Source organism: Mageeibacillus indolicus UPII9-5, assembly GCF_000025225.2.
In the GTDB taxonomy this organism is placed as follows: domain Bacteria; phylum Bacillota; class Clostridia; order Saccharofermentanales; family Fastidiosipilaceae; genus Mageeibacillus; species Mageeibacillus indolicus.
Genome location: NC_013895.2, coordinates 1 through 922,746, shown reverse-complemented (window position 1 = coordinate 922,746; position 922,746 = coordinate 1). Strand labels below are relative to the sequence as shown.

General features: G+C 43.8%; 781 protein-coding genes, 35 tRNA genes, 6 rRNA genes, 2 other RNA genes, 9 pseudogenes, 5 riboswitches and 2 other annotated features. Of the genes and pseudogenes, 200 read left to right on the top strand and 633 right to left on the bottom strand.

Annotated elements, in window-relative coordinates; genetic code table 11:
• Positions 1-26: 26 nt before the first annotated feature.
• The 6 genes from HMPREF0868_RS04155 to HMPREF0868_RS04130 all read left to right on the top strand — a co-directional run bounded on the left by HMPREF0868_RS04155 (position 27) and on the right by HMPREF0868_RS04130 (position 6,439).
• Positions 27-752, top strand: coding sequence for a GNAT family N-acetyltransferase (locus HMPREF0868_RS04155; protein ID WP_012993450.1), 726 nt, complete (start codon positions 27-29; stop codon positions 750-752).
• Positions 752-1,627 (top strand): RsmD family RNA methyltransferase, encoded by an 876-nt coding sequence (locus HMPREF0868_RS04150; protein ID WP_012993449.1) that lies wholly within the window; start codon positions 752-754, stop codon positions 1,625-1,627. The genes HMPREF0868_RS04155 and HMPREF0868_RS04150 overlap by 1 nt, the downstream gene beginning before the upstream one ends.
• The gene (locus HMPREF0868_RS04145) at positions 1,618-2,319 is read left to right on the top strand and encodes an RluA family pseudouridine synthase (RefSeq protein WP_012993448.1); all 702 of its coding nucleotides are present in this window, start codon (positions 1,618-1,620) and stop codon (positions 2,317-2,319) included. Before HMPREF0868_RS04150 ends, HMPREF0868_RS04145 begins: the two co-directional genes overlap by 10 nt.
• Positions 2,320-2,338: 19 nt before the next feature.
• Complete coding sequence (gene polA / locus HMPREF0868_RS04140; protein ID WP_012993447.1) at positions 2,339-5,107, top strand: DNA polymerase I; 2,769 nt, start codon at positions 2,339-2,341, stop codon at positions 5,105-5,107.
• Positions 5,107-5,733, top strand: a complete 627-nt coding sequence (coaE, locus tag HMPREF0868_RS04135; protein WP_012993446.1) for a dephospho-CoA kinase — start codon at positions 5,107-5,109, stop codon at positions 5,731-5,733. The genes polA and coaE overlap by 1 nt, the downstream gene beginning before the upstream one ends.
• 109 nt (positions 5,734-5,842) lie before the next feature.
• On the top strand, positions 5,843-6,439 hold the full coding sequence (locus tag HMPREF0868_RS04130) for a hypothetical protein (protein ID WP_012993445.1): 597 nt from the start codon (positions 5,843-5,845) through the stop codon (positions 6,437-6,439).
• 135 nt (positions 6,440-6,574) lie between these two features.
• On the opposite strand, the gene ychF is transcribed toward HMPREF0868_RS04130, so the two are convergent.
• Positions 6,575-7,669: a redox-regulated ATPase YchF gene (gene ychF, locus HMPREF0868_RS04125; protein WP_012993444.1), complete on the bottom strand. Its 1,095-nt coding sequence runs from the start codon at positions 7,667-7,669 to the stop codon at positions 6,575-6,577.
• 247 nt (positions 7,670-7,916) lie between these two features.
• Here ychF and HMPREF0868_RS04120 point away from each other — a divergent pair, with 247 nt between their 5' ends.
• From HMPREF0868_RS04120 to rnpB, 15 genes are all read left to right on the top strand, one after another.
• Positions 7,917-9,548: an ATP-binding protein gene (locus HMPREF0868_RS04120; RefSeq protein WP_012993442.1), complete on the top strand. Its 1,632-nt coding sequence runs from the start codon at positions 7,917-7,919 to the stop codon at positions 9,546-9,548.
• Entirely contained in the window at positions 9,511-10,761 is a 1,251-nt protein-coding gene (gene dprA / locus HMPREF0868_RS07930) for a DNA-processing protein DprA (protein WP_012993441.1), read from the top strand. The genes HMPREF0868_RS04120 and dprA overlap by 38 nt, the downstream gene beginning before the upstream one ends.
• Before the next feature lie 26 nt (positions 10,762-10,787).
• Entirely contained in the window at positions 10,788-13,004 is a 2,217-nt protein-coding gene (gene topA, locus HMPREF0868_RS04110; RefSeq protein ID WP_012993440.1) for a type I DNA topoisomerase, read from the top strand.
• Positions 12,997-14,379: a methylenetetrahydrofolate--tRNA-(uracil(54)-C(5))-methyltransferase (FADH(2)-oxidizing) TrmFO gene (gene trmFO, locus HMPREF0868_RS04105; protein WP_012993439.1), complete on the top strand. Its 1,383-nt coding sequence runs from the start codon at positions 12,997-12,999 to the stop codon at positions 14,377-14,379. Before topA ends, trmFO begins: the two co-directional genes overlap by 8 nt.
• Positions 14,366-15,415 carry a tRNA preQ1(34) S-adenosylmethionine ribosyltransferase-isomerase QueA gene (gene queA, locus HMPREF0868_RS04100; protein WP_012993438.1) on the top strand — a complete coding sequence of 350 codons (1,050 nt, stop codon included), beginning with the start codon at positions 14,366-14,368 and terminating at the stop codon, positions 15,413-15,415. Before trmFO ends, queA begins: the two co-directional genes overlap by 14 nt.
• Before the next feature lie 16 nt (positions 15,416-15,431).
• Positions 15,432-16,580 carry a tRNA guanosine(34) transglycosylase Tgt gene (gene tgt, locus HMPREF0868_RS04095; RefSeq protein WP_012993437.1) on the top strand — a complete coding sequence of 383 codons (1,149 nt, stop codon included), beginning with the start codon at positions 15,432-15,434 and terminating at the stop codon, positions 16,578-16,580.
• Between the two features lie 45 nt (positions 16,581-16,625).
• Positions 16,626-17,099: a hypothetical protein gene (locus tag HMPREF0868_RS04090; protein ID WP_012993436.1), complete on the top strand. Its 474-nt coding sequence runs from the start codon at positions 16,626-16,628 to the stop codon at positions 17,097-17,099.
• Positions 17,100-17,200: 101 nt separating this feature from the next.
• On the top strand, positions 17,201-17,533 hold the full coding sequence (gene yajC / locus HMPREF0868_RS04085) for a preprotein translocase subunit YajC (RefSeq protein WP_012993435.1): 333 nt from the start codon (positions 17,201-17,203) through the stop codon (positions 17,531-17,533).
• 25 nt (positions 17,534-17,558) lie between these two features.
• Complete coding sequence (gene scfA, locus HMPREF0868_RS08235; protein WP_081470245.1) at positions 17,559-17,702, top strand: six-cysteine ranthipeptide SCIFF; 144 nt, start codon at positions 17,559-17,561, stop codon at positions 17,700-17,702.
• 16 nt (positions 17,703-17,718) lie between these two features.
• Entirely contained in the window at positions 17,719-19,128 is a 1,410-nt protein-coding gene (gene scfB / locus HMPREF0868_RS04080) for a thioether cross-link-forming SCIFF peptide maturase (RefSeq protein WP_012993434.1), read from the top strand.
• Positions 19,129-19,137: 9 nt separating this feature from the next.
• Positions 19,138-21,003 carry a DNA primase gene (gene dnaG, locus HMPREF0868_RS04075; RefSeq protein WP_012993433.1) on the top strand — a complete coding sequence of 622 codons (1,866 nt, stop codon included), beginning with the start codon at positions 19,138-19,140 and terminating at the stop codon, positions 21,001-21,003.
• 10 nt (positions 21,004-21,013) lie between these two features.
• Complete coding sequence (rpoD, locus tag HMPREF0868_RS04070) at positions 21,014-22,075, top strand: RNA polymerase sigma factor RpoD (RefSeq protein ID WP_012993432.1); 1,062 nt, start codon at positions 21,014-21,016, stop codon at positions 22,073-22,075.
• Positions 22,075-22,794, top strand: coding sequence for a tRNA (adenine(22)-N(1))-methyltransferase (locus HMPREF0868_RS04065; RefSeq protein WP_012993431.1), 720 nt, complete (start codon positions 22,075-22,077; stop codon positions 22,792-22,794). The genes rpoD and HMPREF0868_RS04065 overlap by 1 nt, the downstream gene beginning before the upstream one ends.
• Before the next feature lie 52 nt (positions 22,795-22,846).
• Positions 22,847-23,716: a Nif3-like dinuclear metal center hexameric protein gene (locus HMPREF0868_RS04060; protein WP_012993430.1), complete on the top strand. Its 870-nt coding sequence runs from the start codon at positions 22,847-22,849 to the stop codon at positions 23,714-23,716.
• Positions 23,714-24,087: RNase P RNA component class A (gene rnpB, locus HMPREF0868_RS08145), an RNA gene on the top strand. The genes HMPREF0868_RS04060 and rnpB overlap by 3 nt, the downstream gene beginning before the upstream one ends.
• 190 nt (positions 24,088-24,277) lie before the next feature.
• On the opposite strand, the gene HMPREF0868_RS04055 is transcribed toward rnpB, so the two are convergent.
• Entirely contained in the window at positions 24,278-25,669 is a 1,392-nt protein-coding gene (locus HMPREF0868_RS04055) for a sodium-dependent transporter (protein WP_012993429.1), read from the bottom strand.
• 431 nt (positions 25,670-26,100) lie between these two features.
• On the opposite strand from HMPREF0868_RS04055, the gene rpsD reads away from it, so the two are divergent.
• From rpsD to HMPREF0868_RS03980, 15 genes are all read left to right on the top strand, one after another.
• On the top strand, positions 26,101-26,703 hold the full coding sequence (gene rpsD / locus HMPREF0868_RS04050) for a 30S ribosomal protein S4 (protein ID WP_034574422.1): 603 nt from the start codon (positions 26,101-26,103) through the stop codon (positions 26,701-26,703).
• 81 nt (positions 26,704-26,784) lie between these two features.
• Positions 26,785-27,048: a 30S ribosomal protein S15 gene (rpsO, locus tag HMPREF0868_RS04045; protein ID WP_012993427.1), complete on the top strand. Its 264-nt coding sequence runs from the start codon at positions 26,785-26,787 to the stop codon at positions 27,046-27,048.
• Between the two features lie 179 nt (positions 27,049-27,227).
• Positions 27,228-29,465: a polyribonucleotide nucleotidyltransferase gene (locus HMPREF0868_RS04040; protein WP_012993426.1), complete on the top strand. Its 2,238-nt coding sequence runs from the start codon at positions 27,228-27,230 to the stop codon at positions 29,463-29,465.
• A gap of 56 nt (positions 29,466-29,521) precedes the next feature.
• Positions 29,522-29,598 (top strand) — tRNA-Pro (locus tag HMPREF0868_RS04035).
• Positions 29,599-29,746: 148 nt separating this feature from the next.
• On the top strand, positions 29,747-30,532 hold the full coding sequence (locus HMPREF0868_RS04030; protein ID WP_012993425.1) for a class B sortase: 786 nt from the start codon (positions 29,747-29,749) through the stop codon (positions 30,530-30,532).
• Between the two features lie 60 nt (positions 30,533-30,592).
• On the top strand, positions 30,593-32,134 hold the full coding sequence (locus tag HMPREF0868_RS04025) for a Mur ligase family protein (RefSeq protein ID WP_012993424.1): 1,542 nt from the start codon (positions 30,593-30,595) through the stop codon (positions 32,132-32,134).
• Positions 32,131-32,907: a type 1 glutamine amidotransferase gene (locus HMPREF0868_RS04020; protein WP_012993423.1), complete on the top strand. Its 777-nt coding sequence runs from the start codon at positions 32,131-32,133 to the stop codon at positions 32,905-32,907. Before HMPREF0868_RS04025 ends, HMPREF0868_RS04020 begins: the two co-directional genes overlap by 4 nt.
• 122 nt (positions 32,908-33,029) lie before the next feature.
• Positions 33,030-33,851: an elongation factor P 5-aminopentanone reductase gene (gene ymfI / locus HMPREF0868_RS04015; protein WP_012993422.1), complete on the top strand. Its 822-nt coding sequence runs from the start codon at positions 33,030-33,032 to the stop codon at positions 33,849-33,851.
• A complete protein-coding gene (gene mnmA, locus HMPREF0868_RS04010) occupies positions 33,852-34,994 on the top strand; it encodes a tRNA 2-thiouridine(34) synthase MnmA (RefSeq protein ID WP_012993421.1) in 1,143 nt (380 codons plus the stop codon).
• Complete coding sequence (gene miaB, locus HMPREF0868_RS04005) at positions 34,966-36,423, top strand: tRNA (N6-isopentenyl adenosine(37)-C2)-methylthiotransferase MiaB (RefSeq protein WP_012993420.1); 1,458 nt, start codon at positions 34,966-34,968, stop codon at positions 36,421-36,423. Before mnmA ends, miaB begins: the two co-directional genes overlap by 29 nt.
• Positions 36,423-39,053, top strand: a complete 2,631-nt coding sequence (gene mutS, locus HMPREF0868_RS04000; RefSeq protein WP_012993419.1) for a DNA mismatch repair protein MutS — start codon at positions 36,423-36,425, stop codon at positions 39,051-39,053. Before miaB ends, mutS begins: the two co-directional genes overlap by 1 nt.
• Positions 39,054-39,067: 14 nt before the next feature.
• Complete coding sequence (mutL, locus tag HMPREF0868_RS03995; protein WP_012993418.1) at positions 39,068-41,101, top strand: DNA mismatch repair endonuclease MutL; 2,034 nt, start codon at positions 39,068-39,070, stop codon at positions 41,099-41,101.
• A gap of 3 nt (positions 41,102-41,104) precedes the next feature.
• The gene (gene miaA / locus HMPREF0868_RS03990) at positions 41,105-42,076 is read left to right on the top strand and encodes a tRNA (adenosine(37)-N6)-dimethylallyltransferase MiaA (RefSeq protein WP_012993417.1); all 972 of its coding nucleotides are present in this window, start codon (positions 41,105-41,107) and stop codon (positions 42,074-42,076) included.
• Between the two features lie 67 nt (positions 42,077-42,143).
• Entirely contained in the window at positions 42,144-42,440 is a 297-nt protein-coding gene (locus HMPREF0868_RS03985; RefSeq protein ID WP_012993416.1) for a hypothetical protein, read from the top strand.
• 123 nt (positions 42,441-42,563) lie between these two features.
• The gene (locus HMPREF0868_RS03980) at positions 42,564-42,788 is read left to right on the top strand and encodes a hypothetical protein (protein ID WP_034574102.1); all 225 of its coding nucleotides are present in this window, start codon (positions 42,564-42,566) and stop codon (positions 42,786-42,788) included.
• Positions 42,789-42,819: 31 nt separating this feature from the next.
• Here HMPREF0868_RS03980 and HMPREF0868_RS03975 read toward each other — a convergent pair whose 3' ends face one another.
• The gene (locus HMPREF0868_RS03975) at positions 42,820-43,920 is read right to left on the bottom strand and encodes a tyrosine recombinase XerC (protein WP_012993415.1); all 1,101 of its coding nucleotides are present in this window, start codon (positions 43,918-43,920) and stop codon (positions 42,820-42,822) included.
• Positions 43,921-44,021: 101 nt separating this feature from the next.
• Here HMPREF0868_RS03975 and asd point away from each other — a divergent pair, with 101 nt between their 5' ends.
• On the top strand, positions 44,022-45,107 hold the full coding sequence (gene asd, locus HMPREF0868_RS03970) for an aspartate-semialdehyde dehydrogenase (protein ID WP_012993414.1): 1,086 nt from the start codon (positions 44,022-44,024) through the stop codon (positions 45,105-45,107).
• A 131-nt stretch (positions 45,108-45,238) separates the two neighbouring features.
• Here the strand turns inward: asd and radC are convergent, their stop codons facing one another.
• The 8 genes from radC to yihA form a co-directional block, all read right to left on the bottom strand.
• Complete coding sequence (gene radC / locus HMPREF0868_RS03965) at positions 45,239-45,958, bottom strand: RadC family protein (RefSeq protein ID WP_012993413.1); 720 nt, start codon at positions 45,956-45,958, stop codon at positions 45,239-45,241.
• Between the two features lie 204 nt (positions 45,959-46,162).
• On the bottom strand, positions 46,163-47,557 hold the full coding sequence (gene asnS, locus HMPREF0868_RS03960) for an asparagine--tRNA ligase (protein ID WP_012993411.1): 1,395 nt from the start codon (positions 47,555-47,557) through the stop codon (positions 46,163-46,165).
• 138 nt (positions 47,558-47,695) lie between these two features.
• Complete coding sequence (locus HMPREF0868_RS03955) at positions 47,696-48,202, bottom strand: SEC-C metal-binding domain-containing protein (protein ID WP_034574097.1); 507 nt, start codon at positions 48,200-48,202, stop codon at positions 47,696-47,698.
• A gap of 105 nt (positions 48,203-48,307) precedes the next feature.
• Positions 48,308-49,819 (bottom strand): pyruvate formate-lyase-activating protein, encoded by a 1,512-nt coding sequence (gene pflA / locus HMPREF0868_RS03950; protein WP_012993409.1) that lies wholly within the window; start codon positions 49,817-49,819, stop codon positions 48,308-48,310.
• 116 nt (positions 49,820-49,935) lie between these two features.
• Entirely contained in the window at positions 49,936-52,188 is a 2,253-nt protein-coding gene (pflB, locus tag HMPREF0868_RS03945; protein WP_012993408.1) for a formate C-acetyltransferase, read from the bottom strand.
• Positions 52,189-52,315: 127 nt separating this feature from the next.
• Entirely contained in the window at positions 52,316-53,356 is a 1,041-nt protein-coding gene (gene holA / locus HMPREF0868_RS03940; protein ID WP_012993407.1) for a DNA polymerase III subunit delta, read from the bottom strand.
• Between the two features lie 146 nt (positions 53,357-53,502).
• Positions 53,503-56,301 (bottom strand): DNA internalization-related competence protein ComEC/Rec2, encoded by a 2,799-nt coding sequence (locus HMPREF0868_RS03935; protein WP_012993406.1) that lies wholly within the window; start codon positions 56,299-56,301, stop codon positions 53,503-53,505.
• 79 nt (positions 56,302-56,380) lie between these two features.
• Complete coding sequence (yihA, locus tag HMPREF0868_RS03930; protein ID WP_012993405.1) at positions 56,381-57,034, bottom strand: ribosome biogenesis GTP-binding protein YihA/YsxC; 654 nt, start codon at positions 57,032-57,034, stop codon at positions 56,381-56,383.
• Between the two features lie 194 nt (positions 57,035-57,228).
• Here yihA and HMPREF0868_RS03925 point away from each other — a divergent pair, with 194 nt between their 5' ends.
• Genes HMPREF0868_RS03925 through murC form a run of 3 tightly spaced genes read left to right on the top strand, consistent with a single transcriptional unit; the run spans position 57,229 to position 61,216 of the window.
• Positions 57,229-58,449: a ribose-phosphate pyrophosphokinase gene (locus tag HMPREF0868_RS03925; RefSeq protein WP_012993404.1), complete on the top strand. Its 1,221-nt coding sequence runs from the start codon at positions 57,229-57,231 to the stop codon at positions 58,447-58,449.
• A 30-nt stretch (positions 58,450-58,479) separates the two neighbouring features.
• Positions 58,480-59,736 carry a ribose-phosphate pyrophosphokinase gene (locus HMPREF0868_RS03920; RefSeq protein ID WP_012993403.1) on the top strand — a complete coding sequence of 419 codons (1,257 nt, stop codon included), beginning with the start codon at positions 58,480-58,482 and terminating at the stop codon, positions 59,734-59,736.
• On the top strand, positions 59,720-61,216 hold the full coding sequence (murC, locus tag HMPREF0868_RS03915) for a UDP-N-acetylmuramate--L-alanine ligase (RefSeq protein ID WP_012993402.1): 1,497 nt from the start codon (positions 59,720-59,722) through the stop codon (positions 61,214-61,216). Before HMPREF0868_RS03920 ends, murC begins: the two co-directional genes overlap by 17 nt.
• A gap of 150 nt (positions 61,217-61,366) precedes the next feature.
• Here the strand turns inward: murC and ftsH are convergent, their stop codons facing one another.
• The 9 genes from ftsH to HMPREF0868_RS03870 form a co-directional block, all read right to left on the bottom strand.
• Complete coding sequence (ftsH, locus tag HMPREF0868_RS03910; RefSeq protein ID WP_012993401.1) at positions 61,367-63,388, bottom strand: ATP-dependent zinc metalloprotease FtsH; 2,022 nt, start codon at positions 63,386-63,388, stop codon at positions 61,367-61,369.
• A 3-nt stretch (positions 63,389-63,391) separates the two neighbouring features.
• A complete protein-coding gene (gene hpt / locus HMPREF0868_RS03905; RefSeq protein WP_012993400.1) occupies positions 63,392-63,928 on the bottom strand; it encodes a hypoxanthine phosphoribosyltransferase in 537 nt (178 codons plus the stop codon).
• The gene (gene tilS, locus HMPREF0868_RS03900; protein WP_041705680.1) at positions 63,885-65,327 is read right to left on the bottom strand and encodes a tRNA lysidine(34) synthetase TilS; all 1,443 of its coding nucleotides are present in this window, start codon (positions 65,325-65,327) and stop codon (positions 63,885-63,887) included. Before tilS ends, hpt begins: the two co-directional genes overlap by 44 nt.
• A gap of 1 nt (position 65,328) precedes the next feature.
• Positions 65,329-66,771 carry a replicative DNA helicase gene (gene dnaB, locus HMPREF0868_RS03895; RefSeq protein ID WP_012993398.1) on the bottom strand — a complete coding sequence of 481 codons (1,443 nt, stop codon included), beginning with the start codon at positions 66,769-66,771 and terminating at the stop codon, positions 65,329-65,331.
• A gap of 1 nt (position 66,772) precedes the next feature.
• Positions 66,773-67,216: a 50S ribosomal protein L9 gene (rplI, locus tag HMPREF0868_RS03890; protein ID WP_012993397.1), complete on the bottom strand. Its 444-nt coding sequence runs from the start codon at positions 67,214-67,216 to the stop codon at positions 66,773-66,775.
• 87 nt (positions 67,217-67,303) lie between these two features.
• Positions 67,304-69,103 (bottom strand): oligoendopeptidase F, encoded by a 1,800-nt coding sequence (gene pepF / locus HMPREF0868_RS03885; protein ID WP_012993396.1) that lies wholly within the window; start codon positions 69,101-69,103, stop codon positions 67,304-67,306.
• Positions 69,104-69,300: 197 nt separating this feature from the next.
• Positions 69,301-69,376, bottom strand: a tRNA-Lys gene (locus tag HMPREF0868_RS03880).
• A gap of 3 nt (positions 69,377-69,379) precedes the next feature.
• Positions 69,380-69,454 (bottom strand) — tRNA-Gln (locus tag HMPREF0868_RS03875).
• Positions 69,455-69,458: 4 nt separating this feature from the next.
• Positions 69,459-69,535, bottom strand: a tRNA-His gene (locus tag HMPREF0868_RS03870).
• A 203-nt stretch (positions 69,536-69,738) separates the two neighbouring features.
• Here HMPREF0868_RS03870 and HMPREF0868_RS07925 point away from each other — a divergent pair.
• The gene (locus HMPREF0868_RS07925) at positions 69,739-70,308 is read left to right on the top strand and encodes a GNAT family N-acetyltransferase (protein WP_012993395.1); all 570 of its coding nucleotides are present in this window, start codon (positions 69,739-69,741) and stop codon (positions 70,306-70,308) included.
• A gap of 31 nt (positions 70,309-70,339) precedes the next feature.
• Here HMPREF0868_RS07925 and HMPREF0868_RS03860 read toward each other — a convergent pair whose 3' ends face one another.
• The 3 genes from HMPREF0868_RS03860 to HMPREF0868_RS03850 are packed head-to-tail and all read right to left on the bottom strand — an operon-like array spanning position 70,340 to position 72,453.
• A complete protein-coding gene (locus HMPREF0868_RS03860) occupies positions 70,340-71,065 on the bottom strand; it encodes a flavin reductase family protein (RefSeq protein WP_012993394.1) in 726 nt (241 codons plus the stop codon).
• Positions 71,049-72,146, bottom strand: a complete 1,098-nt coding sequence (locus HMPREF0868_RS07920) for a methylated-DNA--[protein]-cysteine S-methyltransferase (protein ID WP_012993393.1) — start codon at positions 72,144-72,146, stop codon at positions 71,049-71,051. The genes HMPREF0868_RS03860 and HMPREF0868_RS07920 overlap by 17 nt, the downstream gene beginning before the upstream one ends.
• 19 nt (positions 72,147-72,165) lie before the next feature.
• Entirely contained in the window at positions 72,166-72,453 is a 288-nt protein-coding gene (locus tag HMPREF0868_RS03850) for a hypothetical protein (protein WP_041705679.1), read from the bottom strand.
• Positions 72,454-72,664: 211 nt separating this feature from the next.
• On the opposite strand from HMPREF0868_RS03850, the gene HMPREF0868_RS03845 reads away from it, so the two are divergent.
• The gene (locus HMPREF0868_RS03845; protein WP_012993391.1) at positions 72,665-74,575 is read left to right on the top strand and encodes an Rqc2 family fibronectin-binding protein; all 1,911 of its coding nucleotides are present in this window, start codon (positions 72,665-72,667) and stop codon (positions 74,573-74,575) included.
• A 30-nt stretch (positions 74,576-74,605) separates the two neighbouring features.
• Here HMPREF0868_RS03845 and HMPREF0868_RS03840 read toward each other — a convergent pair whose 3' ends face one another.
• The 4 genes from HMPREF0868_RS03840 to ruvC all read right to left on the bottom strand — a co-directional run bounded on the left by HMPREF0868_RS03840 (position 74,606) and on the right by ruvC (position 77,728).
• On the bottom strand, positions 74,606-75,289 hold the full coding sequence (locus tag HMPREF0868_RS03840) for an epoxyqueuosine reductase QueH (RefSeq protein WP_012993390.1): 684 nt from the start codon (positions 75,287-75,289) through the stop codon (positions 74,606-74,608).
• Positions 75,290-75,352: 63 nt separating this feature from the next.
• Complete coding sequence (gene ruvB / locus HMPREF0868_RS03835) at positions 75,353-76,351, bottom strand: Holliday junction branch migration DNA helicase RuvB (RefSeq protein ID WP_034574390.1); 999 nt, start codon at positions 76,349-76,351, stop codon at positions 75,353-75,355.
• Positions 76,352-76,522: 171 nt separating this feature from the next.
• A complete protein-coding gene (gene ruvA / locus HMPREF0868_RS03830) occupies positions 76,523-77,143 on the bottom strand; it encodes a Holliday junction branch migration protein RuvA (protein ID WP_012993388.1) in 621 nt (206 codons plus the stop codon).
• An 81-nt stretch (positions 77,144-77,224) separates the two neighbouring features.
• Positions 77,225-77,728, bottom strand: coding sequence for a crossover junction endodeoxyribonuclease RuvC (ruvC, locus tag HMPREF0868_RS03825; RefSeq protein ID WP_012993387.1), 504 nt, complete (start codon positions 77,726-77,728; stop codon positions 77,225-77,227).
• Positions 77,729-77,840: 112 nt separating this feature from the next.
• Between ruvC and HMPREF0868_RS03820 the strand changes: the two genes are divergently transcribed.
• The gene (locus tag HMPREF0868_RS03820; protein WP_012993386.1) at positions 77,841-78,257 is read left to right on the top strand and encodes a hypothetical protein; all 417 of its coding nucleotides are present in this window, start codon (positions 77,841-77,843) and stop codon (positions 78,255-78,257) included.
• Here the strand turns inward: HMPREF0868_RS03820 and HMPREF0868_RS03815 are convergent.
• The 4 genes and pseudogenes from HMPREF0868_RS03815 to HMPREF0868_RS03800 all read right to left on the bottom strand — a co-directional run bounded on the left by HMPREF0868_RS03815 (position 78,217) and on the right by HMPREF0868_RS03800 (position 80,283).
• A pseudogene (locus HMPREF0868_RS03815) lies at positions 78,217-79,001 on the bottom strand (YwaF family protein). The gene HMPREF0868_RS03820 and the pseudogene HMPREF0868_RS03815 sit on opposite strands and share 41 nt — an antisense overlap.
• A gap of 82 nt (positions 79,002-79,083) precedes the next feature.
• Positions 79,084-79,170: transfer RNA gene (locus HMPREF0868_RS03810), tRNA-Leu, on the bottom strand.
• 106 nt (positions 79,171-79,276) lie between these two features.
• The gene (locus HMPREF0868_RS03805; RefSeq protein WP_242821321.1) at positions 79,277-79,963 is read right to left on the bottom strand and encodes a sugar transferase; all 687 of its coding nucleotides are present in this window, start codon (positions 79,961-79,963) and stop codon (positions 79,277-79,279) included.
• Positions 79,964-80,025: 62 nt separating this feature from the next.
• Positions 80,026-80,283: a thioredoxin family protein gene (locus HMPREF0868_RS03800; RefSeq protein ID WP_012993382.1), complete on the bottom strand. Its 258-nt coding sequence runs from the start codon at positions 80,281-80,283 to the stop codon at positions 80,026-80,028.
• Between the two features lie 174 nt (positions 80,284-80,457).
• On the opposite strand from HMPREF0868_RS03800, the gene HMPREF0868_RS03795 reads away from it, so the two are divergent.
• The 3 genes from HMPREF0868_RS03795 (at position 80,458) to HMPREF0868_RS03785 (ending at position 83,025) form a co-directional block, all read left to right on the top strand.
• Positions 80,458-81,420, top strand: coding sequence for a cell wall hydrolase (locus HMPREF0868_RS03795; RefSeq protein WP_012993381.1), 963 nt, complete (start codon positions 80,458-80,460; stop codon positions 81,418-81,420).
• Positions 81,413-82,300, top strand: a complete 888-nt coding sequence (locus HMPREF0868_RS03790) for an HAD hydrolase family protein (protein WP_012993380.1) — start codon at positions 81,413-81,415, stop codon at positions 82,298-82,300. Before HMPREF0868_RS03795 ends, HMPREF0868_RS03790 begins: the two co-directional genes overlap by 8 nt.
• A 20-nt stretch (positions 82,301-82,320) precedes the next feature.
• Positions 82,321-82,434, top strand: a riboswitch (FMN riboswitch).
• A gap of 42 nt (positions 82,435-82,476) precedes the next feature.
• Positions 82,477-83,025 carry an ECF transporter S component gene (locus HMPREF0868_RS03785; RefSeq protein ID WP_012993379.1) on the top strand — a complete coding sequence of 183 codons (549 nt, stop codon included), beginning with the start codon at positions 82,477-82,479 and terminating at the stop codon, positions 83,023-83,025.
• Between the two features lie 73 nt (positions 83,026-83,098).
• Here HMPREF0868_RS03785 and HMPREF0868_RS03780 read toward each other — a convergent pair whose 3' ends face one another.
• Complete coding sequence (locus HMPREF0868_RS03780; protein WP_012993378.1) at positions 83,099-83,665, bottom strand: DUF308 domain-containing protein; 567 nt, start codon at positions 83,663-83,665, stop codon at positions 83,099-83,101.
• Between the two features lie 127 nt (positions 83,666-83,792).
• Between HMPREF0868_RS03780 and HMPREF0868_RS03775 the strand changes: the two genes are divergently transcribed.
• Together HMPREF0868_RS03775 and HMPREF0868_RS03770 are read left to right on the top strand one after the other, a co-directional pair.
• Positions 83,793-84,050, top strand: a complete 258-nt coding sequence (locus HMPREF0868_RS03775; protein ID WP_012993377.1) for a heavy-metal-associated domain-containing protein — start codon at positions 83,793-83,795, stop codon at positions 84,048-84,050.
• Positions 84,051-84,057: 7 nt separating this feature from the next.
• A complete protein-coding gene (locus HMPREF0868_RS03770) occupies positions 84,058-85,164 on the top strand; it encodes an FAD:protein FMN transferase (protein ID WP_012993376.1) in 1,107 nt (368 codons plus the stop codon).
• On the opposite strand, the gene HMPREF0868_RS03765 is transcribed toward HMPREF0868_RS03770, so the two are convergent.
• The 14 genes from HMPREF0868_RS03765 to rpsB form a co-directional block, all read right to left on the bottom strand.
• Positions 85,161-86,657: a transcription antitermination factor NusB gene (locus tag HMPREF0868_RS03765; protein ID WP_012993375.1), complete on the bottom strand. Its 1,497-nt coding sequence runs from the start codon at positions 86,655-86,657 to the stop codon at positions 85,161-85,163. The two genes, HMPREF0868_RS03770 and HMPREF0868_RS03765, sit on opposite strands and share 4 nt — an antisense overlap.
• 1 nt (position 86,658) lies before the next feature.
• Positions 86,659-87,630, bottom strand: a complete 972-nt coding sequence (gene fmt / locus HMPREF0868_RS03760) for a methionyl-tRNA formyltransferase (protein ID WP_012993374.1) — start codon at positions 87,628-87,630, stop codon at positions 86,659-86,661.
• A gap of 82 nt (positions 87,631-87,712) precedes the next feature.
• Positions 87,713-88,195: a peptide deformylase gene (gene def, locus HMPREF0868_RS03755; protein WP_012993373.1), complete on the bottom strand. Its 483-nt coding sequence runs from the start codon at positions 88,193-88,195 to the stop codon at positions 87,713-87,715.
• A gap of 33 nt (positions 88,196-88,228) precedes the next feature.
• The gene (gene priA, locus HMPREF0868_RS03750; RefSeq protein ID WP_012993372.1) at positions 88,229-90,796 is read right to left on the bottom strand and encodes a replication restart helicase PriA; all 2,568 of its coding nucleotides are present in this window, start codon (positions 90,794-90,796) and stop codon (positions 88,229-88,231) included.
• A gap of 36 nt (positions 90,797-90,832) precedes the next feature.
• Positions 90,833-95,320, bottom strand: coding sequence for a PolC-type DNA polymerase III (locus tag HMPREF0868_RS03745; protein WP_012993371.1), 4,488 nt, complete (start codon positions 95,318-95,320; stop codon positions 90,833-90,835).
• Entirely contained in the window at positions 95,320-96,384 is a 1,065-nt protein-coding gene (ispG, locus tag HMPREF0868_RS03740; protein WP_012993370.1) for a flavodoxin-dependent (E)-4-hydroxy-3-methylbut-2-enyl-diphosphate synthase, read from the bottom strand. The genes HMPREF0868_RS03745 and ispG overlap by 1 nt, the downstream gene beginning before the upstream one ends.
• Before the next feature lie 5 nt (positions 96,385-96,389).
• Positions 96,390-97,712 (bottom strand): RIP metalloprotease RseP, encoded by a 1,323-nt coding sequence (gene rseP / locus HMPREF0868_RS03735; RefSeq protein WP_012993369.1) that lies wholly within the window; start codon positions 97,710-97,712, stop codon positions 96,390-96,392.
• Positions 97,709-98,929, bottom strand: a complete 1,221-nt coding sequence (dxr, locus tag HMPREF0868_RS03730) for a 1-deoxy-D-xylulose-5-phosphate reductoisomerase (RefSeq protein ID WP_012993368.1) — start codon at positions 98,927-98,929, stop codon at positions 97,709-97,711. Before dxr ends, rseP begins: the two co-directional genes overlap by 4 nt.
• Before the next feature lie 148 nt (positions 98,930-99,077).
• Positions 99,078-99,947, bottom strand: coding sequence for a phosphatidate cytidylyltransferase (locus HMPREF0868_RS07915; protein WP_012993367.1), 870 nt, complete (start codon positions 99,945-99,947; stop codon positions 99,078-99,080).
• Positions 99,922-100,707 (bottom strand): polyprenyl diphosphate synthase, encoded by a 786-nt coding sequence (gene uppS, locus HMPREF0868_RS03720; RefSeq protein ID WP_012993366.1) that lies wholly within the window; start codon positions 100,705-100,707, stop codon positions 99,922-99,924. The genes HMPREF0868_RS07915 and uppS overlap by 26 nt, the downstream gene beginning before the upstream one ends.
• Complete coding sequence (gene frr, locus HMPREF0868_RS03715; RefSeq protein WP_012993365.1) at positions 100,704-101,267, bottom strand: ribosome recycling factor; 564 nt, start codon at positions 101,265-101,267, stop codon at positions 100,704-100,706. Before frr ends, uppS begins: the two co-directional genes overlap by 4 nt.
• A 72-nt stretch (positions 101,268-101,339) precedes the next feature.
• Positions 101,340-102,047: a UMP kinase gene (gene pyrH, locus HMPREF0868_RS03710; protein WP_012993364.1), complete on the bottom strand. Its 708-nt coding sequence runs from the start codon at positions 102,045-102,047 to the stop codon at positions 101,340-101,342.
• A gap of 63 nt (positions 102,048-102,110) precedes the next feature.
• Positions 102,111-102,758 carry a translation elongation factor Ts gene (gene tsf / locus HMPREF0868_RS03705; protein ID WP_012993363.1) on the bottom strand — a complete coding sequence of 216 codons (648 nt, stop codon included), beginning with the start codon at positions 102,756-102,758 and terminating at the stop codon, positions 102,111-102,113.
• 55 nt (positions 102,759-102,813) lie between these two features.
• Positions 102,814-103,602: a 30S ribosomal protein S2 gene (rpsB, locus tag HMPREF0868_RS03700; RefSeq protein WP_012993362.1), complete on the bottom strand. Its 789-nt coding sequence runs from the start codon at positions 103,600-103,602 to the stop codon at positions 102,814-102,816.
• A 370-nt stretch (positions 103,603-103,972) separates the two neighbouring features.
• On the opposite strand from rpsB, the gene nhaC reads away from it, so the two are divergent.
• On the top strand, positions 103,973-105,355 hold the full coding sequence (nhaC, locus tag HMPREF0868_RS03695) for a Na+/H+ antiporter NhaC (RefSeq protein ID WP_012993360.1): 1,383 nt from the start codon (positions 103,973-103,975) through the stop codon (positions 105,353-105,355).
• Positions 105,356-105,495: 140 nt separating this feature from the next.
• Here the strand turns inward: nhaC and HMPREF0868_RS08230 are convergent, their stop codons facing one another.
• The 7 genes from HMPREF0868_RS08230 to HMPREF0868_RS03665 all read right to left on the bottom strand — a co-directional run bounded on the left by HMPREF0868_RS08230 (position 105,496) and on the right by HMPREF0868_RS03665 (position 116,067).
• Positions 105,496-105,723 carry a DNA methyltransferase gene (locus HMPREF0868_RS08230; protein WP_242821326.1) on the bottom strand — a complete coding sequence of 76 codons (228 nt, stop codon included), beginning with the start codon at positions 105,721-105,723 and terminating at the stop codon, positions 105,496-105,498.
• Between the two features lie 282 nt (positions 105,724-106,005).
• Positions 106,006-108,282: a hypothetical protein gene (locus HMPREF0868_RS03690; RefSeq protein WP_012993358.1), complete on the bottom strand. Its 2,277-nt coding sequence runs from the start codon at positions 108,280-108,282 to the stop codon at positions 106,006-106,008.
• Between the two features lie 333 nt (positions 108,283-108,615).
• Positions 108,616-109,080, bottom strand: a complete 465-nt coding sequence (locus HMPREF0868_RS08660; RefSeq protein WP_012993357.1) for a hypothetical protein — start codon at positions 109,078-109,080, stop codon at positions 108,616-108,618.
• Positions 109,081-109,405: 325 nt separating this feature from the next.
• Positions 109,406-111,475 (bottom strand): DUF1542 domain-containing protein, encoded by a 2,070-nt coding sequence (locus tag HMPREF0868_RS03680; RefSeq protein ID WP_012993356.1) that lies wholly within the window; start codon positions 111,473-111,475, stop codon positions 109,406-109,408.
• A 501-nt stretch (positions 111,476-111,976) separates the two neighbouring features.
• Positions 111,977-113,959, bottom strand: a complete 1,983-nt coding sequence (lysS, locus tag HMPREF0868_RS03675) for a lysine--tRNA ligase (RefSeq protein ID WP_012993355.1) — start codon at positions 113,957-113,959, stop codon at positions 111,977-111,979.
• 8 nt (positions 113,960-113,967) lie between these two features.
• Positions 113,968-114,450: a transcription elongation factor GreA gene (greA, locus tag HMPREF0868_RS03670; RefSeq protein ID WP_012993354.1), complete on the bottom strand. Its 483-nt coding sequence runs from the start codon at positions 114,448-114,450 to the stop codon at positions 113,968-113,970.
• A gap of 111 nt (positions 114,451-114,561) precedes the next feature.
• Complete coding sequence (locus tag HMPREF0868_RS03665) at positions 114,562-116,067, bottom strand: IMP dehydrogenase (protein ID WP_012993353.1); 1,506 nt, start codon at positions 116,065-116,067, stop codon at positions 114,562-114,564.
• A gap of 103 nt (positions 116,068-116,170) precedes the next feature.
• On the opposite strand from HMPREF0868_RS03665, the gene HMPREF0868_RS03660 reads away from it, so the two are divergent.
• Positions 116,171-118,651: an ATP-dependent DNA helicase gene (locus HMPREF0868_RS03660; RefSeq protein ID WP_012993352.1), complete on the top strand. Its 2,481-nt coding sequence runs from the start codon at positions 116,171-116,173 to the stop codon at positions 118,649-118,651.
• A 5-nt stretch (positions 118,652-118,656) separates the two neighbouring features.
• Here HMPREF0868_RS03660 and recO read toward each other — a convergent pair whose 3' ends face one another.
• The 8 genes from recO to rny all read right to left on the bottom strand — a co-directional run bounded on the left by recO (position 118,657) and on the right by rny (position 128,225).
• On the bottom strand, positions 118,657-119,430 hold the full coding sequence (recO, locus tag HMPREF0868_RS03655; protein WP_012993351.1) for a DNA repair protein RecO: 774 nt from the start codon (positions 119,428-119,430) through the stop codon (positions 118,657-118,659).
• Positions 119,431-119,442: 12 nt separating this feature from the next.
• A complete protein-coding gene (gene era / locus HMPREF0868_RS07910) occupies positions 119,443-121,134 on the bottom strand; it encodes a GTPase Era (protein ID WP_012993350.1) in 1,692 nt (563 codons plus the stop codon).
• Positions 121,103-123,250 carry an HD family phosphohydrolase gene (locus tag HMPREF0868_RS03645; RefSeq protein WP_012993349.1) on the bottom strand — a complete coding sequence of 716 codons (2,148 nt, stop codon included), beginning with the start codon at positions 123,248-123,250 and terminating at the stop codon, positions 121,103-121,105. Before HMPREF0868_RS03645 ends, era begins: the two co-directional genes overlap by 32 nt.
• A 12-nt stretch (positions 123,251-123,262) precedes the next feature.
• Positions 123,263-124,309 (bottom strand): PhoH family protein, encoded by a 1,047-nt coding sequence (locus HMPREF0868_RS03640; protein WP_012993348.1) that lies wholly within the window; start codon positions 124,307-124,309, stop codon positions 123,263-123,265.
• Positions 124,306-125,265 (bottom strand): RluA family pseudouridine synthase, encoded by a 960-nt coding sequence (locus HMPREF0868_RS03635; protein WP_012993347.1) that lies wholly within the window; start codon positions 125,263-125,265, stop codon positions 124,306-124,308. Before HMPREF0868_RS03635 ends, HMPREF0868_RS03640 begins: the two co-directional genes overlap by 4 nt.
• A complete protein-coding gene (gene lspA, locus HMPREF0868_RS03630) occupies positions 125,237-125,722 on the bottom strand; it encodes a signal peptidase II (protein ID WP_012993346.1) in 486 nt (161 codons plus the stop codon). The genes HMPREF0868_RS03635 and lspA overlap by 29 nt, the downstream gene beginning before the upstream one ends.
• A 24-nt stretch (positions 125,723-125,746) precedes the next feature.
• Positions 125,747-126,532, bottom strand: coding sequence for a TIGR00282 family metallophosphoesterase (locus tag HMPREF0868_RS03625; protein WP_012993345.1), 786 nt, complete (start codon positions 126,530-126,532; stop codon positions 125,747-125,749).
• Between the two features lie 130 nt (positions 126,533-126,662).
• Positions 126,663-128,225 carry a ribonuclease Y gene (rny, locus tag HMPREF0868_RS03620; RefSeq protein ID WP_012993344.1) on the bottom strand — a complete coding sequence of 521 codons (1,563 nt, stop codon included), beginning with the start codon at positions 128,223-128,225 and terminating at the stop codon, positions 126,663-126,665.
• A gap of 173 nt (positions 128,226-128,398) precedes the next feature.
• Between rny and pdxS the strand changes: the two genes are divergently transcribed.
• On the top strand, positions 128,399-129,265 hold the full coding sequence (gene pdxS, locus HMPREF0868_RS03615; protein ID WP_012993343.1) for a pyridoxal 5'-phosphate synthase lyase subunit PdxS: 867 nt from the start codon (positions 128,399-128,401) through the stop codon (positions 129,263-129,265).
• A gap of 126 nt (positions 129,266-129,391) precedes the next feature.
• Here pdxS and larE read toward each other — a convergent pair whose 3' ends face one another.
• From larE to HMPREF0868_RS07905, 5 genes are all read right to left on the bottom strand, one after another.
• Entirely contained in the window at positions 129,392-130,645 is a 1,254-nt protein-coding gene (larE, locus tag HMPREF0868_RS08225; RefSeq protein ID WP_012993342.1) for an ATP-dependent sacrificial sulfur transferase LarE, read from the bottom strand.
• A gap of 100 nt (positions 130,646-130,745) precedes the next feature.
• Entirely contained in the window at positions 130,746-131,702 is a 957-nt protein-coding gene (gene secF / locus HMPREF0868_RS03605) for a protein translocase subunit SecF (RefSeq protein WP_012993341.1), read from the bottom strand.
• A complete protein-coding gene (secD, locus tag HMPREF0868_RS03600) occupies positions 131,699-133,036 on the bottom strand; it encodes a protein translocase subunit SecD (protein ID WP_102892312.1) in 1,338 nt (445 codons plus the stop codon). The genes secF and secD overlap by 4 nt, the downstream gene beginning before the upstream one ends.
• A 61-nt stretch (positions 133,037-133,097) precedes the next feature.
• The gene (locus HMPREF0868_RS03595) at positions 133,098-134,198 is read right to left on the bottom strand and encodes a M24 family metallopeptidase (protein ID WP_012993338.1); all 1,101 of its coding nucleotides are present in this window, start codon (positions 134,196-134,198) and stop codon (positions 133,098-133,100) included.
• A gap of 228 nt (positions 134,199-134,426) precedes the next feature.
• A complete protein-coding gene (locus tag HMPREF0868_RS07905) occupies positions 134,427-135,125 on the bottom strand; it encodes a YqeG family HAD IIIA-type phosphatase (protein ID WP_012993337.1) in 699 nt (232 codons plus the stop codon).
• 215 nt (positions 135,126-135,340) lie between these two features.
• Here HMPREF0868_RS07905 and HMPREF0868_RS03585 point away from each other — a divergent pair, with 215 nt between their 5' ends.
• Positions 135,341-136,696, top strand: a complete 1,356-nt coding sequence (locus tag HMPREF0868_RS03585) for an aspartate kinase (protein ID WP_012993336.1) — start codon at positions 135,341-135,343, stop codon at positions 136,694-136,696.
• 111 nt (positions 136,697-136,807) lie between these two features.
• On the opposite strand, the gene HMPREF0868_RS03580 is transcribed toward HMPREF0868_RS03585, so the two are convergent.
• The 3 genes from HMPREF0868_RS03580 to HMPREF0868_RS03570 are packed head-to-tail and all read right to left on the bottom strand — an operon-like array spanning position 136,808 to position 142,962.
• Positions 136,808-138,733 carry a hypothetical protein gene (locus tag HMPREF0868_RS03580; protein ID WP_012993335.1) on the bottom strand — a complete coding sequence of 642 codons (1,926 nt, stop codon included), beginning with the start codon at positions 138,731-138,733 and terminating at the stop codon, positions 136,808-136,810.
• Positions 138,734-138,776: 43 nt separating this feature from the next.
• A complete protein-coding gene (locus HMPREF0868_RS03575) occupies positions 138,777-140,960 on the bottom strand; it encodes a DNA gyrase subunit A (RefSeq protein ID WP_012993334.1) in 2,184 nt (727 codons plus the stop codon).
• Between the two features lie 13 nt (positions 140,961-140,973).
• The gene (locus HMPREF0868_RS03570; RefSeq protein WP_012993333.1) at positions 140,974-142,962 is read right to left on the bottom strand and encodes a DNA gyrase/topoisomerase IV subunit B; all 1,989 of its coding nucleotides are present in this window, start codon (positions 142,960-142,962) and stop codon (positions 140,974-140,976) included.
• 217 nt (positions 142,963-143,179) lie between these two features.
• On the opposite strand from HMPREF0868_RS03570, the gene HMPREF0868_RS03560 reads away from it, so the two are divergent.
• From HMPREF0868_RS03560 to pip, 4 genes are all read left to right on the top strand, one after another.
• Positions 143,180-144,031: a hypothetical protein gene (locus HMPREF0868_RS03560; RefSeq protein WP_012993332.1), complete on the top strand. Its 852-nt coding sequence runs from the start codon at positions 143,180-143,182 to the stop codon at positions 144,029-144,031.
• 87 nt (positions 144,032-144,118) lie between these two features.
• Positions 144,119-144,192 (top strand) — tRNA-Gly (locus HMPREF0868_RS03555).
• 26 nt (positions 144,193-144,218) lie between these two features.
• Positions 144,219-144,295 (top strand) — tRNA-Arg (locus HMPREF0868_RS03550).
• A gap of 118 nt (positions 144,296-144,413) precedes the next feature.
• The gene (gene pip / locus HMPREF0868_RS03545; protein WP_012993331.1) at positions 144,414-145,340 is read left to right on the top strand and encodes a prolyl aminopeptidase; all 927 of its coding nucleotides are present in this window, start codon (positions 144,414-144,416) and stop codon (positions 145,338-145,340) included.
• A 79-nt stretch (positions 145,341-145,419) separates the two neighbouring features.
• Here pip and HMPREF0868_RS03540 read toward each other — a convergent pair whose 3' ends face one another.
• The 3 genes from HMPREF0868_RS03540 to HMPREF0868_RS03530 form a co-directional block, all read right to left on the bottom strand.
• The gene (locus HMPREF0868_RS03540) at positions 145,420-151,035 is read right to left on the bottom strand and encodes a S8 family serine peptidase (RefSeq protein WP_012993330.1); all 5,616 of its coding nucleotides are present in this window, start codon (positions 151,033-151,035) and stop codon (positions 145,420-145,422) included.
• A 201-nt stretch (positions 151,036-151,236) separates the two neighbouring features.
• Complete coding sequence (locus tag HMPREF0868_RS03535) at positions 151,237-151,653, bottom strand: flavodoxin domain-containing protein (protein WP_012993329.1); 417 nt, start codon at positions 151,651-151,653, stop codon at positions 151,237-151,239.
• Positions 151,654-151,812: 159 nt separating this feature from the next.
• On the bottom strand, positions 151,813-153,441 hold the full coding sequence (locus tag HMPREF0868_RS03530) for a M20/M25/M40 family metallo-hydrolase (protein WP_012993328.1): 1,629 nt from the start codon (positions 153,439-153,441) through the stop codon (positions 151,813-151,815).
• Positions 153,442-153,732: 291 nt separating this feature from the next.
• On the opposite strand from HMPREF0868_RS03530, the gene HMPREF0868_RS03525 reads away from it, so the two are divergent.
• The 3 genes from HMPREF0868_RS03525 to HMPREF0868_RS03515 all read left to right on the top strand — a co-directional run bounded on the left by HMPREF0868_RS03525 (position 153,733) and on the right by HMPREF0868_RS03515 (position 157,186).
• Positions 153,733-154,680, top strand: coding sequence for a YitT family protein (locus HMPREF0868_RS03525; protein ID WP_012993327.1), 948 nt, complete (start codon positions 153,733-153,735; stop codon positions 154,678-154,680).
• Positions 154,681-155,865 carry a serine hydrolase gene (locus HMPREF0868_RS03520; RefSeq protein WP_012993326.1) on the top strand — a complete coding sequence of 395 codons (1,185 nt, stop codon included), beginning with the start codon at positions 154,681-154,683 and terminating at the stop codon, positions 155,863-155,865.
• Positions 155,866-155,980: 115 nt separating this feature from the next.
• A complete protein-coding gene (locus tag HMPREF0868_RS03515) occupies positions 155,981-157,186 on the top strand; it encodes a dicarboxylate/amino acid:cation symporter (RefSeq protein ID WP_012993325.1) in 1,206 nt (401 codons plus the stop codon).
• 88 nt (positions 157,187-157,274) lie between these two features.
• Here the strand turns inward: HMPREF0868_RS03515 and HMPREF0868_RS03510 are convergent, their stop codons facing one another.
• The 9 genes from HMPREF0868_RS03510 to HMPREF0868_RS03470 form a co-directional block, all read right to left on the bottom strand.
• On the bottom strand, positions 157,275-158,138 hold the full coding sequence (locus HMPREF0868_RS03510; protein ID WP_012993324.1) for a DUF4097 family beta strand repeat-containing protein: 864 nt from the start codon (positions 158,136-158,138) through the stop codon (positions 157,275-157,277).
• Positions 158,135-158,803 (bottom strand): DUF1700 domain-containing protein, encoded by a 669-nt coding sequence (locus HMPREF0868_RS07900; protein ID WP_012993323.1) that lies wholly within the window; start codon positions 158,801-158,803, stop codon positions 158,135-158,137. The genes HMPREF0868_RS03510 and HMPREF0868_RS07900 overlap by 4 nt, the downstream gene beginning before the upstream one ends.
• On the bottom strand, positions 158,796-159,116 hold the full coding sequence (locus tag HMPREF0868_RS03500; RefSeq protein ID WP_012993322.1) for a PadR family transcriptional regulator: 321 nt from the start codon (positions 159,114-159,116) through the stop codon (positions 158,796-158,798). Before HMPREF0868_RS03500 ends, HMPREF0868_RS07900 begins: the two co-directional genes overlap by 8 nt.
• Before the next feature lie 270 nt (positions 159,117-159,386).
• Positions 159,387-160,136, bottom strand: a complete 750-nt coding sequence (gpmA, locus tag HMPREF0868_RS03495; RefSeq protein WP_012993321.1) for a 2,3-diphosphoglycerate-dependent phosphoglycerate mutase — start codon at positions 160,134-160,136, stop codon at positions 159,387-159,389.
• Positions 160,137-160,189: 53 nt separating this feature from the next.
• Positions 160,190-160,966, bottom strand: a complete 777-nt coding sequence (locus tag HMPREF0868_RS03490; RefSeq protein WP_012993320.1) for an ABC transporter ATP-binding protein — start codon at positions 160,964-160,966, stop codon at positions 160,190-160,192.
• Positions 160,963-162,009 (bottom strand): ABC transporter ATP-binding protein, encoded by a 1,047-nt coding sequence (locus HMPREF0868_RS03485; protein WP_012993319.1) that lies wholly within the window; start codon positions 162,007-162,009, stop codon positions 160,963-160,965. The genes HMPREF0868_RS03490 and HMPREF0868_RS03485 overlap by 4 nt, the downstream gene beginning before the upstream one ends.
• The gene (locus HMPREF0868_RS03480) at positions 162,002-162,832 is read right to left on the bottom strand and encodes an ABC transporter permease (protein ID WP_012993318.1); all 831 of its coding nucleotides are present in this window, start codon (positions 162,830-162,832) and stop codon (positions 162,002-162,004) included. The genes HMPREF0868_RS03485 and HMPREF0868_RS03480 overlap by 8 nt, the downstream gene beginning before the upstream one ends.
• Entirely contained in the window at positions 162,825-163,784 is a 960-nt protein-coding gene (locus HMPREF0868_RS03475) for an ABC transporter permease (protein ID WP_041705674.1), read from the bottom strand. Before HMPREF0868_RS03475 ends, HMPREF0868_RS03480 begins: the two co-directional genes overlap by 8 nt.
• Positions 163,785-163,819: 35 nt before the next feature.
• Positions 163,820-165,400 (bottom strand): ABC transporter substrate-binding protein, encoded by a 1,581-nt coding sequence (locus tag HMPREF0868_RS03470; RefSeq protein WP_012993316.1) that lies wholly within the window; start codon positions 165,398-165,400, stop codon positions 163,820-163,822.
• 210 nt (positions 165,401-165,610) lie between these two features.
• On the opposite strand from HMPREF0868_RS03470, the gene HMPREF0868_RS03465 reads away from it, so the two are divergent.
• Positions 165,611-165,687, top strand: a tRNA-Val gene (locus tag HMPREF0868_RS03465).
• 212 nt (positions 165,688-165,899) lie between these two features.
• On the opposite strand, the gene HMPREF0868_RS03460 is transcribed toward HMPREF0868_RS03465, so the two are convergent.
• The 19 genes from HMPREF0868_RS03460 to tmk form a co-directional block, all read right to left on the bottom strand.
• On the bottom strand, positions 165,900-167,462 hold the full coding sequence (locus HMPREF0868_RS03460; RefSeq protein ID WP_012993313.1) for a ClC family H(+)/Cl(-) exchange transporter: 1,563 nt from the start codon (positions 167,460-167,462) through the stop codon (positions 165,900-165,902).
• A gap of 75 nt (positions 167,463-167,537) precedes the next feature.
• Positions 167,538-168,029, bottom strand: coding sequence for an arsenic metallochaperone ArsD family protein (locus HMPREF0868_RS07895; RefSeq protein ID WP_012993312.1), 492 nt, complete (start codon positions 168,027-168,029; stop codon positions 167,538-167,540).
• A complete protein-coding gene (locus HMPREF0868_RS03450; protein ID WP_012993311.1) occupies positions 168,002-168,316 on the bottom strand; it encodes an ArsR/SmtB family transcription factor in 315 nt (104 codons plus the stop codon). The genes HMPREF0868_RS07895 and HMPREF0868_RS03450 overlap by 28 nt, the downstream gene beginning before the upstream one ends.
• 189 nt (positions 168,317-168,505) lie before the next feature.
• Positions 168,506-169,240 carry a metallophosphoesterase gene (locus HMPREF0868_RS03445; protein ID WP_012993310.1) on the bottom strand — a complete coding sequence of 245 codons (735 nt, stop codon included), beginning with the start codon at positions 169,238-169,240 and terminating at the stop codon, positions 168,506-168,508.
• A 13-nt stretch (positions 169,241-169,253) separates the two neighbouring features.
• Positions 169,254-171,206, bottom strand: a complete 1,953-nt coding sequence (gene uvrC / locus HMPREF0868_RS03440; protein ID WP_012993309.1) for an excinuclease ABC subunit UvrC — start codon at positions 171,204-171,206, stop codon at positions 169,254-169,256.
• Between the two features lie 14 nt (positions 171,207-171,220).
• The gene (locus tag HMPREF0868_RS03435) at positions 171,221-171,484 is read right to left on the bottom strand and encodes an HPr family phosphocarrier protein (RefSeq protein ID WP_012993308.1); all 264 of its coding nucleotides are present in this window, start codon (positions 171,482-171,484) and stop codon (positions 171,221-171,223) included.
• A gap of 74 nt (positions 171,485-171,558) precedes the next feature.
• Positions 171,559-172,182, bottom strand: a complete 624-nt coding sequence (locus tag HMPREF0868_RS03430) for a GNAT family N-acetyltransferase (RefSeq protein ID WP_012993307.1) — start codon at positions 172,180-172,182, stop codon at positions 171,559-171,561.
• Positions 172,175-172,855 (bottom strand): tRNA (adenosine(37)-N6)-threonylcarbamoyltransferase complex dimerization subunit type 1 TsaB, encoded by a 681-nt coding sequence (tsaB, locus tag HMPREF0868_RS03425; protein WP_012993306.1) that lies wholly within the window; start codon positions 172,853-172,855, stop codon positions 172,175-172,177. The genes HMPREF0868_RS03430 and tsaB overlap by 8 nt, the downstream gene beginning before the upstream one ends.
• Before the next feature lie 3 nt (positions 172,856-172,858).
• Positions 172,859-173,434 (bottom strand): tRNA (adenosine(37)-N6)-threonylcarbamoyltransferase complex ATPase subunit type 1 TsaE, encoded by a 576-nt coding sequence (gene tsaE / locus HMPREF0868_RS03420; RefSeq protein WP_012993305.1) that lies wholly within the window; start codon positions 173,432-173,434, stop codon positions 172,859-172,861.
• 54 nt (positions 173,435-173,488) lie between these two features.
• On the bottom strand, positions 173,489-173,893 hold the full coding sequence (rpsI, locus tag HMPREF0868_RS03415; protein WP_012993304.1) for a 30S ribosomal protein S9: 405 nt from the start codon (positions 173,891-173,893) through the stop codon (positions 173,489-173,491).
• A gap of 14 nt (positions 173,894-173,907) precedes the next feature.
• Positions 173,908-174,342 (bottom strand): 50S ribosomal protein L13, encoded by a 435-nt coding sequence (rplM, locus tag HMPREF0868_RS03410; protein ID WP_012993303.1) that lies wholly within the window; start codon positions 174,340-174,342, stop codon positions 173,908-173,910.
• A gap of 101 nt (positions 174,343-174,443) precedes the next feature.
• Positions 174,444-177,629 (bottom strand): YfhO family protein, encoded by a 3,186-nt coding sequence (locus HMPREF0868_RS03405; protein WP_012993302.1) that lies wholly within the window; start codon positions 177,627-177,629, stop codon positions 174,444-174,446.
• A 57-nt stretch (positions 177,630-177,686) separates the two neighbouring features.
• Positions 177,687-178,655 (bottom strand): 16S rRNA (cytidine(1402)-2'-O)-methyltransferase, encoded by a 969-nt coding sequence (rsmI, locus tag HMPREF0868_RS03400; protein ID WP_012993301.1) that lies wholly within the window; start codon positions 178,653-178,655, stop codon positions 177,687-177,689.
• Positions 178,656-178,677: 22 nt separating this feature from the next.
• Positions 178,678-179,559, bottom strand: a complete 882-nt coding sequence (locus HMPREF0868_RS03395) for a tRNA1(Val) (adenine(37)-N6)-methyltransferase (protein WP_041705672.1) — start codon at positions 179,557-179,559, stop codon at positions 178,678-178,680.
• Between the two features lie 145 nt (positions 179,560-179,704).
• A complete protein-coding gene (locus HMPREF0868_RS03390) occupies positions 179,705-179,875 on the bottom strand; it encodes a DUF362 domain-containing protein (RefSeq protein WP_012993299.1) in 171 nt (56 codons plus the stop codon).
• Between the two features lie 162 nt (positions 179,876-180,037).
• The gene (locus HMPREF0868_RS07890) at positions 180,038-181,315 is read right to left on the bottom strand and encodes a PSP1 domain-containing protein (protein WP_012993298.1); all 1,278 of its coding nucleotides are present in this window, start codon (positions 181,313-181,315) and stop codon (positions 180,038-180,040) included.
• Positions 181,308-182,357, bottom strand: a complete 1,050-nt coding sequence (locus tag HMPREF0868_RS03380; RefSeq protein ID WP_012993297.1) for an ATP-binding protein — start codon at positions 182,355-182,357, stop codon at positions 181,308-181,310. The genes HMPREF0868_RS07890 and HMPREF0868_RS03380 overlap by 8 nt, the downstream gene beginning before the upstream one ends.
• Positions 182,358-182,365: 8 nt before the next feature.
• A complete protein-coding gene (locus tag HMPREF0868_RS03375) occupies positions 182,366-182,695 on the bottom strand; it encodes a cyclic-di-AMP receptor (protein WP_012993296.1) in 330 nt (109 codons plus the stop codon).
• Positions 182,692-183,330, bottom strand: coding sequence for a dTMP kinase (gene tmk / locus HMPREF0868_RS03370; protein ID WP_012993295.1), 639 nt, complete (start codon positions 183,328-183,330; stop codon positions 182,692-182,694). The genes HMPREF0868_RS03375 and tmk overlap by 4 nt, the downstream gene beginning before the upstream one ends.
• Positions 183,331-183,485: 155 nt before the next feature.
• On the opposite strand from tmk, the gene HMPREF0868_RS03365 reads away from it, so the two are divergent.
• The 6 genes and pseudogenes from HMPREF0868_RS03365 to recR all read left to right on the top strand — a co-directional run bounded on the left by HMPREF0868_RS03365 (position 183,486) and on the right by recR (position 188,493).
• Positions 183,486-184,046, top strand: coding sequence for a hypothetical protein (locus HMPREF0868_RS03365; protein ID WP_012993294.1), 561 nt, complete (start codon positions 183,486-183,488; stop codon positions 184,044-184,046).
• 1 nt (position 184,047) lies between these two features.
• Positions 184,048-184,947: pseudogene (locus HMPREF0868_RS08770) on the top strand (aminotransferase class I/II-fold pyridoxal phosphate-dependent enzyme); the annotation flags it as partial.
• Positions 184,948-185,475: 528 nt separating this feature from the next.
• Positions 185,476-185,690, top strand: an RNA gene (gene ffs / locus HMPREF0868_RS08220) — signal recognition particle sRNA large type.
• A gap of 4 nt (positions 185,691-185,694) precedes the next feature.
• A complete protein-coding gene (dnaX, locus tag HMPREF0868_RS07885; protein ID WP_012993292.1) occupies positions 185,695-187,533 on the top strand; it encodes a DNA polymerase III subunit gamma/tau in 1,839 nt (612 codons plus the stop codon).
• 1 nt (position 187,534) lies between these two features.
• Complete coding sequence (locus HMPREF0868_RS03350; RefSeq protein WP_012993291.1) at positions 187,535-187,891, top strand: YbaB/EbfC family nucleoid-associated protein; 357 nt, start codon at positions 187,535-187,537, stop codon at positions 187,889-187,891.
• Complete coding sequence (gene recR, locus HMPREF0868_RS03345) at positions 187,891-188,493, top strand: recombination mediator RecR (RefSeq protein WP_012993290.1); 603 nt, start codon at positions 187,891-187,893, stop codon at positions 188,491-188,493. Before HMPREF0868_RS03350 ends, recR begins: the two co-directional genes overlap by 1 nt.
• Positions 188,494-188,535: 42 nt before the next feature.
• Here the strand turns inward: recR and HMPREF0868_RS03340 are convergent, their stop codons facing one another.
• The 5 genes from HMPREF0868_RS03340 to HMPREF0868_RS03320 form a co-directional block, all read right to left on the bottom strand.
• Entirely contained in the window at positions 188,536-188,856 is a 321-nt protein-coding gene (locus tag HMPREF0868_RS03340) for an FtsB family cell division protein (RefSeq protein ID WP_012993289.1), read from the bottom strand.
• Positions 188,846-189,139 carry an RNA-binding S4 domain-containing protein gene (locus HMPREF0868_RS03335; protein ID WP_012993288.1) on the bottom strand — a complete coding sequence of 98 codons (294 nt, stop codon included), beginning with the start codon at positions 189,137-189,139 and terminating at the stop codon, positions 188,846-188,848. The genes HMPREF0868_RS03340 and HMPREF0868_RS03335 overlap by 11 nt, the downstream gene beginning before the upstream one ends.
• A 62-nt stretch (positions 189,140-189,201) precedes the next feature.
• A complete protein-coding gene (locus HMPREF0868_RS03330) occupies positions 189,202-189,462 on the bottom strand; it encodes a hypothetical protein (protein ID WP_012993287.1) in 261 nt (86 codons plus the stop codon).
• A 337-nt stretch (positions 189,463-189,799) separates the two neighbouring features.
• Positions 189,800-190,750, bottom strand: coding sequence for a 2-oxo acid dehydrogenase subunit E2 (locus tag HMPREF0868_RS07880; RefSeq protein WP_012993286.1), 951 nt, complete (start codon positions 190,748-190,750; stop codon positions 189,800-189,802).
• Between the two features lie 36 nt (positions 190,751-190,786).
• Positions 190,787-192,172: a hexokinase family protein gene (locus HMPREF0868_RS03320; RefSeq protein WP_012993285.1), complete on the bottom strand. Its 1,386-nt coding sequence runs from the start codon at positions 192,170-192,172 to the stop codon at positions 190,787-190,789.
• 149 nt (positions 192,173-192,321) lie between these two features.
• Here HMPREF0868_RS03320 and HMPREF0868_RS03315 point away from each other — a divergent pair, with 149 nt between their 5' ends.
• Positions 192,322-192,822 (top strand): GAF domain-containing protein, encoded by a 501-nt coding sequence (locus HMPREF0868_RS03315; protein WP_012993284.1) that lies wholly within the window; start codon positions 192,322-192,324, stop codon positions 192,820-192,822.
• Positions 192,823-192,889: 67 nt separating this feature from the next.
• Here the strand turns inward: HMPREF0868_RS03315 and HMPREF0868_RS03310 are convergent, their stop codons facing one another.
• Both HMPREF0868_RS03310 and HMPREF0868_RS03305 read right to left on the bottom strand, forming a co-directional pair.
• Positions 192,890-193,720, bottom strand: a complete 831-nt coding sequence (locus tag HMPREF0868_RS03310) for an HAD family hydrolase (protein ID WP_012993283.1) — start codon at positions 193,718-193,720, stop codon at positions 192,890-192,892.
• A 40-nt stretch (positions 193,721-193,760) separates the two neighbouring features.
• Positions 193,761-194,147, bottom strand: coding sequence for an ArsC/Spx/MgsR family protein (locus HMPREF0868_RS03305; RefSeq protein WP_012993282.1), 387 nt, complete (start codon positions 194,145-194,147; stop codon positions 193,761-193,763).
• A gap of 269 nt (positions 194,148-194,416) precedes the next feature.
• Here HMPREF0868_RS03305 and HMPREF0868_RS03300 point away from each other — a divergent pair, with 269 nt between their 5' ends.
• Complete coding sequence (locus HMPREF0868_RS03300) at positions 194,417-195,922, top strand: C69 family dipeptidase (protein ID WP_041705670.1); 1,506 nt, start codon at positions 194,417-194,419, stop codon at positions 195,920-195,922.
• Between the two features lie 232 nt (positions 195,923-196,154).
• Here HMPREF0868_RS03300 and HMPREF0868_RS03295 read toward each other — a convergent pair.
• From HMPREF0868_RS03295 to HMPREF0868_RS03275, 5 genes are all read right to left on the bottom strand, one after another.
• A tRNA-Pro gene (locus HMPREF0868_RS03295) sits at positions 196,155-196,230 on the bottom strand.
• Between the two features lie 44 nt (positions 196,231-196,274).
• Positions 196,275-197,261: a hypothetical protein gene (locus HMPREF0868_RS03290; protein ID WP_012993280.1), complete on the bottom strand. Its 987-nt coding sequence runs from the start codon at positions 197,259-197,261 to the stop codon at positions 196,275-196,277.
• Positions 197,262-197,310: 49 nt separating this feature from the next.
• Positions 197,311-197,386: transfer RNA gene (locus HMPREF0868_RS03285), tRNA-Met, on the bottom strand.
• 4 nt (positions 197,387-197,390) lie between these two features.
• Positions 197,391-197,477: transfer RNA gene (locus tag HMPREF0868_RS03280), tRNA-Leu, on the bottom strand.
• 93 nt (positions 197,478-197,570) lie between these two features.
• Positions 197,571-198,170 carry a phosphatase PAP2 family protein gene (locus HMPREF0868_RS03275; RefSeq protein WP_012993279.1) on the bottom strand — a complete coding sequence of 200 codons (600 nt, stop codon included), beginning with the start codon at positions 198,168-198,170 and terminating at the stop codon, positions 197,571-197,573.
• 256 nt (positions 198,171-198,426) lie between these two features.
• Here HMPREF0868_RS03275 and HMPREF0868_RS03270 point away from each other — a divergent pair, with 256 nt between their 5' ends.
• From HMPREF0868_RS03270 to HMPREF0868_RS03260, 3 genes are all read left to right on the top strand, one after another.
• A complete protein-coding gene (locus tag HMPREF0868_RS03270; RefSeq protein WP_012993278.1) occupies positions 198,427-199,332 on the top strand; it encodes a transporter substrate-binding domain-containing protein in 906 nt (301 codons plus the stop codon).
• Positions 199,333-199,404: 72 nt separating this feature from the next.
• Positions 199,405-200,094 carry an amino acid ABC transporter permease gene (locus HMPREF0868_RS03265; protein ID WP_012993277.1) on the top strand — a complete coding sequence of 230 codons (690 nt, stop codon included), beginning with the start codon at positions 199,405-199,407 and terminating at the stop codon, positions 200,092-200,094.
• On the top strand, positions 200,078-200,800 hold the full coding sequence (locus HMPREF0868_RS03260; RefSeq protein WP_012993276.1) for an amino acid ABC transporter ATP-binding protein: 723 nt from the start codon (positions 200,078-200,080) through the stop codon (positions 200,798-200,800). The genes HMPREF0868_RS03265 and HMPREF0868_RS03260 overlap by 17 nt, the downstream gene beginning before the upstream one ends.
• 93 nt (positions 200,801-200,893) lie before the next feature.
• Here HMPREF0868_RS03260 and HMPREF0868_RS03255 read toward each other — a convergent pair whose 3' ends face one another.
• Both HMPREF0868_RS03255 and rbr read right to left on the bottom strand, forming a co-directional pair.
• Positions 200,894-201,106: a cold-shock protein gene (locus HMPREF0868_RS03255; RefSeq protein ID WP_012993275.1), complete on the bottom strand. Its 213-nt coding sequence runs from the start codon at positions 201,104-201,106 to the stop codon at positions 200,894-200,896.
• A gap of 206 nt (positions 201,107-201,312) precedes the next feature.
• Entirely contained in the window at positions 201,313-201,906 is a 594-nt protein-coding gene (gene rbr, locus HMPREF0868_RS03250; RefSeq protein ID WP_012993274.1) for a rubrerythrin, read from the bottom strand.
• A 217-nt stretch (positions 201,907-202,123) separates the two neighbouring features.
• On the opposite strand from rbr, the gene HMPREF0868_RS03245 reads away from it, so the two are divergent.
• Positions 202,124-203,443, top strand: coding sequence for a Sapep family Mn(2+)-dependent dipeptidase (locus HMPREF0868_RS03245; RefSeq protein ID WP_012993273.1), 1,320 nt, complete (start codon positions 202,124-202,126; stop codon positions 203,441-203,443).
• Between the two features lie 200 nt (positions 203,444-203,643).
• Here HMPREF0868_RS03245 and HMPREF0868_RS03240 read toward each other — a convergent pair whose 3' ends face one another.
• The 7 genes from HMPREF0868_RS03240 to ileS are packed head-to-tail and all read right to left on the bottom strand — an operon-like array spanning position 203,644 to position 212,556.
• Positions 203,644-205,758 carry a bifunctional 4-hydroxy-3-methylbut-2-enyl diphosphate reductase/30S ribosomal protein S1 gene (locus HMPREF0868_RS03240; RefSeq protein WP_012993272.1) on the bottom strand — a complete coding sequence of 705 codons (2,115 nt, stop codon included), beginning with the start codon at positions 205,756-205,758 and terminating at the stop codon, positions 203,644-203,646.
• Positions 205,739-206,533 (bottom strand): lysophospholipid acyltransferase family protein, encoded by a 795-nt coding sequence (locus HMPREF0868_RS03235; protein ID WP_012993271.1) that lies wholly within the window; start codon positions 206,531-206,533, stop codon positions 205,739-205,741. Before HMPREF0868_RS03235 ends, HMPREF0868_RS03240 begins: the two co-directional genes overlap by 20 nt.
• Positions 206,511-207,194 carry a (d)CMP kinase gene (gene cmk / locus HMPREF0868_RS03230; protein WP_012993270.1) on the bottom strand — a complete coding sequence of 228 codons (684 nt, stop codon included), beginning with the start codon at positions 207,192-207,194 and terminating at the stop codon, positions 206,511-206,513. Before cmk ends, HMPREF0868_RS03235 begins: the two co-directional genes overlap by 23 nt.
• A gap of 8 nt (positions 207,195-207,202) precedes the next feature.
• Entirely contained in the window at positions 207,203-207,823 is a 621-nt protein-coding gene (gene scpB / locus HMPREF0868_RS03225; RefSeq protein ID WP_012993269.1) for an SMC-Scp complex subunit ScpB, read from the bottom strand.
• On the bottom strand, positions 207,816-208,628 hold the full coding sequence (locus HMPREF0868_RS03220) for a segregation and condensation protein A (RefSeq protein ID WP_012993268.1): 813 nt from the start codon (positions 208,626-208,628) through the stop codon (positions 207,816-207,818). The genes scpB and HMPREF0868_RS03220 overlap by 8 nt, the downstream gene beginning before the upstream one ends.
• Entirely contained in the window at positions 208,628-209,338 is a 711-nt protein-coding gene (locus HMPREF0868_RS03215) for a site-2 protease family protein (protein WP_012993267.1), read from the bottom strand. The genes HMPREF0868_RS03220 and HMPREF0868_RS03215 overlap by 1 nt, the downstream gene beginning before the upstream one ends.
• Before the next feature lie 2 nt (positions 209,339-209,340).
• Positions 209,341-212,556: an isoleucine--tRNA ligase gene (ileS, locus tag HMPREF0868_RS03210; protein WP_012993266.1), complete on the bottom strand. Its 3,216-nt coding sequence runs from the start codon at positions 212,554-212,556 to the stop codon at positions 209,341-209,343.
• A 175-nt stretch (positions 212,557-212,731) separates the two neighbouring features.
• On the opposite strand from ileS, the gene HMPREF0868_RS03205 reads away from it, so the two are divergent.
• On the top strand, positions 212,732-214,312 hold the full coding sequence (locus HMPREF0868_RS03205) for a potassium/proton antiporter (protein ID WP_012993265.1): 1,581 nt from the start codon (positions 212,732-212,734) through the stop codon (positions 214,310-214,312).
• A gap of 103 nt (positions 214,313-214,415) precedes the next feature.
• On the opposite strand, the gene HMPREF0868_RS03200 is transcribed toward HMPREF0868_RS03205, so the two are convergent.
• Positions 214,416-215,870, bottom strand: a complete 1,455-nt coding sequence (locus tag HMPREF0868_RS03200) for a sodium-dependent transporter (RefSeq protein WP_012993264.1) — start codon at positions 215,868-215,870, stop codon at positions 214,416-214,418.
• Between the two features lie 167 nt (positions 215,871-216,037).
• Between HMPREF0868_RS03200 and HMPREF0868_RS03195 the strand changes: the two genes are divergently transcribed.
• From HMPREF0868_RS03195 to HMPREF0868_RS03185, 3 genes are all read left to right on the top strand, one after another.
• Positions 216,038-216,892 (top strand): NAD(P)-dependent oxidoreductase, encoded by an 855-nt coding sequence (locus HMPREF0868_RS03195; protein WP_012993263.1) that lies wholly within the window; start codon positions 216,038-216,040, stop codon positions 216,890-216,892.
• Positions 216,893-217,113: 221 nt separating this feature from the next.
• Positions 217,114-217,518: a pyridoxamine 5'-phosphate oxidase family protein gene (locus tag HMPREF0868_RS03190; RefSeq protein ID WP_012993262.1), complete on the top strand. Its 405-nt coding sequence runs from the start codon at positions 217,114-217,116 to the stop codon at positions 217,516-217,518.
• Between the two features lie 138 nt (positions 217,519-217,656).
• Positions 217,657-217,742: transfer RNA gene (locus HMPREF0868_RS03185), tRNA-Leu, on the top strand.
• A gap of 163 nt (positions 217,743-217,905) precedes the next feature.
• Here HMPREF0868_RS03185 and HMPREF0868_RS03180 read toward each other — a convergent pair.
• Both HMPREF0868_RS03180 and HMPREF0868_RS03175 read right to left on the bottom strand, forming a co-directional pair.
• Positions 217,906-219,561: an amino acid ABC transporter ATP-binding/permease protein gene (locus tag HMPREF0868_RS03180; RefSeq protein WP_012993261.1), complete on the bottom strand. Its 1,656-nt coding sequence runs from the start codon at positions 219,559-219,561 to the stop codon at positions 217,906-217,908.
• Positions 219,551-221,290: an ABC transporter ATP-binding protein/permease gene (locus HMPREF0868_RS03175; protein WP_012993260.1), complete on the bottom strand. Its 1,740-nt coding sequence runs from the start codon at positions 221,288-221,290 to the stop codon at positions 219,551-219,553. The genes HMPREF0868_RS03180 and HMPREF0868_RS03175 overlap by 11 nt, the downstream gene beginning before the upstream one ends.
• Positions 221,291-221,531: 241 nt before the next feature.
• Between HMPREF0868_RS03175 and HMPREF0868_RS03170 the strand changes: the two genes are divergently transcribed.
• The 3 genes from HMPREF0868_RS03170 (at position 221,532) to HMPREF0868_RS03160 (ending at position 224,193) form a co-directional block, all read left to right on the top strand.
• Positions 221,532-222,101: a TetR/AcrR family transcriptional regulator gene (locus tag HMPREF0868_RS03170; RefSeq protein ID WP_012993259.1), complete on the top strand. Its 570-nt coding sequence runs from the start codon at positions 221,532-221,534 to the stop codon at positions 222,099-222,101.
• Positions 222,094-223,170, top strand: a complete 1,077-nt coding sequence (locus HMPREF0868_RS03165) for a DUF2871 domain-containing protein (RefSeq protein WP_012993258.1) — start codon at positions 222,094-222,096, stop codon at positions 223,168-223,170. The genes HMPREF0868_RS03170 and HMPREF0868_RS03165 overlap by 8 nt, the downstream gene beginning before the upstream one ends.
• A gap of 477 nt (positions 223,171-223,647) precedes the next feature.
• The gene (locus HMPREF0868_RS03160; RefSeq protein ID WP_012993257.1) at positions 223,648-224,193 is read left to right on the top strand and encodes a glutathione peroxidase; all 546 of its coding nucleotides are present in this window, start codon (positions 223,648-223,650) and stop codon (positions 224,191-224,193) included.
• 440 nt (positions 224,194-224,633) lie between these two features.
• On the opposite strand, the gene HMPREF0868_RS03155 is transcribed toward HMPREF0868_RS03160, so the two are convergent.
• From HMPREF0868_RS03155 to HMPREF0868_RS03145, 3 genes are all read right to left on the bottom strand, one after another.
• Complete coding sequence (locus HMPREF0868_RS03155; protein WP_012993256.1) at positions 224,634-226,568, bottom strand: hypothetical protein; 1,935 nt, start codon at positions 226,566-226,568, stop codon at positions 224,634-224,636.
• A 180-nt stretch (positions 226,569-226,748) separates the two neighbouring features.
• Positions 226,749-226,982: a hypothetical protein gene (locus tag HMPREF0868_RS08650; protein ID WP_242821318.1), complete on the bottom strand. Its 234-nt coding sequence runs from the start codon at positions 226,980-226,982 to the stop codon at positions 226,749-226,751.
• Positions 226,983-227,439: 457 nt separating this feature from the next.
• Positions 227,440-227,649 carry a helix-turn-helix domain-containing protein gene (locus tag HMPREF0868_RS03145; RefSeq protein WP_012993252.1) on the bottom strand — a complete coding sequence of 70 codons (210 nt, stop codon included), beginning with the start codon at positions 227,647-227,649 and terminating at the stop codon, positions 227,440-227,442.
• A gap of 302 nt (positions 227,650-227,951) precedes the next feature.
• On the opposite strand from HMPREF0868_RS03145, the gene HMPREF0868_RS03135 reads away from it, so the two are divergent.
• On the top strand, positions 227,952-228,332 hold the full coding sequence (locus HMPREF0868_RS03135) for a hypothetical protein (protein ID WP_157667967.1): 381 nt from the start codon (positions 227,952-227,954) through the stop codon (positions 228,330-228,332).
• A gap of 539 nt (positions 228,333-228,871) precedes the next feature.
• Here the strand turns inward: HMPREF0868_RS03135 and guaA (HMPREF0868_RS03130) are convergent.
• From guaA (HMPREF0868_RS03130) to HMPREF0868_RS03100, 7 genes are all read right to left on the bottom strand, one after another.
• Positions 228,872-230,449, bottom strand: a complete 1,578-nt coding sequence (gene guaA, locus HMPREF0868_RS03130; protein WP_012993249.1) for a glutamine-hydrolyzing GMP synthase — start codon at positions 230,447-230,449, stop codon at positions 228,872-228,874.
• Positions 230,450-230,549: 100 nt separating this feature from the next.
• On the bottom strand, positions 230,550-231,746 hold the full coding sequence (locus HMPREF0868_RS03125; RefSeq protein WP_041705666.1) for a cation:proton antiporter: 1,197 nt from the start codon (positions 231,744-231,746) through the stop codon (positions 230,550-230,552).
• Positions 231,747-231,792: 46 nt separating this feature from the next.
• A riboswitch (Fluoride riboswitch) is annotated at positions 231,793-231,864 on the bottom strand.
• 257 nt (positions 231,865-232,121) lie between these two features.
• Positions 232,122-232,496 carry a hypothetical protein gene (locus HMPREF0868_RS03120; protein WP_242821317.1) on the bottom strand — a complete coding sequence of 125 codons (375 nt, stop codon included), beginning with the start codon at positions 232,494-232,496 and terminating at the stop codon, positions 232,122-232,124.
• Positions 232,497-232,595: 99 nt separating this feature from the next.
• A complete protein-coding gene (locus tag HMPREF0868_RS03115) occupies positions 232,596-232,940 on the bottom strand; it encodes a hypothetical protein (RefSeq protein WP_012993246.1) in 345 nt (114 codons plus the stop codon).
• Between the two features lie 33 nt (positions 232,941-232,973).
• Positions 232,974-233,273 (bottom strand): YbaN family protein, encoded by a 300-nt coding sequence (locus tag HMPREF0868_RS03110; RefSeq protein ID WP_012993245.1) that lies wholly within the window; start codon positions 233,271-233,273, stop codon positions 232,974-232,976.
• A gap of 159 nt (positions 233,274-233,432) precedes the next feature.
• Complete coding sequence (locus HMPREF0868_RS03105; protein WP_012993244.1) at positions 233,433-236,108, bottom strand: Cna B-type domain-containing protein; 2,676 nt, start codon at positions 236,106-236,108, stop codon at positions 233,433-233,435.
• A gap of 470 nt (positions 236,109-236,578) precedes the next feature.
• On the bottom strand, positions 236,579-237,454 hold the full coding sequence (locus HMPREF0868_RS03100; RefSeq protein WP_012993243.1) for a LysR family transcriptional regulator: 876 nt from the start codon (positions 237,452-237,454) through the stop codon (positions 236,579-236,581).
• Between the two features lie 104 nt (positions 237,455-237,558).
• Between HMPREF0868_RS03100 and HMPREF0868_RS03095 the strand changes: the two genes are divergently transcribed.
• Positions 237,559-238,593, top strand: coding sequence for a YeiH family protein (locus HMPREF0868_RS03095; RefSeq protein ID WP_012993242.1), 1,035 nt, complete (start codon positions 237,559-237,561; stop codon positions 238,591-238,593).
• A 442-nt stretch (positions 238,594-239,035) separates the two neighbouring features.
• Here HMPREF0868_RS03095 and guaA (HMPREF0868_RS03090) read toward each other — a convergent pair whose 3' ends face one another.
• The 9 genes from guaA (HMPREF0868_RS03090) to HMPREF0868_RS03050 all read right to left on the bottom strand — a co-directional run bounded on the left by guaA (HMPREF0868_RS03090) (position 239,036) and on the right by HMPREF0868_RS03050 (position 250,976).
• Positions 239,036-239,992 (bottom strand): glutamine-hydrolyzing GMP synthase, encoded by a 957-nt coding sequence (guaA, locus tag HMPREF0868_RS03090; RefSeq protein ID WP_338037240.1) that lies wholly within the window; start codon positions 239,990-239,992, stop codon positions 239,036-239,038.
• A 117-nt stretch (positions 239,993-240,109) separates the two neighbouring features.
• Positions 240,110-242,848 (bottom strand): transglutaminase-like domain-containing protein, encoded by a 2,739-nt coding sequence (locus HMPREF0868_RS03085; RefSeq protein ID WP_012993239.1) that lies wholly within the window; start codon positions 242,846-242,848, stop codon positions 240,110-240,112.
• A 104-nt stretch (positions 242,849-242,952) separates the two neighbouring features.
• Positions 242,953-243,738 carry a copper homeostasis protein CutC gene (locus HMPREF0868_RS03080; RefSeq protein WP_012993238.1) on the bottom strand — a complete coding sequence of 262 codons (786 nt, stop codon included), beginning with the start codon at positions 243,736-243,738 and terminating at the stop codon, positions 242,953-242,955.
• 124 nt (positions 243,739-243,862) lie between these two features.
• On the bottom strand, positions 243,863-245,167 hold the full coding sequence (locus HMPREF0868_RS03075) for an alpha-L-fucosidase (protein ID WP_012993237.1): 1,305 nt from the start codon (positions 245,165-245,167) through the stop codon (positions 243,863-243,865).
• Between the two features lie 104 nt (positions 245,168-245,271).
• Positions 245,272-246,246, bottom strand: a complete 975-nt coding sequence (locus HMPREF0868_RS03070; protein WP_012993236.1) for an ABC transporter ATP-binding protein — start codon at positions 246,244-246,246, stop codon at positions 245,272-245,274.
• Between the two features lie 4 nt (positions 246,247-246,250).
• Positions 246,251-247,252 (bottom strand): ABC transporter ATP-binding protein, encoded by a 1,002-nt coding sequence (locus tag HMPREF0868_RS03065; RefSeq protein WP_012993235.1) that lies wholly within the window; start codon positions 247,250-247,252, stop codon positions 246,251-246,253.
• A gap of 9 nt (positions 247,253-247,261) precedes the next feature.
• Complete coding sequence (locus HMPREF0868_RS03060; RefSeq protein WP_012993234.1) at positions 247,262-248,224, bottom strand: ABC transporter permease; 963 nt, start codon at positions 248,222-248,224, stop codon at positions 247,262-247,264.
• 10 nt (positions 248,225-248,234) lie between these two features.
• A complete protein-coding gene (locus tag HMPREF0868_RS03055) occupies positions 248,235-249,155 on the bottom strand; it encodes an ABC transporter permease (protein ID WP_012993233.1) in 921 nt (306 codons plus the stop codon).
• Between the two features lie 174 nt (positions 249,156-249,329).
• Positions 249,330-250,976 (bottom strand): ABC transporter substrate-binding protein, encoded by a 1,647-nt coding sequence (locus tag HMPREF0868_RS03050; protein ID WP_012993232.1) that lies wholly within the window; start codon positions 250,974-250,976, stop codon positions 249,330-249,332.
• Positions 250,977-251,288: 312 nt separating this feature from the next.
• Positions 251,289-251,384: riboswitch (purine riboswitch) on the top strand.
• Positions 251,385-251,578: 194 nt separating this feature from the next.
• Here HMPREF0868_RS03050 and HMPREF0868_RS03045 point away from each other — a divergent pair.
• The 3 genes from HMPREF0868_RS03045 to HMPREF0868_RS03035 all read left to right on the top strand — a co-directional run bounded on the left by HMPREF0868_RS03045 (position 251,579) and on the right by HMPREF0868_RS03035 (position 254,169).
• Positions 251,579-252,904, top strand: a complete 1,326-nt coding sequence (locus tag HMPREF0868_RS03045; protein ID WP_095522071.1) for a nucleobase:cation symporter-2 family protein — start codon at positions 251,579-251,581, stop codon at positions 252,902-252,904.
• Positions 252,891-253,466, top strand: coding sequence for a xanthine phosphoribosyltransferase (locus HMPREF0868_RS03040; RefSeq protein WP_012993230.1), 576 nt, complete (start codon positions 252,891-252,893; stop codon positions 253,464-253,466). The genes HMPREF0868_RS03045 and HMPREF0868_RS03040 overlap by 14 nt, the downstream gene beginning before the upstream one ends.
• A gap of 277 nt (positions 253,467-253,743) precedes the next feature.
• A complete protein-coding gene (locus HMPREF0868_RS03035; protein WP_012993229.1) occupies positions 253,744-254,169 on the top strand; it encodes a bis(5'-nucleosyl)-tetraphosphatase in 426 nt (141 codons plus the stop codon).
• A 119-nt stretch (positions 254,170-254,288) separates the two neighbouring features.
• On the opposite strand, the gene HMPREF0868_RS03030 is transcribed toward HMPREF0868_RS03035, so the two are convergent.
• The 11 genes from HMPREF0868_RS03030 to HMPREF0868_RS02980 form a co-directional block, all read right to left on the bottom strand.
• On the bottom strand, positions 254,289-256,112 hold the full coding sequence (locus HMPREF0868_RS03030) for a magnesium transporter CorA family protein (RefSeq protein WP_012993228.1): 1,824 nt from the start codon (positions 256,110-256,112) through the stop codon (positions 254,289-254,291).
• Between the two features lie 48 nt (positions 256,113-256,160).
• Positions 256,161-257,084, bottom strand: a complete 924-nt coding sequence (locus HMPREF0868_RS03025) for an ABC transporter ATP-binding protein (RefSeq protein WP_012993227.1) — start codon at positions 257,082-257,084, stop codon at positions 256,161-256,163.
• Entirely contained in the window at positions 257,059-257,439 is a 381-nt protein-coding gene (locus tag HMPREF0868_RS03020; RefSeq protein ID WP_012993226.1) for a GntR family transcriptional regulator, read from the bottom strand. The genes HMPREF0868_RS03025 and HMPREF0868_RS03020 overlap by 26 nt, the downstream gene beginning before the upstream one ends.
• A gap of 122 nt (positions 257,440-257,561) precedes the next feature.
• Positions 257,562-257,648 (bottom strand) — tRNA-Leu (locus HMPREF0868_RS03015).
• A gap of 309 nt (positions 257,649-257,957) precedes the next feature.
• Positions 257,958-260,768, bottom strand: a complete 2,811-nt coding sequence (secA, locus tag HMPREF0868_RS03010; protein WP_012993225.1) for a preprotein translocase subunit SecA — start codon at positions 260,766-260,768, stop codon at positions 257,958-257,960.
• 138 nt (positions 260,769-260,906) lie between these two features.
• Positions 260,907-261,911 (bottom strand): endonuclease toxin domain-containing protein, encoded by a 1,005-nt coding sequence (locus HMPREF0868_RS03005; protein WP_012993224.1) that lies wholly within the window; start codon positions 261,909-261,911, stop codon positions 260,907-260,909.
• Entirely contained in the window at positions 261,886-263,244 is a 1,359-nt protein-coding gene (locus HMPREF0868_RS03000) for a DUF5702 domain-containing protein (protein WP_012993223.1), read from the bottom strand. Before HMPREF0868_RS03000 ends, HMPREF0868_RS03005 begins: the two co-directional genes overlap by 26 nt.
• The gene (locus HMPREF0868_RS02995) at positions 263,228-263,500 is read right to left on the bottom strand and encodes a hypothetical protein (protein WP_012993222.1); all 273 of its coding nucleotides are present in this window, start codon (positions 263,498-263,500) and stop codon (positions 263,228-263,230) included. The genes HMPREF0868_RS03000 and HMPREF0868_RS02995 overlap by 17 nt, the downstream gene beginning before the upstream one ends.
• Positions 263,501-263,769: 269 nt before the next feature.
• Positions 263,770-266,217: a phenylalanine--tRNA ligase subunit beta gene (gene pheT, locus HMPREF0868_RS02990; protein WP_012993221.1), complete on the bottom strand. Its 2,448-nt coding sequence runs from the start codon at positions 266,215-266,217 to the stop codon at positions 263,770-263,772.
• An 11-nt stretch (positions 266,218-266,228) separates the two neighbouring features.
• Entirely contained in the window at positions 266,229-267,260 is a 1,032-nt protein-coding gene (pheS, locus tag HMPREF0868_RS02985; RefSeq protein WP_012993220.1) for a phenylalanine--tRNA ligase subunit alpha, read from the bottom strand.
• A 44-nt stretch (positions 267,261-267,304) separates the two neighbouring features.
• Positions 267,305-267,476 (bottom strand) — a binding site (T-box leader).
• Between the two features lie 76 nt (positions 267,477-267,552).
• On the bottom strand, positions 267,553-267,939 hold the full coding sequence (locus HMPREF0868_RS02980; protein ID WP_012993219.1) for a methylglyoxal synthase: 387 nt from the start codon (positions 267,937-267,939) through the stop codon (positions 267,553-267,555).
• A gap of 322 nt (positions 267,940-268,261) precedes the next feature.
• Here HMPREF0868_RS02980 and HMPREF0868_RS02975 point away from each other — a divergent pair.
• Together HMPREF0868_RS02975 and HMPREF0868_RS07870 are read left to right on the top strand one after the other, a co-directional pair.
• Positions 268,262-268,337, top strand: a tRNA-Pro gene (locus HMPREF0868_RS02975).
• 141 nt (positions 268,338-268,478) lie between these two features.
• Positions 268,479-269,462, top strand: coding sequence for a glycosyltransferase family 2 protein (locus HMPREF0868_RS07870; protein WP_012993218.1), 984 nt, complete (start codon positions 268,479-268,481; stop codon positions 269,460-269,462).
• Here the strand turns inward: HMPREF0868_RS07870 and HMPREF0868_RS02965 are convergent.
• The 5 genes from HMPREF0868_RS02965 to HMPREF0868_RS02945 all read right to left on the bottom strand — a co-directional run bounded on the left by HMPREF0868_RS02965 (position 269,442) and on the right by HMPREF0868_RS02945 (position 277,617).
• Entirely contained in the window at positions 269,442-271,985 is a 2,544-nt protein-coding gene (locus tag HMPREF0868_RS02965; protein WP_012993217.1) for a YhgE/Pip domain-containing protein, read from the bottom strand. The two genes, HMPREF0868_RS07870 and HMPREF0868_RS02965, sit on opposite strands and share 21 nt — an antisense overlap.
• The gene (locus HMPREF0868_RS02960) at positions 271,963-274,032 is read right to left on the bottom strand and encodes an efflux RND transporter permease subunit (RefSeq protein WP_041705664.1); all 2,070 of its coding nucleotides are present in this window, start codon (positions 274,030-274,032) and stop codon (positions 271,963-271,965) included. Before HMPREF0868_RS02960 ends, HMPREF0868_RS02965 begins: the two co-directional genes overlap by 23 nt.
• A 348-nt stretch (positions 274,033-274,380) precedes the next feature.
• Positions 274,381-275,574, bottom strand: coding sequence for a putative hydroxymethylpyrimidine transporter CytX (gene cytX, locus HMPREF0868_RS02955; protein WP_012993214.1), 1,194 nt, complete (start codon positions 275,572-275,574; stop codon positions 274,381-274,383).
• 1 nt (position 275,575) lies between these two features.
• Positions 275,576-276,409, bottom strand: coding sequence for a bifunctional hydroxymethylpyrimidine kinase/phosphomethylpyrimidine kinase (gene thiD, locus HMPREF0868_RS02950; protein WP_012993213.1), 834 nt, complete (start codon positions 276,407-276,409; stop codon positions 275,576-275,578).
• A gap of 284 nt (positions 276,410-276,693) precedes the next feature.
• Complete coding sequence (locus HMPREF0868_RS02945) at positions 276,694-277,617, bottom strand: radical SAM protein (RefSeq protein ID WP_012993212.1); 924 nt, start codon at positions 277,615-277,617, stop codon at positions 276,694-276,696.
• Between the two features lie 168 nt (positions 277,618-277,785).
• Here HMPREF0868_RS02945 and HMPREF0868_RS07865 point away from each other — a divergent pair, with 168 nt between their 5' ends.
• The 3 genes from HMPREF0868_RS07865 (at position 277,786) to HMPREF0868_RS02930 (ending at position 279,807) form a co-directional block, all read left to right on the top strand.
• A complete protein-coding gene (locus HMPREF0868_RS07865) occupies positions 277,786-278,220 on the top strand; it encodes a helix-turn-helix domain-containing protein (protein WP_012993211.1) in 435 nt (144 codons plus the stop codon).
• A gap of 176 nt (positions 278,221-278,396) precedes the next feature.
• A complete protein-coding gene (locus HMPREF0868_RS02935; RefSeq protein ID WP_012993210.1) occupies positions 278,397-278,720 on the top strand; it encodes a S24 family peptidase in 324 nt (107 codons plus the stop codon).
• 367 nt (positions 278,721-279,087) lie between these two features.
• Positions 279,088-279,807 carry a hypothetical protein gene (locus HMPREF0868_RS02930; protein ID WP_012993209.1) on the top strand — a complete coding sequence of 240 codons (720 nt, stop codon included), beginning with the start codon at positions 279,088-279,090 and terminating at the stop codon, positions 279,805-279,807.
• A gap of 383 nt (positions 279,808-280,190) precedes the next feature.
• Here HMPREF0868_RS02930 and HMPREF0868_RS08475 read toward each other — a convergent pair whose 3' ends face one another.
• From HMPREF0868_RS08475 to HMPREF0868_RS02865, 15 genes are all read right to left on the bottom strand, one after another.
• Entirely contained in the window at positions 280,191-280,346 is a 156-nt protein-coding gene (locus HMPREF0868_RS08475) for a hypothetical protein (RefSeq protein ID WP_012993207.1), read from the bottom strand.
• Between the two features lie 33 nt (positions 280,347-280,379).
• Complete coding sequence (locus HMPREF0868_RS02925) at positions 280,380-280,994, bottom strand: class I SAM-dependent methyltransferase (protein WP_012993206.1); 615 nt, start codon at positions 280,992-280,994, stop codon at positions 280,380-280,382.
• A gap of 62 nt (positions 280,995-281,056) precedes the next feature.
• On the bottom strand, positions 281,057-281,185 hold the full coding sequence (locus HMPREF0868_RS08750) for a hypothetical protein (RefSeq protein WP_012993205.1): 129 nt from the start codon (positions 281,183-281,185) through the stop codon (positions 281,057-281,059).
• Between the two features lie 379 nt (positions 281,186-281,564).
• A tRNA-Ala gene (locus HMPREF0868_RS02920) sits at positions 281,565-281,640 on the bottom strand.
• A 222-nt stretch (positions 281,641-281,862) separates the two neighbouring features.
• Positions 281,863-283,899, bottom strand: a complete 2,037-nt coding sequence (locus HMPREF0868_RS07860) for a prolipoprotein diacylglyceryl transferase (protein WP_012993204.1) — start codon at positions 283,897-283,899, stop codon at positions 281,863-281,865.
• Between the two features lie 24 nt (positions 283,900-283,923).
• Entirely contained in the window at positions 283,924-284,919 is a 996-nt protein-coding gene (locus HMPREF0868_RS02910) for a metal ABC transporter substrate-binding protein (protein ID WP_012993203.1), read from the bottom strand.
• 240 nt (positions 284,920-285,159) lie between these two features.
• A complete protein-coding gene (gene atpC, locus HMPREF0868_RS02905) occupies positions 285,160-285,579 on the bottom strand; it encodes an ATP synthase F1 subunit epsilon (protein ID WP_012993202.1) in 420 nt (139 codons plus the stop codon).
• 9 nt (positions 285,580-285,588) lie between these two features.
• Positions 285,589-286,989, bottom strand: a complete 1,401-nt coding sequence (gene atpD, locus HMPREF0868_RS02900; protein WP_012993201.1) for a F0F1 ATP synthase subunit beta — start codon at positions 286,987-286,989, stop codon at positions 285,589-285,591.
• Positions 286,989-287,906: an ATP synthase F1 subunit gamma gene (atpG, locus tag HMPREF0868_RS02895; protein ID WP_012993200.1), complete on the bottom strand. Its 918-nt coding sequence runs from the start codon at positions 287,904-287,906 to the stop codon at positions 286,989-286,991. The genes atpD and atpG overlap by 1 nt, the downstream gene beginning before the upstream one ends.
• Entirely contained in the window at positions 287,893-289,782 is a 1,890-nt protein-coding gene (gene atpA, locus HMPREF0868_RS02890) for a F0F1 ATP synthase subunit alpha (RefSeq protein WP_012993199.1), read from the bottom strand. The genes atpG and atpA overlap by 14 nt, the downstream gene beginning before the upstream one ends.
• On the bottom strand, positions 289,782-290,267 hold the full coding sequence (locus HMPREF0868_RS02885; RefSeq protein WP_012993198.1) for an ATP synthase F0 subunit B: 486 nt from the start codon (positions 290,265-290,267) through the stop codon (positions 289,782-289,784). The genes atpA and HMPREF0868_RS02885 overlap by 1 nt, the downstream gene beginning before the upstream one ends.
• A 12-nt stretch (positions 290,268-290,279) precedes the next feature.
• A complete protein-coding gene (locus HMPREF0868_RS08755) occupies positions 290,280-290,660 on the bottom strand; it encodes an ATP synthase F0 subunit C (protein WP_012993197.1) in 381 nt (126 codons plus the stop codon).
• A 73-nt stretch (positions 290,661-290,733) separates the two neighbouring features.
• A complete protein-coding gene (locus HMPREF0868_RS02875) occupies positions 290,734-291,546 on the bottom strand; it encodes a F0F1 ATP synthase subunit A (RefSeq protein ID WP_012993196.1) in 813 nt (270 codons plus the stop codon).
• Positions 291,547-291,572: 26 nt separating this feature from the next.
• Positions 291,573-292,250 (bottom strand): YoaK family protein, encoded by a 678-nt coding sequence (locus HMPREF0868_RS02870; protein WP_012993195.1) that lies wholly within the window; start codon positions 292,248-292,250, stop codon positions 291,573-291,575.
• Position 292,251: 1 nt separating this feature from the next.
• The gene (locus HMPREF0868_RS02865) at positions 292,252-293,541 is read right to left on the bottom strand and encodes an aspartate aminotransferase type Ic (protein WP_012993194.1); all 1,290 of its coding nucleotides are present in this window, start codon (positions 293,539-293,541) and stop codon (positions 292,252-292,254) included.
• Positions 293,542-293,745: 204 nt separating this feature from the next.
• Between HMPREF0868_RS02865 and HMPREF0868_RS02860 the strand changes: the two genes are divergently transcribed.
• The gene (locus HMPREF0868_RS02860; protein WP_012993193.1) at positions 293,746-294,627 is read left to right on the top strand and encodes a LysR family transcriptional regulator; all 882 of its coding nucleotides are present in this window, start codon (positions 293,746-293,748) and stop codon (positions 294,625-294,627) included.
• 91 nt (positions 294,628-294,718) lie between these two features.
• On the opposite strand, the gene HMPREF0868_RS02855 is transcribed toward HMPREF0868_RS02860, so the two are convergent.
• Both HMPREF0868_RS02855 and HMPREF0868_RS02850 read right to left on the bottom strand, forming a co-directional pair.
• Positions 294,719-296,611: an AMP-binding protein gene (locus tag HMPREF0868_RS02855; RefSeq protein WP_012993192.1), complete on the bottom strand. Its 1,893-nt coding sequence runs from the start codon at positions 296,609-296,611 to the stop codon at positions 294,719-294,721.
• A 5-nt stretch (positions 296,612-296,616) separates the two neighbouring features.
• Positions 296,617-297,210, bottom strand: a complete 594-nt coding sequence (locus HMPREF0868_RS02850) for a DUF1836 domain-containing protein (RefSeq protein ID WP_012993191.1) — start codon at positions 297,208-297,210, stop codon at positions 296,617-296,619.
• Between the two features lie 124 nt (positions 297,211-297,334).
• Here HMPREF0868_RS02850 and HMPREF0868_RS02845 point away from each other — a divergent pair, with 124 nt between their 5' ends.
• Complete coding sequence (locus tag HMPREF0868_RS02845; RefSeq protein ID WP_012993190.1) at positions 297,335-297,826, top strand: tRNA (cytidine(34)-2'-O)-methyltransferase; 492 nt, start codon at positions 297,335-297,337, stop codon at positions 297,824-297,826.
• A 28-nt stretch (positions 297,827-297,854) separates the two neighbouring features.
• Here HMPREF0868_RS02845 and HMPREF0868_RS02840 read toward each other — a convergent pair whose 3' ends face one another.
• The 3 genes from HMPREF0868_RS02840 to pfkA all read right to left on the bottom strand — a co-directional run bounded on the left by HMPREF0868_RS02840 (position 297,855) and on the right by pfkA (position 302,097).
• Positions 297,855-300,431 carry an endonuclease MutS2 gene (locus HMPREF0868_RS02840; protein ID WP_198300179.1) on the bottom strand — a complete coding sequence of 859 codons (2,577 nt, stop codon included), beginning with the start codon at positions 300,429-300,431 and terminating at the stop codon, positions 297,855-297,857.
• Positions 300,432-300,528: 97 nt separating this feature from the next.
• Positions 300,529-301,083, bottom strand: a complete 555-nt coding sequence (locus HMPREF0868_RS02835) for a CDP-alcohol phosphatidyltransferase family protein (RefSeq protein WP_012993188.1) — start codon at positions 301,081-301,083, stop codon at positions 300,529-300,531.
• An 18-nt stretch (positions 301,084-301,101) separates the two neighbouring features.
• On the bottom strand, positions 301,102-302,097 hold the full coding sequence (gene pfkA, locus HMPREF0868_RS02830; RefSeq protein ID WP_012993187.1) for a 6-phosphofructokinase: 996 nt from the start codon (positions 302,095-302,097) through the stop codon (positions 301,102-301,104).
• A gap of 232 nt (positions 302,098-302,329) precedes the next feature.
• Between pfkA and HMPREF0868_RS02825 the strand changes: the two genes are divergently transcribed.
• Positions 302,330-302,944: a GntR family transcriptional regulator gene (locus HMPREF0868_RS02825; protein WP_012993186.1), complete on the top strand. Its 615-nt coding sequence runs from the start codon at positions 302,330-302,332 to the stop codon at positions 302,942-302,944.
• A 149-nt stretch (positions 302,945-303,093) separates the two neighbouring features.
• Here HMPREF0868_RS02825 and HMPREF0868_RS02820 read toward each other — a convergent pair whose 3' ends face one another.
• The 20 genes from HMPREF0868_RS02820 to HMPREF0868_RS02725 form a co-directional block, all read right to left on the bottom strand.
• The gene (locus HMPREF0868_RS02820) at positions 303,094-304,104 is read right to left on the bottom strand and encodes a uroporphyrinogen decarboxylase family protein (protein WP_012993185.1); all 1,011 of its coding nucleotides are present in this window, start codon (positions 304,102-304,104) and stop codon (positions 303,094-303,096) included.
• Positions 304,105-304,129: 25 nt separating this feature from the next.
• Entirely contained in the window at positions 304,130-305,149 is a 1,020-nt protein-coding gene (locus HMPREF0868_RS02815; protein WP_034574643.1) for a uroporphyrinogen decarboxylase family protein, read from the bottom strand.
• A 1-nt stretch (position 305,150) separates the two neighbouring features.
• Positions 305,151-305,801 (bottom strand): dihydroxyacetone kinase subunit DhaL, encoded by a 651-nt coding sequence (gene dhaL / locus HMPREF0868_RS02810; RefSeq protein ID WP_012993183.1) that lies wholly within the window; start codon positions 305,799-305,801, stop codon positions 305,151-305,153.
• Entirely contained in the window at positions 305,802-306,788 is a 987-nt protein-coding gene (gene dhaK, locus HMPREF0868_RS02805) for a dihydroxyacetone kinase subunit DhaK (RefSeq protein ID WP_012993182.1), read from the bottom strand.
• A gap of 8 nt (positions 306,789-306,796) precedes the next feature.
• Complete coding sequence (locus HMPREF0868_RS02800) at positions 306,797-307,501, bottom strand: ABC transporter ATP-binding protein (protein WP_012993181.1); 705 nt, start codon at positions 307,499-307,501, stop codon at positions 306,797-306,799.
• Positions 307,494-308,267, bottom strand: a complete 774-nt coding sequence (locus tag HMPREF0868_RS02795) for an ABC transporter ATP-binding protein (RefSeq protein WP_012993180.1) — start codon at positions 308,265-308,267, stop codon at positions 307,494-307,496. The genes HMPREF0868_RS02800 and HMPREF0868_RS02795 overlap by 8 nt, the downstream gene beginning before the upstream one ends.
• Positions 308,264-309,283 (bottom strand): branched-chain amino acid ABC transporter permease, encoded by a 1,020-nt coding sequence (locus tag HMPREF0868_RS02790; protein ID WP_012993179.1) that lies wholly within the window; start codon positions 309,281-309,283, stop codon positions 308,264-308,266. Before HMPREF0868_RS02790 ends, HMPREF0868_RS02795 begins: the two co-directional genes overlap by 4 nt.
• A complete protein-coding gene (locus tag HMPREF0868_RS02785) occupies positions 309,280-310,155 on the bottom strand; it encodes a branched-chain amino acid ABC transporter permease (protein ID WP_012993178.1) in 876 nt (291 codons plus the stop codon). Before HMPREF0868_RS02785 ends, HMPREF0868_RS02790 begins: the two co-directional genes overlap by 4 nt.
• Before the next feature lie 11 nt (positions 310,156-310,166).
• On the bottom strand, positions 310,167-311,324 hold the full coding sequence (locus tag HMPREF0868_RS02780; protein ID WP_012993177.1) for an ABC transporter substrate-binding protein: 1,158 nt from the start codon (positions 311,322-311,324) through the stop codon (positions 310,167-310,169).
• Positions 311,325-311,760: 436 nt separating this feature from the next.
• Complete coding sequence (locus tag HMPREF0868_RS02775; protein WP_012993176.1) at positions 311,761-312,435, bottom strand: TIGR00266 family protein; 675 nt, start codon at positions 312,433-312,435, stop codon at positions 311,761-311,763.
• A gap of 108 nt (positions 312,436-312,543) precedes the next feature.
• Entirely contained in the window at positions 312,544-314,004 is a 1,461-nt protein-coding gene (locus HMPREF0868_RS02770) for a murein hydrolase activator EnvC family protein (RefSeq protein WP_157667966.1), read from the bottom strand.
• A gap of 45 nt (positions 314,005-314,049) precedes the next feature.
• The gene (locus tag HMPREF0868_RS07855; protein WP_049778996.1) at positions 314,050-314,760 is read right to left on the bottom strand and encodes a thiamine diphosphokinase; all 711 of its coding nucleotides are present in this window, start codon (positions 314,758-314,760) and stop codon (positions 314,050-314,052) included.
• A 4-nt stretch (positions 314,761-314,764) separates the two neighbouring features.
• Positions 314,765-315,487, bottom strand: coding sequence for a ribulose-phosphate 3-epimerase (gene rpe, locus HMPREF0868_RS02760; protein ID WP_012993173.1), 723 nt, complete (start codon positions 315,485-315,487; stop codon positions 314,765-314,767).
• A gap of 120 nt (positions 315,488-315,607) precedes the next feature.
• The gene (gene rsgA, locus HMPREF0868_RS02755) at positions 315,608-316,660 is read right to left on the bottom strand and encodes a ribosome small subunit-dependent GTPase A (RefSeq protein WP_012993172.1); all 1,053 of its coding nucleotides are present in this window, start codon (positions 316,658-316,660) and stop codon (positions 315,608-315,610) included.
• A gap of 6 nt (positions 316,661-316,666) precedes the next feature.
• Positions 316,667-318,469 (bottom strand): Stk1 family PASTA domain-containing Ser/Thr kinase, encoded by a 1,803-nt coding sequence (gene pknB / locus HMPREF0868_RS02750; protein ID WP_012993171.1) that lies wholly within the window; start codon positions 318,467-318,469, stop codon positions 316,667-316,669.
• Between the two features lie 17 nt (positions 318,470-318,486).
• The gene (locus HMPREF0868_RS02745; RefSeq protein ID WP_041705662.1) at positions 318,487-319,224 is read right to left on the bottom strand and encodes a Stp1/IreP family PP2C-type Ser/Thr phosphatase; all 738 of its coding nucleotides are present in this window, start codon (positions 319,222-319,224) and stop codon (positions 318,487-318,489) included.
• Entirely contained in the window at positions 319,221-320,258 is a 1,038-nt protein-coding gene (gene rlmN / locus HMPREF0868_RS02740; RefSeq protein WP_012993169.1) for a dual-specificity RNA methyltransferase RlmN, read from the bottom strand. The genes HMPREF0868_RS02745 and rlmN overlap by 4 nt, the downstream gene beginning before the upstream one ends.
• Before the next feature lie 165 nt (positions 320,259-320,423).
• On the bottom strand, positions 320,424-321,140 hold the full coding sequence (locus tag HMPREF0868_RS02735) for a queuosine precursor transporter (protein WP_012993168.1): 717 nt from the start codon (positions 321,138-321,140) through the stop codon (positions 320,424-320,426).
• Between the two features lie 73 nt (positions 321,141-321,213).
• Positions 321,214-324,273 carry a UDP-N-acetylmuramoyl-L-alanine--D-glutamate ligase gene (murD, locus tag HMPREF0868_RS07850; RefSeq protein WP_012993167.1) on the bottom strand — a complete coding sequence of 1,020 codons (3,060 nt, stop codon included), beginning with the start codon at positions 324,271-324,273 and terminating at the stop codon, positions 321,214-321,216.
• A complete protein-coding gene (locus HMPREF0868_RS02725) occupies positions 324,274-325,965 on the bottom strand; it encodes a M3 family oligoendopeptidase (protein WP_012993166.1) in 1,692 nt (563 codons plus the stop codon). It abuts the gene before it with no gap.
• A 137-nt stretch (positions 325,966-326,102) separates the two neighbouring features.
• Here HMPREF0868_RS02725 and HMPREF0868_RS02720 point away from each other — a divergent pair.
• Positions 326,103-326,179 (top strand) — tRNA-Ile (locus HMPREF0868_RS02720).
• Between the two features lie 31 nt (positions 326,180-326,210).
• Positions 326,211-326,295 (top strand) — tRNA-Tyr (locus HMPREF0868_RS02715).
• Positions 326,296-326,417: 122 nt separating this feature from the next.
• On the opposite strand, the gene HMPREF0868_RS02710 is transcribed toward HMPREF0868_RS02715, so the two are convergent.
• The 3 genes from HMPREF0868_RS02710 to HMPREF0868_RS02700 all read right to left on the bottom strand — a co-directional run bounded on the left by HMPREF0868_RS02710 (position 326,418) and on the right by HMPREF0868_RS02700 (position 329,472).
• The gene (locus HMPREF0868_RS02710; RefSeq protein ID WP_012993165.1) at positions 326,418-327,368 is read right to left on the bottom strand and encodes a CobW family GTP-binding protein; all 951 of its coding nucleotides are present in this window, start codon (positions 327,366-327,368) and stop codon (positions 326,418-326,420) included.
• 78 nt (positions 327,369-327,446) lie between these two features.
• Positions 327,447-328,502 (bottom strand): NAD(P)-dependent alcohol dehydrogenase, encoded by a 1,056-nt coding sequence (locus tag HMPREF0868_RS02705; protein ID WP_012993164.1) that lies wholly within the window; start codon positions 328,500-328,502, stop codon positions 327,447-327,449.
• A 280-nt stretch (positions 328,503-328,782) separates the two neighbouring features.
• Entirely contained in the window at positions 328,783-329,472 is a 690-nt protein-coding gene (locus HMPREF0868_RS02700; protein ID WP_012993163.1) for a 5'-methylthioadenosine/adenosylhomocysteine nucleosidase, read from the bottom strand.
• Between the two features lie 183 nt (positions 329,473-329,655).
• Here HMPREF0868_RS02700 and HMPREF0868_RS02695 point away from each other — a divergent pair, with 183 nt between their 5' ends.
• Positions 329,656-330,639, top strand: a complete 984-nt coding sequence (locus tag HMPREF0868_RS02695) for an RluA family pseudouridine synthase (RefSeq protein ID WP_012993162.1) — start codon at positions 329,656-329,658, stop codon at positions 330,637-330,639.
• Positions 330,640-330,712: 73 nt separating this feature from the next.
• Here the strand turns inward: HMPREF0868_RS02695 and HMPREF0868_RS02690 are convergent, their stop codons facing one another.
• The 18 genes from HMPREF0868_RS02690 to HMPREF0868_RS02605 form a co-directional block, all read right to left on the bottom strand.
• Complete coding sequence (locus HMPREF0868_RS02690) at positions 330,713-331,084, bottom strand: helix-turn-helix transcriptional regulator (RefSeq protein WP_012993161.1); 372 nt, start codon at positions 331,082-331,084, stop codon at positions 330,713-330,715.
• 274 nt (positions 331,085-331,358) lie between these two features.
• On the bottom strand, positions 331,359-331,997 hold the full coding sequence (locus tag HMPREF0868_RS02685; RefSeq protein WP_012993160.1) for an SGNH/GDSL hydrolase family protein: 639 nt from the start codon (positions 331,995-331,997) through the stop codon (positions 331,359-331,361).
• A 21-nt stretch (positions 331,998-332,018) separates the two neighbouring features.
• Positions 332,019-333,170, bottom strand: coding sequence for a cysteine desulfurase family protein (locus HMPREF0868_RS02680; protein ID WP_012993159.1), 1,152 nt, complete (start codon positions 333,168-333,170; stop codon positions 332,019-332,021).
• Positions 333,163-334,464 (bottom strand): replication-associated recombination protein A, encoded by a 1,302-nt coding sequence (locus tag HMPREF0868_RS02675; protein ID WP_012993158.1) that lies wholly within the window; start codon positions 334,462-334,464, stop codon positions 333,163-333,165. Before HMPREF0868_RS02675 ends, HMPREF0868_RS02680 begins: the two co-directional genes overlap by 8 nt.
• Positions 334,465-334,498: 34 nt before the next feature.
• Positions 334,499-335,674, bottom strand: coding sequence for a tRNA uracil 4-sulfurtransferase ThiI (thiI, locus tag HMPREF0868_RS02670; protein WP_012993157.1), 1,176 nt, complete (start codon positions 335,672-335,674; stop codon positions 334,499-334,501).
• A gap of 100 nt (positions 335,675-335,774) precedes the next feature.
• The gene (locus HMPREF0868_RS02665; RefSeq protein WP_012993156.1) at positions 335,775-336,938 is read right to left on the bottom strand and encodes a cysteine desulfurase family protein; all 1,164 of its coding nucleotides are present in this window, start codon (positions 336,936-336,938) and stop codon (positions 335,775-335,777) included.
• A gap of 24 nt (positions 336,939-336,962) precedes the next feature.
• Positions 336,963-337,718 (bottom strand): GntR family transcriptional regulator, encoded by a 756-nt coding sequence (locus HMPREF0868_RS07845; protein ID WP_012993155.1) that lies wholly within the window; start codon positions 337,716-337,718, stop codon positions 336,963-336,965.
• A 167-nt stretch (positions 337,719-337,885) separates the two neighbouring features.
• Positions 337,886-338,392, bottom strand: a complete 507-nt coding sequence (locus tag HMPREF0868_RS02655) for a YraN family protein (RefSeq protein WP_157667965.1) — start codon at positions 338,390-338,392, stop codon at positions 337,886-337,888.
• A gap of 5 nt (positions 338,393-338,397) precedes the next feature.
• Positions 338,398-339,084 carry a ribonuclease HII gene (locus HMPREF0868_RS02650; protein ID WP_012993153.1) on the bottom strand — a complete coding sequence of 229 codons (687 nt, stop codon included), beginning with the start codon at positions 339,082-339,084 and terminating at the stop codon, positions 338,398-338,400.
• A gap of 105 nt (positions 339,085-339,189) precedes the next feature.
• On the bottom strand, positions 339,190-340,032 hold the full coding sequence (gene ylqF, locus HMPREF0868_RS02645; protein ID WP_012993152.1) for a ribosome biogenesis GTPase YlqF: 843 nt from the start codon (positions 340,030-340,032) through the stop codon (positions 339,190-339,192).
• A gap of 129 nt (positions 340,033-340,161) precedes the next feature.
• Positions 340,162-340,515 carry a 50S ribosomal protein L19 gene (rplS, locus tag HMPREF0868_RS02640; RefSeq protein ID WP_012993151.1) on the bottom strand — a complete coding sequence of 118 codons (354 nt, stop codon included), beginning with the start codon at positions 340,513-340,515 and terminating at the stop codon, positions 340,162-340,164.
• A gap of 106 nt (positions 340,516-340,621) precedes the next feature.
• Positions 340,622-341,371: a tRNA (guanosine(37)-N1)-methyltransferase TrmD gene (trmD, locus tag HMPREF0868_RS02635; RefSeq protein ID WP_012993150.1), complete on the bottom strand. Its 750-nt coding sequence runs from the start codon at positions 341,369-341,371 to the stop codon at positions 340,622-340,624.
• Between the two features lie 11 nt (positions 341,372-341,382).
• A complete protein-coding gene (gene rimM / locus HMPREF0868_RS07840) occupies positions 341,383-341,961 on the bottom strand; it encodes a ribosome maturation factor RimM (RefSeq protein ID WP_012993149.1) in 579 nt (192 codons plus the stop codon).
• Between the two features lie 7 nt (positions 341,962-341,968).
• Positions 341,969-342,220, bottom strand: a complete 252-nt coding sequence (locus HMPREF0868_RS02625) for a KH domain-containing protein (protein ID WP_012993148.1) — start codon at positions 342,218-342,220, stop codon at positions 341,969-341,971.
• Positions 342,217-342,462, bottom strand: coding sequence for a 30S ribosomal protein S16 (gene rpsP, locus HMPREF0868_RS02620; protein WP_012993147.1), 246 nt, complete (start codon positions 342,460-342,462; stop codon positions 342,217-342,219). Before rpsP ends, HMPREF0868_RS02625 begins: the two co-directional genes overlap by 4 nt.
• Before the next feature lie 38 nt (positions 342,463-342,500).
• Complete coding sequence (ffh, locus tag HMPREF0868_RS02615) at positions 342,501-343,859, bottom strand: signal recognition particle protein (protein ID WP_012993146.1); 1,359 nt, start codon at positions 343,857-343,859, stop codon at positions 342,501-342,503.
• A 210-nt stretch (positions 343,860-344,069) separates the two neighbouring features.
• Positions 344,070-344,420 (bottom strand): sigma factor-like helix-turn-helix DNA-binding protein, encoded by a 351-nt coding sequence (locus tag HMPREF0868_RS02610; RefSeq protein WP_012993145.1) that lies wholly within the window; start codon positions 344,418-344,420, stop codon positions 344,070-344,072.
• Between the two features lie 61 nt (positions 344,421-344,481).
• The gene (locus tag HMPREF0868_RS02605; RefSeq protein ID WP_012993144.1) at positions 344,482-345,135 is read right to left on the bottom strand and encodes a Crp/Fnr family transcriptional regulator; all 654 of its coding nucleotides are present in this window, start codon (positions 345,133-345,135) and stop codon (positions 344,482-344,484) included.
• A gap of 203 nt (positions 345,136-345,338) precedes the next feature.
• Here HMPREF0868_RS02605 and larA point away from each other — a divergent pair, with 203 nt between their 5' ends.
• On the top strand, positions 345,339-346,616 hold the full coding sequence (larA, locus tag HMPREF0868_RS02600; protein WP_012993143.1) for a nickel-dependent lactate racemase: 1,278 nt from the start codon (positions 345,339-345,341) through the stop codon (positions 346,614-346,616).
• 120 nt (positions 346,617-346,736) lie between these two features.
• Complete coding sequence (gene larD, locus HMPREF0868_RS02595; protein ID WP_012993142.1) at positions 346,737-347,444, top strand: D/L-lactic acid transporter LarD; 708 nt, start codon at positions 346,737-346,739, stop codon at positions 347,442-347,444.
• Positions 347,445-347,600: 156 nt separating this feature from the next.
• Here the strand turns inward: larD and HMPREF0868_RS02590 are convergent, their stop codons facing one another.
• The 11 genes from HMPREF0868_RS02590 to HMPREF0868_RS02540 all read right to left on the bottom strand — a co-directional run bounded on the left by HMPREF0868_RS02590 (position 347,601) and on the right by HMPREF0868_RS02540 (position 361,945).
• Positions 347,601-349,841, bottom strand: coding sequence for an FtsX-like permease family protein (locus HMPREF0868_RS02590; protein ID WP_012993141.1), 2,241 nt, complete (start codon positions 349,839-349,841; stop codon positions 347,601-347,603).
• Complete coding sequence (locus tag HMPREF0868_RS02585) at positions 349,841-350,566, bottom strand: ABC transporter ATP-binding protein (RefSeq protein ID WP_012993140.1); 726 nt, start codon at positions 350,564-350,566, stop codon at positions 349,841-349,843. Before HMPREF0868_RS02585 ends, HMPREF0868_RS02590 begins: the two co-directional genes overlap by 1 nt.
• A 279-nt stretch (positions 350,567-350,845) precedes the next feature.
• A complete protein-coding gene (gene nox, locus HMPREF0868_RS02580) occupies positions 350,846-352,192 on the bottom strand; it encodes a H2O-forming NADH oxidase (protein ID WP_012993139.1) in 1,347 nt (448 codons plus the stop codon).
• Positions 352,193-352,364: 172 nt separating this feature from the next.
• Positions 352,365-353,195: a M48 family metallopeptidase gene (locus HMPREF0868_RS02575; RefSeq protein ID WP_012993138.1), complete on the bottom strand. Its 831-nt coding sequence runs from the start codon at positions 353,193-353,195 to the stop codon at positions 352,365-352,367.
• 588 nt (positions 353,196-353,783) lie between these two features.
• Positions 353,784-354,200: a sigma factor-like helix-turn-helix DNA-binding protein gene (locus HMPREF0868_RS02570; RefSeq protein ID WP_001051307.1), complete on the bottom strand. Its 417-nt coding sequence runs from the start codon at positions 354,198-354,200 to the stop codon at positions 353,784-353,786.
• A 314-nt stretch (positions 354,201-354,514) separates the two neighbouring features.
• Entirely contained in the window at positions 354,515-355,672 is a 1,158-nt protein-coding gene (locus tag HMPREF0868_RS02565; RefSeq protein WP_012993136.1) for an MATE family efflux transporter, read from the bottom strand.
• Between the two features lie 11 nt (positions 355,673-355,683).
• A complete protein-coding gene (locus tag HMPREF0868_RS02560) occupies positions 355,684-357,393 on the bottom strand; it encodes an ABC transporter ATP-binding protein (RefSeq protein ID WP_012993135.1) in 1,710 nt (569 codons plus the stop codon).
• Positions 357,393-359,150, bottom strand: coding sequence for an ABC transporter ATP-binding protein (locus HMPREF0868_RS02555; RefSeq protein ID WP_008901341.1), 1,758 nt, complete (start codon positions 359,148-359,150; stop codon positions 357,393-357,395). The genes HMPREF0868_RS02560 and HMPREF0868_RS02555 overlap by 1 nt, the downstream gene beginning before the upstream one ends.
• Before the next feature lies 1 nt (position 359,151).
• Positions 359,152-360,621 (bottom strand): ABC transporter ATP-binding protein, encoded by a 1,470-nt coding sequence (locus HMPREF0868_RS02550; RefSeq protein WP_012993134.1) that lies wholly within the window; start codon positions 360,619-360,621, stop codon positions 359,152-359,154.
• Complete coding sequence (locus HMPREF0868_RS02545) at positions 360,618-361,349, bottom strand: energy-coupling factor transporter transmembrane component T (protein ID WP_012993133.1); 732 nt, start codon at positions 361,347-361,349, stop codon at positions 360,618-360,620. Before HMPREF0868_RS02545 ends, HMPREF0868_RS02550 begins: the two co-directional genes overlap by 4 nt.
• Positions 361,346-361,945: an MptD family putative ECF transporter S component gene (locus HMPREF0868_RS02540; protein WP_023055085.1), complete on the bottom strand. Its 600-nt coding sequence runs from the start codon at positions 361,943-361,945 to the stop codon at positions 361,346-361,348. The genes HMPREF0868_RS02545 and HMPREF0868_RS02540 overlap by 4 nt, the downstream gene beginning before the upstream one ends.
• 185 nt (positions 361,946-362,130) lie before the next feature.
• Between HMPREF0868_RS02540 and HMPREF0868_RS02535 the strand changes: the two genes are divergently transcribed.
• Positions 362,131-363,111 (top strand): helix-turn-helix domain-containing protein, encoded by a 981-nt coding sequence (locus HMPREF0868_RS02535; protein WP_012993131.1) that lies wholly within the window; start codon positions 362,131-362,133, stop codon positions 363,109-363,111.
• Between the two features lie 45 nt (positions 363,112-363,156).
• Here the strand turns inward: HMPREF0868_RS02535 and HMPREF0868_RS02530 are convergent, their stop codons facing one another.
• Positions 363,157-364,365: a helix-turn-helix domain-containing protein gene (locus HMPREF0868_RS02530; protein WP_012993130.1), complete on the bottom strand. Its 1,209-nt coding sequence runs from the start codon at positions 364,363-364,365 to the stop codon at positions 363,157-363,159.
• A 273-nt stretch (positions 364,366-364,638) separates the two neighbouring features.
• Between HMPREF0868_RS02530 and HMPREF0868_RS02525 the strand changes: the two genes are divergently transcribed.
• Positions 364,639-364,995, top strand: a complete 357-nt coding sequence (locus tag HMPREF0868_RS02525) for a plasmid mobilization protein (protein ID WP_000013383.1) — start codon at positions 364,639-364,641, stop codon at positions 364,993-364,995.
• 2 nt (positions 364,996-364,997) lie between these two features.
• Positions 364,998-366,329, top strand: coding sequence for a relaxase/mobilization nuclease domain-containing protein (locus HMPREF0868_RS02520; RefSeq protein ID WP_012993129.1), 1,332 nt, complete (start codon positions 364,998-365,000; stop codon positions 366,327-366,329).
• Positions 366,330-366,613: 284 nt separating this feature from the next.
• Here the strand turns inward: HMPREF0868_RS02520 and HMPREF0868_RS02515 are convergent.
• The 4 genes and pseudogenes from HMPREF0868_RS02515 to HMPREF0868_RS02500 all read right to left on the bottom strand — a co-directional run bounded on the left by HMPREF0868_RS02515 (position 366,614) and on the right by HMPREF0868_RS02500 (position 369,227).
• Positions 366,614-367,832 (bottom strand): annotated as a pseudogene (locus HMPREF0868_RS02515) (tyrosine-type recombinase/integrase).
• Positions 367,833-367,913: 81 nt separating this feature from the next.
• Positions 367,914-368,117, bottom strand: coding sequence for an excisionase (locus HMPREF0868_RS02510; protein ID WP_000814511.1), 204 nt, complete (start codon positions 368,115-368,117; stop codon positions 367,914-367,916).
• 460 nt (positions 368,118-368,577) lie between these two features.
• Positions 368,578-368,808: a helix-turn-helix domain-containing protein gene (locus HMPREF0868_RS02505; protein WP_000857133.1), complete on the bottom strand. Its 231-nt coding sequence runs from the start codon at positions 368,806-368,808 to the stop codon at positions 368,578-368,580.
• Positions 368,805-369,227 carry a sigma-70 family RNA polymerase sigma factor gene (locus tag HMPREF0868_RS02500; RefSeq protein WP_000804885.1) on the bottom strand — a complete coding sequence of 141 codons (423 nt, stop codon included), beginning with the start codon at positions 369,225-369,227 and terminating at the stop codon, positions 368,805-368,807. Before HMPREF0868_RS02500 ends, HMPREF0868_RS02505 begins: the two co-directional genes overlap by 4 nt.
• Positions 369,228-369,731: 504 nt before the next feature.
• On the opposite strand from HMPREF0868_RS02500, the gene HMPREF0868_RS02495 reads away from it, so the two are divergent.
• Positions 369,732-370,085 carry a helix-turn-helix transcriptional regulator gene (locus HMPREF0868_RS02495; protein WP_001227347.1) on the top strand — a complete coding sequence of 118 codons (354 nt, stop codon included), beginning with the start codon at positions 369,732-369,734 and terminating at the stop codon, positions 370,083-370,085.
• A 59-nt stretch (positions 370,086-370,144) separates the two neighbouring features.
• On the opposite strand, the gene HMPREF0868_RS08200 is transcribed toward HMPREF0868_RS02495, so the two are convergent.
• From HMPREF0868_RS08200 to HMPREF0868_RS02405, 19 genes and pseudogenes are all read right to left on the bottom strand, one after another.
• Positions 370,145-370,333 (bottom strand): cysteine-rich KTR domain-containing protein, encoded by a 189-nt coding sequence (locus HMPREF0868_RS08200; protein ID WP_012962334.1) that lies wholly within the window; start codon positions 370,331-370,333, stop codon positions 370,145-370,147.
• 97 nt (positions 370,334-370,430) lie between these two features.
• Positions 370,431-372,350 carry a tetracycline resistance ribosomal protection protein Tet(M) gene (tet(M), locus tag HMPREF0868_RS02485; RefSeq protein ID WP_002414694.1) on the bottom strand — a complete coding sequence of 640 codons (1,920 nt, stop codon included), beginning with the start codon at positions 372,348-372,350 and terminating at the stop codon, positions 370,431-370,433.
• Between the two features lie 15 nt (positions 372,351-372,365).
• A pseudogene (locus HMPREF0868_RS08825) lies at positions 372,366-372,413 on the bottom strand (hypothetical protein); the annotation flags it as partial.
• A 313-nt stretch (positions 372,414-372,726) separates the two neighbouring features.
• A complete protein-coding gene (locus HMPREF0868_RS02475) occupies positions 372,727-373,662 on the bottom strand; it encodes a conjugal transfer protein (protein WP_001224320.1) in 936 nt (311 codons plus the stop codon).
• Positions 373,659-374,660, bottom strand: coding sequence for a bifunctional lytic transglycosylase/C40 family peptidase (locus HMPREF0868_RS02470; RefSeq protein WP_000769868.1), 1,002 nt, complete (start codon positions 374,658-374,660; stop codon positions 373,659-373,661). Before HMPREF0868_RS02470 ends, HMPREF0868_RS02475 begins: the two co-directional genes overlap by 4 nt.
• Entirely contained in the window at positions 374,657-376,822 is a 2,166-nt protein-coding gene (locus tag HMPREF0868_RS02465; protein ID WP_430516984.1) for a CD3337/EF1877 family mobilome membrane protein, read from the bottom strand. Before HMPREF0868_RS02465 ends, HMPREF0868_RS02470 begins: the two co-directional genes overlap by 4 nt.
• Before the next feature lie 14 nt (positions 376,823-376,836).
• A pseudogene (gene tcpF / locus HMPREF0868_RS02460) lies at positions 376,837-379,283 on the bottom strand (conjugal transfer ATPase TcpF).
• On the bottom strand, positions 379,267-379,659 hold the full coding sequence (locus HMPREF0868_RS02455; RefSeq protein WP_000723888.1) for a conjugal transfer protein: 393 nt from the start codon (positions 379,657-379,659) through the stop codon (positions 379,267-379,269). Before HMPREF0868_RS02455 ends, tcpF begins: the two are co-directional and overlap by 17 nt.
• 88 nt (positions 379,660-379,747) lie before the next feature.
• On the bottom strand, positions 379,748-380,242 hold the full coding sequence (locus tag HMPREF0868_RS02450; RefSeq protein WP_012993126.1) for an antirestriction protein ArdA: 495 nt from the start codon (positions 380,240-380,242) through the stop codon (positions 379,748-379,750).
• Between the two features lie 116 nt (positions 380,243-380,358).
• Positions 380,359-380,580 carry a hypothetical protein gene (locus tag HMPREF0868_RS02445; RefSeq protein ID WP_001009056.1) on the bottom strand — a complete coding sequence of 74 codons (222 nt, stop codon included), beginning with the start codon at positions 380,578-380,580 and terminating at the stop codon, positions 380,359-380,361.
• 42 nt (positions 380,581-380,622) lie between these two features.
• Positions 380,623-381,813, bottom strand: a complete 1,191-nt coding sequence (mobT, locus tag HMPREF0868_RS02440; protein ID WP_191619837.1) for a MobT family relaxase — start codon at positions 381,811-381,813, stop codon at positions 380,623-380,625.
• A gap of 192 nt (positions 381,814-382,005) precedes the next feature.
• Positions 382,006-383,391 carry an FtsK/SpoIIIE domain-containing protein gene (locus HMPREF0868_RS02435; RefSeq protein ID WP_000813488.1) on the bottom strand — a complete coding sequence of 462 codons (1,386 nt, stop codon included), beginning with the start codon at positions 383,389-383,391 and terminating at the stop codon, positions 382,006-382,008.
• A 28-nt stretch (positions 383,392-383,419) separates the two neighbouring features.
• Entirely contained in the window at positions 383,420-383,803 is a 384-nt protein-coding gene (locus tag HMPREF0868_RS02430) for a YdcP family protein (protein ID WP_001234286.1), read from the bottom strand.
• Positions 383,804-383,821: 18 nt separating this feature from the next.
• The gene (locus HMPREF0868_RS02425) at positions 383,822-384,136 is read right to left on the bottom strand and encodes a YdcP family protein (RefSeq protein ID WP_000420682.1); all 315 of its coding nucleotides are present in this window, start codon (positions 384,134-384,136) and stop codon (positions 383,822-383,824) included.
• A gap of 323 nt (positions 384,137-384,459) precedes the next feature.
• Positions 384,460-385,179 (bottom strand): hypothetical protein, encoded by a 720-nt coding sequence (locus tag HMPREF0868_RS08545; protein ID WP_012993125.1) that lies wholly within the window; start codon positions 385,177-385,179, stop codon positions 384,460-384,462.
• Between the two features lie 3 nt (positions 385,180-385,182).
• Entirely contained in the window at positions 385,183-386,073 is an 891-nt protein-coding gene (locus tag HMPREF0868_RS08540) for a hypothetical protein (protein WP_012993124.1), read from the bottom strand.
• Positions 386,073-387,098, bottom strand: coding sequence for a DUF4297 domain-containing protein (locus HMPREF0868_RS02415; RefSeq protein ID WP_012993123.1), 1,026 nt, complete (start codon positions 387,096-387,098; stop codon positions 386,073-386,075). Before HMPREF0868_RS02415 ends, HMPREF0868_RS08540 begins: the two co-directional genes overlap by 1 nt.
• A 90-nt stretch (positions 387,099-387,188) precedes the next feature.
• Positions 387,189-387,395: a helix-turn-helix domain-containing protein gene (locus tag HMPREF0868_RS02410; protein WP_012993122.1), complete on the bottom strand. Its 207-nt coding sequence runs from the start codon at positions 387,393-387,395 to the stop codon at positions 387,189-387,191.
• Between the two features lie 142 nt (positions 387,396-387,537).
• Positions 387,538-388,197, bottom strand: a complete 660-nt coding sequence (locus HMPREF0868_RS02405; protein ID WP_012993121.1) for a single-stranded DNA-binding protein — start codon at positions 388,195-388,197, stop codon at positions 387,538-387,540.
• A 253-nt stretch (positions 388,198-388,450) separates the two neighbouring features.
• On the opposite strand from HMPREF0868_RS02405, the gene HMPREF0868_RS02400 reads away from it, so the two are divergent.
• Positions 388,451-388,693, top strand: coding sequence for an IS110 family transposase (locus HMPREF0868_RS02400; RefSeq protein WP_034574694.1), 243 nt, complete (start codon positions 388,451-388,453; stop codon positions 388,691-388,693).
• A gap of 268 nt (positions 388,694-388,961) precedes the next feature.
• On the opposite strand, the gene HMPREF0868_RS02395 is transcribed toward HMPREF0868_RS02400, so the two are convergent.
• Positions 388,962-389,729, bottom strand: a complete 768-nt coding sequence (locus HMPREF0868_RS02395; RefSeq protein ID WP_012993120.1) for a hypothetical protein — start codon at positions 389,727-389,729, stop codon at positions 388,962-388,964.
• Positions 389,730-390,189: 460 nt separating this feature from the next.
• Between HMPREF0868_RS02395 and HMPREF0868_RS08765 the strand changes: the two genes are divergently transcribed.
• From HMPREF0868_RS08765 to HMPREF0868_RS02375, 5 genes are read left to right on the top strand one after another with little or no spacing between them, the layout of a single operon-like run.
• A complete protein-coding gene (locus HMPREF0868_RS08765) occupies positions 390,190-390,330 on the top strand; it encodes a helix-turn-helix domain-containing protein (RefSeq protein WP_081470303.1) in 141 nt (46 codons plus the stop codon).
• Complete coding sequence (locus tag HMPREF0868_RS02390) at positions 390,330-392,228, top strand: DNA methyltransferase (protein WP_012993119.1); 1,899 nt, start codon at positions 390,330-390,332, stop codon at positions 392,226-392,228. The genes HMPREF0868_RS08765 and HMPREF0868_RS02390 overlap by 1 nt, the downstream gene beginning before the upstream one ends.
• A 3-nt stretch (positions 392,229-392,231) precedes the next feature.
• Positions 392,232-394,868, top strand: a complete 2,637-nt coding sequence (locus HMPREF0868_RS02385; RefSeq protein WP_012993118.1) for a DEAD/DEAH box helicase family protein — start codon at positions 392,232-392,234, stop codon at positions 394,866-394,868.
• 11 nt (positions 394,869-394,879) lie between these two features.
• Entirely contained in the window at positions 394,880-396,406 is a 1,527-nt protein-coding gene (locus HMPREF0868_RS02380) for a PIN domain-containing protein (protein WP_012993117.1), read from the top strand.
• Between the two features lie 12 nt (positions 396,407-396,418).
• The gene (locus HMPREF0868_RS02375; protein WP_012993116.1) at positions 396,419-396,802 is read left to right on the top strand and encodes an ASCH domain-containing protein; all 384 of its coding nucleotides are present in this window, start codon (positions 396,419-396,421) and stop codon (positions 396,800-396,802) included.
• Positions 396,803-397,138: 336 nt separating this feature from the next.
• Here the strand turns inward: HMPREF0868_RS02375 and HMPREF0868_RS02370 are convergent, their stop codons facing one another.
• Complete coding sequence (locus tag HMPREF0868_RS02370; protein ID WP_012993115.1) at positions 397,139-397,831, bottom strand: N-6 DNA methylase; 693 nt, start codon at positions 397,829-397,831, stop codon at positions 397,139-397,141.
• The gene (locus tag HMPREF0868_RS08630) at positions 397,831-397,914 is read right to left on the bottom strand and encodes a helix-turn-helix domain-containing protein (RefSeq protein ID WP_242821324.1); all 84 of its coding nucleotides are present in this window, start codon (positions 397,912-397,914) and stop codon (positions 397,831-397,833) included. The genes HMPREF0868_RS02370 and HMPREF0868_RS08630 overlap by 1 nt, the downstream gene beginning before the upstream one ends.
• A 406-nt stretch (positions 397,915-398,320) precedes the next feature.
• On the opposite strand from HMPREF0868_RS08630, the gene HMPREF0868_RS02365 reads away from it, so the two are divergent.
• The gene (locus HMPREF0868_RS02365) at positions 398,321-399,385 is read left to right on the top strand and encodes an RluA family pseudouridine synthase (RefSeq protein WP_012993114.1); all 1,065 of its coding nucleotides are present in this window, start codon (positions 398,321-398,323) and stop codon (positions 399,383-399,385) included.
• A gap of 61 nt (positions 399,386-399,446) precedes the next feature.
• Here the strand turns inward: HMPREF0868_RS02365 and HMPREF0868_RS02360 are convergent, their stop codons facing one another.
• The 24 genes from HMPREF0868_RS02360 to HMPREF0868_RS02245 all read right to left on the bottom strand — a co-directional run bounded on the left by HMPREF0868_RS02360 (position 399,447) and on the right by HMPREF0868_RS02245 (position 429,993).
• On the bottom strand, positions 399,447-400,202 hold the full coding sequence (locus tag HMPREF0868_RS02360) for a 3-oxoacyl-ACP reductase (RefSeq protein ID WP_012993113.1): 756 nt from the start codon (positions 400,200-400,202) through the stop codon (positions 399,447-399,449).
• Positions 400,203-400,262: 60 nt separating this feature from the next.
• Positions 400,263-400,361: riboswitch (TPP riboswitch) on the bottom strand.
• A gap of 86 nt (positions 400,362-400,447) precedes the next feature.
• Complete coding sequence (gene recN, locus HMPREF0868_RS02355) at positions 400,448-402,178, bottom strand: DNA repair protein RecN (protein ID WP_012993112.1); 1,731 nt, start codon at positions 402,176-402,178, stop codon at positions 400,448-400,450.
• A 17-nt stretch (positions 402,179-402,195) separates the two neighbouring features.
• Positions 402,196-403,089 (bottom strand): NAD(+)/NADH kinase, encoded by an 894-nt coding sequence (locus HMPREF0868_RS02350; RefSeq protein ID WP_034574706.1) that lies wholly within the window; start codon positions 403,087-403,089, stop codon positions 402,196-402,198.
• Complete coding sequence (gene dxs / locus HMPREF0868_RS02345; RefSeq protein WP_081470230.1) at positions 403,022-405,175, bottom strand: 1-deoxy-D-xylulose-5-phosphate synthase; 2,154 nt, start codon at positions 405,173-405,175, stop codon at positions 403,022-403,024. The genes HMPREF0868_RS02350 and dxs overlap by 68 nt, the downstream gene beginning before the upstream one ends.
• A complete protein-coding gene (locus tag HMPREF0868_RS02340; RefSeq protein WP_012993109.1) occupies positions 405,120-406,130 on the bottom strand; it encodes a polyprenyl synthetase family protein in 1,011 nt (336 codons plus the stop codon). Before HMPREF0868_RS02340 ends, dxs begins: the two co-directional genes overlap by 56 nt.
• Positions 406,114-406,410 carry an exodeoxyribonuclease VII small subunit gene (gene xseB, locus HMPREF0868_RS02335; RefSeq protein WP_012993108.1) on the bottom strand — a complete coding sequence of 99 codons (297 nt, stop codon included), beginning with the start codon at positions 406,408-406,410 and terminating at the stop codon, positions 406,114-406,116. Before xseB ends, HMPREF0868_RS02340 begins: the two co-directional genes overlap by 17 nt.
• Entirely contained in the window at positions 406,403-407,737 is a 1,335-nt protein-coding gene (gene xseA, locus HMPREF0868_RS02330; RefSeq protein ID WP_012993107.1) for an exodeoxyribonuclease VII large subunit, read from the bottom strand. Before xseA ends, xseB begins: the two co-directional genes overlap by 8 nt.
• Positions 407,737-408,192, bottom strand: a complete 456-nt coding sequence (nusB, locus tag HMPREF0868_RS02325; protein ID WP_012993106.1) for a transcription antitermination factor NusB — start codon at positions 408,190-408,192, stop codon at positions 407,737-407,739. Before nusB ends, xseA begins: the two co-directional genes overlap by 1 nt.
• A gap of 11 nt (positions 408,193-408,203) precedes the next feature.
• Positions 408,204-408,443 (bottom strand): DUF2273 domain-containing protein, encoded by a 240-nt coding sequence (locus HMPREF0868_RS02320; protein WP_012993105.1) that lies wholly within the window; start codon positions 408,441-408,443, stop codon positions 408,204-408,206.
• Positions 408,440-408,988 (bottom strand): alkaline shock response membrane anchor protein AmaP, encoded by a 549-nt coding sequence (gene amaP, locus HMPREF0868_RS02315; protein WP_012993104.1) that lies wholly within the window; start codon positions 408,986-408,988, stop codon positions 408,440-408,442. Before amaP ends, HMPREF0868_RS02320 begins: the two co-directional genes overlap by 4 nt.
• Positions 408,981-409,358 carry an Asp23/Gls24 family envelope stress response protein gene (locus tag HMPREF0868_RS02310; protein ID WP_012993103.1) on the bottom strand — a complete coding sequence of 126 codons (378 nt, stop codon included), beginning with the start codon at positions 409,356-409,358 and terminating at the stop codon, positions 408,981-408,983. Before HMPREF0868_RS02310 ends, amaP begins: the two co-directional genes overlap by 8 nt.
• Before the next feature lie 8 nt (positions 409,359-409,366).
• A complete protein-coding gene (efp, locus tag HMPREF0868_RS02305; RefSeq protein ID WP_012993102.1) occupies positions 409,367-409,924 on the bottom strand; it encodes an elongation factor P in 558 nt (185 codons plus the stop codon).
• Between the two features lie 67 nt (positions 409,925-409,991).
• Entirely contained in the window at positions 409,992-411,515 is a 1,524-nt protein-coding gene (malQ, locus tag HMPREF0868_RS02300; protein WP_012993101.1) for a 4-alpha-glucanotransferase, read from the bottom strand.
• A 66-nt stretch (positions 411,516-411,581) separates the two neighbouring features.
• Positions 411,582-412,355, bottom strand: a complete 774-nt coding sequence (locus tag HMPREF0868_RS02295; protein WP_012993100.1) for an NYN domain-containing protein — start codon at positions 412,353-412,355, stop codon at positions 411,582-411,584.
• A 4-nt stretch (positions 412,356-412,359) separates the two neighbouring features.
• Complete coding sequence (locus HMPREF0868_RS02290) at positions 412,360-413,007, bottom strand: IMPACT family protein (protein WP_012993099.1); 648 nt, start codon at positions 413,005-413,007, stop codon at positions 412,360-412,362.
• Positions 412,994-415,513: an endopeptidase La gene (gene lon, locus HMPREF0868_RS02285; protein WP_012993098.1), complete on the bottom strand. Its 2,520-nt coding sequence runs from the start codon at positions 415,511-415,513 to the stop codon at positions 412,994-412,996. The genes HMPREF0868_RS02290 and lon overlap by 14 nt, the downstream gene beginning before the upstream one ends.
• A gap of 159 nt (positions 415,514-415,672) precedes the next feature.
• Complete coding sequence (tuf, locus tag HMPREF0868_RS02280) at positions 415,673-416,872, bottom strand: elongation factor Tu (RefSeq protein ID WP_012993097.1); 1,200 nt, start codon at positions 416,870-416,872, stop codon at positions 415,673-415,675.
• A 134-nt stretch (positions 416,873-417,006) separates the two neighbouring features.
• Complete coding sequence (gene fusA, locus HMPREF0868_RS02275) at positions 417,007-419,073, bottom strand: elongation factor G (RefSeq protein WP_012993096.1); 2,067 nt, start codon at positions 419,071-419,073, stop codon at positions 417,007-417,009.
• A gap of 20 nt (positions 419,074-419,093) precedes the next feature.
• On the bottom strand, positions 419,094-419,564 hold the full coding sequence (rpsG, locus tag HMPREF0868_RS02270) for a 30S ribosomal protein S7 (RefSeq protein WP_012993095.1): 471 nt from the start codon (positions 419,562-419,564) through the stop codon (positions 419,094-419,096).
• A 143-nt stretch (positions 419,565-419,707) separates the two neighbouring features.
• The gene (gene rpsL / locus HMPREF0868_RS02265; protein WP_012993094.1) at positions 419,708-420,136 is read right to left on the bottom strand and encodes a 30S ribosomal protein S12; all 429 of its coding nucleotides are present in this window, start codon (positions 420,134-420,136) and stop codon (positions 419,708-419,710) included.
• Between the two features lie 195 nt (positions 420,137-420,331).
• On the bottom strand, positions 420,332-421,807 hold the full coding sequence (locus HMPREF0868_RS02260; RefSeq protein ID WP_012993092.1) for a leucine-rich repeat protein: 1,476 nt from the start codon (positions 421,805-421,807) through the stop codon (positions 420,332-420,334).
• Positions 421,808-422,113: 306 nt separating this feature from the next.
• A complete protein-coding gene (locus HMPREF0868_RS02255) occupies positions 422,114-423,175 on the bottom strand; it encodes a hypothetical protein (RefSeq protein ID WP_012993091.1) in 1,062 nt (353 codons plus the stop codon).
• 24 nt (positions 423,176-423,199) lie between these two features.
• Positions 423,200-427,648, bottom strand: coding sequence for a hypothetical protein (locus HMPREF0868_RS02250; RefSeq protein ID WP_012993090.1), 4,449 nt, complete (start codon positions 427,646-427,648; stop codon positions 423,200-423,202).
• Positions 427,639-429,993: an InlB B-repeat-containing protein gene (locus HMPREF0868_RS02245; RefSeq protein ID WP_012993089.1), complete on the bottom strand. Its 2,355-nt coding sequence runs from the start codon at positions 429,991-429,993 to the stop codon at positions 427,639-427,641. Before HMPREF0868_RS02245 ends, HMPREF0868_RS02250 begins: the two co-directional genes overlap by 10 nt.
• Positions 429,994-430,467: 474 nt before the next feature.
• On the opposite strand from HMPREF0868_RS02245, the gene HMPREF0868_RS02240 reads away from it, so the two are divergent.
• Both HMPREF0868_RS02240 and HMPREF0868_RS02235 read left to right on the top strand, forming a co-directional pair.
• Positions 430,468-431,268, top strand: a complete 801-nt coding sequence (locus HMPREF0868_RS02240) for a threonine/serine exporter family protein (protein WP_012993088.1) — start codon at positions 430,468-430,470, stop codon at positions 431,266-431,268.
• Positions 431,256-431,705 (top strand): threonine/serine exporter family protein, encoded by a 450-nt coding sequence (locus tag HMPREF0868_RS02235; RefSeq protein ID WP_012993087.1) that lies wholly within the window; start codon positions 431,256-431,258, stop codon positions 431,703-431,705. The genes HMPREF0868_RS02240 and HMPREF0868_RS02235 overlap by 13 nt, the downstream gene beginning before the upstream one ends.
• A 188-nt stretch (positions 431,706-431,893) precedes the next feature.
• Here HMPREF0868_RS02235 and HMPREF0868_RS02230 read toward each other — a convergent pair whose 3' ends face one another.
• The 30 genes from HMPREF0868_RS02230 to HMPREF0868_RS02085 all read right to left on the bottom strand — a co-directional run bounded on the left by HMPREF0868_RS02230 (position 431,894) and on the right by HMPREF0868_RS02085 (position 457,373).
• Positions 431,894-432,766: a hypothetical protein gene (locus HMPREF0868_RS02230; protein WP_012993086.1), complete on the bottom strand. Its 873-nt coding sequence runs from the start codon at positions 432,764-432,766 to the stop codon at positions 431,894-431,896.
• 82 nt (positions 432,767-432,848) lie between these two features.
• Positions 432,849-434,099 (bottom strand): peptidase T, encoded by a 1,251-nt coding sequence (gene pepT / locus HMPREF0868_RS02225; protein ID WP_012993085.1) that lies wholly within the window; start codon positions 434,097-434,099, stop codon positions 432,849-432,851.
• A 64-nt stretch (positions 434,100-434,163) separates the two neighbouring features.
• Entirely contained in the window at positions 434,164-435,543 is a 1,380-nt protein-coding gene (locus HMPREF0868_RS02220; protein ID WP_012993084.1) for an MATE family efflux transporter, read from the bottom strand.
• A gap of 1 nt (position 435,544) precedes the next feature.
• A complete protein-coding gene (gene serS / locus HMPREF0868_RS02215; RefSeq protein WP_012993083.1) occupies positions 435,545-436,843 on the bottom strand; it encodes a serine--tRNA ligase in 1,299 nt (432 codons plus the stop codon).
• 64 nt (positions 436,844-436,907) lie between these two features.
• Complete coding sequence (locus tag HMPREF0868_RS07835; protein WP_012993082.1) at positions 436,908-437,738, bottom strand: Crp/Fnr family transcriptional regulator; 831 nt, start codon at positions 437,736-437,738, stop codon at positions 436,908-436,910.
• A 3-nt stretch (positions 437,739-437,741) separates the two neighbouring features.
• Positions 437,742-438,644, bottom strand: coding sequence for a DNA-binding protein WhiA (whiA, locus tag HMPREF0868_RS07830; RefSeq protein ID WP_012993081.1), 903 nt, complete (start codon positions 438,642-438,644; stop codon positions 437,742-437,744).
• Positions 438,637-439,617 carry an RNase adapter RapZ gene (rapZ, locus tag HMPREF0868_RS02200; protein WP_012993080.1) on the bottom strand — a complete coding sequence of 327 codons (981 nt, stop codon included), beginning with the start codon at positions 439,615-439,617 and terminating at the stop codon, positions 438,637-438,639. Before rapZ ends, whiA begins: the two co-directional genes overlap by 8 nt.
• 27 nt (positions 439,618-439,644) lie before the next feature.
• Positions 439,645-440,658, bottom strand: a complete 1,014-nt coding sequence (gene murB, locus HMPREF0868_RS02195) for a UDP-N-acetylmuramate dehydrogenase (RefSeq protein ID WP_012993079.1) — start codon at positions 440,656-440,658, stop codon at positions 439,645-439,647.
• On the bottom strand, positions 440,651-441,583 hold the full coding sequence (hprK, locus tag HMPREF0868_RS02190; protein ID WP_012993078.1) for an HPr(Ser) kinase/phosphatase: 933 nt from the start codon (positions 441,581-441,583) through the stop codon (positions 440,651-440,653). Before hprK ends, murB begins: the two co-directional genes overlap by 8 nt.
• 238 nt (positions 441,584-441,821) lie before the next feature.
• Positions 441,822-441,896 (bottom strand) — tRNA-Cys (locus tag HMPREF0868_RS02185).
• A 36-nt stretch (positions 441,897-441,932) separates the two neighbouring features.
• Positions 441,933-442,007, bottom strand: a tRNA-Gly gene (locus tag HMPREF0868_RS02180).
• A gap of 4 nt (positions 442,008-442,011) precedes the next feature.
• Positions 442,012-442,086 (bottom strand) — tRNA-Glu (locus tag HMPREF0868_RS02175).
• Between the two features lie 4 nt (positions 442,087-442,090).
• Positions 442,091-442,167, bottom strand: a tRNA-Met gene (locus tag HMPREF0868_RS02170).
• Positions 442,168-442,373: 206 nt separating this feature from the next.
• Positions 442,374-443,009 (bottom strand): sporulation initiation factor Spo0A C-terminal domain-containing protein, encoded by a 636-nt coding sequence (locus tag HMPREF0868_RS02165; RefSeq protein ID WP_012993077.1) that lies wholly within the window; start codon positions 443,007-443,009, stop codon positions 442,374-442,376.
• Positions 443,010-443,385: 376 nt separating this feature from the next.
• Positions 443,386-443,763, bottom strand: coding sequence for a 50S ribosomal protein L7/L12 (rplL, locus tag HMPREF0868_RS02160; RefSeq protein WP_012993075.1), 378 nt, complete (start codon positions 443,761-443,763; stop codon positions 443,386-443,388).
• A gap of 28 nt (positions 443,764-443,791) precedes the next feature.
• Complete coding sequence (gene rplJ / locus HMPREF0868_RS02155; protein ID WP_012993074.1) at positions 443,792-444,337, bottom strand: 50S ribosomal protein L10; 546 nt, start codon at positions 444,335-444,337, stop codon at positions 443,792-443,794.
• Between the two features lie 13 nt (positions 444,338-444,350).
• Positions 444,351-444,464, bottom strand: a sequence feature (ribosomal protein L10 leader region).
• 23 nt (positions 444,465-444,487) lie between these two features.
• On the bottom strand, positions 444,488-445,183 hold the full coding sequence (rplA, locus tag HMPREF0868_RS02150; protein WP_012993073.1) for a 50S ribosomal protein L1: 696 nt from the start codon (positions 445,181-445,183) through the stop codon (positions 444,488-444,490).
• Positions 445,184-445,194: 11 nt separating this feature from the next.
• The gene (gene rplK, locus HMPREF0868_RS02145) at positions 445,195-445,620 is read right to left on the bottom strand and encodes a 50S ribosomal protein L11 (RefSeq protein ID WP_012993072.1); all 426 of its coding nucleotides are present in this window, start codon (positions 445,618-445,620) and stop codon (positions 445,195-445,197) included.
• Between the two features lie 56 nt (positions 445,621-445,676).
• Entirely contained in the window at positions 445,677-446,219 is a 543-nt protein-coding gene (gene nusG, locus HMPREF0868_RS02140) for a transcription termination/antitermination protein NusG (RefSeq protein WP_012993071.1), read from the bottom strand.
• Positions 446,216-446,572 (bottom strand): preprotein translocase subunit SecE, encoded by a 357-nt coding sequence (gene secE, locus HMPREF0868_RS07825; protein ID WP_012993070.1) that lies wholly within the window; start codon positions 446,570-446,572, stop codon positions 446,216-446,218. The genes nusG and secE overlap by 4 nt, the downstream gene beginning before the upstream one ends.
• A gap of 37 nt (positions 446,573-446,609) precedes the next feature.
• Entirely contained in the window at positions 446,610-446,774 is a 165-nt protein-coding gene (rpmG, locus tag HMPREF0868_RS02130; protein ID WP_034574946.1) for a 50S ribosomal protein L33, read from the bottom strand.
• 169 nt (positions 446,775-446,943) lie between these two features.
• Entirely contained in the window at positions 446,944-447,408 is a 465-nt protein-coding gene (locus tag HMPREF0868_RS02125) for a 23S rRNA (pseudouridine(1915)-N(3))-methyltransferase RlmH (protein WP_012993069.1), read from the bottom strand.
• Complete coding sequence (locus HMPREF0868_RS02120; RefSeq protein ID WP_012993068.1) at positions 447,398-448,219, bottom strand: MBL fold metallo-hydrolase; 822 nt, start codon at positions 448,217-448,219, stop codon at positions 447,398-447,400. The genes HMPREF0868_RS02125 and HMPREF0868_RS02120 overlap by 11 nt, the downstream gene beginning before the upstream one ends.
• Before the next feature lie 6 nt (positions 448,220-448,225).
• Positions 448,226-449,503 carry a UDP-N-acetylglucosamine 1-carboxyvinyltransferase gene (murA, locus tag HMPREF0868_RS02115; RefSeq protein WP_012993067.1) on the bottom strand — a complete coding sequence of 426 codons (1,278 nt, stop codon included), beginning with the start codon at positions 449,501-449,503 and terminating at the stop codon, positions 448,226-448,228.
• 61 nt (positions 449,504-449,564) lie between these two features.
• Complete coding sequence (locus HMPREF0868_RS07820) at positions 449,565-451,541, bottom strand: sensor histidine kinase (protein ID WP_012993066.1); 1,977 nt, start codon at positions 451,539-451,541, stop codon at positions 449,565-449,567.
• 9 nt (positions 451,542-451,550) lie between these two features.
• A complete protein-coding gene (locus tag HMPREF0868_RS02105) occupies positions 451,551-452,261 on the bottom strand; it encodes a response regulator (protein WP_012993065.1) in 711 nt (236 codons plus the stop codon).
• 94 nt (positions 452,262-452,355) lie between these two features.
• A 5S ribosomal RNA gene (gene rrf / locus HMPREF0868_RS02100) occupies positions 452,356-452,472 on the bottom strand.
• A gap of 89 nt (positions 452,473-452,561) precedes the next feature.
• Positions 452,562-455,459, bottom strand: a 23S ribosomal RNA gene (locus HMPREF0868_RS02095).
• 194 nt (positions 455,460-455,653) lie between these two features.
• A tRNA-Ala gene (locus tag HMPREF0868_RS02090) sits at positions 455,654-455,729 on the bottom strand.
• A 116-nt stretch (positions 455,730-455,845) separates the two neighbouring features.
• Positions 455,846-457,373, bottom strand: a 16S ribosomal RNA gene (locus HMPREF0868_RS02085).
• The 16S, 23S and 5S rRNA genes sit together here with 1 tRNA gene alongside, the layout of an rRNA operon.
• A 747-nt stretch (positions 457,374-458,120) precedes the next feature.
• On the opposite strand from HMPREF0868_RS02085, the gene HMPREF0868_RS07815 reads away from it, so the two are divergent.
• The gene (locus HMPREF0868_RS07815) at positions 458,121-459,230 is read left to right on the top strand and encodes a C39 family peptidase (protein ID WP_012993064.1); all 1,110 of its coding nucleotides are present in this window, start codon (positions 458,121-458,123) and stop codon (positions 459,228-459,230) included.
• A 93-nt stretch (positions 459,231-459,323) separates the two neighbouring features.
• Here HMPREF0868_RS07815 and gyrA read toward each other — a convergent pair whose 3' ends face one another.
• From gyrA to uvrA, 22 genes are all read right to left on the bottom strand, one after another.
• A complete protein-coding gene (gyrA, locus tag HMPREF0868_RS02075) occupies positions 459,324-461,927 on the bottom strand; it encodes a DNA gyrase subunit A (RefSeq protein WP_012993063.1) in 2,604 nt (867 codons plus the stop codon).
• A gap of 103 nt (positions 461,928-462,030) precedes the next feature.
• Positions 462,031-462,822, bottom strand: coding sequence for a 16S rRNA (guanine(527)-N(7))-methyltransferase RsmG (gene rsmG / locus HMPREF0868_RS02070; protein ID WP_012993062.1), 792 nt, complete (start codon positions 462,820-462,822; stop codon positions 462,031-462,033).
• A complete protein-coding gene (gene mnmG, locus HMPREF0868_RS02065) occupies positions 462,819-464,795 on the bottom strand; it encodes a tRNA uridine-5-carboxymethylaminomethyl(34) synthesis enzyme MnmG (RefSeq protein ID WP_012993061.1) in 1,977 nt (658 codons plus the stop codon). Before mnmG ends, rsmG begins: the two co-directional genes overlap by 4 nt.
• A gap of 30 nt (positions 464,796-464,825) precedes the next feature.
• Positions 464,826-466,280: a tRNA uridine-5-carboxymethylaminomethyl(34) synthesis GTPase MnmE gene (mnmE, locus tag HMPREF0868_RS02060; protein WP_012993060.1), complete on the bottom strand. Its 1,455-nt coding sequence runs from the start codon at positions 466,278-466,280 to the stop codon at positions 464,826-464,828.
• The gene (jag, locus tag HMPREF0868_RS02055; RefSeq protein WP_012993059.1) at positions 466,273-466,959 is read right to left on the bottom strand and encodes an RNA-binding cell elongation regulator Jag/EloR; all 687 of its coding nucleotides are present in this window, start codon (positions 466,957-466,959) and stop codon (positions 466,273-466,275) included. The genes mnmE and jag overlap by 8 nt, the downstream gene beginning before the upstream one ends.
• Before the next feature lie 17 nt (positions 466,960-466,976).
• Complete coding sequence (locus tag HMPREF0868_RS02050; RefSeq protein ID WP_012993058.1) at positions 466,977-467,942, bottom strand: YidC/Oxa1 family membrane protein insertase; 966 nt, start codon at positions 467,940-467,942, stop codon at positions 466,977-466,979.
• A 12-nt stretch (positions 467,943-467,954) separates the two neighbouring features.
• A complete protein-coding gene (gene yidD / locus HMPREF0868_RS02045; protein ID WP_012993057.1) occupies positions 467,955-468,164 on the bottom strand; it encodes a membrane protein insertion efficiency factor YidD in 210 nt (69 codons plus the stop codon).
• The gene (gene rnpA, locus HMPREF0868_RS02040; protein WP_012993056.1) at positions 468,161-468,547 is read right to left on the bottom strand and encodes a ribonuclease P protein component; all 387 of its coding nucleotides are present in this window, start codon (positions 468,545-468,547) and stop codon (positions 468,161-468,163) included. Before rnpA ends, yidD begins: the two co-directional genes overlap by 4 nt.
• Before the next feature lie 53 nt (positions 468,548-468,600).
• On the bottom strand, positions 468,601-468,729 hold the full coding sequence (gene rpmH / locus HMPREF0868_RS08180; RefSeq protein WP_081470302.1) for a 50S ribosomal protein L34: 129 nt from the start codon (positions 468,727-468,729) through the stop codon (positions 468,601-468,603).
• Between the two features lie 74 nt (positions 468,730-468,803).
• Positions 468,804-469,871 carry a 4-(cytidine 5'-diphospho)-2-C-methyl-D-erythritol kinase gene (locus HMPREF0868_RS07810; protein ID WP_012993054.1) on the bottom strand — a complete coding sequence of 356 codons (1,068 nt, stop codon included), beginning with the start codon at positions 469,869-469,871 and terminating at the stop codon, positions 468,804-468,806.
• A gap of 17 nt (positions 469,872-469,888) precedes the next feature.
• Complete coding sequence (locus HMPREF0868_RS07805; protein WP_012993053.1) at positions 469,889-470,851, bottom strand: AraC family transcriptional regulator; 963 nt, start codon at positions 470,849-470,851, stop codon at positions 469,889-469,891.
• A 265-nt stretch (positions 470,852-471,116) separates the two neighbouring features.
• Positions 471,117-471,398, bottom strand: a complete 282-nt coding sequence (locus HMPREF0868_RS02025) for a YdbC family protein (protein WP_012993052.1) — start codon at positions 471,396-471,398, stop codon at positions 471,117-471,119.
• A gap of 180 nt (positions 471,399-471,578) precedes the next feature.
• The gene (gene clpX, locus HMPREF0868_RS02020) at positions 471,579-472,901 is read right to left on the bottom strand and encodes an ATP-dependent Clp protease ATP-binding subunit ClpX (protein ID WP_012993051.1); all 1,323 of its coding nucleotides are present in this window, start codon (positions 472,899-472,901) and stop codon (positions 471,579-471,581) included.
• A 2-nt stretch (positions 472,902-472,903) separates the two neighbouring features.
• Positions 472,904-473,488 (bottom strand): ATP-dependent Clp protease proteolytic subunit, encoded by a 585-nt coding sequence (locus tag HMPREF0868_RS02015; RefSeq protein ID WP_012993050.1) that lies wholly within the window; start codon positions 473,486-473,488, stop codon positions 472,904-472,906.
• A gap of 85 nt (positions 473,489-473,573) precedes the next feature.
• Entirely contained in the window at positions 473,574-474,872 is a 1,299-nt protein-coding gene (tig, locus tag HMPREF0868_RS02010; protein ID WP_012993049.1) for a trigger factor, read from the bottom strand.
• A gap of 151 nt (positions 474,873-475,023) precedes the next feature.
• Entirely contained in the window at positions 475,024-475,491 is a 468-nt protein-coding gene (gene smpB / locus HMPREF0868_RS02005) for an SsrA-binding protein SmpB (RefSeq protein WP_012993048.1), read from the bottom strand.
• Between the two features lies 1 nt (position 475,492).
• Positions 475,493-476,548, bottom strand: coding sequence for a tRNA (adenosine(37)-N6)-threonylcarbamoyltransferase complex transferase subunit TsaD (tsaD, locus tag HMPREF0868_RS02000; protein WP_012993047.1), 1,056 nt, complete (start codon positions 476,546-476,548; stop codon positions 475,493-475,495).
• A 3-nt stretch (positions 476,549-476,551) separates the two neighbouring features.
• A complete protein-coding gene (locus tag HMPREF0868_RS01995) occupies positions 476,552-477,049 on the bottom strand; it encodes a dUTP diphosphatase (RefSeq protein WP_012993046.1) in 498 nt (165 codons plus the stop codon).
• A gap of 94 nt (positions 477,050-477,143) precedes the next feature.
• Positions 477,144-479,717 (bottom strand): peptidase U32 family protein, encoded by a 2,574-nt coding sequence (locus HMPREF0868_RS07800; RefSeq protein WP_012993045.1) that lies wholly within the window; start codon positions 479,715-479,717, stop codon positions 477,144-477,146.
• A complete protein-coding gene (locus HMPREF0868_RS01985; protein WP_157667963.1) occupies positions 479,717-480,463 on the bottom strand; it encodes a hypothetical protein in 747 nt (248 codons plus the stop codon). The genes HMPREF0868_RS07800 and HMPREF0868_RS01985 overlap by 1 nt, the downstream gene beginning before the upstream one ends.
• 23 nt (positions 480,464-480,486) lie before the next feature.
• Entirely contained in the window at positions 480,487-483,324 is a 2,838-nt protein-coding gene (locus HMPREF0868_RS01980; protein ID WP_012993043.1) for an ATP-dependent Clp protease ATP-binding subunit, read from the bottom strand.
• Between the two features lie 119 nt (positions 483,325-483,443).
• On the bottom strand, positions 483,444-486,326 hold the full coding sequence (uvrA, locus tag HMPREF0868_RS01975) for an excinuclease ABC subunit UvrA (protein ID WP_012993042.1): 2,883 nt from the start codon (positions 486,324-486,326) through the stop codon (positions 483,444-483,446).
• A gap of 89 nt (positions 486,327-486,415) precedes the next feature.
• On the opposite strand from uvrA, the gene HMPREF0868_RS01970 reads away from it, so the two are divergent.
• Positions 486,416-486,490: transfer RNA gene (locus HMPREF0868_RS01970), tRNA-Glu, on the top strand.
• Positions 486,491-486,642: 152 nt separating this feature from the next.
• Here the strand turns inward: HMPREF0868_RS01970 and HMPREF0868_RS01965 are convergent.
• The 6 genes from HMPREF0868_RS01965 to pta all read right to left on the bottom strand — a co-directional run bounded on the left by HMPREF0868_RS01965 (position 486,643) and on the right by pta (position 491,291).
• Complete coding sequence (locus HMPREF0868_RS01965; RefSeq protein WP_012993041.1) at positions 486,643-487,446, bottom strand: TrmH family RNA methyltransferase; 804 nt, start codon at positions 487,444-487,446, stop codon at positions 486,643-486,645.
• Positions 487,447-487,545: 99 nt separating this feature from the next.
• Positions 487,546-487,902 carry a 50S ribosomal protein L20 gene (gene rplT, locus HMPREF0868_RS01960; protein WP_012993040.1) on the bottom strand — a complete coding sequence of 119 codons (357 nt, stop codon included), beginning with the start codon at positions 487,900-487,902 and terminating at the stop codon, positions 487,546-487,548.
• Between the two features lie 30 nt (positions 487,903-487,932).
• A complete protein-coding gene (gene rpmI, locus HMPREF0868_RS01955; protein WP_012993039.1) occupies positions 487,933-488,130 on the bottom strand; it encodes a 50S ribosomal protein L35 in 198 nt (65 codons plus the stop codon).
• A gap of 22 nt (positions 488,131-488,152) precedes the next feature.
• Positions 488,153-488,740 (bottom strand): translation initiation factor IF-3, encoded by a 588-nt coding sequence (gene infC, locus HMPREF0868_RS01950; RefSeq protein ID WP_012993038.1) that lies wholly within the window; start codon positions 488,738-488,740, stop codon positions 488,153-488,155.
• A gap of 258 nt (positions 488,741-488,998) precedes the next feature.
• A complete protein-coding gene (locus HMPREF0868_RS01945) occupies positions 488,999-490,198 on the bottom strand; it encodes an acetate/propionate family kinase (protein ID WP_012993037.1) in 1,200 nt (399 codons plus the stop codon).
• 100 nt (positions 490,199-490,298) lie between these two features.
• The gene (gene pta, locus HMPREF0868_RS01940) at positions 490,299-491,291 is read right to left on the bottom strand and encodes a phosphate acetyltransferase (protein WP_012993036.1); all 993 of its coding nucleotides are present in this window, start codon (positions 491,289-491,291) and stop codon (positions 490,299-490,301) included.
• 382 nt (positions 491,292-491,673) lie between these two features.
• On the opposite strand from pta, the gene HMPREF0868_RS01935 reads away from it, so the two are divergent.
• Together HMPREF0868_RS01935 and tyrS are read left to right on the top strand one after the other, a co-directional pair.
• Positions 491,674-492,999 (top strand): tRNA(Met) cytidine acetate ligase, encoded by a 1,326-nt coding sequence (locus tag HMPREF0868_RS01935; protein WP_012993035.1) that lies wholly within the window; start codon positions 491,674-491,676, stop codon positions 492,997-492,999.
• 98 nt (positions 493,000-493,097) lie between these two features.
• Positions 493,098-494,372, top strand: coding sequence for a tyrosine--tRNA ligase (gene tyrS / locus HMPREF0868_RS01930; protein ID WP_012993034.1), 1,275 nt, complete (start codon positions 493,098-493,100; stop codon positions 494,370-494,372).
• Between the two features lie 93 nt (positions 494,373-494,465).
• On the opposite strand, the gene HMPREF0868_RS01925 is transcribed toward tyrS, so the two are convergent.
• The 5 genes from HMPREF0868_RS01925 to HMPREF0868_RS01905 all read right to left on the bottom strand — a co-directional run bounded on the left by HMPREF0868_RS01925 (position 494,466) and on the right by HMPREF0868_RS01905 (position 500,355).
• The gene (locus HMPREF0868_RS01925; RefSeq protein WP_012993033.1) at positions 494,466-495,392 is read right to left on the bottom strand and encodes a hypothetical protein; all 927 of its coding nucleotides are present in this window, start codon (positions 495,390-495,392) and stop codon (positions 494,466-494,468) included.
• Between the two features lie 109 nt (positions 495,393-495,501).
• Positions 495,502-495,762 carry a 30S ribosomal protein S20 gene (gene rpsT, locus HMPREF0868_RS01920; protein WP_012993032.1) on the bottom strand — a complete coding sequence of 87 codons (261 nt, stop codon included), beginning with the start codon at positions 495,760-495,762 and terminating at the stop codon, positions 495,502-495,504.
• Between the two features lie 280 nt (positions 495,763-496,042).
• A complete protein-coding gene (locus tag HMPREF0868_RS01915) occupies positions 496,043-497,584 on the bottom strand; it encodes an ATP-binding cassette domain-containing protein (RefSeq protein WP_012993030.1) in 1,542 nt (513 codons plus the stop codon).
• Positions 497,585-498,061: 477 nt separating this feature from the next.
• On the bottom strand, positions 498,062-499,465 hold the full coding sequence (gene gltA / locus HMPREF0868_RS01910) for an NADPH-dependent glutamate synthase (protein ID WP_012993029.1): 1,404 nt from the start codon (positions 499,463-499,465) through the stop codon (positions 498,062-498,064).
• A 53-nt stretch (positions 499,466-499,518) separates the two neighbouring features.
• Positions 499,519-500,355 (bottom strand): sulfide/dihydroorotate dehydrogenase-like FAD/NAD-binding protein, encoded by an 837-nt coding sequence (locus tag HMPREF0868_RS01905; RefSeq protein WP_012993028.1) that lies wholly within the window; start codon positions 500,353-500,355, stop codon positions 499,519-499,521.
• A 332-nt stretch (positions 500,356-500,687) separates the two neighbouring features.
• On the opposite strand from HMPREF0868_RS01905, the gene HMPREF0868_RS01900 reads away from it, so the two are divergent.
• Both HMPREF0868_RS01900 and HMPREF0868_RS01895 read left to right on the top strand, forming a co-directional pair.
• Entirely contained in the window at positions 500,688-503,141 is a 2,454-nt protein-coding gene (locus tag HMPREF0868_RS01900) for a ribonuclease J (RefSeq protein WP_012993027.1), read from the top strand.
• 15 nt (positions 503,142-503,156) lie between these two features.
• Complete coding sequence (locus HMPREF0868_RS01895; RefSeq protein WP_012993026.1) at positions 503,157-503,378, top strand: virulence RhuM family protein; 222 nt, start codon at positions 503,157-503,159, stop codon at positions 503,376-503,378.
• 99 nt (positions 503,379-503,477) lie between these two features.
• On the opposite strand, the gene HMPREF0868_RS01890 is transcribed toward HMPREF0868_RS01895, so the two are convergent.
• The 13 genes and pseudogenes from HMPREF0868_RS01890 to HMPREF0868_RS01835 form a co-directional block, all read right to left on the bottom strand.
• A complete protein-coding gene (locus tag HMPREF0868_RS01890) occupies positions 503,478-503,846 on the bottom strand; it encodes a plasmid mobilization protein (RefSeq protein ID WP_012993025.1) in 369 nt (122 codons plus the stop codon).
• Between the two features lie 11 nt (positions 503,847-503,857).
• Positions 503,858-504,367: a GNAT family N-acetyltransferase gene (locus HMPREF0868_RS01885; RefSeq protein WP_012993024.1), complete on the bottom strand. Its 510-nt coding sequence runs from the start codon at positions 504,365-504,367 to the stop codon at positions 503,858-503,860.
• Entirely contained in the window at positions 504,364-505,164 is an 801-nt protein-coding gene (locus HMPREF0868_RS01880; RefSeq protein WP_041705655.1) for a class I SAM-dependent methyltransferase, read from the bottom strand. The genes HMPREF0868_RS01885 and HMPREF0868_RS01880 overlap by 4 nt, the downstream gene beginning before the upstream one ends.
• A 168-nt stretch (positions 505,165-505,332) precedes the next feature.
• Positions 505,333-505,449 carry a DUF6061 family protein gene (locus HMPREF0868_RS08625; RefSeq protein ID WP_012993021.1) on the bottom strand — a complete coding sequence of 39 codons (117 nt, stop codon included), beginning with the start codon at positions 505,447-505,449 and terminating at the stop codon, positions 505,333-505,335.
• 482 nt (positions 505,450-505,931) lie between these two features.
• The gene (locus tag HMPREF0868_RS01875; protein WP_012993019.1) at positions 505,932-506,372 is read right to left on the bottom strand and encodes a GNAT family N-acetyltransferase; all 441 of its coding nucleotides are present in this window, start codon (positions 506,370-506,372) and stop codon (positions 505,932-505,934) included.
• Positions 506,373-506,432: 60 nt separating this feature from the next.
• Positions 506,433-508,748, bottom strand: coding sequence for a RelA/SpoT family protein (locus HMPREF0868_RS01870; RefSeq protein ID WP_012993018.1), 2,316 nt, complete (start codon positions 508,746-508,748; stop codon positions 506,433-506,435).
• A 4-nt stretch (positions 508,749-508,752) separates the two neighbouring features.
• Positions 508,753-510,909, bottom strand: coding sequence for a single-stranded-DNA-specific exonuclease RecJ (gene recJ / locus HMPREF0868_RS01865; RefSeq protein WP_012993017.1), 2,157 nt, complete (start codon positions 510,907-510,909; stop codon positions 508,753-508,755).
• Positions 510,910-511,090: 181 nt separating this feature from the next.
• Positions 511,091-511,264: a 30S ribosomal protein S21 gene (rpsU, locus tag HMPREF0868_RS01860; protein ID WP_012993016.1), complete on the bottom strand. Its 174-nt coding sequence runs from the start codon at positions 511,262-511,264 to the stop codon at positions 511,091-511,093.
• 266 nt (positions 511,265-511,530) lie between these two features.
• Complete coding sequence (locus HMPREF0868_RS01855; protein ID WP_012993015.1) at positions 511,531-512,778, bottom strand: C1 family peptidase; 1,248 nt, start codon at positions 512,776-512,778, stop codon at positions 511,531-511,533.
• Between the two features lie 30 nt (positions 512,779-512,808).
• Positions 512,809-513,150 carry an HIT domain-containing protein gene (locus tag HMPREF0868_RS01850; RefSeq protein WP_012993014.1) on the bottom strand — a complete coding sequence of 114 codons (342 nt, stop codon included), beginning with the start codon at positions 513,148-513,150 and terminating at the stop codon, positions 512,809-512,811.
• Positions 513,151-513,343: 193 nt separating this feature from the next.
• A pseudogene (locus HMPREF0868_RS01845) lies at positions 513,344-514,494 on the bottom strand (RNA-guided endonuclease InsQ/TnpB family protein).
• A 146-nt stretch (positions 514,495-514,640) separates the two neighbouring features.
• Positions 514,641-517,301, bottom strand: a complete 2,661-nt coding sequence (gene alaS, locus HMPREF0868_RS01840; protein WP_012993011.1) for an alanine--tRNA ligase — start codon at positions 517,299-517,301, stop codon at positions 514,641-514,643.
• Between the two features lie 112 nt (positions 517,302-517,413).
• Entirely contained in the window at positions 517,414-519,330 is a 1,917-nt protein-coding gene (locus HMPREF0868_RS01835; protein ID WP_012993010.1) for a LysM peptidoglycan-binding domain-containing protein, read from the bottom strand.
• Positions 519,331-519,551: 221 nt separating this feature from the next.
• Here HMPREF0868_RS01835 and HMPREF0868_RS08620 point away from each other — a divergent pair, with 221 nt between their 5' ends.
• Complete coding sequence (locus tag HMPREF0868_RS08620; RefSeq protein WP_012993009.1) at positions 519,552-520,493, top strand: M15 family metallopeptidase; 942 nt, start codon at positions 519,552-519,554, stop codon at positions 520,491-520,493.
• 43 nt (positions 520,494-520,536) lie between these two features.
• Here HMPREF0868_RS08620 and HMPREF0868_RS01825 read toward each other — a convergent pair whose 3' ends face one another.
• Both HMPREF0868_RS01825 and HMPREF0868_RS01820 read right to left on the bottom strand, forming a co-directional pair.
• On the bottom strand, positions 520,537-522,060 hold the full coding sequence (locus tag HMPREF0868_RS01825) for a tripartite tricarboxylate transporter permease (protein WP_012993008.1): 1,524 nt from the start codon (positions 522,058-522,060) through the stop codon (positions 520,537-520,539).
• 6 nt (positions 522,061-522,066) lie between these two features.
• Complete coding sequence (locus HMPREF0868_RS01820; protein ID WP_012993007.1) at positions 522,067-522,549, bottom strand: hypothetical protein; 483 nt, start codon at positions 522,547-522,549, stop codon at positions 522,067-522,069.
• Between the two features lie 269 nt (positions 522,550-522,818).
• On the opposite strand from HMPREF0868_RS01820, the gene trxA reads away from it, so the two are divergent.
• From trxA to HMPREF0868_RS07785, 3 genes are read left to right on the top strand one after another with little or no spacing between them, the layout of a single operon-like run.
• Positions 522,819-523,133 (top strand): thioredoxin, encoded by a 315-nt coding sequence (trxA, locus tag HMPREF0868_RS01815; RefSeq protein WP_012993006.1) that lies wholly within the window; start codon positions 522,819-522,821, stop codon positions 523,131-523,133.
• A gap of 60 nt (positions 523,134-523,193) precedes the next feature.
• Entirely contained in the window at positions 523,194-523,817 is a 624-nt protein-coding gene (locus HMPREF0868_RS07790; protein WP_012993005.1) for a TlpA family protein disulfide reductase, read from the top strand.
• Positions 523,817-524,662 carry a cytochrome c biogenesis CcdA family protein gene (locus tag HMPREF0868_RS07785; protein WP_012993004.1) on the top strand — a complete coding sequence of 282 codons (846 nt, stop codon included), beginning with the start codon at positions 523,817-523,819 and terminating at the stop codon, positions 524,660-524,662. Before HMPREF0868_RS07790 ends, HMPREF0868_RS07785 begins: the two co-directional genes overlap by 1 nt.
• Positions 524,663-524,703: 41 nt before the next feature.
• Here HMPREF0868_RS07785 and HMPREF0868_RS01795 read toward each other — a convergent pair whose 3' ends face one another.
• From HMPREF0868_RS01795 to HMPREF0868_RS01775, 5 genes are all read right to left on the bottom strand, one after another.
• Positions 524,704-525,078 carry a hypothetical protein gene (locus HMPREF0868_RS01795; RefSeq protein ID WP_156026583.1) on the bottom strand — a complete coding sequence of 125 codons (375 nt, stop codon included), beginning with the start codon at positions 525,076-525,078 and terminating at the stop codon, positions 524,704-524,706.
• A complete protein-coding gene (locus HMPREF0868_RS01790; RefSeq protein WP_012993002.1) occupies positions 525,048-525,446 on the bottom strand; it encodes a hypothetical protein in 399 nt (132 codons plus the stop codon). Before HMPREF0868_RS01790 ends, HMPREF0868_RS01795 begins: the two co-directional genes overlap by 31 nt.
• Positions 525,439-526,656: a hypothetical protein gene (locus HMPREF0868_RS01785; protein WP_012993001.1), complete on the bottom strand. Its 1,218-nt coding sequence runs from the start codon at positions 526,654-526,656 to the stop codon at positions 525,439-525,441. Before HMPREF0868_RS01785 ends, HMPREF0868_RS01790 begins: the two co-directional genes overlap by 8 nt.
• A gap of 42 nt (positions 526,657-526,698) precedes the next feature.
• Positions 526,699-527,424 carry a YebC/PmpR family DNA-binding transcriptional regulator gene (locus tag HMPREF0868_RS01780; protein ID WP_012993000.1) on the bottom strand — a complete coding sequence of 242 codons (726 nt, stop codon included), beginning with the start codon at positions 527,422-527,424 and terminating at the stop codon, positions 526,699-526,701.
• A gap of 121 nt (positions 527,425-527,545) precedes the next feature.
• Positions 527,546-528,181, bottom strand: coding sequence for a hypothetical protein (locus HMPREF0868_RS01775; RefSeq protein WP_012992999.1), 636 nt, complete (start codon positions 528,179-528,181; stop codon positions 527,546-527,548).
• A 193-nt stretch (positions 528,182-528,374) separates the two neighbouring features.
• On the opposite strand from HMPREF0868_RS01775, the gene HMPREF0868_RS01770 reads away from it, so the two are divergent.
• The 7 genes from HMPREF0868_RS01770 (at position 528,375) to trxB (ending at position 536,505) form a co-directional block, all read left to right on the top strand.
• A complete protein-coding gene (locus HMPREF0868_RS01770) occupies positions 528,375-529,979 on the top strand; it encodes a peptide chain release factor 3 (RefSeq protein ID WP_012992998.1) in 1,605 nt (534 codons plus the stop codon).
• Positions 529,966-530,940: a metal ABC transporter ATP-binding protein gene (locus tag HMPREF0868_RS01765; protein WP_012992997.1), complete on the top strand. Its 975-nt coding sequence runs from the start codon at positions 529,966-529,968 to the stop codon at positions 530,938-530,940. Before HMPREF0868_RS01770 ends, HMPREF0868_RS01765 begins: the two co-directional genes overlap by 14 nt.
• The gene (locus tag HMPREF0868_RS01760) at positions 530,940-531,797 is read left to right on the top strand and encodes a metal ABC transporter permease (RefSeq protein WP_012992996.1); all 858 of its coding nucleotides are present in this window, start codon (positions 530,940-530,942) and stop codon (positions 531,795-531,797) included. Before HMPREF0868_RS01765 ends, HMPREF0868_RS01760 begins: the two co-directional genes overlap by 1 nt.
• Before the next feature lie 14 nt (positions 531,798-531,811).
• On the top strand, positions 531,812-532,408 hold the full coding sequence (locus HMPREF0868_RS01755; protein WP_012992995.1) for a Fur family transcriptional regulator: 597 nt from the start codon (positions 531,812-531,814) through the stop codon (positions 532,406-532,408).
• Between the two features lie 12 nt (positions 532,409-532,420).
• Entirely contained in the window at positions 532,421-534,031 is a 1,611-nt protein-coding gene (locus HMPREF0868_RS01750) for a hypothetical protein (protein ID WP_012992994.1), read from the top strand.
• The gene (locus HMPREF0868_RS01745) at positions 534,028-535,302 is read left to right on the top strand and encodes a hypothetical protein (RefSeq protein WP_012992993.1); all 1,275 of its coding nucleotides are present in this window, start codon (positions 534,028-534,030) and stop codon (positions 535,300-535,302) included. Before HMPREF0868_RS01750 ends, HMPREF0868_RS01745 begins: the two co-directional genes overlap by 4 nt.
• A gap of 279 nt (positions 535,303-535,581) precedes the next feature.
• Positions 535,582-536,505 carry a thioredoxin-disulfide reductase gene (trxB, locus tag HMPREF0868_RS01740; protein WP_012992992.1) on the top strand — a complete coding sequence of 308 codons (924 nt, stop codon included), beginning with the start codon at positions 535,582-535,584 and terminating at the stop codon, positions 536,503-536,505.
• A 306-nt stretch (positions 536,506-536,811) separates the two neighbouring features.
• Here trxB and HMPREF0868_RS01735 read toward each other — a convergent pair whose 3' ends face one another.
• The 4 genes from HMPREF0868_RS01735 to HMPREF0868_RS01720 all read right to left on the bottom strand — a co-directional run bounded on the left by HMPREF0868_RS01735 (position 536,812) and on the right by HMPREF0868_RS01720 (position 540,545).
• Positions 536,812-537,459, bottom strand: a complete 648-nt coding sequence (locus tag HMPREF0868_RS01735) for a phosphatase PAP2 family protein (protein WP_012992991.1) — start codon at positions 537,457-537,459, stop codon at positions 536,812-536,814.
• Positions 537,460-537,543: 84 nt separating this feature from the next.
• Complete coding sequence (locus HMPREF0868_RS01730; protein WP_012992990.1) at positions 537,544-538,269, bottom strand: hypothetical protein; 726 nt, start codon at positions 538,267-538,269, stop codon at positions 537,544-537,546.
• A 123-nt stretch (positions 538,270-538,392) separates the two neighbouring features.
• Positions 538,393-539,787, bottom strand: a complete 1,395-nt coding sequence (locus HMPREF0868_RS01725) for a hypothetical protein (RefSeq protein WP_012992989.1) — start codon at positions 539,785-539,787, stop codon at positions 538,393-538,395.
• Between the two features lie 437 nt (positions 539,788-540,224).
• On the bottom strand, positions 540,225-540,545 hold the full coding sequence (locus tag HMPREF0868_RS01720; protein WP_157667962.1) for a hypothetical protein: 321 nt from the start codon (positions 540,543-540,545) through the stop codon (positions 540,225-540,227).
• Between the two features lies 1 nt (position 540,546).
• On the opposite strand from HMPREF0868_RS01720, the gene HMPREF0868_RS01715 reads away from it, so the two are divergent.
• The 8 genes from HMPREF0868_RS01715 to HMPREF0868_RS01680 all read left to right on the top strand — a co-directional run bounded on the left by HMPREF0868_RS01715 (position 540,547) and on the right by HMPREF0868_RS01680 (position 549,478).
• Positions 540,547-540,924 (top strand): hypothetical protein, encoded by a 378-nt coding sequence (locus HMPREF0868_RS01715; protein ID WP_012992987.1) that lies wholly within the window; start codon positions 540,547-540,549, stop codon positions 540,922-540,924.
• Between the two features lie 196 nt (positions 540,925-541,120).
• A tRNA-Thr gene (locus HMPREF0868_RS01710) sits at positions 541,121-541,196 on the top strand.
• A 48-nt stretch (positions 541,197-541,244) separates the two neighbouring features.
• Positions 541,245-541,336: transfer RNA gene (locus HMPREF0868_RS01705), tRNA-Ser, on the top strand.
• A gap of 305 nt (positions 541,337-541,641) precedes the next feature.
• A complete protein-coding gene (locus tag HMPREF0868_RS01700; protein ID WP_012992986.1) occupies positions 541,642-543,210 on the top strand; it encodes a type I restriction-modification system subunit M in 1,569 nt (522 codons plus the stop codon).
• A complete protein-coding gene (locus HMPREF0868_RS01695; RefSeq protein WP_012992985.1) occupies positions 543,210-544,301 on the top strand; it encodes a virulence RhuM family protein in 1,092 nt (363 codons plus the stop codon). Before HMPREF0868_RS01700 ends, HMPREF0868_RS01695 begins: the two co-directional genes overlap by 1 nt.
• Positions 544,298-545,599 carry a restriction endonuclease subunit S gene (locus tag HMPREF0868_RS01690; RefSeq protein WP_012992984.1) on the top strand — a complete coding sequence of 434 codons (1,302 nt, stop codon included), beginning with the start codon at positions 544,298-544,300 and terminating at the stop codon, positions 545,597-545,599. The genes HMPREF0868_RS01695 and HMPREF0868_RS01690 overlap by 4 nt, the downstream gene beginning before the upstream one ends.
• Positions 545,599-546,213, top strand: coding sequence for a restriction endonuclease subunit S (locus HMPREF0868_RS01685; protein WP_034575351.1), 615 nt, complete (start codon positions 545,599-545,601; stop codon positions 546,211-546,213). Before HMPREF0868_RS01690 ends, HMPREF0868_RS01685 begins: the two co-directional genes overlap by 1 nt.
• A gap of 22 nt (positions 546,214-546,235) precedes the next feature.
• A complete protein-coding gene (locus HMPREF0868_RS01680; protein ID WP_012992982.1) occupies positions 546,236-549,478 on the top strand; it encodes a type I restriction endonuclease subunit R in 3,243 nt (1,080 codons plus the stop codon).
• Between the two features lie 30 nt (positions 549,479-549,508).
• Here the strand turns inward: HMPREF0868_RS01680 and HMPREF0868_RS01675 are convergent, their stop codons facing one another.
• The 5 genes from HMPREF0868_RS01675 to HMPREF0868_RS01655 form a co-directional block, all read right to left on the bottom strand.
• On the bottom strand, positions 549,509-549,796 hold the full coding sequence (locus HMPREF0868_RS01675; protein WP_012992981.1) for a hypothetical protein: 288 nt from the start codon (positions 549,794-549,796) through the stop codon (positions 549,509-549,511).
• Positions 549,797-550,169: 373 nt separating this feature from the next.
• Positions 550,170-550,628, bottom strand: coding sequence for a MarR family winged helix-turn-helix transcriptional regulator (locus HMPREF0868_RS01670; RefSeq protein ID WP_012992979.1), 459 nt, complete (start codon positions 550,626-550,628; stop codon positions 550,170-550,172).
• Positions 550,629-550,911: 283 nt separating this feature from the next.
• A complete protein-coding gene (locus tag HMPREF0868_RS01665) occupies positions 550,912-552,471 on the bottom strand; it encodes an FGGY-family carbohydrate kinase (RefSeq protein ID WP_012992978.1) in 1,560 nt (519 codons plus the stop codon).
• A 53-nt stretch (positions 552,472-552,524) separates the two neighbouring features.
• The gene (locus tag HMPREF0868_RS01660; protein ID WP_012992977.1) at positions 552,525-556,871 is read right to left on the bottom strand and encodes a UvrD-helicase domain-containing protein; all 4,347 of its coding nucleotides are present in this window, start codon (positions 556,869-556,871) and stop codon (positions 552,525-552,527) included.
• Positions 556,861-560,427, bottom strand: a complete 3,567-nt coding sequence (locus HMPREF0868_RS01655) for a PD-(D/E)XK nuclease family protein (protein WP_012992976.1) — start codon at positions 560,425-560,427, stop codon at positions 556,861-556,863. Before HMPREF0868_RS01655 ends, HMPREF0868_RS01660 begins: the two co-directional genes overlap by 11 nt.
• Before the next feature lie 176 nt (positions 560,428-560,603).
• Here HMPREF0868_RS01655 and HMPREF0868_RS07780 point away from each other — a divergent pair, with 176 nt between their 5' ends.
• A complete protein-coding gene (locus tag HMPREF0868_RS07780; RefSeq protein ID WP_012992975.1) occupies positions 560,604-561,287 on the top strand; it encodes a lysophospholipid acyltransferase family protein in 684 nt (227 codons plus the stop codon).
• 24 nt (positions 561,288-561,311) lie between these two features.
• Here HMPREF0868_RS07780 and HMPREF0868_RS01645 read toward each other — a convergent pair whose 3' ends face one another.
• The 19 genes from HMPREF0868_RS01645 to mreB all read right to left on the bottom strand — a co-directional run bounded on the left by HMPREF0868_RS01645 (position 561,312) and on the right by mreB (position 585,101).
• Positions 561,312-562,193 carry a LysR family transcriptional regulator gene (locus HMPREF0868_RS01645; RefSeq protein WP_012992974.1) on the bottom strand — a complete coding sequence of 294 codons (882 nt, stop codon included), beginning with the start codon at positions 562,191-562,193 and terminating at the stop codon, positions 561,312-561,314.
• Positions 562,194-562,264: 71 nt separating this feature from the next.
• Positions 562,265-563,413: a serine hydrolase gene (locus HMPREF0868_RS01640; protein ID WP_012992973.1), complete on the bottom strand. Its 1,149-nt coding sequence runs from the start codon at positions 563,411-563,413 to the stop codon at positions 562,265-562,267.
• A 182-nt stretch (positions 563,414-563,595) separates the two neighbouring features.
• A complete protein-coding gene (gene rpsR, locus HMPREF0868_RS01635; protein ID WP_012992972.1) occupies positions 563,596-563,868 on the bottom strand; it encodes a 30S ribosomal protein S18 in 273 nt (90 codons plus the stop codon).
• 32 nt (positions 563,869-563,900) lie between these two features.
• Positions 563,901-564,419, bottom strand: a complete 519-nt coding sequence (locus HMPREF0868_RS01630; protein ID WP_012992971.1) for a single-stranded DNA-binding protein — start codon at positions 564,417-564,419, stop codon at positions 563,901-563,903.
• A gap of 16 nt (positions 564,420-564,435) precedes the next feature.
• Complete coding sequence (gene rpsF, locus HMPREF0868_RS01625) at positions 564,436-564,720, bottom strand: 30S ribosomal protein S6 (RefSeq protein ID WP_012992970.1); 285 nt, start codon at positions 564,718-564,720, stop codon at positions 564,436-564,438.
• A 199-nt stretch (positions 564,721-564,919) separates the two neighbouring features.
• Complete coding sequence (gene trmB, locus HMPREF0868_RS01620; RefSeq protein ID WP_012992969.1) at positions 564,920-565,696, bottom strand: tRNA (guanosine(46)-N7)-methyltransferase TrmB; 777 nt, start codon at positions 565,694-565,696, stop codon at positions 564,920-564,922.
• A gap of 76 nt (positions 565,697-565,772) precedes the next feature.
• Entirely contained in the window at positions 565,773-567,020 is a 1,248-nt protein-coding gene (locus HMPREF0868_RS01615; protein WP_041705654.1) for a hypothetical protein, read from the bottom strand.
• A 337-nt stretch (positions 567,021-567,357) separates the two neighbouring features.
• Positions 567,358-572,691, bottom strand: a complete 5,334-nt coding sequence (locus tag HMPREF0868_RS01610; RefSeq protein WP_012992966.1) for a S8 family serine peptidase — start codon at positions 572,689-572,691, stop codon at positions 567,358-567,360.
• A 235-nt stretch (positions 572,692-572,926) separates the two neighbouring features.
• Entirely contained in the window at positions 572,927-574,480 is a 1,554-nt protein-coding gene (locus HMPREF0868_RS01605; protein ID WP_012992965.1) for an ABC transporter permease, read from the bottom strand.
• On the bottom strand, positions 574,473-575,387 hold the full coding sequence (locus HMPREF0868_RS01600) for an ABC transporter ATP-binding protein (RefSeq protein ID WP_012992964.1): 915 nt from the start codon (positions 575,385-575,387) through the stop codon (positions 574,473-574,475). Before HMPREF0868_RS01600 ends, HMPREF0868_RS01605 begins: the two co-directional genes overlap by 8 nt.
• Position 575,388: 1 nt before the next feature.
• Complete coding sequence (locus tag HMPREF0868_RS01595; RefSeq protein ID WP_012992963.1) at positions 575,389-575,979, bottom strand: hypothetical protein; 591 nt, start codon at positions 575,977-575,979, stop codon at positions 575,389-575,391.
• A 327-nt stretch (positions 575,980-576,306) separates the two neighbouring features.
• Positions 576,307-576,756, bottom strand: a complete 450-nt coding sequence (locus HMPREF0868_RS01590) for a low molecular weight protein arginine phosphatase (protein ID WP_012992962.1) — start codon at positions 576,754-576,756, stop codon at positions 576,307-576,309.
• Between the two features lie 19 nt (positions 576,757-576,775).
• The gene (locus HMPREF0868_RS01585) at positions 576,776-578,005 is read right to left on the bottom strand and encodes an L-threonylcarbamoyladenylate synthase (protein ID WP_081470223.1); all 1,230 of its coding nucleotides are present in this window, start codon (positions 578,003-578,005) and stop codon (positions 576,776-576,778) included.
• A complete protein-coding gene (gene prfA / locus HMPREF0868_RS01580) occupies positions 577,971-579,071 on the bottom strand; it encodes a peptide chain release factor 1 (RefSeq protein ID WP_012992960.1) in 1,101 nt (366 codons plus the stop codon). The genes HMPREF0868_RS01585 and prfA overlap by 35 nt, the downstream gene beginning before the upstream one ends.
• Positions 579,072-579,091: 20 nt before the next feature.
• Positions 579,092-580,048, bottom strand: coding sequence for a N5-glutamine methyltransferase family protein (locus tag HMPREF0868_RS01575; RefSeq protein WP_012992959.1), 957 nt, complete (start codon positions 580,046-580,048; stop codon positions 579,092-579,094).
• Positions 580,026-581,123 carry a DUF1385 domain-containing protein gene (locus tag HMPREF0868_RS01570; RefSeq protein ID WP_012992958.1) on the bottom strand — a complete coding sequence of 366 codons (1,098 nt, stop codon included), beginning with the start codon at positions 581,121-581,123 and terminating at the stop codon, positions 580,026-580,028. The genes HMPREF0868_RS01575 and HMPREF0868_RS01570 overlap by 23 nt, the downstream gene beginning before the upstream one ends.
• An 84-nt stretch (positions 581,124-581,207) precedes the next feature.
• A complete protein-coding gene (rpmE, locus tag HMPREF0868_RS01565) occupies positions 581,208-581,408 on the bottom strand; it encodes a 50S ribosomal protein L31 (protein ID WP_012992957.1) in 201 nt (66 codons plus the stop codon).
• Positions 581,409-581,534: 126 nt separating this feature from the next.
• Entirely contained in the window at positions 581,535-583,904 is a 2,370-nt protein-coding gene (gene rho / locus HMPREF0868_RS08170; protein ID WP_012992956.1) for a transcription termination factor Rho, read from the bottom strand.
• Between the two features lie 198 nt (positions 583,905-584,102).
• On the bottom strand, positions 584,103-585,101 hold the full coding sequence (mreB, locus tag HMPREF0868_RS01555) for a rod shape-determining protein (protein ID WP_012992955.1): 999 nt from the start codon (positions 585,099-585,101) through the stop codon (positions 584,103-584,105).
• Between the two features lie 223 nt (positions 585,102-585,324).
• Here mreB and HMPREF0868_RS01550 point away from each other — a divergent pair, with 223 nt between their 5' ends.
• The gene (locus HMPREF0868_RS01550; RefSeq protein WP_012992954.1) at positions 585,325-586,155 is read left to right on the top strand and encodes a TraX family protein; all 831 of its coding nucleotides are present in this window, start codon (positions 585,325-585,327) and stop codon (positions 586,153-586,155) included.
• Positions 586,156-586,248: 93 nt separating this feature from the next.
• Positions 586,249-588,762, top strand: a complete 2,514-nt coding sequence (leuS, locus tag HMPREF0868_RS01545; RefSeq protein ID WP_012992953.1) for a leucine--tRNA ligase — start codon at positions 586,249-586,251, stop codon at positions 588,760-588,762.
• A 246-nt stretch (positions 588,763-589,008) separates the two neighbouring features.
• Here leuS and HMPREF0868_RS01540 read toward each other — a convergent pair.
• The 18 genes and pseudogenes from HMPREF0868_RS01540 to HMPREF0868_RS08525 form a co-directional block, all read right to left on the bottom strand.
• A tRNA-Thr gene (locus HMPREF0868_RS01540) sits at positions 589,009-589,084 on the bottom strand.
• 118 nt (positions 589,085-589,202) lie between these two features.
• Positions 589,203-590,597, bottom strand: coding sequence for an ABC transporter ATP-binding protein (locus tag HMPREF0868_RS01535; protein WP_012992952.1), 1,395 nt, complete (start codon positions 590,595-590,597; stop codon positions 589,203-589,205).
• The gene (locus HMPREF0868_RS01530; RefSeq protein WP_012992951.1) at positions 590,594-591,274 is read right to left on the bottom strand and encodes an energy-coupling factor transporter transmembrane component T; all 681 of its coding nucleotides are present in this window, start codon (positions 591,272-591,274) and stop codon (positions 590,594-590,596) included. Before HMPREF0868_RS01530 ends, HMPREF0868_RS01535 begins: the two co-directional genes overlap by 4 nt.
• Positions 591,274-591,867, bottom strand: coding sequence for an MptD family putative ECF transporter S component (locus tag HMPREF0868_RS01525; protein ID WP_012992950.1), 594 nt, complete (start codon positions 591,865-591,867; stop codon positions 591,274-591,276). The genes HMPREF0868_RS01530 and HMPREF0868_RS01525 overlap by 1 nt, the downstream gene beginning before the upstream one ends.
• Positions 591,868-591,905: 38 nt before the next feature.
• Positions 591,906-593,624, bottom strand: coding sequence for an ABC transporter ATP-binding protein (locus HMPREF0868_RS01520; RefSeq protein ID WP_012992949.1), 1,719 nt, complete (start codon positions 593,622-593,624; stop codon positions 591,906-591,908).
• Complete coding sequence (locus HMPREF0868_RS01515) at positions 593,602-595,362, bottom strand: ABC transporter ATP-binding protein (RefSeq protein WP_012992948.1); 1,761 nt, start codon at positions 595,360-595,362, stop codon at positions 593,602-593,604. The genes HMPREF0868_RS01520 and HMPREF0868_RS01515 overlap by 23 nt, the downstream gene beginning before the upstream one ends.
• Positions 595,363-595,482: 120 nt before the next feature.
• Positions 595,483-596,061, bottom strand: a complete 579-nt coding sequence (locus tag HMPREF0868_RS01510; protein WP_012992947.1) for a TetR/AcrR family transcriptional regulator — start codon at positions 596,059-596,061, stop codon at positions 595,483-595,485.
• Between the two features lie 783 nt (positions 596,062-596,844).
• Positions 596,845-597,480, bottom strand: coding sequence for a thiamine phosphate synthase (gene thiE, locus HMPREF0868_RS01505; protein ID WP_012992946.1), 636 nt, complete (start codon positions 597,478-597,480; stop codon positions 596,845-596,847).
• A 28-nt stretch (positions 597,481-597,508) separates the two neighbouring features.
• Positions 597,509-598,402: a hydroxyethylthiazole kinase gene (gene thiM / locus HMPREF0868_RS01500; RefSeq protein ID WP_012992945.1), complete on the bottom strand. Its 894-nt coding sequence runs from the start codon at positions 598,400-598,402 to the stop codon at positions 597,509-597,511.
• A complete protein-coding gene (thiW, locus tag HMPREF0868_RS01495; RefSeq protein WP_012992944.1) occupies positions 598,377-598,940 on the bottom strand; it encodes an energy coupling factor transporter S component ThiW in 564 nt (187 codons plus the stop codon). Before thiW ends, thiM begins: the two co-directional genes overlap by 26 nt.
• A gap of 40 nt (positions 598,941-598,980) precedes the next feature.
• Positions 598,981-600,357 (bottom strand): NAD(P)/FAD-dependent oxidoreductase, encoded by a 1,377-nt coding sequence (locus HMPREF0868_RS01490; RefSeq protein ID WP_012992943.1) that lies wholly within the window; start codon positions 600,355-600,357, stop codon positions 598,981-598,983.
• Positions 600,358-600,496: 139 nt separating this feature from the next.
• On the bottom strand, positions 600,497-601,180 hold the full coding sequence (locus HMPREF0868_RS01485) for a GntR family transcriptional regulator (protein WP_012992942.1): 684 nt from the start codon (positions 601,178-601,180) through the stop codon (positions 600,497-600,499).
• Positions 601,181-601,183: 3 nt separating this feature from the next.
• Entirely contained in the window at positions 601,184-601,390 is a 207-nt protein-coding gene (locus HMPREF0868_RS01480; RefSeq protein WP_012992941.1) for a DUF1858 domain-containing protein, read from the bottom strand.
• A gap of 113 nt (positions 601,391-601,503) precedes the next feature.
• Positions 601,504-602,244 (bottom strand): amino acid ABC transporter ATP-binding protein, encoded by a 741-nt coding sequence (locus HMPREF0868_RS01475; RefSeq protein WP_276324398.1) that lies wholly within the window; start codon positions 602,242-602,244, stop codon positions 601,504-601,506.
• 333 nt (positions 602,245-602,577) lie between these two features.
• Positions 602,578-603,246, bottom strand: a pseudogene (locus HMPREF0868_RS01470) (amino acid ABC transporter permease); the annotation flags it as partial.
• 116 nt (positions 603,247-603,362) lie between these two features.
• On the bottom strand, positions 603,363-604,238 hold the full coding sequence (locus HMPREF0868_RS01465) for a transporter substrate-binding domain-containing protein (protein ID WP_012992939.1): 876 nt from the start codon (positions 604,236-604,238) through the stop codon (positions 603,363-603,365).
• A 78-nt stretch (positions 604,239-604,316) separates the two neighbouring features.
• Positions 604,317-604,484, bottom strand: a riboswitch (Lysine riboswitch).
• Positions 604,485-604,582: 98 nt separating this feature from the next.
• Positions 604,583-604,969 carry a hypothetical protein gene (locus HMPREF0868_RS01460; protein WP_012992938.1) on the bottom strand — a complete coding sequence of 129 codons (387 nt, stop codon included), beginning with the start codon at positions 604,967-604,969 and terminating at the stop codon, positions 604,583-604,585.
• A 671-nt stretch (positions 604,970-605,640) separates the two neighbouring features.
• Entirely contained in the window at positions 605,641-606,297 is a 657-nt protein-coding gene (locus tag HMPREF0868_RS08525; protein ID WP_198300178.1) for a hypothetical protein, read from the bottom strand.
• Here HMPREF0868_RS08525 and HMPREF0868_RS07775 point away from each other — a divergent pair.
• On the top strand, positions 606,263-609,586 hold the full coding sequence (locus HMPREF0868_RS07775; protein WP_012992934.1) for a DEAD/DEAH box helicase: 3,324 nt from the start codon (positions 606,263-606,265) through the stop codon (positions 609,584-609,586). The two genes, HMPREF0868_RS08525 and HMPREF0868_RS07775, sit on opposite strands and share 35 nt — an antisense overlap.
• Here HMPREF0868_RS07775 and HMPREF0868_RS01445 read toward each other — a convergent pair whose 3' ends face one another.
• The 15 genes from HMPREF0868_RS01445 to HMPREF0868_RS01375 form a co-directional block, all read right to left on the bottom strand.
• Entirely contained in the window at positions 609,587-612,709 is a 3,123-nt protein-coding gene (locus HMPREF0868_RS01445; RefSeq protein WP_012992933.1) for an isopeptide-forming domain-containing fimbrial protein, read from the bottom strand. It lies immediately after the preceding gene.
• A 253-nt stretch (positions 612,710-612,962) separates the two neighbouring features.
• Positions 612,963-613,667 (bottom strand): V-type ATP synthase subunit D, encoded by a 705-nt coding sequence (locus HMPREF0868_RS01440; protein ID WP_012992932.1) that lies wholly within the window; start codon positions 613,665-613,667, stop codon positions 612,963-612,965.
• A 13-nt stretch (positions 613,668-613,680) separates the two neighbouring features.
• Complete coding sequence (locus tag HMPREF0868_RS01435) at positions 613,681-615,072, bottom strand: V-type ATP synthase subunit B (RefSeq protein WP_012992931.1); 1,392 nt, start codon at positions 615,070-615,072, stop codon at positions 613,681-613,683.
• Positions 615,073-615,082: 10 nt separating this feature from the next.
• Positions 615,083-616,864, bottom strand: coding sequence for a V-type ATP synthase subunit A (locus tag HMPREF0868_RS01430; protein ID WP_012992930.1), 1,782 nt, complete (start codon positions 616,862-616,864; stop codon positions 615,083-615,085).
• Positions 616,865-616,897: 33 nt separating this feature from the next.
• On the bottom strand, positions 616,898-617,239 hold the full coding sequence (locus tag HMPREF0868_RS01425; RefSeq protein ID WP_012992929.1) for a V-type ATP synthase subunit F: 342 nt from the start codon (positions 617,237-617,239) through the stop codon (positions 616,898-616,900).
• Positions 617,232-618,416: a V0D/AC39 family V-type ATPase subunit gene (locus tag HMPREF0868_RS01420; protein ID WP_012992928.1), complete on the bottom strand. Its 1,185-nt coding sequence runs from the start codon at positions 618,414-618,416 to the stop codon at positions 617,232-617,234. The genes HMPREF0868_RS01425 and HMPREF0868_RS01420 overlap by 8 nt, the downstream gene beginning before the upstream one ends.
• A 5-nt stretch (positions 618,417-618,421) precedes the next feature.
• The gene (locus HMPREF0868_RS01415; protein WP_012992927.1) at positions 618,422-619,024 is read right to left on the bottom strand and encodes a V-type ATP synthase subunit E; all 603 of its coding nucleotides are present in this window, start codon (positions 619,022-619,024) and stop codon (positions 618,422-618,424) included.
• 5 nt (positions 619,025-619,029) lie between these two features.
• Positions 619,030-619,530, bottom strand: coding sequence for a V-type ATP synthase subunit K (locus HMPREF0868_RS01410; protein WP_012992926.1), 501 nt, complete (start codon positions 619,528-619,530; stop codon positions 619,030-619,032).
• Positions 619,531-619,621: 91 nt separating this feature from the next.
• Positions 619,622-621,658 carry a V-type ATP synthase subunit I gene (locus tag HMPREF0868_RS01405; RefSeq protein ID WP_012992925.1) on the bottom strand — a complete coding sequence of 679 codons (2,037 nt, stop codon included), beginning with the start codon at positions 621,656-621,658 and terminating at the stop codon, positions 619,622-619,624.
• Complete coding sequence (locus HMPREF0868_RS01400) at positions 621,645-621,968, bottom strand: hypothetical protein (RefSeq protein WP_012992924.1); 324 nt, start codon at positions 621,966-621,968, stop codon at positions 621,645-621,647. Before HMPREF0868_RS01400 ends, HMPREF0868_RS01405 begins: the two co-directional genes overlap by 14 nt.
• A gap of 259 nt (positions 621,969-622,227) precedes the next feature.
• Complete coding sequence (locus HMPREF0868_RS01395; RefSeq protein ID WP_012992922.1) at positions 622,228-623,958, bottom strand: hypothetical protein; 1,731 nt, start codon at positions 623,956-623,958, stop codon at positions 622,228-622,230.
• Between the two features lie 51 nt (positions 623,959-624,009).
• The gene (locus HMPREF0868_RS01390; RefSeq protein WP_012992921.1) at positions 624,010-624,744 is read right to left on the bottom strand and encodes an ABC transporter ATP-binding protein; all 735 of its coding nucleotides are present in this window, start codon (positions 624,742-624,744) and stop codon (positions 624,010-624,012) included.
• Complete coding sequence (locus tag HMPREF0868_RS07770; RefSeq protein WP_012992920.1) at positions 624,723-625,331, bottom strand: chorismate mutase; 609 nt, start codon at positions 625,329-625,331, stop codon at positions 624,723-624,725. The genes HMPREF0868_RS01390 and HMPREF0868_RS07770 overlap by 22 nt, the downstream gene beginning before the upstream one ends.
• A gap of 52 nt (positions 625,332-625,383) precedes the next feature.
• Complete coding sequence (locus HMPREF0868_RS01380) at positions 625,384-628,224, bottom strand: SAM-dependent methyltransferase (protein WP_012992919.1); 2,841 nt, start codon at positions 628,222-628,224, stop codon at positions 625,384-625,386.
• Positions 628,221-628,793 carry an isochorismatase family protein gene (locus HMPREF0868_RS01375; protein WP_012992918.1) on the bottom strand — a complete coding sequence of 191 codons (573 nt, stop codon included), beginning with the start codon at positions 628,791-628,793 and terminating at the stop codon, positions 628,221-628,223. Before HMPREF0868_RS01375 ends, HMPREF0868_RS01380 begins: the two co-directional genes overlap by 4 nt.
• A gap of 126 nt (positions 628,794-628,919) precedes the next feature.
• Here HMPREF0868_RS01375 and HMPREF0868_RS01370 point away from each other — a divergent pair, with 126 nt between their 5' ends.
• Both HMPREF0868_RS01370 and HMPREF0868_RS01365 read left to right on the top strand, forming a co-directional pair.
• Positions 628,920-629,897, top strand: coding sequence for a glycosyltransferase family 2 protein (locus HMPREF0868_RS01370; RefSeq protein ID WP_012992917.1), 978 nt, complete (start codon positions 628,920-628,922; stop codon positions 629,895-629,897).
• A gap of 1 nt (position 629,898) precedes the next feature.
• On the top strand, positions 629,899-632,421 hold the full coding sequence (locus HMPREF0868_RS01365; protein WP_012992916.1) for a YfhO family protein: 2,523 nt from the start codon (positions 629,899-629,901) through the stop codon (positions 632,419-632,421).
• Between the two features lie 87 nt (positions 632,422-632,508).
• Here HMPREF0868_RS01365 and HMPREF0868_RS01360 read toward each other — a convergent pair whose 3' ends face one another.
• The 15 genes from HMPREF0868_RS01360 to HMPREF0868_RS01290 all read right to left on the bottom strand — a co-directional run bounded on the left by HMPREF0868_RS01360 (position 632,509) and on the right by HMPREF0868_RS01290 (position 647,548).
• Positions 632,509-633,795: a hypothetical protein gene (locus tag HMPREF0868_RS01360; RefSeq protein ID WP_012992915.1), complete on the bottom strand. Its 1,287-nt coding sequence runs from the start codon at positions 633,793-633,795 to the stop codon at positions 632,509-632,511.
• 237 nt (positions 633,796-634,032) lie between these two features.
• Positions 634,033-634,977 (bottom strand): hypothetical protein, encoded by a 945-nt coding sequence (locus tag HMPREF0868_RS01355; RefSeq protein WP_012992914.1) that lies wholly within the window; start codon positions 634,975-634,977, stop codon positions 634,033-634,035.
• A 146-nt stretch (positions 634,978-635,123) separates the two neighbouring features.
• Positions 635,124-635,669 (bottom strand): Gx transporter family protein, encoded by a 546-nt coding sequence (locus HMPREF0868_RS01350; RefSeq protein ID WP_012992913.1) that lies wholly within the window; start codon positions 635,667-635,669, stop codon positions 635,124-635,126.
• The gene (locus HMPREF0868_RS07765) at positions 635,666-636,154 is read right to left on the bottom strand and encodes a NusG domain II-containing protein (RefSeq protein ID WP_012992912.1); all 489 of its coding nucleotides are present in this window, start codon (positions 636,152-636,154) and stop codon (positions 635,666-635,668) included. The genes HMPREF0868_RS01350 and HMPREF0868_RS07765 overlap by 4 nt, the downstream gene beginning before the upstream one ends.
• 1 nt (position 636,155) lies before the next feature.
• Positions 636,156-636,995, bottom strand: a complete 840-nt coding sequence (locus tag HMPREF0868_RS01340; protein WP_012992911.1) for a 3-hydroxyacyl-CoA dehydrogenase family protein — start codon at positions 636,993-636,995, stop codon at positions 636,156-636,158.
• A gap of 38 nt (positions 636,996-637,033) precedes the next feature.
• The gene (gene rpiA / locus HMPREF0868_RS01335) at positions 637,034-637,843 is read right to left on the bottom strand and encodes a ribose-5-phosphate isomerase RpiA (RefSeq protein ID WP_012992910.1); all 810 of its coding nucleotides are present in this window, start codon (positions 637,841-637,843) and stop codon (positions 637,034-637,036) included.
• A gap of 39 nt (positions 637,844-637,882) precedes the next feature.
• Entirely contained in the window at positions 637,883-638,743 is an 861-nt protein-coding gene (locus tag HMPREF0868_RS01330) for an AraC family transcriptional regulator (protein ID WP_012992909.1), read from the bottom strand.
• 82 nt (positions 638,744-638,825) lie between these two features.
• The gene (locus HMPREF0868_RS01325) at positions 638,826-640,055 is read right to left on the bottom strand and encodes an N-acetylmuramoyl-L-alanine amidase family protein (RefSeq protein WP_012992908.1); all 1,230 of its coding nucleotides are present in this window, start codon (positions 640,053-640,055) and stop codon (positions 638,826-638,828) included.
• 81 nt (positions 640,056-640,136) lie between these two features.
• Complete coding sequence (gene glmM / locus HMPREF0868_RS01320) at positions 640,137-641,495, bottom strand: phosphoglucosamine mutase (protein WP_012992907.1); 1,359 nt, start codon at positions 641,493-641,495, stop codon at positions 640,137-640,139.
• A gap of 13 nt (positions 641,496-641,508) precedes the next feature.
• Positions 641,509-643,086 (bottom strand): diadenylate cyclase, encoded by a 1,578-nt coding sequence (locus tag HMPREF0868_RS07760; RefSeq protein ID WP_081470217.1) that lies wholly within the window; start codon positions 643,084-643,086, stop codon positions 641,509-641,511.
• Positions 643,061-643,861, bottom strand: a complete 801-nt coding sequence (locus HMPREF0868_RS01310; protein WP_012992905.1) for a Crp/Fnr family transcriptional regulator — start codon at positions 643,859-643,861, stop codon at positions 643,061-643,063. Before HMPREF0868_RS01310 ends, HMPREF0868_RS07760 begins: the two co-directional genes overlap by 26 nt.
• A gap of 257 nt (positions 643,862-644,118) precedes the next feature.
• Positions 644,119-644,727, bottom strand: a complete 609-nt coding sequence (locus tag HMPREF0868_RS01305) for a DJ-1 family glyoxalase III (protein WP_012992904.1) — start codon at positions 644,725-644,727, stop codon at positions 644,119-644,121.
• 250 nt (positions 644,728-644,977) lie between these two features.
• Positions 644,978-645,814: a MetQ/NlpA family ABC transporter substrate-binding protein gene (locus tag HMPREF0868_RS01300; RefSeq protein WP_012992903.1), complete on the bottom strand. Its 837-nt coding sequence runs from the start codon at positions 645,812-645,814 to the stop codon at positions 644,978-644,980.
• A 20-nt stretch (positions 645,815-645,834) separates the two neighbouring features.
• On the bottom strand, positions 645,835-646,491 hold the full coding sequence (locus tag HMPREF0868_RS01295) for a methionine ABC transporter permease (protein ID WP_012992902.1): 657 nt from the start codon (positions 646,489-646,491) through the stop codon (positions 645,835-645,837).
• Complete coding sequence (locus HMPREF0868_RS01290) at positions 646,478-647,548, bottom strand: methionine ABC transporter ATP-binding protein (RefSeq protein ID WP_197028523.1); 1,071 nt, start codon at positions 647,546-647,548, stop codon at positions 646,478-646,480. Before HMPREF0868_RS01290 ends, HMPREF0868_RS01295 begins: the two co-directional genes overlap by 14 nt.
• A 393-nt stretch (positions 647,549-647,941) precedes the next feature.
• Here HMPREF0868_RS01290 and brnQ point away from each other — a divergent pair, with 393 nt between their 5' ends.
• The 5 genes from brnQ to ung all read left to right on the top strand — a co-directional run bounded on the left by brnQ (position 647,942) and on the right by ung (position 654,578).
• On the top strand, positions 647,942-649,291 hold the full coding sequence (gene brnQ / locus HMPREF0868_RS01285) for a branched-chain amino acid transport system II carrier protein (RefSeq protein ID WP_012992900.1): 1,350 nt from the start codon (positions 647,942-647,944) through the stop codon (positions 649,289-649,291).
• Between the two features lie 292 nt (positions 649,292-649,583).
• Positions 649,584-650,939 carry an MATE family efflux transporter gene (locus HMPREF0868_RS01280; protein ID WP_012992899.1) on the top strand — a complete coding sequence of 452 codons (1,356 nt, stop codon included), beginning with the start codon at positions 649,584-649,586 and terminating at the stop codon, positions 650,937-650,939.
• 177 nt (positions 650,940-651,116) lie between these two features.
• A complete protein-coding gene (locus HMPREF0868_RS01275) occupies positions 651,117-651,947 on the top strand; it encodes an SDR family NAD(P)-dependent oxidoreductase (RefSeq protein WP_012992898.1) in 831 nt (276 codons plus the stop codon).
• A 352-nt stretch (positions 651,948-652,299) separates the two neighbouring features.
• Entirely contained in the window at positions 652,300-653,730 is a 1,431-nt protein-coding gene (locus tag HMPREF0868_RS01270) for an APC family permease (RefSeq protein WP_012992897.1), read from the top strand.
• 194 nt (positions 653,731-653,924) lie between these two features.
• Complete coding sequence (ung, locus tag HMPREF0868_RS01265; RefSeq protein ID WP_012992895.1) at positions 653,925-654,578, top strand: uracil-DNA glycosylase; 654 nt, start codon at positions 653,925-653,927, stop codon at positions 654,576-654,578.
• Between the two features lie 32 nt (positions 654,579-654,610).
• Here the strand turns inward: ung and HMPREF0868_RS01260 are convergent, their stop codons facing one another.
• From HMPREF0868_RS01260 to HMPREF0868_RS01165, 20 genes are all read right to left on the bottom strand, one after another.
• Complete coding sequence (locus tag HMPREF0868_RS01260) at positions 654,611-655,537, bottom strand: ABC transporter permease (protein WP_012992894.1); 927 nt, start codon at positions 655,535-655,537, stop codon at positions 654,611-654,613.
• A complete protein-coding gene (locus HMPREF0868_RS01255; RefSeq protein ID WP_012992893.1) occupies positions 655,530-656,657 on the bottom strand; it encodes an ABC transporter permease in 1,128 nt (375 codons plus the stop codon). The genes HMPREF0868_RS01260 and HMPREF0868_RS01255 overlap by 8 nt, the downstream gene beginning before the upstream one ends.
• A complete protein-coding gene (locus tag HMPREF0868_RS01250; protein ID WP_012992892.1) occupies positions 656,650-658,584 on the bottom strand; it encodes a dipeptide ABC transporter ATP-binding protein in 1,935 nt (644 codons plus the stop codon). The genes HMPREF0868_RS01255 and HMPREF0868_RS01250 overlap by 8 nt, the downstream gene beginning before the upstream one ends.
• A 108-nt stretch (positions 658,585-658,692) precedes the next feature.
• Positions 658,693-660,294, bottom strand: a complete 1,602-nt coding sequence (locus tag HMPREF0868_RS01245; RefSeq protein ID WP_012992891.1) for an ABC transporter substrate-binding protein — start codon at positions 660,292-660,294, stop codon at positions 658,693-658,695.
• Between the two features lie 265 nt (positions 660,295-660,559).
• Positions 660,560-662,014: a hypothetical protein gene (locus HMPREF0868_RS01240; protein WP_012992889.1), complete on the bottom strand. Its 1,455-nt coding sequence runs from the start codon at positions 662,012-662,014 to the stop codon at positions 660,560-660,562.
• Positions 662,015-662,108: 94 nt separating this feature from the next.
• Positions 662,109-662,184: transfer RNA gene (locus tag HMPREF0868_RS01235), tRNA-Asn, on the bottom strand.
• Positions 662,185-662,190: 6 nt separating this feature from the next.
• A 5S ribosomal RNA gene (gene rrf / locus HMPREF0868_RS01230) occupies positions 662,191-662,307 on the bottom strand.
• An 89-nt stretch (positions 662,308-662,396) separates the two neighbouring features.
• Positions 662,397-665,294 (bottom strand): 23S ribosomal RNA (locus HMPREF0868_RS01225).
• A gap of 204 nt (positions 665,295-665,498) precedes the next feature.
• Positions 665,499-665,575: transfer RNA gene (locus HMPREF0868_RS01220), tRNA-Ile, on the bottom strand.
• A 117-nt stretch (positions 665,576-665,692) separates the two neighbouring features.
• Positions 665,693-667,220, bottom strand: a 16S ribosomal RNA gene (locus HMPREF0868_RS01215).
• A 362-nt stretch (positions 667,221-667,582) separates the two neighbouring features.
• Complete coding sequence (locus tag HMPREF0868_RS01210) at positions 667,583-667,963, bottom strand: DUF1667 domain-containing protein (protein WP_012992888.1); 381 nt, start codon at positions 667,961-667,963, stop codon at positions 667,583-667,585.
• A complete protein-coding gene (locus HMPREF0868_RS01205) occupies positions 667,956-669,290 on the bottom strand; it encodes an NAD(P)/FAD-dependent oxidoreductase (protein WP_012992887.1) in 1,335 nt (444 codons plus the stop codon). Before HMPREF0868_RS01205 ends, HMPREF0868_RS01210 begins: the two co-directional genes overlap by 8 nt.
• Positions 669,283-670,728, bottom strand: a complete 1,446-nt coding sequence (locus tag HMPREF0868_RS01200) for an NAD(P)/FAD-dependent oxidoreductase (protein ID WP_012992886.1) — start codon at positions 670,726-670,728, stop codon at positions 669,283-669,285. Before HMPREF0868_RS01200 ends, HMPREF0868_RS01205 begins: the two co-directional genes overlap by 8 nt.
• Positions 670,729-670,802: 74 nt before the next feature.
• Positions 670,803-673,427, bottom strand: coding sequence for a pyruvate, phosphate dikinase (ppdK, locus tag HMPREF0868_RS01195; protein ID WP_012992885.1), 2,625 nt, complete (start codon positions 673,425-673,427; stop codon positions 670,803-670,805).
• Between the two features lie 79 nt (positions 673,428-673,506).
• On the bottom strand, positions 673,507-674,895 hold the full coding sequence (locus HMPREF0868_RS01190; RefSeq protein ID WP_012992884.1) for a glycine--tRNA ligase: 1,389 nt from the start codon (positions 674,893-674,895) through the stop codon (positions 673,507-673,509).
• A 2-nt stretch (positions 674,896-674,897) separates the two neighbouring features.
• Positions 674,898-675,401, bottom strand: a complete 504-nt coding sequence (gene rpoZ / locus HMPREF0868_RS01185) for a DNA-directed RNA polymerase subunit omega (protein ID WP_012992883.1) — start codon at positions 675,399-675,401, stop codon at positions 674,898-674,900.
• Positions 675,402-675,462: 61 nt separating this feature from the next.
• Complete coding sequence (gmk, locus tag HMPREF0868_RS01180) at positions 675,463-676,083, bottom strand: guanylate kinase (RefSeq protein WP_012992882.1); 621 nt, start codon at positions 676,081-676,083, stop codon at positions 675,463-675,465.
• A 2-nt stretch (positions 676,084-676,085) separates the two neighbouring features.
• Positions 676,086-676,334 carry a DUF370 domain-containing protein gene (locus HMPREF0868_RS01175; protein WP_012992881.1) on the bottom strand — a complete coding sequence of 83 codons (249 nt, stop codon included), beginning with the start codon at positions 676,332-676,334 and terminating at the stop codon, positions 676,086-676,088.
• 28 nt (positions 676,335-676,362) lie between these two features.
• Positions 676,363-677,241 carry a YicC/YloC family endoribonuclease gene (locus HMPREF0868_RS01170; protein ID WP_012992880.1) on the bottom strand — a complete coding sequence of 293 codons (879 nt, stop codon included), beginning with the start codon at positions 677,239-677,241 and terminating at the stop codon, positions 676,363-676,365.
• A gap of 81 nt (positions 677,242-677,322) precedes the next feature.
• Positions 677,323-678,537, bottom strand: coding sequence for a DNA polymerase Y family protein (locus HMPREF0868_RS01165; RefSeq protein WP_012992879.1), 1,215 nt, complete (start codon positions 678,535-678,537; stop codon positions 677,323-677,325).
• 110 nt (positions 678,538-678,647) lie between these two features.
• On the opposite strand from HMPREF0868_RS01165, the gene HMPREF0868_RS07755 reads away from it, so the two are divergent.
• Positions 678,648-679,034 (top strand): helix-turn-helix domain-containing protein, encoded by a 387-nt coding sequence (locus tag HMPREF0868_RS07755; RefSeq protein WP_012992878.1) that lies wholly within the window; start codon positions 678,648-678,650, stop codon positions 679,032-679,034.
• Positions 679,031-679,543 carry an ImmA/IrrE family metallo-endopeptidase gene (locus tag HMPREF0868_RS01155; RefSeq protein WP_012992877.1) on the top strand — a complete coding sequence of 171 codons (513 nt, stop codon included), beginning with the start codon at positions 679,031-679,033 and terminating at the stop codon, positions 679,541-679,543. The genes HMPREF0868_RS07755 and HMPREF0868_RS01155 overlap by 4 nt, the downstream gene beginning before the upstream one ends.
• Before the next feature lie 20 nt (positions 679,544-679,563).
• Here the strand turns inward: HMPREF0868_RS01155 and HMPREF0868_RS01150 are convergent, their stop codons facing one another.
• The 74 genes from HMPREF0868_RS01150 to HMPREF0868_RS00765 form a co-directional block, all read right to left on the bottom strand.
• Positions 679,564-682,878 (bottom strand): AAA family ATPase, encoded by a 3,315-nt coding sequence (locus HMPREF0868_RS01150; protein ID WP_012992876.1) that lies wholly within the window; start codon positions 682,876-682,878, stop codon positions 679,564-679,566.
• Positions 682,879-682,914: 36 nt separating this feature from the next.
• Positions 682,915-684,156 (bottom strand): metallophosphoesterase family protein, encoded by a 1,242-nt coding sequence (locus tag HMPREF0868_RS01145; protein ID WP_012992875.1) that lies wholly within the window; start codon positions 684,154-684,156, stop codon positions 682,915-682,917.
• Positions 684,157-684,305: 149 nt separating this feature from the next.
• Positions 684,306-685,370, bottom strand: a complete 1,065-nt coding sequence (gap, locus tag HMPREF0868_RS01140; protein WP_012992873.1) for a type I glyceraldehyde-3-phosphate dehydrogenase — start codon at positions 685,368-685,370, stop codon at positions 684,306-684,308.
• Between the two features lie 314 nt (positions 685,371-685,684).
• On the bottom strand, positions 685,685-686,212 hold the full coding sequence (locus tag HMPREF0868_RS01135) for a hypothetical protein (protein ID WP_157667959.1): 528 nt from the start codon (positions 686,210-686,212) through the stop codon (positions 685,685-685,687).
• An 11-nt stretch (positions 686,213-686,223) separates the two neighbouring features.
• On the bottom strand, positions 686,224-686,568 hold the full coding sequence (locus HMPREF0868_RS01130; protein WP_012992870.1) for a hypothetical protein: 345 nt from the start codon (positions 686,566-686,568) through the stop codon (positions 686,224-686,226).
• A gap of 17 nt (positions 686,569-686,585) precedes the next feature.
• Complete coding sequence (locus HMPREF0868_RS01125) at positions 686,586-687,056, bottom strand: hypothetical protein (RefSeq protein ID WP_012992869.1); 471 nt, start codon at positions 687,054-687,056, stop codon at positions 686,586-686,588.
• A gap of 333 nt (positions 687,057-687,389) precedes the next feature.
• Positions 687,390-687,465, bottom strand: a tRNA-Phe gene (locus tag HMPREF0868_RS01120).
• 31 nt (positions 687,466-687,496) lie between these two features.
• Positions 687,497-687,573: transfer RNA gene (locus HMPREF0868_RS01115), tRNA-Asp, on the bottom strand.
• A 5-nt stretch (positions 687,574-687,578) separates the two neighbouring features.
• Positions 687,579-687,654, bottom strand: a tRNA-Val gene (locus tag HMPREF0868_RS01110).
• Positions 687,655-687,846: 192 nt separating this feature from the next.
• A complete protein-coding gene (locus tag HMPREF0868_RS01105) occupies positions 687,847-688,689 on the bottom strand; it encodes a hypothetical protein (RefSeq protein ID WP_012992867.1) in 843 nt (280 codons plus the stop codon).
• Between the two features lie 144 nt (positions 688,690-688,833).
• Positions 688,834-689,850: a UDP-glucose 4-epimerase GalE gene (gene galE / locus HMPREF0868_RS01100; RefSeq protein ID WP_012992866.1), complete on the bottom strand. Its 1,017-nt coding sequence runs from the start codon at positions 689,848-689,850 to the stop codon at positions 688,834-688,836.
• A gap of 44 nt (positions 689,851-689,894) precedes the next feature.
• Complete coding sequence (locus tag HMPREF0868_RS01095; RefSeq protein WP_012992865.1) at positions 689,895-690,755, bottom strand: TatD family hydrolase; 861 nt, start codon at positions 690,753-690,755, stop codon at positions 689,895-689,897.
• Positions 690,755-692,773, bottom strand: a complete 2,019-nt coding sequence (gene metG, locus HMPREF0868_RS01090) for a methionine--tRNA ligase (RefSeq protein ID WP_012992864.1) — start codon at positions 692,771-692,773, stop codon at positions 690,755-690,757. The genes HMPREF0868_RS01095 and metG overlap by 1 nt, the downstream gene beginning before the upstream one ends.
• A 55-nt stretch (positions 692,774-692,828) precedes the next feature.
• On the bottom strand, positions 692,829-693,344 hold the full coding sequence (locus HMPREF0868_RS01085) for a peptidylprolyl isomerase (protein WP_012992863.1): 516 nt from the start codon (positions 693,342-693,344) through the stop codon (positions 692,829-692,831).
• A gap of 81 nt (positions 693,345-693,425) precedes the next feature.
• Positions 693,426-694,883 (bottom strand): nicotinate phosphoribosyltransferase, encoded by a 1,458-nt coding sequence (locus HMPREF0868_RS01080; protein WP_012992862.1) that lies wholly within the window; start codon positions 694,881-694,883, stop codon positions 693,426-693,428.
• Entirely contained in the window at positions 694,850-695,674 is an 825-nt protein-coding gene (gene truA / locus HMPREF0868_RS01075; protein ID WP_012992861.1) for a tRNA pseudouridine(38-40) synthase TruA, read from the bottom strand. The genes HMPREF0868_RS01080 and truA overlap by 34 nt, the downstream gene beginning before the upstream one ends.
• A 63-nt stretch (positions 695,675-695,737) precedes the next feature.
• Entirely contained in the window at positions 695,738-696,547 is an 810-nt protein-coding gene (locus HMPREF0868_RS01070; protein WP_012992860.1) for an energy-coupling factor transporter transmembrane component T family protein, read from the bottom strand.
• Positions 696,528-698,393, bottom strand: a complete 1,866-nt coding sequence (locus HMPREF0868_RS01065) for an energy-coupling factor transporter ATPase (RefSeq protein WP_012992859.1) — start codon at positions 698,391-698,393, stop codon at positions 696,528-696,530. Before HMPREF0868_RS01065 ends, HMPREF0868_RS01070 begins: the two co-directional genes overlap by 20 nt.
• A gap of 73 nt (positions 698,394-698,466) precedes the next feature.
• Entirely contained in the window at positions 698,467-698,988 is a 522-nt protein-coding gene (locus tag HMPREF0868_RS01060) for a bL17 family ribosomal protein (protein WP_012992858.1), read from the bottom strand.
• A 32-nt stretch (positions 698,989-699,020) separates the two neighbouring features.
• The gene (locus HMPREF0868_RS01055) at positions 699,021-699,986 is read right to left on the bottom strand and encodes a DNA-directed RNA polymerase subunit alpha (protein WP_012992857.1); all 966 of its coding nucleotides are present in this window, start codon (positions 699,984-699,986) and stop codon (positions 699,021-699,023) included.
• A gap of 59 nt (positions 699,987-700,045) precedes the next feature.
• On the bottom strand, positions 700,046-700,447 hold the full coding sequence (gene rpsK, locus HMPREF0868_RS01050; protein ID WP_012992856.1) for a 30S ribosomal protein S11: 402 nt from the start codon (positions 700,445-700,447) through the stop codon (positions 700,046-700,048).
• A 13-nt stretch (positions 700,448-700,460) separates the two neighbouring features.
• Entirely contained in the window at positions 700,461-700,829 is a 369-nt protein-coding gene (gene rpsM / locus HMPREF0868_RS01045) for a 30S ribosomal protein S13 (protein ID WP_012992855.1), read from the bottom strand.
• 112 nt (positions 700,830-700,941) lie between these two features.
• Complete coding sequence (gene rpmJ, locus HMPREF0868_RS01040; RefSeq protein ID WP_012992854.1) at positions 700,942-701,055, bottom strand: 50S ribosomal protein L36; 114 nt, start codon at positions 701,053-701,055, stop codon at positions 700,942-700,944.
• A gap of 150 nt (positions 701,056-701,205) precedes the next feature.
• Positions 701,206-701,424: a translation initiation factor IF-1 gene (gene infA, locus HMPREF0868_RS01035; protein WP_012992853.1), complete on the bottom strand. Its 219-nt coding sequence runs from the start codon at positions 701,422-701,424 to the stop codon at positions 701,206-701,208.
• Complete coding sequence (locus HMPREF0868_RS01030) at positions 701,406-701,714, bottom strand: KOW domain-containing RNA-binding protein (protein ID WP_012992852.1); 309 nt, start codon at positions 701,712-701,714, stop codon at positions 701,406-701,408. Before HMPREF0868_RS01030 ends, infA begins: the two co-directional genes overlap by 19 nt.
• 3 nt (positions 701,715-701,717) lie before the next feature.
• Complete coding sequence (map, locus tag HMPREF0868_RS01025) at positions 701,718-702,482, bottom strand: type I methionyl aminopeptidase (protein WP_012992851.1); 765 nt, start codon at positions 702,480-702,482, stop codon at positions 701,718-701,720.
• On the bottom strand, positions 702,479-703,132 hold the full coding sequence (locus tag HMPREF0868_RS01020; RefSeq protein ID WP_012992850.1) for an adenylate kinase: 654 nt from the start codon (positions 703,130-703,132) through the stop codon (positions 702,479-702,481). Before HMPREF0868_RS01020 ends, map begins: the two co-directional genes overlap by 4 nt.
• Positions 703,133-703,195: 63 nt before the next feature.
• Positions 703,196-704,497: a preprotein translocase subunit SecY gene (gene secY, locus HMPREF0868_RS01015; protein ID WP_012992849.1), complete on the bottom strand. Its 1,302-nt coding sequence runs from the start codon at positions 704,495-704,497 to the stop codon at positions 703,196-703,198.
• Positions 704,498-704,500: 3 nt separating this feature from the next.
• Entirely contained in the window at positions 704,501-704,950 is a 450-nt protein-coding gene (rplO, locus tag HMPREF0868_RS01010) for a 50S ribosomal protein L15 (protein ID WP_012992848.1), read from the bottom strand.
• Between the two features lie 12 nt (positions 704,951-704,962).
• Positions 704,963-705,142 (bottom strand): 50S ribosomal protein L30, encoded by a 180-nt coding sequence (gene rpmD / locus HMPREF0868_RS01005; protein ID WP_012992847.1) that lies wholly within the window; start codon positions 705,140-705,142, stop codon positions 704,963-704,965.
• A gap of 11 nt (positions 705,143-705,153) precedes the next feature.
• Entirely contained in the window at positions 705,154-705,645 is a 492-nt protein-coding gene (gene rpsE, locus HMPREF0868_RS01000; RefSeq protein WP_012992846.1) for a 30S ribosomal protein S5, read from the bottom strand.
• Positions 705,646-705,657: 12 nt separating this feature from the next.
• Positions 705,658-706,020: a 50S ribosomal protein L18 gene (rplR, locus tag HMPREF0868_RS00995; protein ID WP_012992845.1), complete on the bottom strand. Its 363-nt coding sequence runs from the start codon at positions 706,018-706,020 to the stop codon at positions 705,658-705,660.
• 15 nt (positions 706,021-706,035) lie between these two features.
• Entirely contained in the window at positions 706,036-706,581 is a 546-nt protein-coding gene (gene rplF, locus HMPREF0868_RS00990; RefSeq protein WP_012992844.1) for a 50S ribosomal protein L6, read from the bottom strand.
• Positions 706,582-706,632: 51 nt separating this feature from the next.
• On the bottom strand, positions 706,633-707,028 hold the full coding sequence (gene rpsH, locus HMPREF0868_RS00985) for a 30S ribosomal protein S8 (RefSeq protein ID WP_012992843.1): 396 nt from the start codon (positions 707,026-707,028) through the stop codon (positions 706,633-706,635).
• Between the two features lie 20 nt (positions 707,029-707,048).
• Positions 707,049-707,234: a type Z 30S ribosomal protein S14 gene (locus HMPREF0868_RS00980; protein ID WP_012992842.1), complete on the bottom strand. Its 186-nt coding sequence runs from the start codon at positions 707,232-707,234 to the stop codon at positions 707,049-707,051.
• Positions 707,235-707,251: 17 nt separating this feature from the next.
• Positions 707,252-707,791 carry a 50S ribosomal protein L5 gene (gene rplE, locus HMPREF0868_RS00975; protein ID WP_012992841.1) on the bottom strand — a complete coding sequence of 180 codons (540 nt, stop codon included), beginning with the start codon at positions 707,789-707,791 and terminating at the stop codon, positions 707,252-707,254.
• Positions 707,792-707,801: 10 nt separating this feature from the next.
• Positions 707,802-708,143: a 50S ribosomal protein L24 gene (rplX, locus tag HMPREF0868_RS00970; protein ID WP_012992840.1), complete on the bottom strand. Its 342-nt coding sequence runs from the start codon at positions 708,141-708,143 to the stop codon at positions 707,802-707,804.
• A gap of 10 nt (positions 708,144-708,153) precedes the next feature.
• Positions 708,154-708,522, bottom strand: a complete 369-nt coding sequence (rplN, locus tag HMPREF0868_RS00965) for a 50S ribosomal protein L14 (RefSeq protein WP_012992839.1) — start codon at positions 708,520-708,522, stop codon at positions 708,154-708,156.
• Between the two features lie 29 nt (positions 708,523-708,551).
• Positions 708,552-708,812: a 30S ribosomal protein S17 gene (gene rpsQ, locus HMPREF0868_RS00960; protein ID WP_012992838.1), complete on the bottom strand. Its 261-nt coding sequence runs from the start codon at positions 708,810-708,812 to the stop codon at positions 708,552-708,554.
• Between the two features lie 11 nt (positions 708,813-708,823).
• Complete coding sequence (gene rpmC / locus HMPREF0868_RS00955) at positions 708,824-709,024, bottom strand: 50S ribosomal protein L29 (RefSeq protein WP_012992837.1); 201 nt, start codon at positions 709,022-709,024, stop codon at positions 708,824-708,826.
• Entirely contained in the window at positions 709,021-709,440 is a 420-nt protein-coding gene (gene rplP, locus HMPREF0868_RS00950; protein WP_012992836.1) for a 50S ribosomal protein L16, read from the bottom strand. Before rplP ends, rpmC begins: the two co-directional genes overlap by 4 nt.
• Positions 709,440-710,108 (bottom strand): 30S ribosomal protein S3, encoded by a 669-nt coding sequence (gene rpsC, locus HMPREF0868_RS00945; RefSeq protein ID WP_012992835.1) that lies wholly within the window; start codon positions 710,106-710,108, stop codon positions 709,440-709,442. Before rpsC ends, rplP begins: the two co-directional genes overlap by 1 nt.
• 10 nt (positions 710,109-710,118) lie before the next feature.
• Positions 710,119-710,595, bottom strand: a complete 477-nt coding sequence (rplV, locus tag HMPREF0868_RS00940; RefSeq protein ID WP_012992834.1) for a 50S ribosomal protein L22 — start codon at positions 710,593-710,595, stop codon at positions 710,119-710,121.
• Between the two features lie 23 nt (positions 710,596-710,618).
• Positions 710,619-710,897, bottom strand: a complete 279-nt coding sequence (gene rpsS, locus HMPREF0868_RS00935; RefSeq protein WP_012992833.1) for a 30S ribosomal protein S19 — start codon at positions 710,895-710,897, stop codon at positions 710,619-710,621.
• Positions 710,898-710,911: 14 nt separating this feature from the next.
• Positions 710,912-711,739, bottom strand: coding sequence for a 50S ribosomal protein L2 (gene rplB, locus HMPREF0868_RS00930; protein ID WP_012992832.1), 828 nt, complete (start codon positions 711,737-711,739; stop codon positions 710,912-710,914).
• A 25-nt stretch (positions 711,740-711,764) separates the two neighbouring features.
• Entirely contained in the window at positions 711,765-712,118 is a 354-nt protein-coding gene (gene rplW, locus HMPREF0868_RS00925) for a 50S ribosomal protein L23 (protein WP_012992831.1), read from the bottom strand.
• Positions 712,118-712,741, bottom strand: coding sequence for a 50S ribosomal protein L4 (gene rplD, locus HMPREF0868_RS00920; RefSeq protein ID WP_012992830.1), 624 nt, complete (start codon positions 712,739-712,741; stop codon positions 712,118-712,120). The genes rplW and rplD overlap by 1 nt, the downstream gene beginning before the upstream one ends.
• Before the next feature lie 21 nt (positions 712,742-712,762).
• On the bottom strand, positions 712,763-713,398 hold the full coding sequence (rplC, locus tag HMPREF0868_RS00915) for a 50S ribosomal protein L3 (protein ID WP_012992829.1): 636 nt from the start codon (positions 713,396-713,398) through the stop codon (positions 712,763-712,765).
• Between the two features lie 82 nt (positions 713,399-713,480).
• Positions 713,481-713,792: a 30S ribosomal protein S10 gene (gene rpsJ / locus HMPREF0868_RS00910; protein ID WP_012992828.1), complete on the bottom strand. Its 312-nt coding sequence runs from the start codon at positions 713,790-713,792 to the stop codon at positions 713,481-713,483.
• 314 nt (positions 713,793-714,106) lie between these two features.
• Positions 714,107-714,607, bottom strand: coding sequence for a TM2 domain-containing protein (locus tag HMPREF0868_RS00905; protein WP_012992827.1), 501 nt, complete (start codon positions 714,605-714,607; stop codon positions 714,107-714,109).
• An 84-nt stretch (positions 714,608-714,691) separates the two neighbouring features.
• Positions 714,692-715,780 carry an SPFH domain-containing protein gene (locus tag HMPREF0868_RS00900; RefSeq protein WP_012992826.1) on the bottom strand — a complete coding sequence of 363 codons (1,089 nt, stop codon included), beginning with the start codon at positions 715,778-715,780 and terminating at the stop codon, positions 714,692-714,694.
• A gap of 237 nt (positions 715,781-716,017) precedes the next feature.
• Positions 716,018-716,869: an RnfABCDGE type electron transport complex subunit B gene (locus tag HMPREF0868_RS00895; protein ID WP_012992825.1), complete on the bottom strand. Its 852-nt coding sequence runs from the start codon at positions 716,867-716,869 to the stop codon at positions 716,018-716,020.
• Between the two features lie 13 nt (positions 716,870-716,882).
• Entirely contained in the window at positions 716,883-717,476 is a 594-nt protein-coding gene (locus HMPREF0868_RS00890; RefSeq protein ID WP_012992824.1) for an electron transport complex protein RnfA, read from the bottom strand.
• A complete protein-coding gene (gene rsxE / locus HMPREF0868_RS08615) occupies positions 717,477-718,454 on the bottom strand; it encodes an electron transport complex subunit RsxE (RefSeq protein WP_012992823.1) in 978 nt (325 codons plus the stop codon).
• Positions 718,455-718,456: 2 nt separating this feature from the next.
• Positions 718,457-719,038 (bottom strand): RnfABCDGE type electron transport complex subunit G, encoded by a 582-nt coding sequence (locus HMPREF0868_RS00875; RefSeq protein ID WP_012992822.1) that lies wholly within the window; start codon positions 719,036-719,038, stop codon positions 718,457-718,459.
• Positions 719,039-719,048: 10 nt separating this feature from the next.
• The gene (locus HMPREF0868_RS00870) at positions 719,049-720,086 is read right to left on the bottom strand and encodes an RnfABCDGE type electron transport complex subunit D (protein ID WP_012992821.1); all 1,038 of its coding nucleotides are present in this window, start codon (positions 720,084-720,086) and stop codon (positions 719,049-719,051) included.
• 3 nt (positions 720,087-720,089) lie between these two features.
• Positions 720,090-721,439 (bottom strand): electron transport complex subunit RsxC, encoded by a 1,350-nt coding sequence (gene rsxC / locus HMPREF0868_RS00865; RefSeq protein WP_012992820.1) that lies wholly within the window; start codon positions 721,437-721,439, stop codon positions 720,090-720,092.
• Between the two features lie 642 nt (positions 721,440-722,081).
• Positions 722,082-723,965: a hypothetical protein gene (locus HMPREF0868_RS00860; RefSeq protein WP_012992819.1), complete on the bottom strand. Its 1,884-nt coding sequence runs from the start codon at positions 723,963-723,965 to the stop codon at positions 722,082-722,084.
• A 402-nt stretch (positions 723,966-724,367) separates the two neighbouring features.
• Complete coding sequence (gene hslO / locus HMPREF0868_RS00855) at positions 724,368-725,336, bottom strand: Hsp33 family molecular chaperone HslO (protein ID WP_012992818.1); 969 nt, start codon at positions 725,334-725,336, stop codon at positions 724,368-724,370.
• A gap of 150 nt (positions 725,337-725,486) precedes the next feature.
• Complete coding sequence (locus tag HMPREF0868_RS00850; protein ID WP_012992817.1) at positions 725,487-726,347, bottom strand: class I SAM-dependent methyltransferase; 861 nt, start codon at positions 726,345-726,347, stop codon at positions 725,487-725,489.
• Complete coding sequence (locus HMPREF0868_RS00845) at positions 726,334-727,737, bottom strand: S41 family peptidase (protein ID WP_012992816.1); 1,404 nt, start codon at positions 727,735-727,737, stop codon at positions 726,334-726,336. The genes HMPREF0868_RS00850 and HMPREF0868_RS00845 overlap by 14 nt, the downstream gene beginning before the upstream one ends.
• Positions 727,738-727,898: 161 nt before the next feature.
• Entirely contained in the window at positions 727,899-729,254 is a 1,356-nt protein-coding gene (locus HMPREF0868_RS08740; RefSeq protein ID WP_012992815.1) for a murein hydrolase activator EnvC family protein, read from the bottom strand.
• Between the two features lie 125 nt (positions 729,255-729,379).
• Positions 729,380-730,273, bottom strand: coding sequence for a permease-like cell division protein FtsX (gene ftsX / locus HMPREF0868_RS00835; RefSeq protein ID WP_012992814.1), 894 nt, complete (start codon positions 730,271-730,273; stop codon positions 729,380-729,382).
• A gap of 8 nt (positions 730,274-730,281) precedes the next feature.
• The gene (gene ftsE, locus HMPREF0868_RS00830; protein ID WP_012992813.1) at positions 730,282-730,962 is read right to left on the bottom strand and encodes a cell division ATP-binding protein FtsE; all 681 of its coding nucleotides are present in this window, start codon (positions 730,960-730,962) and stop codon (positions 730,282-730,284) included.
• A 264-nt stretch (positions 730,963-731,226) separates the two neighbouring features.
• The gene (locus HMPREF0868_RS00825; protein ID WP_012992812.1) at positions 731,227-732,339 is read right to left on the bottom strand and encodes a PucR family transcriptional regulator; all 1,113 of its coding nucleotides are present in this window, start codon (positions 732,337-732,339) and stop codon (positions 731,227-731,229) included.
• A 98-nt stretch (positions 732,340-732,437) separates the two neighbouring features.
• On the bottom strand, positions 732,438-732,815 hold the full coding sequence (locus HMPREF0868_RS00820) for a VanZ family protein (RefSeq protein WP_041705653.1): 378 nt from the start codon (positions 732,813-732,815) through the stop codon (positions 732,438-732,440).
• Between the two features lie 406 nt (positions 732,816-733,221).
• Positions 733,222-734,382 (bottom strand): alanine racemase, encoded by a 1,161-nt coding sequence (gene alr / locus HMPREF0868_RS00810; RefSeq protein ID WP_012992809.1) that lies wholly within the window; start codon positions 734,380-734,382, stop codon positions 733,222-733,224.
• Between the two features lie 132 nt (positions 734,383-734,514).
• Positions 734,515-736,320 carry an NAD(P)H-hydrate epimerase gene (locus HMPREF0868_RS00805; RefSeq protein WP_012992808.1) on the bottom strand — a complete coding sequence of 602 codons (1,806 nt, stop codon included), beginning with the start codon at positions 736,318-736,320 and terminating at the stop codon, positions 734,515-734,517.
• A 98-nt stretch (positions 736,321-736,418) separates the two neighbouring features.
• Complete coding sequence (asnA, locus tag HMPREF0868_RS00800) at positions 736,419-737,426, bottom strand: aspartate--ammonia ligase (protein ID WP_012992807.1); 1,008 nt, start codon at positions 737,424-737,426, stop codon at positions 736,419-736,421.
• 163 nt (positions 737,427-737,589) lie between these two features.
• Positions 737,590-737,665 (bottom strand) — tRNA-Ala (locus HMPREF0868_RS00795).
• Positions 737,656-739,764: a glucosaminidase domain-containing protein gene (locus HMPREF0868_RS08165; RefSeq protein ID WP_081470211.1), complete on the bottom strand. Its 2,109-nt coding sequence runs from the start codon at positions 739,762-739,764 to the stop codon at positions 737,656-737,658. The genes HMPREF0868_RS00795 and HMPREF0868_RS08165 overlap by 10 nt, the downstream gene beginning before the upstream one ends.
• Before the next feature lie 525 nt (positions 739,765-740,289).
• A complete protein-coding gene (locus HMPREF0868_RS00775; RefSeq protein WP_012992803.1) occupies positions 740,290-740,754 on the bottom strand; it encodes an ImmA/IrrE family metallo-endopeptidase in 465 nt (154 codons plus the stop codon).
• 42 nt (positions 740,755-740,796) lie between these two features.
• Complete coding sequence (locus tag HMPREF0868_RS00770) at positions 740,797-741,057, bottom strand: helix-turn-helix domain-containing protein (RefSeq protein ID WP_012992802.1); 261 nt, start codon at positions 741,055-741,057, stop codon at positions 740,797-740,799.
• A 1-nt stretch (position 741,058) separates the two neighbouring features.
• The gene (locus HMPREF0868_RS00765) at positions 741,059-741,259 is read right to left on the bottom strand and encodes a hypothetical protein (RefSeq protein WP_012992801.1); all 201 of its coding nucleotides are present in this window, start codon (positions 741,257-741,259) and stop codon (positions 741,059-741,061) included.
• A 121-nt stretch (positions 741,260-741,380) separates the two neighbouring features.
• On the opposite strand from HMPREF0868_RS00765, the gene HMPREF0868_RS00760 reads away from it, so the two are divergent.
• The 5 genes from HMPREF0868_RS00760 to HMPREF0868_RS00740 all read left to right on the top strand — a co-directional run bounded on the left by HMPREF0868_RS00760 (position 741,381) and on the right by HMPREF0868_RS00740 (position 743,598).
• A complete protein-coding gene (locus HMPREF0868_RS00760) occupies positions 741,381-741,656 on the top strand; it encodes a type II toxin-antitoxin system RelB/DinJ family antitoxin (protein ID WP_012992800.1) in 276 nt (91 codons plus the stop codon).
• The gene (locus tag HMPREF0868_RS00755; RefSeq protein WP_012992799.1) at positions 741,653-741,940 is read left to right on the top strand and encodes a type II toxin-antitoxin system YafQ family toxin; all 288 of its coding nucleotides are present in this window, start codon (positions 741,653-741,655) and stop codon (positions 741,938-741,940) included. The genes HMPREF0868_RS00760 and HMPREF0868_RS00755 overlap by 4 nt, the downstream gene beginning before the upstream one ends.
• 340 nt (positions 741,941-742,280) lie before the next feature.
• The gene (locus HMPREF0868_RS08605; RefSeq protein WP_242821316.1) at positions 742,281-742,571 is read left to right on the top strand and encodes a hypothetical protein; all 291 of its coding nucleotides are present in this window, start codon (positions 742,281-742,283) and stop codon (positions 742,569-742,571) included.
• A complete protein-coding gene (locus tag HMPREF0868_RS00745) occupies positions 742,502-743,389 on the top strand; it encodes an IS3 family transposase (RefSeq protein ID WP_081470210.1) in 888 nt (295 codons plus the stop codon). The genes HMPREF0868_RS08605 and HMPREF0868_RS00745 overlap by 70 nt, the downstream gene beginning before the upstream one ends.
• Positions 743,377-743,598 (top strand): hypothetical protein, encoded by a 222-nt coding sequence (locus tag HMPREF0868_RS00740; RefSeq protein ID WP_012992795.1) that lies wholly within the window; start codon positions 743,377-743,379, stop codon positions 743,596-743,598. Before HMPREF0868_RS00745 ends, HMPREF0868_RS00740 begins: the two co-directional genes overlap by 13 nt.
• On the opposite strand, the gene HMPREF0868_RS00735 is transcribed toward HMPREF0868_RS00740, so the two are convergent.
• The 3 genes from HMPREF0868_RS00735 to HMPREF0868_RS00725 form a co-directional block, all read right to left on the bottom strand.
• Positions 743,591-744,652 (bottom strand): hypothetical protein, encoded by a 1,062-nt coding sequence (locus HMPREF0868_RS00735; protein WP_012992794.1) that lies wholly within the window; start codon positions 744,650-744,652, stop codon positions 743,591-743,593. The genes HMPREF0868_RS00740 and HMPREF0868_RS00735 overlap by 8 nt on opposite strands.
• A gap of 24 nt (positions 744,653-744,676) precedes the next feature.
• Positions 744,677-750,904 (bottom strand): InlB B-repeat-containing protein, encoded by a 6,228-nt coding sequence (locus HMPREF0868_RS00730; RefSeq protein WP_012992793.1) that lies wholly within the window; start codon positions 750,902-750,904, stop codon positions 744,677-744,679.
• Positions 750,905-751,098: 194 nt separating this feature from the next.
• Complete coding sequence (locus HMPREF0868_RS00725) at positions 751,099-751,290, bottom strand: hypothetical protein (RefSeq protein WP_012992792.1); 192 nt, start codon at positions 751,288-751,290, stop codon at positions 751,099-751,101.
• A gap of 463 nt (positions 751,291-751,753) precedes the next feature.
• Between HMPREF0868_RS00725 and HMPREF0868_RS00720 the strand changes: the two genes are divergently transcribed.
• The 4 genes from HMPREF0868_RS00720 to HMPREF0868_RS07745 are packed head-to-tail and all read left to right on the top strand — an operon-like array spanning position 751,754 to position 757,605.
• On the top strand, positions 751,754-754,474 hold the full coding sequence (locus tag HMPREF0868_RS00720; RefSeq protein WP_012992791.1) for an NTP transferase domain-containing protein: 2,721 nt from the start codon (positions 751,754-751,756) through the stop codon (positions 754,472-754,474).
• Positions 754,471-755,409, top strand: a complete 939-nt coding sequence (locus HMPREF0868_RS00715) for a DMT family transporter (protein ID WP_012992790.1) — start codon at positions 754,471-754,473, stop codon at positions 755,407-755,409. Before HMPREF0868_RS00720 ends, HMPREF0868_RS00715 begins: the two co-directional genes overlap by 4 nt.
• 33 nt (positions 755,410-755,442) lie before the next feature.
• The gene (locus tag HMPREF0868_RS00710) at positions 755,443-756,495 is read left to right on the top strand and encodes a sulfotransferase family protein (RefSeq protein WP_012992789.1); all 1,053 of its coding nucleotides are present in this window, start codon (positions 755,443-755,445) and stop codon (positions 756,493-756,495) included.
• Between the two features lie 9 nt (positions 756,496-756,504).
• Entirely contained in the window at positions 756,505-757,605 is a 1,101-nt protein-coding gene (locus tag HMPREF0868_RS07745) for a glycosyltransferase family 2 protein (protein WP_012992788.1), read from the top strand.
• A gap of 19 nt (positions 757,606-757,624) precedes the next feature.
• Here HMPREF0868_RS07745 and HMPREF0868_RS00700 read toward each other — a convergent pair whose 3' ends face one another.
• The 7 genes from HMPREF0868_RS00700 to HMPREF0868_RS00670 all read right to left on the bottom strand — a co-directional run bounded on the left by HMPREF0868_RS00700 (position 757,625) and on the right by HMPREF0868_RS00670 (position 766,185).
• The gene (locus HMPREF0868_RS00700) at positions 757,625-758,536 is read right to left on the bottom strand and encodes a LysR family transcriptional regulator (protein WP_012992787.1); all 912 of its coding nucleotides are present in this window, start codon (positions 758,534-758,536) and stop codon (positions 757,625-757,627) included.
• A 15-nt stretch (positions 758,537-758,551) separates the two neighbouring features.
• Positions 758,552-759,457 carry an ABC transporter ATP-binding protein gene (locus HMPREF0868_RS00695; RefSeq protein ID WP_012992786.1) on the bottom strand — a complete coding sequence of 302 codons (906 nt, stop codon included), beginning with the start codon at positions 759,455-759,457 and terminating at the stop codon, positions 758,552-758,554.
• A gap of 109 nt (positions 759,458-759,566) precedes the next feature.
• Complete coding sequence (locus tag HMPREF0868_RS00690; protein ID WP_012992785.1) at positions 759,567-760,676, bottom strand: taurine ABC transporter substrate-binding protein; 1,110 nt, start codon at positions 760,674-760,676, stop codon at positions 759,567-759,569.
• Complete coding sequence (locus HMPREF0868_RS00685) at positions 760,676-761,449, bottom strand: ABC transporter permease (protein ID WP_012992784.1); 774 nt, start codon at positions 761,447-761,449, stop codon at positions 760,676-760,678. The genes HMPREF0868_RS00690 and HMPREF0868_RS00685 overlap by 1 nt, the downstream gene beginning before the upstream one ends.
• A gap of 101 nt (positions 761,450-761,550) precedes the next feature.
• The gene (locus HMPREF0868_RS00680; protein WP_041705755.1) at positions 761,551-762,822 is read right to left on the bottom strand and encodes a YeeE/YedE family protein; all 1,272 of its coding nucleotides are present in this window, start codon (positions 762,820-762,822) and stop codon (positions 761,551-761,553) included.
• Between the two features lie 222 nt (positions 762,823-763,044).
• Positions 763,045-764,742 (bottom strand): FAD-dependent oxidoreductase, encoded by a 1,698-nt coding sequence (locus HMPREF0868_RS00675; protein ID WP_012992782.1) that lies wholly within the window; start codon positions 764,740-764,742, stop codon positions 763,045-763,047.
• Between the two features lie 117 nt (positions 764,743-764,859).
• Entirely contained in the window at positions 764,860-766,185 is a 1,326-nt protein-coding gene (locus tag HMPREF0868_RS00670) for a YeeE/YedE family protein (protein WP_012992781.1), read from the bottom strand.
• A gap of 507 nt (positions 766,186-766,692) precedes the next feature.
• Between HMPREF0868_RS00670 and HMPREF0868_RS00660 the strand changes: the two genes are divergently transcribed.
• Positions 766,693-766,992, top strand: a complete 300-nt coding sequence (locus HMPREF0868_RS00660; RefSeq protein WP_012992779.1) for a type II toxin-antitoxin system RelB/DinJ family antitoxin — start codon at positions 766,693-766,695, stop codon at positions 766,990-766,992.
• Positions 766,989-767,351 carry a type II toxin-antitoxin system RelE/ParE family toxin gene (locus HMPREF0868_RS00655; protein WP_012992778.1) on the top strand — a complete coding sequence of 121 codons (363 nt, stop codon included), beginning with the start codon at positions 766,989-766,991 and terminating at the stop codon, positions 767,349-767,351. Before HMPREF0868_RS00660 ends, HMPREF0868_RS00655 begins: the two co-directional genes overlap by 4 nt.
• Before the next feature lie 115 nt (positions 767,352-767,466).
• Here HMPREF0868_RS00655 and HMPREF0868_RS00650 read toward each other — a convergent pair whose 3' ends face one another.
• Positions 767,467-767,850: a hypothetical protein gene (locus tag HMPREF0868_RS00650; RefSeq protein ID WP_034573959.1), complete on the bottom strand. Its 384-nt coding sequence runs from the start codon at positions 767,848-767,850 to the stop codon at positions 767,467-767,469.
• Between the two features lie 274 nt (positions 767,851-768,124).
• Between HMPREF0868_RS00650 and HMPREF0868_RS00645 the strand changes: the two genes are divergently transcribed.
• Both HMPREF0868_RS00645 and HMPREF0868_RS00640 read left to right on the top strand, forming a co-directional pair.
• Positions 768,125-769,768: a tryptophanase gene (locus tag HMPREF0868_RS00645; protein ID WP_012992776.1), complete on the top strand. Its 1,644-nt coding sequence runs from the start codon at positions 768,125-768,127 to the stop codon at positions 769,766-769,768.
• Between the two features lie 282 nt (positions 769,769-770,050).
• Positions 770,051-771,391 carry a sodium-dependent transporter gene (locus HMPREF0868_RS00640; protein ID WP_012992775.1) on the top strand — a complete coding sequence of 447 codons (1,341 nt, stop codon included), beginning with the start codon at positions 770,051-770,053 and terminating at the stop codon, positions 771,389-771,391.
• Between the two features lie 115 nt (positions 771,392-771,506).
• Here the strand turns inward: HMPREF0868_RS00640 and pulA are convergent, their stop codons facing one another.
• From pulA to HMPREF0868_RS00610, 6 genes are all read right to left on the bottom strand, one after another.
• Positions 771,507-773,552: a type I pullulanase gene (gene pulA / locus HMPREF0868_RS00635; RefSeq protein ID WP_012992774.1), complete on the bottom strand. Its 2,046-nt coding sequence runs from the start codon at positions 773,550-773,552 to the stop codon at positions 771,507-771,509.
• A 156-nt stretch (positions 773,553-773,708) separates the two neighbouring features.
• Positions 773,709-775,349 carry an O-antigen ligase family protein gene (locus HMPREF0868_RS00630; protein ID WP_012992773.1) on the bottom strand — a complete coding sequence of 547 codons (1,641 nt, stop codon included), beginning with the start codon at positions 775,347-775,349 and terminating at the stop codon, positions 773,709-773,711.
• 2 nt (positions 775,350-775,351) lie between these two features.
• Positions 775,352-776,494 carry a non-hydrolyzing UDP-N-acetylglucosamine 2-epimerase gene (gene wecB, locus HMPREF0868_RS00625; RefSeq protein ID WP_041705650.1) on the bottom strand — a complete coding sequence of 381 codons (1,143 nt, stop codon included), beginning with the start codon at positions 776,492-776,494 and terminating at the stop codon, positions 775,352-775,354.
• Between the two features lie 123 nt (positions 776,495-776,617).
• Entirely contained in the window at positions 776,618-778,618 is a 2,001-nt protein-coding gene (locus HMPREF0868_RS07740; RefSeq protein WP_012992771.1) for a WecB/TagA/CpsF family glycosyltransferase, read from the bottom strand.
• A 15-nt stretch (positions 778,619-778,633) separates the two neighbouring features.
• Positions 778,634-779,632 (bottom strand): uridine kinase family protein, encoded by a 999-nt coding sequence (locus HMPREF0868_RS00615; RefSeq protein WP_012992770.1) that lies wholly within the window; start codon positions 779,630-779,632, stop codon positions 778,634-778,636.
• 168 nt (positions 779,633-779,800) lie between these two features.
• Complete coding sequence (locus HMPREF0868_RS00610; protein ID WP_012992769.1) at positions 779,801-780,256, bottom strand: VOC family protein; 456 nt, start codon at positions 780,254-780,256, stop codon at positions 779,801-779,803.
• Positions 780,257-780,520: 264 nt separating this feature from the next.
• On the opposite strand from HMPREF0868_RS00610, the gene eno reads away from it, so the two are divergent.
• Positions 780,521-781,834 (top strand): phosphopyruvate hydratase, encoded by a 1,314-nt coding sequence (gene eno, locus HMPREF0868_RS00605; protein WP_012992768.1) that lies wholly within the window; start codon positions 780,521-780,523, stop codon positions 781,832-781,834.
• A gap of 150 nt (positions 781,835-781,984) precedes the next feature.
• Here eno and HMPREF0868_RS00600 read toward each other — a convergent pair whose 3' ends face one another.
• The 4 genes from HMPREF0868_RS00600 to HMPREF0868_RS00585 are packed head-to-tail and all read right to left on the bottom strand — an operon-like array spanning position 781,985 to position 786,979.
• Positions 781,985-782,968 (bottom strand): TIGR03943 family putative permease subunit, encoded by a 984-nt coding sequence (locus HMPREF0868_RS00600; protein ID WP_012992767.1) that lies wholly within the window; start codon positions 782,966-782,968, stop codon positions 781,985-781,987.
• A gap of 46 nt (positions 782,969-783,014) precedes the next feature.
• Positions 783,015-784,805 (bottom strand): permease, encoded by a 1,791-nt coding sequence (locus HMPREF0868_RS00595; RefSeq protein ID WP_012992766.1) that lies wholly within the window; start codon positions 784,803-784,805, stop codon positions 783,015-783,017.
• Positions 784,792-786,129 carry a GTP-binding protein gene (locus tag HMPREF0868_RS00590; protein ID WP_012992765.1) on the bottom strand — a complete coding sequence of 446 codons (1,338 nt, stop codon included), beginning with the start codon at positions 786,127-786,129 and terminating at the stop codon, positions 784,792-784,794. Before HMPREF0868_RS00590 ends, HMPREF0868_RS00595 begins: the two co-directional genes overlap by 14 nt.
• 1 nt (position 786,130) lies before the next feature.
• Entirely contained in the window at positions 786,131-786,979 is an 849-nt protein-coding gene (locus tag HMPREF0868_RS00585) for a sugar phosphate nucleotidyltransferase (RefSeq protein ID WP_012992764.1), read from the bottom strand.
• Between the two features lie 242 nt (positions 786,980-787,221).
• Here HMPREF0868_RS00585 and HMPREF0868_RS00580 point away from each other — a divergent pair, with 242 nt between their 5' ends.
• The 3 genes from HMPREF0868_RS00580 to HMPREF0868_RS00570 all read left to right on the top strand — a co-directional run bounded on the left by HMPREF0868_RS00580 (position 787,222) and on the right by HMPREF0868_RS00570 (position 788,921).
• Positions 787,222-787,971, top strand: a complete 750-nt coding sequence (locus HMPREF0868_RS00580; RefSeq protein WP_012992763.1) for a Bax inhibitor-1/YccA family protein — start codon at positions 787,222-787,224, stop codon at positions 787,969-787,971.
• Between the two features lie 396 nt (positions 787,972-788,367).
• Positions 788,368-788,643: a type II toxin-antitoxin system RelB/DinJ family antitoxin gene (locus HMPREF0868_RS00575; protein ID WP_012992762.1), complete on the top strand. Its 276-nt coding sequence runs from the start codon at positions 788,368-788,370 to the stop codon at positions 788,641-788,643.
• Positions 788,643-788,921, top strand: coding sequence for a type II toxin-antitoxin system YafQ family toxin (locus tag HMPREF0868_RS00570; RefSeq protein ID WP_012992761.1), 279 nt, complete (start codon positions 788,643-788,645; stop codon positions 788,919-788,921). The genes HMPREF0868_RS00575 and HMPREF0868_RS00570 overlap by 1 nt, the downstream gene beginning before the upstream one ends.
• Positions 788,922-789,115: 194 nt before the next feature.
• Here HMPREF0868_RS00570 and HMPREF0868_RS00565 read toward each other — a convergent pair whose 3' ends face one another.
• The 11 genes from HMPREF0868_RS00565 to HMPREF0868_RS00515 form a co-directional block, all read right to left on the bottom strand.
• The gene (locus HMPREF0868_RS00565) at positions 789,116-789,436 is read right to left on the bottom strand and encodes a helix-turn-helix domain-containing protein (protein WP_012992759.1); all 321 of its coding nucleotides are present in this window, start codon (positions 789,434-789,436) and stop codon (positions 789,116-789,118) included.
• A gap of 166 nt (positions 789,437-789,602) precedes the next feature.
• A complete protein-coding gene (locus HMPREF0868_RS00560) occupies positions 789,603-790,037 on the bottom strand; it encodes a Dps family protein (RefSeq protein ID WP_012992758.1) in 435 nt (144 codons plus the stop codon).
• A gap of 166 nt (positions 790,038-790,203) precedes the next feature.
• A complete protein-coding gene (locus HMPREF0868_RS00555; protein ID WP_012992757.1) occupies positions 790,204-791,391 on the bottom strand; it encodes a glycine C-acetyltransferase in 1,188 nt (395 codons plus the stop codon).
• Positions 791,392-791,587: 196 nt separating this feature from the next.
• Positions 791,588-792,376: a TlpA family protein disulfide reductase gene (locus HMPREF0868_RS00550; protein ID WP_041705649.1), complete on the bottom strand. Its 789-nt coding sequence runs from the start codon at positions 792,374-792,376 to the stop codon at positions 791,588-791,590.
• A 10-nt stretch (positions 792,377-792,386) separates the two neighbouring features.
• Positions 792,387-793,130 carry a TlpA family protein disulfide reductase gene (locus HMPREF0868_RS07735; protein ID WP_012992755.1) on the bottom strand — a complete coding sequence of 248 codons (744 nt, stop codon included), beginning with the start codon at positions 793,128-793,130 and terminating at the stop codon, positions 792,387-792,389.
• A 167-nt stretch (positions 793,131-793,297) separates the two neighbouring features.
• Positions 793,298-794,773 (bottom strand): C69 family dipeptidase, encoded by a 1,476-nt coding sequence (locus HMPREF0868_RS00540; RefSeq protein ID WP_012992754.1) that lies wholly within the window; start codon positions 794,771-794,773, stop codon positions 793,298-793,300.
• Between the two features lie 365 nt (positions 794,774-795,138).
• The gene (locus HMPREF0868_RS00535; protein ID WP_012992753.1) at positions 795,139-795,486 is read right to left on the bottom strand and encodes a hypothetical protein; all 348 of its coding nucleotides are present in this window, start codon (positions 795,484-795,486) and stop codon (positions 795,139-795,141) included.
• A 349-nt stretch (positions 795,487-795,835) separates the two neighbouring features.
• A tRNA-Ser gene (locus tag HMPREF0868_RS00530) sits at positions 795,836-795,924 on the bottom strand.
• A gap of 281 nt (positions 795,925-796,205) precedes the next feature.
• A tRNA-Ser gene (locus HMPREF0868_RS00525) sits at positions 796,206-796,297 on the bottom strand.
• Positions 796,298-796,401: 104 nt separating this feature from the next.
• Positions 796,402-797,694, bottom strand: a complete 1,293-nt coding sequence (locus tag HMPREF0868_RS00520; protein ID WP_012992752.1) for a hypothetical protein — start codon at positions 797,692-797,694, stop codon at positions 796,402-796,404.
• 164 nt (positions 797,695-797,858) lie between these two features.
• Positions 797,859-799,262: a hypothetical protein gene (locus tag HMPREF0868_RS00515; protein ID WP_012992751.1), complete on the bottom strand. Its 1,404-nt coding sequence runs from the start codon at positions 799,260-799,262 to the stop codon at positions 797,859-797,861.
• Between the two features lie 292 nt (positions 799,263-799,554).
• On the opposite strand from HMPREF0868_RS00515, the gene HMPREF0868_RS00510 reads away from it, so the two are divergent.
• On the top strand, positions 799,555-801,162 hold the full coding sequence (locus HMPREF0868_RS00510) for a hypothetical protein (RefSeq protein ID WP_012992750.1): 1,608 nt from the start codon (positions 799,555-799,557) through the stop codon (positions 801,160-801,162).
• 180 nt (positions 801,163-801,342) lie between these two features.
• Here the strand turns inward: HMPREF0868_RS00510 and HMPREF0868_RS00505 are convergent, their stop codons facing one another.
• The gene (locus HMPREF0868_RS00505; RefSeq protein ID WP_041705648.1) at positions 801,343-802,221 is read right to left on the bottom strand and encodes an NAD(P)/FAD-dependent oxidoreductase; all 879 of its coding nucleotides are present in this window, start codon (positions 802,219-802,221) and stop codon (positions 801,343-801,345) included.
• Between the two features lie 345 nt (positions 802,222-802,566).
• On the opposite strand from HMPREF0868_RS00505, the gene HMPREF0868_RS00500 reads away from it, so the two are divergent.
• Entirely contained in the window at positions 802,567-805,092 is a 2,526-nt protein-coding gene (locus HMPREF0868_RS00500; protein ID WP_012992747.1) for a M1 family metallopeptidase, read from the top strand.
• Between the two features lie 155 nt (positions 805,093-805,247).
• Here the strand turns inward: HMPREF0868_RS00500 and HMPREF0868_RS00495 are convergent, their stop codons facing one another.
• The 7 genes from HMPREF0868_RS00495 to HMPREF0868_RS00465 all read right to left on the bottom strand — a co-directional run bounded on the left by HMPREF0868_RS00495 (position 805,248) and on the right by HMPREF0868_RS00465 (position 813,127).
• Positions 805,248-806,000 carry an ABC transporter permease gene (locus HMPREF0868_RS00495; protein ID WP_012992745.1) on the bottom strand — a complete coding sequence of 251 codons (753 nt, stop codon included), beginning with the start codon at positions 805,998-806,000 and terminating at the stop codon, positions 805,248-805,250.
• A complete protein-coding gene (locus HMPREF0868_RS00490; protein WP_012992744.1) occupies positions 805,997-806,878 on the bottom strand; it encodes an ATP-binding cassette domain-containing protein in 882 nt (293 codons plus the stop codon). Before HMPREF0868_RS00490 ends, HMPREF0868_RS00495 begins: the two co-directional genes overlap by 4 nt.
• A gap of 37 nt (positions 806,879-806,915) precedes the next feature.
• Positions 806,916-808,787 (bottom strand): sensor histidine kinase, encoded by a 1,872-nt coding sequence (locus tag HMPREF0868_RS00485; protein WP_012992743.1) that lies wholly within the window; start codon positions 808,785-808,787, stop codon positions 806,916-806,918.
• 3 nt (positions 808,788-808,790) lie between these two features.
• Positions 808,791-809,795 carry a response regulator transcription factor gene (locus tag HMPREF0868_RS08600; protein WP_012992742.1) on the bottom strand — a complete coding sequence of 335 codons (1,005 nt, stop codon included), beginning with the start codon at positions 809,793-809,795 and terminating at the stop codon, positions 808,791-808,793.
• Between the two features lie 149 nt (positions 809,796-809,944).
• On the bottom strand, positions 809,945-810,886 hold the full coding sequence (locus tag HMPREF0868_RS00475; RefSeq protein WP_012992741.1) for an oxidoreductase: 942 nt from the start codon (positions 810,884-810,886) through the stop codon (positions 809,945-809,947).
• Between the two features lie 166 nt (positions 810,887-811,052).
• The gene (locus HMPREF0868_RS00470; protein WP_012992740.1) at positions 811,053-812,351 is read right to left on the bottom strand and encodes an MFS transporter; all 1,299 of its coding nucleotides are present in this window, start codon (positions 812,349-812,351) and stop codon (positions 811,053-811,055) included.
• A 395-nt stretch (positions 812,352-812,746) separates the two neighbouring features.
• Positions 812,747-813,127, bottom strand: coding sequence for a RidA family protein (locus HMPREF0868_RS00465; protein WP_012992739.1), 381 nt, complete (start codon positions 813,125-813,127; stop codon positions 812,747-812,749).
• Between the two features lie 168 nt (positions 813,128-813,295).
• Here HMPREF0868_RS00465 and HMPREF0868_RS00460 point away from each other — a divergent pair, with 168 nt between their 5' ends.
• Positions 813,296-813,991 carry a hypothetical protein gene (locus tag HMPREF0868_RS00460; RefSeq protein WP_012992738.1) on the top strand — a complete coding sequence of 232 codons (696 nt, stop codon included), beginning with the start codon at positions 813,296-813,298 and terminating at the stop codon, positions 813,989-813,991.
• Positions 813,992-814,120: 129 nt separating this feature from the next.
• On the opposite strand, the gene HMPREF0868_RS00455 is transcribed toward HMPREF0868_RS00460, so the two are convergent.
• The 4 genes from HMPREF0868_RS00455 to HMPREF0868_RS00445 all read right to left on the bottom strand — a co-directional run bounded on the left by HMPREF0868_RS00455 (position 814,121) and on the right by HMPREF0868_RS00445 (position 821,437).
• Entirely contained in the window at positions 814,121-814,390 is a 270-nt protein-coding gene (locus HMPREF0868_RS00455) for a hypothetical protein (RefSeq protein WP_146024616.1), read from the bottom strand.
• On the bottom strand, positions 814,356-815,417 hold the full coding sequence (locus HMPREF0868_RS00450) for a hypothetical protein (RefSeq protein WP_012992737.1): 1,062 nt from the start codon (positions 815,415-815,417) through the stop codon (positions 814,356-814,358). Before HMPREF0868_RS00450 ends, HMPREF0868_RS00455 begins: the two co-directional genes overlap by 35 nt.
• A gap of 142 nt (positions 815,418-815,559) precedes the next feature.
• Positions 815,560-815,688 carry a hypothetical protein gene (locus HMPREF0868_RS08735; RefSeq protein WP_012992736.1) on the bottom strand — a complete coding sequence of 43 codons (129 nt, stop codon included), beginning with the start codon at positions 815,686-815,688 and terminating at the stop codon, positions 815,560-815,562.
• 118 nt (positions 815,689-815,806) lie between these two features.
• Positions 815,807-821,437: an InlB B-repeat-containing protein gene (locus tag HMPREF0868_RS00445; protein ID WP_041705646.1), complete on the bottom strand. Its 5,631-nt coding sequence runs from the start codon at positions 821,435-821,437 to the stop codon at positions 815,807-815,809.
• Positions 821,438-822,186: 749 nt separating this feature from the next.
• On the opposite strand from HMPREF0868_RS00445, the gene ybaK reads away from it, so the two are divergent.
• Positions 822,187-822,660, top strand: coding sequence for a Cys-tRNA(Pro) deacylase (ybaK, locus tag HMPREF0868_RS00435; protein WP_012992731.1), 474 nt, complete (start codon positions 822,187-822,189; stop codon positions 822,658-822,660).
• Here ybaK and HMPREF0868_RS00430 read toward each other — a convergent pair.
• Positions 822,657-823,325: an HAD family hydrolase gene (locus HMPREF0868_RS00430; protein ID WP_012992730.1), complete on the bottom strand. Its 669-nt coding sequence runs from the start codon at positions 823,323-823,325 to the stop codon at positions 822,657-822,659. The genes ybaK and HMPREF0868_RS00430 overlap by 4 nt on opposite strands.
• 504 nt (positions 823,326-823,829) lie before the next feature.
• Between HMPREF0868_RS00430 and HMPREF0868_RS00425 the strand changes: the two genes are divergently transcribed.
• From HMPREF0868_RS00425 to HMPREF0868_RS00385, 9 genes are all read left to right on the top strand, one after another.
• The gene (locus HMPREF0868_RS00425; protein WP_012992728.1) at positions 823,830-824,939 is read left to right on the top strand and encodes a hypothetical protein; all 1,110 of its coding nucleotides are present in this window, start codon (positions 823,830-823,832) and stop codon (positions 824,937-824,939) included.
• Between the two features lie 267 nt (positions 824,940-825,206).
• The gene (locus HMPREF0868_RS00420; protein WP_012992727.1) at positions 825,207-826,322 is read left to right on the top strand and encodes a hypothetical protein; all 1,116 of its coding nucleotides are present in this window, start codon (positions 825,207-825,209) and stop codon (positions 826,320-826,322) included.
• A gap of 101 nt (positions 826,323-826,423) precedes the next feature.
• Positions 826,424-827,296, top strand: coding sequence for an adenosylmethionine decarboxylase (speD, locus tag HMPREF0868_RS00415; RefSeq protein WP_049778994.1), 873 nt, complete (start codon positions 826,424-826,426; stop codon positions 827,294-827,296).
• A gap of 572 nt (positions 827,297-827,868) precedes the next feature.
• On the top strand, positions 827,869-829,377 hold the full coding sequence (locus tag HMPREF0868_RS00410; protein ID WP_242821338.1) for an aminotransferase class I/II-fold pyridoxal phosphate-dependent enzyme: 1,509 nt from the start codon (positions 827,869-827,871) through the stop codon (positions 829,375-829,377).
• Positions 829,378-829,657: 280 nt separating this feature from the next.
• Positions 829,658-830,518 carry a polyamine aminopropyltransferase gene (speE, locus tag HMPREF0868_RS00405; RefSeq protein WP_012992723.1) on the top strand — a complete coding sequence of 287 codons (861 nt, stop codon included), beginning with the start codon at positions 829,658-829,660 and terminating at the stop codon, positions 830,516-830,518.
• An 81-nt stretch (positions 830,519-830,599) separates the two neighbouring features.
• Positions 830,600-831,472 (top strand): agmatinase, encoded by an 873-nt coding sequence (speB, locus tag HMPREF0868_RS00400; protein WP_012992722.1) that lies wholly within the window; start codon positions 830,600-830,602, stop codon positions 831,470-831,472.
• Positions 831,473-831,566: 94 nt separating this feature from the next.
• Complete coding sequence (locus HMPREF0868_RS00395) at positions 831,567-832,784, top strand: saccharopine dehydrogenase family protein (protein WP_338037244.1); 1,218 nt, start codon at positions 831,567-831,569, stop codon at positions 832,782-832,784.
• A gap of 152 nt (positions 832,785-832,936) precedes the next feature.
• Complete coding sequence (locus tag HMPREF0868_RS00390; protein WP_012992720.1) at positions 832,937-834,319, top strand: carboxynorspermidine decarboxylase; 1,383 nt, start codon at positions 832,937-832,939, stop codon at positions 834,317-834,319.
• A 461-nt stretch (positions 834,320-834,780) separates the two neighbouring features.
• On the top strand, positions 834,781-835,278 hold the full coding sequence (locus tag HMPREF0868_RS00385; protein ID WP_012992719.1) for a hypothetical protein: 498 nt from the start codon (positions 834,781-834,783) through the stop codon (positions 835,276-835,278).
• A gap of 528 nt (positions 835,279-835,806) precedes the next feature.
• Here HMPREF0868_RS00385 and HMPREF0868_RS00380 read toward each other — a convergent pair.
• The 11 genes from HMPREF0868_RS00380 to iolD form a co-directional block, all read right to left on the bottom strand.
• Positions 835,807-836,604 carry a 5-deoxy-glucuronate isomerase gene (locus HMPREF0868_RS00380; protein ID WP_012992718.1) on the bottom strand — a complete coding sequence of 266 codons (798 nt, stop codon included), beginning with the start codon at positions 836,602-836,604 and terminating at the stop codon, positions 835,807-835,809.
• 107 nt (positions 836,605-836,711) lie between these two features.
• Entirely contained in the window at positions 836,712-837,674 is a 963-nt protein-coding gene (locus tag HMPREF0868_RS00375; protein ID WP_012992717.1) for a transketolase family protein, read from the bottom strand.
• Positions 837,667-838,524, bottom strand: a complete 858-nt coding sequence (locus HMPREF0868_RS00370) for a transketolase (RefSeq protein ID WP_012992716.1) — start codon at positions 838,522-838,524, stop codon at positions 837,667-837,669. The genes HMPREF0868_RS00375 and HMPREF0868_RS00370 overlap by 8 nt, the downstream gene beginning before the upstream one ends.
• 18 nt (positions 838,525-838,542) lie before the next feature.
• Entirely contained in the window at positions 838,543-839,799 is a 1,257-nt protein-coding gene (locus HMPREF0868_RS00365) for a phosphoglycerate kinase (protein ID WP_012992715.1), read from the bottom strand.
• Positions 839,790-840,818 (bottom strand): type II glyceraldehyde-3-phosphate dehydrogenase, encoded by a 1,029-nt coding sequence (locus HMPREF0868_RS00360; protein ID WP_012992714.1) that lies wholly within the window; start codon positions 840,816-840,818, stop codon positions 839,790-839,792. The genes HMPREF0868_RS00365 and HMPREF0868_RS00360 overlap by 10 nt, the downstream gene beginning before the upstream one ends.
• Before the next feature lie 130 nt (positions 840,819-840,948).
• Positions 840,949-842,202, bottom strand: a complete 1,254-nt coding sequence (gene larAH6 / locus HMPREF0868_RS00355) for a nickel-dependent malate racemase, LarAH6 family (protein WP_012992713.1) — start codon at positions 842,200-842,202, stop codon at positions 840,949-840,951.
• A gap of 76 nt (positions 842,203-842,278) precedes the next feature.
• Positions 842,279-843,418: a LacI family DNA-binding transcriptional regulator gene (locus tag HMPREF0868_RS00350; protein WP_012992712.1), complete on the bottom strand. Its 1,140-nt coding sequence runs from the start codon at positions 843,416-843,418 to the stop codon at positions 842,279-842,281.
• A 90-nt stretch (positions 843,419-843,508) separates the two neighbouring features.
• Complete coding sequence (gene iolE / locus HMPREF0868_RS00345; RefSeq protein ID WP_012992711.1) at positions 843,509-844,408, bottom strand: myo-inosose-2 dehydratase; 900 nt, start codon at positions 844,406-844,408, stop codon at positions 843,509-843,511.
• Positions 844,409-844,461: 53 nt separating this feature from the next.
• The gene (iolG, locus tag HMPREF0868_RS00340; RefSeq protein WP_012992710.1) at positions 844,462-845,472 is read right to left on the bottom strand and encodes an inositol 2-dehydrogenase; all 1,011 of its coding nucleotides are present in this window, start codon (positions 845,470-845,472) and stop codon (positions 844,462-844,464) included.
• A gap of 113 nt (positions 845,473-845,585) precedes the next feature.
• Positions 845,586-846,608 (bottom strand): Gfo/Idh/MocA family oxidoreductase, encoded by a 1,023-nt coding sequence (locus tag HMPREF0868_RS00335; RefSeq protein ID WP_012992709.1) that lies wholly within the window; start codon positions 846,606-846,608, stop codon positions 845,586-845,588.
• A gap of 129 nt (positions 846,609-846,737) precedes the next feature.
• Positions 846,738-848,678, bottom strand: a complete 1,941-nt coding sequence (gene iolD / locus HMPREF0868_RS00330; protein ID WP_034575227.1) for a 3D-(3,5/4)-trihydroxycyclohexane-1,2-dione acylhydrolase (decyclizing) — start codon at positions 848,676-848,678, stop codon at positions 846,738-846,740.
• 669 nt (positions 848,679-849,347) lie between these two features.
• Here iolD and HMPREF0868_RS00315 point away from each other — a divergent pair.
• The 4 genes from HMPREF0868_RS00315 (at position 849,348) to HMPREF0868_RS00300 (ending at position 854,615) form a co-directional block, all read left to right on the top strand.
• Entirely contained in the window at positions 849,348-850,397 is a 1,050-nt protein-coding gene (locus HMPREF0868_RS00315) for a sugar ABC transporter substrate-binding protein (RefSeq protein WP_012992705.1), read from the top strand.
• Between the two features lie 169 nt (positions 850,398-850,566).
• Positions 850,567-852,072 (top strand): sugar ABC transporter ATP-binding protein, encoded by a 1,506-nt coding sequence (locus tag HMPREF0868_RS00310; RefSeq protein ID WP_012992704.1) that lies wholly within the window; start codon positions 850,567-850,569, stop codon positions 852,070-852,072.
• On the top strand, positions 852,065-853,078 hold the full coding sequence (locus tag HMPREF0868_RS00305; protein WP_012992703.1) for an ABC transporter permease: 1,014 nt from the start codon (positions 852,065-852,067) through the stop codon (positions 853,076-853,078). The genes HMPREF0868_RS00310 and HMPREF0868_RS00305 overlap by 8 nt, the downstream gene beginning before the upstream one ends.
• 286 nt (positions 853,079-853,364) lie before the next feature.
• Complete coding sequence (locus HMPREF0868_RS00300; RefSeq protein ID WP_012992702.1) at positions 853,365-854,615, top strand: lipid II:glycine glycyltransferase FemX; 1,251 nt, start codon at positions 853,365-853,367, stop codon at positions 854,613-854,615.
• A 31-nt stretch (positions 854,616-854,646) separates the two neighbouring features.
• Here the strand turns inward: HMPREF0868_RS00300 and HMPREF0868_RS00295 are convergent, their stop codons facing one another.
• Both HMPREF0868_RS00295 and HMPREF0868_RS08520 read right to left on the bottom strand, forming a co-directional pair.
• Positions 854,647-855,813: a hypothetical protein gene (locus HMPREF0868_RS00295; protein ID WP_012992701.1), complete on the bottom strand. Its 1,167-nt coding sequence runs from the start codon at positions 855,811-855,813 to the stop codon at positions 854,647-854,649.
• Positions 855,814-856,282: 469 nt separating this feature from the next.
• Positions 856,283-856,732 (bottom strand): hypothetical protein, encoded by a 450-nt coding sequence (locus tag HMPREF0868_RS08520; protein ID WP_198300177.1) that lies wholly within the window; start codon positions 856,730-856,732, stop codon positions 856,283-856,285.
• Between the two features lie 27 nt (positions 856,733-856,759).
• Here HMPREF0868_RS08520 and HMPREF0868_RS00280 point away from each other — a divergent pair, with 27 nt between their 5' ends.
• The 6 genes and pseudogenes from HMPREF0868_RS00280 (at position 856,760) to tnpB (ending at position 866,827) form a co-directional block, all read left to right on the top strand.
• Entirely contained in the window at positions 856,760-859,225 is a 2,466-nt protein-coding gene (locus HMPREF0868_RS00280) for a transglycosylase domain-containing protein (RefSeq protein WP_102892624.1), read from the top strand.
• A 205-nt stretch (positions 859,226-859,430) separates the two neighbouring features.
• Positions 859,431-859,928, top strand: coding sequence for a deoxycytidylate deaminase (locus HMPREF0868_RS00275; RefSeq protein WP_012992698.1), 498 nt, complete (start codon positions 859,431-859,433; stop codon positions 859,926-859,928).
• Entirely contained in the window at positions 859,925-862,414 is a 2,490-nt protein-coding gene (locus HMPREF0868_RS00270; RefSeq protein ID WP_012992697.1) for an HAD-IC family P-type ATPase, read from the top strand. Before HMPREF0868_RS00275 ends, HMPREF0868_RS00270 begins: the two co-directional genes overlap by 4 nt.
• A 9-nt stretch (positions 862,415-862,423) precedes the next feature.
• A complete protein-coding gene (locus tag HMPREF0868_RS00265) occupies positions 862,424-865,126 on the top strand; it encodes a hypothetical protein (protein ID WP_012992696.1) in 2,703 nt (900 codons plus the stop codon).
• 176 nt (positions 865,127-865,302) lie between these two features.
• Positions 865,303-865,706: pseudogene (gene tnpA, locus HMPREF0868_RS08150) on the top strand (IS200/IS605 family transposase).
• Between the two features lie 17 nt (positions 865,707-865,723).
• Positions 865,724-866,827 carry an IS200/IS605 family element RNA-guided endonuclease TnpB gene (gene tnpB / locus HMPREF0868_RS00255; RefSeq protein ID WP_012992694.1) on the top strand — a complete coding sequence of 368 codons (1,104 nt, stop codon included), beginning with the start codon at positions 865,724-865,726 and terminating at the stop codon, positions 866,825-866,827.
• Positions 866,828-867,028: 201 nt separating this feature from the next.
• Here tnpB and HMPREF0868_RS00250 read toward each other — a convergent pair whose 3' ends face one another.
• On the bottom strand, positions 867,029-868,300 hold the full coding sequence (locus HMPREF0868_RS00250) for an MFS transporter (RefSeq protein WP_012992693.1): 1,272 nt from the start codon (positions 868,298-868,300) through the stop codon (positions 867,029-867,031).
• 193 nt (positions 868,301-868,493) lie between these two features.
• Between HMPREF0868_RS00250 and HMPREF0868_RS00245 the strand changes: the two genes are divergently transcribed.
• Complete coding sequence (locus HMPREF0868_RS00245; protein ID WP_012992692.1) at positions 868,494-869,408, top strand: fumarylacetoacetate hydrolase family protein; 915 nt, start codon at positions 868,494-868,496, stop codon at positions 869,406-869,408.
• Between the two features lie 51 nt (positions 869,409-869,459).
• On the top strand, positions 869,460-870,488 hold the full coding sequence (locus HMPREF0868_RS00240; protein WP_012992691.1) for an HAD hydrolase family protein: 1,029 nt from the start codon (positions 869,460-869,462) through the stop codon (positions 870,486-870,488).
• A gap of 92 nt (positions 870,489-870,580) precedes the next feature.
• Here the strand turns inward: HMPREF0868_RS00240 and HMPREF0868_RS00235 are convergent, their stop codons facing one another.
• From HMPREF0868_RS00235 to mtaB, 8 genes are all read right to left on the bottom strand, one after another.
• Entirely contained in the window at positions 870,581-873,760 is a 3,180-nt protein-coding gene (locus HMPREF0868_RS00235; RefSeq protein WP_012992690.1) for a hypothetical protein, read from the bottom strand.
• A 12-nt stretch (positions 873,761-873,772) separates the two neighbouring features.
• Complete coding sequence (locus tag HMPREF0868_RS00230; protein ID WP_012992689.1) at positions 873,773-874,807, bottom strand: CPBP family intramembrane glutamic endopeptidase; 1,035 nt, start codon at positions 874,805-874,807, stop codon at positions 873,773-873,775.
• Between the two features lie 26 nt (positions 874,808-874,833).
• The gene (locus HMPREF0868_RS07725) at positions 874,834-875,922 is read right to left on the bottom strand and encodes a DUF2156 domain-containing protein (protein WP_012992688.1); all 1,089 of its coding nucleotides are present in this window, start codon (positions 875,920-875,922) and stop codon (positions 874,834-874,836) included.
• Positions 875,919-876,320 carry a DUF1292 domain-containing protein gene (locus HMPREF0868_RS00220; protein ID WP_012992687.1) on the bottom strand — a complete coding sequence of 134 codons (402 nt, stop codon included), beginning with the start codon at positions 876,318-876,320 and terminating at the stop codon, positions 875,919-875,921. The genes HMPREF0868_RS07725 and HMPREF0868_RS00220 overlap by 4 nt, the downstream gene beginning before the upstream one ends.
• A 6-nt stretch (positions 876,321-876,326) precedes the next feature.
• Positions 876,327-876,761 (bottom strand): DUF1292 domain-containing protein, encoded by a 435-nt coding sequence (locus HMPREF0868_RS07720; protein WP_012992686.1) that lies wholly within the window; start codon positions 876,759-876,761, stop codon positions 876,327-876,329.
• A 61-nt stretch (positions 876,762-876,822) separates the two neighbouring features.
• A complete protein-coding gene (gene ruvX / locus HMPREF0868_RS00210; RefSeq protein ID WP_012992685.1) occupies positions 876,823-877,245 on the bottom strand; it encodes a Holliday junction resolvase RuvX in 423 nt (140 codons plus the stop codon).
• Positions 877,246-877,327: 82 nt separating this feature from the next.
• Complete coding sequence (locus HMPREF0868_RS00205; protein ID WP_012992684.1) at positions 877,328-877,591, bottom strand: IreB family regulatory phosphoprotein; 264 nt, start codon at positions 877,589-877,591, stop codon at positions 877,328-877,330.
• Positions 877,592-877,692: 101 nt separating this feature from the next.
• Positions 877,693-879,084 (bottom strand): tRNA (N(6)-L-threonylcarbamoyladenosine(37)-C(2))-methylthiotransferase MtaB, encoded by a 1,392-nt coding sequence (gene mtaB / locus HMPREF0868_RS00200; RefSeq protein WP_012992683.1) that lies wholly within the window; start codon positions 879,082-879,084, stop codon positions 877,693-877,695.
• 84 nt (positions 879,085-879,168) lie between these two features.
• On the opposite strand from mtaB, the gene HMPREF0868_RS00195 reads away from it, so the two are divergent.
• Positions 879,169-879,399 (top strand): HPr family phosphocarrier protein, encoded by a 231-nt coding sequence (locus HMPREF0868_RS00195; RefSeq protein WP_012992682.1) that lies wholly within the window; start codon positions 879,169-879,171, stop codon positions 879,397-879,399.
• A 166-nt stretch (positions 879,400-879,565) separates the two neighbouring features.
• Here the strand turns inward: HMPREF0868_RS00195 and HMPREF0868_RS00190 are convergent, their stop codons facing one another.
• The 3 genes from HMPREF0868_RS00190 to HMPREF0868_RS00180 all read right to left on the bottom strand — a co-directional run bounded on the left by HMPREF0868_RS00190 (position 879,566) and on the right by HMPREF0868_RS00180 (position 882,804).
• Entirely contained in the window at positions 879,566-881,518 is a 1,953-nt protein-coding gene (locus tag HMPREF0868_RS00190) for a ribonuclease R family protein (protein WP_012992681.1), read from the bottom strand.
• A 775-nt stretch (positions 881,519-882,293) separates the two neighbouring features.
• Positions 882,294-882,536: a preprotein translocase subunit SecG gene (secG, locus tag HMPREF0868_RS00185; RefSeq protein ID WP_012992679.1), complete on the bottom strand. Its 243-nt coding sequence runs from the start codon at positions 882,534-882,536 to the stop codon at positions 882,294-882,296.
• Positions 882,537-882,597: 61 nt separating this feature from the next.
• The gene (locus tag HMPREF0868_RS00180; protein WP_012992678.1) at positions 882,598-882,804 is read right to left on the bottom strand and encodes a hypothetical protein; all 207 of its coding nucleotides are present in this window, start codon (positions 882,802-882,804) and stop codon (positions 882,598-882,600) included.
• A gap of 121 nt (positions 882,805-882,925) precedes the next feature.
• On the opposite strand from HMPREF0868_RS00180, the gene HMPREF0868_RS00175 reads away from it, so the two are divergent.
• Positions 882,926-884,074, top strand: coding sequence for an iron-containing alcohol dehydrogenase (locus HMPREF0868_RS00175; protein WP_012992677.1), 1,149 nt, complete (start codon positions 882,926-882,928; stop codon positions 884,072-884,074).
• A 160-nt stretch (positions 884,075-884,234) separates the two neighbouring features.
• Here the strand turns inward: HMPREF0868_RS00175 and HMPREF0868_RS07715 are convergent, their stop codons facing one another.
• Positions 884,235-885,728 carry a tRNA nucleotidyltransferase/poly(A) polymerase family protein gene (locus HMPREF0868_RS07715; protein ID WP_049778992.1) on the bottom strand — a complete coding sequence of 498 codons (1,494 nt, stop codon included), beginning with the start codon at positions 885,726-885,728 and terminating at the stop codon, positions 884,235-884,237.
• Between the two features lie 93 nt (positions 885,729-885,821).
• Here HMPREF0868_RS07715 and HMPREF0868_RS00165 point away from each other — a divergent pair, with 93 nt between their 5' ends.
• The 4 genes from HMPREF0868_RS00165 (at position 885,822) to HMPREF0868_RS00150 (ending at position 891,025) form a co-directional block, all read left to right on the top strand.
• Positions 885,822-886,871 (top strand): alpha/beta fold hydrolase, encoded by a 1,050-nt coding sequence (locus HMPREF0868_RS00165; RefSeq protein WP_012992675.1) that lies wholly within the window; start codon positions 885,822-885,824, stop codon positions 886,869-886,871.
• Positions 886,872-886,963: 92 nt separating this feature from the next.
• Positions 886,964-888,223, top strand: a complete 1,260-nt coding sequence (locus HMPREF0868_RS00160; protein WP_012992674.1) for an MFS transporter — start codon at positions 886,964-886,966, stop codon at positions 888,221-888,223.
• Positions 888,224-888,376: 153 nt separating this feature from the next.
• Entirely contained in the window at positions 888,377-889,486 is a 1,110-nt protein-coding gene (locus HMPREF0868_RS00155) for a hypothetical protein (protein WP_012992673.1), read from the top strand.
• 423 nt (positions 889,487-889,909) lie between these two features.
• Positions 889,910-891,025: a hypothetical protein gene (locus HMPREF0868_RS00150; RefSeq protein WP_012992671.1), complete on the top strand. Its 1,116-nt coding sequence runs from the start codon at positions 889,910-889,912 to the stop codon at positions 891,023-891,025.
• A 130-nt stretch (positions 891,026-891,155) separates the two neighbouring features.
• On the opposite strand, the gene HMPREF0868_RS00145 is transcribed toward HMPREF0868_RS00150, so the two are convergent.
• The 10 genes from HMPREF0868_RS00145 to HMPREF0868_RS00100 all read right to left on the bottom strand — a co-directional run bounded on the left by HMPREF0868_RS00145 (position 891,156) and on the right by HMPREF0868_RS00100 (position 903,914).
• On the bottom strand, positions 891,156-893,066 hold the full coding sequence (locus HMPREF0868_RS00145; RefSeq protein ID WP_012992670.1) for a M13-type metalloendopeptidase: 1,911 nt from the start codon (positions 893,064-893,066) through the stop codon (positions 891,156-891,158).
• A gap of 157 nt (positions 893,067-893,223) precedes the next feature.
• Positions 893,224-893,300: transfer RNA gene (locus HMPREF0868_RS00140), tRNA-Val, on the bottom strand.
• A 59-nt stretch (positions 893,301-893,359) separates the two neighbouring features.
• Positions 893,360-894,724, bottom strand: coding sequence for a sensor histidine kinase (locus HMPREF0868_RS00135; protein WP_041705644.1), 1,365 nt, complete (start codon positions 894,722-894,724; stop codon positions 893,360-893,362).
• Between the two features lie 16 nt (positions 894,725-894,740).
• Positions 894,741-895,421 carry a response regulator transcription factor gene (locus tag HMPREF0868_RS00130; RefSeq protein ID WP_012992666.1) on the bottom strand — a complete coding sequence of 227 codons (681 nt, stop codon included), beginning with the start codon at positions 895,419-895,421 and terminating at the stop codon, positions 894,741-894,743.
• 3 nt (positions 895,422-895,424) lie between these two features.
• Positions 895,425-896,369 (bottom strand): 4Fe-4S binding protein, encoded by a 945-nt coding sequence (locus HMPREF0868_RS00125; RefSeq protein WP_012992665.1) that lies wholly within the window; start codon positions 896,367-896,369, stop codon positions 895,425-895,427.
• Positions 896,362-896,547, bottom strand: a complete 186-nt coding sequence (locus HMPREF0868_RS00120) for a CD1871A family CXXC motif-containing protein (protein ID WP_012992664.1) — start codon at positions 896,545-896,547, stop codon at positions 896,362-896,364. Before HMPREF0868_RS00120 ends, HMPREF0868_RS00125 begins: the two co-directional genes overlap by 8 nt.
• Positions 896,548-896,606: 59 nt before the next feature.
• Entirely contained in the window at positions 896,607-897,842 is a 1,236-nt protein-coding gene (locus HMPREF0868_RS00115) for a TlpA family protein disulfide reductase (protein WP_012992663.1), read from the bottom strand.
• Positions 897,843-897,950: 108 nt separating this feature from the next.
• The gene (locus HMPREF0868_RS00110; protein ID WP_034573450.1) at positions 897,951-899,687 is read right to left on the bottom strand and encodes an ATP-binding cassette domain-containing protein; all 1,737 of its coding nucleotides are present in this window, start codon (positions 899,685-899,687) and stop codon (positions 897,951-897,953) included.
• Positions 899,647-901,353: an ATP-binding cassette domain-containing protein gene (locus tag HMPREF0868_RS00105; protein WP_157667958.1), complete on the bottom strand. Its 1,707-nt coding sequence runs from the start codon at positions 901,351-901,353 to the stop codon at positions 899,647-899,649. Before HMPREF0868_RS00105 ends, HMPREF0868_RS00110 begins: the two co-directional genes overlap by 41 nt.
• 371 nt (positions 901,354-901,724) lie before the next feature.
• Positions 901,725-903,914 carry an ABC transporter ATP-binding protein gene (locus HMPREF0868_RS00100; RefSeq protein WP_012992660.1) on the bottom strand — a complete coding sequence of 730 codons (2,190 nt, stop codon included), beginning with the start codon at positions 903,912-903,914 and terminating at the stop codon, positions 901,725-901,727.
• A 30-nt stretch (positions 903,915-903,944) separates the two neighbouring features.
• Here HMPREF0868_RS00100 and HMPREF0868_RS08455 point away from each other — a divergent pair, with 30 nt between their 5' ends.
• On the top strand, positions 903,945-904,235 hold the full coding sequence (locus HMPREF0868_RS08455; protein ID WP_146024620.1) for a hypothetical protein: 291 nt from the start codon (positions 903,945-903,947) through the stop codon (positions 904,233-904,235).
• Here HMPREF0868_RS08455 and HMPREF0868_RS00095 read toward each other — a convergent pair.
• From HMPREF0868_RS00095 to HMPREF0868_RS00060, 8 genes are all read right to left on the bottom strand, one after another.
• Complete coding sequence (locus HMPREF0868_RS00095) at positions 904,225-904,899, bottom strand: DNA alkylation repair protein (RefSeq protein WP_012992658.1); 675 nt, start codon at positions 904,897-904,899, stop codon at positions 904,225-904,227. The genes HMPREF0868_RS08455 and HMPREF0868_RS00095 overlap by 11 nt on opposite strands.
• Positions 904,900-904,940: 41 nt before the next feature.
• Positions 904,941-905,354, bottom strand: a complete 414-nt coding sequence (locus tag HMPREF0868_RS00090; protein ID WP_012992657.1) for a GNAT family N-acetyltransferase — start codon at positions 905,352-905,354, stop codon at positions 904,941-904,943.
• Positions 905,355-905,430: 76 nt separating this feature from the next.
• A complete protein-coding gene (locus HMPREF0868_RS00085; RefSeq protein WP_012992656.1) occupies positions 905,431-906,759 on the bottom strand; it encodes a sensor histidine kinase in 1,329 nt (442 codons plus the stop codon).
• On the bottom strand, positions 906,756-907,424 hold the full coding sequence (locus HMPREF0868_RS00080; RefSeq protein WP_012992655.1) for a response regulator transcription factor: 669 nt from the start codon (positions 907,422-907,424) through the stop codon (positions 906,756-906,758). The genes HMPREF0868_RS00085 and HMPREF0868_RS00080 overlap by 4 nt, the downstream gene beginning before the upstream one ends.
• Before the next feature lie 161 nt (positions 907,425-907,585).
• Positions 907,586-908,344, bottom strand: a complete 759-nt coding sequence (gene pstB, locus HMPREF0868_RS00075; protein WP_012992654.1) for a phosphate ABC transporter ATP-binding protein PstB — start codon at positions 908,342-908,344, stop codon at positions 907,586-907,588.
• Between the two features lies 1 nt (position 908,345).
• Complete coding sequence (gene pstA, locus HMPREF0868_RS00070; protein ID WP_012992653.1) at positions 908,346-909,215, bottom strand: phosphate ABC transporter permease PstA; 870 nt, start codon at positions 909,213-909,215, stop codon at positions 908,346-908,348.
• 34 nt (positions 909,216-909,249) lie between these two features.
• A complete protein-coding gene (gene pstC / locus HMPREF0868_RS00065; protein ID WP_012992652.1) occupies positions 909,250-910,143 on the bottom strand; it encodes a phosphate ABC transporter permease subunit PstC in 894 nt (297 codons plus the stop codon).
• Positions 910,144-910,159: 16 nt separating this feature from the next.
• On the bottom strand, positions 910,160-910,990 hold the full coding sequence (locus tag HMPREF0868_RS00060) for a phosphate ABC transporter substrate-binding protein (RefSeq protein WP_012992651.1): 831 nt from the start codon (positions 910,988-910,990) through the stop codon (positions 910,160-910,162).
• A 221-nt stretch (positions 910,991-911,211) separates the two neighbouring features.
• Between HMPREF0868_RS00060 and HMPREF0868_RS00055 the strand changes: the two genes are divergently transcribed.
• Positions 911,212-911,697 carry an NUDIX hydrolase gene (locus HMPREF0868_RS00055; RefSeq protein WP_012992650.1) on the top strand — a complete coding sequence of 162 codons (486 nt, stop codon included), beginning with the start codon at positions 911,212-911,214 and terminating at the stop codon, positions 911,695-911,697.
• Positions 911,698-911,856: 159 nt separating this feature from the next.
• On the opposite strand, the gene HMPREF0868_RS08595 is transcribed toward HMPREF0868_RS00055, so the two are convergent.
• The 4 genes and pseudogenes from HMPREF0868_RS08595 to HMPREF0868_RS08590 form a co-directional block, all read right to left on the bottom strand.
• Positions 911,857-912,036 (bottom strand): hypothetical protein, encoded by a 180-nt coding sequence (locus HMPREF0868_RS08595; protein ID WP_242821315.1) that lies wholly within the window; start codon positions 912,034-912,036, stop codon positions 911,857-911,859.
• Positions 912,026-912,483, bottom strand: a pseudogene (locus HMPREF0868_RS00050) (class I SAM-dependent DNA methyltransferase). Before HMPREF0868_RS00050 ends, HMPREF0868_RS08595 begins: the two are co-directional and overlap by 11 nt.
• A gap of 53 nt (positions 912,484-912,536) precedes the next feature.
• Positions 912,537-913,262: a GIY-YIG nuclease family protein gene (locus tag HMPREF0868_RS00045; protein ID WP_012992647.1), complete on the bottom strand. Its 726-nt coding sequence runs from the start codon at positions 913,260-913,262 to the stop codon at positions 912,537-912,539.
• Positions 913,246-913,428, bottom strand: coding sequence for a hypothetical protein (locus tag HMPREF0868_RS08590; RefSeq protein ID WP_242821314.1), 183 nt, complete (start codon positions 913,426-913,428; stop codon positions 913,246-913,248). The genes HMPREF0868_RS00045 and HMPREF0868_RS08590 overlap by 17 nt, the downstream gene beginning before the upstream one ends.
• Positions 913,429-914,379: 951 nt before the next feature.
• Between HMPREF0868_RS08590 and HMPREF0868_RS00040 the strand changes: the two genes are divergently transcribed.
• Both HMPREF0868_RS00040 and HMPREF0868_RS00035 read left to right on the top strand, forming a co-directional pair.
• Entirely contained in the window at positions 914,380-915,159 is a 780-nt protein-coding gene (locus HMPREF0868_RS00040) for a ParA family protein (RefSeq protein ID WP_012992644.1), read from the top strand.
• Positions 915,160-915,280: 121 nt separating this feature from the next.
• The gene (locus HMPREF0868_RS00035; protein ID WP_012992643.1) at positions 915,281-916,249 is read left to right on the top strand and encodes a ParB/RepB/Spo0J family partition protein; all 969 of its coding nucleotides are present in this window, start codon (positions 915,281-915,283) and stop codon (positions 916,247-916,249) included.
• A gap of 96 nt (positions 916,250-916,345) precedes the next feature.
• On the opposite strand, the gene gyrB is transcribed toward HMPREF0868_RS00035, so the two are convergent.
• The 5 genes from gyrB to dnaA all read right to left on the bottom strand — a co-directional run bounded on the left by gyrB (position 916,346) and on the right by dnaA (position 922,653).
• Positions 916,346-918,436: a DNA topoisomerase (ATP-hydrolyzing) subunit B gene (gene gyrB, locus HMPREF0868_RS00030; RefSeq protein ID WP_012992642.1), complete on the bottom strand. Its 2,091-nt coding sequence runs from the start codon at positions 918,434-918,436 to the stop codon at positions 916,346-916,348.
• Positions 918,437-918,478: 42 nt separating this feature from the next.
• Positions 918,479-918,757, bottom strand: coding sequence for an extracellular matrix regulator RemB (gene remB / locus HMPREF0868_RS00025; RefSeq protein ID WP_012992641.1), 279 nt, complete (start codon positions 918,755-918,757; stop codon positions 918,479-918,481).
• A gap of 21 nt (positions 918,758-918,778) precedes the next feature.
• Positions 918,779-919,927: a DNA replication/repair protein RecF gene (recF, locus tag HMPREF0868_RS00020; protein WP_012992640.1), complete on the bottom strand. Its 1,149-nt coding sequence runs from the start codon at positions 919,925-919,927 to the stop codon at positions 918,779-918,781.
• Positions 919,928-919,990: 63 nt separating this feature from the next.
• Entirely contained in the window at positions 919,991-921,094 is a 1,104-nt protein-coding gene (gene dnaN / locus HMPREF0868_RS00015; RefSeq protein ID WP_012992639.1) for a DNA polymerase III subunit beta, read from the bottom strand.
• A 242-nt stretch (positions 921,095-921,336) separates the two neighbouring features.
• On the bottom strand, positions 921,337-922,653 hold the full coding sequence (gene dnaA / locus HMPREF0868_RS00010; protein ID WP_012992638.1) for a chromosomal replication initiator protein DnaA: 1,317 nt from the start codon (positions 922,651-922,653) through the stop codon (positions 921,337-921,339).
• Between the last annotated feature and the right edge of the window lie 93 nt (positions 922,654-922,746).

Genomic DNA, 922,746 nt, shown 5'->3' with positions numbered 1-922,746 from the left:
TACAAAAACTTTGCTAATGAGGTATTATGCATAAATTTAACAATCTACTCGATATTTCTGATCCTGCATGTGCATCGGATTCTTCAGGTATCTCAGATGTTTTCGACGATATAAAAAAATCAGCCGCAGAGGGTGTGACAGGCGTATGTACTCCTAACGTGGACAATTCCATTCCATCTCAGGGATTCTGCCTTACGGGAAACAAAACGCTTCTGCGGCCATTGGCCAAGTGCGATCTTGCGGCTATAGAAACATTGCTGACAGATGAACCGACAATGAGAATGTACCTGCCGACATGCTGGCGAATATTTCGAAATGAACAAGCGACTGCACTTTTGCAAGACTGGCATGATAATTCAGAAAATTTTGTTTGGGTCATTGTTGAAAAACTTAGTCGGGAACCGGCCGGTGCGTTTAATTTATCTGAAGTTGATTGGCCACAGCGTCATTTGGATGTTGGCCTAGCAATCTTACCAAAATTTCGCCGACTCGGCTTGGGCTTGGAAGCTACAGGTATAATGATCAACTACTGCTTTAATCAGCTTAATATGCATCATCTTACCGCTCATATTATCGAGGACAATATTCCTTCACACCGCTTATTCCAAAACTGTGGATTCCGTTCGGAAGGTTCTTTGCGTGAACAGGTTTTCCGTGACGGTAAGTATCTGAATATGGACATACTTGGACTTTTGCGGTGCGATTTTATCAAAAACACTAAAGAAAATTTTAAAATTAAGGAGAACACTTGATGGACAGATGGATAGACTTTCAGTTATTGGATGCCGGAGGAGGCGAAAAGCTGGAAAAGTGGGGGCATTATATCCTGCAAAGACCTGATCCTCAAGCAATTTGGTACCGACCGGAATGGAAAACCGTTGATGCGACATACGTCCGCTCGCCTGAAGGCGGCGGCAGTTGGACGCAAAATCATGTGCCTCAAAGCTGGCTTATTAGATATCCTAGCCTATGTGGCGAGCTTAGGTTCAACATATCATTGATGGGGTTTAAACATACCGGCTTATTTCCTGAGCAATCAACTAACTGGGATTTCATGCAAAAGCTTATCGCTGAACGCAAAGAAAGAAATCCGGCGGCGCCGATAAGAATTTTAAATTTATTCGCCTACACTGGCGGAGCTACATTGGCCTGTGCAGCTGCCGGAGCCACTGAAGTCGTTCATGTTGATGCTTCTAAAAGAATTATCGGAATTGCCAAAAAAAATGTTGCTGACAGTAAGTTGACCGACAAATATATCCGCTTTATCGCGGAGGATGCCAACCGGTTTGTTGAGCGTGAGATACGGCGTGGGCGCGTTTACGACGGCATTGTTTTGGACCCTCCAGCCTATGGGCGCGGGCCAAACGGTGAGTTATGGCAATTTGAAACATCTATTGGCAGTCTAATAGATAATTGCGTGCGACTTTTAAGCAGACAAGCTATTTTCCTTGTTCTGAATAGTTATACTACCGGCCTAACCGCCGGCGCATTGCAAAGCATAATGAATCTTAGTGTTAAGGCGAAGTTCGGCGGCATAACAGAGGGAATAGAGCTGATTTTGCCGGCAAAACGACGAGATATATTTTTACCGTGCGGCTGTACTGGTAGGTGGCAACCATGCAACTGATCGAGCCTAAAGTTATTTACTGCGACAACCATCTTCTGGCTGTGTACAAACCGGCCGGCTATTTGTCACAAGCTGATGGAACGGCGGCTCCTGATATTTTGGCTTGGAGCAAAGCCTACGTGAAAAAGAAGTATGACAAGCCAGGTGACGTTTATTTGGGCCTTGTACACAGGCTTGACCGTCCGGTGGCTGGAGTGCTAGTCTTGGCCCGTACTTCCAAAGCGGCCGGACGCTTAGCGGAACAGATAAGAAGTCACAGTTGGCAAAAGATTTACTTGGCGATTTGCCATGACGAGCAAAGAACATTGGCTGCCGGCGAACGGTGGGAAGATTATATATTTAAAGATAAACGACTTAATTCCGCAGCAATCGTGGATCGCGGTCACCCAGAAGCCAAGTATGCGGCGTTAAACTATGAATGCATTCAACATTCCGGAGATTTAGCCTTGGTAAGAATAAAGCTCGAAACAGGCCGATCACATCAGATTAGAGTTCAATTCAAACATCATGGGCATCCGCTTTACGCCGATCGTCGATATGGAGTGAGTGGGGAACACGGCGATATTGCATTACTTGCTTTTCAACTCAGGCTATTACATCCCACCACTAAAGAAGAACTTATTTTTACTGCAGAATATCCTAAAGGAGAACCGTGGAAAAGATTCACGCCGTCTGTAGGTATTTTACAATAAACAGAACGAGGGAAAATTTATGCAAGGCCGGGATTTACTTTTAATAGACGGGAACAGTTTAATTAATCGGGCGTATTACGGAGGCACAGAATTAAACCTAGCAGATGGTACACCTATTGGGGCTGTTTATACTTTTTTTAACATTGTCTTGCGTTATGCCAAAGAATTACACATAACTCATCTGGCGGTGGCCTTTGACTTACCTGAGCCGACTTTTCGTCATAAATTGTTTCATTCCTACAAAAGCGGACGCAAACCGATGAGTGATGACTTGGCGACCCAATTCACCTTCTTAAAGATGATTTTGCCGGAGCTGGGTTGGGCCTGCTACAGTTTGGCCGGTTATGAAGCTGACGATATTTTGGGCACGTTGGCCAAACAGAGTTGTTCGGAAATGGAGCATGTGTATATTTTGTCCGGTGATCGGGATACGTTGCAGCTTGTTGATAGCAACATAAGTGTAATTTATCCTGGCCGTCACAGTGCAGTAACTTTTTATACCCCGGCTAGGCTGCAGGAAGATTTCGGCTGTACTCCGAAAAGTTTCATTACTTACAAAGCTTTGCTGGGTGATACTTCCGATGCTGTTCCTGGAGTGCCAGGCATTGGCAAAGTCAGTGCCAGCAAAATCGTCGGTCAGTTTTCATCCTTAGATGAAATATATGAAAATTTGTCGGCTTTTTCGCCTAAAGTGCAGGCAAAATTAGTTGAAGGTCGAAATACTGCCTATCAGGCTTTAGCACTAGTTACTATTAATTGCGCAATTCCGTTGAAATGGGCGTTGGCCGATCTTTCGCTTGCCGGTAGCCATGATAAGTGGCGAGAAGTTATAAAAAAATACTCGTTTAATTCATTGCTCGAAAAAATGAATGTCCTTTATTCAGCAGCTCAGGTAGAAACTGATAAGAAGGAAACGGCCTTAGCTGATAGCGATACTATTGCTGATGAGAAGATTGGCGCGACAGAGAAAAATTCATTGCCGAATGAAAGCGGCACTCAGGAAACGAGTACACCTGCTTTATATAGATTTATCAATACTGACGAATGGCGAACTTGGCTGGAAAACGCCTCGCCCATATTGATTATGGCCGAACGATATCCATCAATATATATCGCAGATCCTGAACAACATGTTTATATATGTATAGATCAAACAATATTTCCTGATTTTTATGCTTGGTCTGAATTGAGTGGCAAAAAGATTTTATGCTTCAGCCTAAAGCAGATCCTACAACGTTTTCCGGCTTTGCTTTCTGAAAATAATTGCGTCGATTATACTACTGGAACAATAATTGATTTATCTATACTTGCCTATGCTTGCGGTGATGCCCAAAAGGTTGCCTACTTGAGTGATTTGGCGGAATTATACAGGTTAAATTATCCTATTTCAAGCGAAAATACGGGAATGAAAGAGTTACCGGAAAATAATTGTTCCATTTCTTCCGCTGAGGCTGAGGCTCAGGCTCAGGCTGTTGCTGTTGCTGATTTGAATAAGGAACTCATCTCATATTTTAATACGATAATCGCTGTTTACAGCTTGGTAAAATCGAAAATTGAAAGTCAGGGATTAAACTATTTGGTTAGCCAAGTCGATTTACCGCTGGTAGAAGTTTTGACTCAGATGGAAAGAGATGGGGTAGCCGTTGATGAGGCTGTATTGCAGCGTCAAACCGAAGCATTTTCAAGCGAAATTGCTGACATAGCTGATGAAATATATAAACTGGCTGGGCATGAATTTAATCTTAATTCTCCCAGACAGCTAGCAGAAGTCCTATTTAATGAGCTAGGGTTGCCAGGAGGGAAAAAACTTAAGTCAGGATATTCAACTTCGGCTGAAGATCTCATGCACTTGCAAGATTTACATCCTATCGTCGATCTCATCTTGCGCTATCGCATGCTTAGCAAATTATTGTCTACCTTCATAGTAGGCTTGCATAAATACATTGCAGCTGATCATCGGATACACACAACTTTCCACCAGACCTTAACCCAAACTGGCCGACTAAGCAGTTCCGACCCCAATTTGCAGAATATCCCCGCACGAACGGAAGAAGGTCGCCGAATAAGGGCGGCGTTCATAGCCGCTCCGGGATGTATACTTATAGATGCTGACTATTCACAAATTGAGTTGCGTTTGTTGGCTCATCTATCCGGCGATACAGCTATGCTCAAAGCGTTCGCCGCCAAAGAAGACATTCATGCTCTGACAGCCGCTCGGGTTTTTCACATGGATCCCGTAGATGTAACATCCGAACATCGGCGCGTTGGTAAAACGATAAACTTCAGTATAGTATACGGTATCTCGGCCTTTTCTTTGGCGCAGGATCTGCACATTTCAGTGGCGGAGGCCAAAAATTATATTGCCGAATATTATGCAACCTACCCACAAATCAAGGCCTATTTAAACGATTTAGTCGAACGAGCAAAAATCGATGGCTATGTGGAAACGATGTTTAAACGGCGCAGATATATTCCGGAATTAAAATCGAAAAATTACAATCGGCGGCTGTTCGGAGAACGCGTAGCAATGAACACTCCGATTCAAGGTACAGCTGCTGATATCATGCGGTTAGCAATGGTTAATCTTGCACGAAAGCTGCGGGAGAAAAAACTTAAGTCGCATATGATTTTGCAAATTCATGATGAGTTGGTTCTTGAAGTGCCTGAGCCGGAATTTGCCGAAGTGGCGGAGCTTCTAAGGAATGAAATGGAGCGAGTAATTGATTTGAAAGTCAGTTTACCGGTCGAATTGGAATATGGTAAAAACTGGTTGGAGGCTAAAGGCTGATGTTTACAATAGGAATAACAGGCGGGATAGGGACTGGCAAGTCGGCTGCCGCCCATGTATTGAAAAATTGGGGTATACCGGTGTTGGATGCTGATGCCGTTTCGCATCAGGTCACTGCGGTGGGTGGGGCTGCCATACCGGAAATTGTTGCTACTTTTGGCTCAACAGTAATAAGCGACACGGGGGAGCTTGATCGCGATGCGGTTGCCGATTTAGTGTTCCATGATCGCAAATCTCTCGATACCTTGAGTTTTATAGTACATCGCCACGTTATTGCAACAATGCACGCTGATCGGGAAAAGCTGATTGAGGCTGGTAAAAAAATATGTGTTTTTGATGTTCCGATACCATTAAAAGATGGCTTTTTGGATAGTTGTGACTTTATTTTGGTAATAACGGCTGATTTACGTACACGTCTGCAGCGGCTACAAGCGCGCGGACTACCGGAAGAAAAGGCCAGACAGCGAATGGCGGTTCAGTTAAGCGAACAAGACTATGCATCAATGGCTGATGCTTTAATTGATAATTCCTCTACGCTTGAAGATTTGCGCGAACACCTTCGTGCCGCTTTAGAGCCTGTTTTGACGGTACGCGGGATAAATATTAATTATGACAAAAATGAATGATTTTTGCTTTTTCAACATAAAATAATACGTGATTTAAGATTTTACTTGCAATTTTGTACGAGCCTAAGGTATCATTAGTTTAACGAACAAATCAGCAAGGGAAATATCAATGAAGTGTAACATTCTAAAATTAGCCTGTTTGGCGAGTTTAACTGCTACTTTGGTACTGAGTTCTTCTTGTCAGAACTTTGACGATGTCCCGATGAATACTGCTTTTACGGAACCGTCGGAAAATCTGATAATTGAGGAAGGTACTGCGTTTGTCTTTGATAAAAATGCGCCTCGAGCAGTTGCCATTCCTGTGCCTGGCGAAACGGCACCGATTTCTATGGAAGAAAAGTTTGCAATTGATACCATTCCAGGCTTTTTGTGGCGGGCACACCATTCATATCTCGCTCCAGAAAATGATAATGAACTTGTGTATATTGATTTGAATTTGCCGCCGAAATTAGTTTCACTTGTGTTTGATGCGTTTAAAGCACAGGCGGTGGCCAATAATGTTAAGGACGAAAAAGTTTTGTTGTGGCCGAGTGACGGTAAAGTAAAACCTGGTTACATTAAAATAGCTGCTACTCTAGAGAAAATTTCCGATTACTCTTTTCAGCTCAAAACAGTTAAATTCTCTGACAGCAAAAAATTAGGCGAACTCAATTTTTTAGTGCAATCCGTTGATCAAGGAAGAACTTGGCGCTATAAAGTCTACTGATTGTGCAAAATCTAGTGATAAATTTCATAATGAATTGACAGTTACAGAATTGATTTGCATCGTAAAAAGCCACGTAAATTTACGTGGCTTTTCATTTGCGTCTATTGCGATGTATAACCTTGCTATTTTAAAGTCTTAAACGTTGAAGCGGAAGAGAACGATGTCGCCGTCTTTCATGACGTAATCTTTACCTTCCGAGCGCACCAGCCCTTTTTCCTTACAGGCAGCCATACTGCCAAGCGCATGCAAATCATCATAAGCGACGACTTCGGCCCGAATGAAACCACGCTCAAAGTCGGAGTGAATTTTTCCGGCCGCTTGCGGAGCTTTAGTTCCACGGATTATTGTCCAAGCCCGTACCTCTTTGGGACCAGCCGTAAGGTAAGAAATCAAATTGAGCAGGGAATAGCCTGACTTCACAATTTGGTCCAAACCTGATTCAACGATGCCGAGATCTTGCAAAAACATTGCCCGTTCTTCGTCATCCAGTGAGGCAAGTTCTTCTTCGATTTTGGCACTGATGGCTATGCAGGCTGCCTGTTCAGCGCGTGCAATTTGCTGAACCGCAAGAAATTGATTATTTTTCTCAGGAGCGGCCAAATCGTCTTCTGAGACGTTAGCTACGTACAAAATAGGTTTGGCTGACAACAATTCAAGATCAGTTATCTCTTCTTTCTCTTCATCGGAAAGTTCGACACTGCGAGCCGATTTGCCGGCGTCGAGAGCCTCTTTAATTCTTAATAGAACTTCCAACTGGGCTTGCGGTTTCTTGTCGCCGCCCTTCATAGACTTTTTTACTTTGTCAATACGGCGCTCAAGATATTCTAGATCGGCTAAAATCAGCTCTAAAGAAATTGTCTCAATATCGCGTTTGGCGTCAGCACTACCATTGACATGAATTACGTTTGGATCATCGAAACAGCGTACGACGTGAATTATGGCGTCAACTTGACGAATATGAGATAAAAATTTATTGCCCAAGCCTTCGCCGCGACTTGCTCCAGCCACTAAACCGGCAATGTCAACCAACTCCAGTACGGCCGGCGTGTATTTTTCTGGTTTATACATCTCAGCTAAGAAATCGAGCCTCTGATCTGGCACTGGGACCACACCTACATTAGGTTCTATTGTGCAAAAAGGGTAGTTAGCACTTTCCGCACCTGCTTTGGTTATAGCATTAAATAAAGTACTTTTACCAACATTAGGTAATCCGACAATTCCAAGTTGCATTATTCTTGTCTCCTTATAGACGCGATTATAACAGATAGGAAACTCCCTCTCAAGCTGCTTTGTCTTGCCTTGTGTTGATTCTTGTCGAAATTTGTCGGCAAAAATTAGTTTTGGCAATGGTAAATTCAGCGTATGAAAAAAGACTTGCCTCGTATCGTTCGCATAATGCTATATCAAGCAAGAGCACCTGTTCAAATAGTAAAGCAGGCGATATGAGAACATTTTTTGAGTCGGAACTGGAGGTACTATGCCAGAAAATATTACAATAAATACGGTGACTGCAGACGGGGCTGGTATACATCCTGTCACATTGACGATCAGCTTACAGACTGGCTTGCCACTTTTGCTTTTTGTCGGGATCCCTAACCAGCGAGCGCGTGAAACGAGAATCAAATTGGCTGCAATAATGAAAAACTGCGGCTTTAGAATGCCTAACCGTAAAATTATAGTTGATGTCTCACCTGCTACAACTGTACGCTCAACGCAGTTATGGGATTTGCCGCTACTCATAGGCATATTGTTGGCCGATCATCAGTTACATTTGCCGAACGAATCGGGAGGCGTTCCAAGTTTGAGCGCATTTGGCCAAGTGAGTTTACGCGGAGAATTATGTGAAAATACGGTTGACACAGCTGCAGTAGCCTACTATCAGCTAGAACTGCTTGATTCAAGCCCTGACTCCTGCTGTGGCAAAACTTTGTTGATCCCACAAACGAGTTTTTATCGAATGAGGCCGCTAATTCGAAATTGCCCAAATTTTTTCCCTTTGCGTAGTATAAAAGATCTGAAAGCTGAAAATGAAGGAAGAACGAAAGGTATTACCACCAACTGCCTAACTTATGTGAAAAAAGAAAATTCGCTATATGAGCGAGAAATCAAAATTTATCCAAATCAAAACTTTGCTTGGCTTGCAATATGTGCGGCGGTTTTAGGGCGACATCATTTACTGATAACTGGAGCACCTGGAACCGGGAAAAGCAGTTTATTAAATTATGCGGCTGCACTTATGCCTAAGCTGCCATATTCGACAAGTTTGCGCCAGCTTGAACTTTTGGCCGTTAGTCCAGATATGCCGAAGGCAAATTTGCTTAATACATTCGATGTCGCACATTGTGAACACCCCGGGGTGCAAGCTAAAATCAAGGATTTCATAGGCGATGTTGTTCACGACTGGCCGGGCTTAATTCGTCTTACCAATAACGGCATTTTGTTTATGGATGAATTCAATCATTTTTCCCCTGGTATCATTAAAGTTATAAAACATTTTTTGACTGAAAAAGAGCTTGAGACTTACCAAGCCGGAAAAATATACCGGATTGAAAGTGAATTTTTGTGCTTGGCGGCGATGAATCCTTGTCCCTGCGGCCAATACTTATCTGAAGGTGGCTGCAGCTGTTCGGCTGCGGCATTAAGTGCTTACTGGCGTTATATTGATGAAGCTTTGCTGGATAGGTTCGATTGTACGGTGGTTTTGCCAAAGTTTGACGCCAATCTGTTGGAAGAGGATACTGGCTGCCAAAAAATAGACCTTAACGAGTTACGAGATAAATTTGAAACTGCCAGTCAGCGTCAAAAATTACGCTTGGAAAAACATAACTTGGGCTTTGTATATAATGCACGAGCGGACTTGGAAATAATAAACAAATGCTTTAATATTTCGGCCGCAGCCACGGAGCAAATTTTTGAGATCAGTCGCAAGTATAATTCATCTTCGCGCAGTCAGCACAGTCTGCTTACATTGAGCCGTACGGTTGCCGATTTGGCGGATAGTGAGAAAGTGACTCCACTACATGTCGCGACAGCATGGCAAATGAAACAAAAATTTAATTGGGGAGGTAAAGATGCAGCATCTGTTGGCGTCAGCGCTATGGCTTTATGATTGTCAGAGTATTAAGGGCGCTTCACGATTATTACGATTGATTTTAGGGCAAAATCATTACCTATTAAAAATAATAAATGAGAGGTACCCTGCTTTTAGTGATTTGCTAGCTTCATTAATTAGCAGCAACTATGCCGGCGGATGTACCGAGGATGCGGACAATGTAAACTGTGAAGAAAAAAACGAAAACTTAAACCTTTTTTCAGCCGGTTTAAGTGACAATTTTTCTCCGCTGAACGAATTGCTGCAGCAGTTGGAAAAATTGGCCAGTAAATTTCCTGATTATGAGGAAAAAGCAAGGCCTTTATCAGCGGCAGGAATTCAGGCAACTTTTTTGGGATCAACAACCTATCCCAAATGTTTCTTGGGGATTGAGCCGTTGCCGTTAACTTTGTTCTATCACGGAAATTTATTTGCATTAATTAATTCTAAAAACTTTAAAATAGGCATTGTTGGCACCAGACATCCGACAGGTTATGGCATAAGTGTAACTAAAGATGTTGCCAATATTGCTGCTCATTATAATTGTCCAATAATAAGCGGTATGGCCCTGGGTGTTGATTCTTTGGCGCATACTCAGGCACTTTTACATCATACCCCCACGTTGGCCGTTCTTGCCAATGGGATAGATATTTGTTATCCTCGGCAAAACAGGCCAATTTACGAGGCGATTTGGCGGAGTCAAGTTCTTGTAAGTGAATATCCGCCTGGCACTGTGCCTTTGCGATATTATTTTCCTGTGCGCAACCGTTTGCTGGCGGCATTTAGCGATATTTTGGTGGTCACTGAAGCAGGCGCTAAAAGCGGTTCACTGATTACCGCTGGCTATGCTGCGGAAATCGGCAAATCGGTATGGACGGTTCCCGGAACGATTTATTCTAAACAGAGCAGCGGTTCTAACCGCCTCCTTAATGACGGAGCTATTCCATTGATTGCACCTGAAAACTTAGCTGATGAGATCGAACGGCAAACCGGTACTGATTTGCCTTTATCTGCTTATAAGGAAAAGCCACCGGAGCTTTCACCTTTGTCCGAAAAAATACTTAGAGAACTGACTGTCGCTGAACGAAGCGTTGATGAACTGTGCTTATTGCTACACTGTAAACTTACCGAACTTTTGCCGGAGTTAAGTATTTGTGAATTGAAAGGCTTGATTTTTTCCCGATTGGGAAGGTATGCTGTAAAGGATTCTGCTTACAGACTAATGAATTAACGTAAATAAAATATCGGAGGAAGACAATGGATAAAACCTTGGTTATAGTTGAATCACCGGCTAAAGCTAAAACCATTGGCAGATATTTAGGCAAAGACTATGAAATAGCCGCATCAGTTGGACATATTCGCGACTTACCTTCATCTACTATGGGAGTTGATATCAACAACGACTTTAAGCCACGTTATATCAACATGCGTGGCAAAGAAAAGATTATTAATGATTTGAAAGCCAAAGCGGCAGCTAATGCTCATACGTTAATTGCTACCGACCCTGATCGTGAGGGAGAAGCGATTGCTTGGCATCTGGCTAATGTCTTACATATTGATCCGCTTTCATTGTGCCGAATAACATTTAATGAGATCACCAAAAATACGGTTAAAACCGCTGTTGAGCAACCGCGAGCCATAGACTTGGATTTGGTCAATGCGCAACAGGCAAGACGCATTTTGGATCGGCTGGTCGGATATGAACTCAGTCCGCTTTTGTGGAGTAAGGTAAAGAAAGGTTTGTCAGCCGGTAGAGTTCAGTCAGTAGCCACATTAATGCTGGTTGAACGAGAAGAAGCAATCCGGTCTTTTGAACCGCAAGAATACTGGCTTTTGAGTGTTCATTTAGCCGAAGAAAAACAGCCGTTAGCGGACTTTACAGCTCAATTTTACGGGCGCTTAGATGCGAGTGGCAAATGCGTCAAGGAAGAGCTGCCTGATGCCTCTGCGGTCGAAAACATAAAAAAACAGATACAAGAGCCATATAAGGTTTTGGAGATTGTTAAACGAAATAGGCAACGCAACCCTGCTCCTCCTTATACAACTAGTACGTTGCAACAGGACGCTGCGCGAAAACTTGGCTTTTCCGCCAAAAAGACTATGCTAATCGCTCAGCAATTGTACGAGGGCGTTGATTTACCGGAACTTGGTGCTACCGCCTTGGTTACCTATATACGTACTGATTCGGTGCGGTCATCGGCAGACGCGGTAGCTGGAATGCGTAAAATAATAGTATCCACCTTCGGCCCGGAGTTTGTGCCGGCCGAGCCTAACCACTTTAAAAATAAGAATGCCGCTCAAGATGCGCATGAAGCAATTCGTCCCAGCCATTTAGAATTGCCACCGGAAAAAATAAAGGTTGGTCTTTCAACCGAACAATATAAGCTTTATCGACTTATTTGGGAACGCTTTTTGGCTTCACAGATGACTCCAGCCAAACTAGCGGCCACTACAATCAATATAGCGGCAGGTGACATCATTTTCAGGGTTACAGGCGAAACGGTAATTTTCCCGGGGTTCCTTAAAGTCAATCCCGAAAAAGTGGCCGAAAAAGAAATGAATATTTTACCTGACCTCGAAAAAAATGAAACTTTGCGTAAGTTGGAACTTCTTGAAGAACAAAAGTTCACGCAACCGCCGGCTCGCTATAATGAGGCCTCACTCATCAAAGCCATGGAGGAAGCTGGAATCGGCCGACCATCTACCTATGCTCCGACGCTTTCGACAATTATGGAACGTCAATATGCAGTTAAAGAAAACAAGTCGCTTATTCCGACAGAACTTGGCTTTTTGGTAACCAATATTTTGCGCGAACACTTCAAAAAATTGATTAATATTAAATTTACTGCCGAGATGGAGAACGATTTAGACGAAGTGGAAAGCGGCAAACTAAACTGGGTTGAGCTGATCAAAAATTTCTACCCAGTCTTCCACGCCGCGATTGTTAAAGCGCAGAAAGATATCAGTAAAATTGTTATTCCTGTTGAAGCTACGGGTGAGAAATGCCCTGAATGCGGAGCGGATTTAGTGATTAAGGAAGGACGATTCGGAAAATTTATTGCTTGCTCAGCTTTCCCGAATTGCAAGTTCACAAAAAATGCTGTTGAAAAAGTTGACGGACATTGTCCGCGATGCGGCAGTGACTTGGTGTCGCGGCGTAGCCGTAGAGGCAGTATTTTTTATGTTTGTAGTCAAAATGCTGACGATAAAAACTGTGATTTCATCAGCTGGGACTTGCCTGTTGATAATGAGAAATGTCCCGAGTGCGGATCCTATATGGTTTGGCATCGCTTGCGCGGCAGGCTTTATAAACGTTGCTCCAATGATAGTTGCGTAACCCGCAAATCGAAACGTGGCAAGACAGATAAGAATGTTGCTGGTGAGAAACAAGCCAACGATACGGCGGAGCCTTCCGCTGTTGAAACTAAGCGGCGAAAAAATACGCCTAAGGAGAAGAAAAAAGATAATGATTAATGTTGTTGGAGCGGGTTTAGCCGGATCGGAAGCCGCTTTGCAGATAGCTGCGTGCGGAGTTCCGGTGAACTTGTACGAGATGAAACCTAAATATAAATCACCGGCACATAAAATGGATTTGTTTGCAGAACTAGTATGCTCAAATTCTTTGCGCTCAAATATGATTAACAATGCGGTAGGCCTGTTAAAGTATGAACTTTTGAGCTTAGGTTCATATTTGCTGGAAGCCACCTTGCATAATGAAGTGCCAGCAGGTGGGGCCTTAGCTGTTGACCGCAATTTATTCGCCGAAGAAGTTACGGCAAAAATAATGAGCAATCCGCTGATCACGGTGCATCACGAGTTAATCGATGACATACCGGCAAACGGAATTTGGCTGATAGCAACCGGCCCGCTGACTCAAGGGAAATTATTTGCTTCCATGGCTGATTTTTTCGGTGAAGAGCACTTGCATTTTTTTGATGCCGCGGCGCCGATTATCAGCAAAGACAGTATTGATACGAGTATAGCTTTTCCACAATCACGCTACAACAAGGGCGGTGATGATTATCTGAACTGTCCTATGGATGAAAATGAATACAAACAGTTCTATGCTGCTTTGAAAACGGCGGAACGAGCTGAAGTACATGATTTTGATCGAGAGATCGTTTTTGAAGGCTGTATGCCGATCGAAACCATGGCTTCGCGGGGTGAAGATACAATGCGGTTCGGACCTTTGAAACCGGTAGGCCTTAAAGATCCGCGTACCGGACGTGAACCGTATGCCTGCGTGCAGCTGCGCCAAGATGATATTCGGGGCGAGATGTACAATATTGTCGGTTTCCAGACACGCTTAAAGCAAGGGGAACAAAGACGTGTATTTGGCCTGATTCCAGGTTTAAGCAAGGCAATTTTTTATCGCTATGGAGTAATGCATCGAAATACATTTATTAATTCCCCCAAACATTTGAACCCTACCTATGCAACAAGAAAGCGCCACGACCTTTTTTTTGCTGGGCAGATGACCGGAGTTGAAGGTTATGTGGAATCAATTGCCTCAGGTATGGTAGCGGCCATAAACGCTGTACGTTATTTCTATAATCTGCCGGAACTTGTTTTCCCAAAGCAGACTGTTATAGGAGCAATGGCCAATTATATTTCAGATCCTGAGGTTAAACATTTTCAACCAATGAATGCCAATTTTGGTTTATTGCCCAAATTAGAATATAATACTGGTAAAAAGGATCGGCCATATCATCTCGCTCGACGTTCGTTACAATTGATCACAACTTTGTCGACTGAACTTAATCAACTGCGCGTGGAGAAGCGCCCTGTATACGAAATCCCTGATCCTATGACTTTGGCGGAAGAGAGGCGTAAAAATGAAAACAAGTGATTTTTACTATGAACTGCCCAAAGAATTGATAGCTCAACATCCGACTGCCAAGCGTGACAATTCACGGTTGATGCTGGTCAACCCTGCAACTCAATCAATAGGGCACACTCATTTTTCAGAAATTATAAATTATATAGATGCTGGTGATTGTTTGGTCTTAAATAACACAAAAGTAATTCCAGCTAGGTTACTAGGTGTCAAGCGTGACACTGGGGTACATGTAGAATTTTTACTGCTTAATCGACGGGCGGATGATGAATGGGAGGTCATCGTACGACCAGGGCGGCGTTTGCGCCAAGGTTCTGTGGTCGATTTTATGCCGGGAGAACTTTCAGCAGAAATTACTGAAGTTTTGCCGACTGGTAATCGTGTTGTGAAATTCTTTTTTAATGGGATTTGGGAAGAGATTCTGGATAAAGCAGGCACGATGCCGTTACCTCCTTATATAAAAGAAAAGCTGGCAGATCCTTCACGTTATAACACCGTATATGCTAAATATGATGGTTCTGCTGCTGCTCCAACTGCTGGATTGCATTTTACGCCGGAACTGTTGGCTGCATTGCAAGCTAAAGGTGTAAAACTTGCTTATGTGACGCTGCATGTTGGTCTTGGCACGTTCAGACCGGTTAAAGCTGAAAATATTGCTGAACACCATATGCATAGCGAATACTATGAACTGCCGCCTGAAACCGCTCAATTGATTAACGAAGTCAAGGCCTCTGGCCATAAAATTATAGCGGTAGGAACCACTTCGACACGTACAGTGGAGAGTGTTTATCATAACAATGGCAAAGTTGTCCCTGAAACGGGATGGACAGATATTTTTATTTACCCAGGTTTTAAATTTGGGGTGATTGATGGATTGATCACTAATTTTCACTTGCCGGAGTCAACTCTAATGATGCTGGTCAGTGCAATCGCCGGAAAAGATTTCATTTTTTCAGCATATGCTGAAGCGGTAAAAGAGAAATATCGGTTTTTCAGCTTTGGTGATGCAATGTTTATTCAAAACTGCATTCCCGAAGGAAAGATATAAAAATTAAGGAGATAAAATGAATTATCAGGATAAATTTCCCGTTTGGTACGAATTAAAACATGTCTGCCGTCAAACTGGAGCCAGACTCGGGGTCGTTCATACCCCGCACGGCGATTTCCCAACGCCAGCTTTTATGCCGGTTGGCACACAAGCTACGGTTAAAGGAATGTCTCCGGAAGAAGTTGAGTCTACCGGAGCAGGAATATTGTTGTCTAATACTTATCATTTATGGATGCGCCCCGGTCCGGATATAGTAACAAAAGCCGGCGGCTTGCACAAATTCATGAATTGGAATAAACCGATTTTGACTGATAGCGGTGGCTTCCAAGTGTTTTCATTAAGCGATTTGCGCCATATAACTGAAGATGGCGTTAAATTTCGTTCACATATTGACGGATCTTCGCACGTCCTTACCCCGGAAAAATCAATTGAAGTTCAAAATGCTTTAGGATCAGATATTATGATGGCGTTTGATGAATGTACCCCGTGGCAGTCTGATTACAAATATGCCCTAAATTCTTTACAGAGAACAACAAGGTGGCTTGAGAGATGCATAAAGGCTAATCACAATCCTGAACGCCAAGCATTATTTGGAATAGTTCAAGGAGGTATGTTCGCTGATTTACGTAAGCAAAGTATTGCTGAAATTACTGCATTCGATCTCCCCGGTTTTGCAATAGGAGGACTTAGTGTAGGGGAACCGGCTGATTTGATGTATCACATGATGGATGAGACTGTTCACCTTTTACCTAATGACAAGCCTCGCTATTTGATGGGAGTAGGAACACCGGATTATTTGATCGAGGGGGCGATACGTGGAATAGATATGTTTGACTGTGTACTTCCAACAAGAATCGGTCGTAATGGCACTGTCCTGACCAAGTACGGCCGTTTAATTGTGCGTGACTTTAAGTATGCAGAGGATTTCCGACCTATTGAGGAAGACTGCGACTGCTATGCTTGTCGTAATTATTCACGCGCCTATATTCGACATTTGATCAAAGCTGGTGAAATGTTCGGATTAAGACTGGCCTCATGGCATAATTTGCGTTTCTTGCAGCGGCTTATGCAGTCGGTACGAGAAGCTATCGCCGCAGATCGACTTGCTGATTTTCGCACTGAATTTTTAACTCAGTTCGCTCAATCTAAAAAAAACCAGATATGATAAATCAGAACCTAGAGAAGCGAAAATATACAGGGAGAAAAAACAATGAAATTGATACGACGTGTAATTTTGCTAATAATTTTGCTGATGCTTATCGGAGCCGGAACAGTTGTTTACCGTAGTTACAAAGCTACAACTGAATTAGTTAAAAGTATTTCAACCGGAGAGGGAGATACTGCAGTAGCCATAAAAAGTGCCTTGGATAGTGTACCTGACATTGTTCTGCCTAAGAGTAAGATTGACTTAAACAAAAGCACCGATGAACTGTTTGCTTATTTGAAAAATTACGCTGAGAGCAGCCAGCTTACGCCTGAAACGTTGAAAAATATTGACTGGAAAAAGCATCTGGATATAATTAAACCTGTAAAAGAATTTATAAAACGATCGGATGCTGTCGAAGTGCTTAAGAATGAGCTGGAAAAAATTTCCGGTAATACCGACCAAGAAAAGGACTACCGAGTATACCTTAATAAGGTTATTGAATATATGCAAAAAATTCAAGGCGAATCAAATAATTAATAGATTTTTTAAAGATCGATTACAGATTATGGCCGGGCAAAAGTTGCAAAAAAGTAATTTTTGCGGTATTCTAAAATGAATAATTATTGTGGAGGAGAACTATGAACGACATTTTTTCTTTAACTCAAGCCGGCGGGTTGGGCTCAACTGTAAGTATGCTGGCCATTCCTGCATTATTTCTTATCTTCATGTATGTATTCATGATCAGACCACAGAAGAAGCAAGAGCGCAAGTTACAAGATTTGCGTAACAATATGCAGGTCGGAGATAATGTTGTAACTATCGGAGGTATTATCGGACGAATTGTCAACATTAAAGATAAGGAAGTAACCATCTCAACGAGTGTTGCCGGTACGATGATGACCTTCCGCAAAGAAGCTATTAATCAAGTAGTAAAGGCTCAAAAAGAAAACGAAACGGAAACTTCAAAATAACAGTTGGAAATTGAGGAGGAATATTATGAAACACATTCAAATTATTGCGAAACCTGTATCTGCCAAATGCGTGAGCAAAGCTTGCGGTGAGTGTCAAACATCTTGCCAGTCAGCTTGTAAAACTAGCTGTACCGTTGCCAACCAAAAATGTGAAGCGATCGAACGCTGATTCGGGAGGCTATTGATTGCTGCATTTATTTAAAGTCCGCAATGACAAACTTGCCTACGACTCGGAATCTCAAGCCCTATTTTTTGTTGATGAATTAGCAGAAGCCGTGTTCTCGGCTTATATTGAAAATTCAGCTAAACGACCTACCAAGGCTAAATTGACGGAGTTGTCCGAACGGTCGGGATTTGATATCCATGAGATAGAGGATTGCTGTGACGAGGTTGATGCTTTAATTGAACAAAAAGCTATTTTTCAACCTCCCGTAAAAATTTCAGTCGAGCAGCTTTATCCAGAAAAACCGATGATAAAGTCGATGTGCCTACACCTATCGCACGACTGCAACTTAAGATGTAAATATTGCTTCGCTGGCCAAGGAGACTACGGAACAGGTCATCGTTCTATGCTTGCTTTGGCTACTGGTAAGCGGGCAATAGATTTCTTAATTGAAGCATCGCGCAGCCGTCATAACTTAGACATAGATTTTTTCGGCGGAGAGCCTCTGCTTAATTGGCCGGTTGTAGTTGAGTTGACAAAGTATGCTGAGACGGAAGGACCTAAGCACAATAAGAATATACGCCTTACTCTGACGACCAATGCTACATTGCTGAATCAGGAAAAGATTGATTTCCTGAATGAGCACATGAAAAATGTTGTTTTGAGTATTGACGGAAGGCCGGAGACTAATGATAGGATGCGGCCAGCGACCGGAGGGCGTAGCTCTTACGCTTTAGTGATGCGAAATATAAAAAAGTTCGTTGCGCAACGTGGTAAGAAAGAATACTATGTGCGCGGTACTTATACGCATTTTAACACGGATTTTTCAAAAGATGTTTTGCATTTTGCCGATGAAGGATTGGAACAACTGTCGATGGAGCCGGTTGTGGCCCCGCCGGAAGTCGATTACAGTTTGAAGTTAAGCGATTTGCCGCAAATAGAAGCCGAGTATGAGAATTTGGCGCATGAATATTTGCGCTATAATGAAAAAGGAAGTAAGAATCCGTTTAACTTTTTCCATTTCAATATTGATTTGGAAGGTGGTCCTTGCTTGTATAAGCGCATGAAAGGGTGTGGTGTCGGGTCAGAATATTGCGCCGTTACCCCGGAGGGCGATATCTATCCTTGCCATCAATTTGTCGGCAACGATGCTTTCATAATGGGAAATGTTTGGGACAATCCTCCGATTCACAACCCGAAGCTTGAGGCGGCTTTTGCTGAAATAATGGTCCCCAATAAGCCTGATTGCGTAAAATGTTGGGCTAGATATTTTTGTAGTGGAGGCTGCGTAGCTAACGCTTATCATGACTCCGGCAGTTTGACGGGTTTGTATCGCTTAGGCTGCAGGTTACAGAAAAAGAGATTGGAATGTGCCCTTTGGGTGCAGGCAAAAAGACAACAGGAGAAGTTACGACAAACAGCCACTAATTGAGGTAATATTTTGACGAACGGCGGCAGAATACCCGAAACAATTATCGCAGATGTAAAACGCAGTAACGACATTGTTGCTGTGGTAGAGGAGTATGTTACTTTATCTAAAAAAACAGGCGCTAATTTTTTTGGGCTCTGCCCTTTTCATAATGAAGTTACTCCTTCTTTCAGCGTTGCTCCGGATAAGCAAATTTTTTATTGCTTCGGCTGTCATCGCGGCGGTGATGTGATCAAATTTATATCGGAAATTGAGAAACTTAATTATCCGGAAGCCATACGATTTTTAGCTAAGCGGGTTAATATAACCATCCCGGAGACTGATGTTTCACCTTATGATGCAAAAAGACGTTCTTTACAAAAACAAATAGAGTCCATGTACCTTGAAGCGGCAAAGTTTTATTATCGGGCCTTGGAGCGTGATCCTGAGCATACCGCCTTAAAGTACTGCGTGGCCAGAGGAATTACCCCGATTTCACGGCGAAGTTTTGGCATAGGCTTTGCGCCGAATACTTGGGATGCTTTGTATAAGCATTTTGAATTAAAGCACTTGACAAGGGATAAAGAAGCTTTAGAAAAATCAGGGCTATTTACCAAGAACAAGTACGGCGGTTACTGTGATCGAATGCGTAATCGATTGATTTTCCCTTTTTTTGACACCACCGGCAAAATCATTGCTTTTGGCGGACGAATCATGAATGCTGATAAGGCACAGGCAAAGTACCTTAATTCGCCTGAAACGCCTATATATACCAAGGGAGACCATCTTTACGGGTTGCATTTGGCTCGTAAAACGAAAAGCAATCACATTCTTTTGGTCGAAGGCTATATGGACGTTATCAGTGCCCATGCAGCAGGAGCTGATTTTACGGTTGCCTCTTTAGGGACTGCTTTAACCAAAAGGCAAGCTCGTATTTTGGGAAATTTGCATAAAACTATTACTTTGGCTTTTGATTCTGATGCGGCCGGTCAGTCTGCAATCATGCGTAGTATTGATATTTTAGCTGAAGAAGATATTCCAACAGATATTTTGCTTCTACCTGACGGAAAAGATCCGGATGAATACATCCGAAAAAACGGGGCGGCGGCCTTTTTAGGTTTGACACAAAAAACAGTTTCGGTGCTGGATTTTAAATTGCATTTAGCTAAAGAAAATGCCATTGTATCCGGCCAATTAGATAAGCGTCGTTATCAGGAAAATGTTTTTGCCATCTTGCGACAGGAAAAAAATTCTTTGCTTGTGGATTCAGTGCTTAATAATTTATCGATTGAACTTGGCTGTCGTTTACAGTTGCTCATCAATGACTACCAAGCTAAAAACCGAGATCCAGCCTTTATAAGGCAATTAACCAGCAATAAGGATAATTTTCCAGAACGCAAATCGGGCGAGGGAGTTGCCTCAACCTCAGATATCTCAAATTCTGTTCCGGAGACACTTGGCGATATTGAGTTGCAGCTTAATATAATATCAATAATCCTCTGTGTACCGGATTTGATCACCAAAGCCAAATTTTTGCCGCAAGCCGACGATTTCAGCGACCGAAGTTTGGGGTTGCTGTTCATGGCAATAAAGACTTTAGCTCCCGGAAAACCTGATTTCACTACATTGATCGGTTTAACCCAAGCTGTACGTGACTTCCCGGAGAGCTATTACAAGCGTATAATGGAAATATGTGTTAATTTTGAAATTTCTGCCGACACGGTGAAAAAACTGGAAAAGAACAGCCTAATTTTGATGCGAGATTCCGCTGCGGATAAGCTGAACCGGCTTGCACAGCGACTGCATCCAGATAACAAAATTGATGCTGGTTTAAAACAGGAGATTCAAACCTGGTCGCAAAAAATAATAGAATATAAGCAATTGATTGAACAGTATTAATGGAGGAAAAATGGACAAACCCGGAAATAATATTGAAGAAATCGTTAATGATTTAGTTAAAATTGCTAAATCAAACAACAATAAAATCAATGGTCAAGATATCTTGTCTAAGCTGGAAGCTATAGACTTCGACTTAGAAGCAAGTGACACGATATTTGAGCAACTCAAACAAAACGGTGTCGAAATTATAGAAGATGCAACTGTGGACGAGGACTTAAACATTGATGATTCATCTGATGTTATGAATGTCGATGATCCAGTAAGAATGTATCTTAAGGAAATTGGCAAGGTGCCGCTGCTAAATGCGGAAGAAGAAAAAGACTTGGCCAGAGCTATGAAAGAGGGCAGTCAAGAGGCGAAAGATAGGCTATGTGAAGCCAATCTTAGGTTGGTTGTCAGTATTGCCAAAAGGTATGTCGGCCGGGGTATGCAATTTTTGGATCTGATTCAAGAAGGCAACTTGGGACTTATCAAGGCAGTGGACAAATTTGATTATGAAAAAGGCTTTAAATTCAGTACATATGCTACATGGTGGATACGTCAGGCCATCACCCGTGCTATTGCCGACCAAGCTAGAACAATCCGTATACCGGTACACATGGTTGAAACCATAAATAAATTAATTCGTGTACAAAGACAGTTGCTGCAAGAATTGGGTCGTGAGCCGGAAGTAGAAGAATTAGCCCAAGAGATGGGGATAAGTCCTGAAAAAGTTCGTGAAATCCAAAAGATTTCTCAAGAGCCAGTTTCACTTGAGAAGCCTATCGGTGAAGAAGAGGACAGCCATTTGGGCGACTTTATTCCTGACGATGATGCACCTTCTCCCGCTGACCAAGCTGCGTTTACTTTGTTAAAAGAACAACTCTTGGAAATCCTTTCCGGCCTTACTCCGCGTGAAGAAAAAGTTTTACGCCTACGTTTCGGCTTAGATGACGGTCGCAGTCGTACGTTGGAAGAAGTAGGACGTGAGTTTAACGTTACGCGTGAAAGAATCAGACAAATTGAAGCTAAAGCCTTGCGCAAGATGCGTCACCCAAGTCGCAGCAAAAAATTGAAAGATTATTTGGACTGATGTCGAGAAAAATTCATTTGTCTGTCCGCATGCGAATGATTCTGGAAATGTTGCAACCCACACCGAGGTTATTGGATGTGGGTTGTGATCATGGTTATTTAAGTGTAGCTGCCGTCGAGCGGAACATTGCAGCCACAGCCGTTGCAATAGATGTGCGGAGCAAGCCGCTTGAAAAGGCTACAAATCTGATAAGTAAGTGTAATTTACAACATTTGATTACAACTGATCTTTCTGATGGTCTAAATAACATTGAGTTAAGTCGGCAGGATGCAATTATAATAGCCGGTATGGGTGGCATAGAAATCGGGGAAATTTTGCGCAGAACAGATTTGGCCGAGCGCAATAAGATAGGACAAGTTATTTTACATCCTACCCGTTCCGCCTACGAGTTAAGAAAGGTTTTGCAAGAATTGCACCTCGACATTGTAGATGAGCGACTTTGTCGTGAAAAAGAAAAAATTTATGTTATTATTAAAGCTGTACCGGTGGAAAGCAATCCTAATCCGTCAGCCCGATTAAGTGAGGCAGAATTATTTTTCGGTCCGTGTCTATGGCAAGAGCTTCAGACACAGCTTAAGTCGGAGCAAACCTTGGACACGCTAATGTTTGGATATTTGAATAATCGGTTAACTGCGCTCAATAATTTAAATTATAATACAGATTACAGACAGAGATGTGGATTAATTAGATTAGAATTGGAAGGTCTATACAATAGGTAACACGATTTTGCTGTGATTTGTGCGCAATTAAATTTTGGCAATTGGAGGCGACATGTTAGTAAAAGATATTTGTTCGGCAGTAGAAAATCTTGCTCCACTTCAACTGGCAGAAAAATGGGACAATTGCGGTCTGCTAATTGGTTCCACCGAAGCCCCAGTTTCTCGTGTGCTGCTTACATTGGATGTCACTTCCGAAGCTGTGGCACTGGCCGATCGGCTCGGTAGTGAAATGATTATTGCGCATCATCCGCTTATCTTCAATCCACTGCGTACTTTGCGTGATGAACCGCCAATAAATCATATAATATATAAGTGTATCAAAAACAACGTATCTGTATATGCTGCTCACACCAATTTAGACAGTGCTGTTGGTGGGGTGAGCGATGCTTTGGCTGCAGTTTTGAATTTAAAAGTGATAGATACACTGATCCCAAATTCACTTCCAATTTTCGCTGGTTTGACGGATGAAACCTCGCGGGGGACGGTAAATGAATATCTCAAGGATTTCATTGGGGCAAGCAGTAATGTTCTTCCCGGGCTCGGTCGTATAGCTGTTCCTCCTGAAAAAACACGTGCTAAGCCATTTTTACGTATGGTTAATAATAACTTGCAGTCAACCGGATGCATAATCAATTTTGATAAGGATAAAACTTATCGGAGAATTGCTATTTGGGGCGGAGCTTTTGATGAAATGGCGATTCCGGTTTGTATTGCCAAACAAATTGACTGTGTAGTTGCAGGGGAAATTAAACATAATCTTCTGTTGGCATTGGCGGAGTCAGGGATTCACGCAGTCGCTGTCGGACATGATGTAACTGAGCGAACGGTATTACCACGACTAATGCAATATCTGAAGTTAGCTATTCCAGACTGCCGGATTGCAATAAACAGCGGTTTGTCTTACAATAACTTGGTATACTGAGTAAGCTAGACAATCGCGGCTGGTCGTGCTCGTTGAGAACACGCATCAGATGAGGAAAGTCCGGGCTCCTTAGGGTAAGGATGCCGGGTAACTCCCGGTGAAGGCGACTTCAAGGAAAGTGCAACAGAAATATACCGCCTGCATTGGTTGATAACGTTATGTTTATCAGGGCAGGTAAGGGTGGAAAGGCGAGGTAAGAGCTCACCGGCAGCATGAAAACATGTATGCCCTGTAAACCCCATCCGGAGCAACACCGTGGCTGGCAATACGTGACCCGCGTGCCTATGGAGGTGGCTCAAGCGTAGGCGAAATCCTTCGCTTAGATAGATGATTGTCCAAGACAGAACCCGGCTTATCGGCTTACTCAGCTATCATTTTACTAACTCTCAGAAAATTTGCCCAAAATTTCAAACGGTAAACGTCAAATAATGTACATAAATAAAGGGCCTTAAGTAAGTGTCGCTGTCCGTTGTTTATGAACGCAAAAAGACGACCTGCCAAGCTCCGATTATTGGATTGACAGGTCGTTTTGATTTTTGTTTGCCTTACGTTCAGACAAGTTTATATAAGGCTAAAGATACCGGTGGATTGCAAAAACAGAACAAACAAGATTAATGGCAGGCCATACTTGGTCATCACCACATAAAGCCATTGCCGTGAGAATTTGGCACCACCAAGTTCCATTTCCTCTATAACCCACTTAGGTTTCATAACCCAACCGATAAAGATAGAAGAAATCAACGCGATAAGCGGCATCATGAAACTGTTGGAAACATAGTCCATTATGTCTAAGAGCTGACCGGTAAGGCCGTTTGGCAGCGGTATTTCAACGTAAAAGATATTGTAGCCGAGAGCAATTACAGCTGTAGCAACCAAATAAACGCCGGAGAGGGTAACTGCCGTTTTGCGACGATCTGTATGGAAAATTTCTATTACATTGGCAACTATAGATTCTAACACTGAAATACATGAAGTAAGAGCGGCAAAAGCAGCTAAGATGAAAAATACTAAACCGATTAAACGACCAGCGATATTCATGTGCAGAAAAACTTTAGGCAAAGAAATGAACATTAGACCTGGGCCGGCGCTCATCCCTTCCATCCCCAAAAATACATAAACTGCTGGGACGATCATAACTCCAGCCAAAAAGGCAACACCGGTGTCCATAATTTCAATAAAGGATACAGATTTGGCCAGATTGACATCTTTTTTAACATAAGAACCGTACGTTATCATAATACCCATAGAAACGCTGAGCGAGAAGAATAGCTGGCTCATGGCATCGAGGGAAATTTGCAAAAATCTTTTTATATTCATTCCTTTGAAATCAGGCTTAAGATAAAGTATGAGTCCATCTAAGCCGGTGCGGACATGACCGTCGGGTGTTTCGAGCCTCAAGGTCAAAGAATAAACTGCGATGATGATAATCATAACAAACAAAACCGGCATGATTAGCTTCGATACACGTTCAATACCTTTTTCGATACCGCCCAAAACAATAACAGCCGTTACGGCCATAAAAATCAGACCGTAAGTTACTGATCCAGTTGAAGTGATGAAAGAGGTGAAATAGTTATCTTGCGCCGCCAAATCGACTGTACCGTTAAAAAACATAAGGAGATATTTTAAAATCCAACCGCCGATTACAGCATAATATGTCATGATAATAACCGGTACCAAAAAGGTTAAAATACCCAAAAATGCCCATTTTTTATGCATTGTTTTGTAAGCGCGGATTGCACTCATTCCGGTTCTGCGGCCGATAGCGAGGTCAGTGGAAAGAAGCACAAAACCGGCGGTTAAAATTAAGACGAGGTATATAATCAGAAAAACTCCACCGCCATCTTTTGCCGCCAAATAGGGAAAACGCCAAAGATTTCCTACGCCTACAGCTGAACCCGCCGCTGCGAGAATAAAACCTAATTGTCCTGTAAATCCTGAGTGTTTTTTCATAAAACTTCTTCCTCGTTTCCGTTACGATATAGGCAGGGATTTTACCATAATTGTAGAGGCCGGGAAATACACATACAGTAAAATTCGAATTTAAATTTATTTTCATAAAAAACGTGTATTTATATGAATGAAAGTTAAACAAATGTGTTGATCGGATTTTCTTGAATTTTTTCCTGATTACAGTATAATCTCAGGTGTATATACAATTGTTTTCGCACGGTTTTTAAAGCTTAAACAATTCTCATCGAGGCCGATTTTGCTCTTTGAGGTGGAATATTTAGCAAAACTGTGCTACAGATTTCGATCACTGACAGGGCTATTTCTGGTTTATTTGACTTTCCACAAATTGTTAGATATAATTTGAATGTTATGTTCTAATGCTTTAGAACACGCACAATTTGACGTGAAAATGTAGTAAAGGAGTGATTTATATCGCACGGTCAATGGGACCTCGATTTAAGCAATCGAGAAGATTTGGAGTAAATATTTTTGGCAATCCTAACGAGTTGAAAAGAGGGCCAAAAAAGGATGGTAGGAAAAAAGAGTCTGAGTACGCTAAACAACTTAATGAAAAGCAGAAATTGAAGTTGTATTATGGTGTTTCGGAAAAGCAAATGCAAAACTGCATGCGCAAAGCTAAGAAACAAGCTCAACGTTCAGACATGATTTTGGGTGACATTTTGGTTACAACTTTGGAAAGACGTTTGGATAATCTGACCTATAGACTAGGTTTTGCGCGTTCATTGCGTCAGGCTCGTCAGATGGTTGTACACGGGCATATTGCGGTTAACGGTAAAAAAGTCGATATTCCGTCATTCGTATGTTCAGTCGGAGATGAAATCAGCGTACGTTCTAAAGCCAAAGAATTTGAACTGATCAAGGCAAATATGGAGGCAACCTCATTTGTAGTTCCATACCTGCAACTGAATAAGGAAAATTTGCAAGGCTTTTTGACAACCTATCCTCAACGGGCTGATGTACCGGTAGAGGTAGTAGAATCTCTCGTGGTTGAGTTCTACGCTAAGAAACTGTAATTTTAATCCGATTACCGGATACCGCAACCAGGTTCGGCGAATGTCCGACGTGCTACTTAGTTGCAGGCTTAAGGAGGAAATATGGACAAACAAAGAAAACAAGAAATAATAGAGACTTATGCCGTTCATGAAGGTGACACAGGTTCACCCGAGGTTCAAATTGCCATTTTGACTGAGCGAATTAATCACTTGACTGAGCATTTGAAACTTCATTTACAAGACCATCATTCACGTCGTGGGCTTTTAAAAATGGTAGGCCGCCGTCGTGCATTCTTGGATTATTTAGCCAAGATTGACATCGAGCGTTACCGTGCCATAGTCAAGAAATTGAACTTGAGAAAGTAATTGTGCCTAAAATTGGTGAGCAGCGATGCTCACCAATTTTAGTACTTGCAACAAAAAAATATTTAATAACTATAACGAAACAAATTGGCGTGACAGCTGTAGATAGTAGATTGAGAAGCTGATTTTACAGCTTTTGACTCTACGAATGCTACCGCCGTCACACTGTTTTAGGAGGTAAAATGGAAAAAATATTTAAGACAGAATTGGCCGGCCGAGACCTCATTGTTGAAACCGGGAAATTAGCTCAATTTGCCAACGGTTCATGCTTAATCCGTTATGGAAATACTGTGGTGCTAAGTACAGCAACCGCATCCAAGCAGCCACGCCCAGGCATCGACTTTTTCCCTTTGAGCGTTGACTATGAGGAAAAAATGTATGCCATAGGAAAGATTCCGCGAGGATTTATTAAGCGTGAAGGGCGCCCATCTGAGAAAGCCATTTTAACTTCGCGGGTTATTGATCGCCCAATGCGACCGCTGTTCCCCAAGGATTTGCGTAATGATGTGGCAGTAAATAATTTGGTTTTGGCAGTTGACCAAAATGCAAGTCCCGAGATTGCCGCGATGATCGGATCGTCAATTGCTGTCGCCATTTCCGATATACCTTGGCGCGGACCTATTTCCGGTGTGCAACTTGGATTGATTGACGGACAGGTAATCATCAATCCTAATGAAGAGCAGCGCAAACAGAGTCAGATGGCTGTAACTTTGGCCGGCACGGAAGAGAAAATTTGCATGATTGAAGCAGGGGCCGATGAAGTTCCGGAAGATGTTATGATGAATGCCTTGCTTGCCGGACATCAAGAAATTCAGAAAACTTGTCGCTTTATAAAATCAATTGTAGCTGAAATTGGCAAGCCTAAGTTTACTTACGAATCAGCCGCCGTACCGGAAGAAATAATGACTGAAGTCAAACAATTTGCTGCTGAAAAAATGAAACAGGCGGTTTTGGCGGTTGATAAAAATGAGCGCGATCAAAATATTGACGCTCTGACTGCTGAAATTAATGAACATCTTACAGCTATTAATGAAGAATGGGCTGCTTGGACCAATGACGCTGTTTATCAACTCGAAAAAAAGACTGTCCGTAATTATTTATTTCATGAGCATCGTCGTGTTGATGGACGTGGGATTGATGAAATCCGTCCTTTGAGTTGCGATGCTGGTATTTTGCCAATGGTACATGGTTCAGGTTTGTTCCAGCGTGGACAAACTCAGGTGCTGACAATTTGTACCCTAGGGCCACTGTCGAGTGCTCAAACCTTGGATGGCTTAGACAATGAAAAAGAAAAACGTTACATGCATCATTACAACATGCCGGGTTACAGCACAGGAGAAGCTAAGCCTAATCGTTCTCCGGGGCGACGCGAAATCGGACATGGTGCTTTAGCTGAGCGTTCACTTGTTCCTGTTTTGCCATCGGAAGAAGAATTCCCTTATGCTATTCGTACTGTATCTGAAATTATGATGTCCAACGGATCAACTTCCCAGGGATCAGTGTGCGCCAGTACACTGGCTTTGATGGACGCTGGCGTTCCGATTAAACGCCCGGTTGCTGGTATTTCCTGCGGATTGTTGGTAAATGAGGAAAATGATGAAGATTTTTTGGTCTTCATGGATATCCAAGGTATCGAAGATTTCTTCGGCGATATGGACTTTAAAGTGGCCGGAACTACTGAGGGCATAACATCAATACAGGTTGATATAAAAGTTGATGGACTTTCATATGACGTCATACGACAGGCTTTGGCAATTACCCGTAAAGGTAGGTTACAAATAATCAATGATATCATATTGCCGCGTTTGCCCGGACCGCGTGCCGAACTTTCGCAATATGCGCCGAAAATTTTGCAACTTTCCATTCCGGTAGATAAAATCCGTGAAGTAATAGGTCAAGGCGGTAAAGTAATTAATAAAATCATCGCCGATACCGGGGTCGCAATTGACATCGAAGAGGATGGAAGGGTGTTTATCTCGGCGGTTGACTTAGAGCAAGGTAACAAAGCATTAAAGATTATAAATGGAATTGTCAATGATCCTGAGCCGGGTCAAGTCTTTACCGGTAAAGTAACTCGCCTGATGAATTTTGGTGCTTTTGTGGAATTTTTGCCTGGTAAAGAAGGCCTTGTTCATATTTCAAAAATGGCTTGGCAACATGTCGAAAAAGTTGAAGATTGCGTTAAAGAAGGAGACATTGTAACAGTTAAAGTCATCGAAATTGATGCACAAGGTAGAATAAATCTTTCAATGCGTGATTGTTTGCCGAAACCGGAAGGCTATCAAGAAGAAAAGGAGCGTGATCACGAGCGTATAAAACGTCCTCATGGTGATCGCGAACATGGTGGTAGCCGTGGAAGACGCAATGAAGGTCGCGATGATCGCAACTCTTTCAATTCTCTCGGCCGATTTAGAGATTGAATTGGTGCTGATTCTTGACAAAAAATTATCGCTAATATAGAATGGTTGGAGTGATTCGGGGTGTAGCTCAGGTGGCTAGAGTGCTTGCTTGGGGTGCAAGAGGTCGCAAGTTCAAGTCTTGTCACTCCGACCATTGCCACAAGGTAACTTGCCTTGTGGCTTTTTATTGCATATTTATACCGATTTTACCTGAATACGTTACATTTTTTTTTACATATTTGCTTTGGTATAGTGGTGAAACTATGGTATAATCACATTAATTCAATAATTTTGGAGGACTTATGAAAGATAAAAAGTTTACCGTTATAATATCCGTGTCGGTTGTTATTTTTCTCGGACTCGTTGCGGGAATATTTCTGGCAATGAATAAACCCAGCAAACAGTCGGTTCCTTCCGAATCATCTTTGACAGCGGTGCAAAGGGAAACAGATCGAGCTGAGGGATCCGAGCCGGAAGAACCTAATTCAACTGAAGTTTTGCCGGATTTAAAAGCAAGCGCAGAGAAGAACCCTGATATGGTAGGTTGGATTACCCTTCCCAATTCTCGTGTTAACTATCCGGTTATGTATACTCCGAATGACAGAGATTTTTATTTGCGTCGCAATTTTGAGAAAGCTGACGATATTTACGGCTTGCCTTACATAGATTCTAGGTGTTCTTTAGATGGTGACAACTACTTGATTTATGGGCATGAGACTGACAATGGTTCACAGTTCCACGATTTCCTGCAGTATAATGACAAAGCTTTCTGGGAGAAAAATAAAACCTTTGAATACAGTACTTTGCATAAAAAATATAAGTATGAAGTCGTAGCTTTTGCCCGTTCTAAAGTTTATAACAGAACCGACAAGGTATTTAAGTACTACCAGTTTTTCGGTTCCAAGAATGAACAGGAATTTAATGATTATATCAGCAATATAAAGAAAATAGCTCTTTACGATACTGGTGTTGAAGCGAAATATGGTGACCATCTTTTGACGCTTTCAATGTGTACAACGCCATACCACACAGCTGATTCTGATGGGCGCTATGTATTGGTAGCCCGCCGCCTAGAAGAAATTAAATAAAATTTTAAGAACTTATCTTTAAAGCGGCTCTCTGAGCCGCTTTAACTTTTTTGGGGGATTATGGTAAAAGCTTTAATAACTGCTTTGTTGATTTGTTTAGGCCGAGTTATGGCACGACTTTTGCATTTGACCGGCCATCACGCCGGAACTTTGCCTGGTAGGGTTATGCTTAAATTTGACCGGAATATTTTAGCAAAGTTGGCAGCTGATAAGGTAGTAGTTGCGGTTACTGGCACTAATGGTAAGACAACGACTACGGCTTTAATCGTCGAAGTCTTGCGGTCTGCTGGCTTTAAAGTGGCCACTAATGCCAGCGGAGCTAACCTGTTGTCGGGAATAGTGACTGCTTTCACAGTTGCACCAGCTGATACTGACATTTATGTCATAGAAGTAGACGAAGCGACTTTGGGGCATCAGGCGGGTGAACTGAAACCACTCGTTTTATTGGTTACCAATATTTTCCGTGATCAGTTGGATCGATACGGTGAAGTAAATACTGTTTATGATTTGATCGGCAAGGGAATAGAGGATGCTTCGCCGGAAAACTTAATTTTATGCGTCGATGACCCGGTAGTCGCTAATTTACGAAAATTTGCTGGGGCTGGCACTTCAGTCAAATACTATGGTTTACATGTCGCTGCCACATCATTATCATCTGGGGTTAATAATTCTGCTAATGAATTTAAAACTGATATGTCGACGACATCCTGCCCGTGTTGCCAAAATCAATTGCTTTACAATTGGCATACAATGAGCCATTTGGGCGGATATTCATGCACGAAATGCGGTTATATTAGACAAGAGCCAGAATATTCATTCTCACAGACTGAAGACCGTCGTTTGCGCCTTTACGCCGGGTCTCTGACCGAGCTGGTAGAACATGTTGCTACTGCTGGTAAGCCTCTTCGCCACTATGAAAAGACAGTAGATTTTCCGTTACAAGGGTTGTTTAATGCATATAATGCCTGTGCAGCCGTTGCTGTAGCAGATACTTTGCTGAACTGTTCTGCTCATGCCGCAACTGCCCTCAAATGTGATGATAAAGCAGAGACGGGATTTTTAAAGCTGTCGGGATATTTGAGCGGATCCAAGGCAGCTTTCGGCAGACAGGAAATTATTTCTTTGCCCGGCGGATGTTCACTGCATCTGATGCTGGTTAAAAATCCGGTAGGATTTTCCCAAACCTTGCCGTTGCTTCCGCCGGCCGAGATGAGCGTCGGTCAAAAAAATACGTCTGTTGAAGGTTTGCAGCCTAAAGTTTCAATTTTATTCTTACTTAACAGTAACGTTGCCGACAGCTGTGATGTATCTTGGATATGGGATGTACCTTTTGAAGAATTTGCTGCTTCGGCACACCCCGTATATGTGGCCGGAGAGCGTGGGGCGGAATTGGCCTTACGTCTAACTTACGCAGGATATTCTTTACTGAATAATAATTACCTAATCAGGCCATTGGATCTTTGTCAGTCGATAATTGATTCGAAAACTAGTAATCATGATTTCTATATAATAGCCAATTATACGGCAATGCTTGGTATTAGAGCTGCTTTGGCAAACTGTTATCATTTTTCACAGCAATGGAGTACGGAGGAAAGGCTATGAATTTACGTATTTGCCATTTGTACCCGGATATGTTGAATTTATACGGCGATTTCGGCAATATAATTGCGCTGAAATATAGGGCTGGCTTGCGAAAAATTGATATAACTTACACTAAAATTAGCACTGGTGATAAATTGGATCCGGATAATTATGATTTCTTCTTTATTGGTGGAGGGCAAGATGAGCAGCAAAGCAATATAATTACGGATTTGTTTGCCAAAAAATCTGCCATAATGACTGCGGCTGCGGCCGGTAAACCATTTTTGTGCATTTGCGGCGGTTATCAGCTGTTTGGCCGATATTTTATGACGCATAGCGGCAAACGCATGGAATGTTTGGATCTTTTACCTGTTTATACTGAAGGACGTCCTAAACGCTTAATCGGCGATACCGTTTATAAGGCTGAATGGCTGGCTGATGGAGAAGACGCTTATTTATTTGGCTTTGAAAATCATTCTGGTAATACAATTTTATTGCCTGAAGCAAAGCCGCTTGCTAAAACTATTATTGGTTATGGAAATAATATTTCTGGAAAAGACGAAGGATGCATGAACGGCACTATATTAGGTACTTATGCCCACGGGAGCTTTTTGCCGAAAAATCCAGCAATGACAGACTATTTGCTAGGCATGGCTTTGCAAAGCAGGTATAAAGACTATCAATTACCGCCAGCAGACAATACAATTGAAAATTCAGCTAGGCAGGCAGCGGCAGCTCGTTTAGGACTTGATTTAATTACTGGTAAAATCAACCTGCAGGGCAGAGCAAAATGAATTAGGTTAGTTTATACTTTACCTTAGATATGAATCAAGCGTCGAGTCGCGAACTTGGCTGATTTTGTTGCCCGAGTGCAGACTTGGCTAGTTTAATTTTTAAGTTGTTTCAGGAGTAAGTTATGAAGACATTAGATTTGACGGCAATTCAGTGGCATGTTACAGCAGACAGTAAGCCACAATTGATCAAATACAAGAGTTTATTACATAGATTAGCCTTAATTACGGGAGCTTCAGGCGGGATAGGAGCGGCGGCAGCAAGGAAAATTGCTTCCATGGGAGCTGATATCTGCTTGCAGGCCAATTCCAACCCAACGGCGGCAGAAAAACTGGCACATGAGTTGAAAAAAATTTATCCACTTCAGACTTTTACCGTTATTACAATTGATTTGGCGAAGCCGGAAGCGGGTAGTACATTAATTAAGCTTTGTCAGGATATTGCTGGGAATCCAGATATTTTTGTTAGCTGTGCTGGAACAGCCAATATAGCTCCACTTAATGATTTGACGGAGGAAACTTATTGTAAATTGCAATATTTGCATTTGCAAACACCGCTTTTTGCTTGTCAAGCCATGTTACCGCATTTATTGCAGCACAAATGGGGTAGAATTGTCATGGTATCGTCAATTTGGGGGATTACTGGAGCGTCCTGCGAAGTAGCTTATTCAGCACTCAAAGCCGGCGAAATCGGTTTGACCAAAGCTTTAGCTAAAGAATGGGGACCTTCTGGAATAACTGTAAATGCAGTAGCTCCGGGAGTTATTGACACGGCTATGAACAGTTCTCTTGAAACTGCGACTCGTCTTGAACTTATTGAACAGACACCGGTCGGACGCTTGGGAACCCCAGCTGATGTTGCAACTGCCATAGCCTTTCTCGTAGGCCGTGAGGCAGGATTTGTAACGGGCCAAGTATTGAGCCCTAACGGAGGATTTCTTATTTAAATGAGTAAGGGTAAAGTTTTGGTAGCTATGAGTGGTGGTGTGGACAGCTCGGTGGCTGCCAAGTTGTTGGTTGATCACGGATATGATGTGACCGGAGCTACGATGCAGATCTGGCAAAATGAACGCGAAGAGAATCATTGCGATCGCGGTTGCTGCTCACTTTCAGCGGTTGAAGACGCTCGTCGGGTCGCGGCCAAGATAGGAATACCGTATTATGTGCTTAATTTTAAGGATGATTTTCGCAAACAGGTTATAGCTCCATTTGTTGACGCATATTGGCAGGGCGAAACTCCTAATCCATGTATTTTGTGCAATCGCCATATAAAATTTGAAGAGTTTTTGCAAAAAGCACTTATGATGGGCTTTGACCATATTGCAACCGGGCATTATGGACGAGTAGTCTACAATCAAGCTACAGGTCGTTATGCTTTAGCTTTATCGGCTACAACAGCTAAGGATCAAACTTATGCTTTATATACTTTGACGCAGCAACAGCTTTCTCATCTTTTGCTACCATTGGGCGATTTGGTTAAAGAGAGAGTCAGAGAAATAGCCTTGGAAGCCGGCCTGCCGGTTGCCAATAAACGGGACAGTCAGGAAATATGCTTTGTTACAGACAACAACTATGCGCGTTTTGTTGAAGAGTTTAGTGCGCGGACTTCGCGTCCCGGCAATTTTATTTTGTCTGATGGCACAGTTTTGGGGCGTCATCGCGGGTTGATTCATTACACGATCGGCCAGCGCAAGGGTTTAGGTATAGCTTATAAGCATCCTCTTTTTGTCAAGGCTTTGCGTATGGATACAAATGAGGTTATTTTAGCTGCGGATGAAGATCTTTATGCAACAGCATTAATAGCTAATAATCCGGTTTGGAGCGCATGGCCTAAACTAAGTGAACCGTTAAGCGTAAAAGCAAAAATTAGGTACCGAGCCACCGCCGCTCCGGCGACATTGTATCCACTGGCTGATGATCAAGTAGGCTTGATTTTTGCAGAACCGCAGCGGGCAATCACCCCCGGTCAGGCTGTTGTATGCTATAAAGATGATTTGGTGTTGGGCGGAGCGACAATAATGCGCGGCGCAACTGACGATGAGATATTAAAAGGAGCTAAATGTGGCGACGATACAAATTACAGCGGCTGAGATAATCCGACAATTGCAAATATGCGCGGATATTCGTAAGTTGCTCGGTGAAAATAAGACCTACTTTATACAAACTTTCGGGTGTCAGCAGAATGACAATGACTCAGAAAAACTTGCTGGTTTACTCCAAAAGATGGGTTATACCCCCGCTGCGAATCGGGAATCTGCGGATATTGTTCTAATTAACACCTGCTCGGTGCGAGAAAATGCTTCCGACCGATTTTTTGGTAATTTAGGTATACTTAAGCCTTTGAAAAAATCCAATCCAGGTATGCTTATATGTACTTGCGGTTGTATGATGAAGCAAGAAGAAGTTGTGGAAAAGATTAAACGTAGCTATCCTTTTGTCGATGTTCTGCTTGCTCCGTCCGATTTATACCGTTTCCCAGAATTGTTATGGCGGCGACTTAACGGAACCAGACGGGTTTATGATATTACGGCTGATGACGTGGTTGCAGAAGGTATTCCGGTTTTGCACGAGCGAAAATATCGTGCTTTATGTACTATTATGTACGGCTGCAATAATTATTGTACTTACTGCATTGTTCCTTTTACCAGAGGGCGTGAGCGCAGTCGCCAGCCGGAAGAAATATTGCGGGAACTGCAGGAATTAGCGGCATCCGGCTATACCGAAGTAATGCTTTTGGGGCAGAATGTTAATTCTTATGGCCGTGACTTGGCTGATAAAATGAGCTTTGCTGAACTACTAGCTTTGGCGGCGGAGCATTCTGGCCTGCCGCGTATTCGTTACATGACTTCTCATCCGAAAGATCTTTCACCTGAGTTAATAGATGTTATGGCGGCATATCCGAATATTGAGCGTCACATACATTTGCCATTACAATCGGGGAGCGACGCAGTTTTGCGTAAGATGAATCGACACTACAATATTGCTAGATACATGTCAATTGTCGATTTAGCCAAACGAAAGATACCGGATTTATCTATAACTACTGATATTATTGTCGGTTTTCCCGGCGAAACTGAAGCAGATTTTGCCGAAACCTTGCGTATCGTTGGCGAAGTAGGTTATGACAGTGCGTTTACCTTCCAATATTCACCGCGACCGGGGACTCCGGCCGCCAAATGGACGAATCAAGTCCCGGCGGAAGTCGTTTCCGAGCGTTTTGATCGGTTGGTTACTTTGCAAAATCAAAATTCTTTGGCGGCTAATTTGCGTCGACTGAATCGTAGCGGCGAAGTTTTAATCGAAGGGATAAGTGACCATAATCCGGGCATGTTTACCGGCCGTTTCAGTGACAACCATTTAATTAACTTTGAGATTCCAGCAAATGAATTAGCGGCCTTATCCGGTCGGACGCTAAGCCCGATTGCTGCCGCCGGCATAGTTGAAGGGAAACTTGCTCAAGTTAAAGTAACCGAAGCCAAAACATTTTCTTTGCAAGGTGCTTGGGAGAGGTGGCTTTAATGGATACTCCTTTGCTGGACAAAATAGATTTGGCAACTCTGAGTCCGATGATGCAGCAGTATGTTGAAATGAAACGTTCTCATCCGGACTGTTTGCTGTTTTTTCGTTTGGGCGATTTTTACGAACTGTTTTTTGATGACGCGTTAATTGCGGCCAAACTTCTGGAACTTGCCTTGACCGGACGTGATTGCGGCCAGAAAGAGCGAGCACCCATGTGTGGGGTTCCGTTTCATGCGGTGGACAATTATGTTGCCAAAATTATCGCCAATGGCTTAAAAGTAGCCATCTGTGAGCAAATGGAAGACCCTGCCTTGGCCAAGGGATTAGTTAAGCGTGAAATAATAAGAATAGTTACGCCTGGTACTGTGACCGAGGGGGAAGCCCTAGAATCCGGTCGAAATAATTATCTTGTATCCGTCTATCAAAGCAAATCATATTATGGGCTTGCTTATATTGATATTACTACCTACGAACTACAAACGACGTCTTTTTTGCTCGGCAACTGTGCAGATCAGGTTGGCGATGAAATCAAGCGTCTTATGGCTGCCGAGGTAGTCGGAAACACTAAATTTTATGAATCTGAAGTCGCAGACGAATTGGTAAAAAAGGGAGTTTTGGTATCGGAATTGCCGGATGACGCTTTTGCAACCGATAAGTTTAAGGCTTTTTGGCCGGAAACCGATGCCGGAAAGGCCGATCTATGCGGCAAAGCTGTTAATGGTCTGCTTTGGTACTTAGCCAGCACACAGAATTATCCGGCCTCAGCCTTACAACCGGCTAAACTTTATCAAAGGCAAGACTTTTTATTCTTGGACAACGTTGCCAGACGCAATTTAGAACTTACTGAATCCATGGCATCCGGAAGTAAGCGCGGTTCTTTGCTGGGACTTTTAGACTGTGCGGAAACAGCTATGGGCAGTCGTATGCTTCGAAAACTATTGGAGCAACCTTTGCTTAACAAAGTCGAAATTGATGAACGACTGGCAGCAGTACAAGAATTAAAGGAAGGGTTTATCCTAAGGCAGGAACTGCGTGAAATTTTGCGCGGCATGCAGGATTTGGAACGACTGACGACAAAAATATTGAACTATACTGCCGGTCCGCGAGATCTTGGCAATCTGCGTTCAACTTTAGACAAACTGCCGGCTCTGCTTAATTTGGCGGAAAGATTTAAAAATCCACTCTTGAAAAGTTTGTTTACCGAAATCAATTGTTTCGACCATCTTCGTCTCGTTTTGGATAAAGCTCTGGTTGAACGTCCGCCGCTCTCGCCCAAGGAAGGCGGTATAATCAAAGATGGTTATAACGCAAGCTGTGATGAATTACGTCAGGCCTCAGCGAATGGTCGTTCTTGGATATTGCAGCTTGAACAACGGGAAAGAGACAGGTCAGGTATACGCAATTTAAAAATCGGCTATAACAGAGTATTCGGCTACTATATTGAAATAAGTAAAAGCAATCTTGAAAAAGTTCCGGCTGATTACCTCCGTAAGCAGACCTTGGCCAACGGAGAACGATATATAACTGATGAACTTAAAAGTTTGGAAGAAAAAGTTCTAGGTGCCCAGCAAAAATTATTGCAGCTTGAATATTCCTTGTTTACCGAATTGCGTGAAATGGCGGCTGACTTTGGCCATGATTTATTAGAAACAGCGGCGAATCTGGCTTATCTTGATTCTTTGGCAGCCTTGGCCGAGGCCGCGGACAAATATAATTTTGTCCGACCTGATATTTATGTTGACCGCAAATTGCATATAATAGCAGGACGCCATCCAGTGGTTGAGCAATTTGTTGAGAAAGGAAGGTTCGTTCCCAACGATTTGATTTTACCTGATGACAAATCATTACTTTTGCTCACTGGCCCCAATATGGCCGGGAAGTCTACATTTATGCGTCAAACTGCCTTAATTGTAATAATGGCGCAAATGGGAAGTTTTGTACCGGCAGCGAAGGCTGAAATAGGTATAGTCGACGCAATATACACTAGGATCGGTGCTTCGGACGACTTGACGGCAGGACAATCTACTTTTATGGTCGAAATGCATGAGGTGGCGACGATTCTTGCCAAAGCAACCAAACGTAGTTTGCTGATCATGGACGAAATTGGCCGTGGTACAAGCACTTATGATGGATTGGCAATAGCGTCGGCAGTTATTGAAACATTGACAGGCAAAGATGGAATTCAAGCGCGTACATTATTTTCTACACATTATCACGAATTGGTTGAGATGGAGGATATCCTGCCTAATGTTATAAATTATCATGTCGCTGTTGAACGTCGGGGTGAAGAAATAATTTTTCTACATCAAATCGAACGCGGTGGCTCGGATGATTCTTTCGGTATTGAAGTAGCACGCTTGGCCGGGGTGCCGAAAAATGTGGTTGAACGAGCAAATGAGTTGCTGAAGCTTTTGGAAAAGAATAATGCTGGTCGGACGAGGCTGAAGTTCCGCAAAGAGATACCTTTATCTGGGCAAATAGCCATTTTCAATTCACAGGGCAGCATTGATCCAGCTATGAAAGAGCTCGTAAAAGAATTGAAGAATTTAGACATACAGCAACTTTCTCCTTTAGACGCCTTTCATTTATTAAACGAATATATCGGCAAGGCCGCCAAAATTCAGCTTTGAAACGGGGTAAGAGTATGAATAAAATAAAAGTTTTGGACGTTCAAACAGCCAACAGCATTGCCGCCGGTGAAGTGGTTGAGCGTCCAGCTTCTGTGGTCAAGGAATTGTGTGAGAATGCTTTGGACGCGGGTGCCGGAAATATTAAAATAACAATAAAAAATGGCGGGAATTCGTATTTACAAGTTTTGGACGATGGCTGTGGAATGACTGGTGAAGACGCAAAATTGGCTTTTTTGCCACATGCAACCAGTAAACTTTCCGTTATATCGGACTTGGATAATCTAGACACAATGGGTTTTAGAGGCGAAGCCTTGGCATCGATTGCTGCTGTTGCTAAGGTTAACCTGATCACCAGAACGGCCGATGCTCCGAGTGCAGTAACTTTACAGGTTGACGGTGGAAAATGGTCTGAAATCACACCTGTAGGGGCTCCTATAGGTACATGTATAACTGTCGAAGATCTGTTTTTTAATACACCGGCTCGGTTTAAATTCTTGAAAAAAGATTCAACTGAATTAAATAAAATTATTGATATAGTTCAAAAATTAGCTTTAGCTCGACCTGATGTTTCTTTTTTATTGTCTACTCCGGAACGAATTTTACTGCATACGCCCGGAAATAATGATCTGCCTAGCGTGGTTTTTTCGTTATTCGGCAAACAGACAGCAAGTGAATTGATTGCTTTACCGGAATTGGATATGGCGGATAATTCACCCGTTAAGGTAAGTGGTTTGATTGGGCAACCTGGAGCGGCTCGCAGTTCGCGAGCAAGTCAACTAGTTTTTGTCAATAATCGTCCGGTGCATGATATCGCGGTGACTAAGGCGATTGATGAAGCCTATCGAGATCGGCTCATGAAAGGTAAATATCCAGTTGTTATAATAAAACTTAATTTGCCGCCATATTTAGTTGATATTAATGTTCATCCGCAAAAGTCAGAAGTGAGATTTTGGAATTCAGGTACAGTATTTAATTCTGTCTATCACACTATAAAATCTGCTTTAGCTGAAGATGTTCTTCCGCCAGGCGATTGGTCGGATCGAACTAAACCTGAGTCGGCCGGTAAGGAAAATAGGGGTGGAACAACTTTACCGGACTCTATCGATTCTTGTGTTGCCCAAAGGCCGGCAGCCAATTATCCGGTAAATAAATCATTTGAGAATGTGGCTCTTAATGAACCTTTTGCCGCAATCGACGCTGACGGAGACGGGCACGCAGCAACGCACGCGGCAACGCAAGGCCAAAATGAAGGTGAAGCGATGGGTGTTGGCTTGGGAAGCGATGCCGTTTGTGAAACTGTGGCCGGAAGGGAGTCCGAAACTGAGCTTAACCCCGAGGCTGGACGTAAGCTCGGAACTGAGCCTAAACCCGAGAGCGAAATAGCAATTGCTGACGTAAGTGCAAGAACGGGAGAGGGCGGCACAATCATAGGAGTCGATACCAAAGATGTTGCTTCCCGACTTCCTTTCTTGCCTTTGGTAGGCCAAGTATTCAACACATATATTATTTTGGCTGACCATGAAGAACTTTGGCTTGTCGATCAGCATGCCGCTCACGAAAAGGTTCTCTTTGAACGATTTATGCAACAGCTTAACGAGCGCGAGCTGCGTTTGCAGACATTGATACCCGTGCCGATCCGCCTGAATCTTGACGACAAACGTATGGCACTTAATTTTCGAAATGATCTAGCTGATTTAGGCTATGAATTTGATGAATTTGATGGAGAAAGCTTGATTTTACGCACTGTTCCAGCCTGCCTCCTCACCAATAACCCCACTGAAGCATTTGAAGCCGTGTTGGATTATTTACGTGACGAGGTTAAGCCCAATGATAAGACCTGGCCGGAACACCAGCTTTACGGATTTATAGCAACTGTAGCATGTAAAGCCGCAATTAAAGGTAATGACCCACTAACTGAAGACGAAATAAAAACACTGTTACAAGAGCTGGCCGCTTTGAAACAACCGTATAATTGTCCGCATGGCCGCCCGGTTATAATTCGCCTAAGCAAGCAAGAATTAGAAAAACGATTTAAACGGATAATATAAAATATGAGTATGAATGCTAACAATAAACGAGATGATTTTGCCATAATTATAACTGGCCCTACAGCATCTGGCAAATCAGATTTGGCAATGCAACTGGCAGATGAAATGAACGGCATTATTATTTGCTGTGACTCAATGCAAATATACCGAGGCATGGATATAGGTACAGCTAAACCTACGGCGGCAGACCGAGCTACTGTACCACATCGCCTATTTGATATCCGAGAACCTAATTCTATTTATAATGTAAGTGATTATGTCGATTTGGCAAGGCGTACAGCGGCAGAAGTTATTGCAATGGGGAAAATTCCTATATTTTGCGGCGGCACAGGTCAATATATCTCGGCTTTGGCGGAGGGATTACAATTTATATCAGTCCCCGCAGACCGTTCTTTGCGCTTGCATTTGGAGCAAGAGTATGAACGGTTGGGCGGGGAGGCGATGCTGCTTAAAATTGCCGAGTTTGACCAGCTTGCAGCTGCCAAATTAGCACCACGTGATCGAAAAAGGATTGTACGCGCTTTAGAAGTTTGGCAGCAGACCGGTTTGACGCCTACAGAAATAAATATTCGTTCACGTATAAATGGTCCTGAGCGTGAATATTTGGTTTTCGCCTGCAATTTACCCCGTCAATACTTGTATGAACGCATTAATCATAGGGTGGATTTGATGATAGCTGCCGGACTGGAAGCTGAAGCTAGGCAAATTAGGCAAACTTATCCTGAACCAGATGCTGCTTTTACTGTTGCTATCGGTTATAAAGAGTGGCTGCCATATTTCGATAGATCCGACGAAAATCAACCGGCGGATCGAGATAAAGTAGTCGACAAAATTCGACAAAATTCGCGTAATTACGCCAAACGTCAACTAAGCTTATTGCGTGGAAAATCCTATGTTTATTGGCTAAACGGCACTTCTACCGGTGAAAGAATAGAGGAAATCAAATTTATTTTACGAGGCCGAAAAACAGAATAATTTGCTGACAAATTTCTTACCCTCGGCTAAACTTATTATATAGCTGATACGAAAAGGAGAAATTGATATGCATTCATACAGTTATAGTTACGGTTACGGTAAATTAAGCCTCGAGTCAATTGACAAAAGCTTAAACAAAATTGCATTGAAAAACCGCCGAGCATACGAGCGGATAGAAAATGCGGCTAAATATGCATGTAAGAGCAAAATACAAGCGACTTTACGACTCACAGATCACCGGGAAGTGCACGGATACATTACCTCTATGGATAAATGGGCTTTATTGATATTAACTGGAAATCGACTAAAATTTATCGCTTTGAGCAATATTTCTGGGATAATTTTGTCGGCTGAATTTTATTAAATATTATAAAGAAACTCATCTGTTGTATTAATTAACAGGGGTTAATATGATATAATATTTAGCCATGATATCTGCAAAGCTTCTGCAAAGCTATTATTTCTGTATGCTGAAATGGAGGACAAAATGTCACTTTTACGCACCCGTTATCAAAATAAACGTTACCGTCTTAAGGGATATACTACAGCGTCACGCGTTGAAGACAAATATCGCAGGATGAGTAACAAGAATAAGGCAAGCCATGTTGTTACTATAATAATTGTGATTGCGGCCATCGTAGCGTTGTGGATATGGATACGACCTATATCATTATTGGCTGAAATTTTCAAAACTTTAGGATTTAGTTTCTAAAAATTGCTAAGTATTTACACATGCATCAAAGTCAGCAGCTACGTTCATCGGCTAACGGATTTTTTTCTACGGCATTATGTAGACTGTCGGCATCGAGATGCGTATATATTTCTGTTGTAGCTACTGAACTGTGCCCTAAAATTTGTTGTAACATTCTTATGTCTACGTGACCATATTTATACATAAGCGTTGCGGCGGTGTGCCGAAGCTTGTGTGGCGTATATTTATGCGGATCCAAACCGGCCAAAATTATATATTTTCTTACTAAAAGCTGAACTGCTGGATGAGATATGCGATTACCTTGCCGGCTTATGAACAGTGGCGTTTCAGCCTGCTTTTTCTCTGCTGAATTAAAACTGTTTTTTTGTTGTTTGCGCTCCGGCAAATAGGCATTCAAAGCTGCGATACAAGCTCCATTAAGATAAACTGTACGTTCTTTTCCACCTTTGCCGAGCACGCGCAAGGTGTCTTCGCCGATATCGCCCAAATTTATTCCACATAATTCGGCTAAACGTAATCCGCAGTTTAAAAACAGTGTAAGAATACAGTAGTCACGTTGGGAAAAATTGGAATTCGCTTGAGCAACGGTTTGCAGTAACTGCTTGCTTTCTTCAACTTCCAGATAACGTGGTTGCTTCTTCAGCTGTTTAGGACTTTCCAGTTCTGCGGCCGGATTTTCCTTGATTAAACGTGTTTTTGTATGATGATATTTAAAAAAGCTGCGTAAAGTAGCTATTTTACGACTGCGATTCGCTGTTGAAGCCTTTTTTTCGTTGGCCAACCAGCCTATAAAAGAATAAAGTATCTTTAAATCAATCTGATTTAAATCGGCTTCAGTAATGTCATCAAGCGGTATTGCCCGGAAATCGAGGTCATGCGGGACGCGCTTTTGTAAAATCTTATAATAACGAAAAAACAAAACTAAGTCATAATGGTATTCTTTTATCGTTAGAGCCGAGCGACCTTTGATACCGGAAAGATAAGCTAAAAAGTCCGTAAGGGCCGGGAAATCTACCTGTACAGTTGCATTTTTACAATCTTTCCGTTCAGCTGCTGTCTTACTCGATTGAATTGTCGGATTAGTTGGCAAACGTAGCTCGTCTGCCGATAAAATGCTGTTTGATTCTTTCAAAACGCTAACCCCTTAATATTAATGATATTAATCCATTACGCTTATAATATTATAGCTTTTTATGCTAGAATTGAGAAGTAAAGTTTAGCGGAGGTAAAATTATGAAAAAGTTTAAAGCAGGTATTATCGGGGCAACAGGCTATGTCGGGCAGCGTTTTGTGACATTACTTGACGGACATCCTTGGTTTGAACTATCGGCTTTATTTGCCTCGAAAAAATCAGCCGGATTAACTTACGAACAAGCTGTTAGCGGACGTTGGAAACTTTCTGAATCTATCCCAGAGATGTGTCGGGAATTAGTTGTGCATAATACAGCTGACATAGCCTCGATGGCAGATGAACTTGATTTGGTATTTTGTGCTGTTGATATGCCTAAAGATGAATTGATAAAACTGGAAGAGAATATTGCCAAATTAGAGTTGCCGGTTATTTCCAACAACTCGGCCAATCGTTGGCAGATGGACGTACCAATGCTTATCCCGGAGATAAACCCGCAGCATTCACGTTTGATTCAGGTTCAACGCCGCCGTTTGGGCACTAAACGGGGATTTATCGTATGTAAGCCAAATTGCTCTATCCAAACTTATGTGCCTGCTCTTACGCCTTTGCTGGAGTTTAGACCGCAACAACTTATGGTTTCGACATATCAAGCTATATCCGGGGCCGGCAAAACCTTCACTGATTGGCCTGAAATGAATAATAATTTAATTCCTTACATTCCAGGCGAAGAGGAAAAAAGTGAACGTGAGCCGCTAAAAATTTGGGGTAAACTGGCCCAAGATACGTCTGATCATATTATACCGGCTGAAAAACCTATTATTTCGGCTCAGTGTTATCGGGTAGCAGTGCAGGAAGGGCATACTGCTTCGGTTGCAGTCAAATTTGCAGAACGGCCATCGCTTGAACAAATCATTTCTGCTTGGGAAAATTATCATACGCCTATTAAGTCATATAATTTGCCATCCGCTCCGGTCAAGTTTTTAACTTATCACCAAGAAAATGATCGGCCACAGCCGCGTCTTGATAGTGGCTTATATGCCGGTATGGGAATAAGTTTAGGCAGATTACGTGAAGACAATATTATGGATTATAAATTCACTTGCTTATCTCATAACACTTTGCGAGGGGCCGCGGGCGGAGCCGTTCTTACCGCTGAATTGCTGATTTACTTGGGATATATAAGCTAATTCAAAAAAATTCTTCGTTAGGCTGATGACTGATTCCTCAAATTTCATAATGAATTCAAAAATTAGCACTGATGAGATTGGAAGAATAGTTTCTTAATGCACCTCTCACATAAACAAAATAATAATTTTGTTTATGTGAGAGGAAGGAAAATTTCCGGATGAACGGATCGCAGGCTAACATAATTATGCCCGGCTATTATAAGATGATCTACCAAAGGCAGACATAGTTCATTGCCTAGATTGCAATATTTTTGTGTAGCCACCAGATCCGCCTTAGACGGTTCAAGATTTCCACTGGGATGATTATGAGCCAAAATTATACTGGCAGAATTGCAAGCCAAAGCATAATGATAAATATCACGTGGAGTTAACATGCACTTATCTAGGCCTCCGGTTGCTAAGTGTTGAACTTTAATAACTCGATTGGCGGTGTTTAAAAATACTCCATAGATCTCCTCGTGGTCTAAATAGCTCATCTCTTGATATAAGTATTTAGCCACCAAATCCGGCCGATTTACTAAGGGTAACTTTTTAACCGGGTTCGCCGCCGCAATCCGCAGGCCCAATTCAATTGCCGCCATTATACGGCTTATTTTCACTTTACCGATGCCGGGGAAATTGCTTAGATAACGATAATTTAGCAAGGCATAATTATAAAAGCTTTCGTGTTCATTACACCTTACAGTAATACCGTTAATAATTCGACAACTTAAGTTCAACACATCGCAGTCAGGACTGCCGTTGCCCAATAAAAGCGCGAGTAATTCACTGTCATTAAGCACTTTGGCACCTTGCTCCAAACATTTTTCGAGTGGTCGATCTTTTTCTATTAAGTCTTTTAGCTTGTTCATCTCTCACCTTATAATTTATCCTAATTATATTTAAAATTTATTATTTAACCGGTAGTTAGTAGATTATGTTGGCCGGTCAATTTAATTATAAGTTGAGAAAAAAACTTCTTTAGCAACAATTTGGGACAAAAATCGTCAAAAACCACCAAAATGTAAAAACCCGGCATGCCAAACGGCGCCGGGTTTACTGAAACAGCCATAATTTTAAAATTCAGCCGAACCGGTTGTACGCGGGAATGGCAGTACATCGCGGATGTTAGAAATACCGGTTAAATACATGATCAGTCGCTCAAAGCCAAGGCCATAGCCAGCGTGACGAGTTGAACCGTATTTGCGTAGTTCAAGATACCACCAATATTCTTCTTGCGGCAAGTTGTTTTCAGCCAATCGTTTAGTCAAATAATCGAGCCGCTCTTCTCTTTGTGATCCACCTATAATCTCTCCGATACCTGGTACCAAGCAATCCACCGCGGCAACTGTTTTGTTGTCATCATTAAGCCTCATATAAAAAGCCTTAATTTCCTTAGGATAATCGGTGACAAAAACAGGTTTTTTAAACAGTTGCTCGGTCAAATAGCGTTCATGTTCAGTCTGCAGATCCACACCCCAATATACTGGGTATTTAAAATCCTGTTTAGCCTGTTTGAGCAATTCAATCGCATCTGTATATGTAACATGGGCAAAATCGGCTGTAGCCACATGTTCTAACCGATCCTTAATCCCCTTGTCAATAAATTTATTGAAAAATTCAATTTCATTCGGGCAGTTTTTTAGTATGTGAGTTATTATGTGCTGCAACATATCTTTGGCTACGCCCATCATGTCATTTAAGTCAGCGAAAGCAAGCTCCGGTTCAATCATCCAGAACTCGGCGGCATGACGCGGTGTATAAGAGTTTTCAGCACGGAAAGTAGGTCCAAATGTATATATATTCTTAAAAGCTTGAGCAAAAACTTCGCCGTTCAGTTGACCGCTAACCGTAAGATGAGTGTGCTTACCAAAAAAATCTTGAGTGTAATCAACTTCTCCCTGATCATTAAACGGAATATGTTTTTGATCTAAGGTTGTTACGGTGAACATTTCGCCAGCACCCTCACAGTCGCTGCCCGTAATCAACGGAGTATGGACATAGACAAAGTTGCGTTTGTGAAAAAAATCATGAATGGCAAAAGCTGCTTCCGAACGCACCCTAAAGGCGGCGTTAAACAAATTTGTTCGTGGGCGTAAATGTGCTATGGTACGCAAATATTCAACTGTATGACGTTTAGGCTGTAGCGGATAATCAGAAGGCGAAATGCCTTCTACCTCAACCGTATGAGCTTGCATTTCTACCGGACGATTTCCCTGAGGAGCGTTGACAATCTTACCGGTTACAATCAGCGCCGCTCCGTTACCAGCTTTTACCAGTTCAGAATAATTCGACAAATCTGTCGTAGCCACAACTTGTAACATTGGCAAACACGATCCGTCCGCCAAGTCGACAAAACAAAACTGTTTTTGGTCACGTATTGTCCTGCCCCACCCTGCAACCGTCACCTGTTGGCCAAGGTAGTCTGAAGGATTGGAAAAAATGTCTTTTATTGAAACTGTTTTTTGCATAAAAACCTCTTATCTCGGTTGCCGTTGTCGGATTAGTACTCAGCATGAATTTTTGAACCTGCAATGACGGGGCGCAGCAGTAAAGATATTATATCGCCCTTCCTCTTTTACAATTAAGAATTGCGGTTGGTTTTTTTCTCAATTTTTCCCACAACAGGCTTTGTACTTTTTGCCGCTACCGCAAGGGCATGGATCATTACGACCGATCTTGTTGCTCACAGCTATATGATCTGTACGGAATTTTTTTGCAATTTCCTTGTGCTCGGCATCTGAAAAAACATTTTGCCAAGAATCAAGATCATATAGCCAATTGGCTTTAGCATCATACATATTATATAATAATTTGGCAAAATCAATTTGAAGATCCAATACACTGTCATCCCCCAAGCTGTCCAAGTCCAATTCGGAGGTTAAACAAGGATTAATGCCTTCGAGAAAGCCTAAAAATATGGCTGATTCTCCAGCAAAACCTAATTTGTCTTGAATATCAGTAAATTTACCACTCAGCTGAACATCTGGATAGGACTTTAAAATTCTATCATAAGCCTGCTGTTCTAGGCGGTAATAGTCTTTAACGAACTGATTTGATTGCCCATTGGCGGTTACCTGTTCAATTTCTTTATTCCAATCTGCAAAATAACTCATATCTACCTCAACAATAGAATCGACAAAATTATTCACCACGCCGTAAGCTAACTACGGCAAGCGAAAAGATATACCGTTTTATTGTATCACTTTTCTTACTAAGAATCAAAAGCAAAAATCTTCCAAAGCTTCTAAGTTTTTGATAATGATTACTTTATTTCCGATAAAATCAATATATCCCATATCTTTAAACTCACCCAATTTTCTGGTAATAGTCTCCCGCGTCAAACCAGAATAATTTCCCATTTCCTCGCGATTAATCGTCAAATCGAGCCTGATGCCGTCCTTACTCGGGACACCGAAATTGTCTTTGAGTCGCAACAGCAAGGCGGCAGCTTTCATAGTAGCATTGCTGGTGGTAAGCCGATTGATCAAGTCTTCCGCCCAGCGTATACGATCAAAGCTTTTTAGCAGTATTCTTTGTAATATGGCTGGACTGCCGGCGACATAACGATCAAAATCTGCCTTGGGGAAAGCTGCAATAATGCTGTCCTCCAAAGCCTGTCCCATATACAAATAATCTTTGCCTCCAAGTACATTCAGCCCGCCGATAAAATCACCCTTATTATATATATAAAGGATCTGCTCTCTGCCGTCAGCCGTGTTATGGAAAATTTTTACATGGCCTCGACAGATTATATACATGTAATTCGCAGAGTCGCCGGTACGAAATACAAAATCCCCTTTATTAACGCGGAAAAATTTAAAATGTGTCCACATCGTTTCAGAAGACGCGGATATAATATCATGAATTAATGGAATTTCTTTAAATTCATTTTCTAGGGCCGTTATTTGTTCAGGCGGTAATAATTCACATCTAATATTATTTTCGGTTGACATACGCGACTCTACCTTTCTGTTGTAACGTGAGCTATGTATGTACAAAGCAAATATTTTATTGGCTAATATTTGATATTTTTTAGCTACTGCTTTGTCCATAGGCGGTAAGCCTTCCAACTCATATTTTCTTCCTAAAGCCTTATATTTATCTACTCCCATTGTATGGTAAGGCAAAATTTCGATTCGCTCGATAAAATTAGCAATCGGCTCGATCACCCTTATCAATTGTATCATGGATGCCTCATTATCGGTGTAGCCTGGGAGCATAACATGCCGCAACCAAATATTCCCTTTAAAGCCGTACGTCCATAAATTTTCAATAAAATTCTTGAAAATTTGCATATCAACCTTGGCGATTTTTCTAAATGCGGTCGGATTAAATGCCTTAACATCCAGCAAAATCGTGTCTACATAAGGGAAAATTTTGTCGTAATACCTTATATCGCCGTAACCAGAGGTGTCAAGGCAAGTGTTAAATCCATTGTCATGTAAAAGTTTAAGAGTTGCCGCCAAAAATTCGCCTTGCAGTAAAGGCTCGCCGCCGGAAAAAGTTACGCCACCGTCTTCTCGATGATATGGTCGGTAACGTTTGGCTTTAGCTAGAACTTCTTCTGGGGTCATAAGCGTTCCGCCGGTTGTAGCTTGAGTGTCAGGATTATGGCAAAAACTGCAACGCAAAGGGCAGCCCTGCAGGAAAAAGATGGTACGAACTCCCGGTCCATCAACTAACCCCATTGACTCAATTGAATGTATCCTTCCTTTTACAGGTTCTGCCATTTAAGATTAAAATCCCTTTCTCTAATAGACAAGATAGAGCTACCGAAGTGGGTAGCTCTACCTTACACGAGTCGATACCCGTGTCCATCATATCATAAATTTTTGCCTCGTATAAATCAAATTGAATCGTGGAAAGTACGGCGAATAACTTCTTCCTGATGCTCACGGTCCAACTGCGTGAAACGTACTGCGTAACCGGAAACACGAATAGTCAGATTCGGATATTTTTCCGGATTTTTCATGGCATCTTCCAGTAAAGCCCGATCCATAACGTTTACATTGAGGTGGAAGGCATTTTGTTTGAAGTAGCCATCCATTATTCCGGTAAGGTTGTCTACACGTTCATCCATGTTCTTGCCGAGGCTGTCTGGAACTATAGAGAAAGTATTGGACACGCCGTCTTGGCATACACAATTGTAAGGAATTTTAGCTACGGAATTCAATGAGGCTAAGGCGCCAGAACTGTCGCGGCCGTGCATCGGATTGGCACCAGGAGCGAACGGTTCACCGCGTTTGCGTCCGTCAGGCGTTGTACCGGTTTTCTTGCCGTAAACAACGTTTGAAGTAATTGTCAGTAACGACAACGTGTGCTCGGCATTACGATAAGTAGGTGTGCGTTTCAAAGCTTGAGAGAAGTATTTGGTAATTTCAACCGCTATTGAGTCAACTCTGTCATCATCATTACCGTATTTCGGGAAGTCGCCGATAGTTTCAAAATCGACCGCTAAACCGTTCTCATTGCGAATAGGCTTAACTTTGGCATATTTGATTGCGGAAAGTGAGTCGGCAGCAATTGACAAACCGGCAATTCCGAAAGCCATGAAACGATGGATGTGGGCGTCGTGCAAAGCCATTTGCCCCGCTTCATATGCATACTTATCGTGCATGTAATGAATTGTGTTCATAGTATTTACATAAAGGCGTGCCAGTTTATCCATGACCAATTTGTAATTAGCCCAAACTTTATCAAAGTCAAGGATTTCGTCATCCATCTTAGGTATGCCGGCAATAACAGTCAAAGGCGCACCAGTCTTCTTATCGCCTTTAACTTCGTCTACACCGCCATTGATGGCATATAGCAAAGATTTAGCCAAGTTAGCGCGAGCTCCGAAGAATTGCATTTGCTTACCTACAGTCATGGCCGATACGCAGCAGGCGATCGCATAGTCGTCACCGTAAATTGGGCGCATCACGTCATCATTTTCATATTGAACGGCACCGGTTTTAATACTCATAGCCGAGCAGAAATCTTTGAACGGGGTCGGCAATGACTCGGACCAAAGAACAGTCATATTGGGCTCCGGTGAAGTGTTAATGTTAATCAGGCTGTGCAAGAAACGGAAAGCTGTTTTAGTAACCAAAGTGCGCCCGTCTTCGCCCATACCACCGATTGATTCGGTTACCCAAGTCGGATCACCAGCAAACAACTCGTCATACTCAGGCGTACGCAGGTGACGAACAAGACGAAGCTTAATGATGAACTGATCGACCAAAGCTTGAGCGTAAGACTCATCGATAAGCCCTCTTTGCAAGTCGCGTTGGATGTAACAGTCAATAAAGCTTGTATTGCGGCCGAGGGACATCGCAGCACCGTTGTTTTCTTTTACTGCGGCTAAGTAGCCGAAATACAGCCATTGAATGGCTTCCTGTGCAGTTTCGGCCGGACGTCCGATATCGAAACCATAGCTTGCCGCCATCTCTTTTATAGCATCAAAAGCCCTAATTTGCTCGGAAAGTTCTTCGCGTGAGCGGATCATCTCTTCGGTTGCGTCACCTACAAGGTTCTGCAGATCCTTTTGACGTTCAGCTTTAAGGTAATCAATACCGTACAAGGCAACACGACGATAATCACCTATAATACGGCCTCTGCCGTAGGCATCGGGTAAACCGGTAAGTAAACCGACAGTGCGGGCGTTACGCATATCTTGCGTATATGCGTCGAATACACCTTGGTTATGGGTTTTGCGATATTCGTTGAAATATCTGTCCAATTCCGGTTTCATATGAAGATCGTAGGCTTTCAAAGCATCACGAACCATACGGAAGCCGCCATAAGGATTCATTATACGTTTCATAGGAGCATCGGTTTGTAAACCTACGATCAATTCTTTGTCACGATCAATATAACCTGGTGCAAAGTTATTGATTCCGCTGAAACGGTCTAAATCAACTTTGATCATATGCGTACGGATCTCTTCTTGAATCATATCGCTTACTTGATTCCAAAGAGATGTCGTGTCAGCGGTAGGAGCAACTAAGAAACTTTCATCTCCCTCATAAGGAGTGTAATTTTTTTGAATAAAATCGCGTACATCGATTGTTTTGGACCAATTACCCGATTTGAAACCTTCCCAAGCTTTGTTATTCATAGGGGCTACCTCTTTCTATAAAATATTGTGCGGTATCGTCAATCACCTTCTATGCTTTTACTTTAAGTTATTAAAAATGTTTATGCAGTGACAGGAATCACAAAATTGTTGTTCAATGTTAACTTAATTAAACCCATTTTGGAATGAAAGATGTTATCAATAATTCAAGTGCTAAAACTTCGTCTAAATCACCGTTCTTGATGGCTCGATCGCTTAAATAACAGTTGTTGTAAATTTTGACCAGCTTTTCAAGCGAATATGCTGAACTTTGCCGATATAATTTATCCAGAGCGAATCCGGGTATATGCAAGGCGGCGGCGGCTTCTTCGCGATTGGTTATGCTTTTTACAATTATCAGCTGTTTTATGTGGCGAGCCAGCATGAATAAAATCAGTAAAGGAGGCTGAGGCTGAACAAGCAACTTGTGCAATAGGTTTATCGCGCGATCGCTCCGGCCGCTTAATAATGTGTCGTTAAGCTGAAATATGTTACCAGCCAAGTCGGGCGGCGAAACAAGGTCTAGCAATGCTTCACTAACTTCAGTTTGCGCCGTGGCCTGGCAATAAAGGGTAATTTTGTTAACTTCATTCATCAGTGTAAACATATCAGACTGTGCAACCGAAATAAGTTTTTCGGCCGCGGCACGGCTGATGTTTAGTTTATATTTGGCAAAAAAACCGCTCAGCCAACGGCTAAGTTCTTGAACAGTTTGGCGGTTCAAAACGCCGTAAATACCATATTTGCGCACCGCGTCAAGCAATTTCTTTTGACGGTTATCAACTTTTTCTTCCCAAAATACGAGACATACAGTGTCATCCAGTGACTTAAACATATCTATAAGTTGTTCGGCAAAAGGGACGCTACCGTTGAACCAACCCGTACGGCGCAAAATAAATAAGCGTCTTGCCGAGATAAAAGCCGGTGTTTTAATCTGTTCAATCAGAACCTTAGGGCTCAACTTGTTTTCGGAAGACTGACTGTCATATTTAAAAACGTCTAAGTCTTCGGCCCCGGGTGAAATGAAAGTTTTCTGTAATTCTTTGAGCAGACTGCGGATCAAATAAGTCTCTTCTCCGGCCAAAAGATATAGAGACTTCCCCTCACCTCGCCTCAAATCGACAATTAGTTTTCTATAGTCATATTCATTGCTTGTTTTTACTTTGGCCATGCTACCTCACTACTTAGATATGAAAGTGGTTCTTGACGGGTATTATAACATTTTATGCTAATGGTCTGAAGTCCGGCATCAGGTGCTAGTGGCCTGAATCCGGTATCAGGTGATGATAGCCGCGTAAAAGTTTCCGCCATATAATATTATTCATAAATTTTGCTCGACATAAGATAAGAAAAAATCTCTGACTTACCCTTCCGGAATTTTATTACAACCGTTCCCATAACATCTGTACGCCAAACATAACAGCCTTCTTTATGTAAATCTTCGATTACACGCGGTGCTGGATGGCCATAGTTGTTTCGCCCGACAGATATGAAAGCGTGTCGAGGCCTTAAGCGATGTAAAAAAAAGGCTTTGCTGGCATTTTTACCACCGTGATGCCCTACTTTTAGTCCCCAAGCCGGTTGCCAAATGTGTTGCAAGTCCTTTTCCACCGGTTCTTCAGCATCTCCGGTTAAATATATTTTTTTACCGCAAACTTCAAGCAAACAAACCAGACTGTTGTTATTTTCATCAGCGTACATGCGCAATTCAGGCGGAAATAGAACTTTGATCTTTATCTGCGGATTAATCGTTAAGCAGTCTCCGCGGCTGATAACTGTTGATGGCACGTGGCTTTTTTGCACGGCTGAAACGAATTGCGGCCAATTGGAGGAACGGTTTTTGCTGGTTATTTGTGGATTTGGCCTTCCCGGCAAATAAACGTGTTTAATTTTATTTCGTTTCAAAAGTTCCAGTGCACCGCCAAAATGATCTGCATGTTCGTGTGTCAATATAAACGCGTCCAATTTTCTGATACCTAATGCCTGTAAAATCTTAACCATGTCTTTCCCCCCTTCCGGTCGTCCGGAGTCTATGGCAATGCTTTGCTTAGGCGTTTGTAACAGAATTCCGTCCCCCTGCCCGACATCCAAAAAATATATGGTCAAATCAGGCTGAAAATAAGTTGAAATAAAAAAATTCGCAGTAAAAACAAGACCGATTAAGGCGTAGGAACGGATATAGTAACTTCTGTTAAGCCTAAAATTGAATGTAGGTCGTAAAAAATAAATTAAGCAGGATAGCAAAATTAAATAACCTGTCCAAAGCGGAAAGTTACCGTAATCGATATCGAACTTATTGCTGAACACAGGCATATTTAGCAAATATAGTAAGAAATTCAACAAAGTTTTTACGCAAAACAATGAAGGATAAATAAGATTACCGCCGCCGATGATTACTGCTGTGAAAACGCCTAAGCCGCCAAGCATAATCGTTCCGGTAAAACTTGCCAGTATAAGTTCACATAGCGGGCTGAAAAGGCTTACCGACGTTCCAAGCAAAATATGCAAAGGGACGGTAACAATGTGGCATAGTACATACAACTTTAAATTAGCGACTAACTTTTGTCGCCAACGAAAGTATTTTTTATCCGCCAGGGCGATTTTAACGTCCTCATGTCCGGTTCCGCATAAAAACAGTGGGTGAATAATTAAGTTAATAGCAGCCGTAATGCCCACAGACATCAAAAATCCTGCATTGAACAAACGAAACGGTTGCCAAAGCAAATACAGCACACAAGCTCCGCATAGCGAATTAAGTTTGTTGATTTTGTAGCCTAACAATCTTCCTGCCGTTTCAACTGATCGACTAAAAAAAGCACGCGCGACAGCTGGATGCCAGCCACATAAGGAAGCGTAAGATATTAACCCCGCCAACAAAATAATTTGGCGATAACGGAATCGCAACGGTAAATGGCGCAACAATTTTTCCAAAACGGCGCTAATTATAAGTAGGTGGGCACCTGAAACTACCAATATATGCAATAAACCCAAGTGTTTAAACTGATCTTTTACCTTCCGGCTCAGCTGAATCTGCTCTCCCCAACCCATGGCAGCAAGTATTCCGTATGCTTCACGGCCAAGGTAAGAGCTTATTTTAGATTTAACTTTACGACGCTGCTTCTCCCAAAATCGTTCAACCGCTAAACTTAGAGTCAGTTTAGGCGGCGCAGAAAAACTCAACTTTTTTATATTACCGTTCAGCCACCACCCATTTCCCAAAGCATACAAATAATCATTAAACCCACCTGGTATACGAACTGACTTAGGCACGTTTGCCGTTCCGGTAAAGTTGACTGAATCTCCAGGCAATATGCTTCCGGCGGACAGTTTTTCTGCGTTCTGGGATGGCTTGTATTTAAGGTGCAAAAGTTTAGAGGTATGCGGGAAATTGATTGTTTTTCCATCGAAATTTATGGCGCTAACACATATTTCCAATTCCCATTCCTTACCGGAGCGTAATTTTTGCCAAGATATATCTGCATTGGACTTTACTTCAGCCATACGCTGTTCGGCTGATAAGGGAGGCTTTAAATGGGCTTTTACTATCGTACCGCTTCCGATGATCTTCATATACGGCTTCCATACTGGTGCCGAAGCCGGATGATCCGGCTCAAAGAATTCGCGCTCTCGATAAAGCTCGGTCGGATTAATTAAATCGCTGCCGGGATATGTCGTATATAACATACGTAATCCCATTACTAACAGAAAAATAAGATAGATGCCACGAGATATTCGGATAATCAGTTTGCGCTGAGGATGAAAATCATTTGCAGCATATAATTCACGGATAAGCGGAGAAACCAATTCATTTCCTAAGTTTTCTGCTGCTTTTCCTGCTTCTTTCACCCCGACAGTTTTACTGTCATCACAAGGTTCGAAAAAATTGCCTTTGCCGCTATGATGTTCGTATAGCCATAGGATGAATACACCAACCGCAAGCCATATAACGATCAAGCCAACTCCAGTGGCAGAAAAAATTTTTCCGGTCTTGGAGGAAACATCGGAGGGCGAATTAACCCAAGTATAATAAGCGTATATGAAACCTGACTGAGCCGCAACAACGGCAGTAAGCGGTAACCGACGTTGCATATTAATTAGTGCGGAAATTATGCTCACAACCCACCTCACTGTAATCGACTTTGAAAACAAGTTTACATTGACGATGAAGTCTTATAAGCTACAAATTTCCTGAATTTCAGCCTAAAGCTACAATATGCTCTGTTATAAAATTTTTCAGCTCATCTATACCAGCTTTATTTACAGTTGAAACAATAAAATTCGGAATGTTTTCAGCAGACAAAGCTTTCAAAATTTTTTGTCTGTTTTGGCCGGCCTGTGCTCGACTTAGCTTATCAGCTTTATTCAAAACTAAAACATATGGCATTTCAGTTTCATTAAGAAAATTACACATTTGCCTATCCTGTTCAGAAGGTAAATGACGGATATCTATTAAAAGTAAAACCAACTTAATCGGCCTGCCATCAATAAAATATGAATTGGCCAAGCTTGACAATTTGCTGCGTTTTTCGAGGGAAATTCGTGCATATCCGTAGCCTGGAAGGTCGGTAAGATAAAATTTTTGATCAACGTTAAAATAAACAACCAATTGCGTCTTGCCAGGATTGGAACTGACTCTAGCCAGCTTACCGTTGTTGGCTAACGCATTGATTAGACTTGACTTGCCAGCGTTGGATCGACCTGCCATAACGACTTCTGGTAAACCGTCTTGCGGAGCAGCGGACGCCTTGGCAGCAACAGCGGTATAAATAGTTCGACTAAACTTTATTGCTGGTTCCAGAACAGCGGTGCGTTCGTTTATGCTTCGGACTTTATTATCTTCTGTTTGCATAAAATATATGAGTTCTCCAAATTTTTAATTTGCCGAATCAACAATTAGTATTGACAAATTGTCTTATCTTTCAATTGATTATCGCATATTTTTAGTGGCAATGGCAAATGAGCCCGCAAACTCTATCATTCTACTTTTAATTGAGTTATTATAAATTTGGTATGCTTTGCATTTCAGTTATAAGGAGTATGAAAATGTCTAATCAAGTAGATAACCATAAACCTCTTAATAACCGCAATTACTACATATATGATCAATATGGTGACAATGATATGGAACCGGTCGGTCCAGTAGGATTGCTTCCTCTTCCGAGCATGAGGAATTTTGCTCAGTCAGTCAATGAACATCTTTACCGCCGTCGTCTCGACTATGATATTCGCAATCCTTCCCTAGCACGCACTAAACCCGGTTTTCTGCGTGAAGACTATTGCCTGAATGCTGATTGCATTCGTTTCGGTAATGGCGAAGGGAAAGTAATACTTTCCGATACCGTGCGTGGGCACGATTTATTTATTTTGGTTGATGTGCTCAATTACGCCTGCACCTACAAATTGTTCGGCCATGACAAATTAATGTCGCCTGACGAACATTATCAGGATTTGAAGCGATTAATTTTGGCAATCTCTGGTAAAGCCAGACGTATTAACGTTATAATGCCTTTCCTTTATGAAGGTCGCCAGCACAAACGCAGTAACCGAGAATCTTTGGACTGTGCCTTTATGTTACAGGAATTGGCCGGGCTAGGCGTTGCCAACGTGATAACTTTTGACGCCCATGATCCACGGGTTTCCAATGCTATTCCGCTTAACAGCTTTGAGAGTTTGCCAACTTCCTATCAGCTGATTAAATGTTTGCGTAAAACCATCCCAGAATTAGGACCGGTAAATAATAGACTGATGATTATATCCCCTGATGAAGGCGGAATTTCTCGGGCCATGTATTTGGCATCCATGCTTGGCGCACCTCTGGGTATGTTTTATAAACGCAGAGACTATACAAGAGTTGTCAACGGTCGTAATCCTATATTAAATCATGAATTCTTAGGCGATAATGTCGAAGATATGGATGTTCTGGTAATTGACGACATGATTTCTTCTGGCGATTCGATGCTGGATATAGCATATGAGTTGAAAAAACGTAAAGCACGCAAGATATATTGCGCAGCAACTTTCGGTCTTTTTGCTTCAGGTCTGGCCAGCTTTGACAAGGCTTACAGCGATGGTGTTATTGACAAAATTTTCTGCACCAACCTTATTTATCGTTCTCCGGAGTTGTTGAGCCGGGCATGGTTTGAAGAAGTAAATCTGGCCAAATTTGTTGCCTTGCTGATTGACGCGATCAACCATGATGCCTCTCTATCAAGGCTTATTGATCCAACAATTAAGATAAGAAAACTGCTTAATCAACGGGTTTAGTCAGGCCGATCATAAGAAAAGGAGTTTAAGATGAGCGATTTTATTATAGATAATAACTATTCTTGTTATCGGCGCAGCGGAGCCAACTACATGCAAGCTTTGGCCCCGGTCGGGCTGATTCCGCTGAGCGGATCCGTGGAGTTTACAGACAAAGTAAATGCCAATTTGGTTGCTAGAAGACAGCAATATATTACCGGTAATGCTTTGGCGGCACACAATGAATATGGGCTGATCCGGCAAGACTATCGTATACCGGCTCAAACCGTGCGGTTTTCTTCGGGCGAAGCAAAGGGCGTTATTAAAAGCACGGTTCGCGGTCATGACTTATATATTCTGTGTGACATAACCAACTATTCAGTTACTTATAAGCTGTTCGGCCATGAAGTTCCTTTAGGCCCAGACGACTACTACCAAGATCTGAAAAGAATTATTTTAGCGACCTGTGGACGGGCCAGACGCATTAACGTCATCATGCCTTATTTGTATGAAAGTCGGCAAGACATTCGTAACAGCCGTGAATCCCTCGATTGTGCTTTTATGCTCCAGGAGCTGTTCGATCTTGGCGTCGCCAGCATACTTACCTTTGATCCACACGAGCCGCGAGTAGAAAATTCCGTACCATGCAAGGGTATTGAAATCATTCCATCAACTTATCAGCTAATTGCTGGTTTCTTAACGAACTGCCCAGATGTTTCTTTTGACGGCGAACATCGGCTAATGGTAATCAGCCCAGATGAAAACGGTATGAAACGCGCCATGTACTACGCTTCCGTCTTAGAAGTACCTTTAGGCACTTTCTTTCGCCAAAGAGATTACTCACATTTGGTCGATGGCCGTAATCCGGTTATGAGTCATAATTATATGGGAGAAAATGTTGCCGGCCGTGACATTCTCATGGTTTCCGACATGATGGAAACCGGTAATTCCTTTATTGAAACCGCCCGCCAGCTCAAAGAGCAAGATGCACGCAATATATATATGGTCAGCACCTTCGGTATTTTCGCTCACGGCCTTGATGCTTTAGATCAGGCATACGCTGACGGTGTATTCAACAAGGTTATCATAACTAATTTAAGCTATATAACCCCAGAACTCGCAAGTCGCCCTTGGCTGGTCAGCGTGGATATGACGGAGTTTGTCGCTTTAATTATCGATGCGCTTAACCATGATGTCTCGATAGCTGCATTGCTTGATCAAACTTCACAGATAAAATCATTGCTTAAACTTAAAGGTGAACCCAAAAAATTCCAGGAATGGGTTGAGGAAAGAAATGGACAAAATGGATAAAAATAGTGCCGAGAGGCCGGAGAAAAAGCAAGTGGATTTATATTTCGTCGGCATCGGTGGAATAAGCATGTACGGCTTGGCTGAACTTGCCGCTAAAGCTGGCCATACGGTTGCAGGTTCAGATAATCACAATTCCCCCCGACTTGATTCTTTGCGGAATATGGGAATAACTGTATTTAGCCGTCAAGTCCCAGAAAATATCGTTAATCTTCATCCGACTACTGTAGTTCGTACCGCTGCTGTTCCACCGGATAATCCTGAAGTCGTAACAGCCGAAACTTTAGGAATTCCTGTACTTGACCGCGGGGAGTATCTAGGCAAGCTTACATACAAATATAAAAACGTTTATAACATTGCCGGGACTCATGGCAAAACAACGACAACGGCAATGCTGACGACAATTTTCATGATGGCAGATAAAAAGCCTAACGTCCATATAGGTGCCGAGTTGCCTATGTTTGGTGGAAATACGGTGCATTATGAACCCCAGTCCGAGTTACTTGTCTCCGAAGCTTGCGAATATGCCAACAGCTTTTTGCACATGCGCTCCAAAGCGGCGGCTGTATTGAACATTGATGCCGATCATTTGGACTTTTTTCACGATGTACCAACTCTAGTTGATTCTTTTGTCGATTTTGTAAATAAAATTGATCCCGACGGCTTTTTGGTGTGCGCAGCAGCCGGCAAATACATGCCACTTTTTCGAACTAAACTTGCTGCTAAATTAAACAAGCCTCTGCATATTATCACCTTTGCGGTTCTTGATGAGAAAGAAAATATCCAAACGACTACCGACACTTTACATGCAGCAGATTACGTTGCTGTAGATGTAAATTATCAACCCAACGGCTGCCCAGAGTTCAAAGTTATCCGACCGAACGGACGCAAAGCTCTGAATATAGCTTTAAATGTACCAGGTAAGCATAATATAGCCAATGCCTTGGCCGCAATAGCGTTGGCTGATCTCGAAAATATTTCTGATGAGGTCTATGTGAAAGCCTTTAGAGAATTTACTGGAGCCGAAGGGCGTTTCTCTATTAAGGGGAAATTTAAGGGTGCATTGGTTGTTGCCGATTATGCACACCATCCTACCGCAACGAAAGCTACTTTGGCAGCAGCAGCTCACCTGCCCCATAACAACATTTGGGTGGTTTATCAGCCGCTTACTTACAATAGGGTGAAAATTCTCTTCGACGAATATATCAAAGCCTTATTGCCTGTACGAGAAGTTCTACTCTATGAAATATACAGCGATCGCGAAAAAAGTACTGAAGGCATGAGCTCAAAATTATTAGCTGATGCCTTGAATGCCGCCGGAGGCAATGCTAGCTTCTACAGATCATTTGCGGATATAAAAGCAAGGCTTAGCGAAATTGTTCAAGCGAACGATATTATTCTCTTCTTGGGGCCGGAAGAAATTCGGTCTTTTGCCCCTCGACTAGTGAGAGAAAATACTGACGACATAAAAGCTAAATTTTAGATGTCAGATGAAATCGTGGTAAGTTTCTATGATACAGGCCGCTATGAAAATAGCGGCCTGTATCTATTATTTATCCTATGTCCTTATATCTATTAGATATGATTTACTTGCAATTTAGACTACGAATAGAGGCTCTAAACTCAGATTGCGTCAGACGTCAGATTTATCTGACCCCGGAGCAGAATTCTCCCGCGACTCGGCTGTGCTCTCATCCGTATTCTCCATTTTCTCTGATTTCTCTGATTCATCTATCTTAACTTTATTTAACTTGGCTTGAATACCGGCAGAAAATTTAGCTACCGCAGGGTTATCGGCATCGCCGGCACGATCAGCTTCGGTTGTATTTAGCAAGTATATTTCCTCAAATTCGCCACCTTCTATTTTTTCCTTATTGATCAAGACCTTTGCCAGTGCATCCAAAGCTTTCCACTTGGCACGTAATATTGCCAACACATCAGTATAAGCTTTAGTAATTATGCATCTGACTTCTTCATCAATAATTCCGGCGATTTCACTTGAATAATTCTTGACGTGACCGTAATCTCGTCCCAAGAAAACCTCATTGTCATTGCTGCCGAAAACCAAGTTAGGCAGTTTTTCGCTCATGCCGTATTTGCAAATCATATCACGAGCGATCGAATTACAGTGCTGTAAATCACTGGATGCTCCGGTACTGACTTCTCCATACAAAATTTCTTCTGCTGCCCGTCCCCCCAACGCAACCATTATCTCTGCCAACAACATTTTTTGCGTGTTATAGTAGTGATCTTCATATGGTTTATGCGCAGTATAACCGCCAGCTCCACCGGCTGGAATAATCGAAACGCGCTCTACCCGGTCTGTGGTTGAGACAGTGCGGAGAATTATGGCATGACCGGCTTCATGATAAGAAGTAAGTGTTTTATCATGATCATTCATCAAATGACTTTTCTTCTCCGGTCCTATCATTACCTTGAAAACAGCTTCAGAAATATCATTATACGTAATTATTTTGGCATTACGTCTTGCACATAGTAAAGCTGCTTCGTTTAACAAATTGGCCAAATCTGCCCCGGTAAACCCAGGAGTGATCCGAGCAACTTCTTTTAAATCAATAGATGGGTCTAATGGCTTCGATTTGCTGTGAACTTTTAAAATGGCTTCTCGCCCGAGTAAATCCGGACGCATAACAGTTACTTGACGGTCAAAGCGGCCTGGCCTCAATAAGGCTGGATCCAAAATATCCGGTCGGTTGGTTGCCGCCATGATGATGGCATCCTCATTGGGACCGAAACCATCCATCTCGACAAGCAACTGATTAAGTGTTTGCTCACGCTCATCATGGCCACCACCCATACCAGCCCCGCGATGCCTACCTACCGCATCAATTTCATCAATAAAAATAATTGCCGGTGAATGCTTCTTTACCTCTGCAAATAAGTCACGCACGCGGGAGGCACCCACACCTACAAACATTTCTACAAAATCCGAACCGCTGATGCTGAAAAATGGAACTCCGGCCTCACCTGCTACAGCTTTAGCCAAAAGGGTTTTACCAGTTCCCGGCGGGCCGACCAGCAAAATACCACGAGGTATTCTCGCGCCCAATTCTGAATACTTTTTGGGATTTTTTAAAAAGTCGACAACTTCCTGCAGCTCATGCTTTTCTTCTTCTACTCCGGCAACATCGTCAAAAGTTATTTTGTTTTGCGTAGGATCAAAGCGCTTGGCCCGGCTGCGCCCGAAAGTCATCGCATTTTTACTATCACCAGATTGTTTAACATAGGCAAAATAGAAGAACAGCCCCATTGCGCCAAACATAACCAGCAACATTATCCCATTTATCCAACCGCCGAAATTTATCGGCTCAGAATAATCAAACTTCAGTTTATGGTCTGCCGCAGCTTTTTTTAAGTCGGAAAGCAATTCTCCCATCCAAAACGGTGAAATTGTTTTCTTAACCTTTAAATTCTGTGAATTTTTATCGATTGGCTTTTTTAAAGTAAGCTCAACGGTATTACCGGTTATTTCTACTTCATCCACATTGTTTGACTGTAATTGATTCAATATTTCAGAATAATAAACCTTATTTTGACTCAATGAACCGCTGTTAAGATAAGTTGAAACAAGTAAAATAACGGCAATAACTATAATGTAAAATGAGATCCCACTTAGGAGCGGTTTACGTTTCATTAATCAGTTCTCCTCTTCCTGCAAAATACATACTTCCGGTATATTGCGGTAATAATCTTCAAAGTCAAGTCCATAGCCGACAATAAATTCATCCGCAACATTCATTCCTATGTATTTAGGATTTACATCAGTTTTACGTCGAGCCGGTTTATTGAAGGCTGCGCATAATTCAAGGCTGGCAGGATTGCGAGTCGAAAGCATTTCCATAAGTTTTTTCATAGTTAAACCGGAATCAACAATATCTTCGACGATTATAACATGGCAACCTGTAATATTCACATCGCAATCCTTGAGTATTTTAACCACTCCGCTGCTTTCCGTGCCATTTCCGTAACTTGAAATGGCCATAAAATCAACTCTTAACGGTAGATCAATTTCGCGGACCAAATCGGCCATAAACATAAATGCGCCTTTCAACGCACAAATCAATAAAATTTTCTCGCCTCGATAATCTTCCGTAATCTGCTTGCCGAGTCGTTTAACCATTGCGGCAATCTCAGCTTTTGTGATGAAAGTTTTTTCCGTAACAACTCTTGCCATTTTTGCACTCCTTGGTAAAATTCGGCCAAACGATCTCATTTCCCCGTGCCAACAAGCACAACACTGAGCGTTTATCCGGCGGTATTTTACACTCATTAAATATTTTTTTTAAACTTCTTTTGTGACCGTTGCCGCATCTTTGCCAGTCTCCCGGTCGACGATTGCGCAATTCCAATTCTTGGGGTGAGCAATCATGTATGATCCATATTCTGTCATTATAAATGATATGGCAGTTCTTCTCAACCGACTTAATCATCAAATTATGAATAGAATTAGAATTGTTTGCAATTTTATCAGTCGGCCAAAAAAGATTTTCCGCGCTCGCTGCCTCGTTTACAGTGGCAGGAGCATTTATTATATGGGGATCAGCCAGCTCAGTCATAGATTTTTTTAAATAGGCCATGCCGTTATGGATAACCATATAACATGAACCTGCCAAGTCAATCCTACGGTTGTTTTCGCCCTGTAAAATGAAGTCGGCCAGTTTAGTCAATTGAGCATAATTGATATCCAAGCCGGTAGGATGGTTTTTTACATAAAAAAGACGGATAACTGTTTTTATAAGTGCCGGTGCCTTGTCCTTCAGCAAATGACAATCAAGTGGTTCTCCGTAATTCGGCAGATATGACTGCGCTGAGTCTTCAAGGAAATCCTCCGCTTCAGCGGCGGCGGCTGCAATGTTGGCTAGATGAACTTTGGTATTTTTACCGAACTTATCGGATAAAAGAGGCAATAAACTATGCCTTAAATAATTTCTGGTAAATTTTTCATCTGAGTTTGAAGCGTCTTCGGACCAAGCTATATTGTGACTTATCAAATATGATTTAAGCTTAGCCTGAGGGGTTTGAAGAAATGGTCGAAAATATCGTCCGCTGAAGTTACGCATTCCCTGCAAACCGTTAATGCCGCAGCCTCGCATCAGTCGAAAAAAAACGGTCTCGGCTTGGTCATCTAAATGGTGAGCCAAGGCTATGTAGCTGCGCTCAGATGCACAATTTTCAGCCAAATAGTGCTTAAAAAAAGCGTAACGCGCTTGCCTAGATGCGTTTTCACTAATACCGTCAAAAAAATCGTTGGAACCGACGGAGTTGGATGGCGTGGCACAATTGCCTCTGTCCCATACCCCGAGGGTAAAAGGAAGCTGCAAGCTACGGGCAATTGTTTCCACGGCAGCCGCTTCTTCCGCAGCCTCAAGCCGAAGCCCATGATTAAAATGAATAACTTCAAGCTTAAATTTAACGACAGTGCTTATTTCGTGCAAAACATATAACAGTGCCAACGAATCCGCTCCACCGCTGCAAGCGACGACCAAGTTATCCATTAAAGCCCACCAATTTTCCGCCAAGCCCCGCTTATATAGCGAATAGGCCAAAGGTGAAAGCACTAAATTTTTGTTCATACTATTCAAATGGGTAAAGCTCCTCGTTACTACCTGGCGGCATAGGTAAGTCCTGACTCACTACTGCCTCCGGTGGGGGTTGCATAGTGGCAGTTTCAATATCATAAAAACGCGTGAAACGCGGTATCCAACCGAGGTTGATATTACATAAACCACCCGCACGGTTTTTGGCGATATGTAATTCCACCGCTTCTTGTTCTTGCTGTTCCTCAGGACGAGAATTCTTACGCACTATGAACATAACAATATCGGCATCCTGTTCCAAAGAACCGGACTCACGTAAATCGGACAGCTTAGGTGCACCGCCCTCATCTTTGCGCTGCTCGCTGCTTCTGCTTAACTGAGAAAGAGCTAATACAGGAACATCCAGTTCTTTAGCTATAAGCTTCATTGACCGGGAAATTTCCGATACTTCCTGCTGACGACTATCGTTGCGTCGCCCAGATCCTAAACTCATCAACTGTAAATAATCTACAATCACTAAACTTAAGCTGTGTTCTTGTTTTAGCTGACGACATTTAGCCAAAATCTCCATAGGCGTGCAATTAACACGGTCATCAATGAATAATTTTGCATCCATAAGTTTGACTACAGCCGCACTTATCTTGGCCATTTCTCCGGATGAGATATTGTTGCGTTGCAAAGACATCGAATTGATACCTGCGAATGAGGCCAAAATTCTAGTCGCCAGCTCTTCTTTGGACATTTCCAGGCTGAATACGGCTACAGTACCTTGCTGATTAACCGCTATATTGGTAGCGATATTCAGCGCAAAAGATGATTTACCTACACCCGGTCGGGCGGCTAAGATAGTCATTGTACCATTGGTTAAGCCGTTAGTAATTCTGTCTAATGACGCAAAACCGGTCGGAACCGAGCGGCTACCGTGCCTGTTTTCCATCATATCTTCGATTTTGCGACTTAAAACAGATTTAAGAATCTCCAGACCGCTAGTCTCATTGCTATCACGCATCTGAAAAATTTTCTCGGCCGCCCGATTAATCACGAGTTCCGAGTTTTCTTTCTGTTCCAAACAAAGATCGATAATTTCACTCATATTCACGGCTAAGCGGCGCAGGGCAGACTTTTCCTTGACTATAGATACGTATTCATCGATGTTCTTTATTAATGGAGGCTGATTTAAAAGCTCGGAAATATAAGGCATTCCGCCAACTTTATCGGCCAACTTGTCACCGTCTAAAGCGTTGTATACGGTCAGGATATCAATCGGACGGCCATGAGACATCAAATTAAGCATAGCGCGAAAAATAAATTGATGCCGTGGCTCATAGAAATCCGTATCTTGCAGATTGGCGGCAATCGTATTCAAATTCTTTTCGTTGGCTAATGCACAACCCAAAACTGATTTTTCCGCTTCGACATTATTGGGCAAAACCTGTCCGCGCAAGCTTGAACTGCTTTTGCCGGTATTATTGTCAGCCATATTAGAGTGCCTCAACCTCAATATTGATGTCTACTTTAACCTGACTGTGCAATTTTACCGTAGCCGTGGTTCGGCCGACATTCTTTAACACACTGTTGATGGTTATGTTTTTCTTATCTATTTCATAGCCGGATTTTTGCAATAAAGTGGCTACCTCCTGGGCCGTCAGTGCTCCGTACAGCTTGCCGCCCTCACCTGCTTTCATCGCCAGTTTGAAAGTCTTACCGGCCAACTTTTTCCCGTCTTCTTCAGCCGCGGCTAATTCACGTTTTTCTGCCGCAAGCTTGGCCTGTTTCTTAATTTTATACGAATTGATATTGGCGGAAGTAGCTTCAATTGCCAACTTTTGTTTGAATAAGCAGTTGCGTGCATAGCCGTCAGACACTTCAACTATCGCATCCGCTTTGCCGAGATTTTTTACGTCACTCAATAAAATAACTTTCATAACAGTCTCCTAAATTTTCTAAATTTTTCTAAATAATAATTCGGTACAAAACCACGACACATCTCGAAACATGCTCGTTTAAAGTACTTATTCCATTTCCGCCGTCAAACTTTCCAGTTCGTCAACTATATCAGACAAATAATTGATAACTTCCTCCAGCGGTTGAGCAGTGGACAAATCCACTTTTGCCAACCTGGCCAATTCAAGCGGCGGCAATGTCCCCCCCGCCTTGAGCATGGTCTTCCAGTCATCTACGGCAGCTTTCCCTTCTGTATAGATGCGTTTGGCGATAATCGTACCTAAGGTGAGCCCGGCGCTGTAAGTATACGAATAAAGCCCCATGTAGTAATGCGGTTGGCGCATCCAAGTCAGTTCCGCTCCCGGAGTTAGTTCCACCGTATCTCCCCAAAATTCGGTCAGTGTATCTTTCATCAGCTGACACAAAGCATTAAAGCCTAAATTTTCGCCCCGATCAACCGCCAAATACACTTTACGCTGAAAGGCCGCCTCCAACAAGTGAGTTACGAAGTTATGATAATATGTGTTGCTGAGCATAGTCGAAAGAACCCAACGACGGAATCGCAAATTATTACTTTCGCTTAAAAGACTGAAACTGAACAAGACTTCGTTGCAGGTTGAAGGTGCTTCAATGAGATATGCAGACGGTTCAAAACCTAAATAAGTCTGATTCTCATTGACATAATGAAAATGTAAGGCATGGCCCAATTCATGAGCTAAGGTGAAAACATCACTTAGCTGCTTGTTCCATGATAACAAAATAAACGAGTTGCAGTTAATCGGAGTAGCGCAGAAACCACCAGTAGATTTGCCTCGATTGCAAGCAAAGTCCACCCAACGTTCCGTCAATGCCTTGTGCACAACTTTACTGTAATCTTCACCCATTATTTTTAAGGCTGATTCAACATACTTATTAGCTTCCTCGCGAGTTACTGAGGGCGTAAAGCTTGGATCCAGCGGCACATGTAAATCGGCATAAGTGATTTTGTCCCAGCCATGTACACGTTTGAGAAGTTTGGCATATCTACGCATTATCGGTGCTAAATCGCGCATAATAATATCGATTTGGCGATGATACATTTCAGCAGTCACTTGCTGTTTCTGCAACAAATAGTCGAAAATGGAATTGTAATGGCGCAAATCGGCAATGATTTTTTCGTTTTGCACCCTTGCATTGTAGGCGGAAGCAAAAGTGTTACCAACTTGGCGTAAATCTTCGCTAAAAGCAGCAAATGCGGCACGCCGACGCTCCGTATCAGGATCATATTGATATTTATTCTCAAAAGTAACGAAGTCCAGCGGCAGTTTTTGGCCGCCTGTGGTAAAGCAGTGGAAATTAAGGTCTGTCTGCTTGACCAGCGAATATAAATTGTACGGGAAATCCAACGCCGGCTGCAAAGCTGTCAGAGCTTTTTCCACCGCCGGCTCCAAGGTGTGAGACTTGTTTTCCAAGACTTTTCGCCAGAAAAATGCTCGTTTGCCGTCTTCCTTAATGCAGGCTTGCAAATCGTCGACACTCAAATTATTTATTGATGCATCAAATGCAGCAAGCTCAGTATAAGCATGATCCATGAGCAGATTACATTCACCAGCTAAATTCTGTAGTTTTTCATCTGTATAATCAGTCGACAAATTAAGTTGAGCATATGAGGAAATTTTATACATCTTCGACAATATATTTTCATATTCTGGGATATTATGAATAATATTGTGATAGTCCGTCCATTCAGGCCGGGTGCTCAAAAATTTTTTGATTAAAACGGTCAAAGCGTCAATATCTTGGCGGTAGGCATTTTCATCCGAGTACAACAATGTAAGGTCCCATTTGTCGTTTACGGGAACTTCTGAACGCAAAGGTAGATTGGTCATAATTCTTAGCCTCCAAGTTGAATATTTGCTTTCCGGATATTATACCATTTAAGAGCGCATTTGGGGAAAAGTTTACCATCCATAAATCAATCTGGTAACGCATTCACAAAATTTTCCTTATTTCTGAACCCAAGTTAAATCGTACGATTATTAGAAATTAAGCATAAAAAAAGCACCGAACCTTTCGGTTCAGTGCTTGGTGATCTGCCGGAGGTTCGAACTCCGGACCCCCTGATTAAAAGTCAGGTGCTCTACCAACTGAGCTAGCAGATCATGTGGCTGGGATGGCAGGGCTCGAACCTGCGCATGCGGGAGTCAAAGTCCCGTGCCTTACCACTTGGCTACATCCCAATAATGGGGTGAGATATGGGACTCGAACCCACGGTCTCCAGAGTCACAATCTGGCGCTTTAACCAACTAAGCTAATCCCACCATATCGCTAACGCTTTCCGCGGGCACGAGATAAATTATATTACGTATAAACTAATTTGTCAATAGCCCCGGAAAATTTTTTCAATACTTTTCTTTCAATCAGGCAATAGGAAAAGTTTAATTAGGTACATAAGTCAATTTTGCTTGCGGTAATGCACAAAATCTTATAGACTCTCAATATACATATTTCATCGGAGTTACGTATGAATCTGAACGAACTTACTTGCAAAACTGCCGGGATAGATGACCTTGATGTAGTGTACAACATGCTCAAACTTAATTTCCCGCCACATGAGCTTCATCCACGGCCCAAAATAGCCGCTGCAATTCAAAGCAAATATTTCATAGCCGACTTACTGTTATATAAAAGCAAGCCAGTTTTGCTTACTTGCCGCTGGGATCTGCCTTACTGTGAATTTTGGGAATATTTGGCGGTACATCCTGACTTTCACAACCAAGGTATTGGCAGCAAATTTATGCGAGACTATTTCCAAAGACGAAGTTCTGAAAAGCCGTGCCTTTTAGAAGTTGAATTGCCTCAATCAGAGTTGGCACTGCGTCGCATAAACTTTTACAAACGATTGGGTTTCATTGTGCAAAAATACGAATACTGGCAACCGGAAATCAATCCTGGGCACGGAGCAGTTCCTTTTAAGCTCATGGCCTATGGTCGTAGCCTTCCCTACGCTGAATACGAAACCTGTGTACTAGAAATGATGCAAATGGCGTATGGAAGGGCCGATTTTGATCCATTAACCGGCCGTAAAAATTAACTAAACGTAGCAACAACTCATAGGCAAAACGTCAGTTTTTAGTTCGGCGCGAGGCTTTTTTCTTGCTGCGGTCATGCCGGTACCCTTGCTTTCTTTCAGATGAAAATTTTTCCCTACCCTCTCTCGTTGTGGCGGAAATCAAGTGCATGATTTTTTTACTCCGCGCAACCGATATTTTCGATTGGGCAACGCTGTAGCCGAAAAAGCCTATCCATTCGCTGTGGGCGTAATAATTACCATGAAGATAATTTACCAAATCGGTGGTGTATAAGCACAACGCTCCGTTCTTATCCAAAAGTTGCGGCCTGACAAATACATCTTTGATATAGGCAATAAAGCAATCGTGGCTGCCTAGCGTAATTTTTTCCTTAACTTCACAAATCAACGCCACTGGAGACTCGGCCACAGCAGGTGGAAAATCAGGCAAAAGCTTTTCCGGAGTTAAGCCTGTCGCAGCAAATTTATCTAAGTTACGGCCGGACTTAACCCCACAAAAGTCCAAAGCTCTAGTCATTGAAGCTGTTACCAGATTAACAATAAATTTACCGTCAGAAACTATCAGTTCATAAGAATATCTGGATGGCCTCAATGAAATACTCAGCATAGGTGGCTCGGAATTGATTATTCCCGTCCAGCCTATTGTTATCAGGTTGGGCTTTTCCAAGCTGCCGCAGCTTACCAATACCGATGGCAAAGGGCCCAGCAGGGTACCGGGTCCGATTGAAACTTTATTAATAGATTCATTGCTTAGGCTCATCTTTGACTCCTAACAGTTCTTTATCTAATAAGTATGCTTTGATGTTAATTCCATCCTTGTAGCCGACTAGCTTGCCTTTAACGCCAAGAACGCGATGGCAAGGAATCAGGATCGGCAAAGGATTGGCGGCGCAGGCGGCTCCTATGGCCCGCGTAAGATTGCGGGCAGTAACCATTTTTCCGTCTCTTCTAGGATTACTGTAATTATTTTCAGCCAAATAAGCTTCAGCTAATTCAGTATAAGTTGTAGTGTGCCCGTAAGAAACTTTTTGAAGCAAACGCCAAATTATCTGTTGGAATGCCGTTCCTGCGTCCGGATTTATTTTTACGTCAAACTCACGCAATTCATCATGCAAATAAGCATAAATTTGTTCGGCCGCATCTCTTAGTGCAGGTAAATTGATATCGCCTTGGGCTTCAAACAAGTGCTGCTTGACATCTGAATTAAACCGACGCCTTGATATCACCTTGCAGTCTTCGTCAACTATACCCAACCTATAACCTGTTTGAGTAAGCCAAGGATCGACCGAAAGCTGACTGAATTGCAAAAACTCAACTTTTTCAACCCATATGGCTGAGCCGAATACTGCTACAAATCCCGGACCAAAGTCGCCGACGATGTACCATTTAAGTTGCCGATAATCGGATCGTCGCAAAGTCAAAATTCGATAAAGCGAATTTCCTTCGGTATCAAAATAATCACCAAGCGTTGAGCAAGCAAAACCAAGATCGACAAGATCATTAAGCAGTTTAGTTTCTGAAGCTTTAATTGAAAGAAGGTATAAATTATAGGAAGAATTACGACACAAATCTTCTAAAATCAACCGCAGGGCCTGCTTATTCCAAGCCGTGTATTCTCCCCATTTGTCTTCGGTCAGCAGCGGCCCTAAGCTTATGAAAGCACAGTCCGCTGCTCCTGGCCAGGAATTTATCACATAAGGCAAAACTGAATTGTCGGACAACCGCACAGCCGCTGCTTTGCTGCCGCGTTGATGCGCACTACTGAAAACCGCCGACATAAAAGGGATCTTTGTCGGTTCGGTATGATATAATTTACTTAAGACAAGTCTTTCAAGCAACATCTTTGCTCCAAATAAACCGTCATGGTAATTTATCGTTAAGCGAATGCACAGTGGTCGTAGAATCGTCAGACTTATCTTCCGGCAATATCAAATCATTCTCCCGACGCTTGATAAATGTTATTGTCCAAAGAACGATTACCGCCACAACAACCTCAAGTCCCCAAATTATCAGGAATGATTTCAAATTATTGCCGGTAAGCAATATGTCAATAATCAGCAGCAGGATAATGCTGCCTGACACCAACAGAACTTTGCGCATGGGTCCGGTAATAATATATGCCGAAGCGCGTCTTACAATATCCTCCAAAGCCTGCTCACGATCGGCCGTAATTTGACGTTTACCGTATTTACCTCTTCCAGAAACGGTTTTCTTTTTTTTATTGGTTATAGCCGTAATAATGAGCTTCCTTCCTACAAAAATTTACTCTATTATGTTAGCATAAACCTGTAGGCTGCGCAAAGAAAACACTTTCAAAAACCGGAAATTTAGGCTGTTTTATTAAAGGAAAGAGGTAAAAATGCCGTTAGATGGATACACTGTAACTTTTTTAACCGCGGAAATCGCTAAACTAATTGAGGGCGGCCGTATAGACAAGGTACTGCAACCGGAAAGTTATGCTGTAGTTTTGCTTGTTCGTAATCATAATACCAACTTTAGACTTATGCTGAATGCCAATCCAGCTGCACCATATTTTAATCTGATCGATTATGATCCGATAAATCCTAAACAGGCTTACGGTTTTTGTATGTTTTTACGTAAACATTTAGTCGGAGCGCGCATTATAAGCTTTGAGACCCCTGGCCTTGAAAGGCAGATTCGTATGCAAGTGCAGCAAGTAAACGAGTTGGGTGATACGCAAAACCGAATGTTGATGTTTGAACTTATGGGTAGGCACAGCAACATTATTTTTGTCAACGAAAATAATATAATAATGAACGCTTTGCGCTATATTGACAGTTCGGTATCGCGTAAACGGGAAATTTTACCTGCCCATCCTTATTCTCCCCCACCGGCACAGATCAAGCTATCATTGACCCAAATACAAAAGTTTTGGCAGAATTATCCCACTTCCTTAAAAACCTTGCCGAAAGATCACTTAGAAATGAAACTGCCTGACTTTTTACTAGCGCAAGCTCAGGGAATTTCACCTTTTATGGCCAAAGGCTTGGCTGACTCGGTCAGTATGGATAGTCAGCATAAGTTGTACGAACTTAGCGTAGCAGCGGCAGCTAAGTTGGCTGAATTTTTTCTGGATTTACAAAATGGTGTCTACGCACCGACCATATATCATGATCTGGCAAATGATAAATTTGATTTGCACTGTTGCCATTTTAACTTACCAAGCCTCAGTGCCTCTTCAGCAACCAGTTTAATTACAGCTGGGCAGGAAGTTTTCAGAGCCATTGAACGGCAAAGCAATTTTAACCGTTATCAACAGCTCCTAATGGATAAGGCCGAGGCCAAATTGAAAGCATTGAATAAAATCCATAAAATACTGCAAAACGATTTGCGGGATGCTTCCGGCTATGAAAAGCATAAACTTTATGGCGATCTTATTTTTGCAAATTTATATAATTACACAGAAGGATCCGACACACTAATAGCAACGAATTATTTTTCAGAAAATCAGGAACGTGTGAAAATTCCTTTGGCAGTAAATCTAAGTGCCGCTAAAAATGCTCAAGCTTATTTTAGAAAATACAATAAAAATAAGCATAAGTTTGAGATGGCTACAGCTCGTCTGCAAAGCTGCGAAGCTGATCTGGCCTATGTTTCTTCGGTTATTTCGGCTGCAAGCACAGCTGTCGATGCGAATGATCTTAATGCAGTCGAAGAAGAAATGCACCTGTCGAAGATGTTTAACGATAGAAATAAATCAAACAAGGACAAAGCGAACGCTTCATCGAAACACGATCCTTTGTTGCATCCCGGCAAGCCAGGCAAAAAATCTTTGAAGAAGAAAAAAAGCATCAATGTGGCAAAGAAAAAGTTGAATTGCCAGTCCAGCCTTCCCCATTCTCTTCCATTGAGCTACCGAATTGACAATTTGACACTTTGGGTCGGGCGGAACAATTTGCAAAATGACCGACTCACCTTAAAATCGGCAGCTAAAGACGATTTGTGGTTTCATCGAAAAGATGCACCCGGCGCACATGTGATATTGCGTACTAGCGAAAAATCAGGTGAAGTTAATCAGGCTACCGTTGCTGAAGCAGCCGCAATATGTGCTTGGTTCAGCATTAAAAATTCTGACCGTACGCAATTGGGGAGCCTAATGAATCTGGAAAAAGTTGCCGTTGACTATTGCCCGATTTCACATGTCAGCAAACCCAAGGGCAGCAAGCCTGGTCGCGTGATTTATCGTGAATACAATACATTGTATGTTGTTCCCAAGGCCCCTGAGGAACAGGATTCTATGCTCAGCTAGCATGACTGTTGTTGATAAGAAAGGCTGCGATTAATGTTGATAGCCAGGGCGTGGGAAAGGCAGGTTTTCCAAGGGATAGGCTATTTCAGCGGCGATTTTAGCAGAGTAATCACTTTCCGCCAGCGAAAATATGCAACCGCAAAACTTCTGTCTATACAAGCCATCTCGTTTCGCCATATCCTGTCCATAGTGGTAGCCCGGTCGGAAATCAAACCCGTAAAATCTAAGGTTGAATTTTTTCGCCGCGAGCTTGCCCAGCTGTAAGATTAAAGGTCGGTTCTGGTAAGGACTGACCAATAAGGACGTGGAAAAGCCTTCATAGCCAAGCTCAGCTGCTTTGGCAGCGGTTTGATACAGGCGCACGGCATAGCAAATCCGGCAATGACCGGCCTTGTCTCGTTTTACAAAAGACCGCCACCTCTCTTCTTCGGAATCACCGGCAGTAAGGAACTTGAATTTATGCTTAACGTTTAGTTCGTTCAGCCCACCCAGACGCCGCTCCCATTCCAGTGTCGGATGAATATTAGGATTATAAAAATAGCCTTGCGGTTCAATACCGTGCACGCGTAAATAGTATAATGGCCATTCTGTACATGGAGCGCAGCAGCAGTGAAAGAATATTTTTTTCGGCAAAACACTTCCGTCTTGAACGAATACCGGTGCTCCACGCTCAACTACCGCGTGTGGTTCATAAAAAAAGTCAGTATCAATCATTTTTTCTCAGCATCCTTGTTTCCTTCAATTTCCTTCAACTCATTTCAACTCACTTCGAGTACCTTATGATCCTTGATAGTTATCAGGAACAGGTCGGTTAACATGCTTAAAAGCAGCGGGAGTAAGCACCCTTCCTCGCGGCGTTTTGGACAAAAAGCCCAATTGCATCAAATAAGGTTCATACATATCTTCTATCGTATTACGATCTTCGCCAGTAATCGCGGCAATTGTATCCAAACCTACCGGACCGCCATGATAAAAGTCAATAATTTTAATAAGTATGTTGCGATCAGTCTCATCCAAACCGAGCTCATCTATACACAAGGCTTTCAAACCATTTTCTGCTATAGTCCGCGTAACGGTAGAAGTCGAAGCCACCTGAGCAAAATCGCGCAAACGACGCAGCAGTCTGATAGCTATGCGCGGAGTCCCCCGCGAACGTTCCGCAAGGCAAGTTACTGCTTCTTCGGTAATCCCAATGTGCATTATCTCGGCGTCACGTTTGAGGATTGCCGCCAAATCTTTGACATCGTACAGCTCCAGCCGATTGATGACGCCGAATCGATCACGCAAAGGCGCAGACAGGTTTCCCGCCTTGGTTGTTGCTCCAACAAGAGTAAAAGGAGCCAAATCAAGCCGCACTGAACGAGCTGACGGCCCCTTGCCAATCATAAGATCAAGCACACGGTCCTCCATAGCTGGATATAGAATCTCTTCAACACTGTGATTGAGCCGATGAATTTCATCAATAAAAAGCACGTCCCGTGGTTGCAGATTAGTCAATATTGCCGCAAGATCCCCCGCTTTTTCAATGGCCGGGCCACTTGTAATTCGCAGATTACTTTTCATTTCTCCGGCTATGATCCCGGCCAAAGTGGTTTTGCCAAGCCCGGGCGGGCCATAAAGCAACACATGATCAAGCGCTTCATTCCGTTCTAAAGCTGCCTGAATAAAAACCTGCAAATTTGCTTTCACCTTATCCTGCCCGTAATAATCAGACCATACGAGAGGCCTTAAACTTGGTTCATCCCTATCCTCGTTAATCCTTCGATAGGCCACCATTCTGTCCGGCTCATCATTGTCGGACGAATAGTAATCCCCGCTGTTTTCCCGGCAATAGTCTGAATCATCGGATAAAAACATATCATCATTTTCGTTTTGTCTGTTATCATACATATTCATTTTCTACCCTGCAATGCAATAAAATTAGCATCTTCCAATCAATTATAGCTGTTACTGAAAAGTCCTATCAAAGCCGCGTAAAGCCAAGCGAATATTTTGATTTAAATCTAATTCAGGGTCAAACACGGCCTTAGCCTGCTTAACTGATGTCTTATAATCATAGCCTAGTAAAGTTAAAGCCTCAACAACTGCACTAAAGTCATCGGCTACATCAATGGTATCCTCCTGTGTCTCTAGTGAAGTTAAACCGGTTGAAGCCTTAGCTGACGGTGAACCTGCTTTTTTCAATTTGTCACGCAAATCGATTACTAGCCGTTCAGCATTTTTCTTCCCCAAACCTTTAATTGACGTTAAAATTTTTAGATCATTGCGCAAAATTGCTAAAGCAAACTGTTCAGGGGTTATGCTGCCCAAAATTTGCAATGCCAGCTTCGGACCTATTTTATTTACTCCTATTAGCATTTTAAAAAGATTTAATTGTTCTTGAGAGGCAAAGCCATAAAGTTCAAAAATATCTTCTCTGACATACAAATAAGTAAATACCTTTACTTTATCACCTGCCGTCCAAGCTGGTAATTTGGGCATCAGCAGTGTGTAGCCGATGCCGTTACACTCGATAACTACACTGCCTGCGTCCACATATTTATACTCACCATTTATATAAGCGTACATGCCATCCTCCTGCAACATTCCCAGTTATATTTAATTTCTATTTATCTCACGATACATAAATCTAGTCATGTCAGTATAGGTTTATTGATATCCTCCCACTGCTCGAAAATCGACCCGCGGACCCGTGTGGGCCTGACAAACGGCTATGGCCAAAGCATCAGCGGCATCATCAGGTTTCGGCATTTCATCCAGGTGCAAGAGTAGCTTTACCATTGACTGAACCTGCCGCTTTTCCGATTTACCATACCCCGTAACTGCCAGCTTGACCTGTAACGGCGTATACTCAAACACTGGAATTTTATATTGCGCAGCGGCCAGTAAAGCTATTCCTCGGGCTTCGGCAGTTCCGATAGCTGTCGTAGTATTGCGGGCAAAAAATAGCTCCTCCACCGCCAAGACGGCCGGATTATATTCACGCATGATTGCAATTAATCCGGTGTGAATCTTGTAGAGTCGTCGTTCAATCGGCATTCTGGCCGGAGTTGTCAGCACCCCGAAATCAAGCGGATTTAATCGATTGTTCTTGGTTTCCAATATTCCATAGCCGGTGATTGCATAGCCAGGATCGACACCCATAATTATCATAATACTAGTCACCTATTCGTAGTCACGTATGTTTTTTATTATTCTTTGACAATATCTGCTACAATTATAACTAATTATTAACGTCAAGTCATGTAGATGGAAAGGGCAGACAATGCAAGTCTTAATTTTAGTTTTTCCGTATGCAGGTCGTCGTTGCCAACAGCTTTACCCTCGCTTTCAGCCGACGCCCAAGAATTTATTGGCTGCCTTAAAAACTTGCGAAAATGATTTGTTTGCTCATTCTTCGCATTTTTCGCCTGCTTTAAGCTGTCATTGGGAATGGAACCGTATTCCCCACGATACGGTTGCCGAATTTATGGCCGCATTGCCAACGAGTACAGTTTGGGGTAAAGCAAAAATAAGCTGTAATCAAAATTGGTATTCACCTTATTGGCAAAACATAGATTTTACCGACCAGTATCGCTCAATTCTGGCTAAATATGCTCCGGATAAAATATATGTCATAGGCAGTTTAAACTACTTTTTGCTTAAGCGGATACTTGTTTCCCATGAATATACTGCCATATAGCACGGTTAAACAACCAAAATATTGTCAACAGTATAGCATAACCGAAAACAATGATTAATGTATGCCAGACATAGGCCAAACTACCTATATAACTTTCTATTACCGGAACGTTGGTGAAATAGCCATAGTTCTCGCCGGTACAACGATCAAAAATCGCTAAAGCAATATTAAAAACGAAGAGAAACGCTTGCATATTCAGCCAATCACGGAAATCTGGTCGACTAGACCATTTGAATAATACACAAAAACAATTGAAAGCAGGGCCAAATGTCCTATAACATAGGTGTAATTGGTGACATGAGGGAAAAGAAAATTATCCGGCTGGGGTACCACAAAAGCCATCCAGGTCCCTACGGAGCCAACAGTTACGGACCATTGTTCAAGCGCACGAATTTTTTTGTAAACATTTAAACGTTGCAACGCAAATAGTATAACAAATATTATAGTAGCGAACCTGCAATGATATATCGGTAAAGCATCATGGAATTGACCGATGTATATGTACCAAGTGTAGAGGAATATTATTACTGATAAAAGGACAGCGTTGGTTACACCGTCAATTCTACGAATGACCTTAGCTTGCTTATCGACGGTATATTTGTGACTTAATTTGCGGCAGTACAAAAGCCCAGTGATAAAAAAGGCCAAGAAAATCAAAAGTAAAATGCAATGAATAAGAGTAAAGAGTATCGGCTTCGCATCCGGTGTCGCTCTGTAAAAATAGGCAAAAAAGTTAGCTGACATATCGAGCACAAGACCTCATACCATAGTTTAAGCAAAAGCTACAATACTATACAAAAAAACCGAATCACTTGTGTAATTCGGTTGGTGCGGTCGACAGGACTTGAACCTGCACGGATGTTACTCCATAGCGACCTCAACGCTACGTGTCTGCCAGTTCCACCACGACCGCAATTGCGATAGGGTGATTTTATCACACTGGAAAATTAAATTCAATAGTCTGAAACCGCTGAACCATATCAATTTTGAGCAAGTTTGCAGGATTGGCAAAAACAAGGTTAAAACGCCACATCATCTTTGCGAAAGACAACCAAAAAAGTTTGAAAGAAGATTTTTAAGTCAGTTTTAAAGCTTAAACCGCGCAAATACTCGCAATCGAGGTGTATTTTTTGATCGATTTCCATCAAATCCCTGCCTCTGATTTGAGCCAATCCGGTTATCCCCGGCCGTAGCTGATATATTCCATTGTATTTACGCAAATAATCCATATCTTTTTCTTTCGGGATCAGCGGACGCGGACCGATTAAACTCATCTTCCCTTGTAAAACATTCAATAGTTGCGGCAATTCATCCAAACTTGTCCGGCGAAGGACCTTCCCTACTTTCGTAATATAAGATTCCGAATTGCGCATTTCAAATGTTGATACATTTTTTGGTGCATTGACAAACATTGTACGGAATTTACAAATATTAAATAAGGTTCCGCCTCTGCCCACGCGCTGTTGGCGAAAAAATATGGGCAAACCGGATTCAAAGGCAATGATGAATGAAATTACAATAAAAACCGGTAAGAGATGTATAATGGCTAGTGATGCGATTATTATGTCCAAAAGACGCTTTAGAAAAATATTGTATAAATATTGAGACCTGGTAAGTACATAGGGCTTAATTTCCAGTAATAGTTGTAAACGTTGTAAGTCATCATACGAAAATAAGTCATTGCTGTTTCTGTATTCCGTGTTCACGTACGCCTCCACCGATTTTCTTGAAGATATTTAAGCCTAAATCGGTAAATATTGCAATGGTACTAAAGTGCCGAGCGCAAAATATTTTCTACTTTTGACTTATCAACAATCCCTTCATGTTTTTTTACACCGTTAACATAAAAAGCAGGCACGTAGTAATAATCGTAACAATCGGCAAGTGCCGGTTCAACCGCCTCGTCAATAATTTCAACCTCGATTCCGGACAGCTCAGGATACGCACTTTTCAATTCAGAAAGCATCTTTTGTGCCTTTTTACAAAATGGGCAGTCTTTTAGGATAAAAATAGTTACTTTTTGCATAATAAAGCTCCTTTAATTTATAAAACAACTTGCCAAATCACGTCAAATATATTATAACACTAGCAGGACACATATCTGTGATTACTGTTACATTCGATTACAAGTACGTTACAGCGATGCAATGCATTCGTAAAGTGGATGCACAGCAAGTTAAATGTTAAATAAGAGGTAAATTTGGCCAACGCATTGTTGAAAAAAATATTTGTTTCAGCTTTAATCGCCGCGATCGCAATTCCCGGCATAGTTGCTTTGAGATATGCTTTTCCTCCGATCCAAGCTGTTGCCGTCGGAAAGATAGCCTTGTCCGATAAGACAATGGATCTTCTGGTTCGTCCTGCCGTTTCTGCCAAAGATGCCTATTTGATAAGTGATGACAAAGCATTACTTTTGCAAGCGGATAATACAAACAGTTCACCTGATGTCGTAGTTAATGCTGACGATCTGTTTTACCGTAGTGAACTTAAATTCCCTCACCGCGCCAGAATTAGCGGAATGGCTGATTCATCTTGGCAAGATTTAGCCTGTCGTTACTATGATGACCCCGGCAAAGGGGATCTTATTGCCGCCAATAACCCTACCATTCGGCCCAATGAATTGATCAACGGTGTAGTAGTTACCATACCTTCACCGGATAATACCGCCTCAATTTCAGAAGCTATCTTAACTGGAAAAATTAATACAACTCCATCAGATAATCTTTTGAGTCCGACTGGCAAATTAAATGTAACTGCTCAAGAGTTCGATCTCTTTGTAAGAGTTATTGCCGCCGAATGCGGTGCCAATTGGGATTACAAAGGTGTGCGCATGGTTGCGGAGAGTATCGTCAACCGAGCGCGTAAAACTCACAAAAATCTATACGATGTTATTATGCAACCTGGGCAGTATTCAGTTATCGCCTCGAGAGCTTATCTTATCTCTAAGCCTTCAGCCTTGCATCGCCAAGCGGCAGTTGATTCACTTTACGGGAACAATTTCTTACCAGCAAATGTTGAATTCTTTTGTACCAAAAAAGCTTATGACGATACCGATTGGTTCCATAATCTGAAAATTTTTGACGTTTATGATAACACAGTTTTTATGTCGGTTGACAAGACCGTTGCCCCAGCCGCCAAAAATGCGCCGTCAGATAATGATTGAAAGAAAATTCACGTTACCTAAATTGGCCGGTAATTTATATGTTACCGATCTTGACGGCACCCTCTTGAATACTGAAGGGAAATTATCGACAAGTGCAATTAAAAGGTTGAATTTTCTTCTGCCGCGTATGAACATAACTTTTGCTACCGCTAGAGAATACGCAGCCGCCATGCCGCCCTTGGCACAATTAGATATCAACTTGCCTTTAGTTGTAGCTAACGGCGCTTTTATTTATGACCCTGAGACTGGTTCGCCAATTGAAGCATGCTATCATTCCCAAGCCACATTGATATACTTAGACGCTCTTTTCAGACAGTGCTACCCGCTCACGCCACATGTCCATACTCGTATCGCCAACCGTGACATAGTTATATTTTATCCGGAATCACTTTCTGATGGAGGTAAATACTATGCAGATCATGCTCAAAATCCAGAGCGATTCCGTCTGCTCCCTGGCCCGGTCGCTAAGGCAAAACTAGATAATTTATATGCAGGAGATGTGTATTGCATAAATTTAATTGACAGTTATTCAGTACTTTTACCAATATATGAGGAACTAAAAAACAAATCAGAACTTTTTATTCTCTTTCAGCAAGAGTTATATCGCCCCGAATGGTGGTTGGCTGTCTATCCCGCAACCGCGCATAAAGGTTTAGCACTTAACAAATTAAAAAATTTGATTCCTGGGATAAAACGTGTCATCACCTTCGGTGATACAGACAACGATCTACCTTTACTTACCGCTTCAGATTACGGCATTGCGGTCGCAAACGCTTCCGACGTACTCAAAACAAAGGCCAATCTTGTTATCGGCGCAAACTATGAAGAGGCGGTAATCAATTATTTATGGCATGAATATTTGACAAACTATCCTGATTAGATTATTATGTAGAAAAAATATATGGTCTTCGGGGCAGGGTGCAATTCCCTACCGGCGGTTACAGTCCGCGAGCGCAAGCAGAGCCCGGTGAAATTCCGGCACCGACAGTATAGTCTGGATGGAAGAAGGCATGTTCTACTCCTGGTGAAGACTGTATCTTTGAAAGGAGCTTTTTTATGGAAAAAACTAAACTAAAAACCCTGACTACCGTTGCTGTTCTATCAGCTTTGGCCTACGTCTCAACGGTAATTATTCGCATCCCCCTAATTCCCGGTATGGAATTTCTGAAATTTGACCCTAAAGATATGCTTATTATAATAATCGGCTTTTTAGTCGGGCCGCTTTATTCAATAATATCTTCTTTAGCCGTAAGCTTTATCGAAATGATTACGGTAAGCAGTACCGGCATTATCGGATTTATTATGAATGTGCTTTCAACCGTAGCCTTTATCCTACCGGCCACCATTCTTTACCGAAAAAAGCGCTGCCTGAAATCAGCGATTATAGGATTGGTGATCGGCGTTTTACTCATGACCGCAATAATGATACTTTGGAACTATATATTGACTCCTATTTATACGGGATGGCCCAGGGCTAAAGTTGCTGCTTTATTGGTGCCAGCCATTCTCCCCTTTAACTTGATCAAAGGCGGTATAAATATGATTTTGACATTGTTATTGTATAAACCGCTCAGCAAAACTTTAAAGTCATTTAAAATTAACTAAGTCACATAAGAAAAAGGATATCGGCGGCAGTATCACCGGTGTCCTTTTTCAATTCAAATATTTGCCAATTATTTTATTTTCGAGGGAAAGCCTTTATTTCTTTCAGTTTATTCATCAGAAAACTTGGGACATTCAAATGTTGGGCCGAATAGGCTATCAATTCGAAGCCGAGGATGACAACATGATGTGAAAAGTTTTCGGCCGGATCAATCAGCAAGAATACACCCAGGAAAATATTTGCTATCCCCCAGAAAACTTTAAGCAGCCATTTTTGTTTGATATAAGCATAATAAATGGATTGATCAAAAAGTCTAGCTCCTTTAATTATACCGAGCAATCCCCAAACATAGCCCATAAATTCGATGGCATTATCACGTTTAAACAGAATTATCGAACCTACCACTACCATCATCAGCGAAGTAGCCATATCTACATTAGCAAGTTCACTATAAGTTTTATGACGAATTGCTTCAAGATGTGAATATATCCCACCAAGTATCATCAACGTTCCCAATAACAGCGGCGCATAATCCGTCATAATATACGGTTCTACAATGCACGCAACACCAATTAATGGGAAAATATACGGTACTGCTATTTTAAAAAATTCTTCTAAATACGGTGTCGGAGCGGATACCATACTCATCCTCCCTTTTTCAAGCTATAATTTCACGCTTTTAAAGTCTAACAGATGAGGAATGATCCGTCCACGGCAGTAGCTTTTTGAGGCAAAAAAAGTTAAAATAAGTTGTACGTGGAGGAATAATATGAGTCTTTTCGGCATTAAACCTAATAATAACAAATATGAAATTACTTTACATGTAAAAGGCATGATGTGTAGTCATTGTGAAGCAATGGTCAATAAAGCTTTAGATGTTATTCCGGGAATTATATCCCACTCAGCTGCAGCAGCTACCGGTGAAGTTCGTATAATCGCCGGGGAAGTTTTAAGCGAAGAAATGTTGGCCGGGGCTGTTACCGGTCTTGGCTATCAACTTATTGATTATCAAATTCGGAAGCTGTAATACGTTTATGAAAACATTTAAAAATACATTTAAAACTGCGCTAGTTATTACGCTTGCGCTTAGTTTAATTTTACCGCTTTTTGCTTGCAAGGAAAAAACTTCAGGATCAGGATCAGCATCAGGTAATTCCTTGTATCAGCAATATTTCGATGTCTTTGACACTGTAGTTACATTATCAGCTAATGGCTATCAAACTGAAGAATTTGAGGCCGCCTGTCAAGACCTACACAAAGAAATGCAGCGTTATCATCATCTGCTGGACATTTATCACACCTATGACGGAGTTACCAATCTAAAATCAATCAATGACGCGGCGGCTGAAGGATCGGCCAACCATATAAAAGTTGATCCAGAATTGATGCATTTTTTAAAAGAATCCAAAAAAATATATAATATAACAAGCGGTGCCACCAATATAGCCTTGGGCAGCGTAATTGATCTGTGGCATCGCGAAAGAATAGCAGCTTTGGACCATCCTGATAAAGCGAAACTGCCTGATGAAGCAAGTTTAAAAGCCGCCGGCAAACATATTAATATTGATGATTTAGTATTAGATACAGAAAATAATGAAGTCAGTGTTAAAGATCGAAATCTGCGGTTGGACGGCGGCGCTATCGCTAAAGGATACATCGCCGATCGATTGGCCGACTACGCAATCAGCAAGCACTATAACCATTTCCTGTTAAATATTGGTGGGAATATCAAGGCTGTTGGAAGCAAAGATGCTGCGGGAACTCCTTGGAGTGTGGCTATTCAAAATCCTGAAAAAGAAGCTCCCAATCCTTATTTGTTGGTGCTCAATTTAGTAGATACGACCTTAGTTACTAGCGGAATTTATGAGAGATTTTATATTTTTCACGGCAAATGCTATCACCATATAATTGACCCGGCAACCTTATTTCCTTCCGACCGTTTTAAAAGCGTTTCGGTTTTTACACACAGCTCTACCTTGGCTGACGGACTTACAACCGGTCTATTTAATATGGATTTAGCTGCCGGGCAAAGTTTAGTTGCCAAGCTAGATGACGTGGAAGCTGTCTGGGTGGATCATAACGGTAAAGTAACCTATTCTCCCGGCTTAAAAAAGTATATAAAAACAAATTATGTCGATTAAGTTTTCAAAAGTTGTTTTTTCAAGTTTTTCTTTCTTTGCAATAAACTTATGAAAAACCCTTCACATCCGTCACGTGCCGGCAATAAATTAAGCTTCCCTGCGGATAAGTTTTTTCGCTCAACCTCGTCGAGCCGATCGACGAAGGATACAGGTAAATACGGGGTCAGATCAACCGGGGTAAATTCTTGCCCTTCAGCACTTTCCAAGAAAGTGTTAACTTGTCCTTCATTTTCATCCCAATTTAACGTACAAGTACTGTACAGCAGATATCCTTGAGCGGCTGTAAGTAAACTTGCCGTCCGTAAAATTTCGGCTTGCAACGGCAAAAGGCGGCAAATTTTTTCATAATTCATATTCCATCGCAATTCCGGCTTACGGGCCAAAACACCCAAGCCGCTACACGGGACATCGGCAATTACCAAAGCTGCTTTGCCGCTACAACGAATGATTGGCTCAGCTTTTCTGTCGGTGGCATCCACCACGGCAGTTTTAATTTCTGGAAGACCCAAGCGAGATAAATTATCAATCAGGGCATCCAATCTAGCCTGATTAATGTCCCAAGCTTCTACAAAAGATGCAATCGATTGTTCATTAGTGTAGGTCGAGGTCGGCAAATTACCAGAACTAGGCGACTTATTACTCAGCAGCAAACGCTCAAGCACATGAGTGATTTTGCCGCCAGGAGCTGCGCATAGATCAATAACCAGATGATTATCATCCGGATGTGTGGGTATAGGGGCAATCATTCCGACCAGCATTGCGCCTATTCCCTGAACAAAAAATTTTCCAACTTTAAATGCAGGCAATTCGGTGAGCGATGCGCCTTTTAAGTTTAATTTCAGGACGTGGTCAAAATATGGATGTGCTTCAGCGGCCACTGAATAAAGTTTAAGTTCGTTGATCAAAGAAATTACATTAGACCGGCATCTGTTCACTCGTACAGTTAAATCAGGGGGCATAAGTAAGGCTTGTAATTCAATTTTAGCCTGCTCAATTCCGAATCGTTTTTTAAAGTAGCCTGCCAGTTCCGGCAACAAAGAGTATTGTAAGGCTAAATTTCCGGGCGGAATACAGACGGGATGGCTGACTTCCGCACGCATAACGGCATTAGCAAAATCAACCATTCCCTGATGACGATATTTTTTAACTAATTTACAACATTCATTCACAACCGCAGTTTCAGGTAAATTGCGACTATAGCGCAACTGCCAAACCGCGGTTCGTAATACACTTTTCAGCCACGGATCGAGCTTCTCAAGGCCTATTTTGCAATGCTTGCCCAAAACATAGTCAATTGTATACAGATAGGTCATCGTACCATAAACAATAGCCACGGCAAGATTTCGTTCCGGCAAGCTTAAAAAGTTTACCGTTTGGCGTAAAACCGGGTCAAACGAAGCCATATCGTGCAACGCGAGGCAATGATAAATAACTTGAGCTGCCGCTTCACGGCCATTATCAGGTTGTTTTAAACGGATTCCTGAATAAAGCACTTCAATTTTCCTCTAGAACGAAACTGCTTCCAACGGCAAAGTTATGGGCACAGTCGCGTGCATCAAGGCGTTTCCCACCGGTGAACTGTAATTCATCTAAGGCCAAGATACCATCACCGGTGCCGACCCACAGTTCTCCCTTGGGTGCCGGTAGAATCTCCCCCGGGAAATACTTCGCTATATTATACTTACCGACCTCGGCAGAGTGAGTATCTATCACGTGTGAACGATAAATTTTGAGTCTCTTGCCGTTGTAACCGGTGTAAGCCCCCGGCCATGGATCGGTACCGCGAACCAAGTTGAAAATCGTTCGAGCTGATCTGGTGAAGTCGATCTTACCGACTGAACGATCCAATAGGGATACATACGTGGCTTTTGTCTCATCTTGCGGTATTTCGGAGATTTTTCCCGCCACCAAATCTTTAATAGTGCCAGGTAAGACGGTACCACCCAATTTGCCCAATTCCGTCATCAATGTTGCAACATTGTATTCGTCCTTTAGAGGTATGCTTGCTTGACGTAAAATATCGCCGGCATCCATGGCCATGGTCATACGTAGTATAGTAATCCCAGTTATTTCGTCACCATTAATAATTGATTGTTGTACCGGAGAAGCCCCGCGATATCGCGGTAATAGTGAGCCATGCACATTAATACAACCTAAACGAGGTAAATCAAGAATATTCTGGGGGAGGATCCGTCCATAAGCCGCAGTAACGATAAGGTCCGGTCTGTAATCAGCCAAATTCTCCTGAAATTCCGCAGTCTTAATTTTTACCGGTTGCAAAACAGGAATATTATTAGCTACAGCAAGTTCTTTAACTGGGGTAGGCAGGATGACTTGTTTACGCCCCCAAGGCTTATCCGGCTGTGAAACACAAAGAACCGGCTTGAGGTCGGCTTCTATCAATGCTTGAAGTGAATAAGTCGCATATTCCGGGGTTCCCATAAAAATTATTCGTAAATCAGTCATGCATTACCTGCCCAAATTTTAATCTAGTTTATTTCCGATATACCGATGCTGTCGGCCTTACGTCGTTTCGGGTAACGAAGTACTACTTCTGCTTAAAGCGCGCTGCTTCTTCCTCCGAAATTACCAAATCCTTGAATAGAATTCCATTCAAGTGGTCAGTCTCATGCGAAATACAAATTGCACCCAAGCCAGTAGCTGTCTGTTCAAACTGCTTGCCGTTCCGGTCGAAGGCTCTAACCGTAACTTTAGCCGGTCTTATCACTTCGCCCCAAAATCCAGGCAAACTAAGGCAGCCCTCTTGATTGCATTGGCTGCCCTGTCTATCAATTATCTCGGGGTTTATATAGACTTTAAGCCCCTTCCCGTCTTGTAAATCAATAACAAATATGCGTTTTAGTATGCCGACTTGAACCGCCGCCAAACCTACCCCGTTACCAGTTGCATATAATGTATCAATCATATCATCAACGATCTGCTGAATCTTAGGATCAGCTATATTATCCACCGGTCGCGCCTTTTTGCGTAACCTGTCATCTCCATCAACAATTATTTCTCTTACTGCCATAAGTAATCTCCTTCTAACCTCATATTATAGCAATTACCCGTCTAAATTCCAACTTAGACGCACTTCATTTTTTAGTTTCAACTGCGCAACATACAGCATTATCTTTGCCAAACATTCAAGTTTATCACTTATAAGGAACATTTGCCAATATACTCTATTGTTGAGCCGCCAAACCGGGCTGCGAGCTGGTTTATGTACAATTAAATTTTCGTTGTTCATCCTATTTTCAACAAATCTTTCATTCAAGTCACGATATAAAAAGCGGAAAAAATGTTCAACCGTGATTTCGATCGGGGCTGAAGCCTGCAAAGTTAAAACGGCACCGCAAGGTGGATAGCACAAGGCTTGTCGATACGGCAATTCAGCCGCATAAAATGAGCGATAATCTTGATTTACGGCACATGTCACTGCGTATTCATCGGGATTATAGGTTTGTAAAAAAACCTTTCCTTTCTTTTGACTGCGCCCTGCCCTGCCGGCAGCTTGTGTAAATAGTTGGAATGCTCTTTCTGAAGCGCGAAAATCGCCGGTAAAGAAAGCTTTTTCAGCCCCTATTATGCCGACTACCGTCACGTTGGGAAAGTCATGCCCTTTAGCAATCATCTGTGTTCCGATAAGTATATCGGCTTCGTGTCGCCGGAAGGAAGTCAGAATTTCGCCATGGCTAAGTCTTGTAGCTGTAGTGTCCTGATCCATGCGTAAAATTTTCGCCTGAGGCAGCATCTCCTGCAAAACGCTCTCTGCTTGTTGAGTTCCATATCCTACGCCGCCAATAAGGCTACTGCCGCATTGCGGGCAGGTTTTAGTGGCCGGCTCGATATGACCGCAATAATGACAAATAAGGCGGCGTCCTTGCTGATGGTAGGTAAGATTAACGCTACAATTAGGGCATTGCCGCACTTGTCCGCAACTGTAACACATATACGAAGAAGCAAAACCACGCCGATTAAGCAGAATCATCACCTGCTCGCCTCTAGCACAGGCGTCCGTACAAGCATTTATTAAAGCATCACTATATATTGTAAAATTACCGTGTCTGTTTTCTTGGCGCATATCCACTATTTGCACATCTGGCAAAACTGCCATTCCAGGACGATTGCGCAGTTCTAAGAGGCCTGACTTACCGGTCGCCGTACGATGAAACGCCTCCATCGAGGGGGTGGCTGAACCCAGCAAAAGCATTGCACCGGTGTTGTGACAGCGATATCTCGCAAGCGTCCTTGCATCGTAGCGAGGATGTGTATCCGCACGGTAACTGCTTTCCTGTTCTTCGTCAATAATTATCAAGCCTAAATTTACAACCGGGGCAAAAATGGCCGACCTTGCGCCTACCGCTATTTTTGCTTCGCCCGAAGCTAGGCGACGCCATTGCTCAAACTTTTGACGTGGGGTTAAACGGGAATGGAGAACCGCTATATTGCTCCCAAAACGTTTTTGGAACCTGTAGGTCATCTGAGGTGTTAGCGCAATTTCCGGGACAAGTATAATCACGCCTAAATTTTGTTGCAAAGCAATTGCGGTCAAACGCAGATAAACCTCAGTCTTTCCGCTGCCGGTTATCCCAAAAAGCAAGTTTTCTTTAAGCGGCGATGAACTAGTTGGGGAAGAAACTGGTCGCTTGAGAAGCTCAAATTGCAAAGTTTGCAGAACGGCATTTTGCTCTTGCGTCAAAACTGGCCCCGGTGTATCTTCTTCGATAAACGTTTCACCCTCCAAACCGGCTTGACTGACTTTACTATTTGATACAGCATTCGCACTATCAGAAACTGCTGATAGAACATCGGACCGTTTTCTTTCATAACAAGCTGTTCCAACTGCTAACCATTTTTTTTTAATCATACCGTTCAGCACCACCTTGCTGACACTGCAAACGGCCATGCAATCAGCTTCGCTTATCTCACCATATTCAAGCAACAGTTGTAACACTCTTAGTTGATTCAAGCTGCTGATTTGATCACTTTCAATTAAAGCAATTATCGCGTCGCGGTCCGTCAAATATACGGTTCTCACCGTTTCAGTCTTATCCTTCATCCCACTATTTATACGTTCATGGCGCAAAATATAACCTGCCTCTATCCAGGTACTGAGCTCTGCTTCCAAGAAGTCAAACTGTTTTTGCAATAACTTAAGCGGGGCGGAATAGTTACGTTTACCGGATAGATAAGTGGCTAAGCTTAGGAAATTTTGTTCATTTTCAGCAGAATTTATCTTCAACTCGGAAAGTTCTTGGAGACCGGTAGCCGTGAGCGTAAGGTAGTAATCGATGTGCATGCTGACCGCCGCGGGCAACATTAAACGTAGAGCAGCCCCCCACGTGCAGGCATAACGCCGGGTCATCATACCGGCCAATTTTAACTGCTCCGAGCTGAACAAAGGCTGTTCATCCAAACTGCGGACAATCTCTTTTAGGACGAATGATGTGCCTTCCGCATTGTCAAGCCGGATCACGAAAGCTTCCTCTTTCCGATTATTGGTTCCGAAAGGAACCATAACTCTGGAACCCGGCTTAATTTTCATTTGATCAGCCACCGGAACCGCATACGAATACAATGCATCAAAACTGAGTAAAGCATTGCGTAAAACTACCTTTGCTACCAGCATGAAAGCTCCTTTCCGGTATGGTTTGTGCCAATTTGTTTACCCCATAGAGAGTGAAAATAAATCCAGCTGAGCTGAAGTCGGCATATCGCGCAAACAATTGTGATCACGCAATACACCTAATGCCGTCTCACCTATTTTAGCCCTTTGCATCAATTCACTCTGATTCTTGAACAATCCCTTATCTCGTTCAGCAGCGATAGACATTGCGATGGCTGAACTTATCGAAGGCAAAGCATTCAGGGGCGGTCGAACAAAGCCTTTACCTTCCGGCAGGAAATTAACTGGATCGGAATCATATATATCGATTGGCAAAAATTTAATTCCGCGCAAGTTCATTTCTTCAACTATTTCGGCTATATAGTACAAGTTTTTATCTTTTTCCTTGCCATCATTCTGTGAAAATGCTAAGCGCAAGCTCCTCTTGTTGTTTTGCAAGGTATTTGCATCAACGCATAAAATATCACTGTCAAATTCATCTGCTCGTACGGTAAAATAAGCCGAATAATACGCCTCTGGATAATAAACTTTAAACCAAGCTATACGTAAAGCCGAAATAGCGTAGGCTGCAGCATGGGCTTTAGGGAACATATATTTAATTTTTTTGCACGAATCTATATACCAATCCGGCACGTTATGCTCACGCATCAAAGCTTCATGTTCTTCGCTTAAGCCTTTGCCTTTGCGTACTTTTTCCATTATATCGAAAGAACTTTTAGCTGGTAGTCCATAATATATCAAACGAGTCATTATGCCGTCACGACACCCTATGACCTCGTTAATTGTACAAATGCCTTGATGAATTAGGTCTTGCGCATTGCCCTTCCAAACATCAGTGCCGTGGGACAATCCCATTAGCTGGACCAAGTCATAAAAGCGTGACGGTTTAGTTTCCTTAATCATCCCTCTGGCCATAAAAGTACCCATTTCCGGCAGCCCTAAGGTAGCTGAATCGGCTGGGCTGGTACCGTCAGGAATACCAAGCGGCTCCGTACTTACGAACATTCGCATAACTTTTTCGTCCGGGATAGGTATGTCAGTTACTTTGATTTTGGTCATATCACTTAGTACCTTAAGCATGGTTGGATCATCATGTCCGAGGATATCCAATTTTAATATAGTGTCATGTAACGAATTAAAATCAAAATGGGTTGTTGTCATTACTGAATCTAGTTTATCAGCCGGATATTGAATAGGGGTAAAGTCAAATACCTCCCTCTCTTTCGGTATAACGACAATTCCTCCGGGATGCTGTCCGGTCGTACGCTTTACGCCATCCATACCGGCAGCTAGACGTTGCTGCCCAGCTCGATTGATCACTTCTCCGGTGTCTTCCAAGTATTTGCGAACCATGCCAAGAGCATTTTTTTCAGCAAAACAACCTATAGTTCCGGCACGATAAGTATGCGCTATACCGAACATTTCCTGGATATATTTATGAGCATGCGGCTGATATACACCCGAAAAGTTAAGATCAATATCTGGCTGCTTGTCACCATTAAAGCCAAGGAAAGTCTCAAAAGGAATATCCTGGCCGTCACGAATCATCATCTCTCCGCAATCAGGGCATTTTTCAGGCGGCAAGTCGAAGCCAGAACCGAATTTACCACTTTCATCAAAGCGGCTGTAACGACAGTGCGGGCACCGATAATGCGGACAAAGTGGGTTAACTTCAGTGATACCGCATAAAGTAGCAACAAATGATGAGCCTACCGATCCCCGGCTACCGACGATATAACCGTCATCATTCGATTTTTTTACCAGTTTGTGCGCAATATAATACATGATGGCAAAACCATTTTTGATAATTGAATTAAGCTCTTTTTCAATACGCTTACTTACAATTTCCGGCAGTTTCCCCTGATATTCGTAAAGCTCGCTGGCACGCCGATAAGTCATGGTTTCGATATCCTTATCAGCTGAAGCAATTAAAGGTGGGAAAGTACCATCGGGGAACGGTCGTATGTTCGGTTCGACCAATGAGGCAAAATAACGTGGATTGGTTACACAAAATTCTTTCGCCTTATCCGGGGATAAATAAGTAAATTCTGCCAACATTTCATCAGTGTTGCGGAAATAAAGTTCCGGCTGACGTTCATTGACATCATAGCCAATATTGGTCAACAGAATATGACGAAAAATACCATCTTCTTTATTCAAGAAATGCGAATCGCAGGTTGCTACCACCCTCATTTTGGTTAGTTCGGCCAGATGAATAACCAATAAATTTAGATTAATCAAATCTTTATCATTTAGCGGGTTTTGTTGACGACGAGTCAAAAACAGATTATTGGTCAACGGTTGAATTTCCAGATAATCATAATAACGCGCTAATTTTTTGCTTGCAGGCGTATTCAGCTTACCTTTGGTAAGTTCAAAATCACATCCGTTGCTTTCATACAAATTGCGCACATGGCGAAAAACTTCCCCGGCCTCACACGCCGCTCCGACAATTATTCCATGCCGGAAATAAGTTAACAAATGTTTAGGAATTCGCGGACGTTTATGAAAATATTGCGTATGGCTTATAGATACGAGTCGATATAAATTATACAAACCTAACAAGTTGCGAACCAAGAAAATAATGTGATTAGGTTTATGTTCTTTGTCCGTTATTTCTTCTGGTCTCAGCAAACCGCTACGTTGATTCAAACTGGTCAAAGTTAGTTCAGAGTCGATTTGGCAAGCACGAGCAAAAATTTGTCCGCAAGCTATGGCATCATCAACGGCTCGGTGATGATGCGCCAAATCAATTTGGAGAAAATTGCATACGGTATCCAACTTGTGGTTAGACAACGATGGCCAAAAAAGTACGGATAATCGCAAAGTATCTATGGTTATCGGATTGAATTTCAGCTTAGGATCGTTTATATCCTGGGTTCGAAAGCCTTCTGCTCGAATGAAACCGATATCAAACATGGCATTATGGGCACACACTGGCAAATCTCCGACAAAGTCGATTAAGTCTTGTACAGCTTGCAATGGCTTTATTCCGCTGTCTACTTCTGCTTGCGTTATCCCTGTTAACTTCATAATGAACTCAGGCAGTTTAACCTCTGGATTGAGCATACGATGGAAGGTTTCACTCACCTCATACTCTCCGCTTGAATTTCGCACGAACTTAGCCGCACCGATTTCGATGACACGTTCCTTAACTGGGTCTAATCCAGTAGTTTCAACATCCAATGCTACATAAGCGGACGGACAGGAATTTCCCTCATTGTAATCAACTTCGGCATTTTCGCCTCGTGGTAAATTAAGACCGTAAACGACGGCCTCACCGTCAGGAATAATGTACCCTTCCATACCAAGAATAAGCTTAATCGGCTTTCCCGCTTTCGCCATAGCTTTAGCCGCTTCAAACGCTTCGGGGAAGCCCTGAACTACGCCGTGGTCAGTTACGGCTACCGCCTCATGGCCAAATTGAGCCGCCAGTTTAACAACATCGGCAGGGTTGCTCACCGCATCTTTGGCGCTCATTTTGGTATGGCAATGAAGTTCGACTCTTTTTTCCGGCGCATTATCAGAACGACCTGCCGGCGGATCAGCCAGCCGCGCAGCAGTAACCATGCCTTGGATATCTTTAGTAAATTTAGCGTCATAACCTACTTCAACCTGAAAAGAGGCGTATTTCTTATTTAAGTCAGCTAGGGCTTGAATTTGCTCTGGATGGTCGGTGCGCAAAAAGCAGACACAGGCCAAAGCAGCAGTTGTATCTTGGACATTAAATTTTATCAAAGCACGTTGGTTATTGCTTATCATGCGCTGTTCATATCCTGCCATGTAACCGGTAATCGTCGCAACGCCGCTTTCAGAGGTGATATCTTTAAGTTCGATTTGTGGTATATTTGTATTCCATTTGCCAAAAACCAACCCGTCTACTTTGCGGAAAGCAGGTTTAAACGATTTCGGGATTTCTCGTGTCGCCGCATTGGCAGTTTCACCATCATTTTCAGCTGGTGGGATTACTTTGAGAAGGCTGTTGTATTCTTCATCCATTTGACGCGTAATGACAGAAAGATCAATCTCTTTCAAACGAAAATTCCAATTAATACCCGTCTTAATGTGAGCCAGAGCTTGAATTGTGCGCAATGTATGATTATTGAAATAGTCTCGATGTATCGGTAAAAGTTCAAACTCCGCCACCCCGTTTATAAATTTATAATCAGAAGTAGCAAAGGCCGTGGCTAACTTAGTATCGGTCCTTTTAATTGTATCAGCCAGCCATTCACGCCATTTGGCCAATAAAACACCTGCCTCATCCGGTGCCGGCGGATTCTGCCAATGCAGTTCGACCGAGCAATGCTTGATTCCGAAAAATTCACCAAGACGACTTTCCAGCCCCGATAAAACCGCAGAAGTAAGAGAAGACAGTTCATTAAAAGGCAAATCAATTTTTAAACGCAAGCGCAAAACACCGCGTTTGGACCAAACCAGTTCACCTATTGCTAAATCAGGTATACCTTCGTCCACTAGCCCAATATATTTATATAAATCTTTTAGTTTAGTACAACTTGTTTCCGGCATTATTCCCAATCTCCATATTCCGTCTTAATCAGATTAACTAAAGCTTCAACTGCATTTTCTTCAGTCACCGAATTCAAAGTTTTACCCTTGGCAAATACTGAGAACCTCCCGTGCCCACCGGCAATGCCATAGTCGGCTCCACGCGCTTCCCCCGGGCCGTTTACTATGCACCCCATCACAGCAATATGCAATTGATACGGCATCTTTGCTAATCTAGTTTCAACTTGATTAGCAATTCTAACCAAATCCACTTGTGTACGTCCGCAAGTTGGGCAAGAAACAAAAACAGGTCCTTTCCGCCGCAAATCCAAGCTCTTTAGTATCGACCAAGCCGCTTTAACCTCTTCGACCGGGTCAGCCGTCAAGCTTACTCGTAGCGTATCACCTATACCGTCTGCCAACAAAGCACCCAAGCCAACCGATGAACGGATTATCCCTTCGCGTAAAGTACCGGCTTCCGTAACTCCGATATGCAAAGGATAACTGACCCGAGTTGCTAAAATTTTGTACGCCTCAATGGTCAATAATGGCGAAGAAGCCTTCAAGGAAACCACTAAATCAAAAAAATCAACTTGCTCAAGTTGTTTGATTGCTGACAGTGCTGATTCGGCCAATGCCTCTGCTGTTACTTGTCCATATTTGGCCAGTAGATCCTTTTGCAAAGAGCCGGAGTTCACTCCGACTCTAATAGGAATTTTCGCTTTACGAGCAGCTTCGGCCACAGCCTTAACTTTTTCCGTCGACCCAATATTCCCAGGGTTGATTCTTATTTTTGCCGCACCGTTATTTATTGCCGCTAGAGCCAGTCGATAATCAAAATGTATATCTGCCACAACTGGTATCGGCGACTGACGACAAATGTCCTTCAGCGCATCCGCAGCTTGGGTGTCTGGTACCGCAACTCTAGTAATTTCACACCCAGCTGCTGCCAATTCCTTAATTTGTGCAATCGTAGCTTTAGCATCACGAGTGTCCGTATTATTCATTGACTGAATAACTATCGGATGACCTGATCCTATAAGTACCCCGCCGACGTTGACGGTAGTTGTTTCACGCCTTTTCATGTATGTCATACTCCCAACAGACGGCAGATGTCAAAGTAAAAACCGAGTACAAGTAATAAAATAACGACAATCATTCCCACCACAGTAATCGCCGTTTGCGTGCGCAAAGTCAAAGTCCTGCCCCTAATCGCCTCTAAAGCTGTCAGCAGCAAAAGATTTCCGTCTAAGGGCGGAATCGGCAATAGATTCATTATTCCCAAGCTTAGTGATATAAGACCAAAAAGACTAAGTAATGTACACAATTTTTGAGCCAAGGGAATACCGTTAGTAGTTACAACACCGGAAATTGCCGTTACAACGCCTATGGGACCAGACAGATTTTCCCTAGCACTTAATGCTCCAGTGATCATTTTGCCAATTGAGATAAACGTCAGTTTAAAGATTGAAGCAGAATAAATTACGGCTCTAGGCAACGCGTACAGAATTGATCGGTCGCGTTTTAATTCGATTCCCCAAGGCAAACTTCGTTCAACCATTGTCGGTTCAACGACAAGCGATAATTTTTCACCATTTCTTTCGACCGTAAGTGGCATTTTACGTTTGGAATCAGTCTCCCAAAAATTTTTTATAGTTGTGATCTCGGCCGCTTTACCGTCTATCGAAGTAATTAAATCGTTTACTCGCAAAATATCACCATGGTGGTACAAAGACGCATCGACTGCCTTGATTCGCAATCCGCCCGTTTCTTTTTGCAGTTCTACACCCATCACGGGAAATTTGGCTGTCGCACGTTTTAGCTCAACACTTTGTAGTTTACCTTTACGCAAAAATTCCAAGCGAAAGCTTTCGGTTCTGGCTTCAATTATCGATGCGGCATTCATGTCCAATTCATTATTTATGCTTCGTCCATTAAGTTTGAGTAACTTATCGCCGACTTCTAACCCGGCCGCTTCAGCCATACTTTTCTTGCCGACGCCGCTTATTTCATTTGTAAAGCTTCCCAAAAAAGAAAATAATATAGCAAAAGCCAAAATGCCACACAGAAGATTTACTGCCGGTCCAGCGAACGCAACTGCAGCTCGGTAGCTCTTAGGCCTAGCGTAAAAGTCCCCAGGCCTTTCTCTACGGGCGGCCGCGACTTTGGCTCTACTTTTCGGATCAGTGTTGAATTCACCAGCAAACTGTACTGAAGCGCCTATGGGAATAAGCTTTAAACTGTAACGAATTCCTTTACGTTCCCAGCTCAGTAGACGCGGACCCATAAAAATAGAAAATTCAATAATGGTAAACCCTAGCTTCCGCCCAACTAAAAAGTGTCCGAGTTCGTGTACAAACATCATTAAACTCAAAAGGATTAGGCCTACCAGAATTCCTCCCACTGTACTCATTGTTTAATCTCCTTATTTGCTAAATGCCGAGCAATACTGTCGGCTTCTATGATATCATCATAGGACGGTTCTTGTACGTCAGATAATGTAAGACAGTTGTTAAAAATTTTCTCAACCAGTTTACTGATGTCGGTAAATTTGATCTTGCCAGCTAAAAAAGCTGCAACGGCAACCTCGTTGGCCGCATTCATATAGGTCGGAGCCAAGCCGTCATATTCTAACGCTTTATAGGCTAAGTCTAATAATGGGAACGCATCGCGCCGCGGTCGCATAAATGTCAGGCTTGCGGCCGGGGCAACAAAAGGATTGAACGGTTTATCAGGAGCAAGATTTATTCTTTCTGGATAGGACAACGCAATTTTAATCGGCATTTTCATATCTGGGAAACCCAGCTGAGCCAGAACCGAACCGTCTTGCCACTCAATCATTGAATGTATAATGCTTTCGGGATGAACTACCACTTCAATCTGTTTACCATCGACATTAAATAAACGGGCCGCTTCAATAACTTCCAAGCCTTTGTTCATCAAAGTTGCCGAATCTATCGTGATCTTTGCCCCCATCTTCCAAGTAGGATGTTTTAGCGCATCTGTCGCAGTAACTTTTTCCAGATCGGATTCTGCGGTAAGCCGAAACGGCCCGCCGGATGCAGTTAAAAAGATTCGTTTCAAATCAGTTGGCTTGCCCGCTTGCAGACACTGCCAAATTGCCGAATGCTCACTGTCCAACGGTAAAACAGGAACCCGTTTAGCTTTGGCTGCAGCCAAAACGCGCTTGCCGGCCGTAACCAGTGTTTCTTTGTTGGCCAAGGCCACAGCCTTGCCGGCATTAATTGCGGCAATAATCGGCTTTAAACCGACAAAGCCCACCATTGCACCAACTACACAGTCAACTTCCGTTAAAGATGCTGCAGTCAAATTACCTTCTTCTCCTTGAAGCACCTCCGGAAGTTTTGTTGAATTCCAGTTTTGCTCATTAGTAGCATAAAATCTGTGGCGAAATTCCTCTCCATTGATATATTCAGCTAGCTTTGCCGCCGAAGCCTCACTGGCAACGGATACTGTCAATGGATGAAAAGTGGCAATCTGAGATAAAAGCAGATCGATATTTTGGCCACAGGCAAGAGAAGCAATTTTTATTCCAAGCTCTCCACAAACCTCCAATGTTTGACGACCAATTGAACCGGTCGAACCGAGTACCGAAATATTTTTATACATGTTAAATTACTCCACCCCACGTTATGTGCAAATGCATTCAGTGTGCAATTGCGCTCAGTTGATAAGCATAAAATTTTTTGTAGGTTAATACCAGCTACCCTGCCCAGTATCCCCTAAGACTGATAAATAGCAAAATTCTTCATTTAATTCACTTTATTGCCGCCAACAATAAAACAATTAACAATGTCGCTGGTAAAGTAAACATAACGCTGTCAAAACGGTCCATGATTCCCCCGTGACCCGGAAGCAAAGTACCGAAATCCTTTACCCCTGTTTCACGCTTAATCACTGAAGCCAGCCAGTCACCAAACTGAGACGCAATACTGAGAATCGCCCCTATAAATGAACCTATAATAATTGTATAATACGGGCTATCTGAACCTGAACCGTATAAAGCCGCAACCATAAACTTATAAGCTACAGCCATAACAATCATTGTTCCTACCAGACCGCCGATAAACCCAGCTACCGTTTTCTTAGGACTTATTTGGGGAATCAATTTGCGTTTGCCTAAATAGAAGCCAGTAAAATAGGCACTTACATCACTGACCCAAGGACTAAAAACGGCAATTAGTAACCAATAAAAACCGTCAGGGACAGCAGTAAGCAAAACAACCGCTACAGCACATGGGAAAGCCGTATAAAGGCCGGCTGAATTAACGGCCACCGCCGGAGTTAAAGCTGAAGTTCCATGGATACATGCTAAAATAATTGTACTGAAAAATAACAACGTCAAAGCACAAATAGCGAATATACCCAATTGAGCTAAAGAACGGTCGATTAGAGTATTACCGCCGCAAGGAATTAACGCCGTCAAAAAAATTACCGACCATAATAAGCTAAGTCCACGCAAAGACAAATTAAATTTAGCAATTACAACCCGGTAAACTTCCCGGCCTCCAAAAATATTGACCAGGAAAAACAATAAAAGCGGCAAAGCAGGAAATTTATAGCCCGGTAAAAGAAAACCTGCCATTATTAGAGCGAAAATACTACCCGTGATGATTCTGGTTTTCACTTGTTATACCTCCAAATTTGCGGTCACGTTTATTGTAGGCCGAAATTATCTGAATCAGATCTTTTTCGGTGAATTCAGGCCAAAGTTTAGGGCTGGAAAAAAGTTCCGCATAAGCGGATTGCCAAAGTAAGAAATTAGAAAGACGCATTTCCCCGCCCGTTCGGATAATCATCTCCGGATCAGGCACATCCGGTAGATATAAGGCCCCAGAAATATCAGATTCATTTAAACTATCGAAAGGAATTCCGGTGGCGGCAAGTTTCTGGAAAGCACGTAACAATTCCCGACGCCCACCATAATTAAAAGCAATAATCAATTGCAAACCATGCCGGCCGCTTGAATTTGTTTCTGCTGTATTGATCGTTTTCTTAACTTCAGGCGGCAAACAATCTATATCTCCGGCAAACCTCAACCTTACATCATTTAATGCCAGTTCAGCATCGTAGGTGAGGAAAAAATCAACAAAGAGTTGCATTAAAGCGTTCACTTCGTTCTTAGGTCTTTGCCAATTCTCTGTCGAAAATGCATAAACGGTTAGATATTTAATGCCTAATTGGCCTGCCGCCCGGACAATTTCTTTTAAATTTTTAGCTCCGGCGCGATGACCTAATTGACGCGGCAGCTTCCTTGCAGTGGCCCAACGTCCATTGCCGTCCATTATTATAGCAACATGTTCCGGGATACAGATAACCCCCTCGCGACTTAGCGTGGCGGGGGAGTCATTAAAAATTTTACTCAGCTTTTTTATTATTCCGTTCAAATTTCCATTAAGTCCTTTTCTTTGGCGGCGACAATTTCATCAATTTTCGCGGTAAATCGATTGGTTATTTTTTGAACATCATCTTCAACGGTACGAATATCATCATCGCTTAATTCTTTAGACTTATGCAGAGCTTTGAACTTATCAATCGCTTCACGCCGTACATTTCGCACGACAATCTTTGTTTCCTCGCCGTATTTAGCAACCGTTTTTGCCAAGTCCTTACGTCTCTCTTCCGTCAGGGTCGGGAAAACCAAGCGAATCATCTTTCCGTCATTGTTAGGATTGATGCCAATATCTGACATCAGAACGGCTTTTTCAATCAAACTAAGGCTTGACGGATCCCAAGGCGAAATTGTAATCATCCGCGGTTCAGGAACTTGTATATTGGCAACTTGGTTAAGTGGAGTCTCTGCTCCGTAGTAACTGATTGTAATTCGATCTAAAATATGTGGATTGGCACGGCCGGCTCGGACTGAGTTTAAATTTTCTTTTAAATTATCGATCGATTTATTCATTCGATCCTCATAAACAGCGTACATATCCTTAGTAAGTTCCATATTTACCTCCACAGAAAGATATTTATTTTATTATATCTAAACTCAGCCTAGGGTTCAAGGAAGAAGAAAATTTCAGCACACAAGCGTACCAATATTTTCTCCACAAACCATTCGCATAATGTTGTCCGGTTCCTGCAAGCTGAATACAGCAATCTTTAGCTGGTTGTCACGACATAACGCGGCGGCAGTAGCATCCATGACACCAAGTTTCAGCCGCAAAACATCGTCGTGCGTTAGCCGTTCATAACGTTTAGCTGCGGGATTACATTTCGGATCCGAATCATAAACACCGTCTACATTCGTTGCCTTGAAAACAACTTCCGCCTCAATTTCAGCCGCTCTTAACGCAGCCGCTGTATCAGTTGAAAAGAAAGGATTGCCGGTGCCACCGGCAAATATAACAATGCACCCCTTGTTTAAGCTGTCAATCGCTTTTTTGCTGGTATTCGCTTCAACAATCGATCTGATCTCAACAGCCCCCATGACTATGGCTTCAACTCCAAGTTGTTGCAGAGAATCAGACAAGGCAAGTGAATTCATAGTAGTTGCCAACATACCCATATGATCCGCAGTTACACGATTCATGCCGGCTGAACTGCGACCACGCCAGAAATTCCCGCCGCCGACAACAATCCCTATCTGTACGCCTAAGTCATGGACTGCCTTTATCTGCCTGCACAAATTGATAACGTATTTGTCATCAATGCCGAAATCTTTGTCGCCACTCAGTGCTTCACCGGACAGCTTAAGTAAAATGCGACGGAAAACAGGTTGTTTCATATATACACCTCTTGCATAAAAAAAGGCCGTTGTGATTTAATCATAACGGCCTTGGACTATATTTTACTTGAGTTGAGCCATAACCTCAGCGGCAAAATCTTCCTGCTTCTTTTCCAATCCTTCACCGAGTTCAAAACGGACAAAGCGACGAATGGAAATGTTTTCACCGATACGGGCAATCATCTCTTTTAGTAAAGTTTCAATTGTTTTGCTGTCATCTTTGACAAACGGTTGGTTCAATAAGCAATACTCTTCATAGAACTTCTTCATCCTACCGTCGACAATTTTTTCAACAATCTTTTCCGGCTTTCCTTCGTTCAGTGCTTGGGAACGGCAAACATCGCGCTCACGATCCAACTCTTCCTGTGGGACATCGGCAGCTGATACCCATTTTGGATTCATCGCAGCCACCTGCATTGCGCAGTCACGTACAAAAGCTTGGAAATCAGGGTTTTTTGCTGCAAAATCAGTTTCGATATTAACTTCAATCAAAACGCCTACTCGGCCACCGGCATGAATATAAGACTGAATTAGTCCTTCGGTAGCGACACGGCCTGATTTTTTAGCAGCTGAAGCAATACCCTTTTCACGCAACCAGTCGATTGCTTTCTCAATGTTACCATCGGTTTCGGTAAGAGCCTTCTTGCAATCCATCATACCTGAACCGGTTTTTTCTCGCAGTTCTTTTATCATTGCAGTTGTTACTGGCATAACGACCTCCCAAATTTTATCAATTAATTAAACAAACACGTTTGATAATAAACCATTAATTTTCAGCGGCGACTACTTCTTCGATCGAAGGCTTTGCGTCCTCATCAGACGCTTCCGGTGTTTGCTCAGAATCAGCCTGTTCCGTTTCCGCCACTACATCTTCACCTTGCTTACCCTCAATAACAGCATCAGCCATCTTGCCAGCAATCAGTTTAACTGCTCTGATTGCATCATCGTTGCCAGGAATTACATAATCGACTTCTTCAGGATCACAGTTAGTATCGACAATTCCCACAACCGGTACACCCAAGCGACGTGCTTCCATGACCGCAATATGTTCTTTCTTCGGATCGACAACGAATAGGCAATCCGGAATACCATTCATTTCTTTAATTCCGCCAAGATTCTTGTCCAATTTTTCCATTTCCAATTTTAGCTTGGCTACTTCCTTTTTGGGCAAAAGATCAAAGGTACCGTCCTCTTCCATCTTGTGCAATTCGAACAGTCTGCCGATACGTTTACGGATGGTGGTGTAGTTAGTCAGAGTACCACCGAGCCAACGGTTGTTGATGTAGAACATACCGCAGCGTTCAGCCTCTTCTTTAATAGAATCCTGGGCTTGTTTCTTTGTACCGACAAAAAGTACCTTCCCACCGTTAGCAGCAACTTCGCGCATAAAGTTATATGCTTCTTCAGCTTTGCGCACCGTCTTCTGCAAGTCGATGATGTAGATCCCGTTGCGTTCAGTATAAATATACTCCGCCATTTTCGGGTTCCAGCGACGGGTTTGGTGTCCAAAATGCACACCGGCTTCAAGTAGTTGTTTCATTGAAATTACGGCCATAGTTTTCCTCCTGTTATTCCTCCATAAAACCTATTACATCCTTGCACAGGCGGTAGTTTTATGTGTGTTATTAGCCGAAAATATTATAATAGCTTTCCAAAAAATATTCAAGTACTGGCGTTTCCATAAATAAAGTGCTATTATCATCTAAAATGTTAAGGAGGTTCGGATATATGTTTGATAATTCACCCGGGTTCAATGCTCTACCGGTTTTCAGTCCGGATCACTTTTACTACTACTATTTCACCCGAATCTAAGAGTCCCACGGTAAATTTTGGAGGCTCTGTTTGCATTGTGAATAAGCCTCTAAGATTTCGGAATTAGTAAAGCTTCTCACAATGTGAGAAGTTTTTTTGTATTGGAGGACTATATGATTAATCTGAAGGAGTTTTCTCAGCCGAAATTGCGTGAAGCAATATCAATACTATTGTTGGTATTTATAATTTTAGGAATACCGATAATATCCGTAACTGGACTACCGCCTCATTTACCTATTTTATCGGCTATAGTTTATCTTTTGTTGTACGGCTGCGCAAAACACGTAAAATTCAGTGAAATGCAAAAAGGTATGGTGCAGTCGGTAAGCTCAGGGATGGGAGCTATATATTTATTTTTCTTTATAGGCATTTTGATCAGTGCCTTGATGGCGGCAGGAACTATCCCGACCCTGATGTATTACGGCCTAAGCATTATTTCAGTTAAAACATTTTATCTGTCAACCTTCATAATAACTGCTATAGTAGGAATATCAATCGGCAGCAGCTTGACCACAGTCGCCACTTTAGGTGTCGCTATGCTCGGGATAGCGGAAGCATTTAATTTAGATCCAGCAATCACTGCTGGAGCAGTTATTTCCGGTGCTTTTTTTGGCGACAAAATGTCTCCCCTTTCGGATACTACCGGAATTGCAGCCAGCATAGTGGGAATAGACTTATTCGATCACATAAAAAACATGATGTACACTACTGTACCGGCCTTCTTGATTTCCTCGGTATTTTTCACCCTGCTTTCCCCTTGGCAAGCATCGGCATCCCCGGCCGCTTTAGAGTACTTTAAAACTGGTATAAAACAAACTGGACTTGTCAGCCCGCTATCGTTAATTTTGTTGCTTATGCTAATTGTCTTTTCTTTGCTTAAAGTTCCGGCGATTATTTCAATAATTTTTGTCAGTGTATCAGGGGCAATTATTTCCCTGTTTCAGACTGATATCAATTTTGTCAAGCTTGCCGATATATTTTTCAACGGATATAAAGCTGAAAAAATTTCCGGGGCTTTAGCTGGCCTGCTTAATCGAGGCGGAATTTCATCGATGTTTTTTACGATTACAATCGTCATATTGGCACTTAGTTTAGGCGGCCTACTGTTCACCTTAGGAATAATTCCGCGAATTTTACACCATTTATACGACATCCTCAATTCCTCGTTCAGAACCAAATTAGCCGTAGCCCTTACAGCCGCCGGGGTCAATCTCATAATTGGAGAGCAATATCTGAGTATCTTGCTAGCCGGGAAAACATTTAAACCGATATACGACCGCCTTAATCTGCCGAGCAAAGATCTTTCACGTACATTGGAAGATTCCGGTACAGTTGTAAATCCTCTAGTACCTTGGAGTGTATGTGGTGTATTTATAACTAAGACTTTGGGGATTGGCACTCTGACCTATGCACCGTTTGCTATATTTTGCTATATTTCGCTTGTCTTAACGTTAATAATTAAGCCAAAAGTAACGAAAAGCAATCACAAGCAATAATAATTCCACAAGCTGCAATAAGCTGTAACAAGCTGCAACATGCTGCAATATGCTGCAGAAATTAGCTCACAATTAAAAATAGGAGAACGAGTAAAAGTAGTGTTCAGAAAGGGATTAAAAAGAAAACCGACTGAAAGCCTTTAAACGGTATTGATAAAATTATTCCTACTAAAAACCTCATCACACAGCACTCTTAAATAATGCCCTTCGTCATCATCACTACTAATCCAAATGCTTCCATCATCAGAGAGCAAATTTCTTTGCAACTCAAGGCGTAGCTTCATGAGCGATAGCCAGGTAGAATGCTCTAAATTGTCGTCGTAGTGCTCAGAGGCACTGCCTGTGTTATAAGGTGGATCTAGTTTCATCACGTGTTGGATACAATGAAACTTTAACCTTGAACTCTGAAACTTTTCCTCTGAACCCTGAAACTTTGCCCTTGGAACTCTGAAACTATTACTTTGCACTCTGAAACTTTACCCTTGAACCCTGAAACTATTTCTCTAAACGCTGAAACTTTAACCTTAGAACTCTGAAACTATTTATAGGAATCCTGAAACTTTAGCTCGCAGCATCATACTCACAAGATGGCATACAAAAAGATGGCTCCAGCATATCACCGAAGCCACCTTCCAATAAACAGGCAGTGCCTACTTATTGTTTTCTTCCATCATTTTCTTCTTACGAAGAATTTCAAGTCCGACAATCGAGAAGCCAAGCGCTGCGAGTAAGCCGGCAAACGATGTTGATTCGCCTGTCTTAGGAATCACACCAATACGCTGTTGTGACTTACGAGCATCCGCAAGCGCCTTACGGGCATCTGCAAGTCTGCGTGTAGCAGCATCCACCTGAGCCTGCGTTGCGTTTGGATTAGCCGCAACACGCTTAGCCAGCGCCAAAGCCTCGTCTAATGCATCCGCCGCCTGCTTAACGGTCGCACCAGCTCCAGCTCCAGCATGGCCAAGTTTAGAATCACTTTCAGCACTATCAATCTGAATATTCAACTCGCCCTTATCCACAGTAGTAGGTGCATAATCATTCATACCAGCACCAAAACTTGGGAACAACACTCTCGCCTTCACCTTCAAAGCACTTGTTTCTGCAGTCAAGTTTCCTCTCTTTAAGGTAACAGGCTTTCCACCATCAGTTAACTCTAGTTTCTTACCATTCTCAGGAGTTGCCTTAATACCATTCGCTTCAAATTCTGCAGGAGTCACGACTTTTTTCACATGATTAGCATCCTCTAACGTGACTTCAAGCCCAGTTAAATCTAGGGTTTCTCCCTCCGTGTACTTCAACTTTGTAGGCTGGCTCGTCACACTCATAGATGTTGGGTTCAACTTCGCTACCTTCAAATCATTTGTAGTTGCAGTCAAGTTTCCTCTCTTTAAGGTAACAGGCTTTCCACCATCAGTTAACTCTAGTTTCTTACCATTCTCAGGAGTTGCCTTAATACCATTCGCTTCAAATTCTGCAGGAGTCACGACTTTTTTCACATGATTAGCATCCTCTAACGTGACTTCAAGCCCAGTTAAATCTAGGGTTTCTCCCTCCGTGTACTTCAACTTTGTAGGCTGGCTCGTCACACTCATACTTTTTACATTAGCTGGGTCAAATATTGTAAATGCATTCGTATTACCATTCCATTCTGCCTTATATTCCCCTTTAGAAGTAAGAAGGTCATGGCCTTTTCCTGTCAGATACAGATAAAATGTGGTATCTCTGTCAGGGTGACTGCCTGCTCTTTTGAATGTTTTTTTATTTGCTGTGCCACTGTCTACAGTTACCTCATTCACACTGTCCTGATTTTCCAGTTTAACAAGGTAGACGTTATGACCATTGTCATCGGTCGGCGTTGTACTGATACTGTTTGCCTTGACGCTTCCACCAGTAATTTTGATGTGTTGTGCTGCACCCCAAGCACCACCACCAATGCCATCTTCTCCGCCTGTTGCGGTTACGGTTCCACCAGCGATTGTAATGTTTTCTCCTGAACCCCGAGTACCACCACCAATGCCAGCAGTCATATCTCCGCCTGTTGCGGTTACGGTTCCACCAGCGATTGTAAGGCCTTTTCCTGAACCCCGGTCACCACCACCAATGCCAGCAGCACCATCTCCGCCTGTTGCGGTTACGGTTCCACCAGTGATTGTAATGTTTTCTCCTGAACCACCCTGACGACCACCACCAATGCCAGCAGCACCACCTCCGCCTGTTGCGGTTACGGTTCCGCCAGTGATTGTAATGTTTTTTCCTGAATCACTACCACCACCACCAATGCCAGCAGCACCATCTCCGCCTGTTGCGGTTACAGTTCCACCAGCGATTTTGATGTTTTCTGCTGAGTTACCGCGATCACCACCAATGCCAGCAGCACCATATCCGCCTGTTGCGATCACGGTTCCACCAGTGATTGTAATGTTCCTTGTACCACCGTTATGATTCCAACTCGATCCAATCCCTGCTCCATTTTTTCCGCCTGTTGCAGTTAGAGAACCATCACCCTCGATTTCTAACGTTGAACTATTATTGTGATTGTTCCATGTTAACCCAGCCCGCTCTTCACCTGACTTCAACGAATTTGTTCCTTGTAGTATTATCGTTAATTGAACATTAGATTGACCATAACCTTTTGCAAGAAAAGCCGAGTTGTAAATTTGATTAGATACATCAATGTTTACATTTTTTAGGGTAATCTTAGCGGTGATAGAATCTCCTGTCACTCTAATCTCATTTGGCGTTGGTTGACCCGTTCCTTCAATCGTATAAGTACCGCTTTTTGTTATATTTACACTACCCTGATTAATATTAAAAGTTTTCGCGTCCGTGTCATCCGCATAGCTAGCTATCGGATTTAAAGACAGACAACCTATACTCATTACTAGAGCAAGAAAAAGTCCCATCATCCTTTTCATTCTCATTTTCATCTCAACTCCATTTATTATTCTTACATTTCTTCATGTATTTAAATTACTTATATTATTGTTTTGAAAAATCACACAAAAATAGGCAGAAACACGTACCTATCCATTAGGTATATATTTCTGCCGATTAAAAAATTCTATGTGAAAAGAGACAGAGCTACGCTGTCTGTCTGTCTGTCTGTCTGTCTGTCTGTCTGTCTGTCTGTCTGTCTGTCTGTCAAGGATTTTGTCAGATTTCCCATAGCCTTGTCAACCTTTTATGCATAACTTTTAATAAGCTGATTATACAAGATAAAGTCCATGTTGACTAGCATTTATTTATTCTATATTCGTTGTTTAGCCACCTATTTTTATTACGCTCCCATCAAGGAAAGTAAACTCAACCTTTCCATCTTTATGCACGCATAGATAGTCAACCATGCTAAGCCAGACGTTTTCATCGAACGCTGTTAACAAGTCCTGTTTTTTCAAATCCTCGATAAAATATTCAACTTCATCATGCCTCGCTTGCTTGTTAACAATGGCCGCTTTGACTTCTTTAAGCCTTGATTCTACAGTATTAAACCTGTTCACTAGACTTGTATATTTTTTCTCATACTCATCTTGGTCCTGCAATTTCCGTGCGTTTTCATTGATGCAGTTGTTGACCTTGTCAGCTACGATATTGAGTTCTTCTTCCAGTTTCAGCTGTTCATTTTCAAGACTTGAAGTATCAAAAACAGTTTTTACCATATCTTTATGCGTTGCTATGATTTCTTGTTTATCTTTAACAAGCATATTTACGCTTTTAATAAACAGCATTTGAATCTCATCTTCTTTTAAGTGTGGAGTGGTGCAGTGTTCTTCAAATTTGTGCTAAAAGTTTCTGCACTCGGTCAAAAGTTCATGGAGGAATAATTGCCTCATGGTTTCCCGTCACATAGCATTGAGGAATTCCTATAGTTTAATCACGTGTTGGATACAATGAAACCTTAGCTTGGAGCATCATATTATTTCTTATTGAGAATAAGAAAGCTTATATCTCAAATAACAATCAAAAGATAATATAGAAAAAGATGACTCTAACATATCGCTAGAGCCATCTTCTAATAACCAATGCTCGTTACTTAAAACAAGCAGTGCCTACTTACTTGTTTTCTTCCATCATTTTCTTCTTAAGAAGAATGCCTAAACCTACAATTGCAAATCCCAAAGCAACCAATGAGAATGGAGGTGTTGTTGATTCGCCAGTCTTTGGTATCATTCCCACTCGTTTTGATTTAAGACCATTCTTAACTTCTTTATCAGGTGTCAGAGTAATATCACCATTAGGAACGTATTCAGGCGATGGAACGAATGGATCAATTGGAGTTGGTACAATTCCAATCGGTTTTATATTAGCAATTTTAGTAATAGCAACATCTTTGGCCTTGTCGATAGCTTCTTGGATTTGAGCGGCCTTTTCGGCCGTATCCGCGCTAGATGGCTTCGCCGTGATTTCTGAAATATATTGATCCGCTATTGCTTTTGCTTCTTTCTTCAACTTATCTTTTTCAGCCGTAGTAAGGTAATTTTTCCCTTCAATTTCCTTTTCTTTTTCAGAAAGAGCTTTATTTATTGCAGCAATGGCATTGTCTTTTGCGACGGGATTAATTTTTCCAACTTCCGCAATGCCATTTTCTTTTGCTTGATCAACTCCGGCATTATCAGTAGCTTTTTTAATATTATTTATTGCCGCATCTTTCTCGTCATTAACTCTCTTTATAGCAGTTTGCCTTTCACTTTCACTTAAATCTTTGTTTTGATTTAGGGTGGCTATTTTGTCATCAGCAACTTTAGTAAGAGCATCTATTCCTTGTTGCTCAGTTGATACTAAGTTATTCTTTGCTTTTACAGCAACATCAAGAGCATCAACATAATCTTTCTTGCTCTTTAATTCAGTAGAGTCGATAAGCTCCTTCATTTTAGTTAATGCTTGAGTATATGCCACAACGCTTGTATCTGTTTTTTTCTTAGTATCTATCGTCTTATTTTCGATCAACTTATCATATATTTTCGTAAACACATATTTTGCCACTCCGGCAGTATCTTGGGTAATACTAAATCCATCACCGAACATAGGAAGAGAATATTTTACACCCCATGATTGATAGCTCATACCTGTACGATTATTATCAGCTAAACTGATTCTCACCTTATACTCAGTAACGCCTTTTTCCAACTTAATTTCTGAACTTGTAAAAAGTCCGGATTTACCGTTAGGCTTATTACCATTTTCAGCCATCATCTTGATAGCCTCTTCATCGCCTATATACTGTTGTCGCGGTTTATCCTTACCTGGCTTATTTGGTGTTTTTGATATTTTTATACTTTGCTTACACGTTCCATCGGTAGCTTTCGTAACGGTCATTTTCTCATTAGTTACATCTTTCGTTGGATCGATAACCGTATCATAAACTTTAGTCTCAGCACCATCTTTTATTGAAAAAACTTCAACTTTGTAGTTGGCTTTACTTCCATCAGTATCACCAGTATATCCAATCCTGAAAGAGATTTTTACACGAGAACCATGCTCCGGTGAATACGCTTTAAAAGTCTTTTCGATACCATCATAACCAGCTAGCGCTTTTGCAATCTGAGGTCCTTCATGACTATATTTATAATCACTGCCATCATATGCTTTTTGATCTTTATTTGCCAGAGTTCTTGTTCCTGACAATAGCATAATGTATTCACTTTCTCTATAAAGAGCCTGTTCTTGAAGCCAGACAGTATCATCTAAAGTCGAATTAATAACTTCAAGAGGGAAAACATCCTTATCTGTTTTTCTAACAATATGAAATTTTCCACTGTTTACTGCTTTCCAGTTACCAAATATCGAAGTCTCATATGATTTACCCAATCCAACCTGCGTGCCTTTTCCTAGCTCATCCCATTTTGTCTTAAGTAATTCATTATTTTCAACTGTTTCTCCCATTATTTTGAGAGTACTCGACATCTGTTCTAATGTCTGTCCATTAAGATTCTCATCTTTAAAAACTAAATTAGCAGACGGATCATCTTGCGTAGTATGATCACTTAGTCCAGTATTGTTATCAGCATAGACCGTTATAACACCGCCCTGAGATAAAATCCCACCTGTTCCGATTAAAGTCAAAGAAAGGCAGACACTTGCAAAGCACTGTTTGCATTTTTGTATATTTTTTAATTTTCTCATATTTTTATATCGCCTCCTATAAAATATTGTAGATTGATCATTTCTATAGTCGGATAATTTTAATTTAAATAAAAATTGGCAAGTGTATGCACCTATCCATCGGGTAAATACTCTTGCTAATTATATGGACACGCAAAATCGAGACAAATTTATTCTGTCTGTCAAGGATGTTGTCAGTTTTTTCATGGCTTGTTAACCTTTTATGCTAACCTTTCTTGAGCTAATTATACAAAAAAAATCTATATTGACTAGCCTTTATTTATTGTATATTTGTTATTTTTACTTTTCTATTTCATTACGCTCCCATCAAAGAAGGTATCAGGTACAAGAAGAAAAAACAAACCATATGGATACAGTGAAATTACATAGGTGCAGTTGATATTCCACCCCATAAGTAAAATCAGCGTAATCGGTATTACTACCGACTACGCTGATAATTTTTTAGGAATTAAATCCCTAAGTGAATGCCCCTAAATCATTCTCTTTTTTAGCATAAATTGATCAATACAGCTTTGCGCCAGCTGGTATATGATCATCGACTATTAGAAGATGCAATTCCTCTTCCTCTGACTCTTTAAGCTTATTGACCGCTGAAAGCAGCATTCCGCAAGATTCTATGCCCATCATTTTACGCGGCGGCAAGTTGGTAATAGCCACCAACGTCTTACCGACTAGCTCTTCCGGCTCATAATAAGCATGAATGCCTGACAAAATGATTCTATCAGTTCCAGTTCCATCATCTAGCGTAAACTGCAAAAGCTTCTTGCTCTTAGGCACGGCTACACAAGCTTTAACTTTTACCGCCCGGAAATCTGAGCGGCTGAACGTATCAAAATCAACCGTTTCGGTAAACAGCGGTTCTATCTCCACGCGACTAAAATCAATAACTTCATGCACAGCTTGATTTGGCGTTACCGCAGCTTCGGTTATCTCAGCATCTCCGCTTGACGTTACCGCAGCATTTTCGGCATTTCCTAAAACTTTTCCTACCCCGTCACTCAGCGGCTTCATTGTTGGGAAAAGTAACACATCACGAATTGATTCAGAATCAGTGAGCAACATCGTCAAGCGATCTATGCCCATTCCCATACCACCTGTAGGCGGCAGGCCATACTCCAAAGCCATGCAATAATCTTCATCCATACGATTCGCTTCTTCATCACCGAGCTCACGCTTGCGCAATTGAGCTTTAAATCGCTCCCGCTGGTCAATCGGATCATTAAGCTCAGAATAAGCATTGGCGAATTCAGCACCACAAATAAACAATTCAAAGCGCTCAGTTAATTCAGGGCGGCCCGGCTTTTTCTTGGTTAGCGGAGAAATCTCAATAGGATAATCGTATATAAAAGTCGGTTGTACTAGCTTATCTTCAACGTATGTTTCAAAGAACAGATTAAAAATATCACCGCGTCCCATACCAGGTTCGACTGGCAAATTATGCTCAGTGGCAACTGCAACAGCAGCAGGCAAATCTTTGATCTGATCAAAGTCAACACCAGAATATTGTAATACCGCATCCCGCATAGTCAAACGGCGGAACGGCGGCTTCAAATCCACGTCAACACCGCGCCACGTAACTGTAGTTTTGCCGCAAGCAGCCATCGCGCACTCGTAGATCAAAGTTTCGGTAAGCTCCATCATACCCTTATAATCGGTAAAGGCCTGATACAATTCGAGCAAAGTAAATTCTGGATTATGTTTGGTGTCCATTCCCTCATTGCGGAACTGACGTCCTATTTCATATACTCGATCCATACCACCAACAATAAGGCGTTTTAAATACAACTCCGGCGCAATACGCAGATACAAATCAATATTCATCGCATTGTGGTGAGTAATAAACGGCCGCGCCGCTGCACCGCCGGGAATAACATTTAAGATCGGCGTCTCGACCTCCAAAAAGTCTATATTATCAAGATAGTTGCGCAAAGTGCGAATTATAATGCTACGTTTGGCAAAGGTCTGGCGCACTTCCGGATTGACGATCAAATCAAGGTAACGGCGACGATAACGGGTATCCATATCTTGCAAACCATGAAACTTTTCGGGTAGCGGACGAATGCTTTTGCTCAATAAAACGTAACCGTAATTGCGTATGGAAATTTCTCCGCGTTGTGTGCGCATCACTTCTCCATCAATGCCTACCCAATCGCCTATGTCGAGTTTTTGCCACTCCTTATATGCTTCCTCGCCCAATAAATCTATTTTTGTAAAAATTTGAATGTGGCCGAATTTGTCGTTTAAATCGCAAAAACTGACCTTACCCATTCCTCGCTTACTCATTATGCGCCCGGCAATTTTAACTCGTTTACCTTCCAAATTCGCAAAATCACGACAAATTTCTTCGCATGAATGAGTTCTTTCAAAACGCACCTGTTCAAATGGATCTTTACCGGCCGCTCGTAGTTGAGACAATTTATCACATCTGATTTGCATTTGTTCATTCTGACTTATGGTCTTGTTTGACTCGTTAATAGCACTCATATTTACTCCTAATCTTTGCAAATTTTGACAATCTTGTACTTAAGCTGGCCGATAGGAGCTTTAACGCTGATAACCGACCCTTTCTTTTTGCCTAAAACTTGTTGTCCGACCGGAGAATCGGAAGAAATTTTATTTTCAAAAATATTCTCTTCTTTGGCTCCGACAATGGTGTACTGGGTCTCTTCGCCGGTAGCTTCATCCCGCAAAACGAATGCTGAACCTAAGGTAACATTGGTCTTGCTGATTTCATCATTGTCGATAACCCTAACTTTCTTCAGTATGGCCTCAATTTCCATTATTCGGCCTTCATTTTCGGCTTGAGCCTGTTTGGCGTCATCATATTCGGAGTTTTCCGATAAGTCACCAAAAGACAAGGCAACCTTAATACGCTCAGCCACTTCCGAACGAACCACGATCTTGCGATGCTCAAGTTCTTCCTTCAAATGATTAAAACCTTCAAGGGTCATTTCAATTTGTTCTACTTCAGGCATATGTACCTCCCATTTAACTTTGATTACTCTTAATATGTAAAATTATTTTAGCAACTTTTTTCGTCTTTAAGCCAGCAATTTCATTATTTCACTCACACTTATAGCTGAACTCTACTTGATACGTTCACTTTCTTTGGCAATAACATCATGCGCACCACCCTCAACAATACTGGTAGAAGAAACGCGTACCAATCTGGCGCGTTGATGCAATTCATCCAAGCTCAGCGAACCACAGGCACACATCGTTGCTCGGATTTTAGCTAAAGCTGAGTCAACATTTTCTTTCAACGAGCCAGCATACGGCACATAAGAATCAACGCCTTCCTCAAAGACCATACCCGGGGCATCCCCTTCATGATAACGTTGCCAGTTACGCGCACGGTTTGAGCCTTCTCCCCAATATTCTTTAACATATGTACCGTTAACAAGCAAGCGGCGCGTCGGACTTTCATCAAAACGGGCGAAGTACCGGCCAAGCATCAAGAAATCCGCCCCCATAGCCAAGGCCAATGTCATGTGATAATCGAGTACCAAACCCCCGTCGGAGCAAAGCGGGATGTACACACCAGTTTCAGCAAAATATTCGTCACGGGCTTTAACCACATTTATCAAAGCGGTGGCCTGGCCGCAACCTATGCCTTTGGTCTCTCTAGTGATGCAAATGGAGCCGCCACCGATGCCGATTTTGACGAAATCAGCCCCGGCATTAACTAAATATCTAAAAGCTTCTCCATCGACTACATTCCCTCCCCCCACAAAAACTCGGTCACCGTAGTTCTGCTTAATCCAGCGCAAGGTATCACTTTGCCACTCAGAATAGCCGTCCGAAGAATCAATACACAATATATCAGCCCCGGCTTCAATCAATGCGGGTACTCGCTCAGCGTAATCGCGAGTATTAATACCAGCACCGACCATCAAACGCTTGTTATCATCCAATAATTCATCGGGATTTTCTTTATGTTCATCATAGTCTTTGCGGAAAACCAGGCCAACCAAGTGATGCTCGGAAGTGACAATTGGTAATTGATTAACTTTGTTTTCCCATATTTTATCATTGGCCTCACTGAGGGAAATTCCATCGTAAGCATAAACCAAACTGTCAAAGGGAGTCATAAAAGTAGTTACACAAGTATCTAGAGAAAGTCTGGAAATGCGATAATCCTTTGAAGCTACGATTCCTAACAAAACACCATCGGCTGTACCGTCATCGGTTATAGCCATAGTTGAGTGACCGGTCTTGCGCTTAAGTTCAAGCACATCAGCCAAGGTGGCCTGCGGCGTTAAATTACAATCAGAAACTACTACACCGGCTTTATAACGTTTAACTTTGCGCACCATAGCGGCCTGTGATTCGATACTTTGCGATCCGTATATGAAAGAAAGTCCGCCGCATCTCGCCAAAGCTATTGCCAATCCGTCGTCGGATACAGCTTGCATTATAGCTGACGTTAAGGGAATATTTATCGAAAGTTTAGCTTCTTCCTTCCCTTTACGAAATTTGACAATCGGGGTTTTTAAACTTACATTATCCGGAACACATTGCTTTGTTGTTAAATTGGGCAACAATAAATATTCGCTGAAAGTACGTGATTCTTCGCTGATAAACTGTGCCATCATAGTCTCCTTAGGGTAATTTTTTAATATAATACCACAAACCATAAGATAATTCATTCAGTGCGACATATAAGTCATGTTATAATCTTGATCGGAGGTCGTAATGCAAGTAGTTATTGGTGTGCGAGCGTTAATTGAATCGGTTTGTCGGCGGGGCGGTCTTGTCCCCAACGGCGGTTTAGGGAGCGATAGCTCCACCGGAATGAACTTACATCGTTTGTTTTACAAAAAAGCAAATTCAATTTTCCCTGCTTATCGTGGTTTAACTGAATACGCGCTAAGCCGCACATTCAACCTGACTGATGTTGATATAACTGTTCAGGGGCGCGCCGACTTAGTTTTGTGGCCGAATACCATGCCGCTCGTTTCAGCTCAAGCAACAACTACGTCGCTTCCTTCAGATGTGGCAGTTATTGAGGTGAAATCATATGCCGGGCTAAAAACTCAGCTTAATCCTGAAGGTTATCCTTTACATTGGGATCAGGCTCTGCTTTATACCTGTCTTTTGCATAACGTTACATCCAATGGTCACAGGACTTTTACCTATCATTTGGCCTATATTTCACTTGAAGATGACGATCCGCTTATTTTAACGAAAACCGTCGATGAATCTGATGCTTTTGCTTGGCTAATCAATGTTTTGCAAGAGTACGGCAGCTTGGCACGTAATGAATACCTGTATCGCTTGACTCGCGATGCCTCAATCAAAGCTCTACATTTCCCTTATCCCCAAATTCGCCAGGGGCAAAGAGAATTGATGTCTTCTGTGTTGGCCGCTATAGCATCTAAAGTACCGCTGTTGGCGCAAGCACCGACCGGAACTGGCAAAACCGTTTCCACGCTTTATCCGTCAATAAAGGCAATAGGCAACAATTTGGCCGACAAAATTTTTTATTTAACCGCCAAGACAACTACGCGTCAGGTAGCTTCTGAAACTGTAAACAAACTGTATCAGGCCGGATTGATATTGCGCACCATAATATTGTCCCCCAAGGAACAATTATGTTTGTCGCCAGAAATATTTTGTGATCTGAGAATGTGCCCCTACGCAATAGAGTACTATGATCGCTTGCCTGAAGCATTGATAGAATTGAAACTTTCTCCTTTAGTTACTGCGGAGGAAATTACCTCTGTTGCCAAAAAATTTAATCTATGTCCGTTTGAGTTAGCGCTTGATTTCGCTCGCTGCTGCGATCTTATCATTGGCGACTACAACCATTTTTTTGACCCGCGCATACGCTTAATTAGATTTTTTTCTGACGACAGCAGGCACCATATAATTCTCTGTGATGAAGCACACAATCTGGCTGAGCGTACCCGAGATATGTACAGTGCCGAACTGTCTTTTCTGAAAGTCCATGCCGCCAAAGAGAAAATTAAAAGTCTGTCTCCGCAGCTGGTTACAAAATTAGATATACTTACCAAGTATTTTGCAGCATTTGCCCAAGCCATGAAATCCGAAAAAAGTGGCTTTGAACAAGTCGAAAAAAGTTTGGCGGAGAAGCCGGTTTTTCAAGCGGAAAATTTTCGAGCCGTAGCAGCACCGCTCCCAGGTTTGCGTCGTTTTTTATTCAGCTTGATTGAGCCTTTACATGATTTGCTAGATAACATCACTGATTTCGATTTACGGCGACCGATAATGGACTTTTACTTCGAACTTTTGTTTTTCTTACGTATACATGATGAATATTTCGATGAAAGTTATGTGACTTGCGTAAAACGTGATCACCGTGACATAATCCTAACTTTGCGCTGTCAGGATACATCATCTAAATTAGTGGCGACTTATAAAGATCAACATATCCCGATATTTTTCTCAGCAACTATGGCCCCACTTAAATACTATAAGAACATTTTTTGTGGCCAAGATGAAACCATATATCCAGATATACTAAACTTAGCATCGCCGTTCCCGGCAGAAAACTTATTATTACTGACCTACACCGGTTTAAAAACTACTTATGAATATCGCAATTACACTTTACTGGAAGCAGCAAAACTTATTTGGCAAGCCTGTTCAATAAAGCCCGGCAATTATTTGGTGTTTTTCCCATCCTACCGTTACCTGAATTCAGTGGCTTCAATCTTGAGCAGTCAGGTCGGTAAAAACTGGCATTTGCTTCAGCAAAAACCAAATATGTCGCCTGACGAGCGAGAAGCCTATTTGAGCAATTTTGCCGACTCGGCCAAAGAATTTTCTACCATTGGGTTGGCCGTATTGGGTGGAAGTTTCAGTGAAGGTATTGATTTGAGCGGTGATCGCTTAAATGGCGTAATAATCATCGGAGTCGGCCTGCCACAACTTAGTCCGGAACGAGAGTTACTTAAACAATACTTTGATTTTAAACTACGCCAAGGCTTTAATTTTGCCTATCTTTTTCCTGGTTTTAGCAAAGTAATGCAGGCTGCGGGGCGTTTGATTCGCAGTGAATATGACCGCGGTTTCATTATTTTAGCTGATGAGCGATATGCCAAACCTGAATATGTAAATCTATTTCCGGAATATTGGCATCCGTCGGAAATCAGCACGATAAGGGAAGTTGAAGCCGAAATTAATAACTTTTATAAATATTTCGAGTTATAATCAAGTCAGTTATTCGTTCCGCTTACCGCCTCCCGCCTGCGGGTAATTTTTAAACGTTCCGCCAACTTCTCCATCTCACCCATTTGATTCGTTAAAACTGAATGATTGTAAGAATGATCAAGACAATAATTGAGAAGCTCTTCAGCAAACCGTATAAACGAAGAACGCAGTTGCGCCGGAAGACGTATATTGCGTATTTTTTCCGACTCAATTTCATTCAAGCATGCCAATACTCTAGCTAAATCTGTTTTGTTAGACCTTGGAAAATCTTGCCATTGATAGTCTGCTTCCATTAAACAGTCAACTCGTTGCGAGAAAAATTTTTTTGACGCGGCCAGATCCAAAGCGTAACCATTAAGCAACAACAACTTCACCTTTACCAAAGCGGTAAACAGTTGAACATCAGTTTCCGGTCTATTGAGTGCATAAAGAGCATTGACCGCCAAAACATAGGTCAGCGGCTGAACCGTATCAGTCTGCATCAAATCAAGAACCAGCTGAATTATCTGTCCGGCCGGGATTTGTAAATTGAGCTCAGCTAAAATATGACTGAACTCAGCTACAACTTCCCCACTCAAGATCCTTTTAGTCACTCCCCGCTCAGAAAGTTCAACTTCAATAAGACTGAACGGCACAGCTAATTTGTGCAGACGTGAAGCCGGCAACAATATACCCTGGGCAAACAGCGATATTTTTCCATGATCTCTGGTAATCAATTCAATATACGCATCTTTTTCTTTGACCTGATTGATTTTGGCAACTAAACCTTTGACAAACATAGCTACGGCCGATCAATCTTTGTTTTGGTATCCCAACTCTTGAAGAATACCGCGGCGGTTACGCCAGTCAGGTCTTACCTTAACATGTAACTCTAAGTAAACTTTACAGTCCAACATTTTTTCGATATTGTGCCGCGCTGCTGACCCGATGCGTTTGAGAGATTGGCCGCCTTTGCCGATGATGATTCCTTTATGCGACTCTTTATCACATAATATGGAAGCATGTATACGTACTAGTGAACGATCATAAGGGTCAGTAGAATTTTCCGCGGCTACCTCTTCAAAGGAATCGATGATAACAGCTGTACCGTGAGGGACTTCTTCGTGAGTGTAAATAAGCAGCTGCTCCCGAATCATTTCGCCGGCGATTTGTCTCTCTGATTGGTCGGTAAAACTGTCGACTGGATAATAACGTGGACCGGTAGGCAAAAGTCCAGTCAACACACGCAGCAGTTCGCCGACTCCATCAGAAAGTTTGGCAGATATTGGAATAATCTCAGCTTGTGGTGCAAGCTGTCTATACCGATTTAAAACGGGTAATAAAGCTGATTTATCAATTAAATCAATTTTATTGAAAGCAATCACTGTCGGCAAGCGAAGTGATTGAGCAGTTTTTAAACAATTTTCCTCGATAGAAGTTGGACCAGCCTTGCAGGCATCAATCATCAAAAGCAGGATATCAGAATTACTCAGAGCTTTTTTTGCAGCCTCCTGCATATACTTACCCAACTCTGTATCCGGTTCATGCAAGCCTGGGGTATCGATAAATATCATCTGAACTCCACGCGCATTGTAAATAGATCTTATATTGTTACGCGTAGTTTGAGCTTTGCGTGAAACAATTGCTAAATGCTGCCCGCTGATGGCGTTAAGTAAGGTAGACTTACCGGCATTTGGACGACCGACAATGCTTACAAACCCAGATTTAATCAGTTGCTGTTCTTGCTCACCTTCCGGTTTAAGCAAACACTCTTGCTCTTGCTTGCCCTGAACCGAACGGGTTTCAGAAAGAATCGGCTCGCCGTCATTTAAATTAGTGCTGACATCGGTAGCACTCAATTCTCCGCTCAAAGGATCAAAAGCTGCTTGATCCGTCTCGGCCCACATTTTTTGCTCAGAATAATCATTTTCTATCTCATTTAAACGCTTTAAATTTGTAGTAATAAGTTTAATTATTTGTTCACTAGTCATTTCACGCTTTATCCCAAGATTATCCAAAAGCTCGCGTTGAATTTCTTCCATCTCCAAACGATCCGTTTCATTGTCGACATGGTCATAGCCGACTAAATGAAGCATGCTGTGCAAAGTCAGGAACGCCACTTCGCGCTGCATTGTATGATTAAATTCTAGGGCTTGTTCTTCCGCGCGGTCCAAACATATGACAATATCACCCAAAAAAACGCTGTTGTTTTCTGGATTAATATCAGCTGCTGTCAAATGTTCTTCTAGGGCACCTTTTTTCATGGCAAGCATTGGAAATGAAAGTACATCTGTTACCTTGTCTATACCTCGTTGTTCTTTGTTCAAACTGCGCATAGCATCGGCACCGATAAAAGTTACAGCGAATTCTGGCTGTAAGCCTTCTTCACTTAAATAATCTGAGAATGGCAAATAGCTGAAACCTGCCTGTAAAGTATAGCGAATTATTTGGCGCAGCTCTGCAGTTGACCACTTACATTTTTCTTTTTGAAACTGGATTAGCATCAGGATATTTCAACCTTTCATGAAATTGCCCCTCGTATACACGGAGGAAGGCTTGAACCATCTTTTCTACCTCTTGGTAAGATAGGCCGCTATCTACCAACTGATCTTGATCATTTTTTCCTTTGACAATTTTTCTGATCAACTTTTCTGTATTCACTAAATCGCGGTAACCCGTTGACTTCATTGCTGCTTCTACTGAATCGGCAATCATAACAATACCGGTTTCTTTGCTTTGCGGAATTCGCCCAGGATAGCTGAAATCTGCAGGATCCGGCAAAGGCATACCTTTTTCTTCAGCAATTTTGCAAGCCTTTGGATAAATCGACATGAGGACTGTATCCCCATGATGTTCAACAATAAAAGCAGTCACAGCCTCCGGCAAGCGATTTTCTTCAGCCAATTTCACCCCATCAGTTACATGAGCAAAGATTATTTTAGCACTTTCCTCGGGGGAAAGCTTGTCATGCGGATTTTCACCGAATTGATTTTCCGTAAAATAACTAGGATTGTTCAATTTACCAATATCATGGTACAAAGCCCCTACCCTAGAAAGTAAAGCATTAGCCCCGATGCTTTCAGCTGCAACTTCGGCTAAATTGGCAACCATGGCCGAATGCTGAGCGGTGCCGGGCGCCTCAATGAGCAGTCTTTTCAGTAAAGGTTGATTGGGATTTGACAGTTCAACCAAACGCAAGGGTGAAACCGCGTCCAATACTATTTCGTATAGAGGCATGACGCCTATCGCTGCTACCGCACTCAATGCTCCGACTGCGAAAAAAATCAAACTGTTGCTCAACATTACCCCGGAAGAGGTCTTCATCAACAAATCCAATGCTATCGAAGTAAAAGTCGGAGCAATAGCCGCCATCAAAATGACCAGAGCATAGCGATTGCGCTTGGTAAAGTTGTCGGTCAGCATAGCACATACAATAACGCCTACCAAAGAGCAGAACAAAAATTGGAAGTTCATATCTGCAATAGGAAAAACCAGCATCAGTAAACAAGCCGAAAAAACTAGTGCCAAGCGCATTCCGTAATATGTCGTGAATATAATTGTCGCAAAATACACCGGCGCCATAAATGGAGAAAATTCAGCCCCATAAGCAGCGATAATAATAGGCAATAAAAATGTTACCAAAATACTTACAATACGTTTGGCATCGGTCAAACCATCGACTAAATGCCCGGCTAAATATGCTCGGCCGATAAAAAATACTGCAAGCACATCCAACAAAGTTCCCAAAAGTATTTGCCAATCCCAACTGCCTGCATTGATAAGGCCAGCATCCCGAAGTATCTGATATTCAATCGAAGAAATTTTATCCCCTTTAAGAACAACTCTGGTGCCTTTTTCGATCATCACCGGTTGAGCAATTGCAGCATCATAGGCATCTTTCCTAGCCGCCAAAGTTGTTTCATGATTAAAAACCATATTTGGTTTGATTATTGCCCGCAGCAGATCACCAACTAAACTGTATTCCGAAGCAAAGCTTTTGCTATTAACCTTTAAAGTATCCAATTCGTTTTGAACAACTGAAAGCAAGTTATATGAAGTTATTTCTTTTTTTACCAAATAATCGGCCAATCTCTCAGCATTACTTTTCACCATTTCATAGGTCGATGGGTTCATCGTAAAAAACAGTTGCCAGTCGGCATCACTTAATGTCTCGGCCAAATAATCCGGCAGAATTTTTTTAGCATCGCCTACTGCAGCCGTTATTTCCGGATTGGTCGGCAACCAATCCGCATCGGAGGAATCCGATTTTGTGATAAACTTATCCGATAATTTTTTTCTTTCCGCATCAACACGCTTGAAAAGCGTTGCCAAATCAGCCAAATTTTTTTGCGCGATTTCCTCCGAACGATTGTAGATATCGGCAACCTGCGACGCCTGCCTCTCAGCCTTGGCTTTGGTTTTGACCCGATCAATTACCGCGCGATTGAGAACAATATCCTCGTCCGCGATCGATCCTACCTGTAAATTATAACTGACCGGAATAACGGCTTGATAAATTAATAAAAATACCACTATCAACGCCAACACGGTTAAAAACGTAACTAATCCTTCGGAAAAATTTATTTTTACCTTGTGTAAGCGATCTGTAAATTTTCGCATATATACTCCTAATTATTTTAAGCGCAACCGGAGCCTGTTTTGAGGCGACCGTACAGTTTTTGACTGCCGCGCAGAACTTACCCCCCCATGTTTGGCACGGTGTTTGTCGGCTTTATCATAGGCAAGGATTATACTTTGTACTATACCGTTACGCACAACATCATCGCAAGTAAGCTCTATAAATTTAATTCCGTCGATATTTGTCAGGACTCTCCTGGCATCGCACAGTCCAGATGTTTTCCCTGCCGGCAAATCGATCTGAGTTATATCTCCTGTCACGATTACTTTAGAGTTAAAGCCGATTCGAGTCAGAAACATTTTCATCTGTTCCGGCGTGGTATTCTGTGCTTCATCCAATATTATAAATGCATTGTCCAAAGTTCGTCCACGCATGTACGCCAAAGGAGAAACTTCAATCACCCCTCGTTCCTGATTTTTTAGATATTGATCCGCGCCCATAAGTTCATGCAAGGCATCGTAGAGTGGGCGCATGTACGGATCTACCTTCATCTGTAAATCACCCGGAAGGAATCCCAACTTCTCGCCGGCTTCAACTGCAGGTCTAGTTAAGATAATTCGATCAACGCTACGCTCACGGAACGAATTGACAGCCATAGCTACCGCCAGAAACGTCTTACCTGTTCCGGCTGGCCCTATAGCAAAAACGACTTCATTTTTTTTGATTGCTTCAATGTACCTGCTCTGCCCCGCTGTTTTGCAGGCAACTACTTTTCCTTTAGCAGTCACACAAACACCGTCAGGGCTGAAATTGCTGACCGCAGTCAAATCGCCTTGCGCTGCTTTACCACTTAAATAGGTCACCAGCTGCGTCGTGATCGTATTGCCGGATGCCCGTAAATTGATCAGTCGTTGTAGCACACCACAGGCCCCTTCAATTGTGAGCTCATTTGCTCCAGCCACCACCAAACCGTCAGACCGCAAAGTGATACTCACGGCAAATTGTTTCTCCAATATCGCCAAGTTGCGTGATAAAACGCCGTTTAATTCAGCCAGTATATCAAAATCATCAAGTTTAATAAATTTATCCATATGTTTCAAAAATTATCCGCCATAGTATTACGATTTTTTGTTTGCAACATCGGGAATTGCTCTAAGAAAGTATTGAACACCTCCGGAAGAGGCGCGTAACAATCTATCATACGTTGGGTAATAGGATGTCTGAAATGAAGCTCCGCCGCATGCAACAGTTGCCCGCCCAGATCGGCGTATTTCCTCCCCGCCGCATAAAGAGGATCACCGACCACCGGATGACCAATATAGCTTAAGTGAACCCTGATCTGATGAGTGCGACCTGTTTCTAAGTTAAGCCGCAGCAGGCTATAGCCGGGGCGCGACGCCAAAACCGTAAAATGCGTCAACGCCGGTTTTCCTTTTAAGGTGACAGCCATTTTTTGACGGTTACGGGGATCGCGTCCAATCGGGGCATCTATTTTGCCTGCTGTTTCTGCAAAATTGCCAAAAACTATTGCTTGATAAACCCTATTGATAGCGTGAACTGACAATAATTCAGCTAATTTGTTATGGATGCTATTGTCCTTCGCAACTACCAACAAACCAGATGTATCCTTGTCGATGCGATGGACAATACCCGGTCTGAATTCGCCATTGATATCGGACAAATTATTCCCGCCGCAATAATTTAGCAAAGCATTCACCAAGGTTCCGTTCGCATGCCCCGGAGCCGGATGAACAACCAAGCCACGAGGTTTATTTACAACCAAAAGATACTCATCCTCAAAAACAATATCCAGCGGCAGATCTTCAGCTTCATGCCGCGGCACAGCCACCTCCGACAATTCTATTTTCACATGACAAGGACAAGTAAGCTTTAGCCCAGCCTTGGGGAAAGTGCCGTCAGCCAACAGAACTCTTTTTTCATTCAGAGCCTTAGTAATATCCGAACGGGTAAGCTTATGCCCCAGTTCTTGTAAGCATTCGGTTAAAGTAACATCCAAGCGCTCGCGGTTAAGCGGCAAGTCCAATTCTATGATCATCTTTACCACCATTTTTCTTAAATGAACTAAATAAAACAAAAATCAAAGTTCCTATTACCAAGCAAATATCGGCAACGTTAAATACCGGATAATGGAAACTGCCGAAGTTAAAGGCAAACATGTCAACCACCCCACGATAAAGAACGCGATCGATCAAATTGCCGGCGCACCCTGCTGCCATTAGGCTCAGCCCGAAACGATTAACTTTTTCTTTAGTACTATACACGCATACAAGTAAAACAACTAAAGCAACCGCCGAGATTGCTGTGAGGAGGTAAATTCCCCAAGCTTGACCTGCCAAAAAGCTCCAAGCCGCTCCCCGGTTCACCGTTTTTGTAATATTAAAAAAATTACTGATAACAGTCAACAACTCTCCGTCCTGCAAGTGCCGTATGACACTTAATTTTACAGCTTGGTCGGCTGCTATACCCAATAAAATTATCAATAAATATATCATACTTTGTATTATCCTCTCAAGAGTTTAATCTCGTAAAAAAATTCGTTCAATCTTGCTCGCTTTACCATTGGACGGATCAGCTTCGATAAAAACAGCTTGCATAACTGTCTTCCCATCAGCCAATTCATATCGTGCTGGCAAATGGTCGACGAATCTCCGCATAGCCGTGCTTTGGCGCATCCCAATCACCCCATTGCCAGGTCCCGTCATCCCTACATCAGTTATATAAGCAGTACCGCGCGTTAAGATGTGTTCATCGGCAGTCTGCACATGCGTATGCGTCCCTAGCACAGCGGTTACCCGACCGTCTAGAAAATAGCCCATGGTTTGTTTCTCAGCTGTCGCTTCTGCATGAAAATCGACCAAAGTTATATTTGGCGCAAACTTCTGTTTCCAAACGGTAAGCTCACGATCAATATAATCAAAAGGAGATTCGCAGGATTCCATAAATACCTGACCGAGTATCTGTGTGACCATAATTTTCCCTTGCGGTAAGTCAAAAACGGCACAGCTCTGACCGGACCAATTCTTCCCCCCATTACCCGGACGCAACATGGACTTATCCGTATCTATCCAACTGTTGATTTCCCACTTTGACCAAGTGTGATTGCCGAGCGTGATGCAATCTATCCCAGCTTTATATAATGCCTGCGCCAATGAACCGGTTATGCCCAAACCTCCGGCTGCATTTTCACCGTTGGCGACACAAAAGTCTACCTGTAATTCTTGGCGCAAACGCGGTAACTCACGTTGAATCATTTTAATGCCGGCAGTTCCGACAACATCTCCGATAAAAATAATACGCAGCAAGTCGCACCTCCTAATAAACTAATTCTAGCATAATTTGACAAAAAAAGGGGATCAGCCTAGTGGCCAATCCCCTTAACTTACTATTAATCGTCATACATAATTTGTACTATGGCAATTCAGGACAAGCATCCTACTTTGCCATATCGGAGACACGGGTTTCACGAATCATATTGACTTTTATCGTTCCGGGATAGCTAAGTTCTTCTTCAATCTCATGACAAATCTCCCGAGCGGTCAAAATCATATCTTCATCGGAGACCTTTTCCGGTTGAACCAAAACTCTTATTTCCCGACCCGCCTTTATAGCGTAGCATTTTTCAACTCCCTCATGCGACATCGCTATCTCTTCCAAACGTTGAATACGTTTGATGTAAGTTTCTACATTTTCACGTCTTGCACCCGGCCTTGCTGCCGATAAAGCATCGGCCGCAGCCACTAACACTGCAATAGGAGTTAAAGCTTCGCAGTCGCCATGATGCGATACGATAGAATTAATAACGATGGGAGGTTCGTTAAATCTACGAGCCAAATCTCCTCCAATCGTCACATGGGATCCTTCCAGCTCAAAATCGGCTGCCTTGCCTATATCATGCAAAAGCCCGGCACGCTTCGCCATAGTTACATCCAGATCAAGCTCAGCTGCCATTAAGCCGCATAGCCAACTCACTTCGAGAGAATGCTTTAAACAATTCTGGCCATGACTGTAACGGTAATGCATACGGCCCAAATATTTCATTAACTCGGGATGCATGCCCATAATTCCCGTTTCCAAGCAGGCACGTTCGCCTTCTCGCTTAATGATGGCATCAATCTCTTTACGCGATTTTTCCGCCATTTCTTCGATTCGTGCCGGATGAATTCTGCCGTCCAAGACTAGTTTTTCAATCGTAAGCTTAGCGATCTCACGCCTAATCGGGTCAAAGCACGAGACAATCACCGCTTCAGGAGTATCATCAATAATCAAATCCGCGCCAGTTATGGTTTCAATAGCTCTTATGTTGCGACCTTCGCGCCCTATAATCCGCCCTTTCATCTCATCACTTGGTAGGTTGACTACGGATACCGTTGTTTCAGAGACACAGTCTGCTGAGTAACGCTGAATCGCTGTGGCGATAATTTCTTTAGCTTTATACTCAGCTTTATCTTTAGTTTCTTCTTCCATCTGTCGCAGCATCAAGGCCATTTCATGACGGTAAGTATCTTTAGCTAAAGAAAGCACCTGATTTTTGGCTTCTTCCATCGACAAAGACGAAATTTTTTCGAGTTCCAGTTTCTTAGTTTCTTCCATTTCTGCGATACGACGTTCTTCATCCTGCAACGCGGCAAGTTTTGTTTCATACTTCTCTTCTCGGTTGCTCAAATCACCCAAACGTCTTTCAAGTTGCTCTTCTTTTTGATCAATTCGGTTACGCTCACGCTGTAAATCAGCTTTGCGTTCACGTACATCTCGTTCCAGATTAATACGGGAGCGTTGAATTTCCTCCTTGACTTGTAAAAGCAATTCCCTTTTTCTGCTTTCACCGTTTTTACATGCTTCGTTGTAAGCCTGCTCAGCTTTTTCACCGGCCAATTTGCTTTCAGTGACCAGTTTAGCCCGAGCTTTGTTAAGATCCAAACGATAAAATAAATAGGTTATGCCAATTCCCAGAGCAAGGCCGATTACCGCAGCAAGGATATAGTAAAGTTTATCCATGGTAATCTCCTCCATATAAAATTATCAAAGTTGTTGGCCAAACATGACCTTTTACATTGTACTTTAAATTAGTTTTTAAAACAAGTTCAGCATGAACAAGTTGGTATGGTTTTTATTTCGTAATTTGGGCATTTGATTTTGGCTGCTACGTATTAAACTCAAATAAAAAATGTATGGAGGTTCAAATGAAAACTGCTATCAATCAAAAACTTCTCGGTGGCGTTATTATGGATGTCACCACACCCGAGCAGGCAAAAATTGCCGAGGCAGCCGGTGCTGTCGCCGTAATGGCTTTGGAACGCATTCCGGCCGATATTCGAGCAGCCGGCGGAGTATCGCGCATGTCAGATCCAAAAATGATTCGCAGTATTATGGAAGCGGTAAGCATTCCGGTTATGGCTAAGGTGCGTATCGGTCATTTTGTGGAAGCACAAATTTTGGAGGCCATCGGCATCGATTATATTGATGAAAGTGAAGTTCTATCACCGGCCGACAACGTTTATCATGTCGATAAAACCAAGTTTAATACCCCATTTGTCTGTGGGGCTCGCAATTTGGGCGAAGCATTACGTCGAATACAAGAAGGAGCTTGTATGATTCGGACTAAAGGTGAGGCCGGTACAGGTGATGTTGTTCAAGCAGTTTCGCATATGAGACAAATTCAAGCTGAAATTCGCGCCGTAGTTTCAATGGCTGAAAATGAACTCTATCACGCCGCCAAGGATTATGCTGTCCCGTATGAACTGCTGAAGTATGTTCATGACAACGGTAAATTATCTGTTCCGAACTTTTCGGCCGGCGGCGTGGCTACTCCTGCCGATGCTGCTTTAATGCGTCAGTTGGGTGCAGAAGGCGTATTTGTAGGAAGCGGTATTTTTGCATCCGGTGATCCTGAAAAACGCGCTAGAGCTATTGTAAAGGCAGTACGTAATTATAATGATCCGGCCGTACTCGCGGAAGTTTCCACCGGCCTCGGTAAGGCCATGGTAGGAATTAATGAAGAAGAAATAAGAACACTGATGGCGGAACGCGGCGTATAAATCCCAAGAGCTCCGTCTTAGTCGAATAGAAACAGGCAGCTTAACCAAGTGCAAAGCTGCCTGTTTCTATCGTTATAACATTTTACAAATATAATCTGCTACTTACAGTTTTAATCTGCTGCTAATTTATTTTCTATTCACACTATTAACATTCAAGTTCATGCTGCCAGTACGGTAGCCAATGATATCCAAGGTAACATAATTAAAGCCTAAACCACATAAATATTGATTTATTTCTAGACGCAAATCACTGTTTGTTAAAAGCGACGTTAACTCAGCAGGGGCCAATTCAATTCGGGCCAAATCGCCGTGTACACGTACTCTAACCTGTTTGAACCCCCTGTTTAATAAAAATTCCTCAGCCAAATCAACCTTACCCAGTATGGCCGGATCAATCGTATGGTTATACGGCATTCGCGTTGCTAGGCAGGCTAATGAAGGCATGTTTTTTGTCGGTAAACCTAAAGCGGCAGATAAAGAACGGATCTTCTTTTTGTCAAACTGTGCTACCCGTAAAGGACTCAACACATGCAATTCGGCAATTGCTTTAAGCCCCGGGCGATAGTCTCCCATATCATCCAAATTAGATCCTTCAGCCAAATATGGAAACCCATGTTTGACGGCAAAATCTATAAAATTTGAGAACAGCATCTTTTTACAGTGATAGCATCTGTCTTCTGGATTCGGATATAATGTACGCATTTCAGTGTCAGAAAATGAGGCTGTACTAAGTGCCAAACCGTAAGACTTACTCATGCTGAGAGCAGCTTGAATTTCACGCCGTGGAGTAAATGGAGATATACCGAGAATCCCGGTAGCATTTTGTCCCCCCAGTACGCGGTCAGCCACATAAAGCAACAAGCTTGAGTCGACCCCCCCAGAAAAAGCTACAGCCAGTTTCCCGTCTTTGGGCAAAGCTGCCGCCAAAGCTAGATAATCCGTTCTCGCTTCTCCGCTTAAAAAAAGCAAGGGATTACGAATTCCTTGTCGCCAATCAACAATTGTTTCCGGATCGATATACTGCAGCTTGGACGCAGCTAAAGAATTAATAACCGTATGATCGGTTGCAATGTAAATTGTTTTTTCCGGTTCTGTTTTCAAATTAGCCAAAGCCTCGGCAAGATCAGATTTGTTGATTGCCAACCTTGTATAGGTCAAGCCTGAAGGCATACACATATCTTCAGACCTATTATCTAAAACAATGACAACCACAGTTTTGCCGTTATTTACTGCAGCTCTTAGCATATCAGCCCAACCGTCCGCAAACAGTCTGTCGCGTTGCTCAATTAAGTCATTTGTTAGAATTACAACTAAGTTATGTTCAGCCGGGTCAAAGTTTTCCTTTGTTACAGCTTGATTAGCAATATTATATTGTGCCATACGTACCTCCCTGAAAGATAAGTATTATATAGCAAAAAATAAAATAAAAAAAGGGGGGAAAAACTCCCCCCACCGAGCAAATCTAAAACTGCCAATGTAATTAATGTTCGTAGCCAGTTCGTCCGCCGCGCGTTTTAAACATCGTCCAAAGCGGAGTTGCCAAGCAAATTGAAGAATAAGATCCGATTATTACACCTACCATCATCGGCAAAGCGAACTCAACAATGCTCGACAAATTATATACTTTGGCGAAAACGAAGGCCATTAAAATTGCCACGAAAGAACAAATACTTGTGTTTAGCGTACGAGTAAAAGATTGATTAATAGACATATCAACCAAATCAGGCAGAGTCATTTTGCCACCGTACAAGCGTTCATTCTCTCTGATCCGGTCAAAAATAACGATTGTGTCGTTAACAGACCAACCCAAAATTGACAGGACAACAGCGATTACTGTTTCATTCAGTGAAAACCTGAAAACAACAAACGCAAAGAATGCAATTAAAACATCATGAATCAAAGCAATCAAGGCAAAGATACCGGCTGAAGCACCCGAAATGGTTCTAAATCTTATCCAAACGTACAAAACGATCAGAATTGAAGAAACCAGAACCGCCAACAGACCATTGGTCAAAGTGCGTTGACCGATAAATGGATTAACCAAGCTAGCTTCCGACCAAGTTATGTTGTTAGATGGGAAAGCCTTCTGCAGTGCTTCCGTCATCGCCATCTGTTCCTCTGTCTTCAGAGCCTGATTGTCGGCAACGTTAATAACCAGACTGCGCACCTTTTTTTCGCTGCTTGATTCCAAACTGGAAATGATTTGCATCGAAACAGGTTTTTTAATTGCATTAGAAACTACTTCCTCCGCTTTGCTCAAATCGACATCACCGGCGAAACTCATTTTTACGATTGAACCACCCTTAAACTGGATATCCAATTTCATGCCGAAAACTATAGCAGAAATAATTCCAATCAATAAAAGCAACGAAGAAAAAGCGATGAATTTATAGCGTTGCTTATAAAAACTCATCTTAAACGGTATATTCTGAGTCATAACGCCCCTCCCTCTTTACGAGCTTTTTGCTTTGCACTGTAATCGCCATACAGCCAAGTGTTACGCAATTGTTTAAATGCAGCTAAAGAGCTTACCATCAAATGCGAAGCCGTTGCACCGCAAATAAGGTTAAGTATAACACCAAGCAACAGTGAATAGCCAAATGAAAGCATTGAGCCTGTTCCGAAGACCATTAAGCACACTGCGGAAATAGCCACCGTAACATTACCGTCAAGGATTGATGAAAATGCCCGATCGAAGCCGCTAGCAATAGCTGTTAGCAAGGTGGCCCCGCCACGTAGTTCTTCTTTGATTCTTTCAGAGATTATGATATTAGCATCAACACCCATACCGATTGAAAGAATGATACCGGCAATACCTTGTAAGGTCAAAGTCTGTTGTGGGATGGATATACCGAGCATAATACCAACAATCTGCGCTAGCAAGGCGATAATTGCCACAAAACCCGGCAAACGATAATACAGCAATAGGAATATACTCAAAATAATGAATGCTACAATTCCGGCCCTTAACATTACGCTTAAGGCGTTATTACCAAGAGACGGAGATATCGAACTCGAGCTAATGGCTTCAATATCAAACGGTAGAGAGCCGGCATTTATTTTCCCAGCCAAATCCACCGCCGCTTTAGGCGACTCCATAGGAGAAATCATAGCTCGTCCTTCCGAAATAACAGAGTTGACCCTAGGATTTGACAACATCTTTTCATCCATGTTAATGGACAGATTTTTGCCGAGGTTTTCTTTAGTAGCAACCGCAAATTTCTTCGCACCTTCCGGAGTTAATTCCAAAGAAACAACGTTTTCACCGTTTTGGGTGTTCACTTCGTGCGAAGCTTTTTTAACATCGCTGCCCTCGAGTACGACCTTACCGCTTTCATCTTTAAAGGTAAGATGAGCAGTTTCCCCAAGTTCTTTCATAGCCTTGGCCGGATCAAAAACAGCTTCTTTTGATTTCCACGGGAAACGAACGATTACATACCCGTTTTGACGGTCAATGATAATATCACGGTCCAAAATATTCAAATTATCAAGGCGGGTCTCCATAATTTTGTTAATGGCCTGCAACTGATCTTCAGTCGGTTTGCCTTTAAAATTTTTGGGAGCATATACAGCTTCAACGCCACCGCGGATATCAATACCAAAGCGTATTTCCGAAGCTCCGGCCAAACGGATCTTGGTGCCGCCCGGTTCAGGAACGCTGATACCGGTGTAAGAAATGACGGTTAGCAGAGCAATGATAAGAGCCACTATGAAAAAGGTATGCTTCCGCCCTTTTCTTATTTTGACGGAAGGGACCGATTTGCGTGACATAATGATCACGTCCTTTCATATAAATTCAATAAATAAGTATAACTAGGTTATTCTAACAAAATTAATGTAACAAGACAACTTCTTTTGTAGCGGCGGTTATAACTTCACAATCATGTTCCCGTACAAGGCAAGTATCTTCGATTCTTACGCCGCCTACTCCCGGAATGTAAATTCCCGGTTCGACTGTCATCATTGACCCTGCTTGCAAAACCGTATCACAATATTTGCTGCAGCGAGGTGACTCGTGGATTTCCAAGCCTAAGCTGTGACCGAGGCCGTGGCCAAAATATTCGCCATAGCCTGCGTCATTGATGATATTTCTCGCTACGGCATCCACATCTTTGCCCTTAACGCCGGCCCGCAGAAATTTTTCTCCGGCCGTCTGAGCTTTTAGGACAATATTGTATATTTCCAAAATTTTCGGGTTCGGTGTTCCTAAAAATACGGTACGAGTGATATCTGAGCAATAGCCTTCATACAGCGCACCGAAATCCATTGTTATGGAATCGCCATCTTCAATCACTTTATCGCTAGCAACTCCATGCGGTAAGGCGCTGCGCAAGCCGGAAGCGATTATTGTAGTAAATGAAGGTGCCGAAGCTCCCAGAACACGCATATTATGTTCAAGTTGAGCTGCGACCTGATTTTCCGTTTGTCCTGCCTTGATTGTCGGTAGAAGTTGTCTCCAAGCTTCATCGGAAATATAGATTGCTTTACGCAGCATTGCCAATTCCCATTCATCTTTGATTAAGCGCAATTCAGCAAGTTCGCTGCCCAACGGCACAAACTTGACCGAAGGATTGTTCCTCTGCAAGGTTAATTGCATTGTCCACGGAAGATAGTCAGCTTCCAAACCGACTTCTTTTATTTTTATCTCTGCCAGATGTTCACTTACTACCGTCAATGCCGCTTTGGTCACCGGAACAATCATATACTCGGAAGACTGAATTTTTCCCTGCTCAATATATCTGCTGTCCAAGTAAAGATATAAGTCTTTTGCCGTGATCAAGGCATAAGACTCCGTGCCGGTGAACCCCGCGAAGAAACGTGTGTTTTCACGGCTGTACAGCAAAACAGACTCCAGCTTTCGTTCAGCCATCCATTCTCTTAACGCCGCTATACGCCTTGCACGATAAAATTCAATTTTTTTTAGGTTAGCCATATAACCCTCCTTCTCCTCTATTGTTAACTTTTACTTGTTAATATAGTTTATTTTAATATAGTTCATTTGCAAAATTTATTATTCTGTTTACTCTTTTGCCATTTTCGTTATTTGTCAGCGCTTTGCTCTCTATCTACAACAACGAACCGAATTCGCGATAATGTTTTCATTATATAACTTTATAGTCTGATTGTAATCTGTCGAGCGACAAATCGCTAAACTTTATTTTTATCCGTTACTTATGTGGTAATCAGACGGCTTTTTCAAATAAAAAAAGTGATAATGTCGTCTCTTGAGCAAGCGGGAAAAAATATTTTTTCGGTGTGGCAAAGTTCTTAAACGCCGTCGAGGCAAAAAGCGCCGTAAATTTTTAAACCTCCTTCTAGCCAACCAATTAGCAAATATTTTTCTTCCGCTGGATGGCAAACCTTTGTTCATCTTAAGCGAGCTAATGAAAGGCAGCTCAAAAATCCGCTTTATCCGGATGTACCACTTCTCACCCGTGGCTAACGGGGCCACCAACAAAGTCAAAACACCGGAACGACGGCCACATAGAACATCAGTGAAAATTTGGTCGCCGATTAACAATGTTTCTTTAGGCGAAAGCGAAAATTTTTGGCAGGCCAAGTGCACCCCACGGCGTGACGGTTTGCCTGAATCAGCAATGAAATCCAAATGATGTAAATCAGCAAATGGTTTCACGCGTTCTGCCGGGCCATTGCTGAGTATTAGACATTTGAAGCCTGCATCAAGCATTCGGTTAATTTGCAAGTCAGAAAAGGCCGTCCTTTCCCTATGCCCGTCGCGGATAAGTGTATTGTCCATATCCAACAAAACCAATCGATAACCTTGCTCATATAAAGAATTAAAATCTATATCCGCTAAACTGCGGAAATAGGCGTCCGGTTGAAAAAATCGCTTAAGCAAAGGTAAATATCTCCAGTTACATATTAATATCTTAACGTTCTAAGATAATATAGCACACTAATTTTAAAACGTGTAGTGAAACAAGTCATTACACAATTTTTGTGATATATTAACAATGTATATTTCTGCCAATGCTCTTGATAGATGTTTAATGATGCTCTTGATAGATGTTATTGCCGTATAGCTGGTATTTATTTTCGCAAAGGAGTCATATAATGAAAGTTTGCAAATTCGGCGGTTCATCTTTAGCCAACGCTGACCAAATACGTAAAGTATGTGACATTGTTCTTAGTGATAGCTCTCGGAAAATTATTGTCGTTTCAGCTCCGGGCAAACGCAATCGAGAAGACGTTAAAGTCACAGATTTGCTTATTAATTTAGCTGAAGCCATTATCGCCGGTCACGCCGGGAATAATGAGCTTGAACTTATTCTTAAACGTTTCGTCGGCATAGCCCGCGAAATGCATTTGCAACATGATTTTGAACAAGAAGTACGTGCCGATCTGGCCGAACGCATAAGCACTTATCGTAATTCTCCGCAAGAACTTACTGATGCGCTTAAAGCTGCGGGAGAAGATAACTGTGCGCGTCTGGTCACCGCTTACTTGAATGCTATGGGGGAACAGGCTACTTATATACACCCTGGCAAAGCAGGTATGCTGCTTACAGGTGAACATGGTAACGGTCAGCTTTTACCGGAGTCATATTGTGAACTGTCCAAGCTTAAAGATATGCCCGGCTTATTGGTATTTCCAGGTTTCTTCGGCTATTCCGAAACTGGTAAAATTGTCACTTTCTCCCGAGGCGGTTCGGATATAACCGGAGCGATTTTGGCGGCGGCTGTCGGGGCCGAAATGTACGAAAACTGGTCGGATGTAGACTCGGTTTTTGCCGTCAACCCTAATCTAATACCGCATCCGGCACCTATACGAGAAATGACTTACAGCGAAATGCGGGAATTGGCTTATGCCGGATTTTCCGTTTTGCATGAAGAGACTTTAGAGCCGGTATTGCGCTGCAACATACCGATTTGCATTCGTAACACTAACAATCCTAATTCTCCCGGCACCAAAATTGTCGCTTCTCGCATCGATTTTGATGGTATAGTGACCGGAATCTCCGGCAGTAAAGGTTTTTGTTACCTGCATATCTCACAATATTTAATGAACAAAAAAGTCGGATTCGTCTATCGTGTTCTAAAGATTTTGAATGAACTTGAGATTCCTTTCGAGCACATGCCTTCCGGAATAGATTCAATAACTATAGTAATGCGAAACTCTGTCTTCACCCAAGAAAAAGAAGCCATGGTAAGACGTCGTTTAAATGATGAACTTGGCGTAACGTCAATTAATGTTGTCCGAGGCCTGGCCATGGTCATGCTCGTCGGCGCGGCAATGGCACAAACAGTAGGGGTTATGTCACGCGCAGCCTCTGCTTTGGGCAGAGCTGGCATCAACATGGAGTTAATAAGTCAAGGAGCTTCCGAGCTTAGTATAATAATCGGAATACGCGAAGAATACTGCCAATACGCCGTAAAAGAGTTGTATCACGAGTTTTTCTTAGGCCGTTAGCTTGGCCGTTGACTTGGCCGTGAGCTCAGTGGACGGATCACTTATGTCCGCAACGGACATTATTATAAAACATTCGTTCATCAATTACGCAAAGACTAAGTTAGCGGATACCTAGCGGCGCCTACGCTTGGTTGGGCGTTCGGTGCGAGGCGGATCATACATTTTGGCATGAATTATCCCCTTGTAAGCCGCTTGGCAATCAATCAATTCATCCAACTTATTAAAATACAACTGCAGTGGATTTATATCGACTGAATTAATAAACCACGGATGTTCCGCCGAGGCAGCTAAGAACTGCGAACCGTTTTGAATAAAAGCAAAATAGGAAGAGTTTTTCAGCAATTGCAATTTGGCATCTTCCCAACCAGGCGCGCCGATACCCAAAAAACTGAAAATATGGGTATCGCCGATGACCGGCACCATAGTTTCTCGCCACAAATCCAGATCCTGCTTTAACTCCGTTGAAGACAAATCATCGAACTTTTTTATATCGTAACCGGCAGAGGCAAAAATCCAGCCTTCCGCCTTAAGATTGTCAGCAACCGCCTTAGCCTGACGTTGTTGCAGTTTCAAATTATCTTCTGAAACATCATAAAGCGGTTTCTGCTGTTCAGCCAATTCAGCATTTATCGCACGCATCTGCTTGGTCGTAGTAACATATCCAAAAGTAGGTTTTCGCCCACTTAGTGCAATAATGCCGCGTGCGCCGTCAAAACTGAAATCCGTATTGCTTTTTACGAATCTGTCAACTAAACCGGTAATTTCAGCGTCTTCTTCCACTAACACCGAACCGTCAGGCGCAATGGATTGACTGACTCTACGCCCGTTAACGACAGCCAAATTTTTAAAGCTACCACTCACCATCCGCACATTGTCATAGTTCATCCCGTTAATAGTCAACACCAACGGCTTTTTGCCAGCAGGAAGCAACCAAGGCCGAAACTTTCCATTTTTATCCAACTGCTTCAAAGGGTTAACCAGTACAAAGCCTCGGCTGTGTAATGAAGTTAACACGGCCAAAGCCGACTCTTGCGGCAAAACTTTTTGCATATAAAATTTGCGCAAAGCTGAATTCATCGCCACTTGCGGATGTCTTACCAATGGCAGTAGGTTAACGGCATAAACCGGTCCACTGTACTCAACTAGCTCCGGCAGATTCAGAGCTTGTACTTTACTCTGCAAAGTTTTAAATTTAGCCTCACTAGCAAAAAGAGGACTGAGTTCGGCAATTTTCTTTTTAGCTGTATAATATTGTCCGCTAAGCAAAGCATGTTCCGCCGCAGCGAGGTCATTCTTACGTATTTCAACCAACAGTTTATTAAGTTCACCGTTAAAGAGAGCATGTAAAGCCTTCATATCGGCCCCATTGATTGAACTCAACATCTGCTGAAAAAGTTTTGCTTGGTTGATAAGGTCAGCGCTTTTAACCGCCATCTTGTATTTGCCGCTGAAATCACCCAAAGAAGGAAGGACTTTTAAATATTCTTGCGCTTCCATTCCAACTTCAGGAATCTCACCAAGCAGACGGAAGATTTTCTCGCCTTGCGACGTAGTAATTTTTTCCGCCATAATATCGTTGCAAACCGTAACCATATAGTCATGAATGTACGGCCTGTTATATTCCTTAAAAGCACGCATAAAATTTCGACCGTCATCGTTGATTTTTAAAGGAGTTTCTTTAGCTGAATTTTGCCGCCAAGTCGAAAAGTAAGCTTCCCGCTTAGCTCGAATAGTATCCTCCGCCTTAACGCAATAGCCAGCGTAATTGGATTTCCGTTTTTTGTTGCCCGACAAAGCACCATCTTTCAAATCCACCAACCGATTTTTGGCGGTATCGTAATCTTTGGTTTCCCATGCGGTAATAAACCCTTGATAAACATATTTAGGCTGTAAATTTTGCAACCCGTACCATAAAGTTGTTAAAATAACCGCTGCAAAAATCAGACAAATCATAATCCAAGCAACGAGTCTTCTATAACGTCGCAACGGATGGCCGATATTTTTATCATCTATATGAATATATACGTCTTTACCCATGATTGAACAGGCTCCTACAATATAATTTCCTCATATTAACAGGTCAGCTAATTGTCATTTGGCGATTTTTGACCATGTCTTCCTTTAAATAATAGCCTATAGCCGGCAAATTTTTGGTGCGATAATATGGAGAATCCTGAATACCAGCCGCTTCCGGTGTCGAAAATTTATTGACAACAGAATTACGCTTAGCCGACATAACCTGTACCCCCTGATTATTTCGAGTTACTTTAGCTGGAATTTGCTCGGAGTCAAAGATCAAAACTTTGCTCAGGTTAGAAATGAGGACATATGATTTGTTTTCCGGCGCAAATTCTATACCAACCAAAGGTGATTTATCTGAATAAGCTGCAACCAGTTTACGGCGCTTAGTCTTAGTTTTATAGGCACTGACCGGAACCCTGGCAACTTTTCCGTTGGCAAAAGCGAACATAAAGTCTCCGACATATTCACCTGGTACATGCAAATAAATAACTTTTTCTTCAGGAGCAAAATCAAGCAACCCGGGCAAGTATTCCCCCAATTCGGATGGTTTGCAGTCTTTAATCTCGTGACCAGAAATTTTGTAGACGTTGGCCTGGTCGGTGAAGACCATTATTTCATCCCTATTTCCCGCTTCAATTTCGCTTATTATTTCGTCTTCATCTTTAATTTTTAATTCCCCAGCCGAACGCAAAGAGGTTAAAGGTAATTTTTTCAGATAACCGTGAGCAGTCAAAAAATATTTTAGACGGTAATCTTCAATTAAATCTTCACCGGTAATTTCCGTTATTTCTCCGGCATCAATCAATACAGTTCGCCGATCTTGGCCATATTTTTCTGCCACTTGTTGTAAAGTCCTGATAATCTCAGCATCAAGCAAAGACGTTGAAGCAAGTCGGTTTTGCAATTGCGCAATTTCTTCAGTTAATTCACTGCGATCAGCCGTTCGTTTCAGCAAATATTCGCGGTTTAAATTGCGCAGCTTGATCTCGGCGATGTATTCAGCCTGAACAGCATCTATAGCAAACCCCCGACATAAATTTGGGATGACATCCGTTTCATTTTCTGTTTCACGAATAATACGAATAGCTTTATCAATATCAAGCATAATCGTATTCAGTCCTTCTAGCAAATGTAGTTTGGCCTGCTTTTCCTGCAAATCAAACGCCGTTTCACGGCGCACACAAGTACGACGGAAATTAAGCCATTCACCAATCAATTGTTTAACACCAAGCACCCGCGGACGGCCGTCAATTAAAACATTGAAATTGCAGGCAAAATTAGCTTGTAGTGATGTCTGCTTAAACAATCGATTCATTAACGCTTCCGGCTCTGCAGCACGTTTAAGCTCAATGGTCAATTTTAAGCCGTTAAGGTCAGTTTCATCGCGCACATCGCTTATTTCCTTAGCTTTACCAGCTTTCACAAGCTCAGCCAAATTATCCAGAACAGCCTCAACCGTTGTTGAATACGGGATTTCATAAATTTCAATTAAGCGATTCTTTAGATCTACACGATAACGAGCTCGCAAACGCAAAGTTCCGCGCCCGCTGTCAAACACTTTCGCTAATTCTTCCCGATCGACAATGAACTCTCCTCCCCCCGGGAAATCAGGGCCTTTTATGTATTTTTCAATCACACAGTCTGGATTTTTAATGTAAGCAATTGTGGCAGAACATACTTCGCGCAGATTAAACGGACAAATATTGCTGGCCATACCAACAGCAATACCCTGATTGGCATTGACCAACACGGAAGGGAAAGTTGCCGGAAGCAAAGTAGGTTCTTGCATCGTGGCATCATAGTTTGGGGTAAAAGTAACCACGTCTTTGTCAATCGCTCTAAACAACTCAGTACAAATCTTGTCTAGCTTTACCTCGGTGTAACGTGAAGCAGCAAACTGCATATCGCGAGAATATTGTTTACCGAAATTTCCCTTGGAATCAACATACGGATGCAACAATGAAGCATTGCCGCGCGTAAGTCTGACCATCGTTTCATATATAGCAGCATCGCCGTGCGGATTAAGCTTCATCGTTTGCCCAACGACATTGGCGGATTTCGTCCGACTGCCGCTGAGCAAGCCCATCTTATACATGGTGTACAAAAGCTTACGATGCGATGGCTTAAATCCGTCGATCTCAGGAATAGCACGCGAAACAATAACACTCATCGCATAAGGCATATAATTTTTTTCAAGCGTATCACTTATTTTTTCAACCACAGTGTGTTTAACTTTTTGCATTTTTCGCTCCAACTCAGCCAATATCCAACTGATCCAAATAAAGATGACCGTTATTTTCAATATGTTCTTTACGACCTGTCAGGTTATCACCTAAAAGCAAGTCAAATTTAGCCTGCATTGTGTCTTCACTTTCCGGCATTACCTGAATCAACCGACGGGTTTGCGGATTCATTGTAGTTTCCCACATCATTTCCGGCTCGTTTTCACCCAATCCTTTGGAACGTTGAATATTCAGTCGGTAACCGGCCAGATTTCTAATAATTTCAGCCTTTTCTTTTTCGTTATAAGCAAAGTGAGTAACTTCTTTGCGGCCCTTGGTCGCCACAATTTCAAAAAGCGGAGATTCAGCGATGTAAACTCTACCCTCGGCTAACAGTGTAGGAAGTAGACGATAAAACATGGTTAAAATTAGGGTACGGATTTGATAACCATCAACATCGGCATCAGTACAAATTATAATTTTATCCCAGCGTAAAGCATTCAAGTCAAAAGCCGTAAGTTCCTTATTCTGCTTACTTTTTATTTCCACTCCACAGCCGAGCACCTTGATAAGATTAGTTATAATCTCACTTTTAAAAATAGTGGCCAAATCAGCTTTAAGACAGTTAAGTATTTTGCCTCGCACCGCAATAATCGCTTGAAATTCGGCATCGCGGCCTAGTTTACAAGATCCAAGAGCGGAATCGCCCTCAACAATGTAAAGCTCACGCCGATTTAAATCCTTGGTGCGACAGTCAACAAATTTTTTGATGCGGTTGGTAATATCTACCGAACCCATTAATTTTTTCTTTATTGAGAGACGTTGTTTCTCAGCATTTTCGCGGCTTCGTTTGTTTATAAGTACTTGCTCCAGAACGCGTTCAGCCTCTTCGCGCCGTTCAATAAACCAAATTTCCAAATTACTGCGCAGTTGTTCTGTCAAAAAATCTTGAATAAACTTGTTATTTATCGCTTTTTTAGTTTGGTTTTCATAACTTGTCGAAGTCGAAAAAGAACTAATGATGATCAAAAGGCTGTCCTGAATGTCATTGAAAGTTAGCTTGCTTTCATTAGCTTTATACTTATTCATGTTTTTGGCCTGACGATCGAATTCACCGGTAATAGCACTGCGTACCGCCTTATCTGGAGAACCGCCGTGTTCCAAAAAGCTGGAATTGTGATAGTATTCCATACCGTTAATTTCATTATTGAAAGTCAAGGCTACCGTTGCTTTAACCTTGTACATAGGCTTGTCGGCGCGATCCTGCCCCTGTCCGGAAGCCGTAAAATATATAGGATTTTGCAACATTCCACGGCCGGCATCCAACTCGTTAATATAATCGCGCACACCGTCGGCATAGAAAAACTCATATTTCTCACCAGTTATGTCATCAATAAAATTAAAATGCACGCCATTATTAACCACCGCCTGACGCTTCAATGTTTCGGTGAAATATTCGGTAGGTATAGCAATATCTGTGAACACCTCACGATCTGGCAAAAAGTGCTGTATAGTACCGGTACGTTTAAAACGAGTCGGCTCTTTGCTCAGGCCTCCAACATTCTCACCCTTTTCAAAGTGAAGGCTGTACTTGTATCCATCACGCATAACTTGGACATCAAAATACTCCGAAGCATATTGTGTAGCACAAGCTCCTAATCCGTTCAAACCTAAGCTAAATTCATAATTCTCGCCGTTATTGGTATTGTATTTGCCACCGGCATAAAGCTCACAATAAACCAACTCCCAGTTATATCTATTTTCTTTAGGATTAAAATCAAGCGGTATGCCCCTGCCGAAATCTTCAACCTCTATCGAATTATCAGCATAGCGATGTACATTTATCACGTCACCGTAACCCTCACGCGCTTCATCAATAGAATTGGACAGGATCTCAAAAAATGCATGTTCACAACCTTCCAAGCTGTCGGACCCGAAAATAACTCCGGGACGCAATCTTACCCGTTCAGCTCCCTTAAGAGATGAAATACTTGCATTGTCATACTGTTGCTGTCTTGCCATGCGCGTGCGCCCTACCTTTATCAAAATTTGCTATTTTCATATTATATCAACTTTCATCGCAAAAATAAAAATTACTACGTATAACCGGCGCAAAATGCGAATTGTATCTATATATAAAATATACTTATCTTTTATAGCTTTGATTGTAAAAACATCACTAAAGTGATAGCATATGTACATCTTGTTCGTAGTGTAAACGTACACGGGAGGGGTTGTCATGCATAAAACACCTGATTTAAAAGTCTCGCATCACATCAGTTCTTTTAGATTGTATCCTGCCTACTTTAAGGAAAAAATAGCCTGTCTATTTATGCTCCCGCTAATTTTCGTGACATCTTGCAGCCAAGCATCGGCACCCGAATGCTCTGCCCCCCAAATTCAATCTCTGCATACCGAAGTCGCCCCAGCTGCTATTTCCGACATCCCTAGTGCGGATGAAAATGACGACAGCTCATCCTCTTTTGTCGAGCAAGAAGTTGTTCTACCTGATGCGGATAAATCAGAAGGCTTACCTAAAGATCTTGTTTTCAAAATCCAATTGCCGCGGAATTGGCAGATCAAGCTCGCCGATGACCATGAGTTACTTTCGAGTTCAGTTATTTGCCCGGCTTCTGACGGCAAATATCGTCATGTCATTCTGGATGAAAATGGCAATCTGGCTATAGCTTTTTCTTATCTCAGCTATCAACCGCTTCTGGCCGAAGGCAACAACCCTTTGGCAATATATTCCCAAGTTTCCCAAAATCAACGTTACCGTTATTTGTTGCGAGAGGATGAACAAAAAGATTTTGGCAAAATAGAAAAAATAGTCGCTAATGACTGCATGGAAGTCATCTTGGCTAAGCATTATAATGATACTGACCTGACATCCTTACAAGCAGCAAAAAGTGCTGGAGTTACGCCGTTGCCGCCACAAGTTTTCGTTCTACCCGGAGCATTGGTCCGTTTCATCCCCAAGCACTGCTACCTTGAATTTATGGCTGTTAACAACAAGAGTGGGAAAATGTTAAGGCAAATTGTTAAATCCGTTGAGCCGGATGCAACTGATCGAATGCATTCCCAACATTAATATTAAACTTTCCCATTTGTGCCAGTCACCTCTTGCAAATTTTTTCCTGATCGTGTATTATTTTAGAGCAGTGTTGATTGCCCTCATGCAGGTGTAGTTCAGTGGTAGAACCTCAGCCTTCCAAGCTGATCATGTGGGTTCGATTCCCATCACCTGCTCCACGGCGACTTCGGTCGCCGTTTATTTTGGGTCTATAGCTCAGTTGGATAGAGCAACAGCCTTCTAAGCTGTGGGTCGCAGGTTCGAGTCCTGCTAGGCTCGCCATAACAGTCGTCACCATGGATGGATATCTAGTTCTTCACAAGTGACGGTAAATGGTCGGTGATTTTCACCGGCCATTTCTTTATATCCATGCTTTGTTACAATTCGAAAGGATAATGAAATGCTGAATCTTTTTCCAGAAATTAAACCTTATCACACAGAATATCTTCAAGTTGACCCGATTCACAGGATATTTTTCACGCTCAGCGGTAATCCGGCCGGCCGCCCTGTTATATACGTACATGGGGGGCCTGGGTGCGGCTGTTCCGCAATTGCCCAACGTTTTTTCGATCCGCAATACTATCATATAATAACCGTAGATCAACGTGGATGTGGCCAAAGTACCCCATTTTTGGAAATAAGGAACAACACCACTGCTGATTTAGCTTCTGACATGGAAAAAATACGCCAGTATCTTTCTATTGACAAATGGATAGTCCATGGTGGTTCTTGGGGCACAACTCTTTCCCTTTACTATGCTGAAAATTATCCGGAAGCAGTTGACGCCCTTGTTTTGCGCGGTATTTTCCTTGGGAGAGACGAAGATATTAAATGGTTGTACCAAGGCGGAGCAGGCCAGTTTTTCCCGGAAGCTTATTCCGCCTTCACATCCCTTTTACCGGCAAATTGTTCTGACAATATTGCTTATTATTACCAAAAGCTTACCAATGGCAATGACGAAGATTTAATGAAATACGGTAAAGCTTTCAGCACATTTGAAAACTCGGTCACCACCTTAAAGCCGAAAGCAATAAATTCAGACATTACGCCACTTGATTTAGCCATGGCACGCATGGAATGCCACTATTTTGTTAACCATTGCTTCATGCCAGAAAATTATATTCTGAATAATGTGCATCGTATCGCTTCTATACCCACCTTTATCGTGCACGGTCGGTACGACGTTGACTGTAGGCCGGAAGGAGCCTATCTACTTGCTCAAAAACTGCCGTCAGCAAAACTCGTCTTCACCATAAGCGGTCACAGTTCCATGGAACCGGAAATAATCGATCAATTAATTCGTATACAAAAAGAAATGCAGCGGTAAATTATACTGCTGCATTTCTCAAAGCCATATGTCAGGCCGATTTTCGCCCAACCACATACTGCTATCTATTCTAACTGTTTTAAGATCTTTCTCTTCTGATCTGCTGCAATTTCCTTATTATCAGATCAACCATCAAGGCAACGCCCAGGATAATTAGCATTATCGGAGCAACACTTTTTTCGCCTTTTTCGCCTGTCTTAGGTAAAGCCCCTGCACGGGTATTAAGTTGTCTGCCTTTCTCTCTATCTTTTAAGGATGCGTTTGAAAGAAAGAATTTTTGATATAGGTCAAACTCCGAGGTAGAATGTGAACTAGGTTGCTGATCTTCTTGGTCCGGTTTGGGCTGCGGATTAGGGTTAGGATTAGGTTGCGGTTCTGGTTGCGGCTGCGGTTCTGGTTTCGGTTGGGGTTCTGGTTTCGGCTGGGGTTCTGGTTTCGGCTGCGGCATATCACCCGCCGCAACGGCATAGACGCTTAAATGTTCTACCTTCATACTAATCAGATCATTATCAACTTTTTGTTCCGGTTTGATCGGATATCCATTCGGAGATAAATAATAGGCAGCCGCATTGGCCTCTTGGTAAAATCGCGGTATTTCAACCTGCCAAACCTCATTTTCAGGCACAGGAACAACTTTACCTTGCTCATCGACAATATGGATCTCATATATCTTACGTTTAACTGGTAACTTATCATACGCCGCTTGCACAGCGGAAGGCACTTGATTCAGTTCTTCCGCCACGAGCTTAATTTTAAGCCCAGATAGTGCCGAATTTTCCGGCAAAATCACCTTTACACCGAGTGAGGTATTTTCCATAATTGTCGCCTTATTTTCTTTAGGTTCAACATTGCCGTATTTAAAAGCAATTGAGCTTTTAGTTCGGCTTACCCTGACGATCTGCGACTTTGGTGTAGCAAATATATTAGGCGTAGCTGAAGTGTCCGGTATGACTTTATAAATTCCGTAAGGAACATCTGAAGCTACCGGTGTATATGGAGGATAATAAGATGGTGCAGAGAGTTCAAAAGTCATATCTTTCTGCTCCGGTTTGTCCAAACGATGGAAAAGATACTTATACGGTTTAGCCGAACTCTTCTCAAATGTATTGTGTAAATTCCACTCAAAGCCCCAATCCGGATTCAAAACCACACTACCTTTTTTGTTACTTGCTGCAAATGACATCCAGTTAAAAACAACTTTGGCTATTTTGCTTTCAGGCTTAAGTATGACCTTTTCTTCGGATTGCTCAGTATAAAACTTTTGTGGCGTATACCGTGGTTTAATCAGCCAAGTACCATATGGTAACTTATGTAAATCGACAAATTTTTCACCATTCGTATTTATAGCTACATAATCAGCTAAAGGAGACGAGGCCGGTTTAGTGTCGATATTTTCACTGACCTCTATTTTGCCAAAATCATGCTCAGTTTCAGCATAAATTCTAAGATCTGGTTTAGCGATTTCACTGCGTAAATCAACCCTTATTACATCTGGAACGGCAAAAAATCCTTTGGGCAATTGAGGATAGACATCGTATTCTCCTTGTGGTAAAGCACTTAAATCTGTAAATACATGGCCGGCAAATTTATTTTTTCCTTTGTCTCCGACAACAACCGCTTTATAGCTTATTTTTTCCATCGGAAGTTTTCCACTTAAAACTTCAACCTGCGGCTCAATTCCCAGTACCTTAGGCCCGATCAAAGTAAATGGTAAACTGCCATTAATAACGCTCAAAGTACCGTCACCGGCCACCTCTATATCCACCTTTTCCGGTAGCATACGCCAGCCTGCCGGAACGCGACGAGCTGTAAGCTGCCATTTACCGGCAGCAAGCATAAAATTCGCAGTGTTTGCGTTACCCGCACTGCTGAAAGAAGTTTTTACTTCAGCTTCTTCAACTACCCCGTCAGTGCCGACAGCCGTAATTATCGGTCGCTCAGCATTCGGCATACGGCCATTATCAGTTGATACATCTACAGGAATATCTATTTTAACAGTAGGAACTTCACGCACCTGAAAGTTAAGCACCGCATGTTTGGCGGTCGGAGTCAAGGTGAAATTTTCGACCTTGTTTACCGCAACAAAATTGCTTATTTTAAGCTTTATTTCTGCCGTATATTTACCATATGGCAAAGCAGCTGTATCCATCTGGCGTTGCCCCAAAGAATCTTTGACAATTATTTCATATTCATCAGAAGATAGAGGATCAACACTTTCGCCGGGTTTTAATGGCTTGACAGTAGTAATTACTTGTAAACTACCAGTGTCATTTCCGGCCAAAAGGCGTTTAACGGCAACGAATGTTTCATTACCGGCAAAATCTTGCAAACGCAAATAAGTGCTGGCAAGTTTGTCTTGCGATGAGCTCAACTCCAGTTTATTGCCACTTACCTTAGGAATAGTAACTTGCAGCAGCTTGCCGTCAACATCATACGTTTCCGCTCTTACCGTTTTAATACCGCTGCCACTTTCGACAAACTCAGCGGCAAATCCATTTGAGGTAAGAGTCGGTTTCACTATCTCCGGCTTGTTTCGATCAACAACTATCGGGAAGGTATACTTTTGCGGTTTAGCAGCCTCAGCCGCTCCTCTGACCGTAAAAGTGTAGTTGTACTTGCCATCAGGCAATTCTTCACCATATCTTCCCTTGCCATACCATTTATATCGCTCTGCCTCCGTATAAAAGTCGGCATCAGTCCCATCTGATGTTGAAGCCATGTTTTTGCGGCCTACGTTGGCCGAATTAGAGTCAGCTTTACCGCTGTAACCATCTTTACCCTCAAAAACAACTTTACCCTTCTCATCTGTAATTTCAACTTTGTCTTCACAATAGGCAAGCAAAAATACGCCGCGCAATTCAGCATAATCCTGGCAGCCGTCACCATTAGGGGAAATAGCAATTTTAGATTTATCAAAGACGCGTACCTTATTAGGTACAGTCGTAGTTTCACCCAATACTACCTTTTTACCGTTTAATTCACTCACGAGAGCAGTAAAAGCGTTTTTGTCCTTTGCTTGATTAAGCTTATAATATTTCGGCGTATAGGCTGAGTTTTCGCTAAGATCCTCATATTCATATATTGGTCGTTCTAGCACAGGCAAATCTATGAATCCGCCGCCGGCATTTCTCGCGCCTGACCTGAAACCTATATACGGCAAACCTATATCACCCTGTTCCGGTTGCAAAGATTTAATACGTACAAAGCCTTCAACAAAATATCCGTTGATAAATTGTTTGGCCAGTTCAGATTCCAGAGAACTGATATCAATAGGAATGGTGAACTTATATTCTGATTTAGGCGCGACAACAATTGTTGCATCATTGTGATAATCGGGGACTATACGTCTGCTGCTTTCCGGTATAATCATTTGCGGATGGGCGGGATTAAGACTATCTGTTTGGACGGTCACCTGAGCAATATTAAATTTCAAACTTTTTGTTTTACTGCAGTTATGAATTACCAGCGGCAGATTAAATATTGGAGAGGCCATATTACCTAAGTTCAACTTACTCTCTCCGATCTCAGAAGTAACATAAGCATATCCGGTAAGAACACCTTCTTTATTCAGTAAACCAGCTCCTTGCTTGCGCGGCGATACAAATAAATTGTTTTTACGGTCAACCTGCGGAGTCGCCGTACTCATCAGCATGTTTTTGGCAAATCTATAATATGAGGCATTGTCTACGGCGACAGAATTTTTTCCTTCTGCAACTGAGTTTTGCAGCTGAGTAGCACCGGTTTTTTGTACATCCAAGCTAAGATCATTATCTTTAAGCATGCGTTCTCTTAACAAAGCTGCAACCCCAGCGACTTGAGGAGCAGCCATAGATGTACCAGATTTATCGCCATACGTATTGCCTGGCTGCGCTGCCTGCACATGCCCTCCCACAGCGGTAAGCTCAGGTTTCAGATCAAATTCCGGGGTCGGTCCCCAACTAGAAAAATAAGACATTTTCCCGCCGTTGGTTAATTTAAAAGCAGCCTGGTTCTTATTTAATAAAATTGAACCACCGTTTTTCCGCAACACAAGTCCGTCGTCCTTACGTAAAAATATTGCCGGAATAGCCGGATTATTAATCCCCATGTTTACCCATTCACCTGAAGATTCATTGTCATAAATCACGGCCAATTCTGCACCTAAAGTGGCTACTGCAGCAACTTTTTCATCGAATTTAATTTTTCCCCGTTTAATTAAAGCAGCCTTACCTGCCAAAGACTTGGCCGGTAAATCCTTCAAGTCATCTTTAGTAGCTTCACCGACATCATACAATGGTAATGATTTGCCATACACATCAATCAACGAACGTGAAGAACTCGGATAATACGGTATTTTGGCCGCACCGGAATTAAGGTACGGCAGCATGACCGTCGAATTGTCCAAAGATGCTACAGCAATAACATCAGGCGTCAAGGCCGGGGACGAAATCGTACCATAATTAGGGTTGTCAGCTTGTGGCGGTATTAAATCGGCATCAGCATAATTTGAATTTCCTGCAGAAACCGTAACCATCACACCCATTTTTTTAGCTGTTGCAATTGCCTGCAAGATTTCAGCAGCCGCATGTTTAAGAGTCGCTGCCGGAACTCCAAAGCTCATATTTATACTATCAGCTCCAAGTAAAATGCTGTCTTCAATCGCTTTAGCATATACTGACGGGGCGGCGTAATCCGATTCACCGGCCAAGACTCGCATCGCGAATATCTGGGCCCCCGGTGCCTGTCCCGGAAATTTTCCTCCGGCAGAAGCTGCTGCTATGGCCGCTACATGTGTTCCATGTGAATTTCCGCTCTCTTTTACATCGAATGTATTGTTAGCATAATTATATCCATATGGAAATTTGTTATTCAGCCAACCACCGCGGATGAGCGTAGTCCCCGCAGCAGAATTTATCTCATTTATTCGTCTTATAATACTTTCACGGTCAACATATTTAGCACCCGTTAAATCAGGCATTGCAAAATCAGGGTGATCAATATCAAAACCTGTGTCTAAAACAGCAACGACTCGGCCCGTGCCGTTTAATTTCGGTAAAAAAGCAATATCAGCCGCCCGATCGCTAAAGATCGATTTACGCGAGTTACGTGACATAGCCCCGTATAATATTGAACTGTTGCCTATATCACCAAGATTTATCGGGGAATAATTTTGCCTGATCATTGTTTTTGCCGGGAAGCCATGGGCTGTTGTAAGCATAGGGAAATCAGGTTCGATACGCTCCAACTCTTTATTTTTGCTTATACTTTTTATTTCTTTCAATGTCAATTCAGTTGCGACCATAGGGTTGGTGAGGGCGGCTTTGCGAATTTTTACCGGCTCTCGGCCAATTTGTTTAGCAATTTTTGCCATGAATTCATCAATACGCTGGTACCTACGGCCAAGTAGATGAATAAAATCAAGTTGGGTACCTGCCGCTTCCGTTTCGTTATGCAAAGCTATTGTTATCGGAATAGCACCGCCAAAGTTGTTAAGATCTTCTTTAGATTTTATGATGCCGCAGCCTCTTAGCCGGCATATAAACGTGTCCAGCATGTGTTCCGTTGCCTCGGCAGCCACAGTCGACTTCGGCATGTTTGGCCAGACGGCACCTGCACTATCATAATCGGCCTTGACATTCGCTGGCCACTCTGTACACAGGGTCAGCATGCATAATGCTGTCAATATCGCTGACCCTTTCATCAAAATTCTCTTCATTCCGTACCATCCTTTTGTAAATATAATACAATGGATTGTAGGTTTGCTTGAGCTAACTGTCAACATTTAGTTATTTTGAATTGTATAAAAAACGGAGAAGAAAATCTTCTCCGTTTTTGTTATCATCAGCATAAGTTATAAAGTCAGGCCGAACATCACATATTCAATATTTAAAAACCAGCCATGCGGCCATGACGCAGCTTACAAGACGGAAGCAGCTTTTTCTTTGAGCTCTTCGCCAGCCTCATCGTCCAGAGCTTCCAAATGGGTGTACACGCCAACTACCTTGATCCCGTCCGCCTTAGCAGTATCGGCAAAAGTTTCCATATATTCGCCGCCACCCCAGCCGAAAGAACCAAACAGGAAGAGTTTTTTTCCTTTCAACGCTGTCAGATTATCATCATAAAACGGTTTGAATTCAGTGTCGTCAACCTCTTCTGTACCTTGAGCGGGCGAACCTAAAGCAACGATGTCCAACCCATCCAAATCACCGGCATCAGCCTCCGAAAAAGGTTTTTTAACGACCTCAACCCCTTTGGCTTCCCATGCACTGGCTAACGTATCAGCCATATTCTCAGTATTACCAGATGTAGTAAAGTAAAAAATGCCTGCTTTCATATTAACCTCCTAAAATAAAATATAAAATTTATAGTATATAAGATAGTTAGAGCACAAAGTAACTCGCAACTAGCGTACATCCGTTGTCATCTACTTATCAGCTCCATCATTTCAACTATATAGTACAATCATTCACCCTAACAATCAAGGCGACGCAAGTCAGTTTTCACGTAACACCGATTCATAATGATGTAGCAAGAAGAGTAAAAACTCCGGTACCGTAGTATGTAAATCCGGCGCATAAACTCGTTCCGTATATTTGTGAAGATCTTTGCCTCGCGGTCCTAAATTAACGCCCGGTATATTCAATTGTGCCAAAACTTTAAAATTAAGCTGATACAATTCGGGGGAAACGGCCAAGCTATCCTGTACAGCCATATATTCTCCCACATCCTTTTCCAACGCACAGTAGCTCAAATCACAAATTCCCATAAAGTGCTCTTCTATCTGAAGTTCGCATGCATACTTATTCAGCAAAAATGCTTCATATAATTCCATAAATTTTACAATGTCCAATTCCGTATCCTTTAAGTTGCGACAATTCATTGCCGGGTAATACGGCGGTGCCAAAGCAATTACGATGAACGCTTCTTTATGTCCATAAAACTCAAGCAGTTTTCGAATATTACCAATGGTCAAATTTTGGAAATCAACCCCACGGCGAAAATCAGCTGCCTCCTCCTCTCTAAACTTAACGTCAAAAGCGTCAAATCCCGGCAAAGCTGCACATTTTTCTCGCAATTCTCGATAAGTTATCACTTGTGGCTTGGCAATATCGTGCGCCACACCATATATTTCCTGCAATTGCAAAAACTCAGGAAAAAACTCATCAACAGCCGCCCGCGCCAGTTTTATTATCTTAGCCATAATCTCATTCGGTGAAGTGTTCAAATGCAAAACGCTAAAATATCCAGCCGCCTGCAAAGCCGTAGATACGTCGTAACTCTGTTTGAGATCACGTGCCATAAGCCAAGAAGGAACCGGAGTCATTTCTGATTTAGTAAATTCAGCCAATTCAGGATTTAAATCAATTTTTTGTATAACGTGATTAAGTAAAGTAATCGCATTGATACCTTTAGTCGGCTCCTTTATATGCGAGATGATGCCTTGAGCCACAATCACCGGCATTAGTTTGCCTACCGTGCCTACTGATAATTTCTTGGTAGCGGGAAGATCTGTTTCAAACGGTTCCGAATCAATCGCAATTAAATAGCGCAGCTTAAAGCGGTCACGCAAATTGGCTAAAAGCTCCACCGCCGAACGCATACCTTGTGAATATACTTCCTCATCCCCGACTGACAAAAATAATAGACCTACTTTTGGTGACAGTTCACCAGCATAAATTTCACTGACAGCCAAATGAACAGCCAAGGCAGCTTTCATGTCACACGCTCCCCGCCCGAAAATCCAGTCGTCCGACTTGACGTCCGCCGCCGCATCAGAAGAAATGCCAAGCTCTTGCAAATGTTTTTTCAAGGCAAGATTGTCAAAAGCTATGTCCTTGAGCTTACCATAGTCTTCGATATCAACCGTATCATGATGATGAAAGATAATGATCGTTTCAGGACTGTCCCCTTTAACCAAGGCCCAGTTAACCCGGCGTTTTAAGAAATCACCTTTTATCTCCCATTTGCCGAATCTGTCTTTATGCTCTTGCCAATACGGAATTTCGGATATGTATTTATCAATATAATCTTCAATATTACGCTCATTTTCAGTATTGCTTATGCTTTTGACGGCCATAACTTCGCCAAAAATTTTATCTATACGTTCTCTTAACCCTTGCATAACTATTCTCCTAAAATTTAATAAACAGCCATCTCATACATGTACACATATCAGAGATTGCTAAAATCTGACACATATCCGTCGAAATATATCAAGATATACACCGAAACGCATATTTCCACCACCTACGCCTGCGATATAAGTTAGCACAGTTAAACAGCTTGAACAAGCATTAGACGACATATATTATATAAAATAGTGGGTTGCCCAAGCTTATAATCGCTAGTCTCAGCAAAAAACGGGCATGGAATGGACCTGAAGGAACCGGTTACGGTAATATTAGGAGGAATTATGGTAAATTTTCTTACAAAAATTAAACAACATAAGCTGTTTCCCTATGGCAGATCACTCATTTTTATGTTGATCGGAGCCTTCTTATGTGCTGTCGGCATTGATATGTTTTACCTGCCGTTTAAATTTACCATGGGCGGATTGAGCGGAATTGCAGCAATTATCTACTACATCACCGGGGATGCCGTACCGTTCGGTACCCTGACATTTATACTGAATTTGCCCCTACTTTTGTTGGGATTAAAATTTGTCAATCTCAAATTTGTCATTAAAAGTTTGATCGGCATATTTTTCTTTTCCGGGGTAATTGATTTGCTGGCTGGTACAATCGATCATTGGTTCCAAAGCATATACCGCCCCATAAACGGGCAACTGCCGGATCTCTTTATTTTTGCTGTTATCGGAGGCATCATCTTCGGCATCGGCTTAGGATTATTTTTCCTCGCCGGCTACACCACCGGAGGCACCGATATTTTAGCAGTCATTATCAATCGAATCTTTCCTTTTATCAGCATAGGCCGAGCAATTTTGCTTATTGATATAGTGATTGTAAGTGCCACATTGATTATTCCACCGGTTCCCGGCGCACCTTCCCCCTTCTTGCTTGCCATGTACTCTTTTGTATCTTTATATATATCAACCAAAGCTATAGATATTTGTATCAGCGGTTGGAATTTCAGTCGTTCCGCTTTTATAATCTCAGATCACGCTCAACCGATTGCCGAAGCTATTTTAAGCAAATTAGAGCGCGGGGTCACAGGCTTTACTGGGCAAGGTATGTTTACCAACAACGGAAAAACAATACTTTTTTGTGTTTTGCCCAATCGACAAATAAAGCCTTTACGTGATATCGTAGCAGCTATAGATCCGGGAGCTTTTATCGTTGTCGAAGAAGCCCGTGAAGTATACGGACAAGGTTTCACCGGTAATAATGAGGAGCTGTTCTAATTGTCCAAGCAAACATTTCACTACAAAAATGTTTATACTGAGCGAACAAAGTTTCGGCTGCTGTACGTAGCTGTGGCCTTGGTCTGCGCGATTGTTGCCGCCATACTTATTTGGCAAAGAAAAGACTTCCAATCCGTTTTTTCGGCTGACAAGGCACACGTTCCGACAAAGCAAATTAACGTTGCCACAGCCGGTTCAAAGCCGCCTGCCGACTTGGCCGCCAATTTATCTGACGACATATCCTCTGACTTTAAGCTACCTGACTGGTCAAAGCCCGATCAAAGCAAGCCCGCTCAAAAATTTGCTTCGGAGTACGAAAATTATCCTTACTCAAGCCAAGCAGGGCTGCCGAGCGTTCCCGCGCCCGTCGTTCAAAATTCAACCACTGACGAAATAACTTATTCCGCTGCCACTATAGCGCCTTTAGCTAAAGAAATTAAGACGTTGTCTAATAAATATAATATAAATTTAAACAACTTAAGCTTGGTATGGCAAAGTGTCAGCGATCAAAAGCTTAGTTTACAAATCAATCCGGATTATGCCCGTACAGCCGCCAGCACAATAAAACTTCCCTTAGCTTTAATCTTGCTTGATCAAATTGCCGAAGGAGAATTCAGTCTTCAAACCGTGCTGACATATGAATCTGATGACTATGAAGGAGGCAGCGGCACGTTGCAATATTCGCCTATAGGAGGCCATTACAGCCTGAAGCAGCTTTTAGACTTTCTTATTGTTGAAAGCGATAATGTGGCGGCCCGCATGCTGATGCGTTGGCTGCACACCTACACCGGACATCAAGCCATGCCCCTTATCCAGCACACTTACGGTCTGCCTGACAACATAGGGGTTAATATGGCTACAGCCGCCGCCATGAGCAAAGTCATGTTACAACTGATTACCAATCCGAAGCATAATAAGTACTACGATCTGTTGCGTGACCGAATGAACAGTCGCCAAGCAGTAACCTTCATAGGCCGTCTTTATCCTGACAATTTCGAATTCTGCCACAAATACGGCTACTATAACTCCACTTATTCCGAAGTAGCATATATCGGTGCCAAAAATCCATTTATTATGAGTGTTTATCTCCAAGCAGGGAATTCGGATGAAAAAAACATCACCGATTTTTTAGCAGATCTGGGCAATATTTGCTTAAATTATGCAATATCACTTAAAGCTTCTTGAAATTAGTCAATTTTTATAGCATATTATTATATAGGAAGTCGTAAATTAGGTATTTTTAGGGCTACATTTGAATTTCAAGGTATAATTCAAAAAATCAAAATTTCCGGAGGGACTTATGTTCAAAAAACTTTTTGAAAAATTAATTTTTCAACTTATTATTGCCATCATTTTAGGCGTATTACTGGGCAAATTAGCCAATGCTCCGGTGATAAGCGTGGTCAATGCCGTCAAAGGTATTCTCAGTCAGCTGATTAACTTTTGCGTACCTTTGATCATTCTCGGGTTTGTTACCCCCGCTATTATTTCTCTCAAAGAAAATGCCGGTAAGGTACTGACCTTAACCCTGATTATCTGCTACCTTTCCTCGATCGGCGCCGCTTTCTTATCGACTTTTGCCGGCTATTCGATCATACCGCATTTGAATATTATTTCCGACCTTAGTAACACTACCGCCCTGCCCCCGGCAGTGTTCAAACTGGACATCAACCCGATCATACCGGTAATCACGGCTCTAGTCTCCTCGATCATGTTCGGCATTGCCGCACTGAAAACCGAAGCACCGGCTTTTAGCAAATTTTTCCGTGAATTAAATCAGATTGTCCTTTTCATAGTCGAAAAATTCGTTGTGCGCATTTTGCCTATTTTCATTTTAAGTACATTTGCGACATTAACCTACGAGGGCAATATTATTAATAATTTCCCCGTCTTTATAAAAGTCATCATTATAGTCATGATCGGTCACTTTATTTGGATGACCTTTATGTACAGCTTGGCCGGTGGTATTTCACGTACCAACCCACTCAAGGTAGTGAGAAATTATTTTCCAGCCTATATGACCGCCGTCGGTACGATGAGCTCAGCAGCCACTTTGTCGGTAGCCCTGCAATGTGCAAGCAAAGCCCCTACGTTGGATCCAAAAATACGCGACTTCGCTATTCCGCTCTGCTCCAACACCCACCTTTGCGGTTCAGTACTGACAGAAACTTTTTTTGTTATGACAGTATCGAAAATTCTCTACGGACAAATGCCTTCTCTGGTTTCAATGGTCACTTTCTGCCTCTTACTTGGCATTTTCGCGGTAGCTGCCCCAGGCGTTCCCGGCGGGACAGTCGTTGCTTCACTAGGCTTAATAACCTCAGTTTTAGGGTTTGATGACGCCGGCACCGCTCTCATGCTGTCAATTTTTGCCTTACAGGATAGCTTTGGGACCGCCTGCAACGTAACAACCGACGGCGCTATTGCTCTTATGGTTACTGGATTTATGAAGAAAGTTCCGGGACAGAACGGAAATCCTCCGCTCAAAATTACGCCGGAAGCTTAGGCTAAGAATTAAGCTAGACTAAGGCTAAGGCTAAGGTTGGAGTCGTTATTGAATAAGAACACGAGATCTCACTTAACTGGAGCTGCCATTAATTTGGCTGCTCCGGTTTTTTATAGACGGCTTCAACATTTATACTACCCAAATTCGCGCTCAATTTAATCCGTACCATTTTCCCTTTCGACGAAAACATGTCTTCGACTTTTCCCTCACCCTTCGACGAATCAACCGCTGCAGCGGCAGAACCTGTATTTTCAGTAGTTGCGTTTATAAACGCTTTGTCGACATAAATTTTCCCCAAATCAGCGTTACTCTTTATATCATAAACTTTATCAACCGCCCGAACCATGCTTCCAGAAATTTTACCCAAGTTTACATCCACATCCATGGAATCATTAACCTCTAAATTTTTAAAAGTTATCTCACCCATAGCGGCAGAAGCGATTAAACAATTAGTTTTAATATTATTAATCATTAATTTGCCTAAATCCACATGCAAATCAATTTTGTCCAAATAGCCTTGCGGTATTTCCAAAATGAGCATACTGCCCTTCCTACGCCTATGGTAAAACGGTCTAATATGTGTTTCATCAGTAACTTCAGACACTTCCAACATTTTCCCAGTTAATTTATAGTGTAAAAAATCTTTTTTACCATCATATGTCAAGCGAAATTTCGCATCAGCAGAAGGCCTGAGCTCAACTGTGGAGAAATCAGAATCTATCTTCAATTCAGAATATGGCTCTAACTCAGTTGTAAACGGCTCCACTACTCCAACTGTCATTTCAAACTGTTTCTTGTCAGGTCCAATATTTATATCCAATATTCTAGGGATATAAATATTACGAAGCAAAGTAAGACCCCCGTTAAAAATACCGATAAAGGCTAAGGTCAAACCGCAAGCCACCAAAATCGAGGCTATAACCGCAACATTTAATTTTTTCAATCGGTTCATAGTATTTTTCTCCTCACTTTACTCATAAAATTAATACAAAATCTTTTTAACCTATATACTGACCAACGACAAAATTTAAACAGTAAATTAACCAGTAAAATCGCCAAGCCTAAACCGCAAAGACCCAAGCCTACAATTAGAAGTATTTCCGGAACAGTAGCACTGCCGATCGACAGTAAGCCATACCAAAAGAGCTTACCAGTTACGGCAAATAATGCTACACCAAGACTAAGTAAAAGCAGAAAAAAAGTAAAGAAAAGAATGACCGCTACCAACAATATACTAAAAAACATAATCACCACCGGGATACCTACAGGTGCAGCCATTATGCAAAGAAGGGCTATCAAAATCCATTTTAATTTTTTGTTTTTCTTCAAATTTTTGGTGGAGTAATTTGCTTCCCCAGCCATATTATGGTTAATGGTTTGCTCATTGCTTTGCTCATTGCTTTGCTCATGGGCGTCAAGGTCTTCCTTGAGCAACTTGCTCAAAATGTCCCAAGCTGCATCGCGCGGCTCACCCAACTCTCTAATCCGCTCAGCCTCCCCTTCCGGGCCAACCGCATCAAAACCCTCCTCAAAATAGTTGAGCGCGTCCTGATAGTCATCCGCCGGGAGTTTCCTTAAATATTTGGCTAATTCAGCCATATATTCTTGCCTATTCATCTTTTTTACCCTCCATTATTACAATATTCAGCAAATCTCGATAATTTATCCATTCATCACGCAAAAATTTCAATCTTGCTTCGCCGGATGTCGTCAAATGATAATATTTACGGCGCCTTCCTTGAATTTCTTTTTCATAGGTTGACAAAAAGCCGCCGCCCTCCAAACGTTTCAAAATAGGATAAAGCGTAGATTCGTTAATATTGGCCACTCGTTTCACGGGACGGCTGATATCATAGCCATAAGAGTCTTCCTTTTGCAAAACGGCCAAAATCATACATTCAATCAGTTGGGCTGAAACACTATAATACAAGCACAAGCCTCCTTATATATATTTTTTATGCATGCATTTTTTATGTATAGAATTTTTATATATAAAATTCATTTATATAGTAACCATAAATTTGACAATTGTCAAGCTCACATAATATTGGTTAAAGCTATAAAAAGCTCTAAAATGCTCATAAAAAATCGACATGGCCACAAATGACCATGCCGATCAGTTTTTCTCAATTCCGTAGGGCAAGTTTCAAACGACTGCGATTGAATGCTCCATTCGATCTGCAGATCAGCCCTGTGGTAACTATTTAGCCTTGCCTTGATTAGCTACCGAGGCCATTTTGGCTGCTATAGCAGCTTGATCACCTAAATAGTACTTTTTCACAAATTTAAACCCATCATCGAACTCATAAACCAGCGGTACACCCGTAGGAATGTTAACACCGATAATAGAATCATCATCCATGTTTTCAAAATACTTTACCAAAGCACGCAAAGAATTGCCGTGGGCAACAATTACGACTCGCTTACCAGCTAAAATTTGCGGTTTAATTTCTTCATTAAAATAGGGCACTGCACGAGCAATAGTTGTTTCGAGTGATTCTGTCAACGGCAAAACACTTTTATCCGGCTCATCACGATATTGCTCCTGTAAGCGCGGTGAACGTTCATCATTTTCATCCAGCGCCGGAGGAGTAATGTTGAATGACCGACGCCAAATCTTAACTTGTGCTTCACCGAACTTGGCGGCCGTTTCAGCTTTGTTTAGGCCTTGTAGAGCGCCGTAATGACGTTCGTTTAATTTCCATGATTTCACAACCGGCAACCACTCACGATCCATGCTCTCTAAGACATGGTTCAATGTATGAATAGCCCGTTTGAGGTAGGAAGTGTAGCAAATATCAAAGTCATATCCTGCTTCCTTAAGAATTCTGCCACCTTCTATGGCTTCTTCGTGGCCTTTTTGCGACAGATCAACATCTGTCCATCCCGTGAAAAGGTTCAGCTTGTTCCACTCACTCTCGCCATGGCGAATCAATACCAGTTTGTACATACTAGCCTCCTAAAATATTGGTTTAGTTCTCTTTGATTATATCACGAATTGTATCATTGATGAGCCAATCTCGCAGCTGCAAATAAATTTTTAGTGTATGGTTCACGTGGAGAATTAATAATCTTTTCCGTTAAACCCGCCTCGACAATTTTGCCTCCCTGCATAACATAAATATAATCACACAAATAAGTTACCACATTCAAATCATGTGAAATAAACAAATAAGTCAAGTTCATTTCACGTTGCAGCTGCCGCAAAAGGTTAAGGATTTGTGCCTGAATTGAAACATCCAGCGACGAAACTGCCTCGTCACAAATCAGGTATTGAGGCTGCAAGCTCAAGGCCAGACCGATGCAAATGCGCTGTTTTTGTCCACCAGAAAGCTGATGCGGCAGACGTCCCAAAATTGTATTGTTTAATCCTACACAAGTCAGAAGGCGCTCAATTTCTTTTTCACAAAGCTCAGGTTCACGTATGTGACGGGCGTGAACCAAGACCTCATGAAAATGCCACCCTATGGTACGAACCGGATTCAAAGCCGCGTGAGGGTCCTGAGCGACGAGTTGTATTTGACGGTAAAGCAGCTTTTGTTTAGCCTGCCTGCTGCCCTGTACCCGGCAACCGTTAACAAAAACCGTACCTTTATCAGGTTTGGCCAACCCCATTATGATATTGGCCAAAGTGCTTTTGCCACAGCCTGACTCTCCCACCAAACCACAGCTGGTGCCAGCCTCAATTTTTAAGGTTACATCATCGACAGCAACTACGTTACCTCGATTTGGCCGACAAAATGACTTCGTAACATGCAGCACTTCCAGAGCCGGTTTCATGGTTTTCCCCCTTGAATATGACATAAATAACGATGGATATCACCCGAATTATCCGTACTAGGTGCCTGATGATAATGCGGATAAACAGAGGAACAAACAGACTCGGCCACAAGACAGCGATTGACAAAAGGACATAACTGTGTAGCGCGTTCTTCTAGTGGCAGCATCATGCCCGGAATAGTCGGCAAATCAACGTGACGTTTAGCAATAGTCGGAAGTGAAGCCAGCATCGCTTTCGTATATGGATGCAACGGCTTTTGCAAAACGCTAGCAACCATACCATCTTCAACAATAACACCTGAATACATAACATACACTCGTCGGCAAAATTGATTGATCAAGCCTAAGTCGTGTGAAATAAACAAGACCGAAGTGTTATGCTTATGACTTAAGCTGTATAACAGTTGCAGTATCTGAGCTTGAGTAGTTACATCCAAGGCCGTGGTCGGTTCATCGGCCAGTAATAAAGACGGGTTATTAATCAGGGCCAAGGCTATAACCACTCTTTGCCGCATTCCACCAGAAAGTTGAAACGGATAAGCCTGATAAATAGATTCGACATCAGGTAATCCCACTTCCTTCAACATAGCCATGGTACGATTTTTACGCTCAGAACGGCTCATCCGTTCTTTAATATTTTCGGCCACCTGCTTGCCGATCTTATGCAGCGGATTCAGGGCACTTAAAGGATCTTGAAAGATCATGGCCACGTCTTTGCCACGCAGTTTGTTCCACTTTCTCTCATCAGCCGTTGACATTTCCTTACCGTCAATCAGAAGTTTACCGCGTGTTACCTTAGCAGTGTCCGGCAACAATCCGATACAAGCTTTAGCCGTTACAGTTTTACCGCACGAAGATTCACCTACCAAACCAACTATTTCGCCGGCATGAATAGATAAATTCAGATGTCTTACAGCAGGATGTACTCGTCCGTGCAAATAAAAATCTATGCCGAAATCCTCCAGTTTGAGCACTTCATAACTTGGATCATGTTTACAATCTTGATTGCCAAACGTTTTAGCACCAACGGATATATCATTCATACTTATTCACCTGTTGCAAGCCTTCCCCCAGCAGAGTAAACCCAATTATCAGCAAAGATAAATATCCGCTTACCGATAAAATATAGTGTGGGGCGGCAAAAATATTTTGCTGCGCATCACTTAGCATTCTGCCCATACTCGGCAAAGGAGGTTGCAATCCCAGGCCAATATAGCTTAGTCCCGCTTCACTCATGATTGTGGTAGCCAAAGTTAAGCTGAAAGTAACCAGCAACTCATACCTTAAATTAGGCAAAATATGCCACCAAATTATTCTCCAATCACTTAGCCCACGTACCATAGCCGACCGTACAAATTCTGAGCCGCGGTATTTAAAGAATCCACTCCGGCTTATACGAGTAAAACGCGGTATCGCCATCAAACTTAACGCAACAACGGTATTAAGCGTACCTATACCGAAAACTGCCAACAGCATAAGTGCTAACAATACACCAGGGAAAGCCATCTGGACCTCGGTAAACTTACTGATAAAAGTGTCTATTTTCCCTTGATAATAGCCGGAAAAAGCACCCAAAGCTATTCCAATACTACCACCAATTATCAGTGATAAAAAGCTTATCAGTAAAGAAAATCTGGCACCGAAAAAGATACGCACAGCTATGTCTCTTCCTAAATTATCGGTTCCTAACCAATGTTGCCAAGACGGCAACTGGAAGCGTCTGGCAATGTCAATCGCCGTAGGAGAATAGGGCTGATAAACTAGCACCACCACCACGGGAGCAATTAACAATGCAAGTAAAATAATCCCGGCGAATAAGAGGCGATTATGCCTCAGTTTGCGATATGATATGATTAAATCATTCACTCTTCCACCTCATTCGCCGCCTTAATCGCGGATCGATAACAAGATAAAACACATCCACCAAAAAATTCAAACTTACGACCAGAATCGCCAGATATAAAACAAGGCCCTGAATTAAAGGCAAATCTCGGCTGTTTACGGCAATTGCAATCATACTGCCAATTCCCGGCAAAGCAAAAACATTTTCAATAATTATGCTTCCGCCCAGTAAATCGGCAATTACCATACCCAAAATAGTAACCAACGGAATCAGCGCATTTCTAAATTTATGTCTCAGGAGGATCTTAAACAGGCTCAAACCTTTACTACGAGCTGTCAGAACATAGGGCTTATCGCCTTCTTTGACCAAACCGCCGGTTAAATAGCGAACCAAAATCGCTCCCATACTAAAAGAAAGTGCCAAGGCCGGTAAAATCAGGTAAGGTAACTTTTCCAACCACGAGACATCATTACCGGGATAGCCCAAAGCCGGAAAAATTTTCAATTTAACACAAAAAATAATAATTAAAAAAATTCCCATACAAAATGACGGGACTGCAATGCCTATCTGTGATAAAGCAAAAAAAGGCACCGAAAACTTACGTTTACGATAGTAAGCTAGCAAAACCCCTAAAGGCAATCCCCAAATTAACGATAAGAGAATTGCCAAAGCGGCCAAGCCGGCCGTAGTTTTCCAAGCCTCATTAATAATTTTGGTTACAGGTTGTTTAAACCGATAGGACTCACCTAAGTCCCCTTGCAGGACTTGCCCCATCCATTTGGCAAAACGCTCGACTCCCGGTTTTCCCCAATCTATATCGCGGTGAATTTTTTCGATTTGCGCTGGATCCGCATCTATACCCAATATGGCCGTGGCCGGGTCCCCGGGGATAATCTGAAAGACGGCAAAAGTTAGCAAGGCTACCAAAAACACACTCAAAATAAAGTTTGCCAATCGTTTTATCAGAAAATTCATCATTACACCCGAGGACAGCCTATTAGTTTATCAACTTATTTACCAGCATAAGATATAGCAGCCAAATCAAGGAAACTGACCGGATAAAATTTATAGCCTTGAATGTCCTTACGCACAGCCATCACAATATTCGGATCGCATATGAATACACTGCCGGCCTCTTTGGCCAAAATTTCTTGACACTCACGGTACATCTCCACTCTCTTTTCGTTATCCGATTCGGTAGATGCTCTATCAATCAGTTCATCAAATTCTTTATTCCTGAACTTGGTGAAATTGCGCTTATATGATGTAGAAAAACGGCCAAGAACATCTGCTGGGTCAAGCTTGCCAGTAAGAGAAATAACCGTTGCTTCATAGTTGGCTTTTGAATTAACCTCTTCCAACCAAGTCGCCCACTCGACCGGAATAATTTTAGCCTTAATACCGACTGCGCTAAGTTGTTCCGCTATAATCTGTGCCGCATCCATGTGCATTGTATAGTTGGAAGGCACTTTAATATTTAATGTAAATCCGTTCAACAAACCGGCTTTCTGTAACAAGTCCTTAGCTTTTTCCGGATCATAAGGATAATAAGCATCCAATCTTTCGTTATAGTATTCTTTCATTACAGGACTGAAATTGCTGTGCAGCTCGGTCGCAAAGCCAGAAAACACTCCATCGATTACCGCTTTTTTATCAATAGCATAGTTTATTGCCTGTCTGACCTCAAGTTTATTCAATGGTGTAACTGAATTATTCAAGCCCAGTAATTGAACCATATTACTAGGTGACTTCATGATATTAAAATCTTTATTCAGTACATCTAAAGAGTTAAACGACATCAAACGAGCCAAATCAAGTTGACCGGATTGTAAAGCGGAAATTACTGTCGCTTGATCATGGATGACATGGATTTCCACCTTGGGGATCTTAGCCGCCCTGGTCTGATCAAAATAAGCCTCATTTTTGGCCAAGACTATTTTTTGCCCAGGGGTATATGAAACAAACTTATAAGGACCAGTGCCGATAGGGTGTTCCGCCTGCTTATCATAGCCCTTAGGCAAAATCATGCCCATTGCAGCAAGAGCGGGAAATTGAGCGGACGGTTTTTTTAAAGTTATGGCCACTTCATAGTCATTAATTGCTTTAACAGCAGCTATTTGTGAATAACGTACGGCCACTGCTTTATTCCCATCCAAGCCGGCTAAATGTTGATAAGTATACACAACATCTTCAGCGGTTAAATCATGATCATTATGAAATTTGACACCTTTATTCAATTGAAAAGTATACGTTAAACGGTCATCGCTGAGGTTCCATGATTGGGCAAGTCCCGGCAAAATTTTGGCATCGGTATCATAACGCAATAAACCCTCAAAAACATTTTGCATTACGGCTGAGGTATCGGAAGCTGCTGATTTCCATGGATCAAGGCTGTCAGGTTCCGATATCATATTGGTTCGTAATATATCAGTTTCAGACTTAGTCCTCGCAACATTTTGCACCGTAGATTTAGATTCACCTGCCGGCGTATTTTCACTCATGCCACACCCAGTTGACGCAAGTAACGCAACAACGGTCATTGCCGTTATCGTCAGCGAACTCAAAACTCTTCTACCCATCTTTTTACCCATAAACACCTCCATGTTTGCCGGTAAATTCGTTTGTTTCACAGTGAATAAAATTACTAATAATAAGCTCATTTAGCGCTAAAGCCTTAGTCGATAAATGAGCCCCATTGCAGTCTATAATAACACATTTCATTGATAATACAACCGATGCAATCAAGTTTTTACATCTCATTTGACAAATCTGCCAAATTAGGCTAAAATGTTCAAGCACTCGGGTGGTTAGCTCAGCTGGTTAGAGTACTTGCTTGACATGCAAGGGGTCGATGGTTCGAGTCCATTACTACCCACCAAAAAGGTCTTGAATTTTCAAGGCCTTTTTTATATTTTCCCAAACATATTTTCCAAACATTATTCTGAATTCCCTGCCCACCATTCGCAGCTACTTGGCATTAATTATTCTTCTACTTACATAGGCAAAAAATAACGGTATCAAATATTGAACATTCGCCATTTGACACCGTTTATCAAAAAACTTTTCCAAGGAACAACCAAGCAACTATGCTTATATTTCACATCGACTGTGCAGCCAATCGATAATCTCCACTTGCTTTTTCTTGGCCAACATAACCACCAAATAATCTCCACCATGTACTACCGAATTCCCGCGTGGGATAAGCTCTTTACCACCACGTTTTATAGCCACGATCAGGATATCGTTCGGGCACCCCAAATCCGCTATTTCGGCTCCATCAAAAGCTGATCCATGCTGCACGGCAAACTCCATTAAGATACCGTCATCATACTCGTTCTTTGCGGCAATGACTGCCTTTTCTGATTTATTATGCAAAATCATATCGAGCAAAGTTTCATAAATAGGCTCAGCCCCGGTCCATTCCATCAAAAGATATACACCTACGGCAACCAAGACCAACGGCAAGAAATATTCAAAACTGCCGCTCATCTCACAGATGAGCAGAATTCCCGTAACCGGTGCTCTTACGATTCCCGCGAAATGTCCGGCCATTGAAATCATAACCACAAACAAAATATATTTGGCGTCAAGCACACCAACCTGATGCAAAACTGTTCCCAAAATATTACCGGTTAACGCTCCCAGAACCAGTAACGGGAAAAATATTCCTCCGGGCAGGCCAGAACAGAAAGCAATCGCCAAGAGAAAAAGTTTAACGGCATAAAGTATTATCAGCTCCGTCAAAGTTTGGGAACCGTGTATGGGCAGTGCAATAAATTCTTGCCCAGCACCAAAAAATTGACCGTCAAGCAAAATCACCGCCAACGTACAAATAAAAGGCAACGCAATTTTGACCGCCAAAGGCACCGGCAATCGCGCATAAAGTTTCTTACCGCCAATAATTACTCGGATAAAAATATGTGCGCTTACGGCAAGAATCACCGCCAATAAGACAATTATCCAATATTGATTAAATGGCAAAGGAACGATTTCAGCGAAAGCCAGCTCGGGCTTACTTCCCAGAATCTTTTTGGTAATAAAATCGGCAACGACTGATCCTGCCATAGCCGAAACCAACGCCAAAGAAGAAAAATTATGATGCACTTCTTCCAAAGCAAAGACCACGCCTGATAAAGGAGCAGCAAACGCCGCCGTCATACCAGAAGCAGCCCCGGCTGATATCAAATATTTCTGTTCAGAAATCGGGCGGTGGAGCAGCTTGGCAATTATCGCGCCACAGCTGGCTCCAATCTGCACCGACGGTCCTTCTCTGCCCAAAGTTAGACCGCTTCCCAAAGCAAGTAGCCCACCGCCGATCTTAGCCAGCATAACTTTAAGCCAACTAAATTTAAGTCTTCCACCTAAACTTCCGGCTACCTGCGGTATTCCCGAACCGGAAATCATCGGTTGACGTTTGACAAACCAAGTACAAATAGCTGTCAGGACCAATACAGTCGGAATGAGACTCAAGCCCCAAAGCCAATTGTGTCTTGCCAAAGCGTAATAAACTCGAACAAGCTTTTGAATCTGTCCAATAGCTAAACGAAAACAAACAATGACCGTCCCGGCAAGCAAACCTACCAACAGCCCTGCAGCTGCCACATGTAATTTGTTGCGATGCCGAGCAGCCAACTCACTTGTGTAACTGTTCATGCATAAACGTCCTAATCTTTAATTATGGTTGGAAGGTCGACGACAAAGACGTAGCGTATATTCCGTGATCTAAAACTAATCATAATCAGACAAATCAGAATCGGTTTGGTCGGAATCAAAGTCGGAGTAGTGGTCGGGGTCAGATACTGATCCGCAACCCGAACACCCGGAACAGCTTCCTGCGCCGCAACCGCCACGTTCAGCTTCCATCATCATTTTAAACCAGAGTTCAACATCTTCAGCCGGATAAGTATCAGGCAAAATATCAGACGACAGACTGAATATTTCAGCCAACTCAGTCCCCGACGGATATCGGCCCTTGGTCAACATCTTCCCGTCAATCAGCGTAACCGGAAAGCCAGCATCTCCGTCTGTTTCAAGAATTTTGCCAATAGTTTCATTTCCCAAAAACGCTGTTGGATTTTGCAAAAAATTGTACCTGTAAACCTCAACACCGTTTAATCGCAACGTTACCACAGCCTTTTGAATTCGATACTGCTCTGCCACCTCGCCTTTTGAAGCAAAATTCAGATCGGAGCTCATTTCGAACAATTCAAGTCTTTGCATTGTTCACCATCCACCTTGACAATTTGGCTAAGAAAATCAATCAAATGGTTAATTGTCTTGCGGTTAAGGCAATAATAAACATTACGCCCTACTTTTTTTGTGTCAACCAAATTCGCACTGCTGAGGATCTTCATATGGTAACTCAAAGTCGGCTGGGTTATATTGAATTCATCCAGTATTTCGTTAGTGTACATGCTACGCAGCTTTAACATCTGTAAAATTTTGATGCGCGTAACATCATTCAACGCTTTATATGCCACAACTTGTTCCTGCAAAATTTTCTTCATCTTAATCACCTCGTATCATTTTTGTACCTACTTGCTAATTCTACAACAATTCTTTAATTAATGTTATTAAAATAGAGTAAATTTTTAAAAAATTCATTTTCATTAGCAAAATGCTGTTTCAAACAACCATAAATCAGTTTAATGTCCGTTAACCAAGGAATTTTTAGCCCTTTTTAGCGATAGATAGCATTAAATCGTTCTTTCCAACAATCTTACGGGAGCCGGCTGCATAGACAAATAATCTGCCGCTACATTTTGATAAAAAACATCACCGCACAATCCATGGTAAGCCTCCTTAAGCCCACGCGCATGTAGGTGTCCGTATAAGCATAGTGGAATTCCGTACGCCTGCAATAATCGCGTGAAAACTGTGTCTCTGCTTCCCTGCAACAAAGGTGGATAGTGCATGGCGCAAATTAGCTTCGTACCAGGTGTCCAAGCCGCGTTCATTGCATCCAGAGCTAGTTTAAGTCTCCCCTCTTCGCGCAGTAAAATTTTTTGATCCGCCGCCGTGAAACTTGCGGTTTTTGGCAATGACCAGCCACGGGTTCCAAACAACAGTACCCGTTCATCTTCAACTGTCAGTTCACATACATCGCTGCGAAAAAAATGTAAAGAATCAAGACCAGCTTCAATTTTAAACTCGTTTAATTTTTTAAGCGTCGACCACCAATAGTCATGATTGCCGCGGCTGATATATTTTTGCCCCGGTAATTCGTGTAAAAATTGCAAATCTGCTCTCGCCTCGGCCAAATTCATCCCCCAAGAAATATCTCCCGGCATAATAACAATGTCATCTCGGCCAACGGATGAAAGCCAGTTTTGAGCGAGCCTTTCAGCATGGTTATGCCACTGCGGACCAAAAACGTCCATAGGTTTCTCAACCGTAAAGCTCAAATGTGAATCTGCTAAAGCCCAAATCATTCTCTGCTCCAAACTAATCAGGAAGGCAGCCATCCTGATGAAAAAATGCAAAAATTTTATGTGCAACGTCCGTAGGTAAGCCAGTCTTAGCAACCAGTTCCGAAACAGGAGCGGCAGCGATATCTTTAAGCGAGCCAAATTTGTCCAAAAGCAAGGCGCGTCGCTTGGGTCCTATACCGGGAACTGCTTCCAACTTATAACGCAGTTGTCTGTCCCTGCTTCTATTCCGATTGGCTCGTATGGCACGCCGATGCGTTTCATCCTGAATTTCAGTCAAAAGTTTAAGCAAAACAGCTTGCCTATATTCTTTGTCAGCTTCGTGGTAATCACCGGACACCGACGGCAGGACACCTGCATGTGTAGTCTTAACCGATTTGGCAAGTTCCAAGACTTGTCCTTCTGGCAAAACTAGCCCACGGGTACGATGCCGATCATCTTTGACCATACCGGCCACCTTTATTTTAGATTTTACCTCAGCTAACACTCCCTGTACAGTATGAACGTGCCCCAATCCTCCATCCACCAGAATAAGCTGCGGCTCCGCGCCAAAATTCGAATCATCGAAATGTTTTATTCGTCGTCTTAAAGTTTCTGCCATCGCTGCATAGTCATCAATTTCCGTCTGATAAGAAAGATTAAAATCGCGATAAGCCTTTTTGTTCGCCAACCCGTTTTCAAACACCGTCATTGCACAAACTATATCCTGACTGCCATTATTAGAAACATCGTATGCCTCAATACGTTTAAGCTGTCCTTTCAATCCGCATAATTCCGCTAAATACTGCCAAGCTGTTTCAGTCTGAATCTTCCGTTTGTTTTCGACGGCAGCGTGATGATTGATAACTTTTTCGGCAGTCATCTCCGCCATTTGCCACAGCTCGTATTTATGCCCCTTTTTGGGTAAACAAAGTTGAATTTCTCTTCCGGCTGCGCTAAAAAGCCAACGCTTAAAGTTATCCCACTCGACAGAATCGACGTTAATATAAGGCGGTAAAACAATCATTTCCGTTTCGCCAGTATTATTTAAATAATCTTGCAAAATAAAATCAAACAATAAAGTTTGACCGCGGTCCTCGCCCATGCCAACCGGCTGCGGATCTTGTAGGAAAAATGTACCCGTTCCAGTGATTTTGCCAAATCTCACTTGTAATTTTTGGATACATATTTCGCCGCCCTCTCTTGCCGTTGCGTAGACATCCATGCTTTTTTGCCCACTTACCGTAACTCTTTGGGCCCGAGCAATTAATGCTTTCAGGCCAGATAAGCGATCACGCAATACAGCTGCCCGTTCAAAATCAAGGTTATCCGCCGCCTCTTTCATGCTTTTTTCAATTTCCGCCAATAGTTTCGGATATTTGCCTTCTAAATAATCAGCCACTTGCCGGACTACCGCACGATATTGGGTAGCGGAAACCGAACCTAAACAAGGTCCGATACAACGTTTAATATGATAGTTGAGGCAAGGACGCTCTTTACCTATATCACGTGGGAAAGTACGGTTGCAGGTTTTTAGTGGGAAAAGTGCATGTATCGCTGCCAAAGCGCGGTTCAAGTCACCATTTAAATACGGTCCATAATATTTTGCCCCACGTTTAATATCATTGCCTATACGATATGCCTTATATATTCTTGGATAAGGTTCCTGCCAGCTTATACACAAATAAGGATAGTCGTGATTGTCTTTTAGTAAAACATTATAAAATGGTTGATATTTTTTTATTAAATTGCTTTCGAGTAAAAGAGCTTCTAGCTCATTTGCACAAATAATGAAATCAAAATCGCGAATATGGGAAATCATCGTCAGAACCTTTAAGGTTCCCTGCGGATTAGCGCCAAAATATGAGCGCAAGCGACGTCTAAGATTAATCGCTTTCCCGATATAAATAATTTGCCCCGTTGCATCTTTCATCAAATAAACGCCGGGGCATTCCGGAACTAAATCTAATCTAGGGTCAAAGGATGGCAAAGTACATCAATCCGTCAATTGAAATTAGGTTGTGACAAATAGGCGGTTAACTCTTTGATCGCTTCTTCTTCATCGTAACCCTCTGCTGTGAGCTTAAGTTCCACTCCGTTCTCGATGCCAAGTGACATCACTCCCAAAAGGCTCTTAGCGTTGGCACGCCGATCGCCGCGGTAAATATTGATTCTTGACGTATAGTGTGATGCTTTCTGGATAAATACCGCAATAGCCTTCATATGGATTTCATCTTGACAGCTGAACACAACTTTGTCCGACTTCATAATGTTTTCCTCCCCAAGATACACCGTCTAATTGATTATATCGAAAAATGCTTGCTATTGTCAATTTTATCCGCCTATTCGTGCGGAAAAATGCACTTGTCCATTAAAACAGCCGCTTCATGTGTATCATGATAATAATTAGGTCGTCGCCCAACCTCCTCAAAGCCTACTGCACGGTAAACGGCAAGGGCTGGGGCGTTATTTTCCCGTACTTCCAAAGTAATTTTTGAGCAAAAATTATTAAACGTATAATTTGCTTCAGATTGTGAACTTGACCGGGTGCTTGTCTGTAAACTTATAGATGAAGTATCCGATTTACCCGGCAATATTTCGCACCATTGTCCGCAAAAATCGGCCAAAATGACTTTGCCTGAACCACAACCTCGCAGCTCGGGATGAATACCGAAGCGATGTAACTGCACCTCATCAACTACTTGCCAATAAATTACGTAGCCGATAGGAACTATTTTTTCTCCTGAAGTTGATGCATAAAAAATCTGTGCAAAACTGTATGGCAAATCGAGCATCGCTGCCAGTTCGTTTTTAGGCCAAAAATCACTGAAGCATAAACACTCCAGTTCAGCCAGTTGGTTTAAAGATTCATCATAATTCAAGGATTTTTTTAGGTTTGAACTTTCAGGGCCGCCGTTCGATCGCCATAAACATGAACGCCCATTCAGTAAAACACTATTAAACATTTGCCAGTCGCTCCGCTTGAGATGGAACTAAATACAAAGGTAACAGCTGATTTGGATCACCCTTCTCACCCTGCTTAAGCATTGATGCGGCAATCTCGGCTACAGCTCCGGCATGAATGGTCGCTGCAAAATTGGCGACCTGAACATTATCAGGTAAAGAAGCAAGAAGTTCCGGCCAAGCATTATCAATAAGCAAATTAATTTTTTTTGTTCCATTTTTACGGCTGAGATCGTTAAGCCACGCTGAAGCATCCACAGCAACCGGTTCAGTTATTCTCTGCCCTGACAAATAAGCAGCCGCGAAAATTCTCCCGTTTCGAGCGTTTAGAGCCGTCGCTAAAATTTCATCGCGGAAATATGGCGCATAATTAACCGCGATAGCCGTCAATGAATCAACTGGCATGACTGGCTTTTTTAAGGCTGAAGCTATCATTTTCATACCTGCTACGCCAATTCGTATACCGGTAAATGAGCCAGGACCAATTACACAAGCAAAAGCATCTATATCGGACAGTTTTACCCTGGTCAAGCTCAACAATTGTTCCAAAGTTGGGAAAAAGGTCTCTGAATGCGTCAAATCAAGTGACAAATTAATCTCGCCGATAACCTTACCGTCAAGCCACAAAGCCGTTGAAGCGTCAGAAGTAGCCGTATTTCCTGATAAAATATACATTTTTTAGCTAACCTCCTTATACCACCCCGGCAAAACCGACGGAATAATGTCATCCGGAACAGCCAAGCTGAGTCGCCGCTTACTGTCAGGTCCCGATAAATCAATCTCTGTTCTATTTTTACCGAGCAAAAAATCCGCCATTTGGCTTTCAGATGAATATGCAGCATCAATCTTGGTTATACACAGTTTCCAGCAGTTATCCGGTAAAACACTTTTGATCATCGCAGCCCATTCAATCAAACAAATTCCACCGGCGGTAAAATACTCAGTCAGGCCGTTACGTGCAAATTCTGCCGCCGAGCCAAGCCGATAGACATCGAAATGATAAACTTTTAAGCCACACGCGGCATCATAAACATGCATCAAAGTAAATGTCGGGCTGCTGATTCTGTCAACCTCGACGCCTCTTGCAGCAGCAAATCCACGCACAAAAGCAGTCTTGCCGGCACCAAGGTCGCCGTCTAGAGATAACACTGAATTAATTGGCATTGCTAGTGCTACCTCGCTCGCCAACCTAGCTGTTGTCGCAGGAGAGTCACTATAAGCCGTATATATTTTAACTGAATTATTCTTACCCACCTAATGCTCCAAATAAAAAAGGGAGTATCCGTAGATACTCCCGAAATAACCAACTTAACGTTTTGAGAACTGGGAGGCTTTTCTCGCCTTCTTTAAGCCGTATTTTTTACGTTCTTTCATACGTGAATCACGTGTTAAGAAACCGGCTTTTTTCAGCGTATCTTTATAAGCTTCCGCATCGGCTTTTACCAATGCGCGAGCCAACCCGTGACGGATGGCCCCAGCCTGACCGGACAAACCGCCTCCAACAGCCTTAATCGCCAAATCAAATTGGCCTTGGGTGTTGGTTTCTGCTAGCGGTTGACGAACGATGAGTTTTAAGGTTTCCAACCCAAAATATTGGTCAATATCCTTACCATTGATAGTTATTTTGCCGTTGCCAGGAAATACTCGAACACAAGCAACCGCATTTTTACGGCGACCGGTGCCGTAGAAAAATTCGTTTTTACCTTTTGCCATTGTCGTTATCCCCCTTAAGCTTTAATATCCAGAACTTCCGGTTTTTGAGCGGTCTGGTCATGCTCAGCTCCGGCATATAAATGCAACTTTTTAAACATTTGACGTCCTAAGCTGTTTTTAGGCAACATGCCCTTAACTGCCAACTCCAATGCTTTCGTAGGCTTCTTTGCCATCAATTCGCTATATTGAACTTCTTTAAGTCCACCCGGGAAACCGGTATGATAGCGATACAGTTTGTGATTAAGTTTCTTACCTGTAAACTTAATTTCGCCCGCATTGATAACAACTACATAATCTCCCGTGTCCATAGCCGGTGAATACTCAGGTTTATTCTTACCTGAGAGGATTTTCGCGATTTCACTGGCCAAACGTCCTAAAGTTTTACCTTTAGCGTCAACCAGATACCATTTTTTAGTAACATTAGCCGGAGTGGCTACAAATGTGCTCATCTTGGTTCCTCCTAAAAATAATCAACATGCTTATTCTACCATTTGAGCGTGAAATGTCAACAGTCATTTTAATTTATCACTCAAATTCACTTTTTTTCTCCTTATTCCTCTTCTTCTCTCCTTTTTCTAATTGATGCCGAAATTATAGAGGCAAAGAGTAAGATAACAATTGAGCTAGCACTGATAATTGCTCCGTAATTGAAATTCCTAGGCAGGTATTCTAGCTCGACTTCGTGTTTTCCGCTGTTCACAGCCACCGACAAAAAACCTCCAGCAGCCTTGACAGCCGGCTGAATATGCCCGTCTAGCTTAACTTGCCAATTGTTGTCATAGGGAATGGCGAAGAAAAGTTGCCCGTTTGATAGAGTTTCAACAGTTCCTTTAATTTGATTAGATTTGTAAGACACGACCTTAAGACCTGAATCTTGCAGCTGTCTGTTGTTTTCCGCTAAAGCTTCCTCATTCATAACCGCTGCCCATATTTGGATTTTTTGCGTTTTCTTTTCATCTGAAGTCAAAGTTATGGTTACTTTATCGTCTTTTTCCACGTTACCGAAGTCTAATATCTGAGGCAGATTAATTACTGTGCTTTGCCCTTGTTTCGTCTTGGCAAGTTCACACGCAACCGTTACCTTAGCCGGTGAATTAACATACACATATAGTTGACCAGCCATCTCGGCCTTCAAGTGTAGCTTGACTTTACCGGAACCGGCCGCAGTGATCGGATTGAGTGCTAAGCCTTCCATTCCGTTAATTAATCCCTCTTCTTTGTAATTATCTTTATTTTCAACGGTAAGCCTCTGCCCTACCAATACAGGTCTTTCAATCCCGGTCATTGTTTTCAGTAAACTATTTTGATTGACCAATGCCGAGTCAGACTGCGGTTCCCAGTTAACAATTTTACGATCAACAACATAGCCTATTGGCAAGTCATAATTACGCTTATAAGCTTGGAATTCTCCGTTCAAATCAGTTGTAGCATTCAACGTCAAACGTGAAAGAGTATTGTCGGGAATAGTTTCTTTTCTGATCAAGTAACGCACGCCAAAAAGCATGTCCGTGACAGCCGTAGCTTGATCTTGGATATAACTGTTAATGTTATTGCCATGATAACCGAGCTGCCGCATTGTTTTGGCAATGTCAGCTCCGACAGTAGAAGAAAATATTGATAGTCCTTTAAAATTATATAGAGCCGGGTCATCCGAAGTTTGTCGTTTCGTCATAGCCACACGATAAAAATCAGAATCATCCGTAGATATTTCCCTAACGATTTTATTAACCGGCGAAATGTCAGCCGTATACGCCGAACTTGATGTGTAATATTCATGTTGAGCAATATCGTTTGTTTGCAACAGCGTGTTAATTGCCAATTCACCTATCAAAATTATAACCATCAAAGTTGCGCAGGTGCGTAGTGGTATATGCAAATTGGCTCCACTCAGTAATACCACAGTATAAATAACAATAAAGATCAAATTCAAATAAATCGTTGCATGACTAATTTTATTAGACAAAACGACCTCTGATATAAGTAAATTGATTACGGCCAATCCTCCCGAAACGGCAATCGCTTTAGCCGACATGTCCTTTATGTACTGGAAGACCCTGAACAACAGAACAATCATAAATAAAATATATACAAAGGCAAAGCGGTGCGGCAGTTGATTTGGATAATGCATACCATGCCAAATGAAATTAAGAACATTGGCATTAAAACTCAAAAAGAGGAAAAAGCTGACAATTACAGCTGCAATTTTTTCTGCCGGCCTAATTTTACGACAGGTTACAAATAACGGCAAAGCGAGTAATACCGGAACTCCGGAATAGATATTGGGCAAACCAGAACGAATATTTACCGAACTACCGATTAAATGGCGAGTCATAAACTCCAGTAAGCTGAAACTGAAATTAAGACCTTGCGGCCAAGCGTCTTTAACTGCAGAAGTATTTTGCAAAGCTTCGTAAACTGGCCAAATCAAAAAGGCGGATATGCCACCGGCAAGCAAAGACGCGAACAGCATCTGGAAACAACGCAGCAATGCGATACGAGGTTTTTTCAGGCCGGCGAAGTCGTAGCCGCGTTGCGTCGAAAAAAGGTAAAAGAAAAAATAAACTATACAGAATAGGCAAACGAAAAATGATACATAATAATTGAGCAAAATGCAGGCCGCCAGTGAGAGCGCGAACAAAGTAAACCGGCCATAGTTGATCAATCGGTTAACACCTAAAATGACTAGCGGGAAAACGGCCAGTACGTCCAGCCACATAATGTTCCAAGAATAGCTCATAATATAACCGGACAAGGCGTATAAGATAGCTCCAATAAACACGGCATAATTTTGTGAATCGAAGTTACGGTTTTCCCGGGCAATTGCCAAAGCCTCTTTGCGCCTGTACCTTTGCTTACGTGCGTTCTTTTCGCCTCTGGTAAGACAAAAAGCACCATCCTCAAAATACTCCGCATTTTCATTATTCAAATAACCACCTGGTGGAAGCAGATCCGCCAATTCCTCGCTGTCCTGATCGAGCAAAGCCTCTCTAGCCTTGTCAGCCTTGGTTTGAGCCACGCCTATGCGCAGCATTAACGCCATACTTAAACCACAAAGTCCTATTTTTATAATTTGCAAAAAAGTAACAAATTCCGGCAAGGCACTTAACGGGATCAAAGCGGCCAAAAAGTTAAGCGGGCTGCTTAAATAATAAGCAAAAGTAGCAAAAAAGTTATAACCGAGACCACCCTGCCAGCTGTACCACAATGTCTCACCATGTAAAATTTTATAGCGTAATGCGCTGATAAATGGGGCATATTGATGGTACAAATCAACAGTTAAAGGTGACTTATCACCGAATGGATAAAATCCTTGACTGATGTAAGCCAATGCAACGATGATCATCGGAAGCAAAAATGAGCCGATAACTACCAGCCAATCGCGTTTCCATGCAAAACTATGGCGATCCAAATGTGCCAACTGAGGAGGCAGAATTCTACTAACCTTGCCCTTTTTCCTTGACATCGTGAGAAATGTTTTTATAGCATCTTGTGAACATGTGTATTTCAAGGCATCTGTAGGCTCGGACTCAGGCTCCGCGCTATTTGCCTGTTCATCCAAAGATGAAGCTATATTATTCGGCATGGAACTTTCCCCACTTTCCGGTGAGGTGTCGGCCTTTTTTATTGCCCCAGTGTCACTTTCATTCGTTTCCGGAGAGTTCACAGAAACAGGTCCTGCAAACATAGCATTAACTTTTGAACTATAATCATTATCAGTAGGTTTTCTCTTAAACAAAACAAGTCCTCCGTTCGGAAGTTAAACAAATTAATTCATTATTTCAAGGCACGAAGATTATACCATATCTCGTGATTTAATTTCGAGTAGAAGATCATAAGCCACATTCGTTTTAAGTCCAAATTCAGCTGCCAATTCTCGTGCTGCTTGTTTCAAACCTATTTTCGAATGCAAATAAACCTCAGCTTTTTTTCTAAGCAGCACCTCACGCTCCGCTTGGCTTTCAATCACTTCCTCCGAGGCTGTAGTTTGAGCCAGATAACTTGACGGATTTGCCAGCACCAAAACAAATTCTCCTTTACCGTTTACAGGGTCCAAACTAAGTTCTTCCAATGCTGCAGCAGGTGTAGTTATCCTGACGCTTTCATGAATTTTGGTAAGTTCACGCGCTATGCAAAGCTCACAGTCACCAAGCCCCGCCTTTACTAAGTCATTTAAGGTATTAGCCAAACGATGCGGCGATTCATACATAATTACTGGTTCATCCTTGCGCATAATTTTTGCCAAAGCAGATTTGCGCATTTTTCCGTCTGCCGGCAAAAATGTAGCAAAATAAAATTCACCTTTTACCAATCCTGATGCGGCGGCAGCCGAAGCCACTGCCGTCGGGCCAGGAACCGTATTAACCTTGATATGGTTAACATGACATAGAGCGCACAATTCCTGTCCCGGATCAGATATGGCCGGCATACCTGCATCGGTAACCAAAGCCACGCTTTTGCCTTCTGTCAATAGATCAATAATTTTACCGCCGACTTTATGCATATTATGTTCATGATAGCTGATGAGGCAATTATGAATATCAAAAGCTGCCAGCAACATTGCCGTGTGCCTGGTGTCTTCGGCAGCAATCACGTCCACCTGAGCTAAGGTTACCAACGCACGCGGACTCAAATCGTTAAGATTTCCAATAGGCGTGCCCACGATATAAAGTTCCCCTTTGTTCACCATTCCGGCACCCAGAGTTAAAAAGCGTTCGCTTAGTTTAGCTAATATTTTTTCAATTTTGTTTGCATCTTTGTTCATCTGTTTTTCCACAATCCAATTTTTAAATTAATGCATCAATTACCTTGATATTTTGCTGCATTTCCTCACTTTTAAGACAGGAACCTCCGGTGTAAATTGAAGCAAATTCGCTGAAAATCCCGCCATCATCGGTCGTCGGATAAGATTTAACATGTCCGTCACCTGTGTAAAGCGTCGGCTGCCACTTCAAACTGTTCGCTCTTCCTTGCCACCTGAATTTAGCTAAAAAAACTTTGGGTTTACTATCTGGGAAAGCCTGTACCGGCCTGATCAAAGTAGCACGCAGACTTAAATTCGCCGCGGCTAGCAACAATTCATCAAGGCGTTCAGGTCGAAAACAAATAAAAAGCTGTCCCAAAGGTCTTAGCAGATTGACCGCCGCTTTAAGGTAGGCATGCAAATCACCGGTGATCTCATGTCGAGCCATATCATTTTCAATAAATTTATTTTTATTGATATGAGAGTATGGCGGATTGACGAGTACCACTTGAAACGAATGTTTGAAATCGCCAGGAGTCACCTTATGTTTTTGGTCAACTTGCCAACTTTCAACATCTTCAGCCAAGTTAGCATGTACAGGCAAAATATTGTACCGCGCGTTGAGGCAAGCGTTGCGTTCTAAAACACTGAACATTTCAGGGTCATGTTCAACAGCCACCGTCAAAACTGGCACTTGCCGGCATCTTGCAGCATACAGCAAACCTATCACACCACTGCCAGCGCAAAGATCGGCTACTTTCAGGTTCTTACTTGCCGTGGTGTTGATTGCGGCAAAATAAGCCAGAACAACGCTGTCTTGCCCGAAGCGAAACTTATTGCGCGGCTGAATCAAGCGCAACCCGCCACGGCCAAGATCCTCTAAAGTTTCCGTTTTCGGATAAAAGTTAATGCTCAAATCATCCATAACCATGAGTTCTATTGCTTAAACAATTAAATACACCTAACAGCAATGATAATTTAAAAGGGATACAAATGCAACAAAACGCTGTTCTCCGTAGATTGCAGCGTTTCTCCTTGTTGTCATGTTTTGTTTTTGCTAATAATTACGATCACTCAGCCGAAATTGCACCTACCGGACAAGCACCTTCACAGGCACCGCAGTCTATGCAAGTTTCCGGATTTATAATATATTGAGTGTCACCGGCCGAAATGGATGAAGTTGGGCATTCCATTTCACAGGTTCCGCAACTAATGCACATGTCAGAAATTTTGTATGCCATATTCCCACCTCCTATCTGCAATGAATATAGCACAGGTACAAATTAATGGCAAGATTTTTATGCAAGTTGCCTATGTTTAACTATTTTTTCTTCCGATATTTGGTGCAGTACTTACAAATGCATTAGTAAATAAAAGCAATTTATAGTTCAGGTATTGGCATTTCAAGTATTACTGTTTTTCTTATTTTCGTTATTTCTTCCAGATTTGCCTCGACGCCTTTTTCCTCTGTGTCCACCGCGGCGATCCTTGCCAGCGGCACGATCCTCTTCATCCTCCATTATAATTGCCGCGTCCAGCCATTCCGGCATAGTATTTTCTTCCTCTTCACGGCTTGTTTCCGTTTTACGGACACTCATATCTCGGGGAAAATCAAGCTGGTTGTCAGTACCTACGTTGTGCAAAAGTTCAGTTAATGGAGGTGTAATACAATCCTCATTATCTTCAGCTGCCTTAATTGACAAGTTTTGCCTTTTTCCGGCACAGCAACCACCGCAGCCATGTCCTTTGCCGCCGGTTGCCCTATGTTTACGCCCAGAATTTTCTGAATCAGCTGTTTCTTCCTCTGCTTCATCAGTCTGGCAGTTTGATTCACCATGTTTTTTAGCACAACAATCGACAGGAGGAAGTTCCCGCCCCATTATTTTCGCGTATTCAACCGCGCTCATTTCCATACTTAATTCTACGTCTTGCACTGATCGCAAAATAACTTTTTCACGTAGCAGATCGACACTTTCCACCTTGTATCGGCCGTTGGGCAGATCCGCAATTTCGCCGATATTGGGCAAAAGTTTATGAGCATATTCATAAACTTCCTGTTCATATTTTAGGCAACACAAAAGTCTTCCGCACGAGCCACTTATTTTCCCAGGATTCATTGAAATATTTTGTTCTTTCGCCATCTTTATCGAAACCGGAATGAAATCATGTAAAAAACTCGCGCAGCAAAGAGTGCGGCCGCAAATCCCCAATCCGCCAACCATTCTGGCCTCATCGCGTACGCCGATTTGTCGCAATTCGATTCGCACTCGGAAAGCCTGAGCCAGATCACGGACAAGATTACGAAAATCTATTCTTCCGTCTGCGGTGAAGTAAAACACCAATTTATTTCTATCGAATGAACATTCAACATCTACCAGATGCATATCTAACGCATGGGCAGTTATTTTTTCACGGCATTCACGGAAAGCTACCTTTTCCAAAGCCAAATTCTCGTTATACACTGTCTCATCTTCCGGAGTCGCCAAGCGCAAAATCGGTTTCAGCGGGGCAACCAGCTTCTCTTCCGGCATATCATTAATTATTTCGGCAACTACACCGAACTCTTCTCCTTGTGCCGTTTCGACAATTACCAAATCTCCACGCTGTTCCGTTTCCGTACCTGGCGCAAAATGATATATTTTACCGACTCCATGGAATCTTACACCTACAACTTTAGGCATTAATTAACTCCTTCCTCAACACTAAGATCAGGCGTGTAAATGCTATTTCCGTATTTACATTGCCGGCTATAGCCGACTCGGTATCTTCAATATAGTTTAAAATTTTTTTCAAACTATCTATAGAACAATTCAATCGTCCCACGGAATCTCCATGGAGCGAAAAACCATCCTGTACTTTCTCATTATCTGGTATATTCACCTGAAAACGATTTTTAATTATTTCGGCAACTTCATATCTCAGTAAGTCAGCGAACAAATGAAAGTCATGAGTTGCCAACCAATCTCCATATTTTATGATCAAATGACCGTAGTCCAAATGTCCCAGATCATCCAGCATATGCATTGTTTCGCGTTGCATGGGCAAGAAATCATCATTACTGCATGCATCCAGCACTCGACCGGGATTACCGTCAGCAAAACCGATAATCCGTCTGAACTCGGTTAATTCAGGGATCTCGATTGCATATATACTCAAGAGTTCACGCATTTCAGTTTCTGTCAATCGCGGCATCCTGAACAAAGTACAACGAGATCTTAAGGTTACCAAAACAGCCTCAGAATGAGAAGCGGTTAGTATAACATAGGTCAAATCAGGAATGTTTTCAAGGCTTTTAAGTAAAACATTCTGTGATGTTTCATTTAGGTAGTCAGCCGGAATAATAAAAATTCGCCGTCCCCCACGTCTAGATGAAAGTGGCATCTCGGCACATATTTCAGCTCGTACCCGTTCCGTCTTTATAAGTTTTTCCTGATCAGTCGGATAAAAATCCAATAAATCCGGGTGAGTGGAACTAGCCGTATATCTGCAGTCAGAGCAATTTTCGCAAACGGTTAAATCGGTGTTTTTAGCATAAGCTTCTGAACACAACAAATAACGTGCCGCGGCCAAAGCCGTGACATGCTTTCCGCTTCCTGGCGGGCCGCTCAAAAGCACAACTCGCAAGCGTCCATCGCTCAATACGGTCGCCAAACTATGTCGTAAATCTTTCCTGCCGACAAGTTGTCGGCGTCCATTAACATTTATTTCTAAGGCCTTATCCAATATTCACCCTACATTTTTTCAAAATATTCAACATTTAACGCAAAGACGGTCGCTCCGCCCACCGTAACTTCTACCGGATACGGAATATATGCACCCGCCAATGAAGCTGGAGTCGTATTCGTATTAACAGCTGCTTTACGCGCAGATGAATGCAAACGAATTATATCTAAAGCTTTGGCCAAACTGTCGTTCTCAACCACAAGCATCAAAGTTGTGTTGCCTGAACGGAGAAACCCGCCGGACGAATTCAATTTGGTAACTCTGAAACCGCTTTTATTCAGCTCGCTGACTAACTTTGAGCTATCATCGTCATGAACAACAGCGTAAACTAATTTCATAAAGTATCCTCCTTATAGATGAACCGTCTAACTTCATTTAAGATAATTTCGTGAATATTTTCGATGCTTTGGTCGGCCTTTATCGTAACAAAGCGCGGTTCGGTTGCGGCTAGAACATCATATCCTTTAACTACCGCTTGCCGGAAATGATCAGCCTGTGCCTCCATGCGATCAAGAGCAATATCTCGCACCATCATTCGCTCTACAGCTGTGGCGACCGGAATCCGCAAATAAAAAGTAATATTCGGAGATATACCTGCAGTCGCCATGGAGTTAAGTGACTTCAAAGTAGCCGGATCAAGTCCACGGCCATAGCCCTGATAAGCAATCGTAGAATCAATAAATCGGTCGCAGAGAACAAACTTGCCCAAACTTAAAGCAGGAGCGATGACTTCATTGCACAACTGGGCGCGGGCTGCCAAAAACAAGTACAGCTCACTTCTATCCGACATTTTTTTATATTTAGAACTGAGCAACAAACTACGGACGGCTTCGCCCAATTCAGTTCCTCCTGGTTCCCGCAAAACCACAACTGCTTCATTTTGCCTGCGCAAGTAATCCGCCAACAAATTAAGCTGCGTTGTTTTGCCAGATCCGTCAATACCTTCAAATGTTATCAGTTGTCCTTTTCGCATCTTTCACCTCGATATAATTATACAACATAACCTCAAAAATTTGGAACATCTCACTGTCACAAGACAGATTGAGCCAAACCGATAAATTTGCTAAAATTCAAGTTGCGCATACAATCGGCCTATAAACAGGCCTAATTAATTGATCGGAGGATTACATGGCAGAACCTAAAGAAATTAACCGCAATAAATCCAGTCGCCCCGGCGGTAATTCAGAACACGGCGGAAGCAAGAATCGCGGGCGTTCGTATAATCGTCGGCGGCCATATCCTAACCGTTCATTTAATGAACGTAACGAACGTAATGAACATACTGAAAAAACCGAGCAGTTCAATCGGCTTGAAAACGGCAATTCCATGCCTGCCGGCAAACCAGATAGCGCATTACGGGAAAATACAACTAAACCGGGACTCCGAGAAAACACCGCTAAGACCAATTTAAGCATTGAGCATCCCGGCCAAAGCACAAGACAAGCAGGACATCTACCGCCGAAGCACCGCCAACTGCGTAATCACTCCGAAGCCGCTGAACCAAATTCTGGCAGTCTAAACGGTGAAAACGTCAAGCCTTCCGAAGGCAGAGCAGCACGGCCTTTCAATCGTAACAAACGCAACCGCAGACAGGAAGAAACTATCGCTGACATTTCAGCTGAAAATAAACAATTGGAAAAAGAAATAAGCTTAGAGATTTTGTCCATACATACTATAACCTTAGACTGATATGAATCAAATTACCCAACAATCTTTGCCATTTTTTGAGCATTTAAAAAAATTTGTCGGAGAAGGTACCCTCGGTCTACATATGCCTGGTCATAATCACGGTTGTGGCTTTCCTTCGCAGATAAAAGACAGCTTAATCGACATCGATACAACCGAATTGGACGCAACCGACAACCTTAATTCCCCGGGACCGTCTCTGCAAGCGGCACAAAAATTGGCAGCTGATTTTTGGGGTGCAAGCCATACGTTTTTCGTCACTACCGGTTCAACAACCGCAATCAAAGCTGCCATTCTCGTGCTTACAAAAGGCATCAAAAAAATATTTTTGCCGCGCTGCGTCCATCAATCCGTCCTGCACGCCATGGCACTTCTTGCAGTAAAACCTATTTTTTTGCCCATTGTTGATGATTCATACACACCGACCTCACCATTCGGGCTGCCCGACTTGTCCAAATGGCAGGAGATCTTTCTGAAATACGTCGAAATGTTCCCAGGCGGAAATTTGCCGCCACTGTTTATTACAGCACCTGATTACTATGGCAACCTTTTTTCTTTACCTCAAGCAATCAGATTGGCACATAAATTTTCAATTCCAGTTATTGTAGACCAAGCTCATGGTGCGCATTTAAGGTGCTTAGTCGGATCATCCTGCCGCGAAGCCAATGAAGCCGATGCCTTAAATAACGGAGCGGCGTTGGTTATCCAAAGTGCACATAAGACTTTGCCGGCTTTAACTCCTGGAGCATACCTACACTTAGGACACATGTCGGACAGCCCAAATGAGCAGACCGAGCTGATAAATCAACTACAAATTGCCCTGCAAATTATGCAAACCAGCAGCCCATCTTTCGTGATCGGCGCGGGACTTGATTACGCAAGATATTTTGCCGCCAACAAAGGTGCGCAGCATTTTACTGAATTGACTGCTAAACTTCAGCAGATAAAAGAAAAAATCTTGAGCCTTGGTTTTGCCCATGTTAAAACCGACTGCACCCGGTTAGTTATCGACACTTTACCGATTTCTCCGGCCAAACAAGCCGCAAAATTCTTATCCGAGCAGGATATAGACTGTGAAATGGCTGACTGGCGGCGTCTGGTTCTACTATTTCCGATCGGCCTGCCCGAAAATTGGCCGGACATTTTGCTTGCAGCATTAAAAAAATTGAAAAACTGTTCAGCCAACCTCTGGCATGAAAGCAAATTTATCAATGATATAGAACTGGCCAAAGCTGACAAAGCATATTTTCGACTGCTGTCCCAGACCTATTCAGCTCCAGCTGAAACAATTCTCAACAGCCGTACGCCTCTACTTTCTGATCTTTTATCTGGCAATACCATTATTCCCTATCCGCCAGGCGTTCCGCTCTTCTGGCAGGGAATGGGCTCTGATATTATGCCGGATTTTGCCGACAAATGGAAAGCCTTAGCTCCTTTCTTTGATTTTAGTTAACTTGAGCTTAAGGTACTTTTATGGTAGAGTGTATTCTAAACGAATCACCTCTTATCTGGAGCCGATGCGGTTTCTGTGCGATGAGGCCCGTGAACCCTGTCAGGTCCGGAAGGAAGCAGCAGTAAGCGGTCAACCTCAGGTGCTGCAGACCTCTCTGCATCGACTTCAGACAAGGGGTGTCGTTATATGGGAGGTAAAATGGCTTCATCTTCACTTTATCGAATTTATCGTCCTCGCACTTTTGCCGAAGTAGTAGGGCAAAAACATGTAATTACCGCTTTGCAACAAGCTATTCGCCAAGATCGCATCGCACATGCTTACTTATTTTGTGGCACGCGCGGCACCGGCAAAACTTCGCTTGCCAAAATTTTTGCCCGGGCTATAAATTGTCCTAACGGGCATGACGCCGAGCCTTGTAATGCATGCCCTATATGTCGCGGTTCTCTCGACGGAAGTCTGTTGGACATAATAGAAATGGATGCTGCTTCCAACAACAGCGTTGATAATATCCGCAGGATTTGTGATGAAGTGGCCTTTGCTCCAACGACTTGCAAATATAAAGTATATATAATTGATGAAGTACACATGCTCTCCGTCGGTGCTTTTAATGCGTTGCTGAAAACTTTAGAAGAACCACCGGAGCACATAGTGTTTATTTTAGCTACAACCGATCCGCAAAGAATTCCAGCGACTATACTGTCGCGGTGCCAACGCTATGACCTTCGTGCCCTTTCGTTGACGGAGATCGCCAGTCGGCTGCGGCTTATTGCCACAGAAAACGACATAAAAGCAGATGACAGCGCTATTGAAGCTTTGGCCGGTCTAGCCAAAGGTGCGATGCGCGATGCTATAAGTCTGCTTGATCAGTGCCGGGTAAGTTTTTCCACTACTTTTTCACGTGATGATGTATTTAGATTGGTAGGTCGCTCCGGTGACGCGGAAACCGCTATGCTTACCGACCGCTTGTTCGCCGGAGATCCAGCAGGTATGATCAAAATTTTGGATGAAATGGTATCCTCAGGCAACGAAATTAATCGTATTACTCAAGGTTTATTGATGCATTGGCGCAATATTATGCTGTGTCAAATCAAAGCTGAGCCGCAAGAACTGCTGACCTACCCACCACAATATTTGGCAAAATTAAAAGAACAATCCAACCTAGTTGACATTGCGCAACTGCGAAAACTGTTGATTGAGTTTTCCGGATTATTAAATCGTTTGCGTAGCTCCGATGAGCCGCGGCTGATTCTCGAAATCGCACTGTTGTCGAACTGTTGTTTACCAGCTCAAATTGCTGACGAAATAATTTCCGGATCAATTTCATCTATCCCTTCCGTCAAATCCAATTCACTGCCTTCTACTGATTCGCGAAATTATGCCCCGGCTTCAAAAAATCCTGAGCCAGATACAGCTGAACCAGATACAGCCGAGCCAAATACGGCCGAGCCAAATACGGCCGAGCCAATTACAGCAGAGCCAGATAATCCGTCTCCAAATGAATTGTCTGATCAAAGCGAAACAAAACTACCCGAAAAATCTTCCACGACATCACCTGCTCCGGCTGCCTCCACTGATTTGACCACAACGCCTGAGTCTAAGCAAAAAACTGCTGCAGCTACGCACCAAGAAACCATTACCGAGTCACCCCAAACAGCAGACACTGCCACTGCGGTGGAATCAAACTTGCTTTCTGCCGGTATATGGCAAAAGGCTGAACAGTATTTGAATGCCAACGGTGCCGTACTTTTAGTTTTGCTATTACGCAACATTAAAATCACCTATGCCGCCGGACAAGTTAACTTTTGCTTTACAAGAGAGCAAACAACCATTTATAATGAATTTATGCGCGATGAAAATCAGCAATTGGTCAAAGCTGCACTACGCCATGCGAATAACGGTGTTGCAATTGATTATACGATTAACATTGAAGGTGTATCCGCACCGCTTGATCGACCAGCTGATGTAAAATCCGAAGGAATTACGGCTGTGCGTCAGATGGCTGAACAGCTTAATATACCTTTTACGATGGAGGAGTAACATGGCAAAAAGAAAAGGGTTCGGCGGTTTCCCGGGAAATTTCGGTGGCGGGTTCGGTGGTGGTGCCAATATGAACCAACTGATCCAGCAAGCTCAAAAAATGCAACGCGACATGGAAGCCGCTCAAGCAGATATTTCGGCTAGTGAGATTGAAGCCACTGCCGGTGGAGGAATGGTTAAAGCAAAAATCAACGGTGATCACCGTCTTTTAGCTTTAGAAATAAAGCCGGAAGCTGTTGATCCGGACGACATCGAATTGTTACAAGATATGATTTGCTCCGCCGTTAATGAAGCCGAACGCTTATTGGCTGAAAAAACAGCCTCAATAATGCCTAAATTGCCGAACGGACTTTTCTGATGAGCCAATTTCCACCTGTTCTTGCCAATTTAATCAGCAAACTTGGACAGTTGCCAACTATAGGAAACAGAACTGCCCAAAAGCTAGCTTTTTATATTATGTCGATGCCGGAGGCCGAAGCTTTGGCACTAGCCGATGCCGTCCGTAAGGCAAGGACCGAGATCCACTTATGCTCAGTATGTTGTAATCTTACAGACAGTGAGGTCTGTTCAATTTGTGCCGACAAAACCAGAGATAACAGCATAATATGTGTTGTTGAATCGCCGGCAGACGTAAGTGCCCTAGAAAAATTACATGTTTTTCACGGTCGCTACCACGTTCTCCACGGAGCTGTTTCCCCGCTAAAAAATATCGGGCCGGACGATATTAAGCTCAAAGAACTGTTCTCCAGACTAGCTGCCGAACCAGAAATTAAAGAGGTATTCTTAGCCAACAGCTCTACCCCAGAAGGTGAAGCAACTGCTCTTTATATCTCCCGATTACTCAAACCGGCCGGAATCAAAACTACCCGCTTGGCACATGGCTTGCCGATGGGCAGCAGTTTGGAATTCGCTGACGAAATAACATTATCCAAGGCAATCGAAGGCCGGCGTGAAATATAACTCCATAATGTCAATACAAAAAATAGACGCTACCAAAGCTCGCTAATTCTTATTATAGTTTTCATCTGCATCTTTAAAGACGATCTCACCTTGTTTGAGCATACCAAGCTCATTACGGGCTAAATTTTCCACATCTTCCGTACTCATAATTGCTTTAGTTTTAGCTTCAATCGAATTGGCATCCGCTTCAACATCTTTGTACATTTCCGCCAATTCCTCCGAACGTTTATGAATACGTTGAAATTCCTCCTGTTGGCGCAAAAAAATTCCGGCGGCCAAAACTAGGCCAGCTATTACCGTAAGGCTGATCAAAAAATTAAACAGAGGTTTTTTAGTACGGCTCGACATATTTTTATTGGTCATGCTCTTCCCCACCTTCTGTTGATGGATCGAGAATGTCTCGACTGCCAACTAACTCATAAAGTTCGGCCGCCTCATTTTTTCGTACAACTTCTTTAAGCGCTTTGACGACAAAAGATGACTCGCCGGTGCCAAAGACCAAGGTTATCTTATCGCCTATCTTCACTTCCGCCCCCGGCTTTGCCGGCTTACCGTTAATGAAAGCGCGTCCAGCCGTACAAATCTCATTGGCCACTGTTCGCCGCTTAATAATTCGTGATATTTTTAAAAATTTATCAAGTCTCATTTTACTCCACTGACTGCAATTGCTGAAGATAAGGAAATCAAGCCTATCCTGCTTTTACCACGTCAAAATTCCAATAATTTAATTTGCATACGATCAAAGTGCGTCTTTTCCATAAACTGCTCACTGAAAAACACAGTCTGATGGAACGCCGCCATCTCTTTGGTATTATGTTCCAGCCACAAGGGCAACGGTGCCGCTAGCTCGTGACAACCGCGCAAAATACATTCCTCAAGCGCTTGACGAAAGCCTGAAGCCGAAAAATACTCAACGACAATCATGTCCAGCAATTTATCTTCCTTAAATGTTCGTATTTCCAATTTCATTTGCCGTTGCCTCATCTTCCCTTGTACGCTTAATGATTCATTATATAACCATTTCAACATTTCCGCCAGACTGTACTAAGATTAACGAGGTCGCAAATTAACCATACTACCTTTACCTTTTATTAACAGCTTTGGCAAGGCTGATTAATATTTAACTTCTATACTAAAAACAGCTCCTAAAGAGAGTAACAACCCTCCTTTTTAAAACTGTCCCTCCAGTTTTAATCTCAAGAACCGGTGTATTCAGCACCGGTTCTATTTATTCTCCGACCGTCATCCCTTAACCTGAGCATACTGATCCATCTTCTTCCGCTCAAATCAACCAAAACAATTCAACCTATTGCAGATCCTCACGTGATTCGATTTTTTTGCCAAACTCGCCCATAGTATGATAATGCTGCCGAGCTTTTTCAGGCCATGTTTTCGGATAGTGAATATCAATTAGATCTTTCGCCGGATATTCCAACAAACACGGATTAAGCATAAACTGCTCTAACATTTTAAGCGAACTTATCAAATAGAATCCATCACAAATACGCTCATCCACGGTAAAGGCCAAATCGATCGAACGTCTCCATTCAATTTTTCCGTCTTCACCCTTATATGGTACTTCATAAGTCCTTCCGATAGTAACAAAAATAGAATTAGTGCCGAATTCATACAGATGGTGAAACGGAGCCTCCGCACCGAGACTTCCGAGATGAGAAATAAACACGGTTGAATAAAATGGCAGGGCATCTATCAGGCTTTGCGGCATCCACCCGTAAAAATCAAGGAAACGCAACAAGGTCATGAAAGTGCGAATAAACCACCGCGGCATATGACAAAAGAATCTTATAAGTTTATCGTCTTCCTTCAGTTCACCTTTCTTTATATTGTGCGTATGCTCGCTCATTGCTTTGGCGACATTAAATATAGTATCCTCTGGATTAAGACGGACTTTGGCAACAGACTCTAGCCCGTCATCGGTAAGACTTTGTTTGACCGTATATAGCACCTCAAAATTTTTGTGCACATACATCCGACAACCGGCAATGAACCTATTCATATTCGGCCGGCGATAGACAGTTTGCAGCATTGCCGCAACAATGATACTAAACATGGTGATTCTCGTACCCTTACGACGTTGCTCAACTATATATTTTTGTATTTCATCTATAGGGATTGTACGTTTATAATATACAATCGATTCGGTTCTTGTACGAAAAAGGTAAGGCATCATGGTTACCAGCGGATCGGCGCTGGTAACTCTTATACCGTCACTGCGATTTACTCTGAAAAAACCCATAACTTTCCTCCATAATTAATACAATAGTCAATCCGATCACTCAGCCAGATGCCAGCTTAAAGCCGTGCCAAGCAAATTGGCATTTTCACGCGGTGATAAAAATACATATTTATCAGCCAAGCCAGCCTTAGCCAGATAATATTTGAAAAGGTCAGCCAAAGCAAAAGATTTATGATAAGTACTTCCTTCAATCAAAACTGCCGTTTTTCCAAGATCTCCTTCTGCAGTGCTTTTTTGCGGCAGCATTGCAGTAACCGCTGCAAGCACTATCGTCACCAGTTTTGCCGCTCGTTCATAAATAGCCGCCAGTAGCTGTCGAACAACACTTCTACTTTCCTCAGTAGGGAAACAGCGATTCCAGAACTCCGGATAATCCGAAACATTTTGTAAAAACATGGATACGGAAGCATTGGATAAACGTGTGAATTCTTCAATTACATCTGAATTACAATTGCAAATATTTAGAATAGGTTTACCTGAAACAATATCATCATGCCCGTGGAAGGCCGATTTCACACCAGCCGCAGCCAAAATTGTCATACCACTCAATTTTCCCAAATATTCACCTGATAACAATTTTTCAAGCACATGATCATTCGGCAAAGTCGAAATCTCATCCAGGTATCGATCAATATCCCCGCGATTACCGATCGTGTAGTTGCCCATTTCCGTATTTACAAGCATGTTAAGCGGATACGAACCAGCAAGTTTCGGCCAAGCAGCAGTAGGTAAAGCACAATTAAAGCCTGTTCCGTGAATAATTCCGATAGGACCTGAATAATTGTTTTTAGCCGTAGTCTGCAAAATACTGAGCAAAGCGGCTGTTGAATCATTAGCGACTCGCATAGGCAAAACCGGTAAGCCTTGTTCGCGACAAACCGCCTGTAAATCTCGCACCAAATTGCGTCCGGCAGCATCACTGATTTTAACTTCCTTGCTCCACGCCAATATTTTAGCTGTTTTATCCTCTTCAATATCAGCAGCAAACGAAAAACAAATCGCCATACGTGATATTTCATCGGAAAGATAGGGTTTGAAAAAATTCGCCAATTCTCTCAAAAAATCCAGATAGTCAATATTTGAATTTTTGCCAGGCAGACCGCAAGACTTTGATTTAAGCAAAACTGTTTCGTCTCCGCTAACTCTTACTAAACCGGCACGTAAGTTAGTACCGCCAATATCTAAAACCAAAACCGTCTCAGCCGGCAAATCTCGTCTGATCTCACTGCCGAGGTAAGTCGGTAACATTGCCATATCGCTATCTTTATGCTCAAGCCCACAACGCATCGCTGCAATAAGCCTCTTTTTTTCGCCATCAAAATCATATTGCTCAGCTAACAAATTATGTTTTTTCAAAAAATCTTCAACTTGCGGTAGACGTTCAGCAACTTCCGTAGGAAATATTTCAATTAATTTATTCATCATCGCCCTCCAATGCCAAAAATCGCCAATCACGGTAGAATACTAACAGCAACTAAAAATTGCTCTATACATTTTACAACATTATTCATATACTAACAAATAATGTATAATACTCATGATAATATTACTACAACTTCACAGGAGTTACTATGTCTTTTGAATTATCCACAGCCACATTTAATGATTTCGAATGCTTAAAAGCACAATTAGCGGCCTTAGCCGGCGACAATTCCTATCCAGTTACCAAATTAAGCAACCTTGCAGCTTTACTAGGAATGGCTCTCCCCAAAATAAATTGGATAGGCTTTTATGTTGTTGATCCTATCCACAACTGTCTTCGCTTAGCGCCATTTTTCGGGAAACCTGCTTGTACCCTTATCAGATTTGGTCAAGGGGTATGTGGCACGGCTTGGGCAGAAAATAAAGTTATGCGAGTGGATGATGTAAGCTTATTTCCCGGCCATATTGCCTGCGATTGCCATTCCCGTTCGGAACTAGTCCTGCCTTTATACAATAACGGCAAAATTGTCGGCGTTCTCGACATCGACAGTCCTGAAATTGCAAGGTTTTCCAATGACGATGTCCAGAAATTGGAAGAAGCAGCTTCAATTATTTCGTCAAACGTTAATGATTTAAATAAATTATGGTAACTATGCTTAAGCTTCAGCTGCATTTCACCGCATTTACGACGTAGGATGTTCCTACTTATCTGCTATATCAGCCGTTAGGATAATTATTTAAGTCGTCTACACTTATAATTAAATCAATTATTTTTTTGATCAGGCAGTCAAGTTTTTGATGGGGACGATAATCGGCCGGCACATAGTAATTTATTCTTCCCTCGTTAAAAATCTTCTGTATCAATTGATTGCCGCCTACTGGATTGTATACCCCAATTGAGTACCCACCGTTGGAAGATATAAGTTTCATGCATGGAATGTCAGTTTCGCTGTCACCTATGTAAATCATATGCTGAAAAGGTACACGTAACTCATCGACCCGGTAATAATTGTTTACAGCTGTGTCATTGACATCTAAAACGCCCTTGGAAATCCGAAATAGATATTGCGTTTTTTCGGTATAATTTACTGTTTGCGCCGGCCAGAATGCCTGTCCCTGCCGATCATAACAAAAAGACCCTGCATATATTTTAGTGAAAGCGCCGTTTCTAGCCGGCGTGGTACCCTCGATCATTTCCTTTAAGCCGGATGAGATAATATAATGCTCAACCGCCCAACCACGGGAAGCAGCATAAGCAGATGTACGTTCAAACCAATTTTCAACCCCCGGATACAATCTGACTTTATTGCCGTAGTCTCGCAGCAGATCTCGCGTCAGCTTAAATTTGCCGGCCGCAGCATGAAGCATCAAGTACATGTAGGCCAAATTAGCATCACCATCGTGTTCGGCGGCAAAATCATTTGACAATCGCCAGAATTCATCTGGCTCATGTCCTACGGCTTGAATAAACCCTTGCTCTTGCATGTTCTCCGGGCTAAGTGTTTTGTCGAAATCATAACATATAGCGATAATTTTCTTCTTTTCCACGCTCGCCTCCCCAATTGTTAAACTCGGATGTCAAAAATTTTCAATTTTTTGCCGTACTTACCGCGTTTGCCGCATCAATTTTTTTCGATATATCTCTTCCAACCAAAATGGACGGTTCGCCGGGCTCATCTGAAAGTAAAATCGGTCGTTTAACCAGCATTCCGTTCCCTGCCAGCAATTCAATTTGCTCATCTTCTGACATTGACTTGCGCCGTTCGGCTAGATGCTGCTCCCGATAAATAACTCCCGACGTATTGAACAGTTTGCTCAGCGGCACGCCATAATTTTTTGCCCAAGCAGACAACTCATCCTTTGTCGGTCTGTGCTTGTCAATTTCACGATATTCATAAACTAAATTCTTATCTTTTAAAATTTTCTCAACGTTTTTACAGGTAGAGCAACGCTTCAGCCCGATTAAAATTCGCATAACTTCCTCCGTTCCGGCTACAGTCGTTTTCAATAATTAAGTGCCGGGAAAATCTCCGCACTGATATTCTAGCACAATATTTACGACCGTGTTTTTGTATCCACTCGGTAATTTTGCTATAATTAACCCTGTTTATACAATTCTTGAGTGCTGTATGACACCGTATGACACCGCATGACACCGTATAACACTGTACAACACACTTAATGAATTTGCGTTCTACATTAATAGACAATGTTACACATTTTAAGGACAGAAAGGAATTGCTTATGCCTTGTACCACATTATTAGTCGGAAAAAAAGCCACCTATGACGGTTCAACAATGGTTGCCCGTAATGAAGACTCACCGTCCGGGCAATTTACACCGAAAAAGTTTGTCGTTGTTCAACCTGATCAGCAACCACGACATTATAAATCAATTCTTTCCCACGTAGAAATTGAGTTGCCGGATAATCCAATGCGCTACACCGCCATGCCTAACGGTTTTACCTACGAAGGCATTTGGGCTGCGTGCGGCGTAAATTCAGCCAATGTTTCCATGACTGCGACCGAAACAATAACAGCCAATGAACGGCTGCTTGGTGCCGACCCCTTGGTTGAATACCGACCAGCTAAGGGAAAACCGGGCGATCCTGATTATCAACCTGAAGTATGCGGCGGAATTGGAGAAGAAGATATTGTTACCATTTGTCTGCCCTATATCCGCAGTGCTCGTGAGGGTGTCCTTCGTTTAGGTGAACTTTTGACTAAATACGGCACATATGAACTAAACGGTATCGCTTTTCAAGATGTCAACGAGATTTGGTGGTTGGAAACTATCGGAGGACACCATTGGATAGCCAAACGTGTTCCCGACGAAGCATATGTTGTTATGCCAAACCAGCTCGGCATAGATGAGTTTGATTTTAAAGATGCCTTAGGCAAGAAAATCAATCACCTTTGCTCGGATGATTTATATGAATTCGTTCAAAAATATCATTTGGATTTAAGTAAGAATGGCAAATTCAACCCTCGCCACGCGTTCGGCACAGCTTCTGATGCTGATCACACCTACAACACGCCTAGAGCTTGGGTAATTCAACGCTATTTCAACCGCAATTCGGCTGTTTGGGATACAGATGCGGCAGATTTACGTCCCGACTCCGACAATATTCCCTGGGCACGTGTTCCGGAAAAAAAGATTACGCCGGAAGATGTTAAATACACTCTTTCCGGTCATTTTCAAGGAACCCCTTTTGACCCATACGCCCACTATGGGGAATCAAATCGTCGCGGATCACTGCGCCCGATCGGCATAAACCGTAATAATTTTCTTGGATTGGTTCAACTGCGTCCCGATATGCCTGATGAGCTCTGTGCTGTAGAATGGATCGCCTACGGCTCAAATGTATTTAACGCTATGGTTCCATTCTATATCACCGTCAATCGTACCCCTGACTACCTTGCTCGCACCACTACCGCAGTTACAACTGAAAGCTTCTACTGGGCCAATCGTCTCATCGGTGCCCTAGCCGATGCACATTTTGCCCAATGCAGTTCACATATAGAACGCTATCAGATTTCAGTGGGAGTAAAAGCACACACTCTCCTCAATACAACCGAAGCCGGATTTGCAGCCGCAATTGATACAGGTAAAACAGCTGAAGAAATTTGTGAATCAGCAAATGAAGCTATGGCGAATATGGCAAAAGATCTTACTGACGATTGTCTTAACAAAGTTCTACACACAGCAAGCTGCGGGATGCTTAATGGTTTTTCCCGCTCCGATGCATAAACTATGATCCCCTACCGATAGTCCTTCAGATAAATAGAATACTGTAGTTAATCTGAAGGACCGTTCGGTTCCGTATTTCACCACCGAATTCCATTCAAGCGTATTTCCACCGTCTCTTAATAGAGGAGTGCCGAAAGTTTTAATCTTATTATTTTATTTTCCCTTGCTGCGAATAATCCAACAACTAAACAAAAAGGCCGCCACACTACAATAGTGTAACGGCCTAATATATTGGTCGAGGTGACAGGACTTGAACCTGCGACATCCTGCTCCCAAAGCAGGCGCGCTACCAGCTGCGCTACACCTCGAAAAGCCTGTTCATTTTATCACATCATGACAATAAAAGCAATAATCAGTTGGCAAATCGCGTCCATTCATCATCCTTCATAGCTACCCAACCTTCCTCAAGCTTAGCCCAGATATAGCCATCTTGCGTTTTTAAAGCATAAAAGGCATGCTTACCCTTAGCAATATGGCCCAAAATTTTGCCATCCAAACCGGGAGTTTCCCGTATTCGTAATCTATTTACCATAACCTCAACATTGCCCAATTTTCCACCATTTAACGCAAAGGGAGATTTATACACTTCCGACGCGTTTTCTTTTATGCTGTCTTTCTGTTCGTTGAGTATGATTTCATTCACATTAGCCGTTTCCAACTCAATGCCCTTATATCCGGAATCTTTAATACTCTGGCGTGTTGCCGCAATATCACCGTCAGCCTTGTCTGATCGGGAAAATTCCGATTTACAGGTCAGTTTCCCATCCGTAAAAGCGATATCAGTGAGTTTAACGGAGCAAGTTATTAATTTTTCAGCTCTATCCCCTTCAACCGTGGCATTATTACGCATACTGAAAGTGAATAAATAAATAAGCTTAAATTTTTCTCCAAAACCTTTACAGAAAGCTTCAGCAGCCAACACCTTGCCGTTATTTTTAGCATAATTGGCAAATTCAGCTGTCTTGCCGCGAATTTCATTGATGGCGAACTCTAGCAACTTAATCCGGTCTTGAGGGGAGTACAAATTGTAAGGATTTATTTCATCCGCCTGCTTCCCTGCTTTTTCAGTAGTTGGTCCATCTGGCAAATTTACAGCTGTATTTCCGTCAGAACCGGTTTTCCCGGATAATTCTGTGGCGGGTGACACCTGATCAACATGATTATTAGTGTGCTTGGCGGTCTCAGATGCTTCCTTATCGCTGCGCATCATTATGTAATATATGTATCCACCGACTGAAATTATGACAGCTAACATTAAAAGCACAATCACAACATGTGTTATTTTACGATCATGTCTGTGTTCTAAGTCTTTTTCTGTCAAATGAATATACTCAGCCATATTTACCTCATTAAAAAAGCCGATCTAGCAATAGCTAAATCGGCTCTTATGGTTGCGGAGGAAGGACTCGAACCTCCGACCTTCGGGTTATGAGCCCGACAAGCTACCATCTGCTCCACTCCGCGATATTGGTGCTCATGGCCGGACTTGAACCGGCACGGATTTTACTCCGACGGATTTTAAATCCGCTGCGTCTGCCGATTCCGCCACACGAGCGACTATTCTGTACTGGCTTTCAGTACCCTTGTATTCTACAGCATCTTACGTACAAAGTCAAGACTAATTACAGAACATTTACCAAGTCTATTTTTAGCTTTTTGACGTAATCTCAACACTCGCCTCTTCTGAACCATTTATAAATGAAGCAAAATGTTTCGAGCGTCTCTCCAACATGATAATAAGCTTGTCCGCAATCCATGCATTCAAAAAACCCATTGCGGCCCCGATGATTATATCAGTAGGATAATGCACATATAAATACAATCGCGTTAAAGCGATTAGCAATGCCAAGACTAAAGATGCATAATATATGAAACTGAGCGAAGCATCAAATAGAGAACAGGCAGCACTGAAAGAAACAGTAGAATGCCCAGAAGGGAACGAAAATTCCGAAGGAAAATCGACTAAACCAGGATAACTTTGCGGTCTTAAAGCAAACGGACGTGGCCGTGCCACTAACGGCTTTAAAAACAAATTACATCCGATACCACAAAAAGCCGCTGCGAACAACATCCTTACCCCTTGGCGACGCCATTTTTTGTTAAAGCAGAAGGCTAGAGCCAGAACAAGCCAGAACCAACCTAGTTCTCCCAAAAAACTTAGCGGCGGAATAATTACATCCAAAAACACATGGCGGAAATTATCTTGTATATAATCCAATATATGCAATTCCCAATTTGATATATCCATGTTACCTCCAGTTATAAACAGTTATGGTTTGCGAATAATTATACCCTAAAATTTCTCAAAAGAGAAGTTGTAATGTTGGTAATTAAAATATTGGGAACGACAATAAACAACAAAATTCCCTTGTTTTATTGACAAATAAGGTGTAGAATACGATATCAACAACAATTTAAGGAGGATAAGGATTTGCTCTACAATTTGCGACGACGATGCAATCAATCAGACAACAACATTAATTAAATTTAAAGGAGTTATTTATATGAAAAAGTTAGTCACACTTTCATTGTTGCTTGTTTTTGCATTGACTATGGTCGCCTGCAACGGCGAGCCTTCCCCTGCCACCAAATCCGATTCTTCAATGCAATCGAAACCCGCTGCTTCTGCAACCGCCGAAGGATCACGACAATCTTCCGATGAATCTACAGCCGATCCGGCTCTACAGGAAATAAAGAAAAAAGGCAAACTGGTTCTAGCCACCAGCGCCGATTATCCACCTTACGAATGGCATTTAATGCAGAACGGCAAAGACGAAATAGTCGGTTTTGACATTGAAATTGCTCGCTCTCTTGCCAAATCCATCGGCGTTGAATTAGAAATCAAAGATCTCGACTTCGACGCTATCGTGCCAAGTATCACCTCAGGCCAAGCTGATATCGGCATCGCCGGACTTTCCGTCACCAAAGAAAGACTTGAGAGCGTAAATATGACTCAACCTTATTTTCAAAATAAACAGATCATATTAGTTAACAAGTCGGCTGCCGGACAATATAAAAAGCTTGAAGACTTCAAAGGAAAAACTGTAGGTGCGCAAACCGGATCTATTCAAGAGACTACGGTGCACGAAAAGTTCCCTCCCGAAGTTAAAGTTAAAAGTTTGGCCAAATTAAACAACCTGGTTATGGAAGTTTTGAATGGGACCGCTGACGGATTGGTAATTGCCAAAAGCAGTGGTGAGCAATATGTAAAGCTTTTCCCTGATTTGGTGGCTTTAGATATCACTTTACCGGATGAACCCGGAGTTTGTATTGCTCTAAAAAAAGGAAATGATGCTTTAACTACATACTTTAACCGCGAATTGCAAAAACTAATCGACACCGGCAAAGTTAAAGAATGGATCAGCCAATATGAAAAAATCAGTGCCGATGCTGCAGCAGCTACAAAATAACCTTTGAATCAATAAGCTAAGAGGCCGGTTCTAAAAAGAATCAGCCTCTTATCATTTTTCCCGGGAGATATTATGGAATTAATAAATAGCTGGCTTAGCTTTTTAGCTAAATGGGGTGGTATGTACCTTCACGGCACTTTAACTACCCTGCAATTGTCTTTTTTCGGAGTTTTATTCGGTTTTATATTAGGGCTTTTTATTGCGTTCATGCGTGGATCGCGGTCTCCATTTCTATCTGTACCTGCCAAAATTTACATACAGATTTTTCGCGGTACACCACTTTTAGTGCAAGTTCTTATTGCCTATTACGGTTTCGCTTCCGTTATTCCGAATGAATATAATTATTTAAAAAATCCATTGGTGCTATCTTTAATTGCGATTTGCATGAATTCTTCAGCCTATGTTTCTGAAGTAATTCGCAGTGGAATTAACTCTGTCGACCGCGGGCAGTTTGAAGCGGCATCTTCATTAGGAATGAAAAAAAAGCAGATTATGTACTACATCATTTTGCCGCAAGCAATTAAAACCGTTTTGCCAGCTTTGGGGAACGAATTTATAACATTAATCAAAGAATCGGCAATTGTAGCCTTCGTCGGAATCGGTGATCTAATGTACCAGGCCAAGATTGCGCAAGGTTCTACATTGAAACCTTTTATGCCGTATGTAACCGCAGCTCTGATTTATCTAGTTCTGGTTACCGTCTTATCAAAGGTAATTTCTCTTTTTGAAAGGAGGTTGGCAAACAGTGATTCTCATAAATAATTTAAATAAAAGTTTTGACCATAAACCTGTTTTAAAGAATATTTCGACGCATATCGATGCCGGCGAGGTGGTGGTAATAATCGGTCCATCCGGCTCAGGCAAGTCAACTTTTTTGCGCTGCTTAAACAAATTGGAGACCGCCGACAGCGGAGAAATATTATTCGAGGGTGTTGATATTACCTCACCTAAAACATCTATTGAGTCAATCAGAAAAGACATGGGGATGGTTTTTCAAAGTTTTAACTTGTTCCCCCACATGACTGTATTGGACAATATTACCTTAGCACCGATTTTAGTTAAAGGGATGAGCAAGCCTGAAGCCACAAAATTAGCCACTAAATTGTTGGAGCGAGTCGGTTTACAAGAGAAAATTGCCAGCTATCCTAATCAACTTTCTGGCGGGCAGAAACAGCGTATAGCGATTGTCCGAGCTTTGGCTATGAATCCACGTGTCATGCTATTTGACGAACCTACCTCTGCCTTAGATCCGGAGATGGTTGGCGAAGTTTTGGATGTTATGAAGCAGCTAGCTAAAGATGGAATGACCATGGTTGTTGTTACTCACGAAATGCGCTTTGCACGTGAGGTTGGAACACGTATTTTATTTTTGGATGACGGATACCTTGTTGAAGACGGAACACCAGCAGAAATTTTCACTACGCCAAAAGAAAACCGCACAAAACTATTCTTAAGTAAAGTTCTTTAAATCATAATTAGAGAAATGAATATAAACGAATAGAATGCAAATAAATTAAAAGGGCTACCGTGAGGTAACCCTTTTCAAATGCGTATTAATTAATTATGCCAAGCAAACATTAACAGCGCGCATCTTATTAGGATCTTTCGGATCCGCTTCAGTATCGAAAGTAACCTTTTGTCCTTCTTTCAAAGTCTTGAACCCGTCAATACGAATTGCTGAAAAATGTACGAACAAATCGTCTCCGCCGTTATCATTGGCAATAAAGCCATAGCCCTTAGTGTCATTAAACCACTTTACAGTACCTGTGTTCATAATGGTACCTCCTAAAAAATTTACCTGATCATCAACATAAAAAAACGTCCTCACTCTCCATCCTCCGTCAGATGAAGTGTGAAAACGATACTATCATCGAACAATCAGAACAATTTAACTATATCATATTACGCTATTAAAAACAAGAGAAAATAATATAAAAACGCCTCTTTATTTAAAGAAGCGTTTACTAAAACTAAGTTCGATTAAAAATTATCCGATAATAGTTCAAAGAAGCTGCCGGGATGTTGGCACGCAGGACACACTTTGGGGGCCACCTTTCCCATGGCAATATAGCCGCAGTTACGACATTTCCAGGCTACTACTTCTTCTTTAGCGAATACATTTTCCTCTAAAACATTAGCTTGAAGTTTCAGATATCTTTCCTCGTGATGTTTTTCTACCGTCGCGATAGCTCTAAAAGCTCGGGCAACATCCTTGTACCCTTCAGCTTCAGCAATATCGGCAAACTTAGGATACATATCGCTCCACTCTTCATTTTCACCAGCAGCGGCAGCAGCTAAATTCTTGGCTGTGTCATTGTATGCTACCGGAAAAGTAGCTGTAATTTCAACCATCTGAGGCAAAGTTTCCTCTCCGAAATGGCTCACCAATAATTTATAGAATACCTTGGCATGTTCTTTTTCATTGTCAGCGGTTTCCGTAAATATAGAAGCAATTTGCTCATAACCTTCTTTCTTGGCGACTGAAGCAAAAAATGTATAACGGTTACGTGCCTGAGATTCACCGGCAAAAGCCTTCATCAGGCAAGTTTTGGTGTTAGAATTGGTAAAATCCATAATTATTCCTCCCTAGTTGATTTTGTTTCCTGCGGTTCTCCTACCGCATATATATTATATCAATTTCCTATATTTCGTTCAACAAGAAATAATGATGTTTATATAATATTAATATAATAATTCGGAGTGTTTTATGAAAATTGCTATTTGAAAAATCACGGTATTTCCTTATAATGTATAAAGTGAAACTACTCTTATACTTAGTGGGAGATACAATATGCCGGTAAAAACTGATTCTTATTACGAGACGATGGAAAAACACTTGTGCGAATTAATTCGTATTCCCAGTGTTAAGTCATCACCTTTGCCCAACGCACCTTTCGGCTTGCAAACACTTCAAGCTTTAGAGTATATGCTAAATTTAGGCAGTTCCTTCGGTTTCACGACCAAAAATCTCGACGGATATGCTGGTTATATAGCTTTTGAAGCAGAGAAACCGTTGCCATATGTCGCTGCGGTTTGCCATTTAGATGTTGTACCGGCCGGTGATTGGGAAGATGCTTTTAAAGCCGTAATAACCGACGATAAAATAATCGGGCGAGGAAGCATCGATGATAAAGGCCCGGCCATGTGTTGTCTGTTCGCCCTAAAAGCACTCAAAGACAGTGGTTACAAACCAGCCGTAACCATTCGCTTAGTACTTGGTCTAGATGAAGAATCTGGCTCTGACTGCATGGAATATTATTCTGCCAACGAGCCTGCTCCCTTAGCAGCATTTACGGCGGATGCCGACTTCCCAGTTATTTTTGCAGAAAAGGGTAATTTGCATTTTTCTTTCAGTAAACAGCGCCCAACAAATGAATCTGACCTGCAGAGCCTGGTTGCGGGGACTAAAGCCAATGTTGTTCCCGGTTATTGCACCTACACGGCTAAAGGCCAGACCCACACCGTTATCGGCGAACCTGCCCATGCTTCCACTCCCTGGCTGGGTAAAAATGCCATTAGTTTGGCGGTTCAACAACTCACCACCCTCCCTTCAATTAATATTGAGCGAGATTCTTTTATAAACTTCTTCAGTAAATACTTCTCGGCAACAACCGATGGTTCACTTCTCGGGATAAAATGCCACGACGATCTGTCCGGCAGCTTAACCTGCAATGCCGGCGTAGCTGAGCTTAACCCGCAAGCTTGGTCTTTAGAATGTGATATTCGCTACCCTGTAACTTTTCGCTCGGAAAATATCATCAATGTATTGGAAGAAGTTGCCGCAGCAAATGAATGTTCCTTTAAAGTCAGCTCTGATTCGTCCCCTCTAATTCGCGATCCAAGCGATCCTTTAGTTATTACGCTTATGGATATATATCGCCAATTAACCGGCGAAGCCGAAGCGAAACCTATTGCAATCGGGGGAGGTACATATGCACGGGATGTTAAAAACTGCATAGCCTTTGGACCGGTTTTCCCAGGCGAAGAATGTATTTGCCACCAAACTGGCGAGTTCGCCCGGCGTGATACCCTAAAAAAAGCGATGAACATTTATGCGGAGGCTTTCTTCCGCTTGTCTAAAGAAGACTCATTAAATCCTACTGCACTTTAAATCCTACTGCACTTTAAATCCTGCTTCACTTTAAATCATGCTACACTTTAAAAGTGGCAAATCCTACCATACTACAGCAGTGGTAGCAGCAACTATCAAGCTATTCAAATTCACCCACCAAAGACAAAAGTACCGATCTCTAATGAAACCGGTACTTTTGCAAGCAAGTGAAATATGAATAGGTCTATTGTCTAAGAAAATTATTTTTCTGCATCGCTCTTGTCTATATATTCTGTGGGCAATTCTTCAGCTGGTTCCTCTTTCTTTTCTGCAACATCAATCGGATCGATAGGAGCAACCTCTTTAATGCTGATGCTTATGCGACGCTGTTCATTGCTGACTTCCATAACTCTTGCATCAACTTCCATTCCTTCTTTGAGAACTTCACTCGGTTTAGCAAGACGAGCCGTGCTGATCTGAGAAATATGGCACAAAGCATCAACACCGTCAGCGATTTCGACAAAAGCTCCGAAGGGGAACATTCTGACGACTTTGCCGTGGACAATGGTGCCAATCGGGAATCTGGTCTCAATATCGTGATACGGATCATCTTCAATTCGTTTATAGCCGAGGGAAATACGCTTACGTTCCGGGTCGAACTCCTTTACGTATACTTGAATATGATCACCAACTTTAATCACTTCAGAAGGATGCTTAATTCTATTCCAAGAAAGTTCGGAAACATGTACCAAGCCATCAACTCCACCGATATCAACGAACGCTCCGAAATCGGTCAGGCTGCGGACAACACCTTCACGGATATCGCCTACTGCCAAAGTATTCCAAACTTCAGCCGCTTTAGCAGCACGCTCACGGTTGAGCAGGACACGACGGGAACCGGCTACACGCATGCGTTTCTTTTCCGGATCAAATTGAGTAACCAAAATCTCAATCGTTTTGCCTTTATAGTCTTCCAGGTTATCTACTGTGCCCATTTCTAGCTGAGTACGATGGATATAAATATCGACACTACCAAAAGTAGCAATCACACCGTCTTTAACAACGCTGACCACTTTAACAGTTATCGGAGTCTTATTTTTGTAAGCCTCCTCGATTAAATTTTTGTATTTGCTAAAATCAACACGTGCCTTGGAAAGTTGAATATCCTTACCCATATCAGAATTACGGATGCTACGCACGTAAACCTCGATTTCCGTGTGCTCCTGTTTGGCTTTTTCCAGATCAAACTCCGGATCATTATCAAACTCGCGACGCGGTATACGCCCTTCCGACTTGTCTTTAACATCGACATAAACGTTCTCGTCATCATAGCTCGTAATAACGCCCTTAACTGTAACGCCACGTTTTAATTCCGGTATATTTTCGATAAAATCGGTAAAGCTAACGTCACTTTGTTCTGCCTGGTTTTGAACCACTTCATTTTCAATCATTCTTTGGATAACCTCCATGATAATACTTTCCGGCGAAGATGCCCCAGCTGTTACACCAACCTTCTGCCCTGCCAAAGAATGCTTACACATCAATTCACAGACATCGTCAGGTTTTTCAACCAAGTACGTGTCGCCACACGCATTGCGACATACATCAAAGAGTTTCATAGTATTGGAACTTTTCTTGCTTCCAATCACTATCATTATATCAGAGTACGTAGCCAAGAACGCAGCTTCTGCCTGTCTCTTTTCAGTCGCTAAACATATTGTACCAAAAAATTCAAGTTTTGCAATTTTATTTTTTAATATTTCGCGTATTTTTTGGTGTATTTCGCAAGAAAATGTAGTTTGTGATACCAATATAGCTGATTTTTGTTTAAAATTTTGGCAATCTAAGTTTTCAGCGTCTTCAGTTGAAGTCAAAATAACTGCTGTGTTATCACATTCTCCGTTAATTCCAATTATTTCCGGATGATGCGGCGCACCGGTTATCAATATTTGTTTACCTTCAAGATAAGCCTGGCGAACGATGGTGTGGATGCGTCTAACATATCCGCAAGTACAGTCGGTCATTTTTATATTCGCGTCCAAGATAGTTTTTTCTTCTTGCGGCGGTATGCCATGCGCTCTGATTAATGTTTTAGCGCCTTTTGGGATGTCACTTATTGAGTCAACTACCTTTACACCGTTTGAAGTAAAATGCTCTATAACAAAATTGTTATGTATCAATTCTCCATACATATAAAATGGCGTCGGCAACGAAGACGCTATTCCTTCACGCAGCATTTCTTCGGCCGTTGCAACCGCTTTGGCGACACCAGCACAAAAACCGGCAGAAACAGCTAAGTTTATTTCACAAGGTTTATCACCATTTGAACTTCGGTATATAGTGTTCAATTTAAAATTATTGATAAATGCTGTCATCTGCCTCGTCCTTAATAAGTTGATCTTGCTTGCCACTCATGGCATGTAAATCTGACAGATTTTTATCGTCGGACTGTTGCTTTCCAAGATAATCAGTACATTTCTTTTCGTTAATTATCGGGCATTCCGGATATTTTTCTTGTTTAAGAGAATAAATTTTTTGCATTATATAATATGACATTTCATTACTACTTTGCTTTATCTTATCTTTGCTGACATTTAGCTGATAAGGCTCCCCAAAAGTAACATCAATTCGTCCGCCGATTTTGAAGCGGCCGGAAATTGCTACCGGTAAAATAGGAATATTATTGCGCACCGCGAAATGTGCGGTTCCTGTGCTAGGTGGATAGTCACGCAAATCAGCATCGCGAGGGACGCGTGTCGCCTCGGGGAATATACCGATAACCTTGCCAGATTGCAAATAATGCAACATCATCTTGGCAGTGTGCAAGTCCAATTTTTTCCGATCTACGGGTATCATTCCCCACCAACTAAAGAAAAGTCGCCCGACAGCAGCCTTCGTTAACTCACGTTTACCTACCCAGTAAATCCATGGTTTTACCCGTGTAAGAATTACCACTATATCCAACATCGACGTGTGGTTAGCAGTGAGCAGCAGTGGCCCTCGATCGGGTATATTTTCTAGGCCATGATAATGTACTCGGAAAAGTATACACTGTAAGAAGCGCACTATGGCTATTATAAATTGGCGAAAACCTCTTTTAGAATCAATGTCAATGTAATTGTCAGAATTATCTTTTTTTGCTTCGTTCATATTCTTTCACCAGTTTAAGCACAAAGTCGACGCATTCGTTTATAGACATTTCAGTGTTGTCGAGTGGAATCGCATCTGCAGCCTGTTTTAAGGGGGCAAAATCACGCTCGCTGTCTTGCCGATCACGATAGGAAATATCTGATTTCACCTCAGCAAGTGGCACCTTTTTGCCTTGAGCAGTTTGCTCCTTCCAGCGACGTTCAGCCCGGGCATCTATTCCAGCTGTCAAAAAAATTTTAATTTCTGCTTGTGGCAAAACATAGGTGCCTATATCCCGTCCGTCAAGCACACAGGGCTGTAATGCCGCTATTTCACGCTGTTTATCTACCATGGCCACGCGCACCGGTGGTAAAGCACTAATGTCTGATGCGGCGCGTGAAACTTCACCGGTACGGATCTTTGCTGTAACATCGATACCATTAACCGCTATCTTCTGATGGCCGTCAGCAAAACTGATTTGCAAATTCAGCTCAGGCAAAATAGCTTCGACAGCGTTTAAATTGTTCGGCTTGATCCCCTTATACAATGCGTACCAGGCACAGGCTCGATACATCGCCCCGGTATCTAAATAAGTAATCTTCAATTTTTCGGCTACAGCTCTAGCCAATGTGCTTTTTCCTGCACCGGCAGGCCCGTCAATTGCGATTGTGATTTTATCCATGTTATCACTCATTCCAATAAGTTATCAATACTCATCTGATTTTTAAGCTTGGCAGCTCCCTCTGTTTTTTGCAAATTAGCCGTCAACTCTTGTAAACTACTATACATTAAAAGTTCCATCGGTGGCAAAGCTTCTGTGCTGTTTAAACCGAATTCGGACAAGAACTTGTCTGTAGTGCCGAAAAGTTGCGGTCTGCCAGGAGCATCCAAAAATCCCCGCGGTTCAATTAAGTCGTGTTCCAACAGGCGGTGTATAAGGCCGTCGCTGTTCACTCCGCGTACAGCTTCAATCTGTGCTCTGGTAGTAGGCTGATTGTACGCTATAATAGCTAAAACCTCATAAGCTGCCGGCGTTATTGGCGGCATATTTTCCGGAGTGAATAAGGTTTGTAGAATTTCGCTTAAAATCGGTTTGGTCGCCATTGTATACGTGTCATTTACATTTTTCAAGTAAACACCTTTGCTTGGATCGGCAGCCCACTTGTCAGCCAAATTTTGTAAAATTTCTGCTGTCGCAGCTTTTTCTGTACCTAAAATATGAGCAATTGTTTCAAGCGGCAAAGGATCACCGGCGGCAAATAATACAGCTTCAACAATCGCTTCTTGGGGAAGTTTACCGACTTCACACATATGAATGATCTCCTTCATCGCGCAAAAATTCCTGCCAAGCCTGATCGTCAGCCTGCGGATTCTCTTCCAATAAAATTACGTCAAAAGACTTCTTTTGCGTAACCAGAATTTGGTTCATGCGCAACAACTCCAATATGGCAAGAAATCCGGCTACCAGCTCAGATTTACCCGCGTTGAACGGGACGAGTTCGAAGAAAAATAGACGTCTGCTTGCTTTAATTCGATTCAAAAAGTTCTTTATTTTTTGCTTAATCGGCACCTTATCTTGTCGCAACAAATATTCTACTCGTTTTCGAATGTCCTGGAAGCGATAAGCGTTCTTGGCCACCAACTTGTTACACGCCTGCATAAATTTGTCCATGCTCAACGGTGGTGAAGGCAGTTTGGCCAGCTTTATGCCTAAATCGGTCGGCGAAGCGGGACGGCGCACCAAGCAGCCGCCATATCGACTCTGGCGTTGTATTAAATCAGATGCCAACAATTTGCATCTTTTGTAAGCAACAAGTTGCATGACCAAATCAGTGCGAGGGTCATCATCGGCTTCTTCCTGAGTTGATCGCGGTAAAAGCAAGCTAGACTTCACTTGCAACAAAGTTGAAGCCATTACTAAAAATTCAGCTGCTATCTCAACTTTATTTTGGCGCCAATTTGCCAAGTAACTAAGGTATTGTTCAGTTATTTCCGTAATTTTAATATCATAAATATCCATCTTATTCTTTTCAATAAGATGCAACAACAGACTGAGGGGCCCTTCAAAGGCAGCCTCAGGTAATTTTATAGTTAGTTCTTCTACTTGTTCGTTCATTAAATCAGTATCTCGCCCAGAAAACGGAAAAGCAGGTCAATCGGCCGGTGAATAATCAGCTCAAACGGCGTGGCCACTACATGCAAAACGGAGTTAAGCACACTAGGCAGAAAAAGTATGACCGCAATAAATGCCAATCCTATGTAGCGTTCATATCTCATTATGCTGTAATAAAGTTTATTTGGTAACACTGCCCCAAACACCTTGTATCCATCCAGAGGCGGAACCGGCAGCACATTGAAAATAGCCAGATTTATATTGAGGATTGAGAACTTAATCAATATTTCCAGAATTATTTTTAATATATGAGAATCGTACAGTGAAACGGTTGTTTTCGCAGCTGAAACCGCCGCCAGAAGGAGCACGATATTTAATAAAATATTTGCAATAAAAGATAGGAAAAGATTGGACAACGGGCCAGCCACCGCTGTAAGAACCATACCTTTTTTCATACTGATACGGGGGTTAAACCGTGTCGGATTAATCGGCACAGGTTTCGCCCATCCTACCAATCCCCCAAGCATCATCAGCGTACCAAGCGGATCCAAATGCGCAAGAGGATTCAGGGTTATCCGCCCTGAATCCCAAGCCGTGTTGTCGCCGAGCTTATGCGCCACCCAACCATGCGCACATTCATGAAAGCTTAGAGAAAACAATAATACAACCACCGATATAACCGTCGAGAGTATAATGTCGGCTGTCGGCACCATTTTTATGCCCTCCTCACAACTTTGATACAACATTTCAAGCCGTTGATATTCCATTCTTTGGCAGCAAAATCCGTTGCGTCGTTGCAATTTTCAATTGAAATAGCCAGTGTTTCATCTTTGACGACATCGGCATATTTATTGAAAATGTCGACCAATTCCGGATCTGCTTGATAGTAAATAGCAATACGGTCTGCCACTTCAAAGCCTGCTTCCTTACGTGATGTCTGAATTTTGGAAATAAGTTCACGTACTAAGCCGGCAGCTATCAATTCCGGCGTCAGAGATAGATCTAAGGCCACCGTGATATCTCTATCCTGCTGAGTTGCCAAATCATTTTTTTGTGCGGTTTCAATCAGCAGATCATCTGCTGTCAAGCTGACTGGTTCACCGGCCAGGTCAACGGAAATCGACCCAGTTTCCTGCAATCTCTGCCAAGCCACACACGTGTCCATCGTTTGCAAAGCCTTGGTCAACAATGGCAACTGTTTGCCAAAACGTTTGCCTAAAGTCCGCAGCTGTGGCTTAAATTTATGATCGACTAGATCGGCCGCATTATCGGCATAAACCAACTTCCGAACATTGAGCTCGTCGGCAATAACGGCCAACATGGTTTCTGGCAGGCGCCGCGGTGATACAACCGTCATTTTCGCCAAAGGCTGACGATTTTTAACATTGGCCTCATTGCGGGCCGCCCGTCCTAGGGCTACTATTTGTAATACTTCCGCCATCTCAGCCTCAAGTTGTGAATCGATTTCGTTCAGATCGGCCACCGGATATTTTGCAAGATGAACCGATTCCGGAGCAGTGGCGTCTACACTTCTGACCAAATTTTGATAAATTTCTTCAGCAATAAACGGAACAAACGGAGCCGCCATTTCCACTACGCTACGCAAAACTGTATAAAGCGTTAGATAGGCATCTCGTTTATCCGCTTCCATCCCGTCCGCCCAATATCTCGTCCGGCAGCGACGCACATACCAGTTGGACAACTCGTCAACAAATTCCTGTAAGCTCCGCGCGGCAGCTGTAATGTCGTAATGATCTAAATAATCACGCACTGTCTTAATGGCAGATTGCAAGCGTGAAATAATCCATCTGTCCATGACTGACAGCTTGTTATATTCAAGTTTATATTTAGTAGGATCAAACTGATCAATATCTGCATACAAGATATAAAAAGCATATGTGTTCCACAAGGTACCCATGAAACGGCGTTGACCTTCCGCCACGCTGTCAAAGGAAAAACGACTAGGCAACCAAGGATTGCTGTTGGTATAAAAATACCAGCGCACAGCATCAGAGCCCATACGGTCAATTGCTTCTTGTGGAGAAATGACATTGCCTTTGTGCTTGGACATTTTTATGCCATCTTTATCTTGTACAAGACCCATGACAATGACATTTTCATACGGCGTCCGGTCAAAAAGCAACGTCGATATAGCCATCAGAGAATAGAACCATCCTCTTGTCTGGTCCTGAGCCTCGGATATAAATTGAGCCGGGAAATTGGCTTCAAACAATTCCTTGTTTTCAAATGGATAATGATATTGTGCAAATGGCATCGCGCCAGAGTCAAACCAGCAATCGATAACTTCGCTCACACGTTTCATAACGTGATTGCAATCCGGGCAAGGGAATTTTACCGCATCAATATATGGTTTATGTAATTCGATATCTTCCGGACAAGCAGGTGCCAAGCGACGCAATTCTTCTATCGATCCAACAACATGTAGTTTGCCGCAATGCTCACATCGCCAAACCGGCAGAGGTGTTCCCCAATAACGTTCGCGCGAAAGTCCCCAATCGATCGCATTAGCGATAAAGTTACCGAACCGGCCTTCGCGGATACTTTCTGGGATCCAGTTAACCTGATTGTTATTGGCAACCATAGCTTCACGCATTTGGCTCATACGTATGAACCAAGAATGTCTGGCGTAATAGATCAGGGGTGTGTCGCAGCGCCAGCAGAAAGGATAGCTATGTTCAAACTGTATGGCCGCCAAAAGACTTTTGTTCATCGCCATCATCTTAATGATCGGTTTGTCGGCATCTTTGCAGAACATACCAGCAAAATCGCTAACATCTTCATGCATAGTGCCGTCTTCTTTAACTAATTGAAGGAACGGCAGATCGTAGGCTCGACCGATTTGGGCATCGTCTTCACCGAATGCCGGGGCTATATGAACTATACCGGTACCGTCACTGAGAGTAACATAATCACCACAGGTAACGTAGTAAGCCTTTTTTTGTGCCGCTTCAATCGCTTTGCGGCCATAGGGGAACAACGGCTCATAGGTCACGTGTTCAAGCTCTTTACCTTTACATGTTTTAATCACCTTAGCCTTGTGACCGAACAGTTTTTCAACCAAGGCCACTGCAACCCAATATCGGCCGGCTTGTGCGGCATCAATTTTGAGTACGCCGCAGCTGCATTCATCCGAATCAGCAGACTGGTCTTTGTCGTCAACCATCACTTCAACTAAAGCATAGTCGGCCTCAGGGTTAACGCAAAGAGCCACATTGGAAGGCAAAGTCCAAGGTGTTGTCGTCCAAGCTGCGAACCATGTGTTTGCCTCGCCTTCGACCTTGAAGCGGATAAAGACTGAAGTTTCCTTCACATCTTTGTAACCCTGGGCCACTTCGTGACTGGCTAACGCAGTTCCGCAACGGGGGCAATAAGGAACGATTTTGTGTCCTTCGTACAAAAGTCCTTTTTCCCAAATTTTCTTAAGCGCCCACCATTCGGATTCAATATAGGTGTTGTCATATGTAACATATGGGTTATCCATGTCGGCGGAATAAGCTACCCGCTCGGACATTTGCTCCCACTCGTCCTTGTATTTCCAAACACTTTCTTTACATTTTTTTATAAACGGTTCAAGTCCATAGGCCTCAATCTGAGGTTTGCCGTTTATATGCAAGAGCTTCTCCACTTCTAGTTCAACCGGCAGGCCGTGGGTGTCCCATCCTGCTTTAAATTCGACATGGAAGCCTTGCATTCTTTTGTAGCGGGGAATTATGTCTTTAATCGCACGAGTCAAAAAATGTCCGATGTGGGGTTTGCCGTTAGCTGTAGGCGGCCCGTCATACTGAGTAAAGTTTTCGCCTTGCGAATTCAGCGCCGTCACCTTATGCCGAATATCGTGCTTACGCCAAAATTCTAAGACCTGTTCTTCCCTTTTTACAAAATTCATATCTGTGCTAACTTTTTTGTACATAATTTCCTCCTGCTTCCGCTCAAACATAATACTTGATTATAAACTGTAAATCAGGAAATTAAAAGATGCTAATCGCTAAGCTGTAGTCATGGTAAAAAGAGTCATTATTTTATGTTATAATCTTTTTATTCTATTTTATCAATTATTGTAATGCACAGATTTGCCGGAGGTTATCTTGTATCTACTGTTTTTTTCCCTTATTCTGCTCCTGGCCTTATTAGCCATACGTCTCGCTAAGAAATCGGGGATCCCCGCCCTGTTGATATTTTTGACTCTCGGTATATTATTCAAATATCTCGGGATCGAATTCAACAATTTTCATGTAGCTGACAAGATTGCGAACTTGGCTCTGATGATCATTATGTTTTACGGCGGTTTCGGTACCAACTGGTCGATGGCCAAGCCTGTTGCCGCCCCGGCAATTACCTTGGCGACCCTCGGCGTAGTATTTACCGCTGGATTTACCGGCATATTTGCGCACTATATTCTCGGTTTGAAATTTTATGAAGCTATGTTACTTGGATCGATCGTCGCTTCCACCGATTTTGCTTCAGTTTCCAATATTTTGGTTTCAAAAAAGCTTAATCTGAAGTATAAAACCGCGCCTCTTTTAGAAATAGAGTCTGGCTCCAACGACCCCACCGCCTATACCTTGACGATGGTCTTCTTGTGCATACTGCTGAACCGCAAAATATCCGTTCCGTTGCTGATATTTCAGCAAATTTGTTTCGGTATCGCCTTGGGATTCATTGTCGGTTACCTATTTATTCATGTTATTAAAAAATTGCATTTGACAGAAGACGGACTGTTCAGCGTTTTTATAGCTGCCATAATGCTTGGAACTTACGCCATAACCGATTTTATCGGGGGTAATGGATATTTGGCTTTGTACATACTTGGCATATATATTGGCAACAAGGAGTTCCATCATAAAAAAGATGTCGTGTTTTTCTATGATGGAGTTACTCAACTGGTAGAAATAATCTTATTTTTTCTGCTGGGGCTTCTTTCTGATCCAGCCACGATAATTCACTTCCTACCACTTGGTTTCGTGCTAATGCTGTTTATGTTGCTGTTTGCTCGTCCGCTGACCGTTTCCATTCTCATGTTCAAGTTTAAAACAACTCTGCGGCAAAACCTTTTGATTTCATTTGCTGGCATACGTGGAGGAGCAGCGATCGCTTTTGCAATTATGGCCATAAACGCCGGAATTGCGCTGAACATCGACCTATTTCATTCAGTTTTTGCCGTTTGTCTGTTTTCCGCTCTGATTCAGGGGTCTTTGATGCCATGGGTAACCGGCCTGCTCAAAATGTACGATCCGGCCGACAGTGTCTTGAAAACTTTTAATTCCTATCAAATCAAATCTGGCTTCAACTTTATCACCGCAACCGTACGTGACGGGAATGCTTGGATAGAAAAAACGATCAAAGATTTAAATCCGCAATTCAATTTTATAATTGCCAAAATTGAGCGTGGGGGGAAGACGATCATTCCTCGCGGCGACACTTCCGTCAAAGCCGGTGACAGAATCGTCCTGGGCGGTGAAGCATACTTTGACTACAGCGGAGAAGAATTAAAAGAAATCAGACTTGCCGCAGATCATCCTTGGGTCGGTCACAAGTTGAAAGACCTGCCTATAGCTTCGGATCAGCTGATCATTATGATCCAACGTGATGAGCGGGAAATCATCACCCCAAACGGCGATACAGGTTTGGTGGCCGGAGATCGTTTGGTTATCTTGGAAAAATATTGAGTCCCGCCCATTCGCTTGCAACGTGAAGATGTGCTTACTTCCCAACCGAAAAATTAAGTCGAATTCAACCTCGCGTATTTTTAAGTGGCTGGCGACGAATATTTCAGAACAGCCGGCTAACCGCCATAACATAAATCAAAATTATAATTATCGGCAAAACATATTTAAAATATAATCTGCTCGTTTTTGGTAGTTTAAGGCCACGCCCCATATTAACTTCATTTAGAAAGGCATCGAAACCGATTCCATAACGGGTCACACAAAAGAACAGATAGAATAGCGAACCGAGGGGCAAAATATTAGCACTGACGATAAAGTCCGAAAGATCCATTATATTGTCAAAAAATCCGAACGGTTTAAAGGTAGACCAAATGTTGAATCCTAAAATATTCGGTATATTTAAGCAAAAAACAATGACTCCGGTTAACAGTATGCAGAGTTTTCGAGATCTGCCGGTCAATTCTACTAAACAAGAAACAATATTTTCCAGTACGGCAAGCAAAGTAGACAGTGCCGCAAAAGTCATGAAAACAAAGAACGCAACCGCAAAATACCGGCCATAGCTCATAGCTTGGAAAATACGCGGCAAGGTCACAAAAATAAGATTAGGTCCCTCGTCGGCCGGGATATTAAACGTAAACGCCGCCGGAAATATAATGAAACCGGATAAGACTGCCACCAGGGTGTCTAGAACACCGATCTGAACTGCCTCATTCAAAAGTGTCCTTTCACGACCGATGCGGCTGGCGAAAATTGCCATCGCCGAAACACCAAGGCTCAAGGTAAAGAAAGCCTGATTTAGGGCGTCAAATATAACTTTTGTCCATCCTATCGATTGAACATGTTTAAGGTTCGGCAACAGATAAAATTTCATCGCTGCCGGGGCTTCTTTAAGCTGCATACTTACCACGGCTAAAACGATTAGGATGATGAAAAGCAAACTCATCATGCCTTTGTTAAGTTTTTCGACGCCGCGATTAAATCCGAGGCTGCAAATGAGTAAGCAAATAAGGATTACAATGGCAGTGAACACAATCATACGCCCCGGATCGGAGAGTAAATAAGTAAAATATTTTGCCGGGTCAAATGTATTCCAGCTGCCCACGTCAGCAAATCGGCCATGAACAAAACCAACTACATAGTCAACCATCCAGCCCGCTATCATGGCGTAATAGCTAAGTAATATCAGGCAGCCGATCAGGGCTAAATACCCAACCCAAGGCCATTTATATGTCTTTTTTGGCTGCAGGACAGAAAACGACTTTATCGCGGTGCTTCGGCTCATGCGGCCGACTGCAAATTCACAAAGCATTACTGGCAAGCCTATTATAAGCAGGCAAAGCAAGTATACTAAGACAAATATAGCTCCGCCGTTTTTATAAACCATATATGGAAATCGCCAAACGTTACCGAGTCCTATAGCACAACCGGCTGCCAACAAAATGAAACCTAAACGCGATTGGAAATGAAGGCCGTGTCCGCTGCGTTTTTCAGTTATTTCGCTTAGTTCAGGGATCCGGCCTGCCTCTTGATTTTGTGAAAAATTTATTTTTGTCATCGTAATCCCCCGTCAAAGTTGAACTAAAATTAAATATAATTTTATATTTTAGCAAATAATGGTGTCTAACTTCAAGTTAATTTTAATTTTTGTAACACTTAGTTTAAATTTGTATCCAACCAACGCCGAAAGTATATAATATAAAAAAAAGGAAGTGGGGAATATTTATGAGAACAGCTTTCATTGGAACAGGTGTCATGGGTGCTCCTATGATCAAAAATCTTTTAAAAGCAGGCCATGCAGTAACCGTGTACAATCGGAGTCCGGCCAAAGCAAAAACTTTGGAGAAATTTGGGGCTAAAGCTGTAGAAAGTATTGATAACGCCATAGCGGAAGCCGATGCGATAATAACTATCGTCGGGTACCCCAAGGATGTGGAGGAATGTTATAACGCAATTATACCTAAGGCAAAAAAAGGGGCGATTCTCATTGATATGACCACCTCTTCACCTTCGCTAGCCAAGACAATTGCCGAAAGAGCAGCTGCAGCCGGACTGGAGGCTTTGGACGCTCCGGTTTCTGGGGGTGACATAGGGGCCAAAGAAGGGACACTGACCATCATGGTCGGAGGCGATAAAGCAACTTATGAAAAGGCTCTGCCGCTTTTTTCTGCCATGGGGAAAACAATAAATTATATCGGAGGCGCCGGCAGCGGTCAGCATTGTAAAATGGCAAACCAGATTGCGATTGCAGGAAACATTGCCGGTACAATGGAAGCGTTGACCTATGCCATACGCAATTGTCTCGATTTAGATGCTGTTTTAAGGGCTATTTCCAAAGGATCCGCAGCCTCTTTCCAACTCGATTATGGCTCACGGAAAATTACGGCCGGCGACTATGCCCCTGGCTTTTTTATCAAGCACTTTATTAAGGATATGCGCATTGCGCAAGCTGAAGCCATGCGGGAAGGACTTTTGTTACCGGTTTTACAGCAAGTATTACAAGAGTTTGAGTTTTTGGCAGCACGCGGCTACGGAGATTTAGGGACACAAGCCCTATTTAAATACTACAATGAGAACTGACTTTGATTAGGCACAGTTCGTACGGTTCGCACAGTTTATGCACCAAGTCGATTCGCGTTAAGTCTGATTATATCAGAGCCTAATTAAAAGTCCGGCTATTTAATAATTTTCCGTAAATGTATTGGATGGTACAAAAACAGGTGCCACTATACGGTATAATAATGATAAGACCTTGGAGAGGGTCAAAAATCACTACTACTATTAAAAAACGAGGTATTGAAATGGTTTCTTTTACAGAAGATATGAAGAAAATGATCGGTGAACAACTTTGCATGATCGCCACCTGCTCGGGAGATAATCTACCGAACATCGGGCCCAAACGTTCCGGCCGCGTTTACAATGATCACCAAATTATTTGGAATGAAAACACCAATAAGCAAATTATCAAAGATATTCGTAACGGTTCCAAGGTTGCTATTGCCGTGGTTGATTGGCCGAAGCTGAAGGGTTTCAGATTTGTTGGAACAGCTGAAATTTTTGAAGAAGGCTCAGAACCATACAAAGATTGTGAAGAAAAAGCACCGTCACTGCGCATGGGAAAACCTAAGCTGGCGGTTGTCTTCACCTGCGAAAAAATCTACTCACTTGATTCCGGAGCAAATGCCGGTGAATTATTGGCAGAGTAATTTACCTGACGGTACTCTCATTCCGTAAAGGAAACTGATTATCGTCTGAAAGTCCGAGCAGCTGTCATCTGTCTGCTCGGACTTTTTTCGCCTACCTCTTGCATTAAACAGCTTAATGCGTTATCATTATAGGGCGCTGCGGGAATGGTGGAATGGCAGACGCGCTAGCTTCAGGTGCTAGTGATCGCAAGATCGTGCAGGTTCAAGTCCTGTTTCCCGCACCAGATAAAAAAGGCAACTGTGAGTTGCCTTTTTTAGTTGATAATTTTATACATTGCGTTCGCTTATCCATTCATTTTTTATATTGGAGGGATATAATAACGTTTTTAGTTTTGACATGTTATTTCTGGTCGTAACCCCGAATTTTTAGCTCTATTTCATCCCGTTTTAAGAAATACGCCCGTTATCCATACAAAATACTTCCGTAGCTATGTTCACTGTAGATTGGCGATGTGAAACCAGCAAAACCGTTCGTCCGACGGTTTCATTTTGAATAGACCGTAAGATAATAGCTTCATTTAAACTATCCAAATTGCTCGTTGGCTCATCCAGCAACATGAACGGGGCCTTATGTAGGAATGCCCGTGCCAAACCAATACGTTGTCTCTCTCCACTGGACAAGTTTGATCCAGCCTCGCCGACCTGAGTTTCATAGCCTTGCGGAAGCGACATGACGAAATCATGCAAAGCTGCTTGCCTGGCCGCTGCTATGACCTCCTCATCTGTAGCTGTCAAGTCACCTATGCGAATGTTGTTGGCGACAGTGTCCTTAAACAGCTGAGTTTCCTGTGTCATATAGCTTTCAATTTCGCGCAGATTGGAAGTATTAATTCGGTTTATGTTGCGATTGGAAATCAAGATTTCACCTTTTTCGACCTGATGGAAACGCATTAAAAGTTTCAACAATGTTGATTTACCGCTGCCCGACTTCCCAACAATGCCGATTATTCTGTTTGGACGGAAAGTGAGGCTACAATCCTTTAAAATATCTTCAGTTTCGTAGCCAAATGTCACGCTTTTAACCGCAGCACCATCAAAGTCGACTTTGGGCTGTCCAGTAATTTCCTCCGTTGCGGGAATTTCATCTTGAATAGCCAGAACACGGGCTGCGGCGGCGAGCGTAGGAGCTAGGGTTGTCCCGAGATTCGCCAAGGCCGATACAGGGCCAAATGAAGACATTAAAGCTACAAGTGGAATGATAAACCCGGCCAAGTCAACCTGTCCGTTCATATACAGATGGCCGGACATAATAAGCATCCCAATATCAAATAACAAGATTACAGAATTGCTCAAGGCCGAATTAGTGGAAGCAAGGCTGCTCAGGCGTCCACGCTTTTTACTGAAATCCTCAGTTTTGGCGGTCATTTCGGCCAGCCTTTGTGCCCCGCAATTATATTGAATTGTTTCATCTAAACCACGAATATTTTCCAACATGTAGGCGGAGAGGTCACCGGCCTGCGCCCGCAATTCAGTCCCTGTCGTACCATTGCGCTTAGCGATTAAAACCGGCAAAATAAGTCCGACTGTCAGGAAAGCAAGTAAGGCCAATAGGCCAAGACGCAGATCAAAGCTGCCTATGAATATGCACATAACCGTAGAACTTAGTACGGCAATGCATACAGGGGAAATTGTATGGGCAAAGAACACTTCCAAAAGTTCAACATCTGAGGTTATAACACTGATTAAATCGCCTTTGTCCCGTACATCAAGCTTGGCTGGACAAAGTTTTCTCAGCGCACGAAACAATTTGTCTCTAATAACAGCAAGTAAAGTAAATGCGATATAGTGATTCGTCCACTGCTCACCCAGACGAAAAACGGCCCGCAATACAGCAAGGCAAGGTAAAATAATCCATAGTGTAGCCAAGCTGCGTGATGAATCGGTTGCTATACTAAAAATTGCCAAAGCTCCGACAATGGGAATGAATTGCGCCGCTAAAAAGCCTAATGTGCCCATAACGACCGCGAAAACCATGCGTCGAACCAAAGGGCCTACCAAACTAAGCAAGCGAAAAATAGTTTTTATTTTCGAATTATTTTTCATTATCCGACCTCCGTGCATAGTTTTCCAGTTCAACCTGAGTTTTCCAAAGAGCAGCATAACAGCCGTTAAGACGTATAAGCTCATCATGCTTGCCCTGTTCCTTTACTTTCCCATTTTCCAGGCAATAAATACAGTCAGCTTCAGCTACATTGGCCAAACGATGCGTAATCATAATAACGGTTTTAGACTTGGACAGCCGCCTGATCTCAGCTAAAATCGCATTTTCACTTTCACTGTCGATATTGCCGGTAGCCTCATCGAATAAATATATTGAGGAATCATGTAAAATAGCGCGGGCAAGTGCCAACCTCTGTCGCTGACCGCCGGACAAATTACCAGCATTCTCCGTCAACTTAGTTTCCAAACCCTCTTCATTTTTGAGGAATCCGGCCAGCCTACAGTCTTCTAGCACCTCCCACATGCGTTGTTCATCAGGCTCAGTCATGGCTAAAGCAAGATTTTCCCGCACTGTTCCTTTAAAAAGCACCGACGCTGCTCCGAGGTAAGTCACAACTTGCTTCAAGGCAGCAACCGATATTTCTGTTATCGACCGTCCGCCTATGGTTATTTCCCCGCTATCAGGGCAATTTCGGCCGTTAAGTAAATATGCCAAGGTTGATTTGCCACTGCCAGATTTACCTACAATACCGATAAACGACGGCGAAGGGATTGTGATATTAACCTTCTTCAAGGCTTCTCTGCCTTCAACATACGAAAATGATACGTTATGCAAAACGATCTTACCACCGACCAATGAAAGTTGCTTGGGAGGCGGATTCGGTGTATCCAAAAACTTTAAAATTTTCTCACCAGCCGCCATTCCGTTCATGGCAACATGGAAAAAACTGCCTAGACTACGCATTGGCAAGAAAAATTCCGCACTGAGCAAAAGCATGAAAATGCAAGCGGCAAGAGAAATTGTGTTACTTCGAAATGCTTGAACGGTTAGGATAATACCTAGAACCGCCCCGCCGTAGGACACCAAATCCATAATTACTAAAGAATTCAGCTGCATCGAAAGCACCGCCATTGTAACTTTGCGGAACCGCTCCGCTTCAATATTCATCTCTTCATTTTTTTTGGCATCAGCCATATATGTCTTCAGAGTAGTCAGGCCTTGTAAATTTTCCAGAAAAGAACTGCCAAGTTGCGTATATTGTCCCCAGTATTTGCGCAAAAGTCGTTTGGCAAATTTCTGAACTGCAATGATTGCAACCGGTATTAAGGGCACGCATGCAAGCAAAACAGCCCCGATTTTTAGGCCGCCGCAACCGGCAAAAAAGGCTGCCATAGTCAGCGGAGCAACAAAAGCATAAAATAATTGCGGCACATAGAGACCGAAATAGCTTTCCAGCTGTTCAACGCCCTCCACCCCGGCCTGAACCAACTCAGCAGCACTTGTAGTTTCGCGCCAAGTTGAGCCCAGTTGCAATAATTTTGCGTAAATTTTGCATCGCAAAACTTTTTTGATATTACGCGAAGCCAGATAACTCATCTTCGCCGCGGCTTTTCGCATTACAACCCGAAGAAAAATTAAAAAAAGCATCGCACCGACTGCCGTCTCCACAGCGAAAACAGATGACGATTTAAGGTAAAAATATTGAATCGTCGAGGCAATCAGCCAATAAAGTCCAGCGCTCAAAATAAGTTCCAGCCACTGAAAAAAGATATTACCGGCAATAAAACGTTTACTCTCCGGACAAATTTGCAACAGTCTTCGGTCAAGCATAAGTCTTCCCTACTCCTTGTAATTTCTAACAGCTTAACAAATTTCCGGCTTAATTAACATGATAAATTATAAGTAAATAAGCGTGGAATAACTTTTATCGGCAAAATATATATTCAGGTTGGCGGCATGTAAAAATGTCGTCCAACTAAGGTGGTTTGACAAATACGACCGATCGAGGTATATTAAGCCGGAAATGACACTGTGTCATTTAACAATGCCACAACAAGGAGTTCACGCGAAGATGCCTAAAACTACTTTTTTCAACCTAAAAGAAGACAAAAAAGCTCAAATCGTCCAATCCTTAATTAAAGAGTTTGAAGCTAAAACAATGTCGGAAGCCACCGTAAAAGATATTGTTGAGGCCTTGGAAATCCCACGTGGAAGTTTTTACCAATATTTTTTCAGTCTAGAAGAAGCTTATTTCTACATTCTAGATTTAAAATTCGATTTTATTCACCTGGAATTTTTAAAAATATATACTGCTAAGTCAAATAATTTAAGACAGGCTCTATTGGAATACGGGCAATTTTTGGCGAAAGAAATATATAAACCAGAAAATTATAAACTATTTCGCAACCGCTATCTAACTTGGAATGCACGGTTGGAGCGCGACCGTCAAGCCTATCTTGCCCAATTCCCCCGCAATGAAGAGTACTTAAAGTTGATGTCGGATAAGAAGCTGAGCATCATCGGGGCTTTGGTGCATCACCTAATCCAAAAATTATTCAACAATGAGTGGGGAAAAGCTACATTTCTCAAAGAGTATGAGGAATTAGTTAATTTTATTATGGGAGGAATAAATTATGTTTAAATTGTTTGAGGTCTATTTCGATTTAATTTATCTGTCCTTAATGTTCGGGATGGGATTGCGTACTCTATTGGAAAAAGGTAAAAGTCGCAAGTTGTTGGCCGCAATGGCAATTTTATTAGCAGCAGGTGATGCCTGCCATCTTCTACCTCGCGTGTATGCTCACTTATCACCGGGCGGTTTGGCGGCTTATACCTATTACCTTTCTTATGGACAAATGATTACCGGCTTAACAATGAGTGTATTTTACCTACTGTTTTTGTTTTATTATCAGGAAAAAGGTGGCAAGATTACCCCGATGCGCCGCTATATATTCTTTGCCCTGTTTGCCTTGCGCATATTGTTCGTCTTGTTGCCAAACAATAACTGGGGCGGCGAAAGTCCGTATTACATGGCTCTGTTACGGAATGCACCTTTTCTGCTCATGGGGATCGCTTTGATCGTTTGGATGCAACAAGAACAAAGTTTACCTACATTGCGTCAAAGCAGTCTTTTCATCGGCGGCAGTTTCTTGTTTTACGCTCTCGTTGTTCTATTCGTACCGTTTATTCCTATTTTTGGTGCTTTTATGATGCCGAAAACCGTTTGCTACATTCTTCTTATTTTCGGGCTGTACAAAGAAGAGACCGGAAATTTCAGCCGCTACAGTTTTTTGAAAGCCTCGCTTACCTGCCTTGAATTAGCTCTTATTTTGGGGGTTTTTTATCGTGAATTTACCAAACTGTTTTCTTATCAATCCACAAATAAATTGGTTTTGGGGCATCCTCATATGTTGATCTTGGGTTTCGTGATCTTTTTACTCCTCTACCTCTTGGCCACAATTGAAAAATTAGATGTAAAATATATCAAAAAGTCTTACGTTGTTTATATTTTAGGTCTTGCCTATTTCATCGCCTCGATCCTTTTGAGAGGGATATATCAAGTTGCCGCGCATGGACATACAGTATATGCCGACTCGATCATCGCCGGATTCGCCGGTATCGGTCACCTTGTTTTGGGAGTAAGTTTGATCTCTATTTGCATGGCAGTACTCAAAAGCTTGCGCGTTAATAAGTCCATCCGGCCATATTAAGCAAAACAAATTTTGGTTTTCTTCTATGTTTATTACAATAAATCATCTGAGGTATTCTAATTGCAACAAGACCGCAGCTTTTAACTACGGTCTTGTTTTTTGTAAGTTTTTCCTAGCTGTACAAAACATTCTACATTTTGCTAGACAAATATTCTTAATGACCTATCTAACTCTTGAAATGGATATTTTTAGGCATCTTGCTCTCCGGCATATCGGAGTGCTTAGTCTAATTTCTCTTGTAGAATCTTCATTATCTATTATATTAGCAACTAAATTATTAAGATATCAAAACAAAATAGCACATATAGTCTGAGAAGAGTAAAGAAAATTCAAAAATAATTACAAAAACAAAATATATTTTGCCAATGCACTTGTGCAAAATATAAAAATGTAATATTATGCAAGCAAATGAAAAAATAGTCTAATTGTTTTTAATCAAGCAATCGATATTTAAATTAATTTTTAAGGAGGGTTAATATGACAGAAATTTATAATTATAGCGTTAAAAACCAAAAGGGTGAAGATATTTCTTTAAATCAATTCAAAGGAAAAGTATTATTGATAGTAAACACAGCAACAGGTTGCGGGTTTACTCCTCAATATAAAAAATTAGAAGAAATATTTGAAAAATATCATTACCAAGGATTTGAAATAATAGATATCCCTTGTAATCAATTTGCAGGTCAAACACCTGGAACTGATGAAGAAATAACTAATTTTTGCACGCTAAAGTATGGTACAAAGTTCCCACAAATGGCTAAATCCAATGTAAATGGTGATGATGCTTTACCATTATTTGAGTATTTAAAAAGCCAAAAAGGATTTTCTGGATTTGGAAAAGGACCAAAAGCATTGATGATGTCAGTAATGTTAAAAAAGATTGATAAAGATTATAAAAATAATCCAGATATCAAATGGAATTTTACAAAGTTTTTAGTAGATCGTGATGGAAATGTAGTTTCTCGTTTTGAACCAACTGAAAGCATGCATGAAGTTGCAAAAGCAGTTGAATCATTATTATGATTGATAATCTTAAATCTGATAGAAGATCCTATCGAATTTTTAAAAGATGGTTTAGAAATTTCAAAATATGAAGTAGATAATTTTTCTATTTCTTCTCTCAAGTAATCAATATCTTTCTTGTAAATGACACCACTTGTATTAGTGGCTTTTGCAATCTGGTTTATATTATTTGTTACATTTGAAAGTAGCCGTTGGAGATGTCAAAATAAATCAATCATCGTAATATCTACGCAAAAGACCGCAGTCTAAAAACTACGGTCTTTTTTTGTCCAAATGTAAACCACTTGGAACTATTATTCCCATTCTTCTTTTCCAAACGTCCAATATATCCCAAACCATTCAAAATACTGGATTCTATTTTTTGTAGTATCACTAAATCTACCTAATTATAGGACGTTTTCAGATTTTTAGTCCCGTCCCAGTCCCAGTACCAGATAAATTTATAAATTATCATCGTTTGTCAAATCATCTTTTAAGCAAAACTCTTCATTAATTTTGATAACCATTAAAGCAAAAATCTTTAACAATTGATAATAATCACTTTCATGTTCTTCTATGCGTTGAGTATTATTACCATGTAAATACTTATTTCTAATAGCAGGTCCATTATCAAATTGCCTGTCATTAAGAATATAGTTTAAATAATCCTGCTCTGGTTTGGAAAAAAGTGTAGATTCAAATATAACTTTTTTATTAGTGATTAACTCGTCTAATAAATCACTATTTTTGTAATAGGATAAGCATATCACATCATTATTATAAAAATCCTCTAAAATTCTCACTATTTCCATTCTAAAACGTATATATCCATATTTATCTTCATGAATAATATTTTTATCTTTTAGCCAGTTTAGGCTTAAAACCTGATACTCAAAGAAATCCGAAAATAACATATCCTCATTCTTTATTAAATCTGCAAAATTATTATAATCTTTCTTGCTTTCAACATAAGCTAGTTCGGATTGATCCGAAAACAATAAGTACGAAATATTTAATAATTCTGTATCGACTATGTATCCATATTTTTTTACAAAAAAACTTGGAATATCTTCTATTAATGGTGAGTTTCTTGATATTTCTAATAATTCCATATCTATCTCCCCATTATTAACAAAAAACATAAATTGTCTTAAAATTGAATCCAACTCGGAACACATTGTTCTCATTTTTTCCAAAAAAGATGATTCCGAACTTGGTATTAATAAAGAAAAACCTTCTGCTTTGAACTCTTTATTCAGGTATTCTTCAAAAAACCACTTGAAAATATTTTCCAATCTTTTGTCTAATTTATGAAGTTCATTATAATATGCTCTAATTTGCATACTAGATATCATTTCTTTAAGCATAAAGGATGCTCCAATCGCGTACTCTCTATTTCCTTTTACGCCAACTAATCTTTCAAGACTTCCAATGTGATTTTTATTTGATGGAAAAGTTGATCTGAAAAAACGATCTACATATTCAAAAAGATATATGAAATTATTTAGTAGTGTTGGATTATCTAAATTTTCTTCTAACCATAAACGACTATATATAATTTTGGGATTCAATTCATCTTCATAAGAAACATCAATCTCTTCTTTGTTATTAGAAAAGCCCACAATAGCTCCAAATGAAAATCCTGTACCAGATTCAAAGCTTTTTTCAACAATTCTTTCATGTTGTCTTTTTGACTTTAATCGAATTTTATCACTAATAGGAAACTCTTTTGTCCCTCGAGATTTAGAAAGTAGAAATAAATAATTCGGGTTAGCATCTTCTCTATCAATATACTTTTCTATTATTTTGATTCTCCGATTTGTTTGTAATGCACTTGGAATATAGTATATCTTATGGTTTCTTTCTTTACTTGCTAGATGATGCGAAATCAAAATCTCAGCACTAGACTTAGATTGCTTCATATAATCACTAATTTCATTATTATAATATTGAACTATGTCCTTATGCTCTAAGATTATATAAAGTGGAACATTAAATATTTCTAACAAACTTATAAATTCTTCAGGAGATATATTTTTATAAATTTTATATGTCTCAAACACATCCCAAAAAGAATCCCTATAGTGAATGCTAGTTTCAGGATAAAAAGTTTTAATACATAAGTAATCAATGTCAGAAAAAAATCTTCCTATTATGGGTCTGAAACTATTTGCCACTGAGGTTAATTTCCTATAGTACTCTTCACTCCATGACTGCAACATAACCTTAGAATCAAATAATAAACAAATATTATACATTTCCAAAATATTGTTTATTGTATATCCCGTATTGGTTTCATCAAAAACATTAATTATTTTTTCAGCTTTTTCCAAGTTCCTTCCAATGCTCAAATCCGATTTGCTATAAAACTTTGCTCCAATATACTGTGAATCCATCGATTCAACCTCTTTTCTAACATTATTTAACCTCAACTACACTCATCTTTGATCTTAATTTTCTCTTATTATATCCTATTGTTTTGCTTATCTCAAAACAAGTCGTATCATATCATTAAAATTATCAGAACAATTATACTTCTTTTTTGAAAAATTTTTATTATATAAATTCGCCATACTCTACCTCACTTTATTTACCAAACTATTAACTAAATCTTCATCTTCTATCTTTGTAATTCCAAAGCTCTTTTTACCAGCATCTTTGATAGAAGCTCCAATATGATAAACTTCTACTTTATCTATGATTAAAAATCTATCGTGAAAATCTGTTGTAGTTTTAACTGATAGCTTTGGATATTGAGCATTAAATTTCGTTATATCTTTTGTTGATAGATTTCCTTTTCCTGCTGTCATAATTACAACATCTACACTCTTATTCTTCTTGCAAAGAATATTTAAGGTGTTGACATCGACATAGTTGTCAATCAAAATTATTTCTTAATTAGCCTTTTTAACAAGTCCTACAATAAAGCTAAACGCGTCATAAATTTGCCCATCGAAAAAAATATTTTGCTTAACCTCAGTATTGGTAGCTAAATAATTAAATACTTCTTCCAGCTTCTTATCTGTTTCCAATTGCTTTAACTCAACCCTATCCAATCTTGAAATCAGCTATTGATTGGAAATCAAAAATCTTCTCATCTCCACAAAGCTATTCATAATTTTAATACTGACTTCGACTGCTACATCACTTTTAAGAACAGCAGAAAGCATGGCGATACCTTGTTCTGTAAATACATATGTCATATATCTTCTGCCACCATAATTATTATTGGAACTTGAGCTTCCATTTTGTCACCTCAAGTTTTGTTTATTTCTTTTTCTCTATAATTGAAACCATATCTCCAAAATCAATACCTAATTTGGTTCCAATACGATATAAAACATCCATGCTAACAAACTCTCCTCTGCCCATTTTGGATATAGTTGCAGGAGATAATTCACAAGCATTTGCCAAAGCTTTTTTATTCATATTTTTGTCTATTAAAACTTTCCACAATCCATTATAACTGACTTTCATATTTTCACTCCTTAATTATAGGTTTATGAAGTTATTTTATATATTATAGCATTTTTTACTATATTTTTTAAGAGCTAAATTTTGAAAGAAGTTTATTTTTGTATCCAACAAATTACTTCTTCCTCTTCAGTAATAATGAATGTAAAACCCCTTGCCTTTTGAGAACAGTATACCTGTGATTATTTATTGGAGCATATTAGTACTTATTACCATATTTTTTCTGTTCAAAAATATGGATAAATTAGAAAACTATCGAAATGAAATGATTAGAATGATAGATAATGAAATATGTGAAATATTAATTGAAAATAATGTTGGCTATCAAAAAAAAAAAAAAAAAAAAAAAAAAAAATATTAACGTTATTGAGTATTTTAAGTTGGAATTGGAGCCTATAAATGAAGTACATAAAGAATATCCAATATTAAACTCGATATCATCATTTGGAGCAAATTTGTTTTCTTTGATATTAGGAATCATTGCTTGTAGTTTAATAGATAAAAAATTAATTCAAAATGGGGTTAAAATATATGGAATAGCAATAGCAGTTTTAATACTTGTTTTCATTGTAATCGTAATAATAAAAACATATATTTACTTTAATAGAAAAGATAAATATGCAGATCAAACTCGAAAATTAATTATAGAGTTGAAGCGAATAAAATTATTAAATAGAATCATGTAAGTACAAAAGTAGATATAAATATGCTTCTAATGAATGCAAACTTAAAATAAAGTATTATTAATAATTCAATTTAACGGATAAGAAATAAATTCAATCGTTTTATGCTCAAAATTTGAAATAATAGTTGGGGATGAATGAAAAACATTGCTAAAAAACTATAAATGAACAATCACAATAGCAGTCTAAGTAATTGATATAACACTATTGCTTGATAAGGCACTTGAATATATTATTCTGATAATAATGACCGTGTTTTGTACATCTAACATAGTTTTAAAAAAGGGATTATGATAGTAGAAAATGTAGTATTGGTGTTAGGTACGATTTTTCACTTTAATTTACAGACAATTTCAAGTTTATGAGTTATAGAACAAAAAGACCGTAACAACTAAGCTACGGTATTTTGTATTTTCTTGTAAAGCCACTGGGAGCTATTACTCAATTTATTACTTTTGAAATCTTTACCCAATTTTGTCCCAGTCGCTCGTTTCAATAGACTCAAAAGCCTAGTTTTAAGCCATTTCTATGATTTTTTGCTGTTATTCCCATTCGATCGTCGCTGGCGGTTTGCCTGTAACATCATACACAACCCGATTAATCCCTTTGACCTCATTTACGATACGGTAACTCACCTTTTCGAGCAACTCCCATGGCAGTTTTGCCCACTCCCCTGTCATGAAATCATTAGTTATGATGGCGCGTAAAGCTGCAATATAGTCATAAGTCCGTGCATCACCCATGACGCCCACTGATTTAAGTGGTGTGAGGACGGCAAAGTACTGCGAAATTTGCCGGTGCAGACCGAAATTGAAAATTTCCTCACGGAAAATAGCGTCGGCGGCGCGCAAAATATTCAACTTGGCTTCGGTAATTTCACCCAAAACACGAACCGCCAAGCCCGGTCCGGGGAATGGTTGACGCCAAGCCAATTCTTCCGGCATCCCCAAAGTCATGCCGACTTTTCGTACTTCGTCTTTGAAAAGATTTCGCAACGGCTCTATAATCGCTTTAAAATTAATCTTATCCGGCAGGCCTCCGACGTTGTGATGGCTTTTGATTACGGCCGCCTTATCCGTACCACTTTCGATAACGTCCGGATAAATCGTTCCCTGTACCAAATAATCAACATTGTGATATTCGTCAGCAATTCTTTCAAATACTTTAATAAATTCGGCGCCAATAATTTTACGTTTTTTCTCCGGGTCGGCAACACCTTGCAAAGCAGTCAAAAACTGTTGTTTGGCATCAATACGCCGAATATTCATATTGTAATTTTTCCCAAAAACTTCCATAACCTGCTCCGACTCGCCCAAGCGTAGCAAGCCATGATCAACGAAAATGCACGTCAGATTGTTACCGATGGCTTTATGAACAAGCAAGGCCGCAACCGCTGAATCAACTCCGCCACTGAATGCACAAATCACTTTTGCCGATCCTATCGCCTCACACAATTTTTTAACCATGGCACCAGCAAAATCATTCATCGACCAGCTGCCTTTCGCGCGGCAAACTTTATAAATAAAATTGTCCAACATTGTTCTGCCTTCTAAGGTATGTTCGACTTCAGGATGAAACTGGATGCCATAAATTTTGCGTTTTTCGTCGGCATAAGCTGCAATCGGGCAAGTTTCTGAGGCCGCCAACACAGTGAAGCCGTTCGGCAGGGAAATTATTTGGTCACGATGGCTCATCCAAACTTGTGTCGTCGAGGCGACAGAAGCCAATAACGTGCCGTTGTCTTTAACTTGAACTTCACGTTTGCCGTATTCACCTTTGCCGGCCGCCACCACTTTGCCGCCCATAATATGAGCCAACCACTGAGCTCCATAGCAAATTCCCAGCAGCGGTATGCCTAAAGTAATGATACCCATGTCAGCGCTTATCCCGGCTTCATCATAGACGGAGTTCGGACCCCCGCTTAAAATCACACCGCAATATCCTCCGGCAACAATTGTCGCGGCTGAGGTCTCTGCCGGCAAAATTTCGCAGTAAACCCCGGCTTCTCTGACGCGACGTGCGATCAATTGTTTATACTGTCCGCCGAAATCCAGCACAGCTATTTTTTCGTCTATCAGTCCAGCATGGCTCAAATCCAAGTTTAAAATCTGTTTACTCATATTTCTCTCGTTTCTTAATGATTTAACGCTAACATTATAACAAAAATATTTTCTTTATCCACTGAAAAATACTTAATAAAACGCGTGAGTCATTTGTTATTTAACCTCGATTCAGCAGGCGCTTGTACGTAACATCAATTCCCAGGGCTCCTAACGGCGCTGTGATCAAAATAGCAAGAACAGCAACTGACAACACAATTTGTCCGCAAGGCAGCCCCATAGCCAAAGGGACGGAACCAATGGCAGCTTGGACAGTTGCTTTCGGGAGATAAGCGAGCATACAGAATACACGCTCTTTCCAGACCAAATGTGTGCCGAGCAAGCAAATGGCAACGCCGAAGGAACGAAAAATCAAGGCAATAAAAATCATCAGCACGGCCATAATTCCGGCATTCAAAGTATATCGGATGTCCACAGCCGCACCAACTAGCGCAAACAGGAGAAGCTCCGCTGCCGGCCAAATTTTGCCAAACTTTTCTGATAGACGTTCAGACACACAATCACAGCTTTTGATTTTTAGAACGCAAGCCATGCTAACTACCGCCAGAAGACCTGAAACAGGCAAAACTCCCTTCAACCATTGTTCGATCGCCATTAGCATAAATGCCGTGCCCAAAATAATAATTATTTTAATGCTGTTTCGTATACAATGCTTATACTCATAGGCTGTTTCAAATAGCTTGCCTAATATGTAACCGGTGACTGCCCCCAGAAGAATACCAAGTATGACCGAAACGGGAATGTTAACTAAATTTGCTAAATTTGCTTTTCCACCGCCGGCCATTCCTAGGAAGGTCGAAAACAACACTATCACAAAAATATCATCGCAAGAAGCTCCGGCCATGATGAGTTGGGGAATGCTTTTATCCGTGCCGTACTTTTCATCCATTAGCTGAATCATGTGCGGCACAACCACTGCGGGCGAAACCGCACCGAGTACGGCCCCCATCACAAGAGCCTCGGTTCTGTTTATGCCCAAAAGTGTCGGCGCAAGCAGAAAAAATGCTAGAATTTCGCAGCTTGCAGGGACGAAAGACATCATAACAGCAGGGCGCCCGACTTTTTTCAAATCAGCCGGGTTAAGGGAAAGACCCGCCTTGAGCAGAATAATAATTAACGCCATTTGTCGAAGGGCTGCGGAAACGCCAAGGATGCCTGGGTCAAGCAAATTAAGTACATATGGGCCAAGCAAAATCCCCGAAAGTAGTATGCCGACGATGCGCGGTAACTTGATTTGTCGGCAAATTGCCGCCAAGACTAGGCCAATCAAAAAAATAAAAGCCAGTGATGTTAACATAAAATTCTCCTTTAGCGCAAAAAAGCCGAGGCTCTCTGCGCAATAATTTATCGCAGAAGTCATCAGCTTAAAAAGCGGTTCAGGTTGCCCAAGGGAGAACTTCATTCCCTTTTTTCATTCTATCATTATTTTTGTAGGAGTACAAATACGTTACGTGGTAACAATGAGATAGCCCGTTCAAAGTTCCGGAGCTATCTCACTATTATACGCAGATAAGAACTATTCAAACTCTTCATACAAATTTTACTGCCCATTGAAAATAAGGCATTTCAGATATATTTCTTGATTGTTTTTATATCTCTTGATTATCCTTTTATCTCTCTTTCTTAGAAAATACTTCAAAAGTACTTCACGATAACATTTTCGATACAATATCTAGTTGGTTTCTTCTGCCCAAGCTTCTGCAACTTCAATAAAACTTTGTATATGATAGTCTTCTGTTTCTGCTGGATATTTTTTTGCCAAAAACTTATACGCTTCCACAAATTTGTGTGAAGGCTTTTTTTGTGATATTTCATCAGATATTTCAGATAAATACACATATTCCTCTGCTGTCATCTCGGATTTCATATATTCTATAAATTCATCAAATACAACTTCATTATCTGTAATCATGAATAACAACTCTTTGCATATTTCATCGATTTTAAATTCCCAATCAGTATTAACTCGTTCATTAACCAGTTCTTGATATTTTTTCTTATCAAACATTTTATTTCTTTCCTTTCTTCTTTGTAATGTCTTAGCCAACGCCTTATGCTCTTCAATAAATGCATACGATGGTTTTTCCTATGACAGTTCATTTATTCCTTTAACATGATTCGTATCTTATAGTTCACATGATACCTATCACTTTTCTTCTATACAATGTTTAACTATCTCCTCCGCATCATCAATAAACGCAGATATATTCCATTTTTTTGTTTCCTCTGGATATTTGACAGATAGCAGCCTGTATGCTTCTATGAATTGATATGACGGTTTTTCTCCCGCAATCTCATCTGAAATTTCAGATAATGTTCCATATTCATTTCCTGTCATCTCTGTTTTCATATAGTTAATAAATTCTGTAAAAGAATCATCATCTTCTAAAATCATAGATAACATCTCACTCCATATGTTATCAATTTTATAATCCCAATCTGTATTATCTCTTTCTTTTGCAAGTTCTTTAAATTTATCTTTATTAAACATCTTATTTTTTTCCTTTCTTCTTATTTGGCTGTTTTAAATCAGGGAAACATGAAGATTATTCACTAAGCAAAATGAAATTGATATAAAAATTGTGATTATAGTTAATATCTTGATCTTCTTTTTCTTAGTAATTCCCTTTCTATTTTTTATTGGAAGAATGCTTTCTTTATATAATTTTGTTGACATAAAATAATCATTAAATTTTTTCGAACCTTTAGAAAAGCAATATGCAGCCACTAATAAAAAAGGTGTTGCAGGCATAAGAGGCAAGTAAATACCTATAATTCCTAGGGCTAAAAACATAAATCCTATTATTAAAAATATAATTCTCAAGTCTTTCTCCTATTCTATAATTGCTTTATTTTATGAGAATACCATAGCAAAATTGAAGAAATAAGTAAATTGCTTAATGGAAACAAAAAGCCAGAGATAATTATTTTAATCATCTCCAGCTTTAATGCTAAATTTTTAATTTATATATATTTTCTCATCTTAGTCCCTATTTATTTTTCTTTTTCTAAAAACATACGCAAAACCAATTATAGATAAAACCAACATTTCATAATGAATAAGTGAAATGCTATCACCTGTACTTGGGATTTGTGGTTTCTTTGGTTCTTCCGGTGGAGTTTCCGGTGGAGTTTCCGGTGGAGTTCCCGGCGGAGTTTCCGGTGGAGTTCCCGGCGGAGTTTCCGGTGGAGTTTCCGGTGGAGTTCCCGGCGGAGTTTCCGGTGGAATATAGCTATTTTTGATAGTATATCCTTTTGTAATATCCCCTTCTATAGTTGAAGTGTAACAATTAGCGACATTCACTTCTTTGATAGTGTATTTAATTAATTCGCCATTATTATGAGATGGTAAATCATTAAATTCACCTTTCCAATCATTGCCTTTATTTAACTCAATAGTTTTTCCAGTTTCTTTACCATTTGCAAGTAGGGCTACAGTAATACTGTCTGGTCGTAAGCCCGCTTGGTTATTATTGTCATTCCAAGTTTTATTAACCTTGATAGATGTTTTTAATGAGTTTTCTAAATGAATAGTATAAATACTTTCTTTACTATCTTTTTCTCTTTTCACTTCAGATAGGATATATTTACCACTATCTTTTTCTTTAAAGTTTATAGGTAAAAGCTTACCGGTTTTGTTGTCGATTAAGGTATCTGGATCCGGAAAATCTTCAATTGTAGCAGTCCAGTTACCATCTTTTGTTAGTTTAATATCTTGAATGTAATGTTCACCTACATACATTTGTAGAACTATTTCTTCCGGTCTTGTTTTTTCATCATCCCCAGACCAAGACTTTGTAATTTGTATCTTGTATGGTTTATCTTCACCAAATATAAGCTTACCGTTGTTTGCAATAGCCCCACCACTTATACCGGTTCCTTGGGCAAAATTATTTTTAAATATTGTAGTTGCCACTTGTTCTGCTAGGTTTTTTGATTCTTGCGTAGGAACTGACTTGTAAGCAAGTTGAGCTCCTTTTTTCTCTTCTATTACAGTATTGTAAGGAAGTGGTTTGCCAGGATTTTCAGGATTGTACCTTGGTGTTTGTTGATCTTCAGGCCAGTTGTTATGAACACCTTGGAATGAACCATCTTGGTACCATAGTCTATAACCACCACCTAACATTCTTGAAGCTAGTTTTACAGAAGAACTTCCTTGGGCTTTTCCAAACATATAATTTACAACGTTTACAAAGTCATCTCCTGAGCCTTTAGCCGCAGTACTATAATCCAAGTTTGAGGCTATGTTGTCAAAGAGTGCCATACCCTTGGTTATATTAATTATTGTATGTCCTGTAGGACAGTTCCATACTCCACCACCTTGGCGAGATATAGGTCGATTGTTTGCCCCAATTAATAAGCGTCCCTTACTTTCATTATTTTTTATTAGGACACTGTTAATAGTCAATTCACATTTTGTATCATTGTAAATGGCTCCACCACCCCAGAATCCATTTGAATTATTACTTTCAAATAGTCCAGCATTAATTTGTCCTTTACTTGTACCAACTGTTGCTATGGCTCCGCCACTTTTTAGAGAAGAGTTTTCTACAAAATGACCACCATTTATTGTAAAGTTACAAGTATCTAAAAATAGGGCACCACCATGACCATTTGCTTTATTCTTTGTGAAATTTCCAGCTTCTATTGTGATATCAGAATTTAATCCAAAAATTCCGCCACCAAAACCGGAATATTCACCATTTGAGTTTTCGCTTATAGAGCCACCTGAAATTTTAGTATTTGATCTACTCAATAAGAGTCCTCCACCATATTCGGCAGTATTTTTAGAAATCGTTCCTGCAGTCATTTCAAAGTCAGCGTTTTCCATAAAAATAGCGCCGCCCCAAGCATTTGTACTATTGTGACTTGCAGCATTTTCTGTAATTTCTCCACCTGAAATTTTTACATTTATTTTAGATGTGTCTGTTCCCCAGGCACCTATAGCTCCACCATTATAGAAACCTTTATTATTTGAAATTTTCCCTCCTGAAATATTCAAACCTCCACCATATAAGGTTATAGGAGCATAACTATACCACTTTCCGGTCTTTCTCAAATTATCAGGTTTTGGTGTTTGACTATCAACCGCTTCATTTCCACTAAACTCACCACCTGACATTGTGAAGTCTCCACCATTTACAAGTATGGTTGGGCCTTCAAGTTTTGTATCTGAAATTTTTCCACTTTTAATATTTAATTTACCTTCAACTATAATTTGAGCATTTGAAATAGAAGGTCCATCTATAGTCAAGCTTCCACCTTTTTCTATTTTAATACTATTAAATCCAAAACCCTTTAGACTTCCATTTCCCTTTAAGGATATATTTTGTCCGTTTTTTATTAAAATTATTTGCTTATCCTTAGCTGGATCCGCATCTATATTTTTATCAATACTTATAGAAGTATCAGCTTGTGAAGAAGCAACTTTTTCTACTAATTCTATCCAAGCAGTTTTTTCACTAGCATCATTGTAGGTACTTACTTCATCATTTTTTTCATTATTTGCTTCATGATTTTCTGATGATTCTGCTAATTGAATTTTATCTGTTTCTGGATGTATCATTGTTTCGTTTAAATTAGCTAAAATACTTTTAGGCATAAAAAAAGTAAATAATAGCACTAAAGAAACAAAAATAATCATCAATTTTTTATTCATTTGTCCATCTCCATTGTTATGTACATAAAAATTCAGCTTTATTAAAATCTAAAATCAAGTTTTTATTTTTCCACAAAGTTATGATAACACATTTTAAGGGATTTATAGCCTATTTTTAGCTATTCGAACTCTTCTTTTCCAAACGTCCGATATATCCCAAACCATTTAAAATACCGCATTCTATTTTTTAGAGGATCACTAAATCCATCTAATTATATGACGGTTTCAAATTTTTAGTCCCGTCCCAGTCCCAAATCCTCAATTTATGTCTAGTTTCCAACAGCCTTTGATGCAATCAAACTATTTCTCTTAACCCTGAAACTCTTTACACTTGGACATGGAAAAAGCACCTGCTAAGTAAAGTAAGCGCTTACCTATGATTATTGATATTTATTATTTAGATACTGTTCATTTGCCTTTATTAAACTATATTTTTCTAAACCCTTCTTATCCCAATACCCTAATTTTTTCTAATAAAAAGTTTCTGCTATTTGCAAATACAAATCAATAAATATTGAATTTTTCCTGGCGACAATGTATAAATCATGAACTAGATTAAAATCTTCTAGCTTTATACCCCTAAGCACACCTTCCTCTAGTTCTTTTTTGACACAAGATTCAAATATAAAACTTATACCACAATCTGCCTTGAGCATTTCTACTATGGAACGCATATTATTTATTTCTATGATATTTACAAAATCTTTTATATCAATATTATCCATACTTAGAAAATTTTTTAATATAGCCAAGGTACCAGACCCGTCTTCTCTTATAATAATTCTTTCATCTAACAAGTCTGTTAACTTTTTTACTTGTTTTTTAAACTTGTGATCTTTGTGACAGAGGCATACAATCCTATCGCTTTTATATTTTTTAATAAAATAATCACTAGATTTTATAAATCCCTCTATGATAGCAAAATCTATCCTACCACTATCAATATCACTTAAAATCTCGTCCGTATTCTCATAATAGATGTGGAAATCACAGGAAAGCTTTTCTTTAATTAAGGCTATAAGCTTATCCAATATTAAATATTCTCCGACTGATCTAGTAAAACCCAAAGAAATTTTCTCACTCTTAGTTTTATTATTAGCTAATATCATCTTCAACCTATCTTGATCATTTGACATAGAAAGTAAAGCAGATTTTAGAATCTTTCCCTGGTCTGTTAGGCACAAACTCCTCTTGCTTCTATAAAAAAGTTTACAATTGTAATAATTTTCTAGATACTTAATATGAGTAGATATAGCCGGTTGAGTTATATTAAGGCTTTCTGCAGCCCTTGTAAAATTCATATATTTACACACTTCCAAAAAACTTTCTATCCTAAAATCTAACATGATATCCTCCATATCTATCATAACAAATTTTTATAGCATAGTAAATAATTATAATTTTGCATTATAGTAATTTATTATATAATAAAAAAGTGAAAGGAGAATATATGATAAAATCTATAGAAAAAAATATAAAAGGGATTATTCTCTGCCTTGTAATTGCAATAATATCCCAAATAATTGGCAAGAAAATCCCTCTTGTAGGACCAGCTGTCTTTGGTATTCTAATTGGTATGGCCCTAAATCAAATTATAAAAGACAAAAAATCTTATATGGATGGTTTGAGATTTACATCAAAGAAAATCCTTCAATATGCTGTAATCCTACTAGGATTTGGACTTGATCTTGGAATTGTTTTAAAAACCGGTAGACAATCACTCCCTATCATCCTATCTACCATATCAACATCATTGATAATTGCTTACCTAGCCTACAAAGCTGGACTTATAAAAGGAAATATTGCAACACTTGTTGGTGTTGGATCATCAATTTGTGGAGGTTCTGCAATTGCAGCAGCCGCTCCAGTTATAGATGCAGATGAAGATGAAATAGCCCAAGCCATATCTGTTATATTCTTTTTTAACATCTTAGCTGCTATCCTATTTCCAAGCCTAGGTCGTATAATTGGATTTTCTACTACCGACGGTCATGCCTTTGGTATATTTGCAGGCTCTGCTGTCAATGATACATCATCAGTTACAGCCTGTGCATCGACATGGGATACAATATTTAATCTTGGTAGCCAAACACTTGATAAGGCTGTAACAGTAAAATTGGCTAGGACCCTAGCTATAATTCCTATATGCTTAGGACTAGCCTTCATAAGAATGAGAAATGCCGAACAAGAAGCTAATAAAAAAATATCCATAATACAAATCTTTCCATTCTTTATAATCTACTTCATCCTTGCAAGTTTGATTACAACTATAGCCCTAGCCAAGGGAGTAGATATAGGATTTTTCAAGCCCTTTAAGGACTTATCCAAATTTTTCATAGTAATGGCAATGTCAGCTATAGGCTTTAACAGTGATATAGTAAAACTATTAAAATCAGGAGCTAAACCACTAGCCTTAGGAGGAGTGTGCTTTATATCAATCACATCCATAACCCTAATACTAGAAAAAGTTCTAGGCATCTTATAAAAATAAATCATCTAGGGTATTCTAATTACAAAAAGACCGCAGCTTGAAACTACGGTCTAATTTTTTGTCCAAATGTAAAACACTTGGAACTATTATTTTAATTATTCTTTTTAGCTTCCAGTACCATTTGAGTACCAGTAGCCATTTTTCATTCTCTTCGTTTGAGTGAGTCTATATCATACTTGAAAATCACGCCGTGATTTTCAAGCCCATTAACGAATCAAAAAAGCCAACGCTTCTTTTCGTCGCGTCGGCTTTTCTTCCCTGCAAAAGGGCAGCCATCCATCTTCGCACTTCGTGCTCGATATATGTGGCTGACATAAAAAACATCGCTTGCGATTCCTATCGAGGCTTTGGCCTCTCGCTTAGTTTTTCGGACTCAGCTTTGCCTCGTCTCGAAAATGACCGATGCAAAAGCATCGGTCACCCATAGAGCTTGGGATTATTCAAACTCGATTGTTGCAGTCGGCTTAGGTGTGTAGTCATACAGCACCCGATTAACACCTTTCACCTCAGAGGTTATTCTGGCGGTCAGACAGGACATAAGTTCAAATGGTAGCGGCTCAACGGTCGCCGACATGGCATCTTTAGTATTGACAGCACGAACGATTACCGCCCATTCAAATGTACGTTTGCCGTCGCGGATACCGGTTGAACGGAAATCCGGCACTACAGTGAAATACTGCCAAACCTTTTGATCGAGGCCGCATTTGGCAAATTCTTCGCGTAATATCGCATCCGATGCACGCACTGCCGCCAAGCGGTCACGGGTAATGGCTCCGGGGCAACGGACTCCAAGTCCAGGACCCGGGAAAGGTTGACGATTTACCATACTATCAGGTAAGCCGAGGGCTTTGCCAACTACACGTACTTCATCTTTGAACAGGATACGCACCGGTTCGACCAATTCAAATTTCAGGTCTGACGGCAAGCCGCCGGCATTGTGGTGCGACTTAATTCCTTCTTCGCTTTCGAGTATATCAGGCCAAATCGTGCCCTGAGCCAAGAAACGGATATCGGAAAGTTTACGTGCTTCTTCAGCGAACACATCTATAAATTCACTGCCGATTATTTTGCGCTTAGTTTCCGGATCGGCGACACCAGCCAACTTATCTAAAAATCTATCAGTTGCGTCGACATAAATCAGGTTGGCTTGCATTTGGTTACGGAAAACTTCAATAACTTGTTCTGGTTCGCCTTGGCGCAATAAGCCGTGATTGACGTGTACAGCGACCAAATTACGGCCGATAGCTTTAATGAGCAATGCTGCTACTACGGATGAATCTACCCCGCCTGAAAGAGCTAATAAAACTTTATTATCTCCTACTTGGCGACGAATCAACTCAACTTGTTCGGTAATGAAAGCTTTTGCCGACTCAGGGTTGGAAATTCTCGGCATGGTTTTCGGGCGACGAATTTCATTTGTTTCTTTCATAATTGCTCCTCGATTTCCGTTTTAAATTTGAATTTATAGTTTTTTATTTTAGCACAATTAACCAACTTTGTAACCAAGTTCTTATAGCGAAGCCTGCCGAATTACTTTAAGCAACATATCTATGCTGCCGACATTGTAACCTGAAGTACAATAAATGCCATTATTGTCTCCGTCGGTTAGCAGCAGTAGCGGCAAGTTTTCGTGATTTACATACATTCTGCGCCCCACCTTCTCAATTTGGCTAAAGTCAGGATCAACTTCCAATTTTATTTGTGGGAAAATACGGCAAATTCGGCTAATATTTCTGTCAGTTGCAGCATTTTTCGAACGTAGGCAGAAAACCACCTTTCCCTCATAGGCCGCCATAGCAGTTTTGTTTTCCGCCATTTCATTTAAAAGATGTTCAGTAGGCTCACGTGTTTCTTCCAGCCAGATAAAGATACGCTTGCCGGCATGAATTAAACTTGTTAAATTTATTTCTGAATTTAGGCCGAGGAAAATCGGTGGCAAGCTTAGCTTCACCTGTAATTCTTCAGTGGTTAAGTGATGTTCAAGCAAGCTTACCACAGTTATCTGTTCGCCTTGCCCCTGGCTTGCGCTGCGGCTATCACCATTGCCCTTATCATTTTTCTTGCCTTCACGCTTACAATCGCCGTCACATAAGGCAATTAATTTTTGCGCGACATATTGATCACCGTTCGGCAGCCTAGTTGTCATCAACAGGCGATATATTCCTTGCGGCAAAACCGTGTACAACTCGTTTTGTTTAAATTGGCAACCACACAAGTCAATATTTGCTTCCGTAATATCTGTTGTATCCACTTTGGTCAAGCTGAAATTTTGCCCGTAAGTCCAGTCACTTTCTCCAGTTTTACGGATGATCAAGGGAAGTTTGGTCAAGGTTGATTCTAGTGGTTCAAAAACGCTGTTTAAATAATATTCAACCGTGAAATCTACCGGATTTAAGCGGGCCGGAACACCTGCCGTTCTCAGCAAGGCAACCGTCAATAATTTGTAACTGAGCCGGTTATTAACCCGTCCATATTTCACTGCCGCTGCCGGCAAAATAGGCAACTTATCCGCATTATCTTCAACCGGAACAACAATATTCTCCGCTATCCAAGTAGTAACCGTTCGCGGTTGTCTTCGCCACTTCGCCAATACTTCTTCACCGACAGCCTTTTTTAGTTTAACGCGAAACGCACTTAATATTTCATTGTAGATACGTGGACTTAAAATATACTTAACAAAAATTTCTTCGGCGTAACCGGAACAGTTCGACAAATCACCCCCGAAATGGTCAATCAAAACAGGTAGCGTGATATCGGTCAAATCTTTAGCGGTCAAGGCATTTTTTAAAATATCATCGAGGGAATCTGGCGCGGCGGCGGAACCTTCCCTATTTCCTGCAGCATTGCTTGTAGCATTATCTATCGCATTGCTTGCTGCATTACTGGAAACTGAAAGAGCAACATTATTAGCGCGTTTTTGTTTGAACTCAGTCAAAGCCGGGTTTATGTAGTTTACTTCTTTTTGCTGCCGTACCACAGCCAATTCATGCAATCTTTTTTTAGTCGCCGCAGCCATTTCTACAGTCGGCCTTTTCTCCTGAACCGGGGCGTCATGCGGAGCCTTGAACTTGACATAGGTTGTCAGATCATTTTGATCAGCAACCTTTTGTCGGAAAAAATTCGGGATCAAAGTCAATTCAAATGAAGATTGCTTCTCAGCATCAATCATAGTTTCTACCAGCTCATCCTCACTTTGGGCAGACAAATATAGACTGCCGTAGCCGGTCACCAATTTAACTTCACCGGCGGCATCGCTTATCAAAGCAGCAATGTTTATGTATCTGCTATAGTTAAGTACAGCGATATTAACCCGCGCGCCACTTGCCGCTTGGCCGTCCGATTTCTTGATTCGGATCGTAATCAATTTTGTCAAAGCATAACGTGGCAGTTGATTAAGCAAAGTAAGTTTTGAACCGATTTCAGGCCGCATTACCGGCGAATTCAGACGAATATCATCTAGACTTAAAGCCGTGCTTGACGTACTTATCAAGTTAGCCGTTTCAACCGCAAAAGGCCCGAAACAGCGTGAATGAATCAGCATGGCACGTGAAGCTGCACTGTTAAACCAGCCGAGATTAATTATCGGTTGAGGTTCAGCCGCCCCCATAAAATACCATTGGCCTTTAATGTAAACTTCAACCCACGCATGATTGTCGTCACAATGTGACCAGCGAGGCGCGTAAACCTGACGCGCCGGAATGCCGATGCTTCGTAAAGCCTGCACTAGGAAACTCGATTCTTCCCCGCAGCGTCCGTTACCGCGCCGATAAACCGCTATTGAAGATAAAGTTCGGTCATCCGTGCTTTTATAAGTTATTTCCCTCGCGCACCAAAAATTTACCTCCAGTACCGTGTCTATCGTGTCAAGTTGGAACGCCGGTTCAATCTCTTTCAAATATCGGGTCAAGTCACACCTGAACACACTGCGGCAAGGCCGTATTTCTTCATCATTTACCCGATGCGACAAAACATACTCCAAAAATATTTCTTCCGGCAATGCCCGTACTGATTGTTCACTTTGCCACAAACTGACGGCTACCTTAGCAAAATCTTCATAACATTCAAATTCGCCGTTAGCTGCGTCACTGTCCGGCATATAAGCATAGAGATACTTCAAAGCCGTTTGTAAATCATGGTCTGTTATTTTTTGCAAACTATTGTCAATATTTGAATAAAGCTCCGGCCAAATTTGCCGACGTTTTTGATAGTCTTCTTCAATTTTAAGCTTATTTCGGCTTAGAAAGTCCATGTGTAACCTCAATGTGTAATCTAGCTGTGTAATCTAGCTGTGTAATGTCGATGTGTAATCTCGCAAAATAAAATTACTTGTACCAACAACCGGCGTTACTGATTTTAATTGCCTTGTTTACCTGCAAGTTCAGCCAAAATAGCTTTGGCCGCCTTTATTTTTTGCGTGTCGGTCTGCCAAATTTCGTATTCACTTAGGCCTGGTAATCCCATGTTAACCTTCGGATTACGATATCGCATCGGGCTGTCAATTATCATTTTTCCTGACATATGGTAATTTGTGGCCCCGGTTTTTTGATGAAGCTCGGCAATATTCACCGGACTGACTCCGCCGCCGACTAGTATGTTTATTTTATTTTCTGCCAACTTGACCAGTTTTCGCAAGAGATCAGCCCCGTTTAATGCCGAATTTTGCTTTCCTGAAGTTAAAACAGTATCAATCCCCAATTCTATGGCCTTGCGCAAAGTTTCTTCGGGATCGCGCACCATGTCAAAAGCTCGATGCAACGTAAAATGCATGTTCGGTCCGGCAAGCTCACGTAACTTAGCCATTGCCGGCACATTAAGCTCCCCTTCCGGCGTAAGACAACCGACAACCACACCTGCCGCGCCCAACTTCCGAAACATGGTCACAGCAGCACCAATTTCGCTCAACTCCACCGCATTATAACAAAAATCACCAAAACGAGGTCTGATTAAAATATTGCAAGCTAACCCACAATCATCCTCAATTTTTTTATACAGAAATCCGGAAGGCGTGGTTCCACCGATGATCAAATTCGCACACAATTCGGCTCGATCGGCCCCGCCGGCACAAGCTGCCAGTGCCGAAGCATAGGAATCAATACAAGCTTCTAAAACGAACTTATCTTTGCGAAAAATTTTTTCCATACAAATAATATCCTTTCATTTGACGCACGTTTTTCTTCTACTTATCGTTTACTATTATCGTTTACTATTATCGTTCGCAATTGCGTAAATCACTTGGTAAATTGTCTTATAAATTGTCCGCAAACTACCTTGTGGTTACCTCAATGACCGTATCCGTCTGATCCGGCAAGACCGGATTAGGCCCTAAATCAGCAAAAACGATGTCCGGATAGTCGCTGTGCGTCCAGCTGGTTGACACTGGTATCTCAGCCCCGGTAGCTAGATATCTTATGGAACAAATTTTTTCCACCGGTATACCAATCAACGGCAACGGGCCTACGGTATTATCAAAAACGTGAAAATAAAGCTTACCTTCTTTGGCCGTAATCCGCCCAAATTCCGGTTTAGGGAGAATCGACTTACCGCATCCATGAACAGAATCTTCATTTAAATGCATCCAAGCTGCTATTTCGTGCAAAATATTTTGGGCTTCCGGCGGAAAAACGCCCTTGGCATCGGGACCGACATTCAGCAACATGTTGCCACCTTTGGAAACACACTCCACCAGTTTTTTGATTAGCATCGAAGCAGGCTTATAATAGCTGTCCGTAGCGCAATAACCCCAATTGTTGTTCATTGTGATGCAAGCTTCCCAAAGCAAATCTGTGCCATCCTCACCTTTAATACCTTGAGGCGGAATAATTTTTTCGGGACTGACAAAATCCCCGTGATACGGGGTAGGATTGGCAGTCGCAAGTGAGCCATAGCCTTCACCGCTGACTTCCAAACGATTGTCAATAATAATTTCCGGCTGTAAACGTCGCACCATTTGAATCAGACGTTCAGCTTCCCACTGCTCCGCGCGCATTCCTTTATAGGAAAAATCAAACCATAGAATATCTATCTTGCCATAATTACTGCAAAGTTCTTCCACTTGGTTATGCATGTATTTGATATAATTGGCAAAGTTTCTTTTTTCGTTTGAATAAGCAGCATTGTGGCGCATGGGATGAAATAAGTCACCGTAGTGCGGGAAATCATCATGATACCAGTCGAGCAAGCTGAAATACAAACCTACGCGCAGCCCCACCGCCCGTACCGCCTCGACATATTCCTTAATCATGTCACGCTTATACTTGGTATTGGTGACTTTAAAATTGGTGTACTTGCTATCAAATAAGCAAAAACCGTCATGGTGTTTGGCCGTAAGAACGATGTACTTCATACCGGCCGCCTTTGCCTGTTCGGCCCAACTTCGCGGGTCATATTCCAACGGATTAAACTCGTCGAAATATTTCATATATTCTTCGCGGTTCATTTCTTCAGTACTGCGAACCCATTCGCCACGAGCCGGAATCGCATACAAACCGAAGTGAATGAACATGCCGAATCTGGCCTCACGATACCAAGCCGTACGTCGCAAATACTCTTCTTTATCAAATTTATACATGTTGTTCCTCTTCAAAAATAAGTATTTATTGTAAAAGTAAGTAATCGTTGTAAAGTATTCCAGCAGTCGAACATAATTGGTCGACAAGGACCAGCAATCACTTTTCACTCGCTCGTCAGCGGATAATGGCACTTGACCATATGAGTAGCCGTAAGCTTAACCTCTGACGGGACTTCCTTGCGACATTTTTCAGTGCAATAACGACATCTGGTTTGAAATAAGCACCCCCGCGGCAAATCTGTCGGACTCGGCAGATCTCCATGTAGAATAATACGCTCACGTTTTCCATGAGGATCGGGTATAGGCACAGCAGATAAAAGCGCCCTCGTATACGGATGAACCGGATGCGAATATAACTCCGTCTTATTTCCCACTTCCACAATCGTGCCTAAATACATTACTGCAATTCGGTCGGAAATCATCTCCACCACGCTTAAATCATGCGAAATGAAGAGATATGTAAGATTATATTGATGTTGCAAATCTTGTAATAAGTTCAGCACCTGAGCTTGAATTGAAACATCTAAAGCCGAAACAGGTTCATCCGCTATAATTAGGCGCGGTTGCACCGATAACGCACGGGCTATACCGATACGTTGCCGTTGGCCGCCAGAAAACTCATGGGGATAACGCTCGCCATGTGCTGGACTTAAGCCGACCACTTCCAATAATTCATGTACCTTTTTAAGCCGCTCACCAGCACTTAAATTAGTATGAATCAGCAGTGGTTCAGCAATCAGATCCCGCACCCGTATCCGCGGATTAAGCGATCCGTAAGGATCTTGAAAAATCATCTGGATTTCGGAACGCAAGCTGCGCATAGAACGCTCATCGAGATTGGTAATTTCCCTATCGGAAAAATATACTCGCCCGGATGACGGTTTAAGCAAGCGATTAATCAGCCGTCCGGTCGTAGACTTGCCACAGCCTGATTCCCCAACTAAAGAGAATGTTTCGCCTTGCAGGATGGAAAAATTCAGACCATTAACCGCATGAACCTGCTTTTTGTTGCCGAACATACCGGTATTTACTGTAAAAACTTTGGTCAAATCTTCAACTTTTACCAATTCTTTCGGCATAGTCTCATCTCACCTCCAGACCAAGTTTTAATTTGCCTGCCAAATGGCAACGACATTTTCGCCCTGTGTCCGTCTTATCGACCTGTAATTCCGGTTCTTCATGGAAACATATTTCCTGAGCAAAACGACAGCGCGGTGCAAATTTGCAGCCTTGCGGCATTGCGGCCAAATCCGGCACACTGCCAGGAATGGAAGGAAGCCGCGTCACATTACTGCCCAGTTTCGGCACGGACTCAATCAAACCGCAAGTATAAGGGTGCAAGGGAGCTTCGAACAAGTCATTTACCTTTGCTTCTTCGACAATTCTGCCAGCATACATAACGATGACCCGGGAACACATCTCGGCCACCACTCCTAGATCATGCGTAATGAGCAAAATGCCTGTCCCCTTTTTTTCTCTTATGCCTTCCATAAGCTCCAAGATTTGAGCTTGAATCGTTACATCTAAGGCAGTTGTCGGTTCATCAGCAATCAAAAGTTCCGGCTCACACGACATCGCCATAGCAATCATAACCCGTTGACACATCCCACCTGAAAGCTGATGAGGATAACTATTCAAAGTCATGTCCGGTTCAGGTATTCCGACCAGCTTAAGCGACTGATGTGCTTTTTCGTAAGCAGCCGCTTTGCTTATAGAATTATGGAGCAAAACAGCTTCCATAATCTGCTTTCCAATGCGCATACACGGATTTAAAGAGTTCATAGGTTCTTGAAAAATCATCGCCATACGATGACCGCGCACATCGCGCATCTCACGCCTGCCCAAATGCAATATGTCCTCACCATTAAGCCGAATGCTATCAGCACTTATGCGACTTGATTCCTGTGCTAAAAGGCGCATTATTGACAAAGACGTAACCGATTTTCCGCAGCCTGACTCGCCGACCAAACCGACAATTTCTCCCTGCTCAAGGTCAAACGAAACTTTGTTAACCGCCGTTACCCAAGTTTTATCTCGCTTAAATTCCGTGCGCAGATTGTTTACTTCTAACAATTTGTTACTCATTACGTCCTCCTAATTGAGTTTAGGATCAAGGGTGTCACGCAACCCGTCACCCAACAAGTTAAACGCCAGAACCGTTAAAAAGATAAGCATGCCAGGGAAAAGCACGATATACGGAGCTGTATTGAGATAATTGCGGCCCTGTGAAAGCATTGCCCCCCAGTCCGGTTCCGTAACATTAGCACCGAATCCTAAAAAGCTTAGGGAGGATGCAGCCAAAATCGCCGTGCCTACCCGCATAGTAAAATTGACGATCATCGATTGAACAGTACCGGGGAAAACATGTATCCATAAAATACGCCTGTCTTTACACCCGATTGAACGGGCAACTTCTACATACGGTGCTTCCTTAACTGTCAACGTCGCACTTCGCACGATACGGGCAAAGGATGGTATCGTGAATACGGCCACTGCGATGACGACATTTACCATGCCTGGACCGATTATCGCCACAATGGCAATAGCCAGCAAAATATCCGGGAAAGCAAAAAGCACATCACTGCCGCGCATAACCAAAGCATTGATCCAGCCGCCGTAATATCCGGCCAAAAGTCCCAGAATAATTCCGATTGATGCCCCCACTATCGTCGCACTGAGTGCTGACAGAAGAGAGAGCCGTGTTCCGGCCAGCAGTCGGCTAAAAATATCGCGACCAAATTCGTCCGTGCCCCAAATATGCTCGGCACTGGGGGGTGAAAGAAGATTATTATAATCCGGTTGATTCGCATCGTAAGGCGCAATTTCTGGACCTAAAGCCGCCACAATAAGCAAAAATAGTATAAATATAAGGGCAACTACTGCTGTCTTGCGCCGGATAAATTTTTTGACAAATTCCTTATACTTATTTTTCGCCAAAGGCAAGGCCTCGGCCGCAGCTAAGGCAGCTGATCCTGCCGCCGGCGGAAGTGATGAGGGATGCGAGGATAAACCTTTTCGCCCCGCTGGATTAGAATTAACAGCTTTGTTATTGTTCATCTTTCACCTCTCAATTATATCGCACTTTAGGATTTATAACTCCGTAAAGCAGATCAACGATTAAATTTATAAGTATGTATTCAACGGAAAAGAACAGTAATAAAGCTTGTACAACTTTATAGTCGCGAAAATTTATTGAATCAACTAATAATCGCCCAAGCCCCGGTATCGAAAAAACCGTTTCCGTCATAACTGACCCAGATAAAAGCCCGCCGATTTGCAGTCCCCCAACAGTCACTATTTCGATCAGAGAATTTTTAAAAGCATGACGCATCACGACTAAATACTCGCCGAGACCCTTGGCTCTGGCCGTACGAACATAATCTTCTTTCAGCGATTCCAACATCGAAGAACGGGTGAAACGGGCTAAAACAGCCATAATACCTGAACCCATCGTCAGTGAGGGCAATATGTAATTCCGCCAACCGTCCAAACCTCCGGTCGGTAAAATTCCGATTTCCACCGAAAAAAATTGGATGAGCTCCAAGCCGAGCCAAAATGAAGGTAACGATATTCCAGAAATAGCAATTATCATACCGAGATAATCCATGAATCTCCCACGCTTTACAGCAGAAACAATGCCGATGAGCACCCCGATAACCGCCGCCCAAGCCATGGAACAAAAAGTAAGCATAATAGTAGGATAAAAGCACGGCACAATCGTGTCGACAACCGTTTTACCGTTCTTTATCGATTGACCCAAGTCTCCCGTCACCAAGCCGCGCATATAGTCTATATATTGATTCAGCAACGGTTTATTCAGGCCAAGTTGGCTTCTGACCAGTTCAACATCGGCAATCGTTGCATCTTTTCCGGCAATTTGCCTTGCCGGATCACCCGGGATAAGGTGAATGAACATGAACACCAAAAAAGATATCACCAACAGGAGCGGAATTGCTCCAGCTATCCGTTTTACAGCATATTTTCCCATCGTTCCTCCTAAGCTGCGGTAGTTTCCGTTACCGGCTTTAAGTAGTTGGATGTACGGCTGAGCCATATTTTAGCTTGATTTAAATAGAACTGCCATACCGAATGGCAGTTCTATTTTTTAACAGGCAATAATGTGAGACAAGCTGACATGCAACTTCATCCCGCCGCAACTTATTTAATGATTCAGTTTAGCGGTCGCGTAGTTAATCGAACCGTCCGGCGCAACATAGACATTGCTCAAGTAATTCTTGGCCGAATAAATAATCTGATCGTTAGCCAAGAATAACCAAGGACAAGCTTCCCAAGCAATTTTTTGCGCATTTCCATATAACTCGGCCTGTTTTTGGGGATCGGCATTGGCCAAGCCTTCATCCAAAGCTTTGTCGAATTCCGGATTGTCAAAGTATGGGGTGTTCGCGCTTACTGGGGGTGCCATATTGCTGTACAGAAGGGCGCGCATTGAACCGTCCATGGTATAGTCGGAAGCTGACCAGTTTACATACCACATATTGATTTTGGCTTCTTCTTTGGGCACATAAATTTTATCGCCGACCGTTGCCGGATCCATAGCCTGTACATCAACCTTTATACCTATCTGTTCCAGCTGTTGCTTGATAAAGGTCATTCCTTTAATTTCTTGGGTGGTATTGTCACCCCAAATTGTCAAATCGAACCCTTTTTCATAGCCTGCCTCTTTCATCAAAGCTTTGGCTTTGGCAATATCGTATTTGTAAGCCGGCTGCTCTACATAACCTTGAATTATCGAAGGTACAACCGAGCCAGCCACAGTAGCATGGCCATCGTACATAACCTTAACATAAGCATCTTTATCAATCGCATAGTTCATAGCTTGACGGACCTTAAGATCCTTCAGCTGTGGCAAGTTCATATTTAAAGTTACATAACGCATGATATTGGACGGAGTGGCAAGTACGTTAACATCCTTGGTATTGCCAAGAGCTTTGATTTGGTCGGCAGGCATAGGATAAACCAAGTCGGCTTCACCGGTTTGCAACATAGCCGTACGTGCTCCGGCTTCCGGAACCGTTTTCATCATTACGGTATCTACACCCGGTTTTTCGCCCCAATAGCCTTCAAAACGCTTGAATAAAGTATGGTCTCCTTCTTTCCACTCAACGAATTCATAAGGTCCGGTGCCGCAAGGATGATACATAATGTCATTGCCGTATTTCTCAATTGCTTTAGGACTGATTATACAAAATTGAGTTAGTCGGTTAATAAACGGGCTCCATGGCTTGGTCAGTTTGAAAACGACAGTTTTGGCATCCGGTGTCTCCAGAGAGGCAACTCTTGGTTCTTCAGACTTATCTTTGTTCACAACGATGAATGTGCGACGCTGCCGCAATTTATTGTCTTTGTTGCAAACACGATCATAGTTTGACCGTACTGCTTCCGCGTTAAATTCTGTTCCGTCATGGAATTTTATGCCTTCATTCAGATGGAATGTGTATGTTAAAGAATCGTCGGAAATCTCCCAGCTTTTGGCCAAACTTCCGACCAACTTATTAGCAGAATCAAATTTAACCAGAGTTTCGTAAATGCCGCGTGTGGCCGAGATAGCACTGGTATCAGGTATATTGGCCGGGTCCATAGAGCTTACTGCACCTTCCATAGCAATTACCAAATCATTATCCTTTGACTTGGCCGCCTTATCACTGCCTTCGACAATCAGTCCGGTAGCCGCGGTTTTGCTCTCTTCAGCCGTTTTGCCTGAGTTCTTCCCTTGTTTGCTGCAGCCGACTGCCGTCAGCAACATCGCAGTCATGGTCACGGCAGCTGTAAGTTTCAGCAATTTTTTCATACTCAACGTCCTCCTTGAATATTTTGGATCGGATCCCTCAATCGAGTCCTTTTTCAATAATACGCCAAAGATTTCTCTTAGTCAAAAAAGTTCCGACAATTTGCACTATTTTACAGTTAAACGTAGTTTAATTTATGTGCAAAGCGCAGTTTCATTCGTCAAGTTAAATGCTTTCAAGTTAACTTTAGGGCAATCAAACGATATCGCCGCATCCTTTTTTTCTACAGATATCGTCTATTGATATTTCGCCTGATATTTATGGCATAATCAGCGATATACATTCCGAGCAAAAAGAGTTATAATGTTGGCCTATTCACAGTTGGAATGGAAGCTCATATAAACCTTGAATTCGGCAAGGCGTTTCTACCTAAGACCTAATCTTAGACTATGAGATATTCTGCGGTACCGTCTGTCAGTTGCGGCGGTCACTTCTTAATTGTCGGATACTCTCAATGATGCTGAGATTCATGTGAATTGAATTCTATTTTTTAGGAGGAAGTATGGAAACAACATCTTCAATCCGACCGGCCATTGAGAATAGCGAGCCGCTGTCCGGAACCGCACCTGCTGCATCTGCCGCTGTCGAGTCAGCCAACACATCGATGCAAACTAAGGATAAATTGCTTTATCCGCTTGAATCTAAACCTCCCTTAGGCGTGTCGTTGGTTTTGGCTATTCAACACATCTTGGCGGCTTTTGCCGGGATTATCGCCGTACCGCTGGTCGTTTGTACAGCCCTTCATCTTAGTGTCGAGCAAACCTCAATAATGGTAGCCGCCACTATTTTTGTTTCTGGAATTACGACAATGCTTCAGTCACGCGGCGTCGGGCCGATCGGATCGCGACTTGCCGGAATGATGGGAACAGATTTTACTTTTGTAAATCCTTCGATAAGCGTCGGAAGCAGGTTCGGCTTGGCCGGAATTGTCGGCGCGACTATCACCGGCTCCTTGGTCGAGATTGTCTTGAGCCGTTTTATAAAATCGCTGCTTAAATTTTTCCCGCCTTTAATAACCGGAACTGTTGTATCTCTTATTGGTATCACCTTACTTCCGGTCAGCATAGACTGGGCTGCCGGCGGCTTCGGATCCGCTGACTACGGTTCCTTGCGGAACTTAGCTGTTGCTTTCGCAATTATGCTTTTTACCTTGTTTCTCAATCACTACGGCAAAGGCATGCTTAGTACGGCCGCCGTTTTCATCGGCATGGTCGCAGGTTACCTTTTGTGCCTGCCTCTCGGAATGGTTGATTTAAGTTCCGTAGCAGCGGCTAAATGGATTGCCATTCCCAATATTTTCCGTTTTGGATTCCATTTTGACTTTGCTGCTACTCTATCATTTGTCCCGGCCTATATCGTATCAACCATAGGTACAGTAGGAATTGTTATGGCAATCGGTGAAGCTTCCCATACAAAAGTATCCGGTGAACGGGCCGCCAATGGCGTTCTGTGTGACGGTCTCGGCTCCATGATTGCAGGTATATTCGGTGCTGGTCCGAATACCGCCTTTTCGCAAAATGTCGGCTTAATAACGTTAACTAAAGTTGCCAGCCGTCACGTAATGGTGCTGGCCGGACTGTTGTTAACCGTATTAGGTGTTTTCCCTAAACTAAGTGCGTTGATTGCCGTTATGCCGCCGCCGGTTCTCGGTGGAGTTGGAGTTATAATGTTCGGTTTGGTCGCGGCCCAGGGTATAAAAACTTTAGCCAGTATCAAACTTGGCGATCGCGAACTGTTAATCATCTCCGTGGCTTTCGCTTTAGGAATAGGCGTTACGGTTAAGCCGGAAATTCTGGACGGTTTGCCATTGGCTTTAAAAATGATATTATCTTCGGGAATATCCACCGGTACTTTAGCTGCATTAATTTTAAATATTGTTTTACGTAAACCTAAGGTGATCAGCAAGGAGGCTGGCAATGAAACTGCTTGAAGACAGAATTTTACAAGACGGGACCGTTCTCCCCAATAATATTTTGAAAGTTGACAATTTTCTCAACCATCAGATTGATCCACAGCTTATGTTGGCCATGGGACGTGATTTTGCCAATCATTTTGCTGACAAAGGCATAAATAAAATTTTGACAATTGAGATTTCCGGCATTGCCGTAGCTATGGCCGCTGCGATCTATCTCAATGTACCCCTGGTGTTTGCCAAAAAAACCGCTTCTGTCACCCTTGCCGCCGATCTTTACACGGCTAAAGTTACTTCTTATACCAAAAAAACGGAGTACACAATTCGAGTTGATAAGAAATTTCTCACCGCTAACGACAATGTTTTAATTATCGACGACTTTCTGGCCACAGGGGAAGCCCTTCGGGGAATGACTTCAATATGTCAGCAAGCAGGTGCGAAAATTGTTGGTTTCGGCATCGCAATCGAAAAAGTATTCCAAAACGGCGGAGATTATTTCCGTAAATTAGGTTATGACGTTTACAGTCAAGCCATGATTGAAAATTTTGTAAACAACACCGTAAAATTTAAGGATCGATAGTCGTCACTTCTCTACCGATTAAAGAAACCATAGCTTTTGAAGAACTGCATCACTTAAATTTGTGCTTATCTTAGGGCAGATTTAATAGGTGCAGTTCTTTCAAACATCGCAGAGCTGTAGATCGGCACTTCTAAAATCACAGGGCTTATAATACGTTTTTTCAATTGAAAACAGTAGCCAGACCAAAATCACAATATATTGTCTATATTCCGGCTGTTTTTTATTCGCCCAAAGTGCTAAAATATTGTTAATTTATGCCTATAAGGAAGGATGTGCCATGAAAAAAGAAAAATCATGCGGAGCGGTAATATTTTGGACTCACAACGATGAACGACAGTTTCTATTAGTGCAGCACCGTTCCGGACACTGGGGTTTCCCCAAGGGACACGTCGAGCGCAATGAAAAAGAGTTGGAGACAGCATTACGCGAAGTACATGAAGAGACTGGTGTCGAGATAGATATTTTGCCAAATTTTCGTCGCAGAATTGAATACCGGCCCTGTGTCAACCACATCAAAGAAGTGATATATTTTGTTGCCAGCTATGTTTCCGGCGAAGCCACACCACAGGAATCTGAACTGCGTACACTTGGGTGGTTCGAATATAATGCTGCCCTTGAACAACTTACCTTCAGTAATGACCGCGCTGTATTAATCGAAGCTAATAAATTTATTCAAAATAGCTTAAGCTGCCAGAACGAATAAATTGGCATACAGCGAGGCGAGTAGTAAGCACCTAATAAAAGGGATAGCCTTAAAATAATCGGGGCAGCCTTGAGCATTGCCCCCCGCCTCACGGCTTATGTTTCCGGCTTATGTTTCTCTCAGCCCCTCACCGAAAATATCTTCCGAAAATATTTTCCTATTTTGCTATCGACAGGATACTTTATTGCTTCAGCCACTTGCCAACCCTCAACTGGAAATGAACCCTCTTTCCAATCATTCGGTTCTTTCTTTTTTTTGCTTGCATTTTCCTCCAACTCAAGGCCCATAAGATCATCATAATAAGCGTTCAAAATACGTCGTATTTCACTTAATGAAGAATAAAAATTTTTATCTCCCTTATATTCTAAAAGCAATAACCTTATTTGAGCTTTTTCAACCGAAGTTGCTTCAGACAGTTCATCGGAAATGGTAGGTGTTTTTAGGCGTCTTGACTCCAAGTCTTCCAACAAAGAATTAAACATAGAGTTGTCATCTTCTATATCAAGATGTTTGATGAACTTGCCATCAGTAATCACGAAAGCTAAACCAGTTTTCAGCTTACCTCTTAAAGCTATATAATCTTTCACCCGAGGTGGCATGGTGCCGGCCTTTCGTAAAATTTCTTTAGTGTATATGATGTCCATTCTTCGCCGCGTTGAATCAGCTTTCATGCTCAGTTCCTCGCTAGAATCACGAAGCAAATATAAGCGTTCATTTAAGTTATCTGTGTAATCGTAGGAATGACATAATTTGTATACTTTTATCCAGTAAGCAATTTCTTCTGGACGCGAAAATGTAGCTTCAATTTTATTTTGATCGATTAGTGTTATTCGGTGCGTTGAACCAGCCTCGATATGCGGAACAACCATACCGGCAAAATTATATTTTACACCGGCCAAAATCAGCGAAAAAATTGCAATAGGAACAATTAAAACCGGCAAGGTTTGACGCCATTTATTTTTGTTTCGTATAAAGATAATAATTAAAGTCAAATAACTCAAGCTACCGCCTATAATTCCGCCTAAAACCAGACTCACGTATCGCAGTGAGCCTAACATAATTGCCATAATACCGCCGAAAAACATAGCAAAAGTAAGCACAACCAACGTGGCGATAATATAAAAAAACGGACTTTGTGCAGCCGAAGTTTCAGCCCGCTCGGCCGGCCGGCGAATAAAAAAGAATCTTGCCAAGCAGAGGAAAGCCGTTCCGATAAACAACCAATAAATTATATTGGAGTGGTTTAAGATCACCGAAAATCCAGCCGCAATCGGCACAGGACATACATATAGCAGAGCGTTAAGCAATTGTTTAAGTGTATCGGAGGTGACAAATAAATTGGAGACCAACCGAGGCCACAAAAGATCTCGGTATAAGAAATATCCGATAACTATTGCCGGTACGGCCATATTATAGGCCAATGCAAGCAAAGTCCCATCCGATGATTTCCCTACCCAACAATGAATAAGCAAAGCAAAGGCATAATATGCATAGCAAAAAACAAGTAAAGATAAATGTTCCCAGATAACATTATAAAGATATTCATTTGAATATGCCGGAGCCAAATAAAATAGGCCTAGGATAGTAAACAGGGCGCGCAAAATTATCGCCCCAGCCAACAGAGTAGCGGCCGTAAGATTAAGTGCATCGAAAAAAGTAGAACGTTTTATAGGAATTGTGTTAATTGTATCCACCGCGTTGCGCTTATGCATATACCCATAAAGGCGCTTTAAAATTATATTAATCCATATAAAATTGACAATATAAGTTATCAGATAGCAAAAATACCATGGCGCCGTTTCCGTCAAAACCAAAGCCCCATTTTTTATAGGCTCAAGAAAAGCCAGTAACATTAAAACCGGTGTGATGAGATTCAGAATGGAAAAAAGTATAAACTGCGGTAAATTTCGTTTAAGCTGCCACTTAATATTTTCCTTGATCATGCTCATCTCCCACACACTTCTGTAAAATTATAAATGCCTCAGCCCGAATTACCATCCGATAAGGTTTTCAACCGCATATTCCTTCCGAGCCAACTCATAGAAAAACACTTCTTCCAACGTCAAAGGAATTATTTCCAAGACGACCGGGGAAAATTCGGATAAAACACTCCTAATCTCATCTTCCGAATTTTTGATGATGTACGTTTCCAAGACACCGTGCCGCTTTAGTTTTTGAATATTCAGCGGCAATTTTTCGATTTCAGGCTTATTTTTCGGCGACCAGACAATCTGAACTTTGTAAGCCAGTTGACGCAAATCGTCCATATCGGCTGTCAAAATCTGCTCTCCCCTATGTAAAAAAATTACATGATCACAAAAATCTTCCATCTCCCGCAAATTATGAGATGATATCAAAACGGTGTTTTCCAGTTCTGCAACTTGTCGGATAACATGCTTGCGCACAGCTTGACGCATAATCGGATCCAACCCGTCGAATGCTTCATCCATGAGCAAAAAGTTCGGCAAAGTGCTGAGTCCATATACTAAAGCCGCTTGACGCAACATTCCTTTGGAAAACTTGTGCATGCTGAGGTGCTCAGGCAAATCCAAAACACGCAAAAGATCATGGTAAAGCTGGTCCGACCAAGACTTGTATACTGTCTTGTAGAACTCACCCATCTGCGCCATATCAAAATCAGGATAATAGAAGGGTGTATCTGGCACAAAAAACATCTTGTGCTTGGCATTAGGATTGTCGTACACTGACTCTCCATCATAAAAAACTGTACCGCTGTCAGGTTTATAAATGCCACAAAGTAAACGCATCAAGGTGCTTTTACCAGCTCCGTTTGACCCAAGTAAGCCGTAAATCGTATGGCTTTGCATAGTAAAACTGATATCATGTACCGCCGGCTTCCCGTCAAATGATTTAGTCAGTTTGTCGGCCTTAAGCATTCCGGTTTTTCCAGTCATCTATGCACTCATCAGTTTTTTCATGAATTTTCTTGGGCGTGTAATCATAAGTAAGCGCTTGACTGACGCCTTTACTCAGCTCCTGCGTTATTTTTCTTTCGATGACTTCGTTCTTATTTTTTAGCGGCGCAATAAAACTACCTTTTCCGGTTAACGAATAAATAAATCCAGCCTCATCAAGTTGTTGATATGCTTTTTGAACAGTGTTAGGATTTACATTCAAATCCAAAGAAACCTGTCTTACCGTAGGAAGTTGTTCATCCTCTTTCAGAACACCGGTCAAAATCAACTTAATAATCTGTTGCTTTATCTGCATATAAATCGGCTCACGACTGCGAAAATCAATGGCAAACATAATCAACCTCCTTTGAATTATATACTATAGTACAGCTATAGTAGTGTCAATAAAATTTAATAATCCTTACATGCATATAAGATTTGCGCAAATAAAAAAGCCAACTTCCTCAGAAGTTGGCTTGGTGCCGGCGGCCGGACTCGAACCGGCACGGTGTCACCACCGGTGGATTTTGAGTCCACTACGTCTGCCAATTCCATCACGCCGGCAAATCGTACTAGCAAAATATACACCATTTATTTTCTTTTGTCAACACCTAAAATTCAACTTGACCGCGCATTTATGAGACACAAATGATAATGTCCTGATATACCACAAATGAAAATGTCCCGATCTGTGATAGAATCATCCTTCAGTATTAAACCAGATTGGTAAGACGGAAAAGTAGGAATGGGACGCAGGACGATGCGAGACGGTGCGGGACAGTGCGCAGGGCGCATAGAATGTGGAACGGCCAAACAACCCTTTCCTCAACTGGCCCACGCAAGAGTAACAGCATGACGCCCCCTACCAACTTTTTAACCGCGCCCGCAACAATTTTTATATTTTTTACCGCTACCACATGGGCAGGGATCGTTACGACCGACTTTATTTTTATCACGTATAAGCGGCTTGTGATTTGCATCCTTGTTCACTTCACCTTGACGTTCCGACTGTCCAGCGGCGGCTTTCGCCTCCGCGAAGGAGCTTTCAGCAGCTTTATGTTCTTCTATCCGGCGCAATGAATTTTCACGTCTAATTGGCTCCTCCGGGCGGAAATTAGCTCGCAGAATCATACGGACGGCGGCCTCCTGAATCGAATTATTCATCTCTTCAAACATTTGGAAGCCTTCCATCTTGTACTCCATGACTGGATCGTGCTGTGCATAACTGCGCATACCGATCGAATCGCGCAGGTCATCCATTAAGTCAATATGATCCATCCATTTTTGATCAACCGAACGCAAAAGAATCACACGTTCTATTTCACGCATCAGCTCAGGTGAACCAAGCTCATCTTCACGCGAAGCATAACGATCTAAGGCAGCTTGAACGGTAATGTCAATTATTTCGTCCAAAGTGTTGTTTTGGGCAATTAATTCTTTTAACTTCAGGACTGGATCAATCGGGCCTGTAATGTCCAAAAGATTGGCGGTAAGTCCGCTTATCTCCCACTCTTCAGCCGGCTCATCAGGATTGCAGTATTTGGCAAACACTCGTTTAAGGGTGCTTTCAATCATATTGCGATATGTATCCTGTAAGTCTTCGCCTTCCAATACACGCCGACGTTGAGCATAAATCACTTCACGTTGCTTGTTCATAACATCATCATATTCAAGCACATGCTTACGGATACCAAAGTTGCGGCCTTCAACTTTTTTCTGAGCATTTTCTATTTGTTTACTCAGCATTCTGTTTTGCAGTTCCATGTCTTCATCGACACCCAAACTGTTAAACAATTTAGTCATTCTATCGCCGCCAAAAAGACGCAACAAATCATCTTCTAACGAAAGGTAAAATTTGGACTTACCCGGATCACCTTGACGGCCGGCACGTCCGCGCAATTGGTTGTCGATGCGGCGTGATTCATGCCTTTCCGTGCCTAGTATGTACAGTCCTCCAGCTTTTATAACTTTATCTTTTTCGTCTTTAATACTGTCAGAGAAGTTTTTTTCCAGTTCCTGATAACGCTGGCGGATATCCAAAATCAAAGGATCGTCAGTCTCATTATGAGTTGTAGATTGCTCAACTAACTCCGGCTCAAATCCTTGTTTTCGCAACTCAGCTTTAGCCATATATTCCGGATTACCGCCGAGCAGAATATCCGTACCACGTCCAGCCATGTTCGTGGAAATGGTTACCGCTCCATAGCGTCCGGCCTGAGCAACAATCTCCGCTTCACGTTGATGCTGTTTGGCGTTTAAGACATTGTGTTTTATCCCAACGCGAGTAAACAGATCCGACAACAGCTCTGATTTTTCAACAGAAACTGTACCGATAAGCACCGGCTGGCCTTGTGCATGAACTTTCTTGACCTCTTCTATAATAGCCTTATATTTGCCGCGTTCAGTTTTATATATGCTATCATGTTCATCCAACCGAGCAATCGGACGATTGGTAGGAATGCAAATTACATCCAAACTGTAAATACTTCTGAACTCATCTTCTTCCGTTAAGGCCGTACCGGTCATACCGGAAAGTTTAGCATACATGCGGAAATAATTCTGAAAAGTAATCGTAGCCAATGTTTTACTCTCATTCTCTACTTTTACACCTTCTTTGGCTTCAATAGCCTGATGCAAGCCGTCACTGTAGCGGCGACCGTACATCAAGCGTCCGGTAAAGTCATCGACAATAATAACTTCGCCGTCTTGCACAACGTACTGATCATCACGATGCATAGTGCCATGAGCTTTTAACGCATTATTTATATAATGTTGCAAGTCGTAGTTTTCCTCATCGGCCAAGTTATTAACTTGGAAGTATTGTTCAGCCTTACTTACCCCGTTGCGAGTCATAACCGCCGTCTTGGCCTTCTCATCAACAATATAATCGGCATCGCCGGCCAGTTCATCCTGGTCTTCCTTGCTATCAGTTTCTGCAACTACAAACGGTTTGAGGGTCGTGACAAAGCTGTTGACCTTTTTATACATATCTGTCGATGCTTCGCCTTGGCCAGATATAATTAAAGGGGTTCGCGCTTCGTCAATCAAAATTGAGTCCACCTCATCGACAATCGCAAATTGTAATTCCCGCTGCACCATTTCACTCTTATGCGTAACCATGTTATCACGCAAATAATCAAAGCCGAACTCATTATTTGTACCGTAAACGATATCTGAAGCATAAGCTTGCCGCCGCGCATCATTATCCAAACCATGAACAATCAAACCGACGGTGAGTCCTAGGTATGTATAAACCTTACCCATCCACTCCGAGTCACGGGTGGCCAAATAATCATTGACCGTAACTACGTGAACGCCTTGTCCGGTAAGGGCATTTAAATAAACTGGCAATGTCGCCACCAAGGTTTTACCTTCACCGGTTTTCATCTCCGCAATACGTCCCTGGTGCAAAACAATACCACCGATAATCTGCACCCGATAATGACGCATTCCTAGCACTCGCCAGGCCGCTTCACGGATTGTAGCAAAGGCATCTGGCAAAATATCATCTAACGTTTCCCCGGCCTTTAAGCGGTCGCGCAGCCATTCCGTGCGTCCACGCAATTCATGGTCACTAAGTTGGCGATATTCATCTTCTTTAGCTTCAACAGCCGTTACCAACGGCATTATGCGCTTAATTTCACGTTCACTATGAGTACCGAAAATTTTATTCAATAAATTCATGACTATACTTCCTATTATGATTAATTCACATCGGCAAAATTTTACTTATATAATATTACATTAGAATTTCACAGCTTACAAGCAAATAATTATAGTTTGTGGGTAATCAGTGATAATTTCATCCCACCAGCGGAATGATCAGACTTTCGGCTTGGTGTATTTTCGGCTGATTTCCGATTGAATAATTTCATAAAAAACACCCTGTCCGGCCCCGGCTGCCAAAGCATTTCTTAATGCGGCCAAAGCTTGTGGTGGACTATTTTCCGGGACAACTATAATAATTTTACGAGATTTTATATCGCCATTTCGGATGCTGATGCGATCTTTTCCCCAAAGTTCCGGGGTTCCGTTAAATCCGGCTAAATTTTTGACCATTCGACTAGCTTGTTCAGTTATGTTATCTGGATTCTGCCACGTTGGTGCTGTCAGGTCAATACTTTTTATCATTGTGGCTTCGCCTGATTTGAAACGCGATATAACAGGATAATTGTGCGGCAGATTGCCACCGTTTTGTTCACGTAAATAGGCACCTCTTTTAAAATTGTGCCAGTCCCAAAAATTTTTGGAATTATCATCAGATTTGCTTTCGTCTTCCTCCTCGTTTAAATTATCTATGCCTGTCCACAAAGGAATAGGCGTATGTGCTTGACCTTTTATCGTGCCCAAACCAAGTGGGATACTATAATAGCTGTTCAGCCAAAGTACGTTATTTTCCGCATCTTTTTCCACATAAAATTTTCGATTGCGAATAAGTTTTCCAAGCAACCGAGACCCGCCGGTGGTTCTGTCAAACCATTTATTAACTTGACCGCCCAAATACCGCCCTGTCATTATCGTAGTACCGAGGTTAACTACTTGACTGCGCCATACCGCCGGTATTTCGTTAAGCTGTCTGTTCGCCGCTTCATTCAATCCGGTTAAATTTACCGCGCTAGAAGCTAAAACAAAGGCCAATTTCTGCTCTTGTGCCATCTTATTGGCGGCAGCCTGCCAACAAAACATTGCGCTGCGAGCGTAAAGAGTAAGAATCATTACCAACAGTGTGATAATAAGCACAGGTGTAACTATAGCCGCTTCCAAAGTCACACTACCGTTCAAAGCCTTATGCTTCCACCTCTCATTTTTTTGCTCGTAGTAACTCATAGTTCTCCTTCCTTCCAACCCTGCCACCTTGCCACCTCCCGCAAGTAATATCGGCATTTACAACTACGCCGGTAAAAAAATGCCCGGACAGATTAGCCTCAATCAATTCGACCGCACGTTTAACCTTATTATCTTCACTTACTGGCAATAAAAACAGCCGCAAAAAGTCTTTATAATACACCTGTATTACTTCGTTATATCCGGGTTGCAAAGGAACCGTTTTCCCGGCCAGCAAGGTTTTCACATCCTTGCCGGATTTCGTAAATGCCCTGACTGCAATAAAAATTGCTTCAAAAACAGCAGACGGTATATATACGGTTCCGCCTGAAAAGGCAAAAACCAAGGCGGTTGTTGCTATGGCGGCAGTGCGATAAACAGCTCTTTTCATCGGTTTACTGTATATACCGATAATATGTTGAACCCAGCGCAAAAGTCTTAAATATAATTTAACCCGTTTAGCGGCTTTTTCCTTGTCTTCTATCCCTGTAATTATATATTCAACTTCATAAGGGGTTACAGTTTTTAAAGCGGCTTTGCTGAAACCGCCCCAGGTTTTGCCAAAAGTGGTCGATTCGCCAAACTTGCCGGCCGCATTACTGAAGCTGTCTATAGCATACTCGTTAACGAGTAAAGCATCATAAACAGGTATAGAATTGATGCTCAAAGCATTTTCCACATTGCTCATTTGCGCCAATACTTTTTGCCAGCTTTCACCGCCGGCTTCATTTTCTTCCATCGCTAAAAATTTGAATACCGGCTCAAGGAAAGGACGAACTTTTGAAGGAATCGCCTTGTCTTTAAAATCAAGGATACTTTTCCGGTGCCGCTGCCATGCATCTTTAGCAACACCAAGCTTACTCTTTCCTTGCTTAAGGTTTGGCGTAATTGCATGTTTGGCGCTCTGGACTCGCTCGTAAATTTCTTTAACTAGGCCAACAGGTGCACGCAAACGCATATATGCATGGATTTGCGGTTTAGCAAATTCCGCTTCGCTCAAAGGATCGGTGCAGTCTGTCGTGGCAGTCACCTTGGTAGGCGGCAGCAAAGGCATGCGCGCAATATCTTTGGTAATTCGGTCGAATATCGCCGTGTTAGCGGCCTCGGCTCGAATCCCCCACAATCCGTAGCGTTCTTCTAAAGTGCGGTCAAATTTTGCCATAGTGACTCCGGTTTGCACTGACAACGCCTCGCCGACTTCAACTTGAAAAATACGCAGGCCGGCTATTTGGTGCATAATTAAAGCGAAAATTAGTATCCCGGAGGTTGTAATCGTTGCCAACAGCGTAACTGCCGCGCGGGAGTCTTGAATAAATGTTTTAATGGAATTTTTCATATCCCTGCCTCGCTAAGTCCTGGGTCAAATCAACCAACGCAATCAATCGCTCCGGCCGTGTTTTGACATTTCTTCGTCCTTTGTAGGAAGTAAATTCGATTATCGGCCCGTTTTCCGTCCATTCGGCAGCAAAACGTAGTTCTCCGGCAACATAGCTTTCCAATTGCTTAAAGCAGGCCGGCCCCTGAAATATAAACAAGATAAAAACGAATAGAATTGCCGTTGTAACTAATGCAGCTTCCAAACTGTTGGCCATATTAAATCCTTTCTCCTGCGCCTGGCGTAGTTTAATTTCTTACTGACAATTTACCTGAGAAAAGATTTTTTGCAGCCGACAAATTTCAACAAATGACAACAAATTACGACAATTCACGATCGCTCGCCCGACTTCGTTCGGCTAGATTTCCGTGAAAACTTCCTGCTAATCAGCGCAATAAAAAAACGGCACAACAGATTATTTCTGTTATGCCGTCAATTGTTTCATATATCGCGCACAGCCCTCAACGCTGCGCATCAGAAGATTTTTTATTGCCGCAGTTCAGCATGCAAAGTTTCATGCAACGCCTCAATTATTCGATTCATTATCGGGTTTATCGCAGCATCATTAAGTGTTCCAGTCTGCGAACGGAATTTTAGACTGAAAGCAACCGACTTCTTATCATGACCCAAATTTTTGCCCTCATAGACATCAAATAACGCCAGTTCGGCCAGAAGGTCTTCAGAGTGAGCATAAATATTTTTTTCTATCTCTCCGACCGGAGTAGAACGGTCAACCACAACCGCCAAGTCACGCGTAACCGCCGGATACTTAGGCAAAGGTTTTTGCGTACGCTTAAAATTGTGCAATTCAACCACTGTTGCCAAATCGAGGAGCAAGACAGCGGTGCAGCGCGGTAGATCATATGTTTCAGCAATATCCGGATGCAGATAACCTATCAGGCCAAATGATTTACGATTGACAACCAAACTAGCTGAACGATAAGGGTGGAAGCAAGGAGCTTCCGCCGGAGCATTAACCTCACTCGACGCTGCTAGAGACAAAAATTCAACGTCCTTAATACCGGTTTGCTGAGAAATCTCTTCAACAATGTGTTTAAGTTCATAGAACAGCCGACCATTATCCTTAGCAGTCGTGTTGTCGTAAACAATTGCCGCCACCACTTCCCGTTCGTTAGGTAATTTCTGCCCATCTACCGGATGATAGCAACGCATTATCTCAAACAGACCGGCGGACTCCTCAGCTCTAGAGCTGTTATTATGAGCAATATTTAGCAAGGCCGGTAAAGGAGTTGTCCTAAGACAGGAAGTGTCTTCCGGTGCGTAACGGATTTTCAACATTTTCCGCAGCGGCGAATCAGGTGCCAAACCAAGTCTATCCGGTTCTTTCGCACTCATGAAAGAATATGTATAGGCTTCGTAAAAACCGGACGAAATCATAATTTCAGCTATCAGACGCTTAATATTAAGCTTAGTGCTACGGCCGCCGACCGTCGTTTCCGCTGCCGGCAGCAAGGTAGGCGGAATATTGTTATAGTCATGAAAACGGGCAACTTCCTCCGCCAAATCGGCAAAGCCTTCGAGATCCGGCCTAAAGCTCGGTGCGACAACATCAGCCGTCAAATTTCCCGAATCAACCGTCAAATTACAGCCTACAGCCTCCAACGTTGCGATCATTTCCGAAGTTGCCAACTGTAATCCCAAAAAAGTATTAACGCGATTAAAATCCAATTTAATATGTGGCTTCGTGGACGGCAGATTATTGATATCTATAAAATCAGATGAAACAAGGCCACAGCCCAACTTTTCGACCAATTCACAAGCACGTTTCAAAGCACGCAGCGTTTTCCATCCATCAACAATTCGTTCAAACCTAGCGGAAGATTCCGTCCTGATGCCCAAGGCACTCGCTGTTTGTCGCACCGAATCAGGCGCAAAACAGGCTGCTTCAAAAATCACCGTATCCGTACCCGGATTAATACAAGAATTTGCACCGCCCATTATACCGGCCAGTGCTACAGCCCCCGCTTTATCCGCAATGACAAGCATACTGTCATCCAAGACATATTTTTTGTCATCCAAAGTGGTAAAGGTTTCCTGCCCGGCGGCACGACGTACGGTAATTTCTCCCCCTCTAATACAATCAGCGGAGAACGCATGCATTGGCTGTCCCAACTCCAACATCACATAATTTGTTATGTCCACAATGTTATTTATCGGGCGGACCCCAGACATAGCCAAGCGACGCCGCATCCATAAAGGTGAAGGTTCAATTTTAACTTTATCAATGCGCACAGCACAATAGCGTGAACACAGGGCAGGCTCCGCAACCGTAACTTTCAAGGCATCCGAAGTCCTATTGAGACCGTCAGCTTTCACCTCCGGCTCCGGCAAATGGAATTCATGCCGGTAGGTTATGGCAGCTTCCCGCGCCAGACCTTCAATTGAATAGCAGTCCGGGCGGTTGGAAGTTATTTCAAATTCAATCGTTCCGCCCTCAAGTTTCAATGCTTTGAGTACCGGCTCGCCAAGAGCTAAGTCATCAGGCAAAATAAAGATTCCGTCAGTAACGGCTTCCGGAAACAATTCCGACATAATACCGAGTTCAGCCAAAGAGCAAAGCATGCCCTCAGATTTTACACCGCGCAACATGCCGGTATTAATTTGCTTGCCCCCATTAACATGTGATCCATCCAACGCAACCGGGACGATGTCATTGACCTTGACATTGGAAGCTCCAGTAACAATTTGTAAATTTTTTTGCTCGCCGACATTCACCTGACAAATAACTAACTTATCTGCATTAGGATGCCTCTCTATTGTTTCAATTCGACCAGTAACAACACCCGACACATCTTCCCCGAACCAAGTTACGCCTTCAACTTTAGAACCAGAAAGCGTCAGCCGATTGCAAAAATCATGTATATTTTCCGGAACATCGACCAGCTGCTTCAACCATTCAATCGGTGCTAACATATTGCCCCTCCTTATTTAAATTGCCGCAAAAACTGCAGATTATTTTCATAGAAATAGCGGATATCTTCAATATTGAATCTGGCCATCGCCGTACGTTCAACTCCTATACCGAACGCAAAACCGCTATAAATCTCCGGATCAATACCGGACTGCTCCAAAACCCAAGGATGCACCATTCCGGCCCCCAAGACTTCGACAAAACCTTCGCCTTTACAGGTTCGACAGCCATGCCCGCCACAACTCCAACAAGTAACATCAACTTCACAGCTAGGCTCAGTAAACGGGAAATGATGCGGCCGCAAGCGGATTTGCGTATCTTCGCCGAACAGCCTTTGCGCAAAAAGTTTCAATGTTCCCACTAAATCACTCATCGCAACACCTTTGTCCACAACCAGGCCTTCAATTTGATGGAAAATTGGCGAGTGCGTGGCATCAGGTGTATCGGGGCGATAGACTTTACCCGGAGCGATTATCTTGATCGGCGGCTTTTGTTGCTCCATAACACGTATTTGAACCGGAGAAGTTTGGGTGCGCAACAGAACGTCGTCAGTTATATAAAAAGTATCGTGCGCCGAACGGGCAGGATGGCCTTGTGGTATACGCAAACGGTCAAAATTGTAACTACTCAGCTCTACTTCAGGGCCTTCGACAACCGAATACCCCATGCCAATAAAAATAGTTTCAATGGCTTCGATTACTTTGCTAATCGGATGGGATGTAGCTTGCCTTTGACCTACACCTGGCATGGTGATATCAATCATTTCATCTTGCATTTGCTTCTTTTGAGATTCTTGACGTAATACATTCTTCTGCTTGTTTAGCATTATTTCAATTGCTGTCCTAATTCCGTTGGTTAGATCGCCAACCTTAGGCCGTTCTTCTGGACTCAATTTGCCCATACTACGTAAAACAGCCGTTAATTCCCCATTTTTACCCAGCAGTTTGACACGGATAGCCTCTAAATCGCTTAACGATTCGGCAGATTCTAAAGCTCTGTAATATCTTTCGCGCATCTCCTTAAGATGTTCTATTAAATCGGACATTTAAACCTCCCAGTGCTGATTTATCGCATAAAAAAACCATCCCTGTTCGGGACGGATTTACCGCGGTACCACCCGAGTTCCGGCTTAAGCCGGCGCTCATCGCATATATTGATACTCCGAAGTGAAATTCAGCTTTGATCCGGTAATGACTCACAGCACCGTCATCTCTCTGTAACCGGTCGGGCAAAACCTACTTGTCTTCATCAACATATCGTAACTAAGATAGCATAAAAAAGCCGGAATTTCAACAAATCCGGCCAATTCAACTTTCATGTCTAAAGCAGCGCAGCACTCAAATCAATTCGCGCCAATCCAGATCACCGCGGTCAATAGCCAAAACCAGTATTTCCGCTGATGCAAGGCTGGTCGCATACGGAATGTTATTATCGTCACAAGCCCGGAAAAGAACGTTGCAATCCTCATTATCCCCGAGTTGTGTATCGCGCAAATATATAATCGCATCCAATTCATTGTACATAGCCCGTGAAGCCAATTGCCCCATAGCTGCTACGCTGTTTCCAACCAATGCCGAAGCCGACAAGTTCACGTTAATTTCTAAAATACGCGATGTCGAAAAAAAAGAAACCAAGTCATGTTTGGCGAGTATATGGCTGTATGCGATACAAAAATTAACCAAAAGCTCGTTTTTGCGCGTATCCGCCAAAAGTGCGATTTTCATGTGATTAACCTCCAAATGTATCTATGACAATGATAATGATTTTTAGTTAATTTGACAAGTACTTTTGCGAAATTTAGCTAAAAGTTAGTTGAAATAAAGCAGATTTGTTCATTGGAAACATTTTATTAACACATTTTTTCTTTTTTCAATGGATTTTGGCAATCTTATTTATTTCTCCGGGTCGACGTAACATGTCTTCGAATGCAGCCGTCCATTCATGCCCAGTAAAAATTTTATATGCTCAACATCTATACTTTAGAGCTAAATTATTATTTTTTCCTCTTGCATAGTAACGTTAACTGTGTTAGACTTAACGAGCTAACGGGGTGTGGCTCAGGTGGTAGAGCGCTTGGTTCGGGACCAAGAGGCCGCTGGTTCAAGTCCAGTCACTCCGACCAAAAGAGCTTTGTAACCAAAGCTCTTTTATTATATCTTCTTTATGTTTATATATTGTCGGATCGGCCTATTTGCCCAACCCCAGACGGCCGTTGAATTGCGGCTCATCAACTCAATATTATGAACTGTAAGGATGCTTAATTATGGATAAATTTTCTGTCATTTTGGCTGCGTACAATACCGAAGAATTACTCGAAGAATGTATTCTTTCCGTCCTGCATCAAACCAGGTCGGTTGATGAATTTATCATTATCGACGACGGTTCAACCGATCGCAGTCCTGAACTAATTGATAAGTATGCCGCGGAATATCCTAACATTATCGTGTTCCATCAACGCAATGCCGGACAAGCGGCCGCAAGAAATGTCGGCCTCGCCCACGCCTCGGGCAACTACATAGGCTTTATCGACAGTGATGACTGGTATGATCCGAATTTCATTGAAGAATTGTACAACTGCTGCCAAAAAAATGGGGCAAGCATAGCTTGTGCATCAATGTCAGATTATTATAGTAAACAAAACGTCGTTAGACATGATTATGCTGCAAATACCGATCCTTTTAAAATCACCCCCAGCGTCTGCAACAAGCTTTTTCGGCGTAATTTAATCGGCGACTTAAGGTTTCAAGAAGGCCGTTGGTATGAAGATTTCGGTTTCTTTCATGCTTTGCTCAGTCGTAATCCGGTCATCGCCTACACAACAAGTACTACTTACAACTGTCATTGCCGGCCGGTTTCTACTATGTTTAACGATAACGCCCTCCAAAATTTAGACATTCTCTTTATTTGCAATTACATTGAGAGTCTATATCCCAAGCCGCTTCCGACAGCAATAAGAGAAAAATATGAGTATATCTATTTGGACACCTTGCTCATATCAACTATCAATCGCCTCGCCATCATGCACAATCGAGCAAAAAACAACGTTATCGCAACGATACGCTTATACGTAAAGAACAAGTTCCCCGACTGGGCAACATCACAGACTTTTCGCAATTTACCATTTAAACGCCGTATCATCGCTTATCTCAACGGTCACGGACTACATAAGATCAGTCGCTTAATTATCGGATTCAACGGCGTTATTAAACAATTACGGTCACCTAAACTATTTAAGGCCGAAAAGTGATTTCAGCCGTTGCCACAAAGTTTTGCTACCTGAAACATCTGGTTTAGGACTAACCGGCGCTTTAGCTGGTTCTTCACTCATAAAAACGAACTGCACGCTGCGGATCGTCAAATTGTGTTGGCTGATAAACGATTCCGCTTTATAGTTCTCCGGCATGAGATTAGCGGTAATTTTTTTCATCTCGCGCTCAATAATTGGGGACAGATCAGCGGTTTTATCAGCGGCAAGTTTGCTTCCATCAGCTAAGGCCGTTGCGCCGCCCGCCAATTTTGTCATGCCATCGTTCAATTTATCTACGCCGCCGGCGGCTTGGTTAACACCGTCTAGATAGCTGTTAAATCCACCATACAGTTGCCATGCTCCTTTTTCCGCTTGGCCAACACCGCTGTACATTAAGCCGAAATTAGCGTTAAGCTTAACCGCGCCCTCATGTAATCGTTCAGCACCGTCTGCCAATTTGCTGACACCTGACTTGAATTCTTTAAGCTTGTCTATTACTTCACTCAAGTTAAAGTCCTTATTTAAATACTTACGTAATTCACGTAGGTTGCCGAGAACCTCACTTATATCGTTACCGCCGTTTAGGTATTTGTCTACGGAATTTAACGTCTTCTCAACCTGTTTTAATAGTTCGTCGAGCGAAAACTTACTCATTTCATCGGAATTTTTTCGCAACTCGGAGCTTATGTTCCGTACTTTTGCCGCCATCGCTGTCAGTTTTTCTACTTTGGCATGTTCAGCCTGGCGCATTTTATTGCTTTCTTGGCGTTCAATTTTTACCGCTTCTTCTAACTTGCCCACTTGTTGTTCGATTTTAGCGATCAAAGCATTAATTTGCGGATCAATAGATTTTATTGTATGGGTAGCGTAGTGTTGCGTGTCCGTCTGAGATGGCTGTTCATTGAGCAGAGCTTTTGGTGCCTCTACCGGTGCCATCGCTTTGTCATTAGCAGGAACAGTATTGTTGACCTTTACCGCGCCCTGCTCATCCACTGCTACTGACTTTTCGTTACTATCTGACACAGATTTTTCGTTCGTTGCTGCCGGCTTATCACTAACCGCTGACGCAACTTTGTCATTTCCCGCTGCCGACTTCACCGTTATAGTAGTCGTTTCTGTGTTCGCCGCCACTTTCTGTTTCAGCTCATTCAACATACCCTTCAGCTCCGCCAGATCAGCATCAGCCGCCGTCGAGGTTACCACAGCTGCACCGGTCTTATCCGCCGTCTGCAAAGCATTCATTGCCGCTAAGCTATTATCCAACTCCGAAAGTTTGGTTTGCCATGCATTTAAGTTTTTGGCCCAATTTTTTAGATCCGGTAACCGCTCAGAAACAGTTTTCTTCATTTCCCGTAGACTCGCATTATCCGGCGGTAAAAAATCGCCCAAAACTTTCTTTAAATCATCAATTATTCTTTTGATAGTCTTACCCAATTTGTCCAAATTTTCCGGAGAAACAACTTTATCCAGTTCATCATTCATCATACGAATGCCGCCGGCAAGTTCTCCGCTGCCATCAGCCAGCTGCTGCAACCCGTCAGAAAATTGACCCATGCCATTATCTAGCGTATTAAGGCCGTTCGCCAAACTATATATGCCGTCGGATATTTTATAACCGTTATCAGCCAAGCGATGCATACCATCATCCAATTCAGCAACACCATTTTGGCCTTCATTTATCCCATCCGCAAGTTGCCTCATACCATCGGCAAGCTGCGCTAGACCCGTGTGCAAAGGAGCAAACTGTTTGGCTATCTCTTTCGCGTTAGGCAGCTTAATTCCCGGGTCAAGTTTATATGGTATGCCGGCTATTTGTACTGGTTCAATTTGCCATTTTTCGCCTTTAGCATTAATTACGTATTTTGCATCCGTGTTCGGGAACAATATATAATTCAACTGTTTTTTGCTCCCAGCAAACGACGGTGTGGCTTGTGCTGCATTAATAATTTCAACATTTTCGCCATGCAGCTTTACCGTTGTCTGAAGCATAAAAGATCTATGGAAACGAGCAAACTCTTTTTCAGATTTGTTACGCTTTATCTCAATCATTATCGTAAGTTGTCCGTCATGATCAACTATATCCTGCGGTGCCATATCTTTGCCATTTAGGCGATAAGTCAGCTTAAAATCCCATGGCATAGGTCTACGCCCCAAGTTGCCTTGGTAGAAAAATGCCCCAGGTTTTCCTTTAAAAACAACACGATCGCCTTGACGTTCTAAATCTCGCTGGTCAGTCAAGTTAATTACCTGGTCATAAATACCGTAGTCAACCACCGAGCGTTCTTGCTTGATGAGAAAACGATTAACCGCATAGGCATTAGTTAAAGTACCGTCCGTTGCCAATTTGGCATATATAATTTCATCTTTTTCGGGTTGGTTTTCCGTTTCCTTTTTCACTGCAGCCGCTTTGCCGCCATATTCAGCCCAAACTGTAAAGCTACCGATCTGGCTGAATAAAATTATCAAAGCCACAGACACAGATAAAGATTTATTTAACAATTTATTTTTTAAATTGATACGCATTTCTCATCTTCCTTCCTATAAATCCCCCTCGGGCAAACCTGTCAAAGTAGTAGAGGAACCCCGGCAAAAATACTAAAACGTTCAGTAATGATAAAAATGCTCCTCGAGCCAAAACTGTGCCAAGTTCACGAATAATATCCATAGATGATACGGTACTCAAAAAAATTCCGGCAGCAATTAGAATCATTGCCGGAGGCAATAGACTTGGAGCTGTCTGTCGAACTGTCTCAAGCAAAGCTTGTCGTTTGGAATACTTTTGACGCAATTCGATGTAGTTTTGCACAAACAGGATGCCGTAGTCTACAGTTGCACCAAGCTGTACAGTGCTAATCACCAAATAACCTATAAAGCTTAAGCGCAGATCTTCAAAATACGGTACAGCCAGATTTATCCATATAGAACTTTCAATAGTCAGCAAAAGCATGAGAGGGATTGACCATGATCTAAAGGCCGCCACCAAAACTAGCCCAATGGCCAAAATGGCCAAGCCGTTGACAATAAGTGTATCCCGACTGACCGTATTACGCATATCCAGCATGCTGGCAGCTTCGCCAGCCACCGTAGCGGAATCTCCAAACACTGCCTTGGTCTCCGCCTTAATGCGGCTCATCACCTCAAAGGTCTTTTTCCCTTCAGCCGGCATAGATGTGGTCAAAATAAGGCGGGCGTAGTGCGGGGAAAGTAACTGACTCAATTTTTTCGGCGGCACAAAATCCTGGGGTATTGCCCGGCTTACTTGATTGTTATAGCTGATTATCGAAGTAATTTCCGGAATTTTTTGCAATTTCTGTTCAAGCTCGTTCTCCTTAGCCAAGTTGCCGCGCGGCACGACGACGGCCAGCTGTTTTGCTTTGCCGAAAGCTTCGGTGATAACTTCCCGGTCATGTGCTTCCCGTGAATTGTCTTTTAAGCCGTCCATACCATAGCGAAAATCTAAATTAGACTGAGCCAGATATGCTGGAACCGCCAATAAAAAGACCAAAATCAGGAAAGGCAGACGTAATTTCAGCACAACCTTTGAAAAAATATTGAATTTTGGCAAAAGAGGGCGATGCTGCAGCTTAAAAATCAACTTTCCTGTAAGCATGATCAAAGCCGGGAAAAATATTATTACCGACAATAGACTGAATAATACACCTTTTGCCAATACTATACCTAAGTCAGCCCCGATGCGGAAACGCATAAACAGCAGAGCCAAAAATCCGAATATAGTGGTCAATGACGACGACAAAACAGCAACACTTGCCTTCGGCACAGCGGCAATCAAAGCTTCACGATCCCCCATTCCAGCTTGCTTGTATGATTCATACTTATGCAGTAGGAAAATAGCATAGTCCATAGAAACCGCCATCTGCAAAATTGGTGCAACCGAATTAGTAAGGAATGATATATTTTTAAAAAATATATTTGTTCCCATATTAAGGAGAACCGCAAAAAGTATGCACAGCAAAAGCAGCACTGGCTCAACAAATGAAGTCGTGGCCAAGGCCAGAATTATCAAAGCCGTCGGCAAAATCAACCAAAATATTTTCATGATCTCATCAGCTGAACTTTTTTGTGCGGCCGCCAAATTGACCAAATCGCCGCTTACAGCTCCGTTTTTGCCAGCCAAAGCTTGCAAAGCCGCTGTTGTACCCAGGCTGTCAGCCGTAGAAGCCGTTACAATAAATCGAGCTCCATTATCTTTATAGAAATTATTTAGTAGGTCTGACGGCGCAAGCTCAAGCGGTTTGCTTATATCCCAGCTGTCGTCAAGCCAATAGACGGCCTGCACCCCCGGGATTTCTCTGAGCCGTTCTTTCAAACTGACGGCCTGTTGCAAATCAATATCGGGCATGTAGAAATCAGCATTAGGTATACCGCTGCCAAATTCATCCCGCATAATCTTGATGGCTCGCGTTGAATCTGCATCACTCGGTAAGTATTCAACCAAATTATAATTAACTTTGACGGTCAAAGTCATGGCTAAGCAAGCTATTGCCACTACTAAAGACAATATTAAAACCAGCTTATATCTTTTAGTAATTATCTCAGCCACTTTGCGCATAAAACTTACCTTCAGAACTAACAAATATATATTCAATTCATGGTTAAATTATACCGACAGGCGCAAAAAAATTCATGACTTTTTGATGAATTTACGGGAAACTAGGTTTAATTTATTTGTTTTACAAAATAGTTAGGCGATATTCAATTAATAAATTAGCTACTGTTATGTATACGAACTAATTGATAATAAAACGCGGCAGTAAATTGTTAATTTCTCATCTTATTTGAAACAACAATTTACTGCCGCTTACTATCAGTGCTGAGCTCCAGTACTAATCTACAGTACTTATTTACTGTCCTGGTGTCAGCGATATATTACCGCTGATGCAATTGCTCCATGCGTCGGCTACATCGTCTGTCCGGCCGGTTTAATTATTTTGTGCAAAACAATCGTAACGATTAATGTTACTACCACTGCCGGCAAAGTACTTCCTATCGACAAATCCAAATTCATGAACCAACGATAGACACCGAATCCGATTAGCCAAGCTGCCAAACCTACCCAGTCAAACTTTTTGCTGCCACAGCTATGACGTAAAATATAGAAATCTGCAATTTGCACAGCAGCCATCGGGGCGAATACCGACCCTATATAATATAAAAATTCGGTTATATCATCCATAGGATAACAAATCGCGCCTATCGTTCCGATCACAGTCACTCCCAGGGCTATCCATTTACCGTTAACTTTAGAAAGTACCGATTCGCTTGTAATACCGGCGGAAAAGGCATCGAGAAAAGTAGTTGTAACAGTAGAAAAAATTATAATAAGCAAACCAACAATACCAAGACCAGCTTTCAACATTATCTTGGCAATGTCAGACTCAGTAGTCAGGATAGCCGCTCCCATACCGATGAAGTACATCCAACAACTTACGATGCTGTACGACAAAGTACTGACTAAAGTTGCTTTATTGCCGGAAACCGCTTCACGTGTGTAATCACTGATCAAAGGCAACCAAGACAATGGCATTGCTATAGCCAGCTCAACCGCGGCTCCAAAACTCATGGCTTCACCCGATACCGCCGTTCCTCCTATGGCATTATCTATAAATATTACTTTACTCAATAACAAAGTCAAAATGAACAGGGCAACCATGGCCACGGTACTGATCTTGCCAGACCTAAATATATCAGCCGCAATCCAAATCAGAATAAGGGCACCAATAACTATACTCCATAACCAGCTGCCTACTCCAAGGACTTCATTAGCCGCCAACGACCCATCATAAATCATGATTGCCGTCCAGCCAACTAGCTGAATGAAATTCAAAATGGCAAATAACTGCCCACCCTGTTGACCAAAACTACGTTTAACAATTTCCATCGAACTTGAACGAATTTTTCCACCCATTAGTCCGACTAAATAAAAAAGTATTCCACCGATTAAATGTCCCAGCAATATGGCCATCAATCCTGTTTTCCAACCAAGCGGCGCAAAATATGTGCCGGTAATAATTTCAGCAATTGAGACGCCGGCTCCGAACCAGATAAGTCCATTATCAAGCAACGAGGTGCGTTTTGTTGCAGTTTCACTCATATTAGTTATCCTCACTTTTCATGTCTGCTTTGGTAGCAGCAAAATAACCGGCTATATTAAATCCGTGGTTAAGTGGCCCAGCCCCATGGCCAAGATTCAAGCCATCTGCCAAAGCCGCTGAAATGTATTCCTTGGCCCTTTTTACCGACTCAAGCAGGGTGAAGCCCTTGGCTAAGTTTGCGGCGATAGCACTTGATAATGTGCAACCTGTACCGTGTGTATTCGGATTGTCGATCCGTTTGCCGCGCAACCATTGGCTGTTTTTATTATCAGCGCCATAATAATAGTCGTCAGCATCGCAGAGATTATGTCCACCCTTGCACAAAACGGCGCAGTTATAGGCACTGCCGATTTTTTCTGCCGCTGCAACCATTGCATCGGCTGATTCAATTTGCAGGCCGGATAAAATTTGCGCCTCGGGAATATTCGGAGTAAGAAGTGTTGCCAGAGGGAACAATTCCGATTTCAGGCAAGCAATGGCGTCGTCGTCAATCAACTTGGCACCGTTCGTGGCGACCATCACCGGGTCAACAACGATGTACTTCGGCCGATATTCGCGTAACTTTTTGCCGATCATTTTAATCAGGTCCGTTGAGGAAACCATGCCTATTTTCACTGCATCCGGGAAAATATCGCTAAACACCGCGTCAAGTTGTTGGCCTAAAAATTCGGCCGTCGAGTTCATAATGCCGGTAACTGCCAGGGTATTTTGTGCTGTCAAGGCCGTAATCGCACTTGTGGCAAAAACCCCATTGGCTTGCATCGTCTTGATATCCGCTTGAATACCGGCGCCTCCGCCGGAATCGCTACCGGCGATTGTTAATGCTGTAAACATAAATGCTCCTTTCGAATTCAACATCATTTTCTTAAGCGACATAAGGTGGTGCCCCCGGTATGCCGCTGCAGCAATATCTACATCGATTAGGAGTTCACAAACTGAATAGCACTCAAACGAGTGCGCAATAAATCATTTTCCCTACGTTGGCATTATCCAAATCAGGTTATGGGTCTAGAACGCATCTACTCTCAGCCGATTAAAGCTCCCCTTCAATGTATCATTTATTCTAACGCAAAAATTTCTTAAGGTAAATAGTGATTCGGATGCCCGACCGCGTCAATTTATTTTAGAAAGTCTTTAACGTGCCAACTGTAGAAATCCGGGATAAAACTTTCCGAAGCAGCTTCACCTTCCTGAACAAACGCATTTATTATGTCTTTATCCACACAAAAATCAACCCATTTTTCGTAATCGGCCATATCTATTTTTCGGTTAATTTCATTACAAGAATCCGGTATGTTGAATGGGGTAAACTGGCTCATTAGGCTGAGATATATGGCATCGCCGTAGGTAGCATGTAAATAATTCATAATCTGACAAGCTTCATCCAAGCGACCAGGTAGCAGCAGATGGCGACAAATTATACCCGACCGCATTATCCCGTCTGAAGAAAATTTGCACGGCCCGACTTGACGCACCATTTCGGCTATAGCATTTTTAGTCGGCTCAACATATTTACTTATACCAGAGTAACGAGCAGCCGTACTGTCTGACCAATATTTAAAATCAGGCAAATAAATATCAATCAATCCATCTAACAGCTTTAGTGCTTCCGCCGATTCGCAGCCAGAGGAATTGTAAACAATCGGTAAACTTAACCCCTGCCGTTTTGCCTCAGGTAAAGCAATCAAAAGATGCGGAATATAGTGAACCGCTGTAACAAGATTTATGTTATGAGCACCAAGTTCCTGCAGGCGTAAAAATATAGACACAAGTTGTTCTATAGTGATCTCTTCACCGGCTTTACCACCGGAAACCGGTCGGTTTTGGCAAAAAACACAACGAAGTGGGCAACCTGAAAAAAATACTGTTCCTGACCCCCGTTCGCCGGAAAGTGGCGGTTCTTCCCACATATGTAGGCCGGCACGGGCAACTTTTAACGTAGAATTCATGCGGCAGCGACCTTTATTTCCGGCCAGTCTATCAATTCCACAGTCGTTCGGGCACAACTTGCATTCTTTGTATAAATCTAATTGTTTAAACAAACTATAGCCTCGTCTTTCCACAAATATAAACGAATAAATAAACGTATTAATTAGTTTATTAAACGCATAAACTAATTAATATTTTTAAAAGATATTGAACCTTTATTGTTAATTTATTATTATCAGCACAAGAACGAATTATAAAAGTTTTCGATGAAGGAGGCAATGATGGGACGAAATAAGTTATCAGATTTTGATAAACATTTGAGAAGAGAAATAGCGACTAATTTAAATTATCTCATGAAAGATATGACTCAAAAACAACTTTCTGAGCTAACCGGCATACCTGCCTCAACTTTATCAGGGTATCTTTCGTTTCGTTCAACTCCCAATGCGGAGCAAATTAAAAGAATTGCTGAAGCCTTGAACGTGGATCATAAAGATATCGATCCTCGTAGTAAATCATCTGAAGAAGAGCATGAAGAATTGACCAAGCTTTTAGAGCATAAATTCGCATTTGATTTGGCAATCAAGACCACCGTAAAATTAATGTGTGAGTTAAATTCTGTCGGCAGACAGTTGGTTTTGCAGCAAGCACAACTGTTAAAATTAACCGGTAGATACGATGTTTGTTCTTTAATGCGGCAAGATCAGTCTGAATAAACACATTTCTGGATAAACAAATAACTCTGCCTGGACAAGAAAATATTGATAACAAGCTGAGTGGAAGCAATGATGATTGCAGTTTTGCATCACCGGAACCGTACCTAGATTCAAGAAACAACAGATTGATAAATGCCGGAATAAGCATAGACACAATATCGGCGCGCAAAGTAACTATGCCGGAAAATGCAAGCGGAAAATCAGATTTCGATTCACGTGTACCAGTTTACGACTATACCACTCAAAATTTCAGTGAATCTATGGAACCGACAGTTGCAAAAAATGATATCGCTTTGATCAGACGTGAGTTTGCTAGGACAGATAATGAGATATATTTAATTGATATTGAAGGTTATGCGTTCATCAGACGCATTGTTTTTGGTGATGAGCGCTTGGTTTTAAGGTGCGATTGCCCAAATTGGCCTGCGCACGTAGTCACCGGTGCAGAACTGGACTATACCACGGTATTGGGAAAGGTGGTCGGATGGGTAAAGCCTTAACGCGATGAAGATTGAGTGCATATAAAGCGGCTGTATCTGAAATGCCGGAAGCATGCAGACAGTTTGTCATAAAATCTAAAAGTAAAACCCCCTAGAATTTTGGCAGAGCTAGATCTTTTACTTACAGCCGACTGCATAGAATTGGAAGTGGCCGTATCCTAGAGCGGCACTCTCCTTCATTGAAACGATGCAATTTAGCTACAGTCGTTTTTTATACACTCAATCAATCACTTGGATTCATCATTTTATCAATCATTTTATCAATCATTTTAATCATTTACTTCACTGGACGCACAAGTTAAAAGAACATTGCCGTATTGTATAATTTGAAAAAGGGTTAATTACAGATTAATTGGAGGAGTTGAATATGAGTTTTAAAATTAGGTGCGATAGGGATACCGCAATCAATATTTTAACATTTGCGTCTTGGTTAAAATTGATGAAATGGTGTTTAATTTTTGTTCTTGGTTTTTTTGTCATCATGATTGGTACATCATTTTTAGTTCCTGATTTACTTTACATTTGGCTTGGATCTGGACTTAAAATCGGGTCTATTTTAAGTTCGCACTTTTCAACTTGGTGGCTTACTTTTTTTGCAGTTTTGCTTATTGAAGGAATTATCACGGTTGCTTATGTAGGCCTTTTTACCCTGCTTAATAAGTTTTGTTATTTGCTGAGCAGATTGTTGAATCTTTTCATATCTTTTGTGGGTTGCTACGGATTTGTTCCAATGTTTGCCCTCGAATTTGTGAAAATTTTCAATTCTAAAGCAGATAAAATCATAGTGTTTACAAGTCCTACTGCGAATACCGTCGGATTTATCATTTTATCAATCGTTTTAACATATGCTAGTTGGTGGGTGCGAATAACGGCGTTTAATTATATATACAGCCATTACTTTGATAAGAACAATGAATACGAATATGAGCGTGTGTCTCTTTGGAAAACATGTAAGGAATTATATGAAAAAACGAGATATGGTATTATGTGGATGATAGATGTTGTAAACAAAAATAAAAATAAAACATCTACTGAAACCGAGGTATCAGTTGTTGATCAGGAAAGTAAAAATACAAGTGAAGTATAATGAATAAAAGTAAAAACAACTTTTTAAGCGGACTATAAGTAGTCCGCTTTTTTTATCTAAGTGGGAAAAGGAGAATTTATGGCGACAACAGAAGACATTGCAGAGAAGCTTTTTAATGATACTATGAGATTTTTATTTAAATTCAATGCAGATTTAAGCAGACTTTCATTTGGCGGTTAAATCATGATAAAAAATTGTATGGTTGCTGGCAACAGCAGCCATACAATATTCTTCTTGTTGGAAAATAAATCATATACTAATAGAATTTCAGCCTATGGGTGCAAATTGATATCCGTGGGTGCAATCCAAAGGGTGTGGGTGCAGCCCCATTTTCTGCATTTTGATAGAAGCATTTCCATAATTTAGATAAACAACCCGAAAAATTATCTTCCTATCAACCCAGTAATCAAAGCTTGGATCGCAGCAACAAAAGGAAAAAGATTAGTGTAGCTCAGTAAGATTCCCAATGCTGTAGTAAAAATAAGAACTCCGACAAAAATCGGGCCAACTCCCCATTGGCTCATTTTTTGTTCACTCAAGCAAGACTCACCCCATCTGCACTTTGAAAAATGTTATAAAGTTTTTTCACACAGGATGGCAAGCCAATGTTTGTCTGTGTGAAATGCTCTTATATTAGAAAATCCGGCCTTTTGAAGTCTCTTTGTCAAGTCGCTCTCCTTATAAATTTTTAGTCCTTCGACGATATTCATCCATTTGTCCTGCTTGGGATTAGTTCCGTCCACCTCATTGACAATAAGAAATGTTCCACCCTTTTTTAACACGCGGAATACTTCTTGAAAGCAGTTTTCAAGCCCGGGCCAGAAATAAACGGTCTCGAAAGCGGAAACTGCATCAAAGGTATTTTCGGCAAAAGTCAAACGGGAAACATCGCCCTCAACAATTTGACAGCGATTCTCTGAAATGGCTTTTTGATTGTATTTTTGTGAAGCAGCTACGCTTACAGGAGAGTGGTCTAATCCTGTTATATGACCTTTTGGACAGCGCTTTATCCAGCTTGCCACATTCGATCCGCCACCGCAACCTATGTCAAGGACAGTTGCAGACGAAGGAATATTAACATGAGAGAAGCCCCATTCAGCTACTTTAGCATGCCCAATATTCATAAGTTTAACCATCAACTTTCCTCCAAAGCCGATGGGTTTTGCTGTGTTTTGAAAAAATCCCATAAATTCTCCTTTATCATAAAACTTCAACTTCTGACGGGTTTGTTTTATTATTTTTATTTAATTTATTGACTATATTTACCATTCCCGATAATGTCGTCAACGTAAGTTTTCATTCCATTTGCTGACGAAAGCATCGGATGGATCAGCAGAATGACATCTTTCTTTTCGCTGTTCCAATCATGCATAATCATATTCAATCACCTCAAATTTTAGTTAAGCAAGTCTAACATATAATACTGTATTATAACACACTTTACAGACTACATATTGAACAAATTTTGAACTGGCAGACGAGTTTTACCTTGCCGTTCTGCGAATTCACAGCCTGTGCCGCATGTATAAAGGATGCTATTTGATTCCTCCGTAAAGCAAGTCAAACGATATACCCACAAAGCAAACTTTTACTTTTAAACCTAACCTCGCAGACCGCCGAAAACAAGAAAAGCCCGTCCCGAAATCAACCTCAGGGCGGACTGCTTTATGCCTTAAAATGATTAAATTCCCTGCAATCAAGGCTTTTCAGCAATAAAAAAGGAAGCACACTTTTCTATCAAAATATGCTTCCTTACTTGGTGGAGATGAGGGGGATCGAACCCCTTACCTCTTGAATGCCATTCAAGCGCTCTCCCAAATGAGCTACACCCCCAAGGACTCGTTTATTCTAGCACTTTAATTTCTCTTTGTCAAGAGATTTAATGACTTCGACCACGTAAATTATGAGACACAAATGATAATGTCCTGATATACCACAAATGAAAATGTCCTGATCTGCTTCACATTTTCTTGCAAACGAAAGAGCGAAAATCGTTGCCGATCTTCGCTCCAATCCAGTTGCTGAACATTAATTTACCGTAAAACAATTGTCTAGCTAGTTGTTTGAATCATTTTCAGATGGAGTTTCACTTGGTTTGCCGTCAGGTGCAGGTTCAGATGAAACAGCGGGCGATCCATTATTAACTTCAGCTTCTTTTTCCATTTCTTTGTTGCTATTTGCTGAATTGCTTCCTTCAACGGGCTTTTCTTTTACCGGGGCAGCAGTTTCACTGCCGGGTGCCGGCTGTTGCTCAGGCTTGTTATTATTTTGGCTGATCTCCGGCTGTGCCGGCACTGCTCCGGCCGCATTACCAGCCGTGCTGGCATTATCTCGGGAGTGGTCACCAGGAGCAACGTGGCCATTCTCTGTAGGTGCAGCGGTAGATTCGCCATTTGTGATCTGGCCATCATTGTTTTCTGCAGGCTTGGCAGGTTTGGCTGGCGTAGTAGCTGGATCGACAGCATTATCAGGTTTGGCCACTGCTTTAAGTTTTGGGGCCTCCGGCAATGAAGCTCCGTCCGCCACCGTAACGACGCCGCCGCTAACTTTCAAGCTTGTCGCTTCAACTGTAATAGAGTCACTTTCGTATTTGTCTTCTGAGAAGTATACGTAGAAAGTCGCCCCAATATTCAAGACATTCTCACAGCCACTGTAGTGCTGCTTGAGGAACGCTATCTTTAGATCGGTATTGGCTGAGTCGATATCCGCCTCTTTCACCTTCTCCTCCTGCTTTCTCATTTCTTCCTCGTAGTCACCAACCGTTGCATCTGGATACAGTATTTGGGCATCACAGTATTCAATACCAGCCGGGTCACCGTTAGCCTTATACAAATGCCAGTGTGAACCATGCTTAAGTATTCTTGTTATGCGGTTCGGATCATTCGGATCTTGGGGAATCGCAGTTAAAGAGCAATCACTGTCATTTTCGTGGTTTTCACCCTTGCCGTGTTTTTCTTTCTCGTAGTCGCCGATAGTGACGTCAGGACAATTCTGCTTGATTTCATCGTCATTACTGTCAAAAATGATGTATTCCTTCCCATTTGCATCATATACATGATAGTGGTCTTCATGTTTTAAAATTTTAACGATGCCCTTTTCCTTCATCTGAGAAGGTTTGATCGGATAAATTCGTTTAATATGCGGTTTCACCGAGCTGTGCCCACCGGATGAACCCTCGCTGCCAGCGCTGCCGCTATCATCACTATCCTGGTATTGAGGTGCCGGAGCTGGAGTCGTACCATGGCCGCCGTGACCACCATGACTACCGTGACTGCCGTGGTACACACCTACGCTTGCGTTAGGATACATGGAAGTCGGATCATCGTAAGTGATAAATTCACTTCCATCGGCTGTGTACACGTGCCAATGGTCGCCGTGCCGCAAAATCTGAACTACATCATCGCCTGACCTTCCCGATGTGGAAGCACCTACACCATATCCACCGTTTATTTCTTCGCCATAATTACCTCCCCGCATTGAAAGCTGGATATTATTGGCATTATTTTGCCCGTGGCCATGACCATGCCCGTGACTACCAACATATTTCGTGATTGTAATATTGGGGAAAGCAGCGGAAGGATTTTCATAAGTGATATATTCCGTGCCATCAGCCGTATAGCAGTGATAGTGATCGCCGTGCTTTTTGATGACCGTGATCGGCAACTCACGCAGTTGATCCAAACTTATTACGCTGACAAATTCAAGCCGTGGGGCAGACTGATTTAGCCGAGAATTTTTTCCAGCCGAAATTTTTGCAACTTTTTTCAACAAATTAGGATCGGTATAAGTTATTCTTTCGCGACCGTCTTTGGTAAAAACATGCCAATGATCCCCGTGTTTCACGATCTTTTTGATATCCTCGAAATTTATCTCATTGTCGATCAAAACTTCAGTTGTTTTATCTTGAGCATATTTGGTTTGTTTTTCAACAAACACGTCCGCTTTGTCCGTACCAGCATCCGACTTAGCGGCGGTTACCTCGACTTGAGAGCCAACACTTTTTTCATTTGAAACCTTTTTGGGAACAGCACATGAAGTTAAAGCAAGGCTCATGGCCACAAATATCGATAAAACTCTTATTTTATTATTCATAAATCCTCCTGTCCTTTTATCCGCTTACTCTGCCAACACCGTTGCCAAGGTCTGTAAATTTAGTTCCATCAATTTAATATAGCCAAGTTCGGTTTCTTCCGGCGTCAGGTTTTCCAAAGTGTAAATCGTGCCCGTCTTGGCACCTGTATTATCGGCCAATGTTTTCGCAACCTTAGGCGTCGCTTTCCCTTCGAAAAGAATAGTCTTAATTCCATGTTGTTTTACAAAGTCCGCAATCTTTTTTAATTGGGCGGCTGTCGGCTCATCTTCCGGAGATATTCCGGTAACAGCAATTTGCTTCAAGCCGTAATCGTTGGCCAAATAATTGAATGCAGCGTGTGAAACAATAAAATACTTGTCTTTTTTCTTGATTTTGCCGAGCTCAGTGGTGAATTTTTCGTCCAAAGCCTTGAATTCTTTTAAAGATTTTTCAAGGTTTTCTTTATAGTAGTCATTGTTCTGAGGGTCAATACTACTTATTTTACGATAAATCGTGTCAAGCTGTTCCATAGCGTTTTTTACGCTTAGCCATGTGTGCGGATTAACAGCTTCATGTTTGCCGTCATCCAAATCAGATTTGTTTTCCAGCAAGGTCAAGCCCTGTGACAAATCTAAGAAACGTTCGTCTTTTTTCATTGAATTCTTCAAGGTTGGGATAAAGTTTTCCATACCGGCACCGTTATAAACAATTAAATCCGCTTTAAGCAAATCTTGCATGTCACTGGCCTTAAGTTCAAAATCATGCGGTTCTTCGCTTGTCTTGATCAGCATCTTAACATTCATCTTGTCGCCAACAATCCTTTTGGTTAGATCATAAACCGGATAAAAGGTTGTATAAACAAGCGGTTTTTCCGAGGTTCCTGCATCCGACTTTTTCGATGAATCAGCGTTTGACGCGGCTGTAGCTTCCTTCGATACAGCACCATTACCGGCAGGAGTGGAGCACGATGCAAGGCTAAACGGCAGAACAGTTACAAGCGCAGCAGATAAAATTAATGAAATCAATTTTTTATTATTCATAAATACCACTTTCTATATATTTTTATTAGCCTATATTCACCGGACCGGCGTCAATCGGCTTTTCGCAATTGCGACTCATTCTCATTTGCATAAATCATTTTAGCAAATATTTTCCCTATGTCAAGATAATTTTTGAATGATATTCGTAAAATCGCTTAATTTAAATCGTCAACAATAAAAAACGGCAGCGTCTTGATAGACGACATGCCGTTAATTAATATTCTGTACTTGTTTTTTAATTCAGTTATTTACTTTTCCACTGCTGTTCTTTACCCGCAATCGGGCAATTGCTCTGGCCAAGGCCATTTGTGCGGTATGGTACTCGCGAATACTTTGTTTTTGCAACAAGGCTTCTTTGGCGTTATCGGCAGCACGTTTAGCCTTTATGATATCAATGTCTTCCGGACGTTCGGCACTGTCAACCAAAACCAAGACTTCGTTATTCTCAACCTTAACCAAGCCGGAAGATACCGCAGCCAGCTTGTTTTGGCCGCCGGGTTGACGATAGGTCAGCTTGCCCGGAACCACAGCACTTATCATGTTGCAGTGGCCGGCCAAAATGCCATACTGCCCGTTGATTGTCGGCAAAATTAAAGATTCACAATCACCGTCATAAAAAGTTTTATCCGCAGCCAAAATATGAACTTTGAATGTATTCATTTTATCACCTTATGACTTAAGTGTTTCCGCCCTCTTAGGAACATCATCGATACAACCTACATTGTAAAACGCTGCTTCAGGATATGCGTCCATGCTGCCGTCCAAAATAAGTTTAAAACCACGCACGGTCTCGCTTAACGGCACATAAATACCGGGAATACCAGTAAATTTTTCAGCAACGTGTGTCGGCTGAGCCAAGAACCGCTGGACTTTACGTGCCCGAATAACAGTTATGCGGTCATCTTCACTAAGTTCATCCATTCCCAAAATAGCTATAATATCCTGCAACTCCTTGTATTTTTGCAAAATTTCCTGTACTTTTCGTGCCACCCGATAATGCTCATCACCGACAACTGCTGGTTCAAGAATTCTTGACGTAGAAGCCAGCGGATCAACAGCCGGGTAAATACCTTGTTCGGCGATCTGACGGCTAAGCACTGTAGTTGCATCCAAGTGGGTGAAAGTCGTTGCCGGCGCAGGGTCGGTCAAGTCATCAGCGGGGACGTAAACCGCCTGAACAGAAGTTACCGAACCATCTCGGGTAGAAGTTATACGTTCCTGCAAAGCACCCATTTCTTCCGCCAATGTCGGCTGATAACCAACGGCTGACGGCATACGACCAAGCAAGGTTGATACTTCACTGCCGGCTTGAACAAAACGGAAAATATTATCAATGAACAGCAAAACGTCTTTGTGATCGACATCACGGAAGTGCTCGGCCATGGTCAGTCCGGCCAATGCTACCCGCATTCTTACCCCCGGCGACTCGTTCATTTGCCCGAAAACCAGAGCCGTTTTATCGGAAACTCCGCTTTCACGCATCTCATTCCAAAGATCATTACCTTCTCTGCTTCGTTCACCAACCCCGGTGAAAACTGAATATCCACCGTGTTCCATAGCCACGTTATGGATCAATTCTTGAATTAAGACCGTTTTACCTACACCGGCACCACCGAACAAGCCGATTTTACCACCCTTAGGATAAGGCTCCAGTAAATCTATGACTTTGATTCCGGTTTCCAAAATTTCGGCAGCCGGCTTTTGTTCCGCAAAACCCGGAGCAGTCCGGTGAATCGGACTTTGTGGGGTCTCAGGTGGTAAATCACCTTCACCGTCAATCGTATTACCCAAAACATTAAACATACGTCCGAGAATATTTTTACCTACCGGCACAGTTATGCCCTGTCCTTCGGACGTGACTGGCATGCCTCTGTACATTCCTTCGCTAGATCCTAACAGAATGCAACGCACTCTGCCGTGTCCGATATGTTGAGCAACTTCCATTATTCTGGTTTCGTCGTTTACTGTAACCTTTATTGCTTCCTTAATTTTGGGCAAGGTATGCATAGGAAATTCACAGTCAATAACCGGACCTGAAATAGCCGTAATTTTACCGCAAACTGTACTCATTATGCCCGCACCTCACTTTCTTGCTTTCTTTGCCGTTCACGCTTTTGAGCTTTGGCGCCGGAAGAAATCTCCGTTATCTCTTGTGTTATTAATGCCTGACGCTGACGGTTATAGGCCAGAGACAAGTTAGCCAATATTTTGTCCGCATTGTCACCTGCCGCATTCATTGCCTCCATTCGCGCATTCTGTTCGCTGCAAAAACTGTCAACCAAGGCACTATAAATATACCCTGAAACATAACTTGGTATAATATTATCCAATACTTCTCCAACGGACGGTAAAAATTCAAACGGCAGTTTAACCGCCTTTTCTACTTTATTGGAAACGAAGGTATTACGATGGAAAGGCAACAGCCGCGCCATTTTCGCTTCCTCCGTCATTCCATTTTTCATATCTGTATAAATAACAAAAATCTTGTGAACCTTACCGCTGTCAAATAGATCCAGCAAAATTTCGCTGATCTCACGGGCTCGCTGCATAGTCGGATTTTGGGCAGTATACAAGAAACTGCGTTCAACTTTTATTTTGTGTTGAGCAAAATGCTGACGCCCGTATTCGCCGACTACGAACAATTTCATGTCCGGATGATCTTGCAACATTCGTTCCGCTTCTTTTAAGACATTCTGGTTGTACATGCCGGCCAGACCTTTATCCGCGGTTATCACTAGACAAGCATATGGACCGTGTAATTTCGGCTCACTTTCGCCCGGATAAAAATAGTGGCTTTGAACAGACTTTACCGTACGGAAAATCCGCTTAATCTCTACTTTAATCGCCTCGAAATACGGTCTTGTCTTGTCCAGCTCCGCTTTCGCCTTACGCATTTTGGTGGAAGCGATCAAATACATCGCATTTGTAATTTTGCGAGTATCCTGAACGCTCCTTATGCGGCCTTTCAGTTCCTTAGTGCTGGGCATCTTTAATCTCACCTTTCATAAGAGACGCAATTGCCGGTTCCGACTCGGCAGTTTTATTCTGCACTATTTCCGCGACCACTCGACGCGAAAGAGTCAAGATCTTTTCAAAATCTTCCGGCTCGCAAATGCCGTCACGGTCTATTTTGTGGCATAGATCTGCCAACTCAAGATCCGCCGCCTGCAGCACCCGTTGACTTGCCACCGGTATATCATCCACATCCAGATCAATAAAGACTTTATTCAAAGCTGCTGTAAGCAAGACGACTTGCTCATGCTGTTTATATGGTTTGTACTGATTTTGCCGCAGCAGGCGCATCAAACCTTGACCATAGCGCAATTGACGTTTGGTAGTTTCATCCAAGTCACTGGAAAATTGCATAAAAACTTCCATTTCACGGTACTGCGCTAAATCCAACCGGATGGCCCCAGCCGCTTTTTTCATTGCTTTGGTTTGTGCCGCACCGCCTACCCGCGATACAGAAAGTCCAACGTTAACTGCCGGTCTTTGTCCTGAGTGGAACAGATCACTTTCGAGGAATATCTGTCCATCAGTAATTGAAATTATGTTTGTCGGTATGTAAGCGGAAACATCGCCAGCCTGCGTCTCGACAATCGGTAATGCAGTCATGCTGCCGCCACCGTATTCCGGGGCTAAGTTGGCTGAACGTTCCAACAAACGGGAGTGCAAATAAAATACATCGCCAGGATAAGCTTCACGTCCAGGGGACCTTTCCAGCAAAAGGCTCAAAGTACGATAAGCAATTGCATGTTTGGACAAATCATCGTAAACAATAAGAACATTACGGCCTTTATGCATGAAATATTCGCCCAGCGCACAGCCGGAGTACGGAGCAATGTATTGCAGAGTCGCTGACTCACCAGCTGTCGCATTAACGACAATTGTATAGCTCAGTGCATCATGTTGCCGCAAGGTTTCGACCAACTGTGCCACGGATGATGCCTTCTGTCCAATGGCGACATAAATACAGACAATGTCCTTACCCTTTTGGTTTAGGATCGTATCCAGGGCAATTGCCGTCTTACCGGTTTGTCGATCGCCTATGATAAGTTCCCGCTGCCCGCAGCCTATAGGGAACATGGAATCAATGGCCAAAAGGCCAGTTTCCATAGGACGGTTGACCGGTTGCCGTTGGATAATGCCCGGGGCAGGATTCTCAATCGGGTAATAGTCGACGGCACAAATGTCACCGGCGTCATCGACAGGCTCGCCCAATGCGTTGACTACCCGGCCCAAAAAGCCTTCGCCAACCGGGATACCGGCTGTTTTACCGGTACGCTTAACAATGCTGCCTTCAGTAATTTCACTTTCATCACCGAAAATTACACAACCGATTTGGTTTTCTCGCAGATCAAGTATCATACCCTTAATGCCAGAATTGAACGACACGATCTCACCGTACGCTGCCATGCTCAAGCCGCTGATAATAGCTATTCCATCACCGACTTCTTGCACCGTACCGACTTCATCGCCACCTGGGACAGGCGTAAAGTCGTTCAGTGCCTGCTTAACCAAAGGCACAATATTTTTTTCTCGGGCGGCTTTTTCCGATGCGTCCTCCGCTTTTTGCTTGAGGCTTGCATTGATTGCAGCAGTGATCTTTTCTTTCAGTTGCTGTCCTTTACCGGCCGGCGTCCAATCGTAAATCTCATCCAAGTTCCATCTGTAAACGGCCGTGCCGAGTTCAATGCGCAGTCCATCTTTTACTGTCTTATCTTCCCGCCAGACCAAAGCCACATTCTTTTGATATTTTTGCGATAAATAAGCGATTAAACGTTCCTTTTGCTGGGCAGTAGGAGGAGTCGCGCTGTACAAATACGCTTCCAGTTCAATTTTACGGATTTCATGTTCCGCCATTAATCACGCCCCCGTTCCACTTTGTTCAGGAAATCGTCCAACGGATCAGCTTTCGCGCTTACCAAAACTTTATCAATCGCCTCGCTCACCATGTTTTCAATTTCTGTAGCGGCTCCAGCAATAATCTTCGCTTTTTCCCGCTCCGCTTCCGACTTGGCCTGCTCAATGATATTCAATCGTTCCGCTTTTGCCGCCGCTATTTCTTCCGCGGCCGCTTTCTTTGCCGCCGTCATCGCCTCATTTTTCATGGCGCTGATTTCTTTCTCAACATCTTTCATGCGGTCGGCATATTGTTGTTTTTGTGCCTCAGCCGCCTGCAGCTTTTCTTGTGCCGCGGCATCAATATCAGCAAAATGCTTTTGCCGTTCCGACATATATTGCTTTATCGGTTTATATAGCAAGATATAAAGGCCGCCGGCAAGAATGAAGAAATTGAACAAGTGTAAAAGTATTTGCTGCCAATCTATGTTTAACGGTACACCCATAGGAGTCCCCCCTTAAAGCACGAATATTACCAATATTGCCACGATTAAGCCATAGATAATTGCCGTTTCTATGAACACCAATCCGAGCATAAGTGTGGTACGAATATTATTAAGCGCTTCTGGCTGACGTGAAATAGCTTCGGTTGATTTACCAACTGAAAGGCCCATGCCGATACCACCACCGGCTGCCGCTAAACCTACGCAAATACCTGCGGCCAAAGCTTTATTTCCACCGGCGTTCGCCGCCTGAGTAGCAGTTATATTCTGTGCAGCAGGAGCGGCGTCGGCCTTATTCCCACTATTTGAAACGGCATAAACCGACAGGCCGCCTAAAGATCCCAAAACCAGCATCAAGATGCTCATCACTATAATTTTGCGCGTCATGTTTTTCATAATTTCCTCCAAAAATTAAAATTTAATCTGCGTATCGCATTATCCGTATTGTTTACCCTCTACATTTTTGCTGTTACGTATGCTTTTTCAACGGCGGTTTGCTGACTTCGCCATAAAACAACGCTGTCAACATGGTCAAAACATATGCTTGGATGAAAGCGTGCATCAAGGTGAACATCACGCCAACTGCAACCGGCAAAATAAAGCTCAGGCTAAGGTAATAGTAAACTAATTCCGTAACCAGCAGTCCACTCAACAAGGCTCCGAACAAACGGAAGCTGAGTGAAATCGGCAGGGAAAATTCTTTAAGTGTCAGCAACACACCTCTCACTCCATTAGAGACCAAGCCTCCCGACATAATCACTAAGTAAGAAAAGCATCCGAGAGCGATCGCTCCGTTGATATCGGCTAATGGAGCTGAAAGATTGACGGGATTTCCGGCGGTTGAAATCATTTGCACACCGAACAGTTCAAACAATGTCCCGGTAAAAATATATACGCCGGCACCAAATACATAGGCGCCCAAAAATTTGTTGCGATGCGGACTGTTGCTTTCGGCCAAATGAGAAAAATAACCGACAACACCCTCCAAACACAGTTGTAATTTCCCGGGCGTAACTTTCATTCTACGAATAACCGTCAAACGTAACACCGCCGACAGGACCAACAAAATCACGGTCATTATGACGCCAGAAATGAATGACGGATTAACCGCAATCAAGCCCAAAAAATTAATTTTATTCTTTTCATGTAGCACGGCGTCACGCATGGCTATCTGGATTGTCTCAGTCCGCGGATTATGCCGCAACAAAAGCGATACCACCAAAGCAATCACTACCAAGGTACACCAAGCTATTAGAAAATGCTTAAGTTTTCTTTTATCCACGCTTCTTCTCCTTTCACTGTTTTTTCTCAATTATATTCACAACGCTTAAACATCAGCCCAAAACTGATGCTAAGCAGAACACAGCAAATCCATATAGCCCGGCAGCCTAAGGCCTGCGTAAGTACACTGCCAAGCCCAGCTCCTACAGCGAAAACCAAAATTACCGCAAAATAAGTAAGTGACTTCAGCAATATTTCCCGCTCGCGGCAACGTGCATAAATGCATAACGCCTCAACGCCCGAGCGAAGATTGCCGATACACATTGTACTTGCGTAAGCATGGCCGCGCACTTTATGAAAAGTTTGCACCTGCATAGCGCACACAAACGACACTAAGGCATTAGCCGGTATTTCCACAGAAGCAGGAATGAACCCGACTCCCAACAAAATAATGATCTCCCCAAGCAAAATAAGCTGTCGCCAATGTATCTTTTCGTGCAGTTTCAGCCGCATGTGTATTGATTCCGCTGCAGCCGTGCCAATAAAGAAAGAAAGTACAGGTATTAAATATCGCCAAAACGTAGTCCAATCATTTTTAAAAATCGCCGTACTCAGCAAAACGATATTGCCAGTTTGGGCGTTGGCGAATACTTCGTTGCGACACACGTACGTATACGCATCTTGAAACCCGCCCGATAAAATAATGAACAACGCCGTGAGAAAGCTTTCCGACATCTGGCCGCCAAATGGTTTAAGCATTTTCATGTTAACGTCCTCCTGCCTTGGCAGCCAAAATTGCCTCGGTTCCAACTAATCTTATTGCATAGGCAATAACTTTGGTTGCTTTGCCAATTTTATCGATGTTTTCAGCCGCCGGACACAGGCTGATATGATTGTCTGTCAGGTCATTGCAATTGGGGTAGGCGGATCCGGCCAGCGGTAGTTTGACTCCAGCGGCGGCGCACGTTTGAATAATCTTTTTCGCCGTACCTTCAATGGTCTGCAACAAAATAACATAACCGCCTTTCGGCACAGTCCATTTCGCCAAACCGCCGCTCGCCAACTCGCGAGCTAAAATGTTTTCAACCAGTTTAAACTTAGGCTGCAAAATTGCTGCATGTTTCTTCATGTGAGCGTTTAAGCCAGAGCTTCCTTTCAGGAAACGCACATGGCGCAGCTGATTTATTTTGTTGGCTCCGGTTGTCGCCATTTCAACGAAATGTCTGATATCAATCAAATTTGCCGAGCCGGCGGCCACTGCCGCCAACCCTGATCCGGGAAAAGTGATTAAATCGGTGGTGCCAAATTCGTACACTATTTCCGGATTTCCTGCTTTTTCGCTTTCTTCTATAATGTCCGGTATGGTGGCGACGTTTTTGCCAAAATCATGCACCGCATACGCGTTGTCCCAAAATAGGCGGAAATCCTTGGCTGCCGGTTTAAGTGAAGCCAGACGGCGTATAACTGCTGAACTGTATACTGTTCCTGTCGGATTTTGATACTTAGGAGTGCACCACATACCCTTTACCCGACTGTCTTTTATAAGTTCTTCCACCATATCCATATCCGGTCCATCGCTCCGCATCGGAACGGTCAATAAAGTAAATCCAAACTGCTTGGCCAATCGCCAATGGTTCAATGCGCCCGGAACGGGGCAAATAAAACGCCGTCCCTCAACATCTTTCCACGGTTTACCGCCACACACTCCGTCTAGCATAGCATGCGACAAAACCTGATAAATAAGGTTCCAGCCGCTGTTACCGCTGACAATCGTATGTACAACATGAGTTCCCAGCATATGAGCCATCAAGCGACGCGCCTCCGGGATACCATCTGTGCTACCGTAATTGCGGCAATCTTGCCCGTTTTCACTATCAAGTACGCTGTGGCTGTCAATGACGTTAAGCATCGGCAAAGATAGATCAAGCTGAGCCGTTGACGGTCTTATTACGGAGAAATCGACCTGCAAGCCTTCAGAGGCCATCTCCGCCAAAAGTTCTCGCGCCGTATCCCGCTCTTTGATCAAATCAGTTTGAGTTGCTCTCAAATAGTCCATTATCTCACCAACAACAGTATTTAAATTTATTCTGTATGAACCTATTGTTCATTTATCTTCAAGACTGCATACATTATGATACAGACCAGTACATGTGTAAAATACATGTTAGACATATGCACGATATCAATTTCACATGTATAATAAAATTCATACCAAGACAAACACTAAGTCAACACTGAATCAAAAGGTTAGGTAAGAAGCATGTATATAAGTTATGACTACTATCGTATTTTTTATTACGTTGCTAAGTACGGCAATGTTTCTCGTGCTGCTGAAGTTCTTCTAAGCAACCAGCCCAATCTTACTCGAACAATAAAAAAACTGGAATCGGAGCTTGGCTGTCCGCTGTTTTTGCGTTCACGCCGAGGAATGAAATTAACGCCCGAAGGCCGGCAGCTGTATGACCACTTATGTGTCGCCATGCGCCATATCAACGCCGGAGAACAGGAATTGACCGAAAATCGTAATCTGCAAAACGGCAAAATTTACATTGCCGCCAGCGAAGTAGCTTTGCACTGCCTGTTATTACCACTTATAAAGCAATATCGTCTACTATATCCAGGGATACATATTCGAATCAGTAATCATTCTACACCTCAAGCTATCGAGGCCTTGAAAGACGGGAGTGCCGACTTGGCCGTAGTTACTACGCCAACCGTGCCAACAGCATCGCTAACTGAAACAACCGTAAAAAATGTGCAGGAAGTAGCCGTTTGTTCGTCTTATTTTGGAGCACTGCTGGACAGCCGCATAAACTTGGCCGACTTGACAGGTTATCCCTTAATTTCACTAGGACAAGATACCAAATCATTTGAGTTTTACGCTGATTTTTTTGCTAAACACAATTTAAAATACAAGCCGGATATTGAAGCCTTTACCGCCGACCAAATATTGCCAATGGTAAAAGCCGATTTGGGTATCGGCTTTGTACCGCGGGAATTTTTAAAAGGAACTGAAGGCGTGCATCAAATCGACCTGATAGAAAAAGTTCCGATGCGCCGCTTGGTCCTGATCAGGCGTAAGGATCAACCGCTTAGTATGGCAGCGAGAAAGCTGGAAGCAATGATTTTGAGCCAGACATAGTTTGGCCGAGGGAAACGGCAGCCGGGTCTGGCTGAGCCCACCCGGATGAAGCGGACGCCACGGCATTTTCTTGTGGTTCCGTCGTCTAGAGTTACCGAAGTTTGACTCTATGCCCCGAAACCTCACGCCACGCAGCTTCATTTTCGCCCAACCCTTTCAACAATTTGGTCATTGTAGGTTCACGCTTTACTTTTAAAGTGGAAGTCATGACAAAATTATCTGTAGTCCAAGTCCAATATTTTATAGATTTGTATGGCGGCACAATCGAGTTAATTCTGGCAATTTCAGCTTCAATTTTGGCTTTGCACTCCGCCGGAAGTTCTTCCGCCTCACCGACTTGATCGGCCCGTAAGCGGAGAAGTGCGCAAACATCAATCGTATCACGTTTGCTTTTACCCCCGAAAATCATTACCTGATCGATCAAATCCTGATCTTCAAATAACGACTCCACTTCTTCCGGAAACACTTTTTTGCCGTTGGTCAAAACGATCATAGATTTCACTCTTCCAGTAATAAAAAGTGCGCCTTTGGCATCAAGATATCCGACATCACCGGTATGGAACCACCCTTCTTCATCAATAGCCGCTTTAGTTGCCGCCTCATCTTCATAATATCCGATCATCAAGTTAGGACAGCGCACGAAAACTTCGCCCTCTCCGTCACCATCCGCGTCAATACGCAATTCCACCCCGGTGGCCGTGCCGCCGACACTACCCTGCACCTGCAATTTTTGCGAGTTACAAGTGAGAATCGGCGCCGTTTCCGTCAAACCGTAACCGACGAAGACGTTAAAGCCCAAGTCCTGAAAAAATGTTTCCGTTTCTGGTTTCAAAGCCGCAGCCCCGACAATAAAAGTTGAAAGAGCAGGGCCAACCGCTTTGCGTACTTTTTTAAATACAAAAGGACGTAAATCTATGCCCAAACGCAGAAGTCGACGACAGGTGCGACGCATAAACTCGAATTTTTCCATTTTTCCAAGTTTGGCCACATTGTGTTCAATTTGTCGTTTGATATTGTCAAGCAACAGTGGTACGGTTACGACGAAAACTATAGGAAATTTTTTCAGATTTGTGCCTATATAACGCAGCCCGTTGTTGAAAACTACAGTCTGATGATGGGACCACATAACATATTGGGCTGAATTTTCCAACGTATGGTGCAAAGGCAAAACCGACAAAACCGCGCCGTCACAAGGCAGGTCGATGGAAGTGCGGCAAATATATTCCACATGCGAGATATTGCGATGACTCAACATCACTCCCTTGGATGCCGCCGTTGTACCAGAAGTAAAAAATATGGCAGCCGGCGCAGTCGGATCTATAGATGTGTCCGGGAACGCACTCTTCCCGGCAGCCAAACGTTTTGAACCGTACTCTTCAAGTTCGGCGATACGCCAAATACGTACGTTCTTGCCAGGACTAAGTTCATTTGTTAAACATGTTTCATCCTCTGTCTCGGCCAAATAAGCCGCCGCATGCGTGCATTCGACTTTTAGTGCAGCGTGGCCGATCAAAATAAGGTCGGTAATCGTGCCGGGATTTTGCAGAATATAATCTATTAGCTCATATTTACCCGCGTCTATAAAAATTTTGCGACATCTGGCCCGTTCCAAAAGCCGTGACATTTCCACTCCGCTGAGCTGTTTATCCAATGGTACGGCCAAACCTGCGCCAAACAGAGCTGCGTTTTGCGCAATTATCCAATCAATCGAATTATCGCCAAGTATTGCTAGGCGCCGTTTATCCAGATTCGGCATCTCAGCCGGATTAAAATCTTCTTTTTTTTCGGCAAAGCAAGGATGTTCCAGTGCCGCTCCGAGTGCATTGATACGATGTAGTAAATCGCGGTAATTAAGTTTGATCGGCTCGGCATTCGGTGGCAATTCTATATAAGCTATTCTTTCAGGATGATGGCACACCGAATCAGTCAAAATTTGACGTAAATCATCATAGCGTCCAGCAAAGTTTGGGAATTGAACATTCATAGTATTTACCTGCTTTCCTTATTGTACTTATTAGTTTTCATAGTTATAACGGAGTCGTTCTGCACAAATTTGTCACTCGTCGCCAGTCCCAAGCCGCCACCAGCAACTATACAGTCTAAAAAGCATTGCAAAACGAACGTGTTCGCGCTCAAAGCCAATGACATGGTAGCTTGGTTTACGTACAGCTGTGGCAACCTGAGAACACCATCATTTTCTTCTAATGAGTGCAACATTGCTTTGAACCCGTTATTGATGAACTCACTTAATTTATTGTATGCATCGGCAACATTCATGAATTTCTGTTGCAACATAATGCCAGTGGCAACATCTTTTAGAGGGATTATCCGCTTGTACAAGGTGATACAGATGCACCAAGCCAGATGGGTACGATCATATTTTCGACCTTCTACCGGCGGCAATAAATTCCACTTCAAATAATTTTGAATCATAGTTGTCGTTAAATGAATGCGTTCATTTTGCAAAGGCAGCATCAAATTATTCACATAACGGCTCAGCTCTTCACCGTACATTTTTTTATTTGGTAATTCTTCCCATGACGGCAAAACAAAATTTTTCAATTCACTGAATATCGGATGCATAAACTTCTGATTTATCGCTCCACATATATAGTTATGATAACCATATAAATGGTACAGCTTTTGCCCAATTTTGTCAACACGCCCATTTTGGCTTATAATACTACGGACATGAGGAGGAAAAATAATGCTCAATATAGTTTTGGTTGAACCGGAAATTCCATATAATACTGGCGCAATCGGTCGTACCTGCGTTGCACTAGGAGCCGCTTTACATTTGGTCGGGCCGATGGGGTTCTCCATTGACGAAAAACAGGTCAGGCGGGCCGGCCTTGATTACTGGCAGCATCTCAACTACACATTTTATGAAAACATAGTCGATTTCACCGCTAAACACCCGGATATAAAACCTTTTTACGCCACAACCAAAGCTTTAAATACCTATGCGGAGGTTTCTTACCCCTCGGAAACTTGGATATTTTTCGGTAAAGAAAGTGCCGGCCTACCAGAAGAAATGCTCCTACCCTTTCCCGAGCGTTGTATACGTATCCCGATGTATCCGCAAATTCGCTCCCTAAATCTCTCCAATTCTGTAGCGATAATTGCTTATGAAGTGGCACGGCAGCATGGGTTTCCTTCCTTACAAGCCACCGGCTCACTGCATCATTTACATTGGTAAATTACCCACAACCGCATTCATGTCAGGCTCACTTGAGCTCTGCTATTGTTACCCCGCTGTCGCCCTCGCCGTATCCTGCTAGGCGGAAACCTTTCACTCTTCGGTCGCGGCGCAAAAAATCTTGTACCGCCTTACGTAAGGCTCCGGTTCCCTTGCCATGAACAATCCTGATTTCGTGAACCCCTGCCATGACCGAATTATCGATGTGCCGATCCAAAAGCTCGATGGCATCCAATGTCGTTTCCCCCAAAAGCATCAATTCCAAAGGCAAAGCTGTTTTTCCGGCTCCATTCGATCTATCCGAAGGCCTAGGGCTTGATTTGTCTTTGAAAGCAGCGGAATTTCTCTGCTTATGACGATAAAATTCAGACTTATCAGCCAAACTCATATTTGTACTCGCAGTCGGTGCTGCGCTCACATCTTGTAAAGTAGCTGCTTTAACCGTAATTTGTACAGTGCCGGAGCTGAGCTTACAACGGCCCTTGTTGTCCGGCAAAGTCATCAATTTACCGATTAAATCCAAAGTTGGCGCGTAGTACTGTTCCCCGACTTTAAGCTGCAGTGCCCGTCCGGCTGGGTCGACATCAGCCTGGATGCCGGCTAAAGTTTCCGCACCAATCTCATTTTCAATCGCATGATAATTTGCTCCAGCCTCGCTTCGCAACTTGGCTGTACGCTTGAGCAAAGAGCGGCGTTCGGCTTCATCTAAATAATCAGACAACTCCCGAATTAAACGATCAATCTCCCGTAGACCTTCCCCATATTTGTCTCTGGCCTTTTCCCTTTCTTCCGCCGCAATTGCGCGTTGACGGTTGCGCAGCTGATCGCTCAAAGTCTCGGCTTCCCGTTTAGCAGCGGCAGCGGCAGCACTGTCACGCGCGGCAGAGGCCAACGCTGCTTCCGCTTTGATTTTGGCCGCGGTCAAATCTTGCATAATATTTTCCAAGTTTTGCTCATCTTCTGATAAGAGAGCTTTAGCTTTGGCTATTATTTGCGGATCAAGCCCGAGTCTAGCACTGATCGTAAACGCGTGGCTCACCCCGACTGCGCCCATGAGGATTCGATAAGTCGGTTGCAACGTATCCGGATCCAACTCACAGCAAGCATTCTCTACACCCTCAGTAGATAACGCATAGAGTTTCAATTCACGGTAATGAGTGGTGGCCAGAGTAATTGCACCTTTTTCCCGCCAAGTAGTAAGAATGGCCTGGGCCAAGGCGGCGCCTTCCAACGGATCGGTGCCCGAACCCATCTCGTCTGACAAAATCAAGGTACCTGGGCCGGCTTGCTCCGTCATATAGATCAGCTGACGCATATGTGAAGAAAAAGTTGAAAGATTGTTTTCGATACTTTGCGCGTCACCGATATCAACCGTTATATTTTGGCAAATTGCTATTTCGCTCTGTTCCGATGCCGGTATATGCAAACCCGACTGTGCCATTAAAGTCAACAAACCACACGTCTTCAGGGCAACAGTCTTTCCTCCAGTATTAGGCCCAGTTATAAGTAAAGTTTTAATTTTGTCGCCTAAGGCCAAGCTTATCGGAACAGCTTTTTTTAGCGGCAAAAGTGGATGCCTTGCATTTAAAAGTCTTATTTTGCCCACGGTATTGAGTTTGGGCGGATGCGCTTCAAGTTTTATGGCATACCTAGCTTTGGCGGTAATAAAGTCAAGTTTCGCTAAAATATTCTGGTTCAAGTTTAACGTATCTGCCATTGCAACTACCTCAGATGTCAGAACGGCTAAAATACGATTAATTTCCTCTTGTTCGGCTGCCTCCAGCTCCCGAATTTTATTATTCGCTTCTACTACTTCTAACGGTTCGACAAATAGGGTATGGCCTGATGCCGATGTATCATGAACTATGCCGGTCAGATTGGTGCGATAGACATCCTGCACCGGTAAAACATAACGATTACCGCGCATCGTAATCAATTGTTCCTGCAGATGTTTGGCATGGATCTTCATCAATTTTTCTAAAATTTGCCGCACGCTGTCTTGTGCTCGACGCAGCTGCTGACGAATCTGAGCCAAGGCTGGACTGGCCGCATCGGCGACCTCATCTTCACTGATGATGGCTTTGCTGAGCCTTTGTTGCAGAGAATGAATCGGCTGCAAGGCCTTCATTAAACAATTATATGAATTATCCTGTAGCTTTATGTCACTTATCGCAAAGCCACGAACTCGCTCAACCGCTCTTAAAAAAGAATCAACCAACAAAAGTTGACGGCAAGTCATCGCCGCTCCGGTGCGACTGCGTTGTAAATACGGGGTCAGATCGTGCACCCCGTAAATCGGTGGGGTGGTTTTTTGTAGAATCACTTGGACTCCGTCAGCTGTTTCGGTTTGCCAAACCGCAATCTCCTCCAAATCAGTGCCGGGGCTGAGCTCGGCCACCAATTTTTTGCCCAATTCAGAGAACGAAAGTTCAGTCAACTGCTGAATTATCTTGGCATACTCCAAAACTTCCAAAGTTTTGCTGTCCATAACCACCTCATAAAATTTTACAGGATTTGCCCTAGGCACAACTGAACACAACTGTGCCGCGACTGAGGCTCGACTGAGCTGTGACTGAGCCACGACAAACTTAATCCATTTTATCAACACGCCACCGGCCTACGACGGCAAATACCAGCCTGCGGCTCCGCTCAATCGTTCAAACGTTACCGCCCCCCAATCGGCTGTTTGAGCATTCAACCATTCAGCTGTCTTTGGCGCGATGCCGCCAAATACTGTCTAGATAAAAAAAAGCATATTTAACTAAAGCCAACGCCGACGCAGCTATTGGGACAACGAAAATATAATTAGACAAATACGATTTTTCATGCGGCAGAAAAAACAACGAAGCGAAGGCAGCAGCAAATAAAACCGTAGCCAACTTACCAAACCATTGTGAATTGACAACGGTACGCCGATGCCACAAAATCGCCCCACCTACAATCATGACGACTTCTTTGGCGAACATAAAAATCGGAACCCATAGCGGCAACTTGCCGACCACAAACATCATCGTCGCCGTGGTTAGCTGAAAAAGCTTATCAACTAAAGGGTCCAGTACCTTACCCAAATCAGAAACTTGGTTAAAATGTCGCGCGACATAACCATCTATACAGTCGGTCAGCCAAATAGCGGCAAAAATGACAAACGTATAGTAACGGTTATAATCCGAATAAATACACCAAGCCATCACAGGTATGGCCAAAAGCCTCAGTGTCGTCAAAATGTTAGGTACGGTTAGTTGTTTTTTCCAAGTCATTAATCTGTACAACCAGCCTTACAAAGCAATACTTTCAGCGTAAGCCAAAACTTTTTCATCCAAATTCTTAGTGATTGCCAAAGCTTCAAATATATCTAAATCATCAACTCGACCATTGCGCTCAACAATTACTCGATTGAGTCTGTTTTGGTTAATGCATTCTACAGCACGAACACCCATCAAACTAGCCGTCAAACGATCTCTTACCGTTGGACTGCCGCCGCGTTGCAAATGGCCGAGCACTGTAGCGCGGGAAGAAATACCGGTCTTTTCTTCAATCTTTTTGGCAATGTCAACTGCACTTCCGGCTCCTTCGGCAACAACTACGACATAGTGATTTTTTCCTGCATTACGGCACTCCAACAGACGTTTAATCACGACTTGATCGAATTCGCCGGGATCCTCAGGCAAAAGTACCACTTCCGCGCCGCAGCAAATGCCGACGTTAAGAGCGATGTAACCGGCGTGGCGCCCCATTACTTCAATGACAGAGCAACGTTCATGGGAAGATGCGGTGTCTTTCAAACGGTCAATACATTCCATGGCCGTATTCATAGCAGTATCGTAGCCAATTGTGTATTCCGTACAACCGATGTCGTTATCGATTGTGCCCGGAATGCCGATAACTGGCAAACCTTCCTTGGCCAAATTCTCAGCCCCACGGAAAGACCCGTCACCGCCGATTACCACCAAGCAGTCAATTTTAAAAACTTTAGACATCGATACGGCTTGCGCCAGCCCCTCGGGAGTCATGAAAGATTTGCTGCGAGCTGTCATCAAAAACGTTCCACCCTTTTGTAGCTTTTCCGAAACGTCATGTTTGGTCAATTCCATTATTTCGCCACGGCAAAGACCGTGATAACCGCGATTTATGCCCAAAACCTGATAGCCTTGATGTATGCCGTAACGTACAACAGCCCTTATCGCCGCATTCATACCTGGCGCATCTCCGCCACTTGTCAGAACACCGATTGTCTTAGTTTCTCTTTCCGAGAATTCTGTTCCTTCAGCCATATTGAATCTTCCTTTCATGTATTTAATGTCGACTGCTTAATCTAGTCCTAGACTTGCATTATAAAGGAAACAGCCGCGATAATCAATTAAAGTAGTATTTAATGCATTCTATTTTGCATTGAAAAAATATTGTAGATCTGTACGATCTCACTGTTTTGTTCATTTTCCTTGAATTTGCGTTAACAATATAATAACATCTAATGGTACAAATAAAAAAACTACAGGGAATAAAATGTCATCAACAATTAGTGATAAAATATATAAAGATATCGTGAAATCCATAGTTGAAGGAGAAATAAATCAGGCTACTCTTTTGACAGAAAGAGGATTGGTTGAGAAATATAAAGTTAGTAAATCACCGGTTCGTGAAGCCTTAGTTAAGTTATGCAACCAACAAATCCTCCTAAGTTTGCCGCGCTACGGCTACCGTGTTTATTTAACAGATCGCAAGTATTTGTTGAGTATAATTCATTTTCGCCTACAAATAGAAACAAGCTATTTAGAAGAAAATTTTGATATATTCACTTCTCAGGACTATAAACGAATCCGTCAAACAATTATTCCTCTGGATAAAACCGCAATAAAAACGCCTATGGAATATTGGCAAAAAACCAGTGAATTTCATCTGGCTTTGGCCAAAACTTATCAGGATCCTTTTATGCTGGATTCACTTCGGTCTATTTTAGAAAAGCAGTTGATAACATTCTCAAATTTATATTGGAATAACTGGACAGAAATATCTGATCGAAAGTTTGTTGATCAACACAGCGATATTCTAAATGCAATTGAAGAACGCAACTTGGAAAAAGCACTTTATTATTTGCGTCTGGATATTAATTCATTTTAAACTATACGTTATCTACGCTAATATTTCACTTGTGTTGCTATAAAATCAGCTATATAACCACGTAATGATAGTATAACAAAGGCATTGGGGAAAACGAGCGTGCTTTACAACAGGTTTTTAAGTTGTAATTACACGCTCGTTCTGTTTACCTAATGTTCGCTGACATACTCTTGAGCTATTTTCCGAATATACTCCAAACGATTTTTGTCTATATCAGCACTAATAGTGCAGTCTGCCCCTAAAATAACTCCGTCCGTTCCGGCTGAATCCAACAACTCATAAACATATTTTTTCAGATCATCATAGCTTCCAGAATACAATATTGATCCCTGGCTATTATCAAAACCGCCCAACACCATATTGTGTTCCAAAATTTCTTTTCCTTCTTTGAGTGAAACATGTTCAGAGTGAGTGGCCCAGTTAAAGATTTTAGCAGGATAATCACGATATAGTCTAAGATCGTTGGTATAATTACCATAGCCGCAAATATGCAAAATTATGTTATCGGTATACTTCAGTATTTTGTCCAAAATCAGTAAATCGAGCGGACGCACATACTTATCATGAAAGTCTTTACCCAAACTTTTATCCTGTAAGGACTGAACGCTGTAGTAAATACCGTCAACCTTTGTTTCTGAAAAAAGTTTGTCTATCAAAACCGACACATCTGCCGCAATTTCTCTGCCTGCCGCTTCCATTGCTTCAGGATCGGAACGAAAAAGGCGACAAAACTTTTCCATGTCTTCATCATATTCCTCAAATTTTAGGCGAATATATTGCAATGGAGAAAAAATATTATAATAAGTAAAAGCTTCTCCATTAACAAAATTGGTGATTTCACTTACGTATTCAACCTGCTTTACAATCCATGGATGATTCTCGCCACATCTTGAAATTCTTTTCACATCATCTGTAGTAGAGATCAGTCCTTCGGTCATCGCAGGATGCCCGAAAAAGCCGTCAGACATAATTTTAACGAGGTCAGGTTTCATATCCAGATAAGCTTTTTTTTGCCCTGCTATAACCCGAGGCAGAACTGTAGGATCTGTTAAACCACAGTGATGATCGTGAAATGATACAAAATGATACCAAAATGACACCGGGACTCTGTCTAACTTGCCTCCATCCAAATATCTTGTCATTAATTCTTTTCTATCCATGTTATCCTCCTCTTTAATATTCCCTTTATCCTTTGAAATACTCCTGTGCAAATTCATGACAACAATCACGAATAAATCTCAGTCTCGTATCATCAATATCGTTTGGAACTGAACAATCAGCTCCCATGATATAGTCTTTAAATCCATTATTTTTGATCAACCTTAGCGCAAAATCTCTTAACTCTTCTTTATCACCACAATCAATAAGTGAATCAGGAGTATTCGGGAATCCGCCTAAAACAGCTTCAGCTTTGAAAAATTTTCTTCCTTCATCCAAACTAACTTTATCTGTACTGACCGACCAATTAAATACCTTAGCTTTGTAGTCTTTGTAATAAGCGAAATTATTTACACTACCTGCATAACCACAAATATGTAGTATATTGCTGTTGCTTATTGAATTAGCCAATTCTAATACAGGAAGTTCAATTGGCTTAATAATTTCCGCATACATTGATTCGTCATATAATTTACTTTGAATGTTTTGTACACAATAGTAAATACCATCTATTCCAGCTTCATGAAATAATCTTTTTACTAAAGACATAACATCTTTTTGCATTTCTTTTCCTGCTTCAAGCATTTCTCTGGGATACTTTTCCGCAAGTTCAACAAATCGCCTATAATCCAAATCTAAAAAATCAAAACGTATACGCAACATCTGCAAAGGTGAAAAAATGTTATAAAAGCAATATACTTCATCATGGAATGCGTCAACTAAACGTTTCACATGTTCGACTTGTCGCTCTATCCATGGATGATCTGGCCCAAGTGCTTTTATACTCAGTAAATCTTCCTTATCTTCGAAACGCTTGCCCATAATCGGAGGATAACCAAAAAAACCTTCATTCATCAATTTCATAATATCCGGCTGTACTGTATTGAAATATTTCAAATGGCCTTGATATGCCTTTTCTAGAACATCCGGACGTTCCAATCCTGCGAATTGATCAGCTCCAAGGATAAAGTGATGCCAAAAACCGCACGGTACACGAGGTACCTCTTCATGATTAAGCAAGCGATCTAAAAGTTCTCTTCTGTTCATATTATTCAGCTTTAATCTCCTTCGAAATTACGTCACACAATACGCCTATCTGATATGACATGGTTACTGCACCAGGATCCAAATGGCCTACACCCTTGTTTTTTTGATAACTTGCTCTACCTTTAACCGCTTCCATTCCTTTTGTTGCTTCAGCTCCATCTGCCGCAACTTGTTTAATTTCAGAAAAAATTGATTCAATATTTTCCTTGTTGACTAGACCTAGCTTAAATCTTTCTACTGCCGGTGCTAAAGCATCAATCATAGTTTTCATCCCAGGTTTCGCTTTACCTCGTTCTTGAATATCTGTAAGCATAGCATTTAAAACATCGCATAACTCGGCTAAACTCAATTCATTTTTGCCGGCAACAACCTTTGATGCTGCAATATATGCTCCGCCATACAAAACACCTGAAGAACCACCAATAACCGACATCATTGTCATACCAACTTTCTTCAGCAACTGATCCATCGGCATATCGGCAAGTTCGAATTTCATTTCCGCCAATCTATGAAAGCCCATGTCCATATTGCTCCAATGATCTCCATCTCCAGTTGCTGAATCCAATTCAGTTATATAGTCACCCTTATCATGAATATATTGATAGGCTTCAGCTAAATATTCCGCGTAAATTTTACCTGTAATTTTCATCATTTAACCTCTCTTCAAAGCTGCGGTATCACAAGGTGCCGCCAACAGTTCTTCCAATTCATCATTTAACTTAAGCAAAGAAACTGAACATCCGCCCATATCCAAAGCTGTCATATAGTTCCCGACTAGTGTATCAACCACGTTTATTTCTTTTTTTACCAGATATTCAGTAATATCTTTGTTAAGAATTAATAGCTCCATCAAAGGCGTTGCGCCCAATCCATTAACTAATAATGCAACTCTAGATTTTTCAAAATTGTAGTCTGCCAAAATTTTATCAAGCAAAGTTTTAGCCAATTCTTTGCTATTTGCCATTTTGGTTTTTTCAATTCCAGGCTCGCCATGGATGCCCATACCGATTTCACATTCATCATCATTTAATGAAAAACCAGGATGTCCTACTGCTGGCAATGTACAAGGTGAAATTGCCATCCCCATGGAACGCACATTCGCTATAGCCATCTCAGCTGATTTTTTCACCTCTGCTAAAGTTGCTCCAGTTGCTGCCTTTGCACCTGCTATTTTGTGTACAAATATCGTCCCTGCAATTCCTCTCCTGCCAGTGGAATATGTACTTTCCTCTACTGCAACATCATCACGTACAACAACATGATCAACTTCAATATTTTCCATTTTTGCCAATTCTTCAGCCAATTCAAAGTTCATTATATCCCCTGAGTAGTTCTTGATTATAAGAAGCACACCTTTGCCTGAATCAGCTCTCCTAATTCCTTCTAGAATTCTGTCAGGACTCGGTGAAGAAAATACATTGCCTGCAACAGCTGCATCAAGCATTCCACGACCGACATATCCAGCATGAGCTGGCTCATGTCCAGAACCACCCCCAGAGACAACACCGACGTTTCCGCTTTTTTGTTTATTGCATATAACTTCCGCTCCCGGAACATACTCCAATTGTGGGTTAGCTAAAGCTAGCCCGATCAAAGCTTCAGATACGACGTCATCCGGACAATTAATTATTTTTTTCATAGACCCTCCTATATTCCTAAATAAACTTTTCTTATTCGTTCATCATGTGCCACTACATCTGCTTTACCACTCATAGAAATTCGACCATTTTCTAGAACATATGCTCTATCAGATATCTTCAAAGCCATATTTGCATTTTGTTCAATTAACATTATTGTTAAACCCGCTTTAGCAATTTTTTGGATAAGCTCGAAAATTTGTAGAACTATGTTTGGAGCAAGACCGAGTGACGGCTCATCTAACAACAGTAATGTCGGCTCGTTCATCAGCGCCCTTCCAATTGCAAGCATCTGTTGTTCACCTCCAGACAGTGTGCCTGCTTGTTGCTTTACACGTTCTTTCAAGCGGGGAAAAAGTTCATAACACCTTTCAAATTGTTTCTTTATTTTTATCTTGTTCTTTACAGTGAAAGCACCAAGCCGCAGATTTTCTTCAACTGTTAACGCTGGAAAAACCTCACGCCCTTCGGGCGAAAGACTTATGCCTCTTTTTAATATTTTATGAGGCTCGATTTTTTCAATATGTTCACCCTTAAATTCAATTGTTCCTGAAGCAGCTTTCACAGTACCTGCAACTGTATTTACCAAAGTAGACTTACCTGCCCCATTCGCTCCAACAAGTGAAACTATCTCACCTGCATTAACATCTATATCGATATCTTTAAGAGCATGAATTGCTCCATAATAAGTGTTTAAACCTCTTATTTTAAGCATAGACTTCACCCCCAAGATATGCACTGATTACCTTCTTATCAGTTGAAACTTGTTTAGCATTTCCTTCGGCAATCAAACACCCGTTTTCCAAAACATATAAATAATCTGAAACATTCATTACCACTTGCATATCATGTTCAATCAAAACTACAGTGATGCCCAATGATTTCAATTTCCTTATAAATGCTAACAGTTCTGCCGACTCTTGGGGATTCATGCCAGCTGCAGGCTCATCCAGTAATAGCACTCTTGCACCCGTTGCTAAAGCTCTGGCTATTTCAACTTTTCTTTGATCGCCATATGGCAAAGATCCGGCATATTCATCTTTTTTGTTATATAGATTCAATTCATACAACAATTCCAAACATTTCTTGATATTATCAGCTTCTATATGCCTAAACTTCTTACTTTTCAAAGTTGACTGAAACAACCTGTAATCAGTATGAATATGTGTTCCGGTCAGTACATTTTCCAAAACACGCATATCTGAAAAAAGTCTTATGTTTTGAAAAGTACGCGACAAGCCTTGACGTACAATCTCTTGAGGACGTAGCCGATGAATTTCATTTCCTTCAAAAACTATTTTTCCGGTTTGTGTACGGTAGACACCTGTAAGCAAATTAAAAACCGTTGTTTTCCCTGCTCCGTTAGGTCCGATCAAACTGACAATTTGTCCTTTTTCAACTTTGAAGCTTAAATTAGTCACGGCTTTAATACCGCCGAATGCTATTGAAATACTTTGCACATCTAATACTGCTTCTTTCATTGTAGTTTCTCCCTTGTTTGCCTTTGCATAAAAATATTTTCTATATCTTTTCCAATAGGATAAGGTTTTTTAGAACGCCAGCCTAAAATTCCTTGCGGCCGGAAACGCATCATAATCACTAATATGAGTCCATAAAGGACAAATCTGTAGTCCAACAATGAACGGGAAATCTCAGGCAACAAAATTAAAATAAACGAACCAACATACATACCACGTATAGTTCCCATGCCACCCAGAATAACAATACTTAAAATCAAAGTAGAAACATCAAAAGTAAATGTATTTTGATCAATGTAACCAAGCTGAATAGAATACAAGCTACCGGCAAGTGCGCAAATTACAGCTGCTAGAATGAACGCAATCACCTTATAATATGTAACTTCAATTCCCATCATTACACCTGCTGTTTCATCTCCTTTGACAGCTCTAAAGGCTCTTCCCATCTTACTGTTTACCAAACGATGGCAAAACAAAGTAACCAATAATAGACAAATTAAAGTCAAAATATAAAGTCCACCGTTGTAAATGGAAAATTTAAGACCTAGAATCTTAGGTATCGGTATGTTTCTTATGCCCAACGGACCGTTAGTAACCGGCTGCCATACAATTATTATCGTCCTAATTATTTCTCCAAAACCCAGCGTGATAATCGATAAATAAGTGCCGGTTAACCTCAAGCTTGGTAATCCTACAACTAATCCAAAAACAGCAGCTACTAACAAACTTAACAACAATGCTGGAAAAAAGTTAAAGCTATAAGTCTTTGTAAGTATAGTTGTTACGTATGCCCCTATAGCTACAAATCCAGCCTGCCCTAACGATACTAACCCGGTATAGCCTACCAAAATATTCAGGCCAAGTGCCATCATAGTGTAAATTAACATTTTTACTGCTAAATTCATAACGTACGAATTATTGACATAGAACGGGAACGCTAATGCCAGCAAAATTATCATTATCAAAATCAGCTTTAAACGCAACGGGGTAAAAAAGCTCTTAATAATATTGGTATTCATACTTTCTTAATTCCTTTCCGCCCGAAGAAACCGTTAGGCTTGATGACTAAAACTACAATGAGAATAATGAAAGCCATACTGTCTCTAAATTCAGAACCAAGTGCCGTTGCCGCTACAGATTCACTAACACCAACAATAAGACCGCCAAGCAGTGATCCAGGTAAACTACCGATTCCGCCCAATACTGCAGCAGAAAAAGCTTTTAGACCAGCGGTATATCCCATGTTGGGATATACCATTCCGTAATAACTGCTTACAAGTGCCCCTGCGATGGCAGCAGAAACTCCACCCAAGAAAAAGGTAAATGATATGACAAAATTAACATTGATTCCCATAAGTCCAGCCGCTTTAATATTCTGTTCACACGCCCGCATTGCCAATCCGATGCGAGTAAAATGTACTACACCCACCAGTAAAAGCATCAAAGCCAATGAAATACAAAACATATATAACTGGACATACGTTACCTGTATTCCCCCAGCTGTTAAATATTCGGTTGGGAAGAGAACAGGGAATGGCTTTTTTTGACTACCAGCAAAAGCGATCAGCAAATTGGTTATAATACCCGAAATGCCTATAGTTGTTATAAGGGATGCTATATTAGCCGCTTTCCGCTTGCGCAACGGTTCCAATGATGTTTTGTCTACAATTACCCCAAGAATTCCGGTAATTAATGTGCCGATTAATATTGCTGGCACAATACCTATATTTGTTGCTAAAAGAAAGAGGATTGCATTAGCCCCGAAAGCATAAACTGATCCGTGTGAAAAATTTACTAAGCGAAGTATACCGAAAACCAAAGAGTATCCAACCGCAATTAATGCATAAGTCATACCCAAAGTTAACCCATTAAAGATCTGCTGCCAAAGCATATACGTCTCCTTTATTTAAGTAGACCGAATTGGCCATTTTCAATCACTACATAAGTGAATGCTTTTTCAACATCACCGTTTTTGTCAAACTTAGTGTGACCTGTAACGCCTTCATACTCCAGCTCCAAAACGGCATTTTTCACTTTTTCAGGATCTTGAGAACCTACCTTAGCAACCGCCTGCAAATAAACTCCGACTGAATCATATGCTTGTGCGGTTAAGGCACTTGGTTCATTACCATATTTCTCTTTAAAATCATGTACAAAAGTTTTTATATTTTCTTCGTTTGATTTAGAGAAGAAAATCACCGGGAAAGCCACCCCTTCTACACTTTTTCCTCCTAATTCCAACAAATATTGAGAATATGCGTTTGAAAAACCAACCAACTTTATATCGGGATCGACTTCCTTGTATTGTTTAGCAACCGGTGCTAATAAATTGTACATACCTACAGCTATTACCACTTCAGTTCCGGCTTCCTTAAGCTTAGTTATTGCTGGTCGATAATCATCTGATCCCTCAATAACTTCTTCATGAGCCACAACTTTGGAGCCGTCTTTTCTTTTTTCTATCAATTGCTTAACGATTGCAGCCGTACTTACACCCCAGTCAGTTTTTATAGAAATAATACCTACTCTTTTCTTATTAAATTTATCCACAGCAATATCTATACTTGCCGCAGCTTCCTTATTGATTATCGTGTTATTCCTGATGATATATTCCCCAATGCTTGAATAATCAGGATGCGATGCAGAAGGAGAAATTTCTAAAATCTTATTTTCATTGTAAAGAGGAGCCGCAGCCATACAAACTCCACTTGCAAAATGACCTATAACTGCCTTTATATCCTTGGCACTAACAATTTTGTTAGCCACCGATACGCCTTCTTCAGGTGAGTTCTTGTCATCAAACTTTTCAATTACTATTTTTTTGCCTAAAACTCCACCAGACTTGTTGAATTCTTCTGCCTTCATTTCTGCAGCTTGAACAAATCCAAGTCCATATTCCGCATTATCTCCAGTTAGCGGTCCAACCACAGCAATTTTGATAGACTCAGACCCTTGTGTTTGGGCTTGTTCTTTACCATCTTCCCCTTTATTACATGCAGTGACTGAAAGAACTATAGCGGTTGCCAATGTGGCGGCAATAATTTGTTTTCCTAATTTCATAACTTCCTCCTAAGGTTACCCTAAACGTTGACACATTAATGTCTCATCCTCTAAACAACTTTTTCTAATTTTAAAATAGATATTTAAGCCTTCCCCCTTCCAACTCATTGATTAATTTATCTAACACTGAATTTTTTAAACTATCTTAAGACTAATAATGTTACTGATATTATTTGTAGTATTATCAGCTGATGCATTTACTATAGCATATTGCTTATTTGATAGCAATAAACAGCCTTTATTTTCGTCATAATGCACAATTTATTGCCTTCAAATATGACATCGATCAAAAGAAATACATTTTAAGAAGAAAGAATTTTTTGGGGCTCGAATAGAAAAAAAAACGGCGCAACCGGATAGACCGGCCACGCCGAATTTTACAAATTGAGAATTTAAACTTTACGATAGGCTTCAAGGCCGAAGCTACCTATAGCCACTATTTAGTTTTTATGCAGCTAGAGATAAGTTTTGAAAAATCGGTAATGGAAGCAGATTGTAAAGCGACTTTACCGGGGCCGGTGACGACCGTATCGAACAGACCCTCGCCTCCGAACACGATATTTTTAAGCCCTGAAACCACCCTAACATCAATCTGGCAAGTTTCATCTATCATAGCAACTGCGCCGGTATCGCATACAATGCTTTCATTAGGAGCCAAATCGTATTCCTTTATATACCCATCAAGTTCAAGGAAAACCATACCAGGTCCAGTGATTTTCTGCATAATGAACCCCTCACCGCCAAAATAGCCGGAACCGATATTTTTCTGAAAAAACACTCTCAGACTTACTTGGTCTGTCGCGCAGAGAAAAGCCGATTTCTGGCACACGATGCTTTCTCCATTTCTTAGTTCACGAGCAATTATTTTGCCCGGAAAAGATGAGGCAAAAGCAATTTCACTTTCACTGAACGCCGTGTAACTGCTCAAAAAAAGGCTTTCACCTGATAGCATACGACCAAACATACCGCCTATTCCTCCATGTGACTCGGTTTCCGTGCGTATGTCCCCTCGCATCCAACGTCTGCCTCCGGCTTCACTTATTAATCTCTCACCTGGATTCAAATTAATTATAACAACCGGTAAGCTGCCTCCTTCAATTGAATACCTCATATTTCCCTCCTCTGTGAACTTAAGTATTAACCGCCAGTCTGTTTTATTATTTCACCGCCATACTCTTCGTCTGTCACCGCACTCGTAGATGACGGAAATAACACCTTATCATCTTAGATATTCCATTGGATCAACTGTATTGCGGAGTTGACGTCGTGGATTATTGGCATCATAGACTTCAAAATGCAAATGCGGACCAGTCGACATACCGGTGCTGCCACAATGGCCGATAACTTCACCAGCTTGCACCACTTGACCTACACTTACCGTCACATCCAAAAGATGCCAATATCCGCTGCCGAGTCCATTACCATGATTTATCTGAACATAATTTGCCTGAGGTGCATACATACTGCCTTGATACGGAGCGTTTGCCGTAACCACAACGCCTGTCCACGCTGCTACGACGGGAGCTCCGCCTGCATTCGGGCCTGATATGTCCGTACCGGTATGAAGATAGCCGTTGCCTGCGTCAAATGACATGTTGCGCCAACCGTAAGGTGATGATATTTCGGTAAAATTCGGCAAAGGCCAGACCGGCTTACCATGATAGCCAGGAAGTGAACCTCCGGCAAGGCTGTTGGCGGTTGCGCTGAGTGCAGGTGTGTTGTTACCGCCGATAATGAAACTGCCGTCATTACCGTTTTGAGGCGAACTTTGATTACCAATTTGATTACCAATTTGATTATTATTTTGGCGAGCCTGTTGCGCCTTTTTTGCCGCCTGCGCTTTCTGTTCCTCCAATTTGGCAATCTTGGCGGCCAAAGCCTTGCTGTTGGCAACGTACGTGGCCTGAGCGGCTTCCTGCTCAGCCAAGGTACGCGCAAGATCCTGTTCTTCCGTACCTCTCTGTTGTAAAACAGCACTGAGTTCATGGTTTTTGCCGGTCGCATCAACTATTCCCTGCTGTAAGTTTTCCAATTCTGCTTCTTTGTCTTTGAGGAAACCGACATACTCTTGCGCCGTCTTTTCGGCTAATTTTCCTGCTTCAGCGGCAACTTCCTCCGTGTGTTTCAGCTCGGTAATCATATTAGCATCAGTGGTTGCGATTGCCGAAATCATGCGAATATTACTGAAAAATCCAGACAAGCCGTGTGAATCAAGCAATATTTCCAACCAGCTGCGTTGACGATAATAGAACATTGCCGCCAAGCGCTTTTCATACTCATCCTGTTTATTGACTAAAGTCTGATGTGCTTTTTCTTGCTCCTGCAGCCTTTGTTTCAAGGTTTCCTGAGCATATTCCAACTGATTGGCAATTCTTTCTTTTTCAGCCATTGCTCCATCCTTGTCCGACTGCAATTTAGCCAATTCGTCTTTAAGCTTTTGGCTGCGATTTTTTAGTTCGGACAATTCCTGCCGTTTTACGGCCAATGCTTTTTTGTTACGCTTAATATCTTCGGTCATATCACGACCTGCAACCGTAGGAAGAGGCTGATTTTTACCTTGGTCAGTAGTGTTTTGCGCTGCAACCGGAAAGGCGTTAAAAACGTTGGTCAACATCAATCCTGCCGCTACAACAGTGAGAATCGTTTTTTTGAAATTCAAGCCAATTTTATTATTTTTCATATCAATATTTTCATCCATTAAATTTCATCAAAAGTAATGCACAACCTATTCATTAGGAATAACTGTTGTTTCCAAGCCGTCCGTATATAATACATATACGTCTAAACGACCCGAAGCCACCTGCACGTGAAAGCTCTGCGCAGTATGGCACGGACAATTACTTAGTGCAAATACATCTGTGCTCTTTATCGTAACACCACACAACGGGTATGCCAACCCACTACTTGTAACATTTTCAGCAAAATCCGGTGACAATAACGAAACGATGTCAGGCTTGCCAAGCAAATCGCGACTCCAATCTAGCCTCATTTCACTTTTGCCGGAGAGACGAAAAATAAAGGTTTTTCCGTCAGTTAAAATTACTTTAACGCCCAAGCTAGCGAGTCTTGTCGCCAATGCCATATTGCCTTGTTGATGATCCGGCCGATTTTCGCTCAAAGCCCCGATTAACCAAGCTTCATCGTTCGGCTGCCACTTGACCGCCTGTACCGCGATTTCGCCGTCGGTAAGATCTTTTGCTCGCGGAAAACGTAAACATGGTATATGCTTTTGCGTCAAGGTATTCTGCAAGGCCGGCGACAATGAGTCGAAATCCCCGAAGACACTTTCAGGCAGCAAGCCCATGGTCAAAGCGTGGACGGCACCACCATCAGCAGCATATATGGTTGCAGAACTTAAATTCCTCTCCTTTAGCATGAACTGCATTGCCCGGCTGAAAAAAAAGTTGCCGCTCAAGAAAATCAAATATTTGGCCATTGTGCTATTTACCGGAAGCCGCTTGGCAATCGACTGCAAAACTTTTCAATGGACAAAGGGCGGCAAATTCGCGCAAGACCTCGGTCGGATCCAAAGCTCCAAAAACCGCGCTGCCGGCAACCATTGCATCAGCTCCAGCCCTGTACACTGCGTCAATATTGGCAAGACCTATACCGCCGTCAACTTCAATGTGCACGTTCAAACCTTCCCTGTCGATCATACTACGCAAATTTTTTATCTTGCGCATTACCTGAGGGATGAACTTTTGGCCTCCAAAGCCAGGATTAACCGACATAAGAAGAACCAAATCTAAATCGGGCAAAATATCCGTCAATAGACTCACCGGGGTAGCTGGATTTAGAGCTACTCCAGCTGACATTCCGGCTGATTTTATTGCCTGCACGACACGATGTAAATGGGGGCAAGCTTCTAAATGTACAGTCATGCCGTCGGCCCCCGCAGCTGACAAGCCTTCTATATAGTCCATAGGATCAGTAACCATCAAATGGCAATCAAATGGCAGCTGGCTGTAGGCTCGAATCGCTTTTACTATCGGTACGCCAAACGTTAAATTAGGCACAAAATGGCCGTCCATTATATCTACATGGATCCAATGAGCAACTCCGTCCAGCTGCTGAATTACCGTTCCTAGCTTGGCGAAGTCAGCCGAAAGTATTGACGGGCAGAACTGAGCCTGTCCTCGGGTAATATTAAAACTCGGTAGCATATAGCTTCATTCCCCTTCCTTTATTTTTGCAAAATATTCCGTATGTACCACACAATTCACATAATTCATATAACTCGCACAATTCAAATAATCCAAATAATCCAGGAAACTGCCTGCCCCCTATAGTCTGGGCCGTAAACGATCTTTGCCATAAGCAGTCTTGTGGCTGAGCAAAAGGCGGCGAAAAAAACTATATCTGTCATAACGTGCCTTTAACATCGGTGTCTCAGTCACCAATCTCAGCACCTCGCACCCCGGTTCGTTTAAATGTCGACAACCGGCAAACCGGCAAATTTCGTTTGAATGCAGTTCTGGATAGGCCGGCAAAATTTGGTTTTCTTCCACCCCGATTTCAGCTAAATCCAAAGAAGAAAAGCCCGGCGTATCAGCTATATAACCGTTAAGGCATGGGAAAAATTCCACGTGCCGAGTTGTATGACGACCTCTGCCAAGCTTGCTGCTGACTTTTCCGGTAGACATTTTTTCTGCATCCAAAAGCTTATTAATTAATGTAGACTTGCCTACTCCAGATTGACCTGATAACGCAACCATGCGTCCCGCGATAAAGGGAAACAGCTTGTCACGGCAAGAGCTTTCGTAACCGCCTGCCCTTCCATTTTCGTAAGCACTTTCATCAGCTACCTTATCTTCGGTTGCTGAAATAACGCAGGTGAAGCCTGCCGCTTGATAAGCCTCTATTTCACGCTGCGTCGCTTCTCTGTCGGCAACTGGCAAACGATAAAACAAATCGCTTTTACTAAAATATATTATTGCTTTGAGCCCATTTAAGGCTGCTATAATCAGCATCTTATCAACGAAGTACCAGTCAGGTGCCGGGTCAGTCAAGGCAACAACAATAATTATACTGTCCAGATTAACCAGCGGTGGACGAATCATAATATTCTTTCTGGCCTCAACTGCATAAATGCTATACGGGCAATCCGGATCGCCCGACTCAACCAAGCTGACCCGATCTCCAGGGAGCAGGCGCAATTTGTTTTTGCGGAATATTCCCCGCGGTTTAGCCATGTAAAGCCTGGGTTCAGCGTCCTGAACCTCCTTCGGTCGGTCTTCTTGCCGGCAGTCTTCTTGTCGGCAACCAGTTTGCGGCCCTTCAGCAACCGTGTACAAACCGCCAACCGCTTTTACTACCGTGCCAGATACTTTCACCATACTACGTTACGGCTCCGGAATGCGATTGAAAAAATCATTCGAGCTCCCGCCGCTGTGGGAATCGTCCGATTCAGTCTCGCGGGCACGAGCCTTAGCTGCTTCCAACGTTACCGGAGTACCCTTAGCAACATCTACGGACGGTGCCGGATCCTGCCCGACTACGACGTAGTCATCTGCATCATCACTTTCGTCATAACCCTTGATATCGCCCAAACTCAGCCCTTCTTTTTCTAAGAGAGCCTCCGCGTCCTTTAACTTTAAGCCACTGAGTTTAGGGACGGTAATCAGTTTTTGTCCGCTACTTACGTAAAGTTTCACCGTATAACCCGGTTTTACTTTAGCATTCGGGCCAGGATCAGTTTTAATTATATGGTCCTGCGGAACTTTATCATCCGCTATCGATTCGATTTGAACGTTCAACTTTCTCTCGCCGCGCAGATAGTTCTCGACTTCAATAACGCTTCGGCCGGCATAGTCTTCCAACGCGAACTCACTGGTTCCCTTGCTTACAGTCAGTTGTAACGTATTCAAAGTTATCTGCTTAATCAATTTGCCTTCCGGCAGATTCTGTGCAATGATAACCCCTTCCGGCTTGGTATCAGAATATTCCTGCTTCGTGGAATAAGGCACTTTTAACCGATTAAGCTCATCACTTACCTCGTCAAAACGCCGATTGACATAATTGCCTAGCGGGGTGCCCCGTTCCTCCGACGAACCCGTTTTTAAATTATTTGCTAAGCCGCTCAAAGCGTAGACGAAAAAGGCGATAATTAAAGTTATGCACAACAAAGAAACCATTGCGACTATAATGGACTCTCGCCTTCTTTTTTTGCGGCGTTCATATATTGACCTCTCCAAATTGCGCACCTTGTTAAAAGCGTTGCCATTGGTGTAGCTGCTGGGCATAACGGTGGTCTTTTCCGCCTGTTTGGGATCCGGATGAACTATGCCGTAGGTTCCGCCGGGATTTTGTTGAAATCTTGCCAGTTCCTGCCCCAGTTCTTCCGCTGACTCATAGCGTTCGGTGGGCAATTTACGCATACATTTCATAATAATGTTGCTCAAACCAAGCGGCAAAGACGGATTTAACTTGATCGGCGGAACAGCCTCATTCTGCAGATGCATTATAGCAACCGCCACATTGGTGTCGCCGTCGAACGGCAGCTGGCCGGTAACCATTTCGTACATCATTATGCCTAAGGAATACAAATCACTTTTTGCGCCGACAATGCCACCGCGCGCCTGCTCCGGAGAGAAATAATGCACCGAACCCATTGCGCTGCCGCCAGATAAAGTTATCGTATTTGCCGTCGATGCACGAGCTATCCCGAAGTCGGTGACTAAAGCACGATGATCGCGGGTAATCATTATATTATGCGGTTTAATATCACGATGTACGATACCGTGGGCATGAGCATTTTGCAGAGCCGCCACCACTTGAAGGCAGATCGGCACTGCTACCCGCCAATCCAACTTACCGTATCGGTCGATCATTTCTTTTAATGTCATGCCCTCAACATATTGCATGACCATATAGCGGATCTCATTCTCCTCGCCGACGCCGTAAACTTTAACAATATTAGGGTGGCTCAAGCTTGATGCAGCTTTTGCTTCAATATCAAAACGATGCACCAATTCTTCATCGTCCAACAACTCAGGTTTCAATATTTTTACGGCTACACGAGCTTGATTTTGCATATCAGTTGCTAAATAGACATTAGCCATGCCGCCCTGCCCAATTAAGCGAATAATTTTAAATCTCTGCGCCAACTCCATACCGATTAAGTTGTCATTTTGATTTTTTTCCACTTTAACTTCCCCCGTTATTAAATAAAGCCTACCACCACAGTAACATTGTCGCCGCCGCCGTTTTGATTGGCTTGGTCGATAAGGTTTTGGGCGCAGCTCGTCGGATCCGTTGAATTAGATAGTATTTCATATATTTCCTGATCTGTAGCATAGCCATACAGCCCATCCGTACAGAACATCAATCGGTCACCTAAACTGAGTTTATACACATAAACATCAGCTGAAATATATTCGGCAACCCCTAAAGCCCTAGTAATAATATGCCTCCCGGAATGGTGCAAAGCCTGTTCCTGCGTGATTTCACCGCGACGCAACAGCGCATTGGTCAGCGTATGATCAGTGGTTAAAACTTGTAACTTACTCTTATGTTTGCGATAAACGCGACAGTCGCCCACATGGCTGATAATCAGCAGATCGTCCATTACCAGACCTATCGTCAAAGTTGTTCCCATTCCTGTATTCTGAGGTGAAAGAAGGGATTCGAGATAAACTTTGACGTTGGCACGTTCGGCAATTTCTGCCAAAATCTCCCCCATTTCTCGCGGCGATAAATGCGAATTGATTTCTTTGCGTAAGCTGCCTGCCGCATACGTAGCGGCAACCGATGAAGCTAGCTCACCTTTGTTGTGTCCGCCCATTCCGTCAGCCAAAACAACTCCTGATCCGCCTGCTAAATCGGGAATAATCACGAAAGAATCTTCATTATTTTTACGTATCAAGCCGCAATCGGATTTGCCAGCAAAAAGCACACTCATTCTCCGCCACCTCGCCGACGCCGCAATTGGCCGCAAGCAGCCGCAATATCACTGCCCAGCTCGCGCCGGACCGTCGCTGTAATGCCGTGCGCGGTCAGATAATCTAAGAAATTTTTAGTGGAAGTTTTGGAGCTGCGGTGATAAAGACTGCCAGGAAATTCGTTGGCCGGAATAAGGTTTACATGGCACAGGAGGCCGTGCAAAAGCTTGGACAGCTCCGCAGCTTCCTGTAATCGATCATTGACATCGGCGAAAAGGGCATATTCGAAAGTTATTCTCCTGCCGGTTTGTTTAGCGTAATACGAGGCCGCAGGGATCAATTGTGCCAACGGGTAACGCTTGGCAATCGGCATAAGCTGAGATCGCAACACATCATTCGGGGCGTGCAGAGATATCGCTAAATTTATCGGCAAATTCTCGTGAGCCAATTTTTTGATTTCATCAACCAAACCGCATGTGCTCAAGGTAATGTGGCGCATGCTTATATTTAATCCTTGCGGATTATTGACGGTCCGAATGAATTTTACTACTTCCTCATAATTCTCTAAAGGCTCACCGATCCCCATCAGAACGACATGACTTATGCGCTCAGCACGATGGCGACCTATCAAAGCCACTTGAGCAGTCAATTCGCCGGCGGTAAGATTTCGTCCAAAGCCAATACCGGTAGAAGCACAAAATGTGCAACCCATACGGCAGCCGGCCTGGGTAGACAAACAGACAGAATTGCCAGTCCTATATTGCATGAAAACGCTCTCCACGCACTGTCCATCGGCTAAGCGAAAAACAAACTTTTCGGTTGCATCCAACTGAGATTTAATATTCCGTTCAGCAACAAGTCCGGCAAAGTTAAACTCGGATGCCAGTTTCTCGCGTAAGCTCTTAGATATGTCAGTAAGGTCATCGGGGCTGTTAATGCCGCGAGCCAACCATGCCTCCACCTGTTTTACACGGTAAAGTGGGACATCATTGGCTCGGCAAAAGGCTGTCAAATCAGCAGTCGTTGCATCATATATGAATGGCTTTTGCTCCATTATATGCAAAAAACCTCCACGATTTAGACTTTATACCCCGTCATTATAGCATAAATAAATCTAATTATCAGAGAAATTATCCGGCCAATTGCCGCAACTTCTTGTAACAACTTCTTGTCACAGCTTAGCCTTCGAGCATTGCACCTCGGCCGGACAGCTGACAGATTACTTCTCTTGCTTGACCGGAGCATCCATACGCGGCTTTATGCGGCGCGCAATGTAAACAACAGGCGTATCTAACAAGCTAGTAAAGATAAAGATGACATAGCAGGAAATTATAATGCTGAGAACAGTCCCCCATGACTCGGTACCGGCAAATGCCAAAACATTGAACATAACCGTGTTGAGCAACTGAGAAAACAAAGTTGAGCCGTTGTTGCGCAGCCACAAATACGGACGGCGGTCATTTTTCCATTTGCTGCTTATGTCCCACCATTTGTGATAAAGAAAAACGTCAAACCGCTGAGAAACAGCATAAACAAAGAAGCTGGCACCCAAAATACGCGGCGTATTACCGAAGACCAATGGGAAAGCAGCACTAGGCGCATGATCAGGAATTGGATGATAGAGCAACCAGGATTGCGCTAAAACAATAAAGATAACGGACGTGAAAATTCCGATGTTAACGGCCACTTGAGCATCTTTTTTGCCATAATTTTCGCTTAAAATATCCGTCACCAAGAAGCTAGACGCAAACAGGACGTTGCCCAAAGTTTGTACCATACCGAAACCTTCAATCAACATCGCAACTTCAACATTGGCAAGAATAGCCGCGATGGCGGTAAAACAAAAAAGTCCAACTCGGCCAAATAATTTATAGGCGACCAAAACTCCCCCATAAATAAAAACCAATGAGAAAATAAGAAGTAATTCATTTGTCATAACATTCACCATTTCCTAAAAATTTATATCAGTTATATTAACTAAAATTTGATGATTAGGCAATAGTTATCTTTTATTTCACATTGGCTGAGTCGGCGTTCAGCCGCACCGCCTGTTTGAATACATCGCCGCGTTCAGCGAAGTCTTTGAAGGTGTTATAACTCGCTGCGGCCGGAGAAAACAAACACACATCCCCCGCCTGCAACTCAGTAGCCGCCAGCCGCACCGCTTCCGGTACTGTTTTCACCTTTACCATCTTCGGCAATTTAATCCCCAATGACGCGGCCTCAGCAAGCAGTCGATCGGCGATTTGCCAGCCGGTATCTGGCAAGCAAAGCAACAGCTTAAGCTTGGAGTTCAAAATGCTTTTTTCCAAGCCGGAATAATCAATGCCGCGATCCAATCCACCGATAATCAATGCGTCAACTTTTTCCAAAGTCTGCATCGCCAAAAGGCAAGTTTCCGGTATAGTAGAAATAGAATCATTGAAAAATTTTATTTTGCTCGAGCACTTCACCGCTTCACAACGATGCGGCAAACCGGCAAAGTCGCTTATTCCTTTTTTTATTTCGGTAACTGCCAATCCGGTAATCAATACAGCCGTTATCGCCATGGCTAAATCACAGGCATGAGCCGGTCCGGACAAAGCCTGAATGATTCCGGTCAAATTTACAGTGAATTTATTCAATCCCGCTTCGGGCGACGGCAGGAACATATATCGCACGGCCGTTTTCGCCGGTTTGTCGTAAAATGCCAAAGCTGTAATATTCCAACCAGGACACTTTTTTCGGTAGGCGTCGATCCTTGCGCTTAATTCCCGGTTCAGTTCTTCACCGTTTGAAGCTGCACCTACATCATTTGGTAAAACCAAAATAACTTTCGCCGGCAACTGCGGCAAATATTTATGCATTTCATCAATTTGTTCGCCGTTTAATATCGACCAGTCCGACACCTTTTGGTAGCGCAGAATATTAAACTTCGCCTGGATATACTCTTCATAATCACGATAATGATCCAAATGTTCCGGATAAATATTGGTCAACACCGCAATATGCGGACTATGACTCGTATATTGCAGTTGATGACATGAAAGCTCAAGCGCAATATCATCTGCTGAAGCAATTTCATCTATTGCCGTAAACGGTGCGCGTCCGATATTACCCAGCAACCAAGCCCGACCGCGGCGGCACAACATACTGTGAATTAGTGAAGTCGTGGTAGATTTGCCCTTTGTGCCTGTGACCCCAATTATTTTGGCTGCGAATGCGCGGATGAAAAGATCAGCCTGGCAGGTAATCCTACAATTCGGGTAATCTGGCAATTTAGCTGTCGGCAGGCAACTGTCGGTGAGTTCTTTGAAGCTTATACCGGGGCTTTTATAGCAAATGTCATATTTAGCCAAAGCGGACAAATAGTCTTTGCCGACATAAACTTCCACCTTAAATGGTAGATTTTGCAAATACTTCATATCTGCTTCACTGAGCGGAGTCAGGTTAGCTATACCTATTCTGCCGGCAAAATCAGGCGGACAGACACGGATAAAGAAGTCAAGCATTGCCCTTCCCTCACGTCCGAATCCCAAAACAAGATGCCCTGGAGCCCGAAAATCAATTCCTGCGGCAACTGACTTGCGATTAGCAACCGGACTTACGTTTGCGGCTGTGCCGGTTACTTCACCCGGCTGATTTTCCCAGACTATCGTTTTTATTTTTTTATTCGCCGTTCCCCGGTCAATTTGGTATGTCACCGGCAAAACTTTCATATATTCTACCGGTAATTCCGGATCATGGATATAAGTATACAGCAAATTATTGTAGGACGACGACGCATACACGCTGTGGTCACACGCCCAATTAGTCCGGCCCAAGAAATGACGTACCGCCAAAGATTTATCACCCTGTTCGGCCAGCAATTTCAAAGCAAGCTTAACTTCATCAATCGTACCCACACATTCAAACGGCTTGCAGCCGGTGTTCCCGAGCAATTCGTCCAATTCCGGCAACAACTCTTCATCATTCAGAATATCCGTCCCCCAAAGTTCAGCGACACGGGCAGCACCTATGAACGGAGCCAAAACAATCGCCACAAAAAGGCATTTCGCGCATTTTCCGCACCAAACGCCTTTTTTGCTGCCGCGGTTGCACGAATGGAAAACAGGATGGAATTCCGCCAGAGCAGCAAAATGCTTGGCGATAGCGATCTCACTCAAAGGGCGCAGTAAACTGAAATAACGCTGAGGTAATCCGATCTGTTGCTCGATATAACCCTGAAATTCACGCTCAAACTCACCTGATTTAGAATATTGGTGATTGATTTTCGTACCGATTATACTTGCTTCATTGGCTGAGCGTTCATTGGACAAGGCAATATCCCGGATATCATACAAATAAGCTGCCAGCAAAGATTCAAAGGCCACTATTGCCGAAAAGGGCGTATGACCATTTAGGAAACCTTCCTCATTTAACCTCAACATTTTTTCATCCAGCTGCCGGCTTATAAGCGTTTTTTCCGTTAAACCGGCGACTTCGATCGTCCCCAAAACCGCTGCATTCGCATTAATAGCCAAAGCATGACAACGATAGCCTGCCGCTTTGAGGAAAGCGAGGCTTACAGCTGAATCCTTACCGCCACCTACCGGAACCAGCACCTCTCGTACATTTTTTTCTTCCAATTTATTCATCGCTTCATACGTGGATAATGTCCAAAAAAACGGCAAATTTTCCCGCACTTCAACGGAATGCAAATACATAAAGTTGTCATAATCCGCCGGACAGTTATTACGATAAAAAAACTCTCCCAAGCCGCCAAAATAGAGCTTGCGCCAAAATTCCACCTCAGCTTCATTCAGTTTGCCGGCTTGTACCACGACTTCCGGTGGGCAAGCGATCTTCCAGTAACTGATCAGTTCAACCATTCCCAATAAAAATGCCAAACGATGCAACATTTGAGCATCTTTATTCTTAATTCGCTCAGGCGCGACCGGAATAACACAGCGCGGCGTAAATTCAGCGAGGCCCGGCACGCTGAACTTAAACGTTATCGTCAGGCCATCGTCTCCACTTGCCAGCTCGTAGCTTTCATATATGAACCGTGGATATCTATCACGTAAATCAGACCAAGTTTTAGCTTTCACTTAAATTTCTTCCTTAAAATTTTCAAAATATTTTTTTGCATGTGCGGCAATTTCGGACAAAGTCGTTGCCCGGAACGGATTTTCAAGTCCAGCAGCATTCACCAGCTGTGCAAAGCTTTTGCTGCCGCCCAAGTCACATAAACGCATGTAATCTTGCCACGCCGCTTTCATATTCGTTAGCCCTTTGTGCCAAAATTGCAAGGAACAGTTTTGTGCTAAAGTGTAATCAATATAATAGAATGGCAAGGTAAAAATATGGCTTTGACGGAACCAATAGCCACCGTCTTTAAGTATTTTGATATCCGCATAGTCACGATGCGGTAAATATATTTTTTCCAACTTACGCCAAGTTTTCATACGTTCAGCCGGAGTAAACTCAGGATGACGGTATACTTCATGTTGGAAATGGTCAACCAATGCCCCGTAAGGAATGAACAAAACGGCTGTGGCCAAATGTTCGAAATTGTAACGATCGGTAGCCGCACCAAAAAACGGTTTCATATAATTCCACGTTAGATATTCCATACTCATCGAATGTATTTCAGCCGCATCCATGCTAGGCCAGATATATTCCGGCAGGATTGTGTTGCGACTGCGATACACTTGGAAAGCATGGCCGACTTCATGCGTCAGTACATCTATGTCATCAGCCGTGCCATTAAAATTGGCCAAAATGAACGGCGACTTATACAAAGGAATGTATGCACAATATCCGCCGCCGTGCTTTCCTGGACGGAGCGGCAAATCCATCAAACCGTTTGAGATCATGAAATTAAAGAACTCCCCTGTTTCCGGGGACAACTGATTATACATGGCACGCGCTTTTTCCACTAACTCTTCTTCGTTACCAAGCGGCTTAGGATTTCCAGTGGGAAATGATAAACCTTCATCGTAGAATGTCAGCTTCTCAAGGCCCAAGCGTGTGGCCTGCCGCTGCCGCAATTCGGTAGCCAGCGGAACAATATATTTAATTATAGCTTTGCGATAAGCCGCAACTTCTGCCTCGCCGTAATCAAGTCGACCCATACGCGCATAGCCCAAAGCGACATAATCCTTATAGCCCAATTTACGAGCTATTTCCGTACGTACTTTAACCATTTTGTCGAAAATTATATTGAACTCGTTTAAATTGTCGGCAAAAAATTTGTTATAAAGCTTGACCGCCCGGTGTCGCAAATCTCGCTCGGGATCGGTCGTAAACGGCAGCAGCCCAGCTAATGTATATTTTTTCCCGTCCAAATCTAGCTTGGCGGAAGAGCGCAGCAAATCGTATTCCGTGTTAAGCTTATTTTCCTGCACCAGAAGATCCATAATACTTGGATTGAAAGCAGTTAAATACTGTTCGGCAATTTTAAAAATCAAATCCCCGACCTTGGCATTAAGTTCACTTCGGAATTTGCTGTCGAGCAAAGCGCGGTAAAACTTGGCCACTAATGCCGCAAAACGCGGTGATTGTTCATCGAAATAATTCAACTCCGTTTGGTAGAACGGATCAGTCGTGTCCATTGAAGACCGGATGTGGCAAAGCGTCGCCTGAGTTTGCCAATTATTTCGGATAACATTAAGTTCCTGCCAATGTTCAAGTTGATCATCAACAAATGAAGCGGTTGCAAACCCGTGTAATCTGTCAGTAAATTCAGCTTCTATTTGCTCAATATCCGGCCGTACATACGGCATATCTTTGAAGTTCATCTTGGCCTAAGCTCCTTTCCCGTCTTTACGGTAATTATAACATTTAAACTTCCTTTACGACGAATCGGATATTTTAAAATTTCCTGTTGACAAAAAAGTAAAAATCAAGTATCATGACTAAGCTGTCAATTGACCACGGGCCTTTAGCTCAGTTGGTTAGAGCAACCGGCTCATAACCGGTCGGTCCCGGGTTCGAGTCCCTGAAGGCCCACCATTATTGTCTTTTGACACACACAATTTTATATGGGAGAATTCCCGAGCGGCCAAAGGGGGCAGACTGTAAATCTGTTGTCACCGACTTCGGTGGTTCGAATCCACCTTCTCCCACCACGTAAAAAGCCTTGAGTGATCAAGGCTTTTTACGTTACCCTTCACAACGATTGCAACTTTCAACTTAAAACTTACTACACGTAGAACTTACCACCGTATCAAAGCGTCATACGCACTGTCGTTTAATTTTGCACCAAATATGCTATCGTTTCCCGATTAAGATTAGAACCAATCACGACAATGCTGGTTTCCTTACCCAAAGGCATACCGGTTATCGCGTATAGCCCTTCTACCAAATCGAAATTCAAGTTTTCACCGTTAGCCGTAGGGAAAAAACCCTTAGCGCGGACCACCCGCCCCAAAACCCCACTGGTCAAAATTTGTAAAAAAGACTGTAGCTCCATAGGATTCCGTAAGGTGCAGCGTTTGAAGCTGATCGTTTCCAAATCCGGTCCTTTATTCTTGGCTGTCAGCACAAACCTTTTTTTCAATTTATTCGGCAAAATGTCATTTTTAAGATCGGCATATTCCCTGCGCAGCAACTCTTCAAACTCATCTTTTGACCATTTATCATAATGCTTATGCAAAAACTCAGCATCTGACGGTATATGCAGTTCTTCACTTAAGCGGCGATAATCGTCCTCGGTCCACGTTTCAGACTTGCTGACCACTATCGTCCCAGCCGTCTGTAATTGGCTATAAAAAATATCCGGATTATTTCTACGACTGATTTCGTAATTTTTTCCGTCAATTATAGTAACCGGTGCCAGAATTCCTATCCTCTCGTAGCAAATCGTACGCACATGCTCGATTATGCTAGCGGTTTTGGCTACTCCACTCGGTTCAACCACCAAATAATCCGGGTCTAAGGAATTAGCAATAGTGTATAAAGAATGGTTAAAGTCAATATTAAGGGAACAGCAAATACAGCCTTCACTGAGTTCAACAATTTTGCGAAACGGACTCGCTCCATCGCCGTTCGTTCCACTCTCTCGCAATCTTTCCGCATCAATATTTATGTCCGCAAATTCATTCTCGACTATCACGAACTTACGGCCGGTGACCTTGCTCATTCGCATGATAAAACGTGTTTTTCCTGCTCCCAGGAAGCCGGAAACAAATAGTATTTTCATAATTTCGCCTATCTTTTTCTTCGCAAATTAAAAGAGGACGAGTAGAAACCCGTCCTCCTTAATTTACAACACTTATGTTTACAGAACAACTACCGGCTTAATCAAATCAGCTGGTTTGTTCTTCATCAGCATCAAAGCATCTTCAACATGCTCGAAGCCTTGGAAGCGGTGAGTCAGCAAAGGCTTAACATCCAATTTGCCGCAAGCTACCAAGCTAGAAAGTTTTTCCAAACGGAGACGTCCGCCGGGCATCAGGCCGCCGTTGATTTGTTTGTGTCCCATACCAACGCCCCATTCAACACGCGGAATATTAATATAGGTACCTTCGCCGAGATAGTTGACGTTACCGATCTTCCCGCCCGGTTTCAAAGCCTTAACAGCAGGTTCGAATGTGGTGCAATCACCGCCGGCAATAACGACTTTATCAACACCTTGGCCGTGAGTCATTGCCAATACTTGTTCATCAATCGGGCCGTCCTTATAGCTGATAACATCAGTTGCGCCATAACCTTTAGCGGCAGCAATACAATTAGGACGAGTACCGACAACGATAATTCTTGAAGCACCGCGCAAGTTAGCACCGGCGACTGACATCAGACCTACAGGTCCGATACCTATAACCAAAACGGTATCACCGAATTGTACGTCAGCCAGTTCTACACCGTGGAAGCCGGTCGGAACCATATCTGAAAGCATACAGGCTTCAGCTGGGGAAATCGAATCAGGCAGAAGAGCCAAGTTACCGTCAGCGTCATTCACATGGAAATATTCACCGAAAACACCGTCTTTGAAGTTGGAGAATTTCCAACCGGCAAGCATTCCGCCCGAATGCATCGGGAAACCAGCTTGCGCCTGCAAGGAGTTCCAATCAGGTGTAATAGCAGCTACCATTACCCGATCGCCTACCTTAAAATCTTTTACCAATGAACCTACTTCAGCTACAACACCGCAGCCTTCATGACCTAAGATCATGTTCTCCCGCTCGCCGATTGCGCCTTCCCATACGGTATGTACATCAGATGTACAGGGGGAAAGAGCCAACGGTTTGACGATAGCGTCCAACGGACCGCAAGCCGGACGTTCCTTCTCAATCCAGCCAATCTCACCGATACGTAACATCGCAAAACCCTTCATAATTTGTCTCCTTTCAAATAAAACAACGCTTTAATATTGTTTCTGCTAGTAGTATATCATTTACTGAAGTTAAGAAACGGGTTTAATTGTAAAAAATCGTCATTTTTAGCGGCATTAAATTTTATTTTCTTGTCATATAGACAGTAAACAGGAACCATTCCCGTTTGTTCTCTTGAAGAAAAACGTTGCCGAAGAATCCTTATATGAGCACGTCAATGCGGATGCACGTCCGGATTAGTCACTATTAAAGCTTATGCTTTATTATGCCTTTTTACGCTTTTTAAAATTTAGCAAGTTCCTCTATAAAACGCCGACAAGCCTTGGCCGAATTTTTGGAAGCCTTAACCAGATATTTTTGGAAATCGGTTTCATTACCTTCCCGCACCGTTATATCTGACAATGAACGAATAATTATTGAAGGCTTTTTCCATGCCGCTGCGACCTGAGCTATGGCACAGCCCTCCATCTCTACCGCTATCGCCTCCGGGCAACGGCTAAGTATAGTTTTGAGCTGCTCATCTGTCGAAATAAATTGATCCCCGGTTACAATTTCGCCTTGGCGATAAGGGAGGTTCAAATCAGACAAAACCTTAACCATGCATTTGAGCCAGCTGGCATCCGTTGTAAAGGTATAAGGCTCAAGTCCCTTTCTCGGATGAGCCGAATCGAACAGCAAGTCATAATATGTAGTGGAAGTGCCGACTACAATATCGCCAACTTCCTCGTCAGCTCGCAAACCGCCGGCCGAACCAATATTGACAATACCCTCAATCTCATAGTTACTGAGCAAATAAGCCGCCTGCAAAGCCGCCTGCACTTTTCCGATACCGCTCTGAGCAACAATTACTTCCTGTCCGGCAAGTTTTCCTAGTAGCACTTCACTTATTGGAGTAGTTTTTTCGGTGACATCAGTCATCAATTCACGTAAAGCCGTAACTTCTTCTTGCATTGCACCAATTATTGCGATCATTGTATCCCTCACATCTATAAAAAATTTTGCTTTTATCGTATCACCTCAAGAAATAAGCTTGCAAGCCTGTAGGCAAAAAAAGTTTTTTACTTTATACTTATTCTGATATAGATCTGCCGAAATTTTACGCTATCTGTATTTTTAAAGCTATGCAGTGCTGGGAGACCAGTCGGAGAGGTAAAAATGAGAGAATTTATTATAAATAACGAACAATCCGGGAAAAAAGTCGTTCGGATATTGACAACACTGTATCCAACCGTTCCGGCCTATATTTTTCAAAAGGCTTTACGTAACAAAGATCTAATGCTTGACGGTAAACGGCTAAAAAACGATGTTACGGCAGAAGCTGGCCAGACATTACGAATTTATGTTAAAGATGAAGTATTAGCGCAGGCTTCCGATAATACGGATCGTAAAAATCAGCTTCCATCTTATACGGTGGTGTATGAAGATAAAAATATAATTTTAATCAATAAGCCGCAGGGACTGACTGTTCACCCCGGCAAAAATACCCCACCGCACAGCACCTTAATCGAAAAGTTACGGGCAGATTATAATGATGAAAATCTTACACTGTGTCACCGCCTTGACCGTAACACCGGTGGCCTTGTTCTTGTTGCCAAAAATAAAGTTACTTTGGGCAAAATAAATGAGGCCTTGGCAGAACAACAAGTTATTAAACGTTATCGCTGCTTAGTACGTGGTATTCCAGATATAGGTCGAGATGTGTATATCAGCGACGGAGATTCCATGCATGAATTGAATGCGTTCTGGGAAAAGCCGGCCAATTCGGACGAGGTTTTCATTCATGATGAACAGCAAGCCGATGATTTGCCGATCTGTACCCGCTATCGAGTTTTACATATTTTTACGGCATTAGCCGCAGATGGCGAACCAATATCCGAGCTTGAGGTCGAGTTGGTCACTGGCCGTACGCACCAAATAAGAGCCCATCTAGCTCACATTGGTCACCCGATTCTAGGTGACGGCAAATATGGTCGTAACGAGTTCAACTCACAGTTCAAAAATAAGCACGGCGGTAAACTAAATAAGCAGCAGTTATTTGCCACCACTTTAATGTTCGGCAACGACTTACCGGCCGGATTGACTGAATTGAAACGGCGCACCTTCAAAATTTCTCCAGATTATACAGTCAGTGGATTATAGAATATATCATATATCAAGCATAAAAACATGATGCAACAACGTTGAAGTGAAGTAAAGCACAGGAAATTTTCCGTCACTTCCGGTTGAGCTTGCGAAATTTTAAAGGTGAAAAACCGCTGTATTGGCAAAAAGCCCTAGCGAACTTGCTATGGCTCTCATATCCGATACGTCGTGCTATTTCGCCAATTGGCAGACCGGTATCGGTCAAAAATCCCGCTGCCATTTTCAAGCGGTAATTTTTAATGTAGGAATGTATGGAACCCGACTCAACTTTAGCAAAAACATTTTGCAGACGATATACGCTTACTTTAAAATGTTCAGCCATTTTTTTCATGTTTAATTGTTGGGCATAATTATCATGTAAATATAATTTTATTGCCTGCAGCAATTCTTCATCGTTCAGCCGCCGCGATGCTGAGCCTTTCACGCCTTCATTTTCAGGCATATTATTCACCTCACAACCAATTTGTTTTATGATAACAAATTAGTTAGCCAAGCGCAACCATAAATGAATAAATTTCTTTTAAAATCGTTAAAATTATTTTAATTTCTAAATTAAAATATATTTGTTAAGCCATTTATGGTGGCATGGGTAGTGCAATTTATTGCGAATTTGCGGCTCCGTTTGCGGTCCATTTGCAACTCCGTTTGCGATACACAGTGCTGCTACGTCCAGTGCAACTATGTCAGTGCTACTACGTAAGTGCTGCTACGTCCAGTTATATTCCTTTAGCCCGCAAATTTTCCCCTATGTATTCGGCAATAGCTTTGTTACCCACAACATTAGGATGGACAGCATCGGGGAACCAATCCGGACGATTCTCAGTTAAGCTATATAGGTCAATCACCGGTAATGAAAGCTCCGCGGCGATGGAATTAACAATATGAGGGATTTCATATTTTATAATGAAATCATTACAACAAAACTTATCTTTAACCGTTAGAAAAACTTTAGGCGGCAACATTAATACCACCTTACGAGTTGGCACGGCCGCGATATATTGTTCCAGCAAACGTTTATATTCATACCTAAATGCGCCTGGATGCCAGCACAAACCTTTCGAGTCATTTGTTCCTAACATAAATAAAAGTAAGTCGCCTGGTGCATTCAAAGAGTCCCGATAAAACTGCGTCGCCGTGTATGGACGATCGCTCCGCGCCAACGCAGTAGCTCCGCAAATTCCGAAATTAACACTACGAAAATCGTCACCCAAAAATTCAACTAGTTGGGCCGGATATGAAGCGATATCTCTTTCCTCAGCCACTCCATAACCGTAAGTTATACTGTCACCCACCGCAACAATGATATGCGAGCCATTGCCGCAAATCAAAGGTTTGGTTTCATCTAATTCAGGCATTGTTTCTCCTTATGTTTCGAATTATTTCATCTCCTGCAAACGCTTGATGATCGCTTGCAAGGCTTCGGCCAAGCCATTTAACTCTTCCTCGGTAGTATACTTGCCGATACTGATGCGCAAAGAGCTGCGTGCCGTTTGTTCTTCAATTCCCATGGCCAGCAAAACGTGACTTGCCTCAAGCGATCCTGCCGTGCAAGCCGATCCGGCCGAGCAACAATATCCCAGACCGTCCAACATTAACAAAAGTGCTTCTCCGTCCGTACCGGCAAAAGTGAAATTTATATTATTCGGCAGTCGCTCAGTCGGATGTCCGCGCAAAACCGCTCCCGGCACCGCTTCACTCACCTGACGGATGAACTTTGACTGTAATGCGCTTAACCTGGCATTAGCCTCCATTCGTTCCGCTTCCGCCAGTTCCAGCGCACGCGCCATGCCGACAATAGCCGGTAGATTTTCGGTTCCAGCCCGTTTAGTGCGTTCCTGCCCACCGCCATCCAACAAATTTTTAATCTTTATCCCTCGGCGCACATATAAGCAACCAACCCCTTTAGGGCCGTAAATCTTGTGTCCGCTCAACGAACAAAGATCAATCGCATCTCTCTCGACATCGATACTTTGGGTTCCGGCAGCCTGCACGGCATCAGTATGAAAAATCACGCCGTGTTTACGGCATATTTCGCCTATCTCAGCAATCGGCTGCAAGGTCCCGACTTCATTGTTGGCCGTCATAACGGATACCAAAATCGTCTCGGCATTTATCGCCGCTTCTAGTTTTCCGGGATCCACCATTCCATAGGCATCGACCGGCAAATAAGTTATTTTAAATCCTTCTTTGGCTAAAGCACGGCAAGTATGCAAAACCGCATGATGTTCAACTGCCGAGGTTATTATATGTTTACCCTTATAAGCATTTGCTTTAGCAACCCCTTTGATAGCCCAATTATCTGACTCCGTTCCGCCCGAGGTAAAAAATATTTCGGCTGAAGGACAATTAAGACACGCCGCAACCCTTATCCTAGCCAAATCGAGTTCATTGCGAGCCGCGCGGCCGAGTGCGTGAACCGAAGACGGATTTCCGTAGATTTTTGACTGCACGCGGTTTACTTCTTCCAATACTTCTGCTCGCATCGGCGTTGTAGCCGCATAATCAAAATATATCGTCTTATTATTCATTTTGCGCCTCCTTACCGCTTCGTCTCGTATTTATTATAGGGCGGATGTTTTTTCCTTCATAGCCGTTATTTCCCGGTTCATAAAAAATGCGGTTTTTTAACTCATCCGGCAGATACTGCTGTTCCACATATCCTCCGGGGAAATCATGCGGATATAGATAACCTTGGCTGTAGCCGAGCTTAGTCATATCTTTTATCGGGGCGTTACGCAAATGCATGGGAATAATGCCTGTACGTTCATTTTCTACACATTTCAATGCTGCGTTTATAGCTGCGTAAGCTGTGTTTGATTTAGGTGAAGTGGCGATCAGCAAAGCTGCCTCAGCCAACGGTATTCGCGCTTCCGGCATACCTACCGCAACCGCAGCCTGATAAGCCGACACAGCTACCGTGAGCACGGAAGGATTAGCAAGTCCGACATCTTCTGCCGCACAGATCACCAGGCGTCTAGCCAAAAATTCAATATCTTCACCGCCATGAAGTGCCAAGGCAAGATAATATGCCGTAGCATCAGGGTCACTGCCGCGCATTGATTTAATTAAAGCGGATATCGTGTCATAATGCCCTTCCCCCGTCGCGTCAAAGGCGGTGCTGCGGCGTTGCATTGATTCAGCCACATCATTGACAGTTACGTGCAAAGTTCCAGCGGCATCCGGCTGAGTCGAGCAAACCGCCAATTCCAAGGCGTTGAGCGCAATTCTGGCATCCCCGTTGCAGTGGTTGGCAATAAACTGCAAAGCCGTTTCTTCAACCTCAGCCTGCCACGCCGCTAGCCCACGTTCAGATGTGAGTGATCGCCGCAAGATAGTCAAGATATCCGTCTCGGAAAGCGGAAACAGTTGAAATACCGTGGCACGCGATATCAGAGCCTTATTAACCTCAAAATACGGATTTTCCGTGGTTGCGCCGATCAAGATTACCAAGCCGGCCTCCACTGACGGTAGCAATGCGTCTTGTTGAAGTTTATTGAAACGATGAATCTCATCTATAAAGAGGATTACCTGTCCTTCCGGCGTGAGCAAAGGATTGGCGGCGTCAGCAATAATTTGCTTTATGTCGGTGACCCCGGCAGTTACAGCATTTAGGCGTTTAAATGGAAGTTTGGTCGTCGCAGCAATAACTTTAGCTAACGAAGATTTGCCGGTTCCGGGCGGGCCGAACAAAATTATTGAGCTTAATTTATCGCCATCAATCATCCGGCGTAACAATTTGCCCGGAGCAAGCAGATGCGACTGTCCGACGTACTGCTCAACGGATGCTGGGGCCATTCTGTAAGCAAGCGGTTCTTGCCGCATAAAAACCTCCCTTTCGGCCAGCTTTGTCGCCGTATCAGTTAAGTTCCAAGGTAGTTATTTTATTCACACCTTCAGCGACCAAAGCGTCAATATCGAGTTTTGCTTCCGCCGCAACAGCTACTTTAATCGACGGCCTCGTACGCGGATGACGGGCAACGAACACCGTACAGCAATCTTCATAAGGCAAAATTGAAGTATCAAATGCTCCAATTCGTTTGGAAATGTTAACCGTGTCATCTTTGTCGGTGCCTATCAACGGCCTGAATATGGGCATATTCACCACAACATCTGTAGTACACAAGGCTTCAAGGGTTTGACTGGCCACCTGTCCCAGACTTTCGCCGGTAATAAGGCAACGCGCTTGATTTTTAACAGCCACCTGTTCAGCAATTCGCATCATTATACGCCGCATGACTATCGTCATCATATCTTGCGGAGCATTGTCCCTGATCGCCAGCTGAATATCAGTAAAATCGACAATATGGAGTTTCAGTCGTCCACAATAATCCGTCAATATCTCAGCTAAATCAATAACTTTTTGTTTGGCCCGATCACTCGTGTAAGGATAAGTATGGAAGTAAATAGCTTCCAATTCCATCCCGCGGCTGGCCATCATGTATCCGGCAACCGGACTGTCTATGCCGCCTGAAAGTAAAAGCAAGCCCTTGCCCGAAGTTCCAATCGGCAAGCCCTTAACCCCGGGAACGATATCTGTGTATAAACAAAGCTCATCACGGATGTCAACATAAAGTATGAAATCCGGATTATGAACATCAACCGATAACTGGGGGAAGTTATCCAACAAATATCCCCCCAAATGCGCTGAAATTTCTGGTGACGTCATGGGGAAAGACTTAAGACCACGCTTACTCTCCACTTTAAAGCTTAAATTGCCTTTGCCATTCAAATAATCGTTCATATAGTCTTTCGCAGCCGGCAGCAAAGCTTCTAAGGTCGCCGGATAAGCTCGGACCTTGCTAGCTGAAACCAAACCGAACACTTCAGTTACTGTTTTTAAGGCCAAGTCACAATCGGCAAATTCATTCTCTGGCACAATCCAAATTCTCGACTGACTTTGCTTGACCTTGAAATCACCGATTTTGTTCAGCCGACGTTTCAGATTGGCCATCAGCCGCTGTTCGAATTTGCCTCGATTCAAGCCTTTTAACGCTATCTCCCCTAAACGGGCCAGGATTTGTTCGTTCTTCATTTAGATCTCCATCTCTCCATTGGTCTATTTATATCGTTGTTGATTTTATATAATATAGTTTATATTTACTTTCAGCTGTCATAATGATGCACATGATAAGTTATCGTTGTAATGTGCTATCCTGCGATTTTACCCGTAATTTCGGTACGATTTCCCGTAAGGCATCGATCAAAGCAGTAAGATCACTTTTTTCATGATCGGGTGCCAAACTTATACGCAATGCCGAGGTCTTGCGTGCCTCATCAATCGGCAACGCGTCAAGAACGTGACTACGGTTATCAGACGAGCTGCAGGCAGAATGCGTTGCTACATAGATTTCTTTATCCGCCAGAGCATGGGCTAAAGTCTCGGGATTAACGCCCGGGAACGACACATTCAATATATATGGCGAATATTTGGCCGGCAAATTCGGGCAACAACCGAGGCCGGCGCGATTAAGTCCGTCGACCAAAAAATTGTGCAAGTCCTGCACATAGGCAAAATTAGTCGCCATGGATTTGGTCTGTATTTGAGCTGCCCTAGCCAGGCAAGCACATAGTACCGGATTTTCCGTTCCGCTGCGCAAGCCGTTTTGTTGGCCACCACCTAGAATCAGCGGGTCTATCCTCAAGCCTTTTCTTATGTAGAGGAGGCCAATACCTTTTGGCGCATATATTTTGTGCCCGGAAAAAGAGGCCAAGTCTACGCCGGTCTGCAGTGGATAAAATGGAAGCTTTGTCCAACCTTGTACCGCATCAATATGAATTATCGCCTGGGGAGCCAAGCTGTCTCGCAGCTTAACAATTGCGGCTATATCAGGATGTGACCCTAGTTCATTATTAACCAGTGAAATGCTTATCAAAGCGGTTTCCCGGCTCAACGCCGTTCGCAGTTCCTTCAAATCAGGCAGCAAATCCCCTGTCGTTGCCAAGTAGCGCACATTGTATCCTTTTTGAGCCAGGTAGGCACAGGTCTTGAGTGTAGCTTTATGTTCAATATCCCAAGTAATAATATCACGCCCGCCGTGAGGATGAGCGGCGATTACCCCGCGCAGTGCGGTATTTATTGATTCAGTCGCGCATGAAGTAAACAACAAATTTTCCGGACGACACCGCAACACCTCCGCTATGTCTTTGCGAGCCTGTTTGATAACCTGTTCAGCCTCATAGCCCAATCTGTGTATAGCGGCAGGGTTGGCATAAGTCGATTTCGATAAACTAAGGTATAGATCTAAAATTTCCGGCAAAGGTAAAGTTGACGCAGTCTGATCAAAATACAAGTTCATTCCCCCTCGATTTATCCTGTTGATTCAATTATTCATGTTGATTAAATCAAGCATAAGTGCACAACGATCTGTCGGCATTATTGCCTCCACCAGCTCGCAAACTGCACCGGTACGGTTATATATCTTAGCATTATGTGTAAGAACCGGAAAGGCTTTTGTAATATCAAGATACCGTGCTTCATCTGTTAAAGCCGGTCGAACCGCCAATACAGCCTGAGCTTTCGTGCCTACCGAGCGAACGTCCCATAAAACCGCGCTTTTACTTTCTTTGTCACTGGTTAAACGGGACAACAGATTAGGGTATATCACAGCCGGGATATAGGCTTTGCCGTACACCAATGGCTTGCCTTCTTCAGACTCATCCAACCAAATTATCTCATAGACGCCTTGCTGCAAAATTGTCGTGTTTTTGCCAAATCCGGCTGTCACATCTACCGAGATTCGCTTCAAATGTCGATAGTCTATAAAGTGCCTTGTTCCGGTTAACGGTGGACGGAAAGCTGAAAAAGCCATGGAATTGTAGTTACGGATGACTTGTAATTCCGGCGTTGCCGTAACAAATGTCCCGCGGCCTTTAATAATATAAAGTTTTCCTTCCGCCACCAGTTCCGCAACTGCTTGGCGAACTGTAGGGCGTGACAAATCCAACTCTTCACACAATTTAAGCTCGGTGGGGATTTTTTCACCAGGGCTGTAGACGGCATCGGCTATGCGCCTTTGCAGCAATTCTTTGAGTTGTGCATATAACGGCACACTGCTGCGCTTATCCAACTTTTCCATGTGCCCTCCAAATTAAACATGATGTATATACATCTTAGCACTAAACAATTACGCAGCAAATAATCCTTCAAATGTTGAAGAATACACCCTACGCAAAACAAGCCGAACATCCGTTGCGCATAGGTGCCGGTCAGCTGTCAACTGCCTGCCACCCTCTGCGGAGGATATCAGTTAAGCACGGCGTGTTCACCGTTAAGCCAGTCAAAGGCTGTTATGGCAATAGCGGCGCGAAATGCATTTTCCGGCTCGACTATACAAGCTACAGCCAGCAAGCTGTGCAATTCGCTGTTATACCGGCTCGCCCATAACTTTCCTGCCGTCAGGCATCGACTTAATTTGAGCGGCGGGAACAACTTTGAACAGTCATCCGAAAAACTGCTCCGGCTGTCCAAACGAGTACGAACTTCAACTGCGCTATATAGTTCATTGCGTTTAACACCAAGATCGATTTCACCATGAGCGAGTCTTAAATTATGGTCTAGTAAAACAAAACCACAGTGGCCAAGCCACTTAGCAATTATTCGCTCACCCATAGTACCTAGTACATGTTTGTCCCACCATTTGATCGGACAGTTGCCTACCAACCACCAATTGTAGTAGCAAGCCATTAGGCTCGTTGAAATATTCGGCCTAAACATAGGATAAAGCGCAAAGTCGGTATTATATTCTTGCACTAGCCTTACCATTTGGTCAAAAAGCTGCGCCGATGTTCCGGGCAAAGGCCGTATTCCTTTATCGCCTGACGATGAGCGGCGGTTCCATAGCCTTTGTGCGCTGCAAAACCATATTGGGGATAGATTTTGTCTTGTTGCACCATATAACGATCCCGTGACACTTTAGCCAAAATAGATGCCGCCGCAATTGAGGCCGACAGACTGTCGCCCTTAGTAATAGCCAAATATGGAATCGCATAGTCTTTCAGCTTAAAGTAGTCGACCAATACGTAGTCGGCCTTGATGCTCATCCTGCCGACGGCTTGTTTGAGGACCAAATCGTTAGCCGGGCCGATACCAATTTGGTCAATTACCTTAGCAGTTACCATAGCAATCGAATAGGCGGCGGCACGTTCGCAAATAATATTAAAAAGTTCCTCACGTCGCTTGGGCGAAAGTTTTTTAGAATCATTTACCCCGTAAAGCGGTCGTCGCGGGTCAATAACTACCGCTGCGGCAAAAATCGGTCCTGCCACCGGCCCGCGCCCAGCCTCATCCGTTCCTGCAATACAGGTGAAGCCTTGTTGTGCCGCTTGTTCTTCAAATTTCAGCATTTTCTCGTATTGCAGCTTAAGCTCAGCCTCAGGCGAAGCTTTGGCGTGATCCGCATCATTTTTTGCTGCCGGAATAACCGGAATAAATAAATCAGTCATATTCATACCTCCACCGCGAGTTTAGCTGAAAAAAATATTTTTAGAAGCGACAAAAATCTACAAACGGAACAAAATCCCGCCTAAACTTTAAGTCCTGCCTAAACTTTAAAACCTATCTAAAGTAATTTTCCCCATTTTGCCGCTGCGCAATTCATCCAAAAACAGCGTAGCAAAACGCAGGGTATTAAGTTTGCCACCAGACTGCAAACAACCGCGATTGCGTGCCCCTTCCTCATAAAGCTGCCACACCGGCTGGTCTAAGTCGGTGAGTTTTAGCCTTTCCATGAGCGGTAGCGGATAAAGCTCAGCCAAGCATTCAATCATTCTCGCTGCGATATCTTCTACATCGAAGACTTGATCTTTGACGGCCCCAGTGGCCGCTAGGACTAGTTGAGCGTGCGCACTTGTTATTTTGGGCCACAGCACACCCGGAACATCCATTAATTCAAGATCTCCGGTACGCACCCACTGCAAAGCTCGGGTCACGCCGGGGCGATCACCGGTAACGACGGCCTTGCGTCCGGCTAAGCTATTAATCAAGGTTGATTTACCGGTGTTCGGAATACCCAAAACCATCGCCCTAACCGGTCTGCCGCTCCGCCCCTTGTCTTCAGCCCGACGCAGCTTGTCCGCCACCAGTTCACGGCATTTTTGCGCCAAATCGTTCATTCCCTTAATGGTAGCCAAGTTGAAGGCCGCCGCTGCAAGCGATTCGGTCTGATATTTGTTAAGCCAACGCTCTGTCCATGTCGGATCAGCCAAGTCTTTTTTGGAAAGCACCAAAAGCCGCGGTTTATTTAGCAAAAGCTTATTCAGCTCGGGATTGCGACTGGAAGCCGGTATTCTCGCATCGGCCAATTCAATAACCAAATCGACCAGTTTTAATTTTGCTTTGATATCGCGCATCGCTTTAGTCATATGACCCGGATACCAATTAACTTCTGCCATAGCCACCTTCCTCGTTAACTAATATTTTGTAAATTACATGGAAAATTAATGCAGACAGCTGGACCAAAATTTGTTCAAAATTCGTTCGCCAGCTATATGGAAAAGCCGCCATCAAAGGCGGCTTTTGAATTACTTGCGATTTGATAATTTTTCTTTAATCTTAGCCGCTTTACCGGTTCTGCTCCGCAGATAATAAAGCTTGGCACGGCGAACCAGACCTTTACGTACAAGTTCAATTTTTTCAATCTTAGGCGAATGAACAGGCAAAATACGTTCTACACCTACGCCGTATGACAAACGGCGAACTGTAATTGTTTCGCTCAAGCCTTGGCCTTTGCGCGCAATTACCGTACCTTCAAATACTTGGATACGTTCGCGGTTACCTTCTTTAATCTTAAGGTGCAACTTTACGTAATCACCTACTTCGATGTTTTTGTAACCGTCTTTCATTTGAGCTGCTTCTACAGCTTTTACTAAATCCATTATTGCGTTCCTCCTCTCTTCCCAGAACGTTCATGCACGCAACCCGCAGCGGACCGTTCGTACTCAGCTGTCACACAACAGCCCGAACATTATACCATTTTGGTGGTTACAATTCAAGAGTTATTTCCGCCATGAATTTTGCCAAATCAGCATATTCTTGGGCCGACAGTTTCAAACTGTCAAACAGATCGGGACGTTTAATCGCGGTTTCGCTCAAGGCAGACAGCCTCTGCCACTTATCAATCTCGCGATGATTGCCGCCAAGCAAGACTGCCGGGATTTTTTTGCCGCGCCAAACAGCTGGTTTCGTATATTGTTTTTGTTCCAAATAACCAGAAAAATGCGACTCATCACTAAATGCATCTTGGTTCGGCAAAACACCTTCCAGCATTCGCGCCACCGCATCAATTATGATGCAGGCCCCATATTCGCCAGCCGTCAAAACATAATCGCCCAAAGAAACTTCCGCAATGTCATTCGCAGTCAAAACCCGGTCATCTATTCCTTCATAATGACCGCAAAGTAAGACGATTTCTTTCAAGCCGGCCAGTTCCTTTGCCAAGGCTTGATTGAAAACTTTGCCCTTGGGCGAAAGGTAAATAAGCTTACGTTCGGCGGGCAAAGCAGCGTACGTCAAACTGTCGAGGCAGCGCTGCACCGGTTCGCATTGTATGAGCATTCCGGTTCCGCCGCCGGCCAAACTGTCATCGACTCGTCCATAACTGTTGTCGGCAAAATCACGCAGCTGAATTGTTTCAATTTCAAACAAGCCCTTTTGCCAAGCTCGACCGGTAACACTGGTGGCTAAGTTTTGCCGGATCATTTCGGGGAATAAAGTAATAACCGTAAACTTCATAATCTTACCTGTTATGAATATATTTCCAAAAGGCCGGGCGGTAGCTTTACTTTTATAATTCCTCGGGACAAGTCAACATCCTGCAACGTAGATGGCGCAAGTGGGAACAGCAGATCCTTTTGCCGTGGTCGTTGCACGACATACACATCCTGAGCCGTGTTTTGCAAAATATCTTTCAGATGGCCCAAAATATTTCCGGTTTCATCCATGACGACACAGCCAATCAGGTCACAAACATAGTATCTGCCCGCGGGCAAAGGCGGGGTTTCCGACCGCTTTTTGGCTAAATAGCACATGCGCAAAGCATCAGCCGCCTCTCGCGAATCTACTTGGCTGAGATGTACGGTAGCCGTCTTACCTTGGCCGCGCCAAACGGTCGTCACTTTTCTGATCATTTTTTCGTCGCGATCTAAAAGATAGAGTATGGCATCGCCGTCGGCCGATAAATTGCCGTCACCAAGGATGCGATACTTCATATCGCCGTAAATGCCGTGCGGAGCAGTCAACTGTGCCGTAAGCAAAAACTCGCGCAAAACACGAGCCTTGCTGGATTTTTCCTTCAGTAAAGCTTCATTTCCACGCGAGTCCATTTTCACCTCAGTCGACAAAATCAATTACCACACGACGATCGACCTGAGAAGCTTTAGCTTTCATCAGAACCCGTATTGCTTGAGCTCTCCGGCCACCGCGGCCAATCAAACGGCCCATATCGTCAGGTGAACAGGTTACTTTCATGGCAACCGTGTTACCTTGTTCGTCAATTTTTACTTGCACGGCCTCTGTGTCAAGTACCAATGAACGGCAGAGGAACAGCAAAAGCTCCTGGAGCTCGGAAATATCCGTACTCATTGGATAGCTCCAGTTTTCTTAAGCAAAGCGCGTACGGTATCGGTAGGTTGGGCACCGTTTTTCAACCATTTTTGTGCAGCTTCGACATTGATTCTCACTTCAGCGGGATCCATCAAAGGATTGTAGATGCCAATTTCTTCGATGAAACGGCCATCGCGCGGATAGCGTGAATCTGCAACAACAACACGATAATGCGGTGTTTTCTTTGCACCGATTCTTTTTAATCTAATTTTTACTGCCATATTAACCTCCGGCTATTTAAAAAAATATATATTCTACGTTAAAAAGGGAATCCGCCCCGTCCCATCTGCATAAGCCGACTCAGACTACGCTTTTTACCGTTGAATCCACCAAATTGTTTCATAACTTTCTGTGTTTCTTCAAATTGTTTTACTATTCTATTTACTTCCTGCACCGTTGTGCCAGAGCCCCGAGCAATACGCTTACGGCGTGAGGCATTCAGCAGATTGACATTGGCCCTTTCTTTTTTGGTCATGGACCTGATAATGGCAATGTTACGATCGATGACCTTATCATCGATATTTTTATCATCGAGCTGTCCCGGCTTAATCCCCGGCAACATTCCGATAATGTCTTTTACGCTTCCCATCTTTTTGACTTGCAAGAGCTGGTCCAACATATCCTGCAGGGAAAATTTATTTTGCTGTAAACGTCCCAGCATTTTATCAACCGAATCCTGATCGATGTTTCGGGTAGCATTTTCAATCAATGTCAGGACATCACCCATTCCCAAAATGCGGGAGGCCAGACGATCAGGATGGAATTCTTCGATTGCATCCGTTTTTTCGCCTGTACAGATGAATTTGATCGGTTTTTCAGTCATTTTGCTTATTGAAAGAGCTGCACCGCCTCTAGCATCACCATCCAGTTTGGTCATGATGAAACCGTCAAGGCCGATTTGTCGTTCAAATTCCAGAGCTATATTGACCGCTTCCTGCCCGATCATAGAATCTACGATCAGCAGCCGTTCGTCCGGTTTTACCGTGTTTTCCAGTTCTTTAAGTTCCTGCATCAGTTCTTCATCAATCGTCATCCGCCCAGCCGTATCGACAATTAACGTGTCGCAAAGCAAATATTTGGCGCGTTCGACCGCTTCCCGGGCAATCTTAGCCGCATGTTTTTCCGGCGGATTTATGTAGCACGGTACCTGAATCTTGTCGCATAGAATGTTCAGCTGTTCGGCTGCGGCCGGCCGATGTGTGTCTACCGAAGTAACTAGCGGTTTTTTGCCACGGCTTTTCAGGATTTTGCCCAATTTGGCCGCCGTAGTTGTTTTACCGGAACCTTGCAAGCCGTACAACATTATCACGGTGAAGCCGGAAGGATTGACTTTGAGCTTCGTTTCACCAACGCTGAGAAGTTCAATTAGTGACTCATGGACGATTTTAACAATTTGTTGTCCTGGAGTAAGGCTTTGCATTACCGCTTCGCCTTTAGCCGCTTCGCTTATCTCAGCTATAAGATTTTTCACCACTTGATAATTGACATCGGCTTCCAAAAGTGCCAAGCGTATTTCGCGCATCATCGTCTTTAAATCAGCTTCGGTAATGCGAGATTGTCGTCCTATTTTGGCGGTTATCGCCTGCAACTTGTCAGATAGGCTTGCAAAAATTGCCATACGCTCCTAATACGCTCCTCATGTGAGAAAATGCTTTCGCTGATCGCGATCGCATATTCCTGAAAGTTCAGTTAAATAATATCCATCTACATCAGGCCACGGTGTGCCTGTTTACAACTACGGACTACACATAGCAAAGTTAATTCTAAGTCTATGGCTATGTCTGTCTCGTTCTATCGGACTGTCGCTTGCCTGAGCCAATCGCTTCGCTTACGCATCCGTTGCTTCCAACTCACGCAAAATTCGGCGTGTCTCCTCGTAATCAGCCGCCTGCAATGCGCGTTCCGCCGCCATATACTTAGCTTGGCGTTCTTGCCAACGCTGTATGCCGTGTAAAGCGGTTTCACACTCCCAAAGTTTTTGCACTGCCCGCTGTAGGCGTAAATGTACCGCTTGACGCGATATAGACAAATGCTCGGCTATCTCGCTGTATGAAAAATCTTCTTCATACTTGAGGTGCAAGATCTCTTTGGTTTCGGGCGGCAAAAGTTCGCCGTAAAAATCAAACAGCGAGGTGACCGTCAAATCTTTTTTTAATAAGGCGTCAAATTCCATGCTCATTAATTATAGCAGCTATGGCGAACCTGTCAAGCTTTTTGGTTGACGAGCAGTGAACTGCTTATCAGAGAACGAACTGCTTGATATAGTCAGGATCTTTGACCAGAATTTTTTGATTATCCATTTCAATGACCTGTTCTTCCTTCAATTTATGCAATATCCTATTGACCGAGTTCGAGGTTGAGATGCCGCAAAAACCGCCTATATCCTCATTGGTAACTTGGAAATCAACCAAATAACCTTGCGCCACCCGATGCCCGAAATTTTGTACCAAATCATATATAAACGCACAAACTGCTCCCGTTTTACCGTTCATAATCATCAATTGGGCCCGACGCAGGGAACGCGATAAATTGCGCCGATAATACTCTTTTATATAAGCCTGCAAGTGTCGGTCATTGTTTACATATTGCCAAAAAAGAACGCGCGGCACTGTATAAAAGCTTGCCATCTCTGACTCAACTCTAATGGTGAACGGAGAAGCAGTAAATGCACTAACTTCATCGCGCATGATCGACACTATATCTGGTCCCTGTATATAATCTATATTGAAATTTCGCCCGTCTTGTTGAGTTATGCTTATCTTGATAATGCCGTCTTTCAACACATAGGTATATTGCTGATCAAAACCGGCATAAGTTATATACGTTTTTCGTTTCTTGGTAACAAGGGGAATATTTTTTTCATTCAGAAAGTTTATCAGATATTCACTTTTCATGGGAAATCTTTCTCTCAGTCATAGTTTTCGCGCACATGCGTTATTAACAAATGTTAGCATTTTTTGAGCTAACCGGCAATTATTTTTCGTGCTAAATTTAGGTCAAGTTGCGATACGAAGTCGCACTAAGGTTCAACATGAAGTATGACCGGATATGAACCCGGGAATTATGAAACCTAATTTATTCATAAAGGGGAATTTATATGATTAAAATTAATGTGCCGTATGATCATACCACTATGGAAGTGGCTGTGCCGGAAAACAATTTTGCCGGTAAATTGGAAGGTCGCCAGACAGGTTATGTCCCACCCAAGCCGCAGGAAGAAATCGTTGAAGATTCTTTAAATAATCCGATTGGCTCTGAAACTTTGGAAACTTTGGCCAAAGGCAAAAAGGATATCGTTATTATAAGTTCCGATCACACAAGGCCTGTTCCGTCAAAAATAATCATGCCGATTATTTTGCGCCACATACGTAAGAGCAATCCGACTGCTCGGATAAGAATATTAGTCGCTACCGGCTTTCACCGCCCCAGCACGCGTGAAGAATTGATCAACAAATATGGAATTGAAATTGTTGATCACGAGGAAATCGTAATGCACGTTTCTACAGATGACAGCTCGATGGTAAAAATAGGTACTTTACCCAGCGGTGGCGCCTGTATCATCAACAAGGTTGCAGCCGAAGCCGATTTGCTCATCGCGGAAGGATTTATTGAAGCACATTTCTTTGCCGGTTTCTCCGGTGGACGTAAAGCTGTCCTCCCGGGTGTGGCTTCATATAAAACAATAATGGCTAATCACAGCGGTGAATTTATCGATGACTGCCATTCACGTACCGGTATAATCGACCACAATCTGATCCACGAAGATATGCTATATGCCGCACGAAAAGCTAATCTAGTTTTTATCGTCAATGTTGTTTTAAACGGCAAGCACGAAATCATCGGTTCTTTTGCCGGTGATTTGGATAAAGCTCATAAATCCGGCTGCAATTTTGTGCGTCAGTTAGCTAGCGTCAAGCGTATCCCCTGCGATATCGCCGTAACCACCAATGGCGGCGCACCCTTGGATCAGAATATTTATCAGGCCGTTAAAGGAATGACTGCCGCTGAAGCCACCGTACACGAGGGCGGCGTAATTATATCTGTAGCGGCTTGCGGCGACGGACACGGTGGTGAAGGTTTCTACCACAATATTGCCGATGTAAAAGAAGCCAAAGAGTTTTTGGAAAAAGCCATCAATACGCCACGGCTGGACACCGTTCCCGACCAATGGACAAGCCAAATTTTCGCCCGTATTCTTTCCAAATACCACGTTATTTTGGTTTCCGACAAAGTTGATCCTAAGCTCGTAACTGCTCTGCACATGGAGCCGGCGGTGAATGTTGCCGAAGCCTTGGATAAGGCCTTTAAGATCATGGGCGATGATGCCAAAGTTGCCGTTATTCCTGACGGCCTCGGCGTAATCGTAGAGCAATAGTACGAGAGTGATAGCAGCGTAAAATAAGCGTAAAATAATTGATTTATTTTAATGCTTTATCCTGTACAATTTGGTTCAAATAATTTATTTTAAATATTTTGTATATAAAGGAGTCTGCAGATGTTTTCAAAATTAATAGCGGAATTCTTAGGAACTGCTTTGATGATTGTTTTCGGCGTAGGTGTCCATTGTGATGAAGTCCTGAACAAAACAAAGTATCAAGGAAGCGGTCACCTTTTCGCCATTACGACGTGGGGGTTCGGCATAACCATCGCCTTAATTATTTTCGGTGACGTATGTATAAACCCGGCTATGGCCTTGGCGCAAGCGATTCTCGGTCTCATTCCTTGGGCGTACTTTGTACCGTATGTCATTGCCGAAATGGCAGGTGGCGTCTTCGGTGCTTTGATTGTTTATGTGATGTACAAAGATCATTTCGATGCTTCGGGCGATATAGATCCGATTCGGGTTCGGAATATTTTTTCGACCAATCCAAATATTCGCAATCTGCCGCGTAACTTTTTCGTCGAAGCATTTGCCACCTTTGTTTTCTTAAGCAGCATTTTTGCCATCGTAAAGAATGCAGCCGTTTACATACCGATTGCCGTCGGTTTGTTAGTTTGGGCTATAGGTATGGGCCTCGGCGGTCCGACCGGGTTTGCTATGAATCCGGCACGAGACTTAGGACCGCGTTTAGCTTATTCCTTGGTGCCGATCAAAAATCGTACCAACAATGATTGGCAATACGGATTACTGATTCCGGGGATCGCGCCTTATGTCGGAGCCGCCTGCGCTGCGCTATTCGCTAAATTCTATTTAGGAATGTAATCTTATTTAGGGATGCAGTTGCTGTTATTGCTGCCATTTCCTTTCTATTACTCTGCTTTGCGTGTTCACTTTTTGAGCAACGCCCTTCAATATTTATTTCTACGAAACCCTGCCGCCGCGTGTCGGAGCAGGGTTTTGTATTTCCCACTTTTAAGCTCAGCCGTTAAGCGTTTTTAATGACTCCACCATATTTATCCGCCGCAAATGCAGGTTTTGCACAAGCTGTACCATAAAAAACACCCCGACGCTCAAGCCAATTACCGTAAAAATCACATTAAAAGGAATTGGAACATCTATATAAGCATCAAGTTTGATCATGGAGAAATAAATAATTTTTCTTACCGCCATGCGCAGGAACGGGAACAATAAAATTTGGTATATAATCAACAACACCAGAACCGGATAAATATAAATGCCGGCAATTTCCGCGTTACTAAAGCCAAAAATTTTAAGATAGGCCAGGTTTTGCCGCGCTTTATCAATAATCACCCCGGAAATAATTAACGTGATGATCAGAAAAAAGACAACGCCGATAACCTTAATCATATCAAAAGCTATGCCGAACGAATTCATAAAATGTTCCATAAATTTTGCCATTTCATTGCGATCAATCTGTGTCACCAAATTTTCAGGATCAACAGACAGTTTTTTATCGGAAAAATAGGTATTAAAATAATTCGGTTGAACGCCTAAAATCCGGTTCAGATCTACTTGACGCAGTACCAGCTGCAAGGCAATTGTATGCGGTTCGGCCCGTTTCAACGTTAAAACAACTATCTTATTATTGTACGGTTCTCTAATAGATAATTTATCTCCGGGAGAAAGTCGGAATCTTTTGAGCAGTCCGTCGGACGCAATCGCTTCATTCATTGCTAAATCCTTGTAACCTTCGAGCGCGTAACGGCTGTTTTCCCCGACCCCGTATAAAGAAATTTTGCGATTCTCAAACTTCGTCATTTCTGCAGTGACCCAAGTGGCCTGTTCTGCCTCAACATGCAACTCCGGCTGCCTCACTAAAGTTGCATAGTTATATTTCATATCCTCTTGCATGCTTTTTGTGTAAAAATCGAAGCCTGGACGAGCAGCCAAGCCATACATCAGGAGCAAATCGGCAATAAATATACCGATCAGCAAAGCCGCAAGGTTCAGTTTATTATCAAACAACATGCGCAATCTTACCTTGCTCAAAAATGCCCGGTGCCGGAGGCTAAACCACGACTTGTATGAATATTTGTGTAAATTGCGGCGCAAAAATGCCAATGGAGAGAAACGAAGGCTGTGCCAAATGACAGCGAAGTTGATCACCAAGTAGATAACCGTAGGTATTAAAGTTGTCAGCAGAAAGGATCGAGCGGTAAGTCGCGCTTCAAAATTTGGCAAATTAAAGCTTTGGTAGTATAGGTCTACATAAACATGATATAGATAACCATAGGCCAGCAGGTTACCGATAACAGCCGCCGCCACTGCTACCCCCACCGGCATAGCCATGTAATTAAGCGTCAATTCACGTCGAGTGTAGCCCATAGCCAATAATGTTCCGATGACCGGAGCCTCCTCTTCAACTAAGCTCTTGATTTGAACCGCACTGATGAAAGCAATTGCCACAAAAAGGATTATGATGGTCAACATAATCGTAGGGACATCACCATCCATATCATCCATCAAATATGTAATACATTTATTGTCATAACGTGTTACGGCATCCAATACCAAATTGTCCTTGCTCACTTCCTGGACAACGGATTTCAGTTTGTCCGCGGCAGCGTACTTATCCAACTTAATTGCAGTATGATAAGCGTAAACATATTTCAACAACCCACCCTTCAAAGCGGCCCAGCCATCCCGACTAACAAAGCCCAGCCCAAAATAACCGGTATCCATGACCAAATCAGCACGCCTTTTCAACACCGATGAATAATCAGGTATTGAAACTGTCCCTACCAGCTTAAACACTCCACCTTCAGTTTTGATTTCATCGCCCAAAACCAGGCCATTGGCGCGAGCATAGTTCCCGTCAACAGCAATTTCGTCAGCCGCCTCCGCCAATCGACCGTTCAGTATTTGTGCTTCATTAATACCTTGGCGATTTATAAAAACACGCAAACACTTATTGTCCGGCAAATTTACTTCACGATAAAAATTCTCATACAGTGTAATATTTTCGGACCGCAGCCGCTCACGTGCGACATCCGTAAGTTTATCTAAAACAGTAAATTCTCCGTCTTCCACCTTGCCGTCACTCAGCTGTCGGTAATACAGATGTTTGGCCGAATCTTGGGCCGTGAAAAATGAGGACGCAAAAACGACTAGGAAAACTATTGCCATAAATACCATCAGGACTTTGCCCGGATAAAGTTTTACCTGACGATAAATACGCTTATTAATCGGATTAAACATTACCACGTCACATCCTTTGCCTTAATTTTTGCGTTATTTTCCCAAAATTCTTTGACTTCGCCACTGTGCAAACTCAAAACTAGATCACACATTTTTGCAATCTGTACGTTGTGCGTCGCAATGACCACAGTCGTTCCATAAATACAATTTAATTTTTCGATCAACATCAAAACGTCTTTGGCACTGGCGTAGTCCAAAGCCCCCGTTGGCTCATCGCAAATCAGCAGTTTAGGGCGTTTGATGATTGCCCGACCGATAGAAGTGCGCTGTGCTTGACCGCCAGAAATTTGATTGGGATATTTGTACTTGTGTTCGGTTAAGCCAAGCTCCTCCAACAAAGTGTTTGTTTCCAGTGGCTCCCGAGCCAAAAATTTGCCTACTTCGATATTTTCCATAACATTCAGGTTACTGATTAAATTGTAAAACTGAAAAATAAAGCCTAGGCTATGTCGCCGATAAAGTTCCAACTCTCGTTTGCTAAGTTTGTTTAATTTAGTATTGTCCATCTCAACTTCACCTGCATCAATCGTTTCAATGCCGCCCAAAATATTTAGCAGAGTTGATTTTCCCGAACCGGATGGACCTAGGACGCAGAGAATTTTCCCATCCGGGACTGCCAGATCAATGCCTTTAAGCACCTCAATCTTAGCAGATTGCCGACCATATGATTTGTGCAAATTGCTTATTTTTATCACGTTTAACCCTACTTGATAAGCTTGAAGCATGGCCAATAGATGTATGTGTATTCAGACACGGTTTTAAATGCAAATTTAGGTTGAGATGCGAATAAGTTATATTACTCTAATTATACTACAAATTATTTTAAATAACTCTACTTCCTATCTTAAAGGGTTGAATTTTAATGGGTGAATTTTAAGTGTTGAATTTTAAATGTTGAATTTACGCCAAATAAAAAGCGGCGCCGACAGGATGTACCCGTCCGCGTCGCTTTCCTATTGCAGTGCCGCCTGACACGTTTGAACTATTTAATCAGCTAATCTGAATTATTTTGCTGACAAAGCCGCCATGGTGATGTAGTTATACGGCATATTGAAGTGAGGCATGAAGAAGATATCCAAAAGTGCGATACGATCAATCGTTACATGTTCTTGAATAGCCAAGGAGAACATGTGTATGGTGGCTGACATATCGTATTCGGACATAAGTTGAGCACCGATGACCTGACGATTGTCCGCACGGTAAACAATGCGAATCTTAACGTTCGGATTAGGCCCGACTTCATCCATAAAGGCAGGTTTCTGCTGAGCTTCGAATTCGGTCATTTTTGCTTCAATACCATGTTTGGCTGCCGTCTCAACAGTTTGGCCGGTGCATACCATCTTCAAGCCATACAAGCACAGGCCTGACGAACCTTGGACACCGGTTGATTCAATGGCCACGCCGCCAACATTTAAGGCAGCTACCAAGCCTGAACGAACGGCATTAGTTGCCAAAGCTATATAGTTCGTATCATTAATGGAATTGTCGAATACGGTTGCGCAATCGCCGATTGCATAAACGTCGGGCATGGAGGTCTCTTGTCTCTTATTAACCTTAATCGCTCCGTTGACGAACAAGTCCAAATGACCTTTCGCCAATTCATTATTGGGACGGAATCCGATACACATCATTACAAGATCAGTATCATAGACACCCTTATCCGTCACAACGCGCTGTACTCGGCCTTCACCTTCAAAGCGTTGCACTTTTTCGCCCAAAGCGAGCTTGATTCCGTGTGATTTAAGTCTTTCGGCCATAACATTGGAGAAGTCACGGTCAAAGTGGGTACCCAAAATCCGATCCAATGCATCAATCAAAACTACTTCTTTGCCTTGTCTCTCATAAGCTTCAGCTAGCTCGGCACCGATATAACCGGCTCCGACAACGGTAACTTTTTTGATTGACGGGTCATTCTTAATTTGATCGACCGCCAATTTGGCATCCTGATACAGTTTAGCTTTTTGAATATAAGGCAGATCCAAGCCAGGAATCGGAGGAATAACCGGGAGTGATCCGGTGGAAAGGATCAGCTTGTCGTAACTCTCTTCACCTTTTTGACCGTCTTTGGTCGTGTAAAAAACTTTTTTGTTGGCATAGTCAACAGATGTAACTTCCGTTTCCATCTTTACGGTGGCTCCGGCTGCTTCCAACGCTGCCTTATTGGAATAGAACAAACCGTCACCGCAGCTTATTTGATGGCCGATCCACAAAGCCATACCACAGCCTAGGAAGCTGATATTGCTGTTGCGATCCAAGACGGTTACTTGACTGCCGTCTTTAAGTGACAAAAGTTGGTTGGTTGCTGCCGTTCCGGCGTGGTTAGCTCCAATTATTACTACTTTCTTTCCCATATTCTCCTCCTGATATTAGCCGAAGCCGTTTATTTTATAATTCGACTATAACTTACCACATTTATTCCTTACTTTTCGTAACATATAACCATATTTATCCCGGCTAGAGAAATATGCGAGATTTTTTGCAAACAGGGCTGTCTGCATCGTGGCTTAGATAATGTCCATCAGGCTATCCTTTTTCTAAGTAATCCGGAGGAATACTTTCTAATATTTTTTTGGCATCTTTCCAGGGGGGATAAAATTCACCCACAAGAGCATGAAACTTATGCGTATGATTTTTTTCCAGCAAATGAACCATTTCATGAACCAAGACGTATTCGAGACATTCAATTGGCTTTTTGGCAAGCTGCAGATTGATCCATATGCGTTTTTTATATATGTTGCACGTACCCCACCTTGTTTTCATGTCCTTGATGCGATACTCGTTGGCACAAAGGTTCATACGTTCTTCAACAGTGGGGATCAAACCTTGCAGGACTCTTTTTAACTCGCTACGATACCATTCATTAAAAATCTTTTTTTTATCCTCGACACTTGCTCCTTCGGGCACTAAAAATAATATTTTATTCGGCATTTTTTTAATACTGTATTTGTTGCTGCCCACTTCCACTTCAAGGCGATAGGGCTTTCCCCATAAATAGTGGCTCTCGCCGGAAATAAATTCTCGCTTGGTTTGTCTTGCCTGTGAGCGCATTCTTAATCTGACTGCATTTATTTCAGGTAGCTTTTTTAGTACGAATAATCTTATTTCATCGTCGGGGTAGTTCAGCGGGGCGGTTATGGTAACGTTTCCCTCCGGTGGCTTTACTCTAATATAGAGGTTTTTAAGGTTTGACTTTTTAGTGATCTTAACCTCAATACCGCCAATCAACTCTGTTCTACATGCCATATTCATCTTGCCTTTCCATAAACTTTGTGAATACTTCATGGCTATACTGTGCGGATAGCCGTTCTTTGTCAGTGTCATACTCAAATTATACTGGTCACGCAGAGCAATCAAAAGCCCCTCGCACTCTCTTAACGGTATTTAAAAACATGTCTTAAACGAACCCTGATTAGTCCTTCCTTTTCCTCAGCCACAAATGGCATAGGATTTAGTTCTTTAATTTCCTCATTACCTTTTTCCTCCTCTCTTTTTAAAGTTTTATATCTAATAATTATTTGTTTAATTAAGTTTTACGACATTGATAGGTGCTTGGCAGCAACATAGGAATCTCACCTCCGCCTCTTATTCCAGACGAGCCGGCTTAAACTATTGAAGTATCATTATCACTACTTGCTTCATTGAACAGCTTGCCAAATCTGTTTTTATGTATTCTTATTTATCGCTCGCTTTCTTCTTTCCTTGACTTAATCAGTATTCATTAAACCGAATTTTTTTCAGCAGAAAGGTCATGGCGTAAGTCATAATCCTCCACAAGTAGATAAAGTCCTACCTTGGTCTATTCAGTTTTCAAGGAACAATAGCCTAACGGCTTTAAGAGAGATTCTCTTCAACTTTATGGTTTTCATCACTTCCTTAAATAAAATATAAGGACAGATCTCCCTTCAATTTATAAAGGAAAATCTGCCCCCATCTACAAGGCGTTTACTTTATGAATTCTTTCAAAAGCACCTTTAGCTTTTTAAGAATATTGTTTTTTCGCCATTGTATAGCTTGATAGCTTACTTTCTTACTTCTTGCTACACTCGATAATGTTTCATCATTAAAATACAAACGCTCTATGATGTCCCTTTCTTCATCATTCAGCCTTGACATAGCCTTTCTGACTGTTTCAATTAAGATCTGAGTTTCAATTATTTTTTCTACATCCACACTTTCATCAGCAAGGTTATCCACAAAATTCCCGTCATGATCCAATGATGAAAAAAAGAGCAAGTGGTTTTTCTTGTCCACCTGCTCTAAATACTTTTCGTGTTCTTTTTCTCGCCAGTAGACTTTATAAATATCTTCACTGACTTTTACCTTTTGCCCTCTGACATAAAGGTAATACTCTTTTGCCATAAAGTTTCCTCCATTTCTTTTTTTGTCTGCGTTTTTAGACAAAAAAAGGAGGACTTCTGCACATAGGCATAAAAAGTCCTCTAAAATGAACGAAACCTGTTCTTTCTTTTACTATATTTAATTGTTTAGACGAGAATATGGAAAGACAGACAACTGTAAATCTTATAATAAAAAGGAAGGATTTTGTTTTGAGTTATAACTTCAAAGAAATATATAGCCTTTATCATATCCTGTCCCTCCATTTTACAACTAACTATTCCTCATAAATTAAGCCCTTCTACTATTTCAGGTATCCACGCACATAATAAAAAATCTTATACTTGTACTTTTTCTTTGCTCATCTTATTTAGTTCTCCAAGCATCATGAAGATTCCAACAACAATCATAATGAAATCAACAAGGGGCTGTGTGAACCAAACAGCTTTTACTCCAAATACCATGGGCAAAAGAATCATTGCAGGGACAAACAGAAATAGCTGTCTAAGCATAACAATAATCCCCGCTTTCTTTCCGTTCCCAATAGATTGGAAAAATGTAATGCTCATGACCATTACTCCATATAAAATAAATACGGAATAGAACAGTCTGAAATTCCCAACTCCCTGAGTTATGATACTTGCTTCTACTCCAAATAAGGAAAGTATCTGACTTGATAACAGCAATGATGGAATCCAAAAGACTGCTGCAAGAACAAGTCCTCCGATAGAAAATACCTTCATTGCTTGCCTTACTCTGTCATATTGCTTTGCTCCGAAGTTTGTTCCGACAACAGGCTGCAATCCTTGACTCATTCCCCAAAGCGGAATGAACGAAAAGGCATATACACGAAGCGATGCTGCCATCAAAATTCCGTTTGGATCTCCGCCATACTTAAATGCCATTTTATAAAGCATAGTCTGTTGAATCATGAACAGAAGCTGCATCATCATAGCTGATGAGCCTACTCCAAACATTTCTTTTTTTATTTCTTCATCGGACTTAATCTTATGAATTTTAACGACTTTACTCTTTTTCAGGAAGTAGTGCAGCGTTACAACCGCCTGAACAAACTGTGCTGTAATCGTTGCAAGGGCAGCACCTTCAATGGCGTATTCACCCATAACTGTCATTAAAATCGGATCAAGAATGATATTCAGTAAAGCTCCAAGTCCCATTATCATCATGGCTTTTTTCATTAGACCTTCGCCACGCATAACCATGTTTGCGGACTGTGTAAAATTTACAAAGAGGGAACCGATAAAGATTACTCTTAGGTATCTGATACCATAAGCTTTGATCTCGGTCAGGTGCAGGAAATAGTCGCTGTCCATCGTGAGAAAGCCACCGTCCCGCAGGGTTGCTACTACATGGCACACACTGGGCTTTGACACCTCCATGTGCCGAGCCACATCTACGGAGCGTACCATACCGAGTTTCTTTTGAAGAACAAGAATGGTTTCCAGATAGTCCTCCCCGGACGCATGAAGTTTCATTAAGACCTCCCTTATGCAGATAATTTCTGTTCGGCGTTCCACATGGCCGCATACTTTCCGCCTTTAGCCAGCAATTCATCGTGAGTACCGGCTTCAGCAATCTTTCCGCCAGATACCACAAGGATTTGATCTGCATTTTTGACGATGGAAAGGGTATGAGCAATCATTACCACAGTCTTTTTCTCTTTCAGCAGATTGGCGATGGCCTGCTTTACTGCCAGTTCGTTCTCGATGTCAAGGGACGCCGTTGCTTCATCCAAAAGCAGGATCGGGCTATTTTTCAGGATAGCGCGGGCGATTGAAATTCGCTGACGCTCACCACCCGAGAGAAGGTTTCCGTTTTCGCCTGTCGGCGTATCGTATCCCTTTTCCATCTTGCGGATGAAGCCGTCACAATTAGCCTCCCGGCAGGCAGCCTCGATTTCCTCGTCCGTGGCATTGGGGCGGGCGTGCCGGATATTCTCACGAATGGTATCATCAAAGAGAAATACATCCTGATCTACCATCGAAATTTGTTCCAACACACGCTCAGCGGATATATGACTGATTGGCTTACCGCCGATACGGATTTCGCCGCCAGTCGGCTCATAGTATTTGGCGATCAGGTTCAAGATGGTGGATTTACCGGAACCGGAATCACCAACAATTGCAGTCAATTTCTGATTTGGAACTATAAAGGAAGTTTCCTTCAAAACTGCTTCGCCAGGAATATAGGAGAAGTCCACATTATCAAAAACAATCTCATAATTCTTAACTGTGAACGGTTCTGTACTGCCGTTTTCTTCTGGCTCATGGATTACTTTTAAAATATTGTTTTTTGAAATCACAAGGTTTTTGTAGCTAAACAAATCTACTGAAATTGCCCCGATTAGCTTTGCCAGCAACATAGGGAGCATACATAAAAGCAGAAAATCAATCGTCTGAATTTCTCCTGCCATCCACGGAGAAATCCCAATAAACATAATAAAAGGAACCATAAGCCAGTTAATAATGTTAAAAGCAAAGTTTATGGGAATACCATGCGCTTCATATTCAAAGCTGACCTGACTGAACAATTGCATTGCTTCTGTGGTTGCCTTATTTTTTGTGCCAGCCACGCCGTATGCACGAAACGTCTGAATACCTTCTATATATTCCACAATGCTGCTTACTGTTTCAGATGAAACCTTATTTTTTCTGGTTCCATACTTTTTTACCGTTCGGAAAGAAAGCCACATTTCAGGAATCAGCATGGAAGTAGAAAGCAAAAGGATCCCTCCTGCGGGCAGATACAAATAACAGATAAATACAATAACCATAACGGCCAGAGCAATATTTTTGGTCAAGTTACTTACCTTGTGTGTCAATATTTGTTCATAACTATTTACATCGCATGTCATTGTATTTACATATTGCCCCACCTGCCCATGTGTGAAGCGAAAGAGAGGAATCCTCTTAAATTTATCTCCAAGGAAAAGGCGAAGATTTTTTGAAACGGCAGCCCCGCCGATCTGGTTCTGTGTATAACCTATACTGTAAATAAGCACTCGCAAAGCATAGACTACGCACAGAATTCCTGTGATCGTTAAGATGTCTGTTGTAGTTGTTTTCTTGCCGAGCAGGATCTGAATGACTAGGTAAATCGTCATATAACTGCATCCAGAAAGAAAACCTTCAATAACCGTGAATATCACGCCTATATTAAAGTGGATATTTTTATGTAATGGCCCTGTTTCTTTCATTATGCTTCATCTCCTTTCCCGCCATAGACGATTTTTCTTGAAGCATTGTAATCGCTCCATGCCTTTCTATAATAATTATTTCTGGAAAGGACTTCTTCATGGGTGCCTGCATCGGTTATCGTGTGATTTTCGACAATTGCCACTTTATCACACATTTTAACTGCACCCAAACGATGTGCGACAATCAAAACGGTTTTCCCTTTGCAAAGATTCTCAATTGCCCGATCTATTTCCAACTGATTTTCGGGATCGGCTGCACTTGTGGCTTCATCTAATATCAGAATAGGAGCATTTTTTAAAATAGCTCTTGCAATCGCTATCCTTTGTTTTTCTCCGCCAGAGAAACGGGAGCCAAAACTGCCTACTTTCGTATCATATCCATCTGGCAAAGACATGATGAAATCGTCAATCTGTGCCTCTTTTGCGGCTGCTCTCACTTCTTCCAGAGTGGCGTTACTGCCCATACGGATATTCTCCAAAACACTGTCGCGGGTCAAAAACGTCTTTTGAAATACAATGGATATGTTTTGAAGCAATTTTTCATAGTTTATGTTTTTTACATTTATACCGCCGATTAATACCTGACCTTCCTGCACATCGTAAAATCGGGAGATCAGCTCAATGACTGTGCTTTTACCAGCACCGGAAACACCAATCAGAGCTATTTTCTCTCCTTCAGCTACATACAAACTGCAATTCTCCAGAACATTCTTTTTCCCATCATATGAAAAGGAAATGTTTTTAACGGCAATATCACAATGTGTAGGAAAATCCCCATCGCTTTCATAAACAGGCAACTCCAGTATTTCCTTTGTCTTAGTAACTCCATTCAATGCCTGTGCAAAGGTTGTTCCTAACTGCTGAAGTGGAAGTAGCTCAGTTAAATATAGAGAACCAACATAAGCGAAAAGCAAAAACACACTGGAAGTGATAGAATTTCTTAAAAACAGCATTCCACCAATAGGAACCAAAAGAACCATTCCACATTCCAGAATAATAATAAAAATTGCAAAGGGAGGTCCCATTTTACGCGAGATCAAATTCCATACTCTGTTTTCCTCTTTAATGGCATCCGAGAATTTTTTGAACGATTTACTTCCCATATTATAGGCTTTAATTAACCGCATTCCGCGAATGTACTCAATCATAATCGAATTAAATGCAATAAGAGATTGGTTTGAATCATGCATGATACTTGACATACCCTTAAAAAGATGTATCATAACAATTCCTGCAATCGGAAGGGGAATCAAAGAAATTATCGCTAATGGAATGTTTACTGTCATTAAATAAATAAAAATGACTATCGGACCAGTAAGATAACTTACCAACTCTGGAATATTATGAGCAAGGCATAGTTCCAGTTTTTCAATATCCTCATTTAAAACAGTTTTGATTTCTCCCGTGCTATGATCATCCAGTACGCCTAACGGAACTTTTGCCAAATGTTCCACTATCATACAACGTACACGATATAATGCACCATAAGCTCCTTTATGAGAAAGAACGCCTGAACAAGCCAAAGTAATCATACGCAGGATAGTTGTTGCAGAAATCAGTACGATATTATTCACCAATAACCGTTGTGTTATATTTTCGGATAAAATCGCATCCATAAGGTTATAAATGCCAATATACGGCCCTATTACAAATAAGCCGCTTGCAAAAGCACAGGCGACGGACGCAAAAAGATACCGTTTACTTTTCCCCGACCATGACAAAAGAAGTTTTATTGGGTTTTCTTGTTTCTGCTCCATATCACTTTTTCTCCCCCTGTTCCATAAGTGCATAAATTCTTTCCTTGTTTTCTATACAAACGGGAATATCATCTGCCAAAACGTGACAATCAAAGCGAATCAGACGCGAGCATGTTTGGCAGACAAATTCATAATCGTGAGTGACAACAAATATGACTTTATTTTTTGCAAGGTCCTGAATCAATTTGCTAACTTGCTCCATGCTGTCATAATCAAGACCCGAAGTTGGTTCATCAAAAACCACCACTTCCTTACCGCATATCATACTAACGGCTACAGCAACCCGCTGCTTTTGTCCTCCGGAAAGTGTGTTCGGATGCCGTTTACGGACAGAAAGAAGGTCCAAATCATCTAATGCTCTTTTCACCAGCGCAGGATCAGTGTATCTGATTCCAAACGTACATTCAGCTTCTACACTATCTGCAAACAATTCGTAGTTAACATCCTGCATAACCATAAAAGATCGCTTCATGCGTTCCTTTTCATTTTGTGCATTGCCTTGCCACAAGAATTTCCCTGTGGATCCTTTATGCACCCCACATAAAGCACGAAGGAATGTCGTTTTCCCAGCTCCATTGCATCCGACAACGCCAATGATTTCACCTTTAGAAGCCTGCATTGAGATGTGACTGATAATCATCTGCTTTTTGTAAAATAGTGATACATCTTGTATTTCCAGTACAGGTTTTTGAATTGGAACATTGGCAACAACGGGATACACAGTTTCTAACGCCACAGCGCGCAGCCCCATATTCTTTCTTTCAACATCCGAGAGCTTTCTGAGTTCTGCTGACGTCCAAATTGCCTGGATTTCCCCTTCTGACAAATATACAATGCGATCTGCTATATCAAGAAGATAATAAAGGCGGTGTTCAGCAATTAAAATTGTTTTTCCCGCTTTTTTCAGAAGCTGCAAATATTTTTTTAAGTCCGCTATTGAGGCCATATCCAAGTTAGAAGACGGCTCATCCAACAAGTAAATATCCGGGTCCATTGCATACACAGACGCAAAGGCAACTTTTTGTTTTTCGCCCCCGGATAATTCAAATATATTTCGTCCCTGCAAATGACGGATATGTAAGACATCAAGAGTATTTCCAAGTCTACGATGCAATTCCTCCGGTGGGACAGCCGCATTTTCTATTCCAAATGCGATTTCACTGTCCACATCTACATTAAAGAACTGGGTCCTCGGATTTTGAAATACAGATCCGATTTTTTCAGCAAGTTGATATGTAGGTGTTTCAAAAACCTTCAGGTCATCCACTTGTACATCGCCATTTAACTCGCCAGGGAAATAATTAGGGATAAGTCCATTAATCAATTTTGTAATTGTTGTCTTACCACACCCAGAACGACCGCAAAGCAAAACGCATTCTCCTGTTTCTACAAATAGGTCAATATGTTTTACTCCGATTTCGGAAGCGGTTGTCCCTGCATAGGCAAAGCTAACATTTTTGAATTGGATCATACCGCACCTCCAATCTCACCTGCGTTCAACGCCAAAAGAAACAAGAAACAAATGATTACCAAAATATCCTGTATTCTAAATTTGATTTGTATCAGACAGGTCCGTGAATGAGGATTTTCAATGCCTCTTGTTACAGATGCAATTGCAAGTTCATCAGCTGCCTTGGACGCAGTCATTAAAAGCGGGACATACAAACACTCAATTGTCATCCCAGGGTGATGAATAAAACCCTTAAAAGAAAGTGATACATCTCTTAAACGCATACCGTCTTTGATATAGTGCCAATCTTCTTGAATTGTCGGAATATATCGCAACATAACTGCCAACGGAATGTATATTCCTTTAGAAACATGTGCTTTATTCATTGCTGTCAGAAATTCATTTACACTCGTTGTGGACAGTATGATTCCAGCGAGCATTGCACAAGGATACACTTTGTAGAAAAGCCCCATCCATGCGACAAACATCGTATATACAACACCCGTTTCAAGAGAGAGAACGTAAAGGGTCAGTAAATAAAATAAAGCAAAAAAGATCAGATGGCATAAAGAGCGTTTGGCTTTCCCGCATGTGCATCCAAAAAGTGTGATGAATAACACTAATAGCCATACATGCCGCAACGATGGAGCCATCGTTGCGGCAAATACAGTGATTGCAAGTAACAAGATTTTTGTACGTGGATCAAACGTACACAATCCACTATGAATTTTTGTGTACTGTATATTCATGCTGTGATACCCGCTTTTTCAAACTGTTTCTTTAAAAGCTTGCTTCCAACAAAACCGCTGAGCAAAGCAATCACTATTGTTCCGATCAACATTGTTACAAGTACGATCCAACTGGTAGATGCAAGCATACTATCAAGATATTCCTGTGTCGTTCCTTTTTCCAGCATAGTATTTACCCATGTTTGCGGGTTAATAAAATATGCAATATATGTACCAGTTCCACCCAAGCAAAAGAATACATACGAAAGGATATTCATTTTTTTGCTTTTATAATTTGCAGTGTGTGCGACAATTTCTGCAAGTACTCCACCAATTAAATAGCCGATTGTCATTCCAATGTGCATACCTGTTACAAAGCAAAAGATTGCCATAAGCGCACTTGCAATAAAAATGGGGCCTTTCTTTGGTACTTTCGCAACCATAAGCAAATACACTGGACCAGCAAGAAGAGCAGCGCCGACAGGATAGTAGAAAGTGAGTGCTGGCATCATCGCAAACACACCACCGCTAAGGCTGATACAGATAAAGATAATTGCGGAAAAGACACCTGTTACGATAAGTTCTTTGACAGAAAGACCGGATTTTGTGTTAGACATTTTTTGTTCCTCCATTTTGATATATTCCACATTTGACTTTCTAAAATCAATGTGGTAGCTTTGATTAGTTCCAGCTAACCGCTGTAAAAAACTATACATGAACCGATTTGCATTCGCCAACACATTCAGCCCATTGTCGTCCGATGTGTCTGAAAGTATGTCTAATGTGTCTGAGGAGGATGATTATGTCCGATATTGCTGCTCAATTCAATACTATGTTGATAAAAAGTGGTTTTCAGGAAATGCCACCAAATGGAAAATTTAGCTCTATTGGAAACTTTTATTGTTTGCCTGAATCATTTGGAGAGGGAATTTATTGGATATACGGTGAAAAAAACCTATTTAATATCAAAATACATGATTTCTATTTTTACGAGGATGAATTTTTCGATCAGGAAAGCCTAAACTGGCCGGAGAGCCTAAGCATCACCTATTACGAATCTGTATCTGGTGAAGAAATCATGCCTTACCGGCGCCTTACCGCGGGATGTATAAAAACATTCTTTGGAGGCCAGCACCCATACAAGGCAATTTTTCATAAAAACATACCAATTCGGACGATTGGTATAGAGATTATGCCTGCTTACTATGAAAAGTATCTAAAAGAAGCATTTCCAGATGAATATATAAATCCAGATGAAGCATTTCGCGAGATTGATCAAGCAAATGATTTCCCTGAAATGGTTTCTCTGTTACGCAAAATCTGGAATTATAATGGAGATGGAATGGCCGCAAAACTATTCTTCCAAAGTAAAGTTTTCGAGGCAGTAGCTTTGATTGTCGAACATAACAAAAAGAGTCCAGAAAGAGGGAAAGTCCGTATTTCATCACAGGATATAAAATCTCTTGAAAATGTCGCTGCGTATATCAACGATCATTACAACAGAGAAATTCTTTTAGATAAACTAGCGCGCATTGCCTGCATGGGAACAACAAAGTTGAAAATTACATTTAAGCAGGTCTATTGCTGCACCATTACGGAATATATTCAACAGCGGCGTTTATCTCAGGGAGAAAATCTCCTTTGCTCCACCGATTTTTCAATTGAGCAAATTGCTCTGGCTGTTGGATATAGTAATGCTGGTCGTTTTTCAAGAGACTTCAAAAAAAGTACTGGTCTATATCCTTCTGAATATCGGAAGTGGACACAGCAAAAAAATCAATAAAAACGATATAACAAATCATTCTGTTTAGAGAAGTTCCTCTATAAACTATTGAAATATCATCTTCTTTCTCTTGTGCTTAGCAGAGCAGAAGGAAAATATTTCGACATATTCGAAAATCCCCTTGCTTTTTTCTACATAATAGCAATCATGTTTAGTTGGGCAAGAAGCGAGCGTCAGGGAATTTTTCTCTGGCGCCCATTTTATGGCACCGAATAGGAATGATAAAATCCCCCAGTTCAACTGGGGGGCAATAATGCCCTCTTTAGAGAGCCACCACCGGAGATAGGCCCTTATAGTGCCTATCTCCGGTGGTGGCTCTCCAAAATGTTTTTTAAAAGCTGAAGAAAACTTGCCTTGATTTAAGTATACTGCTAAATCCGCTATTTCTCCGATAGACATACTTGACTTATGAATTAGTAACTCTGCTGCCGCTTCAAGACAAGTTTTTTTAATGAAACTGCCTATTGAATTTCCGGTTATATAAGCAAAACATCTTTTAAGACTTGATTCAGAAATTGCATATTTTTTTGCCAGTTCAGAAATAGAATATCTGTCAAAAGGATTTTCCATAAGAGCTTTGTAGCATTCTTGAGTTGCTTCGTACACAGGCTCAGAAAAGGATGGAAGTTTATGTGTGTCTTTACTTTCAACTAAACTCAGAAATAGTAATAGTTCTATTGTTTTAATTATTGAATATGGAAGCTGTATCCTCTCATCAACCCTATATAATTCACCAATAATATGATTGATTTCATGACGAGAGCGGATAATTAACGCCGCCCCATTTTTGCACACCTTATCCCGCATTTCAAACAAATCTATATTTCCATATGGAAAATATTTTGAAATGGACTTTTGTGCTATACTCATATCAATAAAAAGAGAAAGCCCAACATATTTTTTCATGGGAATACAAGAGTTTTCAAACGGTACTTTCCCAAGTTCTAAAACACTTAAATCTCCTTTCCTAATAAATGCGCGTTCATTATTTTCCAGCTTAAATTCATAGCACCCTTCAAGGCAATGATCAATTTGTAAGATTCCTTCTTTAGGTGTTATTTTTTGATGTGTTGTTTCCATATTTAAGTTGTTATAAGATAATTGAATTCCTTCAAGCAAATCATAACAACGCATTTCTCCTGTACCCGTTTCGTTTCTAAAACGATAAACTTTCGCATTATCAACATTTTTCTTCTCCGAAAAAATATACCCATTGTAGGCGTTTTCGATAATACTCTTTCTATTTAACTCCATACCTTTTGTCTCGCTTCTTGATAATTTTTTGCTATTATACCATAAATATGAGCCTCCCTCTTCCCATCTCTTGTTAAATTTGATATACTGTTCTGAAAATATGCTTAATGCTTGCTATCTTAATCGTTCTTTTGTAGCAAGCACAGTAAGTGTACGGACACTTACGAAAAATTGACGAAGCAGCCCTTGGGGATCTGCTTCTTTTTTTATCAATTTTTAGCTCGTTAGGGAGAACCCTAAGACCCCGAAATACATTCAAAGGAGGAACTAACTATGGCAAATAGAATAAGAAACGAAAGACTTGAAATTAAACTAACTGAAGAAGAAAAGGCTCTTTTTGAAGAGAAAAAAAGACTTGCGAAGTGTAGAAACATGAGCCATTTCATCCGCAAATGCGTTTTGGAAAAGGAAATTTATCAAGTGGATTTAGAGCCTTTCAGAGATTTACAAGGCTTACTTTCTAATGCAACAAACAACATTAATCAGATTTCAAAGCGAGTAAATTCGACAGGTGTAATCTACAAAGAGGACATCAGTGATATAAAAAAAGAGATTGAACATTTCTCAAAAGAGCTGTGGCAAATTCATTCACTACTTCTGAAAAGAACATCTGAAACGGAAGGTGAATAATAATGGCTATTACAAAAATACATCCAATAAAATCGACTCTTAATCTTGCTATCGACTACATTGTAAACGGAGATAAAACAGACGAGCAGCTTTTAGTAAGCACTCATAAATGCCACGAATCAACTGCTCACACTCAGTTTTTAAGGACACGAAATAACGCAGGAACAAAAGGAACCGTTCTTGCAAGACATCTCATTCAATCATTTTTACCGGGAGAAACAAGTCCTGAATTGGCTCACCAGATTGGTATGGAGCTGTGTAAAAAGATACTCAAAGATGAGTACGAATTTGTCTTATCTACTCACGTAGATAAGGGGCATATCCACAATCACATCATCTTCAATAATGTAAATATGGTAACAGGTAGGTGCTACCAGTCTAACAAGAAAAGCTACCACCAAATCCGTTATCAGAGCGATAAGTTATGCAAAGAAAATAACCTATCTGTCATTGACGAGTTTTACGAAAGCTATAAGAAAAAATATAAGATTAACGGTAAATCTTGGTATGAAAACGAACAGGCAAAGCATGGCACTTCTTGGAAAAGCAGGCTTCAATTTGACATTGACAGAATGATAAAACAGTCAAAGGACTGGGACGAATTTTTAAATAAGATGGCTGATCTTGGCTATGAAATCAAATACGGTAAGCACATTGCTTTTAAGCCAAAAGATAAGGCGAGATTTACAAGGGCTAAAACAATCGGGGAAGATTACACCGAAGAAAGATTAAAAGACCGCATTGCGGAAAGAGAGTTCATAAAGACTCCTGCCGTCAAAAAACGCATCGGCAATGTTATTGACATGAACACCAATGCAAAGGTAAAGGAAAGCAAAGGCTACGAATATTGGGCAACCAAACATAACCTTCATACAATGACTGAGTCTGTTATTTATATCAGAGAACATGGCATTAAATCCGTTAAACAGCTTGATGAGTATATCCAAACAGCAGCCGATGAAAGGCAAAATATACAAGAGAAAATCAAGGCTATTGATAAGGAAATGCAGAAGCTTTCCACCACTATGGAGCAAGTTCATACCGTTAAAAAATACAGGGCGTGCTACAAGGAATATACTGCTAATCCGTCTGACAAGGCATTTTTTGAAGAGTACAAAGCTCAGATTACCCTATATGAAAATGCTCTCTCAGAGCTTAAAAAATCCTATTCCAAGCTCCCAAATTCAAAGGATATTTTAGCTGAGCTTGATAAATTACAAGAAAAGAAGAATACCCTTATGCAGAAGTATTCTTCCTCAAAATCGACTATGGACGAGCTTTACAAGATACGAAAAAATTATGGAATTTATATGGGTAAGGAGATGGAGAGATAGAGCTTCATCTCTATTTATATCAATTGAGCACTTAAAACATTTTCTAGAATATCTTCATATTCTTTGAAGGTTTCAGAATTAAGCAACTGATATTTATCATTTTTTAGCTCAAACAAAGTATAAATTTCTAATTATCTTTTTATATTTTCTTAAATGCTCGTAAAGCCTTATTCTATGTGCTTTCGAGTATTTTTACTGTAGGAAGATACTTCACGTTTCTTTGCATATTTCCTCATGTCTTAGCTGTCAGAAGTGGTAAATAAGTAGTAAATTCATTTGTACTACTAAGCAACAAGACGCTCCTGTTGCTTCTCTTTATTCAAGCGTTTCATTTCTGCCATTGCAGAATCGAATGTTGCATGTGCGTAATAGTTCAGCGTCATGGCTATATTAGCATGTCCCATAATGTACTGTAATGCCTTTGGATTCATTCCTGCATTTGCATAGTTGGTACAGAATGTATGTCGCAAACTATGTGGAGTGATGTGTGGCAATTTATCCTCGTTATACTTATTGTATTTCTTAACAAGACCTTTCATCATGCCGTTGTAATCACTTGCCACTTTTGGATAGTTCTTTCTATTAAGAAAGAGGAAATCACTATATCCATCAATCTCAACACGCTTATCATTCTTTCGATTCGCTAACACTCGCTTAAATGCTTGATAGGCTTCTTCAACCATAGGAACTTGACGTTCGCCACTTTTGGTCTTTGGTGTTTCAATGTAGTACCCAATTTCAGTATCTCTCAATAGCTGATGGTCTATATTGACAAGACGATTCTCAAAATCTAAATCTGGAAGTGTCAAACCACCAAACTCTGAAATACGAAGACCTGTTTTTAAGAGTATCAGAATTTCATCATAATTTTTGCTGTAGGTTTTATCAGCTTTTGCAAAGGCTAACAGTTTTTCTTCCTGTTCTTCTGTTAGTACGGTCTTAGGGACAGTATCATCATCAAGAACTGCTTTCAGTTGAAAGTCAAATGGATTCTTCCGAACACAATCATCTTGTATAGCAATATAGAATGAAGCCTTTAAAGAACGTTTGTAGTTATTGATGGTTTGATAAGCATAACCATTTTCACTCATTCTAATAGCCCATTCTTTAGCGTCTGATGGCTTAATACTGTCAATACTTCTTACACCTAACTTGTCTTTCTTCAAAATATCCATAAGATATTTGCGTCCAGTTTCAGTGTTTTTTTCTAACCTTTGGTCTTTGAGCGTTCTGTTTTGCGTAAAGCTGGCAGAGTGTCATTTTCTTTCCTACAACATCAATACCATCATGAATGTCTTTCTGTAACTCTGCGATTTTCTCTCTAAGTGAGATACAATCACGCTTTCCTGCTGGTACTCGGTCTGTAGCCACAAGTTTCCACGAGTAAACAAATTGCGGTTCTCCAAATGAATCTATATATTTGTATAAGTATCTTCCGTCTTTTCGTTGGCTCTCTCCAGTCTTTAAGATTCGACCTTTATTGTCACGTCTTTTTTCTGACATGGCATTTGCTCCTTTCCTTTATGGAAAGAGCCTTGATACGACTTAATACTATTTTATCATATACAAGACCCTTTGGCGACGCTAGATTGCGTCCAATGTATCTATAATTTTTTCAAATTGTTTTCGTTTAATCTGAATACGATTGCCATTCATAATCAGCCAATTTGCATTTTTATTTTCCTCTGCCAAGCGTCGTAGCTTGTTTTCGCCAATACGAAAATATTTTGACGCTTCTTCAATGGTTAGGGTATAACGTTCCCAAATAGGAATGTCAGTCTGCTTCATAAAATCCTCCTTTCCAAATCACTTATTTGGATTTCATAAAAGTTGTTTTACCAGCAATCGAACAGCTTTAGCAAAGCTCACGGGAGTTCCACCCCTGCATGGTTCTCATGTAGCCATACTCATTGCCTGCGACGGTTTTATCACGCTCGGACTATTGACTGTATGGGAGTATCATTATCACGATAAGAATGTCGTTGCAGGCAATCCTGCTAAAGATTGCTTCTCGGATCACTAACATGAATCGCTCGCTATCTTTATAAGATAGGTCATGGCGGTTAGTTCCGTTGGCTCTTTTCTTATCGAAACGTATTCGATTACTTTTATTCAGTTTTCAAAGAACAATGGCTCGTTAGCCTATCAAAACACATTGAAAGCTCAATATGCTTTGGTGGAATAACAAACCTCCCTGTTCGGGAAGCGTGGAATGGTTTAGCACGCTTCCACGAAAGGAGAGAGGATATTACTTAATTTCAAATGACAAAATCTTTGTAATCAGTCTGGTTTCCATTCTTCCACGTAAGACTTCATCAACGACCATACTTTGATTGCCATATTCATCTTTCATAAGTCGTAGGGAACGCTTCGTTATGTACCCTCTGTAATGATGTAGAATCTGGTTAATCGCTTCGGTATCGCCATCTGTTGCCTTTACAATGAGAGGAAAGGGAATCATAGGATATTGTGTTTTCATTCTTCAAATTCCTCCATAAACTTTTTAATTAAGGCTAGTCCACTGGTTCTATGCCGATAGACAGTAGAACGGTTCAATTTCAACAGGTCTGCAATTTCTGAATCGCTCATGTCCATAAAGTAAAACAGCAGTAGAATTTCACGTTTCTTGTCTGGCAACTCACGTAATGCTTCACTCAACAAATCATTTTCAACGCCTACTGATAACCCATTGAGTGTAAAAATCTGAAAGTCAGTTGAATAGTTATCTGTTGTCGCAAACTGGCTAACAAGATAATCGCCAACATCCGAAAAGGACACCTCACGCTTTGCAATCCTTGAAAGATAAAGCATATAATTCTTTCGCTCGTCTTCCATAGCACGTTTACAGATATAGTCAAACTGATTTTCTATTGTGGTCTGAAAAGAAGATGGTTTCATGTTTCTCACCCCCTTTCTGTCTAGGAAAGGAAGTGAGCCTTGCTCGTTTATCTCCTTTCACTCTTAGTCCCAATGTGAAAGGGGGATTTGTTGCATTACTGATAAATAAACTTCGTAAAAAAGTTCTGAATAGCCAAAAAAGCATATAAACAGATTTATTTCTCTGTTTACATGCTTCTGTTATTCTATCTATATGATTTATAAAACCACATTGGTGGACGTACTTATCTATTGCAGATAGACGACTTTTTTTGACAAGAACCCAATGTAAGGAAATTTATTGTATATGATGTACTTCATGGCGACGTTGACCTCCAACAAACCGCCATTTGGAAGTAATATACAATATTTTAACAGCGTAAATAGCACTACCATATAACGGTTTTTTTTATTGGCGTTTAGTAGTGCTTTTTATTAAATATAAACCTATAAACCATATAACACGTTTTTCTATACCTGTTTTTAATTCAGTAGGAACAATAAAATGTATAGAGGTGGTCTACTATGCGTAAAAAAGAAGATAAATATGATTTTAGAGCCTTTGGTTTAGCCATTAAAGAAGCTCGATTGAAACGAGGTTTAACTCGTGAACAAGTGGGAGCATTGATTGAAATTGACCCACGGTACTTAACTAATATTGAAAATAAAGGGCAACACCCCAGCATACAAGTTCTTTATGACCTTGTATCGTTACTTCATGTTTCCGTTGATGAATTTTTCTTACCTGCTAATAACTTGGTAAAAAGCACCCGACGATTACAGATAGAGAAATACATGGATAGCTTTACAGACAAAGAACTATCCTTAATGGAATCTTTAGCCAGCGGTATCAACGAAGCAAGAAACATCGAAGACTAATTAAAAGAATCCATACATAACGGAAAGAGCCGATAAAATGAGATTGTATTAATCTCATTTTATCGGCTCTGCGTCTTTGCGTCTGGCTCTGTAATCACAGTTACTTTGAACTGCTTTATTTCAATTAAATTTTCTTGTCTGCATTTCGGACAATAGAGGGGGAATTTTTTTAATTCAGTATCTTCCCTTATCTTTAATCGTGTTTTATTTCCACATACAGGACACAATATCCACTTGTAGTTTATAATAACTATCTCCTCCTTTACACTTTAATTCAAATCTTTATTAAAAAATATTTCATCTTATTTAACAAGAAACCATATTTATATAACAACATAAAATACACTAAGTTATTTTATTGAACATATATCGTACTTTATCTATCCGACTATTTGGACGACGGGGCTGGCAAACAGGTTCACCGGTAGTAACATGGTACCCTTTTAACTCTGTTAAACAAACACTACGTCCATTTGTAAAGAAAGTTAAATCACTACGATATTCTTGAATACACCGAGCAGGGATTTCTCCACTAAGAATGACCTCATTATTTTTCAATTGAGTGTCTACGATGTTCGCACAATATTTAGGAGCATCGTTGTATGCTCGTGAAAGATATTCCTGTGGCGCATAAATTTTAAAACTAAGATATGGCTCTAACAATTCTGTTCCAGCTTTTTTTAAGACTTGTTCCAATACAATAGGAGCAAGCATCCGAAAATCTGCTGGGGTACTAACAGGGCTATAGTATAAGCCATACTTAAAACAGATTTTACAGTCCGTCACATTCCAACCATACAATCCTTGTTCACAGCCATAGCGTATCCCCTCCATAACTGCATTTTGAAACGATTGATTTAAGTATCCAAGAGAAACCGAGCTCTCATACTGTACTCCGCTCCCTAATGGAAGCGGTGCTACAGATAGACCAATGGAAGCCCAGAAAGGATTCGGTGGAACTTCGATGTGAATGGTATACTCTGCTTTTTTTAACGGTCTTTCCATATAAATGACTGTAGGCTCTTTTATTTCTATCTCCACATGATACTTTTCTTGCAGCAGAGCACAAGTCACTTCCATTTGTACTTTCCCTAAGAAAGAAAGTATGATTTCATGTGTCGCAGAATCCACATAATATCGCAGAAGCGGGTCACTGTCGGAGATTTCTAAAAGTGCATCAAGTAACATTTCCCTTTGTTGAGGTTTGCTCGGTTCAACAGTCGTTTGCAGCAGAGGGAGGGGATTTTCAATTCTCTCTCTCTGTGGCAATAGCTTTGTATCTCCAAGAACACTATTTAACTTCAAAAACTCATTCTGCAAAATAACAATTTCCCCGGAATAAGCCTTATCGATTTTACATAATTCACCATTTATTGAAGTATACATTTCTGTAATTTTTATTTTTTCCTTTTCCGATATTCTAACCGAATCTCGCAAATGCAGTACGCCACTATAAAGACGTATATATGCAAGACGCTGTCTTTTTTCCGAATACTCAATTTTGAAAACTTTTCCGCAAAGTTCAGACTGACCTCGATGTGTTGATGAATAAAATTTATTCGTAATCACTTCTATAAGGTTATCAATCCCTATATTGTTTTTTGCACTTCCGTGATAAACAGGGAACAGGGAACAATTATGAAATCTTATGCTTTCCTCTTGTTCGAGTTCTAATGCTTCCAATAATTTCCCAGACGTATATTTCTCCAAAAGGTAATCATTTCCTTCTATTACCATATCCCATTGTTCAGATTCGGTAAAGTTCATTACACGCATATTAGGATGCAGTTCTACCTTCTGTTTGATTACAATTTCCGCAGAAAGTTTCTCTTTAATATCCTGATAAACCGTTGATAAATCAATTCCATTTTGGTCAATCTTATTGATAAAAAAGATTGTGGGAATACCTATTTTCCTAAGTGCATGAAACAATATACGAGTTTGTGCTTGTACGCCATCTTTTGCAGAAATCAGTAGAATTGCCCCATCTAATACTGATAATGAACGATATACTTCTGCTAAAAAATCCATATGTCCTGGCGTGTCTATGATGTTTATCTTAGTATTTTTCCACTGAAAAGAGGTTATCGCCGTCTGAATTGTAATTCCTCTCTGACGTTCTAAAAGCGTATTATCCGTTTTCGTTGTACCTCTGTCCACGCTTCCTAATTCTGTAATCGCTCCACTGTTATATAATAAGCTTTCTGTTAAGGTAGTTTTTCCCGCATCAACATGAGCTAAAACTCCAATATTAATAATTTTCATGTGATTTTCCTCCATTCAAAAGCCCAAAAGGGCATAAAAATCCCAGTGATAAATACTCTTATCACTGGGATTTTTATGCATAACCATAGGCATACAAAGCATACAGATATTCTCCGGATACTTTAGAATCACATGATAAAGGTATTCTTAAACTGGGTACAAAAAACTAAGCCCTCCTAAAAAAGGACATCCAATTATTTGTTCCCACTATCAAATTGACAGTTTATTTAAGAATACCTTGCCGCATATTTATTAACTCCTTTTAAATAGATACTTAAATAATAGCACGTAAGAGCATATTTGTAAAGGAATCTCCAATTTTTTATCAAAGAGAGTACGTGATTACAAAATAGCTGTAATAATGTACCAATATTTGTTATTCTATAATCTTCCAATTACTCCCGTTCTTTTCAAGTACCAAATCAAATTGAGATACCTGCGTTGCTTTGGTCTGCTGGTCGATATACTCCACTGTCAGCGATACCGTGACTTGATTATCCTTACGATTGTGAATAGGATTTACCAGTTCTTGAAAGATGTACTCTTTTCCGATTGGTTTTAATATCCCGTCATTCACATAGTAGGAAAGTTCACTGGCTGTCGCTGTAGGATAGAGCTTGAAGAACGTCGTTAAAAACTCATTGATTTCATTGGTTGTAATGGAATCAACCGTCCCCTCACTTTCAATGGCTTTTGGTTTATAACTTGATTTCTTAGGTATGTTGGTAATGGTCGGATTCTTAACCAGTACCATATTTCCAGAACCATCTACATAGACACTCACTATATAAGCAGAGTGGACGGTCTTTGTATTTTCTCCCTCTGTAATGAGCTGGTCTACACTGTAGGTTACATTAAACTCATTGTCGCCAGTTGGCTCTACCGTCCATATCTGAAATCCTCTTACAGAAGACGATACAGGAATATCTTTGCGTACTGTATCAACATTGAGAGCTTGAAGTTCATCTGTCAGATAGCCTTTTAGACTTTCCATTCGATTATCAATGGACTTATCGGATTGCTCCCATGAATAGTAGACTTTCGCAAAGTTCTCTACAAAATTTTCTACATGATGAGTATCAACGTATTCCTTTTCTATGATAGTTGTTTCGTGAATAGTATGAGTATCTATAGCTGTAAAGTGCTTGAATATCGCAAAGCTGAAACTAAGCCCTAAAAGTACCCACAAGGCAATCACAACCTTTTTATGAGGATTGACCTTATAGTAGACACGAGGTTTCTTTTCCTTTGGTATCTGTTTTTCTTTATTCTGATTTTTTCTAAATTTCATCATTAAATCTTCCTTTCTCATTGTTTGATTCGTCCTGCTCCCACTAAATGCTGTTGCCAGTAGGGGCTTGTTAAGTCGGCATAACCGATTGGGTCGCCTGCATGAAACATACGGTTATTGCCAAGGTATATCCCAACATGAGTAATATAAGAGCCAGCGTTATAGGTAGAATGAAAGAAAACCAAATCGCCAGCTTGTGCTTCCGATAGTGGGATATGCTGGGTCACATCATATTGCTGTTGTGCGGTTCGTGGTAAGTTAATTCCAGCTTTTCCATACGTCCATTGTGTCAGTCCGCTACAATCAAAAGAAGTAGTCGGGGAAGCTCCACCGTAAACGTATCGCCAGCCCTCATATTTCAGTGCTTCGTCCATGATGGCTTGTACCGTATCATCATCAAACTCTGTTGTGACAAGATACTGCGTTACCAGTTGCACATAAAACATATTGCCATAGTTGTATCGCCAGCCCCCATTGATAGGTATGGCTATGGGATTGGGGTAAGACACTTTTTCGCCACCTGAATACTCTTTTGAGAAACTTTGAGCCAGTTCAAAGGTATATTTATTTCCACGATTAGCCACATACCCTAAGAAACCACCACCATAATTGTAGGACTGGATAACCGATTCTAAATCTACACTGAGCCTTTCGCTACTGGCTAATAATTCACTGAAATACTTCACACCTTGCTTAATGGATTCTTCTGTACTCAATGAATTAGGTGGAAGACCGAGGGATTCCGAGGACTGCATAACATCTTCCGCAGTACCGCCCGATTCCACCTGTATAATCGCAAGAAGTATGTTGACATATTCTTCAACGCCATATTCTTTGGCATATTTTTCTACCATAGGCTTATGAGCCAGCACTTCTGCGGAAACATTCACACCTCCATAATGAATATTGGAAATTCCGCTGTCCTGTTCATCTGAAAATAAAATGGCAACAAACAGAAGCAGTGAGAAGACCATCAAGAATAATCCAGAACCACCAATCACTAAAGTTTTCAACTTCATGGTTTCTTACCGACTTTCTTAATGGTGGCGGTTTTGATTGGTGGTCTACTTCTTGTATTTTGTAGTGGTACTCTTTGAACAGTAGACGGACGTTCTTTTGTGATTGGACGTTGTGAAGTTCTATCTGCTGTAGTGGTTGAAGTTGCTGGCTTTTGAACGGTTTTTTCTTGAACGGTATTGCCTTGGCGTTCCACTTTTGGACTTGAAAAATCGGACTTAACTGCTGGACGCTCTTGTTTGGCTTGTTGAGATTCCTTATATGAAGTCTGAATATTAGACTGTTTTGAGGTCTGTTCATCATGATATTGTTCTTGTCTTGTAGTCGGTCTTTCATGAACAGAAGAAGCAGGCTGTTTTTTCTGTTTGACCTGTTCCATTTCAGAGCGACGCTTCGCAATGGTTTTTCGCCTTTGTTCCTGCTGTTCCTTGCGTCCACTGGCTCTGTCCGCTTTGGTTTGAGAAATACTACTGGTTAAATCACGGACATTCTCTTTTACTTTGGATTTTCCTTGATATACTGCATATCTTGCATTGGTCGGCAAATCTTTAACCTGTTCTTTCAAACCACTAGCAGTGTCTACCATTCTGTCTTTGGTATCAGCTACTGTACCGATGGTTTGACCGATACGTTTTCCAAGTGTTGATTTTTCCTTTCCGTCTGGTCGGGAGTGATCTGCTTGTGTCCTTGCAGAACTCCCCGAACCCGACTGTCCTTTTTTACCTGTAACAATGGCAGACCCAGCCCCTAGAGTAGTCATGGAACGTCCAAGTTTCCGCTGTAGACGGTGCATGTGAGCGTGCATAAGCATACGAGGTTTTCTCATCACACGACTTCCCACACTTTGAGAATCGTTACTCTGTAGAGAAAACATACTCATTAAATCGCCCAGCTTGAAGTAGATTCCTGCAAAGGTCACAATCTGTAGAAAAGCAATCAAAAAGAACGGATAACCAGCCGATAAGGTATAGAGCATGGTTGAAATACTAAATGCTGTCGTAATAATCAATGTGATTCCAGCTCGTGTCAAAATGGTATTAAAGAGCTTTGTTATGGCTCGTTTTGACATACCATCAAATGATGGAATCATGCTTAAAATAAAGCTCACAGGCAGAAACATAGCATAGATGATAAAAAGTACCTGCGAGAAAATCATGATTCCTGTTAATAGGAATACAAATATGGAAATCCCAATATTGAAGACAAATAGGAAGAAGACTGTACCTAAACGGTTAATGGTCTTTGTAATGGTTAGATTGGTATTGCTTCTGTCTTCAATTTCTTCCGCAACAATTTTTTCTCTGTCTTCGCCATTGTTGGAATCTGGGCTGGTGGAGAGCAGGCTTTCCACACGGTCAATACCGATACTTTCAATGTCTGAACTGTTGTATTGAAGCAGTAGCCACGGTTGCTGAACCTGTATGGAAAACAGGCTATCTCTGATTAAGTCCACGCTGTCCTTGCCTTGACTATCGGAATGGGGCATGACAATCTTCGTGCCAAGTGATAAACTGGCATTACTGATGTCTGATGAAAAGTCATTGATTTTTTTAATGTAGTCGGGAGCGTAGGCAATAAAGGAAGCCGATAGGATAAACACCAGCACAAAATTCATAATGGCATGAATTGCCTTTGTGGTTTCTCTCTTTATCAGTCCCGTATAGGCAACATAAACCCCAAGAACCAAAATCAAGAGTAAGAGGAATCCAACATAGAAACCCTCTGTTGAAAATCCGTTTGCACTCACACCAGCTAAGGTCTGCATATTCTTACCAATGGAATCTGCTGTAGCGGAAATGAAGTCTAAGGAATAGGCTTCCTGTACTAAGTAACCTGTCGCATTGGAAACATACAAACTGATTGTCCAAATAAAATTGGTAATGGCATATAGTCCATACATGACCTGTTTTCCAATCCCGTCCGACCAGTTCCACGGAAGCCAGCCCCAGCTATTATCCACATAAAAATCCAGTTGATAGTTTTCAAGTGGGTATCGGCTGTATTCATTTGCCACATTGACCGTATCATCTACCAAGCCCGCAGCTTGAACCACCGTTCCCAGCATGGCTAAAAGAAAAATGGCAATCACAAGTGTGAAAGCCACTGTCATTGCCACTTTACCTAGACGTTTCAGCGTCCAGTTTGATTTTATTCTGTTTACTATTGATGGTTTCACATTTACACCTCTTTTCGCACAGGTGGTCTGGTATCAAAGGCATGGAGCAGTTCTTCAAATACAGGGTGGAACTGTATCACACCGACACGACCATATAAATCACTGATAAGGCATTGCCCGTTTTCCAAATCACGCAATCGCTTCTGATTGTTTTCGTCCTCTGGGTCTACACCAAAAAAGGCTAAGGTCTTTTTAATCTCGTTAAGGTCAGTGGAACGAAATGCAAATTTTAAGCCGAGGTTATTTTTCAGTTTTTCATCTAAGAGGTCGTCTGTATTTTGGGTCACGAAATATACCCCAGCGTTCATAGCACGACCAGCCCGAACCAGCTTCATAGATAGTGTTTTTCCTTGTGCTACCTGTAAAAAGCTCCATGCTTCGTCTAAATCTACAATCTTGAAAATGCTTCGGTCTGTATGGATAAAGTCTAAAGCAAAGGTACTAATGACAATCAGCATAGCAACGGATAAAAGCTCCATAGTGGTATATTCCTCAAAGGAAGTTTCCTTGTCGGGAAGTACCAAGTCCGCAACCTGTATAATGTTCAGTTGTTTTTCTAAGCTGATAGACTGCTCCACATAACCATTACTGAATAATAAATGTGCAAAGTCATAGTCTGTAAAACTTTCGATATGGTCGGCTATACTGGTACTTAGTGGCGTATTCTCAACCCGTAATTCCTCAATCACTTTCATCAACCCTCGTACTTCACTATTGGTTACTGCACGAATGGCTTTTCTAAGGATTGGGAAGCGTTCCCCATCACGAGAGGAAATCCCCGTAAGGAATGTCAGAATATCAATAGCCAGTGATTCAGAATCTTTGGGATTTTTCATAATCACATAAGGGTCAAGTAAGCCTTTGTTTTTCTCATCAGAAGTCAGAGTGACGATATTGATTTCATGGGAAATCTCTGGCAAGGTTTCTTTCCATCTGCCACGTTCTGCTTTTGGGTCTACAATCACTGCTTGTGCCCCATAAAGCACCGCATAATAGACGATAAGGTTATTCGCAAAGGATTTACCACCACCCAGCGAACCAACAAAAGCCGACGCTAACGCATTGGTTACTGAACCCTTAACCCCTTGACTGGCAAGAGCAGGTTTCAGATAGACATTGCGTCCAGTATCTAAGCTGTAGCCAACATAAATCCCCTCATTTTCCCCCAGCATTTGAGTAGCACCAAAACCTAAACCAGCGAGGAAATCAGAGGTCACGTATTGAATATAATCATTCATATAACGCTTGCTGGCAGGTAAAAATTCTTCATGTAAGCCGAGCATATCCCCAAATGGTCGTACCAGTTTTACGCTTAAATCGTCATAAAAATCTTTCACTTCATTACAACGACGTTTGAGTTCGTCAAGATCATTTGCGATACCCTTACCACATAAGACAGCTTGTACATAGATTCCTTGCTTTGGTCTAAATTGGTTTCCAGCTCATTCACACTTTCCAGAGCTTCCGCCACATTGGAGCTGGTTTCATTATCACTTTGCCAAGCGTGGTTATCCAAGTCTTTCAGTTCTTTCTTTTTATTGCGGACAGTAGATAGGGCTTTACGATTCGCTACAATTTCCACATTCATTGACGTATCAATCGGGAATGTAAATTGCTGTTGCTGGTAGTAGAAGATTTCAGAGGACGGGAAGTCCAGTTCTCCGACAATGCTGTTAATGGTAAAGTAAGCTACATAGACGGTTTCATCTTCCTGCTGGATTTTCAAATATCGCTGTTTTTCTTCCACCAAACAGCGAGTAGGCTTAATCAAGTCATAGTATTTAATCAGCGTTTCATTATCCAGCTTTTTCTTTGATAGATGGTACTCATACTCTTCATAGGCAGTGCCTGTCTGTCCGTAAAGGTGTTCAATCAGATAGCCGAAGTCGTCCTTATCTAACCTGCGGATTTTGAAACGACGAGAGATTTTATTTTCTAAGAGCTTTTCCATCTTCTGAAAACGCAGGATTTCATCATTACTCATACTAACAAAATCGCCCATCAGCTTATGGTTCACATCATAGACAAAATCAGACAAAGCATTTTTTGCTTCAACGGTAAGACTTTTCATAGAAAACTCCTGATCGTTGAGAAGCAACTTAAAGCCGATAAAGAAACGGTAGTTCACTTGATTTTCGCCAATCATGGATATTAAAGCGTCTGTCTGTTGGTCGATTTTGTCATAGGCAACCGCTTTGAGCTTGCCAGTGACTTCATTTTTGGAACGCTCTTGTGCAGAACGTATGCTGGATTCTGTACTGATTTGTAAAGCATGAATTTTGCCATCACGATTTTGTGCGATAAGCTGTCTGAAAGAATCATGCACTTGTATTTTCTGTTCTGGACTTAGAAATGAGTAATTGTAAGGAACAAGCTCATAGTAAGCATAACATTCCCCGTCTTTATTCCAGACGAGATTGTTTTCAATGTATTTAATTGGATATGCCATAAAATTCACTCCTAACTGCTGTAATGGCTTCTTGTGGCTGGTTTCTGCCAAGCGTTACTTTTTTTCCTGCATAGGTCAGCTTTGGTCGCAGTGCATAAGCAATGACAGACTTCAAAAATCCATAAGGCTTTTTACCATCAAAAGTTTTTGTAGACATAAACCATGTGAAAGCCACAGGAATCCCAAAGTATTTGAGAAATGCTCCCTCTATCATGGAAAGAGGGGGCAAGTTGCCAAGTATCATCACTGCAAAGAGTGACACGACAAACCATGTCATTTGCGTAAAGGTTATGGGAAACGGAAGTCTAAAATCATTGATAGAATACAGTACCTTTTCCACAGACCAGATACTGGTATAGCTTCGTATTTTCTTCATGTAATCAATCCTTTCATAAAAAATAGGGGTAGCTGATTGAGCCACCCCGTAAAATAGAAAATCTGCCAGTAGTAATGTACCGACAGATTTAATAGACGATTTCAAAAATCCCATGATTGGTTGAGATAAACGTTCCTGAAAGGTCTAAATCCCGACCATAGGCTTGATAATCAATATAGTTTTGAAGACTAGCTGGTACTTCGCCTAAAGCACCCGTTTCTTCAATGTAGTAGCGTGCCACGTCATACATATCATCACAATCGGAATGAATGATAATATCCTCTTGTTCGCTTAGTTCTTCAATGCTTGAAAAATGAGTGAGCAGAGCAGATAGCTCCGATTGTAATTCTTCGGGTAATTCCGATACCATTTCCCATAGTCGATTGAGTTCGCCAATGGAAGTGTATTCGTCAACCGTAAAGGGTAACTCGTAGTCATGAATGGCGTATTCCTCATATTCATCATTCAAGCCGATTTTCTCTTTGACTTCCTCAAAGTCAATGGGAAAGGTAAACCACGCACCGACCAATTCGCCCTCATTGTATTTGCCTAAATTCGCAATATAGACTTGCATATCGTCCATATATTCACGTCCTTTCTTTGTAGAGATTCAAAAATCCCTACCGCACTTCGTTTGGTGTACCATTCCTTTGCGGAACATAAGAAAACCACTTATATTCCACAAAAGAACGGTTTTATTTAAGCACCAATAATGCGATTGAATAGCTCTAGTAAAATGTCTTTTACTCCAGCAGCGTTGAAGACTAAGCCAACCGCAATAATCGCAATAATTAAAAAGCCAATCAGTTTGCTAAACTCACGCTTGAAGCCAAGATACAAGCCAATCACAACGATTGCTAAAAGCACCAGTGATTGAGCGTTTGATAGAAACCAGTTATAAAGGTTTTGTCCAAAATTCATAAAAATGTTCTCCTCTCTATATTCAATGAATTTGTATTTGAGTTATTTTTTTGTTGTTATCACGTCCTGTTCTTTTACTGACTGTTGCTTCAAAATCTGCTTGTGTCGGTCTGTCAGTTTCGCATGGTCGAGAATGTCTTTTACAACCTGCGTCTGGTTGATTTCATCAAGTTTAATCGCAACCTTTAAGGTCGGGGCAACTTGATGAGATAGCCAGTTCAGCGTCCTTTGGAAGGAGTAAGGCTCTGGTTTTGTGGTTAGTTTTAATCGTTCACGATTGTTCCCAATAAACCAAGCCCATTCTTCATTCAGTTTCCAATCAGAACGAGGTTTGGAATCGTCTTTATCTACAAAACGGATATACCGATTGATAATTTTAAAGGCGGTATGCTCTGGATTGTCATAGACGAGTAAATCACGGACTGCATAATAGGCACGCTCATTTTTCAATCGAATCTCAAAACGGTTTTTTACTTCTGCGTCTTCAATGGGAATATCATTTTTCTTGTACTGCTCGTAGTCCTTTTCATAGATACAGAAATAAACTTCACTTTGTAATGAACCGATATAGAGGGTGTTTCCCATACATTCCTTTTCCTCTTTGCGTACCAGTTCGCCACTGCGATAGCTTTTAAAACTGCGGAAGACGGAGATACATTCTTCCTGTTGGCACTTTTCAGTGAGTACAGGGATATTCAAAATCCCTGTCTTATCGTTAATGGCAAGGTCAAGGCGTTTCATCACACCGCCAGCCACCAAAACGTCCATAAAGAACTCATACCAGCTTCTTTGTTGTGCCAGAAGATAGCTTTCAAATTGTCTGCACCCACGACCTTTCAATTCCACCAGAACTCCTTTGTCCAGTTCATGGGAGCAAAGGACGAATATGTCGCCTAAAGCATAATGCTCTGAATAAGAATAGAAACCATAGTCCTCATGAAGAAAATAGGACAGTTTCAGTTGTAAGATGTTTTCGACCACCTGCTGTACGTCTGTTGTCGGAAAGCGAATCCTTACATAATCAAACAGCATTTCAAGGGGAGCGTCGGGATTGAAGCGTTCCAGAGCTTCCCAAAGGGACTGCTGTAAATCCTCTGATGGCTTGACTTTTCCTGTTTCAATATCGCTTAGATACTGCCTTGTAATACCAGTCGCAACAGCTAAACGGTTTTGAGATAGTCCATAAGCCAAGCGTTTTTCTTTTAAATGCTGTAACCAAGTTTGTTCATTCAGTAAAAATCCCTCCAATCAAAAAGGCGTATGTCAACTTTTAAAGCCCATTTGACATACGCTGAAATTTTGTAAATCCCTTGTAACCAAAGGATTTTCTAATGTTTTTTTGACTGTTTCCTGTCGATTTGTACCCCCCTGTTAGATACGGGGGGTTAAGTGCTGGCGTGGCTATTGCCACACCAGCCAGCAAGATCAGTCCACACCTGCGACTTCCGCTTCGCACGTCGCCTGCGTGGACTGTCTGCTGTTGGATAACTTTTTAATTTCCTCCAAGAAATCATATCCTTTTGGTACAAGGGGAGTATAAAACTCTGATATGACACTTGTTCCTACATCAACATAGCCACGACCTTTGATTCGCTTTAAGAAGAAATCCTTTTGTACGTCACTGCCAAACATCATGCCATAGCCCATTTCAGACATACGACCTAAAGCCACTCTGAAATTAAACTGATCACGGATTCCGTCGCCTAAATATTTTGCGTCTGGACGTTGACAAGCCAGTATTAGAAAGAAGCCAGCTTGACGACCTAACATGACAATCTGTTTCAGCTTATTCATAACTGCGGTGTTTTCTTTTGTTCCCAGCATTTCCATGAAAGCGACGTATTCATCAAAGATTAAGAAGTGTGCCGGGAGACCTAAGTAAGCATAATTTTTGCCAGTCTTATAGTTCTTCATCTGCTTCATTTCCTCACTACGTTTCATCATTTCTTCATAGAATGTTTCAATGCAAGAAAGCAAGTCTTCTTTTCTATAGTAGACATTTGCCATCACAGAACCTAAGTCCGCAAGGTCAGCATTTTTCGGGTCAAGAATATACAGTTTTGAATCTGTATGAAGCAAGGCTTCAATCAGTGTCAGTATAAAGTAAGTTTTACCGCCACCTGTACCACCAGCAATCAACATATGAGGGAGCTTATCATATTCCCACCATACGTTTTTCATTAAGCGAAGTTTACCATCTTTAGCTTCTACTTCATCAATAGAAATACGACTGGCTATGGTGTCATAGAGCAAAGTATATTCCACATAGGAATCCTTTAACTCTTTATCCGTCAGCTCACAGTACAAGCCACTCTCTAATTTCTTTTCCAAGTGTAAGAGTTGGTCTTGATATTTTCCCAGCGTGATTTCCACCCGTATCTGTATCAAGCCATTTTTAAGTCGATAATACATTTTAGGGAAGTAGGTTATCTTTTCCTTTGTACGACCAGCACTATCTTTAAAGAAACCCTCTGTTTTGACCTGTTCAGATTCATACCACTTGTTTTCAAGTATCATCTTTGCCAGTTTTTGACGGTGGTAAAGTTGTTTAACCGTATCATAGCGAACCCGTTTGAATACAAACGCTACCAGCAAGCAGATAAGAATTGCGACACTGAAACTGATAATTAAATAGGGAATGTCAATCTTATCTGCTTGTGATAGGTTAAAATCCTGCCAGTTGATCTGCTGGATTGTCTTCACATGAAACAGTCCGACAACCAGCAGGAAAACAGGCAGGAGTGACGCTATCGTAAAATGAAAGACTAAATCTTTACCAGATGGGCGAATCCTTTTACCACGCTGTTTCATGCGAAAAAGTCTCCTTTCTACCTAGCGACTATTTGTCTTGTGTCGGTTCTTTCTTTGCTTGTGGTTGAGCTTTGAATGAACTAGAATCCTTTGTCAGCACAATATCGTCTGCCTTGATATACCAGTCAACATCTGCTCCTTGATAGGTGGCAGTAGCAACGGTGTCCGCAATGGGATTGATAAGTTCCACCCGTGCGTTATAATCAAACTCTTTCAAAGGCACGCTGGCAGGAATACTTACTTGAATCATGCGTCCTTGTCCTTTGGATTTTAAGTCATAGGTACGTTCCTTGATTTCATCTGAAACCGACCCGTCTTCATTTTGGATTCTCACTTCACGACGTAGAGCAGAGAATTTCAATTCTCCAAAAGTCGTGTCTTTATCTAATACAATGCCATTTGCTAATCTCATCATTTTTCCTCTCTTTCTTTATTCTTTTATCATGTCGTCAGCATGTAAAAGGTAATTTGTAAAACCACGAGTGCCGATTTTGTAGCCCTCTGCGGTAATACGTGGATTGACTAACTTCACACGTTCCTCAAAGCCGAAATGTTTTTCGCCAGCTTCAGCAGGAAGCACCACCACAATATCATCTGCTCTTTGAACATCAGAATAGAGATTATAGCTTCTTGATAAGACAGTTAGCCGTCCGTTGATTCTTCGCTGAACGACTTTATCCTCGCCAGCAAATTCTAAATTGCCGAATGTTTTTTCCATGTTGGGAATCACAAATTTAAGTTCCATATTTTTACCTATCCTTTCTTTTTTATTGGCTGAATGAATGTTTGATGGTCTTAAAGAGTGGGGAACGACCTTTTGATTCTTGATTTTTTGTTTTCATAAGTTCACTTCCTTTCAAAATCGGGTAAAAAAATAGACACCTCATTTTTTGAAGTGTCTACCTATTAAATATTCAAATTTTATTGGAAGTATCTTTATATCTTCACTTTTCAAGGATAAATCGTCGTATCAAAGCTCATTCATAAGTAGTAAATTAGTAGTAAATTGAGTGGTTTTGACCTTGATAAAGTGTGATAAGTCCAGTTTTTATGCGGATAACTAGATTTTTATGCTATTTTTCTTTGAATAATTTTTATTTCCCCTTCAAATATAAACTTCGTTCTTTCGAATCCAATTGATGAAAAAATGAGTTGCGTATAATTGGATGAATTCTCCAATATATATTCAATTAAAGCTTGTTCTTTATCATAATCCATCTCTGCATTCTTAGGGCTGTCCAGTACCATTGGCAACTTCAAAGATTTTTTATTAAAGCATGTTTTAATATTATTAAGGATGAAATACCATATAAGTGTTGAAATAGGTTTATTACTTCCACTAGCACAAAAAACACGATTAATCGCTTTATATTGTGACTCATCCAATTCATTCAATCCGAATCTCAACACTTGTCTATCCACCATCTCATAATACTTTTTATTAATATAAGCTTTTATTTCCGATACTTTTTTTAGTTCTTCTTCGATATTTTCTATTCTATCTTTAAGTTCTTCTTGTAATTGCAATTCATTAAATAATTCCAGATTCAAGCTATTATAAAGCTCATTTAATCCCATATAGCTGGTATAATTTTTGATTTCTTCCTGAGCAGAATTAATATTTTTCTTATATGATTCCAATCTATTTGAAAACTCTCTATAACTACTCTCAATTTGGAAAATTTCTTTTGAAATCTTTTCTATATCTTCGTAGATGCTGTCACTTATATATAATGAATCCTCTATTGAATTATATCTTTTGCTCCTAAGATCAGTGGTATCATTCAAAACTTAATGACATTCAGGACAGATATCCGTCTCTAAAATAGACTTTATTTCTTTTTCTTTATTATTTTTAAATCTCTCAATTTGGTTCAATGCAATCTCTAGCTCATATTTCTCATTTCTTAAATTAGTAAGCTTATATCTAAACGCATTCATAGAATTCAATATATCGTTATATTCCTTTGATTTAATAGAAAGTTCTCTTTCTAGTTCTTGTAAATTTTCAGGAACAACTACATTCTCTAATAAATTAGATACTTTTCCCTTCATTTCATCCGCTTTTTTATATGAGTCTTTAGACTCATTAATGCGTTCAAATAAATTTTGTTTGCTTTTAACACGCTCAAAATAGTTCTTATCATATATTCCAAATTGAGAGTAGATTACATCAGGTTTGAAATTTTGATATTGTCCTAAACTCTTAAAAGAATTGAAATTAGTTCCATCATAATAGTCTTGATCAAGGAAATTCATCACATATGTATACGCAGGTGGAGCAATCTCTAACTTCTCAGTATTTCTATTCGGCAAAAATATTTCAAAAGACCAAATTTCACCTAAAAACTCTGATAACTCTGGCCTAGATGATGTTTGAAATAATATCTGAATAAGATCATTAAATACCTTAAATAACTTTCTATGGCGATATATAAAATATTTTTTATTATCAACCATAAACTCTAAAAGATATACTTTGTCTTCATTTTTCCATTTTTTATCGAAGTGGGCATCAGCTCCCATAACATGATATAAACTACGCAACAATACCGATTTTCCTCTATCTGTTCCATCAATACTGCTAGACGTAACAACATTTACTCCTTCTTCAAAGCTTGTAACAAAAGCTTTTTTAGTTAAAATATCAAAAATGTATATTTTTTTAAAAATTACATTCATTAAATATCACCTCCATCTGTGTATATATAAAATACTAATAAGTAAAATACATTCTTCATAATTTGTGTATATTCCATCGGGAATTTTCCGTCAAATATTGGACTTAAAACACAAAAAAGTTCACCTTCACTTTTAATCTTATCTATATTTCCTTTAATATATTCAAAAACTGATGCCTTTAATACATTCAAATCATAACTATGATCAATTTCTAGCAAATTAGTTAAGGCTTGATTATACATTCTTCTTTCGGCTGGATATAAAGTTTTAATGTAATTTTTAGCTTGCTCAATACCAGTTATAGATTTTTTTCTATGAGATTCAAGCATTTTATTAAACTCATCTTTAGAAATCCCCTTTAACTCTAGAACATCATTATAATTAGTTATTGCCATCTCATAAGAAGCTTTTTTCTGGGCTGTCTCAGATACTAATCTATATAAAGCGTTCGGATTATTAGGCTCTTCATTTTTAATTTCTTGAAAAGATTCAATTAACTTTCCAATCAAAGCGTAGTGAGGATTTATTAGATCTATACCTTCACAAATATAAAAAACATTATCAAGAACAACATCTGACAAATTCAGTTCTTCTTTCAATTTATCTTGAATAAAATCTATTACTGTTTTATCCAACTCCCCTAAACATATCTCTTCTCTTAGGTCTTCATTCCTAGCAATCTTCAAATGTTTATTACAAACCACAGCCAACTTCACGTTTTGATTAGGATTGTATAGGGCATATAATGTTCCCAAAATAGATTTACTATTTTCTTTTCGATTAGTCAGTGTTTTAAAGCTATGATTCCCACTATTTTTTGTTTTCACCTGATAAAAATCTAGACCATTTTCATAATGTAACTCGATGTCACATTTGAAATCAAACACGACAGTATAGTCATCGTACTGCTTATATGCATCAATTAATTTGCTAATACCCCACAATAATTCAACTCTAAATCTATTCTTAGTTCTGCTACCTGCTAAGTCTAATGGCAAATTCATATAATAGTCCGAATATTCCATATAATGCACCTCTCTTCTTAGTTATCATATCTACACCATCTACATAACGGAGCCTTGATAATCTCTAATTATTTTCCTCTAAATTACTATCTAATCTTCTACACACTCCAGTATTTCCTCAATATCACAATCCAAAGCATTACAAATTCTAAGCAAAATATCTGTGGTAACATTCTGTCCATTCTTTATCTTATAAAATGTACTTTTACTGATATTTGTCTTCTCCATCAATTCATTATTAGTCATATCCAAATCTATAAGTTTTTTAAACAACTTCTTATAACTGAAAGTTCTCATCCTTTTTCCTCCATTCATCAAAATATAGAGTAATAATATTATATCATATTTTTTCTGTTTTTACATCAATATATTCTCTTTCCCAATACTATCGTATGTAAAAAAGAGCCGGTGCAGTCCTAAGACTACACCGACCATATATTTATCTCTCAGTTTCTTTTGATACTTCTTTCTTTTCTTTAGGCTTTTCCTTATCTTCAGCCTGATATTTTTTAATGGCTCCAAGCACAGACTCTTTCTTTTCATCTCGACCTTTCATCTGTTCTTTTGCCTTTAAGAGCTTTGAAGAAAGTATCCTGATGTTAGTATGTTCCTTGCCGTTATCGTCAACGGAAGTTCTAATCTGTCCAAAGAGTTTTACAAAATCTCCCTGCTTAAAGTCTTTTGGAATATCACCATTTTCTCCGTATGCGGAGCAATTATGATATACCTTATTGCCCTCATCATCTTTAGATGCCACAGAGAAGTTTACTACTTGAAAGGCTTCGCCGTTCTTATTTTCTCTTTCAACTACATCGATCTTTCCTACAATATTTCCAACGATATTGACAAGATTATCTTTCTCCTCTTGAACATAAGGAAGATCTTTAATCTGCCCCTGTTCTCTTAAATCTTCAATCATGTAATCAAATTCCTCATGCAGTAAATTAACGGTGTCATTGTCCATATAAGCGTCATATAGCTTGTCTAATGTACTTTCATCGCTAATTCCTTTTTCCATGCTGATAACCGCCTTAACAAAGTCTTTGTGATTGTCATTTACCATATCTTCTATTTGATTTCTCATTGTTTTGTAATCCATGTTTTATCTCCTCGTATTATTAGATTTGTAGTTTTTATAGACCATCAGCAAGGTCTTATAATCTCTAACAGACGCTGTGGATTAGTATTTACCTCCTAACGCATAGACGTCTTAAGAAAGGCAATAACCACAGCCGTTTGTTTAAGCGGTAATTAGTTAGATAACGCATGACGTTTTATGTAGCACGAGGTTACGTGAGAACAAACAAGTCTGCGGGGCAATACAGTGTCTAATTTTTTACTGGAGGTCTGCTATGTTTTACGCAGGAATTGATGTAGCCATGGATAAACACGCCTGTGTTATCCTAGATGCTAATGGCAAGTGTTTCATTGAAGTATTTACCTTCAAGAACAGTCGTGACGGTTTTGAACAGCTCATGTCTGAACTAAAATCACTAACCCGTTATCGAGCGACCCTTGTTGCCGATTGCTCTAGTAAGCGCGTTAAGGCTCTTTTGCTGCCAAGAAACTCACTCGCGTTCTCTTTCATTTGGTGAAAGCAAACGTTGCCTTTATTCCTCTGGCTTAAACCGCTACCTTATACGACTTATTTGCCAAGCACCTCGTGGTGCTTATTTCGTTATGCAATTATCAAGGTTCTTTTTATCCGATTTGCATTTCTGCATTTTCATGCTTTTTCTTCTTGACTTTTAATAGTTAGTATTTCTTATATAAAAAAGCGACCAAGAAAATCTTGGTCGCTCCACATTCGTATAACACTCATATGATTCCTAAAGAACTAGCTCTACAATTAGATAATTCACCTTATTTGTACGCTCTTCCGTTTAAGGAAACTAGAGAATCAAATAATTGCGTTTTCTCTAGAATACTCTCAGTGGGAGTTCTTTCCGTTACTGCAAGTTCTTTATACTTACTAGTAATTCCCTTAACAGCTTCTAATATCGATGGTTTAGAAACCTTGGAATCGCTTTTCCTATACTCTTTAATTAAATCAGAAACTGCAAAAATCCCTAATTCCTTAAATTTCTGAGTTCGCTCAGAATCGTTCAAAACTTCGTTATTACTGATCCTTTCAACATTAAACCTTGTATTGTTTACCTTTTCATCATAAGCCATTCTAAACTCTAATGAATTTTTCCAACCATAATCAGAATTGTAAACAAACTTTTCACCAGTTATGTCTTCAATAGCCATAGCTAGAATATATTCATAGCATCCAGCATCTCTACTATCATAAATAGTATCGTAAAGAGGTTTAACTGCCTTCAATCCTAGCTTCAATATTCTTTGATAGTTTTCCGAATTCTTAATGAACTCTCCCGGATGTGCCTGCATAGCCAATTGTGGATTAGTCTTCGTCTCAGTTTCTATTTCCACCCTCAGCTTATTCATAGCTCCATTTATATCATCTGAGGTTTCCGCATAAACTACGTTTGCCGGCATCACTTTATGAGATATATTCTCACTATTCTTTGATGCTTGACTATTTTCAATACTAAAAATTCCAATAGATACAAATAGAACCAATAAAAGTACAATTCCTAACGAAATATACGTTTTTTTCTTAGACATAACATTACACCTCCTAGGGTTCTAATTTACAGTGTATTTGTACTACACTATCGTAGTATGGTAACATTAGCTTAACATATGATATTATTTTATCAATGTACGAATTCATTTTCACTTGCATTTTGATGATCTACAGCATTAGTGCTGCAACATTCAACTTTTTTCCAGACAAATAATGCTCATACGCAATATCTGCTGGTAGAAAACGAACCTCAATATTCTGCAATCCAAGCCCATGAAGCATCTGCAGGGACACTTCACCTTTATCCAGAATATCACTGCCTTATTTTCTTGATCGCTTCTTGTCACTTCTAAGAATAGTTTGTGTATAATAAAGACGTGTTTTATGTACGAAGACAACTCTCCGTTTCGTTAATTAAATTATCTAAAATCTGATTTCGATTGGCTTTAGCGGAGACTTCATCGCGCATGATGAAGCTGATAAAAACGTTATGCCGGCATATCAGCCGCTTCAGTAGTAAGACTGAATAAAGGCGAAAATGTAAACACAGAAACGATACTGCGCATCTGTCAATATCCTGCCTGCGGTATTGGCGATATTTGCGAAGTGAAACAAGTAAAAAACATTGAGGTGAAGTAATGAAAAACATATTTGAAACGGTAGCAGACTTACTACTTACAAATAATAAATATAAAGCCGAAGATGGTAAGCTTCTTAAAGCTGTTGTTTATAGTGATGTTATGGCAATGAATGAGAATTTGCTGACCCTTCTCCTCTCAAACAAAGACGTAAAAGAAACCTTCTTCAAAAACGTTCAAGGCATGCTCGTTTTTGATAAGCAAAAGTTTGCTTGGTTCATGGAATCAAAGGAATTTCTGCCTGACTCTTACACGGCTTACACGAACAAAATTGGGCTGACTCATAACGGTAGTTTCATCTCGCAAACAAACGATGTTGTGCTTGATTTTCCTTACAAGGATTGTGTATTGGAAGGCGGTCAAGATAAAGATGATCAAAAACGAAGTGAGATTTTCTATAACGAAACAATCGCGAGTGATGAAATCTCGCGTATGCTTGCTCCTAAAGTCTTCACGAATGCTAAACGTTATACAGCGGTTGGTGAGAAAGATTTAACTGGAGAACTAGACCCTAATACTATTCATGTTGAAGAAGAAACAGGAATAACTTTTAACGATAACGATAATTTAATTATCAAAGGAAACAATCTTATTGCCTTAGCAGGCCTTCTTAAACGCTACGAAGGCAAAGTAAAGTGCATCTGTATAGATCCACCTTACAACACTCAAAATGATAGTTTTAACTACAACGACTCATTCAACCATTCCACATGGCTAACCTTTATGAAAAATAGGCTAGAGATCTGCAAGAGACTACTGGCGACTACTGGTAGCATATTTATCATTCTGGATGACAATGAGTACGCTTATTGTAAGGTCTTAACAGATGATATTTTGGGCAGAGAAAATCACAAAGCGACTTTTATTTGGAATCATCGAAAATCAAAGCAAAATGATATAGACATCTCTCTTTCTCACAATTATGTTATGTGCTATATCAAAGAATCTTCTACAAGACTTTATCCATTGAGCGTTGATGAAGAAGGTTTTTCTAATCCTGATAATGATCCACGCGGTCCTTGGAAAGCTGATCCATTTGATGCTCCTAACATACGTCCTAATTTAACATATGCTATTACAAACCCAAGCACAGGAGATCAGCACCTTCCACCGAGTGGGAGGCATTGGCGATTTTCTCAAGAGAAATTCGCCAGTGCCTTAGAAGACAACCGTATAATTTGGGGGAAAAATGGGAAAGGTCGTCCACAATATAAGAGATTTCTTTCTGAGGCTAATCTAAAAGGAAATAGCATAAATACAATTTGGGATGATGTAGATACAGCAACAAGTGCAACAAAACACTTAATGCAATTATTTGACACCAAAAATGTTTTTAGCACTCCAAAGTCAGAATCTTTGATTGAAAGGATAATTTCTATATCTACTAACGAAAAAGATATAGTTCTTGATTTCTTTACTGGCTCTGGTACTACTGCTGCCGTTGCTCATAAAATGGGACGCCGATACATTGGTGTTGAACAAATGGATTACATTCAAGACATAACTGTTGAACGTTTGAAGAAAGTTCTTGAAGGCGAACAAGGCGGTATTTCTAAAGCTCAAAACTGGCAAGGTGGTGGCTCTTTCGTTTATTGCGAGCTTAAAGAAGACGCGAACACGCTTATTACCACTATTCAAAATGCAAATGAAGATACTATTGAAAGCGTAAAAGCTGCTATTTACGCAGATGAGCGCATTGTGCCTTATCTTACTAAGCAGGAACTCGCTTATGCGGATAAAGACTTTGAGAATCTAACATTAGAAGAAAAGAAACAAGCACTCATAAAGCTTGTAGATAAAAATAAACTCTACGTCAACGCTTCAGATATGGATGATGAAACATATCAAATTAGTGATGCTGATAAAGCCTTTACGAAGTCTTTCTATGAGGAGGCATGATCCATGGCTAAACCATTCTTATACGAAAAACTCGATACGCTTAAAGAGATTAATGAGCTTGCACCTATGCCAGATATTATTGAGCATAGTTTATCTCAAAATATTGTTTTGCGAGAGTATCAAAAAGAAGCTTTCCAATATTTCGTCACCTATTTTGAAAAAGATGGTTTGCGTAAAAATAAGCAGATTCATACTCTTTTTCACATGGCAACAGGCTCCGGTAAAACGGTGATGATGGCAGGGCTTATCCTCTATCTTTACACAAAAGGCTATCGCAAGTTCCTCTTCTTTGTGAACCAAACGAACATTTTGAAAAAGACGGAAGAAAACTTTTTGAACACGCTTTCATCGAAGTATCTTTTTTCTGATAATCTTTCCTATCTTGGTACGAAAATTAAAGTGAAAAAAGTAGACCGGTTTAGCGATACGGCTTTAGATGATGATATTGAGCTGCTATTTACTACCACGCAAAAGTTACATACAGATATGTGGTTTGCTAAAGAAAATGCGCCAACTTACGCTGATTTTGAGAATGATAAAATCGTTTTTATTTCGGACGAAAGCCATCACATTAATTCTGATACGAAGAAAAAGACTAGTACTGAAGAGGATGCCGAGAAAAGCTGGGAATACACGGTAAATCGTGCTTTTAGTTCCGATAAAGATAGTGTTCTACTGGAATTTACCGCAACAGCTGATCTCAAAGATAAAAACGTACTTGCAAAGTATACTGATAAAATCGTATACAACTATCCACTGGAGCGATTCCGTGCAAGTGGCTATACTAAAGACTTCCAGAATTTTGCAACCGATACGAACCTCTGGGATCGCACGCTTATAGCTCTTATTCTTAGTGAATATCGTCGCTATCTTTTTGCGGACTTAAAACTGAATATTAAACCAGTTATTATGCTTAAGTCACAAAAGATTAAAGAATCTGAAGCTTTCCATGACGAGTTTTTCAAAAAGCTAAATCAGCTCACGAGCTATGAGATTAAAGCTCTGCAAAGTGCGAATATTCCGCTTCTTTCTAAGGCTATTGCTTATTTTGAGGAAAAAGATGATACCCTTGAAAACCTAGAGCATAGTCTTAAGAACTCTTTTGCTGAAGATAACACCATCATCATGAATGGATCTTCAGACGATAACGATACTAACCAAATTAAAGTGAACTCACTCGAAGACAAAGATAATCACATACGCCTTATTTTTGCTGTTGACATGCTCAACGAAGGTTGGGATGTATTAAATCTTTTCGATATTGTGCGCTTGTATGATAGCCGACAAAGCAGTGGTAAAGCAGGTCAGATTGGCTCATATACGATTAAAGAGGCTCAGCTTATTGGTCGTGGAGCACGCTATTGTCCGTTCATATATGAAGGCGACGTTGACCTTAAATTTAAGCGCAAGTTCGATGGTGATCTTACCAATGACTATCGTATTTTAGAGACGATGCTTTTCCATAGTCTGAACGATTCGCGCTACATTGCTGAGCTGAAACAGGCACTTATTGCTACTGGTCTTCAACCTAAAAATCCAATTACTCGTGAATATACGCTTAAAGAAGAATTTAAGACTTCTGAATTTTACCAAAAAGCATATGTCTACTCTAATGAACGATTGCCTCGAGGTCGTGCGAATATTACAACCGTTGAAGATAGCTTGAAAACAAAGATCTATCACTACACACAAAAGTCAGTGTCCGGCGGCATCGTCAATCTTTTTGATACAAATAATCAGGCAGAGGAAACTGAAAACAAGCAATCAACTAGTAACAAAGCAAAGATAACATCCTTCTTCTTTAAGGATGTTGACTATAACATCCTATCGGGTGCTGCTACTTGCTACACAGAACTTCGTTTTGACGTGATTAAAGATAAATACCCAAATGTTTCCTCACTCAAAGAGTTTCTCACGTCCGAGGATTATCTAGGGAATTCAATGTTAGAGATTACCCAAACTGGTGATATTTTAACTGGTAAAGACATCTTTGCAGCATCTAAAAAGGCAATGGGACAAATTGCCTCTTACATTGCAAATATTAAACAAGAGTTCATTGGCAGTACCGTATTTAAGCCAAGAATGCTAAAAAGCGTTCTACACGATAAAAAGATCTCTCTTACTGCTATACAAGAAAATGGTGGACATGGCGATTCACAAAATATCTGTGTCAATGAAGACTACCGTCTATACCTGACGGATGAACCTTGGTACGTCTTCAATGACAATTACGGGACAAGCGAAGAAAAACAACTCGTTAAATACTTTAAGGCTGTTATTGAACCAAAACTTAAAGAAAAGGATCTCGAGTATTATTTGATTAGAAACGAAAGAATTCCTGAACTTGCCATCTACTCCTTTACTGCCGGTGAACGCTTTGAACCTGATTTCTTACTTTTCATTAAAAAGAAGGACGTTTCAGAGATTAAGACATTACAAGCCTATATTGAACCGAAGGGATCTCAGCTATTGCTGCAAGATGCATGGAAAGAAAAATTCTTATCTCAAATTAAAGATGAGCATAAGATAACTGATCTCTTCGGACACGGTTACACGCTCCTTGGCCTTCCATTCTTTAATCAAGAAAATCGTATGGCTGAATTCAGTAAAGCCGTAGATAAGTTAGTAAAAAAGCTATAAGGAGGTAGTGTATGAGAATTCTTCTAGATACAAACATTGTAATCCACCGCGAGAATCGACGTATATCTAATTATAGCATAGGTCATCTTTTTCGTTGGATAGATAAGTTAAAACATGACAAAGTAATTCATCCATATACAATAGATGAACTCAAAAAATATCGCGATCCAGAAACGCAAGAAGTTCTTTCTGTCAAACTAGATGCCTACAACATCATTAAGACTGTACAAAAACCCAGCTCCGAGTTTTTAGACAAAGTATCACTTTACGATAAGAATACTAACGATGCTATTGATAATTGCCTATTATATGAATTGTACAGCGGCAGAGTTGACGCATTCATCACAGAAGATCATAAATTAAGAAATAAGGCTATCAGTTTAGGGCTTGCAGATAGGGTGTTTTCAATCAATAGCTTTATTAGCAAAGTATCTTCAGATAACCCTGATTTGATAGAATATAAGGCACTCTCTGTCGAGAAAACCTGCTTCGGTCAAATTGATGTAGGTGATAGTTTCTTCGACAGCTTTAGGGATTATTATGATGACTTTAATAGATGGTTTGCTCGTAAGTGCGATGAAGATGCCTATATCTGTCGTGCAGATGAGGGACAAATACTAGGTTTCTTGTATCTTAAAACGGAAGATAGTCAGGAAAACTATTCAGATATTCAACCTTTATTTACTCCTAAGAAACGCTTAAAAGTTGGCACTTTTAAGGTCGAATCAACTGGATTTCGCCTCGGGGAACGTTTTGTAAAAATTATTTTTGATAATGCTCAAAAGCGAAAAGTAGATGAAATATATGTGACCTTATATAACGATCGTGACGAACTGAAAGCATTGGAAGAATTGCTATATAGGTGGGGTTTTGTTTACTGGGGAACTAAACGCAATAATGGCTTAAGTGAAAAAGTTTTAGTAAAACACTTAGGGACAATAGCGAATGGGCAATCCCCAAAGCAAAATTATCCTAACATTTCAAGCTCATGCAACAAATTTATACTACCAATTATGGCAAAATATCATACATCTCTTTTGCCCGATTCACAATTAAATACTGAGGACAGAATTAACTTTCTTGAAAAAACAGCCTATCGCTATGCTCTTCAAAAAGTATATATTTCGTGGGCTAATACAAACAGTGCAAAACCTGGAGATCTTTTTCTCTTCTATAGGATGGCAGAAAACGGTGAGATCAAAAAATACAGATCGGTCATTACAACTATTGCACTTGTCGATGAAATTATAGATTCTATTCCAAGCGAAGAGAATCTTTTATCATTATGCCAAAACCGTAGCGTTTTTACTGTGGATGAGTTAAAGAACTTTTGGAGAGATCACAACCGTAACTTAAAGATAATAAAATTTATCTTTGTAAAAAGTCTCAACAAGAGACCCACACTCAGCGATCTACGAGACATGGGCATTATTGACGCTTCAAGTGGACCAAGACCATTCACAATAATAACTGATGCTGAATTTCATAAAATTATAGCATTTGGCAAAACTGATATGAATTATGCTATAGAAGAATAGGAGTAATATATTTTGAAAGCACTTCTTTTATCAATAAAACCAGAATATGTAGAAAAGATATTACAAGGTACTAAAAAATTCGAATATAGAAAGCAATTGGCTAAAGAAGATGTATCTACAATGTACATCTATAGCACATCTCCGTTTAAAAAAATTGTTGCGTCAGTCCAAATTAAAGGACGACTTTCCGCATCACCCAGCAAGCTGTGGGAAAAAACAAAAACTGCAGCAGGAATAAGCCGATCTAAATATCGAGAATATTTTCGCGGATATAAAATTGCTAACGCCTATATCTTAGGTGATGTAGAAGTATTTGAACAAGAAAAGGAATTGTCTGACTTAGGATTAAATTCAGCACCACAATCCTTTATTTACATTAGCATTAGCCATGAATAAACGGGTGTGCAAAAGAATTTCTGTAACTGTCTGCTTTTCTAGCTTAGTGCCCTACAATCAGTGCTTGGTTTTATAGGGTCCTAATATTAATCAAGTACTACTTATTGCATTGTACATCACTCAGCTTCGGGAATAAGTCAAGTCTTGATAGACACCCTTGGAACCATGAGCACCCCCTAAAGCAAAAACACACACCCTTGTCTAAATAACACACACACCCCTAAAAGCAAAAAGACACCCCCTAAAAAACAAAAAATCTAACGTCCATTTCCGCCAGATCGCCTCTACAGCTCTTCTCATTTAAATAGTTTTGAAAAAACCCTTATTTACAGCACTTTAGCAGACGGCATCTGTAACTTTTTGCCGCCATTCGAGTAAATACTTCTCGTAAAGTGTGCCTTCAAAGGGCTCAATCATAGCTGCAATAAGCTTAACTACATCGTGATGAGGGGTATAGAATTCTCCTTCTTCCTTTGTTGCATTAACTGCGAACTCTTTAAGAAAGTATTCATACACATAGCCGATTAAATCTTTTTCTTCACCAAAAGCCTTGTGGCTTATTTTATTAACTTCATCAACAATTTTTTTGATGTCATTAGCCGCTAAATTACGAGTGGTAAATGTACCCTTTATAAAGCAACCTTTAAGCTGAGGATCTTCCGCTTCAAGTCTGCTTAATGCAGTGTCCAGTGCAACATTGAGTTTGGGAGCAGGTGTGTTGATTATAGTTGACCATCTTGCTTCTACAGGAAGATTGTATGTTCCATCTGCAAATGTAGCATCATCAAAGAATGCGGCTCTGATGTTTTCATCATCAGGGTCTAGTCCATGCTCAATTAAAGTCTTACGGAGTGCTTCGATGCCATCTTCGTATTTCTCACCGATAAAACGCAAGAAGACAAGCGTGAGCATCATATCTTTTTTTTCAAAGAATGAGCCGGAATTTCGTGCTGCACGTAAGTAATCTCTACAATTAAAAAGTATGCTATCTATATTTAAAGCTTTATCAGCAGTTTTCTTCTTTGCCATTACTTTTCATCCTCCGCTATAAATTCCAAAATATCGTCGGGCGTGCAGTGTAAAGCCCTGCAGATACTTTCAACTTTTTCCAGTGATATATATTGCCCAGTGCATAGTTTCGTAATAATGTTGGCGGAAATTTGCTCATTCTCATTAAGTCCTAATTGGAAATATCTTCTTCGATCATACGATATAAAAGTTTTTTATATCTAACAGCCATAGTTCCCTCCATATTTCCTTAATTTATATTATCTCGGTTCTGTGAATATATCAACGATATAAAGAGCTAGTTGGCTGGAATATAGCAAATTAAAGCCCTAAGTGAATGACCCTAAGTGCGGTTAATTTTCTTCTTGAAATTCGGGAAATTACTTATGCACTTGGCCGCACTTGGCCGACTTTTCTCAAAATCAACTCTTCTAAAACCAACTTCTTCATGCTTTAATATAATGCAGAATATTTTTGTGAGATCCTTCGACGATCTTTTTTAGGAGTGCTATGGAAATATCTTACACGGTCAAGATGGCGGATTCCGGTCGACCTGTCTATCAAATTTTGATGGAACGTCTGCATTTTTCACGTCTGCTGATAAAAAGAGTAAAGCTGCACGGACGCATGGAAATAGACGGCAAACCTGAGTTGATGAAAACACCGGCACAAAGTGGACAAAAAATAGTCGTCTTTTACATGGATCCGGCTGGTGAAGTAAATAGGCCGATAGAAGCGCAGCCCGATATTCCAATACTTTTTCAAGATGAGTGGTTCATCATATGCAACAAGCCGGCCAATCTGGTCACTCACCCTACCTATTTGCACCATGCAAATAATTTGACCGCCAGATTATGTTCTGACTTGCTTCATCCCGTCAATCGTCTGGATCGCGATACCAGTGGGCTAGTTATTTTGGCCAAAAACGGCTATGCCCACCACGCTCTCACAACTGTTTCAATTGCCAAACGTTATCTGGCTCTCGTACATGGAACCCACGTGCCGGACGCTGGGGAAATTAGCCTGCCCATCGCTCGTTCCCCCGGTTCAATAATTTTGCGTGAAATTAATGCGTCCGGGCAAACCGCAATAAGCCGGTTTATTTGCCTTAAGCGGTGGCCGGCCGCGCAAGTTTCTCTGCTGGAGTACACGCCGGTGACCGGGCGCACCCACCAGCTACGTTTGCATAGCTTGATGAGCAGTTGGCCCATCGTCGGGGAAACACTTTATGGCTGCAATCGTTTTTATCCGGGATGGCCTCGCCTTCGGCCGCTGTTTGCTAGAGCTGATGCCAAGCTGAAGGATGAGGCCTATGAGGGAGAATTCCTCGTGCCGCGCGAAAAAATCGGCGACTTGGCTGAACTTTGTCCCGCCTACTTTGATCGCGACCTGTGTCTGCGGTGGGACGAATCCATGCCGCGGCAAGCTCTTCATGCGTATAAACTGGAGTTCGTCCACCCTCTGACTGGAGAAAAAATAGCTGTTGAAACTGCTTTGCCCGACGATATGAGCCATACCGTCGACCTATTGAATAAGTTTACCGATTGTTATTCTTGCCCAAACACCATCAGCTGACATCGGTTGAAATCGATTGACATCAGTTGAAATCGGCTGAAATCGGTTGACGCAAACGGAATCAATTAAACGTCTGACCGGAGTCCACAACAATGTTTTGTCCGCTGATTCCCTGTGCCGCCGGCTCAGCCAAAAAGCATACAGCAGCCGCCAAATCGGCCGGGGTTGTTACACGTTTCAGAGAAGTAGTCGCAGCAATCAAATCAAACACTTCCGGAGTCGTCACCGCTGAAGCGTCTGTCGTTTTAAGCAAACCGCCCGAAACCATATTGCACGTTATCCCGTACTTACCCAATTCTGCCGCCGCGTTCCTTACAAAGGCAAGTAAAGCACCTTTACCGGTAGTGTATTCGTGATAAGGTACAACCGGACTTTGGAATAGATTGGTCCCTATCGCAATGAAACGAGGATGATTTTGTTTTTTTAAACTAGCTAAATTCGTTTGCAGCAAGTTTAAAGCTCCCTTAACCGAGCCTTCCATTTGCGCAAGATAATTTTCCCAACCGATATTTTCAAGATCAAGTTGCTTAGTCGGATCAAAACGGAAATTGATCAATGCATTGTGAACCAAGACATCAACTCGCCCGAATTTCTGTAAGGCGGCTTCATGCAAACGTGTCATAGCCGCTTTATCTCTGACATCCGCCTGCACGGGTAGGACGTTGTCCACACCGAATTCCGCTGCTAAGCTTTGGGCGCCGCTCGGGGTCTGATAGTAATTGGCAACTACGTAATAGCCTTTTTCCAAAAATTGTCGGGCAATCTCTCGGCCTAGGCCGCGGCTTGCGCCTGTAACAATGGCCACTCTTTTTTCCATAAAAATACTCCTTTGGCTTTATTTATTAATAACGAACCGAGGAGTACCATAACAAGTGAAAAGATAGTTTTAATTGCTTCCTACGCTTATCTTAATAAACAGGTTCAAAGGGTCAGGTTTTAGCCTTCTCAACCGCTCGCGGTCCCCCTGCAATTCATCATCTTTTTTATTATAGCGCATATACCAAGTACTGTCCTTTACAAATTGAGCCCGGCATCGCGCTTTTCAGATTTGCATCGCGCTTTTCAGTCTGGCCTTGCTGACTTGAAACCATGTACCCGCTTAAACTCAGCCGCCTTGCCATGTAATGATGACGCCAACTTTTCTGCCGTAGCCCGATCAGTATCGCCAGCCAGCAAACGAGCAATTTCCGCCTTGGCCCCATTTTGGTCAAGCTCAGTCAAATAAGTATTGGTCCGACCATCAGCAACTTCCTTATAAATTTTGTAATGTTTATCGGCCATAGAAGCAATATAGGCAGAGTGGGTAACACAAATCACCTGGGCATCTCTGCTGAGTAAAAGCAATTTCTCACCTACCCGCGCAGCTGTTTCACCGCTCACTCCGCTGTCTATTTCATCAAATATAAGCAAAGGAACGGAATCGACCTTAGCCAAAACAGCTTTGATTGCCAACATAATTCTCGCAGCCTCGCCGCCAGAAGCTATCTTGTATAACGGCTTGTAGCCCTCCCCTAAATTGGCTTGCAACAGGAATTCCACTTCACAAAGTCCATAAATCGTCGCTGTACGCGGTGCGCGCTGCTTGAACTCCACTTTGAAAGCCGCCTGTTGCATGCCCAGGTCGGCCAATTCACGATTAATTGACGAGCTTAATTCAGCCGCGGCGGCGGCAAGACATTTTTGCCATATTTCCCCTTTAACACTTACCTCATTCCAGGCAGCATCTTCTGCAGCGGTAAGCTTTTGTAAGGCTGCTTCCAGGCGAGTCAGCTTGTCCAGCTTAATTTCCGTCTGCTGCGCGAAATCCAGTATAGCAGCTTCATCCTTGCCGTATTTTTTCTTCAGCCGGGCAATTCTGTCCAAACGCTGCTCGATTTCTTCCAAGATATCTGGGTGAAAGTCAAGTTGTGCGGCCAATTTATTGATACCACGGGCAAGCGGCAACAACAGCTCTTTGGCTTGGCTAAGATTGTCGAGCGGTAACCCGGCTTTTTCCAACAAGGAACTGACTTTTTCGGCTGCTGCCCCAGCCTGTTCGAGCAAACTTATGGCCCCGCCAGCCTCAGCTCCATCTCCTTCTAGACACAACGCAATCTGCTGTAAAGATGCTATCAGTCCTCTTAATTGACTCAATTTCTGCTTTTTTTGCCTAAGAGCATCCTCCTCACCCGGTTTTAAATCCAGACTTTTGATTTCATTTATCTGATAACTAAACAAATCAATCATGCGCTCGCGTTCTTCATCACTCAGATCCACCCGATTGAGCTGACCGACAATTTTGCGCCAAGCTTGCCAGGCTTTCTGATATTCTTGATATTCCTCCGGCCATTCCCCGGCCGCGTACTTAATAAGAAGCGGGGCGTGCTCAGCCACTTCAAAAATCTTTTGACTGTCTCTTTGGCCGTGTACCGTCACCAGATCCTCTCCCAAACGTTGCAATTCATGCAAAGGAATCAAGCTCCCGTTTAGTCGACAAAAGTTGCGACCAGCCGTGTTTATGCTCCGCGCCAGAATCAAGTCATCATCTTCCGTTTCTTCTGCAAGAAAGTCAGCACGGTTTTGCCGACTCAAGGCTGCAACACCATGCGAAAAATAGGCCTCAACCGAGGCATTTCGGGCGCCTGCTCGTATTTGCTCTTTGCTCATTTTGCTACCTTGCACGGCTTGTATAGCCCCTAGCAAAAGTGATTTACCGGCACCGGTTTCCCCCGTAATAACCGTGAATCCTGCGGCCGGCTCAAACACCGCCTGCTCAATCAATGCCAACTGTTTAATTTCCAATCGTTCAAGCACTTTACACCTCTGTAAACCTATGCATGATCGCCAAGCCAATTTTTACATATCGCCCGGCCTAAGCTGCGTTTCTGTATCTTTTCCGGCACTTTTGTATAAAAATTTTGCTTGGTCAGAGAAATAAGATTCAATGAAAGCGAGTTTTTCGCCACCTTAATGACATCGTCCGTGTCTAACTGAATAGTATTACGACCATCTACCGAAAGGTAAGAACTACTGTTCGGTTGCTGCAAACGGATTTCAATCACGCTATCTTCAGCTAAAACATAATTGCGGTTATGTAATGTGTGCGGACAAAGCGGCGTAAACAATATTGCCCTCACCCGAGGATCAATTATCGGACCGCCAGCCGCCATGGCATAGCCGGTAGATCCGGTCGGGCTAGAAATTATTATTCCGTCTCCCGGTATTAATTCAACAGTCTCATTATCAATGTTTAGCTGATAGGTCTGAATCGGCGACGACGGATCACGATTGCACACCGCATCATTGACGGCAAAATCTTCATATTTAATCTGCCCCAGCTTATCCTTGCACCATACTTTAAGCAGCATGCGCTGATCCAGGCTGTAATTACCTGCGACAATAGCTGTTAAGGCATCTTGCATTACCTCAACATCAATTTCGGTCATAAAACCCAGACTGCCGAGGTTTATGCCGCCCAAAGGCATTCGCCACTCACCCGTCCAATGCGCGGCAGAAAGCAATGTTCCATCACCCCCGATTGCCAAAACAACGGCACATTCCGCGTATGAACTGAATTCAACCCCTGCAAGCTGGTAAATTTCGCTTTGATGGTGCTGGGGATCCACAACTACTTCTACCCCTAAATCGCGCAAAAATTTAACTGCTTTGTTGCTTACTTGCAAATGGCAATCCCTTCTCATATTTATTACTAAACCGATTTTCATTGTGCACCCTTCCGCTAACCAACGATAGAATCGACGCTACTAGTCCAGTCGCGTCAAGGCCGAGTTTTTTTCTAGCTCCTGCAATCGTATCATGCTCTACTATAATATCAGGAATGCCCAAAGCATGGCAGGGTATGTGGTACAAAGCAAGTATTTCCGCCATCTCTTGACGGAAATAGCTGCCAAAGCCGCCTATTGAGCTTCCTTCTTCGATGATCAGTAAAGGCTTATCCCGCAAGAGGAGTCTTGCATATGCTGATTTATCAAGCGGTTTAAGCTGAATCGGATCAATAATTCGCAAAGTAATGCCGTATTTGCGCAGCTCCTCGGCCGCTTGGCAGGCCTGACCGACTAATGGTCCTACCGCCAGCACCATTAGAGAAGCTCCTTCACGAACCAACCGGGGAGCCGGAGCTGTTTCACTGACTTGCTCCGCAAAACTCGACGGATACAGCTCCGACTCCTTACCCTTAGGGTAACGAATGACGGCAGGCCCGATGGATTTTGGTTCATTTATTGACTTTAATGACTCACACCTGTCGCCTGGTTTTTCGCTCTCACATTCAGGATCACAGGAATGTAAGCGACGAAAATCATAAGGCACACCATATCTGGCATAACTGAGACAGTTCTTCAAATCGTAGTATGTGGCCGGCGCAAAAATACGCAAGTTGGGCAATGGCAGCAACGCCGCCAAATCATATAGGCCTTGGTGAGTTTCACCGTCTTGCCCCGACAGCCCGGCCCGATCCAAACAAAATGTCACGGCCAAATTTTGCAAACAGCAATCATGAATGATTTGATCATAGGCGCGTTGTAAAAAAGTCGAATAGACAGCTACAACCGGCTTTATTCCCCCCGCGGCCAACGCTGAAGCGAAGGTTACAGCATGGGCTTCCGCGATCCCAACATCAAAAAAGCGGCGCGGGTATTTTGCGGCAAATTCCGTAAGCCCGGTCCCACTTGGCATCGCTGCTGTAATCGCGCAAATTGACTCGTCGGTAGCTGCTAAGTCAACAATTGCCCGGCCGAAAGCCGTGGTGAAATCTGTCGGTAGGGAATCGTTGCTGAATCCATCTGGATTTTTTTGCTTGCCTTTTTGAATATAATAAGGCGCGACTCCGTGATAATCGGCCGGAGAAGTTTCAGCCGGGAGGTATCCTTTACCCTTGATTGTAGCAATGTGCAGCATACGCGGTCCTTTGACCAGCTTAAGGGCACTTAGATAACGTTGAAGTTCATCTTGGTCATGCCCGTCTACCAATCCATAATAGCGAATGCCTAAGGCTTCAAAAATAGAATTGCCTGGCTGAATCGCGTTACGCGTACCTTGCTTCAATTTCTGCAACAGTTTAATGAAGGGGCGACCCCATACGCCGCAACGCAAAAGACTTCTTTCTATCTTGGGTTTCAGTTTCAAATAGTTTGGATTGACCCGAATGTTCTTCAGATGGCGGCTGAAGCTGCCGACATTGGGTGCTATGCTCATTTGATTATCATTCAATATAATTAATATATCATCATCCGGCAAAATATTGTTCATCGCTTCCCAAGCCAAGCCGCCAGTCATCGCCCCGTCACCGATTACCGCAATGACAGTATGCGGTCGTCCCTGCAATTTTGCCGCCCTGGCCAAACCTATGGCCGCAGAAACGGATGTTGTACTGTGGCCAGTATTGAAGGCGTCATAGACCGGGCTTTCACTGCGTTTGGGGAAACCGGCAAGTCCCCCCGCTCGGCGCAGGGTCATGAATTCTTTTTTGCGGTCGGTCAAAATTTTATAGGCATAGCTTTGATGGCCGACATCCCAAACTATCTGTGTATCTTTAAAATCGAAATTTCTTAATAAAGCTATCGTCAGTTCAACCACGCCTAAGTTAGACGCCAAATGACCACCATTAGCCTCGGTGACGGCAATTATATAAGCTCTTACCTCTGCGGCCAGCTCGCGCAGCTCCGCCGTTGAGTAAGCTGCCAAATCTTGCGGCCCATTATAGGTTTGCAAAATTTTGCCGAGTTCAATCATCCTGTCAAACCTCGCGATCCACCAGCCAAGCGGTAAGCTCGGCCAAGTTTTTTGTCTCATAGCCGCGATCAGCCAGATCCGCTAAAGCTCGTTTAGCGATATCGGTGTATCGAACCAGTTCTCTTTTGGCCTCCACCATTCCCAGAACCTTCACGAACGTTGTCTTATGCTCAGCGGCATCTTTGCCCAATGTTTTGCCCATACGTTCGCTTTCGGCTTCGACATCAAGAATATCATCGCGGATCTGAAAAGCGATGCCCAAATTTTCAGCAAATTGCGACAATTGTCGCTTAGTCGGTGCGTCGGCCTCCGTCAAGGTCGCAGCAGCTAAAACCGGAGCCGCAATTAAGGCAGCAGTTTTACGTTTTACCATCTCACACAAATCTTGGTATGTTACTTTTTGGTCAGTGAAGGCTAAGTCGCGCCATTGCCCATGAACCATTGCTAAAGCATTTTGCGCCAAAATCATACCGGCTTCAACATTATCCGTTTTTGTTGCATATTGCCAAGCTTCCGAAAGTAAAGCATCTCCGACTAGGATAGCCTGCCCTTCCGAGAAAAAAGTATGCAAAGTCGGACGACCGTGGCGCAAGCTGTCATTGTCCATGGCCGGCAAATCATCGTGTATTAAAGAGTAAATATGGATAGATTCAACTGCACGGATTAAATACTTAAGAGCGTCAGGCCAAGTTTCACTTTTCGTCGGCAGAGTTTGCCTGCTCAGCATCTCGTAAACTAAGACGGCCAAAGTCGGACGAAGCCGCTTGCCACCTGCCAACATTGCATAAGTAATTGCTAAATCAAGTTCGCTAACCGTTTTGTCGCCATTGCCTGCCGCTTCCTGCTCCGCCCGATACTTTGAAAAATATCCCTGCCATTCCGCCGCAGTCGAACACAAGTTTTGCCCACGTATGACAGCTTCAACCGCCGCTCGGGGTAAAGTATCCGCCAAAACAGCATTAATGCTTTCAATCATATTTTTAAGCAAATTCAAAAAATCAGTCCTTGTATTCACTTTGCCGCCCCTCAAACGGAATTTCAGTTCCGTCATCACTTTCCGGCAACAACTGACTTATCTTTTGTTTAGCTTCATTGAGTTTGTCCTGACAAAAAGCACTCAGTCGCACGCCTGTGTTAAACAGTTGAATAGACTCTTCCAAGCTTAATTGACCGCGCTCAAGTTGAGTTGTTACCGTTTCCAACTTGCGCAATGCACTTTCAAAAGAAAGTTCACCTTTTTCGGCTGAAACGTCGGATCCGTTTAATTCTTTATTATTGTCATCTATATTATCCATCGCAAGTAACTCCTTTGCCATTAATTTTCTCAACCGCCAAAACTTTGCAAGCTAATTTCCCGTCCTGTAAAGTCACCTTTATATTGTCGCCGGGAAGAATTTTGGCCGTACTTACCGCTACAGCATCGTTTTTGTCGGTTACTAGGCCGAAGCCGCGCATCAAAACGTTAAGCGGATTAAGGTTGTTCAATTTTTCTGTTTGCAAGCGCCATTGTTGCTCCTTTTGCAGGAGAATGTAGCGAATATGTTGTGAGGCCGCCGCGAACAAATTTTCGATCTGACTGTGGTTTCGCTCTGTTTGCCGCAAAGGATGCTGATTTTGTAAGCGATTAATTGCCGTTTGCCAGGCACTGAAAAATTTATTAAGCAAGGCTGCCGCCTGCGTCGCCGTGAAATGCGCGGCACAATGGCTGTATCTGAAATTAGCCGCCTCCCAGTTGCGTTCCAAAGCAAACGCCATTCGCCGCTCAGCGCCGGCAATGCGCGTCTGTAATTCATCCCGTACCGGCCACACCATTTCTGCAGCAGCGGACGGAGTAGGTGCGCGATGATCGGCGACAAAATCACAAATAGTGTAATCGGTTTCATGGCCTACCGCGCTTACCACAGGAATTTCTGAGGCGGCAACGGCCCGCGCTAGTTCTTCATCATTAAACGGCCATAAATCTTCTATGCTGCCGCCACCCCGACCGATAATGATCACATCAACATTTTTCAGGCGATTAAACAACAAAATTCCACGACGTAAAGTTGCGGCAGCCGTTTCACCCTGCACAGCAGCAGGATACAGCAAAATATCCGCCGCCGGGAAACGCCGGCAACTGACATTACAGATATCTTGGATAACAGCGCCGGATGGTGAGGTTATCACGCCGACTCGCCTAGGAAGTAATGGCAAAGGCCTGGCATTGGCAAACAAGCCTTCCGCCGCCAATTTTTCTTTCAAGGCCAGATATTTGGCGTAAAGCTGCCCGCTTCCAGCTTCTTCAACAGCCAAAACAATTAGTTGGCATTGTCCCCTAGCCTCGTAGAAGTCGATTTTACACCGAAGCTTTACTTTTTTCCCGTCTTTTAAAGGAAAACTCAACCGCGATGCATTAGAATTATACATAACACATGACAGCTGAGCCTGCTCATCTTTGATTGTAAAATATATGTGCCCTGAAGAATAACGCTTGACCCCTGACAATTCGCCACAAATCCAGTACGCGGACAAATCGGCAGAGCGTCGGATCAATTTATGGATATAAGCGGCTACTTCGGCAACACTGTGTTCAGGATATATATTCTCCGTCATAATGTCTTCCGTCATAATATCTTCCGCCATTACACCTCATCCGCTTCTGTCTCCGCCATATCTTTCACGGACTGCTCATCTTCTTTTGGCATTAATTTGCCGAGAATACCGTTAATATAGCTACGCGACTCTTCGGTACTATATTTTTTAGCAAGCAAAACAGCTTCATTAGCAATAATACTGAAAGCAACATGTTCATATTTAATCTCATATAAGGCCAAGCGCAAAATAGCCAAGTCAACACAAGGCAAGCGATCCACCGTCCACTTTTTCAGACAAGTGGAAATTTGGCGGTCAAATTCCGCCGTCTCCTTTATGACCCCATCAACAACTCCGGTGATATATGAAATGTCTGCATCTTCAAAACCGAACTCATCACGGCAACTGCGCAAAAAATACTCGCGTTGCGCAGGAATATCGTCAGTTTGTACTTGAATCTGGTACAAAAATTTAAATGCTTGTTCCCTTGCTTCTCTTCTCTTCATAAATCCACCTTTCACCGAAAAAGACCGGGGGGAAGAATCCGATTAAGCCATTTACGCAAACTCTCCGAGTCTCGAAAAAACACCGCTCCCATTGTATAGCCAGCTACCGTCATCAATAAAATAAAGACCAGACGCATAAAGCCAAAAATGACCCACAGCAAGGCGATCAGGAAAAATGTCCCGGCACCGATCATGGAAATATTCTTCCCTTGCAAAAATTTTATCAGCGGTTCCAAAAAATTCCGCATCATTCAACCTTCGCTCCTACCAATTCAACCCGTGAAACATTGACACTCACCTGTGCAACGGGAATGCCGGAGTACCTTTCAATATCTTTCTTGATTCGCTCCTGAATTTTTGCCATTTGAGCCGGGATTTCAACATCAGAGTATAAGACGACCGTCAAATCCACATTTATTTGCGCACCTTGTGCCGCGTAAATTCTAGCCTTAGCCGTCTTGATGCCAGCTTGAGCAGCTCGGGCTGAATTGAGGGCAATACTCTCCAAAGCATCAACGCCTATTTCTACAATACCGTTTTCCGTTTTCCGCAAACGGGTGTGGCGCAGGCGGCCTGTCAGGAGTGCATAAACCAAGGTTCCTACCGACAAAGCAAAAATTACGAAGCCTCCGATTGTAGCCAACCAGAACATTTTTCGGCTATATGTCAGAACCGCAAAAAACACCGGAACTGCGGCAGCCCAAGTTCCGTTAAGTAAAAATGACAAAAATAGTAAGGCGGCAATAGCCGTCAATAAAGAATAGACGCTGATCAAAAATCGGTAAAGTTTACGCATTTTCCACCTCTTCAGGGCGTAAGACGATATTCTTCACATGAACATTGACGGCTTCAACTACCAAGCCGGTATATTTTTCGACATCAGATTTGATGTTTTCCTGAATAGCCCAAGCCACTTCCGGAACAACCATACCGTAATAAATAATCGGGTAAACCGTCAACGTAACCAAGTTGTGGTCTTCTTCTTTAAATTGAACCGTAACACCGTAACCTTCATGTTCCAAACCCAAAGCCTCTTTAAGACCTGCCACGCCGCTTCGATCCATATCCGCAACGCCTTCAGTCTGTCGGGCAGCCTCGGCGGCATACTGGGCGATGAACCCCTGTGACATGGTTCTTTCGCCCTTGACTGTAAACAGTTCCGCCATAGCAAAAATTATACTCTTTCCAAATATTCGCCGGTCCGTGTATCAACACGAATCGTTTCGCCTTCATTGACAAACAGCGGAACACGAATCGAAGCACCGGTTTCAACAATAGCTGTTTTCGTCGCATTTTGAGCCGTATCACCTTTGACACCCGGCTCAGCCTGCGTGATCAGCAAGTCAACAAACAACGGCGGTTCAACACTGAAAACTGTTCCTTTGTAAGATATAACCTTACAAACCATACCTTCTTTCAAGTATTTCAAAGCATCACCTAAGATTTCAGCAGTAAACGGCAGCTGATCATATGTTTCCACATTCATAAAATAGTACAAATCGCCGTCAGCATACAGATAAGACATGTCCGATCGTTCCAACTGAGCGTTTTCAAACTTTTCATTAGGGTTGAAAGAACGCTCTAACACCGCTCCTGTGCGAATGTTTTTATACTTCGTACGTACAAAAGCTGCCCCTTTACCGGGTTTAACATGTTGAAATTCAACGACCTGAAAAACATTATTATCCATTTCAAAGGTCATGCCGTTGCGAAAATCGCCTGCTGTAATCATAGTTCCTCCTCAAACAAACCAAATTAAAGATATTATTTTCTTAGTTTATTACATATTTGTTGCATTTTCAATCGTCGGCCGGAGTGTTGCGCTGATAAAGCTTATTCAACTTCGCAAAATAATCCCAGTCGATATGCTCTGTTGTGCCGAATGGCAGACGATAGCTCCAGTTATTTTCTTTCCGTCCCGGCAAGTTCATTCTTGTATCGCCGCCGAAACCGCATAAATCCTGCACCTGAGCCACGGTCAATTTCGCTGCCGATTGCCACAAAACCCTTAACATACGCCGAACCAACGGACTGTTGAATCCGCCTTTGCCCCAGTCGGCATCAGCCGGAAAATCTGCATAATCAAGCACATAGCGACGGAGCTCGTCATCCATTTCCCAAATCCAACCGATCAAAGTGGTATTGTCATGAGTTCCAGTATACGCAACCGTCGGATATTCCCAATTGTGCGGCAAATCGTCCTTTACCCCACCGATGTTAAACACAAATTGCAACACTTTCATGTTGGCCAATCCAGCCGCATCAATACCTTCACGAGTCTTGGCATCTATGTCACCCAGATCTTCCGCAAAAATACGTTCCGCCGGCCAGTTACCAAAAACCTGACGATAAAATTCCATATAAGGGGCCTGCCGCCATTCGCCTGAAGTTGCATCAGGGCTGCCGTAAGGAATCGCCCAGAAAGTTACCAAGGCTCTGAAATGGTCAATTCTCAGTTTATCAAAAGCCTCTAGGGCGTGTTGCATACGCAACTTCCACCAAGCAAAATTCTCCTTTTGGTGGGCAAACCAGTCATATATCGGGTTACCCCACAATTGCCCCGTTGGCGAAAAATAATCCGGGGGTACGCCTGCCACTTCAGTAAATTTCATGCTTTCCATGGCAAAAAGCTCTCGATGCGACCACACATCGGCCGAATCTCCATCAACATAAAACGGAATATCACCGATTATCCCAATACCGAGTTCGCGAGCTTGTTTGTGTAGGCCGCTCCACTGGCGGTTAAACACCCATTGTTCAAAATAGCAGCGGTCAATTTCCTCTTGGTGTTTTTGCATGAAATCAGCTACCGCTTGCGGCTCATGCGCCGCCAGAGCTTTGTCCGGCCATTCCCACCAGGGCAACAAATTGAAAGTGCGTTTTGCTGTTATGAAGCAGGCATAATCCGTAAGCCATGCAGATTCTTTAGTGATGAAAGAACTTATATGCTGGCGAAGTTTGGCGGTCACCCGGCTAAAAGCAAGATTCAAAAATTTATCAGCTGTTGCCATAGCCGTTTCATAGTTCATATTTGAGGCTGTTTGCGGATAAATACACGCTTCCGCTTCCGCCGCCGTAAGTAATCCGTCAGATACCAACCCACGTGGATCGATCAAAGCCGGATTGCCGGCAAAGGCGGATAATGACTTATACGGGCTGTGAAATTCATCGACGATAGTCAATGGAAGAACTTGCCAATAGGAAAATCCTGCTTTTTTGAGTTTTTTCAGAAAATCAACCGCTTCTACCCCCATCGTTCCACAACCATAAGGGCCGGACAAGCTAGCAATGTGCAGCAAAACTCCGCTATACCTGCTTTTCATAAATTTAACTCCTTTTTTCTCATTTACAAATATTTTTCTATGTTCTAATTATGTTTTAATTATGCTTTAATTATCCTTTAATCTTATATAAATGTGCATTATGCGCGGCGAGTTGGTCGGTCTCTCGTCAAACTCAATCCGATCAAACTTGCGGATCAATGCCGATAATTTATTGCACCCGTAGGCCCGCGGATCAAATGACGGCCGTTTCTTTATGATCATATTACCAACATCACCTAAAAATGCCCATCCATCTTCATCGGCGACATCATTTATTGAACTATAGACTAAATTGCTTAAATCTTGGTCTATTTTGTAGTCGTGTGTCTGATAATTGATCGGTTGCGAACAACTGTTGCTCGAGGAAGGTTGTGCCGGCCGAGTCAAAGAATTGTCTACCCCGTGGATTATTTCCAAAAAGACAAAGCGGTCGCAGGCTGCAATAAAGGGATTCGGCGTTTTTTGCTCACCAAATCCATATACCACTTTGCCAGCCTCACGTAGTCGGGTCGCCAGCCGGGTAAAATCTGAATCGCTGCTAACTAGACAAAAACCATCCACCTTTTCTGCATACAAAATATCCATCGCATCAATGATAAGCGCCGAATCAGTCGAATTTTTACCGCTTGTATAGCCGAACTGTTGAATCGGAGCTATCGCGTGGTCAAGCAGACAATTTTTCCAATTGCTGAGGTTTGGCCGGGTCCAGTCACCGTATATGCGCTTAATTGTCGGTATACCGTAACGTGCTACCTCTTCCATCAAGGCTTTAACATAGTGGGAAGATATGTTGTCGGCATCAATTAGCACTGCCAAACGTATATCATCATCGTTATTCATTTCATTACCTCATGTACATATTATACAAAAATCTCGCCTTCACCGTGCCGGCGGATATATCTGCCAAGTGCTCTTCTAATTTTACTTGTTCAATAGACGTTAGCGCAAGCAAATAATTAATTTTCGTGCCATAGTTTTCTTCTAAAATATTAATTTCCTGTTTTCGCAAATAATAGCGAAAGACATCAGCCAAATTATATGGTAGCTCCACCTCAACCATATTCTTCAAAGTCATCACTTGCTGCCCGGCCAAATCAAGTGCTGTCGCGGCCACCGTTGAGTAAGCGTGGACCAAACCGCCCGTACCGAGCAAAATGCCGCCGAAATAGCGTGTGACGACAACAACTGTATTTGTCAAATTCCTGCCGCTAATGCAATCAAAAACCGGTTTACCCGCCGTTCCGCGTGGTTCGCCATCATCAGAAAAGCGTTCGACAAAATTACTGGTTCCCGGAACACCAACCCTGAAAGCAGATACATTGTGCCTTGCTGTACTTTCCTGCCGCCTTACCATCCGACAAAAATCACGACTCTCTTCTTCGCTTGCCGCCGAACTTACCCGCGCGATAAAAAGCGATTTTTTGATCGTAATCTCCGCCTGTGCCGTTTTGGCAACAGTAATAAAAGTTGAATCGCCTTCAGATTTTGGCATGCCGCCATACCTCAGTCAAGCTATTAACAGGGGAAATCTTCACTTTAGTCTTACTTATTATGTCAGATTCAATTTCCGAAAAATTTTCTTGCGGAATATAAACTTCTACCACCCCGGCCAGCTCTGCGGCCATAATTTTTTGCGACAAGCCTCCGATCGGCAAAATATCTCCATGTAAAGATATTTCCCCGGTCATCGCAATGTTCGAGCGAACTGGAACGCCCGTCAAAGCTGATATCATGGCGACAGCCAGCGTGATCCCCGCCGATGGTCCGTCTTTAGGTACTGCCCCTTCAAGTGCGTGTATGTGAATATCAGTATGGCAATAAAAATCACTCGGTAAGTTAAGTTCTGCCGCTTTGCTCCTTATATAGGCCAACGCGACTTTCGCCGATTCCTGCATAACTTGTCCCAAATTGCCGGTCAAAATAATTTCTCCCTTTCCCGGCAAGGCACTCACTTCTATCTTGAGCAAAACGCCGCCAATTGCCGTCCACGCCAGCCCGTTGACGATTCCCACTTTTCCGCCTGTTTCAACCGTGAAATGATGGTTAGACGGCTTCCCTAATAATTCCGGCAAAAGCTTCTTCGTCACGTTAATTCGAATAGTTTCCGGTTCTTTCAAAAACTGCAATGTCGCCCGACGGCAAATCTGTCCCAACTTTCGGCGCAAATTACGCACACCGGCTTCGTGGGTATAATTCGTTATTATCGTTTCCATAACCGCTTTGCTCAGGCCTAATTTTCCATCTTCCAACCCATGCTCAGCAAGGACTTGCGGCCACAAATATTTTTTGGCAATTTGTAGTTTTTCCGGACAATTATAAGCCGGTAGTTCGATTATCTCCAACCGATCAAGCAAGGGCCAAGGGATGTTTTCTTTGCTGTTTGCCGTAGTGATAAATACCGTATGCGAAAAATCAAATGGAATATCCAAATAATGGTCGATGAATGTGTTATTTTGCTGCGGATCAAGGATTTCCAGCAGCGCGGCTGTGGGATCGCCCCGATAGTCAGCAGCCAGTTTATCAATCTCATCTAAAAGGATGAGCGGATTTGCCATATCAGAACGGCACATTGCCTGAATAAATCTGCCCGGCATCGCGCCGATATAGGTGCGACGATGTCCCCTGATTTCCGCCTCATCACGTACCCCACCCAAAGACATACGAATATATTTGCGGCCCAACGCTTTGGCAATTGACTTGGCAATCGATGTTTTACCGACCCCGGGAGGGCCGACCAAACAAAGCACCGGCGGCGGTACCATATCACTTACAGACGAACCTTCGGCGCTATGTCGACCGTTGTCTGCGCGTTGATGTTGATTCCAAGCCATTACCCCTATATATTCAAGAATACGCTGCTTTACCGTCGTCAGGCCGTAATAGTCGGCATCCAAGATGCGTTGTGCCATAATCGGGGAAACTTCGTTCTCAACGTACTTTCCCCATGGCAGCTGAAAAACCAGTTCTAAATAGTCTCGTAAAACGGCCGCTTCCGGGAAACCAAAAGGATATTTAGCCAACTTTCTTATTTCTCGCTCGATATAATCGGCATATTCAGCCGACAAATTAATTTCGCGCAATTTTTTTAAATATTTTTCCTCATCGGTCAAATGATCAGTCGAAGAAACGCCTGCTTTTCCGTCCGAGTTCAATTCGTTTTGCAAAACTTTAATCTGTTCTTGAATATAGTAATTGCGCTGCGTACGATCGAGACCGGCGTGTAGCTTGTGCGAAATTTCTTTTTGCAGGTCCTTTATACCGGTTTCATATCTGATTATCTTAACCAAATATTGCAACCGTTTCATTACATCGGCTTCGATCAGCAGAAAAAAAGCCTGATTTTTGGTAAGTTTCAAATTGTTCGCGGCCAAATCGGCAAAATCCCCCAACCTGACTGTTGTCTGTAGGTTTTGCCAAAATTTTGTATCCCGCTCTTCATCTAAATTCAATTTTTCCTTATAATATTGCAAAATATATTGACGATAACTTAGGGCTTGCACCAAGTCCTCACCCTCGGGCAAAACCGCTGGAAGAATGCGAACGGAAACGTACAACGGCTCCACTGCCTCATCGTCGTTATCTGAATTTATTTCAACCCTGGCAACTGTCGAAAATATAATTTGACAATGCTTCTCTTCATCACGGTTAATTTTATCAATCTTAATCAGAATGCCATAACGTTCAATGGAATCAGGCGAATTGGTTATTTGCAAAGCGTCTGGGAGCATCTCATGCATCAGCAAGTCGTCAGCCCCATAACGGTAACGCAAAAGCAACAGCTCATCGCGACTGAAAGCCATTTTGGCAATCAGAGCCGCATCATCGCTAAGCATATAAGCATATTTTGTAGCAGGCAAAGGCAGTAGATCAGGATCATCCAAAAAAAGATATTTACCCTCACGCGGCATAAGCTTACGCTGCCTCTTTAAGTATTGATACCTGAATTTACTAATCAACCTACGCTTGGCTATAAACTGCCAATTAACTCTTTTGCTCATAATTACCTCAGTTTTTATCAGTAAGCGAAATCATAAAATTGAACCGCCTCTTTATGATATACAAAATAACGCCGTCATACAAATGCTAAAAAACGTGTCGTGATAAATTGCTAAAAAAAGAGACCGCCCGAAGACGGTCTCTTTAGATCCGACAATTAATTACTCAACAATATTAGTAACGGAACCTGCACCAACAGTTCTACCGCCTTCACGGATAGCAAACTTCAGACCCTTTTCGCAAGCGATAGGAGTAATGAGCTTAACATTAACGGTAACGTGGTCACCAGGCATAACCATTTCAGTACCTTCTGGCAATTCAATTACGCCAGTAACATCGGTAGTACGGAAATAGAACTGCGGACGGTAGCCGTTGAAGAAAGGCTTATGACGGCCGCCTTCATCCTTAGTCAAAACGTAAACTTGAGCGCTGAAATTGGTGTGCGGATGAATGCTGCCCGGTTTACATACAACCTGACCGCGTTCGATATCGGTACGGTTGATACCACGCAACAGAATACCAATGTTATCACCTGCTTCAGCTTGATCCAACAACTTGTGGAACATTTCAACACCGGTTACAACAGAGCTGCGGTTTTCGTCAGCCAAACCAACGATTTCAACAGCATCAGATACCTTAACTACACCACGCTCAACACGGCCGGTAGCAACGGTACCACGACCGGTAATGGAGAAGACGTCTTCAACCGGCATAAGGAACGGTTGGTCAACCGGACGAACCGGAGTTTTGATGTAGTTGTCAACAGCATCCATCAATTCCAAAATGCACTTGTATTCAGGAGCGTTAACATCAGTGCTGGTAGATTCCAAAACCTTAAGAGCAGAGCCCTTAATTACCGGAACTTCGTCGCCGGGGAAATCATAGCTGGACAAAAGTTCACGAACTTCCATCTCGGTCAATTCGATCAGCTCAGGATCAGCCATATCGCACTTGTTCAAGAAAACAACGATAGCAGGAACGCCAACCTGGCGAGCCAACAAGATGTGTTCACGAGTTTGCGGCATCGGGCCGTCAGCAGCAGAAACTACCAAGATAGCACCGTCCATCTGAGCAGCACCGGTAATCATGTTCTTAATGTAGTCGGCGTGTCCAGGGCAGTCAACGTGAGCATAGTGACGTGTTTCAGTTTGATACTCAACGTGAGTTGTATTAATCGTGATACCACGAGCTTTTTCTTCCGGAGCTTTATCAATCTGGTCGTAAGCACTGTAATCAGCGTCACCCTTCAAAGATAAAACTTTGGTGATTGCAGCGGTCAAAGTAGTCTTACCATGGTCAACGTGGCCAATTGTACCAATATTGACGTGGGGTTTATTTCTTTCAAATTTTGCCTTTCCCATTTTCAAATTCCTCCTGTTACAGCTAATCATAGCTGTTTTAATGTTACACTTGGCTCGCGCCTGTAACCTATTCTACACATTTTGCAAAAATTTTCAACCGTACAGACGTGGCCTGTTAAAAGAAGCCGCAGCACCTACTTCTTGAGGATTTCCTCCATTATGCTGCGTGGCACTTCCTCGAAGTGATCAATCTGCATGACGAAAACGCCGCGTCCCTGCGTTCTTGAGCGCAAGGCGGTGGCATAGCCGAACATCTGTGAAAGCGGTACGAAAGCACGAATAATTTGGGCTCCGTTAAGAGCTTCCATGCCTTCGATGCGTCCACGACGTGAACTGATATCACCCATTACGTCACCCATGTATTCTTCTGGAACCGTGATATCAACGCGCATGATAGGTTCTAGCAAAACTGGGTCGGCTTTGCGCATACCTTCTTTGAAACCCATAGAACCGGCTATCTTAAAGGCCATTTCTGATGAGTCTACATCATGGTAAGAACCATCGATAACTGCGACTTTAACGTCAACAACGGGATATCCACCCAACACACCGGATTGCATGGCTTCTTGAATACCTTGGTCGATCGGAGCGATATATTCCTTAGGAATGGCACCACCGACGACTTTGTTCTCGAAGGAGTAGCCCTGTCCAGGTTCAACCGGCGTAAGTTCCAAAATACAGTGACCATATTGACCACGACCACCTGATTGACGGACAAACTTACCTTCCGCTTTAACACTCTTGCGAATCGTTTCTTTGTAAGCAACCTGGGGCGCACCAACATTTGCCTCAACTTTGAACTCACGGAACAAACGATCGACGATGATATCAAGGTGTAACTCGCCCATTCCAGCAATAATGGTTTGACCGGTTTCTGCATCGGTATACGTATGGAACGTAGGATCTTCTTCCGCCAGTTTTTGCAAGGCGATCATCATCTTGTCCTGAGATGCCTTGGATTTCGGCTCGATTGCAACCGATATAACCGGTTCCGGGAACTCCATGGAATCCATGATGATCGGATGATCTTCATCACAAAGGATATCGGCAGTCGTCGTGTCTTTTAAACCTACAGCTGCAGCGATGTCACCGGCATATACTTTGTCGATTTCTTCGCGGTGATTAGCATGCATCAAAAGGATACGGCCAATACGTTCTTTCTTACGCTTGGTTGAGTTTAAAACATACGAACCTGACTCAAGTGTGCCGGCATAAACTCTGAAGAAACAAAGCTTACCGACAAATGGGTCAACCATAATCTTGAACGCAAGGGCGGTGAAGGGTTCATCATCACTCGGATGACGGATTACTTCTTCGTCTGTATCAGGATTAATACCTTTGATACCCGGGATATCAACCGGTGAGGGCAAGTAGTCCACGACCGCGTCCAACATGCGTTGTACACCCTTATTTTTGTAAGAGGAACCGCAAACTACCGGTGTGATCTTGCAGGCAATCGTCGCTTTACGCAAAGCAGCAACCAAATCTTTTACACTGATTTCTTCGCCTTCCAAGAAACGCATCGTCAGGTCTTCATCGGTTTCGCAGATGGATTCAACCATTTTTTCTCGCCATTCTTTGGCCAAATCTAGCAAGTCAGCCGGGATGTCGACTGTTTCAGGTTTAGTTCCTAATTCATCGGCATATACCTCAGCTTTCATCGACATTAAATCGACCAAACCGCGAAAATTTTCTTCTTTACCGATCGGGATTTGGATCGGAACGGCATTTGTATGCAGACGATCCTTCATGCTTTGTACTGAGCGGAAAAAGTCGGCACCCAAAATATCCATTTTATTGACATAGGCCATACGCGGTACGCCATAATGATCGGCCTGCCGCCATACGGTTTCAGTTTGAGGTTCTACACCGCCCTTGGCATCCAGAACAGTTACCGCTCCATCCAAGACACGCAAAGAACGCTCAACTTCAACTGTGAAGTCAACGTGTCCCGGGGTGTCAATTATGTTGATCCGGCAACCCTTCCATTGTGCGGTCGTAGCCGCAGACTGGATGGTGATACCGCGCTCTTGCTCCTGAGCCATGAAATCCATGGTCGAAGCGCCTTCGTGAGTTTCACCGATTTTGTGGATTTTACCGGTGTAGAACAGAACACGTTCGGTAGTGGTTGTTTTACCGGCGTCAATATGCGCCATAATACCGATATTTCTTGTGTTCTCTAAAGAGAATGCTCTTGACATTCAGTGTTCTCCTTCCGATGTTACCATCTGTAGTGAGCAAATGCCCGGTTGGCATCCGCCATTCTATGCATATCTTCTTTTTTCTTATATGCACCGCCGGTCGCGTTAGCCGCATCTTGTAGCTCGGCAGCCAAACGTTCTTTCATAGTACGTTCACTGCGAGTACGTGAGAACTGGGTCAGCCAGCGTAAGCATAGAGCTTGACGGCGCTCAGGGCGGACTTCAATCGGGACCTGATAGTTGGAACCGCCGACACGGCGTGCTTTTACTTCCAACACCGGCATTACATTTTCCATAGCCTTGTTGAAAACATCCATCGGGTCTTGACCGGTACGCTCTTTGATCAGATCAAATGCACCGTAGCAAATTTTTTGTGCTACTCCCTTCTTACCATCCAACATGATGTTGTTAATGAGTTTGCTCACTCTCACATCATGATAAATGGGATCAGGAAGTACTTCTCTTGTTGGGACATGGCCTCTTCTTGGCACTAGTCTTCCCTCCTTTCATGATAATGCGGGTTACCCCGATACCATAGGTACTCACTTTAATCGTGTCTGTGCTTAGGCCTAATAAAAATATATTATGTCTAAGATGTACTGATTTTATGAGTCCAACCTAAAGTCTTCTTGTCTTATTTCTTTACTTTTGCCGCTTTAGGACGCTTGGCGCCATACTTGGAACGGCCTTGCATTCTGTTGGCAACACCGGCTGTATCCAATGTTCCGCGAATAATGTGGTAACGCACACCAGGTAGATCTTTAACTCTGCCGCCACGGATCAAAACAACCGAGTGCTCTTGCAAGTTGTGGCCAATACCGGGAATATAAGCTGATACTTCCATTCCTGAAGTCAAACGCACACGAGCTACTTTACGCAAAGCGGAGTTAGGTTTTTTCGGGGTAGTTGTTTTAACCACCGTGCAAACACCACGTTTTTGCGGAGCCATAACCTCGGTAGAATGTTTCTTCAAAGTGTTCATCGAAACGTGCAGTGCAGGTGAAGATGATTTATACGACTTGGAAGAACGTCCGGCTTTTACCAATTGGTTGAACGTAGGCATTAGTACACCTCCTTCTTGAATAATAGTCTATACTCAAACAGACTTTTTTATTATATCACATTTATGTGGCTTGTACATACTTTTAAACTATGTTTTGCTGCTAAAATTGTATGCACTAGCTGTTCAGCATTATTTTTAGGGTAAGCGAATGTGGTAGGTAAATATGGCGGAGGGGATTTTTCAAAGTTCATCTACTTACTTGACTTGTGGTAGTATCTTTTTGCGCAAGCCTATAATAAGAGTAGTTGTACCGGCCAAGGCTAATAGTAATGCACCGCAAGAGGTTGCTTCACCGGTTTTAGGTACGGTTTCGTTGTTATTTTTATCGGATTGGCGTTGCAGTGGTTGCTGCAGTTGTCGCTGCCATGGGTCTGTTGGACATTCCGGCACCTGAGTTACCGGAAAAATCGAGCCGTTAGTTGGATGCGGCACAGTATTGAGTGACGGTTGCGGCACCGGCAGCTTATCGTAAATCGCATAAACTTTCATATCACTGTTGACTACGGTGTCGGCGGTGAAAGCAGCTCCTTTGCCGTCTTGCCTCAAATTCCACCCCATGAATTTGTAGCCGTTTTTGCTTGGATCTGCCGGCATCTTCTGGGCTCCAGCCCCCGGATCTTTTATAGCATGTCCGGCCTGCACTTCAACTTTCGCATAGTCTAGGTTTTCGTTAATGAATGTCACTGTAAATGTGCTAAGTTTCGGCAAAATTTCATAAGAAAAACGGGCTGAAGCTACATTGCGATTTTCGTGGTTTACCTCGTCATGATACATTACCAAGCCTTCCAATTTTCCTGTTTTTACAGCCACATACTTTCCTTGGGCATCTTGTTTAAAATATGAGGAACTTTCCAGCGGTAATAAGCCAGCACCTTCATTAAATCCAGCAATTGAATTAATATTCTGCTCTTGGCCAATAGATTTAATATCAATAGGATTTCTAAAAGCTTCACCCTCATGAATCGTTACATCATCCAATTCTTGATTACTGAACGGAGCTGCATCTGGCTTACCTTTTTCATGATTATCAATACAGAATTCATATTTATTAATGTTACCTTTACCAATGATCTCTTTAATCTTATTAGCCTGAAAAGCTCTTGCTCCTATGCCTTGCAAGTAATACGGCTTACCTGCATATATGCCAACGGTCTCAAGCGATTTAGGCAAAATCACTTTCTCAATCTGATTGCCAATAAATGCAACTCTTCCTACATAAATTACACCTTCTGGAATTTCCACAGTACCTTTAATTTTGTTATACGCAAAAGCTCCATACTCGATAATTTTCAAAGTTTTCGGTAATTTTAAAGTTTCAATGAAATTGTCAGGTGTGCCGCTTGTACGGCCGATAAAACTATTTGAAGATATAATATTCACGCCTTCTGGAATTTCCACGTGGCGCGACTTCTTCAACTTAGCAAATCCTCTAGCGCTAAATCCTTCCAAATAAGTATTTTCTGTATACCCCGGGTTTCCACCTACAGGCGGCCTTTGCACATTCGTCCTACCGCCGATAACCTTGTAACCATCCTTATAGGTAATATTAAAATCTGCATCTTCCCAAACTACGGATTCGTCCGCTTTCACCTTAAAAATATTCGCTTGCCAAGCGATTGCCAAGACCATTACTGCTACCGCTATTTTAGTAAATAGAGTCATTCTTTTCATATCATTATGTCCTTGTATAAGTGAAAAATATTATATATTCCATTATAATGGAAATTTATATTAGCAACATTAAAATTTATTTACACTATCTAGTAAAAGTAGTTGCAGAGCCGGCTTACAGCGGTAGGCATTACCATAATCTTGAGAATCTCATATATCTATCTGTTTATGACTATTTATGAACCAAAATACCCACTTTACTTGATTTTCCATATCATTCAGTAAAGTGGGTATTCAAATGCTGATTTAATGCGCTAATAAATTTGGCTATTGCTTGTTCAGGTGACGTCAGTCGCGGTTGCCGGCTCAGTTAGCGAAACGCTTGGCCGGAGCTGCAGCAACTGCAGCCGCCGTGTTCGGCACATCATCCTTGTTCGGATCTTTTTGCTTGATCTTCTCCGACAATTCCGCTGCCCCGACTCCTAAAGGCGTTACTTTGGCACCGTAATCGAATAACGGACAAGAACGCAGGCTGAACTTCTTTTGTTTGGCAAAGGCTTCCAGCAGGTGGATCTTGGCCGCCTCGACCTTGGCTTGCCGGGTCAGTTCACCCACCGTGTGATCCGCGATTTGCTTGTTACCGTAAAAGAGCATCAGTTTCTCGACCAGACCTCGATATAACGGGGTCATGATCTTTTTGTCGATCAGGGTGCGAATCGCCAAAACGTTGTCTTTCAACTCGCGCCCGGTCACCCGATCCATGTATTCAATGCCCAACGCCTCGTACTTCGGCTTTTCATTCAGGTTTTTGCTAGCCAACTCAGCATTCGTCTTGATCAATTTGTCCAGAGCTTGCGCATCTTTGTCGAGCGCGTATATTCTCGCTGCACTGCGCACAGCATCTGTAATCACCGGAAAATCATTGCGGTAGAATTTGTACGGTTCGTTAGAGTCACTAGTTTTACGCGAGCGTTTATAACGGTAGGTGTCGATGCGTTTGATGCCTTCTGCCAATTCCATCAACTTACGCGTGGCGCAGATTTGGCGATTCAGCTCGTCCAAACGAAATTGGGCTACACATCTTGCCGTGCCGAGCGCACCGACCACGTCTGCGTCCTGGGCGACCGACTTTTGCGCCTCATCGTACCTTTTCAGTGTCCGGTAAAACTCCGGCGTAGCAAATGACTTATATATTACGTTCGGCTCAATCATGCCGTTTTGGCCGGCTGCAGCTTTCGCTCCCCCACCGTTCGCGCCGTTTGCGTTGTTTGCCTCAGCCGCCTTGCTGCGGTTCTGTTCCTCAAAAAGCTGATCTACCAGTTTCGCTTCCTCGCGGCTGAATGATGTGTATTCCAGCGCTGTCACCCCGCTCGTGGCCAACATGGTCATTGTCAAGGCTCCAGCTAGTATTTTTATTGTTTTTCCCATACGTGTCGTCCTCTTATCGATTACTCAATCCAAATGGCAGGACGAGCAGCCGCCCTGTCCATTCGTTTCAGTTTGCCTACCATTTCCACCAAAGAATTTCCCGACTTGGCGTTTAATGTAGTTGCCGGCTTTACCGGCCGCCTCGCTTACGGCTGTATAGGCTCTGTCAGCGGCTGAATAAGCCTTGTTCATGCCCATTCTGGCGCAGTCACAAATCGCTACAACCGGTGGGAAGCCGTAGGTCTGTTCGCGGTTGATCACCTTGAAGCCATCGAGGCAGCGACCGATATAGATCGCGTCAAATTTCTTGCCGCCATAGCTGAGCGTTCCACCGGAATCGCCGACTTCGTGCAGTTCATAGTCATAGGTGCGTGGGCTGGTGCGCCGGAATTTCAGTCGGACATTTCTTATCCAATCATGCCATTTGTTGGCAGCAGTCAGATCTACCGTCTTGGGTTTCAGCAAAATCCGCGGATCCATGAAGCGCATTTCCATCGTCAACGGCTTTGGATTGGCCGCCGAGCCTACGGACAGGGTGTTGAAATCGAGCGGCTGGCCGTACTTGCCGAACCAATACTTGTGTACTTCGACGTCGATGGTCGGCACTTCGCTGTTAACCACGAAAAGTTCATTTTCTGTGCTGCCAAACAGCTCGACCTCGAAGAGGCGTGTGCTTTCTTTATTATTGACTAAAACCTTGTGTTCGACGAAAATGCCCTTCTCCACTCCATCGGTTTGTTCTTGTGCGCCTTCTTCAGAAGCAGACCATTCGAGGATATCATGCGGTTGGTGGTCAATTTCTTTCAGTTTATCCAGGAAGGCCTTGGTCCAAATACGGGGTGGCAGTTTGTTCTTATCTATTTTTATGTTGCAGCAATCTTCTTTGTTGTCCGCCTCTTCAGAACCCTTAGCAAAAACTTGAATTGTCTTTTTTTGGTATGGCTTTTTTTGCCAAGCCGGCACTCCATCCTGTTTTTCAGCTGCCGGTTTGAATTTTTCATCATCTTTCGGGGCTGTCAAATCCGCAAAGTCGGTCAGTTCCAGCTTATTCATTGCAGGTTCTTCAACATTCCATCTACCCTCGCCTTCGTGACCCTCGGCATTACTTGCAAGTTCTTTGCATACACCATCAAGCGAACAGTCCTTGGCATCAGCTGCTAATTTTGCATTATCTGCATTTTCATTTCTCGCCAAAGTTCCATCTGTGAGTGCTTTCGGTTCCGACAAAGCGCCATTCGCATCCTTACGCGGACTGCCGCTAACCCGCTGGCAAATAAGATCCTGGCTGGCCGGAATGTCCTCAATCTTTACCCAGCGCGGCTGATCCTTATAGTCGCCTTTGTCATTTAAATTTATAGGTTTCAGGGTAAGCTTCTTTGGCGGTTCTGTGCCTTTATTCTTCGGCGTGAGTTCAACATTAACTTTATATTCGTTCGAGAATGAAAGCTTTCTTTCCGGCTCCGGTTGCGGCGGTACTGCCTCATCCAAAGTCTTTTCCAAGTCTTCCTCCTCGATTTCACCGGGAGTGCTTTCATACAGCTTGTGGCTATAGAAATTAAGGCCTTTTTGATCGATCCAAAGCAGAGACACCGGCAGATAACGAACCGGCTGGATGGGCGGCAACGGAATGTTGGCATCATCAACCCCGTCGGCCACATCGACGATGTAGCGACGTTTGCATACTTTATCAACATCTTTCACGCCATATTCCAACTCACCCCCCATACCGAGAAGGTTGGAAATGGTTTTGTTTTCACCCTGCCCATCAACAATATCTTTTAGCTTACTGCCTTTGGTAATACCGTTAAACGCACCCTCATAGTTGGTCACAAATTCCATGTTTTTGTCCAGCTCAAAGATAACACGGTGGTAACCGTCAGGGATTGCATCATCCTTTGAATTGCGCACCAGCACCCGGTAGTCCTTGTACATAAAGTCGTATTCATACGCAGACTTACCGTTGATCAACAGATCTCCATTATTATCTTCCGTAAACTTTAAGACCTGCTGCAGCCCATTTTTTTCATCTTGTCCCTGTGCCCCGTCCTTCTTTTTCGGTACATATAACTTATAGCCATGTAGCGGTTGGTAGTTGATGACATCATAGTCAAAGTTGTCATTATAAAACTTGTCCAAATCGCGCTTGACGGTATAAAGCGGTTTCGGGGACGAAGGATTGTCCACGGACTTGTCTTCATCTACACAGGCATATTTAACATAGTAGAAACGGTGACTGAACGGTTTATAGAAAAATCTAATAATATTTGTCCCATTTTCCTCAACCATTTTGTTTTGAATAAACTTATTTTTAAAGTCGGGAGACAACGTTTTTCCGGGATAGTTTTTTTTGTAAATTTCCTCTAAATCAGTATCTCCGGCCGTTTCATTTTTATCATTGCTGACCAGAACCCATTTGTAATTTTCATAATCCGCCATCGCCGCAAGATTAGAACCTGGCACTGCATTTTGCACTTTCAGAACGCCCTTAAGTGGACTCATAAATTCAGAAACATCAATCCCCGGTAATAGCTTGGCCAAATCCAATTCTTTACCGATTTCATTATTTTGCTTATCAAAAAAGTGGTGTTCAATGTAGACTGGCTTATATTCCAATTTACCCCAGATCGCACGGATGCCCATAGGTTCGGCCATCGGGTTGTTGAAGGAGAAAAATTCATGCGCTTTATAGTTCTTAAAATATGAATTATCTTCTATCGGCTTGCCATCCTTGTCTCTTTTTATTTCTTTTTTGTCGGTAAGCTCATAGCGAACCGCCTCCCAACCGAGGAATAGGTAGCCAGGCTTAGTTGGGACTTCTTTAAATTGAAGGACGTTTTTGCCGGATTTGATGCGGTAGGTTATGGCATCTACGCTATACGGATTGCAATCCTTCAGTTTGTCAACAGGGACATCCTTCTCACCATCTTTGGTCTTTACTTTAATCGGGTATTTATCAGCCTTATAGAAAGTATCATTGAATGGATAATCGGTCAACTCACTTTGTTCTGGCAACTTATCAAAATGGCCGCCTTGCAAGTCAATCGTCAAGTCGTAGATTTGGGGATCCATCCATTTGGCAAAGACGGTTATCGGGTTGTCGGGCATGGTATAGCCGGGCTGATCAATGCGGAGCTTGTTTTGCTCATCAAAAGTGTAGCCGTCAAACACCCAGCCTTTCGGGACAAAGTTAGTCTTTTGGGGATCGTCCGGGCGATCTTTTTCATCATCGACTAGCGGTTTTTCTTTTCCAGTCTTAGCATCCTTTGAATACAAGGCATGGAGAAGGCTGTCATCATAAAAAGTGTTCTGGGTTATGTCATTTTTGACATTTTGTATCGTGATGGGGTAGCGGTTGCGAAGGTAATGTACTGCCAACGGTTTCATATCATCAAACACCACGGAATCGTCATCATCAGTATTACCTGAATCATCATCAGTATCACTATTACCTGAATCATCTTCATCATCATGCGGGAGACCAAATCCCATTTTTAGAAAAGCTTTCCTAAGTTCCTCCAAGTCGAATTTCTTACCGGAATAATCACCATTAGTTAATTTTTCGTTATAATCTTTAAACCAATCCAAAGCATCATCTCCGTCAAATTTCTCCGTTGCTGGTAATTTAACTTCTCCGAAGTTAATCTCACTTTGCGGTTTAGAGATTCCATAATCTTTAATCTTAGTCTCATCCTGATCGTTAATAGCAGAAAAACCAATTAATTCTGGCACTGGAAACATATATTCGTCGTGATCGGTATCCACTTTAACTTTCCAATGCCATTCATTAATTCCATATTTTGTCCCATCTAGCGACTGAGTAAAAAAACATGTAATAATAGGTGCCGCTTGGTTAGTATGGATTTCAGGTAGCAATGGAATCACAGAAGGAACATTTTCTTTATAATCTGTTTTAGCAGTGTAATATCCTCGGCGATCGGCCAAGTAATATTTACCATAATCGTAAAGTAAATGGGGAGAAACAGAGTATGGTGGAGTATCAAAATAAGCGGACTTATCCGAACAAGACGTCCATCCAAAGAAATATTCACCTTGGTTTCTATCATATGTAAAAGTGCAGTTTTCGTAAGGATTTGGCCAAATTTTGTCTAGATTCTGGCCGAATCGCGCCGTAAACTGATAAGGTGCCTTCTTCCTTTCCTCTTCAGTCAGTTGCAAATCTGGTTGCGGTTCTACTTCTTTATCACCTACATATGTCTTTCCCTGATTATACGTCATGATCGGTGCATCGTAGCTGGATTCATTACCAGTACTGGCCGAAAATTTGTTCTCCAAAATTTGGTTACCCAGCTTGTCCCGGCCGTTGCTTTTAAAAGACAATCTAAGCCCATCCGGAAGATCTGTGGAAACAAGCTCAACTTCTTCGTTTATCCTTCTTGTCGTAAACACCACCGTATAGCGCCGCCGCTTGAAGATAATCTTGCAGTCCGCCCGGCCATCACCCGTTACGTACATGCCTTTGTTGCTTCCGCAGTCGCATTTTCATCGTACTCAAAGAAGTCATCAAACCTTGCTCGATTGTACGTCTTTTTGTTTAAGTTGTCCCATTCATAAAAATTAGTTTTTTTAGACTTGTCATCATTGGCTTCCTGTGTAATTTTGTTGGTTCTGTTCTTCACCTTAACCAGCCAATCAGGGGAACTGAATGAAGTAAACGTAGCTACTTCAGCCGGAACATCTTTAACTTTTCCATTTTCTTCAATTTTTTGTGTATCTGTATCCGAATACAAATACACATATTTATCGGCAAACTTGTCGCCTTGCGGGTCATCCGGTTTTTCCAACCAGTAGCTATAGGTGTATTTACCCGTAGGTTTCATCATCCACTGAGCCTTAAAGGTAATGTTTTCCGGCGGCATGGAATTTTCAATAGCCCGATTGGGCAAAAAAGTATTTTTGTAACGCTCAAGCAAGTCAGGTTTTTTAGTTTTCGCTTTCATCAGAGCTCGGTTTACCAATGCATCACCCTCAAGATCTTTACCGCTCATTTTCTTTTCATCAGACGTTAGTAAAGCCTCAAGTTCCTTAACTACCTCTTCCCGCTCTTTTTTCATTGCTTCCGAATCGAAAATCGTTTTTAAATGTTTACCGTCATTAGCATACTGGTATACATTCTTTCCGTTTGCAGGCAACCAGCCTAAAAACTCGTAACCCTCATAAGTAGGCTCGTTTTTGGGGAAAGTAATTGTTTGGCCGTAAGCAAATTGACGGGTCGGCACTTTATCTGCCGCCTCTTCTACAACGTCAAATATAGCTTGAAAGTTTCTGCGCAACAAATGTAGGGAAACGATAAAATCGCCGCACTTGTCGGTTTCAGGCACAAGGACATTAATTTTCTCGCTCGCAGGCTTAAACCCGGCTCGGATCTCTTTCTCCAGAGCTGGATTCCCTTTAATCTTGGGGATATAGTCGTCCTCAGTAGGGCTGAATTGGGCACCGATGCTTGAATCTACACATTCTACAGTTCCTGTTTTAGCCTCATTAAACTGAGTCGGATCAGATTGGCTTTGACAAAGGTATTTGAAAGCGATATTGGCCTTTTTGGGCATATAGACAAAGGTTTGTTCAAATACATTTTGGTTGTGTTCGTCATCATGATGGTAGCCAGGTTTACCTTCTTGATTTGCCAAATCTTTGATATAGTATGTAGACTTATCAGCGGTATTCGGCGTACCTTCAGCATGATGCATAAACGTAATCTTATCGTAGTCTACTTTTTTACCGTTAGTTTTTATTTCATTTATTTTAGCCTCATTTAATAAGTTATCATCTTTATTATCTGTTTTCTTCTGATCGTCTGGCTTGATTAAAAGCCCATCAACCCGTATCGGATTTTCATATCCTTCCTTGTGCGGCACAACAAACTTTGTACCGTCTACCGAAGGAGTCAAGTCTTTCTCACCTACCGTAATCTGATAGGGTTTATGGAATTCTCTTGGCATAGCGACATAGCTTTTCCCATCTTCGCTTGTTTTGTAGCGTAGCAAGACAAAATGCATCTTATAGCTGTAAGTCGGATCAGGGTCATCGTTTTTCACCTGTCGATTGGCTTCATCCGGATCGGTCGGATCACCTAAATAGCGCGCTTTCAGCGGCAGGTGGCGGTTAAGATAAGCGCCATCCGGCTCCTTGATTTTAGGATTAGGTTTTTCGCCTTTTTCAGTGCCAAGTCCATCGGTAGGAACGGCGCCGTAGGTTTTTTGGTTATTGTCGCCATTGTCCTTGGCTTTCCCCGGATTAGGAGTGCCTGTCGTACTTCCTGCCTCAGGGGTGGAACGATCCAAGCCTATTTCGGAGCGATCTTCATAAGCAGCACGATCCAAGTCACTTACGGACCGGCGGCTGCGTTTAGAACGACCTTTGTCATTTTTAGCTTCCTCCAACCCATATGGCACTTGGACAAGGCCATTTCGGTAATCGTTAATGTCAGAGGATAATTCTTTATGTGATTCAGCAACGGAGTTGTCATTTTTATTGCCAGTTACCGGTTCAGCAATTATATATTTCGGTTGCGGTTTAGAGATAGCTTTGGTATTTGCTTTGGTCGCCTCCGCCTTGCCTTCGCCCGGCTTTGTCGCGGCTTGTTTCTTCGCTGTACCGTCAGCCTTGGCGGCGTTCGGTTCCGCAGCGTTCATCTGATCAGCCGTATTCGTATCGCCCTGCTTAGTCATCTCGCTAAACTTATTGTTTACCGCATTTGTTTCAACCGTATTAACAGCTCGTAAAGCCGTGCAATCAAAAGAAGTAAGCACAAGGGTCAAACTGAGCACGGCGGCAATTTTACGTAAATATCTATTCATAATCCTCTCCATTTTCGGCGATATAACGGTTTCGCCTCACCTAGTAGCAAAATTATAAGGTGATGCGCCTCGCCTAGCAGCAAAATTATATGACAAAGATTACGCGCTTGTTGCGCTTTGAGTCCTTTGCGTCTCCATATTTTAACACAAATTTAATACTCGTAACAAGGTGATAGCGTCCGCATATTACACAAAGTTTTTGTGTATCTTTGAAAAAATTATATTAAACAGAAATATAAAGCACGACCATGCCAGAGTTCAGGCAGCCTCACCCGCCAAACTCGTTATTGTCAGATTTTTCCATTAAAAATTCCAAGCCCGTCTCTGCGCCTTCCCCTTCCGTGCCACTTCCTTCCCCCCCTCTTAAACTTTCCCCCATAAAATGATAAACTTTATCAGGGATAGTGAACGGGCGAACTTAAATCCGCCATTCATCCGTCCAATCCAGATTTAAAAACACCTAAGGGAATACACGTGTCTGAAAATATTAAAGCCAAGCCGATTACCTTCGAACAAGTACTTGAACTCACTATAGACGCCGGCCAGTTGATGCTTGAATCCGGTGCCGAAACCTATCGGGTTGAACAAACAATGAACGTAATCATGCATAAGCTCACCGGCAGTCCCTGCTCAGCTTATGCTACAATTACCGGCATAACGGCCTGCATCGAAGACCCTGACAATATGAAAAGCATCGTGCGCCGCGTTCCGTCGCGTGACACCAATTTGTATGTGGTCCATGTCGTCAACCAAGTTTCGCGGGATTTAGCCGCCGACAAGCTAGATTATGCTCAGGCCAAAGCAACGATTGACCGTTTAAAGGCTGATCGCACTTATAATTCCACCTCACGCAAAGCACTCGGGCTTATTCTGATGTCTCCGGCTTTCACACTTTTGCTGTCCGGCTCGCCGATGGACGTTTTGCTGAGTATGATTACCAGTATAGCGACCGTCATCATTAACTACTTGACCCGCATACTTAAGCTGAAGTCCATCATAAGCCTTGGACTTGCCGCACTTTTGTCGGCACTCAGCATCAGGATTTTACAGGTTTATATCTTTACTGGTGCTAACTATAACTTAATCATTGCCGCCAATCTGATGCCCCTTTTCCCAGGTACCGCAATCACCAACGCAATTCGTGATACGATCAACGGTGATTACGTATCAGCTTCGGCACGGGGGATTGAAGCCATCGTTACGGCAACCTTTCTGGCCATCGGGACCGGTATCGGACTTTGGATAAGTGGGGTAATTACTGCATGGGTATGGTAATTCAAATAATCGGGGCGTTCATCGCTTCTTTGGCGAGCGGCATAGTCATTGATACGCCGAACAAATATTTACCGCATACGGCGGCGATCGGTGCTGCCGGTTGGGCAATATACTTGCTGGTTCTACCCGGATCGGATCCGGCTTCCGCCAGCTATTTCGGTGGCTTAACTATAGCCCTTGGTGCGCATATTTTGGCTCGTCTTGCCAAAACACCGGTTACCGTCTTATTAATTCCGGCGCTCTTCCCATTAGTGCCTGGAGTTGGAATGTATAACACCGTCTTGGCCTATCTGCACGGAGAAAGCACCATGTTCAGCCAAAATCTTAAGCTTACTTTGCTCATTGCTGGAATGCTGGCGTTGGCCGTCTATACAGCCGATGCTTTAGTAAGCTTATTCTATCGTTTTCGTAAATTATGTAACAAACTCCGAGCTTAAATGCAGTTCGGTCATCTCAATTTTATTAAATTGGTAACTGAATAAACCCATGCTCTTCCGCACGATAACCGACTGCCTCTTTACGATAGCAAGGCGTATAGGCAAAAGAAAAGCCTAACCAACACAATCGACTCAATCGTATTAGCTAGGCTCACCGTTCCTGCGTAAATCGTTCTGACTTTAAACAGCTACCTAATCAGTCCGCCCATCAAACCCATGGCATTACTGAACGATCCAAATAAAGATGATAAAAGTGTTCTAATTAAAAGTTGAATCGGTAAAATCACCGTCAAATACGCAATAATTACCCTAGCCAGTGCGAAGCCAATCAGGGGAGAGCGGCCGACCGCGCCGGAAACTTTGCGCAATCCCGTATACAAAGCCAGCCAATAGATGTTAAAGCCCAGTAAAATTACCACTGCGCTAAGCATGGATGAAAACAGCCCTAGTATAAGTCCAAGCAAAAATGATACGCATAACAGACTTGCCGCCACCGCGGTCAAGTTGAATACACTTTCTTTCTCCTGCGCCAAATGTATTTTGTAAATATTGTTGATTACCAACAGGCTTGCTCCAACAAGCAGCTGATACACCAATGGTATGACCAATCCTATAAAGAAAGCAGCGGCAAAACCGATCAGTTTTCCGAAAGATAGCGTCAAACTGATTGCTGCAAAAACAGCTGGGGCAAAGAACAGCACCAGTTTTTCAGTGAGTGTAAGTTTCACCGCGAAATTTATCAACGGATCGGCGGCGAACCAGTTACCCAACATGCCGATTATTTTTTTAGGATTAAAGTCGTTTTTAACTACTTTGGCCGCCTTTGCGGCTTCGCCCATGGTCTCCGAAACTTTTTGAATTATTCGGTCACCCCGGGCTTCCATAGCGGCCGCTGCCTCTGCAGTGAATGCTGCATCTGCTGCATCTGCCGCATCTGGCGCATCTGGCGCATCTGGTGAATCTGCCACAACCGAAACTTCCTCCGCAGCTCCCTTTCCCGCTTGAACAGAAGCATCCTCATTTACAGGTATTGCACGAACTTGATTTGTTGTATCTTCCATACTGCCCTCCCAATACACAAAACATTATTATATTTCCATTTTATAACAGAAAATAATTAACCGCAATTAACTACGCAGTATTTCAAGCACGAATCGCAAGTTCAATTAGTTTTAACGTTACTTCAACCGATTTTTCCACATCGTTCAAAGGCATAAATTCAGCCGACGAGTGAAAGTTATGCGCCCCGGTAAAGTAATTGGCGGTCAGTATGCCCCGAGTGGAAATATATGAGCCGTCGGTACCACCACGCATCGCCATAGTATTTGGGGTGATCCCCAGTTCGCGAAAAGCCTGATACAGAGAATCTATGCCTTTGCGATTTTGCGGGGTAACGGCATCAGCGATATTCGCGTAAACATCAGTCATTGCCAACTCTATCTCGGCCCGCGGATATTTGATTTTCAACAGATCGACTATTGCCGCCAGGAATTTCTTTTTGGCCTCATATTTCTTCCGATCATGATCACGGATGTTCAAAACGACCTCACAATCCAAAGAATTGGCATGAATATCAGTAACCCAAATATAACCCTCTCGCCCTTCCGTGTGCTCGGGTGTCCTCCCTCGATCCAGCAAATTGATCAAATCAACCGCCACCAAAATCGGGTTGAGCAGAATGTTTTTTGCCGACATCGGATGTGCGCTTACCCCACGGATTTTAAGCTTGGCCGAACCGGCATTGAAAGTTTCATATACAAGTTCTCCCAGTTTACAGCAATCAATAGTAAAGGCATAGTCAACCGGAAAACGCGTAAAATCAATGTAATGTGCTCCTCGCAGCCCAATCTCCTCATCCGGCACAAAAGCGATATAGATATCACCGTGTTCGATAACCGGATTGTTGTGCAAAATTTCAAAAGCCGTCATTACATTGGCAATCGCCGCCTTGTCGTCAGCCCCCAATACTGAAGTTCCATCGCTGACAATAAGTGACTCACCCACATAATCAAGTATTTCCGGATGCTCATTTTGGCGAATAAACAGTCCCGCCTCCCGGTTTTGACAAATGTCTCCTCCGGCATAGTTTTCGATCAACTTAGGCTTAATATCCGGGGAAAGGCCGACATCAACAGTATCCAAATGCACAACCCACCCTATTGCCGGTACTTTACGTGGCTGCTTCAACCTAGCCGCCAACTTGCCCTGAACCACCGCATGGGAATTAACCGACACCTCGGAAAAACCTAAGCAGGACAATTCTTGCGCCAACAAATCTGCTAACACCCGCTGCCCTTCAGAGGAAGGCACCTCCGGATTGGCGGCATCGCTTTGGCTTGAGATCGCCGCATAACGAAAAAACTTTTTTACCAGTTCAGTTTGAATTTCATTCATGTAAATTCACCTCATTCCAAGTGAAAATCAACCGGTACACTCAGTTGCGACGACACAGCCGCCCTCAGGGAGATGCTCTTTTACCGGTTAAAGTGTCATTATAAACCATATCATGCCAACCACCGAACTTATAATAGAACAAAGAGATGCCAGAACCTACCACCCAACTGAGCGGATAAGCATAGTATAAAGCTGTCCGACCAAAGGCAGTAACCAAAATCAATATGATGATCGCCCGCGCTATGCACTGACTGACCGAAGCAGAAATCATCGGAACAAGTGTCTGGCCTACCCCTTGAAAAACCGCGTTCAAGCCGTACATCAAACCAAGAACACTATAAAAAGGTAAGGTGGCGTCAAGATAGTACAAACCTGTCTGTATCACTTCTGGCTTACGATTAAACAGTGACAAAGCCGGAACACGAAGCAGCCAAATTAACCAGCCGATGGCAAAAGACATGGAAACCATCAAAATCAAGCCCGATTTTATGCCTCCTTTAACCCGGCGCATATCATGACAACCGACATTCTGCCCTACATAAGTAGTAATAGCGGTGGCCATGCTAAGAATCGGGAGAAAAACGAACGTATCCACTCGGTTGGAAGTAACGAAACCGGCCGTGAAAATTTTGCCGTTGCTGTTTACCACTGACTGCATTATCATGTTCCCGATCGCGTACAAAAGTTGTTGCACTGATGCCGGCAGACCCAATTTAGCACATCTAACAAGCAAGGTTTTGTCGAACCTTAGCTTAAACAGATTTATTCGGTACTCTTTGTACTTATGATTAATATAAAAAATTCCATATATCCAAGAAACAGTTTGTGCTATTGATGTCGCTATCGCCACGCCGAGCACACCTAAGGGCAAAACCATGGTAAAAAGCAAGTCCAAAATTATATTTACCACGGTAGCTATGGATAAAAAAAGCAGTGAACTAAGTGAGTCACCTATTCCTTGGAGGAAACCGGCATTTAGATTGAAGCCGAGCATCCCGAGCAACCCGAGAAAAACCACCCGCAGATACAACGTAGCTTGATGCAAAGTATCAGGATCATGCACCTGCATCAACCGTAAAACCGGTTCAGCGCAAAAAAAGCCGATAACAGTTATTGGCACAGCAGCAATCAACAAAACGCGATATATAGTTTCTAAAAGTTTCTTCAAATTGGCATGGTCTTTCCGGCCGAAAAGCTGTGAGACCAATATCATTGCTCCCATACCGAAACCTATGAACAGCGCAACCAATAAGAACATGAACGGAAAGCCGGAACCGACCGCCGCCAAAGCTGTTTCACCCAAAACATTACCAACAACGATGGTATCGACTAAATTGTACAGCTGTTGCATTATGTTTCCGATGAGCAAAGGTACCATGAAACGCAGGAACAGCCTATACGGGCTGCCCTGTGTCATATCTATCGATGTATTTAACTTTGCCATTTTAAACCTGTTGTGGTTTGATTACATCAATTCCACCGAGGAAAGGACGTAAAACTTCCGGCACGACAACACTTCCATCAGCCTGTTGATTCTGTTCCAGAATAGCCGGTAAAACACGAGAAGTGGCTAGGCCAGAAGCATTAAGCGTGTGCAGATATTCGGTTTTGCCGGTAGCCTTGCGTCTAAATTTCATATTGCCGCGTCTAGCTTGGTAATCACAGGCATTGGATGCCGAACTTACTTCCTTGTAATCGTTCATGCTCGGAATCCAAATTTCAATATCATCAGTTCTGGCCATCGACGCCGAACAATCACCGGCAGCAAGTTTGGATAAGCGGAAATGCAAACCTAGACCGGCTACCAAGCGACATGCTTTGTCAACCAACTCATCAAAAGCCTGCGCCGAATTTTCCGGCAAAGTATACTGAAACATTTCAATTTTATTGAATTGGTGACCGCGAATCATCCCACGTTCTTCCGCACGATAACTGCCTGCCTCTTTGCGATAGCAAGGCGTATAGGCAAAAAACTTCTTCGGCAGATCGCTTTCATCCAAAATTTCATCGCGGTACAAATTGACCAGAGCTGTTTCAGCTGTCGGCAAAATGAATTGACGATTAGCCTCTTCCGTGCCTTCTTCGGAAACCAACCAAAATACATCCTCTTTAAATTTAGGGAATTGTCCGGCTGTGAAACCACAAGTATAGTTCAGGATATGAGGCACTAGCAACATCTCATAGTTATCCTTAAGATGCTCCTGCATAAAATAGTTCAGTAAAGCCCATTCCAGCCTTGCTCCCATGTTCTTGTATATCCAAAAACCATTACCGGAAAGCTTGCTTCCGCGCGCATAATCAATTATATCCAGCGATTCGGCAAGCTCAACATGATGCTTGGCCGGGAAATTAAACTCAGGCTTATTACCGAACACCTTAACAACACGGTTGTTTTCCTTACCGCCCGGCAGCAGATCTTCCGCCGGCAAATTCGGCAATCCAGCCAAAAATTCTAATTGATCTTTCTCAAGCGCTGCTAACTCAGCGTCCATAGTTTTAATCTGTGCCGCAATATCCTTCATTTCAGCCATGATTTCCGTCGTATCAGCCTTTGCTTTCTTTAGCTGCGGGATTTGTGCGGAAACCTGATTGCGACGTGCTTTTAAATTTTCCACTGCCGCTATAAGATCACGTCTGGACTTATCCTTATTCAAGAACTCCGTAAAATCTACATTACATCCCTTGCGCGCTAGTAATTCCTGCACTTTTGGCGCTTCTTTGCGAATCATCTGAATATCTAACATAGTTTACCTTCCTTCAATATTGATTAATGTCAGCGATTAACCTTTATTTTAGCATATCAAAACATCATTTAGCAAAACGGCCAGTGGATTCAGCAAGTTTTTCCAAAGCTTTCACATCAGACAAAACAAATGAATCCAAATAATAACTTAACAGGCCTTCATTTTGCAGTGTAGCCAGTTCCCTGCTCATCGTCGGCCGAGACACCCCCAAAAAATCCGCTAAAGCTTGTCGCCCGCCGTTAAGAGTAAATACGTTACCACAGTCATTGGAACAATATACTAGAAACGTAGCTAACCGCGCCCGTAAACTTATGTGTTTGCGAATCATCATCTGTTTTTGACAATAATCGTTGACGATATCAAGCAGGTTGAGCCGATTTAGCAAAAATATCTGCATTGAATATGCCAAGCGGCCGCTTAAAACGGTTTTGGTCAACAAATTTGTGGTATTTATAGCAAGTAAAGTCATTTCTTTAGCAGTGGTAATTGTTTGACTTGCCGCAATTCCAACCAAAAGCCCCGGCACAATGCCTATTATAGGTGGACGCAGCAATAAGTGGTACCTGTCCTGTGGCCATGGATTGGGGAAAAACGGTTCCGTGGATCGACCGTTCGCCCAGGCGTTTTCAATATCGCCGAACGGCTCCGTTAATACGTGACCGACTGCACCGCGTCCCCGACCACGTCTACGATTACGGTCTAATTCAGAAGGCAGAGGGATAAATAAGCTGTTTATGATCCGCCCCGTCCGGCAAATCACCTGCTCAGGTTTATAGAAATCAGCCCGCGCGTCCAGCCAATTCAACAACATCGCAATGTCATCCCCACTCAAGCCGTTCAAGAGGGGCAACCCAGCTAAATAATGTATGATACGATCCGACCAAATTTGCGTCATTATTTACTCAATTTCCGCTGCTAACTGCTCCAGCCTGCTTAAGCGATGATTCACACCAGATTTCCCCAACGGCGGATCCAGCAACTCACCCAGTTCACGTAATGAAAGCTCAGGATTTTCTAACCTCAACTCGGCAATTCTCTGCAAGTCAGGTGACAACTTACTCATTGCTCCAGCCGAGCGCAACCGACCAACGGCCTCTAGCTGACGCACCGAAGTAGCCGCAACACGCTTCGAATTGGCACTGTCACAGTTAACAACCCGGTTAACCGAATTTCGCACTTCCTTTTCCAGCCGCAAATTTTCCAAAGTAAGTAACGCCACATGCGCACCGACAATACCAAGAAAATCGACAATAAGCTGTGCATCCTTGATATAGATACGCCAAAAATGACTGCGCCGAACAACCCTAACCTCTATTCCCTTTAAAGACAAAAGACGCCTAGCAAAATCGGCAACTAATTGTCGTTTAAATGTCAGCTCTACGTGATAAGCCTTGTGCGGGTCACAAATCGAGCCAAAAGACACAAATAAATAGCGCAAAATTAGACTTATTTCTTCCCCGTCAAAACTGGCCGGATCGGCACGCAAAGAATTAGGAAAAGGCACAAATTGCAAAATGTCCGCCAGAAGTTTCTTGAATTCCGGATATTTAGAATTTTCTATTTTATAGCGCACAATATCTCCACCGGCAACTGGAGGTATTTCCCATTTAAACAAGTTATAAAACTGCTTGTTGACTATATCCGCCAAAGGTAAAAATCCAGTGCTGATTTGCGCCGTATTACCACGAAAAACGCCGATATTGGCAAAAATAGTAGCCAAAACCAATTGCTTGCGCCTGGTTGAACCGAGTTCAACAGCACAAAGCTCCTTTTTAACTTGCTGTGAAAATGATTCACTCATGGTTCGAAGTTCCTTCCGCCTTTAACCGTGAATTTAATTGATCAATCTTATCATCACCACTATTTTCATGCCAATATGCTTCCATTTTAGTTATATTACGCGGATCATTGTCGATGTCACGATGAAAAACACGCACCTTAAATCCGGTTTCCCGCATCCGCATGCCCAACTCTTCCGCGATCGCAACCGAACGATGACGTCCCCCCGTGCAGCCGATACCGATTGTCAACCTAACTTTCCCCTCATGAGCATAATGCGGTAAGGTAAGTTTTAAAAGGCCGGAAAACCGCTCAACAAACTCTTGCGTTACTTTGTGATTAAACACATTTTCCATGACCGCCTCATCAAGACCAGTCAAAACGCGCAGTTTCGGGTCATAATACGGGTTAGGAATAAACCTAACGTCCTGAACGATATCACAGTCAACCGGTATTCCATACTTAAATCCGAACGATTCAATAACGATCGTCATACGTGCATCATACCCAGTATTGACCGACAAAAGCTTGTATATGTAATCACGCAGATCGCTGACACTAAAATTAGTTGTATCAATTATATCAGTAGCTTGACTACGCAACGGAGCCAGACGACGACGTTCTTCCTCAATAGCCTCGTATATACCCTTACCATCCGCTAATGGATGAACCCGCCGCGTCTGCTTGTACCTACTAAGCAAAACATCATTAGTCGAATCCAAAAAAATCAATCTGTAAGCTTGGTTAAGGTTTTCGAGATCAGCCAAGGCCTTATTTACACCGGCGAAAAAACCGGCACTCCGAATATCAATGACAAAAGCAATTTTGCCGATGCCAAATCCGGTTCCGTTCTTTCCATTGGTAAGGCTGTAAACGATGCCGCTAAGTAAATGAGGCGGCAAATTATCTATACAAAAGTAACCCATATCTTCCAGAAAATCGGCGACCTTGCTCTTGCCTGATCCAGACATTCCGGTTAAAATAACGACTTCCATTTTTCCTGCCCCGTTTCTTAAATATTTTTATTTGTCCCAATCCCCGATAAATCTGACCTCCGGCTCTAACTGCACACCGAACTGCCTAAAGACAGTCATCTGTATCTCTTTGACTAAAATTTTTATATCTGTAGCCTTCGCCATCCCCAAATTCACTACAAAGCCGGCATGCTTTTCCGAAACCGCCGCCCCACCGACCTGATGCCCCTTCAGCCCAGCATCAGATATCAATTTGCCAGCAAAATAGCCCCGTGGCCGTTTAAACATACTCCCAGCACTTGGCAATTCAAGCGGTTGGCTAGCCTGACGACGGCTTGTATAATCGGCACACCGCTCATCTATGTCACCCGGAATACCGGAACGCAATGCAAAAAATGTCTCCAAAACTATTTGCCCGGCCGCGCTGAAGCAACTATGCCGATAAGCAAAGTCATGCTCTGAACCGATTTTCCAGTAAATATTGCCAGCAATGTCCATTGACTTGGTCAATACAACCACGTCCTCAATAGAATTACCATAGGCACCGGCATTCATATACACAGCTCCACCGACAGAACCCGGAATACCACAAGCAAATTCTAAGCCGGTCAGCCCCCTTGCACAGGCAGCCCTCGAAGTATCCGCCAACTTAGCCCCAGCTTGAGCCCGCAAAAAAACAGGATCCGCGCCGAAATCACAATATAACGGTGTGTTGGGAAAATTTTCCGCAAATCGCTTCAAGCTGCGACATTGCGCATGATTAATAGGTAGTTCTTTCAAACCCAAAAACTCAAGTTCAGAAAAATTATGCCTAAGCCCAATCACTAGTCCCCTAATTCCCGCATCGGCAACTACAACATTGGATCCATTGCCAAGTACAGTAACGTCAATAGAATTTTCATAGGCAAACCGATAAAGCATAGCTATCTCATCCACAGATTCCGGCTCAAAATAAAAATCAGCCGGCCCCCCCACCTTGAATGTAGTCAGCTCCGCCAAAGGTATATCAATTTTCAGCCGTTCTCGCAATTCTTGCGGCAGTTGTGTGATAAATTTATTCATGCTCAGGTACCGCCTTTTGCCCGAATAGCCGTTTCGTAAGCTCTAAAGCTGCATTGTATCCCATTTTCTTTTGCCGGAAATTAATCGCCGCCACTTCAGCAATGATGGCCAAGTTCCGTCCCGGACGCACAGGTATAGTGATTGAAGGAACCGATATACCAAGAATTTCGGTATGTTCCTCGTTAATACCTATACGCTCATATATTTTATTTTCATTCCATAATTCTAGGTTAATGACAAAATTAATACTTTCCTGCATTTTTACTGAAGACACGCCGTAAAGCTCTTTAACATCAATTATTCCCAAACCACGAAGTTCCAGCAAGTGACGCAACATTTGCGGCGCTCGACCGAGCAAAGTCGTATCTGAGACTCGCCTTACCTCAACCAGATCATCCGCAATTAAACGATGCCCACGTTTAACAATTTCAATCGCTGTTTCTGACTTACCGACCCCAGATTCACCTAAAATCAAAACACCTTCGCCATGGATCTCAACTAAGGCACCGTGCAAAGATACCATCGGCGCCAACTCTATATTCAAGTATTTTATGAGTGTACTCATGAAAGTCGATGTGGCATCACGAGCTCGCAACAAAGGGATCTGATACTTTTGCGATATTTTTATCAATTCCGGGAACGGCTCGCGGTGCCGTGCAATAACCATACACGGTATTTTTTGTGCAAACAGCTTATCGAGGCAGTTTTCTCGCTCACGGCTGTCCAAGCGCGCCAAAAAAGCCATCTCCATATTTCCCATCAACTGAAGCCTGTCATGCCCGAAATGATCGTAATACCCGGCCAACTGAAGACCTGGTCGAGTACAATCAGCAACTGTAATATGAATGTTATCTTCAGTTCCGAATGATGTGATTTCTTCCAAATCAAATTCTTTAATAATTTTGGTTAAAGTTACTACAGCCATTTTAATACCCTCCGTCTATGTTATTCTAACATATTTCGAGCCGGATTCCGGACTTAATTCAAATAACGTAGCCGAATTATTCACTAAAAAAACGAAAGTTAAGTAAAGCTACGGGAAGTTGAGCCAGGCTGCTGGAAGTTGAGCCAGGATCCCTATAGCAGATGATCAACCACATTCCCGGCAAAGTTTCATTATATAAAAAAAGACGACCGGAACTTATCCTATTGTCGTCTTCATTTGGAGGCACCATCCAGACTCGAACTGGAGAATAAAGGTTTTGCAGACCTCTGCCTTACCACTTGGCTATGGTGCCAATATGAGATTGACCGCCTATATGACGGTCAATCGATGGAGCGGGATACGAGATTCGAACTCGCGACTTTCACCTTGGCAAGGTGACACTCTACCACTGAGTTAATCCCGCAAATTGGTGACCCGTAGGAGAATCGAACTCCTGTCTCAGCCGTGAAAGGGCCGTGTCTTAGCCGCTTGACCAACGGGCCAAATTGGTAGCGGTAGTCGGATTCGAACCAACGACACTGCGGGTATGAACCGCATGCTCTAGCCAACTGAGCTATACCGCCATTGTTTTGCGTTTGAGCGCTTGATCATTTTATCAGGTCTCATTCGCTTTGTCAATACTTTTCAAATCCTTTTTAAGTATTGTTACGGTATCGTTGACAACCTTCGCTACAAAGCTCTTGTATGTTAACACACAAGAGCTTTTACTGTCAAGAGTTGCCTTACCAGCAATGCGATAATGATAATTATTTTGAAATTTTTATTCGTATCAATAACTTGCCAGATCTCCGCAACCGTTTTCCGCGACCAGATCAGCCAAAGTAATTTGCGTCCCCGGCAAGCTATATACTATAGTTTCTTTTTTCGTCTCTAATGAAGCTTCACTTTGCAAGTCGTTGAGCAGTTTGTGAATAAACTCAACGTTGGTCAAGGTGATTCCTGCTTGCATCCTTGTGTATCTGATCGCCCGATCGATTAACTTAGGCTCAGTGCCATAGTGACGCGCAACATCTAAATACACACCTTTGCTGAAGTTCGTTAAATTGCCCTTGTTGACTATCAGATGAAAAATAATCTCACGCAAAAATTCAGTACCTTTCAATTCTTCTCGCAGGCCATAGGAATTTAAAGCACGATTAATTAACTTAAGCAGTCGCTTTTGTGACTCACTTTGTGTGTTACGGCGATGTCTCAAGTGATCGTTAATTTCCGAAATTTGGCGAGCTACGTGATAGCCACCTTGCCTTCCGTCCAGTAAAAAGCTCATCTCTCCGCTCTTTTCCCAACAACTGATCATACCTTTACGCTCAAGAATAGAGGTTAAGCGACCGAGCATATCGCGGTCACTTGCAGCTACATAAAATTTGATACTGTCGAAAGGATTTTCATCATTAGTCTTGATCATGGTACACCTCCATAAATTAATAAATATAGACGCTTCATAATGCGCAACTACATTTTGCCAATATTCAAGCGACAAAACAATACAAAAATAGATCAAAAAAGCGACAAAAAGCGACAAAAGAGCCCGATATATCAAGCATAATTGGACTTTTTTCTATTATTAAAACAACTTTAAGCATTTCTTGCACCGCAGTTACAAAAAAGTTTTGTTGTCGATAACCGCATTACTGCACCAAATAAAATTAATAGAACTTTCTAAGTAATAATGGAGCAAAGCGAAATAATGAAGGAACAAATGAAAGTAATAAAAAAGTTGTCCACCCGACAGGATGGACAACTTGCAAAATGCAGATAATAAAAAGTAGATACAAATGTGATTACTTGATCTCCACTTCAGCTCCAGCCTCTTTAAGTTTAGCGGCACAAGCTTCAGCATCCTCTTTGCTGACATTCTCTTTAACGGCTTTGGGAGCCTCATCTACAACAGCCTTAGCTTCCTTCAAGCCCAAACCGGTAATTTCACGTACAGCCTTGATAACATTGATCTTAGCCTGTCCAGCTGATTTAAGAACAACAGTGAATTCTGTTTGCTCAGCCGCAGCAGCGGGGGCATCACCAGCAGGACCTGCAGCAACAACAGCCGCAGCCGCAGAAACACCGAACTCATCTTCCAAGGCCTTTACCAATTCAGACAACTCCAAAACGCTGAGGGTCTTAACTTCTTCTACAAATTTCGCAACTTTTTCGCTAGCCATTTTTTACCTCCAATAGCAATAAACAATATTATTCAGCAACAGGAGCAGTCTCCTCGGTTGCCTGAGCTTCGGCCGGCGCTTCGCCGCCCAGCTTGCTGATTTCATTAATAACACGAGCCAAACCTGAAATAGGTGAAGCCAAAGTAAATACCAACTGAGTAAGCAATGTTTCACGTGACGGAATAGCAGCAAGGCGCTCAACAACGTCTAAACCGATTGCTTTACCCTCAGTTGCACCGCCCTTTATTTCGAGCAGTTCAAATTTCTTACTAAAATCCTTGATAACCTTTGCGGGCGCGACAGGATCGTTATCAGAGTAAGCTACGGCGGTCGGTCCATTAAAGACCTCCTCCAAACCTTCGATTCCCGCTTCCCTAACAGCCAACGTAGCCATCGTGTTCTTTACAACCTTGTAATGAACACCCGCTTCACGCAGAGCCTTACGCAACTCAGTATCCTGCGCAACGGTTAAACCGCGATAGTTGGCAACTATCAAAGTTTGAGCGTTCTTGAAAGCTTCGGCAAGCTTGCTCACTTCAGCTTTTTTAAGCTCTAGAATTTTCGCACTAGGCATATTTTTCCTCCTTATCTCCAAAAATAAAGTGCCCCTCGGACAAACATCGAGGGACACTGAAAATTCAAAATGTACCTCGGTAGGATTTATGGACACCTACTGTCTTCGGTTCTAAAAAATTATAAGATAAAACTTACAAATTTACAAGCGTTAACCGAGCAACCTAGATGAATTCAGCTTGATGGCTGGACCCATTGTAGTGGTCAGCACTGCGCTCTTAATGTACTGCCCTTTGGCAGCAACCGGCTTGGCCTTAATGATAGCCTCCATCAAAGCCATATAGTTGGCCAGCAACTTTTCGTTTCCAAAAGAAGCTTTACCGATAGGACAGTGAATAATGTTCGTTTTATCCAAACGATACTCAATTTTACCAGCTTTGATCTCATTTATTGCTTTAGTAACATCCATACTGACGGTGCCAGCCTTGGGGTTAGGCATTAAACCCTTAGGGCCTAAAACCTTACCTAAACGGCCAACAACACCCATCATATCCGGTGTAGCAACTACAACGTCAAAATCAAACCAGTTTTCAGCAGTGATCTTGGTAACCAAATCTTCGGCGCCAACATAATCAGCACCAGCAGCCTTTGCCTCATCAGCTTTTGGCCCTTTAGCAAAAACTAAAACGCGAATTGTTTTACCAGTTCCATGCGGCAAGACAACTGCGCCACGTACCTGTTGATCAGCGTGACGTGAGTCAACACCCAGCCGGACATGTAACTCTACAGTCTCATCAAACTTGGCTTTGGCAATTTGCGGAATCAAAGCTACAGCTGCGGAAGGATCGTAGACAGTATTGCGATCCACAACTTGAGCTGCGGCGGAATATCTTTTTCCTCTTTTCATATCTACTCTCCTTATTTCTCAACTACAATTCCCATGCTGCGAGCCGTACCGGCGACCATTCTAGCGCAAGATTCAACATCAGCGGCATTGGTATCAACCAATTTAATTTCAGCTATTTTCAAACAATCTTCCCAACTGATTTTAGCAACCTTGTCACGGTTAGGCTTGCCTGAACCGGACTCAATCTTACATGCTTTTTTCAGCAATACCGGAACCGGTGGGGTCTTGGTAATAAAAGAGTAGCTACGATCGGCGTAAACAGTAATAACAACCGGAATAACCAAACCGGCATCCTTTGCTGTTCTTTCGTTAAACTCCTTTACAAACTGGGCAATGTTAATACCATGTTGTCCAAGAGCTGGTCCGACCGGTGGTGCAGGTGTGGCTTTACCTGCTGGAATTTGAAGTTTTACATAACCGGAAATTTTCTTTGCCATATTTCCACCTCCCAATAATATTTCAAAGTCGAATTTTAATCGACAGTGATCCAAACTTATAGCAATCTAAGCACTTGCGTAAATTCGAGTTCTACCGGAGTTTCACGCCCAAACATAGAAACCAAAACACGTACTTTTTTCTTTTCCATATTTATTTCTTCGACAGTTCCAATAAAACTCTCAAGCGGTCCATTGATAACTTTGACAGAATCGCCTACAGCATAGTCGATGACCGGATCCCAATCTTTCAGCAAACCCATAATTGCCAGTTCTTCTTCCGAAAGAGGTACTGGTTTGTTCGGGCCGACGAAACCAGTAACACCACGCGTATTTCGCACTATGTACCACATCTCATCCGTCAAAATCATTTTAACCAATACGTACCCAGGATACAGCTTTTTTTGAACGACCTTTTTTTTGCCATCCTTAATCTCCACCTGTTCTTCGACAGGGACGGAAACTTCTTGGATATAATCCTGCAAACCGCGGTTTTCAACGATTTGCTCCAAAGTATCTTTCACCTTGTTTTCATAACCGGAATATGTATGAATCACATACCACAAAGCTGTATTTGTATCATTTGTTTCATTTGTACTCATTTTGAAGCTCCGGTCGTCTCTGCCGGTTGATCAGGCAAGGTCTGAGTAGGCATAACATTTGCAGCTGATGGAGTGGGGACAGTATCTGCGGCAGCCGGAAGTCTATTCGGTTTAACAGATTTATCACCATGGAATCCGATTAAATTCAAACCACCATAAACTAAGGTGTCAACAATCCATATCAACAGGGCAAACGCCACGGTCAGCACAACAACAGCCGCCACCGTACGGACAGTCTTTTCTTTATCCGGCCAAGCAACACGTTTTAATTCTGCTTTCAAATCGCCGAAAAAATTCTTTTTGGCCGATTTATTTTTCAAATTTTGTTTTTTGTTTTCTTTGTTATCTGCCATTGCATCCTCCGTTCGCCGGCTTTAGCACACTCAGCTATTATTTTGTTTCCCGATGTGCTGTATGTGTACGGCAGAATCTGCAATACTTCTTAATTTCTAGTCTCTCCGGATCATTTTTCTTGTTTTTCTTAGTGCTATAATTGCGTTGTTTGCACTCAGTACAAGCCAGAATGATCTTTTCGCGTGGACTGGCTTTTGCCATGAGAACACCTCCTATATGGAAAATTACACAAAAAAATAGTGCTTTCGATAAGCATTGAAAATTTTACCATTTTTTACCCACTCATGTCAAGCTCTATATAAATCTGAATCGCGTCTATATCTTTTGAACTTTGGGCATCAAGGCCTAAAGCAAACACGGCTTATTATTATCACTTATGATAGCTCTCCCCATTTTGTATTTTAAACGAGCGATAAATTTGCTCCAATAGTATTACCCTGGTTAATTGGTGGGGAAATGTCAATGCTGAAAGTTTCAACTTTACGGCTGCTTTTTTTCGCAGAATTTCGGAAACTCCATTAGAACCGCCGATTAAAAAATACAAGTGTGCACCTGACATTTCCATCCAGCTCTGCATTTTTTGTGCCAAATTAAGAGAATCATATTCATGTCCCTGCAGATCACATAATACGGCAAAAGCTGAGCTAGGTAAACGTTTCAGAACCTCTTCCGCCTCCTTCTGCAAAATCAATTCCAAAGGTAATGTATCTTTAAAATCATTCGTTTCGACTATTTCAACTTCTGCAAACTTACTTATACGTTTGGCATACATTTCCACAGCCGCTTTGAGCCAAGGCTCCTTTAGTTTACCTACACAAACTAAGCTAATCTTCAAAACACAATTTTCCTTTTTCGTTTATTTTGTATTCCATTGTATCATAACGCGGCGCACAAAATACCTCCACTTGATCGCCCACATTTATCCCCGCCTGAGCAAAATAACTACGTACAACGAGCATGGCCAGTTCCGGAAAATTGTTGTTCAGTGACAAATGGGTAAGAACAAAATTGCAACAACCGTTGTTATATAATCGGTACAAAAACTCTGCCGTCTGAGAATTGGATAGATGACCGCGGTCACTCATAATTCTCATTTTCAAAGGGTAAGAATAAGATCCCCCCAAAAGCATCTCCTGGTCATAGTTGGCCTCCAGGAAAAATATATCGAACTTCTCTGTATCAGCCAAAATTTCCCACTCAGGAGTTATGACCCCGGTATCGGATACTACAGCAACTTTTAAACCACCACAAGAAACCGTAAAGGCAACCGGCTCAGTTGCATCATGCGAAATTGCAACAGCCTTAACCGCAAAGCCGGCGAGATCTATCTCACTTTGAGCGGCAATGATCCTCCATTTCTGCTTCTCTGGATGCCTCATTTTGCTTTCCAACGCGCCTTTGGTACCATTAGTGATGAAAATCGACGCCTTAAAGTTGTTGGCAATTGCTTCCAAGCCCTTGACGTGGTCGCTATGTTCGTGAGAGATAAATATGCCTAAAATTGAAATATCTTGCAAACCAAGCTCTGCTAATTTCATTTTTAAACTTCGCAAAGACAACCCTGCATCAATGAGTACAGCTTCCCTCCGATTTAAAAAAAGGTACGAATTGCCACTGCTGCCGGAAACTAAGGAAAAAATACGCATCTTTACCTATTCAGCCGGACGATGCTCTATTTTCGCACCAAGTTTCATCAATTTCTGAACAAAATTTTCATAGCCACGCTGAATGACGTGAATATCATAAATTTCCGTTTTCCCTTGAGCTATTAAACCCGCCAAAACCATGGCTGCTCCTGCACGCAAGTCACGCGCTCTGACGCAAGCGCCGGTAAGTTTCGCCGGACCGCTTATCAAAGCAACTTTGCCTGAAATCGTTATATTCGCCCCCATCTTCTTAAGCTCATCAATGTATTGAAAACGATTGTCCCAGATAGTTTCGTACATCTTGCTCTGACCTTCCGCCAAACACAGCAGTGCCACTGTCTGAGGTTGTAAATCAGTAGGGAAACCGGGATAAGGCATCGTCTTAAAGACTGCAGGATTAATATGCCGCCGCCTATCACTATAAACTCGTATTGACGATTCGCCGATCTCAATACCGATACCCATTTCAACCAACTTTGCTGTCAACGGATCCATGTGACGCGGAATTAAATTAGTGACAATAACATCACCTCTGGTCATCGCGGCCGCCAACATAAATGTTCCAGCCTCAATCTGATCAGGGATAATTGAGTATGTGTTATTACCCGGCAAAACAGGAACGCCTACTATACGTATAGTATCGGTACCAGCCCCTTTAATATTTGCACCCATAGTGTTCAAAAAATTTGCTACATCTACGATATGCGGCTCACGGGCAGCGTTTTCTATAGTTGTCGTTCCTTTAAGCTTAGCGGCGGCAATCATCAAATTAATGGTAGCTCCAACGCTTACCTGATCAAAAAATATGCTGCCTCCGCGCAAACTGCTGCCACCTTCAATTGCAAAAATGCCATCGTCAATCGTAACCTTGGCTCCCATAGCTTCGAAACCTTTTTTATGCAGATCAATCGGCCTTGTACCGAAATCACATCCACCCGGAAAAGACATGATTACTTTACCGAACCGACCAAGCAAAGCACCTTGCAGGTAGTAAGAAGCCCGGATACTACGCGTTTTTTCATTAACAGCTTCAAAAGAATTTATCGTTGTCGGATCAAGATCCAATGCTCCGGCATTGAAAGATACGCCTGCACCTAAGCCTTTACAAATATCAAGTAAAACTTTTATATCCGCTATATCTGGCACGTTTTCAATATGACACGGACCGTCCAAAAGCATGGCAGCAGCAACAATTCCCAACGCTGCATTTTTTGATCCGCTGACTGCAACTGTACCATGCAACCTGGTTCCACCTGTCACAACATATGTCTCTGTATTGTTCATCAAATTACCTTCCCGTAGTCAATTCGCAAATAAATAGAGTTTCAAGCCGCAAGCTGTTAAATCATAAATCGTGATTCATTTCAGACTCATGGCAGTCGGCATTTGCTTCACCATCATTCTTATGTTTATCTGCCTTGGCAGATTTCACAACAACATGAAAACTGCTTTTTTCAGAAGACTGACGATATTCCTTATCGACGGTTGAATCCGCTGATACTGTTGATATTTTTGCTACTTTTTCTACTTTTGCCACTTTTCCTACTTTTGCGCTGCCTGAGCCGGAGCTATTGACGGAATCGCCTTTATGATTCTTAACCGGCGTAACACCGAATACCATGGTTTCATCTGCACCTTTACCCCCACTCCCCAACGCACTATTGGGCAAATCTTTTGATTCATTCTCATAAGAAGTGCTAGTCTCAGCATTGGAGGGAGCCTCACATTTCTCATCTTTGCTTCCACGGTTACTCGGCTTTATTTCAGACAGTTCAATCTGTCGTGTTTCAGTTGAATCAATATTGTGTTCTCCCTCAGTACGTGTGCTATCGGAAACGATCGTTGAATCAGTTTGCGGTACAACTTTTGCCACTGCCGTTGATACTCCGTCACCGCCAGATTCAATTTTGTACTGACGCAAAAATTCCTCGGCATCCTTGTCAGATATTTCTGCCAGAGAACTTGGATCATTTGGAACCCCCATTTGTTCACAAATAAAATCCTGCGCAAGCTTAAATATTATCGGCAACTGGACTCCAAAGCGTCCAATCTTTCGCTTTGCTATGGCCTCTTCCATAACCTTGTAAGCTACCGGCAAGTATAATGTGAATTCCGATCCGGCATTGCTTGCACTGCTAACCGTAATTCTTCCGTTATGCAAATCCGCCAATTCTTTGGCTATAGACAAACCCAAACCAGTTCCACCAAGTACAGAAGAACCACTGTTGTCCACCCTATAAAACCTGTTAAAAATAAGAGAAAGGCTTTCCTTAGGTATACCTATTCCGGTATCAATTACTTTTAGGAACACCTCTTCCCCTAAAGAATTTAAAAATACGCTTACCCTTCCGGTATTGGGGGTATATTTAATAGCATTTTCTATTAAATTGAAAATAATTCTTTCCAAAGAAGAACGCTCGGCGAAGACCAACGGAATAGTTCCAGAAACAGCAAGGTCCAGATTTATATCCTTTGCCTTAGCATTTATTTGCATCGTTTCACAACAATACTTTACCAAATGAGCAAGATCTATTTCCGTCATCAACGGACAAATAGCCTTATTGTCAAGGGAATTTAATAATGAAAGGTTTGCAACCAACTTCTTCATGCGAATTCCATCGGAATAAATTCGCTGAATATCCCCTGTCACCTCTTCTATGGTCTTTTCTTTGAGTCTCCAATTAAGCAGACTTTCAGAATAAGTTATGATAGTATTCAGCGGCGTTTTCAGCTCATGAGAAACATTGGAAACAAACAATGTGCGCTGTTTATCAAGATTTTCACGTTGGGTAATATCGTAAAGAGAAACAATTCTCATTCCACCAGAGTTCGAAAACATATCATGGATGCATATGGTAAAACTTCTGCCGGCTCGCGAATAAACGGCTGTAGGCAGACTCTTGCCTAAAACATAAGCAGTCAAAAGCCCATTATCCGTACCGAACATAGATAAAAACTCGTTTAAGTTTTTGCATTCATTTATGCCGTCACCCAACATGTTAAGTGCGGTTTTGTTACAATATAGCTTGATGTCTTCAGAGCTAAAAACAATAGTCCCCAACTCTATATCATCCATAATATCAACGAAATCGGAAGGCTTTAAATCACCAGTATTACTTTGACCATCCGTACCCGATTCCTGATTCGCAGGCGGCAAATGTTCATCTGCAGGTAAAGAAACTTGACTGTCATTTCGATGAAAAAGAAGCCAAACCCCAAATACAGTAAAGCCTAAAAAAAGGCCAATCAAAAAGGCTACTACCAAAAAAGGCCAACCAAAAACAAAGTCACCCAATCGAAGAGACAAAAAGAGCTTTAGCATGTAAAATTCCTACTCCGTAGCACCGGGATTTTCAAAATAATATCCAACCCCACGTCTTGTTAAAATATATTTATAGTTATTTTGAGTATCGCCCTCAATTTTTTCGCGCGTTCTACGAACAGTTACATCAACGGTACGTACATCACCGTAATACTCGTAACCCCAAACTCTTTCCAAAAGCTGTTCACGAGTAAAAACTTCGCCAGGATGCTGGGCAAGAAAACTTATCAACTCAAATTCACGCAAGGTAAGATTGATAACACAGCCGTTACGCCTCAATTCAAAAGAACGGAGATCAATGATAAATTCACCAAATTCAATAGTCGAACTAATGATGGCCTGTTCCTGATCAACAAAACCCATCCTCCGCAAAGTCGCTTTGACCCTAGCTAGAACTTCACGAACACTAAAAGGCTTTGTTATATAATCATCCGCACCGAGTTCAAGACCGATTACTTTATCAACTTCCTCACTTTTAGCAGTTATCATGATAATCGGTACACTGGAAGATTGCCTAATCTTTTTGCATACATCAACTCCGTTCATACGCGGAAGCATGCAGTCAAGCAGGATCAAATCAGGTTTATCAGACAAAGCAGAATTGTATGCAGTAACCCCGTCAAAAGCAGTTATAACATGATATCCCTCACGCTCAAGATTGTCCTTAAGCAAATCAACGACATTTATCTCGTCATCAACAACGAGAATCTTCTGATCCATAAGCACCTCCTAGTTTGAATATATTATAACATGCTGGTAATCGTGTGGAAAGTATTAAAAAAGCTCTTGGTGATTAGCCAAGAGCTTTTATATAATCCGGCAGCTTCCTATTTTACCAAGCCGTTACCAGCTAAGTATCTTCGGCACTAGAGAGCTTAACTACTGTGTTCGGAATGGGAACAGGTGTGGCCTCTCCGCTATCACCACCGGAATTGTTGAGGTTGTACCCTCAAGACTGCATAAGCTACTGAGTTGTCTGAGTCTTCATTCTGTCTGGTTCAACGTTGAACCAACGTGCTTGTGGTCAAGTTTTCGACCTATTAGTATCAGTCCGCTTCATACATTACTGTACTTCCACTCCTGACCTATCAACCTTGTTGTCTTCAAGGGGTCTTAACCTTTCGGTGGGAAATCTTATCTTAAGGAGGGCTTCACACTTAGATGCTTTCAGCGTTTATCCCTGCCCAACTTAGCTACCCAGCTATGCCACTGGCGTGACAACTGGTTCACCATAGGTTGGTCCATCCCGGTCCTCTCGTACTAGGGACAGCACCTTTCAAATTTCCTACGCCCACGATAGATAGGGACCGAACTGTCTCACGACGTTCTGAACCCAGCTCGCGTACCACTTTAATCGGCGAACAGCCGAACCCTTGGGACCTTCTTCAGCCCCAGGATGTGATGAGCCGACATCGAGGTGCCAAACCTCCCCGTCGATGTGAACTCTTGGGGGAGATCAGCCTGTTATCCCCAGGGTAACTTTTATCCGTTGAGCGACGGCAATTCCACTTTCTACCGCCGGATCACTAAGTCCTACTTTCGTATCTGCTCGACCTGTGTGTCTCGCAGTCAGGCTACCTTATGCCTTTACACTCGTTGCATGATTTCTAACCATGCTGAGGTAACCTTTGAGCGCCTCCGTTACCTTTTAGGAGGCGACCGCCCCAGTCAAACTGTCCGACTGCCATTGTCCTGTAACCGGATTACGGCTAACAGTTAGAAACTCAGTATCGTCAGAGTGGTATCCCAACAGTGACTCCCCATCTGCTGACGCCTATGGTTCATAGTCTCCCACCTATCCTGTACAAACAATACCGAATCCCAGTAACAATCTACAGTGAAGCTCCATGGGGTCTTTCCGTCTAGTCGCGGGTAACTTGCATCTTCACAAGTACTACAATTTCACCGGGTACGTTGTTGAGACAGTGCCCAAATCATTACGCCATTCGTGCGGGTCAGAACTTACCTGACAAGGAATTTCGCTACCTTAGGACCGTTATAGTTACGGCCGCCGTTTACTGGGGCTTAAGTTCACTGCTTCTCTTGCGATAACAGATTCCCGTGACCTTCCAGCACCGGGCAGGCGTCAGCCCCCATACTTCATCTTTCGATTTAGCGGAGACCTGTGTTTTTGCTAAACAGTTGCTTGGGCCTATTCACTGCGGCCTCTTCTCAGAGGCACCCCTTCTTGCGAACTTACGGGGTTAATTTGCCGAGTTCCTTAACAACGCTTCTCCCGCTCGTCTTAGGATTCTCTCCTCATCCACCTGTGTCGGTTTACGGTACGGGTACCTCTCCACTCGATAGCAGCTTTTCTCGTCAGTGTGGAATCACATATTTCGGTACTTGTTTTCCCTACGCATCACGCTTTCAAATCAACTAACGTACTTTACTATTAGTCTCTCTACTTCGCTTGCACGAGCATTTCCTGCAGCTCGCTTATGCTATCCTCCTGCGTCCCTGCCTCTCTCAAACGTGGATCGGTAGTTCAGGAATGTCTACCTGATATCCATCGACTACGCCTGTCGGCCTGGCCTTAGGTCCCGACTGACCCTGGGAGGACGACCCTTCCCCAGGAAACCTTGGATTTTCGACGGCAAAGATTCTCACTTCGCTCTCGTTACTTATTCCTACATTCTCACTACTGATACATCCACATGTCCTTCCGGTCATGCTTCTTCTGCTTACAGTACGCTCCCCTACCAACCTTCGGTTCCGTAGCTTCGGTATACAGTTTAGCCCCGTTAATCTTCGGCGCAGGTTCACTCGACTAGTGAGCTATTACGCACTCTTTTAATGAGTGGCTGCTTCTAAGCCAACATCCTAGCTGTTTTAGCATACCCACATCCTTTTCCACTTAACTGTAATTTTGGGACCTTAGCTGACGGTCTGGGCTGTTTCCCTTTTGACAATGGCACTTATCTGTCACTGTCTGACTCCCACGTATATCTATGCGGCATTCGGAGTTTGATAAGGTTCGGTAACCTGGTAAGGCCCCTAGCCAATTCAGTGCTCTACCTCCGCTAGACTCGACGTAAGGCTAGCCCTAAAGCTATTTCGGGGAGAACCAGCTATCTCCGGGTTCGATTGGAATTTCTCCGCTATCCACAAGTCATCAAAACCTTTTTCAACAGATACTTGTTCGGTCCTCCATGACGTTTTACCGTCACTTCAACCTGCTCATGGATAGGTCACCCGGTTTCGGGTCTATAACAGCTAACTTTACGCTCTATTAAAGCTCGGTTTCCCTTCGGCTCCGGACCTCTAGTCCTTAACCTCGCTAACTGCCATAACTCGTAGGACCGTTCTACAAAAAGTACGCTGTCGAGCTTTAACGCTCTTCAACTGCTTGTAAACACAGGGTTTCAGGTTCTTTTTCACTCCCCGTCAGGGGTTCTTTTCACCTTTCCTTCACAGTACTGCTTCACTATCGGTTACCATGTAGTATTTAGGCTTGGAGGGTGGTCCCCCCGGCTTCCCACAAGATTCCTCGTGTCTCGTGGTACTCTGGTGCTGCTAGCCTCACTCAGATTTTCGTGTACGCGACTATTACGCTCTTTGGTCTCGGCTTTCCATCCGCTCATTCCACTAATCCTTGCTTTGACTTGTTGCAGTCCACAACCCCGCATAACCGAAGTCATACGGTTTGGCCTCTTCCGCTTTCGCTCGCCACTACTTACGGAATCTCGGTTGATTTCTCTTCCTGTGGGTACTTAGATGTTTCAGTTCCCCACGTCTCCCCAGTATGCACTATTTATTCATGCAGACTTGATCGGGAATTTACCCCGATCGGGTTGCCCCATTCGGATATCTACGGATCCGGATATTTGCTCCTCCCCGTAGCTTTTCGCAGCTTGTCACGTCCTTCATCGGCTCATGGTACCAAGGCATTCGCCCTGTGCTCTTTGTAACTTGACCTTATTGGTTCTCAAAGTTTTTCTTTTTTCCGTCGTTCCAGACACTTATGAATGAAGTTCCTCAGACTCGCTTTCAACTTGTACTTTAGTACTTTTGCTGAATTTGCAAGACCATTTTTTACTTCATTATGTCTTTTACTCAGTCATTATTTCTTATGCAGTTTTCAAGGTACATCGCGGCTTGCTGCCGTACAATGGTGGAGACAACGAGAATCGAACTCGTGACCTCCTGCTTGCAAGGCAGGCGCTCTCCCAGCTGAGCTATGCCCCCATACGGCATTCAGGTACAGACCCTGAAGATTGAATAGTGAGTTAGCAAAAACAATTGTCATCTTGCGATGATCGACCTGAACTCTGTTGAATCGTTATTCAACATGTTCTCCTTAGAAAGGAGGTGATCCAGCCGCACCTTCCGATACGGCTACCTTGTTACGACTTCACCCCAATTATCGGTCCCACCTTCGGCAGCGTCCCCCTTGCGGTTAGACTACTGACTTCGGGTGTTACTGACTCTCATGGTGTGACGGGCGGTGTGTACAAGGCCCGAGAACGTATTCACGGCAGTATGCTGACCTGCCATTACTAGCAATTCCGGCTTCATGCAGGCGAGTTGCAGCCTGCAATCCGAACTGAGACTACATTTGGGGATTTGCTTCGCCTCGCGACGTCGCTGCTCTCTGTTGTAGCCATTGTAGTACGTGTGTAGCCCAGGATATAAGGGGCATGATGATTTGACGTCATCCCCACCTTCCTCCGTTTTATCAACGGCAGTCTCGCCTGAGTGCCCAACTAAATGATGGCAACTGGCAATAGGGGTTGCGCTCGTTGCGGGACTTAACCCAACATCTCACGACACGAGCTGACGACAACCATGCACCACCTGTCTCCTTGTCCCCGAAGGGAATTATGTATCTCTACATCGTTCAAGGGATGTCAAACCCTGGTAAGGTTCTTCGCGTTGCGTCGAATTAAACCACATACTCCACTGCTTGTGCGGGCCCCCGTCAATTCCTTTGAGTTTCAACCTTGCGGCCGTACTCCCCAGGTGGATTACTTATTGTGTTAACTCCGGCACAGAAGGGGTCGATACCTCCTACACCTAGTAATCATCGTTTACGGCGTGGACTACCAGGGTATCTAATCCTGTTTGCTACCCACGCTTTCGCGCCTCAGCGTCAGTTACTGTCCAGATAGCCGCCTTCGCCACTGGTGTTCCTCCTAATATCTGCGCATTTTACCGCTACACTAGGAATTCCACTATCCTCTCCAGCACTCAAGACCAACAGTATCAGATGCAGTTCCCGAGTTAAGCTCGGGGATTTCACATCTGACTTATCAGCCCGCCTGCACGCCCTTTACACCCAGTAAATCCGGATAACGCTCGCCACCTACGTATTACCGCGGCTGCTGGCACGTAGTTAGCCGTGGCTTGTTTTTCAGGTACCGTCATTTGTTTCTTCCCTGATCAAAGAAGTTTACAACCCGAAGGCCTTCATACTTCACGCGGCGTTGCTGGGTCAGGCTTTCGCCCATTGCCCAATATTCCCCACTGCTGCCTCCCGTAGGAGTCTGGGCCGTGTCTCAGTCCCAATGTGGCCGATCAACCTCTCAGTTCGGCTACCGATCGTCGCCTTGGTGGGCCGTTACCTCACCAACTAGCTAATCGGACGCGAGTCCATCTTTCACCGGATTTCTCCTTTAATCGCTCTGAGATGCCTCAATGCGATGTCATGCGCCATTAGCAACGGTTTCCCGTTGTTATTCCACTGTGAAAGGCAGGTTCCTCACGCGTTACTCACCCGTCCGCCACTAAGCTTTAATTCTGTGCAAGCACTTCCTCAAAGCTCCGTTCGACTTGCATGTGTTAAGCACGCCGCCAGCGTTCATCCTGAGCCAGGATCAAACTCTCAAATCAAAATTTGAGAGCCTTTTGGCTCTTAGTTTACTTATTTTTTACTCTAGAATTAACTAAAGTCCGTTTTTGCTTGTTTGTTCTTCACTATTCAATTTTCAAGGTCCGTTCCTTGCTCTCGCAAGGCGCTCATCTATAATAACCCTTCTCGTCTTCCTTGTCAACACTTTTTTCGCCCTTTTCTCCTCCATTTTTCCTTCCTTCCGTGCGTTTCATGTTTTCCTATAATTTATCAATTTGTCTGCCAATTCGTTCTCTCTTAAGCGCAACATTTGAGTTACTCCAGATTTACGGTTATATTCCTCATTAACACAGATTTTTATATATGGCTTTTTAGCTTTCTTTTACTACATGCCTTTGCTAATCCTTTTCACCATCGCCTTCTACTTTTCCGCCTTCCCTGTGCTTTCTATTTACATAATGTCCATGCCTTATCCTCCAGTTTTTCTCCGCTCTCTTGGTGTAGCCATTTTAATTTATTTTACATCTATAATCTGTTGCAAATCAGGAATTATTGCAAATCGGGGATTCCTGGCAAATCGGGAGATTATCATTGGTGGCTCATAGTGTTTTGTTTTCATTTTATTTCTTGACAATATTTTTCCACTTACTTATAATAAACAGCCGTATTAGTTGCGGTAGTTATATTATAATTTTTATCATAACCACAGGTTAAATTGTGACTTGTTATAAAATAAAATTCACCTTTTTGTAGCTTTTCGCTCGCCGAGGCAAAACGGAGTCAATTATATGAATAATTTCAATTTAAAACGTTCTTCCCAACACAGCTCAGCGGTTTTCAATCAGAAAATTCTTCATCCAAGTCGCAAACATGCCGCCCAAGTAAAAAAGCCCAAGCATATCACGGCATTAACGTTTTTGGTTACATTTTGTTCGCTACTAATTCTGGCCAGTTTTTTTCTACCTAAATTTTGGAACACTCTGTACAGCCTATTGCACCGTTCTGCTTTTTACATCTGTGACGATAATAATTTTGCTCAAGATGGAGGAAAAAATTCTACATTTTTTCACTCCGGCTCACAAATTGGCGCACCGTTTAAAGGTGAAGTAAAATTAACACAAGATCAGCTGAATCGAATGGTAGATCTCAACCTTAATCCCAGCGATGAAAATGTGCAAATAAATTTATCTATTATGGCTGAAAATGATACCAGGGTTAATGAGCTAGTTCAAAATCAATCGCAATTGCCGGCAGGCATGTTGCGATTGGCAGCAAAAAATGAGGCTTTCGGTTTTGTATATCAATATATTAAATTACAGAATGCCGACCTCGATGAGATAGAATCAGCAAGCTGCCGTCCCGGTCCGAGTCAACTTGGGAAACATGATCTGCCGGATGGGCATCGTCTTAGCATTCCTTACTACTTACAATGGGACAATCGCTGGGGCTATAAAAGCTACGCAGGCAGCGTTATCGGAACCTATGGCTGCGGGATAACCTGCATGGCCGGTGTTTTAAGTTATCTTAGCGGTGATCCGAACATTATGCCTGATGATTTGGCTGTCCTGTCACATTCATTGCGTACCGACAATTCCGGCACAGATATAAGTTTTATTACATCGGCTGCAGTTAATTATGGGTGCCTAGCCAGCGGGATACCTATCGACAGCGGAAAATGGCGAGAATCAATTAACCGCGGTAATCCGATCATATTAAATGTCGGCCCAGGTAATTTTACCTCTACAGGTCACTACATAACTATCATAGGCTATACAGATCAAGAAAATTTTATAATTTACGATCCGGCTAGCCCATTAAACACCTCTCGGCTTTGGTCAATAAGTACTTTGAAAAAGCAGAATGCTTTGGCCTGCTGGGAAATCAGTAAGGCAAACTAACAGCATAAATAAAAAACAACGGCTTTGGTATCTACCACCTTGCCGCTGTTTTTCTTATCGATCGTTATTGGCCAAGTCATCAGTCATCAGTCGTCAGTCGTCATCCGTCTCGGGTACAGAAGTAGTTCCTTCAGCGACCTGACCATCTGACAGCCCTAGATCCACTGTGTCGGGAATCACATCCGGCTTTTCATTAGGCTGTTCGTCGTCATGTTGAACTACAGCCAGATCGACTATCTGCCCGGCTGTACGCATCAGCCTGACTCCCTTGGTTACTCGGCTCAAAATAGGAATTTCTTTGGTTGCCACCCGTATTACTATGCCTGCGTCATTTATTATTATGATGTCATCTTCATCATTAATCGAGGCGATGCCGGCCAAATCTCCAGTTTGTTCGGTAGGTTTGTAGGTAATAAGGCCTTTGCCGCCACGATTTTGAATACGGTATTCATTGAATTCACTTCTTTTGCCATAGCCGTTTTTGCTGATTACCAGCAAGTGTCGTTCTTCATCAACTGCCGCCATTCCAATTACCTTATCAGAATGACGCAACTTTATACCGCTGACGCCGAAAGTATTTCTGCCGGTATTGCGAATATCATTAGTGTCAAAGCGAAGCGAATATCCGCCAGCTGTCGCCAGAATAACTTCCTCATGCAACCGGCTTACTTTTACACCTATGACTTCATCGTCGGGGCGAAGGTTAATCGCAATCAACCCGTTTTTCTGAATATTTGCGTACTCATACAAGGATGTTTTCTTAATCATTCCTCTTGCGGTGGCCATTAGTAGGTAGTCTTCGCGGTTGAATTCGTGTACCGTAATCACCGTTCTGACTTTTTCTCCTTCTACAAGTTGCAACAAGTTGACAATAGCCTGTCCCTTGGCCTGTCGACCAGCTTCGGGGATCTGATAACCTTTAAGGCGAAAAACACGGCCGGTATTAGTAAAGAACAGGAGGTGGTCGTGGGTGGAAGTAGTCACCAGAGTTTCGACGAAATCATCTTCGCGTGTTTGTAAGCCGGAGATGCCCCGTCCACCGCGGTGTTGTTGCTGATAGGTATCAACCGGCTGGCGTTTAACATAACCAAAATGGGTTAAAGTAATAACGACCTCTTCTTCTTTGACCAGTTCTTCGTCCTCGAATTCATCAAGTGAATACGGTTCAATAACTGTTCTGCGTTTATTAGCGTAACGTGTTTTTAAATCGGTCAATTCATCACAAATGACTTGATTTAACAGGCTGCTTTCATTAATTATGCGATTGAAATATTCAATCTTAACTATTAATTCATCCAATTCTTTTTGAAGGCGTTCACGTTCCAAAGCGGTAAGTCGACCGAGTCGCATATCCACGATATGCTGAGCCTGACGTATACTAAAATCAAAGCGTTCGCACAAAGCTTGTTTGGCAGTTTCTTCGTTGGAAGAACTTCTAATGATCCGAATCACTTCGTCGATATTGTCGATGGCCTTGAGCAAGCCTTGAACAATGTGCTGTCTAGCCAATGCTTTGTCGAGATCGAACTTGGTCCTACGAAGTACAACAGATTTTTGATGGGCAATATAGTGGTCGAGGCAATCAAGCAATGTAACAACTTTCGGTTCATAGCGGCCTTGAGCGTCCGGTACAAGTGCCAACATATTTGCATTGAAGTTGTCTTGTAGTTGAGTCATTTTGTATAGCCGGTTGAGAACGACCTGAGGGTTGGCATCACGTTTAAGCTCAATAACAATACGAATTTCTTCGTTTCGATCCGATTCATCTCGGATCATGGAGATACCGTCAATCCTCTTTTCTTTGACTAAATCGGCCATCTTTTCGATCAGTCTAGCTTTATTGACCATGTAGGGCAAATCGTGCACGACAATTTTGTGGCGATTATTGGGCATGTCTTCAATTGATGCCGCTGAACGAACGGTGATTCGCCCTTTGCCGGTGCGATAGGTTTCGCGAATGCCGCTGAGGCCAAGTATGGTTCCGCCGGTCGGGAAATCGGGGCCGGGAAGAATCTCCATTATATCTTCGAGATCGCAATCAGGATTATTAATCCGCATAACAACGGCGTCTATTGTCTCTCCCAGGTTGTGGGGCGGAATATCGGTTGCCATACCTACAGCGATGCCGGTTGACCCATTGACAAGCAGGTTCGGGAATCTAGACGGTAAAACGATTGGCTCCATTTCTTGCTCATCAAAGTTTGGCTTGAAATCAACCGTATTTTTATTTATGTCGCGCATCATTTCAACGGCTATTTTAGTTAAGCGCGCTTCCGTATACCGGTAGGCCGCCGGAGGATCGCCGTCGCGTGATCCGAAGTTGCCATGGCCGTCAACCATGGTATGACGCATGGAAAAATCCTGTGCCAGCCTAACCATAGAGTCATATACAGCTGCATCGCCGTGGGGGTGGAAATGTCCTAGAACATTCCCGACGGTCGTGGCACATTTACGATAAGGTTTGTCAGGCGTAAATCCTTGCGAAAACATCGAAAATAATATACGGCGATGAACTGGCTTAAGTCCATCACGGATGTCCGGTAACGCTCTATCAGAAATTACGCTCATAGCATAGTCAATAAATGATTTGCGCATTTCCTGTTCCAGATCAACCGGAACTATATTATTAATATTGTCACGGAATACAGCATCAACATTGTTGTGCTGAGAGTTGTTATTGTCTTTTGTGGTGGCCATTGCACCCTCCTGATATATCTTAAACGTAAATACAGTTTATTATAGCATAAAACGTCGGAATATTCTCACTTTCGCCGGTTTTACCAGCGGTACGGAAGCAAAATTATTTCGAATAAATTTTTGCTGTGTGGCGAGGAAACTTCGCCGGCGTAGGCTGTTTTTTGCGGAATATAATCAGACAACGTTCATCGTGGGTAAGTGGCAATTCAAACTTGCGGATCGCTTCCGTTTCAGCACCAAGTTCGCGAATTTCAGTCTTTATTTCTGTCATTTCTACTTCGGCAGCCGGTCCTTTCATGGCGACAAAGCAGCCGCCTTGTTTAACCAGCGGAAGGCAAAGCTCGCACAGGATCGGCAGTGGGGCCACTGCTCTGGCTACTGCTAGACTATAGTGTTCTCTATATTTTTTGTCTCGACCTGCATCTTCTGCTCTGGCATGGATGTATCTAACATTATCAACGCTAAGTATTCCGGCCAAATCATTAAGGAAGGCCAGTCGTTTTTTTAAGGAGTCCAACAAGCTCAGTTCTCCTATAGAGGCTAAGGCCTGGACCGGCAAACCGGGGAAGCCTGCGCCAGTTCCGACATCTATCCATCTGTACTGATCTGCCGCATGGGCAGAAGCGAATTTGCTGAACTCGTTTTTCAATAACGGCAACAAAGTAAGGCTGTCGGCAAAATGCTTTACTGCTACATCGATTGGTTCTGTAAGTGCAGTTAAATTCATCATACGATTAGTTTTGATCAGCTCAATCCCATATTTTTTCAGTTTATCTTTGGCTTCGGGGTTGAGTAAAGTTGCCATGTCATTGTCAGCTTCGGCCAGTCTGTCGAGATTAGCACTCAGATTGTCGGCAAAAGTTTCGATTTCAATTGGAGTAAGAGGTGGTTTCATTTTTCTTCTCCGGTTATTTGTCCATGATTTTCGCGTCGTTTTAGCTCGAGATACACTAAAAGAACGGATATATCTGCGGGTGACACGCCGGAAATACGGGCTGCCTGTCCGATCGACATCGGCCTGAATTGGGAAAGTTTTTGTTTGGCTTCGATACGTAAGCCGCCTATATCATTGTAGTCGATTTCAGGGGGTAAAAGCTTTCGTTCCATTTTCCTGAATTTTTCTATTCTTTTTTCTTCTAAAGCGATGTATCCTTGATATTTAATTCTGATTTCCGCTCCGTCTTTAATGACTTGTGGCAGTTCCGGGCGAGTTTGATCAATAGGGGCAAGCTTTTCGTAGCTCATGTTCGGGCGAAGCAACAGTTGAGCCAAAGTTGTGCCGCCTTGCAAAGCCGGTACTCCCTGCTCTGCCAAATAGTCATTTATCGCGGCTGTCCCGGTGACTTTGACTTCGTTTAAGCGTTTTATCTCTTTAGCTATCGCCGCCGCTTTATTCATATACCGGTCCAGTCGTTCTTGGGAATTTAGTCCTAAATTATAGCCTAATTCTATCAGTCGCTCATCGGCGTTGTCTTGGCGCAAAAGCAAGCGGTACTCTGCTCGTGAAGTCATCATTCGATAGGGTTCGTTTGTTCCTTTGGTAACCAGGTCATCAATTAGAACTCCTATATAAGCTTGGTCGCGCGAAAGAACTAGCGGTTGTTGCAGATGGCAGGCACGGGCAGCATTAATGCCGGCGACCAGACCTTGGGCAGCGGCCTCTTCGTAACCTGATGTTCCATTGAATTGTCCGGCCCCGTATAAACCAGCAATCAGGCGAGTTTGTAGATCGTTTTTTAAACAAGTCGGCGGTAAGCAGTCATATTCGATAGCATAGGCTGAGCGTTGAATAACGGCCTCGGCCAAGCCGGGCAAGCTGTGAACTATTTTCAGCTGAACATCTTCGGGGAGGCTGCTTGACAGGCCTTGTAGATACATCTCGGCCGTCGTTTGTCCCATGGGTTCAATAAAAATTTGGTGACGTAGTTTATCCGGGAATCGGACTATTTTATCCTCAATTGACGGACAGTAACGCGGTCCTATTCCCTCGATCTGACCTGAATACAGCGGTGAACGATACAAATTCTCTCGGATTATTTCAGCCGTGTCGCCGGTTGTCCAAGTCAACCAGCAATTCTGTTGTGGCAAAAGGTCTTTTTGGGGTGAGTTCTCATAGTCGAAGGAAAATCGCCACAGGTCTTTATCCGGCGTTTGTGATTCCATTTGTTTGAAATCAACTGAATATTTATTCACCCGTACCGGCGTACCGGTTTTGAAGCGGCGTAGCGGAAGGCCGAGGTTGCGCAAATTTATTGCCAGTTCAGCGGCTGGCTGGGAATTGTCCGGCCCCGAAGCGTAATTGTGTTCGCCGATAAAAACCTTCCCAGCTAAATATGTTCCGGTGGCTATGATGACTTTTTTACATGTAAATATCGCTCCGTTCCTGGTAACGACACCGCTAACTTTTCCGAGTTTGAGGTCTGATTCAATTTCATTTTCGGTTTCAATAAGAATGTTGACGACTTCTGCTTGAAACAAATGAAGATTCGGAACAGTCTCCAAATAGCTTTTCATCGTTTCCTGGTAAAGCCGGCGGTCAATTTGTGCACGCGGCGACTGCACGGCCGGGCCTTTACTGCTGTTGAGCATCCGGTATTGAATCGCACATTTATCGGCGATTTTTCCCATAACTCCACCCAAAGCATCTATCTCACGTACCAATTGGCCTTTAGCAGTACCTCCGATACTTGGATTACACGGTAAATTGGCGACCGCGTCAAGAGTTAAGCTGAACAACACCGTACGGCAACCAAGTTTGGCCGCTGCCACTGCCGCTTCGCAACCGGCATGTCCCGCCCCAATTACAGCAACATCTATAGTATCACTTAAATATGTATTTGATAAACCAAGCGCTTCTTTCAGATTCATCCCGATCACCTGAGCAAATATGATTAAAACCTATTTGCCAACACAAAAGTTAGCAAATATCTCTCGCCAAACTTCATCCGTAACATTTTCGCCGGTTATCTCAGCTAATGTTTCGGCAATATTTTGAAGCATTAAACTGATTATGTCCAACGGTAGTTCTGTCAAATTTCTTTTCAGATCACACATCAATTCGGTCGCTTTTTTTACAATCAAGAAATGTCTTTCCGCAGTCAGCAGAACGCCATCACTATGCAAAATTCTTTCTCCGTTTGAAAACAGCTTGATAATTTGCTTTATCAACTGCTCAATACCTGATTTATCCAAGCCGGAAACCGCAATTGGTGGCAAAAATTCTAGGCCGATCGCGGCATGCGTAGCCTCAATCCGTAAATTTTCCAAATATCTCGGTAAATCCGAGGGATTAAGCAGATCGGCTTTGGAAATCAGTGGAAGAATAGGTGCATTTCCGGAAAAATTTTTCAATTCGGCTAAATCTTCAGACAAGCTTTTACTGTCAGAAGGAAACAGCCAAAGAATAAGATCGGCTTTTTGCATGGCTTTTAAACTACGATCTACCCCCAACCGCTCAACAGTATCCGTGGTTGCACGTAGACCTGCCGTATCGATTACCGTAATGGCATGGCCGCTCAAATTTATTCTTTCTTCAATTGTATCTCGCGTTGTCCCTGGAATATCGGTAACAATCGCGCGGTCATAACCGCTTAAAGTATTCAGGAGGGTCGATTTGCCGGAATTAGGTCTGCCCGCCAACAAAACACAAAGTCCATCGCGGATAACTCGGCCGTCATGGTAGGTCGCAACTAAAGCAATCAGTTTTTCTGTCGCAGTTTCAATGTCTTTGCGCAAAGATTCAGGTGAAATGACGCTTTCTTCATGTTCGGGATATTGGATGGCCAATTCCAACTTAGCCATGGTGCTTAATAATGGTTCACGGATCTCATGAATATAGCTCGACAGTTTGCCTTGCAGCTGACCTAACGCTGCTTCCGCCCGGCTGTCCGCTTCGGCATTTATTAAATCCATCACAGCTTCGGCCTGAGCCAGATCCAATTTACCGTTCAAAAATGCTCGTCTGGTAAATTCGCCGGGTTCGGCTAAACGCGCACCGGCTTTGACCACAGCCTGTAGCAAAGCGTTTCTTACAGCCTGTCCGCCGTGGATGGAAATTTCGACAACATCTTCGCCTGTGTAAGAACGTGGTGCAACAAAGCGAGTCAAAACAGCCTCATCTATCGGTTTTAACTCTTCCGGATCAAAGACATGTCCGAACCGGCATGTATATCCTCGCATTCTTCTTACCGTAGTCAACGAAGAAAAAGCAGACCGATCATTTTTTGCCGGCCAGCTGCCAGGATAAAATACGTGGTCTGCTATTTGGGCTGCCGTCCCGCCTGATAACCGCAATACGGCCAATCCAGCTTGCCCGGCAGGCGTAGCGTAAGCAACACAAGTATCATTAATCATTGTTTTTGCGTACCGGAGCTATGATCACCCGGCGTTCGGCACCTTCACCTTCACTGTATGTCTCCACACCGCGAAAATTTTGTAAAGAAAAGTGAATTACCCGTCGGTCGGCAGGAGTCATAGGGTTCATTTCGAAAGTGCGGCCGTAGCGGGCAACTTTAGCAGCCGCGCGTCTGGCCATGGCAGCTAAATTACTTTCATGTCTTCTACGATATCCTGCTACATCCAAGTGGACATGGACTTGATTCTCACGCTCACGGTTGGCAACCAAGGAAGTCAAATATTGCAAAGCACTCAAGGTCTCGCCACCCCGGCCGATTATTATGCCGCAGTTGTCGCCGTCTATATTCACATCGATCGAGTCCTCATTAAGCGTAATATTAACCGAACACGGCAACGCAAAAGCTGAGGTCACCTGTTCAACAAAACTTTTGATGGCCGCTACAGTTTCTTCATCCTCATGGTCAGCTTGGTTAACCGAATCACCATAATAACGCGGTTTATCATCTTCAGCGGTAACCAAGACTCTGGCCGGTCTATACGGCGCCCCATCTTTAGACGCAACACCTTCCTCTAAGACTTCCACTACCACTTCATCAATTGACATTCCAAGTTCGGCCAAGGCGGCATCAACCGCTTCGGTAACTGTCTTTCCTGTTTTTTCAACACTAACTGACATTATATTCACCATCCCGTTTATTCAGCTTGCTTTTTCGTTTTCTTAGTATATAGAGCATACAAAATATATTGCTGCAGCATAGCCATTAAATTTCCGACGATCCAATATATCGACATGGCTGCCGGCATTGAGAAACACATGTACAAGGTGATTAACGGCATCGTAAACTTCATACCTTTCATCATTCCTTGCTGCGTCATATCGGTGACTTCCGAACGAGCTGGATTGTTTTTGGCCCGAGCCTTGCTTTCTTTAATTTTTTTGTAGGACGGATTCGTCCACTCCATCATCTTGCTCATCAAAAATGTAGAAACTACCGCCAAAAGGACAATTATCAGAATCGGCAGATACCGACTCATCTGGTCACCAAATAAAAGTTTCGGGTTTATCGTGGCCGTATCTCCCAAGTTCACGCCCAGGAAATACGGATCAATCAGTTGGCTCGCTTTTAGCCAGCCTTGCTCAACCGCATTGGCAAACTCGGTTGCATGAGTGTGTAATACAGTTAAAACAGGAATATCAGAATACGCTAAATTTTTCAGCTCCGATGCCGTAATCAAGCCGCTTTGGTTAAGGTGTTGAGCCAACTTGGTAATGTTTTCTGTTACCGCACCTGAAATATACTGCAAAGGGCTGGAAACCATTCGATAAACAGGCCAAATTATTATTAATGGCAACAAGCTCGGCAAACAACCGCCGAACTGTGAAACGTTATGCTTGCGATAAAGTGCCATCGTAGCTTCTTGTAAACCTTGGCGGTCTTTACCGTAAACACGTTTCAAGTCATCCAGTTGAGGAGCCAAAGCTTGGGTCTTCAGGGTAGTCTTATGTTGTTTGACGCTGAACGGGATCATAATCAACCGTATGGCAACTGTAAATATAATTATAACCAAGCCATAATTGTTGAATATGTCGTACAAATTTCGCATAATCCAACTAAAGGCTACATAAAGTGGTGACAAAATTGATGCGGTATAAATCATCTTCTACTCCTGTTACTTGACCGGGTCATATCCGCCTTTGCTGAACGGATTGCAACGTAAAAGGCGCCATAACGCCATAGTTCCACCGAGCAATGCTCCATATTTTTTTATTGCCAATTGAGCATATTCGGAGCATGTCGGCAAATATTTGCAACAAGCGGGTCGATACGGTGAAATTCCTACCTGATAGCATTTTATCAAATATAGTAAAATCCGTCTCACGTCGTCCCTCCCGCCGTGCAACTTTCCGGCCGAGGTTCGTCCTGTTCACGCAAAATATCGGCACGGACCAGCAATACGCGCAAATCGTCAGCTACCTGTCTAAATTCAGGCAAGCTTTCCGTCGCCCGCATAGTGATTATTATATCATAGCCGCAGCTACAGCTATAAGCATATTTTCGGTAAGCTTCGCGAGCTAAACGCTTAAGTCGATTGCGTCGCACACTACTGCCGTAATTACGCCCTACCGCATATGCAACTCGATTATACTTGAGGCGCGGACGAGGCAAAACATTTATCGACAACGTTGTTGCAATATATCTTTTGCCTTTGCGAAAGACTCGACTGAATTCGTAGTTTTTTTTAATCACTATTAATTTAGTCAAGACTGACCTCCATAAGACTATAAGAACAAAGACCGTTCAGACGGTCTTCTTTCTTAAACTGTTAGTTTTTTTCTGCCTTTGAGTCTGCGACGTCTTAAAACATCTCTGCCCGATGCAGTCCTCATGCGTTTACGGAAACCGTGTTCACGTGTTCTTTGACGTTTCTTAGGTTGATATGTCATTTTAGCCATTTATATTCACCTCCATATTGAAAACCATATAGCCAAAAAATTGTACTATATATCGGTTCATTCTGTCAAATTCGTTTCTGCAAATTTGTCAGTTTACACCAAACTTTCTTTTTATTTAATGCGCATAAAATTGATTCGCATTTTTTGTGGTCAGATGGAATGATCCAGCCGGCACTGCCACTGCCACTTAGATGAGCGCTAGCCGAGTCTGTCTGCTGTCTGATATAGCTTAAAAGCTGGATATATTCAGGCATAACTAATTTTAAAATCGCTTCGAAGGCGTTGCCACTATATAGCAAAGCTTTTCCATAGTCAGCCTCCAACCAGTTCGTGATAAATTTGTCGTTATCGGGTCGATAAGGAGCTGTTTCGTCCGCTTTCAGTTGGTCGTATATTTTGTATGCAATTGCTGTAGAAATGCCAGTTTCCGGTTTGAAAATTATAACAGGAAGTTCCGTTGTTTTCTCAATTTGGCGAACCGTTTCGCCAGCACCGGTTATTTCGGCCATACCGCCAGTTAGAAAAAACGGCACGTCCATGCCGATTGCGGTGGCTAATTCTTTTTTGGCAGCACTTGACGGCAAAAATGTCGACTGGGAGTTTTCAGTTTTCAAATTCGCCAAAACTTCAATCAGTGCAGCCGCGTCGGATGATCCGCCGCCTAAACCAGCTTCGTTGGGGATATTTTTTGTCAGCTCTATTCGGCAACGGCGTACATATTTCGTTGCTTCAAGCAGGCTATGTTCATTGTCGGACCTTAGGCGGTCAGCCAGTTCCCGAAAAACTTTGATTATGGTGTTGTTCCCGGATGCCGGCACAGCGAATTCTCCCCTAATTTGCAAGTCAATTAGCCATAATTCATCGCCGATAAGCAGATTAATTCCGTAAGTATTTTTGTCTTTTATTGTTGCCTGCCGATTCGCTCTGATGGTTTCCGATGGCAAGCTGTCGCCGCGGCAAGTTTCTATTTTTACAAGTATGTCGTCGGCCAAAGCAACAGTATGAAAATATGATCGCAACAAATGAAAACCGTCCGATCGTTTTCCGCTTATATCAAGAGTAAGGTTTAATTTGGCCGGCGCTTTCACAGTAAAATCAATAATATTATTTCCGTCATTTCGTTTTACTATCATCTATACCACCATAATCATCAGCGCATGAACATTTCCACCGCTGCCTCGGAGCGTTGACGACAAAGCTCGCGATACTCTTTGGGCGTAATTCCCATCTGTTTACGGAAGGCTGAGTTAAATCGCTGAGGACTGCTGAAGCCTACTTGTTCGGCAACACTGCTCACCTTAAAGTTATTTTTTTCTAGCAATTTGCATGCTCGTGATATTCTCACCTGAAATATGAACGATAGAGGACTGATGCCAGTGTTTTCTCGAAAAACTCGCGTAAAGTAGCTTGGGCTGAGGCATACATAGGCAGCCACATCAGTAACATTAATATCTTTTGCATAATTGTCCAAAATATAGTTGCGGCTGAGTTTGACGAGATCCTGAATTGATCCGTTACGAACTTCATCCGCACGCTCATAGGTTATTTCCAATGAACGCAAGGCCAGAACAATTATTTGAAACAAGTATAATTCCTGCATTAAGTCATACGAATAAGGCCTGAAAACGCTTTCTTTATATATGTGATCGAACAGCGGCCCCATTGTTTCCTGCACATTATCGGGGAAACAGATTATATCCGGCAAATTTACCGCTCTGCCAACACGACGCTTAATCAGCTCTTCGATGTCAATCCGGTTTGATTCTTCTGAGTTTTTTTCCGCAAAGTTCGTTGATTTTTCACTACTATTATCAAGAAGGGCAAAGCCCAGCCAAACCACCTCCGCCTTAGTATCCTGCGTAATGCAGGTGCATTCAACGTTACGTTGTAATAACGCAATTCCGCCAGTTGACAAAATCTGCGATGTACTTGCAGTTTGCACGGCAATCTTACCGCTGCGCACAAAAGCTAGGCGATAATTCTTTATCAAATCGTAACTCAGCTTTTCTTCACCGCAAGAGGAGATCGAAATATTGGCAGCAATCAATATTGGCAAAAAACCTGCTTTTATTTCTGTGCCATAGACCTTTCCGGACAATATTTCCTGCAGCATATCCGTTCCTCCTTTGGGATGTTATTCTGTCTATGATAGCAAAAATAATCTGATTTTTAAAGCATAAAAACGGAATCACCCGGCTTTACGGCAAAATTTATCGTCTCCTCTGCCATTAAGGTAAATTAAATCAACTATTATAACCGGATGTTCCGTTTTTTATTATCACAGGCCTGTCCCCGGGCCTAGTCCGTACTGAAACAGCAAGCACTAAGAGCTGCCGCTATGATTGCATTGATATTTATGATGCCAGCTTGCCACTGCCTCAATCTGTGCCCGTTGCAGTGTCCTTATCACCTATATAAGCATTCAAAAGACAGCTTAAATTCGTAGCTTCCTCCAAGGTAATATTGATTCCTTTGGACATCTTGGTATGATTGCTGTTCCATGTCCGTATATCTATGCCTGGTTGATGATCATTCCAACTCAGCAGATTGACTTCTTTAACCCATCCGTTACCGGTCGTGCCGATTGACCCGATATGCTGCTTTAATTCGTATTTAACCTCATCATTCTCACGGCTACGATTTCTACGATTGTTGTCCATATAGACCTCCTAAATATTTTGATGGGGTCATTATAAGCGAAATAAAAAAGCTGCTTCATCGACAAATTTCTCAAATTTGCGACAAAGCAGCGACAAAACTTTAGAAAGAGCAACGATATCAGCTCACCCTACCCGTTCAAATTGACTACCAATTCTTCGCCGGCAGTCTTTTTTAATTATTCACTGGCGATCTTTATTTTCTTCGCTGTCGGCCTCGGTTTTGAATACAAATTCCGGCGTAGCTTCATGACGTACTACTGACGCCCCGATCACGCATTTCTTAATATCATGCCGGGAGGGAAGTTCATACATGACGTCAAGCATAATTTCTTCCATAATCGCTCGCAACCCACGTGCGCCTGTTTTGCGTTTGATGGCTGCAGCGGCGATTTCATTAATCGCTTCAGGCGTAAACTCCAAGTCGACACCATCAAGTTCGAGCAAATATTTATATTGTTTTATCAAAGAGTTTTTCGGTTCAGACAACACTTTGATCAGCTGCTGTTGATCCAACGCCTTTAAGGTAACGTTAATCGGTACACGTCCAATAAATTCAGGGATCAGGCCAAATTTAAGCAGATCACGTGGTTCGAGCTGAGATAAAACATCATCATCGTCTAAAGATGAATTTGAGCCGATTTCTGCGCCAAATCCAATTGACTTGCGATTGGTACGGCGACGGATGATTTTATCTAGTCCGTCAAAAGCACCTCCACAAATAAATAGTATATTCGTAGTATCTATTTGAATGAACTCTTGGTGCGGATGTTTCCGACCGCCTTGGGGCGGAACGTTAGCAATTGTACTTTCAAGGATCTTAAGCAAAGCCTGCTGGACACCCTCACCGCTTACATCACGGGTTATCGACGGATTATCCGAACGTCTGGTAATCTTGTCAATCTCATCAATATAAATAATACCGCGCTGTGCTTGAGCAATGTCAAAATTCGCATTTTGAATCAGGCGCAACAAAATATTTTCTACGTCTTCACCGACGTAACCGGCTTCAGTGAGTGCGGTAGCATCAGCAATCGCAAACGGGACATGCAAAATTTTCGCCAAAGTCGAGGCCAGCAAAGTTTTGCCACAGCCGGTAGGGCCGATGAGCATAACATTACTCTTATCCAGTTGTACCGTGTCCTCTTTTGCTGTTTCTGACTGCGGGTCGCGAAAAACCCGTTTATAGTGGTTGTATACTGCAACACAAAGTGTTTTTTTGGCCTCATCCTGACCGATGACATACTCGTCCAGAATAGCCTTCATCTCTTTAGGCGAGGGCAAATCGGAGGGATTTACAGATTTTTGCGCCTTTGCTCCCCCAAGGTTCCTGCTTTTTTCGGGTTTTCCACTCATCCCCGGTTCATATGCTTCGTTAATAAAAAAGTTGTGACATATTTCAGCACAATCAGAACATATATATGTTTTATCCGCGCCAAGCAGCATGCCGACTTCCTTTTCATTTCGGCCGCAAAAGCTACAGACATGACTTTTTCTTTCCGGCATTATTAACCTCGTTTGTCCATTACGTGATCAATCAGACCATAGGCGATTGCTTCTTGCGCCGATTTCCAGTTATCCCGATCCGTGTCGCGTTCAATCTCATTGAGGGAACGACCGGTCTGGCGTTGCAAAATAGCGTTCAAGATTTGGCGGGTTTTTGTTACGTGCTCAGCGGCTATTATCATGTCGCTGGCCTGTCCCTGCATTCCGCCCAGAGGTTGGTGAATCATTACTTCAGCATTAGGCAACATAAAACGTTTGCCTTTGGTTCCGCTGGTAAGCAAAACGGCACCCATACTCGCGCACATTCCCATACCGATAGTTTGAACATCCGGTTTGATATAGTCCATCGTATCCAAAATCATCAATCCATCGGAAACAGAACCGCCGGGGCTGTTGATGTAAAATTGGATATCCTTATCCGGGTCTTCCGCTTCCAAAAACAGCAATTGTGCGGTGATTAAGCTGGCCGTAACATGATTAACCTCGTCACTCAAAATAATAATGCGTTCTTTCAGCAAACGGGAGTAAATATCGTACGATCTCTCGCCGCGGCCGGTTTGTTCAATTACCATTGGTACAAGACTCATAATTTTTCCTTTCTGTGCAAAAGCCCAGACAATTGTCCGAGCTTTTGATTAATCATTAAAGTTGTTACATTCGACAGTTATAAACTCAGGGACGTTTTTCTTCAACCGGCTTGGCTTCTTTAACCAGCATCTCCACGGTCAGATTTGTCCTGATCATATCATTGATCATCGAATTATTTTTGCCAAATCTCTTTTCAAGTTCTTCGGGGCTCATCCCATATTGTTTGCCAATGCGTTCTATGCCCGCCTTATAGTCATCCTCAGATATAGGAAGGTTTTCTTTCTTGGTTACAGCTTCGATAACTAAGGAAGTTTTGATTTGTTTTTTCGCCGGCTCGCGCATCTCATTGCGATATTCTTCCAAAGTTTTACCTATGTACTGTAAGTACTGATTCAGCTCAATACCTTGGTGGCGCATGGATTGGGTCTGGCGTTGGACAGTTCCGTCGATTTCACTTTCAACCATTGCATCCGGTATATCGACCGTAGCGTTAGCTACAACAGCATTTACGACATTGTCTTCAAAATCGGCCCGGTCTTTTTCGGCGGCGCGTTCTGTCAACTTATCACGCAAGCTGTTCTTGTATTCTTCCAAAGTATCGTATTCGCTCACATCTTTGGCAAATTCGTCATCCAATTCCGGTAACTCTTTCACCATCAAGCCATGTAGTTTGCATTTGAATACCACCGGCTTACCAGCCAACTCTTTGGCTGTGTAATCTTCTGGGAAAGTCACATTTACATCAAATTCATCATCAATATTGTGACCGATGACTTGGTCTTCAAAGCCTGGTATAAATGTGCCGGAGCCCAGCTTCAAATCATGGCCTTCAGAGCTGCCGCCCTCAAATTCTTTGCCGTCGAGATAACCTTTAAAGTCTATTTTTGCAGTATCGCCTTTTGCCGCCGGACGATCGGTAACCGGTACCATTCGGCCGCTGTGCTCATGTACCTTTTTCAATTCAGCTTCAACGTCTTCCGGCTTAACTTCGGTAACCGGTTTTTTCGCTTCAATGCCTTTATATTCGCCGAGCACCACTTCAGGTTTGTTCGTAACATGCAAAATTACCGTCAAGCCTTCTTGTGAACCGACTTTGACAATCTCCAGCTCCGGACGCACAACTGGTTCCAAATTGTTTTCATCCAGCAACTTGCCGTACTCGGCATTAACTAAATTGTCAATGGCATCATCGTACAAAGTGCCTTCGCCGTAGTAGCGCATAGCCAAAGCAAACGGTGCCTTGCCCTTACGGAAACCAGGCACGGAGAATCGTTTGGCGTTATATTTATATACTTCTTGTAAGGCTTTGAGGAATTCCTCAGCCGTGAATTCTAAATGTAAATCCACCAAGCTTTTTTCTTTTTTTTCAATTTTAGATGTCATATTATCCTCCCAACGAGGTTTCCCTCGGTACATACTGAAAAAAATTGTAACATGACGCTTTTAAAATGTAAAGGAAACATATCTACGTCGTACAAACGGTTATGTTCCTGCTATGCCTAGGTAAGGCAATAAATATCGGCATAAAATATATTTATTTGTTACTATTTTTCAAGGCGCGATCTATGTCGCGTTTTACCGTGCGCTGGATCATGGATTGGCGTTTGTCATAGTTTTTTTTGCCTTTGGCAAGCCCCAGCTCAAGCTTAACTCTGCCATTCTTAAAATATAGTTGCAACGGAACCAAGGTGAGTCCTTCTTGTTTGATTTTACCAAACAGCCGGTCAATTTCCTGTTTGTGGAGCAAAAGTTTGCGACTGCGCATTGGGTCTAAATTGTAGCGGTTGCCCTGTTCATACGGACTGATATGCATGCCGATCACCCACATTTCTCCATGCAGAATTTTAGCATAGCTGTCCTTGAGGTTAACGTTCCCGCCGCGAATCGACTTGACTTCAGTCCCGCTTAAAACAATACCTGCTTCGTATTTATTTAAAACTATGTAGTCATAGTGCGCTTTGCGGTTGTCGGCTACTACTTTTATGCCTTTAGCTCGTGCCATATTAAGCCTCCGTTGTTCTGATAAATTCGGCTAAGGTCAAATGCGGATAGGCATTCAAGGCCATTCCGTCGCCTTGTGGTTTTGCCAAATACTTGTAATATCCCATTGCCCCGATCATTACCGCATTATCGGTACAAAGTCGCAGTGGCGGGCAGGTAAAAGTTATTTTTAACTCGTTTGCAAGCTCGGAAGCCATTTCACGCAAGCGAGAATTGGCACTTACACCGCCGGCAATCACCAGTCTCTTTACCCCTGTTCGTTTTATCGCCTCTGCAGCGTTATTAATCAGTGCCTGTAATATGGCTTCTTGGTAGGAGGCCACGAAATCTGCTTTAGGGAAAGCCGTTTCCCAGTCTAGTCCCATCCGTTCAGCTTGTTGCTTGCTTTGGCGGATAAAGGTCAAACCGGCGGTTTTTACGCCACTGAACGAAAAATCCAGGCTGTCATCGGGGAATTTGGTCTGTGGGAAATGCAACGCTGTCCGATTACCTTTTTTGGCCAGTTTATCGATCAAAGGTCCGCCTGGATAGCCGAGACCGACAGCCCGTGAAACTTTGTCAAAGGCTTCTCCAGCGGCATCATCTCGTGTCGTACCTAAAATAACAAAGTCGAGATAGTCGCGAACCAATACCAGTTGTGAATGCCCGCCTGATACAACTAAGCACAAATACGGCGGCTCAAGTTCGGGGTCGGCGACATAGTTTGCCGCTATATGTGCCGCTATATGATGCACACCTATCAAGGGTTTGCCGGCTGCGAGGCACAGGCCTTTCGCGGCGGAAAGTCCCACTAAAAGTGCGCCGGTCAAGCCGGGTCCGTAAGTAACAGCAACGGCGGTGATATCGGCTAAAGTGCATCTGGCATCGCTCAAAGCTTGTGTAACAACCGGTAAAATAGCCTCAACGTGCATACGGGAGGCAATCTCCGGTACAACACCGCCAAAACGGCGATGGATATCAGCTGACGACGCAATTACGTCACTTAACACAGTTCGCCCATCAGCAACTACTGCGGCAGCGGTTTCATCGCAGGATGATTCTATTCCTAATATTAACATTTTTTACACTCCACTATGCCCTAATCCGCCGCCTCTGTCTTCTCCTATGTTGCAGACCGACTCGGCATCTTCCCATTCAACATGGATGATCGGCGCAATTACTGCTTGAGCTATGCGTTCTCCGCGGTGAATCAAATAGGTTCCGGCGCGGTTATTTTGTTCGGTAAGTGTCAAGATTTCCGACTCACCGGCAGAATTGTCCGGACTTGCATTGTACATTATCACACCGACCTCGCCGCGATAACCAGCGTCAATTGTTCCTAATCCGTTAGGCAAACGTAATCTGGTTTTTAAAGAAAGTCCGCTACGGGCACGTATTTGCATCTCATAGCCGATCGGCAAGGCCATTTTGAAACCTAACGGCACAACTTTGCTCTCCCCGGGTTTTAAAATTACATCGTCAGCTGCATAAAGATCCATACCGGCATCACCGATATGCATGTACCGCGGTTTAATAGCTGTAGGTCGACAAAGTTCAATCGCTACTTTGAGTTCGTGCATAAAATTCTCCATTCGTAAAAGTTCCGTCTAAGAGTTCACTTAATTATAAACATATTTTCTTTTTTGCTCAATTCAGCGGGTCCCGACGGACGTTTCAGATGGTCCCGGCTGGACGTTTCAGCGGCGGCAGCATCGTAATGACTTCAATCAACTTCGTTTTTGGCATTTGCGCCAACTTCGTTTTTTCATCTGTATGCACCTGTCCGACTTCGGAAAATTGCATGTCAGAAGTAATTCGTTGGCTGGCGCAAGATAAATTTCGCGCCGGTGATTCATCAAGAGGAGCGTACAATCTGCCGCTGCAATGCTGTTCCGGCAAGGGCAAAAATGGCAGCCGACGGCCACGTTGATCACGCAAAATGAACAATCGTTCCCGGCGGCATTTTTGGCAGCCCGTTTGGCCGAAACCAATGGGACAATGCTCAAAAAGCATGGCTTCTTCCGCCCCACTCAGAACCAAGGCGGCCAAATCGGGTGAAGCAGCGGCCACCAAGGCTTGCCAAGCCGGCTCCGCAGTGCTTCCCAGTTCTCCAGCCGGAGCAAAAGCGCGGCAGCCGCGGCGGCGGAAAAAATTAAGTGTTGCCGTATTGGCAATATTGCCGTCGCACCACAGCCACCAGTCGTCATCCGGCAAAGCAGCCAATTTTGCCCCCGCCGTAACCTGTCCCTGCAAACCGAGGCGGCGCCATTCCGGATAAGCTTGGCTGCCCTTAGCTAATAATGCCAACCTGGCTCCGGCCGGAACCATCACGCGTATTTTATAATCGGCAAACAACTTTTGCAGACTTTGATGCGTGCTTCGTAGTAATGCGGCAAGCGGCAGAATAAAGCCTTCAGCTCCTGTTTCGCCCGGCAGTTTATCTCCGCTTCGCCAGCCTGGCAGCGAAAGCCATTTTGAGCCGCTTGTAATGCCGTTCATGCCGTGCACGGAACCGTTTTTCGCGGAATATTCGCTTAGGTTTTGAATCTCCTCAGCAATGCTTTGGCGTATCGCTTGCGGCACTTCAGGCGTTAACGCTGTTTTAACTTGTATGTTTTTCAGAAGAATCGCGACTGCCCTGCGTCTTATTTCGTTAAGTTCCGCTACACGTAATTCTATCTCGCCATATATGACAATTTCCGTTGCCTTTAAGCCCGTATTCCCGAGTTTGCTCAACTGTTGTTTAATTCGCTCATAGGGAAGCGGCTTGATTTCAGTTGTATTTGTCTCGCTCTGATACTGCACCTCGGCTGAAGCTCCCGGAGAAATGTTTGGCTCTCCGGTATCCGGCGCAATATCTTGCCGGTGAGCGTTATTTTCCTGGTCAACTATGTTTTCTTGTTGGTCGATAATTTCTTGCTTGACGCTGTCCTTATGTTCCACTTCTTTAACAATTTCGATTTTTAAAGTATATTGATGCGGAGCTTTTTCAGATAGCACAAGTCTTACCGGGCGCGCAGGTCGGTGTAAAGCCAAGCAACGTGTATTAAGTTCTTCGCTGCGCATCAAAAACACCGGAGCGTCGAATGGCAACTTGCGCAAAACAGCTGGATGAAAACCTTTTACAATCACGTTATTGCCGCAATGCCGTACCTCGCCTAAAGGTGCCGAAGCAAGCTCACCTTCGCCGGGCAAACGAATGCTGATCACATCGCCGCGCCGCAATTCTGGAACCATCATACCGTCAGCAGTTTCTGTGAGTTTTTTGATGGTTAACGTTCCATCCGACGGTCTTGCAGCACTTATACGGCCTAGTTCGATACCATAGTTGCCAGCATAATCACCGCTCAAAAAATCGCGTCCGCGTTGTCCGGTCAACCTTGAGGTAGAAAAACTGCCGCCACGGTTGAAAGCCAACAACAAGTCGCTCCTGTTTTGCTCAGATACAGTTTGCCCGTACAGCTGACGTTTAAAAACATTCACCGCCGTTGCCACATATTCCGGGCTTCGCATCCGTCCTTCTATTTTAAAAGAATCAACCCCGGCGGCCGCCAAATCGCTCAAATTGTCTAAATAGCTGATATCTTTGGGGGAAAGCAGGGGTAAGCCCAAGGAACCATGGCCTTCAACAGTGTAGTTCATTCGACAAGGCTGGGCACAGGCGCCTCGATTGGCACTTCGTCCGCCTAAATGCCTGCTGAGATGGCAATGGCCAGAATAGCATACGCATAGAGCGCCATGCACAAACACCTCAGTTTCCATGCCCAGCTGATGGGCTAAAGCGGTTTGGCTACGTATTTCCGCCAAATTGTATTCGCGTGGTAGAACAATGCGTTTCATCCCGAGTTCGGCCGCTAATTTCATGGCCTCAGGGGTATAAATTGCCATTTGTGTGCTGGCATGTAAGGTCAAAGCCGGCAAATGGCGGTGCAATATATCGGCTAAGCCTATATCTTGAATTATTATGGCATCAATGCCGGCTTCATACGCCGCTAAAGCCAAATCTATCGCTGCTGTCAGTTCATTTTGGCGAATCAAGGTATTCAACGTAAGGTAGCAACGAGCTGAGTTAAAATGTATTTCTTCGATAATTTCCGGCAATTTGTCTTCCGGCAAGCCGACAGCTTTGTTTCGTGCGTGAAAATCACCGCTACCAAAAAAAACGGCATCAGCACCGGCGCGCAAGGCAGCACTTAGCATGTCCATATCGCCCACGGGGGCTAAAATTTCCGGTTGTCTGACCGTCATTATATTTTCTCCAAAAATGTAAGCTGGCGTTCATTCATGGTATTGCCTCGGCCAACGCAAAGAAAAACTCTTTGATGTTTTAAGCCGGGAAAGCAGCGTTGCTTTTTGCCGTGGTGATCGGCGGCTCCGATTGTCCCGAGGGGATTTCGTCCAAGTGCACGTCCAGTCGGCTGCTCAGATTCAGCTCTGCGCAACTTTCCGTCGGGCAACAGGTTCTGGCTATCGGGCGGCAGGTTCTGGCCTTCAGGCGACAGTTTCTGGCCGTCGGGCGGCAAGTTCTGGCCGTCGGGCGACGGGTTCTTGCCTTCAGGCGACAGTTTCTGGCCGTCGGAGGAAGACTTCAAAGCAGCGGAAGATGTTTCAACACTCGTGAATTTATCAATTGTAGGTATGGTGAGCTGAAACCTTTCTTCCACAGTCGTGGCCTTGCCCGGCCGGCTCCCCTCCTTCTGATGAACCGTTTGCTGATTCTTCTTAGCTGGTGCTTGCAATGATGCTATTTCTGACTTTAAAGCAGCTACTTGTTCCGTTAAAGCATTAACTGCTTCGGTTGCGCTAGTCTCCGCAATCATATCTTGAATCAAAAGAACCAAAGCGGCAGCCGTCAAGTTCAAGCCGCCACCGCTGCTGCGCATTTTTTGTAATTTTACCGTCAGTTCGCCGGCTATCTTTTGCATAAGTTCTTCCGGTTGGTTATGAATCAAACGCAAGCTGAAACCAGCAACAGTCAAATTACTTTTCTTCAAATTTTTCGCGACATTCACATCGTTCATATTTTTTTAATTTGTAATTGATTGTCCTGCGCATCTATCGCTACCTTGGCAATTCCCCGCAAAGTGCCGCGCAAATAGTCATCGGCCAACGGATCTTCCAACAACCGTCTGATTGCTTTGCGTAGCGGCCTTGCTCCGTATTTGGGCGAATAGCCGTGTTCAACGATATAATCCTTGGCGGCATCGGTGACTTCAAGCTTAACGCCAATACGCTGTAAATTGGCCGCAACCTCGCGTAACATGATATCTATTATCTGACGCAGTTCCGCCGGCGTCAACGAATTGAAGACGACTATCTCATCCACGCGGTTTAAGAATTCCGGACGGAAGATTTCGCTCAGGACACGATGGACTTTTTCGCTCATCGCTTCTTGATTATGTCGTCCAAAGCCATAACCGCCGCTTTGATTCGACGTTCCGGCGTTTGAAGTCATGATGATAATCGTATTCTCAAATGAAACCAACTTACCGTGACTGTCAGTCAATCTACCGTCATCCAATATTTGCAATAAAATATTAAATACGTCAGCATGAGCTTTTTCAATTTCGTCCAACAAAATAACGCTGTATGGATGGCGACGAACTTTTTCGGTTAATTGTCCACCGTCATCGTAGCCGACATATCCAGGAGGCGATCCTATGATTTTACTCACTGTGTGTGCTTCCATAAATTCAGACATGTCCATACGTATCATGGCCTTCTCATCATCAAACAGAACTTCCGTCAAAGCTTTGACCAGCTCAGTTTTACCAACGCCGGTCGGACCAACAAAGATAAATGAAGCAGGTTTGTTTCGCCGCCCGAAACCAGCACGGCTGCGGCGGACAGCCTTGCTCAGTACAGCAATAGCTTCGTTCTGTCCGATAACCCGCTGATGCAGACGACTTTCCAAATTAATCAGCTTTTCGGTTTCACTTTCGGTAATCGATTTAACCGGGATTCCGGTCCACATCTCAACAACGGCGGCGATATCTTCGTTTGTTATTTCAACCGGCTGCAATAGCGGCTGCAAACTTTTCAGTTCCTCTTCCGTTTGCAATTTTTCCGCTGTAAACTTGGCTTTTTTCTCATAAAGCTCATTAGATTCAGACTCGCTGAGATTGCCGGCCTCGCTTATTTGCCGTTCTGTTTCGGAAAGTTTTTGGCCTAATTCGGCTATTTTATCCTTTAGTTTGGCGGCTTGCACCAGTTCTTTTTGCTTAAGGTTCGCCTTAGCACCGGCTTCATCAATTATATCAATCGCTTTATCCGGGAAAAAACGTTCATTAATATATCGGCCGGCATAGCGCACCGCCGTATGCAACACTTCATCCGAGTAACGCACATTATGATGCTGTTCATAATAATCGCGAACGCCTTGCAAAATGGCAAATGTATCTTCGGCAGAAGGTTCTTCAACTAAAACTTGCTGAAAACGCCGTTCTAACGCCGTATCTTTCTCAACAAAACGTCGATACTCGCTAAGCGTAGTCGAGCCCAGTACCCGGATGGCACCTTTAGCTAAGGCAGGTTTGAGGATATTTGCGGCATTCATCGCACCCTCGGCATCTCCTGCACCCATAATATTGTGTAATTCATCAATCACCAAAATTATGTTGCCGTCAGCCGAAGCCTCATCGACTACCCCTTTCATTCGGCTTTCAAACTGGCCTCGGAATTGGGTGCCGGCCACCATTCCAGTCATATCAAGCAGATAAACTTCCATGTTCTGTAGTTTTGGCGGTACTTCTCCGGCCACAATACGCATGGCCAGACCTTCAGCTATTGCAGTCTTGCCGACACCGGGTTCACCCAAGAGAACAGGGTTGTTTTTGTTCCGTCGATTAAGGATTTGAACTACCCTCTCCAATTCCTTTGTCCGGCCGATCATACGGTCTATTTTGCCTTCCGCGGCTTTCTGATTTAAATTAGTTCCAAATTGCTCCAGGAATTTACGTTTCTTTCGGCCGCCGGTTTTATCATTTCGTCGATTCTTTCGGTTCTTATCAGAAGAGGTCTTTTCTTCATCATCCGTGTCCCCGCCGCGAGCAACCGGCATGAGGCCTTGGAAACCGTTTTCATCAGCGATGAAAAAGCCGCGCAAGCCGTTGAGTAGTTCTTGGAACGGGGTACCTGAATGATTGTTGTCGTCATTTGAAGTATTTTCGTCTTCGGCATCATCTTCATTTTGGCCGGACTGCTTACCAGGTAAAATAAACTGTATACTTTGGCCATTAAACTTCGGTGGAACTTTTTTATCAGCGTCTTTGTCTTCATCCCCGGCACCTGTCTCAGCACCGGCACCTGTCTCAGTACCGGCACCCGTACCGGCACTTGCCCCACCATCATTTGCAGGATCCCCGTTAGCAGCACCGTTCGCGTTATCTGCTTTTTCGCTCATTTCACCGGCCGGAGTCCAATGTTGTAGTTGCTGATTTGACCTAGTTTCATCCTTCTGTCCGACAGCCTTATTTTTATTATCGGCTTCCCCCGCCGCATCATTGGAATTGTCATTGCCGTCAATGGCCAATCCGTTGGTAAAAGCCTGCATAATATCGTCAATATTTTCCGTAATATCGGTTGGAAATTCTTCCGGCAAATGAGTCGATATCATTTCCAGCAGCTCTTGCGGCGATTTACCGGACATGTTTTTTACCACATTGTTCAGCATGGAGGAAAATTCATCAACATTGTCCTCGTTAATGCCGTTTTGCTCAAAAAATTTTTCCATCCCGCCAATGCCGTTACGGTAGGCACAAGCCAAACAAATACCGTCCATGGTAACTTTATTTTGCTCTATTTTTTTTATATATAATATTGCTTCATTTTTGTTGCAAATGGAACATTTCCCCATACATATCTCCTCGTTATGTTCATTAAATTTAAGTATAAACCAAATGAGCCGCTCTGCGCAGTTTTTTCATGAACAAGTAGTAAATTTGCCTTTACGAATCATTTTCTGCGGTTTCAGCCCTAATCTGTCGCACCTGACTCAGTTTGCGCTTCTGACAAAAGTTTTTTTAAATACTGGCCGGTATAAGATTTCGCATTAGTCGCAACCTCTTCCGGAGTTCCAGTGGCCACTACAGTTCCACCGTGCTTGCCGCCGCCCGGCCCGAGGTCGATAATATAATCGGCCGTCTTGATCATATCTAAATTATGTTCAATAACCAAGACGGTGTTTCCAGCTCTGGTAAGTGTCTGCAAAATATCGATCAACCTTTTTACGTCTGCCATGTGAAGGCCGGTAGTCGGTTCATCCAAAATATATATCGTTTTTCCTGTGCTGCGTTTAGAAAGCTCCCCGGCCAATTTAATGCGCTGGGCTTCACCGCCAGAAAGTTGAGTCGACGGCTGCCCCAAATGCAGGTAACCCAGACCCACATCAAGTAAAGTTTGCAGTTTGTCGGCAATACGGGGCATATCTTTGAACAGTTTCGCCGCTTCCGAAATTGTCAGATCCAATACATCAGCGATTGTTTTTCCTTTATACCTAACATTCAATGTTTCACGATTATAGCGTTTCCCCTTGCAGACTTCGCACGGCACGTACATGTCAGGCAAAAAATGCATCTCTATTTTGTTCACTCCGTCACCTGAACAGGCTTCACACCGGCCACCTTTAACATTAAAACTGAACCGCCCCGGCAAATAACCCTTAGCTTTGGCTTCAACAGTCGAAGCAAATAAAGCACGAATTAGATCGAAAACACCCGTGTAAGTGGCGGGGTTGGAGCGTGGGGTTCGGCCGATCGGCGACTGGTCTATGGCGATTATTTTATCAATATATTCAATTCCACTAATGTACTGGCACTTACCCGTCTTTCGCACTGAACCTTGCAGCAACGTTTCTAGATAAGGTCGCAAAGTACCGTTTATCAATGAACTTTTTCCCGAACCGGAAACTCCAGTTACGCAGGTGAAAGTGCCTAACGGGATATCCACGTCAATATTCCTTAAGTTATTTTCTTGCGCTCCAGCTATATGTAAGAAAAATCCGTTACCCGGACGGCGCTCAGCCGGTACAGGAATTTTTTCTCGGCCGGACAGATATCTCCCGGTAAGCGAATCAGGCTGATTAATCAACTCATTCGCCGTACCTTTTCCGACAACTTGCCCGCCGTAAGCACCTGCGCCCGGCCCCATATCAATAATATAGTCAGCCCGCCACATTGTTTCCTCATCGTGTTCAACTACGATAACTGTATTGCCGAGATCGCGCAAATGCTCAAGTGTAGACAGTAACTTGCCGTTGTCGCGTTGGTGCAGGCCGATGCTCGGTTCGTCAAGCACGTACAGTACCCCCATCAAACCGGCACCAATTTGTGTCGCCAAGCGAATTCGTTGCGCTTCACCACCCGACAAGGTAGAGGCCGAGCGTCCCAGAGACAAATAATCCAGACCGACATTTAGCAGAAATTCGAGACGCATCCGTAGTTCGCGCACAATTCGTTCAGCGATTATTTCGGCCCGACCGGTAAGTTTCAAATGCAGCAAAAAATCCAAAGCTTCATTAATCGGCAACAAAGTAAGTTGATGAATATTGACATCGTTAAGTTTCACAGCCAAAGCTTCCGGACAAAGGCGGGCTCCGTGGCAGGACGGGCATTCACTGACAGACATATATTGTTCATAAGTAGCCTTCATTTCTTCCGAAGCCGACTCATTATAACGGCGTTCCAAACTACGTATAACCCCTTCAAAATGTGTGCGATGAGCTGAACCACGATTATATTTGGTGTTCGTCGTATCAATAGAAAGACTCTCGCGACCATTCCCGTACAAAATTATTCGCTTGATTTTTTCCGGCAAGTCTTTCCACGGTGTGTCCAACGAAAAATCATATTTCGCGGCTAAAGCAACATAAAAGCACCGTCCCCAGCTGGTTTTCTCGTCCGAGCGCCATCCGATCGCTTGAACGGCCCCTTCATTCAAGGATTTTTCCGGCTGTGGCACAATTAAATCGGGATTGAAATAGTGTAAAGTGCCTAGTCCTGAGCATTCTTTGCACGCCCCGATAGGGTTATTAAATGAAAACAGACGAGGGCTTATTTCACTTATCGAAATATTACATTGCGGGCAAGCAAGTTTCCTACTGAAAATCCGGCTTTGATAGATATATTGACCGGTTTCATCTGCTTCACCTATGGCTATTTCAACAATGTCATCCGCTAACTCTAAAGCTGTCTCAAGTGAATCCGCCAAGCGGGAACGGCTCTCATCTCGTAAAGCAATACGGTCGACTACCACGGCTATATCGTGCTTTTTTGTTTTTGCCAGCTTAATTTCCTCATCGAGGGAAAAAATTGTACCATCAACGCGCACACGTACAAAGCCTTTGGCCGCAAGGTCTTCAAAGAGTTTCTTAAACTCACCCTTTTTCCCCTGAGCCAACGGTGCCAGCACTAAAATTCTTTTGCCTTGAGCGACGTGCATTATTTGATCGACAATACTGTCTATGCCGGTAGCTTCAATCGGTTTGCCGCATTTTGGACAATAAGGGGTGCCGGCGCGAGCAAATAGCAGCCTTAAATAGTCATAAATTTCAGTAACTGTACCGACGGTGGAACGAGGGTTGTGCGAAGTCGTCTTCTGATCGATGGAAATCGACGGAGAAAGCCCCTCAATGCTGTCAACATCAGGTTTGTCCAACCGCCCCAAAAACATTCTGGCATAGGCGGATAATGATTCAACATAACGCCGTTGGCCTTCGACATATATTGTGTCAAAGGCCAGAGAGGATTTTCCGGAGCCGGAAAGGCCGGTAATTACCACAAATTTGCCACGCGGTATATCGACATCAATATTTTTTAAATTATGCTCTCTCGCTCCACGAATTTTAATCCAGTTATCCATCAATACCTCTATTCCGGGTCCATTATTTTTTTATGCTCAAAAATCATTGCCAAAGTGAAGATATGCTGCTATAATTTATAAAGCGTTTCGGCCCTATGGTCAAGCGGTTAAGACGCCGCCCTCTCAAGGCGGAATCACGAGTTCGATTCTCGTTAGGGTCACCATAAAAGCCTTGTTCTTACAAGGCTTTTTTTTTGCGCTTCATTCCACCATATTTTTAGCTTTTATTTTGCACTTTCGGAACGACGGGAATGACTCTTTCCTGCCAATCTGGCAAGACGACAAACAACGGCAACAATTCTTCAGTTACGACTAACTACTGCGCCTCTCTGAATTCATAGCACAAAATACCAGCCGCACAGGCTGCGTTCAAAGATTCAGCCTTGCCGCTAATTGGAATATAAACAGTGGCATCAGCCTCTTTTCGAGCATATGACGACAAGCCGTTACCCTCGTTGCCGATAGCCAACGCTATCTTGGGCAGGTCGTGCCGCCTGGCGATCTCCGCCAACGGACGCCCGTCCAATGTCGCTGCCGCAATCCAAAAATTCTCTTGCTTTAGAAAAGTGTATGCCGCCTCCGTGTCAGAAAAAGGCAAAACCGGAACATGGAAGACCGATCCCATAGCACTGCGCAAAGTTTTACGATTATTAGGCGATGCTCCGCCGGCCGCCAAAATAACAGCATCAAAGCCGAAAGCATCGGCCGAACGCCAAATGCTGCCTAAATTGCCGGGATCCTGGACGCGTTCCAAAAGTAAAACGCGCCGCCAATTCGCCGTCGGTCGCTCTCCTTCTGGGGAAACCGCCATCATTATCCCCTGACTGCTTACGGTATCAGCCAGTTTGGCAAACAAATTATCAGCGAATACATTCACCGTACTTGCACCGAACCGGTTAACACATAACTGATAAAATGCATGACCGGTTTCATGCCGTAATGCAGCATCATTGAAACAAACTTCACGAATTCGCCATTTTTCCCCGGCTTCGACGGCATCGCGGCACAAACGCAAACCTTCCAACAGATAAATATCCCGATTCTTTTCGGGATGTTCACAATATTTCAGCCATCGTTTATAAGAAGGATTGGTTTTGCTACTCATCAACATCTCACCCATACCGCTATCTCACTTCTACTGTCATTGACCAACTATTTAATAAAATCAAAGGACTGCGCATGTCAGTCCTTTAAATCAAAATATAAAATAAAATATATCTTACTGCAACGCTTTCTTTGCGGCCTCACAAACAGCGGTAAATGCTTTTGCATCACTGACAGCCAACTCGGCCAACATTTTACGATCCAAAGCAATCTCAGCCTTGTGAACACCGTTCATTAAACGGCTGTAGGAAAGTCCGTTCATACGTGCCGCCGCATTGATTCTGGCAATCCAGAGCTTGCGGAAATCGCGTTTCTTGGCCTTACGGTCACGATAAGCATAGTTACCGGACTTCATCACCTGTTGATTTGCTACTTTGAACAACTTGCTCTTATGACCAAAATAGCCTTTGGCCATTTTCAAAATTTTCTTATGTCTCGCGTGGGCTGCTACGCCTCTTTTTACTCTCGCCATTGTTATTCCTCCTCAAATTAACTGCTTATCCTATTTATAAGGAATCATCTTTTTGATGTTAGCTTCATTTGCCGGTGATGCAATTGTGGAGCCACGCAGGTTTCTCTTTTGTTTAGCTGTTTTGCAAGTCAATTTGTGCTTCTTAAATGCTCGCGGCCGGATAACTTTGCCGGTACCGGAAATTTTAAATCTCTTCTTTGATGAACTATGCGTTTTTTGCTTAGGCATAATTTACCTCCTCTATTGAGTTCTATTTTTTTCTGGGCATCAAAAACATTATCATGTTGCGACCTTCGACTCTAGGTGCGCGATCCACTTGAGCCACTTCCGCTAATTTATCGGATACCGAATTCATCACTTCGTAGCCTTGCTGGGTGTAAGCCATCTCGCGGCCACGGAAACGTATGGAAATTTTAACTCGATTGCCGTCACGTAAGAACTTTTCGGCGTTCTTCAGCTTGAAGCCTAAATCATGCTCTTCTGTAGTCAATTTCAAGCCGACTTCTTTAACTTCCACTACCTTCTGGTTACGTTTAGCTTCTTTCTCCCGTTTTGCTTGTTCAAATTGATACTTCCCATAATCCATCACGCGACATACCGGATTGTCTGGATTGGGGGAAATGAGTACCAAATCGAGATCAGCTTCCTCAGCTTGGCGTAAAGCCTCACTGATCGGCACCACCCCGACCATCTGTCCGTCGGCGTTAATTAGGCGCACTTGCTTAAAACGGATAGCATCATTAACCTGAAGACTGTTGTTTTGCTTAGCGATAAATTTCACCTCCAAATAAAAAATCGGAACAATGGCAATCCATGTTCCGTCATCATCGGTTCCCACCGATACATATTGACCTTTTCGCTGTGCTAAAGGTGAGAAGCGGAACTTCTGCTTGAATCTTTGAATCTTGTTTAGTCTAGCACGCTTCTATTGCCTTGTCAATGGTTTATACGTAGTTCGTACGATTCAAAAAAACAAAATCGGCACAACTATGTTGCACCGATTCCGTTTTATCTTTTATTCAGCTGATACTTTTAAAGTATTTTTCGACTGCCTCGTCAGGCATCAATATCCAAATTCACCGGTCCCTGCCGACTTTTACTTCGCAGTCAAACGCTCTGTTTCCAAAGCTATGCTTAGCTCTTCATTAGTCGGAATGGCCATGACCGTAACTTTTGACTCCGGCTTGGAGATGATTTTTTCGATTCCGCGCGCAACTTTGTTTGCTTCTTCATCAAAAACCAGACCTAAATAATCTAAGCCGCAGCAAATATCTTGCCGCTCGGCACTGCCATTTTCACCAACTCCGGCGGTAAATACAATTACATCCACACCGTTAAGTGCTGCTGTATAAGCTCCGATGTACTTGCGAACAGCATAAGAAAACATTTTTAACGCCAAATCAGCACGCGCATTACCTGCCGCTTTCGCCGCACCAAGATCGCGGAAATCCGAACCAACGCCCGATACACCGACCATGCCCGATTTTTTGTTCAAAATAGTATCAAGTTCGCTCAAACTGAGGTTCTCTTTTTCGCCTAAGAATTTCAATATTGCCGGGTCGATATCACCGCTGCGTGTACCCATAGGCACTCCAGCCAGCGGGGTAAAGCCCATAGAAGTATCAATGCATTTACCGTTTTTAATTGCCGCAATCGATGAGCCATTGCCTAAATGGCAGGTAATAATTTTCAAATCACGCCAGTCGCGGCCGAGAATTTTGCCAGCCCGTTCAGCAACATAAGCATGGGAAGTTCCGTGGAAACCGTAACGACGCACCTTATATTTCTCATAATACTCATAAGGGATGGCATACATATAAGCCTCAGCAGGCATTGTTTGATGGAAAGCGGTGTCAAAGACGGCGACTTGCGGCACATTCGGCATAGCCGCTTGGCACGCCTCAATACCGGTAAGATTCGGCGGATTGTGCAGCGGTGCCAAGTCAACACATTCTTCAATTGCTTTCTTAACTTCAGGGGTTATAACCGCAGCAGCGGCAAATTTTTCCCCTCCATGGACAACACGATGGCCTACAGCATCAATTTCGCTCATTGACTTGATAACGCCAACCGTTTTGTCGGTCAACAAACCCAATACCGCTTCAATTGCCGCAGTATGATCCGGCATATCGATCTTTTTTTCGATCTTATCAGCGTTATTACGTTTGTAGCTGAGCAAAGAATCGTTAATTCCGATCCGCTCTGCCAAACCCTTGGCCATGACTTCTTTGGTGTCGGTATTCAACAACTGATATTTCAGTGACGAAGAACCGGCATTAATAACCAATACTTTCATAAAGCTTCCTTTCGTTGCAACTAATAATTTATACCCTTCGGCAATTGTGCAAAACAACAGTCCAGCTTAAACAATCGCTGCCAACCGCCTATATTAAGTATCAGTGGGCCATAGCCTGTACCGCTGTTATTGCGATAACACCAACGATATCATCCGCTACGCAGCCACGGGAAAGATCGTTGACCGGGGCAGCTATACCTTGACAGATCGGCCCGTAAGCCTCAGCTTTGGCCAAACGTTGAACAAGTTTATAACCGATATTTCCGGCATTTAAATCTGGGAAAATCAACGTATTCGCCTTACCTGCAACTTTACTGCCGGGAGCTTTGGATTTACCTACGGACTCTACTAGTGCCGCATCCAGCTGCAGTTCGCCGTCAAGTTGCAAATCAGGGGCTTTGGCCTTTGCCAACTCAGTAGCTGCAATTACCTTGTCAACCAATGGATTTTTGGCCGAGCCTTTTGTCGAATATGAAAGCATGGCAACTTTCGGTTCTTTTTCCACCAGTTGACGGAAAGATGCGGCTGATGAAATAGCAATTTCCGCTAGGTCTTCTGCCGACGGATTCTCAACCAAACCTGAATCGCCGAAAATAAAATTACCTTCTTCTCCATATTGGCAGTCAGGTACGCACATTAAGAAAAATGCCGAAACGATGGCTGTGCCGGGAGCGGTTTTCAAAATTTGCAAAGCAGGACGTAAAGTATTGGCAGTGCTGTGTGCGGCACCCGAGACCATTCCATCAACTTCGCCCATTTTAACCATCATCACGGCAAAGAAGGTGTAGTCTTTCATAGTCTCTGCAGCTTTTTCCAAAGTCATGCCCTTGTTCTTACGTAATTCATAAAACTTTTCGATGTATTCGTCTTTCTTCTCGTAAGTAAGAGGATTGACAAATCTGACTTGGCTCAAATCCAAGCCTTCCGCTCGTTTTAGTACTTCTTCTTTGTCACCGATAAGGACTATTTTGGCCAAACCGGAAGCGGTAGCTTTGGCAGCTGCTTCCAAAACTCTTCGATCCTCAGATTCGGGCAAAACAATTGTTTTGCCGGCACTCTTGGCTCTGGCAATAATTCGATCAATTAATTTCATATTCGTTACCATCCATTCTGAAAAATAAGTGTATCTGCTACACTCGCTTATCACTCACAGTATAGGTAATTTTTCGTTTCAGTTCAACCGAAATAATGAAAAACGACACGCAAACGGCGGCCTCTCCCCAAAATGAATACCCTCACCACCGCAATGATGAGGGTATCGGAACAAAAAGGAATGAAGGGTAACTAAATTATAGTTACAACTGTGGTTATCATAGCATATATTCAAATTAACAAATACTATATTTTTGCTTTTCTTATAGCGTTACACCCGGCAAAATGTTAAACTTTTCAAGGAGGTATCAAAAAAGTATCAGATACGTATCGGATAATGCATTAAATAAAGTATTAAGTCAGATTATCTTAAGAGGTGTTTTATGAATGTAGCCGCCGTAATAGCTGAATACAACCCTTTTCATCACGGTCACGCCTGGCAGTATCGTGAGATTCGGCGCATATGCGGTGAAGATACCGCAATTATAAATGTTATGTCCGGGGAATTTACCCAACGTGGTGAACCGGCCATTTTGACTAAGTTTGTACGCGGTGAGCTGGCAATTAAAATGGGCAGTGATTTGGTTCTGGAACTGCCGCTTCCCTTTGCCTGTTCTGCCGCCGGAAGTTTTGCCGCCGGTGCCGTCCGACTTTTAGCCGCCACAGGCCTGCGCATGAATGTTTTTTGTGGGGCTGAAGACAGCGATCGGCCTGATATTTTTTATAATATTGCTAAAATTTTAATTGACGAGCCAAAAATTTTCGAGGATGAACTGCACTTATTGCTTGACAGCGGTAACAGTTTCGCCGTTGCACGCAGCCGAGCGGTAATAAAATTCTTATCTTCTCTTCAGCCTGATTGGTATCTAACGGCACTGCAAGAAGGCTTTAGCTTTGAAACTTTTTTTAAATCTTCCAATAATATTTTGGCACTTGAATATGCCGTAGCAATTTTGCGCTATCAGCTCAGCAAACAATTGACGTTGCATTTTCTGCCTCGACAGGGTCAAGCGGAAAAAGACAAGTCGCTTACGACAGCACCGGGTACTTGGCTCTCCGGTACGGCTCTCCGGCAGGCAATTTTAAGCACGTCATCCACCGCCGCGCTTTTACGGATTTTGGCCGGTAAAATGCCGGCGCATGTATTGGGTGAAATTCTTCTTCATCACAGGGAACATTCTATACCGACTTGTAATTCCCTGTCCCTGCCTCTTTTCGCGCGATTACGTGTCGCAACCCGAGAGGAACTGTCTTGCTCTCTCAACAGCAGTGAAGGTCTCTTGCGTGCCGCGCAAATTTTATTGCAAAAGCAGGGGCGAGAGTTGAAGAATTGGACCGATCTAGCTGTCGAGGTTACCGATAAACGACGGCCAACCGGACGGGTCAACCGTGCTTTCTGCGCTTTTTTACTGAATATCGACCAAAACGAATTTAATCTTCAGTTAAAGGCTGGCCCGTCCTACATACGGCCGCTTGCTTACAGCAAACGTGGGCGTTATCTGCTGAGGCTGCTCCGGCAAAAAGCAACTTTACCGTTAATCAACAATGCTTCCGATTTTTTAGAATACCTCCCCACCGATGCGGTACGGCAGCAAGGTGAGCTATGCTTAAGGGCGGCCGATTTAATTGCCTACAGTTTGCAGCGGCCGGGCGGCACCGAATTTAATGAGTTTGCCCGCGCTGGTAAATATCTTTCCGGTGACAGCTGAGTCTCAAAAGTGGTCCGTTTGCTAGACAGCTAGTTTGCATTTAACTATCTCAAGTGTTAAAATTATTGCATTTTAAAGTATTTGGTAGAGGTGGAGTTATGGCAGAAGGTACAGATATAAACAGATCTCAAGATGTGCATGAGACGCAAGAAACCAACATATATGATATTTTATCCGAACGTGGCTACATTGCTCAGTGCACTCATCCGGAAGAAGTTCGCAAGTTGCTCAGTAAACCAGGCGTTACATTTTACATAGGTTTTGATCCGACAGCGGACAGTTTGCACGCCGGTCATTTTATCCAAGTTATGATCATGGCTCATATGCAAAAAGCAGGGCATCGGCCAATTGCCTTGATGGGCGGCGGAACCGGAATGATCGGTGATCCCTCAGGGCGCAGCGACCTACGCAAAATGATGACCCGTGAAACGGTACAACACAACGTCGACTGTATAAAAGCGCAAATGAGCCGTCTGATTGAATTCGGCCCGGGCAAAGCTACGATCGCTAACAATGCGGACTGGCTTCTCAATCTTAATTACATTGATTTTTTGCGTGAATTCGGCCCTTGTTTCAGCGTTAACCGCATGTTGACCGCCGAATGCTACAAAAAGCGTTTAGAGGTCGGGCTCACTTTCCTTGAATTCAATTATATGTTGATGCAGGCCTATGACTTTTATAAATTGCACGAGAGTATGAATTGCCGCTTGGAGCTCGGTGGTGACGATCAGTGGTCAAACATTTTGGCCGGGACCGACCTTATCCGTCGTAAAACCGGAGAAGAAACCTACGGCCTGACTTTCCGGCTGCTTACCACAAGTGAAGGTATTAAGATGGGCAAAACCGCCAATGGAGCTCTCTGGCTTGATCCGGATAAATGCCCACCGTTTGAATTCTATCAATTCTGGCGGAACATTGCCGATGCCGATGTAATCAACTGCCTAAAAATGGTCACCTTTGTTTCTATGGACGAAATTCGTGCCTATGAAAAGTTGGAAGGCTCGGAAATCAATACCGCCAAAAAGCGTCTGGCGTTTGAGGTAACCAAACTCATACATGGGGAAGAAATTGCTGCCCAATGTCAGCAACAAGCGATTGAGCTGTTTGAAGGCGGCGGACGATCGCAATCTATGGAAACGGCCGAGCTTGGATCTTCTGACTTAGGCAAAACCACCATTTTAGACAGTTTGTTGGCCGTGAAACTCATTCCGTCTAAAGGTGAAGGGCGTCGCTTGATGCAGCAGAACGGCCTCTTCTTAAATGAAAAAGTTATCGCTGACTTCAGCCGCACTTGGTGTGCCGATGATTTCGCTAACGGCGAGGCTATTATTCGCAAGGGCAAAAAGAAATACTATCGTTTCATCTTGAAGTAAAGCCTGCATTTAAAGCTTACTTCAGCCAAAACTTAGTAGCTTAAAGAACTTATTTAGACTAACGCCCGGTTTGCGTTTACACAGCCGGGTGTTTTATGTTCTTTGATGATGATTCATGTGGCGATCGGCGGAACTGCTATGACCAGGTCGATGATGCTTATTCAGTAATTTGCTGATGTGACGGCTGACAATAGCCTGTTGGCGATCCATGGCCATAATTTCAGCATACTGCCACTGGCGCACGCTGAGTAACATCCCGACGATCAGAATCAATACTGCCCAAACGGTTACATTTTCCGTGTACGTCACACGGGTGTCCCGTGACCTAGCAGCCGCTCGTAGATCAAGTGACTGCTCGGGATACAAGGTTCCGTAGCTACCGCGATACTGTAATTTCGGTAAAGTGCCATTGCCGATAAAATATTGCCAAAGTTGCGGACTTTCTTCCTGTTCGATTTTTATCAGGCAAAATTCCCCACTAACCTTCGCCGTATACAAAATTCGCTTATCTGCGGTAACTGCAGCCGCCGAATCCGTTGCCGTTGCAGCCGCATTCGCCGCCGCTGCCTGTTCGTCAATAAAGTTAACACTCTCAGTTCCGTCAGGCATTGTGCCAGCATAGATTAACAGGCTACGCTGCCCGCCCGCCCGTATTAACCAGCGGTTTACCGAACGATTGATACCGAATTGCAGCCCGGACAATCGCCAGCGTTGATTAAAACCTTTACGCATTATCACCAAGCCGTTCCACTCCGGTTTATCGTGCATGCGAAAAAGCACCACTCCGGTACTGCGAAACCTAAGCATCCCGCAAACTTCCGGTTCCATTTCAGCCCGGTGTAAAGACAGTTCTGGCAAAGCAGCCAATTTCTCCTTGATAACTTCCGGCCAAGTAAGCGGATCATCAAAGCTCAAGTTATAGCTGACCCGATATACATTTACGGCTAAAAGAATAGTAAGAACTGCAATAATCATCGCCCCTAAGCGATGTTTAAGTATTAACCACTTATCTCGCAACACAAATTCAGCCGCCCCTTAGTAAGACATTCGTCATCCAACTTTCATCATTCATTACTGTAAAAAAAAAAGAGCGGCAAAACTGCTGCTCTTTAAAATCAATTCATGAAGCTTACTTTGCTGCGTTCAGAGCCTTGGCTAAAGCGGACTTGCGACGAGCAACTGTGTTCTTATGCAAACGGCCTTTGCAAGCAGCTTGATCCAACTTTTTCTGAACAGAGCGATAAATTTCAGAAGCATGTTCGTTAGATTCGGCAACGGCAACGCGGGCCTTCTTGACAGCAGTACGAATTTCACTTCGTTTGATCTTGTTAGCTGCTGCTTTTTTTTGCAGAACCTTCACACGCTTAATCGCGGATTTAATATTCGGCATCGTTTCACCTCCTATGTTGACGTTGCAACTTAAATAGCTATGTAATTTTAACACAGCTATATTTTTTTTGCAACGGGCAATTAGTCTTCAGACCGCGTCAATTTATTGTAGATTTTGGGAGCCCAAGAACCTATATAAAGTCAATACTTGTAACCACGTCTGTTATAGATTGACGAATCTATACAACGAATCCCGCTTACTCCTTTCAGATCCAAAACATATACTAAATCATACTTTTCAACTTTTTGCCAAGCTAATGATTTTGATAATTGATAATCCTTCATGCTATTTTCCTCACCGTATCTATATTCAACAATGACCATTTGTTTTTATCAATTATTGAAATGTTATGTGTAACTACAATAATAGTATTTCTTGACTTTGATAAAGATTCCATTATCTTTTTTGCTGTCGTATCATCCATTCCTGTAGTTGGTTCATCTAGTAATAGTAATTTTTTGTTCTGTATTAAGCTTCTTATTATTTTTATATATTGTTTCTCTCCACCACTCATTAATGATACATCTTCTCTGTTGCTGTATTTATCTTCATAATTCCAATCTGAAAAAATATTATTATAATTATATGCACCATACAATGTTACATTACTATAAAAATCATCCGAAAAAATTATTTGTTCTTGAGATAAATAAGAAATTTCATCAATCGAATAATTAAAAGCGGGAGTAACCTTCACATTATTAGATATCTTTCCAGCTAATAATTTCAATAATGTAGATTTACCTGATCCGCTCTCCCCAAAAATAATATATTTACCACCTTCTCTAAATTCGCAGTTATAAATATATTTCTTTTCAGGATAAGCAACTTCAACATTATCCAAAATCAATCTTTTATTAATGAACAAATCAATCGTCTTAACATCTGTATATTCTTGATTAAGAAATTCATTTAGGTCTTTTCTGATATCTTCTGTACTATTAATAGCATTAATACAATATAAAATTTCTATTAAAGGATCTGTAAATGACTTAGAATATGAAAAGAACATCACTACTTCACCTATACTAATAATATTTATCATAGAGAAATATACTGATATAATTAATACAAGCATTTCCAGAATCATTATTAGACCACCTGATGCCAGATTACTAACTATTTTAACTGATCCATAAGCTAATCTTTTGTAACTTAATAAAGTTGTCTCGTCTGAAAATTTTTTATTAAATGACTTTTTAACTTTAGAATCAATCATATCAAAAGCTCTTAACAATTCATTGACTATATTAGCATACTTTTCATTTTGCTTAATATATATAGATGCAAAAGATTTAAGCTTTCCTTTAAAGATTTTCGGAATAAATACAACAGCTAAAGATAATATAACAATGATAAAAAATATTAATCTATTATGAACAAATGTTATTGTTCCATATATTAAAATTGAAAATATTGATTTAAGCAAAGATATTTTAGGTGTTAAATAATCTTGTTCAATTTGCGTAATATTTTTGGTCAATATTGCATAATATTCTTCTGTCTTTTTACTAGAAAATTTATCATAACTTAACTCTGTAAACCTCGAAAAAATTATCTTTTGCATTCTATTTTCAAAGTCTATCGCTGTACGCCAAACAAATTTTTCTGACAAAAAAGTAAATAATAGATAGAGTAAAATTGCAATCAAATAACATATAAATATTTTTTTCAAATAAATAAAAGATGATTGTGGAATTACATTGTCTATTAAACTTTTATGTAATATAGGAATTATTGCTATAGCTATAGTCGATAGTATAGAGAAAAATATTTGTAATATAATATATTTCCTAGACTTTTTTATTATTTTATTAATCATTTTTCCCTCCGTAGCATCATGTCTAATTATATCAATATATTAATTTTTTTACAACGGGCAATTAGTCTTTGACCGCGTCAATTTATTGTAGGTTTTGGGATCCCAAGAACCAATATAAGGCTCTTGGGCTCTCTTTTGTTTTATCTTTTTTCATAAACCTGCAAAAACGTTACGCGGTATTAGTCTTATTTTCAACTGCCTTACTTTCATGTTAAGGATATTCCTTGGGTATCGCGTTGACTTATTAGCTCAATTATTGTATTATTTAGTTGTTCGTACAAATGATTATTATGACATTTCCGTATCTGCTCAAAGCCACAAGAGCAGACACTTCGTATCCCCCTTATGCAAAAGCCGCATCGTTAAGATGCGGCTTTTGTTCGGTCAATTATGCATTTTTATGTACTGGCCATCTGGCCTAAGTCCAACAGGTATAAGTCCGTCAGGCCTCAGCAAATATCTCACGTATCGGACTCATTATTTCGCTCGTCCGCCACTTTGCAAAAATTCGTCTATGGCCACGGCAGCTTTTTTTCCGGCACCCATCGCTTGAATTACGGTTGCAGCTCCGGTTACCGCATCACCGCCGGCATAAACTCCGTCTCTTGACGTTTTCATCGAATCATTGACGTTAAAGCAACCCCACTTGTTTGTATCAAGGTCAGGCGTTGTATGTTTAATCAACGGATTGGGCGTGGTCCCGATTGAAACGATTACGGTATCAACATCAATTATTTCATTTGACCCCTCAATCGGAATAGGGCGACGGCGGCCGGAAGCATCAGGTTCGCCTAATTGCATTTTAATTATTTCCATACCGACGACCTCATCATTCTCGTTGCCGATGATTCGCACTGGGTTACACAAATTTCTGAAAATGATCTGCTCTTCTTTGGCGTGATGTACTTCCTCACGACGAGCCGGCATTTCTTCCTCTGAACGACGATAAACGATGTAAACTTTCTCAGCTCCCAGACGGATTGCTGAACGAGCCGCGTCCATGGCAACGTTTCCGCCACCGATAACTGCTACATTTTTGCTATGGCGGATAGGTGTATGGTAGTGTGCCTGGTCGTATGCTTTCATTAAGTTGGTTCGAGTCAAATATTCATTGGCCGAATATACACCGATGAGTGACTCACCTGGGATATTCATAAATGAAGGTAGACCGGCACCGGTACCTATGAACACCGCTTCATAGCCCATTTCGTGTATCAATTCATCTATCGTAAGAATCCGTCCGATAACCATATCCAAACAAATTTCCACGCCTAATTTTTTTAGATTTTCGATTTCGCGCTGCACGATCGCTTTAGGAAGACGGAATTCAGGGATGCCGTAAACCAAAACGCCACCTGGGGTATGGAAGGCCTCAAATATGGTTACCTTGTAACCTTTTTGCGCCAAATCACGTGCGCAGGTCAAACCGGATGGTCCGGCACCGAGAATCGCAACTTTGTGTCCGTTGCACGGTGGCGGGGTCAGGTTGTCTTCTACATTAAGGCGGTGATAGTCGGCCGAAAAGCGTTCCAAACGACCGATGCCGACAGACTCGCCTTTCTTGCCTCGAACACAACGGCTTTCGCATTGGCTTTCCTGTGGGCAAACACGGCCGCAGACCGCCGGCAAACCGTTGGTTTCGCATATCTTCTGATAAGCGGCTTCGAACTCACCTTCAGTAATTAATTTGATAAATTCTGGAATCTTTACATTTACCGGGCACCCATCCACGCAAGGACGGTGACGACAGTTTAAGCAACGCTGCGCTTCTTCAACAGCCATTTCTTCTGTGTAGCCGGTAGAAACTTCAGCAAAATTTTTGTTGCGTACCAGCGGATCTTGTTCCGGCATCGGTACTTTGGTCATGGAACGATTAATCATGTATATTATCCTCTCTCTTGATGTTTGTTGGTAGGTATTCGCCTATCTTATCGTTAAGCGTGATTGATGCCGATTCGGCATTGGTGGTCACGTTCCATTTCTTGTTGACGATAAAATTTGTTACGGCTCATCAAAGACTTAAAGTCTACTTCATGGCCGTCGAACTCCGGTCCGTCAACGCATGCAAACTTGACTTTGCCGCCGACGGTCACGCGGCAACCGCCGCACATACCGGTTCCATCAATCATGATAGGATTCAAGGATACTAAAGTTTTTATTCCATATTCTTTGGTAATGTCGCAGATAAACTTCATCATGATAACCGGGCCGATGGCGATTACCAAGTCGTAATTAGCTCCGCCTTCAATCAAACTGCGCAGCTTGTCGGTAACAAAGCCTTTTTCACCGTAACTTCCGTCATCGGTAGTTATATATAAATTATCTGAAATTGCCCTCATCTCATCTTCCAAAATAACTATATCTTTATTTCGGAAACCGGCAATTACGTCAACGTGCGCCCCCAAATTGTGCAATGCTTTGGCTGAGGGATAAGCAATGGCGTTACCCACACCGCCTCCGATAACACAGGCACGTTTGTAGCCTTCGAGTTCAGAAGGGCGTCCCAACGGACCGACAAAATCGGCTATACATTCTCCGGCTTTTTTGGTTGCCAGCAGGCGCGTTCCTTCACCCGCTTTTTGGAAAATTATCGTTACCGTACCCTTTTCCGGATCGGTATCCGCGACGGTCAGAGGAATTCTTTCTCCAAATTCATCTGTCCTGAAGATAATAAACTGCCCGGCTTTGGCTTTTCGCGCAATTAGCGGGGCTTCTATCTTCATCAACACTACATTTTCATTCAAATCTCTTCGCTCAGCGATTTTAAACATAGTTCTGCCTCCGTATATATTTTTGTTCCCATTTCATAGTAAGTTATTTTAATTAGCCTCGCAACGCTTTTGGCTGATGACTCGAGGAAATAACAAAAATCTTATACTTTTTCCGTGCAAAGGCAATTTTATGTAGTTAAATTTAATTTTTAAAAATTCTTTATAAACGTTTTTGATTTACATACTTAGCTAAAATTATTTACAGGATAATGCTATAATGAAAGCAATATAGAAAAATTAATTAATTGCACTTCGCATACAAAATTTGTCAAAAGCTGTAATTATTAAATAAACAATCATTTACCTGAAATAATGTTAGGAGGTCTAACCTAATGCAAGATACCACTCCTCCCAAAAGGGGCGTGTCAATTAAAGAACGCATCAAAAGAACCGCCACCGGTCGTAAGCCTGCACACAGTTTTTCTGCTGCCAGCACGCAAGTGACGACGGCCACCGGATCTGTTACTGAGGCCGGGGGCAGATTCATCGGCAAAACACGCACTAAGTCTGCCGACAGAGGCAACGTCAAGTCTGTCAATGAATTTATCGGCAAAACCACCGCCAAGCCGGCAGCCAAACTTGCCGCCAAACCTGCCGGCAAAGCCACCACCAAGCATGCAGCCAAACTTGCCGCCAAACCTACCGGCAAACCTGTGCCCAAAACCACCGCCAAAAGAAAACACGTGGTTCGCCACCCTGAATCGGTTATATCATCAAAATCACAGATAACACCTTTGACCACTCAATCTGAGCAAAGCAAAACATCGACACTAAAAATATACATACCAGATTCAGCAGCTTCTTCTGCCGCCAAAACGACTGAGTCTACTGCGGTTAAGAGCAAAAACAAAACAGTTCAGCCAAAAAGCAGAACTGCCAGATCAGGCCGTAATAAACAAAATCAACGGCCAACTCCAGCCAATAAGCTGACCTCGGAGCAAACTATCACCCCAGCCACATTTACAGCTTCCCAACTGCCAGCGATACGTGAAAACATCTGGTCGAGCTTAGATATCGCCCGCTCCGAGCCACACTACTCACCGTCTTTTAAAGCCCTACGCATGCGCAAAGGAACATCCCTGAATTTGAAATCCGAAGCCGACAAAGCAAAGCCCAAAACCAAAGTAAAGGCCTTGCGTGTAATTCCATTAAGCGGTTTATGCGAAGTAGGTCGTAACATGACCGTACTTGAATACGGCAACGATATGATAATCATTGACTGCGGCGTTTCCTTTCCTGACGATTCGCATCCGGGTATTGACTCCATCATTCCCAACATGGAGTACGTCTTCAAAAACGTGCACAAATTGCGCGGCGTTTTTATTACTCACGGGCATGAAGATCATATCGGAGCATTGAGTTGGCTCATGGAAAAAATTGACGCACCGGTGTATGCTACGCCATTACCGATTGAACTGATCCGCTACAAGCTGGAAGATCGCGGCATTAAAGGCAAAGACAAGTTGTTACGCACTGTCCATGACGGCGACGTCATCAAGGCCGGCTGTTTATCGGTAGAATACATTCATGTCAACCACAGCATTGCCGATGCCTGTGCGTTGGCGATAAGAACACCTATTGGTACGGTAATTCATACCGGCGACTTCAAAATCGACTACACGCCCATTAACGGTGGGGTAATCGATCTGCCGCGTCTGGCCTCCATCGGTTCAGAAGGGGTCCTGCTGCTGCTTTGCGAAAGTACCAATATTGAACGGGCTGGTTTCTCGCCGTCCGAAAAAGTTGTCGGCGAAACATTTGCCGGGATTTTTGCCGAAGCTACCGGACGGGTAATCGTAGCGACTTTTTCTTCCAACGTATACAGAATTCAGCAGATCATAGATGCCGCCGAGCGTCACAACCGCAAAGTTGCTTTAATCGGGCGGTCCATGCAAAATGTTTTCCGCGCTGCCGACTCTCTCGGATATATAAAGCGTCGTGCCGACACCATAATCGATTTGGCCAATGTCGATAACTACGCGCCGGAGGAATTGGTCATAATCACTACCGGAAGTCAAGGTGAGCCGCTGGCCGCCTTAACAAGAATGGCCTTTGATGAGCATCGCAAAGTTGAAATAAATCCCAGCGACACGATTATTATCTCAGCCACCCCAATTCCCGGCAACGAAAAGCCGATTTATCGGGTAATTAACGAGCTATATAAAAAAGGTGCCAAAGTTATTTATTCCAGTTTGGCACATATTCATGTTTCCGGACACGCTTATCGTGAAGAGATAAAATTGATTCACGAATTATTGCGGCCAAAGTATTTTATCCCGGTGCACGGGGAATATCGTATGCTTCATTTGCACGCTGAATTGGCGCATGAAATTGGTCAACCTTGGGACACAATATTCATCTTGAACAATGGCGACATTTGTCAGATAACCGAAAACGACGCTAAAATCGTTGGTTCCTTCAACGCCGAGCCGGTGTTGATCGACGGGAAATCGGCAACCACGCTTGACAATAATGTACTGGAGTCGCGCAAAATTTTGGCGGAAGAAGGAATTATCGTCATCTCATTGTGCGTCAACAAGGCAACGCAAACTTTGGCCGCCGCTCCAGCGATTCAGACCCGAGGTTTCGTTTATCAAAGTGATTTATCCGACATCGAAAGTGAAACTACTGCTTTGATTCATCGCTATATAAAAAAGGTCGTAAATAATAATAAACCGTTAGCCGATATGTTGCGCAGTCATCAATTCCGCGATCAACTTTATTCTCTGTTCTACGAGAAAACCTCACGGCGGCCTATTGTGTTGGTCTCAGTTTTGGAAGTGTGACGAAAAGGTGAAATAATGGATAACCAAACCCATAATGCTGCGGGTATCCTTGGGGCTGTGGTTGAAAAATTTGTTTCACCGGATGATAACACAACGTTACATAGCGAAGATGGTGAAACAAAAATTGATGTGCGTTTCGTGGATGAAACAGTTTGGCTGACGCAACAACAACTATGCGATCTTTATCAGACAAGTAAATCCAACATCAGTGAGCACATTAAACATATTTTTGAATAGGAAGAACTTGAGGGAAATGCAGTTGTTCGGAAATTCCGAACAACTGCATCAGACGAAAAAAATATCTTACTACCTAGTCTACACTATGAAACAGGCCATTCAAATAGCTTTACCATAGCAAAAAAAGCTGCCATGAAGCTCCCTGCTGGTAAGTCGGATTCCCTCATAGATTTCTTCCTGGTTCTTTTTGATTTCCTCAATATCTGATTCGTAAATATTGCCGATGGAATTGACACGCTTGGCAATTTGGTTTTCGCTGTTGGAGATGCTTTTCATTCTGAGTGTCAGCTCACGGAGTTCAGGCATATCCAATTTCACGACGTATCCGTCGATTACCATTTTGCGGATATAGGCACTCATGTTTTCAATGCCAGCATGCTCCATTTTCTTTTTTATCAGAGCTTGCTCTTTTTCATCTACAAAGAACTTTACCTGTATCGGTCGTTTGCGATTTCTGTTATCTGGCATAGGTGTTTCCCTCACTCATAACTGACAAAATCCTTTTCAACCAACTCATAATCGACCGATGATTGAAGCTGACCAAGCTGATCTTTCCAAGAATCAATATTGGTTCTCACCTTGCGGAAACCAAGTGATTCGTAAACGTGCTGCGCTCTTGTGTTTGTTAAGTTGGTATCGAGGACGATTTTGGAATAGCCATTTCTGAATAGCCAACCGATCAGCATACTCAAAACCTTTCTTCCGACACCACGGTTCTGATAATCGGTTTCGCAGATCTTAATGCCGATTTCTGCAACACCGTCCGCTATGTTACGGTAATTGCACTCACCGATCAGACGGTCGCTTTCCTCAATGACCATGCAACCGTTGCCAAATCTTTCAATAATTTCTTCCTCGGTTGTTCCCAAGCCGTTAGGAAAGCCTGCATGTGCCATCACAGCACCATCATTCCACCAAGCGGCAAGCTGCTTCGCATCCGCAACCTCGGCTTGACGGATGGTTAAGTTTTCATATTGGATTTTGGTCATTTCTTTTCTCCCATGAACAGCAAGTGATTGGTCATACCAAGCAGTTCCGGCTTTTCGCAGATGTAGAAGTGATAGCGAAGATACTGCGTATAGTCCTCGTCGCTCATTTCGTTGATCCTTGCCGCCAAAAGCTCGCTTGCTCCGTCGGATGCAACCTCGTGTAAGATATTTATACCGCCATCTGCAAGAAGTTTTCTCGCAGCACCAACCGTATGAAACACAAACGGAAAGTCGTTGAGCTTGAATGTTTCCTTATCGTAATCACCGTTGCTGAAATAATTCACATCGTATCCGAACTCGGTAAGGAAAACAAAATCGTTGGAAATAAAAGCGAAGAAGATCTTGCCGCCGTCCTTGCAGACACGCTTTGCTTCGCTGATACATTTCTGTTTGTCCGCATCATTTTTCAAATGATAAAGCGGGCCGAACAGAAGGACAATATCAAACGACTTATCTGCATATCGAGAGAGGTCAAGGGCATTGCCTTGAACAAGATCGATTTTATCTTCGGGTGTCAGTTTCTTTTTGAATGCGACAATATTGGCATCGGCAAGTTCAAGAGCCGAGACTTCATAACCCTTACGAGCAAAGTAGAGGCTGTATTCACCTGCACCTGCGCCAATGTCGAGTATCTTGTCGCCATCTTTCAAATATTTTTCTATGTAGTGAACGGTAGTCAAAAATTCAACTCGTGCGGCTTTGGAATGATTGAGCCTTGCATCTTCGTTGAATATATCGTAGGTTCTGTTTACACGTTCACTCTCTTTTTCTATTTTTGCAAGTTGTTCAAAGTCCATTTTATTTATACCCCTAATTCAGAAAGATCCCAATCTGTCCAAGAACCCACCATACCATTTGTGTGGTGAATTGATTGCGTGTGCTGAATGGTAATAATCTGTTTCATATTGTTATACCTCAATTTCTCTCAAAGCCCATTCTTAATTCGGTGTTTGGTATACCGAGCTTTAGTCCAAAGGCTTGTACTCAGTAACAGATTTGAGATACGCCTCCGGGTTACCATTCAAAACGATGACGGCATACGTCAGCAGGCCATTGTAGATCAGATCGTCAAACGTGCCCACTCGTTCGTGTGTACGCACGGTATAACACAGCAATCATTCTATTTTCAATAGGCGCGACGGAAGTTATCGCCATTTAGCAATATTATTTTGTACTAAAATCTAATTTTCGATTTTAACAGTGCCAATTATACTGTGCATCGAAATACCTATCTATCGACTTTACGGTTTTACTGTCTTATCGGCACACGGCCGATGGTCGATCATTTTCATGAACAGGTGATGGCAAAAGGTAAAATTGTTGGTCAAGCACGCACAATGGTTGTAACAGCAAGTATCCCACGCTGTATTGAATATTACTTTGCGATTAATAAATGCTTAGCTAATCGCCATAGCCCGTATAAAGCTATAAAGATTGAATCGTTCTCACCCACAAAAACATGATACTTTTGTGCTTGATTTTGCAAATAAGCCTGAAGAATAAAACTAGAACATAGAAATAAAAGATGTGACTTCTAAAATCACAAAAGCGAATAGTTCGGTGGTTATAATTCGTATACAAATACTTCTTCGTCGATTTGCTTAAAGCCTACAGTTTCAAACATTTTTCTGCTTTGATCATTAAAAGCGTAGATAGTTGCCGTGACTGATTTTAAGCCATTTTCTTTTGCTAATTCCAAAATTTTTTCGACACAATTTCGCCCGATGTGTTTGTTTTGAAATTCTTTGCACACAACTATTGCTATTTCATTGTCATCTGTCAAGGAAATATCTCCCACTAATCCATTTTTATATTCAATATAGAACAATTTTCCATGAGTATTCAAATAGTTGTACATTTTTTTTAGCCTTTCAACATCGTATAAGAAATCAATGTTGTCGACTTGTTTGCATACATCTTTATCTTCGTACCACTTCAAAGTAGTTTCATAATTTTCAAAATAAGGGATCAGTTTTATGTTTTCATTTACGGTAATTGGGTCCATATTATTTTTCCTTTATTTTGTCTTTTTAACTTATATTTTGCCAGTTTGATTCATATTTAGCTATATTCGATGGATCTCCATCACATCACGAATCGCCTTAATTCGCCCGAACACACGATCACACTGTATGGCATCTTTAACTTCGAGACTGAAAAACAGCGTTGCCGTAACATCTTTGACTGCACTTAGCGAACCGCCGACGATCTCAACCTTTTCTTCCGCTATCGCACAGGTGATATCCGACAGGAGATGCGAACGATCCCGCGCCAAAATTTTCACATTGACTGTATAAGTCCCAGCCGTTTCATCATTGCTCCAACTGCATTCAATCAAACGCGACGCACGTTCGGCTTCTATTGAGTTAAGACAGGCATTACTCAAAAGCTTGCTTATGTTAGGGCAAATTCGCCGATGCACAGCGACCCCCTTACCCCTTGTAATGTAACCGATAATCGCATCGCCGACTACCGGGTTGCAGCAGCGGGATAAATGAACCAAGCAATTGTCCATACCTTTAACAATAATTCCTAAATCATTCAACTTCCGCTTGTGCTTAACATCTTTGTTATTGCTAGTTACTTGAGCTTCACTGATTGTCGCGGTAACCTGATCCGGCACAACCTGACCATTGGAGTTGACCCGATAGCCGTATTTAAGGCGTTCATCGGGGGGAAGGCTGCGGATATATTCGTCACGCAATTTAGGGATGGCCTTGGTTGCAGAAAAACCGCCGAATCCTATGGCTGCAAACATGTCATCCAAAGCGTTGAAATGATTTTTTTGCAGCATGGTGTCAATGAACTCATGTTTCATCAGCTGATGCGATGTAAAGCCGGTTTTTTTAAGCTCGCGTTCAAAAATTGCCTTGCCTTGCTGGACATTTTCATCGCGCATTTCCTTTTTAAACCATTGATTAATTTTAGAACGTGCGGACGAGCTACGCACAACATTCAGCCAATCCCGGCTAGGCCCATGTACTTTATCAGAAGTAAGAATCTCCACGATGTCGCCGTTTTTCAGCTCCGTATCAATAGGAGCGATGCGGCTATTGATTCTGGCTCCGTACATGCGATTTCCGATGCCGCTGTGAATATTGTAGGCAAAATCTATCGGTGTCGCGCCGATTGGCAGACATATTACATCACCACGCGGCGTAAAAACAAAGACTTCATCTTCTATCAGACCGTTGCGCAATCCCTCCATAAATTCGCCGGCATCTTTCATATCCTTTTGCCAGTCTAGGAGCTGCCGCAACCAAGCCAATTTCGTATCATTGGCACTTTCTTTGCTGCCGGGGCGAGCCGGACCCGTCTTCCCCTCTTTATAGCGGTAGTGAGCGGCTATACCGTATTCAGCTACCCGATGCATTTCGAAAGTACGGATCTGAATCTCAAACGGCACTCCTTTAGGCCCGAAAACGGTTGTATGCAAAGATTGGTACATATTCGGTTTAGGAGTGGCTATGTAGTCCTTAAATCTTCCCGGAATAGGGCGGAAACGATCGTGCACCAAGCCAAGGACGGTATAACAATCAACAACCGTATCGACAATCACGCGACAGGCAAATAGATCGAAAATCTGATCGAGTGACTTGTGTTTCTTTTCCATCTTTCGATAAATACTGTAGAAATGTTTGGGACGGCCTTCGATTTCAGCATTGATCCCCATTTCAGCGACAGTTTTTTGCAAATCTATAATTATTTCCTGTAGATAGCGCTCACGCTCTTCACGCCGCTGCGCAATTGCTCCAACCAATTCGTAATATGCCGTACGATCCAAATAACGCAAGCACAGATCTTCCAATTCCCATTTCCATTTGTAAATGCCTAAGCGATGCGCCAATGGTGCGTAAATGTCCAGAGTTTCTTGCGCAATGCGCTTTTGTTTATCTTCGCGCATTGTCTTCAACGTACGCATGTTATGCAAACGGTCGGCAAGCTTGATCAGAACTACTCGAATGTCTTTAGCCATGGCAAGGAACATTTTGCGAAAATTTTCCGCTTGCAGCTCCTCTTTGGAGGAAAAACGTATTTTTTCCAACTTGGTAACGCCGTCAACCAGGGCGGCCACGTCATCCCCAAAACGATCGGCTATATCTTCTAAAGTGGTGCCGGTGTCTTCAACCGTATCGTGAAGCAATGCAGCAACCAAAGTCGCCTGGTCCACTTCCAGTTCAAGCAAAATCGTAGCTACAGTCAGCGGATGAGTGATATATGGTTCACCCGTTTGCCGCCGTTGATCTATGTGAGCTTGAAACGCATACTCAAAAGCCTTTTCAAGCTTAGAATTATCGGTAGTATTACTATAAAGCTCATATTGATGTAAAAATGATTTGAAATCATTCTCTATCGCTGCTCGTTCACTTGCATTGACCATATTCTCACCACCTATGCATCAGTTTATGATAAGCGTCAAGATCGGAAAGCTTAACTTTATTATGCGGTTGTCGCAAGCCAATTAAATATAAATGTTCATTCTTTGCCGACCACGATTTACATTCCAGTATACCTGATTCAGCGAAAAGTGTAAGTATTTTTTCTACCAGTTCGCCGGCAAATTTAAATTTGAAGTGCCAACTCCAGACGTCCGCCAGCCAAGCCGGGTCAACCAATTGCCACGTCTGGTCCAAAACTCGTTGCAGAAAACGGTACACTTCTGCCAAAAACTGTTTTTGAGCTTGCGGATTCTCGCTGATCCGGCGCGGTAAATAGCCTGTTTCATCCGAAACGGCAGGTTCAGAGGACGCACAAATTTCCGACGCAACAGCTAAGTTTGCCTTTTCAAGCGACTCAAGGCATAGATGAATGTCAACAACCCGCAGTTGGGCCTCGGTCAGGCCTTGCCAAGTATTAATTTGTAAAACGCCCAGCAAATCCAGTTTGACCGGTGCTGTTATCGCATCCGCCCAATAGCCGCCACCAAAAAATATGCCTTTGATCCGTCGGCCGGCTTTATCCTGTAAAAGCAGCTGTAAGTGCTGTTTTTGCTTTCCTATCTTTCGCAGCTGTAATACGGTGCATCCTTGCCAAGCTAAAACTGGCTCGGGATTACTTTCGCCGAACGGTTGTAAATTCTGAAGTTCTTGCCAATTTGTCACATTACAAACAGATAAATCTACTTCTAAATCGCAAGGAAGTGGTGTTCTTTCACATAATTCCGGCAATCCGGCCAATTCCGTGCAAGTAAACGCAGCTTGTTGCTTTCCGGCCAATAATGCCTGTATTTCTGCCAACGCCGCTGCCGTAACGGTAACGCCTGCCGCTTGCCGATGCCCGCCGTATGCTTCTAAAAGCGGGGCTAAGGTATTCAACGTCGCAACTAGATCAATTGTGCCGTATGTCCGGCCGGAACCGCGGTACAAAACCTTACCGTCAGCATCAACTTCACGATTCAAAACAAATGTCGGGCGATTAAACTCAGCTGCCGCTTTGGCTGCCAATATGCCCAATATACCGGTGTGCCAATTTTCTCCGGCAACAAATAGTATAGGTGCCGCCAAGAAAAGCGGATTTTCACAGATTTGACGCTCTACTTCCGTCCATACAGCTTGCGTAAGCTCCCGCCTTTTTTCATTCAACGACTGTAGTTTTTGTGCCATTTCCCCGGCAATATCGGCCTCGTCGGTCAGCATGATTTGCAGAGCCGGGCTTACACACCCCATTCGGCCGGCAGCATTTATCAATGGAGCCAACCTAAAGCCGATCGTTGTCGCGGTAATTGTTTCATCAGTCGGTAAATTGAGCAAAATTTGCCAGGCGGCACGGGCTCGATTGTTAAGTCGTGACAGACCCTCCTTAACTATAGCGACATTTTCCCCCACCAACGGCATTACATCAGCTACGGTACCGATCATGGCAAAATCGGTTAAATCTCGCCATACATCCTCCGGTTGATGGAAAAATTCGCTCATACCTTGCACAAGTTTTAATGCCACCCCGGCACCGGCCAAATAAGGGAACGGGTAACTTTCCCCCGGCCATTTAGGGTTGAGACAGGCATCGGCAGCCGGCAATGTAGGACGACAATTATGGTGGTCAGTAACAACAGTCAAAATACCTGCCGCCGAAAGTTCAGCAATCTCATCATGCGAGACGATACCGCAGTCTACGGTTATGACTAAATCCACCTTATGTTCTAAAGCACTTTTTACACCGCCAGCAGCCAAGCCGTAGCCTTCTTCCAAACGGTCAGGTATGTAAGTATATATTTCCAAACCGAATTGGCTTAAATAGCGGTATAAAACAGCAGTGGCCGTCAATCCGTCCGCATCATAATCGCCATGAATCATAACTATGCCATGCCTGGCGATGACGTCGGCAACGGTATGCACGGCTTTCTCCATATCATTAAACAAAAAGGGACTGTGCCATTCCTCACCCAAGTCAACGGGCGTCGTCTCAGCTTGTGCCGCGGTTTCAGCCATGCGTGAAGCTTTTATTATCTCGCTTAAGCCTAATGGAGCGGCAACCGTCTTCGTCGCTTCAGTCGGTAAAGGTAATTGCGGAGCTTCTGTCCATTTGTGTTTCAGTAAATTCATTGCCTTATGTTGCGTCCCCGTAACTTTCCAAATCAAATCGTATTTAATTTTCCGGCAAATTTCCTAAATCAGGTCACCGGAATCCATATTCACCGGGATCTTGTATTAAACACGTCATATAGAAAAGTCCGTGCCAGATGGCACGGACTCGGTTGTTATCTTCAGCACTGCCGGTAATCAATTAATGCTTACGCTTTCTGGCAGCTTCAGATTTTTTCTTTCTACGTACGCTGGGCTTTTCGTAATGTTCTCTTTTACGAACTTCAGCAAGTACACCGGACCTTGCGCATGAACGTTTGAAACGGCGCAACGCACTGTCAAGGGATTCATTCTCTTTTACGCGAACTTCCGACATGTTTTCCCCCCTCTCGGTGACCGGTATATACCGGAAAAAGTCTTTAATTATTTTATCACTTTTATAATGTTTCCGTCAACCTGCAGAGATTATGCAATCAAAGCAGCGGCAAACGACCTGATCCGCAAGTATTGTGAGTACGAACCGCCCCGTGAGGAACGAAGAATGCAGAGTTCAGCGCATACGCACTTGACCGGATTACCAATTAATAAGCTCGACGAACGCATCGAAATCATCATAAATTATCGGTGCTTGCTCCAGCCCCTTTAAATATTCGGCATCAACATATTTTTGTTTACGATCATTTCAAAAACATATTCACTGAACCATGTGTCCGACATGGAGAAAACACCTTTTTTGCCTGGTTCATCTCCCCATGAATTTTCCACCTTCCACATAACCGGCTTCTCATCGCGCAAATTTACTCCGGTAATGTTCATCGCATGATTGGCAACTGCCTGACGCGAATCCAAACGGTCGGCTTTCGTGAACTCACCTACCGGGACAAGGGTTTGCTCAAAGTTGAATATGCTTCCGTCCAAAATTCCTGCCTGACGATCGCTCATTTTGCCTACATCACAAGCGAACCAGGCTGTTCGTTTATCTTTTATTGAACGTATCATTGCCGCTTTCATCGCGTCAATCGGAACATTAAGGCCTGCCAAACCGTCACTTTCCAGTACGTTTTTGGTGCTCGGATTAATGTATACACGACCGTAGGGATTTCGCTCACGCGGGTCATTGATCAGTCTGACCATGCCCTCATAGAAATCGCCCAAATACTTTTTATAGAACAATTGAGGGGTTAAATCACGATCCAAATGGTATTTTTTATCCTTATCCACGTACTCAAAATCAAACTTTTGTACCGGCTCACCCAAACATTTCGCCAATATGTTGTAAACTTTACTTAAGCACTCAACTTTAATTGCTTCGCAGTCGGCATCGGCGGTACGACGTATATCCATCGCGTACTTTTTGATTACTTCATGAATGCGGTCAAACATGTCAGCCGAATTTTGCGAGCTAAAGCTTTCCCCCATTACGCTTTTCGGGACAAGACCGTATTTATCGGCCAGCGTTTTGAACCATTCAAAATAGCCGCCGTCACTGGTCTGAAATTCCAGGGCACGAATAACTTCCCTGCTGTTGATGTCCAAATTTTTGGTCGCCATAATTTTATCAAGGAAGACATTGGTTTTTTCCATATTGTCAAAAAAGTACAGATATGTTTGAGAAAATTCGAATTCCTCAAGCTTAAGATCTTCCATAATTTTCGGCCGAGCCATATTAAGGGCTGCGAACATCCAACAACGCCCGCTCTTTTTTTGGTTAGTTATATTTTTGTGATCGATTTCATCGCTAAAAATGAAGCTATGATTGTTGGCTGCCAATCGGTTGCGGCTGGCCTCTTTGACCCCAACATTGGAAATCGCGGCCGCAATTACGCCGTTATTTTTGTCTTTGGCGTAAGCATCGGCAAACTTCTGCAATAAATCTTTGGTTAAATTCATAAATACCTCCATATATATCCTAAATCCGCATTAAAACGGTAATACTTCTCCACCTAGCAAATGGAAATGCACATGTCCAACGGTCTGTCCAGCATCCGATCCGCAGTTATTAACTAACCTGAAACCAGTAGTATCAATTCCGGCCAAAGCAGCGATCTTAGGCAAAACATTTAACAGATGCGCAAAAATTTGCTGCCCCTCTGTATCATGACTCAAAGCAACAATGTCCTTATAATGCTTTTTGGGAACAATCAGCCAATGAATCCTGGCCTGTGGATGCAGATCCTTAAAGACGGCCAAGCAATCATCTTCGTACATCATCTCGGTGCCAAATTTTCCAGCAGTAATTTGACAAAAAATACAATCGTCCATGTCGATCTGCCACTCAAAATGTGTTGAAATATACTCAAACGCATCGAGAAATTGAAGTCCTTGCGGATACTTCTTACTGCTTCAATGTGTATGCTTTGGCGATTGTAAACAATTCGCTACTCACAAGTTCTTGTACACTCCACAGTCGTAAATTCCTGCGATAGCCCGCAGTACATACTTACGTTTGCTTTCATTATGCAATTTCGTAAGTTGAAGCATCTCTTAGATTAAGTGCAGCATTCAAATCCCTATCCTCGATATAGCCACAATCGCAACGGTATATTCTATCTGAAAGCTTCAAATCTTTCTTGATAGCACCACAGCAGTGACATATTTTGGATGATGGATACCATCTGTCTACGACTCTTAATTCAATACCATTTTCATCACACTTAGCTTTAAGCTTAGTTCTAAATTCATAGAACTTTTGTGATGCAACGGCTTTTGATAGATGCCTGTTCTTCATCATTCCTGATACATTCAAATCTTCAATAGTTATATAAGATGGCTTGGTTTTCACTATCTTGGCTATTGATTTATTGATATAGTCAGTACGGATATTATCTATCTTATGATGAAGTCTTTGCACTTTGAGCTTTTGCTTTTGTATATTCTTTTGAGTGGACTCTCCTTCCTTTATATTCTCATACTTGCGTGAGAGACATCTTTGTTCTCTGCGCAATTTCTTTTCCAATTTTTTAACTCTTGCCGACTTGTTGATATTTTTATAGGTCTTGCCATTGGAAACAACCGCCAAGTCTTTCAAGCCTAGGTCAATTCCTATACCGTCATTGCTATTATTAGCAATCTTAGCGTCGGGAATTTCCACAAGAACTGACACATAATATTTGCCTGCTTTGATGGATAGTGTACCGCTTTTGATTTTCCATCCGTCTTTAGTTGTTGGTATATAGCCTTTTTCTTTAATGCGTACCCAGCCTAAAGTGGGTATGTTCAACCTATGTCTCTCGCATCTACAATCTTTAGGATTATTCTTTACAAAATACATTTTTACATCAGATTTACCTTTCTTCTTGAAGTTAGGAAAAGCACTTTGATGCTTAAAAAATCTTGTAAATGCAGTATATCCATCTTCAATAGACTTTTTTACAGCTTTTGAATACGCTTCTTTAATCCATACTTTTTCAGGGTTATTAGGAATGTACTCATTGTTGAGCCATACGCTAAAGCTCTTGCCGGTCATAAACCTTTCACCGTATCGTATAAATCTTTGTTGTGATCAAGATAGAAGTTGTAAACATATCTACAAGTGCCGATAGTCTTGTTAATCTTGATTTTTTGCTCAACTGTAGGATTTATTTCCGTTTTGAAGCTCTTTAGCAATTTCCTAATCCCCTTTGCTTTCAGAATCCCCTCTCTATTGTGAATATATTTTAATGCGTTTAATCACTATTGGCAATGATTTTGATTACTTAAAGTTTCCTCCTTGGAAAAATACGTGCAGAGTTACGTCCGCACGTATTTATTTATTAGCTCAAATAATTAATAATCTCTTGTTCGGCCGCTGCCAAGGCTTCAGGTAGTTTAGCCACATCTTTGCCTCCAGCTTGCGCCATATCCGGCCGACCGCCACCGCCGCCACCACTTATACTTGCCGCAGCTTTAACTAGGTTACCAGCTTTCACGCCTTTTTTGACGGCTTCCGGCGATGCCATCGCCACGAAGTTCAGTTTGCCATTAATCTCAGCCCCTAGTACCACGGCTGCTGGAGCCAGCTGTGAACGCAGACTCTCCGCCATGGCGCGCAAGTCATCGACACCGTCAACGCTCACTGCCGCCGCCAAATAATTGATTCCGGCAGCCTCTCGCGCTTTATTCTTCAATTCTGCTGCCTGAGCCTTGGCCAATTCACTTTGCAAGGCCTGGAATTTTTTGGTTTCCGCCTTCAAGTCATTTTGCAGTTGCGCTATGCGCTCCGGTAAATCAGCCACCTTTATTTTCAGCATGTCAGCAGCTTCCGCTGTTGTTTTTTGCAAATCCTGCAACCAACGCAAAGCAGCTGAACCGGTTATCGCCTCGATACGACGAATTCCGGACGCCACCGAACCTTCAGAAACGATGTGAAAAATACCGACCTGAGAAGTTTCTGACAAATGCGTTCCGCCGCAGAATTCAACGCTATAGTCACCCATAGAAACGACCCGGACCATATCACCGTACTTTTCGTCGAACAGAGCCATCGCACCCTTCTTCTTTGCCTCCGCCATCGGCATAACCTCCGTAACGGATTGATAATTGGCCAAAATAGCACGATTGACTTCAGCTTCAATTTGGCGTAATTCTTCCGCGGTACACGGCTTCATATGGTGGAAATCGAAACGCAAATGTTCAGCATTTACCAATGATCCGGCTTGAGTAACGTGCGTCCCCAAAACAGTACGCAATGCTTTGTGCAGTAAGTGAGTCGCCGAATGGTTGCGCATAATATCCATACGCACCGGTCGATTTACCGCAAGATCCAGTTCCATTCCTGGTTCCAAACTGCCGGCAATCACATGACAATGGTGCAAGAAAATACCTTCCGCCGTCTTTGTGGTATCCTTCACTTCAACTTTCAAGCCATGTTCACCAGTAATTGTGCCTATATCGCCGACTTGCCCGCCGCCGGTAGCGTAAAACGGCGTACGGTCGGTTATCAAAATAACATCAGCATCTACCCCGGCCATCGGCAAGAGTATCGGCTCGCCGGCCTCATCACTGCTGATGATATAAAGTAGTTTTCCTTTAGCTGAAAATTCGGAATAGCCCACAAACTGTGTGGGATTTTTGTGTTCAACCTCCGCCGGCAGACAGCCTGCCGCCCAAGCCGAACCGCCCTTAGCTTTTAAAGCTGCTCTGGCCTCATCTTTTTGCCGTTGCATATTCTTCTTAAAGCCAGCCTCATCTACGCTGATCCCTTGTTCAGCCGCAATTTCTCTGGTTAAGTCAAGCGGGAAACCGTACGTATCATGCAGTTTGAAGACGACATCGCCCGACAATTCTCCGGAACCAGCCTTTTTGGCTTCGTTTATATATCCGTCGAGTAATTGAGAACCCTGTTTTACAGTTTTATCAAAACGCTTTTCTTCGGTTTCAATAACCCGCAAAATGTAATCTTCACGTTCCTTTAACTCCGGATAAGCTCCACAGGACTCTTGCACAACCACCGGTAGTAAGTCATGCAAAAAGAGGCCGTCGATCCCAAGTAAGCGTCCGTAACGTGCCGCCCGACGCAGCAACCGCCGCAGAACATAACCTCTGCCCTCATTAGATGGCAAAACTCCGTCACTGATCATCATAGTCGTACTGCGAATATGATCGGTAATAACTCTTATCGCGACATCGGCCATATGATCATTACCATAGTGCACTTTAGCAATTTTACATACCGCATCCAAAATTCGCCTTACGGTATCGACCTCAAACAGGTTGTCCACGCCCTGCATTATGCAGGCAAATCTTTCCAGCCCACCACCGGTGTCGATATTTTTATGGACCATCGGCAGGTAAGTCCCATCTTCTTGGCGATCGAATTGTGAAAAGACGAGATTCCAAAATTCAACGAAGCGATCACAATCGCAGCCCACATGGCAATCGGGGCGGCCGCATCCGACATTCGGTCCACGGTCGAAGTGAATTTCAGAACAAGGGCCGCAAGGTCCGGTGCCGTGTTCCCAGAAATTGTCTTCTTTACCCAAGCGATAAATTTTGTTCTCAGCAACACCTATTTTTTGATGCCAATAGTCATAAGCCTCATCATCATCTTTGTATACCGTGATATAAAGACGTTCTTCGGGCAATTTCAAAACTTCCGTTATAAATTCCCAAGCCCAGCTTATCGCCTCAGCTTTGAAGTAATCGCCAAAGCTGAAATTTCCGAGCATCTCAAAAAACGTTCCGTGGCGTGATGTATAACCAACACGTTCAATATCAGGGGTACGTATGCATTTTTGACAAGTTGTTACCCGTTTGCACGGAGGGACCTCCGTTCCAATAAAATACGGTTTCAGCGGGGTCATTCCCGCGTTTATCAGCAAAATCGACGGATCTTTTTGTGGCACCAAAGAAAAGCTCGGCAGCCGCAGATGTCCTTTAGACTCAAAGAAAGACAGATACTTTTCCCGTATTTCATTCAGTCCAAGTTTCTCCATATATTATTTTCCTCCCATCGTTATATTCAGTAAATTTTAACAAGTAAAACCCCGAGCCGCTCACGCCGTTGGCGGCATAAACCGTTCGGGGGAAACTTCGGTAAATCCGAGTTTATGGTGCCGGTATGACAATTTCCATATCGGGGTAAAGATTCAAGTTGGTCTTGTCTGCCGTAGCGGCATCGGGATTAGATTCAATAATCTTTTGCATGTAGTCATTGATATCTGCCGTACCCCTGTTAGCGTTGGCGATTGACCAAAGGGTATCGCCCGACTTAACGGTATATTTGTGTCCGGAACCAGTTGAACGTTTGTTGGAAGAATCAGCCTTTGAGTGGCGTGGTTTATTCGAACTACTACTCGTCGAACCGCTATTCGTCGAACTGCTATCCGAATTGTTGTCATCGGATGTTGGCTCGCTTATACGAGGCTCGCTTTCGCTCGGCTCCGAAAGATCTTGTTCGGTTGATTCCGCATCACGTTTGGTAGATTCAGGGAATAGTTCGTCATCGCCTTCGCGGGTCGGACGGATAGCTTCGGGAACCCCAGTAATTGTGGGACGGGCCGTAACGGCCGGTTTACCGCCAAACAGTTTGTCGGCAAACAACATGTATGCCAAAACCAGGGCCAGAGCCAGAATAAGTGCCAACATAACACCTATGACGACTTTCTTGCCGGTTGTCATGCCTTCGTCTTCATCCAAATCGCGCAGCAACCTGTCTTTGTTGTAATCAGTGTATGGATCACTGTAAGGTTGATTTTGATTGGGATAATTCTGTTGATTATAGTTCTGCATGTTCTGCATGTTCTGCATATTCTGTTGCGCGTAAATATTAGGCGTCTGATCTTGATAGCCTTGTTGTGACACGCCACTGTTCAGCTGAGTGTATCCTGCATCGCTGTACGCTGCGTTACCATTTTCACCGAAGGCATTATTGGCAGGCATACCGTTGGCGACTCCCGCAGCCGGTTGTATTGGATTAGGCTCAGCAAAATTGCCGGTGCCGGGGATCCTATTGGTTTGGGCATAATCGTCTTGAGACGGGTACGTGGATGTAGGTTGTTGGGCAGAGACCCCACTGCCGGCGGCAATTCCACCGGCTACAGCACCGGCTGCAGCACCTGCCGCCATAGAAGCGGCGGTTCCGGCTGCCGTATTTCCAGCTGTCACGTGGGGAGTGTTGGCATCATCAAAACGAATCGGGGTATTCATGGCCTTTTGTTCCCAGCCCATCCGTCCGGTTAAACTCTTGAGGCCGGCCTTATCCAACGTGGTTATATTTTCTACGAAACCAATCATAACCTGCGCTGTGGCCCCCGGATTCTGGCGTGCCATTTCATCAATTATTCTATAAGCGGCATCCTGCTGATCGGACGCTTCGTCCATAATCCGCAAAATATTGTGGTGACCTACAGTTTCCATAACTTCTTTATTGCAAAGGAAGAAACAGTCATCCGGCTGCAGCTGGGCAATATTAGAATATCTTATCGTTCCGGCCAATCCTGCACAATACAAATCCAGGTTATTAACCTGATTTCCTTGCAGGTCGACCGTAGAAAGCGGGTATTCGTCTTTCGTCAGCGGATAAAGCAAATCATTGCGGTAAAGGTAGGCACAGCCTCGGCCGGAAGTTATAGCCGCTAGCTCGCCGTCTTTAACGACAATTCCAGTAAAATACGGTTGCATTTGCTGTGCGTCGCCTAAAGTAAGCCGCCCCGAAATATTAACCGCGCAATCAGCCAATTCATTAATTTCATAATCAATGTTGTACCGATTGACCACCTTCATGTCTTCAAATATTTTGTCTAAATATTTTTTGTTGCGAACGGCTGTCTGTTTATAATCCGCGCCCATATTACTGTAAAGCGCATAGAAAAAGCCTCTGTCTTCGCGATCCAAAGTAGTGTCACCACCACGAGCTTCGCGTGAACCTGAAGCCCGGCCGTCTAAGTAAAAACCATCGCAACCTTGTGGAGTCAACAAATTCCGTGTGACCACCGTAGTTGCAAATCTTGTAGATTTAGCCATGTTCTTCCTCCTGAAGTTAAACACGCATATATTATTTATTGATTATATCATGACACGTTATGTATAGCCAATAGGCACCGTTCGCCGATCATAAGTTTACTCTACTATACCATAAGACGAGGTTAATTTGCTATAATACCATCAGCATACTTTGATTGCATTAAAAAACACTATTTTATAAAACAATATTTTTATTGACATCCGATGGGGGGCCCTGAAAATTGAAACGATCTAACGGACGCGGTAATGCTTTGATTATATTTTTAGGCTTTGTAGTAACTGCTTTACTCGTAGCGACCTGTTATTTTTCTTTGGATAAAACTTCTCACGCCAAAAAAGAGCCAACGCAAAAAACTGCACGGCACATTTTTACCTCTGATTCAAATACAGTTTCGACAGAAACTCCTGCTATAGCCGTAGCAAGCGAAGAAAATAAGCCTCAAGCAAGCGAAGAAAGTAAGCCTCAAACAACCGTGGTTAGCAAACCACCGCGCGCCAATTGGCCGGAAATAACCGCCGCAGATGGAAGAGATGACTTGGGCGTGCCCTATACAATAGACGGTACAGTGTTGGTAAACCGCAAGCATCCGGTAAATTGGGACTATGTTCCAGCCATCGATTCGGCCGGTGGGGTAATTTTGCAGCCGCAAGCGAAAAAAGCCTATGAGGAAATGCATACGGCCGCTATGCAAGACGGAATTCAGTTTTATTTTCGCAGTGGCTATCGAGATTTTGCCACTCAGGCGGCCATCTACCAGCAATACGCCCGCACCGACCCGAACGGGATAGCCGGTGCCAACAGATATTCGGCCCCACCCGGTGCAAGTGAGCACCAAACAGGTTTGGCAGTGGATATTGATAACGGTAGCGGCCTGTCTTACGATTTTGACCAGACGCCGGCCGGAATTTGGTTGCATAAAAACGCCTATAAATTCGGCTTTATCATCCGTTTTCCTAAAGGGAAAGAACCCATCACCGGCTACACGTATGAGCCGTGGCATTTTCGCTACATCGGCGTTGAAAAAGCGGCTGATTTCGGCCCGGAAAACACCTTGACCTTGGAAGAATATCTCCACTCCGAGCCAGCTCCAGCACCTGGTGCTCCGGAATCAGAAATCCCGGATGCGCCGGCAGTTTCGGCTGATCCTGCCCAGGTTAATTGACTTAATCGGCTTAAGCTGAGTTGGCCGAATCGGCCGTGCCGAGTCACTTGTTCTGGTTGCTGAACGCTCCTACTTTGCTACTCATTTTGTCTCGGAAATGATCAAAAAACACCGGAACAATCAGAAAACTCAAGCTGACTAAAATGAAGACGCGGGACATCGACGTCCGGGTAAGTACGCTCCAGGCAGTACTGACATGTGGCGGCACCACAGTGTTACGCCAAGCCACCTCCGCTGCCGGGCCCAATAAAAAACCGGTTAAAAACGCAGCCGGTTTGAGTGAAAATTTACGCATGAAAAATCCGACTAAGGCAAATGCCGGCAGCAGCATAACGTCAGCGAAACGTTCATTAACCATGTAGCAACCTATGACGGCGGCCACCGTAAGCAGCGGAATTATCACTCTTTCGGGAATTTTTATTCCAAGTGCAAAAAACCGGTACGCTGTCAGCCCCAACAACAGCATGCAAAAATGTACGGCCGCGCCGCCGAGCAGAAACGTATAGGCCAGTTGACCGTGCTCATTAAATAAACGGTGGCCTAAAGGCAACCTCATAAGATGAACCCCTGCCAATAAGACAGCAGTTGCGGCATCACCCGGTATGCCAAACGCCAACGTAGGAATCAAAGCTCCACCGGTCGCCGCATTGTTGCCGGCTTCAGCTGCCGCTACACCCTCGGCGGAACCCCTACCAAACATATGCTTATCGGCGGAACGGTCGCGCGCATTACGATAAGCCAGCCGGGCGCCGACACTGGCTCCGGTTCCCGGAAGAATCCCCACCAGAAATCCACTTATCCAGGCATAAATTACCGTGATCGATAAGTTAGCCAACTCCCCACGTGGTGGGCATTTTTTGCCGACAAGCGGATAAGGCTTGGCGCGGCGGTGAAATTTTTGTTCACCCATACTTAGCACGGGAGCAAGCCCGAATACACCTATGACAATTACGCTCAACGGGAAACCGCTCGGAAACACATCCGCCAAGAACGGCAGGCGCGGCATTTCTGTGAGCGGATCTTGGCCGATGGCAGCCAAAGCGGCACCGGCAATCCCGGCCATAAAACCGCGAATGGCACTGCGCGAACTTATGGATGCGACCGATACAATAGCCATGATCAGTAGCCAAAACTCATCCGCGCCGCGGAAATAAGTTTCAGCCATCGCAATTTTTTCAACACTGAACCAGACCGCAATGATGCTCAGCAATCCGCCGACGGTGGAAGCCATGCAAGCGACCGCAACAGCTTGTACCGCCCGTCCTTTTACCGCCATCTGATAGCCGTCCAATACAGTTATTCCTGAAGCTTGGACCCCGGGGATACGGCAAATAATGGCCGAGACGGAGCCACCGAAAACCGAGCCAAAATACACAGCCGCCAACACAATCAGACCGGTCTCAGGTGGCAAGCTGATGACAACCGGCAGCAACAACGCCATGCAAATTGACGGCGAAAGATCCGGCTGGGCTCCAATAAAAATACCTCCACCGGTTCCCAAAAACATTGCCGCCAGATTTACCGGCAAAAACAATCGCGCCAAAGCCTCCCCGAAAAACTCCGTCACCGTTCGTCAACCTCCGAATTGCCGCTCTACACACTTAAACAAATAACCGGTTATTTCTCCGGCCGGCAAAGGCCTGTTCAAAGCGGTAGTAATCAAATATATTACCGGTAGAAGTAAAATCAATGTCCCGCGCTCCCACTTGGCCACACCTTTAAAATGATGGATCACGGCGAAGGCATACACAAGTCCGGCCAAATAAAATCCGAACAAATAGGCACCGAACGGATACAAGACACTTGAACCTAGTAAAAAAACAAACTGCTTTAACTGAAAACCGTTCCATAAGTCGAAACACTCATTATAAAATTTTCGTGTGATCAACAGACGCACCAAGCCACGGCCTAGCATGAAAAGGTCAGCCGCCAGCAAGACGACGACCAACGCAATAAAATAGGAGCGGCCGTCAGATTGCGTAACGGAAGCGAACGCGCCTAAACCACAGCAAGCGACCAAAAAAATGCATCCTACCGTTAAATCACTACTACGCACGGCCTTCCTCCCGCAGATTATTTTCGGCTGATTATATGATTATATCCCCGCCACTTGAAAACGAGCAGCTGTTTAAATCACTTTCAGTATAACAAGGAACGGTTTCCGTGTCTGCCACAAGGTTCAATATAGCCCGCCATAGATTTGTAAATTTAGCGTTAAAATAACCGTTTCTGTAACAATAAGACTTTTTTTCATTTAGCAAACAATTATAATAGACAGTATTGGATATAAAATAAATATCCTTATCATAGCTTAAGGAGATAATTATGAGAATTTTAAAACAAGACGAATTTGAAACCGAAGTTCTTAATTCAAAATTGCCGGTATTGGTTGATTTTTATGCAGAATGGTGCGGTCCCTGCAAAATGCTAGCCCCCATTCTTGAAAAAGTTGCCGCCAGAGTTGAAGGCAAAGCCAACGTGGTAAAAATCGATATTGATCAAGCTAACGAATTGGCTGTAAAATTCGGCATTATGTCGGTCCCTACCATGATTTTTTTCAAAGCTGGCCAACCTGTTTTCAAAAAAATCGGTTTACAACAAGCAGATGCTTTGGTTAATGCAATTGAAGCAGCTCTATAATTTTGCCTGATACCGACAGCCGGCAACATTTTGCCGGCTAAATTTTTATAAAGGATTGTTATGCGTAGACAAATAAAATACCTGATTCTCGTGATTTTCATTTTATTTATTTTCGGCTCCGGATACTACTATTATCGCAACAATACGGTAACTCCGCCGAGCGCCGCCGCTCCCGGTTCATCGGAAGCAGCCATGCAAGCTGATGCCGCTGCCGGAAAACCACTCGATCCGCCAGACATGTTTTTCAGCGATGTAGAAAATACAGTAAAACATTTGTCGGAATATAAGGGCAAAGTGGTCATACTCAATTTTTGGGCCTCATGGTGCTCTGTCTGCGATGCGGAAATGCCCGATTTCAATAAGCTGTACGAAAAATACAAAAGTAACAGTCAAGTTCAGTTCCTGCCAGTGGCGGTGGTTGATGGACAGCGGGAAACTGTCGAAAAGGCCAAAAATTACATGAAGGCCAAAGGTTTCGGGTTGCCCCTCTTTTTTGACTTGCAAGGGCAAATGTTTAATTCTATTGGATTGCCCGGGCTGCCGGTAACCTTAATTTTCAATAAAGATGGACGCTTGATTTCAATTGCACCTTACACCGAACAAACCAAGCCGTATTATGTTCACGTGGGAGCTATGCCGGGTGATCTGCTCGAAAAAATTATTGAAGGAGAATTGGCCAAGTAATGTATCCGCTTTTATTTATTGAAGGAGTTTTATCCTTTGTGTCGCCCTGCATTTTGCCCCTATTGCCGATTTATCTCGCCTATTTGGCTGGAGACGGTCTTTCCGGAACTAAACAGACTGTCATCAATACTTTGGGGTTCATCGCCGGATTTTCAACTATTTTCATTGCTTTGGGGGCGACATCTACCGCGCTCGGACGAGCCTTACAGTCGCATCGCGGTAGCTTAACTCAGGTCGGTGGAATCTTTATTATTTTACTCGGCTTGTACTATTTAGGACAAAACAATGTCAAAATATTGGAGGCGCGGCAAAAAATATCCGAATCTTTGAAAACTTTCCTGGGCAATGCTTGGCGGCGGCCCAGGCAACAAAATAATTTGGCAGCGGCCGATGCTGACGGCACAGCCGCTCCGTCCGTCGCATCAGCTCAGTTAGCTGCCGGAACCGCAGCAAGCGAGACGAAAACGGGCGCAAGTTTTCGGCAAACCGTCAGTCGCAAAGCGGCGAACGGCGAACTGCATTTTTTCAGCAGTTTCGTTTTTGGATTCGCTTTCTGTGCCGGCTGGACGCCTTGCCTATTCACCTGGTTAGCCTCAGCCTTAGCTCTCAGTGCCAACAGTTCTACAGCGTGGCAGGGCGGGTTTATGCTGGCGGTGTTCTCGCTTGGCTTGGGCTTGCCTTTTTTGCTATTCGCGATATTTTTACAAAAATTAAAGACCGCCTTGCAATTCATTCGGCGTAATCTGAATAAGATCCAAGTCATAGCCGGAATACTATTAGTCATCATCGGTTTCAGCATGTGGCTGGGCGTTTTTAACACCTATCTCGGCTGGTTTAACCCCTAGTTTTATTGATGTGCTTTTATAAAAAACATCTATTCACCAGTTCAACGCAAAACGACTATGGAAACGCCATCATTTTGACGTCCATAGTCGCTATCTTTTTTCAGCTCCGGATATATTCTGAGTAGTTTTTGCCCATCAATCGTGCCGGAGGAAAAATTTTCCCCCGCGCACCATCCTTTGATTCGGCCATTTTTGACAGCTGCCATAAGAAATGCGTGAGTAGCTTTTTTTATGCCACCTCCATTGCCGGTCGAGCCGTAGCCATGCACAATTTTGATCACCTGCACGCCCAGCCGCCGCGCCGATGAAAGTTCGCCCTGCAAGATCAACATCGCTTTGGACACTGTCGGCAAAGTCTGCTTAATATTAACCGTAATGATTCGCATCAGTCCATAACCGTGAACAGCTGATGGCACAAATCCCCGATGATCGTGGACAACAATTCAAAGCCACGTGGGAAACTGTCCTTACCGGCAGCGACGAAAGTCGTTCCGTCCCCTTCTGTCAAGCTCAAATGCCAAAGTCTATTGTATTCCCCCGGCCCTTCCACTATCGACTGAGATGGATAAAAATTGTGCCATTTCGTCAAATCAGCCTCACAGAGAGCATTTTTAATCCGTTCTTGCTCAGCCCTGTTAAACGACCTAGTAAAATTACGCGTCCAGCGCGTACTTTCCTGCCAAATAATCAAATCGTCGACAAAATTGAACTCAACCTGCGTTGTTCCCTTGCGAAAAAAGGTTATGTCCACAATCAGCTTACGAACGGATTGGATATTAAGCATTATAGCGTTCCTCTTTAAGTTTGCTGCCGTCGTCCCTTGGCGCAGTTATATATGTTTTCTTTGGTTTTACCACTCTTGTCGCCTTAACATGCACGGTCATAACATTTATTGAGGTCAATTTTTCTATTTCAGAAGCCAAAATCACTTGAATTTCGCGCATGGTATTTTGGGCGTTATAACCGTATTGCAAAGAAATCTCCAATTTCAAGACAATACCATAGGGTTCCTTCTGCAGGTGAAAAGCAGAAACCTCCGCGACACCGGCCACCTTGCGCAAAATAATCATGGCCATAGAATGAATAGCTTCATCTGAAATCGAATATGATCCCAACCCAGAAAAGGTAGGCCGCACCACAGTTTTTGCGTTTTCTTCCATCATCGGGAGCAATTCACGCCCGCCGTCTCGGCCACGGTCCCAGCGCCGTTTTATTTTGTTCAGCGAAGCCGAAAAATAGCCGTTGAACTCGTGCTTTATTTCCATGCTGGGAACCGGAATGGTGTGCTGCCCGGCCCGCAAACGCGTCTGTTTAGCCTGATAACGTTCCTCTGCCGTGGTAAAATCTTCAATTCTTATGTACCTGGACGGTTTGTTGAGCCAAAGGTTGGTACAAATTTTATCAAGCATCGCGTCCGAAGTCCCGAGAATCATTAAAACAGGCGGATTGTGCTGAGCCAAGGCTCGGCGCATGTTTTCCGCCTGAGTTTGATCTAAAAAAATCGCCTGTCTTACCGATTGCAAACGGGTGAGCGCTCTTTTAGCGGATGTGCCGCACAAAATTCTGCTGCCATGGATGAGCAACCCATCGTCAATAAAATAATCGATGTTATTCTGATTGGCCACTTCTATCGCACGAGTTGACTTACCAGTTCCGGACGGGCCGACAAATGCCACAACCTTTATCGAAGCCAGCAGAGAAGTAACCTGTTCACGCAACCGCTCTGCAGACAAATTATGTCGTTGGTTAATAATATTGGCCCACCGTTCAATCGGGGTAAGGCTTGGATTCTGGCTGTTTTTTGGCGGATCCAGCTTGAGCGATGCAAAGAGATTGTTTTTTTCCGAATTGGGCTCAGTCGGCACATCCGATTTCTCAGGTTCGGTCGTGCTTAAGGCATTTTGCAGGCTTGACAGAGCCTCCTTGTCGTCAGTTTTGCCGTCTGCCTGTCTGCTAAACCATAATTTTCGCCAATTATCAATTCGCAACCCCATATAGTATCCGTTATGTCGCTTCGTTCACACGGTAAAACAATATCAGTTATCCCAGTTATGATACACAGCCATTACGTCGTCGTGTTCTTCCAGGCCTTCAATCAATTTCTCAAGTTGTTCAGCGACCTCCGGATCATCTACGGTAACCTTGGTATCAGCAACCGGGCCTAAATTAGCATCCTCAAACTCAATTCCAGCTGCCTGCAAATCGGCCATTACCGCATCGTAATCCTCCGGGGCCGTATAAACAACATAGACATCATCTTCCGGGACAAAATCTGCCGCCCCGGCTTCCAAAGCTTTTTCCAAAACAGCCTCTTCATCCGGGTATTCTTCACGCGAAATAATTATTTCGCCTTTTTTATTGAACATAAATGACACGCAACCGGTGGTTCCCATATTGCCGCCGAATTTGTCGAACAAATGGCGCACATCTGCGGCGGTACGGTTACGATTGTCAGTCAAGGCTTCCACAATTACGGCAACTCCAGCCGGTCCATAGCCCTCATAGGAAATTTCCTCATAATTGGTGTCGGAACCTATGCCTGCCGCCTTATTAATACTGCGTTGAATATTATCATTCGGCATATTGTTCATCTTTGCTTTGGCGATAATATCTTTTAACTTGCTGTTGGAATTCGGATCAGGCCCTCCGGATTTAACGGCGACTTGTATTTCGCGCCCTATTTTAGTAAACAGTGCACCTTTTTGGGCATCGGCTGCGCCCTTTTTTCTCTTAATATTATTCCACTTAGAATGGCCTGACATAATTTCCTCCTTAAAGATACGAACTTGCAAAGTATTTTTTATTCTAACATTTTCAAGCGCAGATTAAAAGATACCCAAGCCGACGCAGAACGCACGTAACGCTAATTTCCAACGCCCAGCACTATTCTACAGTTATAGTAATATTTCTACGCTTGTTCTTGTACGCATTGTACTGTATGACGGCTCCGATCAAATAAACAACATTAAATGCAAGATCTACAATTACAAAACCGGCTCCAAAGCTAATCCGTAGCAGATTAATCACAGAAAACACGCACAGTATGATACCGAATACCATAACCATTGTTCTGCCTTTATTTCCAACACGCCGCCGCAGACCTTGGATACCGAACCAAAGGCGGAAAATCGTCAGAACGAACAGCAATCCGACGAAGCAGAAAATTATCCAACTTATAATATTGGTAAAAGCTGCTCCAGCAGACGGCTGAAATTTCTCACTTTGAAATACGCGACCAATCACATCTCCCGGCAGATATTTTTCGATCTCGTCAAATTCGCTTATAGAACGCAAATAAATTGCACCAAGCGACCCGATTAAAACAACAACTACTCCTAACACTCCGACAACCAATTGGTAAATCGAGCCAATGGTCAAACAAACCTTGGCGGTATTATTGTCATAGCAGTTGCCAGCTTTATTGAATTGCGAGTCGGCACCAACTACGGTATTCACGCCGTTAAACTGATCAGTTGAAGTGTTGGATCTTCCTGTATCATTACCTAAATTATTTTCCATGGTTTCCCTCCATTTAGCACCTCGAATCGTGTGCAGTTTTAAAGTTTCGTAAGTTTCGACAGTTCCCCTCATCTAATTGTCAAACGTGACAATAAACGAGGTATGTGTTATCCCAAACGGTATCTATATGGTATAATATACAGCTGAAACTTTGATTTAGCAATGAGATATTTATTTTAATTATGAGGTATATATGCAACTAAAAGATGCCGTGGCAAAGCGTCGCACCTTCGCCATTATTTCCCACCCTGATGCCGGTAAAACTACTCTGACGGAGAAATTGTTGCTCTATGGCGGAGCAATTCATTTGGCCGGCAGCGTTAAAGCGCGCAAAGCCAATCGGCATGCCACTTCCGACTGGATGGAAATTGAAAAACAGCGGGGAATTTCGGTAACTTCTTCCGTTATGCAATTTTCGTACAACGGTTACAATATAAACATACTTGATACCCCCGGGCATCAAGATTTCTCTGAGGACACTTATCGCACTCTATGCGCTGCTGATGCGGCCGTCATGCTGATAGATGGAGCCAAAGGTGTCGAACCGCAAACCATTAAACTTTTTCAGGTATGTCGTCTGCGCGGAATTCCTATATTTACGTTTGTCAATAAGATGGATCGCGCGGCTAAATCCCCTTTTGAGTTGATGGATGAGCTTGAAAAGGTTCTCGGCATCTTCTCCATCCCTATTAACTGGCCAATCGGCACGGACGGTGATTTTCAAGGGGTTTACAATCGCCTGAATGAAACAGTCGAACTGTTCAATGCCAAAGGAGATCACGGCGCAAGCAAGGTTACAAATTCCACCTTGTCATTGAAGGATGAAACCTGCCGTTCGATTATAACCCCTGAGCATCTAGCTAAACTTAAGGAAGATATTGAGTTGCTGGATATCGCCGGCGATAGCCTCGATTTAGACCGAGTGCGTAAAGGTGAGCTGACCCCGCTTTTCTTCGGTTCAGCAATTACTAACTTCGGCGTAGAACCATTTTTGCGGGAATTTTTGCGTATGGCCACCCCGCCGGGCGAGCGACAGGCGATTGATCGGGTCATTGCCGCCACCGACGAACAGCTAACCGGTTTCGTATTTAAAATTCAAGCTAATATGAATCCTGATCATCGTGACCGGATGGCATTCATACGACTTTGTTCCGGCCGATATACCCCCGATTTGGAGGTCAAGCTGGCACGCACCGGCAAACCGATCCGTCTGACAGCACCGCAGCAGCTTATGGCGCAAGAACGGACGGCAGTCAGTGAAGCTTATGCCGGCGATATCATCGGAGTTTTTGATCCAGGTAATTTTCGTATTGGAGACACCATCTATTCCGGCAACAAGCCGATCAAATTCCAGGCCATACCGAGTTTCCCGCCTGAACATTTTGCCCGCATTGCCCCGAAAGATTCATTGAAGCGCAAGCAATTTTTGAAAGGCATGGAGCAACTGGCGCAGGAAGGTGCCGTGCAAATCTACAGGCAACCAGCGATCGGAACCGAAACTTTTATCGTTGGGGTGGTCGGAATGCTTCAGTTCGACATTTTGGAGCATCGCTTAAAAAATGAATACAAAGTGGACATTCGCCGCGAGACGCTAAACTATCGTCTGGCACGTTGGGCTGTTCCCAAAACCGGGCACACTCTGCCGCCGCTTGACACTTGGAATATCACCAGCACCAGCATGATCGTACTTGATTATTTAGAACAACCGGTTATTTTGTTTGAGTCGCCCTGGGCCATAGACTGGGCCTTACAACGAAATGAGGCTTTAGCTTTGGAGGAAATTAATGACCGCAACTGACGTCAATCCTATAAAACGGAAAGGCGAACCCGTAATCCAAATTCGTGATTTAGGTTTTAGCTACGGGGAAAAGCCAGTTTTTCGTCATCTTAATCTCGACATTTATGCCAATGAGTTCGTCGGTTTAATCGGGGCCAACGGTTCCGGTAAATCCACCTTGGTAAAATTGATTTTGGGCTTGGAAACACCTACTGAAGGAAAAATAATTCGTTTCGGCAAGGAAAATTGGGAAAGCCGTTCCCGCAGTCAAATCGGGTATATCTCGCAAAAAGCGGCCTCGTTTAACAGTGCTTTTCCGGGGACGGTAGAAGAAGTCGTCATGGCCAACTTATGGAGCAAAATCGGCCTGCTGCGTCGTCCCAAAGCAGTGCATCGTCAACGCGTGAAGGAAGCTCTGGAATTGGTCGGCATGCAAGATTATCGCCGGCAGCTAATCGGCAATCTCAGCGGCGGGCAGCAGCAAAGGGTTTTTTTGGCCCGCGTTTTGGTAAATGAGCCCAAACTTATTTTTCTCGATGAACCAACGGTGGGGATTGACGCGAAGAGCGAAGGTGAAATATACCAGTTATTAAATATGCTTAATCAAAAAGCCGGAGTTGGAATCGTTTTGGTATCACACGATATCGGTGCCGTAACGGTTCACACGGAACGCTTGCTTTGCATGGGTGCCGATGGCTTTTTTGAGCACGACACGGCGGAACCGCTGGCCGCTGATTTTCTCAGCCGGTTATACGGTTATGAGGTTTTGGCGCACAGTCATCTCAATCCCGCCTGGGCCGGAATCGGCTCGACCGTGCATTGTGATATTTGTGACCGGCATCACCACCACAATAATTGTGATTGTACAGCCGGCGCAGCTGTGACGGCCGCCTCAGATGCCGCAGACACTTCAGCCGGCGCAGCTGTGACAGCTGCCTCAGATGCCGCCGCAGCCAAAGTAAATAAAAAGGAGTCAACCTAATGTATCTGTCCGCTTGGTTACCGGAAATTTTAGCCTATCCTTTCATGGTGCGCGCCTTCATTGTCGGCATAACTGTCGCCTTGCTTTCAACATGTATCGGTTTGGTTATCGTCCTACGGCGTTTATCCATGGTAGGCGATGCCTTGGCTCATACGTCCCTTGCCGGCGTAACGATCGGCCTTATAGCCGGTTTTAACCCAATTTTGGGAGCAATGGGCAGTGCCGTAACGGCGGCCTTCGCCATCGAATATCTGCGCAAAGCCTTTCACAAGTATTCTGAACTTTCCATAGCGATTGTCATGTCGGCCGGTATCGGCTTAGCGGGTAACCTTTCCGGCTTTGTTACCGGAGTTGCCAATTTTAACAGTTTTCTATTCGGCAGTATCGTTGCCATTGATGACTTTGAATTCAAGCTTATTATCGTAATCGGAGCAGCCGTTCTCCTGCTCAGCCTGCTTTTTTACAAGGAACTTTTCTATATAACCTTCGATGAAGAAGGGGCATTTTTGGCTGGTTTACCCGTATCTGCAATCAACCGCATGTTTACTGTTTTGACCGCCTTGACCATTGCTATCGCTTCGCGTACAGTCGGATCTTTGGTTATTTCTTCACTTCTGATAATTCCGGTGGCCACCGCACTTCAGCTAGCGCGGAGCTATCGTTCTACCCTGTTTATATCGATGGGGCTCAGTGTTCTGTACACGGTTGCCGGTCTGATCACGTCATTTTATTTGGATTTAAAACCCGGGGCCAGTATCGTTTTAATCAGCGTCGCCGGACTTGTAATCGTAATTGTCGGCAAAAAGTTATTTCATCACCGACATTCTTTACACGGCCTTATCAAAGATATACCGTAGATTAGGAGGTCAGCATGTCTATTCAGTCAATACGAACTTTACTAAACCAGGCAGGATTAAAATTTTCCAGACAACGTGAGTCGATTTTGCTTTTGCTGCGTCAAAGTAAATCGCCGCTAACGGCTCAGGAAATTACCGATATGTTGAATGCCAAGCAATCAGGAACCGCCAAGCCCTATTGGCCCTCCACCATATATCGCACCCTCGATTTGCTGCTCGAAGCGAAATTGGTCACCCGTATGGAGATTCCGTCCTCTGAGCATGGAGCGTATATCATGCATGAGGCTAATGCAGACAGCCATTTTGCCGTATGCCTCGGGTGTCACAAAATAACACCGTTGCCGGCTTGTCCTATCCATGAGATAAAGGACGAATTAGGTGAAACCGGATTTCAAGTGACTAATCATCGAGTGGAAATTTACGGATTGTGTTCAAGTTGTAAATCGAACGCAAATTCCGCGGATGAAGTTTCTGCGGCAACGCATTCTGACGATGCGCATTCTTGCGATACACATTCTTTCGATGCGCATTCTGACCTTTCGAAACATACGCCGCCGGAGCGAAAACCTTCAGGCACTCACAATCATATCAACCGTCCCTATAACAAATAATTGGAGGAAAATATGTCCATAATGGAAATTGGAATCAGCCAAAGCTTGTTTTCATCTTATCTAGCTTTCATTTTAATCTTTGTATTGGCTTTAGTCGCAGTAATTCCGGTTATAATCGGCTTTGCGACTTTAGGACGAATCAAGCACTTGGCGACAGTTATTATCGCAGCTTTAAATCATTGTGAATATCGCACCGGCAAACTGGACGGCTGCCAAATCAGCAATCTTGCCTTATTGACCGGCTTGGTCAACGAAGAAAACTTTCCGAAACTAACCGAAACTTTTGCCGAGTTTGAGCGTGACAGCAACAAACTTTTTCACGGCAAATGGACGACAGATTTGCATAAATATATTAATCGCGAACGCTTGCTGACCCAATCGCAATATCGCCTGCTGGAAGCCGATCGCGCATATAAGATCCTAACTTTCGGCCTCTTTGTCACCGCTTTTTCGCTGATTACGACCTTAGCTATCGGCAGCGATGCCCTCCGGCCGGTTCAACCATTCACGCTGCTCCCCGCCTTAACCGCAACGGTATTTTTCTTTCTCATTTACTACCGCAGTGCCAATGCCCGCAAAGATTTGGACGGCGCGATGAAAAAATTTGCGGAAACGGCTTCATTACGACTGCCTATTTTCAGTGATCTGGCCGGCTCCGCCGTTTTAATTGATGCTTTCATGCAATATGACCGTAAAATGGACAGTTCCGTTGCAAAACTTACCAACGCTGTAAATGCTTTGTTCACGCAAGATATGGTTAACGCAGTTAGTGCCTCGATCGAAAAAACCATGCAGCAAGGGGTTGTCCCGCATATCGCGGCTTCACAACAAATTTTAGGCGATTTAGCTCAAGCCGTATCCGCCAAACAAGAGGCCGGGCTACGTGACATGGCCGAAAAATTCACCGGGCAGTTGACCGAAATGATTGCCCGTCATATGGAAGTGTTTTTCCGTGAAGTAGACGGCTACTTACAGCAATTAAACGGTACTAAAGGCGAATTAGCTCAGGCCTTACAGCTTTTGGATACACATCGCCAGGCAACGGACGCGTTGGATGCTACTTTTCAGCAGCACTTGAATTCTTTGACCGAATACAATCAGCAAACCCTAGTATACTTAAAACAAATGGCTGAAGCTCAAGCCAACTTGGGACTCAGCAGCCGACAGCTAAGTGAACTGCAAGCCGGCTCAGCCAACAGCTTGGTGACCTTAGTCGGAAACTTAGGACAGCAGGTAGCCGGATTTGCTCAAAGCATGTCCCAGCTTACCTCCGATATAAAAGCAGAAAACTCCAACACCCGTCAAAGCATTAAATCAATGATTAACAATCAAAACAAAGCCCTTGAAGAATATCATAAACTCAGCGAAAGCATGCTGGACGGCAGCCGAGATTTGGCAAATCAAGCCAAAATAATCAACCAACAGCTGGAAACCATGAACTCTCAGCTGACCACTACCGTGAAGGAATTCAATACAGCCGTTGTGAGCGGAGTGAATGAAGTCATTGCAACTATGGATAGCGATGTTAGCAACATTACCGCCCATTTAACCAATACTGTCGAAGAAATACGAGATATTACCGATTATGCGCGGCAAAACAAGTCGGAGGATAAGGAAAATTGAGACCAGACTTTTCCGTTTCCACTCAGCATAGCCAACAAGAGTCGATTAAAGCGGTAATTCCGGCCCTATATAAGCCACATCTTCTGCAAAATCAGGTCAACGTTACCAATCGTCATCTGCCCTTGCCGGTTGAAGAATTGCAGCGCTTACAGCCTTATCAGGTGAAACAATTTTTATTGGAATTGCGCAACTGCAAGGCCGACCACTTGTTGCAGTGGATAGATCATCTGCCTATGGCCAAGTTAACCTGTGTTTTCCCGGGGATTATAATCGCCTTGGATGAAAATATTCTCAACCGCCTATTTTTGGTTATTGATCAACGCCCCGGGCTGAAATTGTATGCGCTAGCTTGGCAAATGTTGCAATCTTGCTTTCCCCACGATTACATGCTCAAAGCTTTCCGCCTGCTCTGTACGAAATTGCGTCAAAATAAAATGTTTATTAAAAGCGAGGCAACTAATGCTATAATCGATGCGGCAATCAACAGTTTGGATGAAACTGAATTTTTCAATTCGTTAGCAGATTTTTTAAACGAATTGCCGGCAGCTGAACTCGATTCCAAACGGCGTGAGTTGGCCTTACAAAGTGATTCGGTACTATGGTTGGCTCTCCTGACCGAGTATTTCCGTGAATGCGAAATTAGCAATCTTTATCAGGGGCGGGAATGTTTGGCGGCGTTGCTTCCGAATATTCAATGCAGTTTGGCGGAGAATATTCTTAGGCGAATCCGCTATGCCCAAGAACTGGCCGAATCGCAAAAGCAAGCTGTTGCCGAAGCTATTTTTAAACAGGTGCCAATTCTTGGTGCAGAAAGCAAATTATGGGGAGCTGTCAATAAAGACACCCACACCTATTTTAAGCGTCTGGCAATTTCTTTGGCTTTGGCAGCGCACTGCGCCAACGATCAAAATAAATGGGCATTTTATCAACCGCATTTTTTACAAATTCTGGATATTGCCGGCATCGCTCCGGACATTATAGCTCTGCGTTTTAATGGATTTATTTTGGTCGATAATCGTCAAATACGTCAATCAATCTATTATTACACCAATGCTGCCGTCGAAGCGATTTTGGCTTCCGGCGTGGAGCAAGCCGACCTCGGCCGGCCGGGATTTGAGTTGCCGGGTCTGAAGCCCTGGCTTTCTCTCGCCGAACAGCCGAATGAGCCGGCTTTACGCTTAGACATAACCCCTTCTATGATCAAAACCACTCATTCCATGCTCCACCTGCTTTCAGGCAGTGAGGGCAAATCCCCCATTTCTCCTGAATAGGTGTGACCGCGTAGTCAGACCGGTTCAGAAATAGTTGTTGCTATGCAATATATTACCGCATGTCTTTTAGAGCCGTAGCTCGAATACACCCGGCCGGAAATGTGCCCCCGGAGATGTACACTGAGTTCTCCCACCAGCAGGTGCCTTCTCGCCAACTCTTGAACTTTCTGTAAATACGGCAAATCCGAACATTGGTTACATTAATACTGTCTAATTTCGGCTAGGATGTAGGAGATAGATTACTGAAAGGAGCTGCCTTTAGGCAGATTTATTTACATTATGAACTTATTTGATGTTATTATAGTTGGGGCAGGGCCTGCCGGATTAACGGCCGCTCTATATGCCGGACGAGCCGGATTAAAAACCTTGGTTTTTGAAGCTGGGGTCCCGGGTGGCAAAATGCTGAGTACTTCGGATGTCGAAAACTGGCCCGGCTCGATGCCTACCACCGGCCCTGAGTTGGCCGAAAAAATGACTGAACATGCTTTCCGTTTCGGCGCGGAGCAGGTAAACGCCCAGATTACCGATGTACACAAGGAAGGCAATCTCGTCGTGGCAGTTGACAGTGAAGGTAAGGTTTATCACAGCAAAGCAATTATTTTGGCTACCGGATCAACCGAACGTCATCTCGGAATAAAAGGCGAGGCCGATTATGCCGGAATGGGCGTTTCCTATTGCGCTGTATGTGACGGGGCTTTTTTCAGGAACAAAACCGTTACGGTTATCGGCGGTGGTAATTCTGCCTTTGAAGAAGCCGTTTATCTTACCAAATTCGCCAAACAGGTCTACATCGTTTTGCGGCGTGATGTCGCCCGAGCTGATGCCGTCCCGGTTCAACAAGCGATGGATAATCCGAAAATCAAAGTTATTTACAATAAAAAACCGCAGGAAATTTTAGGTAACGGTATGCAGGTTACCGGGGTTCTTTTTGCCGACAGCGTTACCGGCGATACGATGACTTTGCCGACCGACGGCGTATTCCCCTTCGTCGGCCTTTCTCCTGTCACCTCGTACATAAAGGCTGACGTACTTAACAAGGCCGGATTTGTCGTTGCCAAGCCGGATATGAGTACTGATATTCCCGGTATTTTCAGTGCCGGCGACTGTCGTAATACGGTTTTGCGCCAAATAGTAACTGCCGGCGGAGACGGGGCAATTGCCGCCCAGTCAGCTAATGCCTATGTTCAAACCTGGCAAGCCTAAGTAAACCGCTCAGGCTCAGGCTCAGGCTCAGGCACAGACCTTAGGTTTCACTGCTTTGGCTGTTTTGGGTGCTTTAGGGGCTTTAGCCGCCATCGCCTTCGTAGTTTGACCACTAGGTTTTCAATTAAATGGGAAGCCCGTTCAGCTTTCTTGCCATTTTGTGTCGGCAATTTTGCCATGCTGCACAATTTGCAGCGTTGCTAATGTTGCTATATTTCGACACAAAATGTGCTACATGCGTTGCTACATGCATTGCGAGAAGAAGCGGAATCGGCTTCTCATTTTTATATTTTATAGGACATTATGCTAGATCCTGCGCGATCTTCTACATTGATACAAACGTTCAAACAATATTACCAGCCCGGCGATGACCAAGCCACCGACCACATCCGGCCAAAAATGTTGTTTAATGAAAACGGTTGACAGCCAAATACCAATTGACCAAATCCACACCAAGACGCATAAAACGACAGTTTTGCCACGCCCGTATAAACGGGTTGATACCAAATAGTAGGTGTAATAAAAAGCAAACAAAGCAGATATTAATACGTGTGAGCTTGGCCAACAGTTGGTCGGTGCGTCAGCCGAATGCAGACGATTAAAAATCAGAACCGTCAGAGGATCAACCCCGGACAAGTCGACATTTTCCCGTGAGCACCAAGTAGGATAAACAATGAATATTACTTGGGCGAGTGCCATGCCCAAGCTACTTATTCCGACCATCAATTTGAAATGATGTGTAGCCTTAGCTGTCGGGTTACACCATATGTGCCAAGCGAGCAAAGCCAGTTGCAAATACCAAGACACATAAAAATATATCATGTAAGGGCAAAATGGAGTCAAATCGTCCACCCCCCACTTGAGCACAGCAAGATCACGCCCGGCCGTACTGTTATATCGGTTAATCAGGGCATAAGAAACCAACAATAATAAAAAGAGCGCAGTTACCAGCACTCTTTCTTTACGAACGCTAAAATATAACTTGAACTTAGTAAGTTTGTCGATAAGATTACCTCCAACCGATTTTTAACTATATATTCACTTCAGTTCACTAACTTTGACCGTACCGCTTTTACGATTGGCAACAAAGGACTTGGTTTTTGAAAAATATTGCAACTCCAAGTTTGTCGGCTCTTTATCCAGCTTATAGGCCGCGGTATAGGCTTCAGTATAAGCCTTTAAAATGGCCTCAGCCTTTTTAGCATCACCACTGCCTTGGTCAACAGCTATCAACTTAGTATTATGCATACCTTGTAACGCTATATCTGCCAACGCATTCTTATCCGGCTGAATTTTGTTGATAATTTCCGTTCGGTGGATATTGCGACTGTGCACCGAAGGAACGGCCCATGCAACTATCGCCACAACTACAATTGCAACAACTGACAAAGCGGTAACGAGTACCCGTTTATTAACCTTGAGTTCCGGCATAGCAAAACTTTCGTTGAGTTTGGCGACTTGTTCAGCGGCACTCAAGCGTTGCTCTTTGGGTTTCTTAGCTACGGGTTGATCTGAAGTTGTCCTGCGCTGTTTCGCGCCGTGTTGTACGCCGTTACGGTAGGCAGACAAAGCCGCTGACTTGGCACTTTCAGCCGGTGGATCAAATTTTTCATTTGGGAAAACATAGTCGCCAACATCTTCCGCCAATGATATTGCCTTAGCCGGATCTACTTTAGCCCAGCAAAATACACAATGATTGTCTTTCTCCGTTTCAACATTTATTATTGAGCCGCAATTGGGGCAGCGGCCTTCACGTATTGCCATAGCGTCACCTTTCTGATTAAGGACTGAACCTGAATGCTACAATTATAGTTGGTTATTTAATTTGCGTCAATTAACCGTTACCGGTCCAAGATTCTTCGCATTTATTCGAGAGGTTTAGCTATGTTAGTTGATTGCAGCTGCCGCGGTGTTCGGGACATCATCTTTTTTTGCGCCACTTCCGGCCTTAGCGCACTGGTTGTTTTTGCTATCGGGGCATGTAGGTAGATTGTAGCGGCCGAGATCAAAATAGGCATTGCCGGTCTTTTCTTGCTGTTTGGGCTGCGGAGCAGGAACTGGCGGTTGAGGAGCCGGAACGGGCGGTTTCGGTTGGGGCTTTTTAACAAACAATTTGGCTGTACTTTCGGCCGCTTTGTACCTGTAGGTTATGTCTATGCCATCTTCTTTTACCTTATCGATGTCGGATGGGGCAAATTCATGTTCAACCTCACCCGGAAAAGTTACATAAGCCTTTACATTGGTTAGTTCTGATTCGTCTTTCGAAATTTCCCCATTAAAATCCTTAGTCAATAAGGTGATGGCCTTCTTGATAAGTTTCTCAGCAGTTATTTTTTCACCATAATCTAAAGTTACGTTTTGGGCTTTTATGAGGGGCATATTTTCATTTAATTTAGCACAACGGGCTAGAATCAAAAGAACATTTTCCTTTGGGTTAGGATTAAGTAGTCCATAAGTCATTACATTTACTTTGGCAGTATTGACTGGCTCCAAATTGCCGTGACCTGCACTGTGCCAGAAAGTAGGTTTTTTATACAAATTTGATTCATATTTGTATTCAACCTTCGCAGTTACTCTAGTAGTATCTCCTTTTTTCCTGAGTAAGGAATCTACCGTTTGATCGTTAGACAACTTTACTTCCAGTTCCATTTCATCTTTAAAAGTACCATCTGCTGCTCCGACAAGAGCAAATGTTACAGGTTTTGTATTTCCTAAGGCAAAATTTTCAAATTTCACTTTACGATAGACATCACATTTAAATGGGAAAAATGCTCTATCTATTAATTTATTTTGTCCATCGCGAGATGTAAGCGTTGACTCCAAACCATCCACAGCATTTTGGCCAAAAAATAGTTTTGGATTGTCGAATTGATAATTTTCATATAAATCTTTGTTAGCAAGAACGAGTTCAAATCCTACCCGAAAATTTTGTTTACCAGCATCATATTCCAAACCGTTCGCAGATTTTTTGAATGGCCACACAGCTTCTTCCTGAGATTCGTTTATCATACTAGCATCGGTATAAAATTTTACACTTCGAAGTTCTACAACAGGCTTTTCAGAGCTATCCGGCAATTCAGCCTTAAATGTATATTTTCCGTATCTCTCCAATACATCTGAAGGCTTTTCACCAACATATAATTTTACGTCTTGCTGGGAAGAAAGTCCTTCTACATATATTTTTGTTATTTTTTTCCTAGTATCTTCCGCCCTAACCACCATCGGCAGAGCCATCAGTGCCGCCAGAACCGTCACCGCTATTGACCGGTACATCCTTTTCATAAAATCCTCCACGTGTATTATTTCAAATACAGTATTTTCTTAAGTATAGCAAAGTTGCCCAAACAAGAGCAAGAGCAAGAGAAAAAACATTATTGCCTAGACAATTTTCTCGTATTCGATCGGAAGCACAAAATTCGACCTGTCGCCTTCTAGCGAAAATTGTTCCTTTTTGTCGCCTGCTAGCCGCCTACCCACCGCTATACTTAAAGCAAAATCCAACGACCGAAAGTGACTTAGAATATGAACAACACCAAAAATTCAACTCCAACCCTCCGACATCTCTTGCCCACGCTACAGCTGACTCTTATAGCCTTACTAACTGCCGTGATCATCAATATTTTCTTTGCCTTTACACCAATTTCTTGGCATATTTGGCCAATAATTCAACGCCAAACAAGAAACAATGTGCATTATGATTTTTCTTCTTCGCAAACTTCTTACCATACATCTTCGCAGACATTTTCGGAAATCCGACCGGTAATTTTCGCTGTCGAAAAAAAGCTGAAACGCAGTAAAAAAGCCCCTGCTAAAGTATCCTCAGGTCGCAGAGTAAAATCCAAGGTAAAAAAACAGCCGCCAAGCCATTTAACCCCCAAGGTCGCAAGCTCAAGCCACGCTAGTCTACCAATTCGTAAAAACTTCCCGTCGTCCTCCCCTGCCGGCACGAAGCCAAACACCTCCGCTACCAGTACGGAAGCGACCACCTCTGCGCCCAAGATATCATCTCCACCCTTATCTGAACAAAGCCGAACAGACAAAATGATTGACCTGAACGACAATGCAACAGTTGATTTAATCAATAAACTAAGTGGTTCCGGCTGTGCCAATAAAACTTACGGATCACCTTTGCCATCCGGCGGAGAAAATTTTTCACTTACTGATGCAGCCGCCCAAGACTCGGAAGCCGATACATTACCGCCGCTCAGTTCTTCTTTTTCTTCTTACGCTGAGCCAAGCGATACAATCATTTCCGAGGCTAAAATTTCTGATTACAAAAATGAAGCCGCCGCTGTGGCGTCGGTTGCCGCTAAGCAGGCCGATCATAGCTTAACTGTTTCCGTTATCCCAGTCGCCCTTGGCATGCTGGTAATTGTCCTTACCGTAATTATTGCGCACGATACGCTATTATTTAAGTAGCACAGCTTGATATATTAGGCACGTAATTTGGTAAAATACTTTTCTTTATCCAGTGTCTCGTAAAACCGCTTGCTTTAGCCATGGGAGTGTAAAAGCCGATTGCCTTCATGGACAAAACTATCAAAGATTAGCGACAGTTACATTCTGAGGCCTTGACAGTTCAGTTTTTTTTTGCTTTAATAGTACACGTTGTATCGCCTTTTTAGCTCAGTAGGTAGAGCGCATCCATGGTAAGGATGAGGTCACCGGTTCGAATCCGGTAAAAGGCTCCAGTTCCGAGGGCTGCTGCAAGGTAGCCCTCAATTTTTAGTCACGCGCTTGGAGATGTACCCAAGTGGCTGAAGGGTCCGGATTCGAAATCCGGTAGGTCGGTTATGCCGGCGCTGGGGTTCAAATCCCCACATCTCCGCCAAACGTCGCAACCACTGCATATTGCAGTGGTTGCTTTGTTTTATACAAATGATATAGGAATTTTACACTAGCTTTTATGCTCCCCGCAATTTTTTTGTACCGTTTTTGTACCTCCCGTTTGAGATCTTTATATAAAAAATGGTGTAATCTGACGCTTTTAGAAAAAATCTCCTGCGACTATATAAAATAGCTGCAGGAAATAAAAAAACATGAATTTATGCTATGATTATGCTATATCACTGAAACGGATACATTAGGATATGAATAAAATGATCTGTTCAGAAGAAATTAAGGATGAATAATATAATGACCCTAGACACTAAAAAAGAACAGGAACGTGACGAACTTCACCGTGCTATATGGGCAATTGCTGATGAACTTCGTGGTGCAGTAGATGGCTGGGACTTTAAAAACTATGTGCTTGGCACTATGTTCTATAGATATATTTCTGAAAACATTACTAACTATATTAACGCAGGTGAAATTGAAGCCGGCAATACTGAATTCGATTACGCACAGATGTCTGACGATGATGCGGAAGAAGCAAGACAGAGTCTTGTTGAAGAAAAAGGCTTCTTTATCCTTCCCTCAGAACTTTTCTGCAATGTTAAAGCAAAAGCTAAAGGTGATGAGAATCTTAATGAAACACTGGAGAAGGTATTCCGTCATATTGAAGAGTCAGCAAAAGGAAGTGAGTCTGAATCTGATTTTGCAGGTCTTTTTGATGACTTTGATGTAAACAGTAATAAGCTTGGCTCTACAGTAGCAAAGAGAAACGAAAAGCTCTGCAAGCTTCTTGATGGTGTGGCTGATATGAATATTGGGGATGTTAAGAACCACGATATTGATGCATTCGGTGATGCTTATGAATACCTCATGACAATGTATGCATCAAATGCCGGTAAATCAGGTGGTGAGTTCTTTACTCCTGCTGATGTATCAGAACTTCTTACAAGAATTGGTACAGTTGGTAAAACTGAAATTAATAAGGTTTATGACCCTGCCTGTGGTTCAGGTTCGCTGCTTTTAAAGGCAGAAAAAGTACTTGGCAGAGATAAGATTCGTAATGGTTTCTATGGACAGGAAATCAATATCACAACCTACAACCTTTGCCGTATCAACATGTTCCTACATGATATCGGCTTTGATAAATTCAATATTGCTTGTGAAGATACACTTATTGCACCTGCACATTGGGATGATGAGCCATTTGAACTGATTGTTTCAAATCCCCCATATTCTATTAAATGGGCCGGTGATGATAATCCATTACTTATCAATGACCCTCGTTTTGCACCTGCAGGTGTTCTTGCTCCAAAGAGTAAAGCAGACTTAGCTTTCATTATGCACAGTCTTTCCTGGCTTGCGTCAAATGGAACGGCTGCAATTGTATGCTTTCCAGGTATTATGTACCGTGGTGGTGCTGAACAGAAAATCCGTAAATATCTGATTGATAACAACTATGTTGACTGTATTATCCAGTTACCTTCTAATCTTTTCTTCGGTACATCAATAGCAACCTGCATTATGGTGCTTAAGAAAGGTAAAGAAGACAATAAGACTTTATTCATTGATGCGACAAATGAATGCATTAAAGTCACAAATAACAATAAGCTCACCCGGAAAAACATGGATAAGATTGTTGACTGCTTTGCTAACCGTCGAGAAATCGAGCATTTTTCACATCTTGCTACATATGATGAGATTGCAGAAAATGATTACAACCTTTCGGTGTCAACCTATGTCGAAGCTGAGGATACGAGAGAAAAGATTGATATTGTAAAACTTAATGCCGAGATTAAAGAAATCGTTGCTCGTGAGCAGGTCCTTCGTGATGAGATTGATAAAATCATTGGAGAAATCGAGGTGGGATGATGAAAAAGGACAGGCGTGAAATCAACATCCTTCGTTCCTCCGCTGCGGAATATCTGACATTTGTTGCCTCCACAGGCGCAGACGAAAAGAGCATAGAGATGCGTTACGAAGATGAAAATATCTGGCTGACGCAAAAAATGATGGCTACTTTATATGATGTGGATGTGCGAACCATCAATGACCATATTAAAAAAATATATTCCGATTCAGAATTGGAGCAATCAGCAACTATCCGAAAATATCGGATAGTTCAAACGGAAGGTTCCCGTCAGGTTGCCCGTGAAGTAAATCATTATAATCTGCAAATGATTATTTCAGTTGGCTTCAAGGTGAATAACGAGCAGGCTGTGCAGTTTAGGAAATGGGCAAACCAAATTGTAAAAGATTATACCATTCAGGGTTGGGTTATGGACGATGACCGTCTGAAAAACAGCGGAACGGTGCTGACAAAAGAATATTTTGAAAAGCAGCTGGAAAAAATCCGTGAGATTCGTCTTTCAGAACGAAAATTTTATCAGAAAATTACCGACATTTATGCCACAGCTTTGGATTACGACCCTACCGCAGCGACTACAAAACGCTTTTTTTCGGCGGTACAAAATAAATTGCATTACAGTGTTCACGGGCAAACGGCAGCAGAGGTTGTCTACAACCGAGCAAATGTGGAAAAGGAACACATGGGGCTTACCACATGGGACGGTTCGCCCAAAAGTAAAATTCATGCCTATGATGTTGTGGTAGCGAAAAATTATTTGACCGAAAAGGAGCTTTTCCAGTTGGGACGCTTAGTTTCGGCATATCTGGATTTTGCAGAAGCACAGGCAGAGCGTCACATCCCGATGACAATGGCGGATTGGGAAGAACGGCTGAATGGTTTTTTGAAGGTTTGGGATAGAGATGTATTGCAGGATGCCGGGAAAATATCCGCAGAGCTGGCAAAAAGTCATGCTCTGAGCGAATTTGAAAAATACCGCATCGTACAGGATCGGTTGTATCAAAGCGACTTCGACAGGATATTGTTGGAGGATGCATCGCAGGGCCTGCCGGAAACGATTGCAAAAGAAACCGGGAAGGATAATGGGGAAAAATGAGCAGATTAGGTGAATTAATTCAGGAATTGTGTCCTGATGGGGTGGAATATAAAAGAATTGACGAAATATGTGTAGTTCAAAATGGATATACACCATCAAAGAAAAATAATGAGTTTTGGGAAGATGGAGATATCCCTTGGTTTCGTATGGAAGATATTCGTCAGAATGGCCGTGAATTGGATGATGCGGTTCAGCATATTACCTCATTAGGAGTGAGAGGTTCTGTATTTCCAGCTAACTCTCTTATTTTTGCTACGACTGCAACCGTTGGTGAACATGCTCTCATAAAGGTGCCATTTGTATGTAATCAGCAGCTCACACACATTCATATTAATGATGAATATATTGATGCTATAGAAATTCGATACTTATTTCATTGTGCCTTTATAATAGATGAAATGTGTAAAAATAACACCAAAGGTGGAAGTACACTTCCTGCGGTTGATTTGAATAAATTCAAGAGTTTTAAGATCCCCGTACCTCCTCTGGAGGTACAACGTGAAATTGTCCGTATTTTGGACAATTTCACGGAGCTTACAGCGGAGCTTACAGCGGAGCTTACAGCGGAGCTTACAGCTCGCAAGAAACAGTATGAATATTATAGAGATATGCTGTTGACTTTCGATGCCCGAGGGGAGGCGATAAGTGATGTTGTATGGAGGACATTGGGCGAGGTTTGCAATCTTCAATCTGGTAAAGCAATTTCTGCATACCTGATTTCTGACACTCAAACAGTAGAAAATTCTATTCCGTGCTATGGGGCAAATGGTCTAAGGGGCTACGTAAGCACATCCAATGAATCAGGTGACAAGCCGATTGTTGGACGACAAGGAGCTCTGTGTGGAAATGTTTGTTTTGCGACTGGTTCCTATTATGCCACAGAGCACGCAGTTGTGGTCACAGATAAGGGCTTTTTCAACAGCAGATTTTTGTATCACCTGCTTGTTAATGCTGATTTGAATCAGTACAAAACCGCAGGAGCTCAACCTGGTCTATCTGTTGCAAGATTGAATGAAGTGAAAGTCCCTGTTCCGACAAGAACAGTACAGGATAGAATTGCCAATGTTCTTGATAACTTCGACGCCATCTGCTCTGACCTCAACATCGGTCTCCCGGCTGAGATTGCAGCACGGCAAAAACAATACGAATATTATCGTGATGCACTCTTGACATACGCAGCAACAGGCAAGATAATCCTTGACAGACAGACAGACAGACAGACAGACAGACAGACAGACAGACAGACAGACAGACAGACAGACAGACAGACAGACAGACAGACAAGCGTGATGCGCTAATCAAGCTTTGTCAATATGTATTTGGTGTTGTTTTTGTAAAACTTTCTGATATTGCCACGATCACACGAGGTGGTAACTTCCAAAAGAAAGACTTTATAGACACAGGAGTTCCTTGCATGCATTATGGTCAAATGTATACACACTTTGGTATTTATGCAACTGAACCCTTAAAATATATTAGTGAAGACGTGGCAAAAAAATCAAAGATGGCAGTTAAAAATGATATCGTTATGGCTGTTACAAGTGAAAACGTAGAAGATGTTTGCAAATGCACTGCATGGCTTGGGAATGAGAATATTGCAGTCAGTGGTCACACTGCTATTATTCATCATAATCAGAATGCAAAGTATCTGTCATACTATTTTCATACAGCAATGTTCTTTGCTCAGAAGAAACGTTTAGCACATGGAACAAAGGTTATTGAAGTAACACCAAATGCATTAAATGATATCGTAATTCCACTCCCGTCCTTAGCGGATCAGGAACGCATTGTATCTATCCTCGACCGATTCGACGCGCTCTGCAATGACTTAAGTCGAGGTCTTCCTGCCGAGATTGAGGCAAGACGAAAACAATATGAATATTACAGAGATAAATTACTCAGTTTTGAGTAATTAAGTAAAGGAGGCGGATACTGTGCCATATTTCAATATTGTTGCACAGACAACAGAAAATACAGTTGTTACAGAATATGAGCCGGTAAAAACACGTGCCGGCAATTATCAGTCTGAAGCAGCATTGGAAAAAGAATTTATCCGCATGCTTTGTGATCAGGGATACGAATATCTTACAATACATCATGAAAAAGATTTGCTTGCCAATCTTCGTACTCAGCTTGAGAAACTGAATAGTTACCATTTCTCTGAAACGGAATGGGATAGATTTTTCAAAGATTCCATTGCCAACCGGAATGAAGGAATTGTGGAAAAGACCCGTAAGATTCAGGAAGATAATATTCAGGTGTTAAAGCGTGATGATGGAAGCACAAAGAATATCACGCTTATTGATAAGAAGAACATTCATAACAACTTTCTTCAGGTCATCAATCAGTATGTTATTGGTACTGCCGAAGGTGCAAAGCACGACAATCGCTATGATGTTACGATCCTTGTGAATGGTTTGCCACTTGTTCATATAGAACTAAAACGCCGAGGTGTGGCTATTCGTGAGGCATTCAATCAGATTAACAGATATCAGCGTAATTCGTTCTGGGCTGGAAGCGGTCTGTTTGAATACACACAGATTTTCGTTATCTCAAACGGAACAAATACAAAATACTATTCCAACAGCACACGTTTTAACGCTATCAAGGATATTAATGCTATAGCTACTGCTAAGAGAGGTAAAACAAGTAATAGTTTTGAATTTACTTCCTTCTGGGCAGATGCAAACAATCGTGTCATTCCTGATCTGATTGACTTTACAAGAACATTCTTTGCAAAACATACGATTTTAAATATCATTGCCAAGTACTGCATTTTCACATCAGAAAATATGCTTATGGTAATGCGCCCATATCAGATTACGGCTACAGAGCGTATCTTGAATCGTATCGAGATTGCCAATAACTACAAAAAATATGGTGATGTTGCAGGTGGTGGTTACATCTGGCATACAACAGGTTCAGGTAAGACCCTTACATCATTCAAAACTGCAAGACAAGCTTCATTTCTTCCTTATATCGATAAGGTGTTGTTCGTAGTTGACCGTAAAGATTTGGACTACCAGACAATGAAGGAATATGATCGTTTTGAAAAAGGTGCAGCAAACAGCAATACCTCTACTGCTATTTTGAAAAAGCAGTTAGATGATAGTAATGCTCACATTATCATTACAACTATTCAGAAACTTGCAACATTCATCAAAAAAAATAAAGAACACGAAGTATATAATAAGCACGTGGTTATTATCTTTGACGAATGCCATAGAAGTCAGTTTGGTGATATGCACGCTGCCATTGTAAAAAGCTTTAAGAAATATCATCTGTTCGGCTTTACAGGAACACCAATTTTCCCGACTAATACAGGAAGTGTCCGTAAGCCACAGTTCTTTACAACCGAGCAGACTTTCGGTGACCAGCTCCATACATATACTATTGTCGATGCTATCAATGATAAGAATGTACTTCCGTTCAGAGTTGATTATGTAAAGACAATGGATATGGGTAAAGATATTGATGATGAGCAGGTGTGGGATATTGCCCGTGAAAAGGCTATGATGGCACCTGAAAGAATCAAGCTTGTTACGGAATATATCCTTAATAACTTTGATAGAAAAACCTATCGTGGTGATAAGACTTATATCTATAACACCCTTACAAACATTTCTGAAGTTGCTTCCGGCAAGAATGGTGCGGTAGAAGAAATCAAGCAGAAACAACGAGTAAGTGGATTTAACTCTATCTTTGCCGTTGCCTCTGTTCCGATGGCAAAATTGTATTATCAGGAATTCAAAAAACAAATGGAGGCTGACCCTACCAAAAAACTCCGTATTGCTACTATCTATAGCTATGGTGCAAACGAAGCTGAATATGATGAATGTACAAGCGGTATTCTTGATGAGGAAAATTCAGAAGATACATCTGCACTTGACTCGTCTTCAAGGGATTTCCTTGAGGCTGCTATCAAAGATTATAACGAAATGTTCCATACGAACTACTCTACAGATAGCGACAAATTCCAGAACTATTATAAAGACGTTTCCCTTCGTATGAAGAACAAGGAACTTGATTTACTAATCGTTGTAAATATGTTCCTTACAGGCTTTGATGCCACAACCTTGAATACATTATGGGTTGATAAGAATTTGAAGATGCATGGACTCATTCAAGCATTTTCAAGAACAAACCGCATCCTTAACTCGATTAAGACATTTGGCAACATTGTCTGCTTTAGAAATCTTCAGAAATGTGTTGATACTGCTATTTCACTTTTTGGTGATAAGAATGCAGGGGGTATTGTCCTGATGAAGGGCTTCAAAGATTACTACTATGGCTATGAAGATATTGATGGCAAGTTGTATCCGGGATATATAGATATGATGGATGACCTTACATCAAAATTTCCACTTTCAGAGCCACAAATTATAGGCGAGCAGAATCAGAAGGACTTTATCTCCCTATTTGGTGCAATCCTGCGTATGAGAAACCTTTTGTCTGCATTTGATGAATTCGCCGGCAAAGGAATGATAACTGAGCGTGATTTACAGGATTACCTTTGCAGATATCAGGACTTGCGTGATGAATGGAATGAAAAACGCAAGAAAGGTGAAAGCACAGATATTATTGATGATATTGTCTTTGAGGTTGAACTTATCAAGCAGATTGAAATCAATATCGATTATATCCTTATGCTCGTTAAGAAATACCATGATAGTCACTGTGAAGATAAGGAAGTCCTTGTCACAATCAAAAAAGCTATTGATGCAAGTCCTGAACTTCGTAGCAAGAAGGCTCTTATTGAAACATTTATTGCTGAAATAAATGATGTTGAAGATGTTATGACAGAATGGCATGATTATGTAGCTGAAAAGCGTGAAGAGGAACTTGTTCAGATTATCAAAGAAGAAAAGCTGAAACAACCTGAAACAAGAAAATTCCTTGAGAATGCATTCCGTGACGGTGAAATTAAAACCACAGGTACAGATATTGATAAGCTTATGCCTCCTGTATCTCGTTTCGGTGGCAGAAACAGAGCCGTTAAGAAACAAGGTGTCATCGACAAACTGAAATTATTCTTTGAGAAGTTCTCCGGGGTTGGAGGTTCATTCACTACTGAAAAGCCAAAGTTTTTTACTTACGACGATGCGATGGCTCAACAGCCTGTTCCTATGGTTGCAGAAGATTCCGCAACTCATGGGATAAAGAAAGATGTTGAGTAAATGCTAAGAAAACGAGTAAGGCCTTCTGCATTAACGGGCACCGGCTTCGCCAATCATTTCAGCCATTTTTAATAATTTATGGTATGCCTCAACAACCTCCGTCCTAAATTGTGTCCCTTCAAGCCCGAGTTCAGTTTGCTCACAAATGTCTAAAACATCATCATTAAGATAAGTTGCAACATCTTCATTTTCTTCGTTAATTTGCCAGAAATTATCGTGTATATAGTCTTCAATTAAAGTCGAAAATGCATGCTCCGATTTGTAACCGTTTTCTATATTCTTTTGCATAAGTTCCAATAAAGACCTAATTTTTTTCATTAAGTTTCACCCAGTCTTTTTTTTGCTCATCCCATATTTGTTGTTCTCTAGCTGCCTGTCCCCCTGCACATTTTTATAGTTCACCGGAACTAATCGCCGATCCATCTAAGCGCCGGAATTTCTCCAACGGATATAAGTAGTCTTCTTCCGTATCATCTATTATCCTTAAAAAGGGCGGTTCTACGCCTAAACAATCGTATACTTTATCTTTAGTTAAGGATATTCCCCAACTTTCGCCCACTCACCTTCTATGGCACCTCACCATGGCAAATTCGGTTATGGGAGAATTTTCATTAAATAAAACGGGGCAACCCTAACCGGATCGCCCCCGTATATCCCAAAGTTCAGACTAAACTATCGAGCTCGGGCTACATCAAATGCCCATCTTTGCCCGCACTTCCTCCATGTTGCTCCAGATCTTGCGGGAAATACGCCTGAATTCGTTAATCTCGTCCGAGGTAAGGCCTTGCGCCAAGGAAGCTTCCAAAGCAGATAAGTCCTTATCGACTTCGTCCTTGTATTTCAGAGCTTTCGGCAAAAGGATGATTTTCTTTTTGCGATTGTCCTCCTCGATATACTCGCGGCGAATAAGCTCATCATGCTGCATTTTTTTCAAAAGTTCACTTGCCGTGGACGGGCGCATCGAAAATTCTTTCTCGATGTCACGTTGGTAAATTGGCTCGGTCTGAGCCAAAATGAAATGTAACACGCGACTCTGGGTGTTGCTGTGAACGAAATTCTTGGAACGCTTAATCATATAGCACCTAAGCTCATGAGCCAAGGCAAAAACCATGCGCGATATATATTGTTCATTATAAATTTTATTTTTCATTTGATGCCTCCATCGACGATGTTATTTATCAGATAATATATATTACATTTAAAAGATAGGGTTCGTCAATTCCCGTCGCCTAACACTATCTTGTTAGCAACAGTTATAGTTGCAAATTAAATCTGTTTTCGAATCATAATTCACCTTTTAAATCATAATTCATCCGGACAATACCGTGCAGCCATTGATGCAGATGCTTATTCTTTGCCCGATCGCCCGCGACCTGGCACTGCATTCAGTCCTTTTGTTCCGTAAATTGTGCATTGCTACCCTTCCCCTTTCCTTAGTCCTTTTTTGTGGTTAAATTCATCTCCGTAAGGCGTTGATACAATGGTGCCAAGCGTGGATAAATCTCATCATATATTTCATGCATCAAGCGTGCGTATATTGCCGTCTGCTCGGGATCAGGCTCGAATATATCTTTTATTTTGGCCATCGCTCGTCCGGCCGCAGGGAAATCTTTGTACACACCAAGTCCGATCATAGCAGCCATGGCCGCCCCGATGCCGGAAACCTCAAAGGTTTGGGTGCGCACGGCAGGCAAACCAAACATATTGGCTGTAATTTGGCAAATCTCGGCACTTTGCGATCCACCGCCACCAAGCATCAGACGCTCAAACTTTAAATTTCCGCGTTTTTCCAAAGTATGCATGCCGTCGATCAAAGCAAAATTTATTCCCTCTATAATGGCTCGGTAAATGTGAATGCGTGTATGAACTGAAGAGAACCCTATTATAGCACCTTTAGCAACCGGCATGTTAACATTCGGCGCAAAATATGGCTGCAGTATGAGGCCGTCGCAGCCGGGAGGAATTTCTTGTAGACGACGGTTTAGCAGTTCTTCCGCCGTGCAACCGAGTTTTACCGCCTGCAGCATCTCTTTTTCGGCGAACTCGCGTTTGAACCAGGAAACTAGCCAATACCCGCGGAAAATTTCTATTTCTGGGGAATAATAGCCCGGTCGTAAAGCCGGGAAGGGCGGGATGAAACGTGCCGGCTCAATGTACTTATCACTGATAGTTGTAATGCTCGCCGTAGTTCCGAAACTTATCGCCGCCGAAGTGCTGTCAACACAGCCAAGGCCAATTGTTTCGCAGGCTTTATCGGAGCCAGAAGCTAATACAGGCGTGCCGGAGGGTAAGTTCAATAATTCTGCCACTTCCGAGCGCAATCCACCGAGTTTGCCACAAGTTTCAACCAAATCGCACAATTTTTCGGCTGGGACATCAAAAACCGGCCTAGTCAAAGCCCATTTACTTTGCCAGCTACGGGTTTTGACATCAAAAGGGACGTGACCCACGGTGCTTGCCACCGCGTCGTTCATTTTTCCGGTAAGTTGGTAATTCAAAAAGCCGCTTAACAGGAGAAATTTATCGGTTTTGGCCCATATTTCCGGTTGATTGATCATGATCCAATTGCAGGCGGAACGCTGAAAATGGGTGTTCACGGTCTGTTCAATTCCCAACGTTTTGAATATCAAGCGCGATGCTGGATTGAGCTTGGGCAGATCGGTAAATTTTCGTTTGTCCATCCACAAAATTGCCGGTCGCAACGGCTGGCCGTTTTTGTCGACGCATACAACAGTATCTCTGATGGCTGTCACAGTAATCGCCTGAATCTTCGGCCACAGATCCGCTTTTTCCTTCGCCAATTTTTGGGCGCAGGTAATCATATTTCGGTAGTAAAAGAGCGGATCTTTTTCTGCCCACTCCGGGTACAAAGAGTCGTAAACGGGATGATGATTCTCTTGCACCTTCCCACAAACCTCGCCGCATGAATTAATCAGCATCGCTCGGGTACTTTGCGTACCTATATCAAAAACCAAAACCTGAGGTAAATCCACCCTACACCTCGAACTTTTATATAATATGTATAATTGTATCTTATTTCAAAAATTTATTCCAGATATATCGCCCGTCCATAGCGCAATAACCAAATAATTTTTGCCGCTGTCGGTAAACCGGTCGCCTGTTCCAGAGCTTTGGCATAATAATTGAGCTGTGCTGCATATCTTTTTCGGACAGCTTCGTCCTGTTGCTCCGGATCGGCCTCTTTCAGGCAGTCGGTTTTGTAATCAACCAAAGCGTTTTTTCGGCCGTCGGTGAACCATAAATCAATTTGGCCTTGCACGATAACATCTGTTCCTATCCGTGGATCATCAGGTACATTCATAGTGAATGGGGTCTCACGGAAAATATTGCCTCCAGTTTGCTCGGCCTTCAGCATAGCTCTAAATAAATCGCTTAAGAAAAACTGTCTGATCTTGTCTATCCAGCGGCCAAGCTCAGTGTATTCACGCTCGGTAAAAATATTGCGTTCGCGCAGATAAGTTAATTGTCGTTCCAGTTCCTTGTCAATTGCCGCGGCAGGCGAGGTTTGAGCGGACAGTGTTGACGTGGCGGCAGTGACTTTTTCTATAGTTACCTGTTCCATGCTAGGCTTGGCCATAGCCGGCGTTATCATGGTGACGTTGGCCATAGCAGTAAAGTCTAGCTTTCGCATGCAGCGGTGCAGCAATGTTCCTCTTTCAGCACCGGTCATCTTCTCTGTCGGCCATTCTGGTAAATCGAAATTCATATCCAAAATCAAAGTATCGCTATCAGGTTTCATCGACATTTCTCGGGTTGTAATTTCGTCGCTCCGCTCCGACTCACGCGATAAAATGGTTACGGTGGTTTTTGCCGGTTGAATTTCAGTTGGATCAGGTTGATACTGCAAAACAATGTCTTGTCGGTCGGCAGGCAGGGTGAACGGGACGGATGCTTGATCCACCGTTTTCGAAGGGGTTGGTGCTTGATCCACCGCCGCGAACTGGCCCCGCACGGTGTCTGTCGTTGTCAGTTGATCTGCCGTTGTCTGTTGCTCTGTCGCGATTATGGCCTCTGCTGCGGTCGATTTGTCCTCCGTTGTCGGTTTAGTGTTCGCCGGCGTATTCGGCTTTATATATGGTTCCAACGCCTCAACCGGAGAAAAAACAAATTCAATTCTACAATCTGTTGCCGGAACTTCAGTGCCGGCGGTCGCCAGGTCTATTTTGCCGGACGAAGTATCCCCATAACTAAGCTGAAACGGTTTGGCAGCGAGCAGCAAATCTCGCATCCGATCAATATTGGGCAAAGAATTAAAAGCCAAATTCAGCATGTCGGCATGAGACTTCGTCCGATTAACCATAATCTGCCCTGCAGCAGCGTCAGAAATATCTACCGCATTTTTACTCTGCCAAAATTCCGGCTGTTTTTTCCATTCCGTCTCGCCAATTTTTTCATCAAAAGCGGTAATTATACGTAAACTGTCTTTCGCGCGAGTCATGGCCACATAAAGCAATCTTATTTGTTCGGCTTTTTCCGCCTTATGTTCAGCCAAAATCTCCGCATCCATCAAAGGTGTTGACCGGCGGCTTTGAGCAGCGTCATCGGCATTGGGATCAATCCATAGTCCGGCCAAGCCTAACTTGTCATCAATAATAAACTTATCTGCGGCAGGGCAGTCACTGCGGCCACAGCCTAAATCAAGCAAATATACGATGGGGAATTCTAGGCCTTTTGATCCGTGATACGTCATCAATTTAACACCACCGCCGGCATTCTTTTCGCTATCCAATATGGCCTGCAGCCTTATTTCCTCTAAATATTTTAAATATTCGCGCAGGTTGTGGCGGTAATTAGAGTTATATGAATAGGCCGTTGTCAACATAAGATCTAACGCCTGCTGCCGCGTTTCAAGCTCTTCGCCTTTAATTTCTGCCGGCAAATCCATGCTTTGCAAAATAGCCGCAATCAAATTTGGCACAGAAGTGCTAAGTGCTAAAGATCGCCATGTAGCCAACCAGTGGAAAAATTCACGTAGGCGGTGCTTTAGATCGCTGTCCGGAGCGGCGGCCGGTTCAGCTTCAGACTTGCTGTCCGGAGCGACGGCTGATTCAGCCTCGGCCCGTATTTCGTGAGTACTATCAGCCAGATAAAATTCCACTGCAGTATGAAAATAACTGCGATATTGTAATTCAGGCGATGCATTTTGTCGGAAATAGAGCCTTATCGCCACCAGTTCATTTTCGGTAAATCCGAACGGATGCAGGTTTGACCGCAGAACCGCCAACAACGGATAGTCTTGCCGCCGGTTGTCGATCAGTTGCAACAAAGCTTCGACTTGCAAAACCTCGCTCGTTTTGTACCACTCTTGCGGCATATTTTTTTCGACAGGTATCCCATACCGTTCCAGCCACTTACTGATCACTGCCGCCGTATTGTTACGTCGCACCAATATTGCCACGTCTTCCCAAGCAATGCCTTGAGCGGCATCCTTGCGCAATTCATCGACCAGCTTTACACATTCAAGCGTAACGGAATTAGGTTTGCGCAACAATTCATCGGTTGCCAAACTTTCATTTTCCGCCTCACTCAGGTCATCACCGCGCCCGTCCGCCGTATAAATAACCTTGACTCGCGGATCAGCGGTTGTTTCCCGTTTGGCCACGAACTGATGCTTGGTTCGATAGTCGATTTCTCCGTCTTCTCCGTTCATCAAGCGGCTGAAAACGAAATTGGCCACGCCTAAAATATTAGGCACAGATCGATAATTGTTATTTAGTCGCAGCAGCCTACCGGCCGGTGCCGCTCCCGGAACCGCCGCAGGTGCCGTTGACATTTCCAGTTCAGACTCCAACGCGGCAAAAATATCCGGATTAGCATAGCGGAAACGATAGATACTCTGTTTGATATCCCCCACCCTGAAAACATTATTTTTACTCAGGGCCTGCAAAATTGATTCCTGAATAGAACTGGTGTCCTGATATTCGTCGACATAAACCTCCTGATAGAAATTTTGACAATATTCACGCACGGCCGGATTTTCTAAAATCCGCAAAGCATAATGCTCCATATCACCGAAATCCACAGCGTTTTGTTTAAGTTTATAAGATGCGTAAGTCTGATCCAAAAACAGCAGCAAAGCCGCCAAAGCCTGCCAAACGGGTAGCATATCAGTCAGATCAGCCTCAATCGCCTCCATATCAGCCCCAAACGGTCTTACCCCAGGGAAAACGAAATTTTTTTGTTCTGCTTCAGTAACACTGTATTCGGCCGAGTTAATCCACGCCAACGGTTCAGCCGCAAAGGTTCGATATAAATAAATAAATTCGGCCTTGTCGGGACTTTTTCCGCCGGCCCGCAGTGCCAACGCGGCACAGTTTTTTCGGCCAGCTTCGATCGTGTTAAGAATTGCTTTCATCGTTTCATTTGCGGCGTCTACATCATCTTGTGCACTTGCGAGCCAGTCCTGCAACTTATCATAGACCGCCTTGAGCTGCCGTAAATTGCCGGCAGCAACCGAGCGCAACTGCAAATCTTTTTGCAAATTTTCCGCAATTTTTGCCGCACTACCCGAATTGGCGTAGAACAACAGCCCCTCAGTTTTGGCGGCGGCCAACGTACTTACATCATGCGTCTGCAGAATACTCTCTAACCGCCGGATTGCCGGATAAGCTCTGACCAACAAAGTATTCAGGTGAAACAAAAGCAAGGGCAAGAACCTACTTTTACTGAAATTTTTGCATATTTGCTTATATTCATCCAAACTTTGCAGCAAAAACTCTCCGTAATGCGGTAAACTACGCAACTTAGTCAAACTGTTACTCAGCAATTCACGCAATGCCGCATCATCGCCATTAAAATCACAGCTATCCAACAAGCGATAAAACGCCATTTGCGCCGCGGCAGGCGACAAACCAACGAAATCCCAGCAAATTTTCGGCAGTTCACCATGATCAATTCCAACGTAAATCTGATTAAGCACATCGTCCAAAGCCTGCTGTAAAAGTAAAGCAGCCTCAGTTCCGTCGAGTGTTTTGAATTCAGTATCGAGCAACGGATTGCCCTTATCGTCTCGTAGAACATATATAAATTCTTTAATTATTTTTTTACAAAACGCATGCATGGTGGAGATATCGGCCCCTGGCATATATGCCATCTGATCCTGTAATATCGCCGCTTCGTCCGGGCAGCATGACGGAATCTTCGCCAGAATTTTACGCCTGATTTTATCTTTCATTTGTTTGGCTGCCGCTTCAGTAAAAGTAACTACCACCAGTCGATTTAGCTCAGTTTGTCCACTCAGCAAATGTTCTAAAATACGCTCCGTCAGTACGGCCGTTTTACCGGAGCCGGCCGAGGCGGAAACCAGAATATTCCCGATTGGAGCAGTCAAAACCGCTTGTTGTTCGGCAGTAAAATTAATCTCAGCCATCATTCACCTCTCCTCCCGATGACGGAGCCGACGACGAAGCCGACGACGGAGCAACCTTTTTCACCCTCACCCGGCACACATTAGCATTGAGTAAGCCGCGATCATTGCCGCAAATTCCGCGGGCCCGACAGTAGCGACACGGCAACTCATCTTTGTAGTCGGCAACTCGCGGATGCGGATTGAAACTGCCGCCGCGTAAAGCCTCCACCAATTCGCCGGCTTTAAACTCCGCTTTTTTTACCAAATCACTTACCGCTTCAACCGGGAAGCCTTCTTTCTGCAATTTATTCAATCCTTTCTTCAGACCGGAAAAAGTTTGCGGCACATCTGTTTTTGGCTTTAAGCTAAAATATCCGGCATCGTCTTGGAAATCCTCACCTGTCGGGCGGCGCAGATGGGCTGCATACGCGGCTATGTAAAGAGGCAATTGGAATTCCAAGCCATAATATATATGATATATATTCGGCTCACTACGATTAGATTTATAGTCAACGATTCTGAATTCCCCGGTCGGTTGTAAGTCACTGTTCATTGCAAAGTCAATACGATCAATTTTGCCGCACAGGTCAACGCTGTCGCCTGTTGAAAGACGTAGCCGATAAGGCGGCCTTGCAGAGCCGCCGGCTTCACTCAACCCGAAGGCCCACTCATAGGCGGTCGGGCGAAAGATTTTATGTTCTCCTGCCGCGCCGGATAAAAAACTTGCCCATATCGCCGGCAAAGAACGACTTAAGCGGCGTTTGACCTGCCTGGTGACAGAACTGTAAATCCCCGCGTCTCTAAATGCTCGCAGTCGGCTGTCGGCGGCAATGTATTCGTCCAACCACTCGCCGACCTCGGCCATCCGGCCGGCCAAATCTTCTTGTTCGAGGCGCGCCAATGTCATGGAATAAGTTTCATTTTCAGCCAGTTTCATCGGTAAATATTTTTCCAATATTCCGTGCATCAAAACACCAACATCGGTCACCTGCGGGTTCCATTCTTCTCGCGGTCTAGCCATCAGCAAATAGTCGACCAAATATTGATACGGACAGGCAGCATATTTTTCTAAGCGGGATACGCTAAGCTTTTGTGTCAAAGGCAAGGCCGCCATCTTCATTTCATCGGACAAAACAACTTGGCGGCTTACGGAATGAATTTTCTCAGACGCACCGTTTTCCCGCCAACCTTTGTCCGCCCCACCGTTCTCAGACGCACCGTCAGCTGAAACATTTAAACTTGTTATAACTTCCCCTGTAGCAGTTGGCTGATAATCCTGCCGCCGAAATTTAGGATACCAATAGCGCAAATCATTTGGCGAGAGTTTATCTGCCAACGTGACCTGATGGAGCAAATTGATCTGTCGCCTTGATGCAAGCTGCTGTAGGACCGACTCAAACTCACCATCATTGCGACTAAAATAAATCTTGCTCGCCGCATCCGCCAGCCGCCGCCACACCGATGCATTCCGCCAATAGTCACTTTGATGCTGCCCCGGCCAATTTATCTGTAAAAGCTTCCCCAGCGCCGCGCGTTCACTATCACGTAAAAGTCCGGAGTAAGCACTGCACCCACTCAACTCCTCATCCGCCCGCAAAACATATATAACTTTCAAATTAGCTGAAAGAATTTCCGTCGCACTGCCTATTTTAACCTGACTAAGGCGACTCGGAACGATGTTGACAGTTAGGTCGGTCAGCAAATCGGCCAGAATCTCTCCTAAATCAGCAAATTGTTCGACAACATCTCCTTGTAGATCGCGTAAAGTCCGCGCGGCTTTGAAAAATTCCTGCCACCCTTTGCTATATAAAATTTCTTGGCCAGCTGGAGCATCAGCCATACGTTGGCGAAGCGTTCCTGTCAAATCGACGGCCTGAAAAAATAAGTTTAGCCTATCCAGCATTTCACGACAGGGCAATTCTAAGGGCAAAGCAGTGATAAATTCATAAACCGGTCGCAAATGCTTAACCACCAGCTGCCAAGCTACAGCAGCGTCATCCGCTACGCTTTCCGGCTCCGCATTCAGTGTCAAAACATTTCCCGTATCCAAAGCCGCGGCCGCATCCATAGCCGCATCCGCTTTCACATCCGCATCCACATCCGCTTCCACATCCGTAGCCGCCGAATTATATCTTTTGGCATCAAAAATAGCCGTGTAACCCAACCCATTGGCCAACCAATAATTCTCCGCCACGTCAATTTCGTCCGTTGTCGCCCCGGTCAAGCCGGAACGCAAAAGATTAAGCACCGCCGGCAAAGACCAGTTGCGCCGCGGCAAATCAAACAAAGCATTCAGATATGTAAATACAGGCGAATCACTGAGTTTGAGCTTCCCGGCGTCCTGTAGCGGCACGCCCAACTGCTGTCCAGCCAAGTTCAAAGCCTCGTGCAAACTTTCATCTGAACAGATGATCGCCATCTCCTGCCACGGTATATTTTCAGTCAGATGAAGGCGCAACAATTCAGCTATCGTCGTTTCCGCCTCCACCGTCATATCCGGGACAGTTACCGTCACAACGTCGAGCGGCGAACCAGACCGCAGCGCAACGGAGCCCGGCAAAAAGCGCACCTTCCTTACCGGCAATTCCGCAACGACAAAATCTATTGCCGCCGAAGAAAAACAATAGTCGGCCGAGGATCGAAACCCATTCATTTCCGCTTCATTTTCAATAACTACACCGGCAATGTTCAAATTCCGTCGGGTAGTTTCTGTCAAACTTTCCGCCGCAAAATAAAAATAAAGATTCGCCTGCAATCCGCTTAAGGCAAGGATAATTCGCTTTTCATCACCGGTGAGCAGATAGTCGTCGCCTATTCCCCAAAACCAAAAATTCGTTTGGCAAATATAATTAAGCACGACTTCGTCCCTCAATTCAGCCGCTGTGTCACCGGCCATTGCCCGCGCTTTCTTAGATTTCACCGCACTTTCCAGCCACTCCGCCAATAATCGCAAGCGACCTTTCTGATCAGGCAAATTATTTTCCGCAATTTCACTTTCAAACAGGCCGAGTAACCTACTCCAGTCCAAAATTTTTTCCGGCTCGCTTAACCCTTCTACGGGATGTTCGACCAATTTTTTCCCCAAAGCACATAAATCTGCGGCTCCAACATTATAGCGGCGAAACTCTAACAAAATATCTTGAATTTGATGCAAAAATCCCCTTTTGTTGACCAGCTTCCCGAGGAAAGGCAGTTCATCGCGGTGAGCATGCAAAATTCGGTTCAGCAAAGCCGCCTGGCCAGATTTGTCCAGTAAATTAGCGGACGGGACATTCAACTCATCGGCCAAGCGCAAGAAAAAATGCTGCCACCCCAGGGCCTCCGCCAAAAGCAGGCTACCCTTTCCGGCGAGCTGCAGATAATGCTGTTCCACCTCGAAAGCACAATTATCCGGCACGACGATAAAGCCACGACCGGCGACTTTGCCGCCTACGCCTAGCCCACTTCGACCATCAGCCTCATTCCCGCCGACGGCCCCATCTTTACCGCCGCGAAAAACGCTGTTCTGCCAATGTCGCGTCGCCGCCAGCATGACATCTTCTAATTGATATATATTTTTTCCTAAAGTAACTTCAATCACATTGCCGCCTTTGTATAACACCTGTTAACCACACACATTTGTGCGACCGAATAAAACCACTGCCATTATATTTACGTAATTTGATTAACTTTATTTTAACATTCCCCCCCCGAGGTGAAAACTGCCAACTAAACATGTATAATTATAGATAAAGTTTTAATTCACAAGGAGCTCCTATGCCTGAAAAAAAGAAATCCATACCTTTGAAACGAGGATTTACTGCGCGTCTTGCCTATCATTTCGGGATGTGGCTTACTCGAACATTTTTAAAGTTCGAAGTAACCGGCTCGGAAAATATACCGGACAGCTTACCATATGTTATCATTGCCAATCACGAAACATTTGTTGACGGAATGTGGATTGCCAGTGTTTTACCGCCGCAACACTTTGCCGCCTTCTCCGCACTAGCCGGGGCTGATTTACTAACCGATTACGGGTGGTTCGGCAAACTTATTAGCCATGTCGGACGCGCCGTACCCATAGATCGCAAAGGCAACCCCATTCGCGGACTGATTACCGCCAAAAATCAGGTGCAAGCCGGGAACATTCTTTTGGTACATCCTGAAGGGACGCGCTGTTTCAACGGAGAATTAGGTGAATTTCAAAGCGGAGCCGCTTATATAGCGATTAAAGCCGGGGTACCCATCTTACCGGTTTACATTGAAGGCGGTTATGAAATTTTCGGGCGGCAGTATAAATTCCCCCACCCATTTAAATTTCATCCTTGGCAAAGACGCCGACTCAAATTGGTCATAGGAAAACCCATTCCGACAGACAGCCACTCCGACCCGCATGCTCTAACCCGGGAAATCGAGGCGAATTACCGTGAGCAAGCCGCAGCAACCGCCAAACAGTCTTAACCAAACGGTCTCAGCCAAGCAGGCTTAATTTAATAAAATATTTTTTAAAGTTGTTGCTGCCAGGCTTAAATTTTTATTTGCTACCGTTGCCAGTACAATGTCGCGTCGCGGCAATTCCGACTGTAATGTGAGTTTCCGCATTTCGCCATCGGCATTTTCTTTTGTCGCCATTTCCGCGCTAATTATGCCTAACCCACAACCGGCTTTTACCAGCGGAACGATGCGTGAAGTCGAAGCGACTTCAATATTCGGCCGGAAATCAAGATTCATTTTTTTAAAGAAGTCTTTATAATAGCCGTAACTTTCACTTTCCGAGTCTAAGTAAATCAGAGGATAATCCAGCAACCCTTTCCAATCAGTGGTTTCATGCATCTCGCCACCAAAGTTTCGCCCGATGACTACCACCTCCCGATACTCAGAAACCTTCGTCAGATTTAGACTGCGATATTTGGTTAGTTCCGTTGTGATTAAGGCAAGTTCAACTTCGCCATCTAGCAAAGCGGCCAGAGCCTGTTTGGTTGTATTGCTGCTTATCCGCAAATTGATTTTGGGAAATTTTTTGCGGAAGCAGCAGAGTTTATTGACGATCTCCCGATTTAGTGCGTTATCGGTGCAAGCTATTCTTACGCTCCCGTAGCTCATGTTGCGCATGGAAATAACTTTGTTTTCAGCTAGCGAAAGTTCACTGATCGCCCGACTGACATGTTCCCATAGAACCTGTCCTTCTGCGGTCATTTCAACGCCCTTGTTGGTGCGCAGGAATAAAGCACAGTTCAATTCATTTTCCAAGTTCGCAATTGCCCTGCTTATATTCGGTTGGCTGTGGTTGAGTTTGGCCGCAGCTCCCGAAAAGCTTCCTGTCAAAGCTACCGTGTAAAAAATTTTATAGTAATCAAAACTCACCATCAAATATCTCGCTTTCAACTGCAAGTCCGGATAATTTAACGCATCACGCGTCTAATCAACAAAAAAATTCTTCATTTTTGATGAGCTAAGTTCCAATCATACACGAACTTGCCCAAAGCAGGATAAAACGTGTAAGCGTCCAAGCCAACACCGAAAGCAGAATAGATAAACGGCCGGTTCGTATAAACAATGCCTAATTCATTGGTATAACCGTTCATTTCACCGTATTTATTGGCGCAAATGTTACGCGGCAGCTCACGCGTTAGGTAATTATTCCACGTACTTTGATGGATTTCATTTATGATTAAACGATAGCCTGTGCAACCGTTCGGATTCTGTACCAATCCAGCTAGCAAATTGATTCCCTCGCGAGCGGACATGGTAGTGTCGGCAGCATAGTGCATACCTGTAGCCTCATCAATGTAGTGGTGAAGCTGACGACCGTTGATTTTAAAGAAATGGAATAAAACGCTGGTCGCAGAATTGTTGCTGTACCGCAACGCCTTGCTCAAAAGATCTCTTAATGAGCATTTTTCTCCGAGAGCCGCCAATTCATTGGCTTGATAAATATAGTCTACCTCATCGGGGACGCAGGGGATCAACATATTCCAGTTCAAAATGCCCCGTTCAACGAGCTGGGCGCAGGCCATGGCCATGCCGAGCTTCATGCAACTCGCCGCCATATACCGTTGCTCAGGGTTATACTCGTACCGTTCACCGCTGCGAATGTCCTGATAAGCGAAGGAAAAATTTCGTTCATCAATTCCTCTTTGCTGTAAAAAATCAGTGAAAGCGGCAGCAAATTCTTGCATATCCGGGGTGTTTTCCGAGTAGCTGACCTTGGGAGCGGCAAGACGGGTTCGGCTGAGTTCAGCAACTTTAACCAGTTGATTTGCGCTGTCATCCTCAAACTTAGCCGCGTCGGCTAACGTAGTATAGTCACCTTCCGTCGCAGTCGGCATCGGCTCCGTCAAGGCAATAGCTTCGGGCGCAGGAACGGAGCTACCATCAATATTACCTTGCGCATGAGTACTTCGGTCGGAGGATGTTACTTCACTGTCGAAATTACCGGCAGCATCATTCGCCGCTGAGGCAATGACCGCCGAGCAGGCATTTGGGGACTGCATCGGTTCCCCAATAATAAGCGAACTTAAGCCGTCACAGCCGGCGAGGCTGCAAGCCAGCAAACCGCAGAGAAACCCAACGGCAATCTTACCCATCAAACATCCTCCCTTCCGCCTATCAAGTCAAAATTAGCAGCGTTTTTTCATACTTTGCTAAATCTGACAAACCGACCACAGTTACCTGTAATCGGTTTGTCATTCTCGATCTATCCTGTATCATTTGCCTATTTGTAGGTTTCGTGACCTATCAATCATCGAATCATCAGGCCGTTGCGGACTTAAGCTTCACCGATGAACGGCAGCAAAGCCAAATGCCGAGCCCGTTTGATAGCAATTGTCAACTCACGTTGATGTTTAGCGCAGGTGCCTGACATACGCTTGGGCAAAATTTTACCGCGTTCGGAAACGAATTTACGCAAACGCACTACATCTTTATAATCAATCGTCTCAATATGATCGGCACAAAAGTTACAAACTTTGCGACGTGATCTTCTTTGACGAGGGGCGCGACCTTCTTGATCAAAGTCACGACTGCGTCTTTGTTCAGCCATATTGTTCTCCTTTACTCCTTTACAAAGCTCAATTAAATGTCAAACGGCAAGGTAGTATCATCATCGGTCATAAAATCATTGAAATTATTGCCTGACGTGCTCTCATACGGTTTCCCCGACTTATCGGCTTTGGTTTCACCGGCTGGTTTTTCAGAGTTTGCGGCTGCAGGTGTCGACCGATTGTAGGCCGACGGGGCAGGAGCTGATTCATAAGTGTCGGAACCGGCCGCATCACGTTTGGAATCGGCAAAATACACCTCATCCGCAATGACTTCCGTCACATAGTGACGTTTTCCTTCGGTATCGTCCCACGTTCTCGTCTGAATACTGCCGACTAAAGCAATTCGTGAACCTTGTTTGAAATAACGTCCGACAAATTCCGCCTGCTGACGCCAAGCAACTATCGGAATAAAATCAGCTTGTCGCTCTCCGTTAGTATTTTTAAACCTGCGATCGACAGCGACAGTGAATGTACACACGGCAACGTTACTTTGTGTAGTACGCAATTCCGGGTCACGAACCAATCTTCCCATCAAAATAGCCTTATTCATACTACCTCACTCTTTCTCAGTTATCTTTGCGAATTAACAGGTAACGTAAAACGTCTTCGTTAATTTTTAAGATACGGTCGATTTCGTACGGTGCATCAGCGGCGGCCTCAAAATTAACGACAACGTAAAAGCCTTCTTTTTCATCGCGAATTTCGTATGCCAACTTACGACGGCCCCATTCTTCAACATTGGTTACCGTACCTTTGGACGCTACCAAGGCTTGAACTTTTTCACTTGCGGCAGCTACCGCTTCGTCGCCTTGAGTTGTGCTCAAGACATATACCAATTCGTATTTATTCATTCTTTCACCTCCCCTTGGACTCACGACTCTGCTCCGGCAGAGCGAGGACTAACTTATGCATTTGCATAGCTGTACGATTATAGCATACGCAGGCGTTTATTTCAAGCTTGACGGAAGCCCAGAACCGCGTCATTATGAGCCACAAATGATAATGTCCTGATATACCACAAACGAAAATGTCCCGATCTGTAATAGGTATTTAGCTAAACCTGGCTGCCTTTGCCCGACTGTCTGCTTTTGCCGCGAAATGAGCACTAGAATAAGGCGGTCTTGCCACCAGGCGACAAATTGGTTTGCCGAGCGCAACGAAACGAGTTTCGTATTCCGTCATAACATTTTCCTCGATTTGCGTCATTTCATGATGCAAATCGTATGTATAACTTTCTATCGACCATCCAGCCTCTTTTATACTTTCCAATGAATAGTCAAATAATTTGCGGTTGTCCGTTTTGAAAATCAGTTCACCGTCAGCCGTCAAAATATTGGCGTAACGTGCCAAAAATGGCGGCGAAGTCAAGCGGCGTTTCGCATGCCGTTTTTTCGGCCATGGATCGGAAAAATTCAAATATACGCAAGCAACTTCTCCCGGTGCGAAAGCTGAGGTAAGTTCTGTAGCATCAAAGCGCAGCAAACGCAAATTGGGGATTTTTTGCCGTTGGATGTCGCGGGCAGGGGGTGTTGGGGTTGTCGCCTTCTGCTCACTGTACGCTGTCGCCTTTGCCGCGGCGACCGCGCATCTTTGCGTGGCACGTAATAAAACACTGTCAAACCGTTCGATACCTACGTAGTTATTTTCCGGGTGCAATTTGGCCATCGCAATAATGAATTGGCCTTTTCCCATACCAATTTCCAAATGTATCGGAGCTTTATTCGCAAATTCAGTATCCCATGCTCCGAAATTTTGGGGCGGGTCAGCCACAACCCAAGGGCTGAGTTTAATTTTTTCGCTTGCTTCAGGTATATTTCGTAAACGCATTTATATCGGCAAAACTTGCCGGTCTCCTTATTGTAATTTGCTTAAACTAGCCGGTGCGAATCCGCCTGATAACGGGTCAGTCTAACCATGAACCGTCATCGCAGTTGTCTTCACCGGTTTCACAACCGTCAGTATGGTTATGCCCGTAATACCAACGGCCGTAACGATAGCCATAGTGTTCTTTATTACCTACACATTTAGGGCAAGTGCAAGCAGCCCCATGTTGTCGGTGATCCCTGGTGTGTTTCATTACAGCGGCAGCAGCTAAGCCGGTAAGCAAACCACCGTCGTCATCAACACCGTCATAGTCGTCATAGTCATCATAGCCATCATCGTCATAGTCATAATCTTCGTCACCGTCGTCTTCACCGGCATAGACTGAAGACGCTCTGGATTCAGGCATTTCCGGTTTGCCGGTACTTTCATCATAGATCCCACGATTTAGGTATTGCTCTATTTGCCGTTCGGCCTCATTTTTCACCGCCGGACTTTGGGAAGCGGCAGCAACAGCACGGATAAGCATTTCATAGTATACAATATCTTTTGGATTAAATTCAGCAGTAATATCAACGGGCTCGATCTCCGTCAAACCGTGCCGGCAAAGAAAAGCTTTCAGCCTGCCGATATGAAACACGCGGCAAATGAGCGGATTACCGTCTTGACAATATTGTACCAGTTGATTTTGTACATTTGTCTGACGTGCCTCACGTTCAAACGGGTCGGCAGCCCGTTTTTTTCTTGCCGTAGACAGCTTAGTCAGAGCTGCCGCGTCTAACTTCAAACCGCTGCGTCGCCACACATGTTCCAAAACATTTTTCTGCAAACGAGGTGCCAAGGCAAAAATTTCTGCCTCCGTCAAGCCGATCGCCCCTGCCTCAACCGCCTTATTAAACATATTGCCATTCGACAAATTTTGAAACAACAATTGCAGAAAAGCGAAAGAATAGTGTTCGCGACGTTTAATACAGCACCGTAAATAGTTTGCGACGGCATCATGGCAAATTGGATACGTCATGAGTTTAGTCAATTCGGTTTCCGTCAAGTGGGAATTGACATTTGTAACCATTTGGTTGAGCAGGCGGCGGTTGCGCCACGGTATAAGAATTACAATTTGCAACAACTGCTCAAACGAAAATCGCACACGATTTTTAGCTGCTACCTTTATTAGCCGAACTCTCAAATAAGGGCTTTGTTTTTGGATAAGCGCGATAATTTGACCTAAATCAGCGGCATTACTTTCAATTTTGCTCACCTTGCCAAGTTTCTTATAAAAAGCTTCCGCGGTCAAAGTTTCTTGTTGCTGATAAAATTCGCTCCAGTTCATATTTTCTCCAAATAAAATAAATGCTATCAGCTCGGGTGAAATGTCTCTCATATTCAGTTATAGCACTATTTTCTTTTTGCGAACAGTCCGAATAGCGGCAAAAAGCCCAAGTCAGACGCCGGCCTGCTCAACGGATTGATTTGATCCGTGAAACAAACAGACGTACATTGACTTGAGCTTGTATTTTGCCGTATCGCCGGCCCTCAGGCACCGTATCGCCAAGAGCCGTATCATAATGGTGCCAATGTGAGATCAATGGGGCCTCTGACTGAACTCTTTAACGGGGTCTCTGAGCAGTGTACCTCAGGGGTGCCTTTGGGATGGTCAATAGTAGTGATTAGTAGCGTTTAGAGCGGCGACGCTTACCGTTCAGCAGATGGATAACCGCACCGGCAATCAGGCCTAAGGCTACAGCCGCACCAACCGCTCCGGCAATCACATAACCGGTTCGTGAAGACGATCCAGTAAGCCGTTTTTCGTTCGCATCTGAATCTATTTCCGTTGACATTTTAGCCAGCGTGCGCTCATCTTTCGCTTCAGAGGCTTGCTTTGAGCTGGAAGTCGCCGCTTCCGTCGATTTTGAAGGCTCAGCAGTTGTCGTTGCCTCAGGTTTTGTCGGCGATGTGGCGTTTGTCGCGTCCGCTTTTTTACCATTACTCATCGCTTTGCTGGTTTTTGCTTTAGTGGCAGCAGGTGCGTCAGATACTCGTTTGACCGTTTGCTTTTCTACCACTGGTTGCGGTTCGGGCAAGGTCGGATTTTCATCACGGCGTGGCAGTAACCGGCTGACGCTGTCAATTACATTATCATCGCTTGTGTCACTATCGCCGTTATCATAGTTATCGTCCTCATCCGATTCGTTTTCCTGCTCCGGCGGCACGGTCGACTTGAATTTTGGATACAGCACCATAGCTGCACTTATTTCCTTTCCAGCCGGCTTCGTGTAGCGGCTGTCGAGGTACCATCCGACGAATTCAGTATTTTCAGGAGCTTTCGGCAGCGGTAGGTCGGCCAATTTTACGGTTCCGAGTTTGACATCAAAGCTCACTTCCGGCGTTGTCTTCAAGGTTATTCTTGCAAAGCCAGCAGGTGTCGCCTGTGCTGTTTCCTCCACTTTTATAATATCCGGCGGAGCGACTTTCTTGATCTTGTATTTAACCACCATGGAATTTTCCGCAATATCGTTGAGTTCAAGCGTGATGATATCGTTATCTTTAACCGGGATCACCTTTTTAAACTCTTGAGCGTTGTCCCCAAGGTAGCCATTGCTCTCATGTGACGCAACGCTGTCACCGTTGATATAAAGTCTGTAGCCTTTGCCGTTATCAGAAACTGTCCCGGCGAAGGTAACCTGGTCTTGCCACGTTTCAATTATTTCAAATTTAGGCCCCGCGGCTTGAGCACCGTTGCCATGAGTACCGTGAGCTGGCGCAGGGGTGGTGCTGCCTGAAGTGCCGCCCGGATTTCCGGGAATTGGGGTGGTGCCGGGAGCAGCGTTAGAATTATCACCCGACTTGCTTGCCGCCGTAAGCGGACTGCGCAAGACCAAATTCGGCAGATCCGTATCAAAAATGATGCGAACCTTAAGATCTTTCATCACTTCCCCGGCCGAGTTTTCGCAACGTATATTAAATTCATTGTTTCCCGATTTCAGTTTAACCTCACGACGGAATCTGCTTTGCGAAGAGTTAGAGAAGACAGGTTTGGTTTCCTGACCGTCAATAAACACCTTATAGTCACCTCTGCTGGTCGTGCACTCTATAGTGTAAAAATAGTCTTGCCCATCTTTTCTCACCTTGCTGGTCAAATCTTTACGGTTTATAACAACACGCGAATCGACTTGCATCTTGAAAGGTGGCAAGTTCGTCACCGTGGTAGGTGCTGCAGGTTGCGGTGCTACACTTGAGCCGCCGGTCGGAGCGGAAGGAATGGCAGGATCGGGTTGGTCAGCATCCAAGTAGGCACTAACCAAATAAGTATTTTCCAAACCCTTCGCTTTCTTTGGGAGGATCAGATTCAGCCAACTAATCGAGCTGCTTCCTCCGCTACCGTTGCCGTTGAGGTCACCCGGTTGTGACACGTTGATAAAGTCAAAAAGTTTTGAAGGAGTTTTTAAAACATAGGTGAAACTTCCGTCATCTTTAATTTTGACCACATTATCACGCATGCCTATCGAAAGCGTCAGTTCCTTGGGTGAAAACACATTGTCATGCACTTGTCCGGTGTAGGTCGCCGTACCGTCTTTATTCTTACGCATGACATATCCAATGCACTTCTTATTTTTCTGCGCATTATCTGGACAACTTACTTCATTTTTCCTCACATAATTAAAAGTAACGGTCGGTTTGGTGTAATCATACACAAATTTACCAAGTGAAGTTTCTTTAATGGTCAATCCGTTAGCGTCTTTTTCAAGTGCATAGGCCTGATATTTTCCCTGTTCATCCGGTTTAAGAACATAGCTAGCGAAGGGAAATTTACCATTATCAACCGGACAGTCCTTGGAAATAATCTGCTTGCCGTTTGTTTCACCAACGAATTTTAAGGCAATCTTTTTGGTATCCTTGTTCTTTGTTTGGCCACTGTACGGATTACCCATGATTGGATTAATTTTTTTGGTGACAAGGGGCTGCCAATTAATAAACGACAACGAATTTCCTTTTATTTTTTCCACCATCTTAATAGCTTTATTGTAAGCGTAATCATCCGCTGTAATCATTACATCTTCACTTAATTCGATTCCATAAGGCAAAAGTGCTTCATAATGATCACCGTTTTGTTTAACCTCTAGTTCTTTTTTACCTGCTTCAGCCTTAACCGCAGCGACTCCCCCGGCATCTTCGACCTTAAATTTCAGCAAGCGGCCCTTCGGCGTCAACTCATATTCCTTTTGATCAGCGGTTTTCAGCAATGTAACCTGCGGCGTTTTCGTATCAACTTTGAGCGGGAAAACCAGCTCCTGCGGTTCGCTTGCTGAGGTCAGGTAAGCTTTAGCGGCGAGATAATATTGTCCATCAGGGGCTATCTCCATTTTGCCGTTTTTGGGGTTATAAAGTCTGCCGTCCCAGATTCCTTCTACATATGGGAAGGCGGGGAAAAGTTCGTTTTTAGTCTTGCGATCAATGTAAGACTTGAGACTTTGACGACGGACATCATTTGAAATACCTAAACGACGCAGTGGTTCATGCTTGCTGTTGAGGATATTGAATTCTATACGAGCGGCATTGCGCAGCACGGCAATTTCCGGAATTACCGCATCAGCTAAACCATCGTTGTTAGGCGAAATAGCCCAATGCTCAGACAAAGGCTTGGCTTTTCGAGCGTCCGCTCCAGGTTTAAGCCCGAGGGGTACGATTTTGCCGAGGGAGAAAGGGTTAAGTTTGTTTCTATTCAATGTCATCAGGCGGGTTTCACCGTAGAATGTACCGTTCTGGTTGTCAGCTGTATCCAGGTTATCAAAAATAGACTCTTTGTTGAAATCGCCAGCGAATCCTAGATAAGGCAGGTGCAGATCAGGTTGACCATTCTTTTGTGAAACGAAGCGCACGAAACCTTCGACAAAGCTGTTGTTTAGCTTAGTGGCGTTAATAGTCAGCTTAACCTCCGCCGTGCCGCCAGCCGGAACAGTTACAGAAGAACGATCGGCCGTGATCTGTGCCGCCGCCTCTTTTTCCAACAAATTATCATTAACTGTTTCCGTTGTATAAACTTTGCCAGGTTCGACCGTGAAAGTTAAGCTTTCCTTGCCCAAATTGCGCAAAACCGCTTTGAACGTTTTGCTACCGTTAAAGCTACGTAAAGTTGCGGCAGCCGACCCATCGGCAGTTTCGTAAGTCAAAGCCACGCGGTTGTCCATCGCATTTTGTACTTGGATCAATCCGGCGCCCTGACGGCGTACTGAATACGGTAACGGAGTCGGCAAAGACTTATTCATCACTGTTTTGGCGGTATTCATCAAGGTCGTTTTAGTCCAGGCAACATAATCTTTTACCGGCAAATTTTCTTTTTTAGCCTGAGACATGACCAAGGCCGTTGCGCCGGCAACATAAGGCGAAGCCATCGACGTGCCGTTCATCATAACATACTTGCCGTTATTGTCAGTTGAATAAACTTTGCCACCGATACCGGTTATCTCCGGTTTGAATGACAGATCATTAGTCGTACCAAATGAGCTAAAACTGCTCATACAACCGCTGTTTTCATTCGGTGACTGCACGAGTTCCTTTTTGAAATGAATTTTCAAGGCCGGATTTTTCGCCAACGCCTCGCGCAATTTTTCACCGGCATCATTCAAAATATTAAATACCGGGAAATCTCCCATGCCGTCTATTGCATAGCCTATTTTATTATTATCTGAATTGTAGATGATTACACCAGCTGCCCCAGCCGCCTTGGCGTTTTTGGCTTTATCGGTGAAAGTTATCTGGCCGCGCTTGACCAGAGCCAGTTTTCCATGGCAATCAACATTATTGTAATCTTCTGTTTTGCCCAGTCCGGCAAGCACGATAGGCAGTTCTCGATCCGGATTTACACCGTTGTCCAAAGAGTAAGGATATGTTACCTCTTGGCCATCAGCTGCAGCAAAGGAGAATTTACTGATATACTCGTGCGTGTTCTCCATTGAAGCGACCGAAAAAGCAGCTCGTGCGGTTGAAGGAGAACCAACAATACCAATATCCTGACGTCCGCCGACATTCCTGATTTCTTTGCCGAATTTATCTGCGAATGCCGCCGTTTCATTACCTGCAGCTACCACAACGACAATTCCATGCTCGGTAGCTTTTTTTATAGCCTTGGCGGTAGGATCAGCGTCATCCATGAAGCCACCCGGGGAACCCAAAGACATGTTGATGACATCGGCTTTTTTCTCGATGCTGCGCTCGATGGCGGCAATGATATCGTCTTCCTGCGCTCCTTTAAACTCACTATTGTTACTAAAAACGGTCATAGCCAAAATTTGAGCCTGACTTGCCACACCGTCAATACCACGGTGCGCCTGAACATCCTCGTCTGATGCATTGGCCGAGGCGATACCGGAAACGTGAATACCGTGATTTGAAGCAAAGCCCTTTACCCGATAACTGTGGTCGGCGAAGTTGTAGCCGTATGGCACTTTCAGGTTGAATTTCGTATCCTTGTTTTCGCCGCCTAAAGGTAAAACATCTTTTATCTTAGCGGCCGCCGGATTATCCAATTTTTGGAAATCTTTATGTGTCACATCAAGGCCGGAATCAATGATCGAAATGACCATGCCCTCGCCCTTATTTTTATACTTACTGATGGCCGCATCAATCTGGCCGATTGCTTTAGCGGTGTGCATTGTCGGATAGAATAGCCTAGATTTAGTTATACGTTTAACTCTCTTGTCAAACTGCAACCTCAAATATTCGCTTTCTTTAATGTCTGCGGAAAATCCGTTGAAAGATAAGCCAAATTCCCGACAAATTTTGGCTCCCGGCTTAAGCCCTACCTCGTGTTTCAGCTCTTCGGCTTGCTCAGCCGTTTCGGTTTGAATGATTACTCGTACCGTTTCTTCACCTTTGGTGCTTTCAGTTACCGCAGCGTTTGCTCGCGCCGCCTCACCTGTTTCAGCAGCCGCAAGTAGCCCTCCCGGCAAGGAGGTCAGCAGCAATGCTGTAACCAGACCCAAGGCTGTCAGTGTCTTCTTCATAAATGTCCCCCTCATTTTGGCGTTTGAAATAAAATTCACTCTAACAACAAATCGTGGCAAATTCAATAAAAATCATCTCAATTACGCCTAATGATAAAAATTAGCCATAATTGTGAACGTTTATTGTCTGCAGCAAAAAGCGGTCGACCGTTCAATCGGTCAGACCGCCTTTTATTTCCAAATTTTAATCATTTCTTAGCGTGAGAAGTTGATCACACGTCACATTTAAGCCAATCTATTTAATATCCCGCCGCGTGAAACTGTCGAACCCGATATAAAATATTGCCGCGAAAGCCAGCACCAGATATACCGCGGTGCCAAGCAATGTTGGCTTATATAGCATAAGACTGTACAGCCGATACATATCTACCCCTTCGGCGGCCAACGGTAACAAGCGATAGGTTAAATTCATGTGGGCATAGGGAATAAGCGATAACCAAATTGAAGTCCTCAACGGCAACAGCATGAAACCGACAATTTTGCCACCTAAATATCCGGCAACGGTAATTCCAACCGCTACCGCCGTATTTTTGGTAAATGAGCTAAGCATTTGAGCAAAAGCCATCATACACAAAATATCGAAATAATTCGTCAAAGCGTACAACCAGATAAATTTGCCCAATGTCATCACCTTGATAGTGCTACCGACAAAATAGCTCCAGCACACGTCTACGTTGCCAAGTAACAACAGCAAAGTTAAGTAAGCTACCACAGCCACCAATAACGCCAATAACAAACCAAAAATAACCAAGGCGGCTGTTTTTGCCACATAAATCTTCCAGCGTTTAACCGGAGCAATGATTAGAGCCTTAATTGTCCCGGTAGCAAGTTCACCGGAAATAAGCCCACCGGCAAAAATAATCATAATAATCCCGAGAAACAGATAGCCGATGTCGGTTCCGGTCGTGAAAAGGTGCCAAATCCGGCTTTGACGTTCCGTAGCTTGCAACTTAGGATCACTTAAACTGTTTTCCAAACGTGTATATTCTTGTTGCAACATTTGCCGCATTGGCTCGGTGATCAACATACCGGCCTGATAAGATTCGTCATGATCCTTACTATATGGTGCTTGCATGCAGCCAATTTCGATACTCGTTGCCAGCAGTTCCATTTGACTTAAAGTTTTATCGATATAATCATAATCAATTTCAGACGGATTTTTATCGGTTAATGTCAAAATACGGTTAATCATATCCGATCTATGGGCTAAGTGAATTTTCTCAGCCGAATCGGTGACCGGAAGTTCTTGCAATAAATCACGATATACCGTGAAAAACGCCTTCGTTCCTCGTTCAGCTGCATCGAACAGCCGTTGTCTTTTTTCTCGGTTCAATATGAGAGCGGATGTGGCCCCTTTCTCGTGTATTAACGAAGATATCTTGCCGTAAATAAACCCGCTTTCTCCCCAATGTATTGACTTCCCGGCTTTATTGAAGCGTTCACCTAATGATAAAAGCAAGTCCTCTTTGGCTAAAGCTTCTTTGCGTTCGTCAAGCTCGGCCCGGGCTGACTCCCTGTCACCCGGCTCCTTAACGGCTGCTGCTTTTATATCACCTTTTTCATCCAGCAAATAACCGCTCTTTTTATTCAACTCTTCTTTCTCATTAGCCAGTTCCACCGCCGTAGGTGCAGTTCGCGGCTCAACGCGGAATTCATAAGGCTTGGATAAATACCGCAATGACATAGGCAGAATTATGCAGAGAACCATAAGTATAACTAGTATTATTGTCGAACGCCGGCGAATCATTTTTTCTAGTTCATTATTAAATATTGCAAACAGTTTAGACAATGTCGTTCCCTCCCCCAATGGCGGCAAAATAGGTGGCTTCCAAGTCGTCGCGACACGGCTCTACCCGATATGGCCGCAACCCTTGATTATGTAACTCATACAGTAATTCCGGAATTTTGTTTCGCTCCACATTGAGCAAAATACCATTGTCGGAAATTTTCACGTCTTTATAGCTTGCTGCCAAAAAAGCGGCTGCTTCATTTTTGGGTTCAACTTCTAAACGATAAATCGACTTTCCGACTAAGCTGTTTTGCAAATCGTGCGAACCGATTATTTCACCTTTGTTGATAATGGCAACCCGATCGCACAACAGTTGCATCTCGGTTAAAATGTGGCTTGAAACCATGACGGCCAGATTTTCCTCATGGGCCAGTTCCCGCAGAATATTGCGTAAATCCTGAATACCTGACGGATCAAGCCCGTTCATCGGCTCATCCAATATTAGAACATCCGGCTTATGAACAATTGACTGGGCAAGTCCAAGACGTTGCTTCATACCCAATGAATATTTACCAACTTTATCATTAATTCGATCACTCAGCCCGACCATTTCAACAACTTTTTTAATTCTTTCACTACTTATATGCCCATGTACCCGAGCATACATATTCAAATTTTGCCAACCGGAAAATTCCTTATACATCTCCGGATTTTCCACGATGCCGCCGATATGAGCCATCGCCTTTTCGTAATCTCGACGAACGGAAAAATTCGAAATAAAAATTTCTCCACTGTCCGGGAACAAAAATCCCATAACCATTTTGATGAGGGTAGTTTTTCCGGCTCCATTAGGTCCGAGAAACCCGAAGACTTCACCACGTCGCACCTCCAACGAAAGATCCTTGACCACATGATGACGGCCAAAGCTTTTATTAGCATTATTTACACGTAATCCCACTTCCGTCATCTTATTTTCCCTCCTTAGCTTCCAGTAAATTTTCTTCGGCCATCGGCCAGAAATTAGTGAAAATAAGTCGCCATTTATTGTCATGCTTATGCCATACCGTAGAAACTTCCCATTGTCTAGTGCCTGTATCGACAATTATCGCCACCTGATAATTGCCAACCTTTTCGTCTATTTTTTCTATAGTAGCCTTGCCAAATTTCATCTCCGGTAAAGGTTCTTTTTGCTGAGCCAACTTGCGATAAAAAGCGTTCATATTATCAGCTTCTTCCGCCAAAGCAACTTCAGATGATGACAGGTAATAGGGAAAATGTTTTAGCAACTTTTGCCGCGTTTGGGCAAGGTCGCCCGGGTTGGTTGCGGTTCCTGTCGCGTTAGCGGCGTTTTTTTCACCGTCCGGACTATTTTTGCGCGTGATTTCAGCTTCTGACTGTTTGCTTTTGTTCAGTCTGTTAGCTTCCGCTATGTACTCTCTAATAACTTTGCTTATATCGGCAACCGTTGCCGCCTGAGCGACGCTTACTTGATGCAAATATAGGCCGGCACCGATTAATATCAGGCAAAGAAAAAGCAACCCTCGATTTATTTTTTTCATTAGGAACTCCTTTCGTGCTCTTTGTACTATACATAATAATACAAATAGTCGTTATATGCAAGATGTTTTATCCTATAAAACGACTATATTAAAAAAGCGTTCCTCTACGGCCTGCCGCTACCTCTACCTCCACCTCTGGCTCTACCGCTGACTCTACCTCTAACTGCTGCCGACACGCCTAACGTTAAAAAGCCTAAAACAGTTGCTGCAGATGAATCTGGTTGACACTAAATGGTAAAGAAAAGCGGCAGACCTTATGCGGCCGCCGCCTGATATTAACGCTCCAGCTGATTGCCAGGTGATTATCAAAAACTTCAAATTTTTAACTCAGATTTTAGTCAGAGCAACCGTGACCAATTGTTTTAATTCGCCGGCCACCGCCCGATAAACTTTATCATCGCCGCCGTAAGGATCGGCAATATCACAGTCTTTTCCTTGACAAAACTTCCCGAGCGAGGTTATCTCAGCCTTAACTTTTATCGGTAAGTACCGCCGCAAAGCGTCTGCCTGCGACTCAGTCATCGTAAAAATGTAGTCGGCTTCGGAACACATATCCACCGTCAAATTTTTGGCACGATGATCAGTTAAATCAAGACCGTAATCTTCTCGCATTATTCTAATCGCTGCGTCCGCGGCCGCCTGCCCTTCAAAAGCAGCTAATCCGGCTCCGGAAACTTCAATGTCCGTTCGGCCAGCTTCATTCACAGCCTGCCGGAACAAAGCAGTCGCCATCGGGCTACGGCAAGTATTGCCTGTACACACAAAGATAATTTTCATTGATGAACCTCACTCCTCCTTACGCTTGCCGGTCATCGCCCGTATAGACAGGGGGCAATGCCTGCGCCTTGGCCGCAGCTTTTCGCAGACGATTCATATATGCCGCCCCGATTCCGTCCTGCGGCAATTCATGGGTCAGGATAACTTTCACCTTGCGGCGATCCAACGCGCGGAAGGCAGTGAACAAGCCGTGGGCAGCGGCGGCAATGTCACCGTATTCGCCGTAAGCCAACAAAGGCAGCCCCACCCGGGCAACGGCTGAGACAGCATCCGCTGCCGCATCCGCAGTCGCAGCAGTCGAAGTCGCGGCGGCCGAAGTCGCAGCCACATTAAGACAACTAGCTACAGCCTCCCGCGCGGCAAAAACGCCGATTTCTTCAGCCGGATATTCCTTGAGACAAGCCGCATAAGCCTCTCCCATTGCTCGGGCAACACTTGAGCCCGTAGCAAAATCAGCATTGACAATTCTAACCTCGGCTTGCGGGGCATAATGACGATATTTCATACCCGGAGCAGCCGGCTTTTCATTGGCCGCCAAACGCCGCAAATATCCCAAACTAACCATTGGTGCCGACTGTCCGCCGTCCATAACTTTTCCCTTGAATTCGTCACAAACGGCCTGAACAGCCGCCTGATCGATCTTGCCGGGACGCAATATCCTCGGCATATCAGAAGTCAAATCCAAAACCGTGGATTCCAAGCCCACATCCGATGCGCCACCATCAACAATAAAAGGAACCTTGCCGCTCAACTCTTCAAGACAATCCGGCCCGTTAGTCAAACTCGGCTTGCCAGAAAGGTTAGCTGACGGAGCTGCTACCGGTACCCCCGCCAGTTTAATTAAAGCATGGGCAATCGGATGACTCGGCATGCGGATACCAACCGTAGCCAAACCACCGGAAACTTGCAACGGAATCAAATCACTTTTCGGCAAAATTACTGTCAACGGCCCCGGCATAAACCTATGCATGATAAAATCGGCCAACGGTGAAATCTTTTGCACCAAAGGCGGAATGTCGACAAAATCGGCCACGTGGACGATCAGCGGATTGTCAGACGGACGCCCCTTGACCCGATAAACCTCGGGCACCGCATCGCCCATCAAAGCGTTGACCCCCAAGCCGTAAACGGTTTCAGTCGGCATGACTACCAATTTTCCTTCACGCAATGCCGCAGCCGGAGCGCGAAGGGCATCGACATCCGGATTGGCCGGATCAAGTTTCAGATACACTGTCCTCATCTTTTCCATCCCCTTTCGCCAGCAACTTGGTGCGTTCAGCACGCATCAAAGGCTCAATTATCAAATCCAGATTGCCGGCCAGAATTTCATCAATTTTATAAACCGTCAAGCCGATGCGATGATCAGTTACCCGGCCCTGGGGATAGTTATAGGTGCGAATGCGTTCACTGCGATCACCGGTACCAACCTGATCTCGCCTAGCCTCCGCAATACTGCCGGCGCGTTCTTCCTGCGCCCGCTCATATAATTTGGCTCGCAAAACCGCCATTGCCCGATCCTTGTTCTTATATTGAGATCTCTGATCCTGACAAGTGACCACAATGCCGGTAGGAATATGGGTGATGCGAATTGCCGAATCCGTTTTGTTGACGTGCTGACCACCGGCACCGGAAGAACGATAAGTGTCTATCGTAATGTCTCCGGGCAGAATTTCCACGTCAACCTCGTCCACTTCCGGCAAGACGGCAACGGTAACCGTAGATGTGTGAATACGCCCGCCGGATTCCGTCACCGGAACACGCTGCACCCGATGTACACCGCTTTCGTATTTAAACAAACTGTAAGCTCCTGAACCCTGAATAGAACATACCACCTCTTTCAATCCACCGAGTTCTGTGGCATTCCACTCAACAATTTCGACCTTAAAATGTTTACTTTCCGCGTAACTTTGATACATTCGGAACAGCACTTCTGCGAATAAAGCTGCCTCTTCACCGCCGGCACCGCCGCGTATTTCCAGATATACATTTTTTTCGTCGCGTGGGTCTTTCGGTAAAAGAAGGATTTGCAATTTTTCCTCTAGTTCCGGCAATTTCACCTTTAAATCGCGGATTTCTTCTTTTAATAAAAGGCGCATTTCTTCATCATCCGTTTCTTGCAACATAGCCAGGTTTTCGGCCAGTTCATCTTTTTTGGCGATGTAATCACGAATGACTCCAACAATCTCCGTAAGTCCCGCCTGTTCTTTCACCACCCGTAAATAACGGTCACGGTCGGCAAGCAAGCTCGGATCAGACAGTCCGGCGGAGAGTTCTTCATAACGATTAAGCACAGCTTCTAATTGACTTATTTCCATGTTTACTTCCCAATATCGTATTATTCAGCATTTTGTTCATAGCAAAAACCGCAGACACGCGGCAACCCGGCATAATCATCGCGGTATTCAACCGGTAACCACCCTTCAGCTTCCGCCACCTCTGTAATCGCATCACGTTGAGTCATGCCGTGTTCGACCCACAGATAAAGCGCGGCTGCCTTGCTGTTGCGGCCGTAAAGTTTCACATCGTGCAAAATGCGGCGGTAAAAATCCAGCCCGTCAATTTCATCAGTAAGGGCAAGCCGCGGTTCATAATTTCGCACTTCGTCCGGCAAAGCAGTATATTCAGCCGGCGTAACATAAGGTGGGTTGGCCAGGCAAAAATCAAATTCTCCTAGCCCGGCCGCTTCCACCGGCTCCAACAAATCTCCGGTCAATCGAACTAACGGCAAATCGGGACACAGGTGTTGCCGATTCCTTTCCACAAGCCGGATCGCCGCAGCGGAAATATCTGTCGCCACCGCCAACTCAACCGGAATATTCAAAGCCGCCAGTTCATTTAACAAACTTATGATCAGACAGCCGCTCCCTGTACACAATTCCAATATGCGCAAAGCACGCCCGCGTTGCTGAAAAATCTTCTTTGCCCCAGCCACGGCGGCTTCCCACAATATTTCCGTATCCGACCTAGGTATCAACACAGATGTATCTGTGAAAAATTCCCGACCCAAAAAATTTATCTGTCCCCATATATAAGCCCAAGGCTCGCCTTCGTCACGACGTCGCAACGCCGCCCGGAACTTTTTTTGCAATTCTGCCGCTGCAGCAGCCGGAATCAATTCCGTCAACCGTTCCGGGCGTGAGCGCAAGTTAACATACTCGGTTAGAGAAAGTTCATGTCCGAACTGCCACAAGCCTAAGCAACGCGAGGCTATATAAACGACATTGTCTGGATCATAAAGTTTTATCGTTTTTTCCCAGTCAAGCAGCCAATTACCAGATGTCCGCCCGCCCATCTTCCGGAATTACCTCCTTCATGGCAGCGATTGCTACCTCAATAATAGGTGCATCCGGTTCTTTGGTGGTAAGACGCTGAACCCAAAGTCCCGGGGTGGCGATAATCCTGCCGGCTAGGCAACGGTCATGCGTGCCGGACCAACGCAAAAGTTCATATGACAAGCCGGCCAATATCGGAACTAACAACAGCCTGATCAGAAGATTAAGCCACAAGCCGTACCATCCTACTATCGAAAAAAGAAAGACACTGCAAAAAACCAGCAAGAACAGAAATGATGTGCCGCAGCGAGGGTGGAAACGAGAATGTCGTGCGACATTATCTACCGTGAGGTCTTCGCCAGCTTCGTAACAGGCAATTGTTTTGTGTTCGGCCCCGTGATAACGCCAAATTCGGCTGATATCTTTGATGCAGGAGGTGAGATAAAGGTAGCCAAGCAAAATCACCAGACGAATAACACCTTCAAACAAACTGTAAATAAAAGTGTGTTTACCGGTTGTAGCAATGGGCAAACCGCTGTAACGCAAAATCAGGCCGGCAAGCAAATTCGGCAAAAGGACGAACATGGCAATTCCGCCGACCATGCCCAAAATTGCCGATCCGTACAACGCATAAGTCGTAAGCGAATTATGTTGTTGCGAAGGCTTGTTCCGTTCAATCACTGCCTCAGGCCGGGCAGCAGCGGTGCCCTGAGCATCAGCTGACATCTGAACATCTGCTGTTGGCCGAACATCAGCTGCCGCCTGGGCAGCAGCGGTAGTCTGTTCCGCCGCTGAATTCTCATCTTCTTCAATTTGTGCAGCTGCCAACATCATCGCCTTGGTGCCAAGAATCATTTGACGAAATAGGCCGACCGCCCCACGCAAAATCGGCACACGGTTGATCACATTTTTCCGTACCGGTGGCAGATACTGCACATTGATCGAACCGTCACGCCGTCGACAAGCGACGGAAACACGTTCCGGGCCGACCATCATCAAACCTTCCATAAGTGCTTGTCCACCAATTGTCGTCTTTTTTATTGCCGCAGCCAACAAGACACAAAAGTATTTTATTTTTTCTTTTTTTGATAACATCTATTTGTTCTCGCTTCGTAACCATTGCCGAATATTTGCCGACAATCCATAGAAAAAAAGGGGGATTCAAATCCCCCCATCGCCTTACTTTTGACTCATTCTCTTCTTGAACTTGTCTACCCGGCCGCCGGCATCAACCAGTTTTTGTTTACCGGTAAAAAACGGATGGCACTTGGAACAAATATCAATGTTCATTGTTTTTAAGACGGAGCGCGTTTCAAAAGTCTCGCCACAAGCGCATTTGACAATGCACTTACCGTATTCGGGATGGATTCCTTTTTTCATGTTGTCACCTCACATTCGGAGTCGCACGCATATCTGAAATGAGTATGTATGTGCGATCAGTTTATGAACTTTTTTATCATAGCTTTTTTTCGGTTCGCCGTCAATATCGTCAGGCAGATCGGGAAGTCACGTATTATTACCCGAAGGTTTATTCATGCGCATCGACTCAAACAGAGCTTTGTCATTAAATGATACATTTACCGATGAAACAAAATGATCATTACCGTTGGTGCGTAACAGCAGATTAATAATCATTTCCGTAACATTCGCGTTATCGAGTTGTCCAAAAGCTTTGCGAATTGACCAAACGGCATCCAACTCTTTGGGACTGAGCAACAGTTCTTCGCGGCGAGTCCCGGAGCGGTTTATGTCGATGGCTGGGAAGATACGTTTTTCCGATAACTTACGATCCAGATAAACTTCCATATTGCCGGTGCCCTTAAACTCTTCAAAAATCACTTCGTCCATGCGCGAGCCGGTATCAATCAATGATGTGGCGATAATCGTAAGACTGCCGCCATTTTCAATATTACGCGCCGCACCGAAGAAACGTTTCGGCCCATATAACGCCCCCGGATCAAGACCACCGCTCAAAGTGCGGCCGGTAGGGTTTATCGTTAAATTGTAGGCGCGCGCCAAACGAGTAATACTGTCAAGTAAAATAACTACGTCCTCACCTAATTCGACTAAACGCATCGCCCGCTCAAGCACTAGTTCTGCAATACGGACATGATTTTCGGGGGTCTTGTCAAAGGTGGAATAAGCGACTTCGCCCTGAATTGAACGTTGCATATCAGTGACTTCTTCAGGTCGTTCGTCAATTAGCAGCACCATCAGCTTAACTTCCGGGTTGTTGGTGGATATGGAATTGGCAATTTTTTGCAAAAGAATGGTTTTACCGGCTTTAGGCGGCGAAACTATCATGCCGCGCTGCCCTTTGCCGATCGGAGCGATTAAATCAATAATACGGGTGGAAAGCTCTTCCCGCTTCGTTTCTAAACGATATCTTTCATTCGGATAAATCGGAGTGAGTTTGTCAAAACGTGGCCGGCGAATTGATTTGTCGGGAGCAGCATTGTTGATCGAGCGAACATAAAACAAAGCCTGGTTGCGATCGTTATCGCGCTGCGTACGGATCGGTCCAGCAACTAAATCACCTGGTCGCATGTTGAAACGGCGAATAAATTGTGCCGGAACAAAGACATCTTTATTGCTCGGCAGGAAATTTTCACTTCGCAAGAAGCCGTAGCCATCGGCCATAATTTCCAGAACACCGACTGCTGTTTTTTCTTCTACATAATATGTGTCGCGTGCAGGTTTGTCAGTAACGGTGGGATTGGAGCTTGCGGGAGTTGAGGTTCCAGCAGGACGAGTTGATTCTGAGTTGGGCAATGCTGCGGTATCAGCGGAGGCAGGAGATTCGTCCTTAACAGCAGTTGCGAGGGGTGAAGCTGTGCCGGCAGCAGTGGCCTTTCCAGTTTTAGGCGGTTCCGTTGAAACCTGTTCAAGCGAAACCTGGTCAGGCGAAACTTGGTCAAACAAATCCTGGTCAGGCGTAGTGAGCGAAGATGTCGCCGCTGTTGCAGGCGTTGCATATGACGCCCCCGGTGCTGATCCTGTCAGCTCACTCGAATCAGCTCGTGCGTTAACGGACGATCCTTGTCTATTTTTCTTGTATCGCTCATTTTTGGGGCGGCTGAAACGGTCATTTTTAAAACCGGAGGCGGTAGACGCCGGTGCAGTTTCTGAAGTCGTTAATTTCTTTGGTGAAGTTGGATTAGCAGTGCCGGTGACCTCGGTCATATCGGGAATATTGCTGTCTGAGGCCGACGGAAGGCTTATCAAATCATTAACTATCGCTTCGTCAGTCAAGCCTGATTTGGCCTTTAATCTGCCGGCTCTTTCAGAACGTCCGTCAGTTTGTCCCTCAATTTGTATGTTGCCAGGATTCAGTTCAGTTCGGGCCGCAGTTGAATCGGCGGCAGTTTTACGCGGACGCCCGCGTCTTCGGGTTTCGGATGAGGCAATATTTGTCGATTTTGGGGGGGCGGCCTCATCTGCCGTTGAGGTCGTCGGCACATTAGATCTTTCGTATGTCAATTCTGTAGTCGGCTCAAGCTCAGATGTTGCCGTCAGCGATACAGATTCCCTTGCTTCTCCTTCACCGACCTTTTCCATGCCGCCGGCCTTTTCACCACTTACCTCGCCGCTGTCTGCAATTGCAGTAACCACGCCGGAATTTTTGCGTGGGCGGCCACGTTTTCGTTGAGCCGGCTTACCGTCCTCCAAAGAGGTAGATTTCTTTTCTTTTGTCACAGGTTTTGTCACAGGCGTTTTTTCTGCCACGGGTAATTCATTTTCAGTTAATTCGGCTAGACGTTCCGCCAGCTCGGACTGGCTCATTCGTTCTGCTTCTTCAAACGGAATAATTCCGGACAGACGCACAATTTCCAGCAAAGACTCTTTCGTCTTTTCCGCAAAAGGGATTTGAGGCATATTTATCTCCAATATTATTTCATAAGAGGGGAATATTACTTTTCGATTATAGTTTTGACAATTATTAAAGTCAAGGCTAAATCAATCGAGCTTTATTAATTTATCATAGATATTTTTGCTATAATTTTATTGAATTTTATTATATTTTTGCTATAAATCAGTCGTGTTGCCCTCGTTTTCTAATCTCAACGACATCCATCACTCACGCGTAAATTCAGGCATGGCCAAAGCTTTAATCGTGCCACGAGCGACGCAGGTGATCGGGTCTTCCGCCAATGCCGACGGCAAATTGAATGCTTCTCCCGCCAACTTGGCTAAACCGTGTAGCATTGCTCCGCCGCCAGTAAATATGATCCCCGTTTCACTGATATCCGCCAAGAGTTCCGGTGGTGTTTTTTCCAATACAGAATGAACGGATTCAAGTATTTCCTGCACAGGTTCCGCCAAAGCGGCACGGATTTCCTCCGAGTCAAGCTCAGCTTCTCCCTGCATACCACTGATCAAATCGCGGCCTTTGACGGTCATCTTTAATAGTTCCGGCCTCGGATATGCGCACCCGATAACCTGCTTAATTTCTTCAGCAGTTTTGCTGCCGATAAGCAAATTATAGTTTTTACGAACATAGCGAATGACCGTGTCATCAAATACGTCTCCCGCAATTTTCAGCGTGGTTTCCACAACCGGCTCGCACAGTGAAATTACTGAAACATCCGTCGTACCGCCTCCGATATCGACAATCAAAGTACCTTTGGCCCCGGTTATATCGATTCCTGCCCCGATGGCCGCGGCAATTGGCTCACGAATCAAGTACACCTTCCCCATTCCGGCCCTGCGACAAGCATCAACCACCGCTCGCCGTTCAACTGCGGAAATTACGCTTGGCACACATACCATTACCGCCGGTTTGAACAGCTTGTACCAAAAGCCATGGCAAACTTTGTCCAACATTGTGCGCAATAACACTTCTGTTGCCTCGAAATCGGAGATAACCCCTTCACGTAAAGGCCGTATAGCCTCCACCGAATCAGGAGTACGCCCCAACATCGCTTTGGCCCGTTCGCCAACTTCCAAAACTTTCCCAGTTTTGGCATTAATCGCCACCACCGATGGCTCGTTCAGTACAATTCCCCTTTCCTGAACATTAACCAATACAGTGGCCGTGCCCAAATCAACCCCGATAGCATAGGAAAATTTCATCGACAACCTCGTTTCTGCCGCGCTCAATGAGCAAAAATTCAAGTGTACCAGACATAAATATGAAATCGTTCAACCGTTTACCTGTTGTTTGTCAGGCGTTTGCCGCAGCAAAGTCGGCCCATCGGTTCAAATAGATCGCTCACTGCCTTAAAAGCACGGATACATGAACTAAATTTTCTCTTATGATACAATATTCTTCAACTACAATCAAACATGAGGATTTATGTTTAAAATTTTAGCCCTTTTATTCATGACTTTAGATCACATCGGCTTATATTTTGAGCCGCAAATGCCGTTTGCCGTTTTCTTAGGGCTTAGATTAATCGGCCGCTTAGCCTTTCCCATGTTCGTTTACAGTGTAGTTATGGGAATGTACAAAACCCACAGCATTCCACACTATTTGTTGCGCCTGATCACCTTTGCTGTCACCTGCGAACTTGGTTTGCTTTTGACGGCTGCTCTTGGCTTTCCTTACGAAATTCAACCAAATGTAATATTCACTTTGGCGGCCGGATTGAGTCTTATTTACGGCTGGGAACTGATTTCAACGCAAAAATCATCTGGCATTTGTGGCGGAATCACTTTGATTTTGCTAGCCGTGAGCGTAATTGCCCTGCTTAAGCCGGATTACGACTTTTACGGATTGGGACTTTTTGTCGTCATGTACATGGCCACGCGACAAAGGACTAAAAGTTTTGCGCCCACTGAACAACCGCAGCCGGTCTGTATTGAGCAAGCAGGAGTGATTGCCGAACGGTATCAAACAAAACTATCGATGCAAACGATTCGCCCGGTTTCGGAACAACGCCGCAATTTATTAATCAGTTTGTTTATATACGGTCTTATTTTTTTATCCCTTCAAATAATTTTCACCGGTGGGCTACCTGAGGAACCGTGGCCATATATGCAAGCTGTCATGCCGTTAAGCGTTTTTTTCATCCCTCTATATGCCTCGGACGGCCGCCCGAGTCGTGCTTTTAGACTGTTTTATTACCTGTTTTTCCCCCTCCACCACATTATTCTATTCTCCCTCACCCAATTATGTGAAAATTAAATTCACTTATCCCACGCAGATAATTACTACCGCTCACACTCACGCGTTTTGTGCTAAAATAAGGCTTATATTATTGGCTACCAGGAGGAACGCATGTCTTATTCAACGCAAATCGACCGTAAATGGCAGAAAAAATGGGAAGAATGGGGGATGACCAGATTTGATCCGAAGGCTCCCGGAAAAAAGCTTTACTGCTTGGAAATGTTTTCTTATCCGTCAGCCGCTAAATTACATGTAGGGCATTGGTACAATTACGCCTTATCCGATTCATGGGCAAGGCTGAAAAAAATGCAGGGCTACAACGTTTTTCAGCCGATGGGCTTTGACGCTTTCGGATTGCCGGCAGAAAACTATGCTATAAAAACAGGAATTCCGCCCGAAACCAGCACCCTAAAAAATATCGCTACAATGGAAGATCAACTTAAGCAAATGGGCGGTTTATTCGCGTGGGATCACGAGATATTCACGTGCAAGCCGGACTACTATAAATGGACACAATGGCTGTTTTTACAACTATATAAACACGGCATGGCCTACCGCAAAAATGCGCCGGTCAACTGGTGCCCTTCTTGCCAAACCGTACTGGCCAATGAGCAGGTAATCGGCGGAAGATGCGAACGCTGCGACAGTGAAATTCAGCACAAAAACCTTACTCAATGGTTTTTTTCCATCACCAAATACGCGCAAGAGTTGCTTGATTGTCTACCGCAACTTGATTGGCCGGAAAAAACGAAAAAAATCCAAACCAACTGGATCGGTCGTTCCGAAGGAAGTCACGTCACTTTTACCGCCGAAAAGAACGGTCAGGTCATTCGAAAAGTCGACGGTTCGGCGTTGGAATTGACCGTATTTACCACCCGGGTCGACACATTATTAGGGGTTAGTTACGTTGTTTGTGCGCCTGAAAATGAGATTGTACCGCTTTTGCTTACCGATAACTGCCGTGCCGAGGCAGAGGCCTACATTGCGGCAACCGCCAAGGCCGATGAAATTGCTCGACTGGCCACCGATCGTCCGAAAACCGGCGTTTTCACCGGTGCTTATGCCGTACACCCACTTACCGGGGCCAAAGTTCCTATCTGGCTGTCCGACTATGTTATCGCCAGCTACGGTACCGGCGTGGTTATGGCGGTGCCGGCACATGACGAACGGGATTACGCTTTCGCTATGAAATATAATTTACCAGTCAAACAGGTAATTGCTGCTCCCGGCAAAGCCGAAACCAAGTTGCCCTATTGTGAACCGGGTGTTTTGACTAACAGCGGTGAATTTGATGGCTTGACTTCAGCTGAAGCTTGCCAAGCTATCGTGGCTGCATTGGAAAAACTGGGGCGCGGTTGTAAGCATGTTAACTATCGCTTGCGGGACTGGCTGGTCTCACGTCAAAGATATTGGGGTGCGCCAATTCCGGTCATCCATTGCCCCGATTGCGGTGCCGTGCCAGTGCCGGAAAAAGATTTACCCGTACTTTTGCCCAAAGATGTCGAATTTAAGCCGGATGGCAAATCCCCGTTAACAACAAGCGCAACTTTCATGAATACGACTTGTCCTTGCTGCGGCAAGCCGGCACAGCGTGATCCGGACACCTTGGACACATTTGTCTGCTCATCGTGGTATTATCTGCGCTACGTCGACCCCCATCTCGCCGACAAGCCCTTCGACAGAAATGACGTCGACCAGATGTGCCCGGTAGACAAATACATCGGCGGAGCAGAACACGCCGCTATGCATTTGTTATATGCCAGATTCATCAACAAAGCCCTCCGCGATATGGGCTTTTTAGACTTTGACGAGCCCTTCAAATCGTTGGTTCATCAGGGCACAATTTTGGGTGAAGATGGCCAAAAGATGTCCAAATCTCGCGGCAACACCATCTCACCCGATACCTATGTCAACGAGTACGGTTCCGATGTTTTCCGCCTGTATTTGGCCTTTGCGTTTGCCTATACCGAGGGCGGTCCTTGGAGTGACAGCGGTGTACGAGCCGTGGCCAAAATGTTGAATCGTGTCGAACGTTATACGGCTGAGTTAAAAGACCGCATGGCCGAGTCGAAATTGGCTTGGAACGAATTAAAACAACCTATTCATTCCGCTTTGAACGCCGCCGAAAAAGAGTTGAACCTCGTACTAAACACTTCCGTCCGTGGCGTGACCGTTGATGCCGAACGGTTTCAGTTTAACACCTCAATTTCACGGATCATGGAAGTGCTCAACGCCATGCAAAAATATTTAGGTGATGAAGCTGACCGGGACGCTGTAAGTTTATCCTTCTTAGCATATACACATCAGCTAACCCTGCGCTTGCTGGCACCTTTCGCTCCTCATTTTTGTGAAGAAATGTGGGAGCAGCTCGGCTACACATCAAGCATAATAAACTCAGGGTGGCCGGCCGTCGACGAAACCGCCTTAGTACGAGACGAAGTGGAAATTGCTGTTCAATTTAACGGTGCCGTAAAGCATCGCCTGATGATTCCTACTGCCGCCGGTGCCGCTGAAGTGGAAGCTCTAGTTAAAGCTGATGAAACTGTTCTGAAGCTGCTTGGTGAGCGCAAAATCGTTAAATTCATCTATATCAAAGGGCGTTTGGCCAATTTGGTTGTAAAGTAAGCAACATGCCGTTAAAATAGTGCAACGCTTAAAATAGATAGCAGACCCTAAAACCTCTCCGGTTACACTAAGCGCAAAGCAATGCGCCAGTTTCCGGGGAGGTTTTTTAGCTAAATTCACCCTGTTAGCCTCTGCTGGGAAAGTACACTGTTGGAATAATGACAAGGTATAATGGCGAAGTGACAAAGTGTAGTGGCAAGGTGGCAAAAAAAATCTACCCGTCACAGAACGGATAGATTGAAAAATTGGAGCTGGTGGACGGATTTGAACCCCCGACCTGCTGATTACAAATCAGCTGCTCTACCAACTGAGCTACACCAGCAAAGCTACAATAGAATAGCAATTTTTAGGATATATGTCAACCTCAGCTGCAAAGATGAGCAAGTTAATTTGTTAGATGTTTGGGCTGCCCCGTAACCCGTAGCCAATGCTATCTTGCTTTATTCCCTGCCCAACAACCCATTCGCACCTTCCATATCCAGAACGTAGTCACAAGTAACATTTAAAAATTCATAATCATGTGAAACAATAAAAATTATCCGCCGCTCATTTCTCAACCCCTTGATGCAGCCGGAAACAGCTAGCATATTTTGGTAATCCATACCGCTTGTCGGCTCATCAAAAAATATAAAATCGGCGCCATCGATAATGCCAACGGCAACCGCCACCCGCTGCTTTTGACCGCCGGATAAGCACATCGGATGCACCGTCTTATACGGTAACAAGTTCAGACTGCTCAGGATCGAATCGATTTCGGCCTCGGGTACGTGAGCATTTTTTAGCCGCAATTCTGTTTCCACTGCTTCGGTAAACAGTTGCGCATTGACATCCTGCATAACCAGATAAGAGCGGCGCAGTCTTGCCCGCTTGGTCAAAACCTGCCCTGCGTAAAATACAGATTCCCGTGATTTTTTAAGCACCCCGATCAGAGCTTTCACAAACGTTGTTTTGCCGGAGCCGTTACAGCCGACAATGCCGTAAATACAATTATTTTTAAAATACAGCTCTTCAAGTTTCAACCCTGAAGTCGGAGTAAAGGCAATATTCATCTCTTTAATATATAGTTCGCCGGTCGCGGGGCAAGGCTGCAGCTTAAGACTTTCCAGTTTTTTGTCGCGTAGCCCAACCGCATGTAAGGCGTTTGAATCAAGGAGGTTGAACTCCTCTTGAGTATAGATTTTGACAATCTCTCCGCCCTTAATAAGGACTAAACGATCGAAAAGTCCGTTTAAATAATAAAGACGATGTTCGGCAATTACTAACGCGATTTTTTCCGCGCGAAGGACCTCGAGCATTTGCCGGAGCACTTCGGTATATCGGTGATCCAAGTTGGAGGTTGGCTCATCCAGCAAAATGAATTTGCAGCCGGAGATATAAGCACTGGCAAGACACAAAACCTGTTTTTCCCCGCCGGATAGTTCAAAAATGCTGCGGTTGAGCAAAGCCTTAATCGGAAAAAGCTTGAGCATTTTGTCAAGACGGCGATCCATTTCTGCCCGCTCCAGGCCGATATTTTCCAAAAAGAATAGCAACTCCTGGGTGGTGTTGACATTAAAAAAATGGGTCTTGGGATTTTGAAAAACGGAAGCCACCAGTTCGGAAATTTGATACGTCTCTAGGTTTCCGACATCAGCTCCATCAACGGTCACGCATCCCTCCGTCCTCGTGTTGTCGTATTTCTCGCCCAAACCGTTAATAGCATTCAAAAGTGTCGATTTACCGCTCCCGCTTTCACCGGTCAGCACCACGCACTCCCCATCCTCAATTTGCAAATTAAGGTGTTTCAGCGCCGGCACGTCATTGTAAAAAACGCTTAAATCTTCAATTTTGATCATAGAAGCAAGCCTCCCGCAAGCAGAAGCAGGGCCAAAGCGGGGTAGATAAAATCGATCGGCCGGAACTTAACGGCAAAATACCTAATTTTTTTGCCCGGAGCCGCGATGGCTTTACACTCTGCTGCTTTTGAAATATCATCAGCGATATTCGTCGACAAAATTAACAACGGAACGAAAGCATATTCTGCATATTTCAGAAAATTTTTCCGAGAAACACCCCTTATTTTCATCGCCATTTTTATGTTAGCTTTTTCTTCCCAGAATGATGGGAAAAAGCGGAACATGACTGCCAGTGGAATTGACACCTGCTGAGGAATTTTTAGCAAACTCAAAGAGCTGATAATCGAGCTCACATCCGATGTTTTAATCAGAAAATTTCCAGCCAAATAAGGCAAAAAGAACATGCGGACGATCAAAGCCAGTCCCAAGATCATTTTTAGCATGGCGGGCAACTTTTCCAAGCCGGGAAAACTCGGCACAAATGTCAGTGCCGTATAAATGATAAAAACCTTTATGGCGTAAATGCGACACCTATTGATAAAGAAAAGCAAACTCAATAAAGCCGCCAGCAAAATCTCGGTATGCACCACATGAAGAAAAGTGAAGCTCATGAGGAACAACACGAGAAATTTGCTGATAGGGTTGGGGTTAAGGGCTGATTCTCGATAAACGAACATCAGACAATTCCTGCCCGAACAAAGTGCTTTTTAAGAATTTTTTTGCCCAATAGAGCTCCGATCAGGCCACCGACAAAGGCACCCAGAAAGACGAGAGCCAAGTTCGGATAGGTTATCAGTTTTGCCAAAGCCTGCCCATAATTATCACCCATCATTTTGCACATTTGAAGATATTTTTCACGCGCCAAGACCATTTGGCTCAGGCTGCCGCCGATCCACATGGCAAAAACAGCATAAGATAGCATGTTGTATTTTAGGCTGCGGTAATTACCCAATTTGCGAATCAGTTCCGCGATCACGACTATTATGGCCGCTACGACAATAACGACATACGTATGTCCTCCAAGCAGCATAATCACAGGCATAACAAGGCCGAAAATAACCAAGGCCAGGGGTTTCGGCACTTTGGCCATGAAAAGGAGCACCAAGGGACCGCAGATAATGGCGGCTACCGTCGGGTAGATAAGAAAGAGGATCGGTACTAGACCCATCATACCGACAGCAAACATAATGACAATGTATATGACCGCATATACACCGATCAGGACGAGATCTTTTAATTCCAGCTTATTGCTGATTTTTGGATTGTTCATAATACCTCCTATTAAATATTTTTTCAGTAAACAAATTTTTAGTAAACAAAATCTTCCGCGGCCTTCGTTTTTTCGATAAGGCGGGCATAGCTTGCTGATGTTTTTAAAAGGTCATGATGGCGACCGATCTGCTCTACCCGTCCGTTATGCAAAACCACAATCTCATCAGCATTTTCAATGGACTTCATGCGGTGGGAAATAATGATTACCGTCTTGTCGGCAATCAATTTATTCAATGAGCACTGAATCTTTCTCTCGTTGTCCACATCCAAACTTGAAGCGATTTCGTCGAGGATCAGAATGGGCGCATCCTTTAAAAAGGCCCTGGCAATGGATATTCTTTGCCTTTCTCCGCCGGAAAGTTGTTCACCGTTTTCGCCGATGGTCGTGGCAAATCCGTCCTTCAACTCGTTGATGAAGTCGCAGTTGGCGAGGCGAGCTGCTTCCTTAACTTCTTCATCCGTGGCGGTTTGGCGGCCGATGCGGATGTTTTCCATAATCGTGGTATTGAACAGTTTTACGTCCTGAAAAACGATTGATATATTGCGATAAAGGCTTTCAGTCGATACTTGCTTTATGTTTTCCCCACCGATCAAAACCTCACCCTTATCAAAATCATACAGACGTGAAATAAGGCGCAGCAGCGTCGTTTTTCCACAGCCGGACTCACCAACCAGAGCCGTCACCTTGCCTTGCGGTGCCGAGAAACTTACCCCGTCCAAGACTTTCTTCCGTCCATCATAGGAAAAATCCAAATTTTTCACATCAATGTCGAACCGCGAAAATTGTGTATCCCGGCCGGGCATCACCTTCGCTTGCCGAATTTCATTTATCCGTTTGACTGCTGAATCGACATAATTTATTTCCATGAAAAATTCCATATTCGCATCGACAACATCCTTTATTTTTATTGCGGCCAAAAGGTAGCCAAGCAGGTACAGCAACGAAATTTCACCGCGCTGTAAAAGGAACACGCCGACAAGAATGGTCAGAGCCAATGAAAAGTAAGAAAATATGCCTGAAAACAACATTATCAGCCCATTGCCCAATTCTGTTTGCCATTGAATTTTCTCTGAATCATCCAAACGAGAGTAAAGCTCAGCCTTGATTTTTTCCGACATGTTGAAAGCCTTTATTTCTTTTGCCAGCTCGATACGCTCCTGAAATGCCGCCGAATTGCGGCGTAGACGAACATAGAACTTGTCATATAAGCGTTTTGAGGTGTTTTTGGCCAATAGGATAAGCAAAAAGGACAGCAAAGTCGGACCTACGGCCGCCAAGGTCATCTTCCAGCTTCCCAGCAACATCATAATTGTCATCAACGGCATAAAAAAGGCAAAGCCGATGGCAGCTGGCACCGCATGGCTGCAAGCATGCTCGATTGCCGCCACATCAGCCATGATACTCTGTGAAAGATCAGACAAATCATGGGTGTAGAAGTAGGACATCTCCAATTCGGATAATTTCTTCGCTATACCTATCCGTAAATTGGCCGCCTCTTTATATGTTTCGTTATATTGCAAGTCGTACTCTCGGTTCAAAATAAAGAACATGACGACCAAGGTCAGAACTGCAGCACAAAGATAGAAGCCGGTTGACCTGGCATGATTAAAAAGCAGTTGATCCAGCCAAAACATTAGTATAAATGCCGGGCAAAGGTTGATGACAAAAACAGCGAAACTTGCCCTCCCGGCTTTAAAAACCCCTTTTGCGCCTTCATCCGTAAGGGCAAAATTACGCATTAGAAATTGTTTCATCACTGACCCTCCATTCATTTGCTGCAGTATACATATTGTAAAGCCGCTTATATTTCCCTTCGTGCGCCATTAATTCGTCATGCGACCCTCTTTCGGCAATCTTGCCGTCATCGACGAGTAAAATCTCATCCACGCCTTTGATAGCCGACAAACGATGCGCGATCATCACCACCGTTTTGCCGTGCATCAGATGCTTAAAGGCCTTTTGCAACTCATGTTCATTATCCGGATCTACCGAGGCCGATGCTTCATCCATAATGACAATCGGTGAATCTTTCAAAATTGCTCTGGCAATCGCCACCCGTTGCGCCTCACCGCCGGAAAGCCGAATCCCGTCGCTGCCGACGCGGGTTTGTTCATGCTGTTCCAAACTAGCCAAAAGGCTGTCCAGGTCTGCCAATGACATGGCCCGCATGATTTCATCGTGTGTAGCATTTTCTCGCGCCATGGCGACATTATTATATATAGTGTCGCTGAAAAGCCTGTTGTCTTGGAAAACGAAGGAAATTTCCTTGATTAAAGCTTCCTGTGTGTATTCTTCCGCCCTTTTGCCGCCGATCAAAATTTCGCCATCTTTAATTCTGTAGTAGGCGCAAATAAGTTTAGCGACAGTCGATTTACCGGAACCGGAAGCCCCAACCAAGGCATAAATCTTGCCTTGATCCAGTTTAAACGAAAGATTTTCCAGAACATTTTTGTCAGCATAAGCAAAGGTTACATTTTTAAATTCAATGGAATGGTCGGCAAAAGTCGTGACTTGCCCGAATGAAATTTCATCTTCGGCCATTTGCGCGTACAATTTTTCCAAGGTGTCGACGGCATAATTCCCCTGAAATATATACATATTTACGTACATAACCTGCATCATGGCGGCGAACATCAGGCCGGCCAAGAATAAGATCATCACCAAATCCAGCGCAAGAAGGCGGGGATCACCCAGGGCCGATAGACAAAAAACCGTCGGAATGGTCAATATGGCCAACAGCCCGAAAAACATGCACTGATATATCACATACGGCTTTTTGCATTTCTGCGAATATTTGTAGGCGTAGTCCGAGTATTCGTGCACCAGCTTAAAAAGTTTTCTCATTGAACTGACCGAAACTCCGAAAATTTTAATAACAGAAATGCCGCGAATGTACTCTACCGTTTCCCCGGATAATTTATCCAACGCTTCCTGATAAACTTTCATGAAATCGCTGCCGCGCATCATCGACATTAAAATTGCGACCGCCAACAGCGTCAAAATGAAGATGCACACTCCCACGCGCACACTGATACTGAAGCCTAAAGCAATTATAATGACAGGCGTTATCATAGCTTTGGTATTGTCCGGTATCATATGTGCCACAATTTTATGTGTCAAAGCGGTGTTGTCATCAATGACTTTACGAACCGTCCCCGACGGGTGGGTGTCAAAAAAACGGAAACCAGCCTTACTCAAACCTTCTGCTCCCCGCTTCTTGAGAACGGTCTCCAAGCGCAATCCAACACGGTGAGCCTGCAAAACGGCAAAGAAGTATATGACGTTCCCGACCAGAATAAATGCCGCTATCTTGACGGCAAACGTCGTTGCCGCAGCCGTATTCGCTTCGAGCACCAGCTTTTTAAGGAAACCGTAAATTAAATAGTAACCGTAGTTAATCAGCAAGCAGGCTAAAACCGAGCCCAAAATAGCTATATATACCAACGGCATCATCGCCGGCACGTAAGCCAATAATTTTTTATAGACTTTCATATTCCCTCCTCTGTTACTGTCCGTCTATTATGTTTTTGTTTTCTATGCTTTCTCTTCGACTTCGGCAGTTCTAGGTCCCGGCAGCTCTGAGTACCGCCATTCTAAATCCAGACCGTTATCCTACGGCAAAAGAATCATTCGAATCATGGTACGGATCAAATCATGATTTTCATTCACCGTTTTAGCCCCGTTCAAGATGTTCACTCCCAAAATCATGGAATTGATAAAAAAGCTGAGGAATTTCTCCCGTTCTGCCGTGATTTTAAGTTCAAGCCAGCCAGCACCTATTGTCGCAAATGAATCAATGGCTATACGCTCCAATTGCCCGTAAATTTCCTCCAGTTTGACGTTCCTTTTCTTGGCCAACAGGAATTCGACGTAAACACTGGACAAGATAGTGGTGTCGCTTACTTTCTTGGTAATTTCTTCGGCAAAAAAATCAGTTTCCGCCGCCTTGCCTGGAGGTAGCGAGTTTTTTATCACGGTTTTGCGATAAGCGATGCCGTCGAGCATCATGTCGTAGATCACATCAGTCGTACTTTTGTAATAATGGTAAAAACCGCCCTTGGATAAGCCGCTTTCGCGGATCAAATCTTCCATGGTTGTATGCGCGAAGCCTTTGGCCACAAAAACTCGCGCTGCCGCTTCTTTGATGGATTTTTTTCTTTCTTCGGATGATAATCTCTTATTTCTGACCATAAATCCTCACTACCGACTGTTGCGTCTATAAGAGGATTATAAGTTTCCTTATTCTAACTGTCAAGATGTTTCTATAATATTTCCTTACGTAACTTTACGAAAATAAAAGCCTTGCCGACAGCAAGGCTTTTATCTTATCTGTATTTTTTACAGATACTAAATGGGGATATAATGATTGCCAATACTACGATTATAATAAGCATCAACATATCATACACTTCCTTTCGCGTAAGTGCTAATCCGTAATATAGTTCAATTATACATCAACAAGCTTCAAATAAAATAGCTGTTTATTTGAAGCTGAAACATTTTATCGGTTCACGCGTATGGGGGAATTAGTAATTATGATCGCAAAAGGCTAACCGGCAAAAATTACCGCTAAAATGGGCACAAAAAAGAGCCGTCTCCACTAGTGACGCATTCAAGGCATGCGCTGCCTGTACGGCTCCTTGTATTGGTTATACATTAAAAATTTTACCAAGTCAAATGGTTCAATATCAACGACCGCGTTAATTTATTGTAGGTTTTGGGAGCACAGGAAGCGATATGCAATTATACTTTTAACCGCTTTCGTTATTCATTTAAAGAATTTATATTCACCCCCGCGTGTGCGGGAATTACGGAAGGATAGAAAAGTGGAAAGTCAAGCATATACACTTTGACTGATTCACTTAATGGCGGCCAAACGGTCGCCATTAGTTTAGAAGTTGTTTACAATGACCAAAGCAATCCCTCCACTAGGCGTAAGTTTACTGATGCATACGCCTTAAGCTCGATCACGCATCAGTCAAACAGATCCTTCAGAGCTTGTTTTATTGCGAGCGTTTTCGCATAAGGATCAGCAGCCTGCATAATAGCCGAAACCACGCATATACCCTGTATTGCACTTGCCGGACGCAAAATGTCCAGGTTAGTCTCGTTCAAGCCACCGATCGCAAAAACAGGAATATTTACTTGCTCGCAAATTTCTTTTAGCGTATCCACGGATGTAAATATCGTTTTTACTTTTGTTTTCGTTTGGTAAATCGCACCAACGCCCAAATAATCTGCCCCGGCGGCCGCCGCTTCCAATGCCTGCGGTACGGTTTTGGTAGTAGCACCGATGATAGTATCCGGCGGCAAAACCCGTCTGGCTTCTGCAATCGGTAAGTCGGACTGCCCCAGATGGACGCCACAGCCGGCCAACAGCGCAACATCTAAACGGTCGTCAATAATCAATGGGACATTATATTGATCACACAGGCTTTTGACCCGGCGCGCCAAGGCCAGTAATTCCCGGCCCTCGGTATTTTTTTCTCGCAACTGAATCAAACCAACTCCAGCCCGCAAAACTTCTTCAATTGTGTGAATGAAACTTGTGCGATCGCCATATGAATTATCAGTTATAAAATAAAGCTCTTTTGTTTTCTTTATCCGCATAATCTTATATGTCTCCTAAACTTATCTCCTAAACTCGAACCGCTTCGATTGCCGCGCGTGTAAACAGAGTTCCCGCATCGACTGTTTGTAAACTGTCTAAAAGTCGTATCTGAAAGCTTGCATTCGGTATTTTTTGCCTTGCAGCTTTATCGCCGGGCGCAACAGCTGCAGTGCTATCCGGTATTGCCGGTATCACAGGTGCCGCAGCCGCGATTTCGCCAGCCACCGCTAAATGTAAAGCACCTAAAACGGCAGCCTCTAACGGCGAAGCAACTGACATATATGTTGCAACAATACAATTCAGCAAACACCCTGTGCCGGTTATCGCCGCCAACTGAGACACCCCGTTGGCCACCGACCACGCTTTATCCGCCGTAGCAATAACGTCGATTGCCCCCGTGACTAAAACAACTGCTCCAGTTACTTTCGCCAAACGCGCGGCTATTTCGGCTACATAACCAAGGTTACGTGCTTTGGCGACATCGGCCTTTCCCACGTCTATCCCTTGAGGAGCAGCCTGCTCACCCAGCATTGCCAAAATTTCTGACAAATTACCTTTGACAACTTTCAAAGCCCTACTAGCCACCAATTGTTTGGCCAAGGTATGGCGAATTTCGCTAATACCCACCCCAACCAAATCAAGTACGGCCGGAATATTGTTGGCCAAGGCTGACGCAGCTGCCACCGGCATCGCCTCTATCCGCGCATCAGTAATATTGCCCAAATTCAGGGCCAAAGCTTGCGCCATTGCGGTAATTTGCGCCACTTCCGCCGGATGCTCAGCCATAATCGGGCGCGCACCCAAAGCCAGTATCCCATTAGCCGCCAAATTAATACTTATAGGATTGGTAATGCAATGAATCAGTGGGGTTTGCGCCGCCACCGCCTGCCGTATTTCACTTATTTTTTCTTGCTGCATCATACAGCTGCACTCCCAGACTTTTTTGAATATTATACAACATACCGTTGTAAGTTAAAGCCTTGAGCAATACGAACGCTGCCGTGCCACCCATCAAAGTGGCCAGAAAAAACGATGGAACATAGAAGAACCATGTCAAATTGTTACGCCCCCACAGTAGGGTCATAACCGGGTAAGATATGATGGCTCCTATAATTCCCGTCCCTATAACTTCGCCAACTACACCGGCCAAAATTTTGCCGTGACTGCCTCGATAAAGCAGGCCGGAAAGCATTGCCCCAAAAATGGCACCGGTCAAAGCCAACGGCGGTATGTTCATGATTAGCATGCGAATGATGCCAGTTAAGCAGGCAACCAGTAATGCATACCAAGGGCCCATGAATGCGGCCACCGTTATGTTCATCAGATGCGCAGTTGGGCACAGGCCTTCAATGCGCAAAATAGGTGAAATTACCACCCCTATCGCCACGAACATAGCCACCATTACCGTTCTCATCAAAGCCTGCCTGCCCCGGCCACCGGAGGTTCTATTGTTTGTCATGTATATCCCCTTTTGTTCACTTAATTTGTCTCATCCCTGTTCATACCTGTGCCGCAGTAATGTGCCTAGCAACGTATACGCCGCTCGCCGATGCGTGGGAAAGCGAATGGGTGATACCGCTGCCGTCACCGATAATATAAAGTCCCGGATGACTTGATTCCAAGTTATTATCAACGACAACTTCCATATTGTAAAATTTAACTTCAACCCCATACAGCAATGTGTCGTCATTCGCCGTACCGGGAGCTATTTTATCAAGGGCATAAACCATCTCGACGATTCCGTCCAAAATCCGTTTGGGCAAAACCAGACTCAAATCCCCCGGCGTAGCTGCCAGAGTAGGTTGTACCAAACCTTCCTCCAAGCGTTTAACATTGCTGCGTCGTCCACGCATCAAATCCCCGAAACGCTGCACGATGACTCCGCCACCCAACATGTTGGAAAGACGGGCTATGCTTTCGCCATAACCGTTGCTATCCTTGAACGGCTCAGAAAATGTTTTGGCCACCAACAAGGCAAAGTTAGTGTTTTCCGTATGCATGGCCGGATCTTCATAGCTGTGTCCGTTGACCGTGACAATGCCGTTCGTGTTTTCATTGACTACCACCCCATGCGGATTCATACAAAAAGTCCTGACATCATCCTCGAATTTTTCGGTGCGATAGACAATTTTGCTCTCATACAGGGCGTTAGTCAAATGTTCAAAAATAACGGCCGGCAGCTCGACTCGCACGCCCAAATCAACGCGGTTGGAATTGGTCTTAATATTAAGGTCACGACAGACTTTCTCCATCCATTTACTGCCGCTGCGCCCTACTGAAACAATGCATTTTGCACAGCTGACCGTGCGTTTAGTGGTGTGTATCTCATAACTTCCATCGGTATCGGCGATAATATTTTCTACCGGCTCATCAAAAAACCAATCCATTTTTGTCTTCAGATCATCATAAAGATTGGCAAGCACGATATAATTTATATCTGTTCCAAGATGTCTGACCGAAGCATCGAGCAAATTAAGCTTGTTTTGTAAACATATTTTTTTAAATTCAGAACCGGAGGTGGAATAAAGTTTCGTACCCTCGCCACCGCAAGCCATGTTGATCGTATCAACGTAGCGCATAAGCTCCAAGGCCTGTTCGCGGCCGATGTATTTGTAAAGCGTACCGCCAAACTTGTTAGTTATGTTGTATTTGCCATCGGAAAAAGCTCCTGCCCCGCCAAAACCGGACATAATCGAACAACTTTTACAATTAACACAAGTTTTTATTTTTCGTCCATCTATGGGACAATGCCGTTTGGCTAAAGGATGACCGGCTTCAAAAACAGCCACACGAAGTTCGGGTCGGAGTTTTATCAACTCATAAGCAGAGAAAATTCCCCCCGGGCCAGCGCCGACAATGATTACGTCATAATCCATAATGTTCTCCCTCCGGAATGGTGCTATATTTATGCGCCAAAACCAAAAGAAAATTATATTATATTCCCTTCTATTATTCAATCATTTCAGTGATTAAATGTAGGTAATCTTTGTAGTCGCGTGATTTACAACGTCGCACTCAGACATTGCCGATGTGCCTCGGCGCCTCGCTTTTATTTTTCTTAGCCAAACTGTTTAAAGCATTTATCTTGCTGCACAACAAATGTTGCCGCATGACTTGACGGGCTTTGGTAGCGTCATGTTCCTTTAAAACAGCCAGTAATTCTTTGTGCTCTTCTTGAGCCTCGGCCATATTGGCTTTTTTGTCAACCGCTTGGTCAACCATCAGGCCTTTCCAAAGTTGTCGCAAAAATCCCTTCAGCTTTTCCGATCCGGAGGCCTCCCAGATCGTTTCATGAAAAAGCATGTTACACTTGGTGAAACGGGCCACTTCATTATACTTGACGGCCAAGTCGCCCTCGTCGCAGTAACGTTCTAAAAGCTTGGTATCTACGCCGTTCATGCATGCGCGATAAACTGCTTCCCCTTCCAGCAAAATTCGCATATCAAAGCTGTCGGCAACCGCCTCCGGTGCCAAACCGATGACTACCGCACCACGGTTCGGGCGCAATTCGATGAGCCCTTCAGCCGCTAAAAGTTGGAAGGCTTCGCGCACCGGCGTACGCGAAACCCCGACCAAATGTGCCACACTGTCCAAAGAAATCAGTTCGCCTTGACGATATTCCCCGGCCAATATCGCCTGCCTCAAAGATTGAGCGACTTGTTCTCTGGCCGGAGCAAGTTTAATCGGCTTGATCAGCATCGCTTACATTTCTTTCGAAGCAAAATATTGATTAAGCTTGTCAACCAAGTCATCGCAGTCGATACCATGCACCATACTGGCTTCCGCTATGGATTCACCCGAGGCCATAATGCAGCCTAAGCAGTGCAAACCGCTTTCCATAAAAATGGGGATGGTACCGCGGTCAAGCTCCAAAACATCCGCGATAATCATATTCTTGTTAATTTTCATAAAACCTCCCGTGGTTGCACCCATTGCCGGCAACCTCCGCAATGTATAGTTGTTAGTATTATACAACAATGCAAACAAATTTGACGAGTTCATCCGTCATATTCGCAAAAAATTTACCAAAGGTTTTGGGTATTGGCCAAAAATTTTGCCGTACGCGGATCAGATGGCGCATGAAAAATTTGCTCGGGCGTACCTTCTTCAACGATAACGCCGTCGGCCATATAAACCACTTTGGTCGCCACTTCAGCGGCAAATTTCATTTCATGCGTCACCACCAACATGGTCATACCGCCGGCCGCCACTTGCCGCATAACTCGCAGAACTTCCCCCACCATCTGCGGATCAAGCGCACTGGTTGGCTCATCAAAAAGCAGGACCTCCGGCTGCATTGTTAATGCTCTGGCAATCGCCACCCTCTGTTTTTGGCCGCCGGAAAGTTGGTGCGGCTTAGCATTAATATAAGCGCCCATGCCGACTTGTTCCAGCAGGCGTTTCGCCCGTGCCGTGACCGTGTCCTTGTCTTCCCGTAGGACCTGGCAAGGAGCTAGAACACAGTTTTCAAGCACATTTAAGTTATTAAACAAATTGAAATTTTGGAATACCATTCCGACTTTGCCGCGGTAGGCTGTCGCTTCCATTCCACCGTACTCGACTACCTTGCCGCAATAATGCAATTCGCCTTTATCGGGATTTTCCAGCAGATTGATGCATCTTAATAAGGTTGACTTGCCGCTACCGGATGCTCCGATGATGCAAGTCACATCGCCCTGACAAACCTTGAAAGAAACGTCTTGCAAAACTTGATGTTTCCCGAAAGATTTGGCTAAATGGCTAACTTCGATCACCGGCGCGATCTCAGCCGTAGATTTGCCCAAGGTTTCGGCCGTGGTTGCTAATGCCGGTTTGACTGCCGGTTCAAGCGTCCCGTGCAAAGCTTTTGCCCGTTCTGTACAAGTTCTGGTTCCTTCAGTATCGGTATCACCGATCACCGCTGTGTCCGCCTTATCCCCGACTTCAACAGCTGTATCCGCGTGCTGTTTTGCTTCATAGTCACGATTGGTGATTTTTGCGTTGGCCTTAAAATGCGGCATTCCTTCCCCCGGCACCAAAGCATCACTCAGGGCAAGGGTGTAGTTTTCCTCCCCGGCTAGCCGATGCTCTAGGCAAAGCAACAGACGCGAGCAAGTAAAGGTTATAGCAAAATAGATGACCATCGCCACCGTAAAGGTCGGGAAGAAAGCGTAAGTAGCTCCGGAAATGCTTTTCATCGTGTAAAACAGTTCCATTACTCCAATAATCGAGAGAACGCAGGTATCTTTAATATTGATAATCAAATTGTTGCCGATTTGCGGCATAATATTGCGGATCGCCTGTGGCAAAATGATGGAACGCATCGTACGATAGTGGTTGAGGCCCAAAGCCTTGGCCCCCTCCGTCTGTCCCGGGTCAATTGACATCACCCCACCGCGCACTGTCTCGGCCATATACGCACCGGTATTTATAGATACAATAAAAATAGCAGCAAAAATCAAGTTCATATGCCAATTGAACAAAAGTGCCGCGCCGTAATAAATGAATGCTGCCTGAACCATCATAGGCGTGCCGCGGAAAATTTCGACATAGGCCTTCAGGATAAATTTAAGCAACCGCTTGAATCCGCGCTTCAACCAGGCCTCCCGACTGCTTTCCGGCCATGTTTGGAGCAAGCCTACCGCCAAACCGATCAAGCAGCCGATGAAAGTCGCCACCAATGAAACTACTAAAGTTAATAATATACCGTTAAGAATTGAGCGGTAAGACGAGCGAATAATCCAAATTATCCAGCCGCCAAAATCAGTACTTGCCGGAATGTTCACGAGGTATCCTCCCTTATAGGTTAAAATCTACTATAGATTAGAATCTGCTATAGGTTAAAATCTGCGTCTTAGCAGACCTTGTTTACGTCTTATTATTTTTTTCACTTAGCAAAATTTTATTTGCTTAAAGGTTGTTGCGTAATTGCCTCATCCATCAGCTTATTCATGTCATCTCTGGAAAATCCGTCCAGTATTTGATCAATTTTTTCTTTCAACACTGCGTTGCCTTTGCGTACAGATATGCCTATATTAACATCCGATTCGGAGACCTGATAATTTTTCGCTTGATCAAATTTTAGCATGGTCAGTTGAGGATAGGCCCGCAAAGCCGCTTTCGCCGTCGGAATATCGGTAACAACTACATCCGCCGCTCCCGAAATCAACGCAACCAGCATGGCCGGAACATCGTTTTGCCCAGCCAACTTTTGTACTTGTGGTATTTGCGGCAGGCACAAATCATACCAGATCGTGTTTTGCTGACTCGTGGCTTTGGCTCCGGCCAGATCCGCCGGCGAGGTCGCCTTGGCAAACTTGCTATCTTTCAACGTCAGAGTAACAATATCAGCATAGTAATACGGCTTGGTAAAATCCACATTCTGCAAACGCTCCGGCTTTATTGATTGACCGGCAATAACGCAGTCTACCGTACCAGATTGAACGGCCGGAATCAGACTGTCCCAATCAGATTTGACGATACGCAGCTTTAAGTTAAGTGCCGCGGCAATTTTTTTGGCTATCTTCACGTCATAACCGTTGGCAAATTCGCTGCTGCCTTCTATCGCCACTGCTCCGTCGGAATCAGTGCTTTGTGTCCAGTTATAGGGGGCGTAAGCACATTCCATCGCCACACGCAACTCACCTTTTTCACGCAGACCGTCAGCCGTGCCAGCTTGCCCGCCGCCACAACCGCCCAACAATCCACCGGTCAGCAAAGTACTGATCGTAAGCACACCGGCAACCAACATTTTCTTCCAATTTCGTTCGTTTCGCATAATTTACGCCCCTCCGTTAGGCACAAAAAAACCACGAGCATAGGTAGAATGGCTCATGGCTTAACTGTTCGTATTTAACCAATGGTTAGCTCTCCACATATGTGACAGTTCGGCACCTATTATGATGACGAACCAGCAAAAGCCCCGGCGATGACTCCTGCTTCGGCATCGGTTACCTTTCGCCGTACGGTGTCGCCCACCTCGAATGTACGCTTACTATTTAACCAATGCGCCTCTACCTATTGAATTTCATTTAGGATAACATCTTTATAACATTTCGTCAAATTATGTCGAGCAAAAAAAAAAGCGGGCCGGTCTTGACGACCGCCCGACTTCACTACGGCTTAAAACTTGCCGTTTTCAAACAGGTTGTTCTTCTTAATACCGCGGAAATCTTTACCAAGATATTCAAACACGAAGGTTGATTGGTCCTTGCTTTGCCAATGAGCGATACCAGCTACCATCATCAATAAGAAAGCGGTTGCTCCGGCAAACAGAACGGAATTTCCGGCAGCCGAGGTGTCAGGAACTTTGTCCTGGGCTGATTTTACTTGGGCAGTTACAGCTACTTGATTAGTCACTGCGTTGCCAGCTTTATCATTTTGTTCAAGCGCATATGCGTTTTGTGGAATCATAATTACAACTAACACTAAAGCCAGCATGGCCATCAAAGCATTTTCCAGCCAATTTCTCTTTTCTTTCTTCATAACTTTCTTCATTTCTCTCTTCATACTGTACCTCTTTTCCGAGCTAAGCTCATTCATAGTCACATTCAAATCATTGTTTGAGTTCAACTCTTGTTTACCTTGTCCTACAAGGTGTTTCTTGTTTTCTCTCTCAATTTCTGAAATGCATTTTAGCACAGTTTCTGAGTTTGTGAAGGGGGTTTTGAGCACTTTTTGGAAAGTTCAGCTTTTGCCCAAATCTACAGCTATGCAAAATCTCACCTTGTGCATTGCGCACAAAAAATGTGTCCGTTTTTATGCTTGTTGCACAAAGGTTTTGTAATATTTTCTTAACAATAGCAAAATGACCTCCCTCGTTTCATTTCCAATGGGTTTAATTTATAATAAAAAGACAGCAAAACGGAGGCCAACATGCAATTCAATATTCAGAACAATGAGCTACGAACATTAGCTACCAACGGCAAGGTTATTAATGAAGCCTGCGATATTATAAAGAATAATTTTATTCAAGACATCATCTATTTACCATCGCAGCGTATTTTGTCCGCGCTCATCGCCTATCCACCCCCGCAAAAGCATTTCGTTTCCTTGTTGCTTCGCAGTAACGGTCGCCCGAGTAAATTTCAATGTACTTGTGAGCATAGCAAAAATCATTGGGGCTTTTGTCAGCATGTAACTGCCTTGATCATGCAATTAAATAAACAGGATTTGGAAAACTACACCCAAACGGCAGCGGCAGCGCTTAAGTTGCAAAAGTTGGCTACAAATAAGGCGGAAACACCCGGCACAGCAACCGTGGCAAACACAGCCGCCGACAACGCCGCCCAAGCAACTCCCGGCGCAGCAACCGCGGCAAGCAAGACCGCCGACAACGCCGTCCAAGCAAGACCCGGCACAGCAATTACGGCAAGCAAGGTCGCCGACAACGCCGCCCAAACAACGCCCGGCGCAGCAACCGCGGCAAGCAAGGCCGCCGACAACGCCGCCCAAACAACGCCCGGCGCAGCAACCGCGACAAAAACAGCCGCCGGCAACGTCGCCCAAGCAACACCCGGCGCAGCAACCGCGACAAAAACTGCCGCCGGCAACGTCGCCCAAGCAACACCCGGCGCAGCAACCGCGACAAAAACTGCCGCCGGCAAAGCCGCCCAAGCAACGCCCGGCGCAGCAACCGCGACAAAAACGGTCGTCGGCAACGCCGCCCAAGCAACTCCCGGCGCAGCAACCACGACAAACACGGTCGCCGGCAACGCCGCCCAAACAACGCCCGGCGCAGCTGTTTCAGCCATATTAAGCCCAGAAACCAGCGACAACAGCAAAAAAACCGCCGGCAAGCCCATGACAACCGCCATAAACACCGAAGCGACGATCAACCATACCGCCTCGCCAACACCGCAACTTTCTGCTACGGGAATTCCGGCTACTCCTGCCACCGACAGCAAGTACCCCGGCTCGGCCGCCCATTATACCGCCCAACAATTTTACCCCAGTGACCGCGCCGCTAACCTTCCTGCGGCCAAAGCTTCCACAGAACCGGACACAACCAAGTTCCATACCACGCCGGAAACAGGCAGCGGAATTACCCATACTGCCCCCCAAAAAGATCTGGCAGTTTTCACCCTGCCGGGAACCAACTTGCTTGCCCGACTTTTGCAAGCCAATTTGCGCCATGAATTTCAATCATCAACCGAAAATGACGGCGAATTAAACTACGAATTCGTCTTGACTTTGCCGAATATCAGCACTTATTCAGCTCAACATGGCCCCCGCCTCGCCCTTTACATTGGCCACGAAAAGTTATACATGCTTGCCAACTGGTGGCAGTCCCTAGAAAAACGCCAAGACGGAGAAGATATCAAGCTCGGCAAAAACTTCATCTGGCAAACCGCTTTGCGCTCCTTGCCCGCCGCCGCGGAAAACTTTTTGGATTATTTGTCCGGTAATTTAAATGAAGATTCTATATATACAATTGAACAACGGACCAACAGTTTTAGTGACTGGCCGTTGACACAGCACGATTTTAATGAACTAGTTCGCGTAAAACTGGCCGAACCGGGACTAAAAATCACCGTCATCTTTCCTAACGGCGAACGTTCACCCTGGCATTTAACCATGGGCTGGCCGGATTGGACGCTGTGTTTAGCGGATGTCGGACATAACAACAGCGAACCGGCCTATACTTTGGCGGCCTGCGCCACAGCTCCAATTGAAAAATTGTCCTACGGAATAACTCTGTATCGGCAAGGCGAAAAATTTTATCGTCTGCCGCCGGCCGGCGCACCCTACAGCGAACTACTCAATCTGCCATACAATGCCCCCGTGGCCAAAGCGGCCATGGCAAATTTAGACGGGGTGAGGTTAACTACCGGGCAGGCCAAAAATTTGGCAACTTACATCCTTTATCCATTGCGTGAAGAGATTAAATCCGCCCTACCCCCGGAGTTCGTCCCTAAAGTTGCCGAACTAACTGTTAAACCCAACATCTGGTTAAGCATTACCGCAGACAAATTGGAAGCGAGATTACGGATAAACTATAATAAAGATTTTTATTATGATCCCAAGCCACTGGATAGCCAAACCTTGATTGCCGAGTTGAGTTCACCGGAAAATTCTGCCATACCCGGTCCGAGGTTGATTAAAGAAGAATTAAAATGGCTGCATCGCTTAAAACAGGCCGGATTCAGAGCAGAAAAACCTAGCAATCTCGTAAGTTCAGCACTTTTGCCGGCGACCGTATTTACACTACCGTTCAATGCTGCGGCCGAACTTTTCCTCACCTCTACCGTGAGCAACTGGCAAAAAGACGGAGCCGTGTTTTACGCCGAAAAAAGTCTTCAGCCATTAAAACTGCGCAATTTGCCAGATTTACAAGGTGAAGTCAGCATTGATAAGGAAAAAAACCAATTAGATATATCTATCTACAATAACAGTTTCACCCCCGCGGAATGGAAGGCTATCCTCAAGGCCTATCACCAAAACCGCTATTTCGTCAAACTGAAAAACGGCGAAGTTATCTGCTGGAACCAAGCGGTGGCCGATTCATTGCAACCGCTAAGTTACATGGAAGAATGGGGTGGAACGTTCGGTGATGAAGGTATAACCTTGCCGACTTTCCGCGCTCTGCCGTTACTTTACTTGTTGGAGGAAAATGGAAACTGGCGGCAGGATGATTCACTGGCCAAGCTGCGTCAGGCACTGATCAATCCGCCGGAATCGGTGGAGCTTACTTTCAATTCCGAAATCGAAACCACCATTCGCCAGTATCAACGCGCCGGGGTAGGCTGGTTTAAAGAATTGAATAATTACGGACTGAGCGGCATTCTGGCCGACGACATGGGCTTGGGCAAGACTTTGCAGACCTTGGCTTACATCAGCCAACAACGTCTGCAGCAAAAAGACTTACCGCCAGCCTTAATTATTTCACCGACCTCTCTGCTCTACAATTGGTTGGATGAAATCAATCGCTTCGCCCCACACCTGAAAAGTCGGGTCATTCGAGGAATAAAAGAAAAACGCGATCAAGAATATCGAAACATGACTGATGTTGATGTCCTAATCTTGAGTTATCCACAAGTAAGGCAGGATATCGACGAACTGAAAACGCGCAAATTTTCCTGTGTTTTTCTTGATGAAGCTCAGGCGATAAAAAACTATCGCACTCACACTTCTCAGGCAGTCAAACAGCTGCACGCCGCAGAGCGTTTTGCCCTCACCGGTACCCCGATCGAAAATAACTTGTCTGAACTATGGTCGGTTTTTGACTTCCTTATGCCCGGTTTTCTCTACAATCACACTGATTTTCAGCGAAAATTCGAGGCCGCGGCCGGAGAAAAAGGACGCGATGCCTTATTTTCGCTGCGTTGCTTGATTCGCCCTTTCATTTTGCGCCGCCTAAAAAGTGAGGTATTGACTGAGTTACCGCCGAAAGTGGAAACGATTTTGTCTTCTCCATTGCTACCCGAGCAAAGCAAAATTTATCAGACTTATTTGGCTGAAGCGCGCCGGCAACTTCAATCAATCACCGGTCCGGACTGGCAAAACGGGGAGCGCATTTCTACCAAGCACACCATGGAGATTTTGTCGCTTCTGACGCGTCTGCGGCAAATTGCTTGTCATCCGGCACTCTTTTTGGAAAACTATCATGGCAGTTCCGGTAAACTCGAATTGCTGGAGGAAATTTTGACGACTGCTTTGGCCGGCGGACACCGTATTTTAATTTTCTCGCAGTTCACCGCCTTATTGGCGATCATCAAACCTTTACTTGAGCGGTTGGCAATTACATATATGTATATTGATGGCGGCGTTTCGCCTAAAGAACGCACTGATTTGGTGAACAAGTTCAATGCCGGTGAAGGCGAGGTATTCTTGATATCCCTCAAGGCTGGTGGAACAGGGCTGAATTTGACCGGTGCTGACACCGTAATTTTGATGGATCCATGGTGGAATCCGGCAGTTGAGCAACAAGCCACTGACCGCAGCCATCGTTTGGGGCAGCAGCGCCGCGTGCAAGTGTATCGTTTAATCGCCAAAGGGACAATTGAGGAAAAAATACGCAATCTGCAGGAGCGCAAACAGAATCTGATCGATCAAGTCGTAATTTCGGGCGATCACACTCTGAGTCATCTTAAGCCGGAAGAATTGTTGGCTTTATTTGAAGTCTGATCAACCACGATCATCTAAACGACGCGAGCAGTTAATTATAACTCCGGCGGACAACGCCAAGCCTAGCAGCATCAAGCCGATCATTCCCCTCGGAATATGCTCACCGGTCTTCGGTTGCGGCTCCGTAGGCGGTTCGGACGGCATTGGCGGCTGCGACTCGGACGGCACCGGCGGCTGCGACTCGGACGGCACCGGCGGCTGCGACTCGGACGGCACCGGCGGCAAATACTTGTTATATATCACGACAGCATCACCATTATCGGTGTCATTCCCTCCAGCAGATATCTTGCCATCATTTGACTTGATCTCCGCCGCAAATTGAGCCTTGACATCAACTCCGTTCAGCTGAACCCCGGTTTCGGCAACACTGTAACGATATGCTTTCCCAGCCGCATCCGTCTGCGGCAAATCGCTCAATTTGAATTCATCCCTGTCATATTCGACATTCGGCGCCACCGTGATCTCCGTTAAAACATTATTCTCCACTTTAAACCGCCGATAAGTATAGGGCTGTGCGCCTTCCATCAAGCGTAATTGCTGTTTTGAAAAAGTAAATTCTCGTTTCCGCCCATCCGCCGCCGTTTGTGTCAACGTAAAAATCGGGACATACTTTTCCGACACGGCCCTCACCCGCTCATCCCATTTTTTAGTCAATTTTAAGCTGCGCCCCGGGACCGTATACACATTCTTAAGCGTTATTTCCGCCGGTTTCGCCGCATTTACGATGTTTAAAGCATGGAAATCCTGCAACTCCGCCGGCAAATTTTCGCGGATTGTGTAAGTAAGATTCACCCGCTCCCCAAGCGGTTTTTTCAAATCTTCTGCAGTAAATCTAGGCAAATTATGTAGCACAAAAGAAAAACCGCCCCCAGGTTGCGCTTCAAATGCAAATGAATTAGGTTTCAGCAAAGTATCCGCACGGTAGGTTGCCACGGTTTGCTTATTGCGTTGAGCAATAACTTCAAACCAACTCAAAACTGTTGCCTGATCATAGTTTTTCAGCAAAGCCGTGCCACCCTGCCAACTTTTGTTCACTTTCAACTCCAACGGTGGAAACAGAGTCGTTTCCGAGTTGCCGACCCGATTAATTAATGGCGCAAAATTATTATTCCACTTGACCTTGGCCTCAAAAGTCACCTTCAATTTGGACTCATTAGTACCCAAATTAATTTTAGTATTAAAGTCGACTAACTTTGCTATTTGAGCCTTGCTCCTATCCTGCACTTTGATGCTGTGCTCATCTGCTGCATACTCTGCCGAATAATCGGCAGTTGGCCGATCGTCAACAGTTACTTTTAAACTGTTAGGAACATATTCCAGCCGTTCATCTAATTTATCGGTAAAGGACACATCATCCCATGTACCAATGTTAAGCTTGAGCAAGTTTCCATCGCCTTTGATCACAAAATTATGATCCGGGTGCAGCGGAATAGCAATTTGATAGCGAACAATCTCGCCTTCGCGAGTTTCTTTCTCCTTGGCCACATTGGTGCCGTCTAAAATTACTTTCGCCGGACTTGAGGCTTTATTAATAAATTGAAAATACGCTTGCTTAATCCCATCTATAATTTTTCCCGACGGATCATTGTAAAATAATGGTGCACCTAATTGATGTGCCATATTATATTCACCGGTGCCATCCGCTTTCACCTGATAAGTCTTCAGCTTAACTTCCCCATCATGCTCAACTTTCAGCTTATACTTCTTATTCGTGACATAATCTTTATAATATTCCGGCAAAGTAGACCTATCGATCAAAATATAGTAATTGCCCGGCAACAATCCCCTAAATCCGGACATACGAATGGATCCAGCAAAAACCGGTATTTCTTCGCTTTTTTGGACAAATTTGCCTTGTTCATCATACAAAATAAGCCCTATATGCTTTTTTATAGATTGATATGCGTTAAATATGTCTGAATAGCTTTTACCATTCGGAATACCCATAAAGCCTACGGCAAAATTACGACCAAGCTTAAGTGTCAGCGTCTGCGACCTCGCATCATAACTCTGTGCATTGATACCGTAAAAAAGCTGCATGTGTTCCGGTAACTGCTTTACCGTAATTTCTCCTTCGAGTGGCACATCTTGCAACGTTACCTGGATTTCCAGCGGCCCTACTTTACTTGGAAACGAAACTTTTTGCCGCACGTCCCTTCCCGCTACCGCAAACTCAAATTTATGCGTTTCACCGCTTTGTGTATCGGGAATAATGTGAAAGGGAGTTTCAAATCGCAGCGTAAAATGCCGCTCTCCCAAAAGAACTTTTTCTATCTGGTATATGATTTTATCGCCTTCCTGCCGTATGGATTTAAGCATCAAGGCGACTTTTTGCCTCCCCAAGTTTACTTGCATCAAAGCCCTACCGATTTCACTCAAATCCGGTTCAATCGTCGGTACAACAAGTTGGCCGGTTTTGTCCACCGTGCAACTTATTTTCGCAACATAAGCCGTCCCATTGCCTTTACGTCTGGCGGTTAGCTTAACCGATTTTCCATCAAGCTTAAAGGTTGTGCTTAAAAGCGACGGCAAATTCGCTGCATCAATCCCTGACGGCAGCTGCAGTTCAAGCGTTTTTTCAATTTCAGCTATGTTATTCTGACCCAAGATAAATTTCAAGTGCAATTTTCCGTCCGCCCCAAGTTGCACCGTAGAGACTGTCTCCGGAGTTATTTTGCGGTCATATCTGTTCGTCAAGTAAACTTTAAACTTATCACCGTGCGCGTAAAGTTTATCATCATCCGTACTCGTATAGTGTACTTTTCTATAGCCTAACGGATAAGACGCCTGAACTTGGTAATCGTCAGGCGTCAGTTCGGAAGTAAAAGATACATCTTCGTCTTCCTCGCCATTAGCATCGAGCTTAGTCCAGTTAAAAGTAACTGTTTCGGTCTTATTATTCAGGAAAAAGGTGCCGTCAAATACAAGTCCAGCCGGGCCTGCCAAACCCGTCTTATCGGCCTTGCCCACTGCACCTGATCGCGCTCCTGCCGTTTCATCGGCTTGAGCAATTTCCACCGGGAGCAAGGGTAAGCAAAACACGGCGATAATTAAAGACGCAATTATCCGATGGAATAAATGTTTCTTTTTGGGATCGTTAAGATGATTTTGATGTTTAGCCATTCTTCTGAATGCTGCGTTAAATGTATATAATTTGTCCATTTAGTAATTATAGCATGAAATTTTTAAAATGCATTAAATATGGCGGCTAAAGACCGCATCAATTTATTGTAGGTTTTGAGCCCCAAGAGCTATACATCAATCTAGATAAAAAATCAGAAGCTAAAGTTAATATCTTCAATTTTTAAAATAAAAAAAGACGATAGAGTTGTTATGTCTATCGTCTAAAAGATCTGTCGCGCTTTATCTGCGCAATTCAATTCGTCGATGCAGATCCTCCTGAGCACTCCGAAGCCACCTGAGCGTCAGCTTCCCGCCTAGCTAAAATCTCTCGCTGGATAATCATATCCTTAACCTTCATCAAACGTGTCAAATTGCCGCGCTCATTTTCTTCCATTTTCATGATTATCGAATGAATTTGCCGCTCCAAAGCAGGAATCATAACATATTCCAAAGAATTTACTCGCCGCCGCGTCTTTTCAATTTCGCTGGCCAACATTTGCACCGTTTTTTCGACTTGCGCCAATTCCAACAAATCCGGAACAGCAGCTACCAACTCATCCACCGTCTGATCCAAATCTTCAGTTGTTTGTGCTAAACCATAGGCCAAACCGGTATTGGTTATTTGCTGATCTGAAAGTTCAAACTGAGGAACATGCACCCCCATGATTGCTTTCTCACCTACATCAACCGTACGCTTTTCCTGACTAAGCAACAAAGCTTCCTGCAAGGTTTCTGGCGACATTACCGCTGCTGCTAAAGCCATGCCTTCCGAGGCTTTGTTCAAACGAACATCCACTTCTTTACGCAACCGCTGATTGTCACGAATAATATCCATGAACTGACGCATCAATTCGTCCCGCTTGTCTTTGAGCATCTTATGGCCGCGACGCGCTGTATTCAGCTCCTTTTTTAATCGCATCAGCTCCATCCGATTCGGACTTACCGCTGCTTTTGCCATAGCACACCTCCAATTAATGTTTCATCGGGTCAGCCGGAACATAGTATTTATCTAGAATACTTTCTTTAATCCGTTTCAACTCTGATCGCGGTAAGATTCCCAACAACTTCCATCCTAAATCTAGCGTTTCCTCGATGCTGCGATTAGTATCAAAGCCTTGTGAAACATATTTTTCTTCAAATTCAGTCGCGAAACGCGCATACAGACGATCCATTTCCGACAACGAAGATTCACCCAGGATAACCGCCAGCTCACGTGCATCTTTGCCGCGTGAATATGCTGCAAATAACTGATTCATCGTCCCCGCATGGTCTTCTCGCGTCTTGCCCTCACCGATACCTTTATCTTTTAGACGAGACAGAGATGGCAAAACATCCACCGGCGGCCGCAACCCTTTTTTGTACAGTTCTCGGCTCAAAATAATCTGGCCTTCAGTAATATAACCGGTCAAATCAGGAATTGGGTGAGTTTTGTCCTCATCCGGCATGGTTAAAATCGGCACCATCGTTATTGATCCTTTTTTGCCTTTTACTCGCCCGGCCCGTTCATACATTGTCGCCAAGTCGGTGTACAGATAACCGGGATAGCCGCGGCGTCCGGGGACCTCCTTACGAGCTGCGGAAACCTCACGCAAAGCCTCGGCATAGTAGGTGATGTCGGTCATAATTACCAATACATGCATATCCTTCTTAAAGGCCAGATATTCAGCACAAGTAAGTGCCATACGCGGCGTCGCTATGCGTTCAATCGCCGGTTGGTCAGCCAAGTTAATGAATAATACCGTACGATCAATCGCTCCGGTACGCTGAAAGTCCTTAATAAAGTAGTCGGCCTCTTCAAAAGTAATACCCATGGCCGCAAAGACAACGGCAAACTTTTGCTCTTTGTCACCAATAACTTTCGCCTGTCTCGCAATCTGTGCGCCCAGCTGCGAATGCGGCAGACCGGAAGCGGAAAAAATAGGTAACTTCTGACCACGCACCAATGTGTTCAGCCCATCAATCGCCGAAACCCCGGTTTGAATAAACTCATCCGGGTAGTCACGCGCCGTCGGGTTCAGCGGCAAACCGTTAACATCCATGCGAGCTTCCGGAATAAGCTCCGGTCCGCCGTCGGCCGGATGCCCCATTCCGTCAAAAACCCGGCCCAGCATATCTTCCGAAACCGGCAGTTCCAAGCCGTGCCCCAAAAAACGCACCTTACTGTCCTGAATGTTAATTCCTACCGAATTCTCAAACAGTTGCACCAAAGCATTTTCGCCGTTTATCTCAAGCACCCGGCACCGACGCAACTCACCGTTCGGCAGTTCGATTTCACCCATTTCATAGTATTTTACATCTTGTACCTTCCGCACCAACATCAACGGACCAGCTACTTCTTCTATTGTTTGATATTCTTTTGCCATCTCACACCTCTTACACGTTTTGATTGCGCACTTCGTCCAGTTCAGCCGTCAGTTCATACGCCAATTTTTGATAAGTGGTTTCTACTTCATCTTCACGAACATATTTCAGACGGCCGATTCCTTCCATAACCTTAAGCCCGGTTACTTCATGGATCTTCGCGCCTTCCGCGACAGCGCGGGTGGCCTGCTCATAATATTCCATGATAATCGACAACATATATTTTTGCTTATTCAAGGAGGAATATGTATCTATTTCATCAAAGCTGTTTTGGTGCAAGAAATCTTCGCGCAATGACCTTGAAGCTTCTAGTTTCACACGGTCGCCCGCTGACAACGCATCCAAACCGACCAGCTTAACAATTTCCTCCAACTCGGCTTCTTCCTGCAACAGTTTTATCGCTGCCGCGCGCTTTTTGGCCCAAGCCGGATCTACATTACCGTTCATCCATTCATCTATCGTATCGGCATAAAGCGAATAAGAATTCAGCCAGTTGATAGCCGGGAAATGTCGTTTGTAAGCCAAAGCCGAATCAAGCTGCCAGAAAACCTTGACAATTCGTAAGGTGGATTGCACGACCGGATCGGACATATCTCCACCCGGCGGGGAAACCGCTCCTATGGCAGTCAAAACGCCACGCCGCTCCTCGCCTTCCGAGCAAAGGCAGCTCACTTCTCCGGCACGTTCATAGAACTGTGCCAAGCGTGAACCTAGGTAAGCCGGATAGCCTTCTTCACCCGGCATTTCTTCCAAACGGCCGGACATCTCACGTAGAGCTTCAGCCCATCTAGAAGTGGAATCGGCCATGATGGATACCGAATAACCCATATCGCGGAAATACTCAGCAATCGTTATACCTGTGTATATCGAAGCTTCACGGGCTGCGACCGGCATATCGGACGTATTGGCAATCAAAATCGTGCGCTCCATGAGTGACTTGCCGGTTTTCGGATCAATCAATTCCGGGAATTCCATCAAAACATCCGTCATCTCATTGCCTCGTTCGCCACAACCTATATAAACAACGACATCCGCTTCCGCCCACTTAGCCAGCTGATGCTGAATAACCGTTTTGCCGCTGCCGAAAGGGCCAGGGACTGCAGCCGTACCACCTTTGGCCAGAGGGAAGAAAGTGTCAACCACACGTTGCCCGGTGATCAATGGGCGTTCCGGGGCGATTTTGGCTTTGTACGGCCGCCCTCGTCTGACCGGCCAAGTATGATAAAGAGTTACGTTTTCTTCTTTCCCTTCAGCAGTTTTCAGCACTGCTACGACATCATCGACCTTAAAATCGCCGTCAGATATTTTAATTATCTCGCCCTTATGGAAAGGCGGAACCATAATTTTATGCTTAATCAGGCTAGTTTCCTGTACTTCACCCAAAATATCGCCGGCTGAGACTTGGTCACCGACCTTAGCTACGGCCGCAAAATGCCAAACTTTTTCTCGATCTAAGCTCGGGATCTGCACTCCCCGTTGAATGTTGTCGCCACTCAATTTGCGCATCCGCTCTAAAGGACGGCCGATACCATCAAACATGTTACCGATCAAGCCCGGCCCCAGTTCCATAGACAGTGGCTCACCGGCTGATACAACCGGCTCCCCCGGCCCTAAACCGGCCGTTTCCTCATACACTTGAATTGAGGCTTTGTCGCCATGAATTTCAATTACCTCACCGATAAGGTGATTCGAGGAAACCCGCACAACATCAAACATTTGTACATCTCGCATCCCGGAAGCCACTACAAGGGGGCCGGATACTTTTAAAATAGTTCCCTGACTGACCTGTTTCATCTTTAACTCCTATTCATCTGAGCCATGCTCAGCTTATTGTTCCTCTTTATTGGCTAAAATATCGAAACCTACCGCCCGACGTACCGCGTCATTCAGTGCCAACTGCCCCAAAGCGGCGGCCGGCGGCCCCATTGAAATCGGAATAACGGCCGGCAAAGTTCTGCGACTGATTTCAGCTAAATACGGTGCTGCATCTTCAGCCAAATGGTTGGTTATGTATATAATCCCGTATTCATCATTCTCCACTAGCTTTTTCAGGACGGTAAGCACCTCTTCACCGGGATTGGCCGGCCACGTCTCAAAACCTAAGCCGCGGAAACCAAGGACAGTTGCCGGATCACCGACCACGGCAATCTTGCGCACATTCTTATCCATGGATATACACCTCCCGCATCAGTCCAAGTAAAGCTTCGCGATCTTTGCCCTGTGCTCTCAAAGAAAACAGTAAGCGCAGATTTCGTATTTCTGCCTGTTTCGCCAGCCAATACCCGGCAACGACTTGCGGGCCGTAGACAACTTTTAAACCGGTCCGCGCCAAATCCATGACCATGTCGTCCGCCGCCTTAGCAAACGTTCCCGGAGGGACAACCTCGCCGCCATTCGAGTGCGAAGCCGCAAAAGCTATAGCCGCTATTTCATTTACCGGAGTGGCAGACCAGGCCTTCCGCCAAGCAGCTGCGTCTTCACGCAACAATTTGGTCAGAGCCTCCCCGTTTTTAATTTGTCCACCCGGCACCCATAGCTCACTTACCTTAGTAGCTTCCAATTTAAGCTTGACCGAACGGTATAAAATATTCATGTTGGCTATATCAGCCTTGAGTTCGGCATAGACCCGCAAAAAAGCCTGGCGGCTCCGATTAGCCAAGGCCGCTAGATGGGCAAAATAAAACTTGTCCAAAACGGCGTCTATCTGTCCTACCTCCGATACGGCGGCATAGGATCTGGCAGCGGCCAGAACAGCATGTTTAAAAATTTCAGGTACATGCGTACGGATAAAAGAATCTGCCCTGAGCTCATCCATGCCGATGAACTCATCGGAAAAGCTGTTATAATCGGCCGGATCAACCGGACGCTCATCCGTTTGGACTAAAGTTTCGACCACTAATTTTCTGCAAGTTTCTATATTTTCAGAAGCGTTAAAGTATAGCAGCTCTTTTAAATGCTCGGGAATCGCGTCGTTCTTTTCGTCATGCCAAGCAGCTTTTACAGACTGCCCGTCGGACGGTAAAAGTGCTTTTAGGAACACTTTTAAATTGTGGTACGGCTGATACAGTAAAAGTCCATAGCTCAAAACTTTATCCATGCTCAGCTCGACCAAAAGCGCGTCGGCAGCTTCCCCGGCTTTATTTACTCGCTGTAGCAAATCAGCTCCGGCAGGATAGTCCAAACGATCAAGCAGCTGTTTCCACGTCGCATTATCGCCTTGGCGGATTGCCGTTTCCAGTTCCACCGCCGCCAGCAACCGAGTTTCCAGTATGCGCAGCCTTCCGGTACTCTGTCCGTATGCCACATCATCGCCACCCACCGGCCAGCGTTGATCTGAATAGCGCATTATTTTCAATCCTTTCCGGGAAAGAGCTTCGCTCCGACTGTTCCGATAAACTCGGCCTCGCGCCGGCGCATATCTTCCTCATAAGTGTAATTAAAATGTACTTGACCCACCGTAACAGTAAGGCCGGCAGTAAAATCTTTACGATCAGCTTTGATCTCCGCCTTGAAAGGCAGCTCGGCCCGCAAGGCTGGAAGCAATGCCGCATCGTTCGCCGCTAGCTCGATAACCGGAACAACGTTCGCATTCGCGCGGCACTCGCTCAGGAAATCCGGATTTTCAAGCATAGTCAAATAATCTGCGATTTTGACGGATTCTTCCCGTGCAGCCAATTGCTTTAATGCAGCTGCAAAAACCTTATGTATCCACATCTGCTTGGTGCCAAGCAAAGTCCGCCGTTCTGTCATATTCAATTCAGCGCGCAGCTGTGATTCGGCTCGTTGCTGTTTGGCGCGGCTCTCCGCTAAAGCGTTTTCGTAGAGTTCATCCGCTTGAGCCTGAGCCTCACGCAGGGCGGCCGCTTGGCTTTGTAAGGCAGCCTCGCGGATAGCAGCAGCCTCAGTTTCAGCCTCTTGACAGATCTGCTGATGGATCCTCTCTAAACCTTCCACTATTTTTACCTCACAACAAAGATGATAGTCAAAACAGATACCAACAGCGCAAAGATAGCGTATGTTTCAACCATAGCTGCCAGAACTATAGCTTTAGATTGTTCTTCCGGACGTTTGCCGACTAATGAACAACCGGCGGCAGCCACGCGGCCTTGGTGTACGGCAGAGAAGAAACCGACAATCATCATCGGCATACAAGCAGCCGCGATCATCCAGCCTTGAGCAAAAGTCAAATCTTTCGGTGCGCCGCTCATAAATCCGCTCATAATCATAAACACGAACCACGTAATCAGTCCATAAATACCTTGGGTGCCCGGCAACGCCTGTAAAATAAGCAGCTTACCGAACTTGCTCGGATCTTCTGTCAGTGAACCGGCAACCACAGTACCGACTGCACCTACCCCCTTGGCAGAACCCCAACCCGAAACGGCTGCAGTCAGCGTTGTGGCCATCAGAGCAATGCTGGGGCCGGTGAATACCTGTGAGATATAATCTGCGAATGTCACTTTAAAGTCCTCCTTGTCGAACTAAAATTATCTTATTATCCCTTTGAGATTTATTCTCCCGTGGGTTACGGTTTAAATAATAAATTTGTTCCTATTCCGCCGTGATAAAACGAGCGAAACGATGTTTTAAGCTTTCTTTGATCGGCTTTGGCTCAGCCTCCGCGCGGTCAATCTGCACGTACTTGGTACGGTAGGCCAAAGGATCGAACGCCCGACCACCGCCTTCATAGAACTTGCCGAAAAATTCAACGTAATGCAACCGTGTAGTGTGAACATAAGCACTCAGTGCTGAAAGAGCAAAGTTTAAGGTGTGACCCAAAACGGCAATTACCACAAAGAAAATCAGTCCCAGCACATTTTTTCCGGGCAGCAGAGCCAGCAAGTTAACCACCATAGCTATAACTGAGGTGGAAAGGCACAAGGCCAGAATCCGAGTATAAGACATAATGTCGCTGAAGTAAGAAGTTATATCATATAACGCTCCAACGCCTTTCAATATACGCAAAATCGGGTTGCGCGTCGAACGTCCGGCGAAGAGCAGGACAACGGCCGCACCTACGATCAGTACATATAAGCCGACTGTTTTTAACACAGGGGCTCCGCCGGCAACTCCGTAGGCGAAAACGCCTAAGCCGCCGATAATCAAGTACCAGGGGACAACATCAAGCAGTGCCTCTTTAAGTTTGCCGGTCGCCGCCAATATCTTCACTTTTACACCCATGCCAACAAATATATGGAGGACACCGAAAATCACCGACCAGATCATCATCTTCATCGGGTCATCCATAGGATTAAACCAGAGCGCGGGGAATTTAACGCTCGCACCGGAAAATGCGTCGATCAGGTTGCCGAAGAAACCGCCGAATAACACGCCCCAGACAATCGACGACAGGCCGCACTGAAAGAACATCTGGCACATTTTGCGCAAACCGCCCTGTACCTTGAATTTGTATACCAACAATGCCGTAATCAAGCAAAAAATAATCCCGTAAGCGACATCGCTGAACATCATACCAAAGAAAATGCAGTAGAACGGTGCAACCGTAGGTGTTGGATCAACCTCGGATGCGTTAGGTAAGCTGAACATGTCGATAACAGCTTCATAGGGGCTGCTGAACTTACCGTTACTGAGCAAGATAGGATATTCATCCGACTTGGTAACATCTTCCAGCATAACAGAAACGCAGTAGGTTTCTTCCAAACCTTTCTTCGTTCCCTTGGCCAGATGTTCAGGAATGTAGCCCTGAATTACAAACAGTCGTTCTGAGCTCAAGATATGTTCATCTGCTTTAACTTTTTCGATCTGGACGGCAAAATAATCGCTCAGTTCTTCAAAGCAGGCTTTTTCCGAGCTTAAGCGGCGACCTTCTTCCTGTAAGATGGCTAATTCCTCGTCCAATTCACGCAACTTGCGCTCACAATGTCCCAGTTCTTCTTGTGGCGACAACTTGGCAGCCTTTTGGCGCAAAGGTTGAAATCCGTATTGCTGTGCCTGAACGAACGCTAGCTCACCGTCAACCGCCGGAGCCGCCAAAACAAGATACGCGACCGACTTAACATCTTTGTTAAGTAAGACTTTAACTACGGCAGTAGGATTCACCTCAGCCAACGCCTTGACCAAGTTTTCATACTGAATCATATTGCTCACATGACCGAGCCAAGTGCGAATGCGCCGTGTATCGTCGACCTCACTGTCGCCCAAAGCTTCCTGCCAAGGCAACAGAATATCACGTTGCAGGCTTGCTTGTGCTTTTTCAGCTAGAGCTTCTTCATATTTTTGCCGGTTGCCCTGCAATTCTCTGGCTGCACTCAAAACTTTCGTACGAAGCTCGCCGCTGTCATACCGCATGAATTGTTGAATCGAAACGGATCGCTTTGCGGCAAACATCGGTTTCTTCTGCGCCGCCAATTTATCAGCTATAGGTATGACGCTGTCCAGCAGTTGCTTATCTTCCAGCATTTTTCGATAATGCGCGTTTTCCCGGCCGACTTTGGCCTGCCAAACTTCCGCTTTTTCGGCATTGTCACGAATATCTACCGCGCCAAGCTTGCTCAACGTGTTTAAAACAGCTGGTTTGGTGCTTAACGGGCCCACCAAAGTGAGTCGTTTCATCTTAACGATGCCCATGAGTCAAACACTCCTTAACCACTATATCAACCGCGGCCGCATAATGCTGTTCGGCCTGTTCAGTCAGTGCTTTTTCTGCCTCAGTCAAGTCTTGTGCGGCGCGTTTCCGCCATTCCGTACGCATCACGGCGATAGTTTTTTCAGTTTCTTGCCTTAAAGCTGCGATCTTAAGTTCCGCGGCTTCCTTCAGTTTCCGTTTAGCCGATTCTGTATCAGTCTTGATCGTGTCTACTTCGTGGCGAGCCTGCTCAACAAGCTGTTCCGCTTCGTCTTCAATGGCCTGCAAGGCGGCAAAAATTTCTTTATTCACACCGGCTCCTCCTAACTTGCAAATGTAATAGCATGTCTATTATAACAAAACCAACGAAGATATTCAGACAAAATTTATGCATAATTTTGTTATTTTCAGCTTTAGCTGATTAACAGGATAAAATTAAACTCGGCTGACTTTTGCCAATGACAAGGTTCAGGCCGAGTTTTTTCGTTCTCTTTTCTGATTAAAGTTATTATATTTAAATTGCTTTTTCTTTCTTTGCCGGCCCTCAAGCCTTCTTATTTTTACCGTAACATCAAATACTATCTGCCAAATTTCGCCGGCCGGCCGACGTAGCTTTCTTTAAGAAAAGGCCTATCGCACCCAAAAAAATCAGTTCTAAGGCAATCAGGACGAGCATTGCCGGGAATTCACCCATTCTATACTTGAACGTCGTAAAATAGAGAACTACCCCGATAATAGCGGCACCGCTAAATGAAATAAACATTTCAAGCAAGCTATTAAGATTATTTTTAGTCACCTGAATCTCGCTCTCCCAATTCAACCGCGGCCTGAACAAATCTATTGTTAAACCCAACATATTGCTACCCAAAGAACCCATGCTCCCGCTAATGAAGCCGATCACAACAATGTGCCAAGGCAGAGTTAATATGCAGCCCGGAATAATCAGGAATAAAATCCAAGCGATCGACGAATAAATCTGGGACAAACTGAGCTTAGCCATCACTACAGTTTTAAAGTCCACCGGCCAAGCGTTGATCATATAAGCGCCTTTGCCCTCACGCGAAAACGAGCTTACCGCCAGACCACTAACACCGCCCATAAAAAATCCGATAATTCCGGTAGCCCCTACAGCGGTTGGTAAAAGCCACCCCTGTCCGGCCGAAGAACTGAAGAATGTAACAACATCAGCCCTTATGTTAATTATACTTTCACCCGATTTAAATAGAGCAATAGCCGCTATAGCGTAAAACAGTATAGGAACATAAAAATTCATCAACACATAGGAAAGGATAAACGTAGGCGAACGCATTATCATCCGCTGGTCACGCAGAATTAAAGCTTTAAGAAGAGTGGTATCTCTCAAGGAACGCTGCAATTTGCCTCGGCTAAGTTTCATCCGCCTTGCGGACACGGCAGCTCCACCAAGCGCACCGCGGAAATAGAATAAGTTTCCGCATTCATATGCAATAAAATTCAAGACAATCGTAACCGCGATATACAAAGCCCAGTTAATGAGTTTAACCGTAATATTGTCTGTTGCAATAGCTTTAGCCCAGAAATTCAGCCCCGGTATTTTAGCAATTAAACCGTGCAACGTTGACATTGTAGCTGAATTAGTGGAAGCATCGGAATTATACATACCACTCAAACTGGCTACCACAATTATTCCGATCAGAAAAATGATATTTACAATCATTTGTAAGCGTTCACGATTTTTGATAAAGCAAAGCATCCGCATAATTATGATTATTATAATCGAGAATACGGCAACTGGCACGGTGGTCAGTAAAAACGCCGATATAACAGCTTCCACATATCGGCCAATGCTTTGATGGCTGAAATAGCAAAAGATAAGTGAAGCCGGCAAAAAAATGACCAACGAAATCATAGCTTCGCTAAACTGTGAAACCGCCAAACGAGCTCCCACAATCTCGCCAGGTTTAACCGGCATGACCAAAAAAAGCTCCAAATCGTTGCTGAAATACATTATGTTCAGGATCAGCATGAACGCCATTACTATACTTAAAACTAACGGCATGAATGCCAAATTTATAATTGCCTCGCCGAACGCAAGCTTTCCTTCGTTAAACAGGACTGCCTGTGACTTTCCAACACTTCCGAAAATCAAGATTGAGTATATAAGCAGTGCCACAACAATCCCTATTTGTTTCAAAAGTTTCCGCTGTTTTCCGGCCGCGACTCCGGCGAACCTTTTGCGGCGTGCGCTGCCTATGCCACCGAACGCACTCGACATTTGCGTGCCTTGCAGCATCATTCGCATCATTAAATATATATTACGCATATACAGCTCCTTTTAAGCATCTCATAAGCATTTCGTCTCGTTCGATCACGGTTACGTGTTCAACTCACCTTCGGTAAGCTCGAGAAACATTGATTCAAGTGAAGTATTCGCTTTAAAATGCTCACGCATGGCCGCTATGGTTCCATAAAACTTCAATTCGCCTTTATCTATGATCGCGATAGTGTCACATACCTTTTCAGCAACTTCCAACACATGGGTGGAAAACAGAACCGCATTGCCCTGATTCGCATGTTCGCGCATCATATTTTTTAAAATAAAAGCTGACTTCGGATCAAGTCCGGTCATGGGTTCGTCGAGGATCCAGAGGGGCGGATTGTGCAGCAAAGCCCCAATCAGCACTATTTTTTGACGCATACCATGGGAATAGCTCTGGATTTTATCGCCCAGAGCATCAGACATTTCGAACTTTTCCGCCAGTTCTTCAACTCGCTTGATCCTTGTTTCGACCGGGACCCGATATATATCGCCAATGAACTTTAAATATTCAATACCTTTAAATCGCACAAAAACGTTGGGATCGTCCGGAACGAAGGCAAAGGACATTTTGGCCGCTACCGGATCGGCCTGGATATCATGATTATTGATAGTTATCATGCCTTCCGTCGGTTCCAAAATTCCGGTGACCATCTTTAAAGTTGTAGTTTTTCCGGCACCGTTCGGCCCCAAAAGTCCGCAAATTTCGCCGGGTGCTACTTTTAAAGATAATTGGTTCACCGCTTTGCTTTTACCGTCGTAACTTTTCGTCACCGCTTGAATATTAAGCATAGTACCTCCCTTGATAATTCTTCGTGCATTACTCGCTGAAACACTTGAACGCCGCTTTTTTGTGCGACGCTATGCAGGTTAAACGTAATTTTGGCCGCATCCGGCGGCATTTGGTTTTTTCGTTCAACCTTCAACTCAGTCGGCATCAAACCGAGAACATGCATCCATTCAAGAATTTTTGTGAGAGTTTGCCTACAGTTGCATGTATAGAAACAAATCTGATATTCACCACAAAAATTCGCTTCGCTACAGGCCGAAGAATCTCTATTTATTGTATTAATTTTTTCTATTATATCATATTGTCCTGCTCGTGAAAAGGTAAGTAAATATGGCCATAATTTAGCTATAAGCGGATCAGCAGCTTGCAATGTGTCAAGGATGATTTTTTCGCGCTCAGGATCATAAACTTTTAGCCCGCGGGCGGCTTTATAGCGACCTATATTTGAGGTGATGGCTCTGCGTTGGGCCAAAAGTTCACGCAAAGATAGATCAATCTCGTCCAGCTGTTTGCGCCAAAAAGGCAGCCCGGGCATTTCCGGCAAATCAGGCTGCTTCTCCATGTCGCTCGTATCAAGTTCGTTTCGCATTTTTACCTTCTCACCTCTCCGCATGTCAGACTTGGTTTTACTGTCCTACGGCTCACAAATCAGCCAAATAGCCGAAACTGCCATGCACCTGAAAGCCGCGATCCAGCAAAGCTTCTTGTACGTCGGCATCGGCCGCCAAAAGTCTGATCGGTCGATTACGCAGTGCGTCATGCCCCAATTTAGCCGCCGCCATGGCATAGGCGAACGGATTAACCACCGCCACAGTCGCAAAAGCTATGTATTCCGCTTCATCAAACAACCGTAACAAACGGTCGGCCGGCGGCAAACTGTTCTGCCGATGATATATCGCCACGCCTCGCACGCGAAATTTAGCCATATTCAGCATTATTTCCATCATTTCGCTGTCTTCCGCCCCCCGGAAAACTAGAATCTGATCTTGCGAGGTAAGGAAACGTTGCATATCGCCGGCCAAGTCTTCGGCCGTCTGACCGGGCGCCGTATAATCCGCCTGTATTCCGACCTCACTCAAAGTACGATACACTTCATCGTTAGGCGCGGCAAAAGCGCAACCGCTGAGTTGGCGCATATCGTGTCCGGATGCTAGGTACTCGTCAAAAAAAGTTGTAACTGCATCGGAGCTTAAAAAGGCCAGCCACACCGGGGTGATGTTCAGCTGTTCAGGCTCGTTTTTATGTCGGTCACGTTCAAACAACCGTTCCTTATGCTTAGTCGCCGGGACTTTTATTACACTCGGCAAACACAGGTCGCCACGCAAAATTTGGTCGAACAGATCGCGAAGTACAGCTTTGTTATCCTCGTCCACCAACACGGCACTCAACCGCAGTTTAATAATATGCGCCCCCTGTTCTTCCCATTCCCTTTGCCACGCGAATTCACGTTCATCGCTGTTGTCTATGCTCGGGATAAGCACACTTTTACCAAGCAAAGGTTTGTAACCGCTGTCGGTGCGATCCATAACCTCGTGCGAGCGAACAATTTCACCGACAATCAACAAGCCGGGCTGCTCATTTGCGGGGACGGATAAAGCATGTTCCAGCATTGCCAAAGTTGAGACGACACAGCCTTGCTCAGGATGCCCCGGCCTTGCCAAAAACATCACTGCCGTATGCGCGGAAAAGCCCTGACGCATTAATAAAGATGCAATATATCTGCCTTGTGATGGAACGATATAAAAAAGCAAAGTTCCCTGTCGCCCGGCCGTCATATCAAAACGGTAAGTCGACAACATTGGATCACTACCATCGTACAAATGCGCGTGCGGCGACCTCCCGGGGAAGATAAGCGGTACTCCGGCCAAAGACGGGCCGCTTATGCTGATTGAAATTCCCGGCGTAAGTTGAAAAGGTACACGCCGCTCAATCAGGCTTTTAGCCAAAACTCCGCCACAGGAAAGCAGATAGCCATCCCCCCGGATAAGCACGGCGATTTTCAAACCTTTGCGCCAAGCATCAATTATTTGCTCCAGCAAAAAATCCATTTGTTCCAGTCTTGCGTCAGAATCAATATCCAAAATGCTCGCTTTTACCGGCAACAAATAAAACAGCTGTTCTGCCTGGGGGGAACGGCAAATAACCAAGTCCGTTCGCCGCAACAGATATTCTGCTTCTATGGTTAACTGTTTTGGCGCCCCTGAACCGATCCCAATCAAATGGACATTGCCGGTAACACCGTGCAAAATACTGTAGCACAGCTGCTTATTAATTCGTTTTCCCGGCTCACTGATCGGCTTGCAAAGCCAGCGTTGAAACGGCCGTTCCAGCCGCGGATTGTAAAGTGACATAAAGTACGTATTGTTTTCCGACCAAATGCAACTTCCAGCGCGTTCTTTGCGGTCTGACACTAGGTTAGCTATTTCAATTTCCAGACGATAAATTTTTTCCGTTTCGACATTATGGAGAAACGAAAAAACAGCAGCCGCCAATTCGTCTTCACAGTCGCTGACCAAAACCGCCACCGCTCCTTGCCCGGCCGGTGGTACGACCCGCTGTTTAGACAACACTTCTACGGAATATTCAGAGGAACAGCCATCAAATATCAGGTCGGCAAGCGGGATCGCGCAAGCACCCCAAACGCCTTCATGTAAGCACGTTAAGGCTTGTTCAAAATTATACGGTCTTTGTTCGTAATGTGCGCCAAGTTTTTCGCTGCGTAACTGCCGCGCCAGGGAAAAACTATATACACCGATGAAATCGTGTTCTCCGGCCGGGTGATCAGACAGCGAAACGAGGGCGTATTCGGCCGCTACCACTTCACTGATCGCCGCCACACGGATTCCTGCCGGCAGTTTTTGCGGCAGTTCCGGCAAAGCAATAACGCCGATTTCTATCTGCCGATTCAGTAGGGCGTCAAATACTTTCTCCACTTGCGCAGGCGAAGCGTAGTAATCTTCTTTGTTGATTATGCTGTGCCGATCGAAACCTGACACCGGCACCTGAGTCAAATGAAAAGGTAAGCCGGCGCGACGCAAACGGCTGACAACCCACTCGGCTCGGTCGACAGCAATCTGCCATGGTATAGCCCCCACCCGCACTAAAGGTCCGTTTGTATTTAAGCGTAAAGGGCGAACGGCATTATCCGCCTGCACCGTTATCTCACTTTGTGACCATTTACCACCTTTACCGTCCTGCCCCGCTTGCGCATCTCGCAGTCCTTGCGCCCCTTGTGAAACCGCCGCCTTATTGTTTGTAAAACCAAGTTTATTTGCACCGTTAAGCAAATCGACTCGGCCAAGGTCAGCCGAACGCGGGAGTTTACTTGCGTCACGGCTTTCCGGTACCCTGGAAACGCCGAAAACACCGGACATATCAGCCGGCGCGGCAAAATCATCCCCCCCGGCAGCCCCGGCGGCTTTGGCAGCCCCGACGGCCCCGGCGGCCCCGGCAGGTTTGGCAGCTTGTCCTCCACTTCTCATTTGATTAATTTAACCAGATGCTTAAAGGCTGGGGTACCTGCCTGTTTGAGCCAATCATAAATGACGGTTTCAGTAGTAGTTATTACAGCTCCCATATCTCTCATCTGCTTTAAAGCAATGTCATAATCGAACTGGTGACGTGAAGCGATGGCATCCGCCGCCACAAAAACGAAATACCCTTGCTTGAGCAACGCACGCACTGTTTGTAAAACGCAAATATGAGCCTCGCCACCGGTAATCAAGATCCTTTGGCGACCACTCAGCCGCAACTTGGTGCGGATCTCATTGCTGATCGCATTAAAATCCAGTTTCTCATAACAGGCAGTATCAACCTTTGCACACAGACTTTTGATCGGCTCGACCGTTTCGCCTAGGCCCTTGGGATATTGTTCCGTTTTAATTACCGGAATTTGTAATTCGGCCGCCGCCTGCAAAAGTAAAGCTGTTCGCTCGACTGCCGCCTGACCGTTGAGCAACGCCGGAACCAGTTTTTCCTGCTCATCTATAATAAAAATTAACGAATCATCACTATATAAATCAAACGTTGAAAAATCATTTAATGCCGCCATGTTAACCTCCATAAATGCATATTTTCCTTCAATTCATGTTACCACAATTGCGGCTAAACTTGCCAGTCGCAAAATTTTGGCCTAATATATTCTCACTATATTTTTTATATTTTTTGGGAGCCTTACATGCTTACACCTTGTATATATTTGGCAATTCCTTGCTTTAATGAAGAAGAAGTTTTACCAATTTCCACACCGATTCTGCTCAAGATAATGCAAAACCTAATCGATTCCGGCAAAATTTCCGCCACCAGTCGCATTTTATTCATCAATGACGGCTCCAAGGACCACACTTGGGATGTTTTGAACGATTTGTACAACCAAAACACGCTAGTCGAAGCTGTTTCATTGAGCCGTAATCGTGGTCACCAAAATGCCCTGCACGCGGGATTGATGACGGCTGCCCGTTTTGCCGATGCCGTAATTTCAATGGACGTAGACTTGCAAGATGACCCGAAAGTAATCGCCGAAATGATCGACAGGTTTATTCAAGGCTATGAAGTTGTGTACGGAGTTCGCTGCTCACGCGAAACCGACAGTTTCTTCAAACGTCACACGGCCTTGGCTTTTTATCATTTGCAGCAGCGTCTGGGTGCTGAAATTATCGATAACCACGCTGACTGTCGTCTGCTAAGCCGTCGGGTCATCAACGCTTTGGCCGAGTATCCTGAACGTTTTCTCTATTTGCGCGGCCTGATACCGCTGATCGGCTTTAAGTCAACTATAGTATACTATGAACGTCATTCCCGCATGGCAGGCGAAAGTAAATACCCTTTGCGTGCCATGTTGCGCTTGGCCAAAAACGGTCTACTAGATTTTAGCGACAAACTTCTTAGTTGGATTCTGCCGGTCGGAGCGGTCGGTTTAGGCGGCAGCATCGTCGGACTGTTGGTAAGTCTGATCTGCCATTGCTGCGGCAGGCAGGTCAACCCGTTCGTTTGGCTCGGTCTTTTCATCGCGTTTTGCACCGGCTTATTGCTCACCGCCCTAGGCATGCTTGGGGAATATGTAGGTCGCCTGTACGTGGAAGTAAAAAAACGGCCGCGCTATTTTATCAGTGACTTTTTGTCACACCCGAGCGAAGATGCTTCAAAGGTAATCTGATATGCCTGATATGCCGTCACTATCCAACCTTCCCTTAGATCCTAATCAAAGAGCAGCCGAACGCCGCGCCTTGCTCAAGCTGTTATTCTGGGCAGCACTGACCGCCGCGGTAATTTTCCTACCGTTCACCCTGAAAAACGGCGGTATTTTCACCTTGGTGGCCGACTTTAACGAGCAACAGACATCTTTTAATATGCTCGCCAATACAGCGATTAAACGCGGCGATGTTTTTTGGAATTGGCAGGTCGATTTAGGTGGCAGTTTCATCGGTATGTTTGCTTTCTACAATCTGGGCAGTCCATTCTTTTGGCTCACCCTACCATTTCCAGCTGCACTTTTCCCCTACCTGATGCCCTATTTATTGATGCTTAAATATGTAGTTGCCGCCCTGTGCGCCTACTTATATTTACGTAGATTTATCAAGGACTCCGGCATTGCAAGCATTGTTGCCATGGCATACGCCTTTTCCGGATTTCAGGTCATCAACCTTATGTTCAATCATTTCCACGATGTGGTGGCATTTTTTCCGCTTTTGCTGCTTGCTTTGGAAAAAGCGGTAACCGAGGGACGGCGAGGCCTTTTATTAATCATGGTAGCTTTTTCCGCTGTGCTGAACTATTTTTTCTTCGTAGGGGAATTTGTCTTCTTGATTATTTATTTTATTTGTCGCTTTGTGTCCGTTGATCTGCGCAGTGCCTTACGCGCCCTACCACGTTGCCTTTTTGAAGGTATTTTAGGCGGCATGCTCAGTGCCTTCATGCTCTTACCGGCTGCCATCTGGACCTTAACTAACCCACGTTTAGACTACATGTTCAATTTCAGATCGGCCTTCACCTTCGGGTTTGACATCTATATTAATCTGCTGAAAGCGATATTTTTCCCGGCTGATATGATGGCCGGCGAAATAACATCATATTTTTCCGGCTACACTTCGATGTCAGCTTATCTTCCGTTTCTCGGATGTCTGCCGCTTATAATCTTTTTCTTCCATAAAAAGAAGGCTTGGTTTTGGCTAAAAATGCTTTTGGCGGTACTTCTTATTTTCGCCGCCGTGCCTATATTTAACGCCTTTTTTTACGCCATGAATCCGGCTTATTATGCACGCTGGTTCTATATGCTCAATCTAATGTTCTGTCTAGCTGCAGGAATGGTTCTTACTTCAGCAGAAAAGATCAGCTTTCAACTTAAAATTAATGCAGCAATATTTAATTTGTTGGTCATCGTCGCGATGCTGACACACTACCTTTTTGCCCACAATTATTCAACTCAATTCGGGCAAATAACACGGGCCGAGCCATTTCTGATCTATGCGCTCATAACTTTGGTTTCAGCATTACTCAGCGGTGGATTGTTGCTATATCCACTGCGCGCCGGGAAATTTTATACCATGCGTGAGTTACGCCGTCGCCCCGATTTATTACTCGAAAATCCTGTCAGTGCCGGATTCAAGCGGTGTTTAGCGGTCGGTATGACCTTGGCAATAATCGTAACCCATGTTTGGCATATAAGTATGACTCAAAATTTCAGCTTGCGAACCTTACCGCGTGAAGCACATCATTCTACTGTTACCGCCGGACTTGACTTGATAGAATTTAGCAATAAATATTCGCATGAATTAAATGGATACCGCGTAAAAAGCTTTGATGATCGCTCCAACAATACATTAGTCGCCTATCTGCCATCTGTTAGCTCATTTATCAGTACAGTCAACGGATCAATCCCACGCTTTTATAAATTCATCGGCAGCTCGCGTTTTGTGATTTCTCGCAATGACGATTACTGGACTCAAAAACTTTTGGGCGTAAAATATACTGTTTCTACGCAAAAATTGCCGTTCAAACCTATTTGGCAAGCCAAGCACGCGTACGGTTCCACTTACGTATATCAGCAAAACGAAGCCCTGCCTATAGCCGTCGCTCACGATAGTTACATTGGTCCTGACACTTTCATGACCCTTGAAAACAAGCAAAAACCGCGACTTTTGTTGCGAGCTTTGGTCAGTCCGCAAAATTTCCACGAATTGATCAAACAAAGCGGCGACGCTGTCCATCCCAACGCTGCCCGGCCGACCTCCGGGCAAGCAGAAAGCCCAGCCCCTGACTACATAACCGGGCGCCTGCGTCATTTAACTCCGCAAGAAGTATACCGTTTCAATACCAAACAGGCGCACTTAGATCTGGCTGAACGGAAAAAGATGGCCGGCTATGATTTTACTTTTAGCACACATGGATTAAAGTTCCGGCTAGACGCTCCCCAAAATCGGGCTACCGCTTGTTTGCTTTCCGTTCCTTGGGATAAAGGTTGGCGTGCTACGGTTAACGGCAAAAAGTTCGTGCCGCAGAACATGGGTGGGTTGATGGTTTTGCCCCTAGCTCGGGGTGCAAACGAAATTGAACTCAGTTATAAAGTCATCGGGCTTAAAGAAGGTTTGATTATTTCAAGCTTAGGGCTGGTGATTACTCTTTTGTATATCGGCATCTCGATCCGTGGTTTCGCCAGATTGAAAAAACAGACAAAACCCTGAGTTCAAGCCTAGCCTAAACTCAGGGTTAATGCAGTGCTAAATTCAAGGTTAGCACAATTCCTACATATTTTTCCGTCTGCCTTGATTTTACTTGTCTGTCGCTGACCAAGTTATAGAATACAATTCATTTTTACTTGTCTTCTCCCCATAACTTAGCACCCAAGCATATATTGCGTTTGTCCCAGCATAGAAACGTGCCGATACATCCAAATTTCCGAGGGTCTTGCCTATTTTTATTGCATTGCCGGTAATTTCAAATAAATTCAAAGCGTAATTGGTATTAGCTGCACCGAGCACAACACCGACTGAAGAAGAAATCGCCTGTGCCCGATAAAATTCTGGAACGTGTTTTTGTTCGGCCACAACCATTTTTTCAGCCCAATCGTAGACCGTCACGTCGACAAAATTTGATCCGTCATTCCGATTGGTCAACCCACCCTTCATGACATTCAGATCTCCGAAATTATAGGCTATCTCGGCCGCGCAGGGCAACTCCGCCTCCGTTAGCTTTTCTCCGTCAAACTTAATTAAATATTTCTTGTTGCCTGAGCCAACATTGCTCAGGAACACCCAATCATTTTGTCCACCGTCCGGACGTAAAGCACCAACAACAGGTATATTTTGCGGCACTTCGCGATTGTCATCAAACATCCAGCAATCATAGCTGCAAACCTGCTTTATCTGTCCGGCCTCAACTTGCGCAAAATTAATGCGATACTTTTCTCCGTTCTTCTCACCATATATCACGTAAACCTTACCAGAGAGTTTTATCAACAGCGGCATCAGGTTTAAATTATCTATACTCGGTATTTCCTTTACAAAAACTGCCTTGTCTTTTTCAGGTTTGCTCCACAACCCAATTTTCCCGTCTTTTGAACCGACGGTAAGATAATATAGGCAGTCTTCCGCGGTTTGTGCTGCCCAGACTCTATTTTCTTCTTCAGAAAGATCCTTCAACGTCACCAATTTCTGATCTTTGACATTATATGAATAAATTCCTTTGCTGCGGCCGAATATTCCACTTAAAGAAATTGCCCCAATATCCAAGATCAAATTGTCGCCGTCCATTGTCAATAATTCAGCATGAGGGTAGCCGGGCAGGTCAGGTGTCGTCAGATCCGACAATTCCGGCGGTAAAGGCAGTTTGTTCAACTTTACGGTTGCCGTATCAATTTTCTTTTTTCTGGCTGACGAATTATCTTTAGAGGAGGCTGGAGAATCAGAATGGTTGTTCGTGCCGTTTTCATCACTGCAATCAGCCACATTCGCTGCAGCCGTCATGCTTTCATTTGTTTGCTTAGTTGTTTCATTACAAGAAACAGTTAACATCATTATGGTCGTGAGGATTACTGCAGTTGACAATATTTTTTTCATGGAACCTCCTCAATAAATTATGCTATACGCGATCAACATGTCTATTTGTCTATATGTTACCACCTATTATTCGGCATGCATATATATTCATTTATAATAAATAAAATCATTTTTAAATTGTGTAATCAGCATATAGATACGAGAAAATTGGCAGCACACTGAAATTTTTGTCGGAATCGGATCAGGACTTAGGCGAGCACGATTCCGACTTATTAGGATTGCAGTGCTGTCAACCTGTCAGTTAGCTGCCCCAGCCTTGCGTGTCATTTCATCTTCCGGATAATAAATGTTCCCTTGCTTGTCCTGAATAATGCAGCCGTCACCGGGTAAATCTTCCTTTTCCTCCCCGGTCAGTGCATCATAGACATAGTGCAAGCAGTTATCTATCGACAGATCATAGTAAGGCGTTTCCGGAGAAAAAAATTCCCCGTATGTACCTCCACTATACAAATCTGTTTTCAGCTCAAATTTGTCCATCCACTGTTTGTAATGTTTCTCTTTAAACTTCGCAATAATCTTTTCGCGCGGAATTATCTTACTCAGCTGCTCTTTACTTACCTGATAGCCTTGCTGTTTCTCATACTGAATCGCATATTTATCACGTGTAAATTCGCCCCTTATATAAATCAAGTCACCATTTTGCACCAAGCCGCCGGGCAATCTTTTTGTTCCAACAACCGCAAAAAAATGATTCATCGCACTTGGCTTTGTTTTAAATTCCAAGACATATTCATCAGATAAAAGTTTTACTTTTTTTAAATCAGCAATGATTTCCGTATATTTCTTTTGCATCATCGCCACCGGCACCGGCTCATTAGGATCCATGTCCAACATGGGCGGCACAAACTCTATAATGTTTCCATCTTTATCTGTCAGTAATTTATAATCCTCATCTTTGGGTGATTTAAATAAGAAAAACGTCTTCTTGTAATAGTTTGGTAAATCCATTTCCGGCTGATCTTTAGCAGTCCCGGAAAATTTAAATATTTCCGGGTCGGCCTGCAGAACACGTAACTGTTCTGCGTTTATTTTGGGGACAGACAATTTTTCTTCCGCTTTAGAGGGCTGAGCAGTTGTCGCACCTGTAGTTTCTGCAGGCGCCGAGGCAACGCCACCGGAACAGCTCGCTAGATTAGTAATAATTAAAAGCGCAGTAACCATGATAAAAAATTTTCTGAACATTTTAATTACCTTCCCCACAGAATGTAAATACTAAAATGATTATATCTATCTAAACTCATGATATAGCTTAACTTTTAGGCTGTAAATATGTACAAAAGACGAATTTTTCTTCTTAAAATTGTGCAAATTGATACTTTACGATATTTTTATTTGGATGAAGCAGCTCTGCGCCAAAACGGCAAAAGCACACGAAACAGCGCCGCATTTAAAGCACCGGTCAGTAATGAAACAACGATTAAATATGGATAAATAATGCCTACAGTTACACCGAGGGGCAACAGGCTCAGCACAGCCAACTGACCCAAGTTGTGTAAAAAGGCCGAGCTGATGCAAAGAAAAAAGTAGCTGACCCGGCGCGGCGGCAGCAGTAACAGAAGACTAACCCCAACCCAAGCAAAGACGGTGCCACCTAAGCTAAGCGCAGCAGCCACCGGACCTCGCCAGATAAGCGCAATGAGTACTTTAGTCGCAGCTAAATAGATACTATAAGACTTCGGCAGGAAACACAGGGCAAACATAACTACAAGGTTAGCTAAGCCATACCGCAACGGTACAGCCACAGGCGGCGGTGGCAGCCAGCTTTCCAAAATGCCTAATACGATCAGCATAGCCGCCATCAGCCCGAGATAAGCTAATTTAGTTGTACCTCGACGGGTCATCTTGTTTCCGCCGGACATCATCGGATTATTCATTTTGTTCTCCGGGCAAGTTTTCCTTCCTCACTATTAGTTGGCCGCAAACCTGCCCCTCTACCACCGCTGACCATATCCGGCACATCTGCGTTCCCCGCCCTTTCGGCTTCATGTGTCGAAAAAAGGCGAATAACAACTCGATTGGGCAAACAGGCGGCACTTTGGCCGGGGAAACGTAAAACTCCACTGCGTACACAAATCTTATCCGGACAGTCGCTTGACGCAAAAGCAATCCCTCCATCCGAAGTCAGACGCAGTTTTACCGCCGTATGCGGAACGCTTAGTTCTCGCTCAGCTTGGCCCGGTCGCAAAGCAATACGCATTACGATTTTTTGGCCGACAAACACCCGGGCTTCTGCAGCAGCCGGAGCGTTAAAATAGAATAAGTACCAAGCACTACCAGCGGTCAAGAGCAGCAGTACCAAGTACAACACGTCTATTTTTTGGATAAACCGCCGCGAGTCACGCCCCGTATCTGATTTCATACTAATACTTAAAAAATCCTTGACCAGTTTTGCGTCCCAGCAAATTAGCACGTACCATTTTGCGCAATAACGGGCATGGACGATAGCGCACATCGCCGGTATCCGATAACAATGTCTCCATTATTTGTAAAACAGCGTCATTTCCAATGCTGTCCGCCAAGTGTAATGGTCCGCAGTGGTGATTGGCACCCAAAATCATCGCCTTATCAATATCAGCAGCTGTTGCCACACCTTCCATCAGCAAAAACACCGCTTCATTGATTTGCGGAATAACTAGACGGTTGACAATGAATCCGGCACTTTCCTGCATAGTTACAGTTTCTTTGCCGATACTGTGCGCTATTCGCTGAATTGCCTCAACCGTCGATTGCTGAGTCAACATTCCCGGCACCACTTCAATAAGCGGCGTCTTCGGCGCAGGATTGAAGAAATGCATACCGCAAACGTTGGCTGCGTGTTCCAAGCCGCAGGAAATTTCGGTAATTGAAAGCGCGGAAGTATTAGTCGCCAACAAAGTGTTAGCCGAACAAATATCGTCCAGCTCTTGAAAGACTTCCTGCTTGACACTCATATGCTCAAAGATAGCCTCAACTACCAAATCAGCATCTGCAGCCAAGTCTAATGATGTCGCCAGATGGATATTATCCAGCCACTTTTCAACTTGTTCAGCTTTGTATATTCCCGCAACCGTTTCCGCTTGCAAGGCGGCAGTTATTTTTTTGTATCCTGACTGAACGGCGGCATCAACCGTGTCATACAACCAAACCGTGTGGTCATGTTGCAGGAAAGTCTGTGCTATTCCGGCCCCCATGGTTCCGGCACCTACTATAAAAACTTTCATATTTAAATCCTCTTATATTGTCTAAAGTTTTATATTGTTCAACGTTTGGCCGGAGAAGGATTAATAATCTCTCTGACTGTTCCTTGGCCGCCGACATACATTCTGGCACAGATATTCAAAAACAGGCCGGTTTCTAAAACACCTGTCAACGGCAGTAGGTTCTTTTGAATATAACCCAAATCAAGCGGAGCGTCTACCATTAAATCCACCAAAAGATTGCCATTATCGGTAACCCATAATTGTTTAGACTCTGATGGATTTTGTAGCACTTCAATTTGACGGCGAACAGTCGGGCAAGTCCAATCCGGTAATTCTTCGCCGCGACGACAACGCAGTCGCGGCTTTAACCCGAGATGGTCTATCTTATATATTAGAGAACTGGCCCCGAACGGCAAAATTTCTACCGGTAGATGGAAATCCCCAATGGCCGGCACCAATTTGCGTTCATCCATAACCCAGATGACCTCTTTACTCATCATCGCAATAATTTTTTCGCGAAACAGAGCGCCACCGCCACCTTTAATGGCATTAAATTGCGGGTCGATTTCATCAACTCCATCGATCGCTACGTCAAGTTCGGTAACAGCATCGGCACTGAGAAGGGGGATATGACGTGCTGCAGCCAGTTTAGCAGTCGCTTCAGAAGTGGCAACCGCCTTTATTCGTAAGCCCTCCGCCACCAGCTGACCTGTGCGCTCGATGGCGTAAAAAGCGGTAGATCCGGTACCGAGTCCAATAAGCATCCCGTCACGCAGGCATTCGCACGCCTTATAACCGGCCAAACGTTTTCCTTGTTCTATCGGCGACAGTTCCGCCGCTGCCGACTCGGATGAGTTTAATTTATCCATTGCCCTACCCTCCTGAGATAGCTATTGAGATAGCTATATTTAATTCAAGTAATTCAATCTATATTTACGAGGTGAAGTACCCGTGTTTTTGGTGAAAATCAAGTTGAAGTGACTGGGATTAGCGTAACCGACACGCGCTCCGATTTCTCCCACCGGCAAATCCGTTGTGATCAGCAGCGTCTGTGCCAAACCGATGCGCCGTCGCAAAATATACTGCAACGGCGGATAACCGTATTGTTTTTTAAATATGTGTGCCAAATAGAAGGAACTGATGTTAAAGCGATCTGCCAGATCCTGCAAGCTGATTTCATCGCAGAAATGCTCGTCCATGTAGGCACGCACCCGTGTTGCCAAAGGAATTTCCTCACGTTCTGAAGTAACAATCGGATTTTGCTTGGCCGAAACGATAACATCGACTTGAGCCAATAAAGCTTGCAGAACGTAATGCGTCGTCTTTTCATTGCCAAGGCAATCTTGTGCCATCAAATTATATAGCAGTTCAAATGTTTGCCCCAACGGCTCAGCCAGTTTACCCGCCGCAATGACTGGTACAATATCGTCAGGCAAAAGGCAGTTAGGCCGACAGCCGGGGCGTTTAAAGCCTGTTACCGCAACAGCATAGCGAACAAATGGTTTGCCGGGGGCCGTGCGTTGATCGTGTGGAATTCCAGCGTTGTAAAACATCAAATCATCCGGACCGACCTGCAAAATTTGATCTCCTATATATATTTCGCCGCCACCATCTTTTACCAGAACTATTTCTGAAAAGTTGTCACTTGAGCTGAGAACACGCGGATGCTGACTGGCTTTTTTTTCCATATAAGTCACATGTACCAACTTCGGGGACTTATCATCGGCCCAAAGGTGCTTATACTTTTCATTGCTGTAAAATTGTCCCATTCTGTTCCCCTTCGTTTCCGTTCCCTATATTTTAAGAATGTGCTTTAAAAATGTGCTTTAGAATGCACTTTATGGATCCACTTTATGGATGCTTTGCAAATTTCTGCATCAGCTCGACGTAGGTTTTCAAACCATCAACCACCGCCGTCGCCAACTTATCACGACCTGTTTTTGACCACAAAAATTTGCGATCTCTTTCATTAGTGATAAACCCGGTTTCAAAAAGCACTCCGGGTAAATTACAGGTACGGATAACGGCAAAATTTTCCTCAAGTACTGATTTCGCAATATTGGTTCGCATTTCCGGCGCAGTCCGTGCTACAGCTGTATACAGCCCTCTCGCCAAGCGCAGTCTAGCTTCGTCATCATATTTCAGATACAAGGGATAGAACGGTACAGCTTTGGCGTCCGGCAAATAAGTTTCCGAGAATTCGGATCCTTCGTAAGGAAGAATATTCTGCGCTGCAAACAGCGTCGGAGAACGCAACAAATAGACCTGCGTTCCACCCACATCGCTATGAGCAGATGAATTGACATGTACAGATAAATAGACAACATCTACAAATTGCTTTTCAATGTCCATGAGCATTTCAGCTTGAGGCGTAGCACCGATTCCACCCAAAATCCCCCCAAAACTGTCCTTGTTCTTAGCGATTATCTCCTGCAGTGCCGAATCGATATCACCTAAGGTACGCCGCTCAGCCTCGGTAAGGGTTCTCGCCAGCCCCTGTTTCGGAGCAACCTGCTCATCAGCTTGGCCTTGGAGGTATTCATTCAAAATATATCTGCCGGCCGTCGCACTGCGGTTATAGACAGACACGAACTCGTCGCGGTCGCGCAACGTAACCACTTTCGTTCCAGCCGCCTGCAACTTCAGCTTAATCTGCTCGGCCAACAGCAAAGCAGCTTCTTTCTCTTCAAACTCATGCTTGCCTTTCTGCGGCCACACTGTGCCGGGATCGCTGCCACCATGGCCGGCATCGAGAATCACCCGCAGTCCCCTAAGAGGCTGTTCCGCCCGTAAATTAATTCTTTTTAAAATTTTTAAGCCATCATGCAATTGCGGGACAGATGATTCTGCTGGCCAGACCTTGGTTACGCCCGCGGCGGAGGGTGTATACGGCCTCGCATGGCCGTACTCACGCCAACTATAATCCTGTTTTTCCGCCAACAAACCGAAGTCAGGTTCCTTAGGGCGCAGGTAAAGCCACAAAATGGCTGCCGTCAGCAAAATCACGATTCCGAAACCGCAACTGACAAGCAATTTGAACAGCTTTCTTTTCTTTAATTTTTTTGTGCTTATTTTATTCACACGCAGCCCTGTTATTTAAAATTATACGCAATTGTCCTTAATCGTGAATTGTGTGCCTTATGCTTCAGCCAGCCCTACACCTCATAATGCAGCTTCGGCAGTTTCAATAATTTTGACCAACTCTTCTGCCTGAGCTTTAATCGCTTCCGTATCCTGACCTTCAATCATAACTCGGATCACTGGCTCAGTTCCGGACGGTCTTACTAGCACTCTGCCATTTCTGCCCAAAACCGCTTGTACTTTTGTAATTGCCGTTGCGACCTCCGGCAAGTCCAAAATTTTGCTTTTATTCTCATTCCGAACCTTGGTCTTGAGCAAAACCTGTGGATAAATTGTGACCATCTTAGCGGCCTCATGCAAAGTTTTATGACTCTTACGTAAAGCTTTGAGCAAGGCCAAAGCACTCAAAATTCCGTCTCCCGTAGTGGCAAAGTCCAACATTATAAAGTGTCCGGACTGCTCGCCGCCCAAAGTGTAACCGCCCTCACGCATGGCTTCCATAACATAACGGTCACCGACTTTTGTCGTCACTATATTCAAATTTGCCGTTTCTGCATGTTTGGTCAGTCCGAGATTACTCATTACCGTGATCACCAAGGTATCTTTGCCTAGTAAGTTTTTGCTGCGCAGATATTCCGCCAAGATAGCCATGATCTCGTCTCCGTCAACTTCACATCCGGTATGATCTATCGCCAGCAAGCGGTCGGCATCGCCGTCAAATGCAAGCCCTATATCGCATTTCTCGCGTACGACTAACTCACTTAATGCACGTAAGTCGGTTGAACCACAGCCGGAGTTTATATTAATACCATCGGGAATATCGCCGATCAAATGCAGCTCAGCCCCTAAATTACGGAAAATACGCGGAGCTATACTGTAAGCAGCTCCGTTGGCACAGTCCATAGCGATCTTTAAACCGTGGAGATCCAAGCCCATAGCATAGCGCAAATGAGCCATATACGCATCTATTCCCTGAGGATAAGGGAAAACCGTCCCCAGAGCATCACCGGTCGGCCGCGGCAAATCATCGGACCTTGTCCCAGTTATATAGGATTCAATCTGATCTTCAATTTCATCGGAAAGTTTAAAGCCGGTAGAATTAAAGAATTTTATACCGTTAAACTCATACGGATTATGCGAGGCCGAAATAACTACCCCGGCGCTGAACTCTTTTTCAGCCGTCAGATAAGCAATTCCCGGCGTCGGAATTGTTCCGCAGCAATACGCGTCTGCTCCGGCGGAGCAAATGCCGGCACACAGCGCATTTTCAAGCATGGACGATGATAATCTGGTATCGTGGCCAATCACGAAACGCGGTTTCTGCTGTAAGTCGGCGGCAAGGACTCTCGCCCCGTAATATCCGAGTTTAAAGGCCAATTCCGGACTTAATTCCGTATTGGCAATGCCTCTTACACCATCTGTACCAAATAAAACTCCCATATTAACCTCTTTCTTAGTTGGAAGCTGCCGCTTCTTCACTTAAATTTTGTTCCAGGCCGCCGCTACCGCGCCGGTTAGTTCCCGGAAGAATTTGCTTATAATCACCTGAATCACGATTAAAGTTAACCGTTATTTCGAGTGGATCCAATGATCTGACCCGATAAGAAGCTGCTGCAATCTTATTTATTTTAATTTGCACCGGGTAAGAATGGCCACCCTCCTTGATTTCCTTCTCTTTCAATGAAACATATGCAATTATTGCAGCAGGGTTGTCTTTTATTTTATTAATTGTTTTGCGGCGGGCCCGCAGCACCAAATTAACCGTTTTGTCGCTAGATGACATTTTAAAGCCTTGCTCATCCAAGTATTCCATGCCTTGAACGGTAATCGGCAATTGTGAAAATGACGCAATTTCAAGCGGGTTGTTCACCGCCTGCACATAGGAAAATAGCACAAAGGACAGGACGGCCGACAAAAATTTCAATACCAAGCGGTGCCGCTTGAGTCGCCTTACCACGGCCTTATTCCCAGCGATCAACTCAACATTGTCCAATTTATCGCGGCGCAGTGAAGCCCCCAAAGTCTTGAATGATTGTAAAATGGCCAATGGCGAAGATTTTTCTTTCGTCGTATCAGGCTCGGGCAACAAAATTTTTGTCAGTACCGAGCGCAAAGCATCTCCATTTTCAAGCACATATATACGCCCGTCAATGGCGATAGATATGCTGCCGCGTTCTTCCGAAACGACAATGGCCACCGCATCCCCCATTTCGCTAGCTCCGATAGCGGCCCGGTGCCGTGTCCCCAAATCTTTTCTCAAATGATAGGTGTCTGCCAAAGGTACATGACATCTGGCGGCATAGATACGGCCGTTGCGAATAAGCAGAGCACCGTCATGCAAAGGTGAATTTTTATAAAATATTTGTTCCAACGTCGCCGAAGTAATATTTCCGTTAATTATAACCGGAGCCGGGCTGTTCTTAATAAGCTCGCCCAGAGCGGTACTACGTTCCAACACAATCAACGCACCGGTGCAAGTCGAGGCCATATCGTCGCACGCTACGGCGATAGACTCAATCATGGAGGCGATTTCCTGACTACTGCTGTTCAAGTCTTTGGAAACTGTATTGATCAGAGAAAGCGAATTACGACCAACCGTCTCCAATGCTGTACGCATTTCCGGCTGAAAAATAACCACAACACCGATGATCAAAACACTGATGGAATTTGAAAGTAGATAATTGATCGTATTAAGACCGATCGCGTTGCAAAATACGGTTAAAAGTAAGATAAAGACGAAACCCTTGAGTAACTGCCAAGTCCGTGAATCATCAAACAGCTTAAGGACAAAATAGATCACCGTAGCCGTAACCAAGATGTCCAATGCCGCGCCGATCGCATTGCCCCAAGTATCAAATGTTCCGAACAAAAATTCTGTGCTGAGACTATTAACTATCGTTCGAAACAAATCGTCGACCTGAGTTGCCGTCTGTTCTTGTAAAACCGCAGGCAAAGCCGCACGGATCAACGCAGAAAGCATCGCACTCAACTGTATAATCAGACTGTTAATCATCAAAATCATCTTCGTCATCTTCCAGACCGGATTCCAGGTTGTCTAAGTTGGTCAGCCAAATCACCCGGCCGTTAGTTTTAATTAAACCATCTTTCTCCATACTTACCAACTCCCGCGAAAAGGAGGGGCGCGGCATGGCCAGCAAGCGGGCGGCCACTTCTTTGGACGAAGGCAACTCAACCGACGGGGTCAGAATGCGTTTGCCATGATTACCGACAGCATGCCCGGCTTTCGCACTTTCAATGCCATCATACTTCTCTAAGTCGCTTTTGCCATGTTCTTCTGCTTCTTTTTTTTCTTGTTCCCACAGCAAATCAAGCAAGTACGCTGATATTTTTTTCCGCAAGCTGCGCTGGGAAAGGATGGAAATCCGGCGATTTTGCGCCTGAACTCGATCCGATAAAAAGCGCATGAAGTTTTGTAAAAGATCCGGGTTTCCCGGTAGCATTGATTTAAGTACTTCTTTGGATAAAGTTATCACTTTGGCATTGGTAACTGCTTCAATAGTATTAGGATAAACGTGGTTTGATCCGAATATTAGATCTTCGCCGAAACTGTCACCCGGGCCCAGCAGGCCTAATGTTACAAAATCTCCGTTGCTGGAATATTTTTGTAAAGCAAGTTGCCCGGCCGCGACGATACCGAGTTGGGTGCAATCGTCGCCTTCATTTACCATGACTTCTCCCTTCCAAAGAATACGCATGTTTAATTTGCTGCAAAACTCACCGAAAACTTCCGGCTTAAGACCCTGAAAGACTTTAGCATCAGTCAAAACATCACACAAGCGTTTCATGCTGCCTTATCTCCTTATCCCGTCAGTTGTTTCCGTTTTCGCACATCTCAGAATACTATAATTCTTGCTTATCTTCAAGAACCAGCGGCGTAGTCAAGCTTTGCAAGCATCGTAGTCAATCTTTGCAAGCACTAATGGTAGTAAAGAATTGCGGCAGACGGCAGTTACCTTGCCGCTTGCCGCAGTTGAATAAACAACCCAGCTAAACCAATCTACCTCACGGTGCTGGGTTGCCATGTTTTAGCTATACATTCTATTTATTTGTCACCGTGAACTTGCTTTAAAAGCTCATCACCTGCAACAATCGCCGCTTCCAGACGAGGCCACAGCATTGCCGCCGCAACTTTTTCCGCCACATCCGAGCCTGCTAAAATTTCTAACAAGGCCAAGGCAAACGGCACAGCGGCTGCCGGACCACAAGCAGTAATCAGATTGCGGTCAATTACAACCATATCCTCAACATATTTTTTGAAGCCCACCTTCGTCTCACATCCAGGGTAGCATGTACCGGTATATTGCTCGGCAATCTTTGCTGCTCCAAGAACTATAGGAGAAGCACAGATCGACGCTACATATTTGCCGGCAGCATTACAATCGGACAAAAACGCCAACACCTTAGCATCAGCTTGAAGTTGTTTGGTACCCGGCAAACCGCCCGGGGTCACCGCCATATCATAATCGGAAGCGTTAACCTCCGATAAAAGTTTGTCAGCATAAATTACTATTCCATGGTCGCCAGTTGTCTTTAAAGTCGGATTCGCCGAAATCATATCAATGTCGATCTTACCACGCCGCAAGACGTCAACCACCGCCAAAGCTTCCATTTCTTCATAACCGTCAGGCAACAGAATCGCTACTCGCTTCATTCATCTCATCCTTTCCATGCATTAATTCTTTGATGCGTTAAATCTTTGATCAGTTGATCAGTATCAAATAAAGTAAAAATAAAAGTCGACTGCTCAATTTGAGCAATCGACTTTACTTTACAATATCAGCCACATCACGGCAAGTATTAAATTCAATCGAGATCGTCGGGAGACTGTAAATAAAAAACAGAATATTTATAATTAGTTGGGTAACAGGCACATGATTCAGGCTAAATCATCAAGTGAGACCTCAGGCCGGCTGAATTTCACCTTTAAACTCAGTTTTAATAATTTCTTTCGCCTTTTCTGATGTAAGCACTTTAATTAATTTTTGGAACTTCTCTTTGGCCGCATCACCCTTGCGAACAGCCACCAAATTGGCATACGGGTTGTTTTTACCGTCTTCACGAATCAAAGCGGTGGACGGATCGATACCGGCACTGATCAAGAAATTGCTGTTTATGACCCCGGCAGCCGCATCTTTATAAGCGCTTGGAATGGTCGGCGCATTCAATTGGGTCAGTTTAAGTTTTTTCGGATTTTCTTTAACATCCAACGGAGTAACGTCAAGTGCATCGGATTTTAGTTTCAGTAAACCGGCCTTTTCCAAAAGAAGCAGAGCGCGGGCGCCGTTCGTTACGTCATTCGGCAAAAGAATTTCATCGCCGTCTTTGATTTCATCAACTGACTTATATTTGGTTGAATACAAACCCATCGGTTCAATATGCACGTAGCCGAGGACTTCCAAATCAAGTTTTTGCTCTTTGGTAAAAGCATCAAAGTAAGGCTTGTGTTGGAAATAGTTGGCATCCAGTGAGCCATCGTTCAGGGCAATATTCGGTTGAACGAAATCCTCAAAAATTACACTTTCCACATCTAGGCCGGCTGCCTTAAATTCCGGCTGTAATTTCTCAATAATTACAGCGTGCGGCGTTGAGCTGACTCCGATTTTAATCTTTTCAAGTTTCTGGCTGGCAGCAGCGGAAGCTGTCCCGGTTTTATCCGAAGTCGTTTCGTTGCCTCCGCAAGCGGTAAGCGCAAGTGTAAGGCTGATTACAGTAGATAATATTGCTAAAGTTTTCTTCATAAGATCCTCCAAGTTGATAATTATTTGTGGTTAAGCTTAGCAGCAATGGTATTGCCGACGTGTTGAACAATCTGCACAATCACGATAATTACTACGACGGCAGAGTACATGATGTCGTACCGACGCATCTGGTAGCCGTACACGTTGGCCACATCTCCCAGGCCGCCGCCCCCGATCAGTCCCGCCATAGCCGAATAAGCAATGACGTTGATAATCGTAATTGTGACAGCGTTAACCAGGGCCGGCAACGATTCCGGCAATATCACCCTCCCGATTATTTGGCCAGTACGCGAGCCCATAGCCCGCGCGGCCTCAATTATTCCTCGATCGATCTCCAGAAAATGACTTTCAAATAAGCGTGCCACAAACGGGGCCGCCGAAGCGGCTATCGGCACAATTGACGCCGTCGAACCGATGATTTTGCCGACCAACAGACGCGTGACCGGAAACATCAAAAACATCAAGATAACAAACGGCAGAGAACGCAATATATTGATAAACCAGTTAAGCAGACGATATACCGCCCGACAAGGATAAAAACCATCAGGGCGAGTCAGGTAAAGAACAATCGCTAACGGCAGCCCCAAAGCTACGGCAATCAAGGAAGATGCGCCCACCATGTATAAGGTTTGTCCCAAGGCTGGAACGATTAAACGTAAAATATTATCCCAATTCATGTTGCACCTCCTGTACTACGACACCACGGTCACGCAAGTATTTGACCGCCTGCTCGGTATTTTGTCGCTCACCCAAAATTTCCACATACAAATATCCGACACTTGTGTTGGTTACTTTACTTATATTACCGGCGATTATATTTATATCAACTTTACAGTCAACAATACACCTGCTTAATACCGGCGTGCCAGCCCCCTTTTCATCATAGCTGAGACGATAAACGCTGCCCTCATAATCTGAAGCATTAATCGGGGCTTCCTCGGTAGTAACCGCTACCGTTTTAATCAAGTTTTGCGCCAACCGCGTTTTCGGGCGACGGAACAAGGTTTCGACATCGTTTTCTTCGATAATTTTGCCATTTTCCATAACTGCAATTCGATCGCAAATGTCCTTGGCTACTTCCATTTGATGCGTGATGAGTACGACTGAGGTGCCGTAAACATCCACCGTTTTGCGCAAGAGATCCAAAATCTGAGCCGTGCTGGCCGGATCAAGTGCTGAGGTTGATTCGTCACTGAGCAAAACTTTAGGATTGGTGGCGATCGCTCTAGCAATGGCAACCCGCTGTTTTTGGCCGCCGGAAAGAGATGTCGGATAGGCGAATTTCTTTTCACGCAACATTACAAAATCCAGAAGTTCCTCAACTCGTTCCTTTATTTCGGCCTTGTTACGACCGGCGATGCGCAACGGATAAGCTATGTTTTCAAAAACATTTTTTTGCTGAAACAAATTGAAATTTTGAAATATCATTCCGATATCGCGTCGTTGCTCATACAGTTCATGGCGGTTGCAGGCAGTTATATTAACTCCGTCAACTAAAATCTGACCTTCATCCGGTTCTTCCAAGCGATTAATACAGCGGATCAAAGTCGATTTTCCGGCACCGCTCAAGCCGATGATACCGAAAATTTCACTTCGGTTTACACTCAAGCTAACATCATCTACCGCTTTAAAAACGCGGTCTCCAACACGGTAAATCTTAGTCAATCCAGCGATCTTGATCATCGGTTCGCTCTCGGAACATCTTGTAATGTTTGTTTGTAAATTCTCATTCATAGGCAATCTCGTCATATCATTTTTAAATTCAGTATGGGCTGTTTGATTAAGTTTCACCATTCTATCACACTTATTTTTGCAGTATAACCCCTAAATCGCCTTCTCGGCAAAAATCAAAGATTTACACAAAGTTTCGCTAAAAAAACGATTCGGTATTGAACATTATTTCTTCAAAAATTAAATGAGCAGTCAAAATCAGGCGTTTTAGGCCTTACGGCTAAACAAATTCATCAAAATGAGTTCAGAAATATGAACGTTATTAATCAAGTTTTCGCTGACGTGGGAAATAACAAAAATTCACTGGACAGGCAAGTTCCGGGGCAATAAAATCCTCCTATTAAGCCGTAGCGAGAAGTGGCTTAATCAAACTAAAAAAAGGAAACAAACTAGACTATGCAGAAACAATTATCAGTTCGTTCACTACTACAAATAAGTTTCTTGCTTTTCGGCTTCTTCTTCGGAGCCGGAAATCTAATCTTCCCCCCACTCATGGGTAAGTTGGCAGGAGGCAATTTCGTTTCAGCCATCTTAGGCTTTGCCATAACCGCTGTTATTTGCCCTGTACTAGGTATTCTTGCAGTCGCCAAAATGGGCGGTACACCTGCCTTGGCCGCCAAGGTAAGTCGTCGTTTCGGGATTCTCTTCCCGATCGTTATCTACCTTGCCATCGGCCCCGGTTTGGGTATTCCACGTGCCGGCAGCATGCCCTTTGCCATGGCAATTCAGCCCCTCTTGCCGGTAAGCGTCCCTGTTGTTTGGGCCAGATTGATCTACACTGTTCTGTTTTTCGCGTTAGCTTGCTGGCTCTGCATCAGCCCAATTAAAATGGTGCCGCGCGTAGGTAAAATACTGACACCTACACTGCTTTTCCTAATTCTTTGCCTTTTTGTAGCTACTTTGATCCGTCTCCCAGCTCACTTCGGGCCTTCAACCGGTGCTTATCAAAGTTCCACTTTTTTGAACGGAATATTGGATGGTTACAACACCATGGACGCCTTGGCTTCGCTGAACTTCGGTTTCGCCATCGCCGTGGCTATAAAGTCGCTTAAACTTACGGATGACGAAAAAGTCGGCAAAAAGTACACCTATATGGCCGCTTTCATTGCGGGTTCGCTGCTGCTAGTCATATATGCAATGCTCACCTATATTGGCGTAACTACGGCTGCACTGTGGCCTGATACGACAAACGGAGCGGATATCTTGCGTTTCACCTCAAGGGTGGCTTTGGGTTACGGTGGGTATCTGTTGGTCATAACCGTCTTCAGCTTGGCCTGCTTGACGACCTGCATCGGCTTGATCATGTCCCTGTCGCAATACTTCAGTAAACTTATCCCGAAGATTTCTTATCGCGCGATGGTCATTTTAATAAGCCTTATTTCCTGTGTTTTGGCTAATTTCGGCTTGGATGCCATCATCAAATTCTCTCTGCCAACCTTGTTGATCATGAGTCCGGTATCCGTTGTCTTAATTTTGCTCGGCGTAGGCTACGACTTCTACTCAAACAACAAACATATTTTCACGGTCACTATCTACACCTGCTTATTCTTTAGCTTTGTGGACGTTATCAACAATATGAATTTCTTGCCGCAAAGCCTGGGTGAGTTGCTAAGAAAATTACCTTTGAGCGAATACAGCTTAGCATGGCTGGTTCCGACCTTACTTGTCTTTGTCGTCAGTTTCGGAGCAGGTAAAATATTTTGCCGGCAATGTTCCACTGCAGTCGTAATTGATCAAAGTAAATAATACTAAAGTAAATTTTAATTTCGAATTCTTCCCGCCTTCCCCAAATGCGAATACGGGAACGAGAGGCCACTAGGCCTAAACTGTTAATGACAATCCTCCACATTTCATGCGCCGTCAGCATTTGTCTCCGCAACCAACCCGACTATGCTGGCGGCGCATTCCATGTTAAACTAATATAAATATTCGTTTCGCAAATAGCAAGCTTTTATATAATGTAATCTTCGATCACAATCAATACAGCTTAATTTTATTCGACGCAACGTAATAAATTAAATATTTCCGGGAGTTTTCGATGAACGAAAATAAAATGGGCACGATGCCCGAAAATCGCCTCCTGATTACTATGGCCCTGCCTATAATGGTTGCCATGCTCATCAGTGCACTTTATAACATTGTCGACAGCATTTATGTAGCTCAGATCAGTGAAAACGCATTGACAGCGGTTTCCCTGGCTTTTCCGATCCAAATGCTGTTTATGGCTTTTAATATTGGCTTAGCTGTGGGAGTTAATGCCGTCGTCGCGCGCAATCTGGGTCGCAAAAATTTTAGCGTTGCGGAACACACCGCCGGCAACGGCGTATTTTTGGCCCTTTGCTGTGCAATTGCTAGTATTGTCTTTTCCGTATTCGGCAGTGAGCCTTTCATGCATCTACAAACCGCCAACGCCGATATAGCTTATGGTGGAATACGCTATCTTAAAATCTGTATGTTGCTTTCCGGCGGTCTTTACTTTGAGATCATGTTCGAGCGCATCCTGCAAGCAACCGGCCGAAGCCTGCCGACAATGATCGTTCAGGGGTTCGGCGCAATCTTGAACATAATTCTGGATCCGATATTGATTTTCGGGTATTGCGGTTTTCCGGCCTTCGGGATAGCGGGTGCAGCCTATGCCACCGTAACGAGTCAGCTCATTGCCGCTATCGCAGCCTTTATTTTTAATCACATATTCAACCATGATATTCACCTAAAATTAAAGCATCTGCGCCCTGACAGCAAAATCTTGTGGGAAATATTACGTATAGGCCTGCCGTCCTCTGTTATGGCTTCTATCGGCTCTTTTCTCATTTTCGGACTAAATACAATTATCGGCCGCTTTTCATCAACCGCCGTGGCAGTGTTGGGGATTTATTTTAAAATTCAAAGTTTCCTATTCATGCCGGTCTTCGGTTTGAACAATGCCTCCATACCGATTATCGCCTTTAATTATGGAGCGGAAAAACCGGCAAGAATCAAAAAAACCGTTAAGCTTGCTACAGTCTACGCGGTTATGATCATGCTTTTCGGCTTTATAGGTATGCAAGTATTTGCCGCTGAGCTAATTGAACTGTTTAATCCTACCCCTTTGATGCTGACTATCGGTATCCCCGCTCTACGCAGCATTTCCTACAGCTTTCCTATAGCCGCCGTCTGCGTCACTTTTTCCGGATTTTTTCAAGCCCTCGGCCACGGCACCATAAGCATGATTGTTTCCGTAACCCGGCAGTTGATCGTCATCTTGCCGTTGGCCTATATTATTTCGTTATGGGGAGAGCTTAGTTATATCTGGTGGGCATTTCCCATCGCCGAAGCCGTAGCATTCGTCATGTCCGCATTCGCTTTTCACCGTTTGATTCAAACAACAGTCAATCCTTTGTACATAAAAGACTGACGAAATATCCATTAGAGTCACTTGCCGGTACCAATAGCGACATCGACAGCTATATGGCATTAGTTATCGTCTATTTTACGTCTATTTTACAACCAGTGGCGCAATTGCATAAAAGAATTTATAATCTTTCTTGTAATTTATTTTGGGCACTTCGGAGGATGAAAGGAAAGAAATAATATGACTCAGCAAACCACCTCAAGCATCGTCCCGGGCAATGTATCTTCAACTAAAGTGGCCGTTATAACCGGGGCTTCCAGCGGTATCGGCGAAGCGGTCGCCGCAAAACTGCTGAAACAAGGGTATATTGTTTATAACTTAAGCCGCCGTGCCAATAATACCGTACTTAATATTCAATGTGATGTCAGTCAACCCGAGCAAATCTATGCTGCGATTAAGCAAATAGCTGAAGAACAAGGCCACATCGACTTGGTTGTCAGTAATGCTGGCTACGGTATTGCCGGCTCAATCGAAGCTGCCGTTTCGGCTGATTTGGATCGACAACTGGATGTCAACTTACATGGAGCAATTCACTTGGCCAAAGCCGTTTTACCCTATTTACGCAAAAGCTGCGGTCGCATTATCATTGTATCTTCAGTTGCCGGAGCCGTTCCTATCCCTTTTCAAACCGCCTATTCAGTCAGCAAAGCTGGGCTGATTGCCCTAACTCTGGGCTTAGCCAACGAACTTCGCGGCACCGGGGCGAATGCCGTAGCCATTTTGCCCGGAGATGTATCCACCGGCTTCACCGCAGCCCGCAAGCCCGTCGACCTCTCAGCCGAACCGCTGTGCTATCGCGAACGCTGCGCCGCTTCACTTAAACGCATGGAAAATGATGAACTGCACGGCAAGCCGGCCGAGCACATCGCCGCTGCGATTGTCAAAGCCGCTGCTGTCAATCACCCTAAGCCCTTGTATCCAGTAGATATTTCATATAAAGCAGCCGTACTCCTGTTCCGTTTTTTACCGATTCGTTTGGCCAACTATATAGTCGGAAAATTATACGCGTGACCCGAAACCTTTACACATTATCTAAACCACCCTGAGAATATCCCTCTCCTTGGGAGAAACTAAGCTAATCCTGCATGTAAGATTCTGGGTCATCAACTTCAGCCGAAATGTTTTTCAGCTTTCACCGCAGTGCTTTTCAGCTGTCTTCAGTCCCCCCCGATTAAATATTCAGCTATCTTTCAAACGCCAAGAAAAATTGCGTCTTTTTTTCTACTATTTATTTTCTTTTTATCATTAAAAACGATTTTTATTTCCGAATATCTCCCTTTAATTGATTTTTTCTGCTAGAATGGAATTGTAATAAAATTTATACATTTTATTTACAAATATTATGAAAGAAGCAGGTACTACTATGGAAAAAGCAACGCAAAAAGTACCATTGGATGCCAAGCAACGTAACATTACCTGGCAAACACTGGCAATGATGGCCTTCATGACGGTTTGGGGCTTCGGAAATGTAATCAACGGTTACGCCTTCTATGGCGGTATGCGATCCATCTTGACTTGGGTCATAGTTTTTGTAATCTACTTCGTGCCCTATGCCTTGATGGTCGGCGAAATGGGTTCGGCCTTCAAAGAAGCCGGCGGCGGTGTGTCCTCGTGGGTCGAGCAAAGCTTCAGTAAAAAGTTAGCCTATTATGCCGGTTGGACCTATTGGGTGGTTCACATGCCCTATATTTCCCAAAAACCACTCAATATAGTTGTGGCCGGAAGTTGGGCAATCTGGGGAGATAAACGCGCCAGCGACTTTAATTTTCAAGTTATCCAATTAATTTGCATTATTATCTTCCTCCTCGTTGTCGTAACAGCCTTGCAAGGCATTAATATTGTTAAAAAAATCACCTCGATTGCCGGTCTTGCCGGGTTAGTCATGTCGTTACTCTTCATTCTCATGGCTATTTCCGCCCCGCTTTTCCGCGACATCAGTTTCAACCGAGTCAGCTTTAATTCAACAACTTTGCTGCCGACCTTCGACTGGAAATACGTCACTTCCTTCAGCGTCCTCCTCTTTGCCGTAGGCGGTTGTGAAAAAATTTCACCTTATGTAAACAAAGTAAAAAATCCTGGCAAAGGATTTCCTCGCGGCATCATCTTCATGACCGCTATGGTCATCACCACCGCCATTCTTGGGACAATCGCCCTTGCCATGATGTTTGATCCGCTCAACCCACCCAAGGATCTCGTAACCAACGGTGCTTATGAAGCATTCCAAATGTTAGGAAATTGGTACGGAGTTGGCAATCTCTTCGTTATTCTCTATGCAATATCTATCGTAGTCGCCCAATTTGCCGTCATGGTTCTCTCTATTGACGCGCCGCTGCGTATCTTAATTGAATCTTCCGACCATGAATTCATCCCGAAATTCATGCGCAAGGGAAACCACAAAGGAGCCTATGTCAATGGCATCAAATTAATTTCTGTCATCGTCCTCAGCCTCTTGATTATCCCGATGTTCGGAATCGGCCAAGTGAACGAAATGGTTAAATTCTTGATTAAACTTAATTCCGTCTGCATGCCGTTACGTTACTTATGGGTGTTTGTCGCCTACATCGGCCTGAAAAAAGCGGCAGCACATTCCGCGGAATACATCTTCACCAAAAATAAGACCATGGGAATCTTCCTCGGCGGCTGGTGCTTCGCCTTGACTGCTGCCTCCTGTGCCTTAGGCATGTATGACGAAGACCCGTTTAAATTCTGCATGAAAGTAATTACGCCGTTCGTTCTTATCGGCTTAGGTCTCATCCTGCCGCAAATTGCCAAAAAGCAAAATAACCGCAGCTGAGATTCAAAATCAGCCTTCACGTAAGGCCAGCTGCCGCTGCAACTGCCACATCAAGCGAAAATCTTGCCGCGCCACAAGTGCGCCGGCAAGATTTTTTTGCTCTTTTAATTTGTGTATAATGTTGGGGAATAAATGTTGGAAAATAATTCTTGAAGAATAAATGTTGAAGAATAATTCTTAGCAAAGGAGATGCCATGTCAGCACCAAACGGTTGGGAGCCTATCATTCTCAGCGAGATGCAACAACCTTATTTCAAAGAACTCCGTCGTTTCATCGAGGCAGAGCGCGCAACATACAATGTCTACCCACCGCCTCACGCCGTATTTAACAGTTTCAACTACTGCCCCCCGGAAAAGGTAAAAGTCGTCATCGTAGGTCAAGACCCCTACCATCAACCCGGCCAAGCGATCGGCCTAAGCTTCGCCGTACGACGCGGAGTAAAAATACCCCCGTCCTTGCAAAATATTTTCCGCGAACAAGGCCTGACCTCAAGCCACGGCGATCTCACCTATTGGGCCAAGCAAGGAGTTTTTCTGCTCAATCGTATCCTGACGGTGCGCGAAAACCAACCTATGAGCCATGCCGGCCATGGTTGGGAAACCTTTACTTCCCACATTCTGGCCCACCTTTTCAGCCTCAACCGCCCCCTGGTATTTATGCTCTGGGGCAAACAAGCCCAAAGCATCCGCCCCCTTCATCCGAATCCTCACCACTTATATTTAACTGCCAGCCACCCCAGCCCACTTTCAGCCTATCGCGGATTTTTTGGGTGCGGACACTTCCGACTGGCCAACGAATTTCTAATAAAAAACGGGGAATCGCCGATCGACTGGCAACTCCCACAATAAACCAATTATCCCCAAATACGACTTCATAAATACTATAAATTATTGTTCTGTAAATCGAACCGGCCGCGCAAGAAATTGCCGATGGAGGTCAAACAAAGAAAAAATATGACCAAAACCGCTCCAGGTATCAGAATTATCCACCAAGCATCGGTGAGCAAAGCCTTTTCCGCCAAGGAAAGCATACTACCCCAGGAAATAACCTTAAGCGGCAGACCTATGCCAATGAAGCTGAGCGTTGACTCGGCAAGGATCGCCGCACGGACATTCATTACGACCATGAACATTATGCTCGGGAAAAAGTTAGGCAAAAGATGCTTCACCAAGATGTGGCCAAAATTTCCACCCATCATTTTTGCCGCCAAAACATATTCACTGTTGCGAATCTGACGCACCTCCGTTCTGACCACCTTAGCAATGCTGAACCAACCACACAGCCCGATAATCAAAGCCAGAGAAACGATATTCGCCGGGCCGGCAATCGCTTGCAGAAAAATTACTAATAATAGCGACGGGATACTGAGCATTATTTCTGTAAAACGCATCATCACAGTGTCCGTCATATCGCCAGCCATACCACTAAAAGCCCCATAAATCGCCGCTAAAATCGTTGAAACTAAAGTTGCCAGAACCCCGATAAAAATCGATATTCTTCCACCGAACCAAATACAGGCAAAAACATCCCGCCCCAAAGTATCCGTGCCAAACCAAAATTCCCGTCCGGGCGGCAATGTATGATTATAAACATCTAGAAAACCAGGATCTTTCCGTGAAATAGTTCCAGCAAATATCGCGCCCAACACAATCACGGCTAAAACAATTATGGCCAGCCAAGGCAGTCTTACTTTTTTAGGCTTTGCCGTATCAGGCCGCGATGCAAATTTCAGCCGATCTTCCTCAGTTACCAAAGAAAATGCTTGAGACTCATCAGTCAGATGCGGCAGGCCGATTTCGTTAGGCATTAGTACTTCCCTTCTTTCTTTCATCTTGATTATTGTTCGGTTTCGCCAGAACTTTCACAACTTCCGGTCCACCCTCCTGCGTATTCACCGACACGCGTTCCTTAACAACAATCGCCGTATTGCTCACTTTAATACGTGGATCAATTTTTTCATTTATTACCTGACCCAGCATATTGCAGAAAATTACGGTTAACCCCGTAATCAAACACAAAATCATTAAGAGATTGTAGTCCGCATACCGGGCGCTTTCATAGGCCAATGTCCCGATTCCCGGATAGGAAAAAACCAATTCAACGATGTAAGTTCCACCCAAAACATGAGCTACTGCAATCGCCATTAAGCTGATATAACCGGGAAAAACATTTCGCACACAATGTTTAAGCATCGTATCCGCCTTACTTAGCCCCTTGGCCCGGCACAACATAACATAATCACTTTTGGTTTCCGTCAGCAATTTGTTGCGAACCATGTAAGCATAGTACCAGAGATGTTCCAAAACAACTACCGTCAGTGGCAAAATAATGTGACGCAACCTATCTACCCACCCGTCTTCCCCGATCGTGTGAGCCCCGCTGCTCGGTAGTAAAGACCAGTGGACACAAAAACCCAATATTAAGACCAACGCCAGCCAAAACTCAGGAATGCAACTCGTAACAGTCCCTAGTTTACAAAGAATTCTATCTAGCCAAGAATTCTCTCGCCACGCACATACAATTCCCAAGGCCAAGGCCCCGATGAAAATTAGAATAAACCCAACCCCACCCAAAACAAGAGTATTGGGCAGCCGATCCGCAATAACCTCAGTAACTGGCAGCTTGTATTTATAGGAGATACCAAAATCCCCCCGCAAACTCATACTAAGCCAATCTTTAAACTGCACAATTATTGGCTCGTTAAGCCCCAGTCGCTCACGCGCTGCCGCCTTCTCTTGAACCGTCATTTTTTCAACCCGACTACCGAAATAAGATTGCAAAGGGTCGGTCGGCGTTAGCCTGGCAATGCAAAAAACAATGACGGTGAGACAAGCCATGCTAACCAAAAGAATTAAAAGCTTGCCTGCATAATAACGCAGAATGCCAATAATATCGGTATCGGTCTTAACAAAATTACTGCTACTCATATACAGTTCCTTTCATCAAAAACTTCGGAACGGAGCCAATCAATGTTCGGGTATAAGGATGCTTAGGGGCGTTAAAAATTTCTTCGGTCGGACCGCATTCAACCAAATGGCCCTCCCGCAATACACCTACCTGATCGCAAAGATATTTAACCATGGACAGATCGTGGGCAATAAACAGAATTGAAAATCCATGTTCATCACGCAGATGACGGAAAAGGTTAACAATTTGTGCCTGTATCGAAACATCAAGGGAAGCAATCGGCTCATCAGCCACCAAAAGCTCAGGTTCAGTCACCAAGGCTCGCGCTATTCCTACCCGCTGCCTTTGCCCACCAGATAACTCATAAGGATGCTTGAATAAATATTCGCGGCCCAACCCGACAACTTCCAATTGGAATTCCGCTTCCGCCCGCAGCGTACCACGTCGCGGTTTAAGCTTCTGAACCACCAAAGGCTCGGTGATGATGTCTTCAACAGTCATTTTTTGATTCAAGCCGGAAGCGGAATCTTGAAAAATGAGCTGACATTTTTGCTGAATATAAGCCTTATTCTTGCGCCGAGTGTGACGATCGGATAGATCAATTCCATTGAAAATGATTTTACCGGCAGTCGGATGGCAAATATTCATTATGCATTTGGCAACCGTGGACTTGCCGGAACCAGATTCGCCTACCAACCCAAATATTTCGCCCCGATGAATGTCCAAAGAAAGATCAGCCACCGCTGCCACCGAATTTTTCCGATTCAAATAATAGTAGTGGGTTAAATTTTCCACTTGTAAAATTGCGGTATCTTCACGGGCTTGGCCTTGACTGTGATCACTCTGACCTTGAGCTTGAGCTTGACCTTGGACGCGATCAAATTTGTGCTTTAAAACATTGTATGTAACTCTGCCATCATTTACTGAGCCATCCATATTTTCCGCCAAACCTAAGCCAGCCTGCGCCTCTATCTTAGGTGCTCGCGGATCAAGCAACCATGTCGCTGCCAAATGAGTCGGGGTTATTTCAAACATCGGTGGCTCCCGGTAGTAATCAATATACATAGCCCGCGGATTGCGGGGCGCGAAAGCGTCCCCCTGTGGCAAGTTAATAAGACTCGGCGGCATCCCCGGTATCGTAGTCAAAAATTTTCCTCTCTGCGACATTGCCGGCAATGATTTTAACAACCCTTGCGTATAAGGATGTGCCGGACAGAACAAGATCTCCGCCGTTTGCCCGACTTCGATAACCTTGCCGGCATACATGATCGCAATTCTGTCCGCAAGTTCGGATACCACCCCGAGATCATGCGACACCAAAATAGTAGCCATATTATTTTCGCGAGCAATTCGACGTAGCAATTCAATGATTTGAGCCTGCACCGTCGCATCCAAGGCCGTTGTAGGCTCATCGGCCAAAAGGACTTGCGGATTGCCAGCCAACGCCATAGCAACAACAACTCTTTGCCGCATGCCGCCGGAAAAATGATAAGGATAAAGCTTGGCACGTTCTTCCGCCCTGTCAATTCCAACTTCAGCCAACAATTGATGGACTCGCGACATCAAAGCCTTGCCACGCAGCGACTTCTCATGACAGGTGATCACCTCCGCTATCTGAGCACCTACTGTCATAGTCGGGTCAAGACTGAGCATCGGATCCTGAAAAACCATAGTCAAATCTTTACCCCGCAAACACTGCATTTCACGCTCCGAACAAGCAGTTATTTCCTTGCCTTTCAATATAATCTGCCCGCTTACGGCCGCTTTTTCCGGCAATAATTTCAACACACTTTTACACAACATGCTTTTACCGCAGCCGGACTCGCCAACCAACGCCAAAACTTCGCCGGGATTTAAGTCCAAGCTGACATTACGCACCGCTTCCACCCGCCCCACCGGCGTAGGAATCGTTACGGATAAATTTTTCAAGCTTAATATCTTCTCCATCTATCCCCCATAACAAGTGTTAAAGATGAGATAAACCCGGTTCACACCGGGTTTATCATAGTAACCTGACATTTCAAAACAACAAAATAGATCACAAGGATAGCCTGTTTATCCGATTGTCCAATCCGTAATATTCCAGAAAATACCAACACCATGGTGTCCTAGAACAGTCTTAGGATCGATACCCTTAATTTTGCTGTCCGCCACATACATAGCATCTATGTAACAGAAGAAAGTGTAGGGTGGCTTCTTGGCCAGCTCTGTCTGGAACTTGGCATAAGCCTCTTTGCGCTTGGCCGGATCATCCGTCTGTCTAGCCTCTGTCAAATATTGATCAACCAGTTTGTCCGAATAGGCCGAATAATTAGCACCTTTACCCGTACCAAATACTTTGTAAGTATGATCATCAGCATCAAAAGGTGAACCCCAGCCAATGATGCAAGCCTCTTGGCCACCCCAATCGATTCCCTCAGCCGGAACAGCTGCCTTAACATCAAGACCGGCAGACTGCAATTGCTGAGCTGCAACCTGAGCCATGTCAATCCGGACGTGGTCATCCGCCATTGCATTTATAGTAAAGCCAATACGCTTGTTATCACGCATCCAGAAACCGTCAGCCCCTTTGGTGCAACCGGCGGCCTTAAACAACTCCTCCGATTTGGCGAGGTTGAAATCATATTTTTCTACACCATCAAAGTTATAAACATTGCGCTGAATCGGGCTGTATGCTTTAACTCCGTGCCCTAATAAAACTGTGTCAATGATGGCTTGACGATCAATAGCATAGTTGATAGCCGGAATCAAGTCAGCGTTCTTCTTCCAATATTCATTAGCAAAATTGTAAAGAATTCCGCGATAATCCGAAGTGGTCATTGCATAAGTCTTAAGATTTTTGGAATCCTTAAAACCTGCCGCATCCTTCGGCGTGACCTGCGCAATATTCAATTCGCCGGATTTTAATTGTAAAGCACGGGCATTGTCCTCAGGGACGATCTTGAAAATAATTTCGTCAATCTTGGCAGGACCAGCAAAATAGTCTGGGTTCTTTTCCATAATTATCGCTTGACCATGTTCCCATTTGCTCAGCTTATACGGGCCGGTTCCGATCGGAGCTTGGAAGAACTTCGATTCTTGCCACTTTTCGCCTTCCAGACAATGCTTAGGCATTATCGGCATAGTCATATATTCTAGGAAAGCATAATTCGGAGCTTTCAAGTGGAACACAACTGTATGCGGATCTTTTACCTCAATTTTCTCAACATCCTCATAGTTTGGAGCATTTTCAGATTCATTTTTAGGATCCATAATGCCTTCAATGGTAAACTTAACGTCTTCTGCCGTAAATGGCTTGCCATCATGCCACTTGACATTTTCTTGCAAATTAAAAGTGTAGGTCTTACCGTCATCCGAAATTTTCCAACTCTTGGCCAAACGGGGGATGACCTTGTCACTACCGTCATGATCAGTTAATCCATCAAAAAGAAGTACGGAAATCTCAGAATGCTCATCCATGGCTGGGTTGATCCTTGTATAGTCGCCGCTGCCATAAACCAATTTGGTCTTTTTGCTGGACGATGCAGCTTCAGCAGCCGCCTCACTACCCTTGCCCATATGATCGCCACAAGCTTTATCAGCCTTGCCGCAAGCTGTCATACCTGCCACAGTAATAACAGTCAAAGCAATTGCAAAAATTTTTTTAATTTGTTTCATGATATATCCTTTCTAGGTATCCACTATTTTCTTTTGAAAATATAGTACGCGTCGAATATATCATTTTCATATAAAGTTAACAATCCGGGGTGGGGGGATAATCGAAGCAAAAATATAGTTGCCCCAACACCGACCGGCACATGGAACAAGCAGCACAAATTTCGCTCCCACCAATTTTGCAAACGCAGGGGCAAATTTTTCACAAGACCATTACTTCGTATACGAAACTTTTTCCGCTAAAACTTCATGACTATTCGTTAAAACTTCATGGCTCTCCAGTAAGTTTCTGAAATTTCTCACTTCCGCTACCTGCCCAGTCGGTCTTACCACTCGCCACTACGCCCCCCGTGCTGTACTCGTATGCATACATGTTCTCAATCTGAGCCTCACTTAAAGACCACATTCCATCAGAAGATTTTGAACACCGATAAAGAACATAAAGCCCACACCTGCCATTCTGAGAATCTCTGTCATACTGCAGGCAAATAACAACTTCATCACTTTCATACAAAACAAAGTACGGATCTCCTTTGGTGGTGTATTTCTCTCGTATTGACGAGGCATTAGAGTCTTTCTCTCCCTTAGCATCCTTAGACCATTCATTAATTATCTTCAGTGCCCCTTCACGAATCTGCTTTGATTTTGCACCTTCAGCTTGAGAATCACGCTCACTTTGCCCGCCAGCCCTCCCAAGTTCTTGCTTAATAGACCCAGGATTAGAGCGTTTGTCAGTACTACTGCGCCAAGATGCAAACCAATCGGCTTCACTAATCGAAGGATCTGTATCCGTCGCATCACTCATCGGCCGTAAATATTTCAAAAAAAATGGCCCCTCCACTCTATATAGACGATATTCTTCCGGCGCATAATTATCATCAACATGCTCAGTATAAGTTCCATTGACATTTCGTGTGACCGTATATCTACCCAAAAATAATATAATTTCAATAAGCGCAAGACCAAGTATAATAATCCCACAAAGAAGATACGAAAAAACTCGACGCGCAAATCTAACGTATGCCCTCTTAATATAAGAAATACGATAGAGATTCTGAAAAAAAGCTGCCAAAAAGGTTGTAATCATCCAAAAAATCGGCATGGCCGCACAAATAACAAGCGCCCAAGTTTGCAGAAGCCACTGATGCGGAAGCCGTACCTGGGTTATTCCAAAAAAAGCAGTCAGGAATCCACTAACGACAAAAAGACAACAAATAATCGGAGCAAGTAAAACCTTTTCACGTGGCCTCATTAAATTTAAAAGAAATTTATCACGATCCCCATGATCACGCGGAACAGGTAGGGCAAGATTTCGTTTAGGGAATAAGTAAATATGTTCATCACCAACCAAAACCATGTAAAGATCGCTATATTTTCTCGTAACCGACGAATTTAAAGAAACCACACTGAACGAATCCTTAAAAAAAGAAAACAGCCATTCAATGTCACCATTCTTATTTGCACTTCGGAACGCCCGCCGTAAATTATAGAGACGCATAAAAGGGAACAAAAAAAGAAAGAGAATAGCTGCAACATAAGCCGCCCAACCAAAGAACCGCAGTTCAACAGAAGTCATAAGAGCGGTTCCAATAAATATAAATAGGACGAAACGCGCCGTATCAACTATCCCAGTTTTCTGCCAAAACAATTCCTTGTTAATCCTGGATAATTTTTCCCACGTCTCAACAAATGTTACGCAAAAAAGAAAATTTTCAGCTTTCATAGTTTAACTTTGCATACCGCTACCTTGTAATAAACATATTTACGATCGTAAACTACAAAAAAAGACGACACGGAAAACCGTTATCGTCATTTTTTGGCGCCTTGTGTAGGACTCGAACCTACGACCCTGCGGTTAACAGCCGCATGCTCTACCAACTGAGCTAACAAGGCAAAAAAATCCGGCAGCTTCCTATTTTACCAAGCCGTTACCAGCTAAGTATCTTCGGCACTAGAGAGCTTAACTACTGTGTTCGGAATGGGAACAGGTGTGGCCTCTCCGCTATCACCACCGGAATTGTTGAGGTTGTACCCTCAAGACTGCATAAGCTACTGAGTTGTCTGAGTCTTCATTCTGTCTGGTTCAACGTTGAACCAACGTGCTTGTGGTCAAGTTTTCGACCTATTAGTATCAGTCCGCTTCATACATTACTGTACTTCCACTCCTGACCTATCAACCTTGTTGTCTTCAAGGGGTCTTAACCTTTCGGTGGGAAATCTTATCTTAAGGAGGGCTTCACACTTAGATGCTTTCAGCGTTTATCCCTGCCCAACTTAGCTACCCAGCTATGCCACTGGCGTGACAACTGGTTCACCATAGGTTGGTCCATCCCGGTCCTCTCGTACTAGGGACAGCACCTTTCAAATTTCCTACGCCCACGATAGATAGGGACCGAACTGTCTCACGACGTTCTGAACCCAGCTCGCGTACCACTTTAATCGGCGAACAGCCGAACCCTTGGGACCTTCTTCAGCCCCAGGATGTGATGAGCCGACATCGAGGTGCCAAACCTCCCCGTCGATGTGAACTCTTGGGGGAGATCAGCCTGTTATCCCCAGGGTAACTTTTATCCGTTGAGCGACGGCAATTCCACTTTCTACCGCCGGATCACTAAGTCCTACTTTCGTATCTGCTCGACCTGTGTGTCTCGCAGTCAGGCTACCTTATGCCTTTACACTCGTTGCATGATTTCTAACCATGCTGAGGTAACCTTTGAGCGCCTCCGTTACCTTTTAGGAGGCGACCGCCCCAGTCAAACTGTCCGACTGCCATTGTCCTGTAACCGGATTACGGCTAACAGTTAGAAACTCAGTATCGTCAGAGTGGTATCCCAACAGTGACTCCCCATCTGCTGACGCCTATGGTTCATAGTCTCCCACCTATCCTGTACAAACAATACCGAATCCCAGTAACAATCTACAGTGAAGCTCCATGGGGTCTTTCCGTCTAGTCGCGGGTAACTTGCATCTTCACAAGTACTACAATTTCACCGGGTACGTTGTTGAGACAGTGCCCAAATCATTACGCCATTCGTGCGGGTCAGAACTTACCTGACAAGGAATTTCGCTACCTTAGGACCGTTATAGTTACGGCCGCCGTTTACTGGGGCTTAAGTTCACTGCTTCTCTTGCGATAACAGATTCCCGTGACCTTCCAGCACCGGGCAGGCGTCAGCCCCCATACTTCATCTTTCGATTTAGCGGAGACCTGTGTTTTTGCTAAACAGTTGCTTGGGCCTATTCACTGCGGCCTCTTCTCAGAGGCACCCCTTCTTGCGAACTTACGGGGTTAATTTGCCGAGTTCCTTAACAACGCTTCTCCCGCTCGTCTTAGGATTCTCTCCTCATCCACCTGTGTCGGTTTACGGTACGGGTACCTCTCCACTCGATAGCAGCTTTTCTCGTCAGTGTGGAATCACATATTTCGGTACTTGTTTTCCCTACGCATCACGCTTTCAAATCAACTAACGTACTTTACTATTAGTCTCTCTACTTCGCTTGCACGAGCATTTCCTGCAGCTCGCTTATGCTATCCTCCTGCGTCCCTGCCTCTCTCAAACGTGGATCGGTAGTTCAGGAATGTCTACCTGATATCCATCGACTACGCCTGTCGGCCTGGCCTTAGGTCCCGACTGACCCTGGGAGGACGACCCTTCCCCAGGAAACCTTGGATTTTCGACGGCAAAGATTCTCACTTCGCTCTCGTTACTTATTCCTACATTCTCACTACTGATACATCCACATGTCCTTCCGGTCATGCTTCTTCTGCTTACAGTACGCTCCCCTACCAACCTTCGGTTCCGTAGCTTCGGTATACAGTTTAGCCCCGTTAATCTTCGGCGCAGGTTCACTCGACTAGTGAGCTATTACGCACTCTTTTAATGAGTGGCTGCTTCTAAGCCAACATCCTAGCTGTTTTAGCATACCCACATCCTTTTCCACTTAACTGTAATTTTGGGACCTTAGCTGACGGTCTGGGCTGTTTCCCTTTTGACAATGGCACTTATCTGTCACTGTCTGACTCCCACGTATATCTATGCGGCATTCGGAGTTTGATAAGGTTCGGTAACCTGGTAAGGCCCCTAGCCAATTCAGTGCTCTACCTCCGCTAGACTCGACGTAAGGCTAGCCCTAAAGCTATTTCGGGGAGAACCAGCTATCTCCGGGTTCGATTGGAATTTCTCCGCTATCCACAAGTCATCAAAACCTTTTTCAACAGATACTTGTTCGGTCCTCCATGACGTTTTACCGTCACTTCAACCTGCTCATGGATAGGTCACCCGGTTTCGGGTCTATAACAGCTAACTTTACGCTCTATTAAAGCTCGGTTTCCCTTCGGCTCCGGACCTCTAGTCCTTAACCTCGCTAACTGCCATAACTCGTAGGACCGTTCTACAAAAAGTACGCTGTCGAGCTTTAACGCTCTTCAACTGCTTGTAAACACAGGGTTTCAGGTTCTTTTTCACTCCCCGTCAGGGGTTCTTTTCACCTTTCCTTCACAGTACTGCTTCACTATCGGTTACCATGTAGTATTTAGGCTTGGAGGGTGGTCCCCCCGGCTTCCCACAAGATTCCTCGTGTCTCGTGGTACTCTGGTGCTGCTAGCCTCACTCAGATTTTCGTGTACGCGACTATTACGCTCTTTGGTCTCGGCTTTCCATCCGCTCATTCCACTAATCCTTGCTTTGACTTGTTGCAGTCCACAACCCCGCATAACCGAAGTCATACGGTTTGGCCTCTTCCGCTTTCGCTCGCCACTACTTACGGAATCTCGGTTGATTTCTCTTCCTGTGGGTACTTAGATGTTTCAGTTCCCCACGTCTCCCCAGTATGCACTATTTATTCATGCAGACTTGATCGGGAATTTACCCCGATCGGGTTGCCCCATTCGGATATCTACGGATCCGGATATTTGCTCCTCCCCGTAGCTTTTCGCAGCTTGTCACGTCCTTCATCGGCTCATGGTACCAAGGCATTCGCCCTGTGCTCTTTGTAACTTGACCTTATTGGTTCTCAAAGTTTTTCTTTTTTCCGTCGTTCCAGACACTTATGAATGAAGTTCCTCAGACTCGCTTCAACTTGTACTTTAGTACTTTTGCTGAATTTGCAAGACCATTTTTTACTTCATTATGTCTTTTACTCAGTCATTATTTCTTATGCAGTTTTCAAGGTACATCGCGGCTTGCGCTGTTCACTAACTGGAAAGTTGGTGGGCTCAAATGGACTCGAACCATCGACCTTACGCTTATCAGGCGTACGCTCTAACCAGCTGAGCTATGAGCCCTTGTGAACAAGAGGGTACAGACCCTGGAGATTGAATAGTGAGTTAGCAAAAACAATTGTCATCTTGCGATGATCGACCTGAACTCTGTTGAATCGTTATTCAACATATTCTCCTTAGAAAGGAGGTGATCCAGCCGCACCTTCCGATACGGCTACCTTGTTACGACTTCACCCCAATTATCGGTCCCACCTTCGGCAGCGTCCCCCTTGCGGTTAGACTACTGACTTCGGGTGTTACTGACTCTCATGGTGTGACGGGCGGTGTGTACAAGGCCCGAGAACGTATTCACGGCAGTATGCTGACCTGCCATTACTAGCAATTCCGGCTTCATGCAGGCGAGTTGCAGCCTGCAATCCGAACTGAGACTACATTTGGGGATTTGCTTCGCCTCGCGACGTCGCTGCTCTCTGTTGTAGCCATTGTAGTACGTGTGTAGCCCAGGATATAAGGGGCATGATGATTTGACGTCATCCCCACCTTCCTCCGTTTTATCAACGGCAGTCTCGCCTGAGTGCCCAACTAAATGATGGCAACTGGCAATAGGGGTTGCGCTCGTTGCGGGACTTAACCCAACATCTCACGACACGAGCTGACGACAACCATGCACCACCTGTCTCCTTGTCCCCGAAGGGAATTATGTATCTCTACATCGTTCAAGGGATGTCAAACCCTGGTAAGGTTCTTCGCGTTGCGTCGAATTAAACCACATACTCCACTGCTTGTGCGGGCCCCCGTCAATTCCTTTGAGTTTCAACCTTGCGGCCGTACTCCCCAGGTGGATTACTTATTGTGTTAACTCCGGCACAGAAGGGGTCGATACCTCCTACACCTAGTAATCATCGTTTACGGCGTGGACTACCAGGGTATCTAATCCTGTTTGCTACCCACGCTTTCGCGCCTCAGCGTCAGTTACTGTCCAGATAGCCGCCTTCGCCACTGGTGTTCCTCCTAATATCTGCGCATTTTACCGCTACACTAGGAATTCCACTATCCTCTCCAGCACTCAAGACCAACAGTATCAGATGCAGTTCCCGAGTTAAGCTCGGGGATTTCACATCTGACTTATCAGCCCGCCTGCACGCCCTTTACACCCAGTAAATCCGGATAACGCTCGCCACCTACGTATTACCGCGGCTGCTGGCACGTAGTTAGCCGTGGCTTGTTTTTCAGGTACCGTCATTTGTTTCTTCCCTGATCAAAGAAGTTTACAACCCGAAGGCCTTCATACTTCACGCGGCGTTGCTGGGTCAGGCTTTCGCCCATTGCCCAATATTCCCCACTGCTGCCTCCCGTAGGAGTCTGGGCCGTGTCTCAGTCCCAATGTGGCCGATCAACCTCTCAGTTCGGCTACCGATCGTCGCCTTGGTGGGCCGTTACCTCACCAACTAGCTAATCGGACGCGAGTCCATCTTTCACCGGATTTCTCCTTTAATCGCTCTGAGATGCCTCAATGCGATGTCATGCGCCATTAGCAACGGTTTCCCGTTGTTATTCCACTGTGAAAGGCAGGTTCCTCACGCGTTACTCACCCGTCCGCCACTAAGCTTTAATTCTGTGCAAGCACTTCCTCAAAGCTCCGTTCGACTTGCATGTGTTAAGCACGCCGCCAGCGTTCATCCTGAGCCAGGATCAAACTCTCAAATCAAAATTTGAGAGCCTTTTGGCTCTTAGTTTACTTATTTTTTACTCTAGAATTAACTAAAGTCCGTTTTTGCTTGTTTGTTCTTCACTATTCAATTTTCAAGGTCCGTTCCTTGCTCTCGCAAGGCGCTCATCTATAATAACCCTTCTCGTCTTCCTTGTCAACACTTTTTTCGCCCTTTTCTCCTCCATTTTTCCTTCCTTCCGTGCGTTTCATGTTTTCCTATAATTCGCAATACTTGTCACTAATCGCTCAAAGTTAGGTTGCTTTTAATAATCAACTTTTCTTCCAGTTCATTGTCCTTCTTTCGCTGTCTTGTCCTAATAAAAAACCGGCTACTTTTGAGTGAACCGGTTTGAAAAACTTTATTGCCAACTGCGGGTTGTAATTACATCAGCTCCCGTATCGCATATATTTTGTACAACTACTTCATGCAATTTTATAGGTAAATGAAGCTTGACCTTTTGCAGTGCTTTCACCACTTCATTCATTTCTGCTTTAGGAATCGGTTTGGAGGTTTTTACTGGGCAACGATGCACCTGAGAGTCTTCCACCTCCACGGTAGCTGTAACCATTCTCGTCGGAGCAACTACTTCACTGCGACCGTAGGCATCACCTCGGGGGCAGGAATTTCCACTTACTTTTAAAGACTTAGGATCAATTTCCGGATGAATCCCATTATCTTCCACGCCATCTACGAGCAATCTACATCCTTGAGGGCATACTATACATGTTATTTCACGCATTTTTTACCTCCTTGCCGCTGGCATCTTTAGCTTCGAGCTGTAAACTTAGTGTTCCATCGGCTTGCTCAAGTTGACACCCTGAAACCGAAATATTTGCCATCTCGCCTGGCACTAAACGTTGTTTCTTAAATCTGGCAATCTCTTGGCCGTTAGAACGCAGCACTACTTCGACTGGCTGCTTATACTGCTTTCTGACACGGAAAAAGATTTTCTGTGGTTTATTTATATTTTGACGTCTCAAGTGTTGAGGAACGGTATAGCCAAAATTTGCATCGGGCTGCAAAATGACAATATCGGTTTGGCTTTCGGGCGCATCCGCATTTTTCTTGTGTTTTGCCGCAAAAACATATTCCGCCGCTGCTGTGCCGGCACGTTCGCTTTCTTCTGTAACAAAGTCAACTAGATCATGCACGTGAACAACGTTACCGCAAGCGAAAATTCCGGATACTGATGTTTCCATGTTTTCGTAAACAATTGCGCCTTTGGTTCGTCGATCCATATTTATACCAGCTCCGCGCGTCAGCTCGTTTTCCGGAATCAGTCCGACACTTAGCAGAATGGTATCGCAGTCAAAATCTTTTTCCGTTCCGGGAATCGGCGCACCAGCGGAGTCTAACTTGGCTATTGTTGCTCCCTCGACTCGCTTTTTTCCCCTAATATCTATTATTGTGTGACCTAGGTAAAGAGGAATGTTGAAATCTTCCAGGCATTGTACAATGTTTCTTTGTAGGCCGCCCGGATGTTGCATAACTTCAACGCAGGCCAATACTTCTGCACCGGACCAGCTCATGCGCCGAGCCATAATCAAGCCTATATCGCCAGAACCTAGTATTAATATTCGTTTACCGACTTTATGACCGGCAATATTTATATAGTACTGTGCCGTCCCGGCAGTGAAAATGCCTGCTGGGCGAGTTCCTGGTAAAGCAATAGCTCCTCTGGCGCGTTCACGGCAGCCCATGGAAAGAATAATCGCTTCGCCATGAATGAAAAAGTATCCATTCGGGTTGGTCGCTTCAATCATTTTTTCCGGGTGTACTCGGATAACCATAGTATCGATCAGCACATCAATCGGATAATTTTCCAGCTCAGCAATAAAGCGGCCGGCATATTCAGGTCCGGTCAGTTCTTCTCTGAAGTGATGAAGCCCGAATCCATTATGGATACATTGGTTAAGGATGCCACCTAGGCAAATATCACGTTCAATTATGAGTATGTGCTCTAAGCCCGCTTTGGCTCCGGCTATCGCTGCTGCCAGTCCGGCAGGGCCGCCACCGACTACCACCAGTTGATATTTATCTGCTGGAGATTTAATGTATCTACTCATACCTGCCCTCCCGTCTTTCGTCCAATAAAATATATGTACCTGATTTATCTTGACAAATATTTTCGGGGCGACAGTTATAGTGTTTTGCTAATATCTCGACAATTTTGGGTGAGCAAAATCCGCCTTGGCAGCGGCCTAAACCAGAACCGCACCTACGTTTGATCCCGTCTAAACTTACCGGCGGGATTAGGCTTTTTAAGGCGGCTCGTATTTCGCCTTCTGTTATGGTTTCACAGCGGCAAATCACCCGTCCGTATGCAGCATCGCTAGAGATTTGTTCAGCACGTTGTTCAGGGGAAAGATGCTTAAAGCGAACGACCTTTCTGCCTCCCTGCCAAGATCCCTTTTTCTCAGATTTAAATCCGGCCAGTTTAAGTTTGTCAATTGCCAGTAGTGCTAATGCCGGAGCTGATGTCAGTCCAGGCGATTGAATGCCGGCAACGTCAAGGAAATTTTCCGCCGCAAATTCAACAACAAAATCTTTTCGATCACAATTAGCTCTAACTCCGGCAAAATTACGTATATTAGACAGCAAATCTAAATTCGGGACAGTTTTTTTCGCTAACGTAGCAACGAATTGGAGTCCGGCCCTTGTATTGGAAGTGTCCTCCGGGTCTTGAACTACCTCGGCATTAGGCCCAACAATGGTATTCCCATGCATAGTTATCGAAACAAGGACGCCTTTACCTTTTTCATTGGGACATTGAAATAAAACGTGGTTTATATTTACCGATGTATGTGTATCTAGTAAATAGTATTCCCCTTTGGTCGGCGTTATTTTAAACGTCGGCTTGGCGACAAGTTGATGAATTTCCGCCGCATGGACGCCAGCACAGTTTATAACGAAACGTGATGTCAGTTCATCATCATGCTCGGTTCTTATGCTGTAACCAGAAGTTTGTGGCAGTGGCTTTATTGAAATTACTTTAGTATTAAACTTGAAATGGACGCCGTTGCGTGCCGCTACTTCGGCCAGCGCCAGGGCCATTTCCCATGGATTAACCACGCCTGCACTAGGGGCGAACAATCCAGCAATAACTTTATCTGAAACGTCAGGTTCCATTTTATGGATTTCTTCAGAACTGATTATTCGTTGATTCGGGACTCCGTTCGCTTCCCCTCTGGCTAACAATTCCTGCAGCTGTTCACATTCGGCCTGAGTAAATGCAAGCACGAGAGAACCACAGCGATTGTGCTCAACATCAAGTTCTCGGCAAAGTTCAAAAGAAAGTTTGTTACCTGTCACATTGGTGGCTGCCATTATTGTGCCAGGGCGTGGATCATATCCGGCGTGCAAAATTGCGCTGTTCGCACGGGTAGTTCCAACCGCCAAATCATTTTCTTTTTCTATGACTATGACATCACACTCATACTGACTCAAATAATAAGCTAAGGCACAACCGCATATACCTCCGCCTATAATAACGATATCATGCATAATTTTAATTGTTTCTCCCTATATAAAATTGCGGATAGCGAGGCCTCCCGCTATCCGCAACTAAGACCGTTAAATTATTTATTTTTTATTGCAGCTTGAGCCGCGGCCAAACGTGCGATCGGCACGCGGAACGGGGAGCAGGAAACATAGGTAAGTCCGGTTCTGTGACAGAAGTCAATCGAGGCCGGGTCACCACCATGTTCACCGCAAATTCCGATATTCATACCTGGGCGGGTTGCACGTCCACGTTCTGTTGCCATTTGAATCAGTTGACCTACACCACGTTGGTCAAGTGAAGCAGTAGGATCGATTTCAAGGATTTTGGCGTTATAATAATCATCCAAAATTCTGCCAGCATCATCGCGGCTAAGGCCGAATGTCATCTGAGTCAAATCGTTTGTACCGAAGCTGAAGAATTCGGCTTCCTGCGCAATTTCATCTGCCAACAATGCCGCGCGCGGAATCTCAATCATCGTGCCAACTTCGTATTTAACCGATTTGCCGGTTTCATTGAAAATTGTTTCAGCTGTACTGCTAATGATGTTCTTGACAAACTTAAGTTCCTTGAGATCAAAGACAAGCGGAACCATGATTTCAGGAATGACTTTTAATCCTTCAGCTTGTACTTTTAATGCGGCTTCTATAATGGCTCTGGTCTGCATGGCGGCAATTTCAGGATATGACACAGCCAATCGGCATCCACGATGGCCCATCATCGGGTTCATCTCATGCAAACGATTAATCAGGTCAGTCAGATGTGCCGTTTCCATATTTAAGGACTTGGCCAGGTGTTCGATTTCTGACGGCTCGGTCGGTAGGAATTCATGTAGCGGGGGATCAAGTAAGCGAATAGTTACCGGGCAGCCTTCCATGGCTTTGAATATTTCATAAAAGTCTTGTCGTTGGATCGGCAACAACTCGGCCAAAGCTTTTTCACGAGCTTCAAGCGTTTCCGATACAATCATTTTACGGAAAGCAAAAATGCGGTCTTCGCCGAAGAACATATGTTCGGTACGGGTCAAACCAATTCCTTGTGCACCCAAGGAACGGGCAGTTTTTGCATCTTTGCCAGAATCAGCGTTAGCCAAAACTTTTAAGCGACGAATTTCATCAGCCCACCCCATAATAATTTCGAAATCTCCGGAAATTTTGGCTTCCGTAGTCGGGATCTGTTCGCCATAAACATAACCGGTGGAACCGTCAAAAGCCATCCAGTCGCCTTTATTATAACGGCGGCCGTTTTTGTCTACCAAGTAGTGATCTTTTTCATTGATAATCACTTCAGAGCATCCGGATACGCAGCATTTTCCCATACCACGCGCAACAACAGCAGCATGTGATGTCATACCGCCGCGGCCGGTAAGAATGCCTTGGGCGTAAACCATACCTTCGATATCTTCCGGTGATGTCTCCAAACGTACCAGAACGGCTTTTTCACCTGTAGCTTGGACGAATTCGCTAAGTTCCTTTGCTTCGAAGAAAATTTTGCCGCAAGCTGATCCTGGTGAGGCCGGCAGTCCTTTGGCAATAGGTGTAGCAGCCTTCAAAGCTTCACTGTCAAAGCCGGGGTGTAGTAGTGCATCCAATGACTTCGGTTCTATCTTTAGCAAAGCTTCTTCTTTGGAAATCAGGCCTTCTTTGACCATATCAACCGCAATTTTCAGGGCTGCGGCGGCTGTACGTTTTCCGTTTCTGGTCTGAAGCATGAACAGTTTGCCACGCTCAATGGTAAATTCCATATCTTGCATGTCGCAGTAGTGCTTTTCCAAATCATGAGCAATTTTCTGGAATTGGTCATAAACTTCCGGCATTACTTCATGCAATTTTTGAATGTCAACAGGCGTACGAATACCTGCAACTACGTCTTCGCCTTGAGCGTTCATCAAAAATTCACCGTAGAGTTTATTTTCGCCGGTGGCTGGGTTGCGGGTGAAGGCAACACCTGTACCGGAGGTCTCGCCCATGTTACCATAGACCATCTCTTGTATATTAACAGCCGTACCCCAAGAAGAAGGGATATTATTTAAGCGGCGATAAACGATAGCACGTTCGTTATTCCAAGAACGGAATACCGCTTTCACCGCCTCCATGAGTTGAACTTTCGGATCTTGTGGGAAATCTTCCCCTTTCAAACGCTTATAGGTTTTCTTGAAGCGATCGACTACTTCAATCATATTGTCAGCGTTTAAATCGGTATCGAGCTTTGCCCCGACTGCTTCTTTAACTGCGTCCATTTCAGCTTCAAAGTTGTTCTTATCAATGCCCATGACAACGTCAGCAAACATGGTAATAAAACGGCGATAGCTGTCGTTGGCAAAACGCGGATTTCCAGTTAATTTGCCAAGCCCAAGTACGACTTCATCATTCAAACCAAGGTTAAGGATAGTATCCATCATTCCAGGCATGGAAGCGCGAGCGCCAGAGCGCACAGATACCAAATAGGGATTGGTAGGATCGCCCAGTTTCTTTCCGATTTTATTTTCAACAAAAGCGAGTGTGTCAAAAATCTCTTTTTCAATTTCCGGGGCAATCGTTTCGTTGTCTTCATAGTAGCGCATGCAGGCCTCTGTCGTAATGGTAAAGCCGCGTGGAACCGGCATGCCCAATCCGGTCATCTCTGCCAGGTTGGCACCTTTGCCGCCCAGCAATTCTCGCATGGAAGCATTACCTTCCGAGAACAAATAGACATACTTTGTCATGTCTCCTCCTTCTTCTCAGGTTTGTCCTGAGTGACAATACATTTGGTTCTATATTCATAATCCGTAAGTCGGGCTATGATCAAAATGTAAACTTATCGGCAAAGTATGCCGTCAGCTCGGCGATTGGAAGGCGGACCTGTTCCATGCTGTCTCTTTCTCTTACGGTTACACAGTTGTCATTCACTGAATCAAAATCGTAAGTAACGCAGTACGGGGTTCCGATCTCGTCTTGTCGGCGATAACGTTTGCCTATTCCTTGGCGGTCGTCCAGCTCGCAATTTCCAATTTTGCTTAGCATCTCATACAGCGGTCTTGCCGCTTCGGTTAATTTGGCCGACAACGGTAGGACGGCTATTTTTACCGGAGCAAGTGCCGGATGGAATCGAAGCACGGTACGAATGTCTCCGCCGGCTAATGTTTCTTCGTCATAAGCCGCACACAAAAATGCCAAAGCAACTCGATCGGCCCCCAGCGAAGGTTCTACAACGTAAGGAATATATTTTTCATTTGTTTCGGGATCAAAATAGGTGAGGTCTTGGCGTGATGCTTCCATGTGTCGACCCAAATCATAGTTTGTGCGATCAGCAATTCCCCACAGTTCACCCCATCCAAACGGGAAGAGGAATTCAATATCGGTTGTCGCCTTCGAATAAAACGATAATTCTTCAGGACGGTGATCACGTAATCTAAGTTCAGTTTCAGCTATGCCCAAAGTTTTCAGCCAGTTATAGCAAAAATCTTTCCAATAATGGAACCAGTCCAAATCAGTATCCGGATTGCAAAAGAATTCCAGTTCCATCTGCTCAAATTCACGGGTGCGGAAAGTAAAATTACCGGGAGTAATTTCGTTTCGGAAGGATTTCCCCACCTGGCAAATTCCGAACGGCAATTTTTTGCGGCTCGTCCTCTGTACATTGCGGAAATTGACAAAAATACCTTGTGCCGTCTCCGGACGCAAATAGAGTTCTGATTTGTTGTCTTCTGTGACCCCTTGGAAGGTTTTGAACATCAAATTAAATTTGCGTATCTCGGTATAATCAGTTTTTCCGCAGGCAGGACATGGTATTGCTTTTTCATTTATGTAGTTCGTAAGTTGTTCGTTCGTCCAGCCGTTCACATCAACGTCCTGTCCGTTGGCGTGAGCCCACTGTTCAATAAGTTGATCGGCACGATGTCTTGATTTGCAACTTTTGCAATCAATCAGCGGATCGCTAAAACCGCCGACGTGGCCGGAAGTAACCCAAACCTGAGGATTCATCAGAATCGCACAATCTACTCCCACATTATACGGACTTTCACGAACAAACTTTTGCCACCAAGCATTTTTGACATTATTCTTCAGCTCGACCCCAAGCGGTCCGTAGTCCCACGCGTTGGCTAAGCCTCCGTATATTTCTGAGCCCGGATAGACGAAGCCGCGGTTCTTGGCTAGAGCTACTATTTTTTCCATCGTCTTTTCAGCCGGCATCTCTAGTCCTCCGTTTCATCTTCCGTAGTGTCGTTTTCAGCTCCGTCGTTTTGCCCTTTTTTGTTTTCAGGCAAATCTTCTTGTTCGTCATCAGAAAATTCTGTATCATCATGATTATTAGTTGCGGAATCGGCAGTTTCGCTATGGCGAGTGGCAGTAGCTTCGATCGGATTGTCATCTTCACCATCCATACTTTGTTCATCAGCGGCAAACACATCGGCCGTCGACATGTCATCATTTGCTTCAGCCTGCTCACGTTCATTTTGCAAAGCTGCTTCCACATCAGGACGCAGATTGATATATGGCTCGACGATATCTGGTACGGCAACTACCGTCCCGGCCGCCAATTCTTCACAAGCCATAGTTACCAAGCTGGGTGAGTCCGATTCAGCCATCGGCTGTGCTCCAGCAACTAATTGGCGGGTGCGTTTAGCTATCGCAATAGCTAATGTATATCTGTTTTCTACCCGCGGCAACAATTTTTCTAACGGTGGTTTAACTAACATGAATTGCCTCCTTGCAAAACAATACAAAATCTCAGATTAAGTCTATCATAACTAATTCATTCTAACGGTTAAGAATAATTTCTTCAATACCTTTCTGGCGTTCAGTACGGTGTTTCTCCGCTTCTATGATGTTCAAAATAAGTTGTGCTGTCGTCCGTACTTCGTGATTGACAAGAATATATTTGAATTTGCCGGCTTCAGCAATTTCATCTGTTGACTTGGCCATGCGCTTTTCCACCACTTCCGGTGATTCGGTAGCGCGGCCAACCAAGCGTCGACGTAATTCCGTCAATGATGGCGGTAATAGAAATATGCTTATTGCGTCAGGATAGTTACGAATCGTAGTCAACGACCCTGGTACAGTTACATCCATGATTACATCTATACCTGCTCGCATCTTTTCTTCGATCGGGCGTAACGGGGTCCCGTAATAATGTTCACAATAGCAGTCATGTTCCAAGATCTCCCCGTCAGCTAGCATTTGCTCGAAATTGGTTTTTGATCGAAAATAATAGGACACGCCCTCAATTTCGCCAAGGCGAGGTGCTCTGGTAGTAACCGATACTGAATGCACCAAATTGCGGCACAACTCTTTGGCCGCCGCTATTACTGTTCCTTTGCCTACGCCAGATGGCCCCGATACACAAATCAATAACCCCTGTTGTTTCAGTTCCAATTCCATAACTACTCGGATTCCTTTTGTTTGTTAAGTTCTTCGGTCAGTTCTTCTATTTCTAACGCCGACAAGACAATATGATCACTGTCCATAACAATAACGGCTTTAGTTTTTCGGCCAGCGGTGGCGTCAATCAGCGCGCCTCGGTCTTTCGCATCTTGAACCATTCGTTTAACCGGCGCCGCTTCCGGTGAAACTACAGCAATAATTCTGTCTTTACCTACCAAATTATTGAAACCGATTCTGATAAAATCCATTTTCTTTTCCTATCATTCAACCATCAGTTTATTCAATATTTTGTATCTGTTCGCGTAACTTCTCATTTATGCATTTCATGTCCACTACTACGCCGGTGACTTCTGCGTCGTTAGCTTTTGAACCAGTGGTATTAATTTCACGGTTAATTTCTTGGACAATAAAATCCAATTTTTTTCCGACTGCTTTGTCTGAATTCAAAGTGTGGCGCAGCAAATCGAAGTGGCTGGCTAAGCGGGTCATTTCTTCGCTTACATCAATTTTATCGGCATAAATAGCTGCCTCCATAGTAATCCGAGTTTCATCTATTGACCGGTCAGAAATAAGCTCTTGCAATTTTTCCTTGAGGCGGCAGTAATATGCCTCCAAAACAGCCGGCATGCGTGAGGCGATGTAACGACGCTTAGTTTCTAATTGATCGACATAGTTCAAAAGTTCACTTGTGAGCCGCTCGCCTTCAATTTGCTTAACCCTTATCAGGTTTTCTAAAGCCGCATCAGTTGCTTCATCGAGCAAACCGCCAACCATATCAAGATCAAGTTCATTTTCTTGAATTTTAAAAACACCGTCAACACGTAGCAAATCTCTTATACCGAACTCGCATGGCATAGACAAGGCATTGCTCATTAAATTAACGGCATTCACATAAGCGGCAGCCAAATTAAGGTTGGGGACTACTTCAACGGCAGTTTCACGGTTGTCAATAAATTGGACGTATACTTCTATCTTTCCGCGATCTATAGCGGCCGATATTTTCCGGCGCAAAGCAGGTTCCAGAGGCAGCAACAGACGAGGCATGCGCACATTTATATCACAGTAACGATTATTAACAGATTTAATATCAACTTGCAGGCTGCAACCGGCAGAATCAACTTTGCCAGTCCCAAATCCGGTCATACTCTTCGGCATATATACCTCCACGTGGTAAATAATTATATCACATTGCACAAGAAAATAAACAAAAAAGTGCGCTATGCGGCATAAAATGTCTTAACAAACCTCATTTTGAACATAGTTTGGTAAATTACCGCCAATTGCTTCACCCGCATGGTAAAGAGCATTTGATCCAAACAGTTTGCGCAATTTATACCATGTTTGTGTCAGGTCGGCTTTGCCTCGCATGTTACATCCAATATTATCAATTTTACCTGTGCCTGCTTGAATTTTCTTGAATGTGCTTATTCCGATAGTAACAGCTCTAACTCCGTCTCCCGGCACACCGCCTTCTTTTTGCAGCAGCTGTACATAGCTTCGTTCTAATGCAAAATAGCTGTTTAACGGCTCCAATAAATTTGCTGTATAGCGCCTTGCTTTCAGGTCAACGAATTTAACGATTATTTCTATGCTGCTGCCGCCGATTTCGCTGCGGTGCAATTGTCCGACTATATCTTTCAATAGGAATTGGATCACCCGGCGTATTTCATTTATCGAATGTAAATCTTTACGGCAAGTTATGCCGTGGCTTAAACTTAAGCTCTGTCGGCGTTCGTAGGAACTTATAACAGGTGATGTGTCAACTCCATTGGCCCATCGCCAAAGTACCGTGCCGTTTTTTCCCAACACTGCTGCACAAAAATCGTAATTCATACCTGCTAAATCCATAATTGTTTTAACGGCATATTTTGCCAGTTTCTCTCTTGTTGCTTTGCCGCAGCCGAACATGTGCGTTAAGTCAAGCGGCAGAATCTCTCTTTGCCAAGTCTCGCTGTCTATAATCTTTATTCCGTTCCTTTTGGCAAGCTTGCTTCCCATTTTGGCCAAAAACTTATTATGTGCCACCCCAATGGATACGTTTAACCCGAGTTCGGCCTTTATTGTATTTTTGATTTGGATAGCTAAATTTACAGCAGTTGCCCAGCTGTCTACCATGAATGTTACATCTATCCAGCATTCGTCAGGGCCAAACGGCTCCACTTTGTCACTATAGCGTTCATATATTTCTTTTGCCATTTTAGAGTATTTTTTGTATAGCTCGTAATGCGGTGATATTATCCTCAAGTCGCGGCATTTGGAGTTAGCTTCAGATATAGTTTCAGCTGTCTTTATACCGTATCTCATGGCTTCATCCGACTTGGCCAGAACTATTCCGTGGCGTTCGGCAACACTGCCGCATACAGCTACCGGTCGACCTCTTAAATCTGATCTATACAATAATTCAACTGATGCAAAAAAACTGTTCATATCACTGTGTAAAATCCACCTCATAAAAGCCTCCCAATTGACATTTATTCGCTTTGCGAGTAGTCTTATATGCACAAACGTTCTTGTTGATTTGAATTATAGCGCACATTCGTGCATTGTCAAGAGGAGGCTGTATGACTTTCGGAGAGAAGTTACGTGAACTGCGTCGCTTAAATCATATTACTCAAGCAGAGCTTGCCGAGGAATTGAAAATAAGTTTAAGAGCTTTGGTTTATTATGAAAATAACCATAGATTTCCGCCCCGAGATACATTAGTTGCAATCGGTAATTTTTTTCATGTAAACGTTTCTTATCTGGTAGATGATCTCTGTAGTAATGATTCCGTCTCTTATGAAGTATTACCGCCATGTGAGTTGCTTGCTCAGGTAGGGTCACTTCTGTCCGGCGGAAGTCTCAATGAAGAAGATAAAGATAAATTTATTAAAGCACTAATTGATATACAAAATGATGCCGCTGCCAGAAAGCATCAAGCAGTTTCGTCCGACGAAGGCAAATCATGAGTTTACTTTCTTATATACGACAAACCGTGCAGGACTTGGTCGAAAAATCTGGCACGCGTAATCCGTTGGAATTAGCAGAAGCCGAAAATATTTTCGTTTCATTCAAAGATTTAGGATCACTCAAAGGATTTTTCGTCAACTTGGACGGTGAGCCAAACATTGTTATCAACATCGGACTGGATGAGCATTGGCACAAAACGGTTTTGGCACATGAACTAGGGCATGCCGTTTTACACTGCAAGCAAGCAATAAACCTGCCTTACTTGGACTACAAGTTGAGCGGAAGATCCACCAAGATAGAATACGAGGCCAATTTGTTTGCCGCTGATCTGCTCATCGATGACGAATCTATTTTGTCAGAACTGGTTTTCACTACGGACATCACCAGCCTTGCCGTCATTTTACATTGCCCGGCTGAATATGTGATGCTAAAGCTCAAACTTTTACGTACGGCCGGATACACGTTTAACCTGCCATTGGACATTGACAATAATTTTTTGGGGAAGTAACGATCAGCAATTCGCGATTTTCATTGCCAAACTTGCCATGTGCAGCCTTCGTTTTTAGGAATAAATCCGTTAGGCGCGGCGTGGCAGGTTACCATAAGGATTTGTCGGTCATCCGTATGGGCAATTTTTGCCAACAGTTTATACGCGGCACACATTCTCTCCTGGTCGTAATTTACAAACGGGTCATCCGCCAATATAGGCAATTCTCGATTTGTATCTAAGAAGTCTATTACCGCCAAACGCTGGGCAAGAAATATTTGGTCGTAAGTTCCGTTACTGAAAACTTCACTCGGCTTCATTATCAGGGAATCGTCAACATCAATTTTTGTGGCAAAATTGCGAGCAATATGTACTTGATCATAACGATTGGCGGTGAGATCACGAAGATATTTTCCAGCGGCCTCGCTTAATTTAGGCGAAAATTCGTTTTCGAAATGTTCAACGGCTTGGTCAAACCAAGCTGCTGCTTTGTTGAGACGAGCAATGCTTTGTTCCTTCAGTTCGATTTCCATCGCCAAATCTTTTTGTTGCCGCTTTAATTCTTCCATTTCGGCCAATTCGCTTTGGTAGTTTCGGAACTCAATCAATCGGCCTTCTGCCTCCTGCTGCATTTCTTTTATTTCTTGCCTTAAGCTGTCTTGTGCAATTTGCTCCATTTCTATATTTTTATTTAGATATTCAGATTGATGTATATCGTCAGATTTAAGAAAGCCCAACTCAAAATCAGCCTTAGCGGAATCATGGTCGGAAATTTCTTCCAATGTTTTTGTTTGAACAGCATCAATCTCTGATATTCGGTCAGCCAAATTTTCTCGTATTTTGCTGATATTGGGCAAAAAGTTTACCAGATCTACTTTAGCCAAAACTGTGCCATTCAAAGAGGCACTTAGATTATTCGCAGTTACTATATCCGTCAGTCTCTTCATAACTTGTTTCGCCAACTGTTCGTAGCTTTGCAGTCGATTCAGCAGATCGGTTAGGTATCGTATAACTTTTTCCAAGCTATATTGTATCGTGGCACTAGGCGCAGAATTATAAAATACGGTATCGACTGCTGAAGGATCCGATTTCAAGAGTCCAGATACAGCCTCGTTTGCAGCAACAGTATCCGGGTTCGCATCCAAGTTCGCATCCGGTTTAGGATCCGTTTTACTATCTGATTCAGCATCCGAGTTCGCATCCGGGTTCGCATCCGGCTTAGTATCCGGTTTCAGAAACGGCCCTGGTTCAGCCATTATAAATTGAGGATATTTTTCCCTTACTTGTACGAGCAATCCGGTTGCCGATTCAGCTACATCATTGTAATCAGCATCGGCTGTAGCAACGTCTGTCCGCATAATTTCCACGGCCTGTTTCTGTTGCATAAAATCGATCTGCCAAGCCTTTACATCGGCATCTTTGATATGGAAAAAGTCACAAAAGTTTTTTCCCCATACATCTATTTCCTGCATTTGCCTACGCAAAGCATCAATTTTTTCGCTCAGGCTATTAATCGAAGGCGAAAGTTTATAGTTTGACTCAGCAGTGGCTATTTGGACAGCCAGATCTTCGCCAAGTTCCTCGGCAGAATTTTTTTCAGCTTTCAAGGCACTTAGCACGGCCTTTTTTTCGCCGGCCATATTGATTTTTGTGGTAATATCTGCCGATCTGACTTTAATCTCCTGCTGGAGTTTAATCTGCTTACCGCGCAAGTCTTCTGCTTCAGCCTTCAAATAGTTTAAGCCGGATATTGAATCCGGATCGCTTATCGGTTTCGGCTCGGCAGGAGGGAAAATGCTACGGTGGATGAGAAGGCCCAGCCCAATTATCAAAGTCATGATCGCGGTAACGTAACCGGCCTGTTTAGCTACGGCATTTTGGAATAGCAATGTCGTAAGTAAAGTTAGAATAACTGCAATGGCAGAAAAGGCGAAGCCGGCAGACGATAAAAGTTTCAAACGGAAATTATAGCGTTGCAGGCGCAATTTTTGATCGTGCGTTCGTATACGCTGTTTCTCATCCAAGCGCGCTTCTTCGGCCACATACTTTTTTTCAGCAACTTCCACTTGGTGAGCGGCATTGGCGGCCAAGGCTTGGTATTGCAGCAATTCACTTTTGGTCGTTTCTATTTGGTCATATATGCGTTGCAAGTCAGTCTGAGTTGACTTTATTTCTTCTGCTTTGGTCAAGCTGCGGCGACGTAATTCAACTTGCCTTGTTTTTAAGTCAAGCAATTCACTAGTTTTCGCGGCAGAAGCTGCCAGTTTTTGATATTCATTCTGTTGCTCTGTATATTCATCCCAGGGCCATTTGCCAGCCTTATTCGGCTTAATCGCCCTTGCAGCCAATTGAGTTTCGGCTATATTTAATTTATTTCGCAAATCACTGAGACGTTGAGCAGCTTTTTTCAAGCTCCAAGCCTGCTCCTGTACTTTTTTCAACAGTTTTGGCAGTTCAGTTTTATAAAGCTGGTGGTTTGCCCCATCAATCCCGTTTTTTGCCAAATCCAAGCAACGATTTTCCCATGTTACCCTAAGTTCAGTGCATTCACTTAAATCTCTTTGGAGAGTAGACTTTTTCTGGGTTAAGGTTTGTAATTCGAGATATTTTTCACATTTTTTTTGCGAAGCCAGCAATTTCTGTTGCTTGGTCTCAACGGCGTCAATCACAGCTCGGTATTTTGCCTCACTTGCAGCTAAATCGGCTCTGCAAGCATTTTCTCGCTGCAAAACTGCGGCATTCGCCTCCGCTTCATTTTGCAGAACTTCTAATGAGCGGGTATTTTTGCCGCGGGTAGCCTGTTTTATCGCTTCACGTATATTATTTTTTATAGTTTGAGTGTCGAATTCTCTAGTCGGTTTTCCTAAAATTGCCAATAATCGGTAATACACCGCATTATCGCGATCTTGAAAATAGCGTTCTGCCGGAGCTTGCCCAATGTATGTTGTCGCATTAAACTCATCCGGTGTAAATCCTAGCAAGACTTCACCGACTTGTTTTTGACTTTTGGTTATGCGGAGTATTTCCTCTCCCGTATTTTCGTTAAAAAGTCTTATCTTGTCATCGCTTTTTCGTTCTCCGAAGATTCTTTCCAAACGCATCAATTTTTCGCGGTGTTCAAAGATTATGTATCCTCCCCAAGTTCCGCCGATCCACGGCCGGTATCGTTCACGTGAATTGCTGATATCACGGTTTTTTTTATCACCCAACCCATAAAAAATCGCACGAATAAATGCTAATAACGTTGACTTGCCACGTTCATTGGAAGCATAAAGAACCTGCATACCTGGATGTAAATCTATTGTTGTGTCCACAAGCTTGCCAAAGCCGTAAACATGAATTTGTCGAAACTTCATATGCGCCTCATTATGTAAAATTTAACATTTCGGATGTCAGGCCTTTGTTTCGTGCATAATTTGCAACAAGACCTGTAACGCCGCCTGCAACTCATGTTTTTGATGCGGATCGGTGCAAATGCTTATTTCCTGCCAAGCAGCAGCCGCCACTAAGCCGCGCAACGAAAACTCCTTTTTCAGCTCAATCAGATCAATCTTAGCCTCAGTCTCGTCATACACGGTTAAATCGTAAAAATTTTGCTGTAGTTCCGCCACCAACATAGCCCAAGTCCAGCTTAGCTCCGAGGGTAGCTCACCGCTTAAGTGCAGCCGATAAAAATTGTCGGCCGGCTTTGCATCATCGCGTCGTATAGCTTCCATCACGGTGTTGACATTGGCTTGCAGTGATGTCGACCAGTTCACCATCAAACTAGAATCATAAAATTCATGCTCAGCCAAGGCATGGAATTCAATGGTCGGTTTTTCCTCGTAAGGCAAGGTTACAACGTCAGCTCCGCGCGGTCCTTGTTCATCAAAACCTGTGCCGTAAAGGCAGCCGGAATAGGCAGCAAGCGCGCAAGTCGACAATTCCAGTATCCGTGGTTTATGAATGTGTCCCAGTGCCAAGTAAGATAACTTGGTTGCTGCCAATTGTGTTTCAGTAAGCGGATTATAATAAGACCGGCCTCCAGGAACCACTACTTCCCCATGCAGCATTCCTACGGATGTTCGAGTGACCAGCTCAGGATGAGCAAGTTCGTCGCACCAATCTACATACGTACCGGAAGGGAGCATGGTGTCGCTTTGCCGTTCGGAAGTAAAGCTCCGCCCCCAAACCGTTAAATTCAAGGCCGGAAGATCAAGTGCCGTCCATTCACCCGGAAAAATGAAAACATTTTCCGGCCATTTCAGGCGTCGATAAGGGGAAAGATCCGTAAGTGGATCATGATTGCCGGCTACTATCAACACAGGGTAAGGCAAATCAGCGAATGAATCGCTTATATATCTAAGTTCAGCTGGCGTTAAACGGCCGATTTCCAAGATGTCGCCGACAAGAAGCAGCAGATCAGCCTGCTGTTCAACCACTAGATTAAGCAAATTTTTAAAAACGCGGAAGCCGGATTGACGTTGTTCGTTATAAACGCTGACTGTTCTTATGCCGTAATTCGAGGTAGCAGAAGAAGCCGTCAGTTTACCACCACGTCCTCGGCCTAAGTGCAGATCCGCCGCATGTACCAAACGTATCGGTTCGCTCGGTTTTCTTTGATGTGTTGCTAAGTCATATTTAACGTATTTCATTGTTTCAGCTTACCATATTTCACCGATTTTTAGCTAATAATTTTATATTTCGGATACAAAACAGGCCGAGGAATAACTTCCGCGGCCTGCTCATATATACCCGGTTACCCGGCAATCTGTTGCCAGATTTCATACTACTTCTTGATAGATTATTTCTTGTGCGCGTCCATGTATTTGATCAAATCAACAACGCGGTTTGAATAACCCCACTCATTGTCATACCAAGAAACGATCTTGAAGAAACGCTTTTCACCTTTGAGGTTGTTTTGCAGGGTAGCTAATGAGTCATAAATAGAGCTGTTAATGTTGTGAATGATATCGGTAGATACCAAGTTCTCTTCAGTTACTGCCAAAACGCCCTTCATGTAAGTTGCAGCAGCTTCTTTCATCAGCTTGTCAATTTCTTCGATGCTGGTATCGCGCTCAGAACGGAAGGTGAGATCAACTACTGAACCGGTGGGAGTAGGCACACGGAAGCTCATGCCGGTCAACTTACCCTTGGTGGTAGGAAGAACCTCGCCAACGGCCTTGGCAGCACCGGTGGTTGACGGAATAATATTGATAGCGGCAGCACGGCCACCACGCCAGTCTTTTTTGGACGGGCCATCAACTACCTTTTGAGTAGCAGTGTAGGAATGGATGGTTGTCATCAAACCGGTTTCAATACCAATACCTGATTTTAACAGGACGTGTACCAGCGGAGCCAAGCAGTTGGTTGTGCAAGAGGCGTTGGAAACTACATCGTGTTCAGCAGGATTGTACTCTTCGTGGTTAACACCCATAACCAATGTCTTTACGCCACCCTTACCAGGAGCGGAAATAATTACTTTCTTAGCACCTGCTTCCAAATGTTTGGCAGCATCTTCCTTTTTTGTAAACAAACCGGTGGACTCGATAACATAATCTACGCCCAATTTGCCCCAGGGCAAATCCGCCGGATTACGTTGAGCTAAAATGCACTTGGTTTCATGGCCGTTAACAACAATGATGTCGTCACTTTCCAGCTCAGGTGAGCTCTTCTTTGTAGAAATCGCATGGCGGAAATGGCCTTGAACTGAGTCGTACTTGATTTGATAAGCAAAGTAATCCGCATCAGTGGAAACATCGGCAACCGCAACCACTTCAATTTCTCCCAGCAAATCACGATCACAAATCGCGCTGTAAACCATACGACCAATACGTCCAAAACCGTTAATACCAACTTTAATAGCCATATACTTGCCTCCTTAAAAATTACAATATCTGCCCTGTGTTAAGCAATATTTATGTCTATATAATAGTATACTTATCCGGGCAATTCAATAAACTTACCATCGCCAGCCTCAATTTAGGCAAAGCGACAATTTTTTTCTGGCCGTAATCTAAAAAACGCAGCACTTTGACAATGGCAAGCCCGCTAATCTTTTGGCATAAAAAATGTACCGCCCTCCCCAAGTTTTTAAATTAACTTGGGGAGAAACGATACAAAATTCACACCACTAAACGAAATTAGGTAATTCGCCAAGTTTTGTACTCGGCCTCATTAGTCTTATTTGTGCTTACGAATTTCAGCTTTCATGAAGTCCACCGAATAGCCTCGCAATGTTCCTCGGTAAAGAGTTCCGTTAGCACTGATTTGAGTGCGGGTCAGATAACCAGCATAGTAAACACCATCCACTACTTGTTCATAATACTGATGCGGACATCTGTTCACCGGGTCAACAAAGGAGAATTCGCCACTCTTGTGGTCAACCGGCTTACCCTCGAGAACCTGTATTTCCAGTTCCTCAAACTTATCGTTTATCTCGCTGAGGCGGATGCCTTGCGGGTCAACTTTTTTTGCATATGCTTTGGGGAGACCGAACGCCGCCGCAACCGTAGCCTTTGCCGCGTCACGATCCAATGGTTTTGGCAAAGCTGCTGATTCGCTACCAGACTTCACCACAGTTTCGCCATTTTCAACAGCTGACGAAACGGCCGGAGTTGAAGTTTTCAGTGGCTGAACAGCCCACACAATGCCAGCAACGGTTACAAATACAATCAGAGTTGAAAGTAAAGTCGTAATTATTTTTTTCATTTGTTGTCCTTTCACTTCTCTTCCTTAGGATCAGCCATAACACTACCTTTGCGATAACCGTCCAGATAACCACTGTACAGCGTTCCGTTATATCCAACTTCTCTCATCTCTAAGTATCCCGAATAGTACACATCGCCGATAACTTCACTATAAAAGTAACGTTGAGCCTTTCCACCCGGAACAACAACATTAAAATATCGTGTATCTACATATTCTGGGCCCGATCGAACCATTTCGACCAACTTAAGATCAGTTACCTTATTATTTGCTTCAGACAAATCGTAAGCTGAGACTGATCCGGCTATAGTTAAGGAGCACATAGCTAATGCTAAACCTATCCTAAAAAATTTTTTCATACTCTACCTCCAATCAATTACTTCTTCTGTCGATAAACTTCCTGAAGAACATTTTCAACCTTATAACCCCTCAGCTCTCCTCTATATAGAGCACCATTTCCGGCAATTTCAACTAACTTTAGTTCACCGGAATAATACACTCCGTCAATTACTTGTTCATAGTAATAAAGCGCATCAGTGGAACTCTTATCGACAAAGAAGAACATCCCTGAATAGGTGTCAATAGATTCGCCTTGTTTTGCCAGCGCATCTAAATTCTTTACTGCAGCTCTTACTTCTTCACGAGTAACCGCCTGATCATCGGCTGTCCGGTCGCCAGAAGCAAGAGGGAAGCTGTGCAATATTGATGTTTCTACCATCTGTTTGGTAAGCGGCTTAGGCTGTGTCCAGTATTCGGGTGGAATTGACAGGTCAACTGCAAAAATCAACCCATTGGCCAAAAGCATCAGTGCCGCAACCGTCGAAATAACCTTCGTAAAAAATTTCATACTCTTACCTCCTTTAAACAGTAATGTTACCTATGTCTGCAATACTCACTTAAGTGATAAAAATAATTTTAAATCTTTATTCAAATGTTCGCAACCAATCATTTTAAATAAAATCATTTTTTACCTACTAATAATATCCTATACTAAACGGCGACAAATATTTTTCTCTATAAATAAGGCCTACTATGTATTTGCCAAATAACATACAGTTTGGGCAGCAAACAAATAATTCATCTTTTCATACGGGAAACAGCAATTGATCGAGCGACCAGTAACTAATGAGCGACTAAAACCTGGGAATAAAACAAAGACTGCAATATACATTGCAGTCTTTGGTGCCCAGAGTCGGAATCGAACCAACGACACGAGGATTTTCAGTCCTCTGCTCTACCGACTGAGCTATCTGGGCAAAAATTGACTGACCCTGACGGATCAGTCATTGGCGACGCAGAAGGGGCTCGAACCCTCGACCTCCAGCGTGACAGGCTGGCATTCTAACCAACTGAACTACTGCGCCATTCTTGGTGGGAGTTACAGGGCTCGAACCTGTGACCCCTTGCTTGTAAGGCAAGTGCTCTCCCAGCTGAGCTAAACTCCCTAATCGTTAAGCGACAAAAGTAATTATAGCAATGGTTCTTTGCCTTGTCAATACCTTTATTGCATTTTCCGCGGATGATCACCACGTCGCTCGGAGTGGCCAGAGCAATAAAATGGCCTAAAAAAGGTAATGCCCATACATGTGGCATTACCTTTTTTGAACTTGGCGAATATATCGGCCTTTATTATATATCTACGGGTTGCAACATACGGCAACTTCGTAGGCTGTGATCTCATCAAAAGTGAACAGCGGCTCTACTTCAGTCACAAATTCATAATACGGGCGGCAATATAACGGACGTGATAACGCCAGACGGTAAGCTTCCTGAGCCGGCAAGTACTGCGGTGCGCAAGAAAGGAAACGGTATCCATTAATCGCCGGATAGTATTCTACCCAGTGTATATTCCCGTCAAGATCAAGGTAGTAGGCATACAGCGACTCCGTTTTATTTAAAGTAGGCTGGATCACTCTCAAGTCAAAATAGGCTGCCGTATCGGGGACATCATCTTTACCGACCGTATTTTTCTTGACTTTCACTTGGGCTTCGGCCGCCGCAGCAACATTACGGTCCTCGTGGCATTCACCTTTTTGAGCAACATAAACGACAGTACCGCTTAAAATCCGGCTAATCATATTTTGGTACTCAGCAGAGGCAAATTTTTCATTCAGTTCATAAATTTTCTTAGCAATTTCATTAAGCTCTGACCCTACTTTGATGCCAAGGGTGACCAAATCACCGCCAAAGTCGGCGTTTAAATCGGATTTAGCAAGGCTATGGTTTCTTTCCAACAGATCCATCATCTCATACGCGTCTTTGTTCAAAACGATTCCGGCATCTGTGCTATAAGTTGAACCCGGCACATACTCTCCGGCAGAATTTCGATCTGCCGTTTTAAAAGTGTAACTTTCGATTTTGACGACATTGGCATCAGCATAGGTTACTTCTTCTGGCTCGAAATACCATGCAAAGGCGGTTCCACCGGTCGTTCCTGCCATTAGCAGGATTGCTAATAATGCGCAAATTGTTTTTTTCATCTTGCCCTCCTTTTCCGGTCATAGTGACATGCATTTCGCTCATAATTTCTCGATACGAACATTTCGGCGTTTGTTTTTAAGGCTACCATATAGCCTTGGCCTAATCTTAGCACAATATAACGGGGCAAGCAATTACTTCAAATATTAATCTACATAGCCTTGCGGATTACGTTTTTGCCATCGCCAAGCATCTCTACACATGGCTGCTAGATCATATTTGGCCTGCCAGCCCCACAAACTTTTGGCTTTGCTAACATCCGCCCAGCAAGCAGCAACATCTCCGGCGCGGCGCGGCCCGATCTTTACCGGAAATTCCAGCTTATTCACCTTGCAAAAGGTATCAACTATTTCTTTAACGCTGTATGGCACACCGGTTCCGATATTCACGTAGTCTATACCTTTAGTTTGACCGACATATCGCACGGCCAAAGCATGTGCCTCCGCCAAGTCCATAATATGAATAAAGTCGCGCATACAGGTTCCGTCTTTGGTCGGATAATCATCACCGTAAATCACCAATTCCGGTAATTTTCCGATTGCCACTTGGGTTATATATGGCATGAGATTGTTCGGAATTCCGAATGGATCTTCGCCAAGTTTGCCCGAAGGATGGGCGCCGACCGGATTAAAGTAACGCAAAGCAATGATTCGTAAATTAGGATCGGCAATGGCCGCATCCTGTAAAATCTGCTCTAGCATTGACTTTGTCCAACCGTACGGATTGGTACAATTGCCGCGTTGCATCGTTTCCGTCAAAGGCATTTTATAATCTTGGCCGTAAACCGTTGCCGATGATGAAAAAATAAACTGTTCAACATGATATTCAGCCATTACATTCAGCAAGCTCAACACCGCTAGGATATTGTTTTTATAGTATAACAAAGGCTTTTTTACCGATTCATTTACTGATTTATAGCCAGCAAAATTGATCACGCAATCAGGCTTATCTTCTCGCATCACTGTGCGCAGAAAAGATTCGTCAGTAACATCGCCACGGCAGAAGTTCGGCTTTTGTCCGCTGACCGCTTCAATGCGTTCGATCACCTGCGGTGAACTGTTGCTAAAATTGTCCACTATTGTTACTTTATGGCCTTGCTCCATTAAATTAAGCGCGGTATGACTTCCTATATAACCGGCTCCCCCGGCTAACAAAATTTTCATCTTTTTTCCCTTAAATCCCAAATTCTAAAATTTAAACTACGGTTTCATATATTAAAAAGTTTTTTCGCATTGGCGGTGGTCGTCGCTGCAATCTGTTCCAGGGGACATTGCCTGATTTCTGCAACTTTCGCTCCGATTAACGGTATGTACGAAGGTTCATTCCTATGCCCACGATACGGAACCGGCGTTAAATATGGGCAATCTGTTTCCAAAAGCAAACGGTCGGACGGCACTGCAGCCACAACCGCCAGAGGTACTTTGGCATTTTTAAATGTAAGCGGGCCGTCTATGCCTAAGTAAAATCCCAACGCCAAAAATTTTTCAGCCATTTCAACACTACCGGAGTAGCAATGCAATACGCCGGGGATATCGCGTAAATATCCATCAACTTTGGCTTGACAAAGAAGTTCGTAGGTGTCGGCATGTGCCTCTCGGTCATGAATAACTACCGGCAAATCGAATTCGTAGGCCAGCCGAAGCTGAGCCGCAAAAGCCCTGCGCTGGCATTCCCGCGGCGAATTATCATAGTAGTAATCCAAGCCGATTTCACCAACCGCGACAATTCTCAATGCCACCGCATTTTTCAGCCAAGCACGCATCTGTTCTCGTGCGGAGTCGTTCCAGGTGGACGCATCATGAGGGTGGATACCGACAGCGGCATATTGCCGCAAATTTTCAGCTAACTCGATCGCTCTCAAGCTTGAAGGGAGATCATAACCGATTATATTCATGGTATTTACGCCGGCGAGTTTAGCCCGTGCGCAAGCCGTAGAAGCATCGTCCGCAAAGGCTTCGTCATTTAAGTGAGTGTGGGTATCGTACCATTCAACCGGATTCCGCCGGTTCAGGTCATCTGGTGCCGATTCGCCTAACCCTTTCTGTTCCGACGTCTGCATCAGCAGCATCAGCCTACCTCACTGCCGGCCGGTACATCACCGTCAACCGTGATCAAGCGGCAACCTCCATCGCCGGAGTCAGCGGCCAGAAGCATTCCGGCCGAAAGCACCCCGCGCAGCTTACGCGGTTTCAGATTGGTTACCACGACAACCTGCTTGCCGACCAATTCTTCCGGCTTGTAGTAAGCAGCAATACCGGAAACGATGGTTCTTTCTTCATCGCCCAAATCTATGGTTTCTTTCAGTAGTTTGTCCGCGCCAGCGACCCGCTCGCAGTTAATTACTTTGCCTACGCGTAATTTCACTTTGGTAAAATCGGCAAATTCAATCATCTGTACCCCAAGATGTTCAGTTTCCTTGAGATGAGTGGCCGACTTCTCATCTGTATCAGCAACGGTGTTTGCAACGGAATCAGTGGCTGTCGCTGAAGAATCGGTGGAGACGGTCTTTGCTTCAGCATCGGGAAGTAATGAATTTAGGTACTCAATTTCTGCATTTAAATCCAACCGCGGGAACAGCGGTTCGCAGGTAGAGAGCGGTTGCTCGGTCGCAAACAAGTCAAACCTATTCAGGCTCGAAAAAGCCTTTTGCGCCTCTGTCAAGTGCAAAGCTGCCTGCATTTTTTCAGCGGTCTCCGGCATAAATGGAGCAATATATATACTGACCAATCGCAGAACTTCACCTAAATTGCACAAAACCGCTGCCAGGCGTTCCTGCTTAGTCGGATCTTTAGCCAGCAGCCAAGGCATAGTCACATCTATGTATTTGTTAGCCTGCCCAATCAGACGCCAAACTTCCCCGAGTGCCAAACTGAATTGCATTTTATCCATATATGACACATAGCTTGCCGCAACTTCAGATGCCGTTTCTCGCAGTCGCTCATCTTCACTGTTAATGGAAGGTGTCGCCGGCGGCAGCTTACCAGCAAAATATTTGCAAATCATGGCTATCGTACGGCTCATCAAATTGCCCAAATCATTGGCCAAGTCGGAATTGATCCGAGTTATCAAGGCCTCATTAGAATATGAGCCGTCAGCTCCGAAGGGGACTTCTCGCAGCAGGAAATAGCGAATCGCATCAACCGTATAACGATTGCACAAAACCACGGGATCGACAATGTTTCCTTTGGATTTGGACATTTTACCTTCTTTAAACAAAATCCAGCCATGGCCGTATACTTGCTTGGGCAACGGCAAGTCCAGTGCCATCAACAAAGCCGGCCAAATTATTGTATGGAAACGCACAATTTCCTTACCAACCAAATGGACATCCGCCGGCCAAAATTTTTCAAACTTTGCGGTGTTTTCAGGATAGCCAAGTGCCGTTATGTAGTTGGAGAGAGCATCGATCCAAACATATACCACATGCTTAGGGTCAAAAGGAACTTTAATTCCCCAATCAAATGAAGTGCGCGAAATGGCCAAATCTTGCAAGCCGGGGCGCAGAAAATTGTTCAACATCTCATTGGCACGGCTTTCGGGTTGAACAAATTCAGGATGTTCTTCAAACAGTTTAATCAAGCGATCGTTGTATTTGGAAAGGCGGAAAAAATAGCTTTCTTCTTTTGTTTTGTGGACGGGACGACCGCAATCCGGGCAGCATCCATCTTTTAGCTGTGATTCGGTCCAAAAAGCTTCGCATGGGGTGCAATACCATCCTTCATACTCTGATTTGTAAATATCCCCTCGATCGTATAGTTTTTGAACAATGTATTTTACGCCGGCCATATGTTCGGCATCCGTTGTGCGAATAAATTTGTCGTACGAAATATTAAACAATTTCCATAGATCTTTGATGCCACTCACCAGTTCATCAACAAAGGCCTGAGGTGTTTTGCCGGCCGCTTCGGCTCGTTCTTGAATTTTTTCGCCGTGTTCGTCAGTTCCGGTCAAAAAAAACACATCATTGCCAGCCATACGTTTATATCTGGCCATCGCATCGGCCGCTACAGTCGAATAGCTGTGTCCGATATGTAAATTGCCGCTGGTATAGTAAATCGGGGTACTTATATAAAATTTTTTGCTCATTGCTTGCCTGCTTTCTGCAAATGCTTTTTATTTGCTGCGTAATACGTCGGCGCGCTCATACTTTTTCCGGTTCGCCGGCTAATTCGTCGGGAAGGCCGCTTACTCTGATGGATGCAATAACTTGAGCTTCTAAGGGGCGATCTTGATAATCGGTAGAAGTCTCGGCAATTTTATCAACGGTTTCCATACCATCGGTGACTTGGCCGAATGCAGCATATTGCCCGTCCAAGTGGGGAGCTGCCGCATGCATGATGAAGAACTGTGAGCCGGCTGAATCGGGGGACATAGCTCGCGCCATCGACAAAACGCCACGGCTATGGCGCAAGTCGTTGGCAAAGCCGTTGCGGCTGAACTCACCTTTAATGTGGTAGCCGGGTCCGCCCATACCGGTTCCGTCCGGGCAACCACCCTGGATCATGAAACCTTTTATGACACGATGAAAAATCAACCCGTCGTAAAAGCCTTTGTTAGCCAAATAGGCAAAATTTCGTACCGTGTTAGGTGCTTTTTCCGGGTATAATTCGGCGGTAATCGTAGAACCGTTTTGCATAGTTATTGTCGCGATTGTCATATCAGTTTTCCTTTCGTATCTTTCTTATGAGTTTATAACAAATGTACGGCCTTACACTTAGTGTTTGCCTTAATGTTTCCCTTAATGTTTGGCCAGAGCATGGAGCAATTCATCCTTCATTCGCCACAGGCGAGGCGAGAGATCGACATAGTAGGTTTGCGGATTTTCGAAACGAAGTATACTGTCCCACAACTTTCCAACCTCGGCTCGACAATATGTGCGAATCTCTTGCATTGAGCGACGCTGGTAGACGCATTTCCCGTTAATAAAGATTGGTTGTAGCAAAGGTCGTGCCGTATAATTGGTCATAATTTTTGTTTTCCACGTGTGAAGTGGATCAAAAATTTCATAAGGTCCGTCTGATGGCAAAACTTCATCGACAACTGTAATTACGTCAGCCAAAGCATTCCCGGTCGTTTTGTCAAAGAAACGCCACACTTGCTTGTCACCCGGAGTGGTAATTTTTTCTGGATTTTCGGAAATTTTAAGCACCGGAATCTCTTTTTGTTCGCGGGCATACTCAACCAATTTATAAACTCCACCGAACACCGGCTCAGCTCTTGAGGTAATCAGTCGCTCGCCGACACCGAAAGCATCTATACAGGCCCCTTGACGTAGCAAGTCGCGGATAAGATATTCATCTAGAGCATTGCTAACCACAATTTTGCAGTCCTGCAACCCGGCCGCATCCAAGGCAGCACGTGTTTTTTTGGTCAAATAGGTAAGGTCACCGGAATCAATGCGAATTCCTTTTAGGCGTTTTCCCATCGGCTCAAGGACCTCTTTAGCAACCCTAATCGCATTCGGCAGGCCGCTTTGAAGTGTATTATATGTGTCAATCAGCAAAACTGTATTGTCAGGATAGGTTAAGGCATACGACTTGAAAGCGTTATACTCATCGCCGCACACCATGACGAAACTGTGGGCCATAGTTCCGGAGAGCGGGACATCAAAATACTGGCCGGCGATGGTGCAGGAAGTGCTGTCAACCCCGCCTATGTAAGCCGCCCGTGCACCAAGCACTGAAGCATCGCACCCTTGCGCCCGTCTTGCGCCGAATTCCATCACCGATCGTCCATTAGCCGCGCGGGCAATGCGGTTAGCTTTTGTTGCAATCAAAGTCTGATGATTAATCGTCAGCAGAAGCATCGTTTCCAACATTTGTGCCTGAATAATCGGGCCCCTTACCTTAACCAATGGTTCCCCCGGAAAAACAGGCGTACCTTCCGGTATCGCCCAAATATCGCACGAAAACTTGAACTCTTCCAAATATTTTAAAAACTCAGGAGTGAAATGGTGCAGGCTGCGCAAATATTCCAGGTCTTCAGGCAAAAAGCGCAAATTTTCCAAATAACTTATCGCCTGCTCAACCCCGGCCATAACAGCAAAACCACCGTTTTCCGGTACGCGCCGGAAATAAAGATCAAAAGTTCCTACTATGTTCTCGAGGCCTTGACTTAAATATGCCTGCGACATCGTCAACTCGTAGAAATCGGTAAGCATGGTTAAATTATCCGATTCATTCCAATTAAGTTGCATTCTTCATTTCCTCCTTGGCTTACTTGGTCAAAAATCTGCGGCTCATAAAATACTCGATCCAAGAATAAACCGCAGGCCGGTAGAGTTTTACCGGCTTCTGAGCGATGACCTGAGCGCAAAACTTCTCGTACATCTTGCGGGTTCAATTTATTCAGGCCAACATACAGCAAAGTGCCGGCAATTATTCTCACCATATTATACAAAAATCCGTTCCCACGGACAATTATACGCCAAATCGCTCCGCCGCAAATCGGATAGCTGACAAGATCGACGGAATAAACAGTCCGCACGGTAGATTTTACCTGCCCGCCGCTTGCCATAAAGCAGGCAAAATCATGGGTACCTTCTATGTATCCCGCAGCTTCTCGCATGGCCGCGGCACTTAGCGGTCGCGCTTCGCAACAGCTGTAGCGGGAGTAGAGGGCGTGGCGTAATTTGGTATTACAGATGTAATAGGAATATTGTTTGCCGCATGCATCAAAACGGGCATTAAAATCAAGCGGCATTTCTGTAGCCGCCTGCACGGCGATATCTTCAGGCAGCATAGCGTTGAGCGCCAAAGGGATGTTGGCTACGGGAATACTGCTGTCAAAGTGAAAGTTGCTTACATGCCCCCGAGCGTGGACGCCGGCATCCGTGCGAGAGCAACCGTTTACCAAGACGGATTTATGGCACAGTTTTTCCAATGCTTTTTGTAAATTTTCCTGAATAGTGGGCGCATTGGCTTGGATCTGCCAGCCGCCGTATGCGGTACCATCCCATTCGGTAAGAATAGCAATATTACGTTTCACTTGTCCTCCATCCGGCCTTACAATAATGTCAATATTTGTTTAAAATCACCAACACCAACCACTTCACATTAACTTTTTCCATGCTATCTCCAGCGCAATCATGCAGGCCGCAGCAACAACAAAACTGGCTGTCCACAGCCAATCGGCTTTTTTCATGCGCAAAGGATGGAGTTTGGTCCGACCGGCACCGCCGCTATAACATCTGGCCTCCATCGCCAAAGCCAAGTCAGCCGCACGTTTGAAGGCGGAAACGAATAAAGGAACTAGTACAGTTACCATACCGCGCAAGCGTGACCAAAGCCCTCCGGTATCGAAATCAGCTCCGCGCGCGGCCTGAGCCTTCATAATTTTGTCGGTTTCCGTCACCAGCGTCGGCACATAGCGAAGGGCTATCGACATTATCAGTGCAAGCTCATGGCCGGGAAAACCAAGGCGAATCAGTGGGTTCATCAACTTTTCCATGGCGTCGGCAACGGCAAGCGGAGTTGTGACCGCGGTCAACAATAGGGTACTCGTTATAACCAGATAAAACAGTCGGACGGCTACAATAACGGCAATGCTAAGTCCGGTGTCGGTTATCTTGAGTCCGTAGAATTGCCACAAAATGATGCCGCTGCCGGAAAACAAATTAAATATGAACGCCAAGCCGGCCAAAAACAGCACTGAACGCACGGATCGCGCCAGTTTACATAACGGTATACGTGAGCTTAGGCATAGAACAAAAAGAAAAACGCCATACGCCAAAAGTGCCGCGGACGTATGCAGGCAAAAAATGAGGATCATCATTCCTAAAGCGGCCAAAAACTTTACGCGCGGGTCGAGCCGATGTAAGCCGGAATTTCCCGTATAATAATTACCGATGGTAATTTGCATACACAGCCTCCTCATAGGCGATCAGATTGCGTACCACCGCTCCCGCACTGAAGCAGTTCTGGTCTAAGTCTTTGAAACGGCAACTCAGTTTCTGCATGAATTCAGTTGGTTGCGGAACGGTAATTCCGACAGCTGCCAGTTCGCTCGGTGAATTTTGGAACAAGGATTCAGGGGAAGCTAAATACTTTAATTTTCCTTGGACCATTACCAAAATGCGATCAGAAATTCTTGCAACATCTTCCATTGAATGGGATACAAAAACTATAGTTACGCCTCGGGCTCGCAGGTCAACAATCAGGTCCAGCATGGTTTCCCGTCCCCGAGGATCTAAGGCCGCGGCCGGTTCATCCAGAATTAGTACATCCGGGCGCATTGCCAAAACGCCAGCCATTGCTACCCGTCTTTTTTGCCCGCCTGACAATTCAAATGGCGATCGGGGCATAATGTCTTCGCTTAGCCCAACCAATTTGCTCGCTTCAGCAACCGCTGTTTTTATTTGTTCCGCCGACCACCCCAACTTTCCCGGGCCGTACGCAATGTCTTCCGCTACAGTATCAGCAAACAGTTGATGTTCCGGATATTGGAAAAGTAAGCCTACATGTGCTCTAATCCATTTGATATCTCGGCCTGTTTTTATGGCCCGGCCCATTACTTCCACAGTTCCGGAATCGGCACGCAGCAAGCCATTTAAATGTTGAATGAGGGTAGATTTCCCAGATCCGGTCTGGCCAATTACGCCGAGGATTTCCCCACGATATACGTCAAAACTGATGTCTTGAATCGCCGGGCGGGAGATTTCACCGTAATATGGATATTCATAAGTTAAGTCACGTACTTTTATAATGACCTCGCGTTCCGCTGCATGCTGCGTGATACCCGTGGTACAGGCACATAACTTACTATCGCGAGCTGCCTTGTAAACAGGACGTTTTAGCTGTGAAGATTCTGATTCGCCCGAATCCACATACTTTGCGCCTTCACGAATTTTTTTCAAACGTTCGGCCAAAAGATCGCCAACCGCCACAACTGCAGCCTCCGGATCAACCAAATCCGGCAAATACTCCCAGGCTTGTCCGCAAGCTCGCAGGTATTTTGCAGCAATGGCTGTCGGCAGAGGTACATCGAGCCCCAGCTCACGTAATAAGGCGACTCGCCCGAAAATTTCATTTGGCGTGCCCACGGCAACAATTTTCCCCTCATTCATCAACACAACAGTGTCTGCCAGAAGAGCTTCGTTCATATAATGCGTTATATTAAGAATAGTCAAATTATATTTGCGGCCCAATTCATCAGTCAGCGTGAGTATTTCACGGCGCGCCACCGGATCAAGCATGGAAGTGGCCTCATCTAAGATCAAAATGCGCGGTTCCATAGCAAAAACACCAGCAATTGCCAATTTTTGCTTCTGCCCGCCCGACAAGTCTGCCGGAGGTTTAGCAAGGGATGTAGCAAGCCCAACCATGCTTGCGCATTGCATCACCCGGCGCTGTATTTCAGACGATGGGATACCGAGATTTTCTGGGCCAAAAGCGATATCTTCTTCCACAGTAGTTCCAATTATTTGATTGTCTGGATTTTGAAAGACAATGCCACAAATGCGCCGCAATTTCCACAGGCCGGTTTCATCCCCGGAATCAAAACCGTCGACAATACATTTGCCTTTATTTGGCAATTCCAAGCCACTTATGATTTTAGCAAGAGTTGATTTTCCCGAACCATTGGCACCCAAAATGGCCACATGAGCCCCAGCCGTCAAAGCCAGTGAAAGATTTTTTATGGCTTGTACTTCACCGTCTCCGGTTACATATGAAAAATCAACTTGTTTTATGTCAATATATTTATTCATTCTTAATATGTTTTATCGGTAATATTGCAAAAAGAGGGGGAGCGGTTGCTCCCCCTCTTTAAATTGGTAAAAATTACAAAAGTTCCAAAACAGCCATCTCAGCCGCATCGCCCCGGCGAGTTCCGAGTTGAGTAATTCTGGTATAACCACCGGCACGAGTAGCGAATTTGGGAGCGATTTCATCAAACAGCTTATTAGCGGCGTTGACGTTCGCTTTTTTCGTTTCAGCCTTATTCAGCCATACCAAAGCTTGCTTACGAGCAGCCAAACGTGACGGATTGTCTACTTGAACAGACTTAGTCTTGGCTTCACGTACGACTACATCATATTTTTTGCCATTTTTGCTGGTCTTTGATTCCAAAACCTTTTTGCCCTTGGAATCAAGCTTTGCCGCAGAAACCACAATATCACGGGTGGTAAAATTATCTTTCTCTTTAACAGCCAAAGTGATCAACTTTTCAGCAATTTTTTGCACTTCTTTGGCACGGTGCAAGGTAGTTGTGACTTTTCCGTCAACTATCAGACCGGTAACCAAATTTTTTAAAATTGCTTTACGGAGATCTCCGGCCCGACCAAGTTTACGTTGTGCAGGCATTAGTTTTTCCTCCTAAAATTAACGCATTATACTTATTGTTCGTTTGTATCGCTTCCGGGAGCCAAGCTCAGTCCCATCTCATCAAGGATCTGGATTACCTCTTCCAGAGACTTCTTGCCGAGATTTCGAACTTTCATCATGTCATCTTCGCTCCGAATCACCAAATCGCCGATGACATTAATACCGGCACGTTTCAAACAGTTATAGGTACGAACAGAGAAGTTCATATCCTCAATTGCTGTTTCAAGTAATTCATTGCTTTCCCCAGATCCGTCATAACTGCGAGTCCCAGTACCAGTAGGTCCACCTTGCAAGTCGACGAAATATTGCAAGTGATCCATCAAGATATTGGCGGCATTGCTTACGGCGGTATCCGCAGCAATGGTTCGATCAGTCCATACCTCAAGGGTCAATTTATCAAAATCTGTGAATTGGCCGACACGGGTATTTTCGACGGAATAATTCACTTTTTTCACAGGTGTGAAAATCGAATCAACCGGAATAACCCCGATCGGTTGATTAGGCCATTTATTGCGCTCCGCACTGTTGTAACCGATACCGGAACATACAGTAAGTTCCATAAATAAACGGGCATCACCATTCAGCGTAGCAATCGGTTGTTCCGGATTCATTATCTGTACTTCTTCATCCGTAACAATATCACCGGCGGTAACAACACCTGTACGACCTTCCTCGGTATTGAGGTAAATTGTTTTTGGGCCGTCGGCATTGAGTTTAACACGAATACATTTAACATTTAAAATGATTTCGGTCATATCCTCGATTACGCCTTCTACTGTTGAAAACTCGTGGAATGCGCCCTCAACGCGAATAGCAGTAACCGCGGCTCCGGGGAGTGAAGACAGCAGGACACGCCGTAAGGAATTGCCCAATGTAACACCGTAGCCTCGATCCAGAGGCTCTACCACAAATTTACCATATGAACCATTTGACTCAAGAGCGACGGTCGAGATAACCGGTTTGTTTGTTTCAATCATATATTCCTCCTGAAGATTAGCTTGCTATGCAAGCCGGTGAACATTGGTAACCCTGTCGGTTATACTCTTCTTCTCTTCGGAGGTCGGCAACCATTGTGCGGAATAGGAGTGACATCCTTGATCATTGTCACTTCAAGGCCGGCTGCCTGTAAGGCACGTATAGCTGATTCACGTCCAGAACCGGGGCCTTTTACATATACTTCAACATTTTTCATACCGTGATCAGCAGCAGTTTTGGCCGCCTGTTCAGCAGCCATTTGAGCCGCGAACGGAGTTCCTTTACGCGAACCTTTCATGCCCATGCCACCGGCACTTGCCCACGAAATAGCGTTTCCAGCCGGATCGGTAATAGTTACAATGGTATTGTTAAAAGAAGAATGGATATGAGCTGCGCCGGATATGACATTCTTACGTTCTCTTTTCTTGGGACGAGCTGCCCCGCGTTTGACAGTTTTTGCCATATTTCAACCCTCCTTATTTCTTCTTATTGGCCATAGTGCGTTTCGGCCCTTTACGCGTTCTTGCATTTGTCTTAGTACGTTGACCGCGAACCGGCAAGCCCATGCGGTGACGACGACCACGATAGCAGCCGATTTCCGTCAAGCGCTTGATATTTAAAGCAACCTCACGTCGCAAGTCACCTTCAACTTTATATTGATTTTCCAATACATCTCTGATCTTCGCAATTTCGTCATCGCTCAGATCTTTAACCCGTGTATCCGGATTAAGACCACATTTTGCGATAATTTCGCCGGACAGAGTTCTGCCGATACCGTAAATATACGTAAGCGCAATTTCCAAACGCTTTTCATTCGGCAGGTCGACACCAGAAATACGTGCCATTCTACACCTCCATGTGTTTTATACGTCTGTTTTATCTATACAAACACGAGCGGGTCTCCGTTATACGGCAGCCGCACCCATCGTGCAATCATAATCAAACAGGGCTGAGTCATCAACCCTGTCTTTGTTTGTGTTTCGGGTCAGAGCAAATAACCATTACTTTGCCTTTACGTTTGATGATCTTACATTTTTCGCACATCGGTTTAACCGAGGGTCTTACTTTCATAATTTATACCTCCAATTCCGGAACACAGTTATAGCCAATAAGGCATATGCTGTAATATTATACCATTAAACCGTGATATTTCAAGAGTTCGTGTAAAATTCTTCCACTGAACGAATTATGCCTCCAGCGATCCGTGTTTCCAATTTGTTTTTATTTCGCGCGCCAGGTAATGCGGCCACGGGTTAAATCGTACGGGGAAAGCTCAAGAGTTACTTTGTCTCCCGGTAGAATCTTAATATAGTTTTGCCTTAGCTTTCCTGAAATATGAGCCAAAATTTGATGGCCGTTTTCCAGTTTTACTTTAAACATAGCATTGGGCAACGCATCAGACACGATTCCCTCTACTTCGATTACGTCTTCTTTGGACATAAATTCAACTGTCTCCTATCTTTGAGTAACTTACGTACTAGAGCATTTGCTTGGCGTCCTGCTTCAAGGTTTTTCGCCGCTTTCACGGCCTCCGCCAAATCTGCACTGAACCGATTCGCCGTCGCGATTTTTTGGCAATGCTTGAAATTTTTGAACTTCAGCTTATTGAAGCCGTGCCGTCGCCCGTCAACTAAAAGCATGCGTTCAGCTGTCACGTCAACTACCAAATACATCGTACCCTTGTCCGAGCCGGCCATGCTGCCGACAATATCACCTTTTTGCCAAGCCATAGGCTACTTTGTCAAAAGCATCGGTCCGTCAGCCATAATAGCAATCGAATTTTCGTAATGTGCTGCCGGTTTTCCGTCAACCGTAATGATCGCCCAATCGTCATCGGCAACATATACATGACGCTTACCCAAAGTCACCATAGGCTCGATGGCGATAACCATACCTTCCTGCAGGCGCAGACCGTGACCAGCTTTGCCGTAATTCGGGATGTCCGGGGCCTCATGCAAATCTCTGCCTATGCCGTGACCTGTAAGTTCGCGCACAATACCGTAGCCATGCTTTTCGATGTGATTTTGTATGGCCGCTTGAACGTCGCCTAAACGGCAACCCGGGCGGACATATTCCAGGCCTTTGAAAAATGACTCTTCCGTTACCCGTACCAATTCACGCACTTCCGGTCGCACATTGCCGACTAAATATGTACGAGCGGCATCGCTATTCCAACCGTCAAGAACTGCCCCAACATCAATTGTAATTATATCGCCGTCCCGCAAAATATCATTTTCCGAGGGAATTCCGTGAACCACAACTTCATTGATGGAAGCACAGATAGTACCGGGGAATGGCGGCTCGCCATAATTCAAAAATCCGGGCCTGGCTCCTTCACCCTCGATAATGCCGCGAGCAATGGTATCCAATGTTTTCGTTGATACACCAGGTTTTATCGCTTCTTGCATTGCCTCAAATACTTTAATCAGAATTTGTCCCGATTCCTTCATTTTGGCAATTTCGTCTTTTGTTTTTAAGTAAATTACATTACTGCTCATTTTTGCTCCAAATTTACCCGCTCGACGACTTGGCGAACGATTGAATCTATCGTTCCCGAGTTGTCGATATGAACAAGCTTCTTCCGCTCGGCATAGTAGTCGACCAAAGGAGCTGTCAATTCATGGTAAACAGCCAGCCGGCTGCTTATCACATCTGGTTGATCATCTTTACGCTGGATCAATTCGCCCTGACAATCACGGCATACCTTAGGCTCATCCGGTTTAAAGAAAGCAAGATTGTAGACTTCTCCGCAATTCACGCACACCCGACGCCCAGATAAACGGTTTTTGATGATGTCATCGGCAACATCCAAGGATAAAACATAATCAACAACTCGATCAAATGACGGCAACAGTAAATCGAACTTCTCGGCCTGATTTACAGTTCGGGGGAAGCCGTCGAAAATAATGCTTTCTTGCGGCGCAACTTTCTGCAAAAAATGCTCAATAAGTTTGACCGTCAATTCATCCGGTACCAATTGGCCGGCATTCATATACTCGACAATCTGCTGCCCTAAATGAGTTTTGTTCTTAATGTGGCTACGGAACAAATCTCCGGTTGAAACGTGCCTAAAAGGATACATTTTGCAGAGAGCCTCAGCAACAGTTCCTTTCCCCGACCCCGGAGGCCCCAAAAGAATGATAATCATACATGTTCCCTCATGGATTAGCCCTCCAAACATTAACGTAATGGAGGGCTGCATTTACCACCGTTATCTGTCAAGGAATCCTGCATAGTTTGAAGTCATCATCTGAGATTCGATTCTAGTCATCAAATCAATATTGACTCCGACCAAGATCAGAATAGATGTACCACCAAACCAAAGGGCTGAAGTATTGGTAGCCGAGCCTAGCAACAGGGGTACCAAAACCACGATGGTCTGGAACAGACCGTCAAACCAGCAGATCCGTTGTGAAGTTCTGCCGATATAATCACAAGTAGGACGTCCCGGCCGAATGCCCGGAATATAGCCACCGTTCTTTTGCAAATTATTGGCAATTTCCAGCGGATTGAACTGAATGGCCGTATAAAAGAACGTAAATCCAATTATCAACAGTGCCTGCAACACATAGTAGAATGGGCTGCTTCCCGGGTTGCGGAACCAATTGACCAGCCAATTGTTGGAATGCGAAAAGAAGAACGAAATCAGCATATTAGGCAATGACAACAACGACAAGGCGAAGATAATCGGCAAGACGCCGGATTGGTTAACCTTCAGTGGTAAATAGGTTGTTTGGCCACCGAATTGCTTTCTGCCAATAACACGCTTAGCGTAAGTTACAGGAATACGACGTTCAGCCAAGCTTACATAGGACACAAAGACAATAATCACTACGAAAGCAATTACCACCAACAACGCGAAGAACAATGCAATGTAGAAGTTGTTGGCTGCTGACCAGGCTTGAAAATACTGGAATAAGCCTGAAGTCATGTACGGAACCCGCGAAAGGATACCTGCATAGATCAGCAAGGATATACCGTTACCGACACCCCATTCGTTAATCTGCTCGCCAATCCACATGATTACAGCCGTACCTGCGGTAAATGACAAGATAACCACGAAAGCGTTGAGCACACTCGGCATTACAGTCGAAGCGGCTGAGCGAGTGGCATACCAGAAAGCTACTGACTGTATCAAACCAAGACCGATGGTCACATAACGAACAATGGACTGCATCTTCTTGCGGCCAGTCTCGCCTTCCTTTTGCAAGTTTTGCAACGAAGGTAAAACTACCGTCATCAGCTGAATGATAATTGATGAGTTGATGTATGGCGTAATTCCCATCGCGAATATAGAAGCCGCTTTGAGCGCACCACCTGAGATAATGTTCATCATGGAGCCGATTTGGCCGAAACGATCAATCAGATGGCTGAAGAGTTGGCGGTCAATACCCGGAACCGGGATATTGCCCCCTACTCTAAACAATATAATCATCCCAATGGTGAAGATGATACGCTTGCGCATATCACCGACATTAAACGCTTTACGCAGAGTTTCTATAACATATTTCATGGATTAGACCTCCTCCGCGTTTCCACCGACCTTCTCTATTTTTTCTTTAGCCTGAGCAGTGAATTTCGCCGCCTTTACAGTCAGCTTTTTGGTCAATTCACCGGAGCCGAGAATTTTTATGCCGTCATTTTGTTTGCCAAAAGAAACAACACCGGCCGCTTTAAGTGCTGCAGCGTCAACGACTGCGCCGTCTTCAAATTTTTCTAAACGGCTCAGCGGAACGGTTACATAATGTGCGGCAAAGCGTTTGTTGTTAAACCCACGCTTAGGCAAGCGGCGATATAAGGGCATCTGGCCACCTTCAAATCCGGGACGAACACCGCCGCCGGAACGGGCTTTTTGGCCTTTATGGCCGCGTCCGGAAGTCTTTCCGTTACCGGATCCTGCTCCTCTGCCCTTACGATATGCCGGGGTGTTGGATCCCGGAGCAGCTTTGAATTCGTTAAGTTTCATTGCTTTACCCCCTCAGATTTCTTCACATTTGACCATGTGGGCAATGCGCGTAACCATTCCACGAATGGCGGCGTTATTTTCTTGCTCAACTGTTTGGCCAATCTTGCGTAAGCCTAAGGCGCGAACCGTCCTTACTTGGAAATCCTGTGCCTTATTTGTGCTTTTGATTAAAGTGATTTTCAATTTGCTCATGATAACCTCCCTTAAACAATTTCAGCAACTGATTTGCCGCGCAATTCGGCAACAGCTTTGGGGGAACGCAATGAACGCAACCCTTCCATTGCTGCATTTACCATGTTATTCGTATTGTTGGAACCCATTGACTTGGCACGGATATCCTTAATTCCTGCTGCTTCCAATACTGCACGTACCGGACCTCCGGCGATAACGCCGGTACCAATGCGAGCCGGCTTCAGGAGAACTTTGCCTGCACCGAAAGCGCCGATCGCTTCATGCGGAATGGTTGTTCCGGACAGCGGAATTTGAATAAGGTTCTTTTTGGCGTCTTCAATACCTTTACGGATAGCATCAGGAATTTCAGCCGCTTTGCCCAAACCTTTTCCAACGTGGCCGTTGCCGTCTCCGACGATTACCAACGCTGTGAAGCGAAAGTTACGGCCGCCCTTAACCGTTTTGGACACACGGCCAATGTGGATGACCTTCTCTTCGAGTTCAAGTGATTTAATATCGATCATATGTCTCCTCCCTTAAAAGTTCAATCCGGCTTCGCGGGCTGCTTCAGCTAATGCCGCTACACGGCCGTGGTAAACATACCCACCACGATCGAAAACAACATCTTCAATTCCGGCTGCTTTAGCTCTCTCAGCGACAAGCGCACCGACTGCTTTTGCCGCGGCAATGTTACCGCCGTATTCAACCTTAGCTTCTTTGTCAAGGGATGAAGCACTGACCAGAGTCTTTCCGGAAACATCATCAATAACTTGGGCATAAATATGTGCCAAGCTGCGGAATACCGCCAAACGCGGGCACTCAGCGGTTCCCGATATTTTGGCACGTACCCGGTCATGCTTACGAAGGCGAATTTCTCTTCTGTTTATCTTATTTATCATAATTCACACCTCACCTTATTTGCCCTTGGCCCCGGTCTTACCTTCCTTCAGATGCAAGGTCTCGAAATCATACTTGATTCCTTTGCCCTTATAAGCATCAGGTAAGCGCTTGGCACGGATCTTGGCGGCAACTTCGCCAACTAATTGTTTGTCACTACCTTTGACAACGATTGAATTGGGCTGAGGCACTTCTATAGTGATACCGGCCGGTTCTTCCATTTCAACCGCATGTGAATAGCCGATGTTCAGGACCAATTTTTTCCCTGATTTACCGGCCTTAAAGCCGATACCGTTAATTTCCAATTTCTTTTGGAAACCAGTGGTAAGACCAATCACCATATTATTGATGAGTGAACGGGTCAAACCGTGTAAGGCACGATGTTCTTTATCATCAGAGGGGCGTTCAACAATAACTTGTTTTCCCTCTACTTTGACAGTAATATCTCGCGGGATTTTCTGAGTCAAAGTTTCTTTTCCATTTGTTACCTCGACAACACCATCATTTACCTTAACGGTGATGTTTGCCGGTACGTCGATTGGTTTTCTTCCAATACGTGACATATTTTCCTCCTGCTCTTTAGATTATGGGACGAACCCTTTTCAGAGTTAAAATTACCAAATATAGGCGAGTACTTCGCCGCCGATGCCGAGCTTTCTGGCAGCTTTATCGGTCATCAAGCCTTTGGAAGTCGAAACAACGGCAATACCTAAGCCACCAAGTACACGCGGCATTTCATCAGCGCCAGCGTAAACACGCAAACCTGGTTTGGAAATTCTTTTGAGTCCGGTAATTACCGGTTTTTTGCCCGCATAACGCAAGGTCAAACGAATAATTCCCTGCTTGCCATCTTCAACAACTTCAAATTTAGTTATGTAACCTTCGTTCAGCAAAATATCCGCAATCGACTTCTTGATATTTGAAGCCGGTATTTCCACTTGCGTATGATTGGTCGAAGCCGCGTTGCGGATTCGGGTCAGCATATCAGCGATAGCATCTGTAATCTGCATAAAATTCCTCCTTTAACGGCTTACCAACTGGCTTTTTTCACGCCGGGAATCTCGCCCTTGTAGGCTAATTCACGGAAACAAAGACGGCAGATACCGTATTTGCGAATATAGGCATGTGGTCTTCCGCAGATTTTGCAACGGTTATAAGCACGAGTGCTGAATTTCGGCGTTTTCTGTGCTTTAAGAATCATAGATTTTTTTGCCATAAAACTTCTCCTCCGGCTTATTGTGCAAAGGGCATTCCGAAAAGCTTCAGCAATTCGCGGCCCTCTTCATCGGTCTTCGCGGTAGTAACCATGATAATATCCATACCGCGGATCTTATCAATCTTGTCATAGTCAATTTCCGGAAAGATCAGTTGTTCTTTCATACCGACTGCATAATTTCCACGCCCGTCAAAAGAGTTGGCGCTCAATCCACGGAAGTCACGGACACGAGGTACGGCAACATTGATGAAGCGATCGAGGAACTCATACATTCTCTCACCACGCAATGTTACCTTGCACCCGATATTCATGCCTTCTCTTAACTTAAACGCCGCTATGGATTTGCGAGCTTTAGTGATAACGGCTTTTTGGCCGGTAATTATCCCTAAATCACGTGCAGCATTCTCAACCGCCTTGGAATTTTCATGAACATCGGAACAGCCAACGTTTATCACGATTTTTTCCAGCTTGGGAATTTCCATAATTGAATTATACTGGAACTTTTCACGCAAGGCAGGAAGTATTTCACTAACATATTTATCTTTCAGTCTGGACATAAATTCCTCCTTAGCGTTTAAATTCATCAGTTCCGTACTCGACGTGTTCGCCGCATGCTTTGCACACACGAACAATGCCGTTTTCGGTAACTACGGTTTTGACCTTAGTCGGTTTTTTGCACTTATCGCAAACTAACATAACGTTAGAAGCGTCAATTGTGCCTTCACGATGCTCGATTCCGCCTTGTTGCATACGAGCGGACGGCTTTCTGTGCTTAGTGACCATGTTAATACCTTCGACGGTAATGCGATTTGTCTTCGCGTCAACGCTGAGCACTTTACCGGTTTTGGACCGATCCTTGCCACTGAGCACATAAACAAAATCATCTTTTTTTACATGTACTTTTGCCATGTTCTCCTCCTTAAAGTACTTCCGGTGCTAAAGACAGAATCTTCATGTAATCACGCTCACGTAACTCACGAGCGATTGGCCCGAAAATACGCGTTCCTTGAGGGTTCTTATCGTCTTTAATCAAAACAGCTGCGTTCTCATCAAATTTGATATACGAACCGTCGTTGCGGCGCAAACCTTTTTTGCTGCGAACGATAACAGCCTTTACTACATCACCTTTTTTCACTACACCACCGGGAGCAGCATCTTTAACTGAACAGATAATAACATCACCGATATTGGCGAATTTGCGCCATGAGCCGCCCATTACTTTGATGCACATCAGTTCTCTGGCCCCGGTGTTATCTGCAGATTTGAGGATTGTTTGAACTTGAATCATAAATTAACCTCCTTTTGCATTAACGCCAATTATTTCGCCTTTTCGACAATGTTTACTAAGCGCCAACGTTTATCTTTTGATAATGGACGAGTTTCCATGATTCTGACACGGTCACCCTCTTGGCACTCGTTGTTCTCGTCATGCGCCTTGAACTTAACAGTTCTGGTAACAAATTTCTTGTACAGCGGGTGTTTAACTTTCTCAGTAACACTCACGACAATGGTCTTGTCCATTTTGTCGGAGGTTACCATGCCAACGCGTTGTTTACGCAGATTTCTTTCCAATGCCATGTTGTTCCTCCTTATTTATCAGCATTCAGCTCGAATTGACGCAAAACGGTACATACTCTAGCAATGTCACGTTTTACCGTGCGGATTTGAACCGGATTCTCCAACTGCTTTGTAGCATGACGGAATCTCAGTTTGAAGAGCTGCTCTTTTAAAGCTGCGAGCTCCTGCTCTAATTCTTCTTTTGATTGCTTACGTAAATCTTCAGCTTTCATTGTGCAGCGACCTCCTTTTTAACAATTCTTGTCTTGCATGGCAGTTTATGAGATGCCAAACGCAATGCTTCTTTTGCGTCTTCATCAGACACACCGGCAACTTCAAACAGAATTCTTCCCGGTTTGACAACTGCTACCCAGAATTCAGGCGAACCTTTACCTGAACCCATCCGAACCTCAGCAGGCTTTTTGGTAACCGGTTTGTGCGGGAAAATCTTTATCCACACTTTACCGCCTCTCTTGAGGTGACGGTTGATAGCAATACGAGCGGACTCAATCTGATTGGACTTGATCCAGCAAGGCTCCAAGGCCTCGAGGCCGTACTCGCCATAAGAAACGAAGTTACCGCGAGTAGCCTTACCGGTCATACGACCGCGATGAACTCTTCTATATTTAACTCTTTTCGGGAGTAACATCAGGCCTGACCTCCTTTTTTAGTTTCTTGCTTTTTGGCGGCTAAAACTTCACCTTTGTAAATCCAAACTTTAACGCCAAGGCGGCCATAAGTGGTATCGGCCTCAGCGAAACCGTATTTGATGTCAGCGCGCAAAGTTTGAAGTGGGATGGTACCGTCGTGATAGTGCTCAGTACGGGCAATTTCTGCCCCACCTATACGACCACTTACCTGAGTTTTAATTCCTTTTGCTCCGGTCTTCATGGCGCGACCCATCGCTTGTTTCATCGCCCGACGGAAGCTAATACGTTTTTCCAGTTGAGCGGCAATATTTTCCGCAACCAATTGAGCATCGGTGTCAACACCTTTTACTTCCAAGACGTTGATGAAGAAATTGATGCCAAACTCCGCCAAAAGTTTTTTCTTGAGAGCTTCGATACCGGCGCCCTTGGCTCCGATAATGATGCCCGGTTTAGCCGTGTGAATAGTAATTTCCGTGCGGTCATCGCCCTTACGTTCAATTTCAATGCTTGAAACACCGGCTACATAACACTCTTTTTTAACGAACTTACGAATACTGTTGTCTTGTACCAGATAACGACTGAAATCTTTCTTATCGGCATACCATCTGGTATTCCAGTCTCTAATTACGCCGACGCGAAAGCCGTTAGGATTAACTTTTTGACCCATGATGTCCTCCTTACTTTTTCTCTTTAAGGACTACTGTTACGTGTGAAGTCCTTTTGTTAATCCGGTTGGCGCTGCCGCGGGCACGGGGCATAATCCGCTTGAGAACAGGACCCGGATTGGCAAAACAGGAAGTTACATACAGATTGTCACTGTTAAGCTCGTTATTATTAACGGCGTTCGCCTCAGCTGACTTTAACAATTTAGTTAAAACAACCGAAGCAGCTTTAGGTGTGTACTGCAAAATCGCCAAAGCTTCGTTTAAAGACTTGTTCTTAATCAGCTTTATAACGATGTTAACCTTCCGCGGGGCAATACGAACATTTTTGGCCGTGGCCAAGCCTTGATCCTTACCGATTCCTAAAACCTTTCGTTCCTTCTTAGTGAGCAAAGGAGCTTTGCGGGATTTGGATCTGGCGGTGTTATATTTTGCGAGAATTTCATCGCGATTGTTGAGCATATAATCTTTGCTCATAACTTTCTTTTCCAATTATTTTTCCTCCTCTCAAAACCCTATTTGCCCGAAGACTTATCTGAACCGGCGTGACCTTTGAAGGTTCTGGTAGGAGCGAATTCACCGAGCTTGTGACCGACCATATCCTCAGTTACATATACCGGAACATGTTTTTTCCCGTCATGAACAGCGATCGTATGTCCTACCATCTCGGGGAAGATGGTAGATGCCCGTGACCAGGTTTTTACGACATTTTTTTCATTACGGCTGTTCATGTCGTTGATTTTTTTCATCAAGGATTCTTCAACGAAGTAACCCTTTTTAACTGATCTACTCATTTAGTCATCCTCCCTTATTTTCTTCTCTTAACAATATACTTATTAGACAGCTTCTTGTGCTTGCGTGTCTTTTTACCCAAGGTCGGAACGCCCCAGGGGGTTACAGGACCCGGCAGACCGACAGGTGACTTACCTTCACCACCACCATGGGGGTGATCGTTCGGGTTCATAACAACACCACGGACGGTCGGACGAACGCCAAGATGACGTTTACGACCGGCTTTACCGAGTTTAACGTTTTCGTGTTCGGAATTACCGACAGTTCCGATTGTGGCACGGCAAAGAACAGACACCATTCTAACTTCACCAGAAGGCAGACGAACTTGTGCAAAGCCGTTTTCTTTAGCCATCAGTTGTGCAACTCCACCGGCGGTACGCACCATTTGGGCACCTTTGCCGGGTTTCATTTCAATGTTGTGTATTTCCGTACCTACCGGAATGTTATCCAAAGGAAGGCTATTGCCCGGCAGGATATCAGCTTCTACGCCGCTCATGATTTTATGGCCAACCTTTAGCCCTTGTGGAGCCAAGATGTAACGGCGTTCGCCGTCAGCATACAGCAGCAGAGCCAAATGTGCGGTACGGTTCGGATCGTACTCTAGTGCCTCAACCTTGGCCGGAACATTGTCTTTATTGCGTTTCCAGTCGATTAGACGGATTTTTCTGCGGTTTCCGCCGCCGATGTGGCGAACGGTTATTCTTCCATATGAGTTACGACCACCGCTTTTGCTTTTGGTTGCCGTAAGTTTCTTCTCCGGTTTTTTCTTGGTCAACTGAGAAAAATCAGCGACTGACATATTACGTCTGGCAGGAGAAGTAGGATTATAGCTTTTTACTGGCATATTTCTCACTCCTTATCAATGACCGTTATTGCATGAAGCCGAAATCTTCAATTGAGGTCTTATACTTCTTACTATTAGTGGAAAGTTTGCCACCTTTTACTAAGAAGCTATCATCCTTGGGTTCGATATCGATTTTTACCGTCGCTTTCTTCCAAGCGGAGGTTGTACCGACGTGAACTCCAACACGTTTGGTTTTACCGTCATAGTTAGCTGTATTGACGCTCAAAACTTTCACTTCGAAAAGCTGTTCGACGGCTTGACGGATTTCGGGTTTGGTCGCAGTCTTAGCTACTACAAAAGCGTAGCGGCCATTTGCGGCATCCATAGAAGTACGTTCCGTAATAATCGGCTTAATGATGATATCTTGTGGGGTTCTCATTACGCATACACCTCCTGGATTTTCTCTACTGCCGCCTTGGAAATCAACAGTACTTCGTTCTTTAACAAATCGAATACATTGATCGTGTTGGCACGAGACAGCTGTACCTTGGCGATATTGCGGGCCGCCAATTCCAAATTGACGTTCTTCTCGTTTTCTACAACGAGCACGCGATCGGTAACGTTTAATTTCTTGAGAGCTGTTACAAAATTCTTTGTTTTTGCTTCAGCCAGTTCAAAGTTCTCAACCACGATCAGCTGTTTTTCCTGCAACTTCGTCGACAAAGCGGATTTAATCGCCAGACGGCGAACCTTTTTGGATACAGTGTAGTGATAGTCTCTCGGTTTTGGCCCGAAGATAATTCCGCCGCCTACATATTGTGCCGAGCGAGTTGAACCGTGACGTGCGCGACCGGTTCCTTTTTGACGCCAAGGACGCTTGCCGCCACCACTAACTTCACTTCTGGTCTTGGTGGATCCGGTGCCTTGACGGCGATTTGCCAATTGGTTTTTTACAACCTGATGCATAACCGATTGATTGGGTTCTATGCCGAAAACGGCGTCGGAAAGCTCAATCTGACCGATTACGGCACCATCGAGGTTATATACATCAACTTTTGCCATTAGAATGCTCCTCCTTCACCGTTATTTTGCTTTGACGGTTTCTTTGATCGAAAGATAACCGCCGCGTGGGCCGGGAACTGCCCCCTTCAATGCGATAATATTGCGTTCACCGTCAACAAGGACGACGTCCAAATTTTGCACTGTAACGTTAACATTGCCCATCTGTCCCGGCATTTTCTTGCCTTTAAACACACGGCCAGGCCAAGTGTTAGGACCCATTGAACCGACACGGCGATGGTATTTGGAACCGTGTGCCTGCGGACCGCCCTTTTGGCCATGACGTTTCACGTTACCTTGGTAGCCTTTACCTTTGGATACACCGCTGACGTCTACCCGATCTCCTACTGCAAAGAAATCGCTGACTTTCAACTCTTGTCCGGCAGCAAACTCATTGTTTTCGGCAACTACGAATTCCTTCAGGAAACGCTTAGGGCTGATGCCCGCTTTTTTGAATTGACCAAGATCCGGTTTATTAACTGCAGTTTCTTTTTTATCTGCGAAACCGACCTTTACGGCGCTGTAACCGTCAACCTCAACTGTTTTCTTTTGAACGACTTGCACCGGACCGCACTCAATGACGGTAACCGGAACCGCTACGCCGTTTTCATCGAACAGTTGGGTCATTCCTGCTTTTCTTCCAAGCATGAACTTTTCCATTTATCTATACCTCCATGGTTATTGGTTCGCCTTTAAAGGTGGCGAACTTGACCCGCCGGCATTTGCCGGATAATAAAGCTGATTAGAGCTTAATTTCAATGTTTACACCGGCCGGAATGTCCAATTTCATCAGAGATTCAACCGTTTTTTGATTAGGTGCCAAAACATCAATCAGGCGTTTGTGGATCCGCAATTCGAATTGTTCGCGGGCGTCCTTGTGTTTATGCGGCGAACGCAGAATTGTCGTAATTTCTTTCTCAGTTGGAAGCGGGATAGGGCCGGACACGCTTGCTCCGGTGCCTTTTGCCGTATCAACGATTCGTGCCGCGCTCTGATCAAGCAAATTGTGGTCGAACGCTTTAAGTCTGATTCTAATCTTTTGATTTACTGCCATTTTTTCCTCCTATGGGTTTCTGCTCCCAACAACCTCGCCGGGCGTTTCTTATTGCCGCATGATAAAACCCGGTCGTCCTTTCCTTAGGAAAGCAGCCCCGGGCTATATTAGCAATCTCGGCTGCGTTTTGGGGCGTCGGATTCCTGATCCGGCTTCTCAATTGAAGTTACCTGATTCGTACGCAGAGCTGAATCAGCAATCTCCAATATCATCGATGTACAAAACGTACTTGCCCATTTTATATCTTTTTCTTGGTTTTGTCCAGTAGGCTTTTGAAAAAATTTTGTTCGGTAACCACGCAATTTGGCGCAGGGTTAGCTTAAACGCACTTGATGCTTCATTTCAAATCTTTCTCTATCAGTTAAAATAAATACAATTGTATCGATAAAAGCCAAAAGGATAGAAAGTCCTCCAACAAAAAGCAAGCAGAAATATAATACTCCTTTGCCGCTCCGGCCAAGATAAAACCAATGTGCACCCAAGCCACCTAAGAAAAATGCTAATAATATGGCTGCCAGCTTGCTTTTTTGTGGCCACATCGGGTAGGCACCGTAGCCGTAGCCGTAGCCGACACCAGGGGCTGTTGGTCCGCCGCCGAAGTTTTGCTGAATAACAATTTGTGGCTGTCCTTGGCTACCTGCACCTGTATATGTAGCTCCATTAGTAAAGCCGGCTTGTTGTCCTTGCGATTGTTGAGATTGTGGTTGCCAAGTCTGCTGTCTCGCATTGGGAGAAAACCGTTCGCCGCAATAGCGACATTCAACCTCGCCTACGCCTATTGAAGCACCGCATTGAGGACATCTGTTAACGTTCATGACTATACCTCCAAATAATAGTCGCACTGCCTGTCACGCAAATCTAGCGCAAGTCGCGTACACTCAGGTTCTTATCTTTGCATCTCATGTCGGGTCACCCTGTCCAGGCTCGTTCGTTTCACCACCAACCTTCTTGCCGCATTCGGGGCAGAATTTAGCTGTCTTACTAAGCTTAGCTCCACATTCGCAAAACGCTGATACCGCAACAACCTTAGTTCCACACTCAGCACAAAATTTGGCTTTGGGTGGCAGCTTAGCTCCGCAAGTGGTGCAAAAGGCTGATTTCCCCGGGTCAAGCGGATTGCCAACTCTTTTTTGCATTGCCGCGCCAAGGTTGAGTGCCGCACCGAGGCCAAGTCCGCCAGCAACAAAAGCTCCTGCTGTTCCGCCTTTGTTATTGGCTGCACCCTCATACACATCAAGCGCACGCTTAGTCAAGTAACGTTCTTCACCCATGATTTCAAAAGCTGCCCGATCTTCTAAAAGCTTATTAATTTGAGCAAAATCTTCATCCGGGAAATTGATTGATTCGATAAAAAAGTTGACCACTGTCATGCCGTAAGTCAAGAAACTGGAGCTTATTTGTTCCTTGACTTTTGCCGAAATGGCTTCAAGTTGAGTTGAAATATCCAGAGCGGAAATTTTGGCTTCTATTATCGCCCCGGCGATGGCCGCCTTGACCTTAATCACCAAAATACCGCGGTAATACTCATTTATTTTATCAATTTTTACCAAGTCGCCGAACGGTATGGCCCCAACGAGTTGAGAGAAAAACTCTTTGGCATCAACAATTCTCATACCCATTTGCCCGAAAGCGCGAACTCTCAGTTTTACATGATATTTAGGATCAATAAGCTGTATCGGGTCGCTCGTTCCCCAGTGTACATCCAGCTTTACCAAAGTATTAATAAAATAAACTTCGACACTGAAAGGAGTTCGTCCGCCGTAGGGAAGGTTGACCAGAGCCTTTAAAATTGGCAAGTTTTCGCTCGTTAAAGTATAGGCCCCGGGGGAAAACATGTCCGCAATGGCACCGCCGCGTACCAAAATCGCTACCTGCCCCTGTTGAACAATCAAACGAGTACCGTACACCAATTCATCTGAAGGGAATTTATATACCAGCCAATCACGGTTTCTCAAGCCATCAAAACGTACAACATCAATTATTGCCATATAGTGTTTCGCCTCATTACGGTCTTTAAGTTAATTAAAAAAATACAGAAAATTATTTATGAATTTATTATGATTATTTTTTAACAATACGTCAAGTTCCGGATTTTTTGAGCTTGTTTGGTGCGACCGACCGTGCAGGCAAAATCATCCAGGCGCAAAAAATCCCCCTCACAAAGATTGTGGGGAGGATTTGGTGCAACTGAATCTTTCACTCGAACGAATGAAAAATCGGTTATTTTATTCTTCTGCGGCGGCCGGAATCAGCTGTGGCAAGATGGCTGAAGTCGGACATTTATTGACACAGGTCATGCAGCCAGTGCATTTTGTGATGTCAATAACCGCATGGTTGTCAACAATTTCAATCGCTTTCTGCGGGCAGCTGCGCACGCAAGCACCACAAGCAATACATGCGGTTTTGCAGGCTTTTCTCGCTGTCGGTCCCTTGTCTTGGTTGTTGCAATATACGGTTGCCTTTTTCTCTTCACGTGGGAACATTTTGATGATTTTTTGCGGGCAAACGGAAACGCATTTTTTGCAACCTTTGCACATGTCGGAGCGAATAACCGCCAAATTATCAATAACCCGAATAGCATCAAACGGGCAAGCGGCCGCACAGTCGCCCAATCCAAGGCAGCCAAAATCACAGGCCCCGGGACCGTGGCTAACTAAAGACATTGCGGCACATGTTTGTATGCCTGCATAGTCAAAAGCCTTATTCATGTTGTTGCAATTACCTTGGCAAAGTACCTGAGCACATTCCGGCTTTACAGACCCGGCCGCGGTACCCATGCAGGCAGCAACTAACTTAGCAACTTTCGCTCCGCCAGGCGCACACAAACCGCAGTTGACTTCTTTTCCGGAAGCCAAGGCAGCTGCATATCCAGCACAGCCGGAAAAACCACACGCACCGCAGTTAGCACCGGGCAGGATTTCCACCAGCTCGGCCGCTTTAGGATCTTCTTTCACTGCGAGGAAATACGAAGCCACAGCAATGCCCAATCCGAGTAAAATGCCAAGCGCAGCAACCAGAATAACGGCTAACAAAACTGGGTGAAGAGCCAAAACTGAAACACTAATTAATCCGTTCATAATTCTTCCCCCTTTATTTGAAAATATTATCGATAATTCCGGCAAAGCCTAGGAAAGCCATAGAAACAAATGATGCTGAGATCAGAACGATCGGCAGGCCTTGCAAGAATTTGGGCGGATTAGTCGTCTCAAGATGTCTTCTGACTCCGGCGAAAATGAACAGAGCAAGCATGAATCCGACACCCGCACCGAAGGAATTGACCAGAGATTGAACATAGCCGTAGCTTTCTTTCAAATTCAACAAAACAACACCCAACACGGCACAGTTGGTGGTGATCAACGGCAAATATATGCCCAAAGCCTGGTAAAGAGGCGGCATGAATTTTTTTAGGACGATTTCTACTACCTGAACCAAGGCGGCAATGACCAAAATAAAGACCAGTGTTTGGAGATAGGTCATGTGGAATTGTTCCAGAATGTATTGATTAATCGGGAAAGTAACCGCCGTAGCCAGCACCATGACGAAAATAACTGCTACGCTCATGCCCATGGCGGTTTCCAATTTTTTGGAAACGCCAAGGAATGGGCAAATGCCTAGGAATTGCGCCAAAACGAAGTTTTTGGTCAAAATGGCAGTAAATAAAATGAATAGCAACGAGGTAGACATTTACTTTGCCTCCTTTTCTTCTGATTTAACTGGCGTAGCCGGAGCAGATGCACTTTCAGGAGCTTTTGCTTCACGGGAAACAGTAGGAGCAGGTGTAGCAGCTGAGGTGACCGTTTCGTTAGTGGGGCGAGTTGTTTGGGCTGCAGTTACGGCCTCTGTAGCAGCCGGTGCGGCAGGTTTGGCCGCGGCAGGATCAGTCGGCGCGGCAGGTTTGGCCGCGGCAGGAGCGGCAGCAGCACCGATCGGCTTAGCCGCAGCCGGACGCACCGGTTTGGCCGGTTTCGGTGCCAAAGCTTCGACACCTTTACCGCCGGTGGCGGAACATATTGTACTCAAAGGACAGCTATAGCAATCTAGAGAAGCTTTAGGTTTTCCCTTCTTTTCCGCCAAGTGATTAGCCAAGGCCATCAATATACCGAAAGCAAAGAAACCGCCGGGAGCTAAGCCGAGAACAGCAATCGGCTCGATACCGCCGACTAAAATGCTGTGCCCCAGAACGGAGCCAGCACCCAAGATTTCGCGGAACAGACCCATGCAGAGCAGAGCACAAGTAAAACCGATACCCATGCCCAATCCATCAATTGCCGAAGCAAGAACGCCGTGTTTACCGGCGAAAGCCTCTGCACGGCCGAGGATAATGCAGTTAACAACGATAAGTGGCAAATAAATACCAAGTTGTTTATCTATGGCCGGCACATAAGCCTTAACCAACATCTGAACAATCGACACGAAAGTAGCGATGATTACGATATATGCCGGGATACGGACTTTGTCAGGAATAAGTTTACGCAGTGCCGAAATAACCGTATTTGAGCAAACCAGAACGATGGCTGCCGCCATTCCCATACCGAAAGCGCTCTCCACGCTAGTTGTAGTTGCCAAAGTCGGGCAAGTACCGAGAACCAAGCGCAATACAGGATTTTCGCGAATAATACCTTTGGTAAATTCCGCTTTTAGACTTATTTTACCTTCAGACATAATTACTTAGCCTCCTTTCCGTTAACCAACGCAAAAAGATCCATCGCGGTATTGACACTTTTCGTAACTGCTTTACTGGTTATTGTCGCAGCGGAAATCGCTTGAATCTCATCATCCTTGCTTGCGCCGTCTTTGACTACGTGCAGTTTAGATTTCTTTCCCTTGTATTGGTCGATGAACTCCGGTTTGGAAGCATTCATACCAAGGCCGGCCGTTTCCTGCATTTCCAAAATCTGAGCTCCGGCAATTGAGCCGTCAGCTTTTATAGCAGTTAAAACAACCACAGGACCACCATAGCCGTTAGTCTGAGTATTAAAAACGTAGCCTATAGTTTTTCCACCGGCTTTACCCACTTGGACTTCGTATTTTTTACCGTTAAGTTCTGTCGTCTGCGCAGTAAACTCTTCAACTTCCGGCAGCATTTCTTTGTAAATGCGCTCGGCAGTGGCCTTGGTGTTGGCGGCAATAACCGGTTCAGTAGCTTGGTTGGTCACAGCTAGCAGGAAGGTAGTAATCAGGCACACCACAAAAAGACAGATTGTCGGCTGAAGGATTGCTTTAGCTACAGGATTCATTTTTAGCATATCATTCACCTCATTTCGTGGCGGCGGCCTTTTTGGCGTCGCGCTTTTTTACTTTAATTACCCCGAACGGTAACGGGATCGTTATTCCGTTGATGTACGGGACGAATAAATTCATAATTACAATGCTGTAGGCCGTCGCTTCCGGCATGCCGCCGAAATAACGAATAGTAGCGGTCAAAAAGCCGCAGCCCAAAGCAAAAATTGTTTTTCCTTTCGGCGTAACCGGTGAAGTTGTGTAGTCGGTAGCCATAAAAATAGCACCCAAAAACAATCCGCCGCTCAGCAATGAAGTTATGGCGTACATTATATTTCCGCTGTAAAGCAGAGCGAGCACGAAGGTTGAAGCAACATAAATTACCGGAATGATCCAAGTAATGACTCCGCGCCACAGCAAATAGATCAAGCCAATGAGAAGGCAGATTATAGATACTTCACCGATGCTTCCGGTGTGCAGACCAAGTATTGCGCCTTTCCAATTTACCAGGTTAGCTTGTGAAATATCGTTCAGATGGCCCTCCATAACAAGGCCTTTCATAATCTGCATAGGAGAAGCGGAGGAAACGGCATCACCGGCCGTAAATCCGGCCGCCACTGCCGCCGCCGATTGTGACAACTTAGGTACTCCAGCCACAGCTTTGGCGAACGACACCGACAAAGCAATACGGCCGATCAATGCCGGATTGACGAAATTCATACCGATGCCGCCGAAAAATTGTTTGGCAATTACAATCGCCACGAAATCCCCGACGACAACCATGTATAGTGGCATGTTGGCTGGCAGACAAAACGCTAGCAGAACGCCGGTAACCGCTGCACTTAAATCGCCGATTGTCCCGGGTCGTTTCATTATGCGGCGGCTCAACCATTCAAAGAAAACACAAGCAACTACCGAGACTGCTGTCATCAATAATGCGCTGAATCCGTACAGCCAAACGGCGTATATCAATGCCGGAACCATCGCTATCAAAACATCGCCCATTAATCTTGTCGTAGTGACCGGACTGTGAAGGTGGGGCGAAACTGAAACATTCAAAAATTTTTCTTCCATGGCTTATCGCTTTCCCTTCTTAATAAAGTCTTTACTCAATTTCATGTACTGTACCAGCGGAATATGTGCAGGGCACTCATAAGCGCAACTGCCGCATTCGATGCAGTTCATCACGCCGGTCGCCGACAACGCAGCATATTTTTGGAATTTAACCGTATCCATAATCCGTTTGGGTAAGAGATTCATCGGGCAATGTTGTGAGCAACGTCCGCAGCGAATGCAATCGGTTTCCGGGCCGTTGTTAACCATGCGTTCTGAGAAAAATAATAAGCCATTGTTATTTTTTAAGATTGGTTGGTCGAGGGATGAAATGGCGAGTCCCATCATCGGCCCACCCATTAAAATTTTGGACGGTTCACCGGTTAGTCCACCGCAAAATTCTACGATATCTTTAATCGGGGTACCAATTACCGCACGAATATTTTGCGGATGCGCAATTATATCTCCGTCAACGGTGATATTTTTGGCTACCAACGGGTGGCCGGTTCGTAAATAATCACCGACAAAGGCAACTGACGTCACATTCATGACAACGCAACCGACATTGGCAGGTAACCCCCCAGCCGGAACCCGTCGTCCGGTTGCAGCATAAATAAGCGTTTTTTCTGCGCCTTGTGGGTAGCGTGAGGGCAAAGCCATAATTTCCACATCAGCGTTTATTGCATCACCGGCCTCGCTGCGCAATGCTTGCAAGAGTTTGGTTACCGCATCTTTTTTGTTGTCCTCCGTGCCAATGACAACGCGGGGAATATCAAGATATTTGGTTACAGCCGCTATACCGGCCAAAAGGTTATCGGTATTGTCGAGCATAGCACGATAGTCAACCGTAAGATAAGGCTCACATTCCGCTGCATTAATGACCAAAATTTCAAACGGGTGGTCCTTGGGTGCGCGTAATTTAACATGGGTCGGGAATCCGGCTCCACCTAGGCCTACTAGCCCCGATTGTTGTATGGCCGCTATAAATTCATCGCGGCATGTAACAGTCGGAGGAGTTATTGTTTCATCCCACACATCTTCTCCGTCACAGTCTATGGTGACAGCCGTCATTCTTGCTCCGGTAGCACCCACAAACGGGCCAACTGCTTTAACTTTACCTGAGGTTGAAGCATGAATCGGTGCCGATACAAAGGCTTCCGATGTCCCTATCACCTGTCCTTTTTTTACCTGATCACCGGGTTTTACGATCGGTACACAGGGCGCACCGATATGTTGCCCCATAGGAATTATCACTTGTTTCGGAATGGGCATTTCCACTACCGATAAGTTTTTCGTTCCCTTGGCATGGCTCGGTTTAACACCGCCATGAAAACGCTTCAAACCCGAGGCCTGAGTTCTCAAAAATGGACTCATATTCTGCCTCCTTCATTCGTTTGTTTCCGTATTTTTTTATAAATCTTGTTTCAAGCTTAATTTTACAAACATACGTGGTTCATTGCAACAAATTCGGCTAAATTCGCCTAAGCTAACTCTTGTAAACCGCGTTCTTTTTGTACAGTTTGCACAAGCTAACATTATCAATAAATTTTGCTTCGCTTATCTCAATACCTTCATTCGGATCTTTTCTTCGCGAAAAATGTGATTAATATCACTATCTTGTCCAATATTTGCTTTTAATCAAACTCGGCTGAAATATATATCCGGACTTTGAACTTTTTATATTGGTGCAAAGCGACAAATTACAGCTAAAAAATTAACATATCTTTTAAAAATTAGTCGATTTTAACTTCTGCAGGTGAGGGGGATGAATTGAGTTGAGAAATTGTTCCATCATATTGATCTTAGCAATTCGAGTTCGTTCGGTGTTGTGATTTACTCTACAGCCGCAGCCATTATGCAGCCGCATTAACAGCCACTCTCACTCTCAGGGGAGTTCGTGCTCTCAGTTTCTATTACTAAAAGTAAACGACCCGACTTAATGTCAGGCCGTTTGCCGTTTTTACTCTATCTGTGTTTTCATCCATGTTGTCAGGCGATTACGCGGAATAGATAAATTTAAATGCCAAAATCAGATAAACCGCAAATTGTTGCGACCACACCGATCAATGAACTTAATATTGTTGCTGCTTCAGCATTACCCCTATCAATTTGACTGCAGGCAGAAGTAGAAGGAACATCATCTCTCGCAATTGTGAGGCATTCCTCGGTCTCTGGAAGGAATTTTATTTCACCGGCTTTTTCCCCTGCGTAATAACCTAGACCGAAGTAGCCAGCACCGCCTTTAGTGCCATCATTTTCTTTGTCATCGTCTTTAACCGAGGGCATAGATAAGCTTTGGCCCTTAACATAGGAAATATCCAAATCGGATGTATTGGTTGAATTAGTATTCACCGCCTTAAATCTAATTCTAGCGTTGCCTTGTAAATCTGTTAGAACTCGTACCAATTTCAATGTGCCATCGTCGCCGTTCAAATGAAAAACAGCGGGTACATAACCGTCAAATTTGCGTAATTCATTAACTTTCAAACTGACTTCACTACCGGTAACAAAGACTTTCGCGTCCTCGATAATATTATCATTTGCATCCTTAAACGGCTCTTGTAATAACGGAGATACGGCATTCTTCGCCGGTTTGAGATAACGAATTTTCAAAGTGATCTTTTTTGTTTGGTCAAGATCAACCTCAGCCAAATTATTCATTTTTAAGGTTAAATCATTTTTCATTTGAGTTGCTTCAGCCATACTTGTATAGACAGCCCGGCCTAAAAGTAAATCTTCCGCCAGTGCAATTTGGTCAAGGAATTCCGTACGTCCGGGCTCACTAAACCCTTTACCTGCAGCCGGCATTTTAGCAATAGCCGCAATGTAGGTAGCCTTCAGTTCACGCAAATCGGTCGGCACATAGTCTTCTGTCTGCAAAGCGGCCATAGCGTTAGTTAAATTAGTAGCGGTCTGCTTGAAATCGCGATGAGTCGTAGCCGGATCGGCATGGTGAGGTACAAGAATCGTTTTTAAGTCAGGGGTGTTCAGCAGTTTAACCGCCTCAGCATATGCAGTCATAAATGGTTCGAAAGTAGCCTTAGTAAAGCGCTTGTTTTTCTTACCGTTTTGATCAATTTTGCTTTTGGCGTCTACGGCCAATTTTCGTAATGGCTCACGGTGGAACGGCTTAGGCATTATAGCCGCAAAAGTTTCATTTAATTCTTGAAGTAATTGGTCGATTACATGCTGTTTTATTATTTCTCCGTCACGGACTTTTTGAATCATCGTCTCGACCTCACCGCGCTTAGCTTCATATGCCGCAATTGTGGTCTCATCCATTTCAATACCAGCAGTCTTGGCCGCCTCATAGTCGTTAATATGTTCCACATTGGCTTTATCCAAAGCATCAACATTTGGGCGTTCTGGTACCAAGTCCAGCTTGACAGTAAACTTTTCACCGTTCAAGCATAATTCAACTTCATTGCCTCGAACAGGTACACTGTCATTATCCAGCCTAAAAACTTGCCATTTTTGCGGATCATCACCGGAATTTGCTTTTTCCCATTTCAACGTGGCATTTATACCTGAATTATAGAGTAGATAACATCTTTCATTGGGAAGTAGGTAGGAACTGTCAAATTTTGTTATCCCAATGTCGGCTGCATGGTAGGGATCGCCAATTTTTCCGTAAATTATTAAGTCTTTAGGACTGTATTTATTGCCGTCAGATATCGTTTGAGCCCAAACAGTGAAGTTAAATTTGCCAGCCTGATGTGTGAATTCCTGCGGCACCCCATCCTTCTGAATCGATTCGAACGTCACTTGATCAGCTTCAATAGCGTCGACTGTTGTAATATCTCCCCGGATTACCACCAAGCTCGCTGCTGCTAGTGTAAGTAGCCCTATACCGACAGCTAGTGTCCGGCTGAAAATAGAGCAGATCTTTTTTAATAACATGTTACCCTCCTAGATTTAAGTCTACTTGCAAGCGTCAGTAGTCAAAATTCAAGTCTATCAAGCCTGTGTCCACGGCTTAAACCGCTAATTCTGGCCAGCACCAAACATCTTAGGCTTAAACTTAGGCTTAGTATCTTTCCTGACGCAAACACGTCAAACTAATTATTGGCATATTATACAGAAAAAATTAGCCGCAGTAAACTCACCTTTGCTTTGGTATTAACACTAAATTTATTCAGTTTTATAACAGCTTTAGTTGCTTTGCATATGGAAACGAAATGCTGGCAAAATTTAGATAAGGTGAAGTATAGCCTCACACAAAGAATACGTGGAAATGGATGCAATGGGGCGAGAGAAGCAAGAAAACGTGGAAGCTGGAAGCTGAGTCAAGTGGAAAAGTTGTCAGCGAGATAGCAGACCGGAGATTTCCGCCTGAGCAAAGTGATATTTTTTCCCACAGAAGTGGCAGCAAAGCTCAATGCCGGCCGGGTCGGCAGCAAGGGACTGTAATTCACTACGACCTAAAGTGAGCAGGTTCCGTTCCATCCGGGCCTGATTGCACGGACAATGATAACTGATCGGGCGACAGTCTAAGTAGGTAAGCTCAGGATCACCCATGAACAAATCAATTATTTGAGCCGGGCTGAAGCCTTCCTCCAGCAAAAAGGTTATCTCCGGAAAACCTCCCCCAGCACGTTTTTCAATATATTCCAAGTCTTCTTCCGTATGTCCGGGCATCAGCTGAACCAACAAGCCACCGGCATAACTTACCCCTCGGTCATTCATCTTTACGCCTAAAGCGAGAACACCGGGGATTTGCTCCGAGGTCAATAAATAATACGCAAAATCTTCGGCAATTTCTCCGGTAAGAAGTTCTACTGTACCAACATATGGTTCACGCAGCCCAAGATCTTTAATAACCGTCAATTCACCTTTTCCAACAGCTGCTCCGACGGCCAGCTTGCCGGGGCGGATTTCGGCCGTGCTAACATGGGGATTTTTCACAACTCCGCGCACGCGTGAATGGCAATCGGCAACCATTGTCATCCCTTGAACCGGGCCGTTACAGCGTAAAATACTGGTTATCGTGGATGTTTCATCTTTTAAGTCAGCCGCCAAAAGTTGCGTTGCCATGGCCATTCGTCCGGCGGCAGCGGCCATTAAAGGGGATAAATCATGGATAGCGACCAATTTACTTACGGTTCCTTCTGCTCGCAGAGCGGCTAATTTCACATGGCCGCCTCGTGCCGTGGCCCGCACCAAATGATCTCCGGATATTGTCACATCGGCAGCTGTCAGCACTTGGTGGCTGTCTTCTGCGTCAACAGTCAGTTTTTGTAGTTTATTCTGATTATCTTCGTATGGATTCATATCTCCTACCTCTTCGGCTTGCCGCCTTGCATGTGCTTTACGCGCTATAAATTTTATGAGTTCTATTTAGCGTTATAAGTTCTATAAGTGCAAAAGTGTTAAAGTGTTGTAAAAGTTATGCCGTTAAATATTGCGTATATTGGGCAGCTCTTATACCGTATCACTGCGTTCCGCCACACATAAGCGTCGACCGTCTTGACCGATAGGGCGATCTGCCAACACCTGCCAGCCATTTGCCTGAAGCTCTTGACTTAAAATATCAGCCGCCAACGCCCATTCCTCAATCCGTGTAGTAAAACGCTCATAACCTCCGTCCGATTTGCGGCGAAAAAGATCAATCGTAGCGACATTATACCCGGAAACATAATCGTTTTGCCAACCCAAATAATGCTTGGGGGAAGTATCGACATAAACTTGGTTGAGGAAATTTTGTCGCATATAAGAGTCAGTGATATAGTCAAAAATCAAACAGCCGTGCGGGCGAACCGCCGTATGCAAACCATGCCAAAACGAATTGCGCTTCGTTACCGACAAATGATTAACCGTGTCGAGCCAACAAACCGCGCCATCAAACGAGGCCTCCGGCATAGCCAAATCTGCCAGATCGGCGCAATAAAAGGCATAGTGTCTGGCCTTTAGCCGAGCGTCAATGTCGTCTTCCTCCGGCATGCCACCGTATTTTTTCAGCCAAGTCTCATCTTCGAAAGCAAACGCTTTGGCTTCCGCTATAGCCAGCTGTTCCATGCTTATATCCACTCCACTGACCGCATAGTCGGCTGCCAACAAAGCTAAGGTAACTCGCCCACTACCGCAACCGCAGTCCAAGATTCGGCAGCGACGGCCGTCAAGTTCGCATGGAATCCGCTCTTTAATTTCTGCTAAAGCAATGTTCACAAGCTCGGCATCATTTCCACCTTGAAAGGCGTCATAGAACTCGCTCAAAACATCATAAGCCGACCTGTTGTTATTATTATTTCCCTTTGACCTATTGTTATTGTTATTTTCCTTCATGCAAATATTTGATCGCTCTCGCCAATTGGCTATCTTCCGCTAAAGTCAAAGTTTCAACGTTTTTGCGTTGTGCTTCAGGAGCCAGAGTAACTTCGATATCCGGTCTCAGCCCCACCCCGTCCAAACTCTCGCCTTTGGGCAGAATATATTGAAATGTTGTTATATTTAATGCTGAGCCGTCCGGCAAAACATGGGTTTGGGTAGCCACGCCTTTACCGTATGTTTGCGTCCCGATCAATTTGGCTCGACCGCGATCACGCAATGCCCCGGAAAAAAACTCGGAGGCACTGGCGGAATTGCCGTTCAGGAGTATCGCAAATTTTACTGTAGATGGAATCATCGCTCCTTTATTAGTCTTCCATTCCGTCTGATAGGCTCGGCCGTGATAACGCCCCCTGATAGTGGCGATCGGCCCTTCCTCCATAATTGCATCAAGGGCTTTGCTCATCGCTTCGGCATCTCCACCGGGGTTGTTGCGCAAATCAAGTACGATCTTTTCTGCTCCTTCTTGCACCACTTTTTTTAAAGCCGGAATAAACTGTTCCGCCATGGTTTCGGTAAACTCACGCACACGGATATAGCCCATTTTGGTATTAAATGTATCAGCGGTCGGCAAAATTTTTGCCATAACTTCAACTGTTTTAACTTTGCCGCGTACAACCTTAAAAGTTATATTTTTCGCTTGAGAAGGTCGCCGCATTTCAAGCTCAACAGTTGTACCTTCCTTGCCGCGCACGGTAAGAGCTAAAGCAGTCACATCAGCAAATTCTTGCACCGATTTGCCGTTAACCCGAACAAAAATATCACCGATTTGCAATCCTGCTTTGGCCGCCGGGGAGTCCGGAACGAGATCAGCTATGCTAAGTTCTTTATTCGGTGCTTGCGAGACAGTCGCGCCAATGCCGCAATATTCACCACTTATGGACTGCCGGAAATCTTCATTTTCCTGCTTCGTCATATAACGAGTGAATTTGCTGCCTAAGTTACTCGGCAAACCGGCATAAACTGCTTCAAACAACTGTTCATCTTTTAGCGGCAAGTAGTAGTTATTTTGCAAAAGTGACCATATACGACCCAATTTGGCAACGGCAGCCGGATTGCGGCTGACCACGGCTTGGAAGCCGGTGTTCTCACGGTGGTGAACATAGCCGAAAAACAATAATCCACCAACTATCTCCAAAAGTAAAATCGCTGCTAAAATTATTGCCACGGGGCGGCTACCCCAAGTTAAATATCTGCGTTCGGTTTTGGATTTGGCCTTAAGTTCTGTTTTATCTTTTCTCTCAGCCGTTGTCTCAGCTGCTGCTTCAGCCGTTGTCTCAGCTGCCGCTTCAGCTGTTGTTCTGACTTTTTTGCCTGCATCATGCTCAGAATCAGGAATTTTTGCCATCTGCCGCTCTCCAATCTGAAACCACCGGCTGAAAATTATATTAATAATCACTTCCGGTGGTCTACAATTTAAATAAATATTTAATCCACATCTTGCTACTTACATTGGTTGCTGTCGCATTGCCGCCAATTGTTGCCGCGGCTCACCATGTCGCCTAACACTCAGCCACCTAAGTACAGCATCGGATCAATCGTGTTACGAATACCACGTTTCGGATTCTTCTCGTCATATACCTCGAAATGCAGGTGCGGCCCGGTCGACATTCCGGTTGACCCACAATACCCGATGACCTGTCCCTTAGCCACATGCTGTCCCGGCGAAACAGCAGTGTTCAGCAAATGCCAATAACCGGTACCCAGACCACCGCCGTGGCTGATTTGGACATAGTTTGCATCCGGTGCCGTCATACGTCCGGGATAGGGACAATGAACCGTCATGACTACCCCTTCCCACGCCGCCACCACCGGGGTGCCGGCTACATTCGGCCCGGAAAAATCGGTGCCGGTGTGCATGTAACCGTTTGCGGTATCAAAGCCCAACGCTCGGTAACCGTATGGCGAAGAAATTTGACGCCCGGCCGGCAAGGGCCAAACGGCATTACTTCCAGCCGGATTCAACAAAGAAATCTGCCCCTTATATTTTGACAAGGCCGCCTGATAAGCCTGAAACGCCGCTTCTTTTTGTTGGAGATCCTTTTGCACGTCCTGCAGCTCCATAGTTCGGTTTTGCAAAAGTCCGGAAAGCTGGCCGGCCTGATCTTTCGCCACGCTGATACCTTCTTGCAGCTTTTCGATTTCCGCCACTTTTTCTTTAAGGAAAGCATTGAATTCGTCTCGAGTCTTGGTGGCAACTTCCGTGGCAGCTCGTTTGAGATCTTCAGCATACTGCAGGTCATCAATAATGTTGCGGTCCGACTTGGCGATTGCCCCGATCATGCGGATGTTGCTGAAAAATCCTTCTATGCCGTTGGAAGCCAATAAAATCTCATAAGGCGATTTTTGCTTAAAATAAAACATAGCAGCCACGCGTTGCTGGTATTCTTCTCTTTTGGCAACCAAACGCTTTTCGGCCTCAAGTTGCTCGTTTTGACGTTGCAGCAATGTCGTTTCTGCTTCCTTTATTTGCGTTTCCAGACGGGCTTTGTCTTCCCGCAATTCATCATTTTCCAGTTCCAAATCGTGCAGCTTTCGATTTATCCCGGCCGACTGTTGTTTAATATCCGCAATGGCCGCTTCCGTATCCTTAACTTTTTTCCGTGCCGCCTCTATGGCTCCCGCCATTTCCTTGCTTTTGGTCGCCGTATCTATAGCAGTCATAGTTTGAGGCCCGGAGGTCAATATCAGTGCAGTCATAACCGCACCCACCAGCAGACGCATGACAGTACGCCTTTTGGCGAGCATTCCCGAAATCACACCTGCTTTGCCGAACGCACGGCCTACTTTGCCGGACACGTAGTCAGCTCCATCCGTGCCACATCTGGCCTTTTTCCCGAATTTATGCCCAATTCCGTTTATCATAATTCAATCTGTCCACCTTTACATCTGCCGTCCCGGCGCCCTTTTACTGCTCCCGGTTCGGCGCTTAATCTCAAATCCAAGCACGCTGACCGCTTCAATCGCCTCAATTGATTTGAAGTTCAAGACTAAACTTTGACGTGACGCCGTACCGACATAATACTGCCGAACATGCCGACAAACATTCCGATCGCCGCCGTTATCACCATAATTTTCCAAGCTACCAAGTCAACCTTCAATAACGCATATATACTGTTGACATCTGTGTTGGCCATTAGCTTTATATAAATCGCTTCATAAGCAAAGTATAGAATTATCCAACTTATAATCGCCCCAAACAAACCGGTAATCGCACCCTCCAATACGTAAGGAATACGAATGTAAGCGTTGGTTGCACCGATATATTTCATAATTTCGATTTCTGTACCACGCGAAAAAACCGAAATTCTTACCATATTGGAGATGATAAAGAAAGCTACGATGAACAACACCAAAAACACAGCCAAACTTCCGATATTTACCCAACGGTTGGCCTTAATCAAGGTATCACCTATAGTCTGACTGTAGTCAATTCTTTCCACCCCGGGAACACCTTCGATCTGCGCCTTAAAGCCATTGATTTCTTCTGGACTTTTCAGCTTAACGACTACCGAGGCCGGAATAAGACTGCTGTCGAAATAATCGAGTGAAGAGGCATCCTTGCCCATACTTTCTTTAAACTTGCGGAAATTTTCATCTGAAGTGTTCTTTGTATAACTCAAAGTTCCCTTGTAATTTTCTACCGCCTGCACCAAAGTATTCATCGTCTGCTCATCTGCGCCAGGCTTCAAAAAGACTTCTACCGGCGGCTCCTGGCTAATACGGTGAACCAAACTATTAATATTCAGCGAGAAAAGCGCGAAAGCCCCGATCAACGTCAGCATGAGCGTCATCGTGGTCACCGAGGCCAAAGTCAGCAAAGGATGGCTGAAGATATTGTGCAAACTTTCTTTGATTGAATGGAAAAAAACCCGAATTTTCATATTGCCCCCTATTTGTATGTTGCACGTTTAGCGTCACGCACCAGGTAACCGCGTTCAATCTCAATGACTCGCTTCTGCATGCGATTAACCAAATTGACATCGTGGGTGCAAACAATTACCGTCGTTCCGTTTTTATTGATCTCATCCAAGATGGCCATAATCGACTCACTCGTTGCCGGATCCAAATTTCCGGTCGGCTCATCGGCCAACAAAAGCATCGGGTTATTGACAATGGCTCTGGCAATCGCAACCCGTTGTTGCTCACCACCGGAAAGCTCGTTCGGCTTTACATTCGCCTTTTCCTTAAGCCCGACAATGCTCAATACAATTGGCACTCTACGCCTGATATCCCGTTTGGACGCGCCCAAAATCTCCATGGCAAATGCTATGTTTTCGTACACGGTTTTTGTTTTAATCAAGCGGAAATCCTGAAAAATCATGCCAATGCTGCGGCGCAAAAACGGAACCATGCGTCGACGTAATTTGTGTATATCCAAATCATCGATCGTGACAGTGCCTTCATTGGGATGCTCCTCACAGCTCATCAGCTTAATTAAGGTTGATTTGCCGGAGCCGCTTTGCCCGATGACAAATATAAACTCTCCGTTCTCGACCTGAAAACTGACATTGCGCAAAGCATATTCTTTTGCCGTATTGTAAGACATACTAACATTATCAAATTCTATCAAAATAATCCTCCTTACCGTATACCGCTTGTACGATTAACGGGAACAGTCCAGTATATTCTAACATATAAGATTAACCAAAAAGTTAAAAGTTAATAACATTATTTATTTTCAGCCGCCTTCAGCCACTTTCAGCCGCTTTCGGATCAAAAAACCCGCCGGCATGTCGACGGGTTTGTACGGGCTAAATTGAATCAAGGCTTATTAACAATGTTCCAACAATATTCAACAACACTCCGACCTTATTCCCGAATCGATTCAGCAGAATTAATTGTGTTGCCACCAACGGTTGGCCCGGTCATAGTTAAGGCCGTTCTGGCGTTCCAAGTATTGGCGTACCATCGCTGCCAATTTGAACAAAACAGCATCATCGAAATTGCGCAAATCGAGGTTGGTTATCTTTTGGACTTTGTCCAAGCGGTAAACCAAGGTGTTACGATGCACAAACAACTGCCGCGCCGTTTCGGATCCATTCAAATTATTTTCAAAAAATTTATTGATGGTCAGCAGGGTCTCAGAATCGAGATTCTCATAAGCATCATTGGGAAAAACTTCGTCAAGAAACATATAGCACAATGTCGCCGGCAATTGATAAATTAGTCGCCCCAAACCAAGTTTGTCGTAATACATTATCGGGGTTTCCTGATCAAAAATCGTTCCAACCGTCAAAGCCAAAGATGCTTCACGATAAGATTTGGCGCATTCACGCAGCGTATCAGCCGGCATACCGACGCCAATTGAAATCTTACTTTCCGGATCGGCATCTTTAAATGCCGCCAAAATATCCTTGGCCAAACCTTCAACCTGTTTGTATGACTCGGCCGCAATCTCTTTCAATACAACAACGTTGCTCTCATCCATAGACAAGAGAAAATCTGTACGTTGATCGTTAACTAATTGGCGCAAAACGTTCAAGTTTTCCATCGGGGTCTGATGCGGTAGATGAACCAACAAGGCCACACGGCGAGCCGCGTATGGAATTTTGAATTCGCGTGCTTTGAGAGGAATATCTCCCGGCAACTCATTTTCTAGCAATATGTTTTTGAGTAAAGCTTCTCGGTTGACTTCCGTATTCGCATCGTATATTGATTCGCTCACCCAGCCGGTAAGTAAATTAAGATATGCCTGACTGTGATCATCAGTACCTTGCATAAAGCAGACATATTCGTTACCTAAACTGTCCGTAAATGATCGGTAGCATGATCGGCCACTAACCGCAAAATCATTGCCGCTCAACAAAAACTCGCGAGCAAAATGATCGTCACTGTTGGTCAGGCTGTCATCGGAACATATCAGAACCTTGCCTGTATTGTCGATTATGCCACATACCAAACCGGTAAATTCCGCGGCTTTCTCCACACATCTGATCATTTTTTCCATCGCATTACCTCCCAAATCACAACACGTCATCATGCATAAATTATGATATCACATAACTTTGCTTTTTGGTAGTTATGTCAGGGACAAATTGCTGTACATTACCTTATTGATTCGACAATCTTTAGGCGCTGAAAAATCGGCCGTGCTACCACAAATATAAATCCACCGCAAAAAGCCCCTAAAGTATAAAGTAAAAAGTCTGCTAATGAAAACAGCCCCCGTGCCGTCAATAGTTGTATAACTTCGATCGCCAAACCCAGCCCTGCGCTAAATGCGATAACTTTGTACAACGACCATTTGCCCATTGCCAAGCACCCGGTAAATGCAATCAGTAAAAACAGAACAAAATTTATTATAGTTATATAAATTGATATATTATCATTAAAAAAATCTTGAATAAACGCAAAAGGGTTTAATTCTATTCCCTCAGCTTGAGGTCCCGGGCGAAACACGAGCAAATCCACCAATAATACCAAACTTGCCACCCACAAGATAATTGCCCAAATTCTGGCTTTATAATATAGAATATGGGAAATAGCTTGAAAAATAATTAACAAGGCCAAGAGCAATGTTACCGAAAAAAAATGGAGTTTCTAAAGTAGGACTTACGTTGCCAATGCTCATAAGATCACTAAAAATATACTTATCAAGGAAATATAGTATTAGTACGGTAAAGGTAATCAGGCTGATCTCCGTAATAACTTTTTTCAGATAGACTTTAATTAACTGTTTCATAGAAAACTACCTTTCCTTCTATATCAGAAGTAGAGGGACACTTATCTGAATCAGCTAGCACAGGTGTACTCATTACACAAGAGAGAAGGATTAGGCCTAAAAAAGCAGCATAAAACTTTTGCATTTTTTGATCATTTGCAAATGCTATTAGCATATTGAATCATAGAATCGCGGCACGCGCTTATTAATATTTATCGTAATTTCGTAATTAATTGTTCCTTGTAAGGCCGCCAACTCATCGGCTGTCATCGAATTTGTTGCTGCCGCGCCGAACACGGTCACCTGATCTCCCAGCTTAACTTGATCAACTATATCAGTGATATCAATCATGCATAAGTCCATACAAATGTTGCCAACTTGCCGCACGCGGTGGCCAGCAAGTAAGACTTGCAGCTTTTCGCTCAATGCACGAGCTATGCCGTCACCATATCCAACCGAAATCGTGGCTACCCACATGTCACGCGAAGCGGTAAAGCGACGATTGTAACCGATTGAAGTTCCTTTTGCCACTTTTTTGATCAATACTACCTTAGCATATAGGCTCATTAGCGGTTTATATTGCCCGGGTTGTACGTGACAAAAATCCGGCACAAATCCATAGACAAGTCCGCCGGCTCGTACCATGTCCAAGTGGTATTCCGGATAGCGCAAAATTGCCGCGCTGTTGCAGCAGTGACGATATCGAGGATAATAACCGGCCGTGGCAAGGACTTCTGTAGCTTTCTTAAATCGTTCAAACTGAAGTTTTACGAAATCTGATTTTGCCTCATCGGCCGTGGCAAAATGAGTAAATATTCCCTCAACATCCACATTAGGCAAAGCGTATAATTTTTTGGCAAATTCAATCAAGTGCTCATCTGCCGGGATTCCTATGCGTTCCATACCGGTTTCAATTTTCAAATGTATTTTGGCAGTTTTATTCAATTTTATTGCCGCCAAACTCATCGCCTCCGGCAGCGTCAATTCGTACACTGTTTGCGTCAAATCATTCGCTACTATATCCATCGCTCGACTTACATCGGTGTAGCCGAGGACCAAAATCGGTGTTTTGATATCGTTGCCGCGCAGCTCCAAGGCCTCGTCAACTGTCGCCACTGCCAAATACTCCACGCCGCAATCAATCATGGTGCGTGCCGTCATTACAGCACCATGGCCGTAAGCGTCACCCTTAATAACGCCCATTATTTTCACTTGCGGAGCAATCGCGGCGCGAATATTGGCTATGTTATTCGCCAGATTGGCCAAACTTATTTCCGCCCAGCAACGATCACGCTTGTTCGAAACTGTATGATATTGTTCAATTTGCAAAATTTACGCCCCCAATTTTGTGCTATATATGTTTCCGCCGTTTTGGCCGTTCTCCTACGTGCTCCTAGTTTAGGCCATGCTCCCGTCGGTTATATCTGTACCTTAGTTTGCCGCTCAGTCTGTCGCTAAGGCTTACGTCATTGTCCCAGACTCAAGTTCTGCCATAATTTGCCGCATCAAACGCAGCTGTTCCTGCCAAAAGAAGCAGCGCGGACTGCCGCCGTTAGCAATATAAATCTCTGCCGCCCGCCCGCATAAAAAAGCCCCCAATGCCGCAGCTACAGGTAAATTGTGTCCTTGTGCAGCCAACCCAACAATCGTACCAGCCAGCAAGTCGCCGCTGCCAGCATGGGCCAGAGCAGAATTCCCGTAAGGCAGATAAACTATTTTGTCGTCAAACCCCGTTAAAAAACTATATGCCCCTTTAACCAAAATATTTGCCTGCCAAATTTCGGCCAAAGCTTCCGCTTCAAGCGATAAATCGCTTTCTGACTTTAGCATCTCCGCCTTTTCGGGCAGAGCGGCCGTTGCTTTTAGAAGGCACTTATACTCACCTAAATGTGGCGTAAAGAGGGGTTTACTTAAGCCTGCAGCCCGGCGTTTTTGCATTAATTTAATCGAATAAGCCGGTTTTAAGCTAAGCGCAGTCAAAGCTGAAGCGTCAAAAACCGTCTGTCCCGGCCACGCCAAGACGGCTTCAATAATCGTTTCCAAAGCGGAGTTAATATTCAGCCCAGGGCCGACCAAACAAGCAACCTTGGCCGGGTCACCCAAGTTAGTTAGATAATCTTGCACGCGGCTACGCAGTTCGTCATCAGTCAGTTCACTCGGCCTCTCACTTGCCAATACGGCAGGATTATAGCTCAAAATAGCCGTTTCAGCCGAACGACCGACCCAAGCGAAAACCTTACCCGGACCGCTCTGCCATGCTCCGGCCACAGCTAAAGCCGCTGCTCCACTCATTCCCGGATCCCCGGCAATGATCGCCGCATTACCGTTAGTGCCTTTATAGGAATCGCGCTGACGTGGTTGCAACAAGCGGACAAAATCATCTAATTCAGGCAAAATTCGGCGGCAAAATGGCTGTTTTCCGTCAGGCGAGGCAAAACCTGAGCCTTTCGCCGAAACTGAGGCTGATAATGTTGCTGAGGCTGTGGACGTGGGAGGATTTTGCTCACCCACGGAATTTTTAGCCGCATCTAACGGAATCGTCAGAGGTGCGACCTTAACGTGGCCGCAATGATGCCTGCCTTGATTGATGTATAAGCCGGGTTTTCCGTAGCCGAAGGTAATTGTCGAGTCAGCCAAGATAGCTATTTCACTTGCCTTGCCAGTATCGGCTTCAAGCCCGGAAGGAATATCCACCGCCAAAACGGTAGCCCCGCCCTGCTTAGCCGAATTCACCGTTATAGCTGCAGCTCTAAATTCTGCATCCACCGGACGCCCGGCTTTGTAACCGGTACCCCAGACAGCATCTACATACAATGTTGTCGCATCAGCTGTCAACTCCGCAAGCGGGGCGATTTCTCCCCCACAAAGCAAATACCCTGAACGATTTAAAGCAGCATCTCCTAAGCGTTCTCGCTGCGGTAAATATTCATACACTTTGATATGTCGGCGCAAATCAGCCGGTAAATGACAGCTGTCCGTTACTAAATGGCGAGCCAAAGCGTAGCCGTCACCCCCGTTATTGCCACAACCACACAAAATAGCTATGTTTTTAATTTCTCTTGTTCTTGCCCTCACACCGGGTCGCGACAAACCAATTTTGCAGTCACAATCCCCCTCGGTAGAACTGTCAGTTTTACGTACTATGTTGTACACGGCTTCGGCCAAAGCCACGGCCGCCTGCTCCATCAATAATATGGTAGGTAACCCGGTTGTTTTGCTGAATGAAGCATCCGCCGCTCTTTGCTCGGCTGCTGTTACCAAAAACATCCTCTACACCTCCGTTGTTGCCGTTGCTGCCGTTGTTGCCGTTGGCTTAGGCTCGGCCGCCAGGTCTGAACTCCCCGGTAGGTTTCCCGTCGCAACAGCTAAAACAGCTGAACGCCTGCTTCTTCGCATACTCGCAATGTCGTCTTATCCCATAGCGAACATTGAACTTCTCCGATGTGGGCTTTCTGCAAAAGGAACATACATAAACGAGACTGACCGATACCACCGCCCATTGTCAGCGGTAAAATACCATCCATCAGTTTAGTGTGGAAGGGCAAATTCAAGCGTTCAAGGCAGCCTGCTTGTGTAAGTTGCCGATGCAGACTCTGGGGCGTGACACGAATTCCCATCGAGCTTATCTCCAAAGCAATGTCCAAAGGTTCATGATAAAGCAGCAAGTCACCGTTGAGTTGCCAATCATCATAGTCAGGGGCTCTTCCGTCATGTGGCTTGCCGTCACTTAGACGATCGCCGATGCCGATGATGAACACCGTTTTATACTTTCGGACTATGGCATTCTCCCTGTCTTTAGGCGGCATGTCGGGATACATTTGCAGCAGTTCCTCTGCTGTGATAAATTTTACTTCCTGCTCAATTTTGCAGATATTTTGCGGATAGCGAACTTCAAGTGCTTCTTTGGTACGAATGATCGCCGTCACAATCGCTCTTACCACTGCCTTCAAATAATCTATATTACGAGTTTCGGGGGTAATTACTTTTTCCCAGTCCCATTGATCAACGTATACCGAGTGCAAATTGTCCAATTCTTCGTCGCGCCGAATCGCGTTCATATCGGTGTATAAACCCTTGCCGGGCTTAAAACCGTAGCGATACAGTGCCAGACGTTTCCATTTAGCTAAAGAATGCACAACCGCGCCAGTTGCTTCTGCTGCCGGAATATCGAAAGTTACCGGACGTTCAACTCCGTTTAAATCATCGTTCAAACCCGAGGCCGGATCGACAAATAAAGGAGCGGAAACTCGGCGCAAATTAAGGGCACGGGCAAAATTCTCTTCAAAATTGAATTTGATCAAGCTGATCGCCGCTTGCGTTTCATACAACGTAAGTGTGGATTGGTAATGAGCCGGAATAAACGAAGTTTTCATATGCATCTCTTTTCTATGAAAAAATAATTGCTTCTATTTTACCACATAACCGCGTTAAATTTACCGCTCTAACCAATTCTACCGCAAATATCCACGCGCCATGAATCATTCACAGAAAAAATCCGAATCCCTACCAAACGGTAAAGACTCGGATTTTGCGCTATGGTGGACCCGGAGAGGATCGAACTCTTGACCTCTGCGTTGCGAACGCAGCGCTCTCCCAACTGAGCTACGGGCCCTTATCTTCTGCAGCGAAACGTCTATAAGTATACCGTGCCAAAGCACCAAGTGCAAGTACTAAAATTATAACGACCAGTTCAAAGCCGTACAATCTTTTCAGGTGAGGTGCCGAAACTACACCGAGATCATCGCCACTGACTGCTGCAACAACATTGTTTTCCTTAATCTCCGCCAAGCGGACATTGCGTTCAACCAGTAGATAAGTTCCTAACTCGGACGTCTGCAACACAACACCGTTATTGGCGGCTTTGACATTTAATTTCTCCAAGCTGTCGTTCACTAAGTGGTAAACTTCGATGTTGCTCTCTTTGAAGCCCTTGTCAATCGGCAAACGCAAGCGTATTTCGCTCTTTAACGCTAGTGCTTTATTAGCTTTATTTCCTACTTCCACATTATTAGCTTTTCCCTGTTTGGCAGAAGTCGGTGCCGGAGCAGCAGTAGTGGGTAACGGGGCTTGCCGTTTGGCAGCCCGCACTTGTGCTGCGGCTTCAGCAGCTTCGGCAGCACGTTTCGCAGCAATAGCCGCTTCCGCCTGCTCATCTTCACACAGTTCTAGCTGGTAGGTAATCCAACGCTGACCGCGTGAGCGCAAGAATTGTCGGTTTACCGAAGAAAGGCTCAGGTGCCGATTCTTCTCAACTTTAAAGATCGGTGTTTTGTCTATGGCCAATTTGGTATAAACGAGCTTTACGCCGGTGTTTTTATCAACGAGTTCACGCAATTGCTCATTATCCGCTTTCAGGCCGTCTGCATCTTCCTGCTCCGCGCGTTCTCTAAGCTTATTTAACTCGGCTACCGTCTTGTCTATGTCTTTCTGTGTAGCTTTCGGGTTCCAATACAAAGCCACCGCTTTTTTCATGGTTTTAACGTATTCTTTCTTTACGTCTTCGGACGCGAAAGGAAGATTCACATTTGATCCCAACAAGCTTTCTAACTTAGTCTTATCGACCTTGGTTTCCTGTTTGATCCCGGCGGTACGGGAATCCAGAACGCCTGATTTCGTCGCGGAGGACGGGCCCTCTGCAATCGCTTTATCGGCAGCTGCCTTCGCTGCCTTTACTTCTGCTTCTGTGTGTTTGGCTTTAGCTGGATCTTGCGCACCGTTTTTCGGCTCCGGCGGCGGTGAGTTTTTCGGTTCGGCCGGTGGGTTATTCTTGTTATCTTTTGCCGACTGATTGCCGTTGTTCGTATTCTCTCCGTTCGAATTGGCCAGGCTGCTCGGATTTGTCGTGACGTCTGAATCTTTGGGGGCCGAGCGGCTTAAATACCCATCTTTCTCCGGCTCATAAACATCGGTCGGTTTTTCAGTCGAAACATACTCGCTGGCAATATAAGCTTTGCGACCGTCCTCAATTTGAATCATTGTCCAGCCTGTGGTCACGCCTAAACGCCGGAATGCGTCACCCGCCATGGCTCGCATAAGAATTGGTGAAGAAGTATTGTGATCTTGGCGTATATTTACCGAATTAAAATGGCTGTATACTATATCATTTTTTGGTTTTATTTCCCAACTCGGTGCACGGTTGACGGCACCATCATAAACTAACAAATTATAGCCGATGATTATGTTCATGAGTTTGCGGCCATATGATGTATCGGTAGCGTAAGTTCCCGTCAAGGCGGCGCAGGCTTCTTCTACTGTAGTGGAATTCACAAACGGAGCATATACCCGGGTTAGGTGCGGGGTGCTTCTAAAAAGCTCAGCATAATCACGTAAACTTTCCAAATAGCTATTGTACCGGCGGAAAGAGTCACGAATACCGTAACAATTTCCGGTGCCATCGTCCTCCAATGTGTCAAAAATCACACCGTCAGAACCACCTTTAATGCCAAACAAGTTGTGGTAAGGCGGTTGCGATAATTTGCTCCGCCCCCAATCACTTTCAAGAATTGCCTGAGCAATCATGACCGAAGGGAAAAGCCCGTGTGAACGAGCAATAGAAACCGCCGAACCGGCAATTGCATTTATGAATTGTCGTTGGACAGTCGGACTTGCTTCGTAAGCCTCCACGTCCTGAGTCGCGGTATATTGTGGGACAAGCAGTAATACAATGGCTAACATCAAAACCATCGCAATTCCTGACTTTATCTTGTTCATCAAAGCTCCTCCACGTTTATGTAATAGATATCGAGATTATACCATAAATGCAGGCCGGTGTCGAAAATATTAAATGATGAACTTGCAAAATGACTGTTACGACGCCGTTTTTTTCGTTTTTATGCGGCCACAGGAATGCTTTAAGCTAGCGGCGCACAAGGAATCTAGTATTAGATTTACTGCTACAGAGAATGGAACCAGCGGCTGTGCGTAGCAAATACTCGTTTTAGTTTTAACCGACTGCTGCAGCTTTCTTTATGCCAACGGCGGTCATCCCTTTGCACCTCGCGCACTTAGTTAGCGAAACGCTTGGCCGGAGCCGCAGCCAACACCGCCGCCGTGTCCGGCACATCATCCTTGTTCGGATCTTTTTGCTTGATCTTTATCACAAGATAGGTCTTATCATCCTTGACCTCTGGCTGCAATACATAAGTAGTTCCGTTGTACTCAAATTCTGCATCATGGTAATGCGAAATCAGTTCTCACATTTCGTTCATTGTAATTCCTTGCATTATTTCGCCTCCTTTAGAAAATCTCCTCCACATGAATTTCTTTAATCAATTCCATGAACGATTTTCCACAAATGCATTTTTGAGATAAGATATCTTCAAACAGGGCATCATCCTGGAAAAGATTCAAGAGCGTGATTTCGTAATTTGTATAATCAGCAGAACCATATTGCAGCCACTTTTTGTAGTAAGAATGTGCATAACAAGCCGCCTCAAAACTTACATCGAATATGTCTGAAATATCGTATGGATTATCCAATTTCAGCTTGTGGACAAGTACAGGAGGTACGAGTGCATATTTTGCAAAGAACTTTACTTCTTTTTCTGCCAATTCGCTATCCTCACTGTGGTCTAACACAATATGCCCGATTTCATGCATTATGGTATTGTTGATTCGACCATAGTCCTTTTTGTCATTGTAGTAAATGTACCATTCACCAATGTTCTTTTCTACAGAAAAACCATCTTCACTCTTTTTCATAAGCAAGCACTGTTCGTGCGTTTGATAACGAAATCACCAATATTACTCCTCCCCAAACAAAGCGTTAATAAGTTCTTTTTTTTCCTGCTCGGTCATTGACGCTGCATTTCTTGCAATCATACGGCGGATTCTTGGCTGGCTGAAATCTTTGTTTTCAATTCCAAGCAGAAAATCCGATGTGGTGTGTAGTGCGGTGGCGATGTTTGCCAGAACATCAGGCTTTGGCTCTCTATCGCCAGAGACATACCTTGACATAACTGCTTCGGTTACTCCAATTCGACCTGCCAGTTCTTTTTGTGTCATTCTACGTTTTTGCAAAGTTATTGAACTCTATTGGTGCAGGACGCAGCCAATTCTGTGCATCACCATCATTCTCCAACACTCGTGCAAGCACCAGTTCCGGCGTACTATCAAACTTATAAGATGGACTATTAAACAAATAATTCTTGGCGAGCACACTGTCTTTAATTTCGTTATTCTGTTTGACCGCTTCAAATACATTCAATAGGCTGTTCCTCAAAAAAATAACTGTTGACTTTTCTGCGAATTTTCAGTCTAATAGGTTGACTGTGCAATGCACATCACATATTATATAAGTGCAATAGCTAGAAAAGGAGTTGACATTCATGGCTACCACAACTAATTTCAGTGTCCGTATGGACAGTGAAATTAAGAAACAGTGCGAAGCAATGTATGGTGAATTAGGTATCAACCTTACTACCGCTATCAATGTGTTTCTCCGCCAGTCGCTCCGGGTCGGCGGTTTTCCTTTTGATGTTCGCATGGAGCAGCCGAACAAGGAAACGATGGCAGCAATGCTAGAAGCGGAACGCATTGCCCGTGATCCATCTGTAAAACGCTACGCTGATGTAGAGGAAGCATTGCGGGCGTTGAAAGAATGAGTAAACATTTAGACATTGTTTGGACAAATCAATTTAAGAAGGACTACAAGCTGGCGATGAAACGGCATCTTGATATTGACCTTCTGGACGACATCATTCGCAAACTGGCAAGCAGCGAACAACTTCCAGAAAAGAATAAAGACCACGCTTTAAGCGGAAACTGGGTCGGGCATCGTGAGTGCCACATTCAGCCAGATTGGCTATTGGTCTATCGCATCGAGAATAATTTGCTCGTCTTGACATTATCCCGAACAGGAACGCACAGCGATTTATTTGGAAAGTAAGAAAATGCACTCGGTACAAACTGATATGTACCCCTTTTACTGGACACAACCAGTGAAAAGGGTTTTGTATGAAATACGATTATGCTTTTAAACTTAATGCTGTAGAACTATATCGCTCTGGTCAGTGGATTAAGACACCAGAAGGTATAAGTCAAAAGATTTTAGAAAAAGAATTGTACAATGGTCAAGAATTGCAGATATATATGGTCTTGATTCTCTTCGGCATCCAACTACATGTAAAGAACGTTCGGCTGAATGTAGATATCAGTTAGTAGCTCGTGTACTTGCTGGTGAATCACAAAAATCTGTTGCTATTAGTGCAGGAATTGATAGTGGATTATTGTCTAAATGGGTTCAGACATATAAAGTTAAAGGGTATGAAGGATTAAATCTCAAAAAAGGCAGAAAAAGTAAGAAGGAAGCAAACGTGAGCAAGAAATCCAAACCCACTGATTTAACCCCATCAGAACGTGAAGAATTAATTCGTCTTAGAGCAGAAACTGAATACTTAAAAACGGAGAATGAAGCAATAAAAAAATTAATCGCCTTGAGACACGAAAAATGTGCTGCACAACTCAAGGAGAAAAAGCAGCAATCATCAAAGAACTCCGTGAAAAAGGATACCAATTAAAATATCTCTTAAAAGCTATTGGCATGTCTAAATCAACTTATTATTTTGAGATTAACAAATCAGATGTAGTTGCTGATCGCAATGAAGAATTACTGATTGTTATTAGAGAAATATTTGAAAAAAACAAGCATAGATATGGTGTTCGTAGAATTTATCATGAATTACTAAATCGTGGATATCATATAAATCATAAGCGAGTTCAACGCCTTATGCATGAAGCAGGATTAGCTGGTAAGCGTCCAAAGGAAAAATATCATTCTTATAAGGGCGAAGTAGGTAAGATTGCTGATAATATAATAAATAGGGATTTCAGTACAACAGCACCATTGCAGAAATGGACAACAGATGTCTCTCAGTTTAATTTTTCATGGGGGAAATGCTATATCTCTCCAGTACTGGATATGAATACGAATGAAATCATTTCATATAATTTATCAACAAGCCCGAATCTTGAGCAGGTATCAAGAATGCTGGATAGAGCTTTTGAAAAATTCCCATCTGTTGAAGGGCTTATATTTCATTCAGACCAAGGTTGGCAGTATATGTATGCCTATTTTAGAAATACATTAAAAGAACGTGGGATCATTCAGTCTATGTCGCGAAAAGGTAATTGTTATGACAACTGTATAATGGAAACCTTCTTCGGAAGACTAAAGAATGAGATGTATTACGGCTATGAGAAAGATTATTCCTCCTTCGAAGAATTCTCAAAAGCAGTTGAAGAATATATAGATTACTATAATAATAAAAGAATTCAGGCAAAAACAAAATGGATGCCTCCTGTACAATACAGGATAGCATCCATGTGTCCAGCCTAGTTCATAAATATGTGTCCAGTATTCTGGGTACATATCAAACGCCGGGGGCATTTTTCTTTCCGCAGCAACTGCTGTCGCGGTTGCCGCACTCATTTAGCGAAATGCTTGGCCGGATCCGCAGCGACCGCAGCCGCGTTTGCCACACTCATTTTGCGAAACGCTTGGCCGCAGCCGCAGCAACTGCTGTCGCGGTTGCCGCACTCAGTTAGCGAAACGCTTGGCCGGAGCCGCAACAACTGCAGCCGCCGTGTTCGGCACATCATCCTTGTTCGGATCCTTTTGCTTGATTTTCTCCGCCAATTCCGCTGCCCCGACGCCTAAAGGTGTTACTTTCGCACCGTAGTCGCATAACGGGCAAGAACGCAGGCTGAACTTCTTCTGCTTGGCAAAGGCCTCCAACAGGTGGATCTTGGCCGCCTCGACCTTGGCTTGCCGAGTCAGTTCACCCACCGTGTGATCCGCGATTTGCTTGTTACCATAAAAGAGCATCAGTTTCTCGACCAGACCACGATATAACGGGGTCATGATCTTTTTATCGATCAGGGTGCGAATCGCCAAAACGTTGTCTTTCAACTCGCGCCCGGTCACCCGATCCATGTATTCGATGCCAAGCGCCTCGTACTTCGGCTTTTCGTTCAGGTTTTTGCTCGCCAATTCTGCGTTGGTCTTGATCAATTTGTCCAGAGCTTGCGCATCTTTTTCAAACGCGTATATTCTCGCTGCACTGAGCACCGCATCTGTAATCACCGGAAAATCATTGCGGTAGAATTGGTACGGTTTTTGGGGGTCACTAGTTTTACGCGAACGTTTATAACGATATGTGTCGATGCGTTTGATCCCTTCCGCCAATTCCATCAATTTACGCGTGGCGCAGATTTGGCGATTCAGTTCGTCCAAGCGAAATTGGGCTACGCATCTTGCCGTGCCGAGCGCACCGACCACGTCTGCGTCCTGGGCGACCGATTTTTGCGCCTCATCGTATCTTTTCAGCTTCCGGTTAAACTCCGACGTAGCAAATGACTTATATATTACGTTCGGCTCAATCATGCCGTTTTGGTCGGCTGCAGTTTTCGCTCCGCCGCCGTTCGCGCCGTTCGCACCGTTCGCCTCAGCCGCCTTGCTGCGATTCTGTTCCTCAAAAAGCTGATCTACCAGTTTCGCTTCCTCGCGGCTGAATGATGTGTATTCCAACGCTGTCACCCCGCTCGTGGCCAGCATGGTCATTGTCAAGGCTCCTGCTAGTATTTTTATTGTTTTTCCCATACGTGTCGTCCTCTTATCGCTGCCTCAATCCAAATGGCAGGACGAGCAGCCGCCCTGTCCATTCGTTTCAGTTTGCCTACCGTTTCCGCCAAAAATTTTACCGACTTGGCGTTTAATGTAGTTGCCGGCTTTACCGGCCGCCTCGCTTACGGCCGTATAGGCTCTGTCAGCGGCTGAATAAGCCTTGTTCATGCCCATTCTGGCGCAGTCGCAAATCGCTACAACCGGTGGGAAGCCATAGGTTTGTTCGCGGTTGATCACCTTGAAGCCATCGAGGCAGCGCCCGATATAGATCGCGTCAAATTTCTTGCCGCCATAGCTGAGCGTTCCGCCGGAATCGCCGACTTCGTGCAGTTCATAGTCATAGGTGCGTGGGCTGGTGCGCCGGAATTTCAGCCGCACCGCCTCTATCCAGCCATGCCACTTGCTCCCGGCCGTCAACGCCGTGTTTCGGGTCGGCAGATGTTTCGCAATAAGCGGGTCGAGGAAAAGCATTTCCATCGTCAATGGTTTCGGGTTGGCCGCCGAGCCTACGGACAGGGTGTTGAAATCGAGCGGCTTGCCGTACTTGCCGAACCAAAACTTGTGTACTTCGACGTCGATGGTCGGCACTTCTGAGTTCAGTACTACTAACTCTTTCAGGCCTTCGAGCGATATTCCGTTACCGACAATCGACTGCGGGTTGACCCACATATCTTTGCCGTTCTCTTCTTTGACGCCGCCAAGTTCCATTTCAAATAACTTGGTATGCTCTACCCACTTTTCTTGTCCGACCGCCTGTCCGACCGCTTGTCCGGCCGCCTGTCCGGCTGCTTGTCCGGCCGTTTGTCCGGCCGCTTGTCCGGGTGCCCTTACCATAGCCTTGTGGTACATGAACATGCCCTTCTCATAACCGTCAGTTTGTTCCTCAGAACCTTCCTCGGTAGCGGTATATTGGAAAAATTGATGTGGCTTTTTATCAATTTCTGCCAGATGCTTAAACAATTCAGCCGTCCAGCTCAACTTCCCGTTATTTCCCGTCTTAAAATCAAAGGTTAACTTTTTGCGCCCATAGTTAGGCTGTAACTTGCCGGGATTCGGTTTATTCGTCGGGCCTTCGGTCTTGCTTACAGATAAGAAATCGGTCAGCATCAACGGCCTTCCCTTATCTTGATCCACTGGATCTACTGCATTGACATTCTTCACCCGTTCGACTACAAGCGGAGTTCCGAGCGGCAAGCCGATTCTCCTGTCATCTTCTTCCGATTTTTTCGTCAAATACCAGCCAAGACGCTCAGGATGCTCTGTTTCTTCCGCGGGTGTCTGCAGATTTGCATCACTTATTTCAACCATCTTGGGCTGAATTACTTTCCCTTTAGCGTCCTTGTACTCACCATTCGGTACCAGCTTTATTTTGCTAGCGAACGGCCGCATGAGGGGCGGTTGAACCGGTTGTTCTTGCTCCGGTGGAACGGCCTCATCCAGATTTTTTTCCAGATCTTCTTCCTGATCTGTAGCCAGTCCGTCATTGTACAACACGTTAGTATATATATTATATCCGCGCTGATCCAACCAAATTTTTCGCACGGACATCTTGCGGATTGGGACAATATCCGGTAACGGGACGTTTTCGTCTTTGAAACCATCGACAACATCAACGATATACTTATGACGTTCGACCTTAACGCTGCCTGCCCCGGCCGGAGAAGTACCGGTATCAGGAGTTGATCCACCTCCCGGCGTTACTCCCGGCGTTACTCCCGGCGTTGCTCCTTCGCCCGGCTCATTCTTCGCAGGATTTCGCGAGCCGGCAAAGTCAAAGGCAAATTCCATGTCATCCTTCGGCAATTCGATAACCAAGCGATGGTAACCCTTCGGCGTTTTTGCAGCCTCAGAATTGCGGAGCAAGACACGATAGTCCTCGTAAGTGAACTTGGTACTGAATTTGAGTCTTGTTTTACGAGCCTTTGCTGCAGCATCATCGCCCTGGTTGGGTTGCAAATCAGGCAGATCGGCGTTCCCGTTAATTCCGAGTAATTTACCTTCCTTATAGTCATTGCCTTTGTAATTGAACGTTATTTTTCTTTGCGCCGAACTGGTAAGTTTAAAGCCCGGCAAATCCAAGAAATTAGCCGCAGACCACTCCCGATTATAGTCGTGGTACACCACATGAGCCAAAACGAATGGGCTACCGTCCTTGTTCGGATGCATCACATCGTTTTCCGGCTGACTGCGGTTGCATTCATAATCTACCGCATATACTTGCCGGCGAATCGGCTTGTAGTAAAAATCGAAGTCGTTTATCGGATTCCAATCGGCACTGTCAGCTGCTCGATTAGCCGTTATGCTGTTTGGATCAGGATCAACAAGCTTGCGACGGCGGAAGAAACTGTTATCCTGCCACTGAGGCGGGGTCAGCCCGGATTTTTTAAAATCTTCGTTAGTCATCAAGAGCCATTCGCTGTTTTGCATGCGCCCGATTGCCGTCACATCTGAGCCGATCCTACCTTCATCTGTTTCGGTAAAGAAAGCGGTTTTGCCTGCGGGGAGGATTTCTTTTCCTTGCTTATTGTAAAAATGATGGTTGATTTTAAACTTAATAAACGGATTTTTCACCCACTGTGCCGTAAGTTTTGCCGCCTGATATACCGGCGTACCAAAAACGTAATATTCCGGTAAGCCTTGGGAGATCTTCAAATATTCGTCATCAATGATTGGCCGCTTGTTTCCGTCCCGTTTCACCTTGCCACGCTCATCAGTCTGATAATATTCATATTTCCAACCTTGGAAAATATAGCCATCTTTTTCTGGCACCAAAGCTTCGTTGTTGGGAGCTTGCCCTTCGCTCTTAGGTGTTTCGTTCAAATTTTTGCGCAAACTGGTTCCGGCTTTTACCGTTAGGATATTTTTGGCAGCATCGAACTTGGCATCTCCCGCCGCTTCGTCCGAGCCGAGTAAATTTTCCTTGGTCAAACTGCCTTCGGGTAGTTTTCCCCCGGCCAAATCGAATTGCAGTTCAAACAGGCGCGGATCTTCCCACTGCGCATAAATATTCTGCGCAACATTCGGCATAGTTACTTCACTTACGGTTCTGTATTTCGCCTTTCCATTTTCATCGCCCTCATATTTAGCCAACATAATTGCACCATTCGGGTCAAGCGACCAGCCACGAAATTCACAATCTTTCGCCCAAGCAGGCCGGGTCGGCTTCGGCAGCTTATTGACAACCATAGACAACGGGGTCTCATAGGAAACATGTAGATACTCCGTTTTTTGTGGCTGATTAGGGGTAAGCGGCTTGGTTAAAGCTGCAACAACTGCGTCGAAAGCATCCTTCTCGTACCACTTATGGGCAGGTCTAAGATCTTCCGGCAAACTAAAGTTTTCGGGATCAACGTGTATAAATAGCTTTTTCCTTCTGCGTCTATATTGGATAATACGAATACCGTTTTTATCCAAAAACTCTGTATTTTCATTACCAGGTTTGATCAAGTTAGTCGTATCTATCCACTTGATGTTTTTCATTTCTTCATCCGGATCAATGTTATGGTTAGGATCAATTATGGTCTCTTTAGCACTCTTAAATTGATCTAGTAGGCTTTTCTTAGCGTCTTCAAAGTCCTTTTCCTTTATGTCCAGTTTAAATATATCTTTGGGACCATTGGGGTCAGTTATGGGGTTCCTATCATTTTTATCTCGGTAATACTCCTCCACTGTTGGAATTGAAGTAATATATTTACGATAATTATCACCAGTATCAAAGCTAAAAGCCGAGAAGTATGAGTCTTTGATAATCCTTGGATTTTTCTCCACAAAGTCGGTTACACTACAGACATAATGCACCATTTCATATTGCCGCTGATTCAGAGTTGTTGAAGACATCAAAAATTTTATGTTGTAATCTTTATCGTGCGCACATATCATACACGGATTCGTTAAGGGTGTTTGCGACACAGCCCAAAGAGAGTTCTGCATTTCTTCTGGTTTAGTTATTTCTTCTGCTTTAGTTACTTTTTCTCCTATATATGTTTTCCACCCATTAAGCACTCTATAACCATCTTCTTTAACAGCCTTATTAGAGGAATTATCTATTACCCTTGAGTTATTTGGTTCTGCTAATGTGCCTACAAATATCGGTTTGTCCGTTTTTTCCTCCTTTTCACTATATTCCGGGAAAATCATTTTTTCGCTAAGACTTTCCCCATAGCGGGCTGTAACGGTATAAGGGTTTTCCTCAGTATATTCTTTACCACCTATAATCATTTTAAAGTGGTGAGGTTTGTCTAAAGTTTTAGTTTTTTGAAAAACCAAAACAGAAGTCGGATCAAACTTGAGCGTATAAACACGCCTCTTTAAAAAAACGTTGTATATACCTTTTCCGTTAAGCAAAACCTTTTTTCCGTGATTTAAATCTTTGGTCATTTCTTCAGTTGTTTTCTGATCAGCAAGATCAGCGAAACTAGGCTCGTACTTTGAATATCTAAGATATTTACTGTCACCACTCTGTCTATTCTTGATATTAGCAAAGCTACTCACAAATAAGTAATAGTAAAAAAAGTTATTATCCCGGAACTTTTTTTCTTCGACAGTTGCTGGAGCGAACAAAGGATCTCCAATGTGTTTTTTTAATAGGTCTACAGCTTGCCCATTAGTAGGTGATATCCCCGTTACCATGTCCGTCTCAGGCGGAGCTTCTGCCGAAGTGGTGGTAATCAAATCAAAATCCTGCATCGCCTCATCAATGTTCGCGTAGCCATTCGGACGATCCGGGTGATTCGCTTTCTCTTGCCAATAATAGACCGTGTAATGCACATTCTCAGGGAATTTGTAAATGGCGGTAAAAGTAACGCCACCGGCCGGCATATAATATTTGCCGTTCGGATCTTTTAATTGCGCCGTGGTAATAATTTTTCCTTGCTCAGAAAGGCTTTTTGAAAGTTCTTTTGCCGCAGCAGGGTCGCCATCCGCACTATTTGCGATCTCGCTCTTCAACTGAGCAACTTCAGCTTCCGTCGGGCACTTGTAGATCGGGTTATTGCCATCTTTCTTGGCCCCATCTTCCGTATATTCATATAAATCTTTATTAGTTATCCAGCCAAGAAAATGGCTGCCATCAAGCTTAGGTTCCGCCGGGATGGGCAAACGCTGCCCGAAACGAACCTTCCGCGGAGGGATCGACGTTCCGCCTTGCGTGTCATAATTGACCTCGTAAGACTGCCGCAAATAGCGCAATTCCTTCGTATAGCCTTGCGCCAATTTAGCCGATGGGAAAACTATTTTTGACCCTTTCGGTTCGGGCATAAACCCTTCGATCTGATCATCGGGCAAAAATTTAAGTTCACGTTCTTCACCTACGTACCCTTTTTCACGTGAGGCCGCAATATTTTTGCGTGAAAAATACTTATATTCTCCTTTATTGTCTTGAGCTAAAGATTGGAACGTATGATTTACTGCCACCTCAACTTCTTCAGGCTCATACAGGTAATCAACTTCCGCTTTCTTGAGGTTTGCCCCGGTATCGTCCGGCTGATTATCGGCCGACTGATTATCTGCTGCCTTGGCGAGATTTACCACATTGTCATAATTGAGTTCGACAAATTTGTTCTCTCCTTCACCCTCTACCCGAGGCACTTCGCTGTAGTCTGGTTTGCCAGCCAGGATGCCTTTACCGGGTATAGTATATCCGTCAGCCGGAAATAGCTTCACTTTGGTATGAACATCGTTCCATTCATTCCCCCATGCATTTTCTCCCACGGTGATTTGATACGGATCATGCAAAACCAGCGGATCTGTCTCTTTCCCATTCTTTATTTTCTTTCCCTTAAAATTCAAGGTCAAGCTGTACAAAGTAGGCATCGGCGGATTTTTCACTTGCTCAAGCGCTGTCTCGTCCGTCATCGGGTCAGGTCCATCAATGCGGCGTGCTCGCAGCGGCGGATTTTGGTTCACGTCAAATGAAGAGTTTTCTCCAAGCTCCGCTTCGCCTTCTTCCATGCCGATTTGATCCGCATTCGGGTAGTTGGATTTATCCGGTTCTACATGTGAGGTCGGGGCTGCGTTTTCTTCGCTAGTCGTGGGGGGCAGCGGAGTCGTATTCTCCGGAGTAGCTGAAGCTGGGGCAGCTGGTTTTGGCGTCAATATAGCTGTATCGACTGGCTGTGTCGCTGCATCTTGGGCATACACTTCCGAAATATTAAGCGGGGCAACCGTGCTAGCAACCATCACCAGAGCCAAAAGCAGCGCCGGGATTTTTTTCAGTTTTATATCAAACATATTACTTTTATTACCTCACATTACATTATCGTTAATATTGTACTACAAAAAAAAAAAAAAAAATGGGCTCCCGCGCATTTTTCGCACGGACAAGCCCAAGTCAATTTTCTCAATAGTATGTAGATTAAGAAGATGAAACAGTCGTTATATGTTACCCATCCATAAACAAATCAGTTGTTATCTCAACTTGCCGCTCACCTAAAACTCAGCTTGGTAAGTATGCGCACCGTTTCCAGCAACGCTTCCCGTAGTATAACCGTTCCCCAGGCCAATTGAAAGCAAATAACACGGGTACAAATGGCCATGGTTATAGCAATTACGATCGCAAGATGGTATTTGTCGATTATTTTGCCGATTTTGCGCGGGAGTGATGTCTTCGTTTCCATAGATGTACCTCCATTAATTATACAAGCTGACTATCCCTGTTGAGTTAGCACTAAGCCGATAATATTTCTATCTAATCTGACAATTTACGATTATTGAATTATCCTCCTTCGTATTTAATGATAAAATGCTTCCTAGCTTTCATATTTCGTAGTGCGTATTGTACCATATTAATTCGCTTATCGCAATATTTTTTGTGCGTCTTAACAAATTTAGTCAAAAAAACGGATAGTATCGTTTCTGTTAAGGATATACATATTATGTTGATTTTTTGACAGGCGGTGCCGTCGAGTATCTCCACCAAACTTTAACTTTGTCCCTTCAGCTTTGTGTATTGATTGTTGAGCGCGCAAAACCTAAAATAGAATGACACGTTGTTTTCTGTGATGGGACCGGAAGTCAGCTATTAATCTGAAATACGTCGCCTTTTATTCATCAAACTTGACTTACCTGAGGAGGCTAGCCATGTCGTACCGTTCGACAGCGAAACGCAAAATTCCCAATATTTCGAAGAATGAGTTTGAACGAACCCGTGCTTGGGACCCGAAAATGCTGAATGCTAATGATTTGGAGCCAAACGCCACGGATACGAGCTTATCCAATGTCACGCGGACGGCGATCATCACCGCCGATTTTTCCGGCCTAGCTTTCGGAGATGATCGTGGCGGTACTTTGCCGGCTTTGCTCAAAATAAAAAATACCTGTATGTTGGAACGCCTGCTATCTCAACTTAAATCCTCCGGATTTACCCAAATTTACATCATAACCGGCTACGAAAAAGAACGTTTGGCCTACTTAGCTGATGTGCCGGGCCTTACCCTTAGCTACAATCCGGCCTACCGTGACGGGAACAGTCGGGCGGTGCGCAGTATTATAAAAGAGCTTGAGCATGCCGGGAAAAGATTCTCGGTTCTACTTCTCAATGCCGGGCTGTATCTTAGCGAGGCCGTAAGCAAAAACTTAAACATCGTTCTTGCTCAGGCTGAAATTGTATTCACCGCAACCCCAGCTGCCGCCAGTATCCCTTTAATATTCTTCAGCGAAAAGGCTGGCGCTGACGGGTCTTTGCTCAAAGCCCTTCACCTCGTTGATAACGATGACATTTTTGCCGCCCTATTGGCCGAACGTACACTTAAACATCAGGCGCGAGTACTAGTTTTTTCGGAACAGGACGCGTTCAATGTTGAAACCTCCAATGACTATCTAAATTTGCTTAGTCAGTTTGACTCTACGCAAAAAGACGCTTTGGCTTGGGCAGCCACCGCTTTAAAAGCTGAGCCGTCCGATTTGTTATGGGAAGAGCCGGTCAAGCGTGGCATGACCAACCGCACGCTGGCATTTAGTTTTAAAAATGAACGCTATTTGTTGCGTGTGCCCGGAGCCGGAACGTCTGAACTGCTTAACCGTCATCAGGAAGCAGATGTCTATCGGGCGATTGCTGCCTGGCCCCACGCCGAAAAAGTTTTGGCCTTTGATCCGCTGACCGGACGAAAAATCAGCAAATTCATCACCGGTTCACACACTTGCCGCCCGTATAATTTGGCCGATTTAAAGCTCAGCCTCCATACCCTCCGCGACTTGCATCAAGCTGCCTTGACCGTGCCGCACCGCTTTGATTTGGCCGAAAGAATCAATTTTTACACGGAGCTCTGCCAAGGAGAACCGTCACCGTTCCAAGACCATGCAGCCGTCCGCCAGTCTATCGACCGGATTTTGGTTTGGCTTAACAGTCTGCCCCGCCACGAAACCCTTTGCCACATTGATTTCAATCCCGACAACACCTTAATTGCAGGGAAGAAATGCACCCTGATCGACTGGGAATATGCTGCTATGCAGGATCCCTTATGCGATCTGGCCATGTTTGCCATCTATGCCGGATATAATCGTGATGCATTAGATCGGTTTATTGACTTGTATTTTGCACTGGACGGTATCACGCCGGAGCCTTTTGAGCGGCTCAAAGTTTATGCTTATGTCGCTGTTGCCGGGTTTTTATGGGATATCTGGTGTCAGTACAAGTCACAACAAGGCGTAGAGTTCGGAGAGTATTGGCAAAATCAATTTTTGTACGCTAAACACTACAGCACTCTTGTCTTGCAAACTCTGCCCCAATTGGAACTTACGCGCACCGAGAATGCCGTTATTCTCGCAGCCGGAATGTCGAGTCGTTTTGTTCCCCACTCTCTCCTGAAACCAAAAGGTCTGTGGGAAGTAAATGGTGAGGTCTTAATCGAACGACAAATCCGCCAATTGAGGGAAGCCGGGGTCAAAGATATAACTGTCGTGACCGGTTACAAAGCCGAACAATTCGCTTATTTAAAAGAAAAATTTGCCATTAAAATAGTGTTCAATCCTTTTTTCGCTACTAAAAACAACATTTATTCGTTGTTGCCGGTCGCTGAAAAACTCGGTAATACTTACATTTGCTCCGCCGATAATTATTTTACGGCCAACCCGTTTCGGCTGTATGACCAAAAACCATACTACGCCGTCAATCGGGCCCGCGGGGAAACGGCTGAGTGGTGTGTCTATACTGATGCCGACGGTTTAATCAATAAGGTCAAGATCGGGGGGCGAAATGCTTTCTACATGATTGGGCAGGTTCGTTTGGATCGGGGCGCGGCGGCTGCTTTGTGCGAGGTTTTGCGCACAGCGGCCAAGGATCCCGCTTCCGATAATCTGTTGTGGGAAGCCGTTTACGCGGCCAATACGGCTAAAATACCGCTGTACCCCAAGCTTTACCGGCAAGGACTCATTTATGAGTTTGATACAGTGGGTGAGGTCAGCAAATTTGACCCGGATTTTCTCGTTAAGCAGCCGTCGGAAATTTTGGCAGCCGTCGAAGCGAGCTACGGCATTGCTCCGGCGGAATGGAATAAGTTTGTCTCGGTGGATCTACAAAGTTTGCCTGAATCTCTGCGGCATCGTATCACCGCTGTCTCTACAGCTGCTGCGGCCTCTACAACCGATGTGGTCTCCCCAACCGCTGTGGCCTCTACAACCGCTGCGGCCTCCGTCCTTAGACTATGGCGTAAAAGAAGATGTTTTCTGCTGCTTTTGGACAAAAATAATCAACTGCTCAGCCTACTTGATGCCGCCGGGCGACCACTGCCGACCAAGCAGCCGCGGCCGACGAAGTTCGAACAAAAGAGCTCACCTCGCATCAATTTACAGGAGGATTTATGATTCCGGGACTTTTATCAGGTTTACTTTGGGGCTTGGATACGGTGATGATCGGCGTTGTTCTTGCCAAACTCGGCAACGATTTTCTTTTGGCTTTTTTGGCACCAATTCTCAGTTCCTTCATACACGATGCCATGTCGGCGGTCTGGCTCTGGGTAATAACTTTTCTGCGTCGAGGAATAAAACCGCTTTTCAAAGTATGGCATTCCAAAGCAGCCGTTGAAGTAATGGTTGCCGCCTTGTTGGGCGGCCCTATCGGAATGACTTGCTACGTATTAAGCATTCGTGATCTTGGCTCCGGCTTGACAGCACTGTTCTCGGCATTTTTCCCTGCTTTGGGAGCGGCCATGGGACATTTTTTCTTAAAACAACGGTTGAAGTTTTATCAGTGGCTTTCGCTACTCGTTTGTCTGGGAGCCGTTGCCGTGCTGAGCGTACCTACCTCAGGCGGTCTAAAAATCACGGCGACCGGTCTGCTTTGGGCCATAATCTGTGTGGTCAGTTGGGCGGCGGAATCGGTAATTTGTGCTCACGCAATGCAAAATGACGCCGTATCGGCCGAGCAGGCCATCGTTATTCGCCAAACAGTTTCCGCGCTAACCTACGCAATAATTATCTTGCCGTGGCTGAACGCTTGGGAAATGATTCCACCGTTGCTATCGCTACCTTCCAGTGGTTTCTTGCCATTGGCCGCCATATGCGGAGCATTTTCGTTCATTTTATACTATCGAGCCATACATCAATTAGGAGCGGGGCGCGGCATGGCCTTGAACATCACTTATTGCGCTTGGGCTATGATCTTTGCCGCCATTTTTTTGCACGAAAAGCCGTCCCTATACCAGCTGGCAGCCGCAGTCGTTCTGATTATCGCTTCATTAGTAACGGCCGGAGCTTTTATATTTAGGCGTGGTGTTTCCCCTTCCGATAAGTTAAAATAATTTGCACAAAGTTATTTATGAAAGAAGGCATTTATGTTTAAATATATCATTCCGGTCGGTTTTATCGGATCAGGCAGTTCCGCTTGTACCGATCTTCTGGGCGAATACGAAGGAATTACCGCCCCTCACGGCTCTTTTGAATATGTTTTTTTGCACTGCCCGCACGGCCTGTTCGACTTGGCCGATCAGTTGACTGTCGGAAATACCGCCCTGCGCAGTGACGCCGCTTTGCATGCCTTTAAACAAACCATGCAGGCCTTAAACCGTGGCCGGTGGTGGGTAGGACACTATGCCGACTTGATTGGCAGCGAGTTTGCTGCCGCGGTAGATGAACTGTTGGCCGAACTTATTGAGGTTAGACCACATTTTTACTGGTATGAGCAGGAAAAATTCAGCACTCGCGATTTACCCTATTTGGCTTGGCGCAAAACCGTCAAGCTTTTGTCAGGTGGGCGCAAAGTTCTTCCCTTACCGCTAAATTATCCCGAAATGTGGTTGGCTTGGCCGAAGCATGCCGAGTTCACCGCCGCCGCGCAAAAATTCGTCAATCGTATCGCCGCCGCCATCGCCGCCAAAGCACCCGATGCCACTGGAATAATTATGGATCAGCTGTTATTACCTCATAATTTATGGCGATTTGCCGATTACTTCAATGACGATTATGCCGCTATAGTCATCGGGCGTGATCCGCGGGACGTTTTTATTGCCAATAAATATGTCTGGGCCAAAAATAATGAACCTGTACCCTATCCCACCGTGGTTGAAGAATTTTGCCGCATGTATCGGCGGTTACGGGAAAGTGTGCAGCCTTACTCTGATGCCCGAATCTTCACCTATGCCTTTGAAGATTTAATTTATAATTATGAAGCAACCGTTGCCCAAATAGAACATGATCTGGGTCTGCTTTCGCGTCAGCACATCGCCCCGAAAACTAAATTCAATCCTGCCATCTCCGTCAACAACACGCAGTTGTGGCGGCAAAATCCTGTTTGGCAAGAAGAGGCTTCCATAATAGCCCGGGAATTATCCGCTTATTGCTACAATTTCCCCTATTCTTTCGATGCCGATTTAAGCCGAACTTTCTGAGAGGTAACTATGCTGTTCAGCTTGATTATTCCGGTTTGGAATGTAGAAAAATATTTGCCGGCCTGTTTCAATTCTTTGTTGCAACAAAGCGAAACTGATTTTGAGGTTATTTTCGTCGATGACGGGTCTCCGGATCGATCCGCTGAGTTCATCGCCACGCAGATCGCCAGTCAGCGTTTAACCAATTTTCATTTGTTGCGGCAGGCCAACGCTGGAGCCGGAGCGGCACGCAATAACGGCTTGGCAGCGGCCAAGGGCGATTATGTGCTTTTTGTCGACAGTGATGACCTGTTGCCGGCAGATGCCCTGGCCAATTACAAAAAAGCGATCGAGTCTTATCCTGAGGCGGTAGTCTTTTATAGCAATTTTTATATTCTTGCCTCATCCGTACCGACTGTTCCGGCTGACCCGGCTGTTCCGGCTGTTCCGGCTGGCCCGGCTGCCCCGGCTGTCCCAACTGCCACGGCTGCCCAAGCTGACTCGAAAAGACTCGGCCAATCGGCAAACCCGGAAGTCAGAAAACTGCAACCGTTCAATCTAAATTTGCCACTGCACCAATTGCGGGGTGAGCCGCAACCGCTGCCGCTGCAAGCAGTCGCCCCCTGGAACAAATTGATTTCCCGCTCCTATCTACTGAAACACCCCGATATCCGCTTCCCCCACGGCCTTTGGTATGAAGATTTGGAGTTTTGCTTACGCTTACAAATGTATGCGCCGCTCTGGGTGGCCTTGCCGGACTACAACTATATTTACCGCCTGCGGCCGGAATCAGCCATGAGCTCTAAGCGACTTGAACGCAACCGTGACATTCTCACAATCTTAGATAGATGCCGAACCGCCTATGCCGAGGCCGGTTTAAGCGATAAATACCGCTCCGAACTGGAAGCCGTCACTGCCTACCACGGCTATTTAAGCGTGTTGACCCGACTTTACCGAGCGTCTGCGGACGTAGCGGTTGCAACCTTTGAGATTCCGCTTTATCGCAATTACAAAAAAATCAATTGCCCGAATTATCTGCACAATTCTTTGCTCTCTTGGCGGCAAAAATTACTCGGCCTCCTCTACGATCTGCGGTGTGGCCGCCTGCTGCGATTTTTCCACCTGATTTAGCGTTATTTCACTTCGTTTTTTACTTTTTATCCGCTCTGCCGCCGGACGCTTCCGTCGTAGGCACTACAATGTACTGACGCAGTTTTTGCGCCAAATTACAAGCTTGGCACGTATCATAATAAACCATATAATATGGTTGCCACAGATTAAGGCCGCGAATAGTTACCGTCGCCAGCTTGCCGGCCTCAATATCTTCACGTACCGAAGCGAAGTACAAAAAACCCAACCGTTCCCCTTGATACAAAATCTCTTTCGTCAAGCGGATATTACCGATAAACTTTAATTGATTAAACTGAGAAAGTTGTATTCCCATTTTATAGAAAGTAGTGGTTAAGGACTGTAGCAATCCCGAGCCGTGCTCACGCATCGTCAGCTTCTCATCAAACAAATCCGCCAAATCCACCGTTTTACCGGCCAAATTGTGATTTGGCGAGCAGACTAAGACGATTTGATCGCGAAAAAATTCCTCTTTAATCATGCCGGCACGTTCTTTCACCGGCCCGGAAATAAGGGCGCAGTCGATGCTCCGTTCTTCCAGAGCACCCAGCAAAATGTCGGTATTTTCAACCAACAGATTAAAATGCAAGCGATTTTGCGCCAAAAGCTTGGTGTAAAGCGGTATATAGTATTCGCCGACCGTACGACTCGTCCCAATATTGCTGGAAGAACGATTGTTGGAGCGTGCCAAGGTATGTTCAAATTTTTCAATCATATCCAAAAGCTCATACAAATGGTCACGCAGCAAAATTCCCTCATGGGTAAGTTTCACTTCTCGTCCTTGGCTGTAAACCAGCTTAACCTGCAACCTATTTTCAATATATTGAATATGTTTGGTAACCGTCGGCTGAGTATAATTAAGTCGTTTGGCCGCCTTGGTATAATTCAACTGTTTAGCTAATTCGAGAAAGGTTTTATACCGTATATCTAACATTTAATCATACCACCTCTATTCCGGGGTCAAAATTTCGTATATTTCTTCTTTCAAGCGCAAATAACTTTCGTCCATATATTCGTTCGGGTGACGCGACGTATATGCCGAATAGGTGTAATTTGTCGCGTAAGTTTTGACAATTCGCCCCGGGTCGGGAGCCAAAACGATAATTTTGGTTGCCAGGGCTAGAGCTTCATCTATGTCATGCGTAATCATAAAGAAGGTGCTGTCGCCGAGCCACCACAGCTTGCGCAAGAGATTTTGAATCTTGATACGGGTTATTGCATCGAGAGCACCCAAAGGTTCGTCCATGAGAATCAGCTCCGGATTGTTGGCCAAAACCCGCGCCAGCTGGACACGTTGGCGCATTCCTCCGGACAAATTAAACACGTATTCTTGAGCATAGGGGGTCAATTCGATCAAATCAAGCAATTCGGCAACCCTCGCTTTTACGGTAGTCGCTTCGCAGTGACGCATGTTGAGGCCGAAAGCTATATTATCAAAGACATTTAGCCATGGGTAAAGGGCTTGTTGTTGAAACACCACGCCTCGATGCCATCCTGGGCCGGTAATCGCCTCCCCCTTAAACATAACTTGGCCTTCGTGTACCGGCAAATATCCGGCCAGAATATTCAGTAATGTGCTTTTGCCACAACCTGAAGCCCCCAAAACGCAGACGAAATCGCGTTTGGCTATTTCGAAGGAAATGTCTTGCAAAATCGGGCGTTCGGTCGGCGAATAGGCGAACGAAACTCGATCACAAACTAAGATGGTTTCAGGTGGCTGGCCCGCGTGGTTTCGAGCGTCGAGTCGGCGTAAAGACGCCGTTGGCGCGGTTTCGGCCGGAGTAACGGTTGCGTTCGCCGCATTTGCTGCCGGCTCATTATATTTGTTACAAGTAATTTTAGAAGTCATAGTCATTAAATTCAGTTTTCCATCAGCTGCCGAGAGATCCCGCTGAAGCCTGAAGTGAACAAGCTTCCTGCACCACTTTCCCGGTAACGCTCATGCTTATCATAATACCATATTGTTAATTTTTCGTAGGTTCAGGCAAAAATTCTCCGTTAACAAATTCACGTATGGCAGCCCGATCCGGAACATGGGGAATAGTTTTAATTTGATGTAAAAACTCACTCAAATCGTGTAAAACTTCAATTAGTTTGCCCGGTCCATCTCCCGAGCCAAAATAAGCCCGTGCCGTAGTCAAGTCCAACCACTGCGATCCGCTCATCTGCAAAGCTGCCAACTCAGGCGATATTTCCAGCTTAGGTGCCAAAATTTTTGCCGCTTCATCCGGGTGGCTCCGATAAAACTGATTAGCCTTAATAACCGCCGCCAAAAAGGCTTCGGTGATATCCTGATTACGTTCAGTAAAAGCACGACGCCCAAGCATGACATTAGCGGTAGGGTTGCCGGTCGCGGCCAATTCGCGCGAAGTAATTAAAGTAATCCCGCCGGAATTCTGAATCGTGTTCAAGGCCGGTTCCCATGTGTAGGCCCCGTCAATATCTCCCCTTTGCCAGGCAGCAGCAATATCCGTAGACTTCATATCCAATAAAGTAACCGACCCGACCAGATTATGCCTGACCAAAGTCTTTAACAAACTGAAGTGCGAAGTCGAGGCAAAAGTTGTCGCCACTACCTTGCCGCGCAAGTCATCAATTTTGCTGATACCGCGATCTTTTTGCACCACCAAGCCCTCATTCGTGCCCAAAATTTCATGAATCCAAATAAGTTGAACCGGCAGTTTTTTAGCCATTGCGATTACCGCATTGGTTATTCCCATGGAAGCGAAGTCGATGCTACCGGAAGCAAAAGCTTGGTTAGCCTCAACCCCCGAGTCGAAAACTGTGAATTTCGCCTCAACATTCATTTCGGCCAAGCTCCGCTGCAAATTTCCCATACTGATAGCCAGCATTTCATCATTAGGCACGCGCAAATAGCCGATGTTTACCATCCGCCGCGCCGAATTTTTTTGAGCCGGAACACCGCCGGCAAGCTCTTCCGACTTATGATGTTCAGGCTTGTCGAGCGAATGTGGTAAATAGTGGTAAAAACTCAGACTCAAACCGCCGCATACAAAAACAACGATTAAAATCCGTAGCAAGGTGCGAAAATTTGCTGCGCTCAGTTTAGGCATCAGCTTTTTCCTTTCCAAAACACTAAATGTTTCTCCAAAAAATACAGGCAGCGGTCAATGACCAGTCCGGTCACGCCCATAATAATTATTCCCATAAAAATAATGTCGCTTTTCAGATAACGTGACGCATCCATCACCATCCAGCCAACTCCGGATGTCGCAGCCGTCATTTCCGTAGCCACTAGTGTTGAATAAGCAAAGCCGAATGCAGTGCGCAAGCCGGTGAACAGTGCCGGTTGGCAAGCCGGCCAAATAATATATTTTAGAATTTGATTTGTATTTGCGCCTAGAGATTTAGCACTTAATATGTAATCCCTACGAATACCTCCGATAGCAGCGACACAGGCAATGTACAGAGGCGCGAAGGCCGATAAATACAGCAACATAATTTTTGAGCGATCATCAATGCCAAGCCAAAGTATGAGCAAAGGATAATAGGCAAGCGGCGGTATGGGGCGATAGAACTGTACCAAGGAATCGACTGCTTTCTGTATCCATTTTATGTAGCCACTGAGGAAACCCAGCGGAACTGCAGTAACAAAGGCAGTCAGCAAAGCCAGAAAAAGGCGCACAAAGCTGCTCCGTAGATGTACGCCCAAACTGATACCGCCATATCCGTTCTGCACGGTGTAAATGAAAGTTCGCCATACAGTGAGCGGCGACGGTATCATTACCGAATCGTGCTTCACTAAAGCTGTATAGCCGAACCAAACCGCTAAAATACCCAGCCATACAGCCGGCGCTATCGGTAATTTTTCGCGTAGCATTTTCATTCAGTTCCATTTCTCCTTTGGTACGGCTTATTACAGCCTATTACAGCTTGGTGCAGTTTGGTGAAATCTTGTACAGTTTGATGCAAATTTGTACGGCTTAGTTACAGACCGACTTTTTTGGCTATTTTGTTACCCAGAATCCCGCCTAAAACCATTACCACCAAGAATATCCAACCTGACAGCGAAAAATTGGCAATCGGCGTATACAAAGCTCCGACGTTACAGCCGTTGGATAAACGGGTTCCAAAGCCCATGGCCAGCCCCCCTATAGCATAAAATAAACCTTGCTTGGCTGAAATTCGATAGCCGGCTTTTACCGCGTCACGAAGCTGTTCCGCTGAAAGCAAGTAGAAGGCTGTGCCGAGCAAAATACCTATATTTTGCAAAGTTATCGGATGCAATAAGAACGGCAGTTCATAAGGTTTAGCCGCGCCGTGCGTAAATGCGACAATGGCATCTGTACTCACCCCAAATTGCATCAAAACTTTCCCAAACCAGAAGCCGTAAGGAGTGCTCGCTCCCCAACCCGCCTTGGTAACCCCCATCAGCACGACAAAAATAAACGAAATGACTATAACCGCCGTCCGCAACGACCACGGCCGCACAAAATAGCGTTCATAGGCGGTGGCAGAAAAAAACGGTACGTCGTTTTCACTCAACTTATCCGCGGCAATCTTCAGCTGGACCCCTTCATCAAAATGCCCGAAATATTCACCCGTTTTTTTGCGCTTGTTTTCATAATAGCGGCTTAAACGCACTACAATAATGCAAAGCACACCTGTAACTGCCAATGCGCCCAAATATCCGTCAAGCCCGTCAAACTTAAAATAATCCGGGAAGTAAACACCTTTGGTGCCGATTGCCGCGCCGGTCGGAGAAGTAAGCCAAGAGTCTTTGATCCATCCGGCAGTATTTTGCAGCGGAAAGCCGAGAAAAACACCGGCACAAAAGAAGACCAAAGTTATCAACGCTCGCGGTAGTGCAGTGACCAAATCGGTCAGAACCCCCGAGGCGCAGCAAGAAGAAAACGCCATCCCGAAACCGAAGAAAATTCCGCCCAGCAAAAGGCCGAAATTAATCGGGTTTACCCATAGATCAAATTTTGTAGCGTCTGCCTGAAACAGAACCGCAACCGTACCGGCTGCCGATACGAAAAACATCAGCATCAAAGTTCGCATCAATCGGGTTGACCCGGTTAAATATGCACGGTTGACGCTGCCGGCAAATCCCATGTAGCCCCTTGAAAGTGCATAACCGAGCAAACCACCGATAATAAGGCGAAAAAACAGCATTGAGGTCGGCAGCAGAAAATATCCCGCCAGCAATACTGCTATCAGGAATATCCAACCGACGATTCTTTCCGTATGTTTCATGTTACCTGTACCATCCTCATTCATATTTATTTAAAAATGCCAATGTACCACCCCGACGGGGCAGTACATTGTCACCGAACAAATTACATTTCTTACTTAGCAATGCCGATCTCAGCAGGGCAGTCAGCCGGTACGCACAGCGCAGCATGCACAGTATAGCTCAGCACTTAGCGACACAATGCGACCGGCAGGAGCTGCGAGCTACAACTCACACCTACTCGCTTAATTAAAGTTATAAGCCGTTACAATCGGTTTACGGCCGGTTACCTGATCGTTGTAGAACTCATACTCACTGATGCCTAAGAACGAACCATCCATATTATACACATTAGTGTAACCACGTTGGCCAAGAGCTCTGACCATGTTGTAGCTACGTTGGCTCGAACGGCAATAAATGTAGACCGGACGATCATGCGGAATTTCATCCAGACGATTCCTGAACTGACTCAACGGAATGTTAATCGCGTTGACAACGTGGCCAACGGCATATTCATTTTCTTCCCGGGCATCAATGATGAACGCATTTTCTTCTACCAATTTACGAGCGGCAGTTACTGGAACTTTCTTAAATTCACCATTGAGCAAATTAAGTGCTACAAGAGCAGCATGGTTGACAACATCCTTAGCTGTACCGTAGTTCGGAGAATATTCCAGCTCAAGCTCCTTCAGATCTTCCAAATTACCGTGCAGCATGATCGTAGTTGCGATAACATCTATACGCTTAGTAACATTGCCCAAGCCTACAGCTTGCGCCCCCAGAACCTGCCCTGACGGTTCAGCATACAGCAGCTTGAAGAACAAATTCTTGGAGCCAGGCATCAAGCCGACGCCATCTTTCGGAATAATATAGGAGAACCCGTATTTAATACCTTGAGCTTGGCATTGCTTCTCGTTCATACCGGTAGAAGCGACATTCATATCAAATACTTTAACAGAAGAAGACCCGATGACGCCGGTATTCACGTAAGTACGACCGTACATATGGTCGGCGGCAGCTCTCGCCTGACGTTGCGCCGGGCCTGCCAAGGTGAGTTTGGTCGCCTTGCCGGTGAAGAAATCTTTAACTTCAATCGCATCGCCTACCGCATAAATATCCGGATCATTCGTTTGATAATGATGATTTACCTTGATATAACCGGCCTCATTCAATTCCAAACCGGCTTCTCTAGCCAGTTGCGTATTCGGAGCCACACCGATGGACAAAATCACCGCCTGCGCCGGCACGGTTTTGCCGGATTGCAAGACGACCTTGTCACTCTCAATTGCTTTAACCCCATCACCAAGATGCAGTTCAACACCTTGATTATACAGGTGACGGTTGACGATCTGCACCATGTCGTAGTCCAGCGGTGCTAAGATTTGTTTTTCCGCCTCAATTATCGCAACGTTATAACCGGCTTTTTTGGCATTTTCCGCCACTTCAACACCGATGAAACCGCCACCGATAACTGCTACATCTTTCACCTTATTGGCTTCCGCGTAAAACATAAAAGCTTGTAAATCAGGCACTGTCTTCATCACAAACACGTTTTTACCGTCAACCCCGGCAATGCTCTTCGGGCGAACTGCCTTTGCTCCTGGAGCCATCACCAAAACATCATATTTTTCTTGGAAAACTTCTTCAGTCAGCAAGTTTTTCACTTCAACGTATTTTTTCTCGCGGTTAATGCTGATTACCTGATGATTGACGACAGCGTCAATATTATATTGATTTTTAAATTCTTCCGGGGTCATCAAAATCAGATTCTCAGATTTTTTTACCGTACCGCTGATGTGGAAAGGAATGCAGCAGTTAGAAAATGAAACATAAGGTCCCATTTCAAACATCTTGATTTCAGCGAACTCATCCAAACGCCGTACACGAGCTGCTGTTGAAGCTCCGCCCGCAACACCGCCGATAATGACAACTTTTTTACCCATAATATATACCTCCGTTTTTGTATTTAAGTTTGCGCTTACGCGCGTATGATACACCAATTTTCTTAATTGGCACGGACGGTAGGGCTGACAATTTACCCAGCCGTCCATGTCTAGGTTCTATTTCTTTTGCGCTTGAGTACGATTTTGTTCAATTTGGCAACGTAGATTCAGCTTAGGCAGGATGTTGACCTTACCGGCAAAGACGAGCATACCGGCAACGCCGCCCAAAGCCATGGAAATCAGGAAAATCCAGCCCGAGAAAGAGAATGAGGTAATTGCAGAATACATAGCCCCGATATTACAACCGTAAGCAAAACGGGAACCGAAGCCGAGCATAGCGCCACCTACTGCATAATAGCAAGCATCAGTAAAGCGGAAATTGAAATCGACTTTGAAACGGTTAGCGAGTAGGAACGCTACCATACAACCGAAGAAGGTACCGATATTACGCACCGTACCGCCGTCAGCCAGCAAACCGCCGTTAACCTTCTTGAGAATTCCGCCGAAGTTTTCCGGTGAAAAAGTGATCCCAAGTTTTTGTAAAATCGCTACATCTAAAGTCACCAACGGGGAAGACACACCCCAGGGTTTGTTAGTAGTAACCATGACAAAAACGGCGAACGCTGCCAGAACAAATGTTCCGACCATGAAGCTCCAACGTTCAACGAACAGTTTGTGGTAAGTCGCATAGCTGAACAATGTGCGCGGCAAAGTATCCGGCAAAGGCTGTTCAAAATCTTCATAGTCTCCTTTAGGATCCTTATATGTTCCGGTACGTTTCCGATAAGCCTCATAACGCAACACGCCCCAATACATCAAGCCAATCAAAAGTATGGTAATGATCAAGGCCGGCACATAGCCGATCGCTTGCGGAATATGCAAACGATAACCAATTTTACCTACTGCCGTGCGGTCAAAAACCTGCCTTGCCCAATGACCCGGTGCAGCAAACAATACAAAGAAGATAAACGCTATGAAAGCACGCCCCTGTCCTTCGCCGAAGTCAGATAAAGTTCCTGAACCACAACCACCGGCCAGCATCATGCCCACACCGAAAATGAAGCCGCCGATAATCGTCGCCAGATTGGTGAAGTACACGTTTTGGGTTCCCGGAATAATTTTTTCGCCCTGTTGAGCCAAATACGCCGGAACTGCTCCGCCTGCCTGAGCTTTCCATTGCACACCCATGAAGATGATCGCCGTGATAATAAGCAAAACGAATATTGCTTTAGTCAGGCTGCCCTCACCACGAATATAGATGCGTTTAACGCCACCAGCAAATCCGTAACGTGAACGGGTCAGCGCGTAACCGAGACCGAAACCGGCTAACAAAAACATCGGCATCTTTGCATTAAGTTTACCGACATACATTCCCAGCGCGAATAGTGCAAGGACGATTATTATACCGGCCACAGTTTGAGATAATGAAATCTTTTTTTCCATAGCGCAACTCCTTAAATTAATAATATCTTTTCGTCTTATCCTACAAATTTTGTTGGGCTTTCTCACGAATAACCTAACAATTTATCTAAAGTATACCAATATTTTTCGGCTTATTTTTTTCACCTTGTGAATAGTTTTATTCTTCAGAGGAATAGTCGCGCTATATCAAGCAAAGTTGCACTCGCCGGGCAAAAAGTAAAACAAGTTTTTAATATTCGTGAACAAGTTTTTAAAAATATTTGGATCAAAAAATGCAACCGCGCGTGGCAGCTTTCGGGTCTTTGACAAAGGAAGAACAAGCTGCAGAGCTTGAAAAAGGCATGGGGGATATCCGAGCCGGCCGCACATATTCCGCCCAAAGCATTAGTCTAGCCCCATAAGTATATTATTCGTTTTGTTCCGGCTCTCGGTTTTATGCATTCCTAATATGCTATCGCAGTATGATTGCTAATCGCTTGCATATCGCAAAAATAGTATTGTATTATATTGTCAAGGAGGCGATAAACCATGGCAAGAACTTCTAACATATTTGCTCGGGTAGAGCCAGAAATCAAAGAGCAGGCTGAGCAGGTCCTAGAACAACTTGGCATCCCAATGTCCAATGCAGTCGGTATGTTTCTGCGGCAAGTCGTTCTGCAACGCGGTATTCCGTTTCCAATGAAACTGCCTGATCCGATAGCTTTCGGGTCTTTGACAAAGGAAGAACAAGATGCAGAGCTTGAAAAAGGCATGGCAGATATTCGTGCCGCCCGCACATATTCCGCCCAAAGCATTATGGATGAGCTAAAGAGAGACTATGGTGTATGACTTGGAATGTTGAATTCACCGATCGGGCAAGACGCGACCTTCGTGATATATTGGACTATATCACGTATAAGTTTCACGAACCCCAAACAGCTGTTAAGTTGGTACGGCAAATTACAAAGGAAATCCTGTCTTTGGACAATATGCCAATGCGGTATCGGCTATACGATAATGAACCGCTCAAAAGTCAAGGATTACGCTGTTTCCCTGTTAAGAATTATATTGTTTTTTATTACCCTGACGAAAGCAAAAATACGGTCTATGCCGTTCGTATTATTTACGGTGGACGTGATATCAGGCATAAACTTATGGAAACGGAACCCAATAATTTTAAAACAAAAAGTCCACCCGAAGAATGTTGATATGTACCCAGAAAACTGGACACATGTTTTGCCACTCTGCCAAAGAATGTTTCCATGATACAGTTATCATAACAGTTTCCTTTGCGGGACATAGACTGGATGATACCATGTTCTGCTATTGTAAATTGATGCTGCGGGCAAATTCGCAAATTTCCTTTTCGCTGCTCATAGGAGTCCCGTAAATAGCTATGTAAAGATGTTTCTGCTTAAAACGAACTAATGCGCCTGGGCAAATTTGCTCCTCTTTATTGCGCACCTTGCTGTTATAATGCGAACAATAAACGACCTGATCACCCGCCGCATTATAAATCTCATGTCTACCTGTGCCATCCATGGCTAAACCGGGGACATCGTCTGCGGACGGCCGGTATTTTTTCTTTTGACTTAGCCGGAGAATTTGTTTTTGTAGTATCAAAGCGTTCTTCCCCGAAAAAGCCACATGACGATAGCGTAAGTACAGCAGCCGTGAATAATACCGTAAAATAGCACTTTTTCCCAATTTTTTTGCATAATTAACCTCCGTACCTTGATCGAGCCTTTATTTTGAAATCCGCCTTATTTCCTGTTGACACTCAATCCGGTTTGGCGTATTCTCTTTTTGTACTATTTGAACATTTTTTCTCGCCATTTAGCTTATCTATTATACAATTTACATAATAGATACAGAATTAGGCAAGAGAAACTAACGGTACTGTCCGCTACTCGCCTGTTATAGGGAAACCGGCGACAACCGGGGTACCTCCGGCATCCGCCAAAGATTATGGAGGTAAACTATGAGTAAGAATTATCCCTTGAACGTCCCAACCCCACATCATTTCACTTTCGCAGTACGTGATTTGCCCAACGTAACCGTTGAACAACGCGAGCGAGTTCTCAGAGCAACGCACTATAATGAATTCGCTTTTCCGGCCGGCATGCTCACGGTAGACATGCTTTCCGATTCCGGTACCACTGCCATGACCAACCAACAATGGGCTTCATTATTTTTAGGTGACGAAGCTTACGGGCGCAACACCGGTTACTACGTATTGCTTGACACTTTCCGCGATATCTTCGAAAGAGGCGGCGAAAAGCACTGGAAGAAAATTCTTGACCTCGTCCGCACCGATTGTCGTGACGTAGAAAAGATGATGGATGAAGTATACCTTTGTGAATACGATGGTGGACTTTTCAACGGCGGAGCAGCGCAGATGGAACGACCCAACGCATTTATCATCCAACAAGGCCGGGCAGCCGAATCAGTTTTGATGGAAATTGTCCGTAACATATTGGCTAAGCGGCATCCGGGAAAAGTTTTCACCATTCCTTCTAACGGCCATTTCGACACAACCGAAGGAAACATCAAGCAGATGGGCTCCATCCCTCGCAACCTCTACAACAAAAAGTTGCTGTATGAAGTACCGGAGGGCGGCCACTATGCGAAAAACCCCTTCAAAGGGAACATGGATATCGAAAAACTTGAGCAGCTAATTCACGCGGTCGGCCCGGAAAACGTACCACTGATTTTCACTTGCATTACCAACAACCCAGTCTGTGGTCAACCCGTATCCATGGCTAATATACGTGAAATCAACAAAGTAGCTCACAAATATAACATTCCGTTGGTATTTGACGTGGCACGTTGGGCGGAAAACTGCTACTTCATCAAAATGAATGAGGACGGCTACGCTGACAAATCTATCGCTGAAATCGCTACCGAGATGTTCTCCTATTGCGACGCCTTCTGTATGTCAGCCAAAAAAGACGGTCACGCTAATATGGGCGGCATGATGGCTTTCCGTGATAAGGGCCTGTTCTGGAAAAACTTCTCCGACTTCAACCCGGACGGCAGCATTAAGACTGACGTCGGCGTATTGCTAAAAGTCAAACAAATTTCCTGTTACGGCAATGACTCTTACGGCGGCATGAGTGGGCGAGACATCATGGCTCTAGCTGTGGGACTCTATGAAAGCTGCAACTTTGACTATTTGCATGAACGAGTAGGTCAGGCTGAATATTTGGCACAAGGCTTCTATAAAGCGGGGGTTAAAGGTGTTGTCCTCCCTGCCGGCGGCCACGCTGTCTATATAAACATGGATGAATTCTTTGACGGGAAACGTGACCACACGACTTTCGCTGGAGAAGGTTTCTCACTTGAACTGATTCGCCGCTATGGCATTAGAGTTTCCGAATTGGGTGACTATTCTATGGAATACGACCTCAAAACCCCGGAACAACAAGCTGAATTGGCCAACGTTGTGCGTTTCGCCATCGACCGTAGCCGCCTGACTCAGGAACACCTGGACTACGTCATCGCGGCCGTCAAGGCTTTGTATGAAGACAGAGAATCTATTCCGAACATGCGTATCGTCTGGGGCCACAATCTCCCGATGCGTCACTTCCACGCTTTCCTTGAGCCCTATGCACCTAAAGCCTGATTGACGGCTGAGGCAAAATAGGCTTTATTCCCCCACGGCATTCGCCGTACTGAAAACGATTGATCATCCCCCCGCTCAGGGGGGATGACAACTTGTAATATTTTAGCAAGCATACAATAAATATCATCCGCCGTAATGAGGATGATTGAGAGTCATATTTTATTTTGAGGGTAAGAAACATTGTCTTTAGGCTGAATATCGGCATAACTATCAAATATATTTTAGATATATTTTTAAATTCAGGTCAGATGCTTCAGCCTTTCTACTTATTAGGAGTATTTTATGGATACTGAATCAACGCAAACTGTTCGTGACGGTTTTACGAGTAAATGGGGCTTCATTCTCGCGTCCATCGGCTCTGCCGTAGGTATGGGAAATCTTTGGCGTTTCCCGATCATGGTCTCTATCTGGGGTGGTATGACCTTCCTCATTCCTTACTTCATCTGCGTAATTCTGGTCGGTTCTTCCGGGGTTGTTGGTGAATTCGGCTTAGGTCGTTCAACCCAATCCGGTCCGATCGGCGCTTTCGCTCGTTGCACCGAATTACGTTTCAAAAACCGCCAAGTCGGTACGGTAATCGGTTTCATCCCCGTACTAGGTTCATTGGCACTATCCATCGGCTACACGGTAGTAATGGGTTGGATTTTTAACTATACTTTCAAATCTTTCGACGGTTCCCTCTTCTCTATGGGACAAAATATGAAAGTTATCGGCGGAACATTTGATAAAATAGCTTCTGACAACTGGATGTGGATCGTCATTGCCATTTTAGCCACCGTTCTGGTTATGAGCCTAGGGGTAGCCAAAGGCATTGAAAAAGCCAACAACATAATGATGCCGGCTCTGTTCTTTCTGATGGTAGCTCTAGCCATTTACATTGCCACATTACCCGGTGCCGGAGCAGGCTATAAGTATATTTTCACTATTGATCCTCAAAAACTTGCCGATCCTATGCTCTGGATTTTCGCCTTCGGACAAGCTTTCTTCTCCTTATCGGTTGCCGGTAACGGTTCCGTTATCTACGGTTCATACCTGCCTAAAGGTGAAAACATTCCTGAGGCTTCCCGCAATGTCGCTTTCTTTGATACCATAGCTGCTCTCCTTGCAGCCTTTGTCATCATTCCGGCCATGGCAGCCGGCAATGCGCCGCTCCAAAAAGGCGGCCCCGGTTTGATGTTCGTTTGGCTCGTCAACGTTTTGAATGGTATGCCGGGCGGCAGAATAATCGGCATTATCTTCTTCGTCTGCGTCCTCTTCGCCGGCCTCAGCTCAATCATCAATTTGTATGAGGTTTCTGTAGCGGCCTTACAGGATCATATAAAACTTTCCCGTCCTTTGGCAACCACCGTCATTTTGGTTCTCGGCTGTGTTGTGGCAATTTTAATTCAAACAATAACCGGGCCTTGGATGGACTTCGTTTCTATCTATATTTGCCCGCTCGGAGCTTTCTTAGCCGGGACAATGTTCTTCTGGATTGCCGGTAAGAAATATGTTCTACACGAAATTAATGAAGGTATGAAACATCCGATCGGAGGCTGGTTCTATCCACTGGGCAAATACATTTACTGCGTTCTCTGTTTAATAGCTTTGATCGCTGGAGCAATTTTGGGCGGCATCGGCTGAGTGACGCAGATGTCATCCTAAAAAAGGTCGGCACGCGATCGTGCCGGCCTTTTAGTTTGTTTGCAGTTTGTATGCAGTTTGTTTGGCTGCCGACCGTCAGCCGAGGTCGAGCGTTTTACAAGCTTGCTTGCGTCGTTTCCGGCTGCTGGAGCAAAACCAAGGTTGCCAACGGCGGTACTGTCCCGAAACCATCTTCAACCGTCATTTCACCCAAGCCGTCAAGGTTTACTTCCGGAGTATTGACTAGCACCTTGTATTTGCCATCCGGTAACGGAAGATTTTTTATCGGTTCTTTGCCGACATTGTGAGCAATGTACAAGTAACTCTCAGATCCGGCCGGTGATGCATCTTCCTCACCTTCCGCACCTCTCCCGCTCGCCAACGTCGCGGCATCTTCACCCAAGCTCAATCGGTAAGCCAGACAACCGTAGCCTTGCATCAAAATGCTGAATGCTCGGTTAATCGACTGATAATCGGTTAGATTAAAAATTGCTGCGAAATGTTTGCGTAATTTGATTATTCCCCGGATAAAATCCGTCAACTGCGCATTTGCCTGAACCCGTTGCCAATCAAAGCCGTTAATACTGTCCGGCAGATTATACGAATTGCTCGCCCCCTGTTTGGTGCGTCCCCACTCCTGCCCAGCGTGCAAAAATGGGGTGCCGAAAGACAATAACAAAATTGATGTAGCTAAGGCCGAGCGACGCAATAATTCAGTTTCCGACGCTGAAGGCAAAGTTTTTTTCAATTGATCATATAAAGTGTAGTTATCATGAGCCGCGACATATTGAACTACCTGGGCGGCGGACAGATACGGTCGGCCGCAGTTTTGGCCGCCGCGCACTCCGTTCATCAAACCGGCCTCCAAGTCATGGCCATCGTTGACAAAACCATGCGACGGACTGTTGTCACCGCGGATTAAATCGCGAATATTGTCGTTGAAGAACGCAATATGCGACAGTTTATCAGCATGCCGCTGATTAGCTCCATCGTCCTGTGGATGGAAGCCCATATCCCACCCTTCCCCTAGAATGAAAATATCCGGATTGACAATACATGCTTCCCGGTAAATTTCCTGCATCGTTCGGATGTCTAATATTCCCATCAAATCGAAGCGGAAACCATCAAGCTTATATGTAGTCAACCAATGAATTATTGAGTCGACTATATATTTTCGCACCATCGGGCGTTCAGAAGCGATTTCGTTGCCACAACCGGTGCCGTTGCAATACTCGCCATTTGCCCCGGTACGGAAATAATATCCGGGAACAATTTTGTCAAAAGCATGTTCTCCCGTCTGAAAAACATGGTTATAAACGACATCCATTATCACCTTGATACCATTGGCGTGAAGGCAGTCAATCAGCTTTTGCAACTCAAATATGCGGTTGAACGGGTCGGCCGGGCGAGTGGAATAAGCTCCCTCCACTGCATTAAAGTTAAGCGGGTCATAACCCCAATTATATTTGGTTTCCGGAGCTGCTTCGTCCACCGACTGAGAGCTAAAATCAAAAATCGGCATCAACTGGACATGCGTAATTCCGAGGGACTTCAGATAATCCAAACCGGTAATTTGCCCATCGGCAGTGTGAGTGCCGGTTTCCGTCATCGCCAAAAACTTACCGCGATTTTTCATGCCACCGGCTGTCAAGATTGAGTAATCACGCACGTGCAGTTCATAGATAATCGGCAGTTTGAGTTCACCGAAATTGGCGAGAGGTGCTGGAGTCGGCCGTGGAGCAAATACGACACTGTACATACCGTTAAGGCTTACCGCTTTGGCATAAGGGTCAACTGTCTGTGCAGTTCGTCCGTTCACAGTAACTTCATACCGATAACGCGTCCCGGTTAAGTCATAGTCTGTTGAGTAAGAAAAAACACCTTTATCTTGACGATACATCGGCCAGGTCTCCGTAACATTACCGGCCTCATCATAAGTTAGCAAATTGACGCGTTCGGCCGTAGGTGCCCATAGCTTAAAAGTAGTAGCATCGCCGCCCGTGAAATTGCCTAATTCCCCATCATAAGTGTAATCGGCTATAAATTGCGGCGTATCGTAAAGATCGGTACCGCTCGGAAGTTGTGCCGTATTTACGGCTGCTGTTTCGGTATCAATAGTAATGTGGTTCTCCCCCTCTGCGAATATTTTTTGTGCAAACAAATTTAACTACATTTTATGTATTTCGGTCAGAACGGATCAAGCCAAACGAGCAGAATCGGTTCTGGCAAACCCGCATAACAGTATACAACTAAATACTGATATTGTAGAGTGCATTCGGCGCAAGCGCATCATTTTAATTAAATCATTATTGATTACCTAGTCGCTCAACCGGCAACCGCCACCGGCCGCGGAGGATGACTCGACCAAATCACACCAAACTATAGCCAAAAGTGCAGCTAAATATATCGACACCGAAGGGCGACGCAGCACCGAACCCCCAACAAGTGCCGCCGCCAGCAATAAAGCCACGCCATAGCCGGCAATGAGAATCTCGTGATTTTGCCAAAATTTTCGTGAACCCACCCGGCGTATATGCTTCCCTAGCATGATCACCAGACAAAGCAACCCCAGCAAAAACAACGTGACTCCTATGTACCCATTATAGTAATACAATGCCTGGGCATCGCTTTCCAAATCATAGCTACCGTCCTCCCAGGGGACAGACATGGTCGCGAAATTCAATCCAGTCCAACGCAAAGCGGCCGGGCTTTGAGCTAAACGCAAGGCGGCAAAGTGAATTTTTTGGGTTCGCACATTGCGCAAAACCGTAAAATCGGTCGAACTGTTGTAAGCTGTAACTACCTCGCGCAAGCCGAATTCCTTCACGATGCTCGGCATGTAAAACTCATACAATGGCCGCAAATCCTCCAGCGAATACTCATGTTTTTTCCCGTCGAGTCGGGGCAGGTTTTTGATCATGTTTTGCGCGGCCGAAGAAGCTATGGCAAAGTCCTGTTCACGCATTTGCTGCATGGGGGAATAGCTTTTAAAGGAAACGGCCAAAACCGCCATCAAAATCGGGCAAATTACGACGATTTTCAGCAAGTTGATCCCCGATTGCCGACGTGCCGTAGTCGTTGCGCCGCAACAGACTTCTTCTCCGACTCCGCCCCGCCGTGCCACTTTTGCCCGAGTCCGCAGATAAAAATAATAACCGAGCAAGCTTAGCAACATCGCTGCTGCCGTGGCCGGCAAAGAATAAAACGTAACTCTTGTCCCGAAGAAGAAAAGGCGCAAGCCGCCAGCCAGGGTCACCGCCCCAAAGCATAGTGCAAAACAGCTCGGTCGGCAAAGTAGTTGTTGCAATTTGCCACCACAGCAATTGGACGCAAGCGCATCATCGGCCGCGCGGAATAATGCATACAGCGTCAAAGGATATAGAACAGCCAAAATATTACTTTGTGCATTGGCATTTTGATACCAACCCAGCAACCCGTGATGCAGGTCGACATAAGTGTAGCAAAAACTCCCGCTCAGCAAGGCAATCAAGTCTAAGAGACAGATCAGACCGAACACGCCTGCCGCACACCGCCAAAAAATGCGCCGCAGCACGCGCCGTTCACCGCCAAATAGATTAATCAGACAAACCGTGGCCACCGGCAATTGCGCTAATTTCAAGTAGTTGGCTAAATCAGCCGTTACCGCCGTAATACCGCTCAGCCGCCCTATCCAAAAATGAACCAGCCAAAAGACGACACACCCGATGTCTATACATAGAGCAACCAGGCGATACCGCCGGTCAGGCGCAAAATACAGTCCGCCTCCAACCAAGAGCAACATTATAGAACCGCGCAACAACGTGCTGACCGCGTTGCCGTAGCCATGCACCGCTAAAGCAAAAGAAAGGATATCCAAACATGGCTGGCAGAAAATCAATAAAATCAGGAAAATTTTTCCGGGCCGCAGTTTTTTATCCGGCCAAGCGGAAATCATCGCAGAAGAATTATCAAGTAACATAATCAGTTTGTCCGATCCGTAAGAAATTTTACAACAGCACGGCAAATATACTCTGCCGCATGCCCGTCGCCATAAGGATTAACCGCTCGGCACATTGCCCGATATGCCGTCTCATTCGTCCACAACTCATTCACAGCGCGGTATATTGCCTCTTCCGACGTCCCGACTAAGCGCAACGTTCCGGCCGCTACACCCTCCGGGCGCTCCGTCGTATCGCGCAAAACCAAAACCGGTTTATCCAAGGCCGGGGCCTCCTCCTGGATGCCACCACTATCGGTCAAAATCAAGTAAGCCATATTCATCAAGTGGTGAAATTCCAAGACGTCCAGCGGATCAATCAGCTTTACGCGAGGCTGGCCTCCCAAAATTTCTCGAGCTGCTTTTTGTACTTGTGGGTTAAGATGGACCGGATAAACCACATACATGTCTTGATGTTCGGCCAGCAACCAGGCAATGGCTCGGAACATATGCCGCATCGGATCGCCAAGATTTTCCCGGCGATGTGCCGTGAGCAGTACCAGTCTTCCTTTGGCCGACCAAGCCGCCAGCTCAGCCAGCAACGGTTCCGAATTTTCCTTGGCCAGGCTCATGTACAAGGCATCAATAGCAGTATTGCCGGTAATTTTAATCCTTTCTTGCGGAACCCCCATGCGCCGCAAATTTTCCGCGGCCGCTGTTGTCGGGGCAAAATTAATGTCGGCCAAAACAGAAATCATTTGCCGATTCATTTCTTCCGGGTAAGGTGAATACTTGTTGTACGTGCGCAAACCAGCCTCAACATGTCCCAAGGGAATTTGCGCATAAAAAGTCGCCAGAGCGGCCGCCAGGGCGGTGGTCGTGTCTCCGTGTACCAATACCAGATCGGGCTTGGCCTCGGCCAAAACTCCCTGCATTCCTCGTAAAACCGCTGTTGTAATGTCGGTCAAGGTTTGGCCTGGGCGCATTATATCCAGATCATAGTCCGGCTTGATCGCGAACACATTTAAAACCTGTCGTAGCATTTCGCGATGCTGGCCCGTAACACAAACTATCGGTACGGTTTTCGAGTTACTGGTCAGTTCGGCAACTACCGGTGCCATTTTAATAGTTTCCGGCCGTGTGCCGAAAACAGTCATTATCCGCCATTTACGTTTTTCCTCGATCATTTTCATCTCCATTTTATGCCTATCAATTATGTTATTTTTTCCAATTTTCCGGGCATTCTTATCTCGGACATTCTTATCGCTGAGCAGCCTCATCACCGGTCAGTCTTATCCCGAGCAGACTTTTCACCGGTCAAGCTTATCGCCGGTCAGTCTTGTTCGCCAGACCTGCCCTAAAAAACCAAGATTATTCCTGACAAACCGCCCCAGCCGTTTCGGCTCATGCAGCAGCCGGTAAGCCCATTCCAAATTGAGCTTACGCCAGATTTTTGGAGCACGCCGTTTTTGCCCGCTGATCACATCAAAAGAACCTCCGACCCCGATCAAAATCCCCTGCGATAGGCTTTTTCGACATTGCGCCAAAAACGTTTCCTGCCGCGGCGCCCCCAACGCAGCCAAAACCAAATCCGGCTGAGTGGCAGCGATTTCCGCCTGCAAAACAGCTTCATTCTGCCCGTAACCGTGATAAGCACCAACAATTTGCAAATCCGGATAAGCTTGCTTAATTTTAGTAAGCAAAGCCTCCATCACCTCCGGCTTGGCACCGTACAAAAAGATTTTGCCCCGGCGCGGTGCTAAAGCAGCCAACAATTTTTCGACCAGTTCGACACCCGGAATACGGGTCAGAGACGGCAAGCCCAGCATTTTCGCTGCCTTTACCACTCCGATTCCATCCGCCACAATCAGCGTTTCGGGATCACGCAATATTCCATCATAAGACGGCAATCGCTGTCCCAGCATGAGGATTTCCGGATTGGCGGTAACTACCAAAATCGGCGGTAGTTCCTGCTCAAGCCGCTTCAGCAATTCCGGCACCAGCTCGGCCATCGTCTTGTCGTACAATTTTTCGAAGTATTCACGCATTTTATCCGATCTAACTTTAACCGACCCCGGAGCTTTAACCGGCCCCAGAGCAAAAAGTTCCATCCAGCGTTCCATAATTTTCTTCTCGCTGTAAGCCTCGCCCATGGCCGCCAACCCGGGTTGCAAGATGTCGATAGTTGCCGGCTCGGTCAACAGTTTTGCCGCTGCGGCCGCCATTTCCTCAGCGTCATCGTCCTTAATCAGGAATCCGGTTTCCCCATTTTTTACCAAGTCACGCGGAGCCATACGCACATCATAAGCCAAAATCGGTGCCCCCATGGACGCCGCCTCCAATATAACGAAGCTGAAGCCTTCCGTATGACTGGTCAAAAGCATTACCTTGCTTTGGGCTAGGGCAGCCAAAATTTCCTCTCGATTCCGCATGCCGTGCAAAACAAAAAATTCGCTTAGATCGGCAGCGGCAATTTCCCGTTTCAGCTCCGCCATTTCTTGCCCATCGCCATAAACGTCGATCACAAACAGCGGCTCCACCTCGGCGCGGCTACTTGAACCAGCAGCCATATCCGCTAGAAGCAACCGTCGCAAGCCCTCTGCAATCGGCAAAAGTCGCAAAACCCCTTTTTCCGGGGACAGCCGCCCCACCCAAACCAAATGGTTGTGACGTTTAACAGCCGTGAGCGATGTCGATTGAGCCGGCATTTTGCCCGGATCCATGTGAAGACAATTGCCAATCGCGTGTAGGCGTATGGACGAATTGTACGGCCGAATCAGCGGCTCCAATTCAGCTTTCAGACTTGGCAATAGCAAGACAAAGTCATCAATATTTCGATAATGGTGCTGAAAGCCACGCAAAAGCTTTGGATCAAAGCGATGATCATGATGCAACTGCGCCACCTTTTGCACCCCGGATCGCCCATAGCGACTGACCAAAATTGAATGCTCATGCCGCGTGCTGACAATTACCCCATTTTCTACAGCTTTAATCGCCTTGACCATGGTTTGCCGTTTTAAATACAAAGTCACGGCCGCACGATAGGCCTCGCGAAGCACAGAAAATGGCCTTCTGGCGCGTAAAGCTGCCCCCAATTCACTGCGATTCGGCCGCCGATCGGTCAAATAACAGGTTTCCACCTCCGGGGCCAAATGATAAGCCGGCTCGCCCAAATAATAGGTACATATTATCCGAACTTTATATCCTTCGGCAGCCAAATAATTCGCCTGCTGAGTAATAGCTAGCTCGACCCCACCGTGCTGCAAATGCAAAGCTGTAAAAGTAATTGCTTTCCTTTGATCTTTCCGCATCTATTCTCGCTGCCGTCACTTTCCCAAAAATTCATTCAAAATCGAAATTGCCGGTACAACATCCGGCGACACACAAGGAATGTCTCGCGTAGCGGCCACCAACTCAGTCGCTTTTTTTACAGTATACGAGAGATCTGCATACAATTTGCCGTTTGACATATAGATAGATTGTTTTATTTTGCCTTCCCGATAATCAGCTAATTCCTGTTCAATCAGGCCGGCAGCCAACGGTGCAATAACAAAAAATTCATAAGGCATCGCGCTGTTTATAAAAACATCGGCCCGCGCCAAATACTCGGGGAAGACGGCTTCTTCACTCGCGTCCAACATGGGCCAGTAGTCAATCGTGGAAAAAGGATTGGTACTGCGTTTAAAATGGTCGCGGGAAACTCGGCGCAAAATGCGGATGTCACGGGAATCCAGCAAGCAGCGATTTGCGGTCAAAGTCGCATAGGGCATTATGAATACTTTCAGGCAGTTAGCCGGATTGATCCCCTGCTCGATTTCCTTGCTGAGGCCGTGTAAACCCTCTACCAGCAAAATACCACGCGGCTCCATCGTTAATTTGTTCCTTGGATCGAAGGAACGCTTACGGGTCACAAAATCATAGCTTGGGACGTTGACTTCGCCGTAATGTAAAAGCTTATCTATATGTTCAACTATCAAGTCAATAGAAAGAGTATCTATGCTTTCAAAATCAGGACGGCCTAAAGCATCTTTGCCCGTGCGTTTTTCACGGTAATAGTCGTCAAGATGCAACGAAACGGTTGAACGGCCGTGCAAATGCAGCGCCCCAGCCAACCGGTTGGCAAAGGTCGTTTTGCCGGAAGATGAAGGTCCGGAAATAAAAATAGCTTTAATATCCGGGTTCCAAGCCGCCCGGTCTGCCACATCGTTAGCCATCCGCAGGAAATCACTCTCGCTTTCGCGGACAAACCAACGCATTTCTACGTGGCCAAGGCGTTCTTTCAGATCGGCCAGATCATAATAAACCATCTTTCCGAATTCAGCCATAAAATATCCCTCTTTTCTATACAAAGACTTGCAACATCTCCCTGCGCCGTGAGAACAGATCAGCGTACGATGCCCCGCCAGTTCGTAGTCCTGGAAATGCCAATTCGTTTCTGATTATAACACGGTACCCCTGCATTTATAACGCCAGTTCGGTCGTTTTTAGCAGCCTCACTCAAGCGTTTCGGTCGCCTCCAAAATTATACCGTTAGGATCTCTAAAATAAATTGCTTTGCTTTTGCCCATATCATACTCTGTAGCATCAAAATACTGCGGCGCGGATAAGACTTCTACCCCGTATCGAAGCAGGCGGCGATAAAATTCGTCTATGTTTTCGACGGTAAAACAAAGTTCAGAAATTGAATTATTAAACAGTGAAGTAGGTATGCGCGGTACCTTGATATCGGCAAATTCAATCAGTTCAATCAACGAGGTGTGTGCCGTCGGATCACAAGTGAAATATGCCACCCGACAAGCGGCATTGCGGCGTTGAAACAGTTTGTCTGTCGCCTCTCCCGCCATTCTCATCTCTCCGACAAAGTGCAGCTGTAAAACTGTTTTATAAAATTCGATAGTCTTATCGAGGTCGTGGACTGTAAAGCCTATATGTGCAATTTGTTTTATCATTCGTCCTCCGGTTTAAATAGGCGTCATCTTCATCCTATTGGTGGTAGTAATCTGTAGATTAATTATATCAGAATGTCGCATCGCAAGCCCCCGTGCGTATCGTCCACGCCATCAACAAATTTTGAGGTGATACAACAAACTTTCAAAATCGCATTAGCAGTTATATTCAATTTACGTTATAATCTGTCTGTGGCGATGCTTTTCCGCCCCGGGTGTACTATAATATACATGCACTTATTAATGATTTTTGAGGAGGAATTTTTCATGCAACAACAAATTAAAATTGCGTCTATCCATGCACGCGAAGTGCTCGACTCACGTGGCAATCCGACCGTTGAAGTTGATTTGATCACCGAATATGGCACCCTTGGTCGTGCCGCCGTCCCATCAGGTGCTTCAACCGGTGCTTTCGAAGCTGTCGAACTGCGCGATGGTGACAAGAGCCGTTACAACGGCACAGGCGTTTTAAAAGCTGTCGCCAATGTCAACGACATTATTGCTCCGGAGCTGATAGGCCACGATGTTTTTGATCAAGAAGGCCTGGATCGTCTGATGCTCAAATTGGACGGAACTGACAACAAAGGCAAACTGGGTGCCAACGCCATCCTCGGTGTATCACTTGCCGCTGCCAAAGCTGCCGCTGCCGAGCTCGAACTTCCCCTTTACCTTTACCTCGGCGGTATCAAAGCCAAAACTTTGCCGGTCCCGATGATGAACGTCATCAACGGTGGTAAACATGCTGATAACAGCGTAAACTTACAAGAATTCATGATTATGCCGACCGGAGCTTGCTGCTTCCGCACCGCTTTACGCATGTGCGCCGAAGTTTTCCACACTCTGAAAAAATTGCTCAAAGCTGACGGCTACGCCACATCCGTAGGTGATGAAGGCGGTTTTGCTCCTAACTTCAAAAATGATGAAGAGCCGCTGCAATACTTAGTCAAGGCAATCGAAGCTGCCGGCTATAAACCGGGCAAAGATTTCCACATCGCCATGGATCCGGCTATGACCGAACTGTACGATGCTGCCAAAGCCAAAGGCCACGAAGGCGAGTATTATTTCTGGAAATCAGACAAATTCATGACCAGGGCTCAAGTTATTGATTTCTGGGAAGAAATGACCAGCAAATACCCGATTATCTCCCTTGAAGACGGCCTCGCCGAAGAAGACTGGGAAGGCTGGCAAGAACTAACCAAACGCCTCGGTCACAAAGTCCAACTGGTCGGCGATGACCTGTTCGTAACCAACTCCAAGCGTTTGGCAAAAGGTATTGAATTAGGTGCTGCCAACTCCATTCTGATTAAAGTTAACCAAATCGGCTCACTTACCGAAACTCTAGAAGCTATGGATATGGCCGCAGCTGCCGGTTACACCGCCATTGTTTCCCACCGTTCCGGCGAAACTGAAGACACCACCATTGCCGATATTGCCGTTGCCACCAATGCCGGACAGATCAAAACAGGTGCGCCTTCTCGTACCGACCGTGTAGCCAAGTACAACCAACTTCTCCGCATCGAAGAAGAATTGGGCGACAAAGCTGTTTACCTCGGCATGAAAGCTTTCAAATTCAACAAGTAATTTGAGATAAATTGCCCTCATGGTAAACATTACCTTAACGGGAACCTAAAAACTAACAAGCCTGCCTCGTCTATGCGCGAAGCAGGCTTGCTTTTTTCGGGCTTACTTGTCCGTGTACAATTTTTCGACTTACTTGTTTACTTCTGAACCTTACTTGTTTACTTCCGTAGGAACTTTGACAGTGCCGTAATAATAAGCATAAATGTTGACCGGAGTCGGTGCATCAGTCAAATCAATAATCTTCAGCATCGCCGCTTCCTCCGAAGGATTGAGCGGATCGCCACCCTTGCGTTTAACAATTTTGGCCGTGACATACACCCACTGCCCAAGTTTAGCCTTAATTTTCGGCTGCATATCCGCCAGCAACCCCATATTTTTTGCATCGGCCGCGCAACAAAACATGATCGGTCTGCCCGGCAAAAACTTGTCCGCCGGCAGTTCTGGCTCTTGGCTGATTCTACCTAGATAAGTGTATGTTTTGCCCACATATTTATCGGTATTCGTCATCATTTCTACTAACCAAGACGCATAATGTGCGCTGTCAATATTGATTGATCCTTTTATCTTCGGGAGAACTTCCGCCTGATCCGTTCCGGCTTGATCGGTTAGGCCGGCTCCGTCACCAGTTCCGTTCATGCCGGCAGCTCCAGAACCGGTGCCAGTTGCCCCTTGCGCCCCGGTTGAATTTAACGTACTCTGATTACCGCTCCCGGCGACCTGCTCATCATATCTTTCGAGACCAATTGACTCGGTCGGGGCTGGCGTGTAGGCAAAAAACGCCGCAAAAAGAGGTATGAGGACCCATAGGAAACCGTTCAGTTTAAACCGCAAATTTACTTCATTAATTCTGGCGGCCTGCGCGACAATCCCCCCAAGCAATATAAAAATACTCAGCCATAAAAACGGCAAATACCGCGGATGAATATATTTTTTATAATTACCCGTGGCCACCATATATATAAACAATATTGCCAGAACAGCCATAATTACGATTTGCAAAGCAATACGGCCGTTTAATAAACACGAGCGGCCTTTACCTGCCTCCCCCGGACGCTTGAAGAAACTAAACTCATGGCTTTTAGACGCTGCCACTGCAAGCTTCAGCCTGTCAAATTGTGTATTTTTTTGAGACATAAACATCTCCCCTAACCATAAGTTCTATAACCGAAAACTGCCGGCCTTACAAAAAGCCGCCCAGTCGCGGCAAAACCCCGCGCGGCAACACATACAAAACGCCGAAGAGCAGCAGCATAATTATCAGCAGCGTAACAACGTACTCCCCTACCGCTTTTTTACCGAGGCCGTTTTTCCAAAGCAACAAATTCTTTATATCAAGTAACGGACTAAAAGCCATATAGATCAAAACTGCCGGAGCAGGCAAAAAAGATGTGAAATTTTTGGCCAAGAAAGCATTGGAATTAGCGCAAACCGCCAAAAATACTGCCAACGGCACCGTCAACAGAACGGCGAGATGCGTGTTCCGACTCAAAAATTGAGCCGAAGAAGCGGTAAAAAGTTCATGCACAATCGCACTAAGCAACGCACCGGCAACAACATACGGCATCAATGTCATAAATTCCTGTATCGTATGTCGGAATACCGCCACCGCCTTATTTATACCGGAATTTCCGCTAAGCTCACCGATATAACCCGAAGTGCAAACCAAATCCGCTACTACTGATTCTTTCGCCCTCAACTCACCCTTTTTTCGCCACGACCATTCCTGCAGGCAAACCGCACCGCTAAGTAAAACAGCTGTCATCAAGCCTAAACCGAGACGCCATACATAAACAAGCGGCTGTCCTGGGAAAGCATAAAAAGTAGACAAGATAACCAACGGATTGGTCACCGTAGAGGCGACAAAAAACAAAAACGCAATTGGCCGACTCACACCTTTGCGTAAAAGTCGAGTGATTATCGGCACCAGTCCGCAATCACAAATCGGCAGAACACTGCCCAAGCCCAAAGTCAACGGCACACTTATGTACCATGGACGCTTGAGCCATTTTTGTACAGTAAGATCGCTTACTGTCACCTGCAAAACAGAGGAAATCAAGGCCGCCATGAGCATAAATGGCACAATTTGGAACATTAAAGCAAGAAAATATTTGCTGATTGCCACCCCGGCAGCCTGCCAATTCTCCAAGCCGGGCAAAGCGAACCAGGCTCGCAGCAGAACCGCCGCCCAAACTGCCAGTAGCACCAACAAAAATTGTAGGCCGCCCCCGATTCCGGCGTCCGTAATTTTTCGCAACAAGCCGCTCGGCAGCGGCGGCAAGTTCTCCGACACGGCAAATTTTAGCTCATCAACAGCTCCGGCTGCACTTGAGACTGCAAAATCGGCTGGATTTGATTCCGCCTTCTTCTTCCAGCAGAAAAATTGCAGCCGCGAATTATAAGCCTGTAGCTTTCGGCGCAGAACCTCGGCTATCTTTTGCTGAGCACTTTCGGCCGCATCCACGGCCTGCCCCGTCAGCCCGGTTTCTTGCGTTGCGCTAGGAGAATAAAAATTCAGCAGAACACCCTCGCTTTCGCTCAAAACTTGTGCCGACAAACTGCCCATCCCCGTAATTTGACGATCAGCAGCAGCAACTGACTGAACATTAAGAGAGTACTGCAAATATGCCATGCACGGCGGTATTGCCGCCTTTATTTGTGCTAACGGCCAAACCCCGTTATATTCGACGATCAACATATCTGGCGACGTTTCCCGCAACATTTCGGTCAGAAAAGTTCTGGTGAGTTTTTCAGGACGGCTGATTTCATTAAACGCAACCAGCTCTGCCAATGTAGCAATATCCAACTCAGCCTCACCTTTCTCGCACGTCAACAAAGCCAGCTTAGCTTTCGGCGCATTGTCACGCAACGTCTTGACCAGTCGCGCGATAAATGATGTCTTGCCGCTGTCCAAAAAACCGGTAACCAAAATTATCGGCACACGTTGCGTAAGTTTAAATCTAAGCTTCGGCATCAGAGAACTCCAAGCCGTTCACCTTAAAAAATGTTTCGACGGCATCTTTATTGATATTGGTCCCGATGAAGATAATCACGCTCCGATCGGATTTTGTCTGGAGACGACGTTGCCACTCTCCGCCGGCATATTCAAGGTGAAGCCATTCCTCGGTCGGATTGCCGTCCGCTCCTGCCAATGGCACAAGTCCTTTGCAGCGTTCTATTCCACCGAAAGCCCCCGCCTGCAAAGCAGTACGCAAAGCTTCTGCCTTGTATACGGAGCAAGATTTCAGTTTGTAGCTCAGAGATACGAAAGTCGGACGCTCTTTAACCGAATTTGCAGGAGCCTCCGATTTTGCCTGTGCCGAGACCGAAGCCTGAGGTTGACCATGTGAAGCGACCGTCGCTCCCGGCGCGGTTGCAGCAGTCAGATCCCCCGAAATCGCTTTATCCGCATCAGAGGCTTGCGACTTGATGAACTTCCGCCCACCGGCCAACGCCCCAACCTTTTTATCTTTTTCCGCCGCATTTGCATCATAATAACCCGCCCAAGCCGCCGGGAATTTTGCCATATCAGGCAACTTTTCCCCGTCCAACAAAATATGATTCCAGTCCTCCGGTGACAGACTCATCAGCCCGGTAAAATGAATTCTCGCTTTTTGGTTATAGCGACGCAGATCCTCAACGCAGCGCAACTTTTCAGCATCCGTAAGCATTTCCGTTCGCGTCAGGAGAATTTCTGTCGCGCCTTTCAGCTGATCGGCGAAAAAATCCCCGAAATTCTGCAAATAGCGACGATATTTCTTAGCATCAACAACAGTAATTGCCGCCCCCAACTGGATAGACGAATTATCTGCCGCGGAAGCTTCAGGCGGTACCCCATCACGTCTTAATGCAGACTCAGCCCCATTGCTCGCAGCCGCGGCATCGGCGTTCCCACTTTGCGACGCAAGTTGTCGCCGCCATCTTAAGCCACGCTCATCAACAGCGATTTTTTGCCCCGCCATGCTACGTTTTACCAAGTCAAAACAAGCGTTTTTAACATCGGAAAGCAAAGCGACCCCGGACGGCTCAATTATCACTTCCGCTAAATCGTAGGTAGCTAAAAGTTTCGCCAAAGCGCCGCGAAAATCACCGGCTAACGAGCAGCAAATGCAGCCAGAGCTCATTTCCAAAATGTTGACGGCAGTCTCACGCAGCAACGCTCCATCCAGACCAACCTGACCGAATTCGTTTTCAACAATCGCCACTTTGCCGCGCCCGGCCCGCCCTTCCAACAAATATTTTATCAACGTGGTTTTACCGGCACCTAAAAAGCCGGAAATTATATGTATTTTTGTCATTTCATCCTTGCTCCCCTCTTAAAATTCGGCTAACCAGATCAAGATCGGCCTGAGTGTTGACCCCGAGTCCCTCATATTTGCCGGTTGAGCGGTAAAGCTCAATTTTGTCTCCTCTACTGCGTAAAAAGCCGGGAATATCGGTTAAGTAGTATTCATTTTGGGAATTATCATTTTTTAATGAAGCAATGCCGTCCAAGAGTGCTTGCACAGCAAAAACATATACGCCGGCATTGTATTCGTGAATTGCTTTTTGCGCCGGGGTACAGTCGCGATCCTCCACCACTTCACAAAATTCGCCGTCTTCGTTGCGAATTATCCGTCCATAAGCCAAGTCAAGTGGGGTATCGTACGATAAAATCGTACAGGTAGCCGCACTCGCTATATGATGTTTGATCATTCCTATATACGTTTCGCGGCTGATGAGCGGCATATCTCCATAGCAGCATAAAATCGGGGCGGCCGGTAATTTTTTCGCTACTTCTTCGAGCCAGGCGCGGGCTTGAGCGACGGCATGTCCGGTGCCGAGTTGCTCTGTCTGGATAACGTGTAAGTATTCCGGGGCTACCGTAGCACATACTTTTTCCCACATATAGCCGACAACAAGCATGGTGTCCGACGGGTCAATAAAATTTAAGGTCCGCAGAACATGCTCCAAAAGGGTGTGCCCGGCCGCCCGGCGCAGCACTTTCGGCAGGTTGGCCGCTTCGCTGTTCAGGCGTTTCCCTTGCCCGGCCGCCAAGACCACCGCTCGCACTTTTGCCGGTATTTTTTCCGACATGTTTTCAGCGGAACGGGTAAGTATGTCCATGCTCAAATTATCTTTCATATTTGCTTTCGTATTTTCTTTCATATTTTGCTTGTATTCGCTTTCATATTTAATTTCATGCGCTTGTTCGTACTTTCATTCATATTGCGTTCGTTTTTTACTTTTTTGCGGTTCGCCTCAGTCCGCTTTTATAAGTATAGCAAGCTTCATTCGACAAAGCATCGACATTTTGCGACTTTTTTAAACAATTTATAACATTTTCTGCAGGACCGCTTTTCTCGGCTTTTTCATGCTACAATACCTCTCAAACGGAGGTTATGAGTAACATGTATAACAGTCAAACTTATCTGTCACAAGAACAAATCAGTAATATACAGGCTATGATGTATAAAATAACTTGGCGAATTTTCGGCTGGATGTTCCTCGGCGTTGCCCTTACCGCTGTGAGTGCCTTTGCGGCCAATTACTATAATTTGTCCCGCTATTTAACTCGCGGTACGGTTATCGGTCTTGTTTTGGTTCAGCTGGCGATAGTCTTTATCTTCAGTTCGCAAGTGCGTCATGCCCGAGCCGGAATAGCTACAGCAATGTTTTTGGTTTATTCGATAATTACCGGCATTACTTTCAGCACATTAATAATATTTTATAGCGGCGCATCCATCGTGAGTGGATTCGCTCTGTCCGCCTTGATTTTTGCTGTAATGGCTGCTTTCGGTTTCTTAACCAAACGAGATTTGTCATCTCTCGGTTCAGTTGGTTATGTTTTGCTTTTCGGGGCACTGCTGATCGGGGTCGCCAATATCTTCCTGCATCTACCAATGATTAATTTATTGATAAATTATGCTATATTGGCCGTGTTCATCGGATTGACCGCTTATGACTTGCAAAAAGTGCGTCGATCGGTAACTGAATTGGTAGCAAGACGTTCTTCGGCCTATCGCGAATCGGATGTGGCTGCGCTCGACGCCAGCATTCGTTCTTTGTCGATTATGTATGCTCTGTCCTTATACTTGGACTTTGTCAATATCTTTATTCGTATCTTATCAATTACTGGTGATCGCCGGTCATCTAATTAAACAATTAAAGCACAGTAGCCATAGCATGGTCTCTTCCAACGTAAATAGCCGCGAGTATTTGGACTTCTTTTTTATTCCCATCAACCCATAAATCAAATTTTCCAATATTATTCTAACAACTATAACGGAATTAAAATTTGGCAGAAATACGGCAAAATAAAAGGCAAGAAAGCAAACAGAGATTGAGTTTTCTCCTATTGCTACCGCCGTTTTTCAAAGGAGTAAGCGGGATTCGTTGTATAGATTCGTCAATCTATAACAGACGGTGATTACAAGTATTGACTTTATATCGGTTTTGGTTACCGAAACCTACAATAAATTGACGCGGTCATTGCCTATTTATTGCTTGACAATGTATACTAATTGTATTATAACCGTGAAAAAGGAGCTGATACTATGGCAACAAGTCCTACTCAAATTCGTATTGATAATAATGTCAAAACAGAAGCAAATGAACTGTTTAGCGCACTTGGCCTCGACATGTCAAGTGCCGTAAATATCTTCTTACGCCAATGCGTTTTGCACGGCGGTCTTCCCTTTAAGGTGGAAATCCCAAAGTATAATGCTGAAACGCTGGCCGCTATGGAAGAAGCTAGAAAAATTTCCAAAGACCCTAACGCACCATCGTATTCTTCTATGGAAGACCTTAAGAAAGCGTTGTTGCAAGACTGATGTATAAAATAAAGTTTACGAACGCATATAAGAAAAGCTATAAGCGTATGGCTAAACGGGGAATCAGCCTTTCTCTTTTAGATGAAGCGGTAGATAACCTAAGACAAGGTATTGCGCTTGATCCTAAATACAAAGACCATATACTAAAAGGAAAATTCAACGGTTTTCACGAATGTCACATCAAACCGGATTGGTTACTTGTTTATCTACTAGAGGATGATATTCTCACCCTCACTCTTATCGATACTGGCAGTCACACAGACCTATTCGACATGTAAGCATAAGAATGAACAAAAACGCACCCACCTAATCAGCCCTGTGTTTTAGCAGCCAGATCATCAATAATTTCGCTAATCCATACAAATTCATCTGCCGTGCATCAGGAAAGATTGTGCCGATTTGACCGTGTGTTCGTATAACTCCCACACGCACGCCTTTCCAATTTGAATTGCTCCAACAATTCAGGAGCGTTTTAATTTACTAGTTTTCTCCCAAGAAGTAGTGCGATAAGCTCATTTTTTTCTTCAGCCGTCAGCTCCCCACCTTTCCTGGCAATCGCAGTAGAAATTGTTTCATAAGCACTTGTTCCACTATCTTCCCCCTCATCAAGAAGATACTCGGTTGAAACACCAAATGCCTTTGCAAAGTTCACAACAATATCAAGTCGTGGCCTACGCTCAGAACGAAGATACCTCGAAACAGAACTTTCTGTGATACCGCTTAATTGCGATAACTGCTTTTGATTGATGCCCCTATCCAGCATTAAGGTTTTAACTTTCTCTTGCCAGCTCATATCAACTCCTCCTTTTATACTTGCAATTATATATTGCGAATTGGCAATTGTCAATACCAAAACAGTTAACGCACAAAAAATGCCGCTTGCCAACGCAAGACGGCATCTTTTTGTATCATGGACAAAGGTCGGTCTACTAATCAACTGCTAATGACTTACTAATCAATTAAGCCAGCATTGAACGCAAGAACCAAATTTGCTTATTGTAATGATCGATGTGATCTTCCAACATATCGACCGCGCTGAACCAACCTTCCTCATCACAAGCGTTACGCAATTCAGTAGCGACGGTGCGTAGGTTTTGCAAATCGGCGTACACCAATTCCAATGCTTCCTGACAAGTAAAGGTACGCGCCGGAATTTCCTTTACGTGAGAAACCTTCAGCAATTCACTCATGTTAGCCTGCGGTACACATTCAAACTTACGCAAATGCTCAGCTACAGCGTCCATGTAGTCAAAAACCGTCTCATATTCCTTTTCGGTGAACTCATGCACACGAGTAAAGTCCTTGCCGACAACGTTCCAGTGAATATTATGCAGTTTCATGGTCATAACGGCCAAGTCTGCTAAGTACGCATTAAATTCTTTTTCATATTTCATAATTAAATCCTCCTCTTAACTTTTTCGAAAGTTTATCTTTAATGTTTGCTATTTATTTTGTTGTTTAAAATATATCACAGATGCAACAGAGTTGTTGTATCATTTGTAACGCATTTTAATATTTTTTGTTATTCTTGCAATTGCGGTCATTATAAGCAGGCATATTTTATAAATTATAAACATGCTTTAGCTTAGCGAAACATCCCAAAACGTATTGCAAATCTTCTTCCGTATGCCCCGCCGAGATCTGAGTACGAATTCTCGCCTTGCCCTGCGGCACTACCGGATATTTGAAAGCAATTACGTAGACACCCATCTTCAGCAACTCTCCGGCGATCTCAATTGCCTTCAGCGCGTCATAAATCATGACTGGCACGATCGGGTGTGACCCCGGGATAACATCTAGGCCAATTTTCTTAACCCCGGTGCGGAAAAATTCCGTGTTATGCCGTAGCTTAGCCAAACGTTCCGGCTCATTTTCTAACAAATTAAGTACTTCTATGCCGGCACTGGCAATAGCCGGAGGCAAGGAATTTGAAAACAGATATGGCCGGCTTTTTTGGCGCAACCAATTGACAACCGTCTTAGACGCCAATGTGAAACCACCCGAGGCGCCACCTAATGCCTTACCCAGGGTGGAATTCAAAATATCAACGCGCCCTTGCACGCCGCAGTATTCCGGGGTACCGCGCCCGGTCGCTCCGACAAAACCCGAAGCGTGACTGTCGTCAACCATAACCAGCGCGTCGTATTTATCTGCCAAATCACAGATACCTTTTAGATTGGCAACAATTCCGTCCATCGAGAAAACTCCGTCTGTAGCGATGATTTTCACCACAGCTCCGGCAGCGGTCGCCTCTTTCAAACAGCGTTCCAAGTCTTCCATATTGTTATTTTTGTAGCGGTAACACTTAGCTTTGGACAGCCGCACGCCATCAATAATCGAGGCATGATTCAGTTCATCGCAAATAATCGCGTCTTCCGCCGTGGTCAAAGCTTCAAACAGCCCACCGTTGGCAGCAAAACACGAGGTATACAAAATAGCATCCTCGAAACCGAAAAATTCCGCCAGCTTATGCTCTAGCTGCTTGTGTACCTCTTGAGTTCCACAAATAAAACGAACTGAGCTGAGGCCGTAACCCCAATGATCATAGCTAGCCTTGGCCGCCGCTTTTAGCCGAACATCATTGGCCAGGCCAAGATAATTGTTGGCACACATGTTGATTACATCCGGTTGTTCAGTCGTTACGATGCGATTTTGCTGCGGTACGGTCAGAACACGTTCTTCACTCAAAAGGCCTTGGCGACGCAGATCTTCCACCTTAGCCGCAATTACCTTTTCTCCCGTTTTCATAAAGGCCCTCTCTCAGAAATTTTAAATATTTGTATGCGCTATGTTCCAAGCCAAAATGACTTTTCCCAAGTTGCCTAGGTCGATAGCAGCAAAACCATTCTCTTGCTCAAAATTACAAAATCAAGGCGGCCACCGTTGCTGTAGGTGAGTGTAACCACCGTTGCGGTAGGTGAGTGTAAAGTGAAGACTTAATGCATTACTTGGCGGCCAACAGCTTATCCACCATAGCAGCCATCTCATCCGCTTCTGTTTCGCCAACGTGGTAATAAATCGGCTTGTCATCTGCCGTCTTTCCCAGCAGCATGCACTTACCGTCCGGCTTGATAAACATAAGCACAGGAATATCAGTTAGCTTATAAGCATCAACCACAGCTTTTTGGTCAACATAGTGCCGTTGCAAAGTCAAGCCTTCAGATTCATAAAACATTTGAGCCATTTCTTTGGTCTGCTTGTCTTCCTTTAACAAAGTAAGCGGCAAAAAAACCAGATTAGACTTATCTTTATATTTTTCTGAGATTTTTTGCAAAATCCCAAGTTCCGCCTTGCAGCTCGGGCACCATGTCGTACCGAAAGAAACGACTACATATTTACCTTTGAAATCGCTTAGTTTCAGCTTATTACCGGCATCATCCTCTAAATCAAGGTCCGAGGGGACTTCAACCCCCGGATATTGCCCTGGCTTAACATGCGGATTTGTTGCTCCACCGGCCCCGTTTTCGGACGAATTAGCTGACTCTGGCGGCAGAAACACATCAGTACCGCCAGCCACTTCAGAACCTGCTGACGCAGCGGCAGCCTCCGATGCAGCTCCGGCCGCAGAACCGGACGGGGCAGCGGCGGAATTACCACCGCAGCCGGCCAAATTGCAGGCCAACAAAAGACTCATTCCCGCCGCAAGCAGCCTGTTAGAATGCTTAAACCGCCCTCCGGATAACTTCATGTCATAGCCGAAAACCATGTGCTGTACTTTTTCCGATCTAATCATACTCCCCGTCCTATTTTGCTTCTAACGCAGCGGATATTTTTTCAGTCAATAGTTCCGGCGTTATGTCCGTATGACGATAATATTCAATGTTTCCGGCGTCATCTTTGCCCATCGGCACGCACTTGCCTTCCTTATTAATTACCATCAAGGTCGGGATCCAGCCGATTTGGAAATTTGCCCGCAAAGTCGCCTTGTCGCCATAATAACAGGGCAGGTCAAGCTTTTCTTTTTCATAGAAAGCTTTAATCGTGTCTTTGGTTTCTTTTTTGCCGTCAACCAGATAGGTGGGCAGGAAAACTACATCTTTGTTATCTTTGTAGTTTTGGTATAACTTATTGAGCATTTTTAATTCTTTTTGGCAGTCCGGGCACCATGTAGCTCCCATGGTCAGCAAAACAACTTTGCCTTTAAACTGATCGAGGGTAACTTTTTTGCCGTCTTTTGTCTCACTTTCGTAAGCCGCCGGCGTTTCTGCACCTTTGTAAACATCTTTTTTCGGGCCACGAACCTCTGCCTTTCCGGTTGCCGATGCGTTCGACTTAGTCTCATTTGCTTTGGTCATTTTTGTCTCCGTGGATTCAGATGAAACCGTAGCCGCAGCGGATGAAGCGTTTTCTCCAGTGGCGGATGCGGCTGCCATTGCCGAAGTGGTGCTGTCAGTCGATTTGCCTGATTCAGCGGTGTTGTTGCCGCCACAAGACATCAACAAGCACCCGAGTGTTAAACTCATAGTTAGTGCTAATATTTTTTTCATAATTCACCTCTCTCAAAAACTTAGTCATGCTAAATTATATCATATTGACAGCGGCTTGTTTGAAAAGTATTCTCACTTTGTCACTCCGGGGATTTACCGCTCCGACCGCTTCCTAGATTCACTGCTCCGGCCGCTCCGGCCACTTCGGCTGATCTGACCAATTCCGCCTACCTCGCGTCCGACCTGGCAAAAGTATTCTTCATCAGAGCAGAAGCCGTAAACAGCACATCATCAAGATATTTCGTCGTGCGTTGCTTCAAATAGTCAGCCATTTCCGTGTTCGCCGCCTGTAAAAATGCGGCAACATCCGCAATCTTGCTTTTATCAGCCAAAAATGCTTCATCATATTTTTTCAGCAAAGCATTACCGGTCGCCAAAACGTCCTCCTGATAAGTCTCGACCGTCGACTTGGTTTCACCGAAATGCGGATCACAAATCGTTGCTATAATACGATTCACCCAATAGAAATTTTCCGTTGTCGGTTCAAGAGTGGTGTTGGCCAAATATTCTGGGGTTGCATTGACATTACCATAAAAAGGCACGATCGCATTGAAGACGTTGCACCCGAAAGCGAGCCACTCCACCGCGCGGATTTCCTCGGGCAAATACGGCCTGATTTGGGTAATTGCCAAAACGTCGTTGCGATTGATCCCGATCGGTCGATAGCACCCGGCACGAGAAGTGTCACCGTGACGGCTGTACGGATCAAAAGGCGTTCCCTCATAGTGATTCGACATAATGTCCTTTACGTCCGCAATCGTCAACTTATGCTCCGGCCGCATCGCCCACGGCAGTTTATTACTTTCCGGATGCCAAAGTGTGTCTGCGCTGTCAAAATCATAGGTGTTGCCATTAAATTTCCGATGCATTACCCAAGCGCGTGGCGTGTTGTAGACATGATCCGCCTCCGAATCACTGCCGAAAGCAGCACGAGGATCAAAATCCCCTTCCATGGTGCAGTCTAAATGATTCGCCTGCACAAATTCCTGCAAATCCGCCGCGCACATGTGAAATTCCTTAGTACCGTAAGCATCGGCAAAGTCGAAGGAATCGACACCGAATTGGTTCGGCCCGACAACATAGCAGTCATCCGGCACCCGGCGCGCCAACCAATGATGGCCCCCGATCGATTCAAACCACCAAATTTCATCTACATCTTGAAAAACGACAGCGTTGCTTTCATATGTGCCATATTTCTCGATCAAAGCTCCCAGCCGCTCCACACCTTCACGCGCAGAAGTTATGTATGGCAATACAATTACGATAAAATCTTCTTCCCCGATACCGCCGTTTTTCAGTACACCTTCTACGTAAGGGATGAGCGGATCGGCCCCAAGCACCCGATCATTGGTGGTCGTAGTTTCCGTGGCCGTCATCGTGACATTTTTTGAATTTATGCCACAAGCACCCCAAACTCCACGCCATTTTTTCACATTCGGCAAGCACGTATAACGTAGCGGATTCGCCGGCAAAGTTATTTCGCAATCTGTACGCACGGATTTGTAATGAACAGGTTGATCTTTGGGCTCTACAACGATAAATTTCTTGGCCTTAAACATGCCGTTTGCTGAATCTTCAATACGAGCTGCCAGGGTTGAGCCGTCATAGCTGGCCTTTTTGCCTACAAGAAATGTTGTGCACATGGTATGTCCCTCTCTTTGCTTTAAATTAACAGTATTGATCCCGACATCGGACCGTTCATGGTGCGCGAAAGCGTCCCTCAGGCAAAGGCATTATCAGTTTCCAAGTCGCCAGGAACGTTTCTCAAAATAGCTTCCCGAAAGGGAACGATTATCGGCTATACAGTTAACCTTTGGTAACTATATATAGTATATATTATACGCCTTTATCTAGAAATGGGAACAAAAAATCCTGCCGTCATCGCCAATACAGCAGATAACAGTGGCAGGATCAATGCTCAACAACCACCGGACAACGTGCAGCAGCACAAGCTTTCGCTTAATATCCGGAAATAATCGTCATCCTAGTCTTGTATATTCCGTTCGATTTAATTCTCTTCCGTAAGTTTACGGCTGATTATCAAAGCTGAACCGGCAGCAAACGCAATGGCTAAACCGGTTGCTGTGAAAGTCGAGGCGGCAGCGGTGTTCGGTACCGAATCTTTGACCGGGGCAGCCTTTACCACGTTTTGCTTAGGTAGGGCAGCTGCACGAGCACCTACGCCCTGCTGCGATTTGGCTGCTTCTGCCTTCTTAGCCTCTTCTTCCGCCTTCAAAGCTTCGCACATACTGCACTTCGGATCATCGTCATTATCTTCAGCTCTGACAACTGTACCGCCGTAAATTCCCAAGGTCAGTATCAAAGCTAACAAAGTCGCTTTTAAACCTGTTTTCATACGCCCACCTTTCCACGCCAAAGCCACTTTCACGTGACAATTACGTTCTTTAACTGATTTAATTTTACGCTTGTCTGCCACAATATTCAAGGCAAATTTCGTTTTATTTCACTTTTATTCACAATTAACGAGTTAAATTGCAATCTCGTTACAGTTCAACTACTTTTCGCAAAAAACTCGGGAAATTTATATGTTTTGCTATCTGACAGGAACATTTTGCGCACTGCGATCGGGTATTGTGAATAGTCGTGGAATTATCTGGGTTCGTGAGGAGACATCAGGAAATATGTGGTTCTAAAAATAAGTAAGGTAATAAAAAAAGTTCTTTAGATGTATCTAAAGAACTTTTTGGCGGAGAAAGAGGGATTCGAACCCTCGCACGCTTGCGCGCCTAACGATTTAGCAAACCGTCCCCTTCGGCCCCTTGGGTATTTCTCCAAACCGATTATCGCTTCCCTGCCAAACTGCAGTTCAAGCCTATAAAGTGTAGCATTATTTCGCTATAATTGCAAGACTTTTCTTTAACTCCTGCGTCTTAGTAATAAGGAAGAGTACGGAGAAGATACTGAGGTAGTTTTCCTCTTTTAAATCCAAGCCTTTCTATTTAACGGTACAAAAACGGTACAAAAAAATTGCGGAGAGCATAAAACCTAGTGTAAAATTTCTATGTCTTCTGTATAAAAAGAAACAACCACCGCAAAATGCAGTGGTTGTAGTTTTGGCGGAGAGAGTGGGATTCGAACCCACGGAGGGGATTAACCCTCGCCGGTTTTCAAGACCGGTGCCTTAAACCAAGCTCGACCATCTCTCCACATCGGCCTGTGTATTTTACCGTTAATTTTGACTGCTGTCAATAAGCATTAGCGTTAGCAACAGTATGGTTATCACAGACCAGTTAGGGGTTATAAGTCCAGTTCAGTTGTTTACTGCCGCAGCGGTGTTCGGAACATCGTCTTTTTTCGCGCTAGTTTCGGTCTTAGCGCACTTGCTGTCGGGGCAGGTAGGCAGTAAATAACGGCCGAGGTCGAAGTAGGCGTTGCCGGTTTTTTCTTGCTGTTTAGGCAAGGGTTGTGGGGCCGGCACTGGCGGTTTTTGTTTAGCACGTACAATAACCGTAGATGTCCATGTAACATTCCCAAATTCCATTTTTATTTTATATCTACCTTCAACCGGATTATCCGAGCTAAAATCGCCTATGTTGATTTTTACCTTATTTTTATCACCGTTGTCACCATTCGCTTTTTCACGGAATTCAACAATTAATGACAGAGGATCGAATTTTTCACCCTCCATGATAGTTGCATCTTTGCCGATAAGAAGAGGTGGTATCGTAGCGGGATCATTGTCATTCCAAGTTTTTAAAGTTACTTCAAGTGGCTTTAGTGCATTTTCCTTATTCTTTTCGTCTAGATCTAGAAAGGCAAACAGGTCATTCGTGTTATTGTAATGCGAATTTCCATTTGGTAGCTTTACGTAGAATGCTCGAAGTTGGAGTTGATCTTTACCCTTAAATTTAAGATCTTTTCTCCGAGCGGCAAAAGTTGTTTCCCCTGCGGTTATATCAAGATCAAATTCTAGGGAGGCATTCGATCTTTGACGAGATATATTTTCTAAATATAATTCCTCAAGACCACCATCTGATATAAATTTCACTTGCCGATAGGTATGGAGAGGCAAATATGCTGTGTACACGCCCCCTGTTTCCTTGACCCCATTTTCAGAAATCACAAATTGTTGGTCGCCGATACTAACTTGCAAGGACTTTGTTGTATCAACCTTATATTTTATACCGTTATTATCCCCTACCTGAAAGGTAAACTTTAACTTCATATCTTTATCAGGAACGTACTCATATCCTTTTGCGCCTTTTCTTATCGGCCAAAATATTTTGTCAGGATACGGGTTATCGCTTTTGTCTACGTACTCAAAGCTAACATTATTAATAATACCATCACCCAATTTTTGGCGATTATTTTCTTCCCCCACGTATCCGTCTAGCTTTTCTGCAAGACTTTCTTTGGGGTTTGTCACCGTGCTTCCAATGTAATTGGAAAGTTTCTTACCATCTTTCAGGGTCAACTGAATTTCGGTAATCGGCTCAGCATTATCCGCAGCTTGATTAGCCGGATCATTGTCAGCAACAATCGGTACTGTCAGTATCAGTGCCGCAAGGGTTGCGGCCAAGCAAGAACGACATACTTTTATCATAGGTCCTCCACAAATTCGCATTTTACAGCGTCATTATCGATTTCGTGTTTTCATTATACTAAGCTATTTCTGCAATCGCAATAGTTTATCACACAATTATACCAAAAAGCTCTGCAATTGCGGGTTGCAGAGCTTTGGCATTATATTCGGGAAAATTCAGAGTATTAGTTGTTCGCGGCCGCAGCGGTATTCGGAACATCGTCTTTTTTCGCGTTGGTTCCGGCCTTAGCGCACTTGCTGTCGGGGCAGTTGGGCAGGAAATTACGGCCGAGGTCGAAATAGGTGTTGCCGGTTTTTTCTTGTTGTTTGGGCTGCGGTTGCGGTGCCGGGGCAGGCGGGTTAGGCGCAGCGGCTTCGACAAATAATTTGGCGGAGAAAAAGCATTCAAGTTTATCTCCTTCAGGCGAAGTAAAATGGTATTCAATTTCTAAGCCGTTCGTACCTTTAGCCTTGGCAGTCGCAATATCGCCTTCTGTGAACCCATGGTGGCCTCCATTCGCCTCTTTCACTAAAGCTTTCACCTTACTTAGTTTACTCTTGTCTACAGGAGCCGAGTTAGTCAAAACATCTGTGGTCAGCTTATTGACAGCTTTTTCAATCAATTTCTCAGCTGTTATTTTTTCATCAGGCTTTAGCTTTAAGGTTACATCTTGGGCTTCTATATAAGGGATTTTATCATCTTTATCTGCCCTTACCGTGAACAATGTTTTCAGAGCGTCAGCTTTTCTTGTCTCGTCTAATCCCAATGTCATAATGTTAGTTTCATTTGGGAGAAATTTATCATTTTCCGCAAAATCCCTTAAAAACACAGCATACTTAGTTGCTCCACTTAGCAAATTAACTTCCACCGCAGCATTATCATTTGGTTCGTTTTCTTTTCTTAGGCAAATTCCAACTGTACGGTTTTCCTCTAACGGTAGTTCAGTATCGCACTGTTCGAGAAAATTGCCTGCGCCAACTTTTTTAACTTGAGCGCCTTCACTTATAAAATTGAACCTACGAAAGATAGTAGCATCAAACGGGACATGTAGTAACTCAATTGGGTTCCCGCCTTGAAAAGAATTTTCCACTCTAGCTGAAGACACTTTTTCACCACTACCTTTGAAAACCAACTTTGTATTTTTATCATCAGTGTTCTTGCTAAGAAATTGATAGTTAGCGTATAACTTAGGATCTTTAAAAGCGAGCGTAAAAACTGTTTTAAACTTCATTTTATCTTTGTTCAACTTCAGTCCATCTTGTGTTTTCTCAAAAGGCCATACATCGTCTGACAGTTTTTGTTCAAGATATCCTTGCCCTTGCGAATAAAATCCTACAGCCTTGAGTTTCATATCTGCATAGACATCATTTGTACCAGGCAGTTTAGCTTTAAAAGTAATGTTGGCGTATCTATCTAGTACATTTTTAGATGTTTCACCAACATATAATCGTACATCTTCCGGACCAGTTAACCCTTCTACTCCTATTTCTTGGATAATCGGCCTTGTATCCTCCGCCCGAACCACCATCGGCAGAGCCATCAGAGCCGCCAAAACCGTCACCGCAATTGACCGGTATATTTTTTTCATAAAAACCTCCCGAATATTACTTCAAACCTACTAATTGGCTTAAGTATACCAAAATTCCCCAGCAAATAGCAATAGCCGACAGAACACGTCGCTTGCGGACAGAACCGCGACACGCATTGAGCCTACCTAGATTTTGTGGCAGCCATTGGGCGATATTTTTTGAAATTCGCCCGTAATTAGCCCGTTTTTTCTTGACAGTTAGATGAGGCTAAGTATACTGGATTCGCAGGTAAATTAGTTCATTTAGGCGATGACGTTTGGTCACAACAGCACGCCACAAGTTGGAGGTTTTATGAATTTAAAATGTAAATTACCGAATTTTTTTGACGGCCAGCGAACTAGGCAAAAAGGCTTTAGGGCATTGGCAATTTTAACTGCTTTCAGTTTGCTAACCGTAGGAGTGGTTTTCCTACAAACACCGGTACAAGCGCAAGAAGAGTTGAAAGTCTTCCCAATAACCGATGGCGGTAGCTTTAACTTTGACACTTTGCTCCAAAACGCGGTTGACGGTGGATATAATGCTATTTCTTTGAAATCCAATTGTAGAAGTCTTGGGCCTAATGCTAAAATTGGCAAAGAGATAAAAGAGCTGACGGCTGAAAAAAGCCAGACAACTAATAGTTATTATTACATGGGTGGTAGTGCCAATGAGAAACTTATTATTTCCACAGGTGCTAACCTCACAGTAAAAAATGTTACTTTCAAAAAGAAAAATAATTTGGACAATAACGGCTGCACGGTTGAGATCGAAAAAGGTGCTCAGGTGACTTTTGAAAACTGCACTTTTGAGCTACCGCCGGTAAACCACGGCCAAGTCATTTTCAAAGGTTGCGACTTCCCAAAAGGTATCAAGGATTACGCGAGTGACACAACCAAATACCTTAGCTCAGACGGCCAACCCGTACAGGGTCCTACAAATTTAGTGCCTACGCTCACACTTACTAAGCCTGAGGATGCAGATGAAAATATTGCTGCTGCCATTGCCGGGCAATTCGGGAAGAGCAATTCCAATAGGGGATTGGCTTTAACCGTGCCTTATCAGTTAGGTGGTACAGCTACAAATGCCCAAATTACCGCGACGGTTGGCAAAAAAGAATCACCTTCAACTCCGGTTAAAGGTTTAACTGCCCGAGTCATAAAAGGCAATCCAACTGTAGAAATAAGCAATATCAAATATCCTGCTTCGGGTTCAGGAGAACCTACAGTAACGGAAATCCCTGCCGGGGTATATACCATTAGAATTACTGCTACCGCTGCTGGTGCCAGCCCTAAAACTGCAACGATTGAGTACGAGTTTACGATTCCACCCAAGGATGGCTCTCAGCCGCAACCGCCGGTGCCAGGCCCGAATCCTGATCAGCCACAGCCACAACCGCAGGAAAACAATTTAGAATTTAAACCGGATCATAAAGATTTTGAAAATACCATTGGCGTAACCAAAGACTTTGAGGTTAAACTAGCTTGGGAAGACAAGACAACTCATCAACCCAAGATTCCTAAAGATGTCGCCGTAAAAGTGTTATACAACAACGAGATCATCTCGCAAAACAGAGATGTTGCGTATGTGACCGCAAAGTACGACGCAACTGCGAAAGTCCTCAAGATACACCAAGACGCGCAAGCCCCCGCCGGGACCTACTTAATTCAACTAACCGCAACTTTTGATAATAATCAAACCTCAAAAAATACAATCCAGCTGATTGTAAAAAACAAACCGAGTGGCGGTACCGACAATAATAATCCCGGCTCCTCCTCGCCCAGCTCAAAAGGTAGCAGCTATTTCGACTTGAGAGCCATTCCGTTCACATGCGATACTTGCCCCAAAGCTAAGACTTCGGCCAAGAAAGACGATGTTCCTGACACAGCTGCGGCGGCACGGTTATTCTGTTCGTTAAATTGACAACTTTACTGAGCGTTGCTCATGTCACATTCAAGTAAAGAAGGCGGTAACCTTACGGTTATCGCCTTCTTTGCATATTTTTCGGTACTGATGGTACACTGTAGTGCCAGCGGCACTGTACCGCCAGCGGCACTGCATGGCACCGCGGAGCAGCCAGCCGATAACAAGTATGCGCTTGAGCTACTTCGCTGCCGCCATTATCCCGGCCAAGCAGCCGTCATTTACTGCCGTCGCCACCTGTCTTACCGTTTTTGCACGGACATCACCGGCCACATAAAGGCCATCGATCCCCGTCTTAACTTCGTCGGCAAGGAAACCCTGCTCATTACGCGGCAGATCGAGCTTAATAAAGGAAGTTGCCGGCGTCTGCCCAATCATCGCAAAAATTTCGATACCGTTTGCATCAGTTATTTCTGTTCCATCAGCTAGCTTAACCGTTGTCACCTTAGAGCCGGTTTTAGTAAGAGAAGCCAAAGAAGTGCCGCAATGCACATGAAGCTTTGGATCCGCCTCCAACTGTTTTTTGAACTCAGCGATACATAATATTTGCGGCATATTCTGCACCATGTGTACCGCTTTGGCGAACGGCAAAATATGCAAAGCTTCTTTTGCTGCCCCGTCCGAGCCGCCGTTGATGATCACCGTCTTGTGTTGACATTTTTCTTCTGTGCCCAGCGTCCAATGCGCAATCTTGTAACCATCTGTATTCAGCGGCAATTCTTTCGGAGTAGAACCGGTGGCAATAATGACTTTTTTCGCGGTGTAGCTCGCGGCGGCAGTTTGCACCGTGAAGCCTGCATCAGTCTTGCTCAAGCCGGTTACTTCTTCTTTGATCACCTTCAAACCGTAGGCCTCAATCTGATTTTTTAGACGCGCGGCAAATTCCGGGCCGGTTTCGTCAACGACGACCGAGGTGTAGTGGCTAACTTTGGAAACTTTGCCGATCAAGCCACCGATGCGGTCTTTTTCAAAAATGGTCAAGCTAAGTCCACGGGATTGGGCATATAGTGCGGCTGATACGCCGGCAGGACCTGCTCCGATAATAATTAAATCTTGCATAATCATTCCTCCTGTTTTTAAATAAAATTTTGTTGTTACACTCATTACACGTGTTACACGCATTACACGCAAAATTGCTGCCGATCCTTCCGACATAATAACGCTATAAGTTAGCTGCCAGGCTTGGACGGCAAAATTGGTGTGTTTGCTTTAACTGACTTCGTATAACTTTGGTATTAACACTTAAAATTGACCTTGTCAACGTATTACCTGCGGTCAGCATGCCCTCCCATTCGTACATTCGTACGTACATTGGTTCGCCCCTCTTCTCCCTCCTCTAGCCAGGACCGCCGGAATTTACTATACTTTTACATATTAAACTGAGAACGACGAATGGAGGATATTATGGATAATTTTAAACGTTTATACGACGCTTTTAAGCCGGAGCGGTATGAAATTTTTCTCGACATCAGCCGGGAAAAGAAAACAATCAAAGGTAAAGTTACTGTCCACGGCGAAGCTTTGGAACCAAATTTTCGCCTCAACCAAAAATTTCTGAAACCGGAATCGGTCAAAGTTGCGGGATCACCCTGCCCTTTCAGCTGTGATGACAATGCAGAAGTGATGGAAATTAAAGCCGGTAGCACCGGAAAAATGCAGATTGAGATTGAATACAGTGCTGCTTTGACTAATCCTATGATGGGCATATATCCCTCTTACTACCAAATTGACGGAGTAAAAAAACAGTTGATTGGCACGCAGTTTGAGACCACCTTCGCCCGGCAGGCCTTTCCCTGTGTTGACGAGCCGGCCGCCAAAGCGACCTTTGATTTAGCAATTAAATTTGATGAATTACCAGGAGAAAGAGTGTTCGCCAATCAGCCGGAAATAAAATGTGTAGACGGCGTGCATTATTTTGAGCGCACCGTAAAAATGTCGACATATCTTTTGGCCTTTGTCTGCGGCGAATTGCAGGAAAAATTCACGCACACCGCGTCCGGAGTAAAAGTCGGAGTTTTGGCCACAAAAGCCCATCAGCCGCAAGAGTTGGATTTTGCCCTGGACATTGCCGTACGTTCCATCGAGTTTTACGAAAATTTCTATCAAACGCCTTATCCGTTAGCGCAATCCTATCAAGTCGGGTTGCCGGATTTTTCAGCCGGAGCCATGGAAAACTGGGGCTTGGTCACTTACCGCGAGTCTTGTCTGCTGCTCGACCCCGACAATCATTCCTTACCGACCAAGCAACGCGTAGCTACAGTCATTGCTCATGAGTTGGCCCATCAATGGTTCGGTGATTTGGTAACAATGCATTGGTGGGATGACCTTTGGTTGAATGAATCTTTTGCCAACATGATGGAATATGTCGCCTGTGATGCGCTGGAGCCCAATTTGAAAATATGGGAAGTCTTCAACACAAACGATGTTCCGGCAGCTTTGCGGCGCGACGCTACGGACGGTGTTCAGTCCGTTTATACAATGGTAAATGATCCGGCCGAAATTGATGCGCTTTTTGACTCTGCCATCGTTTACGCGAAGGGTGCGCGGATGTTAGTCATGGTCCGTGCTTTGATTGGCAACGAGGCTTTGCGGCAAGGGCTAAAAGCTTATTTTGCCAAACACAAATATGGCAATGCTGCAGGACGGGATCTGTGGGCGGCACTAGAGGCCGCTAGCGGGTTGAAAATCGGGGAAATAATGGCTACTTGGTTGGAGCAGCCCGGCTATCCGGTGGTCAGTGCAAGCATAGAAAACGGCGATTTGGTTTTGCGCCAAAAACAGTTCTTCATCGGGGAACATCAGGATCGCAATCGTTTGTGGCAAATACCTTTGAACAGCAATTACGCGGCTGCGCCTACGTTGATGAAATCAGCTGAATTAAACCTCGGTAACTATGCCGCTTTGCGGGCTGAAGCAGGGAAGGCTTTCCGGCTTAACGTGGGAAATAACTCGCACTTTATTGTCAATTATTCAGATGAACTTTTGGCGGATATCTTGCCGGAACTCGCCGAGGCCGACAGCATCGAGCAGTTGCAGTTGTTGCAGGATCAATCGCTTTTGGCCCAGGCCGGAGTTATCTCGTATGCGGCAGTGATTCCATTGTTAAAGCAATTGCGTAAGGCCGGCGGGCAGATTGTTCATCGTAAAATTATCGGGTTGCTCAACACTTTGCAAGATTTTGTCATTCCGGGCAGCGAGGATGAGGTCGCTTTAAAGCATTTTGTAAACACGTTGTCCGCTGATCAGCTCAATGGTCTGACTGCCCTTGCTTCCCCTGATGATGACAACGATCGTCAACAGAAACGGCCGCTGATTTACAACGAGGCGATTTATGCGGAAAATCCTGATGCGAAGGCGGAGCTGCATGAAATTTTTGCCCAAACGGCTGATCCGGCGAACTTACCGGCTGCTATGCGTTGGCTAATCATGAAAAACGAGATAAAGAATTACGGTTCGCCTGCCTTGTTTGAGCAATTACTGGAGGCTTATCGCACGGCCGTCAACGCCGCCTACAAAGATGATTTATGCACAGCACTGTGCAGTAGTTCCGATCCGGTTTGTCTGAAACGATTGCTAGCGTCTTTCAAAGACTCGGATATTATCAAACCGCAGGACTTACGCAGTTGGTACATGCATTTGCTTGATAATCCGGCCAGCTATGCCGCGACTTGGGATTGGATCAAACGCGAATGGGACTGGCTAGAAAGGGAGATCGGCGGTGACATGTCGTTCACGTATTACATAAGTCTGACGGCGGCTATTTTCCATACAGCCGAACAATTGGCGGAGTTTAAGGCGTTTTTCTTGCCTAAGGTGAATACACCGGGGCTAGGGCGTGAAATTAATATGGGAATCAAGGTAATTTCCAGCAAGGCAGATCTGATTGCCGCAACTCGGTCTTCTGTGCTGGCGGCCATCAGAAACAATTGATGTTACATCATAATGCATTAAACGTGTGCATTGAACATGTTGACTATCGGCTCCGGGTGCGTATCGCAATCGGAGCCGTTTTTATGGCTGTGCGCCACCAACCACCAACCACCAACCTTGCCGCACCTGCCACCTACCACCCGCTACCCGCGCACCTAACTGTGTCGGGCATGTGTTTTGTGTGCAACCACGTTGAGCAGCGCACCTAGCGCGCCAAAAAACAAGAACGAATACACCAGTGAGGCGAAATTATAGTCATGCCCGAGCCAAAAATCCACAAATTTATTGCCCATCTGGGTAGTCGGCAAAATGTCCGAAACCGATCGTAACAGGCCGGGAAGCTTTTCCTGTCTTAGCCCCATATAGCCGCCCAAAAACATCATCAAAAAATATAGCGTCATCGAAACAAGATAGGCCGGGGCAAAGCGACGCACCAGCGATGTTATACCGTGAGCAAGTAAGAAAAGTTCCGCCCCCAGTAGATAAATCAACACCAGCCAGACCAAAATAACATGTACACGCGGAAGCTTTATCGGCAAAAACGGAAGGGTTCCAACCATATATATAGCCACGCAAAAAAAGAGGAAAAATCCGTTCGCTACCAGTTTGTTCAGCAAAATATTCGTATCGCTGAAGCCGAAAAGTTTCAACCGCTGCGGAACATTTTTTTCGAGTTCATTCGCATAAGTGCCCACATGATTGAGAAAGACGGCTGCCAGTGGCACCAGGACTGCCATACCGATAAACAATCCGGTTACCACTTCACCGAAATATTCCGCCGGCACTTCATCTGTCAATCCATAGATAATTATATGTAATAGGAATATCGGGAATATCGCGCCAAAGAAGAACGAATATCCATTATACAGGGCGTTGAGAAACTCATATTTAATCGTGTACTTATTCATGATTTTCTTTCTTCCTTTCTTTCGTTTTGCCTTGCCAAAGCATTTAAACTTATCAGTTCAATATCGTGGTTGGTTCGCTGATAGTTAATATTGGCTGCCACCAATTTTGCCGTAACACTTAATTCTTCTTCAGGTGATTGGCAACGTATGGCGATTTGGCCATTAGGTGCAATGATAAGATCATGGTTCGCGGCAATTGCACTACCCTGCGTCGAGATCGGGAATGTCAGTACTGAGGCACCACAATATTTTTTAAATAGGAATTCTTTGCTGCCATAATCGACAACTTGGCCATGATCGATAAGGAGAATTTTATCGGCCAGATTATTTAATTCCGCGTAATAATGCGAGGTAATAAGTAATGTCGTCTCTTTGCCCGCATACCACGTAACCAGTTTGCGCATCAGGTTGTCACGCGTGACAAAATCAAGGCCGGAAGTAACTTCATCGAACATGACCAAAGGGGATGGGCGTGCCATGACTAAAATCAAGGTCAAGCGTTGTTTTTGCCCTCCGGATAGGTGTTTCCAGCGTTTAGTCAGGCAGGGAGAAAAGTCAAAGAAGTCAATCAATTCTTGGACTTGCGGGTCTGACTTGAGGCTGTGGCCAAGAATCATCTCCATAATAACTTTAATCGGCACCATTTCGCAGTATTCATTTTGTTGCATGTGTACGCCAATTGCCTTCATTGGCACGTCGCTGATTATCCGGCCACTGTATGGAACAATCCCGAGAATGGCTTTTAGCAAAGTCGTTTTGCCGGCTCCATTGCTGCCGATGATGCCCACGCGTTCCCCGGTAGCAATATCAATTTCGCGATTAAGGTCAACGGCAACTTGATCCTTAAATTGCACTTTTACATTATCTAATTTAAGCATTTCTATCTTTGTTCCTTTCTCCGTTTCACGGGTGCTACTAATTACTATTTTTCTGTGCCGTTATAAGTCTATTGATTAAGGTAAAAGTTACAGTATCTTTGTCGGTATGGACAATTAGATCTAAGTTTAAAATTTTGGCAAAATATTTAGCGATGTACAAGCCTAAACCGTGGCCGTGAGCTTCGTTTTCTTGCATAGCGGTACCCGTCATATCCGGGTGGTATGCAGGGGCTAAAACATTGCCTGTGTTTGGCATCTGAGCGGAATCCCCAAAGGCGTGGGAGTGGCCGGTGACGAAAGGTTCAAAAATAACCGGTAAGAGAGTGGAGGCAATCCGTGCCGGGCGATTAATCACCCGTATGGAATCCGCTTTCAGATCTATCAATATTTCGCCGCCGGCAGCCGTGTAACGTACCGCGTTGCCAACTAAATTTTCTAATATTTTCCGCAGCATTAAAGCATCGGTCAGCCAGACCACCCCTTCTGACTTTTCGTTTTCAACGCTTAATCGGGCAGATTCATCGGTGGCAAGTCCTGCAGCTGAAGCTTCAAATTTCAGGTCGGGCATATCAAACTTTGGCTTTCCATTTATCCGGTAGGTCATTTGCAACCCCTTGTCCTGACGCAGCACAGCAAATTCTTTCCCGACCGTTTGACAAAGCAGGCCAATATCCACCTTAGTCAAGTCAACCTTAAGTCCAGCTGCACCAAGTTCATTAATTTCATTGACAATTCCGATAATCTCATTCAACTCGTGTTTAACTTGCGGCAAATAGGTAGAATAATCCGCGTATTTCCCAATCTTACCGATCATCCCGTCAAGCAAAAGTGAGGCGGCGGCGACCGGCGTTTTCATCCGGTGAGCGGCGGCACGAAGGAAGACTTCCCGGTGCTTATTTTGGGCAATCAATTCGTGCATGGCGGCAGATTGTGTAGAAAACAAGCTTCGTAAAGCTTTGCTCAATGCAGCAACTTCTTTGGAGGTAGCATAATCATTTGCCCAAGTCATCCCAAGATCAGCTGCGGTAAAATTTGGCGCATTTACAGCGCGAAAATTAGCTGCTGCCGCGGTTTTTTCCGTTTCGATGATCCCTTCTTCGGCCAAGCCGGCCAGACGTTTAATCGGCTTTACGATTTTGCCGGCATACAAACGCGCTCCTCCTAAGGCAATGAGGAAAATCAACAGGACGATCAGTGGTACACCTTTGCTAATTGTCGGTAAAATGTCGGTGGCACGCGGGGTGATTGAGTTTATCAGGACAATTTTGGTTGCTTCGGGGCTTTGCCTGATTCCCCATAATGATGTATAGCGCGTTCCACTCGGATTTTGCTCAGCGATAAACTCGGCAATAAAGGCCTTGGAATTTATGTAGTGAAGTTTGGCAATTCTTTTAGGTATACCCGGCGGCTCGGCCACATCGTGCAGAGAAATTTTAAAACTCGGATTGACTGCTGTTTCAAGTTTGGCAAAAAAATCCTTAAAATAGGACGAATTTTGATGCCATAGCTGTTTTATTGCCGCCGCATCGTCGAATTTTTTAAAATTACGAAATGAATCGAATACTTTTTGTTCGGCTTTGCCGGTCACTTCTATTTCCCCGCTTACCGTGCCGAAATTGAAAGATAACTTATAACCGGTGTGGGGAATGGTCACTCCGGCCAACATTGATTCTTGGAGATTAGGTTCTACGGGTATGTGGCCGGTCTCAGTATATTCGTGCAAGGCTTTTTTGGCATAATCTAAATTTGCCAAGCGACGATCCTCTATATAAAGTGACGGAAGCAATAGGAATAAATATGCAAGCACTACGAGCAGCGTTAAACAAGCAATAGCCATGCTATAAATGAAGGTTTTGCCGCCCAAACTTATTTGTTTTCTGCGGAGATGATTCGTTTTAAATATTGACATTGTTCACCGTCCTTCCCGATGCCAGCGGTAGCCGAGTCCGATCACCGTTTCTAGCGCGGAGCGGCAGTCTGCCGGCAACTTTTTTCGCAAATTCTTGACGTGGGTATCTATTGTCCGCTCACTGGCAATATAATCAGCATCAAATATTGCAGTTATCAATTGATCGCGGTTATATACTCGGCCAGGATGGTCGTACAGGGTCTTAAAGAGAAGAAACTCGGTCACGGTCAAGCGCAAATTTCTTTGCTGATAGTAAACGCTGTACCCATCATTGTCTACCTGCAAAGCAATTCCGGCGGCAAGGTAGGAGGTGGGGGCAGTCGGTAAAGTTTGGTTGTTTGGGCTGGTTGTGGGCGTGATAGTCTTAGGATGTATCCCGGCGCAAGGCCGGGTTGAGCATTGGGACGATTCGGAGCGGGCATTGTGCAACCGGCAACGCCGCAAAACTGCCTCAATTCGTTTGAGTAATATGACCGGGGCCGGCGGTTTGGTTACAAAATCATCGGCCAAGGCATTGAAAGCGGCAAGTTGCATTGGTAAATCGTCATAGGCAGTTAGCATGATCACGCCGATACTGTCGCCATAGCGGCTCTTTATCAGTCTCAAAATTTCCAGACCGTCGGGGCCGGGAACCTTTATGTCTAAAACCGCCAGATCAAATGGTAAGTTGCCGGCCGTCATAGGTGAGTTACTTGTAGGTTTCTCGGCGTGGTCTGTTGTCAGCATAGGAGATGAGCTCGCAAGTGGCGGCGTTGAGTATGAGGCCGCAAGCGGCGGCATTGAGGCCGAGCCTGCAAGTGGCGGTGCTGAGGCCGAGGATTGAAAATCTTCCACAACGTCATTTCCGGCATTCGATGCGGCAACCATCGCGGTGGTTTGACCTAGTACAATTTCTTTGGCCACAAATCCATTAACACAAGCTAAAACCTTATGCCCTGCCGTTTGCATATATTCAGCCAGCACTTCACGAATATTTTTCTCATCTTCCATAAACAGGATCGTTGCCATTTATTTTTCCTCCATCTACATATTACACGAGAGATGTGTTTTTCGTATGAAGATGTGAAAAAACGGCAGGCACGCAAACCTAAAGTTGCTGTTTTAGTTGGGGGGAAGCATCAGCCGAGCCATTCGCCGGAGTCAGTTAAAGCCTTTAGTCATTCGGCCGAGTCATTTCCCAAAAGCGCATCAATCACGCCCGGATTTTGCAGCAGGGGTCGCCCGACGCCGATTAAATCGCACACTCCTGCTGCCAGCAAATCTTCCGCTGTTTCTCGCGAAGTAATTCCGCCAGTCAGCAAAACCGATACCCCGCCACCAATTTTTGCTGCTTGCGCTTCCGCTTTGAACCAGCCCGGCGTGACGCAATCGCGGCGCATAAAGCCGGTTAAGCCGCCGGAAATATCAATCAGATCCGCCCCGGCTTGCACCAAAAGTTTTGCCGCCGGTGCAACTTCCGTCAGCAAGCTGCCGTTTTCGCGATAATCTACCGCCCCGAAGCGCACAGCCACCAGATAATCGGCGCCTACCGCCCGGCGCACTTCCGTCAAAATTTCGCACGTCAGGCGCAACCTGCCGGCCACATCGCCGCCATACTCATCCTCACGGTGATTTTTGCGCGGAGAATAAAACTGATTCAACAAATAGCCATGGGCACAGTGAATTTCGACGCCGTCAAAACCGGCTGTTTTGACCCGCAAGGCCGCCGCGACAAATTCATTTTTCACCGCTGCGATATCCGCCGCAGTCATTGTATCTACCACAAAGGGGTTTTCTACCACTTTTGTTTGTGGGCCGGCATGGTTTATTTGCTGAATGATCTTGGTCACTCCTTGTTCATGTACAGCTGTCGTTAAAGCACGCAAGCCTTGCATATCTGCCGCCTCGTCCAACCGTAATTGTCCGGGGGAAGCTTTGCCGCGTGGTGAAACATAAGCATGTTCGCATATAATCAGGCCGATTTTGCCGGAACGCGCGACATAATAATCAATTAATTTTTGGGTGACTTTGCCGTCAGCCGTCGACTCCGTGGCCATCGGCGGCATTACCAGGCGATTGGCAAGTTTTAAATCAGATAGGTTTAAAGTCTGTAACAGCATGTATTTCCTCCATATAAAATAATTTATCTCAGTAAATGATTCATCTCAACAAATACTATCTCAACGCATTCCATCGGTATTACACATTCCACCGGTTTCAGCGCATTCCACCGGTTTCAGCGCATTACGTCGCACGGCCTTTCACCTACGTCAGCACGTTATAACGTCACTGCAATCCGCTCAATTGCCGTCTTGTCAGACCACTGACAACCCCTCCAAATGCAAGTACACCTGCAGTCAAAAGAACAATCGCCATCGCACCTTTTTGCCCCAGCAAAACTCCGCCCACACTCGACCCGATCATGATCGAAAAGTTAAACGAAGACGACTGCAAAGCATTGGCAACCGCCGTACCTTCGCGCACCTGCCGCGCCGTAGCCGCCTGAAAAACACTGCTCAAAGAGCCGAACCCCAGCCCCCACAAAACAAAAGCCAGATGCAACACGTATACGCTGCCGGCAAAGTACAGTGTCAGCATTGCTATCACCCCAACCAAGAACAGTGCCAAGACGATTTCCGGCAGATAACGGTCAATATAGCGTATGGCCAAGATAATCGAAATAACCGAACCAATGCCGAAAAGCAGTTGAGCTGTTGTGATGCCGGGGTAGCCTGTAACAGCAACTAAATTGGTTATAAATGTATATAGGCCGTAATTTACGCCTACAGCTAAAAAAGTCAGAAGAATGACCAACAAAACGCCGCGATTTTTTAACATGGTCAAGGGTGAATTAGCCCTCGACCGCTTTTCTCCGGCCACCGACGGCAAAAAAATCCGGCACAGCACGGCGATAATTACGAGCAAAATGCCTAGCAGCAAAAATTCTGCCTGAAAGCCGAAAAGAGTGCCTATTTTAGTCATAAACGGCAAGCCCAAGGCCATACCAACGGTAATTCCCGACATAATTATTGTTACCGCACGTCCTTGGTGCCGTTGTTCAACAAAAGCCATGCCATAGGCGGTAATCATCGGCCACAAAGTTCCGGCACATATTCCACCCAAAATTCTTCCTAGGATGGCCACGGTAAAACCGGGAGCAAAGCTTACAATAATATTGGATACGGCAAAGCCAATTATCAGAATAAACAGTAGTCTTTTGCGCGGCCATTCTACCGTTAAAGATACCAGCGGTATGCCGCAAATTGCCGAGGCCACCGCGTAGCCGCCAACCAAAATTCCGGCTTTGGCTTCACTGATGGCGAAGTGTTTGGCCATCAGCGGTAAAACTCCGGATGGGACAAGTTCGCATAAAACAGCCATCAAGGTTATGCTGGCCATGAGCAGGAGAAGCGACAAAGTGTGTCGCGTTTTTCCCTCCGTACTCACCGTCCCGGTGTCGGCCGCAGATCTGCCATTGGCAGCGACCACACTCGCCCCGGTGTCAGCTGCGAATTTACCATTGGCAGCGACCACGCTCGCCCCGGTGTCGGCCGCATCGCATGAAATTGCTTTCGTATTCGTCATATTTAACTCCTTCATGGTTACAGATAATTATAGTCAATAGGCAGTAGGACAGTAGCCCTTAGTCAGTAGCAGTAGCAGTAGGCAAAATCAATAGGCAACAATCAATAGACAATTTCCTAAAAATGTGGAATAGACGCTTTGGCACTTGTCGTCCTCCGCCACTTTAGATTATACGTTGCCCAAGGATTTAGCCAAGCCAAAATGTCCGTTTTCGCTTACTAAATTCTCTGTGATAAGGTGATAAGGATATAATAAGTTAATGCGATAAGTGAAACGGCCAAGTTTGCACATACCATTGTACCATTAGACGCAGAAATGCCCGCTACCGGCTATGTGACCGGTGACGGGCATTGTCATTTATAAAAAATATCGTGGTCCGGCAAAACCTAGCGCGATCAACTGCGGACAGCAATTACCGCGATTTCTACTTTAGCGTTTTTCGGCAGGCATGCCACCTGATAAGCCATACGAGAAGGGAAGGGAGCTTTGAAAAATTGTCCATACACTTCATTCATCGCACCAAAATCATTAATATCATGCAGCAACACGGTGGCTTGAACGACATTTTGCATTGAAACCCCGGCCTCAGCCAAAATTGACACAATGTTTTTGAGGCTCTGCTCGGTTTGCTCAGTAATAGTGGTCGGCATTTCTCCGGTAGTCGGATTTATCGGCAGCTGTCCCGATACATAAATCGTTTCTCCGGCGATTATGGCTTGCGAATACGGGCCGATCGCTTGTGGGGCTTTAGGGCTTTTCACTTCAGTTATTTTCATACGTACCTCCTACAATTATTCCAACGCTTGGCATTGCAATAAATTACTGTAATTGACTATAATTAGCCATAGTTTATTTTAGCATTGGCAAAATAAACTATGGCAATGAAAACTTTAGCATTTTATTTGTATAATGTAAACAATTAAAAGGAGAAATAAGGAGAAATTATGAGTAGCACCCTAGGTCCGATTCACTATTTGATGTACGAAAAAATTAAATTTCAAGACAGGCTGACCGCAACTTTGCTAGATCAGGATGAATTGGCTGCTTTGAATGCCGTCCTCCCACCTGTACCGACCGCTGCTTTGGATGAAATCATCGACCAAGCAAATATTCACGGTTTTTTGTCGGCGCAAATTGAGGAGGTGGAAGGCAGACTGGCTTTTGCCATCGCTCACGGCTCGGATAATCTGGCGCGTGCTTTTGCTTGTGGGGCGGCTTGCGCTCCTACGGAGCATTTCAAAGGGGGGGATGAGTTGTTTCAGCAGATCAACGGTATAATTTTGGACGGGATGCCGTGCGACATGGCGCTGACCGGCAGTCTTACCCCGGAAGGCGATTTGCTTTTGGCGACAAATATTGATACTCATAGCAAATTTGCGGCTGACCCGTTGCTGGTGGACTTGGCCTCAGCGCGGCAGGTTACCTGTGAGGGTAATCACGATCATGATGATCATCGCAATTTTCACTTGCAACAGGGGAAAGTTTCGGGCTGCACTGGGGACGAAGATGCGGCAGCCGATCCGCACAATTTCTATGATGTGCGTACCGCCTTGTTGAACGGTTTTTTAAGTCATAGTCATTACCGTGCGATCCGTCAGGGCAAAAATATTCTGATTAAGGCAGCTGACGCGGCGAAATAACGCGCACGCGCTGAGCTGAGCCGAGAGCCGCACTGACGCGCGGAACAACGTGCACACGCTGAGCCGAGCTGAGAGCCGCACCGTTGACGCGGCGAAACAATTCGGCGAAACAATTCAAAAACAAATTATCTATAAAAAATCCCTGCCGGCGGCAACGATATGTGTCCAGTTTTCTGGGTACATATCACAAGACCGGCGAGGGATTTTCACTTGCTTACATATTTTATTATGGCAACCGTAAGTTGCTAACACTTCATCACAATCAATTTCTGCACTGCCGTCGGCCAACCACCCCAGTTGTAACCGTAAGTTGGCCACATACATATCGCAGTCAGTTAGCCACCCGGCACGTCCGCAATCGTAATCAGTTAGCGAAACGCTTGACCGGAGCCGCAACAACTGCAGCCGCCGTGTTCGGCACGTCATCTTTGTTCGGATCTTTTTGCTTGATCTTTTCTGCCAATTCCGCTGCCCCGACGCCTAAAGGTGTTACTTTGGCACCGTAATCGCATAACGGACAAGAACGCAGGCTGAACTTCTTCTGCTTGGCAAAAGCCTCCAACAGGTGGATCTTGGCCGCCTCGACCTTGGCTTGCCGAGTCAATTCGCCCACCGTGTGATCCGCGATTTGCTTGTTACCGTAAAAGAGCATCAGTTTCTCGATCAGACCACGATACAACGGGGTCATGATCTTTTTGTCGATCAGGGTGCGAATCGCCAAAACATTGTCTTTCAACTCGCGCCCGGTCACTCGATCCATGTATTCGATGCCTAAAGCCTCGTACTTCGGCTTTTCGTTCAAGTTTTTGCTAGCCAACTCAGCATTCGTCTTGATCAATTTGTCCAGAGCTTGGGCATCTTTGTCGAGCGCGTATATTCTCGCTGCACTGCGCACAGCATCTGTAATCACCGGAAAATCATTGCGGTAGAATTGGTACGGTTTTTGGGGGTCACTAGTTTTACGCGAACGTTTATAACGATATGTGTCGATGCGTTTGATCCCTTCCGCCAATTCCATCAATTTACGCGTGGCGCAGATTTGGCGATTCAGTTCGTCCAAACGAAATTGGGCTACACATCTTGCCGTGCCGAGCGCACCAACCACGTCGGCGTCCTGGGCGAGCGATTTTTGCGCTTCATCGTATCTTTTCAGTGTCCGGTAAAACTCCGGCGTAGCAAATGACTTATATATTACGTTCGGCTCAATCATGCCGTTTTGGTCGGCTGCAGTTTTCGCTCCGCCGCCGTTCGCGCCGTTCGCACCGTTCGCCTCAGCCGCCTTGCTGCGATTCTGTTCCTCAAAAAGCTGATCTACCAGTTTCGCTTCCTCGCGGCTGAATGATGTGTATTCCAACGCTGTCACCCCGCTCGTGGCCAGCATGGTCATTGTCAAGGCTCCAGCTAGTATTTTTATTGTTTTTCCCATACGTGTCGTCCTCTTTATTGATCCCCTTATCAATTTGCGGCCTGATCGGTCGTTCTGTAAACTTTGTTTTCCTATATTATAGCTTATCACAGCCTTGGCTGTCACTGTTTTTTGGTTATTGCAGATTTTCGTTTTCGCTGTTTCATAGAAACATCTCTGCCGGGTTAGACTCTACCGCCTTAGTTCCAACTTTCTTAGACCCTGCTGTTTTAAAATCTGCCGTCTTAGTTCCTTCGTAACACTCAGACTCACCGCCACGACGCCCCGGCACACCTGAACCTGATGGCCGTTTTTGGTCAAGATAAACGGAGGGGCAGATAGATCCGACGCCCCGGCACACCTGGGGGCCACAGCCCGGAACATTCGTGTCGGTGCTTCAATCTAACGCATCAATCCAAATGACAGGACTGGCAACCACCTGCTGCGTCACAGCCCCCCATATCACCGGCAGCCCTGCCACCGCTTACCGTGCCACCGCTCGGCGCACCGCCCAAACGAAGCCCACGCCTACCAAACAACTGCCTAAACTTCTGCTCAACGAACGCGCCAACCTGGTTCATCGCCGAATACGCCTTATTCATACCCATTCTGGCGCAATCACAAATAGCAACAACCGGCGGGAAACCGTTAATCTTCTCATGATTGAAAACCTTGAACCCGTCCAGACAACGCCCGATATAAGTCGCCACAAACTTTTTGCCCCCATAACTGAGAAGGCCGTTATCCTCCCCAACTTCATGCAAATTATAGGCGTAAACATGGTCACTTTTGCGCCGGAACCTCACCCGAACATTCCTTATCCAACCGTGCCACTTACCGGCAGCCGTTAAATCCGTGCTCCTTGTCGGCAAATTTTTAGCGACAACCGGATCCAAGAAACGCATTTCCATCGTCAACGGTTTCGGATTGACCGCCGAGCCCACAGACAACGTGTTGAAATCAAGCGATTTACCTTCGTAATCATACCAAGATTTTTGCACTTCAACATCAATCGTCGGAACCTCCGCGTTTACAACCACCAGCTGCTTCATATCGTCAATGGAATTTTGGGTATCGCCTTCCGCAGCCTTACTGCCGACGACATCCACGTCAAACAGCTTTAGTCTTTTCACCTCTGCCCCATTCTTATCCCTTAGGCTGACCTCATGTTCGACGAAAACTCCGACCTCACGCCCATCCGTTTGTCTTGTTGCATTTTTTTCCGAAGCATTGTACTTGAAAAACTCGTGCTTACGTCCATCCAGTTTACGCAGCCGCTCAAATTCAGCCTCGTTCCACGGTTGTTTGGCATCAAATTCCAAGCTTCTTTTTAGATACGGCTTAGCCCGCCATTGCTCTCCGGCCGGTAACTTCTGATTTTCCGCCGCTACGTCACCACTTTTATCATCTTTTTTACAACTAGCGAAATCGGCCAATTTCAAGGTACGCGGTGTTGGCCCGGTAGGAGAATTTTGCGGATCACCCAATCGCTCAACAAACAAAGGGGTTCCAATCGGCAAGTAGGCCTTCTTCTCCCAGTAAGGCTGCTTCAAAACGTTGTTCTGCTCGTCCTTAAGTTTCAAATCGTCGGCCGACATCTTAACTTCCGTATCTCGAACCTTGTTGCCGTTTGCATCCGTATAATCATCGACCGGGCTTAAAGTAATCGTCGCCGCGGCTGGTTTCATTATCGGCAGCGCAGGTTTGACAGGTTTCTTGACTACCGCTTCATCCAAATCTGCCTCCAGATCTTCCTCCGCTTTGCCGGGATCCTCATACAATTCGCCGCTATAAATATTTAGACCGTTCTGATCCAGCCAAATTTTGTGCACCGGCAATTCACGTACCGGCACAACATCCGGGATTGGAATATTTTCGTCTTTATAGCCATCGGCCACGTCGACCACATATTTACTGCGATTTTCTTTAACGTTCGCCTTCCCTTCCTTATTGTGCGATCCGACATAATCGTAGGCGAACTCCATCTTAGTTTTTGCCAAATCAATCACGACACGATGGTAACCCTTAGGAGTTTTGATGTTTTCAGCATCTGAATTACGCAGCAACACGCGAGCATCCGTGTAATGGAATTCCACCCCAATCTTGGCCTGCGGATCATTCGGTTTAATCGCTTTCCCGTTTATTTTCTCTATATCGCCGGTTTCTTTATTAAGTGTAAACTTGACCGACTTTTGCTTCTTTTCTTCCTTGGCAAGGAGGAAACCGGGGATCTTCTTGAAATTGCAAGTGTCAAAATCATGGTTGTTATTCTTCACTTTATCCGGGTCCATGATTTCAAACGAACTGCTCGGCTGCACGCCCGGGTTATCGGCATTTACGGCATTATCGCAAATAAACTTCTTGTAGTAGAAGCGTTTTTTGAACGGCTGATAGTAAAATTTGAATACATTCGGATTATCTTGACCTTCGGGAAATTTTTTCACCATCAAACTCTGAATATATTTATTTTCACTTTGGGCTTTCACTTTTTTCAAGGTCTTGGGGGAAGCAATCAGCACCCAGTTTTCGTCTTGCTTTTCGCCAATACCGGCAATTTGTGAGTCAGGCCGCCCGTTCGGATTGATGTAGACTAGGCCTTTACCTTTAAACCCTTTCATACCGTCTTTATTCGTTTGATCAGTAGTAGCTTCGGCTCCCAATTCGTTGTCTTGTTTGTCGAAAAAATGGTGTTCATAGCGCACCGGCGCGACTTCATTTTTGATCCACATTGCCTGAGCGACACAGGATTCGCCGATAACATTGCCAAAAGCAAAGTACTCAACCTGTTCCCCTGGCTTAGGGGTTATCAACTTAGTCAAGTCGGCTTTGCCGGTTTGCGGATCGATTTGGTAGCGAAGCACTCGCCAGCCGAGGAAAGTGTAGCCGGGGCAAGTGGGTTTCTGTGTCAGCTCATTGACTTTAAAACCGGACTTGATGAAGAACGTCATTTTCTTATCGGGGTCTTTAAAGCTGCCCTTCGGGCTGTTGTCTTCTTTTTTGTACAACTCGTTGTCAAAGGTGGCATTGGTCACTTCGGCCTGTTGCAAATCGTCCATCTTCGCCGCGGGAGCTGCTGCTTTGTTTAAGTCTATTGTAAAGTTATAGATATTGGGATCTTTCCACTTGGCGTAAACTTGCACATTGTAGTCGGGCATAGTGAAACCGGTCTTGGGCACGTCGATTTTATTGCCCGGGTCGAGCGTCCAGCCGACAAATTTCCAAGTTTTGGGATAACCTGCTTTTTCCGCGGAAGGAGTTGGCAGCTTCTGCAAGTAATCACTGATGTTGGACTCATAAGGCAGTTGAGGTTCTTTTGTTTCTTTGCCGTTGTGCAGGATAAGATTGTACTTCTTGCGATTATATTTTGTAATAAGTATGCCGGTGTCATCCCGGCCATGCCAGTAGTCCTTATCTTCTTCAAGTCTTGACTCAATGATGTCTTCCGGCATACCTTGCTCTTTTAGGTAGTTTTTAACTCCTTGAACATCACCGTTACTAATATTATGTTGTTTAAAGCGAGGGTCATTTTTGTTCCCCGTATAGTCTATGGGGGTGAATCCTTTAAGTGAAGGAGCCGGAAAGCCATAGTCTTCATAATGAGTATCAAACTTATAATAGTGTAAACCGCGGTAATTCCACTCATAACTTTCTCCATCTACAGGCTGAGTCTTAAACTCAACATGCACTGCATGGCCTCCACCTTCCGTTGCGTTAAAATTCAAAACAGGATATTCCTTATTTCCCTCATCTTGATTATTTCCAACTTTATTTAAATCGATAACAACGTTTTCATCGATATGGCCAAAAGTATCGACCTTGTTGTATGTATAGCTATCAGTGATAAATGAGTCAAACTTATATGGTGGTGTATCTAGGTAAGGATCATGACCATTACCGTACCAACCAAAAAAATCCTTATTTATGCCTAATTTACAGTTAACCAACGGAATAGGCCAGAGGCCGATTGTTTCCTGCCCGAAACGCGCGACAAATTGATATGGCTTGTCATACCCTGCCTCCGGAGGTTTTCCAAAATTCTTATCGGGTTCCGGGTTGACCAATGGGGGGGCAAAAGGTATCTTGGGGTCCGAACTCAGCAATCTGTTACCTTCCGCATCCCACTTATCACTCCAGCGTGGTGCAAACGTATACTTCTTTACCCCTCCGTTTATACTATTGCAAAAAATTAGTGTATAACGTTTCCTTTTAATGACAATCTGCACATTCGTTTTGCCATCAGGCGTAGGATTCTTGATTTTAAGATCGTTGTTAAGTTTTTCCGTCGTTTTCGCATCGTAGAGGAAACCTTTTCTCCTGTTACCGGTACCCAAGTCCTCAGATGGGAACTTGTTTTCATCACCAATGTCCAACGCTTCATCTGCCAAGGTTTTGAATGTGCTTGTCAAGTCAGTGGTTATCGGCACTTCCGGCTTGTCCACTTCGTACAAGAAAGCATGCGTTTTAGCGAAATCTCCCTTGTCCTCTTTTTTATAATCCGCTTTTTCAAGCCAATACGTCACCTTGTACGGAGCCTTCTCCTTGCCCTTCCACGTTGCTATAAATTTTACCTCGTGCCCCGGCATAGCCCCGTCCAGTTGCTGCACGTCTTTGCCAATCACATCGTCCTTCTTATATTTCTTATAACTGCCAAGATCTGACCCGACTTTCCAGCCTAAAAACTCATACCCGTCTTTAACCGGAGGGTCTTTCGGCAATGGAATCGTTTGGCCGAACGCAAAGCGACGGGAAGAAATCGGTTTGCCGCCAGCTGTATCGTAAATCACGTTGGAACGCTTGCGAATGTAGTACTTGTTCACGACAAAGTCTTTCGTGTCCGGTACGAGGACTTTCATATTTTTCTCTACTTCTTCATAGCCTTCTTCGAGCGCAGCCAAGGGCGGAATCGTACAAACTTCACCAACCGTGGCCTTTATTTCTGATTCGCCACCTTGCCCATTGTAAAGCTCAAATTCACCTTGCTTGGCCAGACTTTGGACCATGTGTTGGACCTTAAATGTTATCGGTTGCGGTTCGTAGTTGAAATTCTCGACGTAATTCTTCAGTTGGCCGACGTTTTCGTCCCCTTCCGCCTTACCTTTTTCTGCCAACTTTTTGACATTGTCATAATCAAAAGTGATTGTTTTGTGGCCATCGGTCGTATTCTGCAAAGCTGTGCCACTTTCTCCAGCAGCCTTATTAGGAGATTTGTACCCGTTCATTTCCGGCAGCTGGTAGGTTATGCCGGCTTCTTTTAACGCACTTTCGTCTTCACCTACTGTGATCTGATAGGGCTGGTAGAACGGGTTTAATTTATCGTCTTTTCCTTGTTCTTTGCCAACTAAATTCATAATCATGGTGTAAGAATAGAGGTTGCCCGGCTTAAGATTGGTCTGCACCTGATCATCTGCAGCAGTTTGTTCTGTCGGGTCGGGTCCGATAAATCTTGCTCGCTTAGGCAGATTTTCATTCATATAGTAGCCTGGAGCTTTCGGCGCCGGATCCGGTTGCTCGCCAATTTCTAACATTTTTGTCGGGTCGGTTTCTTTGGGGTCTTGGTTGTCTTTTTCAGAAATGCGCGGATCTTTGGTGATCGCGACAAGATCACTGTTTGCGCTACTGTTGGGGTCTGTCGCACGATCCTGTCCTCCGGTGCTGTTGCCGATAGTGTTGCCGGTAGTGTTGCCGGTGCTGCTAGCGGTGCTGTTGCCGACAGTGCGATTCTGCGCCGCAGTGCCGTTGTTTTTAGCCGAATCGGCCGCATATTTTGCCGCACTATCCTGCTTCAACCGAGCTGAACTTGATTTTCCGTCAGAAGTTTGCCCCGGGGCCGCCGTAACAGCTTTATTCAGCTCCCTGCCGCCCGTTTCTTCGCTGCCGGACGCGCCGTTGCCCGTGCCAGAACTCAAATCATTGAAATTAAGCACGCCTGTGTTCTGTTTTATTTCTTCCGCTCTCACTGCTAAGGCTCCGGTAACATCAACTGAAGTCAAAACCAAGACCAAGCTAAGTACCGCTGCAGTTTGCCGTATAAACTGTTTCATATTTCCTTTCCGCGCCCAAACGCTAGATATCCAAATTGGTCGTCAAACCGGTGTTTCTTCCGTCCGCAAGTTAGTCGTTTCGCGGACTATCTACTCAAGACTGATTTTAAATCAAATTTAAATTAACAAATCAACAAATGTATTACATAAATATTACTTTTAAGTTAAACGGCGCAATTGCGCAAAACGTAGTTTACATTTTCAAACGAGCTGTATGCCCAAAACCCCACGCACGCGAAACTCGGGGCAGGGCGTGCGACCGCCAAAGCCACGCCCGAAAACCCACGCATGCGAAACTCGGGGCAAGGCGTGCGACCGCCAGAACCCCGAGCGCAATTCACCCGGTTTTGCTAGCGCGTAACGTTTTTTGTAAGTGTTGAAAAAATACAAACAGAAGGATAACCGCCTTTTGAAAATAAGCCATTCAACCTTTGATTTTTAGTTCAAGACTTATGTACCGGTTCTCAGGCTCCCAAAATCGGCTATAAATTGATGCGGTAGCTTATACTACCTATAGTACAGGCTTGACTAAAAAAAAAGATAGCGTAATATTTAACTCGCGGCGTGCCGAAAATGACGCCACCCGTCACCGCAAATAATGCCTCAACCGCCACCGGCCGGCCATACAGTAACCGCTCACAACTGAGCAGCCGAACAACCGAAGCAATCCAAGCCAAAAGCTTCATCTGCTATGCTAGCACCGGAGCCATGGCTACCAAACTACAACGAAGAAATAACGAGGAAATAATATGAAAATAAACAAAACAAACGCCTTACGCGCTCTTGACACCGCAAAAATCCCCTACACGATCCACACATTCGACAGCAAAACCGCACTTTCCGCCGTAGAAGTGGCAACCGCAATCGCCGAGCCGCCGGCCAAAATATACAAAACTTTGGTTACAGCCGGTAAATCCGGGGCCCATTACGTCTTCGTCATTCCGGGAGCAGCCGAGCTAGACCTAAAAAAAGCGGCACGTTTAGCTGACGAAAAATCCATCGCGATGTTGCCGTCCAAAGATTTGCTGAAACTAACCGGCTATGTACACGGCGGCTGTTCACCAGTGGGCATGAAAACCCTCTTTACCACCTACATTGACGCCTCAGCCAGCTCCCTACCGACCTTCATCGTCAGTGCCGGAAAAATCGGCCTGCAAATGGAGCTTGACCCGCAGAGCCTAGCCAAACTCATCAAAGCCAGTTTCGGCGAAGTGACCACCTAATCCCCCTGCTTATCTTTGGCCAGCACCGCCTCCAGCTCACGCATATCATCAAAAATAATGTCCGCCGCACTTTGATCCAAATTAAAATGACAATCTCGCCGCGCCGCGACCACCCCGGCGCCAGCCGCCACCGCCGCGCGAATGCCATATTCCGAATCCTCCACGATCAAACATTCCGCCGGCTCCACCTGCATTGCCGCCGCCGCTTTCAAATAAATCTCCGGATGCGGCTTAGAATTGACCACATCCGTCCCACTATAAATAGTGTCAAAAAATGTTACCAACTCGCAATCCTCCAAAACTTTGCGCACCGTTGGCAATTCCGAGGCCGAAGCCAGCCCAACCCGGTACCCGTTACTGCGCAAGAATGCCAAAAAAGGCTTGACATCAGCAAACAGCAGCCCCGGATAATCTAGCGGAAAGGTCACGCAATCCGCCAAAAAAGCTTTCACCAATTTTGACCACGTTATTTGTGGCAGATACCGCTGCAAGATATCGTTCAACAATTTTTCCCCGGCTCCGACCATTTCGACTAACATTTGCTCCGGTGGCACGATGCGCTGTTTCTGCAATACCCGCCGTAATCGCTTAATAAAATCGACTTCGCTATCTACCAGCACTCCGTCCATATCAAAAATGACGGCTCGTATCTTTGCTTTGTTCATAATTTACCTCTTTTTATATAATTACGTGGTTTCTTATCCGGCTATATATTTGCGTGGTATATTTACGCGGCTTCCTATCCGACGCCTAAATTCTCGTAAGATACGCATAATTATACCTGTTCCCCCCTACTCGCAACAAGCTGCCTCTGCCTTTGCCTTTGCCTCCGCGCCCAGCTGATCTCGCCATCTCCCTCCAACCTCCAATGCCAACACCGGAAAAACAGGCCTGCAAATGGAGCTTGACCCGCAGAGCCTAGCCAAACTCATCAAAGCCAGTTTCGGCGAAGTGATCGCCCAGTCCAACTACATCATCACCACTTTCGGCGAAGCGACCGCCTGATCCCACCGCCTTGCAAGGTTCATTTCTCGTTTTTGCCTCGTTTAAAACGGATTTACGCTATTAACTCGTGCAAAACATAGAAATGTATTGCGTTCATTCTGAATCAAGGGTAACCTTTGATTGTGAAGAAAATTTCACAACAATATTTCCTAGGAGGAGTAATTATGAACAAAGGTTTTAAAGTATTGTCATCCGTTTTGGCAATGTCCATGGTTCTTGCTTCCGGCGTGTTCGCTCTTGATTGGAATAAAGGCGAACTGGATATCTTGGAACATGCTGGTTTCAAAACGCTGACCGAAACAAAAGAGGTCAATGAGAACGTTCTCTATATGAATCTTCTTGAAAAAGGATTCAAGGAATCGCTCAAGAAGTATGACGACGCTCTAAACGCGGTTGAGAAAGATGCCGATATCATCGCAAAATTAGGCAACGAACGTTGCAAGGCTCAATTTGAACTCGATTCCGCCAACAATCAAATTCTGGCAACTGATAAGTTTATTGAATTGGCTAAAGGGCTTAAATCCTACGATGCCAACGGCGCGAAGTACAAGGCCTTAAACCAGGCAAAAGATAACTTTGACGTGAAAACAGTCCTTGTGAACAAAAAACTCTTCAAAGTCGATGCTGACAAATTGAAAGATCTTTTGGATGAAAACAAAGAAATTTGGAAATCCATTAAAAAAGCAGATACCATTCCTAATGGGTTAAAAAATATTGAGACCGACGCATACTTAGGTGCTGATCTTTTTAAAAAAGACTCTAACGGAAAAAGACTCTCAGATAACGTTGAAGCAATCGAAACTCTTGTAGGAAAAGTCAACGGTACTTACGACGAAGTCGTCAAAAAAGTTGAGCCATATGCAACAAGAGAAGGTGCCGACCGAGCCTATTCCGATCTTGACCTTGAAGCGAAAAAAGCTACCACCAAGATCAACCTGATCAATAATTTGGCTAAACAATACAAAGTAACCCTGCGTGCTTGCTCCTTAGCCGACTACACCGCTAAGGCTTCTGGCAAAGCTGCTAAGGCTGAAGACAAGAACAACGCTAAGAAAGACGATGTCCCGAACACCGCTTCTTACTTCCCCATCTACGTCCCGAGTTGCCAAGTATCTGCTCCGGCCGTTAAATACTACGGTGCTGCTCAGGTATACGAAAAGGTTCTCCGTCGTCCTCTCGTTTGCAAGAAAGTTGAAACCAAGACAGTTAAAGTTCCGATGTTCACCTTTGACGAAATCACCGCTTACGATGTAGCTTGCTGCTGCTGCAAATAAGAGTCCTGACTCTTAGCAAATCACAACAAAGCCGATTCCTTCCGGAGTCGGCTTTTTCTGTATAAATTTGCGAATAAATTTCCCTATCCCACTTTCAGCAAAATGACCGCCTGCCCCCCTCCTGCGAGTCTCGTTTTGCCTCGTTTAAAACGGATTTATGCTATTAACTCGTGCAAAACATAGAAATGTATTGCGTTCATTCTGAATCAGGGGTAACCTTTGATTGTGAAGAAAATTTCACAACAATATTTCCTAGGAGGAGTAATTATGAACAAAGGTTTTAAAGTATTGTCATCAGTTTTGGCAATGTCCATGGTTCTTGCTTCCGGCGTGTTCGCTCTTGATTGGAATAAAGGCGAACTGGATATCTTGGAACATGCTGGTTTCAAAACGCTGACCGGAACAAAAGAGGTCAATGAGAACGTTCTCTATATGGATCTTCTTGAAAAAGGATTCAAGGAATCGCTCAAGAAGTTTGACGACGCTCTAAACGCGGTTGTGAAAGATGCCAATATCATCGCAAAATTAGGCAACGAACGTTGCAAGGCTCAATTTGAACTCGATTCCGCCAACAATCAAATTCTGGCAACTGATAAGTTTATTGAATTGGCTAAAGGTATTGAAACAATTAACGTTTCATACAAACGTCTCAGTGAAGTGGATAATACAGTTGGCGATGTTTCTCAAGGAGACAGGAAAGTCTTTGCTAAAGATGCCAAAAAATTGAAGGAATTATTGGAATTAAATAAAAAATATTTTGATGATTTGGCTGAAGCGAAAAAAAGCAACACCTTCAACATTGATGCTTATCTGGCACATAAAAAATCCGATACTTTATTAGGTGCTGTGTTTGAAGGAGAAAAGACAAACCTTCAACTTTTTGAAGGTAACGACAAAGAAATATCAGATCTTTTGTCATACACTGCACATAAAAACTATACCGAAGTCGTCAAAAGAATTGAGCCATATGCAACAAGAGAAGGTGCCGACCGAGCCTATTCCGATCTTGACCTTGAAGCGAAAAAAGCTACCACCAAGATCAACCTGATCAATAATTTGGCTAAACAATACAAAGTAACCCTGCGTGCTTGCTCCTTAGCCGACTACACCGCTAAGGCTTCTGGCAAAGCTGCTAAGGCTGAAGACAAGAACAACGCTAAGAAAGACGATGTCCCGAACACCGCTTCTTACTTCCCCATCTACGTCCCGAGTTGCCAAGTATCTGCTCCGGCCGTTAAATACTACGGTGCTGCTCAGGTATACGAAAAGGTTCTCCGTCGTCCTCTCGTTTGCAAGAAAGTTGAAACCAAGACAGTTAAAGTTCCGATGTTCACCTTTGACGAAATCACCGCTTACGATGTAGCTTGCTGCTGCTGCAAATAAGAGTCCTGACTCTTAGCAAATCACAACAAAGCCGATTCCTTCCGGAGTCGGCTTTTTCTGTATAAATTTGCGAATAAATTCTTGAGACAAGTCAGTAATTTATGCTATACTTAAGGCTAACGATTTACTATTTAGGGGGTGGAAACGGGTTGGAAAACAGGCTTGCATTGTACGGCTTTAACAACCTCACCAAAACACTTAGCTTCAACATTTACGATGTGTGTTACGCCAAAAGTGAACGTGAGCAACGCGATTATATTAAATATATTGACGGCCAGTATAACTCAGACCGTTTGACGAAGATTTTACTCAAGGCCACCGAGATGATCGGCGCCTCCGTTCTCAATATTTCCAAGCAGGATTACGAGCCGCAAGGGGCTTCTGTCAACGTGCTTATCGCCGACCAGAAGGTTGCTTCCGGCATGATTGATCCGTCCTGTAATCTCGGTGCCGGTTTCAGCTCCGAACTTGACCGCTACCGGGACTCTATTCACGCTCATCTTGATAAAAGTCACCTGACGGTTCACACTTTTCCCGAATACCATCCTAATAATTCCATTTCCACTTTTCGGGTTGATATTGATGTTTCCACGTGTGGCACAGTTTCCCCGTTGAATATTCTGGATTTTCTCATCTCCAGTTTCGACTCCGATATTATGACTATCGACTATCGGGTTCGTGGTTTTACCCGCGAGGAGAACGGCCGCAAACTTTTTCTTGATCACCGCATAACTTCCATTCAGGACTATATCGATGCCGCAACTTTGAAAAAGTACGATGCCATAGATGTCAATGTTTATCAGGCGAATATTTTCCATACCCAGCTTTTGATCAAAGAGATCGAATTACAAAACTACCTTTTTAACACTGATGCCTACGAGCTTTCCCCTAAGCAACGGCTGAGTATCACTGATTCTTTGCGGCGGGAAATGATCGAAATTTTTAGCGGCATGAATGTCTACGACCGCGACTAGTTTGTGGCGGCAGTCAGTATTTTTGCGTAAGGGGGAGGTACATGAATCGTAATTCTTCTTTTATGTTTGCTGCTGATAAGGCAGGAGCTGATATAGCAGGAGCAGAATCCGCTCGTACAGATGCGGCCAGCGTGGCTGCACGCACGAGTATGGGTACGGCTGCTGAAGCGGCTGATGTACGCTCAAGCACAGGTGCGGGTACAGCTACTGATACAGACGGCGCAGTCGCTGGCTCAGCTACAGGTGCGGACGGCGCAGTCGCTGGCACAGTTGCAGGCGAGGCCGGCGTTAGCACAGACTCACTTACTGTTTCGGACGACGTTAACTCAAACTTGTTTACGGCTTCGACCAACGTTCAAGGAACCGCTTCCCCCAGCAGTTCCTCTCGAAACAGCCTAAACAGCCCAACTCAAAACACCGCCTCACGCCCCGAACAACGCCCCTATTACCCCAAGCGCCCCGCCTATATTCCGACGACAAAACGCGAACGCTACGGCCCCCCCGCCGAACAACGCTCCGGCGGCTTGCGCAAACCCGACAAACCACCTGAAGCACGCCCCGGCATCCCAATTTTGGGCGGCCGCCACTCCCTTTTTGCCAAGCGCACCGGAAAACTTGCCGCTGCCTCAACCGAACATCTCTGGGACCAGGCTCGCGCACCATTAGCTGAGGCCCTCCAAAACTACAAAAAATCTCGTATAGTCAGTTTCGATGTCCCTGGACATAAACAAGGCAAAGGCAACAAATCCCTTGTCGAATATTTCGGCGAAGCTTGCGTCAGCATCGACGTCAACTCCATGAAACCCCTCGACAACCTCATCCACCCCGTCAGCGTCATTAAACAGGCAGAAGATTTGGCAGCTCAAGCCTTCGGAGCCGGACACGCCTTTCTTATGGTCGGCGGCACGTCCTCTTCTGTCCAAACGATGGTTATGACCACCTGCAAAGACGGTGACAAAATTATCATGCCGCGCAACGTCCATCGCTCCGCCATCAACGCCCTGATTCTCAGCGGCGCGGTCCCCGTCTACGTCGACCCAGGTACCGACCAAAAACTCGGCATTCCCCTCGGCATGAGCATCACAGCCGTAAAAGAAGCCATCCATAACAACCCGGATGCCAAGGCTATTTTGGTCAACAATCCCACCTACTACGGCGTTTGTGGCGATCTCCGGCAAATCGTCGAACTGGCTCATGCAGCCGGTATGCTTGTTCTGGCAGACGAAGCCCACGGAACCCACCTTTATTTTGGCAAAGATCTCCCCGTCCCGGCCATGGCCGCCGGTGCCGATATGGCCGCCGTTAGCATGCACAAAACCGGTGGATCTTTTACCCAAAGCTCCCTTTTGCTGGTCTCGCCATCATTTGATCCCGGTGAAGTGCGCCGTACGATTAACCTAACCCAAACGACCTCCGCCTCCTACCTGCTCATGGCCTCTTTGGATCTTTCGCGCCGCAACCTCGCTTTAAACGGAGTTGATATTTTCAACAAAGTGGTGAATTTGGCTGAATACGCCCGTCACGAAGTCAACGCCATAGGCGGTTATTACGCTTTCAATCGCGAACTTTGCAACGGCGACAATTTTTATGCTTTCGATCCGACTAAGCTGTCCATCCACACCCGATCCATCGGTCTCGCCGGCATCGAGGTTTACGATCTGCTTCGCGATGAATATAACATACAAATAGAATTTGGCGACCTCGGCAACATGTTGGCAATTTTGTCAGTCGGTGACCGCGCCATGGAAATCGAACGTTTGATTGCCGCGCTTGCTGAAATAAAGCGGCTTTACGCCCGTGATCCGATAGGTATGTTGGAAAATGAATACGTTGAGCCGGTCGTCGTCACCACACCGCGCACCGCTTTTTATGCCCCGAAACACAGCTTGCCGCTAGCGAACTCGCTCGGCCATATTTCTGGCGAATTCGTCATGTGTTATCCGCCTGGCATTCCGATCCTCGCCCCCGGTGAAAAAATAACCGCTGCCGCTTTGGACTATATCTGCTATGCTAAAGAACACGGTGCCAATATGACCGGTACCGTTGACTTGGCAGTTAACAATATTTTGGTTTTGGACTGAGCCGGGCGGGCGCAACGGCTGCTACCGCAATGGCCGCTACCGCAACAGCCGGGCTACCGTGGCAGCTTGATCACACAGCAGACTACCCCCGGCTACCGTGGGGAGCTATCGCAGCTACTACGGGTAGGGAGTACGACACAGCTGTCGCGGCGGTCTAGCGCGGCCACTACAGGTGCTCGCCCCAACTAACGTTCAGCCGGGCAACCGTGCGGCCGCAACCGCCGACTGCAGCAAACAGCCACAACAATTTGACCAAATTTTTTAGATTAGGAGAAATACTATGGAACTTTGGTTTACCGAAAATCACACCCCGGACGCTAAATTTTCCATCCGAGTTGATGAACAGCTAGTTTCCGAACAAAGCGATTTCCAACGCATCGATATTTTTGACTCACCCGAATTCGGCCGATTTTTGACCCTAGACGGACGCGTCATGCTAACCGAAAAAGATGAATTCATCTACCACGAAATGATCGTCCACGTACCAATGGCCGTCCACCCCCACGTGCGTGATGTCCTAGTCATCGGTGCCGGCGACGGTGGAACAATCCGCGAACTTTGCGCTTATCCATATATCGAACACATAGATTTGGTGGAAATAGACGCAGAAGTTATCAGCATTTGCAAAGAATATTTGATCCAAACTGCCTGCTGTTTCGACGATCCCCGCGTCAATGTCATCATCGGAGACGGGCTTAAATATGTCCGTGGTCGTCACGCTCAATATGATTTGATCATCGTCGATTCCACCGATCCTTTCGGCCCGGGCGAAGGCTTGTTCACCCGCGAATTTTACGGCAACTGCTACGCAACTTTACGCGACGACGGAATTTTGGTAAATCAACATGAAAGCCCCTACTATGTCGAAGATGCAGAAACCGTCCGCAACGCTTTTCACAAAACTTCCGGCTTTTTCCCGATCAATCGGCTGTATCAGGCACATATCCCGACCTACCCCTCAGGTCATTGGCTGTTCGGCTTTTGCTCGAAAAAATATCACCCTTTGCGCGATTTGCATGCTGAAGAGTGGAATAAGCTGAACATCGATGTCGACTACTATAATACTGACTTGCATCGCGGCTGTTTCGCTCTGCCGACTTATGTTTTGAACTTGATCGGCAGCGACCGTAAGGGTTGCTAAATGGTCTGAATGCCACGCTGGCGGACTCATACGCAGTGACATCAGTGACTCAAAATAAGAGATAAGGAGGATAGCAAACACATGCAAATTAACCAATCAACTTTTATCGGCTGTGACGCCGATTTTGCCACGGCCGACATCGTGCTCTTCGGAGCACCGTTCGACTCAACCACTTCTTTTCGGCCTGGAGCACGCTTTGCCGCTCAGGCCATGCGCCCCGACAGCTACGGGCTGGAAACGTACAGCCCCCGTCTTGACTTGGACTTGACCGATTTTTCCATTATGGACAGCGGCGATCTCGAACTTGTCATGGGCTGCTCGGACGTTGCTTTAAACCAAATTTCTGAGCACGTAGACGAAATTTTGGCTGCCTCAAAAATCCCGGCCATGATCGGCGGCGAACATTTGGTGACCTTGGGGGCTTTACGCAGCGTGGTAAAAAAATATCCCGCCCTGCACATCATTCATTTCGATGCCCACACTGACTTGCGCGAAAACTATCTCGGCAATCCTTTATCGCACGCTTGTGTAATTCGTCGGGCTTGGGAATTGGTCGGTGACGGTCGCATCTGGCAGTTTGGAATCCGCTCCGGCCTAAAGGAGGAATTTACTTGGGCTAAGTCGCACACTCATTTGCAAAAATTCGATTTTTCCGGGCTGGCGGAGGTTTGCACGGAGTTGAAGGGGCAGCCGGTCTACTTCACTCTCGATTTGGATGTACTCGATCCGGCATATTTCCCCGGAACCGGTACCCCGGAACCGTGCGGCGTTACTGTTTTACAGTTGCTTGACGCTATTCGGGAATTGCGCGATTTGGATATCGTCGGCTTTGACGTAAATGAGCTGTCGCCGCATTATGATGCTAGCGGAGTTTCCACCGCCGTGGCTTGTAAGATCTTGCGGGAATTGCTGCTACAGGTGGCCGCGCATCGGCGCACTAGGCCGCAGTACTGAATTTGGCTATAATATACAATGATCATTAGACAGCAAAACGACGTAATATTTTAAGCAATTTAACGATTCAAACGATTTATACCGATAAAAACGAATTACAAGGAGATTTACTATGGGAAAAGCACTCATCATCGGAGCCGGCGGCGTCGCCTCAGTGGTAGTTCATAAATGCTGCCAAAATTCCGCCGTCTTTCAAGAAATATGTATCGCCTCTCGCACCCTCAGCCGCTGCGAAGCTCTCAAAAAACAAGTCGATGGCGGAGCCACCAAAGTCAGTGTCGCCCAAGTCGATGCTAACAACGTCGACGAACTCATCAAACTGATTAACGATTTCAAACCCCAAATTGTTATAAACGTCGCCCTGCCCTATCAAGACTTAACCATAATGGACGCATGCTTAGCTGCAGGCGTTCACTATTTGGATACTGCCAATTACGAACCCCTCGATACCGCTAAATTTGAGTACAAATGGCAATGGGCCTACCGCGAAAAATTTGCCAAAGCTGGCCTTACCGCCATCCTCGGCTCCGGTTTCGATCCCGGCGTTACCGGCGTTTTTTCCGCCTATGCCCAAAAACACTATTTCGACGAAATTCACTATTTAGACATTTTGGATTGCAACGGCGGCGATCACGGCTATCCCTTCGCTACCAATTTCAACCCCGAAATCAACATCCGCGAAGTTTCCGCCAAAGGCAGCTACTGGGAAAACGGCCACTGGGTCGAAACAGAACCGATGGCAATTAAGCGCGAATACGATTTTGCCGAAGTCGGCCGCAAAGACATGTATCTGCTGCACCACGAGGAACTCGAATCCCTCGCCCTCAATCTGAAAGGCATCAAACGCATCCGTTTCTTCATGACTTTCGGCCAAAGCTATCTCAACCACCTCAAATGTTTGGAAGATGTCGGCATGACCTCCATCGAACCAATTAATTTTGAAGGCAAACAAATTGTACCTTTGCAATTTCTCAAAGCAGTTTTGCCCGACCCGGCGTCGTTAGGCCCGCGCACCAAAGGAAAAACGAACATCGGCTGTATTTTCCACGGTGTCAAAAACGGCAAACCAGTGAACTATTATCTCTACAACATTTGTGACCATCAATCCTGTTACCGCGAAGTCGGCAGCCAGGCGGTTTCATACACCACTGGAGTCCCCGCCATGATTGGTGCTTCCTTGGTTTTAACCGGAGAATGGTGCAAACCCGGAGTCTACAATGTCGAGGAGCTTGATCCGGATCCTTTCATGGATCGCTTGAACAAGTTTGGCCTGCCGTGGCGCGAAGACTTTAACCCCGTTCCGGTAGATTAAGACTGTTCCGGTTGTTTAAGACTGTTTCGGTAGTTTAAGACTGTTTCTAGGCTTCCGCATTTCAATAATTTCTGCGGCCAAAACTTCTGTACGCCAATAGCGACTGTATGGAACTGTATGGAAATTGCCGCACTAACATTTAAGGTGATTTTATGCTAAAAGAAAAAAATATTCCGTCCGTTTCCCCCGCCGAGCTGCAATGCCTACCCTCTCCGGCTTTCATAATCGACGAACAACTCCTGACTGCCAACCTCAAAAAGTTGCATTTGGTCAAGGAAAAAACCGGGTGTAAAATTCTTTTGGCGCAAAAAGCTTTTGCCACTTTCAGTACCTATCCCTTGATCGGGCAATACCTCGACGGTACAACCGCCAGCGGTTTATATGAAGCCCGCTTGGGGCACGAAGAAATGCCGGGCCGCGAAATTCACTGCTTTTCTCCCGGCTTCACCAAATACGAAATCGGACAGCTCCTTGATTTCACCGATCATATCGTTTTCAATTCTTTCTCACAATGGCTCACTTTCCGCGATCAGATAAAATTCGCCACTCACCCGGTTTCTTGCGGACTGAGGATTAATCCGGAATATTCGGAAGTCGCTACAGCACTGTATGATCCCTGCTCGTCAAGCTCTCGCCTTGGCATCCGCTTAAACGACTTCCTTGACGGAGCTGCCAAAGGCCTGCTCGAGGGTATTGAAGGCTTACATTTTCATTGTCTTTGCGAACAAGGCTCCGATGCTCTGCTGCATACCTGGGAAGTGGTTAAACGCAATTTTGGCTCGTTCCTGCCCAAAATGAAATGGATCAACATGGGGGGCGGCCACCACATTACAAAAGATGACTATGATCTGGATACGCTGTGTTCGGTCATTAAGGACGCCCAAAATTCTTTCGGCTTGACGGTCTACCTGGAACCGGGGGAGGCGGTCGCTTTAAATGCCGGATTCCTTAAAGCTACTGTGCTGGATGTCGTCCCGAGCGGCGATATGCCTTGTGCCATCCTCGATACCTCTGCCGCCTGCCACATGCCGGATGTTTTGGAAATGCCTTATCAGCCGCGCGTTTTTCCGCTGTATTCATCGGTTATGCCGTCCGCCGCATCGTTGTTGCCTTGCACGGATAACCCCAGGGAAATGTCCGAAAAACGTCTGGCGGCAGCTAAACTGCCTTTAGGAACACTGGCTTCTCCGTTTGGTAATGAAGTAGAAAATGCGAACGCCGGCTCTACTGCCGACTTTCCTGCCGGCTCCGCTGCTGGCTTTGCTGCCGGCTCTACTGCCGGCTCCGCAAGCCTTTACCCCTACCGCTTGGCAGGGCCGACCTGCTTGGCGGGAGATGTCATCGGCAGCTACAATTTCCCAGCCCCTCTTTTCCCCGGCGACCAAGTCTTTTTCTGCGACATGGCAATTTACAGCATGGTAAAAACAAATACATTTAACGGTATGCCACTACCGGCGATTGTTCTTCTGCAACCTGACGGTAAAGTCACCGTTTTACGACGTTTCAGCTATGCAGATTTTCGCAACCGACTCTAACGACTAAAGCCAAGCACGCAGCTGCTCCCAAAGTACAATTAAACCTAGATTTTACAAATTCCCCCTTCACCCTGCACAGATGACCAGATCTCTAGGAACTGATCGGAGCCATCTTTGTAAGGTTTCGGCTACCCACCACAACCTTCCACGCTTGTTCTTTTTTACAACTGCCATGCCCTCTTCCTCCTTTTATCCCCGCCTTAACGAATCCTCGCCATTTTAGGTTTTTGGGAACAGATACATAAAAGAGATATGGAGCAAGAAAGACTCGTTATATAGATTCCTTCAGCATATAGCATAAGTGCGTCACAAGTATTAACGGTGCTTCGATCCTTCGTTTAACAAAACTTGCGGAAAATTGACATAATAACGCAATAATTTGCATTTGACATTGTTCTAAGTTAGAACCATAATTAAATTGTACTAATTGAACCGACATTTTTAGCAAAGGAGGTCGTATTATGCTAAAACTGGTAATATCTATTGCACTATCCGCAATTATGGCTTTCATGCCGTTTCTTAACGAAAAACCAGCGGTTAAAGAAGTTTTCACCAATGGTCAATCTAATGTAAAGTCATACGAAAAGATTGGCGAATTAGACGGACACCCTGTGTACATGATTGAATTTAATTTGCCTGAGGGCTATGTGCACAAAACAAAGAAAGACTACAGTGAAGAGAATCGCTCAGATATGAAATTAGTTGAAGAACTTCTTTCCATGCAAAAACCACCTATCGGTCCTGAACGTTTCATCCAAGTCGTTAATCGTGATGTCGGTGATCAATTGCCTTGGCAAGAGTGGCACAACGGATATCTATATGCCGGAATTCTCTACAAACAAGAATATGTCTACGCAGAAAACGGAGTGATGTACTTTAATTACGGCCGCTGGTTGCGTGGCTATGATCCAGATCAGATCCAACCGGATGCCATGCCGCTAATAAAGCCGCAAAAGTAAACCGCAGCTTGGTCTTATCTCATTGAAGTTGATCAATAAGCTTGATTCCAGCCCCTTCACATGAGCAAAGCCCAATGTAACTTGTAGCCCAATGTAACTCGAGGATTGCGTTCTATGCTGAAGATACGCAGAGCCCGAGATGCATTAATCTTAGAATCTTCTGTGATCTATAATCATTAGCACTAATTGACAGCTTTCAACTGAACTTACCACTCAATTCATCCACCAAAGGGTACCTGAATTAAGTGAACATACTGCCTAAACATTCATTTTCCATGGATGTTTCATCATTGGTAAAGTTCGGTTCTTTTAGTTTACAAAGCCTCACATTAAGATCACAAAGTTTTATTCTAAGATTCGGTTGATACAACTGTCATAGATAAGCAAAGCCTGCCTAGCCGAGCGCAAATACAAGTACAAACACAAGTACAAGTATAAAATCGCAAGTGCTAAGCAGACTTTTCTTTGTTCACCCTATTAAGGTGTTAAGGCACGTTCAACCCTGATCGGGTAATTCATCACTTCAAATTATTCACCGCCGTGCCAGTATTGCGGATCTTTTTCAAGTAACCAAGCATGCGTCGGATCATCAATACGTGTTTTTTCCCATGGTTTGCCATCCAAATGACGAATGCCCCAAGTATAGCAACAAGGATAGCCCGGAGCCATTACCTGCTGATGTGTAACCTCATTCGTTACTACCAGGCAGCCGTGATGATGCACTTCATAAGGCCTGCCGTCCGTCCACCCAGCCCCGAACCCCTTAGGATTCTGGAAGAAGTAAAAATACACCTCCGGCTGAGGATGACTGTGCGGCGGATAGCTGCTCCACTTACCCGGGCGGTTGACCACCTCGCCCAAAACCATATTGCTGTCCGGCCTACTTTCATAGTCATAACATGTCCTTACATCGCGGCGCATCATGCCGTCCAGCTCACCACCATTGCCTCTGGCCCAAGTATCCACCTCATCCGACGTATACAAATGTGTCGGATATTCACGCTCGTTGTAAGTCTTTTGCACATAGAATTCGCAATAGGAGTGCGCTGTCACTGTGCTTCGCTTACCTTTACACTGCAATAAACACCAAGGATTATAATCAAACGGATTTGGCCGATTCATCTCCACTGTTCGACCGTCGAACTCAGCCGTCGCTTCGCCCTGCATCAAAATCCATGACACTTCCTTATCTTTTTCAGTAAACTCAAAAGTGTCACCCGGTTCCAAAATTAACAGACCAACATCCATCAGGCTGCCTTCACCGTTGTTGATGTCAATGTTCAAAAATTCGTTGTAACCGCGACCAGTTTTTTTCTCTAGGTACATTATTCCTCCTCTGCGTGCCGAACACCGTTCGCCTGAGCGCAAACAACAGGTTTATTTCCCACGTTTCTCCGCGTTTTCACGCGATTCAACGCCGTCCGATGCACGTCTTATTTACGAGCCAAAACCTTGTGGCAAGTTTCTACCAACGCCTTAGCCGTAAGACCGTACTGTTCCTGCAAGTAATCAACCGGGCCTACTTGGCCGAATTGATCATTGACACCATGCTTGGCAAAGGGCACTGCCTTACCCTCCAACAACGCAGCCGCTACCGCATCACCCAAACCTCCGATTATATTGTGGTTCTCTGCCGTAACAATAGCTCCAGTTTCAGCTGCCGCCTGCCAAACGATCTCCTTGTCCAACGGCTTGACCGTGAACATGTCAATTACTCGCACCGATTTCCCTTCTGCAGCCAACATTTCTGCTGCCGCCATCGCCTCGCCGACCATCAAGCCGGAAGCGATAATAGTCAAATCTTTGCCATCACGCAACAAGTTTCCTTTACCTATCTTAAAGGTTGAACCCGGTTCGTATATTTTCTTAAATGTCTTGCGCGTGCTGCGCATATAGACTACGCCTTCCAGATCCTTCACCGCACGCAAAACCCACTCAAACTCAACTCCGTCCGCCAAGTCAAATACCTTGGCCCCGGGAATCGTACGCATCAGAGCCATATCTTCAAACGGCATGTGCGTCCCACCGTTAAAAGCGGCCGCAACTCCGGGATCGGAGCCAAAAATTCGCACGCTGTTCTTTGCATAGCCAATCGAAAGAAACACTTGGTCAAAACAACGGCGGCTGGCAAAAGGCCCAAAAGTATGGACATAAGGCTTACGCCCAACAGCTGAAAGACCGGCTGCAACTCCCATCATGTTCGCCTCAGCGATTCCGCAGTTAATCGCTTGAGCCGGATTTTTGCGCCAAAACTTATACGTACCGGCTGAATTCATTAGATCGGCATCCAAATAGATAACAGCTTTGTCCTCGGCAGCCAAGGCTTCAATGGTTTCCCCAAAAATATTTTTATGAGCCTTAGTTTCCGCGCTTCCATCATATATAACTTTAAACATTAGCCGTTTCCCCCTTCAAACGCTCTACTTCAGCCGTCAACTCAGCTATCGCTTTCTTCGCCAGCTCCGGATCAACTTGAATATGATGATTCAACTTCATTTCTTCAACTTCCGTAATTCCTTTGCCTTTTAAAGTATTGAGTATTATGCAGGAAGGAACATCTTTAACTTCACGGCATTTGGCCAATGCTTCTAGGATAGCAGCAACATTATTGCCATCAATGTTTTCCGTATGGAAACCGAAAGCTTTGAATTTTGCTTCAATATCTCCGAGGTCCATAACCTCCTCTACCGTGCCGTCCAATTGCTTTTTGTTATAATCAACGAAAACCGTTAAATGATCCAATTTTTGCTGATGGGCAAACAGCATGCCTTCCCAGACCTGTCCTTCATCGCATTCACCGTCGCCAACGATCAAATAAGTACGCACATCATCTCCAGCCAATTTGTGTCCTAAAGCCATACCTATAGCCGTTGAAACACCTTGCCCCAATGAACCGGTGGTCATGTCAACACCGACAGTTTTATTACGATCACAGTGGCTCGGCAAATTTGTCCCCGGTTGATTTAGCGTTGCCAACTCTTCCATCGGGAAGAAACCTTTAAGCGCCAAAGTTGCGTATACAGCCGGGCCGGCATGCCCTTTCGACATCACCATTAAATCGCGGCCCTCCCACTTAGGTTCTTTCGGGCGGATGCGCATAACATCTCCATACAATACCGCTAAAGCATCGGCCACCGATAATGACCCCGGCAAATGACCGAATCCGCGTTTGGCTACTTCCTTGGTAGTTTCCAAGCGAATTTCAGCGGCAAACAATTCCAACTCTTTGATTTTTTTCTTGTCCATTCGCAACCTCTCAACTCCTTAGCCTCGTTCTCGAATTGCAGCCTTTTCCATGGCTACGATTAGAGGCAATTTCTTACCGGTCATGAAGCGCACCATCGCGCCGCCGGCAGTGCAGACGTAACTTATGTCGTTAAGGTCGATGAACTTGCCGGCCGCTTGAACCGAATCGCCGCCACCAACCACGGAATAGCCCGGCGCCGCCGCAATAGCTCGCCAAAGCTCCCGCGTCCCGTAGGCAAATAATTCATTTTCATAAACTCCCGCCGGACCGTTGATAAACAAAGTACCAGCTTTGTCAATAAATTCTTTGTAAGCCGCCACCGTGTTCTCCCCTATATCAAGGAACATCCCGTCATCCAACGGCAAATCAGCTACCGCTATTTCACATCGTTTACCGTCAACTTCATAGGCTAAGTCTAAGGGAAGTTTAATATGTTCCCCATATTGAGTCAAATAGTTACGAGCTGGCTCAACAAAGTCAAGCAATTTGCGATCACGCAGCCACTCTTCATATTTTTTCCCGACTTTTACCCCCTTCGCCAGCAAGAAAACCACCCCGGTTACCCCAGAAGTCAAAATCACGTCCGCCGTTCCATTGCTCAGGACTTGTTCCATCATCCCAAAGGCATCGGATATTTTTGCTCCTCCTAAGACAAATGTGGCCGGCCGGGCAGGTGCCTTCAACACCTTGCTCAGAGCTTCATACTCGGCAAACAACAGTTCACCGGCTGCTGTCGGCAAAAGTTCTTGGAAAGCACACATGGACGGGCTGTTGCGATGCGCTGCCGAAAAAGCGTCATTTACATAACAATCGAACAACGGCGCTAGTTTACGTACTATCCATGTCTTCGTTTGTTCGGCCGGACTAAGCTTTACCACCGTTTCAAAAGTCGAAATTTCTTCTGTCAAATATCGCACATTGCCCAATAAGACCGCTTCCCCCGGCAACAAAGCTTGTACGGCAGCTATAGCCGCAGGGCCACAAACATCATCAATATATTTAATTGGATAGCCGGTTAGTTCGCTCAATATAGCGGCATGTTCCGATAGTTCGATCAAGTTTTGATAATCAAGGGTGTCACCCTGATGTGCCAAGATGGCCACCTTTGCACCCTGCCTGAGTAAATGTACCAAAGTTGGGCAGCTTTTAATCAAGCGCGTCCGATCTGTTATCTTTTTTGTCGTCGGATCAAGCGGAGAATTGATATCCAACCGCAGCAAGACTTTCTTGCCGCGGTAGTCTATGTCTTTGTAGGAAATTATATTCACTTCCATAATCCCAACCCCAAATATTTATTGGTTTCAGCCGTGCCGGTTTCTCTCGTCGTTTGCATACGCATAGCAGCTCTGACAGCGTCCATAGTTTCAGGAATGGTTATTGATTCTTGCGGTATATGAATACCGAACATAATATCGTTGCCACTCTCCACAATGCAGTCTTCCCATAAGCCTATTTCATATAGATCGCCGCGCGGCCGACACAGTTCACGCCCATATTTGAAGAATGATGCATTGCCGCGGAACCCGTCCTCAATACGCACAACACGAATACGATCATGCGCTTTAAACGCCTCCAAAGCCATTTCTTTGGTTATTTTCTGCTTGCCGGTAGCGACAACAGTAATAAAATGTCCGTGCGTTACCGGAGTATGTACCAAGATTCCGGTAGCATTGACATGCGGCATGATCGTCATAAGATCGACTGCCTGATGCGATGGTGCCTTATCTACCTGCAAGGCATTGGTCAAGCCACGGTGATAGTCACCCGGATCCGCTACACGGCGAACAATCGTTATCGCGACTTTCTCGATTCCGAATTTACGGTCCAAACAATCTACCGCTCGGATGATTCCGGTAGTATTACACGAAGTCAATTTCAAAAATCTTCGGCCTAAACCTTTTTCAAAGTTGGCATAGCCGTGGAAAAACACATCAGCAACTTCGTTCTTCTCTCCGCCTTGGAATACAGCTTTGATACCCATGCGCTCATAAATAGCCTTATTCTTCAGTCCAACCCCACCAGGAGAAGAGTCAAGCATAATATCTACCTTTTGGCAAAGCTCTTCAAACGTTCCTGATACCGGAATGTGTAACTCTTCAAACTTGCTCTTATCTGCGCCGTCTACTAAATATAAATCATACGGCATTCCGCGCTCTTTTAACGCTCTAATTGACAGTGTCGGTGCCAGATCGGCTATACCTACCAGCTCCATGTCTTCCTGCAATTTTACGCCGTCAGCCAGTCGTTGACCGATGACCCCGTAGCCTGCTACACCGACTTTAACTTTTGCCATAATAGTACCTCCGTTACGATAGTTAAATTTTTTCCTGCTGTCCTCTTTTATACGCTTTAGTCGTCTTTAATCGTCTATTGCCATCTATTGCCGTCTTTCGTCATCTCATATGAATATTTGATTTTATTTCTTACTCCGTCATGCAACGTGGTAAAGTTGATCCGCCGAACGGCATGACAAGAGTTGTCGCATTGTTTCCCTGCTCAGCTATGGCCGCATCATAGGCCTCCTGCACCTCTGAAAATGGCTCCATAAAAATGTTGCGCACAAAGTCATCCGGCAAATCCGATACCAAAAATATTTTTGCTCGCTGCATTACCAGAGCTATGGCCGCGGCCTTGTGTCCACCCAGTTTAAATTCCTTCGCAATACGTTCGATGAGATCCTCCGGTTTTTCAGCTTCTGTCATCCATTGGGCGAAAACGCCTTCACCCATACCTTCCTTGCACGAGCCTACCAAAATTATTATTCCGCCATCTTTCACTGCGTGCTTAGCATTGTCCAACGCTTTCTGCGTCTGATACAAGTTAAGATCTTTCGGTTTTCCGCCCTGCGAACAAATAACTATATCCGCCCGAGCCGGTATCGGCTTCAAATAAAGGCCGTCTAGGAAACGACATCCGGCGCGATGTGCCTCAATAAAGTGTCCGGCCACCGCAAATATTATCTTTTTATGTTCGTCTAATACCACATTGACAATAAAATCAATCGGGCAGTAATTAATCGCATCCTCCAAATCATCGCGAACAGGATTTTCTATCAGATTTCCTGCTGCGGCTTTTTCTTGCACCATTTTACTGTGATTGGCCTGAATGGCCGCTCTAGTTGATACTCCGGGCATTATTGCTTTGGCACCGCCACTATAACCGGCAAAATAATGATATTCTATATTCCCCAGACAAATTCGCCGATCAGCTTCTGCTACAACTCGAACAACATCAACAGGCGTTCCTTCTTTAGTTGTTCCCATATGAACGACATCTTCAATATCCCCATCCACACAGCTTATTTTTCTGTATATTTCCGTCCCTACCAGTCTCTCTTTTTCTGCCTCAGTTTGCTTACGATGCGAACCCAAGGCAAAAACAATCGTTATATCTTCATCACGGCAGCCAGCTCGATATAGCTCGTTCAGGACTGCCGGCAAAACTTGGTAAGAAGGAATCGGCCTTGTAAGATCGGAAGTTATAATCGCTATTTTCTCTCCAGGCCTGACTATATCATGCAAATAGCCGGTTCCGATCGGATGCTCAATTGCGTATTCAACCGCTACTTCATCCCTCCGCTCAACCTCTACCTCGTTCTGAGTCAAAATACCGAGAAGATTCGATTCAGGAACTTCTACGTACTGTTTTCTGGCATCTATAGCTATTTCTATCTGCATGCAGTTACCCATTCTCCCCGGTTTTTCCACCCTGCTCCGCAAAGTCGAATGTCGACCCTACTGTCGAATGTCGACCTTACTTACGTTTATCCGTTTTTTTATTTGATTTGACTGAATACTCAGACTCACCACCGCTGTCAGCCACCATAACTTCTTCAGAGGGACGTCTTATACTGTAAAAATCAGCTTTACGCCGCCAATTGGTTGTGTCTCGGGCAATCAATTTCGGTTCCAAAGTAATTCTGCTTCCCGGCGGTAAACTCAACCCACTTTTTTCATCCGCTGGCATCAAGTTGTTCAACAATAGCTTAAATGCCATCCTTCCCATTTCATCGCACGGTATTCTTATTGTGGAAAGCCTTATCTGTGGTAAAGCTGCATACTCTACATCATCAAAACCAATTATTCCAAGTTGCTCAGGCACTTTAATCCCACTCTCTGAAGCCGCCTGCAACATACCTAACGCAATCAGATCATTGGCACAAACAACACCGTCCGGTCGTTTACTTTCTGGCAGAGCAAAAAGCTTCTTGCCATGCCGATAGCCAGCTTCCAATGTGTAATCTCCGGCGGATATCAGATCGGGATCGGCCTCATGTCCATACATTTGCAAGGTGGCAATAAATCCTTGAAGGCGTACTTTGCTAGAACCTGAATCAACCGGACCACCGGCAAAAGCCAATCGTTGATACCCGCAATCCAGCATGTGTTCAACTACCAACCTTGCTCCGCTCCGATTGTTCGCTTCAACAAATCCGCTGCAATTATTGGCTGGATGAGTCGAGTGGCCAATTATAACTGCCGGTATCTGAAAGTTATCAATCGGTTCTTCCGACAAAGAGTTAGCCGGGTAGATGATAATTCCGTCCACTCTCTTTTCATATAAAACCTTCAGTTCTTTCTTTTCCTTGTCACGTCGCCACATGGTTTCACAAATCAGGAACTGATAGCCGCTTTCTTCAGCTTCACGTTCCGCGGCCTGCAAAATAGTGGTGAAATATGGATTGGTAAGATCCGGCACCACCATAGCCAATGTTGACGACTTGTTGGTAACTAAACTTCTGGCTATCGCGTTCGGTTGATAGCCAAGTTCATTCGCCACAGCTAAGACTTTCCGCTTTGTCTCGGGATTAGTCCCCGGTAAATCATTCAAGGCACGCGATACTGTCGAATATGACACGCCAACTATCTTAGCTATATCTTTGATTGTTATCATCTATTACGGCCTCCCGGCATCATTCGGCAAGCAATAGGCTTGCCGAATGCCATTCATCATGCCCGACGCACTCTTTATTCGCTATAATGCTCACAAACCAGTATTTTCTCTTATGTATGCGCGCGCTTTAATCGCATACTCTAATGGATTCGCTTTGGCTGGGTCTTGCTCGGCCTCAACAATCATCCAACCCTTGTAATCATTCTCTTTAAGCACCTTGAAAATTGACGGGAAATCAATGCAACCGTCACCTGGAACGGTAAATGCTCCGGCTCTTACCGCATCCAAAAAACTCATGTGTTCTGCTTTAACCTGAGCAACAACATCCGGGCGCATATCTTTCAAATGGACGTGTCGAATCCTATGTACATATTTTTCAACCGCTTCCACAGGGTTTTCTCCAGCAAAGGCAAAATGTCCTGTATCAAAAAGCAGGAACACCAGCTCCGGATCAGTCATTTCCAAGAATCGATCTGTCTCTGCCATACTTTGCACACCAGTTCCCATGTGATGGTGGTAGGTCAGCGTCATGCCGCGGTCATAGGCAATCTTGCCCATTTCATTCATTCCTTTGGCAATCAATTTCCACTGTTCCTCTGTGTATATCGGCTTGCGATCATCCAAAATCGGTATCGGCTTTCCTTGGATAGAATTGCCTTGCTCAGAAGCACCAATTATTTTTGCCCCCATTGCTTGCAAAAAATCGAGTTGCTTTTTAAAATTTTCAATCGTAACTTCATAAGGCTCAGACGTCAGCAATGACGAGAACCACTGATTAGCTATCCTGATTCCCCGCAAGTCTAAGGCAGGTTTAAGAACTTTCGGATCTTTCGGGTACTTTGAACCGACTTCACAGCCGGTGAAACCAGCTAAAGCCATTTCGCTGACAGTCTGTTGGAAAGTATTTTCCGACCCCAAATCCGGCATATCGTCATTCGTCCAGCCGATAGGTGCTATACCAAGTTGTACATATTCAGGATTAAAATTCATTTGCCACCTCCGAAGAGAATTTTTAGCAGGCCGAGTTTATTATCTCTACCTGATCAAAGCTTAAGTTCAACCGTTTTGCCAGTATGAAGTGATTCAGTTGCCGCTAGGGCCATCTCAACTGCACGCAAACCGTCCAAAACATCTACAACTACTTCACTTTGGCCATTTACTGCGTCTATGAATGCAACAAATTGGTCAATGAACGCTCCGGTATAACGATCAAGGAAGAAGTAACGAATCTTATCCGTGCTTACCGTTTCTTCCGTATAAAGTTCTACCGTAGAAGGCTTATCGTTGTAGGCAATCGCTTGGCCTTTTGAACCAAACACTTCCACTCTCTGATCATAGCCGTAAACAGCTTGACGACTGTTGTCGATAACCGCAATAGCCCCATTGGCCATTTCCAAAGTTACAACTGCAGTATCGATATCTCCGGCTTCTCCGATGGCAGGATCAAGCAAGTTAGCACCTTTGGCGGTAATTTTTACTGCATCGCTACCACTGAGATAACGAACCATGTCGAAATCATGGATCATCATGTCAACAAACAGGCCTCCCGATACCTTAATGTAGGAAATCGGCGGCGGTGCTGGATCTCTGGAAGTAACTCGAATCACATATGGATCTCCAACTTTACCGTTCTCAACCATCTCCCGCACCCGACGGAAATTGTGGTCAAAACGGCGGTTGAACCCGATTTGGCAAATTACACCCGCCGCCTTAACCGCTTCCATAACCTCATGGATACGGTCCAGACTCAGATCAACCGGTTTTTCCAAGAAAATTTGTTTTCCTGCTTTGGCCGCCGCAATGGCAACTTCAGCATGAGTATTGGTAGGGGTTGCAATAACAACGGCTTCAACTTCCGGATTTGCCAAAAGCTCGTTGTAATCGTTATAAATATATTTTATCCCCTCTTCTTCGGCCCAGGCACGTGACTGTTCGATCATCACATCCGCAACGGCAATAACTCTGCCGCCCGGAACAAGCCGGTTTATGTTTTCAACATGCAGTTTACCAATTCGGCCGGTTCCTATGACACCCATCAAAATGTCTTTTTTCATATTGCGTTCCTTTCTTGCCCAACTAGGGCTTATATTTTCGTTTAAAATTCAGTTTATTTATACAAATTGCTCACTTAATTCAAGGTTTTGCGTCAGTTGATCGAGGCGCATTATTAATCACGCAGTGGTAGCATTCTTCCCTTCTCAAATGACTCTTTGCAGCGATAAGCTGCTTCCGAAGCCGCCGTACCGTCCTGAACGGTCACGTCGGGTTGACGATTTTCAATGATGCAGCGGCAAAATTCACGAATTTCATTAATGTATGCTTGATGCCAACGAGCCATGAAGTCCTCATAGCAAACTCTGCTAACACCATGTTCGCTCATAATTTCCACTAGATTTTTTGCCGGAACGGAAGCTATCCGTAACGTGCCTTTTGTACCAATTACTTCGGTTTCAACGTTGCAACCATGCGCCGCTGCCCGGCCGGCGAAGATAAAGCCCATTGCTTCATTTTCGCACTGTAACATAGCCGCTACATTATCGCCATCATTCAGTTTTCTATATAAATCGTACGCGAAAACGCCACCTATTGCCCATAAATTTTTTATTGGTGAACCGGTAAACCATCGAAGCAAATCAAGGTCATGTACACACATATCAAGGAATTGACCGCCGCTGTGCGGAGCAAATTTCAACGTGCTTTCAATTGTCGATACCGGATCTTGTGTGTATGAGCGCATCAATATCACTTTGCCAATCTCGCCGCGATCTATTCTGGCTTTAACGTCCATGTATGAATCATCAAAGCGGCGCATAAAGCCGAGCATGAACTTTAACTCTGGATATTTTGCGACAACTTTTTCAGCGGCCAGGCACTGCGGCACATCCGTCCCTAGCGGTTTCTCGCAAAATACGTGCTTGCCATTGGCCATTGCACATTCAATCTGTTCCACATGTAATGCAGAAGGGGAAACAATCGCAATCGCATCCAGATCGGGATCCTTGCAAAGCGACTCATAGTCGGTATAACGTTTGCTAACGCCAAGCTCATCGGCAACTTTATTCAGATGTTCAGCATCAATGTCACAAAGTGCCGTTAATTCTGCTTCAGGTATCAAGCTGGCTATATTGCACGCGTGTTCATATCCGAGACGCCCCAGGCCGATCGATCCTATTTTTACTTTTTTGCGCATTTTAATCCTCCGTTGTTAACCAGATATATCGGGTGAATTTTTCTTTCGATTGAATTTTCTTCTACCGCTAAAATTTGCAATAAAATCGAATTAATTTCCAATCAAAATTTTCGACTCAGCATCAATAACTTAATATTTCCTTGCCTCCGCCAAATGTCTATCCATCTTCAAGCGCGCTTCATTCACTTTTTCATTTGTCGATGTTTGTGCCAATCCACAGTGCCACCAGCCTTCATAGCCGTCAGTCATCGTTTTGGGCAAAACTTTAACATCAATCAAGCATGGGCCGTCCGCTTTTCGCGCAGCACGAACAGCAGCTCGTAATTCATCCGGAGTTCTGGCCGAATAACTATTTAATCCATATCCTTCGCCTATTTTCGCGAAATCAGTGTATACATAATCTCCATCTAACAGCCCTGTCTCGGAGTTACGATATCGCATCTCCGTCGCCAGGGAATTAACGCCATTTCCCGTTTGCAAATTATTGATGCAACCGAAAGCAGCGTTATCAAAAACCATAATTATCACTTTGCGCCGTTCCTGTCGCATTGTGCTTATTTCAGAGTTCAGCATGAAGAATGATCCATCGCCAGTCATCGCATATACTTCCCTCTCAGGTTCAGCCAGAGCGACCCCGAGTGCGCCGTTAATTTCATGGCCCATACACGAGGTGCCGTATTCCATGCTATATGAGTCTTTAGTGTCAGTAAGCCATAATCGCTCTAAATCACCCGGCAAAGATCCGGCTGCCGCAACAACAATTGCATCTGGAGCCGATTCTTGGCGTAAAATATGCAAAGCATTGCACTGTGACAGCCCACCACCGGTAACTCTAATAAAATCTGCAATCTGTTTCTCCGGATTGCCACAAGATATCAGCGGGGAGAACGAAGGTGTACCGTATTCCATCGTATTTACCCGATTCATTTCAGCCGACCATGCTGCATTGGCTTTGCTTATTTCATCCGTGTACGAACTCTTATAGCCTGCCGCGCGCAATTCTAGATGCAATTCAGTAATTGCCTCTTTGGCATCAGCCACACACCTTATGGCATCTAATTTTTCTGCATGATAATCTGAAACATTGATGGTTGCAATTCTCATAATTGGATTGCGGAATATAATCCACTTTGAACCTGTTGTAAAGTCGCTGAATCTAGTTCCTATTCCCAATATAAAATCTGCGTCTTTCGCCAAAATATTCGCAGCCAATCCACCCGTTACACCTATACCGCCGCAAGCCAATTCAAACGAGTCAGGCAAGCAAGAATGTCCGGCTTGTGTTTGTGCCACCGGGATATTAAACTCGCGACAGAACTTCATAAGCGCTTCTCCCGCCTCCGAGTAGCGAACGCCACCGCCGGCAATGATTAAAGGTTTCTTGGAGCGCAGCAATGCCTCCTTGACATTATTAAGCTCATAGGTTTCAGGTTTAGTTCTGGCTATATGATGCACTCTTTTGCGGAAGAAATATTCTGGGAAATCATAAATTTCGCCTTGAACATCCTGGGGCAGAGCAACGCATACCGCGCCGGCGGTAGCAGGATTGGTCAAAACACGCATAGCGTTGATCATCGCAGTCATAAGTTGTTCTGGACGGCTGACCCGATCCCAATAACGACAAACCGGGCGGAAACAGTCATTGGCTGTCAAACTTAAATCGTGGCCTTGTTCCAACTGTTGCAAAACCGGGTCAGGTTGTCTGGTTGCGAATACATCAGCCGGCAGCAAAAGTAACGGAATATTATTTACAGTTGCCGTCAGTGCAGCAGTCACCATATTCGTAGCTCCAGGGCCAATCGAAGAGCTGCAGGCAATTATTGAACGTCGGTTTTTCTGCTTGGCATAGCCGATAGCTGCATGCGCCATACCTTGTTCATTTCGCCCCTGATAAACTTTCAAATGTCCAGGATCAGCATCAAGAGCTTCGCCTAGTCCGAGCACAATTCCATGGCCGAATATCGTGAAAATTCCTTCTACAAAAGGCTGCTCTTGTCCGTCAAATTCGACGTATTGTTGGTTAAGAAACTTTACCAGCGCTTGGCCGACAGTTATCGGAAACGTTTTCATGAGTGATCCCCTTTCATTTGTGGCACGGTCTTTACATATAAATTGTACCCCATCCAGATATTTTTTTCCACTTTTTTTGAGCAAAATAACAACATTTTTTTATTTTCCTCGGTTTTTTCTTGAAATTTGCGACTTTTTTAAAACGTTTTCACAAGTAATTTATACTTTTTATCCTTTTGCCAATCATTTCACGGCTTGAGAGCTTAAAAAATCTCATTCGGCAAGATCGGTTCCGTCTTCGAGTATCTTCGTTTCGCTCAATATAAATCTTACTCTTTTCAAAACAGTATTTTGCACGCCCTCTTTTTTGGATATTCGTTCAGTTTTTATAAGTATGACTCTTATTTTTTTGTGCATATGTCCAGGACTGATAAGGATGGAATCGCAAGGCATCCTCAGTTCCTAAAAACAAGTTAAAGGTAAGGAATTTTATTTTCGATGTGCATTAATGAAGAATTTTTATTATTATTTATTTGTGCAATAAGCATAAATTTATACTGTTACAAGCAAAGTTTTACTGCATTTTGCGCAAAATATAATTGACACAGCCGTTTTTTCATGCTATTTTATTTGTAGTAAACGTTTGCAGAAGCGAACGCCATTTCATCCGGGAACGGATATTGCCCGCAGTATCTGCGGAGCAAATTTCAATGATTTATGGAGGTTTTTATGAGGCTCAACAAACTTTTAGCTACCGCCTTGGCCGCAAGCATTACTCTAGGACTTGTCGCATGTGATTCAGGTGTGAGTAACAAACCTGCCGATGGTTCAAAAGAAACCCAAACCGAACAAAAGGATGCAAAAAAGCCGGATGACAATGGAGGAAAAAAAGAACTGAACATCGATGTTATTTTGAAAACGACAGCTTCTGAGTACTGGGGGTATGTTCAAGCTGGAGCTTTAGCCTACAGCAAGGAGCACCCAGAGGTAAAAGTAAACGTCGTCGGAGCCTCATCTGAGACTGCGTTTGATGAACAGCTCGCTCTGATCGAAACCGACTTAGCCTCAGGCAAATATGATGCGTTTGTAATGGCACCATTACAAGCTGATATGGTAGCAAGCAAAATTGCCAATGTTGAAAAACCGGTTATCGCGGTCGACACAAAAATAGATTCCCCTAAAGTACTTTCTTTTGTAGGTACCGGTAACGCAGCTGCTGGTAAGCTCGGTGGAGCTGAAGCCGTAAAGGCGGCCAAAGCTGCCGGATGGAAAGAAATAAAAGCTATCTGTATTTCAGGTGTGCAAGGTGATACAACAGCTGCCGACCGTATGGAAGGCTATAAACAAGGAGTCGAGGCCGAGGGCGGTGAATTTCTTGCCGGCGAAACCCAATATGCCGATGCCGTAGCCGATAAAGCTGTTGCCTGCATGGAAGGAATTATGCAAACTCACCCAGAAGGAATTTCAATTATCGCTTGTAACAATGACGATATTGCCATGGCAGCCGCACGTGCCGCCAAGGGTAACCCTAAGTATGAAAAAACCATTTTCCTCGGCTTTGACGGAATTATTTCCGCTTGCGACGCCATCCTAAAAGGCGATGAAACAATGTCAGTTGCCCAAGAAGGTTACAGCATGGGGTACAAATCGGTTGAAGCTGCAGTGAAGGCCATAAACGGCGAAAAAATTGAAAAGTTCATCGACTCCGGTGCTTCCATTGTAACAAAAGCGAACGCCGCTGATCGTAAGAAGACGCTTGAAGGATATCTCAACAAATAAGCCTATAGAAAAGCAGCGCATATTAAGCCCACCCGCCAGCCCCGGGGGGCTTAATTGCCAATTTAAAGCTAAAAAATCATGTCACTAATAAGCCAATAGCATGTCAATAATTTATAATGCCGCGCAAAGTCATTTATAAAAATTTTTGAACAAAGCAAGAAGGGATTACATGAGCGAATATATCGTCGAACTTAATAAGGTTACCAAGCGCTTCCCGGGAGTTGTGGCTCTGCAAGATATGCATCTTCAGCTTAAAGCCGGCGAAATTCATGGCTTGATCGGAGAGAACGGTGCCGGGAAGTCAACACTTATCAAAATTTTAACCGGCGTTTATCACCCTGATGAAGGGGAAATCCTGAGTAACGGTGAACCGGTAGTGTTTAACACGCCTAATGATTCAACCGCAGCAGGTATAGCTTGCGTCTATCAAGAACTGAATATAGAAAAACTTTTAAACATAACCGACAACATATTTATTAATCGTTGGTTGCGTCGTAAAAATGGCCTTTTGGATTACAAAACTATGAATAAAACCGCCAAAGAAATTATGGCTTCGTTGGGCCACGATATTGATCCCGGTACCATAGCCGGAACACTTGGCATGGGAATTCAGCAAATGATAGAAATCGGGAAAGCCATTTTATTGAAATCAAAAGTTTTGATCATGGATGAGCCAACATCCTCTCTAGGTGAAAAAGAAGTCAAACAGCTGATGGAAACTTGTAGGCAGCTAAAGAAACAAGGTATAGCCATTTTGTTTGTTTCTCATAAATTAGAAGAACTTTTCGAGTTATGTGATCGAGTGACTATTATTCGCGACGGCCAGCACATCGCAACCCTCGCTACAGAAGAACTTACGCACGACTCTTTGATCAAGGCTATGGTTGGACGAACATTGAACAACCAATTCCCTAAGGAATTTGGGACGCGTGGCAAATGTGCGCTCGAAGTCAAAAACCTGGTTGAAGGCGGTGTCCTCGATGGGGTGAGTTTCAAAGCTTATACCGGCGAAATACTAGGCTTTTCAGGCCTAGTAGGAGCTGGGCGAACAGAGACCATGCGCGCTATTTTCGGAGCAGACCCGCTAGATGGCGGAGAAATTTATATTTTCGGGGAAAAGGTAACGATTCATAGTCCTAAAGATGCAATAAATTCCGGCATAGCTTTTTTGACCGAGGACCGCAAAGGTCAGGGCTTGGTATTAGCGCAATCGGTAAAAAACAATCTTATTCTTGCTACGTTAAAGGGCCACAGTAAAGGGCTGTTTTTGAACGAGGAAAAAATTGATGACACTTGTGCTAAAAACATAGAGACTTTGCGAATAAAAACGCCATCAGCCGATGAAATTGTCGGCCAACTTTCCGGAGGCAATCAGCAAAAAGTCGTTATAGGAAAATGGATTAACAGTGACGCGGATATATACATATTTGACGAACCGACGCGAGGTATCGATGTTGGTGCCAAAGTCGAAGTTTACAATGTGATGAACCGCCTGGTTAAGGAAGGTAAATGTGTAATCATGATTTCATCCGAAATGCCGGAAATTTTGGGGATGAGTGATCGGGTAGTAGTCATGCGCGGTGGTCGTGTCATGGCTACCGTAGAACGTAACAGCAAACATTTTAATCAAGAAAGTATCATGCATGCCGCATGGGGAGGAACATTAGATGATTAAGCAAAAAAAAATAGGCAACCGATCTTCGTGGCTGGGCACATTTTTGGCTCTGCTCCTGCTTTGTGTAGTATTGGCTATAGTTACACCAACTACCTTTCTCAAGGCTGACAACTTGATGAATATTCTTAAGCAGACTTCAGTTAACGCCCTGATTTCAACCGGTATGTTGGTTTGCCTGATCACCGCCGGCATTGACTTATCTGTAGGGGCAAACGCTATTGCCTGTACTTGTTTAATCGGTTTGCTGCATACCAAAGGCATCGACAGTATTTTTGTCGCTATTCCCGCTGCGCTGATTCTCGGAACCATAATTGGGGTGATTAACGGTTCTTTACTGACCAGACTGCACTTGCCTCACCCCTTCGTTTCGACCTTGGGTATGAAAAACATTTTAGCCGGCGCTGCGTTGTTGTTGGTTAATTCTCGCATGGTTTCCGGGTTCAAAGAGCCTATTATGTGGCTTGGTTCATATTCAATCATTAAAGTTCCAGGTTTCCCTGGGATTCCTGTTAGTTTTATTTTGGTTATCGTATTGTTTGCAGTCATGCACATATTTCTTACCAAAACCGCCCTCGGTCGTTCAATTTACTGTGTTGGCGGTAATCCGGAGGCAGCACGATTGTCCGGTATAAACTCGGCTAATGTTTTAACATTCTGCTATGCTCTCTCAGGTTTTATGTGCGGAATCGCTGCCATCGTATTAATCGGCCGAACAAGCATTGCCAACGGAGCAAACGCCATTCAGCCTTATGACACGGATGCCATCGCCGCCTGTATCATCGGAGGAGCTTCTTTCATGGGTGGCAAAGGAACAATGATAGGTACAATGATTGGTGCTTTAATAATTTCTGTTCTGCGTAACGGTTTCACCTTGCTTTCTGCCAGTGCTGCCGTACAATATGTCATCCTTGGTTTAGTTATAATTATTGCCGTTTTAATTGACATTACCCGTGACCGGTTGGACAAAAAGCGTCGTCGTCTGGCGGCACATAAAGCTAACACCTAAGCCTAGATGGAAATTATATATTGCCTGCCGTTATCGCGCTTGCGCGATCTGTAATCCCTAACAACGGGCAGCGTAGGAGTGCTCATTCCTGCGCTGCTCATTTTGTACCACGGTCGACTTTCATTAGACGTTTGCTTTGCGCCAAACTTTTTCGTTGCGTTTATATTTTGCCTAATTTCAAGCCGTACCCTCTCATCAAACTAAATGTCGGCGCAAGTTGCGATTGCACGTGAAATATGGAAACGCTATACTATAAACTCACTGAATATTGGAGGCAAGCTCGGTTATGTTACAAGTTACCCGTAATTGTAATACCGCTGAATGGGATAATTTTGTGAATCAGCATCCTTCCGGCAATATTTTGCAGTTATTCGCTTGGGCAGAAGCAAAATTACCGGCATGGGATTCGGAAATAGTTGTGTTGCGCGAGGAAGGTAAAATTATTGCCGGAGCACAAATTTTATTTAGGCAGTTACCCTTTCCGCTTCAGCATTTTTCAATGGCCTACGTGCCGAGAGGTCCAGTTATAGATTTTACCAATTCGGATCTTCTGAGTCGTCTGCTGCATGAAATTGAAATCGTGGCCAGACAGCATCATGCAATTTCTCTCACAAGCGATCCATTGATGCTGAGGCAAAAGGCAGGATCCGATTTTATAGCATTTTGGCAAAAGCACGGCTATATTCATGCCGGATTTGCAACCGACATGCGAGAAATTCAGCCACGTTACAATATGGTTTTGGATTTAACGGCTAATAATGGTAACTGGCGAGAAACTATTTCTGCTACTTGTCGCAGCCAGATCAATAAAGCGAAGCGGCAAGCTTTTGTAATACGTCGGCAAAATCCGGGCGATTTACAGGACTTTTTTGCCATTTTGCAGGCCACGGGCGAGCGCGATCACATCGGCGTACGTAATCGCGACTATTATGAACACATTATTCATGCCTTCCGGAGCCACGGTCACGAAAATTTTAGCGTCATTTACTTAGATAAAACCGCCGCCTTGGCCGATTGGTCTGAAGCACAAATTAAATTGCAAAAAGAAATCGAGCAAAACGAGCGACGCGCAGCTAAAGCGAATCCTCTGAAACAGCAAGCAATTTTGGAGGATACAAATGCCAGACGTCAGGCCTTGGCTCGTTTGCAGTCGGATTGTCGTGATTTGGAAAAATGCAGCAAAAATTTTGTTCCTTTGGCTTGTGCTGCCCTGCTTTTTTGTGGTAAAACTTGCTCCTATTTATATGGTGGCAGTGCGCAGGAGTTTCGCAGCACTATGCCGGTATATGGTCTTTTGCCTGCCCTCATCGATGCTGCCAAAGCGGACGGCTATACCGCTTTTGACTTCGGTGGAGTCAGCGGTTGCTTGGATCCGCAACAGGACGCGCGCTATGGAGGACTTTATATTTTTAAAAAACACTGGGGCGCGGAATTGACCGAGTACGTCGGCGAATTTACCAAGCCGCTGAGCCCACTTATTTATAAACTATTTAAATTTGCGGTGACATTTCGCAAAAAAATACGCGGGCATAGCTGATCCAACCGCCGCTGCCGGTTAGGGCAGCCGGTTAGCGACATAGAAGCCGCCGCTTACATATCCAAAGGTGAACTGCAACGATAAGGAAAGACACTACCACAGCCGCCGCAGCACAGATGTCGTAACTACGTGAACGATCGCCGGTTGCGACAATTGCGCTGGTCAGGTACTCGTTTCCTGACATATTCCGATCAGCTAGAAGAACCTCTTCAATATAAGCTTTAGGGGCTTTGGGGCTATACCGATATTCAGCCGTAATGCGATACACTTTCCGATATTGAGTCGGGAAAGAAAAATTCAACAGTTCATTTTCGGTATAAATACCCTTACGTTGCAAGTTCATCAAAAAGTCAACTTCCGAGCTGATTCCATAGAGTAAAGAATCAATCCAGCTTATCGGTTCTAAGCCTAAGCGCGGCACCAAGTCGATACGCCAACCGACAAAATCCCAACCGGCATCAGCTTTTACCTCAGGAATTTGAGCAGCCGTAACTTTGGCATGTCTGGTTTCATCGGGGACAAGTTCAACCGAAACATTACCCGTCAAAATTGTGCCTTTTTCTCGCATAGCACCATGTATTCCTGGAGTAAAAACCAGATTAATCCCGTTTACCTCGCGGTTGTTGCCGCGCAAGTCGACATCCGGCACCTTAGGTTTGGACGGTTCGCTATATGCTTTACCGGCTGGCAGTAATTCCGCCGGAGCCGGCACACTTTGCTCAGGGACAAGCACTTCAGATGAAGCCGGAACAATAGGATTTGCCGGAGGATCTGGGCTAAACATAACTAGCGGCGACGTTTTTTCATCCGTTTGAATCGCGGCTATTGAGGTATTGAAGAAAGCTAAATTGGAAGTAATTATCAGGGCGACAGCCAAACACAAGGCAAATAGTACTTTGAGGGAACGCCAAGAGCACATTTTTGTCTTTTTAGTTGCCCAGCAGAGGGATGCTGATTTTTTCGCACTACACCGAGGATCTTTCCAGCCGCCCATCTGCAGCTGTTTGTCGCAGTCGCATTGCCGCGCCGCCAGTTCAGCGCATCGTTTGTCGCAGTCGCTTTCCCGCGCCAGTTCAGCGCACTGTTTGCCGCAGTCGCTTTCCCGCGCCAGTTCAGCGCACCGTTTGTCGCACTGCTTGTCGCACCGTTTTCCTCCGCAGTTGCAAGTGAATATTTTTTCTAAAACATATAATATCATTTACCGCACCATCTCCGGTACCGCCTTACGCAAATTGTTAACTAATAGTGTAGGTTAATTTTAATATTTAGACAAGCACAGCCGGGGAAAAATTGATATAATTACAGTGATTATTTGTATGCAAATCTCTGGAATACCGGGGTGGCGTGTACAGGCATTCTGACAAGAAAGGTTACGCAATATGAAGAATTATCCTGATAATAATTCCGACGTATCTTCAAATAAATCGATACCCGAGGCCAATCGTGGTGCTATCGGTCAAAACCCACGCCCGATTCAAGGTGCTTCTCCCACATCACCGGAAGGCCGATTATCCGGCCAAGGTACTTCCCAGCAACCGCCTTCCGATTCCTCGCGGTACTCTGACACTTTACCGCGGCAGCCGCAATTACAATCACCGCAAACGGGTCGAGCAGTACCTGGACGACAACCTCAACAGATGCCGTCACAACAGATGAAACAACCGGGATTAGCGGATACATCTCCAGCGCGGCCACAAACCAATCGGCAGTCGCCAAACATCATTGGCCAACAGCAGCAATCTGCCCAGCAACAGCAGCTCGCCCAACAACGGCAATCTGCCCAGCAACAGCAGCTTGCCCAACAGCGGCAATCTGCCCAACAGCAGCAGCTTGCCCAACAACAGCAACTTGCCCAACAACAGCAGCAGCTTGCCCAACAGATGCAATCTGCCCAGCAACAGCAACTTGCCCAACAACGGCAATCTGCCCAGCAGCAGCTTGCCCAGCAACGGCAATCTGCCCAGCAACAGCAGCTTGCCCAACAACGGCAATCTGCCCAGCAGCAGCTTGCCCAGCAACGGCAATCTGCCCAACAGCAGCAGCTTGCCCAACAACGGCAATCTGCCCAACAGCAGCAGCTTGCCCAACAACGACAATCTGCCCAGCAGCAACAGCAAATTCAGCCTCCGCCGCCGAACCGCGCGATGCCTGAACAAACACCCGCGCCACTTCAACACCCCAACCTTCGCTCGGATAACTTCGCCCACTCCATGCCGCCGCAAGGCCTACAACGCCACCTGCCCGGCGAGGTGACCCGGCAGGAAATGATCCGCCTACGCAAAGCTTTACGCAAAAATTTACGTGGCAAACCCTCCCTTCCGATCCCCGCCTATGGGACCCAAGAAGCCATTGCCCTGCTATTAACCCGCTTTGCCAAGACAGCGATTCTCGCCATTGTGCTGTTATTATTTCTAATTGGCGGCTTCGGCAGCGGCGTTTTGTTCGGCTACATCTCTACCACCAAGCCGGTTCCCGCCGATTTATTGCGCTCAGGTTCCGAAACCACATATCTTTACGATGCCAAGGGAGAATTCATTGCCAAGCAAACAGGATCGCAGAATATAGATCGCCGTTATGTGACATATAACCAAGTCGAGCACACAGCCATTGCCAACGCCTTCATCGCCATCGAAGATGAACGCTACATGACCCACATCGGCATCGACCCCAAGCGTATTGCCAGCGCAATTCTTTCAGCCCTGGCTAACGGCGGCACGCCCACCCACGGCGGCTCCACCATCGTTCAGCAAACCGTCAAACTGGTAACTGGCGATAACCAAGTTTCCAGCCAACGTAAAATTCAAGAATGGTACCGCGCCATCATGCTAGATGAGCAACTCAGCAAAACTGAGATCATGGAACTTTATCTTAATTTAGTCCCCATGGGCAATAGCTACGTCGGTATCGAGGCGGCAGCCGAAGGATACTTCAACAAATCAGCCAAAGACCTGACCCTACCCGAATGCGCTTTTTTGGCGGCTATCCCGAAAGGACCAGCCATATACAATCCGCGCACAGAAAACGGTATGCGTAATACTTTGCGTCGCCAACAGGTAGTTTTGGCCAAAATGTATCAACTGGGTAAAATAAGCCGGAAAGACTACGATGACGCCCTCAAAACCGATATCGTTCTTGCACCGGTACCTGAAGATAAGGCCCAAGCCAAAGTTAACTCATATTTCGTTGAATACGTAATTTCCCAAGTCGTCGATCGTTTGGTCGAGCAAGGCTTAAGCCGCAACATAGCTTATCAATACGTGTCATCCGGCGGATTACACATTTACACTACAATGGAACCAGCCGTACAGGCGGCACTTGACGAAGCCTTTAGCAAAAAAGACTTGTTCCAGAAAAATCCGTCCTTCTATGAAGATTACCCGGAAAAACCGGAAGCCGGTATGGTGGTCATTAATAACAAAACCGGAGCAATTGCCGGAATGCAAGGCGGCTTCGGCGAAAAAACGACTAACTTAATTTGGAATCGTGCCACAGATTTACAACGTCAGCCCGGTTCAAGTATTAAACCATTAGTCGCTTACGGCCCGGCTTTAGACATAGGCAAGTTTGTCGGAAGCAGTATAATTCAGGATAAAGAAGTTTTCTTTAACGGCCCAGATAAGCCTTGGCCGACCAACTATGACCGTCAATACCGCGGACCAGTTACTTTCCGCAATGCACTTAAAGGCTCGCTCAACGTACCGGCAGTAACTATTTTGAAAGCAATCGGTGTCGACACCGGCAAGCGTTATCTGAAAAACATGGGGATTGACTGGACGAAAGATGAGGTCGGACTTGCTGCAGCCGTCGGTGCTCCGCAACACGGTGTATCCCCCTTACAGATGGCACAGGCCTATGCCACATTCCCTAATAACGGAGTCTATCGCCCGGCTTATGCTTTTACTAAAGTCGTTGATAAAGACGGCAACGTTATTTTGGAAAATACACCTGAAGAACAACGGATTTTCAAACCGGAAACAGCATTTATCATGAACACTATGCTGGAGGAAAACTTGCGCAAGTCAACTTCGGCGTTCGGCATGTACACTGATGCCGGTAAATATGGGCCGGTAGTTAACGGAAATAAAGAAATCATCTCCACCGGCGGTAAAACCGGTACTACCGATAGTAACGTTGACAAATGGTTCGCGGGATTCACTCATTATTATACCGGTGCGGTGTGGTTCGGGTTCGATAACATGGTCAAGCAAACCGCTATACCGGAGCAGGACTGGGAAAATCCTGTTCGGATCTGGCGTGCGGTCATGGACAAGATTCATATCAATATGAAAGACAAGCCGTTCGATCGTCCGAATGACATTGTCGAGCGAAAAATAAACATTTATGACGGGCTCTTGGCCACTCCGTCAACTCCGTCCAATCAGGTCATGACAGAATGGTATCAGGAGAACAGTCCTCTCATTCCTAAGCAAAATTCCGGCAGAGCTAGTATTAAGGATGATGAGGATTCAGATGAGAACGGCGATGGCAGTGGATTGTTTGATCGGATACTGAAGAAACTGCGGCCCGGCTCGACCCGACGCGGTGATTCAGACTCAAATTCAGGCTCAAGGTCTGGATCGGACTCAAGATTAGATACAGATTCAGACTAAGCAATGTATAGCTGTTTACTTAGCCTACTTCGGGAACTCGCGAATTCGGTAATTCGAGGTCTCGAAAAACAGTAATCTCGCCAAGACCTCCCGGGTTTCACGGCCAAGGCCTCCCGGGATTCCGAGATGCCACGGCTGCCGCGACATCTTATAGTTTATCGTTTGGCCGTTAGTGCACATGGCGAAAACAACTTAGGAGGTACACATGAGCAAGCGACAAGAATACTTATCTTGGGACGAATACTTTATGGGCGTTGCGCTGCTCTCGGCTCAACGCAGCAAAGACCCCAACACGCAAGTCGGCGCCTGCATCGTCAGCCCAAACAATCGGATTATTTCCGTCGGCTACAATGGGTTGCCGTACGGCTGCAGTGACGAAACTTTCCCCTGGGAACGCGAAGGAGATTATTTATCCACCAAATATCCCTACGTCTGCCACGCCGAATTAAATGCCATCCTTAACAATCCTGGAGCGATTTTGCATGGTGCCAGAATTTACGTGGATCTTTTCCCCTGCAACGAATGCTCCAAAGCCATTATTCAAGCCGGCCTGGTGGAAGTGATTTATCTTTCCGACAAATATGCCTCCACCGATGCCGTAAAAGCATCCAAACGCATGATGGATGCGGCCGGAGTAAAGTATCGTCGACTGATTCCCGACCATACCAAAATCACATTGGAATTGAAAGCAGAGGATAAATGAATAATTCACCCTATAAGCTGCAAGGACTAAGCCAAGCGGAAGTTTTAATGCGCCAAAAAAACGGCCAAACCAACGTCCCATTCGTGGCAAAAAGCAAGTCCATCCGGGATATTTGCCGAGATAATATTTTAACACTGTTCAATATCCTCAATTTTATTTTGGCGATATGTATAATTGTCGTTTCCTTCGGCCGGCCACGCCTCTTGTTAAACATGACATTTATGGGCGTTATTATCAGCAACATTGTCATCGGTATCGCCCAAGAAATTCGCAGCAAAATTACGGTTGATCGGCTTTCACTATTGGTTGAGCCGGAAGTTACAGTTATGCGTGATGGCCGGGAACACGTTTTAAAACCATCCGATTTGGTTTTGGGCGATGTTATGCTGCTGCGTTCCGGGAACCAGATCATGGTAGACGGAAAAATTTTGCTCTCTCGTGGTTTGGAAACAGATGAATCTCTCTTGACCGGGGAGTCTAATCCGGTGAAAAAAAGTGCCGGAGATCAAGTCTATTCCGGCAGTTTCGTCGTAGCTGGAGATGCCGCCATGACCATCACCAAAGTCAGCGGCGATACTTATGCAGCCGGAATCGCTCGCGAAGTAAAACGAACTAAAAAGAGTAATTCTCAAATCGTTGCCTCACTAAATCGCATTATCAAATTTTTAAGCATCGTAATAATTCCGCTCGGACTGCTGCTATTTGCAAGCAAAATTCGGCTACTCAACGGCCGATCCGATTTGGCGGAAATTGTCGTTTCAACGGTTGCTGCTCTTATCGGCATGATTCCCGAAGGCCTTGTTTTGATGACCTCTTTGGCTTTTGCTGTAGGTGTGATTAACCTTGGCAAGCACCATGCTTTGTTGCAGACTTTGCCGGCTATTGAAACTTTGGCACGGGTTGATACATTGTGTTTGGACAAAACCGGGACAATCACAACCGGGCAGATGGATTGGCTGGAATTTTACCCGATTGCTGATGAGAAAATCCAGGCCGCGACAACGCCGGAAAATTGGGTAAAAAGTCTTACCGCTGGCGGAAAAGATTTACTTTTGGCCGCGGCAATCCAGACTCAAATTGAGCGCAACGCTACTGCCATGGCCTTAAAAAAACCGTTGGCAGCACTGCACGATTCTTGTCCGGGAGTCACCTTACCATTGCCCAGTCCTGACCTATTGCTTAATTTTAATTCCGAACGGAAATGGGCAGGGGCCGTATTCGGGGACACTCTTATCTATTTTGGCGCGCCAACCTTTGTCCTCCCCGACCTTGCCGTAGCTTACCCGGCAATATATAGAAAAATAGAAAATTTGGCTTCACAGGGATTGCGGGTAATCTTGGTTGCCAAATTAACCCCTGATAAGCAGCGGGAAATCGATCCCGACTCATTTGACTTTTCCGCCGCCCAACCCGTGGCCGTTTTGACGCTAGGCGACCAACTGCGCTCCGATGCCAGCGAAACGTTCAGCTATTTTCGCGCTCAAGGGGTTACGTTGAAGCTTATTTCCGGCGACGATCCGCACACGGTTGCCGCGGTAGCCGGGCGAGCCGGCGTGCCAAAAAGCGATTCCGTTATTGACATGTCCCAAGTTCCCGCCGATGCCGATCTCCGCGAAATTGTCGAAAAATACAGCATTTTCGGGCGGGTCACCCCCCATCGCAAACAAGCATTGCTGCGAGCCCTCCAAGCCAATGAGCATACCGTTGCCATGACAGGTGACGGAGTTAATGATGTTCCGGCTCTCAAAGATGCTGATTGTGGCGTTGCCATGGCTTCCGGCTCCGATGCAGCACGCGCCAGCGCCGATATCGTCCTTTTGCAGAACAACTTATCTGCCTTTGTACCGGCTGTCAACGAAGGGCGGCGAGTTATAAATAATATTGAGCGGGTTGCCACCCTCTTTCTTGTAAAAACAATTTATTCCTCGCTTTTGGCGTTTCTGTTCATTTTTTTGCCGTTCCCTTATCCGATTTATCCAATTCAAATCACCCTTATCGCCTCGCTTTCAATCGGTATCCCGGCCTTTTTCTTAGCGCTGCGCCCTAATAAGCGGCGAGTCGGCGGTGCCTTTTTGCGGCGGGTATTGTACGCATCCGCCCCGGCCGGCCTGACCTGTACCCTCATGGTTGTTTTGATGATCACTATTGGCTCTGTCTGCGGACTAAGTTATGACAAAACCTCTGCATTGGCGGCAATAACTTTGTTGACTGGCGGCATGATTGTTTTATGGCAGGCCTGTAGGCCATGGGACAAATTAAAACGCATTCTGTACACTGCTTGCATACTTATATTCGTTTTCGAATTAATTTTTTTATCGGATATTTTTTTCATCAAGCCTATTTTATCGCCTACACTTTGGCCATTTTTAGTTTTGCTACTGCTCTACCCACTTTTTCAAAAGCTGTTGACCAGGTTTGGCTGCGTCGAATTTTTGCTTAAATTAGGGCATTTTGTGCATAATTTTTGGCAACGGCATCAATTTTAGGAGGTTTTTATGCCGTCATACTGGCTAAATAAATTGAATACACTGTTTGAAAAGACTTTACAGGCGGAGTTAGCGGCAAGGTTTGATGGGGGCTTGGCCAATGCATCAGATTTGCCATCGATCGGCTCAGTTGAAGCCGGAGAATTCACGGTCACGCGGGAAACCGTCGCGGCTATTTTAGATCTGGATGTTACCGCGGCCATGAGTTTGCTCTCTTCCACTTATCGGTATAGCAAAGCTGAAACGTCAGCAAGGTCGCAACTAGGTTATGTAGATATAAATATTTTCTGCTCGAAACTGGAATTTACTTTAGTCAAATTTCTCTATCTCGGTCTAAGTTCGCATCAGCGGCGGGTTTTTTCTTTTAAGCTGTTGGTTGAGCACGCGCACTCGGCCTTACAAAAAGTTTCAGCAGAATATTTTGACTACATTCCTTTGCCCCTTTGGCTGTATTTTGTCCTGCCGCCTCAAGTCGCTTCTTCAGCTTGGTTGACGCCGGATTTTCCGCCCCTTTCTTACGCTGAAGCCGGAGCCGGAGCCGGTGCCGCTGCTGATTTCGAGGCCGGTTCTGAGATAGTTACAGTGCTCAGACCAACCGAATTTGCTGATCCGGCAACGTTGACCTTGACGGCGCTAAGAATTTACCTTAGTTCCATCGTCCAAAACGGCCTCACGGAGTTTCAGTTAGCCCAAACCGTCGTTAGATATTTAAGACAGACGAATATTCCGGCTCGTTTATTACATTTTGAAGCCGACACAGTGCAAGCCAGCCGCTATGGCGTTGAATTTTTTCAAGGCCAGTCCTGGTACTTGCTACCAATTGCTTCGGCAGATAACCTTTTAGCGGCAATAAACAACCGTGCATTCGGATATAATAGGAATTGGCTATATGTCTACACGTATATTCCCGGTTCAGCCGAACTGTATAAAATATTTACACCTGCCGACGAGAAAACAGATTTTGTGCTCATGCATCGCGCCAATAACGCTTATTTAAATTTAACAGCAGCTTATGCGCCAACCGTATCACTCTCTTTCACCGTCGCCGCCGCGGGGCAGGTAGAAATTATTGCTCCGTCAGAAGGTATTGCAAAAAAACTGGGTGAATTTATGGTTGAACCGGGGCGAGTTTATTTTTTGCCCCTCGGCCTAGGCGAAGTCGCTCTCGCCCTGAATCCTTCCGAATGCAGTCAGCCAGTTTCAGGTTCACAGGCGCAAGGCTCAGTTCCGACCGCATTCAGTGAGGCCAATGTTTTAAATTGGTTGGACCTGCAGGTTATCGATACCACCAAAGTTGGAGATGAAATTTTGCACCTGAAGCCGGCGATCGGGTACCGTGATTTTCCCCCGGCTACACGCGCCACATTAGCAAAGAATGCGGCAGCTCAGAATGCGGCCGCGAACAGCAGAACAGCGGCCCCGGAAACTGTAGAAATCAAGAAAAAAAGTACCGCTAATCACGAGAAAACCAAGGCTACCGCGACCCCTGACACCGCCTCACCGAACAGGGTCTACCCTATCGATTCCGAAACCACTGCAACTCTACCGCAGTGCTGTATTCCGCCCCAACTGCTTTCCCCCAAGTTTTACCGGGACTTACTCAGCTATCGTGAACAGCAGGCCGTCCTCAGCAGCACCAATTTACAGCTACTTTTAGAACGTCCATTAGCCAAGCAAAGATCAGTTTATGAGTTATTGCAAAAAACCGGGCGCAACGGGGAGGCTATTTTAAATTTTTTGGCCGAAGCTGCCAACGCCGTACAATTAAGCAACTATATTCATCTTTTACAGCAATTGACCGAAAGTAATTTGGTAGCCTTAAACCCGGCTTTACTAAAAGCATGGCCGGATTTACCAGACGATTATCTTTTGCCGGAGCTTTTTTACCGCTACACCTTTAATCTGCAATTGCTGAGCGAACCGTTGACCGACTGGCCTCGCCGAATGCGCACCGTACTGACCGCTAACCAAGCTCCGATACAGCCGATTTTGCGAGCCGATCAAGCCACGTTCCACGCCAAAGTACTTTTTTGGCAAAATCATCCCTATTCCTTACCTATGTTTGGCAGGTTTTTCAGTGAATATGGGCAGCGTTCTCGCGCACTCTTGCTCGGGCTGGCAATTGCACGAACTTTGGGTTTGCCGGCGAAATTGAATAAATGGGTTGACAGTCTGGATATTTTTGACTTTGCGTCAGAGCGTTTTTTGGCTATGGCCTATTCACCGGAATTTTGCCCTGTGGCAGAACCGACTCCGGCCTTCTTTTCAATCGCAGAAAATGATCTGTTGGCTGACGAGGCTCGCCATAAGGATTTGCAAAATCTGAGTGATGTGCAAAAAGAATTGCAACGTCGGCGCAGTGAAGCTGGTGCAGATCCAACAAGCACAAGCATTCTTGGTGACGAAAATAAGGTATTTGTACCGCGCTTACTATCTCCTGACCGTAAAAAGCTGATCACAGAAGCCGTGCATCTGTCGTTGAGCAGCGAGGTCGTTGAACTCAAATATGGAATTGACTGGCAGTTGTTTTTTCAACCGCCGGCACCGGGCAGCCCGATTTTGCGGCTGAAAATTGCTCCGCCGGTGAGTGCCTACGTTAGTCCGGGTACTTATCTGTTTGTTATATGCGGCACTCGCCATGCAACCGCAAAGCACATTTACACGGTAGGAGCGGGCGACGAATTGTTCCTCACGCTCTCGGCAAATGACTAATGTCTAAAGGCAGCGATCTGGCTCTTTGCCAGTCGGCGGCAATCTGATGGGCGAGGTTCGTCACTTTGCTAGTCGCGGCAATAGGCATTGAAATTAAAGCTACCGCAATCCCACTGGCTTTAGACGGTGGGTTAAGGTAGCAAAAATTATGATTTAGTGGTATAATAATTGGCATTATAGGAACGTGGAAATCAAAGAATAGGCATAAGTATTTATTGCAGTATCACATTATTTTTGTATGCAAGTATAGAAAGAAATTATTAGTGCCGAAATCAATGTCGGATAATATCAAGCAGTTTTCTTATGAGATATGCAAGAAGCATAATATAATCATAAACATATGGAAACAGACAAAGACCATATACACTATATGATAGAAACTGAGCCTACTATATCAATAAGCAAAGTGGTTAATCTAATTAAGAGCTATACAACATATCATATATGGAAAAAGCATACAGAATATCTTAAGAAACCTTTTTGGAAAGAACATACATTTTGGACTGATGGATATTTTGCTTGTAGCGTAGGCAATGTTTCTGAAGAAATATTAAAGCAATACATAGAAAATCAAGGGTAGAAAGGTAGGTAAGCTGAATGTTAAAAGCATATAAATATCGGATTTATCCAAGTAAAGAGCAAGAAATACAGTTGGCAAAGACATTTGGCTGTTGCCGTTTTGTATATAATCAGACCCTTGCATACAGGAAAGATGCTTATGAAAAAGAAAAAAACTCTATCAGTAAAACAGACTGTAATAATTATTGCAATAGAGAGCTGAAAAAAGTTTATGAATGGCTGAAAGAAGTAGACAAATTTGCTTTAACAAATGCAATTTATCATATGGATAGTGCTTATCAAAAGTTTTTCAAAGAGCATGCAGGTTGCCCAAAGTTTAAGAGTAAACACGATAGGCATAAATCCTACACAACTAATTTTACAAATGGGAATATAACTGTAGATTTTGATAGAGAAAGAATAAAGTTGCCAAAGTTAAAAGAGATAAAAGCAAAAATTCATAGGAATTTTGCAGGGCAAATAAAATCGGCAACTATATCACAACTGCCGAGTGGAAAGTATTATGTAGCAATCTTAGTAGAAACAGAGAATGTAAAAAAGCAGGAGACAAGAGGTAAAATAGGTTTAGATTTGGGGATAAAGGATTTGTGTATTACATCAGATGGGAGAAAATACGAAAATCCAAAGACAATAAAGAATTATGAGAGAAATCTTACAAAATTGCAAAGACAGCTTGCACATAAAATAAAAGGGAGCAGGAACTATCAGAAAAAAAGAAAGCAAATAGCATTATGCCATGAGAAAATAACAAATACCAGAAAAGATTATCTTCATAAGATTTCAAGTGAAATAATAAGCGAAAACCAAGTGATTGTTTCAGAAAACTTGCAGATAAAAAATATGATAAAAAACCATAAATTGGCTAAGTCTATAAGTGACGTTTCATGGTATGAGCTCACAAGACAGCTAGAGTATAAAGCAAAGTGGAACAATAGAATATATGTTAAGGTAGATAGTTTTTACGCAAGTAGTCAGTTATGTTCTTGTTGTGGTTGCCAAAATAAGAACATAAAAGATTTATCCGTAAGGCAATGGAAATGTCCAAATTGTGGGGAAATACACGATAGAGATGTCAATGCCGCAAAGAATATATTAGCAGAAGGATTAAGACAAATAGCGTAATAAAAAAATATAGGGTAGGGACTATCCGAATTAACGCCTGTGGAGATAGTAGGTTACGAGGTCAGTGAAGCAGGAAGCCCATAGGCTTTAGACTATGGGTATTTCACTTGCATATAAGCCTTAGCACACCACTTAGTGCGCCCCACAGCGCACGCCTGCGCCTTGCGACACTAGCAACCCTAACGCCCATTAGCGCACCACTTAGCGCACCTTCCCCGGCGACCGTTGGTGCGTAATAAAATATGCATAGCCCGCCGCCGCCAAAGCAGCCAAACTTAAGAAACAGAAGCCGCCCACAATGCCAAGACGCTGAATCAATGCTCCCGACAAAGAAGGCAACAACACCATCCCCCCGGCCAAAATCGCCTGATACACCCCCAGTGCCGTACCCCGGTGAGACCGCGGAATCTCAGCCAAACTTTCGCTCATAGAAAAAGGCAACACTGTCCCACCGAAAATTCCGCCCATAATTTGCAATAAAAACAACTGCCAAACAGCCGTAATCCGCAAAAGCAGCAAACAATAAATCGCCGCTAAAACCAAAGATACCGGCAACCAAAATTTTGCGCCTAATTTTACCATCAACGCCCTCCCGGCCAAAGCATTGACAAGAACGGTGACCGCCCAATACAAAAATGTAGCAGCCGCTATTTCTTTTTCGTCCGCACCGATCACCTGAGCCTGATTGGCAACAAACGACATGACCAAAGACAAAATAAGTCCTTGATGCACAAAAGCCAGCATCGCGAACTGCCATAACCGAACATTCTTTACTGTACGCCAGAAGGCTCCGTATGTCAGATCCGCGCCGGAATCGCCACCATAACTCCCCGGCGCAACATTTTCAACGCCATCCGCACCCGACTCATTACTACCGCCCCCCGGCCGCACCTTAGTAACCGCCGCATGCACCTCCCGACAATAGACACGATACGCCACCACTGCCAAGACAAACGCCAAGAGACCGGCCACAATTTCCGCCGCCGCTACCCCCCGCATCCCACTCCGCCCGACCAAAGCAGCACAAGACAAGCTTGACGTAAGCATTGCCGTTGAGTGCCCAGTCGTAGCATAAGCCATAGCCCGATGCAACTCAGCCTGCGAAAACAACTGCGCAAAAAGTGCCAAGACAGCGATCCACACCGCCGCCGCAATTCCGCCCAAAATATTAGCCACTAAAAAAGATCGGGGCGAATTTACCCCCAGACGAAAAATTGCCCCCAAAGTACCGACCGCCGTCCCAATTAAAACATAAGGGAAAAGCCTGCCCGACCGATCACAATGCATTCCGAGCGGAACGCGCAAGAGCACCTGCCCGAAACCATAAGCCCCGATAATTATCCCTGCCGCGCCGGCTGAAACCCCTAGTTTATACAGATGCGATGTTTGAATCGGGACGTGAACATACAGGGCATACCAATACAATATTACTACCACAAAAAGTATACGACGCAGACGGACAGATGTTTTCATCTTGACCTCACAAACAATGAGCATTATAAAAATATGCAGAATTTTAAAAAGAAGATAATCGTTTTAAAAATTATATCACAGCAAAATAAGCAAGTCACGTGATGAAAAAATATGGTAGACTTAAGGCAAGAATATCGACCGCGCAGGCTCACTTCAACGACCTGAAACCGCTATTTTTTGAATGGAGACTTATATGAAACTTGTCACCTATTTTTGTCAACCGCAGCAAGAAAAAATAATGTACGATCCGCTTTGCATACCGACCCCAAATTTCCCCGGTATTTTACTTGATACAGGCATATTACCACTCTCAGAGCTAGGTTTCACTTACCCGGACTGGAACACAGCAATCGCAGGCAGCCACCCGCTTTGCTTCAAAACTTTAGCTGCCAAACTTCGCCAAGCCGATTTGGCCACGCTATCCATTTTGCCGCGGTCATCCATCACTTTGCTGGCTCCTATCCCTCAGCCTCGCCAGGATGTACTTTGCATCGGCTCCAATTATTATCCCGCCGGAACCCCGTCAGAAAAACGACACCCTTTAGACCAGACAATGTATTTTAGCAAGCGGACCTTCCATCTGGCCGGCCCCGGCGCCGTTTTGCCGCACCATCAAGACGTTACCGCCAGTTATCTCTACGAGATGGAATTAGGCGTGGTTTTAGGCAAAACAATTTATCAGGCCAACGAAAATGAAGCCGCAGCCGCCATCCTCGGGTACACTGTCTTTAACGACTGCACTTCCGCCATTTTGTGCAAAAAATTTAATCAAGTCTATATAGGAAAAAGTTTGCCCGGCTTTTCGGTAATGGGTCCGTACATTGTCACGGCAGATGAGTTTGCTGCCGCACCGGAATTTACGATAATCGGCAAGCTTAACAATGAAATTCGTCAGACCGGCAACACGGTTGACATGATTAAAAATACTCTCGCAATTTTGGTTGAAGTAAGTCGCTATACTGTTTTAGCCGCCGGTACAATTCTGTCAACCGGTACCCCCCAACCGATCACTACACGAGAAAATCCCCTACAAGTCAAGCCGGGCGACCACATTTGTGGCGAGATTAGTGGGGTGGGGCAGCTTGATTGCTACATAGCTGAGGCATAGCCGGCGTGGTGTCATAGCGAAAAATCGAAATTAAAAAGCAGGTACAGCAAAATGTTAGGCACGCATAACTATAAAAGATATGCCGGCAGCGGCAACGCCGGCAACAGCACCAGCAGTGTCAGCACCACCGGCAACAGCACCAGCGCCAGCGTTGATACCGCCGAATCAGCCCCGGCTTTGGTAAGCCTGACAACCCCAGTTTGCGTTGATTCCCGAACAACCCACTTTGCCCGGAGCTCAACACCAACACCCGACAAATTACGCGGCAAGATAAAACTTGTTGCCAGCGATTTAGACGGAACCCTCCTCACCGATGCCTCTTGCATTTCTCCGCGCACGGCTCAAACCATATGTCGCCTAGCTAAAAATGGCATAGACTTCACCATTGCGACCGGACGCATTTTATCCCGTCTGCCACTCAACTTATGCCGCGAAACCGACCTGCACTATGCGGTTTTGGCCAATGGAGCTGAAACTTGGGACTTAAAACGCAACATTTGCCTTAGCACCTTACCCCTTTCCGGAGCGACTGTAACCGCCGTGCTGCGTGTTTTGGCCGCCTTCCCCCTCTATTTCGAAGTATATTTCGCCGGCGAAGCGTACACCGACAATGCTCGTCGCCAATTTTATCGAGATAGTCTATACAGCCCGGCCAAATTAATTGATATGCGCCGCTCACGCCACACCGTCCCCGATCTGTTTGAATTTGTCGCCGCAAGAAAAATTAGCAAAGTGGTCATGCCGCAAGCAACCCCTGAATTATTGGCGGAGCTAGACCGTAAATGCGCCCCAATTAAAGATTTGATCATTACCAACTCAGCCTTCGGCAACCGCGAATACAACGCCGGTAACTGTACCAAAGTCGCCGGTATAAAAGCACTAGTCGAATACCTGCACCTACAACTGGATGAAGTTTTAGTCTTTGGTGATGCCGGCAACGATTTGCCGATGTTTGCAACTTTCCCACATTCCGTAGCCATGGCCAATGCCACTCCAAACATTGCAGCCAAGGCCGCTTATCGTACGGGGAACAATAACGCTGACGGTGTTGCCGAATTTTGCGAAACCTATTTGCTGTAAACGCCTGCAACCGCTCTATTCCAGGCGATGCACAGCCCTGCTCTAGGCAATGCACCACCCTGCGCCAGACGATGCACCGCTCCCGAACAACACTAGTTTTCCGGCAAACTCCCATTCAAAGTGATAACCCCATCCGGGGGAATTTTCAGACTAAAGTCCCCATTGCTAAAACTATCACTTGCCAGCCGCTTTCCATTTCCGTCATAAACAGTTTCCTTCAACTTAAATTCCTTCTGCTTAAATTTCAAATTCAAGTTGACCTCAATCGAACTATTATTCGTAAAAATCAAACTGACTTTCCCGTCACCACCGACGGAACCGAACGCATCAATTTTTTCACGGACCGCCGTATCGATATTGCTTATCTCAGGTTGTTGACGAATCGAAATCCGATGCAACCCATTCCCTTCCGCCTGATAAATCGACAAAAGACTCCCCAACAACTCATTCTCCGCCGCCTCATGCCTCAGCGGCAATTTATAGTTGATTTGCGTCAATACCTTTCCCTTACCAGCCAAAACAATTTGCGCTAATTTCGCCAGACGCGGACGTTTCCCATTGATTGCCTCCAGCGAAGCCTCACTTATCAGTTCGTGCCCGCTTTCACCCACATAACCCTGCCGCGGCATTATGCTTATCAACGCATGATAAACGTCTTCAGCCGATAAACCCTCGGCAAAACCTGCCGTCAAAGCAGTCGCGTGTTCATCAGCCGCCGATAATTTTTCATTTTTGTTATAATTCATGCCGTCAACAAAAAAAAGCTTATTCTTCACTTCTTGATAGTAAGAGGATATTTTAAATTTACGCAAAATATTATCGACACTGTCAGCACGATCACGATCAGATAAAAGACCGCCGTCTTCATCGGCAACCTCAATAAAAATCCGCTTAAAACTCAATGCCCACGGCGCAGGATGACCTTGTCCCCGCCTTATTTCACCTTTGCCGGTATAAACAGAACCAACAAGATACTCCAGCAAATCATCTATTTCTTCAGCTGATACATAAGGATTGATCACCAACCAAACATTGGTGCGCAGACTTTCGGCCAAGGCAAGACCATCATACAAAGTGTAGGCGACAGCACCAAAACTCTTATTATTCAAAATAAGCCACGCTTCCATATTACGCTTAGTAAGCCAACTGAATTCCGGATAGCCGTTACGCCCGATGTTCAACCCATTTAGCCGCAATAAACTCGGAGCAGGAGCCAATTCTTTAAGTTGCTCTGTGCGCATCGTTCCTATATTATTGTTCTCAGCTAAGCCAAAATACACATTGTCGATACCCATGCTGTGCGCCGTGCGCAATTGCCAAGTAAATTCCGTCTCTTTGCCGGAAAAGTCCGGATCTGAAACCAGCTTAAATTCATAAGTTTGCCAAACGTTGCTTAAATTACTCAAATGAAAAATGGCGGCCGTCTTACCTCCACGCACGCTTAATTCAGGCGTGAAGCCACCCCCTACGTCCTCGTCTAACAACTTTGCCCGCAGACGCAACAAATAAACCCGGCGTTTGAGAAAATTGTTGCCATTCAAAACCATCTTTTGCTGTAAAACAAGGTCATGCTCAGCTGCATTTGCGTCCGCTTCTCCCTCTTCCGCAGCAAAGCCTGCGCCCGGAACCACATCTACTGCTACAGATCCGTTTCCAATACCACCAAAACCACCCCCGGCCGGCATTTCCGCCGGAGTTACCTGCTCACCTTGCTCGGCACGATTAGCTCGCTTAGGATGCAACTCCAAATAATTGTCATAAGAAGAATTACTGTCCGCCGCGCTTTGAATATATCCGGTCGCCTTAGCCGTTCCATTTGCCACATGCCAAAACAACGGTACCCCCTCCGGCTTCAAATTCCTACTTATAATCAAACGGTCACCGGCCTGAATATTATTCAGCTCCCGATCACCTTTAAGCCGCAAACCCGCTGTCAGCTGGTAACGTATAATCGCCCGATCAGCTGATACCGTCAAAAAATTGGCTCCCGGCAAAAGCATCGCTCGCTTTACCGAATCCAACCCATCTTGCAACTGCTTTAGTTCATCCCTGCCTACATCATACGCCCACAACCCGGCCTCCGCCAAAACGAACCCCAGCTTGTCTGTCGAAAAAACGATCATTTGCTCGATCTTAAACGGCTTTCCGGCTAAAACCGCCTGGACATCTGGATTTTCAATTAAAGGATGCCGATTCACTATTCGGAACCCGTTCATAAAATTCCCGACCTCGATTTCACCGCGCGACGAAACCATGAACAAGTTATCGCCATGAACAACTGTACGTGTCGGAACAATATTCGGAACAAAATTCGCCGCAGGCCAGGCCTCATCCCCCGCCTTTTTCACCCATCGCGGCCGTCCCTGCTGATCCAACGTCAAAAATTTTTGCTGAAAACACACTGTGCTTTCCGGCCTCAAATCTCGGCTAAACTTCCCTTGATGCACCTCACGATTACTGTCGATAAAAGTTAAATCATGACGGTTATTTAACAAAACAAACTCGGTTGCAGAAGCCGCCATATAATCAATTTTGCTTGCCCCGGCAAACTTCTGCCAATGCTGACCGTCACTGCTACTCCACACCTCGCCGCGCCCCGAACGCGCCAAATATCCGGCGGAATTTCCCACAACCTGAACTAAATCGTCATCCGTAAAAGCCGAAATAATTTCACTTGACGTTGTTTGCGAATGATATATAACCAAGCCGCCACTACCGACCCATACACAATCCGACGTTCCGCCATTTTCGTTGTATCTGAAGGCCCCATCCTTTATTTCACCCTCATATTCAATTTCCATATCATGAGGCTGCCGAAAAATCAAAGGATTGATGCCGATAATACTGCCGCTTTGCTCATGATCGTGCTGACTATGCATCGGCCTCACTTTTCCGCCGATTAAGCTGGTAGTGTAGGGTATTTCATCCGGCTTTATGTTCAAAGGCAACTCCGGCCCCAGTGCTGTTTTATATACCACGGGAGCGGAAAATTTAGCGGCAAAACTATCGAACTCGCCGTTGCGAATTAAATTGTCACCCTGATGATGATCCCAAGTAACGCCAACCCCGTACCAACTGAAAGCTGACCTGTAGTTATCCGGACGCAAATCAACACTGTATTCCAAACGATTTGTGTCACCAATCAATTCATTGAGATAGGTCAAGATCCCAGCAACCGGAATCAGTACTGCCAAGACCGCCACACTTACGAGCTTTACCCGACGGTTGCGCGCGACCTGAGCTATTCTTTCTTTTAGGAGGTGGCGTAACATGGTAAATCTCCGTTATAATTTCGGCCTTGTAGCTCCTTGATCTGCCGGAGCCGCAGTATCCGAACCAGTCACATTTGTGACATTTGCTGCACTTGAGCCAAAACCGGCACCCGTACTACCCGTATGCAGGTCACCGCTACCACCGACCCCATTCATTTCTTGTTGGGCAACCTGCGCAGCCCAAACCGCCGATCCCCGGGCCACCGTTTCCCCTTTCCGCCGCAGTTTAGCTAACCCGACCAAGGCAAACGGACTCAGCACCAACAAAGCATACATAGCGATTGTGTATATTGCCGTACCCTTGACATCGTCTTTCAGCCAAGTAGAAAGCGCCCCACCCAGCAAATTGAAAACTATGTGCATAAAAATAGAGGCCCAGATAGATTCCGTCCAAACATACACCAAGCCTAAAACAATGCCCAAAATCCCCGCGTAGATAGATTGAATCCAATCGGCGTGAAAAAGCCCGAACAAGATCCCGGCCATCACCGCCGCCACCGTAGGCTTCAAACACAGTTTAAACTCGCTTAAAACGATTCCGCGGAATAGAAGCTCCTCGGCAAACGGCACCAAAATGCAAGTGCTCAACACCATCAACAAAAATCGTTCCGGCGACTCGAGCGTAGCGATCAAGGTCTCATATCTTTCCACATTGGCCGCCCAAAAAGAAAAGTGATTGCCCAAAATCCGAGCCAGATTCAGCCAAAGCGTAGCCAAACCGACACCGCCGCCAGCAACTACCACCAGCAAAGGTAAACTTAATAGATGCGGCAACCGAGTGAAGAGATATGGTTTCCCTCGCCGCCGGCAAAAATATAGGATTACCGCAAACAAGATAATTTGTATCAAAGAATATATTAAGCCAACCATATTATCCGTAGCCGTTTCAACAATGAACTCAGGTGATAACGTCTGATGTGTTGTCAAAACCGCATATATACCATAGACGGTTGCCGCAACAATAACCGTAATCAAGAAAAGGACTAAGCCCATCAAAGGAATAAAAATATTGCCGATCGTAAAATGTAAATTTTTGCGTTTATTCATACCTGTGCCATTTTAACCCTTCCAATTCATCGGAGACGATAGATCCACACTTCATATTTATTGATTTTCTTCAACGGGTGATAAGACATTTTTGCCTTGCGCAAATGCGGCAAACCGATATCCTCCTCACGATTTACGAATCTTACATTAGGGAATTCATTGCGTAAAGTCAACGCGTTGATCGCTACGTAGGCATCCTCATGCCCAACCGCCGCTTTTTCAAAATGACAGAAAACGCAGTCATCCCCATTTTGCGAATATGCGGCAAAAGCCAACAGCTCACCGTTTTCGCGGATTGTGCCACCCCTGGTTAGCAATTGGGGAAAGGCCGCAAAAAACGCGGCTATGGCCGGGCTATCGCCCTGTTTGATATTATCCGGGTCCTTACCGGCCGCCAAAGCAGATACCCTGCTGAGTAATACGGCATCGGGCCCATCGCTTGCCTGCAACGGAGCATAAACGGCATTCGGATGATCATTCATAAACTGAGTTAGATGATTTCGTTTCGCATGCAAAGCCTTGCCGGCCAGCGTCCGCATTTTTTCCCCATCATAGAAGTAATCCGAATAATCCGGATTATAATATACTTCCGTCCGGTAACCTTTTAAGTTCGTAAAGTATGACAGTTGCGTTTCATCTACAAACATAAACCGCAAAAACGGGCTGTTTCCCTTATCTGCACCCGGGATTTCTTCCTGAGCAAGTGTCGGCACCGGCAACTCACAAAACTCCCCGTTCTCACCGGTAGTTATATATCTATAGTTCTGTAGATTTTCTTTACGCGGCAATACCGCGGACAACGCCGCATACGGATCCCAAAGCACATCGATGATCGCTTGCAGATCCGTGCTACCATGCAACCCCACCGGTGCCGCAAAATGAAAATCGGTAAAACGGTCATCATAAGCAACTACCACCAACGTATCCGCTATTACCGCCTTATGATAATTGAAACCACCGTTCCAGGCAATTCTGCTATTAAAACAAATGTCTGATATATATATGGGATTGCGGTTATAATATTTTAAATATAAGTCGCGGTCAGCAACTTCAAGCTTAGTAAATTCTATCGGCCCTGCCACGGCAAAAGGATTTTTCTCTGTCGGCAATTTCATTTACTGTATATACTTCTCTCGTATCTGATACTGAACGCGTCAAAAGCTGCATTCAGTTCACTCCGGTCCCGGATTGACTCAAAAAGCGAGTTTACACTCTGCCCGTCACCACTAATCACTCGCAATATAACCAACTCAGGTAAAGTCGTCTGTCGCTTATCCGGCAAGGGGAACAAAGCGATATAATTTCTACCGTTTAATGCAAAACGGTCGATTATGTCCATATAAAACTCTACACCGGTATCAACATCTTCCAATACGGCCAATGTTTCTTCTTCGCCGTCACGGGCAACGATCGCCGCCGCCATCTGCTGCTCGGCCGCCGGCGGCAAACGCCGCGAGTTTCTTAGCCCACGCGGCGCTTGACCGGAAGTTACGGATCTTCTAAACAGAGACATGATCTCTTATTCCTTTCCGCCCTCAATAACGTACTCGGATCCGTCGTCATCTTCATCATCCGCTTCAGCCAAAATTCTTTCATATTCAGCTGATACGCGGTCATATTCTTCATCTTCCAAACTCATAAAATAGTCATTGTCATTCTCATCGGTGACCACTTTAACAATTAAAGCTTCAGGGTCTTTGTCCACTGTCAAAAGTACGCAGTAAACCTCGCCTTCAAAATCGAAATCGTCAACTATTGAGAATTGGTACTCTTCCCCGGTTTCTTCATCGACCATGGTGACGATACTTTCACCGATTTCGCCTTCATCCTCACAGCCACAGCCGCAACCGCAAGAATGTTCATGTTCAAGGTCGTGCTCATGCTCGTGTTCTTTCGTATGGCCGCAACCACAATCACACTCGTCAGAATAAAAAATATTGTTTAAATTTAGCATAGGAGTTCCTCCGTATTGTCATATATTTTCGATTATAGCATACATTCCGCTTGTAAAGCAGTCAGAGACGCAGGCTCTCCAAAAAATCCTGCAAAATAATTTCCGCCGCCACCTGATCTACCACACTGCGTTTTTGCCTTTTTTTCACGGTAGATTCATTTAAAACCCGATGTGCTAAAACCGTAGTGTACCGTTCATCGCGCCAAATGATGTTCAAACCGGTAAGTTCTTGCAAAAGATCACCCAACTGACGCGCTTTCTCCTCACTTACACCGATTTTCCCATCGGTACGCCGTGGTAAGCCAATAACAATAGCCGCGACGCCGTTTTGCTTGGCCAACTCGCAAATGCGGTTCACCGGCTTAGTAAATTCTTCACCGTTCCAACAAATTGTTTCAATTCCCCGCGCCGTTATACCCAAAGCGTCACTGACAGCAACGCCGATGCGAGCCTGGCCATAGTCTATGCCCAAATACTTTTCCATAAATGTTATTAAATATCGCCGTTAATATTTGTTATGTCACTTAGTTTCACTGCGATTGTTGCAACTAAACAGTACCGTCCATTCAGCCATCCTGCCTCAGACTTGCTATATACTTTTGCAGTATTACTTCCAGCAGCTCATCCCGTTCCATACGCCGAATCACTCCGCGTGCATTGGCGTAATTAGTGATATATGTCGGATCATCGGACAAAAAATATCCCACCAATTGGCTGACAGGATTGTATCCCTTCTCCTCCAAAGCGGCCAGGACTTGACGCATAATTTCGGCTGCTTCAGCTTGTTTATCTTGACCTAGAACAAATCTGGTCGTCCTACTGTCATCCATAATTATCTCCTTTTCCGGCACATCATCTGCCATTCTTATAATAATATTTTATCAGGCGCAAAAATATTATGGTGTATAACTTTTTAACTATTCGTAAAAAATCAGCTCAGCGGTCGGCCGATGAAACGACCGTTGCGAATTCCTATCAGCCGCACCGGAATAATCAATCCCGACTTGAGTTCGGAGGTGTCAAACCCAAGCACAATCGGATCGTAATTCGGCGCGTAACCTTCGAAATAACCTTCTTTATCTCTTTGCTCAAGCAAGACAAGATCATTCTTGCCCTGTCGCCGTGCCTGATGCGCCGCCTGCAATTCGGCCGCCACCTTTGCCAATTCTTCTGCCCGGTAAGCAGCCACACTTGCTTCAACCTTACCTTCAAACTGCGTCGCTGCCGTTCCGGCACGCTCAGAATAACGGAAAATGTGCATACGGGTAAACGACATTTCTCGACAAAAAGCGACAGTTTCTGCAAATTCTGCCTCCGTCTCGCCCGGGAATCCGACAATTATATCTGTCGTAAGTCCCAGACGCTCACCATACGCCGCCCGCAACCCGTTCACGACTTGACGATAATTCTCTGTAGTGTAACGCCGACGCATCCGCCGCAGAACCGTATCGCTGCCACTTTGCAACGACAAATGGAAATGCGGGCAAAGCTTGGGATTGGCTGACGCCGCCTCTATAAAAGCCGCTGAAACCGACAAAGGCTCAAGCGATCCCAGACGAATACGTTCCAAGCCCGGGAGTTCCGCTAATTTTGCGCAAAGCGAAGTGAGAGCAGTGGAACTTTCGCCCCGGTCACGTCCGTAAGAACAGACGTGGATACCGGTAATTACGACCTCTTTAAACCCTGCCGCCGCAATTCCGCGGCCCTCGCGCAAAATCGATTCCTCGCTACGACTGCGCACCCGACCCCGGGCGAACGGAATAGCACAGTACGAACAGAAATTATTACACCCATCTTGTATTTTTATGTAAGCCCTAGTTTCGCTTTGCTGATCTACAGCACCAAAGTCCTCAAAATCAGGGGCATCGGCAAGTGCCAAAGTTTGGATCATGTCCAGGCGAGCCGGCCGTGCATCTGCAGCAAAATTGTGTTCGGCCCATTCAGCCCGGAAATGCTCCACTGCTGCAAAAACCCGCTTTTTCCCCTGCGTTCCGACCACAATATCAGCCGCAGAACATTCGCCGCCCAGTTGAACGTGGCACCCCATCACCGCCACCACTGCTGCCGGATTTTTTTTACGCGCCCGCCGCAACATTTGCCCAGATTTGCGACCGGCCTCCCCGGTAACGGCGCAGGTGTTAAGAACATAGATATCGGCAACGCTATCGAAATCGACCACCTCGTAGCCGGCCGTAGCAAACTGCTGTGCCACTGCATCCGTTTCATAGCGGTTAACCTTACACCCCAAGTTAAACAACGCCACCGTCGGACGCTTCTCACCCTGAACCATATTTCCCAGAATATTTTCCTGACCTTTAGACATCTGACTTATCCTTTAAATCTACTAAATTTATTCATCATTTGACAGTTATCGTTTTTCGTTGCAAAATAGCCGTAGGTAAAAAACATGAAAATAGGCAAAATTTTATTTAAATCAACCACAGATATTGTTAATTTCGTCCATATTGTCAATCGTTATCCCTACCGGATCGACTTGGTCAGCGGCAACTACCGCGTTGACGGCAAGTCAATCATGGGTATTTTCAGTCTACCGCTAAGCACTGCCGTCCAATTCGAAATATACGCCGATGATTGTACCGACTTGACGCAAGCTTTACAACCCTTCGTTGTCGCTTAATTTTTAACACCTTAACCTTATCGCTTAACTTTCCCGGAAATCGGCCTTTTTAACTTTGGAGGCAGTTTGACGCACTCATGCTTATGCGCTGGAACCTGAAAGCTAGGGCCTGGAGCCCGGAGCTTGGAACCTAGGGTCTGGAGCCCGGAACTTGGAACTTGGATCCTTAGCGTTTTTTGTGTTCGTGACGGTTGGCCGCGCAATCACGACACCTGCCGCGCGAAGACTTCTGCCTGTCGCCGATTCCGCCACCGCCTTTTCGCCGCTCACTCGCCTTAATTCGCCTTGCCTTCCCCCGTTTGTTTTGCTTTTTCCCAGATATCAAACCGGATGTTTTCAATACCTTGCCACGCCGCCGATTATCCATTTCATGCAACAAATGAAAATCAACCCTTTGCCGCAAACGATCGACCGCCGCCACCTGCACTTCAACCGCATCGCCGATCTGCCAAACACGCCCACTGCGCTCGGCCGAAATCACAAAATCGCCATCATTGTAACGATAGTACTCCGACAAAGTACGGAACGGGACCATACCCTCAATCGAATTAGGCAGGTGAACAAAAATTCCGGCCGCCCCAAAACCCGAAATAATCGCCGGATAGATCTCCCCCAACCTTTCCGCCATATATTCGGCAATTTTCAAATCACAAGTATCGCGCTCTACGCTGACCGCTCGCCTTTCCGCCTCTGAGCAGCTGACTGCCAAAACAACCGCTTTGGACTGCCATTTTTTGAAGAGCACCCGCCCATGCAAATACCCCTTAATCACCCGATGAATGAACAAATCCGGATAACGCCGAATCGGGGAAGTAAAGTGACAATAATACTTAAGGGCCAAGCCATAATGCCCCTTACATTCTGCATCATAACAAGCCTTGGCCATGGCTCGCAGCAAAATCTGCGCCAAAACTTGTCCGGCCGGCAGTTTAGCTAATTGCCGCAACAACGCTGCTTGTTGAAAGCGATCGGTAGCCAAATCACCTCGCACCGTCATGCCTAGCCGCCGACACAGCGGAATCAAGGCCTGCAATTTTTCCTGATCCGGATTTTCATGAATACGATAAATGAATGGAGCCTCCAAACCGGCGAAACGTTCCGCTACAAATTCGTTGGCCGCAACCATATATTCTTCAATCAAATTATTTGCAAATGTGGTTTCATAAGGATAGATGTTTACCGGCTTCCCATCTGCATCAAGCTCAATCTTGGTTTCTGGGAAATCAAAGTCAAATCGGCCGGCTGCGATTCTTCTGGCAGAAATCTTTTCCGCCAAAACGCGCATCGCCTGCAAATACGGAAACATTTTTGCGTAATCGGGCGTCGGTTCTCCCGACATAAGCACTGCATATACGGTCTTATAATCAGCTCGCAAATCGGATTTTATCACACTTTCAAATATGTCGCCACCGACGCGTTCCCCGGCCGCTGTATAATCCAAACGAACGGTCAGTGCCAGCCGATCCACTTGCGGGTTCAAGCTACAAATTCCATTAGAAAGCCGTACAGGCAACATCGGCACTACTCGATCAACTGGATAAATACTCGTACCGCGTCTGGCCGCCTCCATATCAATCGGGCTGTCCTCTTTCACATAATGACTGACATCAGCAATATGTACGTAAAGCCGGTAGCCGCCGGATGGCAAAATTTCTATTGAAAGCGCATCATCAAGGTCTTTTGCTTCCACCCCGTCAATTGTTAACGTCGGCAGAGTCCGCAAATCGTGACGCCCATTGTTCAGTTCGGCAGCAATTATTTCCGTGTCCAATTCACGCGGCAATTTTTCCGCTGCCGCTTTTACCGCATCGCTAAAATCCGTTGGAACATCATATAATTTGTAGATAGCCTGCATACCCAAATCCGGGTTATCTGGTTCGCCCAAAACCTCCAGCACTTCCGCCAAAATAGGCACCGTGTCGGGCGGGGTCAAAATTTTGGCCACCACCAGCATGCCTTGCGGAGCCCCATGCAGACAACGCGGCGAAACCGTCGCCGTACCGGCTACAGGACCGGCAATAATCTGCAGTTCACAACCAATCGCGGCAGGGCGCAATATGCCGACCACTTTCGTAGTTTCACTTTTATCAACATTACGTACAGTTTCCATGAAAATCATTCACCTCCCCGATGTTATGTCATTTTAAGTTAAAAATTTAACGTGTCACCGATGATCCGCTCTCAATCTGAGACGCGCCCGGGGCGCACAAGTAATAGGTATCACGATCAAAGCTTTAGCCAGAACTCGAAAACTTTCAACTTGTCGCCGCAACAAAAAAATCACCGCATTCGTCTGCAGTGATTGATTATAAAGTCGATAAATATGGAAACATAGCATACATTTTGCCTGCCCTCGTGCTCTAGAGGCCTCGTACACTCGTACAATCGTAAACTCGAAACTCGTACTACAAGCCGCACCGTCGGTTGTCGCTTGTCTGCTATTCTACCGTTATAGCACTTGCACCGGCGCATCTGCATTCACTAGTCACCTTATTTGTGCGCTAACCGAGCACCGAACCAGCGTTTCTCATGCACAGGCCTGCATTACAGAATAAGAAATCTACGCACAGCCAGTCTCAACTGCTATCGAATTCCGCCTGCTTCTGACCTAATAGTCCAACCTTTGTTGAGCTGAACCTCAATCGTGTTTTCAGCCTATTAGCCTTACACCTGCCAAGTTATTGATCCGCCCACGTTCTAGGCATCTTTCTGGCCTGCGTGGCACCAACGGGACTGCCATTTTCCCGGTTAAATTTATGCTGGTGAAACCACCGTCTACCGGTTTCCAACCTACTTCCTTTGCGCGGCTGCCCAGTAGCCTAAACAGATCAAACCATACCATTATCAGCAATCACAAACGCCGGCAGATGCGAAAACCGAACCGGAAACGCACGTTATTTGCTGGTCAAGAGGAACAGCACCACCGTTAAGACCGCGAAAATAATTGCCAAGGTAGTGGTTAATTTTTTCAACAGATTATCGACGCTACGACCCTTGTGACTGCCGAAGAAAGTGTCCGCGCCGCCGGCAATCGAGCCTAAACCTTGCGCATTGCCTTCCTGCGAAATAACCAAACCAATCAATGCAATACAGATAATAACATCAATAACTCCCAGAACCACTGCTAATGTATTCATAAACATCTCCTACAATCGTACTTATCAATCTATGCTGACGATTATTCCATCGTACCATAAGCTAAACTTTATGACAAGATAAACTACTTTCCAAGGCACGCCAATTTACAACAATTTTGATAGTATGATAGTTAATACTTAGCCAAAACTTGTATCCCCCGCACATAAAAGCAAAAATTCTTAATTTTTTACCCACACGCCACTTAGCCCGCCGAAACTTCACCACAATAGCAAGCAAGAAAATATATTTATCCTTGGCTAACTTCATTTTTCCCTGCTTTTTCTAGCAAAACAGCCCGTGTGTTATATAGAGCTAACTTTACTTTTCAATATGTTTTGACTTATCCTGACATCAGGAAATAATTTTCACACAAAAAGGAGAAACTGTTATGGCTATTTTTTCTGTACCCAAACAAATCGTTCATGGCAAAGACGCCTTGGAACATTTATCTACATTAGAAGGCAAGCGCGCCGTTCTAGTTACCGGCGGAAGCTCGATGAAACGCTTCGGCTTTCTGGATCAGGCCAAAGCTCAACTCGAAAAAGCTGGCATGGAAGTTGCTATAATTGACGGTGTTGAACCCAATCCTTCGATCAAAACCTGTAAAGAAGGTGGCGCTCGCATGGCTGAGTTCAAACCGGACTGGATCATTGCTATCGGCGGCGGCTCCTCACTTGACGCAGCCAAAGTCATGTGGGTGTATTACGAATATCCCGATTACGATTTCATGAAACTCGTCAATTTTGAATTCCCACAATTGCGTACCAAAGCTAAATTAGCCTGCATCCCTTCAACTTCCGGAACCGCTTCGGAAATTACCGCTTTCACAGTTATTACGGATACAGAAAATCACATTAAGTATCCTATTGTTTCCCCTCAGATCGTCCCTGATGTGGCGATTTTGGATCCCAAGCTGCCGGCCACCATGCCGCCGAAAATCACCGCTGCCACTGGTATGGACGTTCTCACCCACGCCATCGAAGCCTATGTTTCGACCGCAGCTGATGAATATACCGACGCTCTCGCTTTAAAAGCTATCCAATTAGTTATAGAGTATCTGCCGACCGCTTACCGTGAAGGTGACAACATGGAAGCCCGTGAAAAAATGCATGACGCATCTACCATCGCAGGTATGGCTTTCTCCAACTGTTCACTCGGTATCGTACACTCCTTGGCTCACAAAATCGGTGGTGAGTTTGGGGTTACCCACGGAGAAGCCAACGCCATTCTGTTACCTTATATAATTGACTACAACCGTCGTGGAACCGAAAAATACACTCGCTTAGAAGGTATTTTAGGTATCAAAGACATCGCCGAATTGGTTCGCCATCTGAACCTGCAAGTAGGAATCACTTCTACTTTCCAAGCCGGCCGTAACACCGTTATCGAAGAAGCAGATTTCAACCGAGTTCTGGATCGCATGAGCGAAAACGCTTTCAACGATGCTTGCACACTCACCAACCCGCGCAAGACCTCACCGGCTGACGTCAAGAAGATCTACACCGCCGCTTACTACGGCACCAAAGTCGACTTCTAAATCTAACACTTGGCCATAAAATCAGGGAACGACCTCGCCGAATCCGGCTGAGCTTGTACCTCATAAAATCACTGAAAAACGACTCGGACGTCTTTGCCCGAGTCGTTTTCTTATGCACCATAAACCGGCGTCACCATGCCAATCATCGCTCGCTTGCGGCTCACATACAACTAAAGTTTTCAGCCTTGATATCGGCCACTGTCATAGCTATAGCTTGGTGCCTGCTCAAACCGCCGCGGCGTAAATTTTCCGCTCTTTCCAGCCAGCAACCGAAACGCGGCCCCGGCTCAAGTCCCTCCGCCACCAGGTCACGCCCCTGTATTGGGGGGATTTTTTGTAAAGTCTCAAATATCGTATAGCTTGCCCACCAAACAGCCTGCTGCCTTCGGGCTTCGCTTCGATTCGTCAACAAATCAAGCGTTTTCGCCAAAAGCAAAAGATCACGAGGCACGGCAGCCTTAAACCAGCAGCGGTTAATTTCCGCCAGTTTCGGGCAGTAAGTTGTCAAGCCCCAACCTTCGTCCGGCTGTTCAGGCAAGTCAGCTGCCGTAGATCGTAAAAACGCTGCCAAGTTAGCATCATTTTTATCAAAAACGTTCTTTAAATGATAGAATTCCGTGAGCTGAGTCAAAACATATTTTTGTATATTTTTTGCGATCCCCAGTCGCTCCAGCAATTTTGCTGCCGCTGCTAGCCCAAAGTTCCCCTCTTCCCCCAGCTCGCTTCCCAAAACTGCCAGCATAAATCCATACTGCACCGAGCTCTCCTCCCGGAACCGCGCCCCCCGATCCAGCACCGCGACCAGTTGCCGCATAGATTTCACTGCCGCCACTTCACCGAACCAAGGGCGCAGCTGCTCGACTGCGGCCAAAAAAGTGAAAAAATTCCCCGGTTTTCCACCTTGCACCAAAGCCTTATGCAACTCCGCCGCCACCCGTTCCCGTGGCAAGGTGACCAAAGACATTTTCCGGCATATATCGACTAATTCATCTGTCGCCCGACAATCAAAACGCGCCGCAAACTGGGCAGCCCGAAAGACACGCAAAGGATCTTCCCCGAATCTACCAGCCTCCACAAAGTGCAACCGCCCACGTGCCAAATCATCCCGACCGCCATAAGGATCGAAAATTTCGCCCGTCAACGGATCCTCCATGATCGCATTAAAAGTGAAATCTCGCCGCGCGGCTGCCAGTCGGCAACCCAATTCCGGCTTAACCGCCACCGCAAAATCACGATGCCCTGCCCCGACGAGCCTCTCCTCTCGCGGTAAAGCCACATCAATATTCGTACCGCTAAGAGTATAGATCCCGAAAGCTTTGCCCACCGTGTCAATTCGTCCGAGCTTAGCCAAAACCGCCTGCAGTTCGGCTTCACCAAGGCCATGCACTTCAACATCGTAGTCTTTCGGTTTTAACCCCAAAAGTTTGTCCCGGACGCAGCCACCGACTGCCCAAGCCCGCCCGCCGGCTGCTCGCACCGCCTCCGCCAAACGCTGTACCATGACTTCATCCGTCGCGCCAACTGCCGACACATCCGTCGCGCCAACCGCCGACACACCCGCCGCGCCGACTGCCGAAACAGCCACAGCCACCGGAACATCTGTAGCTGCCACTCGCCCGATTACAATCGAATTTTCAGATTTATTTCTATTCATATTAGGAATTATACACATAACTCCGCAACAATGCCGCCCAAAAAATGTTATAATTTGTACAAATAGGTAAAAACAGATCCTAAAGGAACAATTATGACTCAACATAATCTACAACCAGCTTTTACTTCACCGCTGCTACCAACTTGGCCGAATGAAAATTTCGCCGCCGTTATGGAGAACCGCATTCGCCCCTATTTAGCGCGAGAAAGAATGTCGGACTTTGTCGCTTCCGGAGCTCGCCGAATTTATTACGAATCTTATCACGGATCTTTACCATCGTCTCACGCCATCATCATCGTCCACGGTTTCTGCGGTTTCACACGTAAATATGAAGAAATGATCTATCTATACCGACGAGCCGGCTACGATGTTTACATTGCCGATAACTACGGCCACGGCTTTTCTACGCGCGGAGTGAATGATCCGTCTTTAGTTGACGTTGCCGACTACCGCACCTATGTTGACGATTTGCACGCCCTAATAGCGGCTGCCGTTTTGCCGCTCAACTACAAAGAAATCATTCTTTTCGGCCATTCCATGGGCGGAGCGATAGTCAGCCTGTTTTTGTTGCGCTATCCCTACCTATGCCGAACGGCCATTTTGTCTTCTCCGATGCTGGGCATCAATTCCGGCTTTTGTCCCGCTTGGCTGTTGGAACTCATTTGCCGCCTAAAAGTCGCCTGTGGAGCAAAACCTGACTATATCAAAGGCCAGCATCCATTCCCCGAGCAACCCGACTTTGACGGCAGCAGCTGTTCATCAAAACCACACTATGATCACATTTTTGCTTGGCGACAGACTGAGCCGAAATACCGCACCCACGGTGCCAGTTGGCAATGGATGGGCGCGTCCCTTAAAGCAATACGCCAAATACAACGGCATGCCGCCGACATTTCCGCCCGCATTTTGCTTTTGCAGGCCGGTGAAGATAAGCTGGTCCCGGCGGCGGCGCAAATCAAATTTGCCTCCAAAGCGCCAAATGTAAAGCTTAAACTGATTGCCCATAGCCGCCACGAAATTTACAACGCCTGTTTACCGGAACGCTGTGAATACTATCAGGCAATAGCCAAATTTTTGGCTCAAACTTCCGGAGAAGATCGTACATCAACCGGTGAAGCTGAAACACGAGAATCCGGCAACTAAGGCCACTGATTCCAGTACTGAAACACGCCCAGCTAGCACTTAGCCGAAACTTAAACAAACACCCTGAACAAACTCAATCGGAGGAAAAGAAAATGAAACTGACCCAAGAAGAAAAAGCCTGGATTTTAGTTGACTGCGGCAACTCCGCCTATTCCATGGCCATTACAACTGCTCTGTTGCCGGTGATTTTCGGCATGTTCAAGAATGTCAACAGCAGTATGGATCTCGGCTATTTCAACTCGCTAGCCTGCATTCTGGTTGCCCTACTAAGTCCTATTCTCGGGACGATCGCCGATTACAAAAATCAAAAAAAGAAATTCTACGTATTTTTTACATTGCTCGGTGTTTTGACAACCGCCGGCCTCGCCTTCGTCAGCCCCGCTTCCGGCAACTGGCAATTGCTAGTTTTATTGTTCATCATCTCAGCCATCGGCTACGCCGGAGCCAACATTTTTTACGACGCATTTTTGGTCGACGTCACCCCGGATTCACGCATGGATAAAATATCCTCCTACGGCTTTGCTTATGGTTACATCGCCAGCGTCATTCCTTTCGGCATCAGTTTGGCGGTAATCGCAGCTATCGGCATGAGCAAACCGCTCGGTTATCAGATCGGTTTTCTAATCACGGCCATATGGTGGGGTGTGCTTACTTTGCCTATGATGTACCGCGTCAAACAAAAGCACTACATTGAGCCGGAGCCACAGCCGATTTTGAACAGCTTTCGCCGCCTATTTGCCGCTTTCAAAGACATAAAAAAGCACAAAACAGCATTTATCTTCCTCATCGCTTATTTTTTCTATATTGACGGCGTCGATACCATCGTCAAAATGGTCGTTCCTTATGCCACATCCATTATCGGGGAAAATGTCCTCAGCAAAATGACCTTGCTCGGAATCTTGCTGATCATCCAAATCATCGCCTTCCCCTGCGCCATCATCTACGGACGTCTCGCCGAACGGTTTTCAACCCGGTTCATGATCGGGGTCGGCATCGCCACCTATCTCATCGCCTGCGTAGCCGCGTATTTCGTCTCGGCAGTTTGGCATATTTTCGTGCTCGGTGCCTTGATCGCCTCGGCCCAGGGCGGCATCCAAGCCTTGAGCCGTTCATATTTCGCTCGGATCATCCCGAAAGAAAACTCCAACGAATTTTTCGGTTTCTACAACATTTTCGGCAAATTCTCCGCCATCATCGGGCCGGCGATTATGGCCGCCACAACCACGGTGACAGGAAATCCGCGGCTGAGTATCTTTGGCATAATTCCGCTTTTCCTGATCGGCTTGGCTATTTTTGTCCTGTTACCGCAGCCAAAGTCACCCGAGCAGGCGGAAGCACAACTAGATGGCTGATAAAATAGCCGGAAGCGTAAGTAGCCGCCATAAAAACGAAGAATTGTGAACAAATTTTTATAATTATTCCCAAACGCATTGCAAATGCGCCGAGAAGATGATATATTGTGAATATCAAGGGGGGGAACCCCTGAAATTCTAGGAGGAATAATTATGAACAAAGGATTAAAAGTATTGTCAGCCGTATTGACAATGTCCATGGTTCTTGCTTCCGGCGTTTTCGCTGTTGATGCAAATCCAGAATGGACTAAGGATGAGCTCGATCTCCTGAAGAAGGGCGGCTACGGTTTTGCTCTGTCGACCGAAACCAAAGAAGTCAAGAAGGAAGTTCTCTACAAAGAACTCGTTGACGACGATTTCAAAGCCTCACTCAAAGAATATGACAAGGCCCTGGAGGCTGTTGGAAAAGACGCCAAAACCATCCAAGCCTTGGGCGATGCACGTTGCCAAGCTCAGTTCGATCTCGATTCCGCCAACAACCAAATTCTGGCAACTCGTAAGTTCATGGACTTGGCTCAAGGAATTGAACATGTTTCTAAATATGATACGCACCGCTTCCCTTCCAAGGACGGCAAATACGAAAAGCCTGAAATTAGTGAAGTTTATAAAGTGCCGGAAGGTAATTATTTTGCTGCCGACGCCAAGAAACTCAATGATTTGATTAAAGAAAACAAAAAATTTACTAAAATGACTGCTGAAGAGTTAAATCAAGCTCAGTCCTTCTTGGGTGTTCAAGGCGAAAAAAATGGTGATCTTGCTAAAGCAAATTACGAAGAATTGCAAAAAGCGGTTAAGAAGTACGATGCTAAATACTTCGCTTTAGTTGCCAAAGTTGAAGAAGCTTATGGAGGAGAAAATTCTCTCAGAACTTCTGATACTACCGTTTCTGGACTCACCACTAAGGCTAAAGTAGCTACCGCTAAGATCAACCTGATCAACGATTTGGCTGAAAAGTACAAAGTAACCCTGCGTGCTTGCTCCTTAGCCGACTACACCGCTAAAGCATCCGGCAAAGCCGCTGCTAAGAAAGATGCTGCTAAGAAAGACGATGTCCCGAACACCGCTTCTTACTTCACCATCTATGTACCGACCTGTGAATTTGCTGCTCCTGCTGTAAAATACTACGGTGCTGCTCAAGTTTACGAAAAAGCTCTTCGTCGTCCTTTGGTTTGCAAGAAAGTTGAAACCAAGACAGTTGAAGTTCCGAGATTCACCTTTGATGAACTCACCGCTTACGACGTAGCTTGCTGCTGCTGCAAATAAGAGTTTCCACTCTTATTAACGCTTACAGCGACATACGAAAGCCGACTCCCATGAAAATGGGAATCGGCTTTTTCTTATTCCGGTAAATGTAACAAAATGTAACAGCTGCTGACTATTACCCCGCTCGATAACCGAAGGCACTTACCGAATTCTGACCTGCGCCTCAGGTGCTAAATACATTTTATCGCTCGGCTGCAAATGATAGTACTTTTGGAAAGCCGGCAAAAGCCAAAATCACCCGAGCAGGCGGAAGCACACCTAGATAGAAGATGAAATAGCCTGAAGCGTAAGTAGGTATCACAAAAATGAAAAAATGCGAATATATTTTTATAATTATCCTAAAACTAATTGCAAGTGTGCCAAAAAGATGATATATTGTGAACATCAAAGGGGGAAACCCCTGAAATTCTAGGAGGAATAATTATGAACAAAGGATTAAAAGTATTGTCAGCCGTGTTGACAATGTCCATGGTTCTTGCTTCCGGCGTTTTCGCTGCCAACGATGACTGGAGCAAGGATGAGCTCGATCTCCTGAAGGACTACGGTTTTGCTCTGCCGACCGAAACCAAAGAAGTCAAGAAGGATGTTATCTACAAAGAACTCGTTGACGACGATTTCAAAGCCTCGCTCAAAGAGTACGACAAGGCTTTAAATGCTGTTACTAGTGATGCCAAAACCATTCAAGCATTAGGCGATGCACGTTGCCGAGCACAATTCGATCTCGATTCCGCCAACAATGAAATTCTGGCTACGCCGAAATTGCGTGAACTGGCCGAGGGGATAAAAATTCCGGGAAAAAACTTTTCTTATTATCTACTTAGTAAAGATGGCAAAAGTATAACATCTGGTGCTTTTCTTGTAGAAGGGAAAAAACTTTTAAAGGCGGATTACGAAAAGCTCAAAAATCTGATCGATCAGAATGAAAAAATTCTAGAAGGCAAGCCGGGAGATAATGAAATCGCCGAATGGCTAACAAAAAAATCATCCGTCAAATTCGGCGACCTGGGAGTAGAATTGCAAGGCGAGATCAGAGCAGATCAACTTAAAGCCAACGGGAAAGAAATTGTTGCATTACAAACCAAACTTAACAGTAAAGCATATGCTGGTGTTCTTGAGAAGCTGGCTCTCTATACCGAAAGAAGCTCAGCTGATGGTGTTGTCTCCAAACTCACCACCAAAGCTAAAATAGCTGCCGCCAAGATCAACCTGATCAACGACTTGGCTGAAAAGTACAAAGTAACCCTGCGTGCTTGCTCCTTATGCGACAACACCGCTAAAGTACCTGGCAAAGCCGCTGCTAAGAAAGATGCTGCTAAGAAAGACGATGTCCCGAACACCGCTTCTTACTTCACCATCTATGTACCGACCTGTGAATTTGCTGCTCCTGCTGTAAAATACTACGGTGCTGCTCAAGTTTACGAAAAAGCTCTTCGTCGTCCTTTGGTTTGCAAGAAAGTTGAAACCAAGACTGTTGAAGTTCCGAGATTCACCTTTGATGAAATCACCGCTTACGACGTAGCTTGCTGCTGCTGCAAATAAGAGTTTTCACTCTTATTAACGCTTACAGCGACATACGAAAGCCGACTCCCATGAAAATGGGAATCGGCTTTTTCTTATTCCGGTAAGTGTAACGCTGCTGACTATTACCCCGCTCGATAACCGAAGGCACTTACCAAATCCTGACCTGCGCCTCAGGTGCTAAATACATTTTATCGCTCGGTTGCAAATGATAGTACTTTTGGAAAGCCGGCAAATTTTTCAACTGGACATTACCGCGCAGTTCGCAAGGTGCATGAACGTCGATACTTAAAAGCAATTTGGCATAGGCAAGCGAAGACTTGTGCCGCCAGCCGCGAGCCCAGCTGCTGAAGAAATCAGCCAAATGCTCCGGGTCCTCCGTCATGCAAACCTGATACGCACAGCTCAACCCACCGGCATCGGCAATATTTTCCGAAACCGTCAACTTACCATTGCAAGTGCCGGCCTCCGTGCTCTCACTGTCAAACAGCTTAATCATCGCCTCAGTTTTGGCCCGGAAAGCCGTGTAGTCATTCGGCTGCCACCAGTCATTGAGGTTACCCTTTTCATCGAACTGCGCCCCGTTATTATCAAAAGCGTGCGAAATTTCATGCGCCATTACCGCCCCAATCGCGCCATAATTTGCCGCCTTAGTTGCGGCCAAATCATAGAACGGCGGTTGCAAAATAGCGGCCGGGAAAACAATACAATTAGCTGAAGGACTATAATAAGCATTAACCATATCCGCCGGCATGTGCCACAGATCACGATCAACCGGCCGGGCAAACTCCTCAAGCCCGTAAAGATAAGATATCCGATTAAGGTGCTGCAAAGTCACAAACAATGACGGGCAAGCTTGATCAACCTCAACTTCCAAACGATCATACAACGGCGCAAGCTTATCCGGGTAGCCGACATGCATTTGCAAGTTTTCTAATTTCACCACGGCCTTGTCTCGGGTAGACTCACTCAACCAATCGTTTTGCCGCAAAACCACCGCGTAGTTGGCAATCATTTTTTTTAGCATCGCCAAAACATCAGCTTTCGCCGCCGCCCCAAAATTACGCTGCGCATAATCAAGACCTACCGGACCGGAAAAGTAAGAATGTGCCAAATCATAGGAATATTTTTCAAATGACCGTGCGGCCTTGACCCCAGACAATGCCCGGCTGTAAGCCCCGCCCAAAATGCGAAGATCATCCGTCAACGCGGCTGCCGCGCCCAAAGCTATACGCACCGTTGCCCAGGCTTTAAATGCGGCAAAGTTTTCCGCAGCAAAGATGGCACCGACATTTTCGGTAAAGCGTGGCTCCGTGTCGCTGAGCAAAGTTTCCGAGGTAATGCCATATATTTCTTGCAGCCGTGTCGCAAACGCCCGACAACTTTCCGGTAGTTTTGCCGCATATTCCGCCAACGTCAGCGGATTATACGAATTAACATACTCCGCACTTTCTTCACCCGATTTGGTTGTCGGTGCATAAACCCGATCGAAAGCAATCGTGCCGTCAAGCAATTCCGCAACTTTGCTTTCTTCCAGCCCCAAAGCCTTGAGATAAGCTCCGCTACAGTCGCGGTAAGTTTTTAGCAACTGCTCACCTTGCGGATGATCCGGCTGATAATAAGTACTGTCCGGCAATATCGTTGCGGCCGGCCCGATATAAATCATGTTACAGTCTGAATTTTTCATGTCCGGCGAGACATCCACACTCAAAGGAAAGGGTAAACCGTCTTCTCGGTAAGCCTTAAAGTCGGCCAAAACCTCATCCCAACCGGCGTAACGATCAAGCTTTTTTAAATGCTTCATTAAAGCCGGGACCTCATTCTTAGCTCTCGCTTTTTCATTACGAATCAAAGCCAACAATCTTACATAATTGGCCAAGTGCGGCTTGTCCGCTACCTGTGCCGGGTCAGCCAGCCATTCCGCGGCCTGTGCCAAATTTCTGGCCTCTACTTGGTCATGTAGTTCTACGAAGTTGTTGATGCCCGGACGATCATTCGGTATTTCAGCAGTGTCCAACCAAGTTTGGTTAATATAGCGATAAAAATCATCTTCTAAACGCATTTTTTACCTCCAATGTATTAGTTTTTATTGTAAATGATAATGTATTAGTTTTATTGTAAATGATAAGGCTGAACAAAAACAGCTCAGCGGGCAAAAATTTTCCTTGTATAAAACAATACGGCAACTGACAATTTGCCAATCACCGTACCGCATCTTCTGGTGGGTAGTAATGGACTCGAACCATCGACCCCTTGCGTGTGAAGCAAGTACTCTAACCAGCTGAGCTAACCACCCGACTTTTTTCATTGTAGCACATTTGCTCTGGTTTAGGAATAGCTTTGCGCCAAATCCAATCATCTGCCACAACTTGAGCCTGAGCAAGAGGCGGAAGTGTAGTTGAATCCGGAGTCGGATACGGAAGCATCCGGTATGAAACAGCGGAAAATCGACCCCTTTGGTACATTGTCCACAATAGTGATAGATCCACCCAATCGTTTCACCGCCGCCTCAACAATCGCCAAGCCTATGCCGCTCCCCCCGGTAGCTCGATTACGCGAGCCCTCCACCCGATAAAACATGCCGAAAACCGCTGACTTTTCCGCGTCTGGAATCCCGATCCCATTATCGCGCACCTCAATATTCACCCCGTCCGGTGATGACGTCCTGCCGGCTGAGATTTCGCAAAAACCCCCGCGTGGAGTGTATTTAATCGCGTTATCGACCAAATTGGCTATGATTCTGGCCAAAGCCACCTCGTCAGTACAAATGTTCAATTCTGAACCGGAAGTTGCCCCCGAAGTTTTCAACTCCACCCCTTTCGCGTCAGCCTGCTCACCTCGGTCAACGATAATTTCATCAATCAGAGCATTGACATCAATCAAAGTCTTAGGATGCGTTTCTTCCCGGGTCAACAGCAAAATATCCTCAACCAGTTTATGTAAGCGGATCAGATTACGTCGCAAAATCTCCAGCAATTCGTCCTCGGTTCCCGGAGCTGCCAAAGCTGCCGGGGCCATTGGGGCTGCCGAGTCTGTCGAAACCACTGCGCTTGCCGAGTCCTTCGCAGCGAAAGGATCCGCTGATGCCGCCCGCCGCTTCCTATAGACATCAAGTTTCATCAACAATACAGCCAAAGGCGTGCGAAGTTCATGCGCCACATTGCTGCTGAAACGCTTCTGCTTTTCGTAATCCGCGTATATTTTGTCCAATGCAGATTGAAAACCGGCAGAAAGCTCACGCAACTCATAGCTACCACAAGTCAAAACAAAGTCATCGTGCATCGCGGCGATATTGTTGATATCCACCTGCTCAATTTTACGCGTCAAAACTTTCAGCGGCCGCAAGACCAGGACAATAACCGCCATAAATACCCCACCACCAACGGTAAGTGTTCCAGCCAACACATAGCCGACAAAAAGGCGATATTCAGCCATCGTATTGATCTGCGCTTCCCCAATTATGACCATACTGCTGCCGTCACCACCATTAAACGGCAAATTCACCGCACCCTCACTGATTTTCCGCTCAATTTCTTCATGCATCAAAGCCTGCTTGTACTCAATTAAAGAAATAGCCGTTATTACCATGATGCCAAAAATCAGCAAAGCCGCCGTCAAAAGTTTTACCATAATCGAGCAATTTCGCAACCGCAATAATAGCAGCCGTGGTAGTCGCAACCACGGCCTTTTACGCTCTTTTGCCCCATAACCGTCTTTCATCTTGCCACAACCCCACTCACTCAGTGCCGTCCGCCTCAATTATATAACCGCGCCCAATTTCATTAGTAATGACCACCCTACCGGTTGCCGCCTTCAGCTTCTTGCGCAAAGCCGAAACATGGACTCGCACCGTGTTGCTGAATTCATTCATCCCATCTTCCCACACATGCTCCAACAATTCTTCCTGCGAAACATGACGGCCACGATTCAGCAAAAGATATTCGAGAATACTTAACTCCTTGGATGTCAGCCGCAACTCACCACCGGCACAGCTTACCGCCTTCGTTTTCAAATTAAACGAAAAACCCTGACAAGTTATCAGCAAATCCTCCTGCACCTGCCGCCGCCGCAGCAAAGACCGGATCCGCGCCTCCAGTTCGACAAAATGAAACGGTTTGACCAGATAGTCATTGGCCCCGGTATCCAAGCCGCGCACCAAGTCATCAATATCTGTGCGAGCCGTCAAGATAATCACCCGAATTTCCTTATTTACAGCACGCAGACGCTCCAACAAAGTGAAACCGTCCAAATAGGGCAGATTTATGTCCAAAACAACCAAATCATAGTTGCCTGCCGCAAGCATATCTTCACCCGCCGCGCCATCTGCCGCAGTATCCACCGCATAACCGGAAAGCCGCAGCCCTTCAGCAATACTTTCGCGCAAATCCTGCTCGTCCTCAACAACCAACAGTTTCATCCGTCATTTCCCCGTTACCTCATTTACCGCCGGAGCCGCCGGCAAGCTTATGCCTTTTTCCTGCGCCAAAATATCCTGCACCCGCCAACCGAAGCCGTTGGAAATGGCCCCTGTCGGGCAAACTTTAACACATTGCGCACAACGGATACACTCCAAAGCGTTACAGTTTTGTACTGGATTGCACTGCATCTTGCAAACCCGAGCGCAGGCTCCGCAGTTAATACATTTCGCCTCGTCAAGTCTATATTTAAATATAGAAATAGGGTTAAAGAACGAATACATTGCGCCCAGCGGACAGACATATTTGCAAAACGGTCGATAAATCAGCACCGAACCGATAATCGTCAGTACAAGAATAACATTTTTCCAGGCATAGAGGAAACCTATCGCGCCCCGCATGGATTTGTTCAACAACACCAAGGGCAAACCGCCTTCGAGCGTGCCTACCGGACAGATAAGCTTACAAAACCACGGCGCACCTTGACCAACTATATCCACCAACACCAACGGCAAAATCATCACAAAAACAACCAAGAAAACATATTTTAATTTGCGTAAGAACTTATCACCGCGAAAAGTTTTGATTTTTTTGATGCGTTTGGGCAAAGGAATTTTATGCAGTAGATCCTGAATCAGGCCAAACGGGCAAAGCCACCCACAAACAAATCGCCCCAAAATTGCTCCCACAAAAAACATGAAACCAATAAGATAGTAAGCAAATTTAAAATCGTAATGCCCGATCACCGCTTGCAGCGACCCGATGGGACAAGCCCCTCTGGCCCCGGGACAAGAATAACAATTCATCCCCGGGACACAGAGTTTTTTAAGATTGCCGGTGTAAATTTTGCCGGATACAAAACCCGTAACATAACTGTTCGTCAGGGCCGCCCACAAAATCTGCATCCGATGCCGCGGCCATTCACTCAATTTTTTGTTTTTCCTAGCCAATTCCTATACACTCCATACACACACGGACCGCCTTGGCAAGCACAATTTCCACTTCGCCGCGATATATCCCAAAGCCCATGAATATCAGCCCCAGTACGACAAACGCCACGCCCAAGTACCTCGCTTGACCTATATGACCGATAATTCGCCTCATAATTCGGCCCTTTATGCCGCCCATCATTCGCCTCATGCGTACTGCCCTGGCTTTACACCGTTCCATCTCCCAAGCTGCCATGATTATTTTTTACCTTTAACTTTTGCCAGAGCAGCCTCAATATATTTTTTCCAATCGCCGTAACTATGTGCCCCGCTAATCGGATCCCCGACTACATTGCCATTACGGTCAACCAACAAAGTTTCCGGATAAGAAGTTACGCCCTTGACATAGCCGGCAAACAGCGCGGCATCAGGTTGCAGCAACGGGAAAGAAACCTTCGCCTTCTCCCGAATTTTTTTCGCCAACGCCAAAGCCTTCTCGTCCACCGTAACCTTGCCATCGTTGGCCACACCCTGTACCGTATCCGTTACCAAACCGATAACATTGACCCCTTTACCCTTCATATCTTGATAAAGCTTTTCAAGTTCCGGCAATTCACCGACACAAGCCGTACACCAAGTGGCAAAAACATTTACCAAAGTCAAATCATATTTGCCGAATTCCGCCGCCGTAAATTTTTCGCCATCCAACGTTTTAACGTTCAACTGACTGATCGCATTTTTATCTCCAGCCTGCAAATCAGCCGGATCAACAAACGCGGAGCCAAATTTTTGCGGCATCGGCATCATTTTTTCAATACCTATCGTAGTTTTTTCAAATTCACCGGTTACATCGGCCGGTGCTTTAGAATTCAACACCAAATAATATTTATATTTACCGTCTTCAGTTTTGCCGATTTCCTTAATTTTGTCGCCCTTAGCCACCGCTTTTACATCCGCTTCTTTCATCGAAGCCGCGGCAAATCCGATGCTGCCGATACGTTCCAGTCCGTCCGCCCATTTATCATAGCTGTCGCCGGACAACTCAATCTCTGCATCTTTCTGCTCAGCGGTCATATTGCTCAAGGTCAAAAACGCATATTCCAAATCACCATTTTTGTCCGCTTTTTCGCGCGGCATCAGGGCGACCTTCTTCTGCTCAATCAATTTGTTTATTTTTTCGGGGAAACTCAGTTTCAGCCCGGCGTAAGGGAATTTATACTCAGCCAATTGCGGCATAAGATGCTCCGCCGGTTTAATTTTTTGCGAACCGCCGGCTCCCGGCTGCACGATCTTGGCACTTCCATCGCCGGATTTTTCAATAAGCGTGCTGTCCGCCGCCATAGCCTGATCAACACTTTTTCCGGCTTGCATGCCCTTATCTGACTTGTTAGCGTCCTCGCTTCCAGCTGTGCCGCAGCCAACCGAACTCACGGCCAGGCATCCTGCCAAAACCAGCACCAAAGATTTGTTTAGTTTACCGTTGAATAGTTTCATAAGCCTTCTCCTAACATGATTAATCGTTCATGCTCATAGCTTACCAAAAGCAATATAAAATCCGTGTTAAGAAAAAAGCCCCCCAAAAAAACGCGAATGGACTACAGTCTATCGCGTTAAATTCCTAGCAGCATCGAAAAAATCCCTATAATATGAATTTTCTTTATATAAAGTCAAGTGATCTCCATTGGCATATATGCTTCTATCCTTCAAAACTATAACCTCATCTGAAAAAAGGCAAGATGTTAACCTATGCGACACTATTATGATAGTCCTGCCCGCTCTAAGCTGCTTTATTGCATCATATAATTCTCTTTCACTGTCTATATCTAAAGAAGAAATCGGTTCATCTAATATGACCAAACTACGGTCAAAGTACAATAATCTTATGAAGATCATCTTTTTTATTTCTCCACCGGATAACTCCCTACCGCTATTTCCGTAATCATTTCCAACCTTAATCCCGCTTATATCTTTTTGATCGATTAAAAATCTAAGATCATTAGCCAACTTGTTTACATTATTTTTGCTATATGCAGTATGCAAAGCAATATTTTCACCAATAGTGAAGGAAAACACTTCATTGTTTGACAGATTGTATGAAATATAATTGTCTTTTAGCGTGCTATTTACGCTTATCATTTCCTTATTTTCGCTTTTAATTAAATTCAAAATTAATTTCACAAGGGTTGATTTCCCCTGCCCATTTTCTCCTACAATTGAATAGATTTTATTTTTTGAGAAAGTAAAATTTATATTTTCCAGTATGGGAAAATTCTTGCCATAAGAAAAGTTTAAATTGTTTAATTTGAGGACTTCATTTTCATCCATATTTTCTCTTTTATGAGATAGTTCATCAGGCTTTTTACTTAAAAACTTGAAAAAATCAGCTAATCTTTTAGAGTTATCATCAAGCTCATAAGTAAGACTTGATAAATTTTCAAGCGATAAAAATAAGTTTGATACCATAAAAATTACGCCTAAATTCAGAATGCTTTTTTGGTGTATATATATAATTAGAAATGCAATTATGCCCAAAGCGACTAGAAAATACGCTTGAAATTTTATGCTTAATTTTTTTTGCTGATATTTTTCTAAGTTTTTTATAGTTGGGCTTAGGAACTCACTATATTTTTTCTCAATAAATTCATCTGAATTATTATTCCTAACACTTTTCATTTTGGGAAATTCACTAGATAACAAAGAAAAATAAAAGTCACCAAGCCGATTCCCATGTGTCATAACTTTTTGATATGAAAGATTATCTTCATCTATCTTTTTCAATTTAATATTCAATTTATTTTTCATTACAAGTTGTATGCACGCGAATATAGACACAATTAACATTAAGCCCTTGTCCAATGAAAAATATAAATACACCGTTGAAATCAAAAATACAAAAAACATTTCAAATAGCTCTTCCAAGTTTTTATGTAAAAATATAATTGGCCCTCCATTATATTGTTGGTAATCCTCTAGCAGCTGAGATAAGGTCAACAATTCACCATCACGTGCAAGGTCCTTTGATAATTCTAACCTTTTATTTGACAGCACATTATTATATTTATTTCTCAAATAGTTAGTATCTGTTTTCCTGAAAACTGTGAATATATTTACCAGTGTAGTTAGCAGGCAAAACACTACAAACAGAATTATAACGCTTTGCTTTGTTATTGGATTTTTGCTAAGCATAAATAAAATTATAAATATGAACCAATTTTTTATAACTTTTAGAACAGATAAAATTGCTAAATTTCTTAAAAATTTCCAGTCTAAAGTTTTTATATACCTTATTGCCTTGAAATTAATTTGCAAAAGTTTTTTCCTGGTTTCTATATAATTCATAATACTTGCCTTTCAAATCCATTAGGCTTTTAAAGCTGCCTCTCTCAACAATTTTTCCATTTTCCATAAATACAATTTCATCAAACATTTTGATGTTGCTGGCTTTGTGACTTATAAAAATACCCATTGACTCTTCACCAATATTTTTATACTTGGTAAACAACTCAAGCTCTCTAAAAGGATCTAAATTACTCGAAGGCTCGTCCCAAATAATCATTTTGGTATTTTTATAGATAGACCTGGCTAAATATAGCAGCTGGCTTTCACCCATAGAAAGATCTTTCGCTCCTTCTATATAAAATGAATTTAACGGAGTTTGATTTTCCAAATTGTTTTTCTGCATCACTTCATTAAACGATGATTTAACCAAAGCCTCATTAAAAAGTTTCATATTCATTGCTTTCCCAAACAAAATATTTTCTTTGAGGCTGGCAGGTATTATTATGTCGTCTTGAAAAACGCAAGCAATTAATTCATTAAGGTTAGATATTTCATCTATACTAATCCCATTAATTAGTATCTCTCCCTTTGTTACCTTGTAAAAGCCTAGCAACAGCTTAACTATAGTTGTTTTGCCGCAGCCATTTGAACCGAATATCCCTATTTTCTTGTTATTTTCTAATTTCAGGTTAATGTTTTCCAGAGAAAAGTCCGATCCGCTATAGTGGAAGTATACATTTTTAAACTCTATGCTGTTTAATTTATCAATATAAATTTTCTTAATTTTAGGCTCTGAATTTTCGACAAATTTGAAATAATAGCTGATTTTCTCTATATTATTATTAAGTTCAAAAATGGCGTCGAAAAATTTATTGCTAACAATTAGAAATTGTATCGTAAAAATAAGCACTGTTAGATTGAATGTTGTAATCCCCCATAAAACATAGGTAAATGAAATTAATATTTTACCTAAGTCAGAAAATCCTAATTTTAGAAACATATTTTTTTTAATTGCAGAAAGTTCATTCTTTATACCATTTTCCTCAGCAATATATTTATCCTGGTATAAACCAATAGCGTTGAAATCTTTTAATACAATCGCTTTTTCAAATTGCTTTGCAATCTTCCTTAAATAATTTAAGTTTTTCTCTTTGCCTATAAATGAGTCAATTGTTTTTTTAAGCACATTATTAATATTAAAATTATCAAAAAGTATTACCGCACCCATTAAAATCGAGAATACAATGCTTTTTAAAAAAAAGATTTCATCAAACTTCAAGCTATATATAATTATAGAAATCATGTATACTAACGTATATAAGCAATCTGATATAGATAAATAAATTTTGCTAAATGGGCAAGTAGTAGAATTCGTTGAACTAACAGCCTTAGAAAACAGACTTCTTCCTTCTTTTGACTCAAAAAACTCATAATTTATTTTTATGCAAGCAGAGTAAGACTCCTCTATCCTTTTCATTCTTGAAGAATTCGACGCGTCTATAAGCATTTCTTTTATTAAAATCAATGCATAAGTTATAATAAAATAAATTACTATTATTATCGTTGATATAAGATAGTTGCTTTTCATTATATAAACAGTAATAATTGGCAGTAAAAATAGTTTTATTAAGCTCAGTGCAAAATAAAATGAAGAGTAGATTAACGGGGCTCTATCACCGGTTTTAAATGTTTTTGCAAGAGTAGTTATTCCCTTTAATACATTCATATTTAGGATCATATTCCTCATCGAAAACTGTATTATTGAACGTTTTCCATAGTAATGGCATTATAGAAAGCCACAGCCCCATTCTTTTCCAATGTATACAAAAATTTAGATGGTTTAACAGCTTTCTAAGCACATTTTATCATGCTGCAAAAAAATGTAAATATCTCACTCGTAAATTGAACATAAACTACATAAATTTATTGTAGGTATTGTAAGCCCCCGAGCCACCACAGCACAGTCGGTCAGCCAATTAAGTTTACGACTTTATTTCGCCCCAATATAGTTGTTAGAATGGGAAACGTGAAATCAGCAAACATCGGTGCCCAACCGCCAAGCGTCTGATACATAGCCCCATTTATGCAAATGTTTTGCTACATAGATACGGTATAAAGCGAGTAGAAATAAGCTTTTTGAGCCATAAGGTCATCAAACCGCCCCCGCTCAATAAGTTCCCCATCTTTCATAACCAGAATTTCATCATATTGCTTAAGCGCATTCACATCTAAACGGTGTGTAATTACCAGACGAAGGATACCCTGCAAATCAAGGATGGACTGAGTGACGTTCGCACTCGTCTCATTATCCAACGCACTAGTAGCCTCATCAACCAACAAAATCTCAGATTTTTTCAACAAGCTACGTGCAATAGCAATCCGCTGCTTCTCACCACCAGAAAGATGACTTCCGTTCTCACCGCACTGATAATCCTTACCCTTAGCAGCAATCAAATCATCCAACCCAGCCAAATGAATCACTTGATCTACCTCTGACACCGGGAAAGGCTTAAACAACGTAATATTATCCAAAATTGATGCATCAAACACAAAAACCGATTGCTGCATAAGAGTTATTTTATCGTAAAGCGAGCTCTTACTCACTTTGCTCAGTTCATGGTTATTAAGCCGCACACTGCCCTCGTAATCCGTGTAGTATCCCATAAGCAGATTAATCAAACTACTCTTGCCCGACCCGGAAGGGCCAACTATGGCATAAGATTTACCAGCCTGCAAGCTGAGATTGACATGTTTCAATACCTTATGCTCTACATCATAAGCATAAGAAACATCACTCAAAACAAGACTTGCAACAGGTTCGTCAAGTATATCACCCAAATCTTCCTTGGCCGTACGCATATAATTCGCCATTTTGGCAACAAGCTTTTTCGCACCGCGCATCTCCCCCAATATTTTGGGCAAACTGGCAATCGGCTGCAGCACACCATTCATCAAATTAGTAAAAGCAAGCACCATACCAGCGGTAATATACCCTATCTGGGCATTAACCATCCACGCACCAACCAGTAACACACCCAATTGAGTAAAAAGACTGGAAACCGTACCAAACGCCGAAACCGTTACCATAGTTTTCTCGCGCAGTTTCTTAGTATGCTCAAGTTCCATTGACTGACTCCGGTAACGGCCGACAACCTCCTGTTCCGCCTTAAAACTCTTAACGACTGATACACCACCCAAAACGTCCTTAGTCAAAGCCGTATAAAGTTCATTTGACTTAGAAACCTGTTCCTCTCGCTTGGCAATACCGCCGGCCGTAACTAGCGAACACGCCATCGGAAGCGTAGCAACCGCAAGCGCAATAACCGTAAGCAGAGGGCTATAGTAAATCATGAGTGCAAGCGAAGTTAACAACATAACAACGTTTTCCGCCAGGCTGAAGATCTGTTTCAAATACTTTTCTTGTATACGCTCACAATCGTTAGTCAGCACCGAAAGATATGCCCCGGAATTAGCACATAAGAAATCACTATAACTCTTTTTAAACAGCCTTTTAATAACCGCCTCTTTATACTGATTCATTGCTTTTTCAAGGAAATGTGGATACACACTGTGCTTGATGGCAAATAATGCAGTTATAGTTAGTATAAAGCAAGCTACAATTAGCAGAATGCCCCTAAACGTAAATTGACTTTTGCCGGCCATGTAATCGAATATTACTTGCAGAATCCAGGAAATAGCGGCAGAAATGACTGAAAATGCAATAAAAATTATCATTGACAGGCAAGTAACAAGCTTATTTTCCTTAAAAAACAGCTTAACGTAGCTCTTGGCATCAGTCATAGCATTAGAAGCTTTCCTCATAATGTATTCCTTTCTATTACTTTCTGATACTTTCTCCCGGCATTCTTTGTTCACAATAATTCCGCAGATGACAATAAGGACGCCCACCGCTGCTAATGACAGAGGAAGCTTTGTCGACTCCACCTTACCAGTCTTAGGGATGATCCCCTGCTTCTTCGTAGAAACAATCGGCACAAAATTTTCTGGCACTGATAAAGATTCCGGCTGTAACTTTAGTTCAAATATAGATGCCGACAGAGAAACCGATGGAAAAACTTGGCTTGGCTCAAGTTCCGTGACAGCCAGCTTCGGCGTATGATCTGGATCAGGTGCCGGAATAGGCGGATTCACCTTAGGATCCGGCCCAGGTGCCGGGTCAGCTTTCTTCGTAAAGACTTCATAAACGATTATATCACTATTTACCGGAGTATCGCCAGTAAATACCGCCCCATTACCACTGCGCTCGCAATAAAAATATGCCGTCATACTTAGGGTCTATTTGAGTATCATTCCATATTGAGCAAAGGGAATTCACACAAGCAATTTATCGCCATTGTTGAGCTTATATTCAACTATAAATTTGCTATAGCCGCTTGTTTTGGCAGGGTATATATTGCTTTCACTACAAGAAAGATGATACCCCTCGGGTATCCCGGCAATGCCAACCGTAATAGTCAGTTTTTCCCCCAGCGCATAATTGCCGACCACCCGCCGACAGCCAAAATCCGGGTCTTGCTTAACTTCAGTTTTATTCCCATCTTCATCCCCGACAGTAATTTGGAGACGGAAAAATTTGTTATCGTTTGAGTGTTTTTAAATATTCTTTTTGTTCCGGTGTAATGCGCTTACTTTCCCGAGCTTTTTGGATTGTCATATTGTGAGTTTGTATATCTAATTGATGATTTTCGATGTATTTTATGGCCGTCTCCCATTGCTTTGCCAACGCGGTAGCAAAGAACCAAGCAACCATCATCCGAACGTAATAATCTTCACTTTTAACCGAAACAGGTATTGCCAAATACTCAGGCTTAAAATCAGCATCAAGGAAATGCGACATTAACATCTCAATTTCAAAACGACAAGTATATGTCTTTCCCGATACAGACCATTCTTTTATTTTTTTCAAAAGTGCCGGTTTATTAACTTTGAAAATCTTTGGCGACATAATATCGCAGACAGCCCAATTATCTACATAAGGTAAAAACGCATCAACTGCCGCAATACAGGCATCATAGTCTTTTATTTCAGAAACAAGGAGACCATGAAGCATATTTTCATCATAGAATTTATGTGGCAAAGCTGCCAGAAATTTATCCACTTCCGGGGCCTTCGCAATTATTTTAGCAAGCCTTCTTGCTTCCGGGACTCGAACCCCTATAAACAGTTCTCGCGGAATATTTGGGACCAATTTCGCCTGGAAATCGGCGTATGATATATCTTGCAACGCCAATAATTCGTCTTTTATATTCATGCCTCACCTTTTATATTCATGCCTTACACCCAAGCTTTCAATTACGCATCCACATTAACTCTGATGAATGAAACACAGCCGGACTCATCTGAAGCAGTAAATCCGACAGAACGATAGAAACCTTTAGTTTTTTCTGTATTATCCGTCAACAATTCCATCTGATAGACATCCTTATACTTGTCCATAAGTGCCTTGAGTAGCTTCGTTCCGATACCTTTCCTCTGGTATTCCGGTAAAACAATGATATCTTGCACAAACACAATCGTCTGCCCGTCACCGACCGCCCGGATAATTCCTACTAATTGATCAGAATTGTATGCGCCTAGCACACACAGCGAACCGGCATATGCCTGTTCAAGAACATTAATCCGCTCCAAATAATTAGTCCATCCTACGCTGCGATAAAAATTAACAATTTCGTCCAGCTGAAAATTTTTGTATTCTCTGATTTCCATAGTTAAGTTACCCACTCCTCATTGCTTCGCACAGACATTTGTATAAGCCAAAATTACTTCACATTGGCCATTTGTATCAACCAAAGATAATTGTAAAGCTTGTACCAATACCGGGTGTACTATCTAGTATGATTTTCGCCGAATGCAATTCAACGATATGCTTGACTATTGCCAAACCCAAGCCCGTGCCGCCGGTTGCCTTAGAGCGACTCTTGTCAACGCGATAAAAGCGTTGAAAGATTTTCACCTGTTCAGTTGAAGGAATACCTATACCGTCATCTTTGACAAGCAGTTTCGGTCTACCATTATCCGTGCTAACTTTTATTAGCACATGCCCCCCCGGTGAATTGTAGAAAATTGCATTAACAACTAAATTATCTACTAATTCTTTCAACATTTCTTGGTTCCCGTGCACGATACACTTTTCCAGTTGCAAATTCAGCTTAATTTTATGTTGCGTGGCGTTAAGCTGCAAGGTATTTATAGATTCCTCAACAATTTTAGCTAAATCTACATCGTTAAATAATGGTTGACGTTCACTACGATCTAATTCTGCTAAGCGAATAATGTCATTAATAAGCCCAAGCAGACGCCCGGCACACTTTTGGATCTCCTGATAAAAATGCATTTTCTGTTCCGCCCCTACCATATTTGCCGCCAACAATTCAGCGTATCCGGAAATAGCTGTCAGCGGAGTCTTTAATTCGTGCGAAACGTTTGCCGTGAAATCTTGCCTATCTTTGGCTGCTGCCAATATCTCCATATGTTGAGTTCTAATAATATCACTGAACGGAGCTAATTCTTTGTAAGGTGCCTGAAAATCTTTATTAGTTATATCCAAAGCCATTGCTTCAATCGGCTTAATCAACTGACTTGTCAACAGATGTGATAAAGCTATGCAAACAACTAGGATCAACAGCAAAACAAGTGCAATTATCGGCATGGCTGAGATAATAATCGTACCGATACTGTCAGATTCTGTTGCTAAGCGCAAAATCGTACCATTAGATAAACGCAGAGCATAGTAAAAAGTATCTTTATTCAATGTGCTAGAATATCGAACGACCTGACCTTCTCCCAAATTAGATGCAGCTTTAACCTCTTGACGATCAGCATGGTTACTAAGTTGAGCAGCTGAAAAATCATTATCAAATAGTACTCTTCCGTCGACATCTATCCAAGTTATACGCAACGATTGAGACAAATGCTTAAGTTCATTGCACCGCTCAACATGATCAAAATTGGTAAATAAGTCGCTACTTTGCAAAAGTTGCGCATTCAAGCGCAAATCCTTTTCCACTTGTGCTTGAAACAATCGATAATACACACTAATCATAGCGATAACAGTGGCTGTAATTGCCAGAATGGCAATGCCGATTAGCCGCAAATTAATTTTCTGTTTCATTTGATAACATAGCCCACATTTCTAACTGTACAAATTCTTCCACCATAGCTGCCTAATTTTTGCCTCAATGTTTTTATGTGCATATCGAGGGTACGTGAGTTTAACTCATGGTCAGTGCCCCAGACCTTATCCATCAAAGTATCACGGCTTAAAACGATGCCTTTATTAGCCAGCATAAAATAGATCAATTCAAATTCTTTATAGGTTAAATCAACTAACTTTCCGGCAATGGCAATTTCGCGTTTGGCACTGTTGACGGTCAATGCATCCAGCTGCAATTCAACAATTGACGGTTTCTGAGTACGACGTAACAAAGCCTTAACCCTCGCCATCAATTCAAGGACCGAAAACGGTTTTTTGATGTAATCATCAGCCCCATTTTCCATACCTTTGACCAAATCAAGATCACTCGTTTTAGCCGTCACCATAATTACCGGCAGACCAGCTGTATGTGAGTCCATCCGCAGCTTTTTTAAAATAACATCCCCCGGTTCATCAGGTAACATAATATCAAGTATACACAATTCCGGCTGCATCTTTTCTAATTGACGATAAAAAGCAGTTGCACAGGCAAATTCCCACACTTGGTGTCCAGCGTTTAATAGCGCGAATTTCTCAATCTCACGAATATTATCATCATCCTCTACGATATAAATAAGCGCCATTATCTCACCTCTTTAGCTTATTATACCTGATCAGTCTTATTATCTGGCAGTATTACACCCGGCAGTATTATGCCTGGGCAGTATTATGACTGGGCAGCATATTCAGTTGTTTATAGTACATAGCTTTTTCGCCCATTTCAAAATTTTATTATCTACCGGCATCAGCCAAAACGACCAGTAATATAGTCCTCCGTTCGCTTGTCCCGTGGGCAAGCGAAAATTTCTTTTGTCGTACCATATTCTACCATTTCACCCACTAAGAAAAAGGCTGTATAGTCTGAAACGCGCACAGCTTGTTGCATATTATGTGTCACCACCACAACCGTATATTTTTGTTTCAACGTCTGCATGAGTTCTTCTATTTTAGCGGTCGAAATAGGATCAAGTGCCGATGTCGGTTCATCCATTAAAATAATCTCAGGATCAACAGCTAATGCTCTTGCTATACAAAGGCGTTGTTGCTGGCCTCCTGATAACCCTAAAGCAGAAGTCTGTAATCTATCTTTAACTTCAGGCCAAAGCGCAGCACCTTGCAAGCTCCTTTCTACAATCTCATTAAGTTGACGCTTCTCTTTAATACCATGCACACGGGGGCCATAAGCCACATTATCAAAAATGGTCATAGGGAAAGGGTTGGCTTGCTGAAACACCATCCCGACTTTTTTACGCAATTTGCTCAAGTCGACGTCCGAACTATAGATGTTGACCCCATTTATAGCCACCTGCCCGGTAATTTTAACATTAGCAATTAAATCATTCATACGATTTAAAGTTTTGAGAAATGTCGATTTACCACAACCTGACGGGCCAATAAAAGCCGTTATACTTTTTTCAAAGATGTTAATATTCACATGCTTTAGGGCTTGAACAGCGCCATAATATAAGTTCAAATCTTCCACAGATATTTTATTGCCTTTCATCTCATCCTACCTTTCGTTTGCTAATTAAGTTCTTAAGCAGAAATTTTATTAATAAATTACTTGCCAAAGTGATACATAACAAAACTACCGCTATCCCAAAAGCCGTAGTAAAATCGCCATCACTGGTAGCAGATAGATACATTTGTATAGTCAGGGTACCTCCGGATTGAAAGGGTTTGTGCAAAAGCGCTGCCAGGTTTTTAGGCAAAAATTTAGCACTACCGGCTGTAAATAGTAAGGCTGCTGATTCACCAACAATACGTCCAACAGCTAAAATGATACCGGTTAAAATGCCCGGCAGGGCAGCGGGTAATAAAACTGTCCGTATCATATGCCATTTGCCACTGCCTAAAGCAATTGCAGCACTGCGGTACATAACCGGCACAGCCTTCAAAGCTTCTTCTGTATTTCTCGTTAGCAAAGGTAAAATCATCAAAATAAGTGTCAGTGCACCTGTCAATAAGGAATAACCCAGACCCAATTTTTCGCCAAAAAACAACATACCGAACAAGCCAAATATAATCGATGGTATGCCGGCCAACGTCTCAGTGGCAAATTCAATTAGCGAAACCAACCTGCTCCGCTCAGCATATTCACTAAGATAGATCGCACTGCCTATACCTAACGGCGCAGCTATAACCATGGTTAGAATAATAATCAAACAGGTATTGACAATATTTCCCGCGATACCTGCCTTCCCCGTAAGTACACTTTTTACCCCAGTCAAAAATTCCCAAGTAACCGTCCGACTGCCCCGCCAAAACACATAAAAAATTATTCCTGCCAACAAGGAAACAGCAAAAGCTGCACATAGATAAACCAAGCTGCGCAACAGACAATCCTTTAGTTTTCTGCCTTTTAATGCCATCATAGATTCACCTTTAGATTTCTGCCTTTTAACACTCTCATAGATTCACCTTTCTCCTCGCCCGCAACAAAATAAAATTCACCAATAAAATAAATCCATAAAGAATTAGACCAACTGTAAATAGTACCTGACGATGCAAGCCGGAAGCATAACTCATTTCACTGACTAACTGCGTAGTCAAAGTACGCACTGAATTAAACGGCAAGGGAAAATTAACAGCTCCTCCGGCAACCATATTAATCGCCATCGCTTCACCCAATGCTCGGCCTATGCCTAAGACAATCCCAGTCAAAATACCTGATTTGGCAGCTGGAATTACAACTAAAAATATTGTCTGTTCCCTAGTTGCGCCCAAAGCTAAAGAAGCTGCACGTAAATTTAATGCTACAGAACGTAAAGAACTGGTACTAACACTAATCACAGTTGGCAAAATCATAATTGCTAAAACAATGACAGCTGCCAATAAATTTGCTCCACCGGTAAATTGATGCGCTTTATCGCCAGCGAAACAGATTTTTTCCAATTTATATAAGCATGGGTTAAGTAACATCATGCCCAAGAGACCGTATATAACCGATGGAACAGCAGCTAACAATTCCACCGCATTAGCAACTACTGCTGCTACCATTTTATTAGCCATTTCGGTTAAAAAAACCGCCGTCAACAACGCAATGGGTACAGCAATCATAACAGATAAACATGTCGCAAACAAAGAAGTTAAAATTATATACTGAATACCGTAGGCAGGCTGAGGGGCAGTTGGTTGCCAAGCAGATTGCCCCAACAAATTGCCAATACCTACCACCTTAAAAGTTGGAACCCCTTTCAAGAAGAGGTATATGCTTATTGCCAAAACAGCCAATATTGCCATTGTCGCACAAATCAAACAAACATTGGCTGCTAATCGTTCAATAATTGTTTTTTTACGCATTACAGGCTCCTACTTACTATGGGATAATCAAGCCAACTTTTTTAATAATTTCCTTGCCAGCTGCCGATTGCACATATTTAAACCATGCCTGCGACATTTTGTTTTGTTCAGTTATTTCACCTTTAGTTGCCATGACAAAAGGTCTCTGCAATTTGTATTTTCCAGCCAGGATTTCTTTTTCCGTCGCTGAAACACCATTTAATTTGAGACAAGTAACAGTATTGTCAACAACATTCAACGACACATACCCAATAGCCCCTGGCGTTGCAGCCACTTTCGCTAAGACAGCTCCGGTAGAATCCGGCTCTTGAGCGTACTTGCAATTATTTTTAATTTTGAGAATTTCCTCAAAAGCATCTCTCGTACCTGAGCCTGCTTCACGCCCAAGAACGATAATCTGCTCATTCTTGCCACCTAATTCTTGCCATTTTTTTATCTCACCCGTATAAATCTTTACCAACTGTTCAGTCGTAATATCATTGACCAGATTTGCCTTATTTGAAATCACAGCAATACCATCAATAGCAACAATATTTTCTACTAATCCCCCTGATTTTTCGTTTGCTTTCAAAGGACGAGAAGAATTGCCAATGTCAACCGAACCAGCAGCTAGAGCTTCTAAGCCAGCACTTGAGCCTGTATATTCAACAGTAACAGAGATCTCATGATTGGCGGCCATAAAACCGTCTGCCAGCGCATCACATAATTTTTGCATTGAAGTTGATCCGGCTAATTTTACAGTGCCGCTTACACTTTCGCTATTGCCAGAGCTTGAATATTTGCTACAAGCGGCCGAACCGGTTACAAACCCTAAGATTAGTAGGGCACTAATCAATTGTTTTTTCATACATTATCCTCTTTCCTAAAAACGTTGTGAAATATTCTTCATTCTGCCTTTTTAGGATAATTAGTATATGTAAAGTCCAAAGCTCGCCTTATGTAAAGTACAGGTAAAATTATTTGATCAATGCCGAATTCTCTAGTCCCCTGCTAAATCAACTGTCAAATATGTGATAATATAGTTATAAAATCGAGTTGCGAACAAATTTGAGTTTATGGGAGATATATATGGAACATGATTGTTGTTTTAGAAAAGACAATAAGTGGTTTAGATATAGGGCAGCAGCAATTATAGTCGAAGATAATTGCGTATTGTTTGCCAGGAACGAAGTCAACGATTATTACTACTCCATAGGCGGAGGAGTACATTTAGGAGAAACCTCTGAAGATGCCGTAAAAAGGGAAGTATTTGAAGAAACAGGTGTCGAATATGAAGTAGATCATCTTGCGGTGATACACGAAAATTTCTTTTATGGGGATTACGACTTAAAAGGTGTCGACTGCCACGAGATTGCCTTCTATTACATGATGAAACCGAAGGGTAATAAGAAGCTTAACAGCCACAGCGTTACCATGGACGGTGTAAAAGAAACTATGCACTGGATCCCGATCGAAGACCTTAGTAGTTATAAAGCTTTTCCATCTTTTATGAAAGACTATCTTCAGTCAGAGCATAGCGGCGTTGAGCATATCATTACAAATGAAAGAGTTTAAGCAACTATTATTTCCCGGCAAACCTCCTCTCATAGCAGAATTCTTTTAAGAAGTATTTGCTAAAGCTATTGTGCATAATTACTCCCCAACAATAACTATATCTTATGGTCTGTGAAAAAACTTTGACAGTTTTATTTGTAATAGGCAGGAGTTGGACTCTTAAAAACAAAAAGTATTTTTCAATGTAATTAACCCCGCACATTTAGAAAATTTTTCAAATTTTGTTCTCGGGAAGTAAGATGAAAACTCATCTATCACAAAATAAATTTCATCATTGTCCCATTCATCTCCTACTTCTTTCATGCATTTATCATGCTCATCACGAGTTTCAAATGCCACATCTGCAATATATAACTCCACCTTTATTTAATAGATCAAATAATCTTTTTAATAAAATTACTTTTTCAGAATCAGTTAAATGATGAAGTGAGTATGCGGCAATTATGACATCGTATTTGCTTTCTAAGAGTGGAACTGCCAACCCCTTAGAAAAATCCCCCTCGAAAAGCTCAGCTTCAGGCATTTTTTTTGCGCTATCTCCAGCATTCTTTTAGAAAAATCTTGCCCGTATATTTTAAGCCCACGTTCATATAGACTTGATATTAAAGTTCCTGTTCCAAACCCAATATCCAAGACAGACTTATATGATGCGTTTAATATACGATTATATATTTCATTTAATATCTTTTTATATCCCGCAAATGGATATGATTCATCCCTATCGTAAATAGCAACACTTTCATCGTAATTATCAGCCCATAAATCAAATCCTTTGTTATTTAACATTTTGACTCACCCTAGTTTTATTACCTCTTTTTTGTTCATTCAGGCACCATTTTTTATATTTCTCTTTCTTCTAACATTTTTAGCGAGATACCATTTTCTGTTTTCCAGTCGGTCTTACCGTTTGTTGTCATTCCTAAAACAAATGAAGCAGCATAAGATGGACTCTTAAACAAATAATTCTTGGTGAGCACGCCGTCTTTAATTTCGTTATTTTGTTTGCACCGCTGTCTTAGCTCTTTTATGGTATCTGGGATAGCATTAGAATCTGTTTCTTCAATCTGGCTTCCTACTAATACCACAAAGCCCTCGTTTGTTCGTTTGCAATGTGCTTCTATGGTTTTATGCGATCGCTTAATCTTTCGAGAAAGACTTAATAACAGTTCATTATCGTCTTGCTCTTCAACTACAGATGTTTGCGTTTTTACCAAAGGCACAAAAATCTTATAGCCTAGAACACCAAGCATCATCTTAAACTGATCAACATAAACTTCTAACTCCGATTCTTTTTCTTCCGTCACATTACCAGGGTTAGGATCATTACCATTCCTTACTTTATAACGATCAGTATCAATAGCAAGGTTGGTGAATTTGTTTTCAAGGTAGCTTATTTCCGTTGGGCCCCAAGAATTGTCACTTGTCGTAAACATAACTGCTTCACTAAAGTAAAAATCGTCTTTTAGGTGTTCATTAACTCTAAAAAGAACACCTTCACCGTTTTTCCTGATGCCCGCTTGCCCGATGTATACTTCATCCTCGTCATCATCATTTTTGCCAAACAAAAAAATAAACGCCGCACTGCTTGAGTTGCGCTCTATTCTTACATTTATCTAGATAGGTTCTAGGAACTTTATAAGCTAAACCGCTCCAACTAGGAAGCGTGCATTTAATACGCCCAGTAACATCGCCGTCCATTAAGAAAAGGTTAAAAGTTTTTCCGTTACTCATAGAAAGTTATCTCCACCAGAACTAAGTACATCTATTATACCTACCTAATGAACATTTTACCAACAAAATGCTTATTATTTATCACATCAATTTATGTTAAATTTGTGAAGTACATGAACCGAAACACAATGAATACTTGTGCCCTTTTGCTATAGATTGAAAGAATCTATATAACGAATCCCGCTTACTCCTAAAAAAATTGCACTAGCAAGATGAGAAAAATAAAACTCTTTTTTGCTTTATCGCCTTTTATTTTCCCATATTTCCGCTTAAAAGGAGAAATTGAAACAGCCTTTGTTTTGTATCATAGCAATCACAGATTATACGATAATTATTTTGTTTTTAAATTAACTGACGTTAAAAGGCATACTTATCAATTCCAAGCAATTTAAATATTGTCTGGATTTTTTCTTCCTTCGCATTTATTTTCGCACATACCAAATTGTTTCACGTGAAACATTTCTTGCTTTTGTTTTCACAACAATTAAGTAAAGAAGTGTTATGATCAACCAGTTCTTATTTTTTAGCCATACTTTAAAGCTTTCAAAGAGCTATTGATCGGCTCCACCAATTTCACATTCCCTATAACTACAATATCTTTAATTTCGCGCATACCAAATTGTTTCACGTGAAACATTTCTTGCTTTTGCTTTCACAACAATTGAGTAAAAAGTGTTACGATCAACCAGGTCTTATTTTTTAGCCATACCTTAAAGCTTTCAAGGAGTATAGATCGGCTCTACCAATTTCAAATTTTCTATAACTACAATGTGTTTCTTTAATTTCGCGCATACCAAATTGTTTCACGTGAAACATTTCTTGCTTTTACTTTTATGTGAAACATCTGATAACGAAGTGCTTTGTCGCTTTTGTCGAAAATTGTCGAAATTTCGTAACCTACAAGGTTTCTACATGTGCTAAAATTATTTCATGAAACACCGGAGGTAAATTATGAGTTTAGTTTTAGCTATTGTAAATCAAAAAGGTGGCGTTGGAAAAACTACTACAACTATAAATTTATCGGCATATCTAGCTAGCAAAGCTAAAAGAACCTTACTTATAGATATGGATCCACAAGGCAACGCTACTAGTGGGTTAGGTATAGATAAAAATTCAGATTTTTCCATTTATGATGTAATAATAAATGGTGTAAAAATATCAGATACTATTAAACAAACCGGACAAAGAAATCTAAGTTTATGCCCCTCAAATATTGATTTAGCTGGAGGAGAGGTCGAATTAGTTAATAAAGACAGAAGAGAATACATTCTAAAAGCTGCAATAAGCGAGGTGCGAGAAAAATATGACTTTATTTTGATTGATTGCCCCCCGTCATTGGGTTTATTAACTTTAAATTCTTTAACTGCGGCTGACGGTGTAATAATTCCAGTTCAAAGTGAATACTATGCTCTTGAAGGTGTAACTCAGTTAATGGATACTTTAAGCTTAGTGACCGAATCACTAAATCCTGCATTAAAAATATTCGGGGTTGTGGTTACCATGTATGACAGCAGAACCATTTTAGCCCAACAAGTGAATGACGAAATAAATAAGTTTTTTAAAAATAAAACTTTTAAGACGGTAATTCCTCGTAACATTAAGCTTAGTGAAGCTCCAAGTTTTGGAAAGTCTATATATGATTATGATAGCAATTCAAAAGGAGCTCAATCTTATTATGACTTGGCAAATGAAGTAATCGATAGAAGTAAAAAATTTTGGTCTCAAAATTAGTTTTGCTTAAATTTCATACTCAACGGAATTTAACAGATATAAAGGAAGTAATAACTAGAGTACCATTAGAGTATTAATAGGCTATTATAAGGGTATTATAGAAGTATTATTGGAGGTTCACATGACAAAATTACCAAAAGGTGAAAAAAATAAATTTTCAGGTTTAGGTCGTGGTCTTGGTGCTTTACTTAATAATGAAGCAACAAATTCATTATTAAGAGAAACCGATAATCAAAATGAGTCATCATCCTACAAAACTAATGATGATAATAATCAACGTAAAGAATCTTTATTCGAAAAAAATAAGGTATATAATGTAAATATTAATTTTGTTATGCCTAACGAAAACCAGCCTCGAAAGTTTTTTGATAAGATTAAGCTCGAAGAATTAGCCAATTCAATAAAAAATAACGGGATTATTCAACCTATATTAGTAACCAAAGTCGCTAAGGATAAATATAAAATCATTGCCGGAGAGCGGAGATGGAGAGCAGCCAGATTGCTTGGGCTGAAAGAAGTTCCAATTTTAATCAGGGAATTGACTGAGTCTGAAGTATTAGAACAAGCTTTAATTGAAAATATACAACGGCAAGACTTGAACGCTATTGAAGAGGCCGAAGCACTAACACGTCTTATGGATGAACACAAATTAACTCAGGAAGAAGTTTCAGCTCGTGTTGGTAAATCACGTTCTTCGATTGCGAATACTTTAAGATTACTAAGCTTACCACAATCTGTCCAATCTTTGGTAATCCAAGATGATTTATCAGCTGGCCATGCTCGTGCCTTGGTGGCAATAAAAAACGAAGAACTACAATTAAGTTTGGCTGAAGAAGCGATAAATAAAGATCTTTCAGTACGGGATATTGAAAAAAAGATAAAAAAGGCACTAACTCCTCCAAAAGAAATAGATGCGCAAAGTGAAGCTTACAGATTAAGCTTGCAAGAAATTGAAGACTTGCTTACCAAGTCACTTGGAACAAAGGTTCAACTTCGTGAAAAAAACAATAAAGGAAGAATTGTAATTAGCTATTATTCAGCTGATGACCGGGAAAGAATCCTAGAAATTTTGGAAAATAATAACAACTAAAAATAAAACAAACTAAAAATAAGATAAGAGTGAGAAATTTTCAACTTCTCACTCTTATTTTTTAGTAGTTCACAACCTTTTTATTTACCATCAAAATTAATTATCAAGTAAAGCATATTTCGCATTGGCTTGAATAAAATCTTTTCTGGGTTTTACTTCTTCGCCCATCAATAAATTAAAAGTCTGATCTGCACTTTGTGCATCTTCCAGATCGACTCTTAATAATTTTCTCGTAGCTGGATTCATCGTTGTTTCCCATAATTGTTCTGCATCCATTTCGCCTAATCCTTTGTAACGCTGCAATTTAGGTTTATCCCATCCTTGTTCTTGCTTTATTTTTTCAACGCCGGCTTCATCATACGCATAAAAAACTTGATTATCATTTTCTACTTTAAATAATGGTGGGCAGGCAATAAAAACGTGTCCTTTTTCAACTAAAGGTTTCATATGCCGGAAGAAAAAAGTCAAAAGGAGAGTACGAATGTGTGCACCATCAACATCAGCATCTGCCATAATTATAACCTTATTATAACGTAATTTATTCAAATCAAATTCATCACCGATACCGGTTCCTAGAGCCATTACTATAGGAGATAATTTTGAATTGTTGTAAACCTTATCAACTCGAGATCTTTCAACATTGAGCATTTTACCCCACAACGGTAATATTGCTTGATATTTTCTTTCACGACCGCCTTTGGCATTTCCTCCGGCAGAGTCACCCTCAACAATGAATATTTCACATAATGTTGGATCATTTTCCTGACAATCCACTAACTTACCGGGAAGTGAAACGCTGTCAAAAGTATTTTTTCTGCGTGTCATTTCTCGTGCCTTTTTTGCAGCATCCCGAGCCCGAGAAGCAGAAATACATTTTTCCATAATAATTTTAGCAATTGCCGGATTTTCCTCTAAAAATACCGGAAATTTATCATTTATCATGGATTCTACTAAGGTGCGCATTTCACTATTACCAAGTTTAGACTTAGTTTGACCTTCAAATTGAGGTTCAGGTAGTTTAACGCTTACAATACATGTTAAACCTTCGCGACAATCCTCACCTTGTAAGTTTTTGTCATTCGTCTTAAGAAAACCGTATTTTCTTGCGTAATCATTTATTACTTTTGTAATAGCTGATTTAAATCCTGTTAAATGTGTGCCTCCTTCTGGTGTAGCAATATTGTTTGCATATGAATAAATATTTTCAGCATAAGTATTATTGTACTGTAAAGCTACTTCAACATAAGAATTATTTATGCTACTAGCAAAGTAAATGGGCTTAGGGAAAAGAGGTTCTTTATGTAAGTTCATATACTCAACAAAAGAAATTATTCCTCCATCATAATGCAACACTTTTTCTACTACTTCTTCTTCCGGACGTTCATCTCTGAAAACAATAGTAATTTCTTTATTAAGGAAAGCCATCTCCCTATACCTTGTTAACATATTGTCATAGTTGAAATGAATATCTGGAAAAATTTCTTTATCAGGCATAAAAACTGTCTTTGTTCCAGTTTCATTAATTGGACAGTGGCCAATTATTTTTAGTGGTTCGGTAACAACTCCTCTGGCAAATGAAATTTTATAAATATTGCCTTCACGTTTTACATACACATCCATCCACTCAGATAGTGCATTAACTACCGAAGCACCAACTCCATGAAGGCCACCGGAAACACTATAAGCTCCGCCACCAAATTTTCCTCCGGCATGTAGGATAGTATGAACAACTTCAACAGTAGGTATACCTTTAGTTGGATGAATTCCTATTGGAATTCCACTTCCATCATCTTCAACAGTAATGCTTCCATCATGATTTATAGTCAAATAAATCATATCGCAACGACCTGCCAAGGCTTCATCTACTGAATTAGCAACAATTTCATATACAAGATGATGTAAACCTCTTAATGTAGTGTCACCTATATACATTCCCGGACGTTTACGAACAGCCTCTAAACCTTCCAAAACTTGAATATCGCTTTCACTATATTTAGAATTATTAGATGTATCAAATTCATCTTGATTTTTTTCTAATTCAGCAAAATCATTTTTTTCGGAAAAATCTTCAACTAAAGCACACGGATTATCAGCTAAGTTAATTAACCTATCGCTATTTTCCTCATTTTCACTCAAAAATTCATCATTTTCACGGTTATCATCAGTTTTTTTAATATCTTTAGCCATTACTTTCTCCTGTTTCTATGTAAACATACTATAGCACATACCTTAATCAATGGTATTTTCCGGTAATATCATCTTATCAGACTTTAATCTGCGTCTTAAAGTTGAAGCCGAAATTGGACTTAAGTATACTTTCTCTAAAGTTATAACAATTGATTTAGGTAGATCTACGTCAATCAATTCAACCATATCATTTTTTTCAGCTAGTGCTAAAAAAAACTCATTAATACTGCCTTTATCTAAACTTTTTGTCTGTTCTATATCGATAATTGCAATAATTAATTTTCTCGGCAATTGATATTCGCCACCTATATGAATATACATCGTATTATACCATATTTCCCTTTATTTAATAAATTTACCGTTATCAATATTAAAGTATTTTATTGAAGATTTATCCGTATTTTTTGAAAAAGAAAATTCTTCAACTTGATCAGGTTCTGTACAAGTAACAAATACCTGTGCTGATTTCATAGCTCCTATAAGAGCATTACGTCGATTTTGATCTAATTCAGACATAACATCATCCAATAATAAAACCGGCCTTATGCCTGTTTTCTCAGTTAAGCATTCTAATTCTGCCAACTTTAATGCTAATACTATTGATCGTGTCTGACCCTGTGAAGCGACTAATTTAGCCTGTTTATTATTAAGGAAAAACTGCATATCGTCATGATGTGGTCCCAATGAAGTTGATCCTCGGTACAAATCATTTTGTCTTTGTTTTTGCAATTCATCATAAATATTTTGGACAACTTTCTCTTTTTCTAATTTTAGATTAGTTTTAAATGTGCATTCATATTTTAAATCAATCATTTCTGATCCAGAAGATATTTGTTGATAAAATTCTTTTGTCATATCAGAAATTTCATTTAATACTTGGATTCTTTTTGAAATTATATAGGTTACTAATTCAGCTAACTGAAAATCCCAAATGTCCATTAAACTTTGCCACTTAGAGTTAGTATTCTTATCTTTAAGCATTTTATTTCGTTGCTGAATTATTTTGACAAATTGCTGTAATTTTATAAAGTATAATTTGTCAATTTGAGAAATTAGAATATCCAAAAATCTTCTTCTTATTCCAGGTCCATCTTTAAGTAATTGCAGATCCTCCGGAGCAAAGATGACGGCATGAAAAATTCCCATCAAATCAACAATTCTTGTTAGTTCTATGCCATCATGTTTAATTATTCTTTTTCCACGCGCAGAAGAAAAATTATCTTTTTTATAAGCTATGCTCAACGTTTCGCAATACTCATCTTGGGGTATAAATTCAATTAATACCTGATAATGAAGCTGCTCAAATTTAATAAGATCTGCATCTCGAGATGTACGATGTGATCTTCCGCAAGTACAAAGATAGATTGCCTCCAATAAATTAGTTTTGCCTTGGCCATTAAAGCCATAAAAAACATTTATTTCCGGAATAAATGATGCTGTAAGATGATCATAATTGCGAAAATTTTCCAACTCTAATTTATTTATTATCATTACGGCGGCAATCTACTCTCACTTTAAATGTATTTTTCTTTAGCCTGTATGCTATTAATAGAATTATTTTCGCAAAGGCAAAATCAGGAACATAAAGTTCTTATTATTTATCGGTTCAATAATAACTGGACCTGAACTTTCATTGAAACTGACCTTTATTTTTTCATCATCGATAACCTTAAGGGCATCTATCAAATAATAAGGATTTATATCTACATCGACAGCTTTGCCTTTGAATGTAACATCAATAATCTCATGAAAATCACCTCGATTATTTATCGATGAAATTTCCATTGTTTCGCTGTCACATTTAATTGTTACAGGATATCTGTGATCATCTGGTGAAGACATCAAAATAGAGCGTTCAATACTTCCGAGTAAATCTTTGGTTTTTAATTCAATATTCGTAATTGACTGTTCCGGAAAAATGTTTCTATAGTTTATATAGTTCTCCGATATTATACGAGAAATCATGGTTTTTCTGCCAAAATCAAATATAAGTTGATTTGATTTTTTAGAAATGAGTATATTGCCAGATTCTTCAAGCATACTTAATAAGTTACGAAGCGTTTTATGAGGAATTATAAAGGAAATGTCTACCTCATCTTGATTGGCATCGTAAAAATCTGCCACGGAAACTCTAAATCCATCAATTCCAACCATTTCGATGACCTTATTTTCTTTCTTTAAAAAGCATCCGTTTAAATTTGGACGTTTCTCATCTAAACTTACGGAAAAAATAGATTTTTTTATTAATGAATATAACTCATTTTGTGGTAACGTTATCTCTTGTTTTACATTAGAATCATTTTCTACTAACGCCGGATAATCTTCAGCAGATAATCCGTGTAATTTAAACTTACTTAAGCCGCTTTGTATTAAAACGGAATAATTATTTTCTACATCAAAACTTATTGTTTCAGCAGCGGCCTTTTTGACAATTTCTCCAATAATCTTGCTATTGAGTACAACCTTACCTTGTTCTTCAATTTTTGCCGGCATTGTGTATTTAATAGCAGTTTCCATATCATAACCGGTTAAAATTAAATTATTTTCGGCATCAAACAGTATGCCCTCCAAAATAGGCATAGTTGTTCGAGTTGAAATAGCTTTTTGGACATTAGTTATAGCATCGATTAATAAGTTTTTATCACAAGTAAATTTCATGGTAACATACCTCTCTGTTATAGTTAGTTATAACTCTTCTTATTATGCCATGTTGATAAGTGCAATAAGTTGTCTCAACTCTTATATTATAGCTTTTTTTGATGTCATTTGCTGTTGATAACTGATAATAATTTGCTGATATTTTTGTTAAGCAAATGTTTATAGTGTTAATTGAGCTGTAATATAAGAGTTATTAACAAAGATTTTATCAGCTTATCCACAAGCAATGTGGATAAATTGTCTTAACCACCTAAAATGCGTTGATTCAGATCATTTACTGCTGATATTATTGTTTGATTTCCTCCTTTAATTTCATCATTAATTTTATTGAAACCGTACATTACGGTAGAATGATGTTTACCGCCGATAATTTTGCCTATTTGTTCGTATGTAAGATCGCTATGTTTAGTTAACAAATACATTGTGACTTGTCGAGCAATAGCTAAATCTTTATTTTTGTTTTTTGATTTAATCTCGTCTTCAGTGAAATTAAAATATCTGGCCACGATTGGTATTATCGTTTCAGGGGTCATACTTTTGCGTTTAGAAGGCGAAATTAAATTGTTTAAAGCAGCTTTAGCAACTGATAAATCAAGTTTACCTGAAATATAACTGTAGCTTATTACTGTCGTAAAGGCTCCCTCTAATTCACGAATACTTGAAACAAAATTGTGAGCAATATATTCTAAAATATCGTATGATACCTGAATATTCAAAAATTCGGCTCTTTTTTGTAAAATAGCCACTCTGGTTTCAAAATTAGGAATGTTTATGTCAACAATTACCCCACTGGCAAAACGCGTACGCAATCGTTCTTCCAAACTTGATAAACTGTGTGGAGGTTTATCACAAGTCATAATTATGTTACTACCATTTTCTGTCAGAGCATTAAAAGTGCTGAAAAATTCAATTTGCATCTGTTCTTTTGATTCTATAAATTGAATATCATCAATTAATAACATATCACAATTACGGTATTTTTGACGAAAAGAATCATATGAATTTTCTCTGATAGTACGAATAAATTCATTGACAAATTGCTCACAGGGAACATAAATAATATGTTTTTCAGGTTGATGTTGCTTTACGTAATTTCCTATGGCATGAAGTAAATGTGTTTTTCCCAATCCTGAACCGCCGTATAAAAATAGGGGATTGAAAACACGACTGTTTTGCGCAACTGAGACACATGCTGCATGGGCATGTGCATTACTTGAGCCTACGATAAAATTATCGAAAGTAAAGGCAGGATTAATATTTCCCTCAATTGAGGTCTGTGGCAGAGAAAAAGTGTTCTTTGTCGGAGTTTCTGCACCTTCATATGTTAATTTAATATGAAATTGTACAGGAACTATTGACATTAAAGCATTACGGAAGAAAGCTTCATACTGCTTAACTTGATCACGATTAAATTCATTAGGAGCTTCTAAAACAAAAGTGTCGCCTTCACAGGAAACAGCTTTTAGCGGAGCAATCCACGTTTTAAAAGTAATTTCCGGAATTTCTTTGGCAATTTTAATTAAAGCTTGATTCCATAAATCTTTAGCAATGATCGGCATTGAATTATCCTTTCCTAATTACGTTCAGCGCAATTAAAGTAGAAACATACTACTTAATTATAACAAAAATCAGTGGAGTTTTGTTAAAAAAAG

What these genes read in the sequence shown, in the direction of transcription:
- HMPREF0868_RS04155 (WP_012993450.1), top strand. Translation starts at nt 27, where the DNA reads ATGCATAAATTTAACAATCTACTCGATATTTCTGATCCTGCATGTGCA.
- HMPREF0868_RS04150 (WP_012993449.1), top strand. Translation starts at nt 752, where the DNA reads ATGGACAGATGGATAGACTTTCAGTTATTGGATGCCGGAGGAGGCGAA.
- HMPREF0868_RS04145 (WP_012993448.1), top strand. Translation starts at nt 1,618, where the DNA reads ATGCAACTGATCGAGCCTAAAGTTATTTACTGCGACAACCATCTTCTG.
- polA (WP_012993447.1), top strand. Translation starts at nt 2,339, where the DNA reads ATGCAAGGCCGGGATTTACTTTTAATAGACGGGAACAGTTTAATTAAT.
- coaE (WP_012993446.1), top strand. Translation starts at nt 5,107, where the DNA reads ATGTTTACAATAGGAATAACAGGCGGGATAGGGACTGGCAAGTCGGCT.
- HMPREF0868_RS04130 (WP_012993445.1), top strand. Translation starts at nt 5,843, where the DNA reads ATGAAGTGTAACATTCTAAAATTAGCCTGTTTGGCGAGTTTAACTGCT.
- ychF (WP_012993444.1), bottom strand. Translation starts at nt 7,669, where the DNA reads ATGCAACTTGGAATTGTCGGATTACCTAATGTTGGTAAAAGTACTTTA.
- HMPREF0868_RS04120 (WP_012993442.1), top strand. Translation starts at nt 7,917, where the DNA reads ATGCCAGAAAATATTACAATAAATACGGTGACTGCAGACGGGGCTGGT.
- dprA (WP_012993441.1), top strand. Translation starts at nt 9,511, where the DNA reads ATGCAGCATCTGTTGGCGTCAGCGCTATGGCTTTATGATTGTCAGAGT.
- topA (WP_012993440.1), top strand. Translation starts at nt 10,788, where the DNA reads ATGGATAAAACCTTGGTTATAGTTGAATCACCGGCTAAAGCTAAAACC.
- trmFO (WP_012993439.1), top strand. Translation starts at nt 12,997, where the DNA reads ATGATTAATGTTGTTGGAGCGGGTTTAGCCGGATCGGAAGCCGCTTTG.
- queA (WP_012993438.1), top strand. Translation starts at nt 14,366, where the DNA reads ATGAAAACAAGTGATTTTTACTATGAACTGCCCAAAGAATTGATAGCT.
- tgt (WP_012993437.1), top strand. Translation starts at nt 15,432, where the DNA reads ATGAATTATCAGGATAAATTTCCCGTTTGGTACGAATTAAAACATGTC.
- HMPREF0868_RS04090 (WP_012993436.1), top strand. Translation starts at nt 16,626, where the DNA reads ATGAAATTGATACGACGTGTAATTTTGCTAATAATTTTGCTGATGCTT.
- yajC (WP_012993435.1), top strand. Translation starts at nt 17,201, where the DNA reads ATGAACGACATTTTTTCTTTAACTCAAGCCGGCGGGTTGGGCTCAACT.
- scfA (WP_081470245.1), top strand. Translation starts at nt 17,559, where the DNA reads ATGAAACACATTCAAATTATTGCGAAACCTGTATCTGCCAAATGCGTG.
- rpoD (WP_012993432.1), top strand. Translation starts at nt 21,014, where the DNA reads ATGGACAAACCCGGAAATAATATTGAAGAAATCGTTAATGATTTAGTT.
- HMPREF0868_RS04065 (WP_012993431.1), top strand. Translation starts at nt 22,075, where the DNA reads ATGTCGAGAAAAATTCATTTGTCTGTCCGCATGCGAATGATTCTGGAA.
- HMPREF0868_RS04060 (WP_012993430.1), top strand. Translation starts at nt 22,847, where the DNA reads ATGTTAGTAAAAGATATTTGTTCGGCAGTAGAAAATCTTGCTCCACTT.
- HMPREF0868_RS04055 (WP_012993429.1), bottom strand. Translation starts at nt 25,669, where the DNA reads ATGAAAAAACACTCAGGATTTACAGGACAATTAGGTTTTATTCTCGCA.
- rpsO (WP_012993427.1), top strand. Translation starts at nt 26,785, where the DNA reads ATGGACAAACAAAGAAAACAAGAAATAATAGAGACTTATGCCGTTCAT.
- HMPREF0868_RS04040 (WP_012993426.1), top strand. Translation starts at nt 27,228, where the DNA reads ATGGAAAAAATATTTAAGACAGAATTGGCCGGCCGAGACCTCATTGTT.
- HMPREF0868_RS04030 (WP_012993425.1), top strand. Translation starts at nt 29,747, where the DNA reads ATGAAAGATAAAAAGTTTACCGTTATAATATCCGTGTCGGTTGTTATT.
- HMPREF0868_RS04025 (WP_012993424.1), top strand. Translation starts at nt 30,593, where the DNA reads ATGGTAAAAGCTTTAATAACTGCTTTGTTGATTTGTTTAGGCCGAGTT.
- HMPREF0868_RS04020 (WP_012993423.1), top strand. Translation starts at nt 32,131, where the DNA reads ATGAATTTACGTATTTGCCATTTGTACCCGGATATGTTGAATTTATAC.
- ymfI (WP_012993422.1), top strand. Translation starts at nt 33,030, where the DNA reads ATGAAGACATTAGATTTGACGGCAATTCAGTGGCATGTTACAGCAGAC.
- mnmA (WP_012993421.1), top strand. Translation starts at nt 33,852, where the DNA reads ATGAGTAAGGGTAAAGTTTTGGTAGCTATGAGTGGTGGTGTGGACAGC.
- mutS (WP_012993419.1), top strand. Translation starts at nt 36,423, where the DNA reads ATGGATACTCCTTTGCTGGACAAAATAGATTTGGCAACTCTGAGTCCG.
- mutL (WP_012993418.1), top strand. Translation starts at nt 39,068, where the DNA reads ATGAATAAAATAAAAGTTTTGGACGTTCAAACAGCCAACAGCATTGCC.
- miaA (WP_012993417.1), top strand. Translation starts at nt 41,105, where the DNA reads ATGAGTATGAATGCTAACAATAAACGAGATGATTTTGCCATAATTATA.
- HMPREF0868_RS03985 (WP_012993416.1), top strand. Translation starts at nt 42,144, where the DNA reads ATGCATTCATACAGTTATAGTTACGGTTACGGTAAATTAAGCCTCGAG.
- HMPREF0868_RS03980 (WP_034574102.1), top strand. Translation starts at nt 42,564, where the DNA reads ATGTCACTTTTACGCACCCGTTATCAAAATAAACGTTACCGTCTTAAG.
- asd (WP_012993414.1), top strand. Translation starts at nt 44,022, where the DNA reads ATGAAAAAGTTTAAAGCAGGTATTATCGGGGCAACAGGCTATGTCGGG.
- radC (WP_012993413.1), bottom strand. Translation starts at nt 45,958, where the DNA reads ATGAACAAGCTAAAAGACTTAATAGAAAAAGATCGACCACTCGAAAAA.
- asnS (WP_012993411.1), bottom strand. Translation starts at nt 47,557, where the DNA reads ATGCAAAAAACAGTTTCAATAAAAGACATTTTTTCCAATCCTTCAGAC.
- HMPREF0868_RS03955 (WP_034574097.1), bottom strand. Translation starts at nt 48,202, where the DNA reads ATGAGTTATTTTGCAGATTGGAATAAAGAAATTGAACAGGTAACCGCC.
- pflA (WP_012993409.1), bottom strand. Translation starts at nt 49,819, where the DNA reads ATGGCAGAACCTGTAAAAGGAAGGATACATTCAATTGAGTCAATGGGG.
- pflB (WP_012993408.1), bottom strand. Translation starts at nt 52,188, where the DNA reads ATGAATAACAAAGCTTGGGAAGGTTTCAAATCGGGTAATTGGTCCAAA.
- holA (WP_012993407.1), bottom strand. Translation starts at nt 53,356, where the DNA reads ATGGCCAAAGTAAAAACAAGCAATGAATATGACTATAGAAAACTAATT.
- yihA (WP_012993405.1), bottom strand. Translation starts at nt 57,034, where the DNA reads ATGCAAACAGAAGATAATAAAGTCCGAAGCATAAACGAACGCACCGCT.
- HMPREF0868_RS03925 (WP_012993404.1), top strand. Translation starts at nt 57,229, where the DNA reads ATGTCTAATCAAGTAGATAACCATAAACCTCTTAATAACCGCAATTAC.
- HMPREF0868_RS03920 (WP_012993403.1), top strand. Translation starts at nt 58,480, where the DNA reads ATGAGCGATTTTATTATAGATAATAACTATTCTTGTTATCGGCGCAGC.
- murC (WP_012993402.1), top strand. Translation starts at nt 59,720, where the DNA reads ATGGACAAAATGGATAAAAATAGTGCCGAGAGGCCGGAGAAAAAGCAA.
- ftsH (WP_012993401.1), bottom strand. Translation starts at nt 63,388, where the DNA reads ATGAAACGTAAACCGCTCCTAAGTGGGATCTCATTTTACATTATAGTT.
- hpt (WP_012993400.1), bottom strand. Translation starts at nt 63,928, where the DNA reads ATGGCAAGAGTTGTTACGGAAAAAACTTTCATCACAAAAGCTGAGATT.
- tilS (WP_041705680.1), bottom strand. Translation starts at nt 65,327, where the DNA reads ATGAACAAAAATTTAGTGCTTTCACCTTTGGCCTATTCGCTATATAAG.
- dnaB (WP_012993398.1), bottom strand. Translation starts at nt 66,771, where the DNA reads ATGGCTGACAATAATACCGGCAAAAGCAGTTCAAGCTTGCGCGGACAG.
- rplI (WP_012993397.1), bottom strand. Translation starts at nt 67,216, where the DNA reads ATGAAAGTTATTTTATTGAGTGACGTAAAAAATCTCGGCAAAGCGGAT.
- pepF (WP_012993396.1), bottom strand. Translation starts at nt 69,103, where the DNA reads ATGACCAATCTACCTTTGCGTTCAGAAGTTCCCGTAAACGACAAATGG.
- HMPREF0868_RS07925 (WP_012993395.1), top strand. Translation starts at nt 69,739, where the DNA reads ATGAATCTGAACGAACTTACTTGCAAAACTGCCGGGATAGATGACCTT.
- HMPREF0868_RS03860 (WP_012993394.1), bottom strand. Translation starts at nt 71,065, where the DNA reads ATGAGCCTAAGCAATGAATCTATTAATAAAGTTTCAATCGGACCCGGT.
- HMPREF0868_RS07920 (WP_012993393.1), bottom strand. Translation starts at nt 72,146, where the DNA reads ATGTTGCTTGAAAGACTTGTCTTAAGTAAATTATATCATACCGAACCG.
- HMPREF0868_RS03845 (WP_012993391.1), top strand. Translation starts at nt 72,665, where the DNA reads ATGCCGTTAGATGGATACACTGTAACTTTTTTAACCGCGGAAATCGCT.
- HMPREF0868_RS03840 (WP_012993390.1), bottom strand. Translation starts at nt 75,289, where the DNA reads ATGATTGATACTGACTTTTTTTATGAACCACACGCGGTAGTTGAGCGT.
- ruvB (WP_034574390.1), bottom strand. Translation starts at nt 76,351, where the DNA reads ATGGTGGCCTATCGAAGGATTAACGAGGATAGGGATGAACCAAGTTTA.
- ruvA (WP_012993388.1), bottom strand. Translation starts at nt 77,143, where the DNA reads ATGTACGCTTATATAAATGGTGAGTATAAATATGTGGACGCAGGCAGT.
- ruvC (WP_012993387.1), bottom strand. Translation starts at nt 77,728, where the DNA reads ATGATAATTATGGGTGTCGATCCTGGCTATGCAATCACCGGCTATGGA.
- HMPREF0868_RS03820 (WP_012993386.1), top strand. Translation starts at nt 77,841, where the DNA reads ATGCAAGTCTTAATTTTAGTTTTTCCGTATGCAGGTCGTCGTTGCCAA.
- HMPREF0868_RS03800 (WP_012993382.1), bottom strand. Translation starts at nt 80,283, where the DNA reads ATGCAAAAAGTAACTATTTTTATCCTAAAAGACTGCCCATTTTGTAAA.
- HMPREF0868_RS03790 (WP_012993380.1), top strand. Translation starts at nt 81,413, where the DNA reads ATGATTGAAAGAAAATTCACGTTACCTAAATTGGCCGGTAATTTATAT.
- HMPREF0868_RS03785 (WP_012993379.1), top strand. Translation starts at nt 82,477, where the DNA reads ATGGAAAAAACTAAACTAAAAACCCTGACTACCGTTGCTGTTCTATCA.
- HMPREF0868_RS03780 (WP_012993378.1), bottom strand. Translation starts at nt 83,665, where the DNA reads ATGGTATCCGCTCCGACACCGTATTTAGAAGAATTTTTTAAAATAGCA.
- HMPREF0868_RS03775 (WP_012993377.1), top strand. Translation starts at nt 83,793, where the DNA reads ATGAGTCTTTTCGGCATTAAACCTAATAATAACAAATATGAAATTACT.
- HMPREF0868_RS03770 (WP_012993376.1), top strand. Translation starts at nt 84,058, where the DNA reads ATGAAAACATTTAAAAATACATTTAAAACTGCGCTAGTTATTACGCTT.
- fmt (WP_012993374.1), bottom strand. Translation starts at nt 87,630, where the DNA reads ATGACTGATTTACGAATAATTTTTATGGGAACCCCGGAATATGCGACT.
- def (WP_012993373.1), bottom strand. Translation starts at nt 88,195, where the DNA reads ATGGCAGTAAGAGAAATAATTGTTGATGGAGATGACAGGTTACGCAAA.
- priA (WP_012993372.1), bottom strand. Translation starts at nt 90,796, where the DNA reads ATGCTGGTAGCAAAGGTAGTTTTACGCAATGCTTTACTCAGTTTTGAT.
- HMPREF0868_RS03745 (WP_012993371.1), bottom strand. Translation starts at nt 95,320, where the DNA reads ATGCCGGAAACAAGTTGTACTAAACTAAAAGATTTATATAAATATATT.
- ispG (WP_012993370.1), bottom strand. Translation starts at nt 96,384, where the DNA reads ATGAAAAGGCGTGAAACAACTACCGTCAACGTCGGCGGGGTACTTATA.
- rseP (WP_012993369.1), bottom strand. Translation starts at nt 97,712, where the DNA reads ATGAGTACAGTGGGAGGAATTCTGGTAGGCCTAATCCTTTTGAGTTTA.
- dxr (WP_012993368.1), bottom strand. Translation starts at nt 98,929, where the DNA reads ATGTATAAAAATATTTCGGTACTCGGTTCGACCGGTTCAATTGGTCGT.
- frr (WP_012993365.1), bottom strand. Translation starts at nt 101,267, where the DNA reads ATGGAACTTACTAAGGATATGTACGCTGTTTATGAGGATCGAATGAAT.
- pyrH (WP_012993364.1), bottom strand. Translation starts at nt 102,047, where the DNA reads ATGAAACAACCTGTTTTCCGTCGCATTTTACTTAAGCTGTCCGGTGAA.
- tsf (WP_012993363.1), bottom strand. Translation starts at nt 102,758, where the DNA reads ATGCCAGTAACAACTGCAATGATAAAAGAACTGCGAGAAAAAACCGGT.
- rpsB (WP_012993362.1), bottom strand. Translation starts at nt 103,602, where the DNA reads ATGGCCGTAATTTCAATGAAACAACTACTTGAAGCCGGTGTGCATTTT.
- nhaC (WP_012993360.1), top strand. Translation starts at nt 103,973, where the DNA reads ATGATTAATCTGAAGGAGTTTTCTCAGCCGAAATTGCGTGAAGCAATA.
- HMPREF0868_RS08230 (WP_242821326.1), bottom strand. Translation starts at nt 105,723, where the DNA reads ATGAAACTAGATCCACCTTATAACACAGGCAGTGCCTCTGAGCACTAC.
- HMPREF0868_RS03690 (WP_012993358.1), bottom strand. Translation starts at nt 108,282, where the DNA reads ATGAAAATGAGAATGAAAAGGATGATGGGACTTTTTCTTGCTCTAGTA.
- HMPREF0868_RS08660 (WP_012993357.1), bottom strand. Translation starts at nt 109,080, where the DNA reads ATGCTGTTTATTAAAAGCGTAAATATGCTTGTTAAAGATAAACAAGAA.
- HMPREF0868_RS03680 (WP_012993356.1), bottom strand. Translation starts at nt 111,475, where the DNA reads ATGAGAAAATTAAAAAATATACAAAAATGCAAACAGTGCTTTGCAAGT.
- lysS (WP_012993355.1), bottom strand. Translation starts at nt 113,959, where the DNA reads ATGAGTGCTATTAACGAGTCAAACAAGACCATAAGTCAGAATGAACAA.
- greA (WP_012993354.1), bottom strand. Translation starts at nt 114,450, where the DNA reads ATGCCTGAAGTAGAACAAATTGAAATGACCCTTGAAGGTTTTAATCAT.
- HMPREF0868_RS03665 (WP_012993353.1), bottom strand. Translation starts at nt 116,067, where the DNA reads ATGGCACAGTTTATCAGCGAAGAATCACGTACTTTCAGCGAATATTTA.
- HMPREF0868_RS03660 (WP_012993352.1), top strand. Translation starts at nt 116,171, where the DNA reads ATGCAAGTAGTTATTGGTGTGCGAGCGTTAATTGAATCGGTTTGTCGG.
- recO (WP_012993351.1), bottom strand. Translation starts at nt 119,430, where the DNA reads ATGTTTGTCAAAGGTTTAGTTGCCAAAATCAATCAGGTCAAAGAAAAA.
- era (WP_012993350.1), bottom strand. Translation starts at nt 121,134, where the DNA reads ATGCTAATCCAGTTTCAAAAAGAAAAATGTAAGTGGTCAACTGCAGAG.
- HMPREF0868_RS03645 (WP_012993349.1), bottom strand. Translation starts at nt 123,250, where the DNA reads ATGCGAAAATTTACAGATCGCTTACACAAGGTAAAAATAAATTTTTCC.
- HMPREF0868_RS03635 (WP_012993347.1), bottom strand. Translation starts at nt 125,265, where the DNA reads ATGATCATAGAATTGGACTTGCCGCTTAACCGCGAGCGCTTGGATGTT.
- lspA (WP_012993346.1), bottom strand. Translation starts at nt 125,722, where the DNA reads ATGATATATTTATTGATAATTTTATTGGGTATAGCAGCCGACCAAGCT.
- rny (WP_012993344.1), bottom strand. Translation starts at nt 128,225, where the DNA reads ATGGATAAACTTTACTATATCCTTGCTGCGGTAATCGGCCTTGCTCTG.
- pdxS (WP_012993343.1), top strand. Translation starts at nt 128,399, where the DNA reads ATGGAGGTTCAAATGAAAACTGCTATCAATCAAAAACTTCTCGGTGGC.
- larE (WP_012993342.1), bottom strand. Translation starts at nt 130,645, where the DNA reads ATGGCACAATATAATATTGCTAATCAAGCTGTAACAAAGGAAAACTTT.
- secF (WP_012993341.1), bottom strand. Translation starts at nt 131,702, where the DNA reads ATGACTCAGAATATACCGTTTAAGATGAGTTTTTATAAGCAACGCTAT.
- secD (WP_102892312.1), bottom strand. Translation starts at nt 133,036, where the DNA reads ATGTCACGCAAATCGGTCCCTTCCGTCAAAATAAGAAAAGGGCGGAAG.
- HMPREF0868_RS03595 (WP_012993338.1), bottom strand. Translation starts at nt 134,198, where the DNA reads ATGGCTAACCTAAAAAAAATTGAATTTTATCGTGCAAGGCGTATAGCG.
- HMPREF0868_RS03585 (WP_012993336.1), top strand. Translation starts at nt 135,341, where the DNA reads ATGAAAGTTTGCAAATTCGGCGGTTCATCTTTAGCCAACGCTGACCAA.
- HMPREF0868_RS03580 (WP_012993335.1), bottom strand. Translation starts at nt 138,733, where the DNA reads ATGGGTAAAGACGTATATATTCATATAGATGATAAAAATATCGGCCAT.
- HMPREF0868_RS03575 (WP_012993334.1), bottom strand. Translation starts at nt 140,960, where the DNA reads ATGCAAAAAGTTAAACACACTGTGGTTGAAAAAATAAGTGATACGCTT.
- HMPREF0868_RS03570 (WP_012993333.1), bottom strand. Translation starts at nt 142,962, where the DNA reads ATGGCAAGACAGCAACAGTATGACAATGCAAGTATTTCATCTCTTAAG.
- HMPREF0868_RS03560 (WP_012993332.1), top strand. Translation starts at nt 143,180, where the DNA reads ATGCATAAAACACCTGATTTAAAAGTCTCGCATCACATCAGTTCTTTT.
- pip (WP_012993331.1), top strand. Translation starts at nt 144,414, where the DNA reads ATGCTGAATCTTTTTCCAGAAATTAAACCTTATCACACAGAATATCTT.
- HMPREF0868_RS03540 (WP_012993330.1), bottom strand. Translation starts at nt 151,035, where the DNA reads ATGAAGAGAATTTTGATGAAAGGGTCAGCGATATTGACAGCATTATGC.
- HMPREF0868_RS03535 (WP_012993329.1), bottom strand. Translation starts at nt 151,653, where the DNA reads ATGAAAGCAGGCATTTTTTACTTTACTACATCTGGTAATACTGAGAAT.
- HMPREF0868_RS03530 (WP_012993328.1), bottom strand. Translation starts at nt 153,441, where the DNA reads ATGCAAGGGTTAAGAGAACGTATAGATAAAATTTTTGGCGAAGTTATG.
- HMPREF0868_RS03525 (WP_012993327.1), top strand. Translation starts at nt 153,733, where the DNA reads ATGGTAAATTTTCTTACAAAAATTAAACAACATAAGCTGTTTCCCTAT.
- HMPREF0868_RS03515 (WP_012993325.1), top strand. Translation starts at nt 155,981, where the DNA reads ATGTTCAAAAAACTTTTTGAAAAATTAATTTTTCAACTTATTATTGCC.
- HMPREF0868_RS03510 (WP_012993324.1), bottom strand. Translation starts at nt 158,138, where the DNA reads ATGAACCGATTGAAAAAATTAAATGTTGCGGTTATAGCCTCGATTTTG.
- HMPREF0868_RS07900 (WP_012993323.1), bottom strand. Translation starts at nt 158,803, where the DNA reads ATGAATAGGCAAGAATATATGGCTGAATTAGCCAAATATTTAAGGAAA.
- gpmA (WP_012993321.1), bottom strand. Translation starts at nt 160,136, where the DNA reads ATGTACAAACTGGTATTGATTCGCCATGGCGAGAGTGAGTGGAACAAG.
- HMPREF0868_RS03490 (WP_012993320.1), bottom strand. Translation starts at nt 160,966, where the DNA reads ATGAAACCGGCTCTGGAAGTGCTGCATGTTACGAAGTCATTTTGTCGG.
- HMPREF0868_RS03485 (WP_012993319.1), bottom strand. Translation starts at nt 162,009, where the DNA reads ATGAATGATATATCCGTTGGTGCTAAAACGTTTGGCAATCAAGATTGT.
- HMPREF0868_RS03475 (WP_041705674.1), bottom strand. Translation starts at nt 163,784, where the DNA reads ATGAATTTTCTGATAAAACGATTGGCAAACTTTATTTTGAGTGTGTTT.
- HMPREF0868_RS03470 (WP_012993316.1), bottom strand. Translation starts at nt 165,400, where the DNA reads ATGGGTAAAAAGATGGGTAGAAGAGTTTTGAGTTCGCTGACGATAACG.
- HMPREF0868_RS03460 (WP_012993313.1), bottom strand. Translation starts at nt 167,462, where the DNA reads ATGAACAGTTACACAAGTGAGTTGGCTGCTCGGCATCGCAACAAATTA.
- HMPREF0868_RS07895 (WP_012993312.1), bottom strand. Translation starts at nt 168,029, where the DNA reads ATGCAAAGACTTGAATTGTTCGAAATGAGCTCCGATCTGAATTTTGCT.
- HMPREF0868_RS03450 (WP_012993311.1), bottom strand. Translation starts at nt 168,316, where the DNA reads ATGAAGAAAATTTTGCAGGAACAAGTTGTGGCATATAAAGCGTTGAAT.
- HMPREF0868_RS03445 (WP_012993310.1), bottom strand. Translation starts at nt 169,240, where the DNA reads ATGATTTGGGCTTTAGCAGATTCACATTTGAGCTTTACGGTTGAGAAA.
- HMPREF0868_RS03435 (WP_012993308.1), bottom strand. Translation starts at nt 171,484, where the DNA reads ATGAAGTCGGACAAAGTTGTGTTCAGCTGTCAAGATGAAATCCATATG.
- HMPREF0868_RS03430 (WP_012993307.1), bottom strand. Translation starts at nt 172,182, where the DNA reads ATGTTTAATAGTGTTTTACTGAATGGGCGTTCATGTTTATGGCGATCG.
- tsaB (WP_012993306.1), bottom strand. Translation starts at nt 172,855, where the DNA reads ATGTATATTTTATCAGGAAATACGGCTACTTCTGACGCTTCAACGGCT.
- rpsI (WP_012993304.1), bottom strand. Translation starts at nt 173,893, where the DNA reads ATGGCAAAAGGTAAAAACGAATTTTTCTACGGCACCGGTCGCCGTAAA.
- rplM (WP_012993303.1), bottom strand. Translation starts at nt 174,342, where the DNA reads ATGAGCACATTTGTAGCCACTCCGGCTAATGTTACTAAAAAATGGTAT.
- rsmI (WP_012993301.1), bottom strand. Translation starts at nt 178,655, where the DNA reads ATGAACAAAGATGCAAACAAAATTGAAAAAATATTAGCTAAACTAAGC.
- HMPREF0868_RS03395 (WP_041705672.1), bottom strand. Translation starts at nt 179,559, where the DNA reads ATGGATGATTTGAGCATTAACTTTTATCCGAAAACGGAAACTTTAGAG.
- HMPREF0868_RS03390 (WP_012993299.1), bottom strand. Translation starts at nt 179,875, where the DNA reads ATGGCATACAAAATTTCTGACATGTGCATTAGTTGCGGAACCTGTGAA.
- HMPREF0868_RS07890 (WP_012993298.1), bottom strand. Translation starts at nt 181,315, where the DNA reads ATGCCTAAAGTTGTAGGTGTAAGATTCCATGGAGTCGGTAAAATATAT.
- HMPREF0868_RS03375 (WP_012993296.1), bottom strand. Translation starts at nt 182,695, where the DNA reads ATGAAATTAGTTTACGCTGTTGTTCATGACGATGATAGCTCAAAGTTA.
- tmk (WP_012993295.1), bottom strand. Translation starts at nt 183,330, where the DNA reads ATGCGAAAAGGACAACTGATAACATTTGAAGGTATTGACGGATCTGGC.
- HMPREF0868_RS03365 (WP_012993294.1), top strand. Translation starts at nt 183,486, where the DNA reads ATGGCAGAACCTAAAGAAATTAACCGCAATAAATCCAGTCGCCCCGGC.
- dnaX (WP_012993292.1), top strand. Translation starts at nt 185,695, where the DNA reads ATGGCTTCATCTTCACTTTATCGAATTTATCGTCCTCGCACTTTTGCC.
- HMPREF0868_RS03350 (WP_012993291.1), top strand. Translation starts at nt 187,535, where the DNA reads ATGGCAAAAAGAAAAGGGTTCGGCGGTTTCCCGGGAAATTTCGGTGGC.
- recR (WP_012993290.1), top strand. Translation starts at nt 187,891, where the DNA reads ATGAGCCAATTTCCACCTGTTCTTGCCAATTTAATCAGCAAACTTGGA.
- HMPREF0868_RS03340 (WP_012993289.1), bottom strand. Translation starts at nt 188,856, where the DNA reads ATGACCAATAAAAATATGTCGAGCCGTACTAAAAAACCTCTGTTTAAT.
- HMPREF0868_RS03335 (WP_012993288.1), bottom strand. Translation starts at nt 189,139, where the DNA reads ATGAGACTTGATAAATTTTTAAAAATATCACGAATTATTAAGCGGCGA.
- HMPREF0868_RS03330 (WP_012993287.1), bottom strand. Translation starts at nt 189,462, where the DNA reads ATGAAATTGGAAATACGAACATTTAAGGAAGATAAATTGCTGGACATG.
- HMPREF0868_RS07880 (WP_012993286.1), bottom strand. Translation starts at nt 190,750, where the DNA reads ATGGGTTTTTTCAGAGTAAATCGCAGTGACGGTATAAGAGTTACCAGC.
- HMPREF0868_RS03320 (WP_012993285.1), bottom strand. Translation starts at nt 192,172, where the DNA reads ATGAATAAATTAATTGAAATATTTCCTACGGAAGTTGCTGAACGTCTA.
- HMPREF0868_RS03315 (WP_012993284.1), top strand. Translation starts at nt 192,322, where the DNA reads ATGTCTTTTGAATTATCCACAGCCACATTTAATGATTTCGAATGCTTA.
- HMPREF0868_RS03305 (WP_012993282.1), bottom strand. Translation starts at nt 194,147, where the DNA reads ATGCGAATTTTAATCGGGCTGAAGCGTTGCTCTACCTGTAAAAACGTT.
- HMPREF0868_RS03300 (WP_041705670.1), top strand. Translation starts at nt 194,417, where the DNA reads ATGCCTTGTACCACATTATTAGTCGGAAAAAAAGCCACCTATGACGGT.
- HMPREF0868_RS03290 (WP_012993280.1), bottom strand. Translation starts at nt 197,261, where the DNA reads ATGGCTGAGTATATTCATTTGACAGAAAAAGACTTAGAACACAGACAT.
- HMPREF0868_RS03275 (WP_012993279.1), bottom strand. Translation starts at nt 198,170, where the DNA reads ATGGATATATCAAATTGGGAATTGCATATATTGGATTATATACAAGAT.
- HMPREF0868_RS03270 (WP_012993278.1), top strand. Translation starts at nt 198,427, where the DNA reads ATGAAAAAGTTAGTCACACTTTCATTGTTGCTTGTTTTTGCATTGACT.
- HMPREF0868_RS03265 (WP_012993277.1), top strand. Translation starts at nt 199,405, where the DNA reads ATGGAATTAATAAATAGCTGGCTTAGCTTTTTAGCTAAATGGGGTGGT.
- HMPREF0868_RS03255 (WP_012993275.1), bottom strand. Translation starts at nt 201,106, where the DNA reads ATGAACACAGGTACTGTAAAGTGGTTTAATGACACTAAGGGCTATGGC.
- rbr (WP_012993274.1), bottom strand. Translation starts at nt 201,906, where the DNA reads ATGGATTTTACCAATTCTAACACCAAAACTTGCCTGATGAAGGCTTTT.
- HMPREF0868_RS03245 (WP_012993273.1), top strand. Translation starts at nt 202,124, where the DNA reads ATGCCGGTAAAAACTGATTCTTATTACGAGACGATGGAAAAACACTTG.
- HMPREF0868_RS03240 (WP_012993272.1), bottom strand. Translation starts at nt 205,758, where the DNA reads ATGACAGCATTTATCAATAATTTTAAATTGAACACTATATACCGAAGT.
- HMPREF0868_RS03235 (WP_012993271.1), bottom strand. Translation starts at nt 206,533, where the DNA reads ATGAACGAAGCAAAAAAAGATAATTCTGACAATTACATTGACATTGAT.
- cmk (WP_012993270.1), bottom strand. Translation starts at nt 207,194, where the DNA reads ATGGATAAAATCACAATCGCAATTGACGGGCCTGCCGGTGCAGGAAAA.
- scpB (WP_012993269.1), bottom strand. Translation starts at nt 207,823, where the DNA reads ATGTGTGAAGTCGGTAAACTTCCCCAAGAAGCGATTGTTGAAGCTGTA.
- HMPREF0868_RS03220 (WP_012993268.1), bottom strand. Translation starts at nt 208,628, where the DNA reads ATGAACGAACAAGTAGAAGAACTAACTATAAAATTACCTGAGGCTGCC.
- HMPREF0868_RS03215 (WP_012993267.1), bottom strand. Translation starts at nt 209,338, where the DNA reads ATGGTGCCGACAGCCGACATTATACTCTCGACGGTTATATCGGTGGTT.
- ileS (WP_012993266.1), bottom strand. Translation starts at nt 212,556, where the DNA reads ATGTACAAAAAAGTTAGCACAGATATGAATTTTGTAAAAAGGGAAGAA.
- HMPREF0868_RS03200 (WP_012993264.1), bottom strand. Translation starts at nt 215,870, where the DNA reads ATGACAAAAATAAATTTTTCACAAAATCAAGAGGCAGGCCGGATCCCT.
- HMPREF0868_RS03195 (WP_012993263.1), top strand. Translation starts at nt 216,038, where the DNA reads ATGAGAACAGCTTTCATTGGAACAGGTGTCATGGGTGCTCCTATGATC.
- HMPREF0868_RS03190 (WP_012993262.1), top strand. Translation starts at nt 217,114, where the DNA reads ATGGTTTCTTTTACAGAAGATATGAAGAAAATGATCGGTGAACAACTT.
- HMPREF0868_RS03180 (WP_012993261.1), bottom strand. Translation starts at nt 219,561, where the DNA reads ATGAAAAATAATTCGAAAATAAAAACTATTTTTCGCTTGCTTAGTTTG.
- HMPREF0868_RS03175 (WP_012993260.1), bottom strand. Translation starts at nt 221,290, where the DNA reads ATGCTTGACCGAAGACTGTTGCAAATTTGTCCGGAGAGTAAACGTTTT.
- HMPREF0868_RS03170 (WP_012993259.1), top strand. Translation starts at nt 221,532, where the DNA reads ATGCCTAAAACTACTTTTTTCAACCTAAAAGAAGACAAAAAAGCTCAA.
- HMPREF0868_RS03165 (WP_012993258.1), top strand. Translation starts at nt 222,094, where the DNA reads ATGTTTAAATTGTTTGAGGTCTATTTCGATTTAATTTATCTGTCCTTA.
- HMPREF0868_RS03160 (WP_012993257.1), top strand. Translation starts at nt 223,648, where the DNA reads ATGACAGAAATTTATAATTATAGCGTTAAAAACCAAAAGGGTGAAGAT.
- HMPREF0868_RS03155 (WP_012993256.1), bottom strand. Translation starts at nt 226,568, where the DNA reads ATGGATTCACAGTATATTGGAGCAAAGTTTTATAGCAAATCGGATTTG.
- HMPREF0868_RS08650 (WP_242821318.1), bottom strand. Translation starts at nt 226,982, where the DNA reads ATGACAGCAGGAAAAGGAAATCTATCAACAAAAGATATAACGAAATTT.
- HMPREF0868_RS03145 (WP_012993252.1), bottom strand. Translation starts at nt 227,649, where the DNA reads ATGAAAGTCAGTTATAATGGATTGTGGAAAGTTTTAATAGACAAAAAT.
- guaA (WP_012993249.1), bottom strand. Translation starts at nt 230,449, where the DNA reads ATGAGTAAACAGATTTTAAACTTGGATTTGAGCCATGCTGGACTGATA.
- HMPREF0868_RS03125 (WP_041705666.1), bottom strand. Translation starts at nt 231,746, where the DNA reads ATGTTAACATCACTGGCTTTTATTTTTTTGATTGGCCTAGTCTTGGCG.
- HMPREF0868_RS03115 (WP_012993246.1), bottom strand. Translation starts at nt 232,940, where the DNA reads ATGTTTAATAAAGATAAATTTAAAGAACTTGCAAAAGAAAGAGATAAT.
- HMPREF0868_RS03105 (WP_012993244.1), bottom strand. Translation starts at nt 236,108, where the DNA reads ATGAATAAAAAATTGATGATTATTTTTGTTTCTTTAGTGCTATTATTT.
- HMPREF0868_RS03100 (WP_012993243.1), bottom strand. Translation starts at nt 237,454, where the DNA reads ATGTTAGATTTTAGGATAGAAAGTTTTTTGGAAGTGTGTAAATATATG.
- HMPREF0868_RS03095 (WP_012993242.1), top strand. Translation starts at nt 237,559, where the DNA reads ATGATAAAATCTATAGAAAAAAATATAAAAGGGATTATTCTCTGCCTT.
- guaA (WP_338037240.1), bottom strand. Translation starts at nt 239,992, where the DNA reads ATGCCGAGAATTTCCAACCCTGAGTCGGCAAAAGCTTTCATTACCGAA.
- HMPREF0868_RS03085 (WP_012993239.1), bottom strand. Translation starts at nt 242,848, where the DNA reads ATGGACTTTCTAAGCCGAAATAAGCTTAAAATTGAAGAAGACTATCAA.
- HMPREF0868_RS03080 (WP_012993238.1), bottom strand. Translation starts at nt 243,738, where the DNA reads ATGGAAAAAATTTTTCGCAAAGATAAGTTCGTTTTAGAAGCTTGTATT.
- HMPREF0868_RS03075 (WP_012993237.1), bottom strand. Translation starts at nt 245,167, where the DNA reads ATGTATAAATTTGATAAAGAAGAGTATTTGCGACGTACGGCTTGGTAT.
- HMPREF0868_RS03070 (WP_012993236.1), bottom strand. Translation starts at nt 246,246, where the DNA reads ATGCCGAAAGAATTGGTAAAAGTTGAAGATTTGACCAAAGTTTTTACA.
- HMPREF0868_RS03065 (WP_012993235.1), bottom strand. Translation starts at nt 247,252, where the DNA reads ATGAGTAACAAATTGTTAGAAGTAAACAATCTGCGCACGGAATTTAAG.
- HMPREF0868_RS03060 (WP_012993234.1), bottom strand. Translation starts at nt 248,224, where the DNA reads ATGAACAATAACAAAGCTGTTAATTCTAATCCAGCGGGGCGAAAAGGT.
- HMPREF0868_RS03055 (WP_012993233.1), bottom strand. Translation starts at nt 249,155, where the DNA reads ATGGGAAAATATGCTGTAAAACGGATAGCTGGAGCAATTCCGCTCCTG.
- HMPREF0868_RS03050 (WP_012993232.1), bottom strand. Translation starts at nt 250,976, where the DNA reads ATGAAAAAATTGCTGAAACTTACAGCTGCCGTGACCATGACTGCGATG.
- HMPREF0868_RS03045 (WP_095522071.1), top strand. Translation starts at nt 251,579, where the DNA reads ATGCAAACTAAGGATAAATTGCTTTATCCGCTTGAATCTAAACCTCCC.
- HMPREF0868_RS03040 (WP_012993230.1), top strand. Translation starts at nt 252,891, where the DNA reads ATGAAACTGCTTGAAGACAGAATTTTACAAGACGGGACCGTTCTCCCC.
- HMPREF0868_RS03035 (WP_012993229.1), top strand. Translation starts at nt 253,744, where the DNA reads ATGAAAAAAGAAAAATCATGCGGAGCGGTAATATTTTGGACTCACAAC.
- HMPREF0868_RS03030 (WP_012993228.1), bottom strand. Translation starts at nt 256,112, where the DNA reads ATGATCAAGGAAAATATTAAGTGGCAGCTTAAACGAAATTTACCGCAG.
- HMPREF0868_RS03025 (WP_012993227.1), bottom strand. Translation starts at nt 257,084, where the DNA reads ATGACTGGAAAAACCGGAATGCTTAAGGCCGACAAACTGACTAAATCA.
- HMPREF0868_RS03020 (WP_012993226.1), bottom strand. Translation starts at nt 257,439, where the DNA reads ATGTTTGCCATTGATTTTCGCAGTCGTGAGCCGATTTATATGCAGATA.
- secA (WP_012993225.1), bottom strand. Translation starts at nt 260,768, where the DNA reads ATGAATTTATTGAATAAAATTTTCGGTACTCATAGTGAACGTGAAATT.
- HMPREF0868_RS03005 (WP_012993224.1), bottom strand. Translation starts at nt 261,911, where the DNA reads ATGAGTTACTACGAGCAAAAAAATGAGAGGTGGAAGCATAAGGCTTTG.
- HMPREF0868_RS03000 (WP_012993223.1), bottom strand. Translation starts at nt 263,244, where the DNA reads ATGAAAAATTCCATTAAAACATTTATTCAAGACTCCCGCGCGGCAGTT.
- HMPREF0868_RS02995 (WP_012993222.1), bottom strand. Translation starts at nt 263,500, where the DNA reads ATGGCCAACAGTTTGGAAGCTGCATTAGTTACAACGGCAATTCTATTC.
- pheT (WP_012993221.1), bottom strand. Translation starts at nt 266,217, where the DNA reads ATGTTAGCACCGATTGAATGGTTGAAGCAGCTGGTCGATGTTCCGGAA.
- pheS (WP_012993220.1), bottom strand. Translation starts at nt 267,260, where the DNA reads ATGTCCGATTTAATAGAACATCTTAAGGAGATGCGCGAAAGATATTAC.
- HMPREF0868_RS02980 (WP_012993219.1), bottom strand. Translation starts at nt 267,939, where the DNA reads ATGAAAATCGCACTTTTGGCGGATACGCGCAAAAACGAGCTTTTGGTT.
- HMPREF0868_RS07870 (WP_012993218.1), top strand. Translation starts at nt 268,479, where the DNA reads ATGGATAAATTTTCTGTCATTTTGGCTGCGTACAATACCGAAGAATTA.
- HMPREF0868_RS02965 (WP_012993217.1), bottom strand. Translation starts at nt 271,985, where the DNA reads ATGCGTATCAATTTAAAAAATAAATTGTTAAATAAATCTTTATCTGTG.
- HMPREF0868_RS02960 (WP_041705664.1), bottom strand. Translation starts at nt 274,032, where the DNA reads ATGCGCAAAGTGGCTGAGATAATTACTAAAAGATATAAGCTGGTTTTA.
- cytX (WP_012993214.1), bottom strand. Translation starts at nt 275,574, where the DNA reads ATGAGTGAAACTGCAACAAAACGCACCTCGTTGCTTGATAATGGACTT.
- thiD (WP_012993213.1), bottom strand. Translation starts at nt 276,409, where the DNA reads ATGTTTACAGCATTAACAATCGCCGGTAGCGATTCCGGCGGAGGCGCC.
- HMPREF0868_RS07865 (WP_012993211.1), top strand. Translation starts at nt 277,786, where the DNA reads ATGGGACGAAATAAGTTATCAGATTTTGATAAACATTTGAGAAGAGAA.
- HMPREF0868_RS02935 (WP_012993210.1), top strand. Translation starts at nt 278,397, where the DNA reads ATGCCGGAAAATGCAAGCGGAAAATCAGATTTCGATTCACGTGTACCA.
- HMPREF0868_RS02930 (WP_012993209.1), top strand. Translation starts at nt 279,088, where the DNA reads ATGAGTTTTAAAATTAGGTGCGATAGGGATACCGCAATCAATATTTTA.
- HMPREF0868_RS02925 (WP_012993206.1), bottom strand. Translation starts at nt 280,994, where the DNA reads ATGGGATTTTTTCAAAACACAGCAAAACCCATCGGCTTTGGAGGAAAG.
- HMPREF0868_RS08750 (WP_012993205.1), bottom strand. Translation starts at nt 281,185, where the DNA reads ATGATTATGCATGATTGGAACAGCGAAAAGAAAGATGTCATTCTGCTG.
- HMPREF0868_RS07860 (WP_012993204.1), bottom strand. Translation starts at nt 283,899, where the DNA reads ATGAATAATAAAATAAGAGTTTTATCGATATTTGTGGCCATGAGCCTT.
- HMPREF0868_RS02910 (WP_012993203.1), bottom strand. Translation starts at nt 284,919, where the DNA reads ATGAATAATAAAAAATTGATTTCATTAATTTTATCTGCTGCGCTTGTA.
- atpC (WP_012993202.1), bottom strand. Translation starts at nt 285,579, where the DNA reads ATGAATACATTCAAAGTTCATATTTTGGCTGCGGATAAAACTTTTTAT.
- atpD (WP_012993201.1), bottom strand. Translation starts at nt 286,989, where the DNA reads ATGAGTACAGTTTGCGGTAAAATTACGGCTATTTCAGGTCCGGTTATT.
- atpG (WP_012993200.1), bottom strand. Translation starts at nt 287,906, where the DNA reads ATGCCCAGCACTAAGGAACTGAAAGGCCGCATAAGGAGCGTTCAGGAT.
- atpA (WP_012993199.1), bottom strand. Translation starts at nt 289,782, where the DNA reads ATGGCGGAACATGAAATCCGTAAAATTGAACTGGAAGCGTATTTGTAC.
- HMPREF0868_RS02885 (WP_012993198.1), bottom strand. Translation starts at nt 290,267, where the DNA reads ATGGGTGTACCGTTAAACATAGATTGGCAGCAAATACTTTTACACTTG.
- HMPREF0868_RS08755 (WP_012993197.1), bottom strand. Translation starts at nt 290,660, where the DNA reads ATGAAAAACATGACGCGCAAAATTATAGTGATGAGCATCTTGATGCTG.
- HMPREF0868_RS02870 (WP_012993195.1), bottom strand. Translation starts at nt 292,250, where the DNA reads ATGAAAATGCTTAAACCATTTGGCGGCCAGATGTCGGAAAGCTTTCTC.
- HMPREF0868_RS02865 (WP_012993194.1), bottom strand. Translation starts at nt 293,541, where the DNA reads ATGGACTATTTGAGAGCAACTCAAACTGATTTGATCAAAGAGCGGGAT.
- HMPREF0868_RS02860 (WP_012993193.1), top strand. Translation starts at nt 293,746, where the DNA reads ATGTATATAAGTTATGACTACTATCGTATTTTTTATTACGTTGCTAAG.
- HMPREF0868_RS02855 (WP_012993192.1), bottom strand. Translation starts at nt 296,611, where the DNA reads ATGAATGTTCAATTCCCAAACTTTGCTGGACGCTATGATGATTTACGT.
- HMPREF0868_RS02850 (WP_012993191.1), bottom strand. Translation starts at nt 297,210, where the DNA reads ATGCATCCGATATTCAGTGAATTGAAAAATTTTGTTTTGCCGTCATGG.
- HMPREF0868_RS02845 (WP_012993190.1), top strand. Translation starts at nt 297,335, where the DNA reads ATGCTCAATATAGTTTTGGTTGAACCGGAAATTCCATATAATACTGGC.
- HMPREF0868_RS02835 (WP_012993188.1), bottom strand. Translation starts at nt 301,083, where the DNA reads ATGACTTGGAAAAAACAACTAACCGTACCTAACATTTTGACGACACTG.
- pfkA (WP_012993187.1), bottom strand. Translation starts at nt 302,097, where the DNA reads ATGGCTGAAGGAACAGAATTCTCGGAAAGAGAAACTAAGACAATCGGT.
- HMPREF0868_RS02825 (WP_012993186.1), top strand. Translation starts at nt 302,330, where the DNA reads ATGTCATCAACAATTAGTGATAAAATATATAAAGATATCGTGAAATCC.
- HMPREF0868_RS02820 (WP_012993185.1), bottom strand. Translation starts at nt 304,104, where the DNA reads ATGGATAGAAAAGAATTAATGACAAGATATTTGGATGGAGGCAAGTTA.
- HMPREF0868_RS02815 (WP_034574643.1), bottom strand. Translation starts at nt 305,149, where the DNA reads ATGAACAGAAGAGAACTTTTAGATCGCTTGCTTAATCATGAAGAGGTA.
- dhaL (WP_012993183.1), bottom strand. Translation starts at nt 305,801, where the DNA reads ATGATGAAAATTACAGGTAAAATTTACGCGGAATATTTAGCTGAAGCC.
- dhaK (WP_012993182.1), bottom strand. Translation starts at nt 306,788, where the DNA reads ATGAAAAAAATAATTAATTGTCCGGATGACGTCGTATCTGAAGCTTTG.
- HMPREF0868_RS02800 (WP_012993181.1), bottom strand. Translation starts at nt 307,501, where the DNA reads ATGCTTAAAATAAGAGGTTTAAACACTTATTATGGAGCAATTCATGCT.
- HMPREF0868_RS02795 (WP_012993180.1), bottom strand. Translation starts at nt 308,267, where the DNA reads ATGAAAGAAGCAGTATTAGATGTGCAAAGTATTTCAATAGCATTCGGC.
- HMPREF0868_RS02790 (WP_012993179.1), bottom strand. Translation starts at nt 309,283, where the DNA reads ATGAATACCAATATTATTAAGAGCTTTTTTACCCCGTTGCGTTTAAAG.
- HMPREF0868_RS02785 (WP_012993178.1), bottom strand. Translation starts at nt 310,155, where the DNA reads ATGCTTTGGCAGCAGATCTTTAATGGGTTAACTTTGGGTATGACTTAT.
- HMPREF0868_RS02780 (WP_012993177.1), bottom strand. Translation starts at nt 311,324, where the DNA reads ATGAAATTAGGAAAACAAATTATTGCCGCCACATTGGCAACCGCTATA.
- HMPREF0868_RS02775 (WP_012993176.1), bottom strand. Translation starts at nt 312,435, where the DNA reads ATGAGGTATTCAATTGAAGGAGGCAGCTTACCGGTTGTTATAATTAAT.
- HMPREF0868_RS02770 (WP_157667966.1), bottom strand. Translation starts at nt 314,004, where the DNA reads ATGAAAAATAATAAAATTGGCTTGAATTTCAAAAAAACGATTCTCACT.
- HMPREF0868_RS07855 (WP_049778996.1), bottom strand. Translation starts at nt 314,760, where the DNA reads ATGGCCAAATATTTGATTTTCTTGAGCGGCAACTTTTTTTTCAGCCGG.
- rpe (WP_012993173.1), bottom strand. Translation starts at nt 315,487, where the DNA reads ATGCTACCGAGTTTTAATATTACCCGAGGACAGGCTCAGTTCTGCCCG.
- rsgA (WP_012993172.1), bottom strand. Translation starts at nt 316,660, where the DNA reads ATGGTGAAAGTATCTGGCACGGTAGTAAAAGCGGTTGGCGGTTTGTAC.
- HMPREF0868_RS02745 (WP_041705662.1), bottom strand. Translation starts at nt 319,224, where the DNA reads ATGAGTGTGCTTTTTGCTGGCAAATCCGATTGCGGCTTGATACGTAAA.
- rlmN (WP_012993169.1), bottom strand. Translation starts at nt 320,258, where the DNA reads ATGGAGCAAAAGCCATTCATATATGATGCAACGACTGCTGATTTGACA.
- HMPREF0868_RS02735 (WP_012993168.1), bottom strand. Translation starts at nt 321,140, where the DNA reads ATGACAAATGAATTACTTCTTATTTTCTCATTGGTTTTTATTTATGGG.
- HMPREF0868_RS02725 (WP_012993166.1), bottom strand. Translation starts at nt 325,965, where the DNA reads ATGAACTTCAAAGATATGCCGTATGTACGGCCGGATATTGAGCAAATA.
- HMPREF0868_RS02710 (WP_012993165.1), bottom strand. Translation starts at nt 327,368, where the DNA reads ATGAAAATACTATTTGTTTCCGGCTTCCTGGGAGCAGGAAAAACACGT.
- HMPREF0868_RS02705 (WP_012993164.1), bottom strand. Translation starts at nt 328,502, where the DNA reads ATGAAGGGTTTTGCGATGTTACGTATCGGTGAGATTGGCTGGATTGAG.
- HMPREF0868_RS02700 (WP_012993163.1), bottom strand. Translation starts at nt 329,472, where the DNA reads ATGATCGCAATAATTGGTGCAATGCAAGAAGAAGTTACGGCTTTACGT.
- HMPREF0868_RS02695 (WP_012993162.1), top strand. Translation starts at nt 329,656, where the DNA reads ATGAGAGAATTTATTATAAATAACGAACAATCCGGGAAAAAAGTCGTT.
- HMPREF0868_RS02690 (WP_012993161.1), bottom strand. Translation starts at nt 331,084, where the DNA reads ATGCCTGAAAATGAAGGCGTGAAAGGCTCAGCATCGCGGCGGCTGAAC.
- HMPREF0868_RS02685 (WP_012993160.1), bottom strand. Translation starts at nt 331,997, where the DNA reads ATGCCTGAATTAGATGAAACCAAACCTTTGATTTGCGGCAATGGCTCG.
- HMPREF0868_RS02680 (WP_012993159.1), bottom strand. Translation starts at nt 333,170, where the DNA reads ATGAATAATAAGACGATATATTTTGATTATGCGGCTACAACGCCGATG.
- HMPREF0868_RS02675 (WP_012993158.1), bottom strand. Translation starts at nt 334,464, where the DNA reads ATGCGGCAAGAACCGCTTGCTTACAGAATGGCCCCAGCATCCGTTGAG.
- thiI (WP_012993157.1), bottom strand. Translation starts at nt 335,674, where the DNA reads ATGAAGAACGAACAAATCCTGGCCCGTTTAGGGGAGATAGCGTTAAAA.
- HMPREF0868_RS02665 (WP_012993156.1), bottom strand. Translation starts at nt 336,938, where the DNA reads ATGAACTTGTATTTTGATCAGACTGCGTCAACTTTACCTTTGCCGGAA.
- HMPREF0868_RS07845 (WP_012993155.1), bottom strand. Translation starts at nt 337,718, where the DNA reads ATGGAAAAGTTGGATAAGCGCAGCAGTGTGCCGTTATATGCACAACTC.
- HMPREF0868_RS02650 (WP_012993153.1), bottom strand. Translation starts at nt 339,084, where the DNA reads ATGACTGATTTATTTATTCCGGTTATTCCGGCAGCAAAAAATGATGCG.
- ylqF (WP_012993152.1), bottom strand. Translation starts at nt 340,032, where the DNA reads ATGGCAGAAGTTAATTGGTATCCGGGTCATATGACTAAAGCGATGCGC.
- rplS (WP_012993151.1), bottom strand. Translation starts at nt 340,515, where the DNA reads ATGGATTTAGTAAAAGCTGTAGAAGCAGCTCAAATGAAAGACGGTTAC.
- trmD (WP_012993150.1), bottom strand. Translation starts at nt 341,371, where the DNA reads ATGAAGTTTACGGTTATTACTTTATTCCCCGAAATGATCCGGCAAAAC.
- rimM (WP_012993149.1), bottom strand. Translation starts at nt 341,961, where the DNA reads ATGGACTCGCGTGGAAATGAAGCTTTACTGAAGGAAAAATCCAGCAAG.
- HMPREF0868_RS02625 (WP_012993148.1), bottom strand. Translation starts at nt 342,220, where the DNA reads ATGAGTACGGATATTTCCGAGCTCCAGGAGCTTTTGCTGTTCCTCTGC.
- rpsP (WP_012993147.1), bottom strand. Translation starts at nt 342,462, where the DNA reads ATGGCAGTAAAAATTAGATTAAAAAGAATCGGTGCAAAGAAAACACCG.
- ffh (WP_012993146.1), bottom strand. Translation starts at nt 343,859, where the DNA reads ATGGCAATTTTTGCAAGCCTATCTGACAAGTTGCAGGCGATAACCGCC.
- HMPREF0868_RS02610 (WP_012993145.1), bottom strand. Translation starts at nt 344,420, where the DNA reads ATGAGCATGGAATTTGACGCCTTATTAAAAAAAGATTTGACGGTCACC.
- HMPREF0868_RS02605 (WP_012993144.1), bottom strand. Translation starts at nt 345,135, where the DNA reads ATGAAAAGTGAATATCTGATAAACTTTCTGAATGAAAAAAATATTCCC.
- larA (WP_012993143.1), top strand. Translation starts at nt 345,339, where the DNA reads ATGATTAAAATTAATGTGCCGTATGATCATACCACTATGGAAGTGGCT.
- larD (WP_012993142.1), top strand. Translation starts at nt 346,737, where the DNA reads ATGTTTTCAAAATTAATAGCGGAATTCTTAGGAACTGCTTTGATGATT.
- HMPREF0868_RS02590 (WP_012993141.1), bottom strand. Translation starts at nt 349,841, where the DNA reads ATGTTTAATCCGATTAATAAGCGTATTTATCGTCAGGTAAAACTTTAT.
- HMPREF0868_RS02585 (WP_012993140.1), bottom strand. Translation starts at nt 350,566, where the DNA reads ATGCTTCAAGCTTATCAAGTAGGGTTAAACGTGATAAAAATAAGCAAT.
- nox (WP_012993139.1), bottom strand. Translation starts at nt 352,192, where the DNA reads ATGGGAAAGAAAGTAGTAATAATTGGAGCTAACCACGCCGGAACGGCA.
- HMPREF0868_RS02570 (WP_001051307.1), bottom strand. Translation starts at nt 354,200, where the DNA reads ATGGCAAAAGAGTATTACCTTTATGTCAGAGGGCAAAAGGTAAAAGTC.
- HMPREF0868_RS02565 (WP_012993136.1), bottom strand. Translation starts at nt 355,672, where the DNA reads ATGAAACTTCATGCGTCCGGGGAGGACTATCTGGAAACCATTCTTGTT.
- HMPREF0868_RS02560 (WP_012993135.1), bottom strand. Translation starts at nt 357,393, where the DNA reads ATGAAAGAAACAGGGCCATTACATAAAAATATCCACTTTAATATAGGC.
- HMPREF0868_RS02555 (WP_008901341.1), bottom strand. Translation starts at nt 359,150, where the DNA reads ATGGAGCAGAAACAAGAAAACCCAATAAAACTTCTTTTGTCATGGTCG.
- HMPREF0868_RS02550 (WP_012993134.1), bottom strand. Translation starts at nt 360,621, where the DNA reads ATGATCCAATTCAAAAATGTTAGCTTTGCCTATGCAGGGACAACCGCT.
- HMPREF0868_RS02545 (WP_012993133.1), bottom strand. Translation starts at nt 361,349, where the DNA reads ATGAATATACAGTACACAAAAATTCATAGTGGATTGTGTACGTTTGAT.
- HMPREF0868_RS02540 (WP_023055085.1), bottom strand. Translation starts at nt 361,945, where the DNA reads ATGTCTAACACAAAATCCGGTCTTTCTGTCAAAGAACTTATCGTAACA.
- HMPREF0868_RS02535 (WP_012993131.1), top strand. Translation starts at nt 362,131, where the DNA reads ATGTCCGATATTGCTGCTCAATTCAATACTATGTTGATAAAAAGTGGT.
- HMPREF0868_RS02530 (WP_012993130.1), bottom strand. Translation starts at nt 364,365, where the DNA reads ATGGAGTTAAATAGAAAGAGTATTATCGAAAACGCCTACAATGGGTAT.
- HMPREF0868_RS02525 (WP_000013383.1), top strand. Translation starts at nt 364,639, where the DNA reads ATGGCAAATAGAATAAGAAACGAAAGACTTGAAATTAAACTAACTGAA.
- HMPREF0868_RS02520 (WP_012993129.1), top strand. Translation starts at nt 364,998, where the DNA reads ATGGCTATTACAAAAATACATCCAATAAAATCGACTCTTAATCTTGCT.
- HMPREF0868_RS02510 (WP_000814511.1), bottom strand. Translation starts at nt 368,117, where the DNA reads ATGAAGCAGACTGACATTCCTATTTGGGAACGTTATACCCTAACCATT.
- HMPREF0868_RS02505 (WP_000857133.1), bottom strand. Translation starts at nt 368,808, where the DNA reads ATGAAAACACAATATCCTATGATTCCCTTTCCTCTCATTGTAAAGGCA.
- HMPREF0868_RS02500 (WP_000804885.1), bottom strand. Translation starts at nt 369,227, where the DNA reads ATGAAACCATCTTCTTTTCAGACCACAATAGAAAATCAGTTTGACTAT.
- HMPREF0868_RS02495 (WP_001227347.1), top strand. Translation starts at nt 369,732, where the DNA reads ATGCGTAAAAAAGAAGATAAATATGATTTTAGAGCCTTTGGTTTAGCC.
- HMPREF0868_RS02475 (WP_001224320.1), bottom strand. Translation starts at nt 373,662, where the DNA reads ATGAGAAAGGAAGATTTAATGATGAAATTTAGAAAAAATCAGAATAAA.
- HMPREF0868_RS02470 (WP_000769868.1), bottom strand. Translation starts at nt 374,660, where the DNA reads ATGAAGTTGAAAACTTTAGTGATTGGTGGTTCTGGATTATTCTTGATG.
- HMPREF0868_RS02455 (WP_000723888.1), bottom strand. Translation starts at nt 379,659, where the DNA reads ATGAAGAAAATACGAAGCTATACCAGTATCTGGTCTGTGGAAAAGGTA.
- HMPREF0868_RS02450 (WP_012993126.1), bottom strand. Translation starts at nt 380,242, where the DNA reads ATGGACGATATGCAAGTCTATATTGCGAATTTAGGCAAATACAATGAG.
- HMPREF0868_RS02445 (WP_001009056.1), bottom strand. Translation starts at nt 380,580, where the DNA reads ATGAATTTTGGACAAAACCTTTATAACTGGTTTCTATCAAACGCTCAA.
- HMPREF0868_RS02435 (WP_000813488.1), bottom strand. Translation starts at nt 383,391, where the DNA reads ATGAAACAGCGTGGTAAAAGGATTCGCCCATCTGGTAAAGATTTAGTC.
- HMPREF0868_RS02430 (WP_001234286.1), bottom strand. Translation starts at nt 383,803, where the DNA reads ATGAGATTAGCAAATGGCATTGTATTAGATAAAGACACGACTTTTGGA.
- HMPREF0868_RS02425 (WP_000420682.1), bottom strand. Translation starts at nt 384,136, where the DNA reads ATGGAACTTAAATTTGTGATTCCCAACATGGAAAAAACATTCGGCAAT.
- HMPREF0868_RS08540 (WP_012993124.1), bottom strand. Translation starts at nt 386,073, where the DNA reads ATGAATGTAATTTTTAAAAAAATATACATTTTTGATATTTTAACTAAA.
- HMPREF0868_RS02415 (WP_012993123.1), bottom strand. Translation starts at nt 387,098, where the DNA reads ATGGAATATTCGGACTATTATATGAATTTGCCATTAGACTTAGCAGGT.
- HMPREF0868_RS02410 (WP_012993122.1), bottom strand. Translation starts at nt 387,395, where the DNA reads ATGAGAACTTTCAGTTATAAGAAGTTGTTTAAAAAACTTATAGATTTG.
- HMPREF0868_RS02405 (WP_012993121.1), bottom strand. Translation starts at nt 388,197, where the DNA reads ATGGATTACAAAACAATGAGAAATCAAATAGAAGATATGGTAAATGAC.
- HMPREF0868_RS02400 (WP_034574694.1), top strand. Translation starts at nt 388,451, where the DNA reads ATGTTTTACGCAGGAATTGATGTAGCCATGGATAAACACGCCTGTGTT.
- HMPREF0868_RS02395 (WP_012993120.1), bottom strand. Translation starts at nt 389,729, where the DNA reads ATGTCTAAGAAAAAAACGTATATTTCGTTAGGAATTGTACTTTTATTG.
- HMPREF0868_RS02390 (WP_012993119.1), top strand. Translation starts at nt 390,330, where the DNA reads ATGAAAAACATATTTGAAACGGTAGCAGACTTACTACTTACAAATAAT.
- HMPREF0868_RS02385 (WP_012993118.1), top strand. Translation starts at nt 392,232, where the DNA reads ATGGCTAAACCATTCTTATACGAAAAACTCGATACGCTTAAAGAGATT.
- HMPREF0868_RS02380 (WP_012993117.1), top strand. Translation starts at nt 394,880, where the DNA reads ATGAGAATTCTTCTAGATACAAACATTGTAATCCACCGCGAGAATCGA.
- HMPREF0868_RS02370 (WP_012993115.1), bottom strand. Translation starts at nt 397,831, where the DNA reads ATGGCAAAGAAGAAAACTGCTGATAAAGCTTTAAATATAGATAGCATA.
- HMPREF0868_RS02365 (WP_012993114.1), top strand. Translation starts at nt 398,321, where the DNA reads ATGGAAATATCTTACACGGTCAAGATGGCGGATTCCGGTCGACCTGTC.
- HMPREF0868_RS02360 (WP_012993113.1), bottom strand. Translation starts at nt 400,202, where the DNA reads ATGGAAAAAAGAGTGGCCATTGTTACAGGCGCAAGCCGCGGCCTAGGC.
- HMPREF0868_RS02350 (WP_034574706.1), bottom strand. Translation starts at nt 403,089, where the DNA reads ATGAAAATCGGTTTAGTAATAAATATGAGAAGGGATTGCCATTTGCAA.
- dxs (WP_081470230.1), bottom strand. Translation starts at nt 405,175, where the DNA reads ATGAGACAAAAAACTTGGCCGAGCTTACCGCTTGGCTGGTGGATCGCG.
- xseB (WP_012993108.1), bottom strand. Translation starts at nt 406,410, where the DNA reads ATGGATAATATAGATGACAATAATAAAGAATTAAACGGATCCGACGTT.
- xseA (WP_012993107.1), bottom strand. Translation starts at nt 407,737, where the DNA reads ATGGCGGAAGATATTATGACGGAAGACATTATGACGGAGAATATATAT.
- nusB (WP_012993106.1), bottom strand. Translation starts at nt 408,192, where the DNA reads ATGAAGAGAAGAGAAGCAAGGGAACAAGCATTTAAATTTTTGTACCAG.
- HMPREF0868_RS02320 (WP_012993105.1), bottom strand. Translation starts at nt 408,443, where the DNA reads ATGATGCGGAATTTTTTGGAACCGCTGATAAAATTTTTGCAAGGGAAG.
- amaP (WP_012993104.1), bottom strand. Translation starts at nt 408,988, where the DNA reads ATGCGTAAACTTTACCGATTTTTGATCAGCGTCTATTCTTTATTGACG.
- HMPREF0868_RS02310 (WP_012993103.1), bottom strand. Translation starts at nt 409,358, where the DNA reads ATGGCGGAACTGTTTACAGTCAAGGGCGAAAGAACCATGTCACAGGGG.
- efp (WP_012993102.1), bottom strand. Translation starts at nt 409,924, where the DNA reads ATGATTACAGCAGGCGATTTTCGCAACGGCATGACCTTTGAAATGGAT.
- malQ (WP_012993101.1), bottom strand. Translation starts at nt 411,515, where the DNA reads ATGAAAAGCAGGTATAGCGGAGTTTTGCTGCACATTGCTAGCTTGTCC.
- HMPREF0868_RS02295 (WP_012993100.1), bottom strand. Translation starts at nt 412,355, where the DNA reads ATGAATAACGATGATGATATACGTTTGGCAGTGCTAATTGATGCCGAC.
- HMPREF0868_RS02290 (WP_012993099.1), bottom strand. Translation starts at nt 413,007, where the DNA reads ATGCCAAAATCTGAAGGCGATTCAACTTTTATTACTGTTGCCAAAACG.
- lon (WP_012993098.1), bottom strand. Translation starts at nt 415,513, where the DNA reads ATGAGCAAAAGAGTTAATTGGCAGTTTATAGCCAAGCGTAGGTTGATT.
- tuf (WP_012993097.1), bottom strand. Translation starts at nt 416,872, where the DNA reads ATGGGAAAGGCAAAATTTGAAAGAAATAAACCCCACGTCAATATTGGT.
- fusA (WP_012993096.1), bottom strand. Translation starts at nt 419,073, where the DNA reads ATGTCAAGAGCATTCTCTTTAGAGAACACAAGAAATATCGGTATTATG.
- rpsL (WP_012993094.1), bottom strand. Translation starts at nt 420,136, where the DNA reads ATGCCTACGTTCAACCAATTGGTAAAAGCCGGACGTTCTTCCAAGTCG.
- HMPREF0868_RS02260 (WP_012993092.1), bottom strand. Translation starts at nt 421,807, where the DNA reads ATGAAAAGAATGACTCTATTTACTAAAATAGCGGTAGCAGTAATGGTC.
- HMPREF0868_RS02255 (WP_012993091.1), bottom strand. Translation starts at nt 423,175, where the DNA reads ATGGGAAAAACAATAAAAATACTAGCTGGAGCCTTGACAATGACCATG.
- HMPREF0868_RS02250 (WP_012993090.1), bottom strand. Translation starts at nt 427,648, where the DNA reads ATGTACGTAACGGGTGATGGCCGGGCGGACTGCAAGATTATCTTCAAG.
- HMPREF0868_RS02245 (WP_012993089.1), bottom strand. Translation starts at nt 429,993, where the DNA reads ATGAATAGATATTTACGTAAAATTGCCGCCGTGCTCAGTTTGACCCTT.
- HMPREF0868_RS02235 (WP_012993087.1), top strand. Translation starts at nt 431,256, where the DNA reads ATGGGTATGGTAATTCAAATAATCGGGGCGTTCATCGCTTCTTTGGCG.
- HMPREF0868_RS02230 (WP_012993086.1), bottom strand. Translation starts at nt 432,766, where the DNA reads ATGGAAGATACAACAAATCAAGTTCGTGCAATACCTGTAAATGAGGAT.
- pepT (WP_012993085.1), bottom strand. Translation starts at nt 434,099, where the DNA reads ATGAATGAAATTCAAACTGAACTGGTAAAAAAGTTTTTTCGTTATGCG.
- HMPREF0868_RS02220 (WP_012993084.1), bottom strand. Translation starts at nt 435,543, where the DNA reads ATGGCAAAGTTAAATACATCGATAGATATGACACAGGGCAGCCCGTAT.
- serS (WP_012993083.1), bottom strand. Translation starts at nt 436,843, where the DNA reads ATGTTAGATATTCAGATGATTCGCAAAGAAGCGCCAAAAGTGCAGGAA.
- HMPREF0868_RS07835 (WP_012993082.1), bottom strand. Translation starts at nt 437,738, where the DNA reads ATGACGCAAATTTGGTCGGATCGTATCATACATTATTTAGCTGGGTTG.
- whiA (WP_012993081.1), bottom strand. Translation starts at nt 438,644, where the DNA reads ATGAGTGAATCATTTTCACAGCAAGTTAAAAAGGAGCTTTGTGCTGTT.
- rapZ (WP_012993080.1), bottom strand. Translation starts at nt 439,617, where the DNA reads ATGGAAGTCGTTATTTTAACCGGAATGTCTGGATCAGGCAAGAGCAAG.
- murB (WP_012993079.1), bottom strand. Translation starts at nt 440,658, where the DNA reads ATGAATAAATTTATCACACAACTGCCGCAAGAATTGCGAGAACGGCTG.
- hprK (WP_012993078.1), bottom strand. Translation starts at nt 441,583, where the DNA reads ATGGCTGTAGTAACTTTAACCAAAATTATTAAAGAATTTGATTTGGAA.
- HMPREF0868_RS02165 (WP_012993077.1), bottom strand. Translation starts at nt 443,009, where the DNA reads ATGATCAAGACTAATGATGAAAATCCTTTCGACAGTATCAAATTTTAT.
- rplL (WP_012993075.1), bottom strand. Translation starts at nt 443,763, where the DNA reads ATGGCTAGCGAAAAAGTTGCGAAATTTGTAGAAGAAGTTAAGACCCTC.
- rplJ (WP_012993074.1), bottom strand. Translation starts at nt 444,337, where the DNA reads ATGCCTAGTGCGAAAATTCTAGAGCTTAAAAAAGCTGAAGTGAGCAAG.
- rplA (WP_012993073.1), bottom strand. Translation starts at nt 445,183, where the DNA reads ATGAAAAGAGGAAAAAGATATTCCGCCGCAGCTCAAGTTGTGGATCGC.
- rplK (WP_012993072.1), bottom strand. Translation starts at nt 445,620, where the DNA reads ATGGCAAAGAAAATTTCCGGTTATGTAAAACTTCAAATTCCAGCAGGT.
- nusG (WP_012993071.1), bottom strand. Translation starts at nt 446,219, where the DNA reads ATGAGTACAAATGAAACAAATGATACAAATACAGCTTTGTGGTATGTG.
- secE (WP_012993070.1), bottom strand. Translation starts at nt 446,572, where the DNA reads ATGGCAGATAACAAAGAAAACAAAAAACAAAATTTGAAAAATAAATCG.
- rpmG (WP_034574946.1), bottom strand. Translation starts at nt 446,774, where the DNA reads ATGGCAAAAGCCAGTCCACGCGAAAAGATCATTCTGGCTTGTACTGAG.
- HMPREF0868_RS02120 (WP_012993068.1), bottom strand. Translation starts at nt 448,219, where the DNA reads ATGCGTATTTTTTCCTTAGTTTCCGGCAGCAGTGGCAATTCGTACCTT.
- murA (WP_012993067.1), bottom strand. Translation starts at nt 449,503, where the DNA reads ATGAACAATACAGAGACATATGTTGTGACAGGTGGAACCAGGTTGCAT.
- HMPREF0868_RS07820 (WP_012993066.1), bottom strand. Translation starts at nt 451,541, where the DNA reads ATGCTAAAGCTCTTTTTGTCTCTTCGATTGGGTGACTTTGTTTTTGGT.
- HMPREF0868_RS02105 (WP_012993065.1), bottom strand. Translation starts at nt 452,261, where the DNA reads ATGGATCAGAAGATTCTCGTTGTTGATGACGAGATAAATGTCGTTGAT.
- HMPREF0868_RS07815 (WP_012993064.1), top strand. Translation starts at nt 458,121, where the DNA reads ATGAATAATTTCAATTTAAAACGTTCTTCCCAACACAGCTCAGCGGTT.
- gyrA (WP_012993063.1), bottom strand. Translation starts at nt 461,927, where the DNA reads ATGGCCACCACAAAAGACAATAACAACTCTCAGCACAACAATGTTGAT.
- rsmG (WP_012993062.1), bottom strand. Translation starts at nt 462,822, where the DNA reads ATGAAACCACCTCTTACTCCAATTGAAATCGAAACTTTTGCCGACAAT.
- mnmG (WP_012993061.1), bottom strand. Translation starts at nt 464,795, where the DNA reads ATGAATCTGAAAGAAGCGCTTGGTTTATCAAATACATATTTAAGTGAT.
- mnmE (WP_012993060.1), bottom strand. Translation starts at nt 466,280, where the DNA reads ATGATTAATGATACTTGTGTTGCTTACGCTACGCCTGCCGGGCAAGCT.
- jag (WP_012993059.1), bottom strand. Translation starts at nt 466,959, where the DNA reads ATGTCAGTTAGTGTTGAAAAAACAGGAAAGACAGTTACCGAAGCGGTT.
- HMPREF0868_RS02050 (WP_012993058.1), bottom strand. Translation starts at nt 467,942, where the DNA reads ATGATTTATACCGCATCAATTTTGTCACCACTTTATGTAGCCTTTAGT.
- rpmH (WP_081470302.1), bottom strand. Translation starts at nt 468,729, where the DNA reads ATGACATATCAACCTAAGAAACGTCAAAGAACACGTGAACACGGTTTC.
- HMPREF0868_RS07810 (WP_012993054.1), bottom strand. Translation starts at nt 469,871, where the DNA reads ATGATAGTAAAACGAAATGACGGAAATAATATTATTGATTTTACTGTG.
- HMPREF0868_RS07805 (WP_012993053.1), bottom strand. Translation starts at nt 470,851, where the DNA reads ATGCTGCAGGAAATATTGTCCGGAAAGGTCTATGGCACAGAAATAAAA.
- HMPREF0868_RS02025 (WP_012993052.1), bottom strand. Translation starts at nt 471,398, where the DNA reads ATGGACAACAATCGTAGAAATCGTAGCCGTGAGAATGATGAGGTTAAA.
- clpX (WP_012993051.1), bottom strand. Translation starts at nt 472,901, where the DNA reads ATGCCGGAAAGAAAAAGTCATGTCTGTAGCTTTTGCGGCCGAAATGAA.
- HMPREF0868_RS02015 (WP_012993050.1), bottom strand. Translation starts at nt 473,488, where the DNA reads ATGAGTCTTGTACCAATGGTAATTGAACAAACCGGCCGCGGCGAGAGA.
- tig (WP_012993049.1), bottom strand. Translation starts at nt 474,872, where the DNA reads ATGACATCTAAAATTGAAAAAAAAGAAAAAAGCTTGGTGGATTTACAT.
- smpB (WP_012993048.1), bottom strand. Translation starts at nt 475,491, where the DNA reads ATGGCACGAGCTAAAGGCATAAAAGTAGTAGCCGACAACCGCAAAGCG.
- tsaD (WP_012993047.1), bottom strand. Translation starts at nt 476,548, where the DNA reads ATGTTAATATTAGGAATAGAATCATCCTGCGATGAAACCGCTGCCGCA.
- HMPREF0868_RS01995 (WP_012993046.1), bottom strand. Translation starts at nt 477,049, where the DNA reads ATGCACGAACTCAAAGTAGCGATTGAACTTTGTCGACCTACAGCTATT.
- HMPREF0868_RS07800 (WP_012993045.1), bottom strand. Translation starts at nt 479,717, where the DNA reads ATGACGGTCAGACAACCGGAAATTTTAGCCCCCGTGGGCGATATGGAC.
- HMPREF0868_RS01980 (WP_012993043.1), bottom strand. Translation starts at nt 483,324, where the DNA reads ATGGGGAAATGTTCCATTTGCAACAAAAATGAAGCAATATTATATATA.
- uvrA (WP_012993042.1), bottom strand. Translation starts at nt 486,326, where the DNA reads ATGGATAACTGGATTAAAATTCGTGGAGCGAGAGAGCATAATTTAAAA.
- HMPREF0868_RS01965 (WP_012993041.1), bottom strand. Translation starts at nt 487,446, where the DNA reads ATGGGTGAGATGTTGATGAGTAGCAAAACCAATCCTTCTTATAAACGA.
- rplT (WP_012993040.1), bottom strand. Translation starts at nt 487,902, where the DNA reads ATGGCGAGAGTAAAAAGAGGCGTAGCAGCCCACGCGAGACATAAGAAA.
- rpmI (WP_012993039.1), bottom strand. Translation starts at nt 488,130, where the DNA reads ATGCCTAAGCAAAAAACGCATAGTTCATCAAAGAAGAGATTTAAAATT.
- HMPREF0868_RS01945 (WP_012993037.1), bottom strand. Translation starts at nt 490,198, where the DNA reads ATGAAAGTATTGGTTATTAATGCCGGTTCTTCGTCACTGAAATATCAG.
- pta (WP_012993036.1), bottom strand. Translation starts at nt 491,291, where the DNA reads ATGAAATTAATTGATCGAATTATTGCCAGAGCCAAGAGTGCCGGCAAA.
- HMPREF0868_RS01935 (WP_012993035.1), top strand. Translation starts at nt 491,674, where the DNA reads ATGAATGTAGCCGCCGTAATAGCTGAATACAACCCTTTTCATCACGGT.
- tyrS (WP_012993034.1), top strand. Translation starts at nt 493,098, where the DNA reads ATGGCAGAAGGTACAGATATAAACAGATCTCAAGATGTGCATGAGACG.
- rpsT (WP_012993032.1), bottom strand. Translation starts at nt 495,762, where the DNA reads ATGCCGAATATTAAATCCGCGATTAAGCGTGTGAAGGTTCTGCAAAAA.
- HMPREF0868_RS01915 (WP_012993030.1), bottom strand. Translation starts at nt 497,584, where the DNA reads ATGATTAATAAAATAATAAAAAAGTCTAGGAAATATATTATATTACAA.
- gltA (WP_012993029.1), bottom strand. Translation starts at nt 499,465, where the DNA reads ATGATTAATCGTTCCATGACCAAAGTACCGATGCCGGAACAAGATCCG.
- HMPREF0868_RS01905 (WP_012993028.1), bottom strand. Translation starts at nt 500,355, where the DNA reads ATGTTTAAAATCGCTGAGCGAAGAGATTTGAATGAAAATGTAGTGTTG.
- HMPREF0868_RS01900 (WP_012993027.1), top strand. Translation starts at nt 500,688, where the DNA reads ATGCAAGATACCACTCCTCCCAAAAGGGGCGTGTCAATTAAAGAACGC.
- HMPREF0868_RS01895 (WP_012993026.1), top strand. Translation starts at nt 503,157, where the DNA reads ATGGATAACCAAACCCATAATGCTGCGGGTATCCTTGGGGCTGTGGTT.
- HMPREF0868_RS01890 (WP_012993025.1), bottom strand. Translation starts at nt 503,846, where the DNA reads ATGCCAGATAACAGAAATCGCAAACGACCGATACAGGTAAAGTTCTTT.
- HMPREF0868_RS01885 (WP_012993024.1), bottom strand. Translation starts at nt 504,367, where the DNA reads ATGACCAAAATCCAATATGAAAACTTAACCATCCGTCAAGCCGAGGTT.
- HMPREF0868_RS01880 (WP_041705655.1), bottom strand. Translation starts at nt 505,164, where the DNA reads ATGGACTTTGAACAACTTGCAAAAATAGAAAAAGAGAGTGAACGTGTA.
- HMPREF0868_RS01875 (WP_012993019.1), bottom strand. Translation starts at nt 506,372, where the DNA reads ATGGACCCAATTACCGTAAATGAAAACATAAAACTGATCCCTTATTTT.
- HMPREF0868_RS01870 (WP_012993018.1), bottom strand. Translation starts at nt 508,748, where the DNA reads ATGGTCAATGCAAGTGAACGAGCAGCGATAGAGAATGATTTCAAATCA.
- recJ (WP_012993017.1), bottom strand. Translation starts at nt 510,909, where the DNA reads ATGAATTTACTGAAACACAAATGGACAGAAGCTCCGCAATTACCTTTA.
- rpsU (WP_012993016.1), bottom strand. Translation starts at nt 511,264, where the DNA reads ATGTCGGAAGTTCGCGTAAAAGAGAATGAATCCCTTGACAGTGCGTTG.
- HMPREF0868_RS01855 (WP_012993015.1), bottom strand. Translation starts at nt 512,778, where the DNA reads ATGAATTTAACCAAAGATTTATTGCAGAAGTTTGCCGATGCTTACGCC.
- HMPREF0868_RS01850 (WP_012993014.1), bottom strand. Translation starts at nt 513,150, where the DNA reads ATGGACGATTGTATTTTTTGTCAAATTACTGCTGGAAAATTTGGCACC.
- alaS (WP_012993011.1), bottom strand. Translation starts at nt 517,301, where the DNA reads ATGGAGAAACTTGGACTGAATGAAATACGGGAAAAGTATCTGTCTTTC.
- HMPREF0868_RS01835 (WP_012993010.1), bottom strand. Translation starts at nt 519,330, where the DNA reads ATGGCTAAATCTACAAGATTTGCAACTACGGTGGTCACACGGAATTTG.
- trxA (WP_012993006.1), top strand. Translation starts at nt 522,819, where the DNA reads ATGAGAATTTTAAAACAAGACGAATTTGAAACCGAAGTTCTTAATTCA.
- HMPREF0868_RS07790 (WP_012993005.1), top strand. Translation starts at nt 523,194, where the DNA reads ATGCGTAGACAAATAAAATACCTGATTCTCGTGATTTTCATTTTATTT.
- HMPREF0868_RS07785 (WP_012993004.1), top strand. Translation starts at nt 523,817, where the DNA reads ATGTATCCGCTTTTATTTATTGAAGGAGTTTTATCCTTTGTGTCGCCC.
- HMPREF0868_RS01790 (WP_012993002.1), bottom strand. Translation starts at nt 525,446, where the DNA reads ATGCTTAATATCCAATCCGTTCGTAAGCTGATTGTGGACATAACCTTT.
- HMPREF0868_RS01785 (WP_012993001.1), bottom strand. Translation starts at nt 526,656, where the DNA reads ATGGGGTTGCGAATTGATAATTGGCGAAAATTATGGTTTAGCAGACAG.
- HMPREF0868_RS01780 (WP_012993000.1), bottom strand. Translation starts at nt 527,424, where the DNA reads ATGTCAGGCCATTCTAAGTGGAATAATATTAAGAGAAAAAAGGGCGCA.
- HMPREF0868_RS01775 (WP_012992999.1), bottom strand. Translation starts at nt 528,181, where the DNA reads ATGGAAAATAATTTAGGTAATGATACAGGAAGATCCAACACTTCAACT.
- HMPREF0868_RS01770 (WP_012992998.1), top strand. Translation starts at nt 528,375, where the DNA reads ATGCAACTAAAAGATGCCGTGGCAAAGCGTCGCACCTTCGCCATTATT.
- HMPREF0868_RS01765 (WP_012992997.1), top strand. Translation starts at nt 529,966, where the DNA reads ATGACCGCAACTGACGTCAATCCTATAAAACGGAAAGGCGAACCCGTA.
- HMPREF0868_RS01760 (WP_012992996.1), top strand. Translation starts at nt 530,940, where the DNA reads ATGTATCTGTCCGCTTGGTTACCGGAAATTTTAGCCTATCCTTTCATG.
- HMPREF0868_RS01755 (WP_012992995.1), top strand. Translation starts at nt 531,812, where the DNA reads ATGTCTATTCAGTCAATACGAACTTTACTAAACCAGGCAGGATTAAAA.
- HMPREF0868_RS01750 (WP_012992994.1), top strand. Translation starts at nt 532,421, where the DNA reads ATGTCCATAATGGAAATTGGAATCAGCCAAAGCTTGTTTTCATCTTAT.
- trxB (WP_012992992.1), top strand. Translation starts at nt 535,582, where the DNA reads ATGAACTTATTTGATGTTATTATAGTTGGGGCAGGGCCTGCCGGATTA.
- HMPREF0868_RS01730 (WP_012992990.1), bottom strand. Translation starts at nt 538,269, where the DNA reads ATGGCAATACGTGAAGGCCGCTGCCCCAATTGCGGCTCAATAATAAAT.
- HMPREF0868_RS01725 (WP_012992989.1), bottom strand. Translation starts at nt 539,787, where the DNA reads ATGAAAAGGATGTACCGGTCAATAGCGGTGACGGTTCTGGCGGCACTG.
- HMPREF0868_RS01715 (WP_012992987.1), top strand. Translation starts at nt 540,547, where the DNA reads ATGATTGACCTGAACGACAATGCAACAGTTGATTTAATCAATAAACTA.
- HMPREF0868_RS01700 (WP_012992986.1), top strand. Translation starts at nt 541,642, where the DNA reads ATGACCCTAGACACTAAAAAAGAACAGGAACGTGACGAACTTCACCGT.
- HMPREF0868_RS01695 (WP_012992985.1), top strand. Translation starts at nt 543,210, where the DNA reads ATGAAAAAGGACAGGCGTGAAATCAACATCCTTCGTTCCTCCGCTGCG.
- HMPREF0868_RS01690 (WP_012992984.1), top strand. Translation starts at nt 544,298, where the DNA reads ATGAGCAGATTAGGTGAATTAATTCAGGAATTGTGTCCTGATGGGGTG.
- HMPREF0868_RS01675 (WP_012992981.1), bottom strand. Translation starts at nt 549,796, where the DNA reads ATGAAAAAAATTAGGTCTTTATTGGAACTTATGCAAAAGAATATAGAA.
- HMPREF0868_RS01670 (WP_012992979.1), bottom strand. Translation starts at nt 550,628, where the DNA reads ATGAAAAATAAAATTTATAATGAACAATATATATCGCGCATGGTTTTT.
- HMPREF0868_RS01660 (WP_012992977.1), bottom strand. Translation starts at nt 556,871, where the DNA reads ATGATGGCTGAGATTAATTTTACTGCCGAACAACAAGCGGTTTTGACT.
- HMPREF0868_RS07780 (WP_012992975.1), top strand. Translation starts at nt 560,604, where the DNA reads ATGCCTGAAAAAAAGAAATCCATACCTTTGAAACGAGGATTTACTGCG.
- HMPREF0868_RS01645 (WP_012992974.1), bottom strand. Translation starts at nt 562,193, where the DNA reads ATGGTGAGTTTTGATTACTATAAAATTTTTTACACGGTAGCTTTGACA.
- HMPREF0868_RS01640 (WP_012992973.1), bottom strand. Translation starts at nt 563,413, where the DNA reads ATGGGTAAGATTGCCGTTGGGTTTCTCTGCGGTTTGCTGGCTTGCAGC.
- rpsR (WP_012992972.1), bottom strand. Translation starts at nt 563,868, where the DNA reads ATGGCTGAACAAAGACGCAGTCGTGACTTTGATCAAGAAGGTCGCGCC.
- HMPREF0868_RS01630 (WP_012992971.1), bottom strand. Translation starts at nt 564,419, where the DNA reads ATGAATAAGGCTATTTTGATGGGAAGATTGGTTCGTGACCCGGAATTG.
- rpsF (WP_012992970.1), bottom strand. Translation starts at nt 564,720, where the DNA reads ATGAATAAATACGAATTGGTATATGTCTTGAGCACAACTCAAGGCGAC.
- trmB (WP_012992969.1), bottom strand. Translation starts at nt 565,696, where the DNA reads ATGCGTTTACGAAATATACCTGAAGCAAGCGAAAAAATTAAACTCAGC.
- HMPREF0868_RS01615 (WP_041705654.1), bottom strand. Translation starts at nt 567,020, where the DNA reads ATGAACTGGAGCGAATTTTATCAGCAACAAGAAACTTTGACCGCGGAA.
- HMPREF0868_RS01610 (WP_012992966.1), bottom strand. Translation starts at nt 572,691, where the DNA reads ATGAAGAAGACACTGACAGCCTTGGGTCTGGTTACAGCATTGCTGCTG.
- HMPREF0868_RS01600 (WP_012992964.1), bottom strand. Translation starts at nt 575,387, where the DNA reads ATGACGGAAGTGGGATTACGTGTAAATAATGCTAATAAAAGCTTTGGC.
- HMPREF0868_RS01595 (WP_012992963.1), bottom strand. Translation starts at nt 575,979, where the DNA reads ATGAAAAAAATAAATCGAGGGTTGCTTTTTCTTTGCCTGATATTAATC.
- HMPREF0868_RS01590 (WP_012992962.1), bottom strand. Translation starts at nt 576,756, where the DNA reads ATGAAAATTATCTTTGTGTGTACAGGCAATACTTGCCGTAGCCCGATG.
- HMPREF0868_RS01585 (WP_081470223.1), bottom strand. Translation starts at nt 578,005, where the DNA reads ATGGAAAAGATGAGGACAGTGTATCTGAAACTTGATCCGGCCAATCCG.
- prfA (WP_012992960.1), bottom strand. Translation starts at nt 579,071, where the DNA reads ATGGAAATAAGTCAATTAGAAGCTGTGCTTAATCGTTATGAAGAACTC.
- HMPREF0868_RS01575 (WP_012992959.1), bottom strand. Translation starts at nt 580,048, where the DNA reads ATGGGCGGGCGGACATCTGGTAATTGGCTGCTTGACTGGGAAAAAACG.
- HMPREF0868_RS01570 (WP_012992958.1), bottom strand. Translation starts at nt 581,123, where the DNA reads ATGTTATCAAAAAAAGAAAAAATAAAATACTTTTGTGTCTTGTTGGCT.
- rpmE (WP_012992957.1), bottom strand. Translation starts at nt 581,408, where the DNA reads ATGAAAAAAGGAATCCATCCCGAATACGGTAAGTGCATTGTCAAATGC.
- rho (WP_012992956.1), bottom strand. Translation starts at nt 583,904, where the DNA reads ATGCCTCAAATCCCTTTTGCGGAAAAGACGAAAGAGTCTTTGCTGGAA.
- mreB (WP_012992955.1), bottom strand. Translation starts at nt 585,101, where the DNA reads ATGAAATTTTCCTATGCTATCGGGGTTGATTTGGGCACGGCCACTGTA.
- HMPREF0868_RS01550 (WP_012992954.1), top strand. Translation starts at nt 585,325, where the DNA reads ATGTTTAAAATTTTAGCCCTTTTATTCATGACTTTAGATCACATCGGC.
- leuS (WP_012992953.1), top strand. Translation starts at nt 586,249, where the DNA reads ATGTCTTATTCAACGCAAATCGACCGTAAATGGCAGAAAAAATGGGAA.
- HMPREF0868_RS01535 (WP_012992952.1), bottom strand. Translation starts at nt 590,597, where the DNA reads ATGATCAAAATTGAAGATTTAAGCGTTTTTTACAATGACGTGCCGGCG.
- HMPREF0868_RS01530 (WP_012992951.1), bottom strand. Translation starts at nt 591,274, where the DNA reads ATGTTCGTTTATCGAGAATCAGCCCTTAACCCCAACCCTATCAGCAAA.
- HMPREF0868_RS01525 (WP_012992950.1), bottom strand. Translation starts at nt 591,867, where the DNA reads ATGAACAATCCAAAAATCAGCAATAAGCTGGAATTAAAAGATCTCGTC.
- HMPREF0868_RS01520 (WP_012992949.1), bottom strand. Translation starts at nt 593,624, where the DNA reads ATGAAACAATTTCTAATGCGTAATTTTGCCCTTACGGATGAAGGCGCA.
- HMPREF0868_RS01515 (WP_012992948.1), bottom strand. Translation starts at nt 595,362, where the DNA reads ATGAAAGTCTATAAAAAATTATTGGCTTACGTGCCGGCGATGATGCCG.
- HMPREF0868_RS01510 (WP_012992947.1), bottom strand. Translation starts at nt 596,061, where the DNA reads ATGGTCAGAAATAAGAGATTATCATCCGAAGAAAGAAAAAAATCCATC.
- thiE (WP_012992946.1), bottom strand. Translation starts at nt 597,480, where the DNA reads ATGCGGATAAAGAAAACAAAAGAGCTTTATTTTATAACTGATAATTCA.
- thiM (WP_012992945.1), bottom strand. Translation starts at nt 598,402, where the DNA reads ATGATGCAGCAAGAAAAAATAAGTGAAATACGGCAGGCGGTGGCGGCG.
- thiW (WP_012992944.1), bottom strand. Translation starts at nt 598,940, where the DNA reads ATGACAAACAATAGAACCTCCGGTGGCCGGGGCAGGCAGGCTTTGATG.
- HMPREF0868_RS01490 (WP_012992943.1), bottom strand. Translation starts at nt 600,357, where the DNA reads ATGGATTATGACGTAATCATTGTCGGCGCTGGCCCGGGGGGAATTTTC.
- HMPREF0868_RS01485 (WP_012992942.1), bottom strand. Translation starts at nt 601,180, where the DNA reads ATGCTGATCAAGCCGATTAAACTTGCTCCGGCCAGAGAACAAGTCGCT.
- HMPREF0868_RS01480 (WP_012992941.1), bottom strand. Translation starts at nt 601,390, where the DNA reads ATGAAAATTAACAAGAATATGATTATCGCGGATGTTTTGGAGCTTGAC.
- HMPREF0868_RS01465 (WP_012992939.1), bottom strand. Translation starts at nt 604,238, where the DNA reads ATGCGAAACGAACGAAATTGGAAGAAAATGTTGGTTGCCGGTGTGCTT.
- HMPREF0868_RS01460 (WP_012992938.1), bottom strand. Translation starts at nt 604,969, where the DNA reads ATGAAGAGAGAAATGAAGAAAGTTATGAAGAAAGAAAAGAGAAATTGG.
- HMPREF0868_RS07775 (WP_012992934.1), top strand. Translation starts at nt 606,263, where the DNA reads ATGACAACCGCCATAAACACCGAAGCGACGATCAACCATACCGCCTCG.
- HMPREF0868_RS01445 (WP_012992933.1), bottom strand. Translation starts at nt 612,709, where the DNA reads ATGGCTAAACATCAAAATCATCTTAACGATCCCAAAAAGAAACATTTA.
- HMPREF0868_RS01440 (WP_012992932.1), bottom strand. Translation starts at nt 613,667, where the DNA reads ATGGCAAAAGCAGCGGTAAGTCCGAATCGGATGGAGCTGATGCGATTA.
- HMPREF0868_RS01435 (WP_012992931.1), bottom strand. Translation starts at nt 615,072, where the DNA reads ATGGCAAAAGAATATCAAACAATAGAAGAAGTAGCTGGTCCGTTGATG.
- HMPREF0868_RS01430 (WP_012992930.1), bottom strand. Translation starts at nt 616,864, where the DNA reads ATGAAACAGGTCAGTCAGGGAACTATTTTAAAAGTATCCGGCCCCCTT.
- HMPREF0868_RS01425 (WP_012992929.1), bottom strand. Translation starts at nt 617,239, where the DNA reads ATGGATAAGAATGTGCGCAAGATTGCCGTGGTCGGTGATCCGGCAACT.
- HMPREF0868_RS01420 (WP_012992928.1), bottom strand. Translation starts at nt 618,416, where the DNA reads ATGCGCTATTCAGATCAACGCTGGCCGGTGGGTGGCGATGATGTGGCA.
- HMPREF0868_RS01405 (WP_012992925.1), bottom strand. Translation starts at nt 621,658, where the DNA reads ATGGGCATCGTTAAGATGAAACGACTCACTTTGGTGGGCCCGTTAAGC.
- HMPREF0868_RS01395 (WP_012992922.1), bottom strand. Translation starts at nt 623,958, where the DNA reads ATGCGTAATATATATTTAATGATGCGAATGATGCTGCAAGGCACGCAA.
- HMPREF0868_RS01390 (WP_012992921.1), bottom strand. Translation starts at nt 624,744, where the DNA reads ATGCTTAATATTCAAGCGGTGACGAAAAGTTACGACGGTAAAAGCAAA.
- HMPREF0868_RS07770 (WP_012992920.1), bottom strand. Translation starts at nt 625,331, where the DNA reads ATGCGAAACGAACTTGATACGAGCGACATGGAGAAGCAGCCTGATTTG.
- HMPREF0868_RS01380 (WP_012992919.1), bottom strand. Translation starts at nt 628,224, where the DNA reads ATGAGAAGTGGAGGACAAGCTGCCAAACCTGCCGGGGCCGCCGGGGCC.
- HMPREF0868_RS01375 (WP_012992918.1), bottom strand. Translation starts at nt 628,793, where the DNA reads ATGGCGGCATTAAATGATTTTTCAACGTTTGATTTATATAGTGATGAT.
- HMPREF0868_RS01370 (WP_012992917.1), top strand. Translation starts at nt 628,920, where the DNA reads ATGCTTACACCTTGTATATATTTGGCAATTCCTTGCTTTAATGAAGAA.
- HMPREF0868_RS01365 (WP_012992916.1), top strand. Translation starts at nt 629,899, where the DNA reads ATGCCTGATATGCCGTCACTATCCAACCTTCCCTTAGATCCTAATCAA.
- HMPREF0868_RS01360 (WP_012992915.1), bottom strand. Translation starts at nt 633,795, where the DNA reads ATGAAAAAAATATTGTCAACTGCAGTAATCCTCACGACCATAATGATG.
- HMPREF0868_RS01355 (WP_012992914.1), bottom strand. Translation starts at nt 634,977, where the DNA reads ATGTTCAGAAAATTTTTTATCATGGTTACTGCGCTTTTAATTATTACT.
- HMPREF0868_RS01350 (WP_012992913.1), bottom strand. Translation starts at nt 635,669, where the DNA reads ATGAATAATCCGATGATGTCCGGCGGAAACAAGATGACCCGTCGAGGT.
- HMPREF0868_RS07765 (WP_012992912.1), bottom strand. Translation starts at nt 636,154, where the DNA reads ATGAAATCAGATACGGGGCGTGACTCGCGGCGGTTTATCCAAAAAATA.
- HMPREF0868_RS01340 (WP_012992911.1), bottom strand. Translation starts at nt 636,995, where the DNA reads ATGAAAGTTTTTATAGTAGGTGCCGGAACCATGGGGGCCGGAATAGCA.
- rpiA (WP_012992910.1), bottom strand. Translation starts at nt 637,843, where the DNA reads ATGGATAAATTAAACTCATCCGAGTCGGCAGCGGCGGAACTGTCGCCG.
- HMPREF0868_RS01330 (WP_012992909.1), bottom strand. Translation starts at nt 638,743, where the DNA reads ATGGGACAATTTTACAGCAATGAAAAGTATAAGCACCTTTGGGCCGAT.
- glmM (WP_012992907.1), bottom strand. Translation starts at nt 641,495, where the DNA reads ATGGGAGTTTTATTTGGTACAGATGGTGTAAGAGGCATTGCCAATACG.
- HMPREF0868_RS07760 (WP_081470217.1), bottom strand. Translation starts at nt 643,086, where the DNA reads ATGACGAAGATGATTTTGATGATTAACAGTCTGATTATACAGTTGAGT.
- HMPREF0868_RS01310 (WP_012992905.1), bottom strand. Translation starts at nt 643,861, where the DNA reads ATGAAACGCTTGTGTGATGTTTTGACTGATGCTAAAGTCTTTCAGGGT.
- HMPREF0868_RS01305 (WP_012992904.1), bottom strand. Translation starts at nt 644,727, where the DNA reads ATGAAGCGAGTAGCGATTCTGTTGCCTGACGGTTATGAAGAAATGGAA.
- HMPREF0868_RS01300 (WP_012992903.1), bottom strand. Translation starts at nt 645,814, where the DNA reads ATGAAGAAAACTTTAGCAATATTATCTACTGTAATCAGCCTTACACTT.
- HMPREF0868_RS01295 (WP_012992902.1), bottom strand. Translation starts at nt 646,491, where the DNA reads ATGAATTGGGATAATATTTTACGTTTAATCGTTCCAGCCTTGGGACAA.
- HMPREF0868_RS01290 (WP_197028523.1), bottom strand. Translation starts at nt 647,548, where the DNA reads ATGAATGAGAATTTACAAACAAACATTACAAGATGTTCCGAGAGCGAA.
- brnQ (WP_012992900.1), top strand. Translation starts at nt 647,942, where the DNA reads ATGCAGAAACAATTATCAGTTCGTTCACTACTACAAATAAGTTTCTTG.
- HMPREF0868_RS01280 (WP_012992899.1), top strand. Translation starts at nt 649,584, where the DNA reads ATGAACGAAAATAAAATGGGCACGATGCCCGAAAATCGCCTCCTGATT.
- HMPREF0868_RS01275 (WP_012992898.1), top strand. Translation starts at nt 651,117, where the DNA reads ATGACTCAGCAAACCACCTCAAGCATCGTCCCGGGCAATGTATCTTCA.
- HMPREF0868_RS01270 (WP_012992897.1), top strand. Translation starts at nt 652,300, where the DNA reads ATGGAAAAAGCAACGCAAAAAGTACCATTGGATGCCAAGCAACGTAAC.
- ung (WP_012992895.1), top strand. Translation starts at nt 653,925, where the DNA reads ATGTCAGCACCAAACGGTTGGGAGCCTATCATTCTCAGCGAGATGCAA.
- HMPREF0868_RS01260 (WP_012992894.1), bottom strand. Translation starts at nt 655,537, where the DNA reads ATGCCTAACGAAATCGGCCTGCCGCATCTGACTGATGAGTCTCAAGCA.
- HMPREF0868_RS01255 (WP_012992893.1), bottom strand. Translation starts at nt 656,657, where the DNA reads ATGAGTAGCAGTAATTTTGTTAAGACCGATACCGATATTATTGGCATT.
- HMPREF0868_RS01250 (WP_012992892.1), bottom strand. Translation starts at nt 658,584, where the DNA reads ATGGAGAAGATATTAAGCTTGAAAAATTTATCCGTAACGATTCCTACG.
- HMPREF0868_RS01245 (WP_012992891.1), bottom strand. Translation starts at nt 660,294, where the DNA reads ATGAAACAAATTAAAAAAATTTTTGCAATTGCTTTGACTGTTATTACT.
- HMPREF0868_RS01240 (WP_012992889.1), bottom strand. Translation starts at nt 662,014, where the DNA reads ATGAAAGCTGAAAATTTTCTTTTTTGCGTAACATTTGTTGAGACGTGG.
- HMPREF0868_RS01210 (WP_012992888.1), bottom strand. Translation starts at nt 667,963, where the DNA reads ATGCGTGAAATAACATGTATAGTATGCCCTCAAGGATGTAGATTGCTC.
- HMPREF0868_RS01205 (WP_012992887.1), bottom strand. Translation starts at nt 669,290, where the DNA reads ATGAGTAGATACATTAAATCTCCAGCAGATAAATATCAACTGGTGGTA.
- HMPREF0868_RS01200 (WP_012992886.1), bottom strand. Translation starts at nt 670,728, where the DNA reads ATGCATGATATCGTTATTATAGGCGGAGGTATATGCGGTTGTGCCTTA.
- ppdK (WP_012992885.1), bottom strand. Translation starts at nt 673,427, where the DNA reads ATGACAAAGTATGTCTATTTGTTCTCGGAAGGTAATGCTTCCATGCGA.
- HMPREF0868_RS01190 (WP_012992884.1), bottom strand. Translation starts at nt 674,895, where the DNA reads ATGCCGGCTGAAAAGACGATGGAAAAAATAGTAGCTCTAGCCAAGAAC.
- rpoZ (WP_012992883.1), bottom strand. Translation starts at nt 675,401, where the DNA reads ATGTTAGTTAAACCACCGTTAGAAAAATTGTTGCCGCGGGTAGAAAAC.
- gmk (WP_012992882.1), bottom strand. Translation starts at nt 676,083, where the DNA reads ATGGAATTGGAACTGAAACAACAGGGGTTATTGATTTGTGTATCGGGG.
- HMPREF0868_RS01175 (WP_012992881.1), bottom strand. Translation starts at nt 676,334, where the DNA reads ATGGATTTTATCAGAATCGGTTTCAATAATTTGGTAGGTAAAGACAGA.
- HMPREF0868_RS01170 (WP_012992880.1), bottom strand. Translation starts at nt 677,241, where the DNA reads ATGCCGAAGAGTATGACCGGATTTGGGACTGGCAAAGTTGATTCTGCC.
- HMPREF0868_RS01165 (WP_012992879.1), bottom strand. Translation starts at nt 678,537, where the DNA reads ATGAGGTGGATTTTACACAGTGATATGAACAGTTTTTTTGCATCAGTT.
- HMPREF0868_RS07755 (WP_012992878.1), top strand. Translation starts at nt 678,648, where the DNA reads ATGACTTTCGGAGAGAAGTTACGTGAACTGCGTCGCTTAAATCATATT.
- HMPREF0868_RS01155 (WP_012992877.1), top strand. Translation starts at nt 679,031, where the DNA reads ATGAGTTTACTTTCTTATATACGACAAACCGTGCAGGACTTGGTCGAA.
- HMPREF0868_RS01150 (WP_012992876.1), bottom strand. Translation starts at nt 682,878, where the DNA reads ATGAAGTTTCGACAAATTCATGTTTACGGCTTTGGCAAGCTTGTGGAC.
- HMPREF0868_RS01145 (WP_012992875.1), bottom strand. Translation starts at nt 684,156, where the DNA reads ATGAAATACGTTAAATATGACTTAGCAACACATCAAAGAAAACCGAGC.
- gap (WP_012992873.1), bottom strand. Translation starts at nt 685,370, where the DNA reads ATGGCTATTAAAGTTGGTATTAACGGTTTTGGACGTATTGGTCGTATG.
- HMPREF0868_RS01135 (WP_157667959.1), bottom strand. Translation starts at nt 686,212, where the DNA reads ATGAAAAAAATAATTACGACTTTACTTTCAACTCTGATTGTATTTGTA.
- HMPREF0868_RS01130 (WP_012992870.1), bottom strand. Translation starts at nt 686,568, where the DNA reads ATGAAAAAATTTTTTAGGATAGGTTTAGCATTAGCTATGTGCTCCTTA.
- HMPREF0868_RS01125 (WP_012992869.1), bottom strand. Translation starts at nt 687,056, where the DNA reads ATGAAATTTTTTACGAAGGTTATTTCGACGGTTGCGGCACTGATGCTT.
- HMPREF0868_RS01105 (WP_012992867.1), bottom strand. Translation starts at nt 688,689, where the DNA reads ATGAAAAAAACAATTTGCGCATTATTAGCAATCCTGCTAATGGCAGGA.
- galE (WP_012992866.1), bottom strand. Translation starts at nt 689,850, where the DNA reads ATGAAAATTTTGTTAGCCGGGGGAGCCGGTTATATAGGAAGTCATACC.
- HMPREF0868_RS01095 (WP_012992865.1), bottom strand. Translation starts at nt 690,755, where the DNA reads ATGCTGCTGATGCAGACGTCGGAACAGAAAGGGTTAGGCGAATCGGCA.
- metG (WP_012992864.1), bottom strand. Translation starts at nt 692,773, where the DNA reads ATGAGCAAAAAATTTTATATAAGTACCCCGATTTACTATACCAGCGGC.
- HMPREF0868_RS01085 (WP_012992863.1), bottom strand. Translation starts at nt 693,344, where the DNA reads ATGACAATCGCGACAATAACTATGCAAAACGGTTCTACGATTACCGCC.
- HMPREF0868_RS01080 (WP_012992862.1), bottom strand. Translation starts at nt 694,883, where the DNA reads ATGCAACTTAATTGGAATGAATCGGATAATTTAACCATGCTTACCGAT.
- HMPREF0868_RS01070 (WP_012992860.1), bottom strand. Translation starts at nt 696,547, where the DNA reads ATGCAAATTACCATCGGTAATTATTATACGGGAAATTCCGGCTTACAT.
- HMPREF0868_RS01065 (WP_012992859.1), bottom strand. Translation starts at nt 698,393, where the DNA reads ATGAATAAATATATTGACATAAAACAAGTTGATTTTTCATATGTAACC.
- HMPREF0868_RS01060 (WP_012992858.1), bottom strand. Translation starts at nt 698,988, where the DNA reads ATGCCTGCACAACGTAAACTTGGTCGGGCCGGAGATCTCCGTAAAGCA.
- HMPREF0868_RS01055 (WP_012992857.1), bottom strand. Translation starts at nt 699,986, where the DNA reads ATGATTGAAACAAACAAACCGGTTATCTCGACCGTCGCTCTTGAGTCA.
- rpsK (WP_012992856.1), bottom strand. Translation starts at nt 700,447, where the DNA reads ATGGCAAAAACTGTCAAACGCGGGGCAGCTCGTCCCAAGAAAAGAGAA.
- rpsM (WP_012992855.1), bottom strand. Translation starts at nt 700,829, where the DNA reads ATGGCACGTATTTCTGGTGTCGACCTGCCGAATGAAAAGCGTTTGGAA.
- rpmJ (WP_012992854.1), bottom strand. Translation starts at nt 701,055, where the DNA reads ATGAAAGTAAGACCCTCGGTTAAACCGATGTGCGAAAAATGTAAGATC.
- infA (WP_012992853.1), bottom strand. Translation starts at nt 701,424, where the DNA reads ATGTCCAAAGAAGACGTAATCGAAGTAGAGGGAATCGTGTCTGATGCG.
- HMPREF0868_RS01030 (WP_012992852.1), bottom strand. Translation starts at nt 701,714, where the DNA reads ATGGCTTGGCAAAAAGGTGATATTGTCGGCAGCATGGCCGGCTCGGAC.
- map (WP_012992851.1), bottom strand. Translation starts at nt 702,482, where the DNA reads ATGAGCAGTAATGTAATTTACTTAAAAACAAAAGACGAAATTGCCAAA.
- HMPREF0868_RS01020 (WP_012992850.1), bottom strand. Translation starts at nt 703,132, where the DNA reads ATGATTATCATTCTTTTGGGGCCTCCGGGGTCGGGGAAAGGAACTGTT.
- secY (WP_012992849.1), bottom strand. Translation starts at nt 704,497, where the DNA reads ATGAAATATGTTATAGAAACTCTGCGTAAAGCGTTTAATGTCGGTGAT.
- rplO (WP_012992848.1), bottom strand. Translation starts at nt 704,950, where the DNA reads ATGAAACTTAACGAATTCAAAGCTGCTCCGGGATCCAACACCCCGGCA.
- rpmD (WP_012992847.1), bottom strand. Translation starts at nt 705,142, where the DNA reads ATGAGCAAATTGAAAATCACTTTAATCAAAAGCACAAATAAGGCACAG.
- rpsE (WP_012992846.1), bottom strand. Translation starts at nt 705,645, where the DNA reads ATGATCGATATTAAATCACTTGAACTCGAAGAGAAGGTCATCCACATT.
- rplR (WP_012992845.1), bottom strand. Translation starts at nt 706,020, where the DNA reads ATGATAAATAAGATAAACAGAAGAGAAATTCGCCTTCGTAAGCATGAC.
- rplF (WP_012992844.1), bottom strand. Translation starts at nt 706,581, where the DNA reads ATGTCACGTATTGGAAGAAAACCAATCGACGTACCGGCAAACATCACC.
- rpsH (WP_012992843.1), bottom strand. Translation starts at nt 707,028, where the DNA reads ATGCAGATTACAGATGCTATCGCTGATATGCTGACCCGAATCCGCAAC.
- HMPREF0868_RS00980 (WP_012992842.1), bottom strand. Translation starts at nt 707,234, where the DNA reads ATGGCAAAAAAATCTATGATTCTTAAAGCACAGAAAACGCCGAAATTC.
- rplE (WP_012992841.1), bottom strand. Translation starts at nt 707,791, where the DNA reads ATGTCCAGACTGAAAGATAAATATGTTAGTGAAATACTTCCTGCCTTG.
- rplX (WP_012992840.1), bottom strand. Translation starts at nt 708,143, where the DNA reads ATGGCAAAAGTACATGTAAAAAAAGATGATTTTGTTTATGTGCTCAGT.
- rplN (WP_012992839.1), bottom strand. Translation starts at nt 708,522, where the DNA reads ATGATTCAAGTTCAAACAATCCTCAAATCTGCAGATAACACCGGGGCC.
- rpsQ (WP_012992838.1), bottom strand. Translation starts at nt 708,812, where the DNA reads ATGGCATTGGAAAGAAATCTGCGTAAACAACGCGTTGGCATGGTAACC.
- rpmC (WP_012992837.1), bottom strand. Translation starts at nt 709,024, where the DNA reads ATGAAAGCTGAAGATTTACGTAAGCAATCAAAAGAAGAATTAGAGCAG.
- rplP (WP_012992836.1), bottom strand. Translation starts at nt 709,440, where the DNA reads ATGTTACTCCCGAAAAGAGTTAAATATAGAAGAGTTCATCGCGGTCGT.
- rpsC (WP_012992835.1), bottom strand. Translation starts at nt 710,108, where the DNA reads ATGGGTCAAAAAGTTAATCCTAACGGCTTTCGCGTCGGCGTAATTAGA.
- rpsS (WP_012992833.1), bottom strand. Translation starts at nt 710,897, where the DNA reads ATGAGTAGATCAGTTAAAAAGGGTTACTTCGTTGAAGAATCCTTGATG.
- rplB (WP_012992832.1), bottom strand. Translation starts at nt 711,739, where the DNA reads ATGCCAGTAAAAAGCTATAATCCTACTTCTCCTGCCAGACGTAATATG.
- rplW (WP_012992831.1), bottom strand. Translation starts at nt 712,118, where the DNA reads ATGAGAACCCCACAAGATATCATCATTAAGCCGATTATTACGGAACGT.
- rplD (WP_012992830.1), bottom strand. Translation starts at nt 712,741, where the DNA reads ATGGCAAAAGTTGATGTATATAACCTCGATGGTGCCGTAATCGGTCAG.
- rplC (WP_012992829.1), bottom strand. Translation starts at nt 713,398, where the DNA reads ATGGAAAAGTTCATGCTTGGAAGAAAAGCAGGAATGACCCAACTGTTC.
- rpsJ (WP_012992828.1), bottom strand. Translation starts at nt 713,792, where the DNA reads ATGGCAGTAAATCAAAAGATTAGAATCAGACTTAAAGCGTTCGACCAC.
- HMPREF0868_RS00905 (WP_012992827.1), bottom strand. Translation starts at nt 714,607, where the DNA reads ATGAACGTTAACAGATGTCCTCAATGCGGTGCTTCAATAGGCGTAGGC.
- HMPREF0868_RS00900 (WP_012992826.1), bottom strand. Translation starts at nt 715,780, where the DNA reads ATGGCAATAATTGATGTTGTACGTTTTGATGGCTTGAGAAACCGTGAT.
- HMPREF0868_RS00895 (WP_012992825.1), bottom strand. Translation starts at nt 716,869, where the DNA reads ATGAACGGATTAATTAGTGTTTCAGTTTTGGCTCTTCACCCAGTTTTG.
- HMPREF0868_RS00890 (WP_012992824.1), bottom strand. Translation starts at nt 717,476, where the DNA reads ATGTCTACCTCGTTGCTATTCATTTTATTTACTGCCATTTTGACCAAA.
- rsxE (WP_012992823.1), bottom strand. Translation starts at nt 718,454, where the DNA reads ATGTCTGAAGGTAAAATAAGTCTAAAAGCGGAATTTACCAAAGGTATT.
- HMPREF0868_RS00875 (WP_012992822.1), bottom strand. Translation starts at nt 719,038, where the DNA reads ATGCTAAAAATGAATCCTGTAGCTAAAGCAATCCTTCAGCCGACAATC.
- HMPREF0868_RS00870 (WP_012992821.1), bottom strand. Translation starts at nt 720,086, where the DNA reads ATGGAAGAAAAATTTTTGAATGTTTCAGTTTCGCCCCACCTTCACAGT.
- rsxC (WP_012992820.1), bottom strand. Translation starts at nt 721,439, where the DNA reads ATGAGTCCATTTTTGAGAACTCAGGCCTCGGGTTTGAAGCGTTTTCAT.
- HMPREF0868_RS00860 (WP_012992819.1), bottom strand. Translation starts at nt 723,965, where the DNA reads ATGTTATTAAAAAAGATCTGCTCTATTTTCAGCCGGACACTAGCTGTC.
- hslO (WP_012992818.1), bottom strand. Translation starts at nt 725,336, where the DNA reads ATGAATCCATACGAAGATAATCAGAATAAACTACAAAAACTGACTGTT.
- HMPREF0868_RS00850 (WP_012992817.1), bottom strand. Translation starts at nt 726,347, where the DNA reads ATGAAGGAAAATAACAATAACAATAGGTCAAAGGGAAATAATAATAAC.
- HMPREF0868_RS00845 (WP_012992816.1), bottom strand. Translation starts at nt 727,737, where the DNA reads ATGGCAAAAATTCCTGATTCTGAGCATGATGCAGGCAAAAAAGTCAGA.
- HMPREF0868_RS08740 (WP_012992815.1), bottom strand. Translation starts at nt 729,254, where the DNA reads ATGATAAACGGAATTGGGCATAAATTCGGGAAAAAGGCCAGATGTGGC.
- ftsX (WP_012992814.1), bottom strand. Translation starts at nt 730,273, where the DNA reads ATGAAAATTCGGGTTTTTTTCCATTCAATCAAAGAAAGTTTGCACAAT.
- HMPREF0868_RS00825 (WP_012992812.1), bottom strand. Translation starts at nt 732,339, where the DNA reads ATGGAAAAAATGATCAGATGTGTGGAGAAAGCCGCGGAATTTACCGGT.
- HMPREF0868_RS00805 (WP_012992808.1), bottom strand. Translation starts at nt 736,320, where the DNA reads ATGTTTTTGGTAACAGCAGCCGAGCAAAGAGCGGCGGATGCTTCATTC.
- asnA (WP_012992807.1), bottom strand. Translation starts at nt 737,426, where the DNA reads ATGAAAACTTCGTTTATTCCGGCTCATTACCAATCCACACTTACGTTG.
- HMPREF0868_RS08165 (WP_081470211.1), bottom strand. Translation starts at nt 739,764, where the DNA reads ATGAACAAGATAAAGTCAGGAATTGCGATGGTTTTGATGTTAGCCATT.
- HMPREF0868_RS00775 (WP_012992803.1), bottom strand. Translation starts at nt 740,754, where the DNA reads ATGAAAAAGAGTGAAGATGGTTTTTCTGTAGAAAAGAACATTGGTGAA.
- HMPREF0868_RS00770 (WP_012992802.1), bottom strand. Translation starts at nt 741,057, where the DNA reads ATGACACAAAAAGAACTGGCAGGTCGAATTGGAGTAACCGAAGCAGTT.
- HMPREF0868_RS00760 (WP_012992800.1), top strand. Translation starts at nt 741,381, where the DNA reads ATGGCTACCACAACTAATTTCAGTGTCCGTATGGACAGTGAAATTAAG.
- HMPREF0868_RS00755 (WP_012992799.1), top strand. Translation starts at nt 741,653, where the DNA reads ATGAGTAAACATTTAGACATTGTTTGGACAAATCAATTTAAGAAGGAC.
- HMPREF0868_RS00745 (WP_081470210.1), top strand. Translation starts at nt 742,502, where the DNA reads ATGTGCTGCACAACTCAAGGAGAAAAAGCAGCAATCATCAAAGAACTC.
- HMPREF0868_RS00735 (WP_012992794.1), bottom strand. Translation starts at nt 744,652, where the DNA reads ATGGGAAAAACAATAAAAATACTAGCAGGAGCCTTGACAATGACCATG.
- HMPREF0868_RS00730 (WP_012992793.1), bottom strand. Translation starts at nt 750,904, where the DNA reads ATGTTTGATATAAAACTGAAAAAAATCCCGGCGCTGCTTTTGGCTCTG.
- HMPREF0868_RS00725 (WP_012992792.1), bottom strand. Translation starts at nt 751,290, where the DNA reads ATGGAAACGAAGACATCACTCCCGCGCAAAATCGGCAAAATAATCGAC.
- HMPREF0868_RS00720 (WP_012992791.1), top strand. Translation starts at nt 751,754, where the DNA reads ATGTCGTACCGTTCGACAGCGAAACGCAAAATTCCCAATATTTCGAAG.
- HMPREF0868_RS00715 (WP_012992790.1), top strand. Translation starts at nt 754,471, where the DNA reads ATGATTCCGGGACTTTTATCAGGTTTACTTTGGGGCTTGGATACGGTG.
- HMPREF0868_RS00710 (WP_012992789.1), top strand. Translation starts at nt 755,443, where the DNA reads ATGTTTAAATATATCATTCCGGTCGGTTTTATCGGATCAGGCAGTTCC.
- HMPREF0868_RS07745 (WP_012992788.1), top strand. Translation starts at nt 756,505, where the DNA reads ATGCTGTTCAGCTTGATTATTCCGGTTTGGAATGTAGAAAAATATTTG.
- HMPREF0868_RS00700 (WP_012992787.1), bottom strand. Translation starts at nt 758,536, where the DNA reads ATGTTAGATATACGGTATAAAACCTTTCTCGAATTAGCTAAACAGTTG.
- HMPREF0868_RS00695 (WP_012992786.1), bottom strand. Translation starts at nt 759,457, where the DNA reads ATGACTATGACTTCTAAAATTACTTGTAACAAATATAATGAGCCGGCA.
- HMPREF0868_RS00690 (WP_012992785.1), bottom strand. Translation starts at nt 760,676, where the DNA reads ATGCCTAAACTGAGCGCAGCAAATTTTCGCACCTTGCTACGGATTTTA.
- HMPREF0868_RS00685 (WP_012992784.1), bottom strand. Translation starts at nt 761,449, where the DNA reads ATGAAAATGCTACGCGAAAAATTACCGATAGCGCCGGCTGTATGGCTG.
- HMPREF0868_RS00680 (WP_041705755.1), bottom strand. Translation starts at nt 762,822, where the DNA reads ATGAAACATACGGAAAGAATCGTCGGTTGGATATTCCTGATAGCAGTA.
- HMPREF0868_RS00675 (WP_012992782.1), bottom strand. Translation starts at nt 764,742, where the DNA reads ATGGGTAAAAAAGTTGTCATTATCGGCGGTGTTGCGGGCGGAGCTTCA.
- HMPREF0868_RS00670 (WP_012992781.1), bottom strand. Translation starts at nt 766,185, where the DNA reads ATGGAAAAAAAGATTTCATTATCTCAAACTGTGGCCGGTATAATAATC.
- HMPREF0868_RS00660 (WP_012992779.1), top strand. Translation starts at nt 766,693, where the DNA reads ATGGCAAGAACTTCTAACATATTTGCTCGGGTAGAGCCAGAAATCAAA.
- HMPREF0868_RS00655 (WP_012992778.1), top strand. Translation starts at nt 766,989, where the DNA reads ATGACTTGGAATGTTGAATTCACCGATCGGGCAAGACGCGACCTTCGT.
- HMPREF0868_RS00645 (WP_012992776.1), top strand. Translation starts at nt 768,125, where the DNA reads ATGAGTAAGAATTATCCCTTGAACGTCCCAACCCCACATCATTTCACT.
- HMPREF0868_RS00640 (WP_012992775.1), top strand. Translation starts at nt 770,051, where the DNA reads ATGGATACTGAATCAACGCAAACTGTTCGTGACGGTTTTACGAGTAAA.
- HMPREF0868_RS00630 (WP_012992773.1), bottom strand. Translation starts at nt 775,349, where the DNA reads ATGTTACTTGATAATTCTTCTGCGATGATTTCCGCTTGGCCGGATAAA.
- wecB (WP_041705650.1), bottom strand. Translation starts at nt 776,494, where the DNA reads ATGATCGAGGAAAAACGTAAATGGCGGATAATGACTGTTTTCGGCACA.
- HMPREF0868_RS07740 (WP_012992771.1), bottom strand. Translation starts at nt 778,618, where the DNA reads ATGCGGAAAGATCAAAGGAAAGCAATTACTTTTACAGCTTTGCATTTG.
- HMPREF0868_RS00615 (WP_012992770.1), bottom strand. Translation starts at nt 779,632, where the DNA reads ATGGCTGAATTCGGAAAGATGGTTTATTATGATCTGGCCGATCTGAAA.
- HMPREF0868_RS00610 (WP_012992769.1), bottom strand. Translation starts at nt 780,256, where the DNA reads ATGATAAAACAAATTGCACATATAGGCTTTACAGTCCACGACCTCGAT.
- eno (WP_012992768.1), top strand. Translation starts at nt 780,521, where the DNA reads ATGCAACAACAAATTAAAATTGCGTCTATCCATGCACGCGAAGTGCTC.
- HMPREF0868_RS00600 (WP_012992767.1), bottom strand. Translation starts at nt 782,968, where the DNA reads ATGTCTCAAAAAAATACACAATTTGACAGGCTGAAGCTTGCAGTGGCA.
- HMPREF0868_RS00595 (WP_012992766.1), bottom strand. Translation starts at nt 784,805, where the DNA reads ATGCCGAAGCTTAGATTTAAACTTACGCAACGTGTGCCGATAATTTTG.
- HMPREF0868_RS00590 (WP_012992765.1), bottom strand. Translation starts at nt 786,129, where the DNA reads ATGACAAAAATACATATAATTTCCGGCTTTTTAGGTGCCGGTAAAACC.
- HMPREF0868_RS00585 (WP_012992764.1), bottom strand. Translation starts at nt 786,979, where the DNA reads ATGAAAGAAAATACGAAAGCAAATATGAAAGATAATTTGAGCATGGAC.
- HMPREF0868_RS00580 (WP_012992763.1), top strand. Translation starts at nt 787,222, where the DNA reads ATGTATAACAGTCAAACTTATCTGTCACAAGAACAAATCAGTAATATA.
- HMPREF0868_RS00575 (WP_012992762.1), top strand. Translation starts at nt 788,368, where the DNA reads ATGGCAACAAGTCCTACTCAAATTCGTATTGATAATAATGTCAAAACA.
- HMPREF0868_RS00570 (WP_012992761.1), top strand. Translation starts at nt 788,643, where the DNA reads ATGTATAAAATAAAGTTTACGAACGCATATAAGAAAAGCTATAAGCGT.
- HMPREF0868_RS00565 (WP_012992759.1), bottom strand. Translation starts at nt 789,436, where the DNA reads ATGAGCTGGCAAGAGAAAGTTAAAACCTTAATGCTGGATAGGGGCATC.
- HMPREF0868_RS00560 (WP_012992758.1), bottom strand. Translation starts at nt 790,037, where the DNA reads ATGAAATATGAAAAAGAATTTAATGCGTACTTAGCAGACTTGGCCGTT.
- HMPREF0868_RS00555 (WP_012992757.1), bottom strand. Translation starts at nt 791,391, where the DNA reads ATGAAAACGGGAGAAAAGGTAATTGCGGCTAAGGTGGAAGATCTGCGT.
- HMPREF0868_RS00550 (WP_041705649.1), bottom strand. Translation starts at nt 792,376, where the DNA reads ATGATTAGATCGGAAAAAGTACAGCACATGGTTTTCGGCTATGACATG.
- HMPREF0868_RS07735 (WP_012992755.1), bottom strand. Translation starts at nt 793,130, where the DNA reads ATGAAAAAAATATTAGCACTAACTATGAGTTTAACACTCGGGTGCTTG.
- HMPREF0868_RS00540 (WP_012992754.1), bottom strand. Translation starts at nt 794,773, where the DNA reads ATGTGCACAACATTTCTTGTAGGCAAAAAGGCCAGCTATGACGGCTCA.
- HMPREF0868_RS00535 (WP_012992753.1), bottom strand. Translation starts at nt 795,486, where the DNA reads ATGAAAACAGGTTTAAAAGCGACTTTGTTAGCTTTGATACTGACCTTG.
- HMPREF0868_RS00520 (WP_012992752.1), bottom strand. Translation starts at nt 797,694, where the DNA reads ATGATAAAAGTATGTCGTTCTTGCTTGGCCGCAACCCTTGCGGCACTG.
- HMPREF0868_RS00515 (WP_012992751.1), bottom strand. Translation starts at nt 799,262, where the DNA reads ATGAAAAAAATATACCGGTCAATTGCGGTGACGGTTTTGGCGGCTCTG.
- HMPREF0868_RS00510 (WP_012992750.1), top strand. Translation starts at nt 799,555, where the DNA reads ATGAATTTAAAATGTAAATTACCGAATTTTTTTGACGGCCAGCGAACT.
- HMPREF0868_RS00505 (WP_041705648.1), bottom strand. Translation starts at nt 802,221, where the DNA reads ATGCAAGATTTAATTATTATCGGAGCAGGTCCTGCCGGCGTATCAGCC.
- HMPREF0868_RS00500 (WP_012992747.1), top strand. Translation starts at nt 802,567, where the DNA reads ATGGATAATTTTAAACGTTTATACGACGCTTTTAAGCCGGAGCGGTAT.
- HMPREF0868_RS00495 (WP_012992745.1), bottom strand. Translation starts at nt 806,000, where the DNA reads ATGAATAAGTACACGATTAAATATGAGTTTCTCAACGCCCTGTATAAT.
- HMPREF0868_RS00490 (WP_012992744.1), bottom strand. Translation starts at nt 806,878, where the DNA reads ATGCTTAAATTAGATAATGTAAAAGTGCAATTTAAGGATCAAGTTGCC.
- HMPREF0868_RS00485 (WP_012992743.1), bottom strand. Translation starts at nt 808,787, where the DNA reads ATGTCAATATTTAAAACGAATCATCTCCGCAGAAAACAAATAAGTTTG.
- HMPREF0868_RS08600 (WP_012992742.1), bottom strand. Translation starts at nt 809,795, where the DNA reads ATGGCAACGATCCTGTTTATGGAAGATGAGAAAAATATTCGTGAAGTG.
- HMPREF0868_RS00475 (WP_012992741.1), bottom strand. Translation starts at nt 810,886, where the DNA reads ATGCTGTTACAGACTTTAAACCTATCTGATTTAAAACTTGCCAATCGC.
- HMPREF0868_RS00470 (WP_012992740.1), bottom strand. Translation starts at nt 812,351, where the DNA reads ATGACGAATACGAAAGCAATTTCATGCGATGCGGCCGACACCGGGGCG.
- HMPREF0868_RS00465 (WP_012992739.1), bottom strand. Translation starts at nt 813,127, where the DNA reads ATGAAAATAACTGAAGTGAAAAGCCCTAAAGCCCCACAAGCGATCGGC.
- HMPREF0868_RS00460 (WP_012992738.1), top strand. Translation starts at nt 813,296, where the DNA reads ATGAGTAGCACCCTAGGTCCGATTCACTATTTGATGTACGAAAAAATT.
- HMPREF0868_RS00450 (WP_012992737.1), bottom strand. Translation starts at nt 815,417, where the DNA reads ATGGGAAAAACAATAAAAATACTAGCTGGAGCCTTGACAATGACCATG.
- HMPREF0868_RS00445 (WP_041705646.1), bottom strand. Translation starts at nt 821,437, where the DNA reads ATGAAACAGTTTATACGGCAAACTGCAGCGGTACTTAGCTTGGTCTTG.
- ybaK (WP_012992731.1), top strand. Translation starts at nt 822,187, where the DNA reads ATGAAAATAAACAAAACAAACGCCTTACGCGCTCTTGACACCGCAAAA.
- HMPREF0868_RS00430 (WP_012992730.1), bottom strand. Translation starts at nt 823,325, where the DNA reads ATGAACAAAGCAAAGATACGAGCCGTCATTTTTGATATGGACGGAGTG.
- HMPREF0868_RS00425 (WP_012992728.1), top strand. Translation starts at nt 823,830, where the DNA reads ATGAACAAAGGTTTTAAAGTATTGTCATCCGTTTTGGCAATGTCCATG.
- HMPREF0868_RS00420 (WP_012992727.1), top strand. Translation starts at nt 825,207, where the DNA reads ATGAACAAAGGTTTTAAAGTATTGTCATCAGTTTTGGCAATGTCCATG.
- speD (WP_049778994.1), top strand. Translation starts at nt 826,424, where the DNA reads ATGCTATACTTAAGGCTAACGATTTACTATTTAGGGGGTGGAAACGGG.
- speE (WP_012992723.1), top strand. Translation starts at nt 829,658, where the DNA reads ATGGAACTTTGGTTTACCGAAAATCACACCCCGGACGCTAAATTTTCC.
- speB (WP_012992722.1), top strand. Translation starts at nt 830,600, where the DNA reads ATGCAAATTAACCAATCAACTTTTATCGGCTGTGACGCCGATTTTGCC.
- HMPREF0868_RS00390 (WP_012992720.1), top strand. Translation starts at nt 832,937, where the DNA reads ATGCTAAAAGAAAAAAATATTCCGTCCGTTTCCCCCGCCGAGCTGCAA.
- HMPREF0868_RS00385 (WP_012992719.1), top strand. Translation starts at nt 834,781, where the DNA reads ATGCTAAAACTGGTAATATCTATTGCACTATCCGCAATTATGGCTTTC.
- HMPREF0868_RS00380 (WP_012992718.1), bottom strand. Translation starts at nt 836,604, where the DNA reads ATGTACCTAGAGAAAAAAACTGGTCGCGGTTACAACGAATTTTTGAAC.
- HMPREF0868_RS00375 (WP_012992717.1), bottom strand. Translation starts at nt 837,674, where the DNA reads ATGTTTAAAGTTATATATGATGGAAGCGCGGAAACTAAGGCTCATAAA.
- HMPREF0868_RS00370 (WP_012992716.1), bottom strand. Translation starts at nt 838,524, where the DNA reads ATGGACAAGAAAAAAATCAAAGAGTTGGAATTGTTTGCCGCTGAAATT.
- HMPREF0868_RS00365 (WP_012992715.1), bottom strand. Translation starts at nt 839,799, where the DNA reads ATGGAAGTGAATATAATTTCCTACAAAGACATAGACTACCGCGGCAAG.
- HMPREF0868_RS00360 (WP_012992714.1), bottom strand. Translation starts at nt 840,818, where the DNA reads ATGGCAAAAGTTAAAGTCGGTGTAGCAGGCTACGGGGTCATCGGTCAA.
- larAH6 (WP_012992713.1), bottom strand. Translation starts at nt 842,202, where the DNA reads ATGCAGATAGAAATAGCTATAGATGCCAGAAAACAGTACGTAGAAGTT.
- HMPREF0868_RS00350 (WP_012992712.1), bottom strand. Translation starts at nt 843,418, where the DNA reads ATGATAACAATCAAAGATATAGCTAAGATAGTTGGCGTGTCATATTCG.
- iolE (WP_012992711.1), bottom strand. Translation starts at nt 844,408, where the DNA reads ATGAATTTTAATCCTGAATATGTACAACTTGGTATAGCACCTATCGGC.
- iolG (WP_012992710.1), bottom strand. Translation starts at nt 845,472, where the DNA reads ATGAAAAAAGACATTTTGATGGGTGTCATAGGAACCGGCCGAATTGGT.
- HMPREF0868_RS00335 (WP_012992709.1), bottom strand. Translation starts at nt 846,608, where the DNA reads ATGCGCAAAAAAGTAAAAATAGGATCGATCGGCCTGGGGCGTCTCGGA.
- iolD (WP_034575227.1), bottom strand. Translation starts at nt 848,678, where the DNA reads ATGAAAACGTTTCCGATAACTGTCGGCCAAGCGCTGGTAAAGTTTCTT.
- HMPREF0868_RS00315 (WP_012992705.1), top strand. Translation starts at nt 849,348, where the DNA reads ATGAGGCTCAACAAACTTTTAGCTACCGCCTTGGCCGCAAGCATTACT.
- HMPREF0868_RS00310 (WP_012992704.1), top strand. Translation starts at nt 850,567, where the DNA reads ATGAGCGAATATATCGTCGAACTTAATAAGGTTACCAAGCGCTTCCCG.
- HMPREF0868_RS00305 (WP_012992703.1), top strand. Translation starts at nt 852,065, where the DNA reads ATGATTAAGCAAAAAAAAATAGGCAACCGATCTTCGTGGCTGGGCACA.
- HMPREF0868_RS00300 (WP_012992702.1), top strand. Translation starts at nt 853,365, where the DNA reads ATGTTACAAGTTACCCGTAATTGTAATACCGCTGAATGGGATAATTTT.
- HMPREF0868_RS00295 (WP_012992701.1), bottom strand. Translation starts at nt 855,813, where the DNA reads ATGATATTATATGTTTTAGAAAAAATATTCACTTGCAACTGCGGAGGA.
- HMPREF0868_RS00280 (WP_102892624.1), top strand. Translation starts at nt 856,760, where the DNA reads ATGCCTGAACAAACACCCGCGCCACTTCAACACCCCAACCTTCGCTCG.
- HMPREF0868_RS00275 (WP_012992698.1), top strand. Translation starts at nt 859,431, where the DNA reads ATGAGCAAGCGACAAGAATACTTATCTTGGGACGAATACTTTATGGGC.
- HMPREF0868_RS00270 (WP_012992697.1), top strand. Translation starts at nt 859,925, where the DNA reads ATGAATAATTCACCCTATAAGCTGCAAGGACTAAGCCAAGCGGAAGTT.
- HMPREF0868_RS00265 (WP_012992696.1), top strand. Translation starts at nt 862,424, where the DNA reads ATGCCGTCATACTGGCTAAATAAATTGAATACACTGTTTGAAAAGACT.
- tnpB (WP_012992694.1), top strand. Translation starts at nt 865,724, where the DNA reads ATGTTAAAAGCATATAAATATCGGATTTATCCAAGTAAAGAGCAAGAA.
- HMPREF0868_RS00250 (WP_012992693.1), bottom strand. Translation starts at nt 868,300, where the DNA reads ATGAAAACATCTGTCCGTCTGCGTCGTATACTTTTTGTGGTAGTAATA.
- HMPREF0868_RS00245 (WP_012992692.1), top strand. Translation starts at nt 868,494, where the DNA reads ATGAAACTTGTCACCTATTTTTGTCAACCGCAGCAAGAAAAAATAATG.
- HMPREF0868_RS00240 (WP_012992691.1), top strand. Translation starts at nt 869,460, where the DNA reads ATGTTAGGCACGCATAACTATAAAAGATATGCCGGCAGCGGCAACGCC.
- HMPREF0868_RS00235 (WP_012992690.1), bottom strand. Translation starts at nt 873,760, where the DNA reads ATGTTACGCCACCTCCTAAAAGAAAGAATAGCTCAGGTCGCGCGCAAC.
- HMPREF0868_RS00230 (WP_012992689.1), bottom strand. Translation starts at nt 874,807, where the DNA reads ATGAATAAACGCAAAAATTTACATTTTACGATCGGCAATATTTTTATT.
- HMPREF0868_RS07725 (WP_012992688.1), bottom strand. Translation starts at nt 875,922, where the DNA reads ATGAAATTGCCGACAGAGAAAAATCCTTTTGCCGTGGCAGGGCCGATA.
- HMPREF0868_RS00220 (WP_012992687.1), bottom strand. Translation starts at nt 876,320, where the DNA reads ATGTCTCTGTTTAGAAGATCCGTAACTTCCGGTCAAGCGCCGCGTGGG.
- HMPREF0868_RS07720 (WP_012992686.1), bottom strand. Translation starts at nt 876,761, where the DNA reads ATGCTAAATTTAAACAATATTTTTTATTCTGACGAGTGTGATTGTGGT.
- ruvX (WP_012992685.1), bottom strand. Translation starts at nt 877,245, where the DNA reads ATGGAAAAGTATTTGGGCATAGACTATGGCCAGGCTCGCATCGGCGTT.
- HMPREF0868_RS00205 (WP_012992684.1), bottom strand. Translation starts at nt 877,591, where the DNA reads ATGGATGACAGTAGGACGACCAGATTTGTTCTAGGTCAAGATAAACAA.
- mtaB (WP_012992683.1), bottom strand. Translation starts at nt 879,084, where the DNA reads ATGTCTAAAGGTCAGGAAAATATTCTGGGAAATATGGTTCAGGGTGAG.
- HMPREF0868_RS00195 (WP_012992682.1), top strand. Translation starts at nt 879,169, where the DNA reads ATGAAAATAGGCAAAATTTTATTTAAATCAACCACAGATATTGTTAAT.
- HMPREF0868_RS00190 (WP_012992681.1), bottom strand. Translation starts at nt 881,518, where the DNA reads ATGATTTTCATGGAAACTGTACGTAATGTTGATAAAAGTGAAACTACG.
- secG (WP_012992679.1), bottom strand. Translation starts at nt 882,536, where the DNA reads ATGAATACATTAGCAGTGGTTCTGGGAGTTATTGATGTTATTATCTGT.
- HMPREF0868_RS00180 (WP_012992678.1), bottom strand. Translation starts at nt 882,804, where the DNA reads ATGAAGTTAGCCAAGGATAAATATATTTTCTTGCTTGCTATTGTGGTG.
- HMPREF0868_RS00175 (WP_012992677.1), top strand. Translation starts at nt 882,926, where the DNA reads ATGGCTATTTTTTCTGTACCCAAACAAATCGTTCATGGCAAAGACGCC.
- HMPREF0868_RS07715 (WP_049778992.1), bottom strand. Translation starts at nt 885,728, where the DNA reads ATGAATAGAAATAAATCTGAAAATTCGATTGTAATCGGGCGAGTGGCA.
- HMPREF0868_RS00165 (WP_012992675.1), top strand. Translation starts at nt 885,822, where the DNA reads ATGACTCAACATAATCTACAACCAGCTTTTACTTCACCGCTGCTACCA.
- HMPREF0868_RS00160 (WP_012992674.1), top strand. Translation starts at nt 886,964, where the DNA reads ATGAAACTGACCCAAGAAGAAAAAGCCTGGATTTTAGTTGACTGCGGC.
- HMPREF0868_RS00155 (WP_012992673.1), top strand. Translation starts at nt 888,377, where the DNA reads ATGAACAAAGGATTAAAAGTATTGTCAGCCGTATTGACAATGTCCATG.
- HMPREF0868_RS00150 (WP_012992671.1), top strand. Translation starts at nt 889,910, where the DNA reads ATGAACAAAGGATTAAAAGTATTGTCAGCCGTGTTGACAATGTCCATG.
- HMPREF0868_RS00145 (WP_012992670.1), bottom strand. Translation starts at nt 893,066, where the DNA reads ATGCGTTTAGAAGATGATTTTTATCGCTATATTAACCAAACTTGGTTG.
- HMPREF0868_RS00135 (WP_041705644.1), bottom strand. Translation starts at nt 894,724, where the DNA reads ATGAAAGACGGTTATGGGGCAAAAGAGCGTAAAAGGCCGTGGTTGCGA.
- HMPREF0868_RS00130 (WP_012992666.1), bottom strand. Translation starts at nt 895,421, where the DNA reads ATGAAACTGTTGGTTGTTGAGGACGAGCAGGATTTGCGCGAAAGTATT.
- HMPREF0868_RS00120 (WP_012992664.1), bottom strand. Translation starts at nt 896,547, where the DNA reads ATGGGCGGCATAAAGGGCCGAATTATGAGGCGAATTATCGGTCATATA.
- HMPREF0868_RS00115 (WP_012992663.1), bottom strand. Translation starts at nt 897,842, where the DNA reads ATGAAACTATTCAACGGTAAACTAAACAAATCTTTGGTGCTGGTTTTG.
- HMPREF0868_RS00110 (WP_034573450.1), bottom strand. Translation starts at nt 899,687, where the DNA reads ATGAATTATATAGAAACCAGGAAAAAACTTTTGCAAATTAATTTCAAG.
- HMPREF0868_RS00105 (WP_157667958.1), bottom strand. Translation starts at nt 901,353, where the DNA reads ATGAATGTATTAAAGGGAATAACTACTCTTGCAAAAACATTTAAAACC.
- HMPREF0868_RS00100 (WP_012992660.1), bottom strand. Translation starts at nt 903,914, where the DNA reads ATGACGGCATATTTTTATTGCGAGCGCAGTGGTAATGGGGCGGTATTT.
- HMPREF0868_RS00095 (WP_012992658.1), bottom strand. Translation starts at nt 904,899, where the DNA reads ATGAATATAAAAGACGAATTATTGGCGTTGCAAGATATATCATACGCC.
- HMPREF0868_RS00090 (WP_012992657.1), bottom strand. Translation starts at nt 905,354, where the DNA reads ATGGAAATCAGAGAATACAAAAATTTTCAGCTGGACGAAATTGTTAAT.
- HMPREF0868_RS00085 (WP_012992656.1), bottom strand. Translation starts at nt 906,759, where the DNA reads ATGAAACAGAAAATTAATTTGCGGCTAATCGGCATTGCCATTCTGGCA.
- HMPREF0868_RS00080 (WP_012992655.1), bottom strand. Translation starts at nt 907,424, where the DNA reads ATGGCGCTTATTTATATCGTAGAGGATGATGATAATATTCGTGAGATT.
- pstB (WP_012992654.1), bottom strand. Translation starts at nt 908,344, where the DNA reads ATGAAAGGCAATAAAATATCTGTGGAAGATTTGAACTTATATTATGGC.
- pstA (WP_012992653.1), bottom strand. Translation starts at nt 909,215, where the DNA reads ATGATGGCATTAAAAGGCAGAAAACTAAAGGATTGTCTGTTGCGCAGC.
- pstC (WP_012992652.1), bottom strand. Translation starts at nt 910,143, where the DNA reads ATGCGTAAAAAAACAATTATTGAACGATTAGCAGCCAATGTTTGTTTG.
- HMPREF0868_RS00060 (WP_012992651.1), bottom strand. Translation starts at nt 910,990, where the DNA reads ATGAAAAAACAATTGATTAGTGCCCTACTAATCTTAGGGTTTGTAACC.
- HMPREF0868_RS00055 (WP_012992650.1), top strand. Translation starts at nt 911,212, where the DNA reads ATGGAACATGATTGTTGTTTTAGAAAAGACAATAAGTGGTTTAGATAT.
- HMPREF0868_RS08590 (WP_242821314.1), bottom strand. Translation starts at nt 913,428, where the DNA reads ATGAGTAACGGAAAAACTTTTAACCTTTTCTTAATGGACGGCGATGTT.
- HMPREF0868_RS00040 (WP_012992644.1), top strand. Translation starts at nt 914,380, where the DNA reads ATGAGTTTAGTTTTAGCTATTGTAAATCAAAAAGGTGGCGTTGGAAAA.
- HMPREF0868_RS00035 (WP_012992643.1), top strand. Translation starts at nt 915,281, where the DNA reads ATGACAAAATTACCAAAAGGTGAAAAAAATAAATTTTCAGGTTTAGGT.
- gyrB (WP_012992642.1), bottom strand. Translation starts at nt 918,436, where the DNA reads ATGGCTAAAGATATTAAAAAAACTGATGATAACCGTGAAAATGATGAA.
- remB (WP_012992641.1), bottom strand. Translation starts at nt 918,757, where the DNA reads ATGTATATTCATATAGGTGGCGAATATCAATTGCCGAGAAAATTAATT.
- recF (WP_012992640.1), bottom strand. Translation starts at nt 919,927, where the DNA reads ATGATAATAAATAAATTAGAGTTGGAAAATTTTCGCAATTATGATCAT.
- dnaN (WP_012992639.1), bottom strand. Translation starts at nt 921,094, where the DNA reads ATGAAATTTACTTGTGATAAAAACTTATTAATCGATGCTATAACTAAT.
- dnaA (WP_012992638.1), bottom strand. Translation starts at nt 922,653, where the DNA reads ATGCCGATCATTGCTAAAGATTTATGGAATCAAGCTTTAATTAAAATT.